The sequence below is a fragment of the Nocardiopsis sp. M1B1 genome (genome assembly GCF_052466615.1).
In genome coordinates, this window is the sequence record NZ_CP196194.1 from 4,167,834 (window position 1) to 5,081,774 (window position 913,941).

The following is a 913,941-nucleotide window of genomic DNA, read 5'->3' on the forward strand; positions in this document are numbered from 1 at the left end:
TCGCGCAGTGGTGCGGTCTGGAGGAGGCCGCCTGAGGTCGGGCGCGCTCGGGGAAGTCGTCCCGAGCACACGTGACGCGCACCGGGCGTGGACAGGGTCGGGGTCGGACCGGGGTGCCGCCCGCGCGATGTGCGCGGGCGGCACCGCCGTCAGATCAGCGACAGCTCACGGAGCTTGGCCTCGACCAGCGCGTTGTCCGGTTCGACGTGGTGGGACCCGTCCGGGTAGACGACCACCGGGATGTTCGTGCGCCCCGAGATCTCCCGGGCCCGCTCCGTGGCGGCCGGGTCGTGCTCGACGTCGACGTACTCGAAGGGCACCGCCAGCTCGGCCAGCTGCTTCTTGGTGCGTCGGCAGTCCCGGCACCAGTCGGCCCCGTAGACGCGGATCGCGGCCTCGTTCACTCGTCCTCCCCTGGGGTGGTCACCACGCCAGTGTGCCCGACGGTCCCGGAGCCTGGTCGTTGGGAGAGCACTCCGACCAGCCGTCAGCGGCTACACGGAGGGACCGTACCGGCCCGGCCCCGCCCCGGAAGGTCGCCGGTGAACAGGCGCGCCGAACGCGTTCACCAGGGGTGGATTTCCCGCTTCACCCGAAACGCACACCGGAACGGGTATCCCGCACCAAAGCCGCAGCTTGGCGCATAAAAGGGTTCACATCCCGCTCCACGCCAACCGTGCTGTCTCGGCCGTGCCCAGTCAGCAGAATTGTCGCATCGTCTTTTGTCAGCACTTTTTCCCGGAGGGACCTGAGGGTCTGCTGTCGGCTTCCGCCCGGCATGTCGGTGCGGCCGATGCTTCCAGCATACAAAACGTCCCCTACCAGGCAATAGGAAGCGTCATCCGTGCCCCTGGGCAGATTGAAGATGACAGATCCAGGCGTGTGGCCGGGCGCGTGTTCAACAATCAATTCCAACCCGGCCAGGTTCAACTCTTCCCCGTCCTTCAGATACAGGACATCGTTCGGTGGCTCCCAGCGCCACTCCGGCCCCAGGATCCTCCTGAACTGCGGAGAGAACTCTGGTCCGAGGCCCGCGTGGGGGTCCGCCAACATCTTCGAGTCACCAGGGTGGATGTATGCGGGTATGCCGTAGGCGGCGCACACGGCAGCGGCCGAGCACGTGTGGTCCAGATGCCCGTGGGTGAGCAGGACCGCGCGCGGAGACAGCCCGTACGCCTCCACTTTCTCTTTCAATCCCCCGACGACACCGATGCCCGGATCAACGACGACGCAATCTCCGCCGCGCTGGTTCGCCAGCAGACGGCATTTAGTTCCGAAAGCATCAGAGACCACCTCCTCAAGGAACACGAGTGTCCTCCTTCACTCGTATGCTGATCGCCGACCGCACCCGCGCCTCCAGTTCATCGAGTTCCGCCTCGGTATCGGCATCGACAAGGAAGCTCACCGCCCGGTCATCAGACGAGGCCAGATCACCCAGCAGGGTTCCCCGCTCCTTGAAGACCAGCACTCCCCGCAGAGCAGGCGCGTCACCGGGCACGCCCGGACGGAGACGGGGCCACAGGTCGGCCCTCCCCAGCCAGGTGATCCGGGTGCCGGGCCAATCCAGGGTCACGTCCTCCAGGACTCCGTGCGGATGCTCCAGGTACACCTGGCGCGCCACACGCCGGGGATGCGGATAGGAGGCCGTCTCCCCTAGTGCGATGCGGACGATCGGTGCTTCCATGGGCTCGCCGCAGGCCAGCTCATACAGTGCCGTGATCCCGTCTCCGGGCGTGCGGGCGGCGACCTCCATGAGGCGGGGCTGACCATTCCCGTCGATACGCCATTCCGAATGGGTCACACCGTTCTCGAAGGACAAACCGTCCAGAAGTGAAGCGTTGGCCTGGAGAACCTTTTTCGACAGGGATGCGTCTGGGGCAGCGCCCGGTACCGTATGTGACAGCTCGACGAACCCGCTCCCGCTGCCCGTGGTCTCCTTCCGGGTCAGCGAGGAGAACACGGTCCGGCCTTCCTGGACCAGGGACTCCACCGAGTACTCCTGCCCGTTCACCCGTTCCTCCACCAGGAGGGTCTCGTGGTCCGGGTAGGAGGTCATCACGGACGCCGCTTCCTCGGGTGTGTCGCAGGACACCACACCGGAACTGGCGTGTCTGGTGGCCGGTTTGACCACCACCGGGTACTGGAGGGCACCGAGGTCGCCGCTTCCCCTGCCTCCCGGAGGCACGGTCAGGGTCCGGGGCCCCAGGGCTTCGAGGTAAGCCCGCTGGAGATACTTGCTGCGGCAGACCCTGCCCGCACGCAGTCCCACTCCGGGCAGGCCGAGCACATCGCACACCATGCCCGTGGGCTCGACGAGGGTCTCCTCCATCGCGAAGACGCCCCTGATGCGGTACTGGTCCCGCCATCGCTGGAGGACCGCGAACACGCCAGGGGTGAAGGACGACTCCCGGTCCAGCGATCCGGACACGTAGGCGATCTCCGAGATCCAGAAGGCGGGGTTGTCCGGGTCGGCCATGGCCTTCCCCGCCTGGTCACGGCAGGAGTCAAGGGAAATCACCAACACGGCCAGGCCTCTGTCCGCGAGCTCCTGAAGATAACGGGAGTTGCGACAGATGACGCGAAAGGCCCCGGTCAGGATAAAAGCCTCTCGGGAAGCGTGCGGTACAGGCGTGTTCTGTGTCATGTCTTCTCCTCTTCTCTCGGAGAGGAGGATTCCTCCTCCGCCAACTGATCCGGCATGGTGCGGAGTCGCGCGACGGGGGAGAGCGCGATCCACAGGGCTGACAGGAGGAACCCGGCAGCGGTGACGAACAGCGCCTCTCGGATCCCGATAATCGAGCCGAGCGCTCCACCCAGTAGAGCACCGAGGGGCATACTCCCCCAGGTCACCGTTCGCATCCCTGCGACCACCTTGGCCAGACGTCGCTTGGGAATGAGCATCTGCTGGAACGTCGCGACATTCGTGTTTCCGATAGTCATGAAGAGACCACCGAAGAAGAACATCACCACCATGATTCCCAAGGCCACGGCAGGCGGCCCCATGGCCAGGGGAAGCATGATCTGGAAGAGCGAAGACGCACCGTAGGCGACCGCGATGACCCGGCCGGGGCCGAACCAGTCCGCCATCCGCTTGGCGAGGGCGGCTCCGACGAGCGCACCGACCGCTCCCATTCCCAACACCAAACCCAGGGCCGAACTGCTCATGCCCAGCACCTGAAGCACGAAGAGCGGCAGCACGGTGTTGCGTGCCAGAAAGAACAGGTTGTTGACCCCGGAGCGGAGCGTGAGGAAGCGCAGGTACTTGTCCTGAGCGATGAAGCGGATCGAGGAGCGGATCTCCGCGAAGGTGTTTCCACGCTGTGTGGAGGGTTTGGGCTGCTCTTCGCTGCTGGACACGGACAGCAGGGCCAACACTGACATGAGACTGGCGAAGGCCCCGATCAACAGTGTGAACGGAGCGGTCATCACCTGCACGAGCACGCCGGCGGCCGCTGGGCCCCCTGACTGGGAGACGACGATACTGGCCTGGAGCTTGCTGTTTCCGTCCAGGAGCTGGTCCCTGTCCACCAGGGAGGGCAGGTAGGCGGTTCCTGCGACATCGAACAGCACAGCGAAGGTGCCCAGGGTGAAGGCGATGAGGTACAGGTGGTGGATTTCCAGGAAACCGGCCAGAGCGAGAAGTGGAATCGCCGCCAAGGTCAGGAACCTTCCCAGGTCAGCGGCGATGAGGACCGTACGTTTACGGCGACGGTCGATCCACACACCGGCCAGGAGCGTCACCACGAGGTAGGGGGCGAAAGCAGCGGCGTTGAGGAGGCCGAGCTGTCCCGCTGTCGCCCCGAAGACTTCTATAGCGGCCAGGGGGAGAGCAAGCGTGGCGAGTTGGGCACCGAAGCGGGAAACACTCTGGCCCGCCCAGTACTTGAGGAAGTCGAAATGGCGCCACAGGCTCGCGGCCCCTTCCCGCTCCCGTCCCGTGGTGTTCTCCGGCACGGTACTCATTCGTCTCTCCTGCCCTGCGCGGAGGGGGTATGCCGTCCTGCTTCGGCGGCCGTCCGCACCACCAGGGCAGCCTGATCCGCGTTCAGCCGGGGATCACAGGCGGATGTGTAACGCTCCAGCCGCGAACGCAGGTCGTCTGCCGTGTTCACGCATTCCATTATCGAGTCGGGTGAGGTCTCGAGATGGAGGCCCGCCAGACGCAGTCCGTACTCACGGAGCACAGACGCACACCCGCGCGCCTCGTACAAGATGTCCGACATCAGCCTGGTCTTCTGCCCGTAATGGTTGGATCGGGTGTTTCCGTGCATCGGGTCGCACACCCACAGAACCGTATTAGCGGATTCGCCCAGCTCCGACAGAAGACGAGGCAGTTCTTCTGTGACACGCTTTCCCATTCTGATGATCAGGCTCAGCCTTCCCGGAGGCCGCCCCTCGGCGAGGAGGCGGATCAGAGCAGTGATATCCGGTCCGTCCGCGTCCGGCCCCACCTTGACTCCGACGGGGTTGCTGATCCGCGAGGCGAAGGCGATGTGCGCACCGTCCGCCGCGCGAGTGCGCTCACCCACCCACAGGAAGTGGGCTGATGAACCGTAGACCTCGTCGCCCCTGTCAGGGCGGACCAGGGCCTCCTCGTAATCCAACAGCAGGGCTTCGTGGCCGGTGAAGGTCAAGGAGAAGGAGGCGTCGGCCGTTGCCGGCAGAAGGACGTCCTTCGGTACGAGTCTGCTCAGTGCCAGGGCCGTATGGTCATAAGCGGCGACCAGTCGGCGGGCGTCGTGGAGGCGGGCACGGGCCGTCCGCTCCGGCGAGTTGACGGCGTCTCCTCTGTAGACGGGGATAGGGGGTCCGTCAGCGACCTCCTCCACAGGACTGGACCGGGGTTTGGCGTACTGCCCCGCGAATCGGCCGACACGCACGACAGGGACACCGGTGGTCTCCTCCATCAGGTCGGCGAGGTCGGCCAGGAGCTCCGCCTTCTCCATCACCCGGTCGGGCGAGGAGTCCGCGAAGCGCTCGGCGCAGTCACCTGCCTGGAGCACGAGAGCCTCTCCGGCGGCTACCCGGGACAGCGCGCGCAGAAGGGAACGACAGGCTCCGGGACTGACCAGCCCGGGTCTCGAAAGGAGTGTGGCGACGACGCCGCCGATGTCTGTGGAGGGCTCCCAGACAGGTTGCTGGGGCGCGCGGGGGCGGGCGAACGCGAGACTCTGCGGCATCAGTTCTTCCGCTCGTCGGGCAGGGGCGGAGTGACGTGACCGGCCGGGGCCCGAAACAGGGCCTCCGGCTGGGACGCGAGAGGCGCCGCTTCTGAGGCCGTGGGACGGTCAGCGGGCTGTTCGGCGTCCCCTACCAGGTCATCCCGCGGGGTTCCGCGCACCGCCGGAACGGTCCCAGGGGACACGACGTGGTCGGCGGCCAAGAGCAGGTCCAGACGCACTTTGCCCGTCATGCTCCGGGGGATCCTCCGGACCCGGTGTACACCGCGGGGCTGCGGGGCGTCCGGAAGCGCGGCAGCCATGCCCTTGCGTACCTCTGCCTCTCCGACCGTCGATCCGACGTAGTAGAGGTCGTAGTGCTCAGCCCGGATGGCGTCACTCCTGGGCACGCACACCACATCGAGACGGGGCATCTCCTTTCGCAGGGCGGTTTCTATCCGGCTCAGGTACAGTCTCCTGCCGTTGACCTTGACAAGGCTGGTCGAGCGCCCCACCAGTGAGAAGCCGCCACCCTCCAAGGGGCGCACGACGTCGTCGAGAGCGATCGCCTCGGGTGCACACGCCTGGCCACGAGGGCGCGCCAGCCGGGGGCTGCTCACAACGAGGGGCTGTTCTCCGCCGGGGACGGGCGCTCCTTTGAGGTCAACGTCGGGAAAGGGCGTCCAGCGCTCCGGATCGGCCGGGCGGGGGGCAAGCGGACGGTAGGCGACAGCGCCTGTCTCCGTGGCCCCCAGGAGTTCCGTCGCTTGGAAACCGCTGCTCTCCAGTACATGTGCGGTCCTGTCGGCCTCCTCCGTCACCGGGCCGGCACCGTGGAACGCGAAGACACCGGGCAGAGAGCGCAACCGACTGGAGAACCTGCGCACCACCGCCCAACTGGAGGGGAGGCACGCCAACAGCACGCGTTTCCCGCTGGTCAGGTCAGGTGGGGTGAACGGGTCCTCCCACAGGTGTTGGACGGGTACGTCGAGGATCGCCGGCAGGACCTTCCCCATGAGGTAGCCGTACAGGTGCCTGGGCGGGGCGTAGTTGACCACCGTGTCCACGGCTTCGGGCAGGAGGGCGGCGAGCAGCAGCCCTTCCGCGCGCAGCTGTTCTCCCGTCCTGGCCCATACGGCGGGCTCTCCGGTGTGACCGGAGGTCGAGAAGAGGACCTCCTCCTCCGGGGCGGGGAGGGCCGCGCTCATCGTCCGTGCTCCAGCAGGGCACGGTCCTCCTGCTCATCGCGGATGAAACGAGCCATCCTCTCCACCGTGGAGAACCAGTACCGAACGTCATGCGCGACGAAGTCGACCTCGACGTCGAAGGCGGCCTCGACGGCGGTGATGCACTCCATCGCGGTCATGCTGTCGTAGCGCTCACCGAGGACCTGAGCCAGGTCCTCCTCCGCTCCGACGGTCATGACCTCTTCGCCCACACGTGCACTGAGCACGCTTCTGATGCGCTCCTGGAGGTCAGTGGGTACGGTGCTCATGCTCGTTCATCTCCTTGGCCGTGCAGGGCGGTGCCGTCAGCCCGGCGCAGCTCACCCTGGCGGGACGTGTAGGTGTAGACGTGGCCGGGTGCGGTGGTGCGGAACTCGATGTAGAGGAACGGCGTGTCCGGTTCCAGGCCGAGGGCTTCGGCGATCTCCTCGGCCAGACCGTCCCGGAACCTCTCATCCCGGTCAGGGCCCACATGGCACACGACGGAGGCGTGTTGGAGGACGCCCCTGCCCCGGGGCAGCGCTTCCAGGGGAAAGCCGCCGCTGAAGACCGTGGAGTCGGGGGCGTCGGCGAAGCGGACAACGGCGTGGGAGGGTGCGACACCGTGTCGGGAGAGCCAGCGGGTAACACGGACAGCCACGGCTCTGCGGGTCGCGGGTCGTGGAAGGGGGGTCGTGATGGTGATGGTCGGCACGAGAACCTCAGGAGAGAGTGAGCGCGGGCAGGCGAAACGAAGGGTCCCCGGCCCGTATGCGCAACAGACCGTGCAGGCATACGGCGAGAGGGTCCTCCGTGGCCGGGGCCAATGGGGACCATGCCGCTCCTGCGGGGGACGCCGTGCGATCGAGGTAGGCGGTCAGGTGCGCGGGCTCCACGTCCAGTCTGTGGAGGTCAGCGGTGACCACCGCTTCGTAGGTGGAGAGCAGGTCGGGCACCCGATTGCCCTCGTTGGCCCATCCGCCTCCGCGGACGCGGTGCCGAGCCAGGAGGGCGTCAGCGGTGAAGGGGTCCGCCCGGTCCAGAGCGTTGAGGATCCGGAGGGCGTGCAGACCGGGGCGGAGGGCGGGTCGTGCCCGTGGAACGTTGGCGTAACCGTCACCGGAGGCGCACTGGTCGACGAAAGCGGCCAGTGCGGACGAGGAGAAGGGGGTAGGACCGTCGGCCCCGGCGAGCCGGTGTATCTCCACCGCCGCAGCGGAGGAGACCATGTCAGAGCCGCGCCCATGCCAGTAGCCGAACCCGCCGTCGGGGTTCTGGAGTTCCGAAAGCCAGCGCAGTATGCGTGACAGATCCCGTGGGCTGTCTCGAAAGGCTCCCGCGGCCAGGGCCCAAGCCGTGCAGCGGATCTCCGCACCACGCCCGGGCATGTACATCACGCCGCCCTCGTTGGGCAGCAGACAGCCCTCCAGCCAGCGACGCAGTCGGGAGGTCAGGGGGTCGTCGTCTCGTGCCACGAGCGCGGCCGCGGCCGTGGACAAGGCGTCGGCCGCATACCCGGGCTCCCGGTAGGTGAATCCGCCCTCCGGGCACGCCATGGCAGCCAGTCCCTTGTCGACCGCGTCCGCCACGGGTTCGATCGGCGCGTCGAGTGCCTTCAGCGCGCCCACCGCGCAGAAGGACGCCCACACATCAGCCACCGCGTACCCCGGCCAGCGCAAGAAGGCTCCGGAGGAATCGCGCTGGGCCAGAATCCATTCCGAGCACGGCCGAGCGGGTTCCTCTCCCAAGGCGGCCAAAGCTCCCACAGCACGGTAGGTGGCCCACATACAGGGCACGTCCGCGCCCGGGGAGAACCGGAACCCTCCACTGGTGTCCTGTCGTTCCCTCAGCCAGGCCACCAGGGCCGGCACATCCCAGGGAGGTTCGGTGGAGGCCAGGCGACACAGGGCACGCCATGCGGCCACCCCGTAGTAGCAGGCGCGCACATCGGCCTCCCCCGCCCGGGCGTGGCCGATGGACCAGGCCAATCCGCCGTCCCTCGTCTGGAGGCGGCCGAGCCATGCGAGCAGCCTTTGACGATCGGGCACGTCGGCGCCACAGATCTCGACGGCGGTCCGGGTGGAGAAGTGGGTCGCCCACACCTCGGCCTCCTGCCCGGGCGTCATCGCGTAGGCGTCGCCCGTCCAAGTGGTGCGCAGCCAGTCGAGAGTACGGTCCGGGTCGGGGAGTCGGTGCCCCAGATCGGTGAGGGCGGAAGCGCTGTAGAAGGTGGCCCACGCGTCGGAGGGCATGCCCCGGCTCCACGCGAAACCCCCGTCGGGGTTGCCGCGGCTCAGAACATAGTCGGCGGTGGCGTCAGCGCCCACGACACCGTCGGCCCTGCCGAGCCAGGTCATGGTGCGTACAGCCGCGTAGGTGCACCACAGGTCCGGCCCGCCCTGGGCGGGGACGTCCGGCAGTAGTCCGAAGTCGCTCACCGCGCCTCCACCACACGGATGTTGGAGCGCTTCCAGCTCTTCTGGGATCCGCCGCTCTTGGTGTTGGTCGGCAGGGAATTGACGAAGGCCACCTGGTCCCACGTGAGACCGCTCCGCTCCCGGGAGAGCGCTTGCACGGCATGCGTGTACCGGGGCTCCTCGTACCGGTCGGCACCGGGAAGGCGTTCGAGCAGCAGCCGTGCCCAGCTCCCCTCCTCGGCGGTCTCCAGCAGATAGCCGGTGACGGGAGCGGCCTCGTAGACGATCTCCTCCACCGCTCGCGGTGACAGCACGGTGCCGTGCACGCTTATGGTGTCGGTGGCCCTGCCGAGGACGCGCAGCACGGGTGTCGCCCTGCCGCAGGAGCATCCCTGCTCGACTTCGACCCGGTCGCCCGTGTCGTAGCGCAGCAGAGGCCTGGCGTACAGGTTGAGAGGTGTGACCACGAGGCGGCCCCTGGAACCGGGAGCAAGCGGTTCCACCGCTCCCTCCGTCGCCACCTCGGCGTAGTTCGCGGCGGTGAGCATGTGCAGTCGGTCCCTGCCGCAGGCAGCGGCCAGGGTGCCGGTCTCGGTACTGCCGTAGCTGGCGTCGTAGGCGGTGGCGCCCCACCAGTCACCGAGGCGGCGGCGCATGGCGGGCACACTGACCTCCCCCAGCAGCATGAGGGAGCGCACCGACGCCCTCAGTTCCTCCAACAAGCCGCGTTGCTTGAGAAGACGCGTCAGTTGCAGGGCCACCCCGGGGGCGACGAGAAGGACCGTCGGCCGCAGTTCCCTCCACAGACCGATGATGCGGTCCCAGCCGGTGATACCAGTCGTGAAGGGATAGGCCCGGGTGTACGGCAGGTCGAGGTACTCGCATACCGAGGCGACCAGGTCGCCGACGGGGACGATGTCGGAGGGCAGGAGGTTGAGCACTCGATCACCGTGTTCGAGCACGTCGCCCCAAGCGTGTGCGACTGAGACGGTGTTCCATACGACGTCCTCCGCCGTACGGGGTGTCGGGGTCGCGCCGCCGGTGGTCCCGGTGGTCTCGTGGTACCGGATGCAGGCGCCCAGCGGCACCGCGGTGAAGTTCCACGGTTCGGACTTGAGGCGTTCCTTGGGGGTGACGGGCAGGGAGTCGAACGCTTCCGGGGAGTATCCCCCGATCCCCTGGTAGGCGGGTGAGGCCAGAGCACGCCGCCAGGCCGCGGCGATCTTCTCCTCGTAGAAGCCGGTGGTAGGAACGGCGCTCTGGAACTCGCTGAACTCGTTGCGCGCTTCGAGAAGTACTTCCAGGCGTTCTTTGGAATGGATGAACATCAGGTAGAACTTTCATGGAGGGTGGCGAGTGAGGGATCCGCGGCATGAAAGACACAGCCGACCCGGGAGCCGTCTCCCAGGAAGCGGATGTCCTGCTCCTGGTCGAGCAGTCCCTTGACAAACCCCCCGCTGAGGCCGGCCTTCGTGACGAACAGTCCCCAGTGGAGGAAGCACGTGGAGGCGGGCTCCGATCCGCCCGGCGGAAAGAAGCGCTCGGCGACCGAGGGCGCCCGGCTCTGGACGATGAAGTCACCCCCGAGGGCCTCCTGCACCAGGCCCCGCCACTCCTCGTCCGAACACATCCAACCGGCGCGCACTCCCTGGCCGGCGTGTCCGACGCTGGGTTTGAGCACCAGGTCCCCACGATGGGCGAGGACGTGTTCCAGCAGACTCCCCTGTCCCTCCTCGCGTGTGCGGGCGTCCCGCAGGGAGCGGGTCCAAGGCAGCAACCGCTCCACCGCGCCCCGTTCGTCCGGGGGGAGGAGTTGACGACCGGCCGGTTCGCTGAGCATCGCCATAGCGGCCTTCGTGCCGTACAAGTCGGCGTTGAGCGGGGAGAAGAGGCCTACCGCGTCGTCTCGGACCGCTGCGATCAGAGGGGCCAGGAGGTCGAGAGCCGCCGGGTCCGCGGCGACGGTCTTGAGCAGGAACGTACGGTAGACGACGTCGACCTTCGTGCCGTGTGCGGTGAGTCCCCCGGCGTCGTATTCCAGGTCGGCGACGGTACAGTTCACCAAGCGGAAACCCAGCTCCGTGAAGAGGTCCGAGAAGAGTGAGGCGTCGACGGCGACCGGAGAGGTCGTCCAGTGCACAAGGGCGACCGTAGGGCGGTCCCCGCGCCCGGCTCCCGCGGTGGCCAGGAGGGTATCGGCCATACAGGCGAGAGGATCGACATAATACAACCCCTCCTCCTCGGCGAATTTCCGGAAGTGGGGGTCGGCCAGGACTGCTCGGCACAGTTCCCCGAACTCGAAGGAACCGAGGGAACTGGAGGTGTTGAACTCGACCATGCGGAATCCGCCGGGGCTGCGTACCAAGTCGGCCCGGCCGAGAGGGATGGTGGGCCCCGACAGGGCTTCCAGGAGCGGGGGTACCGCAGGCTGTATCCAGCCCAGAGCCCGCGCGAACTCCTTCTCGTCCCCGTCGAAGAGCCTGCCGGGCAGAGAGTGCAGAGCGCGTAGGACCAGTGTTAGGTCCCGGTCCAGGCTTCGGGTCTGTTCAGCGTCGAGAATGGCCGGACGGGACAGCAGGGTTCGGGGGAACCAGGAACGGAAGCGGTCATGGGCGGGGGTGTCCGGGTCCAAGGCCCGGTGAGAGGACCTCGCGGAGGCCAGGAAGGCACGAGTCGGCCTGTTCTCGTGAACGGGGGCGGGGGCGGTCACGTGTTCACCCCTTCCCTCATGAGGGGGAGCCCGGCCTCGCGGCGCACCAGCGGCAGGACCTTGTCGCTACTGGGGCTGCGCTCGACGTCCTCCACCCGGAGGAACCTCAGGGCTTCGGGCGTGTGCCGGTCCAAGATGCCCATCCCGTCAATCCGCGAGGCCATTTCCGCCCTGACCGCCTCCTCGTCGGCGGGGCCGGTGAAGCGCAGTTCCATCAGGAGGGCCGCGGCAGGCGCTCCCTGCTCGTGGTGCAGTACCACCTGGGCCTCGCCGATGTCCTCGACCTGCGCCGCCTGTCGCAGGACATCGCTCGCGCGCAGCATGCTGCCGTAGAGCTTGAAGCTGTCGTCGGCACGGCCCAGGACGGTGAAGCCGTCAGGTGATCCGCAAGCGCACGCGGCCGGGCCGATCCGGTCCCCCAGGCGGAAACGCACAGCCGGGACCGGCCAGCCCTCTCCGACCCGGGTGAGCAGAGCACCGTCGTGGTCGGTCTCCAGGAGTTGTCCCGGCAGAAGGTGCAAGGTGCCCGGTTCGCACAAGGGGTTGCTCACACCGATGACGAAAGTCTCGATGGAGCCGTAGTTGCCCCACAGTCCTGCTTGGGGGAAGACCTGCGTGATGGCCGTGTGCCTGGCCGGGGTCATGGGCTCCCCGGTCCAGATCACGGTGCGTACGGGGAGCCGGATTCCCGCGGTGTGCAGGGCCGTGCCGAAGCGGGCCAGGAGGTTGGGGGTCCCGCAGAGCGCGTTGACTCCCATATCGACGATGGTGTCGGCCCACTCCTCAGCGTCTTCGGGCGTAAGCCCCCCGATGGGCGCGACGGTGCTTCGGGAGTGGAGGGCCAGGGCGTTGTAGAAGTACTGCGCTCCCCACATCCGTCCGGTGGAGAACATGTTGAGCAGCACGTCCCCCTCACCGAGGGGACTCCAGTGGGGCAGGATCCGGGGCAGGCCCATGTCAGGTGAGATCACCGTCAATTTCGGCGTACCGGTGGTTCCACCGCTGGAGACGACCAGACCTCCCTTGGAGGCCGCCAGGGTTCGGGCAGCGAACCGTACCCGCGCATGGGCCCAAGGGGTCAGGTCGTCCAGGCTTTGGAGAGAGGGCGCCTCGTCGGCACCCGTACCGAAGGCCCACTTCCTGGCCTCCTCCAGAACCGACTCCGTGTCGATGTGGCCGATACTCACGGCCCTTCCCTTCGTCGCAGGTGGGCATCGTGGCGGCGCCCGTAGGCTCGGAAACGTGCACCGACCACTCGTTCGACGGTCGCGGGCTCCTCGAACAGGGCCGAGACCGCACCGTCCAGTTCGATTTCGGAGAACCACATGCGTCCGTCGGCGGTGCGCAGCAGATCGACGCACACGTAGGGCAGGTCGAAGCGTTCCTGGACCAGGGCGAGGAGGTCGAGCACGGCGGCATCGACCCGTGTGCGGCCAACGGTGGAGCCACCGCGGCTGACGTTGGCGACATGGGCTCCCTGATCGGGAATGCGGTCGTAAGCCGCGACGACCTCCCCCTCCACGGCGACCACACGCGTGTCCGCGACGACCTCTCCCACCGAGGGTTGGACGAGCATGGCGGCTCCGCTGCCCGAGGCAAGCCCCAGAACGGCATCGAGCGTGGGCCTGTCCGGGCAGAGCACGCAGCCCAAGCCTCTGCCCCAGGAAGCGGGTTTGACGAAAAGGGGAAACCAGTCGTCCGGCACCAGGCCCTGGTAACCGAGCCTGTGTACGTCACGGCCCGCTGTCAGGCGCAACGACGGAATGAGTGGTAGGGGCGAGCCCACCAGCGCCTTTGCGGTGGCGTACTTGTCATTGAAGACGACGGCCGCGGGCAAAGGAATAGCAAGCCAGAAACCAGCCGTCTCCAGAGAGGAGACCGCGGTCATGTTCTGCCAGATGTCAACGGCATGAGTCGGACCCGAGCGTATATCGTAGACAATAATATCACGCTCGGGCAGGAGCTGTTCGTCCTTCCAGCGAACGCAGTCGTCTTCGAAAATTATGTGCTCGGGATCGATCACCCCGAAGTCCATGCCCACAGCCTCGGCAGCCTTGGCGTACTGGGGCCAGAAGACACCGGACTCCCACTCGGAGTCCGCTTTTGAGCCACGATCGGGAAATAAGTAAGTTACCCTCTTCCGCGCATGCGGAATAGGCGATTTCGATTTCACTCAAAAAACCTCAGAGCTACTCGTCTCCCGGCCGCACCAAGATCAGCGGCCCAGGAGGGATCCGCCGTTGACACCGAGCACCTGCCCAGTGATCCACGACGCCTCCGATGAGGCAAGGAAATGGACTATGGAAGCGATGTCACCGGGAACACCCGCTCGCTTGACGAGCGACTCCGCCACCAGACGGTCATGTCGGGCCGAACGGCCCTGCTCGTTGAAGAACTCCGTGTCCTGGACATAGCCCGGGCTGACGGTGTTGACGGTGATCCCGTCGGGTCCGCCCTGGCCAGCGAGCCCGAAACCCCATCCCACCAGCCCGGCCTTGGCCGCGCCGTAGGCGCCTCCTCCCCGGTGAGCGGCGATGGAGCTGATATTGACCACCCGCCCTCCGGGTCGGGAGACGCTCTTCCACAGGGCTTCGGTGATCATCATCGCCGACAGGAGATTGGCATCGATCGTGCGGCGGTAGGTTTCGAAGACGCCCTCCAGACCGGTCGTCCCGTTCTTCACGATCCCGCCCGCGTTATTGACCAGGACGTCCACGGGATCGTCGGCGATCTCCTCGGCTGCACGCAGTACCTCGTCGGGTCGGGTCAGATCACAGGCCACCGCCCGGATCTGGCGTTCGCGGTTTTCCTCGACCACACGATCCAGGACGTCCTTACGGCGCCCCAGGATGAACACCGAACTCCCGTCCTCGGCGAACCTCTCCGCGATCGCCCTGCCAATACCGGTGCCCCCACCGGTCACAACCACCCTGCGCACAGCTCTCCAGACATAAAAAATGGAACAAAAAGAGGAATTACTTCCGAACGCACACCACATGGACATCACAACCCCATGGGCGCCACAGCCGGAACAACCGCAGACATTAATATCAGCCGCACACAGGGCACGCAAGAGCATCGATAATCATTCACTCACGGAAAGTAACCAGGATAGCGCTCCCGAGAGAACACGCGTTAACACACTTCTGTTCAGATAAGCGGGTTCCAACTGGCCAGACACGTGGGGCGCGAAGGGCCATCCGAAATACCGGGGGCGCCGGAGGCCCGCACTGCCACAGAGGGTGAAGGCTGGCCACATTAGGCCATTGAGCCCATACATGGGGTCAGAGGACCATTGGATATATCCGAAAGGGCATCAGGTCCGATGCGGGTAAGCCCCTGCCATCGACAGCGTGGACAGAACCACGCTCTCAAGCCAGAGGGTGTTGGCGGCGGTTCTGGCCAGCGACATCCGGAGCGGCTTGGCCGCGTTGCCCACGCGCAGGGCCGCCGAGTAGTCCGTCCGCGCACGATGTTTTCGGCAGGCGGGGTGTCGTCGAGGGTGACAAGGCTGTGCATGGCGACAGCCGGGGCGTTGCGGGAGTGCCGCTGTCGGTCACGAGGGCCGAGGGGCACGAGCGGGCCAGCATCAGCGCGCCGTTCAGGCCCGTGCCGCGACGGGCGGTATTGCGCGGCGGGCAGCGGGCCGGGCCACCTTCTTGCGCACTAAGCAAGAAGCTGTGCGTCAGGGGCATGGCAAGTCTACGGTGACGCCATGACCACACCGAAGATGCCCGCAGAACACGAAGCCTGGCGCCGGAGCCGGTGGGAGGAGATCGCCGGAGCCGACGGCAAGGCCAAGGTCGTCGTCACCGCCAGGATCACCGGCCCGGGTCCCCACACGATCCCCGGGGTCCCCGGCCAATGGCGCACCACCGCGGCAGGGGCCCTGACCGTGACAGCCGAGGCCGCCGACGGCGTGCGGGTGGCCGACAGCCCGGTCGACGGGACGAGCCCCGTCCCCTCCGGCAGCTCCCTGCGGTTCCCCGACGACCGGGTCGGCTTCGCCAGCGGATCGGGCGGCTCCTACGGCCTGGTCGTCATGGACCAGGGCCGCGTCGAGCGCACCGGACTCACCGGCATCGACACCTTTCCCTACGACCCCGCCTGGGTCCTCACTGGCCGGTACCGGGCAGCTCCCGAAGGGCGCCGGATCGAGGTGCCGCGGCTGACCAGCCCGCGCAGCACCGAAGCCATCCTGGCCCCCGTCGACCTGGTCGTGACCATCGGCGGCACCGAACACGTCCTGGCCGTCCTCCAGGACTTCCCCGATCAACGGCTGATGATCTTCACCGACGAGACCAACGGCGATTCGACGCCGACGATCGGCCGCTGGCTGATGCTGCCGCTGCTGGAGCCCGGCAGCACCCTGACGGTCGACTTCAACAAGGCGACGCTCTCGTACCACCACCTGAACCCGGACGTGTTCGTCTGTCCGCTCCCACCGCCCGGCAACCACCTGCCGATGCTCGTCGAGGCCGGCGAGCGCGCCCTGGTCCACGCCGCCACCGGCCAGAACTGACACGGCCCATCCCCGCCAGGACCCGTCAACCCACTCACACCGAAGGAAGACCCGTATGAGCCAGGACCTGAAGGACAGGGCCATCAGATACCTCCGCGCGCTGGAGAACCGCGACTGGAAGAGCGCCAGGGGCCTGTGCGCCGAGACAGCCACCGTCTGGCACAACGACGGCAAGGGCGAGCAGTCCATCGAGGAGAACATCGCCGGGATGGAAGGGCTGATGGCCACCATCGAGTCGATGCGCTACGACGTCCTGCGCCAACTCTCCCAGCCGGGCGAGGTCCTCCAGCAGCACGTGATCCACGTTGCCACCACCAGCGGCACGCGCGGCGAGGTCCACGCCGCGCTCTACTTCGGCTTCGACGACGCCGGGCGGATCAGGCGCATCGAGGAGTACGCCAACTTCATCCCCGTCGGCGACCAGGAAGGCTGACGGCGGCGGCCAGCACACGCTCCTCAACGTCGCGGCGCACAGCTCGCGGCGCGGCGTTGGGGGGTGCCGTCGTTCACCGTCGTCGATAAGAGCGGCAACCGGGTGGAACCATCCCCGCGTGCGCGGGGCTCACCACCAGGTCTGGCAGGACGGGGCGTGGAAGACCGGTCCATCCCCGCGTGCGCGGGGCTCACAGAACAATGGGTGGTACAGACGTGGTCTGCGTCGGTCCATCCCCGCGTGCGCGGGGCTCACCTGGTCGAAGCCAACGTCACCAGGAACAACACCGGTCCATCCCCGCGTGCGCGGGGCTCACTTCGAGGGAGACGGGGAGCCCTGCGGGCGCCGCGGTCCATCCCCGCGTGCGCGGGGCTCACCCCATCGTCATGACAGAGGACCTGTGGAAGGACGGTCCATCCCCGCGTGCGCGGGGCTCACGCCCCGTCCCGTGCCAGCGGCGCGGACGCATCCGGTCCATCCCCGCGTGCGCGGGGCTCACCCGGGTATGAGATCGCATTCGTAGGTGGAAACCGGTCCATCCCCGCGTGCGCGGGGCTCACGGTTAACGACCTGCAAAGACGCGGACCGTTATCTCCCCGCAATCTTCTCTGGGGCATGCAAGCCACCCTTGTGGCCCGCGTGCGTCCATCCTCACACAACAGGAGCGAAGGAACTGCTCCATCGTCCGATCAAACTCCTCAGCCGGGACGAACGGCAGACATGAAACGAGCCGAGTAGTACGGCCCCTCAACGGGCTCTACGCGGATGGTCGTACCCGTACGAGGAGCGTTGTGCGGGTCCGCCCGCCCGTCGTCGTTGCCGTCGGCACCGAACTCCGCCCACCGGGCGGACAGGAGCTGGGTGACGCCGAAAACCGAAGGAAGCCCAGCTGACAGCAGCGCGCAAAGGGCTCACGGACTGCGAGCAGAACGCGGGCGAAGCGCTGGCAGGAAGCTAGCACAAGGCACCCAGGTGCAGGGTCGGAGTAGGCAACCTCTTCTGGGCGACTGTCCGCCGATAGCTCCAAGAAGAGCTCTGAACAGCGATGACAGTGTTCGCGGGAGTGCTGACAGTGGAGTCGGTAGACGCTGTCAGCAGCCGTTTTGTCGGGCCATGACCGAATTCCTGGGGATGGCGATTGACGTGCGCTGACACAAATAACTCATGCCCTCACCGATGCCATAGAGTCACCTCTCTCTGACCTCGGCCTGCGCACCTCCATGCACAGCAACGAAGGAGAGGTAGCCAGATGACTACAAATATAGATCTTATTTTGTGGCTATCTTTGCATATATGATGATGCCAGACCTCCCGGGAAGGGCGTTATGGCAAGCAGCTACGAAGAACTAAGCAAGGTCGTCGAGGACAACGGCGGTATTGCCGCCACCCCCATGTCCACCCTCAGACTCATCAACGGAGCCGCCCGGCTGGGCCCTGGTGTATGCGCCACCATCAGCAAGGAACTCCAGAAGCACGGCCTCGGCCATATCCCCAGCAAGCTGCCCGAGTCCTCCATCGAAGAAGTACGCGTCTACAGGCTCGGCACGCAGATCGCCGACACAGTCGACGCGGTTCTGCGTCCCTCGCACGGAGGGGACGAGGTGCTGCGCACTGCTGGAGGCGCTGCCGCTGACCAGATCGCCCGTATCAAAGCCATCATCAACGAGTAGTCGGACTACGCAATGCCCGCTCCCAGCGGAAGAGGGGAGCGGGCGTTCTCTCGTCAAGCAGGCGACCTGCCGTAGTCGCTCATCGACTCGCCGGTTTCTTCGTCGAGGAAGAGCGCAGTAGAGCTCCGGCCTCCGAAGCGGACGGCGTCGTGGCCGATCGCCGAACCGAGCCCCGGGGCCGCGAAATCGCGGCAACCGCACCGAACCCTTCCCCCCGGTGGTCAGGCGTCGAGGTCGGCCGCGGCGATGACGTGCGCGGGCGGTGACTGGATTCCGAGCGCTCGTGCGATAGCCGGGATCTCCGGGTCAGCGAGGAACCTGTCGTAGTCCTCCGCGTCCCAGTCGAAGAACGACCACACCCTGTAGGGATCGTCGGGATCGAAATAGGCGTGAGCGCCCCGACAGCCGTACTCCCGCCGCTTCTCCACGCCGGTGGTGGCGAAAACCTCCAGGAACCGATCGGGGTCGGCGACCCTCGCGATGGTGACGATCACGGCCTGCCTCCCAGACGTCGCAAACGGCTTGTCACCGTCGGCCAACACCGTAGACCGTAGAACCTCGACTTCGACTGAGGTCAAGTGCTCGCGCCAGCACCGGGCACGGCGGCCGTCCTCAGGCCTTCCTCGCCTCGGGAACGCCGGGGGCCGCGGGCTCCTTCCAACGGCCGGTCGAGAGGAAGTCCTCCAGCACCTTGGTGTACGGCTTCAGGTCGAGCTTGAGCTGCTTCTCGACCCACGTGTCGTCGTAGTAGTTGTGCATGTACCGCTCGCCCTGGTCGCACATGAGCATGGCGACACTGCCCTTCTCCCCGTCCGAGAGCATCTCGGCGACGATCCGCAGCGCGCCCCACAGGTTGGTCCCGGTCGAGGGCCCCGCACGGTGGCGCAGCCGGGAGAGGAGCAGGCGCATGGCCGCGATCGAGGCGGCGTCGGGCACCGCGATCATCCGGTCGACGACGGCTGGCAGGAACGAGGGCTCCACCGTCGGACGCCCGATCCCCTCGATGTGGGAGGGCTTTCCCTTGATCCAGGTCGAGGGGTCCTTGGGCCACTGGCTCTTGGGGCGGCCCTCGTTGACCGTCCAGTTGGGGAAGAACGCCGAGTTCTGCGGGTCGACCACGCACACCCGGGTGTCTCGGCGGCTGAAGCGGATGTGGCGGCCGATGGTCGCGCTCGTGCCCCCGGTGCCCGCTCCCACCACGATCCACTTGGGGTCGGGATGGCGCTCCTCTGTGATCTGCCGGAAGATCGTCGCCGCCACGTTGTGGTCGTCGCGGTAGTCGTAGGCCCGCTCGGCGTAGGTGAACTGGTCCATGAAGTGGCCCTTGGGGGACTCCGCGGCCAGGCGGGCGGCCTCCTTCTCGATGTCGCCGTCGGGCCCGGGGTTCCTGACCTCTCCCCCGTAGGATTTGATGAGCTCCACCTTCTCCCGGCTGGTGCTCTCGGGCACCACGGCCGTGAACTTCAGTCCCAGGAGCTTGGCGAAGTAGGCCTCGGAGACCGCCGTGGAACCGCTGGAGGCCTCGAACACGTGCGTGCCGGGTTCGATCCACCCGGTGCACAGCGCGTGCAGGAACAGCGCGCGGGCCATGCGGTGCTTCAGGCTGCCGGAGGGGTGGACGGACTCGTCCTTGACGTAGAGGTCGATGCCCCACTCCACGGGAAGCGGGAACTGGAAGACGTGCGTGTCCGCCGAGCGCGTGGCGTCGGCGTGCAGAAGACGGACCGCCTCCTTCACCCAGGCCCGTTTGCGACCGTCGTAGTGGTCGACGATGCGCGTGGCGACGGCGGCGGTGTCCTGCTGGCTCTGTGTCGTGGTCATGAGCCGGAGCTACCCCCGCGCAGGTCACAGGGACCGGCGCGGGGGAGAAATCGCTGTTCAGGCTTCCGATTCCGTCCTGTTTCCCTGTCTTGGTCCCCGGCTTCGCGAGCGGTTTCGGCTCCTCCGCTTCGAGCAATCCGGGAGGGCCGCCACACGGCAGCACAGGCCGCGGTCTTCCCGTCCGGAGGAGCGGCGGTCGTGTCCGCCCACCGCCGACGGAAGGCCGGGTAGAGCATGGCCGGAAACGGCCACACCCCACCCGAGCTGGCGGAACGGTCGCACGGTGCTGGCCCGGCACGCGCCGCGGAGCCCGTTCGTCACCGGGCCCGTGCATGATCGGGGCCATGGAACGCTGTGACTTCTGTGAACTCCCCATCGGTGGCGGCTGCGCGTGCTCGCTCGTGCGCGAGGCCCGAAACCCCCGCGTCCAGAACGGTGATTCCTCCCTGGGCGACGCGCACTTCCCCGGGGGCACCATCCTCATCTCGCCGCGCGGCGTGGCCCACCGCCCGGGCTGCCTGCACCAGTCCGACTCCGAGATCAAGGCTCCGCTCTGGGGCTGGATCCCCGAGCCCGACCCGCAGCTGTGGCGCCGCCTCAGCGAGGGCTCACCCGCCCAGGCCACGCACGGCAACACCGAGCGGCTCGCCACACGCCGCTGCCAGAGCTGCGACAGCTGAGGAAAGAGGTGCCCGTGACCGCCGGTCACCATCGTCCGCCCGTCCTGCCCCGCCCGGTCAGCTCAGTCGGAAAGAAGGGGCCAGAAAGGGGTCAGAGGGGCGGCCAGGTCCGCAGGGCGGCGTCGGCCATCCGCTGGAGTTCGTCCCGGTCGGCGCCGCTGATGGCCTGGACGGAGATGCCGTTCGCCATGGTCATGAGGTAGCGGGCGAGCACTTCCGGATCGGCGTTCGGGGGCAGGTCGCCTTCGTCGACGGCCCGTCGGAACCGGTCGCGCAGGCGTGAGAGGTTCTCGACGCGCCAGGCGCTCAAGGTGTCGCGGGCAGGCGGCCCGAGGTGGCTGGTGGCCAGGAAACCCTGGACACCCAGACATCCGGCGGGGCAGTCCGGCCGGGTGGACACCTCGATGGAGCCGTTGAGGTAGGCCGTGGCCACCTCCCGGGCCGTCGGCTCCTCCAGCGCCCGGGTGCCGTAGGAGGCCGGGCCCTCGGCGTAGCGTTCCAGGGCCTTGCGGAACAGCTCCTCCTTGTTGCCGAAAGCCGCGTACATGCTCGTCTTGGTGATGCCCATGGCGCGGGTGAGGTCGGTCAGGCTGACACCGGCGTAGCCGTGCTCCCAGAACATCGCCATGGCTCGTTCCAGGGCCTCTTCGGCGTCGAATCCCCTCGGCCGGCCCACCGGCGCTCTCTTGATGCCCTCCACACGCAGCATCCTACCACTTCTGTACCGATCGGACTGGAAGTGATGTAGCCTCATTCTGTTCCGATCGGAACAGAATTCTGTGGAGGCCAGACCATGCAGAGACTGCAGAACAAGACCGCCGTCGTCACCGGCGGAGGAACCCGGGGAATCGGCCGGGCCACCGCGGCGCGACTGGCGGCCGAGGGCGCGCACGTGTTCATCACCGGGCGGCGCAAGACCGAGCTGGACGAGGCCGCCGAGGTCATCGGTTCCGCGGTCACCGCGGTGCCGGGCGACATCACCGACCTGGCCGACCTGGACCAGCTGTACGCCATGGTGCGCGAGCGCGGCCGGGGCCTGGACGTGCTGTTCGCCAACGCGGCCGCCGCCTCGTTCGCGACGCTGGAACAGACCGCCGAGGAGGAGTACGACCGCATCTTCGACGTCAACGTCAAGGGCACGCTCCGCACCGTGCAGAAGGCGCTGCCGCTGCTCAACGACGGCGCCTCGGTGATCCTGAACGCCTCCACCACCGTCGACCGCGGCACAGCGGCCTTCGGCGCCTACGCGGCCTCCAAGGCCGCGATCCGCTCCTTCGCTCGGACCTGGGCCAACGAGCTGAAGGACCGGGGGGTCAGGGTCAACGCGATCTCACCGGGGCCGATTGACACCTCCGGCATCACCGAACTCGCCGGCGAGCAGAACGCCGCGGCCTTCAGGGAAGGCCTGGTCGCCGACGTGCCGATCGGTCGGATGGGCCGCCCCGAGGAGGTCGCCGCCGCCGTGGCCTTCCTCGCCTCCCCGGACAGCAGCTTCCTCCTGGGCGCCAACCTGTACGTCGACGGCGGAGCGAACCAGATCTGACAACGTGTCCCCTTCTGCCCGACAAGAGGGGACCACTCGGCCGCGTCCCGCCGACACTCCGCCGCGCAGGTCGCACCGAGCGGGGTACCCATGCGTCAGAGGAGTGCCGCCCCTGGCCGCTCCCGACCGACCTGCCAGCGGACTCCGGGGCTGATTCCACGAAGGTACGCGGGCGCCGTCCCCTCCGGTTCGGTGGAGGGGACGGCGTCACGCGGTCACGCTCTCACCGGGCACGCCTGTTCCTCGTCGGCGTCCGCGTGTCGGCCGAGCAGTTCCACCGCCACCGCCTCGGGTTCGGTCAGGCAGCGCCAGGCGGGAACCCGTACCGTAGGCAGCCCGGAGACCGCCGCGAACAGGGCGACCCGGTCAAGACTCCGCTGGAGGGTCCGGCCGGGAGCCGGGGAGGCGGTGCCGCCAAGACCGGCACTGTCAACGATCACTGCCGTCCCCCGGTCGGTGTCAGCGCCCGGGGCCGTGCCAGCGTCCGTGTCAGCGAACCACAGGTCGCAGACGTACCCCTGAACGCGGTGACGGGCCCTCACCCGGACCCCGTGACCGGCCAAGGCCTCGAACAACCGGTTCCCGGCCTCGTCGAGGGTCCTTTCCGGGCCGAGGGCGTCCTCGGCGGCCAGGTCGGAGAGCAGACCCCCTTGCTCGGCCCAGTACTGCCGGTCACCGACGACGTACAGGCGGGAACGGGCCCGGGTGACCGCGACGTTCCACAGGTTCTGCTGTCGCAGCGCCCACTGGCCGCTGTGCCGATGCACCCCCGTGGCGGCCGCGGGAGAGACGACGACCACGTCGCGTTCTCCGCCCTGGAAACGGTGCGCGGTGCCCACCCTGATGCGTTCGAGTCCCCCGTGACCCAGTGCCCGCTCGATCTGGCGCACCTGGGCGGCGAACGGGGACACCACGCCGATACTCACGTCGGCGGGCAGCGTCCGCCACAGTTCGCGCAGGAGACCGACCACCGCATCCGCCTCGATCCGGTTGCGGCAGGAGCGCCCCTCGGGGCGTTCGCAGTCCCCGCGGACATCGATCCACCGAACGGCCGGGTCCTCCGGCACCGCCAGGGCGGCCGTGTCGGTGCGCACCGCCAACCGGTCACCGTAGAAGCGCCGGTTCACCGAGGCGACGATATCGGGGTGGCACCGGTAGTGCTCGTCCAGCCAGAGCACCTCACCGCCGCCCGCCACCAGAGCGGAGGCGGCCGCGTGGTAGGCGGAGGAACCGGTGTAGGTCAAGGAGCGCTCCTCGCCCTCGGACCGGCTCAGCCCGTGGACGGCCTGGAGCCTGCGATCGTCCTGCGCGGACAGCGCGCTCACCGGCTGGAGCTGATGCGGGTCACCGATCACCAGCGCCCGCCGCGCCCGGTAGAGCAGCGGAACCAGGTCCGCGACAGTGCACTGGCTGGCCTCGTCGACCACCACCAGGTCGAACAGGCCCGGTTCCGGCGGGAAGACCCCGCGCACCGACCTGGAGGTGGTGGCCCAGGCCCTCACCACGCGTACCAGCGCCTTCATGCCCTTCCAGCCGCTGTCCCCCGACGCCAGGTTGCGCAGCCGCTCCTCGATCACGGCCCTCCCCCGGGCCAGGGACTGCGCGAACCGGCCCAGCAGGAACTCCCTGCTCACCTTCTGACGCTCCGCGCGCAGTGCGCGCACACGCTCAGCCGTCTCCTCCGGCGACGGTCGCCCTCTCCTCCGTTCGAGCAGTTCCCTCCACTCACGCTCGATCACCAGGAAGGCCAGTACCTCAGCGAGCTCACGCTCGGTACCGGCGATTCCGAGTCCTCTACGGACCCACCAGCGGTGCCACCATCGGGCCCACCGGGACTCCAGCGCCGCTCCGGTCCTGCGAGCCCAGTCGCCCACCTGCCGCTGCCCCGCGAAATCGGCAGGGGTGACGCCGTCGGGCAGACGCCGGATCTGTCGCTCGCGGGCGTCGGCCAGCGACGCCAGGCGCAGCTCGGTCTCCTCGACGTCCGCCAGCTCACGCTGGGCCTCCTCCAGTCCGCGCTGGTGGGCGCTCAGGCGCGCGTGCGCGGTGGCGGAATCCACGGGCCCCCACTCGGCCGCGAGCAGCGCGTTGAGGATCTCGGGTTCGGCGGCACGTCTGGCCCGGTTCCCGGTACGCACCATCAGGTCCGCCTCCGGGCCGATCCGGTTGACGCGCGTGACCACCTCGTCCACGGCGGTGTTGTTGGTGGAGGCGACCAGGACGGACTGGCCCGCGGCGACGGCGGTGGTGACCACGGAGGTGATGAGTTCGCTCTTGCCGGTACCCGGCGCGCCGGTGGCGACGGTCAGGGTCCTGCTCATCGCCGATGCCAGGATCTCCTCCTGGGCGGTGTTGCTGCGGCCGGTGACCACGGGCAGGGCGGTCTCGCACGAGCGGACCGCGTGCTGTGGGTCGGACAGCGCGGCCAGGGCCGTGCCGGGCAGGGACTGGATCCGGATACCCTTCCGTCCCTCGCGGTGATCGAGATCGCCGACGAGCTGTTTGACCGCCGCGCCGGCGGGGTCGGCCCGGTACAGGAGGGCGGCGTTCTGCGCCCCTCGGCGCGCACCGCGCAGCACATCCACGGAGTCACGCAGCTCCCCGGCCGCGAGGTCGTCCACCCGCGGCAGGCCAAGGCGGGAGCAGACGGCACGCGCCTTGTCCGCCAGACCGGCGACCCCGCTCCCGGCCCAGTCGGCCTCGAACCAGTCCACCAGTTCCTCGATGTCGCCCTCGTCGAGGTCGGCCACGGAGACCAGCAGTTCGCGGTTGAGTTCCGGTTCCCCGACCGGAACGAGAAAGGGCCCATCGGTTTCCTGGGCCAGTTCCACGTCCATGACGATCAGAGGGGCGAGTTTGGGCTTCGTGCCGCGACGGTCGCTGCTGACGGGGTCGAAGAGCACCGTCGGATAGCCGTAGCGCAGCGGACGCCCCTCCTTGACGGCCTCCCTGGCCAGGCTCTCGGCCCGCCCGGTGAGCGCCCACCGGTCCGCCGCACGGCTGAGAAGGACCTCCGATCCCATGGCGCAGACCGCCGTGTCCTGCCCGGTGGCGTCCGGTAGCTGTTGGAGGACGCTCTGCCGCGTCAGGCAGTCCCGCAGGTAGTCCAGGTAGGAGTCCCAGCGCCATCCCCCGGCAGCGCCCGGGGAGGGGTGTCCCACGGTCTCGCCCTGTCCGCGGCTCGCGGACGGACCGGGCGTGTGCCTCCTCGCCGCGCCCTCCTGTGCGGCCTCGGTCTCGTGGGACGCGGAGGCACCGGGGCCGGAGCGCCCGGGCAGGTCGGTCGCCGTGGCCGCACCGGTGTGGCGGGCCAGCACCAGCGCCCCGCGTACTCCCAGGGAGGAGACGGTGACGCGCTGGCCGTCCACGTGGTCCACCTCGCGGTGAACGTGCTGGTAGAGGTCCACCGCGTCGATCCATCCGTCGCCGTTGGCGTCGGGGGCCGCACCGGCGAGCCCTCGCACCACCGAGGTGCTGAAGGGCGAGGGTTGGACGCCGCGGGTGTTGTCACCCTCCCTGGCCCGTTCCAGAGCGCCTGATGCGGCGATGACGTAGGTGCCCGCGCCGTCGCTGAGCTGGCGTTGCAGGTCCAGGGGTTCGTCGTCGGCGGAACGGGTGGCGAACCCGTCGGCGAAGGCGCCGCCGTGACAGCAGTCGAGCAGCAGCACCTTGCTCCGCATCCGGGAGTCCTCCAGGAGGCGTTTGAGCACCTCCGCGGAGAGCGCCGTGGTCTCCAGCCGTGTTCGGCGCGTGTCCTTGACCGCCAGGTGCAGACGGCCCCTCTTGTCCTTGACGCCGTGCCCGGAGAAGGACACGAGCAGCAGGTCGTCGGGGTGCCCCGTGGACAGGACCTCCTCCAGTACCTCCATGGCCCCGTTTCTGGTGGGGTCGAGGAGGGTCTCCACCCGGTCGTAGTGGCCGTTGTCCTTGAGGACCCGTTGCAGGGCCGCGACGTCGGCGTGCGGTGAGTGCAGGTTCTCCAGGTCGTCGTAGCGGTTGACCCCGAGGAGGATGGCGGTGCGCATCAGGCGTCGACGCCCTCCGGCCCGGGGGCCGCGGGCCCGGGGCCCGCACGCAGGGCCCGGACGTAGGTCTCCACGTCCCCGGGCGAGACCGGCCCCTGCACGGTGACCTTGGCCCCCTCGACCTCGACCGTCACCGCCTTCTGACCGCTCTGTTCGAGCCACGTTCCGGCGAGGGAGACGAGCGCGGTGAGCACGGGTTTGAGCAGCATCCCGGTGACCAGCACGGCACCGGCCAGGGTCGCGGGGTCGGCCGACCGGGTGCCGGGGGCCGTGTCCCCCTCCGCGGCGCGGACCTCGTCGACGTCCAGATCCTCGAACAGGAGAACCAGGTCACGGGTGTGCCGGTCCGCCTCCTCCTCGGTGACATCGTCCTGGAAGTCGATCCTGGCCACCAGACCATCCGTAAGAGGCACCCGCACACGCTCCCCTCGGCGGGAGGGGGCCGCTCGGTCGCGGCCCGCTGGCACTCCGCCACGCAGGTTGTACCAACCGGGGCCCCTGCGCGTTCGAGGTTTTCCGTCTCTGGCCGCTTCCGGCCACTCCAGACACGAAAGCCCATAAAAGTATGGAAAGAACATATAGCGGGGCGGTTCTGCCAGTACGCTCATCACTTCTCCCCCGCCCCACGCGTCCCGGAAGGCAGCCTTCGTGGCATCGCGCAGCGAACTCAGTGCCAGGATCACCCGCACGCTCTTCGAGGTACTGGACAAGCATCCCGAAGGCCTGCACAAGAACACCCTCTGGAACCTCGTCCTGGGCGCGAACCCCGGGTTGGAGGAGGCCTGGAGGAACACCGTTTCGGGCAAGACGACCCCGTTCACCCACATGAGTTGGATGGCCACGGAGGCGGTCAAGGCCGGATGGATGCGCAAGGACGGCGACGGAACCTGGGAACTGACGGGGGCCGGACGCCACACCCTGGCCGAACTCGATGAGGACGCCAACCTCAAACCCCTCATCAAGCTCCGCTACCACGAGTGGAAACGGGCCAAGGACAGCTACGACCTGGCCGGCAACGTCCTCCAGTCGCTCCCGGAAGGACGCTGGGTCGGCCTGAAGGACCTCGCCGAGGTGAGCGGTCTGGACCCCGTGGCGCTGATGCAGTACCTGTCGGCGGCACGCACCGAGGGCTGGCACCGCGTCCTGGACGAGGAGGGCCGGACACCGGAGTGCGCCCACCTCACGGACGAGGAACAGGCGGCGGCGAACGCGCTGCTGGACGCCGACGGCATCCTCGGCCCCAGCGGCTGGACCCTGGGCAGCCACCGCCTGTCCTGGGCCGAGCTCACCGAACAGGTCTCCACCGATGACACGGCCGCTGACGAGGCTTCGCTCCCCGCCCGCGCCTGGCTGGTCCGCGGCACGGACCCGGGTGAGGACGGCTCCGTCCACACGTCCTGGGTGGAACGGGGCGTGTGCTCCCTGACCGCGAACGGAGCCGACTCCCTGCGTCCGGGCGTGGGCGAGGCCATGGTCCGTGACACCGTCGAACACCTCCACCAACACTGGACGGCGGAGGAACGCGAACGCCTCGTCTTCGCGCTGCACAGCTTCGTCTCCAAGATGCGGTCCGGGGACCTCGTCCTCACCAACGTCGGCCGACAGGTCCACATCGGCGTGGTGGACGGCGAGGAGTTGGGCACCGACACTCCCTCGGCCCCGCACAGGCTGGTCCGCAAGGTCGTGTGGCACACCCGCTCCGCACCGCTCGACCTGTCCGAGGACCTGTCCACCGAACTCGCGTCCAGGGTCGGCACGCCCAACAGCGACCTGCTCGAACTCACCGGTTTCCGTGAGGAGCTGGAGGCCTTGGTCGGCGGCTCCCGGCAACGCCCCCAGAAGCAGCGGGAGTTCGCCCTTCCCGAGCCCACCGAGGAGTTCGCGCGGAGCGTCTTCATGGACAGGGCCTGGCTCGCGGAGTGCGTCGACCTGCTCCGTGACAAGCCCCAACTGGTCCTCTACGGGCCTCCTGGCACCGGAAAGACCCACCTGGCCCAGGAGCTGGCCCGACACCTGACCGGGGACCGGCCGGAGAACTCCCAGCTCGTGCAGTTCCACCCGTCCTACTCCTACGAGGACTTCTTCGAGGGGTACCGGCCCCACCCCGGTGACGCTGAGCGGTCCGCGGGCTTCACCCTCACCCCCGGCCCTCTGCGCACGCTCGCCAGCGCCGCGCGCAAACACCCGGCGGAGCCGTTCGTCCTGATCATCGACGAGATCAACCGGGGCAACCTCGCCAAGGTCTTCGGAGAGCTCTACTTCCTGCTGGAGTACCGGAACAGGTCCGTCCGGCTGCTCTACGGGTCCGAGGGAGACGCCGGGTTCGACCTTCCGCGGAACCTGATCATCATCGGCACCATGAACACCGCGGACCGTTCGATCGCCCTCGTCGACACCGCGATGCGCCGACGCTTCTGGTTCACCGAGCTGCACCCGAGCTCGGCGCCCGTGTCCTCGGTGCTGCGGAAATGGCTCGAACACCACGACCTGCCGGAGGCCCCGGCGCTCCTGCTGGACGCACTCAACGACCGGATCGACGACCGCGACTTCCGCATCGGCCCGTCGTACCTGATGAGAACGTCGATCCACTCCTCCCCCACCGGTCTGGAGCGCGTGTGGCGCCACCAGATCCTCCCCCTCCTCGAGGAGCACCACTACGGCGACGGAACGGACGTGGAGGCCAGGTACGGACTCGCCTCCCTGAGCAGCGCCATGCGAGTGGATGAGCAGTCGTGACGGTCGTCCTGCGGCTGACAGAGCACAGGCCGCGGCGGGGCGTCCGGCTCACCACCGCGCAAGCCGCCCTCCTCACCGCCTCGCGACTGGTCACGGTGACACCGGAGCCCGAGGGGCACTGGTGCGTCAGCGCCGACCGCGAGATGGTCGGGTCCGTGCGGCTCACCTCACGCGGGGAGGCGATCGACCTGGTCATCACGCCCAAGCTCCCCGTCCGGCGCCTGTTCTTCCTCCTCGGCTACGCGCAGGGAGGCATGCGTTGGCACCAGGAGGCGGTGGACGTCCACGAGAACGACGACCTGCTTCCCGTCATCGCCCACACCTTCGCCCGCATGTGCGAACGTGCCCTCGGGCAGGGGGTCCTCCAGGGCTACCGCACCGTCGAGGAGTCGGCGCCGGTGCTTCGTGGCCGCCTGCGGACCACCGAGCAGGCCCGCCGCCGCTTCGGGATGCTCCTGCCCGCGGAGATCCGCTACGACGACCACACCACGGACATCGCCGAGAACCGGATTCTGCTCACGGCCACGCGCAAGCTCCTTCGCACCACGGGAACGCAGGCCGTTACACGTGCTCTCCTGCGACGGGTCCTCATCCGCCTGGAGGGGGTGGAGCCTCTGCCGCCCGGTCAGGAGTTGCCCGCCTGGCAGCCCAGCCGCCTGAACGCCCGCTTCCAGAACCCGCTCCGACTGGCGGAACTCGTCCTCAGAACCGGTTCCTACGAGTTCGCCGGGGATCGAGCCCTGCGCGCTGACGGCCTCGTCCTGCGCATGTGGCAGGTGTTCGAGGACTTCGTGACCCGCGCCCTCGCCGACGTCCTGCGCGGCGGAGGCGGCAGGTGCCTGCTCCAGGACAGGCGCTTCCATCTGGACCACGCGCACACCGCTCAACTGCGCCCCGATCTCGTCTACGAGCCCCCGGGCGCCATCGGTCCGACCGGTGTGGTGGACGTCAAGTACAAGCGGGCCAGGGACCAGGGCGGCCACACGGACGACCTGTACCAGATGCTGGCGTACTGCACCCGGCTCGGCCTCACTGAAGGACACCTGGTCTACACGGCGGGCCCGGGGACCACGGCGCAACGGCACCATCTGCACGGCGATCCGGGCGTCACCGTGCACCAGCACGTCCTGGACCTGGATACCGAACCAGAGACCCTGCTATCCCAGGTCGACACTATTGCCACGGCCGTTGACCGCACGAGTCTCGGGGCCGCAGGCGCCCTTTGAAGGCGGACTGGTGGACTCCCCTGGCCTGTTTGGCGGCCAGTTCGACCATGCCCGAGGAGGCCCGTACCGGGGCGCGACGTATCCGTGAGCTGATGGGCGGACATCAGTCGCGGTACCAACAGACCAGGAGCGGCCCGGCCACGCATGAGGCCATTCCGCTGTGGGACGACCCGGACGAGGATCAGGCGTCCTGAACCTCCACCCGACGGTGCCTCTGGTCTCTCCGGGCTGATGGGCGGGCACACCGCCCGGCCCGACTCCTGCTCAGCGCGAAGCGCCCCCGGAGCCTGCCGTCCTTGGCCGGATGTGGACACACGTGAACCCACCCGTCTCCACCAGGTTTTTCGCTGAAACGGCCCCACTGACACCTGGGAACTCCCTGGCCACGGGCGAATACACGTAAATGCATACTTCACAATGTCCGACATGAAGGCATTTGTCGGCGTCACTGACAAGGCCTGGGCCGACTTCCTCGCTCAGCGCCCCCACCTGGATGAGATCAACTTCTGGCGCCCCTCCGGGAAGAGCTTCCGAACGCTCTCGCCCGGAGACCCGTTCCTGTTCAAGACCAAGAAACCGCACGACCGGATCGTGGGCGGCGCCGCCTTCAGCGGGTTCGTGCTCGCCCCGCTGTCCGAGGCCTGGGCGGCCTTCGCGGAGGGCAACGGAAGGAAGGACCTCGCCGAGCTGCGCGAGGCGATCAACGGGTATCGAGCGAAGAACAACATCCCCCTCATCGGCCCTGGAGAGGATCCGCTGATCGGCTGCGTCATGCTGCGCGATCCGGTGTTCTTTCCCCAGGAGGAGACCTTCGGTCCTCCCCCTGGCTGGGCCTACAGCCTCGTTCAGGGCAGGAGTTACGAGGACGTCACCGACCCCGAGCACGCCGACTACTTCGCTCCCATCGTCAAGCGTGTGCTCGGCCGGAAACCCGCGGCGGCCCTCGCCGAGGACGAGCACGCCGTGGCAGCCACCTGGGAACGCCACGGCCCGATGTTCGGCGAGGCCCGGCCCACCCGTCGCCGCATGGGACAGGAGGCCTTCAAACTGGCGTTGCTGGACGCCTACGAGGACCGGTGCGCGATCACAGGGGTCGATGCGCGGCCGACCTTGGACGCCGCGCACATCCACCCGGTGGCCTCGGGCGGCCTGCACCGGCTCGACAACGGCATGCTGCTGCGTGCTGACGTGCACAGGCTCTTCGACCAGGGCTACCTGTCGGTGTCACCGAGTTTGGAGGTCCGGCTCAGTCCCCGCCTGCACAAGGACTTCCCCGAGGCCGGGGAGTACACCGCCCTGGAGGGCAAACCGGTGACCGTCCCCCGGAACAAGGCGAACCGCCCGTCCCCGGGTGCTCTGGAGTGGCACCTGGGCGAGGTCTTCAAGGCAGGATGATCCCTGATCGCAGCGGGGACGCCCTCAGACCTTCCTGGCCCCTGTGTAATGCCGGGAGAGTGATGCCCTGCGCCCCTGGTCGTCCCTCCGGGATGATCCCGGTGGAGTCCAATATGTCAGGTCCATACCGACACGGAGCTGGGGCGGGACCGAAGACCCGCCCCAATGCTGTACGTCAGATGGCCGCGATGAGGCTACCGAACGCGGAGAGGGCCCCGAGAAGGGATCCTCCAGCGATGAGGAGGGCCAGAGGCCAGCTCTTCTTGGCTTCGCGGGCGAGTAGAAGGGTGATGCAGAAGGTACCGAAGGAGGCCCCGCACACCAGGGCGATGGTCGTGGACACGCAAGCTCCCATTCCGTCTCTTGGGCAGGATGCACCGGCTGTGCAACTCCTAACGAGAGCCCAAGAAAGCTTTGAGAAAGGGGCTACGTGAGTCGACGCATGTGCTCGACACTTCTTTCTTCGATGTCCACGACCTTTACAGGGTCGCAGACCTTCTACTTCCGTGCAACTGGTTTCACTCTAGACCAACCATGCTCAGAGGAGTCTCCGATGGTCACCGAAGGAGACGTCTCTCCTTGAAGGCCCACATGCCGGCGACCTCGGTCCCTCCGAAAAGCCTCCCCTTTCCGGCCAGCCAGGAGTGGTACTCGGTGTGCTGGGAGAAATTGTCGTTGCTGACCACGACCCCGTCCTTCTTCCGAGCGATATCCAGGAGGTAGACGTCAGCTCCGCCGACCGTCCCCGCGGGCACGCGGTGCAGACGCCCTTCGGCGACCTCCCGATCCACCTGTGCCTTCTCGTCCTCAGGCACCACGTGCCGGAAGTTGGCGTCGACGAAGACGATGAGCTCTGTTCCCGGGTGCTGCTCCCGCAGTTCCTCCAGCGCCGAATGCAGCCTGGCCAGAGTGGGTTGTCCGCCCATGTTCCGGTTCTGGGACCCCCAAGCGAGGTTGGAGCCGTCGACCACCAAGGTGCGCCGAGCCGAAGCGTCGCCCTCCACCACTTGGGCGACCATGACCGGAGAGGGACGGAGCTCCTGTCCGCCAGCTGCCTTGGCAGGCGCGTCCACGTGTCCCGCCGGACGGAAGGCGGGGCCAGGCAGGTTTGGCCGTGTCGTCAGGAACTCGCGCAGGCTGGCGGCGCTGACCCCGACACCGGTCGTGGACAGGCCGAAGGCGTTGATCTCCCGGTCGACGAGCACCTCCTGTGTTCGGTCCATAACCGCACGGACCTGCAGGAGACCGTTGACGTCGTAGGTGTAGGTGAGGGTGAAGGAGGCCTCGTCCGGATCCGCGAAGGCGGGCAGGTCGATCCTGAGCTCGGTCAGGCAGATGTTGGAGCCGTTGTCGGCACCGGTGTTCCTGACAACCGGGTCCGCGGGATCCCCCTCCCAGATCTCCACGCTGAGCCGCTTCTGACCTCGGTGGTTAGGCCGGTAGTTCTTCTCCTGCGACCGGGGAAGGGTCGCGTTGCGCGGGATGATCTGACTGAACGACCGGATCTCGGCATCGCCGTTCATCCTGGTGGACGCCGTGCCCAACGCGTGGGTCGTGCCGACCGCCAGATCGATGTCCAGGTCTCCGCTGTTGACGGCCGCTGCGATCGCGGCCCCCTGGGCGACCGCGGTCATGGGATCACACAGGTCGGCGGACACCAGCCGGTCCCCCATGATCTCGCCGACCATCCGACGCACAAGGGGGATCTGGCTGCTGCCACCGATCATCAGTACCGAGTCGATGTCCTCGGAAATCAGACCCAGGTCGGCGAGGCAACGGTTGAGGGGTTCGATCGCCCTCGTCACGATGGGACGGATCGCGTTCTCGAACTCCTCCCGTGTGATCTCCACGCTGCTTCTGCCACCTGGTGTGGGAACGGCGACGATGCTCTCGGTGGACAGGCGGATCTTGGCAAGCTCGACATCCCGCGCGAAGGCGGCCTCCTCCGCGAATCCTCGTGGTTCGTGCTTGGAGTTGGCCAGAACCAGTTTCCGCAAGGCCTGGTCGACCTCCAGGCCGCCGAGCTGCGCTACTCCCCGAGCCGCCCGCTCCTCGAACAACCCGTCCTCGGCTTCCAGGACGGTGACGTCGATGGTCCCCCCGCCCCAGTCGAAGGTCACGACGTTCTCCAGAGCATCGTCGCCGAGCTGCTGCTTGTAGTACAGGGCGGCGGCGGTGGGTTCGTTGATAAGGGAGTCCACCCGGATACCAGCTTCCCGCGCGGCGGCACGAGTGCGAAAGCGAGCAGCACCGGCGGAGTTGGCCGGAACAGTAACGACGGCGGTGTCCACGTCCATGAGCTGTTCACTGCTCGCCCGTTCTCGGATAGCCCGGAAGATCCCGGCCGACACAGTTGAAGCTGGCCAGGAACGAGCTCCCACCGGAATGTCGGTGTCTCCCGCGAGCAGCCGCTTGGCGGCGGGGACGGCCTGCTCGGAACGGAGCTTGGCTTCCCAACCGAAGAGCACGCGGTCCCGAACCGAGCTCACACCGACCATCGAGGGAAAGAGCGAGGCGAAGCCGGGATAGTTCCAGTCGTCGAGGTTGGTGGCGTCCAGGGCGAGAACCTCGGCGTCCTCACCGTTCCAGTGAGCGAGGACCGAGTTGGTCGTCCCGAAGTCGATACCGAAACTCACGAGTGCTTGCCTTTCCTCTTCCCCCTGGCCCCTCTGCCTCTGCCCTTCATCGAGTTACCGCAGGTCGTACAGACGGCCTTCTCCTCGTCCCGCCCCCGGTCCTTGACGGGCGGCACATCGCTGAACTCGACTTCCCCGGCCACGACCAGCCGACCGTCCGTCTCGTCCACGAACGCCGGTTTGAGGACCGCGGCGTGTTCTCCGGTCTCGGGATTCCCCGAGACGACCCGGAAGAGGGACAGGTCCTCGGTACCCATGACCTTCTTCAGTCCCGTGCTCCGGCGAAAGTCGGCGAGCTTCCTGGCCAGAACGTCATGGCGCCCCTGCTCCTCCGCCAGCTGGGCCAGTTGGGCGAGCTGGGCCAGATGGGTACGTCGGGCCTGCATATTCTCGATCAGAGCCCGGCGCACTGCGTCCTTGACCTCGGCCCCGGTGAGTTCCTCGCCCGGGCTCCCCTCCAGGGCCTCGGCGACCCCCTCGGTCAGCGGGCCGATGAGCGCCTTGGGCTCCAGACGGGTCGCGACCAAGGTGAGCAGCTGCCGCCTCTCACTGTTGGACAGCTCCAGGAGAAAGCTGGTCAGGTCGTCGTCCGTGATCTGCTCACGATGGTCGTACGTGCTCATGGTGTCCTTTCTCGAACGGCCAACCTCATGACCGACGCCATCGCGGCCTCGCGTATCCGTTCCGCTTCCTCCGGGCCCAGCGCCTCCGTACGGCGTTCCAGGGGACGTGCCGTGGGGATGACGAGCTCCGGAACACGCGGGTTCGGAAAGAGCTTCTCCTCGTGCACCGGGAGCACGTACGGAGGACCGCTCGACGAACCGTCGCCGGTCTCGATGTCGCGAAGCCGATCATGGGCCTGGTTGACGTCGGAGAGCTCCTCGGTCCTCCCCCTCAAATCCCTGCGGAGACTCCGCCAGGCCTCTTTCCACTCCTCGGCCGGGGCACCGTGGGGCACGCCGAGTTCCAGATAGGGGTTGAAGAGCGGCCCCCGGTTGTTGCGGTCCGTTTCCAGGTGACGGCGCACCCAGGCGATGTTGTCGCGGATCACGGGGTGGTCGGAACCCAGTGCCGACAGTCGGCGCAGGGCGTCGTGCAACGGTTGGGAGTCACCGGGATCAGCGAAGCGCAGGTCGAGGTAGACCTCCGTGGCCACGGCCTCCTCACGCACCCACGTGTCAGCGGAATCCACATACGGCGCCAACGTCTCGTAAGCCTTCGCGCTCACGTTCATCAGCTCGCGGTGCGCGGCGCGCAGATCGCGCCAGGCAGTGAAGTCCGCCAGTGGACCTGGACCGCTCTCGAACAGGTCGGCTCCTCCGCACAGTTCCTCCAGAACCGGCCACAGGGCCGGGTCGGTGAACATCGCCTTGGGCCACCCAGCAGGCTTGTCGGGGTTGGCGAGCACGTGCTGCACCAGCTGTTTGGACTTACCCTCCAGGAAACCCACCACCAGTTCCAGTGCCCGGGGGTCGCCGTCGGCCACTCCCTGGAGGATCCGCGCGGACTCGGGGGCCTCGTCGGGAACCCGCTGGAGGGGATCGGCCACGACTCGACGCCGCCAGACCTCCTCAGGCCAGCCGAGCGCCTCGACCTGTTCGTCGGTCAGCTTCACCGGGTCACTCCGTGCCAGGAGGTAGAGGTTCTCCCTCTCGTCAGCCCGTCCCCCGGCCGACGGGGAGACCGACGGATCACCGTCGAGAAGGTCATCGACGAGGGCGAGGGGAGCATGTGCGAGGAAGCGGTCCGGGGTTTTGGGCTTCGCACCGAGCCTGACCAGTTCGGCATCCCGCCACAGGTTCAAGCTGGGGGAGGTGTCCCGGATCTTGTGGAGTACCTGTGCGGTCGGTTCGGCCTGTCCGCTGATGAGCGCGGCCACACGGCCGCTTTCGGCTACCCGCGGGACACCGATCTCGTGCAACCTCGCCAGGTGCAGGACGCCGATCTTGGGCGGGAGCTTCCCCAACAGTTCGAGCAACAGCCGCGGAGCCTCCGGGCAGAGTCTGCCGTCGAGCAGGACGGACAGGTTCGCGGCTGTCTCCCCGCCGGAGGACCCCGCCGCCAGGATCGCGGCCTCAACCGCGCCCTTCAGGTCGGGTACCCGGTCGGAGGCTACCTGGAACTCCTGCCAGATGCTGTCCCGTCGCCCCTGCGCTCTCTCCTGGCGCACCCTGGCCAGGCGCTCGCGCTCGGCGGCCAGCGCGGCGGCCTTACGCTCCCGGGCATCGCTGATTCCCACGTTGACGAGCCCTATCCACATGCAGTTTTTCGAGATGGCACGACCCTAGGGGTGGAGTCCGTGCGGGTCGGAGTTCCACGGGTCTGCCCGGATCCTACCGACATCGGCTTTCAACTGGGAAGAGGTTCGCAAAGCGGAAGTTCCACGTCTCGGCTTGATTCCGACCAACGACCCAGCACCAACCGAAGGCACTTAAGGCCAAAAGTGTCACAAGTACTCTGGCCACAGGCCACGGGCATCAACTTCAGGCTTCTTGTAGCGACACCTTGAAAGCACCTCGACGCCTTGAAATGGGAAAACGCAGAGGAGGACTCCTTGCAACACTCACATGGGAGCGCACCAACCATGAGGATCTCTAGTACTTATCAAGTACTTGTGCTAACTTCTCCACAAGTACTTCGGCTGCCCGGGAACACATCCGGGCTCCACACAGAAACGAGCCCCCCGTGAACACTTCCCCGAAGCGCACCACCGTGGTCGTCGTCAACATCAACAAGACATGGCCTGAGGTGGAGCAGGGCAAACGCACCGCCGCAGAGGTCACCTTGGGCGACTGGAACCCCTACAAGTCGAACTCCAAGACCATTCGCGCCTTCGAACCCGACGAGGTCGGACTCGTCCTGGGTTACCGCAGGGGCGTCATCATGACCGCGTTCGACATCGGGGCGGAGGCGGTCCAGTGGTTGGAGGACTACGACCCCCACCGTGTCCGCTGGGAGGGCTCCCCCTCCGTCGAATGGACGCACCTGGTGGAGAAGGCCTCACCCGTCACATGGAAGCAGGGTGAGGGCGTCGCCTACAAAACCCTCACCCTGGACGAACTCACCCGGATGACAGTCGACACCGTGCCCGCCCCAGGGGAAGGCGGAGGCGTCTCCCCCGAGGTGACCGTTTCCCTGGGCGCGGTGAAGGTCTCCCTGAAGGGCCCTCGGACCGTGGTGGTCACCGCCCCCGACAGCATGGACGTCGTGGTCCGCCGAGGCTGATCCAGAAGGACTCGTCGGAGCGCTCACCAGTCGGTGCCATGCGCACGTCCCATCGCGTACCAGGGGTCAGACCTCTTCGAACATCGCCTCCTGGGTGAGCTGGTTCCCACCGAAGACGTGTCCCCTGCGCGGGTCGAACCGGAACGCGAAGGAGCGGGACCGGTCGACGAACTCCTCCGCAGGGCCGGTGAGACCGGGTTCGCTGAGGACCAGGAGGCCTTTTCCTTCGACGGAGGCGTCCGCGTAGAGCCTCTTCAGGTCCGGCAGGCCGAGAGGCCGCGAACGCCGCCACCAGGCGATGTGGAACGCGTCCGAAGCCAGCTCGGCGCCGTCCCCGGACGCGCGCACGTCACCGAAACCGAGGGCGTTCAGCTGAGCCGCCACCACGACGCACGGCCTGTCGGGGTCAACGGGTGCACCGGCCGCTCCGGGCGGCAGCATCTGGTCGGCCCTTCCGTCCAGACTTCCGTCGCCGGGGTCGAGGACCGTCGTCGGCGGCTCGGCCTCCTCCAACCCTTTCAGGACGGGCACCAGGGCATCGGCCAGCTCCACGGCGCTCACCCGGTCAGCGGTCAGGCCAGGAGCCGTTCCGGGTTCCCCGAAGAGGTGCTCGCCGAGGTCGACGCGCCACACGAGCTGGCGCTCCTGGTCGTGAACGTCCACCAGCCAGCCGAGCCCGGGCCGGAGGAAGACCCACACCCGTTTGCCTGGCACGCGCACGCGCAGAACCTCCCCTTGTCCCGGATGACGGGGGAACTCGTACCCGCCCTCACCGAGCACGGCTCTGTGCCGGTTCGCGGCCACGGCGTACTCGACGGTCACCCCACGGGCGTCCAGAGCGTCCGCGAGACGGGTGATGGCGGACTCATCGGCTTCGTTCCAGCGCCAGGGACTCGTCTGCGGGCGCCCCTCAGCCACGGCCAGGGCCCGCTCGCGCAGGGCCGCCGCCATGGTCTCGGGTGGAGTCCGCATATCCCAGAGGCTTCCGGTGGTGTCGGACTCGCGGACCGCGAGGTACCAGCACAGCCATCGCGTACCCGGATAGTCGACGCGGGTGAGACCGAGGACCGCTTCCGGGTGGTCACCGATTCCCAAGGTCAGCCTGACGGGCTGCTCGCCTCCGGCCAGTCCTCTGTGCACCAGCTGACCAGCCAGTTCCGGGAACCTCTTCCGAAAGGCGGCCATGACATGTTCGTAGGCGAAGAACTCATCCATGGCGGCACGCATGTTCGAACCCTCGAAGATGACCTCACGCCCTTTTCGTTCTGGTGGTGGCTCCGACACGTCCACGTCACCAGGACAGTCAAGCAGAACGGTGCGACGTTCCCTCACCTCGGAGGCGGCGATCAAAACGGCTGACCGCCGAAGGGGAACGCAATACCATTACCCCGGTCACACCCCCTTGAACAGAGAAGGCGCCGATGCCAGGCCCACGGCGGACAGCCCCGCACACCGAGCACGCGATTCGTCAGATCAAGAACGTTCTCGACCAGGAGTTCGCCTCCCTGGTCGACATGAGTGATTACGAGAGGAAGCAACCGGAGGAGCGGCAGAAGGCCCTGTATTCACGATCCCTCGCCGCCCTGGCCGTACGCGGGCTTACGGGGTTGGGCAACGAGGAGGCCGCGGTGTGCCTCATCGACGGTCGCGATGACCACGGCATCGACGCGATCGCCGTGTCGGAGACCTCCAGCAGGATCTGGCTCATCCAGTCCAAGTGGAGTGGGCAGGGACGGGCCAGTCTGAACCAGGGCGAGGCCCTGAAGTTCCTGCGCGGCTGGCGTCTGCTGGAGAACCGGGAGTTCGACCGGTTCAACGAACGCATCCAGGACATGGCGGACAAGATCAACGCAGTCCTGCTCGACCCGCACACCCGTGTGCACTTCGTCATCGCGCTGACGGGTGACGGCCAGCTGCACCCCGACGTCACCGGTGTCTTCGACGAGGCGTTCGCCGAGACCAACGGCTTCGGTCTGACCCTCGATCGTCAGGTACTCGGGACGCAAGCGCTGTGGGAGCAGATCCGCGTCGAGCGCGCCCCCGAGGACATACCGATCGACGCGAAGATGCGCCAGTGGACCTACGTCAAGACTCCGGTGGAGATGTACCAGGGCATCGTCTCCGCCGAACAGGTCGCCAGGTGGGTCGGGGAGGCCGGGGACGGCCTCTTCCACCGCAACATCCGCGCCTCTCTCGGTACCACGGACGTGAACGCGGGCATCCTGGAGAGCCTCGCCGCCGACCCCGAGCACTTCCTCTTCTTCCACAACGGGATCACGGTCATCTGCAGGTCCCTGACCGCTACGTTTCCGGGGCGCCGCCGCCAGGACGAAGAGGTGGTGCTCACCATGCGCGGTGCCAGCGTGGTCAACGGCGCCCAGAGCGTGAGCACGCTGCATAGGGCTTTGCAGGACCACCCCGACGCCCTGGCCGAGGCCGACATCAGCGTGCACGTCATCTGTGTCGACGACCCCTCCTCGGACCTGCCGGCCCGGATCACGGACACCCGCAACCGGCAGAACCGCGTGGAGGAGCGCGACTTCGTCGCCCTGGACGAGACGCAGGCGCTCATCAGGGAGGACTTCGGGAACATCGGCAAGTTCTACACCTACAAACGGGGAGAGCCCGACCCGGTCCCGGAGCAGGGCTGCTCGGTGGTGGAGGCCTCCCTCGCCCTGGCCTGCGCGCACCCGAACGTCAAACTGGCCGTCCGGGCGAAGCAGAACGTCGACACCCTGTGGGAGCGGGGAGCCGAAGGCGCCTACCCGATGCTGTTCGGCGAACAGCCGAACGCCTCGCAGATCTGGGGTTCGGTCCGGCTCCGCCGGGCCGTGGGCGACCGGCTGCACCAGGTCGGCAAGGAACTCAGGGGACGCGGTTCGGACGTCGCGGACCGTGGCGACCTGCTCGTCACACACCTGGTGTTCCAGTCCATCGGCCGCAAGGACATGGGAGCGGAGGAGTACGACTGGGAGGAGACCCTCGAAAAGGCGCAGGACCTGGTGGACTCGGTGTTCCCGAGGCTGCTCCACCACATCGACGCGGAGTACGGTCCCGACTCCAAGGCCTCGCTCACCCGTACCCTGTCGGACCCCGTACGGTGCCGCAAACTGGCCGAGCTGGTGCTGCACGACGTCCGGTCGAGTTCCCCCGTGCCCGCCATCGACGACGGCTACCGCCTGAAGAAGGGTCAGCGCAAGCGCAAGCAGCGCCGTCCCAACAGTGCGGCGATCCTGTTGGACGCAGGTGTGCTGCGCAGCGGTACGCAGTTGGAGTTCCGGCCCACCACCTCCACTGAGGAGGAGGCGATGAAGGGCTGGCTGGCGGAGGACCAGCGTCGGGCGCAGGCGACCTGGACGACCGACCGCAAGCAGACGTTGCTGTGGGAGGCGGACGGGAAGCACTACTCCCCCAGCGGTCTGGTGATGCGCATGTACGAACTGGCCGGTTGGGAGAACTCCCCGGTGGCCGTCCAGGGGCCCGCCAAGTGGCACATCGAGGGGAAGTCGATGGCGGCGCACGCGGAACGGCTCTTCGCCGAGCTGGGTGACGCGGAATGACCCGTGCCGGGGCGGAGCGGCCGAAGCCGTTCCGCCCCGGGCTGCACGGGTCAGCGCCCGGCGGGGACCCGAGTAGGCGCCGGGTCCAAGAGGAGGAGCAGGTCACCGGAGTCGCGGGCCTCGGTCAGGCCGGCATGTGAGGCGACCCAGTAGGACAGAGTCTGCTCACCGAACCAGATGAGCAGGTGCGGGTTGTAGCGCTGGAGGTCGGCGGCACGGGCGTGCTCGCGGGCGAACTCGGAGCGGTGCCCGCCCAGGCGGGGCAAACGCGCGGCTCGGCGCCGACGGCACGAGGGATGCTCACAGGCCGGGCAGAACGGGCCGATCAGCGGGTGCCTCCGGGGCAGCGGCGGAAGTGGTCGGTGCAACGGGTCGCTGGAGGGCCGGGGTACGGGGATAGGATGCGTCACTGATCCTGCTTTCTTACATGTCGCAGTGTCGGATTCAGGGTTGTTGTGGGCCCGGGAAGAGCGTTGCCGCGCTCTCCTGGGCCCTTCTGCGTGCGTGCAGCGGTGTCGACGTCTACGCGGTGGTGTTCCAGAGGCTGTCGGTCAGGTCGTAGGCCAGGAAGAACCAGACCTGGCGGTAGTTCGGGACGCCGTTGTCGCCCCAGGAGGAGGCGAAGGCGTCGATCATGGCCAGGCCGCGCCCGGACTCGGCGGCCGGGTCCAGTCCGTCGGGGTCGGGCGCCAGATACGAGCGCTGCCCGAGAACGGTCTTCCTTCCGTCGCGGGAACCCTGGTCGCGACAGGCGAGGCGCAGGCCGGTGCGGGTGCGCTGGCAGGTCAGGGTGTAGACGCCGAAGGGCTGGCCCGAGCGGGAGTGGCGTAGGGCGTTGTTGGCGAGTTCGCTGCCCAGCAGGGTGAACAGGTAGCGGTATTCGCGGTCGCGTTCGGCGGCGCAGGTACTCAGGAACGCGCGCACCAGCGGCATGTACTGGACCGAGCCGCCGAAGTCGTAGCGGCGCGTCTTGTAGTGGGCGCGGCCGGACCGGCCGGTGAAGTAGTGGCGACACCGGGGCGGAACCAGCTCAGCGAGGGGCACGGTCACCTCTGGCAGCGCGGGCATGGGTGCGGTTGCGGGCATGACGAACAGACTCCTTGCACGTGTGGAGCGACAACAGGGGTTCGGTGTGCCCGCAGGCGTGAGACCTTCGCGTTTCCCTGTCAGGGGGAAGGGGCACGGCGTAGCCTGACCAGCAGAGACTCTGTGTAGCGACCCAGTCACTGGCCACATCTTCAAGGTAGTAGTGAATCTCACTCAGGTCAACACCGTCTCGGGAGATTCACTAGAAGAGGGATACACTGTCACCATGCAGCGTCCTCACAGCCCTACTCTCCGCCGTCGACGCTTGTCTGCAGAACTCAAGCGCGCCCGCAGCAACGCGAACCTGACCACCACTCAAACGGTGAAGTCGCTCAAGTGGGCCGCTGGCAAGCTGAGCAAGATCGAAACCGCCGAGACACAGACGATCAAGGCCGACGACCTCGACAAGATGTTGGACCTGTACCAGGTCACCGATCCTGACAAACGCGAAGCCCTGCACGCGCTCGCCAAGGACGCCAAGGTCAGAGGGTGGTGGTCGAAGTACCGCGAGGTGTTCGGGCCCCAGTCGCTCCCAGACTTCGAGGCAGAGGCTTCGACCATCCGAACTTTTGAAGGCCTGGTGATCCCGGGGCTTCTCCAGACGCCCGACTACGCCCGTGCCTTGTTCCAAGGTGGTCGGTACACCAGCACGGAGGAGAGCGAACGCCGTGTCAAAGCCCGTATGGAACGACGCGATATCCTGACGCGGTTCAAACCCGCAAGTCTGCGTGTGGCCCTGGATGAAGCAGCGCTACGCCGGGTGATTGGTAGCCCTGAGATCATGGCTGAGCAGCTGCGCCACCTACTTCACATGGCCAAGCTTCCCAACATCGATCTCCAGGTTCTGCCCTTCAGTACAGGTGCGCATGCTGCATTTGTCGCCCCGTTCAGCGTCTTGGACTTCCCAGACCCACTTGACGCCCCGATCGTGTTCGTGGACACCGCCTCAGGTGGTCTCTTCCTGGAAGAACCGGACGAAGTGGAAGCGCATGGCGTCACCTTTGGTGATGTCCAAGGCTCTGCGATGAGCGCTGCGCAATCCGCCAGGGTCATCACAGAAGTCGTAGAAGCCCTGGAGAGCAAACCATGAACGACGAGCTGATTTTCAAGAAGAGCAGCTACAGCAGCGCTCAGAGCCAGAACTGCGTAGAGGTCGCCGGACTGCCCCGCGGCGCGGCCGTCCGGGACTCCAAGAACCCGGCCGAGGGCCACCTCCCCTTCCCCGCCGCCGAGTGGGACGCCTTCCTCAGCGTCGCCCGTCGCTGACAGCTGCCTCACAGGCAGACGTAGGCCCCGACTTCTCTCCGAAGCCGGGGCCGTACGTGTCACCACGTTATCCCGAGACGGCCAGACGCACTTTCTCCACGTACTCCGGCACGTGGTCCTCCGGCGCACCAGCGACCTCGTCGAGCTCGCGGGTGAGAAGCTCCACGTCCGCCGGACCGAGCTGCACCAAGGGCCTACGAATCCGCACCGCCCACGCGCCCGGACGGGTGTCGGGGAAGACCTCCAGCTCCGGCACCAGTGGGGCGAGTTCCACACCGGTCCGGTAGGGGGTGACCGACTCCAACCGCAGACCACAACCACGGGTGAAGTCCCGTCCGGCTATGGTGACCGGCTCGTCGTAGGAGCGAACGGATGAGGTGACCTCCGCCAGGCCGATCACCCTCGTCCGGTCACGCGTCGGGTTGTGCCAACAGCCCCGCGTCGTGAGCAGGAGCAGCCGGTCCCCGACCCTGAGCCGCTCCACCTCCGCGCGTCGCGTCGCGGGAAAGGCCATCCGCGAGGTGCGCAGCACCCACGCCACGGCCTCTCGCTCGCTGAGGATCAGCAGGTACGTGCTGGCGGGATCAGTTTCTGTGGTCATATCCGGGCCAGGATCCCATACCGGCGCTGACGACGGTTCCGAGCATGGCCTCCGGTGCTCCCCGCTGGTGGTAGTGGTCATCCTGGCCCATGTAGCCGGAACGGAGCCCGACGAGGGTGGTACGGGCACGAGCCGGTATCGCACCCTCTCTCACTCACCGGTCTCATCCAGGAGGGCGGCGCATTCGGCCATCAACTCCCGAACCTGCTCAGCCGACTCGTCGTCACCTACCTCGGTGAACAACCGGGCCGCTTCCCGGAAGGCCTCCATTGCCATCGCGAACCTGTCTGTCTCCACGAGTTTGAAGCCCATCGCCCGTGAGATCTGAGCGGCTCTCCCCAGATTCCCCTGGGTGATGCGCGTGTCCCGAGATCTGCGCAGCGCCGAGATCGCCTCCTCCACCCGGCCCAGTTCACTCAGGATGAAACCCAGGTTGTTCCAGGACGTAGCCGCGCATTCGCTCGCAGCCAGACCCTCATGGCATTCGGTGGAACGGCGCGCGGCGGGCAGGGCATCCTCGTACTGACCTCTGCTGACCAGGGTTCCACTGATGCCGTTCCAGCAGTCGCCCTCACCGCAGGGGTCTCCGTACTCGGCGAAGGCATCCAGCCCCTTGCGGAAGACCCGCTCGGCTTCCGCGAATTTTCCCTCCTCGCGTAGGGCGACTCCGAAGTTACGCCATGTTCGAGCCTCGTTGTATAGATCTCCCAGTTCACGGAAGAGGCGTATCGCCTCCTCGAAAGCGTGGTTCCCCTTCTCTGACAGACCTGTTCGATACAGGCTGACGGCCAGGCCAGCGGTGGCCATGGCGAGGACCCTCGGCTCTCCGCCGTCCCGAGAGTAATCGCATGCCCACTGGAAGGAGGTGACAGCGAGATCGTGCATTCCAAGTGCTGAGTAGGAGTTACCCATGTTCAGGCAGGAGTGGGCGAACCCCTGGCCGTCACCGCGCTTCGCGTAGATCTCCATCGCGACCTGCTGGTGAATGACCGCTTCGTCCGGACGCCCCGTCGCCAAGAACACGTTCGCCTTGTTGTTCGACGCCTTGGCGACTCCCGTCTGATCGCCCAGACGTTCGAATATGAGCACGGCCTCGGTATGCCTGCTGAGGGCTTCCTCGTAGTTACCGAGGCAACGCAGAGCCACCCCGCTACTGTTCAAGACACCCGCTGCCGAATGCCAGTCCTCCGCGGCTACGGCATGCGCGAAGGCCTTGTCATGGGCTTCTGCCGCCTGCCTGAAACGCCGCATCAGGACCAGGGTTTCTCCTACCTCCGCCCACAGTTTGGCCGCGTCGCCTCGGCGCCCGGTCTCCTCAGCCGTACGACAACCGACCTCGGCTATCTCCAGAAGCTCGGCGAGCCGCATCCGCGACTGCATGAAATGCGCGAGGATCAGCGGCAGGTTCACCGCACAGGTCGTCTCATGAAGTCCACGTGCGACCTGGACAGCGGCGACCAGCGCCTCCTGCTCGCCGTCCAGCCATGCCAGGGCCGCCTCCTCCGCAACAAAACGCGGGAGGACCTTTTCACCAGGCAGGGCTCGCAAGCTGTCGTCCGCGGCGTCGGCCGTCAGCATCAGATGCGTGAGCAGCCTCCGGAGAGCCGGTGCGCCCGCTCCTTCCCGACCTGATCCCCCTGCCCGTTCCCCGGCGTAAATCCGCACGAGGTCGTGCAGTCGCCATCGGTCCGTACCCACCGGATCAACCAGGCTCGCTCGTGCCAGCGCGGTGAGAAGCCGACGTGCCTCCGTCTCCTCCGCCTCGATCAGGACCGCCGCGCTCTCGGTCGACACGTCGGTACCGGGTGCCAATGCGACGAGCCGGAACAGTTCGGCCTGCCGACTGGCCAGGTTCTGATAGGAGAGGTCGAACGCGGCGCGCACGGCCCACTCCTCCCGTTCCAAACCGTCCAATCTCTTCTTGTGGAGATCGTCCGCCATCTGAGCCAGTGTCCATGTCGACACATCGGCCAGAAGTCCGGCGACGATGCGTAGGGCCAGGGGGAGACGTCCGCACAGCCGGGCCAGGCGCAGCGCGCCATCGGGTTCGTCCGACACGCGCGTGTCGGAGTCTCCCCAGAGCTCCCACAGACTGCGGCGAATCACCTCGACCGCGCTCTCGTCGTCCAGTTCGCCGAGCCGGTGAACCCTGGCTCCCAGATCCAGCACATGCCGCGAGGTCACCAGGGCACCGGAGCGGCCATCGCCGGGAAGGAGCGGTTCGGCCTGTTCCGCCGAGGAGGCGTTGTCGACGATCACCAGGACGGGACGGCCGCGTTCCGCACGTGAGCTGAGCTCGGCGCGGTACATCTGTTCCCTTGTCTGGGCGTCGGCGGGGATGTCCTGTGCGTCGATGCCCAGATTGAGCAGCCACCCGCCCAGCGCACGGCCCGGGTCGACCCGACGCTGGGGGTCGTAGCCGAACAGGTCGACGTACAGCACGCCGTCACACCATCGACGCTGGTCCAGAGCCTGTTTCGCGGTGTGGAGAGCGAGCTCGGTCTTTCCGGAGCCCGGCATTCCGGAGATGACGACGGTGGGCGAACGGCGTTGCCCCACCGAAGCCGGGTTGAGCGACTCCAGAAGGGCTTCGACATCCGCGTCACGCCCGGTGAACACCGGGGACAGCCGGGGAAGACCCCGCAAGGACTCAGGCTTTGGCCTCGGCGCGTGGTAGGTGATGTCCCGTCCTTGGATGACGGTCCCGCCGTGTACACCGCCATGGATCTCGTTGTGGACGCGGCTCTGCTCAGCAGACATCCGATGTGTTCCCTCTCGACGGGTTCAGGCGATACCGGCCTCGGCCAGGAACGGGCTCGGCTTCCCGTGCCAGGAAACGTGCAGGTGGTCGCGCGCCCGGGTGCAGACCACGAAGAGCAGACACCGCTCCGCCATGAGGTCCGCCCCGTGCTGGATCTCGTCCACGTCTTCGGCGGTGATCGCCTTGGGGTTGGGCACCGCGCCGTCGGAGACGCCCACCGCGGCGACGCACCGGAACTCCAGCCCCTTGAGCGAGTGCATCGTGCCCACTCGCACACCCGGGGCCTCGTCGTCGGCCCCGCGCAGCTCGCACGCATCGATCCCGGCGTCGGTGAGCGCGGAGACCACCCTCTTGATTACCCATCGGAACCGCACGGCGACCGCCACCGACGACGGCTCCACCCCGGTGTCGGTCCACTCGCGCACCCGCTCCACGAGCGCGTCCAGTTCCTCCTCCAGGGTGGCGGCGGCGTGCGTGGTGGGCCGGGGCCCTTGGAGCGCCGAGCGGTACCCGGCCAGGGACTCGGTGCCGCCGTCGGCCAGGGACTCGACCTTCTCCCCGTCCAGCAGCGGACGGGACCAGGTGAGGATCTGCTGTGTGCTGCGGTAGTTGCGGCGCAACCGCTGAGAGCGGCCCACCACGTTGATTCCCAGCGCCTTCAGGGAGACCTTGGCGTCGTAGATGCGCTGGTGGGGGTCGCCGCCGATGAACAGGTCGTCTGGTGCGGGCGCCACGGCGGCGCGCAGGAAGCGCCACTGGGCGGGGTGCAGGTCCTGGGCCTCGTCCACCACCACGTGCCGGAAGCGGGGCCCCTGTTCCTCCAGGACCCGGGCGGCCAGATCGCAGCCGCGCAGGTGCGTCTGCACACCGTCGGCGTCCAGGCCCTTCGTGAAGGCCGCCATGGCCTTCCACACCCGCTCGCGCTGGGCGGCGGCCAGCCGGTTCCCGCGGCCGCTGCGGGTGGCCGCCTGGTACTCCTCCAGCGTGTCCAGGCGCTGGGCGAGGACGACGTGCCGGTACTCCTGCTGGAGGAACTCCGCGGTCCACTCCAGCCCCTGCTCCTGAACGATCCCGCGCCAGCGGTCGAGCTCCTGGGAGTCGCTGACGAAGCGGGAGGCGCGTCCGCCGTTGGCCTCGGTCAACACCTGACTGGCTTGGGCGTTGACGGTGGAGATGGTGAGCCGCTCCATCCGGGCCGGGTCGTCCATGAGCTGGCGGATGCCCGTTCCCAGCGCTGCGGCGAGGGTGTTGGTGAAGGTGGTGAGCAGGATGCGCTCGTCCGGGCGCAGGAAGGCCAACAGGTGCTTGACCCGGTGCATGGCCACGACGGTTTTCCCGGTGCCGGGGCCGCCGGTGACCTGATAGCTGCCGGGATAGCTGGCCTTGTAGGCGACCTTGCGCTGCGCGGGGTGCAGGAAGGTGCGCCAGACGGAGAAGGGCTGGGAGAGGATCTCCTCCAACTCATCCAGACCGGAGACGAGCTTGACCCGGGTGGGGGTATTGCGGATGGCGGTGTCCATGTCGCCGCTGACCGCACCGGAGGGCCGGTGGGCGACGACGTCCCGCCAGATCTCCTCCACCGGGAACCCGGCGGACAGGTACTGGAGCACCTCGGCCTGGTCCTCGGGCAGGAAGGGGACGACGTCGACGAGGGCGTCGGCGTCCACGACGGTGCGCGCCGCCCGCAGCACCTTGTCCTCGATGCCCAGGGTCCTCAGGTCCCCGTCCGAGACGTTGGCGAACAGCCGTTTGTCGGGGTCGGTCGGAGCCGCGCGCTCCTCCAGGTCCGGGGTCATGCGGTCGAGCCTGTCCGCGTCCCAGATCTCCACCGCGCCGGTCAGCCGGTTGACGCCCGCGTCCTGCTTGATCGCCCACTCATAGGCCGGGTCGTGGTTCATGACCTTGAGCAGCAGGTAGCTGTCACCGCTCTCGGGGGCCAGGACGACGCCCCGGTAGAAGTTGTCCACCCTGAAGGTGAAGATGCTGCGGCTGCGCCTGCCCGAGGGCGGTTTGAAGTTGAGGCCCTTGTCGACCTTGAGTTCGGCGTGGGTGAGGAGGCTGAACTTCTCCATGGCGAGCCGGACGTTCCTCCGTGCGCTCGGGGGGAGTTCGTCGTACTCACCGCTCTCGAAGAACTGCTTTCCCAGGGCGAGCTGAGGCATGGGGGCGGGGACTCCTTCTGGCTGGGCGACTCGGGATCGGGCAGGTGGCTGGGCTCAGCCCCGGCGGTGTCCCAGTCTGTCCAGGAGGTCGGCGGCCCGGAGGGTCTCGGGGGCGCCGGGGCCGTAGGCCGCGCGCAGGTCAGAGTACAGCGCGAGGAGCTCGGACGAGGCGTGTTCGACATCCCCCGAGCTCAGCCGCCACATGGCGATCGCCTGGCGCAGGTCCAGGGTGTCGTCGGCGCGTTCTCCGAAGACACGGCGGAATCGTTCCAGGACGTGTTCGGCCTCCCGCAGGGCCCGGGTGGTCTCCCCCAACTGCGCCATGCAGTACACGGCCTGCTGGCGGCACAGCAGGGCCCGCGTGTCCTCCGGCCCCGCCTGTCGCTCCAGGGTGTCGGCCAGAGCGGTGAACTCGGGCAGGGCGCGACCGGCGTTGTCGATGAGCATCAGGGCCGTGGCACGCAGCAGACGCAGCTCGACCACCTGGGCGGATTCGGCTCCCAGGGCCGCGGACGCCGGGGCGATGACGTCGTCCAGGACTCCCACGGCCTGGGCGAAGCGTCCTTCGTCGATGAGTGCCTGGGCGTGCTGATCGGCCTCGACCAGTTCCCCGGGTGCCAGGCCGACGACCTGTGGTGTGGGAGCGGTGGTCTCCACCAGCGTGGGCGGCAGCGGCTTGGTCGGGGCGAGGACGGCCGCCCTGGGACGGGGTGGAATCGGCCGCCGGTAGGGGCGGGTGGGGTCGGGCAGGGCCCCGGGCGGGAGAGGCTTGTCGGGAGCGAGCGGTTCGGGCTGGGGAAGGTACGGGACAAGCCGTTCGTAGACGTCCTGTGCCGTGGCGGGCCGGTCCTCGGGGTCCTTGGCCAGCAGGTCCAGGATGAGCCGTTCCAGCTCCTCGGGCAGGCCGTCCACGTGGGCGGAGGGCGGCAGGGGCGGGTCCTGCACGTGCGCGACCTGCAGCCGGAAGGAGGTGTAGTCGGCGGGGAACACCGGCTTTCCGGTGAGCATCTGGTACAGGACGCAGCCCAGGGAGTACAGGTCACTGCCGGGGGTGGCGGGCGCACCGCGCACCTGCTCGGGAGGCATGTAGGCGTAGGTCCCCAGAGGGGTTCCGGTCTGGGTGAGACGGGTGACGTCGGTGCGCAGTACGGCGGCGATACCGAAGTCCAAGACCTTCACCGTGCCGTCGTCGGCCACCATGATGTTGCCGGGCTTGAGGTCGCGGTGGACGACGGGGACCGCGTGCGCGTCGGAGAGGACCGCGCACACCTGGGCGGCGACGGCGGCGGCGGTGGGGACCGGAAGCGGGGCGCTCTCGTCGATGGCGTCGGCGAGCGAGACCCCACGCACCAGCTGCATCACCAGGTACAGGGAGCCCTCGTCCTTGTCCACGGCGGCGTCGTAGACGGAGGGCACCCCGGGGTTCTCGATCCGGGCGGTGACGCGCGCCTCCCGCTTGAACCGGTTGGCGTACTCGTCGTACAGCCGGGGGTCGGCGACCTTGTCGGGGCGGATCACCTTGACCGCGACGGGCCGGTCGAGCACGGTGTCGTAGCCGCGCCAGACCTGGCCCATGCCCCCGGTGCTGATGCTGGCGACGAGTTCGTACCGGTCGGCGATCCGCTCGGGTGTGGCGTGCACCGGGCCCCAATCCGCTTGGGCGCGGCCGGGGTCACGTACCGTCCGACCGTGCGGGTCGTTTGTCTCCTTCGAGGATCCTACGGGGGTTCTCTGACGGCCCCGGCGGCTGATGGTCCCGAATCAGACACCCGCCGAGGTACTCACATCAGCTGGAGGTGGTTGCATGGCGCTGGCGCAGCAGGCGGTGGGCGGCACGTCCCGTGAGGTGGTTGAAGGCGTCCTTGAACACCGCGTCCTGGGCGTAGTGGTTCGTGAACTCCACGTTGCTGTGGTACCGCTTCAGGACCGCCTTCTTCATCTTCCTGTCGAAGACGAGCCGGAAGGCACCTTCGTCAGCGTTCGCCTGGGCGGCCTGGTCGACTTCGTCATCGGCCATGACCTCCTGTAGCCGCTCTTTGTACATGCTCATGTCCGCGGCGGTCGGTTTGCGGCCGAAGTGTTCGTTGAACAACTCGATGACAGCGGACAGCAGCTCCTTCTCCAGGGAGGAGGGGGTGCTCGTACCGTCGGAGAACCCGGGCAGTTCCTGGGGGCCGTCCGGGTTCAGGCCGAGGTCGTGCTCGCCGGTCTTGAGGACACCGACGTCGACGACCTCCACCTTCCCGATGTCCACACCGCCGTCGCGGCGTCCCGGCAACTTCTTGATCAGGAAGCGGGCGTACTCGAAGAGGCGGTGAAGGTTCGCGTCGGGGAAGTCCATCACCTGTGAGAGGAACCCGTACTTGGTGGTGTAGTCGTTCAGGTTCGAGCGGAACTCCTCAGCCTGGGACCGCTCGTCCTCGTCCTCGCTGTCGGCGATCTCCGTGAACCGTTCGACCGCCGGGTCGAGGAAACGGTTGAGTTCGGGATGGACAGTCTTCTTCTCAACGGAAAGGGCGCTGACCTCAGGAGAGAAATAGGCCTCGGCGAAACCCTCCACCTCCGACTCCACAAGGATGTCCGCTTCGCGCATGAGACGGAGTCTGATGCTGTACAGAACGTCCGGATCGGCCTCTCCGGTAAGCGCCTCCTCGTAGTAGTTCTTGTACGACTCCTTGATCTCCTCGGCGTCGTTGACGAAATCGAGGACGAACAGGTCGCTCTGCGACTTGAGCGGGTGGATGCGGTTGAGCCGGGACAGGGTCTGTACGGCCGCCACGTCCCGGAGACGCTTCTCCACGAACATGGTGGTGAGCAGCGGCTGGTCGAATCCGGTCTGGTACTTGTCAGCGACGACGAGGATCCGGTACTCCGGAGTGTTCCGTGCGGCGGCGCTCCGGTCGTCGGCTCTGGTATAGGCGAACTTTTCAGGTAGTTCCCTCTCGGAGAAGCCGTTGAGCCAGGCCTCGGTCACCTCCTTCCCCTCGTCCTCGTCCTTGAGGGAGCCGGAGAAGGCGACAAGGACACCGGGATCGGGAACCGGGCTCTCCGCCACATGGCGCTTGATCGCCCGGTACAGCTTCAGGGCCGCTTCGCGGGAACGGGTGACCACCATGGCTTTGGCCCGGCCGCCCATCTGCTTCGCGGTAACAGCCTGGAAGTTGTCGATGATGACCTTGGCGTGTTCCGCCAGAGCCTTCTCATTGGTCTCGGCAAGCCTGGCGAGCGCGGCCTTGGCCTTGTCCCGCTCCACCTCGGGGTCGTCGTCGTTGGCGTTGCGCAGCTCCCACCACGTTTTGTACGTGTAGTAGTTGCGCAACGGATCGAGGATGAACCCCTCCTCGATGGCCTGACGCATGGAGTAGGTGTGGAAGGGCTCGTACTTGTCGGTGTCCTTGTTGAAGACACCGAACAGGTTCAGGGTCTTGTGCTTGGGAGTGGCGGTGAAGGCGAAGTAGGACAGGTTGGCGCTGCGCCCACGGTCGGCGGCCGCCCGCAACAGCGCTTCCTCCGTGGTGGTGGGGGCCCCGTCGTCCCCGGAGTCGTCATCGGCGTCCAGGCCGAGATCACGCAGGATCTTCTTGACGTCCTTGGCCGCCTCACCACTCTGGGAGGAGTGGGCCTCGTCGACGACGATGGCGAACTTGTTGCCCTTGATGTCCGTGGGCTGCTCGCGCAGGTACTCGATGAGGGCGGGGAAGGTCTGCAGGGTGACGACGATGATCCGCTCACTTGACGCTGACAGCGCCTTGGCCAACTGGGACGACTTGGAGCCGCCCTTGCCGCCGATGTTCTTCACCACACCCTTGACCTGGGAGAAGCTGCCCACGGTGTCCTGCAACTGCCGATCCAGGACAGAGCGGTCGGTGATGATGAACGTCTTGTCGAAGACGGCGGTATCAGGTTCGAGCCCCGCCGCGACGGCGTCCGGGTCCATGTCGGCGGGGTTCGCGGGGGTGTGCAGGGAGGAGAGGCGGTGGGCGAGCCAGGCGATGGTGTTGGACTTGCCCGAACCGGCCGAGTGCATGACCAGGTAGTTGTGCCCCGCGCCGTGCCGTGCGGCGTGCCCGACGAGGGAGCGCACGGCGTGCCACTGGTGGTACCGGGGGAAGATGACACTCTCTCGCTTGACTCCTCGGGAGTTCTTGTCCCGTTTGGTGTGCACGAACCGTCGCAGTAGGTCCAACCAGTTGTCGAACTCCCAGACTTCCTCCCACAGGTAGGCCGTGCGGTAACCGGTCTGATCGGCGGCGGGCAGCGGGTTACCTGCCCCGCCCAGGCGTCCGGCACCTTCGGAGCCGGTGTTGAACGGCAGGAAGCGCGTCTTCTCGCCCTCCAGCCGGGTGGTGAGGAAGACCAAATCGGGGTCGACCGCGAAATGCACCAGAGTGCGTTTGGTGAAGAGGAGTTCGCGCGGATCCCGGTCGTGGGAGTACTGGTGCTTGGCGTGGTTAACGTTCTGCCCAGTGAGCGGGTTCTTGAGTTCAGCTGTGGCAACGGGCAAACCGTTGACGAACAGCGCCAGATCCAGCGAGGGTCTGCCCCGGTCCGCGCTCATGGTGGCGTAGCGGAACTGTCGGGTGACGCTGAGACGATTCTGGTTGTAGTCGGCCAGAGCGTTCTCGGCGACGGTGTGTGAGGGCTTGAAGTAGGCGAGTTTGAACTGCACCCCGTAGACGGTGACCTCGCCGCGCAGGATGTCGAGCGTGCCCTCGTTGTTGATGCGCTTGACGAGGGTCGTCGTGAACTCGCGGCGTGCACTGTCCCGGTCGTCCCCGCAGAGGGAGATGAGCTTCTTGAACTTGGTGTTCTGTGTGGCTTCGATGAACCTGAAGAGCTGCGCGGTGTCCAGTCCGAGGTCGGCCTCGTAGCCCTCGTTGTCTCCCTGGACCCAGCCACGCTCCAGCAGGGAGGAGACAATGTGGTCCTCGAAGGTTCTCTCGTCATGGACGGGGCTCATGACACATCAGCTCCTCGCGCGGTGGTGACGTCGATCTGACCGGTGACGGCGGCAGTGATCAGGGCGCGCTTGCGTTCTTCCAGCAGATCGATCTGACGTTCCACAGACTCCAAAAGGGAATCAATTTTGTGCAACTTGGAACGAATTCCACCAACTATCTTTCTTTGATTCGAAACGGACGGCAGGGGAATTTTTATCGAAAATAGGTCGGGCATGAATATCGTGACATTAGTAGTGCCAACTTGAACACTCTTGAAGTACTGACCCATTGACCGGAGGACATAGAGTAGGTAATAAGGATCCAATCGATTCCCACAAGTCCACGTAACAAAATGCTGGCTCACTGCCATGTCACGACCCATAATCGTGGAAAAACCAACCGAAGCGGTTCGAGAAAGCACAACAGTTCCAGCAGGGTGCAGGCAAGCCGAAGAATTTTCCATCCCGACTTCACTGATCATCTGCCGAGTATCCGAAAGGGACTCCTGGCGCGAATCCCTCATCCGACCAACATCAAAAAGGGAAATCCACGGGATCGAGCAGTTTTTCCAATAATCCACTCGAGTTCTACTAGGAGTGTGACCACTTCCCAGCTTGGCCACATACTTCAATGGCACAACATCCCAAACATCCGGAATGGTGGGCGCCCAATCGAGACCAGACTCTCGGCGCCCCACCCCCTCATACGCCCCTGTCACCTCATGAAAGATTGTCCCCGACCTTTTCTCTTCAAGGAGATCACGAACGCCTTGAGCAGCACTCAGCATCTGGTCAATTCTAAAAACTTCAGAATCAAGGAAGTCTGCGATTTTCCGCTGTTCACCGAGGCCAGGAACCCAAACTTCGAAATTCCTCACAAAATCGTCAGGAACACGCTTCTGTCCAGCAACCCCGTACATTTCCGCCTCGCCCATACAAAGAAATGGGCAAGAATGCATTATATACGAAAGGAACCGGGCATCAAGCACTCCAGTTGGCCGAATAACATGAAGTTCAGTCGTTCCCGCACCAACCCCAGAGCGCAATCCGTTGACAAAAATCGACCTAGACGCTTCAAACGTTGGCGTGATCTTCGGAACCAGGACATCACCGTCCTGGAAACGAGTAAACCCTGTGACAACGTCAGACTTTTTTCTGATTTCACTAAGTTCAGCCCACTTCCCCGGCCAGACAGACTCCATCCGAATAAAAGAGATATCTGCGTCACCAGGGAGACGGTCGAAGGCTGGAGACGAGGGATTTACTTGGGCAGCATGGCGCAGTCGCATGATGGTCACTTGGCCACCTCACCAAGAAGTCGCCGGATTTCGCCCTCAAGCTCCTTGAGCTCCCTATCAATCTCCTCAAGGGGTCGAGGATTTTCATAAATATGGAAGTGGCGGGTAAACGGGATTTCGTAACCGATCTTCGTCTTTTCCTTCTCTGCCCAGGCATCAGGAACGTGTGGCAGGACCTCGCGCTCCATGTAGGCGTCGATGTCCTCGTCCAACGGGATGTTCTCGAAGTCGCGCAGCTCCGAATCCGGCTCGGGTTTGCCCTTCTTGAGCTGCACCTCGCCCTCGGGGTCGCGCACCGAAACCACGTTCCACACGGCCTTGGTCACCGCCGGCGGCGGCTTGCTGACGCCACCTTCAGCGAACGCCTGCTGCATACGGTCGGCGAACTCGGTTCTCTTAAAGCAGGGCTCCACACCGACAAGCGGCCGCAGGGAGTCGATCAGCGCTTCTCGCTGTTCGTACTTGGCCGTCGTACGGCCCTTCTCCAAGGCAGCAGCCAGCTCGCTGAGGGCGTCTTCCGTGACCTCGAAGCGAAGCTTCAGCGGACGCTCCACCGTGACGCGCTGGTAGCCGAAGTCCTCGTTGCCGAAAACCTTCACCTTGCCGTGCAGCGGATGTTCTGAGTCAGCCGCCACACTCAACGCGTTCGCGTACAGGTCCCGCAGCTCGGTGATCTGCTCATCGGTGAACTGCTTGCGCTTGTTCCCCAGGGACTTGCGCATCTTCACCCAGTGGTCTCGGGCATCCACGAGCATGACCTTGCCCTGGTGCGCCTCGTCCTTACGGTTGCTGAGGATCCAGAAGTAGGTGGAGATCCCGGTGTTGTAGAAGAGCTGGTCGGGGAGCGCCACGATGGCCTCCAACCAGTCGTTCTCCAGGATCCAGCGGCGGATCTCGGACTCTCCTGACTCAGCGGCACCGGTGAACAGCGGGGACCCGTTGAAGACGATCGCGATGCGGCTGCCGCCACCCTCATCGGTCACCGGCTTCATCTTCGAGATCATGTGCTGGAGGAACAGCAGCGACCCGTCATTGATACGCGGCAGCCCCGCCTCGAACCGGCCTGTGGAGCCGAGATCGTGCTCGTTCTCCACCTCTTCCTTGACCTTCTTCCACTCCACACCGAAGGGCGGGTTGGCCAGCATGTAGTCGAACTTGCGGGACCCGTGCCTGTCATGGCTGAAGGAGTTGCCGAGCTTGATGTGCTCGGGGTCCTGCCCCTTGATCATGAGGTCGGAACGGCAGATCGCCCAGGACTCCTCGTTGAGTTCCTGACCGAACACGACCACGTTGGCCTGGGGGTTCCGTTCCTTGATGTGGTTGTACACCTCGGTGAGCATCCCCCCTGTGCCGCACGCCGGGTCCAGGACCTGCTTGACGACACCCGGTTCGCTCAGCTCGCCCTCGTCTGGCGCCAGGAGGAGGTCGGCCATGAGCTTGATGACCTCGCGAGGGGTGAAGTGCTCACCAGCGGTCTCGTTGGAGATCTCGGAGAACCTCCGAATGAGGTCCTCGAAGAGATAACCCATCTGGAGGTTGGAGACCCGCTCCGGTGACAGGTCGAAGTCGGCGAACTTGCCGACCACCCGGTAGAGCAGATCAGCGCTCTGCAACTTGCGGATGTGGGTGGCGAAGTCGTACTTCTCCAGCAATTCCTGAGCGTTGGGAGAGAAGGCGTTGATGAAATGGGTGAGGTTGTTCGCCGCCTGCTCCGGATCCTCCGCGATGCGCTTGAAGGTCAGGGAGCTGGTGTTGAAGAAGAGCTGTTCGGACGCCTCCAGGACCATGTCGTCGTGGACGGCGAGGCCCTTGTACTCCTTGTGCGCGTCCAACACCGCCTGTTTAGTCGGCGCCAGGACGCAGTCCAGGCGGCGCAGCACGACGAACGGCAGGACCACCTTTCGGTAATCGGACTGCCTGTAGTCACCACGGAGCAGATCCGCGACCGACCAGACGAAGCCGACCAGCTCCTGATGGGTACTCGAGTTCACCGGGGTCCTTCCAAGGGGTGTACAGCTGTGAGGGTTGTTCGTAGAGGGGTTCGGAGTTCCAAGTCTGGCTGATTCAGCGCGTACCCGTGCCGTCCTCCGGGAGAGCGGGGTGCGACGGCGCCAGCAGTCCCGCACGCAGCCCGCTGGAGAGCCGCTCCCCCAGCTCCCCGGCGGCCTCGCGGGCGCGGTCGAGCTGGGCACGGAACTCGTGGAGCTCACGGAACGCGGCACCGTAGCGCCGCTGCTCCTCCAGGGAGAGCAGCGGCACGCCCAGCCTCCTCAGGTCCACGCGGACGATGGTGGACCCGAGCCCGGCCCTGCGCAGGTTGTCCTCGTCCTCCAGGAAACCGGCCAGGAACCAGGGGTCGAGGTGCGCCGGGTCGGGTCTGAGCAGGTGCAGGTTATCCCCTAGGAGCGCTCCCGCGTCCCCGTCCGCGGCCACCCGGGCCCGGGACGATCCGCGCCTGGCCAACGCAGCGGGGACGACCACGTCACCGGGGCGGATCTCCACCCGCTCCCGCGCGGTCTCCCCCGCACCGGACACGGCCAGGCTCCCGCTCGGCCCTCCTCCTCCGAGTACGTCGGACAGGGTCAGCATCCGGGCCGGGGTCCCACTGTTCACCGTCTCAGCCGAGGCCGGGCCCGTCCCGGCCGACGGCACCCGGTACACGACCAGCGCGCCGGAACGGGCGAGGTCGGCGACGGTGGTCATCCGCCACTCCCCCGCCTTCCGCGCGGACCACTTCTTCCCGGGCACGGAGGAGCTCGTGTCCTCCAGTGCCCGCAGGAGTCTTCGGCGCTCCCTGCCCGTCCACATGAGCACCTCCCGTGCGCTCACCTCGGGGGCCGCCACGGGCAGGTGGCGCTGTGGCGTCAGGTCCACGCTGTCGTCCAGCAGTTCGATCGCCGGGACCGTCCGGCAGAACCCGGGCACGTCCTCGACCTCGTCCGGTGCGTCGAGGAAGCCCCGCCAGGCGTCCACGACACCGCGGCTCAGCTTCTCCCACTCGACGGGGCGGCGCTCCACCTCGTCAGGCTCCCGGCCGTCCTCCCCGTCCTCGCCACCGGCCGCGGAGTCGACGAACAGCACCCGGGGTTCGGCGGTAGCCGCCGGATCGATCTGCTGCAGCACCCACAGGTGCAGTCCCACGTGCACGGGAGCCGCGGCGCCCACCGGCAGGCCGATGACGGCCCGCAGCGCACCCCGACGCAGCAGTTCCCGGCGGATACGCCGTCCCGAGGGCCGGGAGGCCGCGGCCGGAGGCATGAGCACCACGGTCCGGCCGCCGGGGAGGGTGTGGGCCAGGCAGTGCTGGATCCAGGCCAGCTCGGACTCGGCGCGGGGCGGCACCCCGTAGGCCCAGCGCTCGTCGTAGGCGAGCTGCTCGACGCCCCAGTCCTTCTGGTTGAAGGGCGGGTTGCACAGCACCGCCTCGAAGAGGCGCCCCGTGTAGGCGTCGCCGGTCAGGGAGTCGCCGTCGACGACCTCGCCGGGCACGTCTCCGACCAGCAGTCCCAGCCTCGCACGGGCCAGGTGCGCCATGGCGGTGACGACCTCCTGGCCGTGGACTCCGGCCGCACCCTCCTCCGCCGCCGCCCGGAGCAGGGTTCCACTGCCACAGGCGGGGTCGAAGACCTCGGCTCCGCGTACACCGGCGAGTTCGGCCATGAGGTGGGACAGTGACCCAGGTGTGATGTGCGCCTTGCCACCCAGGGCGCGCAAGTAGGCGTCATGCAGGTAATCGGAGAGTTCTCGGGCTCCTTCCGGGGTCTCGGCCTCCTCGCGCAGCGTGCGGATGAGGTCGGCGCCGCCGGGCTGCGCGGCCAGCCGTTCCTCCGCCGTTCCGACGGCCGCGCCGCCGTCCCGAGACAGATGGAGCAGGGCCTCCTGGACACCGGCGACAACCTCCCCCAGGGCGCCTCCGCCTCCGGCGGTCGCGCGCACCTGTTCCCAGACGCGTTCGTGGGGCGCCCGCTCGGGCAGGCGCCCGCCGCGATCGAGCCACTCCTCCACCTGGACCCGGTCGAACAGGGCGCGGCTTCCCACGCCGCCGACCGGCTGGGGGAAGTCTCCGTGGCGTCGGCGCCAGTTGCTGACCGTGGTCCGACTCACCTGTGCGATCCGGGCGATGTCAGCCGAGGTCACGTTCTGGGTCTCCACCGCTGGAGCCCTCCTTTCCGAGGATGGGAACAGTACACCACAACAGAACGCGGGTTGACAATGTTTTCACTCATTCTCTAAGTTGACAGCATCGGCGACGCCCGCCGTGACCTCGCACCCCCTGGAGTCGGCCATGTCCATGCCCATGCCGCTGCCCTTCGAGCAGGACGAGCCTCAGTCTGGTCCGCGCAGGGTCACGTCCTCCGAGTTGCTCGACATCCGCGAAGCCGAGTGGCGCCCACTCCTGGACGGCGTCTCCCTCGTCTCCGAGGCTCCCATCAGCCAGAGAGAGCTGAAGCAGGCCGCCAAGGCCCTGGGAACGGTCTTCACCAGCTGGCTCAACGCCGACATGCAGCCCCGGCTGCACCACTGGCCCGCGTGCACGGCGGCCGTCACGGTCGGTATCGCCACGGCCCACTACTCCGGCGGCAGGCTGTGGCCCGACCTGTGGCAGCACACCGGCGTACCCCCCGCCCGGCAGGTCAACACCGTCTGGGGAAACGGGTTCCTGCGCTCCCTGGACGTGCTGGGGTTGGAACCGTTCACCGCGGACACCCAGTACAGGTACGTCGGCCCCATCGTCATGCACTCGGGCATCCCCACCTATTGCTTGCGCGACGTGTTCACCCTCATCCTGCGGCGGGCCCACGCCGACCCCGGCCTGGACGCCCACGGGCTGCACCAATGGGCCCTGGGCGGGCAGTTCCGACTCCGGGACCTGGACAAGCCCGCGCAGCGGTTCCTGGCCTCCGGGCGCGACTACGCCCTGGAGACCATCGAGCGGTGCATGCACCTGCTCGAACTCCTCCAGGACGACGCCACCGCGACCTGTCGGGAGGCCGGTCTTCCCGAGCGCTTCCACGGACCCGCCACACAGGCCCTGGAACTCGCCGGCACCGAGGGCACACTGCCCGCGTGGGACCGTTCCTCACCCACCCGGAGGCGGGCCCTTCGCCCCAGCCTTCGCCTGGACCCCTACGTACACGGCGTCCACGTCCAACTTCCCGTTGACGAGCACGGGGAGGACGTGCGCTGGAACATCGTCACCGACGAGGAGAGCCACAGCGTCCGGCAGCGCTGGGCGGGCGGGGAACAGACCGTGTTCACCCTCTCCCGGCCGACGCGCGGCGTGTCCGTGTCCCCGAACGGCACGGACGCCTGGCAGAAGCTGACCCTGATCGACCCCGACGATCCGCTCCTACTCTTCACCGAGGACGGCGCGCTGGTCAGCACCGGTCTGGCCCTGCCTCCCGGATCGGTCTGGGCCCTGTACCCCGGGGACCGCACGTTGGAACGCTCCTCGGGCGTCGGGGTCGACGAGATCGGGGACGCCCCCTACGGATGGCAGGGGTGGGAACTGGTCCGGCTGCACACGGAGCGCGGTTCCTGGATCGGTCTGGACGCGAGCCTTCCGCACCGGGTCCAGGGACGCCCTCGCCCTGAGGTGGAGCTGGCCGTACCCGTCGCCGGGGTCACCACCGTGCACGGAGCCCCGGTGTACGCGGCCCCGCCCACAGTCCTGCTGCCCGAGGACGCCGGCTCGGCGACGGCCTGGGACGTGGACGTCCTGTCCGCCGACACCGGCCGCACACTGGCCCGGACCCCTGCAACCGGAGGCGGACGCGTGCGGCCCTTCGCGCAGCTCGCCTCTCCGGTCGTCGGTTCCTTCACTGTTCGGGTGCGCGGCCCGCTGGGCCGGGGCACACAGCTCCAGGTGGCCGTGGCGGAAGGGCTGGCGGTCACGCACGGTCCTCGCGTCCGGGTACTGGAACCGCGAGGGTTGGCCCCGGCTCGTTCGGAGCTGACCGCTCCGGAGGGTGTACGGGCCGAACCGGCCGTGCACGAGTTCGCTCCGGAGCAGACCTCCCATGCGGCCACCGTCAGCGCGGGCACCTCCCAGCTGCCCGTCACGATCCGCCCTCCGCACCTGCGCGTCCTGACCACCGGTGGGCACACCCCGCACTGGAGCGCCGAACCGCTGCGGCTGGACACCGAGACGCTGTCCGAGGCCGGGGACCTGCTGGTCCGGCTCCCCGAGGGTGAGAGTCCCGAGCTCCTGGGCGAACTGTGCGTGCGTGACGGCACGAAGGTGCTGCAGTGGGTACGGGCCCGCCAGGACGCCTCGGGGCGCACCGCGCGCTACCCGCTCGCCCAGATCACCGACACCGCCGCCGGACACGCGAGTCTGAACCTGGCGGTGGGCTACGCCGCCCGTGTCGTGCCCGTGGCCGCCCTCCTCCCCCGCCGTCTGGCCTCCGGCGCCCGCCACCAGGACGGGGACATCCGCTTGGAGGCCTTCCTGGGGGTGCCGGACGTGAGCGCGGCGGTGTACACACTGCACGCTCCCTGGCGTCCCCCGGAGGTGCTCTCGGTCTCCCCCGAGGGCAGGATCACGCTGCCGGAGGACGGGCGCGTCGCGGGACCGCTGCTCGTGCTCCTGGGCGTGGACGACCCCTGGGCGGTCTCCGACTGGCCCAGGTGGCCCGAGCCCGGCACCGCGAACCTGCTGCCCTGTACCGTCCCCGGACGCCCGCACGGCACGGACCCGCAGGAGGAGGTCCTGTGCCAGGCCTTCGCGAGCGGAGACCTGACCGGGGCCGTCGGTCAGGACAGCGCCGCCAACACCGCCCGGCTCTGGCGGCTCCTGGGCACGGCGGACCTGCTGCACCGCTCGGGGCTACCGGAGGACGCGGTGCTCGGGGCCCGCAAGGCCCTGACCGCGCGTCCCCTGGACGCGCTGCTGACTCACCCGGACGCGGACCTGTCACCCCAGCAGAGCGTGCACGCCCTGGTCCTCTCCGGACTCGCCGCCGCACCGCTCGGCGCGGGAGGCGATCCGGAGTGGGCGGCCGGCCTGTGGAGCCGCCTGCCCGTGGCGGCCTGTCTCGCGGGCGGCCGTGTCCTGGCCCGGTGCGACCTCGGCGCCCCGGAGCCCGGGCACACCGAGTTCCTGGAGCAGATGGAGCAGCGCTGCGGGCGCGGCGCCAGGGAGATCCTGGAGCACGGCACCGATCCCTACGGCGGCACGGGGCGGTTCGACGCGGCCACCCAGAGCATGACCGCACTGTCACAGGAGCAGTTCGAGGCGCTGTGGCGGGCCGCACGAGTGGTCCCCCGGGCCCTGCTGGACGGAGACTCTCGCACCAACGCGGCCCTGGGCCTGTTCACCGTCCGCGACACGCCGGGCCTTCGCCTGGTCCGCAAGCACGGCGCCGACATCGTCCACCCCGTCCTGCGCGGCCTCTCCCGGCTGGAGCAGCACTACCAGAGCACCGCGACGGCACTGGTCCGGTCGCGCTACACCCCCGACGCCCGACCGTGGCTCAACCTGCCCGCCGTCTCCCTGGCCATGGCCGTCACCGCGCGTCTGTGCGCCCGCGGCTTCCCCCTGTTCGTCTCTCTCGCCCAGGCCCAGCGCAGGACCTGGGAGTGCCTGGCCAAGGCCGCGCCCGACCTGGTAGCCACCGACATCGTCCTGGCCGAACTCACCCTCTCCGGTGCCGAGCGCACCCCCAAACGCGAGGAGCAGCCGTGACCCGGCGACTCGACCCGATCGACGTCAGCGCACAGATCAGCACCACCTACCGGCGCTACCTGCGATCACTACTGCCGGTACGCGACCCCGTGCTCGCCTCGGCGTTGGACGAGCGGATCGCCTCCAGCGAGCTGCTGGCCAAAGGTCCGCTGCTGGAGGCCACCCCGCCCTACGAGACCGGCAGCACCCCCGCGGAGCTCGTTCGCGAAGGGGTGCTCTCACGCGGGTTCCTCTCGCCGAGCGGACCTGACATCGACCTGGAACGGCCCCTGTACGTGCACCAGGAGGAGGCGATCCGCAAGGCTCGGGCGGGGCGCAACCTGGTGGTGGCCACCGGTACGGGTTCGGGCAAGACCGAGAGCTTCCTGGTCCCGATCCTCAACGAGCTGGAGCGCCAGCACGAGAGAGGTGAACTGGGCCCGGGAGTGCGGGCCGTGCTGCTCTACCCGATGAACGCGCTGGCCAACGACCAGCTCAAGCGACTGCGGAAACTACTGGCCGTCAGCCCCCACATCACCTTCGGCCGCTACACGGGTGAGACGAAGGAGAGCGAGGCCAAGGCGCTGGAGGCCTACCAGGCCCTGCACCACGGCGAGGGGGTCCTGCCCAACGAGCTGCTGAGCCGGGAGCGGATGCGCCAGAGTCCACCGCACCTGCTGCTGACCAACTACGCGATGCTCGAGTACCTGCTGCTGCGTCCAGCCGACCTGGACCTGTTCGAGGGAGCGCACGCCGGGCACTGGAAGTTCATCGCTCTGGACGAGGCGCACGTCTACGACGGCGCCAAGGCCGCCGAGATCGCCATGCTGTTGCGACGCCTGCGCGACCGGGTCGCCCCCGACCGCCAGCTCCAGTGCATCGCCACCAGCGCCACGGTGGGCGATGACCCGCACAAGGTCATGGACTTCGCCGCGAAACTGTTCCACGCGCCCTTCGAGTGGAACGACGCCGACCCCGACCGGCAGGACCTGGTGACCGCCACCCGGCGCGACACCGTCACCGAGAACACGTGGGGGCCTCTCCCCGTCCTGGAGTACCAGGCTCTGGCCGAGGCCGAGGATCCGGCCAGGGCCCTGGCCGCCGTGGCCAGACGCCACGTGATCGGCGGCGCGGACGCCTCCGCCCTCCTGGCCGGCGAACGCCGGATCCAGTACCTGCGGGTGCTCATGGCCAAGGACGGACCGCGCCCCCTAGAGGAACTGGCCGAGGAGCTCTTCACCGCGGTCCCCGACGCCGAGGATGGTCAGGGGACACGGACCCCTGTCGAACGGACGCGGGCCCTGGCCTCACTGGTGGCACTGGGCAGCAGGGTGTGCGACGACCGCGGGAACCCGTTGCTGTCGGCCCGTTACCACCTGTTCACCCGGGCCACGGACGGGGCCTTCACCTGCCTGGGCGAGCAGGGACCGCACGTGTCGCTGGCCCGGCACGAGGAGTGCGAGACCTGCGCGGCGCCCGCGTTCGAGCTGGGCGCCTGCAAACGCTGCGGCGACGTCTACGTGATGGGCACCCAGGTCCCCGACGGTCAGGGGCGGCGTCTGGTGCCCCAGCGCTCTCCCAGAGAGGCCGCCGAGTGGTTCTACCTGGGCACCGCACCCACCACCGTGGACGATGACGACGACACCCTGGAGGCGCCCGGCGATCACAAGGCCGAACCGCGCTTCCTGTGCACCGGCTGCGGCACGGTCTGCATCGAGGCGAACGGCCCCTGCGCGGTGTCGTGTCCGGCCCGCGCGATGCGCCCGGTGCGGGTGATCAAGAGCAAGAGCCGCAACCCCGACACCGCCCCATGCCTGCGCTGCGGTGCCCGGGGCTCCGAGACCCTGCGCCGCTTCCAGAGCGGTAACGACGCGGCCGCCGCGGTCGTGGCCACCGCGCTCTACCAGGCTCTGCCAGAGGACCCCGACGAGAAGGTGGCCGATCGGCCCGGCGGTGGACGCAAACTCCTCACCTTCAGCGACAGCCGCCAGTCCGCGGCGTTCTTCGCCCCCTACCTGCGGAGTACCTACGAGGTGTTCCAGCGGCGCAGGCTCATCCTGGAGGCGATGGCCGACATCCACGACTCCGATCCCGACGAGCACATCGGGGTGGAGGATCTCGTCGACGCCACCGCGAAGGCGGCCAAGCGCGCCGGGTTCTTCGACCGCAAGGCCTCCAGGTACGAGCGGATCAACACCGTGTCCCCCTGGGTGCTGAGCGAGATGGTCACCACTGACGACCGCCAGTCCCTGGAGGGACGTGGACTGCTGCGCGTGGGCCTGCTGCGGCCCGAAGGCGTGCGGATCCCGCCGGCTTTCACCCAGCGCCTGGGGCTCGGCGAGGACGAGGTGTGGAACCTCTTCGGTGAGCTCGTACGGACCCTGCGCCAGCAGGGAGCGCTGACCATGCCCGAGGAGGTGGCCCCCGACGACGAGGTGTTCGCTCCCCGGCGCGGTCCCATCTTCGCGCGTCTAGAGGGTAGTGACCGCCCCCGCAAGGTCCTGAGCTGGCTGCCCACCAAGGGAGTCAACCGCAGGCTCGACTACATGCGTCGCCTTCTGGAACGGCTGGACGTGGACGAGGACCCCGCCAAGGTCCTGGAAGCGGTGTGGAAGACCCTGACCAAGGCCGAGGACGGCTGGCTGGTCACCTCCCAGGAGCGGGGACTGGGCTCAGTCCTCCAGGTCGGCCACCGGGACCTGACAGTCGAGCTGGTCGAGCCCGGCAACGCCCCCTACCAGTGCGACGGCTGCCTGCGTCTGCACCCGGTGTCGGTGCGCGATGTGTGCCCCACCCTCAACTGCACGGGAAGCCTGGCGCCCTACGAGGTCCCCGAGCCCGGCAAGGACGAGGACCACTACCGGCAGCTGTACCGCACCCTCAACCCGGTCGCGCTGACCGCGCAGGAGCACACCGCCCAGTGGTCGAGCGAACGGGCCGCCGAGATCCAACAGGACTTCGTCAAGGGCCGGGTCAACGCCCTGTCCTGCTCCACCACCTTCGAGCTGGGGGTGGACGTGGGCGAACTCCAGTCGGTGTTCATGCGCAATATGCCGCCGACCACCGCCAACTACGTGCAGCGGGCCGGACGGGCCGGACGGCGGGCCGACTCCGCCGCGCTGGTGGTCACCTACGCCCAGCGCCGCTCCCACGACATGTTCCGCTACCAGGAGCCGGAGAGGATGATCGCCGGGGAGGTGCGGGCTCCCTACGTGCCACTGGCCAACGAGCGCATCGACCGCAGGCACGCCCACTCGGTGGCGCTGGCGGCGTTCTTCCGGGAATGGCACCGGGAGACCGGCGAGTCCTGGAACACCGTCGGTGAGTTCTTCCGCCCGGAGAGGGAGGGTTCCCCCGCCCCCTACACCAGGGTCGCGGACTTCCTTTCCCCCGTCCCGGGCCACGTGACCTCCGCGCTGGAGCGCATCCTGCCCGAGGAGGTCGCCCGAAAACTGGACCTGGAGGGCGGAGCCTGGGTGTCCCACCTGCGCGAGATGCTGAGAATCCTGGGCAAGGAGGTCACAGCCGACGTCGCCGACTTCGAACAGCGGCGGCTGGAGGCGTTCGAGGCCCGCAACAGCTCCCTGGCAGCACGTTTCGAGCGCACCATCAACACCGTGACCGGGCGTTCGCTGTTGGGGTTCCTGGCCACACGCAACGTGCTGCCCAAGTACGGGTTCCCCATCGACACCGTGGAGTTGCGTACCCACCACTCCGGCGAGCCGGTCGGCCGCAGCCTGGAGCTGGCCCGCGACCTGTCTTCGGCGATCTACGAGTACGCCCCCGGCAGCTCGGTGGTTGCGGGCGGCAAGCGGTGGACGTCGGCGGGGGTGTACCGACTGCCCGGCAAGGAGCTGTTGGTCAACTACTACCGGGTGTGTGAGGGGTGCGGGCACTACGCGGAGTCCCGGGACGAGTTGGACCAGGTGTGCCCGTCGTGTTCAACCGCGTACAAGGGCGCGCCCACCAAGTACTGCGTCCCCCAGTTCGGGTTCGTCGCCAGTGCGAAGGTCGAACCCGCGGGGTCGGTGCCACCCAGGATCTCCTGGCACGGGTTCACCCACGTCGTGAACCTGGCCGCCGAGCCAGAGGACCACCCCTGGAGCCTTCCCGGTGGCGAGGTGCTGTGCCGGGCGGGGAGCCGAGGGGAACTGGTGGCCGTCGCCGACGGACCGAGCGGGCTCGGGTTCCTCATCTGCGACCGGTGCGGCTGGGGACAGGGGGTGGCCAGTGGTCGAAAGCCCAAGAAGCACCTCCACCCGCTCAAGGGCACTGACTGCGACGGTCCGACCCGTCGCCTGTCCCTGGCCCACCGCTACGAGACCGACATCATGGAGGTCTCCTTCGGAGGCGCCCTGGACATGGGCCGCGCGAACGACCCGGTTCGCTATTCGCTGCTGTTCGCACTGTTGGAGGGGGCTTCGTCGGCCCTGGACATCAGCCGCGACGACATCGGCGGCACGCTGTTCCGGCGTGTGGGCGGGACCATGAACCCGGTGCTGTTCGACACGGTGCCCGGCGGGGCGGGAGGCCCGGTCAGGATCGCCGCCAACTTCCCGAAGGTACTGGAGGCCGCCCACGACCGGGTGGCCAGGTGTGACTGCGGTGTGGAGACATCCTGCTACAGCTGCCTGCGCAACTACCGTAACCAGCACTTCCACGACCGGCTGCGGCGTGACGCGGCGTTGCGGGCGTTGGAGACGCTGCTGGGTTGAGAGATACCGGCCAGGGTCGAGGGCATTCGTCCCGGATGCGACACATCGTCTCCGTCCCTCTTCGGAAGGTGTGAGAACACCGTTTGAACAGCTCCCCTGCCGTCGGGGGACGGAGACCGGGCGCGGGACCTTCTTCCTCGGGCCACGGCGACGGCGGGCGAGCAGGGCTACCGCAGCGACCCCGGACACGACCGTGACGGCGGAGACGATGGCGGGAGGGGTCCTCTTCCAGCTGGTGAAGACCTTGGCTCGGAGCTCTCCCCACCCGTTCCGACGCAGCATGAGCTCCGCCGTCTACAACCAGTGCTGCTCAATGTGACGCCCCTCATCTGGGAAAAGAACGACCGGAACGGAGGAAGACAAGACGCTGTCGGCGACACAGGAATCGCGGAGATCATGGGCGTGGAGGCCGACCTCGGTCACGCCACGTTCTTCGACACTTCCGACAAGTACGGCATCAAAACACCAAGGATTAGGAACGAGGCAACCTACTTCGACATGAGGATTCTCCTCTCACGCCGCAAGAGTCCCGTCCCTGATGCGTTGGCGCCTCCTCCCATCTCTGTCACAGAGGAGCCTTCCCCTTAACGGGTCCGTCCTTTCTATCCGTGTCCGAGGCTCCACCAACGTCCGCGAAGTGACTCAGGGCCCTGTTCTCTTCTACTCACCAACCGGTAACAGACGCCCCCGTGCCGGACGCGTTGGCGAAGGCCCTACCGAGCCTTCAGCCCCGGTGCGGGGTGTGTCCGCCGGTTCGGCCCTGAGGCGGTCACCGGTTCGAGAGTGAACCGCAGCCCTCTTGTACCTACGACCCGAGGCGCATCAGCAGGGCTCGTTGCGACCGGGCTGCCACGCCCGGCGCCTCGGGTCGTCCACGGCGAACTCCATGAGAGGCTCGACCGCTCTCCGCGATCCTGGACGGGGAATCGCCACCCAGCGACGGTGGTGAACCGACGTGACGGGCAGCCAGAGCAGAGGAAGGGAACACGATGCGGGAGACGCGCCTGTTGGGTAGGGACTGGTGCGGGGCACGCCTTCAACTGGTCCGGGACGCCTTTCTGGCCATCGTGGATGACGAGTCCGAAACCGGCCTTCTCACCGACGGCTTCCGCGCAATCGCCTTCGGCCTGACGAGCCGCCGCCCTCTGGGCCCCGGACTCTCCTTCGGCGCCCCGATCCACCTGGTCGACCTTCCCGCGCTAGGATCCGAACCGGTTCTGGCGTTCACCACGTCCAAGGACATGGTGATCGCCGACGTGCGTGACGGGTCCGCTCTGAAGACCTTCCCCCTACCTGGCACACGGACGGGGGAACAGGTCTATGACGTGTGCTACTTGGCCCTGGGCCACTACGGAGGCCGCGACCTGCTCTTCCTGCATGAGGGCGGCTACGGGACCTAAGACCACTGGGTGTCGGCGACGGACCTGGCCACCGGCGAGCCGGTCCCCGGGATGACCTACGAGCACTACCGATACCGGGAGATCAGCGAGCGCCTCACCCTACGCCACGGCTACCTGGCATGGCCCACCACCGAGGAGGTCGTCGAAGTCCATTCCGACGACCTCACCGTCCTCGACAAGTCCTTCCTCTACGTACAACAGGCGGATGACGGCTCCTGGGTGGGGAAGATCCGCCTCCACAGCGGGATCCCCGAGGACCGGGACGTCGAGATCACTCACGCGGCCGGGCACACCTACCTCGCCGAGGCCGGAGACATCATCACCCTGCCCGACCTGGAGCCGGTGCTTCCGGAGGACCCGTGGACGATGGTGTCGCGGATGACCGAGTGGGGCGACCGTCCGGTCGCCGTCCTCGTCCAGGAGCGAAGCTACTCGCAGGGCCGACTCGTCGTCCACCAACTCGGTACGCATGTGCTCGGCCACCGCAGCGCCCCGACCGCCGGCCGCTCTCAATCAGAGTCCTTCCGGTCCTGGCCTCCGGCCTGCGGTGGCCGATTCGGTCGGTTCAACTGCTGGCCGGGGCGCCTTGTCGAACCGGTCCGTGCCGAGAGTGTGCCGGGGGCTCCGGTCGCCCGGCCCCGGTCGACGTAGGGGTCACGCATCACGGGCGGTTCGTCGATGGCTTCGGGCTGAACGACGACTTCTGAGACGTCGTGTTCATCCTCGTCCTGGCGGCGTTCGTACTCTTCCGGGGGCAGGACCTTCTTCCACCTTCGTGTCCGCATCGCCGGCAGCTCTCCGGCGTCTTCCCGAAGAGCTCGATACACCGCGTACATCTGGAAGTATCCCATCACGAAGAACGGCAGGCCGACGAGGACGACGATCTTCTCGAGCGCTCCCAGACCGCCGGTTCCGGAGAACACCAGCAGAGTGGCGGTTACCACGGCGATGGCGACGGCCCAGAAGATGCGCTGCCCCAACGGGTTGAAGTCCTCATGGCCGTTGGCCATCGTGTCGGTCACCAGCGCCGCGGAATCCACCGAGGTGATGAAGAAGACCACCACCAGGACGATGGCGAGCACCGAGGTGAAGGGGGTGGCGGGGTAGTGCTCCAAGAACGTGAACAGCGCCCCGGGGATGTCCTGCTGCTCCACGACACTTTCGACCAGGCCGCCCTCACCGTTGAGCTCGATGTCGAAAGCGGAGAACCCGAAGATGCCGAACCACAGCACCGAGAAACCGGACGGAATGAGGAGTACTCCGGTGATGAACTGACGGATGGTGCGGCCCTTGGAGATCCGGGCGATGAAGATGCCCACGAACGGTGACCAGCTGATCGTCCAGGCCCAATAGAACACCGTCCAGTTGGACTGCCAACCGGTGTCGGCGAAGGTGTCATTCCACAAGGCCAGTTCCGGCAGATTCACTATGTAACGGCCCAGCGCTTCGATGGTGCCCTGGAGCACGAAGAGAGTGGAACCGGTCAGCAGGATGAACACCAGCAGACCCACGGCCATCCAAATGTTTATATTGGACAGGCGTTTGATGCCGCGGTCCAGACCCAACGCGACGGAGATCATCGCGGCCCCGCCGACGACGCCGATGATGACCAGTTGCCACACGGCGTTCTCCGGGATGCCGAGCACACGGTTGACTCCGCTGTTGATCTGCAGAGCACCCAGTCCGAGAGAGACCGCGACGCCAAAGACCGTGCCGACGATGGCAACGATGTCGATGAACTTACCGATCGGCCCGTGGATCCCCTCACCGAGAATCGGCTGGAAGATTGAGCTGACACGCGGAGGAAGGTTCCGCTTGTGGATGAAGTAGGCGAAGCACAGCGCTGGCAGGGTGAAGATCGCCCAAGTGTGCAGGGTGAAATGATAGAGCGTGAAGTTCATCGCGTCCGCGGCAGCAGCTGCTGTCTCCGGCTCCACGCCCAGGGATGGGCCCCGCGGCGGATCACCGAAATGACTGATGGGTTCGGCCACGCCCCAGAACATCAGAATGCTACCGATGCCAGCGGCGAAGAGCATCGCGAACCAAGCCGGACCGGAGTGCTCGGGCTCTTCGTCGTCGGGGCCCAGCTTCACCCGCCCGAATCGGCTGGCGGCAACATAAACCAGAAAAACCAGAAACAACGTGAGGCCGAGAATGTAGAACCAGCCCAGGTTGGCGTACAGCCAGTCCGAGGCGACGGTGACGGCTGCATCCAGCGGCTCGGTGAAGATGATGGTGACAAGCACGAACACGATGACCACCGCGGCCGCGCCGAAGAATACCGGCGGCGAGGTACGCAGCCGCAGGGCGTCGTGTAGACGGATCAGCACGTAATCGACTCCTCGAACTGGACGCTGGCTTACCGGGGCCGTGGCCAGGCGACCCTGTGAGCGTACTGTTCCCGCCCACGTCTTGCTTCTATCCGGGAAGTCATGTCGCCACCCTCGTCCGGAGAAGGACTGCCTGACTTCACTCCCCATCGCCTCTCGTTCCCCGGGCTACCCTCGACCACGGGCAGCACACCTTCACACCGAGCCGCACCAAGGGCCTACGAACCCGCGCTGGCCCACGTCGATCCCGCCCGGCTTCCCGGACGGTGTGACTCCGGGCAGGACGGAGAGGGGGACCGGGACGCCACCCTCGTCACCGCCCACTCCGACAAGGAGATGGCGGCCCCACCTGGAAGAAGACCTACGGATTCCATCCGCTGTGCGCGTTCATCGACCACGGCGAACGCCGCCCCGCGCGAGGGCACGCCCGGCCGCCCGTCAGGAGCGACACGATCAACCCGTCGTACGGCCGATCCGCTCGTACACGGGCGCCAGCCGGGAGGCGGCGCCCGGGGTGGAACCCTCCCAGTGCGCGAGCGGATCGAAGGAACGGGGCGGGGCCAGACGCACGGGCTCCCCCACGGTCCAGAAGTCGGCGACGTGATCGACCAACGGCGCCACCTCCACTCCCAGTTCTCCGCCCGGCCCGCTCCCGCTCCCCGAGGCGTCCAGGGCTGCGTTCCCCTCGTCCTCGGCCCTTCCCAGCCACGCGAAGAGCAGCAGCGGGGCGTCGTCGAGCGCCGAAGCCCACGTGTACAGGACCGCGGCGCCGTGTTTGCAGGGATGCCCCGGTCCGGGCAGGTGCAGTGGATGTCGAGGTCGTCGGCGGAGTCGGGAAAGAGCCGCGCCCCATGGCGGGCGAACACCTCCTCGACGTCCCCGGGAAGTTCGTCGGCGAGCAGGTCCGCGGTGGCGTCGGGATCCTGTGCCAGGTCCTCCAGGATCCGGCCCCACCGGTAGTCCTCGATGGTCTGGTAGACGACGACCACCCGGTAGGGCCGCCCTCGTGAACCCTGGACGGAGGCGCTGACCATGGCGTGTTCGGTGTCGACGGTCAGGTTCATGACCGCGCCGCGCCGCGCGTAGGTCCGTCCCCGTGACAGTCTGCCGGGATCGCCGTCCGCGATTCCCTGGAGCGCCACGGGGTTCGGTCTCCGGCCCGGACTGGAACAGACATCGGCAAGTGTGTTCAGCCCTACGGGGCGGCCTGGGACACCGATGCCGCCCTCGGGCCCCGGAGCCCAGGACCTCGATGACCGCATCCGGCCATATCCCCAGCGCCGATGCGCACACGCGTGACCTGCTCGTATCCCGGTTGGCGGTCGCCCCACAGCACGCCCCCGAAAGTGACGTGCGATACCAGGTACCCACGGGTCTCCTCGCGTTCTCCCTGGTCATGTCAACGCCACCTGCTCATACGCGCGTATCCGCACCGCACGGGCAAAATCCTCGGCAACCGGACGAAGGATTGGAAAACGTCCCACCCCTGTGGAACTCTCGGTGAGTGCGCGGCCACCCGACATACGGTCCGCCACCGCCCTCCACCGCCCCCGACGGAGCAGGAGCCCCCACATGTCCGCGTGGAACATCCAGGTGTCCGAGGTCAACGGAGTCCTGCGCAACGTCTCCGGTCTCATCGGTGACGAGGAGGGCACCACCGGGCTGTCCGGTGAGTACACCGACCTCGGCACGCGCCTGGAGGAGGTGAACTCCGCGGCTTCGAGCATCCCCATCAGCATCGCGCTCGGGGAGTTCGGCACGCACTTCCTCGGCGTCGTCGGGGAGATGATCACCCTGAGCGCGAGCGCCACCGGGGGCGCGGGCGAGGCCACGATGCACTACGCGAACGGCAACCTGGAGATGGCCGAGAACGCCCAGGCCAACGCGGGAACGGTGCCCGATCCTCCCGCGATCCAGCCGCACTGACCCTCGCGCCCGGGGCTCCCCAGGGCTCAGCGCTGCGCCGGGCAGGGCGCCGTGGCCAACGTACCCCTTTCCCGTCCCCGTCTCCCCTGACGCCCCTCCGGCCCTCTGCCCTCCCCCATCCCCGAAGGCCCCATGGAATTCACCTCCTTCTCCACAGAGTCGTGCGCACCCGCCGGCGACGGCGGGATCGTCCCCGGCCTGGTCCCCATCCCCAACGTCGACCCCGACGAGCTCGACGAGGCCGTCGACCGACTGCGCGCCGTCGGCGAGGCCATCGAGGAGTCGGGTGAGGGCATCACCTCCACCTGGGCCTCCCTCACCGGCGTCTACGTGGCGCCGGAGGCCGACACCCTGCTCAGCGTCCTGGACCCGGTCTCCTCCGACGGATCCGCCGTCGCGACCGGCATCAGGGACGCCGCCAGCGCGCTGGAGACCTTCGCCGAGACCGCACGCGAACTCAAGTCCCGCCTCACAGGTCTCAAGGCGGAGGCCGAGGCCTTCCGCGCCGACGTGGGCTGGGACAGGGAGTGGCTGGAGGACGAGGACGAGCGCGAGCGCAACAACGACCTGAACAACCGGGTCGCCGCGGCCGTCCACGAGTACCAGGAGGCCGAACGCACCTGCGCCAACGCGATCGGCCAGCACTACGGCGGCACCTTCTTCACCGGCCACAGCGACAAGGCCAACCACGACCAGACCTCCACCGGTGGTGACCGCACCTGGCAGGTGTACGGGACGGCCTCGGCCCCCGTGAACCAGGCCAACCCGTGGGGTTCCGCGGTGGACGAGCCACCCGGCGCATTGGAGAACGTCTTCTGGGGCCTGGGCGACATCGCCGTCGGTGCGGTGGTCGGACTGGGGGTCACCACCGGGCTGTACCGGGACGGCCGTTTCGCCTATCCCTTCGGTACCGAGCACGGCCAGAACCTCCTCACGAACTGGGAGGAGGCCAAGGGCAGCTTCTGGGCGCTGGCGGGCTCGGACGGACAGGGCGAGTGGATCGCGCCGGAGAGCCTGGACGCGCAGTACCACAACGCGAAGGAGGCGTGGCAGGCGTACGGCGACGCCATCGTTCCGGTGAGCGAGTGGGAGGGCAGACCGGAGTACACCGTCGTGAACGGCGCGGGAAACGTCGCGCTCATGGCCCTCCCCCTGGGCTGGGGCAGGGTCTTCCTCGACGGCCCCGACCTGGGGTCTGGGTCCGGGTCGGGATCGGGGTCTGACGGTAACGGCTCCCCTGACGGCGGTCACAGCAGCCACGGTGTGGACGGCGCCGGTAACGGGCTCCGCGGTACCGACACGGTGGGCATGGCCACCACCGCTCCCACCGGGGGCCAGCCCGACCCGGGCAACGCTATCGGCGGGATGCACGAGTCCCTGTCCGGTCTGGAGAGCCAGTCCGGCGGATCTACGGCCTCTGAAGGTACACCGTCAGGTTCCCCCACTCCGGCACCGTCCCCGGAGGCCCCCACCGGACCCAGCGGGAACACTCCCTCGCTGGACGAGGGCGGGACGGCTCTGAACGGCGGGGGCAGCTCGGCCGGGAGCGAGGCCGATGCACCGCGAGGCGCCGACGATCCGACCACCCAGGCCCTGCGCGACGGTACCTCGGACAGCGGCGCCGACACCTCCAGCGCCCCCTGGGCGACCTCCCCAGTCAACGACGGCTCCACCTCGGGGCAGGAGAGTCCCACGGCCCCGGTTTCCGGCCCCGTCAGCGGGGAGGGCTCCACTATCGCGGCAGAGAACACCAACGCTGACGGCGGAACCAGCACCGACAGGGTCCACAACGATGCGTCGGATGGCTCTCAATACAGTGGCAGCACCGTACCCGGGGAAGCGAACAGCTCCGAGAGCCCCGTGGTACGCCCCGAGGACGAGGAGAGCCAGACACCCGAGGATTCCGGTGGTGGCTCGCACTCGGGTTCCGGTACCGATGAACCCGGGGCTGGAGGGGACGGTCCGGATGATGCTCCCGATGACTCCTTCTACTTCTCCGAAGGAGACAGGAACAGGGAGTCGGGTTTCACAACACACAGAGACGCCAGCGGAAACCTGAGTCCGGAGGACACCGATCTCTACAATGACACTCGGAGTGCGCTCGATGAGGTGGGCCTCAGCAAGGACGACCAGCGTCAGGTCATGGAAATGCTACAGGAGAACAAAGCCGGCGAGGGGAAGAGCGTAGCCGAGATCATCGCATCCGGTGAACTGAACGGATTCAGGGGATACGGAAATTTCCTCACGAAGTTCTCCTCGGTACGCGCGGAAGTTTTCTCGGGCGCGGCCGCCGAAATTCGGTTCGCGTTCGACCTGGCGGGAAGGCCCGGAAGCACGCAGGGAAGGGACATAGTCTTTCCTCAGGGCGGCAGAGCGAACGACGATGTCGATACCATGATTACAGGTGACACAAGGGAAGAACATTTCTCCTACCAGGTGAAGTCCATCAATAGCGTCGGCGGGATACGCAAGCACCTACCAAAGATCATCAACCAGCTCTCCGGAGAGACCGCCATGAACACCAGGAAGATCGCCATCATCGAAGTCGATGCACCCGTTGGTGATTTTCACGCCAAACCATACCTCAAGAACATCGTCAAACACAATGCGGATCAACACTCCGTCGGCTTTAGGATTTTCTTCAAGGACGGCGTCGTCACCATTCCACCGGACGCGGTCATCTACCCCTAGAGAGGAAACCATGTCTCTTCTTCTCCGTGCTCCGGAACCGGTCGGTTACTGGACGTGGGACATCGACGTGGAGAGCGATGACAACCTGGAACGGGGCGTTCGGCTTATCCTGCCAGTGGCACACATACTCCGATCCCATGGCCTGCTTGACCTCTCTCGCGTCCAGGTGTCCTGGAACGTCCATGGTAAGGGCGCCACCCGTTTCTCCTCTCTGGTCTCGTTGCACGAGGAGGAACAGAAGTCCCCGGACACGCTTCTGCGCCTCATTCTGGAAAGCCGACCGTCGGCGCTGCCAGACGCCCATCCCGGCCGTATCGAGTTTCTCGGTAGTGGAACATGGACCGACTCCGAGGGCCGGGAAAGAACTGAAGACCGACTCGTCCTCGCCACACTTCTAGTGGACACCTTCTGGATTCACCTCACCCTTGAGGTCCAGCACGACATCTGGGCCTGGTTCGATTTTTCCGGAACACCCCACCCCGAAGTCTACGAGAAGAATTACCCACGCCTCTCCTCCGCTCTTAGAAAAATCGAGGACATCATGGGAGTGGAGACCGAACCTGGCGATGCCACATTCTTCGGAACTTCCGAAAAGTACGGCATCAAGACACCGAGAACCAGGGACGAGGGCGCCTATTTCGACGCGAGAATTCGCCTTTGACTCCAGAAGGGATGCACTCAGACACATTGACACCCCCCAGCCTGCCGACACAGAGAAATTCACCCTGCCCCAAACTCCCACCTCTCCAAAATTTAAACGGAACCAAGCAAGTTGGTCAGTAGATTTTTTAAGCGCGGACACCTGAACCACGAACGACAGCAGGGTATCCTCAAGGAGGCTGGAACAGAAATCCTCAAAGAAGCCCCCGAAAAGTGGGAAAGGATCATCTACTCCAGGGCATCAGTAACCGACCACTCAAGCAGCTTGTCCGTCATCGAACTCGCGAGTGGAGAAAGTGTTCGAGAATGGCCTCCTGTTACAGTGGGCACCCTGTTCGATGACCTCCGTGCCGGGATGTACAAGGACGGCAAGGGAACCTGGTTCTCCCTTGAGTACGTCATCACCCGCCCAGGTAAATTCAAGGTCCGCTACAACTACGACGAGGACCCCCACATCCTCTTCCCGACGGCCTGGGGCTTCACCAAAGACCTGAAGTACTTCCCTCGCGACGAGGAAAACATCCCTGACTGGCTCCACGAGAAACTGCGCGAAGAAGCCGAGGGCAGAGCCACCGGGTAGGCCCAGCCACGTCCCCGTATCCGTTCTTGAAGGAGCCCTTTCTGTGAGCCGCACCCTGATCGCCCTCCTAGAGCACCCGCCGGGCACCCCCGGGCTGACACGCGCCCTTGCCGCGGCAGGGCCATCGCTACGCGTGCGCCTGGTCGCCGACGGCGCGCTCGTCCAGCTGCGCGGCGAGGCGGGACACCTGGTCGCGGCGGTGCACGCCGCCCAGCGGCTCGCGGTGTCGGCCGAGGCCGAACGGCTCCTGGAAACCGCGCTTCCCGACACCCTGCCCGCGCAGCCCTGGTGGGTGGAGGCCCGTACCACCGAGGCGGGTCTGGCGGACCCGACCACCCGGCGGGCGATGCGCCGCTTCGCCGACACGCTGGTGGAGTGGTACGGCGGACTGGTGTGGCAGCCGGAGCAACACCTGCCGCGGCTCGACGGGCTGCCCGTCCGGGACACCGGGCATCCGGTGGTCGCCGCGCTCACCGAGGAGGCCGCCGTCGTGGTCGAGGACCGGCCCGTCGTTCCGGTCTCCGTCTGGCTGGCCGACGCCCTGGCCGCGCAAGCGCGCCAGGGCCGCGCCCTTCAGCTAGTCACGCCCCCGGACTCGCGCCTCACCGAACCGCTGGCGACCCTGCTGACCGCGCCCCTGGCCCGCTGGGCGGTGGCCGTCGGCGACGGGTTCCGCGACGGGTTCTCCGGCCGCCCGCTGCACTGGGACGAGCGCTACGGTCTGATCGCCGACCCGCCCGGCACCCCGGTGGCCGACTCCCCGCTGCGGACCGAACCGGCTCCGGAGGAGACCGACCACCAACTCCAGGTCACCCTCAAGGCCGACCACCCGGCCGATCCGAACCTTGTCCTGGGCCAGACGGTCGAGCTTCTCACCGAGACCCTGGCCGGAGCCGTACCCTCCCTGTTCGGCCCCACCGAACCCGCCACCCTGGCATGGGAGACCAGCTCCCTCACAGGTCTGTGCCGGGACCGGTCTCCCCGTCCCTCGTGGCTGGTGTTCGCCGGCGCGCCCGCGTCAGTGCGCCCGGAGGGCGTACGCGCCTTCTGCGGCACTCTGCGGGTACGCCGGACCCGGGAAGGCGTCCGCGAGACCGTCACGCTCACGGTGAGCCATCCGCCGGGGGACGAACCGGACCTGTCCTCCCTGGTACCGATCGTGCGGGAGCTGGCCGAGTGGGGCGTACTGCACGTGATGGAGGTGCGCCGCCGCCGAGGCCGCGCGGACCTGGCCCGGGGCCCCTACCGGGCGGGCGGGCTGACACCGGTGGGCCTGGCCCTGGGGGTGGAGACCGTCGCTTCCCTGGGAGTCGACCGCGCCCTGGACGCACCCGTGCGCGCCGTCCCGGTCGGTCCGCCGATGACTCCGGCCGTCTGGTACGACCTCACCGGTGGCGGCGAACGCAGCGGTGAGGGCTGGGCTGGCTTCGGCGCACTCCTGGCCCATGTGAACCCCGGCAGGGACGCCGGACGACAGCCACCGGGACAGGGCGAGGAAGCGGACACGGACACCGTCCCGGTGATCAGGTTCCGGATGCCCGCGGCCGCTGACTGACGCAGACGCCCATCCCTAGGGGTTCGCCCTCGCTACTCGTGTCCCAGGCCCGTACCCAGCGCTTACCCGGCCCCGACAGGCGTCACCACGGTGGCCCTTGGCGCTGGAGCTGGGCCCGGGCCTCCTCGGCACGGCGCAGTGCGTCGGGAGGAGGCTGGACGGTGATCCCCACCCCTGTCAGCATGCTCAGATCCAGTTCCCACACCACCTGCGAGCGGCGTTCCCAGAGCGCGAACGCCTCCTGAACATGACGCTGGGCCGCCCCGGCAGAAGCTCCTGTCACCTCGATCAGGTGCGCCATCGCCTGGCCCGCGATCCCCTTCACCTGCGCGAGGCCGAAGTGGGTGACGGTGTGGCAGGGCGTGCAGACACAGATCAGGCGGCGCAGCGTCTGAGTCCTGGACCGCTCATCGAATACCCACCTCTCGTGAACCTCCAGCCAGCGCTGCGCCTCGCGATCGGCGGACGCCCCACAGATCTCGCACACCCGCCCCGCCCGGTTGACGACCGTGCGGCGCAACCGCTCCCAGTCCTGCTGTGACACGCACGAGCGCACGTTCGTGAACCAGCAGGTGGTGGGAACCAGGTCGACGAACAGTCCCGAGCCGAGCGAGCGGTCCTCACCGGGCAACAGGTCGGAAACGTCGAGGCGGGCCGACCAGCGCTCCAACCCGGCGTTACCCGGCCGGGGCGCGTACCACCGGCGTGCGCCGGGATCCCAACGCGCTCCCTCCGCCTTCGCCAGGTCCTTCTCCGCGTACGGGACGTCAAGCCAGATCCGCTCGGTAGGCACCGCTCTCCTCACACCGCTGGGGGTTCGTGGTGATCGAGCAGGAACTCTAGCGACGCGCACGGGTGGAAGTCAGTACCACCGGGCGACCGGAAACGGCCACCCACAGGGCCTTTCAGCACTGGCGGAGCGCGGTATCCGCTCTACGGCACCGGCCCGGCCTCACGCCACCGCACACGTACACGTGGCCTGACCGGGCCCCGTCCGCTGCTCGGTGTACACCTACCCCGCGCCCAGCGCCGTGGTGAGGCCGTGCGGACCTCGTATGCGAATCCGCCATAGGCCACTAGCGAACGGGGAATTCAGGGGCCAAAGGCCCTTGTTTCCCTCCCTCGCCATGACCGGATGCGGACAAAACACATTCCACCTCAGCAAAATTTGCCAAACATCCCGACCGCCACACCACAAGACAAAACATCACCCTTGGCACCACACTTCCCATGACCTGCCCTTCAGCCGACACAGCACAATGAGACCGGTTCAAGAAAAACACGGGCAACACAGCAAGGAGAGGCGTTCTTGTCCGTGGGCGATACAACCGTCACCCAGGAAATACGTTCCTCCGTGTTATTTTCGTTGGACGCACCCACCCCCCGAACGGTGCACGGAAGGACCCGACATGACACACCCCTGGGAGGCGGACCCCAGCACGGACATGGTGCGCAGACTGGGCAGGTCTCCGGAGGAGCTGGACACCACCAACCACGTCAAGGGGTGCCCCGACATCTGGGAACTCTCCAACGGTGACATCGCCGTGATCGGCCGTGACCTGACCCGGAGCTATGCCCACCGGCTCCCCGAAGGGGCGTCGATCGCCGCCGACGAACGGCTCGTCGTCATCCCTCGGATCACGCTGATCTCGGCGAAGGCGGACATTCCCGATGCTTGACACCATCGCCGCCCTTCCCGGTGACCGCCTCACTCTCGACGAGTACTCCGAGGACTTCGACGTCCGTTTCGACTCGCTCAGGAACACCGACGTCTGGAAGCTCGAACGGCAGCAGGAGTTCGACCAACCTGAGGAGGAGAGCTGGCTGGCGTTCGCCGACGGCAGGAGGGATGAGGCCCTGCGCATGATGGAGGAGGAACGCGCTTCCCTACGTGCGGAATTCGACCGTCTCGCCGGGCTGGGGTGCCGAATCCGCAGGGTACGAGTCGTGGAGAAGCCGATCCCCCTCTACCTTCTCTGGGAACTGCACTCCCTGCGGATCCGCGCCCAGTGCGGCGAGGATATCCGTGTCATCTCCGCCAAGCCGGTCGCACCGTTCGAACGGGAGGGACCGGTTCCGGAGCTCCTCACCCTCGGCGACACCGTGACCTACAGGATCCGCTACGACGACAGGGGGATCCTCGACGGAGCCGTCAGGTACACCGACCCGGACGTCACCGCACGGTGCCGTTCCGAAATCGCGGCCCTGCACGAGACCGCCGAGGCCATGGAGGAGTTCTTCATCCGCGAGGTGGGTGGGGCGGAAGTCGCCTGTGTCTGACGGCAGGCGGCACCGAACGGACGAAACGCCGGGCGACGGAGCGAACGACGATGTCCGGTCACGTATGTCCGACGTCTCCGGCCGTGCGGTGCAGGCGCGGGACGTCCGGGGCGGCGTTCACTTCCACGGGCACGAGCCCGCTCCCTCCCGTGCTCCGGTGCCCCGGCAGCTCCCCGCGGACGTGCGCGGGTTCGTCAACCGCGTCGGTGAACTGGAGGTGCTCAGCACACACCTGCACCGCACCGGCGAGGAGGCGCACGGGTACGCGGAGTCCACGCTCCACGTCATCGCCGGTACGGCCGGGGTGGGCAAGACGGCCCTGGCCCTGCACTGGGCGCACCTGTTCCGGGAGCACTTCCCCGACGGACAGCTCTACGTCGACCTGCACGGTTACGGTCCCGGGCTCCCCATAGCCCCGGAACAGGTGCTCGACAGGTTCCTGCGGGCGTTCGGGGTGTCGGCCGACTCGATACCCGCCGACCTCGACAGTCGGGCCGCCCTCTACCGTTCCCTCCTGGCGGACCGGCGTGTCCTGGTCCTCCTCGACAACGCGTCGACCACCGCGCAGGTACGTCCCCTGCTTCCCGGCTCCTCGGGCTGCGTGGTCCTGGTCACCAGCAGGGACCGGCTGTCCGGCCTGGTCGCCAGGAACGGAGCGCGGCGTCTGACCGTGCACACCCTGGCTCCCGACGAGGCCGTGGAACTCCTGGAGCACGTCACCGGCCACCACCGGCCCAAGGACGACCCGCGGGAGGTGACCGAGCTGGCCCGGCTGTGCGGGCGGCTCCCTCTTGCCCTGCGCATCGCCGCCGAGCGTGCGGCCAGCCGTCCGTACATGCCGCTGGACGACCTCATCCAGGACCTGCGCGACGAGTCGGCTCTCTGGGACGCGCTGGCCACCGATGACGCGGAGGAGGCCGACGCGGTCCGCTCCGTCTTCGCCTGGTCCTACCGGGCTCTGCCCGAGGAGGCCGCGCGTCTGTTCCGGCTGCTCGGCCTGCACCCCGGCCAGGATTTCGACGCGGGCGCCGCGGCGGTCCTGGCCGAGCTCCCGGTCCGCCGTGTCCGGCGCACCCTGGACGTCCTCGTTGGCGCCCACCTTCTGGAGCAGACCGGCACCGACCGCTACCGCTTCCACGACCTGCTCCGCTCCTACGCCACCGACCAGGTACGCCACGAAGAGGAAGGGGAGGTCCGAGAGCGTGCGCTGCGGCGACTCCTGACCTGGTACCTGTGTGTGGCGGAGGCCGCGGCCGCAGCCGTGGGCTCCCACCTGAGGCACATCGGACCGCCCGAGGAGGGGGCCGGGGAACTCCGTGAGTTCGCGGACAGCGCGGAGGCGGTCCGGTGGTTCGAGCTGGAGGACAGGAACCTGGCCGCCGCCGTCGAGACGGCCGTCCCCGCGGGCATGGACGGCATCGCATGGCGGCTCGCCTCCGCCCTGAGGCATTTCCACACCTTCCACTCCTTCGACTCCACATGGCTCACGACCGCCCGCCTCGGGCTGGAGGCGGCACGGCGGGAGGGCTGCACCTCGGCCGAGGCGGACCTGGAGGAGAGCCTGGGTATGGCTTGCGTGCAGGCCAACCGCCCTGAGGAGGGCCTGGTCCACCACCAGCGTGCGCTCGAACTGAGGCGGGACGCGGACGACGGGTTCGGTGTCGCCATGTCGCTGAACGCCATCGGTTTGGCCCGCCTTCGCACACACGGGCTCGGGGAGGCCCGTGAGCACTTCGAGCGCTCCCTCGAACTGGTGGGGCGTGCCGGTGAGCGCCTGTGGGAGGGGATCGTCCTCGGCAACCTCGCCCAGTGCGTGCTCGAACTGGGTGAACCGGAGGAGGCCACGGTCCTGGGTGAACGGGCCATCGGCATCCACCGGGAGACCGGCGACCGGATGAGCGAGTTCGCCTGCCTGGCCTCTCTGAGCGCGGCCTGGCGGGAGTTGGGCCGCGCCGACCGCGGACTGTCCTGTGTGCGGCGGGCACTGGAGGTCGCCCGCGAACTCGACGACGTCGTCCTGGAGGGGTTCGCGTATCTGGAGCTCGGCAGGGACCAAGCTCGGCTCGGGGACCTGGAAGAGGCCCTGCTCTCGTTCCATGAGGCGGCGGGCCTGCACCGCCGAACGGCCGACCACGTGCGCGAGGCCGAAGCCTTCGAGGGGGTGGGCGGGGTGTACACGGCTCTCGAACGCCACGAGGAGGCTGCGAAGTTCTACCGGCAGGCGGTCAGCACGTACCGCAGGTACCGGGACCGGTGGAGGCTGGCGGTCTGTCTGGACCGGCTGGCCTCGGCGCTGGCCGCCTCCGGGAAGGCGGAGACGGCCAGGGGGCACTGGCGCGAGGCGCTGCAGGCCCTGGAGGGGTTCGCCGACCCCAGGGCCGCACGCCTGCGCGAGGAGGTCGCCGCCCGGGTGCGGGGCACGGACTCCTGACACCGGGCGTCCGCTCCGCACTGGTCACACGCCCCGATCCAGGCGCCCTGTACCGCCGCCTCCTCGTGTTCACGCACAGCACGACGTGTCCCGCCTGCGGGGGGGGGAGAACCCCACCCATCAGCCCAATGCGCCACCGCGGCGCCTGCGTTGGGACATCGGCACCGCAGCCATCCGGTGGAACGCGACGAGCCACGACTGCCGTGTTAGGAAGGACCCGTCACGGGCAGTGTTCATCGACACCGGCATCCGTGATTTCAGGGGGAGAGACATGGCCGCGGAAACCCAGAAACCCGACCTCATCGAGGTCATCATCTCCGACCACCGCCAGGTCGAGCGGATATTCACAGAGCTGGAGGGTCCGCTTTCGCCCGAGGCGCGCAAACAGCTCACAGAACACGTGATCACCGAGCTGGTACGGCATTCGGTCGCCGAGGAGCAGCACATGTACCCGGCGGCACGGCGAGTGCTGGACGACGGCGACCGCATCGCCGACCACGAACTCCAGGAGCACGCCGAGGCCGAGCAGGTGATGAAGGACTTGGAGGGCCTGGACGCCGACGACCCCGAGTTCCAGCGGCTGCTGAACACGCTGATCTCGGACATCCGCCACCACGTCGAGGATGAGGAGAAGGACCTGCTGCCGCGCCTGCGCGCCGCGTGCACGCCGGAGGAGCTTCGGGAACTGGGCGCCAAGGTGGTCAAGGCCAAGGAGGCGGCGCCCACGCGCCCCCACCCCGGCGCGCCCGACACCCCGCCCGCCAACAGGATCCTGGACCCGGGCGCGGGGCTCATCGACCGGATGCGCGACGCGCTCTCGAACCGCAACTCCTGAACGCCCGCCGCACGGCCCCGTTCTCGGCACGAGAACGGGGCCGTCGCGTACGTGCGGCGTGTGGGCTCAGGCCCGGTCGGCGTGCGTGCGCTCCCCGGCGATCAGGGCCGCGTCCTCACCACACCACGTGCCCGCCTCCCGCCAGATCACCGATACTCCCAGGGCGCCGAGCAGCGCCGTGGCCGACCAGTCCTCCTCGGGAGGAGCGGGGAGAACGAGGCACACCCGGTCGGCTTCCGATCCCCGGGCCCAGCGCGCCTCCAGCACCTCCAGGGCCGTCCGGCGCAGTCTTTCGTAATCCGTGTCCCCCTCGGGCAGGACGCGGAACAGGACCGACAGGCCGGAGAGTTCGCAGAGTACGTCGCCGTTCTCCTGGTCGTCCGGTCGGCTCCCCGCCCGGTACAGGTCGGCGATGAGGCTGTGGCGTAGGAAGCCGTACAGGCTCTGGTCCCGGGCCTCCTCCCGCCGCGCGATTCCGGCCAGGAAGAGGCGCAGGTGCTCGGCCGCGGTGGGGTCCTGGGGCCCGGCCTGCGGCGGAACCGGTGGTGTGGGCGCGCTCATCGGCTGCTCCTCGGTCCGCTCGGTCGCGGTGCCACGGTGCCTTGTGGAGGTGCGCTGGGAGATCCGGGAGTCGATTCCCGCCCTGTGCTGGGCCCAGCTGCGTTCGGCGTGCGCGGTCTGGTAGTCGACCACCGACGCGGCGGACCGGTCCAGGACCAGCCGGTAACCGTCGCGCTCCAGGTACCAGCACCCGTCTGTGCGCCGGGCCTGTCGGCCCTCGGTCAGGAGGTCGCCGAGCATGGCGCGGATCTCCACCTCGGCCTCCCTGGCCGTGGCCCTGTGGCGGACCGCGAAACGGGCGCGCGCCGCGGCGCTGACGGTGATCGTGGCAGCCCGCACGGAGGGCCCCAACCGGGCTCCGGTGTCCAGCCCCGCGGGCGAACCCAGCACGGTCGGCTGGCCCTCCGGGCGCCGGGCCCGCCTGGTGCGGTAACCGCCGCATCCGGGCTGCCGGCACCAGCCGTCCGGGGAACTCGTGCGGTTGCGGCACCGCTGACCGTCGGCGTGGTGACGGGTGCAGGTTCTCTCGTGGTCTGTCACGGGGGCGGACGGATCGACGAGGGTGTCGGGCAGAGGTCCGGTGTGCAGGACGGTCAGGGTCTGGGTGCACCGGGTCAGCGCGACGTAGAGCCGTCCGTGGCCTCCGGGGCCGGAGTCAGATATCTGGCGCGGCTCCACCAGGATGACGTGGTCGAACTCCAGGCCGCTGACGTCGGAGGCCGCCAGGGCTCGGACGGTGCCCTTGGCAGGTGCGGGGCCGGTTGCCAAGGCGTCCGCGATCGATTGCAGGTACGGGGAGGCGTCGTCGGTGATGATCGCCACGGAGCGCTCACCTCCCTTGGCCAGCAGTTCGGTCGCGCGCTCACGGACACCATCGATCAGGTCCCCAGGGGCGAGACGGGCCATGGTCAGCTCCCCGTCCCGGGGCTCGCGGAGCGTTTCGGGGAAGGTGGTCAGTTCGGAGGCGGCCACGGCGGCGGGGACGGCCGTGTGCATCACCTGGCTGGGAATCCGGTATCCGAGGGTGAGTTCCTGTAGTTCCCAGCCGTCGGGCAGTTCCAGGTGGTCGGTCAGGGCCGCCCAGTCGGTGTGGCTGTGCGTGCCCGTGGACTGGGCGAGGTCGCCCAGGATGGTGAGGGAACCGCTCGGGCAGCGGCGGGCCAGGGCACGCAGCTGCATGGGAGTGAGATTCTGTGCCTCGTCCACCACGATGTGCCGGTAGCGGTCGGGGGTGTCTCCGTTGAGGAGGATCCGCAGTTCCTCCAGACAGAGCAGGTCGGCGCTGGTCCAGGACTCCTGCCCGGTCCGGTTGGCCGCGGGCCGGTACAGGGCGGACTGCTCCTCGGCGGTGAGGACGCCCTCGGAGGCCTGTCCCAGGACCTGGGCGTCGCCGAGCAGCCTTCGGTAGAGGCGGTTCTCGGAGATTCGGGGCCAGGTGGCGTTGACGGGTCCGGCCAGGGAGGACGTGATGCGACGGCGCAGTGCCTGCCCCTGACGGCGGTGCCGGTAGGAGACCTGGTCGAGCATGCGGTCCACGAGCAGGTCGGTGAAGCGCTGGCGGCGGGCGTTGAGGGCTGCGTCCGACTCCAGCACCTCGGCGAAGACCCGCTCGATGTCGGCCTCGGCCACGGCCAGGGGGCTTTCGTCGACCCGGATTCTGAGCTGACCGCCGTCGAGGAACTTCGACCAGGCCCCCGCGCGTACCGTGTGGCGGACCGCCTGACGCAGGACCTCGGCCATCCGGGCATCGGACTTGATCCGGTGCTGCTCGGCGGTGTCGTGACCTCCGCTCCGCCCCGGGCACAGGTCGTCGACGCGCAGCGAGGTCACGCCGCGTGTGCCCAGTGAGGGCAGCACCTCGCTGACGTAGTCGAGGAAGTACTGGCTGGGGCCGACGACGAGGATCTGGCCCGGGGTGAAGTGGTCGTTGTCCAACAGCCAGGTGACACGGTGCAGGCCGATCGCAGTCTTGCCGGTCCCCGGACCGCCCTGGACCACCAGTGCCCCGGGCCGGTCGTGGCAGACCAGGTCGAGCTGGTCGCGGTGGATCGTCTCGACGATGTCGCGCATGAGACCGTCGCGGGAGCGGTCCAGTTCCCGGAGGAGGAACGGGTCCTGTGCCGTGCCCGCCTCCTGCTCCTTCCGGGCCCGGATCGCGGCCGCCACCTGGGCCGGGGAAGCCTGGTCCGAGGAAGGGTCGTCGGCCTTCCGGACGAGTTCGTCGTGGTAGTCCACCACGCGTTCGCCGTGGCAGCGCAGGCGTCGGCGAAGCGTCACCGCGCCCTTCTCGGTTCCCCGCTCACGGCGCCAGCGGACCGCCGCCGGGCTGGACCACTTGATGACGAAGACGTTCCCGTCCTCGTCCCGGACGCTTCTGCGGCCCACGTAGAAGGTCTCGTCGCCGCTCTCCTCCTGGAGGTCCACGCGTTGGACGACGAGCTGCTGTCCGCCGAGTTCGTACTGCGCGACCCAGCGTGCGTACTCCTCGTGCTGGGCCACGCTGTCCTTGGCGCTGGCGGCGGCGTCGGCGGTGGCCAGCCGTGTGGTCTGGCCGCGCTGCCGTTCCAGACATCGGTGGGCCCGGTCCACAGCGGTCTGTTCCTGCTCGATGATCCGTTGGCGGGCGTTGCTCCCCATCGTTTCGCCTCCCTCACGGAGAAAGGTGCGGTGGGCGGCGCCACGGGGGGCGTTGGCGTCACCCTGGTCGGACCGGTCACGGAACAGTCGGCATGCGGAGCCGGGGGGCTCACGTTCGGAACTCGATCTGGCTGCCGGGGCTGTGTTTACCCACAGGAACCGTAGGTTCATGACAGCATAGATAAACCTGTGAATATAGCCAACCACTATTATGAAGAAGTTTTTCAGCTCTGGTGACCGAGTGTGTCCGCAGCACGGAGACGCACGGTCCCCAGCCCTCACTTCGGCGGCGGCCTTCAAAAAGGTGACGGGCCAGGACGGCGCTACCAGGCCTGAGGGCACCACGCCAGCCCATACCCGGTGGGCCACGGACGCCCATGTCAGCGCCCATGGCACACCTGTCCGGGGTCAGTCCTGCGGCCAGCGCACCCTGAGGCGTTCGACCAGGTCGCGGCGCTCGAAGCCTTCCAGGATGTCGGTCAGGCGCCGCAGCATAGCGATCCGCTCGTGCTTCTCCAGATCGGACAGGAAGGCGTCCAGGACCGGGTCCTCGGAGGGACCGGCACCGTCCGACCGGCCCTCCGGGAACCCGAACTCCGCCTCGGGTGTGCGCTCCTGCCGAGGGGACAGCAGGTCGAGCGCGGCGCCGGCCTGGGCGATCTCGTTCCAGCGCTCCTGGTGCTGCTCGAACCACCACACGCGCGCGGTGAGCGGATCGTGCAGCACCTCCTCCAGCAGTTCCCGGACCCGGCGCATGCGCACTTGGTGCTCCTCGCGGGCCACCTCGGCGCGGTGCCACACCAGTTGGCGCTGGCGTTCGAGGGCGAGGTCCTCCTCGTGCGCGGTCAGGGCCACGCTGACGCCGAGGTCGTGTACGGCCGACACACCGAAGCCGCTTCCCCCGGTCAGCACGCAGGCGACCTCCGCCTGTGCGCGGCCGTGGTCCCCGAGCGGGAAGTCGGCGCTGCGCCGGGCGGCCTCGCGTATCAGGGTGCTCTGGAGCAGTGCCCGGCCGCGGGCGTGTTCGCTGTCCTCGGCCCGGTACCAGACCACCGTGAGGTCGAAGGCGGCGTCGAACCACAGACCCTGGCTGCTGGTGGGCAGACGCGCGGTGAAGACGAGCTGTTCCTGCACGACCTCGTGGGTGTCCGGGCGCCTCCTGTGCGGCGGAGGGCCGAACAGGGCGTGGATCAGCGATGTGAACAGTTCTCGGAGCATGGCGTCCTCCTCAGGACGGGTCGAGGGCGCGGCGCAGTTCCTCCACCGCGGGCGAGGTACGGGTGTGCGCGCAGGACCAGCGGCGGGCGCAGCGGCGGAGCGTGTCGGCGAAGCCCGGGTCCCCGGCCGCCGCGCCCAGCAGCGAGGCGGGGACGGGCCCGTCCGCCCGGCGCTGGTCGGCCATGGCGTCGAGCCAGGCCCACAGCACGGCGTCGGGGCGGACGGCGGACAGGTGGACGGCGCACCAGGCGGCCGAGACCGGTGCGGGCTCCAACGCGCCCCGTCGCAGTACGGACAGGACCGGCGAGCCCTTGGGGCCTTCGACCTCCAGCAGGCGCAGCAGCAGACGGGCGGCCAGGGTGGAGCGCCTGCCGTCGCCGTCCACCCAGCGCGGCAGCGCGTCCAGCACCACCGCGAGGTTGCCCGGTTCGGCCGCGATGTCCGCCAGGGCGCACAGGAGGTCCTCCTCCCAGGAAGCCTCGGCCCTGTTCGCGAGGTGGCGCAGCCGGGTGAGCGCCGTCTTCGGCTGGATCTTCCCGTAGATCCGGCAGACCTCCAGCACCATCCGGTCGCGCGGCGTCGGCCTGCGCGAGGAGGCGATGCGGTAGAGCCGGTGACGGATCCAGGAGCCCAGTTCGCGGGTGACGGCCGCCTCGGCGATCGCGGGAACGGCGGCCGGTTGCAGGGCGGGCGAGGCGCTCCAGCGGTCCAGCAGCGTCTCCAGCGGGGCCGGGTCGCGGTACCGGCGGGCCAGGGCCAGCCAGCGGCGGGCGACGTCGATCCGCTCCTCCCGGGAGAGCAGGGGCGCCGTCTCCCAGGCCCACTCCTGGAAGGAGGCCCGTGCGTCGGGGTGCTCGCGCCACAGGTGGTCCAGGGCGTCGTCGCCGTGGCCGGGTCGGTGGAAACGGACCCGGTCCCCCGTGACGTGGGCGCCGATCCCTCCCAGGTACTCGGTGAAGCCGCTGCCCGAGATGGGGGTGGGGCGCATCGGGGACACCCCCCACCGCTCCGCCAGCCCGTGGGCGTGGCGGACCACGGTGTCCGAGGGCGCGCCCTCCAGCAGTGCCACGGCCTGGGTGAGGACCCGGGGGAACTCGTTCTCCCCGTCTCCCGCGGACCAGCCGGGCAGCGTGTCCGCGGTGTCGGCGAACTCCTTGAGCGCGCGCTCGATCCAGGCCGTGTGGTCCTCCTCGGCCAGAGGAGCGTGCGGAGGACTGGTGCGCTGCACGTCCTCGGCGAGCCGGACCGCGCGGGCCGGTCCGACGCCGGACAGCGCCGCCTCCACACGCCGGTCGGCGGCCCAGCGCCGGGCCAGGTCCGTACCGTACAGACGGACCAGGGACTGGCGGAAGACGTCCACGGCGCGTGCCGGGGCGTCGATGCGCAGCCGTGCCCGGCAGGCGGCGAGTTCCCGTTCCCAGGAGTCGGAACGGCAGATGACGACGAGGAGGGCGCCGGAGGCGCGGACCTTCTCGACGAAGGCCCTGACCGCGGCACGCTGGGACGCGCTGGGCTCGCGCAGGTCGCTCAGGTCCATGAAGCGCGGGCGTTCGGAGGACAGGGTGATGTCCGCCAGTCCGGCATCGTCGACGTCGAGGTCGGCGATCACCTCGTCCACGGGTTCGTCCGGGCACAGGGTGGCCAGCGCGTGGATCGCGGTGGTCGTCCGGCCCCTGCCGGGTTCGCCGGTGACCAGACCCATCCAGTGTCGCGCCAGTTCCTGGGTGAACGCGGTGTACTTCCGGGTGTCGCTGGGGCGGAAGGAGGCCAGGATGTCCTTGATCCGGTCCGGCCCCAGTTCGGCGGCGTGGCGGAGTTTGCGGGTCGCTGCCTCGCCGAGGAACTCGCGGTACTCGTGGTAGTGGACGCCGCCGGTGATGCTGTCGGCGCTGACCACCTGACCCCGGTTGTCCCGGACCGCGTTGCCCGCGGACACCCGGGGCTGGTCGCCGACGAGCGCTTCGGCCGGGTTCGCGTCTGCGACCTCGTCGAAGGCGTCCGCGTCCCAGGGCTCCTCAGGAGGCATCGGAGGCACCCCCGAAGGAGACGCCGCCGTTGACCGTTCCGGCCTGGACCACCTGGCCGCGGTCGTTGTGGCCGACGTTGTTGCCCGTGGTGGGGGCGGCCCCACCCGGCGCGGCGGGGGACGGCCCGGCCGGGCGGTCCCGCTGGGGCGCGGGGGCCGCCTCGGGTTCGGCGTGCGCGCCGGGGACCCAGGAGGGGGTGGGCACGAACAGGTAGCCCTCGGCCTGGAAGTCCTTGGAGGGGACGGAGGCGTGCACGGGCCGCCAGCGGCTGGCGCGGACGGGGGCGAATCCGCCGAGCACCACGTCCTCGTAGACGCGGCGGGAGACGATGGTGGCCAGCAGGGTGGTGTCGGGGTCGGAGGCCTCCAGTTCGCGTCGCACGGGCTCGGAGTCCAGCAGCCGGTGGGTGCTGATCATCGCCTCGCCCATGGCGTCGATGCCGCTGCCGTCGCCGGTGTCGGGCAGGGGGCCGACGTCGATGCTGGCGCGCAGCCGCATGCGCAGGTTGCGGTCATGGGCCGCGAGGAGGGGCTGGATCTGTTCCAGAACCCTCTGGAGTTCCTCCAGGAAGGGACTGATGAGGTAGGGCAGGTGCTCGGGCTCGGCTCCCATGACGTAGCCGTCGCCGCTGTGGCGGGGGAAGCGCGCGTCCTTCCACACCGGGAGCATGTCGGCGCGGGTGAACGCCTTCTCCAGCACTTCGGGGATCTTCTGGCCGACGAGTTGCTGGTTGCGTGCGCTGGTCCTGCTGAACTTCTCCATGTCCACCGCCAGCACGGCGCGGTAGGGAGGGAGGGGCTCGCTCTTGCCGATGCGGGACAGGTCGATCTCCACCGGGGACTCCTGGGGGTGCGGGGGCCTTCTCTCGGGCCGGACGGGACCACACTCCCCGGCGCACGCGTCCCGTGGTGTTCAGTTCTGAACACAGGAGGCGTGGAGTGTCCGCCGTCACACCGGTTCGTCTCCGGCCGCCAGGGCCTCCAGCGCCTCCAGGTCGAGGATGGCCACGTACTGCCGTCCGGTGCGGATGACGCCCCGTTCCCGCAGGGAGGTGTAGGCGTGGTGGAGGGAGGTGCGCGACATGCCCGCGAATCCGGCGATCTCGCTCTGGGCCAGAGGGACCCCCAACAGGCATCCGCGCGTGACCGGTGCGCCGTCCTCGGACAGGGGTGCGGGGAGGGGTTCGCCCATCACCGAGGCGAGGTGGAGCAGGGCGGCGGGCAGCCTGCGGTCCGCGGGGAGGGAGGACTGCTGCACCCTGAGGCGGTCGCCCTCGTCCTGACGCATGAGGGCGCTGTGCCACAGCGCGTTTCCCAGACCGAGTTCGTCGACGACCCTGCGGAAGCGGTCCGCTGGGAGGAAGGCGGTCTTGCTCGGGCACAGGGCCGTCACCGTGGCGTTCCTGGGGCGCTCGGCCCCGGCGAGGACGGACTCCCCCAGCATCTCCCCGCGGGTGCGGAAGGCCAGGGGGACGCAGGAGCCGTCGGCCCTGATGGAGACCACCTTGGCGCGGCCGTTCAGCATGAGGTGCACCCCTCCGCCGACCTCGCCCTGTCGCAGGAGCGCCTCTCCCCGGGCGAACCTGCGTGTCATCGCCGACGCGGTCAACCGCTCCCACTGTTCGTCGGTGACCAGTCCTCCGAAGCCGTGCCTGTCCACGCTCGCGACTCTCCTCTTCCCGGGGCTGTGACCGGCAGGGCGATTCTCACCGGTCGTGTCCGCCCGGGCACGGTGGTGGCCGGGTCCGGCCACCACCGGCAAGGGGAGAGTCCGATGCTCAGGCGACGGCCACGGCGACGGCGAGCTGGGCGACCGCGGCGATCCCGGACACGATCGTGGCGGCGGAGACGACGGCGGGAAGGGCCCTCTTCCAGCTGGCGAAGACCTTGGCTCGGAGCTCTCCCCAGCCGCCCGTGCGCACCATGAGTTTCGCCGTCTGCCACCGGTGCTGCTCGATGTGGCACCCCGGCAGCAGACCCGGTGAGTTGTTGCGGCACCGCGTCTTCTCGCCCCGGTTCCAGGCACCGCACGGCAACGGCATCTGGAAGAAGACGTAGAGGACCGAGACCGCGGAGGCGACCGCGATCCACACCGGCCCCACTTCAGGGAGAAACCATCCGAAAAGTGCGAAAAGGATGATCGCCACACCCCAGTAGTGCCAGGGTCTGCGCGCTTTCTTCTTGGCCATACCGACAATCCTTGACCAGCCGCACCGACACCATCAAGAGGCGCATATCCCAGAAAGTGGCCGACACAGGACGCGAACACGACGCGTGAAATAAACGAGGGGAGGGAAAGCCATGGAGACATATCGGCACATTATTTCCCAATATGACAATCCTGAATTTTCGTCTATGTGTTGGATGTGCCACCCCTGCCCCCATCCCCTCGGCAGCCCTGCTTGAGAAGCGGGCCGGCAGTCCCGGCATGGACCCGGTCCGCGGCTCCGGTTTCCACCACGCGAACACCTCACGAAAAACACTGGCCACAGCACGCACACGCCCAGTGACCTCAATCGGCCAGGCGGGATTCGGGGAACGGGCACCGGGCAGAAATCCCGGGAACGCCGACGCGGAACCACGAGGTGAAGCGGTGCCCCGTTCCCCCGGGCCGTCCCCATCCGTCAGCCACGCCCCATCCGATCCCCTCGCCGCCGTACGCGGCCGCGTCCTGCTGCATGTCAAGGGCACGGCCAGCGCACCGTTGGACAGGGTTTCCGCCGAATCCGCAGGTGTTGTCTTCTCCGGAAAGAACGCACAGGACAAGGTGAAGGAATTCGTCAGGGAGAGGGGCCCTGGCTGCCCCGTGATCCTGGACCCCTCGGCGTACGAGGACTTCCACGCGACCCCTGAGGAACCCTTCACGCTCGAACGGCAGCTCCGCATCGACACACGGCGGACGGGCGCCGGAGCGACCCTCGAACACCTGGCGTCGAACCCCGTCGACCTGGTCCTGTCCCCCACCCGGTACCTGCGGTGTGACGACGCGGGAGGACGGGCGCTGGACGAGGCCGTCAGGCAGATCAACGAGGCGGACGTGTGGGGCGTGGTCTTCTCGGTACCCGTCGACGCGCGGTGGCTCACCGACCGCCGAGAGCACCTGGTCACCTCCCTGCGACGTGCGCGTGCGCCCAAGGCGCTGATCCTCGGGGACAGGGGGAACCCGGTGGGATCGGGGGCCAGGGCGAGGGCTTTGCGGGAGGTCCTCCGCGCCTGTCCGGAGACCGCACTGCTCAGAACCGATCTGGCCGCGCTGGACGCGATGGTGCACGGGGCGGCGTTCGCCTCCATCGGGGACACCGCTTCGGTCCGTCACGCGGTCCCTCCGGGGAAGCAGGGCGGCGGACCGGGGTCGAAGTCCAGTCCCGACGTCATCATGCCCGCCCTGATGGGCTACTTCCACGGTTCCACCCTCGCCGAACGGCTACGGGCCCCCCGGCGGTGCGACTGTCTGCCCTGCGTCGAATGGGGCGAGGCACGCGACAACGGTGAGGTGGGTAGGCCCCTCACCGACTTCCAGGACACCTCCGACACGGAAGGGGCCCACGCCCACAACATGGCGCTCTGGTCCCGGTGGTGGGGGGGAACTGTGTTCCGAGCACTCCTATGAGGACATGAGGGCGCGGTGGCGGGGAATGTGTCAACGGGCCCATCTCGAATACGAGTGGCACAACAGAGCGATCTCCCCCAGGCAGGACACGTTCAGGGCCTCGGACGCGCTGCGCTACTGGGCGGGAGCCAGGGACGAGGGGTCTCCTTCCTCCACGGCCCGGTGAACGCGCTCGGCGAGGCACCAGTGGAGCGCCGCGGCGGGTTCGGGAACCTCGGTGCGGGGCCTCACCAGAACCCTCACCCCGTCGCCACCGTACTCAGCGAGTCCCACTCCGTAGTAGTCCGCCTCCCAGCACGCTCGCTGTCGGTCCTCACCGAGCGGTGGGCACACGGCCGTGCGGGGCGCGGCGGGGCCGAGCGCACAGGCCCGGTCGAGCGCGTCGAGCCAGCCCTTCCCACGGGTGACGAGCAGGTCCAGCCGCACGGGGATGTCCGCGATACGGCGAACCCGACGGTTCCTTCGTGACCGCGTCCACGTGGGAAGCGCGGGGAGAATGCGTCGCTCGCGTTCGGTCAGTGCGTCGAGCGGAACCCACTCCCCCAGGGGAAGTGCCTGGAGCACCTGGTAGAGCCCCAGGCGCGGGCCGAGCACCCTGCCGCCCGCACGCAGCCTGCCCTGTTCGGCGACGGGACGGTACACGGCGGTGACCGCACTGCCGCCCACCCACAGGTCCACGGTCCGCGCGTCCGCGGAATCGATGAGCGCACGAACGTGGTCAGACCGAAGTTCCATCCCACCGATGGTGGCAGAGAACCCGTGCCCTGTCCGTGGTCCTCCACAGGCGCAGGTGTGGAGCGCCTCAGGAGCGCGTGCCGGTCGGCCGCCGGACCAGCCGGACCGTGGAGGACGGTCCGAGAGACATCACGTGCCGCTGTGAGGCCCACACCACCGCTGGCAACGGTCGCTGCCCTCCGGGCCAAGGATCGGTATCGGTCCCGAAGGCGGCGCGGGTCACCGGTTGGACGGTGAACCGCAGCACTTCTTGTACTTGCGCCCCGATCCGCACCAGCAGGGCTCGTTGCGGCCGGGCGGCCACGACCGCAGCCTCGGGTCGCCTTCGGTGAGCTCCAGGTCCGACCAGGCCAGGGCGGTGCCGTCGTCCGCCGGGTCCAGCCCGGAGCGCTCGGCGAACTCGACGATGTCCTCCACGCCGTGCAGCACCACGCTCCGCGGCGTTCCGGGGTGTTCGCGGTCGCGCTCGCGCAGGCTCCGTTCGGCGGCGCGGTAGTAGGTGTCGGCGCCGTGTTCGGCGGCCTGCTCCGTGAGCAGCCCCCGGGCGCGGGCCCCGTCGAAGGCCGCGCGGGAGTAGAGCGCCTCCACCTCCCGGGCCGGGCCGTCCTCCTCCGGCCAGTCCTGCTCCTCGTAGGGCAGGCCCAGCGCGCCCTCCGCCTGCCGTTGGGCCACGACCAGGGCCACCTCGTCGTGGCCGTCGTGCGGCAGGCCCAGTTTCATGCGCGCCAGCAGGCGGTTGACGATCGGGGACAGGGAGAGGTCGTCCTCGTCCGCGAGCTCCTCCGGCGACTCGGCGAGCAGCTGCCGGGCGGCGATGTTGAAGCAGCGCAGCGCCTCGTCCCAGCGCTCCAGCTCCCGCAGGTCCTCGCCGAGCAGGTCGGCGGGCCCCTCGCCCAGGCGGCCGGGGCGCAGCAGCTCAGAGGTGATCCGCTCCGCCTCGGCCCTGTCCTGCGGGTCCGAGCTCTCCCGCAGCAGGTCGGCCAGTTCGACGGAGGCGTACTGGCCGTCCTCGGAGGCGGGAGAGTGCTCGCGCACGGTCTCCAGCAGGCGGCGGGCCTGGTCGACACGTCCCGCACGGCGCAGTTCCACGGCGAAGTCCATGAGAACCTCGCCGGTGTCGTCGGGGTAGGCGGCCAGGTCGTCCAGGAGTCGGCTGGGAAGGTCCAGTTCCCGGAGCGCGGCCGTCAGGGGCGCGTCGCCACCGACCGGAGCGCTGGAGGAGGCGTGGTCGTTCATGGCCACCAGGTTAGAAGCCGCTGGAACGGCAGACGGCCCGTTTCCCGCAACCGGTGACCGTCGGCCACCCGGCGAACTGGGACCTCGCTCCCTGTCGGATGTCAGCAGTGGGCGGCATCATGCCCCTATGGACACTTCCCCGTTCGGCCCGAACGCCATCCTGATCTCGCCGAGCTCCATGGCCCACCGTCCCGGCTGCGGACACAACGACGATGGCCTCATCCGCTCCGGAGAGCACCGCGAGTGGGGGTGGGTGCCCGAGGCCACCTCCGACCAGTGGCTGCGGATCGGTGAGAGCCTTCCTCTGCGCGCGACCCACGGCGACCTCTCCCGGTCCGCCGTGAAGCGGTGCAAGGACTGCCCCGACAGCTGACCCGCGCACAGTCCCATCCCACGTATGGCGACCCGTCACCGGGCTCCGGGTGCCCCCGGGGGCGCGGACGGCGGTGAGCCGGTGAGCCGGGGAGCCGCAGCACTTCCTGTACCCGCGGCCCGAGCCACACCAACGCCTCTGGTTGTGCTCCGGCAGCCGGGGGCGGGGCTGGATCCGGGTCCTCGGCTCCAGCCCCTGTCCGTACCCGGTAGACGACCTGCCCAGGCGCGGGGTGTTCGGAGCACTACGCAACGGGGGCGCGGACCCTCACTCCGCGTCCTCCGCCAGCTCCTGCCAGCGCACGGACGAGACCTCCGGCTCCAGGCTGAGCCTCTTGACCAGCTGCTCCACGGCCTCGTTCTGGCGTGCGCCCGCGAAGACGTCGGCGTACACCGACACCAGGTCCTCGTCCTCGTCCAGGTGTCGGCAGTCCAGGGAGCGCAGTGTGAACTCGGTTTCGGACAGCGCCTGGAGCAGCAGGGCCCGCACGTGGGGGTCCTGGGCGTTCGTGCACACGACCCGGATCCGGTAGACGGTCTCCTCGTCCTTGGAGTTGACGGGCGAACTCTTCTGCAGCCGCCGGGCCACCGGACGCAGCAGGACGTTGGCGGCCACCACCGCCGCCGCGCCCATCGCCGCGACCAGGTAGACGCCGCTTCCGGCCAGGACTCCCACGGCGGCGGCGCACCAGATCGTCGCGGCCGTGTTGATGCCGCGGATGTTGATGCCGTCGCGCAGGATGACGCCCGCGCCGAGGAAGCCGATGCCCGACACCACCTGGGCCGCGACACGCGTGGGGCTGACCTCGTCCACGGCGTAGGCGGCCAGTAGGACGAACAGCGCCGACCCCACGGCGACGAGCGCGTTGGTGCGAAGGCCGGCCATGCGCGCCCGCCACTGGCGTTCGACGCCGACCAGCGCGCCCAGTCCGAACGCGCAGCCGAGCCGGAGTGCGGCCTCCCACCATTCCAACATCGGCCCACTCCCCCACAGGTCGCCCGTCCGGTCCGCTTCGAGGGGCCCGCGCGGTGCCGGAACACCGACACGTACGCGACATCGCGCCCGTCTCACCGGATACTGGACACGGCTACCCGCTCCTCCCCCGCGTACACCCGTACTACTGTGAAGCCGCCCAACCATCACAGGACCCCAGGTCAGAAGCCCGCGAACGGGGTTTTCACCCGGCGCCTGTGTATAGTCGTGACCGGTCTGCTGTCGTCCCGGACGGGTGGGGAAGCCATGGGCACCGGTGAGGTGGAGGTGAGTTCGGCCGACATCGCCAGGATCGCGGGCGTGAAGCCGACGGCGGTGAGCAACTGGCGGCGCCGCCACGACGACTTCCCCGAACCGGTGGGGGGCACCGACCGCAGCCCCCGGTTCGACTTGGGGCAGGTGGAGGAGTGGCTGTCCACCCACCGCCAGGCTCCGAGCATCGACCCCGACCAGCGCCTGTGGCAGGCTCTGGACTCCCTGCGCGGCTCCGTCCCCGTCGACGCGGTGCTCGTCCAGGCCGGGGTGCTGCTGTGGCACCTGGGCCGCGACCCCGAGGCCGGGGAGCGCGGCACCGGGGAAGCCGGGGAACAGGACGGATCCGCGCTGGCGGTGCACGCGTGGTGGAGTTTCGAGGACCTCCTCGAAGGCGCGGGTCTGGCCGCTCTGTCCGCGCGCCGCCCCGAACCCGTTCCGGACGCCCAGCTGGGTCCGTTGGCGGACGCGGCGGTGCGCGCCGCGCGGGAGAGCGATCCGCGGGCCGCCTTCGAGCGCCTGCTCAGCCGCCTGGACCAGCGCTCACCCTCCGGCTCGCACACGGTCCCGCCCGAGCTGGCCGACCTCATGGTGGCCCTGGCCGGAACCGGGAACGCCGGAACCGCCCGCGAGGACAGCGGAGGCGAGCACGCCGGGACGGGGAACACCGGAACCGGCCCCGAGGACACCGCGGCCCCGGAGGAGGACAGCGCCGGGAACGGGGGCGGTCCCGCCGGTACCGTGGCCGACCCCGCCTGCGGGCGGGGCGGGCTGCTGCTCGCCGCCGCGCGCGGTGGACGGCGCGCCCTGCTGGGACAGGACCGGGACGCGGCCTCGGTGTGGCTGGCCGCCCTGCGCCTGGCCTTCGCCGGCGCCCTGACCGGGGAGGCGGACCTGCGGGTGGCCGACGCGCTGCGCCTGCCCGCGTTCGCCCCGAACGCACCGGACGGCGCGGACGGCGCCGACGCGGTCGTGTGCGCCCCGCCCTTCGGCGAGCGCAACTGGGGCGCTGAGGAGCTCGCGGAGGACCCCCGGTGGACGTACGGGGTCCCCCCGCGCCTGGAGTCCGACCTGGCCTGGGTCCAGCACTGCCTGTCCCTGGTCCGGCCGGGCGGCTCGGCGGTCGTGCTGATGCCCCCGGGCGCCGCCCAGCGCCCCTCGGGGCGGCGCATCCGCCGGTCGCTGCTGCGCGCGGGCGCCTTCCGCGCGGTGGTCTCGCTCCCGCCCGGGTTCGCGGCCCACTACGCCGTTCCCCTCCAGCTGTGGGTGCTGCGCCGACCGGAGCGGGACGCGGTCCCCGCTCCCGTGCTGCTCGTGGACACCGCCCCGCACGAGCCCGGGCAGACCTGCCCGCCGGGCGAGGTCCTCGGCCGGATCGACCGGCTCTGGCGGGAGTACCTGGCCGACCCGGAGGGGTTCGACGAGCACCCGGGGGTGGCGCGGACGCTGGAGGTGGCCGACCTGCTGGACGAGGACGTCGACCTGACCCCCCGCACGCGCCTTCCGGTTCCGCGCGCCGCGGCGGGCGACCTGGACCTGTTCGCCGAGCGGCGCACGCGCCTGGAGGGCGCGCTGCGTACGCTGCGCACGCTCCTGCCCGAGGCGCCGCGGGTCGAGCCCGGCGGCGAGGCGGTCGGGGTGGTCACGCTCGGCGAGCTGGCCCGGGCCGGGTCGGTGACGATCCGGCGGCCCCTTCCCCGGCGTTCGGCGGAGGAGGCGGGCCCGCGCACCAGCGCCAGGGTGATCAGCGGTGAGGACGTGGCCCGCGGGCTGGGGGCCTCGCGCACGGAGGAGGTGGACGCCGACCCGATGCGCAACCCCCCGATCCAGGAGGGCGACGTCCTCATCCCGGCGGTGGCTCCGAGGCCCGCCGCGCGGGTGGCGACCGGGGACGACGCGGGCGCCTACCCGGGCGGCGGCCTGTACGTGGTGCGCACGAACCCGGGCGCGGTGGACCCGTGGTTCCTGGCGGGGTTCGTCACCAGCTCCGGGGAGAGCCAGAACATCACCCGGATGAGCAGCAGCATGCGGGGCCACCTGAGGATCGACCCGTCCCGGATGCGGCTCCCGGTGCTGCCGGTGGAGGAGCAGAGGCGGTACGGGGAGCTCTTCCGGAGGGTGGCGCGGTTCCGGGAGGCGCTGCTGGAGCTGCGGGAGTGGGGCGAGGAGCTGGCCGACCAGGCCGTCGACCTGGTCGCCGGGCGGTGGGAGACCTCTTCCTAGCAGCCGCGGGCGGCACCGGCCCGCTCCTTCGGGCAGGGGCGTCGCAACGGACCCTGGGAACCTCCCGGGTTCCATCGGTCCGACATGAGCAGGCGGGGCGCGGACGGCCGAGCCCCGCACCGGGCCGACGGCCGGGGTTCACGTGGTGGACGTGCCGCCAGCCGCGCGGCGCAACCTCGCCGCGAGGCGGTCGAACGCCGCCGCGAGCTCGTCTCCGTCGATCACCTCGACGTCGACGTCGAGCTGTGTCATCCACAGCGCGAGCCGGTCCGGGTCGTCCGAACCCAGCTCGACACGGCACGTGGTCTCGTCGACCACCTCGATATCAACGGGGACGGGGATCTTCGCGGCGACTCTGGCGGCGGGAGCGTGCACGAGTACCCGGGCGCGGTACTTCCAGGCCGCCTTGCTGACGCGTCCGACGACGTACCCGACGGCATCGTCCCCCGGGATCACGCGCGGCTGGAACCGCGCACCCGTCGGTGCGTGCGCAACCATGCGGTCGACACGGAAGATCCGCCAGTCGTCACGGTCCAGATCCCACGCGAGCAGGTACCAGAGCGGCCCCCAGCTCACCAGCCGTCGCGGTTCGGTGTGGCGGGCCCCTTCGCTCCCCCCGGGCTTGGTGTATCCGAACCGGAGCCGTTCGCTGCCGCGGACCGCGGCGGCGACCGCGCCGAGGACCGAGAGGTCGAGCGGTGGTTCGTTCCCCGGAACGACGCTCGTCGCCTCGCGTACCGCCTCGACGCGCCGACGCAGGCGCGAGGGCAGCACCTGCTCCAGCTTCGCGAGCGCGGTGAGCGATGTCTCCTCGACGCCGAGCCTCCGGGTCGCGACCACACCCAGTCCGACCGCGACGGCGACGGCCTCGTCGTCGTCGAGCAGCAGCGGGGGCATCGCCGTCCCGGCGGCCAGCCGGTACCCGCCCGCGACACCGGGACGCGCGGCCACGGGGTAGCCGAGCGAGCGCAGCCTGCCGATGTCGGCGCGCACGGTCCTCGTGCTCACACCGAGCCGGTCGGCGAGCTCTGAGCCCGTCCAGTCGCGCTTGAGCTGGAGCAATGACAGCAGTTCGAGCAGGCGGGCGGAGGTCTCCAACATGTTCCCCATCATTTCGGCAATCGCGGAAGCTCTCCTGCCGCATTGCCTGGAAACGTCGGTGTCATGAACGAGAACAACGCACTCACACCGTTCCGCATCGACATCCCGCAGGCCGACATCGACGACCTGCGCGACCGGCTGGCACACACGCGCTGGCCGGTCCCGGTACCGGGCCGAGACGATCGCACCGACTTCAGCCGCGGCATCCCGCTGGTGTACCTGAAGGAGCTCGCCGAGTACTGGCGTGACGGGTTCGACTGGCGTGCGCAGGAGGAGAGGCTCAACGAGTACGGACAGTTCACGACGGCCGTCGACGGCCAGACCTTCCACGTCGTCCACGTGCGATCGACGAACCCGGAGGCCACCCCGCTGATCCTGAACCACGGCTGGCCGGGCTCGTTCGTCGAGTACCAGCGACTCATCCCGCTGCTGACCGATGCGTTCCACGTGGTCGTCCCGTCACTGCCCGGCTTCGGGTTCTCCACCCCGCTGTCGGGGACCGGCTGGGAGCTGGCGCGGACGACGGAGGCCTACGCCGAGATCATGACGCGTCTGGGCTACGAGAGGTTCGCGGCCCACGGCACCGACATCGGTGCGGGCACCACCGGCCGCCTCGCGGCGCTCCACCCGGAGCGCGTCATCGGCACGCACATCGGCAGCGACCCGCGGTGGCTCGGGTTGCTCGGCGACAAGTTCCCCTACCCCGACGGTCTGTCCGATGACGAGACCGCCCAGATCGAGGCGGTGCGAGCTGAGGCCGCGGCCGAGCGCGGGTACCTGGCGATGCAGGACCACCGCCCCGACACGATCGGCGCGGCGCTCACCGACTCGCCGGTCGGTCAGCTCGCGTGGATCGCCGAGAAGTTCAAGACCAGGGCCGACGGCGCCTACCGGACGCCGGACGAGACGGTCGACCGCGACCAGCTCCTCACGAACATCAGCCTGTACTGGTTCACCCGCAGCGGCGCGTCGAGCGCGCAGTTCTACTACGAGTCCGCGCACTCCGGAATCGACTTGGTCACGGCCTCCGACGTGCCGTCCGGATGGGCCGTGTTCGACACCCACCCGCTCATGCGCCGCGCGGTGGACCCGGGGAAGGCGATCGGTCACTGGAGCGAGTTCATCGAGGGCGGTCACTTCCCCGCGATGGAGGAGACGGAGCTGCTCGCGGACGACATCCGCGCCTTCTTCCGCGGCGTTTCCTGACTCCGTGTCAGGGTCCGCGGGCGCGAAGGCCCGCTCAAGACCCGGGGCCATGGCGGGGGAACAGCGGCCGTCCCGGAGGCGCGTACGACGGGGACCGTGCCTCAGGAGCCGTCGGTGACGCGCTTGCCGTCCCCGTCCCGGACGATGGTGAAGGAGTCCACGAGCCGGCCGTCGGCGGTGCTGGACCGGTACTCCAGGGTGTCGCCGTCCACCGAGACCGTCTGGAAGGTCTGGGTGTCGGTGCGCTGCACGCGCACCTCGGCGCCGTGGTCGGTCCAGTTGCCCTCGGCCGCGTCGTAGGTCTTGGGGCCGGTCACCGCGACCACGTAGACCGGGCCGGTGTGCGCGCCGGGGCCGTCGGTCCGATGCTCCCTCATGTTGCCGCGGGTGTAGGAGTGGTCGTGTCCCTGGAGGACCAGGTCCACGTCGTACTCCTCCAGCACCGGCAGCCACGCCTCGCGCAGCGGCTCGTTGTCGCGGTCGGGGTCGGCGGAGAAGACCGGGTGGTGGAAGGTGACCACGGTCCACTCGTGGGGGTTGTCGGCCAGTACCCGCTCCAGCCACCGCCGCTGCGTGTCCAGCCACCGCTCGGTCTCGTCCGAAGGCACCTCGCGGTAGTTGGAGTTGAGCACCACGAACCGCACGCCCTGGTAGTCGGTGTGGTAGACCGTCCCGGCCAGGTCCGCGCCCCGGTCGGGGCCGTTGCCCGCGCCGCGGAACTGCGGAACCCAGTGTTCGCTCAGGGCGCCGTCGTACTCGTGGTTGCCGGGCGTGGCCACGTGGTTCATGCTTCCGGTGGCCGGGCCGAAGGCGTCGAACCACTCGTCCCACTCCGAGCCGCTGTCGGCGGAGTCGACCAGGTCGCCGGAGTGCACGGCCAGCTCAGCGTCGGGCGCGGCCTCCAGCCCGGCCCTGACCACGGGGGCGGCCTCGTCGGTGATGTCGTTCTGGATGTCGCCGAAGTACAGGAAGCTGAAGGGTTCGGCCCCCTCGGCGGCGGTGGTGAAGGTGCGCCAGTCGCTCACCGCTCCGCCCGCGTCACCGCCCCCGCCGGCCCCTCCGGCGACTTCACCGCCTTCGCCGTCCGCACCGATCCGGTAGCGGTAGGAGGTGTCCGGTTCCAGGTCGGTGGCCGTGGCCGTGAAGGTGGAACCGGGCTCCTCCCCTCCGGTGGCCCGCCCCTGCACCCGGGCGGGTTCCGCCGACTCGTCCTCGGGGCCGATCTCCAGGAAGGCCTCCCGCGCACCGTAGGCGCGCCAGGTCACGGTCTGGGAGGTGCTGGGGTCGGCGGTGGGTGAGAGCAGGACGCGGTCGACGGGCCGCTCGGGCGGGGCCTCGGGGGCGCAGGCGCCCAGCCCGACCGTGAGGACCGCGCCGCCGAGGGCCGCGAGCGCGCGGAACGGAGCGGAGCGGGACCGGAGCGGTCCGGACCCGGCCGAGCGGTCCCGCGGGGATCGGGACGGCACCGGGCGGGGCCGTGGAGCGCGGGACGGAGCGTCGGGCATGAGGAGGACTGTCCTTTCTGACGGCGAACCGGTGCCGCTGGCGCGAAGGGGCGGCGGGGAGCCGCCCGTGCGACGGCTCCCCCGGTCTACCAGGCCAGTTACCCGACCAGGGAGTCGAGCATGGGCCCGAACTCCTCGTCGGAGGTCAGCAGTTCCACCGACCTGTTCTCGTGGTCGATCCTGGCCCCCACCGGACGCAGGTCGGGCGGCGTGCCCTGCTCGCGCGAGCGCGAGCCGGGGTGCCACCAGTAGAGCTGGGCGCTGACGGGCTTGTCGCCGTCGGCGGTGAACCGCTCGGCGACCTGCTGCATGCGGTCCAGGGCCGCGATCGGGTGGCCCTGTCCCAGGGGGTGGGCCAGGAGCACCTCGGGAACGGGGAAGGCCACGAGCGCGCCGTGCGGCAGGTCGCCGAGGTAGCGGTCGAGGGCGTGCGCGTGCGCCGCCACGTAGGGGTGCTGGCCGCCGATGTGCACGATGCGCGCCCCGTCGGCCTCGTGCTCGCTGACCTCGACGGTCTCGGCCACGGAGGCGGCCACCGCCTCGGCGAAGACCTCGCCGTCGGGGCGGCCGGAGCGCTCGTGCACCTGTCGGGGCAGCGGCCTCAGCGAGTCGGCGGCGTCCACGACCACGGTCTGCCACAGCCCGGGGGCGACCTCGCGGGTCAGGAGGGATTCCAGCACACCCTCGGGGAAGGCGGAGGCGGGGTAGAGGCGCACCCGGAGCCGTCCGTCGGTGTCGCCGCCGCCCTGCCCAGTGGCCTGGCTGAGCTGTTCGACGGACGTGCGCGCGAACTGGGCGGTGTTGTGCGCGATCTGCTCGGGGGTCGCCCCGCTCAGTGCGGCGCGCAGTCCGCTGATGTCGGCGCTGGCGTGGTTGCCGTCGGGCAGCGTGACGACGAGCGTGTCGGCGCCCTGGAAGGCGGCGCCCACCCCGGCCGCGGCGAAGGCCCCCGCCAGGGAGACGGCCACCGTGTCCCCGGGGTCCGGCGCGGAGGGGGCGCCGGTCGGCACCGAGTCCCCAGTACCGGTGGAGGACGACTCGGCGGAGGACCCGTCGGCGCCCTGCTCCCGCTCACGCGCGGCGCCGGCCATGAAGTCGGCGAAGCGGGCGGCCAGGTCGGTCCGCTGCTCCTCCCCGGCGATGACGGCCTGGTCGAAGGTGTCCCCCATGTCGGCCTCCATGAGGATCGCGCCCCCGAAGTCGAACACGCGCAGGCGGGTCGGCGGCAGGAAGACGGCGCGCAGCCCCTCCCGCTCGCACGCCCGCACCAGGGCCGCGCCGAACTCCTCGCGCGTCCGTTCGGGCTCCAGTTCGCGCGCCTGCTCCAGCCGGGCGCCGAGCCAGTCGGGGATCCGGTCGTGCGCGCGCGGAAAGCGCTCCAGTTCCTGGGCGTAGACGAGCGGGCTGGTCCCGGGCGGCAGGTCGGGCTCGGTGTCGTGGTTGTACTCGACGTTGAACCGGTGCGAGCGGTGGACCGAGAGGACCATGGAGAGCCAGGTGCCCGCGCCCTCCTGGAACCCGGACCGCTTGAGCGTGTCGACCAGGTCGCCGACACCGCCGGGCACCTCCAACTGCCGGACCTGGCCGTCCGCCTCCTGGACGGCGAGCATGTCGGCGCGGTACGCGCCGATCACCCTGGCCAGGTAGGTGAGCTGTTGCCAGCCCTCCGGGACGACCGCGACCAGTCGCCCGGCGAGGTCCTGGAGGACCTCGCCCTGTTCGAGGGGGCCGGGAGGTTGGGGAGTCATGTGGGGCTCCGTGTCCGTGTGGGTGCGTTCGGTCGGTTGCGCGTTCCCTTCCTATCGTGCCGGGAGGACGGAGCGTGACCTCGCCCGTACCTGACGCTGTTCGCCGCGTGCCGCCGCCCGTTCACGCGGTCCGGCGAGCCCTCAGTCCGCGAGCGCGTCGAGGTAGACCCAGGCGCCCTCGTGGCGCACGAAGCGGCTGTTCTCGACGAGCGCCTCGTCGCGGGCGCCCTCGCGGTAGGAGGCGCGGAAGGCGACCGTGCCCTCGTTGTGGAACGGGGTGCCCTCGGTGGTGGACAGGATCTCCAGGCGCACCCACTCGGTGCCGGGGTCCAGGTCCAGGCGCCGCGGCCTGGTGCTCGGGTGCCAGGTCCGCAGGAGGTGGTCGCGGTCGCCGACGGCGAAGGCGCTGTAGCGGGAACGCATGAGCTGTTCGGCGGTGGAGGCCGTGGCCCGCCCGCTGTGCAGGCGGCCGCAGCAGTCCCGGTAGACCGACGGGCCGCCGCAGGGGCAGGGCGCCTCGGGATCGGCCGCGGGCCGGGGCGGGGACGTGCGGTGGCGGGTTCTGCGCTGCGACATGCCCTCCATTGTGGCGTCCCGCCCCCGCTGGCGGTGACAGGCCTGAAGCCGGAGCGGCCGCGGAGCCGGGCCGGGTGCTGGCCCGGGTCCTGACCGGTGTCGGCACCCGGGGAGACGGGTCCCGTGTTCAGGCGCGGCCCGAACCGTCGGAGCCGTCCGATCCGTCGGACAGGGGCCGCGTCAGATCCGTCGGCGGCGTCCCGATCCGCACGTCCTGGCCGGTGAGGCCGGAGTGCACCTCGGCCGCCACGGACTCGACGGTGTCCACCCCGTAACGCATCCCGTCGTTGTCGTCGGTCAGGACGACGATGTCGTAGTCGCCCACCGGGGTGTCGCGGAAGCCGCCGATGCTGTGCACCCGCCAGAGACCGGTGTCGGTGTGGGGCAGCCAGCCGTTCTTGAGGTGGACCTGGGCGTCGGCGGGTGCTCCCGAGGGCACGCCCCAGCGCTGTTCCCCGGTCACGTCGCCCATGAGGCCGCGCGCGAACTCGCGCTCCCCCTGACCGAGCACATCGTTGTCGGTGCGCAGCAGGCGGAGCAGGGTGAGCTGGTCGGAGACGGTGATCCCCATCAGCCCGACGTAGCCCTCGGGGTCCGGTTTCGTGGCGTCCATGCCCGCCAGGTCGAGGAACCGCTGGACGCGCTCGGCGCCGACCCGGTTGCGCAGCTCCGTGGCGGCGTCGTTGTCCGAGACGGTGATCATGGCGGTCGCCAGGTCCCTCTCCTCAGCGGTGAGCTCCCGGTTCTCGTCCATGGCGGTGCGCAGCAGCGCGCCGAGGACGACGACCTTGCCGACGCTGGCCGCGTCGAACTCCGCGTCGGGGTCGAGTCCGCAGGTGAGGTCGCCGCCGTGCGCGGAGACCCCCACGGCGACGGTCCCCTCCCGCTCGTCCACCCTCTCGCGGATCCCCTGGTCGAGCCGTCGCGCGAGGTCGGGGTGGGACTCGGAGGCGCAGATCGGCTCCTGCGCGGCGGCCGTTACCACGGCGGCCGGAGCGGCGGCGGCCGGAGCAGCGGCCGACCCGGCGGTGAGCGCGGCGGCGAGGACCACGGCGGCGGACCGTGCCGGGCGTCGGTACCCGGCGGGTGTGCGGTCGGCGGACATGGAAGGGGCCCTCCCTCGTTCGGCGAATCGGGGCGGCGGAGCAGGCCGCGGACGAGCCGACGGACACCCTGCACACCCACACGGGCACACAGAGTGATCGACCGGCGCCCTTCGATTCTCGGTGTCCGGGCTCCGCCACGCGTGAGCGACACGGGGTACCGCGCCTCCGCGAAACGGTGGCTCGGAGGGTGGCACGAGGAGAGCCGCACCGCGCACGGAAGGGCGCGGACCGCCGGTCGGTTCCCACTCGCCCTCCGACCGGAGGTCCGCTGGAGACGGCCCCCGTCCGGGCCATCCGCTCTACCCCACCTCGACGGTGTAGGTCTCACCCAGGCCGAGGGCGACGGCAGTTGGGAGAGCCGACGCGATCGGACCCAGCACCCGCCCGCAGACGCTTACTCCAGCGTCCACTCGCAGTCACCGGACAGTTCAAGCGCGACGTCGCCCTCCTGGACCACGACGGACCCGGGTCCCTCGATGTTGTTGTTGGCGATGATGTCGTCGAGTTCTCCGGACAGGCCCGACAGGCGGGCGTAGTAGCACATGGGGAGGATGCCGTCCGGGTCCGGCCCGTCAGTGGTGTACGTGCCGGGCTCGATGTCCTCGCCGACGCGGTGGATACCGTTACCGATGCCGGAAGGGGTCTCGGGCTCCTCCTCCGCGGGCTGCTCCTCGACAGCCTCCTCCGCGGCGGTCTCCCCAGCGGGTTCCTCCGCGGGGGCCTCCCCATCCGCCCCACCGCCCGCCTCCTCCCGGGTGGCGGAGGGCTCCGAGGCCCCGCTGTCGAGGTCGTCCCCGCCCAGCACGGCCACGCACCCGACGAGCAGGAACAGGAAGAGGAGGACGCCGAGACAGCCGCCGCAGCCGAGTCCGACCTTCTTCCCGGTGGACATGCCCCGATTGGCGGGCGGGGGCGGCGGGCCGTAGGGCGGCTGGGGCGAGGTCATGGTGTGCTCCGGTCTGTGTGCAGGGGGCAGCACGGGGCGCTGCCGGGATGTGCGCCGCCCACCGGGCGGATGCGCTCGGCGGGCAGGGACGGAGGCAGGAACGCGCATACACGCCCGTCCTCGCGAGACCCGTTGAGCTTCGCTGTGTTCTCACCATACACAGAAGCCGTGAACGGAGCCAACCACAATTTCGTGTACTTGGAATCACAGCCGGTCACTCGTGCAGTGACCTCTGAGAAACGGAGTGTGTTCGACCGCCACAGGCAGTTCACGTCCGCACGAAACCGCAAGGATCCATGGACGGTCCCCACTCCCCCCTCGCGCAGCCCGCCGTGGCAGCACACGACCTCCGGCCGGGCCCCGCGCCCCACCCGCACCAGGATCCGGACACACCAAGGAGATCGACCGGGCCTTCACCGAGGGGCGGATCCGGCGGAGACCGGTCATGGCGCACCGCCGACAAGGTCCACTCCTCAGCTGGTGCGGGTGTCGGAGAGTCAGGCAGCGGGATGGTCGGTGAGGGGCGCGGTCCGCGCGGTGGCGTCGAGGTTCGCGCGCAGGGCCTCGACCTTGTCGGTGACAAAGGCGTGCGAGTCCGAGCCGAGCACCTGGCGCAGCGGGCCCTCGGCGCCGCTCACGACCCGCTCGATGATCGCCGTGGCGCCCTTGACCGGGTCGCCGAGCTGGCTGCCCTGTAGGTCCAGGTGGTTTTCGACCATTTCACGGATGCCCGGGTAGGCCTCGGTGGTCTGGGCGGGCAGCGCGAGGGAGTCCCGGGTGAGGAAGTCGGTGCGGAAATAGCCGGGCTCGACGATCGTGACCTTGACGCCGAAGTCGGCGACCTCACCGGCGAGGGCCTCGCTGAGGCCTTCCAACGCGAACTTGCCGGCACAGTAGAGCGCCCACCCCGGAAGGGAGACCAGCCCGAGCACCGAGGAGACGTTGACGATGTGACCGCTCTTCTGCTGACGCAGAACCGGCACGGTGGCACGCAGGACGTTCCACACGCCGACGACCTGGACGTCGAGCATGTCGCGGACGTCGGCGGGGTCGGTTTCCTCGACCGCGGCCAGGTAGCCGTAGCCAGCGTTGTTGACAACGGCGTCGAGGGTGCCGAAGCGGGCGACGGTCTGGTCGACGGCCTGCTTGACAGCAGCATCGTTTCGCAGATCGACGGCCAGGGGGAGCAGCCGCGACGTGTCGACGCTATCGCCGATCGCCGACAGCAGCCGGTCGGTGGATCTGGTGGTCGCCGCGACGTTGTCGCCGCGCTCGAGCAACTGGGTGACCAGCTCAAGGCCCAGGCCGCGAGAGGTACCGGTCACGAACCAGGTCGACGGACGATTCGACGGGAAACTCATGGTCATCCTCAATCTCGGAGTTCGGGGAGACGCCGACGGGTGGTGTCCCGTGCCAGCGTGACTCCAAGACTGGTTCACGGCACAAGGCCGCGGGGACTGATCTCGGGCCCTGTGCGACCTCGCACGCCGGAACCTAGGACTCGGAGGTCCAGTCGCAAGCGGCCCAGGTGGATTCTGTCGACCCCGTGGATAATGGGGTCGTGGCACAGACGAATCGCGAACTCGCCGATTTCCTACGCCGTGCTCGGAGCCAGGGCGACCCGTCACGGGCGGGACTGCCGCCCGACGGGCGCATACGCCGCGTCCCCGGGCTGCGGCGCGAGGAGGTCGCACTGCTGGCCGGGGTGTCCACCGACTACTACGCTCGTCTTGAGCAGGGTCGGCGTATCACGCCCTCCCCGGCCGTGATCGAGGCGATCGGTCACGCGCTCGGACTCGACGCCGCAGGACGGACACACCTGGAAGACCTCATCGGGGTGACGGCGGCACCGACCCGGCGACGGGCTCCTGGCGTCCAACGCGTGCGTCCAGGGCTCCACCAGCTCCTCGACGCCCTCGACGGCGAACCCGCGCTCGTCCTTGGACGTCGCACCGACGTGTTGGCGGCCAACAGGATGGGCGCAGCGCTTTTCGCCGACTTCGAAGGCATGCCTCCCGCCCACCGCAACTACGCGCGCTGGATATTCCTCGACGAGGAGGCCCGCACGCTGTTCGTGGACTGGGACGACCAGGCCCGCGCAGCGGTCGAGAGCCTGCGGTTCGAGGTCGGCCGAGATCCCGACGACCGCGCCACCATCGCGCTCGTCGCCGAGTTGCGCGAACACAGCCGCGAGTTCGACCGGTGGTGGGAGCAGCATCGGGTGCACCAGCGCACCCACGGCTCGAAGCGTCTTCGCCACTCACTCGTCGGCGACCTGACCGTCGAGTACGAGACCCTCAACCCGCCCGGCGACACCGACACCACACTGTTCATCTACACCACTGAGGCCGACTCGCCGTCACGGCGGGCTATGGACATCCTCGCCAGCTGGACCGCGTCCAGCTCGGGAATCGGGATACAGCGCCAGAGCCAGGGCACCGACGGCGTCACCGACCAGGACTGAGCACCGCCTCCCAGAACACGGCCCGGAACCGCGCTGACACCCCCTCCGCCACCGGACGGACCGTGTGCAGCCGTTCGCCCGTGTGCACATCCCAGACCGTGATGCTCCAGTCCGAGGAGCCCGCGGGGTTCCTCAGGGCCAACCGTCGCTCATCGAGGAAGACGGGGTCTCCCCCGTCGCTGTCGATGGTGTTCACGGTCTCCCCTGACGCGCTGTCGACGATCTGCACACCAGCACCCGGGACGGCGTGATCCGGTGAGGGCGACCAGTCAGCCCCCGGAGACTGAACCGCTGTACGGTGTGGTTCATCGCGGCCAGGTACACGGGTAAGGGGTTCGCTGAACGGTGCGGTGGCGCTGACGTACCGGTCCGGAACGGGCACGAAGCCGCGCAAGAGCGAACACGGAGGCGGCGATCAGAAGAACCCGGCTCGCGGCCGTCCTTGTCACGGCGGCCCTGATGCTCTCCCCCGCTGCGGCTCTGCTGGGCCGCAACGTCCTGACCGGCGCGGTGTTCTCCGCCCTGGCGTCAGACACCCATGTGGCCTCCTTCGAGGGGGAGGATGTCGTCCCCCGCAAAGCGCCCCCCTCGTTCATGGCCACCGGCTACGTGGGGGTGAGCTCCGTAACGTGGACGGAGTGGGGGGACGAGTACGCCGAAGGCTACGCCCGGATCTCCTACGGCCGCCCTTCCTGGGCCTTCGGCGCGGAAGGGGGACGGGTACGCATGAGGCTCAGCTGTCCGGTGTCCCCGGGAGACGGGTTCACCTACTTCGGTGCCTACACCGTCACCTGGCTCTCCCCGCCGCCCCAGAGCGGGGTCGACGGCTGGGAGGACGGCGGCGTCTTCTCCGTGTTAGGGGATGCCTGCGGGAGCGGAGAGCGCTGACGGCCCGGCGGCGGAGGCGGTTCGTCGCCTTCCGGCGTACCCGGTTCCCCGCTGGCGCGGTGCTCCGGCTCCGGTCCGGGACCAGAATGTCGAGACGTCCAGCAGCCGCCCCCTGGAGTACCGGATGCAGGGGGCGGCCTCTCCGATGGGCCCGGCCCACGTTTCCGGCCCGTTTCCGGGCACGGGTCGGCCGGAGCCCCGCTGCCCGCCCGAGGAAGGAGGGGGTACGGGGCCCCGGCCCGGGCGGCTCACGCGCCCACGGCGGCGCCCCTGGCGGCCGGGGTCCGGAACACCTGGTGCGGCTGGAAGACGCAGATGTTTGTCTCGCCCTGCACGTTGGCGTCGGTGATCTCCACGAAGTAGGCGTAGGCGGTGTCCGCCTCCAGCCCGGCGCCGACCCGCACCCCGCCCCGGTTGAGCCCGGCGTCGGGCATGCCCCGCATGCGCTGGATGAAGATGTTGTCCCACCAGGTGAGGTTCTGGGTGTCGAACTCCCGGGCGGAGGACCCCCGGGCCAGCCGGTGGATGTAGTAGGCGTCCGGGCCCCCGCTCCGGTCCAGGGTCTGCCAGGAGCACTGCAGCCCGCCCACCTCGGGTACGTCGGCGAGCTCCTCCCCGCCGGAGGGGGCGAAGGAGGCCAGCAGCGCGTCCCGCCGCGAGGTGTAGTGATCGACCAGCCGCCGGGACGCCCCGGCATCCTGGCGGCGCGACCGGGTCTGCACGCCGCCGTCGGTGCCGCGCACCTCGATCGTGTACTCGCCCTCGGCGAGGAAACCCGTGGGCAGGTTGACCATGTACCAGTAGTAGTCCAGCGTCCGGTCGTAGATGTGGCCGTCGGTGTTGGCCGGGGTGAAGCGCTGGTTGGTGAACTCCACCTCGTACCCGCCCGGGCCGCGGGCGGTGATCGACTCCACGAGTTCGGGGGTCGGCACGCCGGGGGTGGGGTGGAAGGAGACCAGGAACTTGTGCTGCTCCCTGGGCAGCGGCGTTCCGTCGAAGTCCCAGTAGACGTCGCAGGCCATGATGTCGTAGACGCGCAATGGGGGGTGGCTCACGTTCGGTGCCTTTCGCGGTGTGGTCGTTCCGTGTGGTCGTGCCGTCACCGCAGTGTGCGCCCGCGGCGGCCGGTCGCGCATCGGTCAAACCTCGGTCCTCGGCTCCGGGCCCCCGCGCTCCCCTCGGGCGCGCGTTCCCGGACGGCGGTCGCCCGTCCGGGAGCGCGGGGGCCGGTGGCCTACCCGAGGTTCTTGCTGTCGGTGTCCCACTCGGTGGAGCACAGGCCGCAGTCGTCGCCGACGAACTCCTGCCGGGCCCGCTGGTCGCCCTTGAGCTGCCACTCCAGCCAGGCGACGCCGACGCGGCCGTACTCACCGCCGTTGGGCTCGGCGAAGGTGCCGTAGTGGCCGACGTCGAGGTGGCCGATGAAGGCGGGCAGCCCCTGCGGCAGCCGTGCGTAGTCGTCCAGGGCGTTCTCGTAGGCGATGTCGCCGGGGCCGCCGGTGAAGTAGGCGACGGGGGCGTGCAGGTCCTCCAGCAGGTCGTTGTCGCGGTCGGTCAGCAGGCCGCTGTTCCACAGCACGGTGGTGTCCACGCGCGGGTCGTCGGCGACCTCGTAGGTCTCCAGGCCGCCGCAGGACTGGCCCATGATCGCGACGCTGTCGGTGTCGATGTGGCCCCGGTACTCGCTGAACAGACGGTCGTTCTCCTCGATCGCCCAGTCGACCGCCTCGGTGAGCATCTCGGGGTCGGTGCTGCCGAAGCCGCCGGGGCGGCCGTTGGCGATGACCAGGAAGCCGTGCGAGGCGAACTCGGTGAGGATGTTCTCGAACCACGTCCCGTCGGCCCGGCAGGCGCCGTTGCCCCAGGCCACGATGGGCAGCCGTTCGCCCTCGGGCAGGTCCACGGGCCGGTAGACGGTGTGGTCGCGCAGGCGCAGGGTGGTGACGTACTCGGCGTCGTAGGGCCCCGTCCCGCCCAGGACCCGCACCGGGTCGGCGGCGGCCGTCCCGGGGGCGAGGGCGGCGACCGTCGCCAGGCCGAGGAGGACGGACGCCGTTCGGCGTGCCAGTGGTGATCCCATCTCATTCTCCTTGGGGGGTGCGCGAAATGCGGGGTCTGTCTTCCAGCGCGCTGGACACCGAATATCGGACGCCCCGCGGGGGCTGTCAACACACCCTCGCGCACGACACGTGGTTCCACCGATACACCCGCCGGGCCTGCGTTTTCTCCGCCTGGTGACGACGCGCTCACCTGACCAGGAAAGGAGCGGGCCGGGGAAAGGAAAAAACGGCTCCGCGCGAAAAGGCGACGGTTTCTCCGACTCCGCCTGGAACACGGACGGGTTCTTCCGCGACCGGAACGGCACGGCGCCGACCGACCGCGCCCCGGCGGCCCGCGCGGACTGTCGGCGGTCGTTCGCACACTGGGGGGAGCCCCCTGCGCCACGACCCGAACCCGAAGATCTCCGACCACGATCGCGGTAGTGTTTCTTCATGCTGAGACTCCCGGAGGGTGCTCTGTGCTCATCGACCCCCACCATCGAGACGACCGGCTGGCCCGGATCGGAACGTCCTGGACGATCCTGGAGAAGGCCCTGCGCCGGGGCGAGGAGGGCTGGCGCAGCGCCACCCCGAGCCACGGAGTGGACGCCCCCTCCCAGTACGCCCACCGCTGGCGGCTCGCCGCGCTGCGGGACGAGCAGAAGCTCCACCACGGCTGGGACAACGCCCGCCTCCTGCAGATCGAACTCACGGTCGACACCGAACGCACCACCGCCATCCAGACCCTGAGCGGCGACCACCACACCGGCAGCCCGAACCCGGCAGCCGTACCCCGCAACCGGCACCCGCGCGGCCCCAAGGGCCAGCGCCTGCTCACCGGGCGCGGCGAACACGAACAGCTCGCCCTGTTCCCCGAGACACCCCCGATCAGGCACAACGAGGTGTCCCTCGACGGCTGCGAGGAACTGGAGGTGTGGGTGCTCCTGGTCCACCGTGTGGACGACTCCGGGGACGGCCGCGTCTTCTGGCATAGTGAGTTGTCCCGGCCCCACCCGCCCAACGCACGGGGCTACATCACCGGGTGGCACGAGCGCGTCCCGCTCCCCGCCCTGGAGATCGGGGCCGTGGCCCTCCCGGAGGGCGACGAGGAGCCGGAGGGACTCGACGTCCCCGTCAACTTCCGCTAACGACGACCGTGCCCGGCGGGTCCGCGCCCGCCGGGCCGTGGACAACGACAAGGCAGCCGCACACCATGGTCACGCCGTCACGCATCCGGCTCGCCCGGGAGCGCAGGGGACTCACCCTCGCCCGGTTGGCACGGATGAGCGGGATCTCGCAGCAGAGCCTGTCGGGTTACGAGAACGCGCACGCCGTCCCCACGGCGGACACGCTCGCCGCCATCGCGGGCGCCCTCGGGTTCCCCACGGCGTTCTTCACCGCCGACGAGGTCGAGGAGGTCCCCTCCGAGGCCGTGGCCTTCCGGGCCAGGACCAAGACCTCGATGCGCAAACAGAAGGCCGTGCGCTCCCAGGCCGCCCTGGCGATCGAGCTCAACGACTGGATCGGGCGGCACCTCGCCCTGCCCGAGCCCTCGGTCCCCACCTACGGCAGGCCCTCCCCCGAGGCCGCCGCGGAGATGGTCCGCTCGCTCTGGGAACTGGGCGACACCGCGGCCCCCAACATGGTGCACCTGCTGGAGGCGCACGGGATCCGGGTCTTCTCCCTGGACACCGAGCACCAGGAGGTGGACGCCTTCAGCTTCTGGCGCGACGCGGTGCCCTACGTCTTCCTCAACACCGGCAAGAGCGGCGAGCGGGGCCGCTTCGACGCAGCGCACGAACTCGGCCACCTGGTCATGCACGGCCACGAACGCCCCTCCAGCGGCCCCGGGGCCGAACGCGAGGCCAACCAGTTCGCCAGCGCCTTCCTCATGCCCCGCGCCGACGTCGTGGCCCGCATGCCCGCGGGCGCCCAGATCGACCAGGTCCTCAAGGCCAAGTCGATCTGGCGGGTGTCGGCGATGGCCCTGGCCCACCGGCTCCACGACGTGGGGCTGCTCACGGACTGGCAGTACCGCTCCACCTGCCGCCAGCTCGCCGAACTGGGCTACCGCTCGGCCGAACCGGACGGCATCGCCCGCGAGACCTCACAGGTGCTGCCCAAGGTCTTCTCCCTGCTGCGGAGCAGCGGCCGCACCCCGGCCTCGGTGGCCGCCGCGCTGCACATCCCCCTCTCCGAACTGCACGCGCTGATGTTCGGGCTCTCCATCACCGCCCGCACCGGCACGGGGACGGGAACCGCGCCCCCCGCCGAAAGGCCCGTGCTCCGGGTCGTTCCCGACTCGCGGCGGTAGGGCGCACCGGAGTCCGACCGGCGCGGCGGCTCACAGCTCGATGACGGTCTTGACGTCGTCGCCGCCGGGCTCGAACGCCTCGTGCGCGCGCTCCAGCGGCAGCCGCCGGGTGATCACCCGCTCCAGCCAGGAGTGGTCGGCCCGCGCCAGCGCCCGCGCGGCCATCTCGTAGTGGCGCAGGTTGGCGTTGACCGACCCGAAGAGCACGTCGTTCTCCAAGACCAGCCGACGGTTGATCTCCCCGGCGTCGACGTCGATCGTGCGCCCGCCCGACGAGATGCCGGTGAGGCACACGATCCCGTAGGCCGCGTTGTGGGCCATCGCGTCGAGGATGACACCGGAGGCGCCGGTGGCCTCGATGACCACGTCCGGCTCACCCGTGGCCGCGACCTCGGCGACGCCCCCGGTGTGGTAGGTCGCCCCGAGGGCGGCCACCAGCTCGGGCTTGACCCCGTGCTCCACCCGGTCCAGCACGTGCACGTCCAGACCGCGCTGGACGCCGATCATGGCGGCGAGCAGGCCGATCGGCCCGGCGCCGGTGACGAGCAGGCGGCGCGGCTCGAACCAGGCGCGTCCGCCGATCCGGTCGATCTGGTCCCACGCCTTGGCCACGACCGTGGTCGGCTCCATCAGCACGCCCACGCGCTCCAGCGACGGGTCGAGCCGGACCGCGTAGTCGGCCTCCACCGTCCACTGCTGGGAGCCGTAGCCGTGGAGCTGCTTGATGCCGCGCTCGGTGAACCGGCCGTTGCGGCACATGTCGAACTCGCCGTGCGCACAGGCCCCGCACGGCACGGGGTCGGGCCTGCGCACCACCCCCACCACCAGGTCGCCCGCGGAGAAGCCGCTGTCGTCGGGGGCCTCGCGCACCCGGCCCAGCGACTCGTGCCCCAGGACCAGGCGCTCGTGGCCGGGCGGCGCCTCGCCGTACTCGGCGGCCGCGATCTCGCGGTCGGTGCCGCAGATCCCCAGCGCGATGCCGTCGACGAGCAGCTCCCCCGCGCCCGGCACGGGCGCCTCCACCTCGCTGACCCGCACCGAACCCGCCTGCGACGGCAGCACTGTCAGAGCACGCATGGCCCTCCCCCTCACCTGACACACGTGTCGGCCCCGGTCCCGTATACCGAGGCGCCCCCGGAACGCCGACCCGGGGTCGGGAACGGTCTCCGGCGCCCGCCCCGCTTCCCGGGGATTCTGCCAAGCGGCTACCCGGACGCCGCTCCCGACACACGAGGCGGGGCGCGAACGTACCGGGGCGGAGCGGGAGCGGGACACGGACGTGACCGGACGGGACCGGGCGCGAACGCGCCGGGGCGCGAGCCGAACCGAACGCGAACGGGCCGGGGCGTGAACAGCCCGAGGCCGCTACCGCACCGCTCCTGTGGTGTACTGGCCGACTGGACAGGACACGACCGGAAGGGGCACGAGGTGCTGCTGGGTTCGGGCGCGGGCGAGGGGACCGCGGTGAGCGTCGGCGGGGCGGGGCTGGACCGCGAGGGACTGTGGTCGGCCGCGGCCGCCGTGGCCGAGCGGGTGGCGGGGGCGGACGCCGTCGCCGTGCACGGCGAGGCCTCGCTGTCCACGGTCGTCGCGGTGGTCGGCGGCCTGCTGGCCGGGGTGCCCGTGGTCCCGGTCCCCGCAGACTCGGGGACCGCCGAGCGCCGCCACATCGTGCGCGACTCCGGCGCCGCGCTGTGGCTGGGCGCCCCGCGGGAGGACGTCGACCTGCCCGTCGTCCCCGTGGACCCGGCCGAGCGCTCCTCGTTCACGCTCCCCGAACCGCCGCCCGACTCCACTGCGCTGGTCATGTACACCTCCGGGACCACCGGACCGCCCAAGGGCGCCCTCATCCCGCGCCGGGCCGTGGCCGCCGACCTGGACGCGCTCGCCGACGCCTGGGACTGGACGCCCGACGACGTGCTGGTGCACGGTCTGCCGCTGTTCCACGTGCACGGCCTGATCCTGGGCGTGCTGGGTGCCCTGCGCGTGGGCAGCCCGCTGCTGCACACCGTCCGCCCCACCCCCGCCGCCTACGCCGAGGCGGCCCGGGGGGCTCGGCGCGGAACCCTGTTCTTCGGCGTGCCGACCGTGTGGTCGCGGATCGCCCGCGACCCCGACAGCGCACGCGCCCTGTCCGGGGCGCGGCTGCTGGTCTCGGGCAGCGCCCCGCTGCCCGACACGGTGGCCGACGGACTGCGGGGGGCGTGCGGCCACAGCCCCGTGGAGCGGTACGGGATGACCGAGACGCTGATCACCGTGGCGGCGCGCGCCGACGCGCCCCGGCGCACCGGCTGGGTCGGGACGGCGCTGCCGGGTCTGGAGACGCGGCTGCGCGGCGAGCACGGTGAGCCCGTCGCCTCCGACGGTGAGAGCGTCGGTGAGCTCCAGGTCCGCGGCGCCACCCTGTTCGGGGGTTACCTCGGGCTGCCGGAGGCCACGGCCGCGGCGTGGACCGGGGACGGCTGGTTCCGCACCGGCGACGCGGCGGTCCGCGACGGGGACGGCTGGCACCGGATCATGGGCCGGATGTCGGTGGACATGATCAAGACCGGCGGCTACCGGGTCGGCGCGGGCGAGGTCGAGGCGGTGCTGCTCGGGCATCCCGGGGTTGCGGAGGCCGCCGTGGTGGGCGAGGCCGACGACGACCTCGGCCAACGGATCGTGGCCTACCTGGTGGGCGAGGGCATCTCCCCCGAGGCGGTCATCGACTTCGTGGCCGAGCGCCTGTCGGTGCACAAGCGCCCGCGCGAGGTGCGCGTGGTGGACACGCTGCCGCGCAACGCGATGGGCAAGATCCAGAAGAAGCTGCTGGGCAACGCGCCCGCCTGAGTGTCGGCGGGGCGGCGGCCCGCCCGCCGGGGCGGGGTCGGGGAACGCGTGCCCGCCGACGGCCGCGGGTCCGCCGCCGGGAGAGGTGTGGGGCAACGCGCGGGTGTGATCGCGGGCTGCCTGGACAGGGGTTCCTTCCCTTGCTGGAGCATTTGGCCAAACTGCACTTTTACGACGTAGATCACAAAAGGGACATTCCGACAGTCGCCGGGACGCAGGCGGTCCACCGCGGTGGACCGCCCGCCCGCGCACCAGCGGGGAACGCGGCGGGAACCGGACGAGGCGCGCGGTGGGACGGCTCTCCTGAGGGCCGCCAGGGCCCGCCGGACGGGGGTCGGAGCCGGGTTAGGCGCACCTTTGTTGGAATCATTCCAGAAAAGTGGTTCAATGGGCGCATGCACCAGACGGAGACCGAGGCCCTCCTCCGGGGGGCTTCGCTACGCGTGACCCGACCCCGGGTAGCGGTCCTGGAGGCGGTCGGGGCTCATCCGCACGCCGACGCCAGCACCGTGCTCCAGGCGGTCCGCGGCCAGCTCGGTGCGGTGTCCACACAAGCGGTGTACGACGTGCTCAAGGCTCTGACGGACGTCGGACTCGTCAGGCGGATCGAACCGGAGGGGTCGCCCGCGCGCTACGAGCGCAGGGTGGGCGACAACCACCACCACGTGGTCTGCCGCAGCTGCGGCACGATCGCGGACGTGGACTGCGCCACCGGAGCCGCGCCCTGCATGACGGGTTCACAGGACCACGGTTTCGCCATAGACGAGGTCGAGGTCACCTACTGGGGCGTCTGCCCCGACTGCCAGAAGGCCTGACACACGCCCGGTGCCCTGACCGCGGCACCGAAAGATCCCACCTTAGGACCGAGGAATTCATGTCTCAGGACAACACGAAGCCGCTGACCACGGCCAACGGCGCCCCGGTAGCCGACAACCAGAACAGCCTCACCGCCGGACCGCGCGGCCCGATGCTGCTTCAGGACCTGTGGTTCCTGGAGAAGCTCGCGCACTTCGACCGCGAGGTCATCCCCGAGCGTCGGATGCACGCCAAGGGCTCCGGAGCCTTCGGTACCTTCACGGTCACCCAGGACATCACCCGGTACAGCAAGGCCGCGATCTTCTCCGAGGTCGGCAAGCAGACCGAGATGTTCGCCCGCTTCTCCACCGTCGCCGGTGAGCGCGGCGCCGCCGACGCCGAGCGCGACATCCGCGGCTTCGCCCTGCGCTTCTACACCGAGGAGGGCAACTGGGACGTCGTCGGCAACAACACCCCGGTCTTCTTCTTCCGTGACCCCCTGAAGTTCCCCGACCTCAACCGCGCCGTCAAGCGCGACCCGCGTACCAACATGCGCTCGGCCGAGAACAACTGGGACTTCTGGACCAACCTCCCCGAGGCCCTGCACCAGGTCACCATCGTGATGTCGGACCGCGGCATCCCCGCCGGCTACCGCCACATGCACGGCTTCGGCTCGCACACCTTCTCGTTCATCAACGAGGCGGGCGAGCGCTTCTGGGCCAAGTTCCACTTCCGGACCCAGCAGGGCGTCAAGAACCTCACGGACCAGGAGGCCGCCCAGGTCGTGGCCGAGGACCGCGAGTCCGCGCAGCGCGACCTGTTCGAGGCCATCGAGCGGGGCGAGAACCCCAAGTGGACCTTCTACGTCCAGATCATGCCCGAGGCCGAGGCGGCGGACTACCGCTTCCACCCCTTCGACCTGACCAAGGTCTGGTCCAAGAAGGACTACCCGCTCATCGAGGTCGGCGAGTTCGAGCTCAACCGCAACCCGGAGAACTACTTCGCGGACGTGGAGCAGGCCGCCTTCACCCCGGCCAACCTGGTCCCGGGCATCAGCTTCTCGCCCGACCGCATGCTCCAGGGCCGCCTGTTCTCCTACGGTGACGCCGCCCGCTACCGCCTGGGTGTCAACCACCACCAGATCCCGGTGAACTACCCGCGCGGCGCCAAGCTGGTCAACACCTACCACCGCGACGGCACGATGCGCGTGGACGGCAACCAGGGCGGCGTGCCCGGCATCGAGCCCAACTCCTACGGCCGCTGGCAGGAGCAGCCCTCCTACGCCGAGCCGTCGCAGGCCATCGGCTCCACCGCGGACCGGTTCGACTACCGCGAGGACGACGACAACTACTTCGAGCAGCCGGGCAACCTGTTCCGCCTGATGAACGCGGACGAGCAGCAGCGCCTGTTCGAGAACACCGCGCGCGCGATCGACGGCGCCTCCCAGGCCACCATCGAGCGCCACATCGGCAACTGCACCAAGGCCGACCCGGCCTACGGTGAGGGCGTGCGCAAGGCGATCGAGGCCCTCCAGGCGGGCAAGGTCTCCGCGACCGACCCCAACTCGGACGCCGTCTGAGCAACGCCCGAAGCCCTGACCGGGGCGAGGGCGTGAGGACCCCGGATCCGGGTCCGATCCACCGAGCCGACGCGGCCCCGACCGCGTCGGCTCGGCCCGTTTCGGGGCCCGGGCCCCGGAGGGCGCCGGGCGCCGTGGGGCCCGGGGGCCGCGGCGGCGCGGCCCCCGGATCGGGATCAGCGGATCAGGGCAGCAGGTGGGAGCGGCCGAACATCTCGGTCGCGGCGCGGGCGCTCGGCGTGCCCGCGTCGAGGTCGGCGCCCGCGGCGACGAGCAGCGCCACGATGCCCTCCTCCCCCTTGAACAGCGCACCGGCCACGGGAGTCTGGTCCCGGTCGTTGCGCAGGTCCACGTCGGCGCCGCGGTCCACGAGGGCGCGGACCACGGCCTCCTGGCCGTGGTAGGCGGCGAGCATCACCAGGGTGTTGCCCTGCTCGTCGCGGGTGTCCACGGGAAGGCCGTGGTCGAGGAACTCCACCAGCTCCTCCGTGCGCCCCTCCCGGGCGAGGTCCATGGCCAGGGCGATGACCCGGCCCGTCTGCTCTGCGGAGAGTTCGTTCATGGGCTCCATGCTAGACATCCCCACCTGGCAGAACGCGCATACGCGGCCGCGGCGGGGCCCGGGTGGGCCCGGGGCGGGGCGGTGTCGCGGCCGGACAGGGGACGCGCGGGGCAGTGCAGGGCACGAATCCTTGCCCGCAAACCCCTGTGGCGCAAGGGTTTCGTGGTTGCGGCGGTGCCCGCCGGGCCAGGACAATCGCAGCGCGACACCCACTTCCCCCGAGAGGACGCCATGACCGCCACTCCCCCCATCGACACGTCGGTCCCCCACTCCGCACGCGTGTGGAACTACTGGCTGGACGGCGAGGACAACTACCCCGTCGACCGGGAGCTGGGCCGGCGGATCGCGCAGGCCTTCCCCGAGATCGTGGAGGTCGCCCGCGCCGACCGGCAGTTCCTCGTCCGCTCGGTCACGCACCTGGTCGAGGAGGAGGGCGTCCGCCAGTTCCTGGACATCGGCACAGGCCTGCCCACCGCCAACAACACCCACGAGGCCGCCCAGGCCGCCGCGCCCGAGTGCAAGGTGGTCTACGTCGACAACGACCCCCTGGTGCTGACCCACGCCCGCGCCCTGCTCACCAGCAGCCCCGAGGGCTCGACGGAGTACGTCGACGCCGACCTGACCGACCCCGGCCCCCTCCTGGAGCGGGCCCGCCGGTACCTGGACTTCTCCCAGCCGATCGGGCTGACGTTCATGGGCACCCTGGGCCACTTCCCCGCGGTCGAGAGCACCTACGCCCTGGCCCGCGCCTACGTGGACGCGCTGCCGTCGGGCAGCTTCCTGGCCCTGTGCGACAGCACGAGCACGAGCCCGCAGATCATCGAGGCGTCCAAGGCGTGGAACGAGGGCGCGAGCCAGCCCATCCACCTGCGCACCGCCGAGGAGATCGAGCGCTTCTTCGACGGTCTGGAACTGCTGGAGCCCGGCGTGGTCTCGGCGTCCCTGTGGCGTCCGCTGCCCAGCGAGCCGGGCACGCCCAAGGAGGTCGCCCAGTACGGCGGCGTGGCGCGCAAGCCCTGACCGCGGACGCGTGCACGGGGGCGACGGGCCGGAGAAACCCCGATCGGGGAACGGGGGCCGAGCGGTCCCGCGCTCACCGGGGGACGGGAGAGCCGGACGGACGGCAGCAGGGCCGGGCAGCCGGGTCCGCGGTCCTCGGCGGGTGAGCGGCACACCGCGCGGTCCACGGACCGGCCTCCCCGAGAAATCCGCGATCCGCCCCGATCAGGCCTGTGGACAACCCGATCCGGCCGTGTCCGCGCGCGCATACTCAGACCATGCTCTCCTCACACGCCTCCGCCCTGCTGTCCGCCCTCCTCGACGACCTGCCCGGCACCAAGCACCTCCTGACCCTGCACACCCGGCACGCGCTGGCCACGTCCGTCGAACGCCGGGAGGAGGGCTTCGACGTCGAGCATCCGGCGGTGGTGGAGCGGCTGTGCGCCGCCCTCACCGGCGGTGACCCCGCGGCGGTGGTGCTGCACAGCCCCACCGACCGGATCTCCCACACGCTTCCCGACGGGGTGGACGTCCCCGTCACCCTGGTGCGCGGCTGGACGGTCGCCGACCGGACCCTGGTTCCCCTCGACGAGGCGCGGATGTTCGACGCCCACTGCACCGACTCCGCGTCGGGAGAGCCCGTCCCGCCGGAGCCGGGCGTGGTGTACACGGACGCGCCCGCGGTCGACCTCACCCTCTTCCACGGCACGTGAAAGCCCCCGGTGCCGCGCGGTGCGGCGCCGGGGACCCTCACGTACCGCCCGGGGCGGCGCGGCGGCCGCGGCCGCCGCGCCACGGGTGGATGCCGGTGGCGTCCTGGGTCAGTTCGCGTTGCAGGAGACCGTCGGCCATGTCCAGTTGCCGTTGTGGTCGATCGTCACGCCCCAGTTGTTGCCGTTGCCGTTGGGCCTGGCGGTCAGCACCTGGGAACTGGGGTAGTCGGCGCCGACGTTCCACGTGGCGCTGATCCTGGCCGGGGACGGCACGTTCATCGTCACGGTCCAGTCGTTCGAACCGCTGACCGAGACGTTGAGGTTGTACCGGTCGCTCCACTGCTGGCCCGCGGACAGGGTCGCGGTGCAGCCGCCGCCACCGGGGTTGCCGGGGTTTCCGGGGTTGCCGCCGCCGCTGGAGCCCACGGTGATGTTGGAGCTGCCGCTGCTCTGGTAGCCCTCCGTGGCCATGATCATGTAGTCGTGGTTGCCGAGGTTCATTCCGGCGCGGGCCCAGGCGTCGAAGTGGTTTCCGGAGGTGATGGTTCCGCCCGTGCGCCTGGACTGGCGCACGCTCCAGTACTGGGGGAAGGTCTGGATGCCGTCGATGGAGGGGGCGTCGTAGCGCATCGTCCGGTAGATGTCGTACGTGCCGCCGTCGCTGGTGACCGTGCCCATGTGCGTTCCGGTGGGCCGGTAGGTGCCCCAGTTGTCGACGATGTAGTACTCCACGAGCGGGCTCCTCGTCCACCCGTAGAGCGTCAGGTAGGAGTTTCCGGACGGGTTGAAGCTGCCCGAGTAGGTCACCGCCCTGCGCCCGCCGGTGGGCCAGCCCTTACCGGCGACGAAGTTGCCGGTGTTGCGCCATGAGGTGGTGTAGTTGCCGCCGGAGCCCAGCTCCATGGAGACGGTCCCCTGGCTGTCGGTCCAGAAGGAGTAGAAGTAGCCGTTGTGGGTGCCGGTCTGGTTGGTGGTGATGGCCGCGCTGGCGGTGCCGGGCAGCAGCGCCAGGGTCGTGACCAGCGCGACCGCGACGGCGCAGACCCGGCCGACGAGCGTTCTGGCGCGACCGTCCCCGCGGCTCCGCGGGGGTGCGGGGGAAGGGTTCATGAGTGCTTCCTCCTCGTGGATGGGGGGTCAGGAGGCGTGCGGAGGATCAGATCGGGGGTGATCCGACCCGACGGGGACCGTGATCCCCGTCACAGGGTCAGTGTCCGTCCGGCTCCGCTGTGTTGTCAATAAATTCCGGAAGATTCCGGATAACTTGACGGAAGTCTCTCCTGGCGTCCGACATTTGCACTGCTCAGCGACATGGCGATACCACGCGACCACGACCGATCGCTCTTACTTCCGGAAGGCTTCCGGATCACAGTGGACGGGGTGCCGCCGCCCCACGGGCGCGCCAAGAGCCCGGCACGCGCGGGCAACGCCTTCCCGCGCGGGCCACGACAATTGGCTCCGGCCTCCCTCTCGGGCCCGGTCCCGTGCCATGCTGGGAGTCATGGAGGTCAACGAACCGCGGCTGGAGATCGAGTACTGCACCCGGTGCCGGTGGCTCCCGCGGGCCACCTGGATGGCACAGGAGCTGCTGACCACGTTCGAGGCCGAACTCGGCGAGGTCTCGCTCGTCCCGGGCACCAACGGCGTGTTCGAGGTGCGCCTGGACGGGGAGAGCGTGTGGTCGCGCCGGACCGACGCGGCCTTCACCGACGCCGCCGAGCTCAAGCGCCTCATCCGGGACCGGATCGCCCCCGAACACCACCTGGGGCACTCCGAGCTGCCCTCGGACGGCTAGGGGTCGAGGTCGGGCCCGTCCGCGCCGGGCGCGAACGGGCCCCTTCATGAGCGCCGCAGGACCGGGGACGGCGACGGCCGCCGCCCGGCTCAGACCTGACCGGTGTACTCGGCCCAGTTGACGTAGACGTCCTCCAGCAGGTCCGCGGGGAGTTGGCCGACGAAGTCGCCGATCTCGTCCTTGGCGAGCGGTTGCGCGGCCACGACGCGGGCCCAGCACTTCTTGTCCACGTTGGCCACGCCGTGGTTGAGCTTCACGCAGTACTTGGTCCTGCGGGAGGACTGGCTCGAACAGGGCACGACCATGACGATCGGCCATTCCTCGTTCTCGTTCTCGGCCTCTCCGCTGATCACGATCACCGTACGTTGCGGGTGTGGATCGCGGTCGTAGTCCGGGGGCAGGGTGAGACGGTGGTCGGGAACCCGGTAGACCCCGCCGCGCCTGATCGCGGGCTTCACTCCTCACCCAGCGCTTCCGTGGTCGCCCGGCGGCGTGCCTCGGCGAAGGAACCCATCTCCTCCAGCAGGTCCGCGCCGACGCCCGGGTCCGACTCCGCTGCGGTCCTGTGGGACAGACGCGCCCTGTAGCGCTCCTTGAGGGCCTGGTACTGCTTGCGGCGCCTGGCCCGGCTCAGGTCCAGCAGCACACCACGCTCCCCCTCGGTCTGGGCCCCCGCCATGGGAGGCGTCTCGTAGGAGAGGTCGCGCAGGGCGGCCGCGGACTTGCCGCCGTGCTCGGCGACGACCTTCTCCAGGAAGACCGTCAGGTCACGGTCCAGGGTCACCTCGACGTCCTCGACCAGCCGGAGCCCGGCATCCGCGGCAAGGCTGTGCGGGTCGTACTCCCTGGCGATGACACCGGCGGTCACGAGGGCTTCCTCGACCCTGTACTGGGACGTGTCGAACGGGCCCTGGCTCTCCCAGCGCCATGTCGCCCCCGAGAACGCCACGCCCCCGGCCTCCACCGCGGTCAGGTCCGCGAGATAGAGGAGTGTGGCGACCTTCGCACGGTTGAGCACCCGGCCGTGGTCATGGGCGACCCGGAGCAGGGCGAGCACGGACCGCAGAAGGGGATCTTCCGGCTGGGTGAAGATCATGCTGTGTGCCACCTCCGCTTCGATCGCGCACGAGGGGGTCGTCATACCGAATCTCTTTCGAGTCTAGGGGGCGTGCACGGGAACACGGGGTCCACCGTGCCGAAGGCCCGACCATGCTCGCATGACCGGCTCTTCGGATACGGGCGTTCACAGAAAATCCGCCGGTGCCTGATCGGAGAACCGGTGCCGACCCGCGGCGGTCAGTGCAGAGTCGGATCGGCGACGGCCGCCGCCCGCCCCCGGACGGTTCAGGAGCGCCGGAACGGCCGGCGGCGCCGGTCCCGACGCCCTGACCGGGCACGCCCCCGGGGCGCCCACGGCAGCCACGGCTCGCGCGGCGGGTGGGCGACCCGCGTCTGTTCGTCCTCTCCGGCCAGCGCCCGTTCGGCCCCCTCGGGTTCGAGCCCGGCGAACAGCATGATGTCGGTGGCGACCATCCGCACGTACAGGTGGGCCGCCCCGGTCACGGGGTCCTCCAGCGCGTCCTCGTCGAAGGGCCCGACCAGGGCGAGCACCCGGTCGACCGCGCGCTGGCGCGCCGCGCGGTCCCCGAGGCCCTCGGCCAGCACGTCGAGCACGGAGGCCATCTCGCACACCACCGGCGCAAGGCGTCGGCGCTCGCCGGTCTCCGTGGCGGCGGTGGTCCGCGCGAGGGACAGGCAGCTCTCCCCGAGGATGATGAGCCGGTCGATCCGCTCGTCCTCGTACCGCAGCGGCTCGGGGTCGGTCCACCGCGCCCTGGACCAGCGCACCGCGCGGTGGCTGTTCTCGCGTGCGCGGCTGAGGTCGGCCATGGGCCTGCTCAGGGCGCCCAGGCGGTCCACCGTCCACAGGGAGGGGTCCTCGTCCTCCTCCAGCGCGCGGCCGGTCGCGCCGAGCAGGCGGACCATCTCGGCCAGCGCGGCGGCCTCGGCCCGGCGCAGCCGCGAGACCACCCGGGCGGGGAACAGGAGCTGGCTCACCATGAGCGCCACACCCGCTCCGATGAGGGCGTCGGTGAGCCTGCCGGTCCCGGCGAAGGCCACGGTGAGGATCGCACTTGCCGCCGCCTGGGCGATCACGAGCCTGGCGGCGCCGACGGCGACGGAGATCGCCATCGCCACGCCGGTGGCGGCGGCCAGGGCCCCGTAACCTCCGCCGGTGGCGGCCAGGGCCAGTTCGCCGACGACGATGCCGATGACCACGCCGAGCAGCATCCGCACGGCGTTGGTCCCCCGCTCCCCGCCCGTGGCGTTGAGCGCGATGACCGCGGCGATCGGCGCGAAGAAGGGGGAGTGGTCGCTGACGAGGCCGCCCGCGATGATCCACGCCGCGGTCGCGGCGAACGTGGCCTGCACCACCGATCCCCCGTCCGCGGACAGGCGGTCCAGCGCCGCCGATCCCGCGCGGGCCGCCGACCGCGCTCCGGCGCGGACGAGGCCGCTCAGAGACCGCATGCCCCTCCCGACGCCTCCGGGTCCGGCGGGCTCCGCACGCCCGCGTGGACACAGCCACTGCCCCCACAGCTATTCATGAGGATCACATGATCACTCTGCGAAACAAAAGCCCCGCGCGTCACTTGAGCAGAAGTCGGCCGCGCCGCTTCCCTCGCAGCGGCACGGGCTCCCCGCCGGGGCCGACGGAGTCCGCGCGGGAAACGGTCGGCCCCGGACGGCGAACCGGCCGACCGGCCGCGCACACCCCTGGCCGAGCGGGCACATGTTACGTACGCTTACTCTCGGTGAGGGAAAGCGCGCCTGCTCCGGCCCCCGCTCACCGGGCGCCTCCCCCTCGCCCGTAACCACCCCCTGCCACCAGGAGAGACGTGAGCAAGAGGATCGGTATCGTCGGCGCCGGGACGGCGGGTCTGCACCTGGGCCTGCACCTGCTGCGGCACGGTGTGGAGGTCACCCTCTTCACCGAGCGCTCACCGGACGAACAGCGACGCTCGAAGGTGCTCAACACCGTCGCCCACCACGCCGTGACCGTGGAGCGTGAGCGCGCTCTGGGCGTGGACCACTGGCCGGTGCGGGAGTTCGGCTACCCCGGGCACGAGTACCGGGTGGGTCCCGGCCCGGAGCCCACCGCCTTCCGGGGCCGCTTCAGCGCGCCCAGCCGGGCCGTGGACTACCGGATCTACCAGCCCCGGCTGACCGAGGACTTCGCCGAGCGCGGCGGGGAGCTCGTGCTCGGCCGCCTCTCCCCCGACGACCTGCCCTCCCTGGCCTCCCGGTTCGACCTGGTCGTGGTGTGCACCGGGCGCGGCCCGTTCGCGGAGGTGTTCAGGCGCGACCCCGCGCACCCGGCCTTCGCCCGCCCCGGAAGGGCGCTGTGCGCCGGTCTGTTCACCGGCGTCGCCCAGCAACCCGTCCCCCAGGTGACCTTCCACGTCTCCCCGGGCGCGGGCGAGATGATCGAGTTCCCCACCTGGACCGACGGCGGTCTGGTCATGGCCCTGGTCATCGAGAACCACCGCGGCTCCGCCCTGGAGGCCCTGGCGACCACCCCCTACGAGGAGGACCCCGGGGCTTTCCGCGACCTCGCCCTAGAGCTGCTGCGCGAGCACTACCCGGACTGCTTCGAACGGATCGATCCGGCGGAGTTCGGCCCGCTGGACGGGCCGCGCGGCATCCTCCAGGGCGCGGTGACCCCTGTAGTGCGCCGCACGCACACGGTGCTGGACGACGGCACCGTCGTGCTCGCCCTCGGCGACGCGCACGTCACCGTGGACCCCCTGCTCGGCCAGGGAGCCAATATCGCCTCCCACGCCGCGTGGGTGCTCGCCGAGGAGATCGTCCGCCAGGACGTCCTGGACCGCCGCTTCGTCGAGCACGTGGACATGCGCCGACAGGACCGCGTCCTGTCGGCGTTTCGCACCACCAACCTGTTCATGGAGAACCTGGAGGCCCTGCCCGCGGACTTCGTGGAGTTCCTCGGGGAACTGGGCCGCAGCCCCTCCCTGGCCGACGAGTTCACCGAGTGGTTCAACTACCCCGAGTGCTTCTGGGACGACCTGGCCGACCCCCGGCGCACGGCGGCCTGGATCGCCCGGCACGCCCCAGCGTGAGAGGCGGCCCCGGCGCCACCCGGCCTTCGCACCGGTTACCGTCGGGGCATGGTGATCCCGAGCGACGAAGAGATCCGCGCGCTACACGAGAGGTACGCGCCCACGCGTGAGGCGTTCGACCTCGTTCACACCCACTGCGAGATCGTGTGCGCGGTCGCCGAGCAGCTGCTCGACCGCTCCGGCCCGGCGCTGGACCGCGCCCTGGTCCGGGCGGGGTGCCTGCTGCACGACATCGGGGTCTACCGGCTGTACGACTCCTCCGGGCGGCTCGACCACACGCGCTACGTGAGCCACGGGGTGCTCGGTCACGAGATCCTCGCCGGGGAGGGGCTGCCCGAGGCGCTGTGCCGGTTCTGCTCGCACCACACCGGGGTGGGGCTGACCCGGCAGGACATCCGCGACCAGGGGCTTCCCGTTCCGGAGGGGGACTACGTGGCCGAGTCCGCCGAGGAGGAGCTGGTGATGTACGCCGACAAGTTCCACAGCAAGCGCAACCCGCCGGTGTTCTTCTCCGCCGACTCCTACGCGGCCTCCGTCGCCCGCTTCGGCGAGGACAAGGTGACCCGCTTCAAGGAGCTGCGCACGCGCTTCGGGGTCCCCGACCTGGCCCCGCTCGTGGCCGCCCACGGCCACGCCCTGCTCTGAACCGGGCCTGTCGGCCGACGCGTCAGACGATGCGCCCGTTCACGGACCGGCGCCCGTGAACGGGCGCTCCCCTTACCGGGCGCTGTTCCCCGGGGACCGGTGTGGGACCGGCGGGGAGAGCCGCACGACATTTACTTGACAAGGAAGAAACTTCCCTAGGATGGTGTTGTTGGGGCAAAGCAGCCCCGACCTCCGAGGCACGGTAAACCCCTCGGACCTACTGACTGGGAGACCACCATGTCCGACGCGACCGAGTCGACACCGCGGGCGTCGTCCCCGGACGAGCGCACCCTGAGCGACGACACGGGCATGGACGCCGTGACCCTGCGCGTGGGCGACCTGGAGTCGATGACCTCCTACTACGCGAACGCGCTCGCCCTGGAACCCGTCGAGGAACGGGCGCACGGCCGGGAGGTGCACCGTGTGCTCGGCCGCGGCCGGACCCCCATGGTCCGGCTGGTCTCCACCCCGGGGCTGCCCGCCGTCGACCCGCGCCAGGCCGGGCTGTTCCACACCGCGTTCCTGTTCGAGACCCCGGCGACGCTCGCCGCGACCGTCTACCGCGCGGCGCAGGAGCCGCGCAGCCGGTTCGTGGGCTCCTCCGACCACCTGGTCAGCGAGGCCTTCTACTTCACCGACCCCGAGGGCAACGGCATCGAGCTCTACACCGACCGGGACCGGTCGGCCTGGAGATACGACCAGGGGCGGCTGCGGATGGGCACGCTGTACCTGGATCCCAACGACTACCTGCGCACGCACCTCGACGAGGCGGTCGTCGCCGAGGGGCCGCACCGGGCGGGCAAGGTCGGACACGTGCACCTGCAGGTCGGCGACATCGAGACCGCCAGGGCCTTCTACGTCGACGCGATCGGGTTCGAGACCACGGTCGACACCTACCCCGGCGCGCTGTTCGCCTCGGCGGGCGGCTACCACCACCACGTCGCGATGAACACCTGGCAGAGCGCGGGCGCGGGTCCGCGTGCCGCGAGCCTGGGGCTGGGCGACGTGGCGATCACCGTGCCCGCGCGGCAGGACCTCGACGCGCTTGTCGCGCGTCTGAGGGAGCACAGGCTGGACCACGCCGACACCGGCAGGTCGGTGGTGCTCCGCGACCCGTGGGACACACAGGTGACGGTCGCCCTTCCCGGCACCAGCACGGAGGAGCTCCTGGACCGCTGACCGTGGCCGCTGTCCGGGCCGGACCGAGGACCTGTCCGGGGCCCGGTTCAGGCCCGGACCAGGGAATCCGGGGTCGGCGGGGCGGCGATCAGCTCCTCGGGGGCGGTCAGGTACCAGGCCTCCAGGGTGAGCTCGCTGAGCTCGTCGAGGTCGATCCCGTCGAGGTGGACGACCACCCAGCCGAACCCGCCCGCGGTGAACTGCACCTCGAACACCTCGGGCCGCTCGGCCACCAGCGCGGTCTGCTCCAGAAGGGTCTGCTTCAGCCCCACGGTGGCGGTGCGCGGCCACAGGTAGCCGAAGGGCCTGCCGCGCACGCGGAACGTCGTGTACTGGTCCGAGTCCTTGGACTCGCACTCCGGCAGCGCGCTCACCAACCGCATGAACCGCTCGATCTCCACACCCATGGGAGGAGCCAACCACACGCCGCCGACAGGTCGGCACGCGACGGGTGGCCACCCGTCGGCGCCGGGGCCGGTCCCGGCACCGGTGAGCCCCGCTCGGGCGGGAGGAACCACAGGTCAGGCCAGTGCGGCGACCACCGCCTGCTCGTCGCCCCACCGGGCGAGAAGCCGCACGCTCCCCTCGGGCCCACCGTCCAGGACCCGCTGGACCAGCACCCGCCCGCCCCGGGAGGAACCGGTGCCGGGCTCCCTGGAGACCACGACCTGCTGGGACCTGTTCTCCAGGCGGCGGCCCTCCTCCCAGACCTCCAGCTCCGCCTGCTCCTGCACGCCCTCCAGCGCCCGCCGGAAGCAGGAGAGGGACACCTCGTCCTCAGTGCCGTCGTAGACCCAGCGCGTTCCCAGGACCGAGTGCTCCAGGGTGCCGACGAGGTGGTCCTCGTGGCCGGGCAGGGGCGCGCCCCGGTAGGTCAGCGGCAGGTGGAGCAGACGGTCCCCCCGCCGGACCAGGAACACCTCCACCCCGACCTCGCCTTCCGGATCGTCGAACCGGTACGCGCCGAGGATCTCGCCGGGCCCCTGGCCCGCCCACGGCTGACCGTCCAGCCAGGCGCCGATCAGCTCGGGTTTGCTCGGTGTGAGAGTGGCCTTGTAAATGATCGCCATGGGCCCAGTATCCGGCACCGGCGTTCGGGCGGGAAGCTGGCGGACCGCGAGCCCCTCCCCCGGCCGTCCGGACGCGGGAACGCACGGGACCGGCGCCCCGGCGCGTGTGGGCCGCTGTGTCCGCCCTCCGCTCAGCCGAGGTCGACCGCGAGCGAGTAGAGCCGGTTCGCCTGACTGTGGCGCCCGTTGTCGTCCGAGACCAGGTACAGGACGCGGCGGCCCTCGTAGGGGGCCTCCCTCATCACGGGGCCGAGGGCCATGCCCTCGACGTTGGCCAGGATCTGGTTCTGCTGGGTCTCGTCGGAGACGACGTCTCCCTCAGGGCAGTCCGCCATGTCGAACAGGAGCTCCTTGTGGGCCAGGAGGTCACCGGCGTTCCTGCTGAGCGTCCTGCCGGTCACGTCCTGGGCGGCGCCGAGGTTGACCTCGTACACGTGGATGGCGTTGCCGAGCCCGCTGAGGTAACCGCGTTCGAGGGCGAGCAGGTGGTTCTCGTCGATCGCCGCCAGCTCCGCGAGGTAGAGGCCCACCTCCGTTTGGTACCCGTACTGGCGGTCGAGTTCGTAGGAGCCGCCGGGCTCGCCCCGGTAGCGCTGGATGCGCAGCTGGTGGCGGCCGTGCACGTCCGCGTCGCCGAAGAGCGGGCCCTCCAACCCGGCGAAGAGGTGGGCGCCGTCCGAGGTGGCGGTCAGGGATTCCAGGTTGCGTCCGGGCTGAGCCTCGCCGAGAGGGGCCGGGAGAAAGGCCTCCGGCAGCGGAAGGGGGTCCCCGATCTGACCGCCGTCGGCGGTCCCGAAACGGCGGATGGACGGTTCGTGCTCGGCCGCGACCAGGATGCTCTCACCGCCGTTCTCCACGACCAGCCCCTCGCCGTCGAACGCGTCGAAGGACGCACCGTCCGGACCGTAGAGGACCTGCATCCCCGTGACGGTGGGGGCCAGGGACTCGGGGTCGCCGAGCCCGAGGGTGAAGAACTGCGCGGGCTCGTTGTCGCGGATCACGAGGGCCTCGGAGCCGCCGCCGGTGAGGGCGAGGGCGGACAGGCCCTCGACCGGACTCCCCAGGTGTTCGTTCTCGGGCGGCTGGTCGAGCCGGTCGGAGACGTCGAGGAGCTGCGCCCGGCCGTGCGTGTCGCAGGGGCCGGGGAACGGTGCGGTGCCGAAGCGCGGGTCCGTCCACTCGCGGAGCTGGTAGCCGCCCAGCCCTCCGAGGAGGAGGCCGGGGATCAGGGTCGCGGCGGCCACGGAGGTCACCGTGCGGCGCGACAGCGCCGCGGGGACCGGCGCGGGGGAACGCGGACCCTGCCGGTTGCGTACGAAGAGCAGGTCCCCGACGCCGTTCCTGTCCATCCGCTGCGGTTCCGGGAGGCGCTCGTCGGCGAGCCTCGTCCTCAGCAGTCGGTAGATCTGGTTGAGGGTGAGCAGTTCCTGCTGTTTGTTCCCGGGATCGCCGCTGGTCAGGATATCGATGAGCGCACCGGTGAAGGCGGTGTGCCTGGCCTCCGGAGGGGCCTTGGCCTGACCGCTCTCGGTGGTGGAGGTCAGGACGTAGGAGCCCTCGATCTCGATCTGCTGTTTCTCCGGGACCGTCGTCCCGTTCCCGGTCATCACTCCGTCGAGCGCCCTGCCGCTGTAACAGCAGTCGAGGATCACGATCTGCCGCTTGACGCTCTTCCTGGACTCCCTGAGGATGTCGCGCAGCACACCGTAGGCGAGCGAGGTCTCGCTGCGGTCGCGCATCGAACTGGAGAGCGTCAGGTAGAGCTGGTCGTCGCGGATCTCCAGGAGGCCGTGCCCGGCGTAGTAGACGAGCAGGGTGTCCTCGGCCTTGTCCGCGGCGTCGTAGATCGGCCCGGTCAGCTCGCCGGGCCTGGAGGGGTTGCGCACCACCCAGCGCCGGTCGTCGGGAACGCCCCAGAGGTCGGTGTCCGCCAGCGCCCGGTCCAGATCCCTCAGGTTCCTCGGCACCGAGCGCAGGTCCGGCAGGTTCTGGTAGGAGTCGACCCCGATCAGGACACACGCCGACCGGGCGGGGTCCAGCCGTCCCCGCCCACCGCCCGCGGCGTCCGGCCGCTCCTCGTCGGGCGGGTTCGACGTGGCCCGCTCCGTCACTCCCCGTCCTCCGGCTCGTCTGCGTCCCGGAGTTCCTCCAGGGCGCGCAGCACCGCGGGCAGGTCGTCGAGTTCGGCTTCGGTGAGGGTGATCTTGACACCGTTGCGTTCGAGGGTGAACGAGGAGCGGGCCGGGTGCGCCCGCCGCCAGGACGCGATGGCCACGGCGAGCGCGCCGTACTGGGCTCCGAAGTCGCAGACGAACTGGACGACCTCGAAGGCGCCGCCCATGACGTCCGGCTCGTCGGGGGTTCCGCCCGTGTGCTCCATGGTGATGCCCGCGGCGCGCAGGTTGCCGGCCTCGCCCCTCAGCCACCGGTACAGGGACCTGAACTCGGCGTCGCTGGTGGGGCCGTGCACCGACAGTTGAACGTTCATCTCACAACCTCATGACATCGAAGGCCCGCATCGCCGCCTGGAGCCGGCTCGCACCCGGGGGCGGGTGCGGAGCCCCGGAACCGGGGGCCGACGCCATCCACAAGGATGCCGGTTCCCCACTCCCGGTGTCCGGGATTCGTCAGGATTCCCGGCGCTCCGGGCGGTGGCGCGCCGGGCACCGCGGACAGCGGCCGGGAGCACGTGTCCGGACCCGTCGCCCGGGGCTGCGCGCTCGTACGGGGGTGAGCGGACACGGGGGCTCGGTGTCCGCCGGGCAGGAGGGGAGGCTGGTTCCGCGTGACCGACCCGGTGGGCCGGGTGCGCCTAGCGGGAGAAGTCGTCCGGTCCCCGGGCGGGGCCGTGGTAGAACTCGCGTTCGGGCTCGGCGTCGGGCACGGGCGGGTAGGTGGGGCCGTCCTCGCCCGGCTCCGGGCGGGCGGCGATGGCGATGCCCAGGGTCCGCATCGTCTGGGCGGCCCTGTCGCGCAGCTCGGGGAGCCTGGAGTACAGCACGTCGCCGGGGCAGGCGGTGGCGTTGAAGTCGCGGTGGCCCAGGATGGCGCTGTGGGGGTTGAGCCCGTAGGCGCCGCACAGCCACGCCAGGGTCTGCACCAGCGCGTCGGTCAGGGCGGCGGTCGGGCCCACGCTGGTGTACAGGCCCTCGTTCTCGATGCCGATGCAGGTGTTGTTGTGGTTGGCCACGTGGGCGCCCACGACGTGGTCGCCCGCCGCGATGGCCTCCGGCGTGCGGTCGCGGCCCTCCATGACGTAGCCGCCGCGGCTGATGGTCAACTGCTGGCCGGTGTCGCTCCACCCGTTGGTGTCCATGTGGTGGTTCTGGATAGACCTGGACAGGTTCAGGGCGTGGTCGAGCGAGTAGTCGGTGCTGTTGGGCGTCGCGGTGTGGTGGACCACGATGTAGCGGGGCGCGGCGGCCAGGACCTGGATGGGGCTGCTCGGCGGGCGTGCGCCCCAGGCGCCCCGCCAGTACAGGTAGGGCTGGGCCGCCTGGACGGCGGCGCTCGTGTCGGCCGGTTGGGCGAAGGCGCTTGTGGCGCCGACCGCGCCGAGGGCGGCGGTGGCTGAGGCGATGGTGGCCGCGCGCAGGATGCTGCGCCTGTCCGGACCTGACCCGTGGGTGGTGGTCATGGGGATCCTCAGGGGATAGCGGGGGTTACTTGCCAGTTAATGAAAAAACACGGACCCTACGGTGCGCAAAGGGTCACATCGTGTATTTCTGTGACCGCTTCCGGCCGGAAAAGCAACCCACAGACCCGGTGGCCGGATTCCGTTCGATGTTGTAGGGGCGGCAGGAAAGGCGGGATGGGGATTCCCGCCTTTCCCCTTCCTTTCCCGCCCGGCGCGGCCAGGAGGCACCGGCCTTTCGGCAAACGGGAGACCGGAGCAGCCGACAGCCGCGACGGGGGCGAGCTGGCGAGGACGTCCGGCTTCGACACCCTCGGGGTCAGTCGATCGTGACGACGATCTTTCCGACGTGCTGGTGGCGCGTGAACTGCTCCTGTGCCGTGGCCAGGTCGTCCAGCGCGTACCGGGCCGCGATCACGGGCTGGACCGTGCCGCCTCGCGCCGCACGCAACAGCACGGCGAAGTGTTCGCGGGTGTGCATCGACGAGCCGATGAGGCTGATGTTGTGCAGGTACAGCCGACGCAGGTCGAACTCGACGACCGGTCCGGCGACCGCCCCGGCCACGACCCACCGCCCGTCGTCACGGACCAGCGGCATGAGCTGGGAGACCAACGGACCGCCGACCACGTCGGCGACCGCGTCAACGCCTCCGGGAGCGCACCGGTCGATCTGCTCGGCGAGGCCACCGCCTCGGTCGACGGTGTGCGAGGCTCCGGCGGCGAGCACCTCGGCGGCCTTGTCTCCACTGGTGACCGCGAGGACGTTCGCACCGCGTGCGGCGGCGAGCTGTACCAGAGCAAGACCGACACCACCGGAGGCACCGGTGACCACGACCGTCTCACCAGCAGTGACGTCCGCGCGTTCCAGCATCCCCATGGCGGTGCCGTAGGCCACCGGGAGGGCGGCCAACTGTTCGTCGGACAGCGGCGAACCGGTCACGTCGTGGGCCTGCTCGGCGGTCACGACCACGAACTCGGCGAAGCCGCCGTCGGCCTCGCTGCCGAGCAGTCCCACCGGCGGCGCGTCGCGCGTGTGGTCGCGGTACAGGGCCGGGTCCACCAGGACGCGCTGGCCCACCCGGTCGGCGTCGACGCCCGGGCCCGCCTCGGCGATCACACCGCAGATGTCACCGCCCTGCACGCGCGGGAAACGGAGGGGGCCGCGCCAACCGGCCCGCGCGTCGGGGTCACCGGGCAGGCCGTAGGCTCCCTCCCGCGTCCAGACGTCGGTGTTGTTGACCGCCGCCGCCAGGACCCGGACCAGCACCTCGCCGGTACCCGGTACGGGTCGGGGCCAGTCACTCCGTGCGTGCAGTACCTCCGGTCCGCCGTGCGCGGTGAGCACGACCGCTCTCATCCGTCCCATGCACCCATCGTGGCATCCTCACACAACACCGTTCCAACACGGACCCGCCGCGGACACGGAGTCGCGATCCCTGACCAGGCGTTCCGCCCGAACACGGCATCGGTGGCGCCTCGACGCCGCGGTCTGACGGTGGGCGCGGTGGTGGCGGCCGTCCCGGTTCGGCGCGGCCTAATGGAAGGAGCGCGCGAAAGCGGGCCGCTCCTTCCCGGGCGGGACCCGGAAGGAGCGGCCCGAAGCTGCACGGCCGCCGGACCGCCCGGACCTCAGACGAGGTAGTTGCGCACCGACTCGCGGATCCTCTCCGCGTGGAGGTAGATCTCGTCGATCGACCCCAGGGGGTGCCGGGTCTCGTTCTTGTCGGCGTCGAAGGTGCCGAGGTACTTCTTCGACCTGGCGTTGAAATGCAGGCGTGCGATCGGCTTCCGGTTGTTGTCGTCCAGCAGGACGGCGAAGTAGCTCTTGGAGTCCCGTTGCGTGACACGCTGCGGCTTGACCTCGCTGCACGCGATCGCCTTGACGACCTGGTAGCCCTCCAGTTCCTCCAGGGTGGTCTCGATGCCGCTACCGCGTTCCAGGTCCTCCTCCGCGACCTCCTCGCCGCTGACCGGCGCCGTCTCCTCCTGCTGGGGACGCGTGGACTCCAGCGCCTTCTTCAGCCGGACGTTGACCTGGTCGTCGAGGAAGGCGGAGGCGGCCTCCTTGACGAGCGGCGTGAACTGTTCGCGGGCCCGCTTGGTGAAGGACTTGTCGTAGACGCGGCTGGCGAAGAACTTGACCCACTCGTCCTCGGGGTCCTGGAACTGGTCGGCCAGAGCGCGCTTGATCGCCCCGAGGTACTTGAGCTTCTCCGCCGCGTCGATGACCGAGGTCAGGTCGAAGGAGGCCTTCGTCAGCTTGTGGAGTTCGGGAAGCAGGGTCTCGTCCACGTCGCCGAGGTCGAGCACCATGAACGGCTTGGAGTCCATGCGGTTGGGCGCTTCGAGGTCGGTGTAGAACTGGTATTCCACGCCGTTGGTGAGGACCGCGATCCGCGCGTTGGTGACGGAGAAGTAGCGGTAGAGCTGCGAGGCGTGCTCGATCCGCAACTCACCGTTCGCCTTCTTGCACTCGATGAGCATCTGCACTTCGTTGTCGCGCATGATGGCGTAGTCGACCTTCTCGCCCTTCTTCATGCCGACGTCAGCGGTGAACTCGGGCACCACCTCGCGCGGATCGAAGACGTCGTATCCGAGGACGGTCGCGATGAAGGGCATGACGAAGGCGTTCTTGGCCGCCTCCTCGGTCTGGGTCATATCACGCTGCTTCTGCACCTTGGCACTGAGCGCGGAAACCTTCTCGTCGAATTCCATAACGGCCCTTCTACGGCAACCCGGTCAGCGCACCCTAGCAAGGGGGAAAGGACCGAATCCACAGGTCGACACATTCGTTACAACGGTGCCTCCAATAACTCGGAGCACCCCGAAAGAGCCCGCCCCCACCGGCGAGGAAACGGGCGAACCACATTCCGGGCCCGCGGACGGGAGGGTTCGTCCGGCGAGGAGAACACCGAAGTGCTCCTTCCCCCCTGTCGGACGAAGCGCACCCTGTTCAGTGGGCGCCCCCGTCGGAGCTCCTGTCCTCCTCTCCCCACCCGGGTGGGCCCGGTGCGGTGCGCGGCGAACCGCTGGACCCTCGTGGTCACCCCGCTAGAACGGCCAGAACCGGGAGGCCACGGTGGCCGCCCCCGAAACCGTGGCCAGGAAGAGCAGCGCCGCGCCCGCGCAGCCACCGCTGCTCTTCTTCTGCGGCTCCACGGTGACGCGGGCGTTGATCCTGTGCGGTCCCCGGTCGGATCGGCGCTCGTGTGACGCGGCACGGTCACGGCGTTCGAAGGGCGCCACGAACTGTTCGTGGTACTGCCGGTCGGACAGCTCGCGGGGGCGCCAGAACGCCTGCCAGGGCTTCCTGTCCGCCTCCTCCTGCTGCTCGGCGCGGAGCTGGGCGGCGACCATCACCCCGGTCCCGTCGTCGAACAGGCCGCGCTCCGCCTTGTCGACGGCCGCCTTCAGCAGGTCCCAGGCCTCGGCGGGGGTCGCCACCCGGATGTCTGCGTCCTGGGCCCTGCGGACCTTCACGTCGTCCGTTCCCGGTTCGGCGATGACCAGCCGCACCGTCTTGGTGACGTTCACCCCGACCGTCGCGCCGTGGGAGACCGCGAAGTCCACGACCGCGTTCACCGAACCGTCCTCCCCCGCGGGCACGATCCGCCAGCCCTTGAGCGGGCCGTTCCTGCGCGCCTTCTCCTGGTCGGCGACGTAGAGCAGGTCCTGGATGACGTGTCCCGCGCCCAGGTTCCTGGCGGCCTTCTCCAACTCCCTGAGTTCGGTGGAGGTGACCCGCCCGTCGGCCTCGGCGCGGGCGCGCGCCTCCAGGAGCACCTGCTCGTGCACCCGGCGCAACGTGGACCGGGTGAACCCGGCCCGGGTGGCGAGCAGGGCCAGCCGTTGCGCCTCGTCGCCGACGATCCTCCCGTCCGCCAGGGCGTGCCCCAGCATGGAACGGTAGGCGGCCACGCCCTGGGGAAGGGGGCGGGGCGAGGGGTTCATGTCGGGCAGTCCGGCGGCCAGGTTGGCCAGCCACCCCTCCTGACCCTTGCGGAGGTCGCTGGTGCGCGGAGCGATCCGTCCGCTGCGGGGCACCTGCGGCGCGGGCACCGGCCCGGTTCCGATCCAGGCGAGCGGCTGGGGACTGTCGTTCACCAGTACCGAGAGCATGCGGGCGAGGTGGCGTGCGTCGGCCAGGGCGTGGTGCTGGCCCTGCATCCACTCCCCGGTCATCAGCTGGTAGAGCTGGTGCTGGCGGTAGGCGTACCGGTCCAGGTGGGCGCGGAAGGCCTGGAGCGTGCACAGTCCAGGCAGTCCTGAGGGACGCATGCCCAACGCCTGGAGCTCCGCTTCGAGGAACCGCTCCTCGAAGGGCAGGTTGTGCGCGACGACCACCGCGTCGGACAGGTAGGTCACCAGGTCGCCGGCGATGTCGGCGAAAGCGGGCGCGTCGGCCGCCTGGGCGGGGGTGATGCCGTGGAACTCCTCCCCCGTGAGGGGGCGCCCGGGGTCGACCAGGGTCGCGTACTCGTCGACGACCGTGCCGTCGCCGCGCATGCGCACCACGGCCACCTCACAGATCCGATGCCCTGCGCGGGGGTCGAGCCCGGTGGTCTCCACGTCCAGGACGGCGAACAGCATCCGCCGCGGATCGGTTCCCTGGCCCCGGGTCAGGCGGCCGTGGGTGAACATGCGTACCTCCGATGCGGGAGTTCGAGGGGGCCGCTCGGGAGAGGGCAGGGGGAAGCACGGCCGTCCTCGGGGGTGGACTTCTCCTTCGTCACCGCGTCCTCCGATCCATCGCGACAGGACGGCATCCCTTTCGGGACCAAAGCCCTGTCTGGGAACGGACAGCCGATCCAGGTCAACCCGAAGGCCCCCGCCGCCGTCACATCATCGAGGGTCTGCTGCGATGGCATCGAAAATAACATACACATCTACCTTGTGAATGTTGTTAACAATAAAGCTTCAGTTGTCGCAACGGCACCCGACAGACCGGATGAACGTGGCGGGCCTCCCGGTTCTCGGCACTGCGGAGAAGACGCGGCACCGCCCCGACACACGGCTCAGGCTCTTCGGCCGACTCCGCGCACGGTGCTGTGCCGGAGCTTTCCGAGGACCCCCGGCGCGGTTCCGGCGGTGTTCGGTTGCGACAGCGCACATGCCCGCTTCGTTCAGAGCGCTTCGTGGAGGAAGCCCACCTTCTCCAACAGGGCTATGTGATCGGTGCCGAGGTCCTCCAGAAAGGCGCTCACGTCCGGGGGCGGAGCCCGGTGCGGCGGCGCACTGGTGCGCAGCAACTCGAGGGGGTCGGGAGCCCGCTACACGACGATGGGTTCTTTGAGAACCCGGACAATCCCGGCGAGGAACTGGGCAACAGACTCGACCCCGAAGCGGACACCGGCCACAGCGGGTACTTCACGGACGAGGAGACGCTCAGCTATCTGGGCGAGGTGCTGACAGGAGGCACTCCCCAGTGAACACGGACCCCACCCCTTCTCCTCGCAGCGGGCAGGCGGGCGGAGAGAACAGGCCCCGGAAAGAGCCTCTCTCCGTCATCCGCGACTTCCTGGATCGGCACCTGGGCCTGTTCCTGGCGCTGTCCGTGGGAACGGGCCTCATCTGCGGAGTGCTCGCGGTGTTCGTCGACGGTCTCAGTTCCGAGGGGCTCCCGTTCCTGGAATGGTCCGTCGGCCTCTATGTCACACCGCCGTTCCTGATCGGTTGGACCGCGGTCCGTTCTCGGGCGGCGGCCATCGCGGGTTCGGTCACGTACCTGTCCGCCGTTCTCGGGCACGTGGCCACCACGCACCTGGCAGCCGGCGACTACGGCATGCGGGAGTACTGGGTCTGGGTGCTCGTCGGGTCGGCCACGGGGGCGCTCCTGGGGTTCCTCGGCAACAGGTCCCGGTCGCGCGCCACGGGCGTCAGGGCCTTCGCTGTGGGCTTTCCCCTCGGGCTGATCTCGGTCTTCCTGTGGATGAGCGCCAGGGCGTACGCGAGGTTCGGCGGGGAGGAGGTCCACCTGGGCGTGCTTCTCCTCGAAGGGGTCCTGGCACTGCTCCTCCTGGCGCTGTGCCGTGGATGGGCCGCCCGGAGCGCGGCACTGGTGTGGGCGGCCGTGCTGAGTGTCCCGTTCGCCTTCGGCATGTTGTCCGTGTTCTCACTCGCGTGGTTCGCGAGCGGAGACTACTGAGACCCGTGCGCAGGTAAGCGGGTGATCCGCACCGGGGTGTCGGGGATTGGAACAGGACCTGGCCCGAGGGTAGAAGGCCCTTCTGAACAGATCGAGCGGTGCGAAAGGCCGCTGGAACGGCAGCCTACTGCGGGGTGAGGCTCTGGTGGAGCATGAGGGTGACCGCGTCCTGGAGGATGCCTCGGCCCAGGGGGAGCAGACACGCACGGACGACTTCCGGGTGTCGAGCCGGGTCCGGGCAGATGAGGACGGCGAGTATCCGCATGACGAGGAGGAGCTCGCCCGGCCGCCACAGGGCGAGGAACACGGCGGCGCACTCCCAGACCGCTTCCAGAGCGGTGTCGGCGATCAGTTCCTGGGCCGGGCCCCAGCCCGGCGGTGCCTCCTCCTGGAGCAGCTCGCGTGCCTGGGCCGGAATCTTGTCGACGGCCTGGTCCACCCGGTCGAAGGCACCGACCAGAGCAGCCAGCAGGGAGCACCAGAAGTGTCCGGGCAGGGCCTCGGCGACCCGCGCCAGTTCGGGGTTTCGAACAGCACGACGGGCTGCCTCGCTCTTGACCATGCTGAACACCTGGGTGTTGAGCAGGCCACCGAACTCCCGGATCCTGTCCACCCTGGCGGGGCGCGCGGCGAGGTGGTCGGCCACGCCGACCCTGGCGGCCTCCACGGCGCAGTCGAGCATCCGCGGAGTGGGGGCGGCCAGGTGCTCGCGTCTGGTCTGTTCGTCGGAGCCCACGGCGGCGTACCAGTCCTGTTGGGCGCTCTCGCGGCGAACCACGCGCTCTTCGGGAGGTCTGCGCGACAGTTCGAGGTGACCGGGCCAGCCGTGCAGGCTTCCTCCGCAACCGGAGCACGAGCAACCGGGCTTTCGGGCGTTCGCACAGGCGTGGTTGTGCACCACAGTGCCTCCGGGGGTCGACGGCCTACCAGAGGAGGCAGACCGTCTCCACTGTCCACGGTGGCGGTGGAACCCGGTATCACCCGGCGGGTGACTCCGTGTGGGCGCTGGTGTCAGCCGGATGTGACCCTGCGGTCAGAGCAGAAGACCTGAGCTGGCACTCCCCCGTGACGGAGGTACGCGCCCGTGGGCTATGCGGTGTGCCCCCAAGGACAGCGTGAACTGGCCGCCCTCGTCGCACGGATCAACGGCCATTATCAGGCGCCTTTCAACAGCCCGGTGAATATGCCGACCTCCTCTCTGGCCGCGCTGGACGTGCTGCACCAACTGGGAGGGTTCGGCGCACCGGCCTCGCTGAACCACCGCGTGGGAGTGTGGTCAGACGACCTCACCCTCGACCAGCAGGCGGCGGAGCGTGATCCCGCCTGTGCCGCGTGAGCCGATGCCGTCCCGTGAAGAAGCCCGATGAACACCGACTACCTGGCGTTCCTGCCGATCTTCCCCAACACCAAGGGATTTTCCTCCGTCACCCCAAGGCGCGCCGCACCAGCTACGTGGTCGAGATGGAGCCGGCAGAGTACGCGGCCCTGCACCCGGAGAGGAGGATCAGAGCCTGGTCTTCCGGTGTCTTTTCCAGGACGCCACCTACCCGGCTATGGGCGGGGATGAGGAACCCGCCCTGAACGGTCTGGCCTCCCTGCTCGACGACGAGGTCGCGGCCTATGGTCCCGACGGCCACCGCCCGCTGAAGCTCCGCCGCCAGATCGGGGGCTCGAACTGGCCCTGGGACGACTGGCCGAAAGTGCCGGGCCCCTGCGCGAACTGCGCGCGGACCTGGTGCGCCTGCACGGAGCTGACCATCCGTCCGTCGCCCGGGTCGACGACCTTCCGAAGGAAACCTGAACCCGGCTGGGGCTGGCACCGGCGCCCGCCCCACCCGTGCCGTCTAGAACTCCCGGTTCCGCCAACAACGGGCCAGGAGCGGTTCGACCCGGTACGTGTCGTCCTCGGACCGGTCGAACATGTCCAGGGTGGGCCGATGAGTTCTGTCACTCCGGATAGTCACTATGGGCAGGAGACGACAGCGTTCTCGGAGAGGACACCTGATGACAGAGACGAAGACGCACACCCTGGACGTGCCGGGCGCCGTTCTGCGCTACGACGTTCGGAGCGGCTCGTCAGCCGGATCGCCCGTCCTGCTGCTGATCGGCTCTCCGATGGACGCCAGCGGGTTCACCACCCTGGCCCGGCACTTCACCGACCGCACGGTCGTGACCTACGATCCCCGCGGGGTCGGGCGCAGCGAGCGCGCCGACGGCGGAGCCGGGGGCACACCCGAGGAGCACGCGGACGACCTGCACCGGCTGGTCTCGGCCCTCGGCGCCGGGCCGGTGGACCTCTTCGCCAGCAGCGGCGGCGCCGTCAACGCCCTGGCCCTGGTGGCCCGGTATCCGGAGCAGGTACGCACTCTCGTGGCGCACGAACCGCCCGCCGTCCAGGTGCTGCCTGACCGGGAAGAGGCACTGGCCGCGAGCGTGGACATCCGCCGAACGTACGAACGCGACGGCTTGGGCCCCGCGATGGCGAAGTTCCTCGCGCTCATCAACCACAAGGGGCCGCTTCCGGCCGACTTCACCGACCGGCCCGCTCCGAACCCCGCCGATTTCGGACTGCCCGCAGAGGACGACGGTTCCCGCGACGACCCGATGCTCGGGCAGCTCATCCCGTGCACCCACTTCCAGCACGACGTCGACCGGCTGCGCGCGGCGTCGACGCGCATCGTCGTCGGAGCCGGGGCCGAGAGCGTGGGTGAGCTGTGCAACCGGGCGGCCGAGGCCGTGGCCGAGCGGCTCGGAACGGAGGTCGTCACCTTCCCCAGCCACCACGCCGGTTTCCTCGGCGGCGAGTTCGGCATGAAGGGTGACCCCGACGCCTTCGCCGCCGTCCTGCGCCGTGTCCTGACGGAGGACGCCTGAGGCCCGGCGCCGGATCCGGTCCTGCGCGGGGCGGGGCGGCGTCGGGCCGTGCGGCACGGGCGGAGAAGCCCTGCGGCGCGGGCGAACCCGCTGCCCGCCCCGCGCGTCCGAAGGGGTGGCCGTGTCCCGGCGGAGCGGAGGCGGCGGGGAGGCGCGCATGGGCTGGCGGAGGGCTTGGGCAGGAGACATCGGACTTCTGTCACCGGAGAAGGCGTTCGTCGTGTTCCTGGCCAGCGCGGCGCTGGCCTGCGCGTTCATCCCGGTGTCGGTGCGGTTCTCGGGCCATGAGCTGCGGGCTCTGGGAGCCGCCTACGGCTGGGCCGGGCAGGAGGGCGTCCTTGAGGTCACCGAGTCGGTGCCCCTCTCGGATGGGGGCTCGCTGTGCCTGGGTGTCTTCCGTTCCGCGGACGACGGTCCCGTGCGGACCGGCGTCCACCTGTACCTGTCGGGGCCCTGTGAGCCCGGCCGTCTGGAGACGGCCCGTCTCGTCCCCGGTGAGCCGTCCTGGATGCTGACCACGGAGGCGGACCGCGCCTACGCGGACGCTGGGTTCGGGAGCGGTGTCACCACGTCGATCCTCGGGTTCGTCCTCTTCAACCTCTTCTGCCTCGGATTCGGTCTGGTGTTCGCCCAGGCCGCGTTGGGCCTGGGTACCGCACTCCTGAGGAGGGCGTGGTTGCGCCGGAGCGCGCCCCCGGAACCGTGAGACCCCTGCGAAAGGGCGCGTGCGTCAGTCGTAGGAGCAGCGGGGGTGCGGGATGATCCCGCGTTCGGGCCTGCGGGGGTGTGGGCAGCGGCCTCGCACGCGGTCGCGGAGGGCCTTGCGGCGCGGGTCGGCCTCCGCGGCGGGTGCGGTGACGGGCGTGGTGTGCGCGGGAGGGGCGCACGGCGCGAGGAGGACGTGGGGGTTTCCCAGCGCGGCGGTGAGGGCGAGCGCGAGGAGTCCGGAGCAGGGGAGCAGGAACCGACGGTGTCGCTCGGGCATGGGCACCAGCCTGGCAGCCGTCGCCTTGTGTGGTGGGTCGATCACGCAAGGAGAGGTGTCCGGTTCAGGCCAGGGACTGCACGTGTGAACCGTGTTGTGCCCGGGTAACCGGTTCGGTCGGTGAGGTGGAGACCCGCGTTCCGGGGATGAACCCCGGCGCCGCCCGCCGCGTCCCGCAGCGTGCCCGCGCCCGCAGCATGCCCGCGCCCGGCGCGGGCGCGGGTGGCGAGGAGGACGGTACGGGTAGGGAGGGCCTCGGCCGGGGGCTGGCGGCGACCCGTCCACCGGGATAAGCGGCCCCGGCGCGAGGAGGCATCCTCGGGCCGGGGCGGGAGCGGGCGGAGCGGGAGGCGGGCGGAGCGGGAGGCGGGCGGAGCGGGGTTCGGAATCAGGCCCCGGGCGAGCCCTCCGTGCCGCTCCCGGTCGGCGCGGACTCGGCCGGGGCGTCCGCGGGCGGGCGGCGGGCCCAGTATGTGGCCACGAGCGCGCCGGAGATGTTGTGCCAGACCGAGAACAGGGCGCCGGGCAGGGCGGCGAGCGGCGCGAAGTGGGCGGTCGCCAGGGCCGCGGCCAGACCGGAGTTCTGCATCCCCACCTCGACGCTGACCGCGCGGCGGGCGGCCTCGGGCAGCTTGGTGACCACGCCGATCAGGTAGCCGAGCGCCAGGCCCAGGGAGTTGTGCAGCACCACGGCCAAGGCGACCAGGAGGCCGGAGGAGAGCACGGCGTCGGCGTTGGCGCCCACCACAGCGGCGACCACGACGACGATGCCGATGACGGACACCAGCGGCAGGACGGGCAGGATCCTCTCCACGAACCGGCGCGCGGCCATGCGCAGCAGCAGTCCGGCCAGGACCGGGACCAGGACGACCTGGAGGATGGAGACGAACAGGTCTCCGGCGGCGACGGGCAGGGTGGAACCGGCCAGGGCCAGGACCAGGAGCGGGGTCAGCAGCGGGGCGAGCAGGGTGGAGATCGAGGTCATCGCCACCGACAGGGCCACGTCGCCGCGGGCGAGGTAGACGATGACGTTGGAGGCGGTGCCGCCGGGGGCGGAGCCGACCAGGACCATGCCCACCACGAGCAGCGGCGGCAGGCCGAGGGCCTGGGCGATCCCCCAGCCCAGGAGCGGCATCACCGTGTACTGGGCCAGGACGCCGAGGACGACGGCCTTGGGATGTCTGGCCACGATCGCGAAGTCCACGGGACGCATGCTCAGCCCCATCCCGAACATGATCACCCCGAGCAGCAGGGAGATGTAGGGGGCGAGGAGGGCGGCCTGCCCGGGGGCGGCCAGGCCCACGATCCCTCCGGCGAGGACCAGCAGGGCGAACCACCTGCCGACGAGGTCGGCGACGCGCGTGAGAACTGACATCGAAGGACTACTTCCCGTGGGTACCCCGGGGCGGCGGGACACCGCTCCCCGGGCGGTCGCCGCCGCGAGGGTCGGCCGCCGCGCGGCCATGGTAGTCCCCGTGTTGCGCGCGGGCGGTGGTCAGGGCGGGCCCCGGACCGGAAACGGCTCCGCGCCGTGGCGTTCCCCACAGGGCACCGGCGCCGGGGCGGGTGACGAACCGCCCGGACGGGGAAGGGGCAGTCCATGACCGACATCTCCCCGGACGACGCGGCCGAAGACAGGACGTACCCCGACAGGAGGTACCCGGGCGAGGGCCGGACCGGCCCTCGGGAGTGGCGGTTCGTGTGGCGCCACCGGTACGGCCTCTTCCTCGGTCTGGTCGTGGCGTTGATGCTCGGGGCGTGGGTCGTGCAGAGTTCGGCCCGGCCTCTGCTGTGGGTCGTGGCGGCGCTTGGCGCGGCGGCCCTGCTGTGGTGGTGCCGCATGCGGCTGCGCCTGGCCCGGGAGAAGCGGCGGGTGGCGCGGGTCGACCTGTCGGAGGTCGACCGGATGACCGGTGTGGAGTTCGAGGAGCACGTCGCGGGACTGATGCGCACGCACGGCTACACCGCCGTGACGGTGGTCGGCGGGGCCGACGACGGAGGGGTGGACGTGCTGGGCCGGGCGCCGGACGGGCAGGCCGTGGTGGTGCAGTGCAAGCGGTGGAACAGCCCGGTGCCCCCGAACGAGGTCCGCGCCTTCCTCGGTGTCCTGGCCACCAGTTACGAGGGGTACCGGGGGGTGTTCGTGGCCTCGAACGGCTTCACCGAGGCCGCCGCCCGTGAGGGCGAGGGGTACATGACCCTGGTGGACCGGGAGCGGCTGGCGCGGTGGATGAGCGGTTCGGGCGCGCCCGAACCGCCTCCGGCGTGAGTGCCCCGTTCCCGTAAGCCGCGGTGCCCGGTCAGTCCCACCAGAAGCGCCAGACGGGGCAGCCGACCAACTGCTCCGCGTAAACCTCCAGCCTGCCGGGGTTGGTGTTCTGCCAGATGTTGTCCGGGCAGAAAGCGAAGTGCTCGGCCGCCGCACGCAGGGCGGCCTCGGTGTCAGCGGGCGGAGCCGCGATGCTCAGGGTGAGGGTGGCGAAGCCCATGCCCAGTACGCGCGCGCCGAAGCGGCGTTCCCAGTCGGCCACGACGGCCGCGAACACGGCGGTGTCGTTGTCGTAGTTGAGCGGTCCCGCCCATCCTGACGCGGCCACGGCCTCAGCGCCCGAGGCCGCCGGGACCAGCCCCAGGCGCGAGCCCACTCCGTTCTCGACCATGATCTCGGCGCACTCGGCGGCGGACTCCCCGGGGTCCTCCTCCATCTGCGCGGCCGGGGCCCGTCCCGGCCAGGACGCCCCGTAGGGCGCGATCACCGACAAGCGGTCAGCACCGGGATCGGTCTCCTCACCGCAGGCGTGCTCCTTCCACCACCGGGCGAGCAGCGCCTCCGGGTCGTGGTCGGAGGGCGAGGAGATCGATTCGGGGTACAGCTCCTGGGACTCCCAGGGCCGGTCCGGTTCGTTGTGCAGTCCGTCCAGGAGCAGCGGCCACAACCCGGACTCGGGGTGTTCGGCGTGCAGCCGGGACCACAGTCCGAACGGCGCGGGGTCATCGCTCAGCCACAGCAGCGGGGCGCCGTCCTCGGAGGACACCGTGCGTCCGGGCGGAAGCGGGACGGCCAGCCTCTTCTGGAAATCCATGACCGCCACCGTAGGCGTCCCCGGTGACAATCCCGGCGGCTCGGCGCGCCCGAGCCGCCGGGCCGCTCAGGTGGCGAGTGCGCGCAGGGGTCCGTCCAGTTCGCGCCGGTAGAAGTCGACGAACCCGTCCGGGTCGGGCCCCGCGTTCTGCATGACCAGGCGGTCGAAGCCCGCGTCGACGTACTTACGGACGGCCTCGACGTAGCGTTCGGGGTCGGGCCCGCAGGCGAAGTGCCCCAGCACGTCCTCCTCCCGGACCGTGGTGGTGGCGGCCGCGAAGTTGACCGGGTTGGGCAGCTCGCTCATGACCTTCCAGCCGGTCAGGGCCCAGCGGGAGGTCTCCAGGGCCGCCTGTGCGGCGGTGTGCTCGTCCTCGGCCCAGGCCATGGGCACCTCGGCGTAGCGGGGGCCGTCTCCCCCGGCGTCGCGGTAGTCCCGCACGATCGCGGACTTGGGCTCGGTGGCGAACAGCCCGTCGCCGAGTTCGGCGGCGAGCTTGGCCGACTGCCCGCCGCTGGCGGCGACGGCGATCAGCGGCGCCTCCTCGGGCAGGTCGAACACCCGGGCGTCCTCCAGCCGCAGGTACTCGCCCTCGTAGGACTGGTAGCCGCCGCCCCACAGGAGGCGGATGATCTCCAGGGCCTCGCGGAGCATGTGGTGGCGCACCTGAACCGCGTCGGGGAACTCCTGGCCGACGACGTGTTCGTTGAGCCGCTCCCCGGAGCCGACGCCGAGGACGAAGCGGCCCTTCGAGAGCAGGGCCAGGGTCGCGGCGGCCTGGGCGATGATCGCCGGGTGGTAGCGCACGGTCGGGCAGGTCACCCCGGTGGCCAGGCCGATCCGCTCGGTCCTGGACGCGATGGCGCCGAGCACGGTCCAGGCGAAGGGCGAGTGGCCCTGGTTGTCCAGCCAGGGGTGGTAGTGGTCGCTGATCTCCACGAAGTCGAACCCGGCGCGCTCGGCCAGCTCCGCCTGGCGGACGAGTTCCTCCGGGCCGAAGGCCTCGGCCGCCAGTTTGTACCCGATCTGCATGCGTCTCCCCCGTTCGGTGGTGTCGGGCGCCGACCCGCCGACCCGCGCGCACCGGCGGGGCCCGCCCCCGGCCGGACCGGCGGGACAAGGCGGGCCCCGGACACCACTCACCGTTCACTCAGGGCACCCATACAACTACCGTTCGGGTTCGCCGGGAGGTTGCGACACACGCCCGCCGCCGGATCGGGGCCGTGCGACCAGGACCCCGGGCCGGGGCGCGGCACGAAGCGGCCCACAAAAGGGTGGTCGTTCAATAACAGAAAGTGACAGAAAGAGAAAAAACTTCTCCTGCCATTTCCAATCTATAGCGCATCCCGGGGCTTGCCACAAGACCCGGGTCGTGCCGGACAATTTCCCTTCCAAGCCGGAATCCGCGGAAATCGGGGCCGCGCGAAAGGCGCGTGCCGTTGTCGGCGCACGGATCACGCACCGGCACCGAACCGCTGGTGGGCACCGTGATGTGCTCGCGGGGGCGCGGACGCGCACCCCGCCGGAATACGCGGAACGGCCGGCGGAGAGCGATCTCGTTGAACGGGGAATTCATGATCGACGTGACCGTGGTCGGCGGCGGACCGACCGGCCTGATGCTGGCCGGTGAGTTGCGGCTGCACGGCGTGCGCGTGGTGGTGCTGGAGAGGCTCACCGAGCCGACCCGGCAGACCCGCGCCCTGGGGCTGCACACGCGCAGCGTGGAGGTGATGGACCAGCGCGGCCTGCTGGAGCGGTTCCTCGCCGTCGGGGAGAAGTTCCGGATCGGCGGCATCTTCGGCGGCATCACCAAGCCGTGGCCCGACGGGCTGGACACGGCCCACGAGTACGGCCTGGCCGTCGAGCAGCCGGTCACCGAGCGGCTGCTCAACGAGCGCGCCCTCGAACTGGGCGCCGACGTGCGACGCGGTGTCGAGCTGGTCGGGCTGAGCCAGGACGGGGACGGGGTCAGCGCCGAACTGGCGGACGGCACGCGCCTGCGCTCGCGCTACCTCGTCGGCTGCGACGGGGCCCGCAGCGCGGTGCGCGGGCTGCTGGGGGTCGGCTTCCCCGGCGACCCCGCCAGGGTCGAGACGCTCCTGGGCGAGATGGAGGTGACCGAGGACCCGGAGGAGGTCGCCGCCGTCGTCGCGCGGGTCCGCGGGACCCAACTGCGGTTCGGCGCCGGGCCCCTCGCGGACGGAAGCGGGGCGTACCGCGTCGTCGTGCCCGCCGACGGGGTGGCCGAGGACCGCACGAGCGCGCCGACCCTGGAGGAGTTCAGGCGGCAGCTACGGGCCTACGCGGGCACCGACTTCGGCGTGCACTCGCCGCGCTGGCTGTCCCGGTTCGGCGACGCCACCCGGCTGGCCGAGAGCTACCGGGTCGGCCGGGTGCTGCTGGCCGGGGACGCGGCGCACGTGCACCCGCCGACCGGCGGGCAGGGGCTCAACCTCGGTGTCCAGGACGCGTTCAACCTCGGCTGGAAGCTGGCCGCCGAGGTCGCGGGCTGGGCGCCGGAGGGGTTGCTGGACAGCTACCACGCCGAGCGGCACCCGGTGGCCGCCGCCGTGCTGGACAGCACCCGCGCGCAGATGGTGCTGCTGGGCGCCGAGCCGGGCGCGGTCGCGCTGCGCGAGCTGCTCTCCACGCTGATGGACTTCGAGGAGGTGAACCGGTACGTGACCGGGCTCGTCACCGCGACGGACGTCCGCTACGACTTCGGCGGGGGGCACGCGCTGCTCGGCAGGCGGATGCGCGACATCCGCCTGACGCGGGGGCGCCTGTACGAGCTGACGCACGGCGGGCGCGGGCTGCTGCTCGACCGGACCGGTCGGCTCTCGGTGACGGGCTGGGCGGACCGGGTGGACCACGTCGTCGATGCCGGCGGGGCGAGCGGGGAGCTGGGCGCGCCGGCCGTGCTGCTGCGGCCGGACGGCCACGTGGTGTGGGCCGGCGGGGACCAGGGGGAGCTGCTCGACCGGCTGCCGAGGTGGTTCGGCGCCGCCGCGGGCTGAGCCCGCCCCTCTGACCTGGGCCGTCCGCTGCCCGGCTCCGCCGCCCGCACCCGGGAAAACCGGTTGCGGGCGCGCATCGCACCGTGGAAACCTGCCGGGGCGCTCGCGGCGGTGACCGGGAGCCTACGGCGAAACCCCTGTGGAGAGCGGTCTTGGGCTACATCGACGTCAACCAGGTCGGCCACACCCTGCCCGACGGCAGGGTCCTGCTGGACTCGGTGTCCTTCCGCGTCGGCGAGGGGTCCAAGACGGCGCTGGTCGGGGCCAACGGCGCGGGTAAGAGCACCCTGCTGCGGATCGTGCGCGGCGAGCAGCGCCCCCAAGGCGGCGCGGTCACCCTGGACGGTGAGCTCGGCGTGATGCCGCAGTTCATCGGGCACGTGCGCGACGAGACCACCGTGCACGAACTGCTGGTGTCGGTCTCCCCCGCCCCGGTGCGCGAGGCGCACGCGGACCTGGAGGCGGCCGAGGCGGCCATGATGGTCGACGACGGCGAGAGGACGCAGATGCGCTACGCCTCGGCCATCGCCCGCTACGGCGACGCGGGCGGCTACGACGCCGAGGTCGTGTGGGACCAGTGCTGCACGGCGGCGCTGGGCGTCCCCTACGAGCGCTGCCGGTGGCGCGAGGTGCGCACGCTGTCGGGCGGGGAGCAGAAACGCCTGGTCATCGAGGCCCTGCTGCGTGGCCCGGCGCCGGTGCTGCTGCTGGACGAGCCGGACAACTACCTCGACGTTCCGGGCAAGCGCTGGCTGGAGGAGGCGCTGCTGGCCACCCCCAAGACGGTCCTGTTCGTCTCGCACGACCGGGAGCTGCTGAGCCGGGTGCCGGATCGGATCGTCACGGTCGAACTGGGCGCCGCGGGCAACACGGCGTGGGTGCACGGGGGCGCGTTCGACACCTACCATGACGCCCGCCGGGAGCGGTTCGCGCGGCTGGACGAGCTGCGGCGGCGCTGGGACGAGGAGCACGCCAAGCTCAGGGCGCTGGTGGCCGTCTACAAGCAGAAGGCCGCCTACAACTCCGACATGGCCTCGCGCTACCAGTCGGCGCGGACCCGGCTGCGCAGGTTCGAGGAGGCGGGGCCGCCGCAGAAGCTGCCCCGGGAGCAGAACCTGCGGATGCGGCTGCGCGGCGGCCGGACGGGCAGGCGGGCGCTGGTGTGCGAGGGACTGGAGCTGACCGGGCTGATGCGCCCGTTCGACCTGGAGGTCTGGTACGGCGAGCGCGTGGCGGTGCTGGGCTCCAACGGGTCGGGCAAGTCGCACTTCCTGCGGCTGGCGGCCGGGGGCGGCAGCGATCCGGAGTCGTCTGTGCTTTCGGAGTCAGCGCTGTCGGAGGAGGACCGGGCGAAGGTCGCGCCCGTGGAGCACAGCGGCACGGCACGGCTGGGCGCGCGGGTGCTGCCGGGGTGGTTCGCGCAGACCCACGAGCACCCCGAGTTCGCGGGGCGCACGCTGCTGGACATCCTGCACCGGGGGCAGGGCACCCGCCGGGGTGTGCCCCGCGACGAGGCGGGGCGGGCGCTGGACCGCTACGAGCTGGCCCGGGCCGCGGAGCAGACCTTCGACACGCTCTCGGGCGGTCAGCAGGCGCGGTTCCAGATCCTGTTGCTGGAGCTGTCGGGGGCGACGATGCTGCTGCTGGACGAGCCCACGGACAACCTGGACGTGGTGTCGGCGGAGGCGCTGGAGTCGGCGCTGGAGGCCTACGACGGCACGATCCTGGCGGTGACGCACGACCGCTGGTTCGCGCGCGGGTTCGACCGGTTCGTGGTGTTCGGCGCCGATGGGGGCGTGTACGAGGCGCCGGAACCGGTGTGGGACGAGGGGCGGGTGCGCCGCGAACGGTAGGGGGCTCGGAACCGGGAGCGTGTCACACCGAACCGGCGAGGACGCGGGCTTGGCGTGCGGGCGCCACCGGGGAGCACCGGAACCGCTGCGGGTGGGGACCGAGAGGTGCCGGAACCGGTGTGCCCGCGCGGGTCATGCGCGGTGAGCACCCCCGGTCGGGGCGGCGACCGGGTACGGCACCCTGGTCTCGGACCTGCCCGCGCGGATCATGCGCGGCGAGCACCGCGGGTAGGGCGGTGGCCGCGAAGGTTCGGCGCTCCGAACTCGCCAAGACGCAGGTCAGGGACCTCCCGTCACACCGGGGACACTTTCGGTCGGCCCGCTATCCGACGGGCAGTTCGATGTCGATCAAGGCCGAGCACTCCTCCAGGCAGCCGCCCACGGTGAGCGTGCCGCCGGGCTCGGCTCCGGGGAAGAGGAACACGGCGTGGGTGCCCTCTCCGCCGTCGAGCGCGTAGCGCCCCGCCGCCTCGCTCGTCCGGAGTTCGCCGCCCCCGCCCTGTCCTCCCTCGCCTCCGCCGCCGACGTAGGAGGCCTGGAACAGGTCCAGGCTGACCCTGTCGGCGGTGGTGAACTCCACCGTCACCTCCAAAGGTTCGTCGGAGGCGGCCCGGTAGGCGGTCAGCAGCCGGGCGCGCACCCCCTCGGACTCGTCCGTCACGTCCTCGGCGACCAGCAGGCCGGGGCCCGGATCGCGGCCGTCCACGCGAAGGTCGGCGAGCAGACCGTCCTCGGCGGTGAAGCTGCCGTAGGCGACGCAGACCGGTTCGGTGTCCGGGTCGCCGCCGGGGCACAGCTCGTAGCCGTCCGGGGTGTGTCCGACCTCGGCGTCCGGGGCGGGGCGGCCCCCGTCGGCTCGGGCCTGGGCGATGGCCGTCTGGTGGAGCAGGTGGGCGCGGGCGGCGGAGTCCTCGGCGGTGCGGGGCAGCCCCTCGCGCATCCGCCCGGGGTCCCCGGTCCGGGCCAGGGAGTCCATGTAGTCCGCGACGGTCCGGCCCGACGCCGCCACCGCGCGCGCGTCCTCCGCACCGGTTCCGGCGAGGGGTCCGTGCGGGGAGGGCCCGCCCCGGGGCTCGGCGCTCGGGGCCGCGGACCGCTCAGGTCCGTGCGGCGCGCCGTCGGCGTCCGGCTGCCCGGGCCGGGGCCCGGGCAGGGCGGTGGGGTGGAGCGGCCACCCCTCCCCCGGGGCGGCGTCCGGCGGCGCCCCGCAGCCGGAGGCGACGATCATGGCCAGGGCCGCGGCGGCGGCCAGCCTGGTCGGCGTCATGTCCGTTCCCTTCCCCCGTGAGGACCGGCGGCCAGCCGAGCCTACGGCCGGGAGGCGTCAACACGGGGGTCGCGCGGCGTAAGGACTTCTTGACACGGGGCGGGGACCGTCCCGGGCCCCTACCGACCCCGGGGCAGCGGGGAGGCCGATCCCGGTACCGCCCGGGCCGCGACGCGAACCACCCCGCCCACGCCGCCCCGGCCGGAACGCGACGAGGGCCGCACGGCGCGGACCCCGCTCCCCCGGCCAGGGCTGCCCGGGTCGCGGGAACCGACCGCACGCCGTGCGGCCCATCGGTCAGGGACGCAGCACGACCGGGAACTCCCTCAGGCTGGTCACCGAGAGCGCGGACTGCACCCGCAGCTCCTCGTCGGGGACGGCCAGCCGCAGGTCGGGGAAGCGCTCGAAGAGCATCGGCAGGATGATCCCGGCCTCCAGGCGCGACAGCGGCGCCCCGGGGCAGATGTGCGGGCCGTACCCGAAGGTGATGTGGCGCCCCTTGGTGCGCTGCGGGTCGAAGACGGACGGGTCCGGGTCCTCGCCGAACTCCGCGCGGTCGCGGGTGGCCGCGCCGTAGTGCGTCATCAGCGCCTCGCCCTTGCGGATGGTCTGTCCGCCGACCTCCACGTCCTCGGTGGCGAAACGGAACATCATGACGTTGTTGGGCGGGTCGTAGCGCAGCGTCTCCTCCACGACCTGCTCCCACGTGACCTTGTCCGCCTTGAGCAGGGCGAACTGGTCGGGGTGGGCGAGCAGGGCGCGCACCACGTTGTTGAGCAGGTTGACGGTGGTCTCGTGCCCGGCCGCCACCACCGTCAGCAGGGTGATGGTGACCTCGGTGTCGCTGAGGGAGTCGCCGTCCTCCCGGGCCCTGAGCAGGTCGGTGGTGAAGTCGTCGTGCTCGTCCAGGCTGGCGCGCTTGCGGGCGACCATCTCGGCGAAGAACTGGAACAGGGCGCCGTAGATCCGCAGGTGCTCGCCCTCCTCGGTGGTGCCGGAGAAGAGCTTGGCGTACATCTCGCCGAGCTGGGCGTACTCGGCCTCGGCCACCCCGTACAGTTCGCCGATCACCCCCATGGGAACCCGGAAGGTGAACTCCGACTTCAGGTCCAGGGGTTCGTGCGCGCGCGGCTCCAGGGCGTCCAGTGCCCGGGCGGTGATCTCCTCGATGCGCGGGCGCAGGCGCTCCACCCGGCGCGCCGAGAACGGGCTGGCGGTGAGCCTGCGCATGCGCCGGTGGGCGGCGCCGTCCTGGGCCAGCATGTTGGAGCCGTCGGTGGGGATCGTGCCCATCAGCGGCCAGCCCTCGGGGACCCGGCCGCTCTGGTAGTCGTCCCAGTGGTCGACGCTCTTGACGAACCGGGGGTCGTTGAGGGTGGCGCGGCTGACCTCGTGGTGGGTGGTGGCCCAGGCGCGGACCCCGCCGGGGAGCTCGACCCGGGTTACGGGTCCTGCCTGGTGGAGGCGTTCGCGGTCGGCCTGCACGTCGTCGGGGACGGCGTGCACCAGCGGGATTCCGTCGGGGGTGTGCTGGACGGGGCAGGGCATCACAGGACTCCTTGCGGGGGTGTGGGGGTGAAGGCGACCGGCAGCGAGACGACTCCCCGCACCCAGGGCGAGGGCCGCCAGCGGACCTCCTCGGCGGGGATGGCCAGTTCGACGTCGGGCAGGCGGTCCAGCAGCACCTCCACCGCCGTGACCGCCATGACCTCGGCGATCCCCTGCGCGGCGTGGGGGCAGCTGTGCTCGCCGTGGGAGAAGGACAGGTGGGCGTGGTTGCCCCGGACGGCCGAGGAGCGCTCGCCGGTGTGCAGCCGCGGGTCCTTGTTGGCCGCGGCGTAGCCCAGCAGGAGCAGGTCGCCCCTGCGGATGACCCTGCCGTCCAGCTCGACGTCGCGGGCGGCGAAGCGCCCGGCGTTCATCTGGGACGGGGAGTCCTCCCACAGGACCTCGGCCAGGGCCTCGCGGACGCTGCTGCGGGCGCCCGCCATGGAGGCGGAGAAGCGGTCGTCGGTGAGCATCAGGCGCAGCGCGTTGCCGATCCACTCGGAGGTGGTCTGGTGGGCGCCGCCCAGGACGGCGACCAGTTCGGCGATCAGGTCGGCGTCGCCGTAGCCCGCCGGGTGGGCGATCATCCGGGACACCACGTCGGGTCCGGGTTCGGCGCGGCGGGAGGCGACGAGCCGGGTGAACTCGGCCACGATCTCGACGTGGGCCCCGACCGCGTCGGGACCGGCGTCGAACATGGTGCCCATCAGGGTGGTGACCGCCTCGCCGCGGTCGTCGTCGAGGCCGTACATCCAGCACAGGACCAGGGACGGGAGCCGCTGCGCGTAGTGCGTGCGCAGGTCGGTGCCGCTGGAGGCGCAGAACCCGTCGACGAGGCGGTCGGCCAGGCGTGCGGTGACCGCGCGCAGCTCGTGCGGGTCGGCCCCGTTCAGGGCGTCGTTGACCGCGGCGGTGCGGCGCCGGTGCTCCTCCCCCTCGGCGGACAGCAGGTTGGGCTGGGGCGCGAGCACCGGCAGCAGCGGCCAATCCCGCGGCACCCGGTCCCAGGCGTTCCAGCGGCGGGGGTCGCGCGCGAACACCTCGGGGGTGTTGAGGACGTGGTGGAGCTCGTGGTAGCCGATGACCAGCCACGCGGGGACGTCGCCCTCCATGAGCACGGGCACCACGGAACCGTGTTCGGCGCGCATGGCCCGGTAGGAGCCCTGGGGGTCGGCGTTGAAGCCGGGGTCGTACAGCCGGACGGGGTCGGCCACTCTCGGTCCTTTGGGAGAAGGGGGCGGGCGGCCGTCGGCTCGGCCGTCGGGGACGGGTTCGGGGCCGTCTCCGGGGTTGCGGGGGCACCGGAGGCGGGCCCGAGGGGATCGCGGGCCGGGTTCGGCCGACGCGTCAGGGACGCAGCAGGACGGGCAGCTCCCGGAGGCTGTTGACGATGATCGAGGGGTGGTGGCGCAACTCCCCGTCGGGGACCGCCAGCTCCAGGTCGGGGTAGCGCTCGAAGAGCATGGGCAGGGCGATCCGCCCCTCCATGCGGGCCAGGGTGGCTCCGGGGCACACGTGCGGCCCGTACCCGAAGGAGATGTGGCGGCCCTGGGAGCGGGTGAGGTCGAAGGCGTCGGGGTGGGGGTCCTCACCGTGCTCGGCCCGGTCGCGGCTGACCGCCCCGTAGGAGACCATGAGCGCCTCCCCCTTGCGGATCGTGCTCCCGGCGGCCTCGACGTCCTCGGTGGCGAACCGGAAGATCATGTTGGAGGTGGGCGGGTCGTAGCGCAGCGTCTCCTCCACGACCGCGTCCCAGCCGACCTTCCCCTCCTTGACCAGGGCGAACTGGTCGGGGTGGGCGAGCAGGGCGCGCACGGCGTTGCACAGCAGGTTGACGGTGGTCTCGTGGCCCGCGGCCACGGTGACCTGGAGGGTGCCGCGCACCTCCAGGTCGGTGAGGGAGTCGCCGTTCTCGTCCGCCCGCAGGAGGTCGCTGGTCAGGTCCTGCCCGGGGCGGGCGCGCCTGTCGGCGACCATGTCGTCGTAGTACTTCTCCAGGGTGGTGTAGACCCGCATGAACTCCTCGGGGCCGGTGACCGAGGAGAAGAACTTCACGTACAGCTCGCGCAGGTGGTCGAATTCGCTCCGGTCCACCCCGTACAGCTCGCCGATGACGTTCATCGGCAGCCGGAAGGCGAACTCCGACTTCAGGTCCAGGGGTTCGTGCGCGCGGGGCTCCATGGCGTCGAGCAGTTCGGCGGTGAGCTCGCTGACGCGCGGGCGCAGGCGCTCGACGCTGCGCGCGGAGAAGGCCCGGGCGGTGAGCAGGCGCAGCCTGCGGTGCTCGGCCCCGTCGGTGCCCAGGAGGTTGGTGGGGGTCGGCGGGATAGTGCTGAGCAGGGGCCAGGCCTCGGGGATGCGGCCGCTCTGGTAGTCGTCCCAGTGGGCGACGTCCTTGACCAGGCGGGGGTCGGTGAGCAGCGCGCGGGCGGCCTCGTGGTGGGTGACGGCCCAGGCGGTCACGCCGCCCGGCAGTTCGACCCGGGTGAGGGGTCCCGCGGCGTACAGGGCCTCGCGCTCGGCGCGCAGGTCGGTGACGTGGGGGTCCAGGACCAGGGCGCCGTGGGGGTCGTGCTGGACGGGGCAGGGCATCAGTTCGCTCCCAGGGGCGGTACGGGGGTGAAGGCCACGGGCAGTGAGGCGACGCCCCGCACCCAGGGTGAAGGGCGCCATCGCAGCTCGGAGGGGTCGACGGCCAGTTCGAGGTCGGGCAGCCGGTCCATGAGGACCTCGATGCCGGTCACCGCGACGACCTCGGCGATCTCCTGGGCCGGGTAGGGGCAGGAGTGCTCGCCGTGGGAGAAGGACAGGTGGGCGTGGTTGCCCCGGTCACCGAGGGCGGGGCCCGCGGAGCGCACACGCGGGTCGGTGTTGGCCCCCGCCAGCCCGAGCAGCACCATGTCGCCCCGGCGGATGAGCTGTCCGCCCAGCTCCACGTCGTGGGCGGCGAAGCGGCCCGCGTGGACCTGTGTGGGGGTGTCCTCCCACAGGACCTCGTTGAGGGCCTCCCGGGCGCTGCGGCGGGCGCCCGCGAGGGAGGAGGCGAAGTGGTCGTCGGTGAGCATCAGGCGCAGCGCGTTGCCCAGCCACTCGCCGGTGGGCTGGTTGCCGCCCCCGAGCAGGACGACCAGTTCGGGGACCGCCTCCTCGTCGGTGTAGCCCGCCGGGTGGGCGAGCAGGCGCGAGACCACGTCGGGTCCGGGCTCGGCGCGCCGCCGGGCGACGAGTTCGGTCATGGCGGCCAGGAGGGCGCGCTGGGCCTCCAGTGCCCGGGCCCCGCCGTCGATCATGGTGGTCATGAGGGAGGAGACGTGGTCGCCGCGCTCGTCGTCCAGGCCGTAGAGCCAGCTCAGCACCAGGGCCGGCAGGCGGGCGGTGTAGGAGGGGCGCAGGTCCGTCCCTGCCGAGGCGCAGAACCCGTCGACGAGGCGGTCGGCCAGGCGCGCGGTGACCGCCCGCAGCTCGTGCGGGTCGGTCCCGGCCAGGGCGTCGGCGACCGCTCCGGCGCGCCTGCGGTGCGCGTCCCCTTCCGAGTACAGGACCGTGGGCAGCTGCATCACCAGCGGCAGCAGCGGCCAGTCCGGCGGCACCCGGTCCCAGGCGTTCCAGCGGTGCGAGGCGCGCGCGAACACCTCGGGGGTGTTGAGGACGTGGTGGAGCTCGTGGTAGCCGATGACCAGCCACGCGGGGACGTCGCCCTCCATGAGCACGGGCACCACGGAACCGTGTTCGGCGCGCATGGCCCGGTAGGAGCCCTGGGGGTCGGCGTTGAAGCGGGGATCGTGGAGGCGGACCGGGGAGGTCCCGGTGCCGCTCACCGGACAGGTCTGGGTACCGCTGACCGGGCGGGTCCCGGGGCCGCTCACCGGGCGGCTTCCTTGACCAGGGCGCGGACGTGGCCGACCAGCGCGATGAGGACCTGCTTGGCCGAGTCGCGTGCGCGCGCGTCGCAGCGCAGCAGCGGTACCGAGGCGTCCAGGTCCAGGGCGGCGCGCACCTTCTCCAGGCTGTGCTCGGCCTCGCCGAAGTCGTTGTGGGCCACGACGAAGGGGGTGCCCTGGGCCTCCAGGCGGTCGATGGCGTAGAAGGAGTCCTCCAGGCGCCGGGTGTCCACCAGGACCACCGCGCCCAGGGCTCCGGAGAAGAGGCGGTCCCACAGGAACCAGAAGCGCTCCTGGCCCGGGGCGCCGAAGACGTAGAGCACCGAGGCGGCGTCCAGGGTGATGCGGCCGAAGTCGAAGGCGACGGTGGTGGCGCGCTTGGACTCCACCCCGTCCACGTCGTCGACGCCGTGCCCCGCCCGGGTCATGGTCTCCTCGGTGCTGAGCGGGCGGATCTCGCTGACCGAGCGGACCAGGGTGGTCTTGCCGACCCCGAAGCCGCCCACGACCGCGATCTTGAGGGCGTACTCGGCGGTGTCGGGCAGCGGGACGCGGGCGGTCTCGCGGGCGCGGTCCGCCGGGGCGGGCGGGGAGTCCGGGAGCGGGGCCGAGGGGGGATCAGAGGTTGTGGAGTGCAACGAGGACCTTCTCCAACACGTCCGGGGAGGCGAGGGGGTGGGCCGGTGAGGGCGCGGGGCGGGGGTGGCGCGCGGTGGCCAGGCCGGTGTCGAGCAGGTCGGTGACCAGGATTCGCACGATCGCCACGGGCAGCCGCAGGTGGGCGGAGATCTCCACCACCGCCGTCGGGCCGCGGCACAGCCGCAGGATCCGGGCGTGCTCGGACTGCATGCCGGGGGTGGGCGCGCTCTCGGCCACGATGAGGGTCACCGCGTCCAGGGAGTCGTCGGCCCCGCTGCTGCGGCCCGAGGTGATGACGTAGAGGCGGTCCGGACCCTCCTGCTGGTGCGGGCGCGTCATACCGGTCCGGCTCCGGCGCGGGGCGGGGTGGTCAGGTGCTCGCCCATCTGCTCGACCAGCTCGTTCATGTTGTGGCCGACCAGACCTGGTTCGGCCTCCTCGGAGGTGATGACGGCCAGGTGGGCGCCGTGTCCGGCCTCGACGATGAACAGCAGGCCGCCGTAGAACTCGGCCATGGCCTGGCGGACGCCGCCCGCCCCGTCGCCGAACTCCACCGAGGCGCTGTGCGCCAGGCTCTGCACCCCGGCGGCGATCGCGGCGAGGTGGTCGGCGCTGTCGGCGCGCAGGCCGGAGCTGTGGCAGAGCTTGAGCCCGTCGCGGGAGAGCACGAGGGCGTGGCGGGTGCCGGGCGTGCGTTCCAGGAGGCCTTCGAGGAGCCAGGTCAGCGTGTCGAGGTCCATCATGCGTCCTTGTCGTTCGGGCCGCGCACCGCGGAGCGGAACTCGCCGAAGCCCCTCGCCACGGCGGCGGGGTTGCTCCTGCGGGGTGCGGGCCTGGTGTTCTCGGCCGCCGCGAGGGTCCGGCCGCGGCGGCGCCGGGGCAGTCCGTCCACGTCCTCCGCGGCGGTCTCCGCCGAGGCCGGGGGGATCGCGGCGGGTGTGGGGGCGGTGCCGGGTTCCCGTGCGGCCCCGGGCAGGGACGCCGAGGAGTCGGGGACCACGGGCTCGGGGAGGGGTTTGACGAGCTTGCGGGGCAGCAGGAGGACGACCGCCGTGCCGCCGCGCGAGGAGGAGCGGAAGGACACCGACAGGCCGTAGCGGTGGGCGATCTGGCCGACGACCGACAGGCCCAGGCGGGTTCCGGAGATGGCGGCCAGGTCCAGGCCGTTCTCGACGGTGCGGCGGGCGCGGCGCAGCGCCTCCTCCCCCATGACCAGGCCGCCGTCCTCGACCATGACCGCGATTCCGGCCTGGACCTCCTCGACGTGGACGTGCACCTCGGCGGTGGGCGGGGAGAACCTGGCGGCGTTGTCCAGGATCTCGGCCAGGGCGTGGATGACGCCCTCGGCGGCGAACCCGGCGACCGCCTGGGTGGAGGCGTTGTGCACGCGGACGCGCTGGTAGGCGCCGATGCGGGCCATGGCGCCGCGGACGACGCTCTCCATGCCGATGGCCCGGCCCCAGCGGCGGCCGGAGCGGGCCCCGGTGAGGACGGCGATGCTGTCGGCGACGCGTCCGACCTGGGCGGTGCTGTGGTCCAGGTGCATGAGGTCGCCGAGGACGTCGGCGCCGGTGTCCCCGTCGCCGTGGCGCTCCTGCATCCGGCGCAGGTCGGCGAGCATGGTGGTGCTCAGGGCCTGGACGCGTCCGGCGGCGGTGGCGCAGGCGGCCATGGCGGCCGAGCGGCGGCGTTCGGCGGCGGCGATCTCGGTGGCGGCGGCCCGCAGGACGGCGTGGCCCCCGTGGTCGGCGGACAGGGGCAGGGCGCGCAGGGCGGTGTCTGCGGAGTCGCCCGCGCGCAGGCGCCGGGCCAGGAGCGGCAGGTGCTCGTCGGCCAGGGAGGCGGTGTCGGCGCGCAGCGCGTCGAGCCGGGCGCCCAGGTCCCGAATCCGCCGGGCGCGCCGGTCGAGCAGCACCGCGAGGACCAGCAGGAGCAGGAGGGGGACCGCGGAGGCGGCCAGGACGGGCAGGGTCCGGGCCTCGGGCGCGGCCCACAGGGGCACGGCCCAGAAGGGCAGCGCCGCGAGCGGGAGGAGGAGCCAGCGCGGCGCGGACGGCGACGCGGGCACGGCTCCTCGGGGGAGGGGGGTCTCAGCAGTCATGGGGCTCCACGTCCGGCCGCGCCGTCGCTCCTGGTTCCGGCACGTGAGGACGCACCGAAGGGGACATTTCCGGCACGATGTGCACATCCAAAGGAAGGGGATTAATTTCCCCGACCTACGCTTTTCGGTACACGGCGAGTCAACATACCACCAGACACCTCGGGCGGCCATGTCGGCACAATGGAATCCTTATCGCACACGGGGGACGGAGAGCCGGATTCCCTACCACAGCACGGATTCCGGAGAGTGATAATCAGCGGGGCGGGAACGTCCGACCTTTTCCGGAAGCCATTGTCGGGCGCACGCCTTTTCCAGTCGTGAACTGCGGGAACCGCACGGCGGCGGGCGCGGAGGGAAGCACGGTGAGGGTGGACACAGTGTGACGGGCGGGGTCGGTGCGAGGCTGCCCCGCGGCCGCGGGTGGCCGGGAGCGGCCGCGGGCGTCGGCGCGGAACTGGCCTGAGTCGGCCACGGGTCCGGCCGGGGCGGACGCCGACCGGCGGGGCGCGCGAGCGGAACGGGTGCCGACCGGAGGGACTCCGCCGCTGTCGATTCGGCCTCGGGGGCGCGTTCCCGCCCCCACCAGGCAGGAGGGGGCACCGGGAGGGCGAAAGCGGGGGATTTAGCGGATGTTTTTCGTCCCCGGCAGGCGTATATAGAGACACACCCGAAACAGGCAGCCTGGAGTGCCCCAGGTCACATGTGCCACACTCAGCGCACCGGACGATGTTTTGGGATCGGGGTGGCCCCCGGACGCCGGAGGTGGTTCGACCTCAGGTCAGCGGGGAATCTTGACGTGGACCGACGCGTTACACCCCGCGAGACCGCACAAGCGCCTGGAGGCACCCACACGATGGCCGAGCGAGCACTTCGCGGCACCCGGCTCGGGGCGACGAGCTACGAGAACGACCGCAACACCGACCTGGCTCCGCGGCAGGAAGTCACCTACGACTGCACCCGGGGCCACCGCTTCTCGGTCACCTTCGCGACCGAGGCAGAGATTCCCGCCGAGTGGGAGTGCCGTTTCTGCGGCGACCGCGCCCTGCGGCGGGACGGCTCCGGCGAGGAGCCCAAGAACGCCAAGCCCACGCGCACCCACTGGGACATGCTGCTGGAGCGCCGGAGCATGGAGGACCTGGAAGAGGTCCTCGCCGAGCGCCTGGCCCTGCTCCGCGCCCGCCGCCGCGAGGAGGCGGCCAAGGTGGAGGAGATCGCCAGGCAGCGGCAGAGCGCCTGAGCACCCGCGACACACGGGGGCGGCGGACACGGTCCGCCGCCCCCGTCGTCGTATCGACCCCCGGAAACACCCGGACCGCAGGAGTGATCCTGCTCGCAGTGCCGTCGTGGGCGCCCACGACGGCACTGCGAGCAGGATCACCGAGGGAGAACCGCGGGAGGGCGGCGTGCGCCCCTCCGCGGCGTCCCCGGCGCGGACGCCGGTCCCGCTGGAAGCGCTAGTCCCGCTGGAAGGGGTCGCGGGTGATGCCCACCAGCTCTTTGACCGACCCGATCACACGGGTGGGGCGGTAGGGGAACTGCTCGGCGGTCTCGCGCTCGGAGATGCCCGAGAGCACCAGCACCGTCTGCAGGCCCGCCTCCAGACCGCTGAGCACGTCGGTGTCCATCCGGTCGCCCACCATCAGGGTGTTCTCCGAGTGCGCGCCGATCCGGCGCAGCGCCGACCGCATCATCAGCGGGTTGGGCTTGCCCACGAAGTAGGGGCGGCGGCCGGTGGCCTTCTCGATCAGCGCGGCGACCGCACCCGTGGCGGGCAGCGGGCCCTCGGCGCTGGGACCGGTCTCGTCGGGGTTGGTGGCGATGAACCGCGCGCCGCCGCGGACCAGCCGGATCGCGCGGGTTATGGCCTCGAAGCTGTAGGTGCGGGTCTCACCGAGCACCACGTAGTCGGGGTCGCGCTCGGTCATCACGTAGCCGACGTTGTGCAGGGCGGTGGTCAGGCCGGACTCGCCGACGACGTAGGCCGACCCGTTGGGGCGCTGGGTCTGGAGGAACTGGGCGGTGGCCAGGGCCGACGTCCAGATCGACTCCTCGGGGATGTCCAGGCCCGAGCTGAGCAGACGCGCACGCAGATCGCGGGGGGTGTAGATGGAGTTGTTGGTCAACACCATGAACGGAATCCCGTTCTCGCGCAGCTCCGCGATGAGCTCGTCCGCGCCCGGGATGGGGTGCTGCTCGCGTACGAGCACGCCGTCCATGTCGAATAGGTAGTTCCACTCGTTGCTCACGTGCCCATTGTGCCGTCAGGGGGAGGGAGCACGCCATTCCCACCCCCTGGTAGGCGAGCACCCTCACACCGGTCCGGTCCCGGCCGCGGGCGAAGGCGCGGCGGGCGAAGGCCGCCCCCGGGCTCAGATCGGCGGCCAGGGCACCGCGGGCCAGTCCGGCGCCGGGTAGGGGTGGATGCCGTGCCGGATGAGCAGATCCACCCGGCTGCGCACCGCGTAGGCCTCCGGTCCGGTCAGGTGCCGCGCCAACTCCTCGGACAGGGCGCTGTCCGCGTCGGCGAGCTGGTCGCGCACCGACCCCAGGGCCTCCAGGGCGTCCTGGGGCAGCGGCTGGCCCTGCCACTGCCACAGCACGGTACGCAGCTTGTAGTCCTCCGCGAGGGAGACCCCGTGGTCGCAGCCGTACAGGTGCCCGCCGGGGGTGGGCAGCAGGTGGCCGATCTTGCGGTCGGAGTTGTTGATGACCGCGTCGAACACCGCCATGCGGCGCAGGTCGGTGTTGTCGGTCTCCCGTGCCAGGGCGACCAGGTCCACGGTGGAGTCGCCGTGCACCCACAGCTGCACCATGCCCTCGCCGAACGGGCCGTCGCGGTGCACGGTGGGCGGGACGATCCCCCAGCCCAGGGCCTCGGAGACGGCGTGGGCGCTCACCTCGCGCCCGGCCAGGGTCCCGTCGGGGAAGTCCCACAGCGGCCGCTCCCCCGCCACCGGCTTGTACACGCAGGCGGCCGAGCGCACGCCGTCGGAGACGGTGCAGTACAGGGTGGCGTTGGAGGCGGCGGTCAGCCGCCCCTCAACGGTGATCTCGCCGGTGCGGAGCAGGTCGAGCCCGACGGCCGGGCTGAGGCCGTCGAAGGCGTCGGCTGTGTCCCTCATCGCGGGCCCCCGGGTCTGCGCGCCCGGCGGCCCGCCGCTGGTGTGCTCATCGGCGTGCTCAGACGAGGCTGTCCGGTCGGTAGCCGTTCTGGCGTACGCAGATGTGGCCGTTGGGGTCGAGCGGGCGTCCGCACAGCGGGCAGTCCGGGCGTCCGGCGGCGACCACCTTCAGCGCGCGTCCGGCGAAGGAGCGCGCAGCGCCGGGGGTGAGGTAGACGCGCAGGACGTCGCGGTGGGCGGGGGCCTCCTCGGCGAAGACCTCCAGCTCCTCCTCGTCGTCCTCCAGCAGGTCCTCACCGGCGGTCTCGTCGATCTCCTGGGCCTCGATGATGACGCGGGCGGCCTCGGCGTCCCAGGCCAGGGCCAGGGTGCCGACCCGGAAGTCCTGCTCGATGGGCTGCTCCAGGGGAGCGTCGTCCTCGGGCGGAGCGGTGTCCTCCGGCGGGGAGCCGAAGCGCCGGTGCACCTCTTCCAGTAGTTCCTCGATACGGGTGGCGAGCGCCTCGACCTGCGCCTTCTCCAGGACCACGCTGGTGATGCGCCCCTCGCCCACGGCTTGGAGGAAGAAGGTGCGGTCTCCCGGCTGGCCCACGGTCCCCGCGACGAACCGCTCCGGCGGATTGAACTGAAAGACGGGCATGCCAAGAACCTTACGGGATGCGGGCCTCCCGGTGCCAAACCTGCCGGACGCGCTGGTGGGCCCGGGTGGGGCCGAAGGGCCGGGCGCCGGGCGGGTGCGCGCCGCGCCGCGGTGCCGTGGTCTCGGCCGTCGAGGCCGTCGGTCCGTCCCCGCGGAGCGGGCCGCCGCACCGGCCCCCGTGGGCCGCCGAGGTCTCCCGGCGGCCCGTCGGAGCCGGGCGGGACGCACGGGGGGCGAGTCCCGGCGGCCCGCCGACGCGGAGGCGGGACCCTCAGGGGGCGTCGGCGGCGGTCTCCTGGGAGCCCGCGCCGCCGCCCACGGCCGCGTCGCCGCTGGCCTCGGCGGGGGTCGGCAGGCTCGCGGTCAGGCTCTCCCCCGTGTCGTTGAGCTTGTTGAGGAAGGGACGGGTGCGCGTGTAGGTGATGGAGGTGACCGAACAGGGGTCCACCCGCAGCCGCTGGAACAGGTCCAGGTGCATGCCCAGGGCGTCGGCGACGACGGCCTTGATGATGTCGCCGTGGCTGCACACCACGTACACGGGCGGGTCCTGGGGCGCGGACGGGGCGCCCGGGGGCGAGGCCTCGGACGGGGCGCCCGGGGCCGGGTCCTGGGGCGGCGCCGTGAGCAGGCGGGCGTTCCAGTCGCGCACGGCCGCGACCGCGCGGGCCGAGGACTCGGCCAGGGCCTCCCCGCCGGGGAAGCGCGCGGCGCTGGGGTGGTCCTGCACCACGCGCCAGAGGGGTTCGTCGGACAGTTCGCCGAGGCCGCGGCCGGTCCAGGAGCCGTAGTCGCACTCCACGAAGCGCTCGTCGGTGGTGACGGGGACGCCGAGCTGCGCGGCGACGGCCTCGGCGGTCTCCTGGCAGCGTTCAAGCGGGCTGGAGATCAGGGCCGCCGGTCGCAGCCCGGTGAGCCGACCGGCCAGGTGCGCGGCCTGGACGCGGCCGGTGTCGTTGAGGTGGACGCCCTCGGCGCGCCCCGCCAGGCGGGGGCCGGTGGCGTCGGTCATCCCGTGCCGGATGAGGAGGAGGGTGACCGCCTCGGGTGCGGGCGGTGGGGGCGGAGTGTCCTGGGGTGCTGCGGGTGTCGCCATGGTCACAGGGTAGGCCCGTGGCGGACGGGAGGGCAGGACCCCGGCCGCGATCGCGGGAACGGTGTCCGGCCAGGGCGAACTGTCCGGCCTCGTCGATGACCCCGGCCGCGGTCGCGGGAACGGTGTGCCGCGGCGGGCGCGGCCGATCCGGGCCACCAGGTTCGAGGAGCCCGTTCGCGGAGCCGGAACACGGGCGCGGGCGCGGCGAACTCCCCGGTCACGGCCGCGTTCGGGGGGAGCGGCGGGGGTGTGCCCGAAGGACGGCGTCGGACGGACGCGGTACTCTCCGCCGCATGGAACAGCGACAGGTGGGCAGATCAGGGCTCTGGGTCTCTCGTACCGCTCTCGGCACGATGACCTGGGGCAAGGACACCTCCGAGGAGGAGGCCGGGCAGCAGCTCACCGCGTTCGTCGACGCGGGCGGCACGTTCGTGGACACCGCGGACATCTACACCGGCGGCCAGAGCGAGCGCATCCTGGGGCGCCTGCTGCGCGCCTCGGTGCGCCGCGAGGACGTGGTGGTGGCCACCAAGACCGGCCACACGCCCGACGGCTACCGGCCGGTGGACGCCTCCCGGCGGCACCTGCTGGCCTCCCTGGACGCCTCGCTGAGACGCCTGCAGACCGACTACGTGGACCTGTGGCAGCTGCACGTGTTCGACCCCTCCACACCGCCCGAGGAGTCGCTGGCCGCGATGGAGACGGCGGTGGCGGCGGGCAAGGCGCGCTACGTGGGCACGGGGAACCTGGAGTCGTGGCAGTTCGCGACCCTGGCCACCTGGCAGCGCGCGCGGCCCGGGAGCGTGCCCCTGGTGAGCGTGGGGACCGAGTACTCGCTGCTCAACCGGGGCGCCGACCACGGCCTGCGGCCCGCCGCGGCGGTGTCCGGGGCCCACCTCATCGCCTGGTCGCCGCTGGGCCGCGGTGTGCTCACCGCCAAGTACCGCAACGGGACTCCGCCGGACTCGCGGGCGGCCTTCCCCCACATGGCGCCGTACGTGGAGCCCTACCTGGACGACCGCAGCCGCCGGGTGGTGGAGTCGGTGTGCACGGCGGCCGAGGGCCTGGGCGTGTCGCCGCTGGCGGTGGCGCTGAGCTGGGCGCGCGACCAGGAGGGCGTGGCCGCGGCGGTGGTCGGTCCGCGCACCCTCGCGCAGTTGGAGGAGATCCTGGGCGTGGAGGGCGTGGAGCTGCCGCCCAAGATCCGCGACGCGCTCGACGACGCCACGGCGCGCTCCGAGCGCTGACGTTCCTCCCCTCGTCTGCGCTCCCCCTGCCCCTCCCCCGCCGGCGCTCCCTCGGTGTCCATGGAAACGGGGCGCGACCGTCCTCGGCGGCCTCTCGGGGCGCTTCCTCCCCCGGGCCGCGCGAACCGGCGACGCCCGTGCGGTGACCGCGCCCGCCCCACCCGTGCGATGCGTCCGCGAACGGTTTCACGGCGGGCAAGTCCACAGGCGGGCCCTCTCCACCCCGGAACCCACGCGCGGGGAACGCGCGGAGCGGCACCGACCGGCGGCGACGCCCCCGGCGCACGCGCACACGGGAGCCGCGCACGCGGGGGACGCGATCCGGCGCTGAAGGGTCGGCCGTGGCCGCCCCCCGGCGCACGCGCACGCGGGGGACGCCCCACCGGCCGCCCGGCTTCCGGCCGGGCCCGGTCAGCCCCGGGTCGCGGGCGGGATCGGGAAGTTCTTGTCGAACACGTTGTGCGGGTCGTACACGGCCTTCAGGGCCCGCAGCCTGTCCAGGGTGGGCTCGGGGAAGGCCTGCGCGAGCACCTCGGGCCCGGTACGGGTGTCGAAGCTCAGGTACATGCCCTCCAGGTGCTTGTCCAGGTCCGCCCACCGCTGGTCCATGCGCACGGCGCTGCGGGTCGCCGTCATGGCCGCCAACACGAAGTTCTGCGACCGGTGGGCGTAGGCGGTGGCGTCGGCCGCCAGGTCGTTGACCGCGCCGCCCACCTGTCTGAGCTGCATGAACATGACGTCGCCCGAGTTGAGCAGCCCGGCCAGGCCCTCGGCCGCGTCCGGGGTGACGTGGTGCAGCAGACCCGAGCGCGCCTCGGGCAGACCGTGGCCCTGGTGGGGCCCGTCGGGTCGGACCAGGATCGCGGGGTAGGGCGAGAGCTGGGCGCGCTGGTCCAGGACGGGGCCCACGGACAGGAAGGGCTCCAGCGCCCGCACGGCCAGGTCGGTGTCCTCCCCGGCGTAGACCACCATGGCCTGGGCCGCCGGGCCGCGCCCGCCGCGCGCGGGGCCGGTGGTGAGGAAGGCGGTGACCTCGCGCGGCGCGGCCTCGGCGACCTCGCCCCAGGCCCGGAGGAAGGCGGCGGTGTCGGTCGCGTCGTAGACGAACTGGCCGAGGACCACGTCGCGCACCGGGGCGGCCGTGGCCTCCACGGCGGTGAGCACGCCGAAGTTGGCGCCCGCGCCGCGCATGGCCCAGAACAGGTCGGGGTGGTGGTCGGCGTCGGCGCGCACGAGCGTTCCGTCCGCGGTGACCACCTCGACGGCGGTGACGTTGTCGATGGTCAGGCCGTGGGCGCGGGACATGTAGCCCACGCCGCCGGTGGTGGCCAGGCCCCCGACGCCCACTCCCCCGTGGTCGCCCGAGCTGAGCGCCAGGCCGTGGAGGGCGAGGGTGTCGGCGACATCGCCCCAGCGGGCCCCGGCGCCGAGCCTGACCAGGCCGGAGTCCGCGTCCAGCACCTCGGCGCCGTTCATCCGCGACAGGTCCACGACGACGCCGCCGTCGCCGGTGGAGCGTCCGCTGATGCCGTGGCCGCCGCTGCGCACGTGCAGGTCGGCGTCCTGGGCGCGGGCGTGGGCGAGGGCCTCGGCGACCTCCTCGGCGCTGCCGGGGCGCAGGACCAGGCCCGGTGAGCCCTTCTGCATGTAGCCGTGGCGGACGCGGGCGTAGGCGCGGTCGCCGGGTTCGACGGCGTGCTCACGCAGGCTCTCGGGGACGCCGTCGTAGTCGATGCCGGAGCGGCGCGCGGCCAGGGAGGCGGCGGCGCGGGCCGGGCCGGTGTCGGTGCCCGCGTCGGCGCGTTCGCGGTCCACGGCCTCGCGCAGGGCGGGGGCGACCTCGGCGCCGAAGGTCTGGATGGTGCGCGGGTCGTCGGTGCCCACGATGAACGTGGAGTAGCCGTGGTCGAGGACCAGGGGCAGCAGGTCGTCCACCCACTGCTCGGGCGGGCCCTGGAGGAAGTCCTTCCCGGTGGGCAGGAACGCGATCTGGGCGAGGTTGAGCATGCGGCGGACCTGGCGGGGGTCGCGCCCGGCGGCCAGCGCGGCCTCGTCGATGGTCCGGTGGGCCCCGGCCATGTCCTCCAGCTTGAGGTAGCCGAGGCTGGGCAGCCAGCCGTCCGCCTTCGCGCCGACCAGGCGCAGCATGCGGGGCTTGTAGGCGCCCAGGCTGATGCCGATCTCGTGGGCGGGGGCGGGGCCGCGCTTCATGCCGCGCACGCGGTGGTGCTCTCCGTTGACGCGGACGCCGCCGCGGGCGTCGGTGTCCCAGGCGGCGCGGATGACGTCGATGCCCTCGCTGAGCGCGTCGACGGCCTGGCGCGGGGTGAGGCGCTTTCCGCCCATGCCCTCGATGCCGTCCCAGAACGCTCCGGTGCCCAGGGCGAGTTCGAAGCGGCCGTGGGAGAGCAGGTCGAGGCTGGCGGCGGAACGGGCGAGCATCGCGGGCGGGCGCAGGGGCAGGTTGAGGACGTTGGCCGACACGCTCAGGCGCGTGGTGCGCGCGGCCACCCAGCTCAGCAGGGTCCAGGTGTCGAGGAAGCCGGGGTTGTAGGGGTGGTCCTGGAAGGTGGCCAGGTCCAGTCCGGCCGCCTCGGTGAGTTCGGCGAGCGCGACGGTGCGGTCGGGGTCCTGCGCCGCGGGTGTGATGAAGGTGCCGAACCTCAGGGGGTGTCCGTAGTCGGGCATTGGGTTCTCTCCTCGGGAGGAAGCCGGAACTAGTTTGTCGAATCAACGATGTTGGCAACAACTTATCTTGTGTGCCACCTATTCCTGGTAGCCTCGGAGCATGGCACTCCCCACTCCGAAGCCCGGCCGGACCCCGGCCGGGAACGCGGGCCCGGACACGGACCCGGGCGCGGACCCGGTTCCGGGACAGGACACCAACCTGGGCTGGTCGCTGGCCGTGCTCCTGCGCCGGTGGCACGAGCGGGTGGAGGCGGTCCTGGACGACGTCCCGCACGGCAGCCGCGGCTACCACGTGCTCACCGCGGTCTCACTCGGCGAGCCCCCCACGCAGGCGGCCCTGGCCGAGCGGCTGCTCATCGACCGCAGCGTGATGACCTACCTCCTCGACGACCTGGAGGAGGCCGACCTCGTGCGGCGCCGGGTGGACCCCGGCGACCGGCGGGTGCGGCGGGTGTGCGCCACCGCGCACGGCCACGAGGTGCTGGCCTCGCTCAGCGAACGCGTGCGTGAGGCGGAGGAGCACATCCTGGCGGGACTCGACGCGCCCGCGCGCGAGCTGTTCCGCCGGATCGCCCAGCACGCGGCCGTCGCCGTCCAGGAGTCCTCCCCCACGACCGACCCGTGCGCGGCCGTGCGCCAGGTCGTCGGTCCGGACGACCCGGTCGGGAGGCCGGTAAAGCGGGAGGGGCGGCGCGGGCGCGGGAACCGGGCGAAGCGGGAGTAGTGGGCGGGCCGGGGGCGCTCCCGGGGTCGGGGAGGTTTCCGGGGCCAGGGCGTTCCGGGGTCGGGGGGAGGCTCCGGAACGCGTCCGGGAGACGCGCGGAGTTAGGGCGAACGGCGCGGACGACGGCGACCGGCCCGGACGACGGCATGCGACGGCGGCCGGGGCGGGCGGCGGCGGGCGCACCCCGGAAGCCGGAACCGAGCGTCGTCGCCAGTCGATAGGCTCCCCCAGAGTCCGTGAACCGTATGACGAGGGGAACCGCCCGAGGTGTCCGAGGCAGAACAGGTCAGTGCCGTCCTTGACCGGATGGGCGCGCCGGGCGCCCTGGCGCCACGGCTGCTGGGCGTGCTGGGGCCGGGGGCCGCAGCCGCGCTGGACGCGAACCCGTGGCTGCTGCTGCGCCTGCCGCAGGTGACCCCGGAGCAGGCCGACTTCTGCGCCCGCAGGCACCTGGGCGAGGCCGCGCGGCCCGGCGACCCCCGGCGGCTGGCGGCGCTCACCGGGCACGTGCTGCGCATGTCCGCCGCGCGCGGGCACACCGTGGTCGAGGAGAAGAAGCTGGCCTCGGTCGTGGGCGGGTTCGGGGTGGCCGATCCGGCCGCCGCGCTGGAGGCGGCCGTGGCCGACGGGAGCGCGGTGGTGCTGGAGAGCACCGACGAGGACGACGACGAGGATTTCGACTTCAGCGAGGGCGGGGTCCCGGACCTGCCCGACACCGAACTGTTCTACGCGTTGCCCGAGGTGGGGCACGCCGAACAGCGGCTGGGCGAACAGCTGCTGCGGCTGATCGGCGGCAACGAGCCGATCATGGACTCGATGACCGCGGGCGAGACGGTGGACGCGGCCGTGGAGCAGGGCGGGTTCACCATCTCGGAGCGCACGCGCGAGGCCGTGGTGACGGCGACCCTGCGCCCGGTGACGGTGCTGCGGCACGGCCCCGGCGACGCCGCGGAGATCGCGCGGGCGCTGGTGTGCCTGGACGCGATCGCCACCGACAGCCAGGTGGGGATCGCGGTGGCGGCACCGACCGCGCAGGCCGCGGCGGCCGTCAACGCCGACCTGGCGCGGGTCCGCGGGGAGCGGGCCGTGGGCGCGGGTTCGGAGGGGGCGCGGGCTTCCGGGGGTGCCGGAGGGGCACCTGAGGCCGGGATTGCCGAGGAGATCCGGGGTGCCGGGGAGGACGAAGCGGCGCGGGGGGACGAGGTCGCTGCCGCGGCCTCGGACGAGCAGGGAACGTCGAGGACTCCGGTGGCTTCGGAGGCACAGGAAACCCCGCTGACGCAGGGGGCTTCGGGCGAGCAGGGGTCCGAAGAGGCTGACGAAGCGCGGGAGAACCGGGAACAGCCGGAACAGCCGAGCCAGCAGACACAGCAGGGCCAGGAGGGAGTTGGCGAGGACGTTCAGTCCCCCGTGCGGGCGGTGTCGCTGCCCGCGCTCCTGGCGCAGGCGCCGCTGAAGGCCGGTCTGGTGGTGCTGTGCGAGGCGATGTCGGTGGGCGCGGCCCGTGCCGCCGAACTGGCTTCGGTGTGTGCGGACGACGCCCACCTGGTGCTGCTGGCCGACCCGAACCAGGCGCCCTCGGCCACGCCGGGCCAGGTGGTGGTGGACATCGCCGCTTCGCGGACCGCGCATGTGGCCGAGGTCGCCGACGACGACGAGCCGGGGCCGATCGCGGAACTGGCGGCGGGCGTGGCCTCGGGCGGAGTTCCCGAGGTGGAGGCGCCCGGACGCGAGGTGGTGCGGGTTCCGGCGGCGTCGGCTGAGGAGGCGGTGCACCGGGTGGTGCAGCTGGTGACGGACTCGATTCCGCGCGCGTTGGGGATCGGGGCCGAGCACGTGCAGGTGGTGACCGCGCGGGAGGACGGCCCGGCCGGTGCGCGGGCGGTCAACGCCGCGTGCAAGGAGAGGCTGAACCCGGGGCCGGGTGCGCACGGCGGATTCGACGTGGGCGACCGGGTGCTGTTCACGGCGGAGGGCCCCGGCTACGGGCCCGGTGACACCGGCCATCTGCGCGAGGTGGACGGCGGTGCCGTGGTGGAGCTGGTCGGCGGTGGTCGGGTGAAGGTGACCGACCCGGCGGCGCTGCGCCCGGGCTGGGCGGTGACGGTGGCCGCCGCACACGGGGGCCGGTGGCCCGCCGTGGTGGCGGTGTTCCCGCCGGAGGTGCCGGTGTCGCGGCCGCAGGCGTACACGGCGCTGACCCGGGCGACGCGGCACGTGTCGCTGGTGGACGCGACCGGCGGCGGGCTGGAGACCGGTGTGCGGGAGAACGCGGCGAAGGAGCGGACGACCCGCCTGGTGAGGATTCTGCGCGAGGGGTAGACCCGCAGTTCGGGAAGCACGCGCCCCGCGCACGCGGGGATGCTCCCTCGGCCGCCAGCAGGCGCGCACGGCAAGCTGGCCAGCCGACTGTGCAGGTCAGCTGACCGGGTTCGGCCAATCCCGCTGACAGAAAGCGATCAAGGAATTACGTTCATCGGAGACGTCGCTCCTCCTTCCCCGGGAGACACCGTGAACCAGAACCCTCACCCGACGGCGCGACCGTGGGGGCTGTCCCGCATGGAACCGTTCCCCCCGACCGAGCCACTCCGCTACGACCGCGTCGAGGTGGACCCCACCACGCAGACCGGCCGCTACCTCGACCCGACCGGCACCCCCGTCGAAGCCGGTGACCACGGGACGAACAAGTCGCAGGCTTCCCCCTACCAGACGGCTGTCGGTGGCGACGGAAACGGCCCACAGGGCACCCGCACCGACACCAACCACGACTGGGTCGCCGACTAGTGGGCGAACGCCGGGTCCTGGTGATCACCGGGGCGGACGATCCCACCGCCGACCTGGTGATCACCGAACTCAATAGCCGTGGCGTCCCGGTCCTCCGACTGGACCCCGGTGGCTTTCCCCACGCGCTGACGGTGACCGCGGCCTTCGGGGCCGAAGGGATGAACGGACGCATGGAAGCGTCCACCGGCGCGGTGGACATGGCCCGGGTGCGGTCGGTGTACTGGCGCCGCCCCTCTCCCTACCCCGCTCCGGAGCACCTGGACGCACAGGACAGGGCATGGGTACAAGAGCAGTCCCGTTGGGGCCTGGGTGGTGTGCTGGCCTGCGTCCCCGGGGCCCTGTACGTCAACCATCCCTGGCGCAACCGCGACGCCGAGTCCAAACCCGCCCAGTTGGCCGCGGCCGCACGATGCGGTTTCTCGGTCCCGCCCACCCTCGTCACCAACGCCCCCGAGGCCGCACGCGCGTTCACGGCTGAGCACATGCCCGTGGTGTACAAGCCGCTGTGGAACAGCCGCTACAGCGCCGAGGACGGGACCGGGCGCGTCATCTGGGTCCGCTCGGTGAGGATCGAAGATCTGGACGGGTCGGTGGCCAGCGCCGCTCACCTGTTCCAGGCACAAATCGACAAGGTCGCCGACATCCGCCTCACCGCGGTGGGCGGCCGGTTGTTCGCGGTCCGTATCGACGGGGCCGCCGGGGTCGACTGGCGGGCGGACTACTCGGTGCTGACCTTCACCCCCGTACCCGTCCCCGACGAGGTCGCCTCAGCGGTGCGGTCCTACCTCACCGAGTTCGGGCTGGTCTTCGGCGCCTTCGACTTCGCCCTGCGCGCGAACGGCGGTTGGGCGATGCTGGAGTGCAACCCCAACGGCCAGTGGGCCTTCCTGGACCCCGGCACCGTCCGGGGCATCACAATGGCGCTTGCCGACCGACTGGAGAAGGGCCGTGCATGAGTGAGGACGTGACGGGGCAGCGGTTGCGCCTCGCGCTGGCGCAGGAGCTGCACGCCAACGGGGTACTGCGCGGGAGCGGGTGGAAAGAGGCGGTCGAAACGGTCCCGCGCGAGGTGTTCGTGGGCGGGGCCGTGTACCAGCTCGACCGGGAAGGCCTGTGGCGGGTGGTCCGCCGCTCGGACCTGTCGGAGGCGGACTGGCTGACGATGGTCTACCAGGACGACACGTGGGTCACGCAGGTGGAGGGGGTCGACGCCGCCGACCCGCACCCGCCGTCGGTGGGAGCGCCGACATCGTCCTCGTCCCTGCCGAGTCTGGTGGTGGGGATGCTCGAAGACCTGGACGTGCGGGACGGCCAGAGGGTTCTTGAGGTCGCGACCGGAACCGGGTACTCCACCGCGTTGTTGTGCCACCGGCTGGGCCAGGAGCGGGTGACCTCGGTGGAGGTGGACGCCGGGGTGGCGGCGCGGGCCGAGAAGGCGCTGGCCCACGTCGGCTACCGCCCTCGTCTGCTGGTCCAGGACGGGTACGGCGGCGGCTGGGCCCTGGGGGAACGTTGGGACGACGGGGAGGATGTGGTCTACGACCGGATCATCGCCACGTGCGCGTTCCGGTTCGTCCCCCTGCCCTGGCTCGGGCAGGTCGGGCCGGGGGCGAAGGTCCTCGTGACCTTGGCGGGATGGCTGGGCGCCAACGCACAGGTGCTGCTGGAAGCCGAGGAGGACGGAACCATGCGGGGCCGGTTCCTGCCCGTGCAGAGGTCGTTCATGATGGCACGGTCGATGCGGGCACCGGCGGAGGCGCCGCTCGTACTGGGGCCGAACGTGCCCCAGCGTTCCACGGATGTGGGGGCCGAAGTACTCGATGACTGGACGGGGCGGTTCGTGGTCCAGCTCACCGTTCCCGAGGCCGTACCGATGGTGGTCGGACCGAGCCGCGGTGTGCGCGATATCGGAACCGGATCGTGGGCGTTGGTTGACGAGGACGCAGACGGAACCAGGGTGAGCCAGCACGGGCCGGTCAACCTCTGGGACCGCGTCGAGAACAGCGTCCGGTGGTGGAGGGCGCTGGGTGAGCCCTCGGTGTCCGAGTTCGGCCTCACCGTGTCACCACGGGAACAGCGGGTGTGGCTGGGGTCGCCGGGAGGGCCGTCGTGGAAGCTGCCGGTGTGAGGGGACCGGTGCTGTAGCGGGCCGGGGCCAGGGCCGGGGGGAGGCGATCCCCTGCCGTCTGCTCGCGTGCCGTACGACGGCGGTCCGCGCCTGGAGGATCAGGCGCGGGGCGTCGTCATCCCATCTGGCCGGGATACTTGACGGCTCGGGCGACGACTTTCGCGTACCGGTCGGCCTGCTCGTCGGTGTGCGCGTACATGATGATCGTGTCGGAGCCGCGGGACCGGACCTCCCAGACCGCTCCAGTGCCGTGGGCGCCGGGTGGCAGGTTGGTGAAGAGGACGTCGGGATAGCGGGAGGACAGCTCCTCGTGAGTAGCCATGGTGGACACCGTAGCCAGGTATGACCGGTTGTGGGCCCGGTTTGGCGGTGTATGCGTGGCTGGTGCGGAGCGGGCGACGGGTGGGAAACAGAAACCGGCCCTGCCCAGGCGCGGGCAGGGCCGGATCGAGGTACTTCGCTACTGGACGCGCACCGCAGCCAGTAGCGCCGTCCACTCCGAGGCCTCGGCCGACAGATGGCCCAGCCCCCGGTTCTGGGTGTCACGAACGTGGGTGGTAGGCCCTTCCGCGACCTCCACGCAGTCTCCACCGCGGCCATCGCTGTAGCTGGACTTGTGCCATGAACTGTTCTCGCTGCTCATCACAGACCTTTCATGCTCACATGAAGGATTTCGAGGAACCGCCGAGGAGACAGGGCTCTGGCTACTAGCCGCGCACGGCCGCGAGCAAGGCCGTCCACTCGGAAGCCTGAGCCGACAGGTAGCCCAGCTCCCGGTTCTGGGTGTCCCGAACCAGTGTCTCAGAGCCCTCACTAACCTCGACGCAGCTTCCGCTACCGCTGCTGTAGCTGGCCTTGTGCCACACACGTTCCGTCATCGCTCAACCATCTCTCGCACCATCTGGAGTGACGCCGACTCCGAATGTGCTTCTCCTTGGAGAAGCCCGAAGGTGGTCACGCACTCCTGATACCGGTCCTTGTCGCTGATCACTGCCTCACCGGTCATGTACTCCGCAGAAGCTATCGAGGGTTCATCCGCGAAGGTGTACAGCCGGAAAGGCCCCCCGCTTCCGTAGTGCCTCTTAGTGCCCCGGGGGATGGTCTGCACACGTACACTACCGCTCTCCATCTCGCGGAGAACACGCTGCACCTGCTCATGCAGCAACTCTGGACCACGGTTCCCGACTTGCTGATGGAACACCGCCTCAGTGATGAGGAAGAGCATCAGCGGCCGGGGCTCCTCCTCCAGGAGGCACTGCCGGGCCATACGCCCCTGCACAAGTTGGTCAATCGAAGCCGAAGCCATCCCCGGGAAGATGTCTTCGAAGACCGCGCGAGCGTACTCCTTAGTCTGGAGCAAGCCGGGAAACACCAGCGGTTGGAACTCTCGGATCTGGGTGGCCGCCCCCTCCAACTCAGGCAACTCCGCAAACCGGAACGGCGTTTTCACCTGACGGCTGGCTTTCTCCCACTCCTCGGCGATGCGCCCTCCGGCTTTCAGGGCTTCGTCCAGCTTGTTGACGTGCTTCTCATCGACCTTACGGGCGCCGGTCTCCCATGAGGAGTAACAGCTTCCGACGACGCCGAGCACCTTGGCGATGTCGACTTGCAGCAGGCCAAGGGCATCGCGGTGCTTCCGCATCTGCTTCCCGAAGTGCTTCCACGCGGGGTCGGGGGGTCGCTTCGTCACGTGTTCCTCCATGACTTCACTGGGAGAAACATATTACACAGGTTTTTCTCCCCTAGGGAGGAGCCTTCTGTGGAATCTCCAATCACACGACGGTTTTGCGAAGTCTCTTGAACTGGCTACTTCACTGAGAGATCGTGTGATCACGGAGAACCGGTTGTGGAATCCGGAGGATTCTTCACACTGCACCGCAGAAGCCTTGTGGTGTGTAGAAAGCCTTGAAATATGACACACCGGCCAAAAAGAAGCCCCGGAGACCGAAGTCGAAGGCGGTCCCCGAGGCAAGGCGCTCCACCCCGAAACCCCCGAGGTGAAACATGCAAAAGTCTACCGTTCCGCCCATCCCGCTTCCACGCCGACTGTGCGGAACCGACACCAACTCAGGCATTCTGCTCGGCCCCGAACTCGGTCACGTCAAGATCGCCCGCCGTTGGGCCGTCCAAGCCACTCGCTCCCGCCCCAGCCTGGCCGAACCCGTCGGCATCGCCGTCTCCGAGATGACCACCAACGCCCTGCGTCACTCGGCCTCCGGGCTCCCCGGAGGCAGCATCCGCGTCGAGATCGAACGCACCCCACGCCACCTCGAACTCCGCGTCACCGACAACGGCCCCCGCCCCGGAGAACAACCCAGCTTCCCGCGCGTGCCCAGCCTCGAACCCCTGCGCCCCAGCGGCAACGGCCTACGCCTGGTCGAAGCCCTGTGCTCCTACTGGGACTGGAAGCAGCACTCCTGCGGCGCGATCACCGTCCGTGCCGTCTTCCCCTGGTAGCCCGCTTCCCCGGCAGGCGAGCCCTTCCAGGCTCCGCACCACCCGACCTGTCCCCCGGGCCGGTGCGGACGGGCCGATGCGAAGTACACCGGCCCGAAGCCCCGCCCTCCCCTTCCCCGGGAGGGCGGGGCCACCCCACCAACCACCCGCACAACACCCAGCGCCGAGTACCGAACCTCCGAAGACACGGAAAGCCCCTCATGCCCGACTACAGCTACCTCCTCGACGGCCGCCCCGACGTCCTCACCCCCAGCGAAGTCGCTGCCCTCTTCAACATCCGACCCCGCAGCCTGCACCGAGGCGAATGGGACAACGTCCTCAAACCCTTCCGCACCCCCGGCGGAGCACGCCGCTACCCCAAAGAACACATCGCCACCCTCCTCAACCAGCCAGACCCCCCGACCTCCCCGTGAACCCGCGCGAAGACCACCCTCCGCCTTCCGCCCTCTCACGCCTCATCGGGGCCGGGTCCGGGCCCGGGCTCAACCTCGGGCCCGGGCACCCCCTCCAGCAGACGCCCGCCCTCGATGAGCATCTGACGGACCGCGCCGACCATCCAGACGAGGGTGACGGCGATGACCGTGACGTTCTTGACCGCGAGCAGCAGCGCCCAGTAGAGGTCCTGCCCCGAGGCGGGAATCCACAGGGGCACGATCTGCTCGGGGACGACGGAGAAGAGGCCGAACAGCGCGAGCAGCAGCACCCCCTGCCACAGCAGGCCGGGCCACCGGTGGTCGAGGAACGCCCGGACGCGACGGCCGTCGCCCAGACGCCTCCCCTCCCGGACCCGCTCGTCCTTGAGGATCGCGATGCGGATGACGAGGACGATCAGCACCACCCGCACCCCTTGGGCGAGCACCTCCAGAGCCACGCGCGAGGGCGTCGCCAGCGCGTCGCCCCACAGCGCCACCCCGAAGCGTTCGACCGCCGGGACCAGGGAGAGGCCCACCACCAGGGGCAGGTGGCGGACGTAGAAGGCCAGCGCCCAGCGCGGAGGCTCCAGGGCCAGCCGCAGGTGTGCGCGCCAGGTCAGCTCGGGGATGGTGGCTCTCTCCGTCATCGTCGCTCTCCCGGTTCGCGGTGGCGGTGCCTGTCGGATATTTACTTTAGTTCACTAAACTAAAATATTCGATAGCCTGAAAGAAGTTCACCGCAGGCAGGAGAAGGCGGTGCACCGGAGAAGGGGCGTCGGAGCATGGACAGCAGGGACAGCGACGCGGCCGGGGACGGCAGCGACCTCGGACGGCAGCTCAGCACCGCCGTCGTGCTCTTCCACGAGGCCGTCGGCCAACGCCTGGGACTGCGCGCGCTCGACCACCGCGCACTGGGCCTGATCGAACGCGAGGGCCCGCTCACGGCAGGCGCGCTGGCCGAGCTGACCGGTCTGACCCCCGGAGCCGTCACCGGACTCGTCGACCGGCTGCACCGCCTGGGCTACGTGCAGCGCGTTCCCGACCCCGCCGACCGGCGGCGCGTGCTCGTCTCGGCGGACGTCGAGGCGCGGCCCGACCACGCCGACGCCTTCGCGGGGCTGTCGCGGGCGATGGGCGAGCTGATGGCCGGGTACGACGAGGCCGAACTCGCCGTGATCACCGACTACGTCACGAAGACCATCGACATCCTGCACACGCAGACCCGGCGGCTCAGCGAGTCCGAACCAGGGAAGTGACCGGCAGCAGGACCGTGGTCCCCGCTCCGGGGGAACAGCGACCTCCGGGAGCACTTCGGAGACTCCGGCCGTTCCAGAGGGAACACCGCCGCCGAGGCCGGGAGCGCGGCCGGGGTCGGCGGCTCAGCGCGCGTACTGGCGGCACTCTCCCGTGAACACCGAGCCCAGTTCCGCGCGCAAGGCCTCCCGGACGCGCTCGGCGGCTCCGGGCCCGCCCCGGTAGACCTGGGTGGCCAGCCCCTCGGCCACGGCGGCGACGCGGGAGGCGGACGCGGCGGCGTCCACGTCCGCCTCCACCTCGCCGCACTCCACGCCGTTGCGCACCGCCCGGGCGATCTCGGCGTGCAGCGCGTCCGCCGTGCGCGCGTCCACCTCGGCCAGGGCCGGGTTCTCCAGGGCCCGTCCGGCGAAGACGCGGATCACCCGGAACTCCGCCCGGCGGGGCTCGTCCAGCGGCAGGTGCTCGGCCAGCGCGGCCAGCAGGATCTCCGAAATGGTCCTCTCGTGCCGGGTCCCCTCACTGACCACGTCCGCGACGCGGGTGGCGACGGCCGTGCTGACCCGCTCGAACGCGTGCAGCAGCATGTCGTCCTTGGACGGGAAGTAGTGCTGCACGAGCCCGACGGAGATCCCCGCGCGCGCGGCCGTGCGGGCCACGGTCACGGCGTCCAGCCCCCGTTCGGCGATCAGCTCGCACACGGCGCCGGTGATCTGCGTGCGCCTCTGGGCGTGGTCTGCGGTTCTCGGCACCGGATAACCGTATCATGGTACGGTCATAATCGTATGAGCATACGGTTATCGAAAGGCCTCCTCATGCCCCTCCCCCTCACCCACGTCCCCCTCGCCCTGCTGCTCGCCCTGTCCCCCGTGGTCACAGCCCCACCGGACGACGCAGCTCCCACCGACTCCGCCGCAATGGACGCCTACGTCCAAGAACGCATGACCGCCACCAACACCCCCGGGCTGGCCTACGCCGTGGTCGGCCCCGGGGGCGTCGAGCAGCAGGGGACCTTCGGCGTGGACGGCGACGGCGCCCCGGTGGACGAGCACACCCCGTTCCTGTGGGGGTCGGTGGCCAAGCCCGTGACCGCCACCGCCGCGCTGGTCCTTGCCGGGGAGGGGCGTCTGGACCTGGACGCCCCGGTCGAGGAGTACCTGCCGGTCTTCGCGGAGTTCGGCGCCGACCCCACCGTGCGCGACCTGCTCACCCAGACCTCGGGGCTCACCGGGCGCACCGCCGCCGCCACCAGCGACCTCTACGGCGAGCGGGCCCCGGACTTGGACGCGCGGGTGGCGCGCATCGCCGCCTCGGAGCCGGGGAACCCGGGCACGCACGAGTACAGCAGCGCGAACTACCTCGTGCTGGGCGCCGTCATGGAGGAGGTGACCGGCGACTTCCGCGGGTACCTGCGCGAGAGCGTGCTGGAGCCGACGGGGATGGACGGCGTCTTCACCAGCGCGGCACAGGCGCGGGAGGCCGGGCTGAGCCCGGGGCACCGCACGCTGTGGGGCGTGCCGGTGGCCGACGCCGACGGCGTGGACGACGAGGGAGCCGCCTACGGCTACCTGGGCGGGGACGTCGCCGACCTGGCCGCGTTCGCGCGGGCGCAGGTGGTGACGGAGCCGCCCGTGCTGGACGCCGTCGCGCTGGAGCGGGCCCGCACGGGGCTGGTCCCGGTCCCCGGTTCGGCGCAGGAGTACGGCCTGGGCTGGCGCGACACCGCCCTGTCCGACCTGGGTGAGCCGATCGTCTTCCACGGCGGTTCGACCCCGGGGTACGCGGCGATCGTGGTGGTGCTGCCCGAACGTGAGAGGGCGGTGGTGGTCCTGCAGAACACTTACGACATGCTGCGTGACAACGGAATCCAGGCGGTCGCCTTCGGGTTGGCCCACATGCTCGCGGGCGGGGACTCCCCCTCCTCCCCCGGCACCGACCCGCTGTACCTGGCGTCGGTGTGGACGCCCACGGCAGCCGCGGCGGCGCTGGGCGCGGGCGCCGTCGCGGCCGTGCGGGTGCGGCGGCCCCGCCGGTGGGCGAGCGCGCTGTGGTCGGCACTGGGACTGGTCGCGGTGGCCGCCGCGGTGGGGGTGGCGGCGAGCCACGGCCCGCGCCCGGCGCTGACGTGGCTTCCCGACGTGACGGCGGCGACGCTGGCGGCGGGTGCGCTCGGCGCGGCCGTCGTGGTCCTGCGCCCGCTGGCGCACCGGCGCGGCGACCGCGCACAGGCCTGATCTCCGGGATCACGGTCCGGGGCCGGTTCGGCCCCCGGCCCCCGGTGCCGGTCCGGCACCGGGACCGGGACCCGGTACCGGGGCGGAGCGATCAGCCCTTGAGCGCGCCCGCCATCAGTCCGCGCATGAAGTAGCGCCCCAGCAGCAGGTAGATGACGAGCGTGGGCAGCGAGGCCAGCACCGCGGCCGCCATCTGCTGGTTGTAGGGCACCACCATCGACCCGGCCACGTTGTTGAGCTGCACCGTCACCGGCCAGCTCGCGGGGCCGGTCAGGAACACGGCGAACAGGAAGTCGTTCCAGGCGGAGGTGAACTGCCAGATCAGCGTCACGGCGAAGGCCGGGGCCGACACCGGCAGCACCACCAGGGCGTAGGTGCGCAGCAGCCCGGCCCCGTCCACGCGGGCGGCCTCGATCAGGGTCGGCGGGATGCTCGCGTAGTAGTTGCGGAAGATGAGCGTGCAGATCGGGATGCCGTAGACGGTGTGCGCCAGGATCAGCGGGAACACCCCGCCCATGAGCTGGGCGTTCACCAGCAACTGCTGCAACGGGATCATCACCGCCTGGTAGGGGATGAACATCCCGAACAGGAACAGGGTGAAGACGGTGTCGGCACCGGGGAAGCGCCACCGGGCCAGCACGTAGCCGTTGAGCGAGCCCAGCACCGCCGATATGACCGCGCTGGGCACCACCATGCGCACGCTGTTCCAGAGCCCGGGGGCCAGTTCGGTCCAGGCCGTCGTCCACCCCTCCAGGCTCCAGTTCCGCGGCAGCAGCCAGGCCTGCGCGGCGGAGGCCTCGTCGAAGGGCTTGAAGCCGGTGACCACCAGTACGTACATCGGCAGCAGGAAGAACGCGGCCAGCACCACCAGGACGGCGGCCTTGACCGCCTGTCCGCTCCGGGTCGTCCCGGCCGCCCCGCCTCCGGGGGCGGTCACACGTTCGGGGGCGCTCGCGGTCATCGACCTTCGCTCCGTTCCTTGCGCACGGTCCACACCAGGTAGGGGATGACGAACACCGCCACCGCGATGAGCAGGTAGGCGGCGATGGTGGCGCCCTTGGCCGGGTCGCGCACCTCGAACACGGTCGTCCACATGTACACGGCGGGCACGTCGGCGACGATCTGCTGTCCGGCGATCGCGATGACCAGGTCGAACACCTTGAGGGACATGTGGCCCAGGATGATGACCGCGCTCAGCACGACCGGCCGCAGCTGCGGCATGACCACGCGCCAGTACACGCCCCACTCCGAGCAGCCGTCCACCCGGGCGGCCTCGCGCAGCTCCTCGGGCACACCGCGGAACCCGGCCAGGAACAGGGCCATGATGTAGCCCGCGAGCTGCCAGACCGCGGGCAGGGCCATCGCCGCCATGCCGAGGTCGGGCGCGGTCCACCAGTCGTTGACCAGGAAGTCCAGGTTGAGGTGGACGAACAGGGCGTTCAGGCCGGTGGCGCGTTCGGCCGGGGCCGGGTTCATCAGCCACCGCCACACCACGCCGGTGGCGATGAAGGACACCGCCATCGGCGCCAGGAACAGGGTGCGGAAGACGGCCTCGCCGCGGATGCCCTTGTCCAGCAGCAGGCCCAGGAGCCAGCCGAGCAGCAGGGCGCCGCCGACGAACACCACCGTGAACACGACCGCGTTGGCCACGGCGGCGGGCCAGCGCTCCTCCTGCCACAGGGCGACGAAGTTGGCCAGGCCGACGAACTCGCCGTCGTCGATGGGCTTGTGCTTGTCGCTGAGCGCCAGCTGGGTGTTCCAGCCGATCATCCCGTAGACGAACACGCCGATGAGCAGGATGGAGGGGGATACCAGCAGCAGGCCGGGCAGCCAGGTCCGTGCCCGGGTCAGCAGGCGGCGCCCCCGGCTCGGGTGGCGGCGGTCGCCGCCGGGGCGGGCGCGCCCGGGGCCGCGGTCGGACGCGGCCCCGGGTCGTGGGGAAAGGGTGCTCATTCGCTCTGCGCGGCCGCGTGCAGGGCGTCGTTGAGGGCGTCCAGGTCCTCGTTCTGGAGGTAGAGGCCGACCGCGGTGTCGATCTCGTTCTTCCACCGGTTGCCCACGGTCACCCCGTGCCAGAAGGACCCCGCCAGCTCGGGCCCGGACTGCCACTCCTCCAGCGCCGACTCCAGGTAGGGGCTGGCGGCGTAGTTGGCCGGGTCCGCGTCCTCACGGGCCGGGATGGACCCCTTGAGCGGGTTGAAGAGGTCCTGGCCCTCCTGGCTGGCCACCAGCTCCAGCCAGGCGCGGGCCTGCTCCTCGTGCGGGGCGCCCTGGGGCAGGGTGAAGCTGTCCGACAGCCACATGTAGGTGCCGTCCGTGCCGGGTGAGGCGGCCCAGTCGTAGTCCTGGCCCGGGACCGCTCCCAGTTCGTCGAAGTAGCCCGCGGCCCAGTCGCCCATGATGTTGAACGCGGCCTCGCCGTCGGAGACGCGACGGGTGGCCTCCTGCCAGTCCTCGGCGGCCGACTCCTCCTGGGTGTAGGCCATGATCTCCTCGAAGGTGGCCAGCGCCTCGGCGACCTCGGGGGTGTCCCAGTCCGCGCCCGGCTCCCACAGGGCGTTGTAGGCGTCGGTGCCCAGCGAGCCGAGCAGCACCGACTCCAGGAGGTGGTCCACGGTCCACTGCGCGCCGACCGCCATGGGGATGGCGTCGGTCTCGGCCTCCACGGCCTCCAGCGCGTCCAGCAGTTCGTCCAGGGTCTGCGGGGGCTCCTCGACCCCGGCCTCCTCCAGCAGCGAGGGGTTGAACCACATGACGTTGGAGCGGTGGATGTTGACGGGGACGGAGTAGACGCTGCCGTCGTAGGAGATCTGTTCGACCAACTGCTCGGGCAGGGCCTCGTGCAGGCCCTGTTCGTCGAAGAAGTCGTCGAGCGGCTGGAGGTAGCCCGCCTCGATGTAGTCCTGGAGCTCGGCCCCGGCGTGCCCCTGGAAGGAGTCGGGCGGGTCCTGGCTCTGGAGCCTGCCCTCCAGGACGGCCTGGGCGTTGGTGCCCGATCCCCCGGCCACCGCCGCGTTGACGAACTCGACGTCGGGGTGGTCCTGCTCGAACCGCTCGATGAGCGCGTTGAGCCCGGCCTCCTCCCCGCCGCCGGTCCACCAGGAGAAGACCTCGACCTGTGCGGCCCCGTCCTCTCCTCCCCCGCCGCAGGCCGAGGCGACCAGCACCAGTCCCAGAGCCGCCGGGATCGACCGCCAGCGTGACCGCATGAGCTTCCTCTCCGGACGGTCCTCGTGCTCCACCGCACCGCCCTGGGTGTCGTAAGTCACATGATTAAAACCTTTGTCATCATTCACACCGGAAAAGGCCACCGTCAATACGAAAAGGACCACGACATGAAGTCGTGGTCCGCAGGGGCTGGTCACGCCGAGGGCACGGATTCCGGTCCGACAAAAAGCGAAGAAAACGGGGAACCGGAGTGCGCCGCCGCGGTGCGGTGAGTCCGGCCGCGGCGGGGCGCGCTCAGATCCGGTCGAGGAAACCGCCGTCCACCATCAGGTTCTGTCCGGTGACGTAGGCCGCGGCCGGGCTGGCCAGGAAGGCCACCGCGCGGGCGACCTCCTCGGGGTGGCCGAGGCGGCCGTAGGGGATGCGTTCGCGGACGGACTCGTAGAACCCCGGGTCGTTCTCGCGGCGGCGCGCCCAGCCTCCGCCCGGGAACTCGATCGGTCCGGGCGAGACGGTGTTGACCCGCACCCCCTCCCCCGCCCAGGCGCGGGCCAGCGAGGACGCGTGGTGGTTGAGCGCGGCCTTGACCGCGCCGTAGGAGCGCGGTCCGGCGGGCACGGTGGTGTGCAGCGCCGAGGTGCTGGAGATCAGCACCACCGAGCCGCCGCGCTCGGAGGCCAGCAGGTGGGGTTTGGCCGCCTCGGTCAGGCGCACGAAGGGCATCAGGTCGGCCGCGAAGCCGCGCTCCCACTGGTCGGGGGTGGGCGCGCTGCCGCCGGAGACGTTGGAGACCAGCACGTCCAGGCCGCCGAGCCCGGCCACCGCGTCCTCGACGAAGGAGGGCAGCGCGTCGTGGTCGGTGACGTCCAGGGCACGCGAGAACACGCGGGCGCCGGTCCGCTCCAGCTCGCGGGCCGCCTCGGACAGCGGTTCGGGGGTGCGCGCGCAGATCGCGAGGTCGGCGCCCTCGGCGGCGAACAGCTGGGCGATGGCCCGGCCGATCCCCCTGCTGGCGCCGGTCACGGCGACCCGCGCCCCCTTCAGTCCCAGATCCATTGCCCCGTCCCCTTCGCTCTCGGCTCGCACGGCCGCCTGCCGGGGGCGCACGCGCCGCTTCGGGCACACGGCGGGCAGCCGCCGCAACCGCCCCGCGACGGCAGACGGGCGGGCCGCCCCTGGGGGTGGCCCGCCCGCGTCAACCTATCGCACGCGTGTGCCGGGGCACCGGTTCCGGAGGAGCCGGAGCCGGTGCGTTCGGGGCGGTCAGGCCCCGGTGGAGTGGAAGCCGCCGTCGACGTGGACGATCTCGCCGGTGGTGGCGGGGAACCAGTCCGACAGCAGCGCCACGACCGCCTTGGCCGCGGGCTCGGGGTTGGTGACGTCCCAGCCCAGCGGGGCGCGCTCGGGCCAGTGCTTGGCCAGCTCGGAGAACCCGGGGATGCTGCGGGCGGCCATGGTGCTCAGCGGTCCGGCGGAGACCAGGTTGACCCGGATGTTCTGGTCGCCGACGTAGCGGGCCAGGTAGCGGGCGGTGGAGGTCAGCGCGGACTTGGCCACGCCCATCCAGTCGTAGATGGGGTAGGAGACGCTGTTGTCGAAGTCCAGGGCCACGACCGAGCCGCCGTCCTTCATCAGAGGCAGCAGCGAGGTGGTCAGCGACTTCAGGGAGAAGGTCGAGGTGTGCATGGCCGTGGCCACGTCCGACCACTCGGTGTTGAGGAAGTTGCCGCCCAGGGCGTCCTGCGGGGTGAAGCCGATGGAGTGCACGACGCCGTCGAGGCCGTCCACGTGCTCGCCGACGCGGGCGGCCAGGGTGGCGAGCTGCTCGTCGTCGGTGACGTCCAGCTCCAGGATCGGGGGCGTCTCGGGCAGGCGCTTGGCGATGCGCTCCACCAGGCTCAGGCGGCCGTAGCCGGTGAGCACGACCGTGGCGCCCTGCTCCTGGGCCAGGCGGGCCACGTGGAAGCCGATGGAGGAGTCGGTGAGCACCCCGGTGACGAGGATGCGCTTGCCTTCGAGGATTCCCATGTTCGGGTCGTCCGTCCTGTCTGTGATCCGTTGCGGAAGGGGAGCCCTTCCGGTGGCTGGAGGAAAAAAGGGGGGGCGAACCCGGTCAGTGGCCCATGCCCAGGCCGCCGTCGACGGGGATCACGGCGCCGGAGATGTAGGCGCCGCCGGGCCCGGCGAGGAAGCCCACCGTCCTAGCGATGTCCTCGGAGGAGCCGAGGCGGCCCAGCGGGACGTTCTTCTTGATCTCGGCCTGGCGCTCCTCGGACAGGGCCGCGGTCATGTCGGTCTCGATGAAGCCGGGGGCGACGACGTTGACCGTGATGTTGCGCGAACCCAGCTCGCGGGCCAGGGAGCGGCCGAAGCCGACGAGCCCGGCCTTGGAGGCGGCGTAGTTGGCCTGACCGCCGGAGCCGAGGAGGCCCACGACGGAGGAGATGAGGACGATGCGGCCCGAGCGCTTGCGCATCATGCCGCGCACGGCGCGCTTGGCCACGCGGTAGGCGCCGGTGAGGTTGGTGTCCAGCACGGAGGAGAACTCGTCCTCGCTCATCAGGGCCAGCAGCTGGTCCTTGGTGATGCCGGCGTTGGCCACGAGCACCTCGACGGGGCCCTGCGCCTCCTCGACCTCCTTGAAGGCGGCGTCGACCTGGGCGGAGTCGGTGATGTCGCAGCGGACACCCAGCAGGCCCTCCGGGGGCTCACCGGAGCGGTAGGTCACCGCGACGTCGTCTCCGCCCGCGGCCAGCTCACGGGCGATGGCCAGGCCGATTCCACGGCTGCCGCCGGTGACCAGTACCGAGCGCGACATAGGGGCTCCTCTTCTCCTGCGGCTGCTGTGATCAGCCACGACGTGGTGTTGCGGGGGGTGGGATCGCATTGCAGCGTACCGAGCTACCCGGCGGTAGACGCAACCGAGGCGAACAGGGGCGCCGATCCGCCCATGTGCGGGGATTCCGGACACGCAGGGGGGACGCCCCGAGCACGGCGGGCGTTGGTGAGGTGTGTCACCGCCACGGGTCCTCTTGCTTCTCCCCGTCCTCGGCCTCCGGTGGTTGGGGTATGCCGACGACGACCACAAGGATGAACATCATGCTGGGGAACAGCAGCCAGGTGTGCGCGGACCCCAGGGGAACCATCCAGGACAGGATCACCAGTGCGATGTTGCCCAGCCCCGCCCGCATACCCGACAGGGGCCGTGCGTGACCCGGGGGCGATCGCCGCTCGGACGAGCCCGGATACGGGTCCTCCCCGAAGACGAGGCCCAGACGGTCCAACCAGACGAACAAGAGCAGGACCGCGGACACGTACAGCGCCAGGAGCGTGGGCGACTCGGTGAGCCTGACCGCGAAACTGCCCGTGAAGGCGGCCATGAGCAGGCCCCACCCGCCGAGCACGCGGGGCAGGACCTTCCTGTGCCAGGAGGGGAGCGGTGACACGGTCGGTTCCTTCGCCTGGAGGAACGAGGTCGACAGCGACCCTATCCGGGACGGGACACAGTCCCGTCCCGTACCGGAGGCCGGTCCACCGGTCGTACCGGTCCGGGCCTCAGGCCCAGCCCGCGTCGTGGGCCAGGATGGCGGCCTGCACCCGGTTGGACATGTCCAGCTTGGCCAGGATGCGGCTGACGTGGGCCTTGACCGTGGCCTCGCGCATGCCCAGGTCGCGGCCCGCCTCGGCATTGGACCGGCCCCGGGCCACCGCGAGGAGCACCGACCGCTCGCGCTCGCTGAGCACCGACAGGCGGCGCACCGCCTCGGCTCGGCCCGCCGCGGAGTCGGCGGGGGCGGGCGCGGCGAAGCGTTCGAGCATGCGCTTGGTGACGCTGGGCGCGAGCATCGCGTTGCCCTCGTGGACGGTGCGCACCGCGCCGATGAGGTCGCGGGGCGGGGTGTCCTTGAGCAGGAAGCCGACCGCACCGGCCCGCAGGGCGCTGTGCACGTACTCGTCGAGGTCGAAGGTGGTCAGCAGGACCACGCGGGGCGGCCGGGGCAGAGCGGTCAGGCGGGCGGCGGCGGTGATCCCGTCGGTGCCCGGCATGCGGATGTCGAGCAGCACCACGTCGGGGACGAGTTCCTCGGCCAAGCGCACGGCCTCGGCGCCGTCGCCGCCCTCGCCCACCACCTCGATGTCGGGGGCGGAGTCCAGGATCATCCGCAGGCCGGATCTGACCAGGAGTTCGTCATCGACCAGGAGCGTGCGGATCACCTTCGGAAACCTCTTCCTCCGTACCGGATGGATCGTCGGTTCGCACGATAGCGCGCAGACGCCACCCGCCGTCGGGGCACGCCCCCGCGCTGAGGCTTCCGCCGGAGAGCACGACGCGCTCGCGCAGCCCGGTCAGGCCGAAACCGCTGCGGGGCATGGGCGCGGCCGGGCCCCGCCCGGGCGCGTTGGCCACCTCCACCTCCAGTTGGCGGTCGGCGTAGTGCAGGAGCAGGGTGACGGCGGCGCCGGGCGCGTGCTTGGCGGCGTTGGTCAGCCCCTCCTGGACGATCCGGTAGGCGGTGCGCTGGGCGCTCGTCGGCAGCGGGCGGGCCCGGCCGGTCTCCTCTCGGTCGATCGGCATCCCGGCGGCGCGCCACTCCTCGACCAGGCGGTCCAGGTCGGACAGGACCGGTTGGGGCGCGGTGGGCGCCGCGTCGGTGTCGTCGCGCAGCACCCCGAGGATGCCGCGTAGTTCGGTGAGGGCCTCACGGCCGGTGGTGCGGATGAGTCCGGCGGCCTCGACGGTGCGCGGGTCCTCGGCGGAGACCTCCAGCCCGCCCGCGTGCAGCACCATGAGGCTGACCCGGTGGGCGACCACGTCGTGCATCTCCCGGGCGATGCGAGTGCGCTCGGCGGTGATGGCCTTGTCGGCCATCATGTGCTGTTCGCGTTCGAGGCGCTCGGCGCGCTCGTGGAGGCGGTCGATGAGCTGACGTCGGGTGCCCACCCACAGGCCGAAGACCATCGGTACGACCAGCAGCATGCCGATGAGGAAGACCTGGCCGAGGACGTTGGCGTCGTAGGCTGCGACCATGGCCAGGCTGTACACGGCGAACCAGCCCACCAGCAGGCGCCGGTTGGCGTGGTAGACCGAGTACGAGTACATGGCGATCGCGGCCGGGATGAAATTGGCGAAGCACAGCAGCAGCACGGCCGCGGTCACGAGCATCCACTGCGGGAAGCTCCGCCGCAGGAGCACCGTCGCCCCGGCGAACAGGACCGGGATCGCGTAGAGGATCATCCCGACAGCCAGGGCGCCCCCGAGGTTCCAGGAGGCCAGGACCGTGGGAACGGCGGCGATGAGCCCGCCGAACATGCCGTGCTGCATGCTGCCCGCCAACTGGAAGAACCCGCTGAACGGCAGGGGCAGCACGGCGTAGAGCCAGTCGGCGATGGTCAGGCGGCGGGCCCACCACCACTCCCGGTTCTTGTTCAACAGGGCGTTGGCGGCCCTGCCCCGATCGCTCAACCAGCTCCTCATGCTGGGGAGTCTACGGCGGCGCCCCCGGTCGGCCCGTGCGCGCGCCGCGTCCGGCTCCGCCCGGTCCGATCGTCGCTCGGCGCGCGAAAGCCCAGGCTGGCAAGGGCGCGTGGCGGACCCGCAACTCAGGGTGACCCGCCGGACCCCGACGAAAGTCGGTGCCTCGGCCAGACGAAGGAGTCGCGAACCCGCCCGCGACCGTTCCTTTGGCCGAGTCGCGAATCGGCCCAGCGGGGGACGCCCCGGCCGGTCGCGCGGACCTAGCGTGGTGGAAGCCGCGACGGAGAGTCCGTCCGGCCCGCACACCATCCCCGATTCCTGGAGCTGTCTGCCGTGACCGAGTCCACTGTGAAGCCCGACCCGACGGTCACCTCACCGCCGGTGGTGGTCGCCCGGGGCCTCACCAAGACCTACGACACCGGCGACAGCCAGGTCCACGCCCTGGCCGGGGTGGACGTGGAGTTCCACCGGGGCGCGTTCACCGCGATCATGGGCCCCTCGGGTTCGGGCAAGTCCACCCTGATGCACTGCCTGGCCGGGCTGGACGTGCCCACCTCGGGCACCGTGCACCTGGGCCGCACCCAGATCACCGGCCTGCGCGACGCCGAGCTGACCCTGCTGCGCCGCGACCGGATCGGGTTCATCTTCCAGTCGTTCAACCTGCTGCCGATGCTGACCGCCGAGCAGAACATCCTGCTGCCGTCGCAGATCGCCAAGCGCGGGGTCGACAAGCAGCGCTTCGACCACATCATCGACGTGGTGGGCCTGCGCGACCGGCTCAACCACCTGCCCGCCAAGCTCTCCGGCGGCCAGCAGCAGCGCGTGGCCGTGGCCCGCGCCCTGCTCAACGCGCCCGAGGTCGTCTACGCCGACGAGCCCACCGGCAACCTGGACTCGCGCTCGGGCACCGAGGTGCTGGAGTTCCTGCGCAACTCCGCCCGCGACCTGAACCAGACCATCGTCATGGTCACCCACGACCCCGTGGCCGCCTCCTACGCCGACCGCGTGGTCTTCCTGCGCGACGGCCGCCTGGTGGACGAGGTCGTCGAGCCCACCGCCGAGCTGGTCTCCGCGCGGCTGCTGAAGCTGGAAGAGGCCTGAGGGACATGCTGCGCACCACACTCGCCGGGCTGCGGCTGCACAAGTCCCGGTACGTCACCACCGTGCTGGCGATCCTGCTGGGGGTCATGTTCGTGTCGGGGACCATGGTCTTCGCCGACACCCTCAACGCCAGCTACGAGAAGTCCGTCATGGGCTCGGCCACCAGCGTGGACACCATCGCTGTGCCCACCGAGCCCGAGTTCGACCCCGAGAGCACCGAACCGCCCGAGGAGCCGGTTCCGTTCACCGACGAGCAACTGGACGCGGTGCGGGCGCTGCCCGAGGTCGCCGAGGCGGGCGGAACCCTGCGGGGCGAGGCCGTGCTCCTGGACGACGAGGGCCGCGCGGTCGGCTTCGTGCCTCCCGCCGCGGTCGGGTTGGGCGAGGTCAGCCGGTTCTCCGCCGACGAGGGCTCGCTTCCCGCGAACGGGGACGAGATCGCCCTGGCCACCTCCACCGCCGAGCAGACCGGATTCGGGGTCGGCGACACGGTGACCGTGCTCGACGCCGAGGGGGACAAGCGCGACTTCACCCTCACCGGGCTGGTCGAGTTCGGCGTGGACCCGGCCTACAGCATGGGGGGCGCCGTCGTCTTCGACCCGGACACGACCCGGGAGATGACCGGGGTGACGGGCTACTCCGAGATCGACGTGCTCGCCGCCGAGGGTTACACCCCGCAGGAGGCGGCCGACGCCGTCACCGCCGAACTGGGCGCGGCGGCCGATGTGTGGACCGGTGAGCAGTTCGGTCTGGAGATGGCCGAGAGCGTGGGCGGCCAGGCGGAGATGTTGCGCATCGCGCTGCTGCTGTTCGCCTTCATCGCGATGTTCGTCGCCGGGATCGTCATCTACAACACCTTCGCCATCCTCATCGCCCAGCGCCAGCGCGAACTGGCCCTGCTGCGGTGCGTGGGCGCCAAGCGCGGCCAGGTCTTCCGGTCGGTGCTGATCGAGTCGGTGGTCGTGGGCCTGGTCTCCTCCGCCCTGGGCGTGCTGGCCGGTGTGGGCATCGGCATGGCCGGTGCGACCTACGGCGGCCCGCTGCTGGGCTCCGGGGAGGCGGTGCCCGTGGTGATCACTCCGGCGGCGGTCCTGGTCGGACTGGCCGTGGGAACCGTGGTGACCGTGTTCTCCGCACTGGTCCCGGCCACGCGCGCCACCCGGGTGGCGCCGCTGGCGGCCCTGCGCACCAGCGCCACCGCCGCCGGGCTGGAGAAGGGCACCGGCTGGATCCGCGTCGTCTTCGGCCTGGTGACCTTCGCGATCGCGGCCGCCCTGGTGGGCCTGACCCAGATGACGGGACCGGGCACGATGGGCCCGGTCATCGTCACCGCCGCCGCCCTCATCGCGTTCGTGGGCGTGGTCGTGCTCGGGCCGCTGCTGGTGCGCGGCATCGTGCGCGTGGTCGGCGTGCCCCTGCGGAAGGTGGGCGTGCCGAGCATGCTGGCGGTGGACAACTCCACCCGCAGCCCGCGCCGCGCGGCCACCGCGATGATCGCCCTGACCGTGGGCGCGACCCTGATCACCGGGTACTCGGTGATCAGCGCCTCCGTCGAGACGACCATGACCCGGATGCTGGAGGAGCAGTTCCCGGTGGACTACCAGGTCTCCCCGCAGTTCTCCATGGAGGGGACGGGGACCGCCGCCGAGACGACCGAGGACTCGGAGGGAACCGAGAACCCGGAGGGCTCGGAGCAGACCGGGGACGCCGAGCAGGCCCCCGCCGGCGGCGAGGAGGCCGCGGCCCAGGACGCGCCCGCCGAGGGCACGGCCGCTGAGGGCCCCGCCGACGGCGCCGAGGGCCCCGCCGAACCCGCGGAGCCGAGCGAGGGCGCGGGCGCCGGTGAGGACTCCGGCGCGCAGGCCGCCACCGAGGCCGGGGCGGCCCAGGAGCCGCGGTTCCCCACCATCCCGAACGAGGTCCGGGTGGCGCTGGAGGGCCAGTCCGCCCTGGGCAAGGTCATCGGCCAGCGCAGCGTCTACGTCGACACGGACGGCGGCCAGTCGGTCCCCGTCTACACCTACCCGGGCGCCGAGGTCGGCGTCGACCTCACCAGCGACACCGTCGAGGGCGACGTGACCGACATCGGTCCGGGCCGGGCCGCGGTGACGGAGGGTTACGCCGAGGGCGCCGGGGTGGGCGACACCTTCACCCTCCCTGCCGAGGACGGCCAGGAGCTGTCCGTGGAGATCGTCGCGGTCGTGGAGGACATGCAGTCCCTGACGGGCGTGACCCTGCACCCGGAGGACTTCGCCGCGGCCTTCCCGTCGGTGGACGAGGACGAGATGCTGCTCATCCGCGCCGCCGAGGGAGCCGACGCCGCCGAGGTGCGCGACGCGGTCTACACCGCGGTGGAGGACCACCCGACCATGCAGGTCGCGTCGGCCGCCGAGATGAAGAACCAGTTCTCCGAGGTTTTGGACATCGCCTTCTACACCATCGCGGCGATGCTGGGCCTGGCGATCATCATCGCGGTGTTCGGCATCTCCAACACCATGGCGCTGTCGGTGCTGGAGCGCACCCGCGAGTCCGCGCTGCTGCGGGCGCTGGGGCTGGCCCGGGGCCAGCTGCGCCGGATGCTGAGCGTGGAGGCCGTGCTGCTGTGCCTGATCGGCGCCGGTATCGGCATCGTGCTGGGCGTGGTGTTCGGCTGGGCGGCCGGGGCCTCGGTCATGCCGGACATGGTCTTCACCGTGCCCTTCGGCCAGATCGGGGTGTTCATCGCGGTGGCGGTCCTGGCGGGACTGCTGGCCTCGGTGCTGCCCGCCCGCCGGGCGGCGGCCACCTCCATCACGGGGGCGCTGGCCAGCGAGTAGGCCGCCGCGGCCCCGCGGGCGCACGCGCGGCCGCAGCGGGAAACGCGCGGGCCCCCTTCCGTCTCCGGGCGGAAGGGGGCCCGCGCTCTCGGCGTTCTCACCCTCGCCGAGCAGGGGTTACTCCGCCGGAGGCCGCACCCCACGGAACGACCGTGGACGCTGTGTCCCGGGCACCGCGCCCCAGACGGTACGCCTCAGACGGCGCGGGCCTCAGGTGTCCGGTGCGCCGGTGTCCCTGGGGTCCTCGGCGTCCGGAACGTAGCCCGCCGTGTCGGTGCTCCGGTCGCGCTCGTCGTCCCGGTCGCCGTGGGGCGTGTCCGCCGGATGCTCGTAGGGCCTGTCGGGGTGCTCACTGCGCACGGCCGCGCCCTCGTCGACGTCGGGCGTGACGTCGTCGGACTCCTCGTGCATGGCCTCCTGCTCGGCGCTGCGGGTCTCCCCTCCCCAGCTCTCGCGCGGGTAGAGGTCGCTGCGCTCGGAGCGCACCGCCTCGTCGATCCCCCGCGGCTCGGCCGAACTGTCGGTCCCCGGCATGTCGGGGTCCTCGAAGTCGTACTCCTGGATGTCGTAGTCGGCCTCGATCCGACGCTCCCGGGCGACGGCCTTGCTCAGCTCGGGGTCGTCCCCCATGTCGGTGTCCACGTCATAGGGCTCTTCAGTCATCTTCGCCCCCTTTCCCTCGTTAGTCCCGTGCCCCAAACCGGCGCACCTATGTCACCGGCCGGAGCACGGGAGGGTGGGAGGGCGGACCGGGGCGGCCCCGCCGAACGCCCCGCTACCGGCGGCGGGCGCGCTCGGCGCGGCGCAGCAGCAGCGGGCGCAGGGCGGCCTCCAGCGCGACGGAGCCGTCGAGCTTGCTCTGGCCCACGACGCGGTCCTCGAAGTGGATGGGGATCTCCACCATCTTCTGTCCGCGCCGGTAGGCCCGGTAGTGCATCTCCACCTGGAAGGCGTAGCCGGTGCTCTCGATGCCGGGCAGGTCCAGGACGCGCAGGGCCGAGGCCCGCCAGATCTTGAAGCCCGCGGTGACGTCGCGGATGGGGATGGACAGCACGGTCTTGACGTAGGCGTTGGCCCAGCCGCTCAGCAGGCGGCGGCTGAGGTTCCACCGCTCGGACAGGCTGCCGCCGGGGACGTAGCGGCTGCCGATCACCACGCCAGCGTTGGTGGCGTGCAGGGTGCCGAGGAGCTGGGGCACGTAGCCCACGGGGTGGCTGAGGTCGGCGTCCATCTGCACGACGTGGTCGGCGCCCTCCTCCAGGGCTCGGGTCATGCCCGCGACGTAGGCGCGGCCCAGGCCGTCCTTGGCGGTGCGGTGGACGACGCCGACGCGTCCGGCGAACTCGACCGCGAGCTTGTCGGCGATCTCACCGGTGCCGTCGGGGGAGCCGTCGTCCACGACCACCACCCGCAGCCGCGGCAGGTCCAGGGCCATGAGCTGGCCCACCAGCACGGGGAGGTTGTCGGCCTCGTTGTAGGTGGGCACGACCACCGTCACCCGGGAGTCGGCCCACGGCGCCGGGAGCGCCACGGGTTCGGGGGTGACGCGCACGGGCGGGGAGGACGGCTGCGGGGGAGGCGGCTGGGAGGACATGCGCGGCGGCTCCTGCGGATCGGACGGGCGGTGCGGGACGGGCGGAGCGTACGCGGGATACGCGTGTGAACGGTAGGGTACGCGGTCCTTTCCTCCGTTCGCAGAGGAGAAGTCCGCTTTTCCTCCCCCTTACTGCCCCCGCTCCTGGGCGACCACCGCGACGTGGACGAGGGCGCCCGTCTCCTCCAGGGTCATCAGCACCTCGGGGTCGGCGCTGCTGTCGGTGACCAGGTGGGCGATCTCCTCGGGGGCGACGGTGGGCACCATGGTGTCGGCGCCGATCTTGGTGTGGTCGGCCAGGACGATGGTCTCCTCGGCGCAGGCGGCCAGGGCGCGGTCCACGCTGGCCACGGCTGGGTTGGGGGTGCTCAGGCCGCGGTCGGCGCTGACCCCGTTGCCGGAGAGGAAGGCGCGGTTGACCCGCAGCCCGGCCAGGCTCTCCTCCGCAGCGGCCCCGACCAGGGCCCGGATGGGGCCGTGCAGGGTGCCCCCGGTCACGACCACCTCCACCGCGGCGGCCCCGGCCAGGACGTCGGCGACGCGCAGGGAGTTGGTGACCACGGTCAGGTCGGTGCGGGTCAGGAGCGCGCGGGCGAAGGCCTCGGCGGTGCTGCCGGGGCCGATGGTGACGGCGTCGCCGGGGCGCACCAGGCGGGCGGCCGCGGTGGCGATGGCGGCCTTCTCGGCGGCGCACTGGCCGCTCTTGCCGGAGTAGCTCTGCTCGTGGCCGATCCTGCCGGGCAGGGCGACCCCGCCCCGGCGGCGGTCGACCAGCCCCTCGGTCTCCAGCGCGCGCACGTCGCGGCGGATGGTGACTTCCGAGGCGCGGACCCTGACGGCGATGTCGCGCAGGGACATGGTGCCGTTGGCGCGCACGAGTTCGAGAATGCGCTCGCGGCGCTCGGCGGCGAACGCCGGACGGTTCTCCTCGGCCATGGACCCACTTCCGTGCTCTGCTCGGGCACGGGCCACGGTCCCGCGCGACTCCCTAGACTACGGACCCGTCGGCGGTGGGGACGCGCCCGCTCCGGGCGGCGTCCTCGGGGGCCGCCTGCTGCGGGATCCTCCCGGCGGCGGTCTCGGGCTCCCCGGCCTCCGCGGCGGCCTCCTCCCCGGTGGCCTGGCTCCCCTCTCTCAGGAGGGTGACCACGACGATCGCCGTGAGCGCCACCAGACCGACGAGCGCTCCCGCGCCGAGCAGTACCACGACAGACATCTGGGCCTCCCAGGGGACGGGCTGACCTGCCAATAACCGAATTCCCGGTTTGGGTTGACCTCACACCACCGAACGAGGTGGAGATCGGGACACAATGGGGGGCATGAAGCTCGATCCGGCACCCCTGTCCACCGAGGTGTGGTGGGTACGCACCTCAGCCGCCGACGACCGCCTGCTGCGCCTGTTGGACGAGGAGGAACGGTCACGCAACGCCCGCTTCCGGCTCCAGGCCGACCGCGACCGGCACCTGCTGGGCCGGGCGGTGTCCCGACTGCTGCTGGCCGAGCGGGCCGACTGCCCGCCCGAGAAGGTGACCTTCGCTTTGCGCTGCCGTTCCTGTGAGGAGAAGGAGCGCACGGGCGCCAGCCGGGGCGGGGACTCCGGGCAGGGCCCGCACGGCAAGCCCCACCCCTCCGGCCTCGCCGAGGGGTGGGAGGTCTCCGTCAGCCACTCGGGCGAGTGGGTGGTGCTGGCCCTGGCCCGCGAGGTGCCCGTGGGCGTGGACGTGGAACGCGTGTCCCAGGCCCGCGACCTGGAGGGGCTGGCGGGCTACACGCTGGGCGGGCCCGAGCAGCGGGCCTGGGAGCGCCTCTCCCCCGCCGACCGGGTCGGCGCCTTCTTCCGCTACTGGGCCCGCAAGGAGGCGCTGCTGAAGGCGACCGGCCTGGGCCTGTCCGGCGGGATGCGGCGAGTGCTGGTGAGCCCGGTGGACGCCGCCCCGGAACTGCTGTCCTGGGAGGGCGGCGGGGCGCCGGAGGCGGTCGCGCTGGCGGACCTGGAGGTCGGTGCGGCCCCGGACCGGGACGGGGAGGAGTACCGCTCCGCGCTGGCGGCGCTGACCGACCGGCCGCTGGAGCTGGAGCCGCGCACCCACGAGGAGACCGTCCGGCTGCTGCGCTCCCGGCCGGGCGGCTGAGCCCGGGGGCGGCGGGGCTCCCCGCGAGCGCGCCGCCCCCGGACCCCTCAGGCGCCCTCGCGGGCCAGGTGGCGGCTGATGACCATGCGCTGCACCTGGTTGGTGCCCTCCACGATCTGGAGCACCTTGGCCTCGCGCATGTAGCGCTCGACGGGGAAGTCGCGGGTGTAGCCGTAGCCGCCGAAGACCTGCACGGCGTCGGTGGTGACCCTCATGGCGGTGTCGGTGGCCAGGAGCTTGGCCATCGCGGCCTGCTTGCCGAAGGGGAGCCCGGCGTCGCGCAGGCGGGCGGCCGACAGGTAGAGCTCGCGGGAGGCGGCGACCTGGGTGGCCATGTCGGCGAGCATGAAGCCCACGCCCTGGAAGTCGCCGATGGCGGTGCCGAACTGGCGGCGTTCGCGGGAGTAGTCCACGGCGGCGTCGAGGGCGGCCTGGGCGAGTCCGACCGCGCAGGCGGCGATGCCCAGGCGCCCGGAGTCCAGGGCGGACAGGGCGATGCCGAAGCCCTTGTCCCGCTCGCCCACCAGGGCGTCGGCCCCGAGGCGGACGTCGTCGAGCAGGACCCCGGCGGTGGTCGAGGAGTTCATGCCCATCTTGCGCTCGGGGGCCGCCGCTCCCAGGCCGGGGGTGCCCGCGGGGACGTGGAAGCAGCTGATGCCGCGGGCTCCGGAGTCGGGGGCCCCGGTGCGGGCGAAGAGCGTGTAGTAGTCGGCCTGGCCGCCGTGGGTGATCCAGGCCTTGGCGCCGTTGACGCGGTAGCCCTCCCCGTCGGCCTCGGCCCGGGTGGCCAGGGCGGAGGCGTCCGAGCCCGAGGCGGCCTCGGACAGGCAGTAGGCGCCCAGGAGGTCGCCGCCGAGCATGCCGGGCAGGTGGGCGTCCTTCTGCGCGTCGGAGCCGAAGGCGGCCAGGGGGTAGCAGGACAGGGTGTGGACGCTCACGCCCAGGCCGACCGCGAGCCAGCCCCGGGCCAGCTCCTCCACCACCTGGAGGTAGACCTCGTAGGGCTGGTCCCCGCCGCCGTGGCGGCCGGGGTAGGGCAGGCCGAGCAGTCCGGCGCCGCCGAGCACGCGGAAGACCTCGCGCGGGAACAGGCCGCCCTCCTCGTCCCCGGTGGCTCGCGGGGTCAGCTCCTTGTCCACGATCTCCCGGGTCAGTTCCAGGAGTTGCTCCGCCTCGGGGGTGTGCAGAGTACGTGCGACCGTCATGAACCTCTCCCGCGCCTGTCCGACATGTGGACACCTAGTAGGACGTCCAACTATATGGTGACGCACGGCACCCCCGCTCCACAAGCCGACGGGGCCGGACGCTGCGATCCCTTGGACGGCGCACCGCTCCGGCGGCCGTCGCGTTAGACGGGGCGGCCCGCCGCGCCCGCGGCGACAGCACGTCTGTACACGAGCCCCCTCCTCGTCCTAGATTCCACGCATGGACCTCGAACTCCGCCACCTGCGCACCATCTGCCTCCTGGCCGACACCGGCAGCGTGACCAAGGCGGCCGCCGCGCTCTCCACCTCCCAGCCCGCGCTGACCACCCAGCTCCAGCGGATCGAGCGCGAGGTCGGCGGGCCGCTGTTCCACCGGGGGCGTTCGGGGGTCCGCCCCACCGAGCTGGGCGAGTTCGTGCTGGTGCGCGCCCGCTCGGTCCTGCTGTCCATGGACGACCTGCTGCACGACATCACCGCGCGCGGGGCCTCCCCCACCACCCTGCGCGTGGGCGGGGTCGGGCCGCTGACGCTGGAGCTGTCGGCCCGCATACCCGAGGTCTTCCCGAACGTGCCCGTCCACGTGCGCACGGAGTACTCCCCCAAGCTGGTCACCGACCTGGTGCGCGCGGGCCGCCTGGACCTGGGGACCACGATCGACTACGTGGACCGCGACCTGTCCACCGACGGCCCCCTGTCCTGGGCGATGCTCTCGGTGGAGCCGCTGCACGTGGCGCTGTGGGCCGACCACCCCCAGGCGAAGCGGTCGCTGGTCAGGCTGGGCGACCTCGCCGGGTCTCCGTGGGCGCTGACCCCGCCGGACGGCACCGGCTGGCCCGAGTGCTTCTACCTGGCCTGTCAGCGGGCCGGGTTCACGCCCGAGGTCCCCTACCGGCTCTACGACCGCTCCGAGATCCGCGACCTCGTCGCCGACCGCCGGGCGGTCGCGCCGTGCCAGCCGGACTTCGACACCGGACCGGACGTGGTGGTGCGCCCCCTGGAGGGCGAGCCCATACAGCTGCGGCACCTGCTGGTCTGGCGGCGCGACAGTCCGATCCAGCAGGCCTCCGACACGATCGCGCGGCTGGCCCGCGAGATCCTGGGCGGCCCGTCCCGCACGCCGGGCCCCTCGGCCCCGGGCGCCGCCGGGTCCGCAGACGGCGCCGCGTCCGCTCTCGGCCGGGCTCCGGCCGAGCGGTGCGACGGGCGCGCGCCGGGGGCGCTCAAGGGCTGAGCCGACCGCGTACCACCCCCTCCCACCTGGACACACGTCACATGACGACCGGTCGGTTTGCGAGGTGGAGCGACACGCGTAGAGTGTTTACTCGCAAGTAACGTACTCGTGAGTAGACATACCCCCGCCGTCCGCTCCACAGACACGTACCTCCCCAACGGGCCCCGCCCCGCCCGTTCCGCGAAGGCACGACCGAGTCCAGGACACCATCATGCGACCACTGAGCATCCTCTCCTCGACGCTGGCCGTCACGGTTCTCCTCACCTCCTGCTCCAGCGGCACGGACGGCTCCGACCGGGCCGACACACGCGGGGTGACGGACGACGCCGTCGTCATCGGCACGCACCAGCCGCTCACCGGAGCGGCCTCCCCGGGTTTCCGGCACGTCTCCACCGGCGCCCGCGCCGTGTTCGACTACATCAACGACAACGGCGGCATCCACGGCCGCCGGATCGAGTACCAGGTCCAGGACGACGCGTTCGACCCCGCGCAGACGCTGGAGGCCACCCGCAGCCTCATCGACGACCAGGAGATCTTCGCCATGCTCGGCGGCCTGGGCACCCCCACCCACGAGGCCGTGATCGAGGAGCTCAACGAGGCGGGCGTCCCCGACCTGTTCGTCTCCTCCGGCGCCCTGGCCTGGGACCAGCCCGAGGTCTACCCCTACAGCTACGGCTTCCAGGTGGACTACACCCGGGAGGCCAAGATCCAGGGCCAGTACATCGCCGAGAACTTCCCCGGCGACAGGGTCGGCCTGCTCTACCAGAACGACGACGTGGGCCCCTCCTCGCACGCGGGGATCGAGCAGTACCTCACCGAGGAGATCGTGGCCTGGGAGTCCTACGACCCCGGCGTCCCCGAGCTCGCCGGACAGGTCCAGGAGCTCAAGCGGTCCGGCGCCGAGATCGCCGTCTGCCACTGCATCCCCGCCTTCCTGGCCCTGGCCGTCCTGGAGGCCACCGCGATCGGCTACACCCCGCAGTGGGTGGCGCCCAGCTTCGGCGGCGACGTGGCGGTGGCCACCGGGCTGATCGAGGAGTACGCGCAGGGCACGGCGGCCGAGAACGTGCCGCCCGAGGCCTTCCTGGACGACCTGATCATCACCGCGTTCCTGCCGATGGCCGCCCAGCGCGAGGACCCGTGGACGGAGTTCTTCCTGGAGATCCACGAGAGGTACAACGAGGGCACGCCCTTCACCGACACCACCGTCTACGGCATGGTGCAGGCGGTCCTGTTCGCCCAGGTGCTGATGGAGACCGGCCCCGACCTGACCCGGGAGAGCCTGCTCGCCACCCTCAACTCCCACGAGTGGACGGGGCCCGGCCTGGTGCCGTTCAACGCCACCGAGAACGACCACAGCGGTTACGCCGGGGTGATGGTGGTGCAGCACCACTCCGGTGAGGAGCCCGAGGTCCTCCAGGAGCCCATGGTCACCGACAGCGGCGGCGGGGAGGTCCTGCCCTTCGAACTGGACCGGCCCGCGCCCAACGAGGTGGCCCTCTTCGGTGGATCCGGCGGCTAGACCGGTGGACCGGCGGCGGCGCCGGAGCGGTGCCGCCGCAGGTACGGGTAGGGCGGACGGCCCTGCCCGGGGGCACACGGGCGCGCGACCGCCTCGGGAACGCGCGTGTGCGGCGCGGCCCTCAGGACCGGGCCCGCCCGCGGCGCGAGCGCACCCACCAGACCGCGCCGATCACCGCCGCGAGCGCCACCCCGCCCACGGCCGCCGGCAGGCCCAGGTCCGTGCCGCCGACGCCGACCAGCACCAGCGCCGCCGTACTCGGCACCCCGCCCAGGAGCGTGCCCAGCGCGAAGGGCCACATCCGCACCCGGGTCAGCCCGAAGCCGTAGTTGACCACCTGGTAGGGGATGACCGGGATCAGGCGCAGTTGGAGCACCGCCAGGAGGGCGCGCCCGCCCGCCAGGGTCTCCAGCCGGGTGCGGGCCCCCTCGGGCAGCCGCCGGGCCACCGCGTCGCCCGCCACGTGGCGGGCGACCCAGAACTGGGCCAGGGCGGCGCACACCCCGCCCGCCACGGCCAGGACCAGGCCCAGGTACATTCCGAAGAGCAGTCCGGCGGCGGCGTTGAGGGCGGGCCGGGGCAGGAAGGCGAACACCCCCAGCAGGTACACGCTCAGGTAGGCCAGCGGAGCGGCCGCTCCGGCCTCCTCCACCCAGGTCTGGAGGGCGTCCAGGTCGGGGCCCCACAGCAGCGCCGACACCAGCAGCGCCACCCAGAGCAGCAGCAGGGCGAGCCGCGACACGTCCGCGGCGCGCGGGCCGCGCGTGTCCTCACCCATGGCCACAGCGTACGCCCGGCGCCGGACTCCCGCGGAACCGCGCATACGCGCCGTCCGCTGCGAACGGGGCCGGTTCGCGCTACTCCGGCCGGTCGGGGTGTTCGGGTTCCTCGGGAGCCTCGGGGAGGCGGAGGACGAACGCCGCCCCGCCGAGCAGTTCGCTGTGCGCGGCCAGCAGGCCGCCGCCGTGGGCCCGCGCGATCTCGCGGGAGATGGCCAGCCCCAGACCGCTGCCGCCGGGATCGCGCTCCCGCGACTCGCTCAACCGCGCGAAGCGCTCGAAGATCCGCTCCCGCTCCCCGGGCGGAATCCCCGACCCGTCGTCGTGCACCTCCACCACGGCGAAGCCGCCCTCCCGCCGGACGATGACGTCGACGCGGGACGTCGCGTGCCGGTCGGCGTTGGCGATCAGGTTCGTCAGGACCCGCACGAGGCGCAGGCGGTTGGCCTCGACGTGGACCGGACCGGAGGAGTGCAGCCGCAGTTCGGGGATACGGCGTTCGGAAGCGAACTCCTCCACGACCAGGGCGGACAGGTCCAACCTCTCCCGGACGGGTGCGGTACCGGCGTCCAGGCGGGCGAGTTCGAGCAGGTCGGCGACGATGTTCTCCAACCGCTCGGTGTCCGAGAGCAGGCCGGTGAGCAGCCGCTCGCGCGCGCGGGTGTCGGGTTCGGGGTCGGAGAGCTCCACCTCCAGCTTGGTCCGCATCCCGGCGATGGGGTTGCGCAGCTCGTGGGAGGCGTCGGAGACGAACCGCCGCTGCCGGGCCATCCCCTCCTCCATCCGTTCCAGGCTGTGGTTGGCGGTGCGGGCCAGGAGGGCGATCTCGTCGTCGCTGTCGGGCACCGGGAGCCTGCGGTGTAGGTCGCTGACGGAGAGGGTGTCGAGCTGGGCCCTGATCTCCTCCACCGGACGCAGCGCCCGGCCGACCCCGTGCCAGATGACGAACCCGGTGGTGGCGAGCAGGACGCAGGACATCACCACCAGCGCGTCCTCCAGCACGTGGGTGGCCACGATCTGGGGCGTGCCCACGGCCGCCAGGACGACGACGTCGCCGTAGGCCGTGTCGTCGACGGCGTAGCCCGACACCAGCAGGCAGGTCCGGGGGTCGACGCCCGCGACCGGCCCGCAGACCGTGGTGTCCACCCGCGGGTCGGAGGCGGTGGGGCGCTCGGAGGTCAGCTGCGGCTGGCCCTCCATGGCGTCGCTGGAGGCGAGCACCGCACCGGAGTCGCGCGCGACGACCTGGATGCGCAGGACGGACTCCCCGTCGGGGATCAGCTCCGGGTAGCGCTGGACCGCGATGTGGTCCGCGACGTCGCGGGCCTCCTCCGCCGCCAGGTCACGGACCTGTTCGACGATCGCCTCGCGGACGAGGAAGATGGTCAGGGCCAGGCCCAGTCCGGTGACCACGGCCAGTGCCGCGACCGCGCCGAACGTGACCCGGGCCCGAATCGACCGGGGACGTATCCGCTCCCACACCCTCATGGGCCCGTCATCCCAACCTGGCACCGACCCATTGTCACCCAGGGGGCCGGACATCCGTCGAAGCGACGGCGGTGTGGCGGCGGTCGGCGAACGGACCGGCGGTTACTGCTCGTAGGGGGAGGGCGGGTCGCTGACCTCCTCCATCTCCAGGACCTCGAACTCGTGCTGGCTGACGTCGGCGATGTCGCCCTCGGGTTCGACCCAGGTGCCGCGCACCGTCCACCAGGTGTCGGTCTCCGGCGCGGGCTCGTTGGAGATGTGCACCTTGTTGACGATGGCGTCGGCGGCGCAGCAGGACATCTGGAGGCGGGCCAGGAACCAGCCCTCCCCCTCGGGGTCGGGCACCGCGAAGCCGGTCAGCTCGACCTCGCGCCCCGCCAGCTGGCGCTCCTCGTCCACCCAGGCGCGCATCACGAACTGGCGGATGTCCATCGCGACGACCTCGCCCGGCCCGGCCTCGGCCAGGCCGTCGTCGAAGCGGCCGGGGCGCGCCTGCTCGGGCGGCGGGGCGGAGGAGGCGGCGGTGGATTCCACGGTGTAGGCGCCCAGCGCGGGCGGTGCGACGACGAAGACCGCGACCACCGGCAGCAGGAGCAGCCAGGCCACTCTGGGCGCGCGGGAGTGGTCGTGGCCGTGGTCGTCGGCGGAGTGGTCGGAGTGCTCCTCGGGGGCGGTCGCGGCGGCTCTCTCCCCGCGCAGTTCGGCCACGATGATGAGCACGCCGAGCACGGCCATGACCACGCCCGCGGCGATGAGGAAGGGGCCGAAGCCCGCCTTGACCCAGTTGAGGTAGAGGTCGGTGGCCACCGTGCTGGTCAGCGCGGCGGCGCCGAGCAGGACGAGGGTGAGCCCCTGGGCGATGCGGTTCACAGGACGAGGCCTCCGATCAGGAAGGTGCTGAGCAGCCCGACCAGCAGGCACATCGGTGCGAAGCGCACGACGAAGCGCCAGCCGAACACGCCCGCCTGCATGGCGATGAGCTTGAGGTCGACCATCGGGCCGATCACCATGAACGCGAGCTTGGCGGTGGGCGAGAACTCGGTGAGGCTGACCGCGACGAACGCGTCGGCCTCGGAGCAGATGGACAGCAGGATGGCGAGCAGGGCGAGCACGAGCACCGAGACGACCGGGAGTCCGGCCACCGTGACCAGCCACTCGCGCGGAACCAGGACGTTGAGGGAGGCCGCGGCCAGGCCGCCGACCACGAGGTAGCCGCCCGCGTGCATCATGTCGTGCAGCATGGACTCGCGGAAGACGGTCCACCGGGACTCGCCGGGGGCGTGGGTGCGCGAGGGCAGGCGCAGCCAGTCGGTGCGGCCGAAGCGCACCCAGATCCACCCGATGACCACGGCGGCCAGCAGCGAGGCGACGAAGCGGGCCAGCACCATCTCTGGCTGCCCGGCGAAGGCCACCGCGGTAGCGATCATGACGATCGGGTTGATGGCGGGCGCGGCCAGCAGGAAGGTCAGCGCGGCGGCGGGCGCGACCCCGCCCTTGATCAGGCTTCCGGCGATGGGGACCGAGGCGCACTCGCACCCGGGCAGCAGGGCGCCGGAGGCCCCGGCCACCGGCACCGCCCGCGCGGGGTTGGAGGGGATGAGGCGCTGGTAGACCGAGGTCGGGACGAACGCGGTGAGCGCCGCCGACAGCGCGACGCCGAAGACCAGGAAGGGCAGCGCCTGGAAGCTGATCGCGGTGAAGATGGTGGCCCAGGCCAGGAAGGCGTCGCTGGTCAGCCGGTCGGTGACCCAGGCGTGCCCCATCGCCATGGCGGTGATGAACAGGGCGAACAGCCAGACCGTCCCGGTCCTGCGCTGGCCGCCCCTGCGCCCCCAGTCCTCGGGGGGCAGTTCGTCGCCGCGGTCGCTCCACCCTCCGGCGAGGGTGTCGCCGAGCGAGGCGGAGGCATTGGGCGGGGCGGAGCCGGGCGCGGCGGGGTCGGGTGCGGCGGCGGGCGTCGTCCGGTCGGACACGGTGGTACTCCGCGGTGGTCGGGTGGGAACTCCACGCATCGTACCGAAAATCGTTTTCGCCCGTCAGCGTCCCACTCCGGCCTGTGGACAACCGGGCCCCGGGTTCAGCCGAGGTAGCCCATCCCGGCGAGGAAAATGGTCTTCTGTGCTCCCCACACACCCACGTACCACACCAGTCCCGCGGGCACCATCGCGACGAGCGCCCGTGGCCGGTCCCCGGGCCTGCGGGCCACCACCAGGACGAGCGCGACGCCCACCAGCACGTAGAACGCGGACTGGACGAACATGGGCACCGGTGAGCCCGGCAGGGTCAGCTCCGGTGACGTGATCCGAAAGTGCGCCCAGTCCAGCACCGGGAGCAGCGCGTCGGCGAGGAAGACCCCGCCCAGCAGGCCCAGCCCCACCAGGCGGCGCGGTCGGCGCTCGTGGCCGATCCACGCCCCGGCGGTGGTGAGCAGCGGACCGGCCGCGCACGCGGCCAGCAGCCACAGCCACGCCGGGAGCAGCCACGCAACGGGGTCGAGGAGGGCACCCGGTCCTTCGGTGAGGGCTGTGGCCACACCGTAGTAGCACACCACGGCGCTGAGCAGGGCGACCGCTCCGCTGACCGGCACCTGCCACGGGGCCAGCCGCGTGCTCGCCCACAGGCCCAGCAGAAGCGCGACGGCGCACCAGCCCGCCGCCGCGTCGACGAACAGGCCGCCGAAGCCCCAGGGCAGCAGGGCCGTCACGAGGAGGGAGAGGCCGCCCAGGGCGGGCCCGGCCAGGGCGGCCAGGAGGAACACCAGGGGGGAGGGGGAACCGGTGGAGGGGGCTGTCTTCACACCCCGGTTATCGCTCGGTACCGGAGCCCCGGTTCCCCTCCTCGGGTCCCTCGTCGCCCTCGGGCGTCGTCCCCGGGTCGTCGCCGTCGGACCGGTCGGCGCCACCGGCCTCGTCCACGGCCGTCGCGCCGTGCGACTCCGCCTCCGCCGGGCCGGGCTCCTCCCCGTCGCGGCCCTGCTCCTCCGCGACCGCGCCCGGGTCCGGGGGCGCGTCGCCCTCATCGCGGGGGACGTCCTCGGGCTGGGGCCCGGAGGCCGGGCCCCAGCACTCCACGTTGCGCAGGCCGGGCATCTTGGCGAGCGTGAACTGGGGGTCCAGGCCGTTGCGCAGCTGGCGGCTGTAGTCGGCCAGCAGCCGGAAGGCGACCCCCGACAACGGCGCCAGGGCCAGCAGGTTCACGGTGGCCATGACGCCCATGGAGATGTCGGCCAGGCTCCACACCAGGGTCAGGGGCGCCACGGAGCCGAGGAAGACCGCCGCCAGGACCGCGTAGCGGAAGTAGGTCATGTGCTGGGGGCTGCTGTCCAGGAACTGGAGGTTGGTCTCCCCGTAGTAGTAGTTGCCCAGCACGGAGGTGAAGGCCAGCAGAAAGAGGATCACCGTGAGCGCGTGGACCGACCACTCGCCAAGGCTGGCCTCCAGCGCGCCCTGCGTGACCTGGATGCCCAGGTCGTCGCCGTACTCGGGGCCGCTGACCAGCACGATGAAGGCCGTCACCGAGCACACCAGCCAGGTGTCGAAGTACACGCCCAGCGTCTGCACGAGCCCCTGCTTGACCGGGTGGGAGACCGAGGCGGTGGCGCCGGCGTTGGGGGCCGATCCCAGGCCCGCCTCGTTGGAGAACATGCCGCGCCGCATGCCCTGGACGATGGCCGTGCCCACACCCCCGGCGACGAACTCGCGCGCGCCGAACGCCGACGCGAAGATGTCGCCGACGACCCGGGGCACCTCCCCTATGTTGAGGGCGACCACCCACAGGCCGATCAGGATGTACAGGACGGCCATGAGCGGGACCAGCGCCTGGGCTGCGTGCGCGATGCGCCGGACCCCGCCGAAGATCACCAGCGCGGTCAGGCCCACGAGCACCAGCCCGATCACGGCCGACAGCAGCAGGCCGGGCGTCCCGCCGAGGGTCCCCACGGAGGTGGACACGGCGGCGGCGATGCTGTTGGCCTGCACCGTGTTGAACACGAGGCTGAAGGTCACGGTGATGATCACCGCGAACAGCACGCCCATCCACCGCCTGCCCAGCCCCCTCTCCATGTAGTAGGCCGGACCGCCCCGGAAACCGGTGCTGGTGCGCACCTTGTACAGCTGGGCCAGGGTGGACTCCACGAACGCCGCGGCGCCCAGCACCGCGGCCATCGCCCACATCCAGAACACCGCGCCCGGGCCGCCCAGGATGATCGCCGTGGACACGCCGACGATGTTGCCCGTCCCCACCCGCGAGGCGGCCGAGATGGAGAAGGCCTGGAAGGAGGAGATCTCCCGTCGGCCGTCGGGGGCCACCCCCGGGGCGCTGCCCAGGACGCGGAACATCTCCGGCAGCAGGCGCAGCTGCACGATCCCCGAGCGCACCGTGAAGTAGACGGCGAGGACGATCAGGAGCGGGATGAGGAAGTAGCTCCAGAAGAAGTCGTTGACGGCGACGACTGCGTTGTTCACGCGCTCCCCTTCAAGCGGTCCGGTCTTCGGCAAGTGTCCACGTCACCGGAGGCGGGAGCCCGTGCGGACACGCGAAGGGGCGGTAAAGGACCGTAACGGGTCAACAACCCGCCACGGGCACATGACCGGGGGGCCGGACCGGCGGCGGAAAAGCGGCCCCCATCCTCCGGACCGGTGGACGAGCTGCACGGACACGTACGACATGGCGGAGTGAGGTTGTTCCGTTACTGATTGCTAATGGCCATATTTACGAAATCCGAGCTTTACGCAGCCTTGTGATCTTTTCTGCTGGCAGCGCGGTGAACATGGCCGGGCTGGAAACAAGGGGGAGTGACGTCCGTGGACGTAGTGCGGGAATCTGCACAGGCCAATCGTGTGGTGCTGTGGGAGGAGTCGGCCCGGGACGGGGCCCAGGCCAAGACCTTGATCCCTCCCGCGGCCAGGGTGCGGTTGGCCAGGGAGACCGGCCGGATCTTCGGCGCGGACGGCCCGCGGCAGGTCGTCTTCGCGGCCGGCTTCCCGGCCGTGTGCGACGAGGAGTTCGAGGCCGTGCGCCGGGTCGCGGCGGAGGCCGAGGGCGCGGTGAGCGTGGCGGCGGTGTGCCGGGGGGCTCGCCAGGACGTGGAGCAGGCGGTCGCCTCGGTGAAGGGCAGCCGACACGCACGGGTGATGGTGGTGGTGCCCGCCTCCGAGGCGATGGCCCAGGTGATGGTCCACCGCACCGCGGAGGAGGCACTCGCGTCCGGAACGGAGCTGGTCGAACACGCCCGCGGCATCGACGACGGGGTCGCGGTGGACGTGTGCCTGGCGGACGCCTCCCGCGCCGACCACGCCCTGATGGCGCGTGCCGCGCAGGAGCTCACGGGCGCCGGGGCGGGGCTGGTCATCCTGGCCGACACGGTGGGAGCGCAACTGCCCCATGACTGCGGGGACATGTTCTCCCGGGTCCGGGCGGGCGTCGGCGACGAGGTGGTCCTCGCCTCGCACCTGCACAACGACCTCGGGCTCGGGCTGGCCAACACCCTGCAGGCGATGGCCGCCGGAGTGCGGGTGGTGTCGAGTTCGTGGCTGGGCATCGCCGAGCGGGCGGGCATGGTCGCCACCGAGCAGCTGCTGTTCCTCCTCGCCCGCCACGGCAGGGAGCTGCTCGGCTCGGACACGGAGCTGTGGTGGAGAGAACCCGACCTGACCAGACTGCCCGAGATCGCGGGGCTGGTGGCCGAGGAGACCGGGGTACCGCTGAGCGTCACCACGCCCATCGTCGGTACCGGCGTGGGAACGGTCTCCACCGGCACCCCCTTCGTCCATCCGCAGCTCTTCCAGCCCTACGACCCCCATCAGCTCCTCGGTATCGAACCGACCGTCGTCCTCACCCACCTGGCCAGCGCGCGCGTGGTGACCGCCGTGGCCTCCCGCCTGGGCAGGACCCTCGACCGCGAACAGACCTCCGCGGCGATGGCATGGGTGAAGTCCCGTGCCTTCCGCACCGGGCGGGCCGTGGTCGACGACCGTGTGTTCGCCGACTACCTCGACGGCCTCGCCCACACCACCGCCGGAAGCGCCTCGTGAGCCCTGACGACGGTACCCGGCCCCGTACGCCGGTGACCCTGGCCGAGGCCGGGCGGGCTCTGGGCCGCGGAACGGCGGTCGTGCTGCCGAACCCCGCGCCCCTCACCCACGTGGTCACCGCCGCCACCGCGCCCGCCGTCAACCGCGCCAAGGGCCGTGCCGTCGAGCAGCCCGTCGCCCTGTGGGCTCACCACCCCGACACCCTGAGCGCCCTCGACGGCGTCTGGGACCTCACCTCCGAGGACCGCGTGCTGGCGCGGCGACTGCTGGCCGAGGAGCACCTCACCGTCCTGCTGCCGCTGCGCCCGCGGGCCGAGCGGCCGGCCTGGCTGGAACCGGCCGCCAAGGACGGGTGGGTCCTGCTCTTCGGCGCCCGCTGGCAACCGCTCCGCCCGCTTCTGGACGACCACCCGGTGCTCTACGTCAGCAGCGCCAACCGCACCGGTAGCCCGCCCGTCGCCACCACCGGTGAGGCCCTGGCCATGTTCCCCGCCGCCGTACCCGTCCTGGAGCGGCCGGGTTCGGGGTGGGCGGACCCCGCAGAGGAGACGGACAGGCGGGCCACCACCACGGTCCGGATCACCAGCGAAGGACGGCTGCGTCTGCACCGGCACGGCGCACAGGACCGGCGCCACCCCTGTGCCGACGCCTACCTGCGCCATCTGCGTGCCCGGTACACGGCCGCGGGGGTCGGGGCGACCGCCGGTTCGGACACGGGGAACGCCGACGCGGAGACGGGGACGCCGCGGACCTAGGTGTACCGACCTGGGAGGTCGCCGTCGCGGCCGCTCGCGAGAGCAGGGCCGCGACCCGCGGGAGGCGGCAGTGTCCGAGAGAAGAGGGTGACCCCGGTAAAAGGGCCCGGGCCCGGCAGGTGCCACCTGCCGGGCCCGGGTCTGTCATCGCACCGGATGCCGCTCCGAGCACGGGAGCGGCGACGGGATCAGTACTGCGGAGCGGAGTCGAAGCGCTCCTCGCGGCGCGGTCCGCGACGGTCGCCGCGGTAGCCGCCGCGGTTGTCGCCGCCGGGACGGTCGCCCCGGTAGCCGCCACCGCCGCCACGGCGGTCACCGCCGCGGTAGCCGCCCTCGCCGCGCGGGGAGAAGTCGCGCCGGTCGCCACCGGGACGGTCGCCCCGGTAGCCGCCGCGGCCCTCGTCCCCGCGGCGCTCGCCGCCGCGGTAACCGCCCTCGCCGCGCGGGGAGAAGTCGCGCCGCTCACCGCCGGGACGGTCGCCCCGGTAGCCGCCACCGCCGCCGCGACGGTCACCGCCGCGGTAGCCGCCGCCACCCCGGTAGCCGCCACCGCCACCGCGGGGGCCGCCCCGACGGGGGCCGCCGCGACCGCGGCGCTCGCGCACGGGCTCCGGCGGCTCGATCCACGGCTCCCAGGAGGGCTCCTTGGCTCCGGTCACCTCGCTGAGCAGCTCGTCACCCGGGTTGACCAGGTGCTGCTTGGCCTCGACACCGGCGTCGCTGAGCAGGCGGCGGGCCATGCGGCGCTGGTTGGGCGCCACCAGGGAGACCACCAGGCCGGAGGCACCCGCGCGGGCGGTACGGCCGCCGCGGTGCAGGTAGTCCTTGTGGCCGGTGGGCAGGTCGACGTTGACGACCATGTCGATGCCGTCGACGTGGATGCCGCGGGCGGCGACGTCGGTGGCGACCAGGGCCTGGATGCGGCCCTCACGGAACTTGGCCAGGGTGCGGGTGCGCACGCTCTGGGTCTTGCCGCCGTGCAGGGAGGCGCAGGGGACGCCGGCCTGGGCCAGCTGCTCGCTGATGGTGTCGGCGCGGTACTTGCTGCGCACGAACAGGATCGTGCGGCCCTCGCGCGCGGCGATCTGGGTGACGATCGTGTTCTTGTCGCGGGGCAGCACCTTGAGCAGGTGGTGCTCCATCTTGGTGACCTGCGAGACCGGCGGGTCCACGGAGTGGGTGCGCGGCTCGTTCATGTACTTGCGGACCAGCTTGTCGACGTCGCCGTCGAGCGTGGCCGAGAACAGCAGGGTCTGGCCGTCGGGGCGGACCTGGTCCAGGAGCTCGCTGACCTGCGGCATGAAGCCCATGTCGCACATCTGGTCGGCCTCGTCCAGCACCGAGATCTCCACGTCGCCCAGGTCGCAGGCGCCCTGGTCGATCAGGTCGGACAGACGGCCCGGGGTGGCGACCAGGACCTCGACGCCGCGGCGCAGCTCGTTGATCTGGCGGGTGTAGGAGCTGCCGCCGACGACGTCGCCCACGCGAACGCCCACGACGCGGGCGTAGGTGCGCAGGGCGTCGCGGACCTGGTGGGCCAGCTCGCGGGTGGGCACCAGGATCAGGGCCCGGGGCCGGTTGGCGGCGGCGCGGCGCTCGGCGGCGCGCATCAGGACCGGCAGGCCGAAGGCCAGGGTCTTGCCCGATCCGGTGCGGCCGCAGCCGAGGACGTCGCGGCCCTCGATGGCGTCGGGAATGGTGGCGGCCTGGATCGGGAACGGGGTGGTCACACCGTTCTTGGCCAGTTCCTCGACGATGTCCTGGGGCAGTCCCAGGCTGTCGAAGGCAGGCGTTACGGCAGTGTCCGTCGTCAAGTGACGTGTACCTTCCTCATCGTTTGGCGGCGTTTCGAGGAAGGCTTCACACGGCCATGACCGACCCAGCGAAGAAATCACACAAACGCGCCTGATCACACGCGGAAGCGGGCCCCATCATGTGTGTGGGGCTCCTGAGCTCGTGAGATCCTCACTGGCGTGGGGGGACGAGCGACTCTTCGGGTCAAGAGTGGCGCCGACCGGGTCGGCACGCTCTCCGCGTCTTGCGCGGCCTCGGCGCGCTCGGATGCGCGCGGCATGTCACGACCGCTCGTAGAAGACTACTAGAGATCGTCCCGCATCGGGGACCGGGTGGGGGTTTTCGACCGGTGACAAGGGTCTCCCCCTCCTGTCCACATCTTCGCGCAACCGCTGGGTACGCGGCTCCGCCCCCGGTCCGGAAGGCAGGGGGACGGGAGGCGGAGCGGGGGCTAACGTGCTCCGTCGGCCGTGGCTCGGGCCAGGGCGGCGAGCCGGGCGGCCTGCGCCGCGCGCTCGGCCTCGGCCTGCTGCCGGAGGGTGTTGCCCGCGGCCTGCTGGAGCAGGGCCTTGGTGGCGGTGGCGGCCGCGCGGTCGGTGGCGAGCAGGGCGGCCACGACGTCGTCCACCGCCGCGGAGAGCTCGTCCGCGGGAACCACGAGCTCGGCCAGGCCCAGGTCGCGCGCCTCCTGGGCGCCCACGCGGCGGGCGGTCAGGCAGATCTCGATCGCGCGGTTGACGCCGACGATGTCGACCAGGGGCTTGGTACCGGTGAGGTCGGGGACCAGCCCCAGGGCGGGCTCCTTCATGCACAGCTGGGCGTCGTCGGCCAGGATGCGCAGGTCGCAGGACAGGGCGAGCTGGAAGCCCGCGCCGATGGCGTGGCCGCGCACGGCGGCGACGGTGACCAGGTCGGGGCGGCGCAGCCAGAGGAAGCCCTCCTGCAGACCGGCGATGTAGTCGCGCACCTCGGCGTCGGAGGCGGTGCCGTCGGCCAGACCCGCGACCATGGAGCGCTCGCCGTCCACGCCCTCGGGGCTGAACATGCCGAGGTCGATCCCGGCGGAGAAGATGTCGCCGTCCCCGTCGACGACGACGATCCGGACGTCTTCGGGGAGGGTCCGGCCGATGCGGGCCAGCGTGGTCCAGGTGCGCCCGGTCATCGCGTTGCGGCGGTCGGGGCGGCTGATGGTGACGTGGGCGACCGGCCCCCGCACCACCAGCCTGAGCCGGGCCCGGGAGAGCTCCTCCCCGGTGGGCGCCGGTCCGGACCCGTTCGTCGCCTGTGCCATGGGTTCCTCCGTCGTGTTCGGTGTCACCCCCGGATATTACCTATCAGTAACACAGGGCGGCGAGGGGGCCGGGGCCCGGCGCCTCACGCCTTGCGCGTGGGTCCCCCGCGGCCGCGCAGCTCCACCCCGGCCTCGCTCAGGAGCCGGTGGACGAAACCGTAGGACCGCCCGGTGGCCGCCGCCAGCATGCGGATGCTCTCCCCCGCGTCGTAGCGGCTCTTGAGCTGGGCGGCGAGCGCGGAACGGTCCTCCCCCGCCAGCCGTGGGCGCTTGATCGGCGCGTCGTTCACTCACTCGCTCCTCAGAGTCGTCGGATCACCCGTCGTGGGCCACCCTCATGATCCGGTATCGGGCCCGCGGACCGCCACACCACGCGGGCGTCCCGCCGAAGACGCCGTTTTCGGCGCGGGGAGGACACTGACCGAAAAGAGGGGAGGTGAACCTCCCGGACCCGCCGGGCGTCCACCTCCCCTGTGCCCCTCCTCCGCCTCGGGCGGCGTCAGGCCAGCGCGATGAGGTCCTCGAACTCGGCGTTCCACACGTCCTCCACGCCGTCGGGCAGGAGGATGACCCGTTCGGGCTGGAGCGCCTCGACCGCGCCCTCGTCGTGGGTGACGAGCACGATCGCGCCCTTGTAGTTGCGCAGCGCCGCCAGGATCTCCTCCCGGCTGGCCGGGTCGAGGTTGTTGGTGGGCTCGTCCAGCAGCAGCACGTTGGCGCTGGAGACCACCAGCGTGGCCAGCGCCAGTCGGGTCTTCTCACCGCCGGAGAGCACGCCCGCGGGCTTGTCCACGTCGTCGCCGGTGAACAGGAACGAGCCCAGCGTGCGCCGCGCCTCGACCTCCGGCAGGTCCGGGGCCGCGCTCATCATGTTCTCCAGCACGGACCGGTCCACGTCCAGGGTCTCGTGCTCCTGGGCGTAGTAGCCGAGCTTGAGCCCGTGGCCGGGCACGACCCGGCCCGTGTCGGGTTTCTCGACGTCGCCGAGCAGGCGCAGCAGGGTGGTCTTGCCCGCGCCGTTGAGGCCCAGGATCACCACGCGGCTGCCCCGGTCGATGGCCAGGTCCACCCCGGCGAAGATCTCCAGGGACCCGTAGGACTTGGACAGACCCTCGGCCATGAGCGGCGTGCGACCGCTGGGCGCCGGGTCGGGGAAGCGCAGCTTGGCCACCTTGTCGGACTTGCGCACGCCCTGCACTCCGTCCAGGAGCTTGTCGGCCCGGTTGAGCATCTGCTGCGCCGCGCGCGCCTTGGAGGCCTTGGCCCGGAACCGGTCGGCCTGCTTGCGCAGGGTGTCGGCCTGCTTCTCGGCGTTGGCCAGCTCGCGCCTGCGGCGGCGCTCGTCGGCCTCGCGCTGCTCCAGGTACAGCTTCCAGCCCATGTTGTAGACGTCGATGACGCTGCGGTTGGCGTCGAGGTAGAACACCTTGTTCACCACGTGCTCGACCAGCTCCACGTCGTGGCTGATCACGATGAGCCCGCCCTGGTGGGACTTGAGGAAGTCGCGCAGCCAGGCGATGGAGTCGGCGTCCAGGTGGTTGGTGGGCTCGTCCAGGAGCAGGGTGTCGGCCCCGCTGAACAGGATGCGCGCCAGCTCGATCCGGCGGCGCTGACCGCCCGAGAGCGTGTGCAGCGGCTGGCCGAGCACCTTGTCCGGCAGCCCCAGGCTGGAGGAGATGGCGGCGGCCTCGGACTCGGCGGAGTAGCCGCCCAGCACGTGCAGCCGCTCCTCCCAGCGCGAGTAGGCGCGCACGCCCTTGTTGCGGGTCTTGGTGTCGGTGCTGGCCATCTTCTTCTCGGCCTCGCGCATCCCGCGCAGGGCCTCGTCGATGCCGCGCGCCGACAGGATCCGGTCCCTGGCGATCACGTTCAGGTCGCCGGTGCGCGGGTCCTGGGGCAGGTAGCCGATGCTGCCGGAGGAGGTGACGGTACCGCCGGTGGGCAGGCCCTCGCCCGCCAGCACCTTGGTCATGGTGGTCTTGCCCGCACCGTTGCGGCCGACCAGTCCGATCCGGTCCCCGGCGGCGACGCGGAAGGTGGTCGGCTCCAACAGGAGTCGAGGACCGACGCGCAGTTCGAGGTCGGTGGCGATCAGCATGGTGGGGCTTCCTACGAGGTGGTGGGACGTTGGTGTGCGGCCGGTCCGTGCGACTGCTCCGGGCGGCCGGGCAGGCGTGTGCGCCGCGGGGAGACGTGGTCTCCCTCGCGCGGCTGCGGGAGGGGCGACTCGGGGCCTACCGACCCAGACTAACGGCACCGGTGGGGGGCGGCGCGAGGGGTTTGAGCGGAACGCGGGCGCCCCCGCCCCGTCAACGGGGCGGGGGCGCCGGACATTCCCGGGGCGGCGCGGACGCGGCGGCGCCGCCCCCGGACCTACTTCTGTTCGGGGGGATCGACCGGGGTGGCTCCGCCGGAGGCGTCCTGGCCGGTCCCCTGGTCAGCCCTGACCACGACGGTGTCCGCTTTGACCTCGGCCACGTCCGCGTCCTCTCCACCGGAGTCGTCACCGCTGGAGGGCGGGCGGTTGCGCAGCAGCGCGGCCAGCACGGCGACCACCGGAGTGGACAGGAACATGCCGGGGATGCCGCCGACGACCGCGCCGACGGAAATGCCGATGAGCACGATCGGCGAGGGCAGGTCGAGCGAGGCGCCGTAGATGCGCGGCGCGAAGACGTTGCTCTCCAGCTGCTGCACCAGGAGCACGGCACCGACCACGACCAGCGCGATGCCCCAGCCCTCGGTCACGAAGGCCACCAGGGCGGCGAGCAGGCCGGTGACGAAGGCGCCGATGATCGGCAGGAAGGCCCCGACGAAGGTCAGCACGATCAGCGGGATGGCCAGGTTGATGTCGATCAGGAAGACCAGGAAGATCCCGATGCCGACGGCGTCGAAGAAGCCGACCGCGGCCACACCGCGCACGTAGCGCCCCATGACCCCGTAGGCGACGTCGCCCGCGTGGCGCATGCCCGGGCGCGAGCGGCTCGGCAGCAGGGTGACCAGCCAGTCCATGAGCTGGTCGCCCGAGTGCACGAAGTACACGGTCAGGGCGATGATCAGGACGATGCCGACCAGGACCGAGATCACCGCCGAGGTGGCGGTCCAGGCGCCGCTGAGCAGCTGGTCCTGGTTCTCGGTGATCATGCCCTGGATCTGCATCCAGGCGTCGTCGATCATGTCGGTGAACAGGGCCGGGTCGACGAAGGGCAGCCGGATGTTCTGGAGCTCGGTGATCGCGCTGGTGACGCTGTCCACCAGCGGGCCGAAGCCCTGGATCGCGGGCGTGACGATCAGCGAGATCACGCCGCTGAAGACGATGAGTCCGACCAGCAGGGCGATGGTGGTCGACAACCCCCTGCCCAGCCCCCTGCGGCGCAGCCCGTTGGCGATCGGCATGAGCAGGGCGGTGAGGAACACCGCCAGGATCACCGGCAGCGTGACGACCGACAGGTAGACGAGCACGTAGACGAGCAGGCCCGCGACCACGCCGATGAGCAGTACCCGCCAGGCCACGTCGCTGATGGACCGCAGGAGGTTGTCGTCCCCTTGGTGCTGCTCGGCAGGCCCCTCGTCCGCGGCCTGGGGTTCGGCGGCGCGCTGGTTCTCCGCCTCCAGTCTGGCGAGGCGCTCGGCTCGGGCTCTGCGGGCGGAGAGCCACTTGTTCAGGAGCGCCCACACTCCCGGCCGCTGGGCTTGCACATGGACTCCATTCTCTGGACGTTGCGCGGTGGAGGTCGGGGGACCGACGGCCGCATGGGGGTGGTCTCGCGGGGGGGCGAACGGGTGGGGCCCGTGTTTTCCACGGGCCCGGATGGGAGGTCAACGCTGTCAGAACTGCCAGGGTTCCCGCGGGCGGCCGCTCTCGACGATCTCGTTGCCGAAGGGCGCGAGGGCCACGGGGATCATCTTCAGCGAGGCCCAGGCCATGGGGATACCGATGATAGTGACGGCGAGGCCGATCGCGGTGGCGATGTGGCCGAGGGCCAGCCACCAACCGGCGACGATCACCCAGATGACGTTGAGGAAGGTGCTGCCCCCGCCCGCGCCGGGCCTGCGCACGAGATCGCGCCCGAAGGGCCAGATCGCGTACCTGGCCATGCGGAACGAGGCCACGCCGAAGGGGATCGTGACGATGAGGATGCAGCAGATGATGCCCGCGAAGACGTAGCCGACGGCCAGCCAGAACCCCGCGACGAAGATCCAGATGACGTTCAGGATGAACCGCAAGAGGCCCACGGTGTTCTCGTCCTCCCTTTGTTGGTGTCCCGCTACGGGGACGCGCGGCCGCGGAGCGGCCGTGTCCGTTGTTTCTACCGTCTGGGACGTCCGCGCACCACGACCCGTTCGGACGCCCCACCCTGGTACTTCCCCTAGGGGCGGCCTTCAGGCATGCGGGAGGCGTTGACGCGGGCGCCGCGGGACGGCGTGTCGTGTGGGGATCGCGCACCGGCGGGGTAGGGGCACGGGGCGCGAGGGAGAGCACCCGGAGCGGGCGCGGGAGGGAGCGTCGACCCTCCCGAGCGGCATCGACGGAGGGTGAGGACATACGGTCAGGCCCGAACCGGGAGCTCCGCGCAGACCGCAATGTGACCCGCACATCAGGAGGACCCCCTAGGCAGGAGGGACATCGCACCATACGATGTGCTGTGTCCTTCGCAAGGCCCCAGATCTTGCGATGCACAACAAACTCAGACAAAAGACCGCACACCGGTCAGTTGTCATCTGGTTTCGGTAACGGTTGTGCGAGTAATTTCCCTACCCCCCGTGCATGATCGGGATGAGGGATGGCATGATTACGTACCGGCTCGGACGGAGGCCGTCACCGCCTCCGCAGCCGTTCGCGTGAGAGCACTCCGCCCCTCGGCGGATCGGTGCCGCAGTACCTGTGCTTCTCGTGGTCTCAGCCACACCGGGGAACATCACTCGCACCGCTCGGCGTTTGCGTCGTGCGGGGTGACTCGCGCCGCATGACCAATTTTGGTGACTGAAGCTTTTTCCGACAGCTTACTAGTGATTTCAGTAGAGGTGGTTCAAGCATGTCTCAGGTACGTCGGCAGGCCGCGCTGCGCCCCCGCCCGCACTGGGGGTGGCAGGATGCCGCCGCGTGCCGGGGCGAGGACCTTGTGCTCTTCTTCGGTCCGGACGGCGAACGCCAGCCGGAGCGGGAGATCCGTGAGCGCAAGGCCAAGGAGATCTGTGCGGCCTGCCCGGTTCGAAACGACTGCCTGGACTACGCGATCTCGCGTCCGGAGAAGTACGGCACCTGGGGCGGGCTGAACGAGGACGAGCGCGCCTCCGAGCGCCGTCGCCGCATGCGTCGCGCGAACGCCGCGTAGTCCGGAAATTCCCGCAGGCGGATCTCCCCCGGTGGCCCCGGCCCCCGAACAACCCGCGGCGCCCCGACGAACAACGTCGAGGGCGCCGCGGGTTTTCTCATGCCCGGCGTTCTCTTCCGGGTCCGCTGAAAGGCCCCACTTCCGCGGAAAGGACACGGCCGCGTCCGGCCCTCCGGCGCCTCACCCTCGGCCCGCGTCCAGGTGCCGGTCGAACCAGTCCAGGGCCTCGGCCGCCACCCGGCGCCACTCGCGGGAGTCGCGGAGCAGCCGCTCGGCCCCCGACACCACCCGCAGGTCCGTGGAACCGCCGATCCGGGCGCGCGTCCACTCGCCGAGCTCGCGCAGGAAGGAGTCGTCCCCCTCCAGCAGCACCAGGACCGACGCCCGCACGTCCGGCAGGCTCGCCTCGGCCACGTCGATCCGACCCCCGTGCGCCACCACCGCGGCCACGTCCCGCGGGTGCCTGGCCGCGGCGACCAGGGCCGAGGCCGCGGCGTCGCCCGAGGCCAGCAGGCCCAGGGGCTCGTCGGCGGTGCCCGCGGTCCGGCGCAGCCAGGCCGCCGCGGCGCCCAACCGCTCGCCGAGCTCGTCGGCGCCGACGCCGGAGGCGGCGTCGGGACCGTTGACGAGGCCGTTGTCGGGAGCGTTGTCAGAGGAACCGGACGAGCGCTCCCGCTCGGTCAGCAGGTCCATGAGGAGGGTGGCGTACCCGGCCTGCCCCAGGACCGAGGCGACCGACCGCCACCGCTCGTCCGCGCGCCCCTCCCCCGCGGCCATCACCACCGCGCCGCGCGTCTCGGCGGGCACGGTGAGGTCGCCGTCGAGGTGGACCCCTCCCACGGGCACCCGCACGTGCCGCGTCCGACCCGAGCGCGGCCGCGTGTGCGCGTTCTCGGCGAGGATGGCGGTGACGTGGTCGTCGGAGAGCTGGCCGAAGTCGCGGTACCACTCCCCCACCGCGCGGAAGTTGTCCGGCGCGCTGAGCACCACCAGGGCGTCGGCCTCCTCGCGCAGCAGCGCGACCGCCTCCGGCGAGGCGACCGGCACCGCCAGGACCAGCCGCGCCGGGCCGGCCTGGCGGACCATGCGCAGCGCGGCGCGGGCGGTGCCCCCGGTGGCCACGCCGTCGTCCACCACCACGCAGTCGCGTCCGGCGATCCGCGGGGGCGGGCGCTCTCCGCGGTAGACGCGGCGCCTGCGGTCGAGTTCGTCGCGTTCGGCGGCGACGGTGTCGGACAGGGCCTGGCGGGGCACGTGCAGCCGGGCCAGGGCGCGGTCGTCGTAGAGGACGCGCCCGTCCTCGGAGACGGCGCCGACCCCCATCTCGGGGTGTCCGGGCAGACCGATCTTGCGGACCATGAGCACGTCGAAGTCGGCGCCCAGCCGCAGGGCGAGTTCCGCGCCGACCGGCACTCCCCCGCGGGGCAGTGCCAGCACGAGCGGTTCGTCGACGGCGAAGGGGCGCACCCGCTCCGCGAGTCGGCGTCCCGCCTCCGACCGGTCGGCGAAGGGCAGTGAAACGGGTACTGGGTTCATGGCCTCACCGGCGCCGGGGTACGGGCCCCGGTACCGCTCCTCTCGGCTGTGTGGACGAGCCGCTGGAAAGTGGTACCGAGATACCCCCCGACACGGCGGTTCCAACCCCGAGCCCGAGCAAAACCGTCCCTCAGGTGCGGCGGAAGCCGTTCCGGAAGACGGCCATCAGCAGCGCGTCGTAGCGGCGTCCGTCCCACAGCAGGGAGTCGCGCATCCGCCCCTCCACGGCGAAACCGCAGGAGCGGTAGACGGCGATCGCCCTCATGTTGAAGGCGTAGACGTACAGCCAGACGCGGTGCAGGCCGATGTGCTCGAAGGCGTACTCCAGCACGAGCTGGGTGGCCTCCCTGCCCAGTCCCCGGCCGGTGAACTCGATCGCGGACAGGGCGATGCGGTACCCCGCGCTCTCGTCGTCGGGCTCGACGGCGTAGAGCGACAGCTCACCCAGGTAGCGCCCGTCCTTGGGCGCGGTGATGGCCAGGTCCAGGCGGTCGGTGCGGCCCGCGCGGGTCTCGCACCACTCCTTGGCCTGCGCGTAGGTGATGCGCCGGTGGGTGCCGGTGAGTCTGCGGACCTCCTCGTCGAGGCTGGCGGCGAAGTAGGCGTCGGTGTGCTCGGCCGACAGGGGCGCCAGACGTACGCTCCTCCCGGTGAGTGTGGGCTTCTCTCGCAGCGCGCTCGTGTTGATCATGGGCTCTTCCGGTTCCGTCCGGGCCGTGCGGACACGGTTCCCGGCGTGGGGGAGGCGGCGGACAGCGGGCTGGACGCCCTGCGCGGGAGCGGGCCGCTGGGCGGGGGCTCGGGTCGGGGACCTGGAGGCGGTGGCGGACGGGGGCCGGGGCGGAGGACGTCGGGCGGAGTGGAGGCGGGACCTGTCGGGGGGCGGCCGGGGGCCTGTCCGGTGACGGAGCAGGACCTCTATTTGACTTCCTCTTCCACCCGAAGGCAAGAAGGGCCCGGTGGGACCCGCCGGGGCGGTGCCACCACGGACGAGGGCTCCGCGACGCGGGACGTCCGCACGGGCGGTGAGGCAGGGCGCCCAGGGAACGAACCTGTTCGGGGCGGCCGAAAAGGCCTGCCATCCGATGACCGGACTCGATAACATCTGCACGCACCGACAGCCGTCCTGGGAGCCGCCGTGAACGTCCAGACCCGAACCGAGTCCCCTCCGCCGGAGGCCCGCAGGGCCAGAGTCGCGGTCTCCACCCTCTTCTTCGTCAACGGCTTCACCTACACCAACGCCGTTCCGTGGCTGCCGGTGCTCAAGGCCCAGTTGGGGCTGAGCAACGCGGAACTGGGCCTGGCGATCGCGGCGATGCCGACCGGCGCGATCCTGACCGGCATGCTGGCGGGCCCGCTGATCCACTGGTTCGGCAGCGGCCGGACCGCGGTGGGGACCAGCCTCATCTCTTTGGGAGCGCTCCCATTCATCGCGCTGGCGCAGAACTGGTGGATGCTGGCGGCGGCGCTTTTCGTGCTGGGCAGCGCGGACGCCTGGACCGACTCGGCGCAGAACTCGCACGGGCTGCGCGTCCAGCGGCGCTACAGACGCAGCATCATCAACACCTTCCACGCGCTGTGGAGCCTGGCCGCGGTGGCCGGAGGCCTCCTGGGCGCGGCCATGGCCGGTACCGGTGTTCCCATCCTGTGGCACCTGGGCGGCGTGACCGCGGTGCTGGTGTGCGTGAACCTGGCGGTGAGCCGGATGCTGCTGCCCGGCCCGGAGAGCAGCGAGCGCGAGGACGGCACCGACACCGGGAGCGGGCGGCGCCTGCGCGTGCCCGGACGGGCCGTGCTGCTCCTGCTGGTGCTCGGCGTGCTGCTGATGTTCGCCGGCGGCATCGAGGACTCCGCCGCCTCCTGGGGCGCGGTGTACATGACCTCGGAGCTGGAGGCGTCGCTGTTCCTGGCGGCGATGCCGTTCGTGGCCTGCCAGGCGATGATGACCCTGGGGCGCCTGGCCGGCGACCGGGTGACCGACCGGTTCGGCGCGGCCAACGTGGGGCGCGCGTGCGGACTGCTGGCAGCCGGCGGGATCGCGTTCGCCCTGCTGGTGCCGCACCCGGTGGCCACGGTCATCGGCTTCGGGGTGATGGGGCTGGGCGTGTCCACGCTCTTCCCGCTGACCCTGGCGGCGGCGGGGAACGTGCCGGGCGTGCGCACCGGGGACGGGATCACCGTCGTCGGGTGGCTGGGCCGCGCGGGCTTCCTGGCCTTCCCGCCGCTGGTGGGCTTCCTCGCCGACTCCTCCAGCCTGGGGAACGCGCTGTGGGTGATCGCGGGGGCGGGCGTGGGCGCCTTCCTTCTCGCCTTCGCCCTGCGTCCGCGCGCGTGAGGGCCGAAGGGCCGCGGCGCCGTTCCCCCCGGGACGGCGCGGCCGCCTCCCCCCGCACGTGAGAGGGCCCCCGACCTGACGGTCGGGGGCCCTCGTCGCCGTACGGCCTCAGGGACCGTGCGGCGGGGTGATGCCGTTAGGCGATCGGAGCCGGACGGCGGGCCCCGGCCCACAGGGCCAGAGCGCCGATGCCCGTCACCACGGCGCCGCCGAGCACGAAGCCCTGCATGTCGACGCCGGTGGTGGCGAGGGTCTCGTCACCGTCGTCGTCGTTGTCGCCGTTGCCCTCGCTCACAGGAGCGGCGGCCTCGGGGGCGGAACCACCGGGGTTGGTGGTACCGGGGGCCTGGATCTCGTCGCCGCCACCGGGAGCGGTGCCGCCGTCGCCGTCACCAGGGGGCGTGCCGCCGTCGTCACCGCCACCGTCACCGGGGGGGTTACCGCCGTCGTCACCGCCACCGTCACCGGGGGGGTTACCGCCGTCGTCACCGCCACCGTCACCGGGGGGGTTACCGCCGTCGTCACCATCGTCACCGTCGCCAGGGGGGTCGCCGCCGTCGTCACCGCCACCGTCACCGGGGGGGTTACCGTCGTCGCCACCACCGTCACCAGGGGGGTTGCCTTCGTCGCCGTCACCAGGGGGGTCGCCGCCGTCGTCGCCACCACCGTCACCGGGAGGAGGGTCCTCACCCTCGTCCCCGTCACCGGGAGGGCCGCCGCCGTCACCAGGGGGATCGCCGCCATCATCGCCACCGCCGGGCGGAGGCGTCGTGCCGTCGTCACCGCCACCGTTGGCGGGAGGCGTGTCGTCGCCACCGGGGAGGTCCAGCGGGAGGATCTCAGCGGTGGTGTGGACCACTTCCTCGACGGGAAGGTCGAGAACCGTACTCTCGGCGGCCTGGGGGGCAGCCTCGGGCGCGGTCGCGTCCAGGGTGTCGGCGAACGCCGGACCCGCGGAGAAACCGGCCATGAACAGGCCAGCCGCGGTCACGGTGAAAACCCGCTTCTTGGGGGTCATCCCACTCCTTTCTCTTCTCGTGTACTGATCTATTCAGAGGGGATGGCATAGAGGTGGTCCTCGTGGACCACGACGGCCCGTTCACCGAGCAGGCCGATGGGTGGGACGGACTCCGCCGCTGCCTCCTCGACTCTGCCCTCAGCGTCGACGGCCACCGGGGCATCGTCGATCTGACCGAAGACGAGGGAGCCGACCGCGACCTGGGGCTTGAGGCCGGGAACCACGGAGGTCCGGCCGTTCTCGGGGTTCATCACCGCGGGTCCATAGGCCACCAACTGGGTACCGATGGCCTCCGAGCGGTGGCGCACGTCCTCCAGGTCGGCGGGGTCGATCTGGGCGCTGCCGACGACACTGCCGTCCTGGCTGTCGTGAAAGGCCAGGACTGTGCCCTCGCCCCGCAAGGGCTCCCAGCGGATGATGACGTACTCGCGCAGGGCGGTGAGCACGGCTTCCATCTCGCCTGCGTCGTCCGGCCGCTGGGCGGTGACCTGAACGGGGTTGTCGTCGGGGCTGACCCAGGTCCAGGGGCCGTCACTAACGGCGGCGAGGAGGTTGTGCCCATCGGCGAGCATGGGCGCGGAGTTGCCAGGGAGCTCGACCGGCTGGAGCTCCGCGCCGACCGGGACGAAGGCCTCGCTCTCGGTGCGCACGAGCACGGAGCGGCCCACGTACTGGACGGAGGCGTTCTCGGGGAGGTCCACACCGGTGGGATCGCCGCCGGCGACGGGCCAGAACCACAGGGTTCCGGCGGTCTCCATGACGACGGCCTGCTCACCGCCGTACTCCAGGACCCGGAGTTCGCCGAGGGCCTCGGTGGCCTCCACGGGCAGGTCGGCCGCCCACAGGCGCTCACCGTCGGCGTCGAGCAGGTTGAGCCGCTGCTCGGGGTCGACGTAGGCGAGCAGGTCGCCTTCACGACCGACCCCCGGCTGGCTGCCCGGGGCGATCTGCGCGCTGAAGTCGACGGTCGTGGAGAAGTGGGGCGGCGCGGGGTGGTTGAGGGTGGTCACGTCCGCGGCGATATCTCCCCCGCCCCCGCCGAGGCCGGGCAGGAAGCGCCAGGCCGCGGCTCCCGCACCGGCGAGCAGCACCAGGGCGAGTACGGCGGCGCCCACGATGACGAGGGCCCGACCACCCTTCCTCTTCGCCTTGGCCTCGGGCCGGGCGACGGTCTCGACACCGCTGGCGGGAGGGTCGGCCGGGGCGGGAGGAGGAGGCGGCGGCGTCGGCTCGTGGCTGGCCACGACCTGGTCGGCGGCCTGCACCACGCCCGTGGGCGTGGCGACCAGACGCCAGTAGCCGTTGGCGTCCCGGGCGTCGATGAGGACCGGCTGGCCGATCCTGGCGGCGTAGCCGGTGGCGACGTCCAAGGCGGCGCGCCGCGTCTCCTTGGGCGCCTGGCCCGTGACGACCTGGCGGCGCCCCTCGACGAGGATCTCGGCGCTGCGTTCGTCGGGCGCGATGACGATGACGGCGGTGGGCCGGGACTGCCCCGGGCGGGACTCCCGGCTCATGGTGCCTCCGAAGGCATGGGGAACGTGGACCTGTTCGTGTACGGGGGTACGGGGACCTAGGTCAGCGATGACGGTAATTCGCGGCCGGGGGCTACCTGGAGACGGTGCCGACGCACGCGTAGTCAGTGCTGCACGAGATCATACTGATCGTCGCTCGTCACGCCTATTCCGGCCATGCGCCAAGACTGCGCGCACGGACCGGCGTACCTGGGGCAGTTGTCCCGCCCTCCCCTCCGTGACCTGGAGAATCAACCGAACATGGGATGCGGCTGGTGCCGTGGGCATCGCCGTCACCATGGAGTGGACACCTGGGGAAGATATTTAGTTCACACCGAAAATGGCCGGATCTGGCCACCTGGTTCCCACCGGACGCACGCGTAGCAGCTCAGGGCCTCACCAGGGCGGAACCCGGACGAGGCGGAAGTACTCGCCGGGGCGCGAGCGCCGGTCGGCGTTGGCCCGGCGGTCCGGACTGGCCGGTTCGACCGTGAAGTGGACCGCGGCGTCGGGTTCGGCCGTGAAGGGGACGGCGGTGTTGGTGAGCCTGCCGAGGCCGCCCTGGACGCTGTGCGGACCCGGAGGGAGGCCGAGCACGAGGGTCTGACCGGGGCCGAGCGTGCCGACCCGGTCGCCGTCCACGAGGATCCGGTAGTCGACGAGCATGTCGAACCTCCCGCGGTCGATCCGGTGGACCAGCACCGGGCTCCAGCCCGGCGGCACCTGCTCCGGGCTGCGGATACCGATGACCTTGGGACCGGTGAGTTCGGGCCGGGCGAGCGCCTCACGCAGCTGTTGGCGTTCGCGTCTGCCAGCGGCGAGGGAGAGCGCGAAGGCCGTATAGGAGGCCAGCAACAGCGGCACCAGTGTCCACGCGGCGTTGGAGACGATCAAGAACAGCGCGAGCAACCCGTTGCAGAAGACCATGAACCACCACAGACGCGCCATCCGGAAAGGGTGTCGGAAGTTGTGCACCCGGTGGAGCTCGCCGGAGGTCAGTTCCGCATCGGCACTCGCCCAGAGCCCAACCGGGAAGAACAGCAGGAATGCGAGGAAGAATCCGACAGTCACCGGAACGGGGTTGCCGGTGATCCCCACCCGTCCGGCGATCGCGATGCACGCCACCAGGCCGAGCCCTGCCCCTTGGAACAGTAGGAAGGACGCCCTCACGACCGCCACCGCCGTTCGCGCACGAAGGCCTCCGTGCCGAGGGCCGGGGAGACGAGGGCGACCAGGTTCAGCGCCAGCAGGGGCCACGGGAGCACCCCGTAGAGGTAGTCCCCGACCGCGACGACGAGATAGATCGCGCCAGCAGCCCACAGTACGCCGAGCAGAATGCCCTCCATCAGCGGCGACTTCACCGGCTGCCGCCGCCGTTCGATCATCCCCGGGAGGGAGCGCATGTACAGGAGTGGCGCCAGGGCCACGACCGACAGCATCATGACGAAGAGCCCGAGGTAGATCTCGTTGCCGCCGCTCAGGTACGCGTGCAGGGTGTGCGTGAGCATCAGTATGGGCAGGCCGAACGAGGCGTAGAACATGGTCTTCGAGCCGCCGAGCACGGTCTCGACGGTGACGGGCACGGAGTCCCGGTCGCCCTCGTCCGTTGGGGGAACGGCGTCCGGTGGGGGAACGGTCATGGGGGACGGCCTCTCACGGGCGGCGCCGTCCGGGCTCGGGTGCGGCGGGATCGCGGCCTCCCGCCCGTCGGCACGACAAAACTACCGGCGCGACAGGACTTTCCGGGCTTTTCGGACGTCGAAGGGCGACCGGACGACCGGAACCGGTCAATGTCCGTTGCTCTCCACGATCGCGTCGATGAACGCCTGCTCCCGTCGCTGGACGAGCCGGTTGGCCCGCTCGAAGTCCCGGTTGGCGATCTCCGCCCGGGCGGCGGCCGTGCGCGGCATGGGCCACATCGCGTCGATCTCGGCGTTGAAGGACGACCCCACCAGCACGGCGATCGCCATCACGAACAGCCAGGCCAGGATGGCGATCGGCGCCGCCAGGGAGCCGTAGATGGTCACCTGCCCGAAGGAGGCGTCCAGGTAGACCCGCAGCGCCACCGAACCCGTGATCAGCACCAGTGCGGCCAGCAGCGCCCCCGGCAGGTGACGCCACAGCGGGGTGCGCACCGGCACGCTCAGGGCGTACAGCAGGGTGACCGCTGCGACGGCGAGCAGAGCGACGGTCGGCCAGTAGAACAGGTTGAGCCGCCCCACGGTCATAGGCAGCAACCGGTTGATCAGGTCCGGCCCGGCCACCAGGACCGGCAGCAGGAGGATGGCGAACAGCAACCCGCCCAGGTAGGCGACGAAGGCCAGAACCCGCTGGCGCACCCAGCCGCGCAGTTCGTCCAGGCCGTAGGAGATCGTGATCGAGCGGATGAAGACGTTCATCGCCCGCGACCCCGACCACAGCGACACCAGGAACGTCACCGACAGGACTCCGCCCGGGACTCCCCCGAGGAAGTCGTCCACGAGCGGCTCGACCACGCTGTCCACCGTGTCCGGGGTCAGCACCCGCGCGGTCAGGTCCAGGATCCACAGCCGGATCTCCTCGACGAAGTCCTCGCCGAGCACGACGGTCAGCGGGCCCAGGGCGCCAAGCAGGCCCAGCATGAGCGCGGGCAGGGAGATGAGGGTGAAGAAGGCCGACTCGGCGGCCAGCCCGACGACCCGGTCGCGGGCGAAGGCCCGGACCGTGCGCAGGACGAGGAGCATCCCGCTGCGCAGGCGGGCACGACGTCTCAGCCACCCGTCCACGGCGTACCACAGCCGCTCCCAGAAACCCGCCACGGAGGAAACGTTAGCGCTCCTCAGGGGCCGCCCGGCGCCACGGACGCGAGTACCGAGTGACGTGACTCACTCCGGGGCGGTCAGACCCCGTCTGGACAAAGCGTCGACGCCCGTGACATTCTCATTACATGATCGCTGCTCTGGACCCCATGCTCTACGTGCGCCGTCACGTGGACTTCCTGCGGGTCGGCAGCGCCATCTGTTGCAGCGTCGGTTAATCTCACCGCCCTTTGACGCACCCCAGGGGTGCGCGCGGCACCGGCGCCCTGCCTCCTCTCCTCTTCCCACACGCGGATCCCACCCGATCGCCAGCACGACGATGTGCGCGCGACGCGGGCATGCGGTGCGGGCGCCGGGGCTGTGAGCACCCCGCGACACCTCATCGGAGACACCCGCGATGCCTCCCTCTTCCGCGCAGCCCGGCAGGACAGCGACCGCGGCCAAGCCGCGACGCCGCCGTGGTGAGGGCCAGTGGGCCCTCGGCTACCACGAGCCGCTGAACAAGAACGAGGAGAACAAGAAGAACGACGACGGGCTCAACGTCCGCGATCGGATCATCAACATCTACTCCAAGGGCGGGTTCGACTCGATCGACCCCGCCGACCTGCGCGGACGGTTCCGCTGGTTCGGCCTGTACACCCAGCGCGCGCCGGGCATCGACGGCGGCAAGACCGCCATCCTGGAGCCCGAGGAGCTCGACGACCGCTACTTCATGCTGCGGGTGCGCATCGACGGGGGCCAGCTGACGGTCGCCCAACTGCGCGCCGTCGCCGAGATCTCCCGCGACTACGGGCGCGACACCGCCGACATCACCGACCGCCAGAACGTCCAGTACCACTGGATCCGGGTGGAGGACGTCCCGGCGATCTGGGAGAAGCTGGAGTCGGTGGGCCTGTCCACCATGGAGGCCTGCGGCGACACCCCGCGCGTCATCCTGGGCTGTCCGCTGGCGGGGGTCGCCGAGGAGGAGGTCATCGACGCCGGTCCCGCGATCCGCGAGATCTACGACGACCACATCGGCAGCGAGCTGTACTCCAACCTGCCGCGCAAGTTCAAGACCTCGGTGTCGGGGTGCACGGTGCACTGCGTCAACCACGAGATCAACGACGTGGCGTTCGCGGGCGTGCGCAACGAGGCGGGCGAGGCGGGCTACGACCTGTTCGTCGGCGGCGGCCTGTCCACGAACCCGATGTTCGCCCAGCGCCTGGGCGCGTTCGTGCGCCCGGACCAGGTGAGCGAGGTGTGGGCCGGGGTCTGCGGGATCTTCCGCGACTACGGCTACCGGCGCCTGCGCACCCGCGCCCGGATCAAGTTCCTCATCAAGGACTGGGGCGCGGAGAAGTTCCGCGACGTCCTGGAGAAGGAGTACCTGGGCTACGCCCTACCCGACGGTCCCGCCGTCGAACTGGACTCGGGCCTGCGCCGCGACCACGTGGGCGTGCACCGCCAGAAGGACGGCAGGTTCTACGTGGGCTTCGCACCCAAGGTGGGCCGGGTTTCGGGCACCGCGCTGCTGCGCGTCGCCGACATCGCCGAGGAGCACGGTTCGGACCGTGTCCGCACCACCGCCGACCAGAAGCTGGTCATCCTCGACGTGGAGGAGGACCGGATCGCCTCGATCACCTCCGCCCTGGAGACGGAGGGACTCCAGGTCAACCCGAGCGTGTTCCGCCGCCAGACGATGGCCTGCACCGGCATCGAGTTCTGCAAGCTGGCGATCGTGGAGACCAAGGACCGCGCGGCCACCCTGATCGACGAGCTGGAGAAGCGGCTGCCCGACTTCGAGGAGCCGCTGACTATCAACGTCAACGGCTGCCCGAACTCGTGCGCGCGCATCCAGGTCGCCGACATCGGCCTCAAGGGCCAGCTCGTCATGAACTCCGAGGGCGAGCAGGTCGAGGGCTACCAGATCCACCTGGGCGGCGGCATGGGGCTGACCCAGTCCTTCGGCAAGAAGATCCGCGGACTCAAGGCCACCGCCGACGAACTGCCCGACTACGTCGAGCGGGTCGTGCGCCGGTTCCAGGACCAGAAGGAGGACGGCGAGTCGTTCGCCTCCTGGGTCGGCCGGGCCGAGGACGCCGACCTGAAGTAGTTCGTCCGGGCGGTCGGGACCGCCGCGGCCCCCGGCCGCGGCACCGGGGCCGGTCCGCGTGCGGACCGGCCCGGCCCACGGCCGCGAAACGACCTGGAAGACCCCGAGCGAGAGGAAGAGGTGCGCCGTGTCCGAGAGGGCCGCACCCCACTACTGCCCCTACTGCGGCGACGAGGACCTCGTGCCGGAGGAGGGCGCCGCCGTCAAGGGAGAGGGCTACCCCTGGGCCTGCCTGTCCTGTGCCCGGGTGTTTCGGGTCAAGTACGTCGGGTTGCGCTCCGCGTCCTTCTCCGCGGGAGGCGCCCCCTCCAGACCGACGGAAGGGAACTCTTGAACTCCACCACCATCACCCCCGTGGGCGGTCCCGAGCTCGCCGAGCGGGCCGCACGTGAACTGGAGGAGGCCTCCGCCCCGGAGATCATCTCCTGGGCCTCCGAGACCTTCGGCGACCAGCTGTGCATGACCTCGTCCATGGCCGACGCGCTCATGGTCGACCTGGTCTCCCGGACGGTGCCGGGGATCGACGTCATCTTCCTCGACACCGGCTACCACTTCCCCGAGACCATCGGCACGCGTGACGCCGTGGCCTCCGTGTACGACATCAACCTCGTCAACGTCGAGCCCACCCGCACGGTGGCCGAGCAGGACCTGGCCCTGGGCCCGCGCCTGCACGGGCGCGACCCCGGCATCTGCTGCCACCTGCGCAAGGTGGAGCCGCTCCAGCGGGCCCTGGAGCCCTACGCCGCGTGGCTGACCGGCCTGCGCCGGGAGGACTCGGCGACCCGCCGCGACACCCCGATCGTGCAGTGGGACCGGCGCAGGCGGATGACCAAGGTCAACCCGATCGCCCGGTGGACCCAGGACCAGGTGGACGCCTACATGGCCGAGAACGGGGTCATCGTGAACCCGCTCCAGTACGACGGCTACCCCTCGATCGGCTGCGAGCCGTGCACGCGGCGGGTGGCCCCGGGCGAGGACCCGCGCAGCGGCCGGTGGTCCGGCACGGGCAAGACCGAGTGCGGAATCCACGTTTGAGTGCGCACGCGGCGGCCGGGCCGCGCGGCCCGGCCGCGGCTCCGCCGCGTTCCGGCGGTGTCGGGGGCGGCGGTGCTCGGAGGCGAGGAGGAGGACGGCCATGACGGTGGGCGGAACCGGGGCGCGCGGCGGCGGAGGCCGGGAGGGGGGCGTGCCCCTGCTGGCGGTGGCGCACGGCAGCGCGGACCCGAGGTCGGCGCGGGCCGTGTCGGCGGTGTTCGACCGGGTGCGGTCGCTGCGGCCGGAGCTCGACGTGCGCGTGTCCTACCTGGACCACGTGGCGCCCTCCGCGCGGGACGCTCTGGAGGAGCTGGCCGCACGCGGGGCGGGTGAGGCGGTGGTGCTGCCGACGCTGCTGACGGCGGCCTACCACAGCAAGGTGGACCTGCCGAAGGTTCTGGCGGACGCGCGCGGGCGCAGCCCGTGGCTGCGGGTGCGCTACGCCGACACCCTGGGCCCGCACCCGCTGCTGACGGAGGCGGTGGAGCGGCGCCTGGACGAGGCGGGGGTGCGCCCCGACCCCGGCACGGCCCTGGTGCTGGCCTCGGCCGGTTCCAGCGACCCCGGGGCGAACGCGACCGTGGCGGCGATGGCCGCCGAGCTGGCCGGGCGCGGCCCCTGGCGGGAGGTCGTGGCGGCCTACGCGTCCGCGGCCTCCCCCGGTCCGGGGGAGGCGGTGGCCGCCCTGCGCGAGCGGGGGGCGACGCGGGTGGCCGTGGCCACCTACCTGCTGGCGCCGGGGTTCTTCGCCGACCGGGTGCGCGCCCGGTCGCTGGAGGCGGGCGCGTACGCGGTGTCCGAGGCACTGGGGGACGTGCCCGAGATGGCAGGGGTGGTGCTGGACCGCTACGACGCCGCGGTGGCGTCGCGGCACGCGACCAGCTTCCGCTGAGGCGCGGGGCGCCGTCCGGCCGTGGCGGGAAAGCTGTCGGCCGCGGTGTCCGGCGTCCGCGCCGTGGAGGTGCGCGGCCGGACGGAACGGAACAGGGCGGGCGGCGCGGAACAGGGCGCGTGAGACGGAGGGGCGAACGGGCGGTCCGCTGGGCGGGCCGCCCGTTCGCCGTCCCCATCGGGGCGTGCCCCCTCGGGGGTGCCTCCGGGGAAGGCCGCCCGCGGTTGTCCACAACCGCGGGAAGCGGCTTGTCCGCGCGGCCGCGGCCCAGAAGAATCGGAGGTGGGCGTCGCGAACGCGCGCCGGCCGACCGAGGAATCGTGGGGGTGTCCGTGTCAGAGGGGCGGAGTGTGGTGCGCGGCGGTGTCCGGGACCTGTTGCGGGGACTGCCGGTGTTCTCGGGGGCGCTGCCGGAGTTCGACCCCGGAGCGGCGCCCGGGGACCCGGCGGAGCTGTTCCTGGAGTGGTTCTCCGAGGCGGTCGAGAGCGGTGTGGCCGAGCCGCACGCGATGACGGTCACGACCGTGGACGAGGCGGGGGCCCCGTCGGCCCGCGTGGTCATCATGAAGGACTTCACGCCAGAGGGCTGGTGGTTCGCCACCACGACCGGCTCGCGCAAGGGGCGGGAGCTGGCCCGCAACCCGGCGGTGGCGCTGCTGTTCCACTGGATCGGGCAGGGCCGTCAGGTGCGGGTGCGCGGGCGGGCGGAGCTGGCCGCCCCGGAGCGGTGCGCCGCCGACTACCTGGCGCGACCGCTGGAGTCGCGGGTGGCCGGTCTGCACGGCAGACAGAGCGAGCCCCTGGACGACCTCGCGGACGTGGACCGCGTGGCGCGGGAGAGCCGGGAGCGGCTGGAGCGCGATCCGGAGCTGGTTCCCGCGGACTGGGGCCTGTACCTGGTCCGCCCGGTCGAGGTGGAGTTCTGGCAGGCCGACCGGGACCGCCGCCACACGCGCCTGCGCTACGCCCGCCCGGGCGCGGACGCTTCCTGGGAACGCGGCCTGCTCTGGCCGTGACCGGGCGGAGGCGCCGCGGCGGGAAGGGGGAGCACCGTACCGCGACGCCGCCCGGAAGGACGGGCTCCGGAACGGGTCGCGGAGGGGTCGCCGTGCCGACTCCCGCCACAGTCGTAGTCGGAGCCCTCCTGGTGCCCGTGTCCGTCGTCTCCGGGAACAGACACGACCCCGGTCCCCGGTCCCGGCCCCGTCCAGCGGTCACCGGGACGGGCACGGACCCACGGGCTGCCATGACCACACCCGCCGTCCCCGGAACCGGCTCACCGGCCCGGGGCCCAAGCGTGACCGAACCCGGTTCTGTTCGGTGTCCCCTCCGGGGATAGGATTCCCGCACTCCGACCGCCCACGACCAGCAACGAAAAGAGGTGGCCGCCGTGCCCCCCACACACGAGGTGTTCAACCAGGCGCCCCCGCTCGGCGACTACGCGGCGGCGGAGGACCCTGCGCTCGTGGAGGGCCTGCGGCGCGAGGGCGCCGGATGGGCCGAGGCCGAGGTGCGCGAGGTCGGCGACGCGGCCGGTTCGGAGCGGGTCCGCGCCTGGGGCGAGTCCGCCAACGCCTATCCGCCGGTGCTGCGCACCCACGACCGCTACGGCCACCGGGTGGACGAGGTCGACTACCAGCCCGCCTACCACGTGCTCATGGACCAGGCGGTGGAGCACGGCATGCACGCCGCGCCGTGGGCGGACGGGCGCCCGGGCGCGCACGTGGCCCGCGCCGCCAAGTTCTTCCTGTGGTCCCAGCCCGAGGCTGGCCACGGGTGCCCGGTGTCGATGACCTACGCGGCGGTTCCGGCCCTGCGCCACTCCCCCGAGCTGGCGCGGCGGTACGAGCCGCTGCTCACCGCGCCCGTCTACGACTTCGGGCTGCGGGCGCCGCACACCAAGCGCGGGCTCCTCGCGGGCATGTCGATGACCGAGAAGCAGGGCGGCTCGGACGTGCGCGCCAACACCACCCGCGCGGCCCCCACCGCCGAGGGGCACCACGTGCTGACCGGGCACAAGTGGTTCACCTCGGCGCCGATGAGCGACTTCTTCCTCACGCTGGCGCAGGCGCCCGAGGGGCTGAGCTGCTTCCTGGTGCCCCGGGTGCTGGAGGACGGCGGCCGCAACGCGCTGCACATCCAGCGGCTCAAGGACAAGCTGGGCAATCGCTCCAACGCGTCGGCGGAGCTGGAGTACGACGGTGCCGTCGCCCATCTGGTCGGCGAGGCGGGCAGGGGCGTGCCCACCATCATCGAGATGGTCAACAGCACCCGGCTGGACTGCGTGATCGGCTCGGCCGCGGGCATGCGCGCCGCGGTGGTGCACGCCCTGCACCACGCCGAGCACCGCAGCGCCTTCGGCGGGGTGCTGGTCGAACAGCCGCTGATGCGCAACGTGCTCGCCGACCTGGCGCTGGAGTCTGAGGCGGCGACGGCGCTGATGACCCGTCTGGCCGGTGCCGTGGACCGCGCGGTGCGCGGGGACGAGACCGAGGCGGCCTTCCGCCGCCTGGGGGTGGCCGTGGGCAAGTTCTGGGTGACCAAGCGCCAGCCCGCGCACGCCGCCGAGGCGCTGGAGTGCCTGGGCGGCAACGGGTACGTGGAGGAGTCGGGGATGCCCCGGCTGTTCCGGGACTCCCCGCTCAACTCCGTCTGGGAGGGCTCGGGCAACGTGGCGGCGCTGGACGTGCTGCGCGCGATGGGCCGCAGTCCCGAGTCGCTGGAGGCCTTCCTGTCGGAGCTGCGCGCGGCCGCGGGCGTGGACGACCACTACGACGCGGCGGTCAAGCGGTTGGAGCAGGCCCTGGGCGACCCGGAGGAGGCGCAGTACCGGGCGCGGACGGTGGTGGAGCTGATGGCGCTGGTCCTTCAGGCGTCGGTGCTGCTGCGCCACGCGCCCACCCCGGTCGCCGAGGCGTTCACCGCCTCGCGTCTGGGTGGCGAGTGGGGGCACGTGTTCGGCACCCTGCCCAGAGGGGTGGACACCGAGCTGATCCTGGACCGGGCCCGCCCGAGCCGGTGAGGCCGGGGGCGCGCCCCCGCCGCGCGGAGAGGGCCGGGGGCGTGCCGCCCGCCCCCGTACGGGGGTCCGGGGCGCTCCGCCGCGGGTGCGGCGAGCACCGGTGGGGTCGGCCCGTGCGCCCCTGTACGGCCCCGGTCGTACCGGCCCCGGAACGCGCTGGACGCGAAGGGAACCCGAGGCGCGCCGAGAGCACACGGACACCATTTCTTAACCCCATAAATCCCGATTACCACCCTTAACCCTGATAATTCCCACAAAAACCCGCAAGAGGGACGGCCGATGAATGATCATCGGCCAGTTCGGCATACTTCGGCGTCCGGAGCGGAACAAAGAAGTCGTCACAGACCACGACCGCCTGCCTTCGGACGGGGAGCGGGCCCGCGCAGACCCTCCGGGAAGGCCGGAGGCGCGCGGGTCCGAAGCGCCCCTTCCGAAGGCCCTGATACCAAGAGACTGACGACGCCTATGGTGGAAGTCTGGCCAGGTAGCTCCTATCCGCTCGGTGCGACCTACGACGGGTCCGGCACCAATTTCTCCCTGTTCTCCGAGGCCGCCGAACAGGTGGACCTGTGCCTGTTCGACGACGACGGCGAGGAGACGCGTATACCGCTGACCGAGTACGACGGTTTCGTCTGGCACGGTTACCTTCCCGGCGTCGGGCCGGGACAGCAGTACGGGTACCGCGTCCACGGGCCCTACGCCCCGGAGCAGGGGCTGCGATGCAATCCGAACAAACTGCTCACCGACCCCTACGCGAAGGCGCTGAACGGCAACCTCACCTGGCACGAATCCCTGTTCAGCTACCACTTCGCCGCGCCGGAGCGCAGGAACACCAAGGACAGCGCGCCCTACGTGCCCAAGTGCGTGGTGGTCAGCCCGTTCTTCGACTGGGGCAACGAGTCCCGGCCCCGTACGCCCTACCACCGCACGGTGATCTACGAGACGCACGTACGCGGGCTCACCATGCGCCACCCGGGCATCCCCGAACACCAGCGGGGCACCTACTCGGGGCTGGCCCACCCGGTGATGATCGACTACCTCACCTCGCTGGGGGTGACGGCGGTCGAGCTCATGCCCGTGCACCACTTCGTGCCCGAGCACGCCATGGTGGCCCGGGGACTGACCAACTACTGGGGGTACAACACCCTGGCCTTCCTGGCCCCGCACAGCGGGTACGCGGCGCGCGGCTCGCGCGGGCAGCAGGTCCAGGAGTTCAAGGCGATGGTCAAGTCGCTGCACGAGGCGGGCATCGAGGTGCTGCTCGACGTGGTGTACAACCACACCGCCGAGGGCGACCACATGGGGCCCACGCTGTCGCTGCGCGGCATCGACAACCTCAGCTACTACCGGGTCAGCGACGAGGACCAGCGCTACTACCTCGACTACACCGGCTGCGGCAACAGCCTGAACGTGCGCCATCCGCACTCGTTGCAGCTGATCATGGACTCGCTGCGGTACTGGGTCCTGGAGATGCACGTGGACGGGTTCCGCTTCGACCTCGCCTCGGCCCTGGCCCGCGAGTTCCACGACGTGGACCGGCTGAGCACGTTCTTCGACATCGTCCAGCAGGACCCGGTGATCTCGCAGGTCAAGCTGATCGCCGAACCCTGGGACGTGGGCCCGGGCGGCTACCAGGTGGGCAACTTCCCACCGCTGTGGACCGAGTGGAACGGCAAGTACCGCGACACCGTGCGCGACTACTGGCGGGGCGAGCCCGTGGTGGGCGAGCTGGCCTCGCGCCTGGCCGGGTCCAGCGACCTGTACCAGGACGACGGCCGCCGTCCGGTGGCCTCCATCAACTTCATCACCTGCCACGACGGCTTCACCATGGCCGACCTGGTGTCCTACGACCACAAGCACAACGAGGCCAACGGCGAGGACAACCGGGACGGCACCGACGACAACCGGTCCTGGAACCACGGTGTGGAGGGGCCCACCGAGGACCCCGAGATCATCACGCTGCGCCGCCGCCAGGTGCGCAACTTCCTCACCACCCTGTACCTGTCGCAGGGGGTGGTGATGCTCTCCCACGGTGACGAGGTGGGACGCACCCAGAACGGCAACAACAACGCCTACTGCCAGGACAACGAGATCGCCTGGATCGACTGGAAGGGCGCAGGGCTCGGCGAGGACGAGGAGCCCGACAACGACCTGCTGGACTACGTGCGCGGGCTGGCGCGGCTGCGCCGCGACCACCCGGTGTTCCGGCGCCGCCGGTTCTTCCGGGGCAGCCCGGTGGGCGGCGCCAAGGCCGGGAAGAGGGGGCTGCCCGACATCGTGTGGCTGCGCCCGAACGGAAAGAAGATGACCGGCGACGACTGGAACTCCACGGGCCAGGCCCTGGGCGTGTTCCTCAACGGGGACGCCATCACCGAGCCCGACCCGCGCGGTCGGCGGATCCGGGACAGTTCGTTCCTGCTGCTGCTCAACAGCGGCCCGGAGACGGTGGACTTCACCGTTCCGGGCACCGAGTACGGCATGGCCTGGGAGACCGTGCTGGACACCGCCGAGCCCGACGTGGAGGGACGGCCGTTCGTGGCGGCCTCCGGTCCGGTGCGGGTGATCGACCGGGCGCTGCTGCTGCTGCGCCGGGTGTCGCACAAGCACACGCCGTCCTCCCGGTCCTGAGGGGTTCGGGCGCACGGGCCCCGGAAGCTCCCCGGTGGGCGCTGCCGGGGCCCGTCGGCGTGGACGGCTGGTGGAACGCGAAGACGCACGAGGACACCAACGGGGGCAACGGAAAAGCCGGTTCGGCCGGGGCCCGCCGCCGCGCACGCGGCGTCCCGGTTGTCCACAGGAAAAGATCCGCTCTGGCGGTGGCACGGCGCGTTGGAGATGCTGGATGAAAAAGGCTGGGCAGGGGGGCTCGCGCCCCCCTTCTCGGGGTGCCCCGGGCCACCGCCTACTCTGGGTGACCATGTCGAGTACACACACCGGCGCGGACGCCCCCGCCGCCCCCATCGCGTTCCGGCAGCTGCTGCCCGTCCCCGGCGGCGCGGACGCGGACCCGGCCGCCGCCTACGCCTACCCCGCCGACCTGGACCGCCCCTGGGTGCGCGCCAACATGGTGGCCAGCGCCGACGGAGGCGCCGTGGGCCCCTCGGGGCGCAGCAGGGACCTGTCCTCGGCGCCCGACCGCAGGATCATGGGCGCGCTGCGCGCCCTGTGCGACGTGGTGCTGGTGGGCGCGGCCACGGCGCGCGTGGAGGGGTACGGGCCGGTCCGCGTCCGCAGGGCGTGGGAGGGGTTGCGCGAGGGACGGGCGCCGACACCGGCCGTGGCGGTGGTCTCCCGCTCCCTCGACCTGCCCGCCGGCCTGCTCACCGAGGCGCCGCCGCACGCGCGCACCCTGGTGTTCACCACGGGCGGCGCCCCCGCGGACCGGCGCCGCGAGGTGGCCGCACGCGCCGACCTGGTGGTGGTCGAGGGGGACTCGGTGACGCCCGCGCACATCGTGGACGCCCTGGCCGAGCGCGGGCTGCACCGCGTGCTGACCGAGGGCGGCCCGCACCTGCTGGCGGAGTTCGTGGCGGCGGGGCTGCTGGACGAGCTGTGCCTGACCCTGAGCCCGCACCTGCTGGGGGCGGGGCCGCCGCGCATCGTGGCGGGAGGGCCGGGGGCTCCCGGAGCGCCGGAGCCCGCCACCGGCGCGCGGAGCACGCCCGTGCGGATGGCGCACCTGCTGGAGGCGGAGGGGAGCCTGTTCGCGCGTTACGTCAGGGAATAGGGCGTCCGCGGAGGACACACGGGTAACCGCTCGGTTTCGGCCGCCCCACAAACACGCATGAACCATCCCGCAACCGGACATACCCGAGGTGTGCCCTCCACTGGAAACACCGCTGCTGGAACCAGGACACACCGCATTGACGGGGCTTACCGGCTTGGCCCCCCGGCCGAGAGGATGAACGTGGTGCCGACGTCCGAAAACGGATCCCCTCCGGTCTATCGCGGAATAGCCGAGGAACTACGCGAACAGATCCGCTCCGGACGGTACGCCGACGGCGACCGCCTGCCCGGGGAGAACACCCTCATGGAACGCCACGGCGTCGCACGGGCCACCGCGAGGCAGGCGCTCTCCGTACTGATCAACGAGGGCCTGGCCGTGGCCGTGCGCGGCTCGGGCATCTACGTCCGCCTGTTCCGGCCCCTGCGAAGACACGGCGCCCGGCGGCTGTCCCAGGACCTGTGGGGTAGCGGGCGCGCGATCTGGCAGGTCGACAGCGAGGACCGCGGGTACGAGGTGGACAGCCTGCGCGTGGACGAGTCGGCGCCCGCCGCGCACGTGGCGCGCGCGCTGGGTCTGGCCGAGGGGGCCGGGGTGGTGCGGCGCTCGCGCCGCTACCTCGTGGACGGGCGTCCGGTGCAGCAGGCCGTCTCGCACCTGCCCCTGGCCGTGCTGGGGGACGGCGGGGAGCCGTCGGCCCGGCGCGTGCGCGACTACGACAGCGGGCCGGGGGGCATCTACGCGCGCCTGGCCGAACTGGGGCACGCCCCGGCGCACTTCACCGAGGAGATCCGGGTGCGCATGCCCACCCCCGAGGAGAACGAGGTCCTGGAACTCGCCCCCGGGACCCCGGTGCTGGAGGTGGCGCGCACCGCGCTGACCGCCGACCACCGGCCGGTGGAGTTCAACGAGATCACCATGGACGGCTCCGCCTACGTCCTGCGGTACGACTTCGACGCCTGAGCCGGGTCCTCGTCCCCGCTCGCGCGGCCCGCCCGTTCCCGGGGCCGCGACGCGCGCCCCCGAGCCCCGGAAACGGGGGGAGGGACGCCGCTCCGGCGCCCCTCCCCCTCTCGGACCGACTTCAGCGACCGCCTCGTCTGGAGGCGAACACCAGGTACGCCAACGGCAGGAGGACGAGTCCCACCGCCAGTGCACCGGCGGCGGCGAAGGGCAGGGAGTCCGACGCGGTCATGGCCCACCGCGCCATGCCGAACCCCAGGACGAGCGCGACCGCCAGCGCGCACACGGCGACGGCCGCGGCGGCGAACAGCAGCGTGCGTTCGCTCCAGGGTTCGGGCCGGGCGCGGTCGGCCCGTACGACCGTGGAGCGGACGCTGAGCTCGGCGGCCCAGCGAAGCTCACGGCCGGTGGTGGCCGCCCCGTCTGCGACGGTCCTCACCAGGGACCGCGCTCCCGCGGTGTTCTGGTCGAGCCACCACAGTCCGTATCGAATCCTGCCCACGCGCAGCGGTCGCCTGCTTACTCCGAGTGCCTGATGCGTTGTAACGGTCATGTCACCTGCCTCAAGTGCACCGTTCGACCACTGACCCTGGCTACAGCCGTACCCTCGCCTTTGGCTACCGAACGCCGTATAGGCGGAAGTTAGGAGGATCTGGCCGTTTGGGACGGTTTTCCTGTCCCAAATGTCATATGTGAGTGTTTGCGGCACGAAGGGTGCTGAGGCGGCATCCGGAGCCGATTCGGGGTAGCGTCGTCCCATGGCTGACTCAGCGGACCAGGCCCAGGACAACGGCAGCGGGCCCAAGGACATCCCCCGGACCGACCAGGAATGGCGCGAACGGCTCAACTCCCAGGAGTACGCGGTACTGCGCCAGGCCGCCACCGAGCGCCCGTGGACCGGGGAGTACGTGGACACCAAGACCGCCGGGGTCTACCGCTGCCGCGGCTGCGGCGCCGAGCTGTTCCGTTCCGGCGAGAAGTTCGAGTCCCACTGCGGATGGCCCAGCTTCTACGACCCGGCCGACTCCGACGCGGTGGTCCTGCACGAGGACCGCTCCCTGGGCATGGTGCGCACCGAGGTGCGGTGCGCCGCGTGCGACTCACACCTGGGCCACGTCTTCCACGGCGAGGGGTACGCCACCCCCACCGACGACCGGTACTGCATCAACTCCGTCGCCCTCACCCTGGAGCCGACCGAGTAGGTTGCCGTACGATCCTGGTGCCGGACGGCGGGACCGGGACCGCCCGAGGACGGCGGCGCGCACCCGCGACCCGTTCTCGGCGGAATCAGGAATAATCGCATCCAGCGCACCAACGGCCGGTCCCCCGACGGCCCGCGGGGCGCGGCGCGCAGGGCCGGTCACATCCGAACCCTCCGCCAGCCGGCCCGGGAGCCCCGGGCCGACCCCCGCAGCGGCAACCGATGTGCGGGCGAACCGACAGACCCGCGACGAAAGCGCTCGATGACCGACGACTCACCATTCTCATCCGTCTCCCACCGCCCCGCGGCGCGCCCGCGCCTGGGCATGGCACAGGGTTCGGCCCCGTGGCTGCTGCCCGCCCTGGGAGCCGCCGGAGCCGCAGTCCTGGCCGCACGGGGCTCGCGGGCCCGCACGGCGCTCGCCGTCCCGGTGGTCGCGCTCGCGGCGGGGATGACCTGGTTCTTCCGCGACCCCGAGCGCGGCCCAGCGACCGGCCGGGTGCTGTCCGCGGCGGACGGCGTCGTGCAGAGCCTCGACCTCCAGCCCGACGGGCGGACCAGGGTCGCGGTGTTCATGAACCCCCTCAACGTGCACGTCAACCGTGCCCCCCTCGCCGGCGTGGTGACAGGCGTCGAGCACCGACCCGGCGGCTTCCACCCCGCATTCGACAAGGACAGCGAGCGTAATGAGCGCGTCATCTGGACCCTTGAAACCGAGATCGGTGCGATCACGGTCGTTCAAATCGCCGGCGCGATGGTCAGGCGTATCGTCCCGTATCTCGCTGCGGGGCAGAAGGTCGAGCAAGGGGAGAGGATCGGTCTCATCCGGTTCGGGTCCAGGGTCGACGTCTACCTTCCGGCCGGGATCGCCCCGGCGGTGGAGGTCGGCCAGAAGGTCCGTGCCGGAGAAACCCGCCTTGACGCCGACTGAGAACGCCCTGGCGGCCGACGGGGCCGCCTCCCCCGTTCCGCAGGAGGCTCCCAGGCTGCGCCTGGGCGTGGCCGACTACCTGACGCTCGGCAACGCCCTGTGCGGCTTCCTGGCGGTGTGGGCGCTGGTGGTGGCCCAGTCCGCGCAGGAGGCGGCCGGGATCGCCGGGCCGCTGCCGCGCACGGCCATGGCCACGGTCGTGGGCCTGATGCTGGTCGCGGCCGCCCTGGACGTGCTCGACGGGCGGGTCGCCCGCAAGCTGGGCGGCAGCGGCATGGGCGCGGAGCTGGACAACCTGGCCGACGTGATCAGCTTCGGGTTCGCGCCCGCGTTCTTCTTCGTCGTGTGGGGCATGCGGACCGAGGGCCCGGACCTGCTGCCGGTCGCGGCGGGCGGCGCCGTGCTGCTCGCGGTCATCGTGCGCCTGGCCCGGTTCTCCTGCCAGGCCCCGGGCTCCAGCTACTTCACCGGGCTGCCGTGCCCGTTCGGCGCCATGGCCGTGGTGACGGTGGTCCTGCTGGACCCGCCGCTGATGGCGGGGGTGACGGCGGTGCTGCTCATCTCCTGGCTGATGGTGAGCCGGATGGAGTACCCCAAGCCGCGCGGGCGCAAGGCCCACGCGGTGCTGGGCATCCTGGCCGTCGGGGTCGCCCTCATGGCCGCGTGGGGCATGGGCCTGCCCGCGGGACAGACGCTCATCTACCTGATGAGCGCCGCCGTGCTGGGCTTCATCGTCACCATCCCGTTCTACGTCCTGGCCGTGCGGCGGGCCTCCGCGGCGCAGGACTGACGCACACGCGCGGGGGCGCCCCGGGGAAGGAGATCCTTCCCCGGGGCGCCCCCGTTCGCGCCGTGGCCGTGCCCCGCCCCGGACGGAGGCGGGCCGCTCTCCCTACGGCAGGGACTCGACCAGCTCGGCGACGCTCTTGCGGCGACCGGTGTAGAACGGCACCTCCTCGCGGGTGTGCAGGCGGGCCTTGGCGCCGCGCAGGTGGCGCATCAGGTCCACGATGCGGTGCAGGTCGTCGGCCTCGAAGGCGAGCAGCCACTCGTAGTCGTTGAGCCCGAACGAGGACACCGTGTTGGCGCGCACGTCCGGGTAGGGGGCGGCCATGCGGCCGTGCTCGGCGAGCATCGCGCGGCGCTCGTCGTCGGGCAGCAGGTACCACTCGTAGGAGCGCACGAACGGGTACACGCACAGGTGCTCGCGCGGCTCCTCCCCCGCCAGGAAGGCGGGCACGTGGCCGCGGTTGAACTCGGCGGGGCGGTGCAGGCCCACGACCGACCACACCGGGGTGCTCACCCGGCCGATCCGCGTGCGGCGGAAGGCCGTGTAGATGCCCTGGACCTGCTCGGGGGAGTCGGCCACCCACCAGAACATGATGTCGGCGTCGGCGCGGAAGCCCTGGACGTCGTAGCTGCCGCGGGTGGTCACACCCTGCTCGGCGGCCTTGTCCAGGAGCGTGGCCAGTTCGTCGGCCGCGGCGGCGCGGTCGATCCCGTCCAGGGCCTCGACCTTGAAGACCGACCACATGGTGTAGCGGATGAGGGAGTTGAGGTCGCTGCCGTCCTGCTCGACGGCTTCGTTGTGCTGGCCCGTCACGGGTTGACTCCTTGCTGGTTCGTTCCGGCGGCCTCGTCGCCGCTGGTGGGACTGTTGGTCGTGAGGGCGCCCGCCAAGAGCTCCGCCTGTCGGCGGGCGTCGGCGACGCAGGCGGGGATGCCCACGCCGCCGTAGACCGCGCCGCACACCCCCAGGCCGGGGCTGCGGGCGACGTCGGCGCGCACGCGCTCGACGAGGGAGGCGTGGCCGACGGCGTACTGGGGCAGGCCGTCGGTCCACCGGGTGACCCGGGTCTGCACCGGCGCCCCGGCCATGCCGGTGACCGTGGCCAGGTCGCGCACGGCGGCCGCGGCCAGCTCCTCGTCGGAGCGCTCCAGGACCCGCTCCTCGCCGAAGCGCCCGATGGAGCAGCGCAGCACCACCAGGTCGTCGCCGGGGTTGGCCGCGGCCAACTCCTCGGCGATCCAGGGCCACTTGTTGCTGGAGAAGGTGGCGGCCTTGACGGTCAGCCCCTCCCCCGCCGGGACGAGGAAGCCCGTGCCGGTGAGCGGCTCGGGGAAGGCGGACGCGGGCAGGGCCATGGTCACCAGGGCCATGCTGGCGTACTCGACGCCGCCGAGGTCGCGGGAGGCGCCGGGGGCGTGCTCGGAGAGCAGGCGGGCCGCCTCGGGGGCGGGGCAGGCGAGCAGGACGCCGTCGCAGGCAATGCGTTCGTTGCTGTCCAGGCGCACCCGCCAGCCCTCGGGCAGGCGCTCCAGGGCGCGCACCCGTGAGCCCACGCGCAGGCTGTCGGCGTGGCGCTCGGCGAGCGCGCCGACGAGTCCGGCCACGCCGCCGCGCAGGGAGGCGAACACCGGCCCGGCCTTGGTGGGCGCCGCCCCCCGGCCGCGCAGGCTGGTGCGCACGGCGTGCATCAGGGAGCGGTCGCGGCGGGCCATGGGCGCGATCTGCGGCAGCGTGGACTCCAGGGAGAGCCGGTCGGCGCGGCCCGCGTACACGCCGCCCAGGAGGGGCTCGACGAGGCGGTCGACGACCTCCGGGCCCATGCGGGCCCCGACGTAGTCGGCGACGGACACGTCGCCGCGCACCGGTGTGCGCGGGAGCACGAGGTCGAGTCCGGCGCGCAGGGTCCCTGCCCCGGAGAGCACCCCGCTGCGGGCGAGCGCGCGCAGGTCGCCGGGCACGCCCATGAGCTGCCCCTTGGGCAGGGGGCGCACCCGTCCGCGGCTGTAGACGGCGGCGGCGCCGGGCCCGGGGTGCACCACCCGCTCGTCCAGGCCCAGCTCGGAGAACAGGTCCAGCGCCTCGGGGCGGCGGGCGAGCACCGCCTCGGCGCCAGCGTCCACGGACACCCCCGCCACCGGTGAGGCGCGCAGCTTGCCCCCGGGGGCGTCGGAGGCCTCCACCACGGTGACGGCGGCGCCCAGACCACGGAGGCGGTGCGCGGCGGTGAGTCCGGAGACCCCGCCCCCGACCACGACGACGTGCGGTGCTTCAGGCATACCCCCAGCTTCCCAGATGACCTGGGTCACCGTGATCCGCCTTCCCCCGCGACACCCCGTGATTCGCGTCGCGCCCGCGGCGGGTCCGCGCGGCGCTCCGGGGGTCCGGGGCGGCCCCGCCGCCGCACACCGCCGTTGCGCGGTCGTTACCGCGGCGCCGCAACGGGCGCGCGGCGGCGTACGTCGAAGCGGGCATGGTTACCTCAGCCCTCCCCCCGGCCCGGCGTGTCGCCGGGACCGTGCTCTCCGTGGGCCTGGCGGCCCTGCTGGCCACGTCCTGCGCCTCCCCCATGTCCGACGGCGGCGCCGGGGCCGTCAACGAGTCCGCGGCCGTGGCCCCCGAGTCCGGTGACCGGGCCCTGCCCGAGGGGCAGGCGGGTCCGCAGGGGGCCGCCGAGGAGGGCGGCGGCTCGGCCGTCGGCTCCGAGGTGGAGATCGGCGACCGGGAGCTGGTCCACACCGCCGATCTGTCGGTACGGGTCGAGGACGTGTCCGAGGCGGTCGGGCTCGCCAAGGAGCTGACCCTCGACGCGGGCGGCTACGTCGCCTCGGAGCGGGTGTCCACCCCCCAGGGCGGCTCCCCCGAGGGGTCGCTGACGCTGCGCATCCCGGGCGAGGACTACGAGGGCGCTCTGGAGGAGCTGTCGCGGTTGGGCGACCGCTCCAACCTGGAGCGGTCGGTGCAGGACGTCACCGAGGAGGTGGCCGACGTCGAGAGCCGCATCGAGTCCTCCGAGACCGCCCTGGAGACGCTGCGCGGCTACCTGGAGGAGGCCGAGAACGTCGACGAGCTACTGCGGGTGGAGGGCGAGATCCAGAACCGCCAGGCGGAGCTGGAGGCCTTCCAGGCGCGGCTGGAGACGCTGCGCAACCAGACGGCGTACTCGACGGTGAACCTGACCCTGCTGCCCCCGGAGACCTACCTGGAGGAGCCCTCGGAGGACTCCATCGGGTTCCTCGGCGGCCTGGAGCGCGGCTGGCGCGCCCTGGTGACCTTCGGCCAGGGCGTGGCCGTGGTCGCGGGCTGGCTGCTGCCGTTCCTGGCGGTGGCCGCCGTGCTGGGCGCATGGCCGCTGTGGTGGTACCGCTCGCGTCGGCGCGCGTCCGCCAAGGGCGCGAAGGACGCGAAGGGCGCCTCCTCCGCGGGCGGGCCCGGGACCGGCTCCGCGAAGGGCGCCGCCCCGGTGGGCACCGCGTCCGACCGCCCGGCCTCCGGCGCCGCCGACGACAGCGCGAAGGGCCAGGGCCCCGGCGCGTCCTCCGGGTCCGGCGGGAGGCCGCCCGAGGATAGGGAGTGAACCCGCGCCGACGGCGCCCGGCCCCGCGTGTCGGGGCCGGGCGGGCCCGGGGTCCGTCTTCGAACCGGCCTCAGCCACTGGGGGGTCGGTTCGGGTGCCCACGGGGTTCTGGAGGTGTCGGAGGTGGGACTGCGAGGAACGAGCCGTCTCACCGGAGACACCGAAGGTTCCCGTTCTCCGGGCACCCGAACAGCGAAAGTGCTGCGCTTCGCGTCCGTTGAGGGCGGTAGCCCGCCCCGCCGCGCAGCGCCCCTGCGGGCGATGGCGGGCGACGGGCGGGCCGAAGCGAAGCGGAGGTCCCAAGAGAACACTGCCTAGACGGCGGTCTCCTCGTGCACGAACTCGGTGAGCCGCTGGAGCATGTCCGGGTCGGTGCTGGGCAGCACGCCGTGGCCCAGGTTGAAGACGTGGCCGTCGGCGGCGCGGCCCCGGGACAGGATGTCGCGGGTGCGCTCGGCGACGACCTCCCAGGGCGCGAACAGGGTGGCCGGGTCGAGGTTGCCCTGGAGGGCGGTGCCGGGCTGGACTCGCTGGACCGCCTTGTCCAGCGGCACGCGCCAGTCCACGCCCACGACGTCGGCCCCGGCCTCGCTGAGCAGGCTGAGCAGTTCGCCGGTGCCCACGCCGAAGTGGATGCGCGGCACCTCGTGCTGGGCGAGCTGGCCGAAGATCCACGAGGTGTAGGGCAGCACCGAGGCGCGGTAGTCCTCCGCGCTCAGGGCGCCCACCCAGGAGTCGAAGAGCTGGACGGCGCTGGCGCCCGCCTCGATCTGGGTGCGCAGGAAGCCCAGGGCGATCGTGGCCAGGCGGCGCATCAGCTCGTCCCACAGCTCGGGCTCGCCGTACATGAGCGCCTTGGTGTGCTCGTGGTTCTTGGAGGGGCCGCCCTCGATGAGGTACGAGGCCAGGGTGAACGGCGCGCCCGCGAAACCGATGAGGGGCTTGTCGCCCAGCTCGCCGACCAGCTGGCCCACGGCCTCGGTGATGTAGGGCACGTCGCCGGGTTCGAGCTCGCGCAGCCGCTTGACGCCGGTCGCGTCGCGGATCGGGTCGGCGACCACGGGGCCGACGCCGGGCTTGATGTCGAGGTCGATGCCGATGGCCTTGAGCGGCACGACGATGTCGCTGAAGAAGATCGCGGCGTCGACGTCGTAGCGGCGCACCGGCTGCATCGTGATCTCGGTGATCATGTCGGGGCGCGCGCAGGCCTCAAGCATCGGCACGTCGGCGCGGACCCGTCGGTACTCGGGCAGGGAGCGCCCCGCCTGGCGCATGAACCACACCGGGGTGTGGGACACGGGAAGGCGTCGGCAGGCGCGGAGGAAAGGAGAATCTTGCAGGGTCACCCCTCGATCGTGCCATGCCCCGCCCGGTGCTCCCACTCGGATCGCCGAACCCGTACGCGCCCGTGTGCGCACCGGCGGCGGGGGCCGGGGAGGGCGCGAACCGGCACCGTCGGCGACCGGCCGGTCCCAAGATCATCACAAAACGCCGACACGCCGGGCGAACTCCGACTCGCGGCCCGTGACTCATGCCACGGTCTTTGACGTGCCCACCGTTCCGCCTCCGGCGGGGAGGCGGAGCACGTCCGCACGCCCCCGCCCAGACGTGATCGATCACCCCAGAATGAAGGCTGACGTTCCCACCATGCCCGATGTCGGTAGCGCCGAGGACGCACACGAGACGTTCCGGCGAGCGGTCGAGGCCCTGCGCTCACCCCTCCTGCGACCCGAGATCACCGTCCGGGAGATCCCCGCCCCCCAGCGGTTGGCCCCCCACTCCGCCGCGGTCTCGGCCGAGGTGACCGTCCACGGAGAGGAGGTCGCCTGGGGCAGACTCATCGTCCTGTACGACCCCGAGGGCACCCGCGACTGGCCGGGACCCTTCCGGGTGGTCTGCCAGGCCAACTCCGAACTGGAGTCGGAGATCGCGACCGACCCGCTGCTCGGACCGGTCGCCTGGAGCTGGCTGACCGACGCCCTGGACGCGTGCGGCGCCACGCACCACACGCTGAGCGGCACGGTCACCCGTGCCACCACCGAGGGCTTCGGCACCAAGGCGGACCAGGGCGCCACCACTGAGGTGGAGATGCGCGCCTCCTGGACTCCGGAGTCCGACGACCTGTCCGGGCACGTCCAGGCGTGGACGGCGCTGCTGGCCTCGGCCGCGGGGCTGCCGCCGCTGGACGTCACCGACATCACCGGAAAGCGCTCCCGGCCCTGACCGCCGGCCCCTGTGTCCCCGGGGCCCGCGGCCGGTCCGAATCCGCGTCCGGTGGCGACAGCGCATACCGTAGTGGTGTGGCGAACGCGTTGAACTCCAAGACAGAACCCCGCGAACCAGGCAACGACGACGACGCCGAGAGGGCCCCCCTTCTCCGGGAACCCCGCGAGGGCCTGCCCGAGGTCACCTCCGACGCCGACGCGCTGGCCGGTGTGGTCGCCGCGCTCTCCGCCGGGAGCGGCCCCGTCGCGGTGGACGCCGAACGCGCCTCCGGCTACCGGTACGGGCAGCGCGCCTACCTGGTCCAGCTGCGCCGCGAGGGAGCGGGGTCGGCGCTGATCGACCCCATCGCCTGTCCGGACCTGAGCGCGCTCAACGAAGCCGTGGGCGGGGCCGAGGTGGTGCTGCACGCCGCGCACCAGGACCTGCCCTGCCTGACCGAGGTCAACCTGCGCCCCCGGAGCCTGTTCGACACCGAACTGGCCGGGCGGCTGCTGGGCTATCAGCGGGTCGGCCTGGGGTTCATGGTGGAGCGGCTGCTCCACCTGCGGCTGGCCAAGGAGCACTCGGCCGTGGACTGGTCCCAGCGCCCGCTGCCGGAGGACTGGCTGCGCTACGCGGCGCTGGACGTGGAGATCCTCATCGACCTGCGGGACTCCCTGGAGGTCGAGCTGGAGGAGACCGGCAAGCTGGAGTGGGCGCGCGAGGAGTTCGCCGCGGTCCTGTCCGCGCCGCCCAAGGAACCGCGCGCCGATCCCTGGCGGCGCACCTCGGGCATCCACCGGGTGCGCAACCAGCGCGCCCTGGCCGCCGTGCGCGAGCTCTGGTACGAGCGCGACCGCATCGCCCAGGAGCGGGACATCTCGCCCGGCCGGGTACTGCCGGACGCGGCGATCGTGGAGGCGGCCACCGCCATGCCGCGCTCCACCACCGAGCTGGCCAAGATCCGGCAGTTCGGCATCAAGCTGGCGCGGCGCTACCTGACCACGTGGATCAAGGCGGTCAACCGGGCGCGCGACATGCCGCAGGCGGAGCTGCCCCGGCCCAACGCGCCGGGCGACGGCCCTCCGCCGGTGAACCGGTGGGGCGACCGGGCGCCGGAGGCGGCGCGGCGGCTGGAGGCGGCCCGGGCCACGGTCACGGGGATCGCCGAGGACGTCGTCATGCCGACCGAGAACCTGCTGCTGCCGGACACGGTGCGCCGTCTGGCGTGGGCGCCGCCGAGGGCGGTGGACCCCGACGCGGTGGGCGCGTTCCTGCGTGAGCGCGGAGCCCGTGAGTGGCAGGTCACCCTGACCGCGGAACCCCTGGCCACAGCGTTGCGGACAGCCGATCAGGCGTAGCGTTTTACCCCGTTCTGACACGATCAACCCAGGAGTGAGCGAACTCACCGTGCCCTCAGGGCGTTTGGTGCCTGTTCCGTAGCCCGGTGTCCGATTAAGTTATAGAAACGTGCCCTGGCGATTTCGGGGTACGGGTTGTCCAACGGGTGTTACGCCGCAGGCCTGGGGCCGCGGTGCGCGATCAGGGGAATGTGGTGATTGTGCTGTCGTTCTGGCGTGCGTTGCTGCGCGAGACCGGACTCAAGGGCGCGACCAGGACCCGGTCCGCCGATACCACCGTGCCCGCGCGTGCGGAGCAACCCGTGGAGAAGCCGACGGAGCGAACGACCGAGCGCCCGACCGGGGTCTCCGTGCCGAGCCCCGCGTCGGCGAGCGGTGCGCCCACCGAGCCGCTGGCCCTGACCGGGGCGCGCGAGGAGGCGGCGCGGACGGCCTCCGGGGTGGTCCAGGCCCCCGCCCCCACTGCCGGGATGCGGGCCGCCTCCCTGGAGCGGACGCTGCGTTCGCTGGTGGAGCGGCTGGGCACCGAGCACCCGGACACGATCACCGCGCGCAACAACCTGGCGACCAAGTACGCGCAGATGGGGCGCCGTCAGGCCGCGGTGCAGCAGTTCGAGCTGACCCTGGCCGAGGCGGTGGCGGTCTTCGGCGAGGAGCACCCGCGCACCGAGATCATCCGCGAGAACCTGGCCTGGGCCTACGAGGACGCCGGCCGTCCGGCGGACGCCGCGGGGCAGTGGGAGATGCTGCTGCGCGAGCGCGAGCGCCAGTTCGGCTCGGCCGACGAGGACACCGTGGAGGCGCGCATGCGCCTGGCGGTCTGCTACCGGCGCAGCGGCCGCCTGGACGCGGCCGTGGTGCACTACGAGCGGGCCATCGAGGACGTGGCCTCGACCGAGCGCCGTGAGGAGCTGCGGCTGGGGCTGAGCGCGGCGCAGAGCATGTCCGGGCGCTACGAGGACGCGATCGGGCAGCTGCGGATGGTGCTGGCCGGGCGGCGGCGCCGCCTGGGCAAGGGCCACCTGGACACCCTGACGGTGCACCACCGCCTGGGCCGCGCCTACACGCAGGCGGGACGCTCCGACGAGGCGGTGGAGGTGCTGCGCGACGCCTACCGGGTGGCGCTGAACTCCTCCGGCGACCCGGAGGTGCGGCGGCTGACGCTGCGGCTGCGCCGCGACCTGGCGGGCGCCTACAACGCCGCGGGCCGGTACCGCGAGGCCAACGCGCTGCTGTGAGCGGCCGCGCCCTCCCGGGCGCGGCCTTCCTCCGGCGGGGACACCGCGCCGAAGGGGACCGCTGGGGGTGTCCCACTCCCGCGCAGCGGTCTGCGGGCGGCGGCGGGAGGGGCGGCGCGCGCGGAGCGCCTGATCCGGCGAGGCGGCCTTCGGGGGGCCGGGGTCGCGCGACCCCGGCCCCCCGGCGTGTTCAAGGTGCCTCGGCGGTGAGCAGCTGCCCGGCGGCGAGGTCGCGGTAGAGGTAGTCGGCGGCCACCAGCTCCTCGTGGGTGCCCACGGCGCGCACCCGTCCGGCGTCCATGACCACGATCCGGTCGGCGCTGGTGACCGTGGACAGCCGGTGCGCCACGACGATGACGTTGGTGTGGCGGGCCGCGTCCAGCATGACCTCCTTGAGGGCCCTCTCGTTGGCGGCGTCCAGTTGGGAGGTCGCCTCGTCCATGAGCAGCAGCCGGGGGCCGCGCAGCAGGGCGCGGGCGATGGCCACCCGCTGGCGCTCCCCTCCGGAGACCGTCACGCCCCGGTGGCCGATCGCGCTGTCCAGCCCGTCGGGCAGGCGGGCCACCAGGTCCCCCAGGCGGGCGCGGAGCACGGTCCGGGCCAGCTCCTCCTCGGTGGCCTCCGGGGCGGCCATGAGCAGGTTCTCGCGCAGGGTGCCGTCCAGGACCGGGGCGTCCTGCTCCACGTAGCCGATCTGGGCGCGCAGCGCCGCCAGCGGCCACGCGCGCACGTCGGTCCCGTCCAGGAGCACCCGGCCGGAGGTGGTGTCGTAGAACCGCTCCACCAGGGAGAAAACCGTGGTCTTGCCCGCTCCGGAGGGGCCTACCAGGGCGGTCAGACCGGCCCCGGTGGCCTCGAAGCTCACGCCGTGGTGCACCGGCGCCAGGTCGGGGTGGTAGCGGAAGGCCACGTCCTCGAAGACGACCGAGGCGGGGCGGCCGGGGTCCGCCTCGGGGGCGGCGCCCTCCCCGAGGTCCTCCTGAGCCAGTTCGGCGACCTCGTCCACGCGCCGCACGGCCGCCAGGCCGGTCTGGAGTTCGGTGGCCGAGCTGACCAGGGTGCTGATCGGCTCCATGAGGTAGAAGAGCAGGAGCAGGAAGGCGATCAGGGAGGAGACGGGCAGTTCCCCCGCGGCCACGCGTCCCCCGCCGACGGCGAGGATGGCCAGGAAGGCGACGTTGACCGCCAGCGAGGCGGTGGTGCCCGACACGGCCGTCCACCCGGCCACCGCCACGCCCCTGCGCCAGGACTCGACCGCGGCGGCGTCCAGGCGGGCGGTCTCGGCCTCCTCCGCCGAGGAGGCCTTGACGGTGCGGAACGCGCCGAAGATCCGCTCCAGGTGCGAACCCATCTCGCCGAGCGCGGCCTGGGCCGCCTGGGTGGCGGTGCCGATCCGGGGGAGGATCACGCCCATGACCAGGCCGACCATGACGATCATCGCGGCGGCCAGCAGGAACAGGAGGCCGTCGAGGACGGCCATGACCACGACGCCGCCCACCAGCAGCACCGAGCCGGTGAACAGGTTGGTGATGCCGCTGGTGGCGACCGTGCGCAGCAGTGTGGTGTCCGCGGTCAGGCGGGCCACCAGGTCGCCGGGCTTGAGGCGGTCGACCTCGGCCACGCGCAGCCGGACCAGTCGGCCGACCAGGCCCCGGCGCACGCCGAGCACGACGCTCTGGCCGGTGCGCTCCAGCAGGAAGGCGCCCAGGGCGCCGATGAGGGCACCGATGAGGATGACGGCGGTCAGGGCCAGGACCGGCCCGAGGATGGGCTCCCCCGCGCCGAGGGCGTCGATGACGTACTTGGCCAGGAGGGGCTGGGACAGGCTGGTGAGGCCGCCCAGGAAGGTGAGCGCCCCGCCCAGGACGAGCACCCGCCAGTGGGGGCGGGCGTACCCCCACAGGCGGCGCGGGGACGCCTTGGGCGCGGTCTCGGTGTTCGCGGCGCGGTCGGCGTCGCGCACGCCCGGATCTGACACGTGGGCCCCCGATGTCGTCGCACGGCGCCTTCGCGCCGCCCGCTGTGGTTCGCTGTGTTCGGTGATGGAACGTCCGATCAGCCAACCGCGCGCCGGGCGGGCCGTGCCACCGCCGAAAGTCGGGGATCGCCCCTGACTTACGCCCCTGACCGAAGTCGGGGGTCCGCTGCTCGCAGAAGTTGTTACTGACGAGTAGCATGGTGGTCGACGAGTCCATCCACCCTTGGAGAAGGAGGGGCCATCGTGCCGCGAACTGCCCGCGATGTCGTGTTTGTCGACGGGGTCCGCACCCCGTTCGGCAAGTCAGGCAAGGGCCTCTACGCCGAGACGCGCGCCGACGACCTCGTCGTACGCGTGATCCGCGAACTGATGCGCCGCAACCCGGGACTGCCCCCCGAGCGCGTCGACGAGGTCGCCATCGCCGCCACCACCCAGATCGGCGACCAGGGCCTGACGATCGGGCGCAGCGCCGCGATCCTCGCCGGGCTGCCCCGCAGCGTCCCCGGCTACGCCATCGACCGCATGTGCGCCGGTGCGCTCACGGCCGTCACCACCTCCGGCGCGGGCATCGCCTTCGGCGCCTACGACGTGGTCATCGCGGGCGGCGTCGAGCACATGGGCCGCCACCCCATGGGCGAGGGCGTGGACCCCAACCCGCGCTTCCTCTCCGAGAAGCTCGTGGACCCGTCCGCGCTGGTCATGGGCAACACCGCCGAGAACCTGCACGACCGCTACCCCTCCATCACCAAGGAGCGGGCCGACGCCTACGCGGTGCGCAGCCAGGAGAAGGTCGCCAAGGCCTACGCCGACGGCCGGATCCAGCCCGACCTGGTCGAGGTCCTGGTCCGCTCCCTGGAGAAGGGCTACGGCCTGGCCACCCAGGACGAGCCGCCCCGGCCCGGCACCACGATGGAGTCGCTGGCCTCCCTCAAGACCCCGTTCCGCGCGCACGGCAACGTGACGCCCGGCAACGCCGCCGGTCTCAACGACGGCGCCACCGGCGCGATCCTGGCCGCCGAGGACGTGGCCGAGGAGCTGGGGCTGGGCGCCAGGATGCGCCTGGTCGACTTCTCCTTCGCCGGTGTGGAGCCCGAGGTCATGGGTGTGGGCCCGGTCCCGGCCACCGAGAAGCTGTTCGCCCGCCAGGGCATCTCGATGGACGACGTCGGCCTGATCGAGATCAACGAGGCCTTCGCCGTGCAGGTGCTGGCCTTCCTGGAGCACTTCGGCCTCGCCGACGACGACGCCCGCGTCAACCCCTGGGGCGGCGCGATCGCCCTCGGCCACCCGCTGGCCTCCTCGGGCGTGCGCCTGATGATGCAGCTCGCGCGCCAGTTCGCCGAGCGCCCCGACGTCCGCTACGGCCTGACCACCATGTGCGTCGGCATGGGCATGGGCGGGACCGTCCTGTGGGAGAACACCAACTACGAGGGGGGCAAGTGAGCACCGTCATCGACGAGGCACGGGAGCTGTTCAGCGACGAGGTCGTCACCAACGCCCTCTCCCGCGACATCGAACTCCCCTACGGCGCGGGCACCGCGGTCCTGATCACCCTGGACAACGGGCACGACCACACCAAGCCCAACACCTTCGGCCCCGGCGGGCTGCTCAGCCTGGACGCGGCGATCGAGGCGGCCAGGGCGCGCACCGACATCGTCGCCGTGGCCGTCACCGGCAAGCCGTTCATCTTCGCCGTGGGCGCGGACCTGACCGGTGTGCCCGCCCTCCAGAACCGCGAGCAGGCGCACGCCATCGGCAAGCTGGGCCACGACGTGTTCCGCAAGCTCGGCGAGCTGGACGTGCCCACCTTCGCGCTGGTCAACGGCGCGGCCATGGGCGGCGGCGTCGAGGTGGCGCTGCACTGCACCTACCGCACCATCTCCTCGGGCGTCCCGGCGCTGTCGCTGCCGGAGACCTTCCTGGGCCTGGTACCCGGCTGGGGCGGCACCTACCTGCTGCCGAACCTGATCGGCGCCGAGAAGGCCCTCAAGGTCATCATCGACAACCCGCTCGCCCAGAACAAGGTGCTCAAGGGCACGCAGGCCTTCGAGATGGGCATCGCCGACGCGATGTTCGAGCCCGCCGACTTCGTCGAGGAGTCGCTGCGCTGGGCCGCCGGGGTCCTCAAGGGCGACGTCGTGGTCGAGCGCCCCGAGGTCGACAGGGGCGAGGCCTGGGACAACGCGGTCAACATGGCCCGGTTCACCGTCGAGGGCAAGCTGCACGGCGCCGCCCCGGCCCCGGCCCGCGCGGTCGAGCTGGTCGCACAGGCGAAGACCCGCACGCGCGACGAGGGCTTCGCGGCCGAGGACGACGCGCTGGCCGACCTGATCATGAGCGACGAGCTCAGGGCGGGCCTGTACGCGTTCGACCTGGTGCAGAAGCGCGCCAAGCGCCCCGCGGGAGCCCCGGACAAGTCGCTGGCCCGCAAGGTCACCAAGGTCGGCGTCGTCGGCGCCGGACTGATGGCCGGGCAGCTGGCGCTGCTGTTCGCCCGCCGCCTGGACGTTCCGGTCGTCATGACCGACCTGGACCAGGAGCGCCTGGACAAGGGCGTGGCCTACGTGCACGGCGAGGTGGACAAGCTCCTGAGGAAGGGCCGGGTCAACAGCGACAAGGCCAACCACCTCAAGGCCCTGGTGAGCGGTTCCCTGACCAAGGACGCCTTCTCCGACGCCGACTTCGTCATCGAGGCCGTGTTCGAGAAGATGGAGGTCAAGCAGCAGGTGTTCGCCGAGGTGGAGGCCGTGGTCTCCCCCGAGGCGATCCTGGCCACCAACACCTCCTCGCTGTCGATCACCGAAATGGCGTCCAAGCTCCGCCACCCCGAGCGGGTCGTGGGCTTCCACTTCTTCAACCCGGTCGCGGTCCTGCCGCTGCTGGAGATCGTCCGCGGCGAGGCGACCGACGAGGCCTCCCTGGCCACGGCCTTCGCCACCGCCAAGAAGCTGAAGAAGACCGCGGTGCTGTGCAAGGACGCCCCGGCGTTCGTGGTCAACCGCCTGCTCACCCTGTTCATGGGCGAGGTCCTGGGCGCCGTCGGCGAGGGCACCGAGCCCGAGAAGGCCGACCGCGCGGTGGCGCCCCTGGGCCTGCCGATGTCGCCGCTGCTGCTGCTCCAGCTGGTGGGCCCGGCGGTCGCGCTGCACGTGTCCGAGACCCTGCACGAGGCCTTCCCCGAGCGCTTCGCGGTCTCCGCCGAGCTGGCCGAGATCGTCAAGGCGGGCAAGACGGCGATCTACGCCCCCGACTTCAGCATCGACCCCGAGGTCCGCGCGCTGCTCGTGGGCGGCGACAAGCCGTCCGAGGAGAGCGAGATCCTGGACCGGGCGCTGCGCGCGCTGGCCCGGGAGATCCGGATCATGCTGGACGAGGGCGTCGTGGCCGAGGCCGCCGACATCGACCTGTGCCTGATCACCGGCGCGGGCTGGCCGTTCCACACCGGCGGCATCACCCCCTACCTGGACAAGGTCGGGGTGTCGGAGGCCGTGAACGGCAAGCGGTTCCACGAGGGCGACCCGAAGGCGTTCTAGCCTTCGCGAAACCCCGCGGCGGGCCCGGCACCGGATGCCGGGCCCGCCGTCGCGTGTCCGGGAGGCCCCGCCCGTCCGGCCGGTCAGAAGTCCTGGGAGGACTCCTCACCGGTCGAGCCGGGGCTGGAGGAGCGCACGCGCCGGATGTGCAGCTGCCTGCTCAGCCGGATCACCGGGCGGATCAGCAGCTCGACGCTGCCGACGAGGAAGCACCAGGTGCCCGCGGTGGTCCAGGCCTCGGAGAAGAACATGATGCTTCCGGCGATGAACCACAGGGCGATGAGGATGTCGTTGACGATGCTCGCGGTCTCGTAGCGGCGCCGGACGACGAGTTCGTCGTGCCCCACGTGCAGGACCAGGGGTCTGCTCTGCTTCTCGGACATGTCCGGCCCTCCCCGCGGGGTCGTCTCGGCACCGCGTCTTCCCCTGCCCGAAGTGGGCGAACGCGAAAAGTCACCACATAACGACTACTCGTACATACTTGCTGATAACCCTGTGTAACGTCTGCCTCGTGGCAATATCCGCTGAACACCAGATCTACTCCGAGTTGTTCGCCGACGCACCGGACACGGCCGTCGGCTTCCTGCGCGGCCTCGGCGTGGACGTACCCGACTACGACCGCAGCGAGGTCACCTCGTGCGACCTCGGCCACGTCGATCCCGTCGAGCGCCGATCGGACGTCGCGATCATGCTGCGCGGCCCCGGCCCGAAGGACCCCTTCGACAAGCTGATGGGCATCGTCGTGGAGGTCCAGCGCGACGAGAAGGAGCGCAAACGCTTCACCTGGCCCGAGTACGTGGCCTCGCTGCGCTCACGACACGAGTGCCCGGTCGTCCTGCTGACCATCTGCCCGAAACAGTCCGTGGCGGACTGGTACGCCGAACCGATTCACCTCGGCCATCCGGGTTTCGTCCTGCGTCCCCTGGTGGTGGGGCCGTCCGGGATTCCGGTCATCACCGATCCCGGGGAGGTGGAGCGGCACCCGTCCCTGGGCGTGCTGTCCGCCGCCGCGCACGGCGGTCAGGACATGGACGTGCTGAAAGCCCTGCACACCGGCCTCGATGCGATCGACCGGGAAAAGGCTACGAAGTACATTGGATTCACGTTGAACCTGCTGGCGAAGACCGAAGGCCAGGCCGCCCTGGAGGAACTCATGATGACGGACACGTACGAGTACAGCAGCGCCTGGACCGAGAGCCTCAAGGCCGAAGGAGAAGCCAAGGCCATCCTCCGGTTCCTCTCCGCACGCGGTGTCGACGTACCCGAGGAAGCACGCGAGCGCATCAGCGCATGCCGCGACCACGAGGAGCTCGACACCTGGCTCGACCGAGCCGCCACCATCACCCATATCGACGAACTCTTCGCCGAGTGATGGCTGAAACCTACGGGTACAGCAGCGCCTGGACCGAGAGCCTCAAGGCCGAAGGACGAGCCGAAAACATCCTCCGGCTGCTCACTCGACGCGGAATCGATATCCCCGAGGAAGCACGCGAGCACATCAGCGCATGCCGCGACCACGACCAGCTCGACACCTGGCTCGACCGGACCATCAGCGTCAACCACATCGACGAACTCTTCGCCGAGTGACCCGAGAACCGTGACGGGCCCAGCGTCCCCCCGGACGCCGGGCCCGTCCCTCGTGCTCAGCGGCGCGCGGAGGCCCGCACCGCGCCCGCCGGGAGCATGCCGTACTGCCGGTACCACGCCCGGGCAGCACGACCGCGACCCGGGTGGACCCGGCGCGGTCGGTGTCGCGGACCAAGGCGACGACCTCCTGGTCCAGGCTGAGCAGCAGGCGCACGATGCCGCCGCCGAGGAGGCCGGTCGTTCCGCTCACCGCGGACCTGCTCCGCCCGGGGAGCACTGTGGCGTGGGCGTCCGCCATCGTTTCACGCCCCAACCATAGAGTTCTATGATCATCTGGTGAGTAGAAGCATGTGAGAGGGGCCGAGGCATGGAGAACGCACCCGGATGGGACACCCCCATGTGGCACACGACCGGTTTTCGACTGATCAAGCTGGGCGAACTGGTCCAGGCGACCACAGCGGCGATCTTCGGGCCCCAGCAGGTCACCTCCCGGCAGTTCCACGTGCTCTCCGCGGCGGAGGCGATGCCCCACCTCTCCCAGAAGGAGCTGAGCCGTGTGCTGGGTGTGGACCCGAACGTGATGGTGGGGCTGATCGACGACCTGGAGGAGCAGGGGCTGGCCAGGCGCGAGCGCAACCCCCGGGACCGCAGGCGCTACATCGTGACGCCCACGGACAAGGCGAGGAGGCTGCTGGAGGAGGCCCGCGACGCGGTGGCCCGGGCGGAGTCGGAGTTCTTCGCCACCCTGTCCGAGAACGAGGTGGCCCTCCTGCACGAGTTGTCGGGCCGCCTGCTCACCGAGCACCCCCGGCTGACCAAGTACGAGTGAGGTTCCGGTGCCGGGGGCCGCGGCCCCCGGCACCGGAACCTCCGGGTCATTCGGCGATGCCGAAGCGGGCGTGCACGCGCTTGAGCGGTGCCGGGGCCCACCAGTTGGCCCGTCCGGCCAGCCGCATGAACACCGGTACCAGCACGCCGCGGATGAGGGTGGCGTCCACCAGGATCACCACCGCCATGCCGACCGCCAGCATCATCAGGTACAGCACGTCGGAGACGGCGTAGGCGGCGAAGGAGGCGGCCAGGATGACGGCCGCCGCCGTGACCAGGGGGCCGCTGCGCTGGAGCCCGGCCGCGACCGCGCGGGTGTTGTCCCCGGTCAGGTCGTACTCCTCCTTGATCCGGGACATCATGAACACCTCGTAGTCCATGGACAGCCCGAAGGCGATGCAGAACATCAGGATGGGGAACGTCGTCTCCAGGGTGCCGTTGGCGGTGAAGCCCAGCAGCCCGGACAGGTTCCCCTCCTGGAAGATCCACACCATCACGCCGAACATCACCGCGAGGCTAAGCACGTTGAGCACGATCGCCTTGGCGGGCAGCAGGATGCTCCCGGTCATGAGGAACAGGATGACGAAGGTGATGGCGAGGATGTCGAGCCCCACCGCGGGCGCGGCCAGTACCAGGACCACCGCGAGCGCGGGCAGGCCCCACAGCAGCGGGCGGCGCATCATCCGCAGCGCGGTGGAGTGCCACCAGCCGCTGTCGGGGTCGGGCTCGCGCTTGGGCCGGACCCGGTGCCCGACCTTGGCCAGAGCCGCGGGCAGGATGACCAGCGCGGCGAACACCGAGGTCAGCACGGTTCCCACGCCCGCGTAGGCGAAGGACTGGAGGAAGGGGAAGGGGAAGAGCATCAGGCAGGACAGGGCCACCGCGACCGTCAGGCCGCTGAACAGGACGGTGCGCCCGGCCTTGGAGACGGCCAGGGAGACCGCCTCGGGGACCTGCCTGCCCCGGGCCAGCTCCTCGCGGAAGCGGTTGATGACGAACAGGCTGTAGTCCACGCCCAGGCCCACTCCCATGACCAGGGTGAGGTTGGCGGCGAAGGTGGACACGTCGGTGAGGTGGGTGACCCCGCGCAGCAGGGCGAGCGTGGTGACCACGGAGAACAGGCCCATGCCCAGGGTCAGCGCCGCCACCGAGATCCTGCGGTAGAGGACGAGCAGGAGCACGAACACCAGCGGGAAGATGATGGCCTCGGCGAGCAGGAAGTCGGCCTGCGCCTGCTCGGCGGCCTGGCGGAAGACCTCGTCGCCGCCGCCGACCTCGACCCGGACGACCTCGCCGTCGCGGGTGAGGTCCGGCGAGATCTCGCCGAGCGCGGTGCGCGCCTCGGTGACCGTGCCCTCCATGCGCACGGTGATCAGCGCCTGGGTGCCGTCCTCGGAGCGCATCGCCGGGGACTCGCCGCGCCCCCAGTAGGAGGCGGTCTCGGCGACGCCCTCGCGCGAGGCCAGGTCCCGTTCCAGTGCGGTGGCGGCCTCGACGACCTCGGGGTCGTCCACGGTGCCCTGTTGGGCGGTGACGAGCAGGAGGAAGTGGTACTTGCCGGTGCCGAAGCCCTCCTCCAACCGCTGTTCGACGCGCAGCGACTCCGATCCGGGGCTCTCGAAGCGGCTGAGCAGCAGCCGGTCCATGGTGCCCGCCGCCAGGGCCAGGGCGACCAGCACCAGCGCGACGCCGGCCAGGATCACCCGGCCCGGGCGGCGGGCCAGCCCGTCGCCGAGCCGGACCAGGAACGGGGGCCTTCCCGGTGACGCCCCCCGGCGGCCGGGGGGTGAGGTGGTCGTCGGGGACGTGGCCATGGTGGTCCCGCCTTCCAGGGTCAGGAGGTGGTGGGGGTGCGCCGCTCCGTCCACGCGGCCGACCCGACCACCGTCGGCGGGGCCACGGCCAGGACCCACCGGGGTCTGCGCGTGGTCAGCCTGGTCAGCGCGTCGGGCATCGTGTCACCCCCCTTCGTTCGTGGGCGTGCGGGGCCGTCGGTGGCGGCCGGAGTCCCCGGCCGCCACCGCGCGTTCCCTCGACGCCACACTACAGTAAAAAGATATGACGATCGCTATAGCTAATAATAGGTTTCGCATATCGTTTACGTGAGGGACCGCTGGACCCCGGGCAGCGAAGCCGCGCCCACGAGGTCCTCGATCCGCGAGGCGGGGTCGCACAGGTAGGCCACCGCCGCCACCCCGGCGTCGGGGCGCACCGTCGGCCACCCGGGCCCCGCGACACGCGCCCCGACGCGCTCCGGCCGCGGACGGCTGCGTCACGGCACCGCAGACAGCGAAACGACCCCGCCCGGGAGCTCCCGGGCGGGGTCGCGCGACGGGCGGTCACACCCCCGCGTGCACCCTCCTGCGCCCGTCCCGCTCCACGGCGGGTTCGGGATCGTCCTCGTCGCCGCCCTCGGAGATCCCGATCCGGTCGTGCAGCCAGCGCAGCGGCCGGGGCAGCCACCAGTTGGCCCCGCCCAGCAGGCGCATCGTGGCGGGCACCATGACCGCGCGCACCAGGGTGGCGTCCACCAGGACCGCGATGGCCAGGCCGATGCCGATGATCTTCAGGAAGAGCAGGTCCGAGGTGCCCATGGCCAGGAGCACCACCATCAGCAGGATCGCGGCGCTGGTGATGATCTGGCCGGTGTGCTGGAGCCCCGCCGCCACCGAGCGCGTGTTGTCGCCGGTGCGCAGGTACTCCTCGCGCACCCGGCTGAGCAGGAACAGCTCGTAGTCCATCGCCAGGCCGAAGGCCACGACGATGATCAGCACCAGGTAGGTGGGGTCGATGGTGCCCACCGCCTCGAACCCGAGCAGCCCGGAGAAGGCGCCCTCCTGGAAGCCCCAGACCACCACGCCCAGGGAGGCGCCCAGGGACAGCGCCCCCATGAGCACCGCCTTGATCGGCAGGATGATCGAACCGAAGGCGAGGAAGAGCAGGAGCAGGGTGGCCGTGGCGACGAAGCCCACGGTCATGGGCGCCGCGTCGACGATCGCCGCCACGTTGTCCTGCTGCATGGCGGCCACACCGCCGACCAGGGTCTCCTCCGCCCCTTCCGGAACCGGTTCGGCGCGCACGTCGCGCACCAGGTCGGCGACCTCCGGGGAGTCGGAGGCGCCCCGGTAGGCGACCACGACGTGGGCGACGTCCTCGCCGGTGCGCTCCACCGTGGCCGACACGGCCTCCTCCAGGCCCGCCAGGCGCTCGGTGTACTCCTCCAGGGCCCCGTCGTCGGCGCCGCCGACCACCGCGACGTCGAGCGTGCCCAGGCCGCCCGCGGGGAAGTCGTCGGAGAGCGCCTCGGTGGCGATCCGGCTCCCGGAGTCGGCGGGCAGGTAGCGCTGGTCGGTGGAGCCGAGTTCGGTGGAGGCCAGGCCGGCGCTGAAGACCAGCAGGACGCCGCCGACCGCGACCAGGGACACGGCGGGGCCGCGCATGACGACGCGGGCCAGGCGCGACCAGGCCCCCTCGTGTACGGCGCCGGTGACGGTGCGGCGGGGCAGCGGCAGACGCAGGCGGTTGATCCGGTGCCCGACCGCGGCCATCAGCGCGGGCAGGAAGACCAGCGCGGCCAGCAGGTCGAAGACCACGACGGCGATGCCGCCCCAGCCGATCGACTTGAGGATGGGCTGGGGGAAGAAGAGCAGGCCCGCGAAGGCGATGCCGACGGTGATGCCGGAGAAGGCCACGGTGCGTCCGGCGGTGTCGACGGTGCGGCTCACCGCGTCGGCGATGCCGCGGCCACGGCGCAGCTCCTCCCGGAAGCGGCTGACCATGAACAGCCCGTAGTCGATGGCCAGCCCCAGGCCCAGGATGGTGGCGACGTTGATCGCGAACACCGACACCTCGGTGACGTGGGTCAGCGCGCGCAGGAGGGTCAGCGAGCCCAGGATGGCCAGACCGCCGACGGCGAGCGGGACCAGGCCCGCGACGAGGCCGCCGAAGATCAGGACGAGCAGGAACAGCAGGATCGGCAGGGTGATGAGCTCGGCGCGCACGACGTCGCTCTCGGCGCTCTCGGCCAGCTCGTGCTCGATCGCCACCGAGCCGCCCAGGTGGACCTCCAGGTTGCTGGAGGACAGGTACTCGGCCACCTCCTCGTACTGGTGGAGGCGGTCGGCGTGGGTCTCCCCGCTGAGGGTCACGGGGATGTAGGTGGCGTCCATGTCCTCGGCCACGAGCATGCCGCGCTCGGTCTCGCCGAGGTCCTCGTCGAGGTAGGTGTCGAAGTCGGCGACCGCGTCCTCGGGCATGCCGTCGGCGATACGCTGGATCGCCGCGGCGAAGGTGGGGTTGTCCACCTGGATCTCGTCGCTGCGGTAGACCGCGACGACGTCGACGCCGTCGTGGCCCAGCTCCTCCTCCAGGACGCGCGTGGCCCGCGCGGACTCCGAGTCGGGGTCCTCGAACCCGCTCTCGCTGACGTCGGAGAAGAGCCCCGAGCCCCAGATCCCGGAGAAGACGGCGAAGGCCGCGGTGGCGGCGAGGACCGCCCAGCGCCAGCGGTGTACTCCCCGCCCCAGCCGACCGAAAAGCCCCGTTTGTGTCGGCATACGCCGCCCTTTCAGGAAACAGACCCCATGTCCGTTAACGGTGTTTGCTAACGGTGTTCACTAAAGCGTGCGGGCGTTACGATGTCAACGTCGTCGACGAGGACCACGGCGCCCCGACCGGGCGCCCGAGACGGGGTGTAGCGCAGCAGATGGCGAAACCGCAGCTGGACCGGGTGGCAGGGAGGCCGAGCCGCCGCGAACGTGTGCGCGAGGCCACACTGGCGGAGATCAAGGGGATCGCCCGTCGGCACCTGGTCGAGCACGGGTCCGGCGGGGTGTCCCTGCGCGCCATCGCGCGGGAGATGGGGATGACCGCGCCGGGACTGTACCGCTACGTGACGGGGATCGACTCGCTGCTGGTGCTCATCACCGCGGACATGTTCCAGGAACTGGGCGACGCGGTGGCCGCGGCCGACGCGAGCGTGCCCGCCGAGGACACCGACCTGCGCATCCTCACCTCGCTGCGGGCCTTCCGGGCCTGGGCGGTCGGGCACCGGGCCGAGTTCGCCACGATGTTCGGCCCGCGCGTGCGGCTGGCCCCCGAGACCGACGTCACACCGGCGGTGGAGGCCGGGCGGCGCTTCGGGGCGACCTTCTACACCCTCTTCGACCGGCTCCTGTCGGAGGAGCGGTTCGTGCTGCCCGACGGGGACCGCATCACCCCGGAGCTGGCCCGCGAGCTGCGCGCCTTCGCCGACACCTGCGGCTTCTCGGCCCCGCACATCCCGGTGGAGGCGGTCATGGTGCTCAGCACGTGCTGGGTACGCCTGTACGGGGTGGTGTGCATGGAGGTGTTCGAGCACCTCGACTTCGTGATGCGCGACATGGAACCGCTCTTCGAGTCCGAGCTTCAGAACATGCTGACGGGCCTGGGGGTCCGTTACCGGCCGCCGGAGAGCGGCACCCCCACGTCCGTGGGTACGTCCGGTTAAGCCTCATACTGGAATTCTGCGACTCTTGCCGGATTCGCCCCAGGCGGAGACGACACCCCGGCACGCTGCGGCACGATAGCGAGGACTGACCCCGTGGAGAACCCATCCGGCGGTGAGCGGCCCGGAGGCGAGACCCCCAGACCCGAGCGGTCCGGTACCGGAGGCGCCGAGGAGGACGCCGGACGCGGAGCGGACGGACGGGAACCCGGCGGGGCGGAGCAGGGGCGGGACGGAGACGTCCGCACGCCCGCTCCCCCGCGTCCCGGGCCGGCTGTGGAGAGCACGCCCTCAGGACCGGAGGCGAACAGCGCTCCCTCCGTCCCGGCGGCCCCGCACCCGGAGCGGACGGGTGACCCCGTCCAGCACACCGCTCTCCCCCACCCCGGACCGGGCGCCCCGCCGTACCGCACCGCTCCCCCCTCCCCGGGGCTGACACAGGCCGGTGCGCCGTACCGCCCCGTCCTTCCCGCCGCCCTCTACGGCCACCCCGTCCACCCGGGCACGGGGTACGGCCCGCCCGCGACGGGCCCCTTCCCCGCGCCGCACCCCTGGCGGGCACCGGGCGCCCACACGCACCCCCACCCCTTCGCCCTCCCGCCCGGCGGACACCCCGCCGCCCACCCGGGTACCGTCTGGCAGCCGACCGCGCCGTCCTGGCCGCAGCCGCCGGAGCGGCCCTCGCGCCGCGGCGGCGCGAGCGTCCTGCTCGGTTCGGCGAGCGCGGCCGTGATCGCCCTCGTGGCGCTGGGCGCGAGCATCCTCATCGTCGCCACCACCCCCCAGGAGGAACCCCAGCCCACCGGCGTCGACCTGTCCGCCCACTACGACGACCGCCTCAGGGCGCGGCCCAACCAGGTGGAGGTCGACGTCGTCGACCACCCCCTCTACGACGTCGCCATGCCCGAGCCGGTCGACTGCGACGTCCCCGAGCTGGACATGGACTCCGACGAGTCCTGGGAGGAGTTCGCGGCCGTCTCCGGGGACTGCCTGAACACGCTGTGGGCGCCGGTGTTCGAGGACCTGGGCCTGTCCGTGGAGCTGCCCGAGTTCGCCGTCACCCGGACCTCGCCCGACCCCCCCGACGCCAGCCCGGAGGACGGGTACACGCTCGCCTACTACGAGAGCGACCTGAGCCGCATCACCGTCGTGCTGCCCAACGTGCGCCACCTGGGCGCCCTGCTCCCCCCGAGCGAGCGCGAGGAGGTCTGGCTCGCCCTGATGGGCCACGAGTACGGCCACCACGTGCAGTACGCCACCGGCATCCTAGGCGTCGCGCACGGCATGACCTGGAAGGCCGAGAACGAGCAGGCCGAACTGGAGGCGCTGCGCCGCACCGAGCTCCAGGCCGAGTGCATGGCCGGGGTGGGCCTGCGCGGGATCACCGGCGCCGACGAGGGGGCCCTGCGCACGGCCAACGAGCACTTCAACGGCGGCGGCGACCTCGACACGCACGGCACCGCCGGCAACCGGGCGCTCTGGCTGGAGCGGGGCTGGTCGCAGGAGACCGTGGAGGGCTGCAACACCTACGGCGCCGCCACCGACCAGGTCGCCTGAGCCTCCGCCGCGGGCGCGGGGCGGGGCGGGGCGGTCAGCCGCCGACGACCCTGCGGTAGGCCTCCCAGCCGTGGAGCTTGACCCGCTCGCCCCGGTCCAGCTCCACGGCCTGGTCGGCCTCGGCGGTGTCGATGCGCAGCCAGTCCTCGTAGTCGCTGTGGGCCACCCCGCGCTCGTCCAGCACGGTCTCCAGCGGGACCAGTTCCGGGGCCGCCTCGCGCAGCGCCCCGGCGTCCTCCAGCAGGGCGCGCACGGTCGCGGCGGCGTCGGACTTGTTGGTGCCGATCACCCCGGTGGCGCCCCGTTTGATCCAACCGGCCACGTAGTCGCCGGGGACCGCGCCGCCGTCGGCGTCCAGGACGCGCCCGCCCTCCTGGGGCACGGTGCGCCCCTCGGCGTCGAAGGGCACCCCGGGCAGCGCGACGCCCGCGTACCCCACCGAGCGCAGCACCATCCCGGCGGGCAGGTCGGTGGTCCGGCCGGTCCCGGTCAGAACCCCGTGGGCGTCCAGGCGGGTCTCCTCCACCCGCACGCCGCTCACGCGCCCCTCCTCCCGGCCGAGGACCTCCACGGGCCGGGCCCAGAAGTGCAGCCGCACGGTGCGCCCGCGCCCGCGGGGCCCGCGGGAGGCGTGCTCGGCCAGGAGCCGCAGGTTGGTGCGGGCGGCCCGGGCGACGTCGCGCAGCTCGGGGGCGCCGGTGCCCACGGCGGTGGGGTCGATGTCGACCTGTTCGGGGCGCACGACGACATCGGCGCCGGGCAGCGCGAGCAGGTCGCGCAGCTCGGGCGCGGTGAACTTGGCCTGGAGGGGGCCGCGCCGCGACAGCAGGTGGACGGTGCGCACACGGCTGGCGGCGAGCACGTCCAAGACCGGCTGGGGGATGTCGGTGTGGCGGAGCTCGTCGGCGGTCTTGGCGAGGATGCGCACCACGTCCAGGGCGACGTTGCCCGCCCCGACCACGACGACCTCCTCGGCGTCGAGCACGAACCGCTCCAGGGCGGTGTCGGGGTGCCCGCAGTACCAGTTGACGAAGTCGGTGGCGGCGACGCTGCCGGGCAGGTCCTCCCCCGGCACGTCCATGCGGCGGTCGACGCTGGCGCCGGTGGCGTAGACGACGGCGTGGTGGGTGCGGGCCAGGTCGGCGCGGGTGAGGTCGGCGCCGAACTCGACCCCGCCGACGAAGCGCACGTCGGGGTGCTCCAGAACCCGGCGCAGCGCCCGGGCCACACCCTTGATCTTGGTGTGGTCGGGGGCCACCCCGTAGCGCACCAGCCCGTAGGGCGTGGGCAGGCGGTCCATGACGTCGACCCGCACGGGCACGCGCCGCTGCCGAGTCAGGGCGTCGGCGGCGTAGACGCCCGCCGGGCCGGAGCCGATCACGGCCACCCGGAGCGGTGCGGCGGTGCTGTGCTGCTCAGGTTCGGAGGAGCTCATGTGCCCATTCTGGCAGCCCGGGGGCGTCCCCCGGGCTGCCTGGGACGCGTGCGCTCAGGCGGTCTCGTCGGCCAGTTCGCCGGCGGACTTGGCGCCGTCGGTGTGCCGGGAGACCGTCTCGGTGAGGCTGCGGGACAGCTCCTGGGGGGTCAGGCCCTGCTCGCGCAGGATGTCGTCGCGCTTGGCGTGGTCCAGGAACTCCTGCGCGATGCCGAACGTGCGCACCGGCACGTCCACGTCGTGGTCGCGCAGCAGGCGGGCCACGGCGTCGCCGACCGCGCCGGTGCGGCCGTTGTCCTCGATGACCGCGACGACGCTGTGCTCGGCGGCCTCGGCGACCAGGGCCTCGTCCAGCGGCTTGACCCACAGGGGGTCGACGACGGTGACGCCCAGTCCCTGGGCGGCCATCCGGTCGGCGACCTCGCAGGCGACCTGGGCCATGGTGCCCACGCCCACGATGAGCAGGTCCTTGGAGTTGCCGCCGTCGGTGGCGCGGCGGAGCAGGTCCATGGAGCCGATCCTGCCCACGGCGTCCAACTGCTCGGCGACCGCGCCCTTGGGGTAGCGCACGACGGTGGGCGCGTCCTCGACCGCGACGGCCTCGCGCACCAGGGCGCGCAGGCGTTCGGCGTCGCGGGGCGCGGCCAGGCGCAGACCCGGGACCACCTGGAGGATGGACATGTCCCACATGCCGTTGTGGCTGGCGCCGTCGTTGCCGGTGACCCCGGCGCGGTCCAGGCAGAAGGTGACGCCCTGGCGGTGCAGGGCGGCGTCCATGAGCACCTGGTCGAAACAGCGGTTGAGGAAGGTGGCGTAGACGGCCACGACCGGGTGCAGGCCGTTCATGGCCATGCCGGTGGCCGCGGTGGCGGCGTGCTGCTCGGCGATGCCCACGTCGAAGGTGCGCTCGGGGTAGGCCTCGGCGAACTTGTTGAGGCCGGTGGGGTGGAGCATGGCGGCGGTGATGGCCACCACGTCGGGGCGCTCGGCGCCGATCTCCACCATGGTGTCGGCGAAGACCGAGGTCCACTTGACGGCCTTGGGGCCGGGCTTGGCCTGGCCGGTGGCCACGTCGAAGGGGCCGGGGGCGTGGAACTGGTCCTCGTCGTGGTTCTCGGCCGGGGCGTAGCCCTTGCCCTTCTGGGTGATGCAGTGGACGATCGCCGGGCCGCCGAAGTCGCGGGCGCGGCGCAGCGCCTTCTCCAGGGCCTGCTCGTCGTGGCCGTCGATGGGACCGAGGTACTTCAGGCCCAGGTCCTCGAACATCATCTGCGGCTGGATGGCGTCCTTGAGGCCCTTCTTGATGCCGTGCAGCGCCTCGTAGAGGGGCTGGCCGACCACGGGCGTGCGGTTGAGGGTGGTCTTGGCCAGGTCCAGGGCCTGCTCGTAGCCGGGGGCCATGCGCAGGGAGGCGAGGTGGTCGGCCAGACCGCCCATGGTGGGCGAGTAGGAGCGGCCGTTGTCGTTGACCACGATGACCAGGCGCCGGTCCCGGCGCTCGGCGATGTTGTTGAGCGCCTCCCAGGCCATGCCGCCGGTGAGGGCGCCGTCGCCGATGACGGCGACCACGGTGCGGTCCTTGCGGCCCCGCACCTCGTTGGCCTTGGCCATGCCGTCGGCGTAGGACAGCGCGGTGGAGGCGTGGGAGTTCTCGACGAAGTCGTGCTCGGACTCGGCGCGGGAGGGGTATCCGGACAGGCCGCCCTCGGACTTGAGGTTGGTGAAGTCGTGGCGGCCGGTGAGCACCTTGTGCGCGTAGGCCTGGTGCCCGGTGTCGAAGATGATGGGGTCCTTCGGGGAGTCGAAGACCCGGTGCAGCGCGATGGTCAGCTCGACGACGCCGAGGCTGGGGCCCAGGTGCCCGCCGGTCTGGGAGCAGGAGTCGACCAGGAAGTCCCGGATCTCCTGTGCCAGCGCAGGGAGCTGGTCGGCCGGAAGCCTCTTGAGCGCTTCCGGATTGTGTATCGACTCGAACAGTGCCACTGTCTCGTCAGTCCCCTCGTCCCGCGTGTCCGTTGAGTTTGCCGTTCCGTGCCCCTGACGTGGGCCGGGCCTGGCTACCGGCAGGTATGCATACCCGAGTTTATGGGCGTACGTCCACGGGTCCTACCCAACCCCGCGCGGGAGCGGCCCATGGAACGCCTACGCCGTCCGGTTACCGGGTTTTCGCGTACATTACCCGGCCCCCGGCGCGGTGGCAGCGCGTCAGCCCAGGAAGGCTCGGGCGAGCAGTCCCAGCGCGGAGGCCGCCACGACCGCCAGCAGGGCCGCGCGCAGCCGCCCGGCGTCGACGCGGCGGCGCAGTGCGGTCCCGGCGAAGAAGCCCGCGACCACGAAGGGGATCGCGCAGGCGCCGACCGCGGCGGTCCGGGCGTCCATCTGGCCGCCCAGGGCCAGGGCCGCCAGCGAGACCGCGCCGCCCAGGAGGAAGAACGCGGCCAGGGTGGCGCGGACCCGGGCGGGCTCCTCGTACTGGTAGAGCAGCGCCATGGGCGGGCCGCCGATCGTGGTGGCGGTGCCGGTGAGGCCAGACAGGGTCCCGGCCGCCACGAGCGAGACGGGGGTGATGCGCACCCGCAGGGACCAGAGCGAGAGGGCGACGGCCACCAGCACCATCGCCCCGACCGCGCCCGCCAGCGCGCGGGGCTCCAGGGCGGCCACCACCCACACGCCCAGGGCGGTTCCGGGCAGGCGCGCGGGCAGCCCCCAGGCGAGGCCGCGCCAGTCCACGTGCCGCCACTCCTGGAGGAGCGTGAGCCCGGGCAGGGCGATCACGGCGACCAGGAGTGCCCCCGGCACGAGGGTGGGGTCCAGGAAGGACAGGACGGGCGCGGCGACCAGCCCCAGGCCGAGGCCGACGGTGCTCTGCACCGCGGCCCCGACGAAGACGGCGACCACCGCGGCGGCGACGAACGCCGCCACGTCGGTGGGGGCGAGCAGGCCGTGGCCGCTGAGGGCCAGGAAGGATGCGGCGGAGAGTTCTACGGGCACGGCGTGCGACGCTACATCCCCACCGTCCCGACCGGGTTCAGGAGGTAGGGAGATGGGACGACCGCGCGGGCTCGGCGCGCCGGACGCCGTCCACGTAGGCCAGGGCCCGTTCGGGGTGCAGGAACCACCCGATGAGGTCGCCGGGGTCGCTGAAGCAGTTGGCGAAGCGGTCGGCCGTCTCCTGGTGGCGCGCGGCGAGGCGGTACAGCTCCTCCAGGTGCGGCGGGGCGGTGAGCAGGACCCTGCTCCACGCGGTCACCTGGCTGGCCAGGCGCCAGTAGGCGGCGAACGCCGAGCGCATGAAGGCCTCGTCGAAGGGCCGCCGGCCGTGGTCGACGACGGCGCGGCGGTAGACCTCGGCGCCGAAGGAGGCCATGTTGGCCCCCTGCGCGGTGACCGGGTCGTTGGCGACCACGGAGTCCGCCATGCCCAGCACCGGGGTTCCGTTCGCCAGGCGGGCGACGGGTTCGCGCACCACCGGCGCGTAGCCGCCGCGCAGGGCCGCCCCCGGGTCGGCCAGGCGGGCGTGGGCCAGGCGCTCGTACTCCCAGGGCGCTTCGCGGTACAGCACGTCCAGCAGGCCCGCGAGGACCTCCTCGCCGGAGGCGTCGGGGGGTAGCGGCCGGTCCAGGGGGCCGCCGGGCACCGCCTCGACCATGACGGCCTCGCAGACCCCGGCCAGGGAGTAGGTGGGCAGCGTGGTGACCTCCCCCGCGCCGGGGACGACGGTGCGGCTGAGCACGGGCCCGTCGGGGTGGGGCCCGGCGCCGGTCACGTAGGCCAGCGCCAGGGAGCGCTGCGGGGACCGGAAGTGCGAGCGCCGGGTGTCGCGGGGGAAGACCTCGGAGAGCGCGCCGCGCCCGGAGGCGACGACGGTGAGCTCGTGGTCGGCGGCGAGCCGTTCCAGGTCCTCGGCCAAGACGCGCCCGCGCAGGAGGGCGCCGCCGCGCCGGACGAACAGGTCGAGCCAGGCCGACATCTTGAGCCGCTGGTCGACCGACTGGGCGTGCTCGTCCAGCGCGCCGACCCAGGACAGGGCGGGGGCTCCCGCGCCGGCGCGGTCGGCCACGCGGAACCCGACCCCGCGGACGGCGGGCGCGCGGTCGTCCCAGAAGGCGAGGCCGTGGCGGCGCTCGCGGCGCAGGGCGGGGCCGAAGAGGCACTGCGTGGACGTGACCCGCCCCGCGCGGATCTCCTCCGGCCCGGCCTCGGTGGCCAGGGTCACCTCGTATCCCTCGCCCAGCAGGCCGACAGCCAACTGGAGTCCGGACTGTCCGGCTCCGACGACGAGGATCCTGCGCATGTCTCTCCCGGGGTGGTGCCCGCCCCGTACGCCGCGGTGCGGCGCCGTGGGCGCGTGGCGGACCGGCCGCAAGGCACGGCGAACGCGCCCCGTGGCGCGGCCCGGTGGTCTTTACCGCGAAGCTAGCAGCGCCCCCGGGAGGCCGTTCAGCACCCTCGGTCTCGGGGCCCCCGCCCCGCGCGCGGGAACAGTGGAGGAGGGTTCGGCGCGAGGGCCCGGCCCGGCACCTGGGGCGCCGGACCGGGCGGGAGGGGGCGGGGACGGCGGGGAGTGGGCGCCGTCCGCCGCCCGGGGATGGCTCGCGTAGCCGTGCCGGGTCAGGCGCCTCCCCTGGCGTGGGTCTTGCGTCCCCGGCGGGAGACGGAGTCCAGGATGACCGCGATCAGCAGGACGGCGGCGGTGATCATGAACCGGACCGAGGTGTCCATCTGGAGGAGCAGCAGGCCGGAGGTGATCGCGCCCAGGACCAGGCCGCCCAGCAGGGCGGAGTAGGCGTTGCCGCGTCCGCCGAAGAGGCTGGTGCCGCCGATGACCGCGGCGGCGATGGCCATCATCAGCTCCTCGCCGCCGCCGGTGGCCACGCTCGCCGCGAAGTTGCGCGAGGTCAGCATGATCCCGCCCAGGGCGGCCAGGGCGGAGGCGATCCCGAACACCGAGATGCGGATCATGTCCACGTTGATGCCGGCGCGGCGCGCCGCCTCGGCGTTGCCGCCGACGGCGTAGACCATGCGGCCGTAGCGGGTCTTGCGCAGGACCAGGTCGAGCACGACCACGAAGCCCACGAAGATCAGGAAGGCCAGCGGCACGCCCTTGTACTGGTTGAGCACCCACACCGCGACCAGGATCGGCACGAACAGCAGGGCCGCCCGGAAGAGGATCTCGGTCCAGGGCTTGTAGGGCAGGTTGGCCTGGCGCCTGCGCCGCTCCACCGCCGCCACGGAGACCACGTACAGGACGACGGCCAGGACGGCGAGCGCCCAGCCCACCACCGGGACGAAGAAGGTCTGCGTCAGCAGCGAGATCGGCCCGTTCGGGCTGGTGTTGATGGTGCCGTCGGCGCCCATCAGGTACAGGTGCAGGCCCTGCCAGCCCAGCAGTCCGGCGAGGGTGACCACGAAGGCCGGTACCCCGAGTTTGGCGAAGACGACGCCGTGGAGCAGGCCCACCACGAGGCCGATGGCCAGGGCCGCGCCGATCGCGATCCACTCCGAGACGCCCTGTTTGACGGCCAGGACGCCCAGGACCGCGGCGGCCAGTCCGGCGACCGAGCCGATGGACAGGTCGATCTCGCCGAGCAGCAGGACCATGATGACGCCGGTGGTCATCAGGCCGATGGCGGCGATCTGCACGGTCAGGTTGGACAGGTTCTGCGGCGACAGGAACCGGTCGTTGGCCGACTGGAAGACGACGGCGATGAGGATCAGGCCGATGACCACGGGGATCGGGCCCAGTTCGCCGCTGCGCAGGTTGCGGCGCAGGGCGTCGAGCCAGCCCTTGGGCGAGGCCGCCGTGGTCAGCAGGCGCGGGTCGCGCTTGGACTCGGCGGAGCCGCCCGCACCCGTGGCGGGCGCCTTGGAGACGGGGGTCTGCTGGGTCATCACTTGTCCTCCGTGGCCAGGGCCGAGGCGCCGGTGCGCTCGGAGCGGCGGCTGACCGGGTTGTCGGCGGCACCGGTGATGGCGGCCACGATCTCCTCGTAGCTGGTCTCGGCGACGGGGAAGTTCCCGGCGTTGCGGCCCAGGCGCAGGACCACGGCGCGGTCGGCCACCGCGCGCACGTCGGCCATGTTGTGGCTGATCAGCAGCACGCCCAGGCCCTGGTCGCGCAGGCGCTCGATGAGGTCGAGGACCTGGGCGGTCTGGGCGACACCCAGGGCGGCGGTGGGCTCGTCGAGCATCACCACGCGCGGCTTGCCCAGCAGGGAGCGGGCGATGGCGATGATCTGGCGCTGGCCGCCGGAGAGGGAGGCCACCGGGACGCGCAGGCTGGGGATGCGCACGGACAGCGAGTCCAGCAGCTCCATGGCCCGGCCCTCCATCTCGACCTCGTCGAGGGTGCCCGGGAAGTGCAGTTTCTCGTTGCCCAGGAAGAGGTTGCCGACGATGTCCAGGTTGTCGCACAGGGCGAGGTCCTGGTAGATGGTGGCGATCCCCAGGCGCTGGGCGTCGGAGGGGGCGTTGATGCTGACCGGCTTGCCGTCCCAGGTGATGGCGCCGCCGCTGTCGGCGGGGTGCGCTCCGGAGATGACCTTGACCAGCGTGGACTTGCCGGCGCCGTTGTCACCGAGCAGGGCGACGACCTCGCCCTCGCCGACGTGGAAGTCGACGTCGCTCAGGGCCCGGACGGCGCCGAAGGTCTTGGAGATCCCGGACAGTTCCAGGACTGGTGTGCTCATGCGTTCGCTTCTCTTCTCTCGCCCTGGCCGGGGACGGCGGGGCGGCGGGGCGCCCCGCCGTTCCGGGCCCGGAACGTCCGCACCGGCTCTACAGGGCTTCCTGGCAGAAGTCCGTGTCGGCGTAGTCGTCGGTGCAGATCTCCTCGATGCTGTAGATCCCGTCCGAGACGACCGTGTCGCCGACGTTCTCCGCGGTGACCGCGATCGGCTCCAGCAGGACGGCGGGGACGGTCTCGCCGCCTCCGTCCTCGACCTCGGTGAGCGTGTGCTCGCCCAGCTCGGGGTCCTCGCCGGTGGCCAGGCCGACGGCCATGGCGGCGGCCACCTGGGCCTCGGGCTGGATCGCCTTGTAGACGGTCATGTACTGCTCACCGGCGATGATGCGCTGGATGCCCGCGAGCTCGGCGTCCTGGCCGGTCACCGGGGGCAGGTCCTCCACGCTCACGCCCGCGCTGCGCAGGGCGGAGATGACGCCGGAGGCGATGCCGTCGTTGGCGGCGTAGACGCCGGTGATCTCGTCCAGGCCCAGGGAGGTGATGGCGCCCTCCATCTGAGCGTTGGCCTCGTCCGGCGACCACTCGGGGGTGTCGAACTCCTGGCCGATCTCGATCTGGTCCTCCAGGACCCCCATGGCCCCGGCCTTGAAGCTGGCGGCGTTGGGGTCGGTGGGCGAGCCGTGCATGACGACGATCGAGCCGTCACCGGTGGTGCCCTCCTCCTCCAGGGCCTCCAGCAGCGACTCGGCCTGGACCTGGCCGACGCGGTTGTTGTCGAAGGAGACGTACATGTCCGCGCCGCCCTCGGCGAGGCGGTCGTAGGCGATCACGGGCACGCCCTGGGACTTGGCCTCGTTGACCGTCCCGGCCGCGGCGGCGGCGTCCACCGGGTCGAGGACGAGCACGTCCACACCGTCGGTCAGCATGGCCTGGGCCTGGGTCTGCTGCTCGCTCACGGACTGGTCCGCGTTGGCGTAGGAGATCTCGCAGTTGGGGCACAGCTCGCCCATCGCCTCCTCGAAGAAGGGGCGGTCGAAGGCCTCGTAGCGGGCCGTGTGGAGGTCGGGCAGGAGCAGTCCGACGTGGAAGCCCTCCTCCACGGTGTGGGTCTCCTGCTCGGCCTCGCCGCCGGTGGTCGTGAGCGAGCCACAACCGGAGACGAGGAGGGCGAGAGCGGCTCCCGCGGCGGCGAAGCCGGCGGACGTGTACCGCGGTGTGAAGCGTCGTGCGTTCAACGCTGGGTACCTCTCATGACGGGGGATACGGGTGGTGGAACTCGCGAGTGGTGGAGTGAAGTCAAACCCCGCCGCCACCTTGCCGTCAACTCCTGAACACATAACCGAAACATCACGGGCCTTGCGTTCAGAGCGTGAAATCACGGAAAACCCAGGCCAGAGCGGGATTCTGGACGTGTGAGCTCACGTGAAGGAGTTTCGGTTTTTACCGAGCGGCGGCCCGTTCCGGCACTGACCTCGGTGTTCGCGTCCTCGTCAGCCTACGTGCGGGCTCCGTTCAGCGAAGGACCCGCCCGCCGCCCGACCTGCTGCGGGCGGCTCCGGGCGCCCGCGCTCCCCCGTCGCGGGAACGCGGCGCCACCGCGCGGCACCTCCGCGTCATCGGTGGTACGGGAAATCGGGTTCGGGACCGTTCAGTTCTCCTGCTGGGCGGCCATGCGCAGCGCCCCGTACAGCGAGGCGTCCCTGCCCAGCGCGCTCGGCACCAGTTCGAGCCGCTCCAGGGCGCTGCTCAGCGAGCCCAGCTCCATCGACCGGCGCATCGGGTCCAGCAGCAGGTCACCGGCCTGGGCCAGGTCCCCGCCCACGATGACCCGGTCCGGGTTGAACAGGTTGGCCACGATCGCGGTGCCCTGACCCAGCGCGGTGCCCGCCTCGGCGATGATGCGGCGGCTGCCGGGGTCGCCCTCCAGCGCCGCGGCCACCATGTCCGGGATGCGGACGGGGTCGGGGCCGCGGGCCACGTCGGTGTTCTGCGGCAGCATGTCCAGCAGGTAGCCCGCGCCGACGAAGGTCTCCAGGCAGCCCCGGTTGCCGCAGCGGCACACGTGCCCGCGCGGGTCCAGCGCGATGTGCCCGATCTCCCCGGCCGTGCCGCCCGCGCCGCGGAAGAGCTGACCCGACATCATGATGCCCGCTCCCACGCCGTCGTTGATGACCAGGTGGACCACGTGCTCGGCGCCCACGCCCGCGCCCCGGTGCTGTTCGGCCAGGACCGCGAGGTTGGCGTCGTTCTCGGCCAGCACCTCCAGGCCCAGCCGCTCGGTCAGCGCCTTGGCGGGGCGGAAGCCCGCCCAGCGGGTCAGGCAGGAGATGCCGCCGACCTCACCGGTGCCGGGGTCGATCGGCCCAGGGATGGAGGCCACCACCGAGGACACGGTGCCCCGGTCGACCCGGCTGCGCAGCAGGATGGTCTCGGCCAACCAGGCGGCGCGGCGCACCCCGCGCTCGGCGTCGGAGGCCACGTCGTAGCCGATCTCCTCGCGGGCCAGCATGTTGCCGTCGCTGTCGCCCACCGCGACGCGGACGCTGTCGGCGGTGAAGTCCACGGCCACGACCGCGCCGGGCTGGCGCACGAGGGTGATCGCCTTGGCCCGGCGGCCGTTGGAGGAGGTGTCGCGCACCAGGACCGTCCCGGCGGCGCGCAGGCCGCGGACGATGTTGGAGACGCTGGCCGCGGACAGGCCGGTGGCGCGGGCCAGCTCGGCCTGGGTGCGGGTTCCCTCGCTGCGCAGCACGTCCACGACCCGCCGCTCGTTGGCCCGGCGCAGGGCTGACTGTGATCCCGGTGTCGCGGCGGCCTCGGTCACCAGGTGCCCCTCCCCCTGCTTTCGTGGCCGCGTTTCGGCGCTGTTGCGAGGAATGCTACAAGCAATGAACGCAAGCCGGAACTTCGCATCCGCCGCGTTAGGGTCCGAAGGTGAGCAGAGCACGCATCAGCACCGCCGAGTCCGGATGGGCCGACCTCCTGGCCGGGGCGGTGCCGCCGCCCGCCCGGGCCCCGGGCCGGACGCGCGCCGTGGCGGTCGAGGGCCGCTCGGGCGCGGGCAAGAGCACGGTGGCCGACGCGCTGCGCGCGGCCCTGGTCCGGCGGGGCGAGGCCGCCGCCGTGCTGACCATGGAGGACCTCTACCCGGGCTGGCGGGGCCTGGAGGAGGGCTCGGAGCTGCTGCGCGAGCGGGTCCTGGCCCCGCTCGCGCGCGGAGAGCGGGCGGCCTGGCGGCGCTACGACTGGGAGCGGGGGGCGTTCGCGCGGGAGTGGACGGTGCTGCCCGGCGACGTGGCGGCGGGCGGGGTCCTCGTGGTGGAGGGCGGCGGCTCCGGGGCCGCCGCCGTGCGCGGCCTGCTGGACCTGCTGGTGTGGGTGGACGCTCCCGACGACGAGCGCGCGCGGCGGCTGGACGGCCGGTGGGACGCGTCCGTCTACGCGCCGCACCGGCGGACGTGGGCGGAGCAGGAGGAGGCGTTCCACCGGCGCGACCGCCCCCGGGAGCACGCCGACGTGGTGGTCGCCAACCCCACCCGGTGACCGGCACTGGGCCGGTCAACCGGTGACCGCGCGGCCCTCCTCCCGGCGCGGGCCGCTGAAGGCGCCGACGAGGCGGGCCACGACCGTGGTCAGGAACAGGGTCCCCACGACGCCCTCGGCCGCGGACAGCGAGCGCGCCCACGCCGAGACCGGCACGACGTCTCCGTAGCCCGTGGTGGCCAGCGTGACGTAGGAGAAGTAGACGAACTGCTGCCAGGTGACCCGGCCCCCCGGGTGCGCGGAGTCGGCGAAGCTCCCGGGCCACAGGCTCTCCAGGGCGCCGAACACCGTGGTGAACAGACCGCCGAGCAGCAGGTAGACGCACACCGCCGCCAGGACGATCTCCAGCTCGGGGGTCCGGCTCCGGCGGTAGACGAACCGCAGCAGGGAGTACATGAGCGCGAGCTGGAAGGCCGCCCCCGCCGCGAACATCGACACCAGCGCCGCGCCCCCGTCGCCCGTCGCGCCGACCCAGGCCGCACAGCAGAGCAGTGCCGCGCCCGTGGCGGCGGTGGGGGCGATCCGGTCGTGCGCCCCGCGCACCAGCACGACGCCGGAGAGCACCACTCCCACGTAGGCGACCAGGTAGAGCCCCGTCCAGACGGGGCCGTGGAGGGTGACCGGGTACCCGAACTGGAGCAGGACCACGAACCCCAGGAACGCCCCCAGGCGCACGGGACGCCCCGGACCGCCTCCTGCTCTGCGCACGGTCACCACTCTGGCACGGCCGCTCCGCCGGGCGGCGGAGGCCGCGCCGGACCCGGGCGCGGTCCGCGCGACGCGGGTCAGCTCCGCCCGCAGATCTCCCTGGCCCTGCGCAGGTCGCCCTGGATGCGGGCGACGCCCGACGTCAGCTGCGGCAGCTGCGCCGCCGCGCCGTTGAGCTCCTGGGAGCGCTGGTTGCGCCGGGCCACGCCGCCGGAGACGACCCGCACGGTCACCTCCAGGGCGATCGCCCCGACCAGGCCGAGCAGGCCCACCGACATGAGCAGGCCCGCGGGCCCCTCCGTCCCGTTGCCCGTCGCCAGCCCGGCGAGCAGAGCGGCGGGGATGCCGAAGACGGCGAACCGGCAGATCCGCAGACCCAGGAGCAGGCGCTCCTGGAGCCTGACCCCGCGGCGCAGGTCGGCGTGGTCGGTGCTGACCTTGTTGTGCCGGGTCTCCCAGCTCCGGCGCTGCTCGGCCAGCGACCGCATGGTCGACAGGGCGCCGTAGACCACGGCCGCGTACCCGGCGCTGACGGGCACCGGCGCGCTCTCGACGCGGCTCCACAGGATCGACACCCACTCCCCCAGGCCCGTGTCCCCGCCGTCGCCGGGTGGCACCAGGCGCTCGGGGCGCAGCAGGAAGGCCAGGATGAGGGCGGCGCTCACGTTGACGCGGGCCGCGCGCCAGCCCTCCAGCTCGCCGGTGAGCTGCTCCTGGAAGGCGTTGGCGGCCCGTTCGGCCTCGTCGAGCTGGTCGGCGAGCCGCATGAGGTCGGCGGAGTCGGCGCCGTGGTGGGCGCCCATGGTCCTGAGCACGCTCGGGCGGGCCATCAGGACCATCTCGTTGGCCTTGGGCGCGCCGGTGAGCAGGGGGCGCGGGTCGTCGAACATCTCGCCCAGCTCGGCCACGGTGGCGCCCCGGCCGCGGAAGATCGGCGGCAGGTCGGGGCGCAGCTGCGAGACGAACGAGGCCAGCGCCAGGTTGGCGTCGTTGTTGACGTGGCCCCGGAACAGGGACCGGTCCACCGTGGTGTCGCCGAGGTCGTCGACGAGCCAGGCGCCCAGGGCCGCCCGTTCGGCCGGGTCGCTGAAGACCTGGACGGCCGCGCTCCAGTTCTGCTGCATGGCCTCGGCCAGATCGCCCGGGTCGGTGAAGCGGATGCCGTGGAAGTGGTACGGGGGCACGCCCGTCCGGTGGGGCGGGGTGTGGGGACCGCTCACCGCACCCGTCTCGAACGCCCGGGAGTAGGACGGCGGGGTGTGGGGGCCGCTGGCCGTACCCGCTCCGGACACCGGGGGGTGGGGCGGCGGGGTCGTGGAGTACGGCGGCGCGGACGGCGGAGCCAGACCGGCCGAGGCGGCGCCCGACACCATCTGCGTGTAGGCGCGGGTCGCGTCCGCCCTCGGGGCGTCGGCGGGGGCCACCCGGGTCGGGTCCACCGGGACCGGAGGGGCCACGCGTGTGGCGTGGGCCCGCGGGTGCTCGCCGGGGGCGACCCGGGTGGGGTCGCTCTCCCACGGGGTGCGCGCGCCGGCCGGGGGCAGGACCCGGGTGCCGCCGTCGCCCGCCGCCGGGCGCGCGGCCGTGGCCTCGGCGGGCGCGGAGATCAGCAGGTTGAGCAGGGTGGTGGCGTCGGGGCGGCGCTCGGGGTCCTTGTCCAGGCAGGAGCGGACGATCCCGGCCAGCGGCTCGGTCAGGGGGCCGAGGTCGGGCTCGCCGCCCAGGATGCGGGCGATGCGGGAGGCCTGGGTCGGTCCGGGGAAGGCCTCGTGCCCGGTGGCGGCGTAGACCATCACCGACCCCCAGGAGAAGATGTCCACCGCCGAGGTCAGCCGCATGCCCTCCAGCTGCTCGGGCGCCATGTACCCGATCGTGCCCACCACACCGCTGGCGGTGACCGAGGTGGTTTCGACCGCGCGGGCGATGCCGAAGTCGATCACGCGCGGCCCGTCCGCGGCCAGCATGATGTTGTCGGGTTTGAGGTCGCGGTGCACGACCCCGGCCGCGTGGATCGCGGCCAGCGCGGTGGCCGTGGAGACGGCCAGGCGGTGCAGTTCGACGCCGCCGCGCGGACCCTCGGCGGCCACGGCCCGCTGGAGCGTGGGGCCGTCGATGAACTCGGTGGCGATCCACGGCTCGGCGGCCCCGGGGTCGGCGTCCAGGATCGGGGCGATGCAGAAGCCGCTCACCCGGCGGGCCTGCTCGACCTCGGTGCTGAAGCGGCGGCGCATCTCCGGATCGCCCGCCCAGCTGGCGTGCAGGATCTTGACCGCGGCGCGACCGCCGTCGGGGTCCTCTCCGAGGAAGACCTCGCCGAAGCCACCGCGCCCCAGCGACCGCACCAGCCGGTAGTTCCCCGCCGTACGGCCGGAGGGCTGCCCCGCCCCGCCGTCACCCTTCTGGACGTGCTGGTCCTCCACCAGGCCACCCCGTATCCGTCGTCATCGCTTCCCCCGGCGGACCCATGACGGGCCCGTGGGAACTATAGCCACGTTTCGGTCGGCCCGGACCCGGGGACATGGGCGGGCACCGAACTGCCGTTCTCTGGGGTCGGATGCGGTACCCGAGCGAAACGTTCTCTCCCCGTGCCCGTCCGAATACCTTTCCGCGTCACGTCCGGATCGTCAGCGGGCCCGCCCCCGGGGCCGGTGGTCGCCGCGCTGGACGCGCTGGACGAGGTCGTCGGTGAGCGTGCCGTAGCCGGTGGCGGCCCACACGCTCTCCTCGGCGGGCACCTCGTAGTAGGGCACCTGCGCGCCCTCGTGCTCGGCGGGCAGGACCACGGGACGCGCCCGGTTGCGGACGGCCCTGGCGCAGTCGGCGCACAGCGGGACGCGGATGGTGCGCGTGCCGCCGAACTCCCGCCAGGGCGTCACCTTGGTGTTCGTGCCGTGCAGCGGATTGGCGTAGCAGTGGCGGCGCCGGACGGCGGAGCGCGAGCCCTTGTCCGCGTTCTCCAGCGCGTCCTCGGCCATGTCGAGCAGTACGAGCACGCCCACGGCGTCGGGCAGGGTGGCGCCCTCCGCGGCCATCCGGTCGTGGACCGCCGCGGCGGCGAAGCGGGCGTCCAGGGCGCGCTGGAGGCTCTGGCCCGACTTGGTGCCGGTCCCCGGGTCCGCGTCCGCGCGGCTCAGGCGTTCGCCCACCTCGATGAGGTCGCGCTCGCCCTGTTCGACCAGCGAGTCCAGCTGGGCGCGGTCGGCATTGTCGAAGGCCGCGTGCTGGGTGATCGAAACCGCCCTGCGCCTGCCCCGGCGCGCGGTGAGACGGTTGCGCACGAGGAGTGTCAGCACGAGCGCGAGCAGGACCGCGATGACGGCCCCGACCACGAACAGCGGGCCGGATCCCGGGCCGCTCCCCTGCCCGGCGCCCCCGCCCATACCGGTGATGTGGGGGTTGGCCTCCTCGTAGGCCTGGAGGGCCGCCTCGTAGGCCGCGCGGGGGTCGTCGGACAGCGCGGCCTCCACGGCCGCGTCGGCCTGCTGGAGCATGGAGCCGTCGAAGTCCGTCTCGTAGGAGGCGGCCAGTGCCCCGTAGTGCGCGGGGGCCGCCTCCTGGGCGCCGGGACCGAAGTCCTCCCCCTGGTAGCCCGACACGTCGTCGTAGGCCAGGTAGTGGCCCTCGCCGCCGCCCCTGCGGTCGTGCACGACCGACACGAGCGTGGCCGCGTCCCCGCCCCAGACGTCGCCGCCCGTCAGGGGCACCGCGATCACGTACAGGTCCAGGCCGGAGGACTCGATGACCCCGGCGACGCGCTCCTGGTCCGCGGCCGGGAAGGCGGACTCGTAGGCGGGGTCGACGTAGACCGGCGACTCCTCCAGCGCGTCGGCGACGGCCTGGGTGCGGTCCTGCGCCTCCAGGTCCTGGGCCAGGGCGGCGGTCGCGGGGGACAGGAGCAGCACGGTGCAGGACGCGGCCAGCGCCCGCGCCGTGTACCGGGCCAGCGGGGAATCAGCGGGCATCGATCTCCTCCATGAGCCTCTTGGCCATACGCGCGGGGTCCTTGGCCCCGAAGCGGTACTGGACCCACGCGCGTTCGTTCATCGACAGGTGCTCCCGCCGAGTCCCCGCGCCGTCGCGCACGCGCAGCACGGCCGACGCGCGCTGCTGTTCGGTCAGGCCGGCGCACGCCCGGCACACCGGGAACAGGCCCCGCCGATCCCGTGGACCGGCGCGTTTGAACGCCTCGGCGGGGCCGTGCAGGGGGTTGAGCATGCACGGGGAGGTCTCGGCGGAACCGGGGTCCTCCACGGTGGCGTGCGCCCTGCGGGAGACGACCGCCACGCCGACCAGGTCGAGGTCGTCGGGGTCGGCGTCCACGACCATCAGCGCCGCCTCGACGGAGGGCATCATCGCGACCGGGAGGCGTCCGGCCCGGTCGGAGGAGATCAGAGCCGCCAGCCGCGCGCGCTCGCGCTCGGCCGTGCGGCGCAGGGCCCGCGGGGAGGGCTGGCGTCGGCGTCGCACGAGTGAAACCCGTACCAGGGCCACCGTGCCCAGCACCGCGCCCAGCAGGGCCGCGCCGATGATGGGGCCCAGGAACAGCGCCCCGGCCCAGAAGTCCTCCCAGAAGCGCTCCGTCCGCGGTTCGAGCGGGTCCGTCGAGGTGTCATAGGGCACCGGGTCCGCCGCCTCCGGGTCGCGCGGAAGCTCCTCGACCGCCTCCAGCAGCAGGGCGAGCTCCTGCGCCGGGGTCGCGGCCTCGCCCTCGTCCAACGCCTGGCCCAGGTAGTAGGTGTCCAGGTCGACGCCGAAGGCGAGCACCGTCGTCTCAGGCGTCTCCTCGTAGGCCTCCTGGGTGATGACCGCGTAGACGCCGTCCTCGCCCAGGACGTGGTGCAGCGCGTGCGCGAACCGTTCCGGGTCGCCCTCGCTCTCGTCGGTGCCGGCCATCGGCAGGAGGACCGCGTACACCGGGACGGAGGAGCGCTCCGCCCGCTCGGCGACGTCCGCGAGCCCTTCGCGGGACAGCGGGCTCAGGGGGTCCGCGTAGACGGAACCGTCCCCGAGCCCCTCCGCCACCCGTTCCACGCGCACGGTGGAGGGCACGTAGGGCGGCTGCGACCGGGCCCGCTCCAAGGGGTCTGGGAGTTCGTTCGCGCCCAGGGGCACGCTGTCCATGTAGTGCAGGGCTCCGGCCACACCGGCGGCGGGCAGGGCCAGCCCGAACACCGAGGCGACGGCGACCGCGGCGACCGTGCTGCCGCCCCTGCGGAGCCTCCACCCCACGTGGAAGAGGGACAGGGTAAGCAGTGCGCCGGTCGCGGTGCTGACCAGGAAGCCGAGGTTTTCGGGCCCGACCGACGTGGTCGGGTCCAGGTCGCCCAGGAACTCCTCCCAGGCGGTGGGGCCCTGGTCGGAGGAGTACTCCTGCCGGTACCGGTCGGCCGTGGCCTGCGCGTCCGGGTCGGCCAGAGCCGCCGTGAAGGCGTCGGCGACCTCGCCGAGGGGGGTGCCGTAGTAGTCCGTTCCGGGCGCGTAGAAGACCGTGTCGGCGGCGGCCTCCACCGGAAGGTCCACGCCCTCGGCCAGCGCCCGGGGAACGCTGCCGGGCTGGAGGAGGACGTAGAGGCCGTCCGCACCGACCCGGTCGACCAGGGCGGGCAGCACGTCCCCTCCCCACTGCTGCTCGGCGCCGGGGAAGGGGCTGGCGACGACGTGGTAGGGCACGTCCAGGGCGCCGAAGGAGTCGTGGAGGTCCGCCTCCAGCTCCTCCGGGTCGTAGCGGCCGGCCAGGGCGTCGTCCACGACCACGGCCGCGCCCTCGGGCTGTTGGGCGAGCAGGGCGGCGTAGTGCTCCGCGGGGGTCACACGCTCCTCGCGGGCCCCGGTCCCCGTCTCGGGCTGCGCCGACGCGGGGGCGGCGCCGAGGACCGGGAGGAGGCTCAGCAGCGCCGGGAGGGCGATCGCCGAAACGAGCCGGAGGAGGGGGCTGGTGGGGCCGGGCATGCGGTGAGCATAGCGGAGGTTTACGGACATCAGCCGTGGTGGGGCCCGTTTCCGGCGGGGAGTGCGGACGGACCGAGAGGTCCGAAAGGCCCCGCCCCGCAGGGTTTCCGGGCACCGCGCCCGACGGCTTCGGCACGCTGCGCACACGCTTTTTTGCTGATTGTCCCGATTTTGGAGTTTAGTCAGCTTTCTGGTGTTCCTCCTTGGCCCACCCGGCCTCAGTCTGGGAAGCGGGGAAAACGCCCGGTGGTTCCACGCGCTTCCGCGCCTCGCGGACAGCGTCGACCCGCGACCGCCCGCACGGCGTCGGACTCCCCGAGCCAAGCCACGAAGGGAAACCCACTGTCATGCAGAAGAAGACCCTGCGCCGCATCGCCATCACGGCCGTCGCCGCACCCGCCCTGGCCTTCGGAGCCCCGGCCCTGGCCTCGGCGGACGCGTACTACGAGACCCAGACGAGCGGCGCCGGATCCCACGGTGCGTTCCACCACGAGCTGGAGGCCTTCGCCGGCGACGGCAAGTCCTGGTTCGAGGAGTCCCTGAGCGTCGCCGGTGAGGGCGGCGCCTACTCCTCCGAGACGGAGAGCGGCGCCGGCTAGGGTCGCAGGCTCCCCACGACGACTCCCGGTGCCGCACGGCGGCACCGGGAGTCCGCATGTCCGGGGCGGAGCGGTCGCCGCGGCGTCCCGGACGTCCCGCCTCCGCACACACGGGGTTCCGGCCGACCGGGACCCCGGCGGGTTCCAGGCGGCGGGCCCGGCTCAGCGCACGCGGGGACGCGCCGACGGTGCCCGATCCCGAGGCGTCCGAAGGCCCGGCCCGAAGACGCGGGGTCCGCGTGGGGCCCCGGTGGGGGTGAGATGTCCGGGGTTTACCCCCCGTCGCCGCCGAGAGCCCTCTCGCGGACGTCTCCCGGGGACGCCCCGCACGTCCCGCCGGACAGAACCCGCGCCAGCGCGCGGATGCCGCCGCCGACCCGGCTCACCGTCGGCTCCGCGCACGCGTTGGGGGCGCGACATCCCGATTTTGGTGTTTGCGCAGGTTCCCAGTGTTCCCTCTTGGGCTGCCCCGGCGTCAGGATGAACGAGGAAGACAAAAGAGACAAAAGGGACGTAGTCCGGTGGTGCCGGACGTCCGGTGCCGCGCCGAGAGTGCGGCTGGAGACGACGGCGCCCGCACGGCCGCTCCCCGCACCGAGCTTCGAAGGGAACCCACCGCCATGCAGAGGAAGACCCTGCGCCGCTTCGCGTTCACCGTCGTCGCCGCGCCCGTCCTGGCACTCGGGGCACCGGCCCTGGCCTCGGCGGACAGCTACTACTCGTCCAGCTGGTCGGGGGCGGGCTCCGACGGGGCGTACAGCTACGTGGTCAAGTCCGGCAGCGGCCACGGCCACGGGCACGGGCACGGCCACAGCTGGTACTACCACTCCTGGTCGCACGCCGGTCCCCACGGGGCCTACCACTCCAGCGTCAGCAGCGGCAGCCACTGACACACCGGACGCGAGGGACGACTCCCGGTGCCGCACGGCGGCACCGGGAGTCCGCGTGTGCGGGAGGCGGATCGCCCCGGCGCCCGGGACGGTCCGCCCCAGACATGGGCCGGTCCCCCGCGGCCTCCTCGGCCGCGGGGGACCGGGACCAGCTCCGGACCCGGGCCCGGCGTCAGCCGGTCGGGTTCTCCCGGCCGGGCTCGACGAAGGCCTTGAAGCGCTTCATGTCGCCCTTGGCGCGGGTCTTGACCAGCCCGAGCTTGTCCCCGAGCTGCTCGACCACGCCCTCCGGGACGGTCTTGAGCTGGAGGGTGATCCTGCTGCTGGTGTCGGACAGGCGGTGGAAGGTCACCACGCCCGCGTGGGTCGTGCCGTCCGTGGTCTTCCAGGCGATCCGCTCCCCGGGGACCTGTTCGGTGACCACGGCCTCGAACTCCCTCTTCTGGCCACCGATCTCGATGGTCCAGAGCATGTGCCCGTCACCGGTGCGGACGACCTTGTCGACCCCCTCCATGAAGGAGGGGAACTCCTCGAACCGCGTCCACTGGGCGTAGGCGGCGGTGACCGGGACGTCGACCTCCACCGTCTCGATGATCTCTGACATTGATCCGGTTCCTTCGCCGTAGGTTGCGTTCGTTCCCTACCTGTGCCGCTACCCGAGCCGACGCGGGCAAACCGCGATGGCTATACCTTTTCGTTACCTTCCGGAGGAGGGTGAGAACGCGAACGGGGCCGCCACCGTCGCTCGGACGGTGGCGGCCCCGCGAAGCCGCGTGGGGCGTCCGCGCACGGGTCCACCCGCGCGCGGACCCGCCTACTTGGCGATCAGCTGGCGCAGCACGTACTGCAGGATGCCGCCGTTGCGGTAGTAGTCGGCCTCACCGGGGGTGTCGATGCGCACCACGGCGTCGAACTCCACGCCGGTGTCGGTGCTGACCTTCACCGTGGCCGGGGTGGCGCCCTCGTTCAGCTCGGTCACGCCGGTGATGGAGAAGGTCTCCTCGCCGGTCAGGCCGAGGGAGTCGGCGGACTGGCCCTCGGGGAACTGCAGGGGCAGGACACCCATGCCGATCAGGTTCGAGCGGTGGATGCGCTCGTAGGACTCGGTGATGACCGCGCGCACGCCCAGCAGGCTGGTGCCCTTGGCCGCCCAGTCGCGCGAGGAGCCGGAGCCGTACTCCTTGCCGCCCAGGACGACCAGCGGCGTACCCTGCTCGGCGTAGTTGCGCGCGGCGTCGTAGATGAACGACACCGGGCCCTCGGGCTGGGTGAAGTCGCGGGTGTAGCCGCCCTCGGTGCCCGGCGCGATCTGGTTGCGCAGGCGGATGTTGGCGAACGTGCCCCGGATCATCACCTCGTGGTTGCCGCGGCGCGAACCGTAGGAGTTGAAGTCGCGGCGCTCCACACCGTTGGCCTTGAGGTACTCGGCCGCGGGGGTGCCCGGCTTGATGGCGCCGGCCGGGGAGATGTGGTCGGTGGTGACCGAGTCGCCCAGCTTGGCCAGCACCCGGGCGCCGGTGATGTCGGTGACCGGGGCCGGGGTGGTCTCCATGCCCTCGAAGTAGGGGGGCTTGCGGACGTAGGTCGACTCGCCCTCCCACTCGAAGGTGTTGCCCGTCGGGGTGGGCAGGGAGCGCCAGCGCTCGTCACCGGCGAACACGTCCGAGTACGCGGACTCGTACATGTCCGAGGCGATCGCGGAGTCCATGACCTGCTGGATCTCCTCGGCGCTGGGCCAGATGTCGGCCAGGAAGACGGGCTCGCCGTCCTTGTCGACGCCCAGCGGCTCCGTGGTGATGTCCACGTCCAGCGATCCGGCCAGCGCGTAGGCGACCACCAGCGGCGGCGAGGCCAGGTAGTTCATCTTCACGTCCGGGTTGATCCGGCCCTCGAAGTTGCGGTTGCCGGACAGGACCGCGCTGACGGCCAGGTCGTTGTCCTGGACGGCCTGGGAGATCTCCTCCGGCAGCGGGCCGGAGTTGCCGATGCAGGTGGTGCAGCCGTAGCCGACCAGGTTGAAGCCCAGCTTGTCCAGGTACGGGGTCAGGCCGGAGCGCTCGTAGTAGTCGGTGACGACCTTGGAGCCCGGGGCCATGGAGGTCTTGACCCACGGCTTGCGGGTCAGGCCCTTCTCCACCGCCTTCTTGGCCAGCAGGGCGGCGCCCAGCATGACCGAGGGGTTGGAGGTGTTGGTGCAGGAGGTGATCGCGGCGATCACCACGGCGCCGTGGTCGATCTCGGTCTCGGTGCCGTCCGCCATGGTGACCTTGACGGCCTTGTGCGGACGGGCGCCGTTGGCGGTCTGGGACGGGGCGTCCGAGGCCGGGAAGGACTCCTCGCCCGCCTCGTCGACCTCGTCCTCGACGTAGTTGCGCACGTCGTGGCGCCAGGTGCTCTTGGCCTCCGACAGCGCGATGCGGTCCTGCGGGCGCTTGGGGCCGGCGATGGAGGGGACCACCTCGGCCAGGTCGAGCTCCAGGTACTCGGAGAACTCGGGCTCGTTGGCCGGGTCGTGCCAGAAGCCGTTGGCCTTGGCGTAGGCCTCGGTCAGGGCCACCTGCTGCTCGGAGCGGCCGGTCAGCTTCATGTACCGGATGGTCTCGTCGTCGATCGGGAAGATCGCGGCGGTGGAGCCGAACTCCGGGCTCATGTTGCCGATGGTGGCGCGGTTGGCCAGCGGCACGGAGGCCACGCCCTCGCCGTAGAACTCGACGAACTTGCCGACCACGCCGTGCTGGCGCAGCATCTCGGTGATGGTGAGCACCAGGTCGGTGGCGGTGGTGCCGGGCTGGAGCTCACCGGTCAGCTTGAAGCCGACCACGCGCGGGATGAGCATGGAGATCGGCTGGCCGAGCATGGCGGCCTCGGCCTCGATGCCGCCCACGCCCCAGCCCAGGATGCCCAGGCCGTTCTGCATGGTGGTGTGCGAGTCGGTGCCGACGCAGGTGTCGGGGTAGGCCTGGCCGCCCCGGCTCATGGTGACGCGCGCCAGGTGCTCGATGTTGGCCTGGTGCACGATGCCGGTGCCGGGCGGGACGACCTTGAACTCGTCGAAGGCGGTCTGGCCCCAGCGCAGGAACTTGTAGCGCTCGTAGTTGCGCTCGTACTCGATCTCGACGTTGCGCTCGAAGGCGTCGGGGCGGCCGAAGAGGTCGACGACGACGGAGTGGTCGATCACCAGCTCGGCGGGGGCGAGCGGGTTGATCTTGTCCGGGTCGCCGCCCATGTCGCGCACGGCCTCGCGCATGGTGGCGAGGTCGACGACGCAGGGGACGCCGGTGAAGTCCTGCATGATCACCCGCGCGGGGGTGAACTGGATCTCCTGGCTGGGCTGGGCCTTGGGGTCCCAGCCGCCCAGGGCCCGGATGTGGTCGGCGGTGACGTTCGCACCGTCCTCGGTGCGCAGGAGGTTCTCCAGCAGCACCTTCAGGCTGTAGGGAAGCCGCCTGGAACCCTCAACGGTCTCCAGACGGAAGATCTCGTACGACTCGTCGCCAACGCGCAACGTGTCACGGGCGCCGAAGCTGTTCGCGGACACGGTGTCTGCCTCCTGATCTCGCCACTTACGTTCCCAGCATCCTCCCCCATGGGGCGGACGCGGGACCTACTGAGGCCGCCCTGACCGGTTGCCGGGGGCGAAGGGCCGCGGGGGTGACCTCCGCCTGCCTCCCGGCCTCCGTCAGGCCCGCCGTGGCCTGCGGCGACACCACTCGCCACCGGCCGGGCGGCCCACTGGTAGCGGGCGCCCACGTTGTCCGGCCCGGGTGCGCTCAAGCGGTCAACTTCACACATCCGAACCGGGAGCGGGCCGAGGGGAACCCCGCTGTTATCTTGATGTCAAGGTATCTAACTTGTATCTCGATATCAAGTTATCGGGCGGTCGCCAACGGTCCGCGACCGCCCCCGACTGAACCTCTTCGGGGCTCCGCTCCGTCCCGTGTTCAGTCGCCCGCGGATCAGTCCAGCTGCGGCGCGACCTGCGAGGCCACCAGCTCCAGGTGGTCCAGGTCGGACATGTCCAGCATCTGGAGGTACATGCGCTCGGCGCCCGCCTCGGCGAAGCGGCCGATCCTGTCCACCAGCTCGTCGGGGGTGCCCGCCAGGCCGTTCTCCCGCAGCTCGGGGACCTCGCGGCCGATCCGCTCGGCCCGCCGGGCCACCTCCGCCTCGTCCCTGCCCACGCACAGGACCTGCGCGGCGGAGTAGACCATCGGCGCGCCGCGCCCCGAGGCCCGCACGGCGGCCCGGGTCCGCTCGAAGGCGGCCGAGGTGTCCTCGATCGAGCTGAAGGGCACGTTGTACTCGTCGGCGTACTTGGCGGCCAGGCGCGGCGTGCGCTTGGGGCCGGTGCCGCCGATCAGCACCGGCGGACGCGGGCCCTGCTGCGGCTTGGGCAGCGCGGGCCCCTCCGCCAGGCGGTAGTGCTTGCCCTCGTAGCGGAAGGTCTCCCCCACCGGGGTCGACCACAGGCCGGTGATGATGTCCAACTGCTCCTCGTAGCGGTCGAAGCGCTCGCGGGCGGTGGCGGGGAAGGGGATCCCGTAGACCGCGTGCTCCTCCTCGAACCAGCCCGAGCCGAAGCCGAACTCCACCCGGCCGTCGCTCATGCGGTCGACCTGGGCGACGGAGATCGCCAGGGGCGCGGGGTGGCGGAAGGTCGCCGCGGTCATCAGCGTGCCCAGGCGGATGCGGGAGGTGTCCCGGGCGAGCCCGGCGAGGGTGATCCAGGCGTCGGTGGGCCCGGGGAGGCCGCTGACGTGATCCCCCATGTGCAGATAGTGATCGGACCGGAACAGAGCGTCGAAACCCAGGTCCTCGACGGCCCTGGCGACGGTGAGCTGGTCCTCGTAGGTGGCCCCCTGTTGGGGCTCAAGGAAGATCCTCAGACGCATAAGCCCCATTTTCTCCCACGCCGCGGACCAGACCGGAACCGCCGCGCGGTTACCGTGGAAAAGGCGCGTCCGCGCCCCGCCCGTCCGCCGAACCGAAGCGCCCGCCTTCCGCGATAGTCCCTCCCGTGAAGCTGCTCCGCCGCGCGCGCCGCCGCGCGCCCTCCTACGGCCCGGACAGCACCGACCCGGTGCTGCTGGCCGCCGTCGCCGCGGGCGAGACCCGCGCGCTGGAGTTCCTGCACCGCAGGCACGCCACCTGGCTGCGGGCCCGGCTGCGCTACCGGTGCTCCGACCCCGACCAGCTCGACGCCGCCCTCCAGGAGACCTTCCTGGCCGTGTGGAGGAACGCGGGCTCCTTCACCCCCCGCCCCGGCGACACCGACGCCGGGGCCTGGCTGTGGACCATCGCGATCCGCCAGCTCATCTCCCAGCTGCGCAAACGCGCCAACCGCTGGATCGCCGACAGCGACACCGAACCCTACGAGACCATCGGCGACGCCTCCGCCGAGGACACCGTGCTGCTCAACATCGAGCACGGCCCGCTGGGCGCCGCCCTGCACTCCCTCTCGCCGGAGCTGCGTTCGGCCATCCAGGCCACCGTGCTCGACGGACTCACCGTCCGGGAGGCCGCGCAGATCCTTCAGATCCCCGAGGGAACCGTCAAGACACGGGTCATGCGCGCCAAGGCGCGACTACGGGAGGCACTGACATGAGCTGGCACCTGACCCCTGCCCAGGCACACGAGTACGCCCACCACCGCTCCGACGACGTCACGGCCATGTCCGTGGAGGCCCACATCACCCACTGCGCGCCCTGCCGCGACCTGTTGCCCGCCGACGAGCCCTGGCTGGCCCGGAGCTGGGAGGACCTGCGCGACGTCGTGGACCGCCCCCGGCGCGGCCCGGTCGAGTCCCTGCTGTCCTCGCTGGGACTGGGCGAGAGCACCGCCAAACTGCTGGCCGCCACCCCCTCCCTGTACCGGGCCTGGCTGCTGGCCACGGTCGTGGTGCTGACGGCCGCCCTGCTGGCCGCCCACCACCTGCCGCACGGCTCGCTGATGTTCACCTTCACCGCCCCGGTGGTGCCCCTGGCCGGGGTGGCCCTGGCCTACGGGCGCGGGGTGGACCCGGCCCACGCGCTGACCTCGGTCACACCGCTGGCGGGGCAGCGGCTGCTGTTCCTGCGCACCTGCGCGGTGCTGGTGCCCGCGCTGACCCTGTGCATGTCCGCGGCGCTGCTGCTGCCCCACGCGCACACCCCGTGGAAGGCGGTGTTCTGGCTGCTGCCCGCGCTCACCCTGGTCGCCGGCTCCCTCGTGCTCAGCCGCTGGATGCACCTGGGCGCGGCCAGCGCCGCGGTGGGGCTGCTGTGGCTGGTCGCCCTGGGCGTCCTGACCACCTCCGAGGACGCCACGCCCCTGCACCTGCTCGCGCCCCAGGCCCAGCTGTGGTGGGCGGGCGCGCTCACCGCCCTGCTCGGCGCGCTCCTGCTGCGAGTGAGGACGGCGTGAGCGCCACGGCCGCACGGGACGCCGTCAGCGTCCGCGGGCTGGGGCACCGCTACGGCACCCGCACCGCCCTGGCCGGGATCGACCTGGACCTGGGCCCCGGCGTGACCGGGCTGCTGGGACGCAACGGCGCGGGCAAGACCACCCTGCTGCGCTGCCTGGCCACCGACCTGGAGGCCGACGACGGCGAACTGCGCGTGCTCGGCCACGACCCCGCGCGGGCCGCCGAGCGCACCGAGATCCGCCGCCACCTGGGCTACCTGCCGCAGAACCCCGAGTTCTACCCGTACTTCACCGCGTTCGGGCTGCTGGACTACATGGCGGTGCTCAAGGAGCTGGGCGGGCGCCGCGCCCGCCACGACGAGGTGCGCCGGGTCCTGGAACGGGTCGGACTGCACGAGCGCCGCCACAGCCGGGTCCGCCGCCTGTCCGGCGGTATGCGCCAGCGGCTGGGCCTGGCCTCGGCCCTGCTCGGCGACCCCCGGGTGCTGCTGCTGGACGAGCCGACCATCGGCCTGGACCCCGAGCAGCGCATCCGGTTCCGCGGCCTGGTCTCGGAGCTGGCCGTGCGCAGCACCGTGGTGCTGTCCACCCACCAGATCGAGGACGTGGCCGCCCTGTGCCAGCGCGTGGTGTGCCTGGACGCGGGCCGGGTGATCTTCGACGGGACCCCCCGCGCGCTGGTGGACCGGGCGCGCGGGCACGTGTGGGAGCGCGACGGCCACCCCGGCCGGGAGTACACCGCCTGGCGGCTGGCCGACGGGCGCTACCGGGTGCTCACCCCCGCGGGCGGCGCCGCGCCCGGCCCCTCCGACGGCCTGGAGCCGGTCGAACCCGGCCTGGAGGACGCCTACCTGCTGCTCACCGGTGTGGAACAGGGCGAGCGGTGAGCCCCGTTCGGCACGCGGTCGGCGCCGGACCGGCGGAGGGGTCGCCCGCCGAGCAGGAGGCCGCGACCCCGGACCGGAGCACCGCCCGGACAGGCGCAGCGCAGAGGCGCGCCGCCCGGACGCGCGCCGCCCGGAACACGGCCACGTTCGTCCGCCTGACCTGGTTCAACGCGATCCGCCTGGCCCGCAACCCGTTCGTGGTCCCGGGCGTCCTCGTGGGCCTGTACATGCTCGTGGCCCCGGACTGGGCTGGCCGGTCGGGCACCCTGGAGGGCTGGTACGACAACGCCAACTCCGCCGCGTCGGCCGTGGGCGCGATGCTGTTCGCCGTGGTCGCCTTCCCCGCCATGCGCGAAGCCCGCTACTCCCCCCGCCTGGTCTCCCCGCTGGGCCGGACGGGACGGCTGCTGGCGCTGATGGCGGCGTCCTCACTGGTCAGCACGGTGCTGGTCGTGCTGTGGGCCGGGGTGGACCACTGGCTGTCCCCTCCCCTGCTGGGCACGCTGAGCCCGTCCGCCTACCCGGCGCCCCTCCTGTTGGCGGCCGCGGGCCCGCTGCTGTCCATCGCCCTGGTGGCGTGGACCCGCTCCTACCTGCCGCTGGTCGTGACCCTGCTGGCCCTGCCCGCCTACTGGCTGTACGGCGTCTCGGCGGTGGACGCCAACCTGTCGAGCGCCGTGCTCCGGGTGGAGTGGGCGGCCCGTGTCGCCCTCGACCCCTTCAACGTGAGCGCTCCCTCCGTCACGGACGTGACCACCGTCTACCTGGTCTACTCGGTGCTGGTCGTGGCCCTCCTGGCCGTCCTGGCCGTGGCCGCGCGGGGCCGCCGTGCCCACCGGGCGGCCTGCCTGGGCGCGGCCGCCGTGCTGCTGGCCGCCACCGTCGGCACCGTCGTCCACGGCCGCCAGATCCAGCCGCTGTACGCCCCCATCCCCGACAGCCGGGTGTACGGCGCGCAGGGGCCGTCCTGCCAGACCAGGGAGGGCGTCACCTACTGCCCCCTGCCCGGCTTCGAACCGTGGGTGGAGCGCTGGCACGGCGCCCTGGGCCCGGCCCTGGACCTGCTGCCCGAGGTCCCGCGCGAGCGCATGCCCGTGGTGTGGCAGGAGAGCTTCTCCTACCACCGGGAGCTGGACGTGCCCCGGGACCGGGACGTGGTGGTCCACGCGTACACGGGCGGCTGGGACCACTACTGGCAGACCGCGATGGTGGGCGAGGCGGCCCGGGTGGTCCTGGGCCTGTCCGACCCCTACGAGACCGAATGCCTGGGCACCGGGCAGGCGCGCGTGCTGCTGGCGGCGTGGCTGGCCGCCAGCGTGGAGGGCCTGTCCCGCTACGACACCCTGGACACGCTGGCCGCGAACCTGTACGCCTACCGGCCCTCCCCGGTGGACCTGGAGCTCTCCCTGGCCCTGGCCGACCTGCCCGAGGAGCGGGTGAGCCGCGTCCTGGAGCGGAACTGGGAGAGGCTGACCGACCCGCGCACCACCAGCCTGGAGCTGGCCCGGCTGCTGGACACGCCGCTGCGGGAGTCCTCCACCGGACCCGCCGGGCCCGGGGACTGGCGGCGGCTCTACCCCGATCACCAGTACCACACCTACGAGGAGGACCCGGGGCGGTACGCCCGGCCCGTGTGCGGCTGAGCCGCGACCGGGTTATCGAATCGCCTATGCCCCGCGCTCTGGTCCGGCCACACCCCCGGGCCTCGGGGCACGCCTCGCGGGGGTCTGGTACCTCGACCTGTTCGGCGTCGGACTCATCCGTGCGACGGCGGCGCGGTCAGCCACGGTGGAGGGGCCGGCCTCACAGCGGGGACGCCGCGCTCCCGCGGTGCGCGGCGTCCCGAAGCGTGTCCGGGTCCGGTTCAGACGAGTTTGGCCGAAAGCGTGATCGTCGTTCCCATGAGGGCCTTGCTGAGCGGACAGTTGGCCTTGGCGTCCCGGGCTGCGGCGGCGAAGGCGCCGTCGTCGACGCCGGGAACGGTGCCCTCGACGGTGAGGTGGATGCCGGTGACGCCCTCGCCGGGCTGGAACGTCACGTCGGCGGAGGTGACGAGCTTGGTGGGCGGGGTGCCCGCTTCTTCGAGGCCGTGCGACAGCGCCATGGAGAAGCAACTGGAGTGGGCCGCGGCGATCAGCTCCTCCGGGCTGGTCCTTCCGTTCGCCTGTTCGGCGCGCGACGGCCACGACACCGGCTGACTGCCGATGCCGGAGGAGTCGAAGGCGACGACGCCGTTGCCGTTGAGCAGGCCGCCCTCCCAGACTGTGTGTGCTGAGCGCTTGGTTGCCACGATGGATCCTTTTCTTTTCCAGTGCGTCGAGGAGCGACGGGGAATCCGGTGTCCCGGCAGCGGCTTGCGCGACCGGTCTCTCCGTCCGGACCGGGCGGTCCGGACGGGATCCGTGCTCCGTCCCCCCAGATTCTGCTTGGGAGCCGACCGGCGGACATCGGCTGATCGACCTATGTCTCCGGTCCGTCCGCCCTCGGCGGGCGGCATCGTGGGCAGCGGGCGCGCACCGGACCGGAGGCGGCGGGAAACGGGGGAAGTGCGTGTCACCGGTCCCGCGGGCGCCGCCGGTCACCGACGTCCACGACGGTGCAGGCCCGTCGACGGTCAGGGCAGGAGCTGCTGCTCCATGGCGAAGACGGCCACCCCGGCCCGGGTCCTGCGCCCGGTCTTGTCGTAGATGTGCCCGAGGTGATGGCCCACGGTGCGGCTCGATATGGACAGCTCCGCGCCTATCTGATGATTGGTCAGGCCGCGGGCGGCAAGCCGCAGTACCTCGATTTCCCTCGCTGTGAGCCCGGCCGGACGACGTGGGTGCAGCGGCCGTCCGCCCGCTGCCCGGATCACGAGGTCGCAGGCGGCGCGGTCCAGGGTCCCGGATTCCGCCTCGCGCGTCAGGTGTCCGACGGCTTCGTCGATGGTGAAGGCGTCCCGGTGCGCCCGCGGCTCGGTCAGTGCGGCGAACACGTCGGCGGCGGCGAGGATACGGGCCGCGGGAGGCGTACGGGCCCCGGAGTCACCGCGGTGGTAGCCGCTGCCGTCGAGGCGCTCATGGTGCGCGGCGGCGATCGGTGCCAGCGGGGCGAGGGCGGGCACGCGTTCCAGCACCCGCTGGGTCCAGTACGTGTGCATCCGCACCCGCTCCGTGTCAGCAGCGCCCAACGGTCCGGGCCGGTCCCAGACATCGGCTGAGATCCCGGCCCGCCCCAGGTCGTGCAGCAGAGCCGCGCAACGCAGCCGGAGCACCTCGTCCGCGGCGAGGCCTCCCAGCCGGCCCGCGCTCTCCGCCAACCGCGCGACGTGCTCGCTGTGCCCGACGAGCCACTTGCCCTTGAGGTCCACGAACCTGCCCAGGACCGCGCACAGGCCGGAGACCTCCTCAGCGGAGACCGTGGCGTACGGCGGCGGCTCGGCGGACACGGCGGAGGCGACGGCGTCGGGTTCACTGAGCGGGGCGAGCGCCTTCGCGGCATCGGCTGCGAACGCACGCGCGAGCTCGGGGTCGAGGTGGCCGCCGGCGCGTCCGACCACCTGCGAGACAGCGGCCGGCTCGCTGCCCCTCGCATGAGCCAGGACGGCCTGTTCGGCCACGTGGACGACGCGAGCGGCGAAGGAGATGTGCTCACCCACGGCTCCGAGGGGGATGCCCCGTCCGTCCCACCGCTCGTACACATCGTTCAACGCCGTGAGTGTCTGCGGCAGCACGCCGAGACCCGAACCGAGTGTCTGGCTGGCCTCGCAGCCGTTGCGCATGGCCTCCACTCCGACCGTGGGCAACACCTCGGTCAGCGTGTCCGTCAACCGCTGGGCCCCCTCGCGGGTCCAGTCGCCCAGCCTGAGCAACTGCTCGGCCAGCGGCACGTCGTCACCCGGATCGAGGTACTTCAACGCGCTCTGGAACGCCACCTCGTCGCCGAAGACCACCGCGAGTTCGGGCGCGAACGACGTACAGCCGAGCGAGCGCAGCAGTGCCGTCTCATAGACGATCCGGCAGGTCCGCCGATCACACCCCAGGACGTCACGGGCGAACACCGTCGCAACGGCGCAGGTGCGAAGCCCCTTCTCGAAGGACATGCCCGCGGCCAAGTCGGTTGTCAGGGACAGCGCGGCCAGCACTTCGGCCAAGCGAACCTCTTGCACCGCACCAGCGTAATCGTCCGTCCCCGGTACCCGGGACGTGTCCGACTCTCCCCCCACGCACATGGCGCGCATCAGCAGCCACAACGCGATGTGAGGAGAGCGGAACCAGCTCCCGGGTCCCGGGCAGGCCGACGTTATAGGCCAATCAGCCGATGTCCGCCGGTCGGTCCGCAGGAAGGATCTGCGGAGGCGGGCGCGAGTTCGGCCGCAGCGCCCGGAACCGGGTTCCGCGCTCCGGAGGCGAGCTGCCCGGGCGCGCCAGCCGTCCATCGACACGACACGGAGGTTCCGCATGACCACGCAGCAGCAGGACGGACAGGCCCCCGCGGGGAGCGCGGTGGTGGAAGCGCTGTACGACTCACTCGCCCGGGGGGAGGTCACCGCACTGCTCGCGGGGCTCGACGAGCGCATCGAGTGGATCGTTCCGCCGGGCCTGCACTACGGAGGTACGTACCGGGGACCGCAGGAGGTACTCGAGAACGTGTTCTCCCGTTTCGTCACCGAGTGGCAGGACTTCACCGTCGCCCCCGCGGAAATCATGGACGCCGGGGACAGTGTCGTCGCGCTCGGCCACTACAGCGGCAGGAACCTGGCGACCGGGAAGCAGATGAGGACGCGTTTCGTGCACGTGTGGCGTCTGCGGGACGGCGTCCCCGTGCACTTCGAGACCGTACTCGACACCCACACCATGGTCGCCGCGATGTGAACCGGCTCCTCCGGACGACCACGCAGGACCGCGGAGGCCCCGTACCGCGCACGCGCCCCCTACCGGCGGACCTCCGGCACTGGGAAGGTCCGCCGGGGGCGGTCCGGTCGAACCTTCCGGGCTTCGGCCCACATCTGAACCGAAAGACACAGCACATGACTTTGTTCGAACACGACTTCGTCGCGGCGGGTTCCGCTGAACCGCCCGGGGACGTCACGGGGCGCATGCTCCAGATGATGACCGGGTACTGGGTGACCCAGGTGGTACGGACCGCAGCCGAGTTGCGCATCGCCGACCACCTCTACGCCGGGGGCGCTACGCCTGAGGAGGTGGCTGAGGCGGAGTCGCTGGATCCGGACTCGACCTTCCGGTTCCTGAGAGCATGCGCCTCCCTCGGGCTCGCCGCGTCGCCGGACGGAAAACGGTTCGTGAGCACGTCCTTGCTGGACACCCTGCGCACCGACGCCCCGGGGTCCCTACGCCCCCTGGCGCTGTGGGGCGGAGCAGAGTCCCACTGGCTGCCCTGGGGGCGGTTGTCGGACACGATCCGCACCGGCACCACCCAGGCGGAAGCCGCTCTCGGCGCCCCCTTCTTCGAGTGGCTCGCCACCATCCCGGGAGAAGCCGGAGTCTTCACCGACGCCATGACGGCCATGACCCGCGGTCTGGCCCGCCATCTGGCGGACGTGATCGAAGTCGGGAGCGCCGAAGTCGTCGTGGACGTCGGGGGCTCAAGCGGAAACCTCGTCCAGACACTCATGCAACGGCATACCGGACTGGCCGGGGTGGTCCTCGACCTCCCGCACGTGGCAGCCGAGGCGGGCGCCTCCGCGTCGAGGTTGGGCGTCGCGGACCGGTTCACCTTCGTCGACGGCGACTTCTTCGAGGAGGTGCCGGCCGGGGACGTGCACCTGCTGAAGTTCGTCCTGCACGACTGGGACGACGACGCCTGCGTACGCATCCTGCGAAACTGCAGACGGGCGCTCAAACCGGGTGGACGTGTGCTGGTGATGGAGCTCATCGTGGACAAGGTGGGCGCACCCGGCCTGGAGCCGCTGATGGACCTCAACATGATGGCGCTGTCCACCGGACGTGAGCGCAGCCTCGGCGAATTCGAGGACCTCTTCGAGCGAGCTGGGCTGACAACGGCCGGAACAACGTCATCCGCGTCCTTGGTCTCCGTCATGGAGCTCGTACCCGCGGCCTCCCCGCTCAGAGTACTGAGACTGCCGGGATCAGCGTCCTGAAGAGACGGTGTCGGCGAAGCGACGCACACCTCTGTCCCGGGCGGAGCCGGGGGCACGGTTGCCGAACCGGCTCCTGCCACGGCGTCCGCCCCGGCGGCCCGCATGTGATCGGCTCGCTTCGCCCCGGTCAGTGCCTGTCCACTACGGCGGCTGAGTACGTCTCACCGGTGCGGTGAGAGCGTCTCGAACACGACCGTGACGGTGTTGGAGCCTGCCCGAGCACCGCCGGGGTCGTGACGAACTGCTCACCGCCGGCCGCTGTCAAACCCGACCTCGTCGGCCGGCCTCCGCACCCGGGGCCGGTCGGCGGGAGACGGGCACGCCGCCGCCAAAGCCGCCCGGTCTCCGTCACGACCGGACACCACCGCGGCAGGGCCCGCCACGAGGACTCCGGCGGTCGCCCGCCGACGACACTCCGCACCACCCGCCCCGGCGGTCCCCCGCCGACTCCACCGGTGCGGTTCCGGGCCCGCGCGTCAGCGCTCGGGCCCGGGGCGGTTCGGCGGGGCTGGTACAGCCCCGCCGGGCCGCGGTCAGCCCTCCCGGTGGCGGCGGGCCGGGTGGACCGGCTCAAGCACCGCCAGGCACTCCACGTGGTGGGTCATCGGGAAGGCGTCGAACGCGCGAAGGTCCGCCAGGCGGTAGTCGGCCCGCTCGAACGCGGCCAGGTCGCGGGCGAGCGTGGCGGGGTCGCACGAGACGTAGGCCACCCTGCGGGGACGCGTCCCGGTCAGGGAGCGCACCACCTCGGCGCCCGCACCGGCCCGGGGCGGGTCCAGCACGACCACGTCGGCGCGCACGTCCGCCCACTCGCGCAGCTGAGCGGCCACGTCACCCCGCTCGACGCGGACCTGCTCCATGTCCTTGAGGTTGTACCGGGCGTCGCGCACGGCCTCGGCCCCGCTCTCCACGCCCATGGCGCGGCCCTCGGGGCCCACGGCGGCGGCCAGCGCGCCGGTGAACAGGCCCGCCCCGCAGTACAGGTCCAGGGCGGTCTCGCCGGGCTTGGGCTCCAGGGCGTCCAGGACGGCGGCGGTGAGCACCTCGGCGGCGGCCGGGTGCACCTGCCAGAAGCCGCCCGCGCTGACGCGGTACTCGCGGCCGTCGGCCCTCTCGCGCAGGCCCCTGCGCCCGCGCACCTGCTGGACGCGGCCGCCCTTGAACCGGCGCAGCACGGCGCTGGACGTGCCCAGTTCGGGCAGGGAGTCCAGCTTGGCCCCGGTCGGTGTGACGACGACGGCGCGGTCGGCGCAGGAGGCCGAGGCGACCGCCTCCACGTCGCGGACGCCCTCCCACCTGACGTCGGTCACGCCGAGCTCGGTCACGCCTGGGTGGGCGATGAGGCAGCGCTCGACGGGCTCGATGTCGTGGGAGCGGTGGCGGCGCAGTCCGGCGCGGCCGTCGGAGTCCACGGCGAAGCGCACGCGGGTGCGCCAGCCCAGGCCGTCGGGGGAGCCGGGCAGCTCCTCCACCTCGACCCGGCGGTCGATCCCGGCGATGCGCCGCAGCTGGTCGGCGACGACCTTGCCCTTGAGGGCCCGCTGGGCCCGCGGGGCGGCGTGCTGCCAGTCGCAGCCCCCGCACTTGCCGGGCCCTGCGGCCGGGCAGGGGGCCTGGACGCGGTCCGGGGAGGCCTGGAGGACCTCGACGGCGTCGCCTCTCAGGAAGCGGGAGGTCTGCTCGGTGACGCGGACGCGGACCCGCTCGCCGGGCAGGGCGTGGCGGACGAAGACCACCTGGTCCTCGTAGCGCCCCACGCACCAGCCCCCGTGCGCGACGTCGTCCACGGTCAGCTCGAAATCCTGTCCCACACGGTTCATGGCGGTCGTCCTCAGAGATGGTCGGGTCACATGACGGGTGACCCTGCGCGCACAGCCACCAACCGTTCCCAATCTACCTGGCGGAATCCGCCTCCCGGACGGGCCTGTGGACGGCCGGGGCGGCCGAGCGTGTCGGCCGCGTCTGTGCCAAGGTGTCACTGTGCGCACGCGTAACCACGGCGTGCGCGGCGGCTATCTCGACGGGAGTGCGGGCGAGGTGCACATCGTGATCATGGGGTGCGGCCGGGTGGGGTCCACCCTCGCGCACACCCTGGTTGACCTGGGGCACACGGTGGCGGTGATCGACCGGGACCCCGAGTCGTTCCGGCGTCTGCGCGGCTCCGTGGCCAAGCACGCGGTCCGGGGGCAGGGCCACGACCGGGAGGTCCTGCTCGCCGCCGGGATCGACCGCGCGGGGGCCTTCGCCGCGGTCAGCAACGGGGACAACTCCAACATCATCTCGGCGCGGGTGGCCCGTGAGGCCTTCGGCGTCGACAACGTGGTCGCGCGGATCTACGACCCCCGCCGGGCCGAGGTCTACCAGCGGCTGGGCATCCCCACGGTGGCGACGGTGCGCTGGACGGCCGACGCGGTCCTGCGCCGGATCGTGCCGGGCGACGGTCGGCTCACCACCGGGCCGGAGTGGCAGGACGCGTCCGGGACCCTGGCCATGAACGAGATGAACCTGCCGCCGGGGTGGGCGGGCCGCCGCGTCGCCGACCTGGAGGAGCGGGCGCCGGTGCGGGTGGTCTACCTGACCCGTGCGGGCCGGATCCTCCTGGCCGGTTCCGGTGAGCTCATGGAGGAGGGCGACGTCCTGCACGTGGTCGCCCGCGGCCGCGACCTGGACGGGCTGCGGCTGGACGACGACGAGACGGGGCGTGGGTGAGATGCGGATCGCCATCGCGGGAGCCGGGAGCGTGGGGCGCTCCATCGCCACGGAACTGGCGGGCAGCGGCCACGACGTGCTGCTGATCGACCGGGACACCCGCGCCATCGGCGTGGACGACCTCCCCCAGGTGGAGTGGCTGCTGGCCGACGCCTGCGAGCTGGCCACGCTGGAGGACGCCCGCCTGGAGGACTTCGACGTGGTGGTCGCGGCCAGCAGCGACGACAAGGTCAACCTGGTGGTGTCCCTGCTGTCCAAGACCGAGTTCGGGGTGGACCGGGTGATCGCCCGCATCAACGACCCCGACAACGAGTGGCTGTTCAACGAGTCCTGGGGTGTGGACCTGGCGGTCTCCCCGCCGCGGCTGATCGCCGACCTGGTCGAGGGGGTTCCCGAGGAGGAGCCGGGCGGGGAGGACTCCCTGCCGCCGCTGCCGGGGGCCGAGATCGCCGAGTCGGTGCTGCACGCCGCGAGCCCGTTCGCGGGCGGACCGGAGGGCGCGCTGGCGGAGTCGCTGCCCGAGGGGGTGGCGCTGGTGGCGGTGGTGGGCCCCGGCGGGGTGCGCCCGCCGGACCCCGACCGGACCCTGTCGGTGGGCGACACCGTGGTGTTCCTGGCCGAGCCCGAGGTCCTGGGCGCCCTGGAGTCCCTGCTGGGCTCGGCGGACGACCCCGACATCTAGATCGCACGTCCGCCGGGGCGCCCGCTCAGTCCGCCGTCTCCTCCCGGGCCGGGTGCTCCCGCTCCTCCAGCGGGGTGCGCCCCCGTGCCAGCACCCAGACCATGGCCGCGAACGCCGCGACCTGGAGCGGCCAGCCCATGGCGACCTTGGAGAAGCCCAGCAGGGCGAAGGTGTCGGCCCAGCCGTAGTGGTCGGCCATCCACAGCGGGTACTGCACGAGCACGCGGATCACGCAGGGCAGGACCAGCAGCCAGGTCAGGCGTGAGGCCAGGGTGACCACGGCCGGGTTGGCGCGCCAGGAGGTGAAGTCCTCCTTGTCGCCGATGAACGGGCCGATCATCAGCCCGATCGCGGGCCAGCGCACCAGCACCGACAGGCTCAGCACCACGGCGTAGACCGCGTTGTAGATGACGCCCGGCAGGAAGGCGTCGGCGGCGTTGCCGCTGCGCATGGCGAAGACCGCGGCGATGCCGATGCCGAACAGGCTGGTGAGCACGTACTGCACCGAGGAGCGCTGCACGAGCCGGACCGCGCCCAGGACCAGGGCCGCGACCACGCCCAGGACGATCGACAGCCGCAGTTCCGAGCTGACGATGTAGGAGACGGTGAAGGTCAGGGTGGGCACCGCCGCCTCGACCATGCCGCGCTTGCCGCCCAGAGCCTTGGCCAGCTGCGAGCGCACGAGCGCCTCGACCGTGTCCTCGGTGACCGCCGGGCGGCCCGCCGCCGTGGCGCCCCGGCCGGAGTCGCGCTCCGGGGCGGGGGCCTCCCCGGAGTCCGGGGTGCCCGCCGCGGCCGGGGCGGCCTCCTCGGCGGCCCGCTGGTGCTCAGTCATCCTGCTCCTGCTCGGGTTCGGTCGTGGGCGGTCGTCGCCGCGCGGGGCGTCCAACACGGTTCCGCGCGCCGTGTCGGCCCAAGCCTATGTGACGTGCGACCGGTCGCGGGGTACGCGCGGTGGTCGCGCGGATGCGCTCCGCCCGCCTTTGCCCCCTTGGGTCCGGGCTTGTCGCGTGCGGCTTCTCACCCGGCTGCGCACCCTGGCGGCGGAGGAGGGCCGTTCCGTACGCTGGCGACCAGACACCGGAGCCGAGAGCGAGCAGGAGCCCATGCAGACGAGCACGTCCCCGCGCCGGGACCATCTGGAGTTCGCCGCCGCGCTGGACCGGGTGCTGACCCGGCCGGGGGAGTCGCACGTGTGGTCCCCCCACTCGGTGGGCACGGTGCTGGCGCTGCTGGCCACCGGCGCCCGGGAGCGCACCCTGGCCGAACTGGAGGCGCTGCTGGGCGCGGACGTGCGGGGCCAGCTGGAGGAGCTGGACGCGGCCGTGGCCGCCGAGCCCGGACTCGACCTGGCCAGCCTCAACGGCCTGTACGTGCCCGCCGACCTGGAGGTCCTGCCGGGTTTCGCGTCCCGGGTGCGCGAGCGCGCCGGAGCCGAGGTGGAGAACGCCGACTTCGAGCACGACTCCGAGGGCGTGCGCTCACGGGTCAACGCCCGGGTGGCGGAGGTGACCCGCGGCCTGATCGAGGAACTGCTCCCCGCGGGCAGCGTCCACCCGGGTGTACGGCTGCTGCTGGTCAACGCACTCTGGGTCAAGCTGGCCTGGCCCGACCCCTTCGACCCCGCCCGGACCCGGGACAGGGCCTTCCACACCCCGTCGGGCAGGCGGAAGGTGCCCACCATGCACCGTTCGGCCCGCCTGCCGCACGCGCGGGCCCGGGGGTGGAGCATGGTGAGCCTGGAGGGCGACCACGGCCTGACCCTGGACGTGCTGCTGCCCGACGAGCGCTCCGCCTCCCCCGCCCCGGTGACGGCCGACGCGCTCGCGGACCTGTACGGCCACCGCTCCTCCCAGCAGGTGGAACTGGCCCTGCCGCGCTTCAGGGTGGAGACCGACACCTCCCTGCTCGAACCGCTGGCGGCCCTGGGCGTGCGCGACCTGGCCACGGACGAGGCCCGCTTCGACGGGATCAGCCCGGAACCGCTGCGCGCCGACGAGATCCTGCACCAGTCGGTACTGCGGGTGGACGAGAAGGGCGCCGAGGGCGCCGCCGCGACCGCCGTGATGATGCTCCGGGCGGCCGCGGTCGCGCCGAGGCCGGTCCAGTTCACCGTGGACCGGCCGTTCGTGTTCGTGCTGCGCCGCGGCGGAGCGGTGCTGTTCCTGGGCCGCGTCACCGATCCCGTGGACCCGGGCCCCGCCTCCTGACCCCGCCGGGGCCGTACCGCCGCCCGCGCCCGCGCCCGCGGGCGGCGCCTCAGACCTCGAACACCTCGAAGGCGGTGGCGAGGGGGACCCCGGCCCACTCCCCCGCCCGGGCGGCGGCCCCGGGCAGGAAGGACTTCTGGTCGAACCCCTCCAGGTTGGCCAGGTAGACGGCGTGGGCGTCCAGCGACGCCACACCCGCGGCCAGGTCGGCCTCGCCCAGCTCGACGTAGTGGGCGGCCAGGGGCGAGGCGCCGAAGGCCACGAAGCGCACGCCCGACCACGGTTGGAGGCCCTCCTCCAGCTGCTCGCGGAACACCCACCGGTTGGCCGCGTCGCGGACCGCGTCCAGCAGGGCCGGGCCGAGCACCCGGTGGTCGGCGTGGTTGAGGGCGCTCGACCCCGCGAAGTGGTCGCGGAAGTTGATGGAGACGATCACGTCGGGGCGGTGGCGCCGGATCGCGCCGGCCAGCGCGGCGCGCAGCGGGAGCCCGTACTCCAGGGTGCCGTCGGGGAAGTCGAGGAACTCCACGGTGCCCGCGCCGACCGCCGCCGCCGAGGCGCGCTGCTCGGCCATGCGCAGCGGCGCGCACTCCTCGGGGGCGATGGTGTCGATGCCCGCCTCGCCCCGGGTGACCAGCAGCTCCACCACGTCCTTGCCCTGGCCGGTCCAGCGGGCGATCGCGGAGGAGCTGCCGAACTCCAGGTCGTCGGGGTGGGCCACCACCGCCAGGGCCCGGTTCCAGTCCTCGGGGAGCGGCCGGGGCGCGCTGTTCTCCGTCGTCTGCGTCATGTGCCACAGACTACGGAAGACGGCGCGCCCCGCCCGGCGCCTCCCCCGCGACGCGGGGTCCCGCTCCGTCCCGGAGGACCCCTACTCCCCCGGGCCGCCCGCGGCGCCGCCCGGCTGGCCGCCGGTCCCCCCGGCCCCCGCGCCGGGCGCGGCGCCGTTGGGAGAGCGGCCCGCGTTGCCGCGCTGGGCCGCCTGCTGGGCGGCGCGCGCCTTGGCGGCCTCGGCCATCTTCTCCTGGATCTGCTTGGGCACGGTGATGGGCAGCAGCTCGCTCGGCGGTACCGGGTGGTCCCCGCGCACCACCACGATGTTGGCGAAGAGGTGCTCGACCTCGGCCATCACCTCGGGCTTGGAGGCGCCCTCGCCGCGGATCACGCCGCGCAGCACCCAGCGCGGCCCGTCCACGCCGATGAAGCGCACCCGCTGGGCGAGCTGCTTGCCGTCCTCGGTCGTGCGGCCCTTGACCGGGACCAGGGCCTTGAGCTCGGGGCCGAAGGTGCCGTCGTGCTCCTCGGCCTTGCCGCCCTGCTTGACGACCTGCTCGCGCAGCTCCTCGCGCATCTCGTCCCACAGCCCGGAGGACTTGGGCGCGGCGAAGGGCTGCACCTGGAGGGCGCTCTTGCCGCGCACCAGGGTGACGCCGATGATCTTCTGCTTGCCCTGGGAGTCCTGGGCGACGTTGACCTGGATCTCGGTGCCCTGCTCCATGGGCAGCCGCATGCTGCCCAGGTCCATCCGCTCGGCCTCGGGAGCGTCCTCGGTGGAGTCCCACGGCCCGGAGGAGCGGTGGCGGTCCGCGTCCTTGGGCTGCTGCTCCCGGGAGCGCTCCGGCTCGATCTCGTTGCCGAAGGAGACCGCTCCGGCGGCGCCCTCGCGCCCGGGCTCGGCCCGCGTCCCCGTTCTCTCGGTCTCTTCGTCCCGCTTCTTGCGGCGGCGTCCGAACACGCCTTCACCTCTTCGCTTCCGTCGGTCCCGGATGACTCCGGGGATTCGGGGCGCCGTCACCGCTGTGCGGCGTGCCCCCCGGTCGAACCGAAACCACCCGTTCCCCGCACCGACTCCGGGAGGGAGTCGGCCTCGACGAACACCGCCCGTTCCACGCGCTGGACCACCAGCTGCGCGATCCGGTCTCCCCGGGTCAGCTTCACCGGGGTGTCCCTGTCGGTGTTGATCAGGGTCACCCTGATCTCGCCGCGGTACCCGGCGTCGACCGTGCCGGGCGCGTTGACGAGCGTGACCCCGCAGCGCGCCGCCAGGCCCGAGCGCGGGTGCACGAAGGCCGCGTACCCGTCGGGCAGGGCGATGGCCAGGCCGGTGGGGACCGTGGCCCGCTGCCCGGGCTCCAGGGTGACGTCGACGGCGGTGTACAGGTCCGCGCCCGCGTCACCGGGATGGGCGTACTCGGGCAGGGGGAGGCCGGGGTCCAGGCGGTGGACCGTGACGGGGACCCGTCCGCCTTCCAGGGATGTGGTACTCACATCGGCCGAGCCTATCGCTCTCCGGGCGATGAACCGCTGTCCAGCACCGCCGGTACGCGAACGGGGGCGGCCCGTGCGGGCCGCCCCCGTCTGAACCTCTTTGGGGCTCCGCTCCGCTTTGCCCCGTGTTCGGACGCCTGGAGAGCGGGAACCTTCGGCGCCTACACCGGGTTGGCTCGTGCCCACCCGTCGCCCGCCACCACCCTCGAACGACGCCTACGGCGCAGTCCTTCCGCGAAAACCCGCCTCCGGCACCTCCAGAACCCCGCGGGCGCCCGAACCACCCCCGCTGGCCCTACTCGGCGGGGGCCTCGGGCAGGGTCACCTCGACGGTGAGCTCGGCGTCGTCGGTGGTGCGGAAGTCGATCCCGGCGGCGCGGCCCGCGGCGGCGATGTCGGCGCTGGCGGCGCGCGCGGCGTCGACCCGCTTGCCCGAGACGCTGACGTGCTCGACCTCGGCCCGCATGGACAGCTTGGCCTCGGACTTGGCCTTGCGCACGGCGCGCAGCACCTCGGCGGTGGCGGCCAGGACGGCGGGGTCGCCGTCGGCCGCCGCGGTGCGGTACTCGGCGGTGTCGGGCCAGCGCTGGGCGTGGACCGAGCCCTCCTGCCACCAGCTCCAGACCTCCTCGGCCACGAAGGGCACGAAGGGGGCGAAGAGCCTGTGCAGGGCGCCCAGGGCGACCAGCAGCGCGGCGCGGGCGGAGGCGCCCTCGGCCGACCCGGTGTCGTAGGCGCGGGCCTTGACCAGCTCCAGGTAGTCGTCGCAGAAGTCCCAGAAGAAGCGCTCAGTGCGCTCCAGGGCCCGGGTGTGGTCGTAGGCGCGGAAGGCGGAGGTGGCGTCCTCCACGACGTCGGCCAGCGCGGCCAGCATCGCCCGGTCCAGCGGCTGCGTCACCTGCGCGGGGTCGGCGGAGGCGCCCTCACCGGCCACGGACATGACGAACTTGCTGGCGTTGAGGATCTTGATGGACAGCCTGCGGCCGACCTTCATCTGGCCCTCGTCCATGGCGGTGTCGGTGCCCAGGCGACCGCTGGCCGCCCAGTACCGGACCGCGTCGGAGCTGTACTTCTCCAGCAGCGCCAGCGGGGTGACGACGTTGCCCTTGGACTTGGACATCTTCTTGCGGTCGGGGTCCAGGATCCAGCCGGAGATGCCGGTGGTGTTCCAGGGCAGGGTGTCGTTCTCGAAGTGGGCCCGGACCACGGTGGAGAAGAGCCAGGTGCGGATGATGTCCTGGCCCTGGGGCCGGTAGTCCATGGGGAAGACGCGCCGGTACAGGTCCGGGTCGCGCTCCCAACCGGAGGCGATCTGCGGGGACAGCGAGGAGGTCGCCCAGGTGTCCATGACGTCGGGGTCGCCCATGAACCCGCCGGCCTGCCCGCGCTGGTCCTCGGTGTAGCCCTCGGGCGCCTGCGAGCTGGGGTCGACGGGCAGCTGGTCCTCGGCGGGGACGATGGGCTCGTCGTAGCGCGGGTTGCCGTCGGCGTCCAGCGGATACCAGACCGGGAAGGGCACGCCGAAGAAGCGCTGGCGGCTGATCAGCCAGTCGCCGTTGAGGCCCTCGACCCAGTTCTCGTAGCGGGCGCGCATGTGCTCGGGGTACCAGGTGAGCTCGCGCCCGCGCCGCAGGAGCTGCTGGCGCAGTTCCTCGTCCCGCCCGCCGTTGCGGATGTACCACTGGCGGGTGGTGACGATCTCCAGGGGCTTGTCGCCCTTCTCGTAGAACTTCACCGGGTGGGTGATGGGCGTCGGCTCGCCGACCAGGTCGCCGCTCTCGCGCAGCAGGGCGACGGTGCGCTCGCGCGCGGTGTGGACGGTGGCGCCCACGAGCGTGTCGTAGGCCTCGCGGGCGGCGCCGCTCTCCAGGCCCTTGGGCGGGTCGGCCATGATGCGGCCGTCCCAGCCGATGACGGGCCGGGTCTCCAGCTGGAGCTCGCGCCACCAGGTGACGTCGGTGGTGTCGCCGAAGGTGCAGATCATGGCGATGCCGGACCCCTTCTCGGGGTCGGCGAGGCGGTGGGCCCGCACCGGGACCTCCACGCCGAAGACGGGGGTGCGCACGGTGGTGCCGAACAGGTCCTGGTAGCGCTCGTCGTCGGGGTGGGCGACCAGGGCGACGCAGGCGGCCAGCAGCTCGGGGCGGGTGGTCTCGATGTGGACCGGGGTGCCGTCGGGCTTGTGGAAGGCGATCTTGTGGTAGGCGCTGGGACGCTCGCGGTCCTCCAGCTCGGCCTGGGCGACCGCGGTGCGGAACGTGACGTCCCACAGGGTGGGCGCCTCGGACATGTAGGCCTCGCCGCGGGCCAGGTTGCGCAGGAAGGCGCGCTGGGCGGCGGCGCGGGAGTTGTCGTCGATGGTGGCGTAGGTGTGGCGCCAGTCGACGCTCAGCCCGAGACGGCGCCAGATCGACTCGAAGACCTTCTCGTCCTCGGCGGTGAGCCGGTCGCACAGCTCGATGAAGTTGCGCCGGGAGACGGGGACCTGCCGCTTGGGGTCGGGCTTGGCGGGCGGCTGGAAGTCCGGGTCGTAGGGGATCGACGGGTCGCAGCGCACGCCGTAGTAGTTCTGGACGCGCCGCTCGGTGGGCAGGCCGTTGTCGTCCCAGCCCATGGGGTAGAAGACGGCCTTGCCGTTCATGCGCTGGAAGCGCGCGACGGTGTCGGTGTGCGTGTAGGAGAACACGTGGCCGATGTGCAGCGAGCCGGACACCGTGGGCGGCGGGGTGTCGATGGAGTAGACGTCCGCGCGCTCGGCCGTGCGGTCGAAGTGGTAGACGCCGGACTCATCCCATACGTCGACCCACTTCGCCTCGATACCGTCCAGCGAGGGCTTGTCGGGCATGCGGAAGGAATGAGAGCCGTTGGTCATGGGGCAATGGTAGTGCGCTCGGGGCCGTGGTCGCTCCGGGTTTCGGGCCGTCACAGCGGGGGCCGGCACACCTCGGGCACGCTGGCGCGGGGTTGGCCCCTGACTCCCGGGAAAGGACGTGAAAGGATCGCCCCGTACGCACGGGAGGGTGTGCGCCGGCCGCGCATCCTCCGTACACCCAACGGAAAACGGTGAAGGATTCGATGGCTAAGAAGGACGGCGGTGACCTCGGCCCCGCCCTCGTGGGCTTCGCGGCCGGGTTCGCCGCGCAGTACGTCATGCGCAAGGCCCTGAACTTTGCCTGGACCCGCGTGACCGGCGAGGAGCCGCCCACGGACGTGGACTCCCCCGACATCAGCCTGGGCACGGCGCTGAGCTGGGCCGTGATGGCCGGTGTCGGCACCGAGGTGGCCCGGGTGCTGGCCGTGCGCGCCGCCCGCGCCAGGATGTTCGGCGCCGGCCCCGGCGAGCTGGAGGTCTGACGCCGCGAAGGCGACGACGGCGGGCGGCCGACCGCACCGCAGTGTGGTCGGCCGTCCGCCGTCGTGTTCCACCGCGCTCCCCGGAAGGCCTCACTCGCTCCCTCCGGACGGCGGCGGGGTGTTCTCCGACCGCGCGGTCGGGAGCCGCCGGGGACGGGACGGTTCAGGGGCCGCCCCGTCCGGTCAGGCGCACTCCTTGCAGACCAGCTGACCGGCGCGCTGCTCGGCGAGCTGGCTGCGGTGGTGCACCAGGAAGCAGCGCGAGCAGGTGAACTCGTCGGCCTGGCGCGGGAGCACGCGCACCGCGAGTTCCTCGCCCGACAGGTCGGCACCGGGCAGTTCCATGCCCTCGGCGACCTCGTCGGGGTCGACGTCGATCGTGCCGGTGCCCTTGTCCACGCGCCGCGCCTGCAGCTCCTGGAGGCTGTCCTCGTTGATGTCCTCGTCAGTCTTGCGCGGGCTGTCGTAGTCGGTGGCCATCTCTGCTAACTCCCATCCCCCTCGTTCAGTGCCTCGTCGCGCGGGTGTAACGCTTGAGAGACCTTGGTTGTGCCCGGTTCGGCCGATGAGTTTTCCCGACGTCGGCGGACCGTGTCCCCTCCCGGGCCACTGTCCACAGGTCAGCAGCACTTTCGCCGCCTCGTGACCGAAGGCGGCCACGTGTGGCTGCGCCGGGGCCGTACCCCTGTGTACTACCCAACGTCGGCTGCCTCGTAGACCTGGGAAATCCGTTTTCGCCCACTCCGGACAAAGCGCGGGACACTCCCCCAAGGGCGGACGAAAAGCAGGACATGCCCACGTCAGGAGGGATTCCCTCCGTGTCCACGCCCGGGGAAGCATACCCACCCGGGGTCGGCACCCGTGACACGGGCCGGCGTGTCATCGGACACGTATAGATACCACGAAGACCGGCCAAACGCAGCTTGGCCCGGCGGACGGGTTCAGCGCCGCTCCGCGCCCTCTCCCGGAGGAAGGGGAAGGCGGACGGTGACGACCAGTCCTCCCCCGGCGCGGGGCCACGCGGTCACCGCGCCCTCGTGCGCGCGCACCACGGACCGGACGATGGACAGGCCCAGCCCCGCGCTGCGGCCCGAGCCGACCCGGTCGCCGGAGCCGCGGCGGAACGGCTCGAACAGGCCCTCGATCTCGTAGGCGGGGATGACCTTGCCGGAGTTCTCCACCTGGACGGCGGGCGTGCCCTCGTACATGCCGCTGCGCACGGTGATCTCGCCCTCCTCGACGTTGTACTTGAGGGCGTTCTCCACCAGGTTGCCCACGAGCCGCTCCAGCAGCACGGGGTCGCCGACCACCGTCGCGGGGCGCAGGTCCTGGCGCAGGCTCAGGCCGGAGTCGGCCACCGTCGCGCTGAGCTGGCTGAGCACCGTCCCGGCCACCTCGCCCAGGTCGACCTTGGCGCGGACCTCCAGCTCGCGGTCGCTCTTGGCGAGCAGGAGCAGCCCCTCGATGAGGCGTTCGTGGCGGGCGTTGGTCTCCAGCAGGGTCTGTCCGACGCTCTTGAGGTCGGCTGAGACGTCGGGGGCGCTGAGCGCCACCTCCAGCAGGGTGCGGTTGATCGCCAGCGGCGTGCGCAGCTCGTGCGAGGCGTTGGCGACGAAGCGGCGCTGGCCGTCGAAGGCGCGGTCCAGACGCTCCAGCATGCCGTCGAAGGTGTCGGCCAGCTCGCGGATCTCGTCGTCGGGCCCGGACAGGGCGATGCGCTCGTGCAGGGAGCGCTCCGACAGGCGGCGGGCGATGCGGGTGATCTTCTGGAGCGGGGACAGCGCCCTTCCGGCCACCGCGTAGCCCAGGGCGACCGCGAGCAGGCCCACCAGGAACAGCGCGAGCAGCGAGAACCGGGTGACGTGGGTGAGCACCTGCTCGATGAGGTCCCTGTGCGCCCGCAGCTCGGCGAAGCTCTGCTCGACCAGGAGCGCGTTGAGCAGGACCGCGACGATCAGGTAGTTGACCAGGACCAGCACGGAGCCCGCGGCGAAGAACAGCATCCCGTAGATGAGGGTGAGCCGCGCGCGCAGGCTGAGGTTGTCGGTGAAGTGGTGCACACGGGCGGCGGCGGCGGAGCGCTCGGCCCCCCCGCCCTCGGGCGTGAGGGTGTTGAGGCGTCGCCACGTACCGGTGTCGCCGGGGCGGGTGGGCTCGACCTGCCCCGGTTCGGTCCGCTCCGCCGGTCTCACAGCCGGTACCCGGCGCCGGGGACGGTCTGGATGACGGGCGGGTCGCCGAGCTTCTTGCGCAGGGTCATGACGGTGACGCGGACGACGTTGGTGAAGGGGTCGGCGTTCTCGTCCCAGGCCTTCTCCAGCAGCCCCTCGGCGCTGACCACGGTCCCCTGGGCGCGCATGAGCACCTGGAGGACGGCGAACTCCTTGGGGGTGAGGGTGACCTCGCGGCCGTCGCGGTGGACGCGGTGGTTGGCCGGGTCGAGCGTGATGCCGTGGCGCTCCAGGACCGGGGGCAGCGGGGGCGCCGAGCGGCGGCCGAGGGCGTGGACCCGGGCGATGAGCTCGGCGAAGGCGAAGGGCTTGGCCAGGTAGTCGTCGGCGCCGATGGTGAGGCCCTCGACCTTGTCCTGGACGCCGTCGGAGGCGGTGAGCATCAGGATGCGGCCGTTGTAGCTCTCCTGGACCAGGGCGCGGGCCACGTCGTCGCCGTGGGTGCCCGGCAGGTCGCGGTCCAGCACGACGACGTCGTAGTCGTTGACCGCGGTGTACTCCAGGGCGGCGTCGCCGTCGTAGACCACGTCCACGGCCATCGCCTCGCGCCGCAGTCCGACCGCCACTGTGTCGGCCAGGACCCGTTCGTCTTCGACCACGAGTACGCGCACGTTGTCCTTCTCGAGCGTTGGTCCGCAAAGAAAGGGGGCCGCTGCCGGCGCATCCCCCAACACACCGGCAGCGGCGTTCTTGGTCCCGGCCGCGTCATCCGTTCTTTCACAGCCGGGGTAAGGAGACGGTAAACCCGTCGGGGCGGTTTCGCGAACCGCCCGCTTTCCTCGCCCCGCGTGAACGCGGGCGCTGGGCCGGGAGCTTCACGCTCCCCTGGGCACGGGGAGCCGCTGCCGGCGAATCCCCCAACCGCCGGCAGCGACTTAACCCCGCACATCTCAAATCTGACACATCAAGAATAAGAAACAAGTAAGCACCAGCCCTCCCGGGAAAATGTGTCATGGGACACCCTTGTCCGACACATGGTGCAATCCGCACCCAGGGGCCCGGCGCCCGACCCCGGGGCTTCCGGCGCGCCTCCCCGGCCCGGCACGGCGGCACCGGCCTCCCGAGGGCGGGGGCGGCCGCGGTGGATCACGAAAGCATCACACCGGTTTCCGGTGGTTTGGGCGAAGGTGCGGCGGGGGTACAGGAGGAGGACGCACGCGTGGACACCGGCCCCGGCCGGACCGCGACGCGCACGCATGTCACAGGGACGTGACACTTCGACCGTGCGCACGCCATGGCGTGCGCCAACGGATTCCGCGCCGGAGCACCGTCGTGCCCCGGCGCTTACCCCTGGAAGAGGTGCAATGGGCGAGTTCCTCGCGGAGATCAAGGTCCGCATCAACGAGACCTACCGGTCGTTCCAGGCTGCTCAGGCCGCCGGAGACGACTTCCTCGCCGACACGCATGCGTCGGAGCTTGAGGACCTGTACCGCATCGCGGCTCGCAACGGCGTCGACACCTGCGCCTGAGAAGACACGAGAAGCGCTGAGGGGCGCGGTGGGCACAACGGCCCGCCGCGCCCCTCGTGCGTTCCGGGGAACCCGGGGCCGCCGGGCGTCGCGGGGACCGGGTTCCCTTCAGCCGTCGGTGTCGGCGCCCAGCGGGGCCAGGAGGGCCTCCAGGGCTTCGTAGAGCCCGGGGCGGGCGGCGATGACCAGGTCGTTGCTGGGCGGCCCCGAGCGCGCTCCTCCCAGCCGCAGGCCCGCCTCGCTCGCCACCAGGCCCGGGGCGCACCAGTCCCAGGGGTGGAGGCCGCGCTCGTAGTAGGCGTTGCAGCGGCCCACGGCGAGCCCGGTCAGGTCCACCGCGGCCGACCCGCCGCGGCGGATGTCGCGGATGCGCGGGACCACCTCCAGCAGGACCCTGGCCTGCTGGACGCGGCGCTCGGGGAAGTACCCGAACCCGGTGGCCACCAGCGCCTGCTCCAGCGGCACGGCGGGCGGGGCCTCCAGGACGCGGCCGTTCAGGCGCGCGCCGCCGCCGAGCACCGCCTCGTAGGACTCACCGAGCCGGGGGACGTTCACGGCGGCGGCCACCACCACGCCGTCGACCTCCGCGGCGACGGACACGGCCCAGTCGGACCGGCCGTACAGGTAGTTGACGGTGCCGTCGATGGGGTCCACGACCCAGCGCACACCGCTGGTGCCGCCCTCGCCGCCGCCCTCCTCCCCCAGGAAGGCGTCGTCGGGTCGAGCGGCGAGCAGGCGGGTGCGGATGAGCTCCTCGGTGGCCCGGTCCATCTCGGTGACGACGTCGGTGGGGCTGGACTTGGTGTCGAGCACGGTGATGCCCGCCTGCCCCTTGGCGGCGAGCTCTCCCGCCTCCGCGGCCACGCTCACGGCGAGGTCGCGCAGGCTCTCGCGGTCGGGTGCGGCATGGGTGGTACTCACTGGCTGTCCTCCGTGGCGTGGTGTCGCGCGCCGGGGTGCGTCCCGGACGCGGGTCCGGCCGGGGCCGCGGTCGCGGCCCCGGCCGGTCGTGTGCGGATCAGAGCAGTTCGGGCCTGCTCCACTCCTTGCCGTGCACGTGGTGGTCGAGGAAGGCGAAGATCGTCTCGTACCAGACCCGGGCGTTCCCGGGGGTGAGGATCCAGTGGTTCTCGTCCGGGAAGTACAGGAACTTGGCGTCCACCTCGTGCAGCAGCAGGTCGCGCCACAGGCGCAGGCCCTCGGAGATGGGCACCCGGTAGTCCTTGTCGCCGTGGATGACGAGCATCGGGGTGCGGATGCGGTCCGCGTGCAGGTGCGGGGAGTTGAGGGTGTAGCGCTCGGGGCGCTCCAGCGGGGTGCCGAACTCGCGCTCCCACACCGGCGGGTAGTCGGTGGTGCCGTTGAAGCCGTCCAGGCCCCACAGGGAGGCGTGGGAGACGATGGCCCTGAACCGGTCGGTGTGCCCGGCGATCCAGTTGGCCATGTAGCCGCCGAAGGAGCCGCCCATCATGGCGGTGCGCTCGGCGTCGATGTCCTCGCGCGCCTCGGCGGCGTCGGTGACGGCCATGACGTCGGCGAAGGTGCGCGGCCCCCACTGTCCCCAGGCGCGGCGGAGCATGTCCTGGCCGTAGCCGGTGGACAGGGCGGGGTCGGGCAGCAGGACGGCGTAGCCGCGCGCGGCGAGCAGCCACGGGTTCCAGCGCCAGGACCAGCCGTTGAAGCTCATGTAGGGGCCGCCGTGGACCCAGAGCATGAGCGGGGCGGGCGAGTCGGCCGAGGCCTCCTCGGGCAGCACCAGCCAGGAGCGGATCACGGTGCCGTCGTCGGCGGTGGCCTCGATCTCGGTGAGGGTGCCGGGCATGGTCAGCTCGGAGCCGGGGGTGCGCAGGTGCACGGGCCGGCCGTCGGCGGCGTCGGCGGCCATGCGTACGGGCGCGGGCGGGGCGTCCCAGGCGTCGCGCAGGGCGTAGACGTGGCGGCCGTCGGGGGACGGGTTGAGGTTGCTGTAGGCGCCGTGGTCGCCGGTGAGGCGGGTAAGCGCGCCGCTGGCCAGGTCGATCCGGAAGACGGGTCGGCGACCGCCGTGGTCGGCGACGAGGAAGACCGCGCCGGAGTCGGCGGCCCAGGCGAGTTCGCGGGGCCACAGCTCGTGGTCGGCGAGCAGGTCGCGGCCCTGTCCGGTGGCCAGGTCGACCAGCCAGGCGGTCTCGTCCCGGGGTTCGCCGTCGTAGTCGCCCTGGGAGCTGCGCACGAGCAGGACGTGGCGGCCGTCGGGGGAGACGAGCGGGTTGTCGAAGTCGTGGTCGGGGTCGGTGGCCAGGGTGCGGCGCTGTCCCGTGGCGGTGTCGATGGCGACGACGTCGCGGCGCCGGGCACCCCGGCCGACGGGGACCTGCCACTCGGTGACCAGGGTGGTGCCGTCGGGGGTGAGGTCGCCGACCGCGCCCAGGAGCGCCATCCCGGCGTCGGGGGTCAGGTCGCGCGGGTCGCCGAGCCGGGAGTCCTCGTCCGCGGGCGGTTCGGCGACCAGGTAGCGGGGGTGCCCGGGGCCGATGTCGCTGTCCCAGGAGCGCACGGGCAGCGCCTCGTGCAGGATGGCGGTGACCCCGGCCTCCTCGCGGGCCTTGCGCGCCTCCCTGTCGGACTCCTCGTCCTCGCTGCGGGGGAGGGTGTCGGAGGTGAGGGCGACCAGGCCGGAGTCGCGGGCGACCGTGAAGGAGCCGATGCCGCCGGGCCGGGAGGCGACCTGGCGGGCCTCGCCGCCGTCGGCGGGCAGGAGCCACAGGGCGGTGCGGGCCTTGGCGTCGGCCTCGGCCTCGGGGTCGGGGCGGCCGGTGGTGAACAGGACCGAGCCGTCGGGGAGGAAGCCGACGCCGCTCTCGCCCTTGGCCGAGCGGGTGAGGCGTCTGGGGGCGCGCCCGCCCTCGGACTCGGGGGCGGTGTCGATCTCCCACAGGGCGCTGCGGAAGGACTTGGCGTCGGGGGCGAGGCCGCTGACGGGCGCGACCAGACGGGTTCCGTCCGGTGAGAGGCGCAGCCCGTTGACGCGGCGGAGTCGGACGTACTCCGGCAGTTCATACCAGGAACGGACCAAGACACATACTCCCTGAACGTCGGCGTGGGGTCGGGGCGGACACCGTCGAGCGGGCCGTGGGGCGACTGTGGTCCCCCGCCCTCCCGCGGGCGGTGTCAGCAGCGTTTACTCACCTTCCCACACGTCCGGGACGGCGGGTCGGGTCGGGGCGCGGATCCCGTGGGGGCCTCGGGAGGCCCGCCACTCCAGGATGACCCGCCCGGGGTCTTCGTACAAAGCCCTTTCGCGGACCTGTGGACGACCCCGCGCCGACCCGCGCCGGGGCCGCCGGCCGACGGCGGGGCCCCGTCGGCCGCGCGGTTCAGCGGCTCAGGCCGGGCACGAGCAGTCGGTGCAGCGCGCGAGAGAGCTCAGGCGCCGGGGCTCGGCCCGTTCGGCGTACTCGCGGACCAGGTCGGTCACCATGGACACGAACGCGGGGTGCGTGCCGGGGCTGAGCGCGCGCTCGTAGCCGATGCCGAGCTTCTTGGCGGTGTCGCGGGCCTCCACGTCGAGGTCGAACTTGACCTCCATGTGGTCGGAGACGAAGCCGTGCGGGACCACGACCACGGCGGGCGCGCCCTCGGCGGCCAGCTCCTCCATGCGGTCGTTGACGTCGGGCTCCAGCCAGGGCTGGCTGGGCGGGCCGCTGCGGCTCTGGTAGACGACCTCGTACGGGTAGTCGCGGTCGAGCCGCCCGACCACCAGGCGCGCCACCTCGGCCAGCTGGGCGCCGTAGGCCCCCTCGGGACCGAAGGCCTGTCCGGGGCCGCCGCTGGCCTCGGCCATCGTCGTGGGGATGGAGTGCGCGGAGAAGAGCAGGTGCGCGCCCTCGCGCTGCTCGTCGGGCAGGGCGTCCAGGGCGGCGCGGGTGTGCTCGACCAGCGGTTCGACGAACCCCGGGTGGTCGTAGAAGGGCCGGATGAGGTCCACCTCGGGGGCGTCCTCGCCCAGCGCGGCGCGGGCGCGGGCGATGTCCTCCTCGTAGGCGGTGCGGCTGGACCAGTTGCAGTACGCGGAGGTGGGCAGCGCCAGGATGCGGCGCACGCCGTCCTCCTTCATCCGGGCGAGGGTGTCGGTGAGCATCGGGGCCCAGAACCGGTTGCCCCAGTAGACGGGCAGGTCGACCCCGTTGGCGGCGAAGTCGGCGGTGACCGCGGCGAGCAGGTCGCGGCACTGCTGGTTGATCGGGCTGACACCGCCGAAGAGGAAGTAGTGCTCGCCGACCTCGGCGAGGCGCTCACGGGGGATGTTGCGGCCCCGGGTGACGTTCTCCAGGAACGGGATGACCTCGTCCTCCCCCTCCGGGCCGCCGAAGGAGATCAGCAAAAACGCGTCGTAGTAGCTCACAGCTCTTATGAAACCAGCTCCGCCGGACCGGCTCGCGCGACCCCCCGGATGCGTGTCCTGTGGTCTTGGCCTCCCCCCGAGCGCCCAGTCCGGGGGCGCCCGGCTCTGGCCGCGCGGGTGACCGGCCGGTAATGTCGCCGCATGACAGATGTGATGTGGAACACATGGGCGGGTACCCACCAGGCCCGGCCCAGGCGCACGGCGGCTCCGGGGAGCACCGCGGAGGTCGCCGCGGCGGTCTCCTCGGCCGCCGCGGAGGACCTGCGCGTCCGCATGGTCGGCACGGGTCACTCCTTCACCGACGTGGCCGTCACCGACGGCCTCCTCCTCTCCCCCACCTCCCTGACCCGGGTGCGCTCGGTCGACCCGGCCGCGGGCACGGCCACCGTCGAGGCGGGCCTGCCCCTGTGCGACTTCAACGACGTGCTGGCCGGGCACGGGGCGGCCCTGGCCAACATGGGCGACATCGCCGTGCAGACCGTGGCGGGCGCGGTGCAGACCGGCACCCACGGCACCGGCCGGGACGCGGGCGGGCTGGCCGCACAGGTGGTCGGCATGGAGATGGTGCTCGCCGACGGTTCGGTGGTGGAGTGCTCGGCCGAGCGGGAGCCGGAACTGTTCCAGGCGGCCCGGGTGGGCCTGGGCGCGTTCGGCGTGGTCACCGCGCTGACCATGGCGGTGCGCCCGGCCTTCCTGCTGCACGCGCGCGAGGAGCCGATGCGGTTGGAGGAGGTGCTGGAGCGCCTGCCGGAGCTGCGCGCCGACAACGACCACTTCGAGTTCTACTGGTTTCCGCACACCGGCAACACCAACACCAAGCGCAACAACATCAGCGCGGGTCCGGCCCGGCCGCTCTCGCCCTTCCGCGCCTGGCTGGACGACGAGTTCCTGTCCAACACGCTCTTCGAGGGCGTCAACCGGGTGTGCCGCCGCTTCCCCCGCGCGGTGCCCGCCGTGAACCGGGTCAGCTCGCGCGCGCTGACGGCGCGCAGCTACACCGACGCCTCGTACCGGGTGTTCGCCTCGGTGCGCGACGTGCGGTTCGTGGAGATGGAGTACGCGGTCCCCGCGGAGCACCTGGCCGACGTGCTGCGCGAGGCCGGGTCGATCGTGGACCGGGGCGGCCACCGGGTGAGCTTCCCGGTGGAGGTGCGCTTCGCCCCGGCCGACGACGTGTGGCTGTCCACCGCCTACGGGCGCGACACCGCCTACGTGGCGGTGCACATGTACCAGGGCACCCCCTACGACGCCTACTTCGCCGACCTGGAGGCGCTGTTCACCTCCGTGGGCGGGCGCCCCCACTGGGGCAAGATGCACACCCGCGACCGCTCCTACCTGGAGGGCGTCTACCCGATGCTGGGCCGGGCCCTGGAGGTGCGGGACCGCGTGGACCCCGGGCGCCGGTTCGGCAACGCCTACCTGGAGCGGGTGCTGGAGTAGGCGCGCGGCACGATCGGCACGGGCCCCGCGTCCGCGCGGGCCGGTGGCGGCGCCGGCTCCCGGGCGGGGCCCCGCGCCCCCTGCCCGGAGGCGGTCACACGGGCCGCGCCGGCGGGGTCGTGCCTGTGACGCCGCTCCGAGGGGGATGTTGAGAGATGGACGAGGACGCACGGCTGGCCGGACGCTTCGAGGAGCACCGGCCCCGCCTGCGCGCGGTGGCCTACCGGATCCTGGGTTCGGCGGGCGAGGCCGACGACGCCGTGCAGGAGGCCTGGCTGCGCCTGAACCGCGGCGGCGCCGAGGAGATCGACAACCTCGCCGGGTGGCTGACCACCGTGGTGGCGCGGGTGTGCCTGAACACGCTGCGCTCGCGGGAGCGGCGGCGCGAGGACCCCCTCGACGTGCGCGTGCCCGACCCCGTCGTCAGCCCCGAGGAGGGCGGCGACCCCGAACGGGAGGCGGTGCTGGCCGACACCGTGGGACTGGCGCTGCTGGTGGTGCTGGAGACTCTCAAGCCCGCCGAGCGGCTCGCGTTCGTGCTGCACGACATGTTCGCGGTGCCCTTCGAGGAGATCGCCCCGATGATCGAGCGCTCCCCGGCCGCGGCGAGGCAGCTCGCGAGCCGGGCGCGCAGGCGGGTGCGCGGCCGGGCCCCGGCCCCCGACCGCGACCCGGCCCTGCAGCGCCAGGTCGTCGACGCGTTCTTCGCCGCGGCCCGCGACGGCGACATCGACGGCCTGGTGAGCGTGCTGGACGCCGACGTCGTGCTGCGCTCGGACGGCGGCGCCGCGCGCGCCGGGCACACCCGGGTGATCACCGGCGCGCGGGCCGTGGCCGGTCAGGCCGTCACCTTCGGGGGCCTGTCGCCGTTCGTCCGGCCCGTGCTGGTCAACGGGGCGGCCGGGGTGGTCGTGGTCGTGCGGGGGCGGGCGGTGTCCGTCATGGGGTTCACCGTCACGGGCGGCAGGATCGCGGCCATCGACGTGCTGGCCGATCCCGAGCGCCTGCGGCGGCTGGACCCGGTCGTCCTCGACGGCTGAGGGCCCGGCCGCCGCCGGGCGCGCTCAGCCGGTCTGGGGCACGGCGGGCGGGGGCGCGGGGACGGCCTCCTCGCCGCCCTGTCCGCCGGTCCCGGGTCCGGGCGTCTGCCCGCCCGGGTCCTGGGTCCCGCCGTCGCCCTCCGGCGGTTCGGTGGGCTCGGTGGTCCCGCCGGTGCCGTCGGGGACCTCCTCCTCCGTGCCGCCGCCGTCGCCGGTCCCGTCGTCCTCGGGCGCTCCGGTCTCGGGGGCGGGTTCGGTCGGCTGGCCGGTGCCCGGGGCCTGCTCCTGCTCCCCGAGCGAGGGGTCGGGGACGTCGTCTCCGGTCGCGGGCGCCTCGGGCTCCTCCTCCTGGGCCGGGGGCGCGGAGGTGGTGCCGCCGAACAGCGTGGGCGCGCTGGGCTCCTGCGAGCCCTGGGTCCAGGAGGTCAGCGAGCGCCCGGTGAACAGCTCGAACACCAGGATGACCAGCATGACCAGGACGAAGACCGCGGTGGCCGGGATGACCAGGGAGCGCCAGCCGCGCCGCCGACCGCCCTCCCGCTCGCCGACGCCGCCGGTTCCGCCGTAGGAGCCGCTGTCGGAGCCGCCGTGGTCACCGGGGGCGTCCGCGTCCGCGGGCCACGGGCCGACGGCGGGCATCCGCGCGGTGGCGCCGGGGTCGGCCGGGGTGCGGCCGTCCAGCGCGGGCAGGGCCATGGTGCGGGTGGCGTCGGCGTCCTCCTCGCCCCGGAACGGGGGCGCGGTCCCGGTTCCGGAGACCTGGCGCAGCAGGGCGGTCTCGGAGATGCCCTCGGGCGGCGGCGCCACCGGAGCCCCCGGGGCGTCCGGTACCGCCGTGGCGCCCCGGGGGCCGGAGGCCCGCCCGGCCAGCTGCCTGGCCTGCTCGCCCCCGCGCGAGAACCAGTGCTGCAGCAGCGGGCTGACGAGTGTGCTGAGCGCGGCCATCCCGGCGGCGCCGATGACGGTGCCGTACACGTTCAGGTAGGAGGCCGCGGTGGCCGCGGCCAGTGTCGCGGCTCCGGCACCGGCGACCTGGGAGACGCTCAGGTCGAACTTCTTCCCCTTGGCGCCCTCCTCCCCTTCTTCCTGGTCGTCGTGGTGTGCGGTCCGACCCATCCGGTCGTCCCCCCTTCGTCGGCCGCGCGCGGGCGCGACGGGACTGTCAGCGCGGGATGGGCGTGTGGTGGGGCATACGACCCCACAGGCCCCGAACTTCACATTTCGCCCATAGCTTGATAACTCAGGCTAAGGGCGACAGGTTTCCGATAACGCCATGAAATAAGAAGCATCACTCTCTGGTACACATCGGCGTGTCGAGTTGCGTCCCGGAGGGTCCGTGTACCCGTGGAACGGTCCGGGATCGGAGTTTTTCCCAGACCTGGGGGGATTCGGGGGACGCGGGATACCATCACGGCTGAGCCCTCGTGCGGGATCGGCGACATTCCCCCGCGATCGCTCCCGGTCGCGGAAGGGTCAGCGTGCCAAGATTGGCACCGAAGCGACCGTGAGGGCCCCGGGTACCCCCGGGGCGGCTCCCAACCGCGGCGGCAGCCGCGGATCGGGAGGCGGGCACACAGTTCGGACATGCCGGGCGCGGTACTGGCCGAACAGTTGTCGGCCGACCAGACTTGGAGAACGCGGGGGTGGGTCGCGGGACCTGCCCTCGACGGGACGCGAAAGGGAGGGCGATGCACGAGCTTCGCCTCGTGGCCGTGAGCGAGGACGGCACCTACCTGGTGCTCGCCAGCGCCGGCCGTGGAACCCGTTTCACGCTGCCCGTCGACGACCGCCTCCGCGCCGCAGTACGCGGCCAGTTCTCCCGGCTCGGCCAGTACGAGATCGAAGTGGAGAATCCGTTGCGCCCCAAGGAAATCCAGGCCCGTATCCGGTCCGGCGAGACCGCGGAGGCCATCTCCGAGATCTCCGGTATCCCCATCGAACGGGTCCGCTGGTTCGAGGGCCCCGTCCTCCAGGAACGCGAGTACATCGCCCAGCAGGCCCAGCGCGCCAGCGTGCGCGCGCACGGCGACGCCGCCCCGGGCCCCTCCCTGGAGGAGTTGGTCACCAAGCGGATCGGCGCGCACCAGTTGGAGACCGGTGACGCGGCGTGGGACTCGTGGAAGCGCGAGGACCGGTCCTGGCAGCTCAAGCTCGTGTTCCTGCACGGCGGCGAGGAGCGCGTCGCCCACTGGCTGTACGAGCCCAGACACAACAGCGTGGCCCCCGCCGACGAGGAGGCCGCCCGGTTCTCCTCACCCGACCCCGAACCCGTGCCCTCCCCCGGGGCGACCGTGACGCCCTTCGCGCCGCGCCGCACCGAGACCGCCCCGGACCTGCCCCGGTCCGAGTCCCAGCCGCCCTCCGAGCGCGAACGCCCCGCGCCCCTGCGCCCTTCCTCCGCCGCGTACCGGGACGAGCAGCCGCGCCCGGCGCCGCCCGCGCGTCCGGCCGCCGCCGAGCGCCACCCCGCCGAACGCCGTCCCGTCGAGCGCGAGCGGGCCCCGGAGCGTCCCGCCGAGCGCGAGCGGCCCGCCGGGCGCCGGCCGCTGGAGTGGGACCAGTACCCGGAGCCGCAGGCGGAGCGGTACGAGCGTCCGCGCAGGGAGCAGCCCGTCGAGCGCCCCGCCGCGCGCACCGAGCCCGAGCGCTGGCCCGCCTACGAGCGCGGGTCCGAGCCCGAGCGGCGGCCGCGGAGCGAACACTGGTCCGAGTCCGAGCGCTGGCCCGAGACCGCCGGCCGCGACGAGTCCCCTGCACGGGAGCGCCACCGCCCCGAGCGGCGGACCGAAGCGGCCGCCTACGACGAGCCCGAGGTCGAGGAGCGGCGCCGCCCCGAACGGCGTGCGGACTGGATGGAGGCCCGGCCCGGCGGGCCGGTCGAGCCCGAGGCCGCCCCGCCCGCCGCGGAGGGCCCCGCCCAGCAGCGTCCGGCCCCGCGCCGCCGCCGCGCCACCATCGACCTCAACGACAACGGCGTCCCGCGCCGCGCCGCCGAGCAGCCGCCCGCGGCCGCGGTCCCGGCCGCCGCCAACAGCGGCCCTTCCGCGGCCAAGCGCAAGGGGCGCGGCCGACGCGCCTCGGTCCCGTCCTGGGACGAGATCATGTTCGGCTCCAAGAAGGACGAGTAGGGCGCGCCCGCGCCCACGGGGAGGGGTCGGCCGCACGGTGCGGCCGACCCCTCCCTCACGTGTGCTCCGGTCCGCGCGGGTCCGGCCGCGCGGCCCCGCCCTCCGGCTCGGTCCCCTGCGGGCCGACCAGGAAGGGGCGCACCATCTCGGGGGTGACCCGGGCGGCGAAGGCCACCGACTCCTCGAACGAGGCGTCCTGCGCGGTGTAGCCGCCCGCGCCCGCGCCGACCGTGACTTTGAGGTCGGCCAGTGAGGACGGGCGCTGGAAGAGGGTCTGGGTCCAGGACCAGCCGATCACCGCCGAGTGCTCCACCGTCGCCTGGGAGCGGCGCAGCGACCCCGAGCGCACGCTCACCCGCTCCCCGTCGTGGCCGTGGCCCAGGGAGCGGTACCGGTCCACGCCCAGGGGCACGCCCAGCACCGCCAGGGCCGCGGCCGCCCAGGCCAGCCACGCCGCGTCCACGGCCAGTGCGACCGCCAGGAGCAGCACGAACGGCCCCGAGGAGCGGGTCAGACGACGGTACAGGGCGGCGCGCGGATGCCGGTCGAGGCCGCCCCGGTACCGGGCCAGCGCGCGGTCCACGACGTCATCGACCACCGCGCGGGGCCCGATCGGCAGCAGCACCGCGCGGTTGGCGGTGTCGCCCAGTCCGGTGACGATGGCGCGCAGGCGCACCGCCCCGCGCAGGCGTTCGAGGGGGTTGTCCAGGAGCTCGTACCCGCGGATGCGGCGCTTCTCCAGCGTCACGCTGCGCCGGGTGAGCAGCCCCCGCTCGGCGACCAGGGAGCCGTCGCGCTCCCTGAGGGTGAAGCCCCAGTGGGTGAGCGCGTAGGAGATCACGGCGAACACCGGCATCAGCAGCACCAGCGCGCCGGCGAAGAGGGCCGCGGACAGCAGGAGCAGGCTGTGGTCGGACGTGGTCACCCAGTCCACGACGTAGTCGGTGGCCAGCTCCCCGGCGGTCTGCTGGACCATCCCGAACAGGGTGGCCAGGACCGCGAACGGGGTGAGCAGGTACCCCAGGCTCAGCGTCCCGTACAGGTACCACGAGCGGGGCATGGCGAAGTGGGTGACGGTGTCGTCCTCCCCGGGGGTCCCGGGCGCCTCCCCGGGTTCCGGGGCGCCCTCCCGCGTGCCGGGCCCGCCCGGCGCGGCGGGTGAGGCGGCGGCCCCGGCCCCGTGTCCGGTGAGCACCGCCCTGCGGTGCAGCAGCACCCGGCGCAGGCGGTCGGCCTCGCCCGCCGAGACGGCGTCGAGCTTGCCGTCCTCGGTGGCGCCCGCGGAGCCCGCGGCGGCCTCGACGCGGACCACGGCCACGCCCAGCATCCGGTGCAGCAGGGTGCTGGTGACGTCCACGCCGCGCACCCGCTCCAGCGGGATGGTGCGCTGGGAGCGGCGGAGCAGGCCCCGGCGGATCTCCAGCCGGTCCCCGGCGACCTCGTAGCGGGTGGTGCGCCAGGTGACGATCCCGCCGACGAGCAGGGCCACGACGGTCGCTCCCGTGGCGGCGAGCACCCAGGCGTTGAACCCGCCGAGCACCAGCCCGGCGGCGATCGGTACCAGGAGGCCCCTGAGCTGGTTGATGGGGCCCACGACCACGCTGCGGGGGCTGAGGCGGCGGGCGCGCTCGGCGCCGAAGGCCTCCGCGTCCCCGCCGTCCTGCCCGCCCCACCAGTCGCGGGGACCGTCCGAAGGCTCCGGGCCCGGTTCCCGGAGTGCCTCGGCGCCGGGGCCCGGAAGCGGGTGGGCACCGGGGTCCTGGAACGCGTGCGCGCCGGAGTCGGGGGGCATGTGAACGCCGGGGCTCCAGGGCGCTCCGGACCCGGGGGCCCTCGGCGCGTGGACGTCAGGGCTCCGGGGCGGCCGGGAGTCGGCGGCCGGGCCGTGGTCGGCGGTCTCCCCCGCGCCCCGGCCCGAGGGCGCGGGACCGCTTCCGGGGGCGACCCAGCCGCCCCGGTCGTCGGGGTCGGCCGGGTCCGGCGGGTCGTGGTGTCCGGCGTGTCCGTCCATCAGGTCGCGTCGTCCCGCAGCGTACCGGCGCGCACGGCCAGTTCCTCGCTCAGCAGGCGCGCCTCCTCGGCGTCCAGCCCCTCGATCGTGGACGACCCGGCGTAGGAGGCGGTCTGCACCTCCAGCGTCGCCACGCCGAACAGGCGCTCCAACCACCCCTGCGTGTGGTCGACCGTCTGCAGGCGGTTGACCGGGACCAGCTGCCAGGAGCGGCTGACCCAGCCCGCCCGCGTGTAGATGACGTCCCCCGCCACCTCCCAGCGGTGCACCCGGTACCTCCACGAGGGGACGACGGCGATCTCGACCAGGGCGTAGAGCGCGTAGACCCCCGGCAGCAGCCAGGCGTTGTCCCGCGCCCACGGCGGGATCCACGTCCAGCCCAGCGACGAGACCGCCCAGGCGACCGCCGACAGCAGGAGCAGGAGGAACACGCTGGCGAACAGCAGGCGCAGGGTCCACACACCGATCGCCCGGCCGCTCACGCGGCGCAGCGGCGGGCGCAGCCGCACGGGCGCCTCGGGTCCGGGCGTTCGCGGCGGCTCCTGGGGGCCGGGGGTTGCGGGGGTGTCCATCACGCGCACGAGTCTAGGGCCTCACACCGCGCCCGCCCCTTCCGCCGCGGGCCGCGGACGCGACGGCGGCGACGGCCTCCGCGCGGGCCGCCGGCGGAAGGAACCCGCCGCCTGACACGCGCTGACACCGGCGCCCGTTTCCTGAGGGTTTCCCCGTCGTGCGCTGTCAGCGTTCTGTCAGACCGGTTGGTCAGACTTGACAGCAGACGTTGACATCTGGAGGAGCGATGACTGACGCCATCCGCGCGGAGGGCCTGGTCAAGCAGTTCAAGGGCAAACGGGCCCTGGACGGCGTGGACCTGAGGGCCAGGACGGGGGCCGTGCTGGGCGTCCTGGGACCCAACGGCTCCGGGAAGACCACGACGGTGCGCATCCTGGCGACCCTGCTGCGCCCCGACGAGGGGCACGCCGAGGTGGGCGGCTTCGACGTGGCGCGCCAGCCCCACGAGGTGCGCCGCCTGATCGGGCTGACCGGCCAGTACGCGGCGGTCGACGCCGACCTGACCGGAACCCAGAACCTCGTGCTCATCGCCCGGCTGCTGGGCTTCGACCGGGCCGGGGCGCGGGCGCGCTCGGCGGAGCTGATGGAGCGCTTCGAGCTCTCCGACGCCGCCGACCGCCCCGCCAAGACCTACTCGGGCGGCATGCGCCGACGGCTGGACCTGGCCGCGAGCCTGGTCGGCCGCCCGTCGCTGCTGTACCTGGACGAGCCGACCACCGGCCTGGACCCGCACAGCCGCAACGGGCTGTGGGACGTGGTGCGCGGGCTCGTCGACGACGGTGTGACCGTCCTGCTCACCACCCAGTACCTGGAGGAGGCCGACCAGCTGGCCGACGACCTCATGGTGCTCGACCACGGCCGGGTGATCAGCGAGGGCACGCCCGAGGAGCTCAAGAGCCGGGCGGGCAACCAGGTGCTGGAGGTGCGCACCGTCGAGACCGGGCAGCTGTCCCTGGCCACCAGGATCATCGAGGCGGTCACCAGCACCCCGGTGTCCTCCGACGGGCTGCTGGCCAGCGTCCCGGTCACCGACTCGGCGGTCCTGCCCGAGGTGGTGCGCCGCCTGGACGAGCAGGGCGTGGCCGTAGCCGAGCTGTCACTGCGCAAGCCCAGCCTGGACGAGGTCTTCCTCGCCCTGACCGGGCACGCCGCCGAGGAGGAGGCCCCCCGGGGGGCCGTTGACGAAGGGACCAGAGCATGAGCGCCGTGACGACCCGGACGCCGTCGGCGCGGCCGGAGGACGCGCCGACCACCCCGAAGCGGATCAGTCCGCTGATCACCGTGCGCAACGGCCTGCAGCTGGCCTGGCGCAGCGTGCTGAAGATCAAGGCCAACCCCGAAGAGGTCTTCGGGCTGATGTTGCAGCCGGTCATGTTCGTGACCCTGTTCGTCTTCGTCTTCGGACAGGCGATGATGGGCGACTGGCAGACCTACCGCGACTTCCTGATGCCCGGCATCATCGCCCAGTCGGTCATCTTCGCCACGCTGGGCACCGGCTTCTCCCTGAGCGAGGACGTGGAGAAGGGCATCTTCGACCGGTTCCGGTCGCTGCCCATCGCCCGCTCGGCCCCGCTGACGGGCGCCATCCTCGGCGACCTGGTCCGGTACTCGATCACCGTGGTGATGGTGCTGGTGGTGGGCCTGGCCATCGGCTTCCGCCCCGAGGGCGGCGTGGTGGGCGTGGTCGTGGCGGCCGCCCTGGTGCTGCTGTTCGCGTTCGCCCTGTGCTGGATGTCGGCCTTCATCGGCATGATCGTGCGCACCCCCATGGCGGTGCAGGCGTTCGGGATGATCCTGATGTTCCCGCTGACCTTCAGCAGCTCGGCGTTCGTCAGCCCCGACGACATGCCCAGCTGGTTGCGGGTGGTGGCCGCCAACAACCCGGTCACCCACGTCGTGGACGCCATGCGCGCCCTGATGCTGGGTTCGGGCGATGCCACCGGCCCGGTGCTGTGGACCGTGGTGTGGGCCGCGATCATCACCGCGGTCTTCTTCCCGCTGGCCGTGTGGGCCTACCGGCGCCGCACCTGACCCGCTACCGACGAGGACCCCTCGCGCGGCCGCCCCGGGCGCTCCGGGGCGGCCGCGTGCCGTTCGGCGGCGCCCCTCCCTGCGGGGAACGGCTTCCGGGCCGCCCGCCCGCGCCCCGCTGGAGCGCGAACGCCCCGCCGGGAGCGGAACGCCGCGGGCACGGCGGGCGAGGGGTCAGGGGCGCTCCGCGCCGCCGGGCGCGTCCCCGGCCAGCCAGGCGTCCACGAGCCCGTGGATCCGGTCGGCGCCCATGTCCCGGACCCCGGCGAGGACGAGGCCGTACTCCCGCTCGCCCAACTCCCGGCGCGCGCTCTCGCGGGCCCGCACCACCAGGGGCGTGGCGGTGTCGGGCATGCCGCGCAGCACCTCGGCGCAGGCCAGCAGCCAGGCGCCGCGCCGCGGGTCGTCTCCGACGGCCAGCACGGCGAAGGTGTCCAGGACCTCCGCGCACACCGGGCCCAGGCCGTGGTCGGCCAGCCGCCACGCGAGCCGGGCCTGCTCCCAGGCCTGCCCGGTGTCACCGGCCCTCCAGGCGACGGTGGTGTACAGGGTCCGCCAGCCCGCCTCCACGTAGACGGGCGAGAACCCGCCCAGGCCCTTGAGGTCCTCGCCCGCCCGGTCCAGGACCGCGCGGGCCGCGTCCGGCTCCCCCGCGTCCCGCAGCCACTGGCCCTCGGCCAGGCGCAACAGGACCATCTGTTCCCTCTCCACGGGCCGCTCGGAGCCGAGGAGCTCCCACAGGTCCTCGCGCGCGGCCTCCAGGTCCCCGAGGTCGGTGAGGACCTGGGCCCTGCGGACACGGAACATCCAGTCCAGTGCCTCCAGCCCCGCCTCCTCGGCCCTGCGCACACCGAGGGTGAGCAGGTCGAGGCAGCGGTCGAGGTCCTCGAACCGGTACAGGTCCACGACCTGGACGAGCGCCTGGCACTCGCCCCAGGTGTCGCCGCACGCCCGGAACCGCTCCAGGGCGGCGTTCGCGCGTTCCATGGACCGCCCGGTGCGCCCGTTGACCGAGTCGAACAGGGACAGCAGCACCCCCACGAGGGCCCGCATCCACGGGTCGGCCTGGTCGGCCGCGACGGCGAGGCGTTCGTGGGCGGCGCCGGTCGTGCCCTCCAGCAGCGCCCTGTAGACCAGGCCGTAGACGAGCATGTGGTGCTCCTCCGGCCGCTGACCGGCCCGCTCCAGGACGGCCTCGACCTCGCGTATGCGCTCCAGCACCGACTCGTGGTCGGTGGTCGTGTCGGCCCGCTGGAACAGGCAGCTGGCGTAGGCGACGGCGCGCCCCTCGGGCACCCGGTCGCCGACCATGTCCAGGACGTCCACGGCCCAGTGGTGGAGCTGGCGCCAGGAGCCGCACAGGGTCCAGTACCACTGGGTGCACTCGACCAGGTCCAGGGCCAGCCCGGCGTCGCGCCGCTCGACGGCCCAGCGCACGGCGGCGCCGCAGTTGTCGGCCTCGGCGGCCAGCCGGGCGAGCAGCTCCCCCTGGCGCGGACCGCGCAGCAGCGGGTCGGCCCAGCGCCACAGGTCGCGGACGTGGCGGGCGTGCGCGTCGCGCACGCGCTCCTCCTCCCCGCTGCGCGCCAGGCGTTCGGCGGCGTAGGCGCGCACGGTCTCCAGTTGTCGGTAACGGGGCGGGGTGTCGTCACGGTCGGGGTTGTCGGCGATCACCAGGGACTTGTCGACCAGGGCGAACAGGACGGTCCACGCGTCGTGGCCGCCGATCTCCCCCTCGGTGCCGGGGTCGGCGCAGACCCGTTCGACGGCCTCCAGGGTGGCTCCCCCGGCGAAGATCGACAGGCGGCGCAGCAGGCGGCGCTCGGGTTCGTCGAGCAGCTCCCAGCTCCAGTCGACGACGGCGCGCAGGGTGCGGTGGCGCGGCAGAGCCGACCGGGCTCCCCCGGTGAGGAGCCGGAAGCGGTCGCGGAGCCGGTCGGCGAGCTGGGCGGTGCTCATGGAGCGCAGGCGCGCGGCGGCCAGCTCCAAGGCCAGCGGCAGGCCGTCCAGCTCGCGGACGACGCGGACGACGTGGGCGACGTTGTCGGGGGTGACGCGAAAGCCGGGGCGCGCGGCGGCGGCGCGTTCGGCGAACAGGACGACCGAGGAGCAGGCGGCGGCCCGGTCGGCGGAGGCTCCCTCGGGCGGCATGTCCAGGGAGGGGACGGTCAGGAGCTGTTCGCCGGGCACGCCCAGGGGTTCGCGGGAGGTGGCCAGGATTCGCAGGCCGGGGCAGCGGGCCAGCAGCGTCGCCACGGCGGGGGCGACCTCCTCGACGATGTGCTCGCAGTTGTCCAGGACGAGGAGGACGGGGCGGTCGCCGACGAAGGAGACCACCCGTTCCAGGAGCGGGACGAGTGCGGCGGGCGCGGTGGGGGCCGCGGAGCGCGCCTGGAGCACGGCGTGCTCGCGCAGTTCCAGCGCGGAGGCCAGGGCCTGGGGGACGTCCGCGCCCGTCCTGGAGGCGAGTTCGACGAACCAGCCGCCGCGGGAGATCAGGGAGGGCGCCCGCGCCGCCAGCGCGGAGGCGCTCTCGATCGCCAGGCGGGTCTTGCCCGCGCCGCCGGGGCCCAGCAGGGTGACCAGGCGCTCGCGGGTGAGCAGGTCGACGGCGGTGTCCACCTCGGTGTCGCGCGGCACGAAGCTGGTCAGGGCGGCGGGCAGGCGCAGGGGCGCGGCCGGGGTCGGAAGCGGGGAGGGCTCGGCGGAGGGGGGCGCGTCGAGTTCGCCGCGCAGCAGCCTCAGGTGCAGGTCGCGCAGTTGGGGCGAGGGGTCGAGGCCCAGCCCGTCGGCCAGGTGGGAGCGGAAGCGCTCGTAGGCGGCCAGGGCGTCGGCGGTGCGGCCGGTGGCGGCCAGCGCGCGCACGAGGAGCGCGAGGGGGCCCTCGCGGTGCGGTTCGCGTCGGCACAGGGCCTCCGCCTCGGGCAGGACCTCGGCGTGCAGTCCCAGGTCGGCCAGGGCGCTCAGCCGGTCCTCCAGGGCCGCGCGGCGGGTCTCGGCCAGGCGCAGCGCCGTGTCCTCGGCCAGGCCTTGGGCGGTCAGGTCGGAAAGGGCCGGTCCGCGCCACAGGGCGAGGGCCTCGCCCAGGTCGCGGGCGGCGTCGGCGGCCCTGCCTGCGGCGAGCCCGGCCCGCCCCCGTCTGACCAGGGACTCGAACTCGGTCAGGTCCACCTGTCCGGGTTCGACCGCCAACCGGTACCCCGAGGCGTCCCCGTCGATGCGCGCGCCCTCGCCCAGCGCGCGGCGCAGGCGGGAGACCAGGGCCTGGAGGGCGTTGCCCGCCGACGCGGGCGGGCTGCCCGCCCAGACCGCGTCGGTGAGCTCGTCGTTGGCGATCCGCTGGCCGGGCCGGAGCAGGAGGAGGGTGAGCAGCGTGCGCAGGCGCGCGCCGCCGATGGCGACGGGCCGCCCGGTCGCGTCGTGGACCGCCAGGGGCCCGAGGATGGAGAACCGCACCGACCCATGATCACCGATCGTACGGACGAACGCTCTCCGTGAGGGGCCGCCCCCCGTCCCGTTCCCGCCGGACCGCGACCGGCGGGGCACGGCCGGCGGGGCCCGACCGCGACCGCGGGGCCCGGACGCGGGCCACGGCGTCCCGCGCGGGAGCGCACGGGCGCGGACGGGAGACCGAACGCCCGCCCGACCGCAGTAGGGTTCGCTGGGGAACGTGTCGTCGGCGCCCGCCCGCGGAGCCGCCCGTTCCCCCGCCGGTCCGGCGCCGGGTCTCCTCCGAGCGCCGCACCCGCGTCACCGAGATGTTCGCCTCCACGGCCCGAAAAGCAGGAGTCCCATTGTTCCCGGCCCTCCCCTTCCCCCGGACCACCGGTGCGCCGCGTGCGGCCCGCCCGTCCCCCGGTACGCGCGCCGGCGCGGTGGCGGCCGGGGCCGTCGTGGCACTGACCACGGGCTGCGGGATCCTCTCGCCCGCGCAGAACGGCGACATGCCCGACGACATCAACGTCACGAGCCCGCTGATGCAGGAGGGCGAGCCGCTTCCCGCGGCCTACTCCTGCGAGGGCGAGGCCGAGACCACCGCGGAGGGCGAGGGCGACACGGGCGGCTCCGAGGACCCCGAGGAGGCACAGCAGGCGTACTCGCCGCCGCTGAGCTGGTCGGGGCTTCCCGACGAGGCCGGGTCGATCGCCCTGGTGATGGACGACCCGCAGGTGGCGCAGGTGTTCTGGGTGGTCTACGACCTGGACCCCGAACTGGTCGAGCTGCGCCAGAACACCGTTCCGGCCGACGCCAAGCAGGGCCAGAACAGCATCGGCGAGTCCGCCTACGACCCGCCCTGCCCCGAGCCCGACGAGGCCTACGAGTACCGGTTCACCGTGTACGCCCTCCGGGGTCCGCTGGACCTGCCCGAGGGCGCGACGCTGAGCGCCTCGCTGGAGGCGATCGCGGACCAGGCCGTCGCACGCGGTTCGCTGGTCACGCGCAGCGAGTGACATAGTTCACCGCGGGCGCTGCCTCCGGAACGGCCCCGGACGACCCGACGGATCCGGGGTCACGGTGATTCCTGGAGGAAGCTCCCGTAGCCCTCTGCACACGGAGCACGACAACGCATACAGTGGGTCTGTGCCCCCCGCCCCATTTCAGATGACCGATACTCGTCCATTCGCCGCGCGGCGCCCTGACCCTAAACCGCACCGGACCGCCTGCGTCCCCCCGCGAGCGCAGGCCGAACCCACCGGATCACCGCGGTCCCCGGAGGTCACCGCCTCCCCTCGACCGGCCTCCTCTCGGCCGGTCACCGGTGCGACCCGGGCGCGGCCGACCTCCCCAAGGTAGTGCGTACACCATGACCGTCACCGTCATCATCATCATCGCCGTCATCGTCGTGCTCGCCGTGCTCGTGCTCCTGCTGCTGGGCATGCGCGCGCTGAGCTCCGGCTCCCGCGAGGACGACTACGACGACGAGTACGAGCACGAGGACGCCGAGGGCGACGACCGCGACGAGGAGCGGCCGCGCGGTCGCGGGCGCGGTCGGGAGCGGGCCCGCGGCGGGGACCGCGGACGCGGCGGGGGCCGGGCTCGCGACCTCGACGAGGACGAGGACGACGAGGAGCCGGAGCCGCGCGGACGCGGCCGCAGGTCCCGTCCGGGCGGCGGCGCCAAGGCGGAGCGGCGGCCCCGGGGCAGGCGCAAGCTCGACGCGGACTGGGACGACGATGACGACTCCCTGTCCGACAACGACTTCTGGTCGAGCCTGGGCGAGGACGGCCCGGCGCAGCGGCCCTCCGGTGCGCGGGACGGGCGCGGGGACCGGGACGCCGCCGTCACCGTGACCGCCCATGAGTACGAGGACGACGACTACGACGACGGGTACGGGGACTACGAGGACGAGGAGGCGTCCGGGCCCCCCGGAGCCACCACGGTCATGCCCGCCACGGGAGGCCGCGGGAGCGGCGACCCCTCCGCCGACCTGGCCGTGCTGGCCAGCCTGGGCCAGGGCAGCGGACCCCGGCCGGCGGAGGACGACGCGGAGGAGCCGTCGCGGGGCCGGGGCCGCAGGCGGCGCGGGGCCGAACCGGGCGGCGAGGACGAGCGCGCCCTGCCGCCGGGGGCTCCGCCGCGTTCCGCGCTTCCCCCCGCGCGGGAGGCCACGCCCCCGCAGGGCGTCCCCCAGCCCTCCCAGCCGGCCGCACCGGCCGCCTCGGCCCCGGACGACCCCCTGGGGACCGGTTCGTGGTCGCCCCGTTCCTCCTACTCGCCCTCCTCCACCGATCCGCTGGGCTCCACCACCGGCGCGCACGATCCGCTGGGGGCTTCGTCCGGCACGCGCGACCCGCTGGGGTCCTCCCCGGGGCGCGACCCCCTCGGCGGGTCCGGTTCCGTTCCGTCGGCGGGGGACCCGTTCCAGGGCCGCTCCTCCTACGACAGCGGATCGATGAGCCGCTCGGACTACCCGGGGACCGCCGGTGCGCGGAGCGCGCCCCCCGCCGATCCGCTCGACCCGGCGTTCCAGCCCCCGGCCCCGGACACCGGCACGAGTTCGCCGATATGGTCCAGCATGGACACCGGCGCGCACCAGCGCTCCGAGCTCGGCTTCGGCGGCGGACAGGGCGGCTCGGGCACGGGTCAGACCCCTCCGGGCGGTGCGGGCGATCCCGCCGACCCCCTGAGCGGCGGTTACCGGCCGCGGCCGGAGACGTCCCACACCGCCGGCACGCACCAGCGCCCGGCCTACGACACGGGGTCCCACCAGCGTTCGGCCTACGACACCGGCGCCCACCAGAGGTCCTCCTACGACACCGGAGCGCACCAGCGCTCGTCCTACGACACGGGCGCCCACAGCCACTCCGACTACGGCGTGCCCGGCACCGGACGACCCGAGTACGACACCGGCAACCACACCCGCCCCTCCTACGACACCGACTCCTTCAACCGCAACGACTACGACACCGGAACCCACCACCGCTCCCCCTACGACAGCGGGACGCACCAGAGGTCCTCCTACGACACCGGGGCACACCAGCGCTCGTCCTACGACACGGGCGCCCACAGCCACTCCGACTACGGCGTGCCCGGCACCGGACGACCCGAGTACGACACCGGCAACCACACCCGCCCCTCCTACGACACCGACTCCTTCAACCGCAACGACTACGACACCGGAACCCACCACCGCTCCCCCTACGACACCGGCGCCCACAGCCGCCCGGTCCAGCCGGACCCCAACCCCCCGCTGTGGGGTCCACAGGAGGACGGCGGCGCCTTCGGTGCCCCGGGCGTCCACGGCGGTCCCGGCGCGGCGGGTTTCCCGGGAGGGGCCGCGGGCCCCGGAGCCCCGGAGACCCCGGCGCCGTTCGACCCGGGGACGGTCGGCCAGCCCGCCTACCCGTCCGCGTTCCCCGGTGAGGCTCCCGGGTACCCGCAGGGCGGTTATCCGACGGGCGGCTACCCGGTGGACCAGGTGCGCGGGGACGCCCCGGCGGGCTACGGCGAACAGGCCCCGTTCGGCTACCCGGCCGCGGACACCGGCGGCTACCCCGGCGCCCCGGGCGGCTACCCGTCCGGCGGCCAGCCCCAGCAGCCGCAGCAGCCCGGTTACGGCGGCTTCCCGCCCGCTCCGGACTGGCAGTCCGGTGAGGAGGAGCGGCACCCCGGCGGGCCGCAGGCGCCGGGGCCGTACCCGGCCGACCCGAACGACCCGCACGGCCACGGTCGCAACCGTTACGAGGGCGGGTACGAGGACGGCCGCTTCATCTGATCTTCCGGACGTCCGCAACACGCGGTAACGACCCTTTTCCGGCCCCCTGGTCGCACGAGAGGTACATCACTTCACACCCCGAGGCGGTGGGCGAACCCACCACCTCGGGGTTTTCTCTGTCCGGATTTATCCCCAGGACATGTGAAGACAGGAAAATGGTTACCAAGCGAACAACAGACCGTAACACTCCGTGGCGGATACTGGCTACAGTTGGTAGCGCGAAGGACACCCTCAGGAACGTCCTCTCGTCCCGCGTCTCCACGCACGCCCCCCGATCCGAACACCGCAGTCCCCGTGCGCCCACGCATCACTTGCCTGGTCCAACCCGAACGGAGTAACCATGCGCAACGACGCCCAGGGAGTCACGCCCGAGAGGCCGCCCACGGCCCCACCCGGGCAACGTTCCGACCGCCGCAGGGGGATCGCCGCCGACGTCGGCGCCTCACTGGTGGTCTTCCTGGTCGCCGTCCCCCTGTCCCTGGGGATCGCCGTCGCCTCCGGCGCCCCCCTCATCGCCGGGATCATCGCCGCCGTGGTCGGCGGGATCGTCGCCGGACTCGTCGGCGGGTCCGTGGTCCAGGTCAGCGGCCCCGCCGCCGGTCTGACCATCATCGTCGCCGACCTGGTCATGACCTACGGCTGGCGGGTGACCTGCCTGATCACCCTGCTGGCCGGGCTGGTCCAGCTCGCCCTCGGCGCCTTCCGCATCGCCCGGGCCGCCCTGGCCGTCTCCCCCGCCGTGGTGCACGGCATGCTCGCCGGGGTCGGCGTCACCATCGCCCTGGCCCAGCTGCACGTGGTCCTGGGCGGGGAGCCGCAGAGCTCGGCGGTGGCCAACATCGCCGACCTGCCCCACCAGATCGCCAACAACCACACCCCGGCCGTCGCGGTCGGCGTCATCACCATCGCGATCATGTTCACCTGGAACAAGCTGCCCTCCCTCGGGCGGCTGCGGCCCGCCGTGGTGCCCGCCGCGCTGGTCGCCGTGGGCACCGCGACCCTCATCTCCACCACGAGCGGCTGGCAGGTGCAGACCGTCGTCCTGCCCGGCTCCTTCGCCGACGCCTGGAACGGTCCGATGCTGCCCGAGGCCGGGCAGTGGGACGGCATCGCCCTGAGCGTGGCCGCCGTGGCCATGGTCGCCAGCGTCGAGTCCCTGCTCGCCGCGATCGCCGTGGACCGCATGCACAGCGGCCGCCGGGTGATGCTCAACCGCGAGCTGTGCGGCCAGGGCGCGGCCAACACCGTCAGCGGCGCCCTGGGCGGGCTGCCGGTGGCCGGTGTGATCGTGCGCAGCACCACCAACGTGCGCGCCGGGGCGCGCAGCCCGCTCTCGACCATCCTGCACGGCGTGTGGATCCTGCTGTTCGTCGCCCTGTTCGCGCACGTGGTCGAGCTGATCCCGATGCCCGCGCTCGCGGCGCTGCTGGTGTTCATCGGCGTGCAGATGGTCTCGATCGCCCACCTGCGGGATCTGCGCCGCCACCACGAGGCCAGCGTCTACCTGGTGACCCTGTTCGGCGTGGTGTTCCTGGGGCTGCTGGAGGGCGTGTTCATCGGCTTCGGGCTGGCCATGATCGTCTCCCTGCGCAGGCTCACCAAGCTGACCGTGACCACCGAGGAACGCGACGGCCGGGTGCACATCACCGTGCACGGCTCGCTCACCTTCCTGGGCGTGCCCCGGCTCGCGCACGTGCTGCGCACCGTCCCCGCGGGCTCACGGGTCGACCTGGACCTGCACGTGGACTTCATGGACCACGCCGCCTTCGAGTCCATCCACGCCTGGCGGGTGGACCACGAGCGCACCGGCGGCAGCGTCGACATCGACGAGGTGCACGAGAAGTGGTACACGCACAGCTCCAACCAGTCCGCGCCCGCCGCCAAGACCGCGCCCGGCGGCCTGGCCCGCTGGTGGGCGCCCTGGGACATGCGCGGTGACGGCGAGCGCGAGGTGAACGCGCTGGGCCTGCTGTCGGCCGGCGCCCGCGAGTACCACTCCAGCACAGCCGGCCGGATGCGGTCGGTGATGAGCCGCCTCTCGCACGGCCAGAACCCGACCGCGCTGTTCATCACCTGCGCCGACTCACGCGTGGTGCCCAACCTCATCACCGCCAGCGGGCCCGGCGACCTGTTCACCGTCCGCAACATCGGCAACCTGGTCCCGCCGCGTGAGGCCACCGACGACCAGTCGGTGGGCGCGGCGATCGAGTACGCGGTGAACGTGCTGCGGGTGCCCTCGATCGTGGTGTGCGGCCATTCGCACTGCGGCGCGATGCAGGCGCTGATGGACAAGGCGCACCTCGAACCCGGTGAGGTCCAGACCTCGCACCTGCGCGGCTGGCTGTCCAACGGCTCGGAGAGCCTGGCGCGGGCGGGCGGGGAGTCCGGCGCCCTGACGGGCCTGCCCGTCGCGGAGGCGCTGCGCCGCCTGTCCCAGGCCAACGTGGAGGAGCAGATCGGCAACCTCATGAGCTACCCGGTGGTCCACGAACGGGTGGAGGCGGGCGAGCTGACCCTGACGGGGATGTACTACGACCTGGAGACGGCGAGGGTGCACCTCCTGGACGCCGGGACGGGGGAGTTCGTCCCCGTGCAGGACGTCCAGGACGTGAACGACCCCGTGCCCCACCCGAGGACGGATGCGGACCACGGGGATCAGCTGGTGGAGGAGTCCTCGTCGGGCGCGTCGTCGCGTCCGTCCTGCTGAACGCCTGAGGCCTGGTAGGAGGCGAGCAGGACGATCACCACGATGGCCACGACCGGCAGACCGAAGAGAGCCACCCAGAAGGCGGTGGAGTCGAACAAGAGTCACCCATTCCCGTGAACGCGGATGCCCGCTGGGTCCGACCCCGGACGTCGGCCCACGGGCGTACGCGCTCCGGAGCTCGCCCGGGGTAGGGAGCGCAGGGGCCAATCTATCGGTGCCCACGGGCACGGGGCCATCACCGGCGGGCTGTAGGACTGTACCCGTGCCCCAGGAGTGGCCCCTGGGCTCCGGGCCGCCCCACCGCCCCGCGGGGGCGCGGCCTCCGGCACCGCGCCCGGGGGCCGCGCCGCCGGAACACCACGGGCGGGGCCGCACCGTTCCGCTCCTGCGGTCCGGGTGATCCCTCAGAGCAAACGAAGAGCAGACACGGCCGTCTCCCCCGCGCCGCGCGCCTGGTCAGAAGGGTGTGTGAGGGGGAGTCGGCCGGTAAGCCGGATTCTGTCGGTTCCGAGGAACCGGGCGGCCATCCATCTGGGACCGCCGTTGCCGACGGCCTCGGTGCGGTCTACCCGCGGACTCGGGCGGGCCGCCCTCGAACATCCGCGCGGGAACCCGAAGGCTCCCTTTTTGACCTTGCTCCGGGTGGGGTTTACCGAGCCGACCGGATCACTCCGGCCGCTGGTGGTCTCTTACACCACCGTTTCACCCTTACCACCGCGAGCGGTGGCGGTCTGCTTTCTGTGGCACTGTCCCGCGGGTCACCCCGGGTCGGTGTTGCCGACCACCCTGCCCTGTGGAGTCCGGACTTTCCTCGAACACGCGCACCAGGCGCGGTCCGCGACCGCCTGGCCGACTCCCCTCGCCGCCCATTCTACGCCCGCCGCGGCGGCCCCGCTCCCCCTCGGGACCTCACTCCAGGTGGGCGGTGTCGTTGAGGGAGCGCACCACCATGGGCCCGTCGGCGAACACGTCCACCTCGGTCAGGCACGCGGTGTCCAGGTGCATCCTGTACAGCGCCTCCAGGGGTGCGAGCAGGGCCTGCTGCACCAGCGCCTTGATGGGGGTCACGTGGGTGACCACCAGGACGGTGCGCCCCCGGTGCCGCCCGACCAGGGCCCGGCGGGCGGCGGCCACCCTGCGCGAGGCCGCGGCGAAGCTCTCCCCGCCGGGCGGCGACGTCTCCGGGTCGGCCAGCCAACCGTCCACCGCGGCCGGGGCCTGCGCCCGCGCCTCGGCGAACGTCATCCCCTCCCAGTCGCCGAAGTCGGTCTCGACGAACCCCTCGTCGATCTCCACCGCCAGCCCGAGCGCCTCGGCCGCGTACGCCGCGGTGTCCCTGGTGCGGCGCAGCGGGGAGGACACCACCGCGTCGAAGGGACGCGGGGCCAGGCGGCGCGCGGCCGCCCTGGCCTGCGCGTGCCCGTCCTCGGTCAGCGGGATGTCGCCCCGGCCCGCGAAACGGCGCTCCACCGACAGCGGCGTCTGCCCGTGCCGCAGCAGGACGAGCCGGGTCGGTGCGGTGTCGGGCGGCGCCCCCCAGCCTGTGCTCACTGCTCGGTCCGGCCGCCCAGACCCGACTCCTCGGTGCGGACCAGGATGCGGCGGCAGTCCTCGCAGCGCACGACCTCGTCGGCGGCCTGGGCGCGGATCTCGTTGAGCTCGACGGTGCTCAGCGCGAGCTTGCAGCCCCCGCAGCGGCCGTAGCGCAGCGGCGCCGCGCCCACACCGCCGTACTGGGCGCGCATCTTGTCGTAGAGGGCGAGCAGGTCGGCGGGGATCTCCTCGGCCACGCGCTCGCGGTCCTGGGTGGCCCGGGTGCGGTCCCACTGGATCTCGGCGGCGGCGGTGTCGCGGCGGGCCACGACCTCGGTGTGCTCGGCCACGACGCGCTCGCGCTCGGCGGTCAGGCGGGCCACCGCGGCGTTGAGCTCCTCGGCGCGCTCCATCACCTCCAGGACGATCTCCTCCAGCTCGGCCTGGCGGCGGCCCAGCGAGGTGATCTCCGACTGGAGGTTCTGGAGTTCCTTGGCGTTGGTGATCTGCCCCGACTCCAGGCGCTTGGCGTCCCGGTCGGCGCGCGTGCGCACCTGGTCGACGTCGCTCTCGGCCTTGCGCTGCTGGCGTTCGACGTCGGAGACCCCGGTCTGCGCGGTGATCAGCTCGCTGTCGATCTGGTCCACCCGCTCCTTGAGCCGGGCCGCCTCGGCGACCTCGGGCAGGGTGCGCGCCCGGTGGTCCAGGCGCTGGAGGTCGGTGTCCAGGTCCTGGAGGGTGAGGAGTCTGGCCTGTGCGGCGGGTTCGGCTTTCACGTGTGACGTCTCCTGTGATGGCTGGGGAGGGCGAGTACGCCGCCCGCGCTCTACTCTGTGCAGTTTGGTCGGCGGACCCGCGGGGCCCGTGGTCTCTCTCAGACGTGTGAGACGGCCTGTGACCAGGCGTCCGTGACCGTCGTCGAGACGCGGACCTCCACGTTAGCCCCATCCGGGCCGCCCGCGCGCCCCAGTGCGTCGACCAGGTGGCGCGCACCGTCGGCCAGCCAGGGCCACTCGCTGGCGAAGTGGGCGGTGTCGACCAGGGCGGGACCGCCCGGGTTCTCCACGAACTCCGAGGCGGGGTGGTGGCGCAGGTCGGAGGTGACGAACACGTCCACGTCGGCGGCCCGGGCCGCGCCGAGCAGGGAGTCCCCCGCTCCCCCGGACACCGCGACGGTGCTCACGAGGCGGTCCGGGTCCCCCGCGACGCGAACCCCGGCGGCGGTGGCGGGCAGTCCGCGGGCCACCTGCTCGGCGAACTCGCGCAGGAGCACCGGCCGGTCCAGGGCGCCGATCCGTCCGATGCCGCGGCGCCCCTCGGGGTCGGTGGTGTCGGGGTCCAGGGGCCGCAGCGGTCCGGTGACGCCGACCGCGCGGGCCAGCGCGTCGGACACGCCGGGCGAGGCGGTGTCGGCGTTGGTGTGCGCGGTGTACAGGGCGGTCCCCGACCGGATGAGCCGGTGCACGATCCGCCCCTTGGGGGTGTCGGCGGCCACGCTGGTGACACCGCGCAGCATCAGCGGGTGGTGGGTGATGATCAGGTCCGCGCCCCAGGTCAGGGCCTCGTCGACGACCGCGTCGACCGGGTCGACGGCGAACAGCACCCGCGCGACCCGTTGCGCGGGGTCGCCCGCCACCAGCCCGACCGCGTCCCAGGAGGCGGCCCACGCGGGCGGGTAGACCCGCTCGAAGGCGGCGGTCACGTCGGACAGGGTCAGGTGCGCGGAATCGGTGTTCACGGCCCCGACCCTAGCGCTCCCGCGGCCGGTCGCGGGCCACGACCGGTCGCGGCCCACCGGCGGTCGCGGTTCACGGGAGGGACAGGCGCGCGCCGACGTCCCGCAGGCGCTCGGCGACCCCGGGCGGGGCGTCCAGCGTGAAGGGGACGCCCAGGGCCAGGGCCGCCGCCGTGTACTGGCACACCAGGTCGAGGGAGTCGGCGCTGATCCGGATCCGGCAGCGGTGGGCGTCCAGCGGCTCGACCCGGCCGGGCAGGGGGCCGTGGAAGCGGCTGAGGAAGGCCTCGGCGGACAGCTCCAGGGTCAGGTGCGCGGTGTGGCTGTAGACGCCCGCGGCGAACAGGCGGGTGAGGAAGGCCGCCGGGTCGGGCGCGGGCAGCGGTCTCGGCTCGAACCGCCGGTGCGTGGGGCGCGGGCCGCTGACCCGGTCCACCCGGAAGGTGCGCCAGTCGTCGCGGTCGGTGTCGTGCGCGATCAGGTACCAGTGCCCGCCGTGGGAGACCAGGTGGTGCGGCTCGACCCGGCGCCCGCGGACGTTGCCCTCCCGGTCCCGGTAGTCGAAGTCGGTGACGGCGAGGTCGCTGCAGGAGGAGGCCAGCACCCCCAGGACGGAGGGGTCCACACCGGGGACGTCGGGGTGGGGCACCGCGCTGGTGGCGCCGCCCACGGCGGCCAGCCGGGGGCGCAGGCGGGCGGGCAGGACGCGTTCGAGCTTGGCCAGGGCGCGCAGCGCGCTGTCCTGGAACCCGGTGGCGGTGGCCAGACCCAGGGCGATCGCCACGGCCTCGTCGTCGTCCAGCAGCAGCGGGGGCAGGTCCCGCCCGGAGGCCAGGCGGTAGCCGCCCGCCACCCCGGGTGTGCCCTCCACCTGGTAGTCGAGCCCGCGGAGCCGTTCGACGTCGCGGCGCAGGGTGCGGGCGCTGACGCCGAGCCGCTCGGTGAGCTCCGCGCCGCTCCACTCGCGCCGGACCTGGAGCAGGGACAGCAACCGCAGCAGCCGCTGCGGCATCTCCCGGCGTACGGATTCGCCCATGAACGCAGACTGCCAGAGATCGCGGCCACGTTGTGACCGCATGGGTTCCTACGGTGGCCGGCATGAACGAGAACACGGGCACCAAGAGCACGACGAGCGACACGGACACGACGCGGGACCTGGCCCGGCGGGTGAGCGGACCGGTGCACGCTCCCGGGACCGACGCCTACGACGGGGCCCGCACGGGAACGCAACTGCTGGACCGGCACCGGCCCGACGCCGTGGTGGAGCCGGTCGACGCCCGGGACGTGCGCGCCGCCGTCACCTGGGCCTCGCAGCGGGGCCTGCGGGTGACGGCCCAGCTGACCGGGCACGGGCTCGGCGCGGGCATGGCGGGCGGCGTCCTGCTCGCCACCCACCGCATGGACGGGGTTCGGGTGGACCCCGACCGCGGCACGGCGTGGGTGGAGGCCGGGGCCACCTGGCAGACGGTGCTCGACGCGGCCGCCGAGCACGGGTTGGCGCCCCTGTCGGGCAGTTCCCCCGCCGTGGGCGCGGTCTCCTACACGCTCGGCGGCGGCGTGGGGCTGCTGGCCCGCCGGTACGGGTTCGCCGCCGACCACGTGCGGCGCGTGGACCTGGTCACCGCCGACGGCCGCCTGCGGCAGGTCACCGAGGAGGGCGAACCGGACCTGTTCTGGGCGGTGCGCGGCGGCGGCGCGGGCGCGTTCGGCGTGGTCACCGGCATGGAGATCGACCTGTTCCCGGTCCCGCGGATCTACGGCGGGAGCCTGCTGCTGGACGCCGGAGCCGAACCGGGGGCGCTGGAGGCCTGGCGGCGGTGGGCCGAGTCGGCGCCCGAGGAGATGACCTCGGGGGCCTCCGTGATGGTCTACCCGGACATGGAGGGCGTGCCCGAACCGATGCGCGGCCGCCAGGTGGCCCAGGTGTCGGTGGCCTGGGCGGGTTCCCCGGAGGAGGGGGAGAAGGTGGTGGAGCCGCTGCGCTCGGCCGCCCCGGTATTGGCGGACACCCTGCGCGAGATGCCCTACGGCGAGTCGGGCGCGGTCTTCGACGAGCACCAGGACCGGGCGGGGTTCCGCGGCCGCAGCGTGCTGGTGGACCGGCTGGACGCGGAGGCGCTGGCCGAACTGACCCGGATGACGGGCGGGGCGCCGTTCTTCTGCGTGGTCTGGCTGCGCCACCTGGGCGGGGCGCTGGCCCGGAAGCCGCGGGTCGCCAACGCCGTCGGGCACCGGAACGCCGCCTACGCGCTGACGGTGCTGACCTTCGCCGAGACCGGGGACACCGAGGGGATGCGCGACCTGCGCGAGCGGGCCGCGGCGCTGTTCGGGCCGCACGCGGTGGGCCGCTCGTTCACGCTGGGATTCGGGCCGATGGAGGAGGACGAGGTCCGCGAGGTCTTCGACGAGGACGACCGCGCGCGACTCACCCGGGTCAAGGCCGAGTACGACCCGCGCTCGGTGTTCCACTCCAACCGGCCGATCCCGCCCGGGGGCTGGTGACCGGGGCGCGACCCGCACCGAGCCCGCCGTCGGGAGCGGTGAACGCTCCCGACGGCACCGGCCGCGCACGCGGACCCGCGAAGCGCGGACGGACGGCTCCGGGACGCCCAGCCGTCCCGGGCGGGCGGACCGGTGTGAGCACCGGCACGGACCGACGGCTCCGACCGGCCTCTAGGCTGGTTGGGCTATGGAGAAGAGCGAGCAGCAGCGGCCCCCGTCCCCGGTCGGCGCACACGTCCCGGTCGCGGGCGGCATGGCCGACAAGGGCCTGGCCTACGCCGAGGAGATCGGCGCGGAGGCGGTCCAGGTCTTCGTGTCCAACCCGCGCGGGTGGGCGACCAACGGGGGCGACCCCGCGCAGGACGCGCGGATGCGCGAGCGCGTCGACCTGCCCGTGTTCGTGCACGCCCCCTACCTGATCAACCTGGGCACCCCCAACGAGGAGACCGCCGAGAAGTCGGTGCGCTCCCTGGAGCACGCGCTGCGCCGCTCGGCCCAGATCGACGCGCTGGGGGTGGTCGTGCACACCGGTTCGGCCGTCTCCGGCGGGCGCGAGGCGGGCCTGTCGCGCACCCGCGAACGGCTGATGCCGCTGCTGGAGAGGCTGGGCGAGGACGTCCCGCCGGTGCTGCTGGAGCCGATGGCCGGTCAGGGCCAGGTGCTGTGCGCGACCATCGACGACCTGGCCGCCTACCTGGAGGTGCTGGAGTGGCACCCGCGCGTGGGCGTGTGCCTGGACACCGCGCACATGTTCGCCGCCGGGCACGACATCTCCACGGTGGAGGGCATGCGCGCGGCCCTGGACCGCTTCGGCGAGGCGGTCGGCGCCGACCGGCTGAGGGTCGTGCACTGCAACGACTCCAAGGCCGCGTGCGGCAGCTGCAAGGACCGGCACGAGAACATCGGCGCCGGGCACATCGGCGCGGAGCCGTTCGGCGAGCTGTTCCGCCACCCGGTGAGCGCCGGTGTGCCGCTGATCCTGGAGACGCCGGGCCCGGCCGGTCCGCACGCCGCCGACGTGGCGACGCTCAAGAAGCTGCGCGGGGCCTGAGGGACAGTCGTCGGGGCGGTCAGTCCCGCTCGGCGGCGCCCCCGTCCGACCTGCCCTCGGCCTCGGGCAGGACCGGGAAGAGGGCGGTGTCCACCTGGACGACGTCGGTGTCGGGATGGCTCTCGGGGGTCCGCCCCTGGAAACGCCTCCCCCACGAGCTGAGGAAGTCGTTGAGCGCGTCGGCGAACTCGGCCGCCTCCCTCGGGGTCATCCGGGCGTGGCTCGTGGAGTCGTTGGCGGCGTCCTTCCACCGGCGCACCGCGGGCAGGTCGGGACTGTCGGAGACCAGTGCGGTCCAGTCCGCGAACCGCCTCCGCCTCTGCTGGTAGAGGCGGTCCAGGACGGCCTGGGCGACGACCCGGGTCTCGGGGTTGCTCAGGAACTCGTGCCCGGACATGCTCCAGCCGCCGGGCCTCATCCGCCACCAGCGCTCACGTCCGCCCGTGCGTCCCGGTTCGTTGTCGATGAACCCGTAGCGCGAGAGTTGGCGCAGGTGGTAGCTGGTGGCGCCGCTGCTCTCCCCCAGGCGCTGACCCAGGATGGTGGCGGTGGCCGGGCCGTTGAGCCTGAGCTCGTCCAGCAGGCGGGCGCGCAGGGGGTGGGCCAGGCCCCGCAGGGCCCGGGCGCTGACCCGCATCTGCTGGTGGGAGTCGGCGGGGACGTCGGCGTCGTCGGTCATGGCCCTCACGGTACTGGGGGAACCGTTCCGCAAACAGTCCGCTGCAAAGCCTTCTTGGCGCTGCTGACACACGTGTCCGCCCTCCTCAGGTGCGGCGGGGTCAGCGCTCGTCGGCGGCGGGCGCTACGGCCTCGTCGCACAGCCGCGCGCACTCGGCGACGGACCCGCGGAAGACCAGTGGTGTGACGACCATGACCAGCCCGCCGACCAGGAAGGGCAAAGCGAGGTCGATCCGGCCCAGCAGACCGCCCAGCAGCGCGCCGACCGGGGACAGTCCCCACCCGACCATGCGAAAGGCCGCGGCCGCCCGGCCGCGTACGTGGGAGGGGACCACGGCCTGGAAGAACAGGGAACCGGACACGTTGGTCACCGTCATGCACAGACCCAGCACGCCCCAGGAGAGGGCGGCGGACCAGGCGTTGGGCACCAGGCCCACCGCCAACAGGCACACCCCCATCCCCAGGTAGCCGCCCATCATGACCGTCCTGCGGCCGAGGCCCGCGACGAGCCGGGCGGCGAGCACCGCCCCCAGGACGCCTCCGACCGCGATCGACGCCAGGAAGAGCCCGTACAGGGCCGCGGGAACGCCCAGCACGTCCTGGGCGTAGAGGACCAGCACCGAGGTGGCCATCTGGCTGCCGATCATCATTCCGGCGTTGTTGAACGCCAGGCCCCGCGTCGGCGACTGGCCGAAGACGTAGGCGAAACCCTCCCGCAGGGAGCGCAGTACGCCCCGGCCGGACTCCGCGCCCTCGCCGCTCTCCGCGGTGTCGGTGGACCCGGCCGGGAGGGGAACGCGCCGCAGCATGAGGGCGACGGTCACCACGAGCACGGCGCACAGGGCGTAGGACAGGGCCGTCCCGGCCACGGGCAGGGCGGCGGCGACCGCGAAGAGCACACCGGCGACGGGGGTGGCCACACAGTCCTGGGCGACCAGGCGGCCGCCCTCCAACCTGCTGTTGGCGCGGTCCAGCAGGCGGCCGGGCACGATCCGCGACACGGTGATCCGGGTGACGGGATCGGTGACCGTCTCGCAGCAGATCACCACGAAGATCGTGGCGTACAGGGTCCACAGGGTGGCGCCGCCGGTGGCGATCAGCACGGCCAGGACGGTGACGGCGATCGCGGCGACCGTGTTGGAGACCGTCATGGCGCGGAGTCGGTCGACCCGGTCCAGCAGCACGCCCGCGAACGGCGCGACGAGTAGCCAGGGCAGGAAGCGCGCCACCACCAGCCCGGAGACGGCGAGCGGGTCGTGGGTGAGGGTGGCGGCGATCAGCGGCAGGGCGGTGGCGAGCATGCCGTCGCCGAGGTTGGTGAGGGTTCCGGCCGCCCAGAAGCGGTGGAAGAGCCCGCCGAGGCGTTCGGTGCGCGGCGGCGCGGCGGAGGGTTCGGTGGCCATGGGGGTTCTCCTGTGTTCGGGGGTGCCACCACCGTAGGACAAAGGTTCCTTTGCAAAGAGTTACGTGCAGAGTTTTCTTTGCATTACTTTCGGGCGTGCCGCCGTCACCCGTTGACAGGAGCGCCGGAAAGGAACCTCCCCGCCACCGGGAGCCCTTTATGGGCGACAATGGAGGACCTACGCCCCGGGCTCCGGGGCGGGTCCCGGCTCAAGGAATGAGGTGTCGCCGGATGGACCCGGTCTCCATGGTCTTCGGAGCCACGATCGCCCTCGGCGGGTTCCTGTTCGGCCGCCTGCTGACCAAACGCCAGACGCGGGCGGCGCTCGACCAGCAGCGCAGGCAGGAGCAGGCCCGGGTCCTGGGCACACCGCAGAACCCCCAGCCCCTCTGCGGCTGCGGCCACCACCTGGTCTTCCACGACCAGCAGAACAAGAGGTGCCAGACCCAGGTGGTCATCCCCGGCCGCTGGACCGGGCAGGCCAGCTCCACCTACCGCCAGTGCATGTGCCAGGGCTACCGGGGTCCGCTCCCCCTCGACGAGTACTACGCCCCCGACTACCTCAACGAGACCGACGGCTGACCGGGCGCGGGAGCGTCCCGTGCCCGTCGGCGGGGGTCGCGGCGCGGTTGTCCACAGGCGGTGACGGGGGCTGGCGCGGACCGGCCCCTTCCGCTTTCCTGGAAGCGGGGAGCCCAGGCGCCGCCACCCCCGGGTCCCCTCCCTCCCGACCGCCTCCGACCGCCGCCCCTCGCCTTCGACCGCAGAGACCGGCCCCGTGCGCGGGGGCCGTTCCGCCCCGTTCTTTGCGAAACCGCCCCGTCGAGGCCCCCGCGCCGCGTCCGCCGCTCCCCGCGCGGGAACCCGTGCGAGACCACCGCCACAGTGCGCGAACCTGGGACACGGGGCCGACGGGATGACAATGTCCTTCCCCGCCACCAGAATGTCCCCGCACCGAACAGCCAGAGAGTGGACGTTTAACCAGTGACGACGCCTGTGACACCCACGATCGACCAGCGCATCGCCGAGGAACTCGGAGTGGGCGCGCACCAGGTCACCGCCGCCGTCGACCTGCTCGACAGCGGATCGACCGTGCCCTTCATCGCCCGCTACCGCAAGGAGGTCACCGGAGCGCTGGACGACGCCCAGCTGCGCGCCCTGGAGGAGCGCCTGCGCTACCTGCGCGAGCTGGCCGAGCGCCGGACCGCGATCCTGGAGTCCATCCGCTCCCAGGGCAAGCTGGACGAGGCGCTGGAGGCCAGCATCCACGCGGCCGACTCCAAGGCCCGGCTGGAGGACATCTACCTCCCCTACAAGCCCAAGCGGCGCACCAAGGCCCAGATCGCCCGCGAGGCGGGGCTCGAACCGCTGGCCGAGGGGCTGCTGGCCGACCCCGGCCAGGACCCCCAGGAGGCCGCCGCGGCCTACGTCGACCCCGACAAGGAGGTGGCCGACGTCAAGGCCGCCCTGGACGGGGCCCGCGCCATCCTGGTGGAGCGCTTCGCCGAGGACGCCGACCTCACCGGCCTCCTGCGCGAGCGGCTGTGGGAGAGGGGCCGACTCGGCTCGGCCGTGCGCGAGGGCAAGGAGGAGGCGGGCGCCAAGTTCGCCGACTACTTCGCGTTCTCCGAACCGCTCACCGAACTGCCCTCCCACCGCGTGCTGGCCATGTACCGGGGCGAGAAGGAGGAGATCCTCACCCTCACCCTGGAGCCGGAGGACGCCCCGGCCGAGAACGCCGACGGCACCACGCCCCGCAGCACCTACGAGAACGCCATCGCCCACCACTTCGGGATCGTGGACCGCGGTCGGCCGGCCGACCGCTGGCTCCAGGACACCGTGCGCTGGGGCTGGCGCACCCGCATCCTGGTGCGGCTGGACATCGACGTGCGCATGCGGCTGTGGCAGCGGGCCGAGGACGACGGCGTGAACGTGTTCGCCGCCAACCTGCGCGACCTGCTGCTGGCGGCCCCCGCCGGAAGCCGCGCCACCCTGGGCCTGGACCCGGGCCTGCGCACCGGCGTCAAGGTCGCGGTCACCGACGCCACCGGCAAGGTCGTGGCCACCGACGCGGTCTTCCCGCACGCCCCCCGCCGCGACTGGGACGGCGCCATCCACAGCCTGGCCAGGCTGTGCGCCGCCCACGCCGTGGAACTGGTCGCGATCGGCAACGGCACCGCCTCCCGCGAGACCGACAAGCTCGCCGCCGACCTGATCAAGCGCCACCCCGAGCTCAAGCTCACCAAGGTGATGGTGTCGGAGGCGGGCGCGTCGGTGTACTCGGCCTCGGCCTACGCCTCCGAGGAGCTGCCGGACCTGGACGTGTCGCTGCGCGGCGCCGCCTCCATCGCCCGCCGCCTCCAGGACCCGCTGGCCGAGCTGGTCAAGATCGACCCCAAGTCGATCGGGGTCGGCCAGTACCAGCACGACCTGGCCGAGACCAAGCTGTCGCGCTCCCTGGACGCGGTGGTCGAGGACTGCGTGAACGGCGTGGGCGTGGACGTCAACACCGCGTCGGTGCCGCTGCTGACCCGGGTGTCGGGCGTGACCTCCACCCTGGCGCGCAACATCGTCGCGCACCGCGACGCCAACGGCCCCTTCCGCACCCGCGAGGCGCTGCGCTCGGTGCCGCGCCTGGGCCCCAAGGCCTTCGAGCAGTGCGCGGGCTTCCTGCGCGTGCCCGGCGGCGACGACCCGCTGGACGCCTCGGCGGTGCACCCCGAGGCCTACCCGGTGGTGCGGCGCATCCTGGACCGGGTGGGGACGGATCTGCCCTCGCTCATCGGCGACAAGGACATGCTGTCGCGGGTGCGCCCCCAGGACTTCGTGGACGACACCTTCGGCCTGCCCACGGTCACCGACATCCTGGCCGAGCTGGACAAGCCCGGCCGCGACCCGCGCCCGGCCTTCACCACCGCCACCTTCAAGGAGGGCGTGGAGAAGCTCCAGGACCTGGCCCCGGGCATGCTCCTGGAGGGCGTGGTCACCAACGTGGCGGCGTTCGGCGCGTTCGTGGACGTGGGCGTGCACCAGGACGGCCTGGTCCACGTGTCGGCGCTGTCGTACAAGTTCGTGGAGGACCCGCGCGACGTGGTCAAGCCGGGCGACATCGTGAAGGTCAAGGTCCAGGACGTCGACATCCCGCGCAAGCGCATCTCCCTGACCATGCGCCTGGACGACGAGGCGCCCGCACGCGGCGGCCGGGGCGGCCGCGAGGAGCGCGGCGACCGCGGCGGCAATGGCGGCAACGGCGGCAACGACCGCCGCCGGGGCAACAACGGCAGTGGCGGTGGCCGTCGCAACAACGGCGGCGGACGCGGCCGCGACAACCGCGAGGGCGCCACCCCGCAGGGCGCGATGGCCGAGGCGCTGCGCCGCGCCGGCCTGGGCAAGTAGCGCCCCTGTCAACGCCGGGTGCGGGGAGGGGGTGACCGCCCTCCCCGCACCCGGGTCAGACGTGGTCCCGCGGGATCACCGAGGTGTAGATCTTGGTGGCCACGCGCCGCGTGCCCTCGTAGGCGTCCAGCGTCGCGTGCAGGTGGAAGTCGGTCGCCGTGGACGTGAGCACCGTGTGGGTCCTGGTCCGCACGGACCAGTCGCCGCGGGCGAAGCCCATCGTCCACACCGCCTCGCCACGGACCGAGTCGTGGTCGTCGCCGACCCTGCTGTAGCGCTCCTCCGCGCGACGGGTCACCTCCAGGCCGATGTCGTCGAAGCACACCGTCCCCAGGTCCTTGACCACCTCCAGCGCGGCCCCGTAGCGCACGAGGTCCTGGGTCAGGTCCCACCGCTCCTCACCCGGAGCGATCCGGCTCGTCGCGATCGGGGCGGTGCCCTCGGGCTCGCCGAAGGCGGCCACGCACCGCCCGTCACCACCGCCCCCGACCGGACGCACCGGCAGCAGCACACGGGTGTGCTCCCCCTGGAACACCGAGAGGGTCACCGGTTCGGGCGAGGGCCACACGAGCGGCCAGTAGGAGGTGGAGACCGAGACCCGCACCCGGTGCCCGGCCGGGAAGGCCTGGGCCACACCGTTGAGGGGGACCGACACGCGGTACCGGCGCCCCGGCACGAGCTTGCGCGGCCTCTCGTGGCCGTCGGCGTGGGTGAGGTTGAGCAGCCCGTAGGTCACCCGCGTGGCCTGCCCCTTGGGCGTGACGTCGCACAACCGGACCGCGACCATCGCGTCGGGCCGGTCCACCGCCAGTTCGAGTTCGACCACCGCCGAGCCCAGGATCTCCAACCGCTGCGGAAGCGGCACGCTGTCGAAGACGATGGACCCGCCGTCGTCCTCGCGCTGGTCGTAGGGCAGGTCCGGAGGGGCGTTGTACGAACACCACTTGCCCGCGTGCTGTCCGGTGGACAGCGGGGAGGACAGGGTCAGCACGTCCTCCCGGCCCGAGGGCTCCCCCTCCGCGAGCACCCGGCCCGCGCCCAGGTCGCGCGGCACCAGCACGACGTCCGGAGAGGGCCACTCCCGCTCACCGACCCAGCGCCCCGGCCGGGCCTCGTAGGCGGTGGAGGGCGCCACGCTCTCCTGCATCCAGGCCCGCAGGACGGGCGCGTCCATCACGTCGTTGTCCACGCCCTTGAGCCAGCGGTCCCACCAGCGCACCACCTCCTGGAGGAAACCGATGGCGGGGCCGGGCTGGCCCAGGTGCGGGTACTTGTGCGACCAGGGGCCCAGCAGCCCCAGACGGGGGACGCTCAACCCCTCCAACAGCCGGAAGACCGAGTTGGAGTAACCGTCGGCCCACCCGCTGACGGCCATGACGGGCACCTGGATCGCGTCCAGGTCCTCGGCCACCGAACCGTGCCTCCAGTACGCGTCCCGGTGCTGGTGGCGCAGCCAGGTGTCGAGCCACAGGCCGCTGTGCTCCAGCCGCTCGTGCCACATGTCGCGCCAGCGCTCACCGACCAGCTCCGGATCGGGCGGACAGGAGTTGTAGGCGAACATCGTGGAGGCCCACGACAGGTTGTCCCCCAACAGGCACCCGCCCATGTAGTGCACGTCGTCGGAGTAGCGGTCGTCGGTGGAGCAGGCCGTCACGATCGCCCGCAGGCTCTCCGGCCGCCTCGCGGCGACCTGGAGGGCGTTGAACCCGCCCCAGGAGATGCCCATCATCCCGGTGCGGCCGTCGCACCAGGGCTGCCCGGCCAGCCAGGCCAGCACCTCCTCCGCGTCCAGGAGCTCGCGTTCCAGGTACTCGTCGGTGAGCACCCCCTCGGAGTCGCCGCTGCCGCGCAGGTCCACGCGGGCGCACGCGTACCCGTGCCCGGCCATGTAGGGGTGGTGCACCGAGTCGCGCTGGGCGGTCAGGTCGCGCCTGCGGTACGGGATGAACTCCAGGACCGCCGGCACCGGGGCCTCCTCGCTCCCCACCGGACGCCAGATCCGCGCGGCGAGCCGGACCCCGTCGCTGATCGGGATCAGGACGTACTCGTCCTCGCGGACCTCGTGGGGCAGGTCACTGACGGTCCTCATCCGCGGACCCCCTCCTGTCGAACACGGTCGGTGTCATGGATCGTGAAGGGCAGCTCCGCCACGCAGGCCCGGTACCTGCGCTCGCACTCCGCACTGTCCCCGCCGCCCACGAACACCTGGGCCAGCTCGAAGCTGTAGCTGTCCTGGAGGGGCAGGTCGGAGAGCAACTGGCCCTGGCGCGCGACGATCTCCACCTTCGTACCCGGCGCCGTCTTCTCCGCACGCGCGACGTCCTCGGCGGTGGGCACCGCCGCGACGAAGCCGTCGCGGAAGCGGCGCAGGAACCACTTGGCGGCCACCGCGTACCGCCCGTCGCGCTCCAGCTCGGGCTCCTCCCCCAACGCGACCCTCAGGCAGATCTCGTGGTTGGACACCCCGCGCACCAGCTCGAAACAGCCGGGCGTGCGACTGGGAGTGGCGCGGGTTGATCTCCAGGAGCCGGACGTCGCCGCTGCGCGGGTCGTGGAAGTACTCGATGTTGAAGGTGACGTCGTCCAGGCCGATCCGGGAGATCACCCGTTCGGACAGCTCGGTCAGGCGTGCGCCGACCTCTTCGGACACCGTGGACGGGTACTCGTAGCGCAGGAAACTGGACGTGCCCGGATAGCGGTGGGAGTCGACGATCCCGTAGACGTGGGGAACCCCCCGGCGGACGTAGCCCTCGACGGTGAGCTGGTCGCCCGTGGCCTCCTCCTCGGCCAGCGCGGCCGTGCCCCCGCACCCGGCCACCTCCGGGGGCAGCCGCAGCAGGTCCATCACCCACTGGAAGGACGTGCCGAAGCGCCCGGCGCCCGCCCTGATCCGGTCCATCGCCGCGCGGAACTCGTCGTCGTCGGCGGCGCGGAAGGCCAGTTCGGAGGAGCACGACTTCACCGGCTTGACCCACAGCGGGTACGACAGCCCCTCCGGTTTGGCCGTGGCGTCGAGGCCGACCTCGGCGAACCGGGGAACGGCCTCGGGGATGACCGCGCGCTGCTCCAGACGGCTCCAGTACTTGTGCTCGCACCGGACGACGGCTTCCAGGGGCGCGCACGACAGCCCCCGGTCCCGGCACAGCAGCGGCACCAGCGAGCTGACCGGGAAGTCCCAGAACCCGATGACCGCGTCGACCCCCTCCCCGAAGGAGTCGAGCCTCCCGGCCGCCAGGGCCAGGACCGCGGGCAGGTCCACCGGCCGGTCCTGGCCGATCTCGTCGAGGTCGAGCAGTTGGAGGAAGCGGTAGCCGCGTTCGGCGGGCAGCGAGAGCAGAACCTCCCGGTTCTGGTCGTCGAGCCCCAGGACGAAGACGTTCGTGGTCATCGGGCACCTCCGGCGGGGTGGTGCCAGCCGGCGGCCACACCCCCGCACCGAAGACCCGATGCGCCCCGGCCACCGGCGCCACCCACTCCTACCTGTGAGGATGCCCCTCTCCCCCACCCGTCCCGACCGGACCGCGAGGCGTTTTCCGAACCTTTACCGGCCGCGGGTCGAAGCGGGACGGCGCCCCGGCCGCCGCGCGGGGAGCCCGCCTACCGGGGGGCGAGGGCCACCCCGGCCCACAGCTCGCGCACCGGCGAGACGTCGCTGGCGTGCAGCAGGTCTTCGGCGTCCCACACCTTGACCGCGGTGGCCTCGGCCGTCACCGCGGGCCAGCCCGGGTCCCCCGTGGCGGCGAAGTCGCGCCAGGCCGCGACCATCCGCCCCGACAGCGCCCGGTGGGCCTCACCGGGCTCGCCGTCGAGCAGGAACCGCCCGAAGTCGGTGTCCAGGTTGCCGAACGCGAACGGCAGGTCGAAGGCGTGGCAGGCACCCAGGCGCCCCTCCATGGCGGGGCTCTCCGCGGCCAGCCGGAAGAAGTGGGCCCGGCCCCCGGCCGCGGCGTGCGCCTCGGCGAAGCGCACCGTGTACTCGCAGAACAGCGCGTCGCCCTGGATCGCGGCGAACAGCTCGCGCAGCGTGGCCCCGGGGTGCACCGACCGGTAGGCGGCCACCGCGCCCTCCCCCAGCCCCAGGCGGGAGGCGGTCACCGCCAGCGAGGACTCACCGTCGATCTCCACGCTCTGCCCCAGCTCGGTGAACAGCCGGTACTCGTGGGCGTTGTGGCCGACCAGCAGGTCCACCCCCGAGGCGGCGCCGCGCGCGACCGCCTCCAGCGGGGCTTCGGGCAGTTCGGGACCGCCGACCACGGGCGCGAAGCAGGTGAGGGGCTTGGTGCGCACTCCTCCCGAGCCCCCGGCGGGGGCGGAGCCGAGCACCGCGTCGGTCGCCTCCAGCAGCTTCTCCGGCGCCAGCGCGGCCAGGGCCCCGGCCTCCAGCGGCACGCCCGCGGCGGCGGCGATCCGCCCGGAGACCGCCCGCGCCGTGTCCGCGGTGAGCATGTCCCCCGGAACGCTGTGCGCGATCGCGCGCCGGAAGAGCCCCCGGGCGGACGGCGAGGCCATCAGGCACGCGACCGAACCGGCCCCGGCGGACTCCCCAGCCACCGTCACGTTGTCGGGGTCTCCCCCGAAGGCGGAGACGTTCTCCCGCACCCACCGCAGGGCGGCGGCCTGGTCGAGCAGGCCGCGGTTGTCGGGGCGGCCGGGCACGTGGCCGAAGCCCTCGAAGCCCAGCCGGTAGTTGATCCCCACCACGACCAAGCCGCTCTCGGCGAGCCGGGTGCCGTCGTAGGTGACCTCGGAGGCCGCTCCGACGATGTAGGCGCCCCCGTGGATCCACACCAGCACGGGGGCGCGGTCGCCCTCGCGGGCGGCGGTCCACACGTTGAGCGACAGGCAGTCCAGGGACGTGTGCGGGGTCCAGGGCGCCGCGCCCAGGAGCTGGTTCCCCTGCGGGGGCGGGGGACCGAAGGAGGTGCAGTCGCGGACGCCGTCCCAGGGGGCGGCGGGCGCGGGGGCGGCGAAGCGGTACTCCCCGAAGGGGGCGGCGGCGTAGGGCACGCCCCGGTAGACGGCGACCCCGCCGCTCTCGGAGCGCGGCGAGGCGGTGCCCCGGACCCGCCCGGCCGCTGTCGTCACTGTGTGCTCGGCGTCCACGTGCGTCCTCCCCATCGGTGCGCGACACCCCACACCTAACAACGTTAGGCAGACCGGCGCAAGACCCCGGGAACGGCCCCGCGGCCACGCACCCGCCCGCGACACCCGTCCGATCAGCCGGGACGCGGCGGGCGCCCGAACCGACCGACCGGTAACATACCACCTGGTCGGTATGAACAGACGAAGGAGAGGTCGCCCATGCGCGCCATCCAGATCACCGAGTTCGGCGGTCCCGAGGTCCTGCACCTCACCGAACTGCCCGATCCCCAGGCGGGCCCCGGCGAGGTCCTCGTCGACGTCACCCGCGCCGGGGTCAACTTCGCCGACACCCACCAGGCCGAGAACAGCTACCTGGCCCCCGCCGCGCTTCCGCTGGTCCCGGGGATGGAGATCGCCGGACGCACCGCCGACGGCCGCCGCGTGGTCGCCCTGGTCAACAGCGGCGGCTACGCCGAGAGGGCCACCGCCGACACCGCCACGGCCTTCGACATCCCCGACGGCGTCTCGGACGAGGACGCGCTCGCCCTGATCGTGCAGGGCGCCACCGCCTGGGTGCTGCTGCGCAGGTCCGTGCGGATGGACCCGGGCGAGACGGTCGTGGTGCACGCGGCGGCGGGCGGCGTGGGCACGCTCGCCGTCCAGCTGGCCAAGCGGTTCGGCGCCGGGCGGGTCGTCGCCGTGGCCAGCAGCGAGGACAAGCGCGCGCTGGCCGCGGAGCTGGGCGCAGACGCCGTCGTGGACTCGGCGGCCCCCGACATGACCGAGGCGCTGATCGAGGCCAACGGCGGCCGACGCGTGGACGCCGTCCTGGACATGGTGGGCGGCCGGGTCACCGACCAGAGCGTGCGGGCGCTGGCCCCGTTCGGACGTCTGGCCTTCTACGGAATGGCCTCGCGCGAGCTGCCCAGCCCGGTGCAGCCCGCCAACCTCATGCGCTTCTCCACCAGTGTGAGCGGCATGTGGCTGCCGCACGTGTGGACGCTGCCGGGCGACGTGATGAGCCGGGCGATGGCCGAGCTGTTCACGCTGGTGGCCGAGGGGCACCTGCGGCCCGTCCTGGGCGGCTCCTACCCCCTGGGCGAGGCCGCGCGGGCGCACGAGGCGCTGCGCTCCCGGGGAACCGTCGGCAAACTCACCCTCGACACCACCGCCTAAGAAAGCACCACCTTTACCACGTAGATCACCAAATGTCCGACGTGTCGGATTTCGATGACCCGGAGGCGTACCGGCGCGTCGCTCACCGCGTCCGCGCCGGTACGCCGCGCCGGACGTGCACCGCTCCGCCGCGAGGAGCCCGGGGGGAGCCCTCCGCGCGGGCGGCCCTACTCGGCGGCGCTGCGGTAGACCAGGTCGGCGTAGTCGGGGTGGCGCTGGATCCACCCCTTGACGAAGGGGCACAGGGGCAGCACCGCCAGGCCCCGCGGACGTACGTCGTCCAGGGCCCCTCTGACCAGGGTTCCGCCCAGGCCCCGCCCCTCGTGGGCGGGGTCGATCTCGGTGTGGGTGAAGGTCACCATGTCGCCGGTGAGGATGTACTCGGCGAACCCGGCCACCTCCCCGTCGACCCTGATCTCATAGCGTTTCCGGTCCTGTACGTCGACCACGTCGGTCGTCATGGAAGCCCTCACTCTCCGGTCCGCGGGGGGACGTCGTCGGCCCGCGCCGCCATTGTCCCGCTTCGGCGCACCTTTCGCCCCTTGCGGCACGCACCTCCCCCGACATAGAGTCGCCATGGCATACCGACCAGTCGGTCTAAGGAGAGCGGAATGACATCCCGGTTCGGCGGGCGGACCGCCATCGTCACCGGCGCGAGCCGGGGCATCGGCCTGGCCGTCGCCCAGCGGCTCGTCGACGAGGGCGCGCGCGTGTGCGTCACGGCGCGCAGGCCCGAGCCCTTGGAGGAGGCCGTCAAGGCCCTGGGCGGACCCGAGCACGCCATCGGGGTTCCCGGCCGGGCCGACGACCCCGAGCACCAGGACGCGGCCGTGGCCGCCACCCTGGAGGCCTTCGGCAGTATCGACATGTTCGTCAACAACACCGGCATCAACCCGGTCTACGGGCGGATGATCGACCTGAACCTGGACGCGGCCCGCAAGATCTTCGAGGTCAACGTGCTGTCCGCGATCTCGTGGACGCAGAAGGCCTACCACGCCTGGATGGCCGAGCACGGCGGCGCCGTCGTCAACGTCTCCTCCGTGGCCGGGACCAAGCCCGCCCCCGGCATCGGCTTCTACGGCGCCACCAAGGCGACGCTCATCCACGTCACCGAGGAGCTGGCCGTCGAGCTGGGCCCGGGGGTCCGCGTGAACGGCGTCGCCCCGGCCGTGGTCAAGACCCGGTTCGCCGCCGCCCTCTACGAGGGGCGCGAGGAGGAGGTCGCCGCCCAGTACCCCCTGGGGCGCCTGGGCGAGCCCGGGGACGTGGCGGGCGCGGTGGCCTTCCTGCTCTCCGACGACGCCTCCTGGATCACCGGCCGCACCCTCGTCCTCGACGGCGGCCTCACCCTCACCGGAGGTGTGTGACATGGACCTGACCGACACCGGGGCCGTGGTCACCGGCGCGGGCAACGGCATCGGCGCCGCGATCGCGCGCAGGCTCGCCGGAGCCGGGGCGCGCGTGGTGGTCAACGACCTGGACGCGGGCGCGGCCGAGGCCGTGGCCGCCGAGATCGGCGGGGTGGCCGTCCCCGGCGACGCCGCGAGCGAGGCGGGCGTCACCGCGCTCGTGGCCGAGGCCGGGGCGCACCTGGACGGCATCGACCTGTACGTGGCCAACGCGGGCGTGGGCGTGGGCGGCGGCCCCGAGGCCCCCGAGGCCGACTGGGACCTGGCCTGGCAGGTCAACGTGATGGCCCACGTGCGCGCCGCCCGCGAGCTGGTGCCCGGCTGGCTGGAGCGCGGACGGGGCCGCTTCCTGACCACGGTGTCGGCCGCGGGCCTGCTCACGATGCTGGGCAGCGCGCCGTACTCGGTGACCAAGCACGCCGCGCTGGCCTTCGGCGAGTGGATGTCGGCCACCTACGGCGACCGCGGGATCACCGTGCAGTGCGTGTGCCCGATGGGCGTGCGCACCAACCTGCTGGAGAGCAGCGGCGACACCGGCAGGGCCATCCTGTCCCCGGAGGCGATCACCCCCGAGGAGGTCGCCGACGCGGTGATGGTCGGCCTGGCCGACGGGCGCTTCCTGATCCTTCCGCACCCCCAGGTCGCCGACCACTACGCGGCCCGGGCCGACGACACCGACCGCTGGCTCGCGGGGATGCGCCGCCTCCAGGCCAGGGTCTTCGAGGGGCAGGCGTGAGCGGCGAACACGCGGACGCGCTCCCGGGCCTGGACCTGACCGGCCTGCGCGCCTACCTGGACGCGGCCGTGCCCGGCCTGGTCTCGGGCCCCCTGGAGGGCCGGGTGGTCGCGGGCGGCAAGTCCAACCTGACCTACGTGGTCACCGACGGCGCCGGCAGCTGGGTGGTGCGCCGTCCGCCGCTGGGCCACGTGCTGGCCACCGCGCACGACATGCCCCGCGAGTACCGGGTGATGAGCGCGCTGCGCGACACCGCCGTGCCCGTCCCCCGCACGCACGTGCTGTGCGAGGACGCCGAGGTGCTGGGCGCACCGTTCTACGTCATGGAACACGTGGCGGGCACCCCCTTCCGCACCCGCGACGAGATCGCACCGCTGGGAGCCGAGGCCGTCCGCGGCGTGGCCGAGGCGCTGATCGCCGTCCTGGGAGAGCTGCACGCGGTGGAGCCCGAGGAGGTCGGGCTGGGCGACTTCGGCCGCCCGCGGGGGTTCCTGGAGCGCCAGGTGCGCCGCTGGGGCAAACAGCTGGAGGCCTCCCGCAGCCGGGACATCCCCGGTATCGACGAGCTGCGCGACAGGCTCGCCGCGACGTTGCCCGAGCAGTCGGCGCCCGCGATCGTGCACGGCGACTACCGCCTGGACAACGTGCTGGTCACCTCCGCGGGGCGCGTCAACGCGGTCCTGGACTGGGAGATGGCCACGCTCGGCGACCCGCTCGTGGACCTGGGCCTGATGCTCGTCTACCAGGCGCAGCCCGTGGGCGTGGGCGCCGCGCCCGCCACCTCCGCCGAGGGCTACCCCTCCCCCGAGGAGCTGGTGGGCATGTACGCCGCCGCGACCGGCCGCGACGTGTCCCGGCTGGGCTGGTACGTGGCCCTGGGCTGCTTCAAGCTCGCGGTGATCGCCGAGGGCATCCACTTCCGCCACGGTCAGGGGCTGACCGTCGGGGCGGGCTTCGACGGGGTCGGAGAGGTGGTCGCGCCCCTGGTGGAGCGCGCCCACACCATGCTGAAGGAGGACTGAACATGGACTTCGCCCACGACAGGGAGACCGAGGAGCTACGCGAACGGCTGCTCGCCTTCATGGACGAACGCGTCTACCCGGCCGAGGCGGTGCTGGAAGAGCAGCTGGCCGCGCGTCAGGACCGCTGGTCCACCGCGCCGGTGGTGCGCGAACTCCAGGCCGAGGCGCGCGAGCGCGGGCTGTGGAACCTGTTCCTGGCGGGCCACCCCGAGCACGGCGGCCTGCCCAACCTGCGGTACGCGCCGCTGGCGGAGATCACCGGGCGCAGTCCGCGCCTGGCCCCGATCGCGCTCAACTGCGCCGCGCCCGACACCGGGAACATGGAGGTGCTGACGATGTTCGGCACCCCGGAGCAGCGCGAGCGCTGGCTGCGACCCCTGCTCGACGCCCGGATCCGGTCGGCGTTCGCGATGACCGAGCCCGCGGTGGCCTCCTCCGACGCCACCAACATCACCACCAGCATCGTCCGCGACGGCGACGAGTACGTGGTCAACGGGCGCAAGTGGTACATCACCGGGGCCCTCAACCCCGAGTGCGCCGTGTTCATCGTGATGGGCAAGACCGACCCCGACGCCGAGCGGCACAGGCAGCAGAGCATGGTGCTGGTGCCGCGCGACACCCCCGGGCTGACGGTCAGGCGGGGCATGACGGTGTACGGCTACGACGACAGCGACCACGGCGGCCACGCCGAGGTGGTGTTCGAGGACGTGCGGGTGCCCGCCTCGAACCTGGTCGGCGGCGAGGGCGAGGGGTTCGCCATCGCCCAGGCCCGGTTGGGGCCGGGCCGCATCCACCACTGCATGCGCGGTATCGGCATGGCCGAGCGGGCCCTGGAGCTCACCTGCCGCCGGGTGCTGGACCGCGTGGCCTTCGGGCGGCCGCTGGCCGAGCAGGGCGTGGTCCGCGAGTGGATCGCCGAGGCGCGCGTGGCCATCGAGCAGCTGCGGCTGCTGGTGCTCAAGACGGCCTACCTGATGGACACGGTGGGCAACAGGGGCGCGCACACCGAGATCCAGGCGATCAAGATCGCCACCCCGCGCACGGTGGAGTGGATCCTGGACAAGGCGATCCAGGCGCACGGCGCGGCCGGGGTAAGTCAGGACCTGCCCCTGGCCGGATGGCTGGCGGGGGTGCGGTCGCTGCGGCTGGCCGACGGGCCCGACGAGGTGCACCTGCGCTCGCTGGGCCGCGCGGAGCTGCGCAAGTACCGCTAGCGGCGCGCCGCGGGGAGCGCGCGAGGGGGCCGGACACGGCGCGTCCGGCCCCCTCGCCGTCGGCCCCCCTCGTTCAGGCCCCGGGGCGCAGCCCCGCCACGAGCAGGTCGGCGAAGTGGCGCCCCACGTCCTCGCCGCCGAGCGCGCCGCCCGGGTGGTACCAGGTGCTCAGGTGGTGCACCGAGCCGAAGAAGTAGTTCACCACCAGGTCGGCGGAGACGTCGGTGCGAAAGACCCCCTCGTCCTGCCCCTGGGCGACCATGTCCCGGAAGATCTCGTGGTAGCGGCGGCGCTCGGCGCGCACGGCGCGCTGCTTGTCCTCGCTCAGCTGGTGCATGGAGCGGAAGAAGATGACGGTGTCGTCGAGGTTGGCGACGCTGGTGACGATGACGTCGGCCGCGGCGGCGTGCACGCGGTCGGCGACCGGCTCCTCCCGCGAGGCGATCCGCACCAGGTGCTCGGTCTGCATGCGCAGCACGCGCGCGTAGACCTCGTAGAGCAGGTCGTCCTTGGAGCCGAAGTAGTGGTACATGGCGCCCTTGGTGACGCCCGCGGCGGCCACGACCTCCTGCACGGAGGTGCCCTCGTAGCCGTTGGAGGCGAACAGGCGGGTCGCCGCCCCCAGCAGGCGCTCGGGCACCGACCCGGTCGGTGTGTCGGCCTCGGCCGTCCGCTGTCCTCGCGCCATGTGCTGCCCCACCTCGTGCCCCGTCAGTCCCGGAAATACCGGCCGGGACAGCATACCGACCGGCTGGTACCCGACGCCACGCACGCGGGTGCCGCCGCTCACACCACCCGCAGGTCGACCTTGCGCCCGTCGGGGTCGGTGAGCACGCGGCGCCCCGGCTCCAGCGGTGGGACGGCGCGCTCTCCGCGCACGGCGAACCCCAGGCGCGCCGCGCCCGTGGAGCGTTCGGCCGTGGCCGGGTAGATCTCGACGACCATGCCGTCGGCCAGTTCGGCCGCGTGGTGCTCGGGCCCCGAACCGTGCCGCTCGCGGACGAAGCGCAGACCGAGCCCGGTGTAGAAGGCGCGGCACTCCTCGACCCGGTCGGTGTAGAGGACCAGGAGCGTGGCACGCGGGAGCGCCGCCCCGGGGAGCCCGTCCGCCTCCGGGCCCTCCTCCAGGATCCGCCGGGCGCGGGCGTACTTGGCGCGCAGCCGCCGCGCCTGTTCGTCGGGCAGCAGGGCCAGGCGGCGCTCGTCGGAGTTGTGGGCGTTGTCGGCGAGCTTGACCAGTCTGCCCAGGGGGTCGGCGGCGGCGCGGCGCACCGTCTCCTCGTAGGGCTCCCCCGGGCGCCGGGTCACCGACTCCACCGCGCGCACGACCTCCTCCGGGCACCCCCGCGCGCGCAGGTCGTCGGCGGTGAGCGGGGTGTCCTCCAGCACGTCGTGCAGCACCCCGGCCGTCTGGGCGCGCTCGCCGTGCCCGGCGAGCAGGTCGCGCACCGCGAACACGTGCTCGGCGTAGGGCCGCCCGGCCCGGTCGGTCTGCCCGGCGTGGGCCTCCTCCGCCAGGCGCGAGGCCTGTTCCAGCGTCATCGCCACCGCCCTGCCACCCCTCCCCCGTCACGCCGACCGTACCGGTCGCGCGGGGGCGGGCCCGGCCTCAGTCCCCCACGAAGTTGTCCCCGTACTCCTCCGAGGGCGCCACGGGCGTGATGACGTCGACCAGCACCCCGCCGGGGTCGGCCACGATGAAGTGCCGCTGGCCGAACGCCTCGGTGCGGATCTCCAGTTCGGGACGCAGGCCGCCGCGCACCACCAGGCGCTCCCACTCGGCGTCCACGTCCTCCACCTCGAAGTTGAGCAGCAGGCCCTGGACGGGCCTGCGGTAGCCCTCGGGGACGGTGGGGTGCCCGGGGTCGAGCAGGGCCAGCTCGTACTCGGGCGGGCCGGGCCTGCGCAGGCTCACGTACCAGTCGGCGGCGAAGGTCTCCTCGAAGCCGAACAGACCGACGTAGAAGTCGCGGCACTCGGCCAGACAGGGCGTGCCGAGCACGGGATAGAAGCTGCTGAGCCGCATGGACTCCACCTTTCACGTACCTTCGGTATGTGAAGGTACGCTATTGACATACCTTCGGTATGTCAACAAGGGGGAGGTCGGGACATGGCCGCGGAACCGGGCAGCCGCGCGCGGCAGCGCGAACGCACCAGGCGCGTCCTGCTGGGCGAGGCCCGCAGGCTGTTCGCCGCGCACGGGTACGGCGGGGTGGGGCTGGCCCGGATCGTGGCGGACTCCGCGGTCACCAAGGGCGCCCTGTACCACCACTTCGAGGGCAAGCCGGACCTGTTCCGCGCGGTCCTGGAGGAGGTGCAGTCCGAGGTCGGCGACGCCGTGGCGCGGGCGGCGGACGCGCACGCCGACCCGTGGGACCGGCTGACCGCCGGGTGCCGGGCCTTCCTCACCGCCAGCACCGCGCCGGACGTGCGGCGGATCATGCTGGTGGACGGACCCGCCGTACTGGGCTGGAGCACCTGGCGGGCCCTGGACGAGGCCGCCTCGGCCCGCCACCTGGCCGAGGCGCTCTCCGCGCTGGTCGGGGCGGGTGTCCTGGAGCCGCGACCGGTCGCGCCCGTGGCCCACCTGCTCTCGGGGGCGATGAACGAGGCCGCGCTGTGGCTGGCCGACAGCGACGACCCCGAAGACCTGGAGCAGGTGTGGGAGGCGCTGTCGCGCATGCTGGAGTCCCTGCGCCGCACCTGAGCCGGGTCCGCCCCCGTCCGGTGCCGGGCGGGGGCGGGCGGAGCCCTCGCTCAGGGCCCGGAACGCCCCGGGTCAGGCGCTATCGTGGCCCCCATGGCGGAGAGCACGCAGACGGACGAGGACACGCAGTTCCGCGACGACTTCGTCGGGCGCTTCTCCGAGTACTGGCAGTCGCAGGGCCGCCCCCGCGCCGAGGGCCGCATCGTGGGCTACCTGCTCGTGGCCGACCGCGAGGCGGTGAGCGCCGAGGAGATCGCCGACGGCGCCCGGGTCAGCCGGGGGACGGTGTCGCAGTCGGTGCGGCGCCTGCGCGAGCTGGGCTTCGTGGAGCTGGTCCCCTCCCCCGGGAGCCGCTCGCGGCTGGTCGCCATGGACGAGGACGTCTGGGGCGGGTTCCTGCGCAACGAGCGCTCCTACCTGCGGCGGCAGAGGGAGCTCGCGGCGTCGGCGCTGGAGCGCCTGCCCGGCCTGAGCCCGCCCGCGCGCACCCGGCTGCGCAACATGCACGACTACATGACCTGGCTGGACGACTACCACGACACCCTGCTCTCCTCCTGGGAGGAGTACAAGGCCCGGCGGGACTGACGGCTCAGCCCCGCCCGTCGCCCGCCACCGCCCGGGAGCCGCTTCGCGGAGGGCGGGACACCCTCAACCGACGCTTCCGGCGCGAGACTCCCTCTCGTGCGGGATGACCAGCGGCGTGCGGGTGCGCGGGTCGGGCACCACGTCGCAGGGCAGCCCGAACACCTCCTCCACCAGACGGGCGGTCACGACCTCCTCCGGGGGGCCGTCGGCGACCACCCTGCCCGCGTCCATCAGCACCAGACGGGTGGCGAACCGGGCGGCCTGGGCCAGATCGTGCAGGACCGCGACCACCGTGCGCCCCCGGCGGTGCAGGTCGGCGAACAGCTCCAGCAGGTCGTACTGGTGGGCGATGTCCAGGTAGGTGGTGGGCTCGTCCAGCAGCAGGACGCCGGTGTCCTGCGCCAGGACCATCGCCACCCAGGCGCGCTGGCGCTGGCCGCCCGAGAGCGAGCCCACCTGGGTGTCGGCCAGGTCGGTCAGCCCGGTCAGCTCCAGCGCGCGACCGATCGCCGTCTCGTCCTGGGGGCTCCACTGGCGCACCAGCGTGTGGTGCGGGAAGCGGCCGCGGGCGGCCAGGGCCCGCACGGTGATGCCCTCGGGGGCGGTCGGGCTCTGCGGCAGCAGCGCCATCTGGCGCGCGACCGCCTTGGCGCGCTGGCCGCGCACGTCCCTGCCGTGCAGCAGCACCCGCCCCGACATCGGCTTGTTCACCCGGCCCAGGGCCTTGAGCAGCGTGGACTTGCCGCAGCCGTTGGGGCCGACGATGACGGTGAACTCGCCCTCGGCCACCCCCAGATCGAGGTCGCGCACGACCGGTTCGGCCCCGTACCCCAGGGTCAGGCCCTCCGCGGACAGCACCAGACTCACAGCACACCCTTTCGCCATTCACGGATCAGCAGGTAGCCCAGGTAGACGCCGCCGAGCCCCATGGTGAAGACGCCGACCGGCAGCCCGTCCCCGACCGGGGACTGCTGGACGGCCAGGTCCGCCGCCACCAGCAGCAGTGCCCCGACCAGGGCCGACAGCACCATGTTGGGGCCCGGCACTGCGGAGAGGCGGCGCGCGATCTGCGGCGCGGTCAGCGACACGAACGCGATCGGACCGGCCACGCTCACCGCGGCCGCGGACAGCACCACCGACAGGCAGACGGCGGCGGTGCGCGTGCTGGAGGCCCGCGCGCCGAGGGCGTCGGCGAGCTCGTCGCCCATCTCGTTGAGGGAGACCGGTCCGGCCAGCGCCGCCACGAACGGCAGCGCCAGCAGCAGAACCGCCCAGATGGTGGTGGCGTGCTCCCAGGAGCGGGCGCCCAGGCTGCCGTTGACGTAGGCGGACAGGACGCTGGCCTGGTCGCGGGCCATCACGGACACGACGAAGTGGGTGAAGGCCTGCGCCATGGCGGCCACCCCGATGCCCGCCACGATCAGGCGGCCGGGGTGGCGCAGCCCCGTCCCGGTCACCGAGGCCACGACGACCATGGCCAGGGCGGCGCCGGCCAGGGCGCCCAGCGGCACGGGGAGCACACCGGGCAGGACCAGGGCGGCGAAGGCCGCGCCCGCCCCGGCTCCGGCCCCGAGGCCGATGACGTCGGGGCTGCCCAGGGGGTTGCGGGTGACGGACTGGAAGAGCGCGCCCGCCAGGCCCAGGGCCGCGCCCGTGCCGGCGGCCACCGCCAGGCGGGGACCGCGCAGCCGTTCGAGCACGAAGGTCTCGGTGGCCTCGCCCCCGCCGGTCAGGACGGTGGGCAGGCGGGTCAGGGGCACGCCGAGCCGACCGAGGGCGAGCGTGGCGGCCGCGGCGGCGACCATCAGGAGCAGGAGTCCGGCCGCCCACAGCAGCGAGCGCCGGTGGACGGGCAGCGCGACCGGGCCCAGCCTCAGCACGGGAGGGGAGGCCTTCAGGGGTCGGGCGCGCCCGTGCTCCGGCCGGGCCGGGCTCGCCGGGGGCGGGGACGTGCGGATGGTTCGGGTCATGGGGTACTCCGCATCCTGCGGACCGCGTACAACAGGACGGGCGCACCGACGAACGCGGTGACGACGCCGACCATGAGTTCGGTGGGACGCACGATGGTACGGCCGACGACGTCGGCGAGCAGCAGCAGGGTCGGGCCCACCAGCAGCGCGAAGGGAACCTGCGCGCGGAAGTCGACGCCGACCAGGGCGCGCACCACGTGCGGCACGGCCAGGCCGACGAAGGCGATGGGCCCGGCGGCCGCGGTGGCCCCGGCGGCGAGCAGGGTCCCCGCCACGAGCCCGGCCGAGCGGGTCCACACCGTGTTGGCGCCGGTGGCGATCGCGGCCTCCTCCCCCAGGGCCAGGGCGTTGAGGCCGCCGCAGACCACGAGGGCGAGCAGGACGCCGACGCCGATGACCGGCAGCACGGACACGATGACGTCGTAGCCGCGCCCGGCCAGGGAGCCGACCACCCAGTAGCGGTAACTGTCGAAGGTCTCGGGCAGGCTCAGGGCCACCGCCTGGACGTAGGCGGTGAGCACGGCGGAGACCACCGCGCCCGCCAGGACCAGGCGGACCATGCCGCCGTCGCCGCCGCGGCTGCCCACCGTGTAGGCGGCCAGCCCCGCGACCAGGGCCCCGGGCAGCGCCCACCAGACCGTCACGGTGACCGAGGTGGGGCCGAACAGCGCGGTGGCCGTGACCACCGCGGCGGCGGCCCCGGCGTTGACGCCCAGCAGGCCGGGGTCGGCGAGGGGGTTGCGGGTGACGCCCTGCATGAGGGTGCCCGCCAGGGCCAGGGCGGCCCCGGCCACCACCCCCAGGACGGTGCGCGGGTAGCGGCTCTCCACCACCGTGGTGGTGAAGGAGTCCGCCCCGCCGGTGATCGCCGCCCACACGTCGGCGACCGGTGTGGGCCTGCTGCCCATGACGAGGCTGAGCAGGACCGCCCCCGCCAGCGCGGCGACGCCCGCACCGAGCATGAGCGCGGTGCGGGCGGGACGCGTGCGGGGCGCGGCCGCGGTTGTCTTCGCGCTGACCATGGAGGGGCTAGTTCCCGATGTTCTGGGCGGCCTCTTCGATCATGGGCACGTAGCGGTCGATGACCCAGGGGACGGTCAGCGGGTTGATGATCGAGGAGGCGGTGACGAAGGAGTTGTCCTCGGAGGCGACCACGGCGCCGCTCTCGACGGCGGGGATGGCCGCGTACAGCTCCTGGGCCTCGATCTCGGCGCGGGTCTCGGGGTCGCTGTAGAACGTGAAGAGCAGGTCGCTCTCGGAGAGCTGGTCGGCGTTCTCCAGGCCGATGAGGGCCGAGTCGGTGCCCTCGGTCTCGGGGAAGGTCTCCACGACCGGGTCGACGGTCAGGCCCATCCCGCGGACCATGGCCACGCGCTGCTCGTCGGGCAGGAACACGCCGAGGGTGCCGGGGCCGTCGGTGTAGACGTAGGAGAAGGTCAGGTCGGCGAACTGCTCGTTGGCCGCCGCGGCCTCGTCGAACTGCGTCTCGATGTCCTGGATGAGGCCCTGGGCCTCCTCGGGCTGACCGAGCGCCTCGCCGACGATCTCGATCTGCTGGTCCCAGTCGGTGCTCCAGGGCAGCTCGGGGTAGGCGACCGTGGGGGCGATGTCGCTCAGGATGTCGTACTGCTCCTGGGTGACGCCGGACCAGGGGGCGAGGATGACGTCGGGCTCCAGCTCGATGATCGCCTCGAAGTCGATGTCGTCGGCGCCGGCGAACTGGACGGGCAGTTCCTCGCCCGCCTCGGTGACCGCCTCGTGGATCCACGGCAGGTAGCCGGTGTCGTCGCTGCCCCACTCGTAGCTCTCGACGCCCACGGGCACGACGCCGAGGGCGATGGCGGTCTCGGCGGAGCCCTGGCCGAGGGTGACCACGCGCTCGGGCTGCTCGGGGATCTCGGCGGTGCCCAGGGCGCTGTCGATGCTGACCGGGAACTGGCCGCCGGCGGTGTCGCCGCCGCTCTCACCGGCGCTCTCCTCCGCACTGCCGCACGAGGTGAGGCCGACGGCGAGGAGGGTGGTGAAGGCGATGCCGCTGACACGGCGAAGGGTGGAGGCCATGCTCACACTGCTTTCTTCGTCATGGGGAGTGGCCGCGCCGTGTGCGGGCGGGCCGTTTCCGCGCATGGGGGCGTCCCGAGGGGGAAACACGGAGGACAGAACGGGAGGATCCCGGCGAAACCAAGGTTAGTCTAACCTCACTCGGTTCGGATTTCAAAAGTTCTGAACTCCGGGCACCGGCCCCGACCGTCTCACCCTGCCCCCGCCTGACGCAGCCTTGACCTGCCATGGAGCTTGTCCGACATCTCCTCGGGAAGTGCCTCTAGAGGCAACCACCAACGCGAGGAGCACCATGATCGCCAAACTGTCCCAGATGGGTGTCACGTCCGAGATGGCCTACGGAGCTGGGCTCGCCTCCATCGGACTCAGCTTCCTGAGCTGGACCGCCTCCCTGAAGAAGGAGGAGGGTACCGGGCTGGCCCGCGCCGACCGGTGGGGGATCTTCATCGGTGAGTGGGCGCCCACCTTCTTCGCGATCGGCGTCGCGCTTCGGCTGGAGGAGTCCACGAAGAAGTAGGGCCGCGCCGCGGCGTCCGGCACCCGGGCGCGACGCGGGCGGACGGGCCACGCGTCCGGTCGGAGCCGCTCCGGCCGGGCGCGGCGCGTGTGCGGCGCCGACCGGGGCTTAGAGCGTCTCCGCGCCGGTGGGGACGGTCCGCCTGTCACTCCCCCGCACCGCGACCGGGCCCGGTTCCGGCGCCCCGAGGAGGGACCCGCTGCCCGCCCCCGCTCAGTGGCCTCCCAGGTGGACGCGGGCCTCCCAGGGCCGCAGCGGCGCGGAGGCACCCTCGTCGGGGTGGTTTCCGATGAGGCGGACCGGGTCGCTCCCGGCGGCCGAGGGGTCCAGCTCCAGCGGCACCGTCCGCGCGCTCCAGTTGGCCACCACCAGCAGCACCCGGTCGTCCAAGACCCTCCGGTAGGCGTAGACCGCCGGGTCGTCCTCCAGCAGAGGTTCGAAGCGGCCGTCCACTCCCAGCAGTCCGAGGTAGCCGAGTCTGCCGATGACGCCGGACAGATCGTCCACGCCGTCGCTGTCGTTGAAGCTGCTGGGTTGACATCCTCTTCCGCTCAGAGGCGGGAGAATCCAACTGACGGAACTCGTCCGCCGCTGGTGGTCTACGCTTCTCAGCCCGCCTGACGGCGAGGGCTCCACGTCCTGGCACCCACAATGTCCTGGGGCGCTTGCTGCCTGACCGCGTGCTCGATGTTGCGCGCGGCGTTGGTGTCGGCGTTGGCTGTGTATCCGCACCCGGGTGCCTTGCACACGAACCGGTCCTGGGACTTCCGGCTGCCCTCGGTGACGGCCTGGCACCGCGAGCAGCGCCGCGAGGTGTTCGGGGCGGGCACCCGCACCAGGTGTCCGCCCCGGTCAGCGAGCTCGTACTCCAACAACGTGATGGTGCGTCCCCACGCCTGAGTGGCGATGGCCCGGTTCAACCCGCGGTTTTGCGCCACGTTGGCGCCCGGGGCGTCCACCGTGCCCCGGGCTGACTTGGTCATCTGAGTGATGTTGAGGTCTTCGATCCCGACCACGCCGAACTCCTCGGCCAGGGCGTGCGTGACCTTGTGCTGCCAGTCCAGGGCACGGCGCTTGGCTTTCGCGCGTAGCCCGGCGATCTGGCCATAGGTCCGCCGGAGCCGGTTCCTTGACCTGGGTGCGCGCCCGTAGCACCACGTGCCAGCCGTTGGCCTCCCGCACCAGCCGGGCACCGGTGATGCGGTGGGCGGCGTCAGCGTGTTTGCCCACGGGCAGGTCCTTGGTCCACCGGAACCGGACCACGCCGACCTTGGGGATCCTCACGGCCCCCCAGGTGCGGGTGAGGCGTTCGATGTTCAGGTCTCGGCTCTGGGGGACGTCGACGCACATCCGGGTGCGCAGCCGGGCCTTGAACCTGGGTGGTCCGGCCCGGCCCGCCCAGCAGTTCTGCCACGCCCGGAAGTAGCTCTTCAGCACCTGCTGTGCTGCTTGCGCGGGCAGGTCGGCCAGCCAGGGATGTCCTTGCGGGCCTGACGAATCGCGGTGTCGGCGTCGGCCAGGGACACCCGCCGGTTCTCGGAGGCCATGGTCCACCAGGAGTGGAGGAGGTTCCACAGGGCGCGGGCGGCGTGGGCCTGGGCCTCCAACTCGGGGAGTTGGTCCTTGTCGAGGTAGAGGCGGGCTTTGTGGCCGCGTTCGCGCTTGATGTGTCACCTCCCTTGGCTGGTCCGGCCGACCCTAGCGCGAGGGTGTGACAATGCGTGTCGGGACGATTTCACCCACCGGCTGAAGCCGATGACACTCTCGAGAAGGAGAGATAGAGGGCGGGGAGACCGGATCCCGGCGGCCGGGAGGCGTGGCGGGGACCCGGTATCGGCGGTACCCGGCGCGGGGGCGGCCGACACCGGCGGTCGCACGGCTGTGGACGGGCGGCTCCGCGCCCGGCGCGGACCGCGGCCGCGGCGCGGGATCGTCCACAGGGGGTCGGGGACAGGTTGGCGGGCGCCGTCGGCCGGGCATACGGGAAGCGACGCACACGACGAGGGAGAGCCCATGTGCCTGCACGGAACCGGTGAAACCGTCCGCTCGCGGAGCGGCGAGGCCGGGCCGGGAGCCGCCGGACCACCCGGTTCGCCGGGCCGCCCGCGCCCGTGGCCCACGGGCTTTCGCAGGGTGGCCGACCTCAGCCACGTGCTCTCGCCGACGATGCCCTCGTGGGGGGAGGACAAGCCCCGGCGCGAGAGTCTGGGCGACCCGGTGCCCGAGGGCGAGTTCGGCTTCTACCTGCAGCAGTGGACCCTGACCGAGCACTCGGGCACGCACCTGGACGCGCCGGGGCACGTGATCGGCGGCGGGCGGCTGGTCCCCGACATCCGGCCGGACGAACTCCTCGCCCCGGCGGCGGTGATCGACATCCGCGCCCGGGCGGCCGAGGACCCCGACACCACGGTGACGGTGGACGACGTGCTGGCCTTCGAGCGCGCGCACGGGCGGATTCCGGCGGGGGCGGCGGTGCTGATGCACTCGGGGTGGAGCGCCCGGTGGGCGCGGGGCGACGAGGCGGTGCGCGGGGTGGCCGCGGACGGCTCCTGGCACTTCCCGGGGTTCGGCCCCGAGGCCTGCGAGTTCCTGATCGAGCGGCGCGGGGTGGCCGGGGTGGGCGTGGACACGCTGAGCACCGACCCGGGCGAGTCCACCGACTTCCCCGCGCACGAGGTGGTGGGCAGAGCCGACCGCTGGGGGCTGGAGTCGCTGACCGGGCTGGAGCAGCTGCCGCCGAGCGGGGCGCTGATCAGCGTGGGGGTCATGCCCGGCCTGGACGCCTCCGGAGGACCCAGCCGGGTTCTGGCCATGTGGTGAGGCGGCGCTGTGGTGAGGCGGCGCTGTGGTGAGGCGGCGCTGTGGTGAGGCGGCGCTGTGGTGAGGCGGCGCTGTGGTGAGGCGGCGCTGTGGTGAGGCGGCGCTGTTCAGCAGCCCTCGACCCGGGGCATCGCCCCGCCGTCGGGGTGCCACTCCAGCAGCATGATGGTGGCGTCGTCGGTGAAGCTGCCGCGCTGGTGGTCGTGGATGGCGTGGACCAAGCGCCGCAGCGTCTCCGGGGCGGGTTCGTCGGCGGCGGTGGCGCGGATGATGAAGTCGGCGAACCGTTCGAGGCCGAACATCCGCCCCTGGCTGTCGTGCGCCTCGGTCACCCCGTCGGTGTAGAGCAGGATCCGGTCGCCGGGTTCGAGCCGGACCCGGTGCACGGCGCGCGGCTCGGCCACGCCGAGTACGGCGCCGAGCCCGAGCGGCACCTCGGGGGTCCGCTCCAGGGCGTCGTCCAGCAGGACTCCGCGCCGCAGGAGCAGGGGCGCGGGGTGGGCGCAGTTGACCCAGGCGAACTCCCCGGTGGACAGGTCCAGGGAGGTGAAGACGGCGGTGCAGAAGCGGTCGGGGAGCCAGGAGGTGAGCGCGCCCTCCACGCTGTCGGTGAGTTCGGCGAGGTCGGCGCCGTTGCGCCGGGCGTTGCGGATCCCGGCCATGGCCACGGACGCGGTCAGCCCGGAGGCCAGGTCGTGCCCCATCGCGTCGAGGATGGCGGCGTGCAGGGTGTCCTTGGTGATCGAGTGGTCGAAGGCGTCGCCGCCCAGCTGGTAGGCGGGTTCGAGGACGGCGGTGGACACGCCCCGCGAGGTGCCCAGGGTGCGGGGCGGCAGGAAGGCCCGCAGCATCTCGGTGCGCAGGTCCATCGACTGGGTGCGGGTGTGGCGGACGTAGGTGTCGCTGTAGGCGCGTTTGGAGGTGACGACCAGGGCCAGCAGCGAGGCGAGCGCGTGGCAGCGGCGCAGGGTGGACTCGTCGAGCACGGGAGCGCTGATGTGCACGACCCCCATGCGGTCGGCGCCGTCGCGCAGGGGCAGCCACAGGCTCAGCTCGCCGTCGCCGCTCTCGACCAGCCGCAGCGTCTCGGAGCGGTAGGCCTCCCCGGCCACGCTGGAGTCGATCTTGAGCGTGGGGCCGCCGAGCAGCGGGACGAGGAGGCGCTGTTGCAGGTCGACCAGGTGCACGGAGATGCCGCTGAGTCCGATCCGCCCGCCGTAGCGGCCCGCTGCTTCGAGGACCTCGATCGGGTCGCACCCGTGCACGGACCTGACCAGTTCCTCGAACAGCTGCGCGGCCTCGGCGGCCGGGACGGTCGTGTCGTCCATGTGCCCACCTCCCCCAGCAGTCTCACACCGCGGGCTCGGACGCGGGGGTTGCGGCGGGCCGCGTGTCCCGCGGCGGGGCCGGTCTTTACCCGGGGTCAGGCCGAGCGGTCGCGGCGCTCGCCGTCCCGGTCGGAGCGGATGCGGGGGACGATGGTGGGGTTGACGTTGTCGATCACGGTCTCCCGCGTAATGATCACCTGACCCACATCCTCACGACTGGGCACCTCATACATCACCGACAACAACACCTCCTCGATAATCGCCCGCAACCCACGCGCACCCGTACCCCGAATAATCCCCTGCTCAGCAATCGCGTTCAAAGCATCCGGCGTGAACTCCAACTCCACACCATCCAACTCGAACAACCGCTGATACTGCTTCACCAACGCATTCCGCGGCTCCGTCAAAATCCGGATCAACGCCTCACGATCCAGATCATGCACACTCGTGATCACCGGCAACCGACCCACGAACTCCGGAATCATCCCGAACTTCAACAGATCCTCCGGCATCACCTCACCGAACAACGCCGAACCACCCAGCTCACCCTTGGGACGCAACACCGCGTTGAACCCCATCCCCTGCTGACCCGTCCGCGACTCGATCAACTTCTCCAACCCCGCGAACGCACCACCACAGATGAACAACACATTCGTCGTATCGATCTGAATGAACTCCTGATGCGGATGCTTCCGCCCACCCTGCGGAGGCACACTCGCCGTCGTCCCCTCCAAGATCTTCAACAACGCCTGCTGCACCCCCTCACCCGACACATCCCGAGTGATCGAGGGATTCTCACTCTTACGCGCGACCTTGTCGACCTCGTCGATGTAGATGATCCCCGTCTCGGCCTTCTTCACGTCATAGTCAGCCGCCTGGATCAACTTGAGCAGGATGTTCTCCACATCCTCGCCCACATACCCCGCCTCCGTCAGCGCCGTCGCGTCCGCGATCGCGAACGGCACGTTCAGAATCCGCGCCAACGTCTGCGCCAACAACGTCTTGCCCGACCCCGTCGGCCCCAACAGCAAGATGTTGGACTTGGCGATCTCCACATCCTCCTCGCCCGGACGATCCCCCTCCGAGCGCACCCGCTTGTAGTGGTTGTACACCGCCACCGACAACGCCTTCTTGGCCTGCTCCTGACCGATCACATACGAGTCCAGGAACTCGTAGATCTCCCGAGGCTTGGGCAGAGAGTCCCAGTCGGCCTCCGAGGGGAGGACGCCCTCCTCCTCTTCCATGATCTCGTTGCACAGGCCGACGCACTCGTCACAGATACAGATGTGGCCGGGCCCGGCGATGAGGCGGCGGACCTGGCCCTGGTCCTTGCCGCAGAACGAGCACTTGAGCAGGGGCCCACTGGCACCGGTGCGTGTCACTAGAAACGTTCTCCTCACGCGGGCAGCGCCCGGGCGGTTCGGCGGGGTCGCCCCCCGAAGCCAGATGATCTCAACATCCGGATTCTCACGGTAACCCCTGCCGGGACGGGCCGCAAAGCAGGACCGCTCCGCACCCGCAGCCGGGGGACGGGCCGCGACCCTCCGCCCCGCCCCACCACCCGATCGTCAACTTCGATTGACTTTTTCCATGGGTCAACCTACGTTGACTCATGGAGGGAGCACACCTTCGCCGTCAGCGGGGACGCGCGCCACACGCCGCCGCACCCCGCCCGCACACCCCGGGAGGACCAGATGACGTCCCACTCCGCCGTCCGCACGGCGCTCGCCCTCGCCGTCCGCGCCGACCTGCCCGTCCTGCTGTGGGGCGCACCGGGGACCGGCAAGACCTCCGCGGTGACGGAGCTGGGCCGCGCGCTGGAGCTGCCCGTGGAGGTGGTGGTGGGCTCCATCCGCGAGCCCAGCGACTTCTCCGGGCTGCCCGTCGTCCGCGACGACGGCACCTGGTTCGCTCCCCCGCGCTGGGCCGAGCGCCTGACCGCGCGGGGCTCGGGCCTGCTCTTCCTCGACGAGCTGACCACCGCGCCTCCGGCGGTCCAGGCGGCCATGCTGCGCGTGGTGCTTGAACGCGCCGTGGGGGACCTCGCCCTGCCCGAGGGGGTGCGCGTGGTCGCCGCGGCCAACCCGCCCGGGCTGGCCGCCGACGGCTGGGAGCTGTCCGCGCCCCTGGCCAACCGGCTCGTCCACCTGGACTGGGAGGTCGGCGCCGCCGACGTGGCCGAGGGGTTCGTCCACGGCTTCGCCTCCGGGCCGCACCGACCCGAGCCGCCCGGCCCCGCGCGGGTGGCCGCCGCCCGGGCGACCGTGGGCGCGTTCCTGCGGGTGCGCCCCGAACTCGTGCTGTCGGTCCCCGACTCCCCCGAGCGCTCCGGGCGCGGCTGGCCGAGCCCGCGCAGCTGGGAGATGGCGGCGGTGGCCCTCGCGGCGGGGCGGGCCAACCCCGGCACGCAGGAGGCCGTGGCCGCCCTGGTGGCCGGGGCGGTGGGCGAGGCCGCGGGCTTCGAGGCGCTGTCGTGGCTGCGCACCCTGGACCTGCCCTCCCCCGAGGAACTGCTCGTCGACCCCTCCGCCGCGCTGCCCGACCGGGCGGACCGGCTGTACGCCCTGCTCGGCGCGCTGGCCGCGCACGTGGTCGCCGACGGGGGCACCGAGGTCTGGGAACGGTCCTGGGAGGTCGTGGCCCGGGTGGCGCGGACCGTCCCGGACGTGGCGGCGACCGCCGCGCGCACCCTGGCGGCCGGGCGGCCGGAGGGGGCGGCCACGCCCCGGGCCCTGCTCGACCTGGCCCCGGCCCTGCGTTCGGCGGGGATGCTGCCGTGAGCGCGCGGGATCGGCGGGACCCGACCCTGGACCGGTTCGCGTCGGCGCGGCTGTGGGCGGCGGCCCGCGCCCCGTACCTGGCGCACGCGCTGTTCGCGCTCACCCCGGTGGTCCTGGAGCCGCGTCTGGACGGGGCGGGCGGCGAGACGGTGGCGGACCCGGACTTTCGGGCCCTGCCCGCCGATACCCGGTGGAACGTGCATCTGGACCCCGGCACGGTGGCCGCGACCCCGGTGGAGGAGCTGGGCTGGTGGCTGCTGCACGGGATCGGACACCTGGTCCGCCGCCACGCCGAGCGCTCACCGGGCTCGGAACGCTCCCCGGACTCGGAGGGCGCTGCGGGGAGGGCCGGGCCGGGGCGGGGCTCCGCTCCGGCTTCCGGCGGGGGCGGGGACCGCGACCGGGACGCGCGCCTGTGGAACCGGGCCGCGGACGCCGAGGTCAACGACGACCTGGAGGCCGAGGGGCTGCCCGTCCCGGACGGGGTGCTCTCGCCGCGCGCGCTGGGCCTGCCGGAGGGGCGGATGGCCGAGGAGTACGTGTCGCTGATCGAGGTGCTGGAGGAGGCCCACTCCCGGGGCGGGCGGAGCGTCGCCGACCCGGTGGACTGCGGCGGCGCCGTCCACGGGACGCGGGGGCCGTCGGCGCCGGCGGGGGCCTCCGGCGGCCTGGACCCCCTGGAGCGGGACCTGCTGGAGCTGGCGCTGGCCGGGGAGATCACCGCGCGGGCCGCCGCGCGGACCGGGGTTCCGGGCGGGTGGCTGCGGTGGGCGCGGGAGCGGCTGCGCCCGTCGGTGGACTGGCGGGCCCGGCTGGGCGCGGTCGTGCGGCGGGGCGCGCACCGGGCCGCGGGCCGGACGGACTTCTCCTACCGGCGCCCCTCGCGCCGTCCCGGTCCCCGGGTTCACGGCGGGACGGCGGTACTGCCGTCCATGGTCGCCCCGGCGCCGGAGGTGGCCGTGGTGGTGGACACCTCCGGCAGCGTCCCTGACCCGGTGCTGGAGGTGTTCCTGGCCGAGACCGCCGCCGTGCTCGCCCGGGTCTGCGGGCCCGGCCGACGGCTGCGGGTGGTCTGCTGCGACCTGCGCGCCCACCCCGTGCAGACGGTGCGCCGGGCCGAAGAGATCCGACTGGTCGGGGGCGGGGGCACCGACCTGCGCGAGGGAATCGCGGCGGCGGTGGCGACTCGCCCCCGCCCGGACCTGCTGCTGGTGCTCACCGACGGGCACACGCCCTGGCCGGACCGGCCTCCGGCGGTACCGGTGGCGGTCGGCCTGGTCGGCGGCCCGGCCGCGCCGCCGCCACCGCCGGACTGGGCGCACGTGGTGCCCCTGCCCGCCGACCCCCGGCACGGACGGACGGGCGCCGGTGCCCACGGCACGGCGCCACCCACGAACCCGGGCCCCGCCGAGGGCCCCGACGGACGGAGGAGACCATGAACGTCGCGTTCGACGACCACGAACCCGGCCCCGAGGACCTGCACCTGTGGACCGCGCGCGGTTTCACCGTGGCGGACGCCCGCCGCTGGATCGACGCCGGGTTCGTGCTGGACTCCGCCGAGCGCTGGCGCGGCAGCGGCGTGTACCGGCCCGGCCCCGCCCTGGAGTGGCGCGCGGCCGGGATGACCCCGTACACGGTCCGGCCCATGCTCCGCGCGGGGATGACCCCGGGGGACGCCGTGCGCTGGCACGAACTGGGCTACTCCCCCGCCGAGGCGGCCGAACGGCACCTGGCGGGCGAGCGCCCCCGGCCCCGTCGGCTGCTGCGGGCCCTGTTGCCGGTGCGGCGGGCCCCCGGGCTGGACCTGAGCGAGGGGCAGGCCCAGACCCTGGACGCCCTGCTGTCGGCGGGGGTGCCCGCGGCGACCGCGCGCGCCTACCTGGACACGGGCTGGGACGGCGCCGAAGCCGTGCCGTGGGCCCGCGCGGGGGTGGACCCCGCACAGGCCCGGGTGTACCGGGCGATCGGGTTCTCCCCCCGGGAGGGCGCGGCGCTGGCCGGGGAGGGCCGCGACGCGCTGGCCCTCATGTGCGCGTGGTGGGACGCGGGCGTGCCCCGCGGGGAGGTCGCGGCCTGGGCGGTGGCGGGGTTCGGCTCGGCCGAGGCGGCGCGTGCCCGCGCCTCGGGCACGGGGCCGGAGGGGGCGCGGGTGCTGCGCGCCCTGGGCGGTCGGCCCCCGGCAGCGGAACCGGGCACGGAGGAGGGGCCGGGGACGGAGCCCTCCTGAACCGGTCAGCTGCCGCGGCTCCCCGGGGGGAGCGGCGTCACCGGACCGACAAGGTCCGCAGGACAGGTCGGGACCGCCGGACAGGCCTTCGGTGACGAGATCGCGAGGCGGGCCTCCCGGTTCGCGGACCGCCTCCCGGGGAGGGCCGACCGGCCCCCTGCCCGGGGGACGTCTACCGGTGGCCCGCCCGCTCGCCGAGGAACGCGGAGACGGCGTGGCCCGCGCCGCGGGCGTCGGAGCGGGCGGTGATCCGTCCGCCGACGACGCGGACGGCGCTCTCGGTGGCGTCGCCGACCACGGGCACGCCCGCGGCCGCGGCGATCTCACCGGAGGGGTCGAACACCACGCGCAGGCGCGGCCAGGCCCGCTCGGGGAAGGCCTGGCGCAGGCAACCGCACAGGTCCGCCACGGCCAACCGCGCGAGCGGGGTCAGCTCGTCGGGGTCCCCGGTGACCACCACGGCGGTCACCGGGGAGCCCGCGGGCGCGGAGCGCAGTGCCTCCTCCGCCGCTTCGAGGCGGCGCGTGCCCAGGACCGCCACGATCCCGTCCCCGGCCAGGGACACGGCGCGCCTGCGGACCGCGTCGAAGGCCTGCGGCGGCGACCACTCCTCGTCGACGGGCACCGCCCGGCGCACGTGCTCCAGATGAGGCGGGGGCCAGGCGTCCTCCAGGTCCAGGTCGGCCAGGCGCTCGCAGGCGCGCACCACCGCGAAGGGGTCCGCGAAGCCGGGCGCGACCCCGACCAGCTGGCCGGTCCCGTACAGGGTGGTGAGCACGGTCCCGGCCACGCGTACCCGGCGCCCGCCGGGGTCGGACGGGGGCGCCAACGCCTCCAGGGACAGGCCGAGCAGAAGCGCGTTCAACCGCATGAGCTGGGCGAAGGCGCTCCGGACCGGCTCGTCGGAGAGGACCTCGGGCGGAAGCGCGGTCCCGGTCAGCGGGGGCTCGCCGGTGGTGGGGAGCCGGGAGGCCCAGGCGCGGGCGAGCGCGCCCAGCGCCGCGCGGGCGGTGTGCCCGGGTTCGGGACGGGCGGCGTCGGCGGAGCGCTCGGCGGCGTCGGCCAGCACCGACAGGTACAGGGCGCGCTTGCCGGGGAAGTTGGAGTAGACCGCGCCCCGGGTGAGGTCGACCCGTTCGGCGATACGGTCGACCTTGGCGTCGCGGAAACCGTGCTCGGCGAACTCGTCCCCGGCCGCGGACAGCACGCGCGCCCGGTTGCGGGCCTGGCGCTGCGCCCTGGTGAGCCGGACCATCGTGCTTCCCCTCGCTTCGGCGTCCACCCATCCTACGGTGGGATGCTCGGAGTACCCGGATACCCGGGAAATTCCGATGCCCCGCGTATCCGGACACGGGCGCGGGCCGCCCCAGAGGCTCGGACGGCCACCGGCCACCGGAGACCGGGCCCGCGCCGACCGGAGCCGGGAGGGCCCTCGACGACAGGGGCGAGGGTCAGAAGTGCTCCCGCAGCCACCGCGCGCGCCGCATCAGGTGCCGGGCGTCGGCGAGGGCGTGGTGCAGCCCCGACCTCTGGGGCGGAAGCCTCGGGTCGCCCAGCCGGACCGCCTCCTGTTTGAGGTCGTGGGTGAGGAAGGGCACCTCGCGCGGCATCTCCCGGGGCGTTCCCCACAGCTGGCACAGCAGAACGTGGTCGTACGAGCCGTACCACGCCCACAGCTGCGGTTCGGGGGTGTCGCGCAGGAACTCGTGCACCATGCGCGCGATCTCCCCGCGGGTGCGCACGTGCGGGTGGCCGGTGTCCAGGACGGCGCCCTCCGGCCCGCCGCGCAGGGGCAGCTGCGGCCAGACGTGCTCGGACAGCCACGGGTGCGAGCGCACGAGGTCCTGGTCGAACTCGGAGCTGACCGCGTACAGCTCGCGGCCGTCCTCGGCCACCATGCCGATGCTGACCAGGACCAGGGGGTGGTCCGGTCCCCGTTCGACGAACTCGGTGTCGTAGTACACGCGCATGTGCGCTCCCCTCCGGGCGGCCGGACGGGCCGGTGCGCCCGTGCCGCGTGGAGTCCGGCCCGTCGGCCACGGTCGCACACGCACGGGCCCCGCGTCAGCGGGTTCGCCGCCTCCGCCGGGCGAAGATGCACCCGTCGGGCGAAGACGCACCCCTCGGCACGCGACGGCCGGTCCGTCCGAACGAATCGGGCGGACCGGCCGGTTGTCCGGTCGGCAGTCCGCGAAGGCAGCCGTCCGGAGCCCCCGTCCCCTCTCCGCCCCGTGCCGGTGCCCGCTCAGCGAGCGGCCCGGCGCGCCACCTCCCGATCGATTCCGTCCAGCATCGACCTCAGCCCCAGGGCGAAGGTCTCCTCCCAGTCCGCGTCGAAGGCGTCGTCGTCCATGGCCGCCATGGTGGGGAAGCCGCCGGACTCCATGGCCTTGACCAGTACCGAGAACTGGTTGCCCCAGAACTCCTCGTCCGTCATGCCGCTCTCGGCCGTGGCGTTCTCGTACAGGATCCTCTGGCGCGCCGAACCGGTGACGTAGGAGTCCAGCGCGGAGATCACCATGAACTTCTCCCGGTCGCTGAAGGGCAGGTCCGTCAGGCCGGACATGGTCTCCTCCATCTCCGCGACACTGTTGGGGCCCAGCACCGGCCGACTCCAGTTGACCTGGAGAAGCCACCGGTGCCTCAGGTACAGCTCCCGGCCCCGCCACGCGGCGGTGGCGAGTGTGTCCCGCCAGCCGCCGCCCGGGGTGAGGCGGCCGAGCTGGGTGCCGCTGACGTGATCGAGCATGAGGTTGAGCAGCTCGGACTTGTTCGGAACGTAGCGGTACAGGGACATCGTGCCCATCCCGAGCGCAGCGGCCAGTTTGCGCATGGACAGGGCCTCGATGCCCTCGGCATCGGCGATGGCGATGCCGGCGTTCACGATCCGCTCCAGGGACAGGGTGGGTCTGGGGCCCTTCCGGGACTCGGGAAGGCCCTCCCAGAGCAGTTGTTGGCTCCGGGCGAGCGGGTTCTCCTCGGTCATGCCCTCTCCCTCGGCACGGAGGCGGTTGTGTACTGCGGACAGCGTACGCTACCGTGCTGCGTACAACGTACTCAGATACCGGGAGGCCCCCCGTGAGGTCATCGGAACCAGCGGTCCTGACCAGTGGTCTGACCAAGCGGTACGGAAAGAGACTGGCCCTCGACGGAGTGGACCTCACGGTGCCGCGCGGTTCGGTCCACGGTCTGCTCGGTCCCAACGGCGCGGGGAAGACGACGGCGGTGCGCGTCCTCGCCACGCTCACCAGAGGCGACGCGGGGAAGGCGGCGGTCGCCGGTTACGACGTGCGCACCCAGCCGCGGGAGGTCCGCGCGAGCATCGGCCTGGTCGGGCAGCGGACAGCCGTCGACGACCTCCTCAGCGCCCGGCAGAACCTCACCACCTTCGGACGGCTCTTCCGACTGGACAAGGCGGCGGCCCGCCGCCGCGCCGACGAACTGCTGGACCTCTTCGGGCTGGCGGACGCCGCTAAGAACTCGCCCGGGACCTTCTCCGGCGGGATGCGTCGCAGACTGGACCTCGCCGCCGGCATGATCCTCGCCCCGGACGTGCTCTTCCTGGACGAGCCGACCACCGGTCTGGACCCGGCGGGGCGACGCGAGGTCTGGCACGCGGTGCGCGGACTCTCCGAACAGGGCACCACGGTGCTGCTGACCACCCACTACCTCGACGAGGCCGACCAGCTCTGCGACCGGATCAGCGTCATCGACGAGGGCAGGAACTTCGTCGACGACACCCCGGCCGGACTGAAACGGCGGATCGGTGACGAGCGACTGGAGGTCGCCGTCGCGAACCCCGACGCGCTGCCCCGGGTCGCCGAGGTCGTCGGCCGGGTGGTCGGCGTCGACGTGGCGCTCACCGGGGGAAGCATCAGCGTCCCCGTGGCCGACGGCGTCCGCGCGCTGACCGAGGTCGCCGCCGAGGTCCGCCGACGGGGTCTGGAGATCGCGGACATAGGGCTGCGTCGGCCCACCCTGGACGAGGCCTTCCTCCACCTGACCGCACGGCTCGCCGAGGAGACCGCCCGATGAGCGACCCCGACCGGACGCACCCTTCCCCCACGGCCTCCCGGGTCCTGCCCTCGGGCCCCGTCTCCCGGCTCCTGTGGGCCGTCAAGGACTGCTGGACGATCGTCGTGCAGGAGTTCACCCACCTGGCACGCCAACCCTCCACGTTCGCTTGGCAGCTCGGCATGCCGGTGGTGATGGTGCTCATGTTCGTCTACGTCTTCGGCTCGGCCATGGACGTCACCGGACAGGGCGCGGGCGAGGGGTACGTCGACTACGCCATGCCCGGCATGTTCGCGATGATCATGGCCTTCGGGTTCATGAACACGGCGTTCTCCGTGACCCTGAACAAGGAGAAGGGGTTCATGGACCGTTTCCGGTCCATGCCCATGTCCCCGTCGGCCGTGGTGACCGGCCGAGGGGTCGCCGACATCATCCAGGCGGCGATCGACCTCGCGGTCATCGCGGGGCTGGCACTGGTCATCGGCTGGCGCGCGGGCGGGAGCCCGGTCGAGACGCTGTCCGCCTTCGCACTGCTGCTGTGGCTGCGGCTCGCCCTGATCTTCGTGGGCGTCTACCTGGGCCTGGTGATCAGGAACACCGAGGTGGCGGGCTCCCTCTTCGCCGTCGCCTTCCCGCTCGGTTTCATCTCCTCGGTCTTCGCCCCACCGGAGATGATGCCGGGCTGGCTCGGGGCCGTCGCGGCGTGGAACCCGGTGTCCTCGACGGCGAACGCGATCCGCGAGCTCTTCGCGACCCCCGGCGCGGGCGCGGGCGGGGCGAGCTACTGGATCGACGGGCACGCGATCGGCGGTGCGCTCGCCTGGCCGACCGTGATCATGCTGGTCTTCGTCCCGCTGGCGGTGCGGCGGTTCCGGAACCTGGGCGGCTAGTACCGCCGAGGCGGCACCCACGGCTCGGCCCCGGCGTCGACGCCGGAACGGCCGGTCCGTCCGAACGAATCGGGCGGACCGGCCGGTGTCCGGTCGGCTCAGGTGCTCCGGGCCGGATCGGTCACGGTGGGCTGTTAGCCGGCGTAGGTCTCGAACTCGGCGACGCGCGGCGTGCCGTTCGAGCTGGTGATCTCGAAGTTGATCTTGCGCAGCGTCGTCGGGTCGAAGCTGATGACGCCCGCTCCGCTCCCGGTGGCCAGGACGTCACCGGTGTCGTGGTCGACGACGCGCCAGGAGCCGATGTTGCCCTCGGCCCCGGCCGCCTCGCGGATGTTGACCGTGGACACCGTGGTGTCGGCGCCCCACTTGACCGAGACGCGGCCGGTCGAGCCGCTCGGCGACCAGTAGGTGCCCATGTCGCCGTCGACGACGTTGCCGTAGCTGGTGCCGCTGGCCTTGCCCGAACCGTCGGCTCCGGCCCCGGCGCTGAGGTTGGTCCCCTCCGGCGGGTCGGTCGGGTCCGGGTCCGGGGGGTCGGTCGGGTCGGGGTCCGGCGGGTCGGTCGGGTCGGGGTCCGGCGGGTCAGTGGGGTCCGGGTCCGGCGGGTTCTCCGCCTCGCAGTTGCCGTCCGAGACCTGGTTGCCCTTGTTCGCGCCCGCGATCTGGCCCAGCATCCCCGGCACGCACCCGGCGTCGTCGAGCTCGTAGGAGTAGGGGATGCTCACCGACGTGGTGGACTCGGGGTTGGGCCCGGCGGGGTAGTTCTCGTCGCCCTGGCTGGACCAGGTCACGTTGTCGAAGATGTTGCCGCCGACCTCCCAGGTGCCCCTCTCGTCGGTGTAGAAGGTGCCCAGGACGTCCTTGGAGTCCTCGAAGTAGTTGTTCTCCACCTTCGCTCTGGCGCCGGCCCGGGAGTTGATGCCGGACTCGTGCAGCTGCGTGTAGTGGTTGTTGTACATGTGGCCTATGCCGCCGCGCAGCAGGGGCGCGCGCGAGTCCAGGTTCTCGAACCGGTTGTGGTGGTACGTGACGTAGCCGTTCGAGCGGTCGCTCTCACTGGACCCGACCAGGCCGCCGCGACCGGAGTTGCGCAGGATGCTGTAGGAGAGGGTGACGTACTGGGTGTTGTTCTTCATGTCGAAGAGGCCGTCGTAGCCCTCCGACTCACCGCCCGACGCCTCCAGGGTGACGTGGTCCACCCAGACGTTGCGGACGCCGCTCTCCATGCCGATGGCGTCGCCGCCGTTGGACGTGGGCGAACCGGACTTCTTGACGTTCCGGACGGTCACGTTCTGGATGATGATGTTGCTGGACTCACGGATGTGGATGCCCAGCTGGTCGAACACGGCTCCGCTGCCGGTGCCGACGATCGTGACGTTGCTGATGTTCTTGAGCTCGATCACGTCGTCGGCGGTGTCGCAGCTGTCGCCCGACACCTTGGAGGTGTTGCCGTGGTTGATGGACCCCTGGACCTCGATGACGATCGGGGTGCTGGCGCTGGCCCGGTTGCACAGGGCCTCGTGGATTTGGGTTCCGGTCGTGGCCCGCACCGTCTGCCCGCCCGCGCCGCCGGTGGTCCCGCCGTTCTGGGTCGCGTAACCCGTGGCGCTACCGGTCTGCGCGGCCGCCGAGGACATCGGCATGGCCAGACCGGCCGCCACCACCGCCGAGGCGGCCAACGTCGACAGGAGTCGACGCGTGGTTGTTCTTCTCACCGCTTGCCTTTCCAGTAGGGATGAGTACTGGGGTGTCCCAACTCACATTAGAGAAAGCGCTTTCCATGTCAAGAGGGTTAATGCAAACGCTTGCAAGAGGGACAGGTGTTGCGACAGCATTGCAGGCCTGTGAACTGCGGGTTTACTGACAGCGGCGAAAAAAATGGGATCGAGTCCCTCGAAGTATGCAACCGGTTGGGGCACCCCACCGGCCACACCGCAGGGCTGTAAGGCCTTCTCCGACCGGCGCCCGGACCGCCCCGACGGCTCCGGTCGGGCCCCGGCCGCCGGCGGATGGTCCGTGGCCGTCGTGCCGGCCTCCGCGTGGGCCCAGCGGCGCCGGGTGTCCCCCGCGGACGCCGCACACCGGTGATCCGTGTTCCACTACGTGCTCGGGATCAGGTGTTCGAGCGCGAGTGCGGTCCGGGCGAGCTGGAGTCACAGCTCGGCGATCCCCTCTTCGGCTCGGGCCGGTTCGACAGCAACCGCACGAGCAGCACGGCGAACTGCCCACAGGAGGGCAGGGGCCGACCGGAGGAAATCATCCGCTCCTCGTTCCAGTCCGGCAAGCCGCCAAGCAGGTGCAACGGTCGACTCGTCCGAGAAATCCGAACAGTCACAAGGGGACCCGGGCCGCTCGGACACAGATGTTATCATCACGCCATTCAACGTCTGAGGAGATGATTCCATGAACCATGAGAAAAAAAGTGATAAGCGTGGTAAGACTCCTCGAAAGTCCCACCCCTTCCCACCCGAGGGCATGGACCTGACGGAGTATCTGGACCTGAAAGAGAAGGCGAAATCCTATATTGAGATGGCAATGTATCTGTACTCGAACCTGGCCTTCAAGGAGGTTGATTCCCAGCAAAAAGAAAAATTCGACAACGAGAGCAACCGGCATGCGGATCTACTGAAGTCCATGAAGTGGATGGAAGTAGAGGTGGCAAAGCCGATCGTCGCCGAGTATCCGGATCTCATTCGTCGGCTTCGTGAAAAGGACAAGCGGAGAGACTCGTGAGCCAAACCAGCGACCCCCGGGATGCCGCCCAGATTGAGCAGAACAAGAACAGGCGCATCCGCTCTCTGGTTCCCGACGACGTTCCCGTTCGTTCGGACGGCGAGAAACCGCAGTTCATCATCATCGCAGGCCAACAGGCCGCAGGTAAAACGACGACCCAGGAAAGGGTGGCCTACGCCCTCGGGACGTCGGCCGCGACCTACGACAGCGACGACAACGCCAAGATCCATCCGCGGTACGCGGAGATCATGCGGGACAACGGCCTCCAGGGCCAGTCCGTCGTGGAGCAGAAACTACCCGCCGACCTCCACGAGGAGCTGATCGGCCACCTTCGCGGTGACATGGGCGGCCCCAAGTACGACGTGGTCGCCAGCCATCCCTTCGGGAGGCAAGAGTATGCCGACTACTGGATCGACGGGTTCCGCAGTCGGGGATATGAGACGACCGTGGTGTTCATCGCGACCCACGAGTCGAACAGCATGCTCGGTATCGCCCACCGCTATCAGAGGGACCGAGACGACCCCACGAGGGAGTACGGGAGGTGGGTCGACCCCCGCCTCCACGATATGGCCTACGCGAACAACCCACACGTCGCGCACTACCTGGAATCCACGGGCAGGGTCGACCACATCTACGTGACCGACCGCAACGGCGAGGTCCTCTACGAGAACCATCGCACGCCGGACGGGTCCATGCGGAACGACCTCGGTGCCCGAGAGGCGATCGTCAAGGAGCGCAACAGAATCCCCACCCCCCAAGAGACCGCGCGCTTCGACTCCACCGTCGCCTACATGCGCAGCACGGATCCCGCGGTGCGGACCGAACCGGTCGACGACATGGTCAAGATGACCGTCGACTACGCGGAGCAGGATCAACAGGGCCTGCGGCGCAGTGGGACCGTGGTCGCGGAGCCCACGGCATCCGGACCGCAGAGGACAATCGGCGAGGCGCTCCAGGAGCAACTCCAGGAGACGACTGTGACTCCGGGACCGGCCAGGACCGGTCGGACGTCCAGAGCCATGCGCATCGCTCAGAGCGGACAGCTCTCATCCAGCACCTCCAGAGCCGCACGTATCGCCCAGAGCGGACAGCTCTCATCCAGCACCTCCAGAGCCGCGCGCATCGCCCGGAGCGGAATCGGCCCGCCCGGAACGCGCTCGCAGAAAACCGGTAGTACACCGGGTCTGAGCGATAACTCACCGGACAGCGGCGGTGACCGCGGCATCGATTTCTGAGCGGCCCCGGCCACAGAGGGGTACCTCGGGGGGTTCGGGGTCTCCCCCCGGTAAACACGAAGGACGACCCGGCGAGGCGGCCGAAGGCCGCCGAGCAGGGTCGTCCTGAGTCCGTGGGCGCGAAGGGACTCGAACCCCTGACCTATTGCTTGTAAGGCAATTGCTCTAACCAACTGAGCTACGCGCCCGTGCGTCGGACGAGATCATACCGCTTCGCCGCAATCACCGCGTCCGGGTCTCAGACCAGCTCGCGCAGCTGCCGCAGGTACTCGTCCACGTCGCGCGGCTCGGAGAACCCCGTGAGGGTGGACCAGCGCACGACTCCCCCGGCGTCGATCAGGAAGGTCCCCCGCCGTGCGGTGCCCCGCCGGGGGTCGAACACCCCGTAGGACTGGGCCACGCCGCCGTGCGGCCAGAAGTCCGACAGCAGGGGGAACGGGAAGCCCTCCCGGTCGGACCAGGTGCGCAGGGCGAAGACGGAGTCCACCGACACCGCCATGACCTCGGCGCCGAGGTCGGCGAACTCGGGGTGGCGCGCGCTCAGCTCGGCGAGCTCTCCCGAGCACACGCCGGAGAAGGCCAGCGGGTAGAAGACCAGCAGGACGGGGTGGCCCGGCACCGGGGAGGTGTCCTGGCCGTACTGGTCCTGGAGGGTGAAGTCGGGCGCGGGGGCGCCCACGGGGGCGGTCATGGATCCCTTTCGTCGGCGGGCACTCCTCAGCGCCGCGCGCCCGCCTCTGGGACGCGCGGCACCGGATGCCTCACCCTCGGCGGGTGGTGTCCGTCACCGCTTGGGAACGACCAGACGCGTACCCGACCAGTCCGCGCCGATGCTGACCGCGCTGGTCTGGGAGAGGCCCGACGTCGTCGCGGCCTCGGCGACCTCGTTGGGCGACACGTGCAGGTCACGGCCCGCCTTGGGTGTGAGCACCAGGATGGTTCCGCCGTCGGCGATGGTGGTCACGGTGTCCATCAGCGCGTCGGTGAGGTCCTCCTCCTCGTCGGACCGCCACCACAGCAGTGCCGCGTCGACGTCGCCGTCGTAGTCCTCGTCGACCAGCTCCTCACCGGTGAGTTCGGTGATGGATGCGCGCAGGTTCTCGTCGACGTCGTCGTCGAAGCCGAATTCCTGCACCACCTGACCCGGCTTGAATCCGAGTCGGTCAGCCAAGCCGCGTTCGCTCTGTGCCTGGCCCGCGGTCGCGCTCACGAAAGTTCTCCTCCACAGATGGTTTTTATCAATCTTGCCTGCACGAAGCAGTTGTCACAACGACGCCGGGCTGTTTGCGCGCCCGGCACGTGGGTCCGCTGACCATCGCTGATGGCCTAGTTCACACGCTAGCGGCATGTTCCGTCAACGCGCTGCCAAACCTTGCCCGTCAGGACGAGAGGTAGGACAGGCGCACCCGCCGGTCGGGGTTGTCCACGTTGAGGTCCACCACGGCGATGGACTGCCACGTGCCCAGTTCGAGTCTGCCGCCGACGACGGGGACGGTGGTCTGGGGTGCGACGAAGGCGGGCATCACGTGCGACCTGCCGTGACCCCGCGAGCCGTGCTTGTGCCGCCACCGGTCGTCGGCGGGCAGCAGGTCGGCCAGGGAGGCGAGGAGGTCGTCGTCGGACCCCGCCCCGAGCTCGATGATCGCCACACCCGCCGTGGCGTGCGGGACGAAGACGTTGAGCAGTCCGTCCCCTCCGGCCCCGGCGACGAAGTCGCCGCACTGGCGGGTGATGTCGGTGATGCTCTCCGATCCACCGGTGTGCAGCTCCAGGATCTGTGTCCTCATAGCGCCACCTTCGCGCAGGCGCGGCGCTCGTGCAACCATCCGGGTCCCGGCTGTGGATGGCGCTCGGCCCCGCGAGGGGCCATACTCGTCCCCCACATGTGCGAACCTGGTCGAAAGGAGGCGAAACGGTGACTGCTTCTTTACTTCTGGGGCCCCTGCTCAGGCACCCGGGGGAGACCACCTCCACGGTGTGGGTGGAGACGGACGCCCCCTGCGCGGTGCGCGTCGTGGTCGACGGCGCCGCCGAGGCGACCGCGCGGACCTTCACCGTGCACGGCCACCACTACGCCGTCTGCACGGTGGCGGGGCTGGCCCCGGGCGCCCGCCTGCCCTACGAGGTCTTCCTGGACGAGGACCGGGTCTGGCCGGAGCCGGACAGCCCCTTCCCGCCCAGCACGGTGCACACCGTGGACCCGGAGGCGCCCACGCGGCTGCTGTACGGGTCCTGCCACACGCCCACCCACGACTCACCCGAGGGCGTGGTCCGCTACGGCCCCGACATGCTGCGCGCCACGGCCCGGCGGCTGGCCCGCGAACCGGTCGAGGGCAACCTGGCGCTGCTGCTCATCGGCGACCAGGTCTACGCCGACGAGGTGCAGGAGTCGATGCTCGCGTTCCTGCGCGAGCGGCGCGCCCGCGGGGGCGCCCGCGGGGGCGCCCGCGACGACCCCGACGACGAGGTCGTGTACTACGACGAGTACGCCGAGCTGTACCGGCAGGCCTGGAGCGACCCGCAGGTACGTTGGCTGCTGTCCACCGTGCCGACCCTGATGGTCTTCGACGACCACGACGTCCGCGACGACTGGAACACCTCCGCCGCCTGGCGGCGCGCCATGGACCGGCGGCCCTGGTGGCGCAGGCGCATCACCAGCGGCCTTGGCTCCTACTGGGTGTACCAGCACCTGGGCAACCTCTCCGAGCAGGAGAGGGACCGCGACCGGCTGTGGAAGCGGGTGCTCGACGCCGACGGCGACGCCGAGGATCTGGTCGACGCCTTCGCCTGGCAGGCCCACAGCGAGCCGTCGAGCTACCAGTGGGGGCACCACCACGACTTCGGCGGGGTCCGGCTCGTGATGGCCGACACCCGCTGCTCCCGCGCCCTGGGCGAGGGCGACCCCTCCGACGGGTCCAGGTCGATCCTGGGGCCCCAGGGCCACGACTGGCTGGACGGGCACCTGACCGGCGGGCCGGACCACGTCGTGGTCGCCTCGACCGTCCCGGTGCTGCTGCCCCCGGCCGTGCACCGGCTGGAGGCCTGGAACGAGGCGGTGTGCGCGGGCGCCTGGGGGCGGTGGCTGACGGGGCCCGCCGAACGGCTGCGCCAGGACATCGACCTGGAGCACTGGGCGGCCTTCCAGTACTCCTTCCGCCGCCTGTCCGACGCCGTGGGCGAGCTCGCGCGGGGCGAACGCGGCCCGGCACCGGCCACCGTGCTGTTCCTGGGCGGGGACGTGCACTTCTCCTACCTGGCGCGCGCCCGCCACCGCGGGGGCGGCGCGAGCCGGGTGACCCAGCTGGTCTCCTCCCCGCTGTGCAACCAGGCCCCGACGAGCATGCGCCGCATGGTCCGACTGTCGGTGAGCCGCCCGCTGCGGGCGATCGGGTGGCTGCTGACGCGGCTGGCGGGGGTCCCCGAGCCCGATCTGAGCTGGGACCTGGGGTCGGCCCCCTACTTCGGCAACACCCTGGGCCAGGTGGACTTCGCCGGGCGCGGGGCCCGGGCCTCCTGGTACCACTGCGCCCGGGGCGGGGGCGACGCGCTGCCCGACGTCCGCATGACCGCGGACCTCTGACGGTCCCCGCACCGGCGCGCGGCCCCCGCCCGCGCAGCGGGAGCCAAACGCCGCCGGGGGCGCCGCGGGCCGGGACCGGCCGACGGCGCCCCCGGACGGGGCGGGGCTTGTCAGGTCAGGGCTTGTTGGGCGTGGGGCGCCGGCTGGACTGGGCGCCGCGCCGCGGCTTGCGCACCGAGAGCCCGAGGGCGCCGCTGCCCTGCTCCAGGATGTGCCGGGCCCGGTTCACCGTGCCGCGGGGCGTGCGGGCGGGGGCGGCCTCCGCCCCGGCGCCCTCCTCCGCGTCGTCCCCGGCCTCGGCGTCCCCGTCCAGGTGGGGCATCGCCCGGGTCGGCCGGACCTCTCTGCCGAGTTCCCCGTCCCCCGACGCGGCGCCCAGGTGCGGCAGGACCTCGGTCGGCTTCTCCTCGTCGGCGGCCGGGGACGCCTTCGAACGGCCGGACTCCAGGTGCGGGAGCACGTCGGTGGCCTCCTGGTCCACCGGCCGGATGGGCCGGGTGCGCTCCGTGGCGGCCGGGTCGGCGGCGGTGTCGCCCACCTGCTCGCTCTCCTCGCGCACGGCCTCCTTCCAGGCCTTCTCCTCCTCCGACTTGCGCCGGTCCTGCCGGGCGTTCTCGGCCCGCCAGGCGCGCCAGCCGCGCACCGCGGGGGTGATGACCGGCCAGGTCACCTTCGCCGGGCGCGACAGCGCGTGCCACAGGTAGGCGGTGGTGCCCCACGCCTCCATGGCCCGGCGCGCCTTGGTGATGGTGAAGAAGGTGGGCAGGGCCAGCAGCAGCTGCGGCCAGGCCAGCGCCAACGCGGCGAACAACGGGTACAGGCCCCCGCCGATCACCGACGCGGCCGCGCCGATCACCACCGGCACCAGGGCCAGCGTGATGCGCAGACCGGTGAACTGGCGGAAGCGGTGCAGCGAGCGGCGCGCGGAGACCTGCGGCACCAGCCCCTCGGGAAGGGGCGTGGGCTGCACGACCAGCGCGAGCAGCATCGTTCCGACGCCCACGCTGGCGGCCAGCAGTATCGTCCACCCCGCGGCGGCCAGTTCGCCGCCGACCAGCGGGTAGACCACGCCCAGCACGGGCAGCGGCGCGGGGAGCCAGAACAGCGCCCGTCTGCGCAGCTCACCCTCCTGAGTGGGCGCGAGAACGTAATCGATCATCGGACGGAAGAGCCGGGACCCTATCCTCGGTCGCTCGACCACAGCGTTGACCCCCCAAGAACGTCGTGACGGGGCGGTGCGGGGACCTTCGCCCGAGGATGACGCAGCCTCAACGGTCCCGTCGGCAACCCGCCCACCACAAAGCTATCCCTTTTCATGTGGTCCCCGGGCGTACACAACCAGTTACCGACATACCCGGCTCTGGTGAAACTTCCATAAGGGGACGGACATGGCAGGCAACGATCAGGTTACGCGGCGGGTTCCCCTCGTCGGGGCCGCGGCCGGAACCGGCCGACCCCGGAGAGGTCAGGCGTCGTCGGTCCGCGCGAGCCGCCCGAGGGCGACCGCCACCCGCAGGACGAAGGAGCCGCGCCCGTCCGAGGGCGTGCGCCCGGTGAGCTCGGCGATGCGGCTGAGCCGGTAGCGGACCGTGTTGGGGTGCACGAACAGCATCCGCGCGGTGGCCTCCAGCGACGAGGCGTGCTCCAGGTACACCGAGAGTGTGTCCAGCAGGGGCGACCCCGCGCCCAGCAGGGGCACGTACACCTCCTCGACCAATTGCCCGCGCGCCTCGGCCTCGCCCTGGAGGGCGCGCTCGGGCAGCAGGTCGTCGGCGAGCACCGGGCGCGGCGCGTCCGGCCAGGCCACGGCGGCCCGCAGCCCGTTGACCGCGGCGCGCAGCGAGGCCCCCGCGGACCGCAGGTCGGGGACGGCGGGCCCCACCACCACCGGACCCGAGCCGAAGAGCCCGGCCAGCGGCTCGGCGGCGGCCGCGGGCAGGTCCTCCGCCGGGTAGCGGTCCCCCACGCCGATGACCACGACCACGCGGCGGCCCTGCATCCCGGCCAGCACGTCGTGGCCGAGGCGGCGCGCGGCCGAGCGCAGGTCGTCCAAGACCTTGCCGCCGTCGTCGTCGCCGACCTCCCCGGCCACCGCGACGACCGGGGTGTGCGACCAGCTCAGCGCCGAACCCCAGGTCTGGAGGCCGTCCTCCTGGTCGCCGTGCAGCAGGGCGTCCACGATCAGGGCCTCCAGGCGCGCGTCCCACGCGCCCCGCGCCTCGGCGGCGCGCGCGTAGACCTTCGCGGAGCTGAAGGCCACCTCACGCGTGTAGCGCAGCACGGCCTCGCGCAGCTGCTGGGCTCCGCCGGGGGCGGCCAGCTCCTCCACCTGGCCCTCGACCACGTCGATGACCACGCGGATCATGTCAACGGTCTGCTGGAGGGAGACCGAGCGCGTGAGCTCGCGCGGCGCGGTGCCGAAGACCTCGACGGTGATGGCCGGGCGGCCGCGCACCGGGTTGCGGAACCAGTCGACGAAGGCGGCCACCCCGGACTGGGCGACCAGGCCGATCCACGAGCGGTCCTCGGCCGACATCCGGCGGAACCAGCCCAGGCGCTGTTCCATGCGGGCCACGGCGGCCGTGCCGAGCGCGCCCATGGAGCGCTCCAGGCGGCGCACGGTCTCGGCCCGCACGCGTTCCTGCTCCGTGGGGACGGAGGTGTGCGCGCCCTCCGGGGCCGCCGTGGCGCCCTGGTCGTCCGGGGTCTGGTGGGGTTCGGTGTTCACCTCTCCAGGTTCGCATCCCGCGGCACCCGGCCGGCGGGCCGCCCCGTGTCCCCGGTGGACGGAAACCGCTGGCGTGAGCGGGCGCGCGCGCAGCGTACCGTCGGAGGGTGACCTCTCCCACCGGTTCCGGGTCCGCGGGAGCACGTTCGGCACCGTTTTGTGGAGTCCCAACAAACGGTGTCGAGTAAGTTCGTGCTCCTCCCCCTCTGACCGGTGATCTCCTACAGGGCAAGGTTGATGTCGTGCTTGTAATCGTTGCTCCCGGCCAAGGCGCCCAGGTTCCCGGCTTCCTCTCCCCGTGGCTCGAACTGCCCGGTGTCTCCGCGCAGGTCGAGGCGTGGTCCGAGGTCGCCGGGCTGGACCTGGTGCGCTACGGCACCACCGCGGACGCGGACGAGATCCGCGACACAGCGGTCGCCCAGCCCCTGCTGGTCGGGGCCGGCCTCGTCGCGGCCTCCGCCGTGCTCGGCCCCCTGGCCGCCCCCTCCCCCGCGCTGCCCGCCGAGGGCGCCCTGCTGGACGCCGTCGCGGGTCACAGCGTCGGTGAGTTCACGGCCGCCGCCATCGCCGGCGTCCTGTCCCCCAAGGACGCGATGGCCCTGGTGGCCGAGCGCGGCCGGGGCATGGCCGACGCCGCGGCGCGGACCGAGACCGGCATGACCGCCGTGCTCGGCGGCGACCGCGAGCAGGTGCTGGCGGCGATCGCCGCCGCCGGACTGACCGCGGCCAACGACAACGGTTCCGGCCAGATCGTGGCCGCCGGTACCACCGCGCAGCTCGCGGCCTTCGCCGAGAACCCGCCCGAGCGGGCGCGGCTGCGCTCCCTGTCGGTCGCGGGCGCCTTCCACACCGAGCACATGGCCCCGGCCGTGGAGCGGGTGCGGGCTGCCGCGGCCCCCCTGTCCCCCTCCGACCCCACGGTGCGCCTGCTCTCCAACGCCGACGGCGCCGTGGTCGGGAGCGGACCCGAGTACCTGGAGCGCCTCATCACCCAGGTCTCCTCCCCGGTCCGGTGGGACGCGTGCACGCAGACCCTGGCCGACCTGGGCGTGACCGCGATGATCGAACTCACACCGGCGGGCACGCTCACCGGCCTGGCCAAGCGCGCCCTGCGCGGGGTCGAACTCCTCGCGGTCAAGACCCCCGACGACCTCGACCGCGCCGGCGCCCTCGTCAAGGAGCACGCCGGGAACCCCGCGGCCACCGACCAGGAAGGCTAACCATGTTCAGCTCCCCGAGAACTCTCGGAGGCGCGGCGATCACCGCCTTCGGCGAGTACCAGCCCTCCCGGGTCGTGACCAACGCCGACCTCGAAGAGCGCGTCGACACCAGCGACGAGTGGATCCAGAGCCGGGTGGGCATCCGGGAGCGGCGCATCGCGGGCTCCGAGGACACCGTGACCAGCATGGCCGTGGCGGCGGGCGGCAAGGCCCTGGCCGCCGGCGGCCTGTCCCCCGAGGACATCGACCTGGTGATCGTGGCCACCTGCACCGTGCAGGACCAGATCCCCAACACCGCCGCCACCGTCGCCGCCAAGCTGGGCATCACCGCCCCGGGCGCCTTCGACCTCAACGCCGCCTGCGCGGGCTTCTGCTACGCCCTGGGCGTGGCCGCGGACATGGTCCGCGGCGGCAGCTCCCGCAACGTGCTGGTGATCGGCTCGGAGAAGCTCAGCGACTGGGTGGACTGGGACGACCGCGGCACCTGTGTGATCTTCGCCGACGGCGCCGGGGCCGCGGTCGTCTCCGCCTCCGAGGAGCAGGGCATCGGTCCGGTGGTGTGGGGCTCCTCCGGAGAGCGGGCCGCCAAGATCCACCTGCGCGAGGGCAAGTACCTTTGGCAGGAGGGCCAGGCGGTCTTCCGCTGGACCACCACCGAGCTGTACAAGGTCGCCCTGGAGGCGATGGAGAGGGCGGGTGTGGAGCCCTCGGAGCTGACCGCCTTCGTGCCCCACCAGGCCAACCTGCGCATCGTGGAGGCCATCGCCAAGAAGCTGGGCGCGCCCCAGGCACTCGTGGCCCGCGATATCGTCACCGCTGGCAACACCTCCTCCGCGTCCATCCCTCTCGCTCTCTCGCGAATGATCGGACGCGGGGAGCTGCCGTCGGGGAGCACCGTACTCACCCTGGGCTTCGGGGCGGGGCTGGTCTACGCCGCCCAGGTGATCCGCATCCCCTGAGCACCCGCCCGAACCCGCGGTCACACCACGCCGGCCGGGTCCGCGAGCCCGCGGCTCACGTGGTGTCCCCGAACCGACACGAATCACCGAGCAAGGAGAAAGACGACATGTCCCAGCAGAGCCAGTCCCAGCAGAGCGAGCAGGAGATCCTCAAGGGCCTCGGCGAGATCATCGAGGAGATCGTCGGGACCGAGCCCTCCGAGGTCACCCCGGACAAGAGCTTCGTCGACGACCTGGACATCGACTCGCTGTCCATGGTGGAGATCGCCGTCGCCGCCCAGGACAAGTTCGGCGTGGAGATCCCGGACGACCAGCTCAAGGACCTCAAGACGGTCCAGGACGTCATCAACTTCATCCAGAAGTAGGCCGTTCGGGGCGGCGGGACCCACCCCGTCCCGCCGCCCGACCCGCCGCCACGACCGGCTTCCCCACATCCGCCAACGCCCCCGGCCCCGCAGCCGGGAACGACCCACGAGAAGGGCGATCGGATCATGTCCAAGACCGATGTCGTCGTCACCGGCCTCGGCGCCACCACCCCCCTCGGGGGTGACGTCGCGACCACATGGTCCGCGCTCCTCGACGGCCGCTCCGGCATCAGCATGCTGCCGGAGGAGTGGCACGAGAAGCTCCCGGTGCACTTCGCCGGACAGATCGCGCAGGAACCCTCCGAGAAGCTCCCCAGGCCGCGCATGCGCCGCCTGGACCGCACCCAGCAGTTCGCGCTGATCGCCGCTCAGGAGGCCTGGCAGGACGCCGGCTCCCCCGAGGTGGACCCGATCCGCCTGGGCGTGGTGGTCTCCAGCGGGATCGGCGGCATCCTCACCATCCTGGAGCAGTACGACACCTTCCGCGAGAAGGGCTGGAAGCGGGTCTCCCCCTTCACCGTGCCCATGCTCATGCCCAACAGCCCCGCCGCCGCGATCAGCCTGGAGTACACCGCCCGGGCCGGTTCGCACGTGCCGGTGAGCGCCTGCGCCTCCAGCGCCGAGGCCATCGCCAACGGTGTGGACATGATCCGCTCCGGGCGCGCCGACGTGGTGATCGCGGGCGGCACCGAGGCCGCGATCCACCCGCTCAACATCGCCTCGTTCGCGTCCATGCGCGCGCTGTCCACGCGCAACGACGACCCGCAGCACGCCTCCCGCCCCTGGGACAAGGACCGCGACGGCTTCGTCATGGGCGAGGGCGCGGGCATCCTCATCCTGGAGTCGGCCGAGCACGCCGCCCGCCGGGGGGCCCGCGTGTACGCGCACGCCTCGGGCGTGGGCTACACCAACGACGCCTACGACATCGTCCAGCCCGAGCCGGAGGGCACCGGCCAGGCCCGTGCCATCACCCAGGCCCTGGCCGACGCCGACCTCACCCCCGAGGACATCGTGCACGTCAACGCGCACGCCACCTCCACCCCGGCCGGGGACGTGGGCGAGACGCGCGCGATCCGCACCGCGCTGGGCGACTCCGTCGCCGACCGCGTCGCGGTGACCTCCACCAAGTCCATGACCGGCCACCTGCTGGGCGGCGCGGGCGCCGTGGAGTCGATCGCGACCATCCTGGCGCTGCACGACGGGCGCATCCCGCCGACCATCAACATCGAGGAGCTCGACCCGGGCGTGGCCGTGGACATCGTCCGCGACAAGCCCCGGGACATGCCCGCGGGCGACGTGGCGGCGATCAACGAGTCCTTCGGGTTCGGCGGCCACAACATCGCGGTGGTCTTCCGCCGCGCCTGAGCCCCGCCGGACGCGGTCTCCCCGCATCCGCGCGCACGACACCGCCCGCCGGGTTCGTCCCGGCGGGCGGTGTCGTGCGTGCCCGGGCGGCGCCGCGGACGCGAAGGGCCGGGACGGCGGGAACGGCCACGGGCGGGCCCGCACACGTCCGGGAGGGCGCCCCTCACCGTCGGTACGCGATTGCCTCCGGACGTGAACGCCGTCGAACCGCCCTCCCTACGCCCCGGTGAAGGTGAGGGGAACAGCGGAGGACAAGTCTTCAGGTGGGACCGTTTCGGGGTCACCATGAGAACTGTGACTGCGCTGCATCCCCAACACACTCCCACGGCGCATCCGGACGGGCCGGGTGCGGTGGCCCGCCGCGCCCCGGGCGCTCCCGGCTACCAGCCCGTCGTCGACCTGGACTCGGGGACCGTGGTGGCCGTCGAGGTCACCGCCTCGCCGCCGCCCTCCGCGCGGGGCTCCTACGCGGAGGTGACCCCCCAGGAGGAGGCGGCCGTCGCCGAGTGGCTCCTGGCCCTGGTCCGCGAGACCTCCGTGTCCGAGAGCCTGCTGCCGATGGTCCTGCCGCTGCCCGCGCGGATCCTGGCCGGGGACGGGTTCGCCCCCCTGGTGGAGAGCCTGTTGCGCCGTGCGGGCCGCCGACCGCGCGACATCACCTTCATGCTCAGCCCGGACATGGCCGAGCTGGCGCGCAGGACCGTGGTGTCGGGGGTCTCCCGGCTGCGCGCGGCGGGTTTCCGGTGCGGGTTCGGGACGGCGATGGTGCGCCCGGACCTGGTGGTGGAGGCCGCGCCGTTCCTGATGCGGATCGACCCGGCGATCGTCTCCGGTGTGGCCGGGGACCAGCGGCACGCCACCGTGGTGGAGGGCCTGGCGCGGATCGGCCGGGGCAGCGGCGTGTACGCGCTGGCCTCGGGCGTGGGCAGCGCCGAGGACGTGGTGCGGCTGCGCCGCTGCGGGATACGCGTGGGCACGGGGCCGTTCTTCGCCGACAGCGCGTGGCGGCCCGGCGAGCGGGTGACCCCCGTTCCCGAGCCGAGCGCCGGGCAGGGCGGGGAGGAGGACTCCGGTCCCCGGGTCACCGAGTTCATGGTGCCGCCCGTGGGACTGGACTCCGACGCCACCGCGGAGCAGGTGCTGGAGTCCTTCACCGGGGACCCGGCGCTGAACAGCGTCATCCTCATCGACCACCGGGACCGCCCGGTCGGGGTCGTGGACAGGACGCGGTTCCTGCTGTCGGTGACGGGCCGCTACGGGCACGCCCTGCACGCCAAGCGTCCGGCGCTGCGGCTGGCCGAGTCCCCGCGCACGGTTCCGGCGTGGATGTCGGCGCTGGCGGCGCTGCGGGTGGCGGGCCAGGACAACGAGCGGGTCTACGACGACCTGATCGCCACCAACTCCTACGGCCAGTGCCTGGGCGTGGTGCACATCAGCGACCTCATCCAGTCCCTGTCGCGCAGCTGAGCGCCGGAGCGGACGGCGCCCGCACCGGGTCCGGCACGGGCGCCGCCGCGCGCGGGCGGACCGCTCAGTCCACGGGGTCGGGGCCCTTGGTGCCCGAGGGGCTGCTGGTGGGGGCGCTCTCGGCGGGGTCGAAGCCGTTGTAGGTGCCCTCCCAGGCCTTGCCCTCCTCGATGCTCCTGGCGATCCGGGACCGGGTGTCCTCGTCGTGCAGGTAGTCCAGCTCGGGGCGCTTGGGCAGGCGGCCGTCCCCGGAGGAGCGGCCCATGGCGCGGCGGCGCAGCCACGGCACCAGGTACTGGCGGGCCCAGCGGCGGTTCTCCCGGCGGCGCAGGATGCGGGGCAGCTGGCGGGGCGGGGTGGTCCACGGGTCGGTCCAGGACTCGGGCGGGCCCATGGGGAAGCCGAGCAGGTCGGCGACGCGCGCGGCGACGATCTGGTGGCCCGCGCCGTTGAGGTGCAGGCGGTCCTCGCTCCAGGCGCGGGAGTCGGTCAGCGCGTTGAGCGCCCACAGGTCGACGATCTCGGTGCCGGTGCGCTCGGCGACGGCGCGCATGTGCATGCTGAACACGGCGATGCGGCCGCGGTAGTAGCGCAGGACCGGGATCCACCCGGTGTCGTGGCCGGACAGGATCACCACGCGGATTCCGGCGTCGCGCAGCTGGCGGATGCCCCACTCGAAGTGCTCGGCCAGCCGGTCGAGGTCCCCTCCCGGGCGCAGGACGTCGTTGCCCCCGGCCAGGACGGTGACCAGGTCGGGCTTCCAGGCCAGCGTCTGGTCGAGCTGCTCGCCGAAGATGTGGCGCATCCGGCGCCCGCGCACGCCCAGGTTGGCGTAGCGGAAGTCGGGGGTCACCGTGGCCAGGTGCTCCGCCAGTCGGTCGGCGAAGCCCCGGTACTCGCCGTCGGGGCCGCTGTCGTCTTCCATCCCCTCGGTGATGCTGTCGCCGATCGCCACGTAGGACCGGATGGGAACCGGTCTATGGGGGCGAGCGGCCGCTGGGGGATTCGTCTCAAGGTCTGTCACGTCAACCAATCATCCGGCTCGACCGTCCCACGCCTGCGCGCGCCGAGGGTGCGCGGGTACGGCAATCGTGGTGTCGGGCCGCGGTCCGGCCACCACCCGTGTCCGAACACCGTCGACCCCTGTCGGCCACCGGGCGCGGCCGTCCGGCCGGAAAGGTCGCCCGGGCGAAGGACAGTGCCCTTCCAGCATACCCGCGGCCGACGACGGAGTGCCTGGGACGGAGTGTGTCGCACACCCCGCCGGGCTCCATGCTTCCCGGACCGGTCGTGCGCGCCCGTTGCGCGCGGGGGGCGCCCGTGTGAAGGCGCCGTGAACACCAACGACCGGCCGCCCCGGGAGGAACCCGGAGTCGGCTATGAGGTAGCTCACACGTCCGCGCGGGCCCGGGAGCCGGAACGCCCTCGTCACGGTCATCGCACAACGCAGTCACGGTCCGGTCGCGGCGGACCTGGCACGCCCGGGGGTACCCATGTGGCGTCAGGGGACGTACGATCTCGGGGGAGTGCTCACGGCACCCCTGTCCCCCGGCTCGCCGTGCCCGCCCGTGGCGCACGGACCGGCCTCCCGTCCGGCCTCCCCGCGGGCGAGGGGCGCGTACTGTGGTGCATCGAACCGAAGGCCCGTGCGGTTCCTCCCCAATTCACGTGCAGACACCAGGAGGTCGAGGTCCCCAGCGGATGAACGCCGTCTCTCCGATCTGCCTCGTCGACCTCGCGCCCGCACTGCGGTGGTCGAGGTCGCCGGACGTGGCTCCCCTGCTCCACCACGACCGTCTGATCGACGGCTGGTGGCACTCACTGCCCGTCGCACGCGTCCTGGACATCGCGGGGCCGCCCTGGCTCGCGCACGGCATCGCCCGCCTGGCGCTGGAGCAGTGGGCGCACCTGCCGCTGGCCGAGTTCCTGCCGAGCCTGCGCACCCAGCTGGTGGACTGCTCCGACCTCTCCGAGCCCGTGCGCGGCGCGGTCGTGGCCACCGCCGGGGACTGGGAACGCCTCATCTCCGCGAGCCCGCAGGAGATCGGCGCGTGGGCGCTCGCCGACTGCGACCCCATGGACATCCTGAGCACGGTGGCCTGGCGGGCGCTGCAGCCCTGCTGTGAGCTTCCCGGGGGCCCCACCCCCTCCCCCGCCCTGATGATGGAGGCCGTGCGCACCATCGCCCACTGGCTGCCCGACTCCGCGCCCGAGCACGTGCACAGCGCGCTGGAGTACCTCACCGCCGCCACGGGTTCCGGGACGGGGACCGAGGGCCCCGGACACGCGGCCCCGCCGCAGACCCCGGCGACGCGCGCGATCCGCACCCTGCGGGCCCTGCGCGCCCAGCGCGGCGAGGAGGCCGAGTCCTCCGGCGCCGCGGTCCCGGAGCAGGCGGCCACGGCCATGGTCAGCTCGGCCGCGATGATCCCCGGTTCCGCCCTGCGCACCGAGGCCGTGGACGTCGACGGCGCCCGCGGCGAGGGCGCGGGCGACCTGCGCTCGCAGTTCCGCAGCTCCCTGCTGGGCCCCGGGCGCACCCTGCGCCGCCCCAGCTTCGGTCCGCCCAAGGCCATGCGGCCCGACCACGCCCAGGAGCGCCCCCCGGCCCCGGCGCTGGGCCAGCACCCCCTGGTGGACCTGGTCGAGGAGATGTTCCGCTCCTGGCCCGAACTGGAGCGCACGGTGGCCGCCGAGCGCCTGTTCGCCACCGACCCCATCAGCATCCGCGTGCTCTCGGAGCAGATCGCGGTGGACGTCACCGAGATCCGCTCCGCCCAGCGCAAGGTGGAGGAGCGCCTGCTGCGCTGGCTCAACGCACCCGAGGGCGCCGCGATCACCAAGCACCTGCGCGAGCTGTCCGAGCAGCTGGGCGCGGCGACCACCATCGACCGCCTGATCAACGCCCACCCCGACCACCCGGTGGACGTGCCCACCCTCAACACGCCGCTGTGGCGGGTGATCATCACCCTGTTCACCGACCGGCGCATGCACAACGGCTGGCTGATCGCCGACGACCCCAACCGGCTGCGCTGGCAGACCCGCGAACTGCTGGGCGACGCTCCCAGCATGACCGAGGCCGGGATCCGGCTCAGCCGCATCGGCATCCGCCAGCAGGAGCTGCGCGCCTGGCTGCTGAGCACCCCCGGGGTGAGCCTGCGGGACGGGCACGTGTTCACGGACCCGTCGGTGCCCATGGAGATGCCCGCCAACCACCCGGGCCACACCGCCCCGGAGGACTCGGGGGCCACCACCGAGAACGGGCTGCCCATACGGCGGCGCGTGGACGCGCAGCCGTCCGCGGCCCCGGCCGAGCCCGCCCCCTCCCAGCAGCACGGAACCGGCCCCGAGCGGGCTCCCGCGGCCTTCGGCGCCGCCGCCCTGGATCCGCACCGCGTCGTGCCGCTGGGCCCGGCCCCCGGACAGGCCCACGGCCTGCCGCACACGTCCCCGGTCGCGCCGCCCGCACCGCCCTCGCGGCCGGGTGCGAGCGACCCCGCCATGGCGGCCCGCTGCTTCCGCGCCCCGGACGGGCGCTGGTGGCACCGCATCGACATCACCGCCGACCACCTCAACGGCGCCCCCGTGGCCGTGCCCACCGGATACGCCACCCACCTGGGCCTCCAGCCCGGGAGGCTGCTGTGCCTGACCGCTCCGGGCGCGGACCTGCTGGTGCTGGTCTGGCGCGACCAGCCGGCGTTCGACTCCCTGCGCCCCCTGCTGCGCCGCCAGGCCGCCCAGCCCGGCGACCGCGTGTTCATCACCGTGGCCGGGGACCGGCTGGATGCGCGCAAGCTGCCCGCCACCGACCTGAGCGGTTACTCCCCCACGGCCCGGGCGCTGCACCTGAGCGGCTACACCGCGCCCGCCTCCACCGAGGACGCCCTGAAGATCCTCTCCCGCCGGATCACCGACAGCGACGACGAGGCCTTCGCCGACCCCCAGTCGCTGGTGGACCTGCTGTCCCTGCGCGGTGACAACGACATCGCCGCGGAGCTGCGCGCGGGCATGTTCGCCGCGCACTAGCACGACTCGCCACGAGCGCCCGTCGCCCCCCGGCGGCGGGCGCTCTTCGTGTGCCCGGACCGCCGGGAGGTCCGGCCGCCCAGGCGAACGGGGCGTTACGACCCACTGAAGACACACAAAGTCCGCATGAACACATGCAAAGACAGGAGCAAAAACACACAAACCCTAGAAGTGGCCTTGCGCGTGTGGTTGACTACTCAGCGCCCCCTTCCGGGTGCGGTCCCACCCCCTGATCCACGACCACACTGAGGAGTTCCATGTCCGCCGTGCTCTCACGAGGCAAGTCGCTCGCCCTCACCATGGCCCTGGGCCTACTGCTCTCCCTGGGCCTGGCGGTGGGCACCGCCGCCCCCGCCGCGGCCGCGGGCACCTTCCGCCTGTGCAACGTGTCCTCCAACTACACGGCCTACGCCGACTTCGGCAGCTTCACCACCTTCGTGGTCAACCCCGGTCAGTGCACCAGCACCGGCATCAGCTCCTCCGGCGTCTCCTACTCCGTGACGATCCGGGGCACCTGGGCCAACTCCCCGTCCAAGACCACCACCCAGTACCGGGTCCCCGCCGGTCGCAGCGTCGACTTCCACGCCGGCGGCACCTTCGCCGCACCCCAGTTCAACCCCCTCGTCTACTGACGGAACCGGGCGCCCGCGCCCGAAGGCCCTGACGCTCCCGCGGCCCCCGCGCCCGACCGCGCGGGGCCGCCCCGTCCCCGCGACGCGGACCGCCACCGCCCGCCACGGCACCGGAAGGGACCCCGGAGCCCCGCGGCGGCGGTCCCGGGCACGCGAAACGGGCCGGTCCCCCGAGGGGGACCGGCCCGTTTCGCGCGTGCGGCGCGTGTCAGACGTTGAAGCCCAGCATGCGCAGCTGGTCGCGCCCGTCGTCGGTGATCTTGTCCGGACCCCACGGCGGCATCCAGACCCAGTTGATCTTGACCTCGCGCTCGAACTCGTCCAGGGCGCTGGTGGCCTGGTCCTCGATCACGTCGGTCAGGGGGCACGCCGCGCTGGTCAGGGTCATGTCCAGCGTGATGGTGCTGTCGTCGGCGTTCACCCCGTACAGCAGGCCCAGGTCGACGACGTTCACGCCCAGCTCGGGGTCGATCACGTCCTTGAGCGCCTCGCTGATCTCCTCGACCAGCGCCTCCGCCTCCGGGGAGAGGGGGGCGCCCTCGGCGGCCTCGGTCGTTGTCGTCTCGTTCTCGCTCATCAGACGGCTTCCTTCTCCAGGGACTGCGACACGGCGTCCTTCCAGGCCATCCACCCCAGCAGGGCGCACTTGATCCGCGCGGGGTACTTGGACACGCCGACGAACGCCACGGCGTCCTCCAGCACGTCCTCGTCGGGCTCGCCCTTGCCCTTGGACTGCATCAGCTCGGTGAAGGCGTCCAGGGTGGTCATGCCCTCGGCGACAGTGCGGCCGATGAGCAGGTCGGTCAGCACCGAGGTGCTGGCCTGGCTGATCGAGCAGCCCATCCCCTCGTAGGAGACGTCGCTGACCACGGCCTCGCGGTCGAGGCCGCCGGAGCCCTCGGCGGGGGTCAGCGCCACCCGGAGCGTCACCTCGTCCCCGCAGGTGGGGTTGATGTGGTGCGCCTCCGCGTTGTGCGGATCGCGCAGACCCTTGTGGTGCGGGTTGCGGTAGTGGTCCAGGATGATCTCCTGGTACATCGCGTCCAACTGCATGGTCAGGCTGTTCCTCGCTCTAGGGCCGGGTTCCGAAGAACTTCTGCGCGGCCCTGATGGCCTCCACGAGCGCGTCCACGTCCTCCGACGTGTTGTAGAGGTAGAAGGACGCGCGCGTGGTCGCGACGACGCCGAGCCTGCGGTGCAGCGGCCAGGCGCAGTGGTGGCCCACCCGGACCTCCACGCCCAGGTCGTCCAGGACCTGGCCCACGTCGTGCGGGTGGATGTCGTCCACGGCGAAGGACACGGCGCCGCCGCGGTCCACCGCATCGGTGGGGCCGACGATCCGCACGCCCTCCAGGGCGCCGATCCGCTCCAGCGCGTACTCGGTGAGCGCGTGCTCGTGCTCGGCGACCCGCTCCATGCCCACGCGGGACAGGTAGTCACAGGCCGCGGCCAGGCCGACGGCCTGCGGGGCCATCGGCACACCGGCCTCGAAGCGCTGGGGCGGGTCGGCCCAGGTGGAGTACTCCATGTGGACCACGCCGATCATGGAGCCGCCGGTGATGAACGGCGGGATGGCCTCCAGCAGCTCCCGGCGCCCCCACAGCACCCCGATCCCGTTGGGACCGAGCATCTTGTGCCCGGAGAAGACCAGGAAGTCCACGCCCAGCGCGGCCACGTCGACCGGCATGTGCGGAACCGACTGGCAGGCGTCCAGCACGGTCAGCGCGCCGACCTCGCGGGCCCGGGCGACGATCTCCCCGACCGGGTTGACGGTGCCCAGCACGTTGGACTGGTGGCTGAACGCCACCACCTTGGTGCGCTCGTTGACCAGGTCGGCGATCCCCGACAGGTCCAGGCGGCCCTCGTCGGTCACCGGGAACCAGCGCAGCGTCGCCCCGGTGCGCTGGCACAGCTGCTGCCAGGGCACCAGGTTGGCGTGGTGCTCCATCTCGGTCACCACGACCTCGTCGCCGGGTCCCACCTGGAAGCGGCGCAGCTCCTCGTCGGCGGTCGCGGAGTTGCTCAGCGCGTAGGCCACCAGGTTGACGCCCTCGGTGGCGTTCTTGGTGAACACCACCTCCCCGGCGTCGGCCCCGATGAACCGGGCGATGGTCTCCCGGGCCGCCTCGTAGGCGTCGGTCGCCTCCTCCGCGAGCTGGTGCGCGCCACGGTGCACCGCCGCGTTGTGGCGTTCGTAGAACTCACGTTCGGCGTCGAGCACCTGACGGGGCTTCTGCGAGGTTGCCCCGGAGTCGAGGTACACCAGCGGCCGCCCGTCGCGGACGGTCCGGGAGAGGATCGGGAAGTCCTCCCGGATCGCCGCGACGTCGAGCGGGGCCGCCCCGGCCCGACCGAACTCGCGGACTGTGGTCATGGGTTACGCGCCCGCCTTCACGAAACGCTCGTAGCCCTCGGCCTCCAGCACGTCGGCCAGCTCCGGGCCGCCGGACTCGGCGACGCGGCCGCCCGCGAAGACGTGCACGAAGTCGGGCTTCACGTAGTTGAGGATCCGGGTGTAGTGCGTGATGAGCATGACGCCCATCTCACCGCTCGCCTTGGCGCGGTTGACGCCCTCGGAGACGACCTTGAGCGCGTCGACGTCCAGGCCGGAGTCGGTCTCGTCCAGGATGGCGACCTTGGGCTTGAGCAGCTCCAGCTGGAGGATCTCGTGGCGCTTCTTCTCACCGCCGGAGAAACCCTCGTTGACGCCGCGGGCGGCGAAGGCCGGGTCGATGGACAGGTCCTTCATCGCTCCCTGGAGCTCCTTAGAGAACTGGCGGAGCTTGGGGGCCTCGCCGCGCACCGCGGTGACGGAGCTGCGCAGGAAGTTGGACATGGACACGCCGGGGACCTCGACCGGGTACTGCATGGCCAGGAACACGCCGGCGCGGGCGCGCTCGTCGACGCTCATCTCCAGGATGTTCTCGCCGTCGACGAGGACCTCGCCCTCGGTGATCTCGTAGCGCGGGTGGCCCGCGATCGCGTAGGCGAGGGTGGACTTGCCCGAGCCGTTGGGGCCCATGATGGCGTGGGTCTCACCGGAGTTGACGGTCAGGTCAACGCCCTTGAGGATCTCCTGCCGCTCGTCCTCGCCGATGAGGACGTCGGCGCGCAGGCCGCGGATTTCGAACTTGGTCATTTCAGGCCTCAGGAATTCTTCTCATCCAGCGAGACGAGCACGTCTTCGCCGTCGATCTTCACGTCGTAGGTGGGGACCGCCTGGGTCGCGGGCGGGTTGATCGGCGCCCCCGAGCGCAGGTCGAAGCAGGAGCCGTGCAGCCAGCACTCGATGGTGCCGTCCTCGACCTCGCCCTCGGACAGGCGGACCTCGGCGTGCGAGCACACGTCCCGCACGGCGTACACCTCGCCCTCGCTGCGGACCAGGGCGATGGGTGTCTCGTCGTCGGTCTCGACCCCGAGGGCCCCCTCATCGGGGATCTCGGAGAGCTCGGCGACCTTCACCCAGCGTCCGGCCTCACTCATGGGCGGCCAGCTTGCGCTCGACCTTGGCCATGATCTCCTCACGCAGCTCCTCGACCGGGATCCGGTTGATGAGCTCCAGGAAGTAGCCGCGGATGACCAGGCGCCGGGCCTCGTCCTCCGGGATGCCCCGGGAGCGCAGGTAGAACAGGTGGATGTCGTCGAGGCGGCCGCTGGCGGCGGCGTGCCCGGCGCCCTCCACCTCACCGGTGAAGATCTCCAGGTTGGGCACCGAGTCCACGCGGGTGTCGTCGGTGAGCTGGAGGTTGCGGTTGTGCTCGTAGGAGTCGGTGCCGGTGGTGCCCTCACCGATGATCACGTCACCGATCCACACACCGTGGGCGTCCTTGCCGCTCAGCGCGCCCTTGTACTCCACCCGCGAGCGGGTGTTGGACATGTTGTGGTCGATGAGCGAGCGGTGCTCGTGGTGCTGGCCGTCGCCGGTGAAGTACAGCCCGTGGAGCTCGGCGTTGGCGCCGCGCCCCTTGTAGGCCACCTTCGGGGAGAGCCGGACCAGGTCGCCGCCCAGGGTGATCACGATCGACTTGAACGTGGCGTCCTTGGCCACCTGGGCGTTGTGCTGCGAGACGTCGACGGCGTCGCCGTCCCAGTCCTGGACGCTGATCAGCGTCAGGCGCGCGCCCTCGCCGACGTGGATGTCCACGCTGCCCGCGCGCACGCCCGTGCCGGTCTGGTTGAGGACCACGACCGCCTCGGCCAGCGGCTTGACGTCCAGGACGAACTGGTCGTAGCGCGTGCCGCCCTGGGCCTGGCGGTTGACGGTGATCGGCCGCTCCAGGGCCGCACCCTGCGCGACCGTGATGACCGTGGCCTCCTCGAAGGAGGTGTAGGCCTGGGCGGTGACGCGGTCGGCGGGGAACCCGGCGGTGCCGAGCCGCGCGTCGCCGCGGCCGACCGTCTCGACGGTGGCGCCCTCGGGGGCGTCCACGTCGAGCTTGTCGGTGCCGTCGGCGACGGCGCTGCCGTCGTGCAGGCCCTTGAGGCGGCGGATCGGAGTGAAGCGCCACTCCTCCTCGCGGCCGCCAGGGACGGGGAAGTCGTTCACGTCGAAGGACCCGTGGGTGGCCAACTTGGAGAACGGGATCTCCCCCAGGCCGTGGCTGTGGGCCTTGGGTTCGGTGCTCGGGCTGGTCAACTTAACCAACCGCTCCTTCCATCTGAAGCTCGATCAGCCGGTTCAGTTCCAGCGCGTACTCCATGGGCAGCTCGCGCGCGATGGGCTCGACGAACCCGCGCACGATCATGGCCATGGCCTCGTCCTCGTCCATGCCCCGGCTCATCAGGTAGAAGAGCTGGTCCTCGCTGACCTTGGAGACGGTCGCCTCGTGCGCGAGCTCGGCGTCGTCCTCGCGCAGGTCGTTGTAGGGGTAGGTGTCCGAACGGCTGATGGTGTCGATCAGCAGCGCGTCGCACTTGACCGAGGACTTGGCGTGGTCGGCGCCCTCCTGCACCTGCACCAGTCCCCGGTAGGAGGCGCGGCCCCCGCCGCGTGCCACCGACTTGGAGATGATGGTGGAGGAGGTGTTGGGCGCGCAGTGCACCATCTTGGACCCGGTGTCCTGGTGCTGGCCCTCGCCCGCGAAGGCGATGGACAGGGTCTCGCCCTTGGCGTGCTCGCCCATCAGGTAGACGGCCGGGTACTTCATGGTGACCTGGGAGCCGATGTTGCCGTCGATCCACTCCATGGTCGCGCCCTCTTCGGCCACGGCGCGCTTGGTGACCAGGTTGAAGACGTTGTTGGACCAGTTCTGGATGGTCGTGTAACGGCAGCGGGCGTTCTTCTTGACGATGATCTCCACGACCGCGGAGTGCAGCGAGTCCGACTTGTAGATCGGCGCGGTGCAGCCCTCGACGTAGTGGACGTAGGCGCCCTCGTCGACGATGATCAGGGTCCGCTCGAACTGGCCCATGTTCTCGGTGTTGATCCGGAAGTAGGCCTGGAGCGGGATCTCCACGTGCACGTTCTTGGGCACGTAGATGAACGACCCGCCGCTCCACACGGCGGTGTTGAGCGCGGCGAACTTGTTGTCGCCGGCCGGGATCACGGAGCCGAAGTACTCCTCGAAGATCTCCGGGTGCTCCTTGAGGGCGGTGTCGGTGTCCAGGAAGATGACACCCTGCTCCTCCAGGTCCTCGCGGATCTGGTGGTAGACGACCTCGGACTCGTACTGCGCGGCGACACCGGCGACCAGGCGCTGCTTCTCCGCCTCGGGGATGCCCAGCCTGTCGTAGGTGTTCTTGATGTCCTCGGGCAGGTCCTCCCAGGAGGTGGCCTGCTTCTCCGTGGACCGCACGAAGTACTTGATGTTGTCGAAGTCGATCTTGGACAGGTCCGCGCCCCAGTTGGGCATGGGCTTCTTGTCGAAGAGCCGCAGGGACTTGAGGCGGAGCTTGGTCATCCACTCCGGCTCGTCCTTCTTGGCGGAGATGTCGCGGACGACCTCTTCGTTCAGACCGCGGCGGGCCGAGGCCCCGGCCGCGTCGGAGTCGGCCCAGCCGTACTCGTATGTTCCGATCCCCTCGAGCTCGGGATGCGCGATAGACGTCATGCGCGGACTCCTCCTGGACTCAGACGTCCTTGTGGTGAACTGAGCCGTCCGCCGCCTGGCGGATGGCCTTGGACGCGGGGGTGCCGTCCTCCCCGCTCTCCGCGTCGCCCCGGGGGGTGACGTGGGTGGTGCACACACCGTCGCCGTGGGCGATGGTGGCCAGCCTGCGCACCGGGGTGCCCAGCAGCCGCGCGAAGGCCTCGATCTCGGCCTCACAGAGTTGCGGGAACTCGGCGGCCACGTGCGCGACGGGGCAGTGGTGCTGGCACAACTGGTCGCCGCCGCCGGGTGCGGGCGCCTGGCCCGCGGTGGCGGCGTAGCCGTCGTTGGAGAGGGCCTCGGCCAGCAGCCGGACGCGTTGCTCAGCGGGAACCGCGTCCAGCAGGGGCCTGTAGCGCCGCTCCAGGTCGGCGACCTGACTGCGGGCGAACTCGCCGACGGCTCCGGGACCGGCCGTGTCGGCCAGGAAGCGGAGCGCGCTGGTGGCGAGGTCGTCGTAGGCGTGGACGAAGGCGTCGCGTCCGGCCTCGGTGATGGCGAAGACGCGCGCCGGGCGGCCCCGGCGGCGTCGCCCGCCGTGGGGCCGGGCGTCGCGGGCCTCGACCATGCCCTCGCTGGTCAGGTTGTCGAGGTGGCGGCGGATGGCCGCCGGGGTGAGCCCGAGCCGCTCCCCCAGTGCGGAGGCGGTGATCGGGCCCTTCTCCAGGATGAGCCGCGCGACCCGTGCGCGGGTGCCGGTCTCGGCCCCGCGCTCCGTTCCGGCCAGGGGACGGGACACACTGGACATCTCGGACACAGTCTTCCCCTCCCTCTCTGACTCGGCTCCTGGTTTTGACAACATCAGTGTGGCGTAAATAAGTCCGTCGAGGCAAACCCGACCCCATGGACTTGATCACCAAGGGCAGGCTTGCCTAACAGGGGGTTCACGCACCGGCAACCCCGTGGACACGAACGGGAACGGGCCCGAGATCCTTCCCGACGACCATATGCCGAGACCGCCGTATCGGGATGCGGACAGGAGTGCTCGGCGCGCCGCCGGTCCCCGGACGCCCCGGCCGGGGCGGTGAAGCCCTCCGCCGGGCCGCACGTAGACTCAGGGCCCATGGACACAGCCGCGGTCGAGGTCGTCGACCTGGTCAAGCGCTACGGCGCCACCACCGCAGTCACCGGCCTCACCTTCAGCGCGCGCCGGGGCGCGGTGACGGCGCTGCTCGGTCCCAACGGAGCGGGCAAGACCAGCACCATCGAGATCTGCGAGGGCTTCCGCCGCGCCGACGGCGGGCGGGTGCGGGTGCTGGGCCTGGACCCCGTGGCCGACTCCGGCGCCCTCAAACCCCGTGTCGGGGTGATGCCCCAGTCCGGGGGCGTGCCCACCGGCGCCCGCGCCGCCGAGTGGCTGCGGCTGATGGCCTCCTTCCACGCCCGGCCGATCGAGCCCCGCCTGCTGCTGGAGCGGCTGGGCCTGACCTCGGTGGCCACCACGCCCTTCCGCCGCCTGTCCGGCGGCCAGCAGCAGCGCCTGTCCCTGGCCTGCGCCGTGGTCGGCCGCCCCGAGCTGGTCTTCCTGGACGAGCCGACCGCGGGCCTGGACCCGCAGGCGCGCATGGCCACCTGGGACCTGGTGGCGGCCCTGCGCGAGGCGGGTGTGGCGGTGATCCTGACCACGCACTACATGGAGGAGGCCGAGCGGCTGGCCGACCACGTGGTCATCATCGACCGCGGCGCCGTGGTCGCCGAGGGCACCCCCGCCGAGCTGACCGGGGAGCGCCGCGAGGTCTGCTTCTCCGCCGAGGCCCCGGTGGACACGGCCCTGCTGGAGGCCGCCCTGCCCGAGGGCAGCCGGGTGGAGGCCCACGGCCCCGCCGACGGCCGCCGCGAGTACGCGGTCGTCCCCGGCGGCGCGGGGGCGCCCGGCCCGGAGTTCCTGGCCACGGTCACCGCCTGGTGCGCCTCGGCCGGAGTCCTGGCCGAGGACCTGCGCGTGCGGCGGCGTACCCTCGAAGACGTCTTCCTCGAACTCACCGGCAGGGAACTGCGCGACTGATGCACGAGCACACCTCCACCGCCTCCGCACGGGCGGCCGCCGACGCGCCCGCTCACGGAGGCGACGACGCCTCGCTGTTCACCCCCGCGCCCGGGGCCGCGCCGATGTGGCGGATGGTCGCCGCGCAGGCCGGGATGGAGCTGCGGGTCATGCTGCGCCACGGCGAGCAGTTCCTGCTCACCATGGTGATCCCCGTGCTGCTGCTGGTGGGCTTCAGCCTCACCTCGGTGCTGGACGTGGGCGAGGGGGCGCGGGTGGACGCGCTCACGCCCGGCGTGCTGGCGCTGGCGGTGATGTCCACGTCGTTCACGGGCCTGGCCATCGGCACCGGCTTCGAACGCCGCTACGGAGTGCTCAAACGGCTGGGGGCGACCCCGCTGTCGCGCTTCGGCCTGCTGGCCGCCAAGACCCTGGCCGTGCTGGGCGTGCAGGCGATCCAGACGGTGGTGCTGTGCGCGGTGGCGCTGGCGCTGGGCTGGTCGCCCGCGGTGAGCCCGGCGGGCGTGCTGGCGGCCGTGGCGCTGGTGCTGCTGGCCACCGCCGCGTTCAGCTCGCTGGCCCTGCTGATGGCGGGCACGCTGCGGGCCGAGGCGACCCTGGCCGGGGCCAACCTGGTGTACGTGCTGCTGCTGGGCCTGGGCGGGGTGCTCTTCCCGGTCAGCAGCTTCCCCGGCCCCCTGGAGCAGGCGGCGTCGGCGCTGCCGATCACCGCGCTCAGCTCGGGGCTGCGGACGGTCCTGGCGGACGGCTCCCTGCCCGGCCCGGGCGCGTTCGCGGTGCTGGCCGTGTGGGCGCTGGTCTGCGGCGTGCTGGCCAGCCGCCTCTTCCGCTGGGAGTAGCCCGGGCCCCGGGCCTGGTCAGTTCAGGGGCAGCAGGCGCCACTGCTGGTGGGCGTGGCCGCCGTCGGGTGCCTGGGCGACCCTGGTGCCGTTGTCGGGTGCGCCGCCCTGCGCCTCCAGCGCCTGGCCGGTGGCCCGGTTGACCAGGCGGACCACACCCGGTCCCACCTCGACGAGCGACCAGTGCTGGTTGGGCGAGCCGGTACGGGTGAGCAGGGCCGCGCCGGGCTGCGCGGCCGGGTCGGCGGGGATCTCCAGGAGCTTGCCGCTGCCCACGCCCTCGATCTCGTAGAAGCCCCCGTCCACGGGAATGAAGCGCCACTGCTGGTTGGTCTGGTCGTGGCGGTCCCACAGGTGGACGGGCGCGCCGTTGGCGGTGGACGTGCCCGCGACGTCCATGACGCGGCCGCCGTGGACGCTCTGGACCGCGTAGACGAGCGCGGGGTCCAGGCCCGCCGGGTGGACCACCTCCTCCTCCGACGGCTCCTCGGTGGGCTCCTCGGCCTCGGGGGCTCCGGGCGGCTGGACCAGGATGCCCGAGGCCGTGGTCATCTCCGGTTCCTCGGGCCGGTCCCCGCCGGACACGAGCAGGCCCCCCGCGTAGCCGCCGACGAGGGCCACCACCAGCAGCGCCAGGGCTCCGGCCAGGAGCGGCCAGCGGGGGACGTACCGTTCGTGGTCGCGGGGGGAACGGGCACGGCGTCGGGACATTGAGGACACTCCAGCGGGGTACGGGCGGGGGCCGCGTCGATCCACGGCCCGGACCATTTCACACCACTTCGCCGGTTTGATGCACGTTCGCCCGTCAGTGGTGGGGGCTCGATAGGGTCCGGGCATGGAAGCGCTCGGAGTCCCCTGGTTCATCGCGGTCCGCTACCTCGGCCCGCCGTTGCTCCTGCTCGCCGCGGGCGGCGCGCTGACGCTGTGGCGGCGGCCCGCCCGGCCCGGACTGGTGTGGGCCGCGCTGCTGGTGAACCTGCTCGCGGCGGCGCTGCCGTTCCTGTGGATCGGGGTTCAGCTCCTGACCGGCCGGGCGGACCAGACGGTGCACGGGCTGGTCATGACGCTGGCGCAGCCCGCGGTGGCCACGGCGGCCTGGGGACTGCTGCTGGCCGCGGTCGTGGCCCGGCCCCGGGGGCCGGACCGGCCCGCGAGGGGCCGCGACCGGGCGGACCGGGCCCGGACGCGGACCGGGGACGGCGGGGAGACGGAGAGGACCCCCGAAAACGTAGGATGACTTCCCATGAGCACTCCGTCCCGGCCCCAGGCAGCGTTCTCCCCGCTCCGAGCGGTGGAGGCGGTGCCCCCGGTCTGGCTGGTGATGATCGGCATCGTCTCGGTGCAGACCGGCGCCGGAGTGGCCAAGAACCTCTTCGACGTGCTGCCCCCGGCCGCGGTCGTGTGGCTGCGGCTGCTGACCTCGGCGGTGCTCCTGGTCCTGGTGGCGCGGCCGGTGCTCAGGGCGCGCTCGCGCGGGGACTGGTGGGTGGTGGTCGGCTACGGCGTCGCGCTGGCGATGATGAACTTCCTCATCTACCAGGCCTTCGCGCGCATCCCGCTGGGGATCGCGGTCACCATCGAGTACCTGGGGCCGCTGGCCATCGCGATCCTGGGGTCTCGCCGCCGGATCGACCTGGTGTGGGCGGGTCTGGCCGGGCTGGGCGTGGTCGCGCTGGGGCTGGAGTCGGGCTCGATGGACCCGCTGGGCATCCTGTTCGCCGTGCTGGCGGCGGTGGCCTGGGCGGGCTACATCCTGCTCAGCGCGTCGACGGGCCAGCGGTTCAGCGGCGCGTCCGGCCTGGCGATCGCCAGCGTGGTCGGCGTGGTCGTCATGGCGCCGATCGGGGTGTACGAGGGGGGCGCGGCCCTGCTCGACTGGCGCCTGCTGCTGTTCGGCCTGGTGGTCGGCGTGCTGTCCTCGGTGGTGCCCTACACGCTGGAGCTGACCGCGCTGCGCCGGATGCCGCCGCGCGTGTTCGGGGTGCTGATGAGCCTCCAGCCCGCCGCCGCGGCGCTGGTGGGCCTGGTGGTGCTGGGCGAGCTGCTGACCGCGTGGCAGTGGTTCGCGGTGGCCTGCGTGATCGTGGCCAGCGCGGGTTCCACGCGCACCTCGGCCCGCGACGGCGGGGACCGCGGCTCCGAGGCCGACGGCGCGTCCGCCCGGCCGCCCCGGGAGGACCCCGGAGAGCGGTAGGCGTTTCTGGTCCGCGGCCGTCGTGTCCCCGACTCGCCCGCCGGGGCGGCCCGTCCAGGAAGACGGGGGCAGGAGTTTTGCTACTCCGTGTTTCTGAATAGTCACAAATGGTTATCTGTCCTGGTGGGCCGGCCAACCGGCTGGACCGCTCGCATTCGAAGGGGGAGCCATGCGCACCACCGCCAAGATGATGATGACCGCCCTGTTCACCGCCGGCCTGCTCGGCATGGGGTTCGGGACCGCCTCCGCGGGTGAGGCCGACTCCGACGCCTACCAGGCGTGCGTGCAGGAGCAGGGCTTCCTCGGTCTGATCAACCTGGACCTGGACCTGCTCAACCAGTGCATCTCCAACCACGTCGGCTAGGACCGCGCCGACCGGTCGACGGGGGCGGCGGGCCCTCCCGAACCGACGAGCCCCGGGATCGGGCCGATCGGGAGATACGGACCCCGCCGTCGCGGAGGGGGCGTCCACGCGTGGGCGCCCCCTCCCCCTGTGTCCGACGACGGCGTCGACGCAGGTGGGAGACGACGCGGGGGGCGGACACCGGCCCCCGCGACGATGTACTACAGTCTGTCGTATGTCTGATTCCCCGGCCTCCGCGGTGCTGGCCGCGAACTCGGTCCCCCCGCTCGCGGCGGAGGACATCTCCCTTCTCGGATTCCCCCTGTGGGGCTGGCAGATCGCCGTCGCGACCGCCGGAGTGCTCGCTCTGGTGCTGCTCGCGCGCACGATCTGGACGCCCACGCAGCGGTCGCTGCGGGCCTGGGCGCTGGGCAACATCGTCGTCAACGCGGGGATCGCCGTCACCGGCGCCACCGTGCGCGTCACCTCCTCGGGCCTGGGCTGCTCGGAGTGGCCCAAGTGCACGCCGGAGAGCTTCGTGCCCATCGACACCGGGCACGCCGCGCTCAACGCCGCCATCGAGTTCGGCAACCGGACGCTCACCTTCGTCGTGCTGGCGGTCGCCGTCATCACCTTCGTCGCGGTCATGCGGACGAGCCCGCGCCGCCCCGACCTGGTCCGGCTGGCCGTCATCGTGCCGTTCGGCGTCCTGGGCCAGGGCGTGGTCGGCGGCATCACCGTGTGGACCGACCTGCACCCCGCCTCGGTGGCCGCGCACTTCCTGCTGTCCATGGTGATGGTCTTCATCACGGTCGCCCTGTACGTGCGCTGCCAGGAGCCCGAGGGCAAGCCCCAGGTGTCCGCGGGACCCATGCTGCACGCCCTGAGCATCGGCCTGGTCGTGGTCGGCTTCGTCCTGCTGGTCGCCGGGACCATCGTCACCGGCACCGGCCCGCACGGCGGCGACGCCGCGGCCCCCCGCTGGGGGTTCGACCTGGCGGCGGTCACCCGCCTGCACTCCGCGCTGGCCTGGCTCACCACGGCCGGGGCCGTGCTGGCCACCGTCATCGCCTTCCGCGGCGGCGCCCGGCGGCCGGTCCGCGTGAGCAGCGTGTTCCTGCTGGTCACCGTCGTCCTCCAGGGCGTCGTGGGCTACACCCAGTACGCCCTGGAACTGCCCGAGGCCCTGGTGGTCCTGCACGTCCTGGGCTCGGCCCTGACCTGGGTCGCGATCTGCCGCCTGTACTTCTCCACCACGCGCCTGGTGCCGCCGGGCCAGGAGCTCAGCGAGGACCCTGCTGACCGTGACGGGGAACGTAGTCCTGTTGTGCCCGCGCCTGGGCGATGACGTGCGCGAAGTCGGCCCGGCGCAGGAAGCCGGAGTCGGTGGGGCTCTCCGCCCAGCCCGGGGCGACCGGCTGGGGCATCCGCCCCAGGAAGGTGTCCCGGGCCACGTGCATCAGCGCCAGGAACGAGTCCCGGTGGACCTTCCAGTCGGGCGCGGGCAGCCCGGCGTCCAGCCTGCGGTGCAGCAGCGCGAGCTCGGTGGCGGCGAGCTGGTACTCGCGCATCGCCTCGCGGCCCCTGCGGCCGGCGTTGCGCGCCGCCCACTCCCGGGCCCGGCGGCGCCCCTGCAGTGAGCTGAGCATGGCGATGTCGGCCGGGCTGACCAGGCCGGTGGAGACGTAGGGCGGCAGGTACCGGGCGATCGCGCCGATCTGCCGGTGGCGGTCGCGGGTGGCCAGCGCCAGGATCGCCATGAGTACTCCGAAGAGCACCATGTAGGCGACGGCCAGGCCGGACCAGCCGAAGTAGGTGGACCCGTTCCACATGCCGTGCAGCAGCACCGCCGCGGCCCACCCGGCGACGGGGGCCAGCAGGCGCAGGGCTCCGGAGCGCATGGCGGCGTAGGCCACGCCGATGCCGATCATCGCGGTGTAGACCGGGTGCCCGAACGGGGCGATCAGCCCCCGGATGGCGAAGGTGGCCACCAGGGTGCCGTCGAAGAACGCGCTGAGGAAGTACAGGATGTTCTCGGTGAAGGCGAAGCCGGTGGCGACCATCCCCGCGTAGATCACCCCGTCGGTGAAGGTGTCCAGCTCGTGGCGGCGTCGCCAGAGCAGGATCAGCAGCACCACGCCCTTGGCGCTCTCCTCCACCAGCGGCGCCACCGCCGACGTGCCCAGGAAGTCGCCCAGGTCGCGGCCGAACAGCGGCACCGTGACGTGGGCCAGGCCCCAGCTGTTGAGCAGCAGGGAGACCACCACGGCCACGCCCGCGCCCCAGGCGAAGGCGAAGAACAGCACCCATCCGGGCTCGGGCTCGATCCGGTCGAGCATGAGGATGAGCGGCACGAGGATGCACACGGGGATGACCGCGGCGACGAGGCTGACGGCGAAGCCGAGCCCCCCGTCGATCCCGGCGGCCGCTCCCCCGGCCAGGGCGAGCAGCCACAGGTAGACCAGCATCCCGATCATGCAGACCACGCTGACGGTGGTGCCCAGGATGAGGGTCATCGAGTAGCGCGAGCGTCGGCCCTGGAGGATGGCCTTGCTGTCGAGACGGGGCATGGGCACTGATCGTAGCGGGAACCGGGCCGACCACGGCTTTCGCCCCCGGCCGACCGCGGGGAGGAGCGCACGGGCCCCGACCGGCGGCGGCCCGGACGCCCGTGGGCGGCACCCGTGTCGGGGTGCCGCCCACGGAAGGCCAGCGGCCTCAGCCCAGGACGCCCGCGATCAGGGGGTCGACGGTGACCGCCACGAACAGCAGCGCCAGGTAGGCGTTGGACAGGTGGAAGAAGCCCATCGTCTTGAGCTGCGCGCCGGTCACGCCCGCGCGGGAGCGGTTGAGCAGGCGGTGCGCCTGGACGATCAGCAGCGCGCCCAGGGCGACGGCGACCGCGCCGTAGAACCAGGTGGTGCCCGCCACCGGCCAGAACAGCACCGACACGATCGCGGTGGCCCAGCTGTAGAGCACGCACTCCAGCAGCACCCGGCGGTCGGTGGCGACCACGGGCAGCATCGGCACCTTGGCCTGCGCGTAGTCCTCCTTGTAGCGCATGGCCAGCGTCCAGGTGTGCGGCGGCGTCCAGAAGAACACCACCAGGAACAGCACGAACGGGGCCCAGTCCAGGCTGTTGGTCACCGCGGCCCAGCCGATGAGCACCGGCATGCACCCGGCGATGCCGCCCCACACCACGTTCTGCGCGGTGCGCCGCTTGAGCAGCAGCGTGTACACGAAGATGTAGAACAGGATCGCGAAGACCGACAGCATGGCCGAGAGCACGTTCACCAGGAGGGCGAACCCGACGGTGGAGCCGACGGCCAGCACCAGGCCGTAGACGAGGGCTCCGCGCGGGGTGACCAGGTCCATCGCGCCGGGGCGCTGGCGGGTGCGACGCATCTCACGGTCGATGTCGCGGTCGATGTAGCAGTTCATCGCGTTCGCGCTGGCCGCCGACATGGTGCCGAACACCAGGGTGGCGACCGCGGTCCACAGCGGCGGCACTCCCCCGGCCGCGACGAACATCACCGGGATGGTGGTGATGAGCAGCAGCTCGATGACGCGGGGCTTGGAAAGGGCGACGTAGGCGCGGACGTGGGCGCCCAGCGAGGCCCCGCGGGGGGCCTGGGGCTGGTCGCCGTGCGGGTTCGTCCGCGGGGCGCGGTTGGTGAGGGCCATCAGTACCCGGTCCTCACGGCCGGACGGTTCTCTCGCGTCCCCCCGGGGGCCACCGGCTCGGTTTCAGACACGCGGATACCTCGACAACTCTAGGGGTTTCGACACTGCTCGCCACGCGGGGGCCGGCGGACCGACAAAGCGTCTGGATCGGCGGAAACCCCGTCAACGACATACTGTAGTACTTCCCCACGCGCGCCTGAGACCAGCCCCCTCACAAGGAAAACCGCTGGTCCTCGTGCCTGGATGCGCGCGGTGGTCCGCCGGGTGTACTGAAGGGTCGCACAGGCTCCGACACGCTTCCAGCCCGCCACGCACCGCCCGCGGCCCCCGCACCGCGGCCCGGCCGCCGGTGGCCGCGCCGCCCGGGTTCGCCCAAGAGGCGGTTCCCACACCCCTACCGGCCGGTAACCAGAGGTGTCGGGCAACGACATCCCGGGTAGCGGACGATAGGCTCGATCGTGGCCGAATCCGTCGTGGTCTCCAGCCCGCGGCGGCCGTCGCCCGGGGATGCCGCGTCCGCGCCCTGAACAGCAGCGGGTGCGCGTTCCCGCCGTACTCGGCCCCGCCCGCACGGCGGGCCGCCCCGGTTCCGGCGGCGGTTCGAGAACGAACGCAACCGACACACCCCGCGCTCCGGCCGCCGGGCGCGGGGGGTGCCCGAGAAGGAGAACGAAAGTCCGTGAACGCCCACACCCCGCAAACCCTGGAGTGGTCGGACCTCGACCTCCGCGCCGTCAACACGGTCCGGGCCCTGGCGATGGACGCGGTCGAGAAGTCGGGTAACGGACACCCCGGCACCGCGATGAGCCTGGCGCCAGCCGCCTACCTGCTCTTCCAGAAGGTCATGCGCCACGACCCCTCGGACCCGGAGTGGACGGGCCGGGACCGCTTCGTGCTGTCGATCGGCCACTCCAGCCTCACCCTGTACATCCAGCTCTACCTCGCCGGATACGGGCTCGAACTGGACGACCTCAAGAGCCTGCGCCAGTGGGGCAGCCGCACGCCCGGCCACCCCGAGTTCAGCCACACACCGGGGGTGGAGACCACCACCGGTCCGCTGGGACAGGGCGTGGGCAACGCGGTCGGCATGGCCATGGCCGCCCGCCGCGAGCGCGGCCTGTTCAACCCCGAGGCCGGTCCGGGCGCCAGCCCCTTCGACCACCACATCTACGCGTTCTGCTCCGACGGCGACGTCCAGGAGGGCGTGAGCCACGAGGCCAGCGCCCTGGCCGGGACCCAGCAGCTGGGCAACCTCATCATGATCTGGGACGACAACCGGATCTCCATCGAGGACGACACCCGCATCGCGCACTCCGAGGACGTGGCCGAGCGCTACCGCGCCTACGGCTGGCACGTGGAGGAGGTCGACTGGAGCGCCACCGGCGAGTACGTCGAGGACGTCGAGGCCCTGTACCAGGCGATCGTGCGCGGCAAGGCCGAGACCGAGCGCCCGACCTTCATCCGCCTGCGCACCGTCATCGGATGGCCCGCGCCCAACAAGCAGAACACCGGCGCCATCCACGGCGCGGCCATCGGCGCCGACGAGATCTCCGCCACCAAGGCGATCCTCGGCCTGCCCGACGAGCCCTTCGGCGTCGAGGACGCGGTGATCGAGCACACCCGCCGCGCCGTGGACCGGGGCCGCGAGGCCCGCGCCGCCTGGGAGGTGGAGTTCAAGGCCTGGCACGACAGCGCCGGGGAGCACGCCGAACTGTTCGACCGCCTGGTCGAGAAGAGGCTGCCCGAGGGCTGGAAGAAGGCCCTGCCGACCTTCGAGGCCAGCGAGAAGGGCATGGCCACCCGCAAGGCCAGCGGCGAGGTGCTCTCGGCCCTGGCGCCGCTGCTGCCCGAGCTGTGGGGCGGCTCGGCCGACCTGGCCGGGTCCAACAACACCACGCCCAAGGGCGAGCCGTCCTTCCTGCCCTTCGACCGCGCCAGCGAGATGTTCCCGGGCAGCCCCTACGGGCGCGTGCTGCACTTCGGCGTGCGCGAGCACGGCATGGGCTCCATCCTCAACGGCATGGCCCTGCACGGCCCGACCCGGCCCTACGGCGGCACCTTCCTCGTCTTCAGCGACTACATGCGCCCCGCGGTCCGGCTGGCCGCCATCATGCAGCTGCCGGTCACCTACGTGTGGACGCACGACTCCATCGGCCTGGGCGAGGACGGCCCCACCCACCAGCCGGTCGAGCACCTGTGGGCGCTGCGCGCCATCTACGGCCTGGACGTGATCCGCCCGGCCGACGCCAACGAGACCGCCGTGGTGTGGCGCGAGGTCGTCGAGCGGGGCGACCGCCCGTCCGCGCTGGCGCTGACCCGCCAGAACCTGCCCGTCCTGGACCGCGAGGAGTACGCCTCGGCCGAGGGCGCGGTCAAGGGCGGCTACGTGCTGGCCGAGGCCGACGGGGACGCCCCCGAGGTGATCATCATGGCCACCGGCAGCGAGGTGCAGATCGCCCTGGACGCCCGCAAGGCGCTCCAGGAGGCGGGCACGCCCACCCGCGTGGTGTCCATGACGTGCGTGGAGTGGTTCGAGCGCCAGAGCGAGGAGTACCGCGAGCAGGTGCTGCCCTCCTCCGTGCGCGCCCGCGTGTCGGTGGAGGCCGGGATCGCCCTGGGCTGGCGCGAGTACGTCGGCGACGCCGGTGAGTCGGTGAGCCTGGAGCACTACGGCGCCTCCGCCCCGTACCAGGTCCTGTACGAGAAGTTCGGCTTCACGACCGAGGCGGTCGTCGAGGCGGCCCGCAAGAGCATCGCCAAGGCCGGCAGCTGACCCAGGCGGGCCCCGCCGGAGGATCCCGGCGGGGCCCGTCCTCCTCTGACGTGTGTGACCGGGGGCGGCGATCCGCCCCCAGGAAGGCGGAAGAACCCATGAGCAACGCACTCCGCGACCTGTCCCAGGCGGGCGTGGCCGTCTGGATCGACGACATCAGCCGCGAGCGGCTGCGCTCGGGCAACCTGTCCGAGCTGATGTCGACCCGCCACGTGGTCGGCGTCACCTCCAACCCCACCATCTTCGACAAGGCGCTCGCCGAGGGCGACGCCTACGACCAGCAGGTCCACGAGCTGGCCGTGCGGGGCGTGTCGGTGGAGGAGGCGGTGCGCATGATCACCACCTACGACATCCGCTGGGCCGCGGACACCCTGCGCCCGGTCTACGACTCCACCGACCGCGTGGACGGGCGCGTCTCCCTGGAGGTGGACCCGCGCCTGGCCAACGACACCGAGCGCACGGCCGCCGAGGCCAAGGCGCTGTGGTGGATGGTGGACCGGCCCAACCTGATGGTCAAGATCCCGGCCACGGCCGCGGGCCTGCCCGCGATCACGCGGGTGCTGGGCGAGGGCATCAGCGTCAACGTCACGCTGATCTTCTCCCTGGAGCGCTACCGCCAGGTGATGGACGCCTTCCTGGAGGGCATGGAGCTGGCCCGCGCCAACGGCCACGACCTGTCCCGCATCCAGTCGGTGGCCTCGTTCTTCGTCAGCCGCGTGGACAGCGAGGTGGACAAGCGCCTGAAGGAGATCGGCACCGACGAGGCGCTGTCCCTGGTGGGCCGCGCCGCCCTGGCCAACGCCCGCCTGGCCTACGAGGCCCACCAGGAGGTCTTCGCCTCCCCGGAGTGGAAGGCCCTGGAGGAGCACGGCGCCACGCCGCAGCGGCCGCTGTGGGCCTCCACCGGTGTGAAGGACCCCTCCTACGAGGACACCCTCTACGTCGCGCAGCTGGTGGCGCGCGACACCGTCAACACGATGCCGGAGGCCACGCTGGAGGCCATCGCCGACCACGGCGAGATCACCGGCAACACCGTGCTGGGCACCTACGAGCAGGCCCGCGCCGACTTCGCGGCGCTGGAGAACGCCGGGGTCAACCTGACCGACGTGTTCGCCGTGCTGGAGGACGAGGGCGTGGACAAGTTCGTCAAGTCCTGGGAGAGCCTGCTGAGCGCGCTCTCGGCCAAGCTCGACAAGCTGTCCTGAGTCGCGCGGCCGTCCCGGCGACGGGACGGCCGCGCCTTTCGCACCCGTCCCCACCCGCCTGCCCCCGGCGGGGGCGGCGCCCAGCGTCCCACCGGCCACTCTCGACAGGAAAGACGGGAACTTGAAAGAACCGGTGATGCCGGGAGCGGTACCCAACCCGCTCCGCAACGCCCTGGACCGCAGACTGCCCCGTATCGCCGGACCCAGCGTGCTGGTGCTCTTCGGCGTCACGGGCGACCTGGCCCGCAAGAAGCTCCTGCCGGCCATCTACGACCTGGCCAACCGGGGGCTGCTGCCGCCGGGCTTCGGCCTGGTGGGTTTCGCCCGCCGGGACTGGGAGGACCAGGACTTCGCCGACGAGGCCTACCAGGCGGTGCGCGAGCACGCGCGCACCCCGTTCCGCGAGGACGTGTGGCGCCAGCTCAGCGAGGGCGTCCGGTTCGTCCAGGGCGAGCTGCACGACGACGACGCGTTCGACCGCCTGGCCGACTGCGTGCGCACCCTGGACGCCGAGCGCGGCACCGGCGGCAACTACGCGTTCTACCTGTCGCTGCCGCCCAAGCTGTTCCCCACCGTGGTCAAGCAGCTCAAGCGGAGCGGCCTGGCCGAACCCGAGGAGGACCAGGTCTCCGAGGGCGGGGTCCGCCCGTGGCGGCGGGTGGTGATCGAGAAGCCCTTCGGCCACGACCTGGAGAGCGCCCGGGACCTCAACGCGGTGGTGGACGACGTGTTCCCGCCCTCGTCGGTGTTCCGCATCGACCACTACCTGGGCAAGGAGACGGTCCAGAACATCCTGGCCCTGCGCTTCGCCAACACCCTCTTCGAGCCGCTGTGGAACCGCAGCTACGTGGACCACGTGCAGATCACCATGGCCGAGGACATCGGCGTGGGCGGCCGGGCGGGCTACTACGACGGGATCGGCGCGGCCCGCGACGTCATCCAGAACCACCTCCTCCAGCTGCTGGCCCTGGTCGCGATGGAGGAGCCCATCTCCTACAGCGCGGACGCGCTGCGCGCGGAGAAGGAGAAGGTGCTGGCGTCGGTGTCGCTGCCCGAGGACCTGTCCACGGGCACCGCGCGCGGCCAGTACGCGGCGGGCTGGCAGGGCGGCGCGGCGGTGCGCGGCTACCTGGAGGAGGAGGGCATCCCCTCCGACTCGGTGACCGAGACCTACGCGGCGCTGAAGCTGTCGGTGGACACCCGGCGCTGGTCGGGTGTGCCCTTCTACCTGCGGACCGGCAAGCGGCTGGGCCGCAGGGTGACGGAGGTGGCGCTGGTGTTCCAGGCCGCTCCGCAGCAGCTGTTCCCGCGCACCGACGTCAGCGAGGTGGGGCAGAACGCCCTGGTGCTGCGCATCCAGCCGGACGAGGGCGTGACGCTGCGCTTCGGCTCCAAGGTGCCCGGGGCCAGCATGGAGGTCCGCGACGTGAGCATGGACTTCGCCTACGGGCAGTCCTTCACCGAGGCCAGCCCCGAGGCCTACGAGCGGCTCATCCTGGACGTGCTCATCGGCGACCCGCCGCTGTTCCCGCGCCAGGAGGAGGTCGAGCTGTCCTGGCGGATCCTGGACCCGGTCGAGGAGTACTGGGCCAAGGCGGGCCAGCCCGAGCAGTACGGCTCGGGCACCTGGGGCCCGGAGTCGGCCGAGCAGCTGCTCTCCAGGGACGGACGCCAGTGGCGGCGCCCGTGACCAGCCACGACCCCGCCGGGAGGAACCGATGACGCTCTACCTGCCGCGCACCACGACCTCGAAGATCGCCGAGGCGCTCATGGCCGAGCGGCTCAGCGTGGGCGGCGGTGCCATGAACATGGTCCTGACCCTGGTCATCGTCACCGACGAGGCCGACCACTACGACGCGGTGCGCGCCGCGACCGAGGCGGGCCGCGAGCACCCCTCGCGCGTGGTGGCGCTGGTGCGGCGCGACCCCGACGCCGAACCGGCCATCGACGCCGAGATCCGCCGCCCGGGCACCTCGGGCCCCGGCGAGGCGGTGCTGCTGCGGCTGTACGGGCCGCTGGGCGAGCACGCGGACTCGGTGGTCACCCCGCTGCTGGTGCCCGAGGCGCCGGTGGTGGTGTGGTGGCCGGGCGTGGGCCCGGCCAACCCGGCCGCCGATCCGATCGGACGCCTGGCCCAGCGCCGGATCACCGACGCGCTGCGCGCACCGGACCCGGTGCGCGACCTGCTGGAGCGGGTGTCCCACTACAGCCCGGGCGACACCGACCTGACCTGGACCCGGCTGACGCCGTGGCGCTCGCTGCTGGCCAGCGCCATGGACCAGCCCTGCGGGTGGGTGACCTCGGCCAGTGTGACGGCCGAGTCGCACTACCCGAGCGCCGAACTGCTGGCCGCGTGGCTGTCGGACCGGCTGGACGTGCCGGTGGCCCGCGAGACCTCGCACGGCCCCGGCCTGACCGAGGTCCGCCTGACCACCGACCAGGGGGACATCACGCTCTCCCGGGTGGACGGCCGGGTGGCCACGCTGTCGCGGTTCGGCCAGCCCGACCAGACGGTGGCCCTGTCGCGGCGCGCCGCCTCCGGGGCCCTGGCCGAGGAGCTGCGCCGTCTGGACCCCGACGAGATCTACGAGAGCGCGGCCCGGCACCTGGAGCCGCTGCTCTCCGGAAGCGGAGCACGAGGATGAGCGAACCGGAGATCGTCCGCCACTCCGACGCGGGGGCGCTGGCCGACAGCGTCGCGTTGAAGCTGGTGAACATGATCGTCCAGGCCGAGGCGGACAAGCGCGACTTCCACCTGGTGCTGACCGGTGGCGGGATCGGCATCCGCACCCTGGAGGCGGTGCGCGACCACGCCCTGGAGGCCGGGATCAGTTGGTCGCACGTGCACCTGTGGTGGGGTGACGAGCGCTTCCTGCCGGACAAGGACCCCGAGCGCAACGAGACCCAGGCGTGCGCGGCGCTGATCGACGCGGTTCCGGTGCCCGCGCACAACGTGCACCCGATGCCCGCCTCCGACGGGATGGACGGCGACCACGTCGAGCACGCCGCCACCCGCTACGGCCGGGAGCTGGCGGTGGCCGCGCGGGCCCGGGGGCCGGTGCCCGTGTTCGACGTGTGTCTGCTGGGCGTGGGCCCGGACGCGCACGTGGCCTCGCTCTTCCCGGGTCTGCCGGGGGTGCGCGAGGACGAGGCGTCGGTGGCCGCGGTGCACGACTCGCCCAAGCCCCCGCCGCGGCGGATCACCCTGACGCTGCCGTCGATCCGCACGTCCCGCGAGGTGTGGGTGCTGGCCTCGGGCGAGGGCAAGGCCGGGGCCGTGCGGCTGGGGCTGGCCGGGGGCAGCGTGGACGAGGCCCCCGTGGCCGGTGCGCGCGGCGCGGAGCGGACCGTGTTCTGGGTGGACGAGGCGGCGGCCGCCGAGCTCTGACCGGGACGGACGGACGTACGGGCCCCGGGGGACGCGCCGTCCCCCGGGGCCCTCGCGTGTTCTCGGGTGCGGTGCGGTTCCGTGCGCCTCAGTCCGGGGAGCCGGGGCAGGTGAGCCCGGGCTCGGGGACCCGGCCGGTGAGCAGGTAGGCGTCCACCGCCTCGTCCACGCACGGGCTGCGGCCCGTGCCGTAGACGGTGTGTCCGGCCCCCTCGTAGGTGACCAGGGTGGCGGTCTCCATCCGTTCGGCCAGGTCCTCGGCCCAGGCGTAGGGGGTGGCGGGGTCGCCGACGGCGCCCACGACCACGATCGGGGGCGCGTCCGGCGCGGTCGCCGCGGGGGCCTCCCCCGTCTCGGGCCAGTACGCGCAGGGCAGGTGGTCCCACACCGGGTCGGGGCCGAAGAGCGGGGCGAGGTCGGCCGCCTCGTCGGCGGCGTCGCGGTAGGCCTCCACGGTCACCGGGTCGTCGCGGTCGGCGCAGTTCACGGCGGTGAACACCGCGCCGGGGTCCTGGTGCTCCGTTCCCGGTACGGCCTCGCCGGAGTCCGCCCGCGTGTACGCGCCGAAGGTGCGGTCGTAGAGCCGCCCGAGGTGGAGTCCGGTCCCCTCGGCGTCGTCCCCGGCGAGGGCGGTGAACACGTCGGCGAGCAGGTCCCAGCCGTCCTCGCGGTACAGCTCCATGACGACCATGGCCGTCAGTGTGCGCCCGTCCACCGGGATGCCCTCGGCCTCGGCGGGGACGCGGTCGAGGCCGCGCAGGAGCGCGGCCGCCCGGACGTCGGCCTCGCTGAGGGCTCCGGAGCCGCCGGAGCCGGGCGCGCGGTCCGCTCCGGCGAACGGGCAGGCCGCGTCGCGGGCGCAGTGGGCCACGAACGCGTTCCAGGTGTTCTGGAGGGCGGCGACCTGATCGACGGCGGCCCGCGCGTTGGAGGCGCCCGGCGCCGCGGCGCCGTCCAGGACCGCCGCCCGGACGCGGTCGGGGTACAGGTGGGCGTAGAGGGCGCCGAGGTGGGCGCCGTAGGAGCGGCCGACGAAGTTGAGCCGTTCCTCGCCCAGGGCGTCGCGGACGATGTCGAGGTCGCGGGCGACGTGGACGGTGCCGAGGCGGGCCAGGAACTCCTCCCCCACGGTCCGCGCGCAGTCCTGGGCGTACCTGCGGGCGGCGTCCTCCAGGGGTTGGAGTTCGGCGGCGCCCAGGTCGCCGGGGTCGGTCCCGGCCACGTCCTGGCGTGCCTCGACCAGGGCGTACCGGTCCCCGCAGGCGAAGCCGCCGCTGTCCCCGACGCCGCGCGGGTCGAAGGAGACGAGGTCGAAGGCGGCGCGGACGTCGTCGCCGAACAGGGGCGAGTCCAGGGCCCGGACCCCGGAGGCTCCAGGGCCGCCCGGGTTGACGACCAGGGAGCCCAGGCGCTCCTGCGGCGGGCCGCTGGCGGGCGCGCGGACCAGGGCGATGTCGAGGGTCGCGCCGCCGGGGTCGTCGTGGTCCAGGGGGACCGTGACCGTGCCGCACTCCAGGCTCTCCAGCCACTCCGCTTCGGTGCCGCGGTCGGCGGGGCCGGTGGCGCGTGCGGTGGGCGCGGTTCTCCGCTCGGAGGGTTCGGTGCCGCGGTCGGCCGGTTCGGTGGTCCGCCCGCTCTCGTGGCAGGGCCGCCAGGCGACGTCCTGGCCGAGGAAGGGGTCGTCGGCGGCAGGAGAGCAGGCCGCGGCCAGCACCACCGCCATGAGCCCGCCGAACCCGGGGGCACCCACCCCGCACCGCACCGCCGACTCCGTTCCCGCGTCCCGGTCGCCTGCCTTCCCATCCTGCCCGGCGAGGGTGCGCGCAACCTCCGGGACGGGTCCGCCGACGTGCAAAAAGACGGTCAGGCCGAGTAGCCGGGGCGGGTCAGAGCAGGCTGACGTCGGTGTCGAGCAGCGCGGGCAGGGCGTCGGGGGAGGCGACCGCCACGAGGGGGCGCAGGGGGTCGCCGAAGGCGATCCGCCCGGGCCCGCCGTGCGGTGACGTGTCGGCGTGGGCGATCCAGTCCACGAGTTCGACCGCGCGGCTGACGTCGCCTCCCGGCCGGGTCAGGGCGACCACCGTTCCCGCCACGTCGCAGCGGGTGCCGAGGTGGGCGGTGGCGGCGAACACGCTCTGCGCCCACGCGCCCCGGCCCACCTCGCGCGCCTCCCCGCCGGGGCCGCGGCGCCGCAGCCAGCCGGGCGCGGTCAGGCCCACCGCGCGGTCGTCGAAGGTGAGCACCAGGCTGGGCCGCTCCTGGGCGGTCAGGCACTCCTCGGGGTCGGAGAGGGAGGCGTCCATCCACACCCGGACCGGACCGCTGGCCGCGCGCACGAGGGCGGCGCGGGCGGCGTCGAGCAGGACGGTGTCCACCTGGGTGCGGGCCGCCCGGCAGGCGTTCCCGGTCAGGGAGCCGTCCCCGTCCCCCGCCCCGGGCAGCGGCGTGTACCCGGGCAGGACCAGGTGCCAGTCGACGCTGGCGCGGCCCCGCAGGGGCAGTTCGCCGTGGGTCAGGCAGACCACGGTCCGCCTGCGGGCCAGCTGGTAGGCGGCGCATGCGCCCGTGCGGCGGGCGGCCAGGGCCAGTCCCAGGCTCATCGCCTTGGTGCCGGTCGTGATGTCGGCGACGACCGGGGGCTGCGGGTCGGCCCGCTGTTCGCGGACGATCCAGTCCTGGGCGACGGCGGCGACCGCGTCGGCGTCGGAGCCGTCCACGGGGTCGGAGGTGAAGCGGACCCGGTCGCGGTACCCGGCCTCCCTGAGCAGGGCGGCTTCGGCGGGCGGGGCTCCGGGGTGCTCGACGGCGTACAGGGTCCGGGCGGCGGAGTCGCGCATCCGGTCGCGCACGCTCTGCCTGGAGGGCAGGACCAGGGTGCGGGCGGGCCGGTGGGCGTGCACCGCGGTGAGGGTGCCCAGGCGGCTGCCGCCCAGGGAGGTGACCAGGACCGGTCCGTCCTTCGGCCCGGGGTGGCGCCCGGGCGGCGGGGGCCCGGGGGCCTCGGGCGGTGCGGGGCGGCGGCGGGGACCCGGGGCTCCGTTCGGACCGGTTCCCGGCGTCGGGCCGGTTCCCCGGTCCGGGCCGGGCGCGCGGACCGGACTCGGGGTCGCGTCCGTGTCGGAGGAGGCCAGGCCCGGGAAGAACGCCCCGCGGATGTCCTCGAACGACGTCAGCCGAGACAGCAGGTCCTCCAGGCTCCACACGTGCACGCTGCGGGCGGCCAGGGCGGGGTTGTAGGCGGTGACGCGTTCGCGCAGCCCGGGGACCGCGGGCCCGGAGTGGACGAACAGCACCTGGACCGCGGTGCCGAAGACCCGGCGGGCCTTGGCCACCGTCCACCCGGCCCGGGCGACGACGTCCTCGGGACGGGTCTTGGCCTCCACGCACAGCACGCGGTGGCGGTGGCGCAGGACGGCGTCGAAGTCGGCGACCGAACCCCCGGGGTGGCGGGGGTCGGCGACCTGGCGGGCTCCGACGACCTCGGTGTCGGACCGGCGGCGCGTGTGGCGCAGCAGGTGGGACAGGACCCGGCCCTCGGCGACGACGCCGCGCCGCACGGCCGGGGACAGGTCGGGGAAGCGCGCCTGGAGGGCCTGGCGTCCGCCCTGGACGAAGAGCCGCACGGGTTCGGGGTCGCGGTCCTGCAGCCAGTGGGCGCCGTGGATCGCGGCGAGGGTGCGCAGGTCGACGCCGTCGCTGACCAGCGGGCGCCCCGGGTGGGAGCCGTCGGCGGTGCGCAGCCGGTCGTTGACCGCGTCCAGGTAGTGGCGCCAGCGGCGGGAGCCGGGGTGCCGGTCCGTCGGCAGGACCCGCTCGTGCAGCAGGGCCGCGGCCACGCTCATCACCTTGGTGCCGCCGGTGTAGTCCAGGTACCAGGGCTGGCCGCCGCTGGCGCGGTGCAGGGCGGCCAGGGTGTCGGTGACCGGGCCGAAGTCGTGCGGGTCGGGCCCCACGCTCACCACGCTCACCGACTCGGGGCGGGCCAGGCGCTCCACGGCGGCGGCGACGCGCCGGGCCAGCGGCCGGGTCCCGTCGCTGGCGACCAGGGCCAGGTGGTCGGCGCGCAGGGTGAGCGAGGACAGCAGCGCGGGGGTGGGGTTCTGTCCGACGAGCACGACGGCGGCACGGGGGCTGTCCACGGCGTCCTGTTTTCCGGGAGGGGGCGTCGGACGACCACGCTATGCGGTGGGACCCCGTTTCTCCAGCGCCCGAACACAAGAAGGACCGCGCCGTAGGCGTCCGTTGAGGGTGGTGGCGGGCGACGGGTGGGACGAAGCGGAGCGGAGGTCCAAAAAAACACCGCCTAGGCGCCCACCGCCCCCGCGTCCCGGGGACGGGGGCCGAGCCGCACCGGGGCGCCGCTGACGACGAAGGACCGGCAGGCGGTGACCACGCCGCTGCCGTCGCGCACGAGGTCGGAGGGGACCAGCAGGTCGCGGCGTTCGGGGTGCGCGGAGACGACCACGGAGGAGACGATGAACCACACGCCCTCCTGCGGTTCGGGGAGGTCGGCCCGGGTGCGCTCCTCGGCCATCAGCGGGACCCCGGCGACCTCCAGGCCCACGGGGACGCGGACTGCCTCCACCCGGGCCGGTCGGGCGCACCTGGGCCAGCGCCGGATGACGCGCGACCTCTCGTCCACGACTGTCACCACATGCGGCGTCAGGTTGACCACCCGCATCCGGCGACCTCCGTTCCTCTCGTTTCCCCGCCGGCCGGACTGACCGCCGGGTCCGGCGGCGCCGCGCCCTCACCGCAGTCTCTCGGACACAGCGCGGGCCCTCCGGAGAAGGCTCCGGACCGGAAAATCCGTGAACGTTGAGCCCATTGTTACTGATATCCATTTTGTACTTGTTTATAGGGATTCACACTGCTTGGTACAGGGGTCCAACAATTGACATTTCCCTCTCGGCGGGCCTAATTTGATAGGTGACCTCCCGTTGACGCGGGGGTGTCACCTGAGGTCTCGCGTTCTCTCACGCGCTTTCCCGGAGGGCTGGGGAAGCGTCCCGGCCCCGGACCACCGGGGAGAAGAGTTCGTGAGCACGCACCACTGCTCCGCCTGGGAGTTGTTCGGCTCCACCGCCTTCCTGCGCGCCTTCACGCGCGTCCTGGGGTGCGGGCCGTGCTCCGCGGACGGAACCGCGCAGGGCTGCTCGGGTCACTCCGAACAGTTCGGCGACTATGTCGACCTGTGCGCCGAGCACTGCCCGTGCCCGGTGCACGGAGGCGACCCCGAGGGCGTCGTCGCCGTGCGCATGCGCCGCGCCGTGCCCGACGGCACCGCCGTCGACCGCACCGCCGCGCACCGGCTGCGCGACGCCCTGGACGACGTGCGCCGGGACCGCTCCTACAAGAACCTGCGCCGCGTCTACCCGCAGGCCTCCTCCGACGGCCGGGTGCGCTGCGCGTTCTCCGAGCGCCCGCGCCGCTGGGCGCAGCGCCGCGACGTGGCCCGGGTCGCCGCGGACGTGGTCGACCAGGAGGCGCTGGCCATGCTGGTGCTCACCGCGGGCTGGGGCAACCCCGCCGCCGACCTGCCCGAGGACGTGCACCCGGGCGAGGCGGTCTCCTTCACCGAGGACGGCAGCGCCGTGCCCGTCGCCGACCTGCGCGGACGCGCGCTGACCGCGTCCGGGGAACCGCCCATGGTCTCCACCGCCACCGGCGACTACCTGCTGCGCAAGCTGGCCGAACTGGCCTCCGGGCGCGACGCGGACGCGGGCCGCACCCCCGACCAGCGGCGCCGCCTGCTGCTGCGCGGCCTGCTGCCCGGCATGAGCGGCGAGGACGTCGCCCGCAGGCTCACCGGCGTGCTGGGCCGGATGGCGGTGGACATGCCCCTCCACTTCCGGCTGGTGCAGCAGGCGCGGGGGCGGGCGCGCAGCGCGCCCTACTCCCCCGTTCCCGACGCCCCCGAGCCCGAGGAGGACGCCTCGCGGCGGCGCGAGGTGCTGGACGCGTCGGAGCGCGCCTGGCTGGAGCGCACCGCCCGGGAGCTGACGGGGCGGGCCCAGCAGGCACGGGAGGAGTTCGAGGCCGACCCCCCGGGCGCGCTCGACGCCCTGCTGTGCGCGCTGCTGGAGCAGGAGCCCGCCCCGGCGCTGTGGACGGGGGCCCAAGAGGACCCCGACCTGCGCGCGGACCTGCTGGAGGCGCTGGCCGAGGCCGTCGACGGACGCCCGTGAGGGGACGCGCTCACCCGGTGGACCCCCGGGAAGAGGACGGGCGGGGCGGCCACCGGCGCGCCTCCGCGCGGTGCCTCACCCGCCTCCGGGCCTCCCGGCGTCGCGGAACCGCCGGGTGAGCGGGGGCAGCACCGGGTACTCGGCGAACTCGCGCAGCGACATCACCGCGGTCGCCTCCCAGGGCAGGCGGCCGCGCCACCGGCTGGCCAGGCACACGTCCACCGCCTGGTCCACCTCCCGCCAGCGCCCGGGCGCTGGCTCGCCCGGCAGGCGCCTGGCCGCCAGGGCGGCGCCGAACGCGTCCAGGAACCCCCGGACCCGCTCCCGCCCGGCGCGCACGACCCCGGCGCCCGGGTCCAGGGACAGCGCGCGGGCGCGCCGGTCCACCAGGTACAGCTCCGGGCGCAGGTGGACGCTGCCCATGCCCAGCGACTTGCCCATGCCGATCTTGTGCGCGTGCTCGGGGTCGGCGGGGTCGCCCCCGTCCACGGGATTGTCCAGCAGCAGGGCGCGCAGCAGCGCACCGAGTTCGCCGTCGGTGAGGTTGGTGAAGGTGATACGTGAGCGAAAGGTGAGACCGTCGCGGAGGGGGACGACGTCGCGCTGGGTGTCGCGGGGAGGTTCGGGCCGGGTCCCCGGCGCCAGCACCGTCAGCCCCAGCTCCTCCTGGGTTCGGGCGTCGTAGCGCACCGGTCCGCCCGGGGCGGCGCGGTGCCGGTGCAGGTACACCTTGTACCCGCCCAGCCGCACCAGCCCCTCGTGCGACCACGTGATGATGTCGGGCCGGTCCCCCGAGGCGGCGTCGGGACCCTGGAGCAGGTAGTTGGCGAAGCAGCCGCGCTGGGGCGAGAGCAGTTGCACGCGCAGGGCCGCGCCGTCGGGGTAGTCCGGGTCGGGGTCGGTGCTCAGCGCGCTGCCGAAGGACACCCGGCCCTTGGACGCCCCCGCCTCGCCCGCGAAGGTGTCGGTGTCGCCGAACAGGGCCCGGCACACGTCCACCGTGCGTCCCGCCCGGGCGGCCCTTTCCGGGTCTCCGTGCTGGGGGCCCAGGACGGGCGCGGGCAGGGCCCGGCGGACCGGGTTGTCGTCGCTGACGGCGATGCGGTAGCCGCCGGAGCGGCCGAAGGAGACCACCGCCCCGGACGCGTCGAGGTCGAACCAGACCGGTTCGAGCCCGCGCCGGGGCAGGCCCCCTCCGCCGGCCCCGGCGACCGGTTCGCGCACGGGGTCGGCCGCGCCCGTGCCCAGGGTGTCGGGGAAGGCGGCGCGCTGGTAGCCGGTGACCTGCTCGGCCGACTCGAACAGCTCCACCATGGCGTCCGGGACGCGCAGGCGTGCGCCCAGGTCGGCGGGCCGGGGGAAGAGGTAGGCGTTGCGGCGCTCGCCCGCGGCGACCCCGGTCAGGACCACCAGGGCCCGCACCACCCCTCCCCCGCCCGGGCCGCGGGCGCCCCCGGCGCGGGCGTCCAGGTAGGCGCGGGCCTCCTCCCCGGTGGGTGCGACGGCGGCCACGCGCCGTTCCCCGGGCAGGTGGACGGCGTGCACCCAGCGGTACTGGAGGCGCCCGTGCTGTTCGTGGGTGGTGGGGACGTAGGCGTTGCTCCTGGGCGGGTCGGGGAAGTCGTCGACGCCGAAGTCCCAGGTGCGCAGGCTCTCGCGCAGGACCGTGAAGGGCACCTTGAGCGCCTGGCCGGCCTCGCCCGACAGGGCGGTGGCGGGGACCTCGACCACGTACCAGCGCCCGTCGGGCGGCGAGTGGAACAGGAACCCCTGCTTGGTGCGCAGCCCGGACCGGCGCCTGCGGTACTGGGAGTGCTGGTGGGCCATGACCCTGCGGGCGCGCGCGGACAGGGCGCTGTCGGCGCTGTCGGGGTCGATGCGCACGGGCGCGCGGAAGAACAGCATCGGTGTGTTGACCGGGCCGGTCTCGCCGCTGGTGAGCATGCGCACGGTGTTGCGGACCAGGCCGCGCAGGGTCGAGCCGGGGACGGCGGGCAGGTGGCGGTCGCCGTGCGGGAAGCGGGTGGAGGCGTTCACGCGCCCGCGTTCGAGGGTCTGGCCCACGAAGGTGGGGGTGAGCGTGGTCAGGGTCAGGTCGATCCACCCCGAGTGGGTGCCCGCCACGGTGCGGTCGTGGCTGCGCAGCAGGTCGTCGGTGGGGAGGCCGCCGTGCAGGTCGGCGGCGGGCATGGGGGTGTCGGCGATCCTGACCAGGCCGTAGGGCGCGGTGGCGTGGAACCGTCCCGCCCGCGGGCGCGGTGCGCCGCCGCACACGCCCGGGCTCACCACGGCCGTTCCCCCCGCCGGATCTCGTCGCCGGTGCCCACGTCGAACTCGGGTCCGGTCGGCTTGACCCCCGACCGCATCCCGGTGAGCCGGTGGAAGGCCACGCCCACCGCGCCGGTGGCGGGGTCCTGCGCCCAGTACTCACGCACCGTCAGCCAGGTGCCCGTGCTCTCCAGGGCGGTTCCGGCGCCGGGCACGGGGCGGAGGCGGCCGGAGAAGTCGGTCCACGCCACCGGGAGCACCGCCTGCGTGCCGGAGGGCTCCCGCGTCACCGACAGGGGGCCCGCGCCGTCCAGGACGCGGCTGGAGGAGGGGCCGTTCCAGCCCTGGAGGAGGAGGGAGCGCTCGCGCGGGCGCAGCTCCTCGGAGAGGTCGCCGGGGGCGTCCGCGCTGATCCACCCGGCCCCGGCGCCCTCCCCGAGCCGGATCTGCGCGTGCGGACCGAACACCAGGACCTCCAAGACGCGCCAGCGGTCGGCGGGGCCCGGGGGCGCGGCCGACAGGTGGGCGGTGGGCGGCTGGTCCGAGCGGTGCCACCGCGCTCCCGGGCAGGCGCCGGTGACGCGGCCGTCGCCGAGTTCGGCGAGCAGCCACTGCGGCCGGTCCGGTGCGCCGGGCACGCCCGGAACACCGGTGTCGAGCAGGCGGCAGCGGAGACCGCGGACGAAGACGTCGTCGAGGACTCCGTCGACCTGCGCGGCGGTCAGGCGGCGCACGGCCAGGCCGTGCGGGCGCGGGGGCTCGTGGTTCACCGGGGCTCCTCCGTCGTGGGCGCGGGGGCGAGCGCGGCGCGCAGGGCGGCCAGCCAGCCGCGGGCGGTGGCCGCGTCGTCGCTGTCGGGTGTGAACAGGGCGGTGACCAGGTCCACCGTGTCCGGCGGTCCCCCGCCCGGGGGGTGGGTGGTCAGGAGGGCGCGGGTGGCGGTCAGGCGCCCGTTCCCGGTCCCGGCGCCCGCGCCGAGGGTGTCGAAGGGTACCGTGGCCAGCTCCCGCACGAGGAGGGCGAGCAGACCGCGGACGGCGTCGTCGGGCTCGCGCACGTCCAGGACCGCCTCGGCGCTGCCGCCGCAGTGCAGGTCGGTGGTGAACAGGCGGCCGTCCACGGCGTCGCCGAAGAGGGAGTCCACGGTCAGCCGGGTGGCGGTCAGGGGCGCTCCGCCGGTGAGCACGGGGACGGTGCGCAGCCGGATCCGGGCGGGGCGCGGGAGGCCGCGCCGGTCGGTGTCGGCGCCCCACCAGTGGTCGTGCCAGTCGCGCCACCGGTCCGGCCCGGCGCCCAGGTGTTCGGCCGCGTCCCGGACCAGACGGCCGCCGACCCTCTTGAACAGGGCGAACAGCGCGGTGTCGCCCAGGACCGGTGCGGGCTGGACGGCGGCCTTGTCCGGGTCGGTGACGGCGGGGCGGTGGCGGTGCGCCCGGTCCGCCTCGCCCAGGCGTTCGGGGGCGGGGACGTCGCCGATCATGAGCAGGCCGGGCCTGGGTTCGCGCGGCGGCGGGGCGGTGGGGTCGGGCTGCTCGGCGACGGCCAGGGTCAGGTGGAGTTCGGCGCGGTGGCGGCGGTCGGGCCGGTGCGCGCGGGCGAGCGCGTGCGCGGCGGTGGCCCCGCGCCCGCAGGCGCGCAGGGCCTCGGTCAGGGCGGTGGCCAGGTCGGCGGGGGCGTCGGCGAGCGCGTCGGCGCCCTCCTCCCAGCGCCGGGCCCAGGAGCGCGCGTGGTAGGCGAACCAGCCGCGCTCGTCGGTGAGGTCGTGGCGGCGCGCCGACCAGTGGGTGGCGCGGACCGCGCCGTAGCCGCGGCCGGTGCGCGCGCCCACGCGGACGCCGGGACCGGACCCGTCGGGCCCGGAGAGTCCGTCGCAGGCCAGGAGCAGCAGGGTGAGCAGGCGGGCCTCGTCGGCCGGCGCGGGGACGCGCAGGCGCAGGTGGGCGGTGAACACGGTGCCCGCGGGCAGGATCTCCCACCGCCACGTGCGGCCCGGCCGGACGGTGCCCGCGGCCGGGTCCACCCGGGTGCCGGTGCGGACCGCGACCGCGGTGTCCTCGGGGAGTTCGGCGCGGGCGTCGTCCACGTCCAGCGCGCTCGCGGCGGCCCCCTCCCCGCCCGGCGCGGCCTCGGACTCCGCCGATCCCGTGAGGGCGCGGACGTCGTCGGGGTCGCCCGTGCGGGCCGCGAGTTCGTGGCGCAGCAGCCCGGCCAGGGTGGTGGCGCGCAGGCGGGGCGCGCCGGTGGCCGGATCGCGGTCCACGTGCAGGTCCACGTCGTTTCCGGTGGCGTGGCGGGGCCTGGCCCGGGCCGCACCGACGTGGGTGTCGGAGAGCAGGCACAGCCGCAGGGTGACCTCCCACAGCAGCCCGGGCGGGGCTGGCTCGCCGCTCACCCGGGGCCTCCCCCGCCGGGGCGTCCCCCGTCCTGCTCGGCGCGCGGCGGGCGGGCGGCCTCGGCCAGCCAGGAGGAGACCAGGACCAGGGAGAGGCGTGCGGCGGCGCGGCGCTCCCAGTCGCGGGCGCGGGCGGACAGACCCCGGCCGCCGGGGGGCAGGCCGTCGGGCAGGGAGAGGTCCACGGCGGCGACGGCCCGGGCGTAGGCGGGGCTGTGCACGGGGTGGGGCCGGTTGTCCCGCCACCAGGCCTCGGCTCCGCCGGACAGGTCCGCCAGCCAGGACCGGACGCTGACGGGGCGGTCGTGGCCCGGGCGGACCAGGCGGGCCCGGTCCAGGGCGCGCGCGGCCCGGTCGTGCGGGACCTTGTGGGTGCCCGCCGTGCCCGTGTGGCCGGGGGCACGGCCGCGGACGGTGCGTTCGAGGGCGGCCAAGGCGTCCTCGGGGGTGGAGTGGGGGTGGGCGGCGACCTCGCGCAGGCGGCCCGACAGGCCGGGGGTGAGCGGGGCGAGCAGGCGGGCGGAGCCGCGGACCAGGGCGCGGGCGTGGTCGCGGACGGGCTGGACGGCGGCGTTCCACAGGAGCGCGTCGTACAGGGCGCGCAGCTGGTCGTCCTCCTCCGGGAGGGGCGCCGCGGCGGGGACGGCACGGCCGTCGGGGAGGGCGACGGTGCCCGGCGGGCGGCACGCGAGGGGTTCGGCCAGCGGGGCGAGGGGTTCGGGACCGGGAGGGGGCGGGTGGAGCAGGGTGAACTGGCCGTGGCCGTCCACGACCCGTTCGCCCAGGGGGTGCGCCTCCAGGTCGCGGACCCGCTCGGTGTCCAGGTCTCGGTCCAGGACCAGGCGGACCACAGCGCCGGGGCGGGCGGCCCAGCGCTGGGCCATGGGGCCGTGGTAGCCGCGGTGGTAGGCGCCGACGAGCCCGGCCTCGGCGTGGTCGGCGAGGACGCGCGCCCGGGCGCCGGGCAGGCGCCGGGCCAGGAGGTCGAGCACGGCGGGCACCAGGTGCGCCGGGCGGTACTGGCCGTCGTCGCCCACCAGCAGCGCCGGGGAGAGCAGGATCAGGTCGAAGGGGGACCCGGCGGCCCAGGAGCGGGGGCCCGAGGGTTCGACGCGGTCGGGTGACAGGAGGCGGTCGGGGTCGGCGGGTGCCACGCGGACGCCGCCGTGGGCCCGGGTGCCCCCGGAGCCGAGGGTGAGGGTGCCGTCGGCCCGGGCCAGGAAGGCGGCGAGGCGTTCGGCGAGCTCGCGCAGGGCGGCGCGGTCGGGGGCGCGCAGCTGCCAGCGGGCCTCGAAGACCTGGCCGGGGTCGATGCTGGTGGTGAGGAAGGGCACGCCCCGGGGCGCGTCACCGGTGCGGGGGCGGCCGAGGTACTGCTCGGTGGTGGTGCGCACGGCGGCGCGCAGGGAGCGGTCCGGGGTGAGGGGGTCGCGGACCGCTCGGTAGGGCGTGGCCGGGTCGGTGGGGCCGAAGGCGTCGACGGCGGTGTCGCCGTCCTTGCCCGGCGTGTACAGGTGGGCGGGGGCGGGGTGGGCGGCCCCGGTCTCCAGAAAGGGGTGGGCGGGGGCGAAGCGGACCTGTTCGCCGCGGACCACCCAGTCGTGGAGTTCGCGGTCGAGGCCGGCGCGCCGCAGCGCGGCGGCGAGCATGCCGCGCTGGGCGCGGCCGCTGACGGAGTGCTCGGAGTCCACGCGCAGCGGGTCGAAGGAGGTGCGCACGGCGAGGGTGTCGGTCAGGACGTAGCGCAGCGGAAGGTAGCCGCTCACCGCGAGCCCGCTCACGTGCCCGCCTCCGTGTCCCCGTGCGGTGCGGTACCGCGCCGTGGCGTCCGCGCCGACACCGGATCCGCGCCCGCAACGGTGTTCCCCGCCGGAGAGGCGGTGGGGCCGGGCGTCGCCGTGCCGGGGGAACGGAGTCTCATGGGGGTGTACCTTCCCGTTCCCGGCCGCCGTTCACGGGCGCGGCCAGGCTCAGGGTCACCTCGTACGGGTCGCCGCCCCCGGCCCCGGCCAGGCGCACGTCCACCCGGCCCCGGCCGCGCGTGCCCCTGGACCCGATACGGGTGGTGGCCAGGCAGGCGCGGGCCAGCAGCCTCCAGTGCTCCTCCCCCGGCGGGGAGGCCCAGGTCAGCGCGGCGGTGAGGGTCAGGCCCGGCAGGAGCGCCCGGTGCGTGCGCAGGCGGCCCGGCTCGGGCGCGCCGTCCGGGCCCACCGCGATGCCCGACTCCAGGGTCGTGTAGGCGTCGGTGACCGCGCGGCGCAGGGTGGAGCGCAGCGGTTCGGTCCGACCGGCGAGCGCGCGGGCGACCGCGGCGCGCACCCCGTCGCCCAGGACGGCGTGTCCCACCCGCAGCATCCGGTCCGCGCCGTGCGAACCCCCGCGGCCGAAGACCTCGTCGCAGGTCCCGGCCAGGCCGGGCGCCACCGCCAGGGCGCTGACCGCGCCGGCGCGCAGCCGCGCGGCGAGGCGGTGGCGGGGCAGGTAGGGCAGGCCGTGCTCGTCGGTGACCACGTCGGTGTCGGCGCCCGTGCCGTCCGCGCTGGCGCCGGCGAACAGCGCGGGGGAGGCCAGGTGCACGGTGACGCGGTCCGGGAGGCTCACCGGAACGCGCCCCGCGGACGGGCCGCCCCGGTACGCGGACCGCGGCTCCCCGCCCGCCGCTGGGGGCGGTGGGGGTCGAGGGCCGCCGCCAGCCCGGGATCCAGGTGCAGGTCCATCACCTCGACCGCGTCGAGCAGGCCGCCGGGCGTCCAGCCGCGGGGCAGGTCGACGGGCCCGCCCGTCGCGTGGGCGCGGCGGGCGAGTTCGGGCCCCGGGTCGGCGCCCGACTCCAGCAGGGGGACCAGCGAGGAGACCAGCCAGCCCCGCTGGCGGGTGTCCCCGTCGGCGAGCAGGCTGCCCGGGGCGGTCGCGGACAGGTACCGGTCCAGGAAGCGGGCGAACCCGGTTCCGGTCAGGGGCTGGGCGGTGCGCGGCACGGGCGCCCGGCGGGCCCGGTCCAGGCGGCGCAGCACCCGTCCGACGCCGTCGAGGCGCATCGTCCAGGCCACGGCGTGCTCGTCGCCCGCTCCGGGGTCGGCCTCGGCGGCCTGGAGGCGGTGCTGTTTGGCGCGGCGGCACATCGCCTCGCACAGGTCGTAGCCCAGCGACAGCGGGGCGCCCACCGGCTGCACGGCCACGCCCACCCCGACCGTGGGCACGAACGTGGTGTGCGCCGCGCCGCCCGGCACGACCACGGTGCGTCCACCGCCGGGGCGGTCGCCGTGGGCCTCGGCGAGCGCGCGGTGCAGCCCCACCCGGGGGTCGCGGTCGTCGCCGACGCGCTCGGGGTCGGCGTCCAGCCAGTCGAGGGCGTAGCGCACCAGGCTGAGGGCGAGCCGGGCGTCGCACAGCACGGTGAGGTCGTCTCCGGCGACCACGACGGGGCGGACCGGCAGGGACACGGGTCCGGGCGGCTCGTGGTGCAGGGTGATCGGCGCGGCGGCGCCGGTCCCCGGGATGAGGGGCCGCCGGCCGGGTCCGGCGTGGACGGTGGCCGCCACCGCGCGCACCAGGACGCGGGCCAGCCCCTCGGTGAGTCCGGCGATGCGGGTGGACAGGCGGCGCTGGGCGAAGGCGCCCGAGCCCGGCACGGCCGGGTCGCCCGCGCGTTCGCGGTATTCGCCCAGGAGCGCGCCCAGGCCGTTGACGTCGATGTGGACGACCGCGACGCGGCTGAGGCCGCCGTGGTCGCGGCCCAGGCGGTCCACCTCCATCGGCAGCGTCAGGGCGGGGGCTCCGGCGGCGGTGACGGCGTCGGCCAGCCAGTCGCGGCTGTGGGCGCGGTGCCAGCGGCGGCCGATCCCCCGGGCCCGGGCGACGTCGGCGGCCACCCTCTCGTGCACGTCGGGGTGGTCGTCCTGGGCGCGGCTGCTGTCCACCGACTCGGCGGGGCCGCCGCTGACCGAGCACACTGCGGTGATCCCGTACCCGTGGGCGGGGGTGTGCAGGGCCGACATGTGCCGCCGCGCCTCCCGCAGCCGCGCCGGGAGCAGGGCCAGCGCCTCGTCCACCCCGGCGGCCGCCGCCGTGTCGGCGTCCGGCGCGCGGTCGGTCCCCGGGGCCCCGGTCGCGCCCGTGCGCTCCGGCGCGGCGCCGCCCGGCCCCCCGGCTCCGGGACCGTAGGCCACGTGCGCCACCACGGGGGTCAGGTCCCCGGCGCGGTCGCGCAGCCTGCGGGTGTAGCGGGCGGTGAACCCGCGCGCCGAGGCAGCGTCGGGGAAGACCGCGGTGAGCGCCCCTCCGGCGTCGCGCAGCACCACGCAGTCCGGCGGTACGAGGTCGGCGATCCCGTGCTCGGCGTCGGAGGTGTCGGTCAGCTCCGCGACGAGGGCGGCGCGCCCCACCGCGTCCAGGATGCGCCGACCGCTGTAGACGTAGGCCTGGATGCCGCGCAGGTCGACACCGACCACCACACCGCTGGGCGGCGTTCCCCCCGGGCGCGTCGGGGCACCGGGGGGCCGGTGCTGCTCGGGGGCGAAGGTCACCGTGTCGGGCTCCTCCATCGGCGGGACGTGCGGGAACGCGGCGCCGCCGCGCGGCGCCTGCTGACCTCTCTCGGACGGTGCCGCACGACGCACCGGATACCAAGCGATACCAGTCCGGGCCCGCGGGGCCGCGCCCCGCCCCGGCACGACGCGCCCGCTCCCGGGACGCCGCGCCGTCCGGCCCGGGCCGGGGGCCTCCTCCCGCGGGTCCTTCCGCCCGGGCGCGCGGCGCTGTCCGAGAGAGCTGTGTGCACGCACACCGCCCCGGTACGGAAGGTTCCCCGATGGCCCCGCACACGTCCGACACGATCGCGCCGCCAGGGTGCGACGCGTCCGTCCCCGCCGCCGCGAACGGCGCGCCGCTCACCCCCCAGGACCTCGTGCCGCACCTGCGCGGCCTGGCCCGCGCCCTGCGCGACCGGGGCGCGGACCGGGCCGGGCGGGAGCGCGCCCCCTCGCCGTGAGCGCACGCCTTCGGCTCCCGCCCCCGTCCACGGGGCGGGAGCCGAAGGCCGGACCGGGCGCCGGTGCGGCCACCGGCCCCGACCAGCGGGGATGCTCCTGTGGACGTCAGTCGAACAGGGCGCCCCCGAACTCCTCCTCGGCGACGGCGTGCGCCCGGGTCTCACCCACGCGCTGCGGGGCGCGCCGGGGCACCCGGTGCGGGGTCCGCCGGGGGCGCTGGGCGGGCACCCGGGCGGACGGCTGGTCGCTGGTCACCGTGTCCACCCGCACGGAGCCGAAGCCCTGGGCGGTGTACTTGCCCGCTCCGGTCAACTCCAGCAGTTCCAGGAGGGTGGCGAAGGCGTCGGCGTGGCGGCGCTCGCCCCCGGCCAGGTCCAGCCGCAGACCGCCGTGCCAGCCCAGCACGGTGCGGTTGTCGGCGTGCTGGTGCTCGGCCAGCCGCACCTCCTCGCCGGGCAGGGGCTCGCGGCGCACCCGGGCCAGACCGCCGAACACCAGCTCCAGCCAGGGCTCGGCCAGGGCGGGCGGCGCGAACCGGGCCACCGCGCCCACGGCCCCGCTGCCGCCGACGATCCCGCCGCCCGAACGGTGCACCGCACCGAAGAGGCGCCGCGGGGTGGGCCAGATGTGCGGAATGCGCTCACCGGCGGCGTCGCGCGTGGTCATGACGACGGGGGTGCGGCTGCGCACCTCGGCCGAGCGCACCGCGGACGGGCCGCGCGGCTCGGTGAGCATCTGACCGTAGGTGCGGTCGAAGGTGCGGGTGACCGAGAGGGGCACCAGCAGGTGGTCGCCGATCCGCTGGGGGTCGCCGACCAGCCCCTCCGGTGCGAGCGGGGGCGGGATGTCGTCGTCCAGCCAGGTGAGCGTCCAGTGGTGCAGACGGTCACCCAGGGGCGAGGGCCACCCGTTCATGGCCCACCGCTTGGCGGCCGCGTGCTCCTCCGGTGACTGGGGCCACCAGCGGTTGAGCAGTCCGTGGCAGTCCTCGGGCCGGATCGGCCGCGCCGTGTCCGCCAGATCTCGCAGGATCACGGTCCACCGCATCGGCACGGGCACCACCCCTTCACTCGGTCGCGGCGGCGGGCACACGCCGCCGAGGACTCCTCTCGGACAGTGCCGGGGACCCGGGCGGTGCCGCGGCCCCCGGACCTGCGGCTTCAGCCCTCGGCCATCTCCAGCAGGCGCAGCACCGTGCGCCAGTTGCGGCCCGTCACCGTCCCGTCGACGTGCCGGGCCACGAGGTCGGGGAGTCTGGCGTGTCTGAGCCCCAGCTCGTGGTGGGTGTAGACCTGCTCGCCCACCACGGCCAGGCGCTCGCGCGGGTGGGCGGACGGGTCGAGCGCGGCCAGTCCGGCGGCGTCCACGGCGCCGGAGCAGAACAGGACGAGGAACTTGGCGGGGTCGGGGACGGGGAGGGGGTTGGCCTCCACCGCGGCGCGCATCTGCCCGGCGGTGCGCACCACGGTCGGCACGTCGAGCCCGAGTTCGGCGTCGACGGCCTCCCGCACCCGCCGGGCCACGGCGTCGGGTCGCGTCCCCTCGGCGCTGAACACCGCGTTGCCGCTCCGGAGGTGGGTGGCCACGTCGCCGTAGCCGAGCCCGGCGAGCAGGGAGCGCAGGTCGGCCATGGCGACGCGGCGGTGCGCGCCGAGATTGATTCCGCGCAGCAGCGCGACGTACCTGGTCATGTCCGCCATTGTGCCGAGACGGCAAAGGGGCGCACAAGTGTTCGATCACGGTTGTGGACAACCCGCGGCGACGCGTCCGACGACCGGCCGCCGCGCCGGGGAGCCGACGCGCGGGCCCCGCGGCCTTCCGGACCGGTCCGCGGGCCCCGGCGGGCGCCGCCGGTGCGTACGCTGGCACGCGTAGGCGCGGCTCCCTGGCCGCCGCGCAGACGTGAACCGCACCACGACCCCGGAGACGCCGTGCCGCGCCTGAGCCACACCTTCGACATCACCGCAGTGGACAGGGAGGTGGTCGAGCGCATCGTCGCCGCCCTGCACGAGGTCGCGCGCAGCTGCCGTTTCGACGGCCGGGGCTGGCTGCTGACCCCCGACGCGCCGACCCGGGCCCGCCTGGACCGGCGGGCCGACGAACTCGGGCTGCTCGACGGCGAGGAAGCCGAGCGGTTGCGCGGGGAGCAGCGCCGCGCCGCCGAGGAACTGCGCGGGGGCGGCGCCGACACACCGGCCGAGGCCGACGAGCTGGCCGTGGCCGCCAGCGAGCCCTCCCTCCAGTTGCAGCGGGGGCGCCACCTCGCGCCCCGCAGCCACTACCTCATCGCCGAACTGTCTCCCGAGGGCGTTCCCGTGGACCCCGCCGACGACGAGGAGAAGGGCTGGAGCGGCACGGGCGTGACCCTCACCTCCTGGGACGAGGCGGGCACCACCTCGGCCGAGTTCGCGATGCCCGACACCGTCGGCACGCAGGAGGCCCCCGTGACGTGGGGGACCGTCACCCACGACGCCCCCGCCGGACTGCTCACCTGGAACGCGCGGGTGCGGCTGCCCGGGCGCGGCGCCTGGCTGCGGTCGGCCGAGGGCACCCTGGAGGTGGACACGGGCGCCTGGTACGAGGCCCTCGCGCGGGGCCGGGACACCCCTCCCGCCCGGGTGCGGGCCACGCACTCCCTGGCCCGGGTCAGCGCCTGGCTGTCCCCTTCGGTCTCCGCCGACGGCCGCTGGTCGGTGGAGGCCGTGCTCGACGTGCGCGGCCGGGGCCTGTTCCGCCCGGTGGTGGCGGCGGCCTTCTGGGCGGTCACCGCCTCCTTCCGCCGGGAGGACCGGCGCACGGCCCGTCAGGGAGGCGGCGAGCCGACCACGCGGGAGCGCCTGGACCAGACCGCCCGCGCCTGGGACCGCGTCGCCCGCAACGCGCCCCGGATCCCGGAGCTGCTGCACGAGGTGGCCCGGGCCATGGCCGAGGCCCCCGACAGGGACTGACTCTCCCGGCCCTCCCCCGGCGCTCCCGCTCCGGCCCCGCCGCTCCCGGTCTCCCCGACCCGTCCCCCGGCGACCCCCGCCCCGGGCCCGCGGGTCAGTCCCGCTCGGCGCCCCACCCGGTCAGGGAGCGCACCCGCAGCTCGGTGAAGCGCGCGGTGTCGCGCTCCGGCGAGAGCAGGCTGCCCACGACCGCGCACGCGAAGCCGAACGGCACCGCCAGCAGCGCCGGGTTCTCCATCGGGAAGAGCTGGATGTCGATCCAGGCGGGCAGCACCGACAGGTTCTCCCCCGTGACGGGGTCGGTCCTGCCCGACATCACCGGCGACAGCAGCATGAGCAGCAGGGTGGCGGACAGCCCGCCGTAGACGCCCCACTCCACGCCCCTGGTGTTGAAGCGGCGCCAGAACATGGTGAGCACGATGACCGGCAGGTTGGCCGCGGCCGCGATGGCGAAGGCCAGCCCCACCAGGAAGGCCACGTTCATGTCCTGGGCCCGCACGGCCAGCACGATGGCCACGGCGCCGATCAGGCAGGCGGAGAGACGCGCCACACCCACCTCCTGCGACTCCCGGGGCCTGCCCCACATGAGGATGTGGCCGAACAGGTCGTGCGCGATCGAGGAGGACGAGGCCAGGGTGAGACTGGCGATGACGGCGAGGATGGTGGCCAGCGCGGCCGCCGAGATCAGCGCGAGCAGCACGGCCGCGCCCGCCGGACCGGCGGTCAGCCGCCCCACCTCCTCGGCGAGCATCGGCACCGCGGTGTTGCCCGAGGGGTCCACGGCCGCGATGCGCTCGGAGCCGACCAGCGCCGCGGCGCCGAAGCCCAGGGCCAGCGTCATGAGGTAGAAGGCCCCGACCATGACGATCGTGCGGTTGACCGACGAGCGCGCCGCCCGGCCGTCGGGCACGGTGTAGAAGCGGATGAGGATGTGCGGCAGCGCGACCGTGCCCAGCACCAGGGCCAGCCCGAGGCTGACGAGGTCGAGTTTGTTGAACAGGGTCCGGGCGGGGTCGCCGGGGATCTCCACCCCGAAGCGCAGCCCCGGTTCCAGGAAGGCCTGCCCGTGCCCGCTGGCCTCGGCGGCCCCGTCGAGCAGGGCGCGCGGGTCGAAGGCGAACAGGGCCAGCACCAGGGCGGTGAGCAGTCCGGTGGCGACCAGCAGCGCGACCGCCTTGATGATCTGGAGCCAGGTGGCCGCCTTCATGCCGCCGTACATGACGTAGACGATCATGAGCACGCCCACGAGCACGATCACGCCCGTGCGGGCCTGCTCGGCGCCCATCCCCAGGAAGGTCCCGCCGTCGTGCAGGCCCAGCAGGACCGCGACCAGGGCTCCGGCGCCGACCATCTGCGCGACCAGGTAGAACACGCACACGGTGACGGTGGAGACGGTGCAGGCCAGGCGCACCCGCATCCGGCGCATGCGGAAGGCGGGCAGGTCGGCCATGGTGAAGCGGCCGGTGTTGCGCACCAGCTGGGCCATCGGCAGCACCAGCAGCCAGGCCACCAGGAAGCCGATGGAGTACAGGAAGCCGTCGTAGCCCTGGAGGGAGATCATCCCGGCGATGCCCAGGAAGGAGGCCGCGGACAGGTAGTCGCCGGTCAGGGCGAGCCCGTTCTGGGTGCTGGAGAAGCCGCGCCCGCCCGCGTAGAAGTCGACCGCGCCCCGGGTGGTGCGCCCGGCGCGGACGGTGACGGCCAGGGTGACCAGGACGAACAGGGCGCACAGGCCCACCGTCCAGGCGTGCGCGACGCCGAACTCGCCCCCCAGGGCGCCGCCCAGGGCGTCCAGGGGGCCGGCGGCCACGGACGGCCCGGCAGGCGCGGACAGTGTTTCGGCGGCGGGCGGTCCGGCAGGCGCGGACGGTCCGGCGGCGGCGGGCGTTTCGGTGACCGCTGCCACTCCGGCGGCCACTGCGGCGGCGCTCATCGGCCCGCCGCCGTCCCGTCGGCGGCCTCCCCGTCTCGGGCCTCCTCGCGGATCTCCCGCGCGAGGGGGTCCAGGGAGCGGTCGGAGAAACGGCCGAACGCCCAGGCGAGGGCGAACACCCACAGGAACTGTCCGATTCCCATGGCCAGTGCCACGTTCACCGAATCCGTGAGCGGCCTGCTCATGAAATCGCGCGCGAAGGCGGAGAGCAGAAGATAGGACAGGTAACCGAGCAGGAATGCCGATACCAGCAGCCCCGACTGGAGCGCGAACCGCCTTCGGAGTTTCACGAAACGCGGATCGACCGACACGCGCTCGCAGGCACGCGTGCGTTCGGCCCTCGCGCGCCGCCGCTCCGCCGCGGACGCGGTTCCCCCCGGTCGCGGCGCCTGCCCCCGGACGCCGACACGCCCTCTGTGGACACCCTCCATGTACTCGACCACGGCCCTCCCCCTGCTCCCTCTCTCCGGACGCCGCTCCCCCACGGTGCCCGCCGTTCCCCGTGTACGCGGCGCGGGCGCCGCCACGGGTCCGCCCGGAGGGAACGGCCGAACACGGCGCTTTCCCCCGGATGGGGCAATACCCTAGCGATGCGCTCGGCGCCGTGTTCGCCAAACGCACAAATCGGTTTTCGGCAATGGCGTGAAAGCGTTTCGAGAAACGGACAAAAAGCTGGAAGGCAAACACGCGGTGCCATAACGGCCGCCCCGCCGCGGCCTCCGCTCCGACGCGCGCACGGCGGGGGGCACGTCCGGGGACGCCGCGCCCGCACGCGCCGCGCCCGCGCGGACCCCCTGGTCACCCCGGGCACGCCCGCCGGACACGGGCGCACGCGCCCCCGAATCTTCGCTAGGCTTCGGGGCGACCCCGAACCCGTGACGGCACATCCGGCGTGCAGCCGGTTTGCGCTTTCGTACAGGTGTATGATTAATGGGTCCGCTCTGTTCACGCGATACCGAAGGGAAATCCCCGCCGTGGTCACCGAGGTCTTCACGCTCAAGTACTGCGATCCCCACGCCGTCAGCGAGGAGAAGGTCGAGGCGACTGAGGTCATCCAGTTCGCCTGGGAGGGTGTCGTCCGCGAGGTCGACGCGTGCGCCGACTGCTTCAAGGAGCACGAGGCCCGTCTGGAGCCCCTCGTCGACTACTCGCGTCCGGTGAAGAAGCGCCGCGTCACCAAGAAGGCCGCGTCCTCCTCCTCCGCGCCCGCCGAGGGCTCCGACGACTCCGCGGACGACGAGTCGAACTAGCCAGCGTCCCCGGGCGCGGGTCCGCGCCCTCGGGAACGGCCTCATCGCGTCAACCGCGAGCGGGGGCCGACGACACCCCCCAGTGATCGTCGGCCCCCGCGTTCTGTGTGCGGCCCCGGGCGGGAGCCGCGTGCCCGGCCCCGGCCCGTGGGCCGCTCCGGCACGCCCCGGGTTCACCGCGGACTTCCTCGAAGGGAGCGTGGGCCGGTGCCCCACCACCGCGGAACGACGCTGTACCGCGGCGGCGGACACGCACCGACGTGCATCCAGGTTCGGTGCCGCGGGTTTCGGGGAGGTTAGCCGTTCGTTGAGTTCGCAAAGACGTTGGATGACCCGCTCGTCACACCGTGCCCTTCACGCTCAGGGGCGGCCCGAGACCAGCTCCCCGTCCTTCCAGACCGCCGCGACCTGGGGGACCCCCGGCCGGTAGGCGAGGTAGAGGTGGTTGGGCGCGTCCAGCAGGACCAGGTCGGCGCGCGCGCCGGGGGCCAGGTGGCCGACGTCGGTGCGGCGTAGCGCCCGCGCCCCTCCCGCGGTGGCCGCCCACACCGCCTCGTCGGGGGTCATGCCCATGTCGCGGACGGCGACCGCGACGCAGAAGGCCAGGCTGGAGGTGAAGCACGAACCCGGGTTGCAGTCGCTGGCCAGGGCGACCAGGGCCCCGGCGTCGATGAGCGCGCGGGCGTCCGGGTAGGGCTGGCGGGTGGAGAAGTCCACCCCGGGCAGCAGGGTGGCGACCGTGGGCTCGGGGCGCGCGGCCGCCTGGACCAGGGCGTCCACGTCCCCGGGCTCCAGGTGGGTGCAGTGGTCGACCGAGGCGGCGCCCAGTTCGACCGCCAGGCGCACGCCCGGCCCCGGTCCGAGCTGGTTGCCGTGCACGCGGGGCAGCAGCCCGCGCTCCATCCCGGCGGTCAGGACCCGGCGTGAGGCGTCCTCGTCGAAGGCGCCGCGCTCGCAGAAGACGTCGATCCACCGGGCGTGCGGCGCGCAGGCCTCCAGCATCGGCCCCGTGACCAGGTCGACGTAGCCCTGGGGATCGTCGGCGTACTCGGGGGCGACCACGTGCGCGCCCAGGAAGGTGACCTCGTCGGTGACGCGGGCGGCCACGGCCAGGCAGCGCTCCTCGTCGGAGACGGTGAGCCCGTACCCGGACTTGACCTCCAGGGTGGTGGTGCCCTGGCCACGGGCCTCGCGGAGGAGGCGCCGGGCGCCCGCGAGCAGGTCGGCGTCGGAGGCCTGGCGGGTGGCGGCCACGGTGGTGCGGATGCCGCCCGCCGAGTAGGGACGGCCGCTCATCCGGGCGGCGAACTCGCGGCTGCGGTCGCCCGCGAAGACGATGTGGGAGTGGCTGTCGACGAACCCGGGGATGACGCAGCGCCCGGCGGCGTCGATCCGCGCGTCGGCGGCGGGCGCCTGGGCGCGCGGGCCCGACCAGGCCACCCGGCCGTCCTCGACGACCAGGGCGGCGTCGGGGACCTCCCCCACGGCGCCTCTTCCGCGGGAGGGGTCGTTGGTGACCAGGGTGGCGATGTCGTCGATGACGATGCTGCGGGGCACGTCGCTCACGTGAGGACCTCCTTGATGACGGCGTCGAGTTCGCGCGCGGTGTCGGGGACCAGGGTGTGGACGCCGTCGCGGACGGTCCAGCGTCCATCGGCCATCACGTGCCGCACGTCGGCGGCGGTGGCGGCGAAGACGACGGCGTCGGCGGCCCGGGCGGGGTCGGCCCCGGCCAGACGGGTTCCGTCCAGGGGGACGTTGACCAGGTCGGCCCGCGCCCCCGGGGCCAGGACACCGGCGTCGGGCGTCTCTCGTGAAGGCTCCCGTGATCCTGCTCCGGCGGGCGGCGGCCCCCCGTACGCACCGGGGACGGCGGCCACCGGTTCTCGGGTCCAGCCCAGGCTGGCGTGTCCGTGCGCGGTGGCGGCGCGCAGCAGCGCCCCTGCGCCCAGGGTTCCCCGGCGGTGGGTGCGCAGGCGCTCGTGGAGTTCGACCGCCCGGGCCTCCTCGAACACGTCCGTCATCACGTGCTGGTCGGTGCCCAGGCTGAGCGGGGCGGGCAGCAGGTCTCCGGTGCGCGGCAGGCCGTCGGCCAGGTCGCGTTCGGTCGTGGGGCACAGGCACACCGTGGACCCGGCCGCGCGGACGGCCGCCACGTCGGCGTCGTCCAGGTGGGTGGCGTGCACCAGGCTCGTGCGCGCGGTGAGCGCGCCCGCGTCGGCGAGCACGGCCGTGGGGGTGCGGCCGTAGGCGGCCAGGCAGGCGGCGTTCTCGGCGGGCTGCTCGGAGACGTGGACGTGCAGCACGGCGTCGCGCCCCGCGGCGAACGCGGCCACCTCGGACAGCTGCGCGGCGGGGACCGCGCGCACCGAGTGGGCGGCCGCTCCCGTGCGCGCGTGGCCGCCCCCGGGGCGGAACGCGGCGGCGCGCTCGGCCCAGGAGGCCGCGTCCCCGTCGCCGAAGCGCAGCTGGGGACCGGCCAGCGGCTGGTGGACGCCGCTTCCGTCCAGCCCGCCGGATAGGTAGCACACGTCCAACAGGGTGATCCGGATCCCCGCGTCGGCCGCGGCGGCGGCCAGGGCGTGGCCCATGGCGTTGGGGTCGGCGTAGCGGACCCCGCCGGGTGCGTGGTGCAGGTAGTGGAACTCGCCCACACAGGTGATCCCGGCCAGGGCCATCTCGGCGTAGACCGCCCGGGCGAGGCGGTGGTAGGTGTCGGGGTCCAGTCGCTCCGCCACGCGGTACATCGTCTCGCGCCAGGTCCAGAAGGATCCGCCACCGGCGTGGGTGCGCCCCCGCAGCGCCCGGTGGAAGGCGTGCGAGTGGGCGTTGGCGAGCCCGGGCAGGGTGAGGCCGGGAAGGGTCTCGGCGTCCCCGGGGCGCGGCGTCGCGGCCGTCACCGAGGTGATCCGGCCGTCGGCCACCTCCACGAGCACGCCGTGCTCGGGGGCGCCGTCCTCGGCGCCGGTCCACGCCCACTCGCACCACAGGCGGTGGTCGCGCGGCGGCCTCATCGGTCCCCCTCCCGGGCGGGGCGGGCGAGCAGGTCCTGGAGCACGTCGGCCAGGGCGAGCACCCCGGCGTGGCAGTCCTCGGGGCGGGCCCACTCCTCGGGTGAGTGCGACACCCCGGTCGGGTTGCGCACGTACAGCATCGCGGTGGGCACGTGCGCGGCGAGCACCCCGGCGTCGTGCCCGGCCCCGGTCGGCAGCACCGGCACCCGGGGGTCGGGGGCCCGGTCGGCGACCACCGCGGCCAGGCGGTCGCGCAGGCCGTGCGCGAACGACACCAGCGGGGTCAGCGACTCGTTGGCGGTCGCGCAGTCCACCCCGTGCTCGCGCGAGGCCCGCTCGGCGGCCCCGCGCACCCCGGCCACGACCGCGCCGAGCGCGGCCTCGTCGGCGGCGCGGGCGTCCAGCCAGGCGCTGACCCGGGACGGGATCGCGTTCGTGCCGTTGGGGTCGACCAGGGCCCTGGCCACGGTAGCGCGGGCGCCGTGCTCCTCGGCCAGCGCACGGGCCGCCAGGATCGTGCGCGCGAACGGAAGCATGGGGTCGCTGCGGTCGTCCAGGCGGGTGGTGCCCGCGTGGTCGGCGCGGCCGGTGAAGTCCATCCGCCAGCGCCCGTGCGGCCAGATCGCGCTGGCCACGCCCACCGGGTGGGCGGTCTCCTCCAGGGCGCGGCCCTGCTCCACGTGCAGTTCCACGAACACGTCCAGGTCCGCCAGGGCCCCGGGGTCCGCGCCGATCGCGTCGGGGTCGTGCCCGGCGGCCTCCATGGCCCGGGCCCAGGTGGTCCCGGAGGCGTCGGTGAGGCCGCGCGCCCGCTCGGGGGAGATCTCCCCGGCCGTCAGGCGGCTGCCCAGGCAGGGGACGCCGAACCGGCCGCCCTCCTCCTCGGCGAACACCGTGACGGCCAGCGGGCGGGCCGGGGTCAGTCCGCGCCGCCGCAGCTCGTCCACGGCGGCCAGGGCGCTGGCCACGCCGAGGGGTCCGTCGAAGGCTCCGCCGTCGGGAACCGAGTCCAGGTGGGAGCCGGTGGCCACCGCGCCCGGGCCGGGCTCGCCCCACCAGGCCCACAGGTTGCCGTTGCGGTCGGTGCGCACGTCCAGGTTCCGGGCGGCGGCGGCCTCGGTGAACCAGGCGCGGGCGTCGGCGTCGGCGCCGTTCCAGGCGTGGCGGCGGTAGCCGCCGCTGCCCGGGTCGCGGCCCACGGGCACCAGGTCGGCCCACAGGCGGTCGAAGGCCCCGGGGTCGGGGGCGGTGCAATGGTCGCTCACAGGGTGTTTCCCCACGTCGGAACGGATGGTCGTACGCGCGGCCGGGGCGCCCTCGGCGGGCGCCCCGGCGCGGTTCAGTCCCCTTCGCGCATCGGGACGCGGATGCCGTGCTCACGGGCGACGCGCCCGGCCTCGTCGTACCCGGCGTCCACGTGGCGGATGACGCCCGTGGCGGGGTCGTTGGTGAGCACCCGCTCCAGCTTGGCGGCGGCCAGGTCGGTGCCGTCGGCGACGCTGACCTGCCCGGCGTGCAGCGAGCGGCCCATGCCCACTCCCCCGCCGTGGTGGATGGACACCCACGAGGCGCCGGAGGAGGTGTTGACCAGGGCGTTGAGCAGCGGCCAGTCGGCGATGGCGTCGGAGCCGTCCAGCATCCCCTCGGTCTCGCGGTAGGGGGAGGCCACCGAGCCGGTGTCCAGGTGGTCGCGGCCGATGGCCAGCGGCGCGCGGACCTCGCCGGAGGCCACCAGTTCGTTGAAGCGCGCCCCGGCGGCGGCCCGCTCGCCCTGGCCGAGCCAGCAGATGCGTGCGGGCAGCCCCTGGAAGGCGACCCGCTCCCCCGCCATGCGGATCCACCGGGCCAGGTGCTCGTTGTCGGGGAACAGGTCCAGGACGGCCCGGTCGGTGCGGGCGATGTCGGCGGGGTCGCCCGACAGCGCCGCCCACCGGAACGGCCCCTTCCCCTCGCAGAACAGGGGCCGGATGTAGGCGGGGACGAACCCGGGGAAGTCGAAGGCGCGGGCGAAGCCGCCGCTGCGGGCCTCGTCGCGGATGGAGTTGCCGTAGTCGAAGACCTCGGCGCCCGCGTCCTGGAAGCCCACCATGGCCTCCACGTGCGCGGCCATGGACTCACGGGCCCGGTCGGTGAACTCCTCTGGCCCGGAGGCGGCCAGGTCCCTCCAGTCCTCGAAGGCCACCCCGGCGGGCAGGTAGGCGAGGGGGTCGTGGGCGGAGGTCTGGTCGGTGACCACGTCGATCGGGGCGCCGCGCGAGAGCAGTTCGGGAAGGACCTCGGCGGCGTTGCCGAGCACCCCGACCGACAGCGGGCGGCGCTCGTCGCGCGCCCGCACGGCCAGTTCCAGGGCGTGGTCGAGGCTGTCGGCGCGCACGTCCAGGTAGCGGTGATCGATGCGGCGTTCGATGCGTCCGGGGTCGCACTCGACCACGATCGCGACGCCGTCGTTCATGGTCACGGCCAGCGGCTGGGCGCCGCCCATGCCGCCGAGTCCGGCGGTGAGGGTGATGGTTCCGGCCAGGGTTCCGCCGAACCGCTTGGCGGCCACGGCGGCGAAGGTCTCGTAGGTGCCCTGGAGGATGCCCTGGGTGCCGATGTAGATCCACGAACCGGCGGTCATCTGCCCGTACATGGTCAGTCCCTGCGCCTCCAGGCGGCGGAACTCGGGCCAGTTCGCCCAGTCCCCCACCAGGTTGCTGTTGGCGATGAGCACGCGGGGCGCCCACTCGTGGGTGCGCATGACGCCGACCGGGCGGCCGGACTGCACGAGCAGGGTCTCGTCGCCCTCCAGGTCGCGCAGGGCGGCGGTGATGCGGTCGAAGCTGCGCCAGTCGCGCGCCGCCCTGCCCGTGCCGCCGTAGACCACCAGCTCCTCGGGGCGTTCGGCGACCTCGGGGTCGAGGTTGTTGTGGAACATGCGCAGGGCGGCCTCCTGCTGCCACCCCTTCGCGGACAGGGTGGTGCCGCGCGCGGCGCGGACGGTACGTGGACTGCTCACGCGGTTCTCCTCGAAGTCGTGGGGTCTGTTCGGGCGTCGGCGGGGTTCTGGAGGATTCGTAGGTGAGACTGCGAGGAACGAGCCGTCACACCGGAGGATCCGAAGGTTCCCGCCCTTTGGGACGCCCGAACACGGGCCGAAGCGAAGCGGAGGCCCAAAGCGGACACCGTTCAGGCCAGGGGGACGACGGACTCGGCGGCCCCGACCACGGAGCCGTCGGTGATCAGGTCGGCGACGGCGGCGATCTCGGGGGCCAGGTGGCGGTCGGGGCCGGGGCCGGGGACCCTCTCCCGTACGGTGCGCAGCACGGCGCCGGTGGCGGGGCCGGGCTCCAGCGGCGAGCGCAGGTCCAGGGCGCGGGCGGCGGTGAGCAGCTCCACCGCGAGCACACTGGTCAGCCCGTCCACGGCGCGGCGCAGCTTGCGGGCGGCCGACCAGCCCATGGACACGTGGTCCTCCTGCATGGCCGAGCTGGGGATGGAGTCGACGCTGGCGGGCACGGCCAGGCGCTTGAGCTCGGAGACGACGGCCGCCTGCGTGTACTGGGCGATCATGTGCCCGGAGTCCACGCCGGGGTCGTCGGCCAGGAAGGCGGGCAGGCCGTGGGAGCGGGACACGTCGAGCATGCGGTCGGTGCGCCGCTCGGCGATGGAGGCGGTGTCGGCGACGGCGATGGCCAGGAAGTCGAGCACGTAGGCCACGGGCGCGCCGTGGAAGTTGCCGTTGGACTCCACCCGCCCGTCGTCCAGGACCACGGGGTTGTCGATGACGCTGTCGAGTTCGCGCCCGGCCACCAGCAGCGCGTGGGCCAGGGTGTCGCGGGCGGCGCCGGCCACCTGCGGCGCGCAGCGCAGCGAATAGGCGTCCTGGACCCGGTTGCAGTCGGGTCCGCGGTGGGAGGCGACGATGGGCGAGGAGTCGAGCAGGGAGCGCAGGTTGGCCGCGGAGGCGGCCTGGCCGGGGTGGGGGCGCAGGCGCTGGAGCTCCTCGGCGAAGACGCGGTCGGTGCCCAGCAGCGCCTCGACGCTCATGGCGGCGGTGATGTCGGCGACCTTGAGCAGGCGCTCCAGGTCCATACAGGCCAGCACGAGCATGCCGAGCATGCCGTCGGTGCCGTTGATCAGCGCCAGGCCCTCCTTGGCGCCCAGTTCGACCGGTCGGATCCCGGCCTCGTGCAGGGCGGTGTAGGCGGGCACGTCCCGCCCGGCGGCGTCGCGGACCCGGCCCTCGCCCATCAGGGCCAGCGCCACGTGCGACAGGGGCGCCAGGTCCCCCGAGCAGCCCAGGCTGCCGTACTCGTGCACGACCGGGGTGATGCGGGCGTTGAGCAGCGCGGCGAGGGTCTCGGCGGTGGCGACCTCCACGCCGGTGTTGCCCGAGGCCAGGGTGCGCAGGCGCAGCAGCATGAGGGCGCGCACGACCTCGTCCTCCACCTCGGGCCCGGTCCCGGCGGCGTGCGAGCGGATGAGCGAGCGCTGGAGGCGGGCCCGCAGGTCGGGGGCGATGTGGCGGGTGGCGAGCGCGCCGAAGCCGGTGCTGACCCCGTAGGCGGGCACCTCACCGCGGGCGAGCGACTCGACCCGTTCGCGGCCGTGGTGGAGGGCCTTGCGGGCCTGCTCGGACAGGGTGACACGGGCGCCGTGGCGGGCCACGTCGAGGATCTGGGCCGGGGTGAGCGGCGCATCGCCGACGACGACGGAAGGAACTGCTGTGGACATGTCTCCCATTTGACCCCCCGCATGCCCCCTGGTGAAGGGCTGACACGAGGGTTCCGTCTGGGATCTCAGACAACAGGGGAGTCGCGCCGTGGGACAATCGCAGGTATGAGCCTCGTTCCGGCGGCCACCCGCGCGCTGCGGCTGCTGCGCTTCCTGGCGACCCGCCCCGGGCCGGTGTCGGCCTCGGCGATCGCCGCCGAGCTGGACATGCCCCGTTCCAGCGTGTACCAGCTGCTGGAGGCCATGGCGCGGGAGGGCTTCGTGACCCACCTGCCCGAGGAGCGCCGCTGGGGCCTGGGTGTGGCGGCCTTCGAGATCGGATCGGCCTACCTGCGCCACGACGGCGTCGAACGCCTGGCCCGTCCGCTGCTGCACCAGCTCACCGAGGCCACCGGCGCCACCGCGCACCTGGGCGTGCTGCACGGGGCCGACACCCTGTACCTGCTCAAGGAGCAGCCGCCGCACGCCCCGTCGCTGATCACCGGGGTGGGGGTGCGCCTGCCCGTGCACCTGACCGCGTCGGGGCGGGCCATGCTGGCCCGGTTGCCGCGCGCCCAGGTGCGCGCCCTGTACCCGGACGCGGCGGCCTTCACCACCCGCACCGGCCGGGGCCCGGCCTCGCCCGGCGAGCTGCGCCGGGTGCTGGCCGAGGAGCGGCGCCAGGGCTGGTCCATCGAGAAGGGGCAGGTCACCGAGGGCTTCGTGTCGGTGGCCGCGGCCGCCTGCGACCACAACGGCCGCCCCGCCGCGGCGATCAGCCTGACGGTGCCCAGCGCGCGGCCGGTCACCCCGCAGGCGCTGGCCGGGCGGGTCCGCGACGCGGCGGCCGACCTGACCCGGCGCCTGGACGGCCGCGCCTCACCGTAGCGGCGGGGTCCGCTCCACGACCGAGGGCAGCGGGGCCGTGCGCTCCACCATCCGCAGGATCTTCTCCTTGAGGTCGACGGGCACCTGCACGTAGAACTGCGTGGGCGCGTCGACCGCCTCCAGGTCCAGGCTCTCGGCGGTCTCGGCCCAGCTGGGCAGCTCTGCGTCGGTGCGGTGGGTGTCCAGCACGAACTCGATGAAGTAGGTGAGCCGGCGCCCGCCGGTGTGCACCTCGCGGATGCGCCGGATCTCCGTCCAGGCGATGAACGTGCCCTCGCCGGGGAACCACCACTTGCGCTCCTGCAGGACCGTGACGCCGTCGCTGTCGGCGCTGATGCCCTGCCGGGTGATGCGCTGGGGCAGACCCCGCAGCACGAACACGTTGCTCCCCGGGCCGACGAAGAGCATGGCCAGGCCCGCGAAGGCCCACAGCGTCACCGAGCCGACCGTGGTCTCCTGCCGCAGCACGTGCCAGAGCATCGACCCCAGCACCACCACGAACCCCGCGGTGAGGGCGGCGGAGAAGTAGGCCACGGCCATCCACATGCGCGTGTTGGGGCCGCGCAGGCTGACGTACCTGCGCAGGTGGGAGACGCTCTCGGGCGTCCGGGTCAGGTCTGAGGGAACACCTCGGGGGGCGGCGGGGGCGTCCGCGGGTTCGGGGGAGGCCATACCCACCATTGTCCCCACTCCGGCGGGTGCTCCGTGCGCCGGACACCGCGCGGCCGCAGGGATGATGAGCCAAAGCACGGGTGGACGCGGCCGGGGAGCGCTAGAGTCCGGTCCATGAGGCCGAACACGAGCGAGTACGACACCGAGCTGAGGCTGAACGGCGAGGTGATCGTCCTGGAGGGGGTGTCCTACCAGGGGCGCACCGTGCTTCCGGAGGGGCCGGACAGGTTCGCCTGCCTGGAGCGCTGGGCCAAGGGGGTGGCCGAGACCCTGGGGGAACCGGTCACCTGGCGCGCCGAGGAGAACGGGCGGCTGGCCGGACGCGGGACGGTCCAGCCCGGTCCCGGGGCTCAGAATCGCCGGGCGCTCTGAGCTCCGCACTTGGCGCACTGGAACTTGCGGTCGTCGCCGAGTATCCAGTCGTGGTCCCCGCCGGTGGGGCACGTAGACATCGACACCATCTCCTCACAGGGGCTGTCGGGGTGCGTGCCGATCACTCTATTTCCCAAGAACCACATCAGTCCCGTGAATGAGAAGTTCGCCCTCGTATTCACGTATGGCGGGACATCGTCCCCGGTCACCGGGCACGGACACACGCGTGGGGCCCGTCGCGGTCGCGACGGGCCCCACCGAAAGCCTGCGGGGGAAGGAGCGGCTAGTTCTGCCTGGCCCTCATGTGGGCCTCGACGGCGGCGCGGTCGGCGCGCAGCTTGGCCAGGGCCTCGTCGAGGATGAGCTTGCCCTCCTCCTCGCTGCGGCGCTCCTTCACGTACGCCAGGTGGGTCTTGTACGGCTCGGTGCGCGGCGGCGACGGGGGGTTCGCCTTGTCCTTGCCCGCGGGGAAGCCGCAGCGCGGGCAGTCCCACTCGTCGGGGACCAGTGCCTCGCTCGCGAAGCTGGGCACGACCTCGTGCAGGTTCGCGCAGTAGAACGGAACCCGGACGCGCGGGGCGGCCTCGCCCCGCTCGGCCTCGCCCATGGGACCGGCTCCGACACGGCTGCCACGAATGGCACTGCCACTACCCACGAAAAACTCCTTCGGCGAACTCGCTCACCGGTTCTCGGGCGAGCTTGACGGTGGACGGGGTGTGCCCGCGGGTCGCGGGCTACATGCCCCGGTTGATCAGCAGGCCGAGGATGACGATGGCGATGATCCACACGACCCCGATCGCGATGGTCATCCGGTCGAGGTTGCGCTCGACCACCGACGATCCGCCGAGCGAGGACGTGACGCCACCGCCGAACATGTCGGAGAGACCGCCGCCCTTGCCCTTGTGCATGAGCACCAGGAGGACCAGCAGCACGCTGAGAAGCATCACGAGGATGGACAGACCGAGGATCACACGCTCACCCGTAGCTCGACCCCGAAGCGGGGGGTTATGGACCGACCCCGTTTCCCGTGCGCACCAGCGGTGACACCGGACCGGCGCGGACACCCGGGAAGCAGGGGACCGGGGACAATTTCGGATTTTACCGTGCCCTTGGCAGCACGGGCGGGGAAACCGCGAGGCACGGAGAACCCCACAGCGAAGTCTAGCCCGACCCGGCGACCTGTCAGGCACCCCGCCCGTCACCATCGGGCATCGAAGCGTGACGGGCGGGGGTTCGCGCCGCGGCTAGTTCTCGCCGAAGCGGATGATCTTCACGAACTCGTCGGCCTTGAGGCAGGCGCCGCCGACCAGGGCCCCGTCCACGTCGTCCTTGGCCATGATGCCGGGGGCGTTGTCGCCCTTGACCGAACCGCCGTAGAGGACGCGCACCGCGCCCGCGACCTCAGGCGAGTACAGCTCGGCCAGGCGCGCGCGGACGGCCGAGCACACCTCCTGGGCGTCCTCGGGGGTGGCGACCTCGCCGGTGCCGATGGCCCACACGGGCTCGTAGGCCACGACGATCCTCTCGGCCTGCTCGGCCGGGACCTCCTTGAGGGCGCCGTCCAGCTGGGCCAGGACGTGCTCGACCTGCTGGCCCGCCTTGCGGACCTCCAGGCCCTCGCCCACGCACAGGATCGGGACGATGCCGTTGGCGAACGCCGCCTTGACCTTGGTGTTGACCAGGGCGTCGTCCTCGCGGTGGTACTCGCGGCGCTCGGAGTGGCCCACCAGCACGTAGGAGCAGTCCAGCTTGGCCAGCATGGACCCGGAGATCTCGCCGGTGTAGGCGCCCTTCTCGTGCGCGGAGATGTCCTGGGCGCCGTAGACGATCTTGAGCTTGTCGCCGTCGACCAGGGTCTGGACGCTGCGCAGATCGGTGAACGGCGGCAGGACGACGACCTCGGCGTTGTCGTAGTCCTTGTCGTTGAGCGCGAACGCCAGCTTCTGGACGAGCGCGATCGCCTCCAGGTGGTTGTTGTTCATCTTCCAGTTGCCCGCGATGAGCGGCAGGCGCTGGGACATGTCGGCACTTCCTCGTCTGTGAAAGGGGACTTCGGGCTTACTTCAGGGCGTCGATACCGGGCAGGTCCTTGCCCTCCAGGTACTCCAGGCTGGCGCCGCCGCCGGTGGAGATGTGGCCGAAGGCCGCCTCGTCGAAGCCCAGCGCGCGCACGGCCGCGGCGGAGTCGCCGCCGCCGACCACGGTGAAGGCGTCGGAGTCGACCAGGGCCTGGGCCAGCGCGCGGGTGCCCCCGGCGTAGGGCTCCATCTCGAACACGCCCATCGGGCCGTTCCAGAACACGGTCCGGGCGTCGGCCAGCTTCCGCGCGAAGAGCTCCTGGCTGCGGGGGCCGATGTCCAGGCCCATCCGGTCGGCCGGGATCGACTCGACGCCGACCGCGTCGTGCGCGGCGTCGGCGGAGAACTTCTCGGCGGCCACCACGTCCACCGGCAGGACGATCTCCACGCCCTCGCGCTCGGCGCGCTCCAGGTAGCCCTTGACGGTGTCGATCTGGTCGGCCTCCAGCAGGCTGGAGCCGACCTCGTGGCCCTGGGCCTTGAGGAAGGTGAAGACCATGCCGCCGCCGATGAGCAGGCGGTCGGCGGTGCCCAGCAGGTTGTCGATGACGCCGAGCTTGTCGGAGACCTTGGAGCCGCCCAGGACCACGGCGTAGGGCCGCTGGGGGTCGCCGGTGAGCCTGCGCAGCACCTCGACCTCGTTGAGCACCAGGCCGCCGACGGCGTGCGGCAGCCTGCCGGGCAGGTCGTAGACGCTGGCGTGCTTGCGGTGCACGGCGCCGAAGGCGTCGCCCACGTACAGGTCGGCGAGCTGGGCGAAGCGGTCGGCGAGCTCCCCGCGCTCGGCGTCGTCCTTGCTGGTCTCCCCCGGCTCGAAGCGCACGTTCTCCAGCAGGGCGACCTGGCCGTCCGTCAGGGCCTCGGAGGTGGCGCGGGCCGACTCCCCGGCGGTGTCGGAGGCGAAGGCCACCTCGGTGCCGAGCAGTTCGCCCAGGCGTGCGGCGACCGGACGCAGCGAGTAGCGGGGGTCCGGGGCGCCCTTGGGACGGCCCAGGTGGGCGGCGACGATGACGCGGGCGCCGCGCTCGCGCAGCGCGGAGATGGTGGGCACGGCCGCGCGGATGCGCCCGTCGTCGGTGATCCGGTCGCCGTCCAGGGGCACGTTCAGGTCGGCCCGGACGAACACGCGCCTGCCGGAGACGTCGAGGTCGTCGATCGTCCGCATGCTGGGTCTCCTCTTGGAATGTGGGATGTGGCGGTCCCGGGCGGTGGGGCCGGGAGGGGCGCGCACGACGGCACCCCTCCGCGCGCACTGCGGGCGAAGGGGTGCCGTCTCACGCGCCGGTGGCCATGGGGCCGTGGACGCTACAGGCCGGAGCCGACCAGCTTGGCCAGGTCGACCAGGCGGTTGGAGTAGCCCCACTCGTTGTCGTACCAGCCGACGATCTTGACCTGGTTGCCGAAGGCCATGGTCAGCTTGGAGTCGAAGGTGCACGAGGGCGAGGTGCCGACGATGTCGGAGGAGACGATCTCGTCCTCGGTGTAGACGAGCACGTCCTTGAGCGGGCCCTCGGCGGCGGCCTTGAACGCGGCGTTGACCTCGTCCTTGGTGACCTCGCGCTCCAGGGTGACGACCAGGTCGGTCACGGAGCCGTCGGGCACGGGGACGCGCATGGCCATGCCGTCCAGCTTGCCCTGGAGCTCGGGGATGACCAGCGCGGTGGCCTTGGCGGCACCGGTGGTGGTCGGGATGATGTTCTGCGCGGCCGCGCGGGCGCGACGCAGGTCCTTGTGCGGGAAGTCCAGGATGACCTGGTCGTTGGTGTAGGCGTGGACCGTGGTCATCAGGCCCTGCTTGACGCCGAAGTTGTCCAGGAGGACCTTGGCCATCGGCGCGACGCAGTTGGTGGTGCAGGAGGCGTTGGAGATGACGTGGTGGTTGGCCGCGTCGTACTTGTCGTCGTTGACGCCCATGACGACGGTGATGTCCTCGCCCTTGGCCGGGGCGGAGATGATGACCTTCTTGGCGCCGGCCTCGATGTGCTTCTTGGCGTCCTCGGCCTTGGTGAAGATGCCGGTGGACTCGACGACCACGTCCACGTTCAGGTCCGACCAGGGCAGCTGGGCCGGGTCGCGCTGGGCCAGGACCTTGATGGTCTTGTCGCCCACGCGGATGAAGTCGTCGCCGACCTCGACGTCGCCCTCCAGGGTGCCGAGCACGGTGTCGTACTTGAGCAGGTGCGCGAGCGTCTTGGTGTCGGTGAGGTCGTTGACCGCGACGATTTCGATGTCGCTGCCACCAGCGGCGACCGCGCGCCAGAAATTGCGGCCGATCCTGCCGAAGCCGTTGACGCCTACACGGATGGTCACGGAACCAATCTCCTCATATATCGCACATCATTTCCACCCGGGCATTGGCCCCCGCCCCGAACGCCGTATTCCGGGGTCAACCGGTCGACCGCCATGAGCAGGTTCAACGCACACAGGGTGTTCACCACGAGCCTAGCGGAGCACCGGCGAAGAGCCGCTGCTGGGCCACGGCCGAGCCTGCGGGCCCGGTGGATTCGCGACCATCCTGGCACTGCGAGCCGGAGAGGTCTATACCATTTTCCGAAGTTATCCGGGAGTTTTCGCAGTTAACAAAGCCGAACATCGGTGTTACGGCGCCAGCGCCCGGGGGCCGCGGCGGGCTCCGGGTCAGGGCACCAGCATGTCCGGGGTCAGGTTGGCCTCGGTGCCCTCGATGCCCAGGTCGCTCGCGCGCTTGTCGGCCATCGCCAGCAGCCTGCGGATACGCCCGGCGATGGCGTCCTTGGTCAGCGGCGGGACGGACAGCTGCCCCAGCTCCTCCAGGGAGGCCTGCTTGTGCGCCAGGCGCAGCTGGCCCGCGGCCACCAGGTGCTTGGGCGCGTCCTCGCCCAGGATCTCCAGGGCCCGCTCCACGCGCGCGCCCGCGGCCACCGCCGCCCGCGCGCTGCGCCGCAGGTTCGCGTCGTCGAAGTTGGCCAGCCGGTTGGCGGTGGCGCGCACCTCCCGGCGCATCCGCCGCTCCTCCCACGCCAGCACGCTCTGGTGGGCGCCCAGCAGGGTCAGCAGCGCGCCGATGGAGTCGCCGTCGCGGACCACCACCCGGTCCACGCCGCGCACCTCGCGCGCCTTGGCGTGCACCTTGAGCCGGCGGGCGGCGCCCACCAGAGCCAGCGCGGCCTCCGGCCCGGGGCAGGTCACCTCCAGCGACATCGACCGGCCCGGCTCTGTCAGGGAGCCGTGCGCGATGAACGCTCCCCGCCAGGCCGACTCGGCGTCGCAGGCTCCGCCGGCCACCACGTGCCGGGGCAGGCCGCGCACCGGGCGGCCGTTGTTGTCCACCAGCCCCGTCTGCCGGGCCAGCGACTCGCCGTCCTTGATCACCCGGACCACGTACCGGTTGCCCTTGCGCAGGCCGCTCGGGGACAGCACGACCACCTCGGACTCGTGGCCGAAGACCTCGGAGATGTCCTTGCGCAGGCGGCGCGCGGCCGCGCCCGTGTCGAGCTCGGCCTCGATCACGATGCGCCCGCCCACCAGGTGCAGGCCCCCGGTGAACCGCAGGATGGTGGACACCTCGGCCTTGCGGCAGCATGGCTTGAGAATGGTCAGCCGGCTCAACTCATCCTTCACCACGCCGGTCATCGCCATCGCTGAGGTCCTCCCCGTCACACAACCCGACCCGGCGCCACGCGCTCGGCACCGGGGATGCGCCGTCGCGGCCCTGCCACGAGCGGCTTACTCCGTGGCAGACTACGTGACCGGGCGCTGGCTGCCGACCCCCGCACGGCGTGTTGCCCATCCGCCGACCAGCGGCGCCGCGCACCCTGGGGCCTTCGTTCCGGTGTGCGGCCAATTGCCCCCGACCTGCGGGGACCGCGGACCGCCACCGGCCCCTCAACCCTCCAGGACCCTCTCGAAAGCCGCCGCGAGCCGGTCGGGGTCGTGTCGCGGTGTGCCGTCGTCGCGGGACAGCTCCGCCAGCTCCAGGCGCCCGCCCAGCTCGCCCACCACCCGCACCAGGGGCTCGGGCTCCTCCACGGTCCCCCGGTCGGCGAGCACCACGTCCACCCCCAGCTTGGGCGCGTGCTCGCGCAGCACCTCCAGGTAGGTCTCGGGGCGGAAGCCGTCAGTCTCGCCCCGCTGCGGGGACAGGTTCAGCGCCACCATGCGCTTGGCGCGGGTGGTGACCAGGGCGTGCGCCAGGTCCGGGACCAGCAGGTGGGGCAGCACGCTGGTGAACCACGACCCGGGGCCGAACACCACCCAGTCGGCCTCGCGCACCGCCTTGACCGCCTGCGGGCTGGCGGGCGGGTCCTCGGGGATCAGTGAGATGGAGCGCACCTTGCCGCTGGTGCTGGCGCACGCCACCTGGCCGCGCACCGTGGTCAGCTCATCGGGCCGCGCCGGGTCGATCCCCGACACCTCGGCGGCGATGTCCAGCGGCACCGACGACATCGGCAGCACCCTGCCGTGCGCGCCCAGCAGCTGGCCCACCCAGTCCAGGCCCGCCACGGAGTCGCCGAGCAGCTCCCACAGGGCCACGATCAGCAGGTTGCCGACCGCGTGGCCGTGCAGTTCGCCCTCGGAGCGGAAGCGGTGCTGGATGACCTCGCTCCAGGTATGACCCCACTCGTCGTCGCCGCACAGCGCGGCCAGCGCCATGCGCAGGTCGCCGGGGGGCAGGACGCCCAGCTCCCGGCGCAGGCGGCCGCTGGAGCCGCCGTCGTCGGCGACGGTGACGACCGCCGTCACGTCGGTGGTCACCCTGCGCAGGGCCGACAGGGAGGCGTGCAGGCCGTGCCCGCCCCCCAGCGCGACCACCCGGGGCGGACGCCGCCCGTCACCGTCGGGTGCTGTGCTCTTCGCCATGGCTGTGGTCTGCCCCTCGTCCCATGTCCACCGGACGAATCGGACCGTACCACCGAGAACGGTGCACCGCGGGCAGGGCGCGTGTCGGGCGCCCGCGGGTCACTCCCGTCCGACGTCCCGGTGGACCACGTGCACGTCCACACCCTGGCCGCGCAGCCGGTCGGCGAACTGCTCGGCCATGGCCACGCTGCGGTGCTTGCCCCCGGTGCAGCCCACCGCCAGCGTCATGTAGTGCTTGCCCTCGCGCTGGTAACCGGCGATGGTCAGCTTGAGGACGTCGGAGTAGGCCTCCAGCATCTCCTTGGCCCCGTCCTGGGCCAGGACGTAGTCGCGCACCGCCTCGTCACGGCCGTTCATCGGCCGCAGGTCGGGCACCCAGTGGGGGTTGGGCAGGAAACGGCAGTCCAGCACCAGGTCCGCGTCCACCGGCAGGCCGTGCTTGAACCCGAAGGAGACCACGTTGGCGCGGGGGCGCGCCTCGTCGCTCTCCCCGAAGAAGCCGATCACCCGGGCCTTGAGCTGGTGCACGTTGAGCTGGGAGGTGTCGATGACCAGGTCGGCCTCGCCGCGCACCGCCCGCAGCGTCTCGCGCTCGCGGTCGATGCCGTCGGTCAGGCGCCCGTCGCCCTGGAGGGGGTGGGGCCTGCGCACGCCCTCGAACCGGCGGACCAGGGCGTCGTCGCCGGCCTCCAGGTAGAGCACGCGCGCGGTGATGTCGCGCTTGCGCAGCTCCTCCACCGTGGACAGCAGGTCCTCGGTGAAGGCCAGCGAGCGCACGTCCACGACCACGGCGACCCGCGGCACCGCCCCGTGCGTGCGTCCGGCCAGCTCGATCATCGTCGGCAGCAGGCCGGGCGGCAGGTTGTCCACCACGAACCAGTCCAGGTCCTCCAGGGCCCTGGCCGCCGTGCTGCGGCCCGCACCGGACATGCCGGTGACGATGACCACCTCGGGTGGCAGTTCCCCACCCAGTTCGACCGTCATGCGTCTCCTTCCCCGTCAGTGATGTGCTGTGCTGGTGCCCCGTCGCCCCGCCCCTCCGTCGCGGCGGGGCCGCCGGAAAGGTGCGCGTGCACGGCCTCGGCCAGCTTGGGGCCGATCCCGGGCACCGCCGCGATCTCCTCGGCCGTGGCCGAGGCGAGCCTGCGCACCGAGCCGAACGCCTTGATCAGGGCCGTCCTGCGGGACGGCCCCAGACCGGGCAGCTCGTCCAGGCTGCTGCCGGTCAGCGCCTTGGCGCGCTTGTGCCTGTGGTACTGGATGGCGAAGCGGTGGGCCTCGTCGCGCACCCGTTGGAGCAGGTAGAGCCCCTCGCCCGCGCGGGGCAGGATCACCGGGTCCTCGTCGCCGGGCAACCACACCTCCTCCAGGCGCTTGGCCAGGCCGCACACCGCGACGTCCTCGATCCCGAGTTCGTCCAGGGCGCGGCGCGCCGCCTCGGCCTGGGGCCGGGCGCCGTCCACCACCACCAGGTTAGGCGGATAGGCGAACTTCCCGGGTGACGGCTCGTCGTCGCTTTGGTGACCACCGTGGTCGCCGGTCTCCCCCATGCGGGCGACCTCGCCGCTGCGGGCGCTCTCCTCCAGGTAGCGGCGGAAGCGGCGGTGGACGACCTCGTACATGGCCGCGACGTCGTGCTGCTCCCGGCCGCCCTCGCCGCTGCCGCGGACGGAGAAGCGGCGGTACTCGGACTTGCGGGCCAGGCCGTCCTCGAAGACGACCATGGACGCCACCACGTGCTCGCCCTGGAGGTTGGAGATGTCGAAGCACTCGATGCGCAGCGGCGCCTCGGACAGCTCCAGGGCCTCCTGGATCTCCTGGAGGGCGCGGCCGCGGGTGCTCAGGTCCCCGGCGCGGTGGGTCTTGTGCCGGGCCAGCGACTCGGCCGCGTTCTTGGCGACGGTCTCCATGAGGGACTTCTTGTCGCCCCGCTGCGGCACCCGCAGGTCCACCGAGGAGCCGCGGTGCTCCGACAGCCAGGCGGCCATGGCGTCGGGGTCGGCGGGCTCGTGGGAGACCAGGACCTCGCGGGGGACGGCGGTACCGGTGCCCCCGCTCTCGTCCTCGCCCCGGGTGGGGCCGTAGATCTGGCCGAGGAAGGTCGCGATCAGCTCGCCGGGGCCGTCGTCGGCCATCTTGTCCACCACGTAGCCGCGCTGGCCGCGGATGCGCCCGCCGCGCACGTGGAAGATCTGCACGGCCGCCTCCAACTGGTCGTCGGCCACGGCGATGACGTCGCAGTCGGTGGAGTCGGGCAGGACGACGGCCTGCTTCTCCAGGGCGGCGCGCAGGGCCTCGATGTCGTCGCGGATGCGGGCGGCCCGCTCGTACTCCATCTCCCCGGCGGCCTCGCGCATCCGCCCCTCCAACTCGCGCAGGAACCGGCCGGTGTCGCCCGCCAGGAAGGAGCAGAAGTCCTCGGCCAGGGCCCGGTGGTCCTCGGGGGAGGCCTTGCCCACGCAGGGGGCCACGCACTTGCCGATGTAGCCGAGCAGGCAGGGGCGGCCGCTGTTGCGGGCGCCGCGGAACACCCCCGGGGAGCAGGTGCGCACGGGGAAGACCCGCAGCAGCAGGTCCACGGTCTCGCGGATGGCCCAGGCGTGGGAGTAGGGGCCGAAGTAGCGCACCCCCCTGCGCTTGGCGCCGCGCATGACCTGCACCCGGGGGAACTCCTCGTTGAGGGTGACCGCCAGGTAGGGGTAGCTCTTGTCGTCGCGGTACTTGACGTTGAACCGGGGGTCGTACTGCTTGATCCAGGAGTACTCCAGCTGGAGGGCCTCCACCTCGGTGCCCACGATCGTCCAGTCGACGTCGGCGGCGGTGGAGACCATCTGCTGCGTGCGCGGGTGCAGTCCGGCGAAGTCGCGGAAGTAGGAGGAGAGCCGGGACCGCAGGTTCTTGGCCTTGCCCACGTAGATCACACGTCCGGAGGAGTCCCGGAACCGGTACACGCCCGGGTCGGTGGGGATCGATCCGGGCGCGGGGCGCAGGTGAGGAGTCGCAGCCATGGACCCATTGTGGTAGGTCGGGGGGACATACGGCCAACCGAGCCCCGCACCCTCCGCGCGTGGCGCGTCTCACCCCGCGGGCCCCTCCCCCGCACCGCACCCGTCCTGCGGGCGCCGCACGCGCCCGCGTCCCTCGGGCGCGGGTAAGCGAAACGTCACGATTGGGTATCCGCATGCTCTAGGTTGGGCGGGTACACAGGAACTTCCCGACATCGACGACAAGAGGGGGCCCTTCGTCGTGAGCCTGCCCCAATGGATCACGATCGGCGTCACCGTCACGGTCGCGGTGCTGCTGGTCTTCGCCCTGCGCTGGGTACTCAAGCACAAGCTGGGCAAGGCCTGGCGGGTGTCCCAGCACGTGGTCCACCGCACGACCTACACCAGTTACGGCGCGGCCGCGGTGGTCGGCGCGAACCTGTCACTGCCCAGCCGCGACAACGTGGACTGGGGCACGTACCAGACTCTCCAGCACGCGATGAGCATCCTCATGATCGCGACGCTGACGGGCCTGGGCGTCAGCCTGGCCTACGCCGTCACGGACATGGTGCTCGCCCGGCTGTCGGTCGCCAACGGCGACGCCGACCGCAAGGCGCGGCGCATCCAGACCCAGGTGCGGCTGCTGCGCCGGGTGATCACCTCGATCATCGTGGTACTGGCGGTCGCCGCCATCCTGTTCACCTTCGACGAGGTCCGCGCGCTCGGCGCCGGGCTGCTGGCCTCCGCGGGCATCATCGGCATCGTGGCCGGTGTTGCGGCCCAGTCCACACTGGCCAACCTGTTCGCCGGGCTCCAGCTGGCCTTCAGCGACGCCCTGCGCATCGGCGACGTGGTCGTGGTCGAGGGCGAGTGGGGCCGAGTCGAGGAGCTGAGCCTGGTCAACGTCACCATCAAGATCTGGGACGAGCGCCGCCTGGTGGTCCCGGTCGCCAACTTCACCACGACCAGCTTCGAGAACTGGACCAAGCAGGGCACGGCGATCACCGCCAAGGTGGTGTTCCCGCTGGACTGGGAGGTGCCGATCGAGGAGATGCGCGAGGAGACCGGGCGCCTGATCACCCGCAGCGACCACTGGGACGGGCGCAGCTGGTCCTGCCAGGTCGTGGACATCGCCCCGAGCGGTGAGGTGCTGGTGCGGGTGGTGGCCACCGCCGCCGACACCGGGCACCAGTGGGACATCGCCTGCGAGATCCGCGAGCACCTCATCGGCTGGCTGGTCGAGAACTACCCCGAGTCCCTGCCGCGCCACCGCGCCCAGTTCCTGGCCTCCGAGGACGCGGACGAGGCCGCCTACGCCGCCCAGTTCCCCACCTCGGCGTTCCGGCGCCACGAGCCCAACGGCGTCAGCGGCCCGCCCGGGGGCGACCCCGGCGAGGCCTGAGCCCGACCGGGTCACACACGCGACGGCGCCCGGAGCGGATCTCCGCTCCGGGCGCCGTGGTGTCCCGGCGGGCGGGCCCGCGGGACCCCGCTCCGGCCCGCCTGCGCCCCCTCAGGAGGAGGGGCCCTGGAGGATGATGTCGGTACCCTCGACGGTGACCTCGAACGGCTCCAGCGGCTCCTGGGCCGGGCCCGCCAGCGCCTCCCCGGTGGAGATGTCGAACTCGCTGCCGTGGCACAGGCACCGGATGACCTCGTCCACCTCCTGGACGGTGCAGCCCGCGTGCGTGCACGAGGCCCCGAAGGCCCGGTACCGGCCCGCCTCAGGCTGGGTCACGACCAGTTTGCTGTTGCTGAAGACCGCTCCAGCGCCCTCGGGGACGTCGGTGGTCTGGCCGACCACCTGGCCGTACCGGACCTCCTGCGGCTTGGGCTCCTGTCCGCCGCAGGCGCTCACGGCCGTGACGGCCGCGGCCGTCCCCGCCGTCCCGAGCAGTCGGCGCCTGCTCATCCCGCACCCGCACGTCCTCTTACCGGCCACGACGAAACGCTCCTCACCTGCGCCGAAATATCACTACACAATGTAGTAGGTACGGCGGGGTGCCCGGGTTCCGGGGTGTACGCGAGAGCCCTCAGGCCCGCGGCGGATACGGGGGCGCCGCCGGGGTCCGCGGGTCCGCCGCGGCCACGTCGAGCACCACGGTGCCAGCGATCCGGTCGTGCAGCCCCTGCCGATTGGGCCGGTTCCAGGCGGCCATCCCGCCGGTGAGCAGCGCCGTCACGGCCACCACGAACCACCAGAACCAGACGGCGCTGAAGAACAGGAAGAACAGCAGGAAGGGCAGGGCCAGCAGCGCGGCGCGCACCGTCAGGGCGGCCAGCGGCGGCGTGCCCAGACCGCCGTTCCCGGCCTGGGGGGCGACCCTGAGCCCGACGCGGCGCTTGCCCAGCGTCTGCTGCCACCGGGAGAGGGCGAGTGTCTCGTAGCCCGCGTAGAGCAGGAAGAAGGTCACCGACAGGAAGAGCGGGTACCGGTCGCCGATACCGGTGGTGTCGCCGGAGCCGACCGCCTGGACGCCCACCCAGGCCAGGGAGAGCACGAGCGCCAACAGCAGCGCGGGCAGGGCGACCAGGAGCAGGTCGATGCCGCGCGCGTACACCCGCGTCCGCCAAGCGGCCAGCGGGTAGAGCCGCTCCACGGGTTCGGGGCCCGGGGCGGCGTCCGGTGCGCCGGAGCGGTCGCCGTCGTGGAAGCCGGGGGTCTCCCCGTTCCCGGGGTCGGATGGGGGCTGCTGGACGCCCTGAGGCGTCGGCCCGCCGCGGTCCGGTCGGGGAGGGACGTTCATGGGCGGGCCAACCTCCAGGGCGGTTCGTCGGAGTCGCGCGGGGGCCGGGCGCGGACACGTTCGACTCTACTGAGGTGGGACATGTGTCGCGAACCGCCGACCCGCTGTGGCAACGGGCGGCGCCGCGCCCCGCCCCGCGAGGACCGGGACGGGGCGCGGCGGAGGCGCGGAGCGCGGGCTCAGAGCATCTTGGCCAGGAAGCGCCCGGTGTAGGACTCGGCCACCGCGGCGACCTCCTCCGGGGTCCCCTGCGCGACCACGGTGCCGCCGCCGGAACCGCCCTCGGGGCCCATGTCGATGACGTGGTCGGCCGTCTTGATCACGTCGAGGTTGTGCTCGATGACGATCACCGTGTTGCCGGTGTCGGCCAGCCGGTTGAGCACGCCCAGCAGCTTGCGGATGTCCTCGAAGTGCAGGCCGGTCGTGGGCTCGTCGAGCACGTACACCGTCCGCCCGGTGGAGCGGCGCTGGAGCTCGGCGGCGAGCTTGACCCGCTGCGCCTCGCCGCCCGACAGCGTCGTGGCGGGCTGGCCCAGCCGCACGTAGCCCAGGCCGACGTCGGCCAGGGTCTGCAGGTGGCGGCGGATGGCGTTGATCGGCTCGAAGAACTCCAGGGCCTCCGAGATCGGCATGTTGAGGACCTCGGAGATGTTCTTGCCCTTGTAGCGGACCTGGAGGGTCTCCCGGTTGTACCGGGCGCCGTGGCACACCTCGCAGGGCACGTAGACGTCGGGCAGGAACTGCATCTCGATCTTGAGCGTGCCGTCGCCGGAGCAGGCCTCGCAGCGGCCGCCCTTGACGTTGAAGGAGAACCGGCCCGGCTGGTAGCCGCGCGTCTTGGCGTCGGTGGTCTGCGCGAACAGCTTGCGGATGTGGTCGAAGACCCCCGAGTAGGTGGCCGGGTTGGAGCGCGGGGTCCGCCCGATGGGGCTCTGGTCCACGTGCACGACCTTGTCGACCTTGTTCGTGCCGTTGACCCGCAGGTGGCGGCCGGGCACGTCGCGCGCCCCGTTGAGCTCCTTGGCCAGGGCCTTGTAGAGGATCTCGTTGACCAGGGTGGACTTGCCCGAGCCGGACACGCCGGTGACGGCGGTGAACACGCCCAGCGGGAAGGCGACGTCGATGCCGTGGAGGTTGTTCTCGCGCGCTCCCCGGACCACCAGCTCGTGCCCCCGGGTGAGGGGGCGGCGCTCCACGGGCACCTCGATGCCGCGCTTGCCGGACAGGTACTCGCCGGTGAGCGAGTCCTGCGAGGTGAGCAGTTCGTCCACGATCCCCGAGACCACGACGTGGCCGCCGTGCTCGCCCGCGCCGGGGCCGATGTCCACGACCCAGTCGGCGGCGCGGATGGTGTCCTCGTCGTGTTCGACGACGATGAGCGTGTTGCCGATGTCGCGCAGGCGCTGGAGGGTCTCCAGCAGGCGCGCGTTGTCGCGCTGGTGCAGGCCGATGGAGGGCTCGTCCAGCACGTACAGCACGCCCACCAGGCCGGAGCCGATCTGGGTGGCCAGGCGGATGCGCTGGGCCTCCCCGCCCGAGAGCGAGCCCGAGGAGCGCGCCAGGCTCAGGTAGTCCAGGCCGACGTCGAGCAGGAAGCCGAGCCGGGCGTTGATCTCCTTGAGCACCTGGGCGGCGATGACCGCGTCGCGCTCGGAGAGTGTGAGCCCGGCCAGGAAGGCCGCGCTGTCGCTGAGCGGCATCTGGGCGACCTCGGCGATGGACCTGCCGCCCACGGTCACCGCGAGCACGACCGGCTTGAGGCGGGTGCCCTCGCAGGTCGGGCAGGGCACGGTGCGCATGTACCCCTCCAGCCGTTCGCGGCCGTAGTCGCTCTCGGTCTCGGAGTGGCGGCGCTTGACCCAGGGGATGACGCCCTCGAACTCGGTGTAGTAGGAGCGGTTGCGCCCGTACCTGTTGCGGTAGCTGACGTGGACCTGGGTGTCGTGCCCCTCCAGCAGGGCCTTGCGCGCGCGGCGCGGCAGCCGCTCCCAGGGGGTGTCCAGGTCGAAGCCGATCGCCTCGCCCACCGCCTTGAGGATGCGCTCCCAGTAGCCGCTGTTGGGCCCGCCCGACCAGGGGCCGATGGCGCCCTCGGCCAGCGTCTTCTCGGGGTCGGGGACCAGGAGTTCGGGGTCGACCTCCATGCGGGTGCCCAGGCCCGAGCACTCGGCGCAGGCGCCGTAGGGGGCGTTGAAGGAGAAGGAGCGCGGTTCGAGCTGTTCGAAGGACAGGTCGTCGTAGGGGCAGTACAGGTGCTCGGAGAAGACCTTCTCGCGGTCGGGGTCCCCGGCCTCCACGTCCACGAAGTCCAGGACGATGGTGCCCCCGGCCAGCTTGAGCGCCGTCTCCACCGAGTCGGTCAGGCGCCCGCGGGAGGAGGGCTTGACGCTGAGGCGGTCCACGACCACGGCGATGTCGTGCTTGTCGTAGCGGCCCAGCTTGGGCGCCTCGTCCAGGCGCACGGCCTGCCCGTCCACCACCGCGCGGGTGTAGCCCTTGGACTGCAGGTCCTTGAACAGCTCGACGTACTCGCCCTTGCGTCCGCGCACGACGGGGGCGAGCACCTGGAAGCGGGTGCCCTCCTCCATCTCCAGGACGCGGTCCACGATCTGCTGCGGGGTCTGGCGGGCGATCTCGCGGTGGCACTCGGGACAGTGCGGGACGCCGATGCGCGCCCACAGCAGCCGCAGGTAGTCGTAGACCTCGGTGATGGTGCCGACGGTGGAGCGGGGGTTGCGGCTGGTGGACTTCTGGTCGATGGACACCGCCGGGGACAGGCCCTCGATGAAGTCCACGTCCGGCTTGTCCATCTGCCCCAGGAACTGGCGGGCGTAGGCCGACAGCGACTCCACGTAGCGCCGCTGGCCCTCGGCGAAGATCGTGTCGAAGGCCAGCGACGACTTGCCCGAACCGGACAGGCCGGTGAACACGATCATGGAGTCGCGCGGCAGGTCCAGCGAGACGTCCTTGAGGTTGTGCTCCCGGGCTCCCCGGACTACCAGTTGTTCGACCATCGAGTGAGACATCCTTCGGCTCTGGCGCACAGGACGCGGACCCCGTCGCGTGACGTCGGCTGACCCGTGTGGAACTTCGCGTGCGGCGGTCGGGGCCTCCCGGAGACCGCCCGGGCCCCGGAGACGGGCCGCTGAGGAGAGGGGGGAGGACGCTCGCCTCTCCCGCCCGTCCAGCCTAACGACCGCCGACGACGGTTTCTTCCACCTCGCAAAACAAGGCGGCACCCCGGCGCCGGAGCGCTCAGGGTGCCACCACTATAGACGAACGACTGTTCGAATCCGGCCGTTTCCCGGAATGTCCTCGGCTGGCCCGCGGGCCCGCCGTCCGCTCAGGAGCGGTCCGCCGGGGAGTCGACCGAGGGGTCGCGCTCGGTCTTGAGCTCGGGGTTCTTGCGCTCGTCGGCGCGGGACTTGATCAGGCTGCCGACGATGGTGATGGTCATGATGCCCAGGATGACGGTCAGGGACAGGCCGATGCCGACCTCGGGCACGTGCACGCCGTTCTCGTGCAGGGCGTGCAGGATCATCTTGACGCCGATGAAGACCATGATCGCCGACAGGCCCCAGCTGATGTAGGCCAGGCGGTCCATCAGACCGGCCAGCAGGAAGTACAGCTGGCGCAGACCCAGCAGGGCGAAGGCGTTGGCGGTGAAGACGATGTAGGCGTCCTGTGTCAGACCGAAGATCGCCGGGATGGAGTCGACGGCGAAGACCAGGTCGATCATGCCGATCGCGACGATGACCATCAGCATCGGCGTGATGTGGCGGCGGCCGTCGAGCTTCACGGTGAGCTTGGCGCCGTGGTAGTCGTCGGTCACCGGCCAGAAGCGCTTGAGGAGGCGGACCACCGGGGTCTGGGTGAAGTCCTTCTCCTCCTCGTCGCCCTTCATGTGGTCGCGGACGATCTTGTAACCGGTGTAGATCAGGAAGGCGCCGAAGAGGTAGAAGACCTCGCTCCAGGCGTTGATGACCTGGGCGCCCAGGACGATGAAGATACCGCGCATGACCAGCGCGATGACGATGCCGACGAGCAGGACCTCGTGCTGGTACTTCTTGGGCACCGCGAAGGAGCCCATCAGAAGGTAGAACACGAAGAGGTTGTCGATGCTCAGGCTCTTCTCGGTGACGAACCCGGCGAAGTACTCGGCGCCCGCGGCGCCTCCGCCGAAGTACCAGACACCGAAGCCGAAGATGATGGCGATGCCGATGTAGAAGGCCGCCCACCAGGCGGCCTGCTTCATGCCGAACTCCTGGGGGCCCTTCGTCTTGCTCCAGGGATGGTCGACGATGATGAGGTCGATCACCAGGATGGCGACCATGGCGCCGATGGTGGCAGCCCACAACCACAAGGGAACGTTCACGGACGGTCTCTCCTCCGGTCAGTGCGCGCGGGCGGTGTGCACGCACGTCGAACCACCGGAGGTCTCTCCCGCTCGCAGCGAAGCGCTGCGAACCGGCGGCACCGGGAGGACGACATTGTCCGCCGTGATGACGACACCGCCGCGACAGGGATACTCCCCTCACGTGTCAGGCCAGGATACCGGTACCGCACAGTGGGCGGCACACACCGGACCGTAGTCCAGGATGACATCTACACCCCCGCGAGGTGAAGTCCCGGCGAGGGTGGCATCGACCGTACCCCGGGGACAGGTCCACCCGACCCCGGGGCCACCCCGCCCCCGTATCCCCACGCGTCCCGCCTCACCTGCGCAGCACCGCCTTGTACACGCCCGCGGCGGCCTCCACCGCGTCCTCCTCGCTCGGCAGTGCCTTGGCCGCCTCGCGCGAGCGCGCCCGCAGGTCCTCGGCCAGCGCCGGGTCGTCCAGCACCCGGCCCACGGCCGCGGCGAAGGCCGCGGGATCCCCCGGCGGCACCATCAGCACCGTCCCCGAGTACAGGTCCGGGATGCCGCCGACCCGGGTGGAGACCACCGGCAGCCCCGCGCGCAGCGCCTCCATGATCACCAGCGAGGGCCCCTCCCACTGGCTGGTCAGGCAGAACACGTCCGCCGCCGCCAACAGGTCGGCCACGTCCGCGCGGTGCCCCAGCATGCGCACGTCCGCGCGCATCTCCGCGGCCGTGTCGTGTAGCTCCCCCCACAAGGGGCCGTCCCCGGCGATCGCCACCACCGGTTCGGGGCGGCGGTCGGCGATGGCCGGCGCCGCCGCCAGGAGCATGTCCAGCCCCTTCTGCTCGGCCAGGCGGGCGACGGTCAGCAGCAGCGGCCGCTCCGGCAGCACCGCCAGGTCGGCCCGGGTGGCCTCGCGCCCGTTCACCGGAGCGCCGGTCTCGGGAGCGGCCACCACCGCCAGCCGCGCGTCGCGCGCCCCGACCGAGCGCAGCCTGCGCACCAGGTCGCCCGACACCCCCAGCACCACGTCCGCGCGGTGCGCCACGATCCGCTCCAGCACCGGGTAGGCCGCCGACAGCGCCCCCCGCACCAGCGGCGGCGCGTTGTGCGCGGTCACCACCAGCGGAGAGGCGCCGGCCAGCGCGCACAGGGCCCCGGCCCGCAGCCCGTGCGCGTGCACCACGTCCGCGCCCCGGGTCAGGGCGCGCAGGCGCAGCACGGCGCCGGGATCACCCGCCGAGGGCGCCGCTCCGATGCCGACCGGGGAGAAGCGCATGCCCTCCGAGGTGAAGCCGAACTCGCGCTCGGCGGAGGCCGGGCCCAGCACCGCCACCCGGTGGCCGCGCGCGGCCAGGCCCGCGCCCAGCGAGCGCACGTGGCGGCCCACCCCTCCACTGCTGGTACCGATGACCAGCGCGATCCTGGCGTTCAACGCCTCTCCCTCCTGCGTTCGAGTACGGTCCCGACCCGGTCGGCGACGGCGCGCACCGCCGGACGGTCCACCACCGCCGCGACGGCCGCGTAGGCGGCCAGCGCCGCCGTCGCCGACACCGCGGCCGCCACCACCGTCTGCCACACGCCGTCCGCGGGCAGGGCCGCGGCCACCGCGCGCCCCGCGCTCCACCCGACCACACCGCCCAGCGCCGCGGCCAGTACCGAGCGCGCCAGTCCCGTCAGGCTCTCCCGTCTGTGCGTGCGCGCCACCGCCGCGCACAGCAGGGCCGCGGCCAGGCTCAGCCCGACCGTGCTGGCCGCGCCCAGCCCGGCGATGGACCAGCCCGGCGGCAACGTCCACACCAACACCACAGCACACAACATCACCACCAGCCACCCCACCACCTGAGCCGTGGCGGCCAGGCGCCCGTGGTGCGAGGCGTACAGGGCCCGGCTGAGCAGGGCCACCAGCCCGAAGCCCACCACCCCGGGAGCGTAGGCGAGCAGGGCTCGCTCCAGGGTCACGGGGTCGTGCTGGGCGAAGACCAGGGCCACCGGGGCCGCGGCGGCGGCCAGGGCGGCGCCCACCCCGGCGGTGACCACCACGCAGGCGCGGGCGCCGCCCGCCACCAGGGAGGCGTACCCCCTCCGGTCGTGTTCGGCGTGCGCGACCGCCAGGGCGGTGAACGCGCTGGTGGCGATGGGCACCGCGATCACCCCGTAGGGCAGGGTGAACAGGGCCCAGGCGTAGGTGTGGAGCACGGCCGCCCCCGCGCCGCCGCCCCGGTTGGCCAGGGCCACGAACAGCAGCAGGCACAGCTGCATGGCCGCCAGCGGCAGCAGGGAGGCCAGCGCCAGGGAGCGCACGCGCCCGCCCACCCCGGGCGGGAAGGTCAGACGCGGCCGGGGCCGCACCCGCAGCCGCCGGGCGGGCCCCACGACCGTGAGGAAGAGCGCCGCCGCCCCGGCGGTGGTGCCCAGGGACAGGGCCAGCTCGGCCGCCAACGGCAGGCCCGCCACGTCCTGGCGGTGGTCGGCTCCCAGCGGCACGAAGGCCACGTATGCGGCGATGACCACCAGGCTGGACACCAGCGGGGCCAGGGCCGGGGCCAGGAAGCGGCGGTGGGACTGCAGGACGCCGTAGAGCACCGAGGCCAGGCCGTAGAGGACGATCTGCGGGGCGAAGACCGCGAGCATGCGGGCGGCCAGCCCGAGCAGCGCACCCCGGTCGCAGCCCTCGCCCGCGCCCAGCATGAGCGACATCGCCGGGACCGAGACCAGGGCGAGCAGCGCCGACAGCGGCACGGCCAGCAACAGGACCCAGGTGATGAGCGCCGAGGCGGTGTGGCGCACCTGCTCGCGGTCGCCGCGCTCGGCGGCGGCGGCCAGCACCGGGACGACCACCGCGGTGAGCGCCCCGCCGATGACGATCTCGAACAGGACGGCGGGCAGCTGGTTGGCGGTGACGTAGGCGGTGCCCAGACAGGTGTCGCCGACGGTCTGGGAGAAGACCACGGTGCGCCCGAACCCCGCCAGTCTGGCCCCCACCGTGACCACCGCGATGAGCGCCGCCGCCGTGCCTACTCCGCGCGTCACCCCCTGGATGGTACGGGACACCGTGGCCGTCTCACTCGCGCCTGCCCCAGCGGTCGAGGAGGCGCAGGGCCGGAACGCGGTCGATGACGCGGGAGAAGCTGACGCGCTCGCTGGCCAGGGTCAGGGCGGCGACCCCCGCGAGCAGCGCCGCGCGCACGGGGCGGGGCGCCCGGGCCGCGGCGGCAGCGCCCAGGGCGGCGCCCAGGGCGTTGGCCCCGGCGTCGCCGAGCATGGAGCGCTCGGCCAGCTCGTCGGGCAGCAGCGCGGCCGAGGCACCCAAGACGGGGCCCAGCAGCGGCGCGGCCGGGGAGGCCAGGGCGGGGGCGGCGGCGAACAGCGCGACCTTGGCCGCGCGTCCGGGGCGCAGGTCGAACAGGTTGAGCAGGTTGGCGCTGGCGGCGATGAGCGCCCCGTCCAGCACGGTGTCCAGCGGCGAGCGGTGCAGCAGGCGTGCGGCGGCGACCCCGGTGATCCCGATGCCCGCCATCTTGACCATGCCGGTGGTGACCCGGCCGCCCGCCAGGGCGCCCAGGTGCCCGCGCAGGCCGCGGGCCCGGGACGAGCCCGCCAGGTCGTCGTAGACCCCGAAGGCGGCGGCGCCCGCCGCGGCCAGCGCGGAGGCGGCGCGCACGCGCGGGCCGGGGCCGGGCACGAGCAGGACGGCCGCGCACACGCCGCAGGCCAGCGCGGGCCCCTGGCGCAGGGTGACGCGGCGGCCGCGGAAGTTGGTGCGCAGCCAGACGTCCGGCTCTTCGGGTGCGGCGGACGCGTTCGACATGTCGGGCGCGGGCGGGGCGACGGGCGTGCGTGGCGTGGCGCCTGTGTCCGGTGCGCCGGGGACGACCACACGGACGGCTCCGGGCCGGGCGCGGCGGCCCCGGGTGAACAGGGAGTAGGCCGTGGAGGCCGCGGCGGCTCCGAGCAGGGCGCCGGTCAGCCCCTGGGCCAGGAACCGCGCGGCCGCGGACCCGGGGTCCGCGAGGGGGACGGGGGTGGTCAACGGTGTCACTCCCCGTCCCGGACGGTGCGGCGGGCCTCGTCGGTGCCGCCGCCCGCGTCGCCGGCGCCCTCGCTCCCGGTGGGCTCCGCGGAGGCCTCGGAGGAGTCCTCGGAGACCTCGCGCGGCTCGGGCAGCGGGTCGGGGAGGAAGCCCGCCGCCCCCTCGCCGATGCCGTACGCTCCCCCGGCCTCCTCCAGGTTCTCGGCCAGGGCCAGGACCGTGATGACCTCGCCCATCGGACGGCTGGCCACGTCCACGGTGGCGAAGGCCGCCTCCGCGGCGCGCGCCTGCGCGAGCATCCCCTCGCCCCGGGCGGAGGGCCCGTCACCGGCCACGACGGTGGCGCCGACCTCCTGGTGCAGGGCCGTGGTGATCGTGTTCAGCACCGCGTTGGCGGTCTGCGGGTCCTGACCCTCGGGCGAGGACCCGCCCGGGGGCGCGAGGACGACCACGGCGTCGGAGGACTCGGCGGGGTCCCCCTCGACCGTGATCAGCCCGCCCTCGGTGAAGGCCTCCAGGACTGCCGACGGATCGTAGCCGCCGTCACCGCCCTCCCCCTCTCGGGCGGACGGGTCGTCGGACGGGGACGCCTTCTCCTCACCGGGGTCCCCCTCCTCGGAGGGCTCCTCCTCCGCGGCGGCCAGGGCGCGGCCGATCTCGGCGCCCGCCTTCTCGTGGGGGCTGCCGGACAGGTCCTGGGGGTCCTGGGTGATCTGCAGGGCCAACTCGTCGACGAAGGTGGCGTTGCCGCCGTCCAGGAACGCGTCGCTGATCTGGACCCGGCCGACGACCTCCCCGCCAGCCTGCTCCACGCGCCCGGCCAGGGCGTCGGCCGTCTCGGTGTCGGCTCCGGGAGCGCTCACGACCACCACGCCCAGGTCGGTGAGCAGACCGGAGAGCGTGTCGTCGGACACGGCCTCGGCCATCCGGTCGGCCCCGGCGTTGACCTGGTCGGCGGCGTCGCGCTCGGCGCGCAGTTCCTCGCTCTGGCTGCGCAGGTCGGCGGTCTCGGACTGGAGCGTGTTGAGCAGCGGGTCCTGGAGCATGGTGGTCCCCAGGACGAGCCCCACGGTGAGCGCGAGGAACACCGCGACGATGGACACCAGGTGGTAGCGGAAATCGATCACGTCAACAGCCCTGTCAACCAGTAGGAGAACGCGTCCCAGCGCGCCGCGAGAAAGGTGAGGTAGACCTGGCCCGCCGGTGAGCTGTAGGCGGCGACCACGATGGTGAGCAGGCAGGCCGCGACCAGCCCGAGCAGGGCCCAGGGGGAGATGCGCGAGCGGTACAGGCGGCTGACGCCCTTGGCGTCGACGAGCTTGCCGCCCACCCGCAGCCGGGTCAGGAAGGTGCTGGCCATCCCCGCCCTGCCCTTGTCGAGGAACTCCTCCAGGGTGGCGTGGGTGCCCACGGCCACGATGAGCGCGGCGCCCGCGCCGTCGGCGAGCATCATCGCCACGTCCTCGCTGGTGCCCGTGGCGGGGAAGACCACCGCGCCGTGCCCCAGGTCGGTGAGCCTGGGCAGGCCCGGGGCCCTGCCGTCGCGGTAGGCGTGCACGACCAGCTCGGCCCCGCTGGCCAGCGCCCGGTCCGAGACCGAGTCGAAGTCGCCGACGATGATGTCGGGCTTGTACCCCGCCTCCATGACCGCGTCCGCCCCGCCGTCCACGGCGATGATGACCGGCCGGAACTCGCGGATGTAGGGCCGCAGCGCCGCGATGTCCTCCCGGTAGTGGTAGCCGCGGACCACGATGAGGACGTGGCGGCCCTCGATGTCGGTCTCGATGGTGGGGATGCCGATGCCGTCCAGGAGCAGGTCGCGCTCGTGCTGGAGGTAGGCCATGGTGTTGGCCGCGAAGGCCTCCAACTGTGTGGCCAGCCCCGCGCGGGCCTCCTCCATCGCCGCGCTGACGGTCCCCTGGTCCTGGAGGGTGCCGCGCGCGACGACCTCGTCGCCGCGGTACAGGGTGGCGCCCTCCAGGCGGAGCCGCTCGCCGTCGTGGACGCGGGTGAACACCTCGGGGTCGACGTCGTCGACCAGGGGGATCCCCGCGTCCACGATCATCTCCGGCCCCTGGTTGGGGTAGCGGCCGCTGATGCTCGTGGCGACGTTGAGGACCGCCGACACACCGCAGCCCACCAGGGCCTCGGCACTGACGCGGTCCAGGTCGACGTGGTCGATGACCGCGATGTCGCCCGGTCGCAGACGTTTGGTCAGGTTCTTGGTGCGCCGGTCCGAGCGGACGGGCGCGATCAGCCCTGTGGGAGCGTCCGCCCGGGTGCGGCGGAACCGCATGACTGTGGCGCTGAGCGCATCCGATACCTTCATCGCTGGCATACTGTCAGAACTCACCTACGGAGAGTCATCACAGCTGTGAGAACGGCGTGTTCCGGTCGAGACCGCCGACCTCACCCCGTTCCGGGACGAACACGGCGACCTGCCCGCCCACTACCCCGAAACGCCGGAAGGTCACACATCCGTTCCGAACGTGTACACAACGCCCAGGTCAGGCCGCCGGGTAGGCACGCTCCGGGTCGGCGTTGGTGAGCAGCTCCTCGGCGTGGGCACGGCCCAGCTCGGAGTCCTCCAGCCCCGCCAGCATCCGCGACAGCTCCCGGACCCGGCCCCCTCGGTCCAGCCGCACCACACCACTCTCGGTGACCAGGCCCTCGGTGGACTTCTCCACCACCAGGTGGGCGTCGGCGAACGCCGCGACCTGCGGCAGGTGCGTGACCACGATGACCTGGGCGCGCCGGGCCAGCCGGGCCAGCCGGCGGCCGATCTCCACCGCGGCCTTGCCGCCCACACCCGCGTCCACCTCGTCGAAGACGAACGTGGGCACCGGGTCGGCGCCGGCGAAGACCACCTCGATGGCCAGCATCACGCGCGAGAGCTCACCGCCCGAGGCGCCCTTGTGCAGGGCCAGGGGCGGGGAACTGGGGTGCGGGGCCAGCAGGACCTCGACCTCGTCGCGCCCGTGCTGGCCGAACTCCTCACCCGTGGTGATGCGCACGCTCACGCGCGCGTGCGGCATGGCCAGCGCGGTCAGCTCCTCGGTCACGGCCTCCCCGAACCGGTCGGCGGCCTCGGTGCGCACACGGGTCAGCTCGGCGGCGAACCGGTCCATGCGCTCGTGCAGATCGTCGGCCTCGGCGCGCAGCGCGTCGATGCGCTCGTCGTCGCCCTCCAGGTCGGCCAAGCGCTTGGCCGCGTTCTCGGCCCAGGCCAGCACCTCGTCCGTGGTCGGGCCGTACTTGCGCGAGAGCGAGGTGAGCAGCGCGCGGCGCTCCTGCACCAGGGCCAGGCGGGCGGGGTCGGCGTCCACCGACTCGGCGTAGGAGGCCAGCTCGGTGGCGGCGTCGGTGAGGATGTAGGAGGCCTCGTCCAACCGCTCGCCGATCGCGGCCAGCTCGGCGTCGTGCTCACGCACCGCCGTCACAGCCTGCCGGGCCGCCGAGAGCAGCGCGGCCACGTCCACCTCCACGTCGGAGGCCGGGTCCCCGGCCAGCGCCTCGTGGGCGGTGGTGGCCGCCACCCGCAGGCTGTCGGCGTGCGCCAGCCGCGTCTCCTCCGCGAGCAGTTCGGCGTCCTCACCGGGCTGGGGCTCGGCGGCGGCGATCTCCTCCGCGCCGAAGCGGAGCATGTCGGCCTCCTGGGCGCGCTCGCGCGCCTGCTCCACCAGCTCCTCCAGCTCCGCCGTCACCTCCCGGTGGCGCCGGTAGGCCACGGTGTACTGCTTGAGCGCCTTGGTCAGCGGCTCGCCCGCGAAGCGGTCCAGGGAGGAGCGCTGCCGGTCCGAGCGCAGCAGGCGCTGCTGGTCGGACTGGCCGTGCACGGCGACCAGGTCGTCGGCGAGGTAGGCGAGCAGGCTCACGGGGGCGGACCGGCCGCCCATGGTGGCGCGGGAGCGGCCCTCGGCCGACACCGCGCGGGTGAGGATGAGGACGTCGTCGTCGATGTCGCCCCCCGCCTCCAGCACCCGGGCGGCCACCCGGCCGCCCGAGGGGACGGTCAGGCGCCCCTCCACCACGGCCCGGTCCGCACCCGGACGTACACGCTGGGGGTCGGCCCGCCCGCCGAAGAGCAGCCCGAGCCCGGTGACGACCATGGTCTTTCCCGCGCCGGTCTCGCCGGTGACGACGGTCAGCCCCGGTGACAACTCCAAAACGGCGTCGTCAATGACCCCGAGTCCCTGGATACGGACTTCTTCGAGCACCGATCCCTCTCCTGTAGTTGACGCCACTGCCCACACACGCGCACCGAGCACCGGGCCGCGCGGCCCGGTCAGCGACCGTGCTCGCTACGGCCCCGCCATCCGGCGACCGACAGCCCGAACTTGGCCACCAGCCGGTCGGTGAACGGCGCCCGGTGCAGCCGGGCCAGCCGAACCGGCGTGTCGGCACGGGTGATCTCGATTCGTGCCCCCGCGGGCAATTCGACCATACGCCGTCCGTCGCACCAGAGCACGCCCGGCGCCGTGGCCGGAACCACCTCCAGGGCCACGGTCGCGTTGGGCCCCACCACCAGCGGCCGAGCGAACAGGGCGTGCGCGCTGAGCGGCACGACCATCAGGGCGTCCACGTCCGGCCACACCACCGGGCCGCCCGCGGAGAAGGCGTGCGCGGTGGAACCCGTGGGGGTGGCGCACACCACACCGTCGCAGGCCCAGCGCGAGAGCGGACGGCCGTCGATCTCCAGGACGGTCTCCAGGATGCGGCGCGCCTCGCCCTTCTCCAGGGTCGCGTCGTTGAGCGCCCAGTTGCGCACGGGCGGGCTCCCGTCGCCCCGGCCCCCGTTGAAGACCGCCACGTCCAGGGTCATGCGCTCCTCGACGTAGTAGTCGCGGTTGACGACACTGCGCACGGTCGCGCCCAGGTCCTCGCGCTCGGCCTCGGCCAGGAACCCCACGTGGCCCAGGTTCACCCCCAGCAGGGGCGCCCCGGCCGGGCGGGCGATCTCCGCGGCGCGCAGCAGGGTGCCGTCGCCGCCGAGCACCATGACCAGCTCGACGCCCTGGGCCGCCTCCCCCGGTTCCACGACCTCGACCGGGGAGAGCACGCAGTCCTCCGCGGCCAGTTCCTCGATCTCGTTCTTGAGCATGCGCACGGTCAGCCCGGCCCTGCTCAGGCTCTCGTGGACCAGTTGGGCGCTGCGTACCGCGGCGGGCCGACCGGTGTGGGCCAGCAGGAGAACACTGCGTCCGCTGGTCATCGCCGTCCCCTTACGTTCACTCCCCCGCGGGGAGTCTGAAGTGCTGGCCGGGGCGTTCGCCGACCCGGCCGGGTCACGTTACCGGACTCCTGAGACACGCTCACCACGGTCGCTAACGCGGCCCCTCCTCCACGGCCCGGGCCAATACGTCCGGGTCCAGGGGCGCGGCCCCCGCGCGCATCCACAGGAAGTACTCGACGTTGCCGGAGGGGCCCGGCAGGGGACTGGCGGTGACGCCGACGGTGCCCAGCCCCAGGGTGAGGGCGTGCGCGGCCACGTCGGAGACGGCCTCGGCGCGCAGCTCCGGCTCGCGGACCACTCCCCCGGCGCCGACCTTGTCCCTGCCCACCTCGAACTGGGGCTTGACCATGAGCACGAAGTCGGCGTCGGCGGCCACGCAGTCCCGCAGCGCCCCCAGCACCAGGCGCAGCGAGATGAACGACAGGTCGCCCACGACCAGGTCGGGGCGGGGCTCACCGATCTGCTCGGGGGTGAGCTCGCGGACGTTGACCCGCTCCATCACGCGCACGCGGTCGTTGCTGCGCAGCGACCAGGCCAGTTGGCCGTAGCCCACGTCCACGGCGGTGACGTGGGCCGCCCTGCGGCGCAGCAGCACGTCGGTGAACCCGCCGGTGGAGGCGCCCGCGTCCAGGGCCCGGCGGTCGGTGACGTCGAGCTCGAAGGCGTCGAGGGCCCCGATGAGCTTGTGGGCGCCGCGGGAGACGTAGGGGGGTTCGTCGGAGGGCGGACGGACCACGATGGGCTGGTCCTGGCCGACCTGGGTCGCGGCCTTGGAGGCCACGATCCCCGCGACCTTGACGAAGCCGCCCTCGATGATCTCGGCGGCGTGTCCACGGGATCGTGCGTGCCCGCGGCGGACCAGTTCCGCGTCGAGCCGGGTGCGTTTTGCCATGGTTACCGAGGATACCGGGGCTGTTCGGGGGCGCCGGCGCCCTGGTCGAGCGCGCCGAGCACCCCGGACAGCTCCTGGTGCAGGGTGTCGAAGACCGCGACGTGCTCGGCGGTGGGCAGGGACTCCAGCGACTCCAGCCGCTCCCTGGTACTGCGCAGGGTCTGCTCGGCCAGTGCCTGAGCCTGCTCGTTGGGGTCCATGCCTCTCCCGGTGTTCGCGCTGGTCCGACTCTACTTCTTCGTGGTGCCCCTGCTCTTGGTGGTGCGCTTGGCGGCGGTGCGCGCTCGGGCCGTCTTGGCCGCGGTACGGGGCTTCCTGGCCGCGGGCTTGTCGGCGTCCCGGGCGTCGGCCCCGTCTTCGGCCGCGGCACCGGCCCCGTCCGCGGAGGCGTCCGCGCCGTCGTCGTCGGCCTCTCGCGCGTCCCGGGCCCCGGCGGCCTTCGCGGCGCCTTCGGTCGCGACCGCGCCGGACTCGGCGCTCGCCCCGGCACCGCCCTCGTCGGACCCGGCCGCGGCACCGTCCCCGGCGGACACCCCGGCTCCGGAACCGTCGGCCTCCGCGGCGGCCGCGGGGCGCACCGGCGAGGACGCGCCCGCCTCGACGGGGGCCAGAACGCGCTCGACCGCGTGACGGGCGGCCAGGCGGCGTTCGAGTTCGGCGACCCGGCGCACCAGCCGCTCGTGGTCGGCGCGCGGCACCACGTCCATCCGCTCCAGCTGGCGCCCGACCTCGGAGCGGACCAGGTCGGCGATGGCCGCGCGGTTGGCCTGGCTGGTCTCGATGAGCTCCCCGGCCAGGTTCTGGATGCTCTGCCCCACCCGCGGCGGCAGGCTCTCCCCCTCCGCCGCGGTCGGCGCGGCGGGACCGTTCGCCCTGAGCAGGGCCTTGGCCGCGGCGACGGCCTGCTTGCGCGAGAGTTCGGTGAGGCCACTGGCGGCATCGAGGTAGGTGCGTACCGCGTCGACGACCATGATGACAAGTGCTCCTTGGTGGGACCGCGAAAGGGGAAGGGGCGCGGGCAGGGCGAGCCGCTGCGCGACGGGGGGCCGTGGCCAACGCTACCGGGACCGAACCGCCGTTGACACGCGAACTCCCAAGACCGCCCCATTCGTCCCGATGGCACCACAAGGACGCGAACGCCCGGCGCCTGGGGCATGATGTGGCCATGAGCAGCATCGACACGTGTCGCGCCGGCATCGAGAAGGTGAACCAGCGCATCCTCGCCCAACCCGACGAGAAGCGCCGCAAGTACATCCGCGAACGCTCCCTGAGCGTGGAGGTCCCCGACCTGGAGACCGTCTTCGACATGCGGCTCACCCTCGACGGCCTGGTCGACGTCACCCACCGACCCGCGGACCGGCCCGCGCCCCGGGCACAGGTGCGGATCACCGTGAGCAGCGAGGACCTCGTGGCCCTGGCCGAGGACCGCCTGGACGTGGCCAAGGCCGTGCTCGGCCGCCGGGTCAGGATCGACGCCAGCGTCGGCGACATGCTGCGCGTGCGAAAACTCCTCTGAACCGGCCGCACGGAGAGCGGTGACGGGTACCGTGCTGGGATGCCACGCCAACCTCTCGAACTGGCGCCCTTCCGCGGTCTGCGCTACACCGACCCCGACGCGGACCGCTTCGTCGACGGGGAGTTCGACCTCGCACGGCTCCTGGCCCCTCCCTACGACATCCCCGACGCCGACGAGGCGCGGGCGCTCCAGCGCTCCGACCCGCACAACGCGGCGCGGGTCACCCTGCCCTTCGAGCTGAGCCGCCAGAGCCCCGCCGGGACGGGGACGGCCGTGCCGCGCCGCTACCGCACGGCCGCCGACCTGCTGCGCAGCTGGATCGACGACGGGGTGCTCGCGCTGGATCCGCGACCGGCGCTGTACGTGTACGAGCAGGTTACGGCCGACGGGCGGCGCCAGCGCGGACTGGTGGGCAACCTGCGCCTGCCCGAGGAGGGCGCCGAACCCGCCGTGCGCCCGCACGAGGACGTGGCCGACCCGCCGGTGCGCGACCGGTTCCACCTGATGGGCCTGGCCCGGGCCAACCTCGAACCGATCTTCCTGGTCTACCGGGGCGGCGACGGGTACGCGTCGGCCGCCACCGAGGCGGTCGCGGGCGCCCCGCTGACGCACGCGCGCACCCGCGACGGAGCCGAGCACCGGCTGTGGGCGGTCACCGACCCCGCCGTGCTGCGGCGGATCAGCGCAGACCTGGCGGGCCGGTCCGCGCTGATCGCCGACGGACACCACCGCTACGCCGCCTACCGGCGCCTGCGCACCGCCCACGACGACCCGGGCTGGCGCTACGGGCTGGCCCTGCTCGTGGACAGCGACACCCACCCGCCCCGGCTGGGCGCCATCCACCGGGTGCTGCCCGGCCTGGACACCGACGCCGCGGTCGAGGCCGCCCGCGCGGTGGCCTTCGTGGAAAGGGTCGCGGCCCCCCGCGCACACGCCCTGGACCGGGTGGAGGCGCCCGCCCTGCTGCTGGTCTCCGCCGAGGGCGACGCCCACCTGGTGCACGGCTTCGACGAGCGGGTGCTGGAGCGGGCCATGCCCGACCGCTCCCCGCAGTGGCGGCGCCTGTCCACGGCCGCCCTGCACCAGGTGCTGCTGCCGCTGTGGGAGGTACCGGAGGAGCGGGTGCGGATGGTGCACGACGACCCGGCCGAGGCGGTCGCCGCCGCCCGCGACGAGAAGGGCACGGCCGTCATCGTGCCCCCGCTGCGCGTGGAACAGGTGTACGCGGTGGCCGACCGCGGGGAGCTGACCCCCCGCAAGTCCACCTCGTTCGGCCCCAAACCGCGCACGGGTCTGGTCATGCGCCTCCTGGGCTGAGGGAGCGGCCCCGGGCCGACCGCCGCGCTCCGACGAGGCGGGCCGCCCGGGCCGCGTACACCACGGCGAAGGCGAGCGCGGCGGCCACCAGCAGGACCAGGGGGGCGGGGGCCAGGTAGAAGGTCTGCCCCCAGGTCATGTCGCGGCCCTGGGCCAGCAGCGCCGCCAACCGGTTCGGGAACACGGCCGCGACCATGACGGCCAGCCCCGGCAGCAGGCGCACCGCGCCGCGCCACCGGGGGCGCACACGGACGGCCTCCGTCCAGACACCGGCGCGCCGCACACCCCGCTGGGCGAGGTAGCCGGTCAGCCCGATCAGGGCGACCGACACCAGGTCGAGCGCCAACAGCACCGGAGCGCTCGACGCGGCGGGCTCCCCGCCCTCGGCCAGGGCCACCAGCCCGTACAGCAGCGCGGAGGCGTCGGCGCTGCCCAGCCCGGTGTTGGCCATCACCGCGATGCCGTACCCGCTCCCGGGCAGCAGCGCCTGGTGCGCGGTGTAGGTGAACTGGATGCCCCCGTGCGAGACCATCGGGTCGCCCGCCGGGCTCTCCCCGGTGTTCCAGCCCAGCGCGGTGTCGCCGCCCGCACCGCCGACCGGGGTGTGGGTGGCGGTGATTCCCTCCTCCGACAGGACGCGGGCGCCGTCGGCTCCCCGTCCCCCGTTGTTCTGCGCGACCAGCCAGCGGGCCATGTCGTGCGCGGTGGTGACCATGCCGCCCGCGCCGTTGAAGTAGCTCTGCGGCTCGGGCGCCGCGACGGCCCCGCCCAGGACGGCGACGTGCCCGGGCGCCACCCCCGCCGCGAAGACCTCCTCCGCGGTGTCGACGGTGACCGTGTCGTCCATGCCCAGCGGTGTGAACACGCGCTCGTCCATGTACTCGCCGAAGGCGCGGCCGCCGAGGACCTCCACCAGCCGGGCCGCGACGTGGTAGTTGGGGTTGTGGTAGTGGAACTCGGTGCCCGGATCGGCGGCCAGCCCGGCGCCGGCCATCCTGGCGAGCGCCCCCTCCAGGTCCTCGGCGGCGGGGGCGCTCTTCTCCCGGAAGGCGGTGTCGGACATCCCCGAGGTGTGGGTGAGCAGTTGGCGAACGGTGACGAGGTCGGCACGCGGGTCATCGAGGACGAACCCCGGCAGATGCCGCGCCACCCGGTCGTCGAGCGCGAGCGCGCCGTCCTCCACGAGCTGCATGACGGCCAGGGCGGTGAAGGCCTTGCTGACCGAGGCCACACCCATGGGGGTGTCGGCGGTGATCGCCCCGCCCTCCGAGTCGGTGCCGTAGCCCGCCGCGCGCACCACCTCGGTGCCCCGGGTCACGGCGACGGCGGCCCCCGGAAGGGGTGAGGCGTCCAGGTAGTCGGACACGTAGGCGTCCACGGCCTCGGGGGTCAGCGCGCCCGGGGCCGTGTCGGGGACCTCGGCCCGGGCGGGTGCGGCGGTGAGCAGCAGGAGGGCGGCGGCCAGGCCCGCCGCCGCGATTCTGGTCAGGGACATGGGGACCATCGTGCTCGGCGCGACCCGTCCGCGACCACGGTGCCGACCGTACGCGCACCCTGGGGTTTTCCCCACCCCCCGCCCCCGGCGCGCCTCCCCCCGGCCCCGACCGTCCGATATCCACTGGCCCGGCACCGGCCGCCTGCTGTACCCATGGTGATCTGCTCCCTTCCCTTCCAGCCGAGGAGTCCCCAGCGTGCCCGCCCGAGCGAAGAACCCCGGCCGACCGCAGACCCGGGCCTCCCTGACCCGCGACCTGACCGCGCTGGGGATCGCGCCCACCGACACCCTCCTGGTGCACTCCTCCCTCAGCGCGCTGGGCTGGGTGTGCGGTGGTGAGCAGGCCCTCGTGCAGGCCCTCATGGACGCCGTCGGCTCCGGGGGAACGCTCGTCGTGCCCACCCAGACCATGGACAACACCGACCCCGCCGGGTGGTGCGACCCCCCGGTCCCCGAGGACTGGTGGCCGGTCATCCGCGCGCAGGCGCCCGGGTTCGACCCGCGCCTGACACCGAGCAGGTACATGGGCCGCGTCCCGGAGATGGTGCGCACCTGGCCGGGAGCGGTACGCAGCGCGAACCCGCAGACCTCCTTCGCCGCCCTGGGCCCCCTCGCCCGCGACCTCATGGCGCACCACCCGGTCGGCTGCCGCCTGGGCGAGGACTCCCCGCTCGCCGCGCTGGAACGCGTCCGGGCCAAGGTCCTGCTGCTGGGCACGGGGTTCGACTCCTGCACCGCCTTCCACCTGGCCGAGTACCGCGTCCCGCGGCCCCGCCCTGAGCGGTCCGGATGCGCGGTCCTGACCCCGGACGGCGGCCGGGAGTGGGTGTCCTTCACCGACGTGCTCCTGGACGAGGAGGACTTCGCACGGCTGGGCGCCGACTTCGAGAGCACCGGGGCCGTGACCTCGGGCCCCGTGGGCGAGGCCACCGCACGGCTGTTCTCCCTCCCCGGGGCGGTGGCCTTCGCGTCCAGCTGGATGACCGTGAACCGGGACAGGTGACCCCCGCCCCGGGGCGTCCGGCGCCCGCAGCCGTACCGGCGGATCAGCGATGCAGCGCACACCCCGGCCCCGGGCGGACGGTCCCGGCCGAGCGGACCCGCGCCATAGCCTGGGAGACGACCACCGCCATCACACGGAACGGGTTCTCCGCCATGTCCCTGCTCGCCGCAGACCGCCCCCTGAACGAGATCCACGACGCGATGCTCCTGGACCTGGACGGGGTGGTCTACATCGGCCCGCGGGCCGTACCGGCGGCACCGGAGGCGGTGGGCAAGGCGCGGGCCGCCGGAGCCCGGGTGGCGTTCGTGACCAACAACGCCGGGCGCACCCCGGCGCGCATCGCCGAGCACCTGACCGAACTGGGCGTGGGCGCCGCCCCCGAGGACGTGGTGACCTCCGCGGAGGCCGCCGCCCGCCTGGTGGGCGAACACCACCCCGCGGGTTCGGACGTACTGGTGGTGGGCGACACCGCGCTGCGCCAGGCGGTGCGCAGGATGGGACTGCGCCCGGTGTCGGTGGACAGCCCCTCGGTGGTGGCCGTGGTGCAGGGCTACTCCCGGCACATGACCCGCGACCTGCTCGACCAGGGCACGGTCGCGGTCCGGCGCGGCGCGTTCTACGTGGCCAGCAACAACGACGCCACCGCGCCCAGCGAGTGGGGCCTGACCCCCGGCAACGGGTCCTTCGTCCGGGTCATCGCCAACGCCACCGGGGTCGAACCCGTCGTCGCCGGAAAGCCCATGCGTCCGCTGCACGAGGAGGGCATCCTGCGCACCGGAGCGCGCAACCCCCTGATCGTGGGCGACCGTCTGGACACCGACATCGAGGGCGCGACCACGCACGGCGCGGCCGGGATGCTGGTGCTGACGGGGGTGGCCACCCCGATGGACGCCCTCGCCGCACCCGAGCACCAGCGTCCCAGCTACCTGGCGTGGGACCTGTCGGGCATGAACCACACGCACCCGGCCGTCGTCCGCGAGGGCGACCGCACCCGCTGCGCGGGGTGGACGGTGACCGTCACCGGCGGCGCACCGCGCGTCGAGGGGGACGGGGACCGGCTGGACGGGCTGCGCGCACTGTGCGCGGCGGTCTGGGCGGACCGGGCAGCGGACCCGTCCGGCCCCGCCGCACGCGAGGCGCTGTCCCGCCTGGGCTGGTGAGCCCGCGCGGCGGGCCCTCACCGCCGCACCGCCCCGGGCTCGGGGCCGTCGGCCGCCCGGACCAGGGTGGCGGTCCTGACCTCCACCTCGCACACGCTGCGTACGCCCTCCCGGCCCCGCCAGGTGCGGCGGCGCAGCTCCCCGGTCATCCGGACCACGTCGCCCAGCCGCCAGGCGCGGATCCCCTCGTGCAGGTCGCGGTCGAAACTGGTGCAGGTGATCGAGTCGGACCGGCGTCCGCGGTAGCGGCTGTCGCGGGTGCGGGCCACACAGACCCGCCACGTGGCCAACCGGTCGCCGCTGGGCAGCTCGCGGATGAGGGGCCGGGCGGTGATCCGCCCGGCCACGAGGATCTCGTTGCGGTGCTCGGACTCACACGGGTCCTGCCGCGGGGACGGGGTGTCGGGGGCGGTCCGGCTCGGGGCGACCGCGGACTCCTGCTGCATGTGGACGTCCTCCCATGGGTGGAGAGCGAGGAGACGGGCGCGACGCGAAGCAGGGTCGCGGGGCCGGGAACCGACGGTCCGGCCATCCGCGTGCGGTGGGGGCGTGCGCTCTCCCACCAGGATCCCCCGGCGAAGCTCCGGGCGAAAGGCCCGGTGTGAGGCTGTGGACAACCCGCCCCGGCGCCGACCGCGCTCCGCGCAGCCCCTCCGGCGAGGACCGGGCTGGCCCCGCCCCGACCAGCCGTGACACCCTTGTCCTAGAGTCGGGTCCTGTCCGGTTCGGCCCCGCCGAACCCCACGACGACCGAGGAACAGGGGTGCTTGCAGTGCACGACGACGTGGACGTGAGCGGTCTGCCCGAGGGGATCACCCCGCTGGGCGACGACATCTTCGCCATCGACACGATGCTCGCCGGATACCCGGGGATCGTGTCGAGCTACCTCATCCGCTCCCAACGGCCCTGCGTCGTCGAGGTCGGCACCGCCGGTTCCGCGCGGGTCCTGCACGAGGCCGTCACCCGCCTCGGGCTGGCCCCCGCGGACCTGGCCACCATCGTGGTCACCCACATCCACCTCGACCACGCGGGCGGCACCGGCGACATGGCCGCCCTGTTCCCCAACGCCGAGATCGTCGTGCACGAGCGCGGCGCCCGCCACCTGGCCGACCCGAGCAGGCTGATGCGCAGCGCCGAGATGGTGTGGGGCGACCGTCTGGACAGCCTGTTCGGACGGATGAACCCCACCGAGGCGTCCCGTATCCGTTCGGTGGCCGAGACGGGGGAGATCGACCTGGGCGGCGGACGCCGACTGGTGACCCACTACGCCCCCGGCCACGCCAAGCACCACATGGGCCTGGTCGACACCCTCACCGGCGACCTGTACGTCGGCGACGCGCTGGGCGTGTACAAGCCGCTCACCGGAGAGGTCAGCCCGGCCACGCCGCCGCCGGACTTCGACATGGAGGCGTGCCTGCGCACCCTGCGGCTGTTCGGGGACATCGACGCCCAGCGGCTGATGTTCTCCCACTTCGGCGCGGTCACCTCGGTCCCCGAGACCCTCGACCGGGCCGAGTCCGAGCTGCGGCTGTGGGTGGAGACGGTGCGCGAGTCCCACGGCAGCACCGGCGACCTGGACCACGCGATCGCCATGGTGCGCGACAAGGTGGTCTCGCGCTACGCGCCGATGCCGCCGGAGGTGCCCGCGGAGTCCGCCGCGATCCTGGACACCCTCAGCGGCGCGGAGGCCAACGTGTCCGGCATCGTGCACTGGCTGGACCGGCTCGCCCGGGAGCAGGCCGAGGCCCGGACCGCGGAGGAGGAGCGCTCCTGAGCGGTCCCGGACGGCCCTCGCGGTCCCCGGCGTCGGAGCGCGGACGTCCGCGCTCCGACGCGGAGGCGCGGAGGCGCGGAGGCGCGGAGCGGCCCCGGCATCGCACGGCCGCCGGACGCGGCGCCCGGACCGCGGGAAAACCGGGTGCGCCCGCCGGACCCCGGACCTAGTCTCACCCCATGACGACTCAGATCCGCCCCATGGAGCGGGCCGACATCCCCCGGGTCCTCCCCCTCCTGCGCGCCGTCCACCCCTGCCGCGTGCTGACCGGGGAAGCGATGCGCTGGCGGGCGGAGAACCCCCTGCCCGGCATGCGCGAGACCACTCTGCTGGCGGTGGAGGACGGGGCCCCGGTGGGCTTCCTGCGCTCCGCGCTGCGCCGCGACGGCGAGGGCCCCCGCAGCGGCCGGTCCCTCCTCGCCACGGTCGCCGCCTCCCACCGGGACACGGACGTGGGCGCGCGCCTGCTGGACGCCTCGGAGCGCCACCTCGTCGAGGGCGGGGCCGAGGTACTGCGGACCGAGGCCGCCGAGGAGGACGTCCAGGCCGGAGGTGAGGCCTTCCGGCGGACGGTGCTGGAACGGGGGTACACCCCGGAGGACACCAACCTCGTCCTGGGCCTGGACCTGGCCGCGCTCACCGACCCGCCGAGAGCACCCGAGGGCGTCGAGCTGCGGCCCTTCGGCGACTACGCCGACGACCCGCGCGAGATCTACGAGGTCGACAGGCTGACCAGCCTGGACGAGCCGGGCGCGGACTCCTGGTTCCCCTCCTACGAGGGGTGGCGCAAGGACGTGTGGCAGCACCCGCTCCGCGCACCGGACCTGTCCCTGCTGGCGCTGGTCGAGGGCGTACCGGCCGCCATCACCTGTTACGTCAGCGACGGGGAGGCCCGGATGGAGTCGTCCATGACCGGCACCCTGCGCGAGTTCCGGGGGCGCGGTCTGGCCGGGTACGCCAAGGCCGCTGCACTGCACCGGGCGCGTGAACGGGGCATGCGCTACGCCTACACCGGCAACCACGAGGACAACGCGCCGATGCTGGCCGCGAACCGGCGGCTCGGCTACGCCCCGGTCGGTTCCGAGACCGTCTACGTCCGGCGGCTCAGGGGTTAGCGGACGGCCCCGGCGGCGCCCCGGGCAGCCCCAGCTCCCGGAGCAGGTGGGCGTAGAGTCCGTCCGCCCAGGAGAGTTCGTCGTCGGAGGGCAGGACGTCGAAGGCCCGCACCTCCACGGTCTCGAACTCCCCGGTCAGCGGGGCCAGCGCGGTCACCTGCGCGTGGGTGACCACCGTGACGTGACCGCCGGAGAGCACGTAGTGACCGACGGCGCTGATGTCGCCGAGGGTGGCGCCGGCCTCCTCCCGGGCCTCACGGCGCGCGGTGTCCTGGAGGGTCTCCCCCGGTTCGGCGTGCCCGCCGGGAAACTCCCAGGCACGGCGCCGGTTGCGCACCAGCAGGGGCCGGTCACCGGTGTAGGTCAGGCACACCACGGAGTCGTGGGCCTCAGGGAGGGCCCCCAGGCGCACGACGGCACCGCCGAGCGGAGCGTCTCCGCCCGGCGGTGCGGTACCGCCGGTTCCGTGGAAGGGGCTCAGTCCCGGTCCTCACGGCCGCGGTACCGTTCGCCTCGGTCACGGTCACGGTCGCGGTCGCGCGGGGACGCGTCCTCCTCCGGCTCCTCCAGGAGTTCCTGCTCCTCGGCGTCGGTCCAGACGATGCCGTCCTCGGCGTCGTAGTCGACCAGCTCCATACCCTCCAGGGCGGCCAGCCGCTCGTCGGCGTCGGTGACGCCGTCACTGTCCACGGCCGAGGCGCGCGAGAAGTACTCGCGGGCGTCGTCCTCGCGGCCCAGTTCCTCCAGGACGTCGGCGTAGGCGTAGAAGAGGCGGGCGACCCACGGACGGGCGCGCCGCTCCTTGAGCTCGGGCACCTGGAGTTCGGCCAGGGCGGCCTTGGTGTCGCCCATGTCCCGGCGGGCCCCGGAGGCCACGATGCGCAGCTCGATGCGTTCGGCGGCGTCCAGGTCCTTGGCGGCCGGGTCGTTGGTGATCTCCAGCGCCCGCTCGGGACGGCCCAGACCGCGCTCGCTGTCGGCCATGATCGCGAGGAAGTTGTCGCGTCCGCTCATCCGGCGTGCGGCGCGCAGGTCTGACAGGGCCTCCTGCCACTTGCCCACGGTGTAGGCCGCCACGCCGGAGGCCTCGCGGACGCCGGGGACGCGCGACGCCTTGCGGCGCGCGTAGGCCGCGTGGGCGTAGGCCCGCTCGGGGTCCTCGTCCAGGAGCATGCCGGCGGCGACGATGTGCTTGCCGACGAGTTCGGCCAGCGATTTGGGCAGCGAGTGCAGGTCACGCCTGGTCTCGGGGTCCAGCAGGGAGTAGCTGACCTCCTCCGGGAGCTGGGGCGCGATGTCGGCCGGGTCGCGGTCCTCGCGAGGCGGACGGCGGTCGTCGCGCCGGTCGTCACGGCCGCGGAACCCGCCGCCACGGCGGTCGTCCCTGCGCCCGCCGTCCCGGAAGCCGCCCCCTCGACGGTCGTCGCGGCGGTCCCCACCACGGAACCCACCACGGTCGTCACGGCGGTCGTCACGGCCACGGAAACCAGCGCGGTCGCGGTCCCCGCCACGGAAGCCGCCCCGATCATCCCGCCGGTCGTCACGGCGGTCATCCCTGCGGTCGTCCCGGCCGCGGTAGCCGCCCCTGTCGTCACGGCGGTCATCCCTGCGGTCGTCGCGGCGGTCATCCCTACGGTCGTCACGGCCGCGGTAGCCGCCCCTGTCGTCACGGCGGTCCCCGCCACGGAACCCACCACGGTCGTCACGGCGATCTCCGCTACGGAATCCGCCGCGGTCGTCGCGGCGCTCTCCACCGCGGAACCCGCCCCTGTCGTCACGGCGGTCACGGCGCTCTCCGCCGCCTTCGCTGCGGAAGCCGCCGCGGTCATCGCGTCGTTCGTCACGGCCCCGGAAACCGCCACCGCCGCGACGCTCGTCACGACCCTGGTAACCCCCGCGGTCACGGTCGTCCCGGCGGTATCCTCCGCGCCGGTCGTCACGACCTCTGTCATCTCTGGAACCGCTGTAGCCGGACCGGGCGCGGGGTCCGTCACCGCGTCCCCGACCACCAGGTCCACCGGAGCGATAACCGCCGCGCTCGTTGGCTCCGGAGTCCTCGCGGTCTCCCGATCGGCTGTCCTCAGTCATCCAACCCGTCCGTCAACAATCAAAAGCGCTGCCACCTTGAGCAGTAGCAGCGCGTCATAGTACTCGTGCCTTCCAGCTTACGACATGGTGTCGCCGCTCATCACCAGAGCGCAGGTGCCCAAGGTCCTACTTTCCCAGCAGCGTCTGCGCACACCGGATCGGGTTGTCCACAGCACGGAACAGGCTCTAGCCCTGCCCGGCCCGCATCCGGTTGACTGGAAACAAGGGGGCCCACCCAAGCACCCACACCCCCACACGCCCACCCCCGCGTTCACAAACGCACAAACACCAGCAAAAAAAAGGGGGCCGCCCACAGGCGACCCCCTTCAAGAAAAACCGTGGCAGCGACCTACTCTCCCACCCCACCACAGGGCAGTACCATCAGCGCAAAGAGACTTAACGACCGGGTTCGGAAAGAGACCGGGTGTGACCCTCCAGCAATAACCACCACGGAAACCACACACCACCCACCCGACTCCACCCACCCCACAAGGGCAGGGAATCACAGCGAGCAGCAAGCTCCGTGAACAATGTGCGCGAACATCCAATTATCTGCAGCGGACAAGCCCTCGGCCTATTAGTACCGGTCAGCTCCACCCCTCACAGGGCTTCCACACCCGGCCTATCAACCCCATCGTCTATAGGGAGCCTTACCCTCTCAAAGGAGGCAGGAGACCTCATCTCGAAGCAAGCTTCCCGCTTAGATGCTTTCAGCGGTTATCCCTCCCGAACGTAGCCAACCAGCCATGCCCTTGGCAGGACAACTGGCACACCAGAGGTTCGTCCGTCCCGGTCCTCTCGTACTAGGGACAGCCCTTCTCAAGTCTCCAACGCGCACAGCGGATAGGGACCGAACTGTCTCACGACGTTCTAAACCCAGCTCGCGTGCCGCTTTAATGGGCGAACAGCCCAACCCTTGGGACCAACTCCAGCCCCAGGATGCGACGAGCCGACATCGAGGTGCCAAACCATCCCGTCGATATGGACTCTTGGGGAAGATCAGCCTGTTATCCCCGGGGTACCTTTTAGCCGTTGAGCGACACCGCTTCCACACGCCGGTGCCGGATCACTAGTCCCAGCTTTCGCTCCTGCTCGACACGTCCGTCTCACAGTCAAGCTCCCTTGTGCACTTACACTCAACACCTGATTACCAACCAGGCTGAGGGAACCTTTGGGCGCCTCCGTTACTCTTTGGGAGGCAACCGCCCCAGTTAAACTACCCACCAGACACTGTCCCCGAACCGGATCACGGTCCAAAGTTAGATGCCCGAAACAGTCAGAGTGGTATTTCACCAACGCCTCCACCGCCACTAGCGTGACAGCTTCACCGGCTCCCACCTATCCTACACAAACCATCCCAAACACCAATGTCAAGCTATAGTGAAGGTCCCGGGGTCTTTCCGTCCTGCTGCGCGAAACGAGCATCTTTACTCGTAGTGCAATTTCACCGGGCCCATGGTTGAGACAGTGGGGAAGTCGTTACGCCATTCGTGCAGGTCGGAACTTACCCGACAAGGAATTTCGCTACCTTAGGATGGTTATAGTTACCACCGCCGTTTACTGGCGCTTAGATTCCCAGCTTCGCAAGGGTAAACCCCCACTAACCAGTCCTCTTAACGTTCCAGCACCGGGCAGGCGTCAGTCCGTATACAGCGTCTTACGACTTCGCACGGACCTGTGTTTTTAATAAACAGTCGCTTCCCCCCGCTATCTGCGACCCCACCCAGCTCAGGATGCAAGATCCGTCACCAGACAGGGCTCCCCTTCTCCCAAAGTTACGGGGACAATTTGCCGAGTTCCTTAACCATGGTTCACCCGAACGCCTCGGTATTCTCTACCTGACCACCTGCGTCGGTTTAGGGTACTGGCCACACACGAACTCGCTAGAGGCTTTTCTCGACAGCATGGGATCACTCACTTCACCAAAAACGGCTCGGCATCACGTCTCAACCTTCATGGTGTGCGGATTTGCCAACACACCGGCCTACACGCTTACCCCCGGACAACCGCCGCCGGGTAGAGCTACCCTCCTGCGTCACCCCATCACTTACCTACTACAAGCTCGGTTCCCAGACCAACAACCAACCTCAACCCGAAGGTCGAAGAAGGAGTCAGCGTGGTTAGCATCACCTGATTCAGTACTGGACGCTCGTGCACGGGTACGGGAATATCAACCCGTTATCCATCGACTACGCCTGTCGGCCTCGCCTTAGGTCCAGACTCACCCTGGGCGGATTAACCTGCCCCAGGAACCCTTAGTCAATCGGCGGCAACGTTTCTCACGTTGCTTTCGCTACTCATGCCTGCATTCTCACTCGCACGCCCTCCACCACACGATCACTCGGCAGCTTCACCGGACGCACGACGCTCCCCTACCAACCCAAGAATCTAGTCTTGAGCTTCACAGCTTCGGCGGTGTGCTTTAGCCCCGCTACATTATCGGCGCAGAACCACTTGACCAGTGAGCTATTACGCACTCTTTAAAGGATGGCTGCTTCTAAGCCAACCTCCTGGTTGTCTCAGCAACTCCACAACCTTTCCCACTTAGCACACGCTTAGGGGCCTTAGCTGATGATCTGGGCTGTTTCCCTCTCGACTACGAAGCTTATCCCCCGCAGTCTCACTGCCGCGCTTCACTTCACCGGCATTCGGAGTTTGTCTGACGTCAGTAACCTTGTCGGGCCCATCAGCCAAACAGTAGCTCTACCTCCAGCAAGAAACACGCGACGCTGCACCTAAATGCATTTCGGGGAGAACCAGCTATCACGGAGTTTGATTGGCCTTTCACCCCTACCCACACCTCATCCCCCAGGTTTTCAACCCTGGTGGGTTCGGGCCTCCACGAGGTCTTACCCCCGCTTCACCCTGGACATGGGTAGATCACTCCGCTTCGGGTCCACAGCATGCGACTCAAATCGCCCTATTCAGACTCGGTTTCCCTACGGCTACCCCACCCGGGTTAACCTCGCCACACACCATGACTCGCAGGCTCATTCTTCAAAAGGCACGCCATCACCAAACACGAAGTTCAGCTCTGACGGCTTGACAGCACACGGTTTCAGGTACTATTTCACGACCCCTCACCGGGGCACTTTTCACCTTTCCCTCACGGTACTAGTGCACTATCGGTCACCAGGACGTATTTTGGCTTAGCAGGTGGTCCTGCCAGATTCACACGGACTTTCACGGGCTCCGCGCTACTCGGGAATACATCCAACACCTAGGTTCTTCCTACACCTACGGGACTCTCACCCACTCCGGTACCGCTTCCCAACGGTTTCAGCTACAAGAACCACTCAGCGCTCTGGATCGGCAGACCCAGACAGACGCATCCCACAACCCCGCAAACGCAACGACTGCCGTCTATCACACGCCTACGGTTTAGCCTCTTCCCCGTTCGCTCACCACTACTAGGAGAATCACTGTTGTTTACTCTTCCTACGGGTACTGAGATGTTTCACTTCCCCGCGTCACCACCAACCACCCTATACATTCAGGTGGCGGCAACCCGACACAACTCGGGCTAGGTTTCCCCATTCGGACACCCACGGATCACAGCTCGGTTGACAGCTCCCCGTGGCCTATCGCGGCCTCCCACGTCCTTCATCGGCGCCTGGTGCCAAGGCATCCACCGTGTGCCACTATCACTTGGCCACTACAGATAATAAGATGCTCGCGCACACTATTCACAAATCAAAACACCAACCGCATACCCCAACACCACTCACATCCTCAGCCACAACGGCAAGGAACCGAGAGTTCTCAGAGGCGGTCCGCGGGAACCAACACCCACTCCAAACCGGAGCAGAGGTTGTTTCCTCAGACACCCAACAGCGCGCCCCCGGACGCTTCTAGTCGCCCGAGGTCAAGTTCAATTTGTCTTTGAGCCATCCTGGATACTGCACGCAGCACCAGGTCCACTTTCGAGTCCGGCCGGCTGTAGAAGTAATGCCGACCTGTAAAGACTCCTTAGAAAGGAGGTGATCCAGCCGCACCTTCCGGTACGGCTACCTTGTTACGACTTCGTCCCAATCGCCAGCCCCACCTTCACTCACTCCCTCCCACAAGGGGTTAGGCCGCAAGTTTCGGGTGTTGCCGACTTTCATGACGTGACGGGCGGTGTGTACAAGGCCCGGGAACGTATTCACCGCGGCGTTGCTGATCCGCGATTACTAGCGACTCCACCTTCATGGGGTCGAGTTGCAGACCCCAATCCGAACTGAGACCGGCTTTTAGGGATTCGCTCCACCTTACGGTATCGCACGCCCATTGTACCGGCCATTGTAGCATGTTTGCAGCCCAAGACATAAGGGGCATGATGACTTGACGTCATCCCCACCTTCCTCCGAGTTGACCCCGGCAGTCTCCCATGAGTCCCCACCATTACGTGCTGGCAACATGGAACAAGGGTTGCGCTCGTTGCGGGACTTAACCCAACATCTCACGACACGAGCTGACGACAGCCATGCACCACCTGTCACCCGCCAACTAAATGACCTCACATCTCTGCGAGTCCACGGGTGATGTCAAACCTTGGTAAGGTTCTTCGCGTTGCGTCGAATTAAGCAACATGCTCCGCCGCTTGTGCGGGCCCCCGTCAATTCCTTTGAGTTTTAGCCTTGCGGCCGTACTCCCCAGGCGGGGCGCTTAATGCGTTAGCTACGGCGCGGAAACCGTGGAAAGTCCCCACACCTAGCGCCCAACGTTTACGGCATGGACTACCAGGGTATCTAATCCTGTTCGCTCCCCATGCTTTCGCTCCTCAGCGTCAGGTAAGGCCCAGAGACCCGCCTTCGCCACCGGTGTTCCTCCTGATATCTGCGCATTTCACCGCTACACCAGGAATTCCAGTCTCCCCTACCTACCTCTAGCATGCCCGTATCCACTGCAGAACCGGAGTTAAGCCCCGGTCTTTCACAGCAGACGTGACACGCCGCCTACGAGCTCTTTACGCCCAATAATTCCGGACAACGCTCGGACCCTACGTATTACCGCGGCTGCTGGCACGTAGTTAGCCGGTCCTTATTCCCCACCTACCGTCAACCCGAAGAAAACTTCGAGCCTGCGTTGGTGGTAAAAGAGGTTTACAACCCGAAGGCCGTCATCCCCCACGCGGCGTCGCTGCGTCAGGCTTTCGCCCATTGCGCAATATTCCCCACTGCTGCCTCCCGCAGGAGTCTGGGCCGTGTCTCAGTCCCAGTGTGGCCGGTCGCCCTCTCAGGCCGGCTACCCGTAATCGCCTTGGTAGGCCGTTACCCCACCAACAAGCTGATAGGCCGCGAGCCCATCCCTGACCGAAAAACTTTCCACCCTCCACCATGAGGTGGCGGGTCGTATCCGGTATTAGACGGCGTTTCCACCGCTTATCCCAGAGTCAGGGGCAGGTTGCTCACGTGTTACTCACCCGTTCGCCGCTCGTGTACCCCGAAGGGCCTTACCGCTCGACTTGCATGTGTTAAGCACGCCGCCAGCGTTCGTCCTGAGCCAGGATCAAACTCTCCATAAAGGTCACTCAACCCAACCCGCGTCCCCCGGAGGGTCCGTTCGGGCGGGTAAACCTAGAAGTAATCCTGACCAACCGGGTTACCCCGGCTAATCAAAGGAACCTCCGCACACGAACCGAGATGGTTCTGTGTGACGGGGCCAAAACAAACATGGCTTAAAGAAAATCAAACACGCGCTGTTGAGTTCTCAAGAAACAACCGCTCTTCGCTTACAAGTCCACTCGATGAGAGTGTCGCTTTTCCGCCGAAGGCGTTGTGCGTTTCCGCTTTGTTGTGTCTTTACTTTATCAGGTATTCCGCGCCCCGCCAAATCGGCGGTTTGTGGTGTTTCTGATCGGGGTAAAGCCCGTTTCCTGTTTCGCTTCCGTGTTTCCTTGGAAGCGCCTCCCGAAGCCTAGCCGATGAAGAGCAGTGCTCGAACCGGTTCGGTTGAGAGGAGGAAGAGTACGCGATCGCGGTCCGGTTCCGAGTCGACCCGAGGGCCGCTCGCCGTCCCGCAGCGACTCGTTCGAGTATAGGGAGGGCGGGGGCAGACGTCAAGCCGGAGCCCGGTACGCGCGTCAACCGCGCGGTCCGGGACTCTGTCGCCCCTGGCAGGCGGCTTGTTCGGGCCCCTGTGACGTGCGCGGTACTCACACCGGGTCCGCGCTGTTACGTCGGCTTTTGTTCAGACAACGGGCATCCTGCCCGGAAGTTTCCCGCTCGAAACCCGTCGGCCCCCGCCGGGCTCCAGCCGCCCGCGGGCCGGTGTCGGACACCGGCCCGCAGAGCGGTACGTCAGCCGTTGAGGACCAGGCCGCCGATGTTGCGCTTGCCCTTGCGCAGCACGACGAAGCGTCCCTGGAGCACGTCCTCGGGGCGGAGTACGGCCTCCACGTCGGTGACCTTGACGTTGTTCACGTAGGCCCCGCCCTCCTGGATGGCGCGGCGGGCCGCGGACTTGCTCGGCGTCAGGCCGCTCTGCGCGAACGCGTCGGTCACGAGCAGCCCGTCGACGGGACCGTCGACCTCGGCCCGGGGCACCTCGGCCAGGGCGGCGTCGAGCGTGCGGGAGTCCAGGTCGGACAGGTCCGCGCGGCCGAACAGCGCCAGGCTGGCCTCCTTGACCTTGCGGCACTCCTCCTCGCCGTGCACGAGGACGGTGAGGTCCTCGGCCAGGACGCGCTGGGCGGCGCGGGCCTGCGGACGCTCCTCTGTCTGGCGCTCCAGTTCCTCGATCTCGTCGCGGTCGCGGAAGCTGAAGGTCTTCAGGTAGCGGACCACGTCGCGGTCGTCGGCGTTGAACCAGAACTGGTAGAAGGCGTACGGCGAGGTCAGCTCGGGGTCGAGCCAGACACTGCCGGACTCCGTCTTGCCGAACTTGGTGCCGTCGGCCTTGGTGAGCAGGTTCGTGGTCAGCCCGTGCGCCTGGCCGTGCGGCTCGTTTCCGTCCATCCTGCGGACCAGGTCCAGGCCCGCGGTGATGTTGCCCCACTGGTCGGAGCCGCCGGTCTGCAGCGTGCAGCCGAAGCGGCGGTAGAGCTGGACGTAGTCGTAGGACTGCAGGAGCACGTAGCTGAACTCGGTGTAGCTCATGCCCTCGCCGTCGAGCCGGCTCCGCACCGTCTCCCTGGCGAGCATCTGGTTGACGCTGAAGTGCTTGCCGACGTCGCGCAGCAGCTCGATGGCGTTGATCTCCCCGAGCCAGTCGGCGTTGTTGGCCAGGACGGCGTCGGTCGGCTCCGGCTGCTCGCCCTCGGGGGTGAAACGCAGGAACGCGGACAGCTGCCCGCCCAGGTTGTCGACCCAGCCCCGCACGGTCTCCAGCGAGTTGAGCTGGCGCTCGGCGTTGGGCTTGGGGTCGCCGATGAGACCGGTGCCGCCGCCGACCAGCGCGATCGGGCGGTGCCCCGCCTGCTGGAAGCGGGCCAGGGTCAGGATCTGGGTGAGGTGACCCACGTGCAGACTGCCCGCCGTCGGGTCGAATCCGCAATACAGGGTGATCGGACCATCGGCGAGCGCCTTGCGCAGTGCGTCAAGGTCGGTCGTCTGCGCGAGCAGGCCGCGCCACTGGAGTTCGTCGATGATGTCGGTCACTGTGTTGCTCTCTGTTGTGTAGGCGGGCCCCACGGGGCTCGATCTGCCTTGGAGTGTAGGTCGGACGCGACGGAAAGCCATCCGGTTTTCCGGCCTTCCCACGCTATCGGCTGTGGTGGGGGCATAGATCGCACGGCCTCGACCCGCCGCGGCCACCGCCTCTTCCGAAGAACCCGGCCCGGACCCCTTGACCCGGTTGGCTAATGCCATTAGCTTTCTGGTTATCAGGGAAAGCCAAACGGCAGGGAGAACACGATGCACCACCTCACGCGCCCCCGTGGACGGATCGCCTACGACCTCTACGGAGCCGACAACACCGGCCCGCTCGTGGTCTGCGTACCCGGCATGTTCGACCACCGCCACTCCTTCCGCTTCGTCGGCGCGGACCTGGCCGAGGCCGGGTACCGGGTCGCCGCGATGGACCTGCGCGGCCACGGCGACAGCGACACCACCTTCGACGACCACACCAGCCGGGCGGCGGCCACCGACGCCCTCGCCCTCGCCGAGGAGCTGGGCGGAGAAGACGTGGTCATCGTGGGCAACTCCCTCGGCGCGGGCGCCGCCGCCATCGCGGCCAAGGAGCGGCCCGACCTGGTGGCCGGCATCGCCCTGCTCGGCCCGGCCCTGGGTCCGCCCTCCCTCGGTCCGTTCGCCCGCCTCGGTCTTCGACTGCTTCTGCTGCGGCCCTGGGGCCCCCGCGCCCTGACCGCCTTCTACGACCGGTTGCACACCGGCCGCAGGCCTGAGGGGCACCGGCGCCAGCTGGAACTCGTCCTGGGGATGCTGCGTCCGGCCGACCGCTACCGCGCCGTGTACCGGACGATCCACGCGCCCAACGAGACCGTCGCCGACACCGAGGGGATGCGGGCCCGGGCCGTGGTGGTCATGGGTGAGCAGGATCCCGATTGGAAGGACCCGCGCGCCCATGCCGACCACGTGGCCTCCGTGGTCGGGGGCTCGGTGCTGATGGTGCCCGAGTGCGGCCACTACGCCCAGGCGCAGCGGCCCGACGTGGTCGTGCCCGCCGTGCGGGCACTGCTCCGGGATGTGGTGGCCGGTGCCTAGGGCGGGGCTGACCCCGGCGGTGGTGGCCGAGGAGGCGGCGCGGTTCTGCGACGAGAAGGGGTTCGACTCCCTGTCCCTGGCCGCTGTCGCCAAGCGGCTCGGAGTGGCCACTCCCAGCCTGTACAAGCACGTCGACGGGCTGGCGGGGCTGCGCCGCGAGGTGGCGCTGCTGGGCGCGAACGGGATCGGCGAAGAGGTGCAACGCGCGGCCGTGGGCCGGTCCGGTCCGGACGCGCTGCGCGCGACGGCCGACGCCTACCGCCGCTACGCGCACGCCCACCCGGGGCGCTACATCGCCCTCCAGCAGCTGCCGGTGCTGGCCGGGGCCGAGGCCGAGCTGGCCACCGACCCCGTGCGGGTCGTGGCCGCCGTCCTACGCGGGTTCGGCATCGCCGAGGACCAGATGGTGCACGCGGTCAGGGCCCTGCGCAGCGCGATGCACGGGTTCGTGGATCTGGAGACGCGCGGCGGCTTCGGCCTGCCCGAGGACGTGGACCAGTCCTACGCACTGCTGGTGGAGGGGTTCGTCCGCGCCTTCCAGGAATGGCCGGACACGGTGCTCGGCGCGGCTGTGGCGCACGAGGACACGGGGAAGGGATAGGCGGTGCCGGACCTGGGGTTGTGGGAGACGCCGGTGGCGGCGGCCGTGGTGGAGGGCGCGCTGGTGCCGGCGGGCACGGTCCTGTACACCTGGCGAATGCTCCGGGTCCAACCGGACCGCGTGCGGGCACGGCTCCACAGCGCGGGTGGGGGATCGCTGCTGGTGGGCTCCTTCGTGTTCGGCCTCCTCACGTCCTGACGTTTCCCTCTCCCCTCTCGGTTGCCCCTCCCCTCTCGGTGCGGCTCCTGGTGAGCAACACCTGGCTCGGAGCGGTGTTACGGCCCTGCCCGGCATGGGCCAAGCTGGTGGGGACGACCGCGCGCCGTCCGCGCGCGGCGCCCGACCCGTTGTGGAGCCCCTGATGCCCAAGAAGGCCGCGTCGAAGATCGGTGGTCTGGTGACCGCCGTGGTCGGCGTCCTCGCCGTCGCCGCGTTCGTGCTGTACCAGCTGGGAGTGATCGAACCGGACCCCGAGCGCACCGCCGAACCCCGGGACGGCGGTTCGTCCGCGCCCGGGGACGGCGGCGCCTCCTCGTCGGTGGAGCAGGCCCGGCAGTGGATGGAGGAGTTGCGGGTGGAGGAGGAGAGCGACCCGCCGGGGTATGACAGGGCGCTCTTCCCCCACTGGGACAGCGGTGTGCAGGACAACTGCACCACCCGTCAGGTGGTCCTGCTGCGCGACGGCGAGGACGTGCGGGTCGACGACGACTGCCAACCGGTGTCGGGTTCCTGGTACAGCCCCTATGACGGGGAGACCCTGACCGAGGCGGAGGACCTGGACATCGACCACATGGTGGCCCTGAAGGAGGGCTGGCGCTCGGGCGCCCACGCGTGGACGACCGAGGAGCGCGGGCGCTTCGCCAACGACCTGGACTCCTCCCAGCTGTGGGCGGTGAGCGCTTCGACCAACCGGTCCAAGGGCGACGCCGACCCGGCGGACTGGCTGCCGCCGTTGGAGTCCTCGCACTGCGACTACGTGGTCTCGTGGATCGAGGTCAAGCACGTGTGGGACCTGACCGTGGACCCGGACGAGGAGGCGGCGCTGCGCGAGGTGCTCTCGGGCTGCTGAGGCCGGTTCAGGCGGGGTTGGCGGCTCTGACGTTGCGTGCGGTGGTCAGGAGTTCCTTCTGGCCGACGAGGCCGAAGGCGTCGCGGACCTCCACCGCCACCCCCTTGAAGGGCGTCCAGAACGCCTCGGTCTCGCCGTGCAGGGCGGTGTGGCCGTTGTTGTCGAACTCGGTGAGCTCCCAGTCGGGTGAGCGCTCGTGGTACTCGGTCAGGAAGTCGCGGACGGCGGACAGGTCGGTGAGCCTGTCGCCGCGCATGACCAGGACCTGGAGGACCACCCTGGCCCCTCCCCCCTCCAGGGTCGTCTCCCACACCCGGCTGGAGAAGGACACGCCGCCCCACTCGTAGTCGAAGTCGGAGACCGAGGTCTGGTCGTCGATCTGGTCGGGCAGGTACCCGATGGTGAATCCGTCCAACTCTCCCCCTCGTGGGCTGGCTGCGGCCGGGGCCGCGACGAGTGCGAGCGCGGCGGCGAGGACCGCCGCGACCCACCGGAGAACACGCATGGTCACCTCCGGCGGCGGTAGCGGGACCCTCCCGCACCGCCGCCACTTCTTATGGTGGGACGCCGCGGAGGCCCGTACCAGAGTGTCCTCGAACCTGTGGACAACCCCCGTCGACACGCGCGGGGGCCGCGTCGGAGCCCCCTACCCCGGCGGTCAGGGGACGAACGTGTCGGTGAGGAACTCCGCGATCGCCAGGGACGACGTGGCCGCGGGCGAGGGCGCGTTGCGCACGCACACCACCCGCCCGTGGGTGTCCACATGGAAGTCGTCGAGCAGGGAGCCGTCCCGGGCCAGTGCCTGGGCGCGCACCCCGGACGGGGCCGGGCGCAGGTCGGCGGCGGCCAGCTCGGGCAGCAGCCGCCGGGCCTGGGCGGCGAACGCGGCCCGCGAGGCGGACACGAGGGTCTCCCGGGCGCCCACGGTCCAGTGGCGGCGGGCCAGGCGCCAGAACCCGGGCCAGGACAGGGTCCGTGCGAGTTCCCGGGTGCGCACGTCGCGTGCCCGGTAGCCCTCCAGCGCGGTGGCGAGGATGGCGTTGGGCCCGGCCATGACCTCGCCGTGGACGTGGCGGGTCAGGTGCACCCCGAGGAAGGGGTAACGCGGGTCGGGGACGGGGTAGAGCAGGCCGTTCACCAGGTGTCGGCGCTCGGGGACGAGTTCGTGGTACTGGCCGCGGAAGGGCACCACCCGGGGGTCCTCCGCTGCGCCGGCCATGCGGGCGAGGCGGTCGCTGTGCAGGCCGCCGCAGACCACCAGGCGGTCGAAGCGGTGGACGAGCCGCTCGCCCCGGGGGTCGCCGGTCAGGACGCGGACGCCGTCGTGCTCCTGGCGCAGGTCCAGCACGGGTGTGTTGAGCAGGACCCGGCCGCCGGACCGGCGCACGTCGTCGGCGAACTGCTCGGCGACGGCGACGAAGTCGGTGACGGCGGTGGTCGGTGAGTGCAGTGCGGCGACGCCCGCCGCGTGGGGTTCGATCTCGCGCAGGCCCTCGGGGCCCAGCCGGGTGACGCCGGGGACCCCGTTCTCCCGCGCGCGGCGTTCGACGTCGTCCAGGCGTGCCTCGTCCTCGGCGTCGGCGGCCACGAGGACCTTGCCGACCTCGTGGTAGGGCAGCCCGTGTTCGGCGCAGTAGTCCCTGAGCAGGCCGACGCCGCGCCGGCACAGCGTGGCCTTGAGGGATCCGGGCCTGTAGTAGAGCCCGGCGTGGACGACGCCGCTGTTGTGGCCCGTCTGGTGCGCGGCGACCCGGTCCTCCTTCTCCAGGACGGTGACGCGGGTGCCGGGGCGGTGGAGGGTGAGGCGGCGGGCGAGGGCCAGGCCGACGATGCCCGCTCCGATGACGCCGACGTGTTCGGTGCTGCGCATGAGCGGCACGCTAGCAATCCGGGTCCGGGCGGGAGGAGGGCGGACCGGTCACAGCGCGCGCAGGCCGACGAGGACGGCGTGCAGCAGGTCCTCCCGGCCCAGCGGGCGCGAGGGGCCGCATCGCTGGAGCGAGCCGTCGGCGACCATGTCGGAGACGATGGCCCTGACCTGGCCGACCGGAAGGCGCACCTCGGCGGCGAGCTCGACGACGGTACGCGCGCGCAGGGCGTGGCGGAGGAGGGCCTCGCGTTCGGGCCGCAGCAGTTCGTGGCGGCCCGGGACGCGGGCGGCGACGACGAGGCTGAGCAGGTCGGGCTCGTCCGGGCCGCTGCGGGGGACGCCGAAGGCGTGGGCGTCGGGATCTCCCGCGGCCACGGCGAAGGGGCGCAGGAAGCGCTCCTGGCCGGGTTCCTCCTCGGGGACGGGGAGGTCCGGGGGCGGGTCGGGGTGTGTTCTGGGAGCGTGCGCGGCCGTTCTGCGACCGGGGCTGCCGTCAGCTCTCACCGTTCCCCCTCGGCTGCGTGGGGGCGGGTGCGCGCGCCGCGCCGTCGGGCCACGGTCCGGGGACGGTTTCCTGTCCGAGCGGGTGTCCGTACGGGTCGGGGAGGGGGTGTTCCCCCGTCTCCCCAGGCGCAGCGGGACCGCCGTACGCGGGAACGGAACCCTGCGGTCCGGTGTGCGCGAGGACGACGCCGTGCGGGCCGGCCCGGTCCGGCCGCGGCACGAAGGGCTGAGGGCCCGTCTGCCCGGAAGGCGGTACGGGGACCTGCGGACCGCTCTGTCCGGCGGGGGCGGCGGAAGGCTGCGGACCTGTCTGTCCTCCGCGCGCGGGGGCCTGCGGGCCGGTGCGGTCCGGCCTCGGCACCGAGGGCTGCGGACCGCTCTGTCCGAGAGGCGGCACGGGGACCTGCGGGCCGGTCAGGTCCGGCCGCGGCACGAAGGGCTGTGGGCCGGTCTGTCCCGCAGGCGTGGCGGGAGCCTGCGGGCCGGTTCGGTACTGCGACACCAGGGGCTGAGGACCGCTCTGCGCCGAGGGCGGCACGGGAGCCTGCGGGCCGGTACGCCCGTGGACGGCGCCGTCCGCGCCGCCCGCGCCGTGGCCGTGCGTGGTGAGGGCCGCCCTCGCCGGAGGCGCTCCCCACCCGGCCGGAACGCGGGCCTCCCGTCCGTTCGCCGCCGGGCGGCCCGTGGGCGTGCCCGCGACCGTCAGGAGGTTGTCGACCGGTTCCAGCAGCGAGGCGGGGATGAGCACGGTGGCCCGGGTGCCCCCGTAGGGCGAGGGCCGCAGCCAGACCCGGACCCCGTGCCGACCGGCCAGGCGGGACACCACGAACAGGCCCAGCCGGGGGTCCTCGGGCAGGGCCATGACGTCGAACTCGGGGGGCTGGGTGAGCGTGCGCTCGGCCTCCGCGTAGCCGCGCTCGGACATGCCCAGGCCCCGGTCCTCGATCTCCACCACCAGCCCCTCCGCGGCCGGGGTGCAGCCGACGTCCACGGGCGTGCCCGCCGGGGAGAACTGCGTGGCGTTCTCGACGAGTTCGGCGAGCAGGTGCACCACGTCGGCGACCACCTGCCCGTGCATGAGCACGCGGGGCGCCGAGGTCAGGCGGACGCGCTCGAAGTCCTCGGTCTCGGCGATGGCGGCGCGCAGCACGTCCACGAGCGGGCGGGGCTGGCGCCAGCGGCGGGCCGACTGCCCCCCGCCGAGGATGATGAGGTTGTCGGAGTAGCGGCGCGCGCGGGTGGCCAGGTGGTCCAGGCGGAAGAGGCGGCGCAGCGCCTCGGGGTCCTGCTCGTGGTACTCGATCTCGTCGAGCAGGCGGAGCTGGCGCTGGACCAGGGCCTGGTTGCGGAAGGCGATGCCCAGGAAGGCGCGGTTGGCCCCCCGGCGGATCTCGGCCTGGAGCACGGCCGACTCCACGGCGGTGAGCTGGGCGGCGTCGAATGCCTCGGCGACCTGGCCGATCTCGTCGTCGCCCCACTCGTCCAGCGGAGGCAGCTCCTCCTGGACGTCGACCTTCTCGCCGCGCTGGGCGCGGTCGACGATGTCGGGCAGGTCGCCGTCGCGGTCCAGGATCTGTTCGCGCAGGTGGGTCAGGCGATCGGTGAGGCGGCGCGAGGAGCGGCCGACCACGGCGATGGCCACCGCGCCGCCCGCCAGGGTGAGGGCGGCCGCCGCCACGCCCAGGAAGACGCGCAGCAGCGCGGCGCTCCAGGCGAGGTCGACGGTGCGCCTGGCCTGGACCCCCGCCAGGTCCTGTAGCGCCAGGGCCGCCTCGGCGGAGGAGTCGTCCCACGCCTGCGCCCTGATGTCGACGTCGGCGCTCCAGCCCGAGCCCGTGGCCCCCTGGGCGGATTCGTCCGTTTCAGCTGGTTCGTCCGGTTCGGCGAACGGCTGTCGGGTGACCACCCGGCGGCTCAGCTCTTCCGCCCGGGACCAGGCGGGCAGGGAGACCATCTCCTCGTAGCGGGCGGCCACGCTCGGGTGCATGGCGGTGCTGGCCGGCTCCAGGGTGTCGCGGTAGGAGGCGGTGAGGTAGGTGAAGTGCGCCGTCTCCTCGTAGCTCATCTCGCCCCGGGCGATGGCTCCCGCGAGCAGCGCGTCGGCGGTGGAGTAGGCGGAGGACGCGCTCATGAGCTCGCTGGTCAGGACGGCGTCGGTGAGGTTCTCCCCGCCGTCGGTGGTGTGCACGAGCGCGGTGATGGCGCCGGTGGTGCCCGCCAGGACCTCGCCGTAGCGCAGGATGGCCTCCTCCTGCCCGACGCCGTGCGCGTCCACGTCCGCGCGGACCTCGTCGAGGACCCCGGCGCTGTCCACCAGGTCGGTCGCGCTGCGTTCGACCTCGTCGTCGCGGGTCCCGCGCAGCCGCTCGGCGAACGCGACGGCCTCGGCCATGGCGGTGTCGGTGTGCTCGCGCTGCTCGTCGAGGGCTGCGCCGACCTCGTCGTCGCGGGCGCCGGTGCTCTCGAAGCGGCCCAGGTGGACCAGGGAGAGGCGGCGTTCGGCCTTCACCTCCTCCGCCGCGGCGGAAAAGACCTGTGTTCCCTCGCGGGCCTGGACGACGGCTCCCATGAACTGGACGGCGCGGATGGTGCCGATGGCGGCCACGACGAGCCAGAGCGCGAGGAAGCACAGGCTCGGGATCAGCACGATGCGGGTGAGCTGTCTCCGGATCGTGGGCGCGTTGTCGCGGGTTCTGCGCATGGCCCCCTCCGGCCTGTGCGGTTGCCGGGCGGCGAGAGGGCGCCCCGGCGGCTTTCGGTCAAGCCGAGGCTATCGAAGAATCCTTGCTTTATGCTGTCAAACGATCACTATCAGTTGCCTTTTCTTGGGGTGGTTCCCGCCCGTGGATGTGTTAACGGCCGCTCTCGGGGCGAGAAACCGCAGGTCCGGAGGCCGGGCGAACGCGACGGGGGCCGCCCGCTGTGCGGACGGCCCCCGGGAGGCACACCGTCGTGTGCCGGGTTACGGCGTGTCGCGCCCTCGGGGCGCTGTCGGAAAGGTCGCGTTCACGGCGGCCGCGCCGTCAGGACTCCGGGCGGTGCCGGGAGCCCACCGGGGCGGGCAGTTCCTCGACCGTGGGCGGCTGCTCCACGCCTAGGGAGTTGAGGACCTCGGCGTAGCGCAGGGCGGCGATCTTGCCGAGCAGGCTGTCCGCGCCCAGGGGCGCGCCGAGCCTGGCTCCGAAGCGCGCGGCGAGCGCCTCCAGCTCCTCGCGGGGCAGTTCCGGCCCCAGGGCGCTGGGCGCGATCACCGGGCGCTTGCAGCCGCCCTGTCTCAGCTGGCCCACGACCTGCTCGACCGCGGCCTCGTTCTCCAGGTCGGCGGGGAGCACGGTCAGGCCCAGGCGCGCGGCGAGCAGCACGGCGCTCACCCCCGCGGCCCCGGCCGCGGCCTCGCCGCCCACCGCGCCGACGATGATGCCGTCCGCCATGGTGGTGTCACGGGCGACGACGCTGATCAGGCGCATGCGGTCCGCGCGCACGTATCCGGACTCGGCCAGCCGCAGGTGCAGTACCTCGGCGAGCATGGGGTGCGGCCCCAGGCCCTCGGTGACGCGCGCCTCGGCGCCCGTCCGGGCGACGGCCGCCTCGATCGCCGCGGACGTGCCCGCGTGCGGTGCGGTGACCAGCGGGACGACGACGGCGGACAGGGGGCTGCCCTGGTCGTCCTTGAGATCGGTGAGGGCCTCGGTGAGGCTCTGTTCGTCGCCCTCGGTGTGGCCGTAGCGGATGGTGACCTCGGGGCGGTAGGCGCGCACGAGGTCGGCCATCCGGGCACCGATCGACTCACCGTCGGCGCCCCTGGCCCGGTCGGCCGTGCCCGGGACCGCCATGATCAGGGCGGGGGTGCCGAACCAGTTGTCGAAGGACAGCGGGTTGCGGTGGCGGCCGGAGCGCCGCTTGGGCAGTTCGCGTGGGGGAAGTCGGTCAGAGTTTCGCATACCAGGATTCAGATGAGAGGCGGATGGGGTGCCCGGTGGGGCCGGTGGTCACTGCCGCGACATTGTAGCGTTCGGCACCTTGTTGCACGGGCGTGTCCTCCGAACGTATACCGGATCGAATCCGCGGGGATTGTCCGGGTCGGCGACCCGGACGTGTCACCCGCTCATGACGGGGCTCCGGCCCCGGATCACGTGGGTGACCAGTTCCACCAGCACCTCCTTGCAGGACTCGCGCTCGCGGGCGTCGGCCATGATGACCGGCACCTCGGCGGAGATGTCCAGCGCCTCGCGGACCTCCTCGCGGCGGTAGACGGTGGAGCCCTCGAAGCGGTTCACCGCGACCACGAAGGGCAGTCCGCGGCGCTCGAAGAAGTCCACGGCGTGGAAACAGGTGTTCAGGCGGCGGGTGTCGGCCAGCACGACCGCGCCCAGCGCCCCCTGGGAGAGCTCGTTCCACATGAACCAGAACCTGTCCTGTCCGGGGGTGCCGAACATGTACAGGACGATGTCGGGGTTGATGGTGATGCGGCCGAAGTCCAGGGCGACCGTGGTGGTGGTCTTGTCCTCCACTCCCCCGAGGTCGTCCACGCCGTAGCTGGCCTCGGTCATCACCTCCTCCGTACTGAGCGGGGTGATCTCACTGACGGAGCCGACCAGTGTGGTCTTGCCCGCGCCGAATCCCCCCGCGACGATGATCTTGACCGCCTGGGGGATCGCTTCCTGCGGCCTGGTGTCAGAGTCTGCGGATGCCATCGAGTACCGCCTGAAGTACTTTCTTCTCGGGGAGCTGGGTCATGGGCGCCCGGGTGCGCACGTCGCCGTCGGCGAGGAGGTCTCCCAGGAGCACCCTGACGACGGTCAGGGGGATGTCGAGCCGGGCGGAGATCTCGGCCACCGATATGGGTCTACGGCACAGGCTCAGGATGGCCTGCTGTTCGGGCTCTCCCTCCCGGTCCCCGCGGTCGGCGGCGGCGACGACGATGGTGACCAGGTCCAGGCGCGGACCGGTCCGGGGCCGGGTGCGGCCCCCGGTCATGGTGTACGGGCGCACGAGCTGACCCGAGGGGGCGTCGCCGAGCACGACACCCGCCGCGGGCCCCTCCGAGGTCGGGTGTCCCCTGCCCCTGTACCAGGCCAGTGCCTGGCTGCCGGACAGCGGCTGCGCCGCCTCGTCCGGCGCCGGTGGCACGGCCGGCGGCGCTCCGCGCCGCTCTCCGGGCGTGCTCATGAACCCGCGCTCCCGGTGACGGTGAGGTGGTCCGGCCGGCGCGGCGCGGCAGTGAGGAACTGGCCCACCCGCTTGACCCTCAGGTTCATCTCGTAGGCGACCAGGCCGACGTCGGCGTCCTCGCTGGCCAGCACCGCCAGGCACGCTCCGGCGCCCGCGGCGGTGACGAAGAGGTAGGAGTGCTCCATCTCCACCACGGTCTGGCGGACGTCGCCGCCGCCGAAGTGTCGGCCCGTCCCACGCGCCAGGCTCTGGAACGCCGACGCCAGGGCCGACAGGTGCTCGGCGTCCTCGGAGGCCAGTCCCCGCGAGCCTCCGAGCAGCAGTCCGTCGGCCGACAGCACGATCGCGTTCTCGGCACCGACGACGCGGTCGACCAGGTCGTCCAGGAGCCAGTCCAGATTGTCAGCGGCCTTGCTCTTGCCCACCATGTCAGTCGCTTTCTCCCGTGTGATCGTCGGCGCTCGCACCGACCTGACCGTCACTGCTGTGTTCACGTTCGGCGGCGTCGGCCCCGATGTCCGCGGCCCGACCGCGCCGGGTTCCGGCGCTGAAGGCGTCCATCATCCGCCGCGCCTGTTCGGGGGTGCGCCGGGAGGAGCCCGGAGGGTCGGCTTCGTCCCACTCCGGCGGGTCCGCGGCTCTGAGCTGGGGTGCGAGGCTGGCCTGGCGCCTGCGCCGGGGAAGTCCGGGGCGACCGGGGGCGGCCCCGACCCGGCCGGGCCCGGGTTCGGTCCCGGGGGCGGCGTCCGCGGTCCCGGGGTCGGAGGCCGGCGCGGGCACCCGGCGCAGCAGGGGCGTGCCCCGGGCCGGGCGCGCGCCGTCGCCGTCGCGGGGGACCGGGCGCAGCAGGGGCCTGGTCCTCTGGGGGGCGTCCTGCGCGGTGAGCGTGTCGCCGTGCTGTCCCGACGGCTCGCTCAGTACCGAGTGGGCGCCCTGGCGGATGGCCGCGCGGGGCAGTTCCGGGGCGTTGGAGGAGGAGGCGACCAGGGCGCCGGGGATGAGCACCACGGCTCGGGTGCCTCCGTAGGGCGAGTGCCGCAGCTGCACCCGGATGTCGTGTTTGGCGGCGAGGCGGGCGACGACGAACAGACCCAGGCGCGAGTCCCCGCCGGAGGTCATGACGTCGAACTCGGGCGCCTCGCTGAGGGTGCGGTTGGAGCTGGTCAGGACCTCCTCGGTCATGCCCAGGCCCCGGTCCTCGATCTCCACGGCCACGCCCTTGGGCACGGACTCGGTGGCGATGGTGACCTGGGTGTGCGGCGGCGAGTAGGCGGTGGCGTTCTCGACCAGCTCGGCGAGCATGTGGATGACGTCGGCCACCGCGGCGCCGGACAGCGACAGGTCGGGGACGGAGGTCAGGCGGACCCTGGTGTACTCCTCGGTCTCGGAGATCGCGCCGCGCAGGATGTCCACGAGCGGGACGGGGTGGCGCCAGCGGCGTCCGGGCTGGGCGCCGCCCAGGATGATGAGGTTCTCGGCGTGGCGGCGGCCCCGGGTGGCCAGGTGGTCGAGTTGGAAGAGGCTCTCCAGCAGGTCGGGGTCCTCCTCCTCGCGTTCGACGCGGTCCAGCAGCTGGAGCTGGCGCTGGAGGAGGGACTGGTGGCGGTGGGCGATGCCGAGGAAGACCCGGTTGACGCCCGCGCGGATGTCGGCCTGTTTGACGGCGGCGGCGACGGCGGTGCGCTGGGCGATGTTGAAGGCGTCGGCGACCTGTCCGACCTCGTCGTCGCCGTGGTCGAGCTGTTTCATCTCGGTGTCGAGGTCGACCTGCTCCCCCGACTCCAGGCGGCGCACGATGCGGGGCAGGTCGCTGCGCGCGCTGCCCAGGGTGTCGGCGCGCAGCTGGGCGAGCCGGTGGGTGAGGCGCCCGGCGGAGCGGGCGGCCACACCGTAGGCGAGGGTGCCCGCGAAAAGGGAGGTGATGCTGCCGCCCAGGGCGAGGGTGAGCATCCAGGAACTGGCCTGCTCGGTGGCGGTGACGACGGAGACGGAGCGCGTGGCGGTGATGTCGGCCAGCTCGGCGTTGACCTGGTCGGCGGCCTCGCGCCAGCCCCCGAGCCCCTCGGGCGGCGCGGGGTCGCGGGCCTGCTCGCCGGTGAGGGCGTCCACGACGATCGGGGCCTCGTACGTGGCGAGGGTGTCCGCGACGGCGAGGGCGTCCTGCCAGGAGCGGCTCTCGGCGAGGGCGGTCAGGGCGGGGGGTTCGCCGTCGTCGGCGGCGGGTCCGGGAGGGGCCATGTCGACGCGGTGGCGGGCGTCGGCGGTGAGCGCGGCGACCTGTACCTGCTGGAAGCGGTCGAGGGAGTCCTCGGCGAGCACGGCCGCGATGAGGGCGTCGGCGTGGCTGAAGCTCTCCTGGGCCCACATCAGGTCGGTGACGGCGGCGGCCTCGGCGGTGGCGGGCCCGTTGTCAAGGGAGCGGGCGGTGCCGGCGTAGAGGCGGATGCCCTGCCCGATCGCGGTGGTGTAGACGGTGAGGGCGTCCTCGGCGGGGCCGGGTTCGGCGAGGTTCTGGGCGCGCAGCTCCGTGACCTCCGTCAGGGAGGTGAAGAAGTCCTCGGCGAGGGGTTCGGTGTCCGGGTCGTCCCGGTCTCCGATGGTGCCGCGCAGGTCGTGGACGGGGGCTAGCGCCTCGTCGGTGCGCGCGGCCGCGTCGGACAGGGCGGCGCGGCCGTCCTCGGCGGGGTCGGCGAGGTAGGCGGCGCTCAGACGGCGCTCCTCCTGGAGGAGGGTGAGCGCCGCGGCGAGCCGGATCCCGGCGCGGCCGTCGCCGACCGAGGAGCGCAGCGACACGGCCTGGACGAGTGTGGCCGTGCTGAGGACGACGAACAGCGCCAGGAAGGTGATGCTGGGGATCAGTACGATCCTGTTGATCTGAGCCCTGATGGCGCTGCGGCCGGTGCCTCCCGTGTTCCCCATTGCCTTCCTCCCACGGACTGGTCGCGGGCGCCTGTCGGACGTGGGTCGCACCGCACGACGCGCGGATGCGCCGAAAGTGCCGTGCGCCGAGGGGGCGTCACGGTTCGCACAGGGCAGACCACGCCTGGTGCCCGCAGAATCAGGACGCTACCGCACTCTCACGGCGGGTGCCGGGCGAATTCCAAAATGGGTGTGACGTGGGCGCGGGGACCGTGGACGCGGTCGCCTTGGGGGGACCCGCGAACGCGTACGGGCGCGCCGCCCCCGGCGGGGTCGGCGCGCCCGTGCGTGGCCGCGGCGGGGCTCAGGCGGTGAAGGCCTTGCGGTGCTCCTCGATGTCCGAGCGCAGCTTCTCCAGTTGCTCGGCCACGCGTACGGGGGCGGTGCCGCCCTTGTCGGAGCGCGAGGCCAGCGATCCGGACACGCTGAGGACCTCGCGCACGGCCGGGGTCAGGTGCTCGGACACGGCGGCGAGGTCGTCGTCGCCCAGGTCGGGCAGGTCGATGCCGCGCTCCTCGCACACGCGCACGCAGGCGCCCGCGATCTCGTGCGCCTCCCGGAAGGGCACGCGCTCGCGCACCAGCCACTCGGCGATGTCGGTGGCCAGGGAGAAGCCCTGCGGGGCGAGTTCGGCCATCCGGTCGGTGTGGAAGGTGAGGGTGGCGACCATGCCGGTCATCGCGGGCAGCAGCAGGTGGAGGGTGTCCACCGCGTCGAAGACCGGCTCCTTGTCCTCCTGCAGGTCCCGGTTGTAGGCCAGCGGGAGCCCCTTGAGGGTGGTGAGCAGCCCGGTGAGGTCGCCGACGAGGCGCCCGGCCTTGCCGCGGGCGAGTTCGGCGACGTCGGGGTTCTTCTTCTGGGGCATGATCGAGGAGCCGGTGGAGAAGGCGTCGTCGAGCGTGACGAAGGAGAACTCCTTCGTCGCCCACAGGATGACCTCCTCCGAGAGCCGGGACAGGTCCACGCCGATCATGGCGGTGACGAAGGCGAACTCGGCGACGACGTCGCGGGAGGCGGTGCCGTCGATGGAGTTGTCCACCGAGTCGGGGAAGCCCAGCTCGGCGGCGACCGCGCGGGGGTCCAGCCCCAGGGAGGACCCGGCCAGCGCGCCGGAGCCGTAGGCGGACACCGCGGCGCGGCGGTCCCAGTCGCGCAGCCGTTCGATGTCGCGCACCAGGGGCCAGGCGTGCGCCATGAGCTGGTGGGCGAGCAGCACGGGCTGGGCGTGCTGGAGGTGGGTGCGGCCGGGCATGGCGGCGTCCGGGTGGGCCGCGGCCTGGTCGGCCAGGGCCCGCACCAGGTCCAGGAGCTGGTCGGCGATCTGCCGGGCCTCCTCGCGCAGGTACATGCGCACGAGGGTGGCGATCTGGTCGTTGCGGGAGCGCCCGGCGCGCAGCCGCCCGCCCAGTTCGGTGCCGACCCGCTCGATGAAGCCGCGCTCCAGGGCGGTGTGCACGTCCTCGTCCTCCAGGACGGGGGTGAACGCCCCGGAGGCCACGTCGGCCTCCAGCCGGTCCAGGCCCTCGATCATGCGGTCCAGCTCGTCGGCGGTGAGCAGGCCCGCCCGGTGCAGGGCGCGGGCGTGGGCGCGCGATCCGGCGATGTCGTGGCGGGCCAGGCGCCAGTCGAAGTGGGTGCTCAGCGACAGGCGCGCCAGGGCCTGGTCGGGGCCGCCCTCGAAACGGCCTCCCCACAGGCGCAGCGCCTCGGGCTGGTCGGCCATGGTGGTCTCTCCTTGACGTGTGGTGCGGCGGTGCGGGGCCACTGCCCCGCACCGCTCGGGTGCTACGTGCGCGGGCGCCGGTCGCGGGGCCCCGCGGTCCCGGCGGGGGCCCGGGACGTCCTCGTACGAGGTTACGGTCTGCGGTCGGCCAGTCGCAGGAGGGCGGCGGCCAGGTCCTCGCCGCCCTGGGGGTCGCGGGAGATGACCAGGATGGTGTCGTCCCCCGCGATGGTGCCCAGGATGGCGTGGAAGTCGGTGTGGTCGATGGCCGAGGCCAGGTACTGGGCCGCGCCGGGCGGGGTGCGGACGATGACCATGTTGGCGGAGGCCTCGGCCGAGACCAGCAGGTCCTCGGCGAGCCGGGTCAGGCGCGCGCCGGAGACCTGTTCCAGGTCCAGGCTGTCGGGGCGGGTGCGCTGGAGGCGTTCGCCCCCCTCCCCCGGCAGCACGTAGACCAGGTGGCCGTCGGCGGTGCGGAGCTTGACGGCGCCCAGTTCGTCCAGGTCCCGGGAGAGGGTGGCCTGGGTGACCTGGACGCCGGCCTCGGACAGGCGCCTGGCCAGCTCGCCCTGGGACCTGACGTCCTCTCGGGTGAGGACGTCGGTGATCCGGGCGTGTCTGGCCGCCTTGGTCATCGGCGCCGTGCCGCCGTTCTCCGCCGTCATGGGCGGAGGGCCCCGGGGTTGTCGCTGGCCTCCAGCAGGAAGGCGAGCAGGGCCTTCTGGGCGTGGCGGCGGTTCTCGGCCTCGTCCCAGACCACGCTCTGCGGCCCGTCGATGACCTCGGCGGAGACCTCCTTGCCGCGGTAGGCGGGCAGGCAGTGCAGGACGATCGCCCCGGGGTGGGCGGTGGCGAGCAGGTCGGCGTCGATCGAGTAGGGGCGGAAGGGCGCCTCGCGGTCGGCGGCCTCGTCCTCCTGGCCCATGGACACCCAGGTGTCGGTGGCCAGGACGTCGGCCCCCCGGGCGGCCTCGCGGGCGTCGGCGGTGACCGTGACCGACCCGCCGGTGGTGGCGGCGATCTCGGCGGCGCGCGCGACCACCGCGGGGTCGGGCTGGTGCCCCTCGGGTGCGCCGACGCGCACGTGGAGTCCGGCGGTGGCTCCGCCGAGCAGGTAGGAGTGGGCCATGTTGTTGGCGCCGTCGCCCAGGTAGGCGAGGGTGAGTCCGGCCAGGTCGCCCTTGTGCTCGCGGACGGTCTGGAGGTCGGCCAGGATCTGGCAGGGGTGGAACTCGTCGGTGAGGGAGTTGACCACCGGGACGGAGATGTGGGCGGCCAGGGTCTCCAGGTCGCTCTGGGCGAAGGTGCGCCACACGACGGCGGCGACCTGGCGTTCCAGGACGCGGGCGGTGTCCTCCAGGGGTTCGCCGCGGCCCATCTGGGTGCTGGCGGTGTCCAGGACCAGGGCGCTGCCGCCCAGGTCGGCCACGCCCACGGCGAAGGACAGCCGGGTCCGGGTGGAGGGCTTGTCGAAGATCAGGGCGACGGTGCGCGGACCGGCGAGAGGCCGGTGGCCGAAGCGGTCCTTCTTCATGTCGTCGGCGAGGTCGAGGACCCGGGCCTGTTCGTCCGGGGTCAGGTCGTCGTCGCGCAGGAAGTGGCGGGTCACGGCTACTGCTGCTCCTTCGTGGCTGCGGCCTCGGCGGCGTCCAGGATGGTGGGCAGCGCCTCGATGAACAGGCCGATCTGTTCGGGTGTGATGACCAGGGGCGGGGCGATCCGGACCGCGCCGGGCGCCACGGCGTTGACGAGGAAGCCGCGGACGGCCGCCTGTTCCTGCACGTGGGCGGCGTGCGGCGCGGTGAGCTCCAGGGCCCGCCACAGTCCGCTGCCGCGCTGTCCGGCCAGCAGGGGGTGGTCGAGGGAGTCGATCTGCTCGGCGAGCAGGTCGCCCATGACGGCGGTGTGGGCGAGCAGGTTCTCGCTCTCGATGGTGTCGAGGACGGCGAGGGCCGCCGCGCAGGCCACCGGGTTGCCGCCGAAGGTGGAGCCGTGGTCGCCCTTGGCGAAGGCGTCGGCGTAGCGGCCGAAGCCGACGCAGGCGCCGATGGGCAGGCCGCCGCCCAGGCCCTTGGCGAGGGTGAGCACGTCGGGGCGCACGTCCTCGGCCTGGTGGGCGAACCAGCGGCCGGTGCGGCCGATGCCGCTCTGGATCTCGTCGAGGACGAAGGCGGCGCCGGTGTCGTCGCAGATCCGCCGGACCCCGGCGAGGTAGCCCTCGGGGGCGGGGACGACCCCGGCCTCGCCCTGGGTGGGTTCGGTGAACACCGCGACGCAGTGCTCGTCGACGGCTTCGGCGAGGGCGTCCAGGTCGCCGTGGGGGACGAAGCGCACGTCCATGCCGAAGGGGCCGAAGGGCTCGCGGATGGCGTCCTTGCCGGTGAGGGCGAGGGCGCCGGAGGTGCGGCCGTGGAAGCCGTGGGACGCGGCGACGAAGTAGTGGCGGCCGGGCCCGGCGGCGCGCTTGACCAGTTTGAGCGCGGCCTCGTTGGCCTCGGTGCCGGAGTTGGCGAAGAAGACCTTGGCGTCGCCGCCCACCAGGGCGATCAGGCGCTCGGCGAGTTGGACCTCGCGTTCGTGGACGAACAGGTTGCTGGTGTGGGCGAGCGTGGCCGCCTGGTGGGCGACCGCCTTGACCAGGGCGGGGTGCCCGTGTCCGAGGCTGGAGACGGCGATCCCGGCGATGAGGTCGAGGTACTGGCGGCCGTCGGCGTCGTAGACCTCGCAGCCGCGCCCGAGGGTGAGGGCGACGGGCGGGACGCCGTAGTTGGGCATGAGCGAGGCCGCGAAGCGCTCGCGCAGGTGGGAACCGCTGGTCACTGTGCGCCTCCTGCGTTGGTGACGGTGGTGTGGTTGCCGCGCCAGGGGCGCGGGGTGTGGCCGTTGCCCGCGAGCAGGGCGGCCTCCAGTTCCTCGTCGGCGACCATGGTGCCCACGCCCTGGTCGGTGAAGACCTCCAGGAGCAGGGAGTGGGGCACGCGGCCGTCGATGATGTGGGCCTGGGGGACGCCGCCCTCCACGGCGTGCAGGCACGCCTCCATCTTGGGGAGCATCCCCGAGGACAGGGAGGGCAGCAGCGCGCGCAGCTCGTCGGCGTTCAGACGGCTGATGAGCTCGGTGTTGCTGGGGTAGTCGGCGAACAGGCCCTCGACGTCGGTGAGCACGATGAGCTTGCTGGCGCCCAGGGCCACCGCGAGGGCGGAGGCGGCGGTGTCGGCGTTGACGTTGTAGACGCCGCCGTCGTCGGCGCGGGCGACGCTGGAGACCACGGGGATGCGGCCGTCGTCCAGGAGCGCGGCGACGGCTCCGGGGTCGACCCCGGTGATCTCTCCGACGCGGCCGATGTCGACGGTCTCGCCGTCCACCTCGACGGTCTTGCGCACGGCGGACATCAGGTTGGCGTCCTCGCCGGACATGCCGACGGCGAAGGGGCCGTGCTGGTTGACCAGGCCGACGATCTCGCGGTTGACCTGGCCGGTGAGGACCATGCGGACGATGTCCATGGCCTCGTCGGTGGTCACCCGAAGCCCGGCGGTGAAGGTGGACTCCACTCCGGCGCGTTCGAGCTGGGCGCTGATCTGGGGGCCGCCGCCGTGCACGACGACGGGGCGCAGGCCCGCGTAGCGCAGGAAGACGACGGACTCGGCGAAGCGGGCCCGCAGTTCCTCGCTGATCATGGCGTTGCCGCCGTACTTGACCACGACGGTGCGGCCGTGGAAGCGGGAGAGCCAGGGCAGCGCCTCGATGAGGTGGGCCGCCTTGTCCAGGGCGTGGGCCCTGGCCGGGTCGTCGGTGGTGTGGGGTGAGCGCGCGATCATGAGTTCTGGGCCCGGTCGTGGTCGGTGGCGGGGGTGTCGGCGCGCAGCTGGGTGGCCAGCTCGGCCAGCACCTCGGTGAGCAGTGCGGCGAGGTCGTCCTCGCGGGGGGACGTGCCGCTGGCTCCGCTGGCCATGAGCAGCACGGTGTCGTTGGCGGCGGTCAGGGGGTCGAGGGAGGTGGCGACGGCGTCGGCGAGCAGGCGTCGGCACTGGTCGGCGGTGACCTCGGCGTCGGTGGTGAGCACGCACAGCGCGGTGGACAGGGAGGCGTCCGGGCCCTTGGCCATGGCGCCGACGGTGTAGCCGTCGCCGCGCCGGAAGGCGATCTTGGCGACGGTGTCGGTGGTGCGGATCGCGTCGGCGGCGTCCAGTCCGCCGCCGCGCGAGGCCTGGGCCAGGGCGGCGGTGACGCCCCGGAGCAGGGCGTCGGAACCGGTGCGCCTGCCCGCGGGTCCGGCGGAGCAGAGCACGACCTCGGCGGCGGAGTCGTCGAGCAGGTCCGCGGTGTGCTCGGCCGCGGCGTGGACGTCCTGGAAGCCCGTGTCGCCCCCGCCGGAGTCGATGACGGCGGCGCGCACGCGTTCGCCGGAGAGGACCTGCTGGGACCACAGGACGGGGGCGGCCCTGTCCTCGGCGGCGGTGAAGACGGCTCCGGCGGCGCGGGAGGGGCCGTCGTTGACGACCACGGCGACGTCCCGGGCGCCGCCGTCCCCGAGCCCGGCGGCGACCCCGGCCGCGCGGAAGCCCCGGGGCGCGGTGACGCTCACGGGGCGACCGCCGCGAGCGGGAGGCCGGTGTCCTCGGGCAGGCCGAGGGCGAGGTTGGTGCTCTGGACGGCGCCGCCCGCAGTGCCCTTGGTGAGGTTGTCCAGGGCGGCGACGGCGACCATGCGGCCCGCGTCGGGGTCGACGGTGACCTGCACGAGGGTGGTGTTGGCGGCCAGCGTCATGGCGGTGCTGGGCCAGGTGCCCTCGGGGAGCAGGTGGACGAAGGGCTCGTCGGCGTAGGCGGTCTGGTAGGCCGCGCGGATCCGCTCGGCGGTGACGCCCTCCTTCAGGGGGGCGGTGCAGGTGGCCAGGATGCCGCGGGGCAGCGGGGCCAGGACCGGGGTGAAGGAGAGCCTGACCGGTTCGCCGGTGACCGCGGTGAGGTTCTGGACGATCTCGGGGTTGTGCCGGTGGGTGCCGCCGACCCCGTAGGGGCTGAGGGCGCCCATGACCTCGCTGCCGACGAGGTTGGGCTTGGGGGCCTTGCCCGCGCCGGAGGTGCCGGTGACGGCGACGACGGTCAGGTCGGGTTCGACGAGCTGCTCGGCCAGCCCCGGGAAGAGGGCCAGCGTGGCGACGGTGACGTGACAGCCGGGGACGGCGACGCGGCGGGCGCCGGCGAGTCGCTCGCGCTGTCCGGGGAGTTCGGGGAGACCATAGGGCCAGGTCCCGGCGTGCGGGGTGCCGTAGAAGCGTTCCCAGGCGGCGGCGTCGTTGAGGCGGAAGTCGGCGCCGCAGTCGACCACGAGGGTGTCGTCGCCGAGCTGCTGGGCGATGTCGGCGGACTGGCCGTGCGGGAGGGCCAGGTAGACGACGTCGTGTCCGCGCAGCTCCTCGACGGTGGTGGGCGCCAGGATCCGGTCGGCCAGCGGCAGCAGGTGCGGCTGGTGCTGGATGAGGGGGGTCCCGGCGTTGCCTCCGGCGGTGACCGCGCCGATGGAGATCTCGGGGTGCCCCAGGAGCAGGCGCAGCAGCTCGCCTCCCGCGTAGCCGCTGGCTCCGGCGATGGCCGCTGTGTGTCCCATGGTGGTGCCCCCTGATCAGTTCGACTGAACTATCATGCACTCACATGCAAATGTATGCAACCAGATTCCCACCCAGTGTGGGCGGGGTCTCGCCACGGGAGCGCCCGACCACTCGCTGCCCTCGGAGCATCCGGGGGTCGGCGTAGACGCGGGGCGTCCCTCTCCAGCCGACCTCGACCAGGCACCCGTAGAGGTTGCGGGTTCCCCGTCCGCCCCAGGGGGTGGGCGGTCGTGGCGGGCACTGGCGACAACAGTCAGTGCTGGGGGCGGGGACCGACTGAGGGCAAGTTCGCCCAGCGAACTTGGCGAAGGAGATCCCTTGACTCCGGTCACTCCAGGGGTCTGGTGGGCGTCACGAGGGCGGTCGGAAGAGCACCAGGGGGAACGCCCACCGGGAGTGACCCCTCAGCCATCTGGGGGCGGGGGTACAAGGTCCAGACCGGCATCGACCACGAAGCCCCGCACGTGACCGCGCGTCGTAGGGGGTCCACAAGTTGCAGGGCGTCGCTGCGTCAGCAACCACGCACCCGTGGAACCCGGGCTGAGGCTGGACACGAGAAGCCCGTACTCAGGGCTCATCGGGATCGGCGTAGACCTCAGCGGTGTGCTGCCGCTGAGTCACCGGCGTCAGCACCGGGGCGTTGGTTTCCAGCTCCTCGATGGCGTGCAGCACGTCCGCGAACTCGGCGAGGAACGTCTGGACGTCCGCCTCCGGCAGGTACCGAACCCATCCGCAGACCGCGTCAGCGGCCCGAGATGCGGGTGGCGATCCCGGCCAGGCGCGAGGTGTGCGCCTTGTCCTCGGTCCGCGACTCGCGGCGGTCGGCGCTCCGGTACAGCCCGTGGATGACCTGCGTGCCCACCCAGCGCAGGGGCTCGGGCTCCCAGCCGCGGTCGCGGTGGCCCACCCACGGCAGGCGGGTCAGGTCGGTCTCGCGGCGCAGGACCAGGTCGCGCAGGGTGCGCCCGGCCAGGTTGCTGGCGGCCACGCCGCTGCCCGCGTAGCCGCCCGCCCAGCCCAGGCCGGTCTCGGCGTCCAGGTGCACGGTGGGGCGCCAGTCGCGCGGCACCCCCAGCACACCGGACCAGGCGTGCTCGACCGGCACGTCGGCCACGTCGGGGAACATGCGGGTGAGCGCCCGCCACAGTTCGGCGATGGCCTGCGGCTGGGTGGCGCCCTCCTCCTGGGCCGAACCGAAGCGGTGCGGGACGCCGCGCCCGCCGATCGCGATGCGGTCGTCGGCCGTGCGCTGGGCGTAGACGTGGGAGTGGGCGGTGTCGCCCAGCAGCTCCCGGCCCTCCCAGCCGATCTTCTCCCACAGTTCGGCGGGAACGGGCTCGGTGACGATCATCGAGGAGTTCACCGGCTGCCAGTCGCGGCTCTGGCCGCGCAGGGTGGAGGTGAAGCCCTCGGTGGCGCGCACGACGTGGTCGGCGTAGACGGTGCCGTGCGCGGTGACGACCGCCGGGCGGGCCGCGCCCTGGCGGGGGCGGATCTCCTCCACCTCGGTGCCCTCGAAGACGGCCACGCCCAGGTCCTCCACCACCCGGGCCAGCCCCGTGACCAGCTTGGCGGGCTGCACGCGGGCGGCGTGCGGGGAGTAGGCGCAGGCCACGGCCCCCGACACCGACAGCCGGGGCTCGCGCTCGCCGTCGAGCAGGTGGATGTCGTCGGGCCAGTAGCCCCACTCCTGGAGGTACTCGATGTCCTCGGCCAGGCGCTGGCGCTGGGCGGCGTTGGTGGCCACCAGGCGCATGCCGCCGCGGACGACGTCGGCGTCGACGCCCTCGGCCTCGGCGACCGAGACCACCTCGGTGACGGTGTCCATCATCGCCCGCTGCAGGGCGACCATCGCGGCCTTGCCGTGTGACTGCGCGTAACGCTCGCGGGAGCCCGCGAACTCCGCGGACAGCCACCCTCCGTTGCGGCCCGAGGCGCCGAAACCGGCGAACTCGCGTTCGACCACCGCCACGCGCAGGTCCGGCTGCTCCTTCTTGAGGTAGTAGGCGGTCCACAGGCCCGTGTACCCGGCTCCGACCACGCAGACGTCGTAGTCGGCGGTGCCGGGCAGGGGTGCGCGGCGCTCCGGGAGCCCGGTCTCGCGGAACCAGAAGGAGACGCCTCCGTTGGCGAAGCGCGAGGACCGTGGAATCGCTCTCATCTGCGCGGCAGTGGTGAACAGTCCCATGATTCCCCCCGAAAAACTGTGCGCTCACGGTCCACCCCGCGGGACCCACGAACTTCCGCCAACCTACACGGGAACGGCGGCCGGTGGGATGTCCTCCCCGCCTTCGGGTCCGGTGGCGCACCGGCGGAGCGCGGATTCGGCTACCGAGAGTTCCGACCCGAACGCGCCGTCAGCAGCAGGAGCTGTCACGGAGCGTACGCGCGATGGCGGCGAGCTGGCGCACCCCGTCCTCGCCGAGCGGGCCCAGGACGTGTTCGCGCAGCCGCTCGACGTGTCTGGTGCGCGCCTGGCCGATGAAGTCCAGGCCCCTGTCGGTGAGGACGGCGTAGACGACCCGGCGGTCCGAGGCACAGTTCTCCCGTTCCAGGTAGCCCTCTCGCTCCAGGCGGTCCGCGAGCTTGGTGAACCCGCCCGTGCTCAGGCTGACCTCACGGGCCAGGCGGCTCATGGGCAGCCGGTGGCCGGGCGTGCGCTGGAGTCGTATGAGCACCTCGAACCACGGCCCGGCCATGTCCTTGCCGTCCGGGGTGATGCCGCCCAGGAGCTTGGGCTGGACGACGTTCATGGCCTCGTGGACCAGCCCCCACGCGGTGATGAGGTCGTCGTCGCTCGTCACGCCGCCCGCCCCGCTCGCTCCGCCCGTGGCCTCGATCGGCTCTGTGGTCATGTCCGCTCCCTGTCCCTCCCCGGGCGGACGCCGACGCGCATCCCACCCACAAGAAATATCTTCCCAGTAAATTTTACTCGACGCGGGACGTTTCGCCCAGTGGATTTGTCCCGAACACGTCACACCCGGCGCGCGGAGTCACGCACCGGGTCGGGAAGGCGGCTGTGGGAGGCGGTCGGAGGAGGGCGGTCGCGGAAGGAGGTTTCCTCCACGGGGCCCCGCCGGGGACACGGCGGGGCCCCGTGGTCAGTGCCGGGCCGCGACCGCGTCCAGCGCGGCCGCCAGGGTGGACACCATGTGGTCGATCTGCTCCCAGGTGATGATGAGCGGCGGAGAGACGAGCAGCGCCGTGGGAATCGGCCGTACGATCACACCGCGTGCCCGCGCCTCGGCGAACACCTCCTGGGTGGTGATCCCCCGGCCGCTCAGGGCCTCCTCGGTGAGCTCCACCGCGCCCATGACGCCCAGGCCCGAGCGGACCTCGGCCACCATCGGGTGGTCGGCCAGACCGCGCAGGGCGCCGTCCAGCTGACGCTCGATCTCCAGCGACACCGTGAACAGGTCCTCGCGCTCCAGGATGTCCAGGTTGGCCATCGCCGCCGCGCACGCAGTCGGGTGCCCGGCGTAGGTGGTCCCGTGCAGGAACGGGTTGCCCTCGCCGTTGTAGAAGGGGTCGGCCACGCGTCCGCTGACCACGACGCCGCCCAGCGGCAGGTACCCGCTGGAGACGCCCTTGGCGAAGACGATCATGTCCGGGTCGACACCGAAGCGCTCGATGCCGAACCAGTTCCCCATCCGGGCGAAACCGCAGATGACGCTGTCCACGACGAACAGCACGCCGTACTTGTGGCAGATCCGCGACACCTCGGCGAAGTAGTTCTCCTCCGGCAGGAAGACCCCGCCCGCGCCGACCACCGGCTCGGCGAAGAAGGCGGCGACCCGCTCGGGGCCGACCCTGAGGATCTCCGCCTCCAGGGCCTCGGCCGAGTCGTGGGGCACCACGGAGGTGTCCTCGACCAGCCTGCCGTAGCCGCTGCGGAACCGGTCCATGCCCGAGATGCTCGTGCCGAACCCGTGCAGGCCGTGGTAGCCGCCGGTCCGGCTGATCAGGTGGGTGCGCGCGGGCTGGCCGGTCACCGCCCAGTACCGCCGCGCCAGCTTGGCGGCCGTGTCGATGGACTCCCCTCCCCCGCAGGTCAGGATCACCCGCGGGTCGGCCACCGGGGCGTGCGAGGCCAGGCGCTCGCACAGTTCCACCGCGGGCCCGTTGGCGAAGTCCCCGTAGACCGTGTAGGCGTCCAGGGTGCTGATCTGGCGGTGGACCGCGTCCGCGATCTCGGTACGGCCGTGGCCGACGTTGCAGTACCAGAGGCTGGCCGTACCGTCCAGGTAGCGGTCGCCGGAGCTGTCCCAGAGCCATACGCCCTCGGCGCGGGCCACCATGAACTCCGGACCCCTGACCACCGTGTTCATATCGCAGAAGGTGTGCCAGAGGCGACTGGGCTCCCGCTGTTGCGTGGGAGCGAGTGCGGACGAGACAACCGTTTCGGTCATATGGCGACCTCCGAGCCGTGTCATGCGCGAGAGCGCAGTGGAAAACTCAGGTTGATCCAGCCTGCACACGGGCGCCCGTTGGTGGCAGGTGCTTGCAGGCTAAGCGTGCGACCCGCCTCACAGCAAGAGCCAAAACGAAGATCCATGCCCCGAAACACAAACTTCATGCCGGTTACCCTCGGGGGTCGGCACCAAAACCCTTGCTGGGCTGGAAGAACTCGCCGAAAAACAATCTGGAATCCGGGCCCGCCGCCGGAGCTTTCACCGACACGTCTGGCGTGGCGTGACGGTGTGCGACCTCCGCGCCACACGCGGCGCGCGGTCCCGCGTACACACGGGGGCGGGGCCGGCCACCCCCGTACTCGGCAAGTGACCGGCCCCGCCCTGGCCCAAACACGCGCGTCTCGGCCGCGCGGAACGGTTCTCCGCGTCAGCCGCGCAGGACGGCCCCCGTTCGCTCGGTCGCCAGGGCGACGGCCGCGTCGCGCGCCGCTCCGGCCTCCTCCGCCGTCAGCGTCCGGTCGGCGGCCCGGAAGCGCAGGGCGAAGGCCACCGACTTGCTGCCCTCACCGACCTGGTCGCCGGTGTAGACGTCGAACAGGCGCACGCTCTCCAACAGTTCACCGGCGCCCTCGGCCAGCGCGTCGCTGACCCGCCCGACCGGAACCGAGGAGTCCACGACCAGGGCCACGTCCTGCGTGGCCACCGGGTACGTGGAGATCTCCGGCGCGGTGACCGGGGTGCGGGCCCGCTCGATCCGGTCGAGTTCGACCTCCACCGCGGCCGTGCGCTCGGGCAGCCCGAACGCCTGGACGGTGCGCGGGTGCAGCTCTCCGGCGTGGCCCACGAGCAGGCGCTCGCCGTCCACGCGCACGTACAGCGCGGCGCAGCGGCCCGGGTGCCACGGGGCGTGCTGGTCGGCCTCGACCTCCAGCTCGACCCCGGCGACGCGGGCGACGTCGCGCGCGGTCTGGATCGCGTCGGCCCAGCCGGCCTCCCGGCCCGGGCCCCACCATCCGGCGCGTTCGGCGTGGCCGGAGATCACCGCGCCCACCCGGCGCGGCTGGTCCGGCAGGGCTGCCTCGATCCGGGCCAGCTCCTCGGCGTCGGGCCCGCGGTCCACGGCGAGCATGGGCGCGCGGGGGGCGCCGGGCCTGGGCCGGTAGACCAGACCCGTCTCGTACAGGGCCACGTCAGTGAACCCGCGGCCCGCGTTGCGGGCCAGCGCCTTGAACAGGCCCGGCAGCAGCGTGGTGCGCAGCAGCGGCTCGCCCTCGTTGAGCGGGTTGGCCAGGCGCAGGGCTGCGCGGCGGTCGTCGTCGGCCGCCAGCTGGAGGCCGTCGAGGTCGCGCTCGCCGACGAAGGGGTAGTTCAGCACCTCGTGGAAGCCGGTCCCGGCCAGGGTGCGGCCGACCGCGCGGCGCAGGCGCTGGCTCGCGGTCAGGCCCCGGCCCGAGGCGCGCGGGCGGATCGAGGGGATGTTCTCGTAGCCCTCGAAGCGGATGACCTCCTCGGCGAGGTCGTTGGGGTCGGTGATGTCGGGTCGCCAGCTGGGCGGAACGACCTTCAGGAGGTCCCCGTCGGCCTCCACCTCGCAGCCGACGGCGCGCAGCCAGCGCCGCGTGGTGCCCTCGGGGTAGTCCACCCCGGCGACGGCGCCCGCGTGGGAGGCCCGCACCGTGACCGGCTCGCGCGCGGCGGTGCGGTCCAGGTGGGTGTAGGCGGTCTCGACGGTGGCCCCGCCCAGCTCCGCGAGCAGCTCGACCGCGCGGGTGGCGGCGGCCAGCTGTACGGCCGAGTCCACGCCCCGCTCGAAGCGGCGGGAGGACTCCGAGGACAGCTGGTGGCGCCGCGAGGCGCGGGCGATGTGCATGGCGTCGAAGTGCGCGGCCTCGACCAGCACCTCGGTGCTGGTCAGGGAGATCTCCGTGGTCAGGCCGCCCATGACCCCGGCGATGTTGACCGGGCCGCTGTCGTCGGCGATGACGATGTCGTCGGTGTCCAGGGAGCGCTGGACGTGGTCCAGGGTCTCCAGCTTCTCCCCCGCCTCGGCGGCGCGCACCCGCAGGGCGCCCCGCAGCTGGGCGCGGTCCCAGGCGTGCAGCGGCTGGCCGAGTTCGAGCATCACGTAGTTGGTGACGTCGACGGCCAGGGAGATGGGACGCACGCCGCACTGGTGCAGGCGGCGCTTCATCCACAGCGGGCTGGGCGCGTCGGGGTCGAACCCGGTGGCGCCGCGCAGGACGTAGCGGTCGCACAGGGCGGGGTCGATCTCGGCGGGGTGGCCCTCGCCGCCGGACCCGGCGACGGCGACGTCGGCCGGGTCGTGGAAGTCGACGCCGTACAGCGCGGCGGCGTCGCGGGCCACGCCGCGCAGGGACAGCGCGTAGCCGCGGTCGGGCGTGACGGCGATGTCCAGGACGTCCTCGCGCAGACCGAGCGGCCCGATGGCGTCCTCGCCCACCGCGCCGAAGCCCTCGGGCAGCACGATGATGCCGCTGTGGTCCTCCCACAGGCCCAGCTCGCTGGCCGAGCAGATCATGCCGGCCGACATCCGGCCGTAGGTCTTGCGGGCGCCGATCCGGAAGCCGCCGGGCAGTTCGGCGCCGGGCAGGCAGACCACGACCAGGTCGCCCTCGGAGAAGTTGCGGGCGCCGCAGACGATCTCCTGCGGCTCGCCGGTGCCGTTGGCCCCGCCCACGTCCACCCGGCAATAGCGGATGGGCTTCTTGAACCCGGTCAGCTCCTCGATCTCCAGCACGCGGCCGTACACGATGGGGCCGGTGACGTCGGAGCCGAGCTCGTCGACGGTCTCGACCTCCAGGCCCGCCAGCGTGAGGCGGCCGGCGAGTTCGCGGGCGGTGGTGCCGACCGGGAGGTCGACGTACTCCCGCAGCCAGCTCAGGGGGACGCGCATCAGTTCTCACTCCCGAACGCCGAGGTGAAGCGGATGTCGCCCTCGACCATGTCGTGCATGTCGCGCACCCCGTGCGCGAACATCAGTGTCCGTTCGATTCCCAGGCCGAAGGCCCAGCCCGTGTAGACCTCGGGGTCCACGCCCGCGGCGGTGAGCACGCGGGGGTTGACCACGCCGCAGCCGCCGATCTCGATCCAGCCCTCGCTGGAGCAGGTGCGGCAGGACGCGTCCGGGTTGCCCACGGAGGCGCCCCGGCACACGAAGCACTCCATGTCGACCTCGGCGGAGGGCTCGGTGAAGGGGAAGTAGGAGGCGCGGAAGCGCGTGCGCAGTCCCTCGCCGAACACGCCCTCGACGTAGGCGTCGATGGCCCCGCGCAGGTGGGCCAGGGTGACGCCCCGGTCCACGACCAGGCCCTCCAGCTGGTGGAAGACGGGGCTGTGGGTGGCGTCGAGCTCGTCGGTGCGGAAGGTCTTGCCGGGCGCGACCACGTACACCGGCAGCTCCCGCGAGAGCAGGGCGCGGATCTGCACCGGCGAGGTGTGGGTGCGCATGACCAGGCCGGACTCGCCCCCGTCCGGGCCCTGCACGAAGAAGGTGTCCTGCATGGTGCGGGCGGGGTGGTCGGGCTTGAAGTTGAGGGCGTCGAAGTTGAACCACTCGGCCTCGACCTCGGGGCCCTCGGCGATCTCGAAGCCCATGCCGACGAAGATGTCGGCCACGCGCTCGGCGACGGTGGTCAGCGGGTGGCGGGAGCCGCGCGGCGCCCGGTCCCAGGGCAGGGTGACGTCGACGCGCTCCTCGATGAGCACGCGCTCGTCGCGCTCGGCCTCCAGGACGGCCTGGCGGGCCTTGAGGGCCTGGCCGACGTCGCGGCGGGCGCCGCCCACGCGCTTGCCCGCGTCGGCCTTGGCCGCGGGGGGAAGGGCGCCGATCTCCCGGTTGGCCAAGGCCAGCGGGGAGCGGTCCGAGGCGTGCGCGAGCCGGACCTCCTTGAGTTCGGCGAGGTCGGCGGCGGCCTCGACGGCGGCCAGCGCCTCCTCGCGCATGCGGGCGACCTCGTCGGGGTGCAGGGAGGTCACCTCGACGGGGTCGAAGGAATTGTTCGGTGCAGACATGGTTGGTTGCCTCGCCGCCGACGTCCCCGGCTTGGAGGACGGGCGGCAGTCACGGTCCGCGGCGGGGCGGACGAAGCCGACAGGAAGAGCACAGGCGGATTTCGGGCGTGCCCGGCAGAGGACGTGTGTCGCGGAGCCCGGGGCACGCCGTTGCGCCCACCGGGGAGGCTGGAGGGTCTGAGTGCCTCAGACGAACTCGGGTGCCCCGGCGGGCATGGTAAATCGGAACTCCGCGCCGCCGCTGGGGGCGCGTCCGACGGTGATCGTGCCGCCGTGGGCCTCGACGAGGCCCTTGACGATGAACAGTCCGAGGCCGGTCCCGCCCCGGCGCTTGCTGCGCCAGAACTGGCGGAAGACGCGCGGAATGGTCTCGGGCGCTATGCCCTGGCCCTCGTCGCGCACCGACACCGCTGTTCCTCCCTCGCAGGGCTCGATCACCACACTGACAGTACCAGCGCCGTGCCGCACCCCGTTTTCCACGAGGTTGGACAGGATCTGCTCGATCTTGTCGGCGTCGAGCCACATGCGCGGCAGCTCCCCGCGGGTCTCGACCCGGAAGCGCTCCTCCGGTTCCCCGGAGGCGACGCGGCCGGCCACGACCCGGCGCACGGCGTCGGGCAGGTCCACCACCTGGCGGCGCACCTCCAACCGGCCCGACTCTATGCGGGAGACGTCGAGCAGGTCGTGGATGAGGCGGGTGACGCGGTCGGCGTCGGCGTTGACCGTCTCCAGCATGAACAGCTTCTGCTTGTCGGTGAGCCGTTCCCACTTGGCGAGCAGGGTGGAGGTGAAGCCCTTGACGCTGGTCAGGGGCGAGCGCAGCTCGTGGGCGACCTCGGAGACCAGGTCGGCGCGGGAGCGCTCGGCGTGCGCGGAGGCGTCCCGGAGGGTGACGACCAGGCGGACGAGCTCTCCCCCGGGGCGGGCGCGCACGTAGCGCGCGGCGACGAGCACCTCGCGGTCGTCGGGCAGCAGGAGGGCGCGCTCGGCCTGGCGGACGCGGTCGCGCGCGCCGCCGTAGGGGTCGCTGGCCTGCCACCAGTCGTTGCCGTCGATGCCCACGAAGGGCAGGACGGCGCGGTAGTCGCGGTCCAGGGCGGACTCGGCGGGGATGCCCAGGACATGGGCGGCCTGGGTGTTGAAGAGTACGACGCGTCCGCGGGAGTCGGCCACCACGACGCCGTCGGGCAGGTCGTCGGCGTGCAGCGGGGTGCCGCCCGGTCCGGCGGGCGAGCCGCCGTCGACCTCCCACAGGGCCGCGGGGACGCGGTCGCCCGTACGGGGTCCGGGAGCGTTCTCGGCGGGGACGTCCGCGACCGGTCCGGCTCCGTGCCCGGGGTCGTCCGGAGAGTGAGCGGTCCCGCTGCCCGAGTCCTCCGCCGGGTGGTCCACCTGCCGGCCGCTGCCCACGCCTCTCCCCGCTCCCCTTGAAGGTCCACGACCACAGGCTCCTGGGCCGAGGACCGCTGACCGGTCGTGTCCGCAACACCCGTGGACACCACCGCAGGTTGTCTACCCTGCACTTCCACCTGGTACGCCTCGCGGCCCGGGAACGGGCGCCCGACGACAGACGAGCGTACAAGCCCCCTTCGGACGACCCGCCTCCCGGGAACGGGGATCACGGGCCCCGGCGCGCGGCGCGTGCTCACACCATGTCGTCAAGCCTGCCGGGTGGGACAGGAAGGACACGGCGTCGCACCCGCGACACGGGTAGGCCGGTCGGGCCCTACGCGCGACGCGCATGGACCCTCCGCGATCCCCAGGCCCCGACCCTATAGGCACGCGGTGCCGGTGCACGTGCACTTCGGACGAACGCGGTACCCGGAATCCGCACGGGCGCCGACGGCGGGACCCGCCCGCGGGGGCGGCGCGAACGCAGCCGCTCCGTCACGCAAGGTAACCGCCGGTGTCGTGAGCTGGGCCGATCCGAACCCGTCCGCTCCGGCTCAGGAACGCCGCTGCTGCCGCGCGGTGGTGTAGAGGCAGACCGCGGCGGCCGTGGCCAGATTCAGGCTTTCGGCCCCGCCGTAGATCGGGACGCTGACCGCGCCGTCGGTAAGGGCGACGGTCTCCTCGGGCAGTCCCCAGGCCTCGTTGCCGAACACCCAGCCGACCGGGCCGTCCAGGTCGCCGCTGTCGGCGACGGCGTGCAGGTCGCGCCGGCCGCTGCCGTCCGCGGCCCACACCCGCGCGCCCACGCCGCGCAGGAAGTCGACGGCGCGCGCCACGGGGACGCCCACGACCACGGGCAGGTGGAACAGGCTTCCGGCGGAGGCCCGCACGCACTTGCCGTTGTAGGGGTCAACGGAGGCGTCGGTGAAGATGACGACGTCGGCGCCGGCCGCGTCGGCGGTGCGCAGCACCGTGCCGGCGTTGCCCGGGTCGCGGACGTGGGAGAGCACGGCCGCGAGGCGGACGTCGCCGACCCGCTCCAGCGGGACGTCGACGAACTCGCAGACGGCGATGACCCCCTGCGGGGTGACCGTCTGGGCCAGCTCCGACATCACGTCCAGGCTGACCCTGTGGGTGGGCACGTCCACCGCGCGGGCGGCGTCCACCAGGTCGATGTGGCGCTGCATGGCCTCCGCGGTGGCGTAGACCTCGACCACGCCGGGGGCGGCCCCTCCGTGGGGGGACCGCCCCCGGGCACCGTCGACCGCGGCGGCCAGGGCCTCGCGCACAGCCTGCGGGCCCTCGGCGAGGAAGCGCCGCTCGCGTTGGCGGAAGGTGCGCTTGGCGAGCCGCCGAACCCCCTTGATCCTGGGTGAGCGGATGCTCGTGAACTCGTGGCTCGCCATCACCGCTCGCCTAGGCCGCGGCCTCGGTGGGGAGGGCCTTCTTGGCCGTCTCCACCAGGCTGGCGAAGGCGGCCTCGTCGTTGACCGCCAGCTCGGCGAGCATACGGCGGTCGACCTCGATGCCGGCCAGCTTCAGACCCTGCATGAAGCGGTTGTAGGTCAGACCCTGGGCGCGGGCGGCGGCGTTGATGCGCTGGATCCACAGGCGACGGAACTGCCCCTTGCGGTCCTTGCGGTCCCGGTAGGAGTAGGTCATCGAGTGGAGCATCTGCTCCTTGGCCTTGCGGTACAGGCGCGAGCGCTGCCCGCGGTAGCCGCTGGCCCGGTCGAGGACGACCTTGCGCTTCTTCTTGGCGTTGAGAGCCCGCTTCACGCGTGCCACTGGAACTCCCTAGTTGTCTCTTCCGGCGCGCGCGGCGCGCCGACCGGCCCGGCTGCGTCGAACCCGGCGGCCGTGTTGCTTCGGTGGTTCCCTCCCCGGGGCCGTCACCGCACCGGCCGTGGCCGGAGGGCGGGCGCTTCCGCGGAGGTGAGGGGCCCGGGACTACTTGCCGAGCAGCTTGCGCATGTTCTTGGCGTCCGCGGGGGAGAGCACGGCCTCGTTGCCCAGCTTGCGCTTGCGCTTGGAGGTCTTGTGCTCAAGGATGTGGTTCTTGTTGGCACGGCGGCGCATGATCTTGCCGGAGCCGGTGACCTTGAAGCGGTCCTTGGCCCCACTGTGGGTCTTGTTCTTCGGCATGTCGCCGTCGTCTCCTACTCCGTCGGAGTGCCACCCGCCCTGACGGGACGGATGACACGGTTCTTCCGCTGCTGTGGCGGGGACACCGCGCGTCGGGGCGCCGCATCCGGGCCGTGCGCGCGCAGCCCTTCTCACCACCCGGTCCCAACCGGCGACCGGGCGGTGGAGGACTTCGCGTCGCTAGGCGTCCGTGCTCTGCTCGCGGCGGGTCTTGTCCCCCGCCGCCGCGCGGGCCTCGGCCTTGTGCTCGGACCGCCGCTTGTGCGGGCCGATCACCATGACCATGTTGCGACCGTCCTGCTTGGGCTGCGACTCCACGGTGCCGAGGTCCTGGACGTCCTCGGCCAGGCGCGCCAGCAGTCGGCGGCCCAGCTCGGGCCGGGACTGCTCACGGCCGCGGAACATGATCGTCACCTTGACCTTGTCACCGCTCTTGAGGAACCGCACAACGTGACCCTTCTTGGTCTCGTAGTCGTGCGGGTCGATCTTCGGGCGGAGCTTGATCTCCTTGATGATCGTGTTCGACTGGTTCTTGCGCGACTCACGGGCCTTGACCGCGGACTCGTACTTGAACTTGCCGTAGTCCATCAGCTTGGCGACCGGCGGGCGCGCGGTCGGTGCGACCTCGACGAGGTCGAGGTCGGACTCCTGGGCCAGACGCAGGGCGTCCTGCACGGAGACGATGCCGACCTGCTCGCCGTTGGGTCCGACGAGACGGACCTCGGGCACCCGGATGCGGTCATTGATGCGGGGCTCTGCGCTGATGAGACCCCTCCCTAGCTATGTCGATTACCTGGGACCGGTCGCCCGCCTGGTGGTGGACGGCCGTGTGGACCGGGCCGCCCTCGTCCGTCGGGCCGCCGGTCGCGTCGGGGTCCGCATACAGCGAAAACCCCGCCAGCGTGTGCAAGCGGGGTGATCCGACCGGATATTCCCAGCGAGGTCGCGCGCTGACCGGGCACCCCGGACACGGGTGCTCGGTCGACATAACGCGGCGCGATCGATCGCCGGGCCGGAACCTGCGCGGGCGGTACCCGGCAGGTGGGAGGATCATCTCCGCTTGCGGCTCCGGTGTGGGACACACCGGACCAAGTCGATACCTCATCGTACCAGTGCCCGACGCCGGTTCGTCCCACCCGGGCGGGTGCCCTCCCCGACAGGGCTCAGGCGGAGACGGAGCGGCGGGCCAGCTCGGCCTCACCGGCCGCGCGCATGGCCTCCACGGGCACGTCGCCCGCACCGGTCATCAGGCGGACCTGCTCGACGGCCTGGTGCAGGAGCATGGGGAAGCCGCCGACCACACGGCCGCCGCGCGCGGCGACGGCCGCCGCGGCGCGGGTGGGCCAGGGCGAGTAGACGACGTCGAACAGGTCGGCGCGCGAGGCGGCGAGCAGGTCGGCGTGGAGGTCGGCCGCGCCCGAGGGCAGGGAGGACACCACCAGGTCCACGTCCAGGTGCTCGTGCACCTCGGCGAGCGGGGCCACCTCCAGCGGGTGGCCCGTGCGGCGGGCCGCGGCGGCCACCTGCCCGGCCCTGGCCGGATCGCGGGCCAGCACGGTGACCGGCGCGGTCAGGCCGAGCAGGCGCAGCGCGACGAGGGCGGAGGCCGCCGTGGCCCCGGCGCCCAGGACGACCGCGCTGCGGGGGGCGTCGGCCCCGGCCTCGGCCAGGGCCGCGGTGATCCCGGCGACGTCGGTGTTGTGGGCGTGCCACTCCCGCCCGCGGCGGACCAGGGTGTTGGCGCCGCCCGCCTGGAGGGCCAGGTCGGAGACCGTGTCGGCCAGTTCCAGGGCGCGGCGCTTGAGCGGCATGGTCAGGGACAGCCCGGCCCACTCCCCGCCGAGCCCGGCGAGGAAGGGCGCGAGCTCCTCCTCACCGCACTCGTGCAGACCGTAGGACCACTCGTCCAGGCCCATCGCCGCGTAGGCGGCGGTGTGCAGCACCGGTGAGAGCGAGTGGGCCACCGGCGAGCCCAGGACGGCGGCGCGCACCGGTCCCATGTCAGCGTCTCCCTACCATTCGGCCTGGTTCTCGGCCACCATCTGGTTGTGCTCCTCCAGGGTGGTGGAGAAGCCGGTGTGACCGTTCTCGGGGTCGACGAGCGCGAAGTAGAGGTAGTCCTCGTCGGCCGGTGCCAGGGCCGCCTCGATGGCGTCCACCCCGGGGGCCACGAACGGTCCGGCGGGCAGCCCGGTCATGCCGTAGGTGCTGTAGCCGCGCGGGTCGGCCTCGCAGGAGGCGCGCTGCTCGTCGTTGAGGAAGGTGCCCTCCTCGCCCAGGACGTAGAAGCACGTGCTGTCCATCTGGAGCTGCATGCCCTCCTCCAGGCGGTTGTGCACGACCGCGGAGATGAGGGGCATGTCCTCCTTGGTGCCGGTCTCGGCCTGGACGATGGCCGCGATCGCCATGATCTCGTTGGCGTCGTAGCCCAGCGCCTCGGCCTTGTCCTCCAGGCCGATATCCTCGGCGACCTGGTTGTGCTGGGTGACCATCGTCTTGAGCACCGAGAGCGCGTCGGAGCCCGGGTCGAACCGGTAGGTGGACGGGAACAGGTAGCCCTCGGGCCCCTCGGTGGCGTAGTCGGGCAGGCCGAGTTCGTCCGTCTGGGCGTAGGCAGCGTCCAGTTCCTCCACGCTCAGGTCGGTGGCCTCGGAGATCCTCTCGAAGATGCCGTCGGTGCGCAGACCCTCGGGGATGGTGACGCGCCCGCCGACACGGCTGGCCGGGTCGAGCAGGGCGGCCACGGCGGCCTCGCCGCTCATGCCCTGGGCCAGGGAGTAGGTGCCGGGGGCCAGCCCGGAGCCGAGCTCCTCCTCGGGGACGGCGTCCAGCGCGTTGAGGAACGCCCGGGAGCTGGCCACGATCCCGGCGTCGGCGAGGTTCTCGCCCACGACCGAGCCCGCGTCGCCCTGCTCGATGACGAACACGGTCTCGCCGCTGCCCTGGCCGTCGAAGTCGGCGGGCAGGACGTAGGTGCGGATGACGGCGTAGCCGCCGCCCGCCACGACCAGGAGCAGGACCAGGGCGAGCACGATCGTCAGGGCCCGGCTCCTGCGGCGGCGCTTCTTGCCGCCCTTGCCCGCGTTGGCGCGGGCCCTCTTGAGCTCCTTGGCCTTCTTGCGGCTGCTGCGGCCGCCCCCGTAGGCCTCGGCGATGTCGGCGAGGTTGGGCTCCTCGTACTCGTCCTCCTCCTCGGGCTCCTCCTCCGGCTCCTCGCGGCGGCCGCGCCTGCGGCGGCCTCCGCGCCGACCGCCGTCGTCGGCCGCGGACGCGCGGCGGGAGCGGCGGGGACGGGGTGCGGGCTCCTCCTCGGGGGCCTCCTCGGCGAAGGACTCGGCGGGCTCCTCCTCGGGCGCCTCGTCCTCCTGCGGGGCCTCCTCCTCCACGGGGGCGCCGCGCCTGCGGCGCCCGCCGCGGCGGCGGCCTCCCCGGTCCTCCTCCGCCTGCCTGCGGCGGGAGCGGCGCGAACGCGGCTCGGGGTCCTCCTGCGGCTCCTCATCGAAGTCCTGGGCCTCGAACGCGCCGGAGTCGGGCTCCGGGGACGCGGCGAAGGCGTCGGTGCCGGGGAAGGCGCCGCTGTCGGCGGGGGCGTCGGAACGCTCGTCCCACGCGTCGCGGTCGGCGCGCGCGCGGCGGCTGCGACGGCCGCGGGGCTCCTCGTCGACCGCGGCGAACGCGCCGGTGTCGGCGGAGCCGCTGACGCCGGGGAAGGTCCCGGAGTCGAAGACGCCGCTGTCCTCGGGGGCGTCGTCCAGGAAGCCGCCCGTGGGCTCGTCGTCGCGTCGGCCGCGCCTGCGGCGCGCGCGACGGCCGCGGGGCTCCTCCTCGGGGGGCGGAGCCGCGGCGGGGGCCTCGTCGGCCGGGGCGCCACGCCTGCGGCGCCCGCCGCCGCGGCGGGGCTCCTCGGGCTGGGGTTCGGGCTCGGGTTCGGGACGGGCGCGGCGGCCGCGACGGGGCGGCTCCTCCTCGGAGGGCGCGGCCGGGCCCTGCGCGGGCCGGGCGGGTGCGGCGGCCTCGCCCAGGTTGGCCAGGGCGGCCAGGGCGTCCTGGGTCGGGTCGCCCGCCGGACCGGTCCCACGGGAGCGCCCGGGGCCCTGGGAGCGGGGCGGCGCGGGTTCCTGGGGCCGGGGTGCCTCCTCGGCCTGACGGCGGGGGGCGCTGGAGCGAGCGGCGCGTCCGCCGCGCAGGGCGTCGGCCGCGCCGCCGCGCCGGGCGGGGCCCGAGGGGCCCGAGGGACCGGAGGGGCCGGCAGGGCCTTCCGCGGGCGGCTCGGCGCGGTGGCGGCGCCCGGAGGGCTGTCCTTCGGGGCTCAGCGGGTCGTACCCACCGCCGCGGGACGCGTTCCGGGACGGGCGGAACTCACCCGTGCCGGAGTCCTCGTTCCAGTCCGCCGGTTCGGGGCGCGCCCTGCGGCCGCGCGAGGACGGCTGCGCGGGCGGGGGGCCGCTGAGCGGGTCGTGGTCGTAACCGCGCTCGCGGTCGGCTCGCCCACGATAGGGAGTGTCGGGGTAGTCATCCCTGTCGTTCATCATTCTCCCTGGCTGGAGCGGACGATCTCGCCCGGGGGATGGCCTGTTGACCGTTCCTGGTCCAAGGCGCTCTGGAGGAGCACGGTGGCGGCGGCCTGGTCGATGACCGACCTGCGGGCCCGCCCGCCCCTGGCTCCCTTGGCGGCGAAGGAGGCGCCGGAGAGCAGCTGGCTCTGGGCGGTCACCGTGGTGAGGCGTTCGTCGACCAGACGGACGGGGACGGGGTGCAGGAGAGCGGCGAGCGTGCGCGCGAACTCCCTCGCGGAGCGGGCCGCCGGGCCCTCCTCCCCCGACAGCGAGGCGGGGTAGCCCACCACGACCTCCCGTGCCTGCCTTTCCAGGACCAGCAGGGCGATGCGCTGCGTGTCGCCCTTTCCCCTCCGGACGGTCTCGACCGGGCTGGCGAGCATGCCGCTGGGGTCGCTCGCGGCGACTCCGATGCGTGCGTTGCCGGGGTCGACGGCCAGGCGCACACCGTGTCTCACGAGGACCTCTTCCCGGAACCGGAAGCGGTGCTCGGGCGGGCCGTGCCGTTGCGGACACGGCACCGCGGCTGGGAAATCCTCAACACGGTGGTCCTGTTCGTCAGCTGGATCGCGGGAATCTCCGCACAGACAGCCGTGTGATCGGCTGTGACGCGCCACAGTATGCCCGATTCGATGACAGCACGCAGCCTCAACGGTGTTGGGCGCCGTGCGGGGCCGCGGGCCGCGTCGGCCGCCTCGTACGGGGCGGTTCCGGCGGGGTCCGGGTCGGACGCGCTCCGTCAGAGTGTAAAACACCCGGGAGCCGCCGCTGCGCGGGCGAACGCCGCCGCGGTGCCCGGAAACCGGGCCCGGGGCGGTTCCCCCGCAGGTGGCGGCGGGTTCGGGCCCTGTGGGGACCAGCGTGCCCGAGCGCCGTGGAACCCTCCACATGGTCACGCTTGGTTATGTTACATATTCATTTCGTGTCCATGGGGGGTTCGACCGGCGCGCCCGGGGAAACGGCCGGGCCCGGTGGTCCTCGTCACACCCGCGCACACGCGTCGGGCGTGCGCGGCACAGGTGCCGCGCACGCCCGTCGAAACCGTCGGTCTACCCCCTGGCGACGCGCTCCTCGACGGCGCGCAGGGCCTCGTCCACCTTGCCGGCGTCGCTTCCGCCGCCCTGGGCGATATCGGGCTTGCCGCCGCCACCGCCGCCGAGCGCGCGGGCCGCGATGCCCACCAGCTCGCCCGCCTTGATCCCGGCCTTCTGCGCGGCCTTGTTGGTCGCGATCACCACGACCGGGCGGTCCTTGGGCACGGCCGTCATCGCCACGACCGCGGGCTCGTCCTCGCCGAGGCGGTCGCGCACGTCCAGCACCAGCTTGCGCAGGTCGTCGCCGCCGGCGCCCTCCGGCGCCGGGGCGGCCACGACCAGCGCGGCGCCGTGGCGGCGGGCGCCCTCGGCGATCGAACCGGCCGCCTGGAGCACCTGGGCGGCGCGCAGCTTCTCGATCTCCCGCTCGGCGGCGCGCAGCCGGGAGACCATGGAGTCGATGCGCTCGGGCAGTTCCTCGCGCGGGGTCTTGAGCTGCTCGGACAGCTGCCCGACCAGGGTCGACTCCTTGGACAGGCGCCGGAAGGCGTCCACGCCCACCGCCGCCTCCACGCGGCGCACGCCCGAGCCGATGGAGGACTCTCCGAGCAGCTTGACGATGCCCAGCCTCGCGGTGGAGGGCACGTGGGTTCCGCCGCACAGCTCGACGGAGTAGTCGCTCATCTCCACGACGCGTACGCGGTCGCCGTACTTCTCGCCGAACATGGCCATGGCGCCCATCTTCAGCGCCTCGTCCAGGCTCTTCTCCTCGGTCTGGACCGGGATGTCGCCCGCCAGGACGGTGTTGACCTCCTCCTCGACCTCGGCCAGGCGCTCGCCTCCCAGCCCGCTGTCGGCGGTGAAGTCGAAACGCAGCTGGCCGGGGCGGTTCTCCGAACCGGCCTGGCCGGCGGACGGGCCCAGCGCGTTGCGCAGCGCCGAGTGGATGAGGTGGGTCGCCGAGTGCGAGCGCTCGATGGCGTGGCGGCGGCCGGTGTCGATGCCCGCGTGCACGGTGTCGTCCAGGACCACCTCCCCGGAGCGGACGGTGCCGCGGTGCACGAACAGGCCGGGCAGCGGCTTCTGCACGTCCTCCACGTCCACCACGCCGCGGCCGTCCACGGTCAGCGTGCCGGTGTCGGCGAGCTGGCCGCCGCTCTCGGCGTAGAACGGGGTGCTGTCCAGGACGATCTCGACCTTGTCCCCCGCGCGGGCCGCGGGCGCCGAGACGCCGTCCACGACGATGCCCCTGACGCGCGACTCGCTCTCGGACTCGGTGTAGCCGAGGAAGTCGGTCTCCCCCGCGCCCTCCAGCATCCGCGCGTACAGGGAGATGTCGGCGTTGCCGAGCTTCTTGGACCTGGCGTCGGCCTTGGCGGTGTCCTTCTGGCGCTGCATGAGCTCACGGAAGGAGGACTCGTCCACGGACAGGCCCTGCTCGGCCGCCATCTCCAGGGTGAGGTCGATGGGGAAGCCGTAGGTGTCGTGGAGCTGGAAGGCGTCCGACCCGGAGAAGACGCTGCCGCCCCCGGCGCGCGTGCGCTCGGCGGCGCGGCCGAACAGCGCGGTGCCCGCGCGCAGGGTCTCGGCGAAGTTGCGCTCCTCGTTGTCGATCACACCGTGGATGACGTCGGCCCGGTCCAGCAGGTCGGGGTAGATGTCCTTCATCGCGTCGATGCTGACCTCGGTCAGCTCGTGCAGGAAGGCGGTGTCGGTGCCCGAGAGCAGGCGCAGGTTGCGGATGGAGCGGCGCAGGATGCGGCGCAGGACGTACCCGGCCTTCTCGTTGCCGGGCCGCACGCCGTCGCCGACGAGCATGACGGCGCTGCGCACGTGGTCGGCGACCACGCGGAGCATGACGTCCTGCTCCTGGCCGTCGCCGTAGCGGGTGCCGGTGAGCTCGGCGGCGCGGTGCAGGACGCGGCCGATGATGTCGGTCTCGTAGATGTTGTCGACGCCCTGCAGGACCGCCGCGAGGCGCTCCAGGCCCAGGCCGGTGTCGATGTTCTTCTTGGGCAGCTCCCCGAGGATGGGGTACTCCTTGCCGCTGCCCTCACCCCGCTCGTACTGCATGAAGACGAGGTTCCAGATCTCGATGTAGCGGTCCTCGTCGGCCTCGGGGCCGCCGTCGACGCCGTACTCGGGACCGCGGTCGTAGAAGATCTCGGAGCAGGGGCCGCAGGGACCGGGCACGCCCATGTCCCAGTAGTTCTCCTCCTTGCCCATGCGCTGGATGCGCTCGGGCCGCACGCCCACCTTGTCGCGCCAGATCGCCTCGGCCTCGTCGTCGTCGAGGTAGACGGTGACCCACAGCTTCTCGGGGTCGATGCCGAAGCCGCCCTCCTCCACGGGCGTGGTGACCAGCTCCCAGGCCAGCGGGATCGCCCGCTCCTTGAAGTAGTCGCCGAAGGAGAAGTTGCCCAGCATCTGGAAGAACGTGGCGTGCCGGGAGGTCTTGCCGACCTCCTCGATGTCCTTGGTGCGGATGCACTTCTGCACGCTGGTGGCGGTGTCGTGGGGGGGCGTGCGCTGACCCAGGAAGTAGGGCTTGAACGGAACCATGCCTGCGGGCACCAGCAGCAGCGTGGGGTCCTCGGCGATGAGGCTTGCCGAGGGCACGACGGTGTGTCCGTTCTTCTCGAAGAAACTGAGGAAGCGGCGCGCGATCTCTGCCGTCTCCATTGATGCCCTCCTGCTGCTCGGCTCCGCCGCCCTGGGCGACGTGGCTGTCCCTGCCGGGACCGTGGTCACGCGTGTCGGTAGGCGCCCATCGTAGAGGGAACCGCGCTACCGGCGCGCGTGGTTTGCGGGTGGCCGCCGGGGCCGTCCTGATCAGGACAACGGCGGCGGTCCGGTTGTTCCCAGGCTATCGCCGCCGACCACCGCCGGGCCCCGTCGTCCACAGGCGCTCGCGGAGCGGCGGCGGCCGCGCGGGGGCGGGCTAGCCGGAACCGGGCAGCCCGCGTTCGTCGGCCCCGGGCAGGGACCGGCGCCCCTTCCGCGGGGCGTACCGGCGCAGGAGTTCCTCCTCCTGCTCGCGCACGGCGTCGGCGAGGTCCTCGTTGAGTTCACGCAGGGCGCCCCGGTACTCGCTGACCTGGCCCTCCACCCGTTCGGCGATACCGCCCGGGGTGAGGGAGCGCCGGGCGCGGTGGACGCGGTGGACCGCGTAGCCGCCGATGGCGGCCCCCGCGGCGAGGTAGAACAGTCTGCCGATCACCGGTTCGCCTTCCTCCTGCGGGTGCGCACGACCGCCAGGGCCCTGCGCTGGCCGAGGACGCGGCGCACCCCGTAGGACAGTGAGGCCACCTTCACCAGCGGCCCGGTGAGCACCGAGCGGGTCAGCGCGGTCATCGTGGAGACGTCCTCGGAACTGGCCTGCACGTTGGCGGTGATCTCCTCGACCCGTTCCAGCGAGGTGTTGGTGCGCTCCACCGTGGACGCGACGTCGTCCAGCAGGGGCGGGGTGCGGTCCCCCAGTTCCGACACGACCTTGGTCGCCTCGTTGATGAGCTTGATGAGCTTGACGAGCGCCACGCACATGAACGTGGCCAGCACCGCCCAGACCACCGCGGCGACGAGCGCGGCGACCTCTCCTCCGGTAAGCATGCGGGCTCCGTGGGCAGATAGAGGGTGACTTCGAGGGTGTGCGGCGGCCCCTCGGGCACGCGCCGGGACCGGGGGCCGGGGGACGCCGGCGACCGCGCCGGGCCGGGCGCCGCGGACGGGCGTTCCCTGGCTCGGCGGATCCTCCCCTTTGGTCCGCGCGGGACGGGCCGGTTTCGGCCGACCCTATCGCGTCCCGCCTCCGGGTGGGTGAGGGCGCCACGGCGCGTCCGAACCCCCTGCGGGACGGCCGCTCCGGGCCACGGGGATCGACGCCGCGCCCGTCCTGGGGGACAATCGGCCGCAAGCCCGGTCCTTCCGAAAAGCTGACTACGATGTGCGGACACTCAGCCGCCCCTCGGCCCCAGAAGCATCGACAGGACGCTCATGAGCCCTCGTTCTCCCCGAGAGATCTCCGTACTGGTACCGCCGGACCTGGCCCCCCTCTATCCGGACGACCCATCGCGGATCGGTCCCTACCTCGTCCTCGGACGGCTGGGGCAGGGGGGCAGCGGCACCGTCTACGCGGCCGTGGACACCGCCTCCGCGAGCGCGGGCGACCGCCTGGTGGCAGTGAAGGTCCTCACATCCGCCGAACTGGAGTCCGCTGACGCCTACCCCGCGCTGGAGCGGCGGCTGCGGGCCCTGTCCAACGTCGACTCCGCGCGCGTGGTCGTCCCCCTGGCCTTCGACAGCGACGCCAACCCCCCGTGGCTGTCCATGCCCTACATGGCGGGCGAGCGGCTGTCCCACTTCGTCACCAAGCGCGGCGGGCTGGGCACCGGCAAGCTCATCGCGCTGGCCACCGGCCTGGCCGAGGGGCTGTCCGCGCTGCACGCGCGCGGCGTGGCGCACGGGTCGCTGCGCCCCAGCGAGATCCTGCTGGAGTCGCACGGCCCGCACATCATGGAGTGCGCGGTCGTGGCCTCCCCCGAGCGCATGCGCGGGTCGGGGGCGACCTGGCTGAGCCCCGAGCGCTTCCGCGGCGGGGCGGCCACGCCCGCCGCCGACGTGTTCGCCTGGGGCGCCGTGGTCGCCTTCGCCGGGACCGGGCGCCTGCCCTTCGGCCCCGGGGAGCCCGAGGAGATCGCCGAGCGCGCCGCGCGGGGCTCCTTCGACCTGACCGGTCTGGCCAAGGGGCTGCAGCCGGTGGTCGGGCGCTCCCTGGACCCCGACCCGGACGGCCGCCCCAGCCTGCGCGAGGTGATCGGCGCGGTCATCGCGGTGTGGCAGGCGCAGAACGCCGCGGGGGGCGGCGGGGCCTCCCCCGTCGGAGGCGCGTCCGCCGCACCGGACCGCGACGAGCTGGCGCGCATCCTGGAGCGCGAGTGGCACGCCGTGGAGCCCCCCGCGCGGGTGCCCGAGGTGATCCGGCTGGAGGGGCGCATGTCCAACCGGCGCCCCGCACGGGCCGTGTTCCTGGCCGCGAGCGCGGTGCTCGCGCTGGCGCTGGTCGGCGGCGGCGTGTGGGGCGTCTCGCGACTGCTCGCCCCCGAGCAGGGTGACGCCCTGGTCGCGGGCCCCGCCGGTGAGGGGGCCGCGTCGCCGAGCCCCGTCGCCGAGGAGGACCCGCTGACCCTGGTGGTGCGGTTCGACCCCGCCGAGCAGGAGTCCCCCGAGACGGGGCCGTGGGTCTACACCCCCGTCGACCGCGAGGACGAGCCGGTCCGCGGCCGGGGCGTCCCCAGCCACGCGGCCTGGGCCGAGCAGTGGGACGTGGCCGGGGAGCCGGGCGAGGCCGTCGTCGCCCCCGACGCCGAGGTGCTCTGCGCCAAGTTCTGCGCCGCGCCCGAGCACGTGTTCATCGACGAGGAGGGCCGCGGCACCTGGGAGCTGACCGGGAGCGACTTCGTCGACTACCTGTCGTGGGGCCCGGTGGTCATCGTGGAGGTGACCTTCGCCGAACCCGCCGGGGAGGGGGGCGAGGGGCCCCGCGAGATCGTGCGGGTGACGGAGCTGTTCACCGACTGACCTCCGCGGCGCGGGCGCCCGTTCCCCGGTGTCCCCTCCCGGGGGCGTGCGGCGGCCGGGCGCGTCCGCCGCACGCGCGCCGGTACCGCGGGGCGCTCCCCCGGCGTTCAGCCGCGCTGGCCGCCGCCCCGCAGGACCTCCTTGATGCGCTGGAGGACCTCGCCGAAGCGCCGTTCGGCGCCGTGCTGGGTGGGCCGGTAGTACTCGCGGTCGGCGAGCCCGTCGGGGGCGTGCCGCTGGGGGGCGACGCCGCCGGGGAAGTCGTGGGCGTAGCGGTAGCCCTTGCCGTGGCCGAGTTCGGCGGCGCCCCGGTAGTGGCCGTCGCGCAGGTGGGCGGGGACGGGTCCGGCCAGGCCAGCGCGCACGTCGGCCGCGGCGGCGTCGATGGCGGAGACGACCGCGTTGGACTTGGGGGCCAGGCTGATGTGGATGACGGCCTGGGCGAGGTTGATGCGGGCCTCGGGCATGCCGATGAGCTCCACGGCCTGGGCGGCGGCCACGGCGGTCTGCAGGGCGGTGGGGTCGGCCATGCCGACGTCCTCGCTGGCGTGCACGACCACGCGGCGGGCGATGAAGCGGGGGTCCTCACCCGCCTCGATCATGCGGGCGAGGTAGTGCAGGGCGGCGTCGGGGTCGGAGCCGCGCATGCTCTTGATGAAGGCGCTGACGACGTCGTAGTGCTGGTCGCCGGAGCGGTCGTAGCGCACGGCGTGCCGGTCCACGGCGCGTTCGACGTGTTCGGCCGTGATGGTGACCGGCTCCGCGCCGGGGGCGCCCGCGACGAGCGCGGCGGCCTCCAGGTAGGTCAGGGAGCGGCGGCCGTCGCCGCCCGCGAGGCGCACGAGGTGGTCCGCGCCCTCGTCGGAGAGCGTGTAGCGCCCGTCGAGCCCGCGCTCGTCGGCCAGCGCCCGGTCCACCAGGGCGCGGACGTCGGCGTCCTCCAGCGACTCCAGGGACAGCAGGAGCGAACGCGACAGCAGGGGGCTGACCACGGAGAAGAAGGGGTTCTCGGTGGTGGCGCCGATGAAGCTGACCCAGCGGTTCTCCACCGCGGGCAGCAGCGCGTCCTGCTGGGTCTTGTTGAAGCGGTGGACCTCGTCCACGAAGAGCAGGGTGCGGGTGCCGTGCATGCCCATGCGGCGCCGGGCGTCGTCGATGACGGCGCGCACGTCCTTGACCCCGGCGTTGACGGCGGACAGCTCCACGAAGCGGCGCTTGGTGACACGGCTGACCACGGTGGCCAGGGTGGTCTTGCCGGTGCCGGGCGGGCCCCACAGGAACACGGACATGGGCGCGTCGTCCTCGACCAGGCGGCGCAGCGGGCTGCCCTCCCCGAGCAGGTGGCGCTGGCCCACGACCTCGTCGAGGGTGCGGGGGCGCATGCGCACGGCGAGCGGTTCCTGGCCCCTGGCGGCCTCCGCACCGGCGTCGTCGAAGAGCGTGTCGGACACCTGTCCAGGGTAGGCCGCCGAGGGCACCGGTCAGGTCGTCGTCGCCACGGCGGCGCGGTTCCGCGCGGGCTCGGCGGAGGGGATCATGCGGGTGATGAGCAGGGCGATGTCGTCGCCGCGCCCGGCCGGGGCCATCTCGGCGATGACGTGCGCGGCGGCCTCGGGGTTCTCGTGGTGCTCGGAGAGCGCCGCGCCGACCCTGGCCAGCCCCTGCCCCATGGGCACCTCGGAGCTCTCCACGAGTCCGTCGGAGCACAGCAGCAGGGCGGTGCCGGGCGGGAGCATGCGGGTGGTGACGGTGTACTCGGGGTCGGGGAGCACGCCCAGCGGCGGGCCGGTCTCGGGCTCCCAGAGCTCGTAGCCGTCGCGGGTGGCCAGGACGACCGGCGGCTGTCCGGCCCAGGCCGCCTGCATGACGCCGCTCTCGCGGTCCACGACGAGGTAGCCGCAGGTGGCGAAGACGATCTCGCCGGTCTCGGCGAGCAGGCGGTTGGTCTCGCCCAGGACGACGCCGGGGTCGGACTGGTTGGTGGCGTAGGCGCGGAAGGCCACCCGGATCTGGCCCATGGCGGCCGCCGCCTCGACGCCGTGCCCCTGGACGTCGCCGACCAGGAGGCCGACCTTGTTCTCGGGGAGTTCGATGACGTCGTAGAAGTCGCCGCAGATGCGCCAGTCGGCGCGGGAGGGCAGGTACTTGGTGGCGATGTCCATGTCGGGGAAGCTGGCCACCTGGCGGGGCAGCATGCGGCGCTGGACCGCGTCGGCCAGTTCCAGTTCGGCCTGCTGCGCCTTGATGCGCTGGAGGGCCTGCCCGGCGAGCCCGGCGAAGGTGAGCATGAGGGCCCGCTCGTCGCGGCTGGCGTGGTGGGGGCGGTCCCAGACCATCTGCCACACGCCCAGGGCGACCTTGCCGTCGCCGAAGATGGGCACGGTGGCCCAGGCCTGGCCGCGCACCTGGCGCATGAGTTCCACGGCGGCGGGGAAGCGGCTGATGATCTCGGCGCGGCTCTCGAAGAAGCGGGGCTGGCGGTCCTGGATGACCGCGCCCATGGGGAAGTCGGTGTCGTCGGCGCGGCGGCCGTCTATGCGGTCGATGTTGCTGGTGGCGCTCTTGGCGTGGGCGCTGGGCGAGCTGCGCAGCAGCCCGTTCTCGACGTAGAGGGCGACGGCCTGTACTCCGCCGAAGATGGGCAGGAACTCCTCGCTGAGCAGGTCCATGACCTTGTCGACGGTGGTGGCCGAGACGAGTTTGGAGGACAGCTCGGTGACCAGGCGGCCGTGCTCGGCCTCGGTGCGGCGGCGGTCGGCGAGGCGGCGCACGAGCTGGACGTGCTCGGTGACGTCGTCGACGATGCCCACGAGGCGGTCGGGGTCGCCGGGCACGTAGCGGGCGCGCACGTGCAGGGAGCGCTCGTCGCCGAGGCGGTCGAAGACGCGGAAGCGCTGCTCGTAGTCGCGTCCGGCGAAGGAGGCGGAGATGGCGTCGCGCACGCGGGCGATGTCGTCGGGGTGGACGCGCTCCAGGATGCGTTCGAGTTCGCGGTCGTTCCCGGCCAGCAGCGCGCCGAGCGGGGTGGGGCCGAACATCTCGCGCAGGCGTCCGCTGACCGGGTCCAGGCTCCACAGCACGGAGTCGGAGTTGTCGGTGCGCAGCTCGCCGATCACGCGCAGGTCGGCCTCCTCGGTGGAGAGCACGTGCAGCAGGACGACCGCGCGGGCGCCCTCCGGCCCGTCCCCGGGCAGGGGGCGCAGCTCGACCTCCACCAGGTGGGCGGCCTTGTCGGCGATGTTCAGGCGCAGGCGGGACCGGCGTCCCCAGTGCCCGGCGAGGGCCTCGTCGTGGGCGCGGGCGCCGCGCTGGGCGTCGTCACCGTCGAGGAGGTCGAACCAGGCGCCTCCGGCGAGATCGGAGGCGTCGCGGCCGAAGAGTTCGGTGAAGGCCAGGTTGGCGTGCACGATCGCGCCGTCGGCCAGGGCGAGCGCCATGGGCTCGGGGGCGTGGGAGAACGCCTCCGCGAGAGCGCTCTCGGAACCATCGCCTGAAGCGCGTTTTCCGTTCACGTATGACTCATCCTCATGTCGTCTCGGACGTCACACCCGCGCGCAGGCGCGGTCACCCTTGAAACGTTCCGACCGGCTCATTCTAGTGTCCGGGGCTGGGCCGGATCTGGTGCCGGAACGGGGGCAGGGCCGACGCACGCGTCGTCCGGCGTCCGTGTGACCTGGCTGGACGCGGACCCGCGTACTCCATCGGCGCGACGGGAGGGCGGCCGATTCCGCACCCGGGGTCGCACGCGAGCGACCACAGGATGGAAATCGTTACGCCCGTGTGACTCAACAGCGCAGAATGCACTCCGCCACCACTTCCGCCCGTGATCGGGGGTGTCCCCGTGAGGTCCGTGTCCACTCCACAACACGTTCTCATCGCGGCTCGGAAGGGGTGATTCGCCCTCAACGGTAGGGGATGACGGCTGTCCGCGCATCCGTACCGGGGCACCGAGTCCGTGTCCGGCCACGCGGGCACCCCTCCATGACGCCCGATAACCGACCGTTTTCGCCGAGTGACCGAATGGGACAGGTTCAAAATGGGATGAATTCGGGCACCTGGCGGGGGCCGCGAAATTCTTCGGTCCCGGGGCGGCCGGAGGGCGGGCCCGCGGTTCGCGGCACCTCCCCCGGTACACGGGTCGGGGGCGGCGCGCGCCGTGCGCGCACCGCCCCCGACGGGACCGGCGGCCCCCTACTTGCGCTTCTCCCGCTCCTCGGCCTCGGGGTCGGCGTCCACCCCGGCCTCGGACCGCTGCTCAGCGGTGATCGGCGTGGGCGCGCCCGTCAGCGGGTCGCCGCCCGAGGCGGTCTTGGGGAAGGCGATGACCTCGCGGATGGTCGGCTGGCCGGCCAGCAGCATGACGATGCGGTCCCAGCCCACGGCCAGGCCGCCGTGCGGCGGCGGGCCGAACTTGAACGCCTCCAGCAGGAACCCGAACTTCGACTCCGCCTCGGCCTTGCTCAGGCCGATGACGTCGAAGATCCGCTGCTGCATCTCGGCCCGGTGGATACGAATGGAGCCCGAGACCAGCTCGTAGCCGTTGAGCACCAGGTCGAAGGCCCGGGAGTCGGTGCTGCCCGGGTGGTCCTGGAAGTCGGCCTCGTCCTGCACCGCCGGGGCGGTGAAGGGGTGGTGCACCGGCTTCCAGGAGCCCTCCTCGTCGGCCTCCTCGAACAGGGGCATGTCGGTGATCCACAGGATCTCCCACCGGGAGGTGTCGATCAGGTCGCAGCGCCTGCCGATCTCCAGACGGGCCGCGCCCAGCAGCTCCTGGCTCGCGGTCCGGGCGCCCGCGGCGAAGAACACCGCGTCACCCGGCGCGGCGCCGACCTGGGCGGCCAGGCCCCCGCGCTCGGCCTCGGAGAGGTTCTTGGCCACCGGGCCGCCCAGGGAGCCGTCCTCCTGGACGAGCACGTAGGCCAGGCCCTTCGCGCCGCGCGAGCGCGCCCACTCCTGCCAGGCGTCCAGCTCCTTGCGGGTCTGGGAGGCGCCGCCCGGCATGACCACGGCACCCACGTAGGGGGCCTTGAAGACCCGGAAGGGGGTGTCGGCGAAGTAGGCGGTGACCTCGACCAGCTCCTGGCCGAAGCGCAGGTCGGGCTTGTCGGAGCCGAAGCGGTCCATGGCCTCGGCGTAGCGCATGCGCGGGAAGCTCGCGGGCAGCTCGACCCCGCGCACCTCGCGCAGCAGGCGGGTGAACAGCTTCTCGCCGACGGCGAAGAGGTCCTCCTCGTCGACGAAGCTCATCTCCAGGTCGATCTGGGTGAACTCCGGCTGGCGGTCCGCGCGCAGGTCCTCGTCGCGGAAGCAGCGGGTGAGCTGGTAGTAGCGCTCCATGCCGCCGACCATGAGCAGCTGCTTGAACAGCTGCGGGGACTGCGGCAGCGCGTACCAGTGGCCCGGCTGGAGGCGGACCGGGACGAGGAAGTCGCGGGCGCCCTCGGGCGTGGAGCGGGTCATGTAGGGGGTCTCAACGTAGGTGAAACCCAGGTCGCGCATGACCTCGTGGGCGACGTAGGTCGCCTTGGAGCGCAGGCGCAGGTTGTCGGCCATCTCCTGGCGGCGGATGTCCAGGTAGCGGTAGCGCAGCCGGGTCTCCTCGGCCACGTCGGCGGCGCTGTCGAGCTGGAAGGGCAGCGGCGCGGCCTCGCTGAGCACCTCGATCTCGTCGGCGACGACCTCGACGGCGCCGGTGGGGATCTCGGGGTTCTCGTTGCCCTCGGGGCGGACCCGGACCGAGCCGGTGACCTTGATGCAGTACTCGGCGCGCAGGTCGTGGGCGAGGTCGTCCTCGCGGACGACGACCTGGACCACCCCGGAGGCCTCGCGCAGGTCGAGGAAGACCACCCCGCCGTGGTCGCGGCGGCGTGCCACCCATCCGGCGAGGACGACGGTCGCGCCTGCGTGCTCGGCGCGCAACGCACCTGCCTCATGCGTGCGTATCAACGGACTACTCCTTCAGCGTCTCTGTTCGTGTCAAGTGTGCCCGACCTGCGCTCGGGTGCGGGCCAGATCCTGCGCACACGGCCTTCGGCACCCGGTGGGGGGAGGGCCGGGGGAAGGGCGTGCGAAGCCACCGGCCGACCGCCCTCAGGCGGCGCCGGTGCGGGTATCTCGTCCGCCGTGCGGCCGCGCGGGCGCGCTCGGGCGGCGGGCGCCTCGGTGGTGTGGGGTGGTCATACGTCGTTCCAGCGGGACGGAGAGGGCGGCCTGGACACGGGGTCAGCCGGTGATGTCGCGCAGGTAGGGGTTGGTGGCGCGCTCGCGCTCGACGGTGGTGGCCGGGCCGTGGCCGGGCAGGATCTGGGTGGTGTCGGGACGGCCCAGCACGGCGCTGGCGAGGCTGCGCAGCATGGCGGCGTGGTCGCCGCCGGGGAAGTCGGTGCGGCCGATGGAGCCGGCGAAGACCAGGTCCCCGGCGAACATCACGGGGACGCCGTCCTCGGTGGTCACCGTGTACACGACCGATCCGGGGGTGTGGCCGGGGGTGTGCTCGACCCCGAACTCCAGTCCGGCCAGGGTGAGGGTGTCGCCGCCGCCGACCTCGACCAGGTGCTCGGGCTCGGTGTGGGGGCCCGGGCCCAGCAGGGCGGACAGCTGCGCGGCGAAGCCGGGGTCCACCCCCGCGGCGGGCTCGGTGAGCAGACCGCGGTCCGCGGCGTGCAGGTGGACGGGGACGCCGTGGCGCGCGCACAGGTCGGCGGCCGACCACACGTGGTCGAAGTGGCCGTGGGTGAGCAGCACCGCGACGGGGGCCAGCCCGTGCTCGGCCAGGACCTTGTCGACCTGCTCGGTGGCCTCCTGGCCTGGGTCGACGATGACGCAGTCGCCGCCCGGGGCCGGTGCGAGCACGTAGCAGTTCGCGGCGAGGGGCCCGGTGGGAAGTGCGGCGATGAGCACGGCGGATGTCGTCCTGTCCTCGGTCGGGTGCGCGGTCGCGGGGCGGCGGGTCCCGGTCCGGACGCAGCGTCCCCCGGGTGCAGCCTATCGAGGCGGGGCGGGGGCGGCGACCCGGTCGTCGTGCCCGGGTACGCGTTTGATCACCATTCGATCACCGCGCGCGGCTGGCCTCTTTGCCAAACCGCGTGGTAATGCCATATTGGTCACCGTCCTTGGTGCACGCCGGGGCCCCGACCTGCGCCAGCGCTGGGCGGGAGGGCGGCCCGGCCCCATACCCGAGGACGCGCGGACCCGCGTGATCTGCGCAGACGTGAATTCACGGCGCGGCGCCTCCCACCGGATCGCGGGGATATCGTGCTCAGCACGGTGGTTCCCATCGCGAACCGGCGAGGAGTGCGACGCGACGACCCGAACCCGCCCCACGGCCGGGTTCATGACAGCAGGAGGACACGGTGACCACGGACCCTTGGGGCCGCGTAGACGACGAAGGCACGGTCTACGTGCGCACGAGCGAAGGCGAGCGGGTCGTCGGATCGTGGCAGGCGGGGGCGCCGGAGGAGGCTCTGACCTTCTTCCGGCGCAAGTACGACTCCCTGGTCACCGAGGTGGAGCTGCTGGAGAACCGGCTCCGCAACACCGACCTGTCCGCCTCCGCCGCGATGTCGAACATCGACAAGCTGCGCGACGCGGTCCGGGAGGCCAACGCGGTCGGCGACCTGGAGTCGCTGATGGGGCGCCTGGACGCGCTGGCGGGCCGCGCCGAGGAGCGCAAGGTCGAGCAGAAGCAGGCCCAGGAGCAGGCGCGCGGCCAGGCCCGGGAGGTCAAGGAGCGCATCGTCGCCGAGGCCGAGCGGGTCGCGGTGGAGACGACGCACTGGAAGTCCGGCGGCGAGCGGATGCTCCAGCTCATCGAGGAGTGGAAGAAGGCCCCGCGGGCCGACCGGCCCACCGAGCAGGCGCTGTGGAAGCGCATGTCGGCGGCGCGCAACTCCTTCTCCAAGCGGCGCAAGGCCTACTTCGCCAGCCTGGACCAGGAGCGGGAGTCGGTGCGCGTGGAGAAGGAGCGCATCGTGGTGGAGGCCGAGGCGCTGTCGGGCTCCACCGACTGGGGTGCCACGGCCCGCGCCTACCGCGACCTGATGCAGCGCTGGAAGCGCAGCGGCCGGGCGGACCGGGCGAGCGAGGACAAGCTGTGGACGCGCTTCAAGGCCGCGCAGGACACCTTCTTCGACGCGCGCAACGCGACCTTCGCCGAGCGCGACGCCGAACTGCGGGTCAACGCCGAGGCCAAGGAGCGGATCCTGGCCGAGGCCCAGGCGGAGATCCCGAAGATCTCCGACCCGCGCCGGGCGCGTGCGCGGCTGCGCGACTTCCAGGACGCCTGGGAGGAGGCCGGTGAGCTGCCGCGCGACGTGCGCGACCAGTTGGAGGGCGCCTTCCGCCAGATCGAGGACGGCGTGCGCCGGGCCGAGGACGCCGAGTGGGAGCGCAGCAACCCCGAGGCGCGGGCCCGCGCCAGGGACACGGCCGCGCAGCTGGCGGCGGCGATCGCCGACCTGGAGGCCAAGCTGGGCAAGGCCAGGGACAGGGGCGACGAGCGCCGGGTCAGGGAGTACGAGGACGCGCTGGAGGCCCGCCGCTCGTGGCTGGCCGAGGCGGAGAAGGCCCTCGACGAGCTGAGCTGAGCCCGCCGGACGGGCCGCGCCCCGGGGCGCGGTCCGTCCGTCTGTGCGGCCCCGGGTCAGCCGCGCGGCCCGGCGACCGGTTCGGGCTCCTCCGCGGGCGCGTGCGCGGTCTCGGCGGGCACGGGCTCCGGCTCGGACCGGGGACCGGTCTCGGGCCGCGCCCCGGTGTCGGGCACGCGTGCGGTCCCGTGCTCCCCGCGCGGTTCGCCCTCCCCCGCGTCCGGGCCGGGTATCTGAGCGCCGCGCGCGGTGTCGGGTACGGGGTCGGGCGCCGCCCTGTGGACGATCAGCGTCTCCAGCACGGTCCGCGGCCGGTCGGCGGTCCCCTCCGCCGCCGCGGCGGGTCCGGCCCCGGCGGGTTCCCGGGCCGCGCCCACGGCGGCCTCCTCCGCTCCGACGGCGTTCGCGCGGACGGGCGCCGTCCGCGCCTCGGGCTCCCCCTCCCGAAGGTCCCGGGCGTTGCGGTGGCGCGCCAGGCCGCCGGCGCACAGCGCCACCGAGGCCGCGAAGGCCAGCCCCGTGACCACCCACACCGGCGGCACCGCCCCGTGGACGCGGTGCACGGCCGCGTCACAGGAGACCAGCACCGCTCCCGGCTCAGGGCGCGCGCAGACCGTGGCGACCGGGTGCTCTCCCCCGCCGCGGACCCCGGTGATCTCGCCGGTGAACCGCATGCTCGCGCGTTCCCCGGGCTCCAGGGACCGCGACCAGGTCACCCGCCCCTCCCCCGGCTCGGCCCCGGACGTCCCCGAGACGTAGCGCACGGTCGGGGGGAGGAACTGCACGATCTCGGCCCCGGACACCGCCTCGTCACCGTCGTTGCGCACGTCGACCGTGTAGTGGATCCGGTCGCCCGGGCCCAGCCGCTGCGCTTCGGAGCGGGACTCCAGGGCCACGTGCAGGCTGTCCGCGCCGGGCACGACCTCCCCTCCGCCGCCTCCCGGCCCGTCGGGTGCGTGGTGGGCGCCGGGCAGGGCGAGCAGGGCCACCAGCCCCACCGCAGACACCGCCGTTGCTACGGCCATGGTCTCCTCCGCGTACGAGCACAGAAATGACATTACGTCTATACGGAATAACACGGAGTAGTCACTTCGATCGTGCGCCATGCGGAGGAACCCGGAACACGCGAAAGGGCGCGCACGGCCGGTGACGGCCGTGCGCGCCCCCGGGACCCCTCGCGGGAACCGGTGCCGCGGGTGCGGGTCAGGCGCCCACGAAGGAGCGCAGCGCGGCGGCGCGCTCGGTGCTCTCCCACGTGAACTCGGGCAGCTCACGGCCGAAGTGGCCGTAGGCGGCGGTGCGGGAGTAGATCGGGCGCAGCAGGTCCAGGTCGCGCACGATGGCGGCCGGACGCAGGTCGAAGACCTCCTTGACGGCCTTCTCGATCAGCTCCGGGGCGACCTTCTCCGTGCCGAAGGTCTCGATGAACACGCCGACCGGGTGCGCCTTGCCGATGGCGTAGGCCACCTGGACCTCGGCGCGCTCGGCGAGCTCGGCCGCGACGATGTTCTTGGCGACCCAGCGGGTGGCGTAGGCGGCCGAGCGGTCCACCTTCGACGGGTCCTTGCCGGAGAAGGCGCCGCCGCCGTGGCGGGCGTAGCCGCCGTAGGTGTCCACGATGATCTTGCGGCCCGTCAGGCCGGCGTCGCCCATGGGGCCGCCGATCTCGAACCGGCCGGTCGGGTTGACCAGGAGCCGGTAGTCGTCGGACTCCAGGCCGTAGGCGGCCACGACCGGCTCGATCACGTGCTCGCGGATGTCGGGAGCGAGCATCTCGTCGAGGTTGATGTCGGCCGAGTGCTGGCTGGAGACCACGACGGTGTCCAGGCGGACCGGGGTCTGGCCGTCGTACTCGACCGTGACCTGGGTCTTGCCGTCCGGGCGCAGGTAGGGCACCGTGCCGTTGCGGCGGACCCCGGCCAGGCGCTCGGAGAGGGAGTGCGCCAGCTTGATCGGCAGCGGCATGAGCTCGGGCGTCTCGCGGTTGGCGTAGCCGAACATCAGGCCCTGGTCGCCCGCGCCCTGCCGGTTGAGGACGTCGTCCTCGTTGCCGACGCGCGCCTCGTAGGCGGTGTCGACGCCCTGGGCGATGTCGGGGGACTGCGCGTCGATGGAGACGTTGACCCCGCAGGAGTCACCGTCGAACCCCTTGGCGGAGGAGTCGTAGCCGATCTCGAGGATCTTTCCGCGCACGATGGCGGGGATGTCGACGTAGGTCTGGGTGGTGACCTCGCCCGCGATGTGGACCTGACCGGTGGTGATCAGCGTCTCGACCGCGACCCGGCTGCGCGGGTCGTGGGTGAGCATCGCGTCGAGGATCGCGTCACTGATCTGGTCGGCCATCTTGTCGGGATGGCCTTCGGTGACCGACTCGGAGGTGAAAAGGCGGCGGGACACGTTGCGTGACTCCTTGCAGCGGCTGCTGGCTGACATGTGCCGGTGCGGCACGGGCGCCCCCCGGCTGCCTGCCGGGGCGGCCAATACCGACCGACGGGGTTGGTTATCGGTCCACTGTAACGGGACTGCTGGGGGCGGGCACCCCGCGGACGACCTCCCCGGTCGTCACGGGTGCACGTTGAAGTGTGACGTACTCCGCGGTGGGAATCCAGTCCTGGGAACCCGCGGTTCGGCCGGGCCCCGCCGGGCGGGCGCTTCAGCCCAGGCGCGGCAGGACCAGGTCCCAGACGCGGTCGGCGAGGTCCTCCTTGGGCCCGGTGGGCACGTCCACCGCGCTGCCGTCCGAGCCCAGGATGACGGCCTGGTTGTCCTCGGTGCCGAACGCGCGCCCGCCGCCGACCTGGTTGACCACGAGCAGGTCGCAGCCCTTGCGCGCCAGTTTGGCGCGGCCGTTGGCGATCACGTCGTCGGTCTCGGCGGCGAAGCCCACGACGGTCTGCGCCAGCCCCTCGGCGTCGCGGGAGGCGACCAGCCCGGCGAGGATGTCGGGGTTCTCGGCCAGCTCGATGGGCGCGGGGGCCGCGCCGGGCCTCTTCTTGATCTTGGAGGCGGCGCTGGCGACCGGCCGGAAGTCGGCCACCGCGGCGCTCATCACGATCGCGTCCGCGCCGACGCGTTCGGCCTCCATGGCCTCGGCCAGCTCCACGGCCGAGCCCGCCCGCACGACGCGCACCCCGGCCGGGTCGGGCAGGGAGACGTTGGCGGCGACCAGGGTCACGTCGGCGCCGCGGGCGGCGGCGGTGCGCGCCAGGGCGTACCCCTGCTTGCCCGAGGAGTGGTTGCCCAGGAAGCGGACCGGGTCGACGGCCTCACGGGTGCCGCCGGCGGAGACGACCACGCGGCGTCCGGCCAGGTCGGGGGCGGCGGTGCCGCGGCGCAGCACGAGGCGGGCGGCCTCGAACAGCTCGGAGGGCTCGGGCAGGCGCCCGCGTCCGGTGTCGGCGCCGGTCAGGCGGCCCACGGCCGGGTCGAGGACGACGGCGCCGCGCGAGCGCAGGGTGGCCACGTTGGCCTGCGTGGCGGGGTGCTCCCACATCTCGGTGTGCATCGCGGGCGCGAACACCACCGGACAGCGCGCGGTGAGCAGGGTGTTGGTGAGGAGGTCGTCGGCCAGGCCCGCGGCGGCCCTGGCCAGGATGTTGGCGGTGGCCGGGGCCACGAACACCAGGTCGGCCTCCTGGCCGATGCGCACGTGCGGGACCTCGTGGACCTCGTCCCACACACCGGTGGCGACGGGCTGGCCGGACAGGGCGGCCCAGGTGGGCTCACCGACGAAGCGCAGGGCCTCGGCGGTGGGCACGACCCGGACCCGGTGGCCGGACTCGGTCAGGCGGCGCAGCAGTTCGCAGACCTTGTAGGCGGCGATGCCGCCGCCGACGCCGAGGACCACGCGGGGAACGTTTGTGTCACTCACAGAAAGGAGTTCTACCAGCCCCCGGCCGCCCCGCGCGCGCCAGGGGCGCGGCGGGCGGTCCCGAGCCCCGTGCGGGCTCGCGAGCACGCGGAGAGGGCGGGTCAGGAACCCTCGTAGGGCTCCGCGGTGAGCAGACCGGACCTGACCTCGCGCAGCGCGATGGACAGCGACTTCTCCTGGACCTGGGTCTCCACCAGCGGGCCGACGTACTCCAGCAGGCCCTCGCCCAGCTGGGCGTAGTAGGCGTTGATCTGGCGGGCCCGCTTGGAGGCCATGGTGACCAGGCTGTACTTGCTGTCCACCAGCTCCAGCAGATCGTCGATCGGCGGGTTGGTGATGCCTTCGGCGACGGGCTCGGTACCAGCCACTTCATTACCCCCAGGAATGGTCCGCGGCTCGTCGCGGAGCCGCGGTGGACGGACGTTGGGGCGCCGTCGGGACGGTTCCCGGCGCGGCGCGGACGGCGCGGACCCTGCGGGTCCGGCCGCTATCACACCTTGGGCGCGGTGATCAACGCTAGCAGCTCGTCGCCCACTTCCTGCACGGACGTGTTGACGAGGGTGGTGTCGAACTCCTTCTCGGCGGCCAGCTCGACCCTGGCCACGTCCAGGCGGCGCTGGATCACCTCGTCGGACTCGGTGCCGCGTCCGGTGAGGCGGCGCACCAGCTCCTCCCAGGAGGGAGGGGCGAGGAAGACGTGCAGGGCGTCGGGCATGGACTCGCGCACCTGGCGGGCGCCCTGGAGCTCGATCTCCAGCAGGACGGGCACTCCGGCGCGCAGGCGCTCCTCGACGGGACGGCGCGGGGTGCCGTAGCGGTTGCCCGCGAACTGGGCCCACTCCAGGAGCTGGTCCCCGGCGACGAGGCGGTCGAACTCCTCGTCGGTGACGAAGTGGTACTGGACGCCGTCCTGTTCGCCCGGGCGGGGGCGGCGCGTGGTGACCGAGACCGAGAGCCACACGTCGGGGTTCTCACGGCGCAGGTGGGCCACCACCGTGCTCTTGCCCACACCCGAGGGTCCGGACAGCACGGTCAGCCGCTTCTGCGCCGGGCGGGACTGGGATCCGGGATCGGGCATGTGTGTTCGAGGCTTCCCTTCGGGCCCGCCCGCCACGGGCGGGGCCGTGGCCCTCGCGTCGCGCTCCGGCGGGCCGAAGCCGGTCCGGGCGCCGTCACCGTGCGGGCGGTCTGGTGTACGGGGTGTCCGCGTACGGTCGCGGGAAGCTTCCTTTATACCACCGGGCCGCGGTGCGGTGGGCTGCCTTGGCCCACCTCGCAACGCACCGCGCCCGGGGTAAGCAGGGCCGCGGCGCGGTGGACGGTGGTGACCCACCCCAGAACGCACCGCGCCCGGGGTAAGCAGGGCCGCGACACGGCGGACGGTCGTGACCCACCCCGAAACGCACCGCGCCCGGGATAAGCGCAGGGCCGCGGCGCGACGGACGGTCGTGGCCTGGGGCCACCGTCCGCCGGCCGCGGCCCGGCCTGGCTCACCGGGGGTCGGCCGCTGTCGCGGCGTGGTGTGCGCCGCGACTGTGGGGGACGCGGCGGACCGGTGCACTGCGTTCAGGTGCTGCTCGGTACTGCTGGGTGCTGCGGGTACTGCCTGGTGCTACTTGGTGAGGTCGCCGAACTCGGCCTCGAGGGCGGCGCGCTGGTTGGTTCCCAGACCGCGGACACGGCGCGACTCGGCGATGTTGAGCCGCTCCATGATCTGCTTGGCCCGGACCTTGCCGACGCCGGGAAGGGATTCGAGCAGAGCCGAAACCTTCATCTTGCCGATGACGTCGTCCTTGAGGCCGTTGGAAAGGACCTCGGACAGCGAGATGCCGCCGTTCTTCAGCTTGTTCTTGACCTCCGCGCGCTCTTTTCTGGCCTTGGCGGCCTTGGCCAGAGCCGCGGTGCGCTGTTCGGGTGTCAGGGGAGGAAGGGCCACGCCGGGTCACCTCGGTTTTCTACTCGTTTGTAGAGGGCGGACGCCTGCGCAAGTTAGTAGGTCTGACCCCTGTTAGGCAACGCAAAGTGCCCTTTCAGCGGCTATTTCGTCGAACTAACTACTGAGAGTTGTTATTCGACTGCACTGCGAGACGAAAACCAGGACTTTAGTCCCGATTGAAGGAAGCGCGAAGGGTGCCACCAGCACAGGTCACACAGGGGTGACGCGGGTCACTCTCGGCAGTGCTCGGCGAGTTTCGGACACGCCAAATTAGTGACCGACAGCGACACATAATCGGCCCTGTCGAACCCCTGTGCACCGGTTCGTCTCCCCGATCCGTCGATCCCTTGGCCCAACACCTCCGGACACCGTCGAAGGGCACCCGCGCGGCGCCCCCGCCCTTCGCTCCCTAGACGCGCACACCCGCCCTGCGCACGGCCGCCGCGAGGGAGGCCGCCGCCGCCCCCGGGTCCGGCGCGCGGGTGATGGGGCGGCCGATGACCAACAGGTCCGCGCCCGCCGCCACGGCCTCCTCCGGGGTCGCCACGCGCGACTGGTCGCCCCTGTCCGCCCCCGCCGGGCGCACGCCCGGCGTGATGAGGGTGACGTCCGGCCCGACCTCGGAGCGGAGCAGGGCCACCTCCTGGGGCGAGCAGACCAGCGCGCGGGCCCCGGCGCCCACCGCCAGGACGGCCAGGCGCCGCACCGCGTCGCGGGCAGGACCGAGCAGCCCCACCTGCTCCAGGTCGCCCTCGTCCATGGAGGTGAGCACCGTCACGGCGGCGATCCTGGTCTCCGGCGCGGCCTCCACGGCGGCCCGGACCATGTCCGCCCCTCCCCCGGCGTGGACCGTCAGGATCGAGGGGCGCAGGCCGGCGACACTGCGCGCGGCGCCGGCGACCGTGGCCGGGATGTCGTGCAGCTTCAGGTCGAGGAAGACCCCCACCCGGCTGGCTCCGCGCACCGCGCTGACCACGTCGGGCCCGTAGCGCAGGTACAGCTCCAGGCCCACCTTGACCGTGCTCACGTGCGGCGCGACCGCGGAGGCCCAGGTGGCCGCGGTCTCCAGGTCCCTGGCGTCGAGCGCCACGGCGATGGGCGCGGAGGGCGCGGTGGTCTCGGTCATGTCGGTATCTCCCATCGTGTGCCGCCGACCGGGGTCGGCGCGTGCAAGGCACGGACGTACTTGCGGACGTGCTTACCGCGGCACCTGAGAATGCACGTTCGCTGTCATGTGCACACCATCAAGTGTGCGATTCCCCGGATGGGCCGCTTCATGCGCCCCACCCGTGTCACTTCCCCGTAACGGCCTCCCAGACGGCCGCAGACGGGACGTAGCGGTCAGGACAGTGGTAGAGACCAATTGCGCGTGTTTGGTCGCACAACGCCATCTGAACGCCGTTCAGGCCGGTCAGGGCCCTTGTGCGCCGCGTGCCCGACCTGTCACGCCCCCACACCCGTCCGGTGCGCGGCGCCCACCAGGTCGGCGGCCCGCCTCAGCCCGCGGGCCTCCAGCAGCTCGGTGAACTCGCGGAGCACCCGGGCGCACGCCGAGGGGTCGGAGAAGTTGACCGTGCCGACCGCCACCGCGGAGGCCCCGGCCGCCATGAACTCCATCACGTCGGCGCCCGTGCGGACCCCGCCCATCCCGATGATGGGCACGTCCGGGAGCGCCTCGTGCACCCGGTAGACGCACCCCACCGCCAGCGGGCGGATCGCCGGCCCCGACAGTCCGCCCATGCCCCCGGCCACCGCCGGGCGCAGCGTGCGGGTGTCCACGGCCATGCCGCGCACGGTGTTGACCATGGACAGCCCGTCCGCGCGCGCCTCCACGCACGCGGCGGCCAGCTCCACCACGTCGGGGACGTCGGCGGCGAGCTTGGCCAGCACCGGCAGCCCCGAACGGGTGTGGGAGCGCACCGTGCGCACCACCGCCGCGGCCTGGGCTGCGTCGTCCACGTAGCGGCGCCCGGCGGGATCGGACGGGTCCGGGCTGGAGAGGTTGACCTCGATCGCGCTCACCCCGTCGGCGGCGGAGACGCGTCTGGCGAGTTCGCCGAACTCGGCCATGCCGGTGCCCGCCACGGAGACGATCGCCCGCCCGCCGCGGGAGAGCAGCCAGGGCAGGTCCCGTTGGAGGAACACGTCCACGCCCGGGCCCTGCATGCCCGTCGTGCTGAGCATCCCGCTGGGTGTCTCGGCCATGCGCGGGGACGGGCGCCCGGCGTGGGGTTCCAGCATCACCGACTTGGTGGTGACGGCGCCGATCGAGGCGATGTCGAAGAACTGGGCCAGCTCGCGGCCCGATCCGGCGCACCCGGCGGCGGTGACCACGGGGTTGGGCAGCTCCCAGCCGCCCAGCCGGGTCCTGAGGTCTGCGTTCAACTCTCTCACCCACTGTCTGGTGGTGGTCGGTCCCGGGGGCGGGGCCGGGCCCCTCAGGCGATGTCGCGGGCCGTCTCCGCGGCGCGGGCCGCACTGGAGCCCTTCCAGCCGGGGGCGCCCAGGGCGTCGAAGGGGATCGTGCCCACGTCGTCGAAGCGCACCTGCTCGCCCCGGAAGACCGGGCCGTCCACGCAGGAGCGCACCATGCGGGTGATCCCGTCCTCGCCCACCACCGGGATGACGCAGGTCATGCAGATCCCGGTGCCGCAGGCCATGGTCTCCTCCACCGCCACCTGGACGGGGATGCCGTGGCCGGCCGCCACGGAGGTGACCGCGCGCAGCATCGGCATGGGGCCGCAGGCGTAGACGGCGTCTGACCGGCACTCCTCGATCACCCTGCCCAGGACGTCGGTGACGCGGCCGCGGGTGCCGAAGGAGCCGTCGTCGGTGGTGAAGGCGGCCGTCTCGGCGATGCGGCGGGCGGTGATGGCGCTGAACACCCGGTCGGCGGAGGCGGCGCCCAGCACGAAGTCCACCCGGCAGCCGCGCCTGCGCAGCGACTGAGCCAGCGGGAACAGCGGAGCGCTGCCCGAGCCGCCGCCCACCAGCACGCAGTTGACCGGCTCGCGGGGCAGCGGGAAGGGGCGGCCCAGGGGGCCGACCACGTCCAGCAGGTCGCGCGAGCGCCGCTCGGAGAGCCAGGCGGTGCCGGTGCCGCGCACCGAGAACAGGAACTCGACGGTGCCGCCGTAGTCGGGTTTGACGTCGTGGATCGCGAAGGGGCGGCGCAGCAGGGTGCTGGAGTGGTCGCCGCCGACGGCCACCGACACGAACTGCCCGGAGCGGAACCGCTCGGCTATGCCCGGGGCGACCACGGTGATGGCGTAGTAGGCGTCCACCCTGCGTACGTTCAGCACGGGGCACCTGGTCTGCACCGGTCCGTTGTCGCTCATCAGGTCGTGGCGCCCGAGCCCGGTGTCGCGGACACCGGGGCGTCGGCGCCGCCCTCCCCCCTCTGGGATTCCTGCGTCGTCCTGTGCGCCAACCGTATAGGCGGGGGCGCCGTGGACACACCGTCCACGGCGCCCCCGCCCACGACCCCGGAGCCCCTCGGGTGTTGGTTCGGGCGCCCGCGGGGTTCTGGAGGTGGCGGAGGCGGGTTCGCGAGGAACGAGCGAACCCGCCGGAGACACCGAAGGTTCCCGCTCTTTGGGCGCCCGAACACTGGCCAAAGCGAAGCGGAGGCCCAAAGTTGAACAGCCTAGGCCCGGCTGGCGGTGAGGGTGCTCGCGTGCTCCTGGAGGGAGCGCACGCCGAGGTCGCCGCGCACCCGCGCCTCGATGGCCTGGACCGCGGCGGCCAGGCCCTGCACGGTGGTCACGCTGGGCACGCGGCGCACCACGGCCGCGGTGCGGATCTCGTAGCCGTCCAGGCGCGGTCCGGCCTGCCCCGCGCTGCCGAAGGGCGTGTTGACGATGAGGTCCACGCCCCCCGAGTGGATGAGCTGCACGATGGTGGGCTCGCCCGCCGGGCCGCTGCCCTCGCTGTGCTTGCGCACCACGGTGGCGTGCACGCCGTTGCGGCGCAGGACCACGGCGGTGCCCTCGGTGGCCAGGATCTCGAAGCCGAGGTCGGCCAGGCGCTTGACCGGGAAGATCATCGAGCGCTTGTCGCGGTTGGCCACCGAGACGAACACCCGGCCCCGCTCGGGCAGGGAGTCGTTGAGGGCCAGCTGCGACTTGGCGTAGGCGGAGCCGAACTCGGTGTCCAGGCCCATGACCTCGCCGGTGGAGCGCATCTCGGGGCCGAGGATGGTGTCGACCCCCTCGCCCTCCTTGTCGATGAAGCGGTTGAAGGGCAGCACCGCCTCCTTCACCGACACCGGGGCGTCCGCGGGCAGGTCGCCGCCGTCGCCGTGTGCGGGCAGCATGCCCTCCTCGCGCAGTTCGGCGATGGTGGCCCCGGCCATGACGCGGGCGGCGGCCTTGGCCAGCGGCACCGCGGTGGCCTTGGACACGAACGGCACGGTGCGCGAGGCGCGCGGGTTGGCCTCCAGGACGTTGAGCACGCCGGAGGCGAGCGCGTACTGGACGTTGATCAGCCCGCGCACGCCCGTGCCGCGGGCGATGGCCTCGGTCGAGTAGCGGATGCGCTCGATGTCCTCGCGGCCCAGGGTGATGGAGGGCAGGGTGCACGCCGAGTCGCCGGAGTGGATACCGGCCTCCTCGATGTGCTCCATGACCCCGCCCAGGTACAGGTCGCGGCCGTCGTAGAGGGCGTCGACGTCGATCTCGATGGCGTCGTCGAGGAAGCGGTCGATGAGCACCGGGTGCTCGGGGCTGACCTCGGCGTTGCGCTCGATGTAGTCGGCGAGCATCGTCTCGCTGTAGACGATCTCCATGCCGCGGCCGCCCAGCACGTAGGAGGGACGGACCATGACGGGGTAGCCGATCTCGTCCGCGGCGGCCTTGGCCTCGGCGAAGGAGTGGGCGGTGCCGTACTTGGGCGCGGGCAGCCCGGCGTCGGCCAGGACCTTGCCGAAGGCGCCGCGGTCCTCGGCCAGGTCGATGGCCTCGGGGCTGGTGCCGATGATGGGCACCCCGGCGTCCTTGAGGCGGCGGGCCAGGCCGAGCGGGGTCTGGCCGCCCAGCTGGACGATGACCCCGACGACCGGTCCGGCGGCCTGCTCGGCGCGCACGACCTCCAGCACGTCCTCCAGGGTGAGCGGCTCGAAGTAGAGCCGGTCGCTGGTGTCGTAGTCGGTGGAGACCGTCTCGGGGTTGCAGTTGACCATCACGGTCTCGTACCCGGCGTCGGAGAGGGCGAAGGAGGCGTGGACGCAGGAGTAGTCGAACTCCACGCCCTGGCCGATCCGGTTGGGCCCCGACCCCAGGATGATGATCTTGGGCCGGTCGCCCGTGGGGACCTCGGTCTCCTCGTCGTAGCTGGAGTACAGGTAGGGCGTGCGGGCCTCGAACTCGGCGGCGCAGGTGTCCACGGTCAGGTAGACGGGGTGAACGCCCAGGGCGTGGCGCAGCTCGCGGACCACGTCCTCGCTGCGGCCGGTGATCTGGCCGATCTGGAGGTCGGAGAAGCCCAGCCCCTTGACCTGGCGCAGCAGGTCGGCGTCGAGCTTGGGCGCGTCGGCCAGGACGCGGGCCGCCTCCTCCAGGCGCAGCATCTGATCCACGAACCAGGGGTCGATGCGGGTGGCCTCGTGGACCTCCTCGACGGTGGCTCCGGCGCGCAGGGCCTGCTGGACCTGGCGCAGGCGGTGCTCGGTGGGGGTGGCGGCCAGGCGCAGCAGCTCGTCCTTGTCGCCGGGCTCGCCCTCCCAGGTGAGGCCGACGCCCTTCTTCTCCAGGGAGCGCATGGCCTTCTGGAGGGCCTCGGGGAAGGAGCGGCCGATGGCCATGGCCTCGCCCACCGACTTCATGGTGGTGGTCAGGCCGGGGTCGGCGCCGGGGAACTTCTCGAAGGCGAAGCGGGGCACCTTGACGACGACGTAGTCGAGCGTGGGCTCGAAGCTGGCCGGGGTCTCCCGGGTGATGTCGTTGGGGATCTCGTCCAGGGTGTAGCCGACGGCGAGCTTGGCGGCGATCTTGGCGATCGGGAAGCCGGTGGCCTTGGAGGCCAGCGCCGAGGAGCGCGACACGCGCGGGTTCATCTCGATGACGATGACCCGGCCGGTGGTGGGGTGGACGGCGAACTGGATGTTGCAGCCGCCGGTGTCCACGCCGACCTCGCGGATGACGGCGATGCCGATGTCGCGCAGCTTCTGGTACTCGCGGTCGGTGAGGGTCATGGCGGGGGCGACGGTGATGGAGTCGCCGGTGTGCACGCCCATGGGGTCGAGGTTCTCGATGGAGCACACGACCACGACGTTGTCGTTGGTGTCGCGCATCAGCTCCAGCTCGTACTCCTTCCAGCCGAGGATGGACTCCTCCAGGAGCACCTCGGTGGTCGGGGAGAGCGCCAGGCCCTGTCCGGCGATGCGGCGCAGCTCGGCCGCGTCGTGGGCGAAGCCCGAGCCGGCGCCGCCCATGGTGAAGGAGGGGCGCACGACGACGGGGTAGGAGAGCTCCTCGGCCGCGGCCAGGCACTCCTCCAGGGTGTGGCAGATGCGCGAGCGGGCGGACTCGCCGCCGATGCGCTCGACGATGCCCTTGAAGCTCTCGCGGTCCTCGCCGGACTGGATGGCCTCGATGTTGGCGCCGATGAGCTCGACGCCGTACTTGGCGAGGATGCCCGCCTCGTCCAGGGCGACGGCGGCGTTGAGGGCGGTCTGCCCGCCCAGGGTGGGCAGGAGCGCGTCGGGGCGCTCCTTGGCGATGATCTTCTCGATCATCTCGGTGGTGATCGGCTCGACGTAGGTGGCGTCGGCGATCTCCGGGTCGGTCATGATCGTGGCCGGGTTGGAGTTGACCAGGATGACCCGCAGGCCCTCGGCCCGCAGAACCCGGCAGGCCTGGGTGCCCGAGTAGTCGAACTCGGCCGCCTGCCCGATCACGATCGGGCCGGAGCCGATCACGAGGACGGATGAAAGGTCACTACGGCGCGGCATGCTCTGCTTCCTCTTGCTACTTGGCAGCCGGAGCGGGCTGGGCGGACATCAGGTCGACGAACGCGTCGAAGAGTTCGGCGGCGTCGTGGGGGCCGGCGGCGGCCTCCGGGTGGAACTGGACGCTGAACGCGGGGCGGTCCAGCAGCCGCAGGCCCTCGACGACGCGGTCGTTGAGGCCGATGTGGCTGACCTCGGCCCGGCCGTAGGGGGTGTCGAAGGGCTCGTCGAGGGGGGCGTCGACGGCGAAGCCGTGGTTCTGGCTCGTGATGGCGACCCTGCCGGAGCGGGTGTCGATCACCGGCTGGTTGACGCCCCGGTGCCCGAAGGGCAGCTTGTAGGTGCCCAGGTCCAGGGCGCGGCCCAGGATCTGGTTGCCGAAGCAGATACCGAAGAGCGGCCTGCCCGCGTCCAGGACGCCGCGCATGGCGGTGACGGGTGCGTCGGCGGTGGCGGGGTCGCCGGGGCCGTTGCTGAAGAACACCCCGTCCGGGTCCAGGGCGAGGATGTCCTCGGCGGTGGCGGTGGCGGGCAGCACGGTGACCCGGCAGCCCCGCTCGGCCAGGCGCTGGGGGGTCATGGCCTTGATGCCCAGGTCCACGGCGGCGACGTGGAAGCGGGCGGGGACGCCCTCGGGCGGCAGGACCTCGTAGGGCTCGCTGGTGCTGACCTCGGCGGCCAGGTCGGCCCCGGCCATGGCGGGCTGCTGGCGCACGCGCTCCAGCAGGGCCCCCGGGTCGGTCTCGGTGGTGCTGATGGCGGCGCGCATGACGCCCTTGTCGCGCAGGTGGCGGGTGAGGGCGCGGGTGCCGGTGAGGGCGATGCCGACCACGCCCTGGCGGCGCAGCTCCTCGTCCAGGGTGCGCTCGGCCCGCCAGTTGGAGGTGATGCGGGCGGGCTCGCGCACGACGTACCCGGCGACCCAGACGCGGCCGGACTCGGGGTCGTCGTCGTTGACGCCGGTGTTGCCGATGTGGGGGGCGGTCATCACCACGATCTGGCGGTGGTAGGAGGGGTCGGTGAGGGTCTCCTGGTAGCCGGTCATGCCGGTGTTGAAGACCGCCTCGCCGAAGGTCTCCCCGGTGGCGCCGAAGGATCGGCCGTGGAAGACCCGGCCGTCCTCGAGTACCAGAATCGCGGGTCCGCTCTCGGACACGTTCGCCCCCTCCTCCGCCGGGCCGTCGGCGGCCCGGGTGTTCTGTTCTGTGCTCACTGGATCTTCCCCTCCAGGACGGTCGGGGCGCCGCGCAGGAACGTGGCGCGCACCCGGCCGGGCAGGGTCATGCCCCGGAAGGGGGTGTTGCCGCTCTTGCTGACCATGGCCGCGCCGTCCACGTCGACGGCGGCGGCCGGGTCGTACAGGACCACGTTGGCGGGCTGGCCGACCGCCAGGTCACGCCCGTGGTCGTGGACGCGGCCGATGCGGGCCGGTGCCGCGGACATGCGGTCGGCGACGTCGGCCCAGGTCAGCAGACCGGTGTCGACCATCGTGCGCTGCACGACCGCCAACGCCGTCTCCAGTCCGACCATTCCCATGGCGGCGGTGGACCACTCGGTCTCCTTGGCCTCTGCGGGGTGGGGGGCGTGGTCGGTGGCGACGATGTCGATGGTGCCGTCGGCCAGGCCCTCGCGCAGCGCCTGGACGTCGTCGGCGGTGCGCAGGGGCGGGTTGACCTTGTAGACGGGATCGTAGCCCTCCACCAGCTCCTCTGTCAGCAGGAGGTGGTGGGGTGTGACCTCGGCGGTGACGTCGCAGCCGCGGGCCTTGGCCCAGCGGATGATGTCGACCGAGCCCTTGGTCGAGACGTGGCACACGTGCAGGCGCGAGCCCACGTGCTGGGCGAGCAGGCAGTCGCGGGCGATGATCGCCTCCTCGGCGACCGCGGGCCAGCCGGGCAGGCCGAGGCGGTCGGAGACGCGGCCCTCGTTCATCTGGGCGCCCTGGGTCAGGCGCGGCTCCTGGGCGTGCTGGGCGATGACGCCGTCGAAGGCCTTGACGTACTCCAGGGCGCGGCGCATGAGCAGGGCGTCGGAGACGCAGATGCCGTCGTCGGAGAAGACGCGCACGCCGGCGGCGGAGTCGGCCATGGCGCCGATCTCGGAGAGGCGCTCCCCGGCCAGGCCGACGGTGACGGCGCCGACGGGGCGCACGTCGCAGTACCCGGCCTCGCGGCCCAGGCGCCAGACCTGTTCGACGACGCCGGCGGTGTCGGCGACGGGGTCGGTGTTGGCCATGGCGTGGACGGCGGTGTAGCCGCCCATGGCGGCGGAGCGGGATCCGGTGGCGACGGTCTCGGCGTCCTCGCGGCCGGGCTCGCGCAGGTGGGTGTGCAGGTCCACCAGGCCGGGCAGGGCGATCAGGCCGGTGGCGTCGACGGTCCGGGCGTCCTCGGGGGCGTCCAGGTCCCGGCCGGTCGCGGCGATGCGGCCGTCGGCCAGGAGCAGGTCGACGGGGTCGCCGCCGAGGGGGCGGGCGCCGCGGATCAGGTGCGGTCCGTGGGTGTCGGGCATCGCGGTGTTGGCTTCCTTGTGTTCTGGGTCGGGGAGGGGCGGCGCGGGGCGCCGGGGCGCGCCGGTGGGCCGGGGCGCGCCGGTGGGCCGGGCGCCGCCCGGGCCCGTGGCGGGGCCTCGCGTCCCCCGGGTGCGGTGGTGCGGGCCGCGGGGACCCGCGGCAGGGCTGTCAGGAGCCGCCGAGCAGCAGGTAGAGCACGGCCATGCGCAGGCTGACGCCGTTGGCGACCTGCTCGGTGACGGTGCAGCGGGGCGAGTCGGCGACCTCCGCGGAGATCTCCATGCCGCGGACCATCGGGCCGGGGTGCATGACGATCGCGTCCTCGGGCATGCGGGACAGGCGCTCGCCGTCCAGGCCGTAGTTGCGGCTGTACTCGCGCGTGGACGGGAAGAACGACTCGTGCATGCGCTCGGCCTGTACGCGCAGCATCATGACGACGTCGGACTTGGGCAGGACGTCGTCGAGGTCGTAGGAGACCTCGCACAGCCAGGTGTGCACCGAGACCGGCAGCAGGGTGGGCGGCGCGACCAGGGTGACGTGCGCGCCCAGGGTGGTGAGCAGCAGCACGTTGGAGCGGGCGACCCGGCTGTGCAGGATGTCGCCGACGACGGCCACCCGCAGCCCCTCCAGGCGCCCCAGGCGCGAGCGCATGGTGAAGGCGTCCAGCAGGGCCTGGGTGGGGTGTTCGTGGGTGCCGTCGCCCGCGTTGAGGACGGACCCGTCCACCCAGTTGGCGAGGCGGTGGGCGGCGCCGGAGGCGCTGTGCCGGATGACGACGCCGTCGGCGCCCATGGCCTGGAGGGTCAGCGCGGTGTCCTTGAGGCTCTCGCCCTTGGAGACGCTGGAGCCCTTGGCGGAGAAGTTGATGACGTCCGCGGACAGGCGCTTGGCGGCCAGCTCGAAGGAGGTGCGGGTGCGGGTGGAGTCCTCGTAGAAGAGGTTGACCACGGTGCGCCCGCGCAGGGTGGGCAGCTTCTTGACGGAGCGGTCGCCGACCTGGGCGAGTTCGGCGGCGGTGTCCAGGACGAGGGTGGCCTCGTCGCGGGAGAGGTCGCCGGTGGAGAGCAGGTGGCGCATCAGTCGTTCCCCTCGGTGGTTCCGGGGCGGGGGCGGGACGGGCCGAGCAGCACCGCGTCGTGTCCGTCGGTCTCCTCCAGGCGCACGGTGACGCTCTCGCGCAGCGAGGTGGGCAGGTTCTTGCCCACGTAGTCGGCGCGGATGGGCAGTTCGCGGTGGCCCCGGTCGACCAGGACGGCGAGCTGGACGGCGCGGGGGCGCCCCAGGTCGCCGAGGGCGTCCAGGGCGGCGCGGACGGTGCGGCCGGAGAAGAGGACGTCGTCGACGAGGACGACGACGCGGTCGTCGAGTCCGCCCTGGGGGATCTCGGTCCGGCCGAGGGCGCGGACGGGGGCGGAGCGCAGGTCGTCGCGGTACATGGTGATGTCGAGCGAGCCCGCGGGGACGGTGAGGTCCTCCACCCGTTCGATGCGCCGTGCCAGGCGGTGGGCGAGCGGGACCCCGCGCGAGGGGATGCCCAGGAGGGTGACGCCCCGGCCCCCCTTGGTGCGTTCGAGCACCTCGTGGGCGATGCGGGTCAGCGCCCGGTTGATCTCGCTGCCGTCGAGGACGGCGCGGGTGCCCTCGGGCACCTCGGGTGCGGGGGAACCGCCACCGGTGTCACCGGTCGTCGGTTTTTGCGCACGCAAAGTAGTGACTCCCTTCCCTGCCTCACTGAACAGGTCGTTAAAGGATGTCGATCGGAGCCACGCTACCAGCGACGCTCGCGACCCCCGCGAGGCGGTCGATGACCCGAGGTCACCAATGTGACTCTGGTCACACCACAAGCGAACACGTACCCCCTGAAATGTGGTCATGTCGTCACCCAGTGGATACGGCAACGAAGGGGCCGAAACCTGAAATACCCAGGAGGAACGGGCTTTTCATGCCATCGTGACGCACGACTCGTCCGGTTCGGTCCTGACATGAGAGGTGTCTCACTTACGCACGGTTTGGCCACCGATTAGTCGCGTTTCACACCAACGGCTTGACCTGGAAGGCAGACCCCCCTACCGTCACTGTCTGTAACCACTGCCGGGTGGGGTTGCATCCCGTGACCATCCGCTGGACCGCCCAGGCGGCCCGCCGAGTACGAGCGGACGCCCCCCCACCACGCCAGCCACTGTCACGGCCGGGAGCGACAAGAAGATGCCATCCGAATACGCGAAGTCCCTCGGTGCGCGACTGCGTGCCATCCGCACCCAGCAGGGCCTGTCCCTGCACGGGGTGGAAGAGAAGTCCCACGGCCGCTGGAAGGCCGTCGTGGTGGGCTCCTACGAGCGCGGCGACCGCGCCGTCACCGTCCAGAAGCTCGCCGAGCTGGCGGACTTCTACGGCGTGCCGATGTCGGAGCTGCTGCCGGGCGGCGCGGCTCCCACCCCGCTGGGCCCCACGCCCAAGCTGGTCATCGACCTGGAGCGCATGCAGCAGCTGCCGCAGGAGAAGGCCGGGCCGCTGTCCCGCTACGTCGCCACGATCCAGAGCCAGCGGGGTGACTACAACGGGCGGGTGCTCTCCATCCGCCAGGAGGACCTGCGCTCACTCGCGGTCATCTACGACAAGTCGCCCGGGGACCTGACCGAGGAGCTCATCAACTGGGGCGTCCTCGACCCCGAGGCGCGCCGCGCGGTCGACGCCTTCTGACCGGTACCCGAACACCGGGACAACCGAACAGATCCGCACCCGCTCGACGAGAACCGGCGGCCCCGACGGGGGCGCCGGTTCTCGTCGTGTCCGCCCGGCCGGGGACTGGCCGGCGGACGGGGCCGGAACGGCGCGGCCGGACGTGGGGCTTCCCCTCCCCAACCCGGCCGCGCCGCCCTCCCGCCGGAGGGGGGTCCGACGGAGTGCGTCGAACTCCTGTTCGACATGATCCAGTTAACCCCAGGCCGCCGGACCCGTCAAGGACCCCGCCCGGCGCCGCGCGCACCCCGTCCGCGCGCGAATCCGCAGGACCGCGGAAGGTCCGGGGAACTACCCTTGGCCCGTGGTAGCCGATACCAAGTTGCGTGAGCTGGCCCCGCCCGCCTTCACGCACGCCGTCCCCGCGCTGCTCCAGGTGTACGAGGCCGCCATGCGGCCGCCCCCGGAGCAGTTGCCCGGGCGCGCCTCCGTCATGAGGGGCCACGCCCGCAACCCGGGCTTTCGCGCGGTGGTGGCCGTGCGCGGCGGCCTCCCGGTCGGCTTCGCCTACGGCTTCCACGGACGCGGCGGCCAGTGGTGGCACGACACGGTGGCGGAGGGGCTGCGCGCGGACGCCGGGGCCCGCCAGGCGCGCCGCTGCCTGTCCGACGCGCTGGAGGTCGCCGAGGTGCACGTCCACCCGGACGCGCAGAACCGGGGCGTGGGCCGCGCCCTGCTCCACGCCCTGTGCCGGGACAGGCCGGAGCGCACCGCGGTGCTGTCCACGCGTTCGGGACCCTCCGCGGCGCGCCACCTGTACCGCTCGTGCGGGTTCACCGAGGTGCTGGAGGACTTCCGCTTCCCCGGCAGCCCCGGTCAGCCCTTCTCGATCATGGCCGCCCGGCTCCCTCTGACGGGCTCCGGTGACCGGAGATCTCCCGGTAGATCTGCCTGGTGGCCGTGGACCGGTTCGAGGTGATGAAGTGGATGCCCGGCGCGCCCTCGGCCAGCAGCCGCTCGCACATGCGCTGGGCGTGCTCGATGCCGAAGGCCCGCACGGACTCGGCGTCGTCGCCGAAGGAGGCGAACCTCTCGGCCAGGTCGGCCGGGAAGGGGGCGCCGGAGAGCTGCTCCGAGCGCGGGATGAACGAGGTGCGCACCACCGGGAAGACCTCGGGGATGATCGGCACCTCGCAGCCGCGCGCGGCCACCCGGTCGCGCAGGCGCAGGTAGTCCTCGGGGTCGAAGAACATCTGGGTGATGGCGTAGTCGGCGCCCGCCTCGCACTTGCGCACGAAGTGGTCGGTGTCGGTCTCGACGTCGTCCGAGCGCGGGTGCTTGTAGGGGAAGGCGGCCACGCCCACGCAGAAGTCGCCGCTGTCCTTGATCAGGCGCACCAGCTCCTCGGCGTAGGTCAGCCCCTGGGGGTGGCGGATCCACTCCCCGTCCGGGTCGCCGGGCGGGTCGCCCCGCACGGCGAGCATGTTGGACACGCCCGCGTCGGCGAGGCGGCCGACGAGGTGGCGCAGTTCGGCCACGGAGTGGTCGACCAGGGTCATATGAGCGACCGGCAGCAGTGTGGTGTCGGTCGCGATGCGCTCGGTGGTCTCCACGGTCAGCCCGCGCGTGCTGCCGCCCGCGCCGTAGGTGACTGAGACGAAGGCGGGGCCGAGGGCCTCGATCTCCCTGATCGCGCGCCACAGGCGCTCCTGCGCCTGGGGCGTGCGGGGCGGGAAGAACTCGAAGGAGAACATCGGCTCGCCCGCGTCGAGGAGTTCGCGGATGTGACGCGGCCTGGGGGCCGGGCCTCGGGGCGCCACAGGGAGTGTCGGTGCAGCCAGCATGCGCACCAGCTTAGGTCAGACACCCCCGCGGCGGAGGAGCCGTCCCACCCTGTGAGACCCGTGGCGCGCGCCACTCCCGCGCGGCACGACGTGCGAGGATACGGCATGCCCCCTCCCCCGCCCCCTTCCACCGTCCCCGTTCCCGGCCCCCGGCCGCGTCCGCTGTTCTGGGTCGCCCAACTGCTGCGCTTCGGCTGGCTCCAGGCGCGGGCCTGCGCGTTCGCGGTGTGCATGTTCGCCGGGTTCGCGCTCTCGGCGGTGGGCTCCTACATCGTGCGCGCCTGGCGGCTGCTGGACCTGGAGCCGGTGCGCTACCGCGCCGCCGCGACCACCGCGGTCGCGGTCGCGGTCTACCTCGACTTCCTCACCCACCACTGGCTGCCGGACCTGCGGGTGCCCCTGGCGGTGCTGCTGGTGACGGTGTCGTTCGTGCTGGCGGCCAGTTGGAAGCGGCCCGGACGGGCGGAACCGGACCGGGCCGTGTCCGACAGCCGATAACCTGCGGTTCATGGTGCCTTCCTCTTCCCCGTCCGCCTCCGCCGTCCTCGCGGTCCGCTCCGGCGTGGACCGCGAACTGACCTCCTTCTGCGCCGACCACCGGGCCCAGTTGATGGAGATCGGGGAGGAGCTGGCTCCGGCCATGGACGCGCTGGAGACGATGGTCTCCGGCGGCAAGCGCCTGCGGCCGACCTTCTGCTACTGGGGGTGGCGGGGCGCGGGCGGCGCGGCCGACGACGAGCGCGTGGTGCGGGCGGCGGCCTCCCTGGAGTTCCTCCAGGCGTGCGCGCTCGTCCACGACGACGTGATCGACAACAGCGACACCCGGCGCGGCCTGCCCGCCACGCACAAGCGGCTGGCCAAGCTGCACGCCGACCAGGGGTGGAGCGGCGACAGCGAGGGCTTCGGCCAGGGCGCGGCCATCCTCATCGGCGACCTGTGCCTGGCCTGGTCGGACGAGATGTACCAGGCCAGCGGCTTCCCGACGGAGGTGCTGGGCCGGGGGCGGCGCCCCTTCGACGCGATGCGCACCGAGGTCATGGCCGGGCAGTACCTGGACACCCTGGAGCAGGTGCGGGGCACCGGCACACGCGAGGCGGCGCTGCGCGTGATGCGCTACAAGTCCGCCAAGTACACGGTGGAGCGCCCGCTGCACCTGGGCGCGGCGCTGGCGGGCCGCCACGAGGAGCTGGCCGGGGTCTACACCGGCTACGGCATCCCGCTGGGGATCGCCTTCCAGCTCCGCGACGACGTGCTGGGCGTGTTCGGCGACCCGTCCACCACCGGCAAGCCCGCCGGGGACGACCTGCGCGAGGGCAAGCGGACGCTGGTGGTGGCCGAGACCCTGGCGCGCGCCGGGGCGGCCGACGCCGAGCGGTTCCGCTCGCTGCTGGGGGCGCCGGACCTGTCGGTGTCCTCGGTGGAGTGGATGTGCTCCCTGATCGAGGGCTCGGGCGCGCTGGCCGTGTGCGAGGAGATGATCGCGGAGTACGCCGACCGGGCCGTCGCGTCCCTGGAGAGCCCCGAGCTGGACGAATCCGCCCGCGAGCCGCTGCGCCAGCTAGTCGTGGCCGCCACCTCGCGCTCCTCCTGAGGGTCCTTCCCTAGGGGAGTTTCCCGGGTCCGCGCCCGCCGGGGGCCTGTTGTGCCCGTCCGCCCGCTCCGGTTGAATCGCTGACACGACATATCGCGAAATCGGGGAGTCTCCCATGTCTGGGCACACCGTTTCCCGCGGTCCGGTCGGCGCGGGCGAGAGAGCCCTCGCGCCGGACCTGGCGCGCGGGTTCATGCTGCTGTTCATCGCGCTCGCCAACACGGCCTGGTACCTGTGGGCGCTCCCGTCCAGCGGGGGCGGGGTCCACCCGGAGCCCGGCGGCGCGCTGGACCGGATCGCGCAGTTCGCCATCGTCATGGCGGTGGACATGCGCAGCTATCCGATGTTCGCCTTCCTGTTCGGGTACGGCATGGTGCAGTTGGCCCGGCGCCAGGAGGCGGCGGGCTCGTCCGCGCGGGAGGTGAACGCGCTGCTGCGCCGCCGCAACCTGTGGCTGCTCGCGTTCGGCTTCGTCCACGCCCTGCTGCTGTGGATGGGCGACATCCTGGGCGCCTACGGCCTGGCCGGGCTGCTCCTGGGCTGGCTGTTCCTGCGGCGCAGGGACGCCACGCTGCTGGTGTGGGCGGGGGTGTTCACCGGGCTGGCCGCCCTGCTCGCGGCGTTCAGCCTGCTGGGCCTGGCCTTCATGCCCGCGGACGCCCCCTCCTCCGCCGCGTTCGGCATGGACCAGACCGCCGCCAACATCGGCGACGCCTCGATCCTGGGCGCCGCGCTGGGCCGCGTCATGGCCTGGCCGCTGATCACGCTGGGCCAGGGACTGCTGGGCATGGTCGTGCCCGCGGCGATCCTGCTCGGCTACTGGGCCGCGCGCCGCCGGATACTTGAGGAGCCGGGCGAGCACCTGGGCCTGCTGCGCTGGACCGCGGCCCTGGGCGTCGGCGTGGGCTGGCTGGGCGGGCTGCCCATGGCCCTGGCCCAGATCGGGGTCTGGGACCTGTCTCCCGCGCAGGCGGGCATGCTGGCCATGCCGCACATGGTGACCGGGCTGGCCGGCGGCCTGGGCTACGTGGCGCTGATCGCGCTGGCGGCGCACCGGATCCAGGGGCGCGGTCGCGCGCCGGGCGCGGTGGTCGGCGCGCTGTCGGCGACCGGCAAGCGCTCGCTGTCGGCCTACCTGGCCCAGTCGGTGCTGTGCGCGCCGCTCCTGGCGGCCTGGGGCCTGGGGCTGGGCGGCGAACTCGCCTCGTGGTCGATGGCCCTGTTCGCGGTGGGCGTGTGGCTGGTGACGGTGGCGGCGTCCTACGCGCTGGAGCGCGCGGGCAGGCGCGGACCGGCCGAGGCGCTGCTGCGCCGCCTGGCCTACCGCCGCCCGGTCGCGCGGGGCGCTCGGGAGGCGGAGGAGCCCGGGAACGCGTCGGGTCGGACGGTCGGGCACGGACCGGCCCGGGGACCGGCGGACGGCGGGCGTCCCGCGCCCTGACCCCGGCGGCCCCGGGGGCGCCGGCCCCGCCGCGCCCGACCCCGCGGCGCAAAAAGGCGCGTGCCGCTCAGCGTCCGGCACGCCCTCGTAACGCAGGATGGGGTGTCATGGGCGACGATCACACGACAAACCACACCATAGGGGTGACGGGGGCGACCGGGGCGCTGGGCGGGCGGGTCGCCGCGCGGATCGCGCGGCTGGGCAGGCCCCAGCGGCTCATCGTACGCGACATCAACCGCGCTCCCGAGTACCCCGGCAGCAGCGCGGCGATGGCGGCCTACGAGGACTCCACGGGCTTCGAGCGGGCGTGCCGGGGGGTGGACACACTGTTCCTGGTCTCGGCCACCGAGTCCGAGGACCGGATCGACGTCCACGTGAGCGCGGTGGACGCCGCGGTCAAGGCGGGGGTGTCCTGGATCGTCTACCTGTCCTTCCTGCGCGCGGGCCCGGCGTCCACCTTCACGTTCGCGCGCACGCACTTCTTCACCGAGGCGCACATCCGGTCCACGGGGGTGCGGTACACCTTCCTCAGACCCAGCCTGTACCTGGACCTGCTGCCGGACTGGGTGGACGACGGGGGCGCGGTGCGGGGCCCGGCCGGTGACGGCCGGATCGCGTGGGTCTCGCGCGACGACGTGGCGGACGTGGCCGCGGCCGTGCTGACCGACCCCGCGGCCGCGCGCGCCTCGCACGACACCAGCCACGACGTCACCGGCCCGGAGGCGCTGTCCCTGGGCGCGACGGCGGAGAGGCTGAGCGTGCTCACCGGGCGCTCGGTGCACTACGTGCCCCAGACGCGGGAGGAGGCGCTGGAGTCGCGCCGCGGCGGCGCCCCCGACTGGGCGGTCGAGGGCTGGGTAACCTCCTACGCCGCGATCGCCGCCGGGGAGCTCGACGTGGTCTCGCCCGCCGTCCCCGACCTGACCGGCCATCCCGCCCAGTCCATCGAGGGCTTCCTGCGGCGCCACCCCAGCGCGCTGTCGCACGTCGCGGTCTGACCGCGGCCCGCCCTCCGCGCCATGTGCCCGTGCGGGGCGGTCCCCTGTGCCGTGGATCTCCCCCGGCACCCGGCCCTTGACCTCAACAAATATTGAGGTAAGAGGCTGGGCGGTGTCGGAGACAGGCAGTGCGCACCGAGGGAGAACGACATGCGAGCGGTACAGGTCCGGGAGTTCGGCGGCCCGGAGGTCCTGGTGGTCCGGGACGTGCCCGAGCCCGAGGCGGGACCGGGACAGGCGCTGGTGGAGGTCTCCGCGGCGAACGTGATGTACCTGGACACCCTGGTCCGCGGCGGCTGGGGGCTGGACTACTTCCCCGTGGCTCCCCCCTACGTCCCCGGCGCGGGCGTGGCCGGGCGGGTGGTCCGGATCGGCCCGGGCGTGGACCCGGGCTGGGAGGGGGCCACGGTGGTCGCCGACACCGGGCACACGGACGGGACGCCGGAAAGGCCCACCCTGCCCGTGGACGGCTACGCCGAGCGGGCCGTGGTCCCGGAGTCGGCACTGGTCAGGGTGCCCGAGGAGGTGGACCCCCGGGCGGCGCTGGCCCTGCTGCACGACGGGCCGACCGCGCTGGCGCTGGAGCGGGCGGCGGGCTTCGGGCCCAGCACCACGGTCCTGGTCGCCGCGGCCGCCGGAGGGGCGGGCACCCTGGCCGTCCAGTTGGCCCGCAGGGCCGGGGCACAGGTCATCGGCGCGGCCAGGGGCGGGGCCAAACTGGCCCTGGTCCGCGAACTGGGCGCGCAGGAGACCGTGGACTACTCCGAGCCGGACTGGCCGGAGCGGGTGCGCGCGCTGACCGGCGGCACCGGGGTCGACGTGGTCCTGGACGGCGCCGGGGGCGCGCTGGGCGCGGCGGCCTTCGCGACCCTGGCCGACGGCGGCCGGTTCGTCGGCTACGGCTCGGCGGGCGGAGGCTTCACGGAGGTGGACGCGCGGGAGGCCGCGAGCCGCGGGATCGGGGTCCTGGGGCTGTTCGACCTCAAGCAGGCCGAGGACGACCGGCGGGACGCCCTGCGGCTGGTGCTGGAGATGGCCCGCATGGGCAGGATCACCCCGCACGTGGGCCTGACCCTGCCTTTGGAGCGGGCCGCCGAGGCGCACGCCGCGCTGGAGGGGCGCACGGTGCTCGGCAAGGTCCTGCTGGTCCCCTAGAGGCGGGCGGCACCGAACGGCCGGGCCCCGGCGGACCGGCCCCGGGGTCGTTCGGCGCCCGGCTGCCGGTCAGCCCCCGGCGCGGGCCGCCAGGCGCTGGCGCAGAGCGGCGGCGGCGGCCCGGGGGTCCTCCGCCTCCGTGATCGCGCGCACGACCACGACCCGGCGGGCCCCGGCGTCCAGCACGCGGTCGATGTTGTCGGCGTCGATCCCGCCGATGGCGAACCAGGGGCGGTCGGTGCCCAGCGCGGCCGCCTCCTCCACCAGCTCCAGCCCGGCGGCCGGGCGACCCGGCTTGGTGGGGGTCGCCCAGGTCGGTCCGACGCAGAAGTAGTCGCTGCCGGGCTCCTCGGCGGAGGCGGCCGCGGCGGCGACGTCGTTGTTGGAGCGGCCGATCACGGGGTCGGCGCCGATGATGTCGCGGGCCATGGGCACGGGCAGGTCCCGCTGGCCCAGGTGGAGGACGTCGGCGCGCACGGCGCGGGCGATGTCGGCGCGGTCGTTGACCGCGAGCAGGGCGCCGTACCGCTCGCACGCCTCCTTCATCACCTCCAGGGCCGCGATCTCCTCGCGCGCCTCCAGGCCCTTGTCCCGGAGCTGGATGATGTCCACTCCCCCGGCAAGGGCCGCGTCGGCGAACTCGGCCAGGTCGCCCCGGCCGGTCCGGGCGTCGGTGCACAGGTACAGAAGCGATGCGTCCAGGCGCTTGCGCAGGCTGGTTCCGTGGCTGGTCCTCACACGGTCCACCCTAGGCCCTGGCGCGTTCGGACCCAAGGGGGAGGGGCGCGGCGGCGCGCCCCTCCCCCTCTTCCCCGGGGGTCACGAACGGGTCCGTGGGCCGCGGACCCGGGGCAGCGGACTAGAAGGCCAGGCTCTGGGCCCGGCGGCGCACCTCGGTGCCCCGGTTCTCGCGCATGGCCTGGATCGGCGTGCCCGGCAGGGAGTCGTCGTGGGTGAACAGCCAGCGCAGGGCCTCCTCGGAGGAGAAGCCCGCGTCGGTGAGCAGCAGCAGTGTCCCCGGCAGACCCTTGACCAGGTCGTCGCCGTCGATGAAGGCCGCGGGAATGGAGAGTTCGCCGTCGCGGACCACACCCATCATGCGGTTCTCGCGGATCAGCGTCTTGATCCGGTTCGGGCTCACGCCCAGCGGAGCGGCGGCCTCCTTGAGGGTCAGCCAGTCGCCGATCAGCGTGTCGATGTCGCGTTGTGTCACACCACCAATCTGCCACATCCGCGCACCTCCTTCCCCCCGGCACGGCGCGCGTCGGCCACGGGTCCTAGAATGGGGACAGACCCCTACATCCCGCGGGAGCCGGGTGGGACCCGGCTGAGAGGGAGGCTGTGAGCCTCCGACCGCACGAACCTGATCCGGATCATGCCGGCGAAGGGAGTGGAAGCCACAGCCGTGCGCACCTCCGACGATTCCCACCGCGACCGCGTCGTCGTGGTCGGCGGCGGCCTGGTCGGGCGGGTCACCGCCTGGCGGGCCGCCCAACGCGGCCTGAGCGTCACCCTGGTCGAGTCCGACCCCGCCCGCGCCGCCTCCACCGTGGCCGCGGGCATGCTGACCCCCGCCACCGAGGCGGCGTTCGGCGAGGAGCCCCTCATGGAGCTGGGCATCCGCTCGGCCCGCATGTACGCGGACTTCGTCGCCGAACTGGAGGAGGCCAGCGGCCTGGACGTGGGCCACCGCGCCACCGGCACGCTGCTGGTCGCCTTCGACCGCGACGACCTGGCCGTCCTCACCGAACTGCACGCGCTCCAGCGGAGGCTGGGCATCGCCGCCGAGCGCCTGACCGGCCGCGAGTGCCGCCGCCTGGAGCCCATGCTCGCCCCGTCCGTGCGCGGCGGCGTCCTGGCCCCCGACGACCACTCCGTGGACCCGCGGCGGCTGCTGCGCGCCCTGGCCGCGGCGGGCGGGCGCGCGGGCGTCACCGAGGTCCGCGGGCTGGTCGGGGAGATCCTCTCCCCCGGCCCCGGGGGCGCCCGGCTGGGCGTGCGCCTGGCCGGGGAGGCCGCGGCGGGTCGGATCCTGCCCGCGCACCAGGTGGTGCTGGCCGCGGGCTGCTGGGGCAACGGCGTCGCGGTCCCCGAACCCGTGGTCCCGCCGCTGCGCCCGGTCAAGGGGCAGTTGCTGCGCGCCCGGGTGCCCGACGGGGAGCCGCCGCTCGTCGGCCGGACCGTCCGCGGCCTGGTCCGGGGGTTCCCGACCTACCTGGTGCCGCGCGCCGACGGCGAGGTCGTCATCGGCGCCACCCAGGAGGAGCTGGGCCACGACACCTCGCTCACCGTCGGGGGGCTCTGGCAGGTGCTGCGGGACGCGCGCGAACTCGTCCCCGGGGTGAGCGAGCTGGAGGTCACCGAGACCTGCGTCGGGCTGCGCCCCGGCTCCCCCGACAACGAACCCCTCCTGGGGCCCACCCGGGTCCCGGGACTGCACCTGGCCGCCGGGCACTTCCGGCACGGGGTCCTGCTGACCCCGGTGACCGGTGAGGCCATGGCCCGGGCCCTGACCGACGGAGACCTGCCCGAGTACGCCCGCCGTTTCACGGCACGACGCGCAAGTAGGTAGTAGCAGTGGAACTGATCATCAACGGCGACCGCCGCGAGTTCGCCGACGACACGACCGTGGAAGCGGTCGTGCGCGACCTGACCGGCGCCCAGGCCCCCGGCGGTGTCGCCGTGGCCGTCAACGACGAGGTGGTGCGCCGGACCGCGTGGGCCGCGAGCCCGCTCAACCAGGGCGACCGCGTGGACGTCCTCACCGCGGTGCAGGGAGGCTGAGAATGAACGACGACCTCGTGATCGCGGGAACCTCCTTCGGGTCCCGGCTCATCACCGGAACCGGCGGAGCCCCCTCCCTGGAGGTCCTGGAGGAGGCCCTGATCGCCTCCGGCACCGAGCTGACCACCGTGGCGATGCGCCGGGTCTCCCCCGGCACCCGGGGGTCGGTGTGGGACGTCCTGACCCGTAACAGGATCCGGGCGCTGCCCAACACCGCCGGGTGCTTCACCGCCGTCGACGCGGTGCGCACCGCCCGCCTGGGCCGCGAGGCGCTGGAGACCGACTGGGTCAAGCTGGAGGTGGTCGCGGACGAGCACACGCTGCTGCCCGACCCCGTCGAGCTGCTGGAGGCCGCCGAACAACTGGTGGACGAGGGCTTCACCGTGCTGCCCTACACCAACGACGACCCCGTGCTGGCCCGGCGCCTGGAGCAGGTGGGCTGCGCCGCGGTGATGCCCCTGGCCGCCCCGATCGGCTCGGGGCTGGGCATCCGCAACCCGCACAACCTGGAGCTGATCGTCGAGCAGGCCGGTGTGCCGGTCATCGTGGACGCGGGGATCGGCACCGCCAGCGACGCCGCCCTGGCCATGGAGCTGGGGTGCGACGCGGTCCTGCTGGCCACGGCCGTGACCCGCGCCCAGGACCCGGTGCGCATGGCCGCCGCGATGCGCGACGCCGTACGCGCGGGCCGCGGCGCGCGCCTGGCCGGCCGCATCCCCGTGCGGCGCTACGCCCAGGCCTCCTCGCCCTCCGTGAGTTAGGCCACCGGGCCCCGCTCCCCGCCCCGGCCCGCCGCCGACCGGTGCGTCCCGCCCGGGGAGTTTGGCGGCGTCCTCTACCGTGGAACGAGTGCGCGGCCCCGCAAGGGCGCATCCCGCACACCACGACAACCCAGGCGCGAGCGTCCCCACCGCCGACGGAGCGGGCCTCACCGGGAACGGGGCGACCCGACGACCGGTGGGGCACGCGCCACCGGAACCGGGAGGGCCCCGGCCGGGGCCGGGGCCCGTCCTCCGGGGAGACCGAACAGTCCTCCCCGGGGTCCCACCGGCCCCGCCGACACCGGAACGGGACGGCGCGACCGCGAACCGCCGGGCAGACCTGGCGTGGGCTTCCGCTATCGTGTCGGTTCGACACCCGGTGTCGGGTACGCGCCACCGGCCGCGACAGCCCGCGCTCCCCGCAGCAAGGACACTACTCCGCCGTGGACATGACGACTTCCGACCCGCTCGTAGGCGCCACCCTGGACCGACGCTACTTCGTGGAGTCCAGGATCGCCGGAGGCGGGATGGCGACCGTCTACGTCGCCCACGACCTGAGGTTGGACCGACGGCTGGCCCTGAAGGTGATGCACCCTTCGCTGGCCCAGGACCCGACCTTCGTGCAGCGCTTCATCAACGAGGCGCACTCCGTCGCCAAGCTCTCCCACCCCAACGTCGTGCAGGTCTTCGACCAGGGTGAGGACCAGGGGCACGTGTTCCTGGCCATGGAGTACGTACCCGGGCGCACCCTGCGCGACCTGCTCAAGTCCCGGGGCAGGCTCGGCGCCCACGACGCCCTGAACGCCATGGCCCCGGTGCTGGCCGCGCTCGGCGCCGCCCACCAGGCGGGCATGGTCCACCGCGACGTCAAGCCCGAGAACGTCCTCATCACCGAGGACGGCCGGGTCAAGGTCGCCGACTTCGGCCTGGCGCGCGCCGTGGAGCAGTCCAACCAGGGGCTGACCCGCACGGGCACCCTCATGGGCACGGCGGCCTACCTGGCCCCCGAGCAGATCGAGAAGGGCGTCGCCGACGCCCGCAGCGACGTGTACGCGGCGGGCATCATGCTCTACGAGCTGCTCACCGGCAGCCAGCCGCACACCGGCGAGACGCCCATCGCGATCGCCTACCAGCACGTCAACGAGGACGTCCCGCGCCCCTCGCACTTCCTGCCCGGCCTGCCCGCGGAGGTCGACGCGCTGGTCACCAAGGCCACCGAGCGCGACCCCAGGTACCGTCCCAGCAACGCGGGCCAGTACCTGGCCAAGGTCCTGGCGGTGCTCAACGGCCTGCCCGCGACTCCCCCCGCCTCCGCCGCCGACCAGGCCCCGCTGACGCCCGTCGCCCCGGCGGCGGCGACCACGGCCTCGGTGACCGCGCCCCAGCTCATCGCCGGGGGCGCCGGTCCGGGCACCGAGAACGCGACCATGGTCGTGGACATGGCCTCGGCCGGGCTCGACGACGGCCGCTACGACGACTACGACCGCGGCAAGGACGGGTACGGCGACGACGACGGGTACGACGGGTATGACGACTACCGTGACGGCCCCGACGACCGGCGCCGCCGCAACCTGCTGATCGGGATCGGCGCGGCGGTCCTGGCGATCGTCCTGCTCGGCGCGGGCTGGTGGTTCCTCGTCGGCCAGTACGAGAACGTCCCCGACGTGGTGGGCCGCGACCCCGAGGCCGCGAGCCAGATGATCCGCGACGAGGGCCTGCGCTACGACCTGTCCTCCGAGGCCGTCTACAGCGACGCCGAGCCGGGCACGGTCGGCGAGACCGACCCCGAGGTGGGCGCCCGCCTGTCCCCCGACGACGTGGTCACCGTGTACCTGTCCAAGGGCCCGCAGACGGTGGAGATGCCCGAACTGGTCGAGATGGACGCCGCCGACGCGCTCAAGGAGCTGGAGGACCTCGGCTTCGACCCGGACAACATCGTCCAGGAGGACGTGAACTCCACCGAGGTGGAGCCCGGCGCGGTGGTCTCCACCTCCCCCGAGGCGGGCGCGGAGGCCGACCGCGAGGAGCAGGTCACCATCACCGTCAGCCAGGGCATCCCGGTGCCCGCGGTGGTCGGCGAGGACCTGGACACCGCCCGCCAGATGCTGGAGGGCGAGGGCCTGTCCGTCGAGGTGGTCGAGGAGGAGAGCGCGGACGTCGAGGAGGGCAAGGTCATCCAGCAGAGCCCCGACAGCGGCTCCAGCATCGGCTCCGGCGGCACCGTCACCCTGACCGTCTCCACCGGTCCGCCCGGCGTGGACATCCCCGACGTGGTCGGCATGCGGGTCGACGAGGCGCGTGAGGCGCTGGAGGAGGCCGGTTTCAAGGTCAAGGTCGAGCGCGTCTTCGGCGGCCGCGAGGTGGCGCACCAGTCGCACACGGGCAGGGCGCCCGAGGACACCGAGATCACGATCACCGCGACTCCGGGCGGCATCGACCTGGGCGACTTCGGCGAGGGCGGCGGCAACGGTAACGGCAACGGCCGCGGCGGCGACGATGACGACTGACCGGCCCGGGCTCGCGGCCTGAGTCGGAAGCGAGGGGGCGGGACCGATCGGTCCCGCCCCCTCGCCGTGTGCGGCCGCCCTGGCGAGGGGCACGGCCGCCGCCCCGGCGGGGTCGGCGCGCTCCCCGCCCGCTTCCACCGCCTCGGTCGTCGGCCCGTGCCGTGGGCGCCGCCCGCCCGGGATAGGGTCGCCTCCATGGCGAGCGAGGCGATCCGGGTACTGGTGGTGGACGACCACCCCATGTGGCGCGACGCGGTCGCGCGCGACCTCGGCGAGGCCGGTATCGAGGTCGTGGGCACCGCGGGCGACGGCGCCAAGGCGCTGCGCATCGCCCCGGCCGCGCGCCCCACCCTGGCCGTCGTGGACCTGCACCTGCCCGACATGAGCGGGGTCGAGCTGACCGCGGGCCTGGTGGCGCTGTCCCCGCCGCCGCGGGTGCTGGTGCTGTCGGCGAGCGGGGCCAGCGACGACGTCCTGGCCGCGGTGAAGGCCGGGGCCACCGGCTACCTGGTCAAGTCGGCGGGTCGGGAGGAACTGCTGGACGCGGTACGCCGGGTGCACGCGGGCGAGGCCGTGTACACGCCGGGCCTGGCCGGACTGGTGCTGGGCGAGTACCGCAGGCTCTCGTCGGCGGACCGCTCCCGGGAGCCGGAGGCGCCGGAGCTGACCCCCCGCGAGACCGAGGTGCTGCGCCTGGTCGCCAAGGGGCTGGCCTACAAGCAGATCGCGCAGCGGCTGGGCATCTCCCACCGCACCGTGCAGAACCACGTGCAGAACACCCTCACCAAGCTCCACCTGCACAACAGGGTGGAGCTGGTGCGCTACGCCATCGACCGGGGCCTGGACGACTGACGCGGGGCGCGCCCCCTACGCGCCGGGCGCGTTCACCGCGTATTCTCCTCCCCGGGTTGGCCCCGGATCACTGCTCCCACTATGGTCTAGACCATATGGCGCCATGCGTCGTAAAACACACAACGTCGAGGAGAATTCGTATGCGAGTCGGGGTGCTGACCGGCGGTGGGGACTGCCCTGGTCTGAACGCGGTCATCCGCGCAGTGGTCCGCAAGGGCATCAAGGACTACGGCTACGAGTTCATCGGCTTCCGGGACGGTTGGCGCGGTCCGCTGGAGGGCGACACCATGCCGCTGGACGTGACGGCCGTGCGCGGCATCCTGCCCCGGGGCGGCACGATCCTGGGCTCCTCGCGCACCAACCTCATGAAGATCGAGGGCGGCGTCGAGCGGGTCAAGGACAACATGGCCGGGCTGGGCGTCGACGCCCTGGTCGCCATCGGCGGCGAGGACACCCTCGGCGTGGCCCGCCAGTTGCACGACCGCGGCGTCAACGTCGTCGGCGTGCCCAAGACCATCGACAACGACCTCAACGCGACCGACTACACCTTCGGTTTCGACACGGCCGTGAACATCGCGATGGAGGCGATCGACCGCCTGCACACCACCGCCGAGTCGCACCACCGCGCGCTGGTGGTGGAGGTCATGGGCCGCCACGCCGGGTGGATCGCGCTGCACTCGGGCATGGCCGCGGGCGCCAACGTCATCCTCATCCCCGAGCGGCCCTTCGACATCGACGAGGTCGTCAAGCACGTCGAGAGCCGCTTCGAGACCCAGTACGCGCCGATCATCGTGGTCGCCGAGGGCGCGCACCCCAAGGAGGGCCAGATGGAGCTGGCCACCGGGGAGACCGACTCCTTCGGCCACGTGCGCCTGGGCGGCATCGGCCAGCGGCTGGCCGACGAGATCGAGCAGCGCACCGGCAAGGAGGCCCGCTCGGTGGTCCTGGGCCACGTGCAGCGCGGCGGCACGCCCACCGCGTTCGACCGCGTGCTGGCCACCCGCCTGGGCGTGAACGCCATCGAGGCCGTGCACGACAAGGCCTTCGGCAAGATGGTCGGCCTCCAGGGCACGGACATCGTCCGCGTGAACCTGGCCGAGGCGACCGACACCCTCAAGACCGTGCCCTCCTCGCGCTACGAGGAGGCCGAGGTCTTCTTCGGCTAGGCACAACCCCACGGCCCGGAGCCCGGGAACCGGATTGTCCCGGGGCTCCCCCGGAGGGACCGGCCGCCGGCCACGCGCGCCGGCCCCCTCCGGAACGGTCCGCGCCCCCTCCCAGCTCCCAGGGAGGGGGCGCGCCGCGTCCGGGGCGGCGGCCGTGTGCCCGCCGTCTCCCGCCCGTCCCGTCCGAAAACGGACGGAGCGGTGGACGGGATGTTCGATACTGGAGGATGGCGATGGACGCTCCCGGCCCCGTCCCGCCGCTCCCACCTCACACCGGGACACGAAGGCATCCACCGGAGGTAGCACCATGTCCGCGTCGCTTGAGTCCGCGCCGCTCCCCGCAGCCCTGGCCGGGTCCGACGCCGGGCTCGGCGAGCTCTGCGTGCTCATGAAGCTCGGCGAGATCGTTCTCAAGGGCTCCAACCGCAGGCTGTTCGAACGGCGGCTGCACAACAACATCCGCGCCTCCGTGCGCGACCTGGGCGAGATCCGCCTCTCCCAGCGCGGCGCGGGCGTGATCATCGTGCGCAAGCCCGAGGCCTCCGACCTGGAGGTCGCCGAGATCGCCGACCGCATGGCCAACGTCATGGGCGTGGTCCGGGTGCACCTGGTCCGCCGCGTGCCCAAGGACCTGGACGCCGTCACCGACATCGGCGTGCGCGTCATGGAGGGCCGCCAGGGCACCTTCGCCGTGCGCGCCCGGCGCCGCGACAAGCGCTTCGAGATGACCTCGTCGGAGCTGGCCGGGTACCTGGGCTCGAAGATCATCGAGGCGCACGGCTACCAGGTCAACCTCAAGCGCCCCGACAACACCCTGTTCGTCGAGGTGGACAAGGACGAGGCGTTCGTGTTCACCGACGGCGTGCCCGGCCAGGGCGGCCTGCCCGCGGGGATGAGCGGCCGCGGCCTGGTGCTGATGTCGGGCGGGATCGACTCCCCCGTCGCCGCGCACCGGATGATCCGGCGCGGGCTCAAGGTCGACTTCCTGCACTTCTCCGGCATGCCGTTCACCGGCCCGGAGTCGATCTACAAGGCCTACAGCCTCGTCCGCCAGCTGGACCGCTACCAGGTGGGCTCGCGGCTGTTCGTCATCCCCTTCGGCAAGGCCCAGCAGCAGCTGAAGAGCTCGGGGATCGAACGTCTCCAGATCGTCGCCCAGCGCCGCCTCATGCTCAAGACCGCCGAGGCCCTGGCCGACGACCTGAACGCGGAGTGCCTGATCACCGGGGACGCGCTGGGCCAGGTGTCCAGTCAGACCATGACCAACCTGACCGCCCTGGACGACGCGGTGGACCTGCCGATCCTGCGTCCGCTCATCGGCATGGACAAGACCGAGATCATGGACCAGGCCCGCCGGATCGGGACGCTGGCCATCTCGGAGCTGCCCGACGAGGACTGCTGCACCATGCTGACCCCGCGCCAGGTGGAGACCGCGGCCAAGATCCCGGACCTGCGCCAGATCGAGAAGCGCCTGGACGCCGAGGAGCTGGCCGAGCACCTGGTCACCACCGCGCAGGTGCACAAGCCCAGCTTCCTGGGCGACGCCGCGCCCAAGCGCGTGGCGCCCGCGTCCGCTTCGGTGGCCGCCACCGCCTAGCGCGCGACGACGGCGCCCCGGCCCCGCCCCGCGTGCGGGGAGCGGCCGGGGCGCCGTCGTGTTCAGCCCCCGGGTCTCACAGGCCGGCCAGTTCGCGGCCGGGCGCCGGGGTCAAGGTGCGGCCCGTCAGGGCGGCCAGGGTGCCCGCCAGGTCGCGCAGCTCGGCCAGGTCCTCGTGCAGGAGGGCCTGCGGGCCGTCGCACAGGGCGTTCTCCGGGTGGGGGTGCACGTCGACGATGACGCCGTCCGCGCCGACCGCCACGGCCGCGCGCGAGAGCGGCAGCACCAGCTCGCGCTTGCCGCCCGAGTGGGACGGGTCGACGATCACCGGCAGGTGGGACAGGTTCTGGGCGACCGGGACGGCGCTGATGTCCAGGGTGTTGCGGGTGGCCTTCTCGAAGGTGCGGATGCCGCGCTCGCACAGGACGATGTCGAGGTTGCCGCGCTGGGCGATGTACTCGGCGGCCATCAGCCACTCCTCGATGGTCGCGCTCATGCCGCGCTTGAGCAGGACCGGCTTGCCCGCGTCTCCCACCGCTTGGAGGAGGGCGAAGTTCTGCATGTTGCGGGTGCCGACCTGGAGCATGTCGGCGTAGGAGGCGACCAGCTCCACGTCGGCGGCGTCCACGACCTCGGTGACGATGGGCAGGCCGGTCTCCTCGCGCACGTCGGCGAGGATCCGCAGGCCCTCCTCGCCCAGGCCCTGGAAGGCGTAGGGGGAGGTGCGGGGCTTGTAGGCGCCGCCGCGCAGCAGGGACGCCCCCGCCTCCATCGCCATCCGGGCCGCGGCCAGGGTCTGCTCGGGGGTCTCGACGGCGCAGGGCCCGGCGATGACGGTGACGTTGTCGCCGCCGATCGGCACTCCGCGCACGCTGACGACGGTGCGGCTGTCGTGGTTCTCGCGGCTGACGAGCTTGTAGGGGGCGGAGATGCGCAGGACGTCGCTGACGCCCGGCTTGGCGGCCAGGCCCAGGTCCTGGAAGCGCTCGACGTCGCCGACGAGGCCGATGATCGTGCGGCTCACGCCGCGCGTCACGTAGGCCTCGCCTCCGGCGGAGGAGACCAGCTCGACCAGATCGTCGATGTTCTCGGGGGTGGCGTCCGGCGCCATCACGATGACCATGTGCGTTGTCCCTAGCTGCTTGTCGGTTGGGTGAACGAGCCGACCGGCGCCCGGAACGAGAAAAGCCCCGGGCTCTACCGGCCCGGGGCTCAAGTCGTCTGTGTCAGCGCAGCGCTCTACAGGCGACCGGGGTGTCGGGCCGGTAGCCATAAAAGCGCCAGAAGTTCCGCTGCATGGCTGGAACTATAGCGCACGGTCACCGCGTGTCCGCACACCCGGGGCGAGTGACCTGTCTCTCGTCGGCGCCTGACAGGATGGCCGCACGCACGTTCTCCCCACGGGGAAGGCGTTCGCGCGGCCGACCGGCCGGGCGCGCCGCGGGAGCCCACAGACGAGCAGGGGGACGGAAGTGTCCGAGGGAACGGACGAGGACGACACGGACGGGGCCCGGTCCCGGATGCCTCCCGGGCAGGCGGTGCGCCACGAGCACAAGCCGCTGCACTACGGGCCGGTGCCCGTCTTCCGCCCGCAGCGGTGGGACCTGCGGGTCACGGGGGCGACCGAGGACCTGGGGGCGTACCGCTGGACGTGGGAGGAGTTCGCGCGGCTGCCGCGCACGGACTCGGTGAGCGACTTCCACTGCGTGATGCGGTTCAGCGCCCCGGACGTGCCCTGGCGCGGGGTGCGCGCCGCGGACCTGGTGGCCGCGGCCCCGCCCGCGCCGGAGGCCACGCACGTGATGGCGTGGGGCGAGTACGGGTACGGCGCGAACCTGCGCATGGACGACTTCCTCGCGGAGGGGGTGCTGCTGGCGACCCACCGCGACGGCGAGCCCCTGGCCCCCGACCACGGCGCGCCGCTGCGCCTGGTGGTGCCGCACCTGTACGGGTGGAAGAGCGTGAAGTGGCTGCGCGCGGTGGAGTACATGACCGCGGACCGCCGCGGTTTCTGGGAGGAGCGCGGCTACCACAACCGGGGCGACCCGTGGCGGGAGCAGCGGTTCTCCCACCAGGAGGAGGAGCAGGAGCCGGGCCGGGCTCCGCGGCGGTGAGCCGTGCGGGGCCCTCAGCGGCGCGGGACGCGCATCTCCACCTCGGTGCCCTGGCCGGGGACCGACACGTACTCGACGGTGCCGCCCAGGTCGCGCACACGGCCCAGCACGGACTGGGCCACGCCGATGCGGCCCTCGGAGCGGGCCCGCTCCAGGCGGCCGGGCTCGATGCCGGGGCCCTCGTCGCGCACGGACACGGTCACCGCGTCGTCCTCGTCCTCCACCAGCACCCAGGCGCGCGTGCCCTCGGGGCAGTGCCGCTCCACGTTGTCCAGGGCGGCCAGCACGGCGGCGGCCAGTTCGGCGGCGGTGTGCGCGGGCAGGACGACGGGCGTGGCGGGCGCGGACACCGACACGCGGGCCGACTCGGCGCGGCGCAGCGGCTCGCGCAGGTCCACCGCGGCCCCGGACGCGGCCGCGCGCCCCGCGGGAGGCGGCGCCGCCCCGCCGGTTCCCTTCGCCCCGTCCGTCCCGCCGGAGGCGTCCTCCGACGATCCGATCGCGACCAGCGCGCGCAGGCGCGCCTCCTGCTCACCGGCCATCCGGCCCAGTTCGGCGGCCTCTCCCCCGGCCTCGGCGCCGCGCCTGCTCACCAGGGACAGCACCTGGAGCACCGAGTCGTGGATCGAGCGGGCCAGCTGCTCGCGCTCGCGGGTGCGCGCCTCCAGCGCGACCGCCTGCGCGAACCGCCGTTCGGCCCGCTCCGACATCCAGGACATGTACCCGACCGCCAGTCCGGCCAGGAGCAGCAGGACCACGCCGCGGGCGGTCGCGGCGGTCACCGCGGCGTCCATGACCGTGCGCAGGGTGAGGTCGGCGAGGCCGTAGAGCACGGCGACGGCCGCGGCGGCGCGCCCGCCCCAGATGACGCTGGCCGCCAGGGCGGTGCCCGCGAACCAGTAGCCGCTCAGCGGCGGGGCCTGGGTGAGGTAGAACGGCGTGGCCGCCGGGGCGGTGGCGAACAGGCACGCGAAGGCCACCGCGAGGTCGGCGGTGAGCACGCGCCAGTCGCGCAGGTGCGGGCGGGCGTAGGCGCGGGTGGTGAACGCCGTCCACACGACCATGACCGCCAGCACCGTCCAGGCCAGCCAGGGCCGGGTCAGGTGCTCGTGGTGCTGGACGAGGAGGAACAGGGCGTAGACCAGGGACGCTGCGCGGAAGACGGCGAAGGCGCGCCAGAGGGGGAAGTCGAAGCCCAGGGGTCAGACCACCGCCCCGTTGTCGGGCCCGCCGTCTCCGGGCGGACGGGAGTCGGTCATGCGCAGGATGAGCACGACGAAGCTGACGAGGAAGGCCAGCACCGCGACGAACATCAGCCAGTTGGGCAGGGAGACGCCGACGAACGCGGCCCCGAACACCAGCACCGGCGCGCCCAGCAGGCACAGCCAGGCCGCGATGCCCACCCGGTCGCCCTGGAGCAGGGGCGGCGGTGGCGGGGGCTCGTAGTGGCCCTCCAGGTCGGCCTCGGCCCGACGCCGGGCCTCCTCCTCCGCCGTCTCGGGCTCCTCCCCGTCCCCGGCGCCGACGGTTCCGCCGGCCAGGATGTCGCCGGCGGAGGAGGCCTCCCCCGCCGGGGCGCTGAGGTTCTCGGCGTCGGGCCAGGCGGCGCGGCGGCGCTGCCCCCGGGTGTCGGCGTCGTCGTAGAAGCGGGCGACCAGGTCGTTCCAGACCTCGTCCTCGTCCGCGGGCCGGGCGGGCGCGGCGTCGGGGTCGACGTTGGCGGGCGGGCCGTCCAGCAGGTCGCCGCCGACCGTCGCGTCGGGGGCCTCGTGCGGAGCGGCCTCGCCGCCCTCCTCGGCGTCGGCGTCGGAGCGGGGCTCGCCGCGCGGAGCCAGCAGGTCGGGGGCCGTCCCGGGCTGCCCGTCCAGGTCGGGCAGCTCGGCGCCCAGGACCCTCTCGGCCGCGGCCCGCTCCTCGGCGTCCACGTACAGGTGGTCGGTGGGCGGGTCGTCGGCCTGGCTGCCCGCGGGTTCCAGGACGTCCTCGTCCAGGGGCACGGCGTAGGCGGCGATGCCGCTGCGCCGGAGCGCCTCCAGCATGAGGTCGGCGTGCGAGGGCGCGAGCAGGATCAGCGGAACGTAGGCGTCGGCGAGCAGGCCGTTTCCCCGACGTTGCGTCATCGGTCGGCTCCTTCCCCGCTTCTACTGTGCTCTCGCACGAAGGCGAGGCTCCCGTCGAAGACGACGGCGGCGTCATGGTCGAGGGTCGCCACGTGGTAGCTGTCGTGGAGCAGGTGGATCGTCAGCCCGGTGTTGACCGCTCTCCTAGCGAGGATACGCAGACTGCGCGGTCCGACGACGTGGTCCTGGGTGCTCCGGTAGGCCAGGATCGGCGCTCGCAAACCGGACATGCCCTCCTGAACCTCGCGCCACAGCTTCGGGAGTGTCGCCGCGGCCGCGGTGGGGACGCGGTCGTACCCGCCCTCGGTGGTGTCGTCCTTGGAGACGTCGCAGCCCAGACCGGGCGTGGAGGGCATGATCCGCGAGACCAGGCGGCGGACGGGGGCGATGACGGGCAGGCGCCGGTCCTCCACCACCAGGGAGGGGTTGACGAGCACGACCCCGCGCACGAGGCCGGGATGCCTCTGGGCCAGGCGCAGGCTGAGGGCGCCGCCCATGGACAGCCCCATGACGAACACCTCCTCACAGCGCGAGGCCAGGTCCAGCAGGGTCCGTTCGACCTCGGCGAGCCAGTCGTCGCTGGTGGTGAGGTTCATGTCGTGCCAGACCGTGCCGTGCCCGGGCAGCAGGGGCGCCTCGACGCTGAGTCCGGCGGCGGCCAGGTGCTCGGCCCAGGGGCGCATCGAGTACGGGGAGCCGGTGAAACCGTGGCAGAGCAGGACGCCCGTGCCCGACCCGCGATGACTGAACGGCTCGGCGCCCGGGATCAGGGGAGGGGCGTCGGTCGGTCTCACGGAGCGGCTCCAGGGATCGGGCGGTGCGCGGGGGACGGGGGTCTGCGGCGACCGGAGCGGAGGCACGGGAGACCCTGGCTCCTGCCGTGAGGCTAACCGTTCGGCGGTCCGTTCGCCATGAGTGCACACTAACGTTCCCGCCCCCGGGGACCGGAGGCAGGCACCCGCCACGCGGGCCGACTGAGTATCCTCTTCTGCGTCGGGCCGACGGCCCGTTCGGGGGCGCTTTGGCACTCGCGCTCACACGGTGGGAGGATGGCGCACGTCAGGCGGCGGCTCCTCCCCCACTCTCCGGGCGCGAGCCCTCCTGACAATGTCGGCAGAGCGGGACGGTGAATCGTGGCAGACCCTGCCCAGTGCTCCCCGCGTGTGCAGGGGTGATCTGAGCGATGTTCTACTGGGTGGTCAAGGCGATCCTGGGGCCGGTCCTGGCCGTACTGTGGCAGCCGCGCGCCGAGGGCGTGGAGAACGTGCCGCGCCGCGGTCCGGCGATCATGGTCAGCAACCACCTGTCCTTCTCCGACCACTTCTTCGGTCCGCTGCCGCTGCCGCGCAAGATCACCTTCCTGGCCAAGGCCGAGTACTTCACCGGCACGGGCGTCAAGGGGCTGCTGAGCCGGGCGTTCTTCACCGGCGTGGGGCAGATCCCCATCGACCGCTCGGGCGGCAAGGCCAGCGAGGCGGCGCTGCGCACGGGCCTGAGGGTGCTCAAACGCGGCGACCTCCTGGGCATCTACCCCGAGGGCACCCGCTCCCCCGACGGCAAGCTCTACCGCGGCCGGACGGGTGTGGCGCGGCTGGCGCTGGAGGCCAAGGCCCCGGTGGTGCCGATGGCGATGATCAACCTGGAGAAGATCATGCCCCCCGGCCGCACGGTGCCCAAGCTGGGCGTGCGCCCCAAGGTCAAGTTCGGCAAGCCGCTGGACTTCTCCCGCTACCACGGCATGGAGAAGGACCCGCGCGTGCTGCGGGCCATCACCGACGAGATCATGTACGCGCTGATGGAGCTGTCCGGCCAGGAGTACGTGGACCGCTACGCGCAGTCGGTCAAGGCCGAACTGGAGGCGGAGGCCAAGGAGGCCAAGCGCGAGCAGCACGCCAGCGACAAGGACCGCAGGCGGACCGAGCGCGAGCGGCGCAAGGGGGAGCGGCGGTCCCGCCGCGAGGAGAAGCGGGCGGCGCGCGGGAACAGGAAGGGCGGGGACGCGGACTCCGCGGACCCGGCCGCCGCCCAGGAGTAGCCCGCGCGGCGGCCCGGACGCGGACGGCCCCCGGCGACCCCCACGGTGGGGTCTCGGGGGCCGTCCGCTCTCCGGTGGCCGGGTCAGTGCCGGGCGAGGTCGCCGGCGCCGACGATGCCCGCCTCTCCGCCGAGTTCGGCCAGGCGCACGTCGGCCATGCGGCGCCCGGGGCGGCCCGGGACGTTGCGCGCGAAGGCGGCGCGGACCGGGTCCAACAGGATGGACCCGGCGTCGGAGACGCCGCCGCCCAGGACGAAGCACTCGGGGTCGAGGATGGCGGCCAGGTCGGCCAGGCCGTGCCCGGCCCACTCCCCCACCTTGGCGAAGCACTCCAGGGCGGCCCTGTCCCCCTCCAGCGCCGCCTGGGTGATGACGTGGCCCTCCACCTGGTCGATGACGCCGTCGGCGAGCTTGAGCATGCGCTCGGCGGCCACGGGGTCGGTCAGCGCCAGGTCCTGGGCCTCGGCGACCAGGGCGCGGCCGCTGGCGTACTGCTCCCAGCAGCCGTGGTTGCCGCAGGCGCAGCGGCGGCCGTGCGGGACCATCCGGTAGTGCCCGACCTCCGCGGCCACGCCGTAGCGGCCGCGGTGCAGCGCGCCGTCGATGACCAGGCCGCCGCCGATGCCGGTGCCCAGGGTGATGCACACGATGTGGTTGCTGCCGCGCCCGGCGCCGAACCTGGCCTCGGCCCAGGCGGCGGCGTTGGCGTCGTTCTCGATGACCACGGGCATCCCGACGCGCTCCTGGACGTGGTCGCGGAGGGGCTCGTCGCGCAGGCCGAGGTTGACGGCGACCTGGACGGTGGCGCGGTCCTCGTCCACGAACCCCGCCACACCCACCCCGACGGCCCGGACGGCGTCGGCCTCCTGGCGGCCGCACAGCTCCCCGACGGCCCTGGCCACGACGTCGGCCAGGGCCTGCGGGTCGTTGGAGGGGGTGGGGTACTTGACCTTGTCGAGGATCTGCCCTTCGGGGTCGACGACCCCGGCGGCGACCTTGGTCCCGCCGATGTCTACGCCGATGGTCAGCATGGGGGCAGCTCCTTCGTACTTACGCCCGAACTCTGACATAAGTCTCAAGGTTCATGGCAAAGTGTTTTCAGATGATGTATGCCATCTGATTAAACCAGGCATGAGGCGACCCCCGACACCCCCGGAGTCGAACCGTGATCTCCTCCCGTTCACCCCGCGGTGACCTGGCGTTCCTCGCCTTCCGTCGCGCCTTCGCCACCCTGCGTCCGGCCCTGCGGACCGCGCCCCGCGGCGTCGTCGGCGCGGGTCTGCTCCAGAGAGCGCTCGACCACGTCCCAGGTGCGGCCGAGGGCGCCGACGGCGGCCAGTCCGGCGCGGCCGAGGTGTCCGACGACCTCGGGGCCGGACGTGCGCACGATGTCGAGGAGCTCCTCCAGCGGGGGGCGCCGGTCGCCCGTCTCCAGGCGGATGGCCTCCTCCCACACGTCTCCCTTGCTCGGGGGCGGCGAGGTCACGGCGCTCACCCCTCGCTTGACCCCGGCCGTCAGCAGCCTGCGCTGGAGGGTGGTCACCAGCTTCAGCGCGTCGTCGATGAGGTCGGGGTCCTCGCCCCTGCCCGCACCCGGACCGCCGTTGCGACCGGTGTTCTCCGTCATGTCAGCTTCCTCCTTCGCGCCGCGTTCTGCTTCAAGGTAACCGGCCGTCCGGGCGCCGGGGAGGTTTCTCAGGGCAGGTTCAGGGGCGAATCAGGGACGCGGGCGCGGCTACGGGGAGTGAGGCCGGGGGAAAGCGCAATGACCATGAAAAAGTACAAAGGACACAAGATTCACATACAGCCCATAGTTCTCACGACGTGCGCAAACACTACGCCGGGCGTATAGTCTCGCGTGCGTACGAGGGAAAGATCCGCATTCTTCCCCCACCCTCGCACCACCGCGTCCGCCGCGCCGGACACGACCCAGGGTCACCGTTGGATACCGAACGACAACGTGTTCTACTCATGAGTAGGGTGGTGTTGTTACGGTCATCACGTCCCGTACTACCCGAACCCGTACACGTCCAGGAGCACCACGTGCGCGAATACAGCTCTCCCGCGAAGGCTGAGATCTCCGACGACGCGCGACTGACCGACACGCTCTACGCGCGCGCGGCCAGCGAGCCCAACGCCGTCACCGCCCGTCGCCAGGAGTCCGGCCAGTGGCACGACGTCACCGTGGCGGAGCTGCACGCCGACATCGCCGCGTACGCCAAGGCCCTGATCGACGCGGGCATCGAGCACGGCGACCGCGTCGCCCTGATGTCGCGCACCCGCTACGAGTGGACGGTCGTCGACTACGCCATCTGGTCCGTCGGCGGCGTGACCGTCCCGATCTACGAGACCTCCTCCGCCGAGCAGATCGAGTGGATCCTCACGGACTCCGGCGCCAAGGCCGCCTTCGTGGAGAACGACGCCCACGCCGAGCGCGTCGAGTCGGTCCGCGCCCGCACCCCCGAGCTCGGCCCCGTCTGGCGGTTCGACGACCCCGGGTACGCCGAGCTGCGCTCCGCTGGCTCGGAGGTGGGCGACGAGGCGCTGGAGAAGCGCCGCACCGCGGTCAAGGCCGACGACCTCGCCACCCTCATCTACACCTCGGGCACCACCGGCCGCCCCAAGGGCTGCGAGCTCACCCACCGCAACTTCCTCTTCATCTCCCACAACGCGCTGGAGGGCCCGGCCCGCCAGGTCCTGCGCAGCAAGGAGAACCCCTCCACGCTGCTGTTCCTGCCGCTGGCCCACGTCTTCGCCCGCTTCGTGCAGGTCATGGTGATCGAGGCCAAAGCCACCCTGGGCCACTTCCCCTCCACTGGCCCCGAACTGATCGAGCAGTTCTCGGCGTTCAGGCCCACCTTCCTGCTCGCGGTCCCCCGCGTGTTCGAGAAGGTCTACACCAAGGCCGAGCAGAAGGCCGCGGCCGAGGGCAAGGGCAGGATCTTCAACGCCGCCGCCGACACCGCCGTCGCCTACAGCAAGGCCCTGGCCACCGGCCGCATCCCCCTGAGCCTCAAGCTCAAGCACACGCTGTTCAGCAAGCTGGTCTACGGCAAGCTCCTGGCGGCCCTGGGCGGCAACGCCGAGTACGCCGTCTCCGGCGGATCCGCGCTGGGCGCGCGTCTGGGCCACTTCTTCCGCGGCATCGGCTTCACCATCATCGAGGGCTACGGCCTCACCGAGACCACCGCCCCCACCTCGGTGAACAGCCCCGAGTTCAACAAGATCGGCACCGTGGGCCAGCCGCTGCCCGGCACCACCATCAGGATCGCCGAGGACGGCGAGATCCTGCTCAAGGGCGACCACATCATGGTCGGCTACTGGAAGAACGAGAAGGCCACCAAGGAGGCCTTCACCGAGGACGGCTTCTACCGCACCGGCGACCTCGGCGCGCTGGACGACGACGGCTTCCTGAGCGTCACCGGACGCAAGAAGGAGATCATCGTGACCGCGGGCGGCAAGAACGTCGCCCCGGCCGTCCTGGAGGACCGCATCCGCGCCCACGCCCTGGTCAGCCAGTGCATGGTGGTCGGCGACAACCGCAAGTTCATCGCCGCGCTGATCACGATCGACCCCGAGTCGTTCGTCCAGTGGCGCGAGGCCAACGGCAAGAGCGGCGAGATCGCCGACCTGACCGGGGACCCGGATCTGAACGCCGCCATCCAGGAGGCCGTGGACAACGCCAACAACGCGGTGTCCAAGGCCGAGGGGATCAAGAAGTTCAAGATCCTGCCCAGCGACTTCACCGAGGAGAGCGGCCAGATGACCGCCTCCCTGAAGGTCAAGCGCCACGTGGTCAGCAAGCAGTGGAGCAAGGAGATCGACGACATCTACACCGGCTGAGCCCTCCGCGGCTCACACCGGACGCACGGGAGCCGACCGCCCTCGGAGAGGGGGCGGTCGGCTCCCGCCGTGTGCGGGCCCCGCTCCGCGAACACGACGGACCCGGCCGCGCCGCGACCGGGTCCGTCACCCACACGCGGGTGCGCTAGTGGTGGGCCGCCTCCTTCTCGGCCTCGGTGGAGGAGTGGTGCGGGTGGTGGCCGTTGAGAGCCTCCACCCCCTCCAAGGAGACGTCGTCCTTGGTGTACCAACGCGCCAGGGCCTTGCGGAGCCTGCCGCTGCCCTTGCGGGCCTCGGGGTTCTCCACACCCCTGCCGTCCACGTCCGCACCGTCGGCCAGCGCCGTCGAGGTGATGACCGGCTTGCTCTCCAGGACGTGCACCGTCTCCGGGGAGCTGTGCCTGTGCACCTCCACGAACTCACCGCTGGGCAGCTGCTGGATGGTGCCGCTCTCGTAGCCGTGCTCCAGGGTCTCCCGGTCGCGGCGCTGCAGCCCCAGGCAGATGCGCTTGGCGACGAAGAACCCCACCACCGGACCGACGATGACCAGCACACGGAAGATGTACGTGGTCGTGTACAGGCTGATCGAGAAGGTCTCCGAGAGGATGTCGTTGGATCCGGACATCCACAGCACACCGTAGAAGATGATCCCGGCGACACCCATACCGGTGCGCACCGGCGCGTTGCGCGGACGGTCGGCGACGTTGTGCGCGCGCTTGTCGCCGGTGATCCACTGCTCGATGAACGGCCACACGCCCAGGGCACCGAAGAGCAGGCCCATGATCCCCAGACCGGGGATGAGGACGCCGATGATGAACGGGTAGCCCCCGATGGAGAAGTCGAACCAGTTCGGGAAGATGCGCAGCGCGCCCTCCATGAAGCCCAGGTACCAGTCGGGCTGGAGCCCGGAGGTGATGGACGTCGGACTGAAGGGCCCGAACAGGTGGATCGGGTTGATCTGCACGAACGCGCCCAGGAGCGTGATCACGGCGAACGTGAAGAAGAAGAACCCGCCCGCCTTGATCGCGAAGGCCGGGAACATGGGTGTTCCGACCACGGTCTTGTCCGTGCGCCCGACCCCTGGGTACTGGGTGTGCTTCTGGTGCCACAGGATCATGAAGTGCGCGACGATCAGACCCAGGAGCACCGCCGGCAGCGCCAGCACGTGCAGCATGTACAGCCGGGAGATGATGTCCTCGCCAGGGAACTCCCCACCGAAGAGGAACATCGACAGGTAGGAACCCACCAGGGGGATCGCCAGGATGACACCCTGGAGGACCCTCACGCCCATGCCCGAGGGCAGGTCGTCGGGCAGCGAGTAGCCGAAGAGGCCTTCGATGGCGGCGATGGCGAAGATGGCGACGCCGATCAGCCAGTTGATCTCGCGCGGCTTGCGGAACGCGCCGGTGAAGAACACCCGGAGCATGTGCGCGGTCAACGCCGCGACGAAGATCAGCGCGGCCCAGTGGTGGATCTGGCGGACCAGGAGCCCGCCGCGCACCTCGAAGGTGATGTGGAGCGTGGAGGCGTAGGCCTCCGACATCATGACGCCCTGGAGGCGCTCGTAGGAGCCGTCGTAGACGATCTCGGTCATGCTCGGCTTGAACCAGAGCGTGAGGAAGACGCCTGTGAGCAGCAGGATGATGAACGAGTACAGCGCGATCTCGCCCAGCATGAACGACCAGTGGTTCGGGAAGACCTTGCGCAGGTTCTTCTCGCCGGTCTTGGCCAGGTGGAAGCGGTCGTCGATGAAGTTGCCGACGCCGCGAAGCGCCTTGGGTGCTTGCGTGGTCTTACTCATCGGCTAGTCCTTCGCGTATTCCCAGAACGTGGGGCCCGTGGGTTCGTCGAAGTCGCCGGTCGCGATGAGGTAGCCCTCGTCGTCGACGCCGATCGGCAGCTGCGGAAGCGGCCGGTGCGCCGGACCGAACACGACCTCCGCGGCGTTGGACGCGTCGAACGTCGACTGGTGGCACGGGCACAGGATGCGGTGTGTCGTGCGTTCGTACAGGGCCGCGGGGCAGCCCACGTGAGTGCAGATCTTGGAGTAGGCGACGATGCCGTTGTGCGTCCAGTTCAGACGCGTCTGACCGCCGGTACCCTCGATCTCCTCGGTCATCCGCTCCTGCCAGTCCTCCTCGGGGATCTTGATCAGGATGATGACGGTCTTGGCCTGGTCGGTCAGTGAGAGGTGGTGGTGGTCGTCATCGGCGGCGGGCAGGGCCGAGACCATCGCGTTGGGGTCGTTCTCGAAGTCCTCGGGCCGGAGGGGGCGGCCGCTCCCTTCCACGACGATGCGGCGGCCGTGCTCCCACATCGTCTTCTTCATCAGGTCACCCGGAACCGGGCCGGTGTCGCGCAGCAGCACGATCGGCGCCAGCCCCAGCGGCAGCATCGCCAGGATGAGCGTGCGGCGCATCAGCGGACGCTTGGTGAAGCCGCTCTCGTCGGCTCCCCGCATGAAGAAGGCGCTGAAGGAGCCCTTCTCCTTCTCGTCCGAGGGCAGTTCGTCGTAGGGAGAGGCCACCTCGTAGTGCGGCATCACCTGACGCGCCCACACCGTCATACCCGCGCCGATGCTGAACATGGCCAGCGTCAGCGTGCCGCCCAGCAGCATGTTCGAGTACTGGGCGATCTGCGGGTCGGCGATCGCACTGGAGCTGAAGAGGAAGTAGGCGACCAGGAAGCCGATCCCGCCCAGGAAGGCGATCACGAACCACAGGGAAGCCAGCCTCTCGCCCCGAAGCTGCGTCTCCTCCGGCCGCGCGTGCGTCTCGGAGGCCTTGTACGGACCGGTGTGCTCGTCCGCGGCGGCACCGGAGGCGTCGGAGACCAGCGGGTTCCCGGCCTTGGGGGTGCCGACGACGCGCTCGGGCTCGGTCCCGCCGACCGTGGGGGCCGCGGCCGGGTGCTCGGAGTGCGTCCCGTTCGTCTTCGGGGTGCCGACCACGCGTTCGGGCGTGGTCTCTCCCCCGCTGCTGTCGTTGCTGTTGTTCTCAGTCATGAGCTCGCTGCTTCGCGGTGATCCAGATCGCGCAGGCGATGATCAGGGCGAGCCCGACGACCCAGGCGATGAGGCCTTCGGCGACCTGGCCGATGCGATTGAGGTGGAAGACGCCTCCGGCGTTGGGTTCGGCCTGGAGAGTCTTGATATAGGAGATCAACTCCTGCTTCTCCTCCGGCTCGATCACCGTGTCACTGAACATCGGCATCGCACCCGGACCACTGACCATCGCCTCATAGATCTGACGCGCGGACGCGTCATGAATCTCCGGAGCCCAACGACCATCCGTAAGAGCACCGCCCCCACCAGACCAACCATGGCAGTGCGCACAGTTGGTCAGGTACAGACGCATACCCATGTCAGTGTCGTCAGCGCCCTGGACGTAGGCGTCGTACTCGGCCTCGAACTCCTCGAGCGCGGCCTCATAAGAAGCCTCGTCCTCGAACTCCTCACGCTCGGGCGCCTCACCCGGAACGTCATAAGGAATATCGGGACCACCGGTCCTGATCTGCGCGTCGTAGTACGCGATCAGGTCCTGCAGATCCTGCTCCGACATCGCCATCGGCTTGCGCGGCATCTGCGCGTCGGGGTTCATCGACGGCATACGCCCCGTGCTGACCTGGAAGTCGACGGCCGCCGCACCCGAGTCACGGATGTCAGGACCCCGGGTGTACTCCCCGTCCTCACCGTAGGTGCCACTGCCGTCGTAGTTGTGACAGGTCGCGCACGTCTGGTTGAAGATGTCCTCGCCGTTGGCTACATCGACCTCATCGGCCGAGGGAGCAGCCTCAGCGGCCAGAGTCTGCGCCTGGGCCTGGTCCGCGGTGGGCGCCAGAGCGGCGTACCCCACCCCGAACAGGGCTAGCGCGAGGATGACGACGACATACCCCGCCAGGGGATGCCGCCGCCGCGCGGTAATCCATTTCACGGTTTCCCCGTTTCGGGTTACTGGATGAAGTAGATGGTGAAGAACAAAGCGATCCAGACCACATCGACGAAGTGCCAGTAGTAGGACACGACGATCGCGCTGGTCGCCTGCTGGTGGGTGAAGCGCTTCGCGGCGTACGTACGTCCCAACATGATGAGGAACGCGATCAGCCCACCGATGACGTGGAGTCCGTGGAAGCCCGTGGTCAGGTAGAACATCGACCCGTAAGCGCTCGACTGAAGAGTCAGGCCCCCGTGGAAGATGAGCTCGTAGTACTCGTAGGCCTGCCCAAGGACGAAGAACAGGCCCATGAAGAACGTGATGAAGAACCACATACGCAGCTTCTTGACGTCACCGCGCTCGGCGGCCCAGACGCCGGCCTGCGCGGTGAAGCTCGAAGCCACCAGGACCACGGTGATCGCCGACGCCCACGGCACGTTCAGGTGGGTGTCGGGCCACTGCCCCAGGTCGGGGTTTCCGTTGGTCACCGATCGGATCGTGAAGTACATCGCGAACAGCGCAGCGAAGAACATGAGCTCGTTGGCCAACCAAACGATGGTGCCAACGCTCACCAGGTCAGGACGCTTTGCCGCACCATGTGCTGGTGTCGGTGCTGATTTTGGGTTCGCGGTTGCTGTCGCCACGCCAGCATTATTACGGCATCCCGACAAGGACCGAATCCGCCCCCCTGTTATCGCCCCCTCCGATGCGCCGCGGGGAGCGGGACCGCCTACGCACACGGGCTTCCAGGCTCCGCGAGCCACAGATAGAAACGGAAATTCGACACCTTCTAGGCATGAACAGCACGCCCACTAAACACGCGTCACGGGCGCCCCAAAATTCACATAATTGTGCGCGCCAAAGGGACGCCGCGCACGAGAAAAAGAACGTCGCGGCTGGTCATCCCGCTCATACCTCGGGCCCGTTCGGTAGCGGGGAACAGACCCGGCGGACCCCGGCACACGGGCGGGAGGGCTCCACGTCACACGGGCCGCGAGGAGCCCCGCGACGGGGCCGGTGTCGCCCGCGTGTCGTCCGACAACACGACGGACCCGGTCGCGGTGCGACCGGGTCCGTCGAGGAGGTGGGGTGAGAGGCCCTAGTGGTGGGCCGCCTCCTTCTCCGCCTCGGTGGAGGAGTGGTGCGGGTGGTGGCCGTTGTGCGCCTCCACCCCCTCCAGGGACACGTAGTCCTTGGTGTACCAACGCGCCAGGGCCTTGCGGAGCCTGCCGCTGCCCTTGCGGGCCTCGGGGTTCTCCACACCCCTGCCGTCCGCGTCGGCGTCGTCCTTCAGCGCCGTCGAGGTGATGACCGGCTTGCTCTCCAGGACGTGCACCGTCTCCGGGGAGCTGTGCTTGTGCACCTCCACGAACTCACCGCTGGGCAGCTGCTGGATGGTGCCGCTCTCGTAGCCGTGCTCCAGGGTCTCCCGGTCGCGGCGCTGCAGCCCCAGGCAGATGCGCTTGGTGATGAAGAAGGCCGCGATCGGACCCACGATGACCAGCACACGGAAGATGTACGTGGTCATGTACAGGCTGATCGAGAAGGTCTCCGAGATGATGTCGTTGGACCCCGCCAGCCAGAGCAGACCGTAGAAGGTGATGCCCATGACGCCCACGCCGGTGCGCACCGGCGCGTTGCGCGGACGGTCGGCGACGTTGCGCGCGCGCTTGTCGCCGGTGATCCACTGCTCGATGAACGGCCAGGCGGCCAGTCCGCCGAAGATCAGGCCCGGGATGACCAGGCCCGGCACCAGCACACCGGTCGGGATCGCGTAACCGAAGGGCGCGATGTCGAACCAGTTCGGGAAGATGCGCAGCGACCCCTCCATGAAGCCCATGTACCAGTCGGGCTGGAGCCCGGAGGTGATGGACGTCGGGGTGAAGGGCCCGAACAGGTGGATCGGGTTGATCTGCACGAACGCGCTCAGCAGGGCGATGACGGCGAACGTGAAGAAGAAGAACCCGCCCGCCTTGACCGCGAAGGCCGGGAACATGGGTGTTCCGACCACGGTCTTGTCCGTGCGCCCTGTACCGGGGTACTGGGTGTGCTTCTGGTGCCACAGGATCATGAAGTGCGCGACGATCAGACCCAGGAGCAGGGCCGGGATCGCGAGCACGTGCAGCATGTACAGCCTCGTGATGATGTCCTCGCCGGGGAACTCCCCGCCGAAGAGGAACATCGACACGTACGGGCCGATGAGCGGCAGCGCCATCATCACGCCCTGGAGGATGCGCACGCCCATGCCCGAGGGCAGGTCGTCGGGCAGCGAGTAGCCGAAGAGGCCCTCGAGCATCGCCAGGACGAAGATCGCGACGCCGATCAGCCAGTTGATCTCGCGCGGCTTGCGGAACGCGCCGGTGAAGAACACCCGGAGCATGTGCACGACGAGCGAGGCCACGAAGATCAGCGCGGCCCAGTGATGGATCTGGCGGACCAGGAGCCCGCCGCGCACCTCGAAGGTGATGTGGAGCGTGGAGGCGTAGGCCTCCGACATGGGAACGCCTTGGAGGCGCTCGTAGGAGCCGTCGTAGATGACCTCCAGCATGCTCGGCTTGAACCAGAGCGTGAGGAAGACACCTGTGAGCAGCAGGATGATGAACGAGTACAGCGCGATCTCGCCCAGCATGAACGACCAGTGGTTCGGGAAGACCTTGCGCAGGTTCTTCTCGCCGGTCTTGGCCAGGTGGAAGCGGTCGTCGATGAAGTTGCCGACGCCGCGAAGCGCCTTGGGTGCTTGCGTGGTCTTACTCATCGGCTAGTCCTTCGCGTAATCCCAGAACGTCGGACCGGGCGGCGCGACGAAGTCGCCGGTCGCGATGAGGTAGCCCTCGTCGTCGACACCGATCGGCAGCTGCGGCAGCGGCCGGTGCGCCGGACCGAACACGACCTCGGCCGCATTCGACGCGTCGAACGTCGACTGGTGGCACGGGCACAGGATGCGGTGTGTCGTGCGTTCGTACAGGGCCGCGGGGCAGCCCACGTGGGTGCAGATCTTGGAGTAGGCGACGATGCCGTTGTGCGTCCAGTTCAGACGCGTCTGACCGTCGGCGCCCTCGACCTCCTCGGTCATCCGCTCCTGCCAGTCCTCCTCGGGGACCTTGATCAGGAGGATGACGGACTTGGCCTGGTCGTTGAGGCTGATCCCGTGCGGGTAGTGGTCGTCGTCGATCGCGGGCAGGGCCGAGATCATCCCGTTGGGGTCGTTCTCGAAGTCCTCCGCGCGAATGGCGCGGTGGGTGCCCTCGACGTACATCCGACGGCCGTTCCGCCACGGCGTGGTCTTGAGCTTGTCGCCGGGCAGCGGGCCGGTGTCGCGCAGCAGCACGATCGGCGCCAGCCCCAGCGGCAGCATCGCCAGGATCAGCGTGCGTCGCATCAGCGGACGCTTGGTGAAACCGCTCTCGTCCGCGCCCCGCATGAAGAAGGCGCTGAAGGAGCCCTTCTCCTTCTCGTCCGAGGGCAGCTCGTCGTAGGGAGAGGCCACCTCGTAGTGCGGCATCACCTGACGCGCCCACACCGTCATGCCCGCACCGATGCCGAACATGGCCAGCGTCAGCGTGCCGCCCAGCAGCATGTTCGAGTACTGGGCGATCTGCGGGTCGGCGATCCGGCTCGGACCGAAGAGGAAGTAGGCGACCAGGAAGCCGATCCCGCCCAGGAAGGCGATCACGAACCACACCGAGGCGAGCTTCTCGCCCCGACGCTGCATCTCCTCCGGCCGCGCGTGCGTCTCGGAGGCCTTGTACGGTCCTTCGTGGACCCCCTCCGAAGTCGTGGAAGCGCCGGAGACCACGGGGTCTCCGGCCTTGGGGGTGCCGACCACGCGTTCGGGCGTGGCCTCTCCCCCGCTGCTGTCGTTGCTGTTGTTCTCAGTCATGAGCTCGCTGCTTCGCGGTGATCCAGATCGCGCAGGCGATGATCAGGGCGAGCCCGACGACCCACCCGATCAAACCCTCGGCGACCTGGCCGACACGGTCCAGATCGAAAATGCCACCGGCGTTGGGTTCGGCCTGGAGAGTCTTGATATAGGAGATCAACTCCTGCTTCTCCTCCGGCTCGATCACCGTGTCACTGAACATCGGCATCGCACCCGGACCACTGACCATCGCCTCATAGATCTGACGCGCGGACGCGTCATGAATCTCCGGAGCCCAACGACCATCCGTAAGAGCACCGCCCCCACCAGACCAACCATGGCAGTGCGCACAGTTGGTCAGGTACAGACGCATACCCATGTCAGTGTCGTCAGCGCCCTGGACGTAGGCGTCGTACTCGGCCTCGAACTCCTCGAGCGCGGCCTCATAAGAAGCCTCGTCCTCGAACTCCTCACGCTCGGGCGCCTCACCCGGAACGTCATAAGGAATATCGGGACCACCGGTCCTGATCTGCGCGTCGTAGTACGCGATCAGGTCCTGCAGATCCTGCTCCGACATCGCCATCGGCTTGCGCGGCATCTGCGCGTCGGGGTTCATCGACGGCATACGCCCCGTGCTGACCTGGAAGTCGACGGCCGCCGCACCCGAGTCACGGATGTCAGGACCCCGGGTGTACTCCCCGTCCTCACCGTAGGTGCCACTGCCGTCGTAGTTGTGACAGGTCGCGCACGTCTGGTTGAAGATGTCCTCGCCGTTGGCTACATCGACCTCATCGGCCGAGGGAGCAGCCTCAGCGGCCAGAGTCTGCGCCTGGGCCTGGTCCGCGGTGGGCGCCAGAGCGGCGTACCCCACCCCGAACAGGGCTAGCGCGAGGATGACGACGACATACCCCGCCAGGGGATGCCGCCGCCGCGCGGTAATCCATTTCACGGTTTCCCCGTTTCGGGTTACTGGATGAAGTAGATGGTGAAGAACAAAGCGATCCAGACCACATCGACGAAGTGCCAGTAGTAGGACACGACGATCGCGCTGGTCGCCTGCTGGTGGGTGAAGCGCTTCGCGGCGTACGTACGTCCCAACATGATGAGGAACGCGATCAGCCCACCGATGACGTGGAGTCCGTGGAAGCCCGTGGTCAGGTAGAACATCGACCCGTAAGCGCTCGACTGAAGAGTCAGGCCCCCGTGGAAGATGAGCTCGTAGTACTCGTAGGCCTGCCCAAGGACGAAGAACAGGCCCATGAAGAACGTGATGAAGAACCACATACGCAGCTTCTTGACGTCACCGCGCTCGGCGGCCCAGACGCCGGCCTGCGCGGTGAAGCTCGAAGCCACCAGGACCACGGTGATCGCCGACGCCCACGGCACGTTCAGGTGGGTGTCGGGCCACTGCCCCAGGTCGGGGTTTCCGTTGGTCACCGATCGGATCGTGAAGTACATCGCGAACAGCGCAGCGAAGAACATGAGCTCGTTGGCCAACCAAACGATGGTGCCAACGCTCACCAGGTCAGGACGCTTTGCCGCACCATGTGCTGGTGTCGGTGCTGATTTTGGGTTCGCGGTTGCTGTCGCCACGCCAGCATTATTACGGCATCTCGGAGAGGGCCGTACCCGACTCTCCGTAACAGGGCGGGTCAGGCCCGGTACGGGGCGCTCTGGGGCCCCGGACGGCCAGCTGGCACCGGTTGATCGTGACTCGGACGTTACTGTATCGGCTTTGCCCCTCTAGCCACACCAGTAACATACCCAGAGTGACCGAAATTCGGGATCCCCTGTGGCTAGGGCGATCCAGCGCCCCGTGGGTGACGCTCCGGCCTACGTCAGGTTACGGCCAGACATCAAGAAAATCACCTTTTGATAACAGGGCTTGGGGGTGGGGTTAGCCCGTGCTCTGAATGTGGTGGCCCAGGTCTCAGTACCCGGCACGCCCCCGGCCCCTCTTCTGTGCAGCGGGGCCCCGAGGCAATACAGTCAGAGGGCATACAGCCAACGAACGCCTCGGCCGCACCCCCACGGCGACGGCCGCGGACAGAAGCGATGGGACGGTTGCGCGATGGTGGTCAGCGGTACGGACACGGGTGCCAGGATGCGCGTGCTGGTCTACAGCGACGACGCCGACACCCGCGAGCAGGTGCGGCTGGCGGTCGGCCGGCGCCCCTCGGCCGACGTTCCCCTCGTGGAGTTCGTCGAGTGCGCGACCGCGCCCATGGTCCTGCGCAAGCTGGAGGACACCGACCCCGCCGCGCGCGTGGACGTGGCGATCTTCGACGGCGAGGCCTCCCCAGTCGGCGGGATGGGCCTGTGCCGCCAGGTCAAGGACGAGATCTACCGCTGCCCGCCGGTCCTGCTGCTGGTGGGACGGCGCGACGACGGCTGGCTGGCCACCTGGTCCCAGGCCGAGCAGGTCGTCAGCCACCCGATCGACCCCGTCGCGCTCGCCGAGGCCCTGGCCGAGCTCATGCGCCAGCGGGTCGCGGCGGCCCTGAACGGGTGACACACGTGCGAGACGGTCTCGGAACGGGCCACCGCGGCGACGCGGAGCCGCGCCGCCGCCGCGCGGTGGGCGCGGCCCTGCACCACGGCGCCGACATCGGGCGATGGCGCGCCCACGCCGCGCCCCTTCCTCCCAGCGCCTGAGAGCGGCCCGCGCGCCGCGCCCCCGGCCCCTTCCGTGCCCGTTCCTTCACCGTGGAGCAACCCAGATGAACGTCCCCGCAGCCAACCCTCCCGCCGGATCCGGAGCCGCGAACTCCGACGAGCCGTCCGCCGTGACCGAGCGGACCTGGTCCAACCTCATCACCGCCCTGCTGGGCGGACGGACCCTGAGCGCCGACGACACCGCGTGGGCGATGAACGAGATCATGTCCGAGGCCGCGACCGACGCCCAGATCGCCGGGTTCGCCATCGCGCTGCGCGCCAAGGGCGAGAGCGTGTCGGAGGTGACCGGCCTGGCCCGGGGCATGCTCGACAACGCCGTGCGCATCCACGTCCCCGGACCGACCCTTGACATCGTTGGCACCGGCGGCGACCGCGCGCACACCGTGAACGTGTCCACGATGGCGGCGATCGTGGCCTCGGCCGCGGGCGCCCGCGTGGTCAAGCACGGCAACCGGGCGGCGTCCTCCTCCTGCGGCACAGCCGACGTGCTGGAGCGCTTGGGCGTGGTCCTGGACCTGCCGCCGGAGCTGACCGTGCGGGTGGCCGAGGAGGCGGGCATCGCCTTCTGCTTCGCCCCGGTCTTCCACCCCTCGTTCCGCTTCACCGCCAAGCCCCGCCGCGAACTGGCGGTGCCGACGGTGTTCAACTTCCTGGGCCCGCTGACCAACCCGGCCCAGCCCACCACCTCGGCCATCGGGGTGTTCGACGAGCGCATGTGCGAGGTGATCGCCGGGGTGTTCGCCCGCCGCGGCTCCTCGGCGCTGGTGTTCCGGGGCGAGGACGGGCTGGACGAGCTGACCACCACGACCACCTCCACCGTGTGGGTGGTGGGCGACGGCGCGGCCCGGCGCGAGACGCTCGACCCCGCCGACCTGGGCATCGCCCGCTCACGGCCCGAGGACCTGCGCGGCGGCGACGTCGGGTTCAACGCCCAGGCCGTGCGCGACCTCCTGGCGGGCCGCACCGGCCCGGTGCGCGACGCCGTGCTGCTCAACGCGGGCGCCGCCCTGGCCGCCGTGGACGGCATCCGGGGCCCCCTGCTGGAGTCGGTGCGCGCCGGGTACGAGCGGGCCGCCGCGGCGGTGGACAGCGGCGCCGCCGAGCGCGCGCTGGAGCGCTGGGTGGAGACCAGCCAGCAGTACGCCAAGTCGTTGTGAACACGCGCCGGGGGCGCGGCGGCGGGGCGACCCGGTGCCGCGCCCCCGGCGTTCCGCCCGCCCGCCGGGGCCGGCGGTCCGCCCGCGGCGGGGCTCAGGCCTCGAAGCGGGCCACGAAACGGCGCTGCCAGGGGGTCTCCACCGCACGCGGCGAGTAGTGCGCGCGGACGTAGGCGACCGCCTCGCGCGCGGGGACCCCGTCCAGCACCGCCAGGCACGCCAGCGCCGTGCCGGTGCGCCCCCGGCCGCCACCGCAGGCGACCTCGACGCGTTCGGTCCCGGCGCGCTCCCACGCCTCGCGCAGGGCCGCGCCCACGGCCCCGGGGTCGGAGGGCAGACCGAAGTCCCGCCACCGCAGCCAGCGCCCCTCCCAGGGCACGGGCGCCGGTTCGCGGCCCAGCAGGTACAGCCCGAGGTCGGGCGCGGGCCCGGAGGACAGCGGGTGCCTGAGGCCCCGGCCGCGCACCAGCCTGCCCGAGGGCAGCGCGAGCACCCCCGTCTCCTCCGCCTTCCAGGTACCGGCCACGACCGGCTACCAGCCCAGGGCGAAGGCCGACTCCAGGTCGTGCCTGGAGTAGGCCTGGAAGGAGATGTGGGTGTCGGAGGAGAGCACGCCGGGCACCTTGTTCACCCGGCCGGGGATCACCTCGGCCAGGTCCTCGTGCTTGCGCACCCGCACCATGGCGATGAGGTCGACGCCGCCGGTGACCGAGTAGACCTCGCTCACCCCGTCGATCTCCGCGATCGCCCCGGCGACCTCGGGGATGCGGTGGACGTCGGCCTTGATCATGACGATCGCGGTGATCACTGTGCCTCCAGGGCGGTTCCTCGGAAAATGTCGGGACGGGCGCGACGACCGCGCCGGGGCGCACCGGGGCGTGTGCCTAGTAGACGTCGGACAGCCGCGTCCCGGAGCGCCATCGCAGCCGGTAGACCACCAGTCCCACGAGCACCCCCGCGACGAACCCGTACACATGCGCCGCGTAGGCGACGCCGCCTCCGGCGCCGGGGGCGCTCGATGTGGTGACGTAGAGAAGATACTGAAGAGCGAAGTAGCTGCCCACCACGGCCCACCCGGGCAGGCGCATCGGGATCACCCCGAACACCAGCGTGGTCACCCGGCTGCGGAACTGCACGACCAGGTAGGCGCCCAGCACGCCCGAGATGGCCCCGGACGCGCCCACCATGGGCATGGCGGCGTCGACGTCGGTCAGCGCGAAGCCGTAGGCGGCGGCGACCCCGGTGGCCAGGTACAGCCCCGTGAAGCGCAGCTTGCCGATCCGGTCCTCCACCACGGGCCCGAACACGAACAGGTACACCAGGTTGCCGATCAGGTGCCCGGGCCCGCTGTGCAGGAACATCGAGCTGAACACCGAGAACCACACCGGCTTGCCGTCGAGCTGCCCGCACTCGGGGACCGCGTGCGGGACCAGGTCGGTCCGGCCCGTGATCTCGGCGGGCACCGCCCCCCAGTACATGAAGTAGTCCTGGATCGCGCAGAAGCGCTCGAACATGTCCGCCGGGTACCACACCGCGGTCAGCGCCTGAGGTGAGACCAGGTAGACGAGGACGTTGACCGCGACCAGCGTGTACGAGACGACGGGGACGCGGCGGACGGGGTAGTCGTCATTGAGCGGAAGCGCGGCCATGGGCCCAGTGTGTCATCCCGGTGTGCGCCTCGGCGCTGCGCAACGGGCATGTCCACTCCCCTTCGATCTCGACCAGCCGGGTGGCGGGGTCGGCGAGCCAGTCCAGGACCAGCTCGGTCTCCCCCGGGAGCGCGCCGGGGCCGGGCCCGTGCCCGGCGGGCACGTACTCGGCGGTGGCCACGAGGGAGGCCAGGAACGCGGCGGGGTCGGTGCCCGGGCGCAGCACGGCGCTGGCGGCCAGGCGGCCGTGGCGGACCACGCAGGTCTCCCAGCCCGCGGCGGTGCGGCGGGAGGCGACCAGGTGCGCGACCGCGGCGATGGCCGACAGGCGCTGGGCCCGTCTGGCTCCGCGCAGGAACGCGGTGAGGCGGTCGCGCAGGTGCGCGGCCTCCTCGTAGCGCAGGTCGGCGGCGAGTTCGCCGATGCGCGCGGTGTGCGCGTCCACCACGGCGGCGGGGTCCCCCGTCATCGCCACGCGCGCCGCCTCGGCGTGCACCGCGTACTCGGCCTCGCTCTCGCTGCCGTCGCAGGGCGCGCCGCAGCGGCCCAGCTGGGCCACCACGCACGGGCCCGTCCACCGCGCGCCCGAGGCGACCACCTCCGGGGCGACGCGGGCCCCGCCGCCGCCTCCCCCGGCGGTCGCCTTCGGGGGCCGGAAGGTGTGCGCGCACTGGCGCAGCGGGAAGACGTGGAGCAGCGCCTCCCTGGCGCGCTCGGCCTCGCGGGGCGAGGAGTAGGGCCCGATGTGGGCCGCGCCCTCGCCGCCGACCGTGCGCACCACGGACAGGCGCGGGAAGGCGTCGGCGGTGAGCCGGACCCAGGAGGCCCGCTCGGGGTTGCGCGAACGACGGTTGTAGGGCGGTTTGCGTTCGGCGATGATGCGCAGCTCGCGGACGGAGGCCTCCAGCTCGCTGGAGCACACGATGGGGGTCACGCCCGCCACCAGGCCCGCCATCTCACGGATGCGCTGGCGGCTCTCGGCCGCGGTGAAGTAGGTGCGCACCCGGCGGCGCAGGTTCTTGCTCTTGCCGACGTAGAGGCTCTCCCCGCGGGCGTCGGTGAACACGTACACGCCCGGCTCCTCCGGCAGGCCCTCGGCCAGGTGGCGTCTGCTGCGCTGGGCCTTGGTGGGCGGCTTGGTGACCGCGCGCAGCTCCTCCACGCTGGACACCCCCATGGGGCGCAGGCGCTCCACGAGCCCGTGCAGGACGCCGACGGTGGCGCGGGCGTCCTCCAGGGCGCGGTGGTTGGGCGCGACCGGGACCCCGAAGTAGGCCGCCAGCGTGGCCAGCCGGTGGTTGCGCGTCTCGCCGCGCGCGAGCACGGCGCGGGCCAGGCGCAGCGTGTCCACGACCGGGTAGCCGGGCCAGTCCGTGCCGTGGCGCTCGCACGCGGCCTTGAGGAAGCCGGTGTCGAAGGGCGCGTTGTGGGCCACCAGCACGGTGTCGGGTTCGGCGTCCAGGAAGGCCAGCAGCCGGGGCAGGACCTCCTCCATCGGCGGGGCCGAGGCCACCATCGACTGGGTGATCCCCGTCAGGAGGGTGATGTTGGCCGGTATGGGGGTACCGGGATCCACCAGGGTGGCGAACTCGCCGACGACCTCGCCGCCGCGCACCCTGACCGCGCCGACCTCCGTGATCCGGGAGCCGCTCGCGCTGGTTCCGGTGGTCTCCAGGTCCAGCACCACGAAGGACGCCGCGGCCAACGGCGTACCGAGGTCGCTGATGCTGGTCTGCACGCCGGCGGGCGCCGAGGACTGTCGAACCACCCGGTCAGGGTAGTCGGCGGCGGGGACAACCCGTCGGAATACGGTCTGACCTGCCCGACATGCAAAGATGTGGGTCATCGGGGCGGCGGCCGGGCCGCCGCCCCGCCAGAGCACCAGACGAGGGAGGAACCGTGGGGATCGCGATGCCGGGTGACAGTGAGCGGTGGCGGTGCACCGGATGCGGCAATCTCACACGGTTCGACGTGACCCGGACCGTGCGCTCCCAGGACTACGTCCACCTGGACCTGGCCGGTGAGGGCGGGGTCGAGGAGCGCACCGTGCTCTCCGAGACCATCGAGCGGGTGCGGTGCCGCTGGTGCGGCGCCACCGACAGCGTCGAGATCATCGCCCGCCCCGACGCCGACCGGTCGGTCCCCGGTTCCTCGGCGGAGAGCCCGACGGGTCGGGCATGAGCGCCCGCCCCGGTGCGGGCGGCGACTCCGACGGCGGCGACCCGCTCGACGGTGGCGACCACCCGGCGCAGGACGGCGGCCACGGCGTCGGCGATGACGGCGGCGGTGACGGCAACGGCGGTGACGGCGGCGAACGGCTGACCCGGCCGCTGCCCGAGCAGGTGCGCGCCCGGGTCGTCGAGTACGGCTCGGACGTGCTCGGCGGCATGCGCGCGAGCGACCTGCCCCCGCTGCTGCGCAGGGTCGCCAGGTTCGAGCCGCGCCGCAGGGCCCGGCTCGCCGGACCGCAGATCGCCGCCCAGCTGGAGAACGACGAGGCCTTCCGCGGCATGGTCGCCGCCCGCGTGGACCAGGTGTGGCCCGAGCTGGCCGAGGGCCTGCGCTCGGGCGTGGTGCCCCCCGCGGCCGACCCCGTGGCCGTGGCCGCCTCCGCCTACCTGCTGCGGCCCCCGGGATGGCCCGGCATCGTCGAGGACGTCCACCGGGAGCTGGAGCGCCAGACCAGCGCCAAGGAGGCGGACCAGGCCGCGGAGGCCCTGGACGCCGCCCGCCGCCAACTGGACGAGACCCGGCACGGCCACCAGGAGGAGCTGGAGCGGCTGCGGTCCCAGATCAGGGCCCAGCGCACCGAGATCGCCGAGCTGCGCCGCAAGGTGCATACCGAGCGCCAGCGGGCCAAGGAGGCCACCGAGCGGGCCTCGCGGGCGCTGACCGAGACGGCCGGACGCGAGTCGGAGTCGGCCGCGCAGGTCGGCGCGCTGGAGTCGCAGAACCGGCGGCTGAGATCGAGGCTGGCCGCCGCCGAGGCCCAACTGGACAACGCCCGGCGGGCGGTGCGCGCCGGACGCAACGCCGACGAGGCGCGGCTGCGCGTGCTGCTGGACGTGCTGGTGGAGGCCTCCCACGGCCTGCGCCGCGAACTGGCGCTGCCCACCGCCCTGGACAGCCCCGCCGACCTGGTGGCCGAGACCGAACAGCAGCGGCGGGTGTCGCTGGGCGGTCTGCCCGACGACGACCCCGGCCTGCTGGAGCACCTGCTCACCGCGCCCCGGGTGCACCTGCTGGTGGACGGCTACAACGTCACCAAGACCGGCTACGGGACCCTCCCCCTGGCCGACCAGCGCACCCGGCTGATGAACTCCCTGGAAGGGCTGGCCAGCCGGACCAAGGCCGAGATCACGTGCGTGTTCGACGGCGCGGACGTGGACACCCCGCCGGTGATGGCGGCGCCGCGCCGGGTGCGGCTGCTGTTCAGCGCGCCCGGGGAGACCGCGGACGAGCTGATCGTGCGGCTGGTGCGCGCCGAACCCCCCGGGCGGCCGATCGCGGTGGTCACCTCCGACCGCGAGATCGTGACGGCGGTGCGCCGCGCCGGGGCGCGCGCGGTGCCCTCGACGATCTTCCTGCGCCGCCTGGAGTCGCACGGCTGACGGGGCCGGGCGCCCGCCGCACGGGCGGGCGCGGCCCCGCCCCGGCGCCTCGGGGACACACCGACCCCAGACGTTACCTCTTCGTTACCCCGCTCGGCCCGCGGCTCCCTCCCAGGAACGACGCGCGTGCCGCGGACCGCGGCACGCGCTGTGAAGACCGGCACGTACGGGGTCCCGTGGTTGAGCTGTGCAGAACGGTCCGCTAGGTTCTTCCCGGAACGTGAGTGCTCCACCGGACAGCAAGGCCGTGACTGAGCCCGCCGGTCGGGACCCGCACACTCACCCGCGCCCGCGCCCCCGCGCGGGTCCCGTCACTGTTCTCCCCGCACCCCTATGCGGACTTGCCCGACCCCAAGGAGCGTGGACCGCCATGAAGAACCCCGGTGGACGACGTACGGCTCGCCGATTCGCCGCCACGACCGGAATCAGCGCGGTCGTCGCGGGCACCATGCTCGTCCCGGGCACCGCCTACGCGGAGCCGACCCAGGACGAGGTCGAAGACAAGATCGAGGAGCTGCGCGAGGAGGTCTCCACCGCGGTCGAGGAGTACAACCAGGCCAAGGAGGACCACGACGTCGCCGAGACCCTCTACGAGGACCTCGACGAGCAGGTCGGCGACGAGGAGGAGCGCTACGAGGAGCTGCGCGGCAAGGTGCAGGAGCTCGCCAGCGCCACCTACCAGTCCGGCGACCTGGACTCCATGACCAACATCCTCTCCTCCGACGGCCCCGAGAGCCTGCTGGAGCAGAACGCCGACCTCAACTACCTGTCGGAGGCCCAGAAGGCCCAGCTCGACGAGTTCGGCGCCTCCCACGAGCGGCTGTTCGCCCTCAAGGACGAGGCCGAGGGGGCCTTGGAGGAGGCCGAGACCGCGCTGGAGGAGGCCGAGGAGGCCAAGACCAGCGTCGAGGAGAAGCTGGAGGAGCAGGAGACGCTCCTGGCCCAGTTCCCCGACTCCGACCCGGCCGCCGAGGGCGCCGACAGCAGCGGCGGCCAGTCCTACACCGGCTCCGCCTCGGGCAGCGCGGGCGCGGCCCTGGACTTCGCCTACGCCCAGGTCGGCAAGCCCTACGTCTGGGGCGGCACCGGCCCCAACGGCTACGACTGCTCCGGCCTGGTCCAGGCCGCCTGGCGCGCGGGCGGCGTCGACCTGCCCCGCACCACCTACGCCCAGGCCGAGGTGGGCCAGCGCATCTACGACATGAACGCCCTCCAGCCCGGCGACATCATGTTCTTCTTCGGCGGCCTGAGCCACGACGGGCTCTACGCCGGCAACGGCCAGATGGTGCACGCGCCCAGCAGCGGCCGCAACATCGAGGTCGTCGGCCTGGCCGCCTACTGGGCGAGCGAGTTCCAGTTCGCCGTCCGCCCGTAGAGGGAGCCGAAGCACGCAGGGCCGTCACCCGCCGGGTGGCGGCCCGCCGCCGTTTAACGGACAACAGCCCGATTTTCGGACACACAGCACCAACCGGTGGAACATTACGAAAAGGTTGAGAGCGACCCGGCGGATGCACTAGTGTTCATCGCCGAGCGCGGTTGCCACCTCATTCACCGCCCCCTGGCGGTGACGGCCGCGCCCCGGTCGGGCCGACCCCACCCCGCGGGTCACGGCCCCGCATCCTCCCGGCCCCGTCCGGAAGGCCCCAGCCCCCGCCCGGCGCATCCCTCGACCCTTCCCCACGGCGTGGGACAAGGGGAGAAAGGTCTACCACGTGTTGGCATCCCGTCGCGTCCGCAGGCGCCGCACCGCGGCCCTGTCCTCCCTGACCGCCGCCGCCCTCCTGCTGCCCACCGCGGTGGCCCACGCCGATCCGACGGCCGAGGAGGTCCGCGAGGAGATCGAGGCCCTCGAAGAGGAGTACATCGAGCTCAACGCGGCCTACAACGAGGCGAAGGAGACGCACGAGGCCGCCCAGGAGGAGCTGGAGGGCATCCTGGAGGAGATCGAGGCCGCCGAGGAGAAGGTCGCCGAACTCGGCCTGGGCGCCCGCCGGCTCGCCAGCTCCACCTACACCGGCGTCGACTTCACCTCCTTCCACCAGCTGCTCAGCTCCACCGGCCCCGAGGACGCCCTGACCCACCAGGCCGACCTGGACTACCTGTCGGCCCAGAACGACGGCAACCTCGCCCAGTACGTCACCGAGCTGGAGAACCTGGAGGTCCTGGAGGCCGAGGCCAGCGCGACCGAGGAGGAGGCCGCCGAGGCCCTCAAGGAGGCCGAGGAGGCCACCGAGGCCGCCGAGGAGGCCATCGAGGAGCAGGAGGGGCTTCTCTCGGAGCTGACCGCGGAGGAGCAGGCGGCAGCCACCCAGAACGTCGGCCAGACCGGCGGCGGGGGCAGCGGCGGAAGCAGCGGCGGCGGAGGCGGCAGCAGCTACACCGGCCCCGCCTCGGGCAACGCCAGGACCGCGCTGAACTTCGCCTACGAGCAGGTCGGCAAGCCCTACGTCTGGGGCGGCACCGGACCCGGCGGCTACGACTGCTCCGGCCTGACCCAGGCCGCCTGGGCCGCCGCCGGAGTCAGCCTGCCCCGCACCACCTACCAGCAGGTCAACGCGGGCCAGCGGGTCTCCTGGGAGAACAAGCAGCCCGGCGACCTGCTGTTCTTCTACCCCGGCGGCAGCGGCCCGGAGCACGTGGGCCTGTACGCGGGCGACAACGTCATGGTGCACGCCTCCACCTCGGCCCGCCCCATCGGCACGGTCACCCTGAACGACTACTACCGCGCCAACTTCGTCACCGCCGTCCGCCCCTGACCGGCGCCCGGCCCCCGGTGCCCCGCGACGCGCGCCGTCGCGGGGCACCGCCGTCTTCCGGACCCGCCCCGCGCCGCGACCCGCCCCGCGCCGCGACCCGGCCCGCGTGGAACGCCCCCCGCCGACCCCGCCGCGCCTAGACTCGCCCCTGTGCCGCGAACTCTGATCATCACCAACGACTTCCCGCCCAAGCCCGGCGGCATCGAGGCCTTCGTCCACGAGATGGCCCTGCGCCGCCCCCGCGGCTCGGTCGTGGTCTACTGCTCCTCCCCCGCCCGGGCCGACGCCGCCGCCGACCCGCACTTCGACCTGCGCCAGCCCTTCCCCGTCGTGCGCGACGCCGCCCGCGTCCTGCTGCCCACGCCGCGGGTGGCGCGGCGGGCACGCGCCATCGCCGACCTGGAGGGCTGCGACACGGTGCTCTACGGCGCCGCCGCCCCGCTGGGGCTGCTCGCCGCCGGACTGGGCGAGGGCACCCCCGTCAAACGCCAGGTGGCCATCAGCCACGGCCACGAGACCTGGTGGGCCACGATGCCCGGATCCCGCGAGGCGCTGCGCCGCATCGGCGACACCACCGACACCGTCACCTACCTGGGCGAGTACACCCGCCGCCACCTGGCCCGGGCCCTGTCCCCCGACGCGGCCGCCCGCATGCGCCGACTGACGCCCGGCGTGGACACCGAGGCCTTCCGGCCCGGCGTCGGCGGCGAGGAGGTCCGCGCCCGCCTGGGCCTGGGCGACCGCCCCGTGGTGCTGTGCGTGTCCCGGCTCGTGCCCCGCAAGGGCCAGGACACCCTGATCCGCGCCTGGCCCCGCGTCCTGGCCGAGGTGCCCGACGCGGTCCTGCTCGTCGTCGGCGACGGCCCCCACCGCCGGAGCCTGCTCTCGGCCGCGCGAGGAACGCCGTCAGTGGTCTTCACCGGCTCGGTCCCCCACCGCGACCTGCCGCCCTACTACGACGCCGCCGACGTGTTCGCCATGCCCTGCCGCAGCCGCAAGGGCGGCCTGGAGGCCGAGGGCCTGGGCATCGTCTACCTGGAGGCCTCGGCCTGCGGCCTGCCGGTGGTCGCGGGGAACTCCGGGGGCGCACCCGCCACGGTCCGGGACGGCGAGACCGGCCTGGTCGTGGACGGCTCCCTGCCCGGCCCCTCCGCGCGCGCCCTCATCGCCCTGCTGAAGGACCCCGGGCGCGCCGCCCAGATGGGCGCACGCGGCCGCGCGTGGGTGAGCCGCTCCTGGACCTGGGAGCACACCGCCAGGCGCCTTGACGCCCTCCTGGAGGGCTCCCCGGACCTACCCGCCTAGAGCCCCTCGCCGTGCACGGAGCCGGGGGTGCCCGAACCGTCGGTCACCTGCGGCTCACCGGTCGCGCTCTGGGCCAGCCACTCGTCCCAGGACATCTGCCAGAAGCCCCAGCCGTTGTCCCACTCCAGCTCCCGGTCGGTCCCGGTGGTCTCCAGGACGTCGCCCATCAGGGAGTTCTCGTAGAACCAGCGGGCGTCCTCCACCGACATGTTCGTGCAGCCGTTGGAGGTGTCGGCCGACCCGATCCGGTCGTTCCAGGGGGCGGCGTGGGCGAACTCGCCGCTGTTGGAGGTGCGCACCGCCCAGTCCACGTCGAGCTTGTAGTAGTCGGGCGAGTCCTCGGGGATGCCCAGGGTGGCCGCGTCCATGACCAGGGACTCGTACTTCTCCATGGTCAGGTGCGTCCCCGAGGTGGTGGTGTTGAAGCGCTTGGAGGCCTCGCCGTTGCTCACGGGGATGGTGCGCGCGGGCTCGCCGTCGATCTCCACCAGCATCTCGTGGTCGGGCACGTGCATGGTCGAGACCATCTCGCGGCCGACCTCGAACTCCAGGCGGTGGTTCTCGATCCCGTAGACGCCCTCGGAGGCCTCCACCCCCGACAGGCGCAGGTCCACGCTCACCTGCTGGTAGGGCTCCCAGTACTCGCGCGGGCGGAACACCGCGGTCTTGTCGCCGACCCAGTTCCAGGCGCCCTCCGCTCCCTGCTCGGAGGTCACCTCCATGGAGTTCTCCACCTGGGCCTTGTTGGTCACCGGCAGGTCGAAGTTGACGATGACCGGCATGCCCACGCCGACGGTGTCACCCGAGGTGGGGAAGTTGGAGGCCAGTTCCAGGCGCCGCCCGGGCACGGCCTCCTCGGTGGAGAACTCCACGACCGCCTCGGAGGTCTCCCCGGCGTCGTCCTCGGCGGTGGCGCGGACCGTGACCGCGGAGCCCGGGGTCAGGTTCCAGTCGCTCACCCACCGGGTGCCGTCCTCGCTCAGGGCGCCGGTGAACTCCCACTGCTCGGCGTCCCCGGCCGCCCCGGCGTCCTCGCCCTCCTCCACGGCGGGGGACTGCTCGACGCGGACGTCGGTGAGCGAGCCCTCCTCCACCGACACCCGCACCGGGGTGTTGGGGGCGACGGAGGATGCCCCCTCCTCGGGGGTGACGCTGATCCGCGGTCCGGTCTCGGCCTCCTCGCTGGGAGCCGCCGCGGGCTCCTGCTGGGCGGGGCCGGTGCAGGCCGTCGCGGCGAGCGCGACCGCGGCGGCGGCCGCCGCCAGAGCGCGGGGTGCGCGAACTCGTCCCTTCACGACAAGGACCTCCAGCGTCCGTTGCGACGGGACCTCGGCGCGCGGGGCGCACCCGTGTCCGCGGTGCCCTGTCAGGTCAAGTGCAGGAAAACCCTACCCCGGCGAAGGGTCACGACACCGGGCGCCCGGACGGGAGTGCGCGAGGTCATGGCACGAACACCCGGGGAGGTGCCGACGGCCACGTCACACGCGGTCCGGGCCGTGGCAAGAAAGACGGCCGGACGCGTCCCGGGGACGCGTCCGGCCGTCGGCGGGAGGCCGTCGCGCGGTGCGGCGGCCCGACCCCCTAGTGCTGGAACTCGTTGCGGTAGTACTCGAAGATCCAACCGATGGCGGTGAGGATGATGGCGAAGGCGCCGATGAACACCATCCACCAGCCGATCGCCACGCCCACCGCGGTGAACGCCACGGCCAGCGCCACCCACAGCGGCCAGGCGCTGTGCGGGCTGAAGAAGCCGTACTCGCCGGAGTTCTCGGAGATCTCCCCGTCCAGCCGCTCCTCCGCGGGGAGCCCGTGGAAGTGCTCGCTGCGGCGGGCCGCCTGCCAGAGCCAGAAGCCGATCATCCAACCGAAGCCGATGGAGACCACCAGGGCGGTGGTGCCCGTCCACTCGATCGTGCCGGTGTCCTGCCAGGACCAGTACACGTACAGGGCGGCGGCCAGACCGAAGAAGGTCGAGACGCCCATGAACAGATAGGCCTGCGTCTTCATTGCGCCCTACTCCTTCGTGGCGCCCACCGGGACGGCGCCCGGGGCCGCGGCGTGCGGGTGATTCAGGTCGAACGCGGGACGCTCGGAGCGGATCCGCGGCAGCGACGTGAAGTTGTGCCGCGGCGGCGGGCAGGACGTGGCCCACTCCAGCGAGCAGCCGTAGCCCCACGGGTCGTCCACGGTGACCAGCGGCGCCTTCTTCGAGGTGATGTACATGTTCCAGAAGAAGATCAGCGTCGAGGCCGCCAGTACGAACGAGGACACCGAGGAGATCTGGTTCAGCTCGGTGAAGCCGTCACTGGGCAGGTAGTCGGCGTAGCGGCGCGGGAAGCCGGCGGCGCCCAGCCAGTGCTGCACCAGGAACGTGCCGTGGAAGCCCAGGAACAGCAGCCAGAAGTGGAACTTGCCCAGCTTCTCGTTGAGCATCTTGCCGGTGAACTTGGGCCACCAGAAGTAGAAGCCCGCGAACATCGCGAACACCACGGTGCCGAAGACCACGTAGTGGAAGTGGGCCACCACGAAGTAGGAGTCGGTGACGTGGAAGTCGATCGGCGGGGAGGCCAGCAGCACGCCGGTCAGACCGCCGAACAGGAAGGTCACCAGGAAGCCGATGACGAAGAGCATCGGCGTCTCGAAGGTGATCTGGCCCCGCCACATCGTGCCGATCCAGTTGAAGAACTTCACGCCGGTCGGGACCGCGATGAGGAAGCTCATGAACGAGAAGAACGGCAGCAGCACCGCGCCGGTCGGGAACATGTGGTGCGCCCACACGGTGACCGACAGGCCGGTGATGGCGATGGTCGCCGCGACCAGGCTCTTGTAGCCGAAGATCGGCTTGCGGCTGAACACCGGGATGATCTCGGTCACGATGCCGAAGAACGGCAGCGCGATGATGTACACCTCGGGGTGGCCGAAGAACCAGAACAGGTGCTGCCACAGGATGGCCCCGCCGTGCTCGGCGTTGAACACCTGGGTGCCGACCATGCGGTCCGCGCCCAGCGCGATCAGGGCGGCGGTCAGGACCGGGAACGCGATGAGCACCAGCACGCTGGTGAGCAGGGTGTTCCAGGTGAAGATCGGCATGCGGAACATCGTCATACCGGGCGCGCGCATGCACAGGCCGGTGGTGATGAAGTTGACCGCGCCCAGGATGGTGCCCAGACCCGAGACCACCAGGCCCAGGATCCACAGGTCACCGCCCAGACCTGGCGAGCGCACCGCGTCCGACAGCGGCGTGTAGGCGAACCAGCCGAAGCTGGCCGCGCCGCCCGGGGTCAGGAACCCGCTGATGGCGATGAGGCTGCCGAACAGGAACAGGTAGTAGCTGAACAGGTTCATCCTCGGGAACGCCACGTCGGGCGAACCGATCTGCAACGGCATGATCACGTTCGAGAACCCGACGAACAGCGGCGTCGCGAACATCAGCAGCATGATCGTGCCGTGCATGGTGAACAGCTGGTTGAACTGCTCGTTGGACATGGCCTGCATGCCCGGGAAGAACAGCTCGACGCGCATGAGCACCGCGAGCAGACCACCGAAGAGGAAGAACACGAAGGAGGTGATCAGGTACATGTACCCGATGACCTTGTGGTCGGTGGACGTCATCCATTTGACGATCATCGACCCCTTGCGCGACGGTGCCTGACCGCCCGCGGGAACGGGGTTTGGTGTGGTGCTCATGACTGCTCATTCTCCTCGGCGTCGGACGCGCCGGAACCGGTGTCCTGCTCGTCGGCCTCGGAGCCGCCGCTGCCGGTGCCCTCCTCGTCGGTGCCGGCGCCCTCGGCGCCCGCGCCCTCGGCACCGGAGCCCTCACCGGAGGCCGGCTGGTCGCCGGTGTCGGCGGCCTCGAGCTCGGCCTCCTCGGCGGCCTGCTGCTGCTCGGCCGCCCAGGCGTCGTACTCGTCCTGGGGCAGGACCTGGACGTTGAAGAGCATGCGGGCGTGGTCCACACCGCACAGCTCGGCGCAGCGGCCCACGTACTCGCCCGCGGTGCCCTCGTTGATGTCGGCCTGGAAGGCGTTGTCCCGACCGGGGATGACGTCCATCTTGAAACCGAACTCGGGGATCCAGAACGAGTGGATGACGTCCGGCGAGTGCAGGTCGAAGTGGACGGTCGCGCCCTCGGGCAGCACCAGGGTCGTCTGGGTGGAGGGGTCGGCGGTGCCGTCCGGGTTGGGGATACCCGTCTCGGCGAAGAGCACCTCCCCGCCGTTCTCCTTCTTGTCGTCGAGGTAGTTGAACTGCCAGGCCCATTGGAAGGCCACGACCTCGATGTTGACGTCCGCCGGCTCGTCGGTGTCGAGCAGGATCGCCTGGTCCCGGGCGGTGAAGAAGAACAGCACCGAGATGATGACGATCGGCAGCACGGTGTAGAGCGCTTCGATGGGCATGTTGTACCGCACCTGCGGCGGCAACTGCTCAGAGCGCTTGCGGTGGAAGATGACCGACCAGACGATCAGCCCCCACACGAGAATGCCGACCGCGAAAGCCGCCACCCAGGAGCCCTGCCAGAGCGAGAGAACACGCTCGGCCTGGTTGGTGATCGGCTCCGGCATGCCCAAACGAGTGAGATCGTTCGACGCGCAGCCGGTCGCGGCCAGCCCCAGCACGGCGAGCGCGGCGCCGCGTGGTGCCCATCGGCGCAGGTTGCGGCGCCGATTCTCTTGGCGGGTCGGACTCACGGATTGCCTTCCCAGCGGTGTAGCCCGTGGAACCTCCACGGGCGGCCTAAGTATCCAAAGCTTTTCAGGGGGAAACATTATCGCGAACCGCCCAGCGGCCAGTTCAGGGGCTTACCTGGTCAGCGTGTTGCCGACCCCCCTGGGCGGAGCTGGCGGCGGTACGTGGAGCCGGGCCCGTTCGCCCGCGGAGGGTACCCTCCCGGCTGGCTACGGAGCGCGGCCCGGCGTTCCCCCGGGCCCTCTTCCCGATCGCGCCCCTTCCGCCTCTCGGGGGCGGCGTGGACGTTTCACGAGGAGAGAACAAGGTGAGCGTATCGCTGGATTTACGACGCCCTTAACCGGGTTCGCCTTAGGGCATGCTCGGCGGACACATACCCTGCTACGCGACGCCCCAGCACAACTCTCGCGGCGTTCTCATCAGTCGACAGGACCCCACCCTGACTCCCTCTTCGGCCTTGCGACAGCCGCACTGGATGCGCCGCTCGCGACGGGCAGCATCCACCGAACACGCCCTTGGGACGGGACCAGGTCAGGATGGTCATCACCAGACGACGACACACGGGGGGTTTTCCGTGCCCGAGTACCCGCCCCGGCCTCCCCTGGTCACCGTGGAGGCGGTGGGCCGCAAGTGCCCGATCCCGATCATCATGCTCGCCGCCAGGCTGCACGAGGTGCCCATAGGCGCGGTCATCGCGGTCACCGCGGACGACCCCGCCGCCAGCGCGGACATCCCCGCCTGGTGCCGGATGAAGATGCACGAGTTCGTCGCGGAGCGGCCCCTGGCGCGGGGCAGCGCCTTCCACATCCGGCGCATGTACTGACCCGGCCCCGGCGGCCGTCCTCCGCCCGGGGGTGGGGGCGGGAGCGGCAGCGGGCGGGCGGTTAAGACGGGGACCGAAACCCCGCACCACGCGGCTCGGGGGCTTCCGGTTCCGGTGCGATAACGATTCGCGCCCCACCGAATCCTGGGCGTGGCGCGTTCCACACCACCCCGGACACAGCGAGGCCGCGCGGACCGGGTCCGCGCGGCCTGACCTGCTCCGCATCGGCCGCCCCCGAGGGAGGAGGCGGCCGAGCACACGCCGAGGCGGGTGACTAGCGGGCGTAGAACTCCACGACCAGCTGCTCGTCGAAGGGCACCGGGATCTGCTCGCGCTTGGGGCGGTCGACGACCGCGACGCGCAGGTCCTTGTGGCTCACGGCGAGGAATCCGGCGATCTTGTCGTCGGCGTGGACGCCCTCGGCGGCCTCGACGAACGGCACCATGTTGCGGGACTTCTCCCGAACACTGATGATCTGACCGGGCTTGACCTGGTACGACGGGATGTCGACCTTCTTGCCGTCCACGGTGATGTGACCGTGGTTGACGAACTGACGCGCGGCGTAGATCGAGGCGGCCAGACCGGCGCGCAGCACGACCGTGGCCAGACGCAGCTCCAGCTCGGCGAGCATCTCCTCACCGGTGCGCCCCGTGCGCTTCTTCGCGCTCTCGTAGACGCGCAGCATCTGCTTCTCGGTCAGGTCGTAGTACCAGCGCACCTTCTGCTTCTCCGCCTGGCGGACCGCGTAGTCGCTGCTGTTGCGGCGGACGCGGCGGCCGTGCTCACCGGGCGGGTAGGGACGCTTCTCGAAGTAGCTGACCGCCTTACGGGTCAGCGGGGTGCCGGCGCGCCGGGACAACCGCACCTTCGGTCCGGTGTAGCGCATGCAATGTCCTTTCCGGATGAATCCGGGGAATCCCAGGTAAGGCTGGCCTAGATCTGGGAGGCGCTCAACGCGCCCGAGCCCGCGCGGGCGCGCCGGAGCACGCACAGCGGGACAGGTTCCCCAACCGTCGCGGCGACCCGGCGCGGACGGCTTGGGCTGGGTAACCGGCACGCGTTTCAGCGCACCGGCGGGCACGGGGCTCCCCGTGCGGGACACCGGCTCCCAGGGAGCGGCGGCCGTGCGGGGCGCGGCCCGGTCCGGCAGGCGGACACGGGTCGTGCGGGTCGCGACTACCCACTCTACGGGCTCGCGGACACCACCCCGACCCGTCGACTACACGAAGGGCGCGACCTCGGCCGAGGCCTCGGCGCCGTAGGACTCCTCCAGACGCGCCAGGAGCGAGGCCCCCGTCAGGGTGTACTCCTGCGGCCCGTCGGCCTCCAGGCAGTGCACCGCGGTCGCGTTGCCCACCTGAGCGGCCCGCTCCAGCGACAGCCCCCACGAGTGCGCGGCCAGGAAACCCGCGCGGAACGCGTCCCCCATACCCGTGGGGTCGACCAGCTCCCCCACCGCCGCGGCCGGCACGTGCACGCTCGGCTCCCCCACACGGTCGATACGCGCACCCTTGGCGCCCAGCGTGGTGATCCGGGTGCCCACCCGCTCCAGGACGTCGGCGTCGGACCAGCCCGTCTTCTGCTCGGCCAGCGCCTTCTCGTACTCGTTCGTGAACAGGAAGGCCGCACCCTCGATCAGACCCCGCACCTCGGGCCCCTCCATCCGCGCCAGCTGCTGGGAGGGGTCGGCGGCGAAGGCGATGCCGCGGGTACGGCACTCCTCGCTGTGACGCACCATCGCGGCCGGGTCGTCCGCCCCGATCAGCACCAGGTCCAGCCCGCCCAGGCGGTCCGCGATCGGCTGGAGCTCGATGTTGCGCGCCTCGGCCATGGCCCCGGCGTAGAAGGACGCGATCTGGTTCTGGTCCCGGTCCGTGGTGCAGATGAACCGGGCGGTGTGGCGCAGCTCGGAGATGTAGACCGCGGAGGTGTCCACACCGTGGCGGTCCAGCCAGGCGCGGTAGTCCTCGAAGTCGGCCCCGGCCGCACCCACCAGCACCGGGTTGAGGCCGAACCCGCCCATCCCGAAGCAGATGTTGGCCGCGACACCGCCGCGCCGCACGTCCAGCTCGTCGATCAGGAAGGACAGCGACAACTGCTGGATCTGGTCGGGGATGATCTGTTCCGCGAAGCGACCCTCGAAGGACATCAGATGGTCGGTGGCGATGGATCCGGCAACCGCGATACGCACGGGACGAAGGCTCCTTGGTCGGGAGGTGTCGGTCTGCTGACCGGACGGGGCTGCGGGCATGGCAGAGGACGTGCCCGGTTCGGACTGCCCCAGGTTAGTGCAGCGCGCCCGCGGCCCAACTGACAACCGCCCCCAACCGCCCCACCCCGCACACCGAAAACCCCGCACACGACGAAGGGGGAGGGCGGCACAAGCCGCCCTCCCCCCGAAGAACCGCGTCCCCGGCCGACCCGGACCCCGGGATCCGGCCCGCCCGACGACCGCACCCGGGACGCCTCACGCCCCGGGACGCGTCCACCGCAGCACCCCGGACCCACCGGCCCGAAAGCCCCCGGCGGGACGGCACTCCCTAGTTGAAGGAGTCACCGCAGGCGCAGGAACCGGTGGCGTTGGGGTTGTCGATGGTGAAACCCTGCTTCTCGATGGTGTCGACGAAGTCGATCGTGGCACCGATCAGGTAGGGGGAGCTCATCCGGTCGGTGACCACCTCCACACCGCCGAAGTCGCTGACCACGTCGCCGTCGAGCTCGCGCTCGTCGAAGTAGAGCTGGTAACGCAGCCCCGAGCAACCACCGGGCTGAACGGCCACGCGAAGACGCAGGTCGTCCCGCCCCTCCTGCTCAAGGAGCGCCCTGACCTTGCTGGACGCCTCGTCGGTGAGGATGATGCCCTCGGTGGTCTCGCTCTGAACCGTCATGCTGGAAAGCTCCTCTGGAAAGGGGTAGCGGCTGGCCGGCGACCCCCTTGGTCGCGTCTGGACCGGCCCGCCGCGGCGGGTCCCGTCCTCTTCAACGGTTCTCAACGCCCGACACCGGTACCGCATTCCTCGCGCACCGGCGGACACGGGCGTCACAGCGCCGCTGTGTTCTCCCCGCCCCCGACCCGCACAGCGGACGGGGCCGCGGACGGGCACGGACGTGCCCGTCCTCCCAGGGTAATTTGTCCCGACCCGGGACGCCATCTCCCGCCCGGACCTGTGCACGAAGCCACCCGGCGCCCCGCCGCACCCGCCCGCCGCACCCCGCGCAGCGCAAAAGGGGCGGAGCCCGCCAGCAGGCCCCGCCCCTCCCCCGCGGCGACTCAGCCCTTGGCCAGCGTCCCCAGGTACAGCTCGATCACGTTCGGATCGTTCAACAGGTCCGCACCCGTACCGGTGTAGGCGTTGCGCCCCTGGTCCAACACGTAACCGCGGTCACAGATCTGCAGGCAGCGGCGCGCGTTCTGCTCCACCATGATCACCGACACACCAGTCCGGTTGACCTCCTTGACCCGCTGGAAGACCTCCTCCTGGTAGATCGGCGACAGACCCGCGGTCGGCTCGTCCAACAACAGCACCGACGGCTCCATCATCAGCGCACGCCCCATGGCCACCATCTGGCGCTCACCGCCCGACAACGACCCCGCCTTGGCCTTGCGCCGGTCCCCCAGCAGCGGGAACAGCTCCGCCACCGCCGCGAACCGCTTCGTGAACGACCGCGGCCGCAGGAACGCCCCCATCTGGAGGTTCTCCTCGATGGTCAGCGACGGGAACACGTTCTGCGTCTGCGGAACGTAACCCACCCCCCGCTCCACCAGACCGTGCGCCGGCAGACCGGCGATGTCGGCCCCCCGCAGCGTCAGAGCGCCCTCACGCACCGGGATCAACCCGAACACCGTCTTGATCAGCGTGGACTTACCCGCCCCGTTCGGGCCGATGATCGCCACGACCTCGCCCTCGGACAGCGTCAGGGTGCACCCGTTGAGGATGTTCACCCCCGGCACGTACCCCGCCACCAGCTCACTGGCCAACAGCAGGTAGTCCTCCGGACCACCCACCGGCGCCGCCTCACCGGCCTGCTCCAGCACCTCCTCACGGTGCTCCTGCACCGCGGCGGCCTCCTCGGCCTCCACCGGAACCCCGTCCGAGGCCTTCACCTTCTCCGGACTCGGCTTCGCGCTCTCAGTCATCACCACTCCCCGGGGCCTCGGCCGTCTCCTCCTGGGCACCCAGGTAGGCGTCGATCACCTGCTGGTTGGACCGGATGTCCGAAGGACGGCCCTCCGCGATCACCTGCCCCTGGGCGAGCACCACGATCCAGTCGCTGATCCCCATGATCACGTCCATGTCGTGCTCCACGAAGAGCACCGTCTTGCCCTCGTCGCGCAACGACGTGATGTGCCCCAGCAACGACTGCACCAGCGCCGGGTTCACCCCCGCCATCGGCTCGTCCAGCATGATCATGGCCGGATCGGTCATCAGCGAACGCGCCATCTCCAACAGCTTGCGCTGACCGCCCGAGAGCGAACCCGCCATGTCCTCGCGCTTGTCGATGAGCTTGAAGCGCTCCAACAGATCCAGCGCGCGACGCGTGTTCTCCTTCTCCTGCCCCTGCCACACCGGACGCAGGAACGCACCCGCCATCCGCTCACCGAACTGACCCGGCGCACCCAGCAGCATGTTGTCCAACACCGTCATCCGGGTCAGCGCCTTGGTCAACTGGAAGGTCCGCACCATCCCCGCACGCGCCACCTGGTGGCCGCGCCTGCCGTTGATCGGCCTGCCCTGGAAGGTCCAACGCCCCCCGTCCACCCGGTCGAAACCGGTCAACAGGTTGAACAGCGTCGACTTACCCGCACCGTTCGGACCGATCAACGCCGTGATCGTCCCCCGCTGCACCTCCAGATGACCCACGTCCACCGCGGTCAGACCGCCGAAGGAACGGCGCACACCATCCGCCACCAGGATCGGGTCCGACTTCGCCGAACCCGGCACCGGCTCCGCACCGGCCACGCGGTCGACCCCGACCCCGGACCCGACGCCGCCGCCGCCCACCTTGTCACTTGACATTGATCAGCATCTCCTTGCGGTCGCCGATGAGACCCTGCGGCCGGAAGACGATCAGCAACACCAGCAGCAGACCCACGAAGGCCAACTGGATCGCACCGTAGTCCGGACCGTCCAGGAACGGCAGCCACCCCATCGAGCCGAAACCCTGGAGCACACCGTCGGTGAAGTTCATCAGGAACCAGAACGCCATCGCGCCCAGCACCGGACCGAACACCCGACCGGCACCGCCCAACAGCAGGATCACCCACAGGAAGAACGTCACCTGCGGCTTGAACTGGTCCGGCTGGATCGACGCCTGGTACACGGCCAGCATGCATCCCGCCAGGGCACCCACCAGACCACCCAGCACCAGCGCCTGCATCTTGTACGCGAACACGTTCTTGCCCAGGCTGCGGACCGCGTCCTCGTCCTCCCGGATGCCCTTGATGACACGGCCCCACGGACTGTGCATCAGCATCCACGTCAACCCGGCCGTCAACAGCACCAGGCCCCACGTCACCACCAGAACCCACAGGTGGTTGCCGTTGTAGGACAACGCCCCGAAACCGTAGCGCTCACCCCCGTCGAACGGGTTGATCGCGCGGAAGTCCGACGCCAGGTTCTGCAACCCGTACACACCACCGGTCAACGGCTCGGCGAAACCCGCCCGGTACACCAGACGGATCACCTCCGCCGCCGCGATCGTGGTGATCGACAGGTAGTCCGCCCGCAACCGCAGCGTCGGAATGCCCAGCAACAGGGCCATCACGAACGCGCACAGCAGACCGACACCGAAACCCACCACCAACGGCAGGTCGAACACCGCCACACTGATGCCCACGCCGTAGGCGCCCACCAGCATGAAACCCACCTGACCGAAGTTCAACAGCCCGGTGTAACCGAAGTGGAAGTTGAGGCCGACCGCCGCGAGCGCGTAGATCGCCGCGATCGGGCCGAGCGCCGACCGGGTGGACTCAGCGAGGATCGAAAGGATATCCATCGTCTTCTCTCCTAGCCGACCCGCTCACGCCGACCGAGCAGACCCTGGGGCCTGACCAGCAGCATGAGGATCATCAGCGCCAGAGCCCATGCCTGCATGAGCTGGGACGGGAACCACAGGGTGGACAACATCGCCACCAGGCCGACCGCCAGGCCGCCGACCATCGCACCGTAAGCCGTGCCGAGACCGCCCAGGATCACCGCGGCGAACATCATCAGCAGCAGACGGAAGCCCATCTCGTACTCGACCACCTGGTTGAGCCCGTAGAGCACACCGCCCAGAGCGGCCAGACCGCCACCGAGCCCCCACACGTACAGCGTGACCCGGTCCACGTCGATACCCGACGACTCCGCCAGGTCCCGGTTGTCCGACACCGCGCGCATCGCCTTGCCGATCCGGGTGAACTGCAACAGACAGGCCACCCCCACCAGCACCACGATCGCCACCGCCATGACCACCAGGTCGCGCGGCGGCATCGACACCGGCCCCAGACGCACCATCTCCTGGAGCTGGAAACCCGCGTAACGCTCCCGGCCCGCCCCGAAGAGCACCAGGATCACGTGCCGCACCACCAGCGCCAGACCGATCGAGACGATGAACATCTGGATCATCGCCACGTTGCGGTGCCGCAGCGGACGCCAGATGTAGCGCTCCATCGACCCGCCCAGCACCGCGCCCATCAGGACCGCGACCACCGCCGCCAACCACAGCGGCACACTCCAACCGACCGCGTCCCCCATCACACCGAGAACCGTCGCCAACGCGATACCCGCGAAGATCGACAGCCACTGCGCGACGACCAGCGCCGTCCGCGACAGCCTGGTCTCCAGGAAGGCGCCGATCAGCACCGCCCCGCCCAGACCCAGGAAGAGCGCCAACAGCGCGTTGCCCATACCCGCGGCACCCGTGCTGAAGAGCAGCGCGATCATCGCACCGAAGGTCACCAGGTCACCGTGGGCGAAGTTGATCAGCTTCGTCGTGCCGAAGATCAACGAGAGCCCGATCGCGGACACCGCGATCACCAGGCCGAACAGCAGACCCGCCGCGGTGAGCTGGAGCACCCGGTCCCCGAAGGAGCCGCCGGCGTCGGTGTTGGGCGCCAACGACTCCTCGTCGGCCGCCTCCCCGCCGGAGGAGTCCTCCGTCTCCTCCTGCGAGGGCGAGGCCGACTCCTCCTCGGCCGCGCCCGCCGCCTCCAGGGCGACGATCAGCGGCCGCCGGTCGTCCGCCTCGACCTCCACCTCGGTCTCGCCGTCGACGAAGAGGGCCTCGATCACCGCGAACTCCCCGGGGACGGACTCCTGGTCCACCACCACGCGGTAGGTGCCCGGTTCGGGCAGGCCCACTTCCCACATTCCTTCAGAGTCGGTCTCCGCCGCCCCGACCTCGTCCTCGCCGTCGTAGACCGTGATCACGATGCCTTCGACACCCTGATCCCGGTTCTCCGGATGGAGGATCTGACCGTGCAGCGCTTCACCGCCCTGTTCGTCTGCCGTCGCCGCTGGCCCCGGGATCACCAGGATGGCGGTGATCAGGGCGAGCAACACGGTCACAAGACGTGTGCGCACGCGCGCTCCTTGCGCATCTGAGGGTGGCGGTGGCGAATGCGCGCACGCGCCACCGCTGTCCTTTGCTGTTCGGTGCGGTGAGTTTAGCCCGATTTAGGCAAGTTGTTCAGATGCGCTAATGCCACGTGACCCAACCGTCATCCCATCGTGTGCAAACGAGACCAAACCGGTACACCTGGCGCATTGACCCTGAACATCTGTCTCGTTTCCGCCGTGTTAAGCGCCTGAACTGCATAGTTTTTCCACACCCGGCGTACCGGAGTGATCACGAGGAGCCGGGAGGAGAAGGCGCGGGCGGAGACGACGAAGGGGGCCGCACCCGGTTCGGGTGCGGCCCCCTTCGTTCAGACCAGTTCAGTCCGGCTGGCGCGGACGCGTAAGCGCCGCTTACCGGCGGCGGCTCACTGCTTGCCGCCGAGGGTCTCCACGACCGTCTCGGCGACCCTGCGCATGGTGAGCCGCCGGTCCATGGAGTTCTTCTGGATCCAGCGGAACGCCTCGGGCTCGCTCATCCCGTGGCGGCTCTGGAGCAGACCCTTGGCCTGTTCGACCAGCTTGCGGGTCTCCAGCCGCTCCTGGAGGCTGGAGACCTCCGACTCCAGCGCGGACAGCTCCGCGTAGCGCGAGGTGGCCATCTCGATGGCGGGCACGAGGTCGGCCTTGTTGAACGGCTTGACCAGGTAGGCCATGGCCCCGGCCTCGCGCGCCCGCTCGACCAGCTCCCGCTGGGAGAAGGCGGTCAGGATCACCACCGGGGCGATGCGCTCGGCGGCGATGCGCTCGGCGGCCGAGAGGCCGTCGAGCACGGGCATCTTGATGTCGGTGATCACCAGGTCGGGCTTGAGCTCCTGGGCAAGGCGGATCACGGTCTCACCGTCACCGGCCTCGCCCACGACGGCGTAGCCGTCCTCCTCAAGCATCTCCTTGAGGTCCAGGCGGATCAGGGCCTCGTCTTCCGCGATCACCACACGGCTCTGCGTCCTCGTCACGTACACGAGGTTACCGAGATCAGCTAGGATGCTGGACGTCGGGACGGGCATGCGCGTCAATCGTGATACCACTGTTGACGGAGCAACCCCGACCGAACAGGTAGACGAACACCAGCCAGGATGTCCGTTTCACCCAAAAAAGCCCTGATACCCCAATCGGCAGAGGGAAATAGCTCAAACCTATTACAGTGTGGGTTCGAGTCCCACTCAGGGCACAACACCCCAGAGCCGCCCCATTCGGGCGGCTCTCTTCATTTAGGGCATATCAACCCACGGTAGTCACACCATCGACGGAATGTCACAGGCGTGAGCAACTATTCCTGTCATGTACTCACGTGACGTAGTAGACGAAACCTTCCGCCTCAAAGCCCTGGGCCTGACCGACAAAGCCATCGCGGCACAGTGCGGCGTCTCCGTGCAGGCGATCAGGCACTGGCGCTACGGCAACAGGCGTGCGCCCGCGACAGAGGGAAGGCGCCGAGACCGGACGACCTACTGCCCCAAGTGCCACAACGCGCGTCTTGATGACAACGCCTACGCCTACCTACTGGGGCTCTACCTCGGAGACGGTCACATCACCGCCTCAAGGCACGGGGTGTACGTTCTCTGGATCTTTTGCGACAACAAGTACCCGGGACTGATGGACCTCTGCGGCGATGCTATGCAGAAGGTGTTCCCGATCACCTCTTTCCGTGCCAGCCGCGGCGAGGGGTGCACGGCTGTCAAAGCCGCCTCCAAACACTGGCTCTGCCTGTTCCCCCAGCACGGACCGGGCCACAAGCACTCCAGGAGGATCGCCCTGGAAACCTGGCAGCAGGAAGTCGTCGACCACCACCCTGAGCTGTTCGTCCGGGGCCTGGTTCACTCCGACGGATGCCGTGCCCTCAACCGGATACGCAAGAGGGGCAGGAGGGACGAGTACTACGAGTACCCGCGCTACCACTTCTCCAACACGTCGCAGGACATCGTGGACCTCTTCACGTCGTCCCTGGAGCGGCTCGGCATTCCCTGGACGAGCCACATCCAGCGCCAGCCCCCGTTCAAGGACAAGACCGCCATCTCGGTGTCGCGGAAGGAGGCCGTGGCGCGTATGGACGCCTTCATCGGGCCGAAGTACTGAGGGACCGGACAGACGGGCCAGAACCTGCGTAACTACCCAGCCGGTACCGCCCCAAATAGGCCCTTTGTCACTTTATGCCGGGGCAACCCGGCGGAACCGGTCACATCACGGCCACAACCTGAGTACAACCCGTGAGTTCGGTCGCCTAGGCGGGCGCGCGTCCTTGATCCTGGAGTTCCAGAAGCGATTTCTCAGGAGAGGAGCAGCGGGTGCTGACCGCGGTGGCCGGGATCGTCGGCGCACTGGTTATCGGCGCCTGGGTGGTGGTGGCGTGGGGTTCCCAGCGCCGCCAGCCGTGGCTGCTGACCCCCGTCGCGCTGCTCATCGTCCTTCTCGTGGCCGTCGGCCAGCCGGGCTGGGCGTTCGTGCCCGTCGTGGCGCTGGTCGCCGGTTCCTTCGCGGAGCTGGTGGTGGGCTCGCGCGAGTCCCCCACCCTGCGCACCAAGGACCCCGACGCGCCGTTGAGCACCGAGCGCTGGGCGGCGGCCGTGGCCGCGCCGTTCCGGGTGGCGTTGGCCGAACCCTGGGACGTGGTGGCCCGGCCGTCGCTGCGCCGTCCCTACCAGCGGATGCTGGAGCGCCAGTGGGGGGTGACCGACCGGGAGTCGCTGCTGGAGGCGGTGGACGCCCTGTTGGAGGAGCTGCGCACGGGTCCGAAGCTGGATCTGGTGGTGGATCTGAGCGCAGGGGTGGCCAGGTCGCGTCTGCCGCGTGAGCGGGGCGGGCAGGTGACGGGCGCGCACGTGCGGCTGAGTGAGGAGCAGGTGGCGCGGTTGCGCGCGGTCACGGGGGTGGCCGAGGCGGACGAGACGGTGCTCATCGGCGCCTACCAGTGGTGGAAGTCGGTGCACGTGATCCGGTTGGTGTGCGGGGGCGCGTCGTTGGACTGGTTGAGTCCGGTGGAGACGCAGACGCTGTTGCGGCGGGTGGCCTCGGATCTTCAGCGGCGGTACGCGTCGTGGCAGCAGTTGTCGATGGCCTTCCACGCGGGTTACCTGTTGTGGCCGGAGAAGGGTGTGGAGGGCGACCACGGCGGTACGGACCGGGTGTGGGCGGCGTTGGGTCTGCTGACGGAGGACGAGCGCAGTCCGTGGAACCTGTTGCCGTGGGACATGCCGTTGGAGCGTGTGCTGCCGGAGGGGGGCGCGGCGGCGACCGGGCCGGAGCCGCGCGGGGAGTCGGCGGCCTGAGGTGGTGCGGCGGGGCCGCACCTGGTCCTGACCCGGTGGGCGGCGCGGCTCATACGCCGTGTCCTCCGGGCCGGACCTGATGCGGCACGTCGGGGGCGCCCGGTGTGGGGCGCCCGGGTGGTTCTACCGTGCCGCGAGGGCGACGGCGTCTCCGAGGCGGTGGACGCGCAGGGAGTTGGTGGAACCGGTGGTTCCGGGCGGGCTGCCGGCGACGATGACGACCTTGTCGCCCTTGTGGTAGTCGCCGAGTTGGAGGAGTTCGGCCTCCACCTGGCGGACCATGTCGTCGGTGTTGTCGACCCAGGGCACGAGGTTGCTCTCGACTCCCCAGGTGAGGGAGAGCACTCCGCGGGTGGTCTCCTCGGTGGTGAAGGCCATCAGCGGGATGGGTGAGCGGTAGCGGGCCAGGCGTCGGGCGGTCTCGCCGGACATGGTGAAGGCGACCAGTGCCTTGGCTCCGACGGTGGCGCCGATCTCGGCGGCGGCGCGGGCGATGGCTCCGCCGGTGGTCTCGGGTACCCGGTTGAGGATGTGCGAGGCGCGCAGGGATTCCTGTTCGGCGGCGCTGACGATGCGGGCCATGGTCTCGACGGTCTCGACGGGGTATTTGCCGACGCTGGTCTCTCCGGAGAGCATGACGGCGTCGGCGCCGTCGAGGACGGCGTTGGCGACGTCGGAGGCCTCGGCGCGGGTGGGCCGGGGTGATCCGATCATGGATTCGAGCATCTGGGTGGCGACGATGACCGGTTTGGCCTTGTCGCGGCAGCGTTCGACGGCGCGTTTTTGCACCATGGGGACGTTTTCGAGGGGGAGTTCGACGCCGAGGTCGCCGCGGGCGACCATGACTCCGTCGAAGACCTCGATGATGTCCTGGAGCCGTTCGACGGCCTGGGGTTTCTCGACCTTGGCGATGAGGGGGACGGTGACGCCCTCCTCGTCCATGATGCGGTGGCACTCCTCGGCGTCGGCGGGGCTGCGGACGAAGGAGAGGGCGACCATGTCGACGCCCTGGCGCAGGGCCCAGCGCAGGTCCGCCTCGTCCTTTTCGGTGAGTGCGGGGACGCTGACGGCGACGCCGGGGAGGTTGAGTCCCTTGTGGTTGGAGACGGTGCCGGCGACGACGACGCGGGTGTGGACGTCGGTGCTGGTGGTCTTGGTGCACTCCAGGGCGATGCGGCCGTCGTCGATGAGGACGCGGTCGCCGGGGCGTACGTCGGCGGGGAGTCCCTTGTAGGTGGTGGAGACGCGGTGGGCGTCTCCGGGGACGTCGTCGGTGGTGATGGTGAATTCGTCGCCGACGTTGAGGTCGACGGGGCCGTCGGCGAAGGTGCCGACGCGGATCTTGGGCCCTTGGAGGTCGGCGAGGACGCCGACTGCTCGTTGTGCGGCCTCAGCGGCGCCTCGCAGGTTGGCGAGGTTGGCGCTGTGGTCGTCGTGGGTTCCGTGGCTGAGGTTGAGTCGGGCGACGTCCAGTCCGGCTTCGACGAGCTTGCGGAGGACTTCCGGGCTCGAGGTGGCGGGACCGAGGGTCGCGACGATTTTTGCTCGACGTGTCACGCATAACACTCTAGAGCGTCTGGAGGATGGAGTGGTCTAAACCAGGTTGCGAATGGACGTATGTGGGGCTGCGGGAAGTCGAACGGCGGGCACCCTGGGTGAGGTCTGGTGGCGTTGGGTGGTGGGTTGTCTTCGCTGGTGGGGGTGGTGTGGGGGACACGGCCTCGGCGGGGCCCGGTGTCTGCGGAGGTCTGGTCTTGGCCGGGGCTGGTGGGCGGGGTCGGGGTGTCAGCTGTCGCGGCGGCGGGGTGGGATGTAGCACTGGAGGCGGCCGTAGGCGCACAGGATGCGCAGGCGTTGGACGGTGCGCATGCCTTCGCGTTCGAGGGTGGCGGCGGTGTCCCAGTGCTGCCAGGTGGCGTCCCAGCCGCCGTCGGGTCGTTGGGTCTGTTCGAAGAAGTCGAGGTTGCGTTGGATCTCGGTGTCGGTGAACAGGGGTCGGGCGATGTGGTCGGGGTGGGTGGCGATGTCGAGTGCGGTGTGGGCGTGTCGGTTCGGGTTGGGTTTGGGGTGGGTGTCGATGACGGCGCGGATCATGGGGTGGAGTCGGCTGGTGGCGCGCAGGGCGCGGTCGCGGTCGGGGACGTGCTGGAGGAAGGTGCAGATGCCGATGGCCTGGTGGGGGTCGGTCCAGTGCAGGGCGTTGATGTGTTTCCAGCAGTAGGCGGTGGCGTTGTCGCGCCAGGTGTGGCTGATGTTGTGTTTGTGGAGGTATCCGGCGAGGAGTGCGGTGAGTCCGAGGTCGCTGGTGAAGTCGTGGTGCTGTTGCCACCAGGGGGCGGATTCGGTGTGGCGGACGTTGGGTCGTACGCAGGGCAGGCCGCCGTCGGGGTTGGTGACGGTGGTGAGGTAGCGGCAGATGCCGGTGCCGAGGCTGGTGGGGATGGGGCCGAGGTCGTCGAGGTAGCGCAGGGCGATCTCGGTGGCGGCGGGTTGGCTGGTGTGTCCGCGCAGGTCGGGGTCGAGTCCGTTGCCGTAGCCGCCGTCGAGGTTGCGGTAGGCGGAGAGTGCGGAGCGGACGGGTTCGGTGGGTCCGTTCTGGAAGAGGTGAGCGAAGCGGAGCCGGTCGATGAGCCGGGCGTTTCGCATGGTGAAGTGTTCTGCGGCGCGAAGGGAGTCCCAGGTCACAACGGTCATGTCTTCGACGGTACGTCCGTGTGCGGGGCGGGGAAATGGTTGGCGGGCCAATCCATTCGCGATCTTTACGCGCGGTTCGGGGTGGTGTTGCGTGTGCGTCTTCGGGTGAGGATGAGGAGTCCTGTCCAGGAGGCGAGGACGGTGAGGGCGACGGCGAGCTGTGCGGTGAGCAGGTGTTCGGCGGGGTAGACGATGCCGGTGAGGTAGTGGTCGATGAAGCCTTCGGGGGGCAGTCCTTGTTGTCCGGCGCGTCGGCGGGCCCAGTTCTCGACGTGGGTGAGGGGGCAGGGCCAGCCGATGAGGGTGATGGCGAGTCCGTAGAGGGCGCAGCCGAGGTGGATCCACAGGGTGCGGGGCCATTTCCAGGCGAGGAATCCGCCGAGGGCGAGGTAGGCGAGGAAGGCCAGGTGCGTGACCATGGCGGTGTCGGCGATGAGCCGGTAGGTCATCGTCTGGCCTCCTGGGCGCGTGGTGGGTGTTCCTGGTTTCCAGTATCGGCGCCGTCTCCCGGCCGGGCCAGGGGGTGTCGGGGGCTGTGGACGATGCGGGTGGAAACCCGGATGGCTCTTCGTCTGGCGGTGGGTACGGCGACGCGCCGGGTGCGGAGGGTGTCCTCCGCGCCCGGCGCGTGTGTGTGCCTGGTTGTGGTTAGACGAGCGGTCGCGCGGTCGGCGGGATGGTGACCGGCAGGGTGCTGTCGTCGGTGAGGTAGCGGTCCACTCCGGCGGCGGCGGAGCGGCCTTCGGCGATGGCCCAGACGATGAGCGACTGGCCGCGTCCCATGTCGCCGGCGCAGTAGACGCCGTCGACGGTGGTGCGGTAGTCGGTGTCGCGGACGACGTTGCCGCGTCCGTCGAGTTCGACGCCGAGCTGGTCGAGCAGGCCCTCCTTCTGGGGTCCGACGAAGCCCATGGCGAGGGTGACGAGTTCGGCGGGGATCTCGCGTTCGGTGCCCTCGACGGGTTCGAAGCCCTTGTCGGTGCGCTTGACCTCGACGAGCTTGAGGGCGCGGACGCGGCCGTTGTCGTCGCCGAGGAACTCGACGGTGTTGACGGAGTAGATCCGCTTGCCGCCCTCCTCGTGGGCGCTGGTGACCTTGTAGAGCATGGGCATGGTCGGCCAGGGCTGGTTGTCGGGCCGCGTGGCGGGCGGCTTGGGCATGATCTCCAGCTGGGTGACCGATGCGGCGCCCTGGCGGTGGGCGGTGCCGACGCAGTCGGCGCCGGTGTCGCCGCCGCCGATGACGACGACGTGCTTGCCTTGGGCGCTGATGGCGGGCGTGTCGTAGTCGCCCTCCTGGACCCGGTTGGCCAGGGGCAGGTACTCCATGGCCTGGTGGATGCCGTCGAGTTCGCGGCCCTTGGCGGGCAGGTCGCGCCAGGCGGTGGCGCCGCCGCTGATGACGACGGCGTCGTGGTCGGCGCGCAGCTGGTCGGCGGTGATGTCGGTGCCGACGTCGACTCCGGCGCGGAAGGTGGTGCCCTCGGCGCTCATCTGGGCGAGGCGGCGGTCGATGTGCCGCTTCTCCATCTTGAACTCGGGGATGCCGTAGCGCAGGAGGCCGCCGATGCGGTCGGCGCGTTCGTAGACGGTGACGTCGTGTCCGGCGCGGGTGAGCTGCTGGGCGGCGGCGAGTCCGGCGGGGCCGGAGCCGACGACGGCGACCTTCTTGCCGGTGCGGGTGGTGGGGGGCAGGGGCTTGACCCAGCCCTCCTCCCACGCGCGGTCGATGATGGAGACCTCGACGTTCTTGATGGTGACGGCGGGTTGGTTGATGCCGAGCACGCACGCGGATTCGCACGGGGCGGGGCAGAGCCTGCCGGTGAACTCGGGGAAGTTGTTGGTGGCGTGCAGGCGTTCGATCGCCTCGGCCCAGTCGTGGGTGTGGACGAGGTTGTTCCACTCGGGGATGAGGTTGCCGAGCGGGCAGCCGTTGTGGCAGAAGGGGATGCCGCAGTCCATGCAGCGCGAGGCCTGCTTGGTGACGGTTCCCCGGTCGAAGTCCTCGTAGACCTCGCGCCAGTCCTGGATGCGCACGTCGACGGGTCGGTGCTTGGGGAGCTCTCGCTCGGTGGTCTTCAGGAAGCCCTTGGGGTCGGCCATGTGCCTTCCTCCTCTCGTGTCAGGACTGTGCGGAGGCCATGACGGCCTCGTTGACGTCGCGGCCCTCGCGTTCGGCCTCGGCCTGGGCGAGCAGGACGCGCTTGTAGTCGCGCGGCATGATCTTGGCGATGCGGTCGATCTCGCCGTCGGTGAGGATGCGGTCGGCGACGGCCGATCCGGTCTCGGCGCGGTGGCGGGTGAGGACGTCGGTGAGGAACGCGCGGTCCTCGTCGGTGAGGGCCTCGATCTCGACCATCTCGGTGTTGACGCGTTCGCGGTCCAGGTCCAGGACGTAGGCGATGCCTCCGGACATGCCGGCGGCGAAGTTGCGTCCGGTGCGGCCCAGGACGACGGCTCGGCCGCCGGTCATGTACTCGCAGCCGTGGTCGCCGATGCCCTCGACGACGGCGAGTGCGCCGGAGTTGCGGACGCAGAAGCGTTCGCCGACGACGCCGCGCAGGAGGATCTCTCCGGAGGTGGCGCCGTAGCCGATGACGTTTCCGGCGATGATGTGGTCCTCGGCGACGAGCTGGGAGGCGTTGTCGGGGCGGACGATGACGCGTCCGCCGGACAGGCCCTTGCCGACGTAGTCGTTGGCGTCGCCGGACAGGCGCAGGGTGACGCCCCTGGGCACGAAGGCGCCGAAGGACTGGCCCGCGGATCCGGTGAAGGAGACGTCGATGGTGTCGTCGGGGAGGCCGTTGGCGCCGTGGCGCTTGGTGACCTCGTGTCCGAGCATGGTGCCGACGGTGCGGTTGACGTTGCGTACGGGCAGTTCGAGGCGTACGGGCTGGCCGAAGTCCAGGGCGCCCTCGCTGAGCTGGATGAGGGTGTTGTCCAGGGCCTTCTCCAGGCCGTGGTCCTGGAGGCGCTGTTGGACGCGGTGGTCGCCGGCGCGGGGTTCGACCTCGTGCAGGATGGGCGACAGGTCCAGCCCCTGGGCCTTCCAGTGGGTGACGGCGTCGGCGGTGTCGAGCAGGTCGATGGAGCCGATGGCCTCGTCCAGGCTGCGGAAGCCGAGCTGGGCGAGGTACTCGCGGACCTCCTGGGCGATGAACTCGAAGAAGTTGACGACGTACTCGGCCTTGCCGGAGAAGCGCTCGCGCAGGAGCGGGTTCTGGGTGGCGACGCCGACGGGGCAGGTGTCCAGGTGGCACACGCGCATCATGACGCAGCCGGAGACGACGAGGGGTGCGGTGGCGAAGCCGTACTCCTCGGCGCCGAGCAGGGCGGCGATGACGACGTCGCGGCCGGTCTTCATCTGGCCGTCGGCCTGGACGACGATGCGGTCGCGCAGGCCGTTGAGCAGCAGGGTCTGCTGGGTTTCGGCGAGGCCGAGTTCCCAGGGGGTGCCCGCGTGCTTGAGGGAGGTCAGCGGCGAGGCGCCGGTGCCTCCGTCGTGGCCGGAGATGAGGACGACGTCGGCGTGTGCCTTGGACACGCCGGCGGCGACGGTGCCCACGCCCGCCTCGGAGACCAGTTTGACGTGGACCCGGGCGGAGGGGTTGGCGTTCTTGAGGTCGTGGATGAGCTGGGCGAGGTCCTCGATGGAGTAGATGTCGTGGTGGGGCGGCGGGGAGATGAGTCCGACGCCGGGGGTGGAGTGGCGGGTCTGGGCGACCCACGGGTAGACCTTGTGGCCGGGCAGCTGGCCGCCCTCGCCAGGCTTGGCGCCCTGGGCCATCTTGATCTGGATGTCGTCGGCGTTGGTGAGGTAGTGCGAGGTGACGCCGAAGCGGCCGGAGGCGACCTGCTTGATGGAGCTGCGCCGCAGGTCCCCGTTGGCGTCGGGGGTGAAGCGGTCGGGGTCCTCTCCGCCCTCGCCGGTGTTGGACTTGCCGCCGAGGCGGTTCATCGCGATGGCGAGGGTCTGGTGGGCCTCGGCGGAGATGGAGCCGTAGGACATGGCTCCGGTGGAGAAGCGCTTGACGATCTCGGAGACGGGTTCGACCTCGTCGACGGGCACGGGTTCGCGCACGCCGTCCTTGAAGCGCAGGAGACCGCGCAGGGTCATGAGCTTCTGGGACTGGTCGTCGATCTGGGAGGTGTACTCCTTGAAGATCTCGTACCGGCGGGTGCGGGTGGAGTGCTGGAGCTTGAAGACGGTCTCGGGGCTGAACAGGTGCGGTTCGCCCTCGCGGCGCCACTGGTACTCGCCGCCGACCTCCAGGCGCCGGTGGGCGCTGGGGTTGGGGGTGTGGGCGCTGCGGTGGCGGATGGCGACCTCCTCGGCGAGGACGTCGAAGCCGACGCCGCCCAGGCGGGAGGTGGTGCCGGTGAAGCAGCGGTCGATGACCTCGGCGCCCAGGCCCAGGGCCTCGAAGATCTGGGCTCCGGTGTAGGAGCTGACCGTGGACACGCCGATCTTGGACATGATCTTCAGGACGCCCTTGCCGAACGCCTTGACGGTGTTGCGGACGGCCTGGTCGGCGTCGACGCCGCCGAGGCGTCCGCGTTCGACGAGGTCGCGGACGGTGGCCAGCGCCAGGTAGGGGCTGACCGCGGAGGCGCCGTAGCCGATGAGCAGGGCGACGTGGTGGCATTCGCGCACGTCGGCGGCCTCGATGAGGAGACCGACCTCGGTGCGGGTCTTCTCGCGGACGAGGTGGTGGTGGACCGAGCCGGTGAGCAGCAGCGACGGGATGGGCGCGCGGTCGGCGTCGGCGCCGCGGTCGCTGAGCACGAGGATGTGGGCGCCGTCGGCGATGGCGGCGGAGACCTCGGTGTTGATCTGCTCCAGGCGTGCGGAGAGGGCGTCGCCGCCGCCTTCGACGGGGTAGGTGCCGTCGACGGTGAAGGTCTTCAGGGCCGGGTTGTCCTGTCCGGCGGCGACGATGGCGGCCAGTTCGGCCTGGTCGACGACCGGGGTGGGCAGGACGAGGCGCTGAGTGCTGCCGGGTGCGGCGTCGAGGATGTTGTGCTCGGCGCCCAGGAGGGTGGCCAGGCTGGTGACCATCTCCTCGCGGATGGCGTCCAGGGGCGGGTTGGTGACCTGGGCGAAGTTCTGCGAGAAGTAGTCGAAGAGCTGGCGGGAGCGCTCGGAGAGCGCGGCCACCGGGGTGTCGGTGCCCATGGAGCCGATGGGTTCGGCGCCGGTGCGGGCCATGGGGGTGAGGATGACGCGCAGTTCCTCCTCGGTGTAGCCGAAGACCTGCTGGGCGCGCTGGAGTTCGGTGACCGGGGCGGGCTGGGCGTCGGGCAGGTCGGCCAGGCGCAGGACGCCGGTGTCGATCCACTCCTGGTAGGGGTGCTGGGCGGCGAGTTCGGCCTTGATCTCCTCGTCCTCGACGATGCGCCCCTGGGCGGTGTCGACGACGAAGATGCGGCCGGGCTGGAGGCGTCCCTTGCGCACGACGGTGGCGGGGTCGATGTCCAGGACTCCGGCCTCGCTGGCGAGGACGACGAGGCCGTCCTCGGTGACCCAGTAGCGTCCGGGGCGCAGGCCGTTGCGGTCCAGGACCGCGCCGACGACGGTGCCGTCGGTGAAGGACACCGAGGCGGGGCCGTCCCAGGGCTCCATGAGGGTGGAGTGGTACTCGTAGAAGGCCCGGACGGCCGGGTCCATCTCGGTGTGGTTCTCCCAGGGCTCGGGGATCATCATGAGCACCGCGTGCGGCAGGGAGCGTCCGCCCAGGTGGAGCAGTTCCAGGGCGTCGTCGAAGGACGCGGTGTCGGAGTCGTCGGGGTCGACGATGGGGAAGATCCGGTCGAGTTCGCCGGGGATGAGGTCGCTGGCGAGCTTGGCCTCGCGCGCCCGCATCATGTTGCGGTTGCCCTTGACGGTGTTGATCTCGCCGTTGTGCGCGACGTAGCGGAACGGGTGGGCGAGCGGCCAGGACGGGAAGGTGTTGGTGGAGAAGCGGGAGTGGACCAGGGCCAGGCCGGAGGCGTAGCGCCGGTCGGACAGGTCGGGGAAGAACGGCTCCAGCTGCGGGGTGGTGAGCATGCCCTTGTAGGCGATGGTGCGCGGGGACAGGCTCGGGAAGTAGACGTCGCTCTCGTGCTCGGCGCGCTTGCGTACGCAGTAGGCGTGGCGCTCCAGCTCGATGCCGGTGAGGCCCTCGGTGGCGGTGCCGGGGGTGCCCGCGATGAAGAGCTGCCCGAAGTAGGGCATGGCCTGGCGGGCGGCGGGGCCGCTGTACTGGGGTTCGAAGGGCAGTTCGCGCCAGCCGAGCAGGGTCAGGCCCTCTTCGGCGACGATGGCGTTGATGCGTTCGACGGCGGCGGCGCGCTCGGCCGCGTCGGCGGGCAGGAAGCCGATGCCGGTGGCGTAGGCGCCCGCCTGGGGCAGGGTGAAGTCGCAGACCTCGGTGTAGAGCTCGTGCGGGATCTGGGTGAGGATGCCCGCGCCGTCTCCGTCGTCGGGGTCGGCGCCGGAGGCTCCGCGGTGGTCGAGGTTGCGGAGTACGGTGAGCGCCTTCTCGACGATGTCGTGGCTACGACGTCCAGTGAGGTCGGCGACGAAGCCCACACCGCAGGCGTCGTGCTCGAAAGCGGGGTCGTACAGGCCCTGGGAAGTGGTCTCGGGGTTCGTTCGGACGGACGAACGCCGCACCTGGCCAGCAGGCATCTACCCTCCTGTCGTCTTGCGTCGGCTTCGTGAAAAGCGCATCCGGGACGACGTTGGCCCTGCTGCGTGCGGATGAAGTTGTGTGTCGCCGCGTGGTGCGGCGGTGACCGTCGTGCGGGCGCCGTGGCCGCCTCCGTCGTGCGGCCACGTCCTCGTGGTCGCCGGCGGCGGGTGGGGTCGCCCGTGACGGGCAGGTTCTCTTATACATGCCGGTCCAGCCGCGACGTTAATCGCAGGTCTAGACCATGTGGCGCCGCGGTGCGCCGGTGGCCCCTGGCCGCGCCCGTGTGTGTGCGGGCTCGGGCACGGTCCGGGAGAGGTTCCCGGTGCGGGCTGGCCTAGCGGGTTTTTCCACGAGGGAACCCCGCTAAACCTCCCAAAGAGGCCGAAACACCAACCTTCGAGGTGGGGAACGCCACTTCGGACATGCGGGCGCAACACGCCGCACGCACACATTACCTCGGTGTTAACCGCGTCCCCAAGAGGTCGGGGGGCGGGTCCGCGAGTGATATCCCCCTCACCGGGCGGCGCCGCTGACCTGGGTGGCGGCGGGCCGCGCGCCGCCCCCGCGCGCGTGGGACGATCGGTGCATGCACGCGACTCCTCCGGGCCCGGACGGCCCCCCTTCCGCTGCCTCCGGGCGGGCACCGGCCGCGGACGGCGACTCCGCCCGCGCCGACCGCTCCCCCGACGGCCCGCCGCCCCTTCCCGAGCCCGCCGCGGAGCTGCTGCGCGGCCACGGCGTGGACGCGCCCCGCCTGCGCCGCGTGCTGGCGCTGCTCTCGGACGGACGCGAGTGGGAGGCGAACGCGCTGGTGCGCGCCAGCGGCGTCGCGTACGCGCTGGTGTCCTCGCTGGTGGCGGCCCTGACGGAGGCCGGTGAGCTGGCGCCCGGGGACGGGCGGGGCCGCGTGCGCCTGGTGCGGCCCGAGCGCTACGCGGGCGCGGCCGGGGAGGAGCCCGCCGACCCGGTGGCCCATCTGCTCCCCCGCTACTCCCGGGCGCTGGCGGAGCTGGCGCGGGCCGTGGAGGAGGGGCCCGCCTCGGACCTGGACCTGGACCACGTCGCCGCGACGGCCGAGACCGCGCTGCGCCGGGCGCTGCTGCTGTCCACCCGGTTCGACCTGCGCGACCGCACGCTCCTGTGCGTGGGCGACCACGACCTGACCTCGGTGGCGCTGACCCTGGTCTGTCCGGGCGCCCGGGCGCAGGTCGTGGACATCGACGAGCGCGTCCTGGCCCACATCGACGCCCTGGCGGCCGATCTGGGGCTGGCGGTGCGCACGCACGCCGCGGACCTGCGCCTGGGGCTGCCGCCCGCGGTGCGCGGCGGCGCGGACGTGGTGTTCACCGATCCCCCCTACACGCCCGACGGGGTGGAGCTGTTCGTGCGGCGCGGTGTGGAGGGGATGGCCGATCCCCGCCGGGGCCGGGTGCTGGTGGCCTACGGGGCCAGTGAGACCACGCCGCGGCTGGCCGCGGCCACGCAGGCACGGCTGGTGCGGATGGACCTGCTGCTGGAGGCGGTGTGGCCGGACTTCAACCGCTACCACGGGGCCGAGTCGATCGGTGCGGCCTCCGACCTGTACGTGCTGCGGCCGCTGGCGCGCGCGCTGCCCGCTCCGTCGGGCGAGGTGGCGCGCGTGTACAGCCAGGGGGTGAACGCCAAGGAGGCCCGGGGCGGTCTGGACGCCGACCGGGCGCGCGCCGTGCTGGACCGGGTGGCCGGGGAGACCGCGGGTACCGGTGGAGCCGGGGAGGCCGCCGCCGACCGCGCGCCGACGCTGGTGGGCGCGTGGCCGGGCGAGGTCGCCGGGTCGGGGCGGGTGCGCCTGTCCACGTGGCTGGAGGCGCCCGGGCAGGGCGGCGGCCGCGCAGTGGTCAACCTCACCGGTGGGTGGGACCGCTGGGCGGCGCGCGCGGCCCTGGCCGCCGCCGGGGACACCGTGTACGTGCTGGTGCCGTCCTCGGCGGCGTGCGTGCGCGACGAGGCGGGGCAGCGGGGGCTGCGCGCCCTGGTGGAGCCGCGCTTCGGGGTGCGGTTCCTGCGCGGGTTCGGCGCGGACGGCCTGACGGCGGTGCGGCTGACCCGGCGCCCGGACGCGGACTCGGCGGTGGAGCGGCTGCTGGTGTACGTGCAGGAGAGGGCGCACGGCACGCTCACCGCGACCCTGCGGGCGGGGCTGGTGGAGGTGTCGGCGCGGCTGGCGAAGCCGGTCAACAAGCGCACGGCGCGCCACGCGGTGGCCGCGGCGCCGGAGTGGGTGTCCGGGCACACCCTGCTGGACCTGCCCGAGCACCGGTTCGGTGAGCTGCGCGGGGTGGCGGCCGACCTCCTGGAGCGGGTGGGGTCCTCCCCGGCCTGACGCTGTACCGGCCCGTCCCCTGGGCCGATCGCAGGCCGGAACCCTTGTGCCACACCGGCAACGGTTCCGGCCAGCCGACGGGCTGCCGCGTGCCCGTCCCGGAGACGGCGAAGGGGCCTGCGGCGGTGCCGCGGGCCCCTTCGTGTGTGCGGGGGGAGGCTCAGCCGGTGCCGGTGGTCCCGGGCAGCCCCGTGCCCTCGTTGCCGGTCACACCCTCACCTTCGACGCCGGTGCCGGTGCCGTCGGTGCCCGTTCCGTCGGTTCCCAGGCCCTCGGTGCCGGTGCCCGTGCCCTCGGTGCCCGTGCCCTCCGTGCCGGTTCCCTCGGTCCCGGTGCCCCCGGTGCCCTCCGTCGTCCCCTCGGTCCCGCCGCCGGTGGTGCCCTCCTGCTGCACCATGCGCCGGTAGAGCGGGTCGCGGAAGTTGGCCAGCGCCACGAGCGGCCCGGACAGGCTGACCCTGTCCTCCACCGACTCGGAGTCGGTGGGCTGCACCCACACCAGGACCAGGTAGTGGCCGCTGACGACGGCGTCGCTGGCGCTGTAGCCGCTGCCCAGGCGGTCGAAGGGCTCGGCGCCGGACGGCGAGAGCACGAAGCCGGGGTCCTGGGCGCCCTCCCCCTCGGGTTCGGCGAGGGCCGCGGCGACCGCGCGGCTGCCCTCGACGTCGGCGAGGTTGAACACGGCCACGACGCCGAAGTAGGTGTCGGACACGTAGGTGGCGCGCCCGGCCTGGGTGCAGTCGGCCTCGGCCAGGGCGGCCTTGGCGGGCTCGCCCCACACCGCGGCGGCGCAGTCCTCGGCCAGGACCGATTCGCCCAGGGTGAAGTCGATGCTCTGGCTGGAGATCTCGGCGGTGCGGTCCCCGAACAGCTCGTTCTCGTTGAGGGGGCGGCTGTCGGCCTCGCGGGTGGCGAGCACCTCGTTCATGCTGCCGGCGTCGACGACCCGGTACACGGCGGGGCGGGTCTGGGGGGCGGCCTGCCCCTCGCCGCCCTCCCCCGCGTTGAGGTACAGGAACACGCCGAGGGCGATCAGCGCCACGACCAGCACTCCGGCCACGATGGCGATGAGGGGGCCCAGGCGCCTGGACTCCTTCTTCCTGCGCCCCCCGGCCCGTCGGCGCCCGCCCTCCCGGGAGGAGCGCCCCTCGGGCTCGGTGTCGGGCTCGCTGGTCTTCCTCCGGCGCCCCGCGGGTCCGGACGCCGACGGTTCAGAAGGGGACACCCAATGGACCTTTCCTCGGATGCGGTCCGGCCCGCGCGTACGCGGGCCGGACCGGTGTGTTCGGGGGTGTGTGAGGCCGGGAATCCTCGCCGCGCCTCGTGTGACCTCGGGTCGGTCTGTCGCAGATCCTATCGGGGCCTCCGACAGGCCGGGACAGACTACTCCTCGGCCTGCTCCGCCGCCTGGTTCACGGCCACGACCTCCTCGTAGACGTAGCGCGCCGCGTTCATGGAGGCCACGCTCAGCGTCGCCATGTCGGTGTTGTCCCCGGGCGGGGAACCGTCGGTGTCGGCCACCCAGAACACGGCCAGGTAGTGGCCCATGACCTGGGTCGTGGCCTGGCTGTAACCGTCCTGGAGGCCGGGGACCTCGTCGCCGGTCTGCGTGAGCAGGAACCCGGCGCCGCTCTCGGCGTTGGTCGGGTCCAGCTCGCGCTCGACCTCGGCCGCGGCCTCGGCGTTGGCCAGGTCGAACAGGGTGAACTGGGCCACGTGCTGCTCGTCGCCGTCGGTGTACACGCCGGAGGCGGCCTGGACGCAGTTGGCGTCGATCAGGCTCTGGCCGAGTTCCTCGCCCCACACCAGGGAGGTGCAGGAGTCGGTGACCGAGCCCTGGCGCAGTTCCAGGTTCACGTCGTCCAGGCCGATCTCGCGGACCGGGTCGAAGACGCTCTCCTCGGTCATCGGTTCGGTGCCCTCTGGGCGCTCGTTGATGGCGCCGAAGACGTCCTCGCGGTTGGGCTCGGACAGGTACAGCTCCGGGGTGAGGGTGCTGTGCCCATCAGGCGGGGCCACGACCGCGTCGTCCCCGCCCGCGACGGCGCCGCCGTTCCCGGCGAAGAGCTGGTAGGACAGCAGGCCGAGGAGGGCGACCAGCGCGATGCTGAACGCTCCGAGCAGGAGGCCGAGCACGGCGGTGCCGCGCTTGCGCTTGCTCTGCTCGGCGAGGGTGTACACGATCTGGTTGGGGCGGTCGCCCAGGACCGAGACCCTCTTGATCGCGGCGGCGGAGAAGGCCGAGACCTTGTTCACCCCCGTGGCTCCGGACCGCCTGCCTCCGGCGGCGCGGTTGCCCGGGGCCCTGCGGCGGGAGGCGCGGGCCGCGCGCCCCTTCCTGCGGCGCGAGGCGCGGCCGCCGGTCTCCTCGGCGCCGTCCGCGTCGGCGCCGTCGGCGCCCTCTTCCCCGTCGTAGGCGTCCTCGTCGTAGGACGCGTCGTCATAGGGTCCGTCGTCGTAGCCGTCGTCGGCGGGGCGGGTGTGGCCGTACTCCGCGGAGAAGTCCTCCTCGGGGTCGTACGCCTCCTCGTCCCTGTCCAGGATCTGGTCGTCGGCGCGGTCCTCGGTGCGGGCGCTTTGGGCGCGGCGGCCTCTGCGGCCGTACCCGGACTCAGCTCTGCTCACGGTCTTTCTCAATCGTCAACCCGTGGTCTGCTCGAAAGGTACAGGGGCCCAGATGCGTGTCCGGACACGGCCGGTCCACGTGGCTTCCCTGTGTCTACTCGGGCTTCGTCCCGGGTTCGGTTCCCGTGTCCCCGGCGTCCCTGTCGGTCGAGCCCTCGCTACTAGATCGTTCAGGGCTCGGGTGGTATTCCGTCCCCGCCTCCCGTGAGCTGGAGTTTTGCGAACCGACACGCGATTCCTCGCTGTCCAGGGCGCTGTAGACGGTGCTGTCGTCGCGCGTCTCACCGTCGGTTGTGGGCCCGAACACCTGGGTTCCGGCGTCGTGGCCGTGGGGGACGACGGCGCTGGAGAAGGAGTCGATGCGCCGTCCCGCCCACACGAAGTAGGCCAGGGCCGCGAGGAGGACCAGGAGGGAGGTCCAGTTGTTCAGGCGCAGGCCCAGGAAGTCGTTGGCCGGGTCCACGCGCAGGTACTCGATCCAGAAGCGGCCCGCGCAGTAGCCCGCGACGTAGAGGGCGAACAGGCGCCCGCCCTGGAGGGAGCGCTCGTAGCGCCGTCCCGCCCAGGCCAGCAGGACGGCCAGGCCCAGGCACCACAGGGACTCGTAGAGGAAGGTGGGGTGGTAGGTGCTCACGCCCAGTTCCATGCCCGGGCGCAGGGCGCCGTTGGGGTAGGGGGTGATCTCCACGGCCCAGGGCAGGTCGGTGGGCCTGCCGAACAGCTCCTGGTTGAAGTAGTTGCCCCAGCGGCCCAACGCCTGGGCCAGGGGGAGGGTGGGGGCGATGGCGAAGGAGAGCTTGGACATGGACAGGCCGCGCTTGCGGGCCACCAGCCACACGCCCAGGGCGCCCATGGGAATGGCTCCCCAGATGCCGAGCCCGCCCTCCCAGATGTACAGGGCGCGGATGGGCTCGCGGCCCTCGGCGAAGTACAGCTGCGCGTCGCTGATGACGTGGTAGAGGCGTCCGCCGATCAGGCCCAGGATCACGGCCCACACGGCCATGTCCATGATGGTGCCCTTCTCACCGCCCATGGCGGCCCAGCGCCGCTCGCTCCACAGCACCGCGACGATGACTCCGGCGAGGATGCACAGGGCGTAGAAGTGGATCTGCAGCGGCCCGATGGGGATGGAGTTGACCTGCGGGCTGGGGAAGGCCGCGAGGGCCCGGCCGAACTCGACCGCGCCCTCCGTGGCTGTCGACGACAATGTCACTGGTCTGCTCTCGGGTTCGCCCCGCGTGCGGGGGTGTCTTCGGGGATGGCTACTCCGCGCCACCCCCGTCGCCTGTGGGTTGGGTGTCGACCTCACCGGGCTCCGCTGAGGCGATCGCCTCGTTGAGGCCCCGGGCGGTCATGGCGGTGTCGTTGTCGAGCAACTCACCGTTGATGTAGACGGAGGGCGTTCCGCGGAAGGCGTTGTCTCCGCTGTAGCGAGTGTAGGCGTTCCCGGTGGCTTCGATGATCTGGCCCGTGTACGTCCCCTCCAGGAACGAGGGGTCGTGGCCGTGCTCGGCGCCCCAGGCGAGCAGGTCGGACAGCACCATGGTGGCGAGGGTCTCCTCGCCGATCTGCGCCACGGCGTCCTCGGTCAGGGCGGGCAGGAACTCCTCGGTGAACCGGGAGACCACGGCGGCCTCGTCGTCCACCCGCTGGTCGAACCGCTCCTGCTGCTCCGGGGTGGGGTCGGTCTCGGCGAACCACTCCTTGAGCTGGTCGACGGTGAAGCCCTCGGTGCGCTCGGTGGGCTGGTTCTCGAAGAGGATGTCGTTGTAGCGCACGAACCGGTCGTGTTCGGCGGCGGCGCGGGCGGCGGCCCCGGCGCGCAGCGAGTTGCTGCTCAGGGGCACCGGCTGCTGGGCGAAGATGCTGACCGGCCGGTAGTGGACGATGGCCTCGCCCTGTGCGGCGTTCTCCTTGAGGACGCCGCCGTTGAGGAGTTCGAACTGGCGGCAGGCGGGGCACTGGTAGTCGGCGTAGACCTCGACGACGGGGGCCGAGGCGCCCTCCTGGGCCATGACGACGCTGCCGTCCTGCTGGAGGGTGGTCGGCGCCAGGGCCCCCTCGTACTCGCCGCTGCGGCGGTCGGCGTTGAGGGCGGCGTAGCCGATGCCGACGATGAGCAGCACCACCGCGGCGGCGGCGCCCACCACGATGAGGGTCCTGTTGCGCTTGGCCTTGCGCTTGTCCCTCTCCCTCTGCTCCTTGAGTTTCTCGCGGGAGCGCCTGCGCGCTTCACTGCCCATGTCTTCCCCTGTTCCTCACTGCTGGATACGGTCGGCCGTCCGGGGTCACCGGAAGAGGCCGAGGGCGCGGTCGACGGCGAAGGGCGAACGCGGCCAGACCGCGACGAAGGCGCCCATCGCCGCGAAGGCGATGTCGCGGGCGATGGAGAGCCCGTAGGTGGTCTCCTCCGGATCGACCTGGCCGCCGCCGCCGAAGCAGCCGCAGTCGATGCTCAGGCCCCGGGCCATGGCGGAGAGGATCCCGGCGATGAAGACGACCATGAGCAGCACGCTGACGGCGCCGACGTAGCGGGTGGCGAGCCCGACCAGGAGCAGGGCGGCCAGGGCGAGTTCGAACAGGGGGAGGGTGTAGCCGATGAACCGCGCGACCTCGGCGGGGAAGAGGTCGTAGGCCTCGACCGCCTGGACGGACAGGGCCGGGGGGAACTTGGAGACGGCGGCGAAGACCAGGACGGCGGCCAGTCCGACGCGGCAGGCGAGGCTGAGCCAGGGCTGGACGGCCTCCCAGCGCGATCCGGGCGCGGGTCGGGCGGCGGGGGTCTGGTCGGTGGTGTCCATCACTGCGGCCTCCGGGGAGAGAGCGGGCGGGTCATCGGATGTGCGGGGCGGGTGCCCCCGTCTGCGGGCGGGAGCGGGAGCCCCTGCCTCCTTCCGTTCGGTGCGGCCGTGGCCGTGGCGCCCGCCGGAGCGGACGCGGGTCCTTCCATGGAGTCGTCGCCGGGCCGTGCGGGGTTCCCGGGATGCGGGGATGTGGCCACCGCCACCGCGCGCCGCCGCCCGTCCCGTGCGCGTCCGGGGCGGACACGGCCCGAAGGGGCGGACGGGCGTCGGAGGAGGGAGACCCCGCGACCACGCTGAGTGGGCGAATCGTCGCCCTTCGCGTCGGGTCAGATCCTACTGCCTGTGTTGAGTGCGTGACGCTGTGTCCGGGATTTCGGGCGCAGCGAGCGGCCTCCCCCGGGCCGGAGGGCGCCCCTCACCCTTCATGAGTACCTGGTCAGAGGGGTGGCGGGAGGCTCTCCGGGGACTCTCTCACCCGATTCTCACCGGCTTGACCGTCGCCTTACCCTGCGCGGCGGTGCGGGGCCCGCGGCGCACGACGAAGGCGGGGGCCGTCCCGTGGACGGCCCCCGCCGGTGTTCACTCGTCCCGCTGGCCGCGGGCCCCCGGAGTCAGGTGCGGCCCGAGCGCACGCCCTCCGCCAGTTCCTGGGCGAAGGAGCGGACCGCGACGAGCCCGGTCTCCAGGTCCGGCGCGTCCAGGACGCGCTGGCAGAACCCGGCGCCGACGATCACGCCGTCGGCGTAGGCGGCCACCTCGGCGGCCTGGGCGCCGGTGGAGATGCCCAGGCCCACGCAGACGGGCAGGCCCGAGTCGCGGGTCGCCTCGCGGGTGCGCCGCACCAGCGCGGCGGCGGTGTCGGCGACCTGGGTACGGGTGCCGGTCACGCCCATGAGCGAGGCGGCGTACACGAAGCCGGTGCACTCGCGCGTGGTCAGGGCCAGGCGCCGGTCGGTGGAGGAGGGCGCGACCAGGAACACCCGGTCCAGGCCGCAGGAGTCGGAGGCGGCCACCCACTCCTCGGACTCCTCGGGGATGAGGTCGGGGGTGATCACCCCGGCCCCGCCCGCCTTGGCCAGGTTCGCGGCGAAGCGCTCGACCCCGTAGCGCTCGATGGGGTTCCAGTAGGACATCACCAGGGCGGCGGCGCCGGTGGCGGCGGTGGCCTCCACCACCCGGAACACGTCGTCGGTGGTGGTGCCCGCGGCCAGGGCGCGGTCGGCGGCCCGCTGGATGGTGGGGCCGTCCATCATGGGGTCGGAGTAGGGCAGGCCGACCTCGACGACGTCGCAGCCCCCTTCGACCATGGCCTGGATGACCCGGATGGAGGACTCCACGTCGGGGAACCCGGCGGGCAGGTAGCCGATCAGGGCGGCGCGTCCGGCCTCGCGGGCCTCGGCGAGCTTGGTCTGCAGTGCGGTGGCGCTCACGCCTGTCCCTCCGGGTCAACGAGGCCGAAGTAGGCGGCCGCGGTGTCAACGTCCTTGTCGCCGCGCCCGGAGAGGTTCACCAGGATGACGGCGTCCGGGCCGAGGCGCTCGCCGAGCTTGCGGGCGCCGGCCAGGGCGTGCGCGCTCTCGATGGCGGGGATGATGCCCTCGGTGCGGCACAGCAGCCGGAAGGCCTCCATGGCCTCGGCGTCGGTGACCGGCTCGTAGGTGGCGCGGCCGGTGTCGGCGAGGTAGGCGTGCTCGGGGCCCACCGCCGGGTAGTCGAGTCCGGCGGAGATGGAGTGGCTGGGCAGGGTCTGGCCGTACTCGTCCTGGAGCACGAAGGTGCGCGCCCCGTGGAAGACGCCGGGGCTGCCCGCGGTGATGGAGGCGGCGGTGCGGGACGTCCGCGCCCCCTCTCCCCCGGCCTCGAAGCCGTACAGGGCGACCTCCTCGTCGGGGATGAAGGCCGCGAAGACGGCCATGGCGTTGGAGCCGCCGCCCACGCACGCGGCGACCGCGTCGGGGAGCCTGCCGACGCGCTCCAGGACCTGTTCGCGGGCCTCCTGGCCGACGACGAAGTGCAGGTCGCGCACGAGCTTGGGGAAGGGGTGCGGTCCGGCGACGGTGCCGAACAGGTAGTGGGTGCGGTCGACGTTGGCCACCCAGTCGCGGAAGGCCTCGTTGATGGCGTCCTTGAGGGTGCGGCTGCCGATGGTGACAGGGACGACCTCGGCGCCGAGCATGCGCATGCGGGCGACGTTGAGCGCCTGGCGGCGGGTGTCCTCCTCACCCATGTAGATCACGCACTCCAGGCCGAGCAGGGCGCAGGCGGTGGCGGTGGCCACGCCGTGCTGCCCGGCCCCGGTCTCGGCGATGACGCGGGTCTTGCCCATGCGCCTGGTGAGCAGGGCCTGGCCGAGGACGTTGTTGATCTTGTGCGATCCGGTGTGGTTGAGGTCCTCGCGCTTGAGCAGGATCCGCGCGCCGCCGCAGTGCTCGGAGAAGTTGCGGGCCTCGCTCAGGGCGCTGGGGCGCCCGGTGTAGTCCTTGAGCAGTTCGGCGAGTTCGGCCTGGTACTGGGGGTCCTGCTTGGCCTTCTCCCACTCCGCGGCCACCTCGTCGAGGGCCGCGATGAGGGCTTCGGGCGCGAAGCGGCCGCCGAAGCGGCCGTAGTGCCCGAGCTGGTCGGGCAGGGGTTGGTCGTGGCTCATTGCACGCTCTCCTGGGAAGGGCCGAGCGCGGGGCTCCCCCGGCCTCGCGCCGCGGGGTCCGCGCGCCGACCGGCTGTGCGCCGCCCGGCTCCGGCGGCGCGTTCTGACTGTGGTCAACGCGGCGGCGGGAACCCGCGGCTCACTGGCGCGGGTTCCCTAGAGCCATCGCCATCCGCGGACGGGGCGCGTCGTGGCCGCGTCCGCCGGTGCCTGCGTCAACCCTCTCACGGTCTGTGGCCCCTAGTTCCGGTCCCGCAGGGCGGGGTGGGCCCCGGCGGTGACCAGGTCGGCGACGGCCTCGCGCGGGTTGCGGCCGCGGACGAGGCTCTCGCCGACGAGGACGGCTCCGGCTCCGGCTCCGGCGTAGGCCAGCAGGTCGTGCGGGCCGCGGACACCGGACTCGGCGATCTTGACGACGTCGGAGGGGATGAGGGGGGCGAGCCGGGAGAAGGTGTCCCGGTCCACCTCCAGGGTCTTGAGGTTGCGGGCGTTGACGCCGACGACGGTGGCCCCGGCGTCGAGTGCGCGCGCGACCTCCTCCTCGTCGTGGACCTCCACCAGCGGCATCAGGCCCAGCGAGCGGGCCCGCTCCACCAGGGAGACCAGAGCCTCCTGGGGCAGGGCCGCGACGATGAGCAGCACGGCGGAGGCGCCGAAGACGCGGGCCTCCCACAGCTGGTAGGAGCTGACGACGAAGTCCTTGCGCAGCAGCGGGGTGTCGACCGCCTTGTGGACGGCCTGGAGGTCGGCGAGGCTGCCGCTGAAGCGGCGCTGCTCGGTGAGGACGCTGATCAGGGCGGCGCCGCCGGCCTCGTAGTCGCGGGCCAGGGCCGCGGGGTCGGTGATGGCCGCGAGGGGGCCCTTGGAGGGGCTGGCCCGCTTGACCTCGGCGATGACGTGCACGCCCGGGCGGCGCAGGGCGGCTTCGGCGTCCTTCGGGGTGGGCACCGACCCGGCCTGGGCCTTGAGGCGGTCAAGGGGCAGGTCCTCCTGCCGCTGCGCCAGGTCAGCGCGTACTCCGTCGAGGATCTCGTCGAGCACGCTCACCAGTTACTGCTCCCTCGTGAAAGTGGGCCGGCACGGCGGTCGGCCCGGGGTGCGGGCTCCTCGCGCGGCGGGATCGGACACCGCCGCACCGTGTTGCTGGTCATCGTATCCACCCGTGGGCACCACGGGGCCGCCGACCCCGACGTGACACTCCGTGGAGGTGCTCTTGGGGGCCGGGAACGCTCCGCCCGGGCGTGCCGGGGCGGAGCGCCGGGGGCGCGCTAGGCGTTCACGGCGACCACGCCGAACATGACCACGAAGAACAGGATGTACAGCACGAGGATGACGGCGCAGACGATGAAGCTGACCAGGCCGATGATGCCCATGATCTTGGCGGTGTCGGAGGCGGACTGGGCTCCGGCGTAGTCGCCCATCTCCCATTTGCTGTTGACCTGGAGGGCGAAGATCAGGCCGATGACGCCGATGATGGTGCAGCTGAGGATGCCGAGGATGTTGTACATCAGGTAGTTCTTGGGCGGTCCGCCGGGGGGCGGGCCGCCGTAGCCGCCGGGAGGGCCGTAACCACCGGTGTGCGGAGGACCGTAGCTCATGTGATGGCACCTTTTCGGGACGTCGTGGTCGTGTGCTGCGGCACGTGGCCGGGTTCGCCGGATAGGACTGCGGCGGGGTCGTCCTGGTTCTGCTACCAGCCGGGGAAGAGCGGTGTCCCGGGGGCGAGGAAGGAGAACCAGGGAAGGTTGCGCAGGACCCAGTGCGCGGTGACGACGATGAGGAACAGCCACAGGAACCAGCCCGGCGTGAGCTTGGGCGGGCTCTTGGGCGGTCGCACGGAGCGGTAGAGCCAGAGCCCGTAGGTCCAGGCGATGTAGGGGGCCAGCAGCCACAGCAGGGGGTTCATGCTGATGGAGGCCAGGATCTCACCGTGTGTGAGCAGGGCGATCGCCCGCATGGTGCCGCAGCCGGGGCAGAAGGTGCCGGTGAGGAGCAGCCAGGGGCAGGTGGGGTAGATGCCGGGCTCGTTGGGGTCCACGAAGTGCAGGAGGGTGGCCCCGGCCAGGCCGAGGACGCCCAGTCCCACGGGCCACACGGCCGGGTGCAGCGCCCGGAGCCGGTTGCCGACCCGGTCCGTCAGGGAGCGTGCGGCCGGGGGCGCGGGGGGCGAGCTCTGCGGCGGCTCGCTGGACTGTGGGTAGGACACGTGACCAGCTTAGGGGTTGGGAGCCGGGGCCGGGGGCCGAGAAAGCGCGCCCCCGAGCGCCGGGGCGCTCGGGGGCGGAGGGAGGGCGCGGGCAGGGGCCCGGACCCCGCCCGTCAGTACGTCGTGTAGGTCGGGGCGGTGGCGGCGGCGCCGATGCCCAGGACCACCACGAAGATCATGTAGATGACCCACAGGGCGATCCAGATGCCGCCGAGGATGAAGGCGATCTTCGTCCACTTCTTGGACTGCTTCTGGGCCTCCAGAGCGCCGGCCTGGTCACCGCGGTTCCACAGGTCGTTGACCTTGGTGGCGTTGACGATGGCCGGGATGGCGAAGGGCCAGCAGCAGAAGATGGCGACGATGGCCCAGACCAGGCCGTTGTCCGGCGGAGGGCCGCTGGGGGCGCCGTAGCCGCCGGAGGGCGGGCCGTAGCCGCCGCCCCCGGGGGGACCGTAGCCGCCGCCGGGGGGCGGGCCGGGGTTGCCGGGGGGAGGGGGACCGTAACTCATGCTCGGTACAACTTTCCGGAAGAGGACAAGGGATTTGTGCGGCGCATGCGGGAACACTCCGGCCCAACACGGGGCAGGGTTGGGTCACCGGATCGCATACACCGCGGGCAGAAAGGAATGATGCCAGATCGGTGAGACTCTCACCGAACCGAACCAACGCGGCAGTCGTGGCCGGTGGGCCGAATCTACCCGCCCCGTGGGACCTTCGTCCATATTTCCGTTATTCACTCGTTGTGAGCTGCGGCTTCCCCGGTGCTCCTTGCCCGTCAGGCCTTGGTCGCGTCGGGGTCCAGGGCGGGACCGGGCTGCGCGGCGGCGGGCTCGGGCTGGGCGGCGGCGGACTTGCGGCCGGCCTCCCACTCCTCGCGCGTGGGCGGAACGGGACGGGGCTCCTTGCGGCCGTAGCCGGCCTTCTTCATGACACCGGCGATCGCGGCGAGCACGACGCTGGCGACGAGGGCGACGGCGGTCCACAGCAGCAGGTCGCCGCCGAGGAAGACGATGACGAAGGCCGCCACGGACCACGCCACGATCCAGGACACGGTGAGGAACCAGGCGGACAGGGTGTTGCCGTGGTCGTCGTGGTGCTCGTCGGCCATCAGGTGTTCTCCTTAGGTTCGGCTGGGCGTGCTGCCCGCGGTGCGTGTGCGGCGCCGTCGGAGTCCGCGGGCGTGGCGCCCGGGGACTCGGCGTCGAGTGTGGGGTCGTCACCGGCGTCCAGCGACCTCCACAGGTCGGAGGGCGTCTCGGACCGGGTCGCGCGCGGTGCGGCGTCCCGATCGTACCGGGTGCCCATACCAGGCCAGGCAGGGGCTCGCAGTACCGCGATCAGCCCCGCCGCGACCAGGAGGACCGCTCCGGCCACGGCCATGGCGGGCCCCAGGGCCAGCAGGCGGGGGTCGGCGGCCACCTGCGCGGCCCCGGCGGTGTCGGTGGTGCTGTCGGCCATCGCGTCCAGGAGCGCGCCGGGTCGGGTGGCGCCCCAGACGGCGTTGAGGGCGGCCGCTCCGCCCAGGGCGACGAGGAGGCCGACCGCCCGGCGTCCCCAGCCCCGGGTGGCGTACAGGCCCGCGATCCCGGCCAGCCCGGCCCAGCCGAAGCCGCCGAGGGCGCCGGTGAGGTCGGTCCCGGTGAGCTCCACGGAGACGGGGGCGACCGGCCCCGGCGCGGTGAGTTCGCCGGTCGCCCACTGGCGTCCGGCGGCGGCGAGCAGGAGTCCGGCCCCGGCGGCCAGGGCGAGCATGGCCAGGCCGTACTCCCGGCGCGCGCGGGGCGAGGAGGCCGAACTCACAGGAGTCTCCCGGCGTCGAAGCAGGTGTGGTCGCCGGTGTGGCAGGCGGCGCCCTCCTGGTCGACGCGGACCAGGAGGGTGTCCCCGTCACAGTCGAGTGCGACCGACACCACACGCTGGGTGTGTCCGGAGGTGGCGCCCTTGACCCAGTACTCGCCCCGGCTGCGCGACCAGTAGGTGGCGGAGCCGGTGGTGAGGGTGCGGTGCAGGGCCTCGTCGTCCATCCAGGCGAGCATGAGGACCTCCCCGGTGTCGTGCTGCTGCACGACGGCGGGGACGAGGCCGTCCGGGTTCCGCTTGAGTCGGGCGGCGATGTCCGGGGCGAGGCTGGTGACGCTCATGCACTCCAGGTTATGGCCGCCGCCGGAGCGTCCCGCACCGGGTGTCCCCTGGCGCCGGGGGCGCGGGTCGGGGCGGTGCGGGGCTGCTCAGGGCGGGTGGGTGGGGGCGCGGGGGCGGTGGGCGCCGGGAGGCGGGGGCCGCGGATGTCCTAGAGTTCGTGCGTCGTCCCTCGCCCTGCCTTCGTACCCTGGGGGTTTCGTGACCGCCGAGTCCCTGTCCCGCGATCTCGCGGGCAAGCCCGAGGCGCTGATCCGGCTCGCCGAGCGCTTCCCGCGGTGGGATCCCTACGCCGCGCTGCCCGCGCTGCTCGACGATGAGCCCGCCGCGGTGCGGTTCCTGGGCCTGGGGGCGGCGCGGCACGCGTGCGAGGTGGCGGCGGCGCGGCTGCGCCGGGCGGGGATCGCGGCGAGCGCGGACTTCTCCTCGTCGGCGGAGGAGCCGCCCGCGGGTCCCGAGACGCTCGTGGTCGCGGTGAGCCTGGGCGGTGGGCAGCGCGAGCTGTACACGGTGCTGGACCGCTACGTGGCGCGGTCGCCGGTGATCGTGCTGGCCCCGTCGGTGGACTCGGTGGTGGGGCGGCAGGCGGATCTGGTGGTGCCGCTGCACGCGGGCGAGGAGGCGAGCGGTGTGGGCTGTCGCGCCTACCAGCACGCGCTGGCCCTGCTCCTGTTGCTGGGGCACCGTCTGGGCGCGCCCGTGACGGGCGGCAGCCGGTCCCTGCCGGGGCTGCTGCGCCGCGCGGCGAACGCGACGGCGTCGCTGCTGGAGAGCGCGCCGGGGTGGGTGCCCGAGGTGGCCCGGGTCCTGGAGTCGCCGCACGGTGTGCACATGGTGGCCCCGGCCGAGCGTATGGCCTCGGCCTGGCAGGGGGTGCGGGTGCTGCGCCAGGGGCCGGTGCGGGTGGCGCACGCGTGTGAGACCGGGGAGTGGTCGCACACCGACCGCCACCTGGCGGCGGTGACGGACTACCGGGCGCTGCTGTTCGCGGGTTCGGCCTACGACGAGCGCTTCGCCCAGCACCTGGGGCAGTTGAGGGGGGCGTTCGTGGCGGTGGGCCCCACCCCCGGCCAGGAGCGGATGCCGGAGGCGGAGCTGACCGTGCGCTACCCGGGTGACACCGACCAGGACGTGAGCCTGCTGGTGGAGCCGCTGGTGGCGGAGCTGCTGGCGGCGCACTGGTGGCGCGGCCGGTAGCGCCCGCGGGCCGGCGGGCGGGCCATGCGTCCGCCGACCACGACCGGTGGCGCTCTCGGCGGTCGGCGGCGGGCGTCCACAGGCCCGGTCGGGGCGTTGCCCCGGTTCGGGCGGTGCGGGGAGAATGGATCCGGGGGGCCGCCCCCCGCCGTCGGGGCGGACGCGGCGCCCCCGGATCAACGGTAGCCCGGCGGCCGTGCGGGCGCACCCCCTCCCGTCGGCCTGTGGACGGCCGCGGTCAGGCCGAGGAGCGCACCCAGGAGGCGTACAGGTCGGCGTACACACCGGGCCTGTCCACCAGTTCGGTGTGCGAGCCGCTCTGCACGATGCGCCCGTCGTCGAAGACCAGGACCCGGTCGGCGGCCTCGGCGGTGGAGAGCCGGTGCGCGATGGCCACGGAGGTGCGCCCGCGCGTGAGCCGGTCCAGGGCGCGCTGGATGCGCACCTCGGTGTGCGGGTCCACCGCCGAGGTGGCCTCGTCCAGTACCAGCAGGTCGGGGTCGGCGACGTAGGCGCGCACCAGGGCGACGAGCTGCCGCTCCCCCGCCGAGAGCGACTCCCCGCGCTGGCCCACGGGGGTGTCGAGTCCGTGGGCGAGGCTGTCGAGCCACTCGGCCAGCCCCAGTTCGGTGACGGCGGCCTCCAGTTCGGCGTCGGTGCTCTCGGGGCGGGCGAAGCGGATGTTGTCGCCCAGGGAGCTGTCGAAGAGGAAGCCCTCCTGCGGGACCATCACCACGCGGCTGCGCAGGGAGGAGAAGGCCACCTCGCGCAGGTCGACGCCGTCGAGCCGGACGGTGCCCTGGGCGGGGTCCATGAGGCGGGTGAGCAGTTTGACGAAGGTGGTCTTGCCCGAGCCGGTCTCGCCCACCACGGCCACGCGGGTGCCGGGGGTGATCTCGACGTCGACGTCGTCGAGGACGACGGGGCCCTCGGGGTAGGAGTAGGTCACCCCGTCGAAGGAGACCCGGACCGGTCCGCGCGGCAGCACCCGGCCCGCCTCGCCGGGGTCGGCGATGTCGGGGACGGTGTCGAGCACGCCCAGGACGCGGCGCCATCCCGCGATGGCGTTCTGGGCCTCGTTGAAGATCTCGGTGGCCATCATCATCGGCTGGATGAACAGGGTCATCAGGAACAGGAAGGCGATGAGCTGCCCGGCGGTCAGGTCGCCGTCCAGGCCGAGCCAGACCCCGATGAGGACGACGGCGGTGTTGCCCAGGGCCGCGATGATCTCGGCGAAGGGCGAGACCGCCATGGACAGCCGCTGGGCGCGGACCTGGGAGCGGCGCGTGGTCAGGACGGTGGTGTCGATGCGTTCGGCGGTGCGCGCCTCGGTGCCGTGGGCGCGGATGACGGAGGCGCCCATGACGGTCTCGCCGATGACGCCGAGCATGTCGCCGGTGTTCTCGCGGACCTTGAGGTAGGCCTTGGAGAGCAGTTTCTGGAGCCAGCGCACGCCGAACAGCAGCGGCAGGAAGCAGATCCACACCACGAGGGTGAGCTGCCAGGAGTAGACCGCCATCAGGACGGTGGCGACCAGGAGCTGGCCGCTGCTGACCAGCAGGAGCAGGCCGCCCCACTGCATGAAGGTGCTGATCTGGTCGACGTCGCTGGTGACGCGCGAGACCAGGGCGCCCTTGCGCTCGCTGTTCTGGGTGAGCACGGACAGGTCGTGCACGTGCCGGAAGGCCTTGCGGCGCAGTGTGGCCAGGCCGGACTCGGTGGCCCGGTACAGGCGCACGTTCATCAGGTAGGAGCAGATCATGGTGACCACGAGGAGGGCGGCGCAGACGGCCACCATGCGGGTGACGAAGCCCAGGTCGGGCCCGTCCGCCCCGGACAGCCCGTTGTCGATGATCTGCTGGACGGCGACGGGCACGATGACCTTGCCCGCGGTGGCCACGACGGCGAAGGCCAGGGTGAGCCACAGGCCGCGGGCGAACTCCGGGGAGAGCCGCAGGCCGCGCTTGAGCGTGTCCATCGCCCCCTCGGAGGAGCGGTGCAGTGACACGGCGGGGTCTTCGGGGGCGCGGCCGGGCCGCTCCTCCCCCTCCCGCTCTCGCTGCTCGTCACGGGTGGGCGCGCTCATCGGGTGGCCTCCTCGGCGGCGTCGTCACGGGTGGGGCGGGCGGGTTCGACGGGGCCGGGTTCCTCGGGCAGCGGGCCGCTCTCGGCCTGCCCCTCGGCGGAGGCGCGCTCGTAGGCGGTGACGAGCCTGGTGTAACCGGGCGAGGTGGTGAGCAGTTCCTCGTGGGTGCCGCGGGCCAGCACGCGTCCGCGCTCCATGTAGACGACCTCGTCGGCGAGTTCGATGGTGGCGCGGCGGTAGGCGACCACGACCACGGTGGCGGCGTCGTCGCGTTCGCGCAGGCCCGCCAGGATCTGCGCCTCGATCTGGGGGTCCACGGCGGAGGTGGCGTCGTCCATGATGAGCAGCCTCGGGCGGCGCACGATCGCGCGGGCCAGGGCCAGGCGCTGGCGCTGCCCTCCGGAGAGGGTGGTGCCCTTCTCGCCGAGCCGGGCGTCGAGTCCGCCCTCCAGCTCGCGGACGAAGCCGTCGGCGCGGGCCAGGCGCAGGGCGGCCCAGACCTGGTCGTCGTCGGCGTCGGTGCCCAGGGTGATGTTGTCGCGGACGCTGTCCTCGAACACGAAGGTGCCCTGGGGCACCAGGGCGGCGTGCCGGGGGATCTGGTCGCGGGCGAGGTCGCGCACGTCGACGCCGTCGAGGGTGACGGTGCCCGTGTCGGCGTCGACCAGGCGCATGAGGACGGTGGTGAGCGTGGACTTGCCCGACCCGGTGGGGCCGACCAGTGCGACGGTGCGTCCGGGGGCGATGTCCAGGTCCACGCCGTTGAGGACGGTGGTGCGCGGCGCGGTGTCGGCGCCGCCGTCCATCAGGTCGCGCGCGCCGCCCCGCGCGTCGTAGGAGTCGGCGTAGGAGAAGGTGACGCCGCGGGCGCTCAGGGTGATGCCGGTGGGGGTGTCCTCCAGGGTGCGGGTGCCGTACTCCATGGCGCCGCCGGAGTTGAGCACGGACTGGACGCGGTCCCAGCCCACGACGCTGCGGGGCAGGTCGCCCAGGATCCACCCGAAGGAGCGGATGGGCAGGGCCAGGAGGGTGAACAGGAAGGCGATCTGGACGAGGTCACCGGCGTCGATGGCGCCGGTGGACAGCCGCCACATGCCCAGGAGCAGGACGGCGAGCACCCCGAAGTTGGGCAGGGCCTCCATGACCGGGTCGAACATCGAGCGCATCCGGCCGACCTGGATGAGCGCGTCGCGCAGGCGGTGGGCGGCGGAGGTGAAGCGCTCGGTCTCGGTGTCCTCGCGGCCCAGGGTCTTGACGACGAGGGCGCCGTCGAAGGACTCGTGGGCGACGCCGCTGACCTCGGCGCGCAGTGCCTGGGCGCGCGAGGCCATGGGTGAGACGCGCCGTTGGAAGACGACGTTGGCGGCGGCCAGGACCGGGAAGACGACGAAGGCGACCAGGGCCAGGACCGGGTCGGTGGTGATCATGGCGATGGCCGCGATGACCAGCATGAACACGCTGCCGACGGCCATGGGCAGCGGGGCGAGCGGCTGCCATGCGGCCTCGACGTCGGCGTTGGCGTTGGACAGCAGTTGTCCGGTGGGGTGGCGGTGGTGCCAGGACAGGGGCAGTTCGAGGTACTTGCGGGCGACGGCGCGGCGGTAGCGGGCCTGCATGCGGAACTGCATGAGCGCGGCGAGCATGCGGCGCATGGCGATGCCGGTGGCCTTGCCCAGTCCCACGCCCATGAGGAGCGCGGCGGCGCCGACGAGGGCGGCGGTCGTGGTGCTGCCCTGTTCGAAGGCGGGGAGGATGGTGGCGTCGGTGAGGTGGCCCAGGACTGAGGCGGAGCCGACGTTGACGGCGGCGTGCAGCATGGCGCCGATGACGGCGGCGAGGAAGACCCACGGTTCGGCGCGGGCGGCCACCCACAGCACCCGCATGCCGCGGGTGAAGACCCCGGTGTGCTCGGCGGCGTCGGTTCCCTGGCGTGTTCCCGGTCCGTCGGCGGCTCCGGGCGGTGCCGATCCCTCCTCGTTCTCCGGTTCCCTGGTGCTCGTACCCCGCGCCATACGCCCCCCGTTCTCCTCCGTGGCCGGGCAGGCCCGGCGCAGCCCGACACGCGCGCGGCGGCCCCCGGGCATGCCGGAGGGCGTGGACGTGCGCGTGTCGTGTCAACCTATCCAGCGGCACCGACAAGGTTCCACCGGATTGTTTCAGCGCGCGGCGCGACGGGGCTATTCCGTCCGGTTCGGGGCGTGGTGCGGACGGTTCCCGCCGCGGGCGTGCGGGGCGGTCGCGCGCGGCGGTGCCCGGGCCCCGAGAGGGTGGGCCCGGGCGCCGCCGGGAGGGGCGCGTCCCGGTCACGGTCGCCGGAGCCGCGCGGGGCCGGTCAGCGGGCGTAGTCCTGGTAGCTGATCACGGCGTGGAAGGAGACGGGTCCGAAGATCCCGTCGACGCCGATGCCGAAGTGCTCCTGGGCGGCGCGGACGGCCCGCTCGGTGTTGGGTCCGTAGACGCCGTCGGCGGTCAGCTCGGCACCGAACTTGGTGTTGAGCTCGCGCTGGATCATGGTGACGACCGGGCCGGTGTCGCCGCGGCGGAACTGGTGCTGGCCGAAGACCAGCTCCTGGAAGTGCTCCCAGGTGTCGGGGTTGAGGTCGCCGTCGTTGTGCAGGCCGAAGGCCTCCTGGTAGGTGACCAGGGTGTCCTGGAGGTCCTGGTCGAACTCCAGGTTGAGTTCGCCGGGGTTGATCTCACCCGAGGAGAGCAGCATCTTGGCGGCGTAGACGTCGATGCTGGAGTCGCCGAGGGTGTACTCGGGCCAGACCTGGGACTCGATGGCGGCGAGGACCTCGGGGGAGGTCTGGTCGAGGTCGTCCGCCAGGGCGGCGGGCGCGGTGGCGAGGGCGGTCGTCGCGGCGAGGGCGGCGGCCGTGAGGAGGGAGGCGGCCCGCCCGGTGGTGGTGGACATGGAGAGGTTCCTTTCCCCTGTGGTCCCTGTGGTCGGTGCTGCGCGGTGGTTCGGTGTTACACACTGTTCGATGTGTGAGACCCGCATCACGTTCACAAAATGCACGCCAATACCACCAAAAGGACACAGTTCTCTGTCCGTGTCCTGTTTTCCCAGCACATGCGACAACCGATTCGACGGTGTGCGCGTGTGCCGGACCACGGGGGCGCGACCGGTGTTCCGGCCGGAGGCGGGGCCGAGGAGCACGGGGGCTCGGACAGGCGGGGGCGGGACGTGCAGGCGCCGAACGTACAGGGGCCGGACACGCGGAGGGCCTCCGCGCGCTCGTGCGCGCGGAGGCCCTGTGCCCGGAACCGGTCGGGGAGGGGCCCGCCCCGCTCAGCGGACGGGGTAGCCCGCCTCGCGCAGGCTCTTCTTGACGTCGGCGATGGTGAACTGCCCGAAGTGGAAGACCGTCGCGGCCAGCACGGCGTCCGCGCCCGCCTCCACGGCCGGGGCGAAGTGCTCCACCGCGCCCGCGCCGCCGGAGGCGATCAGCGGCACCTCCACCCGGGAGCGCACCGCCCGGATCAGCTCCAGGTCGAAGCCCGACCGGGTGCCGTCGGCGTCCATCGAGTTGAGCAGGATCTCCCCCGCCCCCAGCTCGGCGGCGCGCTCGCACCACTCCAGGGCGTCGACCCCGGCGCTGCGGCGTCCGCCGTGCGTGGTGACCTCGAACCCGCTCGGCGTCGGCCGCCCGTCCTCGCGCACCCGGCGCACGTCGGCGGAGAGCACCAGCACCTGGCGGCCGAAGCGCTCGGCGATCTCCCCGATGAGTTCGGGGCGGGCGATGGCGGCGGTGTTGACGCCCACCTTGTCCGCGCCCGCGCGCAGCAGCCGGTCCACGTCGTCGGGGGTGCGCACCCCGCCGCCCACGGTCAGCGGGATGAACACCTGGTCGGCGGTGCGGCGCACCACGTCGTAGGTGGTCTCGCGGTCGCCGCTGGAGGCGGTGACGTCGAGGAAGGTGAGCTCGTCGGCGCCGTCCCCGTCGTAGGTGCCGGCCAGCTCGACCGGGTCGCCCGCGTCGCGCAGGTTCTCGAAGTTGACGCCCTTGACCACCCGCCCGGCGTCCACGTCCAGGCAGGGGATGACACGCACCGACACGCTCACGGCCGCACGCTCCCGGCCTCGCGCACCGTGGCCAGGGCGTCCTCCAGGGTGAAGGCGCCCTCGTACAGCGCGGTGCCCATGATGGCGCCCTCCACGCCCAGCGGCACCAGCGTGGCGATCGCCCGCAGGTCCTCCAGGCTAGAGACGCCGCCGCTGGCCACCACCGGCTTGTCGGTGCGCTCGCACACGGTGCGCAGCAGGTCCAGGTTGGGGCCCTTGAGGGTGCCGTCCTTCTGGACGTCGGTGACGACGTAGCGGGCGCAGCCCTCCGACTCCAAGCGCTCCAGGGTCTGCATGAGGTCGCCGCCGTCGCGGGTCCAGCCGCGCGCGGCCAGGGTGGTGCCCCGCACGTCCAGGCCGATCGCGATCCGGTCGCCGTGCTCGGCGATGATCCTGGCGCACCACTCGGGGTTCTCCAGGGCGGCGGTGCCGATGTTGACCCGCCTGCACCCGGTGGACAGGGCGGCGGCCAGCGACTCGTCGTCGCGGATGCCGCCGGACATCTCGACCTTGACGTCGAGGCGGCCCACGATGTCGCGCAGCAGGTCGCGGTTGTGGCCGCGGCCGAACGCGGCGTCCAGGTCCACCAGGTGGATCCACTCGGCACCGGCGGACTGCCAGGCCATGGCCGCCTCGAAGGGGTCGCCGTACTGCCCGCCTGAGCCCGCCTTGCCCTGGACGAGCTGGACGGCCTGGCCGCCCGCCACGTCCACGGCGGGCAGCAGTTCGAGTACGGGGGTGGTGGTCTCGCCGGTCATGGACTCATCTCGTTCTCGTCGGTCGGAAGGTCTTCGGGAGCGGTGGCGGGCCGGGCGGGCACCGGTCAGAGGGTGTCCACCCAGTTGGCCAGGATGCGGGCGCCCGCGTCCCCGGACTTCTCCGGGTGGAACTGGGTGGCCCACAGGGGTCCGTTCTCGACGGCGGCCACGAACGGCTCGCCGTGCTCGGCCCAGGTCACGCCGGGCGCGGGGATGCGCTCGTTGGTGGGCGTGAACTCCCACTCGCGCACGGCGTAGGAGTGCACGAAGTAGAAGCGGTCCTCGGGCCCGATCCCGGCGAAGAGCCGGGTGTCCTCGGGCGGGCGGACGGTGTTCCAGCCCATGTGCGGAACGACGGGCGCGCGCAGGCGGTCCACCGTGCCGGGCCACTCGCCGCAGCCCTCGGTGACCTCCTCCCCCGCCCCTGAGTCGGAGCCGGCGCGCTCCACCCCCCGGTCGAAGAGGACCTGCATGCCCACGCAGATGCCCAGGACCGGGCGCCCCCCGGCCACGCGCCTGCCGATGATCCGGTCGCCGCCCGCGGCCCGGAGACTGGACATGCACGCGCTGAACGCGCCCACGCCCGGGACGACGAGGCCGTCCGCGTCGAGGGCGGCGTGCGGGTCGGAGGTGACGGTGACGTCGGCTCCGGTGCGCTCCATCGCGCGCTGCGCCGAGCGCAGGTTGCCGGAGCCGTAGTCGAAGACGACCACTCGTGACGGCATGGTGCTGCCCTTCCCCTTCAGAAGTAGTCCAGGCGCAGTACGCCGGAGGCCAGCGCGAGCGCCGTGCATCCGGCCAGGACGACGGCGAGGGGCCGGTTGACCCTCCACAGGGCGTACGCGCCCCCGGCGAGGAAGCCCCCGAGCACGATGAGGGCGATCCCCCACAGGTATCCGTCCATCTACAGGGCGCCCTTGGTGGACGGGATGCCGCTGACGCGCGGGTCGTCCTCGGTGGCCGCGCGCAGGGCGCGGGCCAGCGCCTTGAACTGGCACTCGACGATGTGGTGGGCGTTGCGGCCGTAGGGCACGCGCACGTGCAGGGCGACGCGGGCCTGGGCCACGAACGACTCCAGGATGTGGCGGGTCATGGTGGTGTCGTAGTCGCGGCCGATCAGCGGGGCCATGCCCTCGGGCTCGCTGTGCACCAGGTAGGGGCGGCCGGAGACGTCCACGGTGACCTCGGCCAGGGCCTCGTCCAGGGGCACCTTGGCGTCGGCGAAGCGGCGGATGCCCCGCTTGTCGCCCAGGGCCTCGCGGAAGGCCGCGCCCAGGGCCAGGGCGGTGTCCTCCATGGTGTGGTGGGAGTCGATGTGCAGGTCGCCCTCAGTGCGCACGGTCAGGTCGAACAGGCCGTGCTTGGCGAGCTGGTCGAGCATGTGGTCGAAGAAGCCGACGCCGGTGGAGACGTCGGCGACGCCGGTGCCGTCCAGGTCGATCTCGACCAGGACCTTGGTTTCCTTGGTGGTGCGCTCGACGCGTCCGGTGCGGCTCATGGTGGTGGGACTTCCTCGCTCGGTGCGGTGGGTGCGGGGCCCGGCCGGGTCGGGCCGGGCGGCGGTCTCGGGGTCGGCGGGCACGGCTCAGCGTCCGGTGGCGCGGAGCAGGGCCCGGCGGAAGGCGGCCATCTCCTGCGGGGTTCCGACGCTGACGCGCAGCCACCCGGGCGGGCCGGTCTCGCGGATGAGGACCTGCTGGTCGAGCATGTCCTGCCAGACGCGGGTGCGGTCCTCGAACTCGCCGAACAGGACGAAGTTGGCGTCGGACTCGGCGACGGAGAAGCCCTGCTCGCGCAGCCAGGCGACCAGGGAGTCGCGTTCGGCGCGCAGGTCGGCGACGGCGGCGAGGAGTTCGTCGGCGTGGTCGAGCGCGGTGAGCGCGACCGTCTGGGTGACGGCGGACAGGTGGTAGGGCAGGCGGACCAGTTGGAGGGCGTCGACCACGGCCGGGTGGGCGGCCAGGTAGCCCACGCGCGCGCCGGCCAGGGCGAAGGCCTTGGACATGGTGCGCGAGACGACGAGCCTGGGGTGGTCGGGCAGCAGGCTCAGCGCGCTGGGTGTGCCCTCGCGGCGGAACTCGGCGTAGGCCTCGTCCACGACCACGACGCCGGGGGCCGCCGCGAGGACGCGCTCCGTGTCGGCCAACTCCAGGGCGGTGCCGGTGGGGTTGTTGGGCGAGGTGAGGAAGACGACGCTGGGCTGGTGCTCGGCGATGGCGGCCAGGGCGGCGTCCACGTCGACGCGGAAGTCGGCTCCGCGCGGCACGGACACCCAGGCGGTGCCGGTGCCCCGGGAGATGATCGGGTGCATGGAGTAGGACGGCTCGAAGCCCATGGCGGACCGGCCGGGGCCGCCGAAGGCCTGGAGGATCTGCTGGAGGACCTCGTTGGAGCCGTTGGCCGCCCACACCTGGTCGGCGGTCAGGCCGTGGCCGAGGTAGGCGGCCAGGCCCTCGCGCAGGCGGACCGCGTCCCGGTCGGGGTAGCGGTTGAGGCCCAGGGCGGTGTCGGCGACCGCCTCGGCCAGCGCCTTGGCCAGGCGCGCCGAGGGCGGGTGCGGGTTCTCGTTGGTGTTGAGCACCACGGGCACGTCCAGCTGCGGCGCGCCGTAGGGCGAGCGGCCGCGCAGGTCGTCGCGCAGGGGCAGGTCGTTCAGGGTGAAGCTCACGGTTGCACGCTCATGGTCGGTCGGAGGCGGGCGGGGCGTGCGGGTCGCGGCCGGTGCGGCCGCGGGGCCCGCGCGCCCGGGTTCCCGCCGGGCGGGTGGCCTTCGGGCTCAGGCCTGGTCCGTGCGCGCGGCGACGGCCTCGCCGTGCGCGGGCAGGTCCTCGGCGTTGGCCAGGGCGATGACGTGGTGGGCGACGTCGGTCAGCGCCTCGCGGTCGTACTCGACCACGTGCACGCCGCGCAGGAAGGTCTGCACGCTCAGGCCGCCGCTGTGGCAGGCGCAGCCGCCGGTGGGCAGCACGTGGTTGGACCCGGCGGCGTAGTCGCCCAGGGAGACCGGCGAGAAGTCGCCGATGAAGATCGCGCCCGCGTTGCGCACGCGCGCGGCCCACGCGGCGGCGTCGGCGGTCATGACCTCCAGGTGCTCGGCGGCGTAGGCGTTGACGACGGCGAGGCCGTGGTCGAGGTCGTCGACCAGGACGATGCCGGACTGCGGGCCGGACAGGGCCTCGCGGACGCGGTCGCCGTGCTTGGTGGCGGCCACGCGTGCGGCGAGGCGGTCGGTGACCGCCTCGGCGAGCGCCTCGTCCGGGGTGACCAGGACGGAGGCAGCGACGACGTCGTGCTCGGCCTGGCTGACCAGGTCGGCGGCGACGTAGTCGGGGTTGGCGGTGGCGTCGGCGAGGATCGCGATCTCGGTGGGACCGGCCTCGGCGTCGATGCCGATGACGCCCTTGAGCAGGCGCTTGGCCGCGGCCACCCAGATGTTTCCGGGGCCGGTGACCATGTCGGCGCGCTCGCAGGGGCCCGCGCCGTAGGCGAACATGGCCACGGCCTGGGCGCCGCCGACGGCGTAGACCTCGTCGACGCCGAGCAGGGCGCAGGCGGCGAGGATGGTCGGGTGGGGCAGTCCGCCGAAGGCGCTCTGGGGCGGTGAGGTGACCGCCAGGGAGCGCACCCCCGCCTCCTGGGCGGGGACGACGTTCATGACGACGCTGGAGGGGTAGACGGCCCGGCCGCCCGGCACGTAGAGGCCGACGCGGTCGACGGGGATCCACTTCTCGGTGACGGTGCCCCCGGGCACGACGCGGGTGGTGTGGTCGGTGCGGCGCTGATCGCGGTGGACCGCGCGGGCGCGGCGGATGGACTCCTCCAGCGCGGCGCGCACGGCGGGGTCGAGGCCGTCCAGGGCGGCCTCGATCGCGTCCTTGGGCACGCGGATGTCGGTCAGTCTGACGCCGTCGAAGCGCTCGGTGAGTTCGACCAGGGCCTCGACACCGCGATGGCGCACGTCCTCGCACAGGGGGCGTACGCGCTCGGCGGCGGCCGCCACGTCCAGTTCCGCGCGCGGAAGGGCCTGACGCGGGTCGCCTTGGGTGCCTCGGAGGTCGATTCGACTGATCACGGTCCCAGTCTAGGGGGAAGTGCCCATTCGGTGGGCGGCGCCGTCCGGATGATGGACGCCACACACGCGCCACCGGCGGGTACGCGCCGGTGCGGGAGGGGGCCGGCGGGATGGAACGCGTTACGCCCGAATAAGTGCGCCCTAAGAGCTCATCTCAAAAGCCCTACGAGATGCTCCTGAGCCTGGCATGATCACGTGCTGTGAGCGATGTGTTGCCCGATGGGCTCTGGGAGATCGTCCAGCCGCTACTGCCTCCCGCGCCGCGGACCGGCCGACCCCGGGCGGACCAAAGAGCCGTGTTGACCACGGTGCTGTTCGTCCAGGCATCCGGCTGTTCCTGGGAGAAGGCCGATGGCCTGTTCGGCGTTACCCGTGCCACCGCCCACCGCTGGTTTCAGACCTGGACCGAGATGGGCCTGTGGCCCACGATCCACCGCACGATCCTGGATGAGCTGGGCAGACGCGCCCTGCTGGACTGGTCCCGCGCCACTGTCGACTCCCAGTCGATCCGCGCCAAGAGAGGGGGAGAGCACGGGGCCAAACCCCACTGATCGCGGCAAACCCGGCTCCAAGCTCCACCTGCTGTGCGACAACCAGGGCCTCCCGCTGACTTGCGCGGTCTCCGCGGCCAACGTCAACGACATCGAAGCGCTCAAGCCCCTGGTCCGGGGCGTTCCGGCGGTGCGATCGCGGCGAGGTCCCCGGCGGCGGCGTCCAGCCAAACTTCACGGCGACAAGGCCTACCACTCCCGGGACCAGCGCCGCTGGCTGCGCGAGCGCGGCATCGGCGTGCGCCTGGCCCGTCCCGGCATCGAGTCCTCCCAACGTCTGGGACGCCACCGGTACAAGGTCGAACGCTCTATCGCCTGGCTGGGCTCCTACCGCAGATTGAACGTGCGCTGGGAGCGCAAGGCCTCCACCTTCCTGGCCATGCTCGGCATCGCCTGCATCCTCATCTGCTACAAGCACCTGGCCAAGCATGCTGACGGCTTTTGAGATGAGCTCTAAGTTTGGGACACCTAACCTTATTAAGCTTCAGAAAGGCTTGCCTAAGAAATTCGAGTCACATCGATAAATGTCGCGAAATGCTTTTCCATGCGTTATCGTGTACTCATGACTTCGAACAAGAGCAGCGATATCGGCCTTTCCAAGTTCCACCGGCTCCTCGTCGACCAGGTTCGGCACGAGTTCACGGCCTCGCACCAGTACGTGGCCATCGCCGCCTGGTTCGACGACCACGACCTGCCCCAGCTGGCGCGGGTCTTCTACGAGCAGTCCCTGGAGGAGCGCGACCACGCGATGATGATCGTGCGGTTCCTCCTGGACACCGACGTCCCGTTCTCCCTTCCGGGCGTGGACGAGATCGAGACCGATTTCGCCGTGCCCCGGGACCTGGTCGCCCTGGCCCTTCGCCAGGAGCGCGAGGTGACCGACCAGTTCCAGCGCCTGGCCAAGGTCGCCCGGGACGAGGACGACTACACCGGCGAGCAGTTCCTCCAGTGGTTCATCCAGGAGCAGACCGAGGAGGTCGCCAAGATGTCGACCCTCCTCAACGTGGTGGACCGCGCCAACGGCAACCTGTTCGACGTGGAGACCTTCGTCGCCCGGGACATGCCCAGCGAGGACGGCGGCAGCCAGGACGCGCCCGGCACCGCCGGCCCGTCGGTCTCCTGACCCCGCGCCCCGGGCCCCCGGGCGCCCTCGGGCCGCGGGGGCCGGGACCGGCCGGGGACGCGCCGCCGGTTTCGGCGCCCGCGTTCCCGGCATGAGGGGCATACTGGAACCATGCCCTTGGCCCTGCCGATCTTCCCGTTGAACACCGTGCTGTTCCCCGGTATGACCGTTCCCCTGCACGTCTTCGAGCGGCGCTACCGCCGCCTGGTCGCGGAGCTGCTCGGACCCACCTTCGCCCAGGGGGACGAGATCGGGCGCGGCCGGGGCCCGCTCCGGTTCGGCGTGGTGTGGATCGAACTGGGCCAAGAGGTGGCCTCCGAGTCCGGCCAGGGCGCCGGCGGAGCCGACACCGGGACCCCCACCACCGGAGGGCCGGGCACCTCACTGCCCCGGATCAGCGCGACCGGGTGCACCGCCCTGGTGCGCGACGTGCGCACCTACGAGGACGGCCGCTACGACCTGGTCGTCGAGGGCGGCGCGCGGTTCTCCATCACCGACCTGTCGCAGGTGGACGCCTCCTCCCCCGAGGAGTACTCGACCGCGTCGGTGGCCTTCCTGCCCGAGCCGACCGGCCCGGACGTGGAGGAGCACGCCGAGCGGGTGCGCGACCTGTTCGGGACCTACTCCCAGCGCCTGGCCTCGATCGGGATGTCGCCGGACGCCTCACCCGAACTGCCCAAGGACCCCATCGCGCTGTCCTACGCGGTGGCCGCGGCCGCGGTCCTGGACCAGGCGGAGAAGCAGCGGATGCTGGAAGCCGAGGACGCCGCGACCCGGCTGGCCGTGACCGCCCGGTTCCTGCGCCGGGAGAACCGCATCGTGGCCGCTCCCACGCTGCCCAACCTGCCCGCGGGCCCCTTCCTCAACAACGGCGTGTCGTTCAACTAGGGGACCGTGCGGCGCGTTCGCCGGCCCCTTTCCGGGTCGAAAGTCCCGATACCGGTGTCCAGTGGAGGAAACACCGGGTTTCCCCGCATGCCTGCGCGCGGCCCGCCCCGTGTTGGCCTAGCCTGCTGTGCGAAGCGGTGCGGCGTGCCCGGGGCCCGACCCGGGCTGTTGCGACGCACGCACCAGCGCGTTCGCGCGCGGAGAAGGAACCAGGTACTCAATGAGCGCAAAAGCCACACCAGCGACCGTGGCCGCCGGACGGACCAAGACCACGTACACGCTGCACCCCTACGAGGTGGACGGTTTCTCGGACGGGCACTCCTACGGCACCGACGCGGCCGACGCGCTCGGCGTCCCCCACGAGCACGTCTTCAAGACGCTGATCGCCGAGGTGGACGGACAGCTCACCGTCGGGGTGGTGCCCGTCAGCACCACGCTCGACCTCAAGGCGCTGGCCGCCGCGGTCGGCGGCAAGAGGGCCGCCATGGCCGACGCGGCACTGGCCGAGAAGGCCACCGGGTACGTGCGCGGCGGGATCAGCCCCCTGGGCCAGCGCAAGCGCCTGCGCACCGTGATCGACGCGTCGGTAACCGAACTGCCCACGGTCTACGTCTCGGCCGGGCGGCGGGGTCTGCAGATGGAGCTCAAGCCCCGTGACCTGATCACGCTCACCGAGGCGGTCACCGCGCCGATCGGCGCCTCCTGACCCCCGACGGGGACCGTTTCCGAGGACGTGCACGGGCTGTTGCCGGGTCACCTACCCAGGGGTAGTTTCGTGACATGAGTAACATTTCATCCCCCTTTTCCTCTGTTCCCGGTATGTTCCTCTCCCGCGTCGCCGAGTCCCCCGACTCCGAGGCGTTCAGCTACCCCCTTCCCGGCGCTTCCGGCGCCCCCGAGAAGTGGGAGACCCTCACCTGGTCCCAGACCCGCGACCGGGTGCGCGACATCGCGCTGGGCCTGCACGACCTGGGCGTGACCCCCCAGGCCCGGTGCGCGATCGTCTCCAGCACGCGCGTGGAGTGGATCCTCGCCGACCTGGCCGTGCTGTGCGCGGGCGGCGCCTCCACCACCGTCTACCCCTCCTCCACCCCGCCCGACTGCGCCTACATCGTCTCCGACTCGGGCAGCATGGTGGCCTTCGCCGAGAACGACGAGCAGGTCGCCAAGCTGGTCGACCAGCGCGCGCGGATGCCGGGGCTGTCGCGGGTGATCGCCTTCGAGGGCGCGGCCGGGGGCGACGACGACTGGGTGATGTCCCTGGAGGAGCTGGCCGCACGGGGCGCCGGACTCCACGCCCAGGACCCCGACCTGTTCGAGGCGCTGGTCGCGGCGGTCGCACCCGACCACCTGGCCACGCTGATCTACACCTCCGGCACCACGGGCAGACCCAAGGGCGTGCGCCTGGACCACGCGAACTGGCTCTACGAGTCCCAGGCCATGGCGGACCTGGACACCGAACTGCGCGCGCAGGGCTGGGACCTGATGGGCCCCGACGACGTCCAGTACCTGTGGCTGCCGCTGTCGCACGTGTTCGGCAAGCTCATGCAGGTCAGCCAGCTGCGGATCGGCTTCCGGACCGCCGTGGACGGCCGCCCCGAGCGGATCGTGGACAACCTGGCCGTCGTGCGGCCCACCTTCATGGCCGCCGCCCCGCGCATCTTCGAGAAGGTGTACAACCGCGTGGTCATGCAGGCCAAGGAGGGCGGCGCGGCCAGGTACCGGATCTTCCGGTGGGCCGCGGGGGTGGGCGACCGGGTCGCCCGGCTCAGGGAGGAGGGCCGCGAGCCCACCGGCCTGCTCGCCGCACAGTACCGGGTCGCCGACAGGCTCGTGTTCGCGAGGCTGCGGGCGCGCTTCGGGGAGCGGCTGAAGTTCTTCATCTCCGGCAGCGCTCCGCTGTCCCCCGAGATCGGCCGGTTCTTCTACGGCGCCGGGATCGTCATCCTGGAGGGCTACGGGCTCACCGAGACCAGCGCCGGGACGTTCGTCAACCGGCCCGGCGACGTGCGGTTCGGCACGGTCGGGCTGCCCATGCCCGGCACCGAGGTGCGCATCGCAGAGGACGGCGAGGTCCTCATCCGGGGTGGCGGCGTGATGCGCGGCTACCACAACCTCTCCGGCGCCACGGAGGAGGTGCTCACTCCGGAGGGCTGGTTCGCCACCGGAGACATCGGCGCCCTGGAGAACGGCCGCCTGCGCATCACCGACCGCAAGAAGGAGCTGATCAAGACCTCCGGCGGCAAGTACGTGGCACCCCAGATCATCGAGAGCCGCTTCAAGGCGCTGTGCCCCTACGTCAGCAACCTGGTCGTGCACGGCGACCGGCGCCCCTACTGCGTGGCGCTGGTGGCCCTGGACCCCGAGTCGATCGACGCGTGGGCGCAGGAGCACGGACTGGACCACCTCAACTACACGGGCCTGACGCGGGAGCCCAGGGTCCGGGAGATGGTGCAGGAGGCCGTGGACGAGCTCAACCGGGGCCTGCCCCGGCACGAGACCGTGAAGAGGTTCGCGATCCTGCCGAGCGACCTGACGGTCGAGGAGGGCGAGATGACGCCCAGCCTGAAGATGCGGCGGCGCGCGGTCGAGGACAAGTACCGCGACCTGCTCGACGGCATGTACGAGGAGACCGTCCGCCGGCTCTGAGGACGGGAACGGAGGGCGGGAGCGGGGATCAGCCGCGGGGGTCCTCCGGCCCCGCCTGGTCGTGCTCGGCCGGGATCGGCTCGCCGGGGGGCGGGTGGGCCGCCGGGCCCGCGTCCGGGCCGGGGCCGACCGGCGCCGCGGACTCAGCGTGCGTTTGCGCTTCCGTATCCCGCCGCACGAGCTCCTGCCGGGGCACGCCGGGCAGGTCGCGGCGCACGAGGCTGATCGCGTCGAGCAGCCCGTACTGGAGGACGAACACCAGGGGCCAGATCAGCAGGAAGGCGGTCGCGTCGAGCTGGAGCCCGGTCTGCACGGTGGCGCCGGGCTCGGCCGCCCCGACGGCGGCGTGCGCCGGACCGTCCAGGGCCACACCGACGCGCCAGGTGAGCACGGCCCCGCCCAGCGAGCCGAGGAAGCCCGCGACCAGGCAGACCATGCGCAGGTCCTGGAAGCGGCGGCGCGACAGCGGGAACTGGGCCATGTAGGCGGTGTAGCCCGCGACCAGTCCGGTGAGGGCGGTGATGAGGGCGAACCAGCCCTCACCCGCGAACACGTCCTCGGTGGTCCCGGTGAAGACCTCGCCCCCGCCCAGCGCGGTGCCCTCCGCGCGCGGTGCGAGGCCCCACCACAGCGGTCCCAGGACCGCGCCCAGCAGGAGCAGGGCTCCCAGGACGCACGCCCCCACGACCAGTCGGCGTGTCGGCGCCGACGTCTCCCCCCGGTTGCGGTCCGCCATCTCCCCCACTCTCCCGCGCCCCGTCCCGGCCTGCGGAAAACCAGTGGATACGGGGCATAGCCGGAACGGAGAATACCGGCATGAGTGACAAGAACAGCCCCCTCGCCGTCCCCGGTCTCCAGCGTGTCGACCCGCCCAAGGCCGCCGACGAGCGCACCATGCTCACCAGTTGGCTGGACTGGCACCGCGCCACGGTCCACGCCAAGTGCGCCGGGCTGTCCCCCGAACACGCCGCCGCCACCCCCCTGCCGTCGTCCCCGCTGATGAGCGTGGGCGCCGTCGTCTCCCATCTGCGCTGGGTGGAGCACGCCTGGTTCGAGGTGATCCTGCTGGGTCTGCCCGACGAGGGCTACGCCACACCGGAGGACCCCGACGCCGAGTGGCGCCGGGGCGGGGAGGTTCCCCTGGACCGGCTCCTGGAGGAGTACGAGGCCCAGTGCGTCCGCTCCCGGGAGATCACCGCCCGGCTGGAACTGGGTTCGGGCTCGCGGCGCGCGCACCGCGCTGAGGGGCACACCACGCTGCGGTGGGTGCTGGTGCACATGGTCGAGGAGACCGCCCGCCACAACGGCCACCTGGACGTCCTGCGCGAGCTCGCCGACGGGACGACGGGCGAGTAGTCCGCGCGTCGGGGGCGGGCCGCGAGTCCGGTCGGACGGCGGCGCCGGGCGGCGGGGGCGCCGACCCCGAGGGGGCGCTGACACGGTGGGGGCGCCCGGGGACGTGTTCGCGTCCCCGGGCGCCCCCGCGTCGTCGCCGTCACCGGTCGGCGCCCGGCGCCTCAGTCCTCGTCATCGTCCCCCGGAGCGGAGGCGCTGTCGGCCGCCTCCTCCTCGGCGAGGATGAGGTAGAGGCCCCGCCGGGTCTCGGCCAGGAGCCGTTTGGCCCGCTCCAGCTGGTCGGCGCTGCCCGCCTGGGCGACCTGCGCCGCGGCCGCGGTGAGCTGGTGGGCCAGGGCCGCGACCTCCTCGTACCGGGACCGGCTGTCGGCGTAGGCGTCGGCGACCGCCTCCCAGGGCGGGGTGAGGTCGGCGCCGTGCTCCTCCAGGTGGGCGATGCCCTCGTCGGTGAGCCGGTAGGGGCGGCGCCGCCCCTCGCCCTCCTGCTGGACGACCAGGCCCTCGTCCTCCAGCTGCTGGAGCATGGGGTAGACCGAGCCCGGGCTGGGCCGCCACATACCGCCGCTGCGCTCGCGGCCCTCGCGGATGATCTCGTAGCCGCTGCGCGGTTCCTCCGCGAGCAGCAGCAGGATGCCGGTGCGCACGTCGCCCCGCTTGGCGCGGTGTCCGCCCCGTCGTCGGCCGCCGGGGCCGCCTCCCGGGCCGAACCCCCCGCCCGGCCCGAAACCGCCGGGGCCGAAGCCGCCGAACGGGTGGTCGGGGCCGAAGGGGTGGTCGTGGCCGAAGGGCCCTCCTGCCCAGGGCGGCCGTCCCGGCCCCGCCGGGGGCTCGGGGGGCGGAGGCGGACCGGGCGGGCCGAACGCGAACCGTCCACCGCCGCGCCGCGGACCGCCGTGGCCGGGGTGCTCGGGGTGTCCGTGTCGTTCCTCCTCCGGCTGGCGGCCCCAGGGAAGGCGCGAACGGCGCGGTCCGCGCGCCTCCCAGGACCAGGGGCCGGGAATAGCCATGGCGCTCATGATGTCGTCCTCCTGAAGGCTGTGCGATACAGAGCAACTATCGTGCCCTGTTCTGATAGCTCAAAGATATATCTTTAACTTCGCCCTGGCAAGAGCGGGCACGAAAAAGGTCCCCGCACGCCCGGGGGCGCGCGGGGACCGTGGGGTCCGGGGACGGTGGTCAGTAATCGACCGCGAAGGCCCCCAGCAGGCTCTTGACCTCACCGTTGAACTCCGGGGAGATCCGCACCGAGTAGCGGTCCACGGCGTAGACCCGCGACCGGACCGGGTTGTCCACCCGGATCCGCACGGGGGTGTCCCCCTTGTGCGTGGCCAGCACCTGGCGCAGGTCACCGACCAGCTCGGGGGTGAGGCGCTCCTCCGCGACCGTCAGCAGCACCGGGGGCTCCCCCTCGGTGACGTGCGAGATGTCCAGGATCGACATCTCCGAGGCGAACATCGACCACGTGCCGTCGCGGTCGTTGAGCCTGCCCTTGACGGTGACCGCGGTGTCCTCCAGCAGGGCCTGCACGTACAGCGGATAGGTCTTGGGGAAGAACAGCACCTCCATCGAGGCGTCCAGGTCCTCGACCGTGGCGATCGCCCACTGGTTGCCCGCCTTGTTGGTGCGCTTGTCCACCTTGGAGATCAGGCCGGAGATGCGCACCTCACCGCGTTCGCGGGCCATCTCGCCCGCCACGATCTGGGCGATGGAGGTGTCGCGCGAGCGGGCCAGCACCCGCTCGGCACCGGCCAGCGGGTGGCTGGAGACGTACAGGCCCAGCATCTCCCGCTCGAAGGCCAGCTTGGTCTTGCGGTCCCACTCCTCCTCGCCCCAGTTGATGTTGAGGCCGATGGGGGTGGAGTCGCCGTCGTCGCCGCCGCCGAACAGGTCGAACTGGCCGTGCGCCTCCTGCTTCTTGGAGCTGATCATGCCGTCCACCGCGGTCTCGTGGTGGCGGTACAGCTCGCGGCGGGGCTGGCCGAGCGAGTCGAAGCCGCCCGCCTTGATCAGCGACTCGATGACGCGCTTGTTGCAGGCCGCAAGCTCGATCTTGGACAGGAAGTCGGTGAAGGAGCTGAACTTGCCCTTCTCCGTGCGGGTCTTGATGATCGAGTTGACGACGTTGGCGCCGACGTTGCGGACCGCGCCCATGCCGAAGCGGATGTCCTTGCCCACCGGGGTGAAGCGCAGACCCGACTCGTTGACGTCGGGGGGCAGCACCTTGATGCCCTGGGTCCGGCACTCGGCCAGGTAGACCGCCATCTTGTCCTTGTCGTCGCTGACCGAGGTCAGCAGCGCGGCCATGTAGGCGGCGGGGTGGTTGGCCTTGAGGTAGGCGGTCCAGTAGGAGACCAGAGCGTACCCGGCGGCGTGCGACTTGTTGAACGCGTACCCGGCGAAGGGCAGCATGACGTCCCACAGCGCCTGTGTGGCCTCCTTGGAGAAGCCGCGGGCCGCGGCCCCGGGGAAGAACTTGGCCTCCTCCTCCTCCAGGGCCTCCTTCTTCTTCTTGCCCATCGCGCGGCGCATCAGGTCGGCGCCGCCCAGGGTGTACCCGGCCAACTGCTGCGCGATGGCCATGATCTGCTCCTGGTAGACGAGCAGGTGGAAGGTCTCCCCCAGGATCGGCTCCAGAGCGTCCTTGAGCTCCGGGTGGATCGGGGTGACCTCCTGGCGGCCGTTCGAGCGGTCGGCGTAGTCGTTGTGCGCGTTCGCGGCCATCGGACCGGGCCGGTACAGCGACAGCACGGCCGCGATGTCGCCGAACTTCTTGGGCTCCATGCGCTTGAGCAGGTTGCGCATCGCGCCGCCGTCCAGCTGGAACACGCCCAGGGTGTCGCCGCGCGAGAGGAGCTGGTAGGTCTTCCTGTCGTCCAGGGGGAGCTTGCCGAGGTCGATGTCGATCCCCTCGGCCTCCTTGATGGACTTGACCGCGTCGTCCATGATCGTGAGGTTGCGCAGGCCCAGGAAGTCCATCTTGAGCAGGCCCATGTCCTCGCACTGAGGGTAGGGAAAGCCCGTGATGATGGCGCCGTCGGTGTCGCGCTTGTGCAGCGGGATGACGTCGAGCAGGGGTTCCTTGGACAGGATGACGCCCGCGGCGTGCACGCCCGTGCCGCGGGTCAGGCCCTCGATACCGCGCGCGGTCTCCATCACCTTGGCGACCTGCGCGTCGTTGTCGACGAGGCTGCGCAGCTCGGTGGTCTCGCCGTAGCGCTCGTGCTCGGTGTTGGTCACCGCCTCCAGCGGGATCTCCTTGCCGCCGACCGCGGCGGGGAAGGCCTTGGTGATCTGGTCGCCCACCGAGTAGGGCATGCCCAGGATGCGCGTGGAGTCCTTGACCGCGGCCTTGGCCTTGATGGTGCCGAAGGTCAGGATCTGCGCGACGCGCTCGGCGCCGTACAGGCGGGTGACGTACTCGATCATCTCCCCGCGCCGACGCTCGTCGAAGTCCAGGTCGACATCGGGCATGGTGACGCGCTCGGGGTTGAGGAACCGCTCGAACAGCAGCCCGTGCTCCAGCGGGTCCAGGTCGGTGATGCCCAGGACGTAGGCGATCATCGACCCCGCCGCCGAACCGCGCCCCGGGCCCAGCGCGATGCCGTTCTTGCGCGCGTACTGGCAGATGTCGGCGACCACGAGGAAGTAGGCGGGGAAGCCCATCTCGTTGATGATGCCGAGCTCGAAGTCGACCCGCTGCCGGATCTCGCCGTTGATCCCGTCCGGGTAGCGGGTGGGCAGGAGCCGATCGACCTCCTTGGCCAGCCAGGAGGCCTGGGTCTCCCCCTCGGGCACGGGGAAGACCGGCATCAGGTCGCGGTGGGCGAACACCGCGTCGTAGGCGCCCGGGTCGACGCGCTCGGCCACCAGCAGGGTGTTCCTGCACCCCTGCTCCCACTCCTCGAAGTTGAGGATGCCGCGCATCTCCTCCGCGGTCTTGAGGTAGTAGCCCGACCCGTTGAACCGGAAGCGGGTGGGATCGTCCAGGTTCTTGCCCACGCCCACCGCCAGCAGGGCGTCGTGCGCCGAGGCCTGGGACTCGTACACGTAGTGGGAGTCGTTGGTCACCAGAGGCGGGATGTCCAGCTCGCGGCCGACCCTGAGCAGGCCGTCGCGGACCTCCTTCTCGATGGGCACGCCGTGGTCCATCAGCTCCAGGAAGACGTTCTCCTTGCCGAAGATGTCCTGGAGCCCGGCCGCGTAGGCGACGGCCTCCTTCTCCTGGCCCAGCCGCAGCCGCGTCTGCACGCCGCCCGAGGGGCAGCCGGTGGAGACGATGATGCCCTCGCTGTACTCCGACATCAGCTCCAGGTCCATGCGGGGCTTCATGTAGTAGCCCTCCATGGACGCCAGCGAGGACATCCGGAACAGGTTGCGCAGGCCCTTCTCGTTCTGCGCCAGCATGGTCATGTGCAGGTAGCGGCCGCCGCCGGAGATGTCCTTGCCGCCCTCTGCCGAGGCGTCGTCGGAGCCGCTGGACCGCCCCCAGAAGACCCGCTTCTTGTGGAAGCGCGACTCGGGTGCGACGTAGGCCTCGATGCCGATGATCGGCGTGACGCCGGTGCCCTTGGACTGCTGGTAGAACTCGTAGGCCCCGAACATGTTGCCGTGGTCGGTCATCGCGACCGCGGGCATGCCCAGCCGCGCCGCCTCCTTGAAGAGGGGCTTGAGTTTGGCGGCCCCGTCGAGCATCGAGTACTCGGTGTGGACGTGCAGATGGGCGAAGGAGTCGGCCATGGCTCGGGTGCCCCCAGGAGGGTCGGTGGACAGGTGGTGACTCCTGAGCCTACGACTTTCCCGCGACACTCGCAGACCCCCTGTGGACAACGTGTCCCGTCCGCCGTCCTGACCCACGACGCGGGCTGGGCTTGGGCTGAGGAGCGGGTGCGGAGCGGGTGAGAAGTGGGGGTGGACGGGTGCGCAGCGGGTGTGGACGGGTCCGAGATCCACCGGTTGGTATACCTCTCGGCCCGTGGTCCCCGGTTTTCCACAGGTGGGAGTTTGGGGTGTTCCGGGGTGGGGGCGGAGTGGTTTCCTGGAAATAGGGGGGATCCCACCCATGCAGGCTTCGGCATGCCCTGAAACGCTCGGCACCCAATAGGGAGAATGGGTTGAGGGGTAGGGAGGGGCCGTCCACAGGGCCCCTCCCTACGCCATTCCTGCCAGGGGTTGTTGGCGGCAACGAAAGCGCGCCAGCTGCCGCGAAAGGGTGCGGACGGCGGGAAGCGGTGGGCGCCGGGTGGGGGTGTGGGCCCCCGACGAAAAGCGGCACCAAAGGCAGGAGCAACCTCCGGAGGGCGACCAACGCCCGGGGTGTGGGGGCGGCTCGGCTCTGCTGCGTCGGCACCAACGGCAAGCAGGCCCTCCGGCCTCGGGCAACGCTTCCGACTCCCGTGGTCGGCGCGGGCGACGATCGCGCCAACGACAAGAGGTCATTCTGGGCGCGCGTTTTTGGACACCTTTTGGCCCGACCCAATTGCAGCTCTGAAGCAAAAGCACCCTCCAGAAAGAAAGTCGGCAATTGGCGCTGCGAATAGTGGAGAAAAGGCGACCACTGGCCTATAATAAGAAGTATGGAGATGATGATCGCAGCGCCCAAGGCGGCCCCCGGGGAATGTTCCCCGGCCGTGGCCGCGCTGGCCGGTGCGCGCGAGATCATCGACCAGGCTTTGAACGCCGACGTGCCGCCCGGAGCGGATGAGGCCGCCGCTGAGGAGGTCGCGGCGCTGTGGGCCCAGCTGGACCAGATCCGCTATCAGGCTCTGGTGCGGATGGCGCGTTTGTACGCGCGCGGTGCGGTGGCCCGCTACAGCGGCTACAGCACGTTGGACAAGTGGTTGGTGCACCACGGCAAGTTGCCCACCGCCCAGGCGAAGGATTTGGCGCGGCTGGCCCAGCACGTGCACGAGGAGACCCTGCCCGCCACCGCCCAGGCCGTAGCCGAGGGCACCGTGGGGTTGGGTGAGGCGGTGGTGATCGCCAAGGTCACCGACAAAGCCGTCCAGACCCGCGATGAGGACCATTTCCCCGACCAGGCGCAGTACCGGCAGGGGTTCGAAGCGGCTCTGGTGACCGCCAAGCAGGAGCGGCCTGGGTTGTCGGTCAACCAGCTCCAGGCGGTGGCCCGCCAGGTCGCTTACCGTTTGGACCCCCACCGGTTGGACCGCGACCATGAGGCGGCTCACGCCGCCCGTGGGCTGGTCGTCCATGAGACTTTCCAGGGCAGTTACCAGTTGCAGGCCTGGGGCGGGTCCGGGGATGCGTTGGTCGTGCGCGCGGCCATCGACACCTTCACCACCCCGCCCGGAGAGGGCGACACCCGGACCCGGGCCCAGCGTGAGCACGACGCGCTGATCGCGGCGCTGCGTTTTGCCACCACCCACACCGGATGCGCCCACACCCCTGCCCCGCTGGCGCAGATCCGCATCGTGGTGCCGGTGCAGACCTACCTGAACGCTCAGGGTCAGGAGGTTCCAGCGCTGGACGAGCACGGCCGGGTCATTCCGGCCGGTGTGGTGCACGAACTTGCCGCCGACTCTGAGGTCGTGCGGATGCTCACCGCCCCACCCACCGGACAGGTGCTGGACGTGGGCCACAGCCGACGGCTGGCCTCAGCCCGGCAGCGCACCGCCGCCTTCCACGGACACACCACCTGCGCCCACCCGGGCGGATGCGAAGTGCCGGTGGCGTTCTGCCAAGCCGATCACGTGCAGTCGTTCTCCCGAGGCGGGCGCACCGTGGTCGCGAACCTGCAACCGCTGTGTGGGCCGCATAACCGGGCCAAGTACCAACGCGAACTCCGCACACACCAACAGCAGGGACGGGGACGAGATCATCCGCCCGACAGGGTCCCGGTTCCGCCGCCTCGGGAGTGACCCCGGCCGGGCCGGTTCCCGGTATGCCCGCGCCCGACAGGCGGCCCGGGCCCCGCCGCCAGCCGTCGTCGCTGCCACCGTCGCCCGCCTTCGCCACGGGGGCCGGTAGCGCTGCCCAAGGCCGGAGGGCCCGCTCGCCTTTGGTGCCAACGCAGCAGAGCCCCACCACCCACCAACATCAACCGTTGACCACCCTCCCGAGCCACCTCGCGGCAGCTGGCGACGCTGCCTCGGCCACCATCAACGGGCGGAGCGTTGAACGGAGTCCCCGGACACTTGCCGCCTTTGGTGCCGACGCAGCAGAGGCCAACCATCTCCCGACCCCAGGCGTTGATAGCGAACCGAACCGTTTCGCGGTAGCTGGCGCCGCTACCCCGGTCACCACCGGCGGCCTGAGCGTCGGAAGAAAGCAGGAACAGCCCACCCGCCCTTCCGCTCCGCCCCCTCAGAGCACGCCCGACCACTCAGTCCTCGCCCAGCCACAGGTCGGGGCCGAACACCTCGTAGCGGATGCGACGGGCGGACACCCCGGCGGCGAGCAGCTGGCCGCGCACGTTGCGCATGAACGGCAGCGGGCCGCACAGGTAGACCTCAGCACCCTCGGGCAGGTCCACCCCGTCCAGGTCCATCAGCCCCCGGACGGTGCCCCCGCCGCCCCCACCGCCATCACCCTCCGCGCCGTCGCCCCCGTCCACACCGTTCTCGTACCAGGTCCGGGCGGTCGCGCCGGGCAGCGCCCCGACCAAGGCGGCGGTCTCCTCACGGTGGGCGTGCTCCCCCGGGCTGCGGTCAGCGTGCAGGACCAGAACCCTGCGGTCGCTGCCCTGCTCGGCGAGCCGGTTCAGCATGGCCACCATCGGCGTGCAGCCGATCCCGGCCGAGACCAGCACGAGCGGGCGGTCGCCCTCGGACAGGGTCACGTCGCCCGCGGGGGTGGAGACCATGAGGACGTCGCCCGGAACGACGGTGTCGTGCAGCAGGGTGGAGACCTCCCCCGCCGGATCGGCCCCGACGGCGCGCAGGCGCTTGACGGTGATGCGGCGGCTTCCGCCGTCCCCGCCGGTCAGGGAGTACTGACGGGCCTGGCGGACGCCGTCGGGCATGCGCGTGCGGACGCTGACGTACTGGCCGGGCAGGAAGGCGGGGAGCGGGTCGCCGTCCTCGGGTTCGAGGGTGAGGGAGGCGGTGTCGGGGGTCTCCTGGCGGCGCCGCGTGACCCGCCAGGGGCGCCACACACCGCGCCCGGTGTGCCCGCGCTCGGCGTACAGGCGGGCCTCCAGGGCGATGAGGGCTCCGGCCATGAGCCAGTAGACCTCGTCCCAGGCCCTGACGACGGCGGGGGTGGCCGCGTCCCCGAGGGTGGAGGCGATGGCGTCGAAGAGGTACTTGTGCACGATGACGTACTGGTCCTCGGTGACTCCGAGGGAGACGTGCTTGTAGGCGATGCGGGAGAGGAGGGCGTCGGGGCGCTCGTCCGGGTGCTCCAGGAGGAGGGTGGCGAAGGCGGCGATCGATCCGGCCAGGGCCCTGCGCTGTTCGCCCGAGGCCTGGTTGCCCCGGTTGAACAGGCCGTCGAGGAGTTCGGGGCGCTCGCCGAGCATCGTGTCGTAGAAGCGGGCGGTGATGGTGTCCAGGGCTCCGGCCACGGCGGGGACCGTGGCCCGGACGGTGGCGGCTGACTCGGTGGAGAGCATGCGACCTCACTTCGGAGAGGGTGTCTCGGAGCGAAACTGGTATCTGAGATGCATATTAAATCCGTCCTCAAGGGCCCCTCCTCCGGGGTCGTCCCCACGCGGAGAGGCCAGGTGGGGACGGCCACGGGCGGGCCACGGGCGGAGCACGGGCGGAGCGCCGCCTCGGGCCCTACGGGCGCAGCAGGGTCAGCGCGTCGCGCGTGGGCGGGGACACCAGTGACTCCACGGTGACGCCGTCGAGCGAGGTGTAGAACGCCTCGTGCGCCTCGCGCAGGGCGCCGCGCAGGCGGCAGGCGGCGCGCAGCGGGCAGGGCGGGTCGTCCTCGCATCCCGCGAGTTCCCCCGCCCCCTCCAGTTCGCGCACGATCGCCCCGACCGAGGCCCGCCGCCCGCTCTCGGTCAGGAGCAGCCCGCCGTTGCGGCCGCGCCGCGCCTCCACCAGTCCCATGTCGGACAGCCGCGCCACGGCCTTGGCCATGTGCGTGTAGGGCACGGAGAGCATCGCGGCGACGGCCCTGGTGGTGAGGAGTTCGCCCTCGTCCGCGACCGCGAGCCGCATGACCAGGCGCAGGGAGACGTCGGTGAAGGCGGTCAGGCGCATGTGTTCAACGTAGGGGACCGGTCCCGGTCACCGCTCCCCCCGGCCGGGGACGGGCTCGGTCCCCGCGGAGGAACCGCCGTCGTCCCCGGCGTCCAGTGGCCGGTGGCGCCCGGTCTCGCGCGGCATCCAGATCAGGATCACGACCAGCCCGACCACCCCGAAGCACAGCGACACCGTCGCCGCCGTGTGCAGCCCCGTCATGAACGCCTCCTTGGCGGGCTCCACCAGGACCCTCCCCTGCTCCCCCAGGCTCCGGGCCAGCGCCAGGGTGCCCTCGATCGACTCCCCCGCCGACCGCAGCCGCTGGTCCGTCACACCCGTCGAACCCTCGTCGGCGACCTCCTCCAGAGTGGGTGTGATCCCCGCCCGGTACCGGAAGGAGATGACCGCGCCCAGGATCGCGACTCCCATCGCCGTGGCCACCTGCCGGACCGTGTTCTGCACGGCGGAGGCGGCTCCGGCCCTGCCGGGCGGCACCGACGACATGATCGCGTCGGTGGCGGGGGTCAGGACCACGGCCATCGCACCGGCCTGGAGGAAGAAGAACCCGACGATCAGCGGCAGCGGCGTGTCCGCTTCGAGCTGGGTGAAGAAGAGGAAACTGGAACACACGCCCAGCACGCCGACCGCGGCGACCACGCGCGGCCCCGCCCAGCGCACGAGCGTCGGGCTGAGCGGCGCCATGATCATCTGCCCCAGTGCGGCCGGCAGCACCAGCAGACCCGCGATGAACGGGGAGAACTCGCGGACGCTCTGCCAGTAGAAGCTCAGGAAGAAGATGATCCCGGACATGCTGAAGAACAGCACCATGATGGTGGCCACGGAGACGCTGAACCGCGGGTCGCGGAAGAAGCGCACGTCCAGGGAGGGGTTGGGTGCGCGCGACTCGTGCACCAGGAAGAGCACCAGCACCACCACACCGCCGATGAGCGCGCCGTACACGTCCCAGTCCGCCAGGGAGGCCCGCTCGCCCGCGGTGATGATGCCGTAGATGAGCAGCACCAGGCCGGGGACGGACAGCAGCACCCCGAGCACGTCCAGCCTTCCGGGGTCGGCGTCGCGCGACTCGGGGATCAGGAAGAACACCAGTGCCAGGCCCAGCGCCACGAAGGGCACGTTGACGAGGAAGATCGACCCCCACCAGAAGTTCTCCAGCAGCAGCCCGCCCGCCGAGGGGCCGATGGCCATCGCCAGTCCGACCGCGCCCGCCCAGATCCCGATGGCGCGTGCGCGCTGCTCGGGCGGGAAGACGTTCGCGATGATCGACAGGGTCTGCGGCGTCACCATGGAGGCGCCGAACCCCATGACCGCGCGGGCCAGGATGAGCTGTTCGGGGGTCTGGGAGTAGGCCGACAGCGCCGAGGCCGCGCCGAACACCGTCAGCCCCACCACGATCATGCGGCGGCGCCCCCACCGGTCGCCGAGCACGCCGAAGGTGAACAGCAGGCCCGCGAAGACCAGGGTGTAGGAGTTGATCGCCCAGGCCAGCTGCGACTGGCTGGCGCCCAGGCCCCGCTCGGGGTCGGACAGCACACGCAGCGCCACGTTGAGGATCGTGTTGTCGGCCACGATCACCAGCAGGCAGATGATCAGGACCGCCAGCCCGCCCCACCTGCGCCGGTACGCCGTCTGCGCGTCCACCAACCCACCTCCACCGCCGGGTCCCACCGAAACTCACGCCGATCGGACCGTACCCGCGATCCGCGCCGACCACCTGCTTCGGGGAGCCGCGAACGGTGTGTCGGCCGTGTTCGGGCCGGTTCCGGCGGAAAGGCGTCGGCCGCCTCCCGGGCGGTTCCGGCGGAAAGGCGTCGGCCGCCTCCCGGGCGGTTCCGGCGGGGGCGCGGGCCGCTCCCCAACCGAGGACACCAGCGCTCCCGTCGGGAAACATCCGACCGTCGGACGGGGTTGTATCCGGTGCGGAGAGGCGCGGAGCGGGCATGCGATGATGCTTGCGTGCGGTGGCCGCGCCCGGTCGTCCGCGTACGCCGGTTCCCGCCTCCTCCCGCACCCGCCCGGTCCCCCGTGGACCGCCCGCGGCCCCCTCGGCCGCCCAGCGCACGAGCGCGACAACACCATTCGTCCACATGTCCGGAGACACCCGCGAGGTGCTTCGAGACAACGGAGGGATAACGCATGAGCACCACAGGAAAGCCCCTCGCCCCGACCGGGGCGCCGACAGGAAACGCCCTGTACGGCGGGGTCACCAGCCGACGCGTCACCATCCGCGACCTGGCCGCCGCCAAGGGGCGCGGCGAGCGCTGGCCGATGCTGACCGCCTACGACGCGCTCACCGCGCGGGTCTTCGACGAGGCCGGGATCCCGGTCCTGCTGGTCGGCGACTCGGCGGCCAACGTCGTCTACGGCTACGACACCACCGTCCCGGTGACGGTGGACGAACTCCTCCCGCTGACCGCGGCGGTGTCCCGCTCCACCCGGCGGGCGCTCGTCGTGGCGGATCTGCCGTTCGGCTCCTACCAGGCCTCTCCCCAGCAGGCGCTGGAGGCGGCCTCGCGGTTCATGAAGGAGGGCGGGGCCCAGGCGGTGAAGCTGGAGGGCGGCCACGCGGTGGCGCCCCAGGTGGAGTTGCTGGTCTCGGCGGGCGTGCCGGTGATGGCGCACGTGGGTCTGACCCCCCAGTCGGTGAACACCCTGGGCGGCTACCGGGTGCAGGGCCGCGGGGAGGCCGCGGCCGGACTGCTCAAGGACGCCAAGGAGCTGGAGCGCGCGGGCGCGTTCGCGGTCGTGCTGGAGTGCGTGCCCGCCGAGCTGGCCGCGCAGGTGACCGAGCAGCTGTCCGTCCCGACCGTGGGCATCGGCGCCGGTCCGTCCACGGACGCCCAGGTGCTGGTGTGGCAGGACATGGCCGGGCTGAGCCCGAAGGTGGCCAAGTTCGTCAAGACCTACGCCAACCTGCACGAGACGCTGCGCGAGGCGGCCTCGGCCTACGCCGACGAGGTCGTCAACGGGGCGTTCCCCGAGGAGCGCCACTCCTACGCCGGCTGAGGGGCGGGGTGAGCCCTTTCCTCTCCGCGCACCGGTGAGCACCGCCGGTCGGGTCCGCCCCGGCCGGCGGTGCGGCGCCGGAGGTCCCGCGGTCCGTGAGCCGGGCGACAGACCGAACCGGACTCGGGAGTGAACCGTACTCGGGAGTAGAGTCGCACCGTACCCAGCGCCGACGGGCCGGGGGTCCGGCCCTCCCGGGAGGACAGATGCGCGTCTCGATGCCGCTCCAGTACGCGGGCGACCCCAAGGCCTCCGTCGACCAGGTGGTCGAACTGGAGAAAGCCGGTCTGGACACCGTGTGGGTCGCCGAGGCCTACGGGTTCGACAGCCCCACCCTGATGGGCTACATCGCCGCCCGCACCGAGACCGTGGCGATCGGCTCGGCGATCCTGCCGCTGTACACGCGCACCCCCGCGCTCATCGCGATGACCGCCGCCGGGCTGGACGACCTGTCCGGCGGTCGGGCCGTCCTCGGCCTGGGCGCCAGCGGCCCGCAGGTCGTCGAGGGCTTCCACGGCGTCCCCTACGTCAAGCCGCTGGCCCGCACCCGCGAGACCATCGAGATCTGCCGCAAGGTCTGGGCGCGCGAGGACCGCCTCACCCACGACGGCACCGTCTTCCAGCTGCCGCTGCCCCCGGAGAGGGGGACCGGCCTCGGCAGGCCGCTCAAGATCATCAACCACCCCGTGCGCCCCCGGATCCCCGTCTACGTGGCCTCCCTGGGCGTGAAGAACGTGGCGCTGACCGCCGAGATCGCCGACGGCTGGCTCCCGCACCTGTTCATCCCCGAGAAGGCCGACAGGGTGTGGGGCGAGGCACTGGCCGAGGGCAGGGCCGGGCGCGACCCGTCCCTGGGCGAGTTGGAGGTCTCCGCGGGCGGCCTGCTCGCCATCGGCGAGGGCGAGGACACCAAGAGGCTGCTGGACCTCGTGCGGCCGATGATCGCCCTGTACGTCGGCGGCATGGGCGCCAAGGGGAAGAACTTCTACAACACGGTGGCCCGCCGCTACGGCTACGAGGAGGCCGCCGAGAAGATCCAGGACCTGTACCTGGCGGGGAAGAGGGACGAGGCCGCGGCCGCCGTGCCCGAGGAGTTCGTGAAGCTGACCAACATGGTCGGCCCGGAGTCCTACGTGCGCGAGCGCGTGGAGGCCTTCCGGGCCGCCGGGGTGACCCAGCTCAACGTGACCCCCGTGGGCGAGGACCCGGCCGCCCTGGTCGGCAAGGTCAAGGAGTGGGTGTCCTGACCCTGGACCCGGCTCCTGGCGGCTGAGCGCGCCCGGCACGGCGGCGCCGGTCCCCGCGGCGGGGACCGGCGCCGTACGCGTGCGCGGGCGGGGCCCCGGGGCGGCCCGGACGCGGTCGCTCCGACGCGCCCGTCCGGGGCAACGCTCCTTCGGGGCCGCGGCCACGGGCTCCGGGGCTACAGCCCGGTGATCCGGATGCCCGCATGGGTCTTGTAGCGGCGGTTCACCGCGATGAGGTTGGCGGTGAGGGCCTCGACCTGGTGGGCGTTGCGCAGGCGGCCGCCGAAGACGCCGCGCACCCCCGGGATCCGCTCGGCCAGGGCGCGCACCACGTCGGTGGCCTCGCGGTCCTCGCCCAGCACCAGCACGTCGAGGTCCACCTCCTCGACCCCGGGGTCCAGCAGCACCGCGGCGGACACGTGGTGGAAGGCGGCCGTGACACGGCTGTCGGGCAGCACCTCGGCGGCCTGCTGGGCGGCGCTGCCCTCGGCGACGTCGAGGGCGAAGGGGCCCTTCTTGTCGAAGCCGAGGGGGTTGACGCAGTCCACGACGATCTTGCCCGCCAGCGGAGCGGCCAGCCGCTCCAGCAGCTCGCGGTGGCCGTCCCAGGGCACGGCGACGATGACGACGTCGCCCGCGGCGGCGGCCGCGGCGTTGTCCAGGCCGCGCACGTCGATCGGGGCGGCCTCGGCCTCCACCAGTTCCCGGGCGGCCTTCTCGGCGCGCTCGGCGCTGCGCGAGCCGAGGTGGACGGTGTGCCCGGCCAGGGCGAGGCGGCGGGCCAGGCCCCGGCCCTGGTCCCCGGTCCCGCCCAGGACGGCGACGGACAGCCCGGCGATGTCCGCGTCCGCGGGTGTGCTCTGTTCAGTCATGCGCCGATCCTGTCAGAGGCGTCGGCGGGAGGCGTCCCCGGCACGGCGCGGCGCGGTGGTCCGGAGCGCGTGGGCGCGGATCACCGGTCCTCCTCGTCGGCCTCGTCCCATGCCTCGTTGCGCCGGGCGGCTATGGCCAGCGCGCTGGCGGCGGTGGCCTCGTCCGGGTAGGGGCCCATGCGCTCCTTGTTGGGGCACCCGGGGCCGTGCTCCACCCGGTTGTGCCTGAGGCAGTACCACCACTTGTCGTCCAGCTGAGTGTCCTCGCTCACCGTGACTCGCTTTCTACGGGACGCCGCCCCGACGGGAACGTGCTTCTGTGGGCACCTACCCAGGCCCGGGCTTCCCCTACACCCGCGGGGGGAGGGACGTCGTCCAGGACCGCGTGGCCGACCCACGAACTACAATCAGTGTCCATGACTACTCCGCTGGTTCCTGGGCGAATTTCGCCACAACGTTCGGTTCCCTCCCACATCGTCCGCCCGGAGTACGTCGGACGGAAGCACCCCGTGGAGGGGGTTCTGGGCGACGTGCAGACCCCCGAGACCATCGAGCGGATGCGCGTGGTGGGGCGGCTGGCGGCCCAGGCCCTGGAGGAGGTCGGCCGCAACGTCCGGCCCGGGGTGACCACCGACGAGCTGGACCGGATCGGCCACGAGTTCCTGATGGACCACGGGGCCTACCCCAGCCCGCTGGGCTACAAGGGCTACCCCAAGTCGCTGTGCTCCTCGCTCAACGAGGTGATCTGCCACGGCATCCCCGACGACACCGTGGTCTCCGACGGCGACATCGTCAACATCGACATCACCGCCTACCGGGACGGCGTGCACGGCGACACCAACGCCACCTTCCTGGCCGGGAACGTCTCGGAGGAGCACCGGCTGCTGGTCGAGCGCACCCGCGAGGCCATGATGCGCGGGATCAAGGCGTGCCGGCCGGGCCGCCAGATCAACGTGATCGGGCGGGTCATCGAGTCCTACGCCAAGCGCTTCGGCTACGGCGTGGTCCGCGACTTCACCGGGCACGGTGTGGGGCCGGAGTTCCACTCGGGTCTGGTGGTGCCGCACTACGACGACCCGCGCGCGGACACCGTCATGGAGCCGGGGATGACCTTCACGATCGAGCCGATGATCACGCTCGGCGGCGTGGAGTACGACATGTGGGACGACGGCTGGACGGCCGTGACGGCCGACCGCAGGTGGACCGCCCAGTTCGAGCACACCCTGGTCATCACCGAGTCCGGTGCGGAGATCCTCACCCTGCCGTGACCGCCGCCCCGGTCCCCTCGTGCGCCCCGGGCGGGACGCGGCGTCCGAACGTGGCCACGGGAGGGGGCCGGGGCGTAGGGTCGTGCGGGTGAAGATCCTCATCTCCGCCGACATGGAGGGCGCCACGGGCGTCACCTGGCCCGCCGACGTCGAGCCCGGCACCGAGCAGTGGCAGCGCTGCCGCGCCATGTTCACCAGCGACGTCAACGCCGCCGTCGAGGGCCTGCTGGAGGGCGGCGCCACCGAGGTGCTGGTCAACGAGGCGCACGCGACCATGCGCAACCTCCTGCTGGAGGAGCTCAACACCGACGCCACGATGATCACCGGACGGCACAAGGAGCTGTCCATGGTCGAGGGCGTGCAGTCCGGCGACTGCGACGGCGTGGTGTTCCTCGGCTACCACTGCGGCGCCGGTGACGAGGGCGTGCTCGCGCACACCTATCTGCCCAACGCGGTGACCGGCGTGTGGCTGGACGGCGAACCCGCCAGCGAGGGCCGTCTCAACGCCGCGGTGGTCGCCGAGTACGGCACCCCGGTCATCCTGGTCACGGGGGACGACCGCGCCTGCGAGGACGCCGCGACCTACGCCCCGTTCGCGCGGACGGTCGCGGTCAAGGAGCACGTCAGCCGGTACGCCGCCCGCTGCCGTCCCCCGGCCGCGACCGCGCGGGACATCCGGGCCGGGGCGCGCGCCGCCATGACGCTGGCCGGGCGCCTGGACCCGGTCGCGCCCGGGCCCCGGGCCGTGGAGGTGGAGGTGGACTCCGCGCAGCTGGCCCAGGCCGCCGCCGTCGTCCCCGGCGTCACGCGCACGGGGGTGCGGCGTGTCCGCTACGTCTCCCCGGACGCCTACGAGATGATCCGCTGCTTCAAGGCGGTCACCACGCTGATCTCCAACGCCATGGAGGAGCGCTACGGCTGAGGCCGGGGCGGGGGCCGCGGGGACCGCCGTCCGCGAATGCCGGAGCGGGGCGGACGGGGCTGGTAGAACTGTGCCGGGGAGCACCACTTCGTCACCACTGGCCACTAAGGTCCTCCCCCGTTACTGACACCTCAGCGAGAGCGAGGCGCGCTCGTGGGCCACATCGCCACTTCCTTCCCAGAGAGAACCGACGGCTTCCCGGAAGGGGCCGACGGCCTCGCGGCGGCCGGGGAGGACGCCGTCCACCTGGCCCGGGGACTCGTCCGCCGCGACTCCACCAACCACGGGGGCGGTCAGGGCGACGAGCGCGAGGCCGCCGAGTACGTCGCCGAGGCCCTGGGCGACGCCGGACTGGACCCCCTGCTGCTGGAGTCGGCGCCCCGGCGGGCGAACGTGGTCGTGCGCGTTCCCGGCACCGACCCCTCGGCCCCGGCGCTGCTGGTGCACGGCCACCTGGACGTGGTGCCCGCCGACGCGGCCGACTGGACGCTGCCCCCCTTCGCCGGTGAGGTGGCCGACTGCCCCGTCACCGGCGTGCCCGCGCTGTGGGGGCGCGGCGCGGTGGACATGAAGAACACCATCGCCACGGTCACCGCCGTGGTGCGCCACTGGGCGCGCCACGGGCTGCGGCCCCGGCGCGACATCGTGCTGGCCTTCGTCGCCGACGAGGAGGACAGCGCCGCCTACGGCGCCGACTACCTGGTCCGCGAGCACGCCGAGCTGTTCGAGGGCTGTACCACCGCGATCGGTGAGGGCGGCGGGGAGACCATCCACGCCCGCACGGCCTCCGGGGAGCCGGTGCGCCTGTACCCGGTGGGCGCGGCCGAGCGCGGCAGCGCCTGGCTGAGCCTGCGCGCCCAGGGCACGGCCGGGCACGGTTCCCGGCCGCCGAGCGACAACGCGATCGGCGCCCTGGCCGCGGCCCTGGCCCGGATCGACGGCTACGAGTGGCCGCTGCACCTGACCCCCGTCACACGGGCGGCGATCGACGCGATCGCCGCGGCCCTGGAGGTGGAGCGCTTCCCCGGTGACACGGCGACCGCGGAGGCGGTGGACGCCCTGGTCGCCAGTCTGGGGGCGGCCGCGCCGCTGATCGGCCCGACCACGCGCAACAGCGCGACGCCCACGATGTTCTCGGCCGGGTACAAGGTGAACGTGGTGCCCGGGGAGGCCACGGCGGGTGTGGACGGCCGGGTGCTGCCCGGCGCGGAGGAGCAGTTCGCCGCGATCATGGAGGAGCTCACCGGCGACCGGGTGACCTGGGAGTACGCGCACGGTTCGCCGCCGGTGTCCGCGCCCGTGGACTCCCCCGCGTTCGCGGAGCTGCGCGAGGCCCTGCTGCTGCACGACCCCGGGGCCCACGTGGTGCCGGTGTGCCTGTCGGGGGGCACCGACGCCAAGGTGTTCTCCCGGCTGGGCATCGACTGCTACGGCTTCTCGCCCCTGGCCCAGCCCGAGGGCCTGGACTACTCGGGTCTGCTGCACGGTGTGGACGAGCGGGTGCCGCTGGAGGGGCTGCGCTTCGGAGTGCGCGCGCTGGACACGTTCCTGCGCGCCTGAACGGCGAAACCCCTGGTCGGCTGGGAGGCTGGGACCGGGGAGGGCCGGACTCCGCAAGACGCGGCCTCGAAGGGCCCGGTCGCGGAGTGTCCGAGCAGCAGTGGTGGGGAGAGGCGTCGCGTCCGGTGGCGCGCGAGCGAGGGGGAGGGCCCGGGGTGGGAGAGGCGATGACCGAGGTGGCGGACGCGGCGGTGCGGGTCGCGGACGCGCGGGGTGTGCGCGCGCTGGTCCGTCCGCCGCGCCTGCGGGAGGGCGACCGGGTGCGCCTGGTCGCCCCGTGCAGCCCGGTTCCCGCGGAGCGGCTGGAGGCCGCGGTGGGGACGCTGCGCGGCTGGGGGTTGGAGGTGGAGCTGGCCCCGCACGTGCGCGAACGCCACCCGCGGCTGCCCTACCTGGCCGGAGCGGACGCCACGCGGGCCGCCGACCTCCAGGAGGCCTGGTGCGACCCGGACGTGGACGCGGTGCTGTGCGTGCGCGGCGGCGACGGGGCGCACCGGACGGTGGACCTGCTGGACTTCGACGCGATGCGCCGGGCCGAGCCCAAGGCGCTGGTCGGGTTCAGCGACATCACGGCGCTGCACGAGGCGTTCGCGGTGGAGCTGGGCGTGGCCACGGTGCACGGGCCCGTGGTCGGCACGGGGTACTTCGTGGGTGATCCGGTGGCCCAGGAGGAGTTGCGCACCACCCTGTTCGAGCCCGAGCGGCGGACCGTGCTGACCTCGCCGGGCGCGCACGCGCTGGTGCCGGGGCGGGCCGAGGGGGTGACGTTCGGCGGGAACCTGAGCCTGCTCAACGACGGTCTGGCCACGCCGCACAGCCGCCTGTCGGCCTCCGGCGGCATCCTGCTGCTGGAGGACGTCGGCGAGGACGTGGCCCGGCTCGACCGGATGCTCACGCACCTGCTGCGCACGGGGTGGGCGGACGGGCTGGCCGGGGTGGCCCTGGGCTCGTGGACGGACTGCCCGCCGGGGCCGGAGGTGGTCGCCGAGCTGATGCGCGACCGGCTGGAGCCGCTGGGGGTGCCGGTGCTGTGGGGGCTGGAGTTCGGGCACTGCGCGGCCCAGCTCACGGTTCCGCTGGGGGTGCCCGCCCTGCTCGACGCGGACGGGGGCCGTCTGGAGCTGGCCGTCCCGGGACTGGCCTAGGCTCCCCCGGGCGCGTGGGCGGGGACGGCAGAGGCGCACCCGTTTCGCCCCGCCCCGGCGGCCTCCGACCCGTCCGTGCGGCGGTTCTGCGTCCGGCGGGCCCGGCCGGTGGTGGATGAGGGGGCGTCTCGGCGTCGGACACGGGCCCTCCGCGGCCGTCCGCGCACGGGACGGCATCGCCGGTATTGATATACCGCTCGGGCGTCGTGGCGTTAGACTCGTCGTATGGTGCGTGAACCGCTGACCGCAGACCAGATCGAGCGCGGGCGTCTCCTGGGCGCCCTGCTCCGCCGGGCCCGCGCGGAGCGCACGATGGTCGACGTCGCGCGCGAGGCCCAGATCTCGGTCGAGACCCTGCGCAAGATCGAGGGCGGGCGCATCCCCACCCCCACGTTCTTCACGGTCGCGGCGATCGCCGCCGCGCTCGGCCTGTCCCTGGACGAACTCCTGCGCCGGGTGGACGCCGACGCGACCGCCGCCCGGGACCCCGCGACCGCCTCCCTGGCCGTCTGACTTCCCACCCGCCCCTAACGTTGGTCGTGTACCCGCGGGTACGGTTCCGTGCGCGGTCCGCCCCTTCCGGCGGCGGGCACGGACCGGGCCGCGTCAGCCAGGACCACAGGGGGAGCACATGAACGAACAGGCGCTGAGAGTGGACGAGGCCGAGCTGCGCGGCCTCCTCGACGGCCGCTGGGCACACGTGCGCGAACACATGCGCGACGCCCTGCGGGGAGACCTGTACGCCCCCGTGTACGGACTGTCGGTGGAGGAGCACCGCGCCCGCACGCTCACCCAGATCAGGGCCCTGGCCAAGACCGACCTGCCCTCCTACGGCTTCCCCGCCTCGGTGGGCGGCCGCGACGACGTCGGCGCGTCCGTGGTCGGCTTCGAGATGCTGGTCAACGACCTGTCGCTCATGGTGAAGATGGGCGTGCAGTGGGGGCTGTTCGGCGGGGCGATCAGCGCCCTGGGCACCGAGGCCCACCACGCCGAGTACCTGCCCGGCGCGATGTCGATGGAGCTGCCCGGCTGCTTCGCGATGACCGAGACCGGCCACGGCTCGGACGTGCAGGGCCTGCGCACCACGGCCGTCTACGACCCCGGCACCGAGGAGTTCGTGGTCCACACCCCCGACGAGGCGGCGCGCAAGGACTACATCGGCAACGCGGCCCGCGACGGCCGCCTGGCGGTGGTGTTCGCCCAGCTGAGCACCGGCGGCGAGGAGCACGGCGTGCACGCCCTGGTGGTACCGATCCGGGACGGGCGGGGCAGGCCGATGCCGGGCGTGCGCATCGGCGACTGCGGACCCAAGGCCGGGCTCAACGGCGTGGACAACGGACGGCTGGAGTTCGACCACGTCCGGGTGCCGCGCACCAACCTGCTCAACCGGTACGGGGACGTGGCCGCCGACGGCACCTACTCCAGCCCCATCGAGAGCAAGGGCCGACGCTTCTTCACCATGCTCGGAACGCTGGTCCGGGGCCGGATCAGCGTGGCGGGCGGCGCGGGGAGCGCGGCCAAGGCCGCGCTGACCATCGCGGTGCGCTACGGCGACACCCGCCGCCAGTTCACCCGGCCCGACGGCGAGGGGCGGCCCGAGCGGGAGGTGCGCGTCCTGGACTACCTGGCGCACCAGCGCAAGCTGCTGCCCGCCCTGGCCCGCACCTACGCGCTGCACTTCGCACAGGAGGAGCTGGTCACCCGGCTGCACGAGCTGTCCCGCTCCCCCGAGCGCGACGAGCACGCCCAGCGCGAACTGGAGTCGCGGGCGGCCGGGCTCAAGGCGGTGGCCACCTGGCACGCCAGCCAGACCATCCAGACCTGCCGCGAGGCGTGCGGCGGCGCCGGGTACCTGTCCGAGAACCGGATTCCCCAGCTCAAGGCCGACTCCGACATCTTCACCACGTTCGAGGGCGACAACACGGTCCTGCTCCAGCAGCTCACCAAGGGCCTGCTGACCAACTTCAAGGACTCCTTCGGCGACCTGGACCAGCTGGGGCTGGCCCGATTCATGGCGGGCAAGGTCTTCGAGACGGTCATCGAGCGCACCGCCGCGATCCCGCTGATCGAGCGGCTCGTCGCGGCCGCCCCGGGGCGCGGCGAGGAGGCCAGCCTGTACAACCGGGGCTGGCAGCTGGAGCTGCTGGAGGACCGCGAGAAGCACGTCGTCGAGGGCCTGGCCGCGCGGCTGCGCAGGTCCGGCAGGAACGGCGAGGACGCCTTCGACGTGTTCAACCGAGCTCAGGACCACGTGCTCACCGCGGGCCGCGCGCACATGGACCGGGTGGTGCTGGAGGCGTTCGTGGCGGGGATCGACCGCTGCGGGGACACCGCGACCGCCAAGCTGCTCAACCGGCTGTGCGACCTGTACGTGATGTCGGTGGTCGAGGAGAACCGCGCCTGGTTCCTGGAGCACGAGCGGCTCTCCACCTCGCGGGCCAAGGCGGTCACCCAGGCGGTCAACGACCTGTGCCGGGGCCTGCGCCCCTACGCCGTGCAGCTGGTGAACGCGTTCGGCCTGCGCGACGAGTGGCTGGCCGCGCCGATCGCGCTGGGCGGCGAGCACGCCCGCCAGGGCGACCCGGTCCCCGGGCGCGGCTGAGCCCCCGCCCCTTCCCCGTGCCGCCCCTTCCTCGTGCCGATGCCCGTCAGGGCACGGGGGAGGCGGCGCGGGGCGCGGGGATAGGCTGGTCGGAGTCGAAGGGCGCGGGCCGCCGGAGGGTGCGGACGCGCTGGTGGGATGAGGGGTGTGGATGTCGGCCATCCGGCTGCTGGTCCTGGGGGCGGTCCGCCTGCGCGGGCGGGCGCACGGCTACCAGGTGCGGGCCGACCTGGAGTCCTGGGGCGCGCACGAGTGGTCCAACGCCAAGCCGGGGTCGATCTACCACGCGCTCAAGCAGATGGCCCGGCAGGGTCTGCTGCACGCCCACGAGACCGCGCCCTCCACCGTCGGAGGTCCGCCCCGGACCGAGTACGAGATCACCGGCGAGGGCGCCCGGGAGTACTTCGCCCTGCTGCGCCGGGCGGTGTCCTCGCACGAAGCGCACACGGACGTGCTCTCGGCCGGTCTGGGCTTCATCGTGGACCTGCCCCGGCGGGAGGCGGTCGACCTGCTCAGGCGGCGGGTCGAGGGCCTGGAGGAGTGGCGCGGGGGCGTGGTCGCCCACTACGCCCCGGAGGAGGGCCCCGGCCAGGCGGGCCACATCGGCGAGATCATGGACATGTGGGTGCACTCCGCGGAGTCGGACGCGGCGTGGACGCGCTCGCTGATCCGGCGCATCGAGGGCGGCGCCTACTCCTTCGCCGGTGAGGAGGGCGACCCCTACGAGGGCGTCCTCACCGGTGAGGAGCCGGAGGCGTCCCCCTCCGGTTGAGGGGCCCTCAGGCCCCGTCCGCTTCAGGGGTTCGCGCGCCGAGCCAGTGCCGCAGCGCGGAGGCGTTGCGCAGCTCCCCCTCGACCCTGCTCAGCTCATCGCCGGTGACGGGTATCGCGCCCAGCCGCTCCCGCCACTCCTGGACGCCCTCCTCCTCGCCGAGGGCGACCGCGAGTTCGACGAGCATGGCCAGCGCCAGCGCCCGCTCCACCGCGGGCGCCCGGTCCCCGTGCCGCTTCAGTCCGGAGCGGATCCGCCGGAAGGCGGCGAGGTCGTCGGTCTTGAAGTCGCGCAGGATCCGCGCGCCGTCCAGGACGCGGGCGAGCCCGTCGAGGTCCTTGGAGCCGCCGTACTCCAACCTCTCGGGCTCGCCGCGCTGGATGAAGATGAGCGAGTTCCCCGAGGGGTCCATGAGCGTGAAGCGGCTGGCGCCCGGCCGGTGGCGCGTGATGCGCGGCAGCCCCTTCACCAGGACCCTGCCGTAGGCCCGGCGCATGGCCCGCGTGAGGACGGTGTGGTAGGGCGCGACCGCGTCGACCATGACCAGGCAGCCGCCGCTGTTCTCCAGTGCGGGGTCCAGGCCCTTCGGGGCGCGGCCGTAGTGCAGGTCGAACCCGCTCCAGTGGAAGGCCAGGTAGAGGTAGGGCCTGGTCTGCTCGTAGGTGACCTCGAAGCCGAGGGCCCGGTAGAACTCCAGGGTCTCCTCGGCCGAGACGCACGGCAGCAGCGGAACGGTCGTCTCGTTGGCCCGTACGGCGGCCGCCTCCGACCGGCCCCGCCCCGCGTCGCCTTCCGTACCGCCGTCCGCCCGCGCGGTGTCCGTTCCGGCCACGCGCACCTCCCATTAGTCAAGTTTGATTACTTTGTGAGGGTAGTCCCGCCGGAGTCCACTGGTCAAACTTGATTACGGACTGAAACGCCGGACCCGCCGCCGCGCACGACCGGCCCCGGGGCCGCGCCGGCGGGCCGCGAACCGACCCCGCCGCGGGTCTTTCCTCGGCGGAGCGGCCCCCCTAACATGAGAGACATTCATGTTAGGTAGGTCACACGTGCGCCCACCCCCCGCGCAGTCCTCCTCCCCCGCCCCCGCCCCGCGAACGCCCGCCGCGCTCGCCGAGCCCACCCGGCCCGTGCGCCGCCTGTGGGTGGCCGGGATCAGCCTGGCCAACCTCGGCATGTGGATGGCCTTCTTCGGTCCGCTCCAGGTCCTGCTGCCCGAACAGGTCGGCCTGCTCGCGCCCGACGCCAAGGAGACCGCCCTGGCCTGGGTGACCGGGGCGGGCGCGGCCTGCTCCACCCTGGGCACCCCGCTGGCCGGGGCCCTGTCCGACCGGACCACCGGCCGGTTCGGGCGCCGACGCCCCTGGATCCTGGCCGGTGCGCTCCTGGGCGGCCTGGGCCTGGTGGTGCTCGGCCGACAGGACGGCGTCCTCGGCGTCCTGGTGGGGTGGTCCTTCGTCCAAGCCGCGCTGTCCTGCCTGAACGCGACCCTGCTCGCGGCCGTGCCCGACCACGTGCCGGTCCGCCAGCGCGGCGTGGTCTCGGGGTGGATCGGCGTACCGCAGTCGGCGGGCGTGGTGGTGGCGGTGCTGCTGGTGACCGTTGTGGTCACGGGGATCGCCCCCGGCTACGCCCTCCTCGGCGCGCTGACCGTCCTGTGCGTCCTGCCGTTCGCGCTGCTGGCCCCCGACCCGCCGCTGCCCCGGGAGGCGCGCCCCTCCTGGAGCGGGTTCGCGCGCGGGCTGTGGGTGTCCCCGCGCCGCCACCCCGACTTCGGCTGGGCGTGGCTGACCCGTTTCCTCATGCAGACGGGCAACGCCATGTTCACCCTCTACCTGCTCTACTTCCTCACCGACGCGGTGGGCTACGAGGAGCTGTTCCCCGGCTCCTCGGCCGCGGACGGGCTGCTGGTGCTGATCGCCGTCTACACGGCGGCGGTCGTGGCCACGACCGTGCTGGCCGGTCTGGTCTCGGACCGCATCGGCCGCCGCAGGGGGATGGTGTGCCTGTCCGGGGTGGTCTCGGCGGTGCCCGCGTTCCTGGTCGCCGCGTTTCCGACGTGGCCGATGAGCCTGGCGTGCGCGGTGGTCCTGGGGGTCGGCTTCGGTGTCTACCTGTCCGTGGACAACGCCCTGGTCACCGAGGTCCTGCCGAGCGCGGGCGGGCGGGCCAAGGACCTGGGGATCGTCAACATCGCCAGCGCCGGACCGCAGGTCATCGCCCCGGCCCTGGCCGGTCCGATCGTGGTCCACCTGGGCGGCTACCCGGTCCTGTACACCGTGTGCGGGCTGCTCAGCCTGCTGGGCGGGGTGCTGGTGTGGCGGATCCGGGGTGTGGCATGAGTCCCCGCCGGTTCCACACGTTCCCTCCGGTCCGCTCCTCGACCCCCGTCCACCCCGTCAGACCCAGCGAAAGGCAGGTACCGTCCATGTCGTCACCGTTCCTGTGGGGAGTGGCCTCCTCCGCCTTCCAGATCGAGGGCGCCCTCGACGCGGACGGGCGCGGCCCGTCGGTGTGGGACGTCTTCGCCGAGCGCCCGGGCGCGGTCCGCGACGGGCACAGCCCCGCCCGGGCCTGCGACCACTACCACCGGTGGGCCGAGGACGTGGACCTGCTCGACCGGCTCGGGGTGAACGCCTACCGGTTCTCGCTCGCCTGGCCCCGGGTCGTGCCGACCGGGCGCGGCGCGGTGAACGGGGCCGGTCTGGACTTCTACGACCGCCTGGTGGACGCCCTGCTGGCCCGGGGGATCACCCCGGTGCCGACGCTGTTCCACTGGGACCTGCCCCAGGCGCTGGAGGAGGCGGGCGGCTGGAGCGAACGCGACACGGCGCACGCGTTCGCCGAGTACGCCGCGGCGGCGGCCGACCGCCTCGGCGACCGGGTGGACCGGTGGATCACCCTGAACGAGCCCCTGGTGCACACCACCTACGGGCACGCGCTCGGCGTCCACGCCCCGGGGCGGACCCTGACGGTGCCCGAGGTGATGCGGGTGGCCCACCACATGCTGCTCGCGCACGGGCTGGCCGCCGGGGAGCTGCGCTCGCGCGGCCTGGAGGCGCTGCTCACCAACAACTACTCCCCCGTCCGCCCCGCCACCGGCTCCGAGGCCGACGCCGCCGCCGCGCACGCCTACGACACCCTGCACAACCGGCTGTTCACCGACCCCGTGCTGACCGGCGCCTACCCGGACCTGTCGGCCTTCGGCGTCGCGGAGGTCCCCGGCGTGCGCGAGGGCGACCTGAAGGCGGTCGCGGGCAGCGCGGACGGCCTCGGGGTCAACTACTACAACCCCACCGTGGCCACCGCGCCCGACGGGGGGTCGGGGCTGCCGTTCGGGTTCGGCGAGGTCACCGGGGCGCCGGTGACGGCGTTCGGGTGGCCGGTGGTGCCCGAGGGGCTGGGCCGGATGATCGACCTGCTGCGCGAGCGCCACGGCGAGGCGCTGCCGCCGCTGTACGTCACCGAGAACGGCTGCTCCTACGAGGACCGGGTCTCCCCCGGCGGGCGGATCGCCGACCCCGAGCGGATCGCCTACCTGGAGGGGCACGTGGCCGCCGTGGAGGCCGCGCGGGAGCGGGGCGCGGACGTGCGCGGGTACTTCGTGTGGACGCTCACCGACAACTTCGAGTGGGCCGAGGGCTACCACCAGCGCTTCGGGCTGGTGCACGTGGACCACGCCACCCAGGAGCGCACCCCGAAGGACTCCTTCGCCTGGTACCGGGACCTCGTCGCCGCCAGGACCGCGTCAGCCGGTGCGTGAGGGACGGCCGCGGCGCACGGCGGAGCCCCGGCCGGGCGCACGCGGGAGCCGGGGTACGGCCGGGGTCAGTCCGCGACGGCGTCCAGGGTGCCGCTGTCGTGGCGTTCGGGGGCCTCCTCGCCGCGCTGGCGGGCGGGCTCCCACCACCACCAGTGCGACTCGGGCACCCAGGAGGGGACCTCCTCGTCGTTGACCGGCCGCGCCCGGCCCGCCACCGCGGTGAGGGCCTCGTCGATGCGCGGGAGGGCCTCCAGGTCGCCCGGGCGCAGGAAGGCCTCCCAGGGCACGAACTCCTCGCCGAGCAGCTCCAGCATGGACCGCCGCCAGCAGGCGGGGCGGTAGGCCTCGTGCTCGCCGTTCTCGGCCGCGGTCTGGGTGCGGACCACGTACAGGCCGAGGCGGTCGGGGTTGCTGCCGCCCACCAGCAGCTCGGCCAGGGTGGCGCTGAACTCCTGGCCGCCGGGGGACCTGCGCTGCGCGGGCGTGGTCGCCCGGTACAGGGCGAAGAGGGCGGCGAAGGCGTTGTCCATCAGGGCGTCGCGGTCCCTGCGGCGCGAGGCGCTCTCGGCGAAGGCGTCCAACGCCCGCCTGGCCAGGTCCGGAAGGTCCCTGCCCGCATCCGCGCTCACCTTCACACCGCCTTGTCCGGTCCGGGGATGACGTTCGTCGCGGGCCCGTGGTCCCGCCGCTTCGATGATAAGCACGCTCCGTGCCGCCGAGGTAGCCGGTTCACGGTGCCGGGGTCCGCAGTTGCCCGTCAAGGGTGCGCGCCCACTGGCGCACGATCCGGCGCCGCCGGGGCCCGTCGTCGGTGAGCAGGTTGGCCAGTCCCAGGCCGCGTGCCAGGTCGAGGGTGGCCTGGACGGTCTCGCGTACCCCGGGGACCGACTCGTCCACGCCCAGCAGCTCCACGGCGGCCCGGTGGATCTCCCGGCCCATCCGTTCCTCCATGGGGATGATCCGCTCGCGCAGGACGGGGTCGCTGGCGGCGGCCGACCACAGTTGGAGGGCGGCGCGGAAGTCCGTTCCGGTGAAGGCGTCCACGACCATCTGCACGACCGCCTCGGTGCGGCCGCCGCCCTCGGGGACGGCGGCCGCGCCGCGCCGCAGCTCAGCGCCGCGGCTGTCGAGCATGTGCCGAAGCACGGCCAGGAACAGGTCCTCGCGGGTGGGGAAGTGGTGCTGGGCGGCGCCGCGCGACACCCCGGCCCGCCGCGCGACCGCGCCCACGGTGGCACCGGCCGCGCCCTCCTCGGCCAGGCAGGCCACGGCGGCCTCCAGCAGCCGGGCGCGGGTGGCCCGGCTGCGTTCCTGGCGCGGCTCGCGGTCGGCCCCGGTGTCCACGTCGCTGCTTCCCCCCTTCCCCGCGTCCCTGAGGCGGCCCGTGTCCGCGCGCCGACCGCTCAGTACGACCTGGGCAGTCCGAGGGACTGCTGTGCCACGTAGTTGAGCACCATCTCCCGGCTCACCGGCGCTATGCGCGCCAGGCGGGCGGCGGCGATCGCCGATCCCAGCCCGTACTCGCTGGCCAGGCCGTTGCCGCCCAGGGTCTGCACGGCCTGGTCGACCGCGCGCACGCACGCCTCCGCGGCGGCGTACTTGGCCATGTTGGCCGCCTCCCCCGCCCCCGCGTCGTCGCCGGAATCGTAGCGGAGCGCCGCGTGCTGGGTCATCAGGCGGGCCTGCTCCAGCTCGATCTTGACCTGGGCCAGCGGATGGGCCAGCCCCTGGTGGGCGCCGATGGGGGTGTCGCGCCAGACGGTGCGCTCCCTGGCGTAGGCCACCGCCTTGTCCAGGGCGTGGCGGGCGCTGCCCGCGGCCAGGGACGCGGCCATGATCCGCTCGGGGTTGAGTCCGGCGAAGAGCTGGAGGAGCCCGGCCCCGGGGTCGCCGACCAGGGCGTCGGCGGGCAGGCGCACGTCGTCCAGGAACAGCTGGTACTGGTGGTCGGGGCTGACCAGGTCCATCTCGATCCGGCGGGCCTCGAACCCCGGGGAGTCGGTGGGCACCGCGAACAGCGCGGCGGACAGGCGCCCGGTGTCCTCGTCCTGGACGCGTCCGACGACCATGACGGCGTCGGCCACGTCCACGCCCGAGATGAAGGTCTTGCGGCCGTTGAGCACCCAGCCCCCGCCGTCGCGCCGGGCGGTGGTGGTGATGCGGTGGGAGTTGGACCCGGCGTCGGGCTCGGTGATGGCGAAGGCCATGATGGTCTCGCCCGTGGCCAGGCCGGGCAGCCAGCGCCCGCGCTGCTCGGGGGTGCCGAAGCGGGACAGGACGGTACCGCAGATGGCCGGGGAGACCACCATCATCAGGGTGGGGCACCCGGCCGCGCTGAGTTCCTCCAGGACGGCGGCCAGGTCGCCGATGCCGCCGCCCCCGCCGCCGTACTCCTCGGGGATGTTGACGCCGAGGTAGCCGAGTCCTCCCGCCTCTCGCCACAGTTCGGTGAGGTAGGCGCCCTCCTTGGCGCGGGCCCGGTAGTACTCGGACCCGTACCCCGCGGCGAACGCGGACACGGCGGCGCGCAGGTCGACGCGTTCGGCGGGTTCGTTGAAGGTCATGGCACCGGTCACGGCGTGGCCCCTTCGTAGTCGAGGACGGCGAGGGGCGCCCCGGCGGGCACCCTCTGCCCCGCCGCGACCGGGATCTCCCGGACGGCACCGGCGGCGGGGGCGGTGACGCGGTGCTCCGTCTTCATGGCTTCCATGCGCAGCAGGGTCTGCCCGGGCTCGACCCGCTCGCCCACGGCGACCTCCACGGCGGTGACCGTGCCGGGCATGGGCGCGGGCAGGGCGCCGGGATCGACCGCGGCCTCGGGTTCGGGCAGGGGGTCGACGGGGGTGAGGGCGACCGACCCCAGGGGGGAGTCGACGTGGACGTCGCCGCCCGCGGCGGGGCGGTGGACGTCGAAGGCGCGGCGCAGGCCGTCCGCCTCCAGGACCACCCGGTCGGGCGCGGCCGAGAGCACGCGGACCCCGGCCTGTTCGGGCAGGTAGGACCCCCTCAGAGTGCGGTAGGCGGTGGTGGTCCGCCTCGCCTCGTCGCCGTCGACGTCGTGCTGGCGGACGAAGGGCTGGGAGGGCAGGGCGCGCCAGTTGGCGGGCACCCCGGCGGGGGCGGCGGCGCCGACGCGGGCGGCCTCGGCGGCGGACAGGGACGCGGCCAGCGCGGCGAGGCGTTCGGCGGCGGGGTCGGCCAGGGGTTGGACGAGGGCGTGGAGGCGGTCGCCGTCCAGGTAGCCGGTGTGCAGCCCCTCGGGGCGGGCCTCGGCCCCGGCGAACGCGGGGTGGCGCAGCGCCCGCACGAGCAGGTCGCGGTTGGTGCCCACCCCGTGCACGCGCGCGGCGGCCAGGGCCGCGGCCAGGCGGCGCAGCGCGTCGCGGCGGTCGCGCCCGTGTGCGACCACCTTGGCGAGCAGGGGGTCGAAGTCGGCTCCGACGGTGTCGCCGGGTTCGACCCCGCTGTCCAGGCGCACCCCGAAGGCGGACGGCGCGGCGAAGCGGGTGTCGGCGGGGACGTCGAAGGCGTGCAGGACGCCGGTGCGGGGCCGCCAGCCGTCGCGGGGGTCCTCGGCGTACAGGCGGGCCTCCACGGCGTGGCCGCGCGGCGCGGGCGGGCCGTCCCCGGGCAGGGCCTCGCCCTCGGCGACGCGGATCTGCCACTCGACCAGGTCCAGGCCGGTGACGCACTCGGTGACGGGGTGTTCGACCTGGAGCCGGGTGTTCATCTCCAAAAAGACCGGTTCGCCGAAGCCCTCCTCCCCGACGGGGACGAGGAACTCGGCCGTCCCGGCGCCGGTGTAGCCGATGGCGCGGGCCAGGCAGCGGGAGGCCCCGTGCAGGCGTTCGCGCAGGTCGTCGGGCAGGCCGGGGGCCGGCGTCTCCTCGATGACCTTCTGGTGGCGGCGCTGGACGGAGCAGTCGCGCTCGCCCAGGGCCCACACGGTGCCGTGGATGTCGGCCAGGACCTGCACCTCGACGTGGCGGCCGTGGGGGACGTAGGGCTCGCAGAACACCGCCGGGTCGCCGAAGGCCGAGGCCGCCTCGGCGCGGGCGGCGGCGGCCTCGGCGGGCAGGTCGGCCAGGTCGCGGACCACGCGCATACCGCGTCCGCCGCCGCCGGAGACGGCCTTGACCAGCACGGGCAGGTGTTCGGGGCGCACCTGCCCGGGGTCCAGGGCGTCGGCGACGGGCACCCCGGCGCCCCGGGCGATGTGCTTGGCGCGGGTCTTGGCGCCCATGCTCTCGACGGCCTCGGCCGGGGGGCCGATCCAGGTCAGCCCGGCGCCGGTGACGGCGCGGGCCAGGGCGGGGTTCTCGGACAGGAAGCCGTAGCCGGGGTGGACGGCGTCGGCTCCGCAGGCGCGGGCGGCGGCCACCACGGCGTCGGGGTCGAGGTAGGCGTCCACTGGGCCGCACCCCTCGGGCAGGGGCAGGCGCAAGGCGGTGTCGGCCTCGGCCACGTGCGCGGCGTTCTCCTCGCCGGGGGCGTGCACGGCGACGGTGGCGATGCCCAGCGAGCGGCAGGTGCGCATGATCCGGCGGGCGATCTCGCCCCGGTTGGCGACCAGGAGGCGGGTGACGGGGCGCGGCTGCGCGGGCTGGCCGGGGGCCGTGGCGCCCGACTCGGCGGAACCACCGGAAGGCCCGGCGGAGGGCGTGTGGTCCAAGGTCTCCTCACATTCGGAAGACGCCGAAGCGGTCGGTGCCCCGGACGGGGGCGTTGTGGGCGTAGGACAGGCACAGGCCCAGGACGGTGCGGGTGTCGCGGGGGTCGATGACGCCGTCGTCGTAGACCCGCCCGGACAGGAACAGGGGCAGCGACTCGGCCTCGATCTGGCGCTCCACCATCTCCCGCAGGGCGGCGTCCCGGTCCTCGTCGTAGGGCTGCCCCTTCCCGGCCGCGGACTGGCGGGCGACGATGGACAGCACCTCGGCGAGCTGGCGGGGGCCCATGACGGCGGAGCGGGCGCTGGGCCAGGCGAACAGGAAGCGCGGGTCGTAGGCCCGCCCGCACATCCCGTAGTGGCCGGCCCCGTAGGAGGCGCCCACGAGCACCGAGAAGTGGGGGACGGCGCTGTTGGAGACGGCGTTGATCATCATCGAGCCGTGCTTGATGATGCCGCCCTGCTCGTACTCGCGGCCGACCATGTAGCCGGTGGTGTTGTGCAGGAACACCAGCGGCGTGTGCGAGCGGTTGGCGAGCTGGATGAACTGGGCGGCCTTCTGGGCCTCGGCGCTGAAGAGCACGCCGTGGTCGTTGGCGAGCACACCCACGGGGTAGCCGTGCAGGTCGGCCCAGCCGGTGACCAGGCCGCCGCCGTAGGAGGGCTTGAACTCGTCGAACACCGAGCCGTCCACGAGGCGGGCGATGATCTCGCGCGGGTCCACGGGCACGCGCAGGTCGGGCGGCATGATCCCGAGCAGGTCCTCGGCCGGGTACAGGGGTTCGGGCGCCGACGGGCGCGGGGCGGGCCCCGCCTTCCGGTGGCCCAGGCGCGCCACGATGCGCCGTCCGAGACGGATCGCGTCGCGCTCGTCCTCGGCCAGGTGGTCGGCCAGGCCGGAGACCTCGGCGTGCATGCGGGCCCCGCCCAGCGACTCGTCGTCGCTCTCCTCGCCCGTGGCCGCCCGCACCAGCGGCGGGCCGCCCAGGAACACCTTGGAGCGCTCGCGCACCATGACCACGTGGTCGCTCATGCCGGGGACGTAGGCGCCCCCGGCGGTGGAGTTGCCGAAGACCAGCGCGACGGTGGGGACTCCGGCGGCGGACAGGCGGGTCAGGTCGCGGAAGGCCCGGCCGCCCGGGATGAAGATCTCCTTCTGGGTGGGCAGGTCGGCGCCGCCGGACTCCACCAGGCTGATCAGCGGCATCCGGTTGCGTTCGGCGATCTCGGCGGCCCGGGCGGTCTTCCTCAGGGTCCACGGGTTGCTGGAGCCGCCGCGCACGGTGGGGTCGTTGGCCACCAGCACGCACTCCACGCCGGAGACCGCGCCCACGCCGGTGACGAGGCTGGCGCCGACGTGGAAGTCGCTGCCCCAGGCGGCGAGCGGCGACAGCTCCAGGAAGGGGCTGCCCTCGTCCAGCAGGAGTTCGATCCTCTCGCGGGCCAGCAGGCCGCCCCGGGCGCGGTGGCGATCCACGTAGCGCCGCCCTCCCCCGGCCAGGGCCTTGGCGTGCTCGGCGTCGATCTCGTTGAGCTTGGCCAGCATCGCCTCGCGGGCCTCGGCGAAGGCGGGCGAGGCGGTGTCGATCCCGGTCCTGAGCACGCTCACGGCTGTTCCACCTCCGCCAGCACGGTCTCGGGAACGGGGACGCGGCGGGCCCGCAGCCACTCGCCCAGCCCCTTGGCCTGGGGGTCCACGCCCTCGCGGCGCGCGGTGCCGGGGGCGAGCAGGCCCTCGATCCAGAAGTTGGCGGCGCGCAGGTTGGGCAGCAGGTGCCGGGTGACGCGCAGTCCGGTGGTCTCGGGCAGGAGTTCGCGCAGCAGGTCGGCGGTCAGGGTGGTGGCCAGCCACCGCCACGCCGTCTCGCCGCGCACCCACACGCCCAGGTTGGCGTCGGCGCCCTTGTCGCCGCTGCGCGCGCCCAGGACCAGGCCGAGCGGGACCGGGCGCGCGGGGCCCCGGGGCAGGGGTTCGGGCAGCGGGGGCTCGGCGACCTCGGCCAGGGCCCGGGTGCGGGGCGCGGGCGCGACGGGCACCCGCGCGCCGTCGGGCAGGATCGCGGTGTGGGCGACCTCGGCGGCGGGCACGAGCGCGTGCGTGGCGGCGACCCCGTCGGGGCGGGCGTCGCGCGGCGGCGCGGTGAGGTGGAACCCGGCGTAGCTGCCCAGGGCCAGTTCCACGGCGGCCGCGCCGAAGGAGCGGCCCACGACCGCGGGGTCGTGGTCGCGGGCCACCACGCGCAGGCGGGCGGTGGCCGCGTCCTGGGTGTCGCCGTGGGGGTCCTGGGCGGGCACGAGGGTGAAGCGCAGGTCGTCGGGCGCGCGGTCGGCGAGGGCGGCGCGCATCTGGCGTTCGGCCTGGGCGGCCTTGGCCTCGGCGTCCAGGCCGGTGACCAGGAACTCGACCTCGTTGCGAAAGCCCGTGAGGCTGGTCAGGCCGACCTTCAGGTCGGGGGGCGGCTCCTCGCCGCGGGTTCCGCTGAGCAGGACGCGGTCGGGCCCCTGCCCGGTGAGGCGCACGGTGTCCAGGCGGGCGGTGACGTCGGGGCCGGGGTAGCGGGCTCCGGCGACCTCGTAGACGAGTTGGGCGGTGACGGTCCCGGTGGTGACGGCGCCGCCGCTGCCGGGGTGCTTGGTGATGACGGCGCTGCCGTCGGCGTGGATCTCGGCGAGGGGGAAGCCGGGCCGGTCCAGGTCGCGGCCCTCGCGCAGGAGTTCGGCGGCCAGGGCGTAGTTGCCGCCGGTGGCCTGGGTGCCGCACTCGATGACGTGCCCGGCGACGGTGGCCCCGGCCAGGGCGTCCAGGTCCCCGGGGGTCCAGCCGAAGTGGGCGGCGGCCGGGCCCACGGCCAGGGAGGCGTCGGTGACGCGGCCGGTGACGACGATGTCGGCGCCCGCCTCCAGGCATGCGGCGATGCCGAAGGCGCCCAGGTAGGCGTTGGCGGTCAGGGGGGAGCCCAGGTTGAGTTCCTCGGCGCGGTCGATGAGGTCGTCGCCGGTGACGCAGGCGATGCGGGGTTCGAGGCCGAGCCCGTCGGCGAGTTCGGTGAGCCGGTCGGCGAGGCCGCGCGGGTTGAGGCCGCCCGCGTTGGTGACCACCCTGGTGCCGCGTTCCATGACCAGCGCCAGGGTCTCGCGCATCTGGCTCAGGAAGGTCCGGGCGTAGCCGCGGCCGGGGTCGCCGAGCTGGTCGCGGCCGAGGATGGCCATGGTGAGCTCGGCCAGGTAATCGCCGGTGAGGACGTCCACGCGCCCCTCGGTGAGCATCTCGTGGACGGCGGCGAAGCGGTCCCCGTAGAAACCGGAGGCGTTCGCGACCAGCAGCGGGGGCGCCGGGGTGGCAGCAGCGGTCATGGACACGAGGGTGACACCGGCCACACGGAAAAACAAGCACGTGTGCTTGTTTTTCCGGACGGGCGGTCGGGCCCGAGCGGACACGGTGGGCGGGCGCGGTATGGCCGAAACCGGCCACGGGGCGTGCGTTACTCCCCCTCGGAGCGGGGGGAGGCGCGCGGTAGTTTGGCGCCGTGAACACCTCGCGAGAAGACACCAACCCCGCCGACGACGCCGCGTCCCCCGAGACGACGGCGGAGGCAGCGGAGACGACGGAGGCGGCGCCGACAGCGCGGACGTCGGCGGAGGAGGCCCCGGAGACCGGAACCGCCGGGAGCACCGGGAGCACCGGGAGCACCGGGGCCGCCGATACCGCCGGGCCGCCCGAGGAGGCCGGGGCGCGGGGGGCGCGTCAGGAGAGCGACGCCGGCGGCGCCTTCATCGCGGGCGCGCCGGTCCGCTCCCCCAGCGGCCTGTTCGCCGCCGAGACCTTCAGCGTCATCGCCCTGATGCTGTTCGCCCTCACCGCGCTGAACACCCGGCTCTTCGAGCTCTTCGGCTTCTTCTTCGTGGGCCGGGTCCCCACCGACACCAGCGCCGGGGAGGCGAGCGCGCTCGCGGCCGAGGTGATGGTCGCGGGCGGGCTGAGCGCGCTGACCGTGCTCGCCGGGGCCCTGTCGCTGCTGCGGGGAGGCGCGGCCACGCGGGCGTGGAGCCGCTGGGGCGCCTCCGCGGCCGTGATCGTGGGCACGCTGCTGGTCGTGGTCTCGGTGCTGACCTTCGCCACCCTGCCCTCCGGGTCCTGAACAGGGGTTTTGTAGAAACTCCCTTGGTACTTCGGCGGGTAGGTTGACCGCGTGAGTACATCAGCGGAAGGCAACGACCCGACCGATCCCACCCGGGGGCCCGCAAGGGACCCCGGCCGCGAGCCGGAGCCCGGGGCCGACCCGGCCACCGGGACCGGGGTTCCCGCGCATGAGCCCGCCATGGTGGAGGAGCCCCTGCTGGAGCCGGACTCCGGGGTGGCCGCCCCGGAGCGCACCGACCGGCCCAGCGGCCCCCTGGGCGCGGAGACCTTCGCCCTGACCGCGCTGTTCCTGCTCGCCGTGACGGTGCTTTCGAGCCAGCTGGTCCAGCTCTTCACCACGGTGGTGCTCATCGGCGACCAGCCGGTGCCCGTGGACCAGGTGTCGCAGTTCTCCGTGCAACTGCTCATCGGCGGCGGCCTGGCCGCGCTGACGGCGATCCTGGCGGGGCTCGCGCTGGCCCTGGCGGGTTTCAGGACCCGGCCCTGGGCGCGGTGGCTGGCCACCGCCGTGCTGATCGTGAGCCTGCTGCTGGTGCTGCTGGCGGTCGTGGCCTACGTCATGATGCCCGCGGGCAGCGCGCCCCAGCCCATGCCGATACCGAACTGACCCGCGCGGGGCCGGGGAGCCCCGTCCAGCCGTGGGGCGGCGACCGGAGGCCCGGTCGCCGCCCCACCGTTGTGAAGCAGCGGACCCCGGGGTCAGGCGATCCGGTCGATCACCAGCGGCCGGGCCTCGTACCCGGCCCCGCCCTGCGGCTCGATGTCGAAGGCCCCCTCCAGCGCCTCGGCCGCCCGCTCGAACCGCTCCGCCTCGTCGGCGTGCAGGGTGAACAGCGGCTCCCCCGCCACGACGCCCTCCCCCGGCTTGGCGTGCAGGGTCACCCCCACCCCGAACGACACCGCGTCCTCCTTGCGCGCCCGGCCAGCGCCCAGCCGCCACGCGGCCAGCCCCACCTGGTAGGCGTCCAGCCGGGTCACCGTCCCCGAGGCCGGAGCGAGCACCACCCGGCGCTCGGCGGCCACCGGCAGCGGCGCGTCCGGATCCCCGCCCTGCGCCCGGACCAACCTCTTCCACGACTCCAGCGCGCTGCCGTCCCGCAGCGCCTCGGCCGGGTCCTTGACCCCGCCCTCACCGGGGACGAGCCCGGCCGCGGCCAGCATCTCCCGGGCCAGCGCCACGGTCAGCTCCGCCACGTCCGCCGGCCCGCCGCCCGACAGCACCTCCACCGATTCGGCCACCTCCAGGGCGTTGCCCACCTGCCTGCCCAGCGGGACCGACATGTCGGTGAGCAGGGCGACCGTGCGCACCCCGTGGTCGTTGCCGATGTCGACCATCGTGCGGGCCAGCTCGCGCGCGGAGTCGGCGTCCTTCATGAACGCCCCCGACCCCACCTTGACGTCCAGGACCAGCGCGCCGGTGCCCTCGGCGAGCTTCTTGCTCATGATGGACGCGGCGATCAGCGGGATCGACTCGACCGTGCCGGTCACGTCGCGCAACGCGTAGAGCTTGCGGTCGGCCGGGGCCAGCCCCGACCCGGCCGCGCAGATCACCCCGCCCGTGGAGTCCAGCACCTCCCGCATCTCGCCGGTGGACAGCGAGGCCCGCCACCCGGGGATCGACTCCAGCTTGTCCAGGGTCCCGCCGGTGTGCCCGAGCCCGCGCCCCGACAACTGCGGCACGGCCGCCCCGCAGGCCGCGACGGTGGGCGTGAGCGGCAGGGTGATCTTGTCGCCCACCCCGCCTGTGGAGTGCTTGTCGGTGGTGGGCCGCGCCAGGTCGGAGAAGTCCAGGCGCTCCCCCGAGGCCAGCATCGCCTCGGTCCAGCGGCTCACCTCGGCCCGGTTCATCCCGCGCAGGAAGATCGCCATGGCCAGCGCCGACATCTGCTCCTCGGCCACCTCGCCGCGGGTGTAGGCGTCGATCACCCAGTCGATCTGGCCGGGGGTCAGCTCTCCCCCGTCGCGCTTGGCTCGGATGATCTCGATGACGTCCATGTCGTCTCCTCTCGGCTGGCGGAAGAAAAAGGGCCTCCCCGGACGCCGCCGCGCGGCGGCGTCCGGGGAGGCGGAACTAGCGGGAAAGCACGGTCACGCGAGGCTGTGCGGACCGAAGGCCTGCGGCAGCACCCGGTCCATGGTCCAGACTCCCTCGGGGGTGTCCACGAGCAGCTGAGGCCCGCCGTGTTCGAACAGGAGCTGGCGGCAGCGCCCGCACGGCATGAGCAGTTCGCCCCGCCCGTCCACGCAGCTGAAGGCCGTCAGACGGCCCCCGCCGGAGGCGTGCAGGGCGCTGACCAGGCCGCACTCGGCGCACAGGGCCAGCCCGTAGGAGGCGTTCTCCACGTTGCAGCCGCTGACGACGCGGCCGTCGTCGACCAGCGCCGCCGCGCCCACCGGGTAGCGGGAGTAGGGCGCGTAGGCGCGGCCCATGGCCTCGCGGGCAACGGCCCGCAGGGCCTCCCAGTCCACGCTCGCCGGGTCCAGTGGTGCGTCGGTCATGACCGGCTCGCCCTCCACTGCTTGCCGACCCCGGCCGGTGGCCGGAGCCGTTGCGAGGCCAGCGAGAGCACCAGCAGGGTGGCGATGTGCGGGCTGTAGGTGGCCAGCTCGCGCGGCAGCGAGTCGGTGGAGAAGTACCACGCGAACAGCAGCACCGCCGTGAGCGCGCCGAAGGCGGCCAGGCCCTTGCGGTCCCGGCGCACCTGCCACACGGCCACGCCCACCAGCGCCACGGCCAGGAGCAGCAGCAGGGCGTGCACCGCCGCGCCGCCGCCGCGCACCTGGAGGGCGTCGGTGTAGCCGAACAGGCCCGCGCCCATGGCCAGGCCGCCCGGGCGCCAGTTGCCGAAGATCATCGCGGCCAGGCCGATGTAGCCGCGCCCGCCGGTCTGGCCCTCCTGGTAGATCTGCGAGGCGACCACGGACAGGAACACGCCGCCCATGCCCGCCAGGCCACCGGAGACGATCACCGCGACGTACTTGAGGCTGTACACCGGCACGCCCAGGGACTCGGCGGCGTCGGGGTTCTCGCCCACCGAGCGCAGCCGCAGGCCGAACGTGGTCCGCCACAGCACCAGGTAGGTCAGCGGGATCATCAGGATCGCGACGACCGTCAGCGCGGGCATGTTCGTGGTCGCGCCGAGCACCAGCGAGGCCAGGTCGCTGACCAGGAAGATCCCGCTGTCGGCGACCGGCCTGAGCACCTGCGCCACGAGGGGCAGGTCCCACACCGGGAACGAGGGCGCCGGGGGCGACTGGGCCGCGCCCGCGCCCTGCACGTCGGAGTAGACCAGGATCGACAGGTAGCGCATCGCGCCGAGCATGAGGATGTTGATCGCCACGCCGGAGACGATGTGGTCCACCGCGAAGGTCACCGTGGCCACGGCGTGCAGGAGTCCGCCCGCCATACCGGCGAGCACGCCCGCCAGCAGTCCGATCCACGGGTTGCCCGTGGACCAGGCGAAGTAGGCGCCGAACCAGGTGCCCAGGATCATCATGCCTTCGAGGCCGATGTTGATGATGCCCGCGCGTTCGGCCCACAGACCGCCCAGCGCGGCCAGCCCGATGGGCACCGCGAAGGTGATGGTGGTGCTGATGGTGCCCGCGTCGGTGAGCATGTCGTGCCCGGTGATGACCCGCAGTCCCGCCAGGGACACCAGCACCGCGCCGAACAGGGTGAGGAAGCGCCAGCGCGCCCACCCCCGGGGCCGGGCGGCGGGCTTGGCCACCGGCTCCATCACGTTGATCTCCTGGCTCACTTGGCCTCCCCTCCGCGCCTGTCCTCGGGTTCGGGGGCGGTGCCCGCGTCGGTGGACCCGTCCGCGGGGGCCGGGGACGCCTCGTCCGCCGACACCTTCACCGTCTCCGGTGCGGGCGACTCGGCGGTGGTGCCGAGCTGCCTGCCGATCTGCTGCTGCTGGTAGCGGCGGCCCCAGCGGTGTACGACCTCGTAGACCACGACCACGGTGAGGACGATGGTGGCCTGCGAGATGACCGCGATCTCCTGCGGGATGCCGTCGAAGGGCAGGATGCCCGACGCCTGGTTCAGGAAGGCCCAGAACAGGGCGGCGAAGACGATGCCCACGGGGTGGTTGCGGCCCAGCAGGGCGATGGCGATGCCGATGAAGCCGATGCCGGTCGGGAAGTCCAGGGCGTAGTGGTGCGAGCTGCCCAGCAGCTGGGGCAGGCCCACCAGACCGGCGACCATGCCCGAGAAGAGCATGGACAGGAACACCATCTTCTTGACGTTGACGCCGCTGGCCTCGGCCGCGGACTGCGACTGGCCGGTGGCCCGCAGCTCGAAGCCGAAGCGGGTGCGGTTGAGCATCACCCAGTAGCCGATGCCGACGGCCACCGCCAGGAACACGAACCCGAAGATCCGCTCGTCCGAGCCCAGGAAGCCCGCCGGGATGCCGGGCACCCAGGAGGACTCGGGCATCGGCGGGGTGCCGATGTTGTTGGTGCTGATCTCCACCGCGAGGCGGTCGGTGCTGAGCAGGTAGGCGGTGACGCCGGTGGCGATGGAGTTGAGCATGATCGTGGAGATCACCTCGGACACACCGCGGGTCACCTTGAGGTACCCGGCGATGCCCGCCCACACGCCGCCCACGGCCACGGCCGTGATGACGATGACGATCTGGCTGAGCACCGGCGGCAGCACGATGTAGCCGCCCACGGCGGCCGACAGCAGCGCGGCGAGCCGGTACTGGCCGTCCACGCCGATGTTGAACAGCTTCATCTTGAAGCCGATCGCCACCGCGACGGCGGCCAGGTAGTACGTGGTGCCGTCGTTGATGACGCGCACCAGGCTGTCGGGCCGGGTGCCGTACTCCAGCATCCGCTCGAACGTGGCCAGCGGCGGGATGCCGCTGAAGAACAGCACGGCCGCGGTGACCGCGGTCGCGATGACCCCGGCGGCCAGGACCGCGGCGAAGGACAGCGCCAGCATGGCCGACAGCCGGTGGAACAGCAGGAAGGCCGCGGCGGAGCCGACCAGCGCGCCCAGCGCGGCGGCCACCGGCTCGATCAGGGACAGGTCCAGGAACCACGCGGACAGCAGACCGGCGGCCACCGACAGCACGAGGGCGGTGGGCACCACCAGCGTGTTGTGCAGGGCGGTGCCCTCCTCGCGGGCGCCGTCCGCGCCCGCACGGCGCTCGCGCGGCACCATGGGCCCGGACCAGGCCACGAAGGCGAAGGCCACGACCACGCCGATGATCAGCGCCGCCCACCACAGCAGCGCCCTGTCCAGGGCGAAGGTCAGTGCCACGCCCAGGGCGATCGCGACGCCCGCGGCCGCGGGTGCGGGCAGGGTCATCGCGGGACGGGAGATCCTACTCATGCGCCGCCCTCGCTTCCGTGTCGGTCGGCACCGCTGTCGCCTTCCGTGCTCTGGTCGGCCCGGTGCAGTCCGGCGCCGGTCATGGCCGAGCCCAGCTGTTCGGGTGTGACGGTGGTCGGGTCGGCCTGCGCGACCAGTCGGCCGCGCAGGATGACGTGGAGGGTGTCGGACATGCCGATCAGCTCGTCCAGGTCGGCGGAGACCAACAGCACGGCCAGGCCCGCGGCCCGGGCGTCGCGCAGCTGCTCCCAGATGGCGGCCTGGGCGCCCACGTCCACACCCCGGGTGGGGTGGGCGGCGACCAGGAAGCGCGGGGAGCCGCTCATCTCGCGGCCGATGATGAACTTCTGCTGGTTGCCGCCGGACAGGGCGTCGGCGATGACGTCGATGCCCGGGGTGCGCACGTCGTACTCGGCGACGATGCGCTCGGAGTCGGCGCGCGCGCCGGTCCGGTTGATCCAGGGGCCGCGGACGCTGGGCTCCTTGGTCTGGTGGCCCAGGATGCGGTTCTCCCACAGGGGGGACTCCAGCAGCACGCCGTGCCGGTGGCGGTCCTCGGGGATGTAGCCCACGCCCGCCTCGCGGATCCTGAGGGTGGGCCAGCCGGTGATGTCCTGCTCCTCCAGGCGGATGCTCCCGGCGGCCAGCGGGCGCATGCCCATGATGGCCTCGATGAGCTCGGACTGGCCGTTTCCCTCGACACCGGCGATGCCGACGATCTCGCCCCGGCGGATGTCGGCGCTCACCCCGTCCACGACGGCGCGGCCGTCGGCGGAGTGCACGGTGACCCCGTCCAGGGACAGCACGACGTGGTCGGTGACGGTGGACTCGCGCAGTTCGGGCACGGGCAGCTCGCCGCCGACCATGAGCGTGGCCAGGTCCCGGGCGGTGGTGGTGCCCGGGTCCGCGGTGGCCACGGTGGTGCCGCGGCGGATCACGGTGATCTCGTCGGCGACGGAGAGCACCTCGTCCAGCTTGTGGGAGATGAAGATGACGGTCAGGCCCTCGCGCTTGAGCTCGCGCAGGTTGTCGAAGAGCTCGTCGACCTCCTGCGGGACCAGGACGGCGGTGGGCTCGTCGAGGATGATGGTCCGCGCGCCGCGGTAGAGGACCTTGAGGATCTCCACGCGCTGGCGGTCGCCCACGCCCAGTTCCTCCATGAGGCGGTCCGGGTCGACCCCCAGGCCGTACTGGGCGGACAGCTCGCGGATGCGCGCGCGGGCGCGGTTGCCGATGCCGTGGCGGCGCTCGGCGCCCAGGACCACGTTCTCCAGCACGGTGAGGTTGTCGGCGAGCATGAAGTGCTGGTGCACCATGCCGATGCCGTTGCGGATGGCGTCGGAGGGCGAGCCGAAGCGCACCTCGCGGCCCTGGACGTAGATGTGTCCCTCGTCCGGCCGGTGCATGCCGTACAGGGTCTTCATCAGCGTGGACTTGCCCGCACCGTTCTCGCCGACGATGGCGTGCACGGTACCGGGAGCCACGGTGATGTCGATGTCGTGGTTGGCCACGACGCCGGGAAAACGCTTGGTGATCCCGCGCAGCTCAACGGCGGGGGGCGCCAGTGCCCCCTCGCCCGATGGCGTGCTGCTCATCATTCTCCTCGTGGAATGTGCGGTGTGGCGCCGCGGAACCGGCCGGGTCGCGGCCGCTGCCGGGCGTTCCGCCGCCGAACGGCAACCGGGGCGGCACCGGCCGGGGATCGACCCCGGTCGGTGCCGCCCGTGGATGCTGGCCGCCGCGGGCGACCCCGCGACGACGTGTGTTCCTGGACCGGGCTCTGGTGCCCGAACACGGACCGAAGCGAAGCGGAGGTCCAGGGGAACACGGTCTACGGCTCGGTCGGGACCTCGATCTCGCCGTCGATGATCTGCTGCTTGATCTCGTCCAGCTGCTCCTGGATCGGGCTGATCGCCTCCTCGTTGGAGGTGGTGTAGTCCACGCCGCCGTCGGCGAGCTCGAAGCGCTGGACGCCGCCCTCGACCTCTCCCTCGGTGGCGGCGGAGATCAGCTCGAACACGGCCACGTCCACCTGCTTGATGGCGGAGGTGAGCACGTGCGGCTTCTGGTCCTCTGCGGCGTTCTCGTACTGGTCGCTGTCGACGCCGATGAAGGTGAAGTCGTTGGCCACGGCCGACTCCAGGATGCCGTTGCCCGAGGCACCGGCGGCGTGGTAGATCACGTCCGCGCCGCGGTCGTACTGGGCCTGGGCGGTCTCACGGCCCTTGGCGGGGTCGCTGAAGCCGCTGAAGTCCGGCGGCTGGCTCAGGTAGTCGACCTCGACGGTGATGTCCTCGTTGACGTGTTCCACGCCCGCGGCGTAACCGGCCTCGAACTTGCGGATCAGCGGGGTCTCGACGCCGCCGACGAAGCCGACGTGGTCCTCCTCGGTGGTCAGCGCCGCGGCGGCGCCGGCCAGGAAGGAGGCCTGCTCCTCGGCGAAGACCAGGCTGGTGACGTTGTCGACGTCGGCGATCTCGGAGTCCACGATGGCGAAGTGGACGTCCGGGTACTCCGGCGCGACCGCGCGCACGGCGCCGTCGTAGGCGAACCCGACGGCGATGACGACGTCGTAGCCCTCCTCGGCCATGGTGGCCAGGCGGTCCTCCTTGGCGGACTCGGCCTCGCCGTCGCTGGGCTCGAAGTCGTTGGTCTCGACGCCGAGCTCCTCGGCCGCCCGCTCCAGTCCCCGGTAGGCCGAGTCGTTGAAGGAGCGGTCACCGCGACCGCCGACGTCGTAGGCCAGGCCGACCTGGAGCTCGGAGGCGGACTCCTCGCCGCCGCCCTCGCCGCCACCGCCCTCTTCGGCCGCGCTGTCACACGCGGTGAGGGCGAGCACACCGGCCGCCGCGGCCGCGGCGAACCTGACTGTGTTGCTGCGCTTCACTTCTCACTCCTCTTACGCCCTCTCAGCGGCCAGCATTCGCTCGCGACCGACCTGAGTTCTGCAGCCGGACGATATCCGGTGGCCGAAAGTACATCTAACCAACGGGCGGAGTTGTTATGAAGGCGAGAGCGTAGCGACACGGGTCCTTACCCGAAAGTCGACAAGCGTGCGTCCGAAGCGGTCGGCGGTGTTTCGGGATTGTGTTGCGGGGAAGCCGTTCCCCGCTCCGACACGGCATTACCACGCATGGCTGCGCGTCCTTCACCGGTTGTCACACCGGCACGTCGGAGGGGGCTGGTCTAGACCGGACTAACCGCGTCGGGCGGCGGGGCTGCGGGGCCGCGCACGGCGTCAGTCGGCCAGGAAGTCCAGCACGGCCTGCCGGAAGCGGCGGGAGGAGACGGCGTTGGCGTGGTCGCGCCCGGGGATCTCCACGTGCGTGCCGCCGCAGCGCTCGGCCAGGGCCGCGGCGCCCTCGGCGAACTGGTCCCGGGCGCCCGAGACCAGCAGCACCGGAAGACCGCTGAGCGGGGGCTCGGCGTCGAAGGGGCGCGAGGCCTGGCCGCGCGCGCAGGCGGCCAGCGCGGCGGGATCGTTGGAGGGCAGGGCGGCCACCGTGCGGTAGACGCGGTCGAAGGGCGTGTCCCCGGAACCGGGGTCGGACAGGTCCGTTCCGGCGAAGGCGTTTTTCGGTCCGAAACCGCCGAGAACGACCCGCTTGACGCGTTCGGGGGCGGTCAGCGCGAGTTCCCAGGCCAGGCGCGAACCCATGGAGTAACCGACCACGTCGACCTTGTCCACCGCCAACTCGTCGAGCATGGAGACGAGGTCGGCGACGAAGTGTCCGGGCAGGTAGAAAGCGCTGTCGGTCGGTTTGTCGCTGTTTCCGTGACCGCGCAGATCCGGCCCGATCACCCGTAGCCCGGCCGACTCCAGGGCCTGCGTCCACCCGGCGGCCCGCCAATTCATGCCGAAGTCGGTGCCGAAACCGTGCAGGAGAAGTACGGGGACCCCGTCCCCGCGACCCTGCGGACGCAAATCCGCATAACGCATTGTCACGCCGCCGGTGAGATTCGCGGACATGAAACCACCCACCATGTTTTCGAAAAGAAAAGGGAAAAACGCGGGCCCCGGTCGGATTTTCCTCCGAACGGGGCGCGCCGGGGGGCGCCCCCGTCCGTGTCTTCCTCCGAACGGGACCCGCGGTCGGCCGCCGTCAGTCCGTCGGGGGCTTGAGCCGCACCCGGCGGGCGGGCCGGGCCTGCTCCTCGGGGACGCGGCCCACGATGCCCGCCCGGGGCGCGTCGCCGGAGGCCTGGACCGCGAAGGTCACCAGGGGCGCGCCGACCGGGACCACCTGGTCCTCCTCGGCGTGCAGCTCGACGATCCGGCCCGCCTGGGGCGAGGGGATGACCACCGCGGACTTGGTGGTCTCCACCTCCACCAGGGGGGCGTTGCGCTCGATCTCCTCGCCCACGGCGACCTGCCACTCCAGGACGGTCGCCTCGACCAGCCCCTCGCCCAGGTCGGGGAGGGAGAAGGTGATGTTGTCTTCTGCCATGGTCGCTCTAGTACTCCAGGGTCCGTTGCACCGCGAGCAGGACGCGGTCGATGGTCGGCAGGTACTGCGGCTCCAGGGGACCCGCGGGGTAGGGCACGTCGAACCCGGTGACGCGCTGGACGGGGGCGGACAGGTCGCGGAAGCAGTGCTCGGTGACCAGGGCGGCCACCTCCGCGCCGAGCCCGGCGGTCAGCGGCGCCTCGTGGACGACCACGGCCCGCCTGGTGCGCGCGACCGAGGCGGCCATCCCGGCCGCGTCCAGGGGCTTGAGCCAGCGCAGGTCCAGCACCTCCAGTTCCACGCCGTCCTCGGCGGCCAGCTCGGCCACCTGGACGCAGCGGTGCACCATGGCCCCCCAGGCGATGAGGGTGGCGTGCCTGCCCGGGCGCACGACGCGGCTGGTGCCGATGGGCTCGCTGGGCTCGCGCAGCCGCACGGGCCTGCGGTCCCAGTAGCGGGCCTTGGGCTCCATGTAGACGACGGGGTCGTCGGAGCGCACCGACTGGAGCAGGAGGCTGTAGGCGTCGGCGGGGTCCGAGGGCGCGGCGACCTTGAGGCCGGGGGTGTGCGCGAAGAGCGCCTCCAGGCTCTCGCCGTGGTGCTCGGGCGCCTGGATGCCGCCGAAGGAGGGCAGGCGCAGGGTGATCGGCATGGGGGCCGCGCCGCGGGTGCGGTAGTTCATGCGCGCCACCTGGTTGACGATCTGGTCGATCGCGGGATAGGCGAAACCGTCGAACTGGAGCTCGGGGACGGGCCGCCAGCCGTTCATGGCCAGGCCGACCGCCATGCCCATGATGGCGGACTCGGCCAGCGGGGTGTCGAAGACACGCGTGTCCCCGAACTCCTTCTGGAGCCCGTCGGTGACGCGGAAGACCCCGCCCAGGGCGCCCACGTCCTCGCCGAAGACCAGCACGTCGGGGTCCTCGGCGAGCAGGTCGCGCAGGGCGCGGTTGATGGCCTGCTGCATGGACAGCTCGACCTCGGGGGCCTCGGCCGCGGTGTCGGCGCGTTCGATCAGCTCGGTCACAGCTCGACCTCTTCCTGCCAGGTGCGGCGCTGCCGGGTCAGCTCCTCGGTGGTCTCCCGGAAGACGTGGGTGAACAGCTCCGAACCGTCCGGTTCGGGTGCGGTGGCCACCCCGTCGCGGATGCGCTCGGCCTCCTGGCGGGCCTCGGCGTCGACCCGGGCGAGTTCTCCCTCGTCGGCGTGCCCGGCGGCGAGCAGGGCCGCGCGCAGCAGGGTCACGGGGTCGCGCTCGCGCCAGCGCCGGGCCTCGGCGTCGTCGCGGTAGCGGCCGGGGTCGTCGGAGGTGGAGTGGGGCTCCACCCGGTAGGTGAGCGCCTCGATGAGGGTGGGGCCCTCGCCGCGGCGGGCCCGGGCGACGGCCTCGGCGGTGGCCTCGTGGACCGCGCCCGCGTCGTTGCCGTCCACCAGCACGCCGGGCATGCCGTAGCCCTCGGCGCGCGCGCTGACCGAGCCGCCCGCGACCTGGCGGTGGTTGGGCACCGACAGCGCCCACTGGTTGTTCTGGCAGAAGAAGACCACGGGGGCGCCGAAGACCCCGGCGAAGTTCATGGCCTCGTGGACGTCGCCCTCGGAGCTGGCGCCGTCGCCGAAGTAGGCCAGGGCCACGCCGTCGCCGCCGCGCAGCCGCTCGCCCACGGCCCAGCCGACCGCGTGCGGGACGGGGCCGCCGACCACGGCGTTGACGGCGCCGAACCGCGAGGCCGCGACGTCGTAGAGGCCGCCGTGCCACAGGGCGCGGTGGGTGGCCATGTAGCCGACCATCTCCACCCCGTAGGCCAGGGCGGAGGCCATCTCCCGGTAGGTGGGGAAGACGAAGTCGCGCGCGGGGTCCATGGCCGAGGCGCTGGCGACCTGGGCGGCCTCCTGGCCGCGCACGGACACGTAGGCGGGGAAGACGCCCTGGCGCTGGAGGGCGATGGCCTCGGTGTCCAGGTCGCGGGCGGTCCTCATGTGGCGGTAGAGGGCACGGGTGAGGTCGGGCGGCAGGTGGCCCACGGTGATGGCGCCCCGGTCCGCCGGCTCGTGGGGTGAGGGGTCCGGACGCACGGCGCCTGCGTCGGGGGCGGTGGCCCCGCGACTTCCGCGAAGCGGGTCCTGGGGCGAGGGCGGGCGGCTGGCGGGCATGTCGAGCGGCTCCCAACGTGGCCCTGCCCCGCGCGGTGGCGCGGTCCGGGCTCCGGGCGGTGTCTGTCCTGTACGCAGATTCTCCGCAAGACTCGACACTTTCGCTAGATATCCGCCGCTAGTTGATACATATGGGAACGAAACTCGCCATATCGTCCCCTGGTGTCCAGCGCGAACCCCGTTCCACCCGAGAAAACGACACACGGGCCTATACACCTCACGAACGCCGTCGGACCCCGGGAGGGCGCGAGCCGCGACCGGGAGCGCACGCGGGGTCGCGGTGAGGGGGGTCCACGGTCACGGAACAGCCGCGATCGGCCGCGGCGGGCGCACTTCCCGGCGCCGAGCGCATACGTTCGAGGCACCGGTCATCCGGTCAACGAAACCCCCCGATTTCCCGACACTTGGACCCCACGCAACCCCGCGACAAGAAGTTCTGTCGTGTTCCGGGCCGCGCGGTGTAGGCGCCGCCGGTCCGGGAAACCACCCCATCCACCGACCGCGTCGACCACGAGTACAGTCGGACTCCCGACGCGCCTCCCCCCGCCCGTCGGACCCCGCGCCAGGGTCCCCGCTCCCGTCCTCCTCCGGCGCCGCCCCCGCGGCGGCCGGAGGGGGTGCCCGAATGCCGCGCATCTCGCCGACTGAGATTCCGATAGACGGAAACAACGTTTACCTGGTAACTCGTTAGCCCCGGTCAACGACGACAGTGAGGGGCTTCGTCCTGAAACAAGAGCACACGAGGAGCACGCACATGGCCATGGGCGACCAGCGGAGGAACGGCCGGCGGCCGGACACGACCGACCAGACGATCCTGAGCGCGCTCGCCAAGGACGCGCGGACCGGGATCACCGAGATCGCCGCACTGGCCAACGTGTCCCGCGCGACGGCCTACAACCGCATCAAGCGGCTCACCGACGAGGGCGTCATCCGCGGCTACTCCGTGGTGACCGACCACTCCAAGATGGGGCTCGGCGTCACCGCGCTCGTCCTCATCTCGGGCAGCCAGCCGGACTGGCGCGCCAACCGGGAGATCCTGTCCTCCTACCCGGAGATCGAGTACTGCTGGTACGTCGTGGGCTCGGCGGACATCGTCCTCCTCGTCCGCGTGGCCAACACCAACCAGCTGCGCGACCTGATCCTCACCCGGTTGCAGTCGCTTCCCGGTGTGACGTCCACCCAGACGCTCACCGTCATCGACGAGGTCGTGCACCGGCCGGTCGTGGAACCCGCCGACGGCGACTGAACGGCGCCCTCAACCCCCGACAGCCGCGGTGACCGAGGCCATCAGCTCGGCGAGCAGGTCCGAGCCCAGTGCGCGGGTGGCCGCCACGTCACCGTCCACATCCAGCACCACCTCGACGTAGGCCTTCAGCTTGGGCTCGGTCCCCGAGGGCCTGAGCGTCACACGTCCCCTGCCCTCCAACCGGAAGCGCAGGGCGTCCGTCGGCGGCAGACCCGCGTGTCCGGCGGCGAAGTCGTCCACCCCCACCACCCGCAGGGGACCGAACGCGGCGGGCGGTTCGGCGCGCAACCGCCGCATCGCCGCGGAGATGAGCGACAGGTCCTCCACCCGCACCGACAGCTGATCGCTCAGGTGCAGGCCGTACCGGCGCGCCTGGCCGTCGAGCAGGTCGAGCAGGGTCGTCCCCTCGCGCTTGGCGCGGGCGGCGAGCGCCGCGGCCACCAGGGCCGCGCTGATCCCGTCCTTGTCCGCGACCGGACGGCCGCCGTCGGCGCCCACGCAGTAGCCCAGAGCCTCCTCGAACGCGAAGACCCGCCGCTGCCCGGGTCCGCCCGCGCGCGCCAGCCACTTGAAGCCTGTGAGGGTCTCCTCGTAGTGCACGCCCCGGTCGCGGGCGATCTTGCCGAGCAGGCTGGAGGAGACGATCGAGGCGGCCACCACCCGGTCGGACCCGCTGGTGTGGTCGAGCACGTACTCGGCCAGCAGCCCGCCCACCTCGTTGCCGGTGAGCAGGCCGTGCCCGGGGACCGCGAGCGCGAGCCGGTCGGCGTCGGGGTCGTTGGCGATGACCAGGTCGGAGCGGTCGGCGGCGCCGGTGGCCAGCGCCATGTCCATGGCGCCGGGCTCCTCCGGGTTGGGGAAGTCCACGGTCGGGAAGTCGGGGTCGGGCTCGAACTGGGCGGCGACCACGGACGGACGGGGGAACCCCGCCCGCTCCATCGCCGCCAGCAGCACCCGGCCGCCCACGCCGTGCATGGCGGTGTAGGTGGTGGCCAGGTCGCGGTCCCCGCCCGGGACCAGCGCGGTGACCGCGTCCAGGTAGTGCTCCACCGCCTCCTCCCCCAGCACCGTCCACCCCTCGCCCAGGGGCAGTTCGTCGACCGGGCCCACCGCGTCGATGGCGGCGGAGATCTCGGCGTCGGCCGGGGAGACGATCTGGGTTCCCGCGTCGGCGCCGCCGCCCGCCTTGGCCGCCCCCGCGTAGACCTTGTAGCCGTTGTCCCGGGGCGGGTTGTGGCTGGCGGTGACCATGATCCCGGCGTCGGCGCCCAGGTCGCGGACGGCGAAGGCCAGGACGGGGGTGGGCAGCGGTCCGGGCATGAGGGACACGCGGTGCCCGGCGCCGGTGAGGACGGCGGCGCTGTCGCGCGCGAAGTCCGCCGAGCGGTGCCGGGCGTCGTAGCCGACGACCACGTGCCCGGGGCCCTCACCGAGCCAGGCGGCGATCCCCGCGGCGGCCCGCATGACCACCACCCGGTTCATCCGGTTGGGGCCCGCGCCGAGGGCGCCGCGCAGCCCGGCGGTGCCGAACTCCAGGCGGGCCCCGAAGCGGGAGTCCAGGTCGGCCAGCGCGTCGGCCTCGCCCCGGCCGGCGCGCTCCACCAGTCCCGCCAGCTCCGCGCGCGTGTCGGGGTCGGGGTCCTGGGCGATCCACTGCCTGGCCCGGGCGAGGTCGGTCATGGGGTTCCCCTCAGAGCTTGGCGGTGATGTCGGCGAGCAGGCGGCCGACCGTTCCGGCGGCGTCGCGGCCGGTGGCCAGCACGTCCTCGTGGTCGAGGTTGGCCCCCGTGAGCCCGGCCGCGACGTTGGTGACCAGGGACAGGCCCAGCACGCGGGCGCCCGCGGCGCGGGCGGCGATCGCCTCCAGCACGGTGGACATCCCGACCAGGTCGGCGCCCATGGCGCTGAGCATGCGGATCTCGGCGGGCGTCTCGAAGTGCGGGCCGGGCATGGCCGCGTACACGCCCTCGGGCAGGGAGGGGTCCACCGAGCGGGCCAGCTCGCGCAGGGCGGGGGTGTAGGTCTCGGTGAGGTCGACGAAGGTCGCGCCGGTCAGCGGGGACCGCGCGGTCATGTTGAGGTGGTCGGCGATGAGCACCGGAGACCCCACCGCGTAGGCGGGGTTGATGCCGCCCGCGGCGTTGGTCAGCACGACCGTGGTGGCCCCGGCCGCCACGGCGGTGCGCACGCCGTGCACGACGGCGTCGGTTCCGTGGCCCTCGTACAGGTGGGTGCGGCCCAGGAAGGCGAGCAGCGAGCGGTCGCCCGCCCTGATGCTGCGCACGGTGCCGCTGTGGCCCTCCACCGCCGGGGGCACGAAGCCGGGCAGGTCGGTGGTGGGCAGCTCCTGGCCGGAGTCGCCGAGCAGGTCGGCCGCGGAGGCCCACCCCGATCCCATGACCAGGGCGACGTCGTAGGCGTCCACGCCGGTGCGCGAACGCAGTTCGGCGGCGGCCTCCTCGGCGGCTGCCTGGGGTGTGCGAGTCACAGCGGGTCTCTCCGTTCGTTGGCGCCCGGCAAGGGTGCGCGGACGCGGTGCCGTACGCGTGATCCTGCTACCCGCGGCGCGTCCGGGCGGCCCGGACGCGCCGCGGGTACGGGATCGTCGCCGGCGGAACCCCTGTGTCGCACCGGCGGCGGCCTCGGCGCCCCCTAGATCCCCACGGGGTGCCAGACCGTCTTGGTCTCCAGGAAGGGCTTCAGGCGCGCGGTGCCGGGATCGGGGTCGAGCCAGGCGTCCTCGCCGCCGTCGGAGCCGGGGCCGGGGCGCAGCACCCGGGTGAGGGTGTCGGCGGCGGCCCTCTCGAACTCGGCGGCCAGGTCCCCGGCGCCGGTCAGGTCCAGGGCGTTGACGTCGGCGTGCGAGGCCAGGTGGGGCCCCAGTTCCGGCACGCGTCCGGTGAGCAGGTTGACCACACCGCCCGGCAGGTCGGAGGTGGCCAGCACCTCGGCCAGGTCGATCGCGGCCAGCGGCGCGTCCCCGGAGGTGACCACGACGGCGGTGTTGCCGGTGGCGATCACGGGGGCGACCACGGAGGTCAGGCCGAGCAGCGGCGCGTTCTGGGGGGCGAACACCGCGACCACGCCGGTGGGCTCGGGCGCGGAGTGGTTGTAGTAGGGCCCCGAGACGGGGTTGGCGCCGCCCAGGACCTGGGCGACCTTGTCGGTCCAGCCCGCGTAGTACACCCACCGGTCCACGGCGGCGTCGACCACGCGTTCGGCGTCGGCGCGGGAGAGCCCCTGCGCGGCCACGGCCTGGGCGGCGAACTGGTCGCGGCGCCCCTCCAGCATCTCCGCGACCCGGTACAGGATCTGGCCGCGGTTGTAGGCGGTGCGGCCCGACCAGCCGCCGAAGGCCTTGCGCGCGGCGGCCACGGCGTCACGGGCGTCCTTGCGGGAGGCGAGCGAGGCGTTGGCCAGGTGCTGGCCGCTGGCGGAGGTCACGGGGTAGCTCCTGCCCGATTCGGAGCGGGGGAAGGCCCCGCCCAGGTAGAGCTTGTAGGTCTTGCGGACCGCCAGCCGGGCGGGCGCGGCGGCGTCGGCCGTGCCCCGCGCGGCCTCGGCGGCCCTGGCCGCGCTCTTGGCGGTCTTCCGGTTCTCGCGCCGCTCAGCCAAGGTAGGCCTCCAATCCGTGCCGCCCGCCCTCGCGGCCGTATCCCGACTCCTTGTAGCCGCCGAAGGGGCTGGTCGGGTCGAACTTGTTGAACGTGTTGGACCAGATCACCCCGGCGCGCAGGCGCTCGGCGGTCCAGAGCATGCGCGAGCCCTTCTCGGTCCACACCCCGGCGGAGAGGCCGTAGGGGGTGTTGTTGGCCTTGGCCACGGCCTCCTCGGGGGTGCGGAAGGTCAGCACCGAGAGCACGGGGCCGAAGATCTCCTCGCGTGCCACGCGGTGGGACTGGCTGACGCCGGTCAGGACGGTGGGCGCGAACCAGTAGCCGCTCGCGGGCAGCTCGCAGGCGGGCGACCAGCGCTCGGCGCCCTCCTCCTCGCCGGTGTCGGTGAGTTCGCGGATGCGCTCCAGCTGCGCGGCGGAGTTGATCGCGCCGATGTCGGTGTTCTTGTCCAGCGGGTCGCCCAGGCGCAGCTTGGCGACGCGCTCCTTGAGCCGGGGCAGCAGTTCCTCGGCGATCGACTCCTGGACCAGCAGCCGTGAACCGGCGCAGCACACGTGGCCCTGGTTGAAGAAGATCCCCGAGACGATGCCCTCGACCGCCTGGTCCAGGGCCGCGTCGTCGTAGACGATGTTCGCGCCCTTGCCGCCCAGTTCCAGGGTGAGGCGCTTGCCGGTGCCCGCGACCGAGCGGGCGATCTGGCGGCCGACCCCGGTGGAGCCGGTGAAGGCCACCTTGTCGGCGCCCGGGTGCTCCACGAGGGCGCGGCCGGTCTCGCCCGCGCCGGTGAGGATGTTGACCACGCCCGGGGGCAGGTCGGCCTCCTGGCAGATCTCGGCGAAGGCCAGCGCGGTGAGCGGGGTGGTCTCGGCTGGCTTGAGCACCACGGTGTTGCCGGTGGCCAGCGCCGGGGCGACCTTCCACGCGAGCATGAGCAGCGGGAAGTTCCACGGGATGACCTGGGCGGCCACGCCCAGCGGGCGCGGGTCGGGGCCCAGCCCGGCGTGGGCGAGCTTGTCGGCCCACCCGGCGTGGTAGAAGAAGTGCGCGGCGACCAGGGGCAGGTCGACGTCGCGTGTCTCCTTGATGGGCTTGCCGTTGTCCATCGACTCCAGCACGGCCAGTTCGCGCGAGCGCTCCTGGATGATGCGGGCGATGCGGAACAGGTACTTGCCGCGCTCGGCGCCGGGCATCGGCCCCCAGACGGTGTCGAAGGCGCGGCGGGCGGCGGCGACGGCCCGGTCCACGTCGGCGCGTCCGGCGACGGCGACCCGGGCGAGCTCGGTCTCGTCGGCGGGGTTGAGGGTGGTGAGGTACTCGCCGCCCTCGGCCGGGGTGAAGGCGCCGTCGACGAACAGCTCGTAGTTCTCGCGCAGGGTGACGACGGAGCGGGACTCCGGTGCGGGCGCGTACTCGAAGATCACGGCTCTCAGTCCAGCGTGTAGTAGTCGGGGCCCGGGTAGGTGCCGGTGGACAGCCTGGTGCGCTGCATGAGCAGGTCGTTGAGGAGGCTGGAGGCGCCGATCCGGAACAGGTCGGGGGTCAGCCAGTCGGGACCGGCGACCTCGTTGACCAGGACCAGGTTGCGGATGGCGTCCTTGGTGGTGCGGATGCCGCCCGCGGGCTTGACGCCCACGCGCCTTCCGGTGGCGGCGTGGTGGTCGCGGACCGCCTCCAGCATGACGAGGGTGACCGGCAGGGTGGCGGCCGGGGACACCTTGCCGGTGGAGGTCTTGACGAAGTCGCCCCCGGCCCGGATGGCCAGGTGGGAGGCGCGGCGCACGTTGTCGTAGGTGGCCAGCTCGCCGGTCTCCAGGATGACCTTGAGGTGGGCGGTGCCGCAGGCCTCCTTGACGGCGGCGATCTCCTCGAAGACCTTGAGGTAGTCGCCGGACAGGAAGGCGCCGCGGTCGATGACCATGTCGATCTCGCCGGCGCCGTCGGCGACCGCGCGGCGGGTGTCGGCGAGCTTGACCTCCATGGGCGCCCGGCCGGAGGGGAAGGCGGTGGCCACCGAGGCCACGCCGACCCCGGTGCCGCGCAGCGCCTCGACGGCGGTGGCGACCATGTCGGGGTAGACGCACACGGCGCCCACGCGGGGCACGGTGGCGTCGGCGGGGTCGGGGTGGGCGGCCTTGGCGCACAGGGCCCGGACCTTGCCGGGGGTGTCGGCGCCCTCCAGGGTGGTCAGGTCCACCATGGAGACGGCCAGGTCGATGGCCCGGGCCTTGGCGGTGGTCTTGACCGACCGGGTGGACAGGTCCTGGGCGCGGGCTCGCGCGCCGACCTCGTCCACGCCCGGGAGGCCGTGCAGGAACGCGCGGAGTTCGCGGTTGGTCGCCGCCTCGGGCGCGAATGCGGTGTGGGGCACGGGCACCTACAGCTCGTCGGGTTGCTGGCCTGCCCGTCCGCTGTGGCCAGCGGAAACGGGGCTCGCGGCGCGGCGCGCGGGGAGGTCCTCCCCCGGGGCCGGGCCGTCAGGCAGTCACCCTAACGCCGGGTGGGGCCGCCGTCAGCACCCGTCCGGATCGAGCCGCCCAAGGTTGGAGGAGCCTCCAACCCACCCGGGGAGTTTTCCTCGTCCTTTCCTCCAATCCGGCACGGAGAACCCCCAGAAAAGGGCGCCCGTAGTGTTCTGTCACCGTTGGGAAGGACACGCGTGGTCTAGACCGGACCACTCCCTTTTAGCTACGTGGGCGGGATGCGAGACTGGCCCGAATCCTCCCCCCTGCCCGCGTCCCCGGGCCCGGGAGCCGGAGGAGCGGACCCCGAGGCGACGGGAGCGGTGATGTCGGCCGGAGAGCGGAGCGAGCCACGCGCGGGCGGGGCGGAGCCGGTGCGCCTGGTACGGCTGGACCGGGTCACACCGGAAGCGGACCTGTTGCGGCTGGCCGTGCTGCGCCACCGCCTGCCGCCCGGCCAGCGCGGACACGTGCTGCTGCCGGTGACCACCCTGCCCGCCGCCGACGCCGACCCGGCGCGCACGCCCTTCGCCGTCGTCGGTCCGGGAGCCGTCGCCGACGCCGCCGGGGCGCGGGCGGCCTGCGCGGGCTTCGGCGTGCTGGACCGGGCCGTGCACGCGCGCGACCTGGTACCCGACCCGGCGCGGGCGGTGCTGCTGCGCGCCTTCTACGTCACCACCGCCTGGCAGAACCGGGGCGTGGGGCGGGCCGTGTGCTCCCCGCCCCTGCTGGACAGGTTGGCCGCGCAGGTGGCGCCGGAGGCGGCCGAGCTGGTGCTGTGCGTGGACGAGGCCAACCACGCGGCGGCCCGTGTCTACGCGCGCGCCGGGTTCGTCTTCACCGGCCGCCGCTTCGTGGACACGGTGGGGGGACCGCAGCTGGTGATGGTCCGCCCGGTACAGCGGGGCTGAGCGGGGCCGGGGGCCCGGCGCGATCCGGGCCGGGCAGGGCTCGTCTAGGCTGGGCGCATGGCGGAGTTCCGGATCAGCAGCGACGACGAGCGGGTCGACCTGCGCAGGATGGCGGTGGCCCTGGCCGAGTCCCAGGGGTGGGCGCGCGAGGAGGTCAGCGTCTGGGACAACCGCCGCGGCGAGGTGATCGTGACGGTGGACGACTCCCTGCTGCGCAAACCCGAGGCCGACCCCCTGCACCGCACCCGGCACACCCCCCGCGACGTGCACGACGCCTGCGAGACGCTGCGCCGCGAGGAGGCGTCCCTGCGCCGCGTGGACTTTCGCGTGCTGCGCGACGAGACCGCGCGCTTCTTCTCCGCCGGGTGGACCGTCGCCGACGCGCTGCACGCGCTGGGGCACCGCCCCGACGGCGTGCCGTGGCCGAGCGGCCCCGACTACCAGGGCACCGACTGGCTGCACGCCCGCCTGAAGGCGTGGCGCACCCCCGACGGCGACATCCGGCCCTCCAAGTCGCAGGAGGACGCCCAACTGCGGGTGATCAGCCGGGCGGGCCTGCCCATGGACATCGGCCTGCCCGAGGACGCCGAGGTCGCGCAGCGCCCCGTGGCCAGTCAGGCGGTCGCGCGGTCGGCGGCCGACGACGCGCGCAGGCTCATGCGCCAGAACGCGCGGACCACCACCGACTCCATGGCCCACCGAGACCGCACCTCGGCCAGGATCACGCGGGGGGACCGTCGCTAGGACGGCCGGGAGGGCCTCCGTCAGCGGCGGGTCTTCGCTCCTCCACCAGGGCGACCATGCCGTCGGCGGCCTCCCCGAGGAGGAGTTCGGCCGGTCCCCTGCCCGCCGTCAGCCGCCACAGGGTGGCGAAGACCAGTGCCCCCAGGACGAAGCCCTCCAGCAGCCACGGCTGGTGCCAGCCGATCCCGCCGGAGGCGGCGATGACCATCGCCAGGGCCAGGATGTGCCCGGTGTAGACGGTCAGCGGCATCCGGCCGACCGAGGTCAGCGGGTACATGAGGACCCGGAAGCGGTCGCACAGGAACATGCACACCACCAGCACCACGAGTCCCTGGCCGACCGCCTCGGCGATCTCGAAGGTGGTGCCGGTGTGGGGCGTGCCGACCGCCAGCCACCACCAGGAGTCGGTGGGCACCTGACCCGAGAGCGACTGCGTCTCCTCGACCACCGCGGCGCGCACCAGGGCCGCCGTCGCCTCGTCGGTCACCTCCCCGGAGGGCAGACCGGTCAGGGCGGGGCCGCTGGCCCGCACCAGGCGGTCCATGCCGCCCATCGGTTCGAGCAGGGCCCAGGAGCCGAGGTGGCCGAGCAGGAGCAGGGCCGCGCCGGAGGCCAGCAGGCGCAGCCGCACCGCGGTGGCGGCCAGGTCCAGCCGCCCCAGCGCCATCCCCGCGGTCACGAAGGCCATGAAGGTGATCGCCGGGTAGTAGCCGGTCAGGAGGAACTCGCTGAGCGAGGACAGCGATGACGTGCGCGGCGAGGGCGGGAAGACGTTGTCGCGCAGCAGGAACGAGAGCGGCGGGCCGAGCACGGCCAGAGCGCCCGCCACCGTCCACAGCGCGCCCGAGCGCAGCTTGACCAGGGGCAGGGCCAGCACGAAGAAGCCCGCGTAGTAGGTCAGGATGATGGCGACCGGGACCCCCATGAGGTCCAGCACCAGGCCCAGCACACCGATGAGCGCCGCGCGGGTGAGGATGCGCACCGCGGCCCCGCGCAGGCGGTCGCCGCCGACCGGGTCGGTGCGCCCGGTCATCATGGCCAGGGAGGTCCCCGCCAGGAGGGCGAAGAGCGCCGAGGAGTTGCCGCGCACGACGCCGTGCACGTCCCAGGCGTAGCCCTCGGGCGACAGCAGCCCCATGGACTCCACGCCGAGGTGGACGACGAACATCCCGAACACCGCGAGGGCGCGTGCGGCGTCGATGCCGTCGATCCGGCCCCGGCCCGAGGACGGGCCCGCGGGGGCGGCGGAGGTCTCGCCGGACTGGTTCTGTGTCACGCCCGTCAGGCTATGCCGTCGCCCGCGCGGCAACAACGGGCCGGGGCACGTGGCCGCCACCGGCCACGTGCCCCGGCGCGGTCGCCGTCAGCCCGCGCTCTCCCGCTCCCCGGCCAGGGTGCTGAAGAAGTCGAGCGCCTCGGGGTTGGCCAGGGAGTCGCGGCTGGCGACCCGCTCGGGCCGCTCCCCCATGAGGATGCGCTTGACCGGCACCTCCAGGACCTTGCCCGACAGGGTCCGGGGCACCGCGCCGATGACGCGGACGCGGTCGGGCACGTGGCGGGGCGAGCAGTCGGTGCGGATGCGGCGGGCGATCTCCCGGGGCAGGTCGCCCTCCAGGTCGGCGCCCTCCCGCAGCACGGTGAACAGCTCGATCCGGGAGGAGCCGTCGGCCTGGGGCACGTCCACGACCAGCGCGTCGACGACCTCGTCCAGGGCCAGGACCGCGCGGTAGATCTCGCTGGTGCCCATGCGCACGCCGCCGCGGTTGATGGTGGAGTCGGAGCGGCCGTAGATGACCGCGGTGCCGCGGTCGGTGATCGCGATCCAGTCGCCGTGCCGCCAGACGCCCGGGTAGACGGAGAAGTAGCTGTCGCGCAGCCGCTCGCCGCTGTCGTCGCCCCACAGGAACAGCGGCATGGACGGGGCGGGCTCGGTGACGACGAGTTCGCCGACCTCGTTGACCAGCTCCCTGCCCTCGGGGTCCCAGGAGGCCACCGCCATGCCCAGGGCCCGGGACTGGATCTCGCCCTCGTGGACGGGCAGGGTCGGGGTGCCGCCGACCAGGCAGCTGCACACGTCGGTGCCGCCGGAGGTGGAGAACAGCCACAGGTCCTCGCCGAACTCCTCGTAGACCCAGGAGAAGGCCTCGGGGCTGAGCGGCGAGCCGGTGGAGCCGATGGCCTTGAGCGCGGACAGGTCGCGGCCCCGGCGGGGGTGGACGCCCTCCTTCATGCAGGAGGAGAGGAACCCGGCGCTGGTGCCGAAGACGGTGACCCCGGCCTCGGCGGCCAGGTCCCACAGGGCGCCCAGGTCGGGGGCCGCGGGGCTTCCGTCGTACAGGACGATGGAGGCCTTCGTCAGCAGCACGCTGACCAGGAAGTTCCACATCATCCAGCCGGTGGTGGTGAACCAGAAGACCCGGTCGTGCTCCCGGGCGTCCAGGTGCAGGTGGAGGTTCTTGAGCTGTTCGAGCAGGATGCCGCCGTGCCCGTGGACGATGGCCTTGGGCAGGCCGGTGGTGCCCGAGGAGTAGAGCACCCACAGGGGGTGGTCGAAGGGGACGGAGGCGAACTCCAGCTCGGCCCCGGCACCGGACTCCTCCAGCCGGCCCCAGGGCAGGGTGCCGTCGAGGGACTCCCCGGGGCGGAGGTAGTCGAGCAGGACGGTGTGCTCGACGGTGGGCAGGGCCGCGCGCAGCTCCTCCACGACGGGGCGGCGGTCGAAGTCCTTGCCCCCGTAGCGGTAGCCGTCCACGGCGAGCAGGACCTTGGGCTCGATCTGGGCGAAGCGGTCGATGACGCTGCGCACGCCGAAGTCCGGGGAGCAGGAGGACCACACCGCGCCCAGGGAGGCCGCGGCGTAGAAGGCGGCGACGGTCTCGGGCAGGTTGGGCAGGTAGGCCACGACGCGGTCGCCGGGGCCCACTCCCAGTTCGCGCAGCCCGGCGGCGATGGCGGCGGTGCGGCGGCGCAGGTCGCCCCAGGTCCACTCGCCGAGGCCGCGCAGTTCGGTGGCGTGGCGGATGGCCACGCGGTCGTCGTCGCGGCCCTCGAAGACGTGCCGGGCGTAGTTGAGGGTGGCACCGGGGAACCATTCGGCTCCGGGCATGGTGCGCTCGCCCAGGACCCGCTCGTAGGGGGTCTCGGAGCGCACGCCGTAGTACTCCCAGACCGACTCCCAGAAGCCGTCGACGTCGGTGACCGACCAGCGCCACAGGGAGTCGTAGTCGAAGGACGCGGCGGAGGCGCCGCCGAAGGCCCGGACCCCCTTCTCGCGCTCGGCCCATCGGGCGAACGCGACGATGTTGGAGGACGCGGCCCTCTCCTCGTCGGGCTTCCAGAGCACCCGGGGCACGCTGTTCTCCGTCATTGGCCCGCCTTCCCATTCGCACTGTGTTCCGCACGGCGTGTTGCCGACCGTGTGTTGCTGTGAGACCCATCTAACAACACCACATGTCGGCGGCCACGGCCCGGCCCCCGGGGTGACGGGGGCCGGGAGGCGCGTCGAGTGCGCAGGTCACCGGTGGGAGGGGACCTGTGTGCGTGACCCACCGCCGGGCGGCCGCGCGGGCGTGGGCGGCACCCGTTGACAGGGCCGGAGGCGGGCGGGAGAGCCGGTGACCGGATCTTTGCCGCGCCTTCCGCGGGCGCGGCCCCCGGGGTCCGGACGCGCGGTGCCCGGGGGCGCGGGCGGCGGCCGCCGGGCCCCGCGGTCGCCTCAGTCGCCGCGCAGCGCGGCCACCGCGGCCGCCGGGGAGTCGACCACCGGGGAGCCGGTGGCCTCCAGGCGGGCGCGGGACATCAGGCCGCTGGTGACGAGGATGGAGCGGGCCCCGGCCTCGCGGGCGGCGCGGGCGTCGTCGTCGATGTCGCCGATCAGCACGACCCGGGCCGGGTCGATGCCCTGGTGTTCGAGGTGGCGCACCAGGTGCTCGGCCTTGGAGTCGTCCTCGGTCTGGAACTGGCGGCCGTCCACCCGGGTGAAGTGCCCGGTCAGCCCGCGCTCCTCGATCAGGGGCACCAGGTGCTCGTGGGAGGCCATGGACAGCAGGGACTGGGTGCCGCCGCCGCGGGTCCACTCCCGCAGGACGTCGGGGACGCCCGCGGTGAGTTCGCAGGAGGACAGCAGCTCCTGGTAGCTGCTGTCGTAGTGCCTCTCGGCCCGCTCCCACTCGCCCTCCTCGAAGGCCCGGCCGAGGAGTTCCTCGTAGCAGGGGATGAGGGGGCGGCGGAAGACGGAGCGCCAGTGGTCCAGCTCCACGGGGTCGCGGCCGAACAGCTCGCACACGGCGTTCACCGCGGCGAGGTTGGCGTGGTTGTCGTTGAGGAGGGTGCCGTTCCAGTCCCAGACGATGTGGGTGCTGTCGTGTCGGTCGAAAGTCGTCTCAGCCATTGACCGCACTTTACGGGCACCGGCCCCGGTCGGGGAATGCGTCGTGCGCCACCCCCGGTCCGGCTCCCGCGCCCGCCGGGGCGCCTCACCCCGGGCGGGACTCCCCCGCCGGGCTGCCGCCCTCCGCGCCGGTGGGCGCGCCCGTGTCCGTCCCCTGCGGCCCGGCGCCCCGCGCCTCGCGGCGTTCCCGGCGCAGCCGCCGCCCGCGCCGGACCGCCCACACGCTCGCCGCCACCATGAGCGGGAACACGACGAGGACGAGGACGGGCACCAGGAGTGCCAGCAGCGAGGTGACGAAGCTGACGACGTCCTCCAGGAAGGAGGCAACCGGGGCCGCGCACCCCAGGGACACGGAGTTGGCCACCGGCCGGGCCAGGGACTTGACCGCGTGGAAGGCCAGGGAGACGACCACGCCCGCGACCACCGCCCACCAGGAGACCCCGTCCCCGCCCGCGGCGGCGCCGGAGGCGGCTCCGGTGATCTCGCCGAGCTCCACCGCGGAGGCCCCCGCGCCGAAGGTGATGCCGCCGGAGGTGGGCCGCACCACGGTCTGGAGGGCGTCGTTGAAGCTGTCGACCGCGGGGATCTTGTCCGCCGCGAACTCCACGACCAGCAGCACGGTGAGGACCACGAGGGTGGCGGGGTGCTCGATCCACTGCCAGGACTCCCCCAGCGGGACCAGGTCGGTGAAGCGTGCGAGCAGTCCGACGAGGAGGAGGGGGATGTAGGCGTTGAGCCCGGCCGCGGAGGCCAGGCCCAACCCGGTCAGTGTGGTGAGCATGCGCTTCCTTCTGTGCTCCCGGGGTGGGGCGCCGTGCGGTCATGCGGTCATCGCCCGGCGCCGCTGTACCCGTGTTGACGCTCGCGGAGCACGCGGGGTTCTCGGTTCGGCCCCCTACTGCCGGTAGTTCTCGACCTCGGAGACCGGACGCGGCTCGGCCTGGTCGGGGTCCTGGTCGAACTCGCTGCGGGCCCTGCGCTGGCGGAGCAGGTCCCAGCACTGGTCGAGCGCCTCCTCGACCTGCTTGATGCGGGCGCGCTCCTGCGGGTCCAGCCCTCCGGCGGTGGAGCGGAGCGCGTGCTCCTCGTCGATCAGTCCGCGGATGGTGGCCATGATGTCGTTCTCGGCGCTGTCAGTCATACCGCCATGGTCGGTTCGGGGCGGGGCCGCGGGCAAGGCTCCCCACCCCCGCGTTGCCCAGAGCGGACCGGACGTTTACGCGCGGTGACGGCCCCCGCGCACGGCACGCGCGCCCGCGGGCGCGACGACCGGTCCCCGTTCGTCTGGGAAACTCCTACTACGGCCGCGTTGGCGGTGAGACGCGCGTCCACGGGGGCGCACCGGCGGAATGCGTTCCCGGCCCCCGCCGTTGGATACCACGAGGGGGTATGGTAATGGCATCTGAGCAGGAACGACACGGAAGCGGGAGCATGGCTGCGACCCACGGTTACAGTAACGACAAGCAGAGCCACATCAACCGGCTGCGCCGTATCGAGGGCCAGATCCGCGGGTTGCAGCGGATGGTCGAGGACGACCAGTACTGCATCGACATCCTGACCCAGACGTCGGCGGCCAACAAGGCGCTGCGGTCCTTCGCGCTGTCCATGCTCGACGAGCACCTCAAGCACTGCGTGTCCAACGCGGTGGCCAACGGCGGCGAGGAGGCGGACGCGAAGGTGCGCGAGGCCTCCGAGGCGATCGCCCGCCTGGTCCGTTCCTGACCCCGCCGCTCCCGCCCCCGCGCCCGGCCTGCCGCGGCGGGCCGTCGCGGCAGGCCGGCGGGGCACGGCGGTCCGGACCCGGCGGAGCCCGGACGGCCCCCGGTCAGTGCACGCCGTAGCGCGCGTGCAGGTTCTCCAGCAGGCGCGCGCCCTCCCGGCGGGAGGTCTCCGCGTCCAGGTAGTCGACCGACTCGTTGGCCACGAACGAGGACGGGCGCCCGTCGTCGGCGAACCCCAGGCGCGAGGTGTCACCGCCGGTGGCCTTGCGGATCCCCCAGTTGGCCAGGATGCGCGCCCGCGCGGTCGCGGAGGGCACCGCCATCAGGTGGTACCCGCGGGTGACGCCCAGCGCGGGCAGTCCGCTCAGCTCCAGCTGCATGACGCGCGCCAGCGCGTCGTTGCCGCTCAGGTCCACGACCAGCCCCATGTCCCGGTGCCGGAACTCCTTCATCGGACGCCCCAGGACCGACGAGACCACGTTCTCGGCGACGGTGGCCGCCTGGCGCGTGGCGTACTGGGCGGTCGGCGGGCAGTAGTCGCTGTCCTCGTGCGAGAGGTTGGGCACCGCCGCGGCGTCGCCGACGGCGAAGACGTCGTCGAGCCCGGGGACGCGCAGGTCGGCGCCGACCTCCAGGCGCCCCTTCTGGGTGGGCTTGTCCAGGGTCGACATGAGCGGACTGGGCGAGACGCCCGCCGTCCAGATGAGGGTGCGGCAGGGCAGGGCGCGGCCGTCGGTGAGCACCACCTTGTCGTCGGTCACCTCGCGCACGCTCACCTTGAGCTTGACCTCGACGCCGATGGAGCGCAGCAGGTCGAGCGCCTTGCGGCCGAGGCGGTCGCCGAGCTCGGGCAACACCTTGGGCGCGATGTCCACCAGGTGCCAGCGGATCACCGAGCGCAGGTCCGGGTAGCGCTTGGCCGCCTCCTGGCACAGGCGCATGAGCGAAGCCGCGGTCTCGACGCCGGTGTAGCCGCCGCCGACGACGACGAAGCGGCAGCGCTCCTCGCGCTCGGCCGGGTCGCGGCTGTCGTTGGCCAGCTCCAGCTGGGCCAGGACGTGGTCGCGCAGGAGCACCGCCTCGGCCAGCGTCTTGGCGCCGTAGGCGTGCTCGGACAGACCGGGGATGTCGAAGGCGCGGGTGACCCCGCCGGGCGCCAGTACCAGGCGGTCGTAGCGGACCGGGGCGAGTTCGCCGGTGGGGCGCCGTACGACGACCACGCGGTCCCCCGGGTCCACGCCTACGGCGTGTCCGGGGACGAACCGGGTCTGCCGGGTCAGCCGGTGCACCGACATGGCGACCGACTGAGGTGTGAGCAGTCCGGAGGCCACCTGCGGCAGCAGGGGGCTGTAGAGCATGTAGTCGTGCGGCGCGACGAGGGCGATGTCCGCCGCGCCCGCCGGGATGCGGCGTTCGAGGTGGCGCAGGGTGTGGAGACCACCGAAGCCCGCGCCGACCACCACGATACGAGGCCGAGACATAGACAGCGCTCCTTCTGACGTGTCGTGGGGCGGGACGGCTGAGTGCGTCCGTTGGGCCGTTGGACGCAGCACTACCCACAAGACCGCGGCCAATGTATGGCCGGGTCGGCGGATCCCGGAGCCGCCACCCGCGACCTGCCGGGGACTTTGCCCGCCGTTGGCGGCCCCTGGGGAGGACGGGGCGGCTCCCCGGACCGGTCCGAAACACCCGTGCGCGGGAGTTCGTGATTTCCGTGACTTTCTGTAACAAGATAATCACGTCATGCACTGACGCTCGACACGAAGGGAGTCGTGAACGCGTATGCGTACGTTCACCAGGATCACCGCCGCGGCGGTACTGGCCGCCGGACTGACCGTCGCCGGTACGGGGGCCGCCATGGCCGCCACCGCGGACCAGGACGACTCGCGTCCCGGGGGAGTGCTCGGTTTCCTCTTCGACGGGGTCTTCGGGGAGAACGCCGACCCGCCGGTAGTCGGGGAGGACAACGACCCGCCGGAGGTCAACGGGGCCCCGGGGACCACGGCCGAGGAGACCCCGGCCGAGGAGGCACCGGCCGACGAGGCCCCGGCGGCTCCGGCGGAGCAGGGCACGGGCACGAACGGCGCCACGGGCGGCATGTAGGACGCGGGCGTGGTGCCGGGGCGGGCCGCGGGCCCGCCCCGGCCACCGTCAGGGCCCGAGCCGGATCCGGACGACCCCGGTGCCGCCCAGGTCCAGCCACACGCTGTCGGGTGTGCGCACCAGCCGCAGGACCAGGGTCCGGCACCGCGGGCAGCTCGCCACCAGACCGGGCCCGTCCGTCGTCACGTACAGCTCGGCGAAGGACCCGCACGCCCCGCACACCGAGCAGCGGCGCTCGGCCGAGGTCAGGTCCACGGACATGATCTCCGACAGCGGTCCGGCCAGCACGTTGGCGTCCAGGTGCTCCGGTTCCCTCATCCGCCACCTCCACCCGAGCCGAAACGCTCGGTACGCACCCGCCTGGGGTCGTGCCCCAGCGCGACCAGGGCGTCGGCCACCGTCTCCACGAAGCCGGTGGGCCCGCACACGAAGCACACCGGCGCGAACTCGGCGGGGAAGCCGTGCGTGTTGAGTTCGGCCACGCCCAGCCGTCCCGGCCCCCGGAGCGCGCCCTCGGGCGCGCGGCGCGTGTAGGCCAGGAACACGTCGACCCCTCCGTCGCCCGGCCGGTGCGCGCCCAGCTCGTCCCGGTAGTAACGGTCCTCGGGGGTGCGCAGCGAGTACAGCACCCGGAACAGGGCCCGGCCGCCCGTCCGGCGCCGCTCGCGCACCATCGCCATCAGCGGGACCACGCCCGAGCCTCCGCCCACCAGGACCGCCGGGTCGGGCGACGCGGCGTCCCACACGAACCAGCCGCCCAGCGGGCCGCGGACCTCCACCCGGTCGCCCGGCGCGAACACGTCCACCAGGTAGGGGGAGACCTCCCCGCCCGCCACCCGCTGCACGGTCAGCTCGACGCGCTCGCCGTCCGCGGCCGAGGCGATCGAGTAACCGCGCTGGGCGGTGTAGCCGTCCTCGGCGGTCAGGCGCACGTCCACGTGCTGGCCCGGCCTGTGCCCGGGCCACCCCGGCACCTCCAGGACCAGGGTCCTGGCGCTCGCGGTCTCCCACCGGTCGGCCACCAGCTCGGCGGGCCGCCAGGCCGCCATCAGTCGCCCTGGTAGCGCTGTTCGCGCCACGGGTCGCCGTAGTCGTGGTACCCGGCCTGCTCCCAGAACCCGGGCTCGTCCTCGTCGAGCAGCCGCAGCCCGCGCACCCACTTGGCCGACTTCCAGAAGTACAGGTGCGGGACCAGCAGCCGGGCGGGGCCGCCGTGCTCGGGGGCCAGCGGTTCCCCGCCGAAGCTGTGCACCACCCAGGCCCGGCCGTCGGTGAGGTCCTGGAGCGGCAGGTTGGCGGTGTAGCCGCCGTGGCTGACCGCCAGGGCGTACTCCGCCGCGGTCTCCACGTCCTCCAGGAGGGTGTCCACGCTCACGCCCGCCCAGTCGGTGTCCAGTTTGGACCAGCGGGTGACGCAGTGGATGTCCACGCGGGGCCGCTCCTGGGGCAGGTCCAGGAACTCGTCCCACGTCCAGGAACGGGTGCCGCCCGCCTCGTCGGCGATCGCGAAGGTCCATTCGGCCGTGTCCACGTGCGGTGTGGGACCGGCCGACAGGACGGGGAAGTCGTGGGTCTCGTACTGCCCCGGCGGCACACGCGAGGGGTCGCCTCCCCTGCGCCCCTGGAAACCCCTGCTCACCACGTTCATGGCGGTCCTCCTCTCCGGTGCCTGGCGCCCTGTCTACCCGGCGGCGGGTCAGCACAGGGCATGACCGGAGCCAAATCCCGGGATGGGCCGGCGGGGCACGGCGGGCGGGGGCGCCCGGTACCGGAGGAGCGCTGGGGAACGGCGGCCGGAACGGGCCCGGGGCGAACGCTCAGTCGGGCTCGGCGGCGGGGACGGTCAGGGCGGCCCGGCCCATCTCCAGCAGCAGCCCCGCCATGTGCCGCCGCGACAGCTCGCCCCGGCTGTGCGGGGTGGAGTTGAGCAGCCCGAACACGGCGTGCACGGCGGCGCGCAGGACGGTGGCCGAGGCGTCGGGGCGCAGCTCGCCCAGCACCCCCACCCACTGCTCGACGTAGCCGCGCTGGAGGCGGCGCACCCGGCGCCGGTCGGCGTCGGTGAGGTTGCCCAGCTCCCGGTCGTGCACCGTGATCAGGTCGGGCTCGTCCAGGGCGAAGGCGATGTGCCCGCGCAGCAGGGCCTCCAGCGCCTCCTCGGCGCCCGACGCCCGCGCCACCAGCTCGCCGCCCCGGAGCGCCAGGCGTTCGCTGATGTCCACCAGCACCGCGCCGAGCAGCTCCTGCTTGCCGCGGAAGTGGCGGTACAGGGCGGGTCCGGTCGTGCCGACGGCGCGGCCGAGGTCGTCGATGGACACCCCCCGGTAGCCGCGCTCGGCGAAGAGCCGCGCCGCCGCGCCCAGGAGCGCCGCGCGCCGCTCGCCCGCGGGTCTGCCCCCCATCCGGCCTCCTTCCCCTCCCCCGGTGTCGCGCCGGGCCCTGGACACCCATGTTAGTAGTCACTAACATCCCAGATGTTAGTGAGCATTAACACCCCTCCACGAGAGGACACCATGAGCAGGGCATCTGTGCTCGGCACGGCGGTGGACACCGCCGGGCTCGCGTTCGCCGCCAACGACGCGGCGAACCGCGCCCTCGCCCTGGAGCTGCGCGAGCGGATCGCCACCGCGGCCCTGGGCGGCCCGGAGAGGACCCGGACACGCCACGTCGAGCGGGGCAAACTCCTGCCGCGCGACCGCGTCGACCTCCTCCTGGACCCCGGCTCCCCCTTCTTGGAGATCGCCCCCCTGGCCGCGTACGGGCTCTACGGCGCGGACGGGCAGGACGCTCCCGGCGCCGGGATGATCGCGGGCGTGGGCCGGGTCATGGGCCGCCCGACGGTCGTGGTCGCCAACGACGCCACGGTCAAGGGCGGCAGCTACTACCCCATGACCGTCAAGAAGCACCTGCGCGCCCAGGAGGTGGCACTGCACAACCGGCTTCCGTGCGTCTACCTCGCCGACTCCGGGGGCGCGTTCCTGCCCATGCAGGACGACGTCTTCCCCGATCGCGAGCACTTCGGCCGGATCTTCTACAACCAGGCCACCATGTCGCGGATGGGCATCCCGCAGATCGCCGCGGTGCTGGGCTCGTGCACGGCGGGCGGCGCCTACGTCCCGGCGATGAGCGACGAGGCGGTCATCGTGCGCGAGCAGGGCACGATCTTCCTGGGCGGCCCGCCGCTGGTCAAGGCGGCCACCGGCGAGGTCGTCACCGCCGAGGAGCTGGGCGGCGGCGACCTGCACTCGCGGGTGTCGGGGGTCACCGACCACCTGGCCGACGACGACGCGCACGCCCTCACCCTCGTCCGGCGCATCGCCGACACCCTCGGCCCGCCCGAACCGCCCGCGTGGGAGGTGCGCGAACCCCGTCCCCCGGCGCTGGACCCCGGGGAGCTGTACGGGGTGGTGCCCGCCGACACGCGCACCCCCTACGACGTGCGCGAGGTCATCGGCCGGATCGTGGACGGCAGCGAGTTCACCGAGTTCAAGGCCGAGTACGGCACGACCCTGGTCACCGGGTTCGCGCACCTGCACGGCCACCCGGTCGGGATCGTCGCCAACAACGGCATCCTGTTCGCCGAGTCCGCCCTCAAGGGCGCCCACTTCATCGAGCTGTGCGACCGGCGCGGCGTGCCGCTGGTCTTCCTCCAGAACATCTCCGGGTTCATGGTCGGGCGGGACTACGAGGCGGGCGGCATCGCCAAGCACGGGGCGAAGATGGTCACCGCCGTGGCCTGCGCCCGCGTCCCCAAGTTCACGGTGGTCGTGGGCGGCTCCTTCGGCGCGGGCAACTACAGCATGTGCGGGCGGGCCTACTCCCCCCGGTTCCTGTGGATGTGGCCCAACGCGCGCATCTCGGTGATGGGCGGCGAGCAGGCCGCCTCGGTGCTCTCCACCGTCCGCCGCGACCAGATGGCCGCGCGCGGGCAGGAGTGGTCCGCCGAGGACGAGGAGGCCTTCAAGGCGCCCGTGCGCGACCAGTACGAGGAGCAGGGCAGCCCCTACTACTCCACCGCGCGGCTGTGGGACGACGGCGTCATCGACCCCGCCGACACCCGCGACGTGCTCGCCATGGCCCTGTCCGCCGCCCGCCACGCCCCGCTGGAGCCGGTGGGCTACGGCGTCTTCCGGATGTGAGGAACCCTTGACCACAACGCCACGCACGAACCCGGGCGTCCACGGGCCCGCGCGCATCATGGTCGCCAACCGGGGCGAGATCGCGCTGCGCGTCATGCGCACCCTGCGCCGCATGGGCATCAGCCCGGCCACCGTGTACACCGACGCCGACGCGAACGCCCCGCACGCCCTCGCCGCCGACCTGGCGCTGCGGGTGGAGCACTACCTGGACGCCGACGCGATCGTCGCCCTGGCCCTGGACTGCGGCGCCACCGGCGTGCACCCCGGCTACGGCTTCCTGTCCGAGAACGCCGGCTTCGCGCGCGCCTGCACCGACGCCGGACTGGTCTTCGTCGGCCCCCCGGCACCCGCGATCGAGGCCATGGGCGACAAGATCCGCGCCAAGGACACCGTGGCCGCCGCGGGCGTGCCCGTCCTGGGCGGGTTCACCGAGAAGCCCGGGCAGCCCCTGGGCGACGACGAACTCCTGCGCGCCGCGGAGGAGACCGGCTACCCGCTGCTCATCAAGCCCTCCGCCGGGGGCGGCGGCAAGGGCATGCGGTCCGTGCGCTCCCCCGACGACCTGGTGGCCGGTGCGGCGGCGGCCCGGCGCGAGGCACTGGCCTCCTTCGGCGACTCCACCCTGCTGGTGGAGCGGCTGGTGGAGCGGCCCCGCCACATCGAGGTGCAGGTCATGGCCGACGCCCACGGCAACGTCCTGCACCTGGGCGAGCGCGAGTGCAGTCTCCAGCGCCGCCACCAGAAGGTGGTGGAGGAAGCTCCCTCCCCGCTGCTCACCGAAGCCCAGCGCGCCACCATGGGCGAGGCCGCCGTGGCCGCCGCCCGCTCGTGCGGGTACGTGGGCGCGGGCACGGTGGAGTTCATCGCCGAGGCGGGGCCGGGAGGCGACCTGTCGTTCTCGTTCCTGGAGATGAACACCCGCCTCCAGGTCGAGCACCCGGTCACCGAGGAGGTCGTCGCGGTGCGCGGCGAGCGCGGCGTGGACCTGGTCGAACTCCAGGTGCGGGTGGCCTACGGGGAGGCGCTGCCCTTCGCCCAGTCCGACGTGTCCTGGGTCGGGCACGCCGTGGAGTCGCGGATCTACGCCGAGGACGCCGACCGCGGGTTCCTGCCCACCGGCGGGCCGATCCTGTCCCTCTCCGAACCCCGGGGGCACGAGGTCCGGGTGGACTCGGGCATCGCCGAGGGCGGGCGGATCACCTCGGACTTCGACCCGATGCTCGCCAAGGTGATCACCTGGGGCGCGGACCGCGCCGAGGCCCTGAACCGGATGGACTCCGCGCTGGGCTCCTACCAGCTGTTGGGCTGCGTGACCAACACCGCCTACCTGCGCCGGCTGCTGCGCCACCCGCGTGTGGTCGCCGGGGACCTGAGCACCGACCTCATCGCCTCCGACCCGCCCGCACCGGCTCCCGAGCGGACCCTCGACGAGGTGTACGCGGCCGCGGCCCTGGACCACCAGCTCGACCTGGAGACGGAGCCGGGCGCCGACCGCTTCGCCGTGCCGGACGGCTGGCGGATGGGCGGCCCCGCCTGGACCCCGTGGCGGCTGCGGCTCTCCGGGCGCGAGGCCGTCGCGGTCCGGGTGCGCCGCGACGGGGAGCCGGGGCGCTACCTGGTGAGCGTGGCGGAGGGGGAACCCGTCGCGTTCGGGGCCCGGCGCTCCGCCGACGGCACCCGGCTCACCGTCACCGACGGCCGCGCCACCCGCACCTACGCGCGCGCCGACGACCCCGGCACCGCGCACCGCTGGCTGGGCTCGGGCGGCGCCGCCTGGAGCCTGCACGAGGAGCCCGTCGCGGCCGCGCTGCGCGAGGACGACGCCGCCGCCGACGGGACCGTGCGCAGCCCCATGCCCGGCACGGTGCTCTCCGTCGCCGTGCGGGTGGGGCAGGCGGTGAGCGCGGGGACCCCGCTCGCCGTCGTGGAGGCCATGAAGATGGAGCACTCCGTCACCTCACCCGTCGACGGGACCGTCGCGGCCGTGGCGGTGCGCCCCGGCGCGTCCGTGCCCATGGACGCCGTCCTGGTCACCGTCGAACCCGTCCCGAACGCGTCCGCCGACACCCCGTCGGACGCGCCCTCCCCCGCCACCAGCGAGGAGTCGCACGCATGAACCGTCACCAGCTCTCGACCGAGCACGCCGACCTGCGGGCCGCCGTGGAGGAGTTCGCCCGCGGCGAGGTCGCCCCGGTCATCGGCGACTACTACGAGCGGGAGGCCTTCCCGTACGAGATCGTCGCCAAGATGGGCCGGATGGGCCTGTTCGGGCTGCCCTTCCCCGAGGAGCACGGGGGCATGGGCGGCGACTACTTCGCCCTGTGCCTGGCCCTGGAGGAGCTGGCCCGGGTGGACTCCTCGGTGGCCATCACCCTGGAGGCCGGGGTGTCGCTGGGCGCGATGCCGATCTTCCGGTTCGGCACCGAGGACCAGAGGAAGGCGTACCTGCCGCGGCTGACCTCGGGTGAGGCGCTGGGCGCGTTCGGGCTGACCGAGCCCGACGGCGGGTCCGACGCGGGCGCCACCAGGACCACGGCCCGCCTGGAGGACGGCCAGTGGGTGATCAACGGGACCAAGTCCTTCATCACCAACTCGGGCACCGACATCACCGCGCTGGTGACCGTCACCGCCGTGACCGGGCGCCGGGAGGACGGGCGGCCGGAGATCTCCTCGATCCTGGTGCCCGCGGGCACACCGGGCTTCTCGGTGGGCCAGAAGTACTCCAAGGTGGGGTGGAACGCCTCCGACACCAACGAGCTGGTCTTCGAGGACTGCCGGGTGCCCGAGGCGAACCTGGTCGGCGAGCGCGGGCGCGGGTACGCCCAGTTCCTGCGGATCCTGGACGAGGGCCGCATCGCCATCGCGGCGCTGTCGGTGGGCCTGGCGCAGGGCTGCGTGGACGAGAGCGTGCGCTACGCCCACGAGCGGCACGCCTTCGGCAACGCGATCGGCAGCTACCAGGCGATCCAGTTCAAGATCGCGGAGATGGAGGCGCGTGCGCACACCGCACGGCTGGCCTACTACGACGCGGCCTCGCGCATGCTGGCGGGCGAACCCTTCAAGAAGGAGGCGGCGGTCGCCAAGCTGGTGGCCTCCAACGCGGCCATGGACAACGCGCGGGACGCCACGCAGGTGTTCGGCGGGTACGGGTTCATGAACGACTACCCCGTGGGCCGCTTCTACCGGGACGCCAAGATCCTGGAGGTGGGCGAGGGCACCAGCGAGGTGCAGAAGATGCTCATCGCCCGCGAGCTGGGCCTGCCCGCCTAGACATCCGTCCGCGGACCCGGGCGTGTGCGCTCCCACGCCCGGGTCCGGTCGGCGGCGTACGACCTGGCGCGGCTCGGGCCCTCACGCGAACAGCTCCACGACGTCGTCCATGGCGACGACCAGGACACCGACGACGAACCCCGCCAGCACGGAGAGGAGCGCGCCGACCGGCTCCGGCGTCCCGGAGGAAGCCGTGGTGAGCGCTCCGAACGCGGCCACCGCGCCCAGTCCGGCGTTGCGCACCACGTGGCGCGGCGCGTACACCGCGCCGGTCCGCCCGAAGCAGTGGCAGCGTGCTGACGACCCGCGCAGCAGGGAGAGCACGATCACCGCCGTGAACACCCCCAGGAGTGCGAGCGCACCACCGAAGGCGATCCTCGCAGCCGCCCCGATCCCCCAGGCGTAACCGGCGAAGGCGACGACCACGGCGGCCTCGGCGACGAGGACGCCCCCGGCTGCGGGGAGCAGCAGTCGCCGCGGTACCAGCCGCAGCGGTTCCAGTGACTCGGCGAAGGCCCGGATGCCGCGGACCTTGCCGAACGCGGAAACGGCGAAGACCGTCGCGAGCAGAGCCGCCGCACCGGGCAGCAGGTGATCCCACGGCACTCCCCTCACCCCTCCAACCGGCGCAGCACGGTACCGAGGACACTGCCGACCGGCACCGGTCCGAAGTCCCGGGAGTCGTGGCTGCGGCCGGGGTTGTCGCCCAGAACCACCAAGCAGCCCTCCGGCACCGTACCCGGGCCTCCCGCGACACCCTCGGGCAGCGGTTCACCGGCCACCGCCACCACCCTCTTGACCAGGTAGTTGCGTCTGCGCCGGTTGCGTTCATCGCGGATCACGGGAGCTTCCGGATCGCTGAGGACGACCAGTTGGCGCGGAAAGAACACTGTGTCCCTGCCGGTGCGCACGGCGAGCATGCGGTCTCCCTGGCGCAGCGTGGGCAGCATGCTCTCGCCGAAGACCTGCGTGACGAAGACCCTACGGCGTGTCCACACGAGGAGGGCCGCCGCCGGGACCAGGACCGCGAGCACGGCCGCCACGGCGGACAGCAGCACCATCAGCACGGCGCGTTCTCCTCTCGGTACCCCTGGGCCTGCACCGAGAACAACCGGGCGTAGACGCCTTCGGACTCCAGCAGCTCGGCGTGCGTGCCGGTCTCGGTGATCCGCCCCCCGTCGAGCACGGCGATGCGGTCGGCGTCACGCAGGGCGCCGAGCCGGTGGGAGACGAGCAGGCTGGTCCGGCCCCGGCGGTGCTCCCTGAGCCGTGTGTGCAGTTCGTACTCCGCCTCCGCGTCCAGTCCCGCGCTGGGCTCGTCGAGGATGAGCAGGTCACGTTTCTCACGGACCAGTGCGCGGGCGATCGCGACCCTCTGCTGCTGTCCTCCGGACAGGGCGACGCCCTCGGCGTCCTCCTCCCCCTGGAAGAAGGTCCGGGCGACGAGCGTGTCGTACCCCCGCGGGAGCGCGTCGATGACGTCGTGCACCCCGGCCCGGCGCGCGGCGGACTCAATCGCCGCGCGGTCACCGAAACGGGCCTGGTCCCCCAGCCCGATGTTCTCAGCGGCGGTCATGTCATAGGTCATGTAGTCCTGGAACACCGCGCCGATCCGTTCCCGAAGGGCCGTGGGGTCCACCTCCCGGATGTCGGTCCCGTCCCAGGTGATGGAGCCCCGATCGGGGTCGTAGAACCGGCACAGCAGCTTGATCAGGGTGCTCTTGCCCGACCCGTTGCGCCCGACCAGGCCGAGCGCCGTTCCCGCCGGGATGTCCAGATCCACACCGCGCAGGACCCAGGGGTGGTCGGGGGTGTAACGGAACCACACGTCGCGCAGCTCGACGCGGCCGACCAGCGCTCCGACCGGCGCCTGAGCGGAGGGAAGGTCCGGTCGGACCGCGACGACGGCTCGGTAGTGCGTGAACAGCAGCAGCCGCCCGTGGGCCTGGGCCAGGAGTGAGATCACCCCGGCCATACCCTGCTGGACAGCGCCGACCGCGGCGATGTAGAGGGCTACGTCGCCCACCGCGCCCGTACCCAGGCCGGACTGGAAGATCACCCATACCAGCCCTCCGCCGGAGATCAGCGCGGCCAACAGCCCGGCGGCGACTTGGACGAGCATGTCCCGCCGGTCCATCCGCCGGACCTCGGCGTTGGCGGTCCTGCGCTCGGTCAGCATGCGCCCGCGCAGCATGTCACCCAGCCCGAAGAGACGGATCTCCTTCGCGGCCTCGACACTCGACATCAGGTCCCGGTAGAAGAGTTCGCGGCGCTCGACCGGTCCGAGCCTCCAGATCATGGCGGCCCGTCTGCGTGACAGCTCCAGCTGCGCCCACAGCGCGGGCAGCGTGCCAAGGAGGACGGCCCCGGCCAGGAGCGGGTGGATCACCACGAGGGAGCCGGTGAAGCCGAAGATGGTGACGAGCCCCCCGAGCAGTCCCAGAGCGGCTTGCAGGATCTGCGCGGGTGTCTGCCCGCCGTTGTCGGCGGCCAACCGCAGGCGGTCCAGGAACACCGGATCCTCGAATCTGCCGATGCCCGGGAGCCGGTTGACCGCCCTGAACAGGCGGTCGTCGGCGTGCAGGCCGACTCTGCGGCCCAACTCGTCCTCCGCGTAGACCTGCAGCGCCGTGGTCACCGCGGTCACGAGCCCGAGCACCGCCAGCGCGGCGGCGAGAGCGAGCACGGTCGCCACCGCGGCGCCAGCGGACAGGTCGTTGAGCACCGTGCGCATGAGCCAGGCGGTGGCGACGGGCGTCACGCCCGCGACGACGGCGATCACCATCAGCCCGAGCGCCCACCAGCGGCTCGCCCGCCACACCAGTGCGATCGCGGGACGCAGGCCGGAGACGACCCCTCGCCAGCCGAGTTGCGGACTCTTCTCCTCGGTGTCCATGCCCTACCCGGCCACCACACTCAGCGCAGCGCCGCCGCGTCCTGGGGCGAAGACGCTGGTCGCCGTCACGACGCCGTTCTCCACCGTGATGAATGAGGGGGTGCCCTGGATGTCGAAGAGCCTGGGCAGCTCTCCCTCCCAAGGCTGGACCACCACCGACACCGTCGGTTCGAGTTGCGCGACCATATCCGCCTCAGCCCCGCCCTCCTCGATCACCACGGCGAGCGCCCTCACGTCCGGGTTCTGCGCAAGGTGGTCGAGGAGGAGGGGAAGTCGTTTACGGCACGGTGAGCAGTCCGGGGAGACGAAGGCCACCAGAAGGCGCTCGGCGGAGGCGTCGAAGACCACCTCGGCACCCCGCGTGGACGTGGCCCGGAACGCTCCGACCGAGGTGCCGACGGGCACCGCGGAGGCCGGGACGTCGTCGTCCGCCGACCGCGGACGGTTTTCCAGGAGTTCGGTGTGCTGCCTCAACCGGCGGATCACCCCGATGGACAGCAGCAGGTTCACAAGGCCCAGCGCACCGACCAGTGCCACTGCGGCGACGACGAGGAACACGACACACCTTCCGTTCTGAATCAGGTCCGACGGGGACGGGACCCGGGGCCCCGCCCCCGCTCTCTATCTGGGGGACCGCCTACTCAGCAGGTGCCGCAGTCCAGCTCGCGGATCTGGGTCTCGGAGCTGCAGACCCGGCTCTGGTACTGCACCCTGTTGGTCCAGAGGAAACCGCAGCGGTTGCAGTGGGAGTTTCTCCACGCAGTGCAGGCGGCCGCCTCGACACGCACCTGCGGAACGAACGACCGAAGCATCAGGTCGCTCATGGAGGTGATCAGTTTGACCATGTCCCGTCCTTTCTCGGCAAGGGCCCGGTGTGGGCGCTCAACAGACAACCACCGCCGGGTACACGGCAGGTTCACTGCCGATTCACTCCGCCACAAAGAAAGCGAACACCGTTCCAGAACAGGAGCAACACGTTTTTCCGCGGCCGGTAGCGGCCAATCTCGATGCCTTCCTCGGGCCCCGTGTTACGCTGCGCCAGCCAGAGGAAGTGGGCTGACATGCACCACCTTGCCAACAGCGCGCAAGGAAGGTCAGCAATTCATCCGAAGACCTCGGCGCACGACGGCGGGCCGGGAGAAGGACGATGTGAGCCATCCATGGAATTCAAACTACTAGGCCCTTTCGAGATTACGGAAGACAACGGAAGACCCGTGCCCGTCAACCGGCTAAAACACCGACAGCTCCTTGCTGCGCTTCTGTTGAGGGCGAATACCGTGGTTTCCTTCGACCAGCTGATCAACGACATTTGGGGAGAGGAGCCGCCGAGGTCGGCGAAGGGAAACCTCAAGACGTACGTCTCCCAACTCCGCCAGTTGCTGGACCGGATCGACACCGTCGGTGACGGCTACCAGATCCGGGTGGAACCGCACGAGTTGGACTCCGTCGTGTTCGACGCGGCGCTACGGCAGGGCCTGCGCGCAATCGAGCAGGAGAGGGCGGACGAGGCCGGACGGTTGTTGCAGGAGGCGCTCGACCTGTGGCGCGGCAACGCCCTACAGGACACACCACTCGGCGGCGACCTGGCGCACATGCACACGCACCTGGACGAGCAGCGGCTCTCCTGCCACGAAGAACTCATGGACGTCCGGCTGGCGCAGGGAAGGCACACCGAGGTCCTCCGCCACCTGGGTTCGGTGATCGGCGCCCATCCGCTGCGCGAACGCCTGTGGAGCCTGAGGATGACGGCGCTGAGCCGGGAGGGGCGCTGCGCCGAGGCGCTCAGCGCCTACCAGAGCATCCGCACGCGTCTGATAGACGAGCTGGGAGTGGAGCCCAGCCCACCACTACAACGGCTGCACAGCCAGATCCTGGCCCGCTCACCGGAGCTGTGCGCCACCCCTGGCAGGCAACCATCGCCGCGCACCATCCGAGGCTTCCCACCGCAGCAGCTACCGATCGACGTCCCGGTGCTCTACGGACGGGAGAGGGAAGTGGAACTGGTCAGTGCGCATCTGGTCCCCGACCGGCCCTCCAACCCGCCGATCGTGTTCATCGAGGGCTGCCCCGGTGTGGGCAAGTCGGCTCTGGCGGTACACGCAGCACACAGAGTCGCCGACGCGTTTCCCGACGGCCGGCTGTACGTCAACCTGCACGGCGCGTCCGCGCACGCGGCTCCGCTGTCCGTGCACGTGGTGCTCACCCGGCTCCTGCGGGCGTTCGGCGCCGACAGCGTACCGGCCGACGTCGAGGAGGCCTCGACCCGGTTGCGCACGGTGCTGTGCGGCAAACGGGTCCTGATCCTCCTGGACGACGCCGCTTCGACCGACCAGGTCCTTCCCCTTCTTCCGTCCGATCCGTCCTGCGCCGTACTCATCACCGGTCGGCAGAACCTGGTGTCGCTTCGGCCGTCCCTGCGGATGCGTCTTCCCGTCCTGGCGCCGGGACCGGCGGTGTCGATGCTCATCCGCGCAGTCGGCGAGGACCGCTTGGCCCCCGGTTCGTCCACCGCGCGAAGGCTGGCCCAGCTGACCGGATATCTTCCGGCCGCCCTGCACGCGGTTGCCGACCGCCTGGTCGCCCGTCCCAGATGGTACGCCGACCGCCTGCTCCCGCAGCTTACGGACGTGCGATGCCGTCTGGACACGCTGCACGCCGACGGCCTGAGCGTCACCGAGCGGATCGGCGCCAGCCTGACAGCCCTACGCCGCGGCGGGCAGGCCACAGCTGCCGAGGCGCTCTGCCTGGTGGGGGGATTCCTCGACACGACGTTCACCCTGAAGGAGGCGGCTGAACTCCTCGGCACCTCCGCGGAGGACGTGGACCGGACTCTGGAACCGCTGCTCGACGCGAACCTGATCGACTGCACGGGCCCCGGACGGTTCGGAATGCACGAACTGGTTCACCTCTACGCCCGAGGGCAGTACGCACGAAGCCTGACCGCCGCGGGGGGCACCGCTCGTGGTGAGAGGCCCCCGGTTCAGCAGGCTCCCCTCCCCGGGCCAGATGCTCCATGCCTCGGCGGGCGCCCAGCTTCCGGCACGCTAGCCTCCCACGGGGCCCGGCAGCCCGGCCTCCGCGCGGGTTTCCTTACTCCCCGTCCGTCCCACTCGCGGTAGGCGCCGTCCGCGCGCTCCCTGCGACACCGTCCGTGGCCGGTTCCGGACAGCCCTCACCCTCCGTGTCCACAGTATGACCGCGCACCGTCGGGGCCGCGGAGGCGGGAAGGGCCGCGTGGCAGGCGAAGGAGGGTTCCCGAGCCGCGCGGAGGAAGGCGTTCGCGCAGGTGGTGACCGGACGGGGACGCGCGGTGACGGTGACGCCGCGCCCGTTCCGGGTAGACCGTGGGCGGACACCGCGAGGCCGCGACCCTCCAGCGTCACCGCGGAACAACAACAAGGGGTGACAAGCACCCGAAATCAACACAGAATGGACCCGTACGGCCAGCACGGGTCCCCGACTTTCCCGACCCGGCCCGCTCAGGATGGGCTCTTCGCGGCCCACGGCCACCTCACATCCCCCAGCCGGAGGAGACATGGAAGGCGCCCTGTCTGTGATCGCGCTGGTCGCCGTCGTCATGTCGGCCGGCACGATCGCGGTCGCCGCGCACTTCCGCAAGGAACGCTCCACCGAGCTGCGCGGATGGGCGCGTGAACGCGGGTGGACCTACACCGAACAGCTCCCCAGCCCGCTGGGGGACGCCGTACTCCCCCGTGCCGCCCTCGGGCCGCACCCGCGCGCACAGCACGTGCTCACCGGCCGCCGGGGCCAGCACCTGGTCGTCGCCTTCGAGCAGACCCACACGGTGGGCAGGGGCGCGGAGCGGGTCCGCCGCGTCCACCGCGTGGTGGCCGTGCGCACCCCCGGACCCAACGCCGAACTACAGATACTGCGCAGGCGCGACCCGGACGCCTCCGAAGACGACTTCGCCGGAGCCTTCCACGCGACGGGCAACGACCCCGCGTTCACCGGGGCCGTGCTCGACAACGTGGTCACCAAGTGGCTGCTGACCGATCCCAGGTCCCGGTCCCTTCCCGTACGCTTCAGCGGGGACTACGTCCTCACGTGGGCGGCCATGCGGCTGGATCCCGACCGGGCCGTGACCGCCGCCGACTACCTGATCGCCCTCGTGGAGCGGGTCCCCGCCGAGGCCTGGAGACGGCGCGCCCCCGGCCGCTGAGCGGCCTTACGCGCACGTCCGGGCATCCGGCCCCGCTCCGTGAGGCGGATAAAATTCGCCTTGCCCCCGTAGCAACAAGGAGTACCGCCCTCATGAGTGACCCCAACGCGACGCACCGCATCTCGCGCGCGGACCTGTTCCGCGACGACGAGGAGGAGACCAACGCCCCGGACCCCAACGCGACCGCGCGCATCTCCCGTGCGGACCTGTTCCGCGACGAGGAGGAGTTCCAGGCGCCCGGCGAGCGGCGCTGACCCCAGACGGCGGAGCGCCCATCCGGTCACCCCGGATGGGCGCTCCTCTCGTGTGCGGTTCGGGCGCCCACGGGGTTCTGGAGGCGACGGAGGCGGATTCGTGAGGAACGAGCGAATCCGCCGTAGGCGCTGAAGGTTCCCGTTCTTCGGGCGCCCGAACACGGGCCGAAGCGAAGCGGAGGCCCCGAGGAACGCTGTCTAGCGGCGCTCGCGGACGGCGGCGACGATCTCGGCGACCGCCTCGTCCAGCGGCACCCCGTTGTTCTGCGAGCCGTCCCGGTAGCGGAAGGACACCGCGTTCTTGCTGACGTCCTCGTCACCGGCCAGCAGCATGAAGGGCACCTTCTGCTTCTGGGCGTTGCGGATCTTCTTCTGCATGCGGTCGTCGCTGGCGTCCACCTCGACGCGGATGCCCTCCGCGCGCAGCCTGGCGGCGAGCTCGCGCAGGTAGGGCACGTGCTCGTCGGCGATGGGGATGCCGACCGCCTGCACCGGCGCCAGCCAGGCCGGGAACGCGCCCGCGTAGTGCTCCAGCAGGACGGCGAAGAAGCGCTCGATGGAGCCGAACAGGGCGCGGTGGATCATCACCGGGCGCTGGCGCGAGCCGTCGGCCGCGGTGTACTCCAGGTCGAACAGCTCGGGCAGGTTGAAGTCCAGCTGGATGGTGGACATCTGCCAGGTGCGGCCGATGGCGTCCTTGGCCTGCACCGAGATCTTGGGGCCGTAGAAGGCGGCGCCGCCCGGGTCCATGACCAGTTCCAGGCCCTGCTTCTGCGCGGCCTCGCGCAGGGTCTCGGTGGCCTCCTCCCAGACCTCGTCGCCGCCGACGTACTTCTCCGGGTCCTTGGTGGACAGCTCCAGGTAGAAGTCGTCCAGGCCGTAGTCGCGCAGCAGTTCGAGCACGAAGGTCAGCAGCGAGTCGAGCTCGTCCGCCATCTGCTCCTTCGTGCAGTAGATGTGCGCGTCGTCCTGGGTGAAGCCGCGGGCGCGGGTCAGGCCGTGCACCACACCCGACTTCTCGTACCGGTACACGGTGCCGAACTCGAACAGGCGCAGCGGCAGCTCACGGTAGGAGCGCCCGCGCGCGTCGAAGATCAGGTTGTGCATCGGGCAGTTCATCGGCTTGAGGTAGTAGTCCTGGCCGCCGTCGAGCTGCATGGGGGGGTACATCCCGTCCGCGTACCAGCTCAGGTGCTGGGACTTCTCGAACAGGGTGCTCTTGGTGGCGTGCGGGGTGTAGACGAACTCGTACCCGCTCTCCTCGTGCCGCCGCCGCGAGTAGTCCTCCATGACCCGGCGGATGGTGCCGCCCTTGGGGTGGAAGACCGCCAGGCCCGAGCCGATCTCGTCCGGGATGGAGAACAGGTCCAGCTCGGAGCCGAGCTTGCGGTGGTCGCGCTTCTCGGCCTCCTCCAGGAAGGTCAGGTGGTCCTTGAGGGCCTCCTTGCTCTCCCAGGCGGTGCCGTAGACGCGCTGCAACTGCGGGTTGGTCTCCTTGCCGCGCCAGTAGGCGGCGGCGGTGCGCATGAGCTTGAACGCCGGGATGACGCGGGTGGTGGGCAGGTGCGGCCCGCGGCACAGGTCCTTCCAGCACAGCTCGCCGGTGCGCGGGTGGACGTTGTCGTAGATGGTGAGCTCACCGGCGCCCACCTCCACACCGGCGCCCTCGGCGGCCTCGGTGGCGCCGCCCTTGAGCCCGATCAGCTCCAGCTTGTAGGGCTCGGTGGCCAGCTCGGCGCGGGCCTCCTCGTCCGAGACGACCCGGCGGTCGAAGCGCTGCCCCTGCTTGACGATCTGCTGCATCTTCTTCTCGATGCTCTTCAGGTCGGCGGGGGTGAAGGGCTCGGCGACGTCGAAGTCGTAGTAGAAGCCGTTCTCCACGGGCGGGCCGATGCCCAGCTTGGCCTCGGGGAAGAGCTCCTGGACGGCCTGGGCCAGCACGTGCGCGGTGGAGTGGCGCAGGATCGCCCGCCCCTCCTCGGAGTCGATGGCGATCGGCTCGACGGTGTCGCCCTCGTGCAGTTCCCGGGCGAGGTCGCGCGGCTCGCCGTTGACCAGCGCAGCGATGACGGTCCTGCCGTCGGCCTCCAGAGCCTGGCCCGCCGTAGTGTTCGCCGCCACCGCACGCGGGGTTCCGGCGAGGGTGATGTGCAGCTCAGGCGCGGCGGACACGGTGACTCCTAGGAAGACGTGGATGATGTCGAACGCGGACCGGCCGCTGTGCGCGGCCGGGCGTGTACTCCCTCCCGATGCTAGCGGCTTCGGGGCGGGACCGCCCCGGTTGTCCACAGGCCGCGCGACCGCGCTGGCGACGCGGAGGACGTGGTGGGACGGTGGGATTCAGGCGCCGCGGACCCGGGGTCCGACCGGGGATTCGGTCAGGGATTCGGACTCTTCGGGGCGTACCCGCGTGAACCGCCCACAGGAGGGGCAGGGAACCAGACAGGGACTGATCTGTCATGGAACGTCACCTTTCGTGGGACTGTCCACACCCTTACGAAAGGCCATTGATCCCGCTGTCAGGATCGGTGAGAATCAACAGATGCCCTGGCCATCGCCCCCAGTCGACCCGAATGCATCCACTCGCTTCGACCGAATACTGTGAGCGCATGTCACCGAGCCCCACCAATGACCCGCCGGCCCCGGAGACATCCCCCACCCGCCGCACCCGCACGCGCAGGTGGCGGCGGATGCGCGCGCGGCTGCGCCTCTTCCGCAGGCGCATGCACACGCACCCCGCGCTGCGCCTGCCCTGGAGCGTGCTCGTGGGGACCGTCGGCGTCGTCGTGATCCTGGCCGGGCTGGTCATGATGGTCGTCCCGGGTCCGGGCCTGGCCTCGGTCATCCTGGGGCTGGTCATCCTCAGCACCGAGTTCCGGTGGGCGCAGAAGGTGGTGCGGCCCGCCCAGGTGTGGTTCCACCGCGCCGAGCGGTACGGGATGCGCCTGAAGGAGGAGTTCTTCCGGCGCCTGCGCGCGCGCAGGGCGGTGCGGCGCGGACGCCCCCTGCCGGACACTCCGTCCGACTAGCCCCCTGAAACCGGGCGGGCCCCTGTCCGGCGGCCCCGGTGGGCGGTGACGGCGCGCGAGCGCCGGACGCGCGGGGTGCGACTCCAGCCGACCGCGCCGGAGCACCCGCGTGGACGAGGCGGGGCCCCGCGCGAGAGGGACGAGGCCCGGCGCGAACGGGACGGCGCCCCACACAGACGAAAACGGTCCCACCGGGGTACCTACCCCCCGAGTGGGACCGTCTCAGAGCCGTGTGGGCGATACTGGACTCGAACCAGTGACCTCGTCGGTGTGAACGACGCGCTCTAGCCAACTGAGCTAATCGCCCTGAGCTTCCTGCCTGTCCGCCCTGTCGGCCGGACAAGTAAGACTCTAGCGCACGTTCGGGGGTGCTCGACGCACACGGGAGCCCTCGGCGGACGCCGTTCCATGTGACGGAGGTCACATTAACCTTTCGAGGAACTCGCGGGAGTGTCCGCGCCCGCCCCCGATCCCCGCAGTGATAAGGAGTTCCCGCCCCCGTGGACCCGTCGAACACCACCCCTTCATTACCTCCGCGTGACGTGGGACACCCGACATTGGGAAATCTTTGGTTTGTCCTGGTCATTACAGTGACGAAGGATCGTGGCGCCGCACCGCGGCACGCCGGGCCCGTCGCACGGGCGGCGAGACCTCCGGTCCCACCCACCAAGAAAGCCTCCGTACTCACGTCATGTTCCGCGGGAAGCCGCGTTGGAGCCCGTGAGACGGCAACCGACCCGCGCCGCAACAGCAAGGCCGGACGAGAAAAGGTTTGGCGAACATGAACAGTAGCGACACCACTGCCACCGCCGAGCTGGGCCTGCGGCTCGTGGTCCCCGAACGCACGGCGGTCCCCCTGGTCGCGCGCCTGGACTACAGCGCGGACGACCCCTACGCCATACGGGTGGCCTTCCACACCGGCGAGGACAACCCCGTCGAGTGGATCTTCGCCCGCGAGCTCCTGACCGTCGGCATCGTGCGGCCGGTCGGCGAGGGCGACGTCCGCGTGTGGCCCTCCAAGGACGACAACGGCGACCGCAGTGTGAGCATCGCGCTCTCCTCCCCCTTCGGTCAGGCCGAGTTCGACACCCAGGTCTCTCCCCTGGCCGAGTTCCTCCACCGGACCTACGAGATCGTTCCGGCGGGCCAGGAGGGCCAGTTCGTGAACCTCGACGAGGAGATCCAGCAGCACCTGCACTCCTGATCCGCGGTCCCCCGGGCCCTTCGCGGAGCACTCCCGACGGCTGAGGGGGCGGCGCACCACGCGCCGCCCCCTCAGCCGTGTCCGCCCCCGGCTACCGGGATCAGGGGTCGATGTCGGCCGCGGAGCGCTCCGCGAACACCGACGCGGCCTTGGCGGTGACCGGCCCGGGCTCGGCCGACACCGCGCGGCCGTCCACGTGCAGGATCGCCTGCACGTCGCGCCCGGTGGAGGTCAGGAAGGCCTCGGTGACCTCGGGGAGGCGCTCCATGGGCACGTCCTCCTCCTCGCCCCCGAACCACTCCAGGACGAGTTCGCGGGTGATCCCCGCCAGCGGGCCCGCCGACAGCGGCGGGGTGACCAACCTGCCGTCGAGCACCACGAAGATGTTGCTGCCGGTGCCCTCGCACAGGTTGCCGCTCACGTTGCGGAAGAGCGCCTCGCTGGCGCCGCGCTGCTTGGCGTAGGCCAGGGCGCGCACGTTGTCGGCGTAGGAGGTGGTCTTGAGCCCGGCCAGGGCCCCGAACTCGTTGCGCGGCCAGGGGACCGTCGCCACGTCGGCGTTCGGGGCGATCCCGGGGAAGGGCCCCAGTGCCACGATGGCGGTCTGCTCGCCCGGGGAGCGGTCCGAGCCCAGCGGCCCGGCTCCGTCGGTGACCGTGATGCGCACCCGGGCGTCGGACAGCTCCGGGTTGGCCGCCACCGCGCGGGCGACGCCGTCGGCGATCAGCTCCAGGTCGGGTTCGGCCATGCCCAGCCCCTCCGCGGAGCGGGCCAGCCGCCTGAGGTGGCGGGTGAGGGCGAAGGGGCGGCCGCCGCGGGCCCGCACCGTCTCGAAGACCCCGTCACCCACCGTGATCCCGTGGTCGACCACGGGAATGCGCGCCTCGCTCTCGTCGACGACGGTGCCGCGACCGTACCCGGCACCCGCGATCCACACCTTCATCTGCCACCCCCACGTTCTCAAGAGCCCAGGTAGGGCCGGTGTCTGCACGATCCTCCCACCTCGTCGGCGTGTCACGACCCGCTCCTTCCGTAACCTCCGTACGGCGGGTTGGCAAGTCCCGTGACCGGCACCGGCCGATGGTCTAGTACCCATGCCCGTTTTGCGGAGGTATCGCGACTGGTCACACGGCTCGACGGTCTGGGTGGCCCACCCGGAATCCACCGTGGCGGCCGGACAGATAAGTTACGAATGACTATCATCTGGGCAACGCTTATGCGGGACCGGTGGCAGCCGAGTTCGGAGCTTTCCCCCAAGGCACCCCGGCGGCGGCCCGCAGTGCGCGTGTCCCACGTCACGCACGACCACTGACAGAGCAAAGAGAGACATGACCCCACCGAGTACCGCCCGCGGAGAGCTCAGCTGGTTGCTGGACGATCTCCTCACGCGTGCCTCCGGTACGCAGCACGCCATCGTCCTGTCCACCGACGGGCTCCTCATGGCCACCTCCAGCGGACTGGACCGTCCCGCCGCCGAGCACCTGTCCGCGATCGCCTCGGGGCTGCACAGCCTCGCGGGCGGGGCGAGCAAGCAGTTCGCCGCGGGCGGCATCCGCCAGAGCATCATCGAGATGGACCGCGCCTTCCTCTTCGTCGCCGCGGCCGGAGAGGGCGCCTGCATGGCGCTGATGTCGGACTCCGACAGCGACGTGGGCCTGATCGCCTACGAGATGAACAAGGTGATCGAGAGGGTCGGCCAGTACCTCTCGGCGCCTCCCCGACCCGACATGCCCTCCTCTCCGGCCCACGTGGAGAAGTAGCTCCCGCCGCCTCGGCGGGTCGGCGGGACCTGCCACGGCGGGGCACGGGTGTGCCCGGTGCGCCCGGCCGATTTCGCGCTTGGCCGGGAATCCGCTAGAGTTCTTAACGCAGCGAGGGGCGCTGACGGGGACGAACCCCGGAAGCCGGACTCGCCGCGCGGACGTGGCTCAGCTGGTAGAGCATCACCTTGCCAAGGTGAGGGTCGCGGGTTCGAATCCCGTCGTCCGCTCGAACGGAAGCGTTCCGCGTCCTCAGGGTCGCGGAGCGGTTCCGGCTCCGGAGTCCGCTCCGGGGCGCACGCGGACGTGGCTCAGCTGGTAGAGCATCACCTTGCCAAGGTGAGGGTCGCGGGTTCGAATCCCGTCGTCCGCTCGGAGAGGCCCGCATGGGTGTCACTCGACAGCCCCCCATCGCGTTCCGGCGGAGTGGCCGAGTGGTTGAGGCAAGGGACTGCAAATCCCTGCACACGGGTTCGATTCCCGTCTCCGCCTCGCATCAAGCTTCACCTCATCCCCCGATGAGGGCGGTTAGCTCAGTTGGTTAGAGCGCTACCTTGACACGGTAGAGGTCACAGGTTCGAATCCTGTATCGCCCACTTCACTCCGGAGCGGCCCTGCTCGCGCGTAACCGCGCTCGCCGGGCCGCTTCGCCGTTTCTCCTGGGGGTCGCCCCCCAGACCCCCGACCTCCCCTCGGGCCAGAGCGCGTGCTCTGGCCCGAGGTGTTTTCCGGGGCGCGACCGGGACACCGGCTTGGTTACACACGCGCACGGAGGGTAGACGAACACCACCCCGACCCCCCGGAGGCAACCGTGTTCGCCACCATCGCCGCCGTCCTCTTCGGACTCGCCCTGCTGCTGGAGCTGCTCGGCGAGAACATCCAGGACCTGGTCACCACCACGACCCTCACCCTCGCCGGGCTGCTGTTCCTCGCGCTGCACGCGGGGGGCTACGGCTCGGGCTGGGGACGCAAGCGCCGCTAGGCCCGCCGAGACCGCGCGACCGGCGGCCGACGTCCGCCCCTGCGCAGGGGCTACCTCAGCGAGGTCACGGTCCTGCGGACGGGACGGCGGGGCTGCCCGTCCGAGAAGAACTCCGGTGACGCGGCCCGGATCCGCCCGACGTCCTCGAACACCGCCCGCAGGTGGGAGCGCAGCGCCTCCACCGCGGTCCCGGTGTCCCCGGCCTCGATCGCGTCCACGACCAGCGTGTGCTGTTCCACCAGCTCCCCGATCGGGCGCGTGTCGATCAGGCTCAGCCGCCGGGCCCGGTCCAGGTGGGCCTTGGCCGCGTTCACCGTCCGCCAGGCGCTCTCGTTGCCCGCCAGCGCCAGCAGCGAGCGGTGGAACTCCTCGTCGAGCTCGAAGAAGCGGTCGTGGTCGGCGCCGCCGCCCGCCTCCCGCTGCGCGCCGAGCAGGACGCGCAGGTCGCCGACGTGGTCGGCCGAGAAGGGGGGCCGGGCCTGGGCGAGGGAGGTGCACTCCACCGCCTCCCGGATGAACTGCGCCTGCCGGACGCGCTCGGGGTCCACGAGTGAGACGAACGTACCGACCTGGGGGTAGACCTCCACCAGCCCCTCCTCGCGCAGCAGGATGAGGCTCTCGCGCACGGGCGTCCGGCTCACGGCGAGCTCGGTGGCGAGCTCGTTCTCCGACAGCGGCGTGCCCGGCTTGAGCTCCAGGGTGATGATCGCGCGGCGGATGGTGTCCAGGGTGCGGTCCCGCGCGGACAGCAGGGGTCCCCCGGACCGGGTCTGGTCGGCCATGAGGGGAGTCTACCGGCATTGACGCCACTGGTATGGCAGTGCTTGTATGTCAGTTGCCATCATGTTCACGTACGGTTTCCCCGATACTTCTTCGCAGGTGGAAGCCCTTCACAAAGGACCGGCCGATGACCGAACAGGCACCCCCCGCGCCAGCCGGACAGGGGGAGCGCAGCACCCGGGACCTCACCAAGGCCTCCGTGTCCGGGTGGCTGGGGACCGCCATGGAGTTCATGGACTTCCAGCTCTACTCCCTGGCCGCCGCCCTGGTGTTCAACCAGATCTTCTTCCCCGACCTCAACCCCGCGGTCGGCCTGATCGCGGCGATGGGCACCTACGGCGTCGGGTACGTCGCCCGGCTCGTCGGGGCGGTCTACTTCGGCCGCATGGGCGACCGCCTCGGCCCCAAGAAGGTCCTGTTCATCACCGTCGCCCTGATGGGCGTCTCCACCACCCTGATCGGCGCCCTGCCCACCTACCAGCAGGTGGGCCTGCTCGCCCCGATCCTGCTCGTGGGGCTGCGACTGATCCAGGGCTTCGGCGCGGGCGCCGAGATCGCGGGCGCCACCGTGATGCTGGCCGAGTACGCCCCGGCGAGACGACGCGGGTTCATCGCCTCCCTGGTGTGCCTGGGCACCAACTCCGGCACCCTGGGCGCCTCCGCGATCTGGGCGGTGCTGGTGTTCGCGCTCTCCGAGGAGCAGCTCCTGACCTGGGGCTGGCGCCTCCCCTTCCTGGCGAGCTTCCTCCTGCTGCTCCTGGCGCTGTGGATCCGCTTCTCCGTCAAGGAGAGCCCGGTCTTCGAGCAGCGCGAGGACATCGTCGACGGTGTGGCTATGTCCCGGAGCGAACTGGCCGCGGCCGCGGTCGAGGAGGACAGGAGCGGTCTGGAGACCGCCCTGCGCCAGCGCAAGGGCCGCGCGTTCCTGCTCGCCCTCGGCCTGCGCTTCGGCCAGGCGGGCAACTCCGGCATCGTCCAGACCTTCCTGGTCGGCTACTTCAGCGCCAACCTGATGCTCAACGACGCGGTCGGCACGTCCGCGATCGTCTACGGCTCCCTGCTCGGCTTCGTCACCGTCCCCCTGGTCGGCGTGCTCGGCGACCGCTTCGGACGCCGCCCCGTCTACCTCTTCCTGACCGTGGCGAGCATGCTGTTCGCCGTGCCCATGATGCTGATGATCGAGACCGGCGACACCGTGCTCGTGACCGTCGCGATGGTCGTCGGACTCAACCTGTCGGTCCTGGGCCTGTTCTCCGTGGAGAGCGTCACCATGGCCGAGCTGTTCGGTGCGCGCACCCGGTTCACCCAGCTGGCCCTGGCCAAGGAGATCGGCGGCGTCCTGGCCACCGCGATCGGCCCGGTGCTGGCCGCCACGCTCACCGCCGCGACCGGCTCCTGGTGGCCGCTGTCGGCGATGATCATCACCTACTCCCTGATCACCCTCGTCTCCGCCTACCTGTCCCCCGAGGTGCGCGGACGCGACCTGGTCCGCCTGGAGGACGCCGTATGAGGGCTGTGACCGTTCACGGAGCCGGAGACCTGCGCGTCGACGAGCTCCCCGACCCCGTCCCCGGCGAGGGGGAGGTCGTCGTCGCCGTGGAGTGGGGCGGCGTCTGCGGGTCCGACCTGGCCTACTGGCGCCACGGCCGCTCGGGCACCGCCGTGCTGCGCGACCCCCTCGTGCTCGGTCACGAGATCGCCGGACGGGTCGCCCGGGTGGGCCCGGGCGTGACCGGCGTCGAGGAGGGGTTGCCCGTCACCGTGCACCCGGCCGAGCTGGTCGGCGACGGGCGCATGCCGGAGCGGCTGGCCGGGCGCACCAACCTCTACCCGAGGGTGCGCTACTTCGGGTCGGCCGCCTTCTCCCCGCACACCGACGGCGGTTTCTGCGACCTCAAGAAGGTCGCGGCCCGGCAGCTGCGGCCCCTGCCCGAGGGGGTGGACACCCGCAGCGGGGCGCTGGCCGAACCGCTCGCCGTGGCCTGCCACGCCGTCAACCGCGCGTCGGGCGCCGTGGGGGGCGTCGCGGGCCGGGACGTGTTCGTCAACGGGGCGGGGCCGATCGGCTCGCTCGTCGTCGCCGCGCTCCGGCACGCGGGGGCGGCCCGGATCACCGTCGCCGACCTCGGACGGGCCCCGCTGGAGGTGGCCCGGGCCATGGGCGCCGACGACACGCGCGACCTCTCGCGCGGGGACGCGCTGCCCGAGGACGCCGAGCTGGTCTTCGAGGCCTCCGGCGCCCCGGCCGCCCTCGGCGGGGTCCTGCGCGCGACCGCGCGCGGCGGAACCCTCGTCCAGGTGGGCAACCTGCCCGGGACGCAGGCCCCGGCGGCTCTGGGCGAGCTCGTCACCAGGGAGGTCACCTGGATCGGCTCCTACCGCTTCGTCGAGGAGATCGACGACGCCCTGGCCGCGATGGCCGCGGGCCTGGACGTCACTCCGCTCATGACCCACTCCTTCCCCGTCGGGGAGGCGCACGAGGCGATGCGGACGGCGGCCGATCCCGCCTCCGGCAGCAGCAAGGTCATGCTGCGCTTCGCCTGAGCCGCGCCGCGGGCGCCCCGCGCTCCCCACCCGGGAGCGGGCGCCTCCCCCTCCATCCCAGAAAGGGCATTCCGTGAAGATCACCGACGCGCGTGTCGTCGTGTCCTCGCCCGGCCGCAACTACGTCACCCTGGTGGTCGAGACCGAGGACGGCGTCACCGGCATCGGCGACGCCACGCTCAACGGCCGCGAACTCGCGGTCGCCTCCTACCTGCGCGACCACGTGTGCCCGCTGCTCGTCGGACGCGACGCGCGGCGGATCGAGGACACCTGGCAGTACCTGTACAAGGGCGCCTACTGGCGCCGCGGCCCGGTGACGATGACCGCGATCGCCGCCGTGGACGTGGCGCTGTGGGACATCAAGGGCAAGGCCGCGGGCATGCCCCTCTACCAGCTCCTGGGCGGGGCCTCGCGCGAGGGCGTCCTGGTCTACGGGCACGCCAGCGGCACGTCGCTGGACGGGCTCTCCGAGGACTTCCAGCGCCACCTGGACCTGGGCTACCGGGCGATCCGGGTCCAGGCCGCGGTCCCCGGACTGGACAAGACCTACGGGATCGCCCCGGCGGACGGCCGGGTGTACGAGCCCGCCAGCGGCAACCGGCCCCAGGAGGACACCTGGGACACCCCGGCCTACCTGGACTTCGCGCCGGCCATGATCGCCCACGTCCGCGAGCAGTTCGGCTACGGCGTGCACCTGCTGCACGACGTGCACCACCGGCTCACCCCGATCGAGGCGGGCCGCCTGGGCGCGGCGCTCGAACCGTACCGGCTGTTCTGGATGGAGGACCCGACCCCGGCCGAGGACCAGTCCGCGTTCCGGATCCTGCGCCAGCACACCACCACCCCCGTGGCGGTGGGCGAGGTGTTCAACTCGATCTGGGACTGCCAGCAGCTCATCACCGAGCGGCTCATCGACTACGTCCGCGCCTCGGTGTCTCACACCGGCGGCATCACCCACCTGCGCCGAGTGTTCTCGCTCGCGGAGCTGTACGGGGTGCGCTCGGGCTCGCACGGCGCCGGTGACCTGTCGCCGGTCGCCATGGCCGCGGCGCTCCACCTCGACCTGGCCATCCCCAACTTCGGCATCCAGGAGCACATGGGCCACACCGGCCCCTACGCGGAGGTCTTCCGCACCTCCTACTCCTTCTCGGACGGGTACATGCACCCCGGCGACGCCCCGGGCCTGGGCGTGGAGTTCGACGAGGAGGCCGCGGCCCGCCACCCCTACGAACCCAGGTACCTGCCGGTCAACCGGCGGCTCGACGGAACGGTGCACGACTGGTGAGCACGCACGCACTGACGGATGAGAGCGGGCCGCTGGACGTCGTCGTCCTGGGCGAGGTCCTGCTGGAGGTGGCCACCGACGCCCCCGTCGCGCACGGGGTCCCGGCCAGGCTCGGCGTCTCGGGCGACGCCCTGAACGTCGCCGCGGCGGCGTCCCGGGCCGGGGCCAGGGTCGGCCTGGCCGCCGTCCTGACCGACGACGAGCTCGGGCGGGCGGTCGCCGACCGCGTCGCGGAGCTGGGCGTTTCCACCGGCATGCTGCGCTTCCGCCCCGGGCAGCAGGGCGTGTACCTGGTGCACAGCGACCCCGAGGGCGAACGCGCCTTCTCCTACGCGCGCGCCGGGAGCGTGGGCTCGACCCTGTCCCCGGAGGACCTGGACGAGGAGGCGGTCGGCGCGGCGGGGGCGGTCGTGGCGGGCGGCATCGCCTGCGCGGTCTCCGACAGCGCGCGCCGGGCGGTCCTGGCCGCGGCGCGCCTGGCCCGTAGGTTCGTGTTCGACCCCAACCACCGGCCGCGGCTGGCCTCGCGGGAGGAGGGCGCCGCGACCCTCGCGGAGCTGGCCAGGAGCGCCCACCTGGTGACCCCCTCCCACCCCGGCGAGACCTCCGCCCTGCTGGACAGCGCCACCCCGGCCGAGGCGGCCCGCCGCCTCCTGGAGGCGGGCGCCCGCAACGTCGCGGTGACCTGCGGGTCGCGCGGCGTCCACCTGGCCACGCCGTGGGAGGAGTCCTGGATCGACGCGGTCCCCGCTCCCCGGGTCCTGGACCAGACCGGCGCGGGGGACGTGTTCGTGGGTACCCTGACCGCGCGCCTGACCCTGGGCGACCCCCTCGCGGAGGCCGCGCGCCTGGCGGCCGCCGCGGCCAGTCTGAGCGTGGGCGGGCGCGGCGGAACCGGTTTCCTGCCGACCCTGGAACAGACCCGCGCGCACGCGCGGGGCGAGAAGGAGGCGACGCGATGACCCGGCTGGACCTGGCGGCGCTGCGGGCCGCGGGGCGCACCACCGCCCTGGACCGCGCCGACCTGCGCACCGGGGTGGTCCACCTCGGGATCGGCGCGTTCTACCGCGCCCACGGCGCGGTCCTGACAGAGGAGGCCATGCTCGCCGCGGGCGAGACCGGGTGGGGCATCAGCGCGGTGACCGGGCGCTCGGCCCGGGTGTGGGAGCAGTTGGCCCCGCAGGACGGCCTGTTCACGGTCACCGAACGCGGTGAGGGCGCCCGCCCCGCGCGGGTGGTCTCCTCCGTCCGCGAGACCCTGTCCGGCCCGGCCGATCCGTGGGCGGTGGCGGAGCGCATCGCCCACCCCGACACCCGGGTCGTCACCCTCACGGTCACGGAGAAGGGGTACCTGGCGCACCCGGTCACGGGGCGCCTGGACACCGGCGACCCCCGGGTGCGCGCCGACCTGGACGGCGGCCCGCCGCTCACGCCAGTGGGGCAGATCGCGCGCGGCCTCCAGCTGCGCCAGCTCCGGGACGCCGGTCCGGTGACCGTGCTGTCCTGCGACAACCTGCCCGACAACGGTGAGCTGACGGCCGCGCTGGTCGCCGACTTCGCCGACGCCCTGCCGGGTGCGGAGGGCGAGCGGCTGCGGTCCTGGGTCCAGGAGCACGCGGCCTTCCCGAACACGATGGTGGACCGGATCGTCCCGGCCACCACGGCGGCGGACCTGGACGCGGTCGAGGCTGAGCTGGGCCTGCGCGACGAGGCGGCCGTGGTCGCCGAGCCCTTCCACCAGTGGGTGATCCAGGACCGCTTCGCCGGTCCGCGCCCGCGGTGGGAGGCGGCCGGGGCCACGATCACCGACGACGTGCGGCCCTGGGAGGCGGCCAAGCTGCGCGTGCTCAACGCCAGCCACTCCCTGCTCGCCTATCTCGGCCTGTCCGTGGGGCACACGACGATCGCCGCGTGCGCCGCCGACGACACCGTGGCGACGGCGGCCCGCCGCCTCGTCCACGAGGAGGTCCTGCCCTCGCTCACCCTGCCCGAGGGCCTGGACGGCGGGGCCTACGCCGCGTCGGTGCTGCGCCGGTTCGCCAACCCCGCGCTGGGCCACACCACCGCCAAGGTCGGGGCCGACGGCTCCCAGAAGCTCGGCCCCCGTGTCGTGCCCACGGTCCGGGACGTGCTGGCCGGGGGCGGCGAGCCGCGGTGGAGCGCCCTGGTGGTGGCGGCGTGGATGCACCACGTCGCCACGGCCGGTCCCGGACTGGAGGACCCGCTGGCCGACTCCCTGCGCGCGCTGCTGCCCGGGAGCGGCGGGGCGCGGGAGGTGGTCGCCGCGCTGCTGCGCTCGGAGGTCTTCCCCGGGGACCTGGCGTCCCATCCGGTGTTCACCGAACTGCTGGTCCACTGGTACGGGGTCGTGTCCGCCGGGGGCGGCGCGCTGGCGGCCGAGGTCGCTTCGTGAGCGCGGGTGACAGGGACGACGTACGCGGCACGGACGACGGGAACGGCGTGGCCGGGAGGAGCGGCCGGAGCGAGGGGGACGGCGGAGGCGGCGGCATCGGGGCCGTACTGGCGCTGTCGCCGGTCGTGCCCGTGGTGACGGTGGACTCCCCCGGACGGGCGGTCCCCCTGGCGGAGGCGCTGCTGGCGGGCGGTGTGGGCGTCGTGGAGGTCACGCTGCGCACGCCCGGCGCCCTGGAGGCGGTCCGGGCGATCGCGGAGGACGTGCCGGACATGGTGGTGGGCGCGGGGACCGTGCTCACCCCCCGCCAGGCCGACGAGGCCGCGGAGGCCGGGGCGCGCTTCCTGGTCACGCCCGGCACCACGGACCGGATGCTGCGCCACCTGGTCGCGATCGGAGTTCCGGCCCTGCCGGGGGTGGCCACCGTCAGCGAGGTGCTGGCCGCCCGCGAGGCGGGGATGCTCGCGCAGAAGCTCTTCCCCGCGTCGGTTCCGGGAATCCCGTTCCTGCGCTCGGTGGCGGGCCCGGTCCCCGACGTGGTGTTCTGCCCCACGGGCGGGATCACGGCCGCCACGGCCGCCGACTACCTGGCCCTGGACAACGTGGCGTGCGTCGGGGGGAGCTGGCTGACCCCCGGGGACGCGGTCCGGACGGGGGGCTGGGCGCGGATCACCGGGTTGGCCGCTGCGGCGGTGCGCCTGGGCGCGGGAACTAGCGGGGACGGCCGTCCCGGCTCCGCGCCGCCGCACGTCGGCCCGGGTCCTACGGGCGCGTGACCGGGGCCCGCTGAGGGCCCGGCTCGCCGGTGCGGGCACGCCGGGGGCGCCCGCGGACGCGCCCCCAGGGTTTGAACACCGACAGGGCCATGGCCGCGGCGACCGCGGTGGTGGAGACCAGGGGCGGGAACAGGAGCTGGGCGCCGACCGCGAAGGGCGCCTCCTCGGCGAGGGCGGTGCGGGCCCGGGCCGCCAGCGCGGTGACCTCGGGCGAGAGCAGCAGGACCACGAGGGTCAGCAGCACGACGTTGGCCGCCAGTTTGAGCAGGACCCACCAGTAACGGACCAGTCCGTACCTGGTCCCCCAGCCCAGGACGATCCCGGACAGCAGGGTGAGGGCGCCGACCGCGACCAGCGGCCACGTCGCGAAGGCCGCGAGGGCGACCGCGACGGAGGCGTCGTCGCCGCCGAGCAGCGCGGTGACGACGAGGAGGCCCAGGACGAGGTCGAGCCCGAGCCAGCTTCCGGCCGCGGCGATGTGGGTCAGCAGGACGGTCTTGCGGGTACGGGCGCCCAGGCGCCGTCGGGGGGTCGTCACGGTGTCCATGCGGCCAGTATCCGAGCGCGGGCCGGAGACGGCGTACAGCCGAGGACGTATTCCGGTGTACGCGGATTCCGGTGTACGCGGACGCGCGGCCCGTGAGAAGGGTCGCAGTGGGCTCCGGCGCTTTGACCGCCACGGAGGCAACAGTGTTTACTCGACAGGGGTAAACACCTGTTCACCCCCACACGCCACCTGGAGGCACGATGCCGTCCGCCCCGCGCCTGCCCTCCTGGGCGACCACGGGAATCCTCACCCTCTGCGGCCTGATCGTCTCGTTGCAGCAGACCCTCGTCATCCCCCTGCTGCCGGACCTCCCCCAGATCCTCGGCGTGTCCGCCGACGACGCGTCCTGGCTGGTCACCGCCACGCTACTCACCGGAGCCGTGGCCACGCCGATCGTCTCCCGCATGGCCGACATGTACGGCAAGCGCAGGATGCTGCTCGTCTCCCTCGCGGTCATGACGGCGGGCTCGCTCATCGCGGCCCTGGGCGGCAGCTTCGTGCCGATGCTGGTCGGGCGCGCCCTGCAGGGGTTCGGCGCCGCCCTGATCCCGGTGGGCATGAGCATCATGCGCGACGAGCTGCCCAGGGAGAAGCTCGCCGGGGGCATCGCCCTGATGAGCGCCACCCTGGGCATCGGCTCCGCCCTGGGGCTGCCGCTGTCCGGCGTGCTCTACAGCGCGTTCGGCTGGACCTCCCTGTTCTGGTCGACGGCGGCCGTGGGCGCGGTGCTCCTCGTGCTCATCCGCCTGCTGGTCGAGGAGTCCCCCGAGCGTTTCCCCGGCCGCTTCGACATCACGGGCGCGCTCGTGCTCTCGATCGTCCTCGTGGGCTTCCTGCTCGCGCTGTCCAAGGGCGCGTCGTGGGGTTGGACCAGCGGCCAGACCCTGGGCCTGACCGCGTTCTCCGCCGTCGCGCTCCTGGTGTGGGTCCCCCTCCAGCTGCGCACGCGCGAGCCCATGGTGAACCTGCGCACGGCCTTTCGCCGCCCGGTCCTGCTCACCAACGTCTCCTCGTACTTCGTCGGGTTCGCGATGTTCCTCAACAGCCTGGTCACCACGCAGGAGCTCCAGGTGCCCGTGGAGACCGGGTACGGGCTGGCCCTGCCCGTGGCCGTCGCCGGGCTGGCGATGGTGCCGAGTGGTCTGATGATGCTGGTGTTCTCGCCCGTCGCCAGCCGCATGCTCAACCGGTGGGGCGGGAAGCCGACCCTGGTGACCGGCGGGGCGATCATGGGCCTGACCTACCTGTGGCGGGTGTTCAACGCCGACACCGTGCTGGAGGTGATGGCGGGGACGATGTTCGTCAGCATCGGCACCGCCATCGCGTTCGCCGCCATGCCCTCCCTGGTCATGGCCTCCGCGCCCCGGAGCGAGACCGCGTCGGCGAACGGGCTCAACGCCCTGGTCCGGTCGCTGGGCACCTCCAGCGGCAGTGCGGTGGTCGCGCTGGTCTTCGCCTCGCTGACCGTGGACGTGGGCGGCGTGGTGTTCCCCTCCGCCCAGGCCATGGACCTGTCCCACTGGCTCGGCGCGGCGGCGTGTCTGGTCAGTGTGCTGGTGGGCGCCTTCGTCCCGGGACGCGCCCCCTCCGTCGCGGACACGGACGAACCCCGTACGCTGCCCACCGGAGCGGGCGAGGGGCCCGCGCGCGACCAGCGGGAGGTGGAAGCGTGACCGGGACCGACAGCCGCGGCGCCGTCGTCGCCGCGGCGCGGCGGCTCTTCTTCGAGCACGGCTACAAGGGGGTGACCGTGCGAGACATCGCCGCCGCCGCGGGGGTCTCCCCCGCCCTGGTGATCAAGCACCACGGCAGCAAGGCCGAACTCTTCAACGAGGTGGGGCCGCACGACCTCCCCCTGGCCGAGCTGGACCTGCCCCGCTCCGCCATCGGCCGCGCCCTGGTGCGCAAGGTCCTGGCCCGCCGTGAGCACGGCGCGCCGGAGGGCTGGCTGGCCACCACCGCCCACGTGCGCGAGTCCCCCGACCCCGACCGCTCCCGCGCGGAGGTGCGCGCGAAACTCCTGGACAGCGTGGGCGCCCTGCTCGGGGACACCACCCCCGGGCGCCGCTACGCCAGCGCCGTCTCCTGCCAGATGCTCGGTCTCGCCGAGGGCGTCCGCGTCCTGGGCATGTTCCCGGAGGAGGAGACCTCCCGGGAGGAGCTGCTGGACCTGTACGCGCCCCTGATCCAGCAGCAGGTCGACGCCTGCGCGCGGGCCTGCGCCGACCGGCCGGGCGAGCCGTGACCCCGCCGGAGCCGCCGTCTGGTAAGCCGGACGGTGTGAACAGCGCGAGAGAGACCGAAAGGCGGAGCGAGGACGGGCGCAGGCCCTCGGCGAGGGAGAGGATCGCCCAGTGGGTGTGGCCGCTGTCGGCCGTGGTGGTCGTGGTCGTGGGCATGGTCCTCGGCTACGCGTTCTTCAGCTGAGCCGGGCGCGGCGCCGCGGACCCGGGCGGCCTCAGGCTCCGCCCGGGGAGGTGGCCGGCAGGCGGGTGGCCACCCACTGGTCGTCGGAGTCGCGGCGCATCTCCAGGGGCCCGTGGTCCTCGCCGGGGTAGACCAGGGCGACCGTGGCGATGGGGACCTCCCCCTCCAGGTCGGTGTCCATGGTGACCTCGCCGACCTCGATGCCCTCACCGCCCTGAAGCGACTCGGCGTAGAGCGGGAAGGCCGCCGGGCAGTCCTCGGCCCCGTGCTCGTCGGCCACCACCGTGCGCGCGGCCTCGTCCATCAGCGCGCAGCCCGCCTCGCCGTCGGCGGCCGTGAGGGAGGCGAGGAAGCCCTGCGCGGCGCGCCGCACGTGGGTCTCGGCGTCCGGGTCCACCGGTTCCACCGCGGCGGCGCTCTCCTCGGCCTGCCCCGCGGTCTCCTCCGGGGCCTCCTCGCCGGAGCAGGCGGTGGCGGCGAGGAGCAGGGCCAGTAGCGGAGCGGACAGCGGAAGTCGTCTCATGGCGGGCGCCTTTCGAGGGGGCTGGGGCGTCGCACCATTGTTACCGTATCGGCCCGCCGCGTGACCAGCGGTGTCCGAGCGGCCGGGACTGACCCGGGGTCGTCCGGGCGGAAGGGCTTCCGGCCGTCACCAGAAGCCCCGCCCGCGACGAACACAGGGGTTGTCGGCGGGGACGGGCCTCACACCCATCACCAGAAGCCCGACCCGCGACGGACGCAGGGGTTGTCGGCGGGGACGGGCCTCACACCCATCACCAGAAGCCCGACCCGCGACGGACGCAGGGGTTGTCCACAGGGTCGGGCTCTGGTGATATGGGAACGCGGTCCCCTCCCGACGGAACCGCTCCGGACTTTCTGGCGCACAGAGCACGCGCGGGCGTGCCACGGACGGCTCCGCCGTGCGTCCGCGCCGGAGGTGACATGACCTACCCCCTGCGGGAGAGCCGTCCGACGGACCCGTTCACCCGTATCCCCCCGGAGCTGGGCGCCCGGCTGCGCCCGCTGGTGCCGTCGCTGGCGGAGGAGGCACTGGAGGGCATCCGGCGCCGGGCGGAGTTCCACGCCGCGCCCCTGGAGCCCGCCGACGCCGAGGGTCTGCGACGGACTGTGGAAGCCGGTCTGCGCGCCTTCCTGGACCGGGTGGAGGGCGGCGGCCGCTCCCCCGGGCACGTGGACGCGCTGGCCGCCGAGTTCCGGGCCTTCGGCGCGGACGAGGCCCGGCACGGGCGCACCCTGGAGTGCCTGCACACGGGGATGCGCACGGCGGCGGCCGTGGCGTGGCGACGGCTGGCCGACGCGGACGCGCTCACCCGCGACCACATGGCGGTGCTGGGAGAGGCGATCTTCGCGTTCCAGGAGGAGGTCTCGACCGCCGCGGCCGAGGGCCACGCGCGGGTGCGCGGCGCCGGGGTGGAGGCGCTGCGCAGGCGCCGGGCGCGGTTGTTGGAGGTGCTGCTGGCCGGGGCAGGCACGCGGCGGGAGGCGGAGGCTGTACCCGCGCTGGCCCGGGCCGCCCGGTGGCGGCTGCCCGAGCGGATGGCGGTGGCGCTGCTGTACCGGGGCACGGACGGCGCGACGGCGGTCCCGGGCGGCCCGAGCGGCACGAGCGGTCCGGCCTCGGTGGCCCGGGCGGCCGCGGTCGGCTCGTCGGCGGACGCGCTGTCAGCCTCGGCGGAGGCGTTCTCGCACCTCACCGCGCTGCCGTCGGACGTGCTCGTGGGCCTGGACCGCGTGGAGCCGTGTGCGGTGGTGCCCGACCCCGAGGGGCCGGGGCGGCTGCGGTCGCTGGAACGCTCGCTGCGCGGGTCCTGCGCGGTGCTGGGCCCGAGCGTGCCCCTGGACCGGGCGCCGCTGTCGCTGGCCCGGGCCCGGGACCTGGCCGAACTCGTGCGCACGGGCGTGGTGCCGGGCGGGGGCGTGGTGCGCTGGGACGACCACCTGCCCGCGCTGCTGCTCTCGCGCGACCCCGGGCTGGTCGCGGAGATGACGCGGTCCCGGCTCGCACCGCTGGCGCCGCTGCGTCCGCCGCAGCGGGAGCGGATGGCCGACACCCTGCTGGCCTGGCTGGAGTCGGGGCTCAACGCCAACGAGGCCGCCGAGCGGCTGCGCATCCACCCCCAGACCGTGCGCTACCGGCTTCGCCGGTTGGAGGAGCTGTTCGGAGAACGGCTGCGCGAGCCCGGAGAGCGTTTCGAACTGGAACTGGTCCTGCGGGCCCGCCGTCTGCTCGGTCCCCTGGAGGAGGGGCCGGTGTGGCCGGACGGTGGGTGACGGGCGTTCCCGCTCACGGGGTCACTGCCAGACAGCTGTGTCCGGGTCGATCCCGTGGGTGCGGGCGCACTCGTCGATGCTCTGCCGAAACCAGGAGGCCAGCCCGAACCGGATTCCGTCGTAGTGGGAGGAGAAACCGGGGTCGGACTCGAACATCCTCCCCAGACACACCTGCATCTGCCGTGTGAGCGGGAAGAAGTCGGAGAACACTTCGCGGTGGCGTTCGACGAGCGCGTCCGCTTCCGGGCTGCCCGGGACGACACCCCGGTCGAGGGCGTCGCCCAGATCGCGCTGCAACGCGGACATCGCCGAGGAGAGCGACCGCCACTGCTCCCGCGTGCGGGAGGCGGACCGCTCGGCGAACTGCGCCCACTGCTCGGAATCCCCCCACACGGTGCGGGCCCTCCGGGACCGGTGGGCGTCCCAGTCCGCCCCGAAGACCTCCGACTGCGCTTCGTCGTCGAGGAGGATCCCCCGCTCGTGGGCCTCGGTCATCCGTTCCAGGCGCTCGTCGAGCCGTCGCAGGTCCCGGATACGCTCGGCGAGCCGGGCGCGCTGCTCACGCAGGGTGGCGCCGATCTCCGCCGTCCGGTCGTCGAGGACCTCACGCACCGCGTCCAGCCCGAGGCCGGCCTCCCTGTACGCGACGATCCGACGCAGCCGTTGCAGGTCCGCGTCGGTGTACTGGCGGTAGCCGGCGGTGGTGCGCGCGGACGGCGACGCCAAGCCGATCTCGTCCCAGTGGTGAAGCGTGCGGACGGTCACCCCCACCAGTCCGGCGGCCGCGCCCACCGTGACACCGCCACGGACGTCACGCTCGCGTTCGACCATGGACACCATTGTGGCCCTCCCCCTCCGATTCCGGGGCGACGATTCCGACCGAGGCGAGATCACGCGCCTCCTGGCTGTCAGGGTCGAACTCCTGTGCCGCGGTGAACACGACCCGCGCTCCCTCAGGGGTGGTCACCTCGACGTCGCGGGTACGCCACGGCGTGTCCCGCGGCCCGGCCACGCTGCCCGGCACGAGGTCCGAACACGCCTCGACGAGCGGATCGACCTCGCTCAGCACGCACAGGAAGCTCACGCTCACCGTCGGCGCTTCGGGCGGCTCGGCGCCGGCCGCTGCAGGGACGAGCAGGACGTCCTGGAACGCCCACCGGCGCAGGTGGACCACCTGCCCCGGGACGCTGAACAGTTCGACGAAGCCGAACCCCCGCAGCCAGAAGTCCGTCGACGCCGCCAGGTCCGGCGTCGGAACCGTCACGAACACCGGCATCGCGTAGATACCGCGGAACACCTCTGGCGCTACCGCCCCCGGTCCACGCTCGGACACGGGTCCCATCTCGAACGCGCTGAAGAAATCGCTCATGCGGTCCACCGTCCCGCCTCACGCGGCGTGAGGGTCAAGCCCGATCCGTGCACCCGACCGCATCAGGCGGCGTCGCCGTCGTCGGCCGAGCCGCTGACGTCCGCGACGCCGGCCCCGCCCGGACACGGCGGGTGACGGGCGCGCGGAACCCCGGGCACCGCCCGCGGGGGCGGGCCCGGCGGTCGTCCACAGGCGAGAGGTCGGCCTTCCTCGACCGTTCCGCCGGGGACTAGCGTGGTAAGCGGGGGGTCCCCAGGGCCCTCCCGCTTCGCGCTGCCCGCGCCCCGCCCCTCAGCCCCGCGGCGCCAGCGCCCGCACCACCGCGGCCGGGTCCGCGTTCGGCGGGCCGATCGGCGCGACGACCGGGGTGGTCACCCCGTTGTCGGCGTAGGCCCGGATCCGCTCGCGGCAGTACTCGGCGGGGCCGTGCACGATGAGCTGGTCCACCACCGAGTCCGGGATCGCGGCCAGCGCGCCCCTGCGGTCCCCCTCGTCCCACGCCTTCCACATGGGGGTGAGCTCCTCGCGGCCCAGCCACTCGTGGAACGCCCGGTAGACGGGGACGTTGAGGTAGGCCGAGATCGCCCAGCGGCCGATCCCCCGGGCGGTGTCCGGGTCGGCGTCGGGGACGGCGAAAATCCGCGCGACCACCTCCTTGTCCTCGCCGTACCGGCGCACATAGGGCACCACCGTGCGCACGTCCTCCGGCGAGAGCCAGTTGACGACGGCTCCGTCGCCCTCGCGTCCGGCGAGGCGGAGCATGCCCGGCCGCAGCGCCGCCACCAGCAGCGGGGGCGCCTGCTCGGGGACCGCACCGAGCGTGAAGCCGTTGACGCTGAAGGTGTCGTAGTCCTCCTTGACCTTCGCGCCGGTGAGCGCGGCGCGGAGGAAGCGCACGGTGTCGCGCACCTTCTTGTAAGGCTCTTCGAAGGGGATGGAGTTCCACCGCTCCACGATCACGTTGGAGGACGTGCCGACGCCCAGGGCGAAGCGGCCCGGCGCGGCGGCGGCCAGGGCGGCGGCGCTCATCGCCAGGGTGGCCGGGCCGCGCGTGTAGGCGGGCACGATCGCGGTGCCCAGGCGCAGCCGGGGCGCCCACACACTGGCCAGGGCGAGGGGGGTGAAGGCGTCGGTGCCGTTGGCCTCGGCCGACCAGACGTCGGTGTAGCCCAGGTCCGGCAGCCGCTCGACGAGGGTCCGCTGCTCGGAGAGCGGGACCCCCTCCAGCGGGATGGTGATGCCCCAGCGAGTGGTCATGGCGACTCCTGTCGGTGTGGAACCGAATCCGGTTCTCGTTCCGTGCTGGCAGCACCGTACCGCCCGGTCGGTCTGTTGTCTCGGGGGCCTCCCTCCTTCGCCGCCGGCAGCCGCGCACCGCACCCCTCGGGGCTCGGCGGACCGCACCCCTCCCGCCCGGCGCACCGCGCCGCTCCGGAGCGGCGCACCGCCGCCGCCCTCCCGACACGGCGTGCCGCCCCCGGGACGCGCGTGCCCGCTGGGGCGTATGTTCGTAGGGCCCGGACCGGAGCCCCGCCGACGGCGGGCTCCCCCGGCCGGGCCGTACGAGCGCATCCCAGACGAACGAAGGAGGCCCCTTCGTGGCCACGCCACCCTCCCCCTACGACTTCCTGCCCCAGGTCGCGTCGTTCACCGTCACCAGCAACGACGTCGCCGACGGACAGACCCTGCCCCAGGCCCAGGTCAGCGGGATCATGGGCGCCGGAGGCGGGGACGTCTCGCCGCACCTGTCCTGGAGCGGCTTCCCCGAGGGGACGCGCAGCTTCGCCGTCACCTGCTTCGACCCGGACGCCCCCACCGCCAGCGGCTTCTGGCACTGGTCGGTGGCCAACATCCCGGCCGACGTCACCGAGCTGGCCGCGGGCGCGGGGGACGGCTCCGGCCTCCCCGAGGCGGCCGTCACCCTGCGCAACGACGCGGGCGGACACCGCTACGTCGGCGCGGCACCGCCCGCCGGGCACGGCCCGCACCGGTACTTCTTCGTGGTGCACGCGGTGGACGTGCCCCGCCTGGAGGTGGACGAGTCGGCCAGCCCGGCCTTCCTCGGCTTCAACCTGTTCTCGCACGCGCTGGGCCGCGCGATGATCACCCCCGTCTACGAGGTGGAGTAGCCCGCGCGGGCGGCGCGGGGCCCGGGCCGGGACCGGGTTCGGCAGTCGCGCGACGCGTCGGGGGCGGGCCGCGTGCGTCCGTGCCGCACCGCCCGCCCTCGGCCCTGTCCTCCCGGGGGCCGGGGGACACACGCGCAGTGAGCCCTTTCGGTTGTCCTGACAACCGGATTCGGCCACTTCCGGGCTATCGGGCACCTCGAGGTCTAGGCTCGGTAACCATCCCCCCAGTCCGCCGTCCACGTCGGAAAGGGTTCGACCGGTGCCACAGCAGCCTGCGAGCAAACCAACCGTCGTGGTCACGACAGCGGGGTCGGCGCCCACACCCGGGACCATCCTCCACCTGCGCGAACAGGGTTTCCGCGTGGTGGCGACCGACGTGGACCCCGCCGCCCCGGGCCTGTACCTGGCCGACCGCGGGTACCTGGTGCCGCCGGGCGACAGCGAGGCCTTCCTGCCCAGGATGCGGACGCTGTGCGCGGACGAGGGCGCCGTCGCGGTCATCCCCCTGGTCGACGAGGAACTCGTCAGGGTGGGCGAGCTCGCCAAGGACGGCGTGGAGGTGCTGCTGCCCCGGCTGGACTTCGTCACCACCTGCCTGGACAAGTACGTGCTGATGCGCGAGCTGGAGGAGGCCGGGATCGGCGTGCCGCGCACCTGGTTGGCCTCGGAGTGGCCGAGCGACGCCGCGGACTCCGCGCCCGGCGGCCTCATCGTCAAACCGCGCTGCGGGCGCGGGAGCCGCGGGGTGGTGGTCATCGACTCGGTCCGCGACATGGCGCGGGTGGTGTCCGAGGGCGGCTACGCGGCGGACGAGCTGATCGTCCAGGAGCTGGTCGGCGGCCCCGAGTACACGGTGTCCGTGGTGGTGTGGCGGGACGGCGTGGTCCAGGCCGTGGTGCCCAAGGAGGTCGTCCTCAAGCAGGGCGTGACCAGGTACGCGGTGACCCGGCGCCACCGCGAGGTGGCCCGCGTCTGCCGGGCGGTCCAGTCCGCGCTGCGCGCCGACGGACCCTTCAACGTGCAGCTGTGCCTGGACGCGGACGGCAGGCCGAGGATCTTCGAGATCAACCCGCGCTTCTCCTCCACGGCCTCGCTCACCGCGGCGGCCGGGGTCGACGAGATCACGGGGCTGCTGCGGCAGGCCGTCGCGGACGGGCCCCGCCTGGAGGACGACTGGCGCGAGGGGGTGGCGATGGTGCGGCGGTGGACGGACGAGTTCGTCAGCGAGGCGGAGTTCACCTCCCACGGCATCTCCCCCGCCCCCGCGGTCGGCGCGGAGCTGCCCCGGCAGCTGTCCGCGGGCGGCACGGGACCGGTCCCGGTCGTTCCGGTGCGTGTGCGTTGACCGGCTCCGCGACAGGGACCGCCGGGGCGCGCCCGCTGGTCGAGGCGATGGCGTCGGCGGTCGTGGAGGTCGGCGGCCTGTTGCGGGAGTGGCGCTCCGACGCGGACGCGCGCAGCGGGGTGTGGGAGGGCAGCCAGTTCAAGGCCCGGGCCGACGCCATGGCGCACCGGGCCCTGTCCGAGCGGCTCACCGCGATCGACGGCCGTATCCCGGTGGTCAGCGAGGAGGACCCCGAGTCGCTGCGCGGCGAGCGGCCGCACCGGTACTGGCTGATCGACCCCGTCGACGGGACCGCCAGCTACGTCCACGGGTTCCCCGGGTACGTGACGCAGGCCGCGCTGGTGAACGGGGGGCGGCCGGAGGCGGCCGCCGTGTTCGCCCCCGAGACCGCGACCCTCTACACGGCGGTGCGCGGCCGGGGCGCGTGCCGGGACGGACGCCTCCTGCCGCCCCCGCGGCCCGCGCCGCCGGGACGGGGCGTGCTCACCGACAACACCCCGCGGCCGGAGGGGATCGCCCGCCGGGTCGGCGACCGCTTCGGCTACGGCGGATACCTGGAGAGCGGCAGCATCTCGCTGAAGCTGTGCCTGGTCGCCGAGGGGTCCGCGCACCTGTTCGTCAAGGACGTGCCGGTGCGCGACTGGGACGTGGCTGCGCCCGCCCTGGTCCTGGAGGAGGTGGGCGGCCTGGTCACCCGGCTGGACGGAAGCCCGTTCGACTACCGGGGGCCCTACGAGCACACCGGGCTGGTGGGCGCCGCCGACCCCGCGGTGTGCCGGGCCGTCTCGGGCTGGCTGGGCTCCTGAGAACGCGCCCCGGGAGCCGCCCCGGGGCCGTGGACCGGGGGCGCCGACTCACTTTCCGTGTATCCCTTTTCCACACCGGGTGCGGCGCGTATCGTGTGGTCACCAACTCGCGTCTTGGGGGTGGGAAGTGGAGGACGAAGGCCTGCCGCTGCACCGGATGCGCGCCTCGGACGCCGAACGCGACCTCACGGTGGACCGCCTCACCACCGCGTTCGTCGAGGGCCGTCTGGACCACGAGGAGTACGACCGCCGGGTCGGTCTGGCGCTGGGCGCGGTGCTGCTCGGCGAGCTGCGCCCGCTGACCGAGGACCTGCCGGTGTCCACGTCCGCGGTGCGCGGGGTTCCGGGCGCGCGGCAGGGCGCCGATCCGCTGGCGGACCCCCTCTCCGGGGCGGCCCGCGCCGATCCGGGGTCCGGGCGCGGCCCCCGGGACGGCCGCGAACCCCCCGGCGCGGACGACCTGTCGCTCCTGGGCGCCCCCTGGCGCGAGTGGGGCGACGAGTGGCGCTGGTGGACGGGTGTGGCGGTGATCCTGACGAGCGTGTGGGGCGTGGTCAGCCTGATGGGCGGCGAGCTCGTGCCCTACTGGCCGCTGGTGCCGCTGGGCATCTGGGCCGCGGTCCTGCTCGCCTCCGCCATCTGGCCCAGCGAGGGGGAGCCGCCCTGACGCGGTGCCCTCCCCCTCCCCTCGCGTGTGCGGCCGACGCCTCGGGCGCGGCGGGAGGGGGTCAGCCCGCGGCGTGCAGCCAGCGCACCGGGGCGCCGTCGCCCGCGTAGCGGAAGGGTTCCAGTTCCTCGTCCCAGGCGCGGCCGGTGAGGCGTTCGATCTCGGCGGCCAGCTCGGTGCCGTCGGCCGCGGCCCGCTCCACGGCCAGGCGCAGTCGGCCCTCGGGCACGAGGACCTCGCCCGCCGCGCTGGTGAGGGCGGTGAACATACCGAGGGACGGCGTGTAGCTGTAGCGCACGCCGTCGCAGCCGGGCGACCCCTCCTCGGTCACCTCGAACCGCAGGCGCTGCCACGCGTTCAGCGCCGAGGCCACCGAGCCCGCGGTGCCCGGCTTCCCCTGCCAGTTGAGCTCGGCGCGGTGGTTGCCGGGTGCCGCCGGTTGGGCGACCCAGTCGAGTTTCACGGGTACTCCAACGACGCCCGCGACCGCCCACTCGACGTGTGGGCACAGCGCCGCTGGCGCGGAGTGGACGTACAAGACGCCACGTGCGGACACCGAACCTCCTGATACGAACGAGTGCGCTTCCCCGACGCCCTCGTACCACGAGAAGGTTGCATACCCGCCTGAATGCTTTTGCCCCATTGTGCCCCAAGGGCACCTTGAGAACCAGCGCTCACTTTGCTTTTTCCAGCGTTCTCCCCACCTCCGGAAGCCCCAAAAGCTAGCGTGAGCCCCGGCGAGCGGGAGTCCGATCATAGTGGGGGCGGGTGTGCCAGACCAGTCGCACGAGGACATCCATGACACCCAGGCACCTCCTCAAACCGTACTTTCGACCTTTTCCGGGGAGGAAGCACCCCTACCCTTGCCGGTTCCGGCCACGACCGGCGGTGATACAGCCGGGCCCAATCCGGACCGGGACCCCGGCGGAACCGACGCCGCCCCCAGCGATGCCGAGCTCGTACGGGGCGCCTGCCGGGGCGAGCACAGGGCGTGGGAGGCCATCGTGGACCGGCACCTGCCGGTCGTGAACGCGATCGCGCGCTCCTACCGCCTGTCCGTACCGGACCGGGAGGACGCGGTGCAGACGGTGTGGCTCACCCTCAACCAGCAGCTGCCCCGCCTGCACTCCCCCGAGCGGCTCCGCGGCTGGCTGCGCAGGGTCGCCCACGACGCCTGCGGCCGACAGCGCCGCCACAGCGCCCGGGACCAGCCGGTCGACCCCCAGAGCCTCACCCGGCGGGACGCCCTCTCGCAGGACGCGGGGCCCGAGGCGCAGTACCTGCGCAAGGAGGAGCACGAGGAGCTGCACCGCGCGATCCGGCAGCTCACCGATCCCGGAGAGCGGCGGGCCGCCCTGCGCTACCTCGACGGGGCCGCGGGGCTGCCCGTGCCCCCGGCCCCGTGCGACCCGGGGACCTCCGACGGCCGGGTCCACCCCCGGACCGCCGCGAACCAGCGCCGCCGTATGCTCCGCAGACTCCGCCGCCTCCTGGAGGAACCCACTTGAGCGACCACGACGATCCGGCACGGGCCCTGGCGGGGCGCGCCGCCGCGCTAGCCGCCTTCGACCGCGGCGACGACGGCGCCGACGTGGCGGCCCTGACCGGGGAGAGGTCTCCGGCGGGCGAGGTGCTGCGCTCGGCGGAGGGGGAGGCGGAAGGCGCGCTGGTCACCTCCCTGCGCTTCGAGCACGGCGACCTCACCCTGGACGTGCGGGTCCACGCGCACGGTCGGCTGCGCTCGCTGTCGGGGCTGGCCAGCGGGGAGTACGACCACGCGCTCCTGCGCGTGCGCCGCCCGGGTTCCGGGGCGGAGCTGCGGATCGGCGAGGACGGCGGGTTCGCGCTGTCCGGCCTGGCCCGCGGCCCGATCAGCCTGGCGCTGCTCAGAGCGGGACGCCCCGCGGTGGTGACCGGATGGTTCACCGTCTGAACGCCCGGCCAGCGGGCCAGCGGGCCAGCGGCCGGTGATCCCATCCGTCACAGAAACGGGGAAGGCCGAACCCTGGTTGCAGGCAGACACGAACCGGCTCCTGATGATGGCCCTTCGACCGGCTTCGTCCGGGTTCGCGTGAGCCGAGTTGCGCGCAGGCGGACGCGACCCCTCCCCTGCGCCCTCCCCGCGCTGCTATCACTGTGTGCGGCCCGCCCCCTCGGTGAAAGGCACCGGACGTGTCCCTGCGCGCCCAGCCCTCCCCCCTCTCCCCCGAGTCCCCCCTCTCCGCCGCCTGCCCGGACCATCACGCGCTGCGGTCCGGCAGATCCCTGCTCGCCCGCGTGAGCCACGGGATTCGGCTGGCGCAGGGCGGCATGTTCGAGCAGACCGCGGCCCTGCTGGACGAGGCCCACCGGCGCCTGCGCGGCCACCCGGTGGCCGAGTCCGCGACGGTGATGCCCGGCGTCCTGCTCAACCTGGGCCTGGCGCAGACGCTGTGCGGCCGCTTCCCGCAGGCCGAGGAACACCTGCGCGAGGCCCGGTCCCTGGCACAGGAGCGCCGACTGCCGCTGATGGGCCTGGTCATCGACCAGAACCTGGGCTGTCTCAGCCTCTACCGGGGCGACGCCCCCGCGGCCATCGCCGTCTTCCACGGCCTGACCGACCGGCTGCCCTCCCAACGCCGTGAGGCGCTGCACGTGGATCTGGCCGAGGCGCTGCTCGCCGAGGGCCTGGTGGAGGAGGCGGCGACGGCGCTCGCGGACGGCCCCTGGGCCGGGGGCTCGTCGGCCAACGCCCTGCTGGTGGAGGCCAAGATGCGGCTGCTGCGGGGCGACCACCGCCACACGGTCGAGCTCACCCGCCGGGTGCGGCACTCCTTCGGCACGGGCTCGCTGTGGTACCGGCTGGCCACCCGCCTGGAGAGGATGGCGCTGTGCGAGGGCCGGACGGCCTCCCCCGTGGCCCGGGCCAGGAACGCCCTGGCCGTCCGCGTTCCCCTGGCCGCGCCGCGGCCGTCGGGGAGGGGCGCCGCCCACCTGGCCCTGGACACCCTGGACGCGCACCCGCGCCTGGCGCCGGGCCCCTGGCTGGCGGGCGCGGTGAGCGACCCCCACGTCGTCCGCGCGGGCCTGGAGAGCGCCCTGCTCGACGGGGAGGCGGCCACCGCCCTGGAGTGGGCGGAACTGGCCCGGACCCGGGCCGCGCCCCACGTCCCCGGTCCCGGCGTGCGCACACCGGCGACGGCCTCGCTGGCCGACCGCTACCGTGCGGCGCTGGTCCGCGGTCGCGACCCGCACGCCCTGGTCCGGCGCCTGGAGTCGGCCCGCTGGCAGGCGCACCACGAGGCCGCGGGGGCACGCCGCGCCCCCGTACCCTCGCCCGTGGCGGGTGCGCTGCTGGAGCGGCTGGGCGACCGGGCCTTCGTGCGGTACACGCGGGCGGACGGGGAGGCCGTCGCGCTCGTGGCCGCTGCCGGACGGGTCCACGCCCGCGTCCTGGGGCCGCTCCCGCGTGTGGCCCGTGCGATGGCCCGGTTCGTCCACCCGGTGGCGTTCGAGCAGGACGCGTGCGAGGCGCGGGAGGCGGCCGACGGCGCCGCCCGCGTCCTCCTCGAACCGCTGCTGGCGCTGGTCGGCGACCGCCCCCTGGTCGTGGCCGGAGACGCCTACCTCGGCGATCCCCCCTGGGGCATGCTCCCCGCGCTGCGGGGCCGTCCGCTGACCCTGGTGCCCGGCGCCGGGTTCTGGCTGGAGCGGTCCAGCCCCGGGCCCCGCCCGCCGGAGCGGGTGCTGCTGGTGGCGGCGCCCGAACCGGACGGGGCGGCGCGCGAGGTCGCCGCGCTGGCCGGCGTGTACCCGGGGGCGCGTGTGCTCCGCGCAGACCGGGCCCTGCGCTCCGACGTCCTGGACGCCCTCGGCCGGGCCGACCTGGTCCACCTGGCGGGGCACGGGCGCGTCCCCGGCCGCTCGCCCATGCTCGCCTCGGTCGGCCTGGGCGACGGGCCGCTGCTCGCCTGCGACCTGGCCGGGCTGCCCGAGGCCCCGGACACGGTGGTGCTGTCGACCTGTTGGAGCGGCCGGGGCTTCGCGGACCGCGTCGGGGCTCCGCTCGGATTCACCGGCGCGCTGCTCGCGGCCGGGGTCCGCACGGTGGTGGCCAGCCCCGTCCCCGTCCGGGACGCTGGGACCGTCGGGGCCATGCGCCTGTTCCACCGCGCGCTCGCCGCGGGCGTCCCCGCGCCCGAGGCGGTGGCCGTCCACCTCGGGCGGGCGGGGTTCTGCTGCTTCGGCGCCTGAGCCCGCTACCAGCCGCGCTCGCGCCACTCCCCCAGGTGCGGACGCTCGGCGCCCAGGGTGGTGTCGCGTCCGTGCCCGGGGTAGACCCAGGTGTCGTCGGCCAGTACCCCGAACAAGCGCTCCTCCACGTCCGCGAACAGGACGCGGAAGTCGTCGTCTGACCAGGTGCGGCCGACGCCTCCCGGGAAGAGGGAGTCACCCGTGAACAGGTGGGTGTGGCCCTCGGGGTCGTCGTAGCGCAGGGCGATGGACCCGGGCGTGTGCCCGCGCAGGTGGATGACGGTGAGGTGGCACTCCCCGACCGGGACGCGCGACCCGTGCACGACGGGCTCGTCCACGGAGACCGGGAGCTCGTCGCCGTCGTCGGGGTGGGCGACCGTGCGCGCCCCGGTCTGGCCCACGACCTCGGCCAGGGCCTGCCAGTGGTCCTGGTGGCGGTGGGTGGTGACCACCCGGGCCAGGCCCTCCTCGCCGATCAGCTCCAGGATGCGGTCGGGCTCGGCCGCGGCGTCGATGAGGACGGCCTCGCCGGTGCCCTGGCAGCGCAGCAGGTAGGCGTTGTTGTCCATCGGGCCGACGGCCAGTTTGGTGATGGTCAGGTGCGGTAGTCGTCGCAGGTCGGCGGGGCCGCCGACCCTGGTATCTCCGGAGTAGCTCACCCGACCATTGTGGCCCGCGTCCGGGAGCGGACGCACCAGGGTGGCACGGGCGTGCGGCCGCGGCGGCCCGGACGGGCCGCCGCGGCCGGGTTCACCTGGCCCAGCGGGGCGCGCGCTTGTCGAAGAAGGCGGCGCGGCCCTCGGCGGCGTCCTCTCCGGCGAAGAACTCGGCGGACAGCTCGCCCATCCGGGCGAAGGCCTCGGTGCGCCGGTCCGGGGCCGCCAGCGCGCCCGCTCCCAGTTCGCCCAGGAGTTCCTTGGTGCGCGAGAGCGCGCGCGGCGCCGAACCCCGCAGTCCCTGCAGGATCGCGTCCACGGCGTGCGGCATGTCGCGGTCGGGGACGGCCTGGGTGAGGAGTCCGGCCTTGGCGGCGGCGGAGGCGTCGAACAGCTCGCCGGTGAGGAAGTAGCGGCTGAGCTGGCGCGAGTGCATCCGCGCGGACACCGGGACGGAGATGATGGCGGGGACCACGCCGATGCGCACCTCGGTGAAGGCGAACGTGGCGCTCTTGGGCGCCAGGGCGATGTCGGCGGCGGCCACCAGTCCGATGCCCCCGGCGCGGGCGGCGCCGTTGAGCACGGCGACCACCGGTTTGGGGGCGCCCATGATCTGCTCGAAGATCTCGGGGAGCTCGGGCGCCGGTTCGACCGGGGCGCCCCTCAGGGCCGCGCCGACCTCCTTCAGGTCGGCTCCGGCGCAGAACACCGGGCCGGTGCCGGTGAGCACGATGGCACGTACCTCGTCGTCGGCCACCGCCTCGGCCAGGGCCCCGGACAGCTGCGCGCGCAGCCGTGCGGACAGGGCGTTGCGGTTGCGGGGGGAGTCGAGGGTGACCGTGGCGATGGAGCGCTCGACGGTCAGGCGTACCAGGGGCGTGTCGTCCGAGGGGGTCGGGGACGGGTGCTGCGTCATCGCAGGCGGGCCTTTCTCAGGGTCCATACTCGCGGGTGCCGGAGAGGGGAACGCGCGCGTGTTGGTGTCGCGGCGCGCTTACGCGCCCGGCTCGTGGCCGACCGCGTCCGGCTCTGTGGCGTGGTGCACGAATCCGGTCCCACCCTAGACAACCGGGCCCCGGGGACACCATGTCCGTGTACACCCCGCTTGTTAAGTCCCCCTCACAGGTGCCCGCGCGTGTGGCGTGACGGGGCACCGCCCCGACCCGCCCCCGCCTCGGGCTGCCCGGCGCGCGGCGCGGACACCGCGCGCCGGTCGACCCGGCGGCCGGGGCCCTGACGGCCCCGGTGGCCTCAGGGGCGGGTGGTCGCCTCGGACAGGGCGTCGGCGAAGTGCATCATGGCCGACACCGCACCGGCGCCGTCCGCGGCCTCGCTGACCCTCAGGGTGAGGGGCTCCGCGGTGATCGCGCCGGTGTACCCGTGGTCGAGTTCGCACTCCTCGTCGGCGCATGCGGCCGGTTCGAGGTCGATGTGGGCGATCGCGCCCCAGTTCACGGACAGGTTGACGCTCAGCACCAGCTCGCTGGGCATGCTGCCCGGCGTGTACTGGGCGGGGTTGGGCACCACGCGGGTCAGGGCGACCGACTGGATGTTGCCCAACTGGATGCTGTCGGTGGTGGTGGAGGCGTGCGAGGTGCCGCCGGGCTCGGTGGGCGGGTGCTCGTCGGTGTGGCACACCACGAGGCGGGTCGCGGTCAGCAGCATCACCGTGATGTGCCGCCGCATCTCCATGGCCGGGTCGAAGGTCGCCTCGTGGTGCACGATGAACGCCTCGGCGCCCTCGCTCCCCAGGGCGGTGGCGACGGCGTCGATCACGAGCGCGGGGTAGTACCCGCTGCGTTCGATCTCCGTCCGCCAGTCCGTGGACACGGCGCGTGTTTTCCTCATACTCCTATCCTGCCTCTTTCCCGTGACACTTCGCGACCGGGACGTGAAACGGGATGCCCACCCCATGATCAGAACGTCACCCCGCGCAGTCGCCGGGGCCCGGCGTCGGGCCGCACGTCGGGGGCCTCGCGGAGCCAGACGCGCGCGCCCAGCACGTGGGCGCCGGTGGCGTTGACCAGGACCGGGTCCAGATCGATGTAGCCGATCTCGGGGAAGGCCTCCACCAGGCGCGAGACCCGGACGAGGAGTTCCTCCAGCGCCTCCACGTTGGGCTGCTCGGCGAGCGAGGTCGCACCGGCGGGCAGCCCGAACAGCAGCGGGGCGGCCCGCACGGCGTGGATGAGGTCGGCGGCGTCCATGTCGGTGAGCGGCGCCAGCCGGAACGCCCGGTCGTCGAGCAGTTCGGCGGTCACGTCCGCCAGCCCGAAGGAGACCACCGATCCGAAGGACTGGTTGTCGCCCGCCCGGACGACCGTGGGCACCCCTGGGGCCACCATGCGCTGGACGACCAGCGAGGCCTCGTCGCCGAAGCGGTCGTGCAGGGCCGCGAAGGCGCTGCGCACGTCGTCGGGGGTGCGCAGGTCGGCGCGGACGAACGTGCCGCCCGCGCGCAGGCGCAGGTCCGGTGAGTCGGCCTTGACCACCGCCGGGTAGCCCAGCTGGCCCGCGGCCACCACGGCCTCCTCCTCCGACGTCACCGGGATGTCGGGGTAGGCGGCGATGCCGTAGCAGGCCAGCAGGTCGCGGGCGTCCTCGCCGGAGATCGCCGTCTCCTCGTCGTAGCGGCGCTCGCCGCCGAACCAGGCGATCTCCTCAGCCGAGGGCGTGGCGTTCTTGAGCGCGCGGACGATGGTGGCGCGGGCCCGGGCCCCGTCGATGTCGGGCAGCTCGGGGTGGCGTCCGGGCTTGCGGTCGCGCCACTGGGCGTAGCGGGTGGCGTAGGCCAGGGCGCGCACGGCGTCCTCGGGCGAGGGGTAGGAGGGCACCGAGCCGCGCAGGGTCTGGCCCCGGTCGCCGACGCGGCGCAGTTCCTCGGGGATCCCCTGGCGGGCCAGGTAGGTGGTGACGACGGGCTTGGTCGAGTCCAGGGAGCGGGCCCGCAGCACGCGGGCGACGTCGTCGGAGATGGGGTGCAGGGCGGGGACGAACACCACCACGACCGAGTGCACGTCCTCGGCGGCCAGGGCTGTCTCCAGGGCGCGGTCGAAGTCCTCCGCGGTGGCCTGGGGGCCGAGGTTGACCGGGTCGTGCGGCTTGAGCCCCTGACGGACGGCCGCGTCCTTGACCAGCAGTTCCAGGGAGTCGGAGTTGCCGATGATGCCCACGCGGGGCCCCTGGGGCAGGGGCTGGTAGGCGAACACCTGGGCGGCGTCGAACATCTGCGTGATGTCGTCCACCCGCACCACCCCGGCCTGCTGGAACAGCGAGGTGACCGCGTAGTCGGGCAGGGAGAGCCCGCCCGCGGCGTGGCCGGTGGGGGTGGTCCGCGCCGAGCCGCCGCTGCGCACCGCGACGACCGGCTTCTGCTTGGCCAGGCGCCGGGCCAGGCGGGTGAACTTGCGCGGGTTGCCCAGCGACTCCAGGTACTGGAGCACCACCTCCGTGGCCGGGTCCTCCTGCCAGTACTGCATGAGGTCGTTGCCGGACACGTCGGCGCGGTTGCCCGCCGAGACGAAGGTGGACAGGCCCATGCCGCGCTCGGCCACGCGCTGGAGGATGGCCCGGCCCAGGGCGCCGGACTGGGAGAAGAACCCGATCGTGCCCGAGGGCGGCAGGTCCGGGGACAGGGTGGCGTTGAGCGAGATCTCGGGGTCGGTGTTGGCGATGCCCAGGCAGTTGGGGCCGACCACGCGCATCCCGGCCGCGCGGGCGGTGCGCACCAGTTCGTCCTGGCGGGCCCGGCCCTCGGGCCCGGTCTCGCCGAACCCGGAGCTGACCACGACAAGGCCGTGCACGCCCTTGTCGGCGCACTGCTCGACCACGTCGACGACCATGTCGGCGCGCACCGCCACGACGGCGAGGTCGACCTGGTCGGGGATGTCCAGGACCGAGGGGTAGGCGCGCACGCCCACGACCGCCTTGGCCTCGGGGTGGACCGGGTAGACCGGGCCCTGGAACTCCCCGCCCAGGAGGTTGCGCAGGGCGGTCTGGCCGATGGTGTGCGCGGTGCGGCTGGCGCCGATGACCGCGACCGAGTTCGGGAAGAGCAGGCGGGCGATGGAGCGCGACTCGGCGCGCTGCTCGCGGGCCCGCATGACCTCGGTGGAGTCGTCGGTGGGCTGGAGGTCCAGAGTGAGGCGGATGACGCCCTCGTCGAAGGTCTGCTGGGCGGTGTAACCGGCCTCGCGGAAGACGTTGATCATGCGCCGGTTCTCGGGCAGCACGTCCGCGATGAAGCGGCGCATGCCGCGTTCGCGCGCGGCCGCGCCGATGTGCTCCAGCATGACCGAGGCCAGGCCGCGGCCCTGGTGGGCGTCCTCCACCACGAAGGCGACCTCCGCCTCCTCCGGCGCCACCTTGTCGTAGCGCACCACGGAGACGAGGGAGTCGGAGATGGTGGCGACCAGTGCCACGCGGTCCTCGTAGTCGACGGTGGTGAAGCGTTTGACGTCGCGGTCGGAGAGCTTGGGGTAGGGCGCGAAGAACCGGTAGTAGATGGTCTCCGGGGAGAGGCGGGAGTGGAACTCGCGGAGCAGGTCGGCGTCTTCGGGGGTGATGGGGCGCAGGTGCGCGGTGCCTCCGTCGGTCAGGACGACGTCGGCTTCCCAGTGGTTCGGGTAGGACTGCACGACTGCGAGACTAGACGACAAACGGCCGAATCCGGGGAAAGTCCGTGCGGGCGGCGCGAAAACCCCGCTCGGGACCGCGCACGGTGTGTCCCCCGCCCGCGGAGGCGCCGGTCGGGGCCCGAGCGCCCCGTCCGCGGACCGGATCGGCCGCCCCGTGGGCTCTCACGGCTCCGCGGGGGTGTCCGGAGGCGGTGTGGCCGGGGTGCTGTCACTTCGTTACACGCCGCTGACGGTTGACCTGTTAACGTCGTGCGAGCACGGATTCTGATAACCCTCGGTGGTGGCTGGCGAAATGACACGAGTGGTCGTGATCGGTGACCTGATGACCGACGCCGTCGCGCGCGCGTTCCACCCGTTGGCCCGCGGCAGCGACACTCCGGCGTCCGTGATCATGTACGGCGGCGGGTCGGGGGCGAACATCGCCTCGTGGCTGGCCGTGGAGGGCACCGACACCACGTTCGTCGGCCGCCGCGGCTCCGACATCACCGGACGCACCCGTGAGATGGAACTCATGGGCTACGGCCTGGACTCGCGGATGGTGATGGACCCGGAGCGGCCCACCGGCACCTGCGTGGTGATGATCACGCACCGGGGCGACCGGACGATGCTGAGCGACCCGGGCGCCAACGCCCGCCTGCAGCCCGAGGACCTGCCCCGCGACGTGTTCGGCCCGGACGGGCACCTGCACGTGTCGGGCTACACCCTCATCAACGACGACTCCCGGCGCGCCGCCCGCGTGGCGCTGCGGATGGCCCGCGAGAGCGGGATGTCGATCTCGGTGGACGGCGGTTCGCACGCGCCGCTGGAGCGCGCGGGCGCGGAGAACTTCCTGGACTGGACGCAGGGCGCGCGCCTGCTGTTCGCCAACGTCGACCAGGCCCGGGTGCTGACCGGCCGGGACGAGCCCGAGGCCGCCGCCAAGGTGTTGACCGCGTGGTACCCCAACGTGGTGCTCAAGCTCGGCCAGCAGGGCGGCCTGTGGGCGTCCAAGACCCGCGACGACTGCGTGACGGCGCCGGCCGAGCCGGTGGAGCCGTCCCCGGGTTCGGTGGGCGCCGGTGACGCCTTCATCGCCGGGTTCCTGCCCGCGTGGCTGCTCGGCCGCCACCCCAAGGAGGCGCTGGGCCGGGCGCACCGCCTGGCGGCGCGCGCCTTGCACCAGCCGGGCGCCCGCCCGGACCTGGGCGAGGGCCAGCCGGTGCGCCGCGGCGCACCGCGCGGCCAGCGCATCCGTTGAGCCCCGGCGGCCCGGCCCCTGGGAGCCGGGCCCCGGCCAACCCGCCCGCGCGGCCAGCGCATCCGCTGAGCCCCGGCGGCCCGGCCCCGAGGAGCCAAACCCCGGTAACGCGCCCGCTGAGCCACGGCCGCCATGGCACCGGCGGCCGGGCCGAAGGGCCGAGCCCGGACACCCGCCCGCGCGGACCGGACCTCCCGCCGACAGCGGCCCACGTCCTTGAGGGCCCCGCGCGCGTGGCGGACGCACCCGCCCGCGGCGGGACGCCCTCGCGGGGCTCCCGCCGGAGCCGCCGCTCACCCCCCTGCGGTGGCCAGGGTGAGGGGCAGCACCTGGGGCGCCCCGGCTCTGCGGAGCAGGGCGGCGCCCACGGTGAGGCTCCAGCCGGTGTCGGTGACGTCGTCGACCAGCAGCACCGGCCCGGGGGTGTGCTCCTGTAGCCGCGCCATCCGCTCGGTGAGCTCCTCTCCCGCCACGAGGGCGGAGTAGACCTGTTCCAGGCGCATGGCGCTGTTGTGCCTGCGCGGCCCGGTGCCCCGCTCGGTGCGGTACTCCAGCGCCCCCACGGGCGCCAGCCTCCCGAGCCGGGACAGCCGCTCGGCCAGGTCGGTGATCATCCCGGGGCGGGTGAGCGAGGGCATCGCCACCACGCCGACGGGGCGCCGGTCCCAGTTCCAGTCGGCCAGGACGCGCACCACGCCCTGGAGCACGCGCTCGTCCACGGGCGCGTCGGGGGCGTCGGCGGCCAGGACGCGGCGCAGCTCGTTGCCCCAGCCGATGTCGGTGAGGCGGCCCAGGGCTCGGCCCTCCCCCGCCCGCAGTTCCTCGGCGATCTTTCCGGACAGGTCCACCCCCAGGGTGGCCATCCCGGTCGGCCACTGGCGCCGGGGCGCGATGGGCGTGCCGGGCCGGTCCAGGTGCTCGGCCGCGGCCTCGCGCCGGGTGGAGTCGACGTCGGCGGGCCAGTACTCGCCCGTGCACACGTCGCAGCGTCCGCAGGGCGCGGCCTCGGGGTCGTCCAGCTGGCGGCGCAGGAACTCCATCCGGCAGGTGTCCAGGTCGAGGTAGTCGAGCATGGCGCGCTGCTCGCGCTCGCGGGCCCGGCTGACGGCGGCGTAGCGTTCGGCGTCGTAGGTCCACGGCTGGCCGGTGGTCTCCCAGCCGCCCCGGACCCGGCGCACGGCCCCGTCCACGTCCAGCACCTTGAGCATCTGCTCCAGGCGGGTGCGGCGCAGGTCCACCCGGGTCTCCAGGTGCGCGACGGACAGGGGTCCGCCCGCCTCGGCGAGCGCGTCCAGGGTCTGGCGCACGGTCTGCTCGGGCGGGAAGGACAGTCCGGCGAAGTACTCCCAGATGCGGGTGTCCTCGCGGCCGGGCAGCAGGACCGCCTCGGCACGCCGCACGCCGCGCCCGGCGCGGCCGACCTGCTGGTAGTAGGAGATCGGGGACTGCGGGGCGCCCAGGTGGACGACGAAGCCCAGGTCGGGCTTGTCGAAGCCCATGCCCAGCGCGCTGGTGGCGACCAGCGCCTTGACCCGGTTGGCGAGCAGGTCGTCCTCGGCCTCGCGGCGCTCGTCGGGGTCGGTCTGGCCGGTGTAGGCGCGCACCTCCATGCCCTGCTGGGCGAGGAAGCGGGCGGTCTCCTGGGCGGCGCTGACGGTGAGCGCGTAGACGATGCCTGAGCCCTGGATCTTGGGCAGGTGCTCGGCCAGCCAGCTGAGCCGGGCGGTGGGGTCGGGCAGCCGGACGACGGCCAGGCGCAGGCTCTCGCGCTCCAGGGAGCCGCGCAGGACCAGGGTGTCCGCGCGCTCGCCGCCCGCCTGGAGCTGCTCGGCCACGTCGCGGGTGACGCGTTCGTTGGCGGTGGCGGTGGTGGCCAGCACCGGGACGCCCTCGGGCAGGTCGTGCAGCAGGGAGCGGATGCGCCGGTAGTCGGGGCGGAAGTCGTGCCCCCAGTCGGAGACGCAGTGGGCCTCGTCGATGACGACCAGGCCGGCGCCCGCGGCCAACTCGGGCAGGACCCGGTCGCGGAACTCGGGGTTGTTGAGGCGTTCGGGGCTGACCAGCAGGACGTCGACCCGGCCCGCGGCCACGTCGGCGTAGGCGTTCTCCCAGTCGGTGGTGTTGGAACTGTTGATGGTGCGCGCGTGGATGCCCGCGCGCTCGGCCGCGGCGATCTGGTTGCGCATCAGCGCCAGCAGCGGGGAGACGATGACGGTGGGGCCCGCCCCCTCGGCGCGCCGCAGGGCGGTGGCCACGAAGTACACCGCCGACTTGCCCCATCCGGTGCGCTGGACGACGAGGGCTCTGCGGTGCTCGGCGGCCAGGGCGTGGATCGCGGTCCACTGGTCCTCGCGCAGCCGGGCGGAGTCCCCGGCCAGGGCGCGCAGGTGAGCCTCGGCGCGCTCGCGCAGCGCGCCGTCGGACGCGGCGGTGGGAACGGTGCTGTCAGGGGTGGGTGTGGCCATACGTCCCTTGGTACCAGAGCCGGGGGACGGTCGAGCGGTTGTCCACAGGCCCGGTTCCGTGTGACGGGGAACCGGGCCGCGCCCCCGTCCCGCCCCGCTCGGGATCGGCCCGCCCCGGAGCGGGCGCGCGGCCGACCTGGGACGGGGTACCCCCTGTAACCCCCATGAGTACCGCTGGTAACAGAAAGGATACTTTCCACTTTCCTGGCATTGCGCTCCTCCGACCGGGACTGAACACTCATTTACCAAGGCTCAGGCCTGGGAGCGCTCCCGTCCCTAGAGGGCGGACGCTCTCCCGCGGAAGCGAGCGAAAGGCGCAGTATGCGGCACCCATGGAGTCGACCGTCCCCCCACCATCCCCCCAACGGACCGACGACAGCACGGCGCGCGCGGTCCCCGCGTATGGGCGTCCTGGCCGCGGCCACGGCCCTGGTCTGCGCCGCGGGCGTGGCCTCCGCCCCTCCGGCGGCCGTGGCCGCCGAGGTCCCCGTCGGATCCGGCGGCTACAGCGACACCCTCCCCGCCGGAGCCCCCGGACCCTCCGACCTGAACGGCGCCCCGGTCGACCCCAAGGTGACCGACGACTTCGAGGGGCACGCCCCCACCAACGAGTGGTGGTCGTCGCTGATCTTCCAGCGCTACCCCGACAACCCCCACGGTGAGAACCTCTTCGCGCACCCCGCCAGCTTCCGCCCCCACGAGGGCGGGCTGGAGATGGGCTACCCGCGGGACCCCCGGCTCGTCGCCGACGGCCTCAAGTACGAGCACCCCCACACCGCCGACCTGTCCCTGGGGGTCCAGGGCCTGTCCTCCCCCGACACCCGGGTCGCCGACCACGGCGACTGGACCGTCACCGCGCACTGGGAGGGCTCCGGCCGGACCCTGCGCGTGACCATCGGCCAGGGCCTGCCCTTCGCCTACGCCGACACCGCCGGCGGCGACGCCCAGGTGACCTTCTCCGGCACCCCCGAGGTCTGGCACCAGGACGGCTCCGTGGTCGGCGCCAGCGTGGGTGACCGGCACTACGCGCTGTTCGCCCCCTCCGACGCCCCCTGGTCGCGCTCGGGCGACACCTTCACCGCCCCGACCGGCGCCGAGGGCCACTACTCCGTGGCGGTCCTGCCCTCGCCCGAGGACCTGGACACCTTCGCCCCCTACGCCCACTCCTTCGTCACCGGCTCCCGCGTGGAGTACGACTACGACGAGGCCGCCGCCACCCTGACCAGCACCTACCGGGTGGAGACCGAGCCGCGCGAGGGGAGCGGGGAGGGCACGCTCATGGCCCTCTACCCGCACCACTGGCGGGAGGCGTCCACCCCCGTCGCCGACCTGTCCTACTCCTCCCCCCGGGGCGAGATGCGCGTGGCGGAGGGCGCGAGCTTCACCACCGAGCTGGCCGCGCAGGGCATCCTGCCGAGCCTGCCGACCGTGGACAGCGCCGACCACGACCGCATGCGCCAGCTCATCGACGAGGTCCTGGCCGAGCAGGAGCACTTCCCCGAGCCCGGCGACACCTACTGGGACGGCAAGGCGCTGGGCAGGCTGGCCCAGCTGGTGCCCATCGCCGACTCCATCGGCCACACCGAGGGCCGCGACGCGCTGCTGGACCTGGTCAGGAACCGTCTGGAGGACTGGTTCACGGCCGGGGGGACCCGCCAGTTCGCCTACGAGGCCGACTGGGGCACCATGCTCGGCTACCCGGACAGCTTCGGCGCCGCCACCGAGGTCAACGACCACGACTTCCACTACGGCTACTTCGTCTCCGCGGCGGCCGTCGTGGCCCGCTACGACAGCGCCTGGGCCGCCGAGGACGCCTGGGGCGGCATGGTCCGCCTGCTGATCCGCGACGTGGCCGAGACCGACCCGAACAGCGACATGTTCCCGCGCCTGCGGTCCTTCTCCCCCTACGCGGGGCACGGATGGGCCTCCGGGCACGCGGGGTTCGCCGCCGGGAACAACCAGGAGTCCTCCTCCGAGGGCATGCACTTCGCCGCCGCCACCGCGCTGTTCGGCGCCCTGACCGGGGACGAGGAACTGCGCGACCTGGGCGTGTACCTGCACACCACGCAGGCCTCGGCCATCACCCGCTACTGGCAGGACCACGGCGGCGACACCTTCCCCGAGGGCTTCGAGCACGACGTCGTCGGCATGGTGTGGGGCGACGGCGGCGACTACCGCATCTGGTGGGACGGCGGCGACGAGGAGCACTACGGCATCAACTACCTGCCCATCACGGCGAGCTCGCTGTACCTGGGGCACGACCCCGAGCACGCCGGGGCGATGTACGAGTCGCTGGTGGACCGCCTGGGCCGCGAACCGCAGATCTGGCGCGACATCCACTGGGAGCACCGCGCCCTCTCCGACGGCGACGACGCCCTGCGCATGTTCGAGGAGCAGTGGAGCACCTACGAGCCCGAGGCGGGCGAGTCCAAGCCGCACACCTACCAGTGGGTCTCGACACTCGCCGAGGTCGGCACCGTGGACACCTCCGTCACCGCCGACACCGCGCACTACGCCGTCTTCACCGACGGCGGGAAGCGCACCCACGTCGCCTTCAACCCCTCCGGCTCCCCGCTGACGGTCACCTTCTCCGACGGCGTCGAACTGGAGGTGCAGCCCCGTTCGCTGGCCTCCACCACGGGCGAGGGCGGCGGCGGTGACCCCGGCGACCCCGGCGACCCGGGCGACCCGGGCGACCCGGGCGACCCCGGGGACCCGGGTGAGGGCAACGTCGGCGACGGCGGCCTGCACCTGACCCCCTCCGCCCTCTCCAGCGCCCCGCACGGCTCCGCCGGCGAGATCACCGTGGCCTCCGCCGGGGGACGCAACCAGGACGGCCTGCCGCCGGGCGACCGCGTGGTGCTGCGCGCCGACGACCTGACCGGCACCCACACCGGCGGCGCCACCGCGTTCTCGCTGCCCGTGGACTCGGGCGACGCGGTCGGCAACGCGGTCCAGGTCCGCGTGGTCTACGACCTGGACGGCGACGGCACCGACGACCGCACGGAGACCTACCGCTACTTCGCCACCAACGACCTGAACGGCTGGGAGGAGTACACGCAGGGCCAGGGCCCGGCGAGCGCCGACGGGTCCCTCGGCGACCTGGAGGGCGGCTCCGTCCGCGTCGAGCTGTGGAGCGCCCTGGGCGGCGCCTCCTCTCGGGTCCTGGTCGGCCCCGACGGCGGCGCCTCGCTCACGATCCCCTTCACCGACTGACGACCGGTCCCCGGCGCCCGCGGGCGCCGGGGACGCCTCCGCCCCGCCGCGGGACGCGCCAACCGAAACGGGCCGCGCCCGCGGCTCCGTTTCGGGCGTTCCGGGCACGATCGGAGCGTTGCGCGACCGTCCGGCACCCATGCACAGAAACATCGCGGAACCGCCCACCGCCACACAACCCGCACGTCGCAGCGGCACGCGCGACACCGCGTCACGAGGCTCACACCCGTCCGGCGACGCGTCCTTGTACGTTTCAGTCTCTGGCACAGGCCAGAATTACGGACATGGCCCGTACTACTTCCCGTCCCCCCGACGATCTCGCCGAGAAGATCATCGACATCGACGTCTCCGAGGAGATGCGCGGCAGTTTCCTGGAGTACGCCTACTCGGTCATCTACCAACGCGCGCTACCGGACGCGCGCGACGGTATGAAACCGGTGCAGCGGCGCATCCTCTACCAGATGAACGAGATGGGGCTGCGGCACGACCGCGGCCACGTCAAGTGCGCCCGCGTCGTCGGGGACGTGATGGGCCGCCTCCACCCCCACGGCGACAGCGCCATCTACGACGCGCTCGTGCGCCTGAGCCAGCCCTTCGCCATGCGTGTGCCCCTGGTGGACGGCCACGGCAACTTCGGCTCCCTGGGCGGCGACGACGCGCCGGCCGCCATGCGCTACACCGAGGCGCGCCTGGACCGCGCCGCCGAGCAGCTGGTCGCCTCCATCGACGAGAACGTCGTCGACTTCCGGCCCAACTACGACGGCCAGGAGACCGAGCCCGAGGTCCTGCCCGCCGCCTTCCCGAACCTGCTGGTCAACGGCGCCTCCGGCATCGCGGTGGGCATGGCCACCAACATGGCCCCGCACAACCTGGGCGAGGTCGTCGCGGCCGCCCGCCACCTGATCGCCCACCCCGAGGCCACCCTGGAGGAGCTCACCGAGTTCGTCCCGGGCCCGGACCTGCCCACCGGCGGCACCATCGTCGGCCTGGACGGCATCCGCGACGCCTACCGCAGCGGCCGGGGCACGTTCAAGACCCGCGCCACCGTCTCCATCGAGAAGGTGTCCGCGCGCCGCACCGGCCTGGTGGTCACCGAACTGCCCTACAGCGTGGGCCCGGAGAAGGTCATCAGCCGGATCAAGGAGCTGGTGCAGTCCAAGAAGCTCCAGGGCATCTCGGACCTGAAGGACCTGACCGACCGCACGCAGGGGCTGCGCCTGGTCATCGAGCTCAAGAACGGCTTCAACCCCGAGGCGGTCCTGGAGGAGCTGTACCGCCTCACGCCGATGGAGGAGTCCTTCGGCATCAACAACGTGGCCCTCGTGGACGGCCAGCCCCAGACGCTGGGGCTGCGCGAACTCCTCGAGGTCTACGTCAACCACCGCCTCGACGTGGTGCGCCGCCGCAGCGAGTTCCGCCGCGCCAAGCGCCAGGAGCGCCTGCACCTGGTGGACGGCCTGCTCGTGGCCCTGCTGGACATCGACCGGGTCATCTCCCTGATCCGCGAGGCCGAGGACACCGCCGCCGCCCGCGAGTCGCTCATGGGCGCCTACGACCTGTCGGAGGTCCAGGCCCGCTACATCCTGGAGACCCCGCTGCGGCGCCTGACCCGCTTCGACCGGATGGAGCTGGAGACCGAGCGGGACAAGCTCAACAAGGAGGTCGAAGCCCTCACCGCGGTCCTGGAGTCGGACAAGAAGCTGCGCCGCCTGGTCTCCAAGGAGATGGGCGACGTCGCCAAGGAGTTCGCCACCCCGCGCCGCACGCAGCTGCGCGAGAGCGACGGCGTGGCCCGCAGCGCGGTGATCCCGCTGGAGATGGCCGACCAGCCCTGCCACGTGCTGATGGGCGTGGACGGCGCGATCGGCCGCAGCAAGGGACCCACCGTGCCGCGCGTGTACGAGGGCCTGCGCACCAAGCACGACGCGGTCCACGTGTCCGTCCCCACCACCTCGCGCTCCGCCGTCGGCCTGGTCACCGACCTGGGCCGGATGATCCGCGTGCCGGTGGTGGAGCTGCCGGAGCTGCCCGACGAGGGCGGGGACGGTCCGCCGCTGGCCTCGGGGCTGGACGTGTCCGAGTTCGTCCAGCTCGACGGGGACGAACGGGTGGTGTCGGTGGTGTCCATGGACGCCTCGGGCCCCGGCTTCGCCCTGGGCACACGCGGCGGCGTGGTCAAGCGGGTCTCCCCCGACTACCCGCCCAACAAGGACGACTTCGAGGTCGTGACGCTCAAGGACGACGACCGCGTCGTGGGCGTCACCCAGTTGTCCACGGGCGAGGAGGACCTGGCCTTCATCACCTCCGAGGCCCAGCTGCTGCGCTTCCCCGCGAGTACCGTGCGGCCCCAGGGGCGGCCCGCGGGCGGTGTGGCGGGCGTGCGCCTGTCGGAGGGGGCGCGGGTGCTGTGGTTCGGCGCCGTGCCCAGCCCGCAGGACTCGGTGGTGGTCACCGTCTCGGGCTCCTCCGGCGCTCTGGAGGGCACCCAGGCCGGTTCGGCCAAGGTCACCCCCTTCGAGGCCTACCCGGCCAAGGGGCGCGCCACCGGCGGCGTGCGCTGCCACCGCTACCTCAAGGGCGAGGACACCCTGCTCTTCGGATGGATCGGCCGCTCCCCCGCCCGCGCAGCGCGCGCGGACGGCAAGCCGGTCCGTCTGCCCGACCCGGTCGACCGTCGGGACGGGTCGGGTGACGCGCTGCCCCGGGCGATCGTTACTGTAGGTAGTGGACAGACCGACTCCGGGATCACCGTTCCCGGATCGAAAGCCTGATTCGTCTCGGAAGAGCGCCGCGCGCACCGGATCCGTCCGGTGCGCGCGGCGCGTCCGCGACCACGGGACAAGGGAGCGCCTCCACGTGAGCGACAACAGCGGCACCACTTCCTCCAGTGCCTTCGACGATTTCCTGCCGGCCAACGACGCCTACGCCGAGTCCTTCTCCCTCCGCGGGCTCAAGGCGGTGGCCGCGCGCGGTCTGGGCCTGGTGACCTGTATGGACTCCAGGATCGAGCCTTTGGACATGCTCGGCCTCAAGCCCGGTGACGCCAAGATCCTGCGCAACGCCGGCGCCCGAGTGACCGACGACACCCTGCGCACCCTGGTGCTGGCGGTGTACCTGCTCGGTGTGGACAGGGTGCTGATCATGCCGCACACCCGGTGCAAGATGGCCTCCGTGGAGAGCGACGACGCCGTTCACGACCTCATCGAGGAGGAGTACGGGGTGGACACGCGCAGCCTGGAGTTCCACACCGACAACGACCAGCTGGGCGCCCTGCGGCACGATCTGGAGCGCATCCGCCACCACCCGCTGCTGCCCGCGGACCTGCCGGTCGCGGGCGCGCTGTACGACGTGGACACCGGCCGGATCACCATGACGGACCTGTGACCGCTCCCGAGCGGATGCGGTGACCGGGGTCGGCCACGTGTGCGCCGCACGTGCGCGGGGATCTCTTCAGTGGGACCGGAAGGCGCGGGAGGGCCCGGCGGGCTCCTGCCGCACCTCCGTCCCACACGCCCCACCAGGGAATGCGACCGGTACGCCGGCCGTTGTGATCCGGGACGGCCCCGCGCCGTCGGAAGGAGCACCGTGGAAGAGAACACCTACGACACCTTCAACCGCGCCCGCATGTTCATGGAACTGGGCGACCCCATCTACGCCGCCCGCACCCTCGAACCGATCGTCGACGACGAACCGGACAGCCGCTCCCTGCTGGAACTGCTGGGCCGCGCCTACTTCCACTCCGCGCAGCTCAACAAGGCCGAGCGGACCTTCCGCAGGATCATCGAGCTGGACCCGGTGGACAACTGGGCGCACATCGCCCTGGCGCGCACGCTGGAGCGCCAGAGCCGCCACGAGGAGGCGGCCACCTACCGGCGCATGCACGCGGTGATGTCCGGGGGCTCCCTGGACTGAGGGCCCCTCCCGGTCCGGCGCGCCCGCGTGCGCGCCGGGGCAGGGCAGACCCTCGCCCGGACCGCCCCCGCGGCCGGGCCGCCTGGACGCCCCCGTACGAGCAGGAGCGGGGCCGGGCCCCTCGGGGCGCGGCCCCTCCCGTGTGCGGGCTACGCTGCTGGGCATGGCATCCTCACCGACAGGTCCGCGGCCGGGCGACGACACCCCGTGGGTGGACCGGTGCGACGACAGCGCCCGCTCCTGGGCGGACGAGGCGGTGCGCAGAGTCGTCGCCGACGCCAACCGCTCGGCCGACACCCACCTGCACGTGTTCCCGCTCCCCCCGGAGTGGGGCATCGACCTGTACCTCAAGGACGAGTCCGTGCACCCCACGGGCAGCCTCAAGCACCGGCTGGCGCGCTCGCTGTTCCTGTACGGGCTGGCCAACGGGTGGATCCGGGAGGGCACCACCATCGTGGAGGCCAGTTCGGGCTCCACCGCGGTGTCGGAGGCCTACTTCGCCCAACTGGTCGGCCTGGACTTCATCACGGTCATCCCGCGCAGGACCAGCCCGGAGAAGATCGCGTTGATCGAGCGCTACGGCGGCAGGTGCCACTTCGTGGACTCCCCGCCCGCGATGTACGCCGAGGCCGAGCGGCTGGCCGCCGAGACCGGCGGGCACTACATGGACCAGTTCACCTACGCGGAGCGGGCCACGGACTGGCGCGGCAACAACAACATCGCCGAGTCGATCTTCGAGCAGCTGGCCATGGAGCGCCACCCGTGCCCGGAGTGGATCGTGGTGGGCGCGGGCACCGGCGGCACCTCCGCCACCATCGGCCGCTACCTGCGCTACCGGCGCCTGGGCACCCGGCTGGCGGTGGTGGACCCGGAGAACTCGGCGTTCTTCCCCGGCTGGGTCACCGGCGCGTCCGACTACGCCACCGGGATGCCCTCCCGGATCGAGGGGATCGGCCGTCCCCGCATGGAGCCGAGCTTCGTGCCGTCGGTGATCGACCTGATGATGCCGGTGCCCGACGCCGCGAGCATCGCCGCGATGCGCCACCTGCACGACCGCACCGGGTTGTCCGCCGGAGGCTCCACGGGCACCAACCTGTGGGGGGTGTGGCACCTGGTGGCCAGGATGCTCCGGGAAGGGCGCAGGGGCAGCGTGGTCACGCTGATCTGCGACGGCGGCGAACGCTACCAGCACAGCTACTACAACGACGCCTGGGTGGCGGAGCGGGGCCTGGACCCGGCGCCCTACCGCGCGACCATCGACCGGTTCCTCGCCGAGGGGGTCTGGGAGCCTCCCCAGACCCCCTGAGGGGCCCGGTCAGGTGTCGATGCGGGCCACGTCCAGCTCCTGGGCTCCCTGCTGGATGAAGCGGCGGCGCGGGGCGACCTCGTTGCCCATCAGCAGGTTGAACACGGAGGAGGCCTCCTCGGCCTGCTCCACCCGGATCCGGCGCAGGGTGCGGTAACGCGGGTCCATGGTGGTCTCGGCCAGCTGGTCGGCGTCCATCTCGCCCAGGCCCTTGTAGCGCTGCACCGGCTCCTTCCAGGAGATCTTGCGCTTCTCCAGGTCCAGCAGCGTGCGCGAGAGCTCGGCGTCGGAGTAGGTGTAGACGTAGCGGTCCTCGGGCTTGCTGCCGCGCTTGCGCCGGGTGTTGGTCAGCTCGATGCGGTGCAGCGGCGGCACGGCCGCGTACACCCGCCCGGCCTCCAGCATCGGCCGCATGTAGCGGTAGATGAGCGTGAGCAGCAGGCAGCGGATGTGCGCGCCGTCCACGTCGGCGTCGGCCATGAGGATGATCCGGCCGTAGCGGGCCGCGTCGATGTCGAAGGTACGCCCCGAACCGGCGCCGACCACCTGGAGGATGGCCGCGCACTCGGCGTTCTTGAGCATGTCGGTGACCGAGGACTTCTGCACGTTGAGGATCTTGCCCCGGATCGGCAGCAGCGCCTGGAACTCCGAGTCCCGGGCCAGCTTGGCGGTGCCCAGCGCCGAGTCCCCCTCGACGATGAACAGCTCGCTGTGCTCCAGGCCCTCGCTGCGGCAGTCCACCAGCTTGGCGGGCAGCGCCGAGTTCTCCAGGGCGGTCTTGCGCCGCTGGGTCTCGCGCTGCTGACGCGCGGCCAGGCGGGCCTTCGCGGCGCCGACCACCTTCTCCAGGACGCTGCGCGCCCTGGCCTTCTCCACCTTCTTGGTGGAGGTCAGGAACTCGCGCAGCTCCTTGCCGACCACCTGGGAGACGATCCTGGTCGCCGCGGAGGTGCCGAGGATCTCCTTGGTCTGGCCCTCGAACTGGGGCTCGGGCAGGCGGACGGTGACGACCGCGGTGAGCCCCTCCTGGGTGTCGTCCTTGGTGACGGGGTCGTCGCTGTTCCTCAGCAGCTTGGTGGTGCGCAGCTGCTCGTTGATCACCCGCACCAGGGCCCGTTCGAAGCCGTTGATGTGGGTGCCGCCCTTGGGGGTGGCGATGACGTTGACGAAGGAGCGCACGGTGGTGTCGTAGCCCGTGCCCCAGCGCAGGGCGACGTCCACGTCCAGGCGGCGCTCGACGTCGGCGGGCACCATGTGCCCGGCGTCGTCCAGGACCGGGACGGTCTCGGTGAAGTTGCCGCTGCCCTGGATGCGCAGCACGTCGCTGACCGGCTCGTCGGGGGCCAGGAAGGTGCAGAACTCGCCGATGCCGCCGTCGAAGCGGAACTCCTCCTCGTGGGCGGGCTCACCCTCCACGCGCTCGTCGCGCACGGAGAGGGTCAGCCCCGGCACCAGGAAAGCGGTCTGGCGGGCCCGGTCCAGGAGCGCCTCGCGGGCGATGTCGGCGTCCTTGAGGAAGATCTGCATGTCCGGCCAGAACCGGATGCGGGTGCCGGTGATCTTCTGGGCCACCTTGCGTACCTGCTCCAGGCCCGAGACCGGCGTGAACTCGGCGTCGGGGCCGGAACCGGCGAAGCGGCCGGGGATGCCCCGGCGGAAGCTGATCGCGTGGGTGCGGCCCTGGCGGTCGACCTCGACGTCCACGCGCGACGACAGGGCGTTGACCACCGAGGCGCCGACGCCGTGCAGGCCGCCGGAGGCGTTGTAGGAGCCGGAGCCGAACTTGCCGCCCGCGTGGAGCTTGGTCATGACCAGTTCCACACCGGACAGGCCGGACTTGGGCTCGGCGTCCACGGGGATGCCGCGTCCGTCGTCGCTGACCGACACCGACCCGTCGGAGTGCAGCGTGACGTCGATCCGGGTGCAGAAGCCGCCCAGGGCCTCGTCCACGGAGTTGTCGATGATCTCCCACATGCAGTGGGTGAGGCCGCGGCTGTCGGTGGACCCGATGTACATGCCCGGCCGTTTGCGCACCGCCTCAAGACCTTCGAGGACCGACAGGTGTCGGGCGGAGTAATCCTCGGGGTCGTGGACGGCTGCGGTCAAGGCGGTCACTCGGACATCTCCTGCGTCTTCAGGGCCATCAGGGCGCTGTGCGGTGCGTGCCCTTTGTACCGCGCCGCACTGACGAATAGGGGGGCGGCGTGCCGGTCGCTTGCTACCGCCGGGACCCGGCGGGAGGACGGGGGCCTGCCCCGCGCGAGACTACCACCTCCGGTGGATGCGACCTGGATGCTCCCCTTTTCCTGGGATGCCGGGCCATGAGGCGGGTACAACAAGGACATGAGACGACATCCAGGCATCAACCAGGCAGATTCCGCTGTCGGCGTACACGGGACCAGGTTGGGAACGTCCTGGTCGGGTTAAATGTTGTCAGAGGTGACTAACGCCGAGTATTGAGGATGGCGAAGTGACTGGAACCCTTGCCCCCACCCAGCCGCTGACGGCTGCTGACCGTTGCGACCGCTGTGGTGCGCAGGCTTACGTCCGGGTGCTGCTGAACTCCGGCGGCGAGCTGCTGTTCTGCGCCCACCACATGCGCAAGCACGACGACTCTCTCCGCAAGATCGCCTCGGACATCCAGGACGAGACCGACAAGCTCAACGAGAGCAAGACGGACGAGCGTTAGCCACAGAGCACAACAGAACAGGCCTGAACACCGGCGGCGGCTCCCCTCAGGAGCCGCCGCCTTCGTGCGCGCCCTCCAGTACACGGCTGTGGTACCGCGACACCTCGGCGAAGCCCGCGCGCCCGTACAGCCCGAGCGCCGGGGCGTTGTCGGCGACCACGCACAGGTAGGCCCGCCGGGCGCCGCGGTCGTACCCCCAGCGCAGCAGGTCGGCCAGCAGCCCGGAGGCCACGCCGCGCCCGCGCGCCGCGGGGTCGGTGAACATGGCGCAGACCGCCACCGACTCCCCGTCCAGCACCGCCGCGCCCCGGCCCAGGCCCCGCTCGGCCGTTCCGTAGGCGGCGTCGACCCGGCCGAGGATGCGCGCGGCCCCGGTGGTCGGCCACCCGGGCCCGGGCGAGGCCACCACCGAGGACGTGCCCGGGGCGTCGGGGCGCGCGCCCAGGTCGCGGGCCAGGACCAGCGAGGGCTCCACCACCGCGTAGCCGTGCTCCGCCAACCGCCGGTCGACCTCCTCCTCGCCCGGCCACACCTGCACGCAGGGCCTCAGCCCGCGCCCGGTGTAGTAGGCGGTGACCTCGGCGACCCGCGCGTGCGGGTCCAGCACGAGCGCGCAGTTGGCCCGCTTGGTGATCCCCTCCGCGAAGCCGAACCGCCAGCCCCCGCGCTCCTCCACCTCGAACGGCGGCCAGTCCCGCGTCACCCGCCGCGCCCACTCGTGCACGCCCGCTCCCCTCTCCCGGAGCCGACGATGCTATCCGGCGGGCCCGCGGTGCCCGCGGGCGCGCCCCCGGTACGGCTGCCCGGGGGGGTGCGGGCCCCCGGCCGGCCGTCGTGGCAGCGTTCCTGACACGGCGCTCTCCCGGTGGCGAGGATGACCGCATGGAGTCCACTCCCCGGCGAAGCCCTCTCACGTCCGCGTCCCTGAGGACGTCCCTGCTCCGCGACCTGCCGGGGCGGGCCGAAACCCCCGTGCCCGGTCCCTTCCCCGGCCGCTGGCCGACCGCCGTCTCGCTGGCGGCGGCTCCGCCGCTGCTCCTGGCCGGGGAGTTGCTCAAGGCGCCGCACCACTTCTTCTTCCCGGACCAGATCGCGGCGTACGCCGACGATCCCGTCCGGATGGCCTGGGGGTACGGGCTCTGGTTCGCCGGACTGCTGCTCCTGGTGCCCGCCTTCGCCGGACTGGCGGCGTCGATCGCCAGGACCCGGCCCGTGTTGGGCACCGCCACGGGGATCGTGTGCCTGCTCGGCCTCATGGTGGCGGCCTTCTTCGAGGGAGCCAACTTCGCCTCCCTCCAGCTCGCCAGCTCCCACTCCCCGGAGCTGGCCACCGCGTTCGTCGAGTTCCTCTATCCCCGGGTGCACGTGGTGTACGCGCTGGTGTGGGCCCCCAACCTGGGCTGGGTGCTCCTGGCCGCGGGACTGCTCGCCACCCGCTGCGTGGGCCCGGTCCGCTTCCTGTGCGTCCTGTCGATGGCGCTGCACGCCAACGGCGTCCTCAAGGGCTTCAGCGTCGCGGGCACCGCCCTGGACGTCCTGCTGTGCGTCGCCTTCGTCACCCTCGCCGTCCAGGTCCTCCGGCGCCGGGAACGGGCTCCGGACACGCCCTAGCATGGGCGGGGTACCCGACCACCGTCTCCACCTGGGAAGTTCCACCATGCTCATCCTGCTGCCGCCGTCCGAGGGCAAGGCCTCCTCCGGCGAGGGCCCCCGCCTGGACCTCGGGACGCTGACCCTTCCGGAACTGACCGGAGCCCGCGAGCGGGTCATGGCGGCGCTGGCGGACCTGTGCTCGGGGCCCGAGGAGACCGCGCTGGAGACCCTGGGGATCAGCGCCAGGCAGGCCGACGCGCTCAAGCGCAACCTGGACCTGACGACCGCGCCGACCCTGCGCGCGGCCGACCTGTACACGGGCGTGCTCTACGACCGGCTCGGCCTGCCCGACATCCCCGACGCCCGGGTCCTGATCTTCTCCGGGCTGTGGGGCGCGGTCGGACCCGCCGACCGGCTGCCCCCCTACCGCCTGTCCATGGGCGTGAAGCTGCCGCCCCTGGGCGGGCTGGGCGCCTACTGGCGCCGCGAGGCGGCCGCGCCCCTGGACGAGCTCACCGGAGGACAGCTCCTGGTCGACTGCCGCTCGTCCGCCTACGCCGCCGCCTACGCTCCGGGCACCGGCGTGGCCGTCAGGGTGCTGCGCGAGCGCACGGTGGACGGGGTCGCCATGCGGACGGTGGTCAGCCACATGGCCAAGGCCACCCGGGGCGACATCGCCCGCTCCCTGCTGCTGGAGGGCGTGGACGCCGCCACCCCCGAGGAGCTGGTGTCGGCCCTGCGCGACCTCGGGCACACCGTGGAGCTGCCCGAACGGCACGTGCTGAACGTCGTCGTCCGCGACTGAGGGGAACGCCGGGGAAACGGGCGCGGACCACGGAGGCGGGACCGCGCCCGTGTGCCCGGAGAGGACCTCCGGGCACACGCGGAACGGGGAGCGGCCGCAGGCCACTCCCCGTCACATAACGACTCGATATCGCGACTTTATGCCGCACCTACAGTACGTGCGGCACGATGGACACCGTCGGATCGGATGACACGGCACCTCGGACGACACGGTGCCTCGGATGACACAGTGCCCGGGAGACCCAAGGACGCTCCCGAGCGCGACGGGCACCCCGGAGCACCAACGGGGGCTGCTCCGGCACACGCGGACGTCGCCACAACCGCGCGGAACTGGGGGTGCCGGTCCCGGGTCGGCGCGCCCCGCCTTCGGGCAGGGGGCGCCGGCCCGGGACCGGTCCGGTCCTCTTCAGCCGCCGGTCAGCGTGCCAGGGCCGCCGACCGGCCGACCACCCGGGTGAACCTAGTCCAGGTAGTCGCGGAGCACCTGCGAACGCGACGGGTGGCGGAGCTTCGACATCGTCTTGCTCTCGATCTGCCGGATGCGCTCACGGGTGACCCCGTAGACCTTGCCGATCTCGTCTAAAGTCTTCGGCTGGCCGTCGGTGAGACCGAAGCGCATGGACACCACGCCCGCCTCGCGCTCGGACAGCGTGTCCAGCACCGAGTGCAGTTGCTCCTGGAGCAGGGTGAAGCTGACCGCCTCGCCCGGCTGGATCGCCTCGGAGTCCTCGATGAGGTCGCCGAACTCGCTGTCGCCGTCCTCGCCCAGCGGGGTGTGCAGGGAGATCGGCTCGCGGCCGTACTTCTGCACCTCGACGACCTTCTCCGGGGTCATGTCGAGTTCCCTGGCCAGCTCCTCCGGGGTGGGCTCGCGGCCCAGGTCCTGGAGCATCTGGCGCTGGACGCGGGCCAGCTTGTTGATGACCTCGACCATGTGCACCGGGATGCGGATGGTGCGCGCCTGGTCGGCCATGGCCCGGGTGATCGCCTGGCGGATCCACCACGTGGCGTAGGTGGAGAACTTGAAGCCCTTGGTGTAGTCGAACTTCTCCACCGCGCGGATCAGACCGAGGTTGCCCTCCTGGATCAGGTCCAGGAAGAGCATGCCGCGGCCGGTGTAGCGCTTGGCGAGCGAGACCACGAGCCGGAGGTTGGCCTCCAGCAGGTGCTTCTTGGCGCGGCCGCCGTCCTCGGCGATCCACTCCAGCTCGTCGCGCAGCTCGACGGTGAGGAGCTCGGCCTCCTCGGCCAGCTTCTCCTCGGCGAACAGGCCGGCCTCGATCCGCTTGGCGAGTTCGACCTCCTGCTCGGCGTTGAGCAGCGGGACCTTGCCGATCTGCTTGAGGTAGTCCTTGACCGGGTCCGCCGTAGCGCCCGCGGCCACGACCTGCGCCGCGGGGGCGTCGTCATCGTCGTCGTAGAGGACGAAGGACTCGTCCTCGTTGGCGGGTTTGGTCGGGGCGCCCACGGCCTCGGGCTTGGCGGGCTTGAGGTCCTTGTCCGCCGGGTCCGGGGTGTCCTCGACCAGCTCCAGCTCGGCGCCGGTGTGCTCGAGGTCGTCCAGGCCGTCCTCGTCCTCGTCGAACTCGCCGTCCGCCGCGAGCCCGAGCTCCTTGGTCGCCGTCTTCTTGGCGGCGGCGGCCTTGAGGCCGGTGGTCTTGGCGGCCGGGCCCTTGGCCGCGGTGGTCTTGGCGGCCTTGGTGGCGGGCTTCTTGGGCGCCGCCTTCTTGGCGGGCTTCTTGGCCGCGGGCTTCTTCTCCGCCTTGGCCTCGCCCCCGGCGTCCTCGGCGGAACCGACAACGGCGGTGACCGTCTCGGTCTGCTCCTGGGCCGCCGCCGCGCGCACGGGCTTGGCGGCCCTGCTCGTCGCGGTGGTCTTGGTGGACCTGGTCGAGGTGGACCGCGTGGCCGCCGTCTTGGTGGTCGCCGCCTTGCGCCGCGGCGCCTTGCGCCGGGAGGAGGCCGACTCGGGGACGAGTACGGTCACGCCCTCCTTCGCGAGGCTGCGGAGCACGGACTGCGCCTGCGACATCGGGATTTCGGCCTCTTCGAAGGCACGGCGCACGTCCTCGGGCTCAAGGAAGCCCTGGGACCGCCCACGCTCGATCAGCTGCTGAATGACGGGCTCTTGCAGTGACTCGGACTGCTTCGAGCGAGTCGAACTGGCAGATGACACAAACACCTCTCGAACGGACGTGTGGCGAGATTGTCGGACCCGGTGGTCCGCCTGGCCGGGACCGGGCACTGCGCCCTCTCCCACCTGCGGCCTGGGATCGTCCCCACTGGGGCGGGGAAGCCGTTGGACTTTCAAGCGTATGCGCTCTCCAGGGTCGTCCCCGTCCAGCGTATGCGCTCCCGGAGGTCACCCCCGCAGAGGATCACCCCCGCATCGCGGGGCGGAACGGCTTCTTCACTGTAGGCAAGGCAATGGACTTGTTCGTACGGTCTGTCGTCGGTCTGCCGCCGGTTCACCGGCACGGCGCGGACCGGTGCGCACCGGTCCGCCACAGACCGGTGTCCACCAGTTCGCCTCGAACCGGCACTACCGCTCCGGCACGGAGTCGATCACCGGAAGCTGGACGGCGAGCAGCGTGACGTCGTCGTCCTGCTCATACCCATCGAGCATGCTCTCAACAAGGTACTCCAGCATCTGCTGTGGATCGCCCACCACCTCCGGAGGGGCCGAGGACGCCACGTGGACGAGCTCGTCGAGTCCGGAGTAGACGGACCGTTTGCGGTTCTCAACCAGTCCATCGGAGTACAGGGCGACGGTGTTACCGGGTTGGACGAAGAATTTGTGGTGGCCCCGCGGGGAGCTGACCCCGAGCGGCGTGTCGGGTTCGGTGTCGAGCAGTGACGGCCGCGCGCCGCCCGCCACGACCAGCGGCGGGAGGTGTCCCGCGTTGCTGAGGTCGAGCTGTCCGGTAACGGGGTCGAGCACGAAGTAGACCAGTGTGGTGACCTGGTCCATACCCTCCGTGGCCGAGAACATGCGATCCAGGCCGGCCAGGACGTCGGCGGGCTCGGGCATGGAGAAGGCCAGGGCGCGCAGCGCGTTGCGGATGCGGCTCATCCCGGCCGCGGCCGGGATGCCCTTGCCCATGACGTCGCCGAGCACCCCGGCGACGCGGCCGTCGGGCAGCGGGAAGGCGTCGTACCAGTCGCCGCCGACCTGCACGTTCTGCGACCCGGACCGGTAGTAGGCGGCCAGGCGCACGCCGCGCACCCCGGGCAGTTCCTCGGGCAGCAGGCTGCGCTGGAGCTCCTCGGCGGTGCTGTGCTCCTGTTCGTAGAGGGTCGCGCGGCCGATGGCCAGCGCGCACTGTCCGGCCAGGGCCTCCAGGAACACGCGCTCGTCGTCGGAGACCTCGCGCGGGGTGGAGAAGGCGAAGCGCAGCGCGCCGATGGGGCGCCCCGCGGTCATCATCGGCAGCGCGATCCAGGCCCGCTCGGGCGTGGACCCGACGAGTTCGTCGACCTCGGGCGCGCCGTCGAACAGCGCGCCCAGCTCGGCCGGGTTGGCGGCCAGGCGGGGCAGCCGGTCGGCCACCGCCAGGGCGGCGATGTCGGGGTGGTCCGTGGGGAAGGTGGAGCGGGGCAGCTGGTGGGCGTGCGCGGCGGCGATGGTGCGCAGCCGCAGGCGATCGCGGTCCAGCAGGACGACGCAGGTGTGGTCGGCGCCCACCCCGGAGCGGCCGATCTCGGACATGGCGTTGACGACCTCGTCGGCGGTGAGCGCCTCGGCCAGGTCGGAGGTGGCCTTCTGGAGGCGGGCGGTGCGCATGGCAGCCTCGCTGAGCTGCTGGTTGAGGCGCTGGCGGAGTTCGTCGGCCTCGCGCTCGTTGGTGATGTCGGCGAGGGTGCCGATCCACTCGGCGGTCCGCGTCCCCTCCATGACCGGGTGGGCCCTGGCCCGGTAGTGGCCGTAGCCGCCCGAGCGGATGCGCACGCGGAACATGGCGTCGAAGGGGGTGACGTCCAGGACGGAGTCCTCCCACGCGCGCTCGACGCGGGGCCGGTCCTCGGGGTGGAGGGCGTCGAGCCAGCCCCGGCCCAGGTAGTGCTCCAGTTCCTGGCCGGTGACGGCCCGCCACTGGGGGCAGTCCTCGCGGATCTCGCCGCCGGGCCCGGCGGCCCAGACGATCTGGTTGCCCGCCTGGAACAGGGCGCGCAGCCGCTGCTCGTCGCGACGCAGGGCGGCACCGTCGTCGGCGGGTTCGGCGCCCTCACCGGCGGGGACGGCGATGAGGGCGACGTACTCCTCGCCCGTGTCCGGTTCGGTGACGGGGAACCAGGTCAGGTCCCACAGCTGTCCGGCGGGGGCGCGGTGGCGTCCGCGGACGGCCTGTCCGCTCTCGCGCGCCCGGGCCAGGCCGGTCCGGTGGTCGGCGGCGGCGACGCGGTCACCGCTCTCCTCCAGCAGGTCACCGGGGTCGCGGCCCAGGCACTCGGCGGGGGCGCGCCCCAGGACGTCGGCGGCCAGGCGCTGGTTGATCGTGCCGAGGAGGTCGTCGGGGCCGAGCAGCGCGAACCCGATCGGGGAGTCGGTGAGGAGGGATCCGACCGCGTCGGGGAGTTCCGCTCCGCTGACCCGGGGTGGCGGAATGGACGTCTCGGCGCTCAACTGCTCGACACCTCCGGAACCGTCGATTCCCCAGCCGTGTTTCGTTGGGGGGTGCTGCCTGGGCCGCGCGGCCCCTGTCGACCGGCCGCCCCCGGCGTGAAAGCCGGAAGTCGCGCGGCGCCGAAGGTGATCGGGGGGCTCCGCGGCTCCCGGGAGTCACGCTCGATGACTCCTCTCGGCCGCTGTCACGGCTCAAGCATAAGACACAGCCGTCCACACGCAACGGCCGTCGTGGAGGAAGGCCGCCCGCGGACGTGGAAGGTAAACAATAGGCCACCCGAGGGTCGCGTCACAGCGGACGGAGACTTTCGGCGACGTGTTTTCCGCCCATTCCCGGCGATGGAAGTTCCCGGGAGGTTTGCGTTCTCCACTCGGGACCAGGGGCGTTATACGCCTGAAACACCCTTTTCGCCTTGTTGAACTGCGATGACGGTGGTGTTCGAGTAAACGATGCTTCCCGGAGGTTTTATCAACAGCGTGCCGGGAGAGGGGTTGACACTCCGTCCAGAACAAGTGAAATGGGTGGAGGTCACCGTCCAGGCCATCTCCAGCTAGGGGTGTGAGCGAGAATGCTCCAGACCTTCCCGGTCCAGGATCTCAGTCGGATCTCGGCACGGCTCCACGACGAGTTCAGTGCCCTGTCCCACCGATGTGTCGAACGCTGCGTCAGCGACACCTGGAACTGCGTCGAACACCTGGGCATCACGGTCACGCCGCACCTGGTCGAGCGGGTCGCCCGCGAGCACCTGGAGGCGATGGTGAACTCCGTGCCGCCCTCCCCGCCGGCCAGGAAGCCGGCGCGCAGATCGGCCGCGGGGCTGTTCGGCGGCCACCGGAGCATACCGAAACCGCGCTGAGCCCGACGGTCACCACCAGGGGCGCGGCCTCCCCCCACGGGAGCCGCGCCTTGGTCGCGCCCGGCACCGCCGGGGTGCCGCCGCCGGTTCGCGGGAACGGAGGAGCGCACACCCGGGGCTGGCATACGCTCGGGTGGTGCCCTCCCCGATGCCTCCGTCCCCAGGTTCCGAACCGGTTCCCCGCGCCGTCTTCGACGAGATGCTGCGCGCCGCCAGAGCGCTGCTGGCCATGCGCCACCCGCTCGACGCCGAACTCGCCTTCAGCGAGCTGCTCGGCACGTGGTGGGGGGAGCGGGTCCCCGGAGTGGACGTGGAGAGGCTGCTCGGCGAGGGCCTGGTGGCGCACGCCACCGCCTCCGGCAAGCCCGCGGGGCTGGGCGTGCTCGCGGCGGTCACCGCCCTGGGCACCTCGTCCGAGCAGCGGGGCCTGGCCGAACAGGGGATGATCGCGCTCCGCGAGCGCGGCCTCCAGGTACCGGCGTGGGCCTCCCAGCTCGGCGCGGTCACACCGGTGGCCGTCTACGTCAGCACCGACCAGTTCGGTGACACCGAGGACTTCGTGTGCGTGTTCAGCCGCGACGGCGACCACCCCGGCCACCCGGGCTCGCTGCCGCCCGAGCACGCGCTGATCCTGGTCCTGGACCACAACGGCGGCGGCGTGCTGCGCGACGCCTGGGTGACCACCAAGGTCGAGCAGCTGCTGGAGAGCTGCCGGACCAGGGCCGAGGCGGACGAGTTCGCGCGGTTCGCGCAGGTGGAGCTGACCGAGGCGCGCGCCCTGCTGTCGCGGGCCCTGGAACGCACGGAGCAGGTGGTGGCGGGCGCGTCGGCCGACCGGGCCTCGGGGGCGCTCGTGGAGCCGGTGGGACTGAAGGTCTCCGACCTGACCGGGGGGTCGCTGGCCGCGCACTTCGCCCTGGCCAACGCGCGGGTGCGGTCCCTGCCCACGCCTCCCGAGGGGGTGGACCCCTTCCCCGCCCCGGTGTGGCGGCGCGACCGGCGCGCGGTGCTGGCCGCCCGCTTCCTGGCCTCGGACGAGGCCGCCGAACTCTCCGACTCCTACGCGGCGAGCCGCTGCGCCGACCACATCATCACGCACGGCTGCGACGTGGACGGCGGTCGGCCGATGCGCGTCAGCCCGCGCAAGGTGGAGTCCTTCCTGCTGCACTGGCTGCCCGGCCGGGTGGTGCTGCTGCCCGAGGAGCAGGAGGCCATGCCGCACGTGCTGGCGGCGTGGGTGCGCTGGGCGGGCGGACGCGGCGGGCTGCCGCGGGTGGCGGTGGGCGCGACGCTGGACGCGGTGTGGGAGTCCACCGCGGAGTTCACCCGCACCTACCGCGACCCGGCGCGCCCGCTGGGGCTGCGCCAGGAGGCGGTGCGGCGGCTGATGCCGGACGGCGACTTCTCGTCGCTGGCGCGTCGGATGTTCGCGTTCCCGCTGCTGGCCAGCGAGCTGGTGACGTGGGCCCCGGAGGAGTTCGACCCGGACACGGCGCGGGGCCGCAGAGCGCTGCTGCGCCTGGACCACTACGGCGAGTACGAGGCGGCCACGCCGCACAGCGGCCGCCACTCCAGCGGGCAGGACCGGTGGTATCGGCCGGTGACCGGCGACGACCCCGAGCGGGAGCGGGAGCTGGACCGGCACGAGCGCCTGGCCCGGCGGCTGTGGCACGGCAGGCCCGCGAACCTGTGGGCGGCGGCCCGCCGGATGCTGGACCGGGGTGTGGACCGGTCCGGCGTGCTGGCCGCCCTGGGCGAGGTACTGGAGGCCGCCTCGGGCGAGAGCGACCTGCGCCGCCGCCTGGACGCGCTGTAGGCCGCGCGCCCCGGCTCCGCGCCCGCGCCGCGCCTACTCCAGCATGCGCTCGCGCAGCTGCTCGACGGTGGCGTCGGAGAGCTTGAGGCCCTCGGTGACGTAGGCGTCGAAGGAACCGTGGACCTCGTCCACGTGGGCGAAGGCGGTCTCCAGGTACTCGGCGCGCACCCGCGTCATGGGGACGACCTCCTCCCAGTCCAGGGCGCTGTGCCGGGCGAGCCTGCGCATCCACTCGTCGGTGTTGGCTTGGCGCTCGTTGCTGGCCAGGTAGTCGGCGACCACGGCCTCGCGGTCCACGCCCAGCAGGCCGAGCAGCAGGGCGGCGCCCCAGCCGGTGCGGTCCTTGCCCGCGCTGCAGTGGAAGACCAGGGCCGCCGGGCCGCGGGCCACCCGCTCGACCAGCTCTCGGTACCCGGTGAGCGCCTCGGCGTCGGTCACCAGCTCGCGGTAGACGCCGTGCATGAAGCGCTCGGCGGCGCCGTCGGCGAACATGAGGCGGGCCTTCTCGGGGTCGGCCAGGGCCAGGGAGAAGTTGGCCCCGGCCGCCTCGGGGTCCTGCACGGCCACGACCGCGTACTCGGCGCCCTCGGGGACGACGTCGGGGAGGGTCTCGCGCTCGTGCGGGGTGCGCAGGTCGACGAGCTGGCGGATGCCCAGGCCGTTGTAGGCGGGCAGCTCGTCGGCGGCGATCGCGTGCAGGGCGTCGGAGCGGTAAACGAGCCCGCGGCGGACCGTGCGGCCCGAGGCGGTGCGGTGCCCGCCGAGGTCGCGGAAGTTGGGGGCGCTGAAGAGGAGGAAACCGTCGTTCGTCACCTTGGTGACGATACCCATCCTCCCCGGCGCCCGGTCAGCCGACGTCCGCTCTTCCCCGGCCGGGGTCAGGCGCCCTCGCGCATGGCGGTGATCCGCTCCCCCGCCTCCTTGACGTCCTTGGCGGTGTCCACGCCGCGCCAGAAGCCGTCGATGCGGTAGGCGGTCAGACGCCCCTCCTCGGCCAGTTCGGGGAAGGTGGAGGACTCGTGGTCGCCCTTGGTCGGCAGCAGCGGGGTGACGCCCGGCTCGAACAGGTACACCCCGGCGTTGATCCACACCGGCAGCAGCGGGCTCTGGGTGAAGCCCTCGATCCGGTCCTGGTCGTCCACGTCCACGATGCCCCAGGTGGTGCGGAACTGGGCCAGGGCCAGGGTGGCCAGGCCGCCCCGCTCCCGGTGGCGGGCGGTCATCTCGTCCAGGGGGAACCAGGTGAGCACGTCGCCGTTGAGCGCGAAGTAGGGGGCCTCCGGGTCGCGCAGGCCGGTGGAGGCGAAGCGCAGGGCTCCGCCGCGGCCCAGCGGCTCGTCCTCGACCAGGAGCGTGATCCGCGGGCCGCCCTCGCGGGCCTCCAGGTGCTCGCGCAGGACCTCGGCCTTGTAGCCGCAGGAGACGACGACGTGTTCGACGCCGTGGCCGGTGAGCCACTCCAGCTGGTAGTCGATGATGGGCCGTCCGGCCACCTCCACCATCGCCTTGGGGCGGGTGTCGGTGTAGGGCCGCAGCCGGGTGGCCTGGCCCCCGGCGAGGATGAGCGCCTGGGTGACGGGGGACGCGGAGGAGGAAGTGCGTGCAGCGGTCATGGACCGGACACTAGCAGCACGCGTGTGCGCGGCCCCTCGGGTCTACTGCGTCGCCTCGGCGTAGGCCTTGCGGACGTCGGCGCTGGTCAGCACGGTCAGTTCGGCGGCGGTCGCGGCCTCGCCCAGCTCCTGGGACACGCGCAGGTCGCGGTGGGAGCACGCCTTCTCGAACAGGGAGCGGGCGAAGCGGCCGTTGCCGAGCTCGTCGATCCACCCGGCCTCGCACACGTGCGCGAAGATGCTGCGCAGGTCCTCGCGCGCGGTGTCGTCGAAGGCGTCGCCGGTGCGGGCGGCCACGGCCTCGGCGATCTCGGTGAGCTCGTCGGCGGTGTAGGAGGGGAAGCGCACCCGCACGTTGAACCGCGAGGACAGCCCGGCGTTGGAGGCCAGGAACCGCTCCATCTCCGCCGGGTAGCCCGCGAGCACGACCACGAGCCGGGACCGGTCGTCCTCGGCCCGCTTGAGCAGGGTCTGGATGGCCTCGGAGCCGAAGGCGTCGCCGCCGCTGTAGCCGGGGTTGACCAGGGAGTAGGCCTCGTCCACGAACAGCACGCCGCCCAGCGCCCGGTCCACGAGCCGGTTGGTCTTGACCGCCGTGGCGCCCAGGTGCTCGCCGACCAGGTCGGCGCGCTGGGCCTCGACCACGTCGGCGCGGCCGAGCAGGCCCAGCGCCGCGAAGACCCGGCCCAGCACCCGGGCGACGGTGGTCTTGCCGGTGCCGGGCGGGCCGGAGAACACGAAGTGCCGCATGGGCGCCTGGTTGAGCAGCCCCTGCTCCTCGCGGAGCTTGGCCACCCGCAGCTGGGCCACGATGGAGCGGACCTGCTCCTTGACCGGCTCCAGGCCGATCATGGCGTCCAGTTCGGCCATCGCCTCACCGATGCCGGGCGCCTCGCCGAAACCGGGCAGGCGCGAGGTCAGCTCCCTGTGGGCGGCCTCCACGTCCGAGGCGCGGACGGTGATGAGGTCCTCGGCCTCGGGCCGGGGCGCGGGCTCCGCGCCGTCCACCCCGGCGGTGACCACGCGCACGTCGCGGGCCTGGGCGGCCTTCTCGACCACCGAGCGGGCGAAGCGGCCGTTGCCGAGCTCGTCGACCACCTCGCGCTGGACCACCTGGTCGAATCTTCGCCGCAGCGCCTGGGCGGCTTCCTCGTCGAGGGTGTCGCCGCGCTGGTGGACGAGGGACTCGGCGATGCGGAACAGCTCGTCGGCGGTGTAGCTGGGGAAGTTGATGCGGGTGGCGAAGCGCGAGGCCAGACCGGGGTTGGAGGCCAGGAAGGCGTCCATCTCCTTCTCGTACCCGGCCAGGACGACGACGAGCTGGTCGCGGTCGTCCTCGGCGCGCTTGAGCAGGGTCTGCACGGCCTCGTTGCCGAACCGGTCGGCCTGGCCGTCGCCCTCGTTGACCAGGGAGTAGGCCTCGTCCACGAACAGCACACCGCCCAGCGCCCGGTCGATGAGCTCGTTGGTCCTGATGGCGGTCGCGCCCAGGTACTCCCCCACGAGGTCGGCGCGCTGGGCCTCGACCACACGGGAGGTGGGCAGCAGCCCGAAGGAGTGGAAGATGGTGGCCAGGGTGCGGGCGACGCTGGTCTTGCCGGTGCCGGGCGGACCGGAGAAGACCAGGTGGCGCAGGGGCCGCTCGACGGGGAAGCCCGCGTCGGCGCGCAGGCGGGCCGCCTCGATGGAGGCGGCGATCCCGCGCACCTGCTGTTTGACCGGGTCGAGGCCGACCATGTCCTCCAGTTCGGCCAGGGCCTGGTCGACGGGGACGGGCTCGTCGTCGGCGTCGGCGGCAGGGGCACCCCGGGAGCCGCTGCCGGTGCGCGCGCGCAGCGTCCGGGTGCGGCCCTCGGCTCCGTCCCGGCCCCCGGGCGCGTTCGCGGGGCCCGCGCCGCCGTTGCGGCGCGAGACGGGCATGGACTTGGCGGTCTCGCGCCGGTTGGCCTCGCTCTCCCGGTGGATCTGGCGCGAGGCCGACAGCCGCCACAGCAGGCAGGCGCCCGCGGCGGCGTAGAGCAGGGCGATCCCCCAGGAGGCGGCGAAGGGCTCCACGACCAGTCCGACCAGGGCCAGGGAGAACCCGGCGATGAGCCCGGCGGTCAGCGAGAGCACGGTGGTGTGCCAGACGGGGAACTCGCGCGCCCGGCCGGCGGCCAGGACCACGAGCGGGGGCAGGGGCAGGACCAGCAGCGTGACGGGTTCGCCGGTGAGGGGGATCTGGAAGAGGGGGACGGCCACCGCGAGCCAGAGCACGCACACCATGACGGTGGCGAAGGCGTCCACGGAGCGCATGAGGGCGGCCAGGACCATAAGCAGGACCAGGGCCCCGGTGACCGCGCCGAAGACGGAGGCTCCCGTGACGAGCGCGACGACGGCGGCCACGGTCAGCAGGACCAGTGCGGACACGAGTCTTCTGCCGAGGGGGGTCCGGTGGTAGAGGGCGCGCACGCGGTCGAGTCCCGAGGCGCGTCCCGGCTCCGCGGCGGCGGTGGAGCGCATCTCACGCGTCATCCATGAACCTTCCTGCGTGGGGGTCCGTGGCGGTCGGCTCTCCTGACCGGCGGGGTTCGGGTCGGGGGCGGGGGGCGCCGGGGGGCCGGCGTCCACAGCCACAGCCTTGCCCCAAGTGGGGCGGATGTCCAGTACGGGACCGCGTGTCGTACCCCCTGGCGGGGGGCCGCCCGGGGGCCGCGGGTCCGGTGCTCACAGCAGGGGGAGCTGCCCGCCGGGAGCGGGGCGGACCCTGCGCAGGTGCTTCCATCGGGGCAGGTCGTCGAGGTAGGACCAGCTCATGCGGTGGTGCGGGGTGGGCCCGGACTCGGCCAGGGCGGCGCGGTGCACGGGCGAGGGGTACCCGGCGGCCCGCTCGAACCCGTAGCCCGGGTGGTCGGCGGCCAACTCGGCCATGAGGGCGTCGCGGCGGACCTTGGCCAGGATCGCGGCGGCGGCGACGCTGACGCAGGCCAGGTCGCCCTTGACGCAGGTGCGCACCCTCCAGGGGCGGCCGATGAAGTCGTGCCTGCCGTCGAGGATGACGGCGTCGGGCCGCGGGGAGAGCGCGTCCAGGGCGCGGCGGGAGGCCCGGTGCAGCGCCTCGGTCATGCCGACCTCGTCGATCTCCTCGGGGGAGGACCAGCCGAAGGCGTGGTCGGCGACCCAGGGGCGCAGCTGGTCGGCGATCTCCCTGCGGCGTCTGGGGGTCAGGCGCTTGGAGTCGGTCAGGCCGGGGGGCGGGTCGCCCTCGCCGGGGACGGCGGCGCAGACCAGGAGCGGACCGGCCCAGGCACCGCGGCCCACCTCGTCCACTCCGGCGACCACCCGCGCGCCGGAGGAGCGGAGCTCGTCCTCCAGCTCGTAGGTGGGTGCGGCGGGCGGCGGGGCGGGCGTGGATGTGGTCGGCACGGTGTCCACCCTAGGGCGTACGGCGCGGAGGCCGTGCGGGACCCGGGGCGCGGACGACCCCGCCGGGTGGCCCCGATCCCGGACAGGACGGCCGCGCAAGCGCCCTTTCGCGCGACTCGCCGGGCGCCACGAGAGGCCAACGGCCATGACTTTGTGTAGTTTCCGCTTGTCAGGACCGCCGTCCGCCCGGGAGGAATGGGCATGCAGCGCGCCAGGCCGTACCCGCGGCCACGGATCTCCCGGGGACGCCTCTACGACGTCGTCGCCGCCCTCGTCCGGGTGGGCGTCGGATGGATGTTCACCGAGTACGGGCTCGCGCTGCGCGGCCGGGAGGCCGCGGTGGCCCAACACCTCGACGCCGCCGGACTGGGCGTGCTGTCCCCGGTCGCCGGGACGCTGCCCGCCCTGCTCGTCGCGCTCTCGATCGCCTTCGCCGTGGGCCTGCTCACATGGCTGACCGGCCCCCTGCTCGCCGTCGCGGCGGTGCTCGGCGCCCTCACGGCGGGCTCGCCCGACCTGGCGCCCCTCTCCTCGTGGGGAACGACGTCGCTGGTCACGGCGGTGTGCGTACTGATGGCCGTGAGCGGCGGACGCTGGTCCTGGGACCACCTCGTCCTCTCACCGCGCGTCGGCGTGCGGCACCGGAAACACCGTCGTCAACCGTCCGCGACCCGCGGGAGCGACGGCGGCGTTTCCTCCCGCCTCCCCGAACACGCCCCTCCACTGCTCTATCCTGTGGAGCAGGCCGTGCTTCGGCGGCCGTATCGACTGTGACGCGGCCCCCTGCGGCCCCTTCTTCCCGTTCGCTCCGGGTCCGCGTCCCCATGACACGGATTCGGTGGAGGGAACGCCATGTCCGCCGCGGCTTCCGGCCCGACCCCCGACAGGTCCCTGGCCAAGCTGATCGAGATCGCTGAGAAGCCGACGCTCGGCCAGCGACTGATCAGCTGGGCCTCCCGTCCGCCCGGTCGGCTCTACATCCCCGCCTGCGGCGTGGTCGGCCTGGTCCTGCTCTTCGAGGACAGCGTCCCCGGCGGCCACCTGCCCACGTTCGTCACCGCCCTGGTGGGCGGTCTGCTGCTCGCCGGGATGGGCGCGCTGCGCCTGGGCATCGCCCTGGCGGTGGCCCGCCCGATGATCCGCTACTACTGGCTGCGCTGGGTGTCCGCACCGGTGATCGCCGCCGCCGCGATCGGCCTGGCCGTGGCCGACGTCCCGCTCCAGAGCCGGATCAGCGCTTCCTCCGACCAGCTGCTCTCGCTGCGCGAGGACACCGACGGCCGCACCTCCATCCCGCTCAACGGCGAACGGGTGGGGCTGTACTCGCTGCGCAGCGTCTCGGCGTACGAGGGCGTCACCCACTACGCGGTGGAGGGTTCGGGGCTGTTCAGCCCCTCGGGCCTGGCGCACAGCGCCGAGCGCATCCCCGAGGGCGTCTTCGTCCCCGGGCAGGGCTCCAGGATCTACGAACACGTGTCGGGCGACTGGTACGTCTGGGTCAACCACTGACCGTGCCCGAGCACCCGTGACCCGCCCGCCGCGCCACCGCGCGGCGGGCGGCCGCGTTTTCACCCCGACCTTGCCAGTCCTTGTCCCCCTCCAACCCTGCTCTCACCCTCGCCGGGTACACAGGGAGACGCCCCCGGGGGGAGAGCCGCAGGCCCTCCCTCCCCGGCAGCGCCGCCAACCCTGAGGAGAGGCCCCATGCGCGAGTTCGCGCTCACCCTTCACGTGCGCATCCACGACTCGATCACCGCGCTGCGCCGCGCCCACGCGCTCGGCGACGACGACCTGGCCAGCGCGCAGGCGGGCGAGGTCGAGGACCTGGTCGAGATCGCCGCGCGGAACGGGATCGACATCGCCGAGGGCTACTCCTCCCTCTCCCCCGTCGCCTGAACCCGGACACGGAAGGGGCCCGCGACCACTCCCGGTCGCGGGCCCCCGTGTGCGGCCCCGCGCCCCGCGAACCGGCCGCGGGGCGCGAGGCCGCCGGGTCAGCGGCGTCCCTGCCCGCCGTACCCCTCTCCGCGCTCGAACTGCTCGCGCATCGCGGCGCCCTGCTGGCGCTGGTACTCGTCGGCCATCTGCTGCTGGCGCTCGGCGGCCGCGGCGACCGCGCCCTGCGCGGAGTCCAGGACGTCCCTGGCCCCGCCCGAACCGCCCGGGCCGCCCAGCGGCGCCCGCGTGCCCCGGCCGTCCATCACCTGGGGCAGCAGCTGCGCGGTCAGCAGCGTCGACAGCGCCGAACCGTCCCCCGCGCCCGCCTCGGTCTGCACCACCACCGGGCGCGGGGCGCGCCCGGCCAGGGTGGCGCCCACGTCCAGGCGGCGGCGGGCCAACTCGTACTCCAGCACCGCCCGGTTGTCCCGGTAGGCCGTGGCCAGGCGCTCCTGCGCCTTCGCCTCGTTCTCGGCGGCCACCAGGTCGGCGCGCCCGCGCGTCTCGATCTCGTAGCGCACCCGCTGCGCCTCGGTCTCCTGCTCCTCCAGCATCTGCGCCACGTCCTTGCGCGCCTTGTTGAGGGAGGCGTTGACCTCGACGATCTTGGCGTCACGGGTCTTCTTGGAGCGCTCGATGTCCATCAGCAGGGTGTCGATCCGGCGCTTGCGCGTCAGCTCCCACTCCTGCTCGTAGGCCACCAGCTCCTTGGCCACCCGCTCCCGGGTGGACAGGTGCTGCTGGTACTGGCTGGGCAGCTGCACGTCGGGGATGTTGCAGCCGGTGATGCGCACACCGTACTTCTCCAGCTGCCCGTTGAGCAGGCGGCGCATGTCCTCGACGTTGGAACCGCGCAGGTCGTAGGCGGACTCGGTGTTGACCAGGCGGCTGCGCTGGCGGATGGCGTCCTGCACCGCGCTGGAGAGCACGAGGTCGAAGTTGCTCGCGCCGATGATCGTCACGAACCGGATCGGGTCGGTGATCTGGAACTTGAGGAAGAACTCGATCGACTTCAGCGGCACGTTCTCCCGCGTGGGGCAGGCCAGGACCGGCGCCGTGTAGGGGATCTCCGTGCGGGTGTCCACCACGAAGTCCACCCGCGACCACGGGTGCCACAGGTAGTGGCGGCCCGGACCGATCGGCTTCACGATCGCGCCGTACTTGGTGAGGATGCCGTGCGTGCCCTCCTCGATCTCGATGATCGAGCTGCGCCACCACCACAGGCCCGCCACGACGATGCTGAGGACGCCGACGATCAGGGTCGGCACGGCCAGCACGACGTAGGCGACCCCGAGGACGAACCCGCCCGCCGAGGCGTTGAGGGCCATCATCAGCGCGGAGCACAGGGCGAACAGGCCGAACCAGACCAGGACGGTCCACCGCAGGCCCCGGTTGTCGCGCGGTATGACCACGGGGACGATCGCGCCCTGGTCGCCGCCGCGCAGCAGACCGGCCAGGTCACCCCACGAGGCGAGGGACTCCTTGATGCTGGAGCCGCCGCCGGCGTTCACTGACACGCTCATCTACTGACCTCCCTCGTCGGGGCCGGAGCCCTGGGTGCCGCGCGACCACGGCGGCGGGGGCGGGTCCTCCAGGGACCGGTGGGGGGCGCCCGAGGGCGGCGGCGCGTCGACCGGCGGCCCTGCGGGGTTCTGCTCCCGCGGGGCCTCGTGCCGACCGTGCGGCTCCCGGGACCCCTGGGGCGTCTGGGGCGCCTCGGACATGCGCTCGTCGATGGCCTGCTCGGAGACGGACTGGCGGATCTCCTCGACCAGCTCCTCCCCCGGGTCCTCACCCCGTCCAGGCTCGGACCTGGGGTCGTCGGCGTCCCTCACCAGCGCGCTGATCTCCTGCTCGCGCTCGGCGATGCGGCCCCGGATGTCGCCGAGGCGGGAGCGGATGGCGTCCATGTCCTCCTGCGAGAACAGGGCTGTGTCGGCCTGGCCGATGATCTCCTGGGCGATGCGCAGGTAGTCGACGCTGGCGGCGTCGCCCGACCCGATCCGCAGGACCTGCGGCAGGCTGTCGGCGACCGCCTCCAGCTTGTCCAGGAGGGTCTCGCGGAAGCGGTAGTTGAGGATCTCGGGGGCGTCGGCGGCGCTCACCGCACGGATGTCCAGGGCTTGGGCCTGCAACAGGGCCGCGTTGGCGTTGGCCTCGGACTGGGCCTCGACGAAGCGCTGGTGGGCCAGGGAGCGGGCCCGGTTGGTCTCCCGCTCCAGGGCGGTGTCCATCTGCGCCTGGTACTGGGCGATGTCGGCCTGGATCGCGGACAGGGTCTCGTTGAGGGTCGCCAGCTCCTTGTTCAGGTCACCCTCGTTCTGCTCCTTGCGCAGCTGGAGCTCGTACTCGAAGGTGTAGGCGTCCTTGGCGACGCGGACCATCTCCGGCGCCGCCAGGTCCATCCGGTACTCCTGGTTGGAGGGCTCGGCGTGGGTGATGTTGGCGCTGGTCAGCTCCACGATCCCGCTGAACTGGCGGTTGAGCTGCTCCACCAGGCTCTGGGTGTTGTCACCGACCATGTCGTAGATGGCCGAGGCCTGCTGCTCGTAGATGAGGCTGCGCGTGGTCTCGCTGATCGCGTTGTTGAGCTTCTCCTGGAAGCCGTTCACGCCGCCCAGCGTGTAGACGAAGTCGGTGGCGTTGACGATCCTGAACTGCACGAACAGGTCGATGGAGGCCTGCACGCCGCTCTTGGTGGGCGCCGAGCGGATCGGCGCGTTGAAGGGGTACTCGCGGGTGGTGTTGACGATGTAGGAGACGCGCTTCCAGGGGTTGAAGAGCGTGACCCGCCCGGCCTGGAAGACGTTCTCCATCTTGCCGAAGCGGGTGACGATCGCCTCGCAGCCCTCCGGCACCATCACCATGCCCTGGCGCCACCACATGAACACGGCCACCGCGATGGTGATCAGCCAGTAGTGGACGCCGAAGACCGGGTTGGTCAGCGGGTTTCCGCCGCTGACCGCCTGCGGGACCAGGACGGTGACGGCGCCCAGCACGCCGAGGGCCACCAGCGCGATGGCCGGGAGCATCGTCACGAAGGTGCGTCCGCGGGGGATGACCATGGGGCAGATGACGTGGACCGGCCCGCCGTCGCCGCGCTCGTAGTAGCTGCGGTTGATCGCCTCGCCCGCGTTGTTGAGGGAGGTGCTCTTCTGCTCGATGCGGGTGCCGACGGAATCACCCTGTTCACGGGCGGCGACGAAGTCCCGGGGGTCGAGGCCACCGCCCTCGGTGGCCTGTTGCAGCGCGTCGGACACCGCCTGGCGCGGATCGCCCCCCTGGGCGACGGCACCGGCCGCGCCGCGCACGGTCTGCGCGAACGACATAGGCATGGGCTCCTTGGTCGGAGGTCGGGAACTATCGGCTACGACGTCGCGTACCGCGGTCCGGTTCCAGGTGGGGACCTGTTCCGTGACCGGAGGGGCCGTAGCGGACAGCATCAACCCTGTCATGAGACGCGTCCGGAACCCAGGGCTGTAGACCGGAACGTGACGGGGGCACCCACCCTCGGGACCGGTCCGGGCGGGCCGGACCACACCGCCGCCGGACGGCCGATAACGTCGTCGGCACACGCAGCCACCGGCTCCGGCCGCCGCGAGAGGGGACACCGTCCATGCCCGCAGTACCCAGTTCCGTCCTGACCACCGCGGGCCTGATCGGCGGCTACACGGTGGCCCGCGCGACGGGCAACCGCCCGCTGGGCGGAGCCGTGCTGGCCGCGTTCGGTGCAGCGGCCTTCGAGACCTGGCGCCGCCGCTCGGGGGTGGGCACGGCGGTCGCGCTCACCGGCGTGTACGTGGGCGCGTTCGGGCTCTCCCACCCGCTGGCCAAGAAGGTCGGCGCCTGGCCCGCCGTGCTGGGGGTGACCGCCGTGACCGCCGCGGTCGCGGCCGCCTCCGGGGACCTCGACCGCGGCTGACACGGGACCGGAGCGCCGGGGAGGGGTACGGCTCCGCCCCCTCCCCGGACCGCCCGTCCGACGCCGGTCAGCTGCAACCGCTGGTGGCTCCGCAGCCCTCGCAGGCGTAGCAACTGCCCGACGGGCGCATCTTGGTACCGCAGGTCACGCACAGCGGCGCGTCCGCCACGAAGCCCTTGCCCTCCATCAGCTCCGCGGTCGAGTGCGCCCGGGTCGGCCGCTCCGCCGCCGTGTGCGGCTCCCGCGCGGGGGCGGCCGGGGCCTCCTCCGGGGCGTCCGCCCCTCGGGTGGCGGCGGACTGGGCGTAGGACTCCACCTGCGCTGCGACCTGCGCGGGGTCCTCGCCCGCCACCTGCGCCTGGCGTTCGGCGGCCGACAGCACCCCCAGCGCGGCCCGCTCCTCGTAGGGCAGGTGGTCCAGGGCCAGGCGGCGGAAGATGTAGTCCACCACCGACTGGGCCATGCGGATGTCGGAATCGTCGGTCATGCCCGCCGGATCGAACCGCATGTTCGTGAACTTCTCCACGTAGGTCTCCAGCGGGACCCCGTACTGCAGGGCGATGGAGATCGCGATGGAGAAGGCGTCCATCACCCCGGCCAGGGTGGACCCCTGCTTGCCGAGCTTCATGAACACCTCGCCCAGACCGTCGTCCGGGTAGGAGCCCGCGGTGATGTAGCCCTCGGCCCCGCCCACGGAGAACGACGTGGTCTCGCTCGGTCGCTTCTTGGGCAGGCGGCGGCGGACCGGGCGGGGCGCCTCGGCGGCCTCCGCCTCGGGCTCGGCCTCCTTCTCCCGCGTCCCGCCGGTGGACAGCGGCTGACCCACCTTGCAGTTGTCGCGGTAGACGGCGAGCGCCTTCAGGCCCATCCGCCAGCCCTCGAAGTAGATGTGCTCGAAGTCCTCGACCGAGGCCTCCTCCGGCACGTTCACCGTCTTGGAGATCGCGCCGGACAGGAACGGCTGCACCGCGGCCATCATCCGCACGTGGCCCATGGGCCGGATGTAGCGGCGCCCCATCGCGCAGTCGAACACCTCGTAGTGCTCGGTGCGCAGGCCGGGCGCGTCCACGACGTGGCCGTTCTCGGAGACGTACTCGACGACGGCCTCGATCTGCTCGTCCTGGTAGCCGAGGTTGCCCAGCGCGCGCGGGATGGCCTGGTTGACGATCTGCATGGAGCCGCCGCCGACCAGCTTCTTGAACTTGACCAGCGAGAAGTCCGGCTCGATGCCGGTGGTGTCGCAGTCGAGCATGAAACCTATGGTCCCAGTGGGCGCGAGAAGGCTCGCCTGGGCGTTGCGCCAGCCGTTGCGCTCGCCGATCCTGAGGCACTCGGCCCACTCGCGGGTGGCCGCGGCGTGGATCGGCTCCTCCAGGGTTCCGACGGTGCGCAGGTCGTCGTTGGCGGCGGCGTGCTTGCGCATGACCCGCTTGTGGGCCCGCTCGTTGCGCCGGTAGCCGTCGTAGGGACCGACCACCCCGGCCAGTTCGGCGCTGCGCCGGTAGGCGGCGCCGGTCATCAGCGAGGTCACCGCGGCGGCGACGGCGCGCCCGCCCTCGGAGTCGTAGGCGTGACCGGTCGCCATGAGCAGGGCGCCCAGGTTGGCGTAGCCGATGCCGAGCTGCCGGTAGGCGCGGGTGGTCTCGCCGATCTTCTCGGTGGGGAAGTCGGCGAAGGTGATGGAGACGTCCATCGCCGTGATGACCAGTTCGGTGAGCGCGGTGAAGCGCTCTACGTCGAAGGTGTCGTCCTCACGCAGGAACTTCAGCAGGTTGATCGAGGCCAGGTTGCAGGAGGAGTCGTCCAGGGACATGTACTCCGAGCAGTTGGCGACGACGGTGCCGCCCACGATGTAGGAGTGGTTGCGCGGCTCGGTGAGGTTGTATGTGGTCTCGAATCCCGCGGAACGCCTGGAGAACAGGCGTGTAGTCGTCCTCGTCCTGTACATACGGCGGAAGTCCAGCGCCTCTCGGAGCTTCTCGCTCTTTCCCTCCAGGGAGAAGTTGACGAGGGCGGAGAACTCCTGCATGGACTGGGCCGAGATCCGCAGGTCGAAGAACGGACCGTCACTGCCATAGGTGACCGTGGACCCATCCTTGCGAGTGTAGGAGAACGAATCCGGCTTGCCCTCGGATGTCCTGTAGACACGGCTGGCAATGCCAAACGGGGCGAGGAGTTCCTGGACATCGCGCAGGAGCTGGTCCGACCGGCTGCCCAGACCGATGTAGCGCGTTCCGTTGGCCTTCTGGTCCACCGCGCACCCGTCTGCGTCGAACAGCCCTTGGAGGAACTCCAGCACGGTCTCCTCGGGCGCCTCGAAGAGCGACGGCGGCACTGACTTGTCCTCCGCGCGGGCGCCCAGGCCCAGGGCTCGGACGAACTCGACCATCGTGCGACGCGTGATTCTGAGCTGCTGGGTCCCGTTCGGCTGGAGGCTCGGCTTGCTCCGGTGCCCGGTGAGGCGCTCGATGAGCGCCTGGTGCCGAGGAAGGACGTTCTGCTGCTCCTCAGCCGTACCGTAGACGGTCACCACCGCCTGATCACCGACCGAGCCGTCCCCCACGAGCCAGCCGAGGTAGTGCGCGAGGTCGGGATCCTCGTCCCACTTCTCCGGCAGGTACAGAGGACGGACACTCGGCAAGGCCGCCACCGTCCGTGCGGCTTCCAGCGCCGCACGGGGAATCCGCAGCACCGGGTTCGAACGAGGCGCGTACTGGAAGGAACGGACGACTCGGTCATCGGAGAGCAGCTTCTCAGCGTGCACCCAGCCGCGGTTCTCGGTCCACAGACGGTGGTTGGGGGTGCAGCGCAGGAGAGAGCCGTCAGAGAAACGCAGTTCGAGGATCTCATTGGTCCCCGTGACCATGTACTGGGTGGGGATCGTCGCCACCACAGCGTTCTGGGCGTCCGTCTCAGCGGTGATGTCGTTGGTGTACACGGCGAAGGTCTCGCCTCGGGCCGCGCGCTTGATCAGATCACCGATCGGTATGTGTCCACGGTCCGTCAGCACGCGCTGATCAGCCGGAAAACACGGGTTGCTCGCACTGATGCGTCCGCTCTCGGGCGTGGTGTGCCAGTCCTGGATCGTGCCGTCGTACTGGATGCCCGGGTCCGCGCACTCCCAGGCGGCCCTGGCCATGCGCTGGAACAGCTCCTTGGCGTCCACCGTGGCCACGACCTCGCCGGTGGTGCGGGAGGTCAGGCCGAAGTCGGAACCGCTCTCCACGGCGCGCATGAACGCGTCGGAGACCCGCACGGAGTTGTTGGCGTTCTGGTACTGGACGCTGAACATGTCGTCGCCGCCGAGGTCGACGTCGAACCCGGCGTCGCGCAGGGCACGGATCTTGTGCTCCTCGCGGGCCTTGGTCTCGACGAAGTCCTCGATGTCGGGGTGGTCGACGTCCAGTACGACCATCTTGGCGGCCCGGCGGGTGGCTCCGCCGGACTTGATGGTCCCGGCCGAGGCGTCGGCGCCGCGCATGAAGGAGACGGGCCCGGAGGCCGTCCCGCCGGAGGAGAGCAGTTCCTTGCTGGAGCGGATGCGCGACAGGTTCACACCCGCGCCGGACCCGCCCTTGAAGATGATCCCCTCCTCCTTGTACCAGTCCAGGATCGACTCCATGGTGTCGTCCACGGAGAGGATGAAACACGCGCTGACCTGGGCTTTTGCACTCGTACCGACGTTGAACCACACCGGGGAGTTGAAGCTGAACAGCTGGTGGGCGAGGGCGTGCTTGAGCTCGTGGTCGAAGACCTCGGCGTCCTCCGCGGAGGCGAAGTAGCCGTGCTCGCGGCCGGTCTCGGTGTAGACGCCGACGACGCGGTCGATGAGCTGCTTGAGGCTCCACTCGCGCTCGGGGGTGCCCACCGCGCCGCGGAAGTACTTGCTCGTGACGATCTGGGTGGCGTTCATCGACCAGGAGGAGGGGAACTCCACCCCGCGCTGCTCGAAGTTGACCGTGCCGTCGCGCCAGTTGGTCATGACGACGTCGCGGCGCTCCCACTCCAGGGAGTCGTAGGGGTGCGTGCCCGGGGAGGTGAAGACGCGCCTCACCCTGATCCCCTTGCGGTTGCCCTTGCCCTTGCGTCCGGCCGGACCGTTGGCGGTTTCCGTCATCGCCGGGTCTCCCCTCACTCGTGGGCACGGTCACCGACCGTGCCCGGCGTCCTTGTCCCGGGAGTGGTGTGGCCCCGCGCGGTCGGCGTGCGGCCGCGAGGGGCGCTACCCCGTGGTGGCGCCGCTCCGGCCGCCGGTCTCGGCCTCGCGGTCCTGGCGCAGGCTGGCGATCTCGGCCTCGAAGTCGGAGAGGCTCTCGAAGCCGCGGTAGACGCTGGCGAAGTGCAGGTAGGCGACCTCGTCCAGGTCGCGCATCGGCCCCAGGATGGCCAGGCCGATCTCGTGGGCCGGGACCTCGGCCAGGCCGCGGCCGCGGATTTCCTCCTCGACCTGCTGGCCGAGCTTGGCCAGGGCGTCCTCGGAGACGGGGCGCCCCTGGCAGGCCCGGCGCACCCCGGCGATGATCTTGGTCCTGCTGAAGGGCTCGGTGACCCCCGAGCGCTTGGCCACCATCAGCAGGACGGTCTCCTGGGTGGTGAACCTGCGCTCGCAGACGGGGCAGGACCGGCGGCGCCGGATGGCCGCGCCGTCGTCGGTGGACCTGCTGTCGATCACCCGGGTGTCCGGATGGCGGCAGAACGGACAGTGCACCCTGGTTCACCTGCTTCTCTCGCCGAACGACAACGCCTAGGTACCACTAAACCACAACTTCTGGGCAACCACTCCTGTCGCAACACCAGATGTTGTGGTCGAACCTAGACTTCTTCCTGACCCCGCCGCAACCCCGGCGCGGGCGTGTCACGAACACGGCCGAGGGACCGCGCGGCATCGCGGTCCGCGGCGGGGTGGGGCGGGGAAGTCGGCGCGGGCGGACTGCTGCGGGGGCGGCCCGGCACCGCGCTCAAGGATAGCGCCGCCCACCGGAGCCGCCGCTCCCGGCGGCGGGCGCGGGAATCCCGACGTCACGGGGTTTTCGGTCGAGCCGACGCCCCGGGATAAGACCCCCGCGCCTGGCCGGAACCGCTGTCACGGACACGCGTTCGCGCATTCCGGGGACAACAGCGCGTGAACGCGTGTACACACGTAAGTGCAGGCCGGAAATTGACCGCGAATACGCGCGACGGCAATTGTCCCCGGCCTCGAACGCTTGTTTGATATCACCGTGTGCAACGACTAAAGTTGGCCTTGATTTCACACCGGTTTCGCCATCACGTGGACCCCCAGGTCGGCACGGTCGCGGACCGGGGGTGGCCAGTCACACAAGCAGGCCCTGACCGAACCGAATGCCGAGGAGGCCCGGCCGTGCCGGAGGAGAATCCCGGAACCGCAGATACCGTCACCGTTCTCGCACCAGCGGAGAACGCGGGCGGGTCCACGCCCGAAGCCCCCAAACTCACCGCGCGCCAGCAGAGCGTGCTGAACTGCATCCAGCGCTATGTCCGGGAGCGGGGGTTCCCCCCGTCGATAAGGGAAATCGGGGAAGCGGTCGGCCTGTCCAGCCCGTCCAGCGTGGCGCACCAGCTCAAGGTCCTCCAGCGCAAGGGTTACCTGCACCGCGACCAGAACCGGCCGCGCGCGGTGGAGCTGCGCACGCCCGGGCGCGCCTCGGGGCAGACCCTGGTGCCCGAGGACATCGACCTCTCGCGCGCCGCGGCCGTGCCGCTGGTCGGCCGGATCGCCGCCGGCGGTCCGATCCTGGCCGAGGAGTCGGTGGAGGACGTGCTCGCCCTGCCGCGCCAGCTGGTGGGTGAGGGGCGCCTGTTCATGCTCACCGTGGTCGGCGACTCGATGACCGACGCCGCCATCACCGACGGCGACATGGTGGTGGTGCGCCAGCAGCAGGACGCCAACAACGGCGACATCGTGGCGGCGCTGCTCGACGACGAGGCGACCGTCAAGGTGCTGCGCCGCGAGGAGGGCGGCCATGTGTGGCTGATGCCGCGCAACGAGGCCTACGAGCCGATCAACGGCGACGACGCCACCATCCTCGGCAAGGTGGTCGCGGTCATGCGCCGCGTCTGAGGTGCCCGCGTACCCGCGTCTCCGGTCCCTCTCCCCTCGGAGGGATCGGGGACGCCTCCCCCTGTGGACGGCGCGGGGCCGACGGGCGCGGGCCGCTAGGCTGAGAACGTGTTCACACGTGCCTCCTCCCCCGCCGTCCGCTGGCGCACCGCACTGGCCGGTGCGGCGAGCGCCGTCCTGTTGACCGCCGCCTGCGCCCCCGCCGACGACGGGGCCGCCGAGGCGCCGGGGGTCGGCGGCGTCGAGCGCGAGGTGGCCTTCGAGGGCGGCGGGCACGAGGTGTCCGGCGCATTCCGGATGCCCCAGGACGTCTCCGGCACCGTTCCGGGCGCGCTCATCATCTCCGGCAGCGGCCCCACCGACCGCGACGGCAACAGCTCCGTGCGCCCCGACGCCGACACCAACCAGAACCTGTCCCGGGTGCTCGCCGACGTCGGGGTGGCCTCGCTGCGCTACGACAAGTACGGCAGCGGTCCGGACTTCGAGACGCCGGGCCCCGGCGACGAGGTCGCGCCGGTGGACCCGGTGATCTTCGACGAGCAGGTCGCGGCGGCCTACGAGGAACTCGTCTCCCAGCCCGAGGTGGACCCCGAGCGGGTGGTCGTCGTCGGGCACAGCGAGGGCGCCCTGTACGCGCTGCGCGCCCACGAGCTCATCGGCGCGGAGCACCCCTCCCCCGCGCTCGTGCTGGCCGCGCCTCCCGGTACGCGCTACCTCGACCTGATCGACCGCCAGCTCACCGAGCAGGCGCGCGCCGCCGAGGCCTCGGGCCAGGTGGAGGAGGGGCAGGTGGTCCAGCTGCTCTCGGACTCCCGTGCCGGACGGGCCGCGATCAGGTCCGGGCGCGCGCTCAGCGAGGTGGAGATGCCCAGCGGGGGCGTAATGGGCGTCTACACCCCCGTCAACGAGGACTTCCTGGCCTACATGGACGCCTTCGACCCCGTCGAACTGGCGGAGGACCTGCCCGGGGGCACCCCGGTGCTGGTGCTGTGGGGGGAGCGGGACGCGCAGGTCTCCCGACAGGACGTGGACCGGCTGATGACCGGTCTGGACGGAGCGCGACGGGTGGACGTCCCCGACACCGACCACATCTTCCGCCGCTACCGGGACGAGCCCGGGGCCACGGTCCTGGACGCCCAGCGCCCGTTCGCCGAGGAGGTCTCGCCCGCGTTGGAGGAGTTCCTGGGCGCGGCCTGGTAGCCGCGCCGGGGCCTCACTCGGGGATGGAGTCCGGCAGCGCCTCGGTCACGGACAGCGCGAACTCCTCGGCGCCCGCCACCATGCGCTCCCGGTCGCCGGGGTTCTGCGCGTCGTAGCTGGCCGCCACGGTGTAACAGGTCTCCAGGTACAGGTTGGACACCCGGGCGCCGACGCAGGCGACCGTGTACGGGTCCTCCTGGACCCAGGCGACCGCCTCCTCTCCGACGCCTTCCAGCTCCTGCGCGTCGTACTGGGAGGTGGTGGTGCGCAGGTTGTCGGCGGCCGTCGTGACGCCGCCCGGGTCGGGGGCGGCCACGGCCACCAGCGTCGCGGTGGCCGGAACCTGTTCGCCGGGGCCGCCGGGGGTCGCCCACCGGCACTGCCAGCCGGAGCCGAACGCCTCCTGCGGGCCGCCGACCGGCTCCTCGACCTCCAGTTCGTGGTCGGGCACCAGCTCGTCCAGTGTCCCGGTCTCGGCGACGGAGCACTCGGGCGCCGCCCCGAAGGCGCTCGCCTCCGGGGTGTCGCGCGCCACCACGTACCAGATCGCCCCGGCGGCGAGCACGACCAGCACCAGTGCGGCGGCGACCACGGCGGCGGTGGCGCAGCCCCGGCTCTGCGGTTGGACGGAGGCCACCACCTCGGGCGCGGGCTGCTGGGGGTGGGGCTGTTGCCACGGGGTGCCGGGGGGCGGCGGGTACTGCCCCTGTGGGGCCTGGTGGGGGTGGTAGGTCTGCTGCTGCCCGTGGGGCTGTGGTGCCTGAGACGGCGGAAGCGGCTGCTGTTGCCCTTGTGACTGTGGCGGATGTGATTCCAGGGGTTCCTGCTGTCCCTGCGGTTGCCCATGCGTCTGCGGCTGCTCGGGTTCGCGCTGACCGTGCGGCTGCTGCGGATGCGGAGGCTGTTGGTGTCCCTGGTGCTGCTGAGACTGCCCATACGCCTGCGGCACCTGCGGCATCTGTGACTGTGTGGGGTCGTGCTGGTGCGCGTGAGGCTGGGGCGGCTGCTGTTGGCCGTCATGCTGTGCCGTCTGGGACGGCTGAGGCGACTGCGGTTCCCCGTGGGGCTGCGGTGCCTGGGACGGCTGAGACAGCTGCTGCTCTGCGTGCAACCGGGGAGGTTCCTGTGCCCCCTGGGACTGCGACGCCTCATTCCCCTGCTGAGGCTGCTCCTGCGGCTGGGATACCTCGTGCTTCCGCTGCTCCTGATGCTCCTGCGGCTGGGGTGGCTCGTGTTCCCGCTGCTCCCGCTGCTCCTGCGGTTGCTGGGGCTGAGGAGTCCGGGGGGGCTGTTGGGCTTCCCGGGACTGCTCGGGCTCCCGCGGATCGGGCTGCTGGTCGCTCACAGGGCCTCTCCGAGCTGCACGGCGAACTCCACTGCCAGGTCCCGGGCCGCTCCGAAGTCGACCGGCTCGGTGCCGGAGGTCCCGGCGTAGGACACCCGCACCAGCAGGTTGTCGGTGGGGAAGGCCAGTTCGGCGGTGCCCGGAGTCTGGCCGCGCCACACCCGGCCCTCCCCTGCGGGCAGTTCCACGGCCTCGCCGCGCACCGGCGTCAGGGCGGTGTAGGCCTCCCGCGCCCGCTGGGCGCCGGTGACCGGCTCCTCCCCCGTGGTGTCGGTGAAACGGGCGGACAGGTCCAGCCGGAGCACCCCCTGCGGCCCCTCGGTCAGCCCGGCGGAGGACCACGAGCACGTGGTGCTGTCGCCGTCGGCCAGGGGGCCGTGCTCGGAGGACTCCAGGACCGCGCCGGGCACCAGGCCAGTGACGAGCGCGTCCGAGACCACCGCGCACCCGGGCGCCGCGGCGTGGACGTCGCCGCTCTCGGGCACGCCCGGGTCGTCCCCGGCCAACCACAGCCCGCCGCCGATCGCCACCGCGGACAGCACCACCGTGCCCGCGCCGATCACGGCCACCCGCGCGAGGGGACCCACCCGGCCACCGCCTCCCTGTCGGTCACCGAGCCGACCGCACACGGGCGGCGGCCGCTGCGCGCGGCCGCCGCCCCTCGTGTGCCTGGTCAGCCGACGACGATGTTCACCAGCTTGGGCGCGCGCACGACCACCTTGCGGATCTGCTTGTCGCCGATGAAGCCCTGTGCCTTCTCGGAGGCCAGGGCCAGCCGCTCCAGCTCCGCCGGGTCGATGTCGGGCGCCACGGACAGCTTGTCACGGACCTTGCTCTGCACCTGCACCACGCAGGTCACGGACTCCTGCACCAGCAGGGCCGGGTCCACCTCGGGCCAGTTGCCGACGGCGACGCTGCCGCTGCGGCCGAGCTTCTCCCAGCCCTCCTCGGCCACGTAGGGCGCGAACAGGGACAGGGAGACGGCCACGGCCTCGGCGGCCTCGCGGACCGCCGGGTCGGCGGCGCCGGGACCGGAGTCGATGGCCTTGCGGGCGGCCGAGACCAGTTCCATGGTGCGGGCGATGGCCACGTTGAACCGGCGGGACTCGACCAGGGCGGTGATCTGGTCGACGGTGCGGTGCGTGGTCCGGCGCAGGCCGCCGTCGCCCTTGGCGGGGTCGGCTCCCGGCGCGCTGGCCGCGCCCGCCTCGCTCATCACCCGGTAGGCGCGGTTGAGGAACTTCTGCGCGGCGACGACGGAGACGTCGGCCCAGTCCACGTCCTCCTCGGGCGGGGAGGCGAAGAGCATGGTCAGCCGGACCGCGTCCACGCCGTAGGCGTCGATCTCCTTGCCCAGGTCCACGCCGTTGCCCAGGGACTTGGACATGGCGCGGCCCTGGTTGATGACCTGGCCCTGGTTGGTCAGGCGGCGGAAGGGCTCGGTGAAGGACACCATGCCCATGTCGTGCAGGACCTTGGTGAAGAACCGGGCGTACATCAGGTGGAGCGTGGCGTGCTCCTTGCCGCCGATGTAGTGGTCCACCGGACCCCACTTCTCCACCGCCTCGGTGTCGAAGGGGGCGGTGTCCAGGCGCGGCGAGCAGTAGCGCAGGAAGTACCAGGACGAGTCCACGAAGGTGTCCATGGTGTCGGTGTCGCGCTCGGCGGGGCCGCCGCAGGAGGGGCAGTCGACGTTGACCCACTCGGTGGCCGCGGCCAGGGGCGAGACGCCCTTGGGGGCCAGCTCGGCGCCCTTGAGTTCGGGCAGGGTGACGGGCAGCTGCTCGTCGGGGACGGGCACCTCGCCGCAGGAGGGGCAGTGGATGATCGGGATGGGGGTGCCCCAGTAGCGCTGGCGGGACAGCAGCCAGTCGCGCAGGCGGTAGTTGATCGTGCCCTGTCCGGTGCCGCGCTCGGCCAGGATCTCGATGATGCGCTCGATGGCCTCGGTCTTGGCCAGGCCGTCCAGCGGGCCGGAGTCGCGCAGGACGCCCTCCCCCGCGGTGGCCGTGCCCGTCTCGACGGGGTCGGGCTCGCCGGTCTCCACCACGACCCGGACGGGCAGGTCGAAGGCCAGGGCGAAGTCCAGGTCGCGCTGGTCGTGCGCGGGCACGGCCATGATGGCGCCGTGGCCGTAGTCGGCCAGGACGTAGTCGGCCGCCCACACGGGCATGCGCTCGCCGTTGACGGGGTTGATCGCGTAACGGCCCAGGAACACGCCGGTCTTGGGGCGCTCGGTGGCCTGGCGCTCGATGTCGGAGAGCTTGGCGACGTCGGAGCGGTAGGCGTCGAAGGCCTCGCGCTGTTCGGGCGCGCACAGCTCGTCGGCCAGGTCGGCGTCGGCGGCCACGACGAAGAAGGTGGCCCCGTAGAGGGTGTCGGGCCGGGTGGTGAAGACGGTGACCGGCTCGTCGCGGCCCTCGATGGCGAAGTGGACGTCGGCTCCGGTGGAGCGGCCGATCCAGTTGCGCTGCATGGCCAGGATCTCGTCCGGCCAGCGGCCGTCGTCGAGCTGGTCCATGTCGTCCAGCAGGCGCTGGGCGTAGTCGGTGATGCGGAAGTACCACTGGTTGAGGCTGCGCCGCACGACGTCGGCTCCGCAGCGCTCGCACCTGCCCTGCACGACCTGCTCGTTGGCCAGCACGGTCTGGTCCTGGGGGCACCAGTTGACGTGGCCGTCCTTGCGGTAGGCCAGTCCGCGCTCGAAGAAGCGCGTGAACAGCCACTGGTTCCAGCGGTAGTACTCGGGGTCGCTGGTGTGCAGGCGGCGCGACCAGTCCACGCTGATGCCGTAGCGCCGGAACGAGGCCGCCTGGGTCTCGATGTTGGCGTAGGTCCACTCGGCGGGGTGGGAGTTGTTCTTGATGGCCGCGTTCTCGGCGGGCAGGCCGAAGGAGTCCCAGCCGACGGGGTGCAGGACGTTGTCGCCGCGCTGGAGGCGGTAGCGGCTGATGACGTCGCCGATGGCGTAGGCCTCCGCGTGGCCCATGTGCAGGTCGCCGGAGGGGTAGGCGAACATGTCGACGATGTAGGAGCGCGGGCGGGTGTCCCCGGGGTCCTCGTCGGCCTGGAACGGAAGCTCAGCGGCCCAGCGCGCCTGCCACTTGTCCTGGAGGGCACGGGCGTCGTAGGTGTCGCCCGTCGTCTGGTCGCCGTCTACCGCTGTCATCGCCACGTGTTCCTTAGCCGGTTCGGGGTGTACAGCACTCAGGTTAGCGGTTGGCGGGTCGGGGCGCGGACGGGTTTCGCGCAGCCCCGCGCGGGTGCGCACGGGGGGTGGCGGTCGGGGTGGCGGTCGGGACCCGGGGCCGGAGTCGCCCTCCCCCGCCCCGTGCGGGCGGGCCCGGCGTCGCCGTTCTGCGTGCTCGGTCCCGGGGCCGCCGGGAACGAGGGGAAGATCGGTGAGATTACGGACTCCTGCCCCCTCCACACCGACCAGCCGGTTTGTTACTCTTCCGTCAAAGTGGCGCAGAACACGCGACGCGGGTCACATCATCCCGAATCGTCGCGCGTTCACTGGACCCATCTGGCTGCGGGAGGCCCCCATGCTCAACCTGTCCGTGCTCCTGGAGGACGGCGCCCGATCGGCTCCGGAGAAGGAGTGCCTGGTCTTCGGCGACCTGCGCCTGAACTACGCGATCACCAACATGATCGCCAACCAGGTGGCCAACCTGCTGGTCGCGCGCGGGATCAGGCCGGGGGACCGGATCGCGCTGGCCAGCCCGAACGTGCCCTACTTCCCCTTCGTGTACTTCGGCGCCCTCAAGGCGGGCGCGGTGATCGTGCCGCTGAACGTGCTGCTGACCCCGCGCGAGATCGCCTACCACCTGGAGGACTCCGGGGCCAGGGCCCTCTTCGCCTTCACCGGCACGCCGGAGCTCCCGCTGGGCGAGCGGGCCTTCGAGGCCTTCGGCCAGGTGGACTCCTGCGAGTTCTACGTGGACCTGCCCGCCTCCCCGGGTGCCACCGAGTCGACCATCGACGGCGCCGAGACCTTCTGGAAGGCGCTGGAGGGCCAGCCCGGCGAGTTCGAGACGGTGCAGGCCAGCTCCGACGACACCGCGGTCATCATCTACACCAGCGGCACCACCGGCAAGCCCAAGGGCGCGGAGCTGAGCCACCACAACCTGCTGCTGAACGCGGTCGGCTCCGCCCGGCTGGTCGAGGCCCACCCCGACGGCCGCGACGTCGCCCTCGTGGTGCTGCCGCTGTTCCACATCTTCGGCCAGACGGTCATGCTCAACGCGGCCCTGTACCGGCACGGCACGATGGTGCTCATGCCGCGCTTCGACGGCGCCGAGGCGCTCAGACTCATGGAGAAGGAGGGCGTCACCGCCTTCGCGGGCGTGCCCACCATGTACTGGGGGCTGCTGGGCGCCGTCCAGGCCGCCGAGCCCGGCGCCTACGACCTGGAGAAGATCGCGGGCAACGTGGTGGACGCGGTCTCCGGCGGCGCCGCCCTGCCCGGCCAGCTGGCCGAGGACTTCACCAAGACCTTCGGCGTGGGCATCAAGGAGGGCTACGGCCTGTCCGAGACCTCCCCGGTGGTCTCGTTCAACGACCCCAAGGTCAAGGCCAAGACCGGCTCCATCGGGCTGCCGGTGTGGGGTGTGGAGATGAAGCTCATCGACCCCGAGTGGAACGAGGTGGAGGAGGAGGGCGAGATCGCGGTGCGCGGGCACTGCGTGATGAAGGGGTACCACAACCGCCCCGAGGTCAACGCGGAGGTGATCCGCGACGGCTGGTTCCGCACCGGGGACATCGCCCGCCGCGACGAGGAGGGCTTCTACTTCATCGTCGACCGGTCCAAGGACATGATCATCCGCGGCGGCTACAACGTCTACCCGCGCGAGGTCGAGGAGGTCCTGATGACCCACGAGGCGGTCAGCCTGGCCGCGGTCGTGGGCGTGCCCCACGACACCCACGGCGAGGAGGTCAAGGCGTTCGTGATCCCCAAGGAGGGCGCCGAGGTCACCGCCGAGGGGCTCGTCGCGTGGGCCAAGGAGAGCCTGGCCGGGTACAAGTACCCGCGCGAGGTGGAGTTCCGCACCGAGCTGCCGATGACCTCCACCGGCAAGATCCTCAAGCGCGAGCTGCGCGGCTGACCTCCCGCGCGGCGGGGCCGGTCCTGTTTTCTTCGGGCCTCCGCTTCACTCCGGCCCGGGGACCGGCCCCGCCCTCATCCCTTGACGGCTCCCTGGACGAGCCCGGAGACCAGGAAGCGCTGCACGAGGACGAAGAAGACCATGACCGGGATGGTGATGAGGGTGGAGGCGGCCATCACGTGCCCCCAGTCGTTGGCGTACTGGCCGAAGAACTGGCGCAGGCCGACCGCCACCGTGTAGTTCTCGCTCTGGGTCATGAAGGTCAGCGCCAGCACGAACTCGTTCCACGCCACGATGAACGAGAAGATGGCCGTGGCCACCAGGCCGGGCGCCACCAGCGGGAACAGCACCCGCCAGAACATCTGGCCCCAGGAGGCCCCGTCGATGTAGGCGGCCTCCTCCACCTCCACGGGCACGGCGGCCACGAAGCCGCGCATCATCCACACCGCCAGCGGCAGGGACAGCGCCACGTAGACCACGCCCAGGCCGAGCATGGTGTTGAGCAGCTGGAGGTCGCGCACCTGGAGGAAGAGCGGGATGACCAGCGCCTCCAGCGGCACCATCTGCACGATGAGGACCATCACCAGCACCGCGGTGCGGAACCGGAACCGGAAGCGGGCCACCGCCACGGCGGCCAGCAGCGACAGCACGCACGCCCCGACCACGGTGATGCAGGCGACCGTGAGCGAGTTGAGCATGTACTGGCCGAACCTGGCCTCGGTGAGCACGTAGACGAAGTTGTCCAGGGACAGCCCCGTGGGGAGCAGCGCCCCGGCCCCCGAGGTGGCCCGGTCCGAGAACGCGCTGATGAGCATGAAGTAGACGGGGAAGAGCGTGAACAGCAGCAGGACGGCCACTCCGGCGGACTTGGCCAGGAACCGCCCCGTCCTGCGGACCTCGCCCCTGCGGCGGGCGTCGCGGACGCGGCCCTCCCAGTCGGTGTCGGCGGCGGGTGCCTCTGTGCGCGTGACCACGGGCGTTCCTTCCTCAGCGGTGACCGAAGGTCCGAATCCGGTTGTTCCGGGCTCGGACGGGGCCGTTAGACTCCTGCACTGTCCGGGGCGGGACGTCCTTCGCACCCCGGCGGAGGAGGAGTGATGGCCGTGTCGACAGGGTCGCCGGAGACGGTGGCGTAGCACCGTGCGCGATTTCCCCGGGCCCTCCCCCACCGAGGTCGTCATCAGCTGGATCCCCCACGACGCCCGTTTCCGGGACCGCGCCGTCCGGCACGCCCTGCGCGACCCCAGCGGACGGCTGCTGCACGCCTACGTCGAGAACCTGGTCAACCGCGACAACGACGACGGGCGCCCGCTGGGCGAGTACGACCTGCGGACCATGGGCGCGGTGCGCGAGGACCTGGACCGGCGCTCGCTGGCCTCGGTCGACTGGCGCCGCGTGCGCGACAAGCTCGTGGCGGGGGTCCACGACCCCTCCCGCTGAGCGGGCCGCGGGGGCCGCCGCGCTCATCGGAGCTCGTCCTCTCGGAAGAGCGCGCGCAGGTAGAACACGGTGATCACCAGCAGCAGCAGGGTGAGCAGCACGGCGATGGCCGAGCCCAGGCCGTAGTCGTTGTGGCCGAAGGAGCGCACGTAGGACCACACACCCAGGTTGAGCATCTCCGAGCCGCCCACGTCGCCGCCGGGCATGAGGTAGATCTGCGCGAACACCTTGAAGTCCCAGATGGTGGAGAGCACGGTGACCACGGCGAACACCGGGCGCAGCACCGGGAAGGTGACGTGCCAGAAGCGCTTCCAGGCGCCCGCGCCGTCGATGCGGGCCGCCTCGTGCAGTTCGGCGGGGACCGTGAGCAGTCCGGCCAGGACCGTGACCGCCACGAACGGGAAGCCCCCGTGCACCACGTTGAGCGTGACGATGGCGTAGAAGAACAGCCGGTCGGCGAACCAGTTGTACCCGGAGGGCTCCACCAGGCCCAGGGAGGCCAGGGCCTGGGAGACGACGCCGCTGTCGACGTCGAAGATCCAGATCCACACGTAGGTTCCGCTGACCGCGGGCATGGCCCAGGCGACCATGATGCAGGAGACCACGATGATCCGGGGCACCGGGCGCAGCGTGGCCAGCAGCAGCGCCACCAGCGTGCCCACGACGATGGTGGTGACCACCGCGACCACGGCGAAGACCACCGTGTTGAGCAGGGCGACCCGCCACAGGTAGGGGTCGGTGAGCAGGGCGGCGTAGTTGGCGAGCCCGATGAAGTCGGACTCGCCCGAGACGAGGTTGCGCAGCTGGTACTCGCGGAAGGACAGCCACACGATCCGGGCGAGCGGGAGCAGCAGCAGCAGTCCGATGACCGTCAGCGCGGGGGCGAGCAGCACCCAGGGCAGGAGCGCCCTGCGGCCGCGGTGGCCCAGGAGCGGCGCCCGCCGCGGCCGGGGCCGTCGCGAGGACGGCTCGGCGGAGCGGCGGGCCTCGGGCCCCGGCTCGCTGCTGGCGGTGCCCAACCCGACCGGTGTTCGCACGTGTCTACCCCCCGTTGAGGATGCGCTCGATCTCGTTGGCCGCGCTCTCGGTGGCCTCCTCCACGGTGGCCTCGCCGTTGAGGATGTCCTGCTGCATGCCGACCAGGACCTTCTCGGCCTCGACCTGGGTCCAGGCGGGGGTGACGGGCACGCCCCGGCTGGCCTCGTTGAGCTGGACGGCGAAGGGCTCCAGGATGGGGTCGGCGGATTCGGAGAAGGTGTCGACCCGGTCGACCACGCCCGGGAAGAAGCCGGTCTCCTCCGACCAGCGCATGCCGAACTCCTCGCCGGTCAGGTGCTGGACGTACTGCCAGGCGGCCTCCTCCTGGCCGGTGCCCTCGAAGACCGACAGCAGCGAGCCGCCCGCGAAGGAGGGCATGTACCCGCCGTCCTGGCCGGGCAGGGTGAAGGAACCCAGCCTGCCCTCCAGGTCGGGGTTGGCCTCCAGGATGGCCTTGGGGTTGGCACTGCCGAGGATGGCCATGGCGGCCTCCTCCTCCGCGACGGCCTCCATGACGGCGATCTCGTTCCAGTTGACGGCGCCGGTGGTGGAGGTGCCGTCCTCCAGGGCCAGGTCGGTGAAGAACCCGATCCCGGCGCGGGCCTCCTCGCTGTCGGTCTCCGAGACCCAGGTGCCGTCGGACTGCTCGACGGCGATCTCCCCGCCGCCGCCCCAGATCCACGGCATGACCGAGTACTGGGCGTCTCCGGGGACGGGGAAGGCGATCATGTCCTCCTCGGCCTCGGACAGGGCCAGGGCGGTCTCGCGCAGCTCCTCCCAGTTCTCGGGGACCTCCAGGCCGTGCTCCTCGAAGACGTCGGTGCGGTAGACGACGGAGCGGATGGAGGCGTACCAGGGGACGCCGTAGACGCCCTCTCCCAGCTGGCCCATCTCCATCAGGCCGGGGATGTACCGGGAGGTGTCCATGTCGTAGCCGGACAGGTCGTGCAGGGCTCCGGCGTCGGCGAAACCGGGGGTGAAGGTGTTGCCGAGCTCGGCGACGTCGGGCATGGTGCCGCCCGCGATGGCGGTGGAGATCTTGTTCTGGGCGTCCTGCCACGGCACGAACTCGACGTCCACCTCGATGCCGGTCTCCTCGGTGAACGCGGCGTTGGCCGCCTCGAAGAACCCCGTCTCGTCGGGGTTGGTGCCCTGCATGATCCAGACCAGGAGGCCGTCGGAGTCGGCGGCCCCGCCTCCTCCGCTCCCGCACGCCGTCGCGGCCAGGACCAGCGCCGCGACGGCGGCGGGGAGCGGAACGTACTTGTGGGTTCTTCTGCGGGCCATCGGCACGCCTCCCGTTCCTTTCGAGGGTCCCCTCAGGGTTGGTAGGAAACCTACGTAAAGAACCGCGTCGAGTGAAGTAAACCACTACCTTTTGTGTCTGAGCCGTTAGGAGGCTGGACATATCCGGAGTGTCGCGGCCGGTACGGCGTGTCGCACGAGTCCCTTTCGACCCTTTTATCCCTTGGTCACACGCCCTTACTCGGACAGTCCGGTGACCTGGCGCAGGGTGGACAGGAGTTCGGCCCGCTTGTACACGGCCAGGCCGATGGCCGCGCCGAAGGCGGCGAGCATGTGCACGTAGACCATGGGGTCCCCCCGGGTGAAGCGCTCCGCGGCTTCCTCCTCGCCCACCGAGTGGGCCTCCCAGGCGGTGGAGACGGCGAACTCCAGTTCGGGCGGGAGCATCTCGGCGACCATGCGGGCGACGGCCTCGCGGGAGTCGGCGGGCTTCCAGACCACGCCGGTCTGCTGCACGCGGCGGCCGAGGAAGGCGGCGATGACCTTGAGCTCGGACGTGACGGCCTCGACGTCGTCGGCGGCGCGCGGGACGACCCCGTCGAGCTCCTGCCGGTTGCGGTCGGCGTAGGCCTCGATCAGGTCGATCGCGGTCCGCTTGACGTGGTCGGGCGCGTCGGGCGCGGGCGTGGTCCCGTCGGTGCTGCCGTCGGAGGATGAGGACACGTCGTGGTCCCTTCTGGTGGGTGTGCGGCCGGGGTGTGCAGGGCCGGGTCCCGCCGGTCACGCGGCGGGGTGTGCGTCCGCCTGACACGCCCCGGGTCCATGATGCCGCGAAGCGGGCCCGCCCGACCCCTGACAGGCCGAAGGTCCTCCCCCGGCGAACAAGGGAAGGGAGAGGACCTTCGGCGCGCTCGTGCGGCGGTCCGCGGCGGCGGGTGGGGCGGCCGGTCAGAACCAGGGGCGCAGCGGCACGTGCGCCTCGGTGCCGTCCAGCTTGACGCCGAGGATCTGGTGCAGCTGCACCACGTCGCGTTCGAAGCCGAGCACGCACCCGGCCATGTAGAGCCGCCAGACCCGGGCGGTGCCCGCACCGACCTCGGCGACGGCCTCGTCCCAGTTGCGGTCCAGGTTGGCGCCCCAGTGGCGCAGGGTCAGGGCGTAGTGCTCGCGCAGGTTCTCCTGGTGGCGGATCTCGAACCCGGCGTCGTTCATGGCGGTCTGGATCCGGCCGGGGCCCTCCAGCTCCCCGTCGGGGAAGACGTAGCGGTTGATGACGCCCCCGCGGTTCAGGGACGGCAGGTCGTTGCGCGGCCGGGTGATGCAGTGGTTGAGCAGACGCCCCCCGGGCACGAGCTTGTCGTTGAGCGAGGCGAAGTAGGAGGCCAGGTTGTCCGCCCCCACGTGCTCGGTCAGGCCGATGGAGCTGATCCGGTCGTAGCTGCCGTCGGGGACGTCGCGGTAGTCCATGTGGCGGACCTCGGCCAGCTCGGACAGCCCCTCCTGGGCGATCCTCTTGGCCGCCCAGTCGGCCTGTTCCTTGGACAGGGTGACGCCGAGCGCGCGGACCCCGTGCTCGCGGGCGGCGTGCATGACCATGCCGCCCCAGCCGCAGCCCACGTCGAGCAGGCGCATGCCCGGCTCCAGGCCGAGCTTGCGCGAGATGAGTTCGTACTTGCGGAACTGGGCGCTCTCCAGGGCCCCGTCGAAGCGGCCGACCCGGTCCAGGGTCCCGTCCTCGTCGTCGAAGACGGCGCAGGTGTAGGTCATCGACGGCCCCAGGACCATCTCGTAGAAGGCGTTGGAGACGTCGTAGTGGTGGTGGATCACCTCGGCGTCGCGCTGCTTGGAGTGGCGCCAGCCCAGTCCGCTGAGGCGGCCCTGGCGCATCTCCTGCGGCGGCGGGGCGACCCGGTTGACGAACTTGACCCAGCCCACCGACCGCGCGATCTCGACCGCGTCGCGCACCGAGACCCCGAACCCGTCGGCGAAGACGAAGTCCGCCATGCGTCTGAGGGCGGTGTACATGTCCCCCTCCAGCTCCAGGTGGCCGGAGACGTAGGCCCGGGCCAGGCCGACGGCGTTGGGGGACTGCGCCAGGTAGTTCACCGCGACCGGGGTCCGCACGTGCAGGGCCACGTCGCTGCCGGGGTCCCCCGCGCCGCTGCCGTCGTAGGCGGTGAACCGGATGGGCGCGTCGGGTCCGACGACGCGTTCGAAGATCTCAGCGAGCCGCATTGCTCTGTCCTTCCCTCTAGCCGGACGCGGTGACGTCCCCTCGGGTCGCGTCCCGGTGGTCTCGTGCCGTCAGCGGTTGCGCACGCACTTGGCGTACAGGTCGAGCAGCCGCCCGTCGGGGTCGTAGGCCTCCTTGAGCCCGGCGTAGGCGGTGCCGTTGTACAGGCGCCAGAACTCCTCCTCGTCGTAGAAGGAGTCCGAGTACAGGGACTTGTGGCCGCCGAGTTCGGCGACCGTCTCCTCCACCAGGCGGTTGTGGTGGGCCCGGCGCTGTCCCGGCTTCATGTCGACCAGGCCCCAGAAGCCGAAGTTCACGTAGAGGCGGTCGTGGTCGAGCGGGTAGAGCGGCCACACGTGCTCGCCCTCGCCCTGGCCCGGGCGGCGGGGCTCGCGGAGCCGGAGGGGGCACATCCACACGGGGGTCATGCCGATCTCGGCGTGGTAGGTGTCGAGGAACTCGGCACCTCGTTCGACGCCCACCTCGATGTCCTGGATGAGGGGTTCCTTGGGCCGCCGCCCCCGGTAGTGGTTGAGGAGGCGGGAGAAGTCGGTGCGCCGGTCCCAGGCGACCAGTCTGCGGTAGACGTCGGAGCGCTTGAGGAAGCGCGGCCACAGGGGGCGCACCAGCGGGTGCTGGGCGCCGAAGGCCCGGGAGCACCAGAACCAGTCCGTGTCCCAGCGCCACAGGTAGTCGGCGATGGTGAGGTAGTCGCCGGGGCCGCTGCCCGCGTAGCGCTGGATGGACCGGTAGTAGACCTCCTGGCCGGTGTAGTCGCTGGTCCAGGGGGCCTCGTCGGTGAAGCGGGCCAGGGTCAGGTACAGCTCGTCGGGGCCGAAGGCGACCCCGTCCACGAAGTCGACCGGCTGGCCCCCGTACTCGCGGTCGGCGCAGACCAGGGCGAGGGCGTCCATGGCCTCGGCGGCCTTGTGGAAGCGCACGTGGCGCAGGTGCACGTACGGCGAGACCGGTTCGAGTTCGACGCGCAGGCGCAGGCTGTAGCCCAGGGTCCCGTAGGAGTTGGGGAAGCCGTGGAAGAGGTCGCTGTACTCGTTGTCCCTGGTGGCGGTGACGACGTCGCCGCCTCCGGTGAGGATCTCCATCTCCCGGACGGCCTCGTGCGGCAGGCCGCTGCGGAAGGAGGAGGACTCGATGCCCATGCCGGTGACGGCGCCGCCGATGGTGATGGTGCGCAGCTGGGGGACGACCGTCGGCATGAGGCCGTGCGGCAGGGTCGCCGCGACGAGGTCCTCGTAGGTGGTCATGCCGCCGACGTCGGCGACGCGCTCGACGGGGTCGATGGAGATGACTCCGGTGAAGGCGGACACGTCCAGGGCCGGGGCGCCGGTGGGCTCGCGGAACCGGAAGAGGTTGGAGGTGGGCTTGGCCAGGCGCACCGGCGCCCTCTGGGGCAGGGCCCGGTAGTCGCGGCGCAGCTTGTGGACCGCCGCTATGTGCTCGGCCAGCCCCGTCCGCGCGGGGGTGGCGCTGCCCGTGACCTGCTGTTGAGAAGTCATTCCAGTTCCCGTTCCGGTGTCGGCGACACGCACTCGCGTGCCGGATCGGCCATGGCCGCCGGGCGGCTGGGACGGCCGATCCACTCAGTTCTACCTACCGGTAACGGCTTTGTGCCACCCCATTTGTTCCGTGTCTTCCCCCTACTCGTCCTGCCTGCGGTCACGCCCGGAACACGGCCGCCGCGGGCGGATCCGACGCCGCCGCGCGGTGTCCCGCCGGTGCGGTGCGGAGGTGGTCGTAGGATCGGGGTTCGTGCGTATCGCTCTCGTTGACTCCGGCATCGGCATGCTCTCGACCGCGGCGGCCCTGCGTGTGGCACGGCCGGACGCCGACCTGTTCCTGTCGATGGACCCGGACCACATGCCCTGGGGTCCGCGTACCCCGGACGAGATCGTCGCGCGCGCCCTGGCCGGGGCCCGGGCCGCGCAGGAGGCCGCCGGGGACGCGGCGCTGGACGCTGTGGTGGTGCCGTGCAACACGGCGTCGGTGCACGGGCTGGCCGAGCTGCGCGCCGAGTTCGAGCCGGACGTCCCGGTGATCGGGACGGTGCCCGCGATCAAGCCCGCGGCGGCGGCCGGAGGGCCGATCGCGGTGTGGTCCACCGCCGCGACCACGCGCAGCGGCTACCAGCGCGAGCTCATCGAGACCTTCGCCCGCGGCGTGGAGGTGACCGCGGTGGCCTGCGCCGGGCTGGCCGAGGCGGTGGAGTCGGCCGACCCGCGGCTGATCGACGACGCGGTGGCCTACGCCGCCGAACTGACCCCCGGCGACGTGCACGGCGTGGTGCTCGGGTGCACGCACTACGACCTGGTGGGCGCGCGGATCTCCGCGGCCCTGGGCGGGCGCGCGGAGCTGTTCACCGCCGCCGGGGCGGTGGCCGCGCAGGCCCTGCGCCGGATCGGCGAGAGGCCCGTGAGCGCCGCCCCGGGCCGGGTGCGGGTGTTGGCCAGCGGTCGTCCCTCCCGGCTGCCCGCCGCCGCACTGTCCTACCCCGCGGGGCGCTCACTGGCGTCGGGGGTGGGCGCGGCGACCGTGTGAGGACGCCCCTCCCGCTCCGCTCCAGCCCGCCCCTCGCGTCACACCGGCGACGGCCGCCCCCTGTGACCGCCCGTCAGGGGTGGGGCGCCAGGGTTCCCCGCCCGGGGGCGCCGGCCCGCACAGGTCCGTCCAGCGCACCGGCGGCCAGGGTGCTCACGAGGGTGCGCACCCCGACGGTGTCGTTGTCGTGCAGGAGGGTCTCCAGCAGGGACAGCGCCGCGCGCTGGTCCCCCGGCTGCTCGCGCACGTGGCGCCACTGGGGCTCGGTCGCCGCGTCCGAGAGCATCAGGGTCCGGCCGACCTGGCCGAGCGCGGTCAGCAGCGGGGTGTCGTGCGGCATCCTCTCCAGGGCGGCGTTGACCTGTTCGGCCTGCTGCTCGGGGTCGACCTCCTCCGCGGGCTGCGCCCGCAGGAAGTCCAGCACCTCCTCGGCCGGGGCCAGCGGCCGGACCGGGGGCATCGTCGCGATCATGGCGCGCACCTCGGCCAGGTCTCCCAGGATCTCCTCGGTGCTCCCCAGCTCCCCGATGAGCCGTTCCGCCCGCTGCGCGGAGCAGCTGGCCACCCAGCGGGCGCCGCGGACCGCGGCCAGGCGGGCGGCGGACAGGGCCAGCTCGGCGCCGCGGCGCGGCGCCCCCACCCGCTCGAAGTAGCGCGACCAGGTGGTCACCCGCACTCCCAGCCGCCAGTCGTTGCGCACCGCGCCCTGGCACACCAGGTTCTCCACCGCCTCCACCCACGCGGGCCGCAGACTCGGGTACGCCTCGGCCTCCTCCACGGTAGGCAGGGGGACGATGGCCTCCTGGGGCGGGCAGTGGCCCAGGCGGGCCAGCCAGGACAGCAGCCGCGCGCGCTCGAAGCGGATGCGCCGGTTCAGGGCCGCCCGGCGCGGGTTGGTCTCGTCCAGGACCAGCTCCGCCTCCATGCGGTCCAGCACCTCCAGCGCCTGGGCGTGCTCGTCCTGGTGGCGCAGGGCCCTGACGAGGGTGAACACCCCCTCGGCGCCGAGCATGGCCGGGCCGGTGGCGGTGTGCTCGTAGCGCCGCAGCTCGTTCTCGGCCCGGTCGGCCAAGTCCTCGTCGATGAGCAGGTTGACCCGGGCGAGGGTGAAGGAGGGCCAGGCGGGGGTGCGCTCCCAACCGGCCAGGCGCCGGGTGGAGAGCAGTTCGCGGCGCTGTCCGGTGGTGCCGCGGGCGTCGATGTTGGCGTGGCAGCGCACCAGGGTCTCCAGCAGGGACACCGGCAGCGGGCCGTGGGCCAGGGGCTCGGGTTCGTCGTCGGCCGCCGCGCTCACCTGGGCGAGCGCGCGCCCGCCCTCGGCCAGGGCGCCCACGCGCACGGCCAGGGGCCAGTGCGCCAGGAAGAACAGGGTCGGCGGGCCGAAGACCCCCGGGACCGCGGCCTCGACCGCTCCCGCCTCGGCGACCAGTCGGCGCGCGGTGCGCAGCGCCGAACGGGCCACGGCCTCCACGCGCACCGGGTCCCCGGCCTCGCAGAGCACGGGCAGACCCGCGACCGCCTCGGCCAGCTCCGCCTGGCCGACCGCCCGGAGTCGTCGTGCGGTCTCCCCCGCCCACGTCCACATCGGCATGGTCTGCACCCCCTGTAAGCACCATGTGAGAACAGAACGTAGCAGCGCCGTGACAGGGCTGTCCGGAAAACGCGCAAAGCCGTGGAGCACGGGGATACGCGTCCTGTCGGGGGCGGCCCGGACCGCTAGACTCGGGGGCCGTGGTGCCCGGCGGGGGCCTTCGCGAGGTCCCGAGCATCCAGCCGCGCCGAGCCGCACCGAGTTGCACCAAGGGGACATGAGCGCCGATGGGATGGCGAGACCGTTTCGGACTCCGCAAGGCCAACCGCAAGGGCAAGGCCCGTTTCGACCGGGATGCCGAGGATTCGGACATCAAGGCTCTGATCGAGTTCGCCAAGAGCCGGGTGGGCGTGGAGTTCTTCGTCGAGCCGGAGACCTTCGCCACGCGGGCCACGGCGGTCGCGGTCGCGACGGACGGCGAGTGGATCCGCCGCCGGTGCGGTTCGCCCGACGTGATCCGCAAGGTGGCCCGGAACCTGGCGGCCCCGGCCTACGACGTGCAGATCGTCGGCTACCCGCAGCGGATGCGCGACTGGAGCGCACGCAACAAGCGCGGCCTGTCACTGGACGAGTGAGGGTGCGCGGGCGTACTGGGCGAGGGTAAGACTCGCCACACCGACACGCCGTTGGGGACGGTCCGAAACCCGCGACCGGGTCATTTTGGGCATTGATGACGAGTCCTTGCCGTGACTTCCTCGCAGAACGGGTTCCCTAACGGGCTTCATCCGTCGCATACTCGCCTCGGAGGGGGGACTCTGATGAAGCAGGATCTCACGGCCCTGTGCTGCGACTGCGGCACGATTCGCGAGGTGAGCGACTACCAGAGTGTGGGCGAGGCGCAGTCCGCCTACGGACTGGCCCGCTGCGTCGTCTGGCGCAAGTGCCGCACCTGCGGCTACCGCACCTACCACGCCTACATGCGCGCCGACGAGGACCGCGACGAGCTGGAGGACGCCCTGCGGCTGGACGGCGCCCTGGCGGCCGAGGCCCTCGACGAGGAGGTGGAGCAGCTGCGGCTGTGCGGGGTCGAGGTCGGGCACGCCCCCGTCCCGGCCATCTGGGACGGCCAGTCCGTGGGCATGGTGACCCAGCGGCTGACGGACCGCGCCTACTCGATCGTGCTGGACCCCGAGGCGTCCGTGGTCTCCCGGCTCAAGCTCATCGACATGATGTGGAACGAACTCCTGGTGGGCGAGCACGACGACCGCTGGTTCATCCAGGAGGCGGAGGACGACGAGTCCCCCGCGTACGCGGTCCGGCTGTTCGGCTACCGCACGCGCGGCTGAGACCGGACCGCGCTCGCGCGACACGGCCCCGGCGCCCTACCCGGCGGCGGGTTCGGGCTGGCCCGCGAGGCGGCGCAGCGCCGACCTGGCCACCGCCGGATCGGTGGTCCCCCAGTAGGGCGGCAGGGAGGCGCGCAGGAAGCCGCCGTAGCGGGCCGTGGCCAGGCGCGGGTCCAGGACGGCGATGACCCCCCGGTCCTCGGTGGAGCGCAGCAGGCGCCCGGTGCCCTGGGCGAGCAGCAGGGCGGCGTGGGTGGCGGCCACCGACAGGAAGCCGTTGCCCCCGTGCGCGGCGACCGCGCGCTGGCGCGCGGAGGCCAGCGGGTCGTCGGGCCGCGGGAAGGGGATGCGGTCCACGATCACCAGGGACAGCGAGGGTCCGGGCACGTCCACGCCCTGCCACAGCGACAGGGTGCCGAACAGGCAGGACCGCTCCTCCTCGGCGAAGCGGCGCACCAGCTGCCCGGTGGAGTCCTCCCCCTGGCACAGGATCGGCTGGTCCAGGCGCTCGCGGAGCTCCTCGGCGGCCTGCTGGGCGGCGCGCATGGAGGAGAACAGCCCCAGCGCGCGGCCGTCGGCGGCCTCGATGAGTTCGCTGATCTCGTCCAGGTAGGCGGGTGCGAGGCCGTCGCGGCCGGGCGGCGGCAGGTGGGTGGCCACGTAGAGGATGCCCCGGCGGGCGTGCTCGAAGGGGGAGCCGACGTCCAGCGCGCGCCAGCGGGGCTCCCCGGCCGCGCGGTGCGGTCCGTCCTCGTCGTCGGTGCCGTCCTCGTCCCGGGGTCCGTCCGGCTCCGGGCCGCGGCCCGCGGCGGCGCGTTCGGCGGCCTCCTGGGCCACCTCGCGGCCCAGGCCCCACTGGTTGGCCAGCGAGGTGAAGGAGCCGCCCAGGGTGAGGGTGGCGGAGGTCAGCACCACGGTGCGGTCGCCGAAGAGCTTCTCGCGCAGCAGTCCGCCCACGCCGAGCGGGGCGACGTGGAGCGCGGGTTGGCGTCCGGGGGTCTTGGTCAGCCAGACGACCTCGGTGCGGTCGCGCAGGGCGGGTTCGAAGGACTCCAGGACGCGCACGGCGGTGTCGTGCACCTCGCCGAGCGCGGCCAGGGCCAGGCGGCGGTCGCTGGCGCCGTCCGGGTCCAGCTCCCCGGGCGAGGGGCCGATGGCGGTGACGCAGGCCGAGGCGGCGTCGCGGGTGGCGGCGACCGCGTTGGCCAGGGCGTCGTCGAGGTGGTCCAGGCGCCCGTCGGGCGACTCGGTGAACATCAGGGCGAGGCCGTCGGCGCACTCGGTGAGGCGTTCGCTGATCCCGGGTTCGACCAGGCGGGCGGCGCGCTTGGCCGCGGCGTTGACGGTGCGCTCGCCCAGGACGCCGGTGGCCACGGAGGTGGCGCGGTCGACGAGTTCGTGTGCCTCGTCGATCATGATCGTGTTGTGCTCGGGCAGGATGTGGTAGCCCTGCGACATGTCGATGGAGAGCATGGCGTGGTTGGTGACCACCACGTCCACGCCCTGGGTGGCCTCGCGGGCGAACTCGGCGAAGCACTCCTGGCCGAAGGGGCAGATGCGGGCGCCCATGCACTCGTTGGCGGCCACCGACACCTGGCGCCAGGCCAGGTCGCTGACGCCGGGGACGAGTTCGTCGCGGTCGCCGGTGACGGTGTCCTCGGCCCACTCGTGCAGGCGGGCCACCTGTCGGCCCAGCGAGGAGAGCTGGCGCGGGTCGAACAGCTCGGTGTCCTCGGCCTCCTCGCCGGCGGTCTGGAGCCGGTTGCGGCACAGGTAGTTGCGGCGGCCCTTGAGCACCGCGAACGTGGGCTCGCGGGACAGCATCGGCGCGAGGGCCCCGGCCAGGCGCGGCAGGTCGCGCTCGATGAGCTGGTTCTGCAGGGCGATGGTGGCGGTGGAGACCACCACGGTGCTCTCCTTGGCCATGGCGTGTCTGATCGCGGGCACCAGGTAGGCCAGGGACTTTCCGGTGCCGGTACCGGCCTGGACCACCAGGTGTTCGCGCTTGTCGACCGCCTCGGCCACGGCACCGGCCATGGTCGCCTGGCCCTCGCGGCGGCTGCCGCCCAGGGCGGCGACGGCCGCGTCGAGCAGGGTGGGGACGTCGGGGAGATCTGCCACGGATCGACAGTACCGGCCGCGGAGGACAGGGCGGGCGTTGTCCACAGGCGGGATCGGCCGGAGGCGCTCAGCCCATCGCGGCCAGCAGCTCGTCCAGTGCGTCCATGGACTGCTTCAGGCCGTACTCCATGCCGGACTCGACCATGCCGTCGCGGTCCTCGACGCTCTGGAACACCGTGGTCGACGTGTAGAGGGTGCGCCCGTCCCTCTCCTCCAGGGCGGTGGTCTCCAGGCACACGTGCCCGGGCATGCCCTCGAACTCGAAGGTCTGCACGAAGCGCTCGGGCGCGACGACGTCGTGGACCACGCCGTGGAAGGCGTACTCCCGGCCGTCGGGGGCGCGCTCGACGAACCTCCAGGAACCGCCCCGGCGCAGGTCCGCGCGGTCGATGACGGTCTCGTTCTCCTTGAGCCCCCACCAGCGGGCGAGGTGCTCGGCTTCGGTCATGGCCCTGAACACCACGTCGCGGGGCGCGTCGAAGCTGCGCGTGACGACGATGTCGTGCTGCCCGGGCTCGGCGATCACCGTGAGGTCGCTCATGACTGCTCTCCTGTGGTCTGTGTCTGCTGGATTCGGCGGATCTCCGCGTCGAGCCGGTCGAAGCGGTCCTCCCACTGGCGGTGGTAGCGCTCGATCCACCCCGTCGCCTCCTGCAGGGGGGCGGTCTCCAGTCGGCAGGGGCGCCACTGCGCGTCGCGGCCCCGGCTGACCAGGCCCGCCCGCTCCAGCACCTTCAGGTGCCGGGAGACCGCCTGGAGGCTGATGGGGAACGGCTCCGCCAGCTCGTTGACGGTGGCCTCACCCTCGGCGAGCCTCGCCAGCAGCGCCCGACGGGTCGGGTCGGCCAGTGCAGCGAACGTGAGACTCAACGGGTCGGTCGCCATCTGCGTATTCAACTTTCCTGTTAATCAACCGATGTGTTGATTATGGCCCACGACACACCAACGAGTCAAGAGAGAAGAACCACTTCGACCCCGACCACAGAGGGTCTTGGGGCGAAGCCCGCGTTGCAAGGGAGTGTCCCACCCGCCCCGCCGATCGCCGCAGCCCCGACCACAAGAGGCCCGGAGGCGAAGCCTCACGTTGCAGGGGAGTGCCCCACCCGCCCCGCCGATCACCCCAGCCCCGACCACAGGGGGGTACCTCGGGGGGTTCGGGGGGCCTCCCCCGGAAAGCACAAAGGACGACCCGGCGAGGCGGCCGAAGGCCGCCGAGCAGGGTCGTCCCGAGTCCGTGGAGCTATGGGGATTCGAACCCCAGACCTCCTCCATGCCATGGAGGCGCGCTACCAACTGCGCCATAGCCCCGTGTGCTGTTCGGCAACGGTTCGAGTCTACCGGACGTGTGGGGGTGGGTTGACTTCCTCTCCTGTCTGAAGGCAGGAGAATCCGGAACCACCTACCGGTGGTTCGAGGCCAACGCCTCGTCACGGGTCGCCCCGTGGCCTTCCTGTTTCACCGCCGGTCGCCCCGTCCGGGAGGAGTCCCGTTGAGGTCTCACACCAGCTCCCGCCCCTACTGTGTGGGCTTCGCCATGATCACACAGCGGGAGCCCGGCCCCAACCGCCAGCCCGGCGGCTTCGAGATTGAGCGCCGCGTTCACATCCCGATCATGGGCCACCCCACACCGGGGGCACATCCACATCCGGACGTTCAGCGGCAACGACGCATTGAGGTACCCGCACCCAGACGTCGAACACAGCCGGGAGGAGGGGAAGAACCGGTCCACCACGACCAGATCGCGCCCGTACCAGGCGCACTTGTACTCCAGCATGGTGCGCAGCTCACGCCAGGACACGTCCGAGATCGCCCGGGCCAGCCTGCGGTTCTTGACCATGTTGCGCACGGCCAAGTCCTCGATCACGACCGCTTGGTTCTCGCGGACGAGTCGAGTGGAGAGCTTGTGCAGGAAGTCGCGCCTGCGGTCGGTGATGCGGGCGTGCACCCGAGCCACCTTCCGGCGGGCCTTGTCCCGGTTGGCCGAACCCGGTTGTTTACGCGACAGGGCACGCTGCGACCGAGCCAGCCTGGCGCGGTCGCGTTGCTCGTGGCGGGGGTTGGCCACCTTCTCCCCGGTCGACAAGGTCACCACCGAGGTGATTCCGGCATCGACACCTACCGCGTCGCGAGTGGCCGGGGCCGATGTGATGGTGTCCTCGCACAGGAGCGAGACGAACCAGCGCCCGGCCGCGTCACGCGAGACCGTGACCGTGGAGGGGCGTGCTCCTTCGGGCAGGGGGCGCGACCACACGATGTTCAGGGGTTCGGTCATCTTGGCCAGGGTCAGGCGGCCGTCGCGGTAGCGGAACTCGGACCGGGTGTACTCCGCCGAGGCCCGGGATTTCTTCTTCGACTTGAACCGCGGGTACTTCGCACGCCGGTCGAAGAAGTTACCAAAGGCGGTGTGCAGGTGGCGCAGCGTCTGCTGGAGCGGGACGGAAGAGACCTCGGTGAGGAAGGACAGCTCCTGCGTCCTCTTCCAGGCGGTGAGCATGGTTGAGGTGTGGGAGTAACCCACCCGCTCCCGGCGCTGGTGCCAAGCGGCGCTGCGTTCGGCCAGAGCGCGGTTGTAGACCAGGCGCACGCACCCGAACGTGCGCGACAGCTCAGCCGCCTGCGCATCACTCGGGTAGAAGCGGTACCGAAACGCCCGCTTCACGCTCTTCCCGGTCATGGCACACACCGTAGCGACCGCCCTGCGATCGCGTGAGGCGAATCCAACAGAAAGCGACAGGAAGGAGAGGGCGTTTCCTCCCCGCCCTGAAGGACGGGGTATCCACGCCCGACAAACAGATGAGCGACAGACCACGACAGAACCCGGTCGACACCCTGGTCCGCTGGGAGGACCACGGCGCCGTGTGGCGGGTGGTGGGGCGGACCGCCTCCGAGGTGACGGTGGCCCTGTGCCGGTGCGACGGGGGCGAGGAGGTGGAGCGCCTGACCTCGGGCGATCCGGACCTCCTCGCCTTCGTGGACGAACGGCTCAGTCCTCCTCCAGATTCCTGATCGCCTTCCAGTCCGCGGTCCCGGGCCCGCGCGACGCGTGAGAGGAGGAGCATCGGCATCCGCGCACGGCCGGAACGGGTGCGGCGAGTTCACGCATGTGCGACGGTCACGGTCCCGAACGGGCCGAAACCCCAGCCCAGGGTGGTGGCCTCCAGCCGCGAAGCCCCGGCGGCGCGCAGGAGGTCGCCGATGCGCTCCCGGGTCCGCAGCACCGAGCCGGTGACCGCGAGGCTCGTCAGGGCGTGCTCGGCGGCGTGGTCGTCGGTGGCGGCCTTGTCGGACGTGCGTTCGGCGAGCACCAGGGCGGGGCCCGCGGCGAACGCGGCGCGCAGCAGCAGGAGCGCCTCCTCGTCGGATCGGCCCTCCAGAGCGCCGACGAGGACGGCGCAGTCGTGTGCGGGCCAGGCCGGGTCGGCATCGCCCGGCAGCTGCACGGTGCGCCCGCGCGCGAGGTGCGAGGCGACGAACGGGGCCGCGTCGCCGAAGACGGCGAGGGTGCGCGCGTCCGCGACCGGGGCGGTCCGCGCGAGCGGTTCGAGCACGTACTGGAGGTCGTCCGCGGCGCGGTCGTGGTGGACGCCGTCGAGCGCTCCGTCGGCCGCCCGGCGCTCGCGCCACGACGACGCGCCCAGGCGCGGCGAGGGACGGCCCGAGCGCAGCACGTCGAGGAGGTCGACCAGCGCGAGCGCCTCGCGGTTGGCCGGGTTGTCGAGCGAGAGGTCCTCGACCGCCGACTCCTCCATGAGGACGCCGCCGCAGGCGGTGTTGCGGTAGCGGTCGCCGTCCCGCTCCACCAGTCCCAGCGCGGACATCGCGTCGAGCAGGGGCGCGAGCCGGGTCGGCTCCACGCCGGTCTCGCGGGCGATCCCGTCGCGGGTCGAGACGCCGTAGGCGATGAGCGGGCCGATGCCGAGCGTGACGGCGACGCGCGTGATGATCGGCGGCGCCAGCTCGGTCATCTCGTGCACCTCGTGGAGCAGCTCGGCGGGGGTCGTGCCGCCGGTGTCGGCGGGAACGAGGCGCTCGGCGTCGTCACGCGGCGCGCTGTCGTCCGCGCTCCTGGGCCTGCGCCAGTACCCGACGACCTCGACGTCCTCCTTCGGGAGCCCCAGGTCCCCGCGCAGGTAGCGGCGGATGGGGGCGATGGTCATCGCCTCGCCGCCGACCCAGGCGTAGACGCGCTGGTCCGGCACCGCCACGCGCCGCACGGCGTCGAACAGCCGCGTGCCCGTGCCCGCGGGGAGTCTGCCGCGCACGAGCCACTCGACGCTGACGTCCGCGGCGGTCGGGATGTCCTGGCGGTCGGCCTCGGTCGGGACCTCGACGATCACGTGCCCGCGCGTGCCCTCGGGGGCCTCCTCCAGCCAGCGGCCGATCGCCGGGAGCGCCGTCTCGTCTCCGACCAGCAGGTGCCACTCGGCCTCGTCGTTGCGCAGGGCGCACGACTTGGGGCCCGCGAAGTGGATCCGGTCCCCCGGCCGCGCGCGGAACGCCCAGGCCGCGGCCAGGCCGTGGTCGTGGCGCACGACGTCGATGTCGAAGGTGTTCGCCTCCGGGTCGTACGAGCGCACCGTGTAGTCGCGGGTCAGGGCGAGCACCTCGGGGTTCCACGCGAACCGCTTCTCCTCCTGCGTGCCGACGTGCGGCAGCGGGCCGTCGGTCGGCGGGATGACGAGCTTCACGTGGTCGTCGAACCCGTCCGAGCGGAACGCGGGGCGTTCGAAGCCCCCGCCCATCCTCCCCGCGGCGAGATCGTCTCCCGTCAGAGTGATCCGGCGCATGTTCGGCGTGACGTCGACGACGCGGGCCACCTCCGCGCGGCGCAGCACGATGGGATGGATCCGGAGGGGCCGTGAGGTGCGGGGCATGGGAACTCCTGAGGGAAGCCTTGGTGCAAGCCAGGCGAGGCTAACCTAATCCCGAATACCACGATGCGGCCGCCTCCGGGAAGTGGACGTTCCACCGGTACGAACCCGGAACCCGGGCGCACCCACCGCAACCACAGGAGGAGCGTCTCGGAAAGAGGAGAACGCGGCCTCGACCGCAGGGGGTTCGGAGGCGAAGCCTCACGTCGCGGGAGAACACCCCGCCCACCCCACCGATCCCCACAACCCCGGCCACAGGGGGGTACCTCGGGGGGTTCGGGGGGTCTCCCCCCGGTAAACGCAAAGGGCGACCCGGCGAGCGCGTTCACGCGCGAGCAGGGTCGCCCTTCGTCCGTGGAGCTATGGGGATTCGAACCCCAGACCTCCTCCATGCCATGGAGGCGCGCTACCAACTGCGCCATAGCCCCTTGTATGCCGGGCGGTTCCCCCGCTCGGCGATGGAATTACTGTACCGGAGGTTGGGAGTGGGTTGCGACCTCGGGGCCCTCCGGTGGACGTGCGGTGGCCGGTTTCCGCGCCGAATACCCTGGAGTGGTGCCCGAATCAAAGCTTGAGATCCAGATGCTCCACGACCGCCTGCTGGTGAAGTCGGTCCCGGACAGGACCGAGCGGCGCAGCAGCGCCGGCCTGGTCATCCCGGACACGGTGAAGCTGGCGACCAGGCTCGCGTGGGGGGAGGTCGTCGGCGCCGGGACCAGCGCCCGCCACGTCAAGACCGGGGACCGGGTGCTCTTCGATCCCGAGGAGCAGGGCGAGGTCGAGCTGAACGGCGAGCGTTACGTGATCCTGCGCGAGCGCGACGTGCACGCCGTGGCCAACGAGGCCCCCGAGCGCGGCACCGGCCTGTACCTGTAGCCCCCTCCCCCGGCTGGTTCCCCGACTTCCTCGTTCGCGCCGCCCGGGGCGGACGTCCGTCCTCGCGCCGCCCCGGGTCAGTCGCCCGCGCCGTCGCGGCCGGGGTTGGCGATGGCCTTGGTCAGCGAGTGCACGCACAGGTTGAGGGACTCGTAGGCGGGCGTGCGGCTGGCGCTCACGTAGGCCCAGGCCGCGTAGAGCCCTGCCCACAGGAGCTGCTGCGTCCACACCGGGGTGATCCTGGGGTCGATGCTGCCGTCGGCGTGGCCGCGCTCGACGAGGGCGAACAGGGCCCGGTCAGCCTCCCCGCACTCCTCCTCCAGCATCTCGTCCCAGGAGTCGTCGGCCCCGAAGGCCAGCATGACCACCTTCTGGAGCCCGAAGTACTCGGGCACCAGGCGCCGAAAGGCCTCCAGCCCGGTGCCCTCGGTGGTGCGTGCCCGCTCGGTGGCCTCGTTGATGAGCTCGTCGGCGTACTCGCCGAGGGCGCACACCAGGTCGGCGCGTTCGGCGAAGTAGCGCTGGAGCGTGCTGCGCGCCACACCCGCGGTTCTGGCCACCTGGGACAGGGGCGCCGAGGAGTTCTCCCCGAGCACCTCCACCGCCGCTTCGAGGATCGCGCGCCGGGTCCGGGCGCGCGTCCTCGTCTCTTCGTCTGAGGGAGCGCTCTTCACCATGCCCTCATCCTAGGCTTGTCGGTAATTGGTTGACAATAATCGGTCACCTATGACCTACTTTAAAACATGACTGATCCATCCAAAGTAGACACCGACTCGAAACCGGGTGTGCCCGAACCCCGGTTCGCCCAGCTCCGGGTGCTGTGGTCGTTCGTGCGCCCGCACCGGAACAAGCTGGCGCTGGGCCTGGTGCTGGCCCTGTTCGGCTCGGCGCTCGAACTCGCCAACCCGATGGTGATCAAGCTGGTCCTGGACACCGTCTCCGGCGGGGGCGGCCTGCTCGTGCCGATCGCCCTGCTGCTGGGCCTGTTCGTGCTGGGCACGGTGTCCGGCCTGTGGCACTGGATCCTCCTGGGCACCGTCGCCGAGAAGGTGGTGCTGGACGCGCGCACCTCGCTGGTGCGCCGCTACTTCCGCGCCGCGCTCATCCCGCTGTCGCGCCGCTCCTCCGGCGAGCTCGTCACCCGGGCGACCTCCGACACGGTCCTGCTGCGCGAGGCCGCCTCCAGCAGCGTCATCAGCCTCATCAACGGCGGCGTGCTGCTGGTGGGAACGCTGGTCATGATGGGCGTGCTGGACCTGTTCCTGCTCACGGTCACCTTCGTCGCGGTGCTCGTGGTCACCGTCCTGTTCCTGACGCTGATGCCCGCCCTGGCCAAGGCGCAGGAGAGGGCGCAGAACTCCCTGGGCCTGATGGGCGGCATGCTCGACGGCGCGCTGCGCGCGGTGCGCACGGTCAAGGTCAGCCGGGCCGAGGAGCGCCTGAGCGGCCAGATCCTCGAACACGCGCGGGAGTCCGCGCGGCACGGCGTGCGCTCGGTGCGGCGCGAGGCGGTCGCCTGGACGATCGCGTTCAGCGGGATCCAGCTCGCCATCATCTCCATCCTGGGCGTGGGCGCGCTGCGGGTGTCCTCGGGCGCGATCGAGGTCTCCACCCTCATCGCCTTCCTGCTCTACGCGTTCACCCTGATGACCCCGGTCATGGAGCTTTCCCAGAGCGTCACCACCCTCCAGTCGGGCGTGGCCGCGGCCAGGCGCATCCGCGAGGTGGAGGCCATTCCGCTCGAACCCTCCTCCGAGGCGGCGGACGCGGACGCGCCGGTCCCCTCCCCGGACGGGGACCGCGCGGGCGCGCTGCTGGAACTGCGCGGGGTCACCGCCCGGTACGCGCCCGGCGCCGAGTCCGCGCTGGACGGCGTGGACCTGGCCGTCCCCCGGCGCGGGCACACCGCGATCGTGGGGCCCTCCGGCGCGGGCAAGACCACCGTGTTCTCGCTGCTGCTGCGCTTCCTCGAACCCGAGGAGGGGCAGTTGTTCCTGGACGGGACCCCCTACCGGGAGCTCACCCCCGGGCAGGTGCGCGGCCGCTTCGCCTACGTGGAGCAGGACACCCCGGTCGTCCCCGGCACCATCCGGGAGAACCTGCTGTTCAGCCGCCCCGAAGCCACCGAGGACGAGGTGCGCCGGGTCCTGGGCCAGGTGCGGCTGGCCGACAAGATCGACGCCCTGGAGGAGGGGCTGGACACCCCGCTGGACGCCACGTCCTTCTCCGGCGGCCAGCGCCAGCGCATCGCCCTGGCCCGCGCCCTGCTGCGCTCGCCGGACGTGCTGCTGCTGGACGAGGCCACCTCGCAGGTGGACGCGATCACCGAGGCCGCCATCACCGAGAGCGTGCGCGCCCACGCCGCGCGGGCGGCCGTGGTGACCATCGCGCACCGGCTGTCCACCGTGATCCACGCCGACACCATCGTGCTGATGGAGGACGGGCGGGTGCGGGCCAGGGGCACTCACCGGGAGCTGATGGACCGGGACGACCTGTACCGGGAGCTGGTCACGGCACTGCACATCGCCGAGACCGGGGCCGCGGAGCCCGGCGGTGACCGGACCGAGGCGGACCGGGTGACGCCGGTCACGTGAGCGCGCGGTAGCATCCGGCCAGAACCGGCGGGCGCGAACGGTTCGACGGCCGCGGCCGCGGGGGCACACCTCCCCGCGGCCCGGTCCGTCCTCTTCTTCCGTCCCGTGCGCCGTGCCCCGCGGTGCCCGTACCCGGCGCCGCGGCGCCAGCGAGGGAACCATGACCGACTTCGCCCAGTACCAGGACGGCGTCTACGCCGACGCGACCAACGGCATCCTGCCCGGCCTGCCCTACCACCACGAGGACCTGCGCGACCTGGCAGAGAGGGCCATGGAACCGGGTCCGTTCGGCTACGTGGAGGGCGGTGCGGGACGGGAGCGCACCGCCCGCGCCAACGTGGACGCGTTCGCCCGCTACGCGCTGCGCCCGCGCAGCCTGCGGCCGGGAGCCGAGGGGGCCGGGGGGCTGGGGGTCACCCTGTTCGGCAGGGAGTACGCCACACCGCTGCTGACCGCGCCGATCGGCGTCCTGGAGCAGGTGCACGAGGAGGCGGAGCTCGCCGTGGCCGAGGGCGCCAACGCCGTGGGGGTGCCGATGGTGCTGTCCACGGCCGCCTCCACCCCGATGGAACGTGTCGCCGAGGCGGTCGACTCCTGGTGGTACCAGCTGTACTGGCCCGGCGACGACGCGCTGGCCGAGTCGTTCGTGCGGCGGGCGGCGGCCGCGGGGGCGGAGGCGATCGTCGTCACCGCGGACACCAAGCGGCTGGGGTGGCGGCCCCGCGACCTGGCGCTGGGCCACCTGCCGTTCCTGCGCAGCCAGGGCACGGCGAACTACTTCAGCGACCCGGAGTTCCGGTCCCGGCTCAAGGCCGACCCGGAGCCGGGCGGGGTGTTCACCGAGGCGGTGTTCCACTTCCTGGGCGCGTTCGCCAGCAGGTCCCTGAGCACCGACAACATCGCCCGCATCCGCCGGTGGACGGACCTGCCGGTGCTGGTCAAGGGCGTCGTGCGCGGGGACGAGGCCGCCGACCTGGTGGCGGCGGGCGTGGACGGGATCGTGGTCAGCAACCACGGCGGCCGACAGGTCGACAACGCCGTGGCGGCGCTGGACGCCCTGCCCGAGGTGGTGGACGCGGTCGGCGACCGCGCCACGGTGCTGTTCGACTCGGGTGTGCGCTCGGGCGCCGACGTGGCCGTGGCGATGGCGCTGGGGGCCGAGGCGGTGCTGCTGGGGCGGCCGTGGGTGTACGGGCTGGCCGTGGGCGGCGCCGCGGGCGTGGAGCACGTGCTGCGCGCGACGCTGGCGGAGCTGCAGATCACCGCCGAGCTGATGGGCAAGGACGCGGCGGACCTGGACGGGAGCGACGTCGTGCGCCGCTGACCCGGGTCCGGCGGGCGGCCGCCCCGGACACGGAGCCGGTCCCGGAGGCGCGGTGCGCTCCCGGGACCGGTCCGCTTCCTTCCGGTCGTGCTGTCAGCCCTTGACGGCTCCGGAGGTCAGGCCCGCCACGATCCTGCGTTGCAGGACCAGGGCGAAGATGATCAGCGGGACCGACACCAGGACCGAAGCGGCCATGATCTGGCCGATCGGGTTCTCGTAGCCGACCCGCTGGAAGGTCGCCACGAAGACCGGGACCGTCTGCACGTTCAGGTCGTTCGGGGCGAAGGAGAAGGCCAGCAGGAACTCGTTGGTGGCGTACACGAAGGTCAGGATGGCCGCCGCTCCCACGCCCGGCGCCGCCAGCGGCGCCACCACGCGCAGGAAGGCCTGGAACGGGGTGGCCCCGTCCACCTTCGCCGACTCCTCGATCTCCTTGGGGATGCCCGCGAAGAACGTGGTGAGGATGAAGACGGCCAGCGGCAGGGTCAGCGCCACGTACGGGATGATCATGCCCGCGAAGGAGTTGAGCAGGTTGATCCCGGTCCACTCGTTGAGCTGAAGGTACATCTGGTAGAGCGGGTTGACCAGCGCCACCGGCGGGAACAGGGTCGCGACCAGGGTGGCGGCCAGGATCGCGAACTTGCCCGCCAGCGGCAGCCGGGCCAGGGCGTAGCCCGCCAGCGAGGCCACCGGGATGCAGATCAGCGTGGTCACCGTCGCCACGATCAGCGAATTGCGCAACGCGAACTGGAAGCCCTGGTCGAAGATCTCCCGGTAGTTGCCGAAGTCGAAGGGCCCCTGGAAGATGTTCGGGTCGGTGATCGCCGCCGATCCCGACCGCAGGCTGGTCATGCCCATCCACAGGAACGGGAACAGGCACCACAGCAGCACCACGGCCAGCCCGAGCAGCTTGAGGGTGTTGCCCACCGCCGGGTGGACGCGTCGGCGCGGCTTGTGCACCGACCCGCTCGGCCTCACCGTCTCGGCCGTCATCGCTTCTCCTTCCGCGGCGCCTCACCGATCATGTGGCGGCCCATCCGGCTGATGAAGGCCAGGCCGACGAGCATGACGATGACGAACGTGACCGTGGACAACGCGTTGGCGTAGCCCAGGTCCGGGTCCCGGACCAGGTAGCGCTGTGCGTAGACCGACAGGGTGGCCAGTGAGTTCGAGTAGCCGGTGAACACGTACGCGAAGTCGAACATGCGCAGGGCGTCCACCGTGCGGAACAGCAGGGCCACGACGATCGACGGGCGCAGCAGCGGCAGGGTGATGTTCCGGAAGCGCTGGAGCGCGTTGGCCCCGTCCACCCTGGCCGCCTCGTAGTAGTCCTTCGGGATGGTCTGCAGGCCCGCGAGCAGCAGCAGGGCCACGAACGGCGCGGTCTTCCACACGTCGGCGCTGATGATGCCGACCATCGACCAGAACGGGTCGCGCAGCCAGTTGATGTCCGTGCCGAGGACGGCGTTCACGAAGCCCGGGTTGGGGTCGAACATGAACCGCCACACCTGCGCGGCCACGGCGGTCGGGATGACCCACGGGATCAGGATGACCGCGCGGGTCAGGCCGCGGCCGAGGAAGGCCTGGTGCATGATCAGCGCGAAGGCCATCCCGACGAGGAACTCCAGCGACACCGACGCGACCGTGAACACCAGGGTGTTCCAGACGGCGTTGAAGAAGCCGGAGTCGGTCAGGACACGGACGTAGTTGTCGACGCCGGTGAACTCCTGGCGGAACCCCCGGATCTCGTAGAGGCTCATCCCGATCGCGTAGAAGACCGGGAAGAGCGCGATCACGGCCATGAAGGCGAACGACGGGGCGAGGAAGATCCGCCCCATCGCACGCTCACCCAGGCCCCTGCTCACGCGGACTCTCTGGGTCGTCGCCATGCGGCCTACTCTTGTTCGAGCGCGTCGTTGGCCGCCTGGTCCACCGCCTCCAGGGCCGTGTCGGGCTCCTCCTGGCCCCGGAAGGCCGGGTGCAGGTTGTCCTGCACGGCCAGGGACAGCGAGTTGTAGCCGGGCACCGGCGGGCGGGCCTGGGCCTGGGCGAGGATGTCGCCGAGCATCTGGAAGTCGGGGTCGTCGGTGTTCTCGTAGGCGCTCGCCATGGTCGGCGGCAGGCTGTTCTGGAGCAGGATGTCCTGCGCCTCGGGGTCGGTGGCCGCCCACAGGACGAACTCGCGGGCCAGGTCCTTGCTGTCGCTCAGCGTGCTGACAGCGTTGTTGAGGCCGCCCAGCGCGCTGGTGGTGCCCTCACCGGTGAAGGTGGGCAGCGGGGCGACCGCGAAGTCGTCCGCGACCGCGCTCTCCTCGTCACCCTCGCCCGCCAGGAGCGGGATGGCGTAGGGCCAGTTGCGCATGTAGACGGCCTCGCCCGCCTGGAACAGGGCGCGCGCGTCGTCCTCGACCATGGTGTCGAAGCCGTCGGCGTAGAACCCGCTCTCGTAGGCCTCGGTCATGAAGTCCAGGGCCGTGGTGGCGGCGTCGCCCTCCAGGAAGGTGCTCTGCTCCTGGGCGTCGTCGAACAGCTGGCCGCCCGCGGACCAGTACAGCTCCAGGAAGTTGACGACGAAGCCCTCGTACTGGTCGCCCTGGCCGACGTAGGCGGAGATGCCCTCCTCCTCGGCGGCGGCCATGCCGGTGTCGTAGAGCTCCTCCCAGGTCGTGGGGGGCTCCTCGACGAGGTCGGTGCGGTAGTAGAGGAACGCGCCGTTGGAGGAGTAGGGCAGCGCGTACAGCTCCTGCTGCCACTGGGAGCTGTCGACGGCCCCCTCCAGGCTGACGCCCTCGACCTCGCCGCGCAGGTCCTCCAGGCTCTCGACGTAGCCGTACTCGGCGAACTCACCGGTCCAGATGACGTCCAGGCCCAGGACGTCGAACTCCCCCGCCTGGTTCTGGAGGTCCTGGAACATGGCCTGGCGCTGCTCGTCGGCGGTGGGGGCCAGGAAGAAGATGTCGACCTGCTGGTCGGGGTTGTTCTCGTTCCACAGGCGCGCGACCTCCTCGTGGATCGCGCGGTCGGCCCCGGTGACCGCCCAGACGAACGCCGGGTCCTCGGCCAGGCCCGCGGTCTCGCCGCCCTCCCCCGCGGTCTCCTCCCCGGGGGGTTCGCCGCACGCGGTGGCCAGGGTGAGGCTCAGTGCGGCGAGCCCGGCAGCGCACGCGCGCACCGTGTACCCCTTCTGGTGTGAATGCACTGGCATGGCTCTCTCCTTACCGCGCCGGAAGGGTGTCCGGGCGCGCGGCGTCGAGTGTGTGCTGGGTCATCCCCCCGTGTTCGTGCGCAAACGATGCCACCGACTGTGTGACCTAGTCAACAGTGAACGCGTTTCGATATACGTCATGCGCGGAAAGGAAAGGCACGCCGTCCGAATCTCCTCATGAAAACGTTGCCATCACCCGGGTCGCGCTCCTACCGTGGACGGCATGGCCAGCCAACCCGCGAGCATGCGGGACGTCGCCCAGCGAGCGGGGGTCTCCCTCTCGACGGTCTCCCGTGTGCTGCGCGGGGCCCCCGGGGTCGCCCCGGAGGTGCGCCAGCGCGTCCAGCGCGCGGCGGACGAGCTGGCCTACGTGGTCTCGCGCAACGCCTCGGGCCTGGTCACCGGCCGCACGGGGCGGGTCGCGGTGGTCGTGCCCTTCCTCCAGCCGTGGTTCTTCGGGACGGTCCTGGCCGGGGTCAGCGACGCGCTGCGCGAGGCGGACCTGGACATGCTCGTCTACCAGGTCGGCGAGACGCGGGCCCGGGAGGGCTGGACGCGGGCGCTGCCGCTGCGGCGCAACACCGACGCCGTGGTCACCGTGTCCATGGACCTGTCCGAGGAGGAGTGCCACCGGCTGGACGACGTGGGCGTGCCCGTGGTGCTGGTCGGGCAGAGGATGTCCGATCGGGCCAGTGTGTACATCGACGACAGGGCCGGTGCCGCGGGGGCCACCCGGCACCTGCTCAACCTGGGGCACACGCGCGTGGCCTACATCGCCTCGCGGTCCGAGACCTGGTCCAGCGCCAGCTCACGACACCGGCTGCGGGGGTACGAGGCGGCCATGGCGGAGGCGGGGCTGCCGCCGCGGAGCGTGGCCAAGTCCACCGGGCACGCGGGCGGCGAGCTGGCCATGGGCGAGCTGCTGTCGGACCACGACCCGCCAACGGCCGTGCTGGCCGAGTTCGACGACCTCGCTCTGGGCGCGTACCGCACACTGCGCCGCTCGGGCGTGCGCGTGCCGGAGTCGATCTCCCTCATGGGCTTCGACAACCACGACACCGCGGCGGTGATGGACCTGACCACCGTCGACCAGGCCCCCTACGACACCGGGCTGACCGCGGGTCGGCTCACCGTGGGCATCCTCAACGGGACGGCCGGAACCCTCCAGGTGGAGATGCCCACCCAGCTCATCCTGAGGCAGTCCACCGCCGCGCCCCGGAGCACGCGCGGCCTGTTCTCCTGACCCATTCGGAGGAACCAGCATGCAGCAGTGGTGGCGCGACGCGGTCCTGTACCAGGTCTACCCGCGCAGCTTCGCCGACGCCGACGGGGACGGGACCGGCGACATCGCGGGGATCACCGCGCACCTGGGCCACGTCGCCGACCTGGGCGCGGACGGGATCTGGCTGTCGCCGTTCTACACCTCGCCGTGGGCGGACGGCGGGTACGACGTGGCCGACTTCCGGGACGTGGACCCGCGCCTGGGCACCCTGGAGGACTTCGACGCGATGGTGGCCGCCGCGCACGCGCTGGGCCTGCGGGTGATGGTCGACATCGTGCCCAACCACACCTCCGAGGAGCACCCGTGGTTCCGGGAGGCGCTGGAGGCCGGTCCCGGGTCGCCCGAGCGGGAGCTGTACGTGTTCCGCGACGGGCGGGGCGCGGACGGCGAGCTGCCGCCGACCAACTGGCGGTCGACGTTCGGCGGCCCGGCGTGGACCCGCACGGCGGACGGGCAGTGGTACCTGCACATGTTCGCGCCCGAGCAGCCGGACCTGAACTGGGACGACCCGCGGGTGCGCGAGGAGTTCCGCGCCGTCCTGCGGTTCTGGAGCGGGCGCGGGGTGGACGGGTTCCGGATCGACGTGGCGTACGCGCTGGTCAAGGACCTGCGGGAGCCGTTGCGCGATCTGGTGCTGGTGGAGGGCGGCCGGTTCGAGGACATCGCGGCCAACCCGGACCACCCGTTCCTGGACCGGCCCGAGGTGCACGAGGTGTACCGGGACTGGCGGCGGGTGCTGGCGGAGTTCGACCCGCCCCGGGCCACGGTGGGCGAGGTGTGGCTGCCCGGTGAGCGGCGGGTGCTGTACACGCGCCCGGACGAGCTGGACCAGGCGTTCAACTTCGACTTCCTGCGGACCGCGTGGGACGCCGACGCCTACCGCGGCGTGATCGACTCCTCGATCGCCGACGCCGGGCAGGTCGGCACGGTGCCCACGTGGGTGATCGGCAACCACGACGTGGTGCGCCCGGTGTCGGTGCTGGGGCTGCCCCCGGGCACCGACCAGAAGGCGTGGCTGCTCTCCGACGGGCGCGACCCGGAGCCGGATCTGGAGCTGGGCACGCGGCGGGCGCGGGCGCTGGCGCTCCTGGAGCTGTCGCTGCCGGGGTCGGCGTACGTGTACCAGGGCGAGGAGCTGGGGCTGCCGGAGGTGGCGGACCTGCCCGCCCAGGCGCTGGAGGACCCGCGGTGGTCGCGCAGCGGGCACACCGACAAGGGTCGGGACGGGTGCCGGGTGCCGCTGCCGTGGACGCGCGAAGGAGCGTCGTACGGCTTCGGCGGGGACGCCCCGTGGCTGCCCCAGCCCGAGGGGTGGGGCCGCTGGTCGGTGGGGGCCCAGACCGACGACCCCGGGTCCGTGCTCTCCCTGTACCGCCGGGCGCTGGCGCACCGCCGGGAGTTCTCCTCTGACGAGGCGCTGACCTGGGACGACACGCTGAACCGGGGGCCGGTACTGGCCTACTGGCGGGGTGAGGACGTGCTGGTGCTGGTCAACACGGGAGAGGAGGCGGTGGAGCTGCCGCCGGGCCGGGTGCTGGTGGCCAGCGCGGAGCTGGACGGACGGCTCCCGGGAAACGCGGCGGTGTGGCTGCGCCGCTGACCGGCACGGCCCCGGGGCGAAGCCCCACCTCGCGGCCCCGACCACAGGGCACCGGAGGCGAAGCCCCACGTTGCAAGGGAGTGCTCCACCCGCCCGGCCGATCACCGCTACCCCGGCCGCAGGGGGGTACCTCGGGGGGTTCGGGGGGTCCCCCCCGGAAAGCATCGCGGGCTGCGGCGAGCCGGTCGAAGACCGGCGAGCAGCAGCCCGCGCAACGTGGAGCTATGGGGATTCGAACCCCAGACCTCCTCCATGCCATGGAGGCGCGCTACCAACTGCGCCATAGCCCCTCAAGGGAGTCGATCGGACCTTTGGCGGTCCTGCCGACTCCCTGAACCATAGCGGAATCCGGCCCGAACGTCGAAACGGTTCAGGCGTCGTCGCTGAGCACGACCGGCTCGGGGAGGCTGGCCGCGTTGTGCTCCATCAGCCGCCACTGCCCCCGTCGCTCCTGGAGCACCGACCAGCAGCAGTTGCTGATCGGTCCCAGGATCTCGCGCTGTTCGTCGGGGACCCCCAGCATCCGGGCGATCCCGACTCTGAGGGCGGCGCCGTGGCTGACCACGACGAGCAGCCCCCCGGTCGGGGTCTTGCCCAGTCCGCGTTCGACGGCGGCGCGCATCCGGTCGCCGACCTCGGCGATGAGCTCGCCGTCGGGGATGTCCATGCGCGCGTGTTCGACCGGCCAGCGCGCGGACAGCTCCGCCCCGGTCATCCCCTCCCACGAGCCGCCGAAGCGCTCGCGCAGCCCCTCGTCGAACTCCACGGGCACCCCGGAGGCCCGGGAGAGGTATCCGGCGGTGTCGGCGGCCCTGGTCAGGTCGGAGGCGACGATGACGTCGGGGTTCAACGAGGCGAGCAGTTCCCCCGCCCGCCTGGCCTGGGCGTGGCCGACCGGATCGAGTGCGATGTCGGTCTGCCCCTGGAAGCGGTTCTCCACGTTCCAGGACGTGCGTCCGTGCCGCCAGAACAGCACACGAGGGGTGTCGCTCACGTGGTGTGTCTCTCCGCTCGCAGTGGGGGGGTCAGAACTCGTCCAGCGGCGTGCGCTGGGCGCCGCGCGCGCCCTCGGGCAGGTCGATCTCGGGGCAGTCCTTCCACAGCCGTTCGAGGCCGTAGTAGCCGCGCTCCTCCTCGTGCTGGATGTGCACGACGATGTCGGCGTAGTCCAGCAGGACCCAGCGGCCGTCGCGCTCGCCCTCGCGCCGGACCGGCTTGGCCCCGGACTGGAGGCGGAGCTGGTCCTCGACCTCGTCGACGATCGCGCGGACCTGCCGGTCGTTGGGGGCCGAACACAGGACGAAGGCCTCGGTGATGACCAGCTGCTCGCTGACGTCGTAGGCGATGATCTCCTGGGCGAGCTTGTCGGAGGCGGCTTCCGCCGCGACCCTGACCAGCTCCAGTGCCCTGTCGGTGGCTGTCACGTTGTGCTTGCTGCCTTTCAGCTCTCTAGGTAGAGCCCGGTCTTGTTGATGTAGCGGACGATGCCGTCGGGGACCAGGTACCAGATGGGTTCGCCCTTGCGGACGCGTTCCCGGCACTCGGTCGAGGAGATGGCCAGCGCGGGGACCTCCACCAGGGAGACCTTGCCCTCGGGCAGTCCGGTGTCACTGAGGTGGTGACCGGGCCGGTTACAGCCTACGAAATGCGCGAGCTCGAAGAGTTCGTCGACGTTGTGCCAGCTCAGGATGGCGCCCAGCGCGTCGGCTCCGGTAATGAAGTACAGCTCCACGTCGGGACCGTACTTGGCGCGCATCTCGCGCAGCGTGTCGAGGGTGTAGGTGGGCCCCGAGCGGTCGATCTCGATGCGGTCCACCCGGAACTGGGGGTTCTCGGCGGTGGCGATGACCGTCATCAGGTAGCGGTCCTCGGAGGGCGTCACCTTGGCCAGGTCCTTCTGCCAGGGCTGGCCGGTGGGGACGAACACCACCTCGTCGAGCCCGAAGAGGTGGGCGACCTCACTGGCCGCCACGAGGTGGCCGTGGTGGATGGGGTCGAAGGTGCCGCCCATGATGCCGACCTTGGTCGGACCGGTTCCCCCCCGCGGCGCGGGGGAGTCGCCGTTGCGGGATGCGTCGGAAGCTGCGTGCGCCACTGTGCGCTCCGTTTCGCCGTGGACGTTGCCGTTGCCGGGATCGGCCAACCGAGATTAGCCGACGGAGGGCACCACCGCCGTCCCCTTCCTCCCTTTTTGGCCCTGGCACTGGGACAACGAACGCCGTGTCGGGTTCCTTCCCCCGGGCGCGTCGGCGCCGCTCGGAAATCGCGTCATATCTCGAAGCCGGAAACCGTGGCCAAGCGCGATCACGGCGCATAGCATGCCGATATGGCCAACACACCAGACCGCGTCCGCGTCCGGCTCTCCGAGATCTCGCCCCGTGCCTACGAACACCCCGCCGACCGGGGCGCCCTGGTCGCGCTGCGCTCGCTGCGCGGGTTCGACGAGGTGTTCAAACGCCTGTCGGGACTGTTCAACGAGCGCGCCCTGCGACTGATGTTCCTGTCCAGTGCCGTCCGGGTCGGGCCCACCCAGTTCCCCCACGTCTACGACTACGTGCGCGACGCCGCCTACGTCCTGGACATGGACGAGGTCCCCGAGCTCTACATCCAGATGAACCCGAAGCCGAACGCCATGGCGATCGGCAGCAACCGCCCGTTCATCGTGATGACCACGGGCCTGTTCGACCTGCTGGACGCCGAGGAGCAGCGCTTCGTCATCGGCCACGAGGTCGGCCACATCCTCAGCGGCCACGCCGTCTACCGCACCATGCTGCTGGCCCTGATCCGGCTGGCCACCCGCGTGGCGTGGGTGCCGCTGGGCTTCATCGGCATCCAGGCCATCGTGGCCGCGCTGGAGGAGTGGTACCGCAAGTCCGAGCTGTCCTGCGACCGCGCCGGGATCCTCGCCAGCCAGAACCCCGAGGCGGGCAAGCGGGCCCTGATGAAGCTGGCGGGCGGCTCCAAGCTCGTGGAGATGAACCCCGACGCCTTCCTGGAGCAGGCCCGCGAGTACGAGTCCGGCGGCGACGCCCGCGACAGCCTCATCAAGCTGATCAGCCTGGTCGGGCAGACGCACCCGTTCGCGGTGGTGCGCCTGGCCGAGCTGCACCGGTGGATCGAGGACGGTTCCTACCAGCGCATCATCGACGGCGACTACCCGCGCCGCTCCACCGACCGCGACGCCCGGGTGGGCGAGGAGGCGCGCAAGGCCGCCAACTCCTACAAGGAGTCCTGGGATCGCACGGGCGACCCGCTGCTGGGCACCCTGCGCGACGTCGCGGGCAGCGCGGCCAGCGCGGGAGGCAAGATCTTCGACACCGTCGCCGACCGGTGGCGCAACGGCTCCTCCCGCACCAACCAGGGCTCGGGGACCTCTTCCTGACCGGTCCTTCCCCGAGGCACCAGCGCCCGGGAACCCGGCACCGGTTCCCGACGCGCGCGGGAAACGGGTGCCCGGCCGCGAGGGGCGGCCCCGGACGCGGGCCGCCCCTCGGGCGTGTCCGGCGGGTGCGCTCCGTCGCGTGCGGCTCCGCTGAGCCGGGGACTCCTCCGTCGCGGGGCGCGGCCGCGCCCTCGGGCGCGGGCGGCTCAGCGCAGGTCGTCGAGGTAGGCCCGTGCCTCCCGCCAGGCGGGGTGGGCCGGGTCGATGACCGCGAAGTGGTCGGCGCCGACCGGCTCGCGGTGGTCCACCTCGTCCCCCGCGGCACGCGCGGCGGCCACGTAGGCGCGGCTGTGGTCGACCGGGACGCGCTGGTCGGCGTCCCCGTGTACGACGAGTTGGGGTACCCCCAGCGGCACACGCAGCAGCGGCGAACTGGCGGCGTAGACCCGCGCGGAGGGGGCGGGGCCCAGGAACGGCTCCACCGCTCCCTCGCCCAGTCCCTCCCGGGCGCAGCGCTCGGGGTCGGTGACGGGCGCGAGGGCGACGACGGCGCGCACGGGCGTGCGGGGGTGGAGCGCGTTGAGCAGCGCCAGGTGCCCGCCCGCCGAGTGACCGACGGACACCGTGCGGGACAGGTCGTAGCGGTCGGGCTCGCGGGCCGCGGCCTCGGCGAGCGCCGCCAGGGCGCGGTCGACGTCGTCGAGCGTCTGCGGCCAGCCGCCCCCGTCGTCGCCGGTGCGGCGGTACTCCACGTTCCACACCGCCCACCCGGCGGCGGCCAGGTCGCGGGCCAGCGGGTCCATGAGCCCGGCGTCGAGCACGTCCCGCCACCAGCCGCCGTGCAGCAGGGCGGCGACGGGCGCGGGCGCGCCGCCCTCCGGTTCCCACAGGTGCGCGATCTGGCTGGGGTGTTCTCCGTAGGGAACGGTGGTGGGCACGCGTCGCTCCTCGTCCTCGGGCCGGCCTTTCGCGGACGGTAACAGTCCTCCCCAGCCATCCCCACCGCGCGTCCCCACGACGCGCCACGGCGAGGTCGGGAACCCGGGCACACGACAGCGCCGACGGCGGGGCCGTCGGCGCTGTCGGGCGTCCTGGCGTGACCGGGAGCGGGTCCTAGAAGGCGGGACCGGCGGCCATGGCCTCGTCGATGGTCGTGGAGCGGGCCTCCTCGACCTCCTCGACCAGGTCGTCCTCGTGGGCCTCGAACTCCTCGACCACGGCGGCGGAGAAGCTGCGCAGGGCGATCTCCTCGGTGAGGATGTCACCGCGGACGCGGTTGTTCTCACCGATCTGGGCGGTCGGGCTGTTGGCGGAGGTGGACAGGTCACCGCCGACGATGTTGTTGTCGACGTAGACGCCGCCGCTGACGCCGGTGACGCTCAGGTCGCCGTCGACGTAGTTGACGGAGGAGCAGAAGCCCTCCTGCTCGCCGGCGCCGACCGCGACCGGACCGGTGCCGCCGCTGTAGGTGGCCGCGCCGATCACCTCGCTGTCGCAGAGGATGCCGCCGCTGGCGGGGTTGTTGACGGTCAGGGCGCCGCGCACCACGGAGTCGTAGATGTCGGCGTACTCGACACCGTCGGCCTTGACGGCGCCGCCGATGCGCGAACCGGAGACGTAGACGGCGCCGACCTCGGCGTTGATGCTGCGGACGGAGGAGTCCACCACGTAGGCGAAGCCGTCGGTGTTGCCGCCGTCGACCGGGACGGCGCGCAGGGCCGCACCCGTGGAGCTGTCCTCCAGGTAGGTGCCGTAGGAGCCGCGGTTGACCACGCGGTCGCCGACGGAGCTCTCCTGGGAGTCGAAGTAGGCGTCCTGCTGGACGGTCACCTTCCCCTCGATCTCGCCACCGATGATGTGCAGGTTGGCACCCTGGCGGACGGTGACGTCGCCCTGGATGACCGTGCCGTCCAGGAAGCAGCTCTTGCCGGCGGGGACCGCGAGGTCCGTGGGCAGGGTGATGGCACCGCCGTGGCCCGAGCAGAGGGTGACCAGGTCAGCCTGGGCGGGGGAGGCCATCAGCGTGACACCACCGACGGCCAGGGCGGTCGTGGCGATGGCAGCGACCTTGCTCCGGAGCTTCATTCGGGGGATTCCTTTCGTTGTGACCGTGGGGGGGCGACACTCCGAGCGATGCGGAAGCGCGCCGTGAGACACCACAGTGAAATTACCGACCAGCCGTCGCTTTGGGAATACGTGCTAGACGAAGATTCGCTTCTGTCCAGGTTTCCAGCGGGAAAACGCTCCAGATGCCAACGGCCCCTCGGACCCCGGATGTCACTCTCGGTCGCACGACGAGCACACGCCTCCGGCCGCACGTCACGGGCGGACCCGGGGCGTGCGGTCCCTCGCGGTCCGGGGCCGCCCGCGCGAGGGCGGCCCCGGCGCGCGCGGCTACCTGAGGTGGCCGTCCCCGGTGACCACGTACTTGGTGGAGGTCATCTCGGTCAGCCCCATCGGGCCCCTGGCGTGCAGCTTCTGGGTGGAGATGCCGATCTCGGCGCCGAAGCCGAACTCGCCGCCGTCGGTGAACCTCGTGGAGGCGTTGACCATGACCGCGGCGGAGTCCACCCGCGAGACGAAGTACCGGGAGGCCTTCAGCGAGTCGGTGACGATGGCCTCGGTGTGCTGGGTGGAGTACCTGCGGATGTGGGCCAGCGCCTCGTCGATGGTGGGCACCACGCGCACGGCCAGGTCCATGGACAGGTACTCGGTGGCCCAGTCCTCCTCCGTGGCCTCGACCACCCGGGCCCCGGTCGGGTGGACGGCGGCGGCCTCCAGCACCCGGGGGTCGCCGTGCACGGTCACGCCGCTCTCACCGAGGGCCTCCAGCACGCGCGGCAGGAACTCCTCGGCCACGGCCTCGTGCACCAGCAGGGTCTCGGCGGAGTTGCACACCGAGCAGCGCTGCGCCTTGGCGTTGGTGGTGATGGCCACGGCCTTGTCGAGGTCGGCGTCGGCGTCCACGTAGACGTGGCACAGGCCCTCGCCGGTCTCGATGACCGGCACGGTGGAGTCGCGCACCACGGCCTGGATGAGGGAGCCCCCGCCGCGCGGGATGAGCACGTCCACCAGGCCGCGCGCCCGCATGAGCGCGGTGGAGGACTCGCGGGTGCGGCCGGGCACCATCTGGACGGCGTCCACCGGGACCCCGGTGCCCTCCAGGGCGTCCCGCAGGACCCCGACGATGGCGGTGTTGGAGGAGTAGGCCGAGGAGGAGCCGCGCAGCAGGGCGGCGTTGCCGCTCTTGAGGCACAGGGCGGCGGCGTCCACGGTGACGTTGGGGCGGCCCTCGTAGATGATGCCGATGACACCGAGCGGCACCCGGATCTGGCGCAGGTCCAGGCCGTTGGGCAGCACGGACCCGCGCACGGACTCGCCCACCGGGTCGGGGAGCTCGACGATCTCGCGGACGGCCTCGGCGATGGCCTCGATCCGCTGCGGGGTGAGGGTGAGCCGGTCGACCATGGCCGGGCTGGTGCCGTCCTCGCGGGCCCGCGCCACGTCCTCGGCGTTGGCCGCGGTGATCTCGTCGGACCGCTTGACCAGGGCGTCGGCGATCGCCAGCAGTGCGGCGTCCTTGACCGCCCGGCTGAGCGGGGCGAGGTCGGCCGCCGCGTTCCTGGCCCGCCCGGCTACCGCGTGGACCTCGCGCTCGATGTCACTCATGGTGCTCTCTCTTGGTTGGGAGGCCATCCCGGCGTACCCGCCCTGCGGCGTCGAAGGGTCCCAGGGGCATGCGCCGGAATGAATGCTTCCAGCGTATAGCGCGGCCCCGCCGGACGGAGGTTGTCCACAGGGCGGAGTCGGGCACGCGCGGCCGGGCCGTCCGGTCCGGCCCGCCACCTCGGCCTCCACCGGACGGACGCTGGTACCCGGACCCGAGCCGGTCACCGGGCGTGACGGCCCGCAGCTCACACGTGAGGAAGGTCATATCACGAGGGAAACGACGGCCCGTCCTGCGGGGACACCCCCGACGACGGACGATAACGAAAGGTGTCCATACGGTCACACGGGCCCGGAGACCGCCTCGGATATCGTCGCATTCTCTCGAATGGACGCATTCCGAAGTCAGCTGCGGCCCCGCCCCGCCGACGACTGGACGACGAAGTCCGGGAACTTCTGGTCACTTCGGATTCACCAATGGCTCCGCAGCAGTACGAACGCCCGTGATCGGCCGCATTTGAGTACACCAGGAACGCGAGTGCGAGAATGACAACGAATTTCGGTCCACGAACGACCCTCGGCGGGGCTCCGTCCACGGCGCGGGCACTGGCCAGGCTGTCCAGGATTCCGGTACTGCGGGAGAAGTACCTCCGCCACACCTCCGGGACCTCCGCGCCGGAGTTGTCCGACCTCCCCACGCTCGACAGGGACGAACTGGGCCGGGCGATCGACACCCTGGTGCGCACCGACCCGTCCGCCCTGACCCGCGCCTCCCTGAACGTCATGGGGGGCACCCGGTCGACCATGCGCCTGGGGGCGGTTCCGGCGGACCTGTACCTGGACGAGATCGCGCCGCACGTGCGCCCCTTCGAACAGGGCGACCTTTTCACCACCCTCGGCACCCCGTTCCACATGCGGGCCTGCCAGGAGCTGCACAACGGACTCGCCTCCAGGGCCGGGGTGCCCACGCTCTCCATGGACGCGCCGACCGACCAGATGATCGACGCCTACCTCGACCTGTTCGAGCGCCACGGGGTCAACGCCCTGGGCACCACCCTCGACACCTTCCGGAGCCTGCTCCGCTACTGCGCCGCGTCCGGCCGGGACCTCGGCTTCCTGCGCAAGGTGCTGTGGAGCGGTCCGGCCATGGACGCCGCCACCCGATCGCTGATCCGGACGCACTTCCCCCACCTGCGCACGTGGGCGCTCTTCGGCTCGGCGGAGACCTGGATCATCGGGCACAGCGGCCCGGACTGCGCCAACGACACCCTCCACCCGCTCCCCCACCAGTACACGGAGATCGTCGACGGGCGCATGCTGGTGACCGTCACGCACGAGAAGGCGGTCGTCCCGCTGCTGCGCTACGAGACCGGGGTCGCGGCCGAATGGACGGCCTGCCCCTGCGGTCTGCCCGGTCCCGCAGTGCGCACCCACAGCCGCATAGACGCCCCGATGGGGCCGCTCAGCCGCGTGGTCTCCCCCCTCGACCTCGTGCCGCTGGCCATGCGGCTCGATTCGGTGGAGGCGGCCCAGGTCGTCCTGGTCGATCCCCACACCGAGGACGAACGGCTCCACCTGCGGGTCCGGCTGCGCCCGGAGACCAGGTCCGAGCTCTACACCGGCGAGTGGATACGGCAGCACGTGCTGTCCGAGTCGCTGGGGCTGTCCGAGGTGACGGAGGAGGCTCCGGAGTCCTTCGAGGTCATCGTCTCCCGGCACATGCTGCGGGAACTCCCGGACGGGTCGGCCCCCGAGTTCCTGGTGCGCGAGGGGGGACGCCTCCGAATCCAATCGACATCGATTCAGCGTCAGGGTTCTTATGGTACCTTCTCGGCATAGGTTCAGGAGGGCAGTTCGCAGGCGCCGTGTGCGGCGCCCGGGTCACACCCCCGGGTAGCGCCTCCCTGAGTCGCGTCGAGCACGACCACCGAGCACAGGAGTGCGCATGCGGACTGTTCCGCTGACCACCGACGGCCCCACCGTGTCCGCCCAGGGGCTGGGCTGCATGGGGATGAGCGAGTTCTACGGCCCGGGAGACGAGGCCGACTCCCTCGCGACCCTGAACCACGCCCTGGACCTGGGCGTCGGCTTCCTCGACACCGCGGACATGTACGGGCACGGGGCCAACGAGGAGCTGGTGGGCAAGGTCGTCCGGGAACGGCGGGAGGAGGTCGTCCTCGCCACCAAGTTCGGGATCGTCCGCGACCGCGGGACCGGTGCCCGCAGCCACCGCGGGGACGCGGAGTACGTCCGCGCGGCCTGCGACGCCAGCCTCTCCCGCCTGGGCGTCGAGACGATCGACCTCTACTACATGCACCGGCGCGACACCTCGGTCCCCGTCGAGGAGACGGTCGGGGCCATGGCCGAGCTGGTCGCCCAGGGCAAGGTGCGCCACCTGGGGCTGTCCGAGGTGAGCGCCGACGAACTGCGCGCCGCCCACGCCGTGCACCCGATCGCCGCCGTGCAGACGGAGTGGTCGCTGTGGAGCCGCGACGTGGAGGAGTCCGTGGTGGGCGAGTGTGCGCGGCTCGGCGTGGGCTTCGTCCCCTACTCCCCGCTGGGACGCGGCTTCCTCACCGGGGCCCTCCCTCCGGTGGAGGAGCTGTCCGCCGACGACTTCCGCCGCGGCAAGCCGCGCTTCTCCGGCGAGAACGCCGTGCGCAACCAGGATCTGCTCGCCATCGTGCGGCGGGTGGCCGACGCACACGGCGCGACCCCTGGCCAGGTCGCCCTGGCGTGGGTCCACGCCCAGGCCGAGCGCTGGGGCCTGCCCGTCGTTCCCATCCCGGGAACCAAGAGGCGCGAACGCCTGGAGGAGAACGTGGGCGGCGCGGACCTGGTCCTCTCCCCGGAGGACCTCGCCGAACTCGACACCATCGCCGGCGCCACCGCGGGCGCGCGGTACTGACCCTCCTCCGAGCCGGGGTGGAGCGGGCGGCTCCCGGCGCCGGCCTGACGACCGGCCGACGAGCACGGAGGGACAGGCGCTCTGAGATACGATTCCCAGATGACCCAGCTTCCCATGGACCAGCGGATCGGTCATCACCTGAAGCGCGCCGAGCAGGAGCTGATCTCCGCGAAGCACGCTGTTCTGAGGCAGTTCAACCTCTCGGTCCCCCAGTACACGGTCCTGCTCGTGCTCTCGGAGGAGCCCGGGGCCTCAGGTGCGATCCTGGCCCGCAGGTGCCTGGTGACCCCCCAGACGATGTCCTCGGTCCTCGCGACCCTGAGCAGGCGCGAACTGATCGAGCGCAAGCCCCACCCGCTGCACTCGCACATCCTGGAGACGAGGCTCTCCCCCAGCGGACAGGACCTGCTCGCCAAGGCGGACGAGGCCGCGATCCGGGTGGAGATGCGGCTGAGCGAGGCGTTCAGCAGCGAGGAGGAGGGTGAGTTCGTCCGCTTCCTCAGCCGGTGCGCGGAGGTCTCCGCGGAGACCCGCACCGAACTGGCGGACCTGGGCGAGGAGTGACCCCCGTCCGGGCGGGCGCCCCGGCGTCGCCGCGCCGGGAGCCGGGCGGGGCCCCGCCCCGCCGCTCCGTGGGCACCCGCCTCCCGCGCCTTCCCGGAGAGGCGCTCGAAGGGGCGCTCCACGAGGCGTTCTGAAAGGCGCCCGGAAAGGCGTCCGGAAGAGGCCGCGCCCTCCACGGTCGGGACACCGACCGTTCACGCACGTCCCGGGATGGAGCGTGCACGGCCCCGGGGACCGGACACGCCCCGCCCGCCCTCCGGCCCGGCAGGGGTCACGCGGGCACGTGGACCGGAGTCGTCCCCGCGGAGCGGACCGAACGGACCACGGAGGCCGCCCTCGCGGCCACGGGGCTCCACCGCACGAGGGCCAGCCCGACACTCATGCCGCCGCCGAACCCCGCGAGCAGGACGAGGTCGTCCCGTTCGAGCAGCCCGGCGCGGTGCACCGTGTCCAGGGCGACGGGCACCGATCCCGAACCCGTGTTGCCATGGGTCTGCACGGTCAGGTGGAGGTGGGCGTTGTCCAGGCCCAGCGACGGCCAGACGTCCTCCAGCATGGCGCCGTTGGCCTGGTGGGGCACGAAGTGGCGGACCTCCTCCCGGTCCACGCCCAGGCCGTCGAGCATCCGGTGCACCGCCTCGGGCAGCCGCCGGGTGACGTACTCGCGCACGCCGCGGCCCTCCATCGTGAAGAAGTGCCCGCCCTGTCCCAGGGTCTCCGCGGAGGCGGGCAGGCGCGAGCCCCCGGCCGGAACCCTGATCAGGTGGTGGTGGTCCCCGTCGGTGAGCAGCTGCGTCCCCATGACGCCGCCGCGGTCGTGTGAGGGCCCCAGCAGGACCGCGCCCGCGCCGTCCCCGAACAGGACCGCCGTTTTGCGGTCGCCGTAGTCGAGGATCCGGGAGTAGATGTCCGCGCCGACGACCAGCGCGTAGGCCTCCCCGTGCGGCCGCAGCAGGTGCTCGGCCACGGAGAGGGCGTAGACGAACCCGCTGCACACGGCGTTGACGTCGAACGCCGCCGCGGACCGCGCGCCGAGCAGGTGCTGGGTGATGCTGGCCGTCGCGGGCTGGGGGTGGTCCGGGGTGGACGTGGCGACGATGACGTAGGCCAGGCGGTCCGCGGAGACGCCCGCCTGCGCCAGGGCCCGGCGGCCGGCCGCCGCGGCGAGGTCGGAGGTGGCCTGGTCGGGGGCGGCGCGCCGGCGCTCGCGGATCCCCGTCTTGCGGCGGATCCACTCGTCGGTGACACCGGCGGTGCGGGCGATCGGCTCGTTGCCGACCACTTCGTCCGGCAGGTACGAGCCCGTGCCGAGGATGGCGATGGTCATCGTGCTGTCTCCTTCTTGCTGGACTGCGGGGAGGGGAGGGCGCGGGTGCGCCTCCGCACCGCGCGGAGGCGCTCCCGGCCCGGCGTCACGCGCTCACCGACGGGAGGGGCGAAGCTCCCTCCGGAGCGCCGGGGCCCGGGCGGTCGGAGCGGACGCGTTCCCATCCGTTGGCCTCGGCGTGCGCCGTGAGCGTCGCGTCCTCGCCGACGGCGACCGGGACTCCCACGGCCGACAGCAGGGCGAGGTCGCTGGAGTGGTCTCCGTAGGCGGTGCACGAGGACAGGGGTACGCCTCTCACCGCCGCGGCGGCCCTGGCGGCGGTCTCCTTCGTCGCGCCGATCATCGGGACGAGGACCTCACCGGTCAGGCGCCCGCCGCGGACGACCGGCCGTGTGCCCAGTGCCCAGTGGGCTCCGGCCTCATCCGCGATCGGGTCCAGGCAGGCGAAGAAGGAGCCCGAGAGCAGGACGACCAGGTCGCCCTCGGCCCGGTGGCGGCGCAGGCGCTCCAGCACCGGCGTGTGCCAGAAGCCCGGCACGCGCGCGGCCTCGGAGAACCATGCCCGGCCCTCGGCGCGCAGCCCCTCGACGGACTCGCCCGCCATGAGGCGGTAGTAGAGGCGGTTGACGTCCTGGCGGGGCACGCCCCGGGCCGCCGCCGCCCTGAGGCGGGCCACGGCCCGCTCGTAGGAGCCGGGCGGCCTGGAGCCGTTCCCGAGGTGGAACTCCAGGAACGAGAACATGCTCTTCGGTCCGATGAGCGTCTCGTCCACGTCGAAGAACGCGATGCCGCGCCCCCGGGGGCCCGGGGTGTGCGCTCCGTTCGGAAGGGTCATGGCTTCTCCTGTCGTAGGGGTCGGTACGGTCCGCTTCACGCGGGGAGGCGGACCAGGCCGACCTCGATCCGGCAGATCGACGCGCCCCTCTGGAGCACGTCCACCTCGACGGAGGTCGGGGCGGGTTCCGGGCCGCCGGTGGGCGCGAGGAACTCCACGATTCCGCCTTGCGTGTAGTAGACGCCGTCCTCCTCGGCCCCCTCCGCTCCCGCAGGAGCGGTGACCGCCCGCAACTCGGTCCGGGGCTCCAGTTCGCCGAAGCTGGTGAAGGTGGCGGTGATCTCGGTGGGGTAGGCCTTGGCCGGCGAGGTGCCCCGGACCTCCAGGAGCGTGTTCAGGGCCAGCTGGCGCCCGGCCTCGATCAGGACCATGCCCGGCAGGTGGTCCTGGGCGTGGTCGAACAGGCTCGGGTGCTGGGGCAGCACGCGCAGGGAGGCCGACACGGTGTCCCCGGTCCCCGCGAGCCCGGTCAGGACCACGTTGTCGCCGTTCGACCGGCCGACGAGGTAGGGGGCGGGGACCTCCCCGCCGACGGTGAAGTCGAAGGTCTCCGTGGAGGGGACCGGCTCGCCGGAGCGGTTGCTCAGGCGCAGCGCCTCGTAGCTCGCCGGCGACTTGAACCGCAGCCCGACGACGGCGTTGCCGACCTCCGTGCCGCCGACGAAGAGCCGGAACCTGGCGTCGTAGCCGACCACGCGTCCTTCCTTGACCCTCTTGTCCCCGACGGAGCAGAGCATGCGGAGGGCGCACGGAGCCGTCCCCACCGTCATCAGCTCGGGGCGCGTGATGGTGATGCCCAAGGTGGTGAGCACGAACTTGTGGTCGAAGGGGACGCCGTAGTGGGTGTGCGCGATGGCCAGCCCCACCTGTCGGCATGCTTCGAGCAGCAGCACGGGGTCGTGGCGGCGGGGGCGGAGCAGGTGGTCGCCGTAGTAGGCGTGCGAACGGGGGAGCTGGGCGGCGGCCGCGTGGGCGTCCCCGCCGAGGGGCTGGGTGTCGGTGACGAAGACCTCCGCCAACGACTCCCGGTGGACGACGGTGCGGTCAACGGTCCGCTCGTAGTCCAGGGCCGGGCCCTCCGGGTCGGCGGTCACGGTGTCGGTGGCGCCGTTGAGGAGGTGGTGCACGGGCATCTGCATGGTCTGTCTCACATTCCTCGGGCTTGTGGTCCTGATGTGGGGGCCGCGGCGGGGAGCGTCTCCCGCGGTGCGTCGGTACGGCGGGAGGCCGGGGTCGGAGGCCGGGGTACGGCGGGGCGGGGCCCGGGAGGGGCGGTCGGCGGTGGACGGGAGCCCGGGCGGAGGGTCCGCGAGGACCCCGCCTAGCGGAGCTCGCGTTCCCTGACGACGAGGAACGTGACCACCGCGCCGGCCAGGGCGAGGAGCGCCAGACCCAGGAACGTGGTGTGCATCGCGGAGGTGAGGCTGGCCGAGACGGCGTCCAGCGCGGTCGAGCGGTCCGCCTCGGCGAACTGGCCCAGCGCCGTTTCCAGTCGGCCCTGGGTGGCCTCGCCCGCCAGGGTCCGCTCCTGCTCGGGGTCGGCGAAGGGGAGGTCGAGCGTGTTCAGGGACAGGGTCGCCAGCACGGACCCGGCTCCGGCGATCGCCACGCTCTCCCCGGTGATGCGCATGGTGTTGAAGATGCCCGAGGCCATCCCGGCCCGCTCGACCTCCACGGAGCTGAGCGCCGCGTTGTCCATGACGCCGAAGGCGCTTCCCACCCCCGTGCCGAACAGGGCCAGGGGAGCGGCGAGCGCCGTCCAGTGCTGGCCGGGCTGGAGGGTCATCAACCACAGGGATCCGCCCGCGATGAGCAGGGAGCTGGTGGCGAGCATGACCCGCAGGGGGAGCCTGGCGGCGAGCTGCCCGGCCAGCATCGGCAGGGCGAGCACCGGCAGGGTCAGGGGCAGGAGCAGGGCCCCGGCCTCGGCGGCGCCGAACCCGCCGACGCCCTGGAAGAAGGGCGGCAGGTAGACGAGCAGGACCACGAAGCCGAAGGTGATGGTGAAGGGCTGGCAGACGACCACGACGAACGTGGGCCGCTTGAACAGCGAGAGGTCGAACATCGGGCGCCGGACCCGTGACTCCACCACGACGAAGGCCGCGAGGAAGACGAGGAACCCGACCGCCGACCCGATCGCGCTCAGGCTGAGCCAACCCGCCTCGGCGCCCTGGACGAAGGCGAGGGAGAGCAGGAACAGGCTGGTACTGAAGGTCATGACGCCGCCCCAGTCCACCGAGGTGGAACCGGGGTCGCTCGACTCCCGGATCGAGCGGACCAGGAGCAGGACGACGGCGGCGAACGCGAGGTTCATCAGGAACACCATGCGCCAGTCCAGGAAGTTGACCATCAGCCCGGCGACGAAGGGCCCCATGGCCAGTCCGAAGCCGAAGGAGGTTCCCAGGAGGCCGAAGGCCCGGGCCCGGGCCGTTCCCCGGAAGGAGTCGGCGAGGATCGCCGATCCGCTGGTCATGATGCCCGCGGCGCCGATGCCCTGGACCGCGCGGGCGACGTCGATGACGAGAATGTTGGAGGAGAGGCCGATCACCGTGGCCATCGCGGTGAAGACGACGAGGCCGATGACGAGGACCCGGCGCCTGCCGAAGCGGTCGGCGAGTCCGCCGGCGGCGAGCATGAACGCCGCGAAGGTGACGTTGTAGGCGTTCTGGACCCACTGGGCCTCGCCGACGCTGGCGTTCAGGTCGGCCGCGAGCTGGGTGAGCGCCACGGCCGGAGCGGTGACGGCGAGCGGCAGCATCACGCTGGACAGAGCGACGGCGACGAGTGTGGCCACCGCCTGTCCCCTGGTCAACGGGGCGGGAGCGCTCCGCGCACCCTGCCGATCCGTTGCTTCTATCGCCATTCCCCTACCCCTTAATTCGCTTCCTTATAGCCATCCATTCGTGGATGAGCATAAGGTGTCTTATGTCCATCGTCAATCTTATAGAACTGGCCGCGTGCGCGGTGGGCGGACCCGGGACACCCACCGCGACCCGTTCGATCGGAGCTCCCCGAAATGCAGTTGACCAGCGAAGACACCGCTTCCGCCCGCGCGCACAGCGCCCCCACCGACGTCCTCGTGGTCGGCGCCGGGCCCGTGGGCCTGACCGCCGCGTGCGAGCTTCTGAGACGAGGAGCACGTGTACGGCTCATCGACCGCGCCGAGTCCGCCTCCCCCTTCCCCAAGGCCCTGCTGCTCTGGCCGCGCACCCTCGACCTGCTGGACGACCTGGGCGCCCTGGAATCCACCCGGCGGGCGGGCATCGACATCCGCAGGTTCCGCTACTACTCCTCCGGCGACCCGCTGGCCACGTTCACGTTCCCCGAGCACCTGGCCCCGGTGTGCCTGCCCCAGAACGAGACCGAGCGCGTGCTCACCGAGCGGCTGCACGCGCTCGGCGGGCGCATCGAACGGGGGGTGCGGCTGCTCGCCCTCGACGGGTTGGACTTCTCCGGCGACATCACCGCGACCGAGGGGGTGACCGCGATCCTCGAACACTCCGACGGGACCGTCGAGCGCTACCACGCGCCCTTCCTCATCGGCGCGGACGGCGCGGGCAGCGCGGTGCGCGCCCAGATCGGCACCGGCTTCGCCGGCAGCACCTACGAGTCGGCGTTCGCCCTCGTGGACTGCCGCATCGAGGGGGAGCTGCCAGCCGACGAGGCGCTCTACTACCAGTCGCCCCGGGGCGCCCTGGTGATCGTCGCCCTGCCCGACGGCGTCTTCCGGTTCTTCGCCAGCCTCCCGCCCGGGGAGAAGGCGGGGGTGGACCTGCTCCAGCGGATCACGGACGAGCAGGGACCGGGAGGCGTCCGGCTGGTCGACCCGGTGTGGGAGTCCGTGTTCCGCGTGCACCGGCGGCACGCCGACGACTTCCAGCGGGGCCGCGTCTTCCTCGCCGGGGACGCGGCGCACGTGCACAGCCCGGCCGGGGGCCAGGGCCTCAACACCGGGATGCAGGACGCGCAGAACCTGGCCTGGAAGCTGGCCGCGGTGACACGGGGCGAGGCCGGACCGGAACTGCTCTCCACCTACGGCCCCGAACGCAAGGACGTGGCGCGGCAGGTGGTGCGCGACACCGACATCCAAACACGCGGGTGGATGCTCCAGCACCCCGTGCAGACGGCGGGCCGGGACGCGGCCTTCCGAATCCTGGAGCCGGTCATGGAACGCGGATACCTGCCCGTCATGGCGGGTTACCGGTTCCGCTACACACCCGCTCGCCTCACCCAGGAGCCCACCTGGCCCTCCCTGTGCCGGGTGACCGGACGGCTGGCGGGCGCCGTCCGCGCCGGCCACGCCCTCCCCCGCTCCCTCGCGGTGGACCTGGGCGTCGCCGGGCACGGGGTGGCCGGGAGCGGGCCGGGGGTCCGCGGGTGGACCCTCGCCGTCACACCCGGCCGCGGACGCGCCCGCGACGGGGAGCCGTTCTCCGCGCTCGTCGCCGACCGGCCCCAGGTGCGGACGGTGGCGCTGAGCGCCGACCAGGCCTCGGAGCACCGGCTGTGCTCGGCGCCGGGCTACCACCTGGTCCGACCGGACGGCTACGTCGCCGCCCACGGGCACGCGCGGGACCACGCCCGCCTGAGGGTGGAACTGGCCGTGCACCTGGGGGCGGCGGACGGTCGGCGACACGCGGCCGGGACCGTCGGACAGGCCGCGCCGAGCCGAGCCTGAGAGCCCCCTCCACACGGCGCCCGGCGGTGCCGACGGCGCTCGGCACCGCCGGGGCTGCAGCGCGGGCCGGGGCCGCCACCATCATCCCGCCCAGCGATCGGGAGCGGTGAGCAAGGTCACTCGACCACAACCGGCCACCGGGGGAACACGCTCCGAGGCGTCTTCCAACGAGTGAACATGACCTGCGGTGATCGCACGCTCACCAGCAGAGGAAATCCTCACCATGTTCCTCGGTGAGGGAATCTGCTTTACTGTCCAACGGCCTCGAACCCGCCATGCCGGCAACGAAGGCATTCCCCCGAGAATAATTAACAGGAATTCCACATTCATTAACGTCACCGCAGCCGTCCCCGGCGGGATGAACGAAATCCCTGACATCCAGAGATGCGAGCACGAGAATGATGATGAATATCGGAGGAAAAGTGGAGGGGCCGCTCTCCCTGGCCCACGCGTTACAGCGCCTGGCGAGGATCCCTTCCATGAGGCGCAAGTACGGCCGTCACCTCGTGCTGGGGCGCAGGCCCCGCTTGGTGGACCTGCCGCCCCTCACCCGTGAGGAGCTCGGCGAGGCCGTCGACACGATGATGCGGGAGTTCCCGGCCGAACTCTCCCGGGCCTCGCTCCATCTCATGGGGGGAACAACGTCCACGAGCCGGTTGGGCGCGCTGCCCTCCGACCTCCACGTGGACGAGATCGCCCCGCACCTTCAGCCCTTCGCACCGGGCGACCTGGTCGCGAGCCTGAGCACCCCGTTCCACATGCGCGCGTCGCACGACCTGCACAACGCGCTCGCCGCACGGGCCGGCGTCCCCACCCTGTCGCTCGACGCCCCGACGGACCAGATGATCGAGCCGTGCCTCGACCTCTTCGAGCGGCACGGGGTGAGCGCCTTCGCCGCCACCCTGGACACCGTCCAGCGCGTCCTGCGCTTCTGCGCCGCGTCCGGACGGCGTCTGGACTTCCTGCGCAAGGTGCTCTGGAGCGGACCGGCGATGGACGCGGGGACGCGCTCGCTGATCCGCACGCACTTCCCCCACCTGCGCACATGGGCGCTGTTCGGCTCCGCGGAGACCTGGATCATCGGGCACAGCGGGCCCGACTGCGCGATCGACACCTTCCACCCGCTCCCCTACCAGCACACCGAGGTCGTCAACGGACGCATGCTCGTGACCGTCACGCACAGGAAGGCGGTCGTCCCCCTGCTGCGCTACGACACCGGCACCGGAGCCGAGTGGACGTCGTGCACCTGCGAGCTGCCGGGCCGGGCCCTGCGGACCAACAGCCGCATAGACGCGCCCTACGGTCCGCTCAGCAGTCTGGTGGCCCCCGCCGACCTGGCGTCGCTCGCCCTCCAGCTCGACTCGGTGGAAGCCGCCCAGGTGGTCATGATCCGTCCGCACACCGAGAACGAGCGGCTGCGCCTGCGTGTCCGGCTCCGCCCCGGGACGGAGCCGGACCTGTACACCGTCGAGTGGATCCGGCACCACGTGGTGTCCGGCTGCCTGGCTCTGGCGGAGGTCATCGAGGAGGCCCCCGAGACCTTCGAGGTGACCCTCTCCCGGCGGCTGCTGGACCAGTCCTCGGACGGCTCGGCGCCGACGATGGTGGTCAGCACCGCGTCCCGGGGCCGCTGCTCCGCGTAACCCGTTCCCGCCGCTCGGCCCCGCACAGGGCCGGGCGGGAATTCACCGGCGCGGCGCGAGCGCGGCTCCCGCGGAATACGACGGGGCGGGGACTGCCACCTCAAGAAGGAAATCCCTCCGTTCCCCGGGTGGGCGCGGCGGCCCGGCGGGCGGGACGCACTCCGTTCCGCACAACGGGTTCGGGGAACGGCGGAAAGCGCCGTGCCGACTCCGGACGCGCCCCGACCGCTCCGGCTCTTGCGGCTCCCCCGCCGGAGAACGACACCTCCCGGAACGGGCGCAAGCCTCCGCGCCGGCCCGCCCGCGTGTTCGGCGGGTCACCTTCCGCAGCGAGACCGCCGGTCCGTGTCCGCCCTGGACACAAGACATCACATGAGGCACAGGCTTCACTTTCGGATAAGAGATCGTATACTCATTCCAGATCGAACGGACAGCAGACCTGGAAGAGGAACACTGCGATGTGCGGACCCCACGTGATCCACAAGGCTCGGAAGACGTTCATGACCGCATCGGGGCGCGCCCCGGAAACGTCGGGGGGCACGATCACGGCGGAGCGGCCGGCGCCGCCCGCGCGCCCGGCCGGCGCGGGCCTGGGCCGGAGGCGCATGCTGACCGGTTCGGCCGCCGTCGGCGCCGTGCTCACCGGGATCGGCGCCCTCGGAGGGCCGGTGGAGTCCGCCCACGCCCAGACCATCGCCGGGATCAGCCCGTCGCGGCTGACGGTCACCGACCTCACCCACGTCCTCCACAACGACTTCCCGATCTACCGGCCCTACATCCTCGACCCGAACATCTTCCAGTTCGCCTCGATCGAGGAGGACGGCTTCAACGCGCTCAAACTGGAGATCGACGAGCACACCGGGACCCACTTCGACGCGCCGTGGCACTTCAACGACAGCGCTGACGCACTGCACACCCACGAGGTGGACCCGCGCGACCTGGTCTGTCCGCTCGTCGTCGTCCGCATCGCCGACCGAGCCGCGAGGCACTACGACGCCCAGGTCACCGTGGCGGACCTACGCCGCTGGGAACGGCGCCACGGCCGCATCCCCCGGGGCGCCCTGGTCGCCATGGACTCCGGATGGAGCGCGCGGGTACTCCAGAGCGAGGAGGCGATGCTCAACCGCGACAGCGACGGCGTCGCCCACTTCCCCGGGTTCGACATCGAGGCGATCGACTGGCTGCTGAGCGCGCGGGACATCGCCGGGATCGCCGTGGACACCCCGAGCTTCGACTACGGGCCCGACTCCGCCTCCAACCCCGAGGCACACGTGTTCCTCCTCGGGGAGAACAAGTACGCCGTCGAGATGGTCGCCCACCTGGAGACGGCTCCCGAGAGCGGCGCGATGGCGATCGTCGGCGTCGCCAACATCCGGGGCGGCTCCGGCGGCCCCGTACGCCTGTTGGCCCTCTCCTGAGGCGACGGGGGCCGCAGGGCCCCGGCGGCGGCCCTGCGCCCCGGGGCCCGACCGACTTTCCGGCGGGTCCCGGGCCGGGTCCGGGGCCCGCGGACGTGCGACCGCCTTCCGCCGCTCAGCTCCACCCGTAGCGGGCCCGCAGGACGTCGGCGACCATCCAGAACAGCTCCTCGTCCATGACGGCCGCCTCCCGGCGGATGTCGTCCTCGTCGAACTCGAAGAGCCGGTCCACCCGCACGTAGGAGTCGCGCTGCTCCCGGTCCCAGGGGCCCGAGCCGACGGGCAGCCAGTCCTGGCGCTCCCACGCCTCGGGGCGCTGGGAGGACAGCATCAGCCCGTGCAGCCGCCCGCCCCGGCGGCCGACGACCAGCAGCGGGCGGTCCTTGCCCCGCCTCGGGTCCTCCTCGTAGGGGACCCACGTCCACACGACCTCGCCCGCGTCGGCGAGTCCGTCGCGCTCGGGCGCGTAGACGAGCCTGGTGGCGCTGGCGGCGGTGGGGATCTCGCGGACCTCGCCCCGGTGGGGGTGGTCCTCGCTTCGGCGCGTCGTTCGTTCGCTCACGCCCGCATCCTAGGGCGTCCGCCCCGTCCGGGGAGCCTCACAGATCCTGGACGGTGCCGATGATCCGCGCCCGCGCCCGACTGCCCTCGGGCACCGGGACCAGCGGGTAGACGTGGAAGGCCCCCTCCTCCTCGTGCAGGTCCACCTCTCCCCCGGCCCGCTCGACGAGCGCGCGCAGACGCCTGGTGTCGGGCAGGAACACGTCGCGGGTGCCGATGTAGAGGTCCATGGGCGGCAGGCCGGAGAGCACGCCGTTGACGGGGCTGAGCCGGGGCAGGGACAGGTCGTCGCCGTCCGCCCACACCTTGGCGGCCTCCTTGAGGCCGACCGGACTGAGCCAGGGGTCCCGGCCCTCCACCTCGGCGATGTCGGGGTTGGACATGGTCAGGTCCGCCCACGGGGAGACCAGGATGAGCCGCGCGGGCTGGGGCAGGCCCTCCTCGGGCAGCGTCTGCGCGAGGGCCAGCGCCAGGCCCGCCCCGGCCGAGTCCCCGGCGAACACCGTGCGCTCCGGCACGACGTGCTCCAGCAGGTCGCGGTACACGGTGTGGAGGAAGCCGAACGCCTCGCGGTAGGTGTGCTGGGGCGCCAGCCCGTAGACGGGCACCTCCACCCGGCAGCCCACGTCCGCCATGCGCGAGATCAGCACCCAGTGCCAGGGGGAGATCTCGCTGATGTAGGAGCCCCCGTGCACGTACAGGACGGCTTTGTCGGGGTCCTCCCCCCGGTCCCGGGCGAGGACCGTGTAGCTGGAGAAGCCCCCGACCTCCCGCCGGGTGGTCTCGTGGCGCTTGGCGACCCAGTGCGGCGGCTCGGGGTCGTCCTTGGCCTCGTCGATGCGCTCGCGCGCGCCCTCGACGGTCTCCATGGGGCGCTTGCGCGCCACCCGGAACGCCACCGCGAGCATTCTCGCCACCAGGCTGGGCATGGGTGTCTTCACTCTCCTCGGGGGATGTCCCCGACATTGCCACACAGGTGTCGCGGCGGGACGGGACCGCGGCGGTCCGGGGGAACGCGGTCTAGAGCACGACCAGGTCGTCCCGGTGCACCAGCTCGCGCTCGTAGGAGGGGCCCATCTCGCGGGCCAGCCACCGTGTGGACCTGCCCATCAGGTCGGGCACCTCGGCGGCGTCGTAGTTGACCAGCCCGCGCGCGACGACGGTGCCGTCCTCGTCGCACAGGTCCACCGGGTCGCCCGCGTTGAAGTCGCCGGTCACCCTCACCACACCGGCCGGGAGCAGGGACGCCTTCTCCCGCACCACCGCCGTGACCGCGCCGGGGTCCAGGACCAGGCTGCCCCGTCCCGCGGTGGCGTGCGCCAGCCACAGCTGGCGGGCCGAGGGGCGCCGTCCCCGCCCCGGGGCGAACAGGGTGCCCGCGGGCCCGCCCTCCAGGGCCGCGCGGGCGTTCGCGGCGGAGGTCAGCAGGGTGTGCACGCCCGCCTCGGTGGCGATCCGCGCGGACGCCACCTTGGTGACCATCCCGCCGGTGCCCACGCCCCGCCCGCCCGAGCTGCCGATGTCGATGCCGTCCAGGTCCGCCGGACCGCGCACGAGGCTGACCACCGACGACCCCGGAGCGGAGGGGTTGCCGTCGTACAGGGCGTCCACGTCCGAGAGCAGCACCAGCGCGTCGGCGCGCATCAGGTGCGCCACCAGTGCCGCCAGGCGGTCGTTGTCGCCGAACCGCAGCTCGTGCGTGGCCACGGTGTCGTTCTCGTTGACGATGGGCAGGGCGCCGATGTCGAGCAGGCGGCGCAGCGTGCGCTGGGCGTTGCGGTGCTGCACCCGCCGCATCATGTCCTCGACCGTGAGCAGGACCTGCGCCGCAGTGAGGCCGTGCCCGGCCAGCTCGGCCGTGTAGGCGGCGAGCAGAAGCCCCTGGCCCACGCTGGCGGCGGCCTGCTGGGAGGCCAGGTCGCGGGGCCTGCGGGCCATGCCGAGCGGGGTCATCCCGGCCGCGACCGCCCCGGAGGAGACCAGGATGACCTCCTGGCCGGCGGCGCGGCGGTCCGCCAGCACCCGGACCAGGTCGCGGATGCGGCAGGAGTCGATCCGGCCGTCGGGTGTGGTCAGGGAGGACGATCCCACCTTGACCACGACCCGGCGCGCGGCGGCCACCGCCGCGCGCCCGGAGGCCTCCAGGGAGTCGGTCTGTTCGAGTCCTGCGCTGTGCACCGTGTGGGGCTTTCCATCCAGTGGCGCGGCACCGGGCGCCGCGCTCGTGCCTGTCGGCCGGGCCGTCGGTCCCCGCGCGGGTCAGCCCAGCCGGGCGTCGGACCCGCGCGGGCCGGACGGGACGACCTCGGCGTCCGTGGAGGGGTCCCAGTCGAAGACCACGGAGTCCTCCTCGGTGCCGATGTGCACCTCGGCGCCCTCGGTGGCGCCCGCCTTGGCCAGCTGCTCCTCGATGCCGAGGCGGTTGAGCCGCTCGGCGAGGTAGCCGACGGCCTCGTCGTTGGAGAAGTCGGTCTGGCGCACCCAGCGGGCGGGCTTGTCGCCGCGCACCTGGAAGGCGTTGCCGCCCAGCGGCACCACCTGGAAGGGCGCGTCGCCGATGGCCTGGGGGCGGATCACGACCCGGGTGGGCTCCGCAGGCGGCGCGGCCTCGCGGGCCGCGGCCACCTGCTCGCCCAGGGCGAAGGACAGTTCGCGCAGCCCCTCGCGGGAGGCCGCGGAGACCTCCAGGACGCGGTAGCCGCGCTCGACCAGCATCGGGGTGACCAGTTCGGCGAGCTCGCGGGCCTCGGGGACGTCCACCTTGTTCAGGGCGACCAGGCGCGGCCGGTCGGACAGGTCCACGCCGGTGCTGCGGCCGTAGGCGGACAGCTCCGCCTCCAGTGCCTCCAGGTCGCTGACCGGGTCCCGGCCCTGCTCGTAGGTGGCGCAGTCCAGCACGTGCAGGAGGGTGGAGCAGCGCTCGATGTGGCGCAGGAACTCCAGGCCCAGCCCCTTGCCGTCGCTGGCCCCCGGGATGAGGCCGGGCACGTCGGCGATGACGTACTGGACGTTGCCCGCCTCCACCACGCCCAGGTTGGGCACCAGGGTGGTGAACGGGTAGTCGGCGATCTTGGGGCGGGCCGCGGACATGGCGGCGATCAGGGACGACTTGCCCGCGCTGGGGAAGCCCACCAGGCCGACGTCGGCGATGGTCTTCATCTCCAGGCGCACGTCGAAGCCCTGGCCCTCCTCGCCCTTGAGGGCGAAGCCGGGGGCCTTGCGCCGCTTGGTGGCCAGCGCGGCGTTGCCCAGGCCGCCGTGACCGCCCTCGGCGAGCACCAGCCGGGTGCCGTGGCCGACCAGGTCGGCGACGACCTCGCCGTCCATACGGCTGACCACGGTGCCGTCGGGCACCTTGAGGACGAGGTCCTCGCCCTTGGCCCCGGCGCGGTGGCCGCCCTGGCCGGGCGTGCCGTTGCCGGCGGCGCGGTGCGGGCGGCGCTGGTAGTCCAGCAGGGTCGCGGTCTGGGTGTCGACCTCCAGGACGACGTCCCCGCCGTGGCCGCCGTTGCCGCCGTCCGGACCGCCCAGCGGCTTGAACTTCTCACGGTGCACGGAGGCGCAGCCATGCCCGCCGTTCCCGGCCTTGACGTGCAAGACCGCCTCGTCGACGAAGTCAGGCATAGCTCTCCCCGTTACTCTCCGGCCCCCGAGCGGGGGCCTGGACACACACGCGTCATCCAGTGACAACGCGAGAGGCGGGCCAGTGTTCCCTGGCCCGCCCTGTACAACGTCCGCGCGCGTGCCTACTCGGCGGCGGCGGGAACGATGTTGACGGCCTTGCGGCCGCGGAAGCTGGCGAACTTGACCTCGCCGGCGACCAGCGCGAACAGCGTGTCGTCGCCACCGCGGCCGACGTTGGCGCCGGGGTGGAACTTGGTGCCGCGCTGACGGATCAGGATCTCACCAGCCGAGACGCTCTGGCCGCCGAAGCGCTTGACGCCAAGGCGCTTGGCGTTCGAGTCACGACCGTTACGGCTGGACGAAGCGCCCTTCTTGTGTGCCATTTCTTCCAGGCCTCCTACTTCGCCGCGATGCCGGTGACGCGCACCTGGGTGTGCTTCTGGCGGTGACCCTGGCGCTTCTTGTAACCGGTCTTGTTCTTGTACTTCAGGATGTTGATCTTGGGGCCCTTGGTCTCACCGAGGACCTCGGCGCTGACCGAGTAGCCGCTCAGCTTGTCGGCGTCGCTGATGACGTTGTCACCGTCGACGACGAGGATGGGCTGCCATGTGATGGTGGCGCCGGTCTCGTCGGAGACCTTGTCGATGTTCAGGACGTCATCGACAGACACCTTCTCCTGTCGGCCGCCCGCTCGCACGATCGCGTACACCGGGTAACTCTCTTCCTGCTCGCTCAACGAATAATGCTCGGGACCATCCCCGAGACATGAGCCCGGGGTCCGGGTCCGACCGCACCTGTGCCCAGATCGGCCGGGAGGCCCATCCCCGTGTGGGCGGGGAGGTGCCTCGTTCCACGATCCACTGATCGCCTGTAGCGGGGCGCGGGGATCCGAGGGAAACAAACCCTGCGTGGAGAGCACTTCGGTGTCGGGGCGCGCGATTGTGGTGGCATAGCGCGCCGACGCACCGTCCCTCAGATTACCATCGGCCCGCCACGGGCCTGTACACGTGCCGTGGTCCGGACCGGGCTGGCGCCGGTCCGGACCACGGCGGGGCTACCGCCCCTGAATCAGCCCGCGTCCACGGCGGTCGGCGGGGTGGCCGCCGCCCTGGTGCGCCGGGTCCGGCGACGCTTGGGCCGCTCGGCGGCCTCGTCGTCACCGGCCTCGGCGGGCGTCTCGGCGGCGGTCGCGTCCGCCTCGGCGGGGACGCTCTCACCGCCCGCGGCCTCGGCCTCACCGGTGTCGGCCGCCGCGCGGGCGGTACGACGGGTGGTGCGCCGGGCGCGGGTCTTCTTGGCCGGGGCCTCCTCGGGAGCCTCCACGGCCTGCTCGGGCTCCGCGGCCTCAGGGGCCTCCTCCGTGGCGGTGATCTCCTCCTGCTCCTCCGCCGCGGCCTCGGCCTTGCGGGAGCGGGAGGCCCGCTTACGGGTCTTCTTGGCGGGCTCCGGGGCCGGGGCCTCGGCCGCCTGCGGAGCCTCGGAGGCCTCCTCGGTCCGCTCCGCGTCCGCCTCGGCGGACCCGTCGGCGTCATCGCCCGCCTTCTCGGCCCTCTCCGGCCTGTCGGCCCCGTCGGCCTTCTCGGGCTTGTCGGAGGACGGCTTCTCGGCCTTCTCCGACTTCTCGGCGGCCTGGTCCGGCTCGCCCTTGCCCTTCTTCTTCTTGCGGCCGTTGCCGTTGCCGCCGCCCTTGCTCTCGACCGGGTCGCTGGCGACCACCAGGCCGCGGCCGTTGCAGTGCTCGCAGCTGTGCGAGAAGGCCTCCAGCAGGCCCTGGCCGACCCGCTTGCGGGTCATCTGGACCAGGCCCAGCGAGGTCACCTCGGCCACCTGGTGCTTGGTGCGGTCGCGCGAGAGGCACTCCAGCATGCGCCGCAGCACCAGGTCGCGGTTGGACTCCAGGACCATGTCGATGAAGTCGATGACGATGATGCCGCCGATGTCGCGCAACCGGAGCTGGCGGACGATCTCCTCGGCCGCCTCCAGGTTGTTCTTGGTGACCGTCTCCTCCAGGTTGCCGCCCTGGCCGGTGAACTTGCCGGTGTTGACGTCGACCACGGTCATGGCCTCGGTGCGGTCGATGACCAGCGAGCCTCCGCTGGGCAGCCAGACCTTGCGCTCCAGGGCCTTGTTGATCTGCTCGTCGACGCGGTAGGCGGCGAAGACGTCGCGGTCCTCGTTCCAGTGCGAGAGGCGCTCGGAGAGGTTGGGGGCCACGTAGTCCACGTACTCGTGGACGGTGGTCCAGGCCTCCTCACCGGACACGACGAGGCTGGAGAAGTCCTCGTTGAACACGTCGCGCACGACCCGCACCGTCAGGTCGGGCTCGCTGTTGAGCAGCGAGGGGGCGTTGGCCGACTTGGACTTGCGCTTGATGGAGTCCCACTGCTTGGCGAGACGGGTGATGTCGCGCTCCAGCTCCTCCTCGCTGGCGCCCTCGGCGGCCGTGCGCACGATGACGCCCGCGCCGGAGGGCATGACCTTCTTGAGGATCTGCTTGAGGCGCGCGCGCTCCTTGTCGGGGAGCTTGCGGCTGATGCCGGTCATCGAGCCGCCGGGCACGTACACGAGGTAGCGGCCGGGCAGGCTGATCTGGCTGGTCAGGCGGGCGCCCTTGTGGCCGACGGGGTCCTTGGTGACCTGCACCAGGACCGACTGGCCGGACTTGAGCACCGACTCGATGCGCTTGGGCTGGCCGTCCAGGCCGAAGGAGTCCCAGTTGACCTCGCCCGCGTACAGGACGGCGTTGCGGCCCTTGCCGATGTCGACGAACGCGGCCTCCATCGAGGGCAGCACGTTCTGCACCCGGCCCAGGTACACGTTGCCCACGTAGGAGCGGTGCGTGGCCCGGTCGACGTAGTGCTCGACGAGGATGTCGTCCTCGAGGACGGCGATCTGGGTGCGGTCCTCGACGCGGCGCACCACCAGGTCCCGCTTGACCGACTCGCGCCGGGCCAGGAACTCCGACTCGGTGACGATGGGGGCGCGGCGGCGGCCCTGCTCACGGCCCTCGCGGCGGCGCTGCTTCTTGGCCTCCAGCCGGGTGGAGCCGCGGACCGCCTGGACCTCGTCCTCGATCGGCTTCTCCTGGCGGGGCTCGCGCACCCGGACCACGGTGTTGGGCGGGTCGTCCGAGGTGGCCTCGGGACCGTCTCCCCCGCCGGAACGGCGGCGACGGCGGCGCCGGCGGCGGCTGCTGCGGTCGTCGGACTCGGCGGACTCGTCGGCCGCGCCGTCGTCCTCACCCCGGTCCTTGTCGGCGCGCTGCTCCGCCTTGTCCTCGGCGGGCTCGGGGGCCTCGGCGGCCTCGTCCTCGTCCGCGCGGGAGCGGCCGCGTCCCCGGCCTCCGCGACGGCGGCGACGGCGGCTGGGGCGGTCGTCGTCCCCGTCGCCGGTCTCCTCCGCGCCGGTGGCCTGGGCGGTCTCCTCCTCGGACTCCTCGTGAGCGTCCTCATCGGCCTCCGCCGGGGCGGTGCCGCGGGCGGGCACGGGGGCGGCGCTGGCCACCGGGGGCTGGAAGAGCATGGAGGGGGCCTGGAAGACGTTGCCGCCGCCCGCCTCCACGGTCTCCTCGTCCTTGACGGGCTCCTCCGCTGCCTCCGAGAGCGCGGGCCCGGCGGTCTCCGCGGCCGCGGCGGAGCGGGAGCGCGAACGGCCCCGGCTCCTGGCCGTGGAGGGGGAGGTGTCCTCCGAGGCGGGGGCGGAGGCGCGCGAACGGCGCGGAGCCGCGTCCTCGTCGGCGGAGGCGCGGGCCCTGCGCGGGGCGGCGTCCTCGTCAGCGGAGGCACGCGAACGGCGCGGGGCGGCGTCCTCGTCGGGACGGCCCGCGGCGCGCACGGTGCGCCTACGCGAGGTGGTGGCCACCGAGGTCTTGACCGTGCCCCCCTCACCGGAACCGGCGAGGGAGGTGACGGGCGCGGAGGGGGGAGTGAAGACGTCGTCGGGTTCGGGGGGTGGTCCGGCGGCGCGGCGGACGCCCTTGGCGGGCGCGGGCGTGGTCACGCGCACCTCACCGCCCCCCGCGGGGGGCGCCGCCGCCGTGTTGTCGGTTGTTTCAGTTGTACCCGCGGTGCCGTCGGCACCGTTGTTGGGCTCGTTGTCGAGCATCCGGGCGGTCTCCCGTCAGAGTCCTCGGGCGCGCCGCGACCTCTCGGTCGGCGGCGCGGCTCACGAGAACTGTCGTCGCTGTGTCAGCGCCGGCGGCGCCGGGGCGCCGTCGGGGCAAAGTCCTGTGGTGTCGCCCATGTTCCCCGCTTCGGGGCCGCTCATCCGCGCGGTCCCGCCATGGGCGTTGACGGCCGTGGTGCGTCTTCGCGCCGCTCCTCCGCGTTGTCGTCCGCGGGTCCGGAGCTCGTGTGGGCTTCGGGCCGGTCCTGGGAGAGCGGGTCCGCGATCGCACCTGTCGTCTCGTCCAGCGGCCCCTGCGCCAGCCGGGTCATCATCGGAGATGACGGCGGCGCGAGGTCGGCCACGTGGCGAAGGCCGGTCAGCACGTCGTCCGGTCGAACAGCAGGTGTCGTGTGCCGTACGACCATCCGAAGTATGGCATATGTCGTGTGATGTTCCTCTGGGGCGCGCCCGAGGGAGTCAGCGCACACGTCGATGCGGACCACCGCCGGCCGCGTGTCGAAGCGGCGACGGCCCTTCTTCGTCATCCGCTCCACCTCGACGCTGTCGGCGGCCAGATAGGCGGCCACCGCCCTGGCGGCGTCGTCGGGGTCGACGCCCGCCATCTCCACACGCCACTCGGAGGCCTGGAGCCGGTCGGCCAGCCCGGGATGTCGGGCCTCGACGACCTCGACGACGTCGATGCCCTGGGGCATGGCCGCGTCGATGTCGGCTCGGACCCTCTCGGGCGGACGGTGCTCGGCCAGAGTGAGTTCAAGGTACTCCGCCTCGCTGGCGACCCCGGTGGGGGCCGCGCCGGTGTAGGAGACCTTGGGGTGAGGCGAGAAGCCAGCGGAGAAAGCCACGGGTACGGAGGCCCTGCGCAGGGCGCGCTCCAGAGCCCGGGCGATGTCGCGGTGGCTGGCGAACCTCATGCGTCCGCGCTTGGCGTAGTGGACGCGAAGCCGTTGTCCGGGTTTGGCGGTGGAGGGTGAGGTGGTGCCCTCGGATGCGGGGGGCAGCTCAACTCCTTTCCTCATGCCCCCTGGTGCGGTCGGCGGGGCGACCTGAAGGGGCTGTTCCTCGTCCTGTTCAGCGTACGGTGCGCCGTGGTGCACATGCGCCAGCAGGACTACGCATACCGGTATCTCCCCCACTGACCTGCGATCGAAAAGTCCCCGAGCGGTCGGAGCGGACACTGGAGCCGTGTTCACCACCAGAACGCGGGGTTCGCCGAAAAAAATCCGAAGAAAATCTGGATCCGATGGCAACCCCCCGCGTAGCCCGCGAGTCCTATTACACGTACGGCCCGGCGCGAGCGGGGCGCCGGGCCGTACACCTTCCTCCCCCGGGCCGCTCCCCCCAAGGGTCGAGAGAGCGCCCGGAGCGCGAAATCCTACTTCACCCCCTCCCGGGGCACATGAGCCGACCCCCGCCCCGGCACGGACGCCAGAACCCCTGACCCCACCGACGACCGGTGGGACCAGGGGTTCTTCCGTGTCCGGCGCCGCTCGGAAGCCTCCCGGGCCCGCGCGGCACGCCGCCGTGGCCGGAGCCCCCCGGTCGCGGGGCGGGGTCCGCCCCGCGACCGGCGCCCGGCCGGCTAGACCACGTTGAGCGGCAGCAGCGGGCGGCCCTCCGCAGGGGCGTTGATCTGGATCTCGGTGCCCATGCTCGGGCAGACACCGCAGTCGTAGCAGGGGTTCCAGCGGCAGTCGTCCACCTCCAGCGACTCCTCGCCGTACAGCGAGTCCTGCCAGTCCTGCCACAGCCACGACCGGTCCAGGCCCGCGTCCAGGTGGTCCCAGGGCAGGACCTCGTCCTCGTCGCGCTCGCGGGTGGTGAACCAGTCCACGTCCACCGGGAGGTCGGCCAGGGCTGCCTCGGCGGCCCCGGACCACCGGTCGTAGGAGAAGTGCTCGCTCCAGCCGTCGAACCGGCCCCCCGAGCGCCACACCTCCTCGACCACCCGGCCGACCCTGCGGTCCCCCCGGGAGAGCAGGCCCTCGATGATGGAGGGGCGGCCCTCGTGGTAGCGCAGACCGATCGACTTGCCGTACTTGCGGTCGCCCCGCAGCCTGTCGCGCAGCTTGCGCAGCCGGGCGTCGACGGCCTCGTGCGAGGTCTGCGCCGCCCACTGGAACGGGGTCTGCGGCTTGGGCACGAACCCGCCGATGGACACCGTGCAGCGGATGTCCTTGCGCCCGGTCACCTCACGGCCGGTCCGGATCACCTCGGTGGCCAGGTCGGCGATGGCCAGGACGTCCTCGTCCTCCTCGGTGGGCAGGCCGCACATGAAGTACAGCTTCACCTGCCGCCACCCGGCCGCGTACGCGGCGGTGACGGTGCGGACGAGGTCCTCCTCGGTGACCATCTTGTTGATCACCCGGCGCATCCGCTCGCTGCCGCCCTCCGGCGCGAACGTCAGGCCGGAGCGGCGCCCGTTGCGGGTCAGCTCGTTGGCCAGGTCGATGTTGAACGCGTCCACGCGGGTGGAGGGCAGGGACAGGCCGGTGTTGGTGCCCTCGTAGCGGTCGGCGAGCCCCTTGGCGATCTGCCCGATCTCGCTGTGGTCGGCGCTGGACAGCGACAGCAGCCCCACCTCCTGGAAGCCGGAGGCCTCGACGCCGTCCTCGACCATCTTCGTGACGGTCTCCTTGTTGCGCTCGCGCACCGGCCGGGTGATCATCCCCGCCTGGCAGAACCGGCAGCCGCGCGTGCAGCCGCGGAAGATCTCCACGCTGTAGCGCTCGTGCACGGACTCGGCGGTCGGCACGATCGGCTTCTTGGGGTAGGGCCACTGGTCCAGGTCCATCACGGTGTGCTTCTGCACCGTGCCGGGCACCCCGGGCCGGTTGGGCGTGTAGGAGGCGATCCGCCCGTCCTCGTGGTAGGCCACGTCGAAGAAGCGGGGCACGTACACGCCGCCGGTCGCGGCCAGGCGCAGCAGCAGGCCGTCGCGCCCGCCGGGCTCGCCCTCCTCCTTGAACTCGCGGATGATCTCGGTGATGGCGAGGGTGATCTCCTCGCCGTCGCCCAGGACCACCGCGTCCAGGAAGTCGGCGATCGGCTCGGGGTTGAACGCCGAGTGCCCGCCCGCCAGCACGACCGGGTGGTCGGCGGTGCGGTCGGCCGCGCGCAGCGGGATGCCGGCCAGGTCCAGCGCGGTGAGCATGTTGGTGTAGCCCATCTCGCTGGCGAAGCTCAGCCCGAGCACGTCGAAGGCGGCCAGCGGCCGGTGCGAGTCCACGGTGAAGTGGGGCACGCCGTGCTCGCGCATGAGCTTCTCCAGGTCCGGCCACACCGCGTAGGCGCGCTCGGCCAGCACGCCCTCGCGCTCGTTGAGGACCTCGTACAGGATCTGGACGCCCTGGTTGGGCACTCCCACCTCGTAGGCGTCCGGGTACATCAGCGCCCAGCGCACCCGGGTCTCGTCCCATTCCTTGACCACGGAGTTGAGCTCGCCACCGACGTACTGGATGGGCTTGGCCACCTGCGTCAGCAGGGGTTCCAGCCGCGGGAAGAGGCTTTCGACGGACATGGTGTGGGCCTTCGTTCGGCGGACATCGTGTCGGGTGTGCGTGGACCCCCGCCGTCGCGGGGGCCGGCGCGGTGACGCGTGGAGCGCACCCGCGCGGATGTTCCCAGGCTACCGGCGCCACGGGCTCCGGGCCGCTCCGTCCACGGGCCCGGTCGGGACCCGACCCGGGCCGGCCCCCGGCGCCGCGCCGCTCCCCCGCCGTGATCGGCCCTCCGCACGGCGGTGGGGCGGGCACCGGCGCCTGCGCCGTGCCCGCCCCACCGGTGTCGTGGTCCGTGTCCCTAGGCGAAGCCCCGGTCCCGGGAGTCGACGCCCAGCACCAGCCCCAGGGCGACCATGTTGGCCACGATCGCGGTGCCGCCGTAGGACATGAACGGCAGCGGCAGACCCGTCACCGGTACGACCCCCAGCCCCATCCCGATGTTGATGAAGGCCTGGAACCCGAACCAGGCGACCACGCCCACGCACAGCAGGCGCGGGTAGGGCTGCTCGCACCCCTGGGCGATGCGCAGGATCCGCCACAGGATCAGCGCGAACAGGCCGATGACCACCACCGATCCCACGAAGCCCAGTTCCTCGCCCGCCACCGTGAAGATGAAGTCGGTGTGCTGCTCGGGCACGAACTGCCCGTGCGTCTGCTCGCCCTGGAACAGCCCGGTGCCGTTGAACCCGCCCGACCCCACCGCGATCAGCGCCTGGTTGGAGTTGTACCCCGCGCCCTGCGGGTCGGCGGTCGGGTCCATCAGGGTGGCGATGCGGTCCAGCTGGTAGGGCTCCAGCAGGTCGAACCACCACACGCACAGCGCGCCGACCACCCCGCACGCCAGCATGCCCGCCACCCACACGATCGGGGCGCCCGACAGCGTGAGCATGCCCAGGAAGATCGTGACGAGCACCAGCGTGGTTCCCAGGTCCGGCTGCGACATCACCAGTGCCAGCGGCACCGCCAGGACCACCAGGCAGAACACCACGTCCCGCGTCATCGGCCGGGCCTCGCCGTCGCGGGGCTCCCCCAGCAGCGTGGCCAGGACCAGGACCAGACCGACCTTGGACAGCTCACTGGGCTGGAACTGGAAACCGCCGACCACGATCCAGCCGCGCGACCCGTTGATCACCTCGCCGAGCGGGGTGAGCACCAGGACCAGCGCGACCACCGTGACCAGGTAGACGATCGGCGCGTACGCGCGGATCGTGCGGTGGTCCACCGCGGCGACCAGAAGGCACAGCGCCCACGCCACCAGCAGGTGGAGCAGGTGGCGGCCCAGGTGTTCGGTGGACTCCAGCGGGTCGCTGCCGTCGCCCGGGATGGTCGCCGACCACACCAGCAGCGTGCCGATGGCGCACAGGGCCGCCACCGACACGACCAGCGTCCAGTCCAGCCGGCGCGCCAGGCCCGCCGCGCTGCGTCCGATCTCGGCGCTCCGTGACCCGGGCGCCCCCATGTAGGTGCTCATGGCTACCGATCCAGCAGGTCGATGGAACCGTCGGGACGGACGTCGGGCAGCTGCTCGGGCGGCGCGCCGCCCGGGATCAGCGGCTCCGCGCCGCCGGACGCGTCTGCCTCGGCCTCGGCCCCCTGTGCCGGGGAGTCGAACCCGTAGATGCCGTCGTAGATGGCCCGCGCGATGGGCGCCGAGGTCGTACCGCCGGTACCGCCCTGGGAGACCAGGACGACGATGGCGAACTGCGGGTCGTCGGCGGGCGCGTAGGAGGCGAACCAGGAGGAGACCTGGCGCCCCTCCACGTCGGCGCTGCCGGTCTTGCCCGCGACGGACACCTGGTCCTGCGGGAACCCGGCGAAGGCGCCGCGGGCGGTGCCCTCCTTGGGGACCGCGGTGAGCGCGGTCTGGAGGTACTCCAGCGTCTCGTCGCTGACCGGGAGCTCGCCGCGCACGACCGGTTCGATCTCGCGCACCTCCGTCCCGTCGGCGGAGACCAGCGCCCTGCCGATACGCGGCTCGTAGAGCGTGCCGCCGTTGGCGACGGCCGCGTAGGCGCTGGCGAGCTGGAGCGGGGTGACGAGGACGTCGCCCTGGCCGATGGCGAAGTTGACGGCCTCGTTGGCCCGCCACTGGAAGCCCTCCACGCACTGCTCGTAGGCCAGCAGTTTGAGGTAGGCGGCGCGCGACGGGTCGGTCTCGGCAACGTCGGGGTAGCCGTGCTCGCCCCGGTGGCAGTTGTTCTCGCGGGTCTCCTGCCAGAAGGTGCGCTTCCACTCGCGGTCTGGGATGCGCCCGGAGGTCTCGTAGGGCAGGTCGATCCCGGTCGGTGAGCCGAAGCCGAAACCCTTGGCCATCTCGGCCATCGCCTCGTCGGCCTCGCCGTCGGGGTAGAGCCCGCCGTCGTCCTTCCACATCTGGTAGCCGAAGTTGTAGAAGACGGTGTTGCAGGAGACCACGATGGCCTCGTGGAGGCTGATCGCCCCCTGGCCCTGGCCCTCGTAGTTCTCGTAGTTCTGCCCGGCCAGGTTCACCGAGCCCGGGCAGGCGTAGGTGCTGCGCAGCGAGTAGCCGTTCTCCGCCGCCGCCGCGAGCGAGGAGACCTTGAACGTGGAACCCGGCGGGTAGGTGCCCTGCACGGCGCGGGAGAGCAGCGGCTCGCCCGCCTCCTCGCTGAGCATCTCGTCGAAGGTCTCCTGGTCGATGCCGCCGCGCCAGATCGCGGGGTCGTAGGTGGGCAGGCTCGCCATGGCCACCACGCCGCCGGTGCGCACGTCCAGGACGATGGCGGCGCCGGAGTCGGCCTTGTAGCGGGGCCGGGCGTTCGCCATCCCCTCGGCCAGCGCCTCCTCGGCGATCTTCTGCACGCCGAGGTCGACGTGGGTGACCAGGTGCATCCCCGGTTCGGGCGGCGCCTCGGAGATGACCTCCATGACCTCGCCGTGGTTGTTCACGCCCAGGACGCGCTTGCCCGCGGTGCCGCGCAGCTGGGCGTCGTAGACCGCCTCCACACCGTCGCGGCCCACCATGTCGATGCCGGTGAACTGGGTGCGCAGGTCCTCGCGGGCCTCCAGCTCCTCCTGGGTCACCGGTTGCAGGTAGCCCAGCATCTGGGAGCCGTGTTCGCCCTGCGGGTACTCGCGCACGGCGTGGGCCTGGGCGCTGATCCCGGGGAAGCGGTCGGCGCTCTCCATGATCTGGAGGGCGACGGACGGCTCCACGTCGTCGGCCAGGGTGACGGGCTGGTAGGGCGAGCCGGGCCAGCACGGGCGGCTCACCTCGGGCCCGCACAGGCGCATGCGCTTCTGGAGCTCCTCCAGCGGGACGTCGAGCACCTCGGACAGGTCGGTCAGGACCTTCTCGCCGCCGTCGTCCATGCCCATGATCTCGTGGTAGTCGGCGGAGACCACCAGCTCGGTGCTGTTGTTGACCAGCGGGCGGCCGGTGGCGTCGAGGATCTGCCCCCGCGTGGCGGGGACGAGGAGCTGCTGGTGGTGGTTGGCCACCGCGAGCTCGCGGTAGTGGTCCCACATCGGGATCTGGAGGTACCACAGCCGTACGGCCAGGGCCGCGAAGAGCACCAGGACCAGGATCTGGGCGAGCAGCAGTCCGGCCCGGCCGAGCTTGCGGCCGGGCAGTTCGACGTCGTCGACGGGCGACATGTGCATGTTCACCACCCCCCCGGGGACACCGGGCCCCGGACTCCGGCGAGCTCGCTGTCGGAGAACGCCCCCCGCGCCCACAGCAGCGGAAGCGTGACCAGCGGCGAGACCAGGGTGGTCAGGGCGGCGCCGACGAGGGTGTTGACGGCCACGGCGGCCAGCGACACCCGCGGGTCGCCCATGAGCACGCCGACCAGCGCGTAGCCCAGGCCCACTCCCACGGCGGTGACGGCGGTGGCGGCCATCAGGGCCCACACCGAGGGCCTGCCGCCCAGGGCCCCGGCGGAGCCGGTGTTCCTGTGCAGCAGGGCCAGCAGGTAGGCGGCCACGCACAGCACCAGGGCGTAGCGGCCCAGCGCGTGCTCGGCGGGCGGCAGGACGTCCATGGCCAGTCCGGCGGCGAAACCGCACGCCGCTGCGGCGGCGGGGCTGGTGGTCAGGGCGACCGCGACGATCGCCGCGGCCACGAGGTCGGGCCCGGCCCCCCACTCGAACGG

At 72.2% G+C, this 913,941-nt stretch carries 778 protein-coding genes, 10 tRNA genes, 3 rRNA genes, 1 other RNA gene, 1 pseudogene, 1 CRISPR repeat array and 1 riboswitch (2 of these 795 running past the window's edge); of the genes and pseudogenes, 300 read left to right on the forward strand and 493 right to left on the reverse strand.

Annotation, left to right across the window (positions count from 1 at the left end; translation table 11 throughout):
• Positions 1 to 35 carry the end of an ArgE/DapE family deacylase gene (locus ACSTA4_RS18100; RefSeq protein ID WP_444960300.1) on the forward strand. 1,249 nt of this gene lie to the left of the window's left edge, so only the last 35 of its 1,284 coding nucleotides appear in the window; its start codon lies beyond the left edge, outside the window; the stop codon is at positions 33 to 35.
• A gap of 114 nt (positions 36 to 149) precedes the next feature.
• Here the strand turns inward: ACSTA4_RS18100 and ACSTA4_RS18105 are convergent, their stop codons facing one another.
• The 14 genes from ACSTA4_RS18105 to ACSTA4_RS18170 form a co-directional block, all read right to left on the reverse strand.
• The gene (locus tag ACSTA4_RS18105; RefSeq protein ID WP_444960301.1) at positions 150 to 404 is read right to left on the reverse strand and encodes a glutaredoxin family protein; all 255 of its coding nucleotides are present in this window, start codon (positions 402 to 404) and stop codon (positions 150 to 152) included.
• 184 nt (positions 405 to 588) lie between these two features.
• Positions 589 to 1,308, reverse strand: a complete 720-nt coding sequence (locus ACSTA4_RS18110) for an MBL fold metallo-hydrolase (RefSeq protein WP_444960302.1) — start codon at positions 1,306 to 1,308, stop codon at positions 589 to 591.
• Positions 1,298 to 2,476 carry an ATP-grasp domain-containing protein gene (locus ACSTA4_RS18115; protein ID WP_444960303.1) on the reverse strand — a complete coding sequence of 393 codons (1,179 nt, stop codon included), beginning with the start codon at positions 2,474 to 2,476 and terminating at the stop codon, positions 1,298 to 1,300. The genes ACSTA4_RS18110 and ACSTA4_RS18115 overlap by 11 nt, the downstream gene beginning before the upstream one ends.
• 164 nt (positions 2,477 to 2,640) lie before the next feature.
• The gene (locus ACSTA4_RS18120; RefSeq protein ID WP_444960304.1) at positions 2,641 to 3,963 is read right to left on the reverse strand and encodes an MFS transporter; all 1,323 of its coding nucleotides are present in this window, start codon (positions 3,961 to 3,963) and stop codon (positions 2,641 to 2,643) included.
• Entirely contained in the window at positions 3,960 to 5,180 is a 1,221-nt protein-coding gene (locus ACSTA4_RS18125) for a 3-deoxy-7-phosphoheptulonate synthase (protein ID WP_444960305.1), read from the reverse strand. The genes ACSTA4_RS18120 and ACSTA4_RS18125 overlap by 4 nt, the downstream gene beginning before the upstream one ends.
• Positions 5,180 to 6,367, reverse strand: coding sequence for an AMP-binding protein (locus tag ACSTA4_RS18130; RefSeq protein ID WP_444960306.1), 1,188 nt, complete (start codon positions 6,365 to 6,367; stop codon positions 5,180 to 5,182). Before ACSTA4_RS18130 ends, ACSTA4_RS18125 begins: the two co-directional genes overlap by 1 nt.
• A complete protein-coding gene (locus ACSTA4_RS18135; protein ID WP_444960307.1) occupies positions 6,364 to 6,654 on the reverse strand; it encodes an acyl carrier protein in 291 nt (96 codons plus the stop codon). The genes ACSTA4_RS18130 and ACSTA4_RS18135 overlap by 4 nt, the downstream gene beginning before the upstream one ends.
• Positions 6,651 to 7,025: a hypothetical protein gene (locus ACSTA4_RS18140; protein WP_444960308.1), complete on the reverse strand. Its 375-nt coding sequence runs from the start codon at positions 7,023 to 7,025 to the stop codon at positions 6,651 to 6,653. The genes ACSTA4_RS18135 and ACSTA4_RS18140 overlap by 4 nt, the downstream gene beginning before the upstream one ends.
• A gap of 61 nt (positions 7,026 to 7,086) precedes the next feature.
• Positions 7,087 to 8,802 (reverse strand): prenyltransferase/squalene oxidase repeat-containing protein, encoded by a 1,716-nt coding sequence (locus ACSTA4_RS18145; RefSeq protein WP_444960309.1) that lies wholly within the window; start codon positions 8,800 to 8,802, stop codon positions 7,087 to 7,089.
• Positions 8,799 to 10,109, reverse strand: a complete 1,311-nt coding sequence (locus ACSTA4_RS18150) for a phenylacetate--CoA ligase family protein (RefSeq protein WP_444960310.1) — start codon at positions 10,107 to 10,109, stop codon at positions 8,799 to 8,801. Before ACSTA4_RS18150 ends, ACSTA4_RS18145 begins: the two co-directional genes overlap by 4 nt.
• Positions 10,109 to 11,119 (reverse strand): hypothetical protein, encoded by a 1,011-nt coding sequence (locus tag ACSTA4_RS18155; protein WP_444960311.1) that lies wholly within the window; start codon positions 11,117 to 11,119, stop codon positions 10,109 to 10,111. Before ACSTA4_RS18155 ends, ACSTA4_RS18150 begins: the two co-directional genes overlap by 1 nt.
• Before the next feature lie 368 nt (positions 11,120 to 11,487).
• On the reverse strand, positions 11,488 to 12,678 hold the full coding sequence (locus ACSTA4_RS18160; protein ID WP_444960312.1) for an AMP-binding protein: 1,191 nt from the start codon (positions 12,676 to 12,678) through the stop codon (positions 11,488 to 11,490).
• Positions 12,675 to 13,526 carry a hypothetical protein gene (locus ACSTA4_RS18165; protein ID WP_444960313.1) on the reverse strand — a complete coding sequence of 284 codons (852 nt, stop codon included), beginning with the start codon at positions 13,524 to 13,526 and terminating at the stop codon, positions 12,675 to 12,677. Before ACSTA4_RS18165 ends, ACSTA4_RS18160 begins: the two co-directional genes overlap by 4 nt.
• A 180-nt stretch (positions 13,527 to 13,706) precedes the next feature.
• Positions 13,707 to 14,429, reverse strand: a complete 723-nt coding sequence (locus ACSTA4_RS18170; RefSeq protein ID WP_444960314.1) for an SDR family NAD(P)-dependent oxidoreductase — start codon at positions 14,427 to 14,429, stop codon at positions 13,707 to 13,709.
• Between the two features lie 777 nt (positions 14,430 to 15,206).
• Here ACSTA4_RS18170 and ACSTA4_RS18175 point away from each other — a divergent pair.
• From ACSTA4_RS18175 to ACSTA4_RS18185, 3 genes are all read left to right on the forward strand, one after another.
• Entirely contained in the window at positions 15,207 to 16,013 is an 807-nt protein-coding gene (locus tag ACSTA4_RS18175) for a DUF1684 domain-containing protein (protein WP_444960315.1), read from the forward strand.
• A gap of 55 nt (positions 16,014 to 16,068) precedes the next feature.
• Complete coding sequence (locus tag ACSTA4_RS18180) at positions 16,069 to 16,446, forward strand: nuclear transport factor 2 family protein (protein WP_444960316.1); 378 nt, start codon at positions 16,069 to 16,071, stop codon at positions 16,444 to 16,446.
• Positions 16,447 to 16,550: 104 nt separating this feature from the next.
• Positions 16,551 to 17,006: a CRISPR direct-repeat array (repeat unit 29 nt; unit sequence CGGTCCATCCCCGCGTGCGCGGGGCTCAC).
• A 765-nt stretch (positions 17,007 to 17,771) separates the two neighbouring features.
• A complete protein-coding gene (locus tag ACSTA4_RS18185) occupies positions 17,772 to 18,116 on the forward strand; it encodes a hypothetical protein (protein ID WP_212643898.1) in 345 nt (114 codons plus the stop codon).
• Between the two features lie 221 nt (positions 18,117 to 18,337).
• Here ACSTA4_RS18185 and ACSTA4_RS18190 read toward each other — a convergent pair whose 3' ends face one another.
• Positions 18,338 to 18,610, reverse strand: coding sequence for a hypothetical protein (locus ACSTA4_RS18190; RefSeq protein WP_444960317.1), 273 nt, complete (start codon positions 18,608 to 18,610; stop codon positions 18,338 to 18,340).
• A 118-nt stretch (positions 18,611 to 18,728) separates the two neighbouring features.
• Entirely contained in the window at positions 18,729 to 19,937 is a 1,209-nt protein-coding gene (locus ACSTA4_RS18195) for a PLP-dependent cysteine synthase family protein (protein ID WP_444960318.1), read from the reverse strand.
• A gap of 344 nt (positions 19,938 to 20,281) precedes the next feature.
• On the opposite strand from ACSTA4_RS18195, the gene ACSTA4_RS18200 reads away from it, so the two are divergent.
• Positions 20,282 to 20,617, forward strand: coding sequence for a hypothetical protein (locus ACSTA4_RS18200; RefSeq protein ID WP_444960319.1), 336 nt, complete (start codon positions 20,282 to 20,284; stop codon positions 20,615 to 20,617).
• A gap of 91 nt (positions 20,618 to 20,708) precedes the next feature.
• Here ACSTA4_RS18200 and ACSTA4_RS18205 read toward each other — a convergent pair whose 3' ends face one another.
• Positions 20,709 to 21,326 (reverse strand): TetR/AcrR family transcriptional regulator, encoded by a 618-nt coding sequence (locus ACSTA4_RS18205; protein WP_444960320.1) that lies wholly within the window; start codon positions 21,324 to 21,326, stop codon positions 20,709 to 20,711.
• An 84-nt stretch (positions 21,327 to 21,410) separates the two neighbouring features.
• Between ACSTA4_RS18205 and ACSTA4_RS18210 the strand changes: the two genes are divergently transcribed.
• Positions 21,411 to 22,160, forward strand: coding sequence for an SDR family NAD(P)-dependent oxidoreductase (locus tag ACSTA4_RS18210; RefSeq protein WP_444960321.1), 750 nt, complete (start codon positions 21,411 to 21,413; stop codon positions 22,158 to 22,160).
• Positions 22,161 to 22,375: 215 nt separating this feature from the next.
• Here the strand turns inward: ACSTA4_RS18210 and ACSTA4_RS18215 are convergent, their stop codons facing one another.
• Together ACSTA4_RS18215 and ACSTA4_RS18220 are read right to left on the reverse strand one after the other, a co-directional pair.
• Positions 22,376 to 26,185 carry a caspase, EACC1-associated type gene (locus ACSTA4_RS18215; protein ID WP_444960322.1) on the reverse strand — a complete coding sequence of 1,270 codons (3,810 nt, stop codon included), beginning with the start codon at positions 26,183 to 26,185 and terminating at the stop codon, positions 22,376 to 22,378.
• Positions 26,185 to 26,577, reverse strand: a complete 393-nt coding sequence (locus ACSTA4_RS18220) for a hypothetical protein (protein ID WP_444960323.1) — start codon at positions 26,575 to 26,577, stop codon at positions 26,185 to 26,187. Before ACSTA4_RS18220 ends, ACSTA4_RS18215 begins: the two co-directional genes overlap by 1 nt.
• 256 nt (positions 26,578 to 26,833) lie before the next feature.
• On the opposite strand from ACSTA4_RS18220, the gene ACSTA4_RS18225 reads away from it, so the two are divergent.
• From ACSTA4_RS18225 to ACSTA4_RS18235, 3 genes are all read left to right on the forward strand, one after another.
• Positions 26,834 to 28,921, forward strand: a complete 2,088-nt coding sequence (locus tag ACSTA4_RS18225) for an McrB family protein (RefSeq protein ID WP_444960324.1) — start codon at positions 26,834 to 26,836, stop codon at positions 28,919 to 28,921.
• Entirely contained in the window at positions 28,918 to 30,147 is a 1,230-nt protein-coding gene (locus tag ACSTA4_RS18230; RefSeq protein ID WP_444960325.1) for an McrC family protein, read from the forward strand. Before ACSTA4_RS18225 ends, ACSTA4_RS18230 begins: the two co-directional genes overlap by 4 nt.
• 426 nt (positions 30,148 to 30,573) lie before the next feature.
• Positions 30,574 to 31,542, forward strand: a complete 969-nt coding sequence (locus tag ACSTA4_RS18235; RefSeq protein WP_444960326.1) for an HNH endonuclease — start codon at positions 30,574 to 30,576, stop codon at positions 31,540 to 31,542.
• Between the two features lie 175 nt (positions 31,543 to 31,717).
• On the opposite strand, the gene ACSTA4_RS18240 is transcribed toward ACSTA4_RS18235, so the two are convergent.
• The 4 genes from ACSTA4_RS18240 to ACSTA4_RS18255 form a co-directional block, all read right to left on the reverse strand.
• Positions 31,718 to 31,885, reverse strand: a complete 168-nt coding sequence (locus tag ACSTA4_RS18240) for a hypothetical protein (protein ID WP_196808504.1) — start codon at positions 31,883 to 31,885, stop codon at positions 31,718 to 31,720.
• Between the two features lie 214 nt (positions 31,886 to 32,099).
• Positions 32,100 to 34,178, reverse strand: a complete 2,079-nt coding sequence (locus ACSTA4_RS18245) for an Hsp70 family protein (protein WP_444960327.1) — start codon at positions 34,176 to 34,178, stop codon at positions 32,100 to 32,102.
• Positions 34,175 to 34,801 carry a hypothetical protein gene (locus tag ACSTA4_RS18250; protein WP_444960328.1) on the reverse strand — a complete coding sequence of 209 codons (627 nt, stop codon included), beginning with the start codon at positions 34,799 to 34,801 and terminating at the stop codon, positions 34,175 to 34,177. The genes ACSTA4_RS18245 and ACSTA4_RS18250 overlap by 4 nt, the downstream gene beginning before the upstream one ends.
• Positions 34,798 to 36,417, reverse strand: coding sequence for a hypothetical protein (locus ACSTA4_RS18255; RefSeq protein WP_444960329.1), 1,620 nt, complete (start codon positions 36,415 to 36,417; stop codon positions 34,798 to 34,800). The genes ACSTA4_RS18250 and ACSTA4_RS18255 overlap by 4 nt, the downstream gene beginning before the upstream one ends.
• A gap of 446 nt (positions 36,418 to 36,863) precedes the next feature.
• On the opposite strand from ACSTA4_RS18255, the gene ACSTA4_RS18260 reads away from it, so the two are divergent.
• Positions 36,864 to 37,403: a hypothetical protein gene (locus ACSTA4_RS18260; protein WP_444960330.1), complete on the forward strand. Its 540-nt coding sequence runs from the start codon at positions 36,864 to 36,866 to the stop codon at positions 37,401 to 37,403.
• Positions 37,404 to 37,469: 66 nt separating this feature from the next.
• On the opposite strand, the gene ACSTA4_RS18265 is transcribed toward ACSTA4_RS18260, so the two are convergent.
• Entirely contained in the window at positions 37,470 to 38,375 is a 906-nt protein-coding gene (locus ACSTA4_RS18265) for a hypothetical protein (protein WP_444960331.1), read from the reverse strand.
• A gap of 105 nt (positions 38,376 to 38,480) precedes the next feature.
• On the opposite strand from ACSTA4_RS18265, the gene ACSTA4_RS18270 reads away from it, so the two are divergent.
• Positions 38,481 to 38,762, forward strand: a complete 282-nt coding sequence (locus ACSTA4_RS18270) for a hypothetical protein (RefSeq protein ID WP_444960332.1) — start codon at positions 38,481 to 38,483, stop codon at positions 38,760 to 38,762.
• A gap of 62 nt (positions 38,763 to 38,824) precedes the next feature.
• A complete protein-coding gene (locus tag ACSTA4_RS18275) occupies positions 38,825 to 40,963 on the forward strand; it encodes an AIPR family protein (RefSeq protein ID WP_444960333.1) in 2,139 nt (712 codons plus the stop codon).
• Between the two features lie 50 nt (positions 40,964 to 41,013).
• Here ACSTA4_RS18275 and ACSTA4_RS18280 read toward each other — a convergent pair whose 3' ends face one another.
• Complete coding sequence (locus tag ACSTA4_RS18280) at positions 41,014 to 41,229, reverse strand: hypothetical protein (protein ID WP_444960334.1); 216 nt, start codon at positions 41,227 to 41,229, stop codon at positions 41,014 to 41,016.
• Positions 41,230 to 41,485: 256 nt separating this feature from the next.
• Entirely contained in the window at positions 41,486 to 42,049 is a 564-nt protein-coding gene (locus ACSTA4_RS18285) for an ATP-binding protein (protein ID WP_444960335.1), read from the reverse strand.
• Positions 42,050 to 42,275: 226 nt separating this feature from the next.
• Here ACSTA4_RS18285 and ACSTA4_RS18290 point away from each other — a divergent pair, with 226 nt between their 5' ends.
• Entirely contained in the window at positions 42,276 to 43,139 is an 864-nt protein-coding gene (locus ACSTA4_RS18290) for a helix-turn-helix domain-containing protein (RefSeq protein WP_444960336.1), read from the forward strand.
• Positions 43,136 to 43,315, forward strand: coding sequence for a DUF397 domain-containing protein (locus tag ACSTA4_RS18295; protein WP_444960337.1), 180 nt, complete (start codon positions 43,136 to 43,138; stop codon positions 43,313 to 43,315). The genes ACSTA4_RS18290 and ACSTA4_RS18295 overlap by 4 nt, the downstream gene beginning before the upstream one ends.
• 67 nt (positions 43,316 to 43,382) lie before the next feature.
• On the opposite strand, the gene ACSTA4_RS18300 is transcribed toward ACSTA4_RS18295, so the two are convergent.
• From ACSTA4_RS18300 to ACSTA4_RS18335, 8 genes are all read right to left on the reverse strand, one after another.
• A complete protein-coding gene (locus tag ACSTA4_RS18300) occupies positions 43,383 to 43,916 on the reverse strand; it encodes a hypothetical protein (protein ID WP_444960338.1) in 534 nt (177 codons plus the stop codon).
• A 150-nt stretch (positions 43,917 to 44,066) separates the two neighbouring features.
• Complete coding sequence (locus tag ACSTA4_RS18305) at positions 44,067 to 46,676, reverse strand: tetratricopeptide repeat protein (RefSeq protein ID WP_444960339.1); 2,610 nt, start codon at positions 46,674 to 46,676, stop codon at positions 44,067 to 44,069.
• Between the two features lie 24 nt (positions 46,677 to 46,700).
• A complete protein-coding gene (locus ACSTA4_RS18310) occupies positions 46,701 to 48,839 on the reverse strand; it encodes a UvrD-helicase domain-containing protein (RefSeq protein ID WP_444960340.1) in 2,139 nt (712 codons plus the stop codon).
• Between the two features lie 54 nt (positions 48,840 to 48,893).
• Positions 48,894 to 50,480: a protein kinase domain-containing protein gene (locus tag ACSTA4_RS18315; RefSeq protein WP_444960341.1), complete on the reverse strand. Its 1,587-nt coding sequence runs from the start codon at positions 50,478 to 50,480 to the stop codon at positions 48,894 to 48,896.
• Between the two features lie 145 nt (positions 50,481 to 50,625).
• Positions 50,626 to 53,799 (reverse strand): type I restriction endonuclease subunit R, encoded by a 3,174-nt coding sequence (locus ACSTA4_RS18320; protein WP_444960342.1) that lies wholly within the window; start codon positions 53,797 to 53,799, stop codon positions 50,626 to 50,628.
• The gene (locus ACSTA4_RS18325; protein WP_444964207.1) at positions 53,796 to 55,067 is read right to left on the reverse strand and encodes a restriction endonuclease subunit S; all 1,272 of its coding nucleotides are present in this window, start codon (positions 55,065 to 55,067) and stop codon (positions 53,796 to 53,798) included. Before ACSTA4_RS18325 ends, ACSTA4_RS18320 begins: the two co-directional genes overlap by 4 nt.
• Before the next feature lie 5 nt (positions 55,068 to 55,072).
• The gene (locus ACSTA4_RS18330) at positions 55,073 to 57,067 is read right to left on the reverse strand and encodes a type I restriction-modification system subunit M (protein ID WP_444960343.1); all 1,995 of its coding nucleotides are present in this window, start codon (positions 57,065 to 57,067) and stop codon (positions 55,073 to 55,075) included.
• A gap of 73 nt (positions 57,068 to 57,140) precedes the next feature.
• Positions 57,141 to 59,228 (reverse strand): N-6 DNA methylase, encoded by a 2,088-nt coding sequence (locus tag ACSTA4_RS18335; RefSeq protein ID WP_444960344.1) that lies wholly within the window; start codon positions 59,226 to 59,228, stop codon positions 57,141 to 57,143.
• Positions 59,229 to 59,334: 106 nt separating this feature from the next.
• Here ACSTA4_RS18335 and ACSTA4_RS18340 point away from each other — a divergent pair, with 106 nt between their 5' ends.
• From ACSTA4_RS18340 to ACSTA4_RS18355, 4 genes are all read left to right on the forward strand, one after another.
• The gene (locus ACSTA4_RS18340) at positions 59,335 to 62,763 is read left to right on the forward strand and encodes a hypothetical protein (protein WP_444960345.1); all 3,429 of its coding nucleotides are present in this window, start codon (positions 59,335 to 59,337) and stop codon (positions 62,761 to 62,763) included.
• On the forward strand, positions 62,760 to 67,457 hold the full coding sequence (locus ACSTA4_RS18345; protein WP_444960346.1) for a DEAD/DEAH box helicase: 4,698 nt from the start codon (positions 62,760 to 62,762) through the stop codon (positions 67,455 to 67,457). The genes ACSTA4_RS18340 and ACSTA4_RS18345 overlap by 4 nt, the downstream gene beginning before the upstream one ends.
• Before the next feature lie 303 nt (positions 67,458 to 67,760).
• Positions 67,761 to 68,045, forward strand: a complete 285-nt coding sequence (locus ACSTA4_RS18350) for a hypothetical protein (protein WP_444960347.1) — start codon at positions 67,761 to 67,763, stop codon at positions 68,043 to 68,045.
• 401 nt (positions 68,046 to 68,446) lie between these two features.
• Positions 68,447 to 68,857 (forward strand): hypothetical protein, encoded by a 411-nt coding sequence (locus ACSTA4_RS18355; RefSeq protein WP_444960348.1) that lies wholly within the window; start codon positions 68,447 to 68,449, stop codon positions 68,855 to 68,857.
• 509 nt (positions 68,858 to 69,366) lie between these two features.
• On the opposite strand, the gene ACSTA4_RS18360 is transcribed toward ACSTA4_RS18355, so the two are convergent.
• Both ACSTA4_RS18360 and ACSTA4_RS18365 read right to left on the reverse strand, forming a co-directional pair.
• Complete coding sequence (locus ACSTA4_RS18360; RefSeq protein ID WP_444960349.1) at positions 69,367 to 71,187, reverse strand: BCCT family transporter; 1,821 nt, start codon at positions 71,185 to 71,187, stop codon at positions 69,367 to 69,369.
• Between the two features lie 453 nt (positions 71,188 to 71,640).
• Positions 71,641 to 71,799, reverse strand: a complete 159-nt coding sequence (locus ACSTA4_RS18365) for a hypothetical protein (protein ID WP_444960350.1) — start codon at positions 71,797 to 71,799, stop codon at positions 71,641 to 71,643.
• Positions 71,800 to 71,993: 194 nt separating this feature from the next.
• Between ACSTA4_RS18365 and ACSTA4_RS18370 the strand changes: the two genes are divergently transcribed.
• The 6 genes from ACSTA4_RS18370 (at position 71,994) to ACSTA4_RS18395 (ending at position 78,599) form a co-directional block, all read left to right on the forward strand.
• Positions 71,994 to 72,197: a hypothetical protein gene (locus tag ACSTA4_RS18370; protein WP_444960351.1), complete on the forward strand. Its 204-nt coding sequence runs from the start codon at positions 71,994 to 71,996 to the stop codon at positions 72,195 to 72,197.
• A 562-nt stretch (positions 72,198 to 72,759) separates the two neighbouring features.
• Positions 72,760 to 73,113 (forward strand): DUF6507 family protein, encoded by a 354-nt coding sequence (locus ACSTA4_RS18375; RefSeq protein WP_378810087.1) that lies wholly within the window; start codon positions 72,760 to 72,762, stop codon positions 73,111 to 73,113.
• Positions 73,114 to 73,245: 132 nt separating this feature from the next.
• Positions 73,246 to 75,804, forward strand: coding sequence for a hypothetical protein (locus tag ACSTA4_RS18380; RefSeq protein ID WP_444960352.1), 2,559 nt, complete (start codon positions 73,246 to 73,248; stop codon positions 75,802 to 75,804).
• 10 nt (positions 75,805 to 75,814) lie between these two features.
• Positions 75,815 to 76,465 (forward strand): hypothetical protein, encoded by a 651-nt coding sequence (locus tag ACSTA4_RS18385; RefSeq protein ID WP_444960353.1) that lies wholly within the window; start codon positions 75,815 to 75,817, stop codon positions 76,463 to 76,465.
• A gap of 111 nt (positions 76,466 to 76,576) precedes the next feature.
• Entirely contained in the window at positions 76,577 to 77,044 is a 468-nt protein-coding gene (locus ACSTA4_RS18390; protein ID WP_444960354.1) for an immunity protein YezG family protein, read from the forward strand.
• 43 nt (positions 77,045 to 77,087) lie between these two features.
• Complete coding sequence (locus tag ACSTA4_RS18395) at positions 77,088 to 78,599, forward strand: DUF6177 family protein (protein WP_444960355.1); 1,512 nt, start codon at positions 77,088 to 77,090, stop codon at positions 78,597 to 78,599.
• Between the two features lie 82 nt (positions 78,600 to 78,681).
• Here ACSTA4_RS18395 and ACSTA4_RS18400 read toward each other — a convergent pair whose 3' ends face one another.
• A complete protein-coding gene (locus tag ACSTA4_RS18400; RefSeq protein WP_444960356.1) occupies positions 78,682 to 79,392 on the reverse strand; it encodes a DUF5710 domain-containing protein in 711 nt (236 codons plus the stop codon).
• A 616-nt stretch (positions 79,393 to 80,008) separates the two neighbouring features.
• Here ACSTA4_RS18400 and ACSTA4_RS18405 point away from each other — a divergent pair.
• From ACSTA4_RS18405 to ACSTA4_RS18420, 4 genes are all read left to right on the forward strand, one after another.
• Positions 80,009 to 80,278: a hypothetical protein gene (locus tag ACSTA4_RS18405; protein WP_047868115.1), complete on the forward strand. Its 270-nt coding sequence runs from the start codon at positions 80,009 to 80,011 to the stop codon at positions 80,276 to 80,278.
• On the forward strand, positions 80,271 to 80,879 hold the full coding sequence (locus ACSTA4_RS18410) for a DUF6879 family protein (protein WP_444960357.1): 609 nt from the start codon (positions 80,271 to 80,273) through the stop codon (positions 80,877 to 80,879). The genes ACSTA4_RS18405 and ACSTA4_RS18410 overlap by 8 nt, the downstream gene beginning before the upstream one ends.
• A 64-nt stretch (positions 80,880 to 80,943) precedes the next feature.
• Complete coding sequence (locus ACSTA4_RS18415; RefSeq protein ID WP_444960358.1) at positions 80,944 to 83,310, forward strand: ATP-binding protein; 2,367 nt, start codon at positions 80,944 to 80,946, stop codon at positions 83,308 to 83,310.
• A 271-nt stretch (positions 83,311 to 83,581) separates the two neighbouring features.
• The gene (locus tag ACSTA4_RS18420) at positions 83,582 to 84,145 is read left to right on the forward strand and encodes a hemerythrin domain-containing protein (RefSeq protein ID WP_248770999.1); all 564 of its coding nucleotides are present in this window, start codon (positions 83,582 to 83,584) and stop codon (positions 84,143 to 84,145) included.
• 66 nt (positions 84,146 to 84,211) lie between these two features.
• Here the strand turns inward: ACSTA4_RS18420 and ACSTA4_RS18425 are convergent, their stop codons facing one another.
• The 6 genes from ACSTA4_RS18425 to ACSTA4_RS18450 form a co-directional block, all read right to left on the reverse strand.
• Positions 84,212 to 87,343, reverse strand: coding sequence for a HelD family protein (locus tag ACSTA4_RS18425; protein ID WP_444960359.1), 3,132 nt, complete (start codon positions 87,341 to 87,343; stop codon positions 84,212 to 84,214).
• Positions 87,344 to 87,751: 408 nt separating this feature from the next.
• A complete protein-coding gene (locus ACSTA4_RS18430; RefSeq protein WP_444960360.1) occupies positions 87,752 to 88,561 on the reverse strand; it encodes a hypothetical protein in 810 nt (269 codons plus the stop codon).
• Positions 88,562 to 88,571: 10 nt separating this feature from the next.
• Positions 88,572 to 90,587 carry a hypothetical protein gene (locus ACSTA4_RS18435; protein ID WP_444960361.1) on the reverse strand — a complete coding sequence of 672 codons (2,016 nt, stop codon included), beginning with the start codon at positions 90,585 to 90,587 and terminating at the stop codon, positions 88,572 to 88,574.
• Positions 90,577 to 91,422: a hypothetical protein gene (locus ACSTA4_RS18440; RefSeq protein WP_444960362.1), complete on the reverse strand. Its 846-nt coding sequence runs from the start codon at positions 91,420 to 91,422 to the stop codon at positions 90,577 to 90,579. The genes ACSTA4_RS18435 and ACSTA4_RS18440 overlap by 11 nt, the downstream gene beginning before the upstream one ends.
• 114 nt (positions 91,423 to 91,536) lie before the next feature.
• On the reverse strand, positions 91,537 to 92,247 hold the full coding sequence (locus tag ACSTA4_RS18445) for a Crp/Fnr family transcriptional regulator (RefSeq protein WP_444960363.1): 711 nt from the start codon (positions 92,245 to 92,247) through the stop codon (positions 91,537 to 91,539).
• A gap of 118 nt (positions 92,248 to 92,365) precedes the next feature.
• Complete coding sequence (locus ACSTA4_RS18450; protein WP_444960364.1) at positions 92,366 to 92,776, reverse strand: hypothetical protein; 411 nt, start codon at positions 92,774 to 92,776, stop codon at positions 92,366 to 92,368.
• A gap of 617 nt (positions 92,777 to 93,393) precedes the next feature.
• Here ACSTA4_RS18450 and ACSTA4_RS18455 point away from each other — a divergent pair.
• On the forward strand, positions 93,394 to 94,197 hold the full coding sequence (locus ACSTA4_RS18455) for a hypothetical protein (protein ID WP_444960365.1): 804 nt from the start codon (positions 93,394 to 93,396) through the stop codon (positions 94,195 to 94,197).
• 114 nt (positions 94,198 to 94,311) lie between these two features.
• Here the strand turns inward: ACSTA4_RS18455 and ACSTA4_RS18460 are convergent, their stop codons facing one another.
• Positions 94,312 to 94,932 (reverse strand): hypothetical protein, encoded by a 621-nt coding sequence (locus tag ACSTA4_RS18460; protein WP_444960366.1) that lies wholly within the window; start codon positions 94,930 to 94,932, stop codon positions 94,312 to 94,314.
• 219 nt (positions 94,933 to 95,151) lie between these two features.
• Positions 95,152 to 96,168: an SEC-C metal-binding domain-containing protein gene (locus ACSTA4_RS18465; RefSeq protein WP_444960367.1), complete on the reverse strand. Its 1,017-nt coding sequence runs from the start codon at positions 96,166 to 96,168 to the stop codon at positions 95,152 to 95,154.
• A gap of 127 nt (positions 96,169 to 96,295) precedes the next feature.
• Here ACSTA4_RS18465 and ACSTA4_RS18470 point away from each other — a divergent pair, with 127 nt between their 5' ends.
• Positions 96,296 to 96,541: a hypothetical protein gene (locus tag ACSTA4_RS18470; protein ID WP_444960368.1), complete on the forward strand. Its 246-nt coding sequence runs from the start codon at positions 96,296 to 96,298 to the stop codon at positions 96,539 to 96,541.
• 267 nt (positions 96,542 to 96,808) lie between these two features.
• Here ACSTA4_RS18470 and ACSTA4_RS18475 read toward each other — a convergent pair whose 3' ends face one another.
• Positions 96,809 to 97,516 (reverse strand): MgtC/SapB family protein, encoded by a 708-nt coding sequence (locus ACSTA4_RS18475; RefSeq protein ID WP_444960369.1) that lies wholly within the window; start codon positions 97,514 to 97,516, stop codon positions 96,809 to 96,811.
• 264 nt (positions 97,517 to 97,780) lie between these two features.
• Here ACSTA4_RS18475 and ACSTA4_RS18480 point away from each other — a divergent pair, with 264 nt between their 5' ends.
• Positions 97,781 to 100,009 carry an N-6 DNA methylase gene (locus ACSTA4_RS18480; protein ID WP_444960370.1) on the forward strand — a complete coding sequence of 743 codons (2,229 nt, stop codon included), beginning with the start codon at positions 97,781 to 97,783 and terminating at the stop codon, positions 100,007 to 100,009.
• A gap of 138 nt (positions 100,010 to 100,147) precedes the next feature.
• Here ACSTA4_RS18480 and ACSTA4_RS18485 read toward each other — a convergent pair whose 3' ends face one another.
• On the reverse strand, positions 100,148 to 101,110 hold the full coding sequence (locus ACSTA4_RS18485; RefSeq protein WP_444960371.1) for a helix-turn-helix transcriptional regulator: 963 nt from the start codon (positions 101,108 to 101,110) through the stop codon (positions 100,148 to 100,150).
• 63 nt (positions 101,111 to 101,173) lie between these two features.
• Between ACSTA4_RS18485 and ACSTA4_RS18490 the strand changes: the two genes are divergently transcribed.
• On the forward strand, positions 101,174 to 102,316 hold the full coding sequence (locus ACSTA4_RS18490; RefSeq protein ID WP_444960372.1) for an epoxide hydrolase family protein: 1,143 nt from the start codon (positions 101,174 to 101,176) through the stop codon (positions 102,314 to 102,316).
• A gap of 101 nt (positions 102,317 to 102,417) precedes the next feature.
• Here the strand turns inward: ACSTA4_RS18490 and ACSTA4_RS18495 are convergent, their stop codons facing one another.
• The 6 genes from ACSTA4_RS18495 to ACSTA4_RS18520 all read right to left on the reverse strand — a co-directional run bounded on the left by ACSTA4_RS18495 (position 102,418) and on the right by ACSTA4_RS18520 (position 109,558).
• On the reverse strand, positions 102,418 to 103,821 hold the full coding sequence (locus tag ACSTA4_RS18495) for a metallophosphoesterase (protein ID WP_444960373.1): 1,404 nt from the start codon (positions 103,819 to 103,821) through the stop codon (positions 102,418 to 102,420).
• A 98-nt stretch (positions 103,822 to 103,919) separates the two neighbouring features.
• Positions 103,920 to 105,569: a hypothetical protein gene (locus ACSTA4_RS18500; RefSeq protein WP_444960374.1), complete on the reverse strand. Its 1,650-nt coding sequence runs from the start codon at positions 105,567 to 105,569 to the stop codon at positions 103,920 to 103,922.
• A 141-nt stretch (positions 105,570 to 105,710) separates the two neighbouring features.
• On the reverse strand, positions 105,711 to 106,145 hold the full coding sequence (locus ACSTA4_RS18505; RefSeq protein ID WP_444960375.1) for a YchJ family protein: 435 nt from the start codon (positions 106,143 to 106,145) through the stop codon (positions 105,711 to 105,713).
• A gap of 127 nt (positions 106,146 to 106,272) precedes the next feature.
• The gene (locus tag ACSTA4_RS18510) at positions 106,273 to 107,250 is read right to left on the reverse strand and encodes a serine hydrolase (protein ID WP_444960376.1); all 978 of its coding nucleotides are present in this window, start codon (positions 107,248 to 107,250) and stop codon (positions 106,273 to 106,275) included.
• 395 nt (positions 107,251 to 107,645) lie between these two features.
• Positions 107,646 to 108,197, reverse strand: coding sequence for a hypothetical protein (locus ACSTA4_RS18515; RefSeq protein WP_444960377.1), 552 nt, complete (start codon positions 108,195 to 108,197; stop codon positions 107,646 to 107,648).
• 497 nt (positions 108,198 to 108,694) lie between these two features.
• Positions 108,695 to 109,558, reverse strand: a complete 864-nt coding sequence (locus tag ACSTA4_RS18520; RefSeq protein WP_444960378.1) for an SDR family oxidoreductase — start codon at positions 109,556 to 109,558, stop codon at positions 108,695 to 108,697.
• Positions 109,559 to 109,758: 200 nt separating this feature from the next.
• Between ACSTA4_RS18520 and ACSTA4_RS18525 the strand changes: the two genes are divergently transcribed.
• On the forward strand, positions 109,759 to 110,661 hold the full coding sequence (locus ACSTA4_RS18525; RefSeq protein WP_444960379.1) for a helix-turn-helix domain-containing protein: 903 nt from the start codon (positions 109,759 to 109,761) through the stop codon (positions 110,659 to 110,661).
• Here the strand turns inward: ACSTA4_RS18525 and ACSTA4_RS18530 are convergent.
• Complete coding sequence (locus ACSTA4_RS18530; protein WP_444960380.1) at positions 110,645 to 110,890, reverse strand: hypothetical protein; 246 nt, start codon at positions 110,888 to 110,890, stop codon at positions 110,645 to 110,647. The genes ACSTA4_RS18525 and ACSTA4_RS18530 overlap by 17 nt on opposite strands.
• Positions 110,891 to 111,120: 230 nt before the next feature.
• On the opposite strand from ACSTA4_RS18530, the gene ACSTA4_RS18535 reads away from it, so the two are divergent.
• The gene (locus tag ACSTA4_RS18535) at positions 111,121 to 111,549 is read left to right on the forward strand and encodes a hypothetical protein (protein ID WP_444960381.1); all 429 of its coding nucleotides are present in this window, start codon (positions 111,121 to 111,123) and stop codon (positions 111,547 to 111,549) included.
• Between the two features lie 248 nt (positions 111,550 to 111,797).
• Here ACSTA4_RS18535 and ACSTA4_RS18540 read toward each other — a convergent pair whose 3' ends face one another.
• Together ACSTA4_RS18540 and ACSTA4_RS18545 are read right to left on the reverse strand one after the other, a co-directional pair.
• The gene (locus ACSTA4_RS18540) at positions 111,798 to 112,604 is read right to left on the reverse strand and encodes a hypothetical protein (RefSeq protein WP_444960382.1); all 807 of its coding nucleotides are present in this window, start codon (positions 112,602 to 112,604) and stop codon (positions 111,798 to 111,800) included.
• Between the two features lie 179 nt (positions 112,605 to 112,783).
• Positions 112,784 to 113,629 carry an alpha/beta hydrolase gene (locus ACSTA4_RS18545; protein ID WP_444960383.1) on the reverse strand — a complete coding sequence of 282 codons (846 nt, stop codon included), beginning with the start codon at positions 113,627 to 113,629 and terminating at the stop codon, positions 112,784 to 112,786.
• A 438-nt stretch (positions 113,630 to 114,067) separates the two neighbouring features.
• On the opposite strand from ACSTA4_RS18545, the gene ACSTA4_RS18550 reads away from it, so the two are divergent.
• Positions 114,068 to 114,736, forward strand: a complete 669-nt coding sequence (locus ACSTA4_RS18550; RefSeq protein ID WP_444960384.1) for a hypothetical protein — start codon at positions 114,068 to 114,070, stop codon at positions 114,734 to 114,736.
• A 65-nt stretch (positions 114,737 to 114,801) separates the two neighbouring features.
• Entirely contained in the window at positions 114,802 to 115,902 is a 1,101-nt protein-coding gene (locus tag ACSTA4_RS18555; RefSeq protein WP_444960385.1) for a helix-turn-helix domain-containing protein, read from the forward strand.
• A 30-nt stretch (positions 115,903 to 115,932) separates the two neighbouring features.
• Here ACSTA4_RS18555 and ACSTA4_RS18560 read toward each other — a convergent pair whose 3' ends face one another.
• A complete protein-coding gene (locus ACSTA4_RS18560) occupies positions 115,933 to 116,979 on the reverse strand; it encodes a glucose 1-dehydrogenase (RefSeq protein ID WP_444960386.1) in 1,047 nt (348 codons plus the stop codon).
• A gap of 351 nt (positions 116,980 to 117,330) precedes the next feature.
• Here ACSTA4_RS18560 and ACSTA4_RS18565 point away from each other — a divergent pair, with 351 nt between their 5' ends.
• The 3 genes from ACSTA4_RS18565 to ACSTA4_RS18575 all read left to right on the forward strand — a co-directional run bounded on the left by ACSTA4_RS18565 (position 117,331) and on the right by ACSTA4_RS18575 (position 121,105).
• Positions 117,331 to 118,731, forward strand: coding sequence for an acyl-CoA synthetase (locus tag ACSTA4_RS18565; RefSeq protein ID WP_444960387.1), 1,401 nt, complete (start codon positions 117,331 to 117,333; stop codon positions 118,729 to 118,731).
• A 395-nt stretch (positions 118,732 to 119,126) separates the two neighbouring features.
• Complete coding sequence (locus tag ACSTA4_RS18570) at positions 119,127 to 119,546, forward strand: Fur family transcriptional regulator (protein WP_061080189.1); 420 nt, start codon at positions 119,127 to 119,129, stop codon at positions 119,544 to 119,546.
• 59 nt (positions 119,547 to 119,605) lie between these two features.
• Positions 119,606 to 121,105 (forward strand): catalase, encoded by a 1,500-nt coding sequence (locus tag ACSTA4_RS18575; protein WP_444960388.1) that lies wholly within the window; start codon positions 119,606 to 119,608, stop codon positions 121,103 to 121,105.
• Positions 121,106 to 121,289: 184 nt separating this feature from the next.
• Here ACSTA4_RS18575 and ACSTA4_RS18580 read toward each other — a convergent pair whose 3' ends face one another.
• Complete coding sequence (locus tag ACSTA4_RS18580; RefSeq protein WP_444960389.1) at positions 121,290 to 121,667, reverse strand: ankyrin repeat domain-containing protein; 378 nt, start codon at positions 121,665 to 121,667, stop codon at positions 121,290 to 121,292.
• A 231-nt stretch (positions 121,668 to 121,898) separates the two neighbouring features.
• On the opposite strand from ACSTA4_RS18580, the gene ACSTA4_RS18585 reads away from it, so the two are divergent.
• Both ACSTA4_RS18585 and ACSTA4_RS18590 read left to right on the forward strand, forming a co-directional pair.
• Entirely contained in the window at positions 121,899 to 122,687 is a 789-nt protein-coding gene (locus ACSTA4_RS18585) for an SAM-dependent methyltransferase (RefSeq protein ID WP_444960390.1), read from the forward strand.
• 257 nt (positions 122,688 to 122,944) lie between these two features.
• The gene (locus ACSTA4_RS18590) at positions 122,945 to 123,379 is read left to right on the forward strand and encodes a hypothetical protein (protein ID WP_444960391.1); all 435 of its coding nucleotides are present in this window, start codon (positions 122,945 to 122,947) and stop codon (positions 123,377 to 123,379) included.
• A gap of 108 nt (positions 123,380 to 123,487) precedes the next feature.
• Here the strand turns inward: ACSTA4_RS18590 and ACSTA4_RS18595 are convergent, their stop codons facing one another.
• A complete protein-coding gene (locus tag ACSTA4_RS18595; protein ID WP_274973760.1) occupies positions 123,488 to 124,489 on the reverse strand; it encodes a glycoside hydrolase family 11 protein in 1,002 nt (333 codons plus the stop codon).
• Positions 124,490 to 124,880: 391 nt separating this feature from the next.
• Here ACSTA4_RS18595 and ACSTA4_RS18600 point away from each other — a divergent pair, with 391 nt between their 5' ends.
• Positions 124,881 to 125,174, forward strand: a complete 294-nt coding sequence (locus ACSTA4_RS18600) for a SelT/SelW/SelH family protein (RefSeq protein WP_444960392.1) — start codon at positions 124,881 to 124,883, stop codon at positions 125,172 to 125,174.
• A gap of 89 nt (positions 125,175 to 125,263) precedes the next feature.
• Here ACSTA4_RS18600 and ACSTA4_RS18605 read toward each other — a convergent pair whose 3' ends face one another.
• The 3 genes from ACSTA4_RS18605 to ACSTA4_RS18615 all read right to left on the reverse strand — a co-directional run bounded on the left by ACSTA4_RS18605 (position 125,264) and on the right by ACSTA4_RS18615 (position 127,706).
• Entirely contained in the window at positions 125,264 to 125,632 is a 369-nt protein-coding gene (locus ACSTA4_RS18605) for a type II toxin-antitoxin system PemK/MazF family toxin (RefSeq protein ID WP_274973761.1), read from the reverse strand.
• On the reverse strand, positions 125,629 to 126,315 hold the full coding sequence (locus tag ACSTA4_RS18610; protein ID WP_416026660.1) for a hypothetical protein: 687 nt from the start codon (positions 126,313 to 126,315) through the stop codon (positions 125,629 to 125,631). The genes ACSTA4_RS18605 and ACSTA4_RS18610 overlap by 4 nt, the downstream gene beginning before the upstream one ends.
• 203 nt (positions 126,316 to 126,518) lie before the next feature.
• On the reverse strand, positions 126,519 to 127,706 hold the full coding sequence (locus tag ACSTA4_RS18615) for an FUSC family protein (RefSeq protein ID WP_444960393.1): 1,188 nt from the start codon (positions 127,704 to 127,706) through the stop codon (positions 126,519 to 126,521).
• A 368-nt stretch (positions 127,707 to 128,074) separates the two neighbouring features.
• On the opposite strand from ACSTA4_RS18615, the gene styA reads away from it, so the two are divergent.
• The 3 genes from styA (at position 128,075) to ACSTA4_RS18630 (ending at position 131,140) form a co-directional block, all read left to right on the forward strand.
• Positions 128,075 to 129,316, forward strand: coding sequence for a styrene monooxygenase subunit StyA (gene styA / locus ACSTA4_RS18620; RefSeq protein WP_444960394.1), 1,242 nt, complete (start codon positions 128,075 to 128,077; stop codon positions 129,314 to 129,316).
• Positions 129,317 to 129,364: 48 nt separating this feature from the next.
• On the forward strand, positions 129,365 to 129,961 hold the full coding sequence (locus ACSTA4_RS18625) for an HD domain-containing protein (RefSeq protein WP_444960395.1): 597 nt from the start codon (positions 129,365 to 129,367) through the stop codon (positions 129,959 to 129,961).
• 237 nt (positions 129,962 to 130,198) lie between these two features.
• Positions 130,199 to 131,140, forward strand: a complete 942-nt coding sequence (locus ACSTA4_RS18630) for a VOC family protein (protein ID WP_444960396.1) — start codon at positions 130,199 to 130,201, stop codon at positions 131,138 to 131,140.
• Positions 131,141 to 131,187: 47 nt separating this feature from the next.
• Here the strand turns inward: ACSTA4_RS18630 and ACSTA4_RS18635 are convergent, their stop codons facing one another.
• The 8 genes from ACSTA4_RS18635 to ACSTA4_RS18670 form a co-directional block, all read right to left on the reverse strand.
• Positions 131,188 to 131,547, reverse strand: a complete 360-nt coding sequence (locus ACSTA4_RS18635) for an MmcQ/YjbR family DNA-binding protein (RefSeq protein WP_444960397.1) — start codon at positions 131,545 to 131,547, stop codon at positions 131,188 to 131,190.
• A 114-nt stretch (positions 131,548 to 131,661) separates the two neighbouring features.
• Positions 131,662 to 132,210 (reverse strand): CG0192-related protein, encoded by a 549-nt coding sequence (locus ACSTA4_RS18640; RefSeq protein WP_444960398.1) that lies wholly within the window; start codon positions 132,208 to 132,210, stop codon positions 131,662 to 131,664.
• Positions 132,211 to 132,341: 131 nt separating this feature from the next.
• Complete coding sequence (locus ACSTA4_RS18645; protein WP_444960399.1) at positions 132,342 to 134,321, reverse strand: caspase, EACC1-associated type; 1,980 nt, start codon at positions 134,319 to 134,321, stop codon at positions 132,342 to 132,344.
• Positions 134,318 to 134,698 carry an effector-associated constant component EACC1 gene (locus ACSTA4_RS18650; RefSeq protein WP_248771030.1) on the reverse strand — a complete coding sequence of 127 codons (381 nt, stop codon included), beginning with the start codon at positions 134,696 to 134,698 and terminating at the stop codon, positions 134,318 to 134,320. Before ACSTA4_RS18650 ends, ACSTA4_RS18645 begins: the two co-directional genes overlap by 4 nt.
• Before the next feature lie 324 nt (positions 134,699 to 135,022).
• Positions 135,023 to 135,847: a peptidoglycan recognition protein family protein gene (locus ACSTA4_RS18655; protein ID WP_444960400.1), complete on the reverse strand. Its 825-nt coding sequence runs from the start codon at positions 135,845 to 135,847 to the stop codon at positions 135,023 to 135,025.
• Positions 135,848 to 136,163: 316 nt separating this feature from the next.
• Positions 136,164 to 137,210, reverse strand: a complete 1,047-nt coding sequence (locus tag ACSTA4_RS18660; RefSeq protein WP_444960401.1) for a zinc-binding dehydrogenase — start codon at positions 137,208 to 137,210, stop codon at positions 136,164 to 136,166.
• A gap of 263 nt (positions 137,211 to 137,473) precedes the next feature.
• A complete protein-coding gene (locus ACSTA4_RS18665; protein WP_444960402.1) occupies positions 137,474 to 138,559 on the reverse strand; it encodes a type I restriction endonuclease in 1,086 nt (361 codons plus the stop codon).
• A gap of 336 nt (positions 138,560 to 138,895) precedes the next feature.
• Complete coding sequence (locus tag ACSTA4_RS18670; RefSeq protein WP_444960403.1) at positions 138,896 to 140,485, reverse strand: 3'-5' exonuclease; 1,590 nt, start codon at positions 140,483 to 140,485, stop codon at positions 138,896 to 138,898.
• Positions 140,486 to 140,979: 494 nt separating this feature from the next.
• Here ACSTA4_RS18670 and ACSTA4_RS18675 point away from each other — a divergent pair, with 494 nt between their 5' ends.
• Together ACSTA4_RS18675 and ACSTA4_RS18680 are read left to right on the forward strand one after the other, a co-directional pair.
• Positions 140,980 to 141,273, forward strand: a complete 294-nt coding sequence (locus ACSTA4_RS18675; protein ID WP_444960404.1) for a hypothetical protein — start codon at positions 140,980 to 140,982, stop codon at positions 141,271 to 141,273.
• A complete protein-coding gene (locus tag ACSTA4_RS18680) occupies positions 141,270 to 141,989 on the forward strand; it encodes a DUF6518 family protein (protein WP_444960405.1) in 720 nt (239 codons plus the stop codon). Before ACSTA4_RS18675 ends, ACSTA4_RS18680 begins: the two co-directional genes overlap by 4 nt.
• A gap of 124 nt (positions 141,990 to 142,113) precedes the next feature.
• On the opposite strand, the gene ACSTA4_RS18685 is transcribed toward ACSTA4_RS18680, so the two are convergent.
• Entirely contained in the window at positions 142,114 to 142,767 is a 654-nt protein-coding gene (locus ACSTA4_RS18685) for a hypothetical protein (protein WP_444960406.1), read from the reverse strand.
• A gap of 306 nt (positions 142,768 to 143,073) precedes the next feature.
• Here ACSTA4_RS18685 and ACSTA4_RS18690 point away from each other — a divergent pair, with 306 nt between their 5' ends.
• From ACSTA4_RS18690 to ACSTA4_RS18700, 3 genes are all read left to right on the forward strand, one after another.
• On the forward strand, positions 143,074 to 143,325 hold the full coding sequence (locus tag ACSTA4_RS18690; protein ID WP_444960407.1) for a hypothetical protein: 252 nt from the start codon (positions 143,074 to 143,076) through the stop codon (positions 143,323 to 143,325).
• A gap of 668 nt (positions 143,326 to 143,993) precedes the next feature.
• Positions 143,994 to 144,863: an alpha/beta fold hydrolase gene (locus ACSTA4_RS18695; protein ID WP_444960408.1), complete on the forward strand. Its 870-nt coding sequence runs from the start codon at positions 143,994 to 143,996 to the stop codon at positions 144,861 to 144,863.
• A gap of 121 nt (positions 144,864 to 144,984) precedes the next feature.
• Positions 144,985 to 145,569 (forward strand): hypothetical protein, encoded by a 585-nt coding sequence (locus tag ACSTA4_RS18700; RefSeq protein ID WP_444960409.1) that lies wholly within the window; start codon positions 144,985 to 144,987, stop codon positions 145,567 to 145,569.
• 24 nt (positions 145,570 to 145,593) lie between these two features.
• Here the strand turns inward: ACSTA4_RS18700 and ACSTA4_RS18705 are convergent, their stop codons facing one another.
• The gene (locus ACSTA4_RS18705; RefSeq protein WP_274973806.1) at positions 145,594 to 145,848 is read right to left on the reverse strand and encodes a hypothetical protein; all 255 of its coding nucleotides are present in this window, start codon (positions 145,846 to 145,848) and stop codon (positions 145,594 to 145,596) included.
• A gap of 388 nt (positions 145,849 to 146,236) precedes the next feature.
• Positions 146,237 to 147,223, reverse strand: a complete 987-nt coding sequence (locus tag ACSTA4_RS18710) for a bile acid:sodium symporter family protein (RefSeq protein WP_444960410.1) — start codon at positions 147,221 to 147,223, stop codon at positions 146,237 to 146,239.
• Between the two features lie 225 nt (positions 147,224 to 147,448).
• Here ACSTA4_RS18710 and ACSTA4_RS18715 point away from each other — a divergent pair, with 225 nt between their 5' ends.
• Entirely contained in the window at positions 147,449 to 148,117 is a 669-nt protein-coding gene (locus ACSTA4_RS18715) for a restriction endonuclease (protein WP_444960411.1), read from the forward strand.
• A gap of 31 nt (positions 148,118 to 148,148) precedes the next feature.
• On the opposite strand, the gene ACSTA4_RS18720 is transcribed toward ACSTA4_RS18715, so the two are convergent.
• Both ACSTA4_RS18720 and ACSTA4_RS18725 read right to left on the reverse strand, forming a co-directional pair.
• Complete coding sequence (locus tag ACSTA4_RS18720) at positions 148,149 to 148,931, reverse strand: DUF4253 domain-containing protein (RefSeq protein ID WP_444960412.1); 783 nt, start codon at positions 148,929 to 148,931, stop codon at positions 148,149 to 148,151.
• 66 nt (positions 148,932 to 148,997) lie between these two features.
• Positions 148,998 to 149,963: a TIGR03557 family F420-dependent LLM class oxidoreductase gene (locus ACSTA4_RS18725; RefSeq protein ID WP_444960413.1), complete on the reverse strand. Its 966-nt coding sequence runs from the start codon at positions 149,961 to 149,963 to the stop codon at positions 148,998 to 149,000.
• 542 nt (positions 149,964 to 150,505) lie between these two features.
• On the opposite strand from ACSTA4_RS18725, the gene rox reads away from it, so the two are divergent.
• Together rox and ACSTA4_RS18735 are read left to right on the forward strand one after the other, a co-directional pair.
• A complete protein-coding gene (rox, locus tag ACSTA4_RS18730) occupies positions 150,506 to 151,948 on the forward strand; it encodes a rifampin monooxygenase (RefSeq protein ID WP_444960414.1) in 1,443 nt (480 codons plus the stop codon).
• 152 nt (positions 151,949 to 152,100) lie between these two features.
• Positions 152,101 to 153,801: an ABC-F family ATP-binding cassette domain-containing protein gene (locus ACSTA4_RS18735; protein WP_444960415.1), complete on the forward strand. Its 1,701-nt coding sequence runs from the start codon at positions 152,101 to 152,103 to the stop codon at positions 153,799 to 153,801.
• A 322-nt stretch (positions 153,802 to 154,123) separates the two neighbouring features.
• Here the strand turns inward: ACSTA4_RS18735 and ACSTA4_RS18740 are convergent, their stop codons facing one another.
• From ACSTA4_RS18740 to ACSTA4_RS18780, 9 genes are all read right to left on the reverse strand, one after another.
• Positions 154,124 to 155,068, reverse strand: a complete 945-nt coding sequence (locus ACSTA4_RS18740; RefSeq protein ID WP_444960416.1) for a hypothetical protein — start codon at positions 155,066 to 155,068, stop codon at positions 154,124 to 154,126.
• 297 nt (positions 155,069 to 155,365) lie between these two features.
• Positions 155,366 to 156,616: a cytochrome P450 family protein gene (locus ACSTA4_RS18745; RefSeq protein WP_444960417.1), complete on the reverse strand. Its 1,251-nt coding sequence runs from the start codon at positions 156,614 to 156,616 to the stop codon at positions 155,366 to 155,368.
• On the reverse strand, positions 156,616 to 157,830 hold the full coding sequence (locus tag ACSTA4_RS18750) for a cytochrome P450 (protein ID WP_444960418.1): 1,215 nt from the start codon (positions 157,828 to 157,830) through the stop codon (positions 156,616 to 156,618). Before ACSTA4_RS18750 ends, ACSTA4_RS18745 begins: the two co-directional genes overlap by 1 nt.
• A gap of 133 nt (positions 157,831 to 157,963) precedes the next feature.
• Positions 157,964 to 159,208, reverse strand: coding sequence for a cytochrome P450 family protein (locus ACSTA4_RS18755; protein WP_444960419.1), 1,245 nt, complete (start codon positions 159,206 to 159,208; stop codon positions 157,964 to 157,966).
• Entirely contained in the window at positions 159,208 to 160,434 is a 1,227-nt protein-coding gene (locus ACSTA4_RS18760) for a cytochrome P450 (protein WP_444964208.1), read from the reverse strand. Before ACSTA4_RS18760 ends, ACSTA4_RS18755 begins: the two co-directional genes overlap by 1 nt.
• A 44-nt stretch (positions 160,435 to 160,478) precedes the next feature.
• Positions 160,479 to 161,135 carry a GTP-binding protein gene (locus tag ACSTA4_RS18765; protein ID WP_444960420.1) on the reverse strand — a complete coding sequence of 219 codons (657 nt, stop codon included), beginning with the start codon at positions 161,133 to 161,135 and terminating at the stop codon, positions 160,479 to 160,481.
• On the reverse strand, positions 161,116 to 161,475 hold the full coding sequence (locus tag ACSTA4_RS18770; RefSeq protein ID WP_274973820.1) for a DUF742 domain-containing protein: 360 nt from the start codon (positions 161,473 to 161,475) through the stop codon (positions 161,116 to 161,118). Before ACSTA4_RS18770 ends, ACSTA4_RS18765 begins: the two co-directional genes overlap by 20 nt.
• A complete protein-coding gene (locus tag ACSTA4_RS18775) occupies positions 161,472 to 161,876 on the reverse strand; it encodes a roadblock/LC7 domain-containing protein (protein WP_013153774.1) in 405 nt (134 codons plus the stop codon). Before ACSTA4_RS18775 ends, ACSTA4_RS18770 begins: the two co-directional genes overlap by 4 nt.
• A complete protein-coding gene (locus tag ACSTA4_RS18780) occupies positions 161,876 to 163,237 on the reverse strand; it encodes an ATP-binding protein (protein ID WP_444960421.1) in 1,362 nt (453 codons plus the stop codon). Before ACSTA4_RS18780 ends, ACSTA4_RS18775 begins: the two co-directional genes overlap by 1 nt.
• Positions 163,238 to 164,090: 853 nt before the next feature.
• Here ACSTA4_RS18780 and ACSTA4_RS18785 point away from each other — a divergent pair.
• A complete protein-coding gene (locus ACSTA4_RS18785; RefSeq protein WP_013153776.1) occupies positions 164,091 to 164,474 on the forward strand; it encodes an RNA polymerase-binding protein RbpA in 384 nt (127 codons plus the stop codon).
• 217 nt (positions 164,475 to 164,691) lie between these two features.
• Here ACSTA4_RS18785 and ACSTA4_RS18790 read toward each other — a convergent pair whose 3' ends face one another.
• The 4 genes from ACSTA4_RS18790 to ACSTA4_RS18805 form a co-directional block, all read right to left on the reverse strand.
• A complete protein-coding gene (locus ACSTA4_RS18790; protein WP_235432201.1) occupies positions 164,692 to 165,483 on the reverse strand; it encodes an HAD-IIA family hydrolase in 792 nt (263 codons plus the stop codon).
• A 123-nt stretch (positions 165,484 to 165,606) separates the two neighbouring features.
• Positions 165,607 to 166,359 carry an SCO1664 family protein gene (locus tag ACSTA4_RS18795; RefSeq protein WP_212643797.1) on the reverse strand — a complete coding sequence of 251 codons (753 nt, stop codon included), beginning with the start codon at positions 166,357 to 166,359 and terminating at the stop codon, positions 165,607 to 165,609.
• A gap of 58 nt (positions 166,360 to 166,417) precedes the next feature.
• A complete protein-coding gene (locus ACSTA4_RS18800) occupies positions 166,418 to 166,999 on the reverse strand; it encodes a DUF3090 domain-containing protein (RefSeq protein ID WP_274973824.1) in 582 nt (193 codons plus the stop codon).
• A gap of 271 nt (positions 167,000 to 167,270) precedes the next feature.
• Complete coding sequence (locus ACSTA4_RS18805) at positions 167,271 to 168,092, reverse strand: histidine phosphatase family protein (protein WP_444960422.1); 822 nt, start codon at positions 168,090 to 168,092, stop codon at positions 167,271 to 167,273.
• A gap of 293 nt (positions 168,093 to 168,385) precedes the next feature.
• Here ACSTA4_RS18805 and ACSTA4_RS18810 point away from each other — a divergent pair, with 293 nt between their 5' ends.
• Positions 168,386 to 169,339, forward strand: coding sequence for an aldo/keto reductase (locus tag ACSTA4_RS18810; protein ID WP_444960423.1), 954 nt, complete (start codon positions 168,386 to 168,388; stop codon positions 169,337 to 169,339).
• Positions 169,340 to 169,750: 411 nt separating this feature from the next.
• Here the strand turns inward: ACSTA4_RS18810 and ACSTA4_RS18815 are convergent, their stop codons facing one another.
• Positions 169,751 to 172,027, reverse strand: a complete 2,277-nt coding sequence (locus ACSTA4_RS18815) for an LLM class flavin-dependent oxidoreductase (protein WP_444960424.1) — start codon at positions 172,025 to 172,027, stop codon at positions 169,751 to 169,753.
• A gap of 100 nt (positions 172,028 to 172,127) precedes the next feature.
• Here ACSTA4_RS18815 and ACSTA4_RS18820 point away from each other — a divergent pair, with 100 nt between their 5' ends.
• From ACSTA4_RS18820 to tgmC, 5 genes are all read left to right on the forward strand, one after another.
• Complete coding sequence (locus tag ACSTA4_RS18820) at positions 172,128 to 172,751, forward strand: MarR family winged helix-turn-helix transcriptional regulator (RefSeq protein WP_444960425.1); 624 nt, start codon at positions 172,128 to 172,130, stop codon at positions 172,749 to 172,751.
• A gap of 267 nt (positions 172,752 to 173,018) precedes the next feature.
• Entirely contained in the window at positions 173,019 to 175,073 is a 2,055-nt protein-coding gene (locus tag ACSTA4_RS18825) for a helix-hairpin-helix domain-containing protein (protein WP_444960426.1), read from the forward strand.
• A gap of 39 nt (positions 175,074 to 175,112) precedes the next feature.
• The gene (gene tgmA / locus ACSTA4_RS18830; protein ID WP_444960427.1) at positions 175,113 to 175,535 is read left to right on the forward strand and encodes a putative ATP-grasp-modified RiPP; all 423 of its coding nucleotides are present in this window, start codon (positions 175,113 to 175,115) and stop codon (positions 175,533 to 175,535) included.
• Positions 175,535 to 176,491 carry an ATP-grasp ribosomal peptide maturase gene (gene tgmB, locus ACSTA4_RS18835; protein WP_248771070.1) on the forward strand — a complete coding sequence of 319 codons (957 nt, stop codon included), beginning with the start codon at positions 175,535 to 175,537 and terminating at the stop codon, positions 176,489 to 176,491. The genes tgmA and tgmB overlap by 1 nt, the downstream gene beginning before the upstream one ends.
• Positions 176,488 to 177,663, forward strand: a complete 1,176-nt coding sequence (gene tgmC / locus ACSTA4_RS18840) for an ATP-grasp peptide maturase system methyltransferase (protein ID WP_248771071.1) — start codon at positions 176,488 to 176,490, stop codon at positions 177,661 to 177,663. The genes tgmB and tgmC overlap by 4 nt, the downstream gene beginning before the upstream one ends.
• A 115-nt stretch (positions 177,664 to 177,778) precedes the next feature.
• Here the strand turns inward: tgmC and ACSTA4_RS18845 are convergent, their stop codons facing one another.
• The 4 genes from ACSTA4_RS18845 to ACSTA4_RS18860 all read right to left on the reverse strand — a co-directional run bounded on the left by ACSTA4_RS18845 (position 177,779) and on the right by ACSTA4_RS18860 (position 179,353).
• On the reverse strand, positions 177,779 to 177,985 hold the full coding sequence (locus tag ACSTA4_RS18845; RefSeq protein ID WP_212643791.1) for a hypothetical protein: 207 nt from the start codon (positions 177,983 to 177,985) through the stop codon (positions 177,779 to 177,781).
• 138 nt (positions 177,986 to 178,123) lie between these two features.
• Entirely contained in the window at positions 178,124 to 178,306 is a 183-nt protein-coding gene (locus tag ACSTA4_RS18850) for a DUF397 domain-containing protein (RefSeq protein ID WP_248771072.1), read from the reverse strand.
• A gap of 64 nt (positions 178,307 to 178,370) precedes the next feature.
• Positions 178,371 to 178,541 (reverse strand): DUF397 domain-containing protein, encoded by a 171-nt coding sequence (locus tag ACSTA4_RS18855; protein ID WP_248771073.1) that lies wholly within the window; start codon positions 178,539 to 178,541, stop codon positions 178,371 to 178,373.
• Entirely contained in the window at positions 178,538 to 179,353 is an 816-nt protein-coding gene (locus ACSTA4_RS18860; RefSeq protein WP_248771074.1) for a helix-turn-helix domain-containing protein, read from the reverse strand. Before ACSTA4_RS18860 ends, ACSTA4_RS18855 begins: the two co-directional genes overlap by 4 nt.
• Before the next feature lie 314 nt (positions 179,354 to 179,667).
• Here ACSTA4_RS18860 and ACSTA4_RS18865 point away from each other — a divergent pair, with 314 nt between their 5' ends.
• Both ACSTA4_RS18865 and ACSTA4_RS18870 read left to right on the forward strand, forming a co-directional pair.
• A complete protein-coding gene (locus ACSTA4_RS18865; protein WP_248771075.1) occupies positions 179,668 to 180,120 on the forward strand; it encodes an ATP-binding protein in 453 nt (150 codons plus the stop codon).
• A 200-nt stretch (positions 180,121 to 180,320) separates the two neighbouring features.
• Positions 180,321 to 180,533, forward strand: coding sequence for a helix-turn-helix domain-containing protein (locus ACSTA4_RS18870; RefSeq protein ID WP_013153608.1), 213 nt, complete (start codon positions 180,321 to 180,323; stop codon positions 180,531 to 180,533).
• 35 nt (positions 180,534 to 180,568) lie between these two features.
• On the opposite strand, the gene ACSTA4_RS18875 is transcribed toward ACSTA4_RS18870, so the two are convergent.
• On the reverse strand, positions 180,569 to 181,180 hold the full coding sequence (locus tag ACSTA4_RS18875; protein WP_444960428.1) for a hypothetical protein: 612 nt from the start codon (positions 181,178 to 181,180) through the stop codon (positions 180,569 to 180,571).
• Positions 181,181 to 181,315: 135 nt separating this feature from the next.
• Between ACSTA4_RS18875 and ACSTA4_RS18880 the strand changes: the two genes are divergently transcribed.
• Positions 181,316 to 181,789 (forward strand): MarR family winged helix-turn-helix transcriptional regulator, encoded by a 474-nt coding sequence (locus ACSTA4_RS18880; protein ID WP_444960429.1) that lies wholly within the window; start codon positions 181,316 to 181,318, stop codon positions 181,787 to 181,789.
• 123 nt (positions 181,790 to 181,912) lie between these two features.
• On the opposite strand, the gene ACSTA4_RS18885 is transcribed toward ACSTA4_RS18880, so the two are convergent.
• Positions 181,913 to 182,539 carry a TetR/AcrR family transcriptional regulator gene (locus tag ACSTA4_RS18885; protein WP_444960430.1) on the reverse strand — a complete coding sequence of 209 codons (627 nt, stop codon included), beginning with the start codon at positions 182,537 to 182,539 and terminating at the stop codon, positions 181,913 to 181,915.
• Positions 182,540 to 182,602: 63 nt separating this feature from the next.
• Between ACSTA4_RS18885 and ACSTA4_RS18890 the strand changes: the two genes are divergently transcribed.
• A complete protein-coding gene (locus tag ACSTA4_RS18890; protein ID WP_444960431.1) occupies positions 182,603 to 184,021 on the forward strand; it encodes a serine hydrolase domain-containing protein in 1,419 nt (472 codons plus the stop codon).
• Positions 184,022 to 184,112: 91 nt separating this feature from the next.
• Here the strand turns inward: ACSTA4_RS18890 and ACSTA4_RS18895 are convergent, their stop codons facing one another.
• From ACSTA4_RS18895 to ACSTA4_RS18935, 9 genes are all read right to left on the reverse strand, one after another.
• Positions 184,113 to 184,982: a carbohydrate ABC transporter permease gene (locus tag ACSTA4_RS18895; RefSeq protein WP_444960432.1), complete on the reverse strand. Its 870-nt coding sequence runs from the start codon at positions 184,980 to 184,982 to the stop codon at positions 184,113 to 184,115.
• Positions 184,979 to 185,974, reverse strand: a complete 996-nt coding sequence (locus ACSTA4_RS18900; protein ID WP_444960433.1) for a carbohydrate ABC transporter permease — start codon at positions 185,972 to 185,974, stop codon at positions 184,979 to 184,981. The genes ACSTA4_RS18895 and ACSTA4_RS18900 overlap by 4 nt, the downstream gene beginning before the upstream one ends.
• Positions 185,971 to 187,230: an ABC transporter substrate-binding protein gene (locus tag ACSTA4_RS18905; RefSeq protein WP_444964209.1), complete on the reverse strand. Its 1,260-nt coding sequence runs from the start codon at positions 187,228 to 187,230 to the stop codon at positions 185,971 to 185,973. Before ACSTA4_RS18905 ends, ACSTA4_RS18900 begins: the two co-directional genes overlap by 4 nt.
• A 253-nt stretch (positions 187,231 to 187,483) precedes the next feature.
• Positions 187,484 to 188,245, reverse strand: coding sequence for an SDR family NAD(P)-dependent oxidoreductase (locus ACSTA4_RS18910; RefSeq protein WP_444960434.1), 762 nt, complete (start codon positions 188,243 to 188,245; stop codon positions 187,484 to 187,486).
• A 207-nt stretch (positions 188,246 to 188,452) separates the two neighbouring features.
• Positions 188,453 to 189,217, reverse strand: coding sequence for an enoyl-ACP reductase FabI (gene fabI / locus ACSTA4_RS18915; RefSeq protein ID WP_444960435.1), 765 nt, complete (start codon positions 189,215 to 189,217; stop codon positions 188,453 to 188,455).
• 85 nt (positions 189,218 to 189,302) lie between these two features.
• Positions 189,303 to 190,007: a beta-ketoacyl-ACP reductase gene (locus tag ACSTA4_RS18920; RefSeq protein ID WP_274973841.1), complete on the reverse strand. Its 705-nt coding sequence runs from the start codon at positions 190,005 to 190,007 to the stop codon at positions 189,303 to 189,305.
• Between the two features lie 196 nt (positions 190,008 to 190,203).
• Entirely contained in the window at positions 190,204 to 190,635 is a 432-nt protein-coding gene (locus ACSTA4_RS18925; protein WP_444960436.1) for a hypothetical protein, read from the reverse strand.
• Positions 190,636 to 190,744: 109 nt separating this feature from the next.
• Positions 190,745 to 191,404: a response regulator gene (locus ACSTA4_RS18930; RefSeq protein WP_212643781.1), complete on the reverse strand. Its 660-nt coding sequence runs from the start codon at positions 191,402 to 191,404 to the stop codon at positions 190,745 to 190,747.
• Positions 191,379 to 192,665 (reverse strand): sensor histidine kinase, encoded by a 1,287-nt coding sequence (locus ACSTA4_RS18935; protein WP_444960437.1) that lies wholly within the window; start codon positions 192,663 to 192,665, stop codon positions 191,379 to 191,381. The genes ACSTA4_RS18930 and ACSTA4_RS18935 overlap by 26 nt, the downstream gene beginning before the upstream one ends.
• Before the next feature lie 333 nt (positions 192,666 to 192,998).
• Between ACSTA4_RS18935 and ACSTA4_RS18940 the strand changes: the two genes are divergently transcribed.
• Both ACSTA4_RS18940 and ACSTA4_RS18945 read left to right on the forward strand, forming a co-directional pair.
• Positions 192,999 to 193,766, forward strand: a complete 768-nt coding sequence (locus ACSTA4_RS18940; RefSeq protein ID WP_248771083.1) for an ABC transporter ATP-binding protein — start codon at positions 192,999 to 193,001, stop codon at positions 193,764 to 193,766.
• Positions 193,767 to 193,771: 5 nt separating this feature from the next.
• On the forward strand, positions 193,772 to 196,582 hold the full coding sequence (locus ACSTA4_RS18945) for an ABC transporter permease (RefSeq protein ID WP_444960438.1): 2,811 nt from the start codon (positions 193,772 to 193,774) through the stop codon (positions 196,580 to 196,582).
• Between the two features lie 210 nt (positions 196,583 to 196,792).
• On the opposite strand, the gene ACSTA4_RS18950 is transcribed toward ACSTA4_RS18945, so the two are convergent.
• From ACSTA4_RS18950 to ACSTA4_RS18965, 4 genes are all read right to left on the reverse strand, one after another.
• Entirely contained in the window at positions 196,793 to 197,245 is a 453-nt protein-coding gene (locus ACSTA4_RS18950) for a hypothetical protein (RefSeq protein ID WP_444960439.1), read from the reverse strand.
• Between the two features lie 112 nt (positions 197,246 to 197,357).
• Positions 197,358 to 198,176 carry a polyprenol monophosphomannose synthase gene (locus ACSTA4_RS18955; protein WP_444960440.1) on the reverse strand — a complete coding sequence of 273 codons (819 nt, stop codon included), beginning with the start codon at positions 198,174 to 198,176 and terminating at the stop codon, positions 197,358 to 197,360.
• 129 nt (positions 198,177 to 198,305) lie between these two features.
• On the reverse strand, positions 198,306 to 199,112 hold the full coding sequence (locus tag ACSTA4_RS18960; protein ID WP_444960441.1) for a DeoR/GlpR family DNA-binding transcription regulator: 807 nt from the start codon (positions 199,110 to 199,112) through the stop codon (positions 198,306 to 198,308).
• Positions 199,113 to 199,164: 52 nt separating this feature from the next.
• Positions 199,165 to 199,392: a hypothetical protein gene (locus ACSTA4_RS18965; RefSeq protein ID WP_444960442.1), complete on the reverse strand. Its 228-nt coding sequence runs from the start codon at positions 199,390 to 199,392 to the stop codon at positions 199,165 to 199,167.
• A gap of 94 nt (positions 199,393 to 199,486) precedes the next feature.
• Here ACSTA4_RS18965 and ACSTA4_RS18970 point away from each other — a divergent pair, with 94 nt between their 5' ends.
• Positions 199,487 to 200,308, forward strand: coding sequence for a 4'-phosphopantetheinyl transferase family protein (locus ACSTA4_RS18970; protein WP_444960443.1), 822 nt, complete (start codon positions 199,487 to 199,489; stop codon positions 200,306 to 200,308).
• A gap of 47 nt (positions 200,309 to 200,355) precedes the next feature.
• Here the strand turns inward: ACSTA4_RS18970 and ACSTA4_RS18975 are convergent, their stop codons facing one another.
• Complete coding sequence (locus ACSTA4_RS18975) at positions 200,356 to 201,513, reverse strand: acyl-CoA dehydrogenase family protein (protein WP_444960444.1); 1,158 nt, start codon at positions 201,511 to 201,513, stop codon at positions 200,356 to 200,358.
• 220 nt (positions 201,514 to 201,733) lie between these two features.
• Here ACSTA4_RS18975 and ACSTA4_RS18980 point away from each other — a divergent pair, with 220 nt between their 5' ends.
• Together ACSTA4_RS18980 and ACSTA4_RS18985 are read left to right on the forward strand one after the other, a co-directional pair.
• Positions 201,734 to 202,744 carry a LysR family transcriptional regulator gene (locus ACSTA4_RS18980; protein WP_444960445.1) on the forward strand — a complete coding sequence of 337 codons (1,011 nt, stop codon included), beginning with the start codon at positions 201,734 to 201,736 and terminating at the stop codon, positions 202,742 to 202,744.
• Positions 202,745 to 202,955: 211 nt separating this feature from the next.
• The gene (locus ACSTA4_RS18985; protein WP_444960446.1) at positions 202,956 to 204,266 is read left to right on the forward strand and encodes an ABC transporter substrate-binding protein; all 1,311 of its coding nucleotides are present in this window, start codon (positions 202,956 to 202,958) and stop codon (positions 204,264 to 204,266) included.
• A 121-nt stretch (positions 204,267 to 204,387) separates the two neighbouring features.
• Here the strand turns inward: ACSTA4_RS18985 and ACSTA4_RS18990 are convergent, their stop codons facing one another.
• The 6 genes from ACSTA4_RS18990 to ACSTA4_RS19015 all read right to left on the reverse strand — a co-directional run bounded on the left by ACSTA4_RS18990 (position 204,388) and on the right by ACSTA4_RS19015 (position 210,996).
• Positions 204,388 to 205,044 carry a TVP38/TMEM64 family protein gene (locus ACSTA4_RS18990; RefSeq protein WP_444960447.1) on the reverse strand — a complete coding sequence of 219 codons (657 nt, stop codon included), beginning with the start codon at positions 205,042 to 205,044 and terminating at the stop codon, positions 204,388 to 204,390.
• Positions 205,045 to 205,123: 79 nt separating this feature from the next.
• Positions 205,124 to 206,533 carry a sensor histidine kinase gene (locus ACSTA4_RS18995; protein ID WP_444964210.1) on the reverse strand — a complete coding sequence of 470 codons (1,410 nt, stop codon included), beginning with the start codon at positions 206,531 to 206,533 and terminating at the stop codon, positions 205,124 to 205,126.
• Positions 206,534 to 206,635: 102 nt separating this feature from the next.
• Positions 206,636 to 207,403: a TIGR03943 family putative permease subunit gene (locus tag ACSTA4_RS19000; RefSeq protein WP_444960448.1), complete on the reverse strand. Its 768-nt coding sequence runs from the start codon at positions 207,401 to 207,403 to the stop codon at positions 206,636 to 206,638.
• Positions 207,400 to 208,506, reverse strand: coding sequence for a permease (locus ACSTA4_RS19005; protein WP_416026559.1), 1,107 nt, complete (start codon positions 208,504 to 208,506; stop codon positions 207,400 to 207,402). Before ACSTA4_RS19005 ends, ACSTA4_RS19000 begins: the two co-directional genes overlap by 4 nt.
• Before the next feature lie 104 nt (positions 208,507 to 208,610).
• Positions 208,611 to 209,330 (reverse strand): DUF6518 family protein, encoded by a 720-nt coding sequence (locus ACSTA4_RS19010; RefSeq protein WP_444960449.1) that lies wholly within the window; start codon positions 209,328 to 209,330, stop codon positions 208,611 to 208,613.
• 7 nt (positions 209,331 to 209,337) lie between these two features.
• Positions 209,338 to 210,996 (reverse strand): amino acid carrier protein, encoded by a 1,659-nt coding sequence (locus ACSTA4_RS19015; protein WP_444960450.1) that lies wholly within the window; start codon positions 210,994 to 210,996, stop codon positions 209,338 to 209,340.
• A 339-nt stretch (positions 210,997 to 211,335) separates the two neighbouring features.
• Between ACSTA4_RS19015 and ACSTA4_RS19020 the strand changes: the two genes are divergently transcribed.
• Both ACSTA4_RS19020 and ACSTA4_RS19025 read left to right on the forward strand, forming a co-directional pair.
• Entirely contained in the window at positions 211,336 to 212,565 is a 1,230-nt protein-coding gene (locus tag ACSTA4_RS19020; protein ID WP_444960451.1) for a 2-isopropylmalate synthase, read from the forward strand.
• Positions 212,562 to 213,320, forward strand: a complete 759-nt coding sequence (locus ACSTA4_RS19025; protein WP_444960452.1) for a hypothetical protein — start codon at positions 212,562 to 212,564, stop codon at positions 213,318 to 213,320. The genes ACSTA4_RS19020 and ACSTA4_RS19025 overlap by 4 nt, the downstream gene beginning before the upstream one ends.
• A 188-nt stretch (positions 213,321 to 213,508) precedes the next feature.
• Here the strand turns inward: ACSTA4_RS19025 and ACSTA4_RS19030 are convergent, their stop codons facing one another.
• The 6 genes from ACSTA4_RS19030 to ACSTA4_RS19055 form a co-directional block, all read right to left on the reverse strand.
• Complete coding sequence (locus ACSTA4_RS19030) at positions 213,509 to 215,134, reverse strand: DEAD/DEAH box helicase (protein ID WP_444960453.1); 1,626 nt, start codon at positions 215,132 to 215,134, stop codon at positions 213,509 to 213,511.
• A gap of 431 nt (positions 215,135 to 215,565) precedes the next feature.
• Complete coding sequence (locus tag ACSTA4_RS19035; RefSeq protein ID WP_444960454.1) at positions 215,566 to 216,405, reverse strand: enoyl-CoA hydratase/isomerase family protein; 840 nt, start codon at positions 216,403 to 216,405, stop codon at positions 215,566 to 215,568.
• An 83-nt stretch (positions 216,406 to 216,488) separates the two neighbouring features.
• Positions 216,489 to 216,695 (reverse strand): helix-turn-helix domain-containing protein, encoded by a 207-nt coding sequence (locus ACSTA4_RS19040; RefSeq protein ID WP_013153820.1) that lies wholly within the window; start codon positions 216,693 to 216,695, stop codon positions 216,489 to 216,491.
• A gap of 209 nt (positions 216,696 to 216,904) precedes the next feature.
• The gene (locus ACSTA4_RS19045) at positions 216,905 to 218,503 is read right to left on the reverse strand and encodes an ABC-F family ATP-binding cassette domain-containing protein (RefSeq protein ID WP_047868313.1); all 1,599 of its coding nucleotides are present in this window, start codon (positions 218,501 to 218,503) and stop codon (positions 216,905 to 216,907) included.
• A 275-nt stretch (positions 218,504 to 218,778) separates the two neighbouring features.
• Positions 218,779 to 220,080 carry an AI-2E family transporter gene (locus tag ACSTA4_RS19050; RefSeq protein WP_444964211.1) on the reverse strand — a complete coding sequence of 434 codons (1,302 nt, stop codon included), beginning with the start codon at positions 220,078 to 220,080 and terminating at the stop codon, positions 218,779 to 218,781.
• Between the two features lie 150 nt (positions 220,081 to 220,230).
• On the reverse strand, positions 220,231 to 220,638 hold the full coding sequence (locus ACSTA4_RS19055) for a YccF domain-containing protein (RefSeq protein ID WP_047868315.1): 408 nt from the start codon (positions 220,636 to 220,638) through the stop codon (positions 220,231 to 220,233).
• 800 nt (positions 220,639 to 221,438) lie between these two features.
• Between ACSTA4_RS19055 and ACSTA4_RS19060 the strand changes: the two genes are divergently transcribed.
• Positions 221,439 to 221,738, forward strand: coding sequence for a WhiB family transcriptional regulator (locus tag ACSTA4_RS19060; RefSeq protein WP_013153824.1), 300 nt, complete (start codon positions 221,439 to 221,441; stop codon positions 221,736 to 221,738).
• A 180-nt stretch (positions 221,739 to 221,918) separates the two neighbouring features.
• Here the strand turns inward: ACSTA4_RS19060 and ACSTA4_RS19065 are convergent, their stop codons facing one another.
• Together ACSTA4_RS19065 and ACSTA4_RS19070 are read right to left on the reverse strand one after the other, a co-directional pair.
• Entirely contained in the window at positions 221,919 to 223,274 is a 1,356-nt protein-coding gene (locus ACSTA4_RS19065; protein WP_444960455.1) for a phosphoribosyltransferase family protein, read from the reverse strand.
• Positions 223,275 to 223,404: 130 nt separating this feature from the next.
• The gene (locus ACSTA4_RS19070; RefSeq protein ID WP_444960456.1) at positions 223,405 to 223,965 is read right to left on the reverse strand and encodes a GNAT family N-acetyltransferase; all 561 of its coding nucleotides are present in this window, start codon (positions 223,963 to 223,965) and stop codon (positions 223,405 to 223,407) included.
• Positions 223,966 to 224,412: 447 nt separating this feature from the next.
• On the opposite strand from ACSTA4_RS19070, the gene ACSTA4_RS19075 reads away from it, so the two are divergent.
• On the forward strand, positions 224,413 to 225,609 hold the full coding sequence (locus ACSTA4_RS19075) for an MFS transporter (RefSeq protein ID WP_444960457.1): 1,197 nt from the start codon (positions 224,413 to 224,415) through the stop codon (positions 225,607 to 225,609).
• A 130-nt stretch (positions 225,610 to 225,739) separates the two neighbouring features.
• Positions 225,740 to 226,678, forward strand: a complete 939-nt coding sequence (locus ACSTA4_RS19080; RefSeq protein WP_444960458.1) for a hypothetical protein — start codon at positions 225,740 to 225,742, stop codon at positions 226,676 to 226,678.
• Here ACSTA4_RS19080 and ACSTA4_RS19085 read toward each other — a convergent pair.
• From ACSTA4_RS19085 to ACSTA4_RS19100, 4 genes are all read right to left on the reverse strand, one after another.
• Positions 226,657 to 228,141: a hypothetical protein gene (locus tag ACSTA4_RS19085; protein WP_444960459.1), complete on the reverse strand. Its 1,485-nt coding sequence runs from the start codon at positions 228,139 to 228,141 to the stop codon at positions 226,657 to 226,659. The two genes, ACSTA4_RS19080 and ACSTA4_RS19085, sit on opposite strands and share 22 nt — an antisense overlap.
• Positions 228,142 to 228,534: 393 nt before the next feature.
• Positions 228,535 to 229,086, reverse strand: a complete 552-nt coding sequence (locus ACSTA4_RS19090) for a hypothetical protein (protein WP_444960460.1) — start codon at positions 229,084 to 229,086, stop codon at positions 228,535 to 228,537.
• 218 nt (positions 229,087 to 229,304) lie between these two features.
• Positions 229,305 to 229,778 (reverse strand): hypothetical protein, encoded by a 474-nt coding sequence (locus ACSTA4_RS19095; protein ID WP_444960461.1) that lies wholly within the window; start codon positions 229,776 to 229,778, stop codon positions 229,305 to 229,307.
• Between the two features lie 147 nt (positions 229,779 to 229,925).
• Positions 229,926 to 230,936, reverse strand: a complete 1,011-nt coding sequence (locus ACSTA4_RS19100; RefSeq protein WP_416026542.1) for a YihY/virulence factor BrkB family protein — start codon at positions 230,934 to 230,936, stop codon at positions 229,926 to 229,928.
• A 128-nt stretch (positions 230,937 to 231,064) separates the two neighbouring features.
• Here ACSTA4_RS19100 and ACSTA4_RS19105 point away from each other — a divergent pair, with 128 nt between their 5' ends.
• The 10 genes from ACSTA4_RS19105 to ACSTA4_RS19150 all read left to right on the forward strand — a co-directional run bounded on the left by ACSTA4_RS19105 (position 231,065) and on the right by ACSTA4_RS19150 (position 242,667).
• Positions 231,065 to 231,154: a putative leader peptide gene (locus ACSTA4_RS19105; RefSeq protein WP_017564358.1), complete on the forward strand. Its 90-nt coding sequence runs from the start codon at positions 231,065 to 231,067 to the stop codon at positions 231,152 to 231,154.
• Between the two features lie 179 nt (positions 231,155 to 231,333).
• Positions 231,334 to 233,031 carry a nitrite/sulfite reductase gene (locus ACSTA4_RS19110; RefSeq protein WP_444960462.1) on the forward strand — a complete coding sequence of 566 codons (1,698 nt, stop codon included), beginning with the start codon at positions 231,334 to 231,336 and terminating at the stop codon, positions 233,029 to 233,031.
• 127 nt (positions 233,032 to 233,158) lie between these two features.
• Positions 233,159 to 233,365 carry a hypothetical protein gene (locus tag ACSTA4_RS19115; protein WP_013153834.1) on the forward strand — a complete coding sequence of 69 codons (207 nt, stop codon included), beginning with the start codon at positions 233,159 to 233,161 and terminating at the stop codon, positions 233,363 to 233,365.
• The gene (locus ACSTA4_RS19120; protein WP_444960463.1) at positions 233,362 to 234,066 is read left to right on the forward strand and encodes a phosphoadenylyl-sulfate reductase; all 705 of its coding nucleotides are present in this window, start codon (positions 233,362 to 233,364) and stop codon (positions 234,064 to 234,066) included. The genes ACSTA4_RS19115 and ACSTA4_RS19120 overlap by 4 nt, the downstream gene beginning before the upstream one ends.
• Positions 234,067 to 234,166: 100 nt before the next feature.
• Entirely contained in the window at positions 234,167 to 234,958 is a 792-nt protein-coding gene (locus ACSTA4_RS19125) for a sirohydrochlorin chelatase (RefSeq protein WP_444960464.1), read from the forward strand.
• Positions 234,959 to 235,284: 326 nt separating this feature from the next.
• On the forward strand, positions 235,285 to 235,974 hold the full coding sequence (locus tag ACSTA4_RS19130; protein WP_444960465.1) for a pyridoxine/pyridoxamine 5'-phosphate oxidase: 690 nt from the start codon (positions 235,285 to 235,287) through the stop codon (positions 235,972 to 235,974).
• Between the two features lie 374 nt (positions 235,975 to 236,348).
• Complete coding sequence (locus tag ACSTA4_RS19135) at positions 236,349 to 237,980, forward strand: acyl-CoA dehydrogenase family protein (RefSeq protein WP_444960466.1); 1,632 nt, start codon at positions 236,349 to 236,351, stop codon at positions 237,978 to 237,980.
• Between the two features lie 465 nt (positions 237,981 to 238,445).
• A complete protein-coding gene (glgX, locus tag ACSTA4_RS19140; RefSeq protein WP_444960467.1) occupies positions 238,446 to 240,608 on the forward strand; it encodes a glycogen debranching protein GlgX in 2,163 nt (720 codons plus the stop codon).
• A gap of 289 nt (positions 240,609 to 240,897) precedes the next feature.
• A complete protein-coding gene (locus ACSTA4_RS19145; protein WP_444960468.1) occupies positions 240,898 to 241,707 on the forward strand; it encodes a dihydrofolate reductase family protein in 810 nt (269 codons plus the stop codon).
• A 174-nt stretch (positions 241,708 to 241,881) separates the two neighbouring features.
• Positions 241,882 to 242,667 (forward strand): GntR family transcriptional regulator, encoded by a 786-nt coding sequence (locus tag ACSTA4_RS19150; RefSeq protein ID WP_444960469.1) that lies wholly within the window; start codon positions 241,882 to 241,884, stop codon positions 242,665 to 242,667.
• A 121-nt stretch (positions 242,668 to 242,788) separates the two neighbouring features.
• Here ACSTA4_RS19150 and ACSTA4_RS19155 read toward each other — a convergent pair whose 3' ends face one another.
• A complete protein-coding gene (locus tag ACSTA4_RS19155) occupies positions 242,789 to 243,220 on the reverse strand; it encodes a hypothetical protein (protein ID WP_268742141.1) in 432 nt (143 codons plus the stop codon).
• A 205-nt stretch (positions 243,221 to 243,425) separates the two neighbouring features.
• Between ACSTA4_RS19155 and msrB the strand changes: the two genes are divergently transcribed.
• The 3 genes from msrB to ACSTA4_RS19170 all read left to right on the forward strand — a co-directional run bounded on the left by msrB (position 243,426) and on the right by ACSTA4_RS19170 (position 245,589).
• Positions 243,426 to 243,869, forward strand: a complete 444-nt coding sequence (msrB, locus tag ACSTA4_RS19160) for a peptide-methionine (R)-S-oxide reductase MsrB (RefSeq protein ID WP_248771118.1) — start codon at positions 243,426 to 243,428, stop codon at positions 243,867 to 243,869.
• A 261-nt stretch (positions 243,870 to 244,130) separates the two neighbouring features.
• Positions 244,131 to 244,799 (forward strand): phosphatidylserine decarboxylase, encoded by a 669-nt coding sequence (locus ACSTA4_RS19165; protein WP_444960470.1) that lies wholly within the window; start codon positions 244,131 to 244,133, stop codon positions 244,797 to 244,799.
• Entirely contained in the window at positions 244,786 to 245,589 is an 804-nt protein-coding gene (locus tag ACSTA4_RS19170) for a CDP-alcohol phosphatidyltransferase family protein (RefSeq protein ID WP_444960471.1), read from the forward strand. The genes ACSTA4_RS19165 and ACSTA4_RS19170 overlap by 14 nt, the downstream gene beginning before the upstream one ends.
• Before the next feature lie 102 nt (positions 245,590 to 245,691).
• Here the strand turns inward: ACSTA4_RS19170 and hemQ are convergent, their stop codons facing one another.
• Positions 245,692 to 246,402: a hydrogen peroxide-dependent heme synthase gene (hemQ, locus tag ACSTA4_RS19175; protein WP_444960472.1), complete on the reverse strand. Its 711-nt coding sequence runs from the start codon at positions 246,400 to 246,402 to the stop codon at positions 245,692 to 245,694.
• A complete protein-coding gene (gene hemG, locus ACSTA4_RS19180; protein WP_444960473.1) occupies positions 246,399 to 247,865 on the reverse strand; it encodes a protoporphyrinogen oxidase in 1,467 nt (488 codons plus the stop codon). The genes hemQ and hemG overlap by 4 nt, the downstream gene beginning before the upstream one ends.
• Positions 247,866 to 248,059: 194 nt before the next feature.
• Between hemG and ACSTA4_RS19185 the strand changes: the two genes are divergently transcribed.
• Positions 248,060 to 249,163 carry a DUF4349 domain-containing protein gene (locus ACSTA4_RS19185; protein ID WP_444960474.1) on the forward strand — a complete coding sequence of 368 codons (1,104 nt, stop codon included), beginning with the start codon at positions 248,060 to 248,062 and terminating at the stop codon, positions 249,161 to 249,163.
• A gap of 314 nt (positions 249,164 to 249,477) precedes the next feature.
• On the opposite strand, the gene hemE is transcribed toward ACSTA4_RS19185, so the two are convergent.
• Positions 249,478 to 250,503, reverse strand: a complete 1,026-nt coding sequence (gene hemE, locus ACSTA4_RS19190) for a uroporphyrinogen decarboxylase (protein WP_268742687.1) — start codon at positions 250,501 to 250,503, stop codon at positions 249,478 to 249,480.
• 307 nt (positions 250,504 to 250,810) lie between these two features.
• On the opposite strand from hemE, the gene ACSTA4_RS19195 reads away from it, so the two are divergent.
• The 3 genes from ACSTA4_RS19195 to ACSTA4_RS19205 all read left to right on the forward strand — a co-directional run bounded on the left by ACSTA4_RS19195 (position 250,811) and on the right by ACSTA4_RS19205 (position 253,967).
• Positions 250,811 to 251,386: a DUF3000 domain-containing protein gene (locus ACSTA4_RS19195; RefSeq protein ID WP_047868339.1), complete on the forward strand. Its 576-nt coding sequence runs from the start codon at positions 250,811 to 250,813 to the stop codon at positions 251,384 to 251,386.
• An 89-nt stretch (positions 251,387 to 251,475) separates the two neighbouring features.
• Complete coding sequence (locus ACSTA4_RS19200) at positions 251,476 to 252,729, forward strand: HRDC domain-containing protein (protein ID WP_444964212.1); 1,254 nt, start codon at positions 251,476 to 251,478, stop codon at positions 252,727 to 252,729.
• A gap of 200 nt (positions 252,730 to 252,929) precedes the next feature.
• On the forward strand, positions 252,930 to 253,967 hold the full coding sequence (locus ACSTA4_RS19205; RefSeq protein WP_444964213.1) for a tetratricopeptide repeat protein: 1,038 nt from the start codon (positions 252,930 to 252,932) through the stop codon (positions 253,965 to 253,967).
• A 190-nt stretch (positions 253,968 to 254,157) separates the two neighbouring features.
• Here ACSTA4_RS19205 and ACSTA4_RS19210 read toward each other — a convergent pair whose 3' ends face one another.
• Positions 254,158 to 255,930 carry an ABC transporter ATP-binding protein gene (locus tag ACSTA4_RS19210; protein ID WP_444960475.1) on the reverse strand — a complete coding sequence of 591 codons (1,773 nt, stop codon included), beginning with the start codon at positions 255,928 to 255,930 and terminating at the stop codon, positions 254,158 to 254,160.
• A gap of 258 nt (positions 255,931 to 256,188) precedes the next feature.
• Between ACSTA4_RS19210 and ACSTA4_RS19215 the strand changes: the two genes are divergently transcribed.
• Positions 256,189 to 257,388 carry a thiolase family protein gene (locus ACSTA4_RS19215; protein WP_444960476.1) on the forward strand — a complete coding sequence of 400 codons (1,200 nt, stop codon included), beginning with the start codon at positions 256,189 to 256,191 and terminating at the stop codon, positions 257,386 to 257,388.
• A complete protein-coding gene (locus ACSTA4_RS19220; protein WP_444960477.1) occupies positions 257,385 to 259,478 on the forward strand; it encodes a 3-hydroxyacyl-CoA dehydrogenase NAD-binding domain-containing protein in 2,094 nt (697 codons plus the stop codon). The genes ACSTA4_RS19215 and ACSTA4_RS19220 overlap by 4 nt, the downstream gene beginning before the upstream one ends.
• 83 nt (positions 259,479 to 259,561) lie before the next feature.
• Here ACSTA4_RS19220 and ACSTA4_RS19225 read toward each other — a convergent pair whose 3' ends face one another.
• Positions 259,562 to 259,861, reverse strand: a complete 300-nt coding sequence (locus ACSTA4_RS19225) for a YrhK family protein (RefSeq protein WP_444960478.1) — start codon at positions 259,859 to 259,861, stop codon at positions 259,562 to 259,564.
• Positions 259,862 to 259,989: 128 nt separating this feature from the next.
• Between ACSTA4_RS19225 and ACSTA4_RS19230 the strand changes: the two genes are divergently transcribed.
• From ACSTA4_RS19230 to ACSTA4_RS19240, 3 genes are all read left to right on the forward strand, one after another.
• Positions 259,990 to 260,850, forward strand: a complete 861-nt coding sequence (locus ACSTA4_RS19230) for a hypothetical protein (RefSeq protein WP_444960479.1) — start codon at positions 259,990 to 259,992, stop codon at positions 260,848 to 260,850.
• Positions 260,847 to 261,065, forward strand: coding sequence for a hypothetical protein (locus ACSTA4_RS19235; protein WP_444960480.1), 219 nt, complete (start codon positions 260,847 to 260,849; stop codon positions 261,063 to 261,065). Before ACSTA4_RS19230 ends, ACSTA4_RS19235 begins: the two co-directional genes overlap by 4 nt.
• A gap of 367 nt (positions 261,066 to 261,432) precedes the next feature.
• A complete protein-coding gene (locus tag ACSTA4_RS19240) occupies positions 261,433 to 261,894 on the forward strand; it encodes a MarR family winged helix-turn-helix transcriptional regulator (protein WP_248771128.1) in 462 nt (153 codons plus the stop codon).
• Positions 261,895 to 261,940: 46 nt separating this feature from the next.
• Here the strand turns inward: ACSTA4_RS19240 and ACSTA4_RS19245 are convergent, their stop codons facing one another.
• Together ACSTA4_RS19245 and ACSTA4_RS19250 are read right to left on the reverse strand one after the other, a co-directional pair.
• On the reverse strand, positions 261,941 to 263,707 hold the full coding sequence (locus ACSTA4_RS19245) for an MMPL family transporter (RefSeq protein WP_444960481.1): 1,767 nt from the start codon (positions 263,705 to 263,707) through the stop codon (positions 261,941 to 261,943).
• Positions 263,708 to 264,232: 525 nt separating this feature from the next.
• The gene (locus ACSTA4_RS19250; protein WP_444960482.1) at positions 264,233 to 266,449 is read right to left on the reverse strand and encodes an MMPL family transporter; all 2,217 of its coding nucleotides are present in this window, start codon (positions 266,447 to 266,449) and stop codon (positions 264,233 to 264,235) included.
• Positions 266,450 to 266,598: 149 nt separating this feature from the next.
• Here ACSTA4_RS19250 and ACSTA4_RS19255 point away from each other — a divergent pair, with 149 nt between their 5' ends.
• Both ACSTA4_RS19255 and ACSTA4_RS19260 read left to right on the forward strand, forming a co-directional pair.
• The gene (locus ACSTA4_RS19255) at positions 266,599 to 267,381 is read left to right on the forward strand and encodes a TetR/AcrR family transcriptional regulator (protein ID WP_444960483.1); all 783 of its coding nucleotides are present in this window, start codon (positions 266,599 to 266,601) and stop codon (positions 267,379 to 267,381) included.
• A 93-nt stretch (positions 267,382 to 267,474) separates the two neighbouring features.
• Positions 267,475 to 268,935, forward strand: a complete 1,461-nt coding sequence (locus ACSTA4_RS19260) for a neutral zinc metallopeptidase (RefSeq protein WP_444960484.1) — start codon at positions 267,475 to 267,477, stop codon at positions 268,933 to 268,935.
• A gap of 34 nt (positions 268,936 to 268,969) precedes the next feature.
• Here ACSTA4_RS19260 and ACSTA4_RS19265 read toward each other — a convergent pair whose 3' ends face one another.
• The 8 genes from ACSTA4_RS19265 to ACSTA4_RS19300 all read right to left on the reverse strand — a co-directional run bounded on the left by ACSTA4_RS19265 (position 268,970) and on the right by ACSTA4_RS19300 (position 279,879).
• Positions 268,970 to 270,370: an FAD-dependent oxidoreductase gene (locus ACSTA4_RS19265; protein WP_444960485.1), complete on the reverse strand. Its 1,401-nt coding sequence runs from the start codon at positions 270,368 to 270,370 to the stop codon at positions 268,970 to 268,972.
• A 54-nt stretch (positions 270,371 to 270,424) separates the two neighbouring features.
• Positions 270,425 to 272,353, reverse strand: a complete 1,929-nt coding sequence (gene dxs, locus ACSTA4_RS19270; RefSeq protein WP_444960486.1) for a 1-deoxy-D-xylulose-5-phosphate synthase — start codon at positions 272,351 to 272,353, stop codon at positions 270,425 to 270,427.
• A 222-nt stretch (positions 272,354 to 272,575) separates the two neighbouring features.
• Positions 272,576 to 273,361: a TSUP family transporter gene (locus tag ACSTA4_RS19275; RefSeq protein ID WP_444960487.1), complete on the reverse strand. Its 786-nt coding sequence runs from the start codon at positions 273,359 to 273,361 to the stop codon at positions 272,576 to 272,578.
• Positions 273,362 to 273,398: 37 nt separating this feature from the next.
• Positions 273,399 to 274,664 carry a styrene monooxygenase/indole monooxygenase family protein gene (locus ACSTA4_RS19280; RefSeq protein WP_444960488.1) on the reverse strand — a complete coding sequence of 422 codons (1,266 nt, stop codon included), beginning with the start codon at positions 274,662 to 274,664 and terminating at the stop codon, positions 273,399 to 273,401.
• A 317-nt stretch (positions 274,665 to 274,981) separates the two neighbouring features.
• Entirely contained in the window at positions 274,982 to 276,262 is a 1,281-nt protein-coding gene (locus ACSTA4_RS19285) for a sugar ABC transporter permease (protein ID WP_444960489.1), read from the reverse strand.
• On the reverse strand, positions 276,262 to 277,059 hold the full coding sequence (locus ACSTA4_RS19290) for an ATP-binding cassette domain-containing protein (RefSeq protein WP_061083475.1): 798 nt from the start codon (positions 277,057 to 277,059) through the stop codon (positions 276,262 to 276,264). The genes ACSTA4_RS19285 and ACSTA4_RS19290 overlap by 1 nt, the downstream gene beginning before the upstream one ends.
• An 88-nt stretch (positions 277,060 to 277,147) precedes the next feature.
• On the reverse strand, positions 277,148 to 278,290 hold the full coding sequence (locus tag ACSTA4_RS19295) for an ABC transporter substrate-binding protein (protein WP_274973893.1): 1,143 nt from the start codon (positions 278,288 to 278,290) through the stop codon (positions 277,148 to 277,150).
• Between the two features lie 413 nt (positions 278,291 to 278,703).
• The gene (locus tag ACSTA4_RS19300) at positions 278,704 to 279,879 is read right to left on the reverse strand and encodes an ROK family transcriptional regulator (protein WP_444960490.1); all 1,176 of its coding nucleotides are present in this window, start codon (positions 279,877 to 279,879) and stop codon (positions 278,704 to 278,706) included.
• A gap of 110 nt (positions 279,880 to 279,989) precedes the next feature.
• Between ACSTA4_RS19300 and ACSTA4_RS19305 the strand changes: the two genes are divergently transcribed.
• Positions 279,990 to 280,598 carry a uridine kinase family protein gene (locus ACSTA4_RS19305; RefSeq protein WP_444960491.1) on the forward strand — a complete coding sequence of 203 codons (609 nt, stop codon included), beginning with the start codon at positions 279,990 to 279,992 and terminating at the stop codon, positions 280,596 to 280,598.
• 15 nt (positions 280,599 to 280,613) lie between these two features.
• Here ACSTA4_RS19305 and ACSTA4_RS19310 read toward each other — a convergent pair whose 3' ends face one another.
• The 4 genes from ACSTA4_RS19310 to ACSTA4_RS19325 form a co-directional block, all read right to left on the reverse strand.
• The gene (locus ACSTA4_RS19310) at positions 280,614 to 281,273 is read right to left on the reverse strand and encodes a potassium channel family protein (RefSeq protein ID WP_444964214.1); all 660 of its coding nucleotides are present in this window, start codon (positions 281,271 to 281,273) and stop codon (positions 280,614 to 280,616) included.
• Positions 281,274 to 281,383: 110 nt separating this feature from the next.
• Entirely contained in the window at positions 281,384 to 283,726 is a 2,343-nt protein-coding gene (locus ACSTA4_RS19315; protein ID WP_444960492.1) for a protein kinase domain-containing protein, read from the reverse strand.
• A gap of 204 nt (positions 283,727 to 283,930) precedes the next feature.
• Positions 283,931 to 285,268 carry a hypothetical protein gene (locus ACSTA4_RS19320; RefSeq protein WP_444960493.1) on the reverse strand — a complete coding sequence of 446 codons (1,338 nt, stop codon included), beginning with the start codon at positions 285,266 to 285,268 and terminating at the stop codon, positions 283,931 to 283,933.
• Positions 285,258 to 287,255, reverse strand: a complete 1,998-nt coding sequence (locus tag ACSTA4_RS19325; protein ID WP_444960494.1) for a hypothetical protein — start codon at positions 287,253 to 287,255, stop codon at positions 285,258 to 285,260. The genes ACSTA4_RS19320 and ACSTA4_RS19325 overlap by 11 nt, the downstream gene beginning before the upstream one ends.
• 347 nt (positions 287,256 to 287,602) lie before the next feature.
• On the opposite strand from ACSTA4_RS19325, the gene ACSTA4_RS19330 reads away from it, so the two are divergent.
• Together ACSTA4_RS19330 and ACSTA4_RS19335 are read left to right on the forward strand one after the other, a co-directional pair.
• Positions 287,603 to 287,854, forward strand: a complete 252-nt coding sequence (locus tag ACSTA4_RS19330; protein ID WP_444960495.1) for a hypothetical protein — start codon at positions 287,603 to 287,605, stop codon at positions 287,852 to 287,854.
• A 620-nt stretch (positions 287,855 to 288,474) separates the two neighbouring features.
• Entirely contained in the window at positions 288,475 to 288,744 is a 270-nt protein-coding gene (locus ACSTA4_RS19335) for a hypothetical protein (protein ID WP_444960496.1), read from the forward strand.
• A 172-nt stretch (positions 288,745 to 288,916) separates the two neighbouring features.
• On the opposite strand, the gene ACSTA4_RS19340 is transcribed toward ACSTA4_RS19335, so the two are convergent.
• The 3 genes from ACSTA4_RS19340 to ACSTA4_RS19350 form a co-directional block, all read right to left on the reverse strand.
• Positions 288,917 to 289,348 (reverse strand): SRPBCC family protein, encoded by a 432-nt coding sequence (locus tag ACSTA4_RS19340; protein ID WP_013153883.1) that lies wholly within the window; start codon positions 289,346 to 289,348, stop codon positions 288,917 to 288,919.
• A gap of 210 nt (positions 289,349 to 289,558) precedes the next feature.
• Complete coding sequence (acnA, locus tag ACSTA4_RS19345; protein ID WP_444960497.1) at positions 289,559 to 292,282, reverse strand: aconitate hydratase AcnA; 2,724 nt, start codon at positions 292,280 to 292,282, stop codon at positions 289,559 to 289,561.
• 418 nt (positions 292,283 to 292,700) lie between these two features.
• Positions 292,701 to 293,636, reverse strand: a complete 936-nt coding sequence (locus ACSTA4_RS19350; RefSeq protein ID WP_444960498.1) for an LLM class F420-dependent oxidoreductase — start codon at positions 293,634 to 293,636, stop codon at positions 292,701 to 292,703.
• A 125-nt stretch (positions 293,637 to 293,761) separates the two neighbouring features.
• On the opposite strand from ACSTA4_RS19350, the gene ACSTA4_RS19355 reads away from it, so the two are divergent.
• Genes ACSTA4_RS19355 through ACSTA4_RS19370 form a run of 4 tightly spaced genes read left to right on the forward strand, consistent with a single transcriptional unit; the run spans position 293,762 to position 297,676 of the window.
• Positions 293,762 to 294,349, forward strand: coding sequence for an RNA polymerase sigma factor (locus tag ACSTA4_RS19355; protein WP_444960499.1), 588 nt, complete (start codon positions 293,762 to 293,764; stop codon positions 294,347 to 294,349).
• Positions 294,346 to 295,146 (forward strand): zf-HC2 domain-containing protein, encoded by an 801-nt coding sequence (locus tag ACSTA4_RS19360; protein ID WP_444960500.1) that lies wholly within the window; start codon positions 294,346 to 294,348, stop codon positions 295,144 to 295,146. The genes ACSTA4_RS19355 and ACSTA4_RS19360 overlap by 4 nt, the downstream gene beginning before the upstream one ends.
• Positions 295,143 to 296,033 (forward strand): ABC transporter ATP-binding protein, encoded by an 891-nt coding sequence (locus ACSTA4_RS19365; protein WP_444960501.1) that lies wholly within the window; start codon positions 295,143 to 295,145, stop codon positions 296,031 to 296,033. The genes ACSTA4_RS19360 and ACSTA4_RS19365 overlap by 4 nt, the downstream gene beginning before the upstream one ends.
• Entirely contained in the window at positions 296,030 to 297,676 is a 1,647-nt protein-coding gene (locus ACSTA4_RS19370; protein WP_444960502.1) for a hypothetical protein, read from the forward strand. The genes ACSTA4_RS19365 and ACSTA4_RS19370 overlap by 4 nt, the downstream gene beginning before the upstream one ends.
• Positions 297,677 to 297,897: 221 nt before the next feature.
• Here ACSTA4_RS19370 and ACSTA4_RS19375 read toward each other — a convergent pair whose 3' ends face one another.
• On the reverse strand, positions 297,898 to 298,323 hold the full coding sequence (locus tag ACSTA4_RS19375; protein ID WP_444960503.1) for an OsmC family peroxiredoxin: 426 nt from the start codon (positions 298,321 to 298,323) through the stop codon (positions 297,898 to 297,900).
• A 324-nt stretch (positions 298,324 to 298,647) separates the two neighbouring features.
• Complete coding sequence (locus tag ACSTA4_RS19380) at positions 298,648 to 300,180, reverse strand: HD domain-containing phosphohydrolase (protein ID WP_444960504.1); 1,533 nt, start codon at positions 300,178 to 300,180, stop codon at positions 298,648 to 298,650.
• A 292-nt stretch (positions 300,181 to 300,472) separates the two neighbouring features.
• Between ACSTA4_RS19380 and ACSTA4_RS19385 the strand changes: the two genes are divergently transcribed.
• Positions 300,473 to 300,886, forward strand: coding sequence for a nuclear transport factor 2 family protein (locus ACSTA4_RS19385; RefSeq protein ID WP_444960505.1), 414 nt, complete (start codon positions 300,473 to 300,475; stop codon positions 300,884 to 300,886).
• Positions 300,887 to 301,041: 155 nt separating this feature from the next.
• Complete coding sequence (locus ACSTA4_RS19390) at positions 301,042 to 302,133, forward strand: methyltransferase (RefSeq protein ID WP_444960506.1); 1,092 nt, start codon at positions 301,042 to 301,044, stop codon at positions 302,131 to 302,133.
• Positions 302,134 to 302,666: 533 nt separating this feature from the next.
• Here the strand turns inward: ACSTA4_RS19390 and ACSTA4_RS19395 are convergent.
• Positions 302,667 to 303,953 (reverse strand): class I SAM-dependent RNA methyltransferase, encoded by a 1,287-nt coding sequence (locus ACSTA4_RS19395; protein ID WP_444960507.1) that lies wholly within the window; start codon positions 303,951 to 303,953, stop codon positions 302,667 to 302,669.
• Between the two features lie 217 nt (positions 303,954 to 304,170).
• On the opposite strand from ACSTA4_RS19395, the gene ACSTA4_RS19400 reads away from it, so the two are divergent.
• Positions 304,171 to 304,842 (forward strand): potassium channel family protein, encoded by a 672-nt coding sequence (locus ACSTA4_RS19400; RefSeq protein ID WP_444964215.1) that lies wholly within the window; start codon positions 304,171 to 304,173, stop codon positions 304,840 to 304,842.
• The gene (locus ACSTA4_RS19405; protein WP_444960508.1) at positions 304,835 to 305,524 is read left to right on the forward strand and encodes a potassium channel family protein; all 690 of its coding nucleotides are present in this window, start codon (positions 304,835 to 304,837) and stop codon (positions 305,522 to 305,524) included. Before ACSTA4_RS19400 ends, ACSTA4_RS19405 begins: the two co-directional genes overlap by 8 nt.
• Before the next feature lie 25 nt (positions 305,525 to 305,549).
• On the opposite strand, the gene ACSTA4_RS19410 is transcribed toward ACSTA4_RS19405, so the two are convergent.
• Positions 305,550 to 306,359: a DUF3159 domain-containing protein gene (locus tag ACSTA4_RS19410; protein WP_444960509.1), complete on the reverse strand. Its 810-nt coding sequence runs from the start codon at positions 306,357 to 306,359 to the stop codon at positions 305,550 to 305,552.
• 271 nt (positions 306,360 to 306,630) lie between these two features.
• Between ACSTA4_RS19410 and ACSTA4_RS19415 the strand changes: the two genes are divergently transcribed.
• Positions 306,631 to 307,734, forward strand: a complete 1,104-nt coding sequence (locus ACSTA4_RS19415; protein ID WP_444964216.1) for a serpin family protein — start codon at positions 306,631 to 306,633, stop codon at positions 307,732 to 307,734.
• A 49-nt stretch (positions 307,735 to 307,783) separates the two neighbouring features.
• Here ACSTA4_RS19415 and ACSTA4_RS19420 read toward each other — a convergent pair whose 3' ends face one another.
• The 4 genes from ACSTA4_RS19420 to valS all read right to left on the reverse strand — a co-directional run bounded on the left by ACSTA4_RS19420 (position 307,784) and on the right by valS (position 312,874).
• Entirely contained in the window at positions 307,784 to 308,524 is a 741-nt protein-coding gene (locus ACSTA4_RS19420; RefSeq protein WP_444960510.1) for a PIG-L deacetylase family protein, read from the reverse strand.
• Between the two features lie 81 nt (positions 308,525 to 308,605).
• Positions 308,606 to 309,469, reverse strand: a complete 864-nt coding sequence (locus tag ACSTA4_RS19425; RefSeq protein WP_444960511.1) for a DUF3710 domain-containing protein — start codon at positions 309,467 to 309,469, stop codon at positions 308,606 to 308,608.
• Between the two features lie 56 nt (positions 309,470 to 309,525).
• Positions 309,526 to 310,002 (reverse strand): dUTP diphosphatase, encoded by a 477-nt coding sequence (dut, locus tag ACSTA4_RS19430; RefSeq protein WP_444960512.1) that lies wholly within the window; start codon positions 310,000 to 310,002, stop codon positions 309,526 to 309,528.
• 295 nt (positions 310,003 to 310,297) lie between these two features.
• Positions 310,298 to 312,874, reverse strand: a complete 2,577-nt coding sequence (valS, locus tag ACSTA4_RS19435) for a valine--tRNA ligase (protein ID WP_444960513.1) — start codon at positions 312,872 to 312,874, stop codon at positions 310,298 to 310,300.
• 203 nt (positions 312,875 to 313,077) lie between these two features.
• Between valS and ACSTA4_RS19440 the strand changes: the two genes are divergently transcribed.
• Complete coding sequence (locus tag ACSTA4_RS19440) at positions 313,078 to 313,356, forward strand: DUF4235 domain-containing protein (RefSeq protein ID WP_047869069.1); 279 nt, start codon at positions 313,078 to 313,080, stop codon at positions 313,354 to 313,356.
• Positions 313,357 to 313,539: 183 nt separating this feature from the next.
• On the opposite strand, the gene ACSTA4_RS19445 is transcribed toward ACSTA4_RS19440, so the two are convergent.
• The 3 genes from ACSTA4_RS19445 to ACSTA4_RS19455 form a co-directional block, all read right to left on the reverse strand.
• The gene (locus tag ACSTA4_RS19445) at positions 313,540 to 313,836 is read right to left on the reverse strand and encodes a DUF4193 domain-containing protein (protein ID WP_013153901.1); all 297 of its coding nucleotides are present in this window, start codon (positions 313,834 to 313,836) and stop codon (positions 313,540 to 313,542) included.
• Positions 313,837 to 314,297: 461 nt separating this feature from the next.
• Positions 314,298 to 315,548, reverse strand: coding sequence for a sensor histidine kinase (locus ACSTA4_RS19450; RefSeq protein ID WP_248771161.1), 1,251 nt, complete (start codon positions 315,546 to 315,548; stop codon positions 314,298 to 314,300).
• Positions 315,545 to 316,198, reverse strand: a complete 654-nt coding sequence (locus tag ACSTA4_RS19455) for a response regulator transcription factor (RefSeq protein WP_026338173.1) — start codon at positions 316,196 to 316,198, stop codon at positions 315,545 to 315,547. Before ACSTA4_RS19455 ends, ACSTA4_RS19450 begins: the two co-directional genes overlap by 4 nt.
• Before the next feature lie 693 nt (positions 316,199 to 316,891).
• On the opposite strand from ACSTA4_RS19455, the gene ACSTA4_RS19460 reads away from it, so the two are divergent.
• Positions 316,892 to 317,056, forward strand: a complete 165-nt coding sequence (locus tag ACSTA4_RS19460; protein ID WP_013153904.1) for a hypothetical protein — start codon at positions 316,892 to 316,894, stop codon at positions 317,054 to 317,056.
• Positions 317,057 to 317,164: 108 nt separating this feature from the next.
• On the opposite strand, the gene ACSTA4_RS19465 is transcribed toward ACSTA4_RS19460, so the two are convergent.
• The 3 genes from ACSTA4_RS19465 to ACSTA4_RS19475 all read right to left on the reverse strand — a co-directional run bounded on the left by ACSTA4_RS19465 (position 317,165) and on the right by ACSTA4_RS19475 (position 321,440).
• Positions 317,165 to 317,977 carry an inositol monophosphatase family protein gene (locus ACSTA4_RS19465; RefSeq protein WP_248771162.1) on the reverse strand — a complete coding sequence of 271 codons (813 nt, stop codon included), beginning with the start codon at positions 317,975 to 317,977 and terminating at the stop codon, positions 317,165 to 317,167.
• A gap of 97 nt (positions 317,978 to 318,074) precedes the next feature.
• Positions 318,075 to 320,111 carry a S9 family peptidase gene (locus ACSTA4_RS19470; RefSeq protein ID WP_444960514.1) on the reverse strand — a complete coding sequence of 679 codons (2,037 nt, stop codon included), beginning with the start codon at positions 320,109 to 320,111 and terminating at the stop codon, positions 318,075 to 318,077.
• Positions 320,112 to 320,420: 309 nt separating this feature from the next.
• Positions 320,421 to 321,440, reverse strand: coding sequence for a ferrochelatase (locus ACSTA4_RS19475; protein ID WP_444960515.1), 1,020 nt, complete (start codon positions 321,438 to 321,440; stop codon positions 320,421 to 320,423).
• 153 nt (positions 321,441 to 321,593) lie between these two features.
• On the opposite strand from ACSTA4_RS19475, the gene ACSTA4_RS19480 reads away from it, so the two are divergent.
• Both ACSTA4_RS19480 and sigJ read left to right on the forward strand, forming a co-directional pair.
• Positions 321,594 to 322,880: a D-arabinono-1,4-lactone oxidase gene (locus ACSTA4_RS19480; protein ID WP_416026882.1), complete on the forward strand. Its 1,287-nt coding sequence runs from the start codon at positions 321,594 to 321,596 to the stop codon at positions 322,878 to 322,880.
• A 155-nt stretch (positions 322,881 to 323,035) separates the two neighbouring features.
• Positions 323,036 to 323,920, forward strand: coding sequence for an RNA polymerase sigma factor SigJ (sigJ, locus tag ACSTA4_RS19485; protein ID WP_444960516.1), 885 nt, complete (start codon positions 323,036 to 323,038; stop codon positions 323,918 to 323,920).
• Between the two features lie 24 nt (positions 323,921 to 323,944).
• On the opposite strand, the gene ACSTA4_RS19490 is transcribed toward sigJ, so the two are convergent.
• Positions 323,945 to 325,036 carry a hypothetical protein gene (locus ACSTA4_RS19490; protein WP_444960517.1) on the reverse strand — a complete coding sequence of 364 codons (1,092 nt, stop codon included), beginning with the start codon at positions 325,034 to 325,036 and terminating at the stop codon, positions 323,945 to 323,947.
• A 572-nt stretch (positions 325,037 to 325,608) separates the two neighbouring features.
• Here ACSTA4_RS19490 and sepH point away from each other — a divergent pair.
• Entirely contained in the window at positions 325,609 to 327,048 is a 1,440-nt protein-coding gene (sepH, locus tag ACSTA4_RS19495; RefSeq protein WP_444960518.1) for a septation protein SepH, read from the forward strand.
• 55 nt (positions 327,049 to 327,103) lie between these two features.
• Here sepH and ACSTA4_RS19500 read toward each other — a convergent pair whose 3' ends face one another.
• On the reverse strand, positions 327,104 to 329,059 hold the full coding sequence (locus ACSTA4_RS19500; protein WP_444960519.1) for a PH domain-containing protein: 1,956 nt from the start codon (positions 329,057 to 329,059) through the stop codon (positions 327,104 to 327,106).
• Positions 329,059 to 329,631, reverse strand: a complete 573-nt coding sequence (locus ACSTA4_RS19505; RefSeq protein WP_394358105.1) for a PH domain-containing protein — start codon at positions 329,629 to 329,631, stop codon at positions 329,059 to 329,061. Before ACSTA4_RS19505 ends, ACSTA4_RS19500 begins: the two co-directional genes overlap by 1 nt.
• 227 nt (positions 329,632 to 329,858) lie before the next feature.
• Here ACSTA4_RS19505 and ACSTA4_RS19510 point away from each other — a divergent pair, with 227 nt between their 5' ends.
• Both ACSTA4_RS19510 and ACSTA4_RS19515 read left to right on the forward strand, forming a co-directional pair.
• Positions 329,859 to 330,833: an ATP-binding cassette domain-containing protein gene (locus ACSTA4_RS19510; protein ID WP_248771170.1), complete on the forward strand. Its 975-nt coding sequence runs from the start codon at positions 329,859 to 329,861 to the stop codon at positions 330,831 to 330,833.
• Complete coding sequence (locus ACSTA4_RS19515) at positions 330,830 to 331,663, forward strand: ABC transporter permease (protein WP_416026450.1); 834 nt, start codon at positions 330,830 to 330,832, stop codon at positions 331,661 to 331,663. The genes ACSTA4_RS19510 and ACSTA4_RS19515 overlap by 4 nt, the downstream gene beginning before the upstream one ends.
• A 174-nt stretch (positions 331,664 to 331,837) precedes the next feature.
• Here ACSTA4_RS19515 and ACSTA4_RS19520 read toward each other — a convergent pair whose 3' ends face one another.
• Entirely contained in the window at positions 331,838 to 335,119 is a 3,282-nt protein-coding gene (locus ACSTA4_RS19520) for an AfsR/SARP family transcriptional regulator (RefSeq protein ID WP_444960520.1), read from the reverse strand.
• A 338-nt stretch (positions 335,120 to 335,457) separates the two neighbouring features.
• Between ACSTA4_RS19520 and ACSTA4_RS19525 the strand changes: the two genes are divergently transcribed.
• From ACSTA4_RS19525 to ACSTA4_RS19535, 3 genes are all read left to right on the forward strand, one after another.
• Complete coding sequence (locus ACSTA4_RS19525) at positions 335,458 to 336,114, forward strand: YbhB/YbcL family Raf kinase inhibitor-like protein (protein ID WP_444960521.1); 657 nt, start codon at positions 335,458 to 335,460, stop codon at positions 336,112 to 336,114.
• A gap of 353 nt (positions 336,115 to 336,467) precedes the next feature.
• A complete protein-coding gene (locus ACSTA4_RS19530; protein ID WP_444960522.1) occupies positions 336,468 to 338,879 on the forward strand; it encodes a hypothetical protein in 2,412 nt (803 codons plus the stop codon).
• Positions 338,880 to 339,219: 340 nt separating this feature from the next.
• The gene (locus tag ACSTA4_RS19535; RefSeq protein WP_444960523.1) at positions 339,220 to 341,586 is read left to right on the forward strand and encodes a SulP family inorganic anion transporter; all 2,367 of its coding nucleotides are present in this window, start codon (positions 339,220 to 339,222) and stop codon (positions 341,584 to 341,586) included.
• Here the strand turns inward: ACSTA4_RS19535 and ACSTA4_RS19540 are convergent.
• The 6 genes from ACSTA4_RS19540 to ACSTA4_RS19565 all read right to left on the reverse strand — a co-directional run bounded on the left by ACSTA4_RS19540 (position 341,535) and on the right by ACSTA4_RS19565 (position 345,890).
• A complete protein-coding gene (locus tag ACSTA4_RS19540) occupies positions 341,535 to 341,684 on the reverse strand; it encodes a hypothetical protein (protein ID WP_013153920.1) in 150 nt (49 codons plus the stop codon). The genes ACSTA4_RS19535 and ACSTA4_RS19540 overlap by 52 nt on opposite strands.
• Positions 341,685 to 342,057: 373 nt before the next feature.
• Positions 342,058 to 342,443: RNase P RNA component class A (gene rnpB, locus ACSTA4_RS19545), an RNA gene on the reverse strand.
• 52 nt (positions 342,444 to 342,495) lie between these two features.
• Positions 342,496 to 343,137, reverse strand: a complete 642-nt coding sequence (locus tag ACSTA4_RS19550; protein ID WP_444960524.1) for a histidine phosphatase family protein — start codon at positions 343,135 to 343,137, stop codon at positions 342,496 to 342,498.
• Entirely contained in the window at positions 343,134 to 343,895 is a 762-nt protein-coding gene (locus ACSTA4_RS19555; protein WP_444960525.1) for a zinc ribbon domain-containing protein, read from the reverse strand. Before ACSTA4_RS19555 ends, ACSTA4_RS19550 begins: the two co-directional genes overlap by 4 nt.
• A gap of 98 nt (positions 343,896 to 343,993) precedes the next feature.
• Entirely contained in the window at positions 343,994 to 344,857 is an 864-nt protein-coding gene (locus ACSTA4_RS19560) for a Nif3-like dinuclear metal center hexameric protein (protein WP_444960526.1), read from the reverse strand.
• Between the two features lie 70 nt (positions 344,858 to 344,927).
• Complete coding sequence (locus ACSTA4_RS19565; protein ID WP_444960527.1) at positions 344,928 to 345,890, reverse strand: helix-turn-helix transcriptional regulator; 963 nt, start codon at positions 345,888 to 345,890, stop codon at positions 344,928 to 344,930.
• Between the two features lie 62 nt (positions 345,891 to 345,952).
• Here ACSTA4_RS19565 and ACSTA4_RS19570 point away from each other — a divergent pair, with 62 nt between their 5' ends.
• A complete protein-coding gene (locus ACSTA4_RS19570; RefSeq protein ID WP_444960528.1) occupies positions 345,953 to 347,356 on the forward strand; it encodes an FAD-binding oxidoreductase in 1,404 nt (467 codons plus the stop codon).
• A gap of 187 nt (positions 347,357 to 347,543) precedes the next feature.
• On the forward strand, positions 347,544 to 348,407 hold the full coding sequence (locus ACSTA4_RS19575; protein ID WP_444960529.1) for a deoxyribonuclease IV: 864 nt from the start codon (positions 347,544 to 347,546) through the stop codon (positions 348,405 to 348,407).
• A 19-nt stretch (positions 348,408 to 348,426) separates the two neighbouring features.
• On the opposite strand, the gene ACSTA4_RS19580 is transcribed toward ACSTA4_RS19575, so the two are convergent.
• Both ACSTA4_RS19580 and ACSTA4_RS19585 read right to left on the reverse strand, forming a co-directional pair.
• Positions 348,427 to 349,086, reverse strand: coding sequence for a helix-turn-helix domain-containing protein (locus ACSTA4_RS19580; RefSeq protein ID WP_444960530.1), 660 nt, complete (start codon positions 349,084 to 349,086; stop codon positions 348,427 to 348,429).
• Positions 349,087 to 349,186: 100 nt separating this feature from the next.
• Entirely contained in the window at positions 349,187 to 350,488 is a 1,302-nt protein-coding gene (locus ACSTA4_RS19585) for an MFS transporter (RefSeq protein WP_444960531.1), read from the reverse strand.
• Between the two features lie 230 nt (positions 350,489 to 350,718).
• Between ACSTA4_RS19585 and ACSTA4_RS19590 the strand changes: the two genes are divergently transcribed.
• On the forward strand, positions 350,719 to 351,069 hold the full coding sequence (locus tag ACSTA4_RS19590; protein WP_212643684.1) for a hypothetical protein: 351 nt from the start codon (positions 350,719 to 350,721) through the stop codon (positions 351,067 to 351,069).
• Positions 351,070 to 351,471: 402 nt separating this feature from the next.
• Positions 351,472 to 353,883: a Tex family protein gene (locus ACSTA4_RS19595; protein ID WP_444960532.1), complete on the forward strand. Its 2,412-nt coding sequence runs from the start codon at positions 351,472 to 351,474 to the stop codon at positions 353,881 to 353,883.
• 55 nt (positions 353,884 to 353,938) lie between these two features.
• Here the strand turns inward: ACSTA4_RS19595 and ACSTA4_RS19600 are convergent, their stop codons facing one another.
• From ACSTA4_RS19600 to ACSTA4_RS19610, 3 genes and pseudogenes are all read right to left on the reverse strand, one after another.
• Positions 353,939 to 355,972, reverse strand: a complete 2,034-nt coding sequence (locus tag ACSTA4_RS19600; protein ID WP_444960533.1) for a CocE/NonD family hydrolase — start codon at positions 355,970 to 355,972, stop codon at positions 353,939 to 353,941.
• A pseudogene (locus ACSTA4_RS19605) lies at positions 355,969 to 357,271 on the reverse strand (ATP-grasp domain-containing protein). Before ACSTA4_RS19605 ends, ACSTA4_RS19600 begins: the two are co-directional and overlap by 4 nt.
• Before the next feature lie 209 nt (positions 357,272 to 357,480).
• A complete protein-coding gene (locus ACSTA4_RS19610) occupies positions 357,481 to 358,986 on the reverse strand; it encodes a carboxylesterase/lipase family protein (protein ID WP_444960534.1) in 1,506 nt (501 codons plus the stop codon).
• A gap of 198 nt (positions 358,987 to 359,184) precedes the next feature.
• On the opposite strand from ACSTA4_RS19610, the gene ACSTA4_RS19615 reads away from it, so the two are divergent.
• Positions 359,185 to 360,141 carry a quinone oxidoreductase family protein gene (locus ACSTA4_RS19615; protein ID WP_444960535.1) on the forward strand — a complete coding sequence of 319 codons (957 nt, stop codon included), beginning with the start codon at positions 359,185 to 359,187 and terminating at the stop codon, positions 360,139 to 360,141.
• A gap of 167 nt (positions 360,142 to 360,308) precedes the next feature.
• On the opposite strand, the gene ACSTA4_RS19620 is transcribed toward ACSTA4_RS19615, so the two are convergent.
• The gene (locus ACSTA4_RS19620; RefSeq protein ID WP_444960536.1) at positions 360,309 to 360,602 is read right to left on the reverse strand and encodes a GNAT family N-acetyltransferase; all 294 of its coding nucleotides are present in this window, start codon (positions 360,600 to 360,602) and stop codon (positions 360,309 to 360,311) included.
• Between the two features lie 150 nt (positions 360,603 to 360,752).
• Here ACSTA4_RS19620 and ACSTA4_RS19625 point away from each other — a divergent pair, with 150 nt between their 5' ends.
• Genes ACSTA4_RS19625 through ACSTA4_RS19640 form a run of 4 tightly spaced genes read left to right on the forward strand, consistent with a single transcriptional unit; the run spans position 360,753 to position 364,522 of the window.
• Complete coding sequence (locus ACSTA4_RS19625) at positions 360,753 to 361,508, forward strand: SDR family oxidoreductase (protein WP_444960537.1); 756 nt, start codon at positions 360,753 to 360,755, stop codon at positions 361,506 to 361,508.
• A gap of 1 nt (position 361,509) precedes the next feature.
• The gene (locus ACSTA4_RS19630; protein WP_444960538.1) at positions 361,510 to 362,286 is read left to right on the forward strand and encodes an SDR family oxidoreductase; all 777 of its coding nucleotides are present in this window, start codon (positions 361,510 to 361,512) and stop codon (positions 362,284 to 362,286) included.
• The gene (locus tag ACSTA4_RS19635) at positions 362,283 to 363,308 is read left to right on the forward strand and encodes a phosphotransferase family protein (protein ID WP_444960539.1); all 1,026 of its coding nucleotides are present in this window, start codon (positions 362,283 to 362,285) and stop codon (positions 363,306 to 363,308) included. Before ACSTA4_RS19630 ends, ACSTA4_RS19635 begins: the two co-directional genes overlap by 4 nt.
• 2 nt (positions 363,309 to 363,310) lie before the next feature.
• Positions 363,311 to 364,522, forward strand: a complete 1,212-nt coding sequence (locus ACSTA4_RS19640) for an acyl-CoA dehydrogenase family protein (RefSeq protein ID WP_444960540.1) — start codon at positions 363,311 to 363,313, stop codon at positions 364,520 to 364,522.
• A 73-nt stretch (positions 364,523 to 364,595) separates the two neighbouring features.
• Here ACSTA4_RS19640 and ACSTA4_RS19645 read toward each other — a convergent pair whose 3' ends face one another.
• From ACSTA4_RS19645 to ACSTA4_RS19655, 3 genes are all read right to left on the reverse strand, one after another.
• Positions 364,596 to 365,210, reverse strand: coding sequence for a TetR/AcrR family transcriptional regulator (locus ACSTA4_RS19645; RefSeq protein WP_444960541.1), 615 nt, complete (start codon positions 365,208 to 365,210; stop codon positions 364,596 to 364,598).
• Between the two features lie 98 nt (positions 365,211 to 365,308).
• On the reverse strand, positions 365,309 to 366,064 hold the full coding sequence (locus tag ACSTA4_RS19650; protein WP_444960542.1) for an HD domain-containing protein: 756 nt from the start codon (positions 366,062 to 366,064) through the stop codon (positions 365,309 to 365,311).
• Positions 366,065 to 366,131: 67 nt separating this feature from the next.
• Positions 366,132 to 366,548, reverse strand: coding sequence for a VOC family protein (locus tag ACSTA4_RS19655; protein ID WP_444960543.1), 417 nt, complete (start codon positions 366,546 to 366,548; stop codon positions 366,132 to 366,134).
• Positions 366,549 to 366,632: 84 nt separating this feature from the next.
• Between ACSTA4_RS19655 and ACSTA4_RS19660 the strand changes: the two genes are divergently transcribed.
• Entirely contained in the window at positions 366,633 to 367,229 is a 597-nt protein-coding gene (locus ACSTA4_RS19660; RefSeq protein ID WP_212643670.1) for a TetR/AcrR family transcriptional regulator, read from the forward strand.
• A 93-nt stretch (positions 367,230 to 367,322) separates the two neighbouring features.
• Positions 367,323 to 367,814, forward strand: coding sequence for a GbsR/MarR family transcriptional regulator (locus ACSTA4_RS19665; RefSeq protein WP_444960544.1), 492 nt, complete (start codon positions 367,323 to 367,325; stop codon positions 367,812 to 367,814).
• Between the two features lie 63 nt (positions 367,815 to 367,877).
• Here the strand turns inward: ACSTA4_RS19665 and ACSTA4_RS19670 are convergent, their stop codons facing one another.
• Genes ACSTA4_RS19670 through ACSTA4_RS19685 form a run of 4 tightly spaced genes read right to left on the reverse strand, consistent with a single transcriptional unit; the run spans position 367,878 to position 371,845 of the window.
• On the reverse strand, positions 367,878 to 368,681 hold the full coding sequence (locus ACSTA4_RS19670) for an ABC transporter ATP-binding protein (protein ID WP_444960545.1): 804 nt from the start codon (positions 368,679 to 368,681) through the stop codon (positions 367,878 to 367,880).
• Positions 368,678 to 369,784: a FecCD family ABC transporter permease gene (locus ACSTA4_RS19675; RefSeq protein ID WP_444960546.1), complete on the reverse strand. Its 1,107-nt coding sequence runs from the start codon at positions 369,782 to 369,784 to the stop codon at positions 368,678 to 368,680. Before ACSTA4_RS19675 ends, ACSTA4_RS19670 begins: the two co-directional genes overlap by 4 nt.
• On the reverse strand, positions 369,781 to 370,806 hold the full coding sequence (locus tag ACSTA4_RS19680; protein WP_444960547.1) for a FecCD family ABC transporter permease: 1,026 nt from the start codon (positions 370,804 to 370,806) through the stop codon (positions 369,781 to 369,783). Before ACSTA4_RS19680 ends, ACSTA4_RS19675 begins: the two co-directional genes overlap by 4 nt.
• Positions 370,807 to 370,813: 7 nt before the next feature.
• The gene (locus ACSTA4_RS19685) at positions 370,814 to 371,845 is read right to left on the reverse strand and encodes an iron-siderophore ABC transporter substrate-binding protein (RefSeq protein WP_444960548.1); all 1,032 of its coding nucleotides are present in this window, start codon (positions 371,843 to 371,845) and stop codon (positions 370,814 to 370,816) included.
• A gap of 292 nt (positions 371,846 to 372,137) precedes the next feature.
• Between ACSTA4_RS19685 and ACSTA4_RS19690 the strand changes: the two genes are divergently transcribed.
• Positions 372,138 to 372,362, forward strand: a complete 225-nt coding sequence (locus ACSTA4_RS19690) for a hypothetical protein (RefSeq protein WP_444960549.1) — start codon at positions 372,138 to 372,140, stop codon at positions 372,360 to 372,362.
• A gap of 213 nt (positions 372,363 to 372,575) precedes the next feature.
• On the opposite strand, the gene ACSTA4_RS19695 is transcribed toward ACSTA4_RS19690, so the two are convergent.
• From ACSTA4_RS19695 to ACSTA4_RS19705, 3 genes are all read right to left on the reverse strand, one after another.
• The gene (locus tag ACSTA4_RS19695) at positions 372,576 to 372,869 is read right to left on the reverse strand and encodes an alpha-glucosidase C-terminal domain-containing protein (RefSeq protein ID WP_444960550.1); all 294 of its coding nucleotides are present in this window, start codon (positions 372,867 to 372,869) and stop codon (positions 372,576 to 372,578) included.
• A 101-nt stretch (positions 372,870 to 372,970) separates the two neighbouring features.
• On the reverse strand, positions 372,971 to 373,462 hold the full coding sequence (locus tag ACSTA4_RS19700; protein ID WP_444964217.1) for an RNA-guided endonuclease InsQ/TnpB family protein: 492 nt from the start codon (positions 373,460 to 373,462) through the stop codon (positions 372,971 to 372,973).
• Between the two features lie 330 nt (positions 373,463 to 373,792).
• A complete protein-coding gene (locus ACSTA4_RS19705; protein ID WP_444960551.1) occupies positions 373,793 to 373,969 on the reverse strand; it encodes a hypothetical protein in 177 nt (58 codons plus the stop codon).
• Between the two features lie 406 nt (positions 373,970 to 374,375).
• On the opposite strand from ACSTA4_RS19705, the gene ACSTA4_RS19710 reads away from it, so the two are divergent.
• On the forward strand, positions 374,376 to 375,182 hold the full coding sequence (locus ACSTA4_RS19710; protein ID WP_444960552.1) for a cyclase family protein: 807 nt from the start codon (positions 374,376 to 374,378) through the stop codon (positions 375,180 to 375,182).
• A gap of 107 nt (positions 375,183 to 375,289) precedes the next feature.
• Here ACSTA4_RS19710 and ACSTA4_RS19715 read toward each other — a convergent pair whose 3' ends face one another.
• Together ACSTA4_RS19715 and clpX are read right to left on the reverse strand one after the other, a co-directional pair.
• On the reverse strand, positions 375,290 to 376,510 hold the full coding sequence (locus tag ACSTA4_RS19715) for a PP2C family protein-serine/threonine phosphatase (protein WP_444960553.1): 1,221 nt from the start codon (positions 376,508 to 376,510) through the stop codon (positions 375,290 to 375,292).
• A 95-nt stretch (positions 376,511 to 376,605) separates the two neighbouring features.
• On the reverse strand, positions 376,606 to 377,892 hold the full coding sequence (gene clpX, locus ACSTA4_RS19720; RefSeq protein WP_013153952.1) for an ATP-dependent Clp protease ATP-binding subunit ClpX: 1,287 nt from the start codon (positions 377,890 to 377,892) through the stop codon (positions 376,606 to 376,608).
• A 312-nt stretch (positions 377,893 to 378,204) separates the two neighbouring features.
• Between clpX and ACSTA4_RS19725 the strand changes: the two genes are divergently transcribed.
• Genes ACSTA4_RS19725 through ACSTA4_RS19735 form a run of 3 tightly spaced genes read left to right on the forward strand, consistent with a single transcriptional unit; the run spans position 378,205 to position 381,517 of the window.
• On the forward strand, positions 378,205 to 379,290 hold the full coding sequence (locus ACSTA4_RS19725) for an AAA family ATPase (protein WP_444960554.1): 1,086 nt from the start codon (positions 378,205 to 378,207) through the stop codon (positions 379,288 to 379,290).
• Positions 379,287 to 380,729 carry a vWA domain-containing protein gene (locus tag ACSTA4_RS19730; protein ID WP_444960555.1) on the forward strand — a complete coding sequence of 481 codons (1,443 nt, stop codon included), beginning with the start codon at positions 379,287 to 379,289 and terminating at the stop codon, positions 380,727 to 380,729. Before ACSTA4_RS19725 ends, ACSTA4_RS19730 begins: the two co-directional genes overlap by 4 nt.
• Positions 380,726 to 381,517: a hypothetical protein gene (locus tag ACSTA4_RS19735; RefSeq protein ID WP_444960556.1), complete on the forward strand. Its 792-nt coding sequence runs from the start codon at positions 380,726 to 380,728 to the stop codon at positions 381,515 to 381,517. The genes ACSTA4_RS19730 and ACSTA4_RS19735 overlap by 4 nt, the downstream gene beginning before the upstream one ends.
• Before the next feature lie 172 nt (positions 381,518 to 381,689).
• Here ACSTA4_RS19735 and ACSTA4_RS19740 read toward each other — a convergent pair whose 3' ends face one another.
• From ACSTA4_RS19740 to ACSTA4_RS19750, 3 genes are all read right to left on the reverse strand, one after another.
• Positions 381,690 to 382,772, reverse strand: a complete 1,083-nt coding sequence (locus ACSTA4_RS19740) for a TetR/AcrR family transcriptional regulator (protein WP_444964218.1) — start codon at positions 382,770 to 382,772, stop codon at positions 381,690 to 381,692.
• Between the two features lie 196 nt (positions 382,773 to 382,968).
• Entirely contained in the window at positions 382,969 to 383,487 is a 519-nt protein-coding gene (locus ACSTA4_RS19745) for a hypothetical protein (RefSeq protein ID WP_444960557.1), read from the reverse strand.
• 275 nt (positions 383,488 to 383,762) lie between these two features.
• A complete protein-coding gene (locus ACSTA4_RS19750; protein ID WP_444960558.1) occupies positions 383,763 to 384,503 on the reverse strand; it encodes a TetR/AcrR family transcriptional regulator in 741 nt (246 codons plus the stop codon).
• Positions 384,504 to 384,595: 92 nt separating this feature from the next.
• On the opposite strand from ACSTA4_RS19750, the gene ACSTA4_RS19755 reads away from it, so the two are divergent.
• Both ACSTA4_RS19755 and ACSTA4_RS19760 read left to right on the forward strand, forming a co-directional pair.
• Positions 384,596 to 385,552: an ATP-binding cassette domain-containing protein gene (locus ACSTA4_RS19755; RefSeq protein WP_444960559.1), complete on the forward strand. Its 957-nt coding sequence runs from the start codon at positions 384,596 to 384,598 to the stop codon at positions 385,550 to 385,552.
• Positions 385,549 to 386,421, forward strand: coding sequence for an ABC transporter permease (locus ACSTA4_RS19760; protein WP_444960560.1), 873 nt, complete (start codon positions 385,549 to 385,551; stop codon positions 386,419 to 386,421). The genes ACSTA4_RS19755 and ACSTA4_RS19760 overlap by 4 nt, the downstream gene beginning before the upstream one ends.
• Positions 386,422 to 386,555: 134 nt before the next feature.
• Here ACSTA4_RS19760 and ACSTA4_RS19765 read toward each other — a convergent pair whose 3' ends face one another.
• Positions 386,556 to 388,136 carry a pectate lyase family protein gene (locus ACSTA4_RS19765; RefSeq protein WP_444960561.1) on the reverse strand — a complete coding sequence of 527 codons (1,581 nt, stop codon included), beginning with the start codon at positions 388,134 to 388,136 and terminating at the stop codon, positions 386,556 to 386,558.
• Positions 388,137 to 388,824: 688 nt separating this feature from the next.
• Between ACSTA4_RS19765 and ACSTA4_RS19770 the strand changes: the two genes are divergently transcribed.
• Together ACSTA4_RS19770 and ACSTA4_RS19775 are read left to right on the forward strand one after the other, a co-directional pair.
• Positions 388,825 to 389,154, forward strand: coding sequence for a hypothetical protein (locus tag ACSTA4_RS19770; protein WP_444960562.1), 330 nt, complete (start codon positions 388,825 to 388,827; stop codon positions 389,152 to 389,154).
• Positions 389,151 to 390,389 carry a zeta toxin family protein gene (locus tag ACSTA4_RS19775; RefSeq protein ID WP_444960563.1) on the forward strand — a complete coding sequence of 413 codons (1,239 nt, stop codon included), beginning with the start codon at positions 389,151 to 389,153 and terminating at the stop codon, positions 390,387 to 390,389. The genes ACSTA4_RS19770 and ACSTA4_RS19775 overlap by 4 nt, the downstream gene beginning before the upstream one ends.
• A gap of 114 nt (positions 390,390 to 390,503) precedes the next feature.
• Here the strand turns inward: ACSTA4_RS19775 and ACSTA4_RS19780 are convergent.
• The 4 genes from ACSTA4_RS19780 to ACSTA4_RS19795 form a co-directional block, all read right to left on the reverse strand.
• Positions 390,504 to 390,577, reverse strand: a tRNA-Val gene (locus ACSTA4_RS19780).
• Positions 390,578 to 390,627: 50 nt separating this feature from the next.
• Positions 390,628 to 391,080 carry a peroxiredoxin gene (locus ACSTA4_RS19785; protein WP_444960564.1) on the reverse strand — a complete coding sequence of 151 codons (453 nt, stop codon included), beginning with the start codon at positions 391,078 to 391,080 and terminating at the stop codon, positions 390,628 to 390,630.
• A gap of 93 nt (positions 391,081 to 391,173) precedes the next feature.
• Complete coding sequence (locus ACSTA4_RS19790; protein ID WP_013153961.1) at positions 391,174 to 391,599, reverse strand: DUF3052 domain-containing protein; 426 nt, start codon at positions 391,597 to 391,599, stop codon at positions 391,174 to 391,176.
• 169 nt (positions 391,600 to 391,768) lie between these two features.
• A complete protein-coding gene (locus ACSTA4_RS19795) occupies positions 391,769 to 392,176 on the reverse strand; it encodes a secondary thiamine-phosphate synthase enzyme YjbQ (protein WP_212643656.1) in 408 nt (135 codons plus the stop codon).
• A gap of 128 nt (positions 392,177 to 392,304) precedes the next feature.
• Here ACSTA4_RS19795 and ACSTA4_RS19800 point away from each other — a divergent pair, with 128 nt between their 5' ends.
• On the forward strand, positions 392,305 to 393,969 hold the full coding sequence (locus ACSTA4_RS19800; RefSeq protein WP_444960565.1) for an alkaline phosphatase D family protein: 1,665 nt from the start codon (positions 392,305 to 392,307) through the stop codon (positions 393,967 to 393,969).
• A 115-nt stretch (positions 393,970 to 394,084) separates the two neighbouring features.
• On the opposite strand, the gene ACSTA4_RS19805 is transcribed toward ACSTA4_RS19800, so the two are convergent.
• Together ACSTA4_RS19805 and ACSTA4_RS19810 are read right to left on the reverse strand one after the other, a co-directional pair.
• A complete protein-coding gene (locus ACSTA4_RS19805) occupies positions 394,085 to 395,128 on the reverse strand; it encodes a hypothetical protein (RefSeq protein ID WP_444960566.1) in 1,044 nt (347 codons plus the stop codon).
• A 306-nt stretch (positions 395,129 to 395,434) separates the two neighbouring features.
• On the reverse strand, positions 395,435 to 396,697 hold the full coding sequence (locus ACSTA4_RS19810; RefSeq protein WP_248771217.1) for a PucR family transcriptional regulator: 1,263 nt from the start codon (positions 396,695 to 396,697) through the stop codon (positions 395,435 to 395,437).
• A 242-nt stretch (positions 396,698 to 396,939) separates the two neighbouring features.
• Between ACSTA4_RS19810 and ACSTA4_RS19815 the strand changes: the two genes are divergently transcribed.
• From ACSTA4_RS19815 to ACSTA4_RS19835, 5 genes are all read left to right on the forward strand, one after another.
• A complete protein-coding gene (locus ACSTA4_RS19815; RefSeq protein ID WP_444960567.1) occupies positions 396,940 to 397,917 on the forward strand; it encodes an ACP S-malonyltransferase in 978 nt (325 codons plus the stop codon).
• Positions 397,918 to 397,919: 2 nt separating this feature from the next.
• Positions 397,920 to 398,876, forward strand: coding sequence for a beta-ketoacyl-ACP synthase III (locus ACSTA4_RS19820; protein ID WP_444960568.1), 957 nt, complete (start codon positions 397,920 to 397,922; stop codon positions 398,874 to 398,876).
• 107 nt (positions 398,877 to 398,983) lie between these two features.
• The gene (locus tag ACSTA4_RS19825) at positions 398,984 to 399,241 is read left to right on the forward strand and encodes an acyl carrier protein (RefSeq protein WP_047871741.1); all 258 of its coding nucleotides are present in this window, start codon (positions 398,984 to 398,986) and stop codon (positions 399,239 to 399,241) included.
• A gap of 126 nt (positions 399,242 to 399,367) precedes the next feature.
• Complete coding sequence (fabF, locus tag ACSTA4_RS19830; protein ID WP_248771219.1) at positions 399,368 to 400,606, forward strand: beta-ketoacyl-ACP synthase II; 1,239 nt, start codon at positions 399,368 to 399,370, stop codon at positions 400,604 to 400,606.
• 285 nt (positions 400,607 to 400,891) lie between these two features.
• A complete protein-coding gene (locus ACSTA4_RS19835; protein ID WP_444960569.1) occupies positions 400,892 to 402,073 on the forward strand; it encodes an EAL domain-containing protein in 1,182 nt (393 codons plus the stop codon).
• 64 nt (positions 402,074 to 402,137) lie between these two features.
• Here ACSTA4_RS19835 and ACSTA4_RS19840 read toward each other — a convergent pair whose 3' ends face one another.
• The gene (locus ACSTA4_RS19840) at positions 402,138 to 403,028 is read right to left on the reverse strand and encodes an SGNH/GDSL hydrolase family protein (protein WP_041552783.1); all 891 of its coding nucleotides are present in this window, start codon (positions 403,026 to 403,028) and stop codon (positions 402,138 to 402,140) included.
• A 746-nt stretch (positions 403,029 to 403,774) separates the two neighbouring features.
• Between ACSTA4_RS19840 and ACSTA4_RS19845 the strand changes: the two genes are divergently transcribed.
• Together ACSTA4_RS19845 and ACSTA4_RS19850 are read left to right on the forward strand one after the other, a co-directional pair.
• Positions 403,775 to 406,099, forward strand: coding sequence for a hypothetical protein (locus ACSTA4_RS19845; protein ID WP_444960570.1), 2,325 nt, complete (start codon positions 403,775 to 403,777; stop codon positions 406,097 to 406,099).
• Positions 406,100 to 406,356: 257 nt separating this feature from the next.
• Positions 406,357 to 406,731 carry a hypothetical protein gene (locus ACSTA4_RS19850; protein ID WP_444960571.1) on the forward strand — a complete coding sequence of 125 codons (375 nt, stop codon included), beginning with the start codon at positions 406,357 to 406,359 and terminating at the stop codon, positions 406,729 to 406,731.
• Positions 406,732 to 406,939: 208 nt separating this feature from the next.
• Here the strand turns inward: ACSTA4_RS19850 and ACSTA4_RS19855 are convergent, their stop codons facing one another.
• The 8 genes from ACSTA4_RS19855 to ACSTA4_RS19890 are packed head-to-tail and all read right to left on the reverse strand — an operon-like array spanning position 406,940 to position 413,568.
• Entirely contained in the window at positions 406,940 to 407,308 is a 369-nt protein-coding gene (locus ACSTA4_RS19855) for a metal-sulfur cluster assembly factor (protein WP_212643647.1), read from the reverse strand.
• Positions 407,308 to 407,784: a Fe-S cluster assembly sulfur transfer protein SufU gene (gene sufU / locus ACSTA4_RS19860; RefSeq protein WP_013153975.1), complete on the reverse strand. Its 477-nt coding sequence runs from the start codon at positions 407,782 to 407,784 to the stop codon at positions 407,308 to 407,310. Before sufU ends, ACSTA4_RS19855 begins: the two co-directional genes overlap by 1 nt.
• Before the next feature lie 19 nt (positions 407,785 to 407,803).
• Positions 407,804 to 409,105, reverse strand: coding sequence for a cysteine desulfurase (locus ACSTA4_RS19865; RefSeq protein ID WP_444960572.1), 1,302 nt, complete (start codon positions 409,103 to 409,105; stop codon positions 407,804 to 407,806).
• A 3-nt stretch (positions 409,106 to 409,108) separates the two neighbouring features.
• The gene (sufC, locus tag ACSTA4_RS19870; protein WP_013153977.1) at positions 409,109 to 409,870 is read right to left on the reverse strand and encodes a Fe-S cluster assembly ATPase SufC; all 762 of its coding nucleotides are present in this window, start codon (positions 409,868 to 409,870) and stop codon (positions 409,109 to 409,111) included.
• Positions 409,871 to 409,878: 8 nt separating this feature from the next.
• Positions 409,879 to 410,214: a non-heme iron oxygenase ferredoxin subunit gene (locus tag ACSTA4_RS19875; RefSeq protein WP_274973975.1), complete on the reverse strand. Its 336-nt coding sequence runs from the start codon at positions 410,212 to 410,214 to the stop codon at positions 409,879 to 409,881.
• Positions 410,207 to 411,367: a Fe-S cluster assembly protein SufD gene (gene sufD / locus ACSTA4_RS19880; RefSeq protein WP_019610542.1), complete on the reverse strand. Its 1,161-nt coding sequence runs from the start codon at positions 411,365 to 411,367 to the stop codon at positions 410,207 to 410,209. The genes ACSTA4_RS19875 and sufD overlap by 8 nt, the downstream gene beginning before the upstream one ends.
• A 1-nt stretch (position 411,368) precedes the next feature.
• Positions 411,369 to 412,781, reverse strand: coding sequence for a Fe-S cluster assembly protein SufB (gene sufB, locus ACSTA4_RS19885; RefSeq protein ID WP_013153980.1), 1,413 nt, complete (start codon positions 412,779 to 412,781; stop codon positions 411,369 to 411,371).
• Between the two features lie 19 nt (positions 412,782 to 412,800).
• Positions 412,801 to 413,568: a helix-turn-helix transcriptional regulator gene (locus tag ACSTA4_RS19890; protein ID WP_444960573.1), complete on the reverse strand. Its 768-nt coding sequence runs from the start codon at positions 413,566 to 413,568 to the stop codon at positions 412,801 to 412,803.
• Between the two features lie 315 nt (positions 413,569 to 413,883).
• Here ACSTA4_RS19890 and ACSTA4_RS19895 point away from each other — a divergent pair, with 315 nt between their 5' ends.
• A complete protein-coding gene (locus tag ACSTA4_RS19895) occupies positions 413,884 to 414,825 on the forward strand; it encodes an ABC transporter ATP-binding protein (protein WP_248771227.1) in 942 nt (313 codons plus the stop codon).
• Positions 414,825 to 415,664 carry an ABC transporter permease gene (locus tag ACSTA4_RS19900; RefSeq protein ID WP_444960574.1) on the forward strand — a complete coding sequence of 280 codons (840 nt, stop codon included), beginning with the start codon at positions 414,825 to 414,827 and terminating at the stop codon, positions 415,662 to 415,664. The genes ACSTA4_RS19895 and ACSTA4_RS19900 overlap by 1 nt, the downstream gene beginning before the upstream one ends.
• Positions 415,665 to 415,682: 18 nt before the next feature.
• Here the strand turns inward: ACSTA4_RS19900 and ACSTA4_RS19905 are convergent, their stop codons facing one another.
• Entirely contained in the window at positions 415,683 to 416,375 is a 693-nt protein-coding gene (locus ACSTA4_RS19905) for an RICIN domain-containing protein (protein ID WP_444960575.1), read from the reverse strand.
• A gap of 124 nt (positions 416,376 to 416,499) precedes the next feature.
• On the opposite strand from ACSTA4_RS19905, the gene ACSTA4_RS19910 reads away from it, so the two are divergent.
• The 4 genes from ACSTA4_RS19910 to ACSTA4_RS19925 all read left to right on the forward strand — a co-directional run bounded on the left by ACSTA4_RS19910 (position 416,500) and on the right by ACSTA4_RS19925 (position 419,549).
• On the forward strand, positions 416,500 to 416,901 hold the full coding sequence (locus ACSTA4_RS19910) for a hypothetical protein (protein WP_444960576.1): 402 nt from the start codon (positions 416,500 to 416,502) through the stop codon (positions 416,899 to 416,901).
• 6 nt (positions 416,902 to 416,907) lie between these two features.
• Complete coding sequence (locus ACSTA4_RS19915) at positions 416,908 to 417,858, forward strand: EamA family transporter (protein WP_444960577.1); 951 nt, start codon at positions 416,908 to 416,910, stop codon at positions 417,856 to 417,858.
• A gap of 169 nt (positions 417,859 to 418,027) precedes the next feature.
• The gene (locus ACSTA4_RS19920; RefSeq protein ID WP_444960578.1) at positions 418,028 to 418,222 is read left to right on the forward strand and encodes a hypothetical protein; all 195 of its coding nucleotides are present in this window, start codon (positions 418,028 to 418,030) and stop codon (positions 418,220 to 418,222) included.
• A 214-nt stretch (positions 418,223 to 418,436) separates the two neighbouring features.
• On the forward strand, positions 418,437 to 419,549 hold the full coding sequence (locus tag ACSTA4_RS19925) for a COX15/CtaA family protein (protein WP_444960579.1): 1,113 nt from the start codon (positions 418,437 to 418,439) through the stop codon (positions 419,547 to 419,549).
• Here ACSTA4_RS19925 and ACSTA4_RS19930 read toward each other — a convergent pair.
• On the reverse strand, positions 419,485 to 420,771 hold the full coding sequence (locus ACSTA4_RS19930; RefSeq protein ID WP_416029701.1) for a PrsW family intramembrane metalloprotease: 1,287 nt from the start codon (positions 420,769 to 420,771) through the stop codon (positions 419,485 to 419,487). The genes ACSTA4_RS19925 and ACSTA4_RS19930 overlap by 65 nt on opposite strands.
• Before the next feature lie 148 nt (positions 420,772 to 420,919).
• Entirely contained in the window at positions 420,920 to 421,885 is a 966-nt protein-coding gene (locus tag ACSTA4_RS19935; protein WP_444960580.1) for a heme o synthase, read from the reverse strand.
• A 679-nt stretch (positions 421,886 to 422,564) separates the two neighbouring features.
• On the opposite strand from ACSTA4_RS19935, the gene tkt reads away from it, so the two are divergent.
• From tkt to pgl, 5 genes are all read left to right on the forward strand, one after another.
• A complete protein-coding gene (gene tkt / locus ACSTA4_RS19940; RefSeq protein WP_444960581.1) occupies positions 422,565 to 424,658 on the forward strand; it encodes a transketolase in 2,094 nt (697 codons plus the stop codon).
• A gap of 98 nt (positions 424,659 to 424,756) precedes the next feature.
• A complete protein-coding gene (gene tal, locus ACSTA4_RS19945) occupies positions 424,757 to 425,863 on the forward strand; it encodes a transaldolase (RefSeq protein ID WP_444960582.1) in 1,107 nt (368 codons plus the stop codon).
• Between the two features lie 136 nt (positions 425,864 to 425,999).
• The gene (zwf, locus tag ACSTA4_RS19950) at positions 426,000 to 427,553 is read left to right on the forward strand and encodes a glucose-6-phosphate dehydrogenase (RefSeq protein ID WP_444960583.1); all 1,554 of its coding nucleotides are present in this window, start codon (positions 426,000 to 426,002) and stop codon (positions 427,551 to 427,553) included.
• 28 nt (positions 427,554 to 427,581) lie between these two features.
• Positions 427,582 to 428,508 (forward strand): glucose-6-phosphate dehydrogenase assembly protein OpcA, encoded by a 927-nt coding sequence (locus ACSTA4_RS19955; RefSeq protein WP_444960584.1) that lies wholly within the window; start codon positions 427,582 to 427,584, stop codon positions 428,506 to 428,508.
• On the forward strand, positions 428,505 to 429,251 hold the full coding sequence (pgl, locus tag ACSTA4_RS19960; protein ID WP_444960585.1) for a 6-phosphogluconolactonase: 747 nt from the start codon (positions 428,505 to 428,507) through the stop codon (positions 429,249 to 429,251). The genes ACSTA4_RS19955 and pgl overlap by 4 nt, the downstream gene beginning before the upstream one ends.
• Positions 429,252 to 429,339: 88 nt before the next feature.
• Here the strand turns inward: pgl and ACSTA4_RS19965 are convergent, their stop codons facing one another.
• The 3 genes from ACSTA4_RS19965 to ACSTA4_RS19975 form a co-directional block, all read right to left on the reverse strand.
• A complete protein-coding gene (locus tag ACSTA4_RS19965) occupies positions 429,340 to 430,974 on the reverse strand; it encodes an alpha/beta hydrolase (RefSeq protein ID WP_444964219.1) in 1,635 nt (544 codons plus the stop codon).
• A 163-nt stretch (positions 430,975 to 431,137) separates the two neighbouring features.
• Positions 431,138 to 433,390: a CRISPR-associated protein gene (locus tag ACSTA4_RS19970; RefSeq protein WP_444960586.1), complete on the reverse strand. Its 2,253-nt coding sequence runs from the start codon at positions 433,388 to 433,390 to the stop codon at positions 431,138 to 431,140.
• A 164-nt stretch (positions 433,391 to 433,554) separates the two neighbouring features.
• Entirely contained in the window at positions 433,555 to 433,932 is a 378-nt protein-coding gene (locus ACSTA4_RS19975; protein WP_444960587.1) for a hypothetical protein, read from the reverse strand.
• A 358-nt stretch (positions 433,933 to 434,290) separates the two neighbouring features.
• Here ACSTA4_RS19975 and ACSTA4_RS19980 point away from each other — a divergent pair, with 358 nt between their 5' ends.
• Positions 434,291 to 435,439, forward strand: a complete 1,149-nt coding sequence (locus tag ACSTA4_RS19980; RefSeq protein WP_444960588.1) for a hypothetical protein — start codon at positions 434,291 to 434,293, stop codon at positions 435,437 to 435,439.
• A gap of 75 nt (positions 435,440 to 435,514) precedes the next feature.
• Here ACSTA4_RS19980 and ACSTA4_RS19985 read toward each other — a convergent pair whose 3' ends face one another.
• From ACSTA4_RS19985 to ACSTA4_RS20010, 6 genes are all read right to left on the reverse strand, one after another.
• A complete protein-coding gene (locus ACSTA4_RS19985; protein ID WP_444960589.1) occupies positions 435,515 to 437,728 on the reverse strand; it encodes a TIGR03986 family type III CRISPR-associated RAMP protein in 2,214 nt (737 codons plus the stop codon).
• Entirely contained in the window at positions 437,722 to 438,477 is a 756-nt protein-coding gene (locus tag ACSTA4_RS19990; RefSeq protein ID WP_444960590.1) for a hypothetical protein, read from the reverse strand. Before ACSTA4_RS19990 ends, ACSTA4_RS19985 begins: the two co-directional genes overlap by 7 nt.
• Positions 438,474 to 440,099 carry an RAMP superfamily CRISPR-associated protein gene (locus ACSTA4_RS19995; RefSeq protein WP_444960591.1) on the reverse strand — a complete coding sequence of 542 codons (1,626 nt, stop codon included), beginning with the start codon at positions 440,097 to 440,099 and terminating at the stop codon, positions 438,474 to 438,476. The genes ACSTA4_RS19990 and ACSTA4_RS19995 overlap by 4 nt, the downstream gene beginning before the upstream one ends.
• A complete protein-coding gene (locus ACSTA4_RS20000; protein WP_444960592.1) occupies positions 440,096 to 441,880 on the reverse strand; it encodes a hypothetical protein in 1,785 nt (594 codons plus the stop codon). Before ACSTA4_RS20000 ends, ACSTA4_RS19995 begins: the two co-directional genes overlap by 4 nt.
• Positions 441,881 to 442,016: 136 nt before the next feature.
• Positions 442,017 to 442,700: a hypothetical protein gene (locus tag ACSTA4_RS20005; RefSeq protein ID WP_444960593.1), complete on the reverse strand. Its 684-nt coding sequence runs from the start codon at positions 442,698 to 442,700 to the stop codon at positions 442,017 to 442,019.
• Positions 442,697 to 444,643 (reverse strand): hypothetical protein, encoded by a 1,947-nt coding sequence (locus tag ACSTA4_RS20010; RefSeq protein ID WP_444960594.1) that lies wholly within the window; start codon positions 444,641 to 444,643, stop codon positions 442,697 to 442,699. Before ACSTA4_RS20010 ends, ACSTA4_RS20005 begins: the two co-directional genes overlap by 4 nt.
• A 266-nt stretch (positions 444,644 to 444,909) precedes the next feature.
• Between ACSTA4_RS20010 and ACSTA4_RS20015 the strand changes: the two genes are divergently transcribed.
• Positions 444,910 to 445,089 (forward strand): hypothetical protein, encoded by a 180-nt coding sequence (locus tag ACSTA4_RS20015; RefSeq protein ID WP_444960595.1) that lies wholly within the window; start codon positions 444,910 to 444,912, stop codon positions 445,087 to 445,089.
• 106 nt (positions 445,090 to 445,195) lie between these two features.
• Here the strand turns inward: ACSTA4_RS20015 and ACSTA4_RS20020 are convergent, their stop codons facing one another.
• Positions 445,196 to 446,137: a CRISPR system precrRNA processing endoribonuclease RAMP protein Cas6 gene (locus tag ACSTA4_RS20020; protein WP_444964220.1), complete on the reverse strand. Its 942-nt coding sequence runs from the start codon at positions 446,135 to 446,137 to the stop codon at positions 445,196 to 445,198.
• A 113-nt stretch (positions 446,138 to 446,250) separates the two neighbouring features.
• Positions 446,251 to 446,790, reverse strand: a complete 540-nt coding sequence (locus ACSTA4_RS20025; RefSeq protein ID WP_444960596.1) for a DUF1697 domain-containing protein — start codon at positions 446,788 to 446,790, stop codon at positions 446,251 to 446,253.
• Between the two features lie 231 nt (positions 446,791 to 447,021).
• On the opposite strand from ACSTA4_RS20025, the gene ACSTA4_RS20030 reads away from it, so the two are divergent.
• Entirely contained in the window at positions 447,022 to 448,038 is a 1,017-nt protein-coding gene (locus tag ACSTA4_RS20030) for a hypothetical protein (RefSeq protein ID WP_444960597.1), read from the forward strand.
• A 94-nt stretch (positions 448,039 to 448,132) separates the two neighbouring features.
• On the opposite strand, the gene ACSTA4_RS20035 is transcribed toward ACSTA4_RS20030, so the two are convergent.
• Both ACSTA4_RS20035 and ACSTA4_RS20040 read right to left on the reverse strand, forming a co-directional pair.
• Complete coding sequence (locus ACSTA4_RS20035) at positions 448,133 to 449,971, reverse strand: solute symporter family protein (protein ID WP_444960598.1); 1,839 nt, start codon at positions 449,969 to 449,971, stop codon at positions 448,133 to 448,135.
• The gene (locus ACSTA4_RS20040; protein WP_444960599.1) at positions 449,968 to 450,414 is read right to left on the reverse strand and encodes a DUF485 domain-containing protein; all 447 of its coding nucleotides are present in this window, start codon (positions 450,412 to 450,414) and stop codon (positions 449,968 to 449,970) included. Before ACSTA4_RS20040 ends, ACSTA4_RS20035 begins: the two co-directional genes overlap by 4 nt.
• A 531-nt stretch (positions 450,415 to 450,945) precedes the next feature.
• On the opposite strand from ACSTA4_RS20040, the gene ACSTA4_RS20045 reads away from it, so the two are divergent.
• Complete coding sequence (locus ACSTA4_RS20045) at positions 450,946 to 451,221, forward strand: Lsr2 family protein (protein WP_013154013.1); 276 nt, start codon at positions 450,946 to 450,948, stop codon at positions 451,219 to 451,221.
• A gap of 360 nt (positions 451,222 to 451,581) precedes the next feature.
• On the opposite strand, the gene hutI is transcribed toward ACSTA4_RS20045, so the two are convergent.
• The 5 genes from hutI to hutH all read right to left on the reverse strand — a co-directional run bounded on the left by hutI (position 451,582) and on the right by hutH (position 458,951).
• Positions 451,582 to 452,787, reverse strand: coding sequence for an imidazolonepropionase (gene hutI / locus ACSTA4_RS20050; RefSeq protein WP_444960600.1), 1,206 nt, complete (start codon positions 452,785 to 452,787; stop codon positions 451,582 to 451,584).
• Positions 452,784 to 454,235, reverse strand: coding sequence for a formimidoylglutamate deiminase (locus ACSTA4_RS20055; protein ID WP_444960601.1), 1,452 nt, complete (start codon positions 454,233 to 454,235; stop codon positions 452,784 to 452,786). Before ACSTA4_RS20055 ends, hutI begins: the two co-directional genes overlap by 4 nt.
• Positions 454,232 to 455,500, reverse strand: a complete 1,269-nt coding sequence (locus tag ACSTA4_RS20060) for an allantoate amidohydrolase (protein WP_444960602.1) — start codon at positions 455,498 to 455,500, stop codon at positions 454,232 to 454,234. Before ACSTA4_RS20060 ends, ACSTA4_RS20055 begins: the two co-directional genes overlap by 4 nt.
• A 74-nt stretch (positions 455,501 to 455,574) precedes the next feature.
• A complete protein-coding gene (hutU, locus tag ACSTA4_RS20065; RefSeq protein WP_444960603.1) occupies positions 455,575 to 457,233 on the reverse strand; it encodes a urocanate hydratase in 1,659 nt (552 codons plus the stop codon).
• A 170-nt stretch (positions 457,234 to 457,403) separates the two neighbouring features.
• A complete protein-coding gene (gene hutH, locus ACSTA4_RS20070) occupies positions 457,404 to 458,951 on the reverse strand; it encodes a histidine ammonia-lyase (RefSeq protein ID WP_444960604.1) in 1,548 nt (515 codons plus the stop codon).
• 105 nt (positions 458,952 to 459,056) lie between these two features.
• On the opposite strand from hutH, the gene ACSTA4_RS20075 reads away from it, so the two are divergent.
• Complete coding sequence (locus ACSTA4_RS20075) at positions 459,057 to 459,818, forward strand: IclR family transcriptional regulator (RefSeq protein ID WP_444960605.1); 762 nt, start codon at positions 459,057 to 459,059, stop codon at positions 459,816 to 459,818.
• Here the strand turns inward: ACSTA4_RS20075 and ACSTA4_RS20080 are convergent.
• Positions 459,810 to 460,490: a hypothetical protein gene (locus ACSTA4_RS20080; RefSeq protein WP_444960606.1), complete on the reverse strand. Its 681-nt coding sequence runs from the start codon at positions 460,488 to 460,490 to the stop codon at positions 459,810 to 459,812. The two genes, ACSTA4_RS20075 and ACSTA4_RS20080, sit on opposite strands and share 9 nt — an antisense overlap.
• A 114-nt stretch (positions 460,491 to 460,604) precedes the next feature.
• On the opposite strand from ACSTA4_RS20080, the gene ACSTA4_RS20085 reads away from it, so the two are divergent.
• Positions 460,605 to 460,862: a hypothetical protein gene (locus tag ACSTA4_RS20085; protein WP_212643607.1), complete on the forward strand. Its 258-nt coding sequence runs from the start codon at positions 460,605 to 460,607 to the stop codon at positions 460,860 to 460,862.
• Between the two features lie 283 nt (positions 460,863 to 461,145).
• Here the strand turns inward: ACSTA4_RS20085 and ACSTA4_RS20090 are convergent, their stop codons facing one another.
• From ACSTA4_RS20090 to uvrC, 9 genes are all read right to left on the reverse strand, one after another.
• Positions 461,146 to 461,517, reverse strand: coding sequence for an RNA polymerase-binding protein RbpA (locus ACSTA4_RS20090; protein ID WP_013154023.1), 372 nt, complete (start codon positions 461,515 to 461,517; stop codon positions 461,146 to 461,148).
• Positions 461,518 to 461,596: 79 nt separating this feature from the next.
• Positions 461,597 to 461,833 (reverse strand): preprotein translocase subunit SecG, encoded by a 237-nt coding sequence (gene secG, locus ACSTA4_RS20095; protein ID WP_013154024.1) that lies wholly within the window; start codon positions 461,831 to 461,833, stop codon positions 461,597 to 461,599.
• A gap of 273 nt (positions 461,834 to 462,106) precedes the next feature.
• Positions 462,107 to 462,883, reverse strand: a complete 777-nt coding sequence (gene tpiA, locus ACSTA4_RS20100) for a triose-phosphate isomerase (protein WP_416029745.1) — start codon at positions 462,881 to 462,883, stop codon at positions 462,107 to 462,109.
• A 37-nt stretch (positions 462,884 to 462,920) separates the two neighbouring features.
• Positions 462,921 to 464,105: a phosphoglycerate kinase gene (locus ACSTA4_RS20105; protein ID WP_444960607.1), complete on the reverse strand. Its 1,185-nt coding sequence runs from the start codon at positions 464,103 to 464,105 to the stop codon at positions 462,921 to 462,923.
• A 140-nt stretch (positions 464,106 to 464,245) separates the two neighbouring features.
• Entirely contained in the window at positions 464,246 to 465,250 is a 1,005-nt protein-coding gene (gene gap / locus ACSTA4_RS20110; protein WP_013154027.1) for a type I glyceraldehyde-3-phosphate dehydrogenase, read from the reverse strand.
• A gap of 327 nt (positions 465,251 to 465,577) precedes the next feature.
• Positions 465,578 to 466,558: a DNA-binding protein WhiA gene (gene whiA, locus ACSTA4_RS20115; RefSeq protein ID WP_013154028.1), complete on the reverse strand. Its 981-nt coding sequence runs from the start codon at positions 466,556 to 466,558 to the stop codon at positions 465,578 to 465,580.
• Positions 466,559 to 466,804: 246 nt separating this feature from the next.
• Positions 466,805 to 467,779 carry a gluconeogenesis factor YvcK family protein gene (locus tag ACSTA4_RS20120; protein ID WP_212643604.1) on the reverse strand — a complete coding sequence of 325 codons (975 nt, stop codon included), beginning with the start codon at positions 467,777 to 467,779 and terminating at the stop codon, positions 466,805 to 466,807.
• A gap of 99 nt (positions 467,780 to 467,878) precedes the next feature.
• A complete protein-coding gene (gene rapZ / locus ACSTA4_RS20125) occupies positions 467,879 to 468,763 on the reverse strand; it encodes an RNase adapter RapZ (protein ID WP_444960608.1) in 885 nt (294 codons plus the stop codon).
• Entirely contained in the window at positions 468,760 to 470,787 is a 2,028-nt protein-coding gene (gene uvrC, locus ACSTA4_RS20130; protein WP_444960609.1) for an excinuclease ABC subunit UvrC, read from the reverse strand. The genes rapZ and uvrC overlap by 4 nt, the downstream gene beginning before the upstream one ends.
• Positions 470,788 to 471,025: 238 nt before the next feature.
• Here uvrC and ACSTA4_RS20135 point away from each other — a divergent pair, with 238 nt between their 5' ends.
• The gene (locus tag ACSTA4_RS20135) at positions 471,026 to 472,165 is read left to right on the forward strand and encodes a mechanosensitive ion channel family protein (protein ID WP_444960610.1); all 1,140 of its coding nucleotides are present in this window, start codon (positions 471,026 to 471,028) and stop codon (positions 472,163 to 472,165) included.
• A 111-nt stretch (positions 472,166 to 472,276) separates the two neighbouring features.
• Here the strand turns inward: ACSTA4_RS20135 and ACSTA4_RS20140 are convergent, their stop codons facing one another.
• From ACSTA4_RS20140 to ACSTA4_RS20205, 14 genes are all read right to left on the reverse strand, one after another.
• Complete coding sequence (locus ACSTA4_RS20140; RefSeq protein ID WP_444960611.1) at positions 472,277 to 472,675, reverse strand: Rieske (2Fe-2S) protein; 399 nt, start codon at positions 472,673 to 472,675, stop codon at positions 472,277 to 472,279.
• A gap of 121 nt (positions 472,676 to 472,796) precedes the next feature.
• On the reverse strand, positions 472,797 to 473,510 hold the full coding sequence (locus ACSTA4_RS20145; protein WP_444960612.1) for an RDD family protein: 714 nt from the start codon (positions 473,508 to 473,510) through the stop codon (positions 472,797 to 472,799).
• 179 nt (positions 473,511 to 473,689) lie between these two features.
• Positions 473,690 to 476,524, reverse strand: a complete 2,835-nt coding sequence (gene uvrA, locus ACSTA4_RS20150; protein WP_274974019.1) for an excinuclease ABC subunit UvrA — start codon at positions 476,522 to 476,524, stop codon at positions 473,690 to 473,692.
• Between the two features lie 329 nt (positions 476,525 to 476,853).
• Positions 476,854 to 477,885, reverse strand: a complete 1,032-nt coding sequence (locus tag ACSTA4_RS20155) for a TerC family protein (RefSeq protein WP_444960613.1) — start codon at positions 477,883 to 477,885, stop codon at positions 476,854 to 476,856.
• A 340-nt stretch (positions 477,886 to 478,225) separates the two neighbouring features.
• Positions 478,226 to 479,308: a glycosyltransferase family 4 protein gene (locus ACSTA4_RS20160; protein ID WP_416029759.1), complete on the reverse strand. Its 1,083-nt coding sequence runs from the start codon at positions 479,306 to 479,308 to the stop codon at positions 478,226 to 478,228.
• On the reverse strand, positions 479,305 to 480,927 hold the full coding sequence (murJ, locus tag ACSTA4_RS20165) for a murein biosynthesis integral membrane protein MurJ (protein WP_444960614.1): 1,623 nt from the start codon (positions 480,925 to 480,927) through the stop codon (positions 479,305 to 479,307). Before murJ ends, ACSTA4_RS20160 begins: the two co-directional genes overlap by 4 nt.
• 10 nt (positions 480,928 to 480,937) lie before the next feature.
• Entirely contained in the window at positions 480,938 to 481,906 is a 969-nt protein-coding gene (locus tag ACSTA4_RS20170) for a hypothetical protein (RefSeq protein WP_444960615.1), read from the reverse strand.
• A 5-nt stretch (positions 481,907 to 481,911) separates the two neighbouring features.
• Entirely contained in the window at positions 481,912 to 483,033 is a 1,122-nt protein-coding gene (locus tag ACSTA4_RS20175) for a copper transporter (RefSeq protein ID WP_444960616.1), read from the reverse strand.
• On the reverse strand, positions 483,030 to 484,202 hold the full coding sequence (gene steA, locus ACSTA4_RS20180) for a putative cytokinetic ring protein SteA (RefSeq protein ID WP_444964221.1): 1,173 nt from the start codon (positions 484,200 to 484,202) through the stop codon (positions 483,030 to 483,032). Before steA ends, ACSTA4_RS20175 begins: the two co-directional genes overlap by 4 nt.
• 211 nt (positions 484,203 to 484,413) lie before the next feature.
• The gene (gene recN, locus ACSTA4_RS20185; protein ID WP_444960617.1) at positions 484,414 to 486,123 is read right to left on the reverse strand and encodes a DNA repair protein RecN; all 1,710 of its coding nucleotides are present in this window, start codon (positions 486,121 to 486,123) and stop codon (positions 484,414 to 484,416) included.
• A 68-nt stretch (positions 486,124 to 486,191) separates the two neighbouring features.
• A complete protein-coding gene (locus ACSTA4_RS20190) occupies positions 486,192 to 487,118 on the reverse strand; it encodes an NAD kinase (protein WP_444960618.1) in 927 nt (308 codons plus the stop codon).
• Between the two features lie 112 nt (positions 487,119 to 487,230).
• Positions 487,231 to 488,031: a TlyA family RNA methyltransferase gene (locus ACSTA4_RS20195; protein WP_444960619.1), complete on the reverse strand. Its 801-nt coding sequence runs from the start codon at positions 488,029 to 488,031 to the stop codon at positions 487,231 to 487,233.
• Positions 488,032 to 488,033: 2 nt separating this feature from the next.
• Positions 488,034 to 488,231 carry a hypothetical protein gene (locus tag ACSTA4_RS20200; protein WP_248771270.1) on the reverse strand — a complete coding sequence of 66 codons (198 nt, stop codon included), beginning with the start codon at positions 488,229 to 488,231 and terminating at the stop codon, positions 488,034 to 488,036.
• A gap of 30 nt (positions 488,232 to 488,261) precedes the next feature.
• Complete coding sequence (locus ACSTA4_RS20205) at positions 488,262 to 489,002, reverse strand: membrane fusogenic activity family protein (RefSeq protein WP_444960620.1); 741 nt, start codon at positions 489,000 to 489,002, stop codon at positions 488,262 to 488,264.
• 194 nt (positions 489,003 to 489,196) lie between these two features.
• Here ACSTA4_RS20205 and ACSTA4_RS20210 point away from each other — a divergent pair, with 194 nt between their 5' ends.
• A complete protein-coding gene (locus ACSTA4_RS20210; protein WP_444960621.1) occupies positions 489,197 to 489,547 on the forward strand; it encodes an SCP2 sterol-binding domain-containing protein in 351 nt (116 codons plus the stop codon).
• Between the two features lie 39 nt (positions 489,548 to 489,586).
• Positions 489,587 to 490,864 carry a DUF1015 family protein gene (locus ACSTA4_RS20215; RefSeq protein WP_444960622.1) on the forward strand — a complete coding sequence of 426 codons (1,278 nt, stop codon included), beginning with the start codon at positions 489,587 to 489,589 and terminating at the stop codon, positions 490,862 to 490,864.
• On the opposite strand, the gene ACSTA4_RS20220 is transcribed toward ACSTA4_RS20215, so the two are convergent.
• A complete protein-coding gene (locus ACSTA4_RS20220; RefSeq protein WP_444960623.1) occupies positions 490,845 to 492,359 on the reverse strand; it encodes a serine hydrolase domain-containing protein in 1,515 nt (504 codons plus the stop codon). The genes ACSTA4_RS20215 and ACSTA4_RS20220 overlap by 20 nt on opposite strands.
• 196 nt (positions 492,360 to 492,555) lie before the next feature.
• Between ACSTA4_RS20220 and ACSTA4_RS20225 the strand changes: the two genes are divergently transcribed.
• Both ACSTA4_RS20225 and ACSTA4_RS20230 read left to right on the forward strand, forming a co-directional pair.
• Positions 492,556 to 493,362 (forward strand): aminoglycoside N(3)-acetyltransferase, encoded by an 807-nt coding sequence (locus tag ACSTA4_RS20225; RefSeq protein ID WP_444960624.1) that lies wholly within the window; start codon positions 492,556 to 492,558, stop codon positions 493,360 to 493,362.
• 152 nt (positions 493,363 to 493,514) lie between these two features.
• Positions 493,515 to 494,522: an HAD-IIA family hydrolase gene (locus tag ACSTA4_RS20230; protein ID WP_444960625.1), complete on the forward strand. Its 1,008-nt coding sequence runs from the start codon at positions 493,515 to 493,517 to the stop codon at positions 494,520 to 494,522.
• Positions 494,523 to 494,539: 17 nt separating this feature from the next.
• Here the strand turns inward: ACSTA4_RS20230 and ACSTA4_RS20235 are convergent, their stop codons facing one another.
• On the reverse strand, positions 494,540 to 494,968 hold the full coding sequence (locus tag ACSTA4_RS20235; protein ID WP_444960626.1) for a single-stranded DNA-binding protein: 429 nt from the start codon (positions 494,966 to 494,968) through the stop codon (positions 494,540 to 494,542).
• A gap of 326 nt (positions 494,969 to 495,294) precedes the next feature.
• On the opposite strand from ACSTA4_RS20235, the gene ACSTA4_RS20240 reads away from it, so the two are divergent.
• Together ACSTA4_RS20240 and ACSTA4_RS20245 are read left to right on the forward strand one after the other, a co-directional pair.
• Positions 495,295 to 496,296, forward strand: coding sequence for an MBL fold metallo-hydrolase (locus ACSTA4_RS20240; protein WP_444964222.1), 1,002 nt, complete (start codon positions 495,295 to 495,297; stop codon positions 496,294 to 496,296).
• Between the two features lie 179 nt (positions 496,297 to 496,475).
• Positions 496,476 to 497,411 carry a GNAT family N-acetyltransferase gene (locus ACSTA4_RS20245; RefSeq protein WP_444960627.1) on the forward strand — a complete coding sequence of 312 codons (936 nt, stop codon included), beginning with the start codon at positions 496,476 to 496,478 and terminating at the stop codon, positions 497,409 to 497,411.
• Here the strand turns inward: ACSTA4_RS20245 and ACSTA4_RS20250 are convergent.
• Together ACSTA4_RS20250 and ACSTA4_RS20255 are read right to left on the reverse strand one after the other, a co-directional pair.
• Positions 497,401 to 497,823, reverse strand: a complete 423-nt coding sequence (locus ACSTA4_RS20250) for an NUDIX hydrolase (RefSeq protein ID WP_444960628.1) — start codon at positions 497,821 to 497,823, stop codon at positions 497,401 to 497,403. The genes ACSTA4_RS20245 and ACSTA4_RS20250 overlap by 11 nt on opposite strands.
• A gap of 65 nt (positions 497,824 to 497,888) precedes the next feature.
• The gene (locus ACSTA4_RS20255; protein WP_444960629.1) at positions 497,889 to 498,584 is read right to left on the reverse strand and encodes a hypothetical protein; all 696 of its coding nucleotides are present in this window, start codon (positions 498,582 to 498,584) and stop codon (positions 497,889 to 497,891) included.
• Positions 498,585 to 498,599: 15 nt separating this feature from the next.
• Between ACSTA4_RS20255 and ACSTA4_RS20260 the strand changes: the two genes are divergently transcribed.
• A complete protein-coding gene (locus ACSTA4_RS20260) occupies positions 498,600 to 499,559 on the forward strand; it encodes a hypothetical protein (protein ID WP_444960630.1) in 960 nt (319 codons plus the stop codon).
• A gap of 276 nt (positions 499,560 to 499,835) precedes the next feature.
• On the opposite strand, the gene rrf is transcribed toward ACSTA4_RS20260, so the two are convergent.
• The 4 genes from rrf to tyrS form a co-directional block, all read right to left on the reverse strand.
• Positions 499,836 to 499,951, reverse strand: a 5S ribosomal RNA gene (gene rrf, locus ACSTA4_RS20265).
• A gap of 104 nt (positions 499,952 to 500,055) precedes the next feature.
• A 23S ribosomal RNA gene (locus ACSTA4_RS20270) occupies positions 500,056 to 503,154 on the reverse strand.
• Positions 503,155 to 503,472: 318 nt separating this feature from the next.
• Positions 503,473 to 505,005 (reverse strand): 16S ribosomal RNA (locus tag ACSTA4_RS20275).
• The 16S, 23S and 5S rRNA genes sit together here, the layout of an rRNA operon.
• 775 nt (positions 505,006 to 505,780) lie before the next feature.
• Positions 505,781 to 507,079, reverse strand: a complete 1,299-nt coding sequence (gene tyrS / locus ACSTA4_RS20280) for a tyrosine--tRNA ligase (RefSeq protein WP_274974038.1) — start codon at positions 507,077 to 507,079, stop codon at positions 505,781 to 505,783.
• A 255-nt stretch (positions 507,080 to 507,334) separates the two neighbouring features.
• Here tyrS and ACSTA4_RS20285 point away from each other — a divergent pair, with 255 nt between their 5' ends.
• From ACSTA4_RS20285 to ACSTA4_RS20300, 4 genes are all read left to right on the forward strand, one after another.
• Positions 507,335 to 508,144, forward strand: a complete 810-nt coding sequence (locus ACSTA4_RS20285; protein WP_444960631.1) for an alpha/beta fold hydrolase — start codon at positions 507,335 to 507,337, stop codon at positions 508,142 to 508,144.
• Positions 508,137 to 508,745 (forward strand): TetR/AcrR family transcriptional regulator, encoded by a 609-nt coding sequence (locus ACSTA4_RS20290; protein ID WP_444960632.1) that lies wholly within the window; start codon positions 508,137 to 508,139, stop codon positions 508,743 to 508,745. Before ACSTA4_RS20285 ends, ACSTA4_RS20290 begins: the two co-directional genes overlap by 8 nt.
• Positions 508,746 to 508,748: 3 nt before the next feature.
• Positions 508,749 to 508,943: a hypothetical protein gene (locus ACSTA4_RS20295; RefSeq protein ID WP_444960633.1), complete on the forward strand. Its 195-nt coding sequence runs from the start codon at positions 508,749 to 508,751 to the stop codon at positions 508,941 to 508,943.
• Between the two features lie 163 nt (positions 508,944 to 509,106).
• Positions 509,107 to 509,814 carry an HNH endonuclease family protein gene (locus ACSTA4_RS20300; protein ID WP_444960634.1) on the forward strand — a complete coding sequence of 236 codons (708 nt, stop codon included), beginning with the start codon at positions 509,107 to 509,109 and terminating at the stop codon, positions 509,812 to 509,814.
• Positions 509,815 to 509,821: 7 nt separating this feature from the next.
• On the opposite strand, the gene ACSTA4_RS20305 is transcribed toward ACSTA4_RS20300, so the two are convergent.
• The 32 genes from ACSTA4_RS20305 to ACSTA4_RS20460 form a co-directional block, all read right to left on the reverse strand.
• On the reverse strand, positions 509,822 to 510,229 hold the full coding sequence (locus ACSTA4_RS20305; protein WP_444964223.1) for a hypothetical protein: 408 nt from the start codon (positions 510,227 to 510,229) through the stop codon (positions 509,822 to 509,824).
• Positions 510,230 to 510,472: 243 nt separating this feature from the next.
• Positions 510,473 to 511,684 carry an L-2-hydroxyglutarate oxidase gene (lhgO, locus tag ACSTA4_RS20310; RefSeq protein ID WP_444960635.1) on the reverse strand — a complete coding sequence of 404 codons (1,212 nt, stop codon included), beginning with the start codon at positions 511,682 to 511,684 and terminating at the stop codon, positions 510,473 to 510,475.
• 48 nt (positions 511,685 to 511,732) lie between these two features.
• Positions 511,733 to 512,188 carry a DUF742 domain-containing protein gene (locus tag ACSTA4_RS20315; protein WP_444960636.1) on the reverse strand — a complete coding sequence of 152 codons (456 nt, stop codon included), beginning with the start codon at positions 512,186 to 512,188 and terminating at the stop codon, positions 511,733 to 511,735.
• Complete coding sequence (locus tag ACSTA4_RS20320; RefSeq protein ID WP_444960637.1) at positions 512,178 to 514,889, reverse strand: nitrate- and nitrite sensing domain-containing protein; 2,712 nt, start codon at positions 514,887 to 514,889, stop codon at positions 512,178 to 512,180. Before ACSTA4_RS20320 ends, ACSTA4_RS20315 begins: the two co-directional genes overlap by 11 nt.
• 322 nt (positions 514,890 to 515,211) lie before the next feature.
• On the reverse strand, positions 515,212 to 516,129 hold the full coding sequence (locus tag ACSTA4_RS20325) for a sirohydrochlorin chelatase (protein WP_444960638.1): 918 nt from the start codon (positions 516,127 to 516,129) through the stop codon (positions 515,212 to 515,214).
• Positions 516,130 to 516,285: 156 nt separating this feature from the next.
• Positions 516,286 to 516,882 carry a GTP-binding protein gene (locus tag ACSTA4_RS20330; RefSeq protein ID WP_444960639.1) on the reverse strand — a complete coding sequence of 199 codons (597 nt, stop codon included), beginning with the start codon at positions 516,880 to 516,882 and terminating at the stop codon, positions 516,286 to 516,288.
• On the reverse strand, positions 516,863 to 517,357 hold the full coding sequence (locus tag ACSTA4_RS20335; protein WP_248771290.1) for a DUF742 domain-containing protein: 495 nt from the start codon (positions 517,355 to 517,357) through the stop codon (positions 516,863 to 516,865). Before ACSTA4_RS20335 ends, ACSTA4_RS20330 begins: the two co-directional genes overlap by 20 nt.
• Positions 517,354 to 517,788, reverse strand: a complete 435-nt coding sequence (locus ACSTA4_RS20340) for a roadblock/LC7 domain-containing protein (RefSeq protein ID WP_212643572.1) — start codon at positions 517,786 to 517,788, stop codon at positions 517,354 to 517,356. The genes ACSTA4_RS20335 and ACSTA4_RS20340 overlap by 4 nt, the downstream gene beginning before the upstream one ends.
• A gap of 1 nt (position 517,789) precedes the next feature.
• A complete protein-coding gene (locus ACSTA4_RS20345) occupies positions 517,790 to 520,279 on the reverse strand; it encodes a sensor histidine kinase (RefSeq protein WP_444960640.1) in 2,490 nt (829 codons plus the stop codon).
• Between the two features lie 304 nt (positions 520,280 to 520,583).
• Positions 520,584 to 522,002, reverse strand: coding sequence for an argininosuccinate lyase (argH, locus tag ACSTA4_RS20350; RefSeq protein WP_444960641.1), 1,419 nt, complete (start codon positions 522,000 to 522,002; stop codon positions 520,584 to 520,586).
• Positions 522,003 to 522,133: 131 nt separating this feature from the next.
• Positions 522,134 to 522,667, reverse strand: coding sequence for an arginine repressor (locus ACSTA4_RS20355; protein ID WP_248771294.1), 534 nt, complete (start codon positions 522,665 to 522,667; stop codon positions 522,134 to 522,136).
• Positions 522,664 to 523,611, reverse strand: coding sequence for an ornithine carbamoyltransferase (argF, locus tag ACSTA4_RS20360; protein ID WP_444960642.1), 948 nt, complete (start codon positions 523,609 to 523,611; stop codon positions 522,664 to 522,666). Before argF ends, ACSTA4_RS20355 begins: the two co-directional genes overlap by 4 nt.
• Positions 523,612 to 523,613: 2 nt before the next feature.
• A complete protein-coding gene (locus tag ACSTA4_RS20365; RefSeq protein WP_444960643.1) occupies positions 523,614 to 524,822 on the reverse strand; it encodes an acetylornithine transaminase in 1,209 nt (402 codons plus the stop codon).
• Positions 524,819 to 525,820, reverse strand: coding sequence for an acetylglutamate kinase (gene argB, locus ACSTA4_RS20370; protein ID WP_444960644.1), 1,002 nt, complete (start codon positions 525,818 to 525,820; stop codon positions 524,819 to 524,821). The genes ACSTA4_RS20365 and argB overlap by 4 nt, the downstream gene beginning before the upstream one ends.
• The gene (locus tag ACSTA4_RS20375; RefSeq protein WP_444960645.1) at positions 525,817 to 526,587 is read right to left on the reverse strand and encodes a bifunctional ornithine acetyltransferase/N-acetylglutamate synthase; all 771 of its coding nucleotides are present in this window, start codon (positions 526,585 to 526,587) and stop codon (positions 525,817 to 525,819) included. The genes argB and ACSTA4_RS20375 overlap by 4 nt, the downstream gene beginning before the upstream one ends.
• The gene (argC, locus tag ACSTA4_RS20380) at positions 526,584 to 527,612 is read right to left on the reverse strand and encodes an N-acetyl-gamma-glutamyl-phosphate reductase (RefSeq protein ID WP_444960646.1); all 1,029 of its coding nucleotides are present in this window, start codon (positions 527,610 to 527,612) and stop codon (positions 526,584 to 526,586) included. The genes ACSTA4_RS20375 and argC overlap by 4 nt, the downstream gene beginning before the upstream one ends.
• 743 nt (positions 527,613 to 528,355) lie before the next feature.
• A complete protein-coding gene (locus tag ACSTA4_RS20385) occupies positions 528,356 to 529,774 on the reverse strand; it encodes an NAD(P)/FAD-dependent oxidoreductase (protein WP_444960647.1) in 1,419 nt (472 codons plus the stop codon).
• 196 nt (positions 529,775 to 529,970) lie between these two features.
• The gene (locus ACSTA4_RS20390; RefSeq protein WP_444960648.1) at positions 529,971 to 530,468 is read right to left on the reverse strand and encodes a MarR family winged helix-turn-helix transcriptional regulator; all 498 of its coding nucleotides are present in this window, start codon (positions 530,466 to 530,468) and stop codon (positions 529,971 to 529,973) included.
• A 246-nt stretch (positions 530,469 to 530,714) separates the two neighbouring features.
• Positions 530,715 to 531,941 carry an aminotransferase family protein gene (locus tag ACSTA4_RS20395; protein WP_248771304.1) on the reverse strand — a complete coding sequence of 409 codons (1,227 nt, stop codon included), beginning with the start codon at positions 531,939 to 531,941 and terminating at the stop codon, positions 530,715 to 530,717.
• A gap of 511 nt (positions 531,942 to 532,452) precedes the next feature.
• Positions 532,453 to 534,939: a phenylalanine--tRNA ligase subunit beta gene (gene pheT / locus ACSTA4_RS20400; RefSeq protein WP_444960649.1), complete on the reverse strand. Its 2,487-nt coding sequence runs from the start codon at positions 534,937 to 534,939 to the stop codon at positions 532,453 to 532,455.
• A complete protein-coding gene (gene pheS / locus ACSTA4_RS20405) occupies positions 534,939 to 536,057 on the reverse strand; it encodes a phenylalanine--tRNA ligase subunit alpha (protein ID WP_026114805.1) in 1,119 nt (372 codons plus the stop codon). The genes pheT and pheS overlap by 1 nt, the downstream gene beginning before the upstream one ends.
• 186 nt (positions 536,058 to 536,243) lie before the next feature.
• On the reverse strand, positions 536,244 to 537,467 hold the full coding sequence (locus ACSTA4_RS20410; RefSeq protein ID WP_444960650.1) for a sensor histidine kinase: 1,224 nt from the start codon (positions 537,465 to 537,467) through the stop codon (positions 536,244 to 536,246).
• Between the two features lie 536 nt (positions 537,468 to 538,003).
• A complete protein-coding gene (locus tag ACSTA4_RS20415; protein WP_444960651.1) occupies positions 538,004 to 538,855 on the reverse strand; it encodes a TrmH family RNA methyltransferase in 852 nt (283 codons plus the stop codon).
• Between the two features lie 10 nt (positions 538,856 to 538,865).
• A complete protein-coding gene (gene rplT, locus ACSTA4_RS20420; protein WP_444960652.1) occupies positions 538,866 to 539,237 on the reverse strand; it encodes a 50S ribosomal protein L20 in 372 nt (123 codons plus the stop codon).
• Positions 539,238 to 539,399: 162 nt separating this feature from the next.
• On the reverse strand, positions 539,400 to 539,594 hold the full coding sequence (gene rpmI, locus ACSTA4_RS20425) for a 50S ribosomal protein L35 (protein ID WP_013154086.1): 195 nt from the start codon (positions 539,592 to 539,594) through the stop codon (positions 539,400 to 539,402).
• Positions 539,595 to 539,774: 180 nt separating this feature from the next.
• Complete coding sequence (gene infC / locus ACSTA4_RS20430; protein ID WP_081461740.1) at positions 539,775 to 540,359, reverse strand: translation initiation factor IF-3; 585 nt, start codon at positions 540,357 to 540,359, stop codon at positions 539,775 to 539,777.
• Between the two features lie 398 nt (positions 540,360 to 540,757).
• A complete protein-coding gene (locus ACSTA4_RS20435; RefSeq protein ID WP_248771308.1) occupies positions 540,758 to 541,594 on the reverse strand; it encodes a shikimate dehydrogenase in 837 nt (278 codons plus the stop codon).
• A gap of 12 nt (positions 541,595 to 541,606) precedes the next feature.
• Complete coding sequence (gene mltG / locus ACSTA4_RS20440) at positions 541,607 to 544,123, reverse strand: endolytic transglycosylase MltG (protein ID WP_444960653.1); 2,517 nt, start codon at positions 544,121 to 544,123, stop codon at positions 541,607 to 541,609.
• Positions 544,123 to 544,608 carry a Holliday junction resolvase RuvX gene (gene ruvX / locus ACSTA4_RS20445; RefSeq protein WP_047869664.1) on the reverse strand — a complete coding sequence of 162 codons (486 nt, stop codon included), beginning with the start codon at positions 544,606 to 544,608 and terminating at the stop codon, positions 544,123 to 544,125. Before ruvX ends, mltG begins: the two co-directional genes overlap by 1 nt.
• Before the next feature lie 591 nt (positions 544,609 to 545,199).
• On the reverse strand, positions 545,200 to 547,866 hold the full coding sequence (gene alaS / locus ACSTA4_RS20450) for an alanine--tRNA ligase (protein ID WP_444960654.1): 2,667 nt from the start codon (positions 547,864 to 547,866) through the stop codon (positions 545,200 to 545,202).
• A gap of 259 nt (positions 547,867 to 548,125) precedes the next feature.
• Positions 548,126 to 548,404, reverse strand: a complete 279-nt coding sequence (locus ACSTA4_RS20455; RefSeq protein ID WP_444960655.1) for a hypothetical protein — start codon at positions 548,402 to 548,404, stop codon at positions 548,126 to 548,128.
• Entirely contained in the window at positions 548,401 to 548,793 is a 393-nt protein-coding gene (locus tag ACSTA4_RS20460) for a DUF948 domain-containing protein (RefSeq protein ID WP_097635573.1), read from the reverse strand. The genes ACSTA4_RS20455 and ACSTA4_RS20460 overlap by 4 nt, the downstream gene beginning before the upstream one ends.
• Before the next feature lie 384 nt (positions 548,794 to 549,177).
• Between ACSTA4_RS20460 and ACSTA4_RS20465 the strand changes: the two genes are divergently transcribed.
• Positions 549,178 to 550,761, forward strand: coding sequence for a serine/threonine-protein kinase (locus ACSTA4_RS20465; protein ID WP_444960656.1), 1,584 nt, complete (start codon positions 549,178 to 549,180; stop codon positions 550,759 to 550,761).
• Positions 550,762 to 550,868: 107 nt separating this feature from the next.
• Here ACSTA4_RS20465 and ACSTA4_RS20470 read toward each other — a convergent pair whose 3' ends face one another.
• The 4 genes from ACSTA4_RS20470 to ACSTA4_RS20485 all read right to left on the reverse strand — a co-directional run bounded on the left by ACSTA4_RS20470 (position 550,869) and on the right by ACSTA4_RS20485 (position 557,661).
• Positions 550,869 to 552,212: a replication-associated recombination protein A gene (locus ACSTA4_RS20470; RefSeq protein ID WP_019610761.1), complete on the reverse strand. Its 1,344-nt coding sequence runs from the start codon at positions 552,210 to 552,212 to the stop codon at positions 550,869 to 550,871.
• 30 nt (positions 552,213 to 552,242) lie between these two features.
• Positions 552,243 to 554,273 (reverse strand): SpoIIE family protein phosphatase, encoded by a 2,031-nt coding sequence (locus ACSTA4_RS20475; RefSeq protein WP_444960657.1) that lies wholly within the window; start codon positions 554,271 to 554,273, stop codon positions 552,243 to 552,245.
• Between the two features lie 679 nt (positions 554,274 to 554,952).
• Positions 554,953 to 556,707 (reverse strand): aspartate--tRNA ligase, encoded by a 1,755-nt coding sequence (aspS, locus tag ACSTA4_RS20480; RefSeq protein WP_444960658.1) that lies wholly within the window; start codon positions 556,705 to 556,707, stop codon positions 554,953 to 554,955.
• Positions 556,708 to 556,983: 276 nt separating this feature from the next.
• Positions 556,984 to 557,661: an MBL fold metallo-hydrolase gene (locus ACSTA4_RS20485; protein WP_274974070.1), complete on the reverse strand. Its 678-nt coding sequence runs from the start codon at positions 557,659 to 557,661 to the stop codon at positions 556,984 to 556,986.
• Between the two features lie 452 nt (positions 557,662 to 558,113).
• Here ACSTA4_RS20485 and ACSTA4_RS20490 point away from each other — a divergent pair, with 452 nt between their 5' ends.
• The gene (locus ACSTA4_RS20490) at positions 558,114 to 559,346 is read left to right on the forward strand and encodes a DUF349 domain-containing protein (RefSeq protein WP_444960659.1); all 1,233 of its coding nucleotides are present in this window, start codon (positions 558,114 to 558,116) and stop codon (positions 559,344 to 559,346) included.
• A gap of 56 nt (positions 559,347 to 559,402) precedes the next feature.
• On the opposite strand, the gene ACSTA4_RS20495 is transcribed toward ACSTA4_RS20490, so the two are convergent.
• From ACSTA4_RS20495 to pyrR, 14 genes are all read right to left on the reverse strand, one after another.
• Positions 559,403 to 560,371: a hypothetical protein gene (locus ACSTA4_RS20495; protein ID WP_444960660.1), complete on the reverse strand. Its 969-nt coding sequence runs from the start codon at positions 560,369 to 560,371 to the stop codon at positions 559,403 to 559,405.
• 178 nt (positions 560,372 to 560,549) lie between these two features.
• Positions 560,550 to 561,743: a methionine adenosyltransferase gene (gene metK / locus ACSTA4_RS20500; protein WP_444960661.1), complete on the reverse strand. Its 1,194-nt coding sequence runs from the start codon at positions 561,741 to 561,743 to the stop codon at positions 560,550 to 560,552.
• Between the two features lie 256 nt (positions 561,744 to 561,999).
• Entirely contained in the window at positions 562,000 to 563,193 is a 1,194-nt protein-coding gene (coaBC, locus tag ACSTA4_RS20505) for a bifunctional phosphopantothenoylcysteine decarboxylase/phosphopantothenate--cysteine ligase CoaBC (protein WP_444964224.1), read from the reverse strand.
• A 125-nt stretch (positions 563,194 to 563,318) separates the two neighbouring features.
• Complete coding sequence (rpoZ, locus tag ACSTA4_RS20510) at positions 563,319 to 563,585, reverse strand: DNA-directed RNA polymerase subunit omega (protein WP_013154112.1); 267 nt, start codon at positions 563,583 to 563,585, stop codon at positions 563,319 to 563,321.
• A 122-nt stretch (positions 563,586 to 563,707) separates the two neighbouring features.
• Positions 563,708 to 564,295, reverse strand: coding sequence for a guanylate kinase (gmk, locus tag ACSTA4_RS20515; RefSeq protein ID WP_444960662.1), 588 nt, complete (start codon positions 564,293 to 564,295; stop codon positions 563,708 to 563,710).
• Positions 564,296 to 564,829: 534 nt separating this feature from the next.
• On the reverse strand, positions 564,830 to 565,153 hold the full coding sequence (mihF, locus tag ACSTA4_RS20520) for an integration host factor, actinobacterial type (RefSeq protein ID WP_017565056.1): 324 nt from the start codon (positions 565,151 to 565,153) through the stop codon (positions 564,830 to 564,832).
• 409 nt (positions 565,154 to 565,562) lie between these two features.
• Complete coding sequence (gene pyrF, locus ACSTA4_RS20525; RefSeq protein ID WP_212643543.1) at positions 565,563 to 566,279, reverse strand: orotidine-5'-phosphate decarboxylase; 717 nt, start codon at positions 566,277 to 566,279, stop codon at positions 565,563 to 565,565.
• Between the two features lie 317 nt (positions 566,280 to 566,596).
• The gene (locus tag ACSTA4_RS20530) at positions 566,597 to 567,538 is read right to left on the reverse strand and encodes a dihydroorotate dehydrogenase (protein ID WP_248771318.1); all 942 of its coding nucleotides are present in this window, start codon (positions 567,536 to 567,538) and stop codon (positions 566,597 to 566,599) included.
• A gap of 53 nt (positions 567,539 to 567,591) precedes the next feature.
• A complete protein-coding gene (locus tag ACSTA4_RS20535) occupies positions 567,592 to 568,491 on the reverse strand; it encodes a dihydroorotate dehydrogenase electron transfer subunit (RefSeq protein ID WP_212643541.1) in 900 nt (299 codons plus the stop codon).
• Between the two features lie 308 nt (positions 568,492 to 568,799).
• Entirely contained in the window at positions 568,800 to 572,102 is a 3,303-nt protein-coding gene (gene carB / locus ACSTA4_RS20540; protein ID WP_248771319.1) for a carbamoyl-phosphate synthase large subunit, read from the reverse strand.
• A 16-nt stretch (positions 572,103 to 572,118) separates the two neighbouring features.
• Positions 572,119 to 573,255, reverse strand: a complete 1,137-nt coding sequence (gene carA / locus ACSTA4_RS20545) for a glutamine-hydrolyzing carbamoyl-phosphate synthase small subunit (protein ID WP_444964225.1) — start codon at positions 573,253 to 573,255, stop codon at positions 572,119 to 572,121.
• A 53-nt stretch (positions 573,256 to 573,308) separates the two neighbouring features.
• A complete protein-coding gene (locus ACSTA4_RS20550; protein WP_444960663.1) occupies positions 573,309 to 574,610 on the reverse strand; it encodes a dihydroorotase in 1,302 nt (433 codons plus the stop codon).
• A gap of 169 nt (positions 574,611 to 574,779) precedes the next feature.
• Positions 574,780 to 575,688 (reverse strand): aspartate carbamoyltransferase catalytic subunit, encoded by a 909-nt coding sequence (locus ACSTA4_RS20555; protein WP_444960664.1) that lies wholly within the window; start codon positions 575,686 to 575,688, stop codon positions 574,780 to 574,782.
• A complete protein-coding gene (gene pyrR, locus ACSTA4_RS20560) occupies positions 575,688 to 576,317 on the reverse strand; it encodes a bifunctional pyr operon transcriptional regulator/uracil phosphoribosyltransferase PyrR (RefSeq protein ID WP_444960665.1) in 630 nt (209 codons plus the stop codon). Before pyrR ends, ACSTA4_RS20555 begins: the two co-directional genes overlap by 1 nt.
• 499 nt (positions 576,318 to 576,816) lie before the next feature.
• On the opposite strand from pyrR, the gene bldD reads away from it, so the two are divergent.
• Positions 576,817 to 577,311 carry a transcriptional regulator BldD gene (bldD, locus tag ACSTA4_RS20565; protein WP_013154123.1) on the forward strand — a complete coding sequence of 165 codons (495 nt, stop codon included), beginning with the start codon at positions 576,817 to 576,819 and terminating at the stop codon, positions 577,309 to 577,311.
• A gap of 343 nt (positions 577,312 to 577,654) precedes the next feature.
• Positions 577,655 to 578,269, forward strand: a complete 615-nt coding sequence (locus tag ACSTA4_RS20570) for a GNAT family N-acetyltransferase (RefSeq protein ID WP_444960666.1) — start codon at positions 577,655 to 577,657, stop codon at positions 578,267 to 578,269.
• On the opposite strand, the gene metF is transcribed toward ACSTA4_RS20570, so the two are convergent.
• Positions 578,181 to 579,110, reverse strand: coding sequence for a methylenetetrahydrofolate reductase [NAD(P)H] (gene metF, locus ACSTA4_RS20575; RefSeq protein ID WP_274978193.1), 930 nt, complete (start codon positions 579,108 to 579,110; stop codon positions 578,181 to 578,183). The genes ACSTA4_RS20570 and metF overlap by 89 nt on opposite strands.
• A gap of 129 nt (positions 579,111 to 579,239) precedes the next feature.
• On the opposite strand from metF, the gene ACSTA4_RS20580 reads away from it, so the two are divergent.
• The 5 genes from ACSTA4_RS20580 (at position 579,240) to ACSTA4_RS20600 (ending at position 584,319) form a co-directional block, all read left to right on the forward strand.
• Positions 579,240 to 579,632: a DUF817 family protein gene (locus tag ACSTA4_RS20580; RefSeq protein ID WP_248771323.1), complete on the forward strand. Its 393-nt coding sequence runs from the start codon at positions 579,240 to 579,242 to the stop codon at positions 579,630 to 579,632.
• A 10-nt stretch (positions 579,633 to 579,642) separates the two neighbouring features.
• Entirely contained in the window at positions 579,643 to 580,725 is a 1,083-nt protein-coding gene (locus ACSTA4_RS20585; protein WP_248771324.1) for a polyprenyl synthetase family protein, read from the forward strand.
• A gap of 115 nt (positions 580,726 to 580,840) precedes the next feature.
• Positions 580,841 to 582,166, forward strand: a complete 1,326-nt coding sequence (locus ACSTA4_RS20590) for a DUF418 domain-containing protein (protein WP_416030700.1) — start codon at positions 580,841 to 580,843, stop codon at positions 582,164 to 582,166.
• A gap of 107 nt (positions 582,167 to 582,273) precedes the next feature.
• The gene (locus ACSTA4_RS20595; protein ID WP_248774635.1) at positions 582,274 to 583,164 is read left to right on the forward strand and encodes an SDR family oxidoreductase; all 891 of its coding nucleotides are present in this window, start codon (positions 582,274 to 582,276) and stop codon (positions 583,162 to 583,164) included.
• Positions 583,165 to 583,314: 150 nt separating this feature from the next.
• Positions 583,315 to 584,319 (forward strand): zinc-binding dehydrogenase, encoded by a 1,005-nt coding sequence (locus ACSTA4_RS20600; RefSeq protein ID WP_248771325.1) that lies wholly within the window; start codon positions 583,315 to 583,317, stop codon positions 584,317 to 584,319.
• 69 nt (positions 584,320 to 584,388) lie between these two features.
• On the opposite strand, the gene thiE is transcribed toward ACSTA4_RS20600, so the two are convergent.
• A complete protein-coding gene (gene thiE / locus ACSTA4_RS20605) occupies positions 584,389 to 585,057 on the reverse strand; it encodes a thiamine phosphate synthase (RefSeq protein ID WP_212643530.1) in 669 nt (222 codons plus the stop codon).
• Between the two features lie 121 nt (positions 585,058 to 585,178).
• Entirely contained in the window at positions 585,179 to 585,532 is a 354-nt protein-coding gene (locus ACSTA4_RS20610) for an Rv2175c family DNA-binding protein (protein ID WP_248771330.1), read from the reverse strand.
• A gap of 82 nt (positions 585,533 to 585,614) precedes the next feature.
• Positions 585,615 to 585,726, forward strand: a riboswitch (TPP riboswitch).
• On the opposite strand from ACSTA4_RS20610, the gene thiO reads away from it, so the two are divergent.
• From thiO to thiI, 7 genes are all read left to right on the forward strand, one after another.
• Positions 585,695 to 586,891, forward strand: a complete 1,197-nt coding sequence (gene thiO / locus ACSTA4_RS20615; protein ID WP_416030695.1) for a glycine oxidase ThiO — start codon at positions 585,695 to 585,697, stop codon at positions 586,889 to 586,891. It overlaps the preceding riboswitch by 32 nt.
• 5 nt (positions 586,892 to 586,896) lie before the next feature.
• Positions 586,897 to 587,103, forward strand: a complete 207-nt coding sequence (gene thiS, locus ACSTA4_RS20620; RefSeq protein WP_248771332.1) for a sulfur carrier protein ThiS — start codon at positions 586,897 to 586,899, stop codon at positions 587,101 to 587,103.
• 2 nt (positions 587,104 to 587,105) lie between these two features.
• A complete protein-coding gene (locus ACSTA4_RS20625) occupies positions 587,106 to 587,864 on the forward strand; it encodes a thiazole synthase (protein WP_248771333.1) in 759 nt (252 codons plus the stop codon).
• Between the two features lie 443 nt (positions 587,865 to 588,307).
• A complete protein-coding gene (gene pknB / locus ACSTA4_RS20630) occupies positions 588,308 to 590,371 on the forward strand; it encodes a Stk1 family PASTA domain-containing Ser/Thr kinase (protein ID WP_248771334.1) in 2,064 nt (687 codons plus the stop codon).
• A gap of 195 nt (positions 590,372 to 590,566) precedes the next feature.
• The gene (locus tag ACSTA4_RS20635) at positions 590,567 to 591,223 is read left to right on the forward strand and encodes a response regulator (protein WP_013154136.1); all 657 of its coding nucleotides are present in this window, start codon (positions 590,567 to 590,569) and stop codon (positions 591,221 to 591,223) included.
• A 140-nt stretch (positions 591,224 to 591,363) separates the two neighbouring features.
• On the forward strand, positions 591,364 to 592,389 hold the full coding sequence (locus tag ACSTA4_RS20640) for a 6-phosphofructokinase (protein ID WP_013154137.1): 1,026 nt from the start codon (positions 591,364 to 591,366) through the stop codon (positions 592,387 to 592,389).
• A gap of 307 nt (positions 592,390 to 592,696) precedes the next feature.
• The gene (gene thiI / locus ACSTA4_RS20645; RefSeq protein ID WP_274974091.1) at positions 592,697 to 593,986 is read left to right on the forward strand and encodes a tRNA uracil 4-sulfurtransferase ThiI; all 1,290 of its coding nucleotides are present in this window, start codon (positions 592,697 to 592,699) and stop codon (positions 593,984 to 593,986) included.
• A 76-nt stretch (positions 593,987 to 594,062) separates the two neighbouring features.
• Here thiI and aroF read toward each other — a convergent pair whose 3' ends face one another.
• Positions 594,063 to 595,109 (reverse strand): 3-deoxy-7-phosphoheptulonate synthase, encoded by a 1,047-nt coding sequence (gene aroF, locus ACSTA4_RS20650; protein ID WP_274974092.1) that lies wholly within the window; start codon positions 595,107 to 595,109, stop codon positions 594,063 to 594,065.
• Positions 595,110 to 595,506: 397 nt separating this feature from the next.
• On the opposite strand from aroF, the gene ACSTA4_RS20655 reads away from it, so the two are divergent.
• Positions 595,507 to 596,100, forward strand: coding sequence for a molybdopterin-dependent oxidoreductase (locus tag ACSTA4_RS20655; protein WP_444964226.1), 594 nt, complete (start codon positions 595,507 to 595,509; stop codon positions 596,098 to 596,100).
• 14 nt (positions 596,101 to 596,114) lie between these two features.
• On the opposite strand, the gene macS is transcribed toward ACSTA4_RS20655, so the two are convergent.
• From macS to ACSTA4_RS20670, 3 genes are read right to left on the reverse strand one after another with little or no spacing between them, the layout of a single operon-like run.
• Positions 596,115 to 597,299 carry a MacS family sensor histidine kinase gene (macS, locus tag ACSTA4_RS20660; RefSeq protein WP_444964227.1) on the reverse strand — a complete coding sequence of 395 codons (1,185 nt, stop codon included), beginning with the start codon at positions 597,297 to 597,299 and terminating at the stop codon, positions 596,115 to 596,117.
• A gap of 3 nt (positions 597,300 to 597,302) precedes the next feature.
• The gene (locus ACSTA4_RS20665) at positions 597,303 to 598,220 is read right to left on the reverse strand and encodes a hypothetical protein (protein WP_444960667.1); all 918 of its coding nucleotides are present in this window, start codon (positions 598,218 to 598,220) and stop codon (positions 597,303 to 597,305) included.
• On the reverse strand, positions 598,217 to 599,014 hold the full coding sequence (locus ACSTA4_RS20670) for an alpha/beta hydrolase (protein ID WP_444960668.1): 798 nt from the start codon (positions 599,012 to 599,014) through the stop codon (positions 598,217 to 598,219). Before ACSTA4_RS20670 ends, ACSTA4_RS20665 begins: the two co-directional genes overlap by 4 nt.
• A gap of 389 nt (positions 599,015 to 599,403) precedes the next feature.
• Here ACSTA4_RS20670 and ACSTA4_RS20675 point away from each other — a divergent pair, with 389 nt between their 5' ends.
• Positions 599,404 to 600,255 carry a lysophospholipid acyltransferase family protein gene (locus tag ACSTA4_RS20675; RefSeq protein ID WP_444960669.1) on the forward strand — a complete coding sequence of 284 codons (852 nt, stop codon included), beginning with the start codon at positions 599,404 to 599,406 and terminating at the stop codon, positions 600,253 to 600,255.
• An 83-nt stretch (positions 600,256 to 600,338) separates the two neighbouring features.
• On the opposite strand, the gene ACSTA4_RS20680 is transcribed toward ACSTA4_RS20675, so the two are convergent.
• Positions 600,339 to 601,286 (reverse strand): ROK family glucokinase, encoded by a 948-nt coding sequence (locus tag ACSTA4_RS20680; RefSeq protein ID WP_444960670.1) that lies wholly within the window; start codon positions 601,284 to 601,286, stop codon positions 600,339 to 600,341.
• Between the two features lie 149 nt (positions 601,287 to 601,435).
• Positions 601,436 to 601,882, reverse strand: a complete 447-nt coding sequence (locus ACSTA4_RS20685; protein ID WP_444960671.1) for a hypothetical protein — start codon at positions 601,880 to 601,882, stop codon at positions 601,436 to 601,438.
• 416 nt (positions 601,883 to 602,298) lie between these two features.
• Here ACSTA4_RS20685 and ACSTA4_RS20690 point away from each other — a divergent pair, with 416 nt between their 5' ends.
• The gene (locus ACSTA4_RS20690; RefSeq protein WP_444960672.1) at positions 602,299 to 604,098 is read left to right on the forward strand and encodes an AMP-dependent synthetase/ligase; all 1,800 of its coding nucleotides are present in this window, start codon (positions 602,299 to 602,301) and stop codon (positions 604,096 to 604,098) included.
• Between the two features lie 145 nt (positions 604,099 to 604,243).
• On the opposite strand, the gene qcrB (ACSTA4_RS20695) is transcribed toward ACSTA4_RS20690, so the two are convergent.
• The 8 genes from qcrB (ACSTA4_RS20695) to ctaE (ACSTA4_RS20730) all read right to left on the reverse strand — a co-directional run bounded on the left by qcrB (ACSTA4_RS20695) (position 604,244) and on the right by ctaE (ACSTA4_RS20730) (position 613,482).
• Positions 604,244 to 605,899 (reverse strand): cytochrome bc1 complex cytochrome b subunit, encoded by a 1,656-nt coding sequence (gene qcrB / locus ACSTA4_RS20695; RefSeq protein ID WP_444960673.1) that lies wholly within the window; start codon positions 605,897 to 605,899, stop codon positions 604,244 to 604,246.
• A gap of 3 nt (positions 605,900 to 605,902) precedes the next feature.
• The gene (gene qcrA, locus ACSTA4_RS20700) at positions 605,903 to 607,102 is read right to left on the reverse strand and encodes a cytochrome bc1 complex Rieske iron-sulfur subunit (protein ID WP_444960674.1); all 1,200 of its coding nucleotides are present in this window, start codon (positions 607,100 to 607,102) and stop codon (positions 605,903 to 605,905) included.
• Positions 607,095 to 608,030: a cytochrome bc1 complex diheme cytochrome c subunit gene (gene qcrC, locus ACSTA4_RS20705; protein ID WP_444960675.1), complete on the reverse strand. Its 936-nt coding sequence runs from the start codon at positions 608,028 to 608,030 to the stop codon at positions 607,095 to 607,097. The genes qcrA (ACSTA4_RS20700) and qcrC (ACSTA4_RS20705) overlap by 8 nt, the downstream gene beginning before the upstream one ends.
• A gap of 17 nt (positions 608,031 to 608,047) precedes the next feature.
• The gene (gene ctaE, locus ACSTA4_RS20710; RefSeq protein ID WP_013154151.1) at positions 608,048 to 608,674 is read right to left on the reverse strand and encodes an aa3-type cytochrome oxidase subunit III; all 627 of its coding nucleotides are present in this window, start codon (positions 608,672 to 608,674) and stop codon (positions 608,048 to 608,050) included.
• A gap of 455 nt (positions 608,675 to 609,129) precedes the next feature.
• Complete coding sequence (gene qcrB / locus ACSTA4_RS20715; protein ID WP_444960676.1) at positions 609,130 to 610,785, reverse strand: cytochrome bc1 complex cytochrome b subunit; 1,656 nt, start codon at positions 610,783 to 610,785, stop codon at positions 609,130 to 609,132.
• Between the two features lie 3 nt (positions 610,786 to 610,788).
• Positions 610,789 to 611,910: a cytochrome bc1 complex Rieske iron-sulfur subunit gene (gene qcrA, locus ACSTA4_RS20720; protein ID WP_416031516.1), complete on the reverse strand. Its 1,122-nt coding sequence runs from the start codon at positions 611,908 to 611,910 to the stop codon at positions 610,789 to 610,791.
• The gene (qcrC, locus tag ACSTA4_RS20725; RefSeq protein ID WP_444960677.1) at positions 611,903 to 612,838 is read right to left on the reverse strand and encodes a cytochrome bc1 complex diheme cytochrome c subunit; all 936 of its coding nucleotides are present in this window, start codon (positions 612,836 to 612,838) and stop codon (positions 611,903 to 611,905) included. The genes qcrA (ACSTA4_RS20720) and qcrC (ACSTA4_RS20725) overlap by 8 nt, the downstream gene beginning before the upstream one ends.
• Positions 612,839 to 612,855: 17 nt before the next feature.
• Complete coding sequence (gene ctaE / locus ACSTA4_RS20730; RefSeq protein WP_013154151.1) at positions 612,856 to 613,482, reverse strand: aa3-type cytochrome oxidase subunit III; 627 nt, start codon at positions 613,480 to 613,482, stop codon at positions 612,856 to 612,858.
• 478 nt (positions 613,483 to 613,960) lie between these two features.
• On the opposite strand from ctaE (ACSTA4_RS20730), the gene ACSTA4_RS20735 reads away from it, so the two are divergent.
• Entirely contained in the window at positions 613,961 to 614,401 is a 441-nt protein-coding gene (locus tag ACSTA4_RS20735) for a hypothetical protein (protein WP_274974104.1), read from the forward strand.
• A 208-nt stretch (positions 614,402 to 614,609) separates the two neighbouring features.
• Positions 614,610 to 615,722, forward strand: a complete 1,113-nt coding sequence (gene trpD, locus ACSTA4_RS20740; RefSeq protein ID WP_444960678.1) for an anthranilate phosphoribosyltransferase — start codon at positions 614,610 to 614,612, stop codon at positions 615,720 to 615,722.
• 94 nt (positions 615,723 to 615,816) lie between these two features.
• Here the strand turns inward: trpD and ACSTA4_RS20745 are convergent, their stop codons facing one another.
• From ACSTA4_RS20745 to ACSTA4_RS20760, 4 genes are all read right to left on the reverse strand, one after another.
• Positions 615,817 to 616,248 (reverse strand): protein-tyrosine phosphatase family protein, encoded by a 432-nt coding sequence (locus ACSTA4_RS20745; RefSeq protein ID WP_444960679.1) that lies wholly within the window; start codon positions 616,246 to 616,248, stop codon positions 615,817 to 615,819.
• Between the two features lie 6 nt (positions 616,249 to 616,254).
• Positions 616,255 to 616,530 (reverse strand): Lrp/AsnC family transcriptional regulator, encoded by a 276-nt coding sequence (locus tag ACSTA4_RS20750; RefSeq protein ID WP_013154155.1) that lies wholly within the window; start codon positions 616,528 to 616,530, stop codon positions 616,255 to 616,257.
• 76 nt (positions 616,531 to 616,606) lie between these two features.
• The gene (locus ACSTA4_RS20755; RefSeq protein ID WP_444960680.1) at positions 616,607 to 617,371 is read right to left on the reverse strand and encodes a rhomboid family intramembrane serine protease; all 765 of its coding nucleotides are present in this window, start codon (positions 617,369 to 617,371) and stop codon (positions 616,607 to 616,609) included.
• Positions 617,349 to 619,139, reverse strand: coding sequence for a DEDD exonuclease domain-containing protein (locus ACSTA4_RS20760; RefSeq protein ID WP_444960681.1), 1,791 nt, complete (start codon positions 619,137 to 619,139; stop codon positions 617,349 to 617,351). The genes ACSTA4_RS20755 and ACSTA4_RS20760 overlap by 23 nt, the downstream gene beginning before the upstream one ends.
• A 131-nt stretch (positions 619,140 to 619,270) precedes the next feature.
• On the opposite strand from ACSTA4_RS20760, the gene ACSTA4_RS20765 reads away from it, so the two are divergent.
• The 5 genes from ACSTA4_RS20765 to ACSTA4_RS20785 all read left to right on the forward strand — a co-directional run bounded on the left by ACSTA4_RS20765 (position 619,271) and on the right by ACSTA4_RS20785 (position 625,043).
• Positions 619,271 to 619,552 carry a hypothetical protein gene (locus ACSTA4_RS20765; RefSeq protein WP_013154158.1) on the forward strand — a complete coding sequence of 94 codons (282 nt, stop codon included), beginning with the start codon at positions 619,271 to 619,273 and terminating at the stop codon, positions 619,550 to 619,552.
• The gene (locus ACSTA4_RS20770) at positions 619,549 to 620,982 is read left to right on the forward strand and encodes an NYN domain-containing protein (RefSeq protein ID WP_444960682.1); all 1,434 of its coding nucleotides are present in this window, start codon (positions 619,549 to 619,551) and stop codon (positions 620,980 to 620,982) included. Before ACSTA4_RS20765 ends, ACSTA4_RS20770 begins: the two co-directional genes overlap by 4 nt.
• Before the next feature lie 370 nt (positions 620,983 to 621,352).
• Positions 621,353 to 622,357 (forward strand): NlpC/P60 family protein, encoded by a 1,005-nt coding sequence (locus ACSTA4_RS20775; RefSeq protein ID WP_444960683.1) that lies wholly within the window; start codon positions 621,353 to 621,355, stop codon positions 622,355 to 622,357.
• Between the two features lie 337 nt (positions 622,358 to 622,694).
• A complete protein-coding gene (locus ACSTA4_RS20780) occupies positions 622,695 to 623,738 on the forward strand; it encodes a C40 family peptidase (RefSeq protein WP_444960684.1) in 1,044 nt (347 codons plus the stop codon).
• Between the two features lie 150 nt (positions 623,739 to 623,888).
• Positions 623,889 to 625,043 (forward strand): glycosyltransferase family 4 protein, encoded by a 1,155-nt coding sequence (locus tag ACSTA4_RS20785; protein ID WP_444960685.1) that lies wholly within the window; start codon positions 623,889 to 623,891, stop codon positions 625,041 to 625,043.
• Here ACSTA4_RS20785 and ACSTA4_RS20790 read toward each other — a convergent pair.
• The 4 genes from ACSTA4_RS20790 to ctaC form a co-directional block, all read right to left on the reverse strand.
• Positions 625,040 to 626,338 (reverse strand): Ig-like domain-containing protein, encoded by a 1,299-nt coding sequence (locus tag ACSTA4_RS20790; protein WP_444960686.1) that lies wholly within the window; start codon positions 626,336 to 626,338, stop codon positions 625,040 to 625,042. The genes ACSTA4_RS20785 and ACSTA4_RS20790 overlap by 4 nt on opposite strands.
• A gap of 286 nt (positions 626,339 to 626,624) precedes the next feature.
• The gene (locus tag ACSTA4_RS20795) at positions 626,625 to 627,050 is read right to left on the reverse strand and encodes a cytochrome c oxidase subunit 4 (protein WP_013154164.1); all 426 of its coding nucleotides are present in this window, start codon (positions 627,048 to 627,050) and stop codon (positions 626,625 to 626,627) included.
• 6 nt (positions 627,051 to 627,056) lie between these two features.
• On the reverse strand, positions 627,057 to 628,730 hold the full coding sequence (gene ctaD, locus ACSTA4_RS20800) for an aa3-type cytochrome oxidase subunit I (protein WP_444960687.1): 1,674 nt from the start codon (positions 628,728 to 628,730) through the stop codon (positions 627,057 to 627,059).
• On the reverse strand, positions 628,727 to 629,734 hold the full coding sequence (ctaC, locus tag ACSTA4_RS20805) for an aa3-type cytochrome oxidase subunit II (protein WP_444960688.1): 1,008 nt from the start codon (positions 629,732 to 629,734) through the stop codon (positions 628,727 to 628,729). The genes ctaD and ctaC overlap by 4 nt, the downstream gene beginning before the upstream one ends.
• A gap of 572 nt (positions 629,735 to 630,306) precedes the next feature.
• Here ctaC and ACSTA4_RS20810 point away from each other — a divergent pair.
• Positions 630,307 to 630,555: a sulfurtransferase TusA family protein gene (locus ACSTA4_RS20810; protein ID WP_212643501.1), complete on the forward strand. Its 249-nt coding sequence runs from the start codon at positions 630,307 to 630,309 to the stop codon at positions 630,553 to 630,555.
• 274 nt (positions 630,556 to 630,829) lie between these two features.
• Here ACSTA4_RS20810 and rpsD read toward each other — a convergent pair whose 3' ends face one another.
• From rpsD to ACSTA4_RS20850, 8 genes are all read right to left on the reverse strand, one after another.
• Positions 630,830 to 631,441 (reverse strand): 30S ribosomal protein S4, encoded by a 612-nt coding sequence (gene rpsD, locus ACSTA4_RS20815; RefSeq protein ID WP_013154168.1) that lies wholly within the window; start codon positions 631,439 to 631,441, stop codon positions 630,830 to 630,832.
• Positions 631,442 to 631,774: 333 nt separating this feature from the next.
• Complete coding sequence (locus tag ACSTA4_RS20820; protein ID WP_212643500.1) at positions 631,775 to 632,746, reverse strand: carbohydrate kinase family protein; 972 nt, start codon at positions 632,744 to 632,746, stop codon at positions 631,775 to 631,777.
• 349 nt (positions 632,747 to 633,095) lie between these two features.
• Complete coding sequence (locus ACSTA4_RS20825) at positions 633,096 to 633,443, reverse strand: HesB/IscA family protein (RefSeq protein WP_013154170.1); 348 nt, start codon at positions 633,441 to 633,443, stop codon at positions 633,096 to 633,098.
• Positions 633,444 to 633,826: 383 nt separating this feature from the next.
• Positions 633,827 to 634,693: an ABC transporter ATP-binding protein gene (locus tag ACSTA4_RS20830; RefSeq protein WP_444960689.1), complete on the reverse strand. Its 867-nt coding sequence runs from the start codon at positions 634,691 to 634,693 to the stop codon at positions 633,827 to 633,829.
• Positions 634,686 to 635,573, reverse strand: coding sequence for an ABC transporter ATP-binding protein (locus ACSTA4_RS20835; protein WP_444960690.1), 888 nt, complete (start codon positions 635,571 to 635,573; stop codon positions 634,686 to 634,688). The genes ACSTA4_RS20830 and ACSTA4_RS20835 overlap by 8 nt, the downstream gene beginning before the upstream one ends.
• A complete protein-coding gene (locus ACSTA4_RS20840; RefSeq protein WP_444960691.1) occupies positions 635,563 to 636,552 on the reverse strand; it encodes a branched-chain amino acid ABC transporter permease in 990 nt (329 codons plus the stop codon). Before ACSTA4_RS20840 ends, ACSTA4_RS20835 begins: the two co-directional genes overlap by 11 nt.
• 11 nt (positions 636,553 to 636,563) lie before the next feature.
• The gene (locus tag ACSTA4_RS20845; RefSeq protein WP_444960692.1) at positions 636,564 to 638,120 is read right to left on the reverse strand and encodes an ABC transporter permease subunit; all 1,557 of its coding nucleotides are present in this window, start codon (positions 638,118 to 638,120) and stop codon (positions 636,564 to 636,566) included.
• A 401-nt stretch (positions 638,121 to 638,521) separates the two neighbouring features.
• On the reverse strand, positions 638,522 to 639,088 hold the full coding sequence (locus tag ACSTA4_RS20850; RefSeq protein ID WP_019610955.1) for an ANTAR domain-containing response regulator: 567 nt from the start codon (positions 639,086 to 639,088) through the stop codon (positions 638,522 to 638,524).
• Between the two features lie 162 nt (positions 639,089 to 639,250).
• Between ACSTA4_RS20850 and ACSTA4_RS20855 the strand changes: the two genes are divergently transcribed.
• From ACSTA4_RS20855 to ACSTA4_RS20865, 3 genes are all read left to right on the forward strand, one after another.
• Positions 639,251 to 639,324, forward strand: a tRNA-Leu gene (locus ACSTA4_RS20855).
• Between the two features lie 110 nt (positions 639,325 to 639,434).
• The gene (locus ACSTA4_RS20860; RefSeq protein WP_061083023.1) at positions 639,435 to 640,229 is read left to right on the forward strand and encodes a hypothetical protein; all 795 of its coding nucleotides are present in this window, start codon (positions 639,435 to 639,437) and stop codon (positions 640,227 to 640,229) included.
• A 209-nt stretch (positions 640,230 to 640,438) separates the two neighbouring features.
• Positions 640,439 to 641,419, forward strand: coding sequence for a DUF1266 domain-containing protein (locus ACSTA4_RS20865; RefSeq protein WP_444960693.1), 981 nt, complete (start codon positions 640,439 to 640,441; stop codon positions 641,417 to 641,419).
• A gap of 123 nt (positions 641,420 to 641,542) precedes the next feature.
• Here the strand turns inward: ACSTA4_RS20865 and pyk are convergent, their stop codons facing one another.
• The 5 genes from pyk to gltB all read right to left on the reverse strand — a co-directional run bounded on the left by pyk (position 641,543) and on the right by gltB (position 650,786).
• Positions 641,543 to 642,976, reverse strand: coding sequence for a pyruvate kinase (pyk, locus tag ACSTA4_RS20870; protein WP_416027306.1), 1,434 nt, complete (start codon positions 642,974 to 642,976; stop codon positions 641,543 to 641,545).
• Positions 642,977 to 643,204: 228 nt separating this feature from the next.
• On the reverse strand, positions 643,205 to 644,104 hold the full coding sequence (locus ACSTA4_RS20875) for a prenyltransferase (RefSeq protein WP_444964228.1): 900 nt from the start codon (positions 644,102 to 644,104) through the stop codon (positions 643,205 to 643,207).
• Positions 644,105 to 644,178: 74 nt separating this feature from the next.
• Positions 644,179 to 644,562 carry a DUF2784 domain-containing protein gene (locus ACSTA4_RS20880; protein WP_444960694.1) on the reverse strand — a complete coding sequence of 128 codons (384 nt, stop codon included), beginning with the start codon at positions 644,560 to 644,562 and terminating at the stop codon, positions 644,179 to 644,181.
• Positions 644,563 to 644,761: 199 nt separating this feature from the next.
• Complete coding sequence (locus ACSTA4_RS20885; protein WP_444960695.1) at positions 644,762 to 646,216, reverse strand: glutamate synthase subunit beta; 1,455 nt, start codon at positions 646,214 to 646,216, stop codon at positions 644,762 to 644,764.
• A 19-nt stretch (positions 646,217 to 646,235) separates the two neighbouring features.
• Positions 646,236 to 650,786, reverse strand: coding sequence for a glutamate synthase large subunit (gene gltB, locus ACSTA4_RS20890; protein WP_444960696.1), 4,551 nt, complete (start codon positions 650,784 to 650,786; stop codon positions 646,236 to 646,238).
• 590 nt (positions 650,787 to 651,376) lie between these two features.
• On the opposite strand from gltB, the gene ACSTA4_RS20895 reads away from it, so the two are divergent.
• Positions 651,377 to 653,152, forward strand: a complete 1,776-nt coding sequence (locus tag ACSTA4_RS20895; RefSeq protein WP_444960697.1) for a bis-aminopropyl spermidine synthase family protein — start codon at positions 651,377 to 651,379, stop codon at positions 653,150 to 653,152.
• Positions 653,153 to 653,312: 160 nt separating this feature from the next.
• On the opposite strand, the gene ACSTA4_RS20900 is transcribed toward ACSTA4_RS20895, so the two are convergent.
• The 14 genes from ACSTA4_RS20900 to hisI all read right to left on the reverse strand — a co-directional run bounded on the left by ACSTA4_RS20900 (position 653,313) and on the right by hisI (position 665,572).
• Positions 653,313 to 654,377, reverse strand: coding sequence for a hypothetical protein (locus ACSTA4_RS20900; protein ID WP_444960698.1), 1,065 nt, complete (start codon positions 654,375 to 654,377; stop codon positions 653,313 to 653,315).
• A gap of 158 nt (positions 654,378 to 654,535) precedes the next feature.
• On the reverse strand, positions 654,536 to 655,777 hold the full coding sequence (locus tag ACSTA4_RS20905; RefSeq protein ID WP_444960699.1) for a hypothetical protein: 1,242 nt from the start codon (positions 655,775 to 655,777) through the stop codon (positions 654,536 to 654,538).
• 94 nt (positions 655,778 to 655,871) lie between these two features.
• Positions 655,872 to 656,984, reverse strand: coding sequence for a prolipoprotein diacylglyceryl transferase (gene lgt, locus ACSTA4_RS20910; protein WP_444960700.1), 1,113 nt, complete (start codon positions 656,982 to 656,984; stop codon positions 655,872 to 655,874).
• A 55-nt stretch (positions 656,985 to 657,039) separates the two neighbouring features.
• Positions 657,040 to 658,020, reverse strand: coding sequence for a DsbA family protein (locus ACSTA4_RS20915; protein ID WP_444960701.1), 981 nt, complete (start codon positions 658,018 to 658,020; stop codon positions 657,040 to 657,042).
• Positions 658,021 to 658,065: 45 nt separating this feature from the next.
• Positions 658,066 to 658,578 (reverse strand): MauE/DoxX family redox-associated membrane protein, encoded by a 513-nt coding sequence (locus ACSTA4_RS20920; RefSeq protein WP_444960702.1) that lies wholly within the window; start codon positions 658,576 to 658,578, stop codon positions 658,066 to 658,068.
• A 614-nt stretch (positions 658,579 to 659,192) separates the two neighbouring features.
• The gene (gene trpA / locus ACSTA4_RS20925; RefSeq protein WP_444960703.1) at positions 659,193 to 660,011 is read right to left on the reverse strand and encodes a tryptophan synthase subunit alpha; all 819 of its coding nucleotides are present in this window, start codon (positions 660,009 to 660,011) and stop codon (positions 659,193 to 659,195) included.
• Positions 660,008 to 661,225 carry a tryptophan synthase subunit beta gene (trpB, locus tag ACSTA4_RS20930; RefSeq protein WP_444960704.1) on the reverse strand — a complete coding sequence of 406 codons (1,218 nt, stop codon included), beginning with the start codon at positions 661,223 to 661,225 and terminating at the stop codon, positions 660,008 to 660,010. The genes trpA and trpB overlap by 4 nt, the downstream gene beginning before the upstream one ends.
• Positions 661,226 to 661,465: 240 nt before the next feature.
• The gene (gene trpC, locus ACSTA4_RS20935) at positions 661,466 to 662,272 is read right to left on the reverse strand and encodes an indole-3-glycerol phosphate synthase TrpC (protein WP_248771368.1); all 807 of its coding nucleotides are present in this window, start codon (positions 662,270 to 662,272) and stop codon (positions 661,466 to 661,468) included.
• 221 nt (positions 662,273 to 662,493) lie between these two features.
• Positions 662,494 to 662,823: a CD225/dispanin family protein gene (locus ACSTA4_RS20940; protein ID WP_444960705.1), complete on the reverse strand. Its 330-nt coding sequence runs from the start codon at positions 662,821 to 662,823 to the stop codon at positions 662,494 to 662,496.
• A gap of 92 nt (positions 662,824 to 662,915) precedes the next feature.
• Entirely contained in the window at positions 662,916 to 663,431 is a 516-nt protein-coding gene (locus ACSTA4_RS20945) for a DUF2752 domain-containing protein (RefSeq protein WP_444960706.1), read from the reverse strand.
• Between the two features lie 113 nt (positions 663,432 to 663,544).
• Positions 663,545 to 663,940 carry a CD225/dispanin family protein gene (locus ACSTA4_RS20950; RefSeq protein WP_248771371.1) on the reverse strand — a complete coding sequence of 132 codons (396 nt, stop codon included), beginning with the start codon at positions 663,938 to 663,940 and terminating at the stop codon, positions 663,545 to 663,547.
• A gap of 266 nt (positions 663,941 to 664,206) precedes the next feature.
• Complete coding sequence (locus tag ACSTA4_RS20955) at positions 664,207 to 664,539, reverse strand: HGxxPAAW family protein (RefSeq protein ID WP_013154194.1); 333 nt, start codon at positions 664,537 to 664,539, stop codon at positions 664,207 to 664,209.
• A complete protein-coding gene (locus ACSTA4_RS20960) occupies positions 664,539 to 665,231 on the reverse strand; it encodes a Trp biosynthesis-associated membrane protein (RefSeq protein ID WP_444960707.1) in 693 nt (230 codons plus the stop codon). Before ACSTA4_RS20960 ends, ACSTA4_RS20955 begins: the two co-directional genes overlap by 1 nt.
• Positions 665,228 to 665,572, reverse strand: a complete 345-nt coding sequence (hisI, locus tag ACSTA4_RS20965) for a phosphoribosyl-AMP cyclohydrolase (RefSeq protein ID WP_248771373.1) — start codon at positions 665,570 to 665,572, stop codon at positions 665,228 to 665,230. Before hisI ends, ACSTA4_RS20960 begins: the two co-directional genes overlap by 4 nt.
• A gap of 199 nt (positions 665,573 to 665,771) precedes the next feature.
• Here hisI and ACSTA4_RS20970 point away from each other — a divergent pair, with 199 nt between their 5' ends.
• Positions 665,772 to 666,767 carry an SIS domain-containing protein gene (locus tag ACSTA4_RS20970; protein ID WP_248771374.1) on the forward strand — a complete coding sequence of 332 codons (996 nt, stop codon included), beginning with the start codon at positions 665,772 to 665,774 and terminating at the stop codon, positions 666,765 to 666,767.
• A 238-nt stretch (positions 666,768 to 667,005) separates the two neighbouring features.
• On the opposite strand, the gene ACSTA4_RS20975 is transcribed toward ACSTA4_RS20970, so the two are convergent.
• The 10 genes from ACSTA4_RS20975 to hisD all read right to left on the reverse strand — a co-directional run bounded on the left by ACSTA4_RS20975 (position 667,006) and on the right by hisD (position 677,749).
• Positions 667,006 to 668,853, reverse strand: a complete 1,848-nt coding sequence (locus tag ACSTA4_RS20975; RefSeq protein ID WP_444960708.1) for an ABC transporter ATP-binding protein — start codon at positions 668,851 to 668,853, stop codon at positions 667,006 to 667,008.
• The gene (locus ACSTA4_RS20980; RefSeq protein ID WP_444960709.1) at positions 668,850 to 670,865 is read right to left on the reverse strand and encodes an ABC transporter ATP-binding protein; all 2,016 of its coding nucleotides are present in this window, start codon (positions 670,863 to 670,865) and stop codon (positions 668,850 to 668,852) included. Before ACSTA4_RS20980 ends, ACSTA4_RS20975 begins: the two co-directional genes overlap by 4 nt.
• Before the next feature lie 320 nt (positions 670,866 to 671,185).
• Positions 671,186 to 671,767: a peptidoglycan-binding protein gene (locus tag ACSTA4_RS20985; RefSeq protein ID WP_444960710.1), complete on the reverse strand. Its 582-nt coding sequence runs from the start codon at positions 671,765 to 671,767 to the stop codon at positions 671,186 to 671,188.
• Between the two features lie 378 nt (positions 671,768 to 672,145).
• Positions 672,146 to 672,919 (reverse strand): imidazole glycerol phosphate synthase subunit HisF, encoded by a 774-nt coding sequence (gene hisF / locus ACSTA4_RS20990; protein ID WP_444960711.1) that lies wholly within the window; start codon positions 672,917 to 672,919, stop codon positions 672,146 to 672,148.
• A complete protein-coding gene (gene priA, locus ACSTA4_RS20995; RefSeq protein ID WP_248771379.1) occupies positions 672,916 to 673,677 on the reverse strand; it encodes a bifunctional 1-(5-phosphoribosyl)-5-((5-phosphoribosylamino)methylideneamino)imidazole-4-carboxamide isomerase/phosphoribosylanthranilate isomerase PriA in 762 nt (253 codons plus the stop codon). Before priA ends, hisF begins: the two co-directional genes overlap by 4 nt.
• A 65-nt stretch (positions 673,678 to 673,742) precedes the next feature.
• Complete coding sequence (hisH, locus tag ACSTA4_RS21000; protein ID WP_444960712.1) at positions 673,743 to 674,402, reverse strand: imidazole glycerol phosphate synthase subunit HisH; 660 nt, start codon at positions 674,400 to 674,402, stop codon at positions 673,743 to 673,745.
• 17 nt (positions 674,403 to 674,419) lie between these two features.
• Complete coding sequence (locus ACSTA4_RS21005; protein WP_013154204.1) at positions 674,420 to 674,581, reverse strand: hypothetical protein; 162 nt, start codon at positions 674,579 to 674,581, stop codon at positions 674,420 to 674,422.
• Positions 674,582 to 675,175: an imidazoleglycerol-phosphate dehydratase HisB gene (hisB, locus tag ACSTA4_RS21010; RefSeq protein WP_026338663.1), complete on the reverse strand. Its 594-nt coding sequence runs from the start codon at positions 675,173 to 675,175 to the stop codon at positions 674,582 to 674,584.
• Positions 675,176 to 675,262: 87 nt separating this feature from the next.
• Positions 675,263 to 676,345, reverse strand: coding sequence for a histidinol-phosphate transaminase (locus ACSTA4_RS21015; protein ID WP_444960713.1), 1,083 nt, complete (start codon positions 676,343 to 676,345; stop codon positions 675,263 to 675,265).
• Between the two features lie 108 nt (positions 676,346 to 676,453).
• A complete protein-coding gene (gene hisD / locus ACSTA4_RS21020; RefSeq protein WP_444960714.1) occupies positions 676,454 to 677,749 on the reverse strand; it encodes a histidinol dehydrogenase in 1,296 nt (431 codons plus the stop codon).
• A gap of 200 nt (positions 677,750 to 677,949) precedes the next feature.
• Between hisD and ACSTA4_RS21025 the strand changes: the two genes are divergently transcribed.
• From ACSTA4_RS21025 to ACSTA4_RS21045, 5 genes are all read left to right on the forward strand, one after another.
• Positions 677,950 to 678,745, forward strand: a protein-coding gene (locus ACSTA4_RS21025) for an IS5 family transposase (protein WP_231972698.1) whose coding sequence is annotated in 2 segments (ribosomal slippage) — positions 677,950 to 678,281 and positions 678,280 to 678,745 — 798 coding nt in all. Because the reading frame shifts where the segments join, the coding sequence is not laid out codon by codon here.
• A 117-nt stretch (positions 678,746 to 678,862) separates the two neighbouring features.
• Positions 678,863 to 679,423 (forward strand): ferritin, encoded by a 561-nt coding sequence (locus ACSTA4_RS21030; protein ID WP_444960715.1) that lies wholly within the window; start codon positions 678,863 to 678,865, stop codon positions 679,421 to 679,423.
• Positions 679,424 to 679,534: 111 nt separating this feature from the next.
• The gene (locus ACSTA4_RS21035) at positions 679,535 to 680,311 is read left to right on the forward strand and encodes an LON peptidase substrate-binding domain-containing protein (protein ID WP_274974151.1); all 777 of its coding nucleotides are present in this window, start codon (positions 679,535 to 679,537) and stop codon (positions 680,309 to 680,311) included.
• 220 nt (positions 680,312 to 680,531) lie between these two features.
• Positions 680,532 to 681,017 carry a Cys-tRNA(Pro) deacylase gene (gene ybaK / locus ACSTA4_RS21040; RefSeq protein WP_444960716.1) on the forward strand — a complete coding sequence of 162 codons (486 nt, stop codon included), beginning with the start codon at positions 680,532 to 680,534 and terminating at the stop codon, positions 681,015 to 681,017.
• A 74-nt stretch (positions 681,018 to 681,091) separates the two neighbouring features.
• Positions 681,092 to 682,960 carry an AMP-dependent synthetase/ligase gene (locus tag ACSTA4_RS21045; protein ID WP_444960717.1) on the forward strand — a complete coding sequence of 623 codons (1,869 nt, stop codon included), beginning with the start codon at positions 681,092 to 681,094 and terminating at the stop codon, positions 682,958 to 682,960.
• A gap of 28 nt (positions 682,961 to 682,988) precedes the next feature.
• Here the strand turns inward: ACSTA4_RS21045 and ACSTA4_RS21050 are convergent, their stop codons facing one another.
• Positions 682,989 to 683,696 carry a hypothetical protein gene (locus ACSTA4_RS21050; RefSeq protein ID WP_444960718.1) on the reverse strand — a complete coding sequence of 236 codons (708 nt, stop codon included), beginning with the start codon at positions 683,694 to 683,696 and terminating at the stop codon, positions 682,989 to 682,991.
• 80 nt (positions 683,697 to 683,776) lie between these two features.
• Here ACSTA4_RS21050 and ACSTA4_RS21055 point away from each other — a divergent pair, with 80 nt between their 5' ends.
• Positions 683,777 to 684,316: a DinB family protein gene (locus ACSTA4_RS21055; RefSeq protein WP_444960719.1), complete on the forward strand. Its 540-nt coding sequence runs from the start codon at positions 683,777 to 683,779 to the stop codon at positions 684,314 to 684,316.
• 161 nt (positions 684,317 to 684,477) lie between these two features.
• On the opposite strand, the gene ACSTA4_RS21060 is transcribed toward ACSTA4_RS21055, so the two are convergent.
• Together ACSTA4_RS21060 and dnaE are read right to left on the reverse strand one after the other, a co-directional pair.
• Positions 684,478 to 685,332, reverse strand: a complete 855-nt coding sequence (locus ACSTA4_RS21060) for a PadR family transcriptional regulator (RefSeq protein WP_444960720.1) — start codon at positions 685,330 to 685,332, stop codon at positions 684,478 to 684,480.
• 160 nt (positions 685,333 to 685,492) lie between these two features.
• Positions 685,493 to 689,053, reverse strand: coding sequence for a DNA polymerase III subunit alpha (gene dnaE, locus ACSTA4_RS21065; protein WP_444960721.1), 3,561 nt, complete (start codon positions 689,051 to 689,053; stop codon positions 685,493 to 685,495).
• A gap of 845 nt (positions 689,054 to 689,898) precedes the next feature.
• On the opposite strand from dnaE, the gene ACSTA4_RS21070 reads away from it, so the two are divergent.
• Complete coding sequence (locus tag ACSTA4_RS21070; protein ID WP_444964229.1) at positions 689,899 to 691,191, forward strand: DUF222 domain-containing protein; 1,293 nt, start codon at positions 689,899 to 689,901, stop codon at positions 691,189 to 691,191.
• Between the two features lie 464 nt (positions 691,192 to 691,655).
• On the opposite strand, the gene ACSTA4_RS21075 is transcribed toward ACSTA4_RS21070, so the two are convergent.
• From ACSTA4_RS21075 to ACSTA4_RS21085, 3 genes are all read right to left on the reverse strand, one after another.
• The gene (locus tag ACSTA4_RS21075) at positions 691,656 to 692,885 is read right to left on the reverse strand and encodes a globin domain-containing protein (protein WP_444960722.1); all 1,230 of its coding nucleotides are present in this window, start codon (positions 692,883 to 692,885) and stop codon (positions 691,656 to 691,658) included.
• Positions 692,886 to 693,054: 169 nt separating this feature from the next.
• Entirely contained in the window at positions 693,055 to 693,486 is a 432-nt protein-coding gene (locus tag ACSTA4_RS21080) for an RrF2 family transcriptional regulator (RefSeq protein WP_444960723.1), read from the reverse strand.
• Positions 693,487 to 693,513: 27 nt separating this feature from the next.
• Positions 693,514 to 695,130: an MFS transporter gene (locus ACSTA4_RS21085; protein WP_444960724.1), complete on the reverse strand. Its 1,617-nt coding sequence runs from the start codon at positions 695,128 to 695,130 to the stop codon at positions 693,514 to 693,516.
• 492 nt (positions 695,131 to 695,622) lie between these two features.
• Between ACSTA4_RS21085 and panB the strand changes: the two genes are divergently transcribed.
• Positions 695,623 to 696,492 carry a 3-methyl-2-oxobutanoate hydroxymethyltransferase gene (panB, locus tag ACSTA4_RS21090; RefSeq protein WP_444960725.1) on the forward strand — a complete coding sequence of 290 codons (870 nt, stop codon included), beginning with the start codon at positions 695,623 to 695,625 and terminating at the stop codon, positions 696,490 to 696,492.
• 206 nt (positions 696,493 to 696,698) lie between these two features.
• Positions 696,699 to 697,739, forward strand: coding sequence for an LLM class F420-dependent oxidoreductase (locus ACSTA4_RS21095; RefSeq protein ID WP_444960726.1), 1,041 nt, complete (start codon positions 696,699 to 696,701; stop codon positions 697,737 to 697,739).
• Between the two features lie 176 nt (positions 697,740 to 697,915).
• On the opposite strand, the gene npdG is transcribed toward ACSTA4_RS21095, so the two are convergent.
• Entirely contained in the window at positions 697,916 to 698,611 is a 696-nt protein-coding gene (gene npdG / locus ACSTA4_RS21100; protein WP_444960727.1) for an NADPH-dependent F420 reductase, read from the reverse strand.
• Positions 698,612 to 698,691: 80 nt separating this feature from the next.
• Complete coding sequence (locus tag ACSTA4_RS21105; RefSeq protein WP_248771400.1) at positions 698,692 to 698,883, reverse strand: hypothetical protein; 192 nt, start codon at positions 698,881 to 698,883, stop codon at positions 698,692 to 698,694.
• A gap of 144 nt (positions 698,884 to 699,027) precedes the next feature.
• Here ACSTA4_RS21105 and map point away from each other — a divergent pair, with 144 nt between their 5' ends.
• The 7 genes from map (at position 699,028) to ACSTA4_RS21140 (ending at position 706,880) form a co-directional block, all read left to right on the forward strand.
• Positions 699,028 to 699,879, forward strand: a complete 852-nt coding sequence (gene map / locus ACSTA4_RS21110; RefSeq protein WP_212643451.1) for a type I methionyl aminopeptidase — start codon at positions 699,028 to 699,030, stop codon at positions 699,877 to 699,879.
• Positions 699,880 to 699,967: 88 nt separating this feature from the next.
• Entirely contained in the window at positions 699,968 to 700,801 is an 834-nt protein-coding gene (locus ACSTA4_RS21115) for a M55 family metallopeptidase (protein WP_212643450.1), read from the forward strand.
• A 153-nt stretch (positions 700,802 to 700,954) separates the two neighbouring features.
• A complete protein-coding gene (locus ACSTA4_RS21120) occupies positions 700,955 to 702,361 on the forward strand; it encodes a M20/M25/M40 family metallo-hydrolase (RefSeq protein WP_444960728.1) in 1,407 nt (468 codons plus the stop codon).
• Between the two features lie 167 nt (positions 702,362 to 702,528).
• Positions 702,529 to 703,506: a S66 peptidase family protein gene (locus ACSTA4_RS21125; RefSeq protein WP_444960729.1), complete on the forward strand. Its 978-nt coding sequence runs from the start codon at positions 702,529 to 702,531 to the stop codon at positions 703,504 to 703,506.
• 225 nt (positions 703,507 to 703,731) lie between these two features.
• A complete protein-coding gene (locus ACSTA4_RS21130; protein ID WP_019609735.1) occupies positions 703,732 to 704,019 on the forward strand; it encodes a helix-turn-helix domain-containing protein in 288 nt (95 codons plus the stop codon).
• Between the two features lie 118 nt (positions 704,020 to 704,137).
• Positions 704,138 to 706,108 carry an acyl-CoA dehydrogenase family protein gene (locus tag ACSTA4_RS21135; RefSeq protein WP_444960730.1) on the forward strand — a complete coding sequence of 657 codons (1,971 nt, stop codon included), beginning with the start codon at positions 704,138 to 704,140 and terminating at the stop codon, positions 706,106 to 706,108.
• Positions 706,109 to 706,259: 151 nt separating this feature from the next.
• Positions 706,260 to 706,880, forward strand: coding sequence for a PadR family transcriptional regulator (locus ACSTA4_RS21140; RefSeq protein ID WP_444960731.1), 621 nt, complete (start codon positions 706,260 to 706,262; stop codon positions 706,878 to 706,880).
• 7 nt (positions 706,881 to 706,887) lie between these two features.
• Here the strand turns inward: ACSTA4_RS21140 and ACSTA4_RS21145 are convergent, their stop codons facing one another.
• A complete protein-coding gene (locus ACSTA4_RS21145) occupies positions 706,888 to 707,712 on the reverse strand; it encodes a glyoxalase (RefSeq protein ID WP_444960732.1) in 825 nt (274 codons plus the stop codon).
• Between the two features lie 199 nt (positions 707,713 to 707,911).
• Between ACSTA4_RS21145 and ACSTA4_RS21150 the strand changes: the two genes are divergently transcribed.
• Together ACSTA4_RS21150 and ACSTA4_RS21155 are read left to right on the forward strand one after the other, a co-directional pair.
• Positions 707,912 to 709,222, forward strand: coding sequence for an MFS transporter (locus ACSTA4_RS21150; RefSeq protein ID WP_444960733.1), 1,311 nt, complete (start codon positions 707,912 to 707,914; stop codon positions 709,220 to 709,222).
• 86 nt (positions 709,223 to 709,308) lie between these two features.
• A complete protein-coding gene (locus ACSTA4_RS21155; protein WP_444960734.1) occupies positions 709,309 to 710,643 on the forward strand; it encodes a GH1 family beta-glucosidase in 1,335 nt (444 codons plus the stop codon).
• A 65-nt stretch (positions 710,644 to 710,708) separates the two neighbouring features.
• Here ACSTA4_RS21155 and ACSTA4_RS21160 read toward each other — a convergent pair whose 3' ends face one another.
• The 6 genes from ACSTA4_RS21160 to ACSTA4_RS21185 form a co-directional block, all read right to left on the reverse strand.
• Positions 710,709 to 711,278, reverse strand: coding sequence for a hypothetical protein (locus tag ACSTA4_RS21160; protein ID WP_274974175.1), 570 nt, complete (start codon positions 711,276 to 711,278; stop codon positions 710,709 to 710,711).
• A gap of 94 nt (positions 711,279 to 711,372) precedes the next feature.
• Positions 711,373 to 711,987 (reverse strand): TetR/AcrR family transcriptional regulator, encoded by a 615-nt coding sequence (locus ACSTA4_RS21165; protein ID WP_416027233.1) that lies wholly within the window; start codon positions 711,985 to 711,987, stop codon positions 711,373 to 711,375.
• 59 nt (positions 711,988 to 712,046) lie between these two features.
• Positions 712,047 to 713,219, reverse strand: a complete 1,173-nt coding sequence (locus ACSTA4_RS21170) for an acyl-CoA dehydrogenase family protein (protein WP_444960735.1) — start codon at positions 713,217 to 713,219, stop codon at positions 712,047 to 712,049.
• Entirely contained in the window at positions 713,216 to 715,315 is a 2,100-nt protein-coding gene (locus ACSTA4_RS21175; RefSeq protein ID WP_444960736.1) for an ATP-binding protein, read from the reverse strand. The genes ACSTA4_RS21170 and ACSTA4_RS21175 overlap by 4 nt, the downstream gene beginning before the upstream one ends.
• Positions 715,316 to 715,322: 7 nt before the next feature.
• Positions 715,323 to 716,921: an acyl-CoA carboxylase subunit beta gene (locus tag ACSTA4_RS21180; RefSeq protein WP_444960737.1), complete on the reverse strand. Its 1,599-nt coding sequence runs from the start codon at positions 716,919 to 716,921 to the stop codon at positions 715,323 to 715,325.
• Positions 716,918 to 718,690, reverse strand: a complete 1,773-nt coding sequence (locus ACSTA4_RS21185; protein ID WP_444960738.1) for an acyclic terpene utilization AtuA family protein — start codon at positions 718,688 to 718,690, stop codon at positions 716,918 to 716,920. Before ACSTA4_RS21185 ends, ACSTA4_RS21180 begins: the two co-directional genes overlap by 4 nt.
• Positions 718,691 to 718,839: 149 nt before the next feature.
• On the opposite strand from ACSTA4_RS21185, the gene ACSTA4_RS21190 reads away from it, so the two are divergent.
• Positions 718,840 to 719,451: a hypothetical protein gene (locus ACSTA4_RS21190; protein ID WP_444960739.1), complete on the forward strand. Its 612-nt coding sequence runs from the start codon at positions 718,840 to 718,842 to the stop codon at positions 719,449 to 719,451.
• Positions 719,452 to 719,502: 51 nt separating this feature from the next.
• A complete protein-coding gene (locus tag ACSTA4_RS21195) occupies positions 719,503 to 720,060 on the forward strand; it encodes a hypothetical protein (RefSeq protein WP_444960740.1) in 558 nt (185 codons plus the stop codon).
• A 92-nt stretch (positions 720,061 to 720,152) separates the two neighbouring features.
• Here the strand turns inward: ACSTA4_RS21195 and ACSTA4_RS21200 are convergent, their stop codons facing one another.
• The 10 genes from ACSTA4_RS21200 to ACSTA4_RS21245 form a co-directional block, all read right to left on the reverse strand.
• On the reverse strand, positions 720,153 to 721,448 hold the full coding sequence (locus tag ACSTA4_RS21200) for a thymidine phosphorylase (RefSeq protein WP_444960741.1): 1,296 nt from the start codon (positions 721,446 to 721,448) through the stop codon (positions 720,153 to 720,155).
• A 93-nt stretch (positions 721,449 to 721,541) separates the two neighbouring features.
• Positions 721,542 to 721,970, reverse strand: a complete 429-nt coding sequence (locus ACSTA4_RS21205; protein WP_444960742.1) for a cytidine deaminase — start codon at positions 721,968 to 721,970, stop codon at positions 721,542 to 721,544.
• Positions 721,949 to 723,211, reverse strand: coding sequence for an ABC transporter permease (locus tag ACSTA4_RS21210; protein WP_416027217.1), 1,263 nt, complete (start codon positions 723,209 to 723,211; stop codon positions 721,949 to 721,951). The genes ACSTA4_RS21205 and ACSTA4_RS21210 overlap by 22 nt, the downstream gene beginning before the upstream one ends.
• Positions 723,208 to 724,794, reverse strand: a complete 1,587-nt coding sequence (locus ACSTA4_RS21215) for an ABC transporter permease (RefSeq protein WP_444960743.1) — start codon at positions 724,792 to 724,794, stop codon at positions 723,208 to 723,210. Before ACSTA4_RS21215 ends, ACSTA4_RS21210 begins: the two co-directional genes overlap by 4 nt.
• Positions 724,791 to 726,389: an ABC transporter ATP-binding protein gene (locus tag ACSTA4_RS21220; RefSeq protein WP_248771431.1), complete on the reverse strand. Its 1,599-nt coding sequence runs from the start codon at positions 726,387 to 726,389 to the stop codon at positions 724,791 to 724,793. The genes ACSTA4_RS21215 and ACSTA4_RS21220 overlap by 4 nt, the downstream gene beginning before the upstream one ends.
• 236 nt (positions 726,390 to 726,625) lie before the next feature.
• Positions 726,626 to 727,681, reverse strand: coding sequence for a BMP family lipoprotein (locus ACSTA4_RS21225; protein WP_248771432.1), 1,056 nt, complete (start codon positions 727,679 to 727,681; stop codon positions 726,626 to 726,628).
• Positions 727,682 to 728,032: 351 nt separating this feature from the next.
• Entirely contained in the window at positions 728,033 to 728,734 is a 702-nt protein-coding gene (locus ACSTA4_RS21230) for an alpha/beta fold hydrolase (RefSeq protein WP_444964230.1), read from the reverse strand.
• Positions 728,735 to 728,897: 163 nt separating this feature from the next.
• Positions 728,898 to 729,242 (reverse strand): biotin/lipoyl-containing protein, encoded by a 345-nt coding sequence (locus tag ACSTA4_RS21235; protein WP_274974189.1) that lies wholly within the window; start codon positions 729,240 to 729,242, stop codon positions 728,898 to 728,900.
• Between the two features lie 7 nt (positions 729,243 to 729,249).
• Entirely contained in the window at positions 729,250 to 730,269 is a 1,020-nt protein-coding gene (locus tag ACSTA4_RS21240; protein WP_416027208.1) for an alpha-ketoacid dehydrogenase subunit beta, read from the reverse strand.
• Positions 730,266 to 731,264 (reverse strand): thiamine pyrophosphate-dependent dehydrogenase E1 component subunit alpha, encoded by a 999-nt coding sequence (locus ACSTA4_RS21245; protein WP_444964231.1) that lies wholly within the window; start codon positions 731,262 to 731,264, stop codon positions 730,266 to 730,268. The genes ACSTA4_RS21240 and ACSTA4_RS21245 overlap by 4 nt, the downstream gene beginning before the upstream one ends.
• 883 nt (positions 731,265 to 732,147) lie before the next feature.
• On the opposite strand from ACSTA4_RS21245, the gene ACSTA4_RS21250 reads away from it, so the two are divergent.
• Positions 732,148 to 732,639, forward strand: a complete 492-nt coding sequence (locus ACSTA4_RS21250) for an Lrp/AsnC family transcriptional regulator (RefSeq protein ID WP_047869398.1) — start codon at positions 732,148 to 732,150, stop codon at positions 732,637 to 732,639.
• A gap of 9 nt (positions 732,640 to 732,648) precedes the next feature.
• On the opposite strand, the gene ACSTA4_RS21255 is transcribed toward ACSTA4_RS21250, so the two are convergent.
• The 5 genes from ACSTA4_RS21255 to deoC all read right to left on the reverse strand — a co-directional run bounded on the left by ACSTA4_RS21255 (position 732,649) and on the right by deoC (position 738,630).
• The gene (locus ACSTA4_RS21255) at positions 732,649 to 734,319 is read right to left on the reverse strand and encodes a phospho-sugar mutase (protein WP_444960744.1); all 1,671 of its coding nucleotides are present in this window, start codon (positions 734,317 to 734,319) and stop codon (positions 732,649 to 732,651) included.
• Between the two features lie 10 nt (positions 734,320 to 734,329).
• Positions 734,330 to 735,127: a purine-nucleoside phosphorylase gene (locus ACSTA4_RS21260; protein ID WP_212643426.1), complete on the reverse strand. Its 798-nt coding sequence runs from the start codon at positions 735,125 to 735,127 to the stop codon at positions 734,330 to 734,332.
• Between the two features lie 164 nt (positions 735,128 to 735,291).
• Positions 735,292 to 736,254: an aldehyde dehydrogenase family protein gene (locus ACSTA4_RS21265; protein WP_444960745.1), complete on the reverse strand. Its 963-nt coding sequence runs from the start codon at positions 736,252 to 736,254 to the stop codon at positions 735,292 to 735,294.
• On the reverse strand, positions 736,247 to 737,677 hold the full coding sequence (locus ACSTA4_RS21270; protein ID WP_444960746.1) for an aldehyde dehydrogenase family protein: 1,431 nt from the start codon (positions 737,675 to 737,677) through the stop codon (positions 736,247 to 736,249). The genes ACSTA4_RS21265 and ACSTA4_RS21270 overlap by 8 nt, the downstream gene beginning before the upstream one ends.
• Before the next feature lie 5 nt (positions 737,678 to 737,682).
• Positions 737,683 to 738,630, reverse strand: coding sequence for a deoxyribose-phosphate aldolase (deoC, locus tag ACSTA4_RS21275; protein WP_444960747.1), 948 nt, complete (start codon positions 738,628 to 738,630; stop codon positions 737,683 to 737,685).
• A 411-nt stretch (positions 738,631 to 739,041) separates the two neighbouring features.
• On the opposite strand from deoC, the gene ACSTA4_RS21280 reads away from it, so the two are divergent.
• Together ACSTA4_RS21280 and ACSTA4_RS21285 are read left to right on the forward strand one after the other, a co-directional pair.
• Positions 739,042 to 739,626 (forward strand): GNAT family N-acetyltransferase, encoded by a 585-nt coding sequence (locus ACSTA4_RS21280; protein WP_444960748.1) that lies wholly within the window; start codon positions 739,042 to 739,044, stop codon positions 739,624 to 739,626.
• A gap of 57 nt (positions 739,627 to 739,683) precedes the next feature.
• Entirely contained in the window at positions 739,684 to 740,370 is a 687-nt protein-coding gene (locus ACSTA4_RS21285; protein WP_444960749.1) for a hypothetical protein, read from the forward strand.
• Here the strand turns inward: ACSTA4_RS21285 and ACSTA4_RS21290 are convergent.
• The 5 genes from ACSTA4_RS21290 to ACSTA4_RS21310 form a co-directional block, all read right to left on the reverse strand.
• Positions 740,348 to 741,646, reverse strand: coding sequence for a heparan-alpha-glucosaminide N-acetyltransferase domain-containing protein (locus tag ACSTA4_RS21290; protein ID WP_444960750.1), 1,299 nt, complete (start codon positions 741,644 to 741,646; stop codon positions 740,348 to 740,350). The two genes, ACSTA4_RS21285 and ACSTA4_RS21290, sit on opposite strands and share 23 nt — an antisense overlap.
• Before the next feature lie 87 nt (positions 741,647 to 741,733).
• A complete protein-coding gene (locus tag ACSTA4_RS21295) occupies positions 741,734 to 743,737 on the reverse strand; it encodes an acetoacetate--CoA ligase (protein WP_444960751.1) in 2,004 nt (667 codons plus the stop codon).
• A gap of 348 nt (positions 743,738 to 744,085) precedes the next feature.
• On the reverse strand, positions 744,086 to 744,760 hold the full coding sequence (locus ACSTA4_RS21300) for an HAD family hydrolase (RefSeq protein ID WP_444960752.1): 675 nt from the start codon (positions 744,758 to 744,760) through the stop codon (positions 744,086 to 744,088).
• An 85-nt stretch (positions 744,761 to 744,845) separates the two neighbouring features.
• The gene (locus tag ACSTA4_RS21305) at positions 744,846 to 745,541 is read right to left on the reverse strand and encodes a DUF4126 domain-containing protein (protein ID WP_444960753.1); all 696 of its coding nucleotides are present in this window, start codon (positions 745,539 to 745,541) and stop codon (positions 744,846 to 744,848) included.
• Between the two features lie 114 nt (positions 745,542 to 745,655).
• Positions 745,656 to 745,901, reverse strand: a complete 246-nt coding sequence (locus ACSTA4_RS21310; RefSeq protein WP_248771445.1) for a DUF2630 family protein — start codon at positions 745,899 to 745,901, stop codon at positions 745,656 to 745,658.
• Between the two features lie 290 nt (positions 745,902 to 746,191).
• Here ACSTA4_RS21310 and ACSTA4_RS21315 point away from each other — a divergent pair, with 290 nt between their 5' ends.
• Positions 746,192 to 746,482, forward strand: a complete 291-nt coding sequence (locus ACSTA4_RS21315) for a metal-sensitive transcriptional regulator (RefSeq protein WP_047869300.1) — start codon at positions 746,192 to 746,194, stop codon at positions 746,480 to 746,482.
• A 103-nt stretch (positions 746,483 to 746,585) separates the two neighbouring features.
• Here ACSTA4_RS21315 and ACSTA4_RS21320 read toward each other — a convergent pair whose 3' ends face one another.
• Positions 746,586 to 747,962, reverse strand: coding sequence for an NAD(P)/FAD-dependent oxidoreductase (locus tag ACSTA4_RS21320; RefSeq protein ID WP_444960754.1), 1,377 nt, complete (start codon positions 747,960 to 747,962; stop codon positions 746,586 to 746,588).
• A gap of 301 nt (positions 747,963 to 748,263) precedes the next feature.
• Between ACSTA4_RS21320 and ACSTA4_RS21325 the strand changes: the two genes are divergently transcribed.
• A complete protein-coding gene (locus ACSTA4_RS21325) occupies positions 748,264 to 748,584 on the forward strand; it encodes a hypothetical protein (protein ID WP_444960755.1) in 321 nt (106 codons plus the stop codon).
• A 48-nt stretch (positions 748,585 to 748,632) separates the two neighbouring features.
• Here ACSTA4_RS21325 and ACSTA4_RS21330 read toward each other — a convergent pair whose 3' ends face one another.
• From ACSTA4_RS21330 to ACSTA4_RS21345, 4 genes are all read right to left on the reverse strand, one after another.
• Positions 748,633 to 748,902 (reverse strand): DUF6510 family protein, encoded by a 270-nt coding sequence (locus ACSTA4_RS21330; protein ID WP_248771448.1) that lies wholly within the window; start codon positions 748,900 to 748,902, stop codon positions 748,633 to 748,635.
• On the reverse strand, positions 748,899 to 749,633 hold the full coding sequence (locus ACSTA4_RS21335) for a ferredoxin reductase (RefSeq protein WP_444960756.1): 735 nt from the start codon (positions 749,631 to 749,633) through the stop codon (positions 748,899 to 748,901). The genes ACSTA4_RS21330 and ACSTA4_RS21335 overlap by 4 nt, the downstream gene beginning before the upstream one ends.
• Positions 749,633 to 750,232: a sulfite oxidase-like oxidoreductase gene (locus ACSTA4_RS21340; RefSeq protein ID WP_117198233.1), complete on the reverse strand. Its 600-nt coding sequence runs from the start codon at positions 750,230 to 750,232 to the stop codon at positions 749,633 to 749,635. Before ACSTA4_RS21340 ends, ACSTA4_RS21335 begins: the two co-directional genes overlap by 1 nt.
• Before the next feature lie 169 nt (positions 750,233 to 750,401).
• Entirely contained in the window at positions 750,402 to 750,986 is a 585-nt protein-coding gene (locus tag ACSTA4_RS21345) for an SACE_7040 family transcriptional regulator (RefSeq protein ID WP_248771451.1), read from the reverse strand.
• 126 nt (positions 750,987 to 751,112) lie between these two features.
• Between ACSTA4_RS21345 and ACSTA4_RS21350 the strand changes: the two genes are divergently transcribed.
• The 3 genes from ACSTA4_RS21350 to ACSTA4_RS21360 are packed head-to-tail and all read left to right on the forward strand — an operon-like array spanning position 751,113 to position 755,993.
• Entirely contained in the window at positions 751,113 to 752,723 is a 1,611-nt protein-coding gene (locus ACSTA4_RS21350; protein ID WP_444964232.1) for a carboxyl transferase domain-containing protein, read from the forward strand.
• 7 nt (positions 752,724 to 752,730) lie between these two features.
• Complete coding sequence (locus tag ACSTA4_RS21355; RefSeq protein ID WP_444960757.1) at positions 752,731 to 754,839, forward strand: ATP-binding protein; 2,109 nt, start codon at positions 752,731 to 752,733, stop codon at positions 754,837 to 754,839.
• Positions 754,836 to 755,993, forward strand: a complete 1,158-nt coding sequence (locus ACSTA4_RS21360) for an acyl-CoA dehydrogenase family protein (protein WP_444960758.1) — start codon at positions 754,836 to 754,838, stop codon at positions 755,991 to 755,993. The genes ACSTA4_RS21355 and ACSTA4_RS21360 overlap by 4 nt, the downstream gene beginning before the upstream one ends.
• 81 nt (positions 755,994 to 756,074) lie before the next feature.
• Here the strand turns inward: ACSTA4_RS21360 and ACSTA4_RS21365 are convergent, their stop codons facing one another.
• From ACSTA4_RS21365 to ACSTA4_RS21390, 6 genes are all read right to left on the reverse strand, one after another.
• Entirely contained in the window at positions 756,075 to 756,599 is a 525-nt protein-coding gene (locus ACSTA4_RS21365; RefSeq protein ID WP_444960759.1) for a MauE/DoxX family redox-associated membrane protein, read from the reverse strand.
• Positions 756,600 to 756,604: 5 nt separating this feature from the next.
• Complete coding sequence (locus ACSTA4_RS21370; protein WP_444964233.1) at positions 756,605 to 757,054, reverse strand: S26 family signal peptidase; 450 nt, start codon at positions 757,052 to 757,054, stop codon at positions 756,605 to 756,607.
• Positions 757,054 to 758,889 (reverse strand): ABC transporter ATP-binding protein, encoded by a 1,836-nt coding sequence (locus tag ACSTA4_RS21375; RefSeq protein WP_444960760.1) that lies wholly within the window; start codon positions 758,887 to 758,889, stop codon positions 757,054 to 757,056. The genes ACSTA4_RS21370 and ACSTA4_RS21375 overlap by 1 nt, the downstream gene beginning before the upstream one ends.
• Positions 758,890 to 758,892: 3 nt before the next feature.
• Positions 758,893 to 759,447 (reverse strand): TlpA family protein disulfide reductase, encoded by a 555-nt coding sequence (locus tag ACSTA4_RS21380; RefSeq protein WP_444960761.1) that lies wholly within the window; start codon positions 759,445 to 759,447, stop codon positions 758,893 to 758,895.
• Positions 759,448 to 759,530: 83 nt separating this feature from the next.
• Positions 759,531 to 759,734, reverse strand: coding sequence for a hypothetical protein (locus ACSTA4_RS21385; RefSeq protein ID WP_444960762.1), 204 nt, complete (start codon positions 759,732 to 759,734; stop codon positions 759,531 to 759,533).
• Positions 759,735 to 759,805: 71 nt separating this feature from the next.
• Positions 759,806 to 759,952: a hypothetical protein gene (locus ACSTA4_RS21390; protein WP_444960763.1), complete on the reverse strand. Its 147-nt coding sequence runs from the start codon at positions 759,950 to 759,952 to the stop codon at positions 759,806 to 759,808.
• Positions 759,953 to 760,049: 97 nt separating this feature from the next.
• On the opposite strand from ACSTA4_RS21390, the gene ACSTA4_RS21395 reads away from it, so the two are divergent.
• The 3 genes from ACSTA4_RS21395 (at position 760,050) to ACSTA4_RS21405 (ending at position 763,323) form a co-directional block, all read left to right on the forward strand.
• A complete protein-coding gene (locus ACSTA4_RS21395) occupies positions 760,050 to 762,008 on the forward strand; it encodes a BTAD domain-containing putative transcriptional regulator (RefSeq protein WP_444964234.1) in 1,959 nt (652 codons plus the stop codon).
• A gap of 416 nt (positions 762,009 to 762,424) precedes the next feature.
• Positions 762,425 to 763,069, forward strand: a complete 645-nt coding sequence (locus ACSTA4_RS21400; protein WP_444960764.1) for a hypothetical protein — start codon at positions 762,425 to 762,427, stop codon at positions 763,067 to 763,069.
• A 92-nt stretch (positions 763,070 to 763,161) separates the two neighbouring features.
• Positions 763,162 to 763,323, forward strand: coding sequence for a hypothetical protein (locus ACSTA4_RS21405; protein WP_174547456.1), 162 nt, complete (start codon positions 763,162 to 763,164; stop codon positions 763,321 to 763,323).
• 198 nt (positions 763,324 to 763,521) lie between these two features.
• Here the strand turns inward: ACSTA4_RS21405 and thrS are convergent, their stop codons facing one another.
• Positions 763,522 to 765,495, reverse strand: coding sequence for a threonine--tRNA ligase (gene thrS, locus ACSTA4_RS21410; RefSeq protein ID WP_019609697.1), 1,974 nt, complete (start codon positions 765,493 to 765,495; stop codon positions 763,522 to 763,524).
• A gap of 518 nt (positions 765,496 to 766,013) precedes the next feature.
• Here thrS and ACSTA4_RS21415 point away from each other — a divergent pair.
• Positions 766,014 to 766,352 (forward strand): PGPGW domain-containing protein, encoded by a 339-nt coding sequence (locus tag ACSTA4_RS21415; RefSeq protein ID WP_248774641.1) that lies wholly within the window; start codon positions 766,014 to 766,016, stop codon positions 766,350 to 766,352.
• A 233-nt stretch (positions 766,353 to 766,585) separates the two neighbouring features.
• Here the strand turns inward: ACSTA4_RS21415 and ACSTA4_RS21420 are convergent.
• Positions 766,586 to 766,659, reverse strand: a tRNA-Val gene (locus tag ACSTA4_RS21420).
• Between the two features lie 474 nt (positions 766,660 to 767,133).
• Between ACSTA4_RS21420 and ACSTA4_RS21425 the strand changes: the two genes are divergently transcribed.
• On the forward strand, positions 767,134 to 767,556 hold the full coding sequence (locus ACSTA4_RS21425) for an SsgA family sporulation/cell division regulator (protein ID WP_013154284.1): 423 nt from the start codon (positions 767,134 to 767,136) through the stop codon (positions 767,554 to 767,556).
• 100 nt (positions 767,557 to 767,656) lie between these two features.
• Here the strand turns inward: ACSTA4_RS21425 and ACSTA4_RS21430 are convergent, their stop codons facing one another.
• Positions 767,657 to 768,499 carry an aminotransferase class IV gene (locus ACSTA4_RS21430; protein WP_444960765.1) on the reverse strand — a complete coding sequence of 281 codons (843 nt, stop codon included), beginning with the start codon at positions 768,497 to 768,499 and terminating at the stop codon, positions 767,657 to 767,659.
• A 385-nt stretch (positions 768,500 to 768,884) separates the two neighbouring features.
• Here ACSTA4_RS21430 and ACSTA4_RS21435 point away from each other — a divergent pair, with 385 nt between their 5' ends.
• From ACSTA4_RS21435 to ACSTA4_RS21460, 6 genes are all read left to right on the forward strand, one after another.
• Entirely contained in the window at positions 768,885 to 769,316 is a 432-nt protein-coding gene (locus ACSTA4_RS21435; RefSeq protein WP_013154286.1) for a roadblock/LC7 domain-containing protein, read from the forward strand.
• Between the two features lie 157 nt (positions 769,317 to 769,473).
• Positions 769,474 to 769,546, forward strand: a tRNA-Gly gene (locus tag ACSTA4_RS21440).
• A gap of 70 nt (positions 769,547 to 769,616) precedes the next feature.
• A tRNA-Gly gene (locus tag ACSTA4_RS21445) sits at positions 769,617 to 769,689 on the forward strand.
• Between the two features lie 47 nt (positions 769,690 to 769,736).
• Positions 769,737 to 769,808: transfer RNA gene (locus ACSTA4_RS21450), tRNA-Cys, on the forward strand.
• A gap of 30 nt (positions 769,809 to 769,838) precedes the next feature.
• A tRNA-Val gene (locus ACSTA4_RS21455) sits at positions 769,839 to 769,912 on the forward strand.
• Positions 769,913 to 770,127: 215 nt separating this feature from the next.
• Positions 770,128 to 770,298, forward strand: a complete 171-nt coding sequence (locus ACSTA4_RS21460) for a hypothetical protein (RefSeq protein ID WP_017565250.1) — start codon at positions 770,128 to 770,130, stop codon at positions 770,296 to 770,298.
• Positions 770,299 to 770,348: 50 nt separating this feature from the next.
• Here the strand turns inward: ACSTA4_RS21460 and ACSTA4_RS21465 are convergent, their stop codons facing one another.
• Positions 770,349 to 771,080 (reverse strand): GntR family transcriptional regulator, encoded by a 732-nt coding sequence (locus ACSTA4_RS21465; protein WP_248771458.1) that lies wholly within the window; start codon positions 771,078 to 771,080, stop codon positions 770,349 to 770,351.
• Between the two features lie 125 nt (positions 771,081 to 771,205).
• Here ACSTA4_RS21465 and ACSTA4_RS21470 point away from each other — a divergent pair, with 125 nt between their 5' ends.
• The 6 genes from ACSTA4_RS21470 to eda all read left to right on the forward strand — a co-directional run bounded on the left by ACSTA4_RS21470 (position 771,206) and on the right by eda (position 778,096).
• The gene (locus tag ACSTA4_RS21470) at positions 771,206 to 772,588 is read left to right on the forward strand and encodes an MFS transporter (RefSeq protein ID WP_444960766.1); all 1,383 of its coding nucleotides are present in this window, start codon (positions 771,206 to 771,208) and stop codon (positions 772,586 to 772,588) included.
• On the forward strand, positions 772,585 to 773,622 hold the full coding sequence (locus ACSTA4_RS21475) for an L-idonate 5-dehydrogenase (protein WP_248771460.1): 1,038 nt from the start codon (positions 772,585 to 772,587) through the stop codon (positions 773,620 to 773,622). The genes ACSTA4_RS21470 and ACSTA4_RS21475 overlap by 4 nt, the downstream gene beginning before the upstream one ends.
• Positions 773,623 to 773,695: 73 nt before the next feature.
• Positions 773,696 to 774,907, forward strand: coding sequence for a D-mannonate dehydratase ManD (manD, locus tag ACSTA4_RS21480; protein ID WP_444960767.1), 1,212 nt, complete (start codon positions 773,696 to 773,698; stop codon positions 774,905 to 774,907).
• On the forward strand, positions 774,904 to 775,869 hold the full coding sequence (locus ACSTA4_RS21485; protein WP_444960768.1) for a PfkB family carbohydrate kinase: 966 nt from the start codon (positions 774,904 to 774,906) through the stop codon (positions 775,867 to 775,869). The genes manD and ACSTA4_RS21485 overlap by 4 nt, the downstream gene beginning before the upstream one ends.
• Positions 775,866 to 777,320: a mannitol dehydrogenase family protein gene (locus tag ACSTA4_RS21490; RefSeq protein ID WP_444960769.1), complete on the forward strand. Its 1,455-nt coding sequence runs from the start codon at positions 775,866 to 775,868 to the stop codon at positions 777,318 to 777,320. The genes ACSTA4_RS21485 and ACSTA4_RS21490 overlap by 4 nt, the downstream gene beginning before the upstream one ends.
• Positions 777,317 to 778,096 carry a bifunctional 4-hydroxy-2-oxoglutarate aldolase/2-dehydro-3-deoxy-phosphogluconate aldolase gene (gene eda / locus ACSTA4_RS21495; RefSeq protein WP_444960770.1) on the forward strand — a complete coding sequence of 260 codons (780 nt, stop codon included), beginning with the start codon at positions 777,317 to 777,319 and terminating at the stop codon, positions 778,094 to 778,096. Before ACSTA4_RS21490 ends, eda begins: the two co-directional genes overlap by 4 nt.
• On the opposite strand, the gene ACSTA4_RS21500 is transcribed toward eda, so the two are convergent.
• Positions 778,083 to 778,643, reverse strand: coding sequence for a hypothetical protein (locus tag ACSTA4_RS21500; RefSeq protein WP_444960771.1), 561 nt, complete (start codon positions 778,641 to 778,643; stop codon positions 778,083 to 778,085). The genes eda and ACSTA4_RS21500 overlap by 14 nt on opposite strands.
• A 200-nt stretch (positions 778,644 to 778,843) precedes the next feature.
• Between ACSTA4_RS21500 and ACSTA4_RS21505 the strand changes: the two genes are divergently transcribed.
• Genes ACSTA4_RS21505 through ACSTA4_RS21515 form a run of 3 tightly spaced genes read left to right on the forward strand, consistent with a single transcriptional unit; the run spans position 778,844 to position 781,070 of the window.
• Positions 778,844 to 780,316 carry an MFS transporter gene (locus ACSTA4_RS21505; RefSeq protein ID WP_444960772.1) on the forward strand — a complete coding sequence of 491 codons (1,473 nt, stop codon included), beginning with the start codon at positions 778,844 to 778,846 and terminating at the stop codon, positions 780,314 to 780,316.
• Positions 780,313 to 780,888: a TetR/AcrR family transcriptional regulator gene (locus ACSTA4_RS21510; protein ID WP_248771466.1), complete on the forward strand. Its 576-nt coding sequence runs from the start codon at positions 780,313 to 780,315 to the stop codon at positions 780,886 to 780,888. Before ACSTA4_RS21505 ends, ACSTA4_RS21510 begins: the two co-directional genes overlap by 4 nt.
• A gap of 35 nt (positions 780,889 to 780,923) precedes the next feature.
• Positions 780,924 to 781,070, forward strand: a complete 147-nt coding sequence (locus ACSTA4_RS21515; protein ID WP_444960773.1) for a hypothetical protein — start codon at positions 780,924 to 780,926, stop codon at positions 781,068 to 781,070.
• Between the two features lie 31 nt (positions 781,071 to 781,101).
• On the opposite strand, the gene ACSTA4_RS21520 is transcribed toward ACSTA4_RS21515, so the two are convergent.
• Complete coding sequence (locus ACSTA4_RS21520; protein WP_444960774.1) at positions 781,102 to 781,593, reverse strand: hypothetical protein; 492 nt, start codon at positions 781,591 to 781,593, stop codon at positions 781,102 to 781,104.
• A gap of 419 nt (positions 781,594 to 782,012) precedes the next feature.
• Between ACSTA4_RS21520 and ACSTA4_RS21525 the strand changes: the two genes are divergently transcribed.
• Positions 782,013 to 783,362 (forward strand): PucR family transcriptional regulator, encoded by a 1,350-nt coding sequence (locus tag ACSTA4_RS21525; RefSeq protein WP_444960775.1) that lies wholly within the window; start codon positions 782,013 to 782,015, stop codon positions 783,360 to 783,362.
• A gap of 21 nt (positions 783,363 to 783,383) precedes the next feature.
• On the opposite strand, the gene ACSTA4_RS21530 is transcribed toward ACSTA4_RS21525, so the two are convergent.
• The 3 genes from ACSTA4_RS21530 to ACSTA4_RS21540 all read right to left on the reverse strand — a co-directional run bounded on the left by ACSTA4_RS21530 (position 783,384) and on the right by ACSTA4_RS21540 (position 785,988).
• Positions 783,384 to 784,193 carry a MerR family transcriptional regulator gene (locus tag ACSTA4_RS21530; RefSeq protein ID WP_444960776.1) on the reverse strand — a complete coding sequence of 270 codons (810 nt, stop codon included), beginning with the start codon at positions 784,191 to 784,193 and terminating at the stop codon, positions 783,384 to 783,386.
• Positions 784,174 to 784,731, reverse strand: coding sequence for a VOC family protein (locus ACSTA4_RS21535; RefSeq protein WP_444960777.1), 558 nt, complete (start codon positions 784,729 to 784,731; stop codon positions 784,174 to 784,176). Before ACSTA4_RS21535 ends, ACSTA4_RS21530 begins: the two co-directional genes overlap by 20 nt.
• Before the next feature lie 291 nt (positions 784,732 to 785,022).
• Complete coding sequence (locus ACSTA4_RS21540) at positions 785,023 to 785,988, reverse strand: LLM class F420-dependent oxidoreductase (protein WP_444960778.1); 966 nt, start codon at positions 785,986 to 785,988, stop codon at positions 785,023 to 785,025.
• Between the two features lie 341 nt (positions 785,989 to 786,329).
• Here ACSTA4_RS21540 and ACSTA4_RS21545 point away from each other — a divergent pair, with 341 nt between their 5' ends.
• The 4 genes from ACSTA4_RS21545 to ACSTA4_RS21560 all read left to right on the forward strand — a co-directional run bounded on the left by ACSTA4_RS21545 (position 786,330) and on the right by ACSTA4_RS21560 (position 789,678).
• Positions 786,330 to 786,860, forward strand: coding sequence for a YbhB/YbcL family Raf kinase inhibitor-like protein (locus tag ACSTA4_RS21545; RefSeq protein ID WP_248773803.1), 531 nt, complete (start codon positions 786,330 to 786,332; stop codon positions 786,858 to 786,860).
• 292 nt (positions 786,861 to 787,152) lie between these two features.
• Positions 787,153 to 788,205, forward strand: coding sequence for an ATP-grasp domain-containing protein (locus ACSTA4_RS21550; RefSeq protein ID WP_444960779.1), 1,053 nt, complete (start codon positions 787,153 to 787,155; stop codon positions 788,203 to 788,205).
• Positions 788,202 to 789,011 carry a 3'(2'),5'-bisphosphate nucleotidase CysQ family protein gene (locus ACSTA4_RS21555; protein ID WP_444960780.1) on the forward strand — a complete coding sequence of 270 codons (810 nt, stop codon included), beginning with the start codon at positions 788,202 to 788,204 and terminating at the stop codon, positions 789,009 to 789,011. Before ACSTA4_RS21550 ends, ACSTA4_RS21555 begins: the two co-directional genes overlap by 4 nt.
• A gap of 127 nt (positions 789,012 to 789,138) precedes the next feature.
• Complete coding sequence (locus tag ACSTA4_RS21560) at positions 789,139 to 789,678, forward strand: DUF1707 SHOCT-like domain-containing protein (RefSeq protein WP_444960781.1); 540 nt, start codon at positions 789,139 to 789,141, stop codon at positions 789,676 to 789,678.
• A gap of 61 nt (positions 789,679 to 789,739) precedes the next feature.
• Here ACSTA4_RS21560 and ACSTA4_RS21565 read toward each other — a convergent pair whose 3' ends face one another.
• A complete protein-coding gene (locus tag ACSTA4_RS21565) occupies positions 789,740 to 790,234 on the reverse strand; it encodes a DUF3145 domain-containing protein (RefSeq protein ID WP_444960782.1) in 495 nt (164 codons plus the stop codon).
• A 307-nt stretch (positions 790,235 to 790,541) separates the two neighbouring features.
• On the opposite strand from ACSTA4_RS21565, the gene ACSTA4_RS21570 reads away from it, so the two are divergent.
• From ACSTA4_RS21570 to ACSTA4_RS21580, 3 genes are all read left to right on the forward strand, one after another.
• Entirely contained in the window at positions 790,542 to 791,186 is a 645-nt protein-coding gene (locus ACSTA4_RS21570) for an RNA polymerase sigma factor (RefSeq protein ID WP_444960783.1), read from the forward strand.
• Entirely contained in the window at positions 791,183 to 791,611 is a 429-nt protein-coding gene (locus tag ACSTA4_RS21575; RefSeq protein WP_444960784.1) for a hypothetical protein, read from the forward strand. The genes ACSTA4_RS21570 and ACSTA4_RS21575 overlap by 4 nt, the downstream gene beginning before the upstream one ends.
• A gap of 239 nt (positions 791,612 to 791,850) precedes the next feature.
• Positions 791,851 to 793,911, forward strand: coding sequence for a CHAT domain-containing protein (locus ACSTA4_RS21580; protein WP_444960785.1), 2,061 nt, complete (start codon positions 791,851 to 791,853; stop codon positions 793,909 to 793,911).
• A gap of 5 nt (positions 793,912 to 793,916) precedes the next feature.
• Here ACSTA4_RS21580 and ACSTA4_RS21585 read toward each other — a convergent pair whose 3' ends face one another.
• The 4 genes from ACSTA4_RS21585 to ACSTA4_RS21600 all read right to left on the reverse strand — a co-directional run bounded on the left by ACSTA4_RS21585 (position 793,917) and on the right by ACSTA4_RS21600 (position 799,204).
• Positions 793,917 to 794,570 (reverse strand): MBL fold metallo-hydrolase, encoded by a 654-nt coding sequence (locus ACSTA4_RS21585; RefSeq protein ID WP_212643307.1) that lies wholly within the window; start codon positions 794,568 to 794,570, stop codon positions 793,917 to 793,919.
• A 91-nt stretch (positions 794,571 to 794,661) separates the two neighbouring features.
• Positions 794,662 to 795,483 carry an enoyl-CoA hydratase-related protein gene (locus ACSTA4_RS21590; protein WP_444960786.1) on the reverse strand — a complete coding sequence of 274 codons (822 nt, stop codon included), beginning with the start codon at positions 795,481 to 795,483 and terminating at the stop codon, positions 794,662 to 794,664.
• Positions 795,484 to 795,818: 335 nt separating this feature from the next.
• Positions 795,819 to 796,397, reverse strand: a complete 579-nt coding sequence (locus ACSTA4_RS21595; protein ID WP_019609669.1) for a DUF5998 family protein — start codon at positions 796,395 to 796,397, stop codon at positions 795,819 to 795,821.
• A gap of 86 nt (positions 796,398 to 796,483) precedes the next feature.
• Positions 796,484 to 799,204 carry a bifunctional acetate--CoA ligase family protein/GNAT family N-acetyltransferase gene (locus ACSTA4_RS21600; RefSeq protein WP_274974234.1) on the reverse strand — a complete coding sequence of 907 codons (2,721 nt, stop codon included), beginning with the start codon at positions 799,202 to 799,204 and terminating at the stop codon, positions 796,484 to 796,486.
• Positions 799,205 to 799,505: 301 nt separating this feature from the next.
• Here ACSTA4_RS21600 and ACSTA4_RS21605 point away from each other — a divergent pair, with 301 nt between their 5' ends.
• Entirely contained in the window at positions 799,506 to 800,441 is a 936-nt protein-coding gene (locus tag ACSTA4_RS21605; RefSeq protein WP_212644328.1) for a carbohydrate kinase family protein, read from the forward strand.
• A 293-nt stretch (positions 800,442 to 800,734) separates the two neighbouring features.
• On the opposite strand, the gene ACSTA4_RS21610 is transcribed toward ACSTA4_RS21605, so the two are convergent.
• On the reverse strand, positions 800,735 to 802,906 hold the full coding sequence (locus ACSTA4_RS21610) for a RecQ family ATP-dependent DNA helicase (protein WP_444960787.1): 2,172 nt from the start codon (positions 802,904 to 802,906) through the stop codon (positions 800,735 to 800,737).
• A gap of 402 nt (positions 802,907 to 803,308) precedes the next feature.
• On the opposite strand from ACSTA4_RS21610, the gene ACSTA4_RS21615 reads away from it, so the two are divergent.
• The 5 genes from ACSTA4_RS21615 to ACSTA4_RS21635 all read left to right on the forward strand — a co-directional run bounded on the left by ACSTA4_RS21615 (position 803,309) and on the right by ACSTA4_RS21635 (position 811,340).
• The gene (locus tag ACSTA4_RS21615; RefSeq protein ID WP_444960788.1) at positions 803,309 to 806,122 is read left to right on the forward strand and encodes a glycosyl hydrolase; all 2,814 of its coding nucleotides are present in this window, start codon (positions 803,309 to 803,311) and stop codon (positions 806,120 to 806,122) included.
• A 284-nt stretch (positions 806,123 to 806,406) separates the two neighbouring features.
• Positions 806,407 to 808,893 carry a DNA gyrase/topoisomerase IV subunit A gene (locus ACSTA4_RS21620; protein ID WP_444960789.1) on the forward strand — a complete coding sequence of 829 codons (2,487 nt, stop codon included), beginning with the start codon at positions 806,407 to 806,409 and terminating at the stop codon, positions 808,891 to 808,893.
• 85 nt (positions 808,894 to 808,978) lie between these two features.
• Positions 808,979 to 809,506 (forward strand): beta-class carbonic anhydrase, encoded by a 528-nt coding sequence (locus ACSTA4_RS21625; RefSeq protein WP_444960790.1) that lies wholly within the window; start codon positions 808,979 to 808,981, stop codon positions 809,504 to 809,506.
• Between the two features lie 201 nt (positions 809,507 to 809,707).
• The gene (locus tag ACSTA4_RS21630; protein ID WP_013154318.1) at positions 809,708 to 810,034 is read left to right on the forward strand and encodes a tetratricopeptide repeat protein; all 327 of its coding nucleotides are present in this window, start codon (positions 809,708 to 809,710) and stop codon (positions 810,032 to 810,034) included.
• Between the two features lie 163 nt (positions 810,035 to 810,197).
• Positions 810,198 to 811,340, forward strand: coding sequence for a PLP-dependent cysteine synthase family protein (locus ACSTA4_RS21635; protein WP_444960791.1), 1,143 nt, complete (start codon positions 810,198 to 810,200; stop codon positions 811,338 to 811,340).
• A 9-nt stretch (positions 811,341 to 811,349) separates the two neighbouring features.
• Here the strand turns inward: ACSTA4_RS21635 and ACSTA4_RS21640 are convergent, their stop codons facing one another.
• A complete protein-coding gene (locus tag ACSTA4_RS21640; RefSeq protein ID WP_444960792.1) occupies positions 811,350 to 813,455 on the reverse strand; it encodes a DNA gyrase/topoisomerase IV subunit B in 2,106 nt (701 codons plus the stop codon).
• 355 nt (positions 813,456 to 813,810) lie between these two features.
• Here ACSTA4_RS21640 and ACSTA4_RS21645 point away from each other — a divergent pair, with 355 nt between their 5' ends.
• Positions 813,811 to 814,029, forward strand: a complete 219-nt coding sequence (locus tag ACSTA4_RS21645; protein ID WP_047869571.1) for a DUF7455 domain-containing protein — start codon at positions 813,811 to 813,813, stop codon at positions 814,027 to 814,029.
• A 46-nt stretch (positions 814,030 to 814,075) separates the two neighbouring features.
• Here ACSTA4_RS21645 and ACSTA4_RS21650 read toward each other — a convergent pair whose 3' ends face one another.
• Positions 814,076 to 814,753 carry a GNAT family N-acetyltransferase gene (locus ACSTA4_RS21650; protein ID WP_444960793.1) on the reverse strand — a complete coding sequence of 226 codons (678 nt, stop codon included), beginning with the start codon at positions 814,751 to 814,753 and terminating at the stop codon, positions 814,076 to 814,078.
• Between the two features lie 158 nt (positions 814,754 to 814,911).
• Between ACSTA4_RS21650 and ACSTA4_RS21655 the strand changes: the two genes are divergently transcribed.
• Together ACSTA4_RS21655 and yaaA are read left to right on the forward strand one after the other, a co-directional pair.
• Positions 814,912 to 815,640, forward strand: coding sequence for a hypothetical protein (locus ACSTA4_RS21655; protein ID WP_444960794.1), 729 nt, complete (start codon positions 814,912 to 814,914; stop codon positions 815,638 to 815,640).
• A gap of 46 nt (positions 815,641 to 815,686) precedes the next feature.
• On the forward strand, positions 815,687 to 816,427 hold the full coding sequence (gene yaaA, locus ACSTA4_RS21660; RefSeq protein WP_444964235.1) for a peroxide stress protein YaaA: 741 nt from the start codon (positions 815,687 to 815,689) through the stop codon (positions 816,425 to 816,427).
• A 459-nt stretch (positions 816,428 to 816,886) separates the two neighbouring features.
• Here the strand turns inward: yaaA and ACSTA4_RS21665 are convergent, their stop codons facing one another.
• Positions 816,887 to 818,545 (reverse strand): RNA polymerase sigma factor, encoded by a 1,659-nt coding sequence (locus ACSTA4_RS21665; RefSeq protein ID WP_444964236.1) that lies wholly within the window; start codon positions 818,543 to 818,545, stop codon positions 816,887 to 816,889.
• Between the two features lie 423 nt (positions 818,546 to 818,968).
• On the reverse strand, positions 818,969 to 821,050 hold the full coding sequence (locus ACSTA4_RS21670) for a SpoIIE family protein phosphatase (protein WP_444960795.1): 2,082 nt from the start codon (positions 821,048 to 821,050) through the stop codon (positions 818,969 to 818,971).
• 569 nt (positions 821,051 to 821,619) lie between these two features.
• On the opposite strand from ACSTA4_RS21670, the gene ACSTA4_RS21675 reads away from it, so the two are divergent.
• The gene (locus ACSTA4_RS21675) at positions 821,620 to 821,907 is read left to right on the forward strand and encodes a hypothetical protein (RefSeq protein WP_444960796.1); all 288 of its coding nucleotides are present in this window, start codon (positions 821,620 to 821,622) and stop codon (positions 821,905 to 821,907) included.
• Positions 821,908 to 822,106: 199 nt separating this feature from the next.
• On the forward strand, positions 822,107 to 823,723 hold the full coding sequence (locus tag ACSTA4_RS21680; RefSeq protein ID WP_444964237.1) for a hypothetical protein: 1,617 nt from the start codon (positions 822,107 to 822,109) through the stop codon (positions 823,721 to 823,723).
• A 33-nt stretch (positions 823,724 to 823,756) separates the two neighbouring features.
• Here the strand turns inward: ACSTA4_RS21680 and ACSTA4_RS21685 are convergent, their stop codons facing one another.
• From ACSTA4_RS21685 to ACSTA4_RS21700, 4 genes are all read right to left on the reverse strand, one after another.
• Positions 823,757 to 824,554 (reverse strand): tyrosine-protein phosphatase, encoded by a 798-nt coding sequence (locus ACSTA4_RS21685; RefSeq protein WP_444960797.1) that lies wholly within the window; start codon positions 824,552 to 824,554, stop codon positions 823,757 to 823,759.
• A 47-nt stretch (positions 824,555 to 824,601) separates the two neighbouring features.
• On the reverse strand, positions 824,602 to 825,336 hold the full coding sequence (locus tag ACSTA4_RS21690; RefSeq protein WP_444960798.1) for a nucleotidyltransferase family protein: 735 nt from the start codon (positions 825,334 to 825,336) through the stop codon (positions 824,602 to 824,604).
• Positions 825,337 to 825,378: 42 nt separating this feature from the next.
• Positions 825,379 to 827,850: an AAA family ATPase gene (locus ACSTA4_RS21695; RefSeq protein ID WP_444960799.1), complete on the reverse strand. Its 2,472-nt coding sequence runs from the start codon at positions 827,848 to 827,850 to the stop codon at positions 825,379 to 825,381.
• A gap of 192 nt (positions 827,851 to 828,042) precedes the next feature.
• Entirely contained in the window at positions 828,043 to 828,741 is a 699-nt protein-coding gene (locus tag ACSTA4_RS21700; RefSeq protein ID WP_444960800.1) for a ribonuclease HII, read from the reverse strand.
• A gap of 201 nt (positions 828,742 to 828,942) precedes the next feature.
• On the opposite strand from ACSTA4_RS21700, the gene ACSTA4_RS21705 reads away from it, so the two are divergent.
• The 3 genes from ACSTA4_RS21705 (at position 828,943) to ACSTA4_RS21715 (ending at position 830,637) form a co-directional block, all read left to right on the forward strand.
• A complete protein-coding gene (locus ACSTA4_RS21705) occupies positions 828,943 to 829,515 on the forward strand; it encodes a DoxX family protein (RefSeq protein ID WP_444960801.1) in 573 nt (190 codons plus the stop codon).
• Between the two features lie 78 nt (positions 829,516 to 829,593).
• Positions 829,594 to 830,250, forward strand: a complete 657-nt coding sequence (locus ACSTA4_RS21710) for a hypothetical protein (protein WP_274974251.1) — start codon at positions 829,594 to 829,596, stop codon at positions 830,248 to 830,250.
• 195 nt (positions 830,251 to 830,445) lie between these two features.
• The gene (locus ACSTA4_RS21715) at positions 830,446 to 830,637 is read left to right on the forward strand and encodes a hypothetical protein (protein WP_444960802.1); all 192 of its coding nucleotides are present in this window, start codon (positions 830,446 to 830,448) and stop codon (positions 830,635 to 830,637) included.
• Positions 830,638 to 830,735: 98 nt separating this feature from the next.
• Here the strand turns inward: ACSTA4_RS21715 and ACSTA4_RS21720 are convergent, their stop codons facing one another.
• Together ACSTA4_RS21720 and ACSTA4_RS21725 are read right to left on the reverse strand one after the other, a co-directional pair.
• Positions 830,736 to 832,202, reverse strand: coding sequence for an SPFH domain-containing protein (locus ACSTA4_RS21720; protein WP_444960803.1), 1,467 nt, complete (start codon positions 832,200 to 832,202; stop codon positions 830,736 to 830,738).
• On the reverse strand, positions 832,203 to 834,008 hold the full coding sequence (locus tag ACSTA4_RS21725; RefSeq protein ID WP_444960804.1) for an SPFH domain-containing protein: 1,806 nt from the start codon (positions 834,006 to 834,008) through the stop codon (positions 832,203 to 832,205).
• 287 nt (positions 834,009 to 834,295) lie between these two features.
• Here ACSTA4_RS21725 and ACSTA4_RS21730 point away from each other — a divergent pair, with 287 nt between their 5' ends.
• Positions 834,296 to 834,601 carry a hypothetical protein gene (locus tag ACSTA4_RS21730; protein WP_378640919.1) on the forward strand — a complete coding sequence of 102 codons (306 nt, stop codon included), beginning with the start codon at positions 834,296 to 834,298 and terminating at the stop codon, positions 834,599 to 834,601.
• A gap of 67 nt (positions 834,602 to 834,668) precedes the next feature.
• Here ACSTA4_RS21730 and ACSTA4_RS21735 read toward each other — a convergent pair whose 3' ends face one another.
• Positions 834,669 to 838,718: a vitamin B12-dependent ribonucleotide reductase gene (locus tag ACSTA4_RS21735; protein WP_444960805.1), complete on the reverse strand. Its 4,050-nt coding sequence runs from the start codon at positions 838,716 to 838,718 to the stop codon at positions 834,669 to 834,671.
• A 105-nt stretch (positions 838,719 to 838,823) separates the two neighbouring features.
• Positions 838,824 to 839,309, reverse strand: a complete 486-nt coding sequence (gene nrdR / locus ACSTA4_RS21740) for a transcriptional regulator NrdR (protein WP_248771484.1) — start codon at positions 839,307 to 839,309, stop codon at positions 838,824 to 838,826.
• 651 nt (positions 839,310 to 839,960) lie between these two features.
• On the opposite strand from nrdR, the gene lexA reads away from it, so the two are divergent.
• The gene (gene lexA, locus ACSTA4_RS21745; RefSeq protein ID WP_444960806.1) at positions 839,961 to 840,680 is read left to right on the forward strand and encodes a transcriptional repressor LexA; all 720 of its coding nucleotides are present in this window, start codon (positions 839,961 to 839,963) and stop codon (positions 840,678 to 840,680) included.
• Positions 840,681 to 840,788: 108 nt separating this feature from the next.
• Positions 840,789 to 841,880: an alpha/beta hydrolase family protein gene (locus ACSTA4_RS21750; protein ID WP_444960807.1), complete on the forward strand. Its 1,092-nt coding sequence runs from the start codon at positions 840,789 to 840,791 to the stop codon at positions 841,878 to 841,880.
• 13 nt (positions 841,881 to 841,893) lie between these two features.
• On the opposite strand, the gene ACSTA4_RS21755 is transcribed toward ACSTA4_RS21750, so the two are convergent.
• From ACSTA4_RS21755 to leuS, 3 genes are all read right to left on the reverse strand, one after another.
• On the reverse strand, positions 841,894 to 842,520 hold the full coding sequence (locus ACSTA4_RS21755; protein ID WP_416027332.1) for a hypothetical protein: 627 nt from the start codon (positions 842,518 to 842,520) through the stop codon (positions 841,894 to 841,896).
• Positions 842,521 to 843,221: 701 nt separating this feature from the next.
• On the reverse strand, positions 843,222 to 843,812 hold the full coding sequence (locus ACSTA4_RS21760) for a hypothetical protein (protein ID WP_444960808.1): 591 nt from the start codon (positions 843,810 to 843,812) through the stop codon (positions 843,222 to 843,224).
• An 86-nt stretch (positions 843,813 to 843,898) separates the two neighbouring features.
• Positions 843,899 to 846,394 (reverse strand): leucine--tRNA ligase, encoded by a 2,496-nt coding sequence (gene leuS, locus ACSTA4_RS21765; RefSeq protein WP_444960809.1) that lies wholly within the window; start codon positions 846,392 to 846,394, stop codon positions 843,899 to 843,901.
• Positions 846,395 to 846,770: 376 nt separating this feature from the next.
• Between leuS and ACSTA4_RS21770 the strand changes: the two genes are divergently transcribed.
• Complete coding sequence (locus ACSTA4_RS21770) at positions 846,771 to 848,330, forward strand: long-chain-fatty-acid--CoA ligase (RefSeq protein ID WP_444960810.1); 1,560 nt, start codon at positions 846,771 to 846,773, stop codon at positions 848,328 to 848,330.
• 74 nt (positions 848,331 to 848,404) lie between these two features.
• Here ACSTA4_RS21770 and ACSTA4_RS21775 read toward each other — a convergent pair whose 3' ends face one another.
• Positions 848,405 to 849,304, reverse strand: coding sequence for a carbohydrate ABC transporter permease (locus tag ACSTA4_RS21775; protein ID WP_444960811.1), 900 nt, complete (start codon positions 849,302 to 849,304; stop codon positions 848,405 to 848,407).
• Positions 849,305 to 849,470: 166 nt separating this feature from the next.
• Here ACSTA4_RS21775 and ACSTA4_RS21780 point away from each other — a divergent pair, with 166 nt between their 5' ends.
• Entirely contained in the window at positions 849,471 to 849,770 is a 300-nt protein-coding gene (locus ACSTA4_RS21780; RefSeq protein ID WP_444960812.1) for a hypothetical protein, read from the forward strand.
• A gap of 23 nt (positions 849,771 to 849,793) precedes the next feature.
• On the opposite strand, the gene ACSTA4_RS21785 is transcribed toward ACSTA4_RS21780, so the two are convergent.
• From ACSTA4_RS21785 to ACSTA4_RS21805, 5 genes are all read right to left on the reverse strand, one after another.
• Positions 849,794 to 850,699 (reverse strand): carbohydrate ABC transporter permease, encoded by a 906-nt coding sequence (locus ACSTA4_RS21785; RefSeq protein ID WP_444964238.1) that lies wholly within the window; start codon positions 850,697 to 850,699, stop codon positions 849,794 to 849,796.
• A 112-nt stretch (positions 850,700 to 850,811) separates the two neighbouring features.
• Positions 850,812 to 852,095, reverse strand: coding sequence for a sugar ABC transporter substrate-binding protein (locus ACSTA4_RS21790; RefSeq protein ID WP_444960813.1), 1,284 nt, complete (start codon positions 852,093 to 852,095; stop codon positions 850,812 to 850,814).
• 195 nt (positions 852,096 to 852,290) lie between these two features.
• Positions 852,291 to 852,776 (reverse strand): hypothetical protein, encoded by a 486-nt coding sequence (locus ACSTA4_RS21795; protein WP_047870734.1) that lies wholly within the window; start codon positions 852,774 to 852,776, stop codon positions 852,291 to 852,293.
• A 225-nt stretch (positions 852,777 to 853,001) separates the two neighbouring features.
• Positions 853,002 to 854,288: a class I SAM-dependent methyltransferase gene (locus ACSTA4_RS21800; RefSeq protein WP_444960814.1), complete on the reverse strand. Its 1,287-nt coding sequence runs from the start codon at positions 854,286 to 854,288 to the stop codon at positions 853,002 to 853,004.
• Positions 854,289 to 854,357: 69 nt separating this feature from the next.
• Positions 854,358 to 855,803 (reverse strand): FAD-binding oxidoreductase, encoded by a 1,446-nt coding sequence (locus ACSTA4_RS21805; protein ID WP_444960815.1) that lies wholly within the window; start codon positions 855,801 to 855,803, stop codon positions 854,358 to 854,360.
• 253 nt (positions 855,804 to 856,056) lie between these two features.
• On the opposite strand from ACSTA4_RS21805, the gene ACSTA4_RS21810 reads away from it, so the two are divergent.
• Entirely contained in the window at positions 856,057 to 856,842 is a 786-nt protein-coding gene (locus ACSTA4_RS21810) for a glutamate racemase (protein ID WP_444960816.1), read from the forward strand.
• Between the two features lie 73 nt (positions 856,843 to 856,915).
• Here the strand turns inward: ACSTA4_RS21810 and ACSTA4_RS21815 are convergent, their stop codons facing one another.
• Positions 856,916 to 858,433 (reverse strand): hypothetical protein, encoded by a 1,518-nt coding sequence (locus ACSTA4_RS21815; protein WP_444960817.1) that lies wholly within the window; start codon positions 858,431 to 858,433, stop codon positions 856,916 to 856,918.
• Between the two features lie 227 nt (positions 858,434 to 858,660).
• Here ACSTA4_RS21815 and ACSTA4_RS21820 point away from each other — a divergent pair, with 227 nt between their 5' ends.
• Entirely contained in the window at positions 858,661 to 859,008 is a 348-nt protein-coding gene (locus ACSTA4_RS21820; RefSeq protein WP_047870738.1) for a hypothetical protein, read from the forward strand.
• A 183-nt stretch (positions 859,009 to 859,191) separates the two neighbouring features.
• Entirely contained in the window at positions 859,192 to 859,719 is a 528-nt protein-coding gene (locus tag ACSTA4_RS21825; RefSeq protein WP_047870739.1) for a DUF6315 family protein, read from the forward strand.
• A 36-nt stretch (positions 859,720 to 859,755) separates the two neighbouring features.
• Here the strand turns inward: ACSTA4_RS21825 and ACSTA4_RS21830 are convergent, their stop codons facing one another.
• From ACSTA4_RS21830 to ACSTA4_RS21850, 5 genes are all read right to left on the reverse strand, one after another.
• Positions 859,756 to 861,840 (reverse strand): ATP-dependent DNA helicase, encoded by a 2,085-nt coding sequence (locus ACSTA4_RS21830; RefSeq protein WP_444960818.1) that lies wholly within the window; start codon positions 861,838 to 861,840, stop codon positions 859,756 to 859,758.
• A gap of 67 nt (positions 861,841 to 861,907) precedes the next feature.
• A complete protein-coding gene (locus ACSTA4_RS21835) occupies positions 861,908 to 862,381 on the reverse strand; it encodes an SRPBCC family protein (protein ID WP_444960819.1) in 474 nt (157 codons plus the stop codon).
• Complete coding sequence (locus tag ACSTA4_RS21840; RefSeq protein WP_444960820.1) at positions 862,378 to 862,725, reverse strand: ArsR/SmtB family transcription factor; 348 nt, start codon at positions 862,723 to 862,725, stop codon at positions 862,378 to 862,380. Before ACSTA4_RS21840 ends, ACSTA4_RS21835 begins: the two co-directional genes overlap by 4 nt.
• 350 nt (positions 862,726 to 863,075) lie before the next feature.
• Positions 863,076 to 863,148, reverse strand: a tRNA-Ala gene (locus ACSTA4_RS21845).
• Between the two features lie 91 nt (positions 863,149 to 863,239).
• Positions 863,240 to 864,514, reverse strand: coding sequence for an RNA-guided endonuclease InsQ/TnpB family protein (locus ACSTA4_RS21850; RefSeq protein WP_444960821.1), 1,275 nt, complete (start codon positions 864,512 to 864,514; stop codon positions 863,240 to 863,242).
• A 119-nt stretch (positions 864,515 to 864,633) separates the two neighbouring features.
• Here ACSTA4_RS21850 and ACSTA4_RS21855 point away from each other — a divergent pair, with 119 nt between their 5' ends.
• Complete coding sequence (locus tag ACSTA4_RS21855) at positions 864,634 to 864,846, forward strand: hypothetical protein (RefSeq protein ID WP_444960822.1); 213 nt, start codon at positions 864,634 to 864,636, stop codon at positions 864,844 to 864,846.
• An 89-nt stretch (positions 864,847 to 864,935) separates the two neighbouring features.
• Here the strand turns inward: ACSTA4_RS21855 and ACSTA4_RS21860 are convergent, their stop codons facing one another.
• A complete protein-coding gene (locus ACSTA4_RS21860) occupies positions 864,936 to 866,714 on the reverse strand; it encodes a siderophore-interacting protein (RefSeq protein ID WP_444960823.1) in 1,779 nt (592 codons plus the stop codon).
• Positions 866,715 to 867,066: 352 nt separating this feature from the next.
• Positions 867,067 to 867,139, reverse strand: a tRNA-Ala gene (locus tag ACSTA4_RS21865).
• Between the two features lie 154 nt (positions 867,140 to 867,293).
• On the opposite strand from ACSTA4_RS21865, the gene ACSTA4_RS21870 reads away from it, so the two are divergent.
• Positions 867,294 to 867,587, forward strand: coding sequence for a GroES family chaperonin (locus ACSTA4_RS21870; protein ID WP_017568462.1), 294 nt, complete (start codon positions 867,294 to 867,296; stop codon positions 867,585 to 867,587).
• Between the two features lie 77 nt (positions 867,588 to 867,664).
• On the opposite strand, the gene ACSTA4_RS21875 is transcribed toward ACSTA4_RS21870, so the two are convergent.
• Positions 867,665 to 868,264: a TetR/AcrR family transcriptional regulator gene (locus tag ACSTA4_RS21875; RefSeq protein WP_444960824.1), complete on the reverse strand. Its 600-nt coding sequence runs from the start codon at positions 868,262 to 868,264 to the stop codon at positions 867,665 to 867,667.
• Between the two features lie 138 nt (positions 868,265 to 868,402).
• Between ACSTA4_RS21875 and ACSTA4_RS21880 the strand changes: the two genes are divergently transcribed.
• Positions 868,403 to 870,181 (forward strand): ABC transporter ATP-binding protein, encoded by a 1,779-nt coding sequence (locus ACSTA4_RS21880; RefSeq protein ID WP_444964239.1) that lies wholly within the window; start codon positions 868,403 to 868,405, stop codon positions 870,179 to 870,181.
• 160 nt (positions 870,182 to 870,341) lie between these two features.
• On the forward strand, positions 870,342 to 871,505 hold the full coding sequence (locus tag ACSTA4_RS21885) for an alpha-hydroxy-acid oxidizing protein (protein ID WP_444960825.1): 1,164 nt from the start codon (positions 870,342 to 870,344) through the stop codon (positions 871,503 to 871,505).
• Between the two features lie 93 nt (positions 871,506 to 871,598).
• Here ACSTA4_RS21885 and ACSTA4_RS21890 read toward each other — a convergent pair whose 3' ends face one another.
• Genes ACSTA4_RS21890 through ACSTA4_RS21900 form a run of 3 tightly spaced genes read right to left on the reverse strand, consistent with a single transcriptional unit; the run spans position 871,599 to position 874,710 of the window.
• Entirely contained in the window at positions 871,599 to 872,498 is a 900-nt protein-coding gene (locus tag ACSTA4_RS21890; RefSeq protein ID WP_444960826.1) for a carbohydrate ABC transporter permease, read from the reverse strand.
• Positions 872,495 to 873,343 carry a carbohydrate ABC transporter permease gene (locus tag ACSTA4_RS21895; RefSeq protein WP_444964240.1) on the reverse strand — a complete coding sequence of 283 codons (849 nt, stop codon included), beginning with the start codon at positions 873,341 to 873,343 and terminating at the stop codon, positions 872,495 to 872,497. The genes ACSTA4_RS21890 and ACSTA4_RS21895 overlap by 4 nt, the downstream gene beginning before the upstream one ends.
• Before the next feature lie 56 nt (positions 873,344 to 873,399).
• The gene (locus ACSTA4_RS21900) at positions 873,400 to 874,710 is read right to left on the reverse strand and encodes an ABC transporter substrate-binding protein (protein WP_444960827.1); all 1,311 of its coding nucleotides are present in this window, start codon (positions 874,708 to 874,710) and stop codon (positions 873,400 to 873,402) included.
• 223 nt (positions 874,711 to 874,933) lie between these two features.
• Between ACSTA4_RS21900 and ACSTA4_RS21905 the strand changes: the two genes are divergently transcribed.
• Both ACSTA4_RS21905 and ACSTA4_RS21910 read left to right on the forward strand, forming a co-directional pair.
• Positions 874,934 to 875,953 (forward strand): LacI family DNA-binding transcriptional regulator, encoded by a 1,020-nt coding sequence (locus ACSTA4_RS21905; RefSeq protein WP_248771506.1) that lies wholly within the window; start codon positions 874,934 to 874,936, stop codon positions 875,951 to 875,953.
• Positions 875,954 to 875,972: 19 nt separating this feature from the next.
• Positions 875,973 to 877,592: a glycoside hydrolase family 13 protein gene (locus ACSTA4_RS21910; RefSeq protein WP_444960828.1), complete on the forward strand. Its 1,620-nt coding sequence runs from the start codon at positions 875,973 to 875,975 to the stop codon at positions 877,590 to 877,592.
• 217 nt (positions 877,593 to 877,809) lie between these two features.
• Here ACSTA4_RS21910 and ACSTA4_RS21915 read toward each other — a convergent pair.
• From ACSTA4_RS21915 to nadD, 4 genes are all read right to left on the reverse strand, one after another.
• Positions 877,810 to 877,882 (reverse strand) — tRNA-Ala (locus tag ACSTA4_RS21915).
• A gap of 80 nt (positions 877,883 to 877,962) precedes the next feature.
• Positions 877,963 to 878,586: a histidine phosphatase family protein gene (locus ACSTA4_RS21920; protein ID WP_274974281.1), complete on the reverse strand. Its 624-nt coding sequence runs from the start codon at positions 878,584 to 878,586 to the stop codon at positions 877,963 to 877,965.
• 31 nt (positions 878,587 to 878,617) lie between these two features.
• Positions 878,618 to 879,016, reverse strand: coding sequence for a ribosome silencing factor (rsfS, locus tag ACSTA4_RS21925; RefSeq protein ID WP_047870575.1), 399 nt, complete (start codon positions 879,014 to 879,016; stop codon positions 878,618 to 878,620).
• A gap of 17 nt (positions 879,017 to 879,033) precedes the next feature.
• Complete coding sequence (gene nadD / locus ACSTA4_RS21930; RefSeq protein WP_416026940.1) at positions 879,034 to 879,687, reverse strand: nicotinate-nucleotide adenylyltransferase; 654 nt, start codon at positions 879,685 to 879,687, stop codon at positions 879,034 to 879,036.
• A gap of 231 nt (positions 879,688 to 879,918) precedes the next feature.
• Between nadD and ACSTA4_RS21935 the strand changes: the two genes are divergently transcribed.
• Positions 879,919 to 880,974 carry a M48 family metallopeptidase gene (locus tag ACSTA4_RS21935; RefSeq protein ID WP_444960829.1) on the forward strand — a complete coding sequence of 352 codons (1,056 nt, stop codon included), beginning with the start codon at positions 879,919 to 879,921 and terminating at the stop codon, positions 880,972 to 880,974.
• Between the two features lie 206 nt (positions 880,975 to 881,180).
• On the opposite strand, the gene ACSTA4_RS21940 is transcribed toward ACSTA4_RS21935, so the two are convergent.
• The 3 genes from ACSTA4_RS21940 to ACSTA4_RS21950 form a co-directional block, all read right to left on the reverse strand.
• On the reverse strand, positions 881,181 to 881,912 hold the full coding sequence (locus tag ACSTA4_RS21940; protein ID WP_444960830.1) for an alpha/beta hydrolase family protein: 732 nt from the start codon (positions 881,910 to 881,912) through the stop codon (positions 881,181 to 881,183).
• Positions 881,913 to 882,087: 175 nt separating this feature from the next.
• Positions 882,088 to 883,059 carry a hypothetical protein gene (locus ACSTA4_RS21945; protein WP_248771521.1) on the reverse strand — a complete coding sequence of 324 codons (972 nt, stop codon included), beginning with the start codon at positions 883,057 to 883,059 and terminating at the stop codon, positions 882,088 to 882,090.
• Between the two features lie 309 nt (positions 883,060 to 883,368).
• Complete coding sequence (locus ACSTA4_RS21950; protein ID WP_444960831.1) at positions 883,369 to 884,643, reverse strand: glutamate-5-semialdehyde dehydrogenase; 1,275 nt, start codon at positions 884,641 to 884,643, stop codon at positions 883,369 to 883,371.
• A gap of 543 nt (positions 884,644 to 885,186) precedes the next feature.
• On the opposite strand from ACSTA4_RS21950, the gene ACSTA4_RS21955 reads away from it, so the two are divergent.
• The 3 genes from ACSTA4_RS21955 (at position 885,187) to ACSTA4_RS21965 (ending at position 888,112) form a co-directional block, all read left to right on the forward strand.
• Complete coding sequence (locus ACSTA4_RS21955) at positions 885,187 to 886,479, forward strand: AMP-dependent synthetase (protein WP_444960832.1); 1,293 nt, start codon at positions 885,187 to 885,189, stop codon at positions 886,477 to 886,479.
• Between the two features lie 106 nt (positions 886,480 to 886,585).
• The gene (locus ACSTA4_RS21960; protein WP_444960833.1) at positions 886,586 to 887,548 is read left to right on the forward strand and encodes an aldo/keto reductase; all 963 of its coding nucleotides are present in this window, start codon (positions 886,586 to 886,588) and stop codon (positions 887,546 to 887,548) included.
• Between the two features lie 99 nt (positions 887,549 to 887,647).
• Entirely contained in the window at positions 887,648 to 888,112 is a 465-nt protein-coding gene (locus ACSTA4_RS21965) for a MarR family winged helix-turn-helix transcriptional regulator (protein ID WP_013154379.1), read from the forward strand.
• A gap of 271 nt (positions 888,113 to 888,383) precedes the next feature.
• Here the strand turns inward: ACSTA4_RS21965 and ACSTA4_RS21970 are convergent, their stop codons facing one another.
• From ACSTA4_RS21970 to ACSTA4_RS21985, 4 genes are all read right to left on the reverse strand, one after another.
• The gene (locus ACSTA4_RS21970) at positions 888,384 to 889,439 is read right to left on the reverse strand and encodes a 3-oxoacyl-ACP synthase III family protein (protein WP_444960834.1); all 1,056 of its coding nucleotides are present in this window, start codon (positions 889,437 to 889,439) and stop codon (positions 888,384 to 888,386) included.
• An 85-nt stretch (positions 889,440 to 889,524) separates the two neighbouring features.
• Entirely contained in the window at positions 889,525 to 890,274 is a 750-nt protein-coding gene (locus ACSTA4_RS21975; RefSeq protein WP_444960835.1) for an HAD family hydrolase, read from the reverse strand.
• Positions 890,275 to 890,309: 35 nt separating this feature from the next.
• Positions 890,310 to 891,413, reverse strand: coding sequence for a ScbA/BarX family gamma-butyrolactone biosynthesis protein (locus ACSTA4_RS21980; protein ID WP_444960836.1), 1,104 nt, complete (start codon positions 891,411 to 891,413; stop codon positions 890,310 to 890,312).
• 182 nt (positions 891,414 to 891,595) lie between these two features.
• Positions 891,596 to 893,068, reverse strand: a complete 1,473-nt coding sequence (locus ACSTA4_RS21985) for an MFS transporter (RefSeq protein ID WP_444960837.1) — start codon at positions 893,066 to 893,068, stop codon at positions 891,596 to 891,598.
• A 222-nt stretch (positions 893,069 to 893,290) separates the two neighbouring features.
• On the opposite strand from ACSTA4_RS21985, the gene ACSTA4_RS21990 reads away from it, so the two are divergent.
• The 3 genes from ACSTA4_RS21990 (at position 893,291) to ACSTA4_RS22000 (ending at position 898,013) form a co-directional block, all read left to right on the forward strand.
• Positions 893,291 to 894,952, forward strand: coding sequence for an FAD-dependent monooxygenase (locus ACSTA4_RS21990; protein ID WP_444960838.1), 1,662 nt, complete (start codon positions 893,291 to 893,293; stop codon positions 894,950 to 894,952).
• 479 nt (positions 894,953 to 895,431) lie between these two features.
• Positions 895,432 to 896,595: an AMP-dependent synthetase gene (locus ACSTA4_RS21995; protein WP_444960839.1), complete on the forward strand. Its 1,164-nt coding sequence runs from the start codon at positions 895,432 to 895,434 to the stop codon at positions 896,593 to 896,595.
• Between the two features lie 605 nt (positions 896,596 to 897,200).
• A complete protein-coding gene (locus ACSTA4_RS22000) occupies positions 897,201 to 898,013 on the forward strand; it encodes a cyclase family protein (protein ID WP_253794533.1) in 813 nt (270 codons plus the stop codon).
• A gap of 115 nt (positions 898,014 to 898,128) precedes the next feature.
• On the opposite strand, the gene ACSTA4_RS22005 is transcribed toward ACSTA4_RS22000, so the two are convergent.
• From ACSTA4_RS22005 to mreD, 12 genes are all read right to left on the reverse strand, one after another.
• Positions 898,129 to 898,575: a type II toxin-antitoxin system PemK/MazF family toxin gene (locus ACSTA4_RS22005; protein WP_444960840.1), complete on the reverse strand. Its 447-nt coding sequence runs from the start codon at positions 898,573 to 898,575 to the stop codon at positions 898,129 to 898,131.
• 37 nt (positions 898,576 to 898,612) lie between these two features.
• The gene (locus ACSTA4_RS22010; protein ID WP_444960841.1) at positions 898,613 to 899,503 is read right to left on the reverse strand and encodes an alpha/beta hydrolase fold domain-containing protein; all 891 of its coding nucleotides are present in this window, start codon (positions 899,501 to 899,503) and stop codon (positions 898,613 to 898,615) included.
• 91 nt (positions 899,504 to 899,594) lie between these two features.
• Positions 899,595 to 900,752, reverse strand: coding sequence for a glutamate 5-kinase (gene proB, locus ACSTA4_RS22015; RefSeq protein WP_444960842.1), 1,158 nt, complete (start codon positions 900,750 to 900,752; stop codon positions 899,595 to 899,597).
• 81 nt (positions 900,753 to 900,833) lie between these two features.
• Entirely contained in the window at positions 900,834 to 902,198 is a 1,365-nt protein-coding gene (gene obgE / locus ACSTA4_RS22020) for a GTPase ObgE (RefSeq protein WP_019609599.1), read from the reverse strand.
• Between the two features lie 122 nt (positions 902,199 to 902,320).
• Positions 902,321 to 902,581, reverse strand: coding sequence for a 50S ribosomal protein L27 (gene rpmA / locus ACSTA4_RS22025; protein WP_047869455.1), 261 nt, complete (start codon positions 902,579 to 902,581; stop codon positions 902,321 to 902,323).
• A 14-nt stretch (positions 902,582 to 902,595) separates the two neighbouring features.
• Positions 902,596 to 902,907: a 50S ribosomal protein L21 gene (rplU, locus tag ACSTA4_RS22030; protein WP_416027324.1), complete on the reverse strand. Its 312-nt coding sequence runs from the start codon at positions 902,905 to 902,907 to the stop codon at positions 902,596 to 902,598.
• A gap of 359 nt (positions 902,908 to 903,266) precedes the next feature.
• Positions 903,267 to 906,302 carry an Rne/Rng family ribonuclease gene (locus tag ACSTA4_RS22035; protein ID WP_444960843.1) on the reverse strand — a complete coding sequence of 1,012 codons (3,036 nt, stop codon included), beginning with the start codon at positions 906,300 to 906,302 and terminating at the stop codon, positions 903,267 to 903,269.
• Between the two features lie 158 nt (positions 906,303 to 906,460).
• Positions 906,461 to 907,237, reverse strand: a complete 777-nt coding sequence (locus ACSTA4_RS22040) for a TIGR03936 family radical SAM-associated protein (protein ID WP_248774648.1) — start codon at positions 907,235 to 907,237, stop codon at positions 906,461 to 906,463.
• A 668-nt stretch (positions 907,238 to 907,905) separates the two neighbouring features.
• Positions 907,906 to 909,843, reverse strand: coding sequence for a TIGR03960 family B12-binding radical SAM protein (locus ACSTA4_RS22045; RefSeq protein ID WP_444960844.1), 1,938 nt, complete (start codon positions 909,841 to 909,843; stop codon positions 907,906 to 907,908).
• A 281-nt stretch (positions 909,844 to 910,124) separates the two neighbouring features.
• Positions 910,125 to 911,297 carry a rod shape-determining protein RodA gene (rodA, locus tag ACSTA4_RS22050; protein ID WP_444960845.1) on the reverse strand — a complete coding sequence of 391 codons (1,173 nt, stop codon included), beginning with the start codon at positions 911,295 to 911,297 and terminating at the stop codon, positions 910,125 to 910,127.
• Between the two features lie 2 nt (positions 911,298 to 911,299).
• Positions 911,300 to 913,444, reverse strand: a complete 2,145-nt coding sequence (gene mrdA, locus ACSTA4_RS22055) for a penicillin-binding protein 2 (RefSeq protein WP_444964241.1) — start codon at positions 913,442 to 913,444, stop codon at positions 911,300 to 911,302.
• Between the two features lie 8 nt (positions 913,445 to 913,452).
• Positions 913,453 to 913,941, reverse strand: the 3' portion of a protein-coding gene (gene mreD / locus ACSTA4_RS22060) for a rod shape-determining protein MreD (protein ID WP_444960846.1). It continues 72 nt past the right edge of the window; only the last 489 of its 561 coding nucleotides appear in the window; its start codon lies beyond the right edge, outside the window; it ends in the stop codon at positions 913,453 to 913,455.

Bases quoted from the DNA above. Each gene is read 5' to 3' on its own strand.
- ACSTA4_RS18115 (WP_444960303.1), bottom strand. From the start codon at position 2,476: ATGGCCGACCCGGACAACCCCGCCTTCTGGATCTCGGAGATCGCCTAC.
- ACSTA4_RS18120 (WP_444960304.1), bottom strand. From the start codon at position 3,963: ATGAGTACCGTGCCGGAGAACACCACGGGACGGGAGCGGGAAGGGGCC.
- ACSTA4_RS18125 (WP_444960305.1), bottom strand. From the start codon at position 5,180: ATGCCGCAGAGTCTCGCGTTCGCCCGCCCCCGCGCGCCCCAGCAACCT.
- ACSTA4_RS18130 (WP_444960306.1), bottom strand. From the start codon at position 6,367: ATGAGCGCGGCCCTCCCCGCCCCGGAGGAGGAGGTCCTCTTCTCGACC.
- ACSTA4_RS18135 (WP_444960307.1), bottom strand. From the start codon at position 6,654: ATGAGCACCGTACCCACTGACCTCCAGGAGCGCATCAGAAGCGTGCTC.
- ACSTA4_RS18150 (WP_444960310.1), bottom strand. From the start codon at position 10,109: ATGTTCATCCATTCCAAAGAACGCCTGGAAGTACTTCTCGAAGCGCGC.
- ACSTA4_RS18155 (WP_444960311.1), bottom strand. From the start codon at position 11,119: ATGGTCGAGTTCAACACCTCCAGTTCCCTCGGTTCCTTCGAGTTCGGG.
- ACSTA4_RS18165 (WP_444960313.1), bottom strand. From the start codon at position 13,526: ATGGACTTCGGGGTGATCGATCCCGAGCACATAATTTTCGAAGACGAC.
- ACSTA4_RS18175 (WP_444960315.1), top strand. From the start codon at position 15,207: ATGACCACACCGAAGATGCCCGCAGAACACGAAGCCTGGCGCCGGAGC.
- ACSTA4_RS18180 (WP_444960316.1), top strand. From the start codon at position 16,069: ATGAGCCAGGACCTGAAGGACAGGGCCATCAGATACCTCCGCGCGCTG.
- ACSTA4_RS18185 (WP_212643898.1), top strand. From the start codon at position 17,772: ATGGCAAGCAGCTACGAAGAACTAAGCAAGGTCGTCGAGGACAACGGC.
- ACSTA4_RS18195 (WP_444960318.1), bottom strand. From the start codon at position 19,937: ATGACCACGACACAGAGCCAGCAGGACACCGCCGCCGTCGCCACGCGC.
- ACSTA4_RS18200 (WP_444960319.1), top strand. From the start codon at position 20,282: ATGGAACGCTGTGACTTCTGTGAACTCCCCATCGGTGGCGGCTGCGCG.
- ACSTA4_RS18205 (WP_444960320.1), bottom strand. From the start codon at position 21,326: ATGCTGCGTGTGGAGGGCATCAAGAGAGCGCCGGTGGGCCGGCCGAGG.
- ACSTA4_RS18210 (WP_444960321.1), top strand. From the start codon at position 21,411: ATGCAGAGACTGCAGAACAAGACCGCCGTCGTCACCGGCGGAGGAACC.
- ACSTA4_RS18215 (WP_444960322.1), bottom strand. From the start codon at position 26,185: ATGCGCACCGCCATCCTCCTCGGGGTCAACCGCTACGACGACCTGGAG.
- ACSTA4_RS18235 (WP_444960326.1), top strand. From the start codon at position 30,574: ATGAAGGCATTTGTCGGCGTCACTGACAAGGCCTGGGCCGACTTCCTC.
- ACSTA4_RS18250 (WP_444960328.1), bottom strand. From the start codon at position 34,801: ATGAGCACGTACGACCATCGTGAGCAGATCACGGACGACGACCTGACC.
- ACSTA4_RS18265 (WP_444960331.1), bottom strand. From the start codon at position 38,375: ATGCGGACTCCACCCGAGACCATGGCGGCGGCCCTGCGCGAGCGGGCC.
- ACSTA4_RS18275 (WP_444960333.1), top strand. From the start codon at position 38,825: ATGCCAGGCCCACGGCGGACAGCCCCGCACACCGAGCACGCGATTCGT.
- ACSTA4_RS18285 (WP_444960335.1), bottom strand. From the start codon at position 42,049: ATGCCCGCAACCGCACCCATGCCCGCGCTGCCAGAGGTGACCGTGCCC.
- ACSTA4_RS18290 (WP_444960336.1), top strand. From the start codon at position 42,276: ATGCAGCGTCCTCACAGCCCTACTCTCCGCCGTCGACGCTTGTCTGCA.
- ACSTA4_RS18295 (WP_444960337.1), top strand. From the start codon at position 43,136: ATGAACGACGAGCTGATTTTCAAGAAGAGCAGCTACAGCAGCGCTCAG.
- ACSTA4_RS18300 (WP_444960338.1), bottom strand. From the start codon at position 43,916: ATGACCACAGAAACTGATCCCGCCAGCACGTACCTGCTGATCCTCAGC.
- ACSTA4_RS18305 (WP_444960339.1), bottom strand. From the start codon at position 46,676: ATGTCTGCTGAGCAGAGCCGCGTCCACAACGAGATCCATGGCGGTGTA.
- ACSTA4_RS18310 (WP_444960340.1), bottom strand. From the start codon at position 48,839: ATGCCTCAGCTCGCCCTGGGAAAGCAGTTCTTCGAGAGCGGTGAGTAC.
- ACSTA4_RS18320 (WP_444960342.1), bottom strand. From the start codon at position 53,799: ATGAGCCCCGTCCATGACGAGAGAACCTTCGAGGACCACATTGTCTCC.
- ACSTA4_RS18325 (WP_444964207.1), bottom strand. From the start codon at position 55,067: ATGCGACTGCGCCATGCTGCCCAAGTAAATCCCTCGTCTCCAGCCTTC.
- ACSTA4_RS18355 (WP_444960348.1), top strand. From the start codon at position 68,447: ATGCGGGAGACGCGCCTGTTGGGTAGGGACTGGTGCGGGGCACGCCTT.
- ACSTA4_RS18375 (WP_378810087.1), top strand. From the start codon at position 72,760: ATGTCCGCGTGGAACATCCAGGTGTCCGAGGTCAACGGAGTCCTGCGC.
- ACSTA4_RS18380 (WP_444960352.1), top strand. From the start codon at position 73,246: ATGGAATTCACCTCCTTCTCCACAGAGTCGTGCGCACCCGCCGGCGAC.
- ACSTA4_RS18385 (WP_444960353.1), top strand. From the start codon at position 75,815: ATGTCTCTTCTTCTCCGTGCTCCGGAACCGGTCGGTTACTGGACGTGG.
- ACSTA4_RS18405 (WP_047868115.1), top strand. From the start codon at position 80,009: ATGACACACCCCTGGGAGGCGGACCCCAGCACGGACATGGTGCGCAGA.
- ACSTA4_RS18410 (WP_444960357.1), top strand. From the start codon at position 80,271: ATGCTTGACACCATCGCCGCCCTTCCCGGTGACCGCCTCACTCTCGAC.
- ACSTA4_RS18415 (WP_444960358.1), top strand. From the start codon at position 80,944: ATGTCCGACGTCTCCGGCCGTGCGGTGCAGGCGCGGGACGTCCGGGGC.
- ACSTA4_RS18420 (WP_248770999.1), top strand. From the start codon at position 83,582: ATGGCCGCGGAAACCCAGAAACCCGACCTCATCGAGGTCATCATCTCC.
- ACSTA4_RS18425 (WP_444960359.1), bottom strand. From the start codon at position 87,343: ATGGGGAGCAACGCCCGCCAACGGATCATCGAGCAGGAACAGACCGCT.
- ACSTA4_RS18430 (WP_444960360.1), bottom strand. From the start codon at position 88,561: ATGCTCCGAGAACTGTTCACATCGCTGATCCACGCCCTGTTCGGCCCT.
- ACSTA4_RS18435 (WP_444960361.1), bottom strand. From the start codon at position 90,587: ATGCCTCCTGAGGAGCCCTGGGACGCGGACGCCTTCGACGAGGTCGCA.
- ACSTA4_RS18450 (WP_444960364.1), bottom strand. From the start codon at position 92,776: ATGGCCAAGAAGAAAGCGCGCAGACCCTGGCACTACTGGGGTGTGGCG.
- ACSTA4_RS18460 (WP_444960366.1), bottom strand. From the start codon at position 94,932: ATGGAACTTCGGTCTGACCACGTTCGTGCGCTCATCGATTCCGCGGAC.
- ACSTA4_RS18465 (WP_444960367.1), bottom strand. From the start codon at position 96,168: ATGAACGACCACGCCTCCTCCAGCGCTCCGGTCGGTGGCGACGCGCCC.
- ACSTA4_RS18470 (WP_444960368.1), top strand. From the start codon at position 96,296: ATGGACACTTCCCCGTTCGGCCCGAACGCCATCCTGATCTCGCCGAGC.
- ACSTA4_RS18475 (WP_444960369.1), bottom strand. From the start codon at position 97,516: ATGTTGGAATGGTGGGAGGCCGCACTCCGGCTCGGCTGCGCGTTCGGA.
- ACSTA4_RS18480 (WP_444960370.1), top strand. From the start codon at position 97,781: ATGGGCACCGGTGAGGTGGAGGTGAGTTCGGCCGACATCGCCAGGATC.
- ACSTA4_RS18485 (WP_444960371.1), bottom strand. From the start codon at position 101,110: ATGTTGGAGACCTCCGCCCGCCTGCTCGAACTGCTGTCATTGCTCCAG.
- ACSTA4_RS18490 (WP_444960372.1), top strand. From the start codon at position 101,174: ATGAACGAGAACAACGCACTCACACCGTTCCGCATCGACATCCCGCAG.
- ACSTA4_RS18495 (WP_444960373.1), bottom strand. From the start codon at position 103,821: ATGCCCGACGCTCCGTCCCGCGCTCCACGGCCCCGCCCGGTGCCGTCC.
- ACSTA4_RS18500 (WP_444960374.1), bottom strand. From the start codon at position 105,569: ATGACTCCCCAACCTCCCGGCCCCCTCGAACAGGGCGAGGTCCTCCAG.
- ACSTA4_RS18505 (WP_444960375.1), bottom strand. From the start codon at position 106,145: ATGTCGCAGCGCAGAACCCGCCACCGCACGTCCCCGCCCCGGCCCGCG.
- ACSTA4_RS18510 (WP_444960376.1), bottom strand. From the start codon at position 107,250: ATGTCCGCCGACCGCACACCCGCCGGGTACCGACGCCCGGCACGGTCC.
- ACSTA4_RS18515 (WP_444960377.1), bottom strand. From the start codon at position 108,197: ATGACCTCGCCCCAGCCGCCCTACGGCCCGCCGCCCCCGCCCGCCAAT.
- ACSTA4_RS18520 (WP_444960378.1), bottom strand. From the start codon at position 109,558: ATGAGTTTCCCGTCGAATCGTCCGTCGACCTGGTTCGTGACCGGTACC.
- ACSTA4_RS18535 (WP_444960381.1), top strand. From the start codon at position 111,121: ATGCTCTCCCCCGCTGCGGCTCTGCTGGGCCGCAACGTCCTGACCGGC.
- ACSTA4_RS18545 (WP_444960383.1), bottom strand. From the start codon at position 113,629: ATGGGATCACCACTGGCACGCCGAACGGCGTCCGTCCTCCTCGGCCTG.
- ACSTA4_RS18555 (WP_444960385.1), top strand. From the start codon at position 114,802: ATGGTCACGCCGTCACGCATCCGGCTCGCCCGGGAGCGCAGGGGACTC.
- ACSTA4_RS18560 (WP_444960386.1), bottom strand. From the start codon at position 116,979: ATGCGTGCTCTGACAGTGCTGCCGTCGCAGGCGGGTTCGGTGCGGGTC.
- ACSTA4_RS18570 (WP_061080189.1), top strand. From the start codon at position 119,127: ATGCACCAGACGGAGACCGAGGCCCTCCTCCGGGGGGCTTCGCTACGC.
- ACSTA4_RS18575 (WP_444960388.1), top strand. From the start codon at position 119,606: ATGTCTCAGGACAACACGAAGCCGCTGACCACGGCCAACGGCGCCCCG.
- ACSTA4_RS18580 (WP_444960389.1), bottom strand. From the start codon at position 121,667: ATGAACGAACTCTCCGCAGAGCAGACGGGCCGGGTCATCGCCCTGGCC.
- ACSTA4_RS18585 (WP_444960390.1), top strand. From the start codon at position 121,899: ATGACCGCCACTCCCCCCATCGACACGTCGGTCCCCCACTCCGCACGC.
- ACSTA4_RS18590 (WP_444960391.1), top strand. From the start codon at position 122,945: ATGCTCTCCTCACACGCCTCCGCCCTGCTGTCCGCCCTCCTCGACGAC.
- ACSTA4_RS18595 (WP_274973760.1), bottom strand. From the start codon at position 124,489: ATGAACCCTTCCCCCGCACCCCCGCGGAGCCGCGGGGACGGTCGCGCC.
- ACSTA4_RS18600 (WP_444960392.1), top strand. From the start codon at position 124,881: ATGGAGGTCAACGAACCGCGGCTGGAGATCGAGTACTGCACCCGGTGC.
- ACSTA4_RS18610 (WP_416026660.1), bottom strand. From the start codon at position 126,315: ATGACGACCCCCTCGTGCGCGATCGAAGCGGAGGTGGCACACAGCATG.
- ACSTA4_RS18615 (WP_444960393.1), bottom strand. From the start codon at position 127,706: ATGCGGTCTCTGAGCGGCCTCGTCCGCGCCGGAGCGCGGTCGGCGGCC.
- ACSTA4_RS18625 (WP_444960395.1), top strand. From the start codon at position 129,365: ATGGTGATCCCGAGCGACGAAGAGATCCGCGCGCTACACGAGAGGTAC.
- ACSTA4_RS18630 (WP_444960396.1), top strand. From the start codon at position 130,199: ATGTCCGACGCGACCGAGTCGACACCGCGGGCGTCGTCCCCGGACGAG.
- ACSTA4_RS18635 (WP_444960397.1), bottom strand. From the start codon at position 131,547: ATGGGTGTGGAGATCGAGCGGTTCATGCGGTTGGTGAGCGCGCTGCCG.
- ACSTA4_RS18640 (WP_444960398.1), bottom strand. From the start codon at position 132,210: ATGGCGATCATTTACAAGGCCACTCTCACACCGAGCAAACCCGAGCTG.
- ACSTA4_RS18650 (WP_248771030.1), bottom strand. From the start codon at position 134,698: ATGAACGTTCAACTGTCGGTGCACGGCCCCACCAGCGACGCCGAGTTC.
- ACSTA4_RS18655 (WP_444960400.1), bottom strand. From the start codon at position 135,847: ATGACCACCACCCACGGGTCAGGTCCGGACAGGCGCAGCATCCTGCGC.
- ACSTA4_RS18660 (WP_444960401.1), bottom strand. From the start codon at position 137,210: ATGGGACGGATGAGAGCGGTCGTGCTCACCGCGCACGGCGGACCGGAG.
- ACSTA4_RS18665 (WP_444960402.1), bottom strand. From the start codon at position 138,559: ATGGAATTCGACGAGAAGGTTTCCGCGCTCAGTGCCAAGGTGCAGAAG.
- ACSTA4_RS18670 (WP_444960403.1), bottom strand. From the start codon at position 140,485: ATGTTCACCCACGGCCGCCTGACCCGGGGCCAGGGAACCGATCCGCGG.
- ACSTA4_RS18695 (WP_444960408.1), top strand. From the start codon at position 143,994: ATGACAGAGACGAAGACGCACACCCTGGACGTGCCGGGCGCCGTTCTG.
- ACSTA4_RS18705 (WP_274973806.1), bottom strand. From the start codon at position 145,848: ATGCCCGAGCGACACCGTCGGTTCCTGCTCCCCTGCTCCGGACTCCTC.
- ACSTA4_RS18710 (WP_444960410.1), bottom strand. From the start codon at position 147,223: ATGTCAGTTCTCACGCGCGTCGCCGACCTCGTCGGCAGGTGGTTCGCC.
- ACSTA4_RS18715 (WP_444960411.1), top strand. From the start codon at position 147,449: ATGACCGACATCTCCCCGGACGACGCGGCCGAAGACAGGACGTACCCC.
- ACSTA4_RS18720 (WP_444960412.1), bottom strand. From the start codon at position 148,931: ATGGATTTCCAGAAGAGGCTGGCCGTCCCGCTTCCGCCCGGACGCACG.
- ACSTA4_RS18725 (WP_444960413.1), bottom strand. From the start codon at position 149,963: ATGCAGATCGGGTACAAACTGGCGGCCGAGGCCTTCGGCCCGGAGGAA.
- rox (WP_444960414.1), top strand. From the start codon at position 150,506: ATGATCGACGTGACCGTGGTCGGCGGCGGACCGACCGGCCTGATGCTG.
- ACSTA4_RS18740 (WP_444960416.1), bottom strand. From the start codon at position 155,068: ATGACGCCGACCAGGCTGGCCGCCGCCGCGGCCCTGGCCATGATCGTC.
- ACSTA4_RS18745 (WP_444960417.1), bottom strand. From the start codon at position 156,616: ATGCCCTGCCCCGTCCAGCACACCCCCGACGGAATCCCGCTGGTGCAC.
- ACSTA4_RS18755 (WP_444960419.1), bottom strand. From the start codon at position 159,208: ATGCCCTGCCCCGTCCAGCACGACCCCCACGGCGCCCTGGTCCTGGAC.
- ACSTA4_RS18770 (WP_274973820.1), bottom strand. From the start codon at position 161,475: ATGACGCGCCCGCACCAGCAGGAGGGTCCGGACCGCCTCTACGTCATC.
- ACSTA4_RS18775 (WP_013153774.1), bottom strand. From the start codon at position 161,876: ATGGACCTCGACACGCTGACCTGGCTCCTCGAAGGCCTCCTGGAACGC.
- ACSTA4_RS18780 (WP_444960421.1), bottom strand. From the start codon at position 163,237: ATGACTGCTGAGACCCCCCTCCCCCGAGGAGCCGTGCCCGCGTCGCCG.
- ACSTA4_RS18785 (WP_013153776.1), top strand. From the start codon at position 164,091: ATGGCCGAGCGAGCACTTCGCGGCACCCGGCTCGGGGCGACGAGCTAC.
- ACSTA4_RS18795 (WP_212643797.1), bottom strand. From the start codon at position 166,359: ATGAGGGACACAGCCGACGCCTTCGACGGCCTCAGCCCGGCCGTCGGG.
- ACSTA4_RS18800 (WP_274973824.1), bottom strand. From the start codon at position 166,999: ATGCCCGTCTTTCAGTTCAATCCGCCGGAGCGGTTCGTCGCGGGGACC.
- ACSTA4_RS18805 (WP_444960422.1), bottom strand. From the start codon at position 168,092: ATGGCGACACCCGCAGCACCCCAGGACACTCCGCCCCCACCGCCCGCA.
- ACSTA4_RS18810 (WP_444960423.1), top strand. From the start codon at position 168,386: ATGGAACAGCGACAGGTGGGCAGATCAGGGCTCTGGGTCTCTCGTACC.
- ACSTA4_RS18815 (WP_444960424.1), bottom strand. From the start codon at position 172,027: ATGCCCGACTACGGACACCCCCTGAGGTTCGGCACCTTCATCACACCC.
- ACSTA4_RS18820 (WP_444960425.1), top strand. From the start codon at position 172,128: ATGGCACTCCCCACTCCGAAGCCCGGCCGGACCCCGGCCGGGAACGCG.
- tgmA (WP_444960427.1), top strand. From the start codon at position 175,113: ATGCTCCCTCGGCCGCCAGCAGGCGCGCACGGCAAGCTGGCCAGCCGA.
- tgmC (WP_248771071.1), top strand. From the start codon at position 176,488: ATGAGTGAGGACGTGACGGGGCAGCGGTTGCGCCTCGCGCTGGCGCAG.
- ACSTA4_RS18845 (WP_212643791.1), bottom strand. From the start codon at position 177,985: ATGGCTACTCACGAGGAGCTGTCCTCCCGCTATCCCGACGTCCTCTTC.
- ACSTA4_RS18850 (WP_248771072.1), bottom strand. From the start codon at position 178,306: ATGAGCAGCGAGAACAGTTCATGGCACAAGTCCAGCTACAGCGATGGC.
- ACSTA4_RS18855 (WP_248771073.1), bottom strand. From the start codon at position 178,541: ATGACGGAACGTGTGTGGCACAAGGCCAGCTACAGCAGCGGTAGCGGA.
- ACSTA4_RS18865 (WP_248771075.1), top strand. From the start codon at position 179,668: ATGCAAAAGTCTACCGTTCCGCCCATCCCGCTTCCACGCCGACTGTGC.
- ACSTA4_RS18870 (WP_013153608.1), top strand. From the start codon at position 180,321: ATGCCCGACTACAGCTACCTCCTCGACGGCCGCCCCGACGTCCTCACC.
- ACSTA4_RS18875 (WP_444960428.1), bottom strand. From the start codon at position 181,180: ATGACGGAGAGAGCCACCATCCCCGAGCTGACCTGGCGCGCACACCTG.
- ACSTA4_RS18880 (WP_444960429.1), top strand. From the start codon at position 181,316: ATGGACAGCAGGGACAGCGACGCGGCCGGGGACGGCAGCGACCTCGGA.
- ACSTA4_RS18890 (WP_444960431.1), top strand. From the start codon at position 182,603: ATGCCCCTCCCCCTCACCCACGTCCCCCTCGCCCTGCTGCTCGCCCTG.
- ACSTA4_RS18895 (WP_444960432.1), bottom strand. From the start codon at position 184,982: ATGACCGCGAGCGCCCCCGAACGTGTGACCGCCCCCGGAGGCGGGGCG.
- ACSTA4_RS18900 (WP_444960433.1), bottom strand. From the start codon at position 185,974: ATGAGCACCCTTTCCCCACGACCCGGGGCCGCGTCCGACCGCGGCCCC.
- ACSTA4_RS18905 (WP_444964209.1), bottom strand. From the start codon at position 187,230: ATGCGGTCACGCTGGCGGTCGATCCCGGCGGCTCTGGGACTGGTGCTG.
- ACSTA4_RS18910 (WP_444960434.1), bottom strand. From the start codon at position 188,245: ATGGATCTGGGACTGAAGGGGGCGCGGGTCGCCGTGACCGGCGCCAGC.
- fabI (WP_444960435.1), bottom strand. From the start codon at position 189,217: ATGGGAATCCTCGAAGGCAAGCGCATCCTCGTCACCGGGGTGCTCACC.
- ACSTA4_RS18920 (WP_274973841.1), bottom strand. From the start codon at position 190,007: ATGTCGCGCTCGGTACTGGTCACCGGCGGCAGCCGTGGAATCGGCCTG.
- ACSTA4_RS18935 (WP_444960437.1), bottom strand. From the start codon at position 192,665: ATGAGGAGCTGGTTGAGCGATCGGGGCAGGGCCGCCAACGCCCTGTTG.
- ACSTA4_RS18945 (WP_444960438.1), top strand. From the start codon at position 193,772: ATGCTGCGCACCACACTCGCCGGGCTGCGGCTGCACAAGTCCCGGTAC.
- ACSTA4_RS18950 (WP_444960439.1), bottom strand. From the start codon at position 197,245: ATGACTGAAGAGCCCTATGACGTGGACACCGACATGGGGGACGACCCC.
- ACSTA4_RS18955 (WP_444960440.1), bottom strand. From the start codon at position 198,176: ATGTCCTCCCAGCCGCCTCCCCCGCAGCCGTCCTCCCCGCCCGTGCGC.
- ACSTA4_RS18960 (WP_444960441.1), bottom strand. From the start codon at position 199,112: ATGGCCGAGGAGAACCGTCCGGCGTTCGCCGCCGAGCGCCGCGAGCGC.
- ACSTA4_RS18965 (WP_444960442.1), bottom strand. From the start codon at position 199,392: ATGTCTGTCGTGGTACTGCTCGGCGCGGGAGCGCTCGTCGGTCTGGTG.
- ACSTA4_RS18970 (WP_444960443.1), top strand. From the start codon at position 199,487: ATGGGGGGCATGAAGCTCGATCCGGCACCCCTGTCCACCGAGGTGTGG.
- ACSTA4_RS18975 (WP_444960444.1), bottom strand. From the start codon at position 201,513: ATGACGGTCGCACGTACTCTGCACACCCCCGAGGCGGAGCAACTCCTG.
- ACSTA4_RS18980 (WP_444960445.1), top strand. From the start codon at position 201,734: ATGGACCTCGAACTCCGCCACCTGCGCACCATCTGCCTCCTGGCCGAC.
- ACSTA4_RS18985 (WP_444960446.1), top strand. From the start codon at position 202,956: ATGCGACCACTGAGCATCCTCTCCTCGACGCTGGCCGTCACGGTTCTC.
- ACSTA4_RS18990 (WP_444960447.1), bottom strand. From the start codon at position 205,044: ATGGGTGAGGACACGCGCGGCCCGCGCGCCGCGGACGTGTCGCGGCTC.
- ACSTA4_RS18995 (WP_444964210.1), bottom strand. From the start codon at position 206,533: ATGAGGGTGTGGGAGCGGATACGTCCCCGGTCGATTCGGGCCCGGGTC.
- ACSTA4_RS19035 (WP_444960454.1), bottom strand. From the start codon at position 216,405: ATGGCACAGGCGACGAACGGGTCCGGACCGGCGCCCACCGGGGAGGAG.
- ACSTA4_RS19045 (WP_047868313.1), bottom strand. From the start codon at position 218,503: ATGCTGATCGCCACCGACCTCGAACTGCGCGTCGGTCCTCGACTCCTG.
- ACSTA4_RS19060 (WP_013153824.1), top strand. From the start codon at position 221,439: ATGTCTCAGGTACGTCGGCAGGCCGCGCTGCGCCCCCGCCCGCACTGG.
- ACSTA4_RS19065 (WP_444960455.1), bottom strand. From the start codon at position 223,274: ATGAACCCAGTACCCGTTTCACTGCCCTTCGCCGACCGGTCGGAGGCG.
- ACSTA4_RS19070 (WP_444960456.1), bottom strand. From the start codon at position 223,965: ATGATCAACACGAGCGCGCTGCGAGAGAAGCCCACACTCACCGGGAGG.
- ACSTA4_RS19080 (WP_444960458.1), top strand. From the start codon at position 225,740: ATGCCGTTAGGCGATCGGAGCCGGACGGCGGGCCCCGGCCCACAGGGC.
- ACSTA4_RS19085 (WP_444960459.1), bottom strand. From the start codon at position 228,141: ATGAGCCGGGAGTCCCGCCCGGGGCAGTCCCGGCCCACCGCCGTCATC.
- ACSTA4_RS19090 (WP_444960460.1), bottom strand. From the start codon at position 229,086: ATGGCGCGTCTGTGGTGGTTCATGGTCTTCTGCAACGGGTTGCTCGCG.
- ACSTA4_RS19095 (WP_444960461.1), bottom strand. From the start codon at position 229,778: ATGACCGTTCCCCCACCGGACGCCGTTCCCCCAACGGACGAGGGCGAC.
- ACSTA4_RS19105 (WP_017564358.1), top strand. From the start codon at position 231,065: ATGATCGCTGCTCTGGACCCCATGCTCTACGTGCGCCGTCACGTGGAC.
- ACSTA4_RS19110 (WP_444960462.1), top strand. From the start codon at position 231,334: ATGCCTCCCTCTTCCGCGCAGCCCGGCAGGACAGCGACCGCGGCCAAG.
- ACSTA4_RS19125 (WP_444960464.1), top strand. From the start codon at position 234,167: ATGACGGTGGGCGGAACCGGGGCGCGCGGCGGCGGAGGCCGGGAGGGG.
- glgX (WP_444960467.1), top strand. From the start codon at position 238,446: ATGGTGGAAGTCTGGCCAGGTAGCTCCTATCCGCTCGGTGCGACCTAC.
- ACSTA4_RS19145 (WP_444960468.1), top strand. From the start codon at position 240,898: ATGTCGAGTACACACACCGGCGCGGACGCCCCCGCCGCCCCCATCGCG.
- ACSTA4_RS19150 (WP_444960469.1), top strand. From the start codon at position 241,882: ATGAACGTGGTGCCGACGTCCGAAAACGGATCCCCTCCGGTCTATCGC.
- ACSTA4_RS19155 (WP_268742141.1), bottom strand. From the start codon at position 243,220: ATGACCGTTACAACGCATCAGGCACTCGGAGTAAGCAGGCGACCGCTG.
- msrB (WP_248771118.1), top strand. From the start codon at position 243,426: ATGGCTGACTCAGCGGACCAGGCCCAGGACAACGGCAGCGGGCCCAAG.
- ACSTA4_RS19165 (WP_444960470.1), top strand. From the start codon at position 244,131: ATGACCGACGACTCACCATTCTCATCCGTCTCCCACCGCCCCGCGGCG.
- hemG (WP_444960473.1), bottom strand. From the start codon at position 247,865: ATGCCTGAAGCACCGCACGTCGTCGTGGTCGGGGGCGGGGTCTCCGGA.
- ACSTA4_RS19185 (WP_444960474.1), top strand. From the start codon at position 248,060: ATGGTTACCTCAGCCCTCCCCCCGGCCCGGCGTGTCGCCGGGACCGTG.
- ACSTA4_RS19195 (WP_047868339.1), top strand. From the start codon at position 250,811: ATGCCCGATGTCGGTAGCGCCGAGGACGCACACGAGACGTTCCGGCGA.
- ACSTA4_RS19225 (WP_444960478.1), bottom strand. From the start codon at position 259,861: ATGTCCGAGAAGCAGAGCAGACCCCTGGTCCTGCACGTGGGGCACGAC.
- ACSTA4_RS19240 (WP_248771128.1), top strand. From the start codon at position 261,433: ATGGAGAACGCACCCGGATGGGACACCCCCATGTGGCACACGACCGGT.
- ACSTA4_RS19245 (WP_444960481.1), bottom strand. From the start codon at position 263,707: ATGGCCACGTCCCCGACGACCACCTCACCCCCCGGCCGCCGGGGGGCG.
- ACSTA4_RS19250 (WP_444960482.1), bottom strand. From the start codon at position 266,449: ATGCCGACACAAACGGGGCTTTTCGGTCGGCTGGGGCGGGGAGTACAC.
- ACSTA4_RS19255 (WP_444960483.1), top strand. From the start codon at position 266,599: ATGGCGAAACCGCAGCTGGACCGGGTGGCAGGGAGGCCGAGCCGCCGC.
- ACSTA4_RS19265 (WP_444960485.1), bottom strand. From the start codon at position 270,370: ATGAGCTCCTCCGAACCTGAGCAGCACAGCACCGCCGCACCGCTCCGG.
- ACSTA4_RS19280 (WP_444960488.1), bottom strand. From the start codon at position 274,664: ATGCGCAGGATCCTCGTCGTCGGAGCCGGACAGTCCGGACTCCAGTTG.
- ACSTA4_RS19285 (WP_444960489.1), bottom strand. From the start codon at position 276,262: ATGACCCAGCAGACCCCCGTCTCCAAGGCGCCCGCCACGGGTGCGGGC.
- ACSTA4_RS19290 (WP_061083475.1), bottom strand. From the start codon at position 277,059: ATGAGCACACCAGTCCTGGAACTGTCCGGGATCTCCAAGACCTTCGGC.
- ACSTA4_RS19320 (WP_444960493.1), bottom strand. From the start codon at position 285,268: ATGCCCGCTGATTCCCCGCTGGCCCGGTACACGGCGCGGGCGCTGGCC.
- ACSTA4_RS19325 (WP_444960494.1), bottom strand. From the start codon at position 287,255: ATGCCCGGCCCCACCAGCCCCCTCCTCCGGCTCGTTTCGGCGATCGCC.
- ACSTA4_RS19330 (WP_444960495.1), top strand. From the start codon at position 287,603: ATGCAGAAGAAGACCCTGCGCCGCATCGCCATCACGGCCGTCGCCGCA.
- ACSTA4_RS19335 (WP_444960496.1), top strand. From the start codon at position 288,475: ATGCAGAGGAAGACCCTGCGCCGCTTCGCGTTCACCGTCGTCGCCGCG.
- ACSTA4_RS19340 (WP_013153883.1), bottom strand. From the start codon at position 289,348: ATGTCAGAGATCATCGAGACGGTGGAGGTCGACGTCCCGGTCACCGCC.
- ACSTA4_RS19350 (WP_444960498.1), bottom strand. From the start codon at position 293,636: ATGCGTCTGAGGATCTTCCTTGAGCCCCAACAGGGGGCCACCTACGAG.
- ACSTA4_RS19360 (WP_444960500.1), top strand. From the start codon at position 294,346: ATGAGCTGGCACCTGACCCCTGCCCAGGCACACGAGTACGCCCACCAC.
- ACSTA4_RS19385 (WP_444960505.1), top strand. From the start codon at position 300,473: ATGACCACGCAGCAGCAGGACGGACAGGCCCCCGCGGGGAGCGCGGTG.
- ACSTA4_RS19390 (WP_444960506.1), top strand. From the start codon at position 301,042: ATGACTTTGTTCGAACACGACTTCGTCGCGGCGGGTTCCGCTGAACCG.
- ACSTA4_RS19395 (WP_444960507.1), bottom strand. From the start codon at position 303,953: ATGAACCGTGTGGGACAGGATTTCGAGCTGACCGTGGACGACGTCGCG.
- ACSTA4_RS19410 (WP_444960509.1), bottom strand. From the start codon at position 306,359: ATGACTGAGCACCAGCGGGCCGCCGAGGAGGCCGCCCCGGCCGCGGCG.
- ACSTA4_RS19415 (WP_444964216.1), top strand. From the start codon at position 306,631: ATGCAGACGAGCACGTCCCCGCGCCGGGACCATCTGGAGTTCGCCGCC.
- ACSTA4_RS19420 (WP_444960510.1), bottom strand. From the start codon at position 308,524: ATGACGCAGACGACGGAGAACAGCGCGCCCCGGCCGCTCCCCGAGGAC.
- valS (WP_444960513.1), bottom strand. From the start codon at position 312,874: ATGACCAACGGCTCTCATTCCTTCCGCATGCCCGACAAGCCCTCGCTG.
- ACSTA4_RS19440 (WP_047869069.1), top strand. From the start codon at position 313,078: ATGGCTAAGAAGGACGGCGGTGACCTCGGCCCCGCCCTCGTGGGCTTC.
- ACSTA4_RS19445 (WP_013153901.1), bottom strand. From the start codon at position 313,836: ATGGCCACCGACTACGACAGCCCGCGCAAGACTGACGAGGACATCAAC.
- ACSTA4_RS19460 (WP_013153904.1), top strand. From the start codon at position 316,892: ATGGGCGAGTTCCTCGCGGAGATCAAGGTCCGCATCAACGAGACCTAC.
- ACSTA4_RS19480 (WP_416026882.1), top strand. From the start codon at position 321,594: ATGTGGAACACATGGGCGGGTACCCACCAGGCCCGGCCCAGGCGCACG.
- sigJ (WP_444960516.1), top strand. From the start codon at position 323,036: ATGGACGAGGACGCACGGCTGGCCGGACGCTTCGAGGAGCACCGGCCC.
- ACSTA4_RS19490 (WP_444960517.1), bottom strand. From the start codon at position 325,036: ATGGGTCGGACCGCACACCACGACGACCAGGAAGAAGGGGAGGAGGGC.
- sepH (WP_444960518.1), top strand. From the start codon at position 325,609: ATGCACGAGCTTCGCCTCGTGGCCGTGAGCGAGGACGGCACCTACCTG.
- ACSTA4_RS19500 (WP_444960519.1), bottom strand. From the start codon at position 329,059: ATGGACGGACACGCCGGACACCACGACCCGCCGGACCCGGCCGACCCC.
- ACSTA4_RS19505 (WP_394358105.1), bottom strand. From the start codon at position 329,631: ATGGACACCCCCGCAACCCCCGGCCCCCAGGAGCCGCCGCGAACGCCC.
- ACSTA4_RS19510 (WP_248771170.1), top strand. From the start codon at position 329,859: ATGACTGACGCCATCCGCGCGGAGGGCCTGGTCAAGCAGTTCAAGGGC.
- ACSTA4_RS19515 (WP_416026450.1), top strand. From the start codon at position 330,830: ATGAGCGCCGTGACGACCCGGACGCCGTCGGCGCGGCCGGAGGACGCG.
- ACSTA4_RS19530 (WP_444960522.1), top strand. From the start codon at position 336,468: ATGACCGTCACCGTCATCATCATCATCGCCGTCATCGTCGTGCTCGCC.
- ACSTA4_RS19535 (WP_444960523.1), top strand. From the start codon at position 339,220: ATGCGCAACGACGCCCAGGGAGTCACGCCCGAGAGGCCGCCCACGGCC.
- ACSTA4_RS19565 (WP_444960527.1), bottom strand. From the start codon at position 345,890: ATGGGCGAATCCGTACGCCGGGAGATGCCGCAGCGGCTGCTGCGGTTG.
- ACSTA4_RS19570 (WP_444960528.1), top strand. From the start codon at position 345,953: ATGAACGAGAACACGGGCACCAAGAGCACGACGAGCGACACGGACACG.
- ACSTA4_RS19575 (WP_444960529.1), top strand. From the start codon at position 347,544: ATGGAGAAGAGCGAGCAGCAGCGGCCCCCGTCCCCGGTCGGCGCACAC.
- ACSTA4_RS19580 (WP_444960530.1), bottom strand. From the start codon at position 349,086: ATGACCGACGACGCCGACGTCCCCGCCGACTCCCACCAGCAGATGCGG.
- ACSTA4_RS19585 (WP_444960531.1), bottom strand. From the start codon at position 350,488: ATGGCCACCGAACCCTCCGCCGCGCCGCCGCGCACCGAACGCCTCGGC.
- ACSTA4_RS19590 (WP_212643684.1), top strand. From the start codon at position 350,719: ATGGACCCGGTCTCCATGGTCTTCGGAGCCACGATCGCCCTCGGCGGG.
- ACSTA4_RS19600 (WP_444960533.1), bottom strand. From the start codon at position 355,972: ATGAGGACCGTCAGTGACCTGCCCCACGAGGTCCGCGAGGACGAGTAC.
- ACSTA4_RS19615 (WP_444960535.1), top strand. From the start codon at position 359,185: ATGCGCGCCATCCAGATCACCGAGTTCGGCGGTCCCGAGGTCCTGCAC.
- ACSTA4_RS19620 (WP_444960536.1), bottom strand. From the start codon at position 360,602: ATGACGACCGACGTGGTCGACGTACAGGACCGGAAACGCTATGAGATC.
- ACSTA4_RS19625 (WP_444960537.1), top strand. From the start codon at position 360,753: ATGACATCCCGGTTCGGCGGGCGGACCGCCATCGTCACCGGCGCGAGC.
- ACSTA4_RS19630 (WP_444960538.1), top strand. From the start codon at position 361,510: ATGGACCTGACCGACACCGGGGCCGTGGTCACCGGCGCGGGCAACGGC.
- ACSTA4_RS19640 (WP_444960540.1), top strand. From the start codon at position 363,311: ATGGACTTCGCCCACGACAGGGAGACCGAGGAGCTACGCGAACGGCTG.
- ACSTA4_RS19645 (WP_444960541.1), bottom strand. From the start codon at position 365,210: ATGGCGCGAGGACAGCGGACGGCCGAGGCCGACACACCGACCGGGTCG.
- ACSTA4_RS19650 (WP_444960542.1), bottom strand. From the start codon at position 366,064: ATGACGCTGGAACAGGCCTCGCGCCTGGCGGAGGAGGCCCACGCCGGG.
- ACSTA4_RS19655 (WP_444960543.1), bottom strand. From the start codon at position 366,548: ATGCGGCTCAGCAGCTTCTATCCCGTGCTCGGCACGCCCTGTCTGGCC.
- ACSTA4_RS19660 (WP_212643670.1), top strand. From the start codon at position 366,633: ATGGCCGCGGAACCGGGCAGCCGCGCGCGGCAGCGCGAACGCACCAGG.
- ACSTA4_RS19665 (WP_444960544.1), top strand. From the start codon at position 367,323: ATGGCGGAGAGCACGCAGACGGACGAGGACACGCAGTTCCGCGACGAC.
- ACSTA4_RS19675 (WP_444960546.1), bottom strand. From the start codon at position 369,784: ATGACCCGAACCATCCGCACGTCCCCGCCCCCGGCGAGCCCGGCCCGG.
- ACSTA4_RS19680 (WP_444960547.1), bottom strand. From the start codon at position 370,806: ATGGTCAGCGCGAAGACAACCGCGGCCGCGCCCCGCACGCGTCCCGCC.
- ACSTA4_RS19685 (WP_444960548.1), bottom strand. From the start codon at position 371,845: ATGGCCTCCACCCTTCGCCGTGTCAGCGGCATCGCCTTCACCACCCTC.
- ACSTA4_RS19690 (WP_444960549.1), top strand. From the start codon at position 372,138: ATGATCGCCAAACTGTCCCAGATGGGTGTCACGTCCGAGATGGCCTAC.
- ACSTA4_RS19710 (WP_444960552.1), top strand. From the start codon at position 374,376: ATGTGCCTGCACGGAACCGGTGAAACCGTCCGCTCGCGGAGCGGCGAG.
- ACSTA4_RS19715 (WP_444960553.1), bottom strand. From the start codon at position 376,510: ATGGACGACACGACCGTCCCGGCCGCCGAGGCCGCGCAGCTGTTCGAG.
- ACSTA4_RS19725 (WP_444960554.1), top strand. From the start codon at position 378,205: ATGACGTCCCACTCCGCCGTCCGCACGGCGCTCGCCCTCGCCGTCCGC.
- ACSTA4_RS19735 (WP_444960556.1), top strand. From the start codon at position 380,726: ATGAACGTCGCGTTCGACGACCACGAACCCGGCCCCGAGGACCTGCAC.
- ACSTA4_RS19740 (WP_444964218.1), bottom strand. From the start codon at position 382,772: ATGGTCCGGCTCACCAGGGCGCAGCGCCAGGCCCGCAACCGGGCGCGC.
- ACSTA4_RS19745 (WP_444960557.1), bottom strand. From the start codon at position 383,487: ATGCGCGTGTACTACGACACCGAGTTCGTCGAACGGGGACCGGACCAC.
- ACSTA4_RS19750 (WP_444960558.1), bottom strand. From the start codon at position 384,503: ATGACCGAGGAGAACCCGCTCGCCCGGAGCCAACAACTGCTCTGGGAG.
- ACSTA4_RS19760 (WP_444960560.1), top strand. From the start codon at position 385,549: ATGAGCGACCCCGACCGGACGCACCCTTCCCCCACGGCCTCCCGGGTC.
- ACSTA4_RS19770 (WP_444960562.1), top strand. From the start codon at position 388,825: ATGAACCATGAGAAAAAAAGTGATAAGCGTGGTAAGACTCCTCGAAAG.
- ACSTA4_RS19785 (WP_444960564.1), bottom strand. From the start codon at position 391,080: ATGACCGCCCCCGTGGGCGCCCCCGCGCCCGACTTCACCCTCCAGGAC.
- ACSTA4_RS19795 (WP_212643656.1), bottom strand. From the start codon at position 392,176: ATGAGGACACAGATCCTGGAGCTGCACACCGGTGGATCGGAGAGCATC.
- ACSTA4_RS19805 (WP_444960566.1), bottom strand. From the start codon at position 395,128: ATGATCGATTACGTTCTCGCGCCCACTCAGGAGGGTGAGCTGCGCAGA.
- ACSTA4_RS19820 (WP_444960568.1), top strand. From the start codon at position 397,920: ATGTTCAGCTCCCCGAGAACTCTCGGAGGCGCGGCGATCACCGCCTTC.
- ACSTA4_RS19825 (WP_047871741.1), top strand. From the start codon at position 398,984: ATGTCCCAGCAGAGCCAGTCCCAGCAGAGCGAGCAGGAGATCCTCAAG.
- fabF (WP_248771219.1), top strand. From the start codon at position 399,368: ATGTCCAAGACCGATGTCGTCGTCACCGGCCTCGGCGCCACCACCCCC.
- ACSTA4_RS19835 (WP_444960569.1), top strand. From the start codon at position 400,892: ATGAGAACTGTGACTGCGCTGCATCCCCAACACACTCCCACGGCGCAT.
- ACSTA4_RS19845 (WP_444960570.1), top strand. From the start codon at position 403,775: ATGAACGCCGTCTCTCCGATCTGCCTCGTCGACCTCGCGCCCGCACTG.
- ACSTA4_RS19850 (WP_444960571.1), top strand. From the start codon at position 406,357: ATGTCCGCCGTGCTCTCACGAGGCAAGTCGCTCGCCCTCACCATGGCC.
- ACSTA4_RS19855 (WP_212643647.1), bottom strand. From the start codon at position 407,308: ATGAGCGAGAACGAGACGACAACGACCGAGGCCGCCGAGGGCGCCCCC.
- sufU (WP_013153975.1), bottom strand. From the start codon at position 407,784: ATGCAGTTGGACGCGATGTACCAGGAGATCATCCTGGACCACTACCGC.
- ACSTA4_RS19865 (WP_444960572.1), bottom strand. From the start codon at position 409,105: ATGACCACAGTCCGCGAGTTCGGTCGGGCCGGGGCGGCCCCGCTCGAC.
- sufC (WP_013153977.1), bottom strand. From the start codon at position 409,870: ATGACCAAGTTCGAAATCCGCGGCCTGCGCGCCGACGTCCTCATCGGC.
- ACSTA4_RS19875 (WP_274973975.1), bottom strand. From the start codon at position 410,214: ATGAGTGAGGCCGGACGCTGGGTGAAGGTCGCCGAGCTCTCCGAGATC.
- sufB (WP_013153980.1), bottom strand. From the start codon at position 412,781: ATGACGTCTATCGCGCATCCCGAGCTCGAGGGGATCGGAACATACGAG.
- ACSTA4_RS19890 (WP_444960573.1), bottom strand. From the start codon at position 413,568: ATGTCCAGTGTGTCCCGTCCCCTGGCCGGAACGGAGCGCGGGGCCGAG.
- ACSTA4_RS19895 (WP_248771227.1), top strand. From the start codon at position 413,884: ATGGACACAGCCGCGGTCGAGGTCGTCGACCTGGTCAAGCGCTACGGC.
- ACSTA4_RS19900 (WP_444960574.1), top strand. From the start codon at position 414,825: ATGCACGAGCACACCTCCACCGCCTCCGCACGGGCGGCCGCCGACGCG.
- ACSTA4_RS19905 (WP_444960575.1), bottom strand. From the start codon at position 416,375: ATGTCCCGACGCCGTGCCCGTTCCCCCCGCGACCACGAACGGTACGTC.
- ACSTA4_RS19910 (WP_444960576.1), top strand. From the start codon at position 416,500: ATGGAAGCGCTCGGAGTCCCCTGGTTCATCGCGGTCCGCTACCTCGGC.
- ACSTA4_RS19915 (WP_444960577.1), top strand. From the start codon at position 416,908: ATGAGCACTCCGTCCCGGCCCCAGGCAGCGTTCTCCCCGCTCCGAGCG.
- ACSTA4_RS19920 (WP_444960578.1), top strand. From the start codon at position 418,028: ATGCGCACCACCGCCAAGATGATGATGACCGCCCTGTTCACCGCCGGC.
- ACSTA4_RS19925 (WP_444960579.1), top strand. From the start codon at position 418,437: ATGTCTGATTCCCCGGCCTCCGCGGTGCTGGCCGCGAACTCGGTCCCC.
- ACSTA4_RS19930 (WP_416029701.1), bottom strand. From the start codon at position 420,771: ATGCCCCGTCTCGACAGCAAGGCCATCCTCCAGGGCCGACGCTCGCGC.
- ACSTA4_RS19935 (WP_444960580.1), bottom strand. From the start codon at position 421,885: ATGGCCCTCACCAACCGCGCCCCGCGGACGAACCCGCACGGCGACCAG.
- tal (WP_444960582.1), top strand. From the start codon at position 424,757: ATGAGCAACGCACTCCGCGACCTGTCCCAGGCGGGCGTGGCCGTCTGG.
- zwf (WP_444960583.1), top strand. From the start codon at position 426,000: ATGCCGGGAGCGGTACCCAACCCGCTCCGCAACGCCCTGGACCGCAGA.
- ACSTA4_RS19955 (WP_444960584.1), top strand. From the start codon at position 427,582: ATGACGCTCTACCTGCCGCGCACCACGACCTCGAAGATCGCCGAGGCG.
- pgl (WP_444960585.1), top strand. From the start codon at position 428,505: ATGAGCGAACCGGAGATCGTCCGCCACTCCGACGCGGGGGCGCTGGCC.
- ACSTA4_RS19965 (WP_444964219.1), bottom strand. From the start codon at position 430,974: ATGGCGGTGGTGCTGGCCGCGGCCTGCTCTCCTGCCGCCGACGACCCC.
- ACSTA4_RS19975 (WP_444960587.1), bottom strand. From the start codon at position 433,932: ATGCGGGTGGTCAACCTGACGCCGCATGTGGTGACAGTCGTGGACGAG.
- ACSTA4_RS20010 (WP_444960594.1), bottom strand. From the start codon at position 444,643: ATGGAGGAGCCCGACACGGTGACCTTCGCCCCCGAGCAGCACCGGCCC.
- ACSTA4_RS20015 (WP_444960595.1), top strand. From the start codon at position 444,910: ATGGCCCCGCACACGTCCGACACGATCGCGCCGCCAGGGTGCGACGCG.
- ACSTA4_RS20020 (WP_444964220.1), bottom strand. From the start codon at position 446,137: ATGCGGTGGACCGTGATCCTGCGAGATCTGGCGGACACGGCGCGGCCG.
- ACSTA4_RS20025 (WP_444960596.1), bottom strand. From the start codon at position 446,790: ATGGCGGACATGACCAGGTACGTCGCGCTGCTGCGCGGAATCAATCTC.
- ACSTA4_RS20035 (WP_444960598.1), bottom strand. From the start codon at position 449,971: ATGAGCGCCGCCGCAGTGGCCGCCGGAGTGGCAGCGGTCACCGAAACG.
- ACSTA4_RS20055 (WP_444960601.1), bottom strand. From the start codon at position 454,235: ATGAGGCCGCCGCGCGACCACCGCCTGTGGTGCGAGTGGGCGTGGACC.
- hutH (WP_444960604.1), bottom strand. From the start codon at position 458,951: ATGTCCACAGCAGTTCCTTCCGTCGTCGTCGGCGATGCGCCGCTCACC.
- ACSTA4_RS20075 (WP_444960605.1), top strand. From the start codon at position 459,057: ATGAGCCTCGTTCCGGCGGCCACCCGCGCGCTGCGGCTGCTGCGCTTC.
- ACSTA4_RS20080 (WP_444960606.1), bottom strand. From the start codon at position 460,490: ATGGCCTCCCCCGAACCCGCGGACGCCCCCGCCGCCCCCCGAGGTGTT.
- ACSTA4_RS20085 (WP_212643607.1), top strand. From the start codon at position 460,605: ATGAGGCCGAACACGAGCGAGTACGACACCGAGCTGAGGCTGAACGGC.
- tpiA (WP_416029745.1), bottom strand. From the start codon at position 462,883: ATGTCCCAGCGCCTGCCGCTCATCGCGGGCAACTGGAAGATGAACAAC.
- ACSTA4_RS20105 (WP_444960607.1), bottom strand. From the start codon at position 464,105: ATGCGGACGATCGACGACCTCGACGTCTCCGGCAGGCGCGTGTTCGTC.
- whiA (WP_013154028.1), bottom strand. From the start codon at position 466,558: ATGGCGATGACCGGCGTGGTGAAGGATGAGTTGAGCCGGCTGACCATT.
- ACSTA4_RS20120 (WP_212643604.1), bottom strand. From the start codon at position 467,779: ATGGCGAAGAGCACAGCACCCGACGGTGACGGGCGGCGTCCGCCCCGG.
- rapZ (WP_444960608.1), bottom strand. From the start codon at position 468,763: ATGACGGTCGAACTGGGTGGGGAACTGCCACCCGAGGTGGTCATCGTC.
- uvrC (WP_444960609.1), bottom strand. From the start codon at position 470,787: ATGGCTGCGACTCCTCACCTGCGCCCCGCGCCCGGATCGATCCCCACC.
- ACSTA4_RS20140 (WP_444960611.1), bottom strand. From the start codon at position 472,675: ATGAGCAGGCGCCGACTGCTCGGGACGGCGGGGACGGCCGCGGCCGTC.
- ACSTA4_RS20145 (WP_444960612.1), bottom strand. From the start codon at position 473,510: ATGAACGTCCCTCCCCGACCGGACCGCGGCGGGCCGACGCCTCAGGGC.
- uvrA (WP_274974019.1), bottom strand. From the start codon at position 476,524: ATGGTCGAACAACTGGTAGTCCGGGGAGCCCGGGAGCACAACCTCAAG.
- steA (WP_444964221.1), bottom strand. From the start codon at position 484,202: ATGCGGTTCCGCCGCACCCGGGCGGACGCTCCCACAGGGCTGATCGCG.
- ACSTA4_RS20190 (WP_444960618.1), bottom strand. From the start codon at position 487,118: ATGACCAGCGGACGCAGTGTTCTCCTGCTGGCCCACACCGGTCGGCCC.
- ACSTA4_RS20195 (WP_444960619.1), bottom strand. From the start codon at position 488,031: ATGGCAAAACGCACCCGGCTCGACGCGGAACTGGTCCGCCGCGGGCAC.
- ACSTA4_RS20200 (WP_248771270.1), bottom strand. From the start codon at position 488,231: ATGGACCCCAACGAGCAGGCTCAGGCACTGGCCGAGCAGACCCTGCGC.
- ACSTA4_RS20205 (WP_444960620.1), bottom strand. From the start codon at position 489,002: ATGGTCGTCGACGCGGTACGCACCTACCTCGATGCCGCCAGTGGCCTC.
- ACSTA4_RS20210 (WP_444960621.1), top strand. From the start codon at position 489,197: ATGAGCAGCATCGACACGTGTCGCGCCGGCATCGAGAAGGTGAACCAG.
- ACSTA4_RS20215 (WP_444960622.1), top strand. From the start codon at position 489,587: ATGCCACGCCAACCTCTCGAACTGGCGCCCTTCCGCGGTCTGCGCTAC.
- ACSTA4_RS20220 (WP_444960623.1), bottom strand. From the start codon at position 492,359: ATGTCCCTGACCAGAATCGCGGCGGCGGGCCTGGCCGCCGCCCTCCTG.
- ACSTA4_RS20230 (WP_444960625.1), top strand. From the start codon at position 493,515: ATGTCCCTGCTCGCCGCAGACCGCCCCCTGAACGAGATCCACGACGCG.
- ACSTA4_RS20235 (WP_444960626.1), bottom strand. From the start codon at position 494,968: ATGCAGCAGGAGTCCGCGGTCGCCCCGAGCCGGACCGCCCCCGACACC.
- ACSTA4_RS20245 (WP_444960627.1), top strand. From the start codon at position 496,476: ATGACGACTCAGATCCGCCCCATGGAGCGGGCCGACATCCCCCGGGTC.
- ACSTA4_RS20255 (WP_444960629.1), bottom strand. From the start codon at position 498,584: ATGCTCCTGGACGAGGACCCCGAGCGGGCCTACGCCCACGCGGCCTAC.
- ACSTA4_RS20285 (WP_444960631.1), top strand. From the start codon at position 507,335: ATGCACCACCTCACGCGCCCCCGTGGACGGATCGCCTACGACCTCTAC.
- ACSTA4_RS20300 (WP_444960634.1), top strand. From the start codon at position 509,107: ATGCCCAAGAAGGCCGCGTCGAAGATCGGTGGTCTGGTGACCGCCGTG.
- lhgO (WP_444960635.1), bottom strand. From the start codon at position 511,684: ATGCGCAGCACCGAACACGTCGGCGTCATCGGAGCGGGCATCGTCGGC.
- ACSTA4_RS20320 (WP_444960637.1), bottom strand. From the start codon at position 514,889: ATGCGCAGAACCCGCGACAACGCGCCCACGATCCGGAGACAGCTCACC.
- ACSTA4_RS20325 (WP_444960638.1), bottom strand. From the start codon at position 516,129: ATGCGAAACTCTGACCGACTTCCCCCACGCGAACTGCCCAAGCGGCGC.
- ACSTA4_RS20330 (WP_444960639.1), bottom strand. From the start codon at position 516,882: ATGGCATCCGCAGACTCTGACACCAGGCCGCAGGAAGCGATCCCCCAG.
- ACSTA4_RS20335 (WP_248771290.1), bottom strand. From the start codon at position 517,357: ATGAGCACGCCCGGAGAGCGGCGCGGAGCGCCGCCGGCCGTGCCACCG.
- ACSTA4_RS20340 (WP_212643572.1), bottom strand. From the start codon at position 517,788: ATGGTGGGCAAGAGCAAGGCCGCTGACAATCTGGACTGGCTCCTGGAC.
- ACSTA4_RS20345 (WP_444960640.1), bottom strand. From the start codon at position 520,279: ATGGGGAACACGGGAGGCACCGGCCGCAGCGCCATCAGGGCTCAGATC.
- argH (WP_444960641.1), bottom strand. From the start codon at position 522,002: ATGGCCGACCAGCCCGAGGCGCTGCGCCTGTGGGGAGGCCGTTTCGAG.
- ACSTA4_RS20355 (WP_248771294.1), bottom strand. From the start codon at position 522,667: ATGACGGCGGAGAACGGCGGCACGGCGCCGATGACCAAGGCGGCCAGA.
- argB (WP_444960644.1), bottom strand. From the start codon at position 525,820: ATGATCGCGCGCTCACCCCACACCACCGACGACCCGGCCAGGGCCCAC.
- argC (WP_444960646.1), bottom strand. From the start codon at position 527,612: ATGGGACACACAGCGGCCATCGCCGGAGCCAGCGGCTACGCGGGAGGC.
- ACSTA4_RS20385 (WP_444960647.1), bottom strand. From the start codon at position 529,774: ATGAGAGCGATTCCACGGTCCTCGCGCTTCGCCAACGGAGGCGTCTCC.
- ACSTA4_RS20390 (WP_444960648.1), bottom strand. From the start codon at position 530,468: ATGACCACAGAGCCGATCGAGGCCACGGGCGGAGCGAGCGGGGCGGGC.
- ACSTA4_RS20395 (WP_248771304.1), bottom strand. From the start codon at position 531,941: ATGAACACGGTGGTCAGGGGTCCGGAGTTCATGGTGGCCCGCGCCGAG.
- pheT (WP_444960649.1), bottom strand. From the start codon at position 534,939: ATGCGCGTCCCCCTGAGCTGGCTGCGGGAGTACGTCGACCTCCCGGTC.
- pheS (WP_026114805.1), bottom strand. From the start codon at position 536,057: ATGTCTGCACCGAACAATTCCTTCGACCCCGTCGAGGTGACCTCCCTG.
- ACSTA4_RS20415 (WP_444960651.1), bottom strand. From the start codon at position 538,855: ATGGCGAGCCACGAGTTCACGAGCATCCGCTCACCCAGGATCAAGGGG.
- rpmI (WP_013154086.1), bottom strand. From the start codon at position 539,594: ATGCCGAAGAACAAGACCCACAGTGGGGCCAAGGACCGCTTCAAGGTC.
- ACSTA4_RS20435 (WP_248771308.1), bottom strand. From the start codon at position 541,594: ATGGGACCGGTGCGCGCCGCCGTCCTGGGCTCGCCGGTGGCCCACTCG.
- mltG (WP_444960653.1), bottom strand. From the start codon at position 544,123: ATGAACGACAGGGATGACTACCCCGACACTCCCTATCGTGGGCGAGCC.
- alaS (WP_444960654.1), bottom strand. From the start codon at position 547,866: ATGGAGACGGCAGAGATCGCGCGCCGCTTCCTCAGTTTCTTCGAGAAG.
- ACSTA4_RS20460 (WP_097635573.1), bottom strand. From the start codon at position 548,793: ATGCTTACCGGAGGAGAGGTCGCCGCGCTCGTCGCCGCGGTGGTCTGG.
- ACSTA4_RS20465 (WP_444960656.1), top strand. From the start codon at position 549,178: ATGAGCCCTCGTTCTCCCCGAGAGATCTCCGTACTGGTACCGCCGGAC.
- ACSTA4_RS20495 (WP_444960660.1), bottom strand. From the start codon at position 560,371: ATGGCCGTAGCAACGGCGGTGTCTGCGGTGGGGCTGGTGGCCCTGCTC.
- gmk (WP_444960662.1), bottom strand. From the start codon at position 564,295: ATGCCCGATCCCGGATCCCAGTCCCGCCCGGCGCAGAAGCGGCTGACC.
- pyrF (WP_212643543.1), bottom strand. From the start codon at position 566,279: ATGACCGAGACCACCGCGCCCTCCGCGCCCATCGCCGTGGCGCTCGAC.
- ACSTA4_RS20535 (WP_212643541.1), bottom strand. From the start codon at position 568,491: ATGAGCGACAACGGACCGGTGCAGACCAGGTGCCCCGTGCTGAACGTA.
- carB (WP_248771319.1), bottom strand. From the start codon at position 572,102: ATGCCGCGCCGTAGTGACCTTTCATCCGTCCTCGTGATCGGCTCCGGC.
- ACSTA4_RS20550 (WP_444960663.1), bottom strand. From the start codon at position 574,610: ATGCCCGACACCCACGGACCGCACCTGATCCGCGGCGCCCGCCCCCTC.
- ACSTA4_RS20555 (WP_444960664.1), bottom strand. From the start codon at position 575,688: ATGCGCCACCTGCTCTCCACCGGCGACCTCTCCCGCGACGAGGCCACC.
- bldD (WP_013154123.1), top strand. From the start codon at position 576,817: ATGCCATCCGAATACGCGAAGTCCCTCGGTGCGCGACTGCGTGCCATC.
- ACSTA4_RS20580 (WP_248771323.1), top strand. From the start codon at position 579,240: ATGCCCCCTCCCCCGCCCCCTTCCACCGTCCCCGTTCCCGGCCCCCGG.
- ACSTA4_RS20585 (WP_248771324.1), top strand. From the start codon at position 579,643: ATGGTGCCTTCCTCTTCCCCGTCCGCCTCCGCCGTCCTCGCGGTCCGC.
- ACSTA4_RS20590 (WP_416030700.1), top strand. From the start codon at position 580,841: ATGTCTGGGCACACCGTTTCCCGCGGTCCGGTCGGCGCGGGCGAGAGA.
- ACSTA4_RS20595 (WP_248774635.1), top strand. From the start codon at position 582,274: ATGGGCGACGATCACACGACAAACCACACCATAGGGGTGACGGGGGCG.
- ACSTA4_RS20600 (WP_248771325.1), top strand. From the start codon at position 583,315: ATGCGAGCGGTACAGGTCCGGGAGTTCGGCGGCCCGGAGGTCCTGGTG.
- thiO (WP_416030695.1), top strand. From the start codon at position 585,695: ATGCCGGCGAAGGGAGTGGAAGCCACAGCCGTGCGCACCTCCGACGAT.
- ACSTA4_RS20625 (WP_248771333.1), top strand. From the start codon at position 587,106: ATGAACGACGACCTCGTGATCGCGGGAACCTCCTTCGGGTCCCGGCTC.
- ACSTA4_RS20635 (WP_013154136.1), top strand. From the start codon at position 590,567: ATGGCGAGCGAGGCGATCCGGGTACTGGTGGTGGACGACCACCCCATG.
- ACSTA4_RS20640 (WP_013154137.1), top strand. From the start codon at position 591,364: ATGCGAGTCGGGGTGCTGACCGGCGGTGGGGACTGCCCTGGTCTGAAC.
- thiI (WP_274974091.1), top strand. From the start codon at position 592,697: ATGTCCGCGTCGCTTGAGTCCGCGCCGCTCCCCGCAGCCCTGGCCGGG.
- aroF (WP_274974092.1), bottom strand. From the start codon at position 595,109: ATGGTCATCGTGATGGCGCCGGACGCCACCCCCGAGAACATCGACGAT.
- ACSTA4_RS20655 (WP_444964226.1), top strand. From the start codon at position 595,507: ATGCCTCCCGGGCAGGCGGTGCGCCACGAGCACAAGCCGCTGCACTAC.
- ACSTA4_RS20665 (WP_444960667.1), bottom strand. From the start codon at position 598,220: ATGACGCAACGTCGGGGAAACGGCCTGCTCGCCGACGCCTACGTTCCG.
- ACSTA4_RS20675 (WP_444960669.1), top strand. From the start codon at position 599,404: ATGTTCTACTGGGTGGTCAAGGCGATCCTGGGGCCGGTCCTGGCCGTA.
- ACSTA4_RS20680 (WP_444960670.1), bottom strand. From the start codon at position 601,286: ATGCTGACCATCGGCGTAGACATCGGCGGGACCAAGGTCGCCGCCGGG.
- ACSTA4_RS20685 (WP_444960671.1), bottom strand. From the start codon at position 601,882: ATGACGGAGAACACCGGTCGCAACGGCGGTCCGGGTGCGGGCAGGGGC.
- qcrB (WP_444960673.1), bottom strand. From the start codon at position 605,899: ATGAGTAAGACCACGCAAGCACCCAAGGCGCTTCGCGGCGTCGGCAAC.
- qcrA (WP_444960674.1), bottom strand. From the start codon at position 607,102: ATGACTGAGAACAACAGCAACGACAGCAGCGGGGGAGAGACCACGCCC.
- qcrB (WP_444960676.1), bottom strand. From the start codon at position 610,785: ATGAGTAAGACCACGCAAGCACCCAAGGCGCTTCGCGGCGTCGGCAAC.
- qcrA (WP_416031516.1), bottom strand. From the start codon at position 611,910: ATGACTGAGAACAACAGCAACGACAGCAGCGGGGGAGAGGCCACGCCC.
- ACSTA4_RS20735 (WP_274974104.1), top strand. From the start codon at position 613,961: ATGGTGGTCAGCGGTACGGACACGGGTGCCAGGATGCGCGTGCTGGTC.
- trpD (WP_444960678.1), top strand. From the start codon at position 614,610: ATGAACGTCCCCGCAGCCAACCCTCCCGCCGGATCCGGAGCCGCGAAC.
- ACSTA4_RS20755 (WP_444960680.1), bottom strand. From the start codon at position 617,371: ATGGCCGCGCTTCCGCTCAATGACGACTACCCCGTCCGCCGCGTCCCC.
- ACSTA4_RS20770 (WP_444960682.1), top strand. From the start codon at position 619,549: ATGAGCGCCCGCCCCGGTGCGGGCGGCGACTCCGACGGCGGCGACCCG.
- ACSTA4_RS20775 (WP_444960683.1), top strand. From the start codon at position 621,353: ATGAAGAACCCCGGTGGACGACGTACGGCTCGCCGATTCGCCGCCACG.
- ACSTA4_RS20795 (WP_013154164.1), bottom strand. From the start codon at position 627,050: ATGAAGACGCAGGCCTATCTGTTCATGGGCGTCTCGACCTTCTTCGGT.
- ctaD (WP_444960687.1), bottom strand. From the start codon at position 628,730: ATGAGCACCACACCAAACCCCGTTCCCGCGGGCGGTCAGGCACCGTCG.
- rpsD (WP_013154168.1), bottom strand. From the start codon at position 631,441: ATGCGCTACACCGGACCGAAGGTGCGGTTGTCCCGGCGCGCCGGCACC.
- ACSTA4_RS20825 (WP_013154170.1), bottom strand. From the start codon at position 633,443: ATGACGGTTCAGAGCGAGACCACCGAGGGCATCATCCTCACCGACGAG.
- ACSTA4_RS20830 (WP_444960689.1), bottom strand. From the start codon at position 634,693: ATGACTGAGAGCGCGAAGCCGAGTCCGGAGAAGGTGAAGGCCTCGGAC.
- ACSTA4_RS20835 (WP_444960690.1), bottom strand. From the start codon at position 635,573: ATGTCAAGTGACAAGGTGGGCGGCGGCGGCGTCGGGTCCGGGGTCGGG.
- ACSTA4_RS20840 (WP_444960691.1), bottom strand. From the start codon at position 636,552: ATGGATATCCTTTCGATCCTCGCTGAGTCCACCCGGTCGGCGCTCGGC.
- ACSTA4_RS20860 (WP_061083023.1), top strand. From the start codon at position 639,435: ATGTACTCACGTGACGTAGTAGACGAAACCTTCCGCCTCAAAGCCCTG.
- ACSTA4_RS20880 (WP_444960694.1), bottom strand. From the start codon at position 644,562: ATGACCTACCGGCTCATCGCCGACACCGCCATGGTCACGCACCTGGCC.
- ACSTA4_RS20885 (WP_444960695.1), bottom strand. From the start codon at position 646,216: ATGGCCGACCCCAAGGGCTTCCTGAAGACCACCGAGCGAGAGCTCCCC.
- gltB (WP_444960696.1), bottom strand. From the start codon at position 650,786: ATGCCTGCTGGCCAGGTGCGGCGTTCGTCCGTCCGAACGAACCCCGAG.
- ACSTA4_RS20895 (WP_444960697.1), top strand. From the start codon at position 651,377: ATGCACGCGACTCCTCCGGGCCCGGACGGCCCCCCTTCCGCTGCCTCC.
- ACSTA4_RS20915 (WP_444960701.1), bottom strand. From the start codon at position 658,020: ATGGGCAGTGAAGCGCGCAGGCGCTCCCGCGAGAAACTCAAGGAGCAG.
- ACSTA4_RS20920 (WP_444960702.1), bottom strand. From the start codon at position 658,578: ATGGACACCACCGACCAGACCCCCGCCGCCCGACCCGCGCCCGGATCG.
- trpB (WP_444960704.1), bottom strand. From the start codon at position 661,225: ATGAGCCACGACCAACCCCTGCCCGACCAGCTCGGGCACTACGGCCGC.
- ACSTA4_RS20940 (WP_444960705.1), bottom strand. From the start codon at position 662,823: ATGAGCTACGGTCCTCCGCACACCGGTGGTTACGGCCCTCCCGGCGGC.
- ACSTA4_RS20950 (WP_248771371.1), bottom strand. From the start codon at position 663,940: ATGAGTTACGGTCCCCCTCCCCCCGGCAACCCCGGCCCGCCCCCCGGC.
- ACSTA4_RS20955 (WP_013154194.1), bottom strand. From the start codon at position 664,539: ATGGCCGACGAGCACCACGACGACCACGGCAACACCCTGTCCGCCTGG.
- hisI (WP_248771373.1), bottom strand. From the start codon at position 665,572: ATGAGCGTCACCAGCCTCGCCCCGGACATCGCCGCCCGACTCAAGCGG.
- ACSTA4_RS20975 (WP_444960708.1), bottom strand. From the start codon at position 668,853: ATGAGCGCGCCCACCCGTGACGAGCAGCGAGAGCGGGAGGGGGAGGAG.
- ACSTA4_RS20980 (WP_444960709.1), bottom strand. From the start codon at position 670,865: ATGGCGCGGGGTACGAGCACCAGGGAACCGGAGAACGAGGAGGGATCG.
- ACSTA4_RS20985 (WP_444960710.1), bottom strand. From the start codon at position 671,767: ATGTCCACCACCACCGGGCGGGCCGCCTCCCTCCTCACGGCCGCCGCC.
- priA (WP_248771379.1), bottom strand. From the start codon at position 673,677: ATGACCGGCGAGACCACCACCCCCGTACTCGAACTGCTGCCCGCCGTG.
- hisH (WP_444960712.1), bottom strand. From the start codon at position 674,402: ATGCCGTCACGAGTGGTCGTCTTCGACTACGGCTCCGGCAACCTGCGC.
- ACSTA4_RS21005 (WP_013154204.1), bottom strand. From the start codon at position 674,581: ATGGACGGATACCTGTGGGGGATCGCCCTCATCGTGCTCGGGGGCTTC.
- hisB (WP_026338663.1), bottom strand. From the start codon at position 675,175: ATGAGCCGCACCGGACGCGTCGAGCGCACCACCAAGGAAACCAAGGTC.
- ACSTA4_RS21030 (WP_444960715.1), top strand. From the start codon at position 678,863: ATGACTTCGAACAAGAGCAGCGATATCGGCCTTTCCAAGTTCCACCGG.
- ACSTA4_RS21035 (WP_274974151.1), top strand. From the start codon at position 679,535: ATGCCCTTGGCCCTGCCGATCTTCCCGTTGAACACCGTGCTGTTCCCC.
- ybaK (WP_444960716.1), top strand. From the start codon at position 680,532: ATGAGCGCAAAAGCCACACCAGCGACCGTGGCCGCCGGACGGACCAAG.
- ACSTA4_RS21045 (WP_444960717.1), top strand. From the start codon at position 681,092: ATGAGTAACATTTCATCCCCCTTTTCCTCTGTTCCCGGTATGTTCCTC.
- ACSTA4_RS21050 (WP_444960718.1), bottom strand. From the start codon at position 683,696: ATGGCGGACCGCAACCGGGGGGAGACGTCGGCGCCGACACGCCGACTG.
- ACSTA4_RS21055 (WP_444960719.1), top strand. From the start codon at position 683,777: ATGAGTGACAAGAACAGCCCCCTCGCCGTCCCCGGTCTCCAGCGTGTC.
- ACSTA4_RS21060 (WP_444960720.1), bottom strand. From the start codon at position 685,332: ATGAGCGCCATGGCTATTCCCGGCCCCTGGTCCTGGGAGGCGCGCGGA.
- dnaE (WP_444960721.1), bottom strand. From the start codon at position 689,053: ATGGCCGACTCCTTCGCCCATCTGCACGTCCACACCGAGTACTCGATG.
- ACSTA4_RS21070 (WP_444964229.1), top strand. From the start codon at position 689,899: ATGATCGCAGCGCCCAAGGCGGCCCCCGGGGAATGTTCCCCGGCCGTG.
- ACSTA4_RS21075 (WP_444960722.1), bottom strand. From the start codon at position 692,885: ATGCTCTCCACCGAGTCAGCCGCCACCGTCCGGGCCACGGTCCCCGCC.
- ACSTA4_RS21080 (WP_444960723.1), bottom strand. From the start codon at position 693,486: ATGCGCCTGACCGCCTTCACCGACGTCTCCCTGCGCCTGGTCATGCGG.
- panB (WP_444960725.1), top strand. From the start codon at position 695,623: ATGAGCACCACAGGAAAGCCCCTCGCCCCGACCGGGGCGCCGACAGGA.
- ACSTA4_RS21095 (WP_444960726.1), top strand. From the start codon at position 696,699: ATGCGCGTCTCGATGCCGCTCCAGTACGCGGGCGACCCCAAGGCCTCC.
- npdG (WP_444960727.1), bottom strand. From the start codon at position 698,611: ATGACTGAACAGAGCACACCCGCGGACGCGGACATCGCCGGGCTGTCC.
- map (WP_212643451.1), top strand. From the start codon at position 699,028: ATGACTACTCCGCTGGTTCCTGGGCGAATTTCGCCACAACGTTCGGTT.
- ACSTA4_RS21125 (WP_444960729.1), top strand. From the start codon at position 702,529: ATGACCGAGGTGGCGGACGCGGCGGTGCGGGTCGCGGACGCGCGGGGT.
- ACSTA4_RS21130 (WP_019609735.1), top strand. From the start codon at position 703,732: ATGGTGCGTGAACCGCTGACCGCAGACCAGATCGAGCGCGGGCGTCTC.
- ACSTA4_RS21135 (WP_444960730.1), top strand. From the start codon at position 704,138: ATGAACGAACAGGCGCTGAGAGTGGACGAGGCCGAGCTGCGCGGCCTC.
- ACSTA4_RS21140 (WP_444960731.1), top strand. From the start codon at position 706,260: ATGTCGGCCATCCGGCTGCTGGTCCTGGGGGCGGTCCGCCTGCGCGGG.
- ACSTA4_RS21150 (WP_444960733.1), top strand. From the start codon at position 707,912: ATGTTAGGTAGGTCACACGTGCGCCCACCCCCCGCGCAGTCCTCCTCC.
- ACSTA4_RS21155 (WP_444960734.1), top strand. From the start codon at position 709,309: ATGTCGTCACCGTTCCTGTGGGGAGTGGCCTCCTCCGCCTTCCAGATC.
- ACSTA4_RS21200 (WP_444960741.1), bottom strand. From the start codon at position 721,448: ATGGACGTCATCGAGATCATCCGAGCCAAGCGCGACGGGGGAGAGCTG.
- ACSTA4_RS21215 (WP_444960743.1), bottom strand. From the start codon at position 724,794: ATGAGTAGGATCTCCCGTCCCGCGATGACCCTGCCCGCACCCGCGGCC.
- ACSTA4_RS21220 (WP_248771431.1), bottom strand. From the start codon at position 726,389: ATGAGCAGCACGCCATCGGGCGAGGGGGCACTGGCGCCCCCCGCCGTT.
- ACSTA4_RS21230 (WP_444964230.1), bottom strand. From the start codon at position 728,734: ATGCGTTATGCGGATTTGCGTCCGCAGGGTCGCGGGGACGGGGTCCCC.
- ACSTA4_RS21235 (WP_274974189.1), bottom strand. From the start codon at position 729,242: ATGGCAGAAGACAACATCACCTTCTCCCTCCCCGACCTGGGCGAGGGG.
- ACSTA4_RS21250 (WP_047869398.1), top strand. From the start codon at position 732,148: ATGGCCATGGGCGACCAGCGGAGGAACGGCCGGCGGCCGGACACGACC.
- ACSTA4_RS21255 (WP_444960744.1), bottom strand. From the start codon at position 734,319: ATGACCGACCTCGCCCGGGCCAGGCAGTGGATCGCCCAGGACCCCGAC.
- ACSTA4_RS21280 (WP_444960748.1), top strand. From the start codon at position 739,042: ATGTCGGCCGGAGAGCGGAGCGAGCCACGCGCGGGCGGGGCGGAGCCG.
- ACSTA4_RS21285 (WP_444960749.1), top strand. From the start codon at position 739,684: ATGGCGGAGTTCCGGATCAGCAGCGACGACGAGCGGGTCGACCTGCGC.
- ACSTA4_RS21295 (WP_444960751.1), bottom strand. From the start codon at position 743,737: ATGACGGAGAACAGCGTGCCCCGGGTGCTCTGGAAGCCCGACGAGGAG.
- ACSTA4_RS21300 (WP_444960752.1), bottom strand. From the start codon at position 744,760: ATGGCTGAGACGACTTTCGACCGACACGACAGCACCCACATCGTCTGG.
- ACSTA4_RS21305 (WP_444960753.1), bottom strand. From the start codon at position 745,541: ATGCTCACCACACTGACCGGGTTGGGCCTGGCCTCCGCGGCCGGGCTC.
- ACSTA4_RS21310 (WP_248771445.1), bottom strand. From the start codon at position 745,901: ATGACTGACAGCGCCGAGAACGACATCATGGCCACCATCCGCGGACTG.
- ACSTA4_RS21315 (WP_047869300.1), top strand. From the start codon at position 746,192: ATGGCTGCGACCCACGGTTACAGTAACGACAAGCAGAGCCACATCAAC.
- ACSTA4_RS21320 (WP_444960754.1), bottom strand. From the start codon at position 747,962: ATGTCTCGGCCTCGTATCGTGGTGGTCGGCGCGGGCTTCGGTGGTCTC.
- ACSTA4_RS21325 (WP_444960755.1), top strand. From the start codon at position 748,264: ATGCGTACGTTCACCAGGATCACCGCCGCGGCGGTACTGGCCGCCGGA.
- ACSTA4_RS21330 (WP_248771448.1), bottom strand. From the start codon at position 748,902: ATGAGGGAACCGGAGCACCTGGACGCCAACGTGCTGGCCGGACCGCTG.
- ACSTA4_RS21335 (WP_444960756.1), bottom strand. From the start codon at position 749,633: ATGGCGGCCTGGCGGCCCGCCGAGCTGGTGGCCGACCGGTGGGAGACC.
- ACSTA4_RS21340 (WP_117198233.1), bottom strand. From the start codon at position 750,232: ATGAACGTGGTGAGCAGGGGTTTCCAGGGGCGCAGGGGAGGCGACCCC.
- ACSTA4_RS21345 (WP_248771451.1), bottom strand. From the start codon at position 750,986: ATGGGGGGCAGACCCGCGGGCGAGCGGCGCGCGGCGCTCCTGGGCGCG.
- ACSTA4_RS21360 (WP_444960758.1), top strand. From the start codon at position 754,836: ATGAACCGTCACCAGCTCTCGACCGAGCACGCCGACCTGCGGGCCGCC.
- ACSTA4_RS21370 (WP_444964233.1), bottom strand. From the start codon at position 757,054: ATGGTGCTGCTGTCCGCCGTGGCGGCCGTGCTCGCGGTCCTGGTCCCG.
- ACSTA4_RS21375 (WP_444960760.1), bottom strand. From the start codon at position 758,889: ATGGACACCGAGGAGAAGAGTCCGCAACTCGGCTGGCGAGGGGTCGTC.
- ACSTA4_RS21385 (WP_444960762.1), bottom strand. From the start codon at position 759,734: ATGGTCAAACTGATCACCTCCATGAGCGACCTGATGCTTCGGTCGTTC.
- ACSTA4_RS21390 (WP_444960763.1), bottom strand. From the start codon at position 759,952: ATGTCAGCCCACTTCCTCTGGCTGGCGCAGCGTAACACGGGGCCCGAG.
- ACSTA4_RS21395 (WP_444964234.1), top strand. From the start codon at position 760,050: ATGGAATTCAAACTACTAGGCCCTTTCGAGATTACGGAAGACAACGGA.
- ACSTA4_RS21400 (WP_444960764.1), top strand. From the start codon at position 762,425: ATGGAAGGCGCCCTGTCTGTGATCGCGCTGGTCGCCGTCGTCATGTCG.
- ACSTA4_RS21405 (WP_174547456.1), top strand. From the start codon at position 763,162: ATGAGTGACCCCAACGCGACGCACCGCATCTCGCGCGCGGACCTGTTC.
- ACSTA4_RS21415 (WP_248774641.1), top strand. From the start codon at position 766,014: ATGCGCGCGCGGCTGCGCCTCTTCCGCAGGCGCATGCACACGCACCCC.
- ACSTA4_RS21425 (WP_013154284.1), top strand. From the start codon at position 767,134: ATGAACAGTAGCGACACCACTGCCACCGCCGAGCTGGGCCTGCGGCTC.
- ACSTA4_RS21430 (WP_444960765.1), bottom strand. From the start codon at position 768,499: ATGAAGGTGTGGATCGCGGGTGCCGGGTACGGTCGCGGCACCGTCGTC.
- ACSTA4_RS21435 (WP_013154286.1), top strand. From the start codon at position 768,885: ATGACCCCACCGAGTACCGCCCGCGGAGAGCTCAGCTGGTTGCTGGAC.
- ACSTA4_RS21465 (WP_248771458.1), bottom strand. From the start codon at position 771,080: ATGGCCGACCAGACCCGGTCCGGGGGACCCCTGCTGTCCGCGCGGGAC.
- ACSTA4_RS21470 (WP_444960766.1), top strand. From the start codon at position 771,206: ATGACCGAACAGGCACCCCCCGCGCCAGCCGGACAGGGGGAGCGCAGC.
- ACSTA4_RS21475 (WP_248771460.1), top strand. From the start codon at position 772,585: ATGAGGGCTGTGACCGTTCACGGAGCCGGAGACCTGCGCGTCGACGAG.
- ACSTA4_RS21490 (WP_444960769.1), top strand. From the start codon at position 775,866: ATGACCCGGCTGGACCTGGCGGCGCTGCGGGCCGCGGGGCGCACCACC.
- ACSTA4_RS21500 (WP_444960771.1), bottom strand. From the start codon at position 778,643: ATGGACACCGTGACGACCCCCCGACGGCGCCTGGGCGCCCGTACCCGC.
- ACSTA4_RS21505 (WP_444960772.1), top strand. From the start codon at position 778,844: ATGCCGTCCGCCCCGCGCCTGCCCTCCTGGGCGACCACGGGAATCCTC.
- ACSTA4_RS21520 (WP_444960774.1), bottom strand. From the start codon at position 781,593: ATGAGACGACTTCCGCTGTCCGCTCCGCTACTGGCCCTGCTCCTCGCC.
- ACSTA4_RS21525 (WP_444960775.1), top strand. From the start codon at position 782,013: ATGACCTACCCCCTGCGGGAGAGCCGTCCGACGGACCCGTTCACCCGT.
- ACSTA4_RS21530 (WP_444960776.1), bottom strand. From the start codon at position 784,193: ATGGTCGAACGCGAGCGTGACGTCCGTGGCGGTGTCACGGTGGGCGCG.
- ACSTA4_RS21535 (WP_444960777.1), bottom strand. From the start codon at position 784,731: ATGAGCGATTTCTTCAGCGCGTTCGAGATGGGACCCGTGTCCGAGCGT.
- ACSTA4_RS21540 (WP_444960778.1), bottom strand. From the start codon at position 785,988: ATGACCACTCGCTGGGGCATCACCATCCCGCTGGAGGGGGTCCCGCTC.
- ACSTA4_RS21590 (WP_444960786.1), bottom strand. From the start codon at position 795,483: ATGACGCAGCACCCGTCCCCGACCCCCTCGGACGACACGCCCCTGGTA.
- ACSTA4_RS21610 (WP_444960787.1), bottom strand. From the start codon at position 802,906: ATGGCCACACCCACCCCTGACAGCACCGTTCCCACCGCCGCGTCCGAC.
- ACSTA4_RS21615 (WP_444960788.1), top strand. From the start codon at position 803,309: ATGGGCGTCCTGGCCGCGGCCACGGCCCTGGTCTGCGCCGCGGGCGTG.
- ACSTA4_RS21620 (WP_444960789.1), top strand. From the start codon at position 806,407: ATGGCCCGTACTACTTCCCGTCCCCCCGACGATCTCGCCGAGAAGATC.
- ACSTA4_RS21635 (WP_444960791.1), top strand. From the start codon at position 810,198: ATGGCATCCTCACCGACAGGTCCGCGGCCGGGCGACGACACCCCGTGG.
- ACSTA4_RS21655 (WP_444960794.1), top strand. From the start codon at position 814,912: ATGGAGTCCACTCCCCGGCGAAGCCCTCTCACGTCCGCGTCCCTGAGG.
- yaaA (WP_444964235.1), top strand. From the start codon at position 815,687: ATGCTCATCCTGCTGCCGCCGTCCGAGGGCAAGGCCTCCTCCGGCGAG.
- ACSTA4_RS21675 (WP_444960796.1), top strand. From the start codon at position 821,620: ATGCTCCAGACCTTCCCGGTCCAGGATCTCAGTCGGATCTCGGCACGG.
- ACSTA4_RS21680 (WP_444964237.1), top strand. From the start codon at position 822,107: ATGCTGCGCGCCGCCAGAGCGCTGCTGGCCATGCGCCACCCGCTCGAC.
- ACSTA4_RS21685 (WP_444960797.1), bottom strand. From the start codon at position 824,554: ATGGGTATCGTCACCAAGGTGACGAACGACGGTTTCCTCCTCTTCAGC.
- ACSTA4_RS21690 (WP_444960798.1), bottom strand. From the start codon at position 825,336: ATGACCGCTGCACGCACTTCCTCCTCCGCGTCCCCCGTCACCCAGGCG.
- ACSTA4_RS21695 (WP_444960799.1), bottom strand. From the start codon at position 827,850: ATGACGCGTGAGATGCGCTCCACCGCCGCCGCGGAGCCGGGACGCGCC.
- ACSTA4_RS21705 (WP_444960801.1), top strand. From the start codon at position 828,943: ATGCAGCGCGCCAGGCCGTACCCGCGGCCACGGATCTCCCGGGGACGC.
- ACSTA4_RS21710 (WP_274974251.1), top strand. From the start codon at position 829,594: ATGTCCGCCGCGGCTTCCGGCCCGACCCCCGACAGGTCCCTGGCCAAG.
- ACSTA4_RS21715 (WP_444960802.1), top strand. From the start codon at position 830,446: ATGCGCGAGTTCGCGCTCACCCTTCACGTGCGCATCCACGACTCGATC.
- ACSTA4_RS21720 (WP_444960803.1), bottom strand. From the start codon at position 832,202: ATGAGCGTGTCAGTGAACGCCGGCGGCGGCTCCAGCATCAAGGAGTCC.
- ACSTA4_RS21725 (WP_444960804.1), bottom strand. From the start codon at position 834,008: ATGTCGTTCGCGCAGACCGTGCGCGGCGCGGCCGGTGCCGTCGCCCAG.
- ACSTA4_RS21730 (WP_378640919.1), top strand. From the start codon at position 834,296: ATGCCCGCAGTACCCAGTTCCGTCCTGACCACCGCGGGCCTGATCGGC.
- ACSTA4_RS21735 (WP_444960805.1), bottom strand. From the start codon at position 838,718: ATGACGGAAACCGCCAACGGTCCGGCCGGACGCAAGGGCAAGGGCAAC.
- leuS (WP_444960809.1), bottom strand. From the start codon at position 846,394: ATGACAGCGGTAGACGGCGACCAGACGACGGGCGACACCTACGACGCC.
- ACSTA4_RS21770 (WP_444960810.1), top strand. From the start codon at position 846,771: ATGCTCAACCTGTCCGTGCTCCTGGAGGACGGCGCCCGATCGGCTCCG.
- ACSTA4_RS21790 (WP_444960813.1), bottom strand. From the start codon at position 852,095: ATGGCCCGCAGAAGAACCCACAAGTACGTTCCGCTCCCCGCCGCCGTC.
- ACSTA4_RS21800 (WP_444960814.1), bottom strand. From the start codon at position 854,288: ATGCGGCTCGCTGAGATCTTCGAACGCGTCGTCGGACCCGACGCGCCC.
- ACSTA4_RS21805 (WP_444960815.1), bottom strand. From the start codon at position 855,803: ATGACTTCTCAACAGCAGGTCACGGGCAGCGCCACCCCCGCGCGGACG.
- ACSTA4_RS21815 (WP_444960817.1), bottom strand. From the start codon at position 858,433: ATGCCGATGTGGACGTGGGCGGGGGAGACCGCACGACGACTCCGGGCG.
- ACSTA4_RS21820 (WP_047870738.1), top strand. From the start codon at position 858,661: ATGGGATGGCGAGACCGTTTCGGACTCCGCAAGGCCAACCGCAAGGGC.
- ACSTA4_RS21825 (WP_047870739.1), top strand. From the start codon at position 859,192: ATGAAGCAGGATCTCACGGCCCTGTGCTGCGACTGCGGCACGATTCGC.
- ACSTA4_RS21835 (WP_444960819.1), bottom strand. From the start codon at position 862,381: ATGAGCGACCTCACGGTGATCGCCGAGCCCGGGCAGCACGACATCGTC.
- ACSTA4_RS21840 (WP_444960820.1), bottom strand. From the start codon at position 862,725: ATGGCGACCGACCCGTTGAGTCTCACGTTCGCTGCACTGGCCGACCCG.
- ACSTA4_RS21850 (WP_444960821.1), bottom strand. From the start codon at position 864,514: ATGACCGGGAAGAGCGTGAAGCGGGCGTTTCGGTACCGCTTCTACCCG.
- ACSTA4_RS21855 (WP_444960822.1), top strand. From the start codon at position 864,634: ATGAGCGACAGACCACGACAGAACCCGGTCGACACCCTGGTCCGCTGG.
- ACSTA4_RS21860 (WP_444960823.1), bottom strand. From the start codon at position 866,714: ATGCCCCGCACCTCACGGCCCCTCCGGATCCATCCCATCGTGCTGCGC.
- ACSTA4_RS21870 (WP_017568462.1), top strand. From the start codon at position 867,294: ATGCTCCACGACCGCCTGCTGGTGAAGTCGGTCCCGGACAGGACCGAG.
- ACSTA4_RS21875 (WP_444960824.1), bottom strand. From the start codon at position 868,264: ATGGTGAAGAGCGCTCCCTCAGACGAAGAGACGAGGACGCGCGCCCGG.
- ACSTA4_RS21885 (WP_444960825.1), top strand. From the start codon at position 870,342: ATGACCGACTTCGCCCAGTACCAGGACGGCGTCTACGCCGACGCGACC.
- ACSTA4_RS21890 (WP_444960826.1), bottom strand. From the start codon at position 872,498: ATGACGGCCGAGACGGTGAGGCCGAGCGGGTCGGTGCACAAGCCGCGC.
- ACSTA4_RS21895 (WP_444964240.1), bottom strand. From the start codon at position 873,343: ATGGGGCGGATCTTCCTCGCCCCGTCGTTCGCCTTCATGGCCGTGATC.
- ACSTA4_RS21900 (WP_444960827.1), bottom strand. From the start codon at position 874,710: ATGCCAGTGCATTCACACCAGAAGGGGTACACGGTGCGCGCGTGCGCT.
- ACSTA4_RS21905 (WP_248771506.1), top strand. From the start codon at position 874,934: ATGGCCAGCCAACCCGCGAGCATGCGGGACGTCGCCCAGCGAGCGGGG.
- ACSTA4_RS21910 (WP_444960828.1), top strand. From the start codon at position 875,973: ATGCAGCAGTGGTGGCGCGACGCGGTCCTGTACCAGGTCTACCCGCGC.
- ACSTA4_RS21935 (WP_444960829.1), top strand. From the start codon at position 879,919: ATGGCCAACACACCAGACCGCGTCCGCGTCCGGCTCTCCGAGATCTCG.
- ACSTA4_RS21945 (WP_248771521.1), bottom strand. From the start codon at position 883,059: ATGAAGCTCCGGAGCAAGGTCGCTGCCATCGCCACGACCGCCCTGGCC.
- ACSTA4_RS21950 (WP_444960831.1), bottom strand. From the start codon at position 884,643: ATGAGTGACATCGAGCGCGAGGTCCACGCGGTAGCCGGGCGGGCCAGG.
- ACSTA4_RS21955 (WP_444960832.1), top strand. From the start codon at position 885,187: ATGACAACGAATTTCGGTCCACGAACGACCCTCGGCGGGGCTCCGTCC.
- ACSTA4_RS21960 (WP_444960833.1), top strand. From the start codon at position 886,586: ATGCGGACTGTTCCGCTGACCACCGACGGCCCCACCGTGTCCGCCCAG.
- ACSTA4_RS21965 (WP_013154379.1), top strand. From the start codon at position 887,648: ATGACCCAGCTTCCCATGGACCAGCGGATCGGTCATCACCTGAAGCGC.
- ACSTA4_RS21970 (WP_444960834.1), bottom strand. From the start codon at position 889,439: ATGACCATCGCCATCCTCGGCACGGGCTCGTACCTGCCGGACGAAGTG.
- ACSTA4_RS21975 (WP_444960835.1), bottom strand. From the start codon at position 890,274: ATGACCCTTCCGAACGGAGCGCACACCCCGGGCCCCCGGGGGCGCGGC.
- ACSTA4_RS21980 (WP_444960836.1), bottom strand. From the start codon at position 891,413: ATGCAGATGCCCGTGCACCACCTCCTCAACGGCGCCACCGACACCGTG.
- ACSTA4_RS21990 (WP_444960838.1), top strand. From the start codon at position 893,291: ATGCAGTTGACCAGCGAAGACACCGCTTCCGCCCGCGCGCACAGCGCC.
- ACSTA4_RS21995 (WP_444960839.1), top strand. From the start codon at position 895,432: ATGAGGCGCAAGTACGGCCGTCACCTCGTGCTGGGGCGCAGGCCCCGC.
- ACSTA4_RS22000 (WP_253794533.1), top strand. From the start codon at position 897,201: ATGCTGACCGGTTCGGCCGCCGTCGGCGCCGTGCTCACCGGGATCGGC.
- ACSTA4_RS22010 (WP_444960841.1), bottom strand. From the start codon at position 899,503: ATGCCCAGCCTGGTGGCGAGAATGCTCGCGGTGGCGTTCCGGGTGGCG.
- obgE (WP_019609599.1), bottom strand. From the start codon at position 902,198: ATGCCTGACTTCGTCGACGAGGCGGTCTTGCACGTCAAGGCCGGGAAC.
- rpmA (WP_047869455.1), bottom strand. From the start codon at position 902,581: ATGGCACACAAGAAGGGCGCTTCGTCCAGCCGTAACGGTCGTGACTCG.
- ACSTA4_RS22035 (WP_444960843.1), bottom strand. From the start codon at position 906,302: ATGCTCGACAACGAGCCCAACAACGGTGCCGACGGCACCGCGGGTACA.
- ACSTA4_RS22040 (WP_248774648.1), bottom strand. From the start codon at position 907,237: ATGAGGTTCGCCAGCCACCGCGACATCGCCCGGGCTCTGGAGCGCGCC.
- ACSTA4_RS22045 (WP_444960844.1), bottom strand. From the start codon at position 909,843: ATGTCCGTCGAAAGCCTCTTCCCGCGGCTGGAACCCCTGCTGACGCAG.
- rodA (WP_444960845.1), bottom strand. From the start codon at position 911,297: ATGAGCACCTACATGGGGGCGCCCGGGTCACGGAGCGCCGAGATCGGA.
- mrdA (WP_444964241.1), bottom strand. From the start codon at position 913,444: ATGTCGCCCGTCGACGACGTCGAACTGCCCGGCCGCAAGCTCGGCCGG.